The organism is Paenibacillus guangzhouensis (genome assembly GCF_009363075.1).
Classification (GTDB): domain Bacteria; phylum Bacillota; class Bacilli; order Paenibacillales; family Paenibacillaceae; genus Paenibacillus_K; species Paenibacillus_K guangzhouensis.
Window position 1 is genome coordinate 1211097 of the sequence record NZ_CP045293.1, and the last position, 922746, is coordinate 2133842.

The 922746-nt window shown below is 45.0% G+C and carries 855 protein-coding genes, 22 pseudogenes and 4 riboswitches (2 of these 881 running past the window's edge); of the genes and pseudogenes, 504 read left to right on the forward strand and 373 right to left on the reverse strand.

All coding sequences use genetic code 11. From position 1 onward, the window contains the following. Positions 1 to 232 carry the 3' portion of a GNAT family N-acetyltransferase gene (locus GCU39_RS05360; protein ID WP_152392561.1) on the forward strand. The gene continues 275 nt to the left of window position 1, outside the view, so only the last 232 of its 507 coding nucleotides appear in the window; the start codon falls outside the window, past its left edge; it ends in the stop codon at positions 230 to 232. Between the two features lie 108 nt (positions 233 to 340). Further along, complete coding sequence (locus tag GCU39_RS05365; RefSeq protein WP_152392562.1) at positions 341 to 973, forward strand: copper resistance CopC family protein; 633 nt, start codon at positions 341 to 343, stop codon at positions 971 to 973. Positions 974 to 1020: 47 nt separating this feature from the next. Here the strand turns inward: GCU39_RS05365 and thrC are convergent, their stop codons facing one another. Further along, positions 1021 to 2247, reverse strand: a complete 1227-nt coding sequence (thrC, locus tag GCU39_RS05370) for a threonine synthase (RefSeq protein ID WP_321575625.1) — start codon at positions 2245 to 2247, stop codon at positions 1021 to 1023. Positions 2248 to 2420: 173 nt separating this feature from the next. Here thrC and GCU39_RS05375 point away from each other — a divergent pair, with 173 nt between their 5' ends. The 66 genes from GCU39_RS05375 (at position 2421) to GCU39_RS05685 (ending at position 70729) form a co-directional block, all read left to right on the forward strand. Further along, positions 2421 to 3338 (forward strand): LysR family transcriptional regulator, encoded by a 918-nt coding sequence (locus GCU39_RS05375; RefSeq protein WP_152392564.1) that lies wholly within the window; start codon positions 2421 to 2423, stop codon positions 3336 to 3338. A gap of 31 nt (positions 3339 to 3369) precedes the next feature. Beyond that, a complete protein-coding gene (locus tag GCU39_RS31350; protein ID WP_193726774.1) occupies positions 3370 to 3528 on the forward strand; it encodes a hypothetical protein in 159 nt (52 codons plus the stop codon). Between the two features lie 130 nt (positions 3529 to 3658). Further along, positions 3659 to 5593 (forward strand): ribosomal protection-like ABC-F family protein, encoded by a 1935-nt coding sequence (gene abc-f, locus GCU39_RS05380; protein WP_227793448.1) that lies wholly within the window; start codon positions 3659 to 3661, stop codon positions 5591 to 5593. Between the two features lie 2 nt (positions 5594 to 5595). After that, positions 5596 to 7338 carry an ABC transporter ATP-binding protein gene (locus GCU39_RS05385; RefSeq protein WP_152392566.1) on the forward strand — a complete coding sequence of 581 codons (1743 nt, stop codon included), beginning with the start codon at positions 5596 to 5598 and terminating at the stop codon, positions 7336 to 7338. A gap of 12 nt (positions 7339 to 7350) precedes the next feature. Beyond that, entirely contained in the window at positions 7351 to 9420 is a 2070-nt protein-coding gene (locus GCU39_RS05390; RefSeq protein ID WP_152392567.1) for an ABC transporter ATP-binding protein, read from the forward strand. 177 nt (positions 9421 to 9597) lie between these two features. Next, on the forward strand, positions 9598 to 10377 hold the full coding sequence (locus GCU39_RS05395; RefSeq protein WP_152392568.1) for an MBL fold metallo-hydrolase: 780 nt from the start codon (positions 9598 to 9600) through the stop codon (positions 10375 to 10377). Between the two features lie 141 nt (positions 10378 to 10518). Then, positions 10519 to 12000 carry an FTR1 family iron permease gene (locus GCU39_RS05400; protein WP_152392569.1) on the forward strand — a complete coding sequence of 494 codons (1482 nt, stop codon included), beginning with the start codon at positions 10519 to 10521 and terminating at the stop codon, positions 11998 to 12000. A 19-nt stretch (positions 12001 to 12019) separates the two neighbouring features. After that, the gene (locus GCU39_RS05405) at positions 12020 to 13255 is read left to right on the forward strand and encodes an EfeM/EfeO family lipoprotein (protein ID WP_152392570.1); all 1236 of its coding nucleotides are present in this window, start codon (positions 12020 to 12022) and stop codon (positions 13253 to 13255) included. Between the two features lie 12 nt (positions 13256 to 13267). After that, positions 13268 to 14548, forward strand: coding sequence for an iron uptake transporter deferrochelatase/peroxidase subunit (gene efeB, locus GCU39_RS05410; RefSeq protein WP_152392571.1), 1281 nt, complete (start codon positions 13268 to 13270; stop codon positions 14546 to 14548). Between the two features lie 298 nt (positions 14549 to 14846). Beyond that, complete coding sequence (locus GCU39_RS05415) at positions 14847 to 16073, forward strand: hypothetical protein (RefSeq protein WP_152392572.1); 1227 nt, start codon at positions 14847 to 14849, stop codon at positions 16071 to 16073. A 29-nt stretch (positions 16074 to 16102) separates the two neighbouring features. Then, positions 16103 to 20092, forward strand: a complete 3990-nt coding sequence (gene essC, locus GCU39_RS05420; protein WP_152392573.1) for a type VII secretion protein EssC — start codon at positions 16103 to 16105, stop codon at positions 20090 to 20092. A gap of 46 nt (positions 20093 to 20138) precedes the next feature. After that, on the forward strand, positions 20139 to 20849 hold the full coding sequence (locus GCU39_RS05425) for a hypothetical protein (protein WP_152392574.1): 711 nt from the start codon (positions 20139 to 20141) through the stop codon (positions 20847 to 20849). 40 nt (positions 20850 to 20889) lie between these two features. Further along, a complete protein-coding gene (locus GCU39_RS05430; RefSeq protein WP_152392575.1) occupies positions 20890 to 21201 on the forward strand; it encodes a hypothetical protein in 312 nt (103 codons plus the stop codon). 63 nt (positions 21202 to 21264) lie between these two features. Continuing rightward, positions 21265 to 21558, forward strand: coding sequence for a WXG100 family type VII secretion target (locus tag GCU39_RS05435; protein WP_193726775.1), 294 nt, complete (start codon positions 21265 to 21267; stop codon positions 21556 to 21558). 325 nt (positions 21559 to 21883) lie between these two features. Further along, complete coding sequence (locus GCU39_RS05440) at positions 21884 to 23017, forward strand: hypothetical protein (protein ID WP_193726776.1); 1134 nt, start codon at positions 21884 to 21886, stop codon at positions 23015 to 23017. 2 nt (positions 23018 to 23019) lie between these two features. Further along, entirely contained in the window at positions 23020 to 23598 is a 579-nt protein-coding gene (locus GCU39_RS05445; protein WP_152392578.1) for a hypothetical protein, read from the forward strand. 2 nt (positions 23599 to 23600) lie between these two features. Then, positions 23601 to 24428 carry a hypothetical protein gene (locus tag GCU39_RS05450; protein WP_152392579.1) on the forward strand — a complete coding sequence of 276 codons (828 nt, stop codon included), beginning with the start codon at positions 23601 to 23603 and terminating at the stop codon, positions 24426 to 24428. Beyond that, positions 24385 to 26271: an ATPase, T2SS/T4P/T4SS family gene (locus GCU39_RS05455; RefSeq protein WP_227793449.1), complete on the forward strand. Its 1887-nt coding sequence runs from the start codon at positions 24385 to 24387 to the stop codon at positions 26269 to 26271. Before GCU39_RS05450 ends, GCU39_RS05455 begins: the two co-directional genes overlap by 44 nt. Next, positions 26268 to 28349: a hypothetical protein gene (locus GCU39_RS05460; protein ID WP_152392580.1), complete on the forward strand. Its 2082-nt coding sequence runs from the start codon at positions 26268 to 26270 to the stop codon at positions 28347 to 28349. Before GCU39_RS05455 ends, GCU39_RS05460 begins: the two co-directional genes overlap by 4 nt. A gap of 13 nt (positions 28350 to 28362) precedes the next feature. Then, entirely contained in the window at positions 28363 to 28851 is a 489-nt protein-coding gene (locus GCU39_RS05465) for a hypothetical protein (RefSeq protein WP_152392581.1), read from the forward strand. A 29-nt stretch (positions 28852 to 28880) separates the two neighbouring features. Next, positions 28881 to 29393 (forward strand): hypothetical protein, encoded by a 513-nt coding sequence (locus tag GCU39_RS05470; protein WP_152392582.1) that lies wholly within the window; start codon positions 28881 to 28883, stop codon positions 29391 to 29393. Between the two features lie 20 nt (positions 29394 to 29413). Then, positions 29414 to 29779 (forward strand): hypothetical protein, encoded by a 366-nt coding sequence (locus GCU39_RS05475; RefSeq protein ID WP_152392583.1) that lies wholly within the window; start codon positions 29414 to 29416, stop codon positions 29777 to 29779. Between the two features lie 17 nt (positions 29780 to 29796). Further along, positions 29797 to 30342: a hypothetical protein gene (locus tag GCU39_RS05480; RefSeq protein ID WP_152392584.1), complete on the forward strand. Its 546-nt coding sequence runs from the start codon at positions 29797 to 29799 to the stop codon at positions 30340 to 30342. Positions 30343 to 30421: 79 nt separating this feature from the next. Then, the gene (locus tag GCU39_RS05485; RefSeq protein ID WP_193726777.1) at positions 30422 to 31309 is read left to right on the forward strand and encodes a hypothetical protein; all 888 of its coding nucleotides are present in this window, start codon (positions 30422 to 30424) and stop codon (positions 31307 to 31309) included. 87 nt (positions 31310 to 31396) lie between these two features. Then, positions 31397 to 33625 carry a hypothetical protein gene (locus GCU39_RS05490; protein ID WP_152392586.1) on the forward strand — a complete coding sequence of 743 codons (2229 nt, stop codon included), beginning with the start codon at positions 31397 to 31399 and terminating at the stop codon, positions 33623 to 33625. Continuing rightward, positions 33622 to 34107 carry a hypothetical protein gene (locus GCU39_RS05495; RefSeq protein WP_152392587.1) on the forward strand — a complete coding sequence of 162 codons (486 nt, stop codon included), beginning with the start codon at positions 33622 to 33624 and terminating at the stop codon, positions 34105 to 34107. The genes GCU39_RS05490 and GCU39_RS05495 overlap by 4 nt, the downstream gene beginning before the upstream one ends. Positions 34108 to 34664: 557 nt before the next feature. After that, positions 34665 to 35486: a hypothetical protein gene (locus GCU39_RS05500; protein WP_152392588.1), complete on the forward strand. Its 822-nt coding sequence runs from the start codon at positions 34665 to 34667 to the stop codon at positions 35484 to 35486. After that, on the forward strand, positions 35428 to 36267 hold the full coding sequence (locus GCU39_RS05505) for a CdiA family toxin C-terminal domain-containing protein (protein WP_152392589.1): 840 nt from the start codon (positions 35428 to 35430) through the stop codon (positions 36265 to 36267). The genes GCU39_RS05500 and GCU39_RS05505 overlap by 59 nt, the downstream gene beginning before the upstream one ends. A 4-nt stretch (positions 36268 to 36271) precedes the next feature. Further along, positions 36272 to 36679, forward strand: a complete 408-nt coding sequence (gene cdiI / locus GCU39_RS05510; protein ID WP_152392590.1) for a ribonuclease toxin immunity protein CdiI — start codon at positions 36272 to 36274, stop codon at positions 36677 to 36679. 100 nt (positions 36680 to 36779) lie between these two features. Then, a complete protein-coding gene (locus GCU39_RS32450; RefSeq protein WP_152392591.1) occupies positions 36780 to 37055 on the forward strand; it encodes an Imm3 family immunity protein in 276 nt (91 codons plus the stop codon). A gap of 295 nt (positions 37056 to 37350) precedes the next feature. Beyond that, positions 37351 to 38133: a hypothetical protein gene (locus GCU39_RS05520; RefSeq protein ID WP_152392592.1), complete on the forward strand. Its 783-nt coding sequence runs from the start codon at positions 37351 to 37353 to the stop codon at positions 38131 to 38133. 19 nt (positions 38134 to 38152) lie between these two features. Beyond that, positions 38153 to 39337 (forward strand): hypothetical protein, encoded by a 1185-nt coding sequence (locus tag GCU39_RS05525; RefSeq protein WP_152392593.1) that lies wholly within the window; start codon positions 38153 to 38155, stop codon positions 39335 to 39337. Continuing rightward, positions 39337 to 39822, forward strand: coding sequence for a hypothetical protein (locus tag GCU39_RS05530; protein ID WP_152392594.1), 486 nt, complete (start codon positions 39337 to 39339; stop codon positions 39820 to 39822). The genes GCU39_RS05525 and GCU39_RS05530 overlap by 1 nt, the downstream gene beginning before the upstream one ends. 447 nt (positions 39823 to 40269) lie before the next feature. Continuing rightward, complete coding sequence (locus GCU39_RS05535; RefSeq protein WP_152392595.1) at positions 40270 to 40500, forward strand: hypothetical protein; 231 nt, start codon at positions 40270 to 40272, stop codon at positions 40498 to 40500. 37 nt (positions 40501 to 40537) lie between these two features. Further along, complete coding sequence (locus GCU39_RS32215; RefSeq protein ID WP_265333471.1) at positions 40538 to 40666, forward strand: hypothetical protein; 129 nt, start codon at positions 40538 to 40540, stop codon at positions 40664 to 40666. Continuing rightward, entirely contained in the window at positions 40648 to 41655 is a 1008-nt protein-coding gene (locus tag GCU39_RS31770; protein WP_227793450.1) for an EndoU domain-containing protein, read from the forward strand. Before GCU39_RS32215 ends, GCU39_RS31770 begins: the two co-directional genes overlap by 19 nt. 20 nt (positions 41656 to 41675) lie before the next feature. Next, a complete protein-coding gene (locus GCU39_RS05545; RefSeq protein ID WP_152392596.1) occupies positions 41676 to 41978 on the forward strand; it encodes a hypothetical protein in 303 nt (100 codons plus the stop codon). 465 nt (positions 41979 to 42443) lie between these two features. Further along, positions 42444 to 43538, forward strand: coding sequence for a hypothetical protein (locus tag GCU39_RS05550; RefSeq protein ID WP_152392597.1), 1095 nt, complete (start codon positions 42444 to 42446; stop codon positions 43536 to 43538). Positions 43539 to 43549: 11 nt separating this feature from the next. Next, positions 43550 to 44161: a pentapeptide repeat-containing protein gene (locus GCU39_RS05555; RefSeq protein ID WP_152392598.1), complete on the forward strand. Its 612-nt coding sequence runs from the start codon at positions 43550 to 43552 to the stop codon at positions 44159 to 44161. A gap of 534 nt (positions 44162 to 44695) precedes the next feature. Beyond that, complete coding sequence (locus tag GCU39_RS05560; RefSeq protein WP_193726778.1) at positions 44696 to 45694, forward strand: hypothetical protein; 999 nt, start codon at positions 44696 to 44698, stop codon at positions 45692 to 45694. Positions 45695 to 45781: 87 nt separating this feature from the next. Then, on the forward strand, positions 45782 to 47923 hold the full coding sequence (locus tag GCU39_RS31775) for an EndoU domain-containing protein (RefSeq protein WP_227793451.1): 2142 nt from the start codon (positions 45782 to 45784) through the stop codon (positions 47921 to 47923). A 19-nt stretch (positions 47924 to 47942) separates the two neighbouring features. Next, complete coding sequence (locus GCU39_RS05570; RefSeq protein ID WP_152392600.1) at positions 47943 to 48407, forward strand: hypothetical protein; 465 nt, start codon at positions 47943 to 47945, stop codon at positions 48405 to 48407. Positions 48408 to 48668: 261 nt separating this feature from the next. Continuing rightward, a complete protein-coding gene (locus tag GCU39_RS05575; RefSeq protein WP_152392601.1) occupies positions 48669 to 49025 on the forward strand; it encodes a hypothetical protein in 357 nt (118 codons plus the stop codon). A gap of 135 nt (positions 49026 to 49160) precedes the next feature. Continuing rightward, positions 49161 to 49628, forward strand: a complete 468-nt coding sequence (locus tag GCU39_RS05580) for a hypothetical protein (protein WP_152392602.1) — start codon at positions 49161 to 49163, stop codon at positions 49626 to 49628. A gap of 465 nt (positions 49629 to 50093) precedes the next feature. Further along, positions 50094 to 51425, forward strand: coding sequence for an S-layer homology domain-containing protein (locus GCU39_RS05585; protein WP_152392603.1), 1332 nt, complete (start codon positions 50094 to 50096; stop codon positions 51423 to 51425). 799 nt (positions 51426 to 52224) lie between these two features. Then, positions 52225 to 54753, forward strand: a complete 2529-nt coding sequence (locus tag GCU39_RS05590) for a DUF5704 domain-containing protein (protein WP_152392604.1) — start codon at positions 52225 to 52227, stop codon at positions 54751 to 54753. A 116-nt stretch (positions 54754 to 54869) separates the two neighbouring features. Then, the gene (locus GCU39_RS05595) at positions 54870 to 57011 is read left to right on the forward strand and encodes a polymorphic toxin type 30 domain-containing protein (protein ID WP_193726779.1); all 2142 of its coding nucleotides are present in this window, start codon (positions 54870 to 54872) and stop codon (positions 57009 to 57011) included. A gap of 18 nt (positions 57012 to 57029) precedes the next feature. Continuing rightward, the gene (locus GCU39_RS05600; RefSeq protein WP_152392606.1) at positions 57030 to 57467 is read left to right on the forward strand and encodes a hypothetical protein; all 438 of its coding nucleotides are present in this window, start codon (positions 57030 to 57032) and stop codon (positions 57465 to 57467) included. Positions 57468 to 57637: 170 nt separating this feature from the next. Further along, a complete protein-coding gene (locus GCU39_RS05605; RefSeq protein WP_152392607.1) occupies positions 57638 to 58102 on the forward strand; it encodes a hypothetical protein in 465 nt (154 codons plus the stop codon). 4 nt (positions 58103 to 58106) lie between these two features. Continuing rightward, on the forward strand, positions 58107 to 58271 hold the full coding sequence (locus GCU39_RS31355; RefSeq protein ID WP_193726780.1) for a hypothetical protein: 165 nt from the start codon (positions 58107 to 58109) through the stop codon (positions 58269 to 58271). A gap of 124 nt (positions 58272 to 58395) precedes the next feature. Next, positions 58396 to 58602 (forward strand): hypothetical protein, encoded by a 207-nt coding sequence (locus GCU39_RS05610; RefSeq protein WP_152392608.1) that lies wholly within the window; start codon positions 58396 to 58398, stop codon positions 58600 to 58602. 130 nt (positions 58603 to 58732) lie between these two features. Beyond that, on the forward strand, positions 58733 to 58906 hold the full coding sequence (locus GCU39_RS32455) for an HGGxSTG domain-containing protein (RefSeq protein ID WP_407671643.1): 174 nt from the start codon (positions 58733 to 58735) through the stop codon (positions 58904 to 58906). A gap of 120 nt (positions 58907 to 59026) precedes the next feature. Continuing rightward, positions 59027 to 59242, forward strand: coding sequence for a hypothetical protein (locus GCU39_RS05620; protein WP_152392610.1), 216 nt, complete (start codon positions 59027 to 59029; stop codon positions 59240 to 59242). A gap of 480 nt (positions 59243 to 59722) precedes the next feature. Then, a complete protein-coding gene (locus GCU39_RS05625; RefSeq protein WP_227793452.1) occupies positions 59723 to 60388 on the forward strand; it encodes a polymorphic toxin type 28 domain-containing protein in 666 nt (221 codons plus the stop codon). Next, entirely contained in the window at positions 60388 to 60795 is a 408-nt protein-coding gene (locus tag GCU39_RS05630) for a contact-dependent growth inhibition system immunity protein (protein WP_152392611.1), read from the forward strand. Before GCU39_RS05625 ends, GCU39_RS05630 begins: the two co-directional genes overlap by 1 nt. A 360-nt stretch (positions 60796 to 61155) precedes the next feature. Beyond that, positions 61156 to 63189: an HNH endonuclease gene (locus tag GCU39_RS31780; RefSeq protein WP_227793453.1), complete on the forward strand. Its 2034-nt coding sequence runs from the start codon at positions 61156 to 61158 to the stop codon at positions 63187 to 63189. Between the two features lie 17 nt (positions 63190 to 63206). After that, a complete protein-coding gene (locus GCU39_RS05640; protein WP_152392612.1) occupies positions 63207 to 63674 on the forward strand; it encodes a DUF6985 domain-containing protein in 468 nt (155 codons plus the stop codon). Between the two features lie 499 nt (positions 63675 to 64173). Next, the gene (locus GCU39_RS05645) at positions 64174 to 64512 is read left to right on the forward strand and encodes a hypothetical protein (RefSeq protein WP_152392613.1); all 339 of its coding nucleotides are present in this window, start codon (positions 64174 to 64176) and stop codon (positions 64510 to 64512) included. Next, positions 64500 to 64736, forward strand: coding sequence for a hypothetical protein (locus tag GCU39_RS31785; protein WP_152392614.1), 237 nt, complete (start codon positions 64500 to 64502; stop codon positions 64734 to 64736). The genes GCU39_RS05645 and GCU39_RS31785 overlap by 13 nt, the downstream gene beginning before the upstream one ends. After that, positions 64718 to 64909, forward strand: a complete 192-nt coding sequence (locus GCU39_RS31790) for a CdiA C-terminal domain-containing protein (RefSeq protein ID WP_152392615.1) — start codon at positions 64718 to 64720, stop codon at positions 64907 to 64909. Before GCU39_RS31785 ends, GCU39_RS31790 begins: the two co-directional genes overlap by 19 nt. A 109-nt stretch (positions 64910 to 65018) precedes the next feature. Then, positions 65019 to 65525: a hypothetical protein gene (locus GCU39_RS05660; RefSeq protein ID WP_152392616.1), complete on the forward strand. Its 507-nt coding sequence runs from the start codon at positions 65019 to 65021 to the stop codon at positions 65523 to 65525. Positions 65526 to 66180: 655 nt separating this feature from the next. Next, complete coding sequence (locus tag GCU39_RS05665) at positions 66181 to 66633, forward strand: hypothetical protein (RefSeq protein WP_152392617.1); 453 nt, start codon at positions 66181 to 66183, stop codon at positions 66631 to 66633. Between the two features lie 36 nt (positions 66634 to 66669). Continuing rightward, positions 66670 to 67296, forward strand: a complete 627-nt coding sequence (locus GCU39_RS05670) for a hypothetical protein (RefSeq protein WP_152392618.1) — start codon at positions 66670 to 66672, stop codon at positions 67294 to 67296. Between the two features lie 704 nt (positions 67297 to 68000). Then, a complete protein-coding gene (gene abc-f / locus GCU39_RS05675; RefSeq protein ID WP_152392619.1) occupies positions 68001 to 69851 on the forward strand; it encodes a ribosomal protection-like ABC-F family protein in 1851 nt (616 codons plus the stop codon). Between the two features lie 97 nt (positions 69852 to 69948). Further along, positions 69949 to 70131, forward strand: coding sequence for a hypothetical protein (locus GCU39_RS05680; RefSeq protein WP_152392620.1), 183 nt, complete (start codon positions 69949 to 69951; stop codon positions 70129 to 70131). A gap of 169 nt (positions 70132 to 70300) precedes the next feature. After that, positions 70301 to 70729, forward strand: a complete 429-nt coding sequence (locus GCU39_RS05685) for a GNAT family N-acetyltransferase (RefSeq protein ID WP_152392621.1) — start codon at positions 70301 to 70303, stop codon at positions 70727 to 70729. A gap of 18 nt (positions 70730 to 70747) precedes the next feature. On the opposite strand, the gene GCU39_RS05690 is transcribed toward GCU39_RS05685, so the two are convergent. Further along, positions 70748 to 71152: a thiol-disulfide oxidoreductase DCC family protein gene (locus GCU39_RS05690; RefSeq protein WP_152397102.1), complete on the reverse strand. Its 405-nt coding sequence runs from the start codon at positions 71150 to 71152 to the stop codon at positions 70748 to 70750. A gap of 120 nt (positions 71153 to 71272) precedes the next feature. Here GCU39_RS05690 and hisC point away from each other — a divergent pair, with 120 nt between their 5' ends. Further along, positions 71273 to 72331, forward strand: coding sequence for a histidinol-phosphate transaminase (gene hisC, locus GCU39_RS05695; RefSeq protein ID WP_152392622.1), 1059 nt, complete (start codon positions 71273 to 71275; stop codon positions 72329 to 72331). Here hisC and GCU39_RS05700 read toward each other — a convergent pair. Beyond that, on the reverse strand, positions 72328 to 72648 hold the full coding sequence (locus GCU39_RS05700; RefSeq protein ID WP_152392623.1) for a thioredoxin family protein: 321 nt from the start codon (positions 72646 to 72648) through the stop codon (positions 72328 to 72330). The genes hisC and GCU39_RS05700 overlap by 4 nt on opposite strands. Next, the gene (locus tag GCU39_RS05705) at positions 72620 to 73021 is read right to left on the reverse strand and encodes a MerR family transcriptional regulator (RefSeq protein ID WP_152392624.1); all 402 of its coding nucleotides are present in this window, start codon (positions 73019 to 73021) and stop codon (positions 72620 to 72622) included. The genes GCU39_RS05700 and GCU39_RS05705 overlap by 29 nt, the downstream gene beginning before the upstream one ends. Positions 73022 to 73222: 201 nt before the next feature. Here GCU39_RS05705 and GCU39_RS05710 point away from each other — a divergent pair, with 201 nt between their 5' ends. The 17 genes from GCU39_RS05710 to GCU39_RS05790 all read left to right on the forward strand — a co-directional run bounded on the left by GCU39_RS05710 (position 73223) and on the right by GCU39_RS05790 (position 87489). Further along, on the forward strand, positions 73223 to 73528 hold the full coding sequence (locus GCU39_RS05710; RefSeq protein WP_152392625.1) for a hypothetical protein: 306 nt from the start codon (positions 73223 to 73225) through the stop codon (positions 73526 to 73528). Positions 73529 to 73697: 169 nt separating this feature from the next. Beyond that, entirely contained in the window at positions 73698 to 75149 is a 1452-nt protein-coding gene (locus GCU39_RS05715; RefSeq protein WP_152392626.1) for an NAD-dependent malic enzyme, read from the forward strand. A gap of 24 nt (positions 75150 to 75173) precedes the next feature. Beyond that, complete coding sequence (locus GCU39_RS05720) at positions 75174 to 75803, forward strand: SGNH/GDSL hydrolase family protein (protein WP_152392627.1); 630 nt, start codon at positions 75174 to 75176, stop codon at positions 75801 to 75803. 104 nt (positions 75804 to 75907) lie between these two features. After that, positions 75908 to 76651: an alpha/beta fold hydrolase gene (locus GCU39_RS05725; protein ID WP_152392628.1), complete on the forward strand. Its 744-nt coding sequence runs from the start codon at positions 75908 to 75910 to the stop codon at positions 76649 to 76651. Between the two features lie 37 nt (positions 76652 to 76688). Continuing rightward, on the forward strand, positions 76689 to 77834 hold the full coding sequence (locus GCU39_RS05730) for an acyltransferase (RefSeq protein WP_152392629.1): 1146 nt from the start codon (positions 76689 to 76691) through the stop codon (positions 77832 to 77834). 83 nt (positions 77835 to 77917) lie between these two features. Continuing rightward, on the forward strand, positions 77918 to 78463 hold the full coding sequence (locus GCU39_RS05735; protein WP_152392630.1) for a cob(I)yrinic acid a,c-diamide adenosyltransferase: 546 nt from the start codon (positions 77918 to 77920) through the stop codon (positions 78461 to 78463). A gap of 147 nt (positions 78464 to 78610) precedes the next feature. After that, entirely contained in the window at positions 78611 to 79270 is a 660-nt protein-coding gene (locus GCU39_RS05740; protein ID WP_152392631.1) for a Yip1 family protein, read from the forward strand. A 1-nt stretch (position 79271) separates the two neighbouring features. After that, positions 79272 to 80900 (forward strand): GAF domain-containing sensor histidine kinase, encoded by a 1629-nt coding sequence (locus GCU39_RS05745; protein WP_152392632.1) that lies wholly within the window; start codon positions 79272 to 79274, stop codon positions 80898 to 80900. A 16-nt stretch (positions 80901 to 80916) separates the two neighbouring features. Beyond that, complete coding sequence (locus GCU39_RS05750; protein ID WP_152392633.1) at positions 80917 to 81579, forward strand: response regulator; 663 nt, start codon at positions 80917 to 80919, stop codon at positions 81577 to 81579. Positions 81580 to 81745: 166 nt separating this feature from the next. Beyond that, on the forward strand, positions 81746 to 82372 hold the full coding sequence (locus GCU39_RS05755; RefSeq protein ID WP_152392634.1) for an FMN-dependent NADH-azoreductase: 627 nt from the start codon (positions 81746 to 81748) through the stop codon (positions 82370 to 82372). Positions 82373 to 82408: 36 nt separating this feature from the next. Further along, positions 82409 to 83341 carry a thioredoxin-disulfide reductase gene (gene trxB / locus GCU39_RS05760; RefSeq protein WP_152392635.1) on the forward strand — a complete coding sequence of 311 codons (933 nt, stop codon included), beginning with the start codon at positions 82409 to 82411 and terminating at the stop codon, positions 83339 to 83341. A 40-nt stretch (positions 83342 to 83381) separates the two neighbouring features. Beyond that, the gene (locus tag GCU39_RS05765) at positions 83382 to 83618 is read left to right on the forward strand and encodes a glutaredoxin family protein (protein WP_152392636.1); all 237 of its coding nucleotides are present in this window, start codon (positions 83382 to 83384) and stop codon (positions 83616 to 83618) included. Positions 83619 to 83776: 158 nt separating this feature from the next. After that, positions 83777 to 84451, forward strand: coding sequence for an SOS response-associated peptidase (locus GCU39_RS05770; RefSeq protein WP_152392637.1), 675 nt, complete (start codon positions 83777 to 83779; stop codon positions 84449 to 84451). A 184-nt stretch (positions 84452 to 84635) separates the two neighbouring features. Next, the gene (locus GCU39_RS05775; RefSeq protein ID WP_152392638.1) at positions 84636 to 85523 is read left to right on the forward strand and encodes a DUF72 domain-containing protein; all 888 of its coding nucleotides are present in this window, start codon (positions 84636 to 84638) and stop codon (positions 85521 to 85523) included. A gap of 110 nt (positions 85524 to 85633) precedes the next feature. After that, complete coding sequence (locus GCU39_RS05780) at positions 85634 to 86032, forward strand: acyl-CoA thioesterase (RefSeq protein ID WP_152392639.1); 399 nt, start codon at positions 85634 to 85636, stop codon at positions 86030 to 86032. Positions 86033 to 86074: 42 nt separating this feature from the next. Further along, entirely contained in the window at positions 86075 to 86530 is a 456-nt protein-coding gene (locus tag GCU39_RS05785; RefSeq protein ID WP_152392640.1) for a GNAT family N-acetyltransferase, read from the forward strand. A 131-nt stretch (positions 86531 to 86661) separates the two neighbouring features. Continuing rightward, positions 86662 to 87489: a protein kinase domain-containing protein gene (locus GCU39_RS05790; protein WP_152392641.1), complete on the forward strand. Its 828-nt coding sequence runs from the start codon at positions 86662 to 86664 to the stop codon at positions 87487 to 87489. Positions 87490 to 87505: 16 nt separating this feature from the next. Here the strand turns inward: GCU39_RS05790 and GCU39_RS05795 are convergent, their stop codons facing one another. After that, entirely contained in the window at positions 87506 to 87910 is a 405-nt protein-coding gene (locus tag GCU39_RS05795; RefSeq protein WP_193726781.1) for a DUF3888 domain-containing protein, read from the reverse strand. 82 nt (positions 87911 to 87992) lie between these two features. Further along, on the reverse strand, positions 87993 to 88895 hold the full coding sequence (locus tag GCU39_RS05800; protein ID WP_152392642.1) for a multicopper oxidase family protein: 903 nt from the start codon (positions 88893 to 88895) through the stop codon (positions 87993 to 87995). A 548-nt stretch (positions 88896 to 89443) separates the two neighbouring features. On the opposite strand from GCU39_RS05800, the gene GCU39_RS05805 reads away from it, so the two are divergent. Together GCU39_RS05805 and GCU39_RS05810 are read left to right on the forward strand one after the other, a co-directional pair. Then, positions 89444 to 94573: a discoidin domain-containing protein gene (locus tag GCU39_RS05805; RefSeq protein WP_227793601.1), complete on the forward strand. Its 5130-nt coding sequence runs from the start codon at positions 89444 to 89446 to the stop codon at positions 94571 to 94573. A 33-nt stretch (positions 94574 to 94606) separates the two neighbouring features. Continuing rightward, positions 94607 to 97444 carry a LamG-like jellyroll fold domain-containing protein gene (locus GCU39_RS05810; RefSeq protein WP_152392644.1) on the forward strand — a complete coding sequence of 946 codons (2838 nt, stop codon included), beginning with the start codon at positions 94607 to 94609 and terminating at the stop codon, positions 97442 to 97444. 96 nt (positions 97445 to 97540) lie between these two features. Here the strand turns inward: GCU39_RS05810 and GCU39_RS05815 are convergent, their stop codons facing one another. Beyond that, positions 97541 to 99691, reverse strand: coding sequence for a HelD family protein (locus GCU39_RS05815; RefSeq protein WP_152392645.1), 2151 nt, complete (start codon positions 99689 to 99691; stop codon positions 97541 to 97543). Between the two features lie 193 nt (positions 99692 to 99884). Between GCU39_RS05815 and GCU39_RS05820 the strand changes: the two genes are divergently transcribed. From GCU39_RS05820 to GCU39_RS05835, 4 genes are all read left to right on the forward strand, one after another. Then, positions 99885 to 100454: a TetR/AcrR family transcriptional regulator gene (locus tag GCU39_RS05820; protein WP_152392646.1), complete on the forward strand. Its 570-nt coding sequence runs from the start codon at positions 99885 to 99887 to the stop codon at positions 100452 to 100454. 141 nt (positions 100455 to 100595) lie between these two features. After that, positions 100596 to 101987 (forward strand): MFS transporter, encoded by a 1392-nt coding sequence (locus tag GCU39_RS05825; RefSeq protein ID WP_152392647.1) that lies wholly within the window; start codon positions 100596 to 100598, stop codon positions 101985 to 101987. A 26-nt stretch (positions 101988 to 102013) separates the two neighbouring features. Continuing rightward, complete coding sequence (locus GCU39_RS05830; RefSeq protein WP_152392648.1) at positions 102014 to 102328, forward strand: luciferase domain-containing protein; 315 nt, start codon at positions 102014 to 102016, stop codon at positions 102326 to 102328. A gap of 82 nt (positions 102329 to 102410) precedes the next feature. Beyond that, a complete protein-coding gene (locus tag GCU39_RS05835; protein WP_152392649.1) occupies positions 102411 to 103331 on the forward strand; it encodes a hypothetical protein in 921 nt (306 codons plus the stop codon). 71 nt (positions 103332 to 103402) lie between these two features. Here GCU39_RS05835 and gcvPB read toward each other — a convergent pair whose 3' ends face one another. Genes gcvPB through gcvT form a run of 3 tightly spaced genes read right to left on the reverse strand, consistent with a single transcriptional unit; the run spans position 103403 to position 107333 of the window. Then, positions 103403 to 104860, reverse strand: coding sequence for an aminomethyl-transferring glycine dehydrogenase subunit GcvPB (gcvPB, locus tag GCU39_RS05840; protein ID WP_152392650.1), 1458 nt, complete (start codon positions 104858 to 104860; stop codon positions 103403 to 103405). Beyond that, the gene (gcvPA, locus tag GCU39_RS05845) at positions 104857 to 106209 is read right to left on the reverse strand and encodes an aminomethyl-transferring glycine dehydrogenase subunit GcvPA (RefSeq protein ID WP_152392651.1); all 1353 of its coding nucleotides are present in this window, start codon (positions 106207 to 106209) and stop codon (positions 104857 to 104859) included. Before gcvPA ends, gcvPB begins: the two co-directional genes overlap by 4 nt. After that, positions 106206 to 107333 (reverse strand): glycine cleavage system aminomethyltransferase GcvT, encoded by a 1128-nt coding sequence (gcvT, locus tag GCU39_RS05850; protein WP_152392652.1) that lies wholly within the window; start codon positions 107331 to 107333, stop codon positions 106206 to 106208. The genes gcvPA and gcvT overlap by 4 nt, the downstream gene beginning before the upstream one ends. 104 nt (positions 107334 to 107437) lie before the next feature. Further along, positions 107438 to 107537: riboswitch (glycine riboswitch) on the reverse strand. A gap of 3 nt (positions 107538 to 107540) precedes the next feature. Then, positions 107541 to 107635: riboswitch (glycine riboswitch) on the reverse strand. Between the two features lie 209 nt (positions 107636 to 107844). Here gcvT and gcvH point away from each other — a divergent pair. The 3 genes from gcvH (at position 107845) to cls (ending at position 110530) form a co-directional block, all read left to right on the forward strand. Beyond that, positions 107845 to 108237, forward strand: coding sequence for a glycine cleavage system protein GcvH (gene gcvH, locus GCU39_RS05855; protein ID WP_152392653.1), 393 nt, complete (start codon positions 107845 to 107847; stop codon positions 108235 to 108237). Positions 108238 to 108605: 368 nt separating this feature from the next. After that, positions 108606 to 109040: a MarR family winged helix-turn-helix transcriptional regulator gene (locus tag GCU39_RS05860; protein WP_152392654.1), complete on the forward strand. Its 435-nt coding sequence runs from the start codon at positions 108606 to 108608 to the stop codon at positions 109038 to 109040. A gap of 89 nt (positions 109041 to 109129) precedes the next feature. Beyond that, positions 109130 to 110530, forward strand: coding sequence for a cardiolipin synthase (gene cls, locus GCU39_RS05865; protein ID WP_265333531.1), 1401 nt, complete (start codon positions 109130 to 109132; stop codon positions 110528 to 110530). An 84-nt stretch (positions 110531 to 110614) separates the two neighbouring features. Here the strand turns inward: cls and GCU39_RS05870 are convergent, their stop codons facing one another. After that, positions 110615 to 111406: a Cof-type HAD-IIB family hydrolase gene (locus GCU39_RS05870; protein WP_152392656.1), complete on the reverse strand. Its 792-nt coding sequence runs from the start codon at positions 111404 to 111406 to the stop codon at positions 110615 to 110617. A 169-nt stretch (positions 111407 to 111575) separates the two neighbouring features. On the opposite strand from GCU39_RS05870, the gene GCU39_RS05875 reads away from it, so the two are divergent. The 11 genes from GCU39_RS05875 (at position 111576) to GCU39_RS05925 (ending at position 121874) form a co-directional block, all read left to right on the forward strand. Further along, positions 111576 to 112553: a LacI family DNA-binding transcriptional regulator gene (locus tag GCU39_RS05875; protein WP_152392657.1), complete on the forward strand. Its 978-nt coding sequence runs from the start codon at positions 111576 to 111578 to the stop codon at positions 112551 to 112553. Between the two features lie 14 nt (positions 112554 to 112567). After that, complete coding sequence (locus GCU39_RS05880; protein ID WP_152392658.1) at positions 112568 to 113110, forward strand: GrpB family protein; 543 nt, start codon at positions 112568 to 112570, stop codon at positions 113108 to 113110. A gap of 36 nt (positions 113111 to 113146) precedes the next feature. Then, positions 113147 to 113629: a tetratricopeptide repeat protein gene (locus GCU39_RS05885; RefSeq protein ID WP_152392659.1), complete on the forward strand. Its 483-nt coding sequence runs from the start codon at positions 113147 to 113149 to the stop codon at positions 113627 to 113629. 100 nt (positions 113630 to 113729) lie between these two features. Beyond that, positions 113730 to 114167: a GNAT family N-acetyltransferase gene (locus GCU39_RS05890; RefSeq protein ID WP_193726782.1), complete on the forward strand. Its 438-nt coding sequence runs from the start codon at positions 113730 to 113732 to the stop codon at positions 114165 to 114167. Between the two features lie 473 nt (positions 114168 to 114640). Beyond that, positions 114641 to 115705 carry a LacI family DNA-binding transcriptional regulator gene (locus GCU39_RS05895; protein WP_152392661.1) on the forward strand — a complete coding sequence of 355 codons (1065 nt, stop codon included), beginning with the start codon at positions 114641 to 114643 and terminating at the stop codon, positions 115703 to 115705. 9 nt (positions 115706 to 115714) lie between these two features. Next, the gene (locus GCU39_RS05900; protein WP_152392662.1) at positions 115715 to 116986 is read left to right on the forward strand and encodes a Gfo/Idh/MocA family protein; all 1272 of its coding nucleotides are present in this window, start codon (positions 115715 to 115717) and stop codon (positions 116984 to 116986) included. A 169-nt stretch (positions 116987 to 117155) separates the two neighbouring features. Further along, positions 117156 to 118478 carry an ABC transporter substrate-binding protein gene (locus tag GCU39_RS05905; protein ID WP_152392663.1) on the forward strand — a complete coding sequence of 441 codons (1323 nt, stop codon included), beginning with the start codon at positions 117156 to 117158 and terminating at the stop codon, positions 118476 to 118478. Between the two features lie 114 nt (positions 118479 to 118592). Beyond that, positions 118593 to 119492 carry a carbohydrate ABC transporter permease gene (locus tag GCU39_RS05910; RefSeq protein ID WP_152397104.1) on the forward strand — a complete coding sequence of 300 codons (900 nt, stop codon included), beginning with the start codon at positions 118593 to 118595 and terminating at the stop codon, positions 119490 to 119492. A 15-nt stretch (positions 119493 to 119507) separates the two neighbouring features. Further along, positions 119508 to 120347, forward strand: a complete 840-nt coding sequence (locus GCU39_RS05915) for a carbohydrate ABC transporter permease (RefSeq protein WP_152392664.1) — start codon at positions 119508 to 119510, stop codon at positions 120345 to 120347. Between the two features lie 165 nt (positions 120348 to 120512). After that, positions 120513 to 121112, forward strand: a complete 600-nt coding sequence (locus tag GCU39_RS05920) for a histidine phosphatase family protein (RefSeq protein WP_152392665.1) — start codon at positions 120513 to 120515, stop codon at positions 121110 to 121112. Between the two features lie 33 nt (positions 121113 to 121145). After that, positions 121146 to 121874, forward strand: a complete 729-nt coding sequence (locus tag GCU39_RS05925) for an HAD family hydrolase (RefSeq protein ID WP_152392666.1) — start codon at positions 121146 to 121148, stop codon at positions 121872 to 121874. Between the two features lie 142 nt (positions 121875 to 122016). On the opposite strand, the gene GCU39_RS05930 is transcribed toward GCU39_RS05925, so the two are convergent. Together GCU39_RS05930 and bluB are read right to left on the reverse strand one after the other, a co-directional pair. Beyond that, positions 122017 to 123399, reverse strand: a complete 1383-nt coding sequence (locus GCU39_RS05930; protein WP_152392667.1) for an ADP-ribosylglycohydrolase family protein — start codon at positions 123397 to 123399, stop codon at positions 122017 to 122019. A gap of 285 nt (positions 123400 to 123684) precedes the next feature. Next, a complete protein-coding gene (gene bluB / locus GCU39_RS05935; protein WP_152392668.1) occupies positions 123685 to 124344 on the reverse strand; it encodes a 5,6-dimethylbenzimidazole synthase in 660 nt (219 codons plus the stop codon). A 240-nt stretch (positions 124345 to 124584) separates the two neighbouring features. Here bluB and GCU39_RS05940 point away from each other — a divergent pair, with 240 nt between their 5' ends. The 4 genes from GCU39_RS05940 (at position 124585) to GCU39_RS31365 (ending at position 126549) form a co-directional block, all read left to right on the forward strand. Further along, on the forward strand, positions 124585 to 124833 hold the full coding sequence (locus tag GCU39_RS05940; protein WP_152392669.1) for a DUF2164 domain-containing protein: 249 nt from the start codon (positions 124585 to 124587) through the stop codon (positions 124831 to 124833). A 105-nt stretch (positions 124834 to 124938) separates the two neighbouring features. Continuing rightward, complete coding sequence (locus GCU39_RS05945; protein ID WP_152392670.1) at positions 124939 to 125373, forward strand: RbsD/FucU family protein; 435 nt, start codon at positions 124939 to 124941, stop codon at positions 125371 to 125373. After that, positions 125370 to 126215 carry an amidohydrolase family protein gene (locus tag GCU39_RS05950; RefSeq protein ID WP_152392671.1) on the forward strand — a complete coding sequence of 282 codons (846 nt, stop codon included), beginning with the start codon at positions 125370 to 125372 and terminating at the stop codon, positions 126213 to 126215. The genes GCU39_RS05945 and GCU39_RS05950 overlap by 4 nt, the downstream gene beginning before the upstream one ends. A gap of 175 nt (positions 126216 to 126390) precedes the next feature. Continuing rightward, positions 126391 to 126549, forward strand: coding sequence for a hypothetical protein (locus GCU39_RS31365; protein ID WP_193726783.1), 159 nt, complete (start codon positions 126391 to 126393; stop codon positions 126547 to 126549). Positions 126550 to 126652: 103 nt separating this feature from the next. Here GCU39_RS31365 and GCU39_RS05955 read toward each other — a convergent pair whose 3' ends face one another. Next, positions 126653 to 126967: a DMT family transporter gene (locus tag GCU39_RS05955; protein ID WP_152392672.1), complete on the reverse strand. Its 315-nt coding sequence runs from the start codon at positions 126965 to 126967 to the stop codon at positions 126653 to 126655. Continuing rightward, positions 126967 to 127308 carry a DMT family transporter gene (locus GCU39_RS05960; protein ID WP_152392673.1) on the reverse strand — a complete coding sequence of 114 codons (342 nt, stop codon included), beginning with the start codon at positions 127306 to 127308 and terminating at the stop codon, positions 126967 to 126969. The genes GCU39_RS05955 and GCU39_RS05960 overlap by 1 nt, the downstream gene beginning before the upstream one ends. A gap of 85 nt (positions 127309 to 127393) precedes the next feature. After that, positions 127394 to 127503, reverse strand: a riboswitch (guanidine-I (ykkC/yxkD leader). 132 nt (positions 127504 to 127635) lie between these two features. Here GCU39_RS05960 and GCU39_RS05965 point away from each other — a divergent pair. From GCU39_RS05965 to GCU39_RS05980, 4 genes are all read left to right on the forward strand, one after another. After that, positions 127636 to 129372, forward strand: a complete 1737-nt coding sequence (locus GCU39_RS05965; protein ID WP_152392674.1) for an RNA polymerase sigma factor — start codon at positions 127636 to 127638, stop codon at positions 129370 to 129372. 260 nt (positions 129373 to 129632) lie between these two features. Then, positions 129633 to 131378, forward strand: coding sequence for an ABC transporter ATP-binding protein (locus GCU39_RS05970; protein ID WP_227793454.1), 1746 nt, complete (start codon positions 129633 to 129635; stop codon positions 131376 to 131378). Between the two features lie 21 nt (positions 131379 to 131399). Beyond that, on the forward strand, positions 131400 to 133229 hold the full coding sequence (locus GCU39_RS05975; RefSeq protein ID WP_152392675.1) for an ABC transporter ATP-binding protein: 1830 nt from the start codon (positions 131400 to 131402) through the stop codon (positions 133227 to 133229). A 327-nt stretch (positions 133230 to 133556) separates the two neighbouring features. After that, a complete protein-coding gene (locus GCU39_RS05980; protein ID WP_227793455.1) occupies positions 133557 to 133940 on the forward strand; it encodes a DUF6508 domain-containing protein in 384 nt (127 codons plus the stop codon). A gap of 35 nt (positions 133941 to 133975) precedes the next feature. Here GCU39_RS05980 and GCU39_RS05985 read toward each other — a convergent pair whose 3' ends face one another. Then, the gene (locus GCU39_RS05985; protein WP_152392677.1) at positions 133976 to 135397 is read right to left on the reverse strand and encodes a sulfatase family protein; all 1422 of its coding nucleotides are present in this window, start codon (positions 135395 to 135397) and stop codon (positions 133976 to 133978) included. A 202-nt stretch (positions 135398 to 135599) separates the two neighbouring features. On the opposite strand from GCU39_RS05985, the gene GCU39_RS05990 reads away from it, so the two are divergent. The 18 genes from GCU39_RS05990 (at position 135600) to GCU39_RS06080 (ending at position 150861) form a co-directional block, all read left to right on the forward strand. Next, positions 135600 to 136388, forward strand: coding sequence for a helix-turn-helix transcriptional regulator (locus GCU39_RS05990; RefSeq protein WP_152392678.1), 789 nt, complete (start codon positions 135600 to 135602; stop codon positions 136386 to 136388). 361 nt (positions 136389 to 136749) lie between these two features. Next, a complete protein-coding gene (locus GCU39_RS06000) occupies positions 136750 to 137052 on the forward strand; it encodes a hypothetical protein (RefSeq protein WP_227793456.1) in 303 nt (100 codons plus the stop codon). Positions 137053 to 137276: 224 nt separating this feature from the next. Then, the gene (locus tag GCU39_RS06005) at positions 137277 to 137840 is read left to right on the forward strand and encodes an HAD-IIIA family hydrolase (RefSeq protein WP_152392679.1); all 564 of its coding nucleotides are present in this window, start codon (positions 137277 to 137279) and stop codon (positions 137838 to 137840) included. 111 nt (positions 137841 to 137951) lie between these two features. Next, positions 137952 to 138485: a GNAT family N-acetyltransferase gene (locus tag GCU39_RS06010; protein WP_152392680.1), complete on the forward strand. Its 534-nt coding sequence runs from the start codon at positions 137952 to 137954 to the stop codon at positions 138483 to 138485. Between the two features lie 44 nt (positions 138486 to 138529). After that, on the forward strand, positions 138530 to 138934 hold the full coding sequence (locus GCU39_RS06015; RefSeq protein ID WP_152392681.1) for a hypothetical protein: 405 nt from the start codon (positions 138530 to 138532) through the stop codon (positions 138932 to 138934). A 212-nt stretch (positions 138935 to 139146) separates the two neighbouring features. After that, a complete protein-coding gene (locus GCU39_RS06020; protein ID WP_152392682.1) occupies positions 139147 to 139803 on the forward strand; it encodes a DUF4367 domain-containing protein in 657 nt (218 codons plus the stop codon). A gap of 114 nt (positions 139804 to 139917) precedes the next feature. Beyond that, positions 139918 to 140778: an S-layer homology domain-containing protein gene (locus tag GCU39_RS06025; RefSeq protein ID WP_152392683.1), complete on the forward strand. Its 861-nt coding sequence runs from the start codon at positions 139918 to 139920 to the stop codon at positions 140776 to 140778. A gap of 112 nt (positions 140779 to 140890) precedes the next feature. Then, positions 140891 to 142321 carry a PQQ-dependent sugar dehydrogenase gene (locus tag GCU39_RS06030; protein ID WP_152392684.1) on the forward strand — a complete coding sequence of 477 codons (1431 nt, stop codon included), beginning with the start codon at positions 140891 to 140893 and terminating at the stop codon, positions 142319 to 142321. Between the two features lie 99 nt (positions 142322 to 142420). After that, positions 142421 to 142981, forward strand: coding sequence for a TetR/AcrR family transcriptional regulator (locus GCU39_RS06035; protein ID WP_152392685.1), 561 nt, complete (start codon positions 142421 to 142423; stop codon positions 142979 to 142981). 151 nt (positions 142982 to 143132) lie between these two features. Beyond that, complete coding sequence (locus GCU39_RS06040; protein ID WP_321575627.1) at positions 143133 to 144725, forward strand: oleate hydratase; 1593 nt, start codon at positions 143133 to 143135, stop codon at positions 144723 to 144725. A gap of 15 nt (positions 144726 to 144740) precedes the next feature. Beyond that, on the forward strand, positions 144741 to 145031 hold the full coding sequence (locus GCU39_RS06045; protein ID WP_152392687.1) for a hypothetical protein: 291 nt from the start codon (positions 144741 to 144743) through the stop codon (positions 145029 to 145031). A gap of 333 nt (positions 145032 to 145364) precedes the next feature. After that, positions 145365 to 146660 carry a right-handed parallel beta-helix repeat-containing protein gene (locus tag GCU39_RS06050; RefSeq protein WP_227793457.1) on the forward strand — a complete coding sequence of 432 codons (1296 nt, stop codon included), beginning with the start codon at positions 145365 to 145367 and terminating at the stop codon, positions 146658 to 146660. Further along, on the forward strand, positions 146657 to 147244 hold the full coding sequence (locus GCU39_RS06055; protein WP_152392689.1) for a nitrous oxide reductase accessory protein NosL: 588 nt from the start codon (positions 146657 to 146659) through the stop codon (positions 147242 to 147244). Before GCU39_RS06050 ends, GCU39_RS06055 begins: the two co-directional genes overlap by 4 nt. Next, the gene (locus tag GCU39_RS06060; protein WP_193726784.1) at positions 147241 to 148062 is read left to right on the forward strand and encodes an ABC transporter permease; all 822 of its coding nucleotides are present in this window, start codon (positions 147241 to 147243) and stop codon (positions 148060 to 148062) included. Before GCU39_RS06055 ends, GCU39_RS06060 begins: the two co-directional genes overlap by 4 nt. Beyond that, positions 148055 to 148798 (forward strand): ABC transporter ATP-binding protein, encoded by a 744-nt coding sequence (locus tag GCU39_RS06065; RefSeq protein WP_152392690.1) that lies wholly within the window; start codon positions 148055 to 148057, stop codon positions 148796 to 148798. Before GCU39_RS06060 ends, GCU39_RS06065 begins: the two co-directional genes overlap by 8 nt. 20 nt (positions 148799 to 148818) lie before the next feature. Then, a complete protein-coding gene (locus GCU39_RS06070) occupies positions 148819 to 149334 on the forward strand; it encodes a redoxin domain-containing protein (protein WP_152392691.1) in 516 nt (171 codons plus the stop codon). A 57-nt stretch (positions 149335 to 149391) separates the two neighbouring features. Then, positions 149392 to 150213, forward strand: a complete 822-nt coding sequence (locus GCU39_RS06075; protein WP_152392692.1) for a sensor histidine kinase — start codon at positions 149392 to 149394, stop codon at positions 150211 to 150213. Continuing rightward, positions 150214 to 150861, forward strand: coding sequence for a response regulator (locus GCU39_RS06080; RefSeq protein ID WP_152392693.1), 648 nt, complete (start codon positions 150214 to 150216; stop codon positions 150859 to 150861). A gap of 147 nt (positions 150862 to 151008) precedes the next feature. Here GCU39_RS06080 and GCU39_RS06085 read toward each other — a convergent pair whose 3' ends face one another. The 7 genes from GCU39_RS06085 to GCU39_RS06115 are packed head-to-tail and all read right to left on the reverse strand — an operon-like array spanning position 151009 to position 164746. Next, complete coding sequence (locus GCU39_RS06085; RefSeq protein WP_152392694.1) at positions 151009 to 153900, reverse strand: GAP1-N2 domain-containing protein; 2892 nt, start codon at positions 153898 to 153900, stop codon at positions 151009 to 151011. Next, on the reverse strand, positions 153897 to 155159 hold the full coding sequence (locus GCU39_RS06090; RefSeq protein ID WP_152392695.1) for a hypothetical protein: 1263 nt from the start codon (positions 155157 to 155159) through the stop codon (positions 153897 to 153899). Before GCU39_RS06090 ends, GCU39_RS06085 begins: the two co-directional genes overlap by 4 nt. An 11-nt stretch (positions 155160 to 155170) precedes the next feature. Then, positions 155171 to 155806 (reverse strand): beta-mannanase, encoded by a 636-nt coding sequence (locus GCU39_RS06095; RefSeq protein WP_152392696.1) that lies wholly within the window; start codon positions 155804 to 155806, stop codon positions 155171 to 155173. A gap of 26 nt (positions 155807 to 155832) precedes the next feature. Further along, positions 155833 to 157113 carry a vWA domain-containing protein gene (locus tag GCU39_RS06100; RefSeq protein WP_152392697.1) on the reverse strand — a complete coding sequence of 427 codons (1281 nt, stop codon included), beginning with the start codon at positions 157111 to 157113 and terminating at the stop codon, positions 155833 to 155835. A gap of 39 nt (positions 157114 to 157152) precedes the next feature. Continuing rightward, entirely contained in the window at positions 157153 to 159537 is a 2385-nt protein-coding gene (locus GCU39_RS06105) for a transcription initiation factor TFIID (protein WP_152392698.1), read from the reverse strand. Position 159538: 1 nt separating this feature from the next. After that, complete coding sequence (locus GCU39_RS06110) at positions 159539 to 162931, reverse strand: tubulin-like doman-containing protein (protein ID WP_152392699.1); 3393 nt, start codon at positions 162929 to 162931, stop codon at positions 159539 to 159541. Positions 162932 to 162964: 33 nt separating this feature from the next. Then, positions 162965 to 164746, reverse strand: coding sequence for a vWA domain-containing protein (locus GCU39_RS06115; protein WP_152392700.1), 1782 nt, complete (start codon positions 164744 to 164746; stop codon positions 162965 to 162967). 387 nt (positions 164747 to 165133) lie between these two features. On the opposite strand from GCU39_RS06115, the gene GCU39_RS06120 reads away from it, so the two are divergent. The 7 genes from GCU39_RS06120 to GCU39_RS06150 all read left to right on the forward strand — a co-directional run bounded on the left by GCU39_RS06120 (position 165134) and on the right by GCU39_RS06150 (position 171592). After that, positions 165134 to 166096: a hypothetical protein gene (locus tag GCU39_RS06120; protein WP_152392701.1), complete on the forward strand. Its 963-nt coding sequence runs from the start codon at positions 165134 to 165136 to the stop codon at positions 166094 to 166096. Next, entirely contained in the window at positions 166093 to 167832 is a 1740-nt protein-coding gene (locus GCU39_RS06125) for a hypothetical protein (RefSeq protein WP_152392702.1), read from the forward strand. Before GCU39_RS06120 ends, GCU39_RS06125 begins: the two co-directional genes overlap by 4 nt. Before the next feature lie 228 nt (positions 167833 to 168060). Further along, the gene (locus GCU39_RS06130; protein ID WP_152392703.1) at positions 168061 to 168525 is read left to right on the forward strand and encodes a MerR family transcriptional regulator; all 465 of its coding nucleotides are present in this window, start codon (positions 168061 to 168063) and stop codon (positions 168523 to 168525) included. A gap of 26 nt (positions 168526 to 168551) precedes the next feature. Then, complete coding sequence (locus GCU39_RS32380) at positions 168552 to 169427, forward strand: SRPBCC family protein (RefSeq protein ID WP_321575628.1); 876 nt, start codon at positions 168552 to 168554, stop codon at positions 169425 to 169427. Positions 169428 to 169995: 568 nt separating this feature from the next. Then, positions 169996 to 170421 carry a DoxX family protein gene (locus tag GCU39_RS06140; RefSeq protein WP_152392704.1) on the forward strand — a complete coding sequence of 142 codons (426 nt, stop codon included), beginning with the start codon at positions 169996 to 169998 and terminating at the stop codon, positions 170419 to 170421. 15 nt (positions 170422 to 170436) lie between these two features. Further along, the gene (locus GCU39_RS06145) at positions 170437 to 170808 is read left to right on the forward strand and encodes a DoxX family protein (protein WP_227793458.1); all 372 of its coding nucleotides are present in this window, start codon (positions 170437 to 170439) and stop codon (positions 170806 to 170808) included. A gap of 181 nt (positions 170809 to 170989) precedes the next feature. Further along, complete coding sequence (locus GCU39_RS06150; protein ID WP_152392705.1) at positions 170990 to 171592, forward strand: class I SAM-dependent methyltransferase; 603 nt, start codon at positions 170990 to 170992, stop codon at positions 171590 to 171592. On the opposite strand, the gene GCU39_RS31370 is transcribed toward GCU39_RS06150, so the two are convergent. Further along, on the reverse strand, positions 171576 to 171992 hold the full coding sequence (locus GCU39_RS31370; RefSeq protein WP_193726785.1) for a DUF6273 domain-containing protein: 417 nt from the start codon (positions 171990 to 171992) through the stop codon (positions 171576 to 171578). The two genes, GCU39_RS06150 and GCU39_RS31370, sit on opposite strands and share 17 nt — an antisense overlap. 190 nt (positions 171993 to 172182) lie before the next feature. On the opposite strand from GCU39_RS31370, the gene GCU39_RS06160 reads away from it, so the two are divergent. The 14 genes from GCU39_RS06160 (at position 172183) to GCU39_RS06225 (ending at position 186562) form a co-directional block, all read left to right on the forward strand. Then, positions 172183 to 172458, forward strand: a complete 276-nt coding sequence (locus GCU39_RS06160; protein WP_152392706.1) for an acyl carrier protein — start codon at positions 172183 to 172185, stop codon at positions 172456 to 172458. Further along, on the forward strand, positions 172445 to 173842 hold the full coding sequence (locus GCU39_RS06165) for an ATP-grasp domain-containing protein (RefSeq protein ID WP_152392707.1): 1398 nt from the start codon (positions 172445 to 172447) through the stop codon (positions 173840 to 173842). Before GCU39_RS06160 ends, GCU39_RS06165 begins: the two co-directional genes overlap by 14 nt. A gap of 21 nt (positions 173843 to 173863) precedes the next feature. Next, entirely contained in the window at positions 173864 to 174970 is a 1107-nt protein-coding gene (locus GCU39_RS06170; RefSeq protein ID WP_152392708.1) for a hypothetical protein, read from the forward strand. After that, positions 174942 to 176117 (forward strand): radical SAM protein, encoded by a 1176-nt coding sequence (locus GCU39_RS06175; protein WP_152392709.1) that lies wholly within the window; start codon positions 174942 to 174944, stop codon positions 176115 to 176117. Before GCU39_RS06170 ends, GCU39_RS06175 begins: the two co-directional genes overlap by 29 nt. Positions 176118 to 176176: 59 nt before the next feature. Then, positions 176177 to 177172: an ABC transporter ATP-binding protein gene (locus tag GCU39_RS06180; RefSeq protein ID WP_152392710.1), complete on the forward strand. Its 996-nt coding sequence runs from the start codon at positions 176177 to 176179 to the stop codon at positions 177170 to 177172. Then, complete coding sequence (locus tag GCU39_RS06185; protein WP_152392711.1) at positions 177169 to 177978, forward strand: ABC transporter permease; 810 nt, start codon at positions 177169 to 177171, stop codon at positions 177976 to 177978. Before GCU39_RS06180 ends, GCU39_RS06185 begins: the two co-directional genes overlap by 4 nt. 12 nt (positions 177979 to 177990) lie before the next feature. Continuing rightward, positions 177991 to 178794 carry an ABC transporter permease gene (locus GCU39_RS06190; protein WP_152392712.1) on the forward strand — a complete coding sequence of 268 codons (804 nt, stop codon included), beginning with the start codon at positions 177991 to 177993 and terminating at the stop codon, positions 178792 to 178794. A gap of 69 nt (positions 178795 to 178863) precedes the next feature. Further along, positions 178864 to 179889, forward strand: coding sequence for a zinc-dependent alcohol dehydrogenase (locus tag GCU39_RS06195; RefSeq protein WP_152392713.1), 1026 nt, complete (start codon positions 178864 to 178866; stop codon positions 179887 to 179889). A gap of 19 nt (positions 179890 to 179908) precedes the next feature. Beyond that, positions 179909 to 181567, forward strand: a complete 1659-nt coding sequence (locus GCU39_RS06200; protein ID WP_152392714.1) for a glycoside hydrolase family 3 protein — start codon at positions 179909 to 179911, stop codon at positions 181565 to 181567. Continuing rightward, the gene (locus GCU39_RS06205) at positions 181527 to 182570 is read left to right on the forward strand and encodes a hypothetical protein (RefSeq protein WP_152392715.1); all 1044 of its coding nucleotides are present in this window, start codon (positions 181527 to 181529) and stop codon (positions 182568 to 182570) included. Before GCU39_RS06200 ends, GCU39_RS06205 begins: the two co-directional genes overlap by 41 nt. A gap of 200 nt (positions 182571 to 182770) precedes the next feature. Beyond that, a complete protein-coding gene (locus GCU39_RS06210) occupies positions 182771 to 183733 on the forward strand; it encodes an ABC transporter substrate-binding protein (RefSeq protein WP_152397109.1) in 963 nt (320 codons plus the stop codon). Positions 183734 to 183869: 136 nt separating this feature from the next. Continuing rightward, positions 183870 to 184976, forward strand: a complete 1107-nt coding sequence (locus tag GCU39_RS06215) for an aminoglycoside phosphotransferase family protein (RefSeq protein ID WP_152392716.1) — start codon at positions 183870 to 183872, stop codon at positions 184974 to 184976. 216 nt (positions 184977 to 185192) lie between these two features. Beyond that, complete coding sequence (locus GCU39_RS06220; RefSeq protein WP_152392717.1) at positions 185193 to 185801, forward strand: TetR/AcrR family transcriptional regulator; 609 nt, start codon at positions 185193 to 185195, stop codon at positions 185799 to 185801. Then, positions 185801 to 186562, forward strand: coding sequence for a glycosyltransferase (locus GCU39_RS06225; protein ID WP_152392718.1), 762 nt, complete (start codon positions 185801 to 185803; stop codon positions 186560 to 186562). The genes GCU39_RS06220 and GCU39_RS06225 overlap by 1 nt, the downstream gene beginning before the upstream one ends. Before the next feature lie 146 nt (positions 186563 to 186708). Here the strand turns inward: GCU39_RS06225 and GCU39_RS06230 are convergent, their stop codons facing one another. Further along, positions 186709 to 189678 carry a DEAD/DEAH box helicase gene (locus GCU39_RS06230; RefSeq protein WP_152392719.1) on the reverse strand — a complete coding sequence of 990 codons (2970 nt, stop codon included), beginning with the start codon at positions 189676 to 189678 and terminating at the stop codon, positions 186709 to 186711. Next, positions 189675 to 191291 carry an SWIM zinc finger family protein gene (locus GCU39_RS06235; RefSeq protein WP_152392720.1) on the reverse strand — a complete coding sequence of 539 codons (1617 nt, stop codon included), beginning with the start codon at positions 191289 to 191291 and terminating at the stop codon, positions 189675 to 189677. Before GCU39_RS06235 ends, GCU39_RS06230 begins: the two co-directional genes overlap by 4 nt. Positions 191292 to 191559: 268 nt before the next feature. Between GCU39_RS06235 and GCU39_RS06240 the strand changes: the two genes are divergently transcribed. After that, the gene (locus tag GCU39_RS06240; protein ID WP_152392721.1) at positions 191560 to 192291 is read left to right on the forward strand and encodes a sigma-70 family RNA polymerase sigma factor; all 732 of its coding nucleotides are present in this window, start codon (positions 191560 to 191562) and stop codon (positions 192289 to 192291) included. Between the two features lie 113 nt (positions 192292 to 192404). Here GCU39_RS06240 and GCU39_RS06245 read toward each other — a convergent pair whose 3' ends face one another. Together GCU39_RS06245 and GCU39_RS06250 are read right to left on the reverse strand one after the other, a co-directional pair. Next, positions 192405 to 192584 (reverse strand): hypothetical protein, encoded by a 180-nt coding sequence (locus GCU39_RS06245; protein WP_152392722.1) that lies wholly within the window; start codon positions 192582 to 192584, stop codon positions 192405 to 192407. Positions 192585 to 192774: 190 nt separating this feature from the next. Continuing rightward, positions 192775 to 193464 (reverse strand): Crp/Fnr family transcriptional regulator, encoded by a 690-nt coding sequence (locus GCU39_RS06250; protein ID WP_152392723.1) that lies wholly within the window; start codon positions 193462 to 193464, stop codon positions 192775 to 192777. Positions 193465 to 193544: 80 nt separating this feature from the next. Here GCU39_RS06250 and GCU39_RS06255 point away from each other — a divergent pair, with 80 nt between their 5' ends. After that, positions 193545 to 194324: an HAD-IIB family hydrolase gene (locus tag GCU39_RS06255; protein ID WP_152392724.1), complete on the forward strand. Its 780-nt coding sequence runs from the start codon at positions 193545 to 193547 to the stop codon at positions 194322 to 194324. Positions 194325 to 194401: 77 nt separating this feature from the next. Here the strand turns inward: GCU39_RS06255 and GCU39_RS06260 are convergent, their stop codons facing one another. Beyond that, complete coding sequence (locus GCU39_RS06260) at positions 194402 to 195037, reverse strand: LysE family transporter (RefSeq protein WP_152392725.1); 636 nt, start codon at positions 195035 to 195037, stop codon at positions 194402 to 194404. A 266-nt stretch (positions 195038 to 195303) separates the two neighbouring features. On the opposite strand from GCU39_RS06260, the gene GCU39_RS06265 reads away from it, so the two are divergent. Further along, positions 195304 to 196215: an AraC family transcriptional regulator gene (locus tag GCU39_RS06265; protein ID WP_152392726.1), complete on the forward strand. Its 912-nt coding sequence runs from the start codon at positions 195304 to 195306 to the stop codon at positions 196213 to 196215. A gap of 205 nt (positions 196216 to 196420) precedes the next feature. On the opposite strand, the gene GCU39_RS06270 is transcribed toward GCU39_RS06265, so the two are convergent. Further along, complete coding sequence (locus GCU39_RS06270) at positions 196421 to 196639, reverse strand: hypothetical protein (protein WP_152392727.1); 219 nt, start codon at positions 196637 to 196639, stop codon at positions 196421 to 196423. A gap of 14 nt (positions 196640 to 196653) precedes the next feature. Between GCU39_RS06270 and GCU39_RS06275 the strand changes: the two genes are divergently transcribed. The 4 genes from GCU39_RS06275 to GCU39_RS06290 all read left to right on the forward strand — a co-directional run bounded on the left by GCU39_RS06275 (position 196654) and on the right by GCU39_RS06290 (position 200172). After that, positions 196654 to 197076, forward strand: coding sequence for a hypothetical protein (locus tag GCU39_RS06275; RefSeq protein ID WP_152392728.1), 423 nt, complete (start codon positions 196654 to 196656; stop codon positions 197074 to 197076). 225 nt (positions 197077 to 197301) lie between these two features. After that, positions 197302 to 198666: an alkaline phosphatase gene (locus GCU39_RS06280; protein WP_152392729.1), complete on the forward strand. Its 1365-nt coding sequence runs from the start codon at positions 197302 to 197304 to the stop codon at positions 198664 to 198666. 194 nt (positions 198667 to 198860) lie between these two features. Further along, positions 198861 to 199391: a pyridoxamine 5'-phosphate oxidase family protein gene (locus GCU39_RS06285; RefSeq protein ID WP_152392730.1), complete on the forward strand. Its 531-nt coding sequence runs from the start codon at positions 198861 to 198863 to the stop codon at positions 199389 to 199391. A 37-nt stretch (positions 199392 to 199428) separates the two neighbouring features. Beyond that, positions 199429 to 200172: a YggS family pyridoxal phosphate-dependent enzyme gene (locus tag GCU39_RS06290; RefSeq protein ID WP_152392731.1), complete on the forward strand. Its 744-nt coding sequence runs from the start codon at positions 199429 to 199431 to the stop codon at positions 200170 to 200172. Between the two features lie 38 nt (positions 200173 to 200210). Here the strand turns inward: GCU39_RS06290 and pdxR are convergent, their stop codons facing one another. Beyond that, positions 200211 to 201644, reverse strand: a complete 1434-nt coding sequence (gene pdxR / locus GCU39_RS06295; RefSeq protein WP_152392732.1) for a MocR-like pyridoxine biosynthesis transcription factor PdxR — start codon at positions 201642 to 201644, stop codon at positions 200211 to 200213. A gap of 167 nt (positions 201645 to 201811) precedes the next feature. Between pdxR and GCU39_RS06300 the strand changes: the two genes are divergently transcribed. The 3 genes from GCU39_RS06300 (at position 201812) to GCU39_RS06310 (ending at position 205765) form a co-directional block, all read left to right on the forward strand. Beyond that, complete coding sequence (locus GCU39_RS06300; protein WP_152392733.1) at positions 201812 to 203056, forward strand: serine hydroxymethyltransferase; 1245 nt, start codon at positions 201812 to 201814, stop codon at positions 203054 to 203056. A gap of 243 nt (positions 203057 to 203299) precedes the next feature. Then, the gene (locus tag GCU39_RS06305) at positions 203300 to 204601 is read left to right on the forward strand and encodes a GntP family permease (protein WP_152392734.1); all 1302 of its coding nucleotides are present in this window, start codon (positions 203300 to 203302) and stop codon (positions 204599 to 204601) included. A gap of 21 nt (positions 204602 to 204622) precedes the next feature. Further along, positions 204623 to 205765, forward strand: coding sequence for a glycerate kinase family protein (locus GCU39_RS06310; RefSeq protein ID WP_152392735.1), 1143 nt, complete (start codon positions 204623 to 204625; stop codon positions 205763 to 205765). A gap of 68 nt (positions 205766 to 205833) precedes the next feature. On the opposite strand, the gene GCU39_RS31795 is transcribed toward GCU39_RS06310, so the two are convergent. Both GCU39_RS31795 and GCU39_RS31800 read right to left on the reverse strand, forming a co-directional pair. Next, positions 205834 to 206469 (reverse strand): PucR family transcriptional regulator, encoded by a 636-nt coding sequence (locus GCU39_RS31795; RefSeq protein ID WP_227793459.1) that lies wholly within the window; start codon positions 206467 to 206469, stop codon positions 205834 to 205836. Positions 206470 to 206500: 31 nt separating this feature from the next. Then, positions 206501 to 206863: a sugar diacid recognition domain-containing protein gene (locus GCU39_RS31800; RefSeq protein ID WP_227793460.1), complete on the reverse strand. Its 363-nt coding sequence runs from the start codon at positions 206861 to 206863 to the stop codon at positions 206501 to 206503. Positions 206864 to 207442: 579 nt separating this feature from the next. Between GCU39_RS31800 and GCU39_RS06320 the strand changes: the two genes are divergently transcribed. From GCU39_RS06320 to GCU39_RS06340, 5 genes are all read left to right on the forward strand, one after another. After that, positions 207443 to 207946, forward strand: coding sequence for an NUDIX domain-containing protein (locus GCU39_RS06320; RefSeq protein ID WP_152392736.1), 504 nt, complete (start codon positions 207443 to 207445; stop codon positions 207944 to 207946). Between the two features lie 824 nt (positions 207947 to 208770). After that, a complete protein-coding gene (locus GCU39_RS06325) occupies positions 208771 to 209160 on the forward strand; it encodes an ASCH domain-containing protein (RefSeq protein ID WP_152392737.1) in 390 nt (129 codons plus the stop codon). Positions 209161 to 209292: 132 nt separating this feature from the next. Next, complete coding sequence (locus GCU39_RS06330; protein ID WP_152392738.1) at positions 209293 to 209751, forward strand: ParB N-terminal domain-containing protein; 459 nt, start codon at positions 209293 to 209295, stop codon at positions 209749 to 209751. A gap of 55 nt (positions 209752 to 209806) precedes the next feature. Next, a complete protein-coding gene (locus tag GCU39_RS06335; protein WP_152397110.1) occupies positions 209807 to 210235 on the forward strand; it encodes a VOC family protein in 429 nt (142 codons plus the stop codon). Beyond that, positions 210207 to 211064, forward strand: coding sequence for an alpha/beta hydrolase family protein (locus tag GCU39_RS06340; protein ID WP_152392739.1), 858 nt, complete (start codon positions 210207 to 210209; stop codon positions 211062 to 211064). Before GCU39_RS06335 ends, GCU39_RS06340 begins: the two co-directional genes overlap by 29 nt. A 151-nt stretch (positions 211065 to 211215) precedes the next feature. On the opposite strand, the gene GCU39_RS06345 is transcribed toward GCU39_RS06340, so the two are convergent. Together GCU39_RS06345 and GCU39_RS06350 are read right to left on the reverse strand one after the other, a co-directional pair. Then, positions 211216 to 212406, reverse strand: coding sequence for a hypothetical protein (locus GCU39_RS06345; protein ID WP_152392740.1), 1191 nt, complete (start codon positions 212404 to 212406; stop codon positions 211216 to 211218). Continuing rightward, positions 212394 to 213245: a helix-turn-helix transcriptional regulator gene (locus GCU39_RS06350; protein ID WP_193726786.1), complete on the reverse strand. Its 852-nt coding sequence runs from the start codon at positions 213243 to 213245 to the stop codon at positions 212394 to 212396. The genes GCU39_RS06345 and GCU39_RS06350 overlap by 13 nt, the downstream gene beginning before the upstream one ends. 220 nt (positions 213246 to 213465) lie before the next feature. Between GCU39_RS06350 and GCU39_RS06355 the strand changes: the two genes are divergently transcribed. Beyond that, positions 213466 to 214104 carry a putative glycolipid-binding domain-containing protein gene (locus tag GCU39_RS06355; protein WP_152392742.1) on the forward strand — a complete coding sequence of 213 codons (639 nt, stop codon included), beginning with the start codon at positions 213466 to 213468 and terminating at the stop codon, positions 214102 to 214104. Between the two features lie 65 nt (positions 214105 to 214169). Here GCU39_RS06355 and GCU39_RS06360 read toward each other — a convergent pair whose 3' ends face one another. After that, entirely contained in the window at positions 214170 to 217076 is a 2907-nt protein-coding gene (locus GCU39_RS06360; protein WP_227793461.1) for a family 78 glycoside hydrolase catalytic domain, read from the reverse strand. A gap of 132 nt (positions 217077 to 217208) precedes the next feature. Between GCU39_RS06360 and GCU39_RS06365 the strand changes: the two genes are divergently transcribed. Further along, entirely contained in the window at positions 217209 to 218102 is an 894-nt protein-coding gene (locus GCU39_RS06365; protein ID WP_193726787.1) for an AraC family transcriptional regulator, read from the forward strand. Between the two features lie 45 nt (positions 218103 to 218147). Here GCU39_RS06365 and GCU39_RS06370 read toward each other — a convergent pair whose 3' ends face one another. Continuing rightward, positions 218148 to 220781 (reverse strand): alpha-L-rhamnosidase, encoded by a 2634-nt coding sequence (locus GCU39_RS06370; protein WP_152392744.1) that lies wholly within the window; start codon positions 220779 to 220781, stop codon positions 218148 to 218150. Between the two features lie 234 nt (positions 220782 to 221015). Between GCU39_RS06370 and GCU39_RS06375 the strand changes: the two are divergent. Then, positions 221016 to 221955 (forward strand): annotated as a pseudogene (locus GCU39_RS06375) (SDR family NAD(P)-dependent oxidoreductase); the annotation flags it as partial. On the opposite strand, the gene GCU39_RS32460 reads toward GCU39_RS06375, so the two are convergent. Then, entirely contained in the window at positions 221914 to 222153 is a 240-nt protein-coding gene (locus GCU39_RS32460; protein ID WP_407671729.1) for a hypothetical protein, read from the reverse strand. The pseudogene GCU39_RS06375 and the gene GCU39_RS32460 overlap by 42 nt on opposite strands. Positions 222154 to 222165: 12 nt before the next feature. Between GCU39_RS32460 and rhaA (GCU39_RS06380) the strand changes: the two are divergent. The 3 genes and pseudogenes from rhaA (GCU39_RS06380) to GCU39_RS06390 all read left to right on the forward strand — a co-directional run bounded on the left by rhaA (GCU39_RS06380) (position 222166) and on the right by GCU39_RS06390 (position 225371). Then, positions 222166 to 223391: pseudogene (rhaA, locus tag GCU39_RS06380) on the forward strand (L-rhamnose isomerase). 36 nt (positions 223392 to 223427) lie between these two features. Beyond that, positions 223428 to 224893, forward strand: a pseudogene (locus GCU39_RS06385) (rhamnulokinase). 28 nt (positions 224894 to 224921) lie between these two features. Continuing rightward, on the forward strand, positions 224922 to 225371 hold the full coding sequence (locus tag GCU39_RS06390; RefSeq protein WP_152392745.1) for a DeoR/GlpR family DNA-binding transcription regulator: 450 nt from the start codon (positions 224922 to 224924) through the stop codon (positions 225369 to 225371). Positions 225372 to 225504: 133 nt separating this feature from the next. Here GCU39_RS06390 and GCU39_RS06395 read toward each other — a convergent pair whose 3' ends face one another. The 4 genes from GCU39_RS06395 to GCU39_RS06410 form a co-directional block, all read right to left on the reverse strand. Continuing rightward, entirely contained in the window at positions 225505 to 226692 is a 1188-nt protein-coding gene (locus GCU39_RS06395; protein WP_227793602.1) for an MFS transporter, read from the reverse strand. 153 nt (positions 226693 to 226845) lie between these two features. Further along, the gene (locus tag GCU39_RS06400; RefSeq protein ID WP_152392747.1) at positions 226846 to 227433 is read right to left on the reverse strand and encodes a TetR/AcrR family transcriptional regulator; all 588 of its coding nucleotides are present in this window, start codon (positions 227431 to 227433) and stop codon (positions 226846 to 226848) included. 262 nt (positions 227434 to 227695) lie between these two features. Then, positions 227696 to 228472, reverse strand: coding sequence for an ABC transporter ATP-binding protein (locus GCU39_RS06405; protein WP_152392748.1), 777 nt, complete (start codon positions 228470 to 228472; stop codon positions 227696 to 227698). Then, positions 228462 to 229709 carry an MFS transporter gene (locus GCU39_RS06410; protein WP_152392749.1) on the reverse strand — a complete coding sequence of 416 codons (1248 nt, stop codon included), beginning with the start codon at positions 229707 to 229709 and terminating at the stop codon, positions 228462 to 228464. The genes GCU39_RS06405 and GCU39_RS06410 overlap by 11 nt, the downstream gene beginning before the upstream one ends. A 118-nt stretch (positions 229710 to 229827) precedes the next feature. On the opposite strand from GCU39_RS06410, the gene GCU39_RS06415 reads away from it, so the two are divergent. After that, a complete protein-coding gene (locus GCU39_RS06415) occupies positions 229828 to 230640 on the forward strand; it encodes a helix-turn-helix domain-containing protein (protein ID WP_152392750.1) in 813 nt (270 codons plus the stop codon). A gap of 69 nt (positions 230641 to 230709) precedes the next feature. Here GCU39_RS06415 and GCU39_RS06420 read toward each other — a convergent pair whose 3' ends face one another. Both GCU39_RS06420 and GCU39_RS06425 read right to left on the reverse strand, forming a co-directional pair. After that, entirely contained in the window at positions 230710 to 232038 is a 1329-nt protein-coding gene (locus tag GCU39_RS06420) for a sensor histidine kinase (RefSeq protein ID WP_152392751.1), read from the reverse strand. A 16-nt stretch (positions 232039 to 232054) separates the two neighbouring features. Continuing rightward, entirely contained in the window at positions 232055 to 232780 is a 726-nt protein-coding gene (locus GCU39_RS06425) for a response regulator transcription factor (protein ID WP_152392752.1), read from the reverse strand. Between the two features lie 182 nt (positions 232781 to 232962). Between GCU39_RS06425 and GCU39_RS06430 the strand changes: the two genes are divergently transcribed. The 8 genes from GCU39_RS06430 to GCU39_RS06465 all read left to right on the forward strand — a co-directional run bounded on the left by GCU39_RS06430 (position 232963) and on the right by GCU39_RS06465 (position 245123). After that, positions 232963 to 235056, forward strand: a complete 2094-nt coding sequence (locus GCU39_RS06430) for a serine hydrolase domain-containing protein (protein ID WP_193726789.1) — start codon at positions 232963 to 232965, stop codon at positions 235054 to 235056. Positions 235057 to 235384: 328 nt separating this feature from the next. Then, positions 235385 to 236071 (forward strand): response regulator transcription factor, encoded by a 687-nt coding sequence (locus tag GCU39_RS06435; protein WP_152392754.1) that lies wholly within the window; start codon positions 235385 to 235387, stop codon positions 236069 to 236071. Continuing rightward, complete coding sequence (locus tag GCU39_RS06440) at positions 236072 to 237607, forward strand: sensor histidine kinase (RefSeq protein WP_152392755.1); 1536 nt, start codon at positions 236072 to 236074, stop codon at positions 237605 to 237607. 142 nt (positions 237608 to 237749) lie between these two features. Then, entirely contained in the window at positions 237750 to 238928 is a 1179-nt protein-coding gene (locus GCU39_RS06445) for a TolB family protein (protein WP_152392756.1), read from the forward strand. 29 nt (positions 238929 to 238957) lie between these two features. Beyond that, a complete protein-coding gene (locus GCU39_RS06450) occupies positions 238958 to 239653 on the forward strand; it encodes a stalk domain-containing protein (protein ID WP_152392757.1) in 696 nt (231 codons plus the stop codon). Positions 239654 to 239897: 244 nt separating this feature from the next. Further along, a complete protein-coding gene (locus GCU39_RS32230) occupies positions 239898 to 240029 on the forward strand; it encodes a hypothetical protein (protein ID WP_265333474.1) in 132 nt (43 codons plus the stop codon). Between the two features lie 313 nt (positions 240030 to 240342). Further along, complete coding sequence (locus GCU39_RS31805) at positions 240343 to 243864, forward strand: Ig-like domain-containing protein (RefSeq protein WP_227793462.1); 3522 nt, start codon at positions 240343 to 240345, stop codon at positions 243862 to 243864. Positions 243865 to 244151: 287 nt separating this feature from the next. Continuing rightward, complete coding sequence (locus GCU39_RS06465) at positions 244152 to 245123, forward strand: alpha-L-fucosidase (protein WP_152392760.1); 972 nt, start codon at positions 244152 to 244154, stop codon at positions 245121 to 245123. Positions 245124 to 245210: 87 nt separating this feature from the next. Here the strand turns inward: GCU39_RS06465 and GCU39_RS06470 are convergent, their stop codons facing one another. Beyond that, complete coding sequence (locus GCU39_RS06470; protein ID WP_152392761.1) at positions 245211 to 246089, reverse strand: AraC family transcriptional regulator; 879 nt, start codon at positions 246087 to 246089, stop codon at positions 245211 to 245213. Positions 246090 to 246463: 374 nt separating this feature from the next. Between GCU39_RS06470 and GCU39_RS06475 the strand changes: the two are divergent. The 13 genes and pseudogenes from GCU39_RS06475 to GCU39_RS06530 form a co-directional block, all read left to right on the forward strand. Beyond that, positions 246464 to 246619, forward strand: a pseudogene (locus GCU39_RS06475) (ATP-binding protein); the annotation flags it as partial. A 224-nt stretch (positions 246620 to 246843) separates the two neighbouring features. Continuing rightward, positions 246844 to 247497, forward strand: a complete 654-nt coding sequence (locus tag GCU39_RS06480) for a Crp/Fnr family transcriptional regulator (protein WP_193726791.1) — start codon at positions 246844 to 246846, stop codon at positions 247495 to 247497. Positions 247498 to 247501: 4 nt separating this feature from the next. Beyond that, positions 247502 to 248224, forward strand: a complete 723-nt coding sequence (locus GCU39_RS06485; RefSeq protein ID WP_152392763.1) for a nucleoside phosphorylase — start codon at positions 247502 to 247504, stop codon at positions 248222 to 248224. 4 nt (positions 248225 to 248228) lie between these two features. Next, positions 248229 to 248924 carry a nicotinamide mononucleotide transporter gene (locus GCU39_RS06490; protein ID WP_152392764.1) on the forward strand — a complete coding sequence of 232 codons (696 nt, stop codon included), beginning with the start codon at positions 248229 to 248231 and terminating at the stop codon, positions 248922 to 248924. Positions 248925 to 249171: 247 nt separating this feature from the next. Then, on the forward strand, positions 249172 to 250611 hold the full coding sequence (locus tag GCU39_RS06495) for an SWIM zinc finger family protein (protein WP_152392765.1): 1440 nt from the start codon (positions 249172 to 249174) through the stop codon (positions 250609 to 250611). Between the two features lie 11 nt (positions 250612 to 250622). After that, positions 250623 to 252485 (forward strand): HEAT repeat domain-containing protein, encoded by a 1863-nt coding sequence (locus tag GCU39_RS06500; protein WP_152392766.1) that lies wholly within the window; start codon positions 250623 to 250625, stop codon positions 252483 to 252485. A gap of 50 nt (positions 252486 to 252535) precedes the next feature. Then, a complete protein-coding gene (locus GCU39_RS06505) occupies positions 252536 to 253639 on the forward strand; it encodes an AAA family ATPase (protein WP_152392767.1) in 1104 nt (367 codons plus the stop codon). Further along, a complete protein-coding gene (locus GCU39_RS06510; protein ID WP_152392768.1) occupies positions 253636 to 255972 on the forward strand; it encodes a DUF5682 family protein in 2337 nt (778 codons plus the stop codon). The genes GCU39_RS06505 and GCU39_RS06510 overlap by 4 nt, the downstream gene beginning before the upstream one ends. A gap of 2 nt (positions 255973 to 255974) precedes the next feature. Further along, complete coding sequence (locus GCU39_RS06515) at positions 255975 to 257192, forward strand: VWA domain-containing protein (RefSeq protein ID WP_152392769.1); 1218 nt, start codon at positions 255975 to 255977, stop codon at positions 257190 to 257192. 185 nt (positions 257193 to 257377) lie between these two features. Next, positions 257378 to 259117, forward strand: coding sequence for a Rieske (2Fe-2S) protein (locus GCU39_RS06520; protein ID WP_152392770.1), 1740 nt, complete (start codon positions 257378 to 257380; stop codon positions 259115 to 259117). 234 nt (positions 259118 to 259351) lie between these two features. After that, positions 259352 to 259951 carry a histidine phosphatase family protein gene (locus tag GCU39_RS06525; RefSeq protein ID WP_152392771.1) on the forward strand — a complete coding sequence of 200 codons (600 nt, stop codon included), beginning with the start codon at positions 259352 to 259354 and terminating at the stop codon, positions 259949 to 259951. Between the two features lie 3 nt (positions 259952 to 259954). After that, positions 259955 to 260125 carry a hypothetical protein gene (locus GCU39_RS31380; RefSeq protein WP_193726792.1) on the forward strand — a complete coding sequence of 57 codons (171 nt, stop codon included), beginning with the start codon at positions 259955 to 259957 and terminating at the stop codon, positions 260123 to 260125. A 19-nt stretch (positions 260126 to 260144) separates the two neighbouring features. Further along, positions 260145 to 260558, forward strand: coding sequence for an aminoglycoside phosphotransferase family protein (locus tag GCU39_RS06530; protein ID WP_152392772.1), 414 nt, complete (start codon positions 260145 to 260147; stop codon positions 260556 to 260558). Positions 260559 to 260662: 104 nt separating this feature from the next. On the opposite strand, the gene GCU39_RS06535 is transcribed toward GCU39_RS06530, so the two are convergent. After that, a complete protein-coding gene (locus tag GCU39_RS06535) occupies positions 260663 to 261466 on the reverse strand; it encodes a MerR family transcriptional regulator (protein WP_193726793.1) in 804 nt (267 codons plus the stop codon). Positions 261467 to 261611: 145 nt separating this feature from the next. Between GCU39_RS06535 and GCU39_RS06540 the strand changes: the two genes are divergently transcribed. After that, positions 261612 to 262349, forward strand: coding sequence for an HAD family hydrolase (locus GCU39_RS06540; RefSeq protein ID WP_152392774.1), 738 nt, complete (start codon positions 261612 to 261614; stop codon positions 262347 to 262349). A gap of 74 nt (positions 262350 to 262423) precedes the next feature. Here the strand turns inward: GCU39_RS06540 and GCU39_RS06545 are convergent, their stop codons facing one another. The 6 genes from GCU39_RS06545 to GCU39_RS06570 all read right to left on the reverse strand — a co-directional run bounded on the left by GCU39_RS06545 (position 262424) and on the right by GCU39_RS06570 (position 270094). Then, positions 262424 to 263941 carry an ABC transporter substrate-binding protein gene (locus GCU39_RS06545; RefSeq protein WP_152392775.1) on the reverse strand — a complete coding sequence of 506 codons (1518 nt, stop codon included), beginning with the start codon at positions 263939 to 263941 and terminating at the stop codon, positions 262424 to 262426. 29 nt (positions 263942 to 263970) lie between these two features. Beyond that, complete coding sequence (locus GCU39_RS06550; RefSeq protein WP_152392776.1) at positions 263971 to 264732, reverse strand: response regulator transcription factor; 762 nt, start codon at positions 264730 to 264732, stop codon at positions 263971 to 263973. Then, positions 264707 to 266470, reverse strand: coding sequence for a sensor histidine kinase (locus tag GCU39_RS06555; protein ID WP_152392777.1), 1764 nt, complete (start codon positions 266468 to 266470; stop codon positions 264707 to 264709). Before GCU39_RS06555 ends, GCU39_RS06550 begins: the two co-directional genes overlap by 26 nt. 141 nt (positions 266471 to 266611) lie before the next feature. Next, positions 266612 to 268108 (reverse strand): ABC transporter substrate-binding protein, encoded by a 1497-nt coding sequence (locus GCU39_RS06560; protein WP_152392778.1) that lies wholly within the window; start codon positions 268106 to 268108, stop codon positions 266612 to 266614. Between the two features lie 87 nt (positions 268109 to 268195). After that, the gene (locus GCU39_RS06565) at positions 268196 to 269125 is read right to left on the reverse strand and encodes a carbohydrate ABC transporter permease (protein ID WP_152392779.1); all 930 of its coding nucleotides are present in this window, start codon (positions 269123 to 269125) and stop codon (positions 268196 to 268198) included. A 12-nt stretch (positions 269126 to 269137) separates the two neighbouring features. Beyond that, on the reverse strand, positions 269138 to 270094 hold the full coding sequence (locus tag GCU39_RS06570) for an ABC transporter permease (RefSeq protein ID WP_152392780.1): 957 nt from the start codon (positions 270092 to 270094) through the stop codon (positions 269138 to 269140). 271 nt (positions 270095 to 270365) lie between these two features. Between GCU39_RS06570 and GCU39_RS06575 the strand changes: the two genes are divergently transcribed. From GCU39_RS06575 to GCU39_RS06610, 8 genes and pseudogenes are all read left to right on the forward strand, one after another. Beyond that, complete coding sequence (locus GCU39_RS06575) at positions 270366 to 271280, forward strand: AraC family transcriptional regulator (protein WP_193726794.1); 915 nt, start codon at positions 270366 to 270368, stop codon at positions 271278 to 271280. A gap of 240 nt (positions 271281 to 271520) precedes the next feature. Beyond that, the gene (locus GCU39_RS06580; protein WP_152392782.1) at positions 271521 to 272033 is read left to right on the forward strand and encodes a hypothetical protein; all 513 of its coding nucleotides are present in this window, start codon (positions 271521 to 271523) and stop codon (positions 272031 to 272033) included. Further along, positions 272030 to 273520, forward strand: coding sequence for a serine hydrolase domain-containing protein (locus GCU39_RS06585; RefSeq protein ID WP_152392783.1), 1491 nt, complete (start codon positions 272030 to 272032; stop codon positions 273518 to 273520). Before GCU39_RS06580 ends, GCU39_RS06585 begins: the two co-directional genes overlap by 4 nt. Then, positions 273508 to 274095, forward strand: coding sequence for a sigma-70 family RNA polymerase sigma factor (locus GCU39_RS06590; protein WP_227793463.1), 588 nt, complete (start codon positions 273508 to 273510; stop codon positions 274093 to 274095). Before GCU39_RS06585 ends, GCU39_RS06590 begins: the two co-directional genes overlap by 13 nt. Further along, on the forward strand, positions 274085 to 275044 hold the full coding sequence (locus GCU39_RS06595) for a hypothetical protein (RefSeq protein WP_152392784.1): 960 nt from the start codon (positions 274085 to 274087) through the stop codon (positions 275042 to 275044). Before GCU39_RS06590 ends, GCU39_RS06595 begins: the two co-directional genes overlap by 11 nt. A gap of 368 nt (positions 275045 to 275412) precedes the next feature. Beyond that, positions 275413 to 275805, forward strand: coding sequence for a VOC family protein (locus tag GCU39_RS06600; protein WP_152392785.1), 393 nt, complete (start codon positions 275413 to 275415; stop codon positions 275803 to 275805). Positions 275806 to 275859: 54 nt separating this feature from the next. Beyond that, entirely contained in the window at positions 275860 to 276210 is a 351-nt protein-coding gene (locus tag GCU39_RS06605) for a VOC family protein (RefSeq protein ID WP_152392786.1), read from the forward strand. A gap of 528 nt (positions 276211 to 276738) precedes the next feature. Then, positions 276739 to 277623, forward strand: a pseudogene (locus tag GCU39_RS06610) (alpha/beta fold hydrolase); the annotation flags it as partial. Positions 277624 to 277756: 133 nt separating this feature from the next. Here GCU39_RS06610 and GCU39_RS06615 read toward each other — a convergent pair. Next, the gene (locus GCU39_RS06615; protein ID WP_152392788.1) at positions 277757 to 278254 is read right to left on the reverse strand and encodes a hypothetical protein; all 498 of its coding nucleotides are present in this window, start codon (positions 278252 to 278254) and stop codon (positions 277757 to 277759) included. 180 nt (positions 278255 to 278434) lie between these two features. Here GCU39_RS06615 and GCU39_RS06620 point away from each other — a divergent pair, with 180 nt between their 5' ends. The 4 genes from GCU39_RS06620 (at position 278435) to GCU39_RS06635 (ending at position 284316) form a co-directional block, all read left to right on the forward strand. After that, positions 278435 to 278794 carry a YuzC family spore coat inner layer protein gene (locus GCU39_RS06620; protein ID WP_152392789.1) on the forward strand — a complete coding sequence of 120 codons (360 nt, stop codon included), beginning with the start codon at positions 278435 to 278437 and terminating at the stop codon, positions 278792 to 278794. A 180-nt stretch (positions 278795 to 278974) separates the two neighbouring features. Beyond that, positions 278975 to 280165: an MFS transporter gene (locus GCU39_RS06625; RefSeq protein WP_152392790.1), complete on the forward strand. Its 1191-nt coding sequence runs from the start codon at positions 278975 to 278977 to the stop codon at positions 280163 to 280165. Between the two features lie 64 nt (positions 280166 to 280229). Then, a complete protein-coding gene (locus tag GCU39_RS06630; protein ID WP_152392791.1) occupies positions 280230 to 281453 on the forward strand; it encodes an amidohydrolase in 1224 nt (407 codons plus the stop codon). Positions 281454 to 281661: 208 nt separating this feature from the next. Further along, on the forward strand, positions 281662 to 284316 hold the full coding sequence (locus GCU39_RS06635; RefSeq protein ID WP_152392792.1) for a hypothetical protein: 2655 nt from the start codon (positions 281662 to 281664) through the stop codon (positions 284314 to 284316). 197 nt (positions 284317 to 284513) lie between these two features. On the opposite strand, the gene GCU39_RS06640 is transcribed toward GCU39_RS06635, so the two are convergent. Together GCU39_RS06640 and GCU39_RS06645 are read right to left on the reverse strand one after the other, a co-directional pair. After that, the gene (locus tag GCU39_RS06640) at positions 284514 to 286037 is read right to left on the reverse strand and encodes a DHA2 family efflux MFS transporter permease subunit (RefSeq protein ID WP_152392793.1); all 1524 of its coding nucleotides are present in this window, start codon (positions 286035 to 286037) and stop codon (positions 284514 to 284516) included. Positions 286038 to 286046: 9 nt separating this feature from the next. Next, positions 286047 to 286685 carry an efflux RND transporter periplasmic adaptor subunit gene (locus GCU39_RS06645; RefSeq protein ID WP_152392794.1) on the reverse strand — a complete coding sequence of 213 codons (639 nt, stop codon included), beginning with the start codon at positions 286683 to 286685 and terminating at the stop codon, positions 286047 to 286049. A 155-nt stretch (positions 286686 to 286840) separates the two neighbouring features. Here GCU39_RS06645 and GCU39_RS06650 point away from each other — a divergent pair, with 155 nt between their 5' ends. From GCU39_RS06650 to GCU39_RS06685, 8 genes are all read left to right on the forward strand, one after another. Continuing rightward, complete coding sequence (locus GCU39_RS06650) at positions 286841 to 287392, forward strand: NAD(P)H-dependent oxidoreductase (RefSeq protein WP_152392795.1); 552 nt, start codon at positions 286841 to 286843, stop codon at positions 287390 to 287392. 4 nt (positions 287393 to 287396) lie between these two features. Continuing rightward, positions 287397 to 287801, forward strand: coding sequence for a hypothetical protein (locus GCU39_RS06655; protein ID WP_152392796.1), 405 nt, complete (start codon positions 287397 to 287399; stop codon positions 287799 to 287801). Between the two features lie 169 nt (positions 287802 to 287970). Further along, the gene (locus tag GCU39_RS06660; RefSeq protein ID WP_152392797.1) at positions 287971 to 288459 is read left to right on the forward strand and encodes an NUDIX hydrolase; all 489 of its coding nucleotides are present in this window, start codon (positions 287971 to 287973) and stop codon (positions 288457 to 288459) included. 62 nt (positions 288460 to 288521) lie between these two features. Continuing rightward, on the forward strand, positions 288522 to 288869 hold the full coding sequence (locus GCU39_RS06665; RefSeq protein ID WP_152392798.1) for a VOC family protein: 348 nt from the start codon (positions 288522 to 288524) through the stop codon (positions 288867 to 288869). Positions 288870 to 288943: 74 nt separating this feature from the next. Continuing rightward, the gene (locus GCU39_RS06670; protein WP_152392799.1) at positions 288944 to 289507 is read left to right on the forward strand and encodes a DUF4303 domain-containing protein; all 564 of its coding nucleotides are present in this window, start codon (positions 288944 to 288946) and stop codon (positions 289505 to 289507) included. A 202-nt stretch (positions 289508 to 289709) separates the two neighbouring features. Then, on the forward strand, positions 289710 to 290174 hold the full coding sequence (locus GCU39_RS06675) for a hypothetical protein (protein WP_227793464.1): 465 nt from the start codon (positions 289710 to 289712) through the stop codon (positions 290172 to 290174). Positions 290175 to 290329: 155 nt separating this feature from the next. Next, positions 290330 to 290422: a sporulation protein YjcZ gene (locus tag GCU39_RS06680; protein WP_152392800.1), complete on the forward strand. Its 93-nt coding sequence runs from the start codon at positions 290330 to 290332 to the stop codon at positions 290420 to 290422. Positions 290423 to 290996: 574 nt separating this feature from the next. Further along, positions 290997 to 291893 (forward strand): cation diffusion facilitator family transporter, encoded by an 897-nt coding sequence (locus GCU39_RS06685; RefSeq protein ID WP_152392801.1) that lies wholly within the window; start codon positions 290997 to 290999, stop codon positions 291891 to 291893. Between the two features lie 38 nt (positions 291894 to 291931). Here the strand turns inward: GCU39_RS06685 and GCU39_RS06690 are convergent, their stop codons facing one another. The 5 genes and pseudogenes from GCU39_RS06690 to GCU39_RS06710 form a co-directional block, all read right to left on the reverse strand. After that, on the reverse strand, positions 291932 to 292216 hold the full coding sequence (locus tag GCU39_RS06690) for a phosphatidylinositol kinase (RefSeq protein ID WP_152392802.1): 285 nt from the start codon (positions 292214 to 292216) through the stop codon (positions 291932 to 291934). Between the two features lie 126 nt (positions 292217 to 292342). Further along, positions 292343 to 292468 (reverse strand): annotated as a pseudogene (locus tag GCU39_RS06695) (SDR family oxidoreductase); the annotation flags it as partial. Between the two features lie 231 nt (positions 292469 to 292699). Further along, positions 292700 to 292807, reverse strand: a complete 108-nt coding sequence (locus GCU39_RS31810) for a sporulation protein YjcZ (protein ID WP_152392803.1) — start codon at positions 292805 to 292807, stop codon at positions 292700 to 292702. Between the two features lie 114 nt (positions 292808 to 292921). After that, on the reverse strand, positions 292922 to 294025 hold the full coding sequence (locus tag GCU39_RS06705) for a GerAB/ArcD/ProY family transporter (RefSeq protein WP_152392804.1): 1104 nt from the start codon (positions 294023 to 294025) through the stop codon (positions 292922 to 292924). A 450-nt stretch (positions 294026 to 294475) separates the two neighbouring features. Beyond that, entirely contained in the window at positions 294476 to 294787 is a 312-nt protein-coding gene (locus GCU39_RS06710; RefSeq protein WP_227793465.1) for a glycine zipper domain-containing protein, read from the reverse strand. Between the two features lie 128 nt (positions 294788 to 294915). On the opposite strand from GCU39_RS06710, the gene GCU39_RS06715 reads away from it, so the two are divergent. From GCU39_RS06715 to arsC, 4 genes are all read left to right on the forward strand, one after another. Continuing rightward, positions 294916 to 295731 carry a DUF2935 domain-containing protein gene (locus GCU39_RS06715; RefSeq protein WP_152392805.1) on the forward strand — a complete coding sequence of 272 codons (816 nt, stop codon included), beginning with the start codon at positions 294916 to 294918 and terminating at the stop codon, positions 295729 to 295731. A 140-nt stretch (positions 295732 to 295871) separates the two neighbouring features. Then, positions 295872 to 296237 (forward strand): ArsR/SmtB family transcription factor, encoded by a 366-nt coding sequence (locus tag GCU39_RS06720; RefSeq protein WP_407671645.1) that lies wholly within the window; start codon positions 295872 to 295874, stop codon positions 296235 to 296237. Next, positions 296234 to 297646 carry an arsenic transporter gene (locus GCU39_RS06725; RefSeq protein ID WP_152392806.1) on the forward strand — a complete coding sequence of 471 codons (1413 nt, stop codon included), beginning with the start codon at positions 296234 to 296236 and terminating at the stop codon, positions 297644 to 297646. Before GCU39_RS06720 ends, GCU39_RS06725 begins: the two co-directional genes overlap by 4 nt. Positions 297647 to 297688: 42 nt before the next feature. After that, complete coding sequence (arsC, locus tag GCU39_RS06730) at positions 297689 to 298114, forward strand: arsenate reductase (thioredoxin) (protein WP_152392807.1); 426 nt, start codon at positions 297689 to 297691, stop codon at positions 298112 to 298114. Positions 298115 to 298193: 79 nt separating this feature from the next. Here the strand turns inward: arsC and GCU39_RS06735 are convergent, their stop codons facing one another. Together GCU39_RS06735 and GCU39_RS06740 are read right to left on the reverse strand one after the other, a co-directional pair. Beyond that, positions 298194 to 298745 (reverse strand): DJ-1/PfpI family protein, encoded by a 552-nt coding sequence (locus GCU39_RS06735; RefSeq protein WP_152392808.1) that lies wholly within the window; start codon positions 298743 to 298745, stop codon positions 298194 to 298196. Between the two features lie 26 nt (positions 298746 to 298771). Next, complete coding sequence (locus tag GCU39_RS06740) at positions 298772 to 299236, reverse strand: GNAT family N-acetyltransferase (protein ID WP_152397116.1); 465 nt, start codon at positions 299234 to 299236, stop codon at positions 298772 to 298774. Positions 299237 to 299356: 120 nt separating this feature from the next. Between GCU39_RS06740 and GCU39_RS06745 the strand changes: the two genes are divergently transcribed. The 11 genes from GCU39_RS06745 (at position 299357) to GCU39_RS06795 (ending at position 315011) form a co-directional block, all read left to right on the forward strand. Then, positions 299357 to 299809, forward strand: coding sequence for a MarR family winged helix-turn-helix transcriptional regulator (locus GCU39_RS06745; protein ID WP_152392809.1), 453 nt, complete (start codon positions 299357 to 299359; stop codon positions 299807 to 299809). A 523-nt stretch (positions 299810 to 300332) separates the two neighbouring features. Continuing rightward, a complete protein-coding gene (locus GCU39_RS06750) occupies positions 300333 to 301619 on the forward strand; it encodes a methyl-accepting chemotaxis protein (protein ID WP_152392810.1) in 1287 nt (428 codons plus the stop codon). 321 nt (positions 301620 to 301940) lie between these two features. Continuing rightward, entirely contained in the window at positions 301941 to 303425 is a 1485-nt protein-coding gene (locus GCU39_RS06755; RefSeq protein WP_152392811.1) for an Lsa family ABC-F type ribosomal protection protein, read from the forward strand. 205 nt (positions 303426 to 303630) lie between these two features. Further along, the gene (locus GCU39_RS06760) at positions 303631 to 304062 is read left to right on the forward strand and encodes a glutamate ligase domain-containing protein (RefSeq protein WP_265333533.1); all 432 of its coding nucleotides are present in this window, start codon (positions 303631 to 303633) and stop codon (positions 304060 to 304062) included. 292 nt (positions 304063 to 304354) lie between these two features. Further along, positions 304355 to 305149 carry a Nif3-like dinuclear metal center hexameric protein gene (locus GCU39_RS06765; protein WP_152392813.1) on the forward strand — a complete coding sequence of 265 codons (795 nt, stop codon included), beginning with the start codon at positions 304355 to 304357 and terminating at the stop codon, positions 305147 to 305149. Positions 305150 to 305609: 460 nt separating this feature from the next. Beyond that, positions 305610 to 310091: an S-layer homology domain-containing protein gene (locus GCU39_RS06770; RefSeq protein ID WP_193726795.1), complete on the forward strand. Its 4482-nt coding sequence runs from the start codon at positions 305610 to 305612 to the stop codon at positions 310089 to 310091. A 3-nt stretch (positions 310092 to 310094) separates the two neighbouring features. Continuing rightward, positions 310095 to 310421 carry a hypothetical protein gene (locus GCU39_RS06775; protein WP_152392815.1) on the forward strand — a complete coding sequence of 109 codons (327 nt, stop codon included), beginning with the start codon at positions 310095 to 310097 and terminating at the stop codon, positions 310419 to 310421. Next, complete coding sequence (locus GCU39_RS06780) at positions 310418 to 311293, forward strand: alpha/beta fold hydrolase (protein WP_152392816.1); 876 nt, start codon at positions 310418 to 310420, stop codon at positions 311291 to 311293. The genes GCU39_RS06775 and GCU39_RS06780 overlap by 4 nt, the downstream gene beginning before the upstream one ends. Before the next feature lie 174 nt (positions 311294 to 311467). Beyond that, complete coding sequence (locus GCU39_RS06785; RefSeq protein WP_152392817.1) at positions 311468 to 312349, forward strand: aminoglycoside phosphotransferase family protein; 882 nt, start codon at positions 311468 to 311470, stop codon at positions 312347 to 312349. 104 nt (positions 312350 to 312453) lie between these two features. Further along, positions 312454 to 314073 carry a sigma factor-like helix-turn-helix DNA-binding protein gene (locus GCU39_RS06790; protein ID WP_152392818.1) on the forward strand — a complete coding sequence of 540 codons (1620 nt, stop codon included), beginning with the start codon at positions 312454 to 312456 and terminating at the stop codon, positions 314071 to 314073. 281 nt (positions 314074 to 314354) lie between these two features. After that, positions 314355 to 315011, forward strand: a complete 657-nt coding sequence (locus tag GCU39_RS06795; RefSeq protein ID WP_265333476.1) for a serine/threonine protein kinase — start codon at positions 314355 to 314357, stop codon at positions 315009 to 315011. Between the two features lie 35 nt (positions 315012 to 315046). Here GCU39_RS06795 and GCU39_RS06800 read toward each other — a convergent pair whose 3' ends face one another. From GCU39_RS06800 to GCU39_RS06815, 4 genes are all read right to left on the reverse strand, one after another. After that, positions 315047 to 315184, reverse strand: a complete 138-nt coding sequence (locus GCU39_RS06800; protein ID WP_193726797.1) for a hypothetical protein — start codon at positions 315182 to 315184, stop codon at positions 315047 to 315049. Positions 315185 to 315317: 133 nt separating this feature from the next. Then, the gene (locus tag GCU39_RS06805) at positions 315318 to 315641 is read right to left on the reverse strand and encodes an AzlD domain-containing protein (RefSeq protein WP_152392821.1); all 324 of its coding nucleotides are present in this window, start codon (positions 315639 to 315641) and stop codon (positions 315318 to 315320) included. Next, positions 315632 to 316306, reverse strand: coding sequence for an AzlC family ABC transporter permease (locus tag GCU39_RS06810; protein ID WP_152397117.1), 675 nt, complete (start codon positions 316304 to 316306; stop codon positions 315632 to 315634). The genes GCU39_RS06805 and GCU39_RS06810 overlap by 10 nt, the downstream gene beginning before the upstream one ends. 137 nt (positions 316307 to 316443) lie before the next feature. Further along, positions 316444 to 317253, reverse strand: coding sequence for a TrmB family transcriptional regulator (locus GCU39_RS06815; protein WP_152392822.1), 810 nt, complete (start codon positions 317251 to 317253; stop codon positions 316444 to 316446). A 149-nt stretch (positions 317254 to 317402) separates the two neighbouring features. Between GCU39_RS06815 and GCU39_RS06820 the strand changes: the two genes are divergently transcribed. The 6 genes from GCU39_RS06820 to yjcZ (GCU39_RS06850) all read left to right on the forward strand — a co-directional run bounded on the left by GCU39_RS06820 (position 317403) and on the right by yjcZ (GCU39_RS06850) (position 320830). After that, entirely contained in the window at positions 317403 to 317726 is a 324-nt protein-coding gene (locus tag GCU39_RS06820; protein WP_152392823.1) for an ArsR/SmtB family transcription factor, read from the forward strand. A gap of 96 nt (positions 317727 to 317822) precedes the next feature. Beyond that, on the forward strand, positions 317823 to 318833 hold the full coding sequence (locus GCU39_RS06825; RefSeq protein ID WP_152392824.1) for an NADP-dependent oxidoreductase: 1011 nt from the start codon (positions 317823 to 317825) through the stop codon (positions 318831 to 318833). Next, positions 318830 to 319516 carry a YjjG family noncanonical pyrimidine nucleotidase gene (locus GCU39_RS06830; protein ID WP_152392825.1) on the forward strand — a complete coding sequence of 229 codons (687 nt, stop codon included), beginning with the start codon at positions 318830 to 318832 and terminating at the stop codon, positions 319514 to 319516. Before GCU39_RS06825 ends, GCU39_RS06830 begins: the two co-directional genes overlap by 4 nt. Before the next feature lie 104 nt (positions 319517 to 319620). Continuing rightward, positions 319621 to 319923 carry a hypothetical protein gene (locus tag GCU39_RS06835; RefSeq protein ID WP_152392826.1) on the forward strand — a complete coding sequence of 101 codons (303 nt, stop codon included), beginning with the start codon at positions 319621 to 319623 and terminating at the stop codon, positions 319921 to 319923. A gap of 76 nt (positions 319924 to 319999) precedes the next feature. Then, positions 320000 to 320341, forward strand: a complete 342-nt coding sequence (locus GCU39_RS06840) for a phosphotransferase family protein (RefSeq protein ID WP_152392827.1) — start codon at positions 320000 to 320002, stop codon at positions 320339 to 320341. A 378-nt stretch (positions 320342 to 320719) separates the two neighbouring features. Continuing rightward, positions 320720 to 320830, forward strand: a complete 111-nt coding sequence (gene yjcZ, locus GCU39_RS06850) for a sporulation protein YjcZ (RefSeq protein WP_152392828.1) — start codon at positions 320720 to 320722, stop codon at positions 320828 to 320830. A 374-nt stretch (positions 320831 to 321204) separates the two neighbouring features. On the opposite strand, the gene GCU39_RS06855 is transcribed toward yjcZ (GCU39_RS06850), so the two are convergent. Beyond that, complete coding sequence (locus tag GCU39_RS06855; RefSeq protein ID WP_152392829.1) at positions 321205 to 321870, reverse strand: DUF899 domain-containing protein; 666 nt, start codon at positions 321868 to 321870, stop codon at positions 321205 to 321207. A 125-nt stretch (positions 321871 to 321995) separates the two neighbouring features. On the opposite strand from GCU39_RS06855, the gene GCU39_RS06860 reads away from it, so the two are divergent. Next, complete coding sequence (locus GCU39_RS06860) at positions 321996 to 322457, forward strand: winged helix-turn-helix transcriptional regulator (protein ID WP_152392830.1); 462 nt, start codon at positions 321996 to 321998, stop codon at positions 322455 to 322457. Positions 322458 to 322724: 267 nt separating this feature from the next. After that, positions 322725 to 323213: a DinB family protein gene (locus GCU39_RS06865; RefSeq protein ID WP_152397118.1), complete on the forward strand. Its 489-nt coding sequence runs from the start codon at positions 322725 to 322727 to the stop codon at positions 323211 to 323213. A gap of 72 nt (positions 323214 to 323285) precedes the next feature. On the opposite strand, the gene GCU39_RS06870 is transcribed toward GCU39_RS06865, so the two are convergent. The 6 genes and pseudogenes from GCU39_RS06870 to GCU39_RS06895 form a co-directional block, all read right to left on the reverse strand. Beyond that, positions 323286 to 324083: an SDR family NAD(P)-dependent oxidoreductase gene (locus tag GCU39_RS06870; RefSeq protein WP_152392831.1), complete on the reverse strand. Its 798-nt coding sequence runs from the start codon at positions 324081 to 324083 to the stop codon at positions 323286 to 323288. Positions 324084 to 324126: 43 nt separating this feature from the next. Next, positions 324127 to 324602: pseudogene (locus tag GCU39_RS06875) on the reverse strand (tautomerase family protein). Between the two features lie 27 nt (positions 324603 to 324629). Next, entirely contained in the window at positions 324630 to 325106 is a 477-nt protein-coding gene (locus GCU39_RS06880; protein ID WP_152392832.1) for a heme-degrading domain-containing protein, read from the reverse strand. A gap of 19 nt (positions 325107 to 325125) precedes the next feature. Beyond that, complete coding sequence (locus tag GCU39_RS06885; protein WP_152397119.1) at positions 325126 to 325512, reverse strand: winged helix-turn-helix transcriptional regulator; 387 nt, start codon at positions 325510 to 325512, stop codon at positions 325126 to 325128. A 16-nt stretch (positions 325513 to 325528) separates the two neighbouring features. After that, entirely contained in the window at positions 325529 to 326488 is a 960-nt protein-coding gene (locus GCU39_RS06890; RefSeq protein ID WP_152392833.1) for a TIGR03571 family LLM class oxidoreductase, read from the reverse strand. Between the two features lie 16 nt (positions 326489 to 326504). Beyond that, positions 326505 to 327695 carry an MFS transporter gene (locus GCU39_RS06895; RefSeq protein WP_152392834.1) on the reverse strand — a complete coding sequence of 397 codons (1191 nt, stop codon included), beginning with the start codon at positions 327693 to 327695 and terminating at the stop codon, positions 326505 to 326507. A 304-nt stretch (positions 327696 to 327999) separates the two neighbouring features. On the opposite strand from GCU39_RS06895, the gene GCU39_RS06900 reads away from it, so the two are divergent. Next, complete coding sequence (locus tag GCU39_RS06900) at positions 328000 to 328842, forward strand: aldo/keto reductase (RefSeq protein ID WP_152392835.1); 843 nt, start codon at positions 328000 to 328002, stop codon at positions 328840 to 328842. A gap of 59 nt (positions 328843 to 328901) precedes the next feature. Here the strand turns inward: GCU39_RS06900 and GCU39_RS06905 are convergent, their stop codons facing one another. Next, positions 328902 to 329660, reverse strand: coding sequence for a DeoR/GlpR family DNA-binding transcription regulator (locus GCU39_RS06905; RefSeq protein WP_152392836.1), 759 nt, complete (start codon positions 329658 to 329660; stop codon positions 328902 to 328904). Between the two features lie 242 nt (positions 329661 to 329902). On the opposite strand from GCU39_RS06905, the gene GCU39_RS06910 reads away from it, so the two are divergent. The 9 genes from GCU39_RS06910 to GCU39_RS06950 all read left to right on the forward strand — a co-directional run bounded on the left by GCU39_RS06910 (position 329903) and on the right by GCU39_RS06950 (position 338203). Further along, positions 329903 to 330946, forward strand: a complete 1044-nt coding sequence (locus GCU39_RS06910) for an oxidoreductase (RefSeq protein WP_152392837.1) — start codon at positions 329903 to 329905, stop codon at positions 330944 to 330946. Between the two features lie 292 nt (positions 330947 to 331238). Next, positions 331239 to 332249, forward strand: coding sequence for an aldo/keto reductase (locus tag GCU39_RS06915; protein WP_152392838.1), 1011 nt, complete (start codon positions 331239 to 331241; stop codon positions 332247 to 332249). 81 nt (positions 332250 to 332330) lie between these two features. After that, positions 332331 to 333341: an aldo/keto reductase gene (locus tag GCU39_RS06920; protein WP_152392839.1), complete on the forward strand. Its 1011-nt coding sequence runs from the start codon at positions 332331 to 332333 to the stop codon at positions 333339 to 333341. A gap of 17 nt (positions 333342 to 333358) precedes the next feature. Next, positions 333359 to 333775: an SRPBCC family protein gene (locus tag GCU39_RS06925; protein WP_152392840.1), complete on the forward strand. Its 417-nt coding sequence runs from the start codon at positions 333359 to 333361 to the stop codon at positions 333773 to 333775. A 605-nt stretch (positions 333776 to 334380) separates the two neighbouring features. Then, positions 334381 to 334605, forward strand: a complete 225-nt coding sequence (locus tag GCU39_RS06930) for a hypothetical protein (RefSeq protein ID WP_152392841.1) — start codon at positions 334381 to 334383, stop codon at positions 334603 to 334605. Between the two features lie 494 nt (positions 334606 to 335099). Beyond that, on the forward strand, positions 335100 to 335921 hold the full coding sequence (locus GCU39_RS06935; protein WP_227793604.1) for a copper amine oxidase N-terminal domain-containing protein: 822 nt from the start codon (positions 335100 to 335102) through the stop codon (positions 335919 to 335921). A 188-nt stretch (positions 335922 to 336109) separates the two neighbouring features. Continuing rightward, a complete protein-coding gene (locus tag GCU39_RS06940) occupies positions 336110 to 336745 on the forward strand; it encodes a histidine phosphatase family protein (RefSeq protein ID WP_152392843.1) in 636 nt (211 codons plus the stop codon). 88 nt (positions 336746 to 336833) lie between these two features. Further along, positions 336834 to 337442, forward strand: a complete 609-nt coding sequence (locus GCU39_RS06945) for a hypothetical protein (RefSeq protein ID WP_152392844.1) — start codon at positions 336834 to 336836, stop codon at positions 337440 to 337442. A 185-nt stretch (positions 337443 to 337627) separates the two neighbouring features. Continuing rightward, the gene (locus tag GCU39_RS06950) at positions 337628 to 338203 is read left to right on the forward strand and encodes a GNAT family N-acetyltransferase (RefSeq protein WP_152392845.1); all 576 of its coding nucleotides are present in this window, start codon (positions 337628 to 337630) and stop codon (positions 338201 to 338203) included. 38 nt (positions 338204 to 338241) lie between these two features. Here GCU39_RS06950 and GCU39_RS06955 read toward each other — a convergent pair whose 3' ends face one another. Then, a complete protein-coding gene (locus GCU39_RS06955) occupies positions 338242 to 339000 on the reverse strand; it encodes a YheC/YheD family protein (RefSeq protein WP_227793468.1) in 759 nt (252 codons plus the stop codon). Positions 339001 to 339472: 472 nt separating this feature from the next. Here GCU39_RS06955 and GCU39_RS06960 point away from each other — a divergent pair, with 472 nt between their 5' ends. The 5 genes from GCU39_RS06960 (at position 339473) to GCU39_RS06980 (ending at position 345222) form a co-directional block, all read left to right on the forward strand. Continuing rightward, positions 339473 to 340246, forward strand: a complete 774-nt coding sequence (locus GCU39_RS06960; protein WP_152392846.1) for an ABC transporter permease subunit — start codon at positions 339473 to 339475, stop codon at positions 340244 to 340246. Between the two features lie 30 nt (positions 340247 to 340276). Next, positions 340277 to 341314 (forward strand): taurine ABC transporter substrate-binding protein, encoded by a 1038-nt coding sequence (locus GCU39_RS06965; protein ID WP_193726799.1) that lies wholly within the window; start codon positions 340277 to 340279, stop codon positions 341312 to 341314. Further along, positions 341311 to 342060, forward strand: coding sequence for an ABC transporter ATP-binding protein (locus tag GCU39_RS06970; protein WP_152392848.1), 750 nt, complete (start codon positions 341311 to 341313; stop codon positions 342058 to 342060). The genes GCU39_RS06965 and GCU39_RS06970 overlap by 4 nt, the downstream gene beginning before the upstream one ends. Before the next feature lie 22 nt (positions 342061 to 342082). After that, positions 342083 to 342871: a YheC/YheD family protein gene (locus tag GCU39_RS06975; protein WP_193726800.1), complete on the forward strand. Its 789-nt coding sequence runs from the start codon at positions 342083 to 342085 to the stop codon at positions 342869 to 342871. 371 nt (positions 342872 to 343242) lie between these two features. Continuing rightward, entirely contained in the window at positions 343243 to 345222 is a 1980-nt protein-coding gene (locus GCU39_RS06980; protein ID WP_152392850.1) for a GTP-binding protein, read from the forward strand. 95 nt (positions 345223 to 345317) lie between these two features. Here GCU39_RS06980 and GCU39_RS06985 read toward each other — a convergent pair whose 3' ends face one another. Then, a complete protein-coding gene (locus GCU39_RS06985) occupies positions 345318 to 346151 on the reverse strand; it encodes a phytanoyl-CoA dioxygenase family protein (RefSeq protein ID WP_152392851.1) in 834 nt (277 codons plus the stop codon). A 169-nt stretch (positions 346152 to 346320) separates the two neighbouring features. On the opposite strand from GCU39_RS06985, the gene GCU39_RS06990 reads away from it, so the two are divergent. The 9 genes from GCU39_RS06990 to GCU39_RS07030 all read left to right on the forward strand — a co-directional run bounded on the left by GCU39_RS06990 (position 346321) and on the right by GCU39_RS07030 (position 356105). After that, on the forward strand, positions 346321 to 347196 hold the full coding sequence (locus GCU39_RS06990; RefSeq protein WP_227793469.1) for a helix-turn-helix domain-containing protein: 876 nt from the start codon (positions 346321 to 346323) through the stop codon (positions 347194 to 347196). 128 nt (positions 347197 to 347324) lie between these two features. Continuing rightward, the gene (locus tag GCU39_RS06995) at positions 347325 to 347978 is read left to right on the forward strand and encodes a GntR family transcriptional regulator (protein ID WP_152392852.1); all 654 of its coding nucleotides are present in this window, start codon (positions 347325 to 347327) and stop codon (positions 347976 to 347978) included. Between the two features lie 107 nt (positions 347979 to 348085). Beyond that, the gene (locus GCU39_RS07000) at positions 348086 to 349009 is read left to right on the forward strand and encodes an ABC transporter permease (RefSeq protein WP_152392853.1); all 924 of its coding nucleotides are present in this window, start codon (positions 348086 to 348088) and stop codon (positions 349007 to 349009) included. A 14-nt stretch (positions 349010 to 349023) separates the two neighbouring features. Next, on the forward strand, positions 349024 to 349926 hold the full coding sequence (locus tag GCU39_RS07005) for a carbohydrate ABC transporter permease (protein WP_152392854.1): 903 nt from the start codon (positions 349024 to 349026) through the stop codon (positions 349924 to 349926). A 51-nt stretch (positions 349927 to 349977) separates the two neighbouring features. After that, positions 349978 to 351648: a type 2 periplasmic-binding domain-containing protein gene (locus GCU39_RS07010; RefSeq protein WP_152392855.1), complete on the forward strand. Its 1671-nt coding sequence runs from the start codon at positions 349978 to 349980 to the stop codon at positions 351646 to 351648. 22 nt (positions 351649 to 351670) lie between these two features. Continuing rightward, the gene (locus GCU39_RS07015) at positions 351671 to 352846 is read left to right on the forward strand and encodes an extracellular solute-binding protein (RefSeq protein ID WP_152392856.1); all 1176 of its coding nucleotides are present in this window, start codon (positions 351671 to 351673) and stop codon (positions 352844 to 352846) included. Between the two features lie 45 nt (positions 352847 to 352891). Beyond that, positions 352892 to 353656, forward strand: coding sequence for an SDR family NAD(P)-dependent oxidoreductase (locus tag GCU39_RS07020; RefSeq protein WP_152392857.1), 765 nt, complete (start codon positions 352892 to 352894; stop codon positions 353654 to 353656). Positions 353657 to 353687: 31 nt separating this feature from the next. Next, complete coding sequence (locus tag GCU39_RS07025) at positions 353688 to 354785, forward strand: mandelate racemase/muconate lactonizing enzyme family protein (protein WP_152392858.1); 1098 nt, start codon at positions 353688 to 353690, stop codon at positions 354783 to 354785. A 45-nt stretch (positions 354786 to 354830) separates the two neighbouring features. Continuing rightward, positions 354831 to 356105 carry an alpha-L-fucosidase gene (locus tag GCU39_RS07030; protein ID WP_193726801.1) on the forward strand — a complete coding sequence of 425 codons (1275 nt, stop codon included), beginning with the start codon at positions 354831 to 354833 and terminating at the stop codon, positions 356103 to 356105. Positions 356106 to 356209: 104 nt separating this feature from the next. Here the strand turns inward: GCU39_RS07030 and GCU39_RS07035 are convergent, their stop codons facing one another. After that, positions 356210 to 357277, reverse strand: coding sequence for a M42 family metallopeptidase (locus GCU39_RS07035; protein ID WP_152397122.1), 1068 nt, complete (start codon positions 357275 to 357277; stop codon positions 356210 to 356212). A gap of 207 nt (positions 357278 to 357484) precedes the next feature. Here GCU39_RS07035 and GCU39_RS07040 point away from each other — a divergent pair, with 207 nt between their 5' ends. Beyond that, positions 357485 to 358333, forward strand: coding sequence for a stalk domain-containing protein (locus GCU39_RS07040; RefSeq protein ID WP_152392860.1), 849 nt, complete (start codon positions 357485 to 357487; stop codon positions 358331 to 358333). A 135-nt stretch (positions 358334 to 358468) separates the two neighbouring features. Here GCU39_RS07040 and GCU39_RS07045 read toward each other — a convergent pair whose 3' ends face one another. Together GCU39_RS07045 and GCU39_RS07050 are read right to left on the reverse strand one after the other, a co-directional pair. Beyond that, complete coding sequence (locus GCU39_RS07045; protein WP_152392861.1) at positions 358469 to 359014, reverse strand: glutathione peroxidase; 546 nt, start codon at positions 359012 to 359014, stop codon at positions 358469 to 358471. A 1-nt stretch (position 359015) separates the two neighbouring features. Beyond that, positions 359016 to 359474 (reverse strand): MarR family winged helix-turn-helix transcriptional regulator, encoded by a 459-nt coding sequence (locus GCU39_RS07050; protein WP_152392862.1) that lies wholly within the window; start codon positions 359472 to 359474, stop codon positions 359016 to 359018. Positions 359475 to 359627: 153 nt separating this feature from the next. Between GCU39_RS07050 and GCU39_RS07055 the strand changes: the two genes are divergently transcribed. The 6 genes from GCU39_RS07055 to murD all read left to right on the forward strand — a co-directional run bounded on the left by GCU39_RS07055 (position 359628) and on the right by murD (position 365823). Next, positions 359628 to 360413 (forward strand): carboxylesterase family protein, encoded by a 786-nt coding sequence (locus tag GCU39_RS07055; RefSeq protein WP_227793470.1) that lies wholly within the window; start codon positions 359628 to 359630, stop codon positions 360411 to 360413. Positions 360414 to 360502: 89 nt separating this feature from the next. Then, positions 360503 to 361060 carry an AAA family ATPase gene (locus GCU39_RS07060; RefSeq protein ID WP_152392863.1) on the forward strand — a complete coding sequence of 186 codons (558 nt, stop codon included), beginning with the start codon at positions 360503 to 360505 and terminating at the stop codon, positions 361058 to 361060. A gap of 102 nt (positions 361061 to 361162) precedes the next feature. Then, positions 361163 to 361573 carry a GNAT family N-acetyltransferase gene (locus GCU39_RS07065; RefSeq protein WP_152392864.1) on the forward strand — a complete coding sequence of 137 codons (411 nt, stop codon included), beginning with the start codon at positions 361163 to 361165 and terminating at the stop codon, positions 361571 to 361573. Positions 361574 to 361855: 282 nt separating this feature from the next. Further along, positions 361856 to 363106, forward strand: coding sequence for an MFS transporter (locus tag GCU39_RS07070; RefSeq protein ID WP_152392865.1), 1251 nt, complete (start codon positions 361856 to 361858; stop codon positions 363104 to 363106). Between the two features lie 233 nt (positions 363107 to 363339). After that, complete coding sequence (locus GCU39_RS07075; RefSeq protein ID WP_321575630.1) at positions 363340 to 364236, forward strand: alpha/beta fold hydrolase; 897 nt, start codon at positions 363340 to 363342, stop codon at positions 364234 to 364236. Between the two features lie 258 nt (positions 364237 to 364494). After that, positions 364495 to 365823, forward strand: a complete 1329-nt coding sequence (gene murD, locus GCU39_RS07080; RefSeq protein ID WP_152392866.1) for a UDP-N-acetylmuramoyl-L-alanine--D-glutamate ligase — start codon at positions 364495 to 364497, stop codon at positions 365821 to 365823. A gap of 143 nt (positions 365824 to 365966) precedes the next feature. Here murD and GCU39_RS07085 read toward each other — a convergent pair whose 3' ends face one another. Next, complete coding sequence (locus GCU39_RS07085; protein ID WP_152392867.1) at positions 365967 to 366182, reverse strand: hypothetical protein; 216 nt, start codon at positions 366180 to 366182, stop codon at positions 365967 to 365969. A gap of 258 nt (positions 366183 to 366440) precedes the next feature. Between GCU39_RS07085 and GCU39_RS07090 the strand changes: the two genes are divergently transcribed. From GCU39_RS07090 to GCU39_RS07160, 15 genes are all read left to right on the forward strand, one after another. After that, entirely contained in the window at positions 366441 to 367046 is a 606-nt protein-coding gene (locus tag GCU39_RS07090) for a DUF4304 domain-containing protein (protein ID WP_152392868.1), read from the forward strand. 76 nt (positions 367047 to 367122) lie between these two features. Further along, on the forward strand, positions 367123 to 368337 hold the full coding sequence (locus GCU39_RS07095; protein WP_193726802.1) for a hypothetical protein: 1215 nt from the start codon (positions 367123 to 367125) through the stop codon (positions 368335 to 368337). Positions 368338 to 368408: 71 nt separating this feature from the next. After that, positions 368409 to 369095 (forward strand): 4'-phosphopantetheinyl transferase family protein, encoded by a 687-nt coding sequence (locus tag GCU39_RS07100; protein ID WP_152392870.1) that lies wholly within the window; start codon positions 368409 to 368411, stop codon positions 369093 to 369095. 180 nt (positions 369096 to 369275) lie between these two features. Further along, on the forward strand, positions 369276 to 370337 hold the full coding sequence (locus GCU39_RS07105; RefSeq protein ID WP_152392871.1) for a glycosyltransferase family 2 protein: 1062 nt from the start codon (positions 369276 to 369278) through the stop codon (positions 370335 to 370337). A 562-nt stretch (positions 370338 to 370899) separates the two neighbouring features. After that, a complete protein-coding gene (panD, locus tag GCU39_RS07110; RefSeq protein WP_152392872.1) occupies positions 370900 to 371283 on the forward strand; it encodes an aspartate 1-decarboxylase in 384 nt (127 codons plus the stop codon). 28 nt (positions 371284 to 371311) lie between these two features. Continuing rightward, positions 371312 to 383467, forward strand: a complete 12156-nt coding sequence (locus GCU39_RS07115; RefSeq protein WP_152392873.1) for a non-ribosomal peptide synthetase — start codon at positions 371312 to 371314, stop codon at positions 383465 to 383467. Positions 383468 to 383532: 65 nt separating this feature from the next. Next, positions 383533 to 384396 carry a CPBP family intramembrane glutamic endopeptidase gene (locus GCU39_RS07120; protein ID WP_152392874.1) on the forward strand — a complete coding sequence of 288 codons (864 nt, stop codon included), beginning with the start codon at positions 383533 to 383535 and terminating at the stop codon, positions 384394 to 384396. 13 nt (positions 384397 to 384409) lie between these two features. After that, positions 384410 to 385219, forward strand: a complete 810-nt coding sequence (locus GCU39_RS07125) for a CPBP family intramembrane glutamic endopeptidase (RefSeq protein WP_152392875.1) — start codon at positions 384410 to 384412, stop codon at positions 385217 to 385219. Beyond that, entirely contained in the window at positions 385216 to 386019 is an 804-nt protein-coding gene (locus GCU39_RS07130) for a CPBP family intramembrane glutamic endopeptidase (RefSeq protein WP_152392876.1), read from the forward strand. Before GCU39_RS07125 ends, GCU39_RS07130 begins: the two co-directional genes overlap by 4 nt. 14 nt (positions 386020 to 386033) lie before the next feature. Next, positions 386034 to 396239 (forward strand): type I polyketide synthase, encoded by a 10206-nt coding sequence (locus GCU39_RS07135; RefSeq protein ID WP_152392877.1) that lies wholly within the window; start codon positions 386034 to 386036, stop codon positions 396237 to 396239. Between the two features lie 29 nt (positions 396240 to 396268). Next, the gene (locus tag GCU39_RS07140; RefSeq protein ID WP_227793471.1) at positions 396269 to 397243 is read left to right on the forward strand and encodes a hypothetical protein; all 975 of its coding nucleotides are present in this window, start codon (positions 396269 to 396271) and stop codon (positions 397241 to 397243) included. A gap of 38 nt (positions 397244 to 397281) precedes the next feature. Beyond that, entirely contained in the window at positions 397282 to 398004 is a 723-nt protein-coding gene (locus tag GCU39_RS07145; RefSeq protein WP_152392878.1) for a thioesterase II family protein, read from the forward strand. A 15-nt stretch (positions 398005 to 398019) separates the two neighbouring features. Then, a complete protein-coding gene (gene fabD / locus GCU39_RS07150; RefSeq protein WP_152392879.1) occupies positions 398020 to 399300 on the forward strand; it encodes an ACP S-malonyltransferase in 1281 nt (426 codons plus the stop codon). A 14-nt stretch (positions 399301 to 399314) separates the two neighbouring features. Then, positions 399315 to 400592 carry a M20/M25/M40 family metallo-hydrolase gene (locus GCU39_RS07155; protein WP_227793472.1) on the forward strand — a complete coding sequence of 426 codons (1278 nt, stop codon included), beginning with the start codon at positions 399315 to 399317 and terminating at the stop codon, positions 400590 to 400592. Between the two features lie 311 nt (positions 400593 to 400903). Then, on the forward strand, positions 400904 to 401698 hold the full coding sequence (locus GCU39_RS07160) for a DUF4367 domain-containing protein (protein ID WP_152392880.1): 795 nt from the start codon (positions 400904 to 400906) through the stop codon (positions 401696 to 401698). Positions 401699 to 401913: 215 nt separating this feature from the next. On the opposite strand, the gene GCU39_RS07165 is transcribed toward GCU39_RS07160, so the two are convergent. After that, positions 401914 to 402528 carry a helicase-related protein gene (locus GCU39_RS07165; RefSeq protein ID WP_227793473.1) on the reverse strand — a complete coding sequence of 205 codons (615 nt, stop codon included), beginning with the start codon at positions 402526 to 402528 and terminating at the stop codon, positions 401914 to 401916. A 279-nt stretch (positions 402529 to 402807) separates the two neighbouring features. Between GCU39_RS07165 and GCU39_RS07170 the strand changes: the two genes are divergently transcribed. The 7 genes and pseudogenes from GCU39_RS07170 to GCU39_RS31820 all read left to right on the forward strand — a co-directional run bounded on the left by GCU39_RS07170 (position 402808) and on the right by GCU39_RS31820 (position 406269). Then, positions 402808 to 403011 carry a helix-turn-helix transcriptional regulator gene (locus tag GCU39_RS07170; RefSeq protein ID WP_152392882.1) on the forward strand — a complete coding sequence of 68 codons (204 nt, stop codon included), beginning with the start codon at positions 402808 to 402810 and terminating at the stop codon, positions 403009 to 403011. A gap of 2 nt (positions 403012 to 403013) precedes the next feature. Continuing rightward, positions 403014 to 403319 (forward strand): hypothetical protein, encoded by a 306-nt coding sequence (locus tag GCU39_RS07175; RefSeq protein WP_152392883.1) that lies wholly within the window; start codon positions 403014 to 403016, stop codon positions 403317 to 403319. A gap of 238 nt (positions 403320 to 403557) precedes the next feature. After that, the gene (locus tag GCU39_RS07180) at positions 403558 to 404172 is read left to right on the forward strand and encodes an SGNH/GDSL hydrolase family protein (RefSeq protein WP_227793474.1); all 615 of its coding nucleotides are present in this window, start codon (positions 403558 to 403560) and stop codon (positions 404170 to 404172) included. A 130-nt stretch (positions 404173 to 404302) separates the two neighbouring features. Beyond that, entirely contained in the window at positions 404303 to 404833 is a 531-nt protein-coding gene (pyrE, locus tag GCU39_RS07185; protein WP_407671647.1) for an orotate phosphoribosyltransferase, read from the forward strand. A gap of 198 nt (positions 404834 to 405031) precedes the next feature. Then, positions 405032 to 405163 (forward strand): sporulation protein YjcZ, encoded by a 132-nt coding sequence (gene yjcZ / locus GCU39_RS07190; protein ID WP_152392886.1) that lies wholly within the window; start codon positions 405032 to 405034, stop codon positions 405161 to 405163. Between the two features lie 272 nt (positions 405164 to 405435). Next, positions 405436 to 405504 (forward strand): annotated as a pseudogene (locus tag GCU39_RS32235) (hypothetical protein); the annotation flags it as partial. 207 nt (positions 405505 to 405711) lie between these two features. Then, positions 405712 to 406269: a class I SAM-dependent methyltransferase gene (locus GCU39_RS31820; RefSeq protein ID WP_227793605.1), complete on the forward strand. Its 558-nt coding sequence runs from the start codon at positions 405712 to 405714 to the stop codon at positions 406267 to 406269. A 204-nt stretch (positions 406270 to 406473) separates the two neighbouring features. Here GCU39_RS31820 and GCU39_RS07200 read toward each other — a convergent pair whose 3' ends face one another. Both GCU39_RS07200 and GCU39_RS07205 read right to left on the reverse strand, forming a co-directional pair. Continuing rightward, positions 406474 to 406656 carry a hypothetical protein gene (locus GCU39_RS07200; RefSeq protein ID WP_152392888.1) on the reverse strand — a complete coding sequence of 61 codons (183 nt, stop codon included), beginning with the start codon at positions 406654 to 406656 and terminating at the stop codon, positions 406474 to 406476. Between the two features lie 405 nt (positions 406657 to 407061). Then, positions 407062 to 407463: a VOC family protein gene (locus GCU39_RS07205; RefSeq protein WP_152392889.1), complete on the reverse strand. Its 402-nt coding sequence runs from the start codon at positions 407461 to 407463 to the stop codon at positions 407062 to 407064. 354 nt (positions 407464 to 407817) lie between these two features. Between GCU39_RS07205 and GCU39_RS07210 the strand changes: the two genes are divergently transcribed. From GCU39_RS07210 to GCU39_RS07220, 3 genes are all read left to right on the forward strand, one after another. Further along, positions 407818 to 408309 carry a DinB family protein gene (locus GCU39_RS07210; RefSeq protein WP_152392890.1) on the forward strand — a complete coding sequence of 164 codons (492 nt, stop codon included), beginning with the start codon at positions 407818 to 407820 and terminating at the stop codon, positions 408307 to 408309. A 44-nt stretch (positions 408310 to 408353) separates the two neighbouring features. Beyond that, positions 408354 to 408773, forward strand: coding sequence for a VOC family protein (locus GCU39_RS07215; protein ID WP_152392891.1), 420 nt, complete (start codon positions 408354 to 408356; stop codon positions 408771 to 408773). Positions 408774 to 408971: 198 nt separating this feature from the next. Further along, positions 408972 to 409865, forward strand: a complete 894-nt coding sequence (locus GCU39_RS07220) for a poly(ethylene terephthalate) hydrolase family protein (RefSeq protein ID WP_227793475.1) — start codon at positions 408972 to 408974, stop codon at positions 409863 to 409865. Between the two features lie 110 nt (positions 409866 to 409975). Here the strand turns inward: GCU39_RS07220 and GCU39_RS07225 are convergent, their stop codons facing one another. Next, complete coding sequence (locus tag GCU39_RS07225; RefSeq protein ID WP_152397126.1) at positions 409976 to 411418, reverse strand: flavin monoamine oxidase family protein; 1443 nt, start codon at positions 411416 to 411418, stop codon at positions 409976 to 409978. Positions 411419 to 411628: 210 nt separating this feature from the next. Here GCU39_RS07225 and GCU39_RS07230 point away from each other — a divergent pair, with 210 nt between their 5' ends. From GCU39_RS07230 to GCU39_RS07270, 9 genes are all read left to right on the forward strand, one after another. Continuing rightward, positions 411629 to 412405: an alpha/beta hydrolase gene (locus GCU39_RS07230; protein ID WP_152392893.1), complete on the forward strand. Its 777-nt coding sequence runs from the start codon at positions 411629 to 411631 to the stop codon at positions 412403 to 412405. Positions 412406 to 412602: 197 nt separating this feature from the next. Further along, positions 412603 to 413391, forward strand: coding sequence for a sugar phosphate isomerase/epimerase family protein (locus GCU39_RS07235; RefSeq protein WP_152392894.1), 789 nt, complete (start codon positions 412603 to 412605; stop codon positions 413389 to 413391). Positions 413392 to 413426: 35 nt separating this feature from the next. Further along, positions 413427 to 413909, forward strand: a complete 483-nt coding sequence (locus tag GCU39_RS07240) for a DinB family protein (RefSeq protein ID WP_227793476.1) — start codon at positions 413427 to 413429, stop codon at positions 413907 to 413909. A 53-nt stretch (positions 413910 to 413962) separates the two neighbouring features. Beyond that, positions 413963 to 414436, forward strand: a complete 474-nt coding sequence (locus GCU39_RS07245; protein WP_227793477.1) for a GyrI-like domain-containing protein — start codon at positions 413963 to 413965, stop codon at positions 414434 to 414436. Positions 414437 to 414553: 117 nt separating this feature from the next. Then, the gene (locus tag GCU39_RS07250; protein WP_152392897.1) at positions 414554 to 415120 is read left to right on the forward strand and encodes an SF0329 family protein; all 567 of its coding nucleotides are present in this window, start codon (positions 414554 to 414556) and stop codon (positions 415118 to 415120) included. A gap of 252 nt (positions 415121 to 415372) precedes the next feature. Next, a complete protein-coding gene (locus GCU39_RS07255) occupies positions 415373 to 415816 on the forward strand; it encodes a cell wall hydrolase (RefSeq protein ID WP_152392898.1) in 444 nt (147 codons plus the stop codon). Between the two features lie 232 nt (positions 415817 to 416048). Further along, on the forward strand, positions 416049 to 416624 hold the full coding sequence (locus GCU39_RS07260; protein WP_152392899.1) for a GNAT family N-acetyltransferase: 576 nt from the start codon (positions 416049 to 416051) through the stop codon (positions 416622 to 416624). A 190-nt stretch (positions 416625 to 416814) separates the two neighbouring features. Next, complete coding sequence (locus GCU39_RS07265; RefSeq protein WP_193726803.1) at positions 416815 to 417420, forward strand: uridine kinase family protein; 606 nt, start codon at positions 416815 to 416817, stop codon at positions 417418 to 417420. Between the two features lie 114 nt (positions 417421 to 417534). Beyond that, positions 417535 to 419817 carry a glycoside hydrolase family 3 N-terminal domain-containing protein gene (locus GCU39_RS07270; RefSeq protein ID WP_152392901.1) on the forward strand — a complete coding sequence of 761 codons (2283 nt, stop codon included), beginning with the start codon at positions 417535 to 417537 and terminating at the stop codon, positions 419815 to 419817. Between the two features lie 119 nt (positions 419818 to 419936). On the opposite strand, the gene GCU39_RS07275 is transcribed toward GCU39_RS07270, so the two are convergent. After that, positions 419937 to 420542: a TetR/AcrR family transcriptional regulator gene (locus GCU39_RS07275; protein ID WP_152392902.1), complete on the reverse strand. Its 606-nt coding sequence runs from the start codon at positions 420540 to 420542 to the stop codon at positions 419937 to 419939. A gap of 163 nt (positions 420543 to 420705) precedes the next feature. Between GCU39_RS07275 and GCU39_RS07280 the strand changes: the two genes are divergently transcribed. Next, a complete protein-coding gene (locus GCU39_RS07280) occupies positions 420706 to 422154 on the forward strand; it encodes an MDR family MFS transporter (protein WP_193726804.1) in 1449 nt (482 codons plus the stop codon). Between the two features lie 286 nt (positions 422155 to 422440). On the opposite strand, the gene GCU39_RS31825 is transcribed toward GCU39_RS07280, so the two are convergent. Both GCU39_RS31825 and GCU39_RS07290 read right to left on the reverse strand, forming a co-directional pair. Further along, positions 422441 to 422548, reverse strand: a complete 108-nt coding sequence (locus GCU39_RS31825) for a sporulation protein YjcZ (protein ID WP_152392903.1) — start codon at positions 422546 to 422548, stop codon at positions 422441 to 422443. Positions 422549 to 422862: 314 nt separating this feature from the next. After that, positions 422863 to 423318, reverse strand: a complete 456-nt coding sequence (locus tag GCU39_RS07290) for a VOC family protein (RefSeq protein WP_152392904.1) — start codon at positions 423316 to 423318, stop codon at positions 422863 to 422865. Positions 423319 to 423499: 181 nt separating this feature from the next. Here GCU39_RS07290 and GCU39_RS07295 point away from each other — a divergent pair, with 181 nt between their 5' ends. The 10 genes from GCU39_RS07295 (at position 423500) to GCU39_RS07340 (ending at position 430400) form a co-directional block, all read left to right on the forward strand. Beyond that, a complete protein-coding gene (locus GCU39_RS07295; RefSeq protein WP_193726805.1) occupies positions 423500 to 424003 on the forward strand; it encodes a DinB family protein in 504 nt (167 codons plus the stop codon). A gap of 54 nt (positions 424004 to 424057) precedes the next feature. Continuing rightward, positions 424058 to 425029 (forward strand): BadF/BadG/BcrA/BcrD ATPase family protein, encoded by a 972-nt coding sequence (locus GCU39_RS07300; protein WP_152392906.1) that lies wholly within the window; start codon positions 424058 to 424060, stop codon positions 425027 to 425029. Next, the gene (locus GCU39_RS07305) at positions 425013 to 426017 is read left to right on the forward strand and encodes a serine hydrolase domain-containing protein (protein ID WP_152392907.1); all 1005 of its coding nucleotides are present in this window, start codon (positions 425013 to 425015) and stop codon (positions 426015 to 426017) included. Before GCU39_RS07300 ends, GCU39_RS07305 begins: the two co-directional genes overlap by 17 nt. 137 nt (positions 426018 to 426154) lie before the next feature. Further along, positions 426155 to 427048: an AraC family transcriptional regulator gene (locus GCU39_RS07310; RefSeq protein WP_152392908.1), complete on the forward strand. Its 894-nt coding sequence runs from the start codon at positions 426155 to 426157 to the stop codon at positions 427046 to 427048. Positions 427049 to 427192: 144 nt separating this feature from the next. Beyond that, positions 427193 to 427936, forward strand: coding sequence for a class I SAM-dependent DNA methyltransferase (locus GCU39_RS07315; protein ID WP_152392909.1), 744 nt, complete (start codon positions 427193 to 427195; stop codon positions 427934 to 427936). 7 nt (positions 427937 to 427943) lie between these two features. After that, positions 427944 to 428432, forward strand: coding sequence for a GNAT family N-acetyltransferase (locus tag GCU39_RS07320; RefSeq protein ID WP_152392910.1), 489 nt, complete (start codon positions 427944 to 427946; stop codon positions 428430 to 428432). Positions 428433 to 428503: 71 nt separating this feature from the next. Further along, on the forward strand, positions 428504 to 428785 hold the full coding sequence (locus GCU39_RS07325) for a hypothetical protein (RefSeq protein WP_152392911.1): 282 nt from the start codon (positions 428504 to 428506) through the stop codon (positions 428783 to 428785). Between the two features lie 245 nt (positions 428786 to 429030). Beyond that, positions 429031 to 429513 carry a DUF2975 domain-containing protein gene (locus tag GCU39_RS07330; protein ID WP_152392912.1) on the forward strand — a complete coding sequence of 161 codons (483 nt, stop codon included), beginning with the start codon at positions 429031 to 429033 and terminating at the stop codon, positions 429511 to 429513. Between the two features lie 10 nt (positions 429514 to 429523). Then, a complete protein-coding gene (locus GCU39_RS07335; RefSeq protein ID WP_152392913.1) occupies positions 429524 to 429757 on the forward strand; it encodes a helix-turn-helix domain-containing protein in 234 nt (77 codons plus the stop codon). Positions 429758 to 429839: 82 nt separating this feature from the next. Beyond that, positions 429840 to 430400: a GNAT family N-acetyltransferase gene (locus GCU39_RS07340; RefSeq protein WP_152392914.1), complete on the forward strand. Its 561-nt coding sequence runs from the start codon at positions 429840 to 429842 to the stop codon at positions 430398 to 430400. A gap of 99 nt (positions 430401 to 430499) precedes the next feature. On the opposite strand, the gene cdaS is transcribed toward GCU39_RS07340, so the two are convergent. Both cdaS and GCU39_RS07350 read right to left on the reverse strand, forming a co-directional pair. After that, positions 430500 to 431111, reverse strand: a complete 612-nt coding sequence (cdaS, locus tag GCU39_RS07345) for a sporulation-specific diadenylate cyclase CdaS (protein ID WP_152392915.1) — start codon at positions 431109 to 431111, stop codon at positions 430500 to 430502. A gap of 172 nt (positions 431112 to 431283) precedes the next feature. Then, positions 431284 to 431829 (reverse strand): annotated as a pseudogene (locus GCU39_RS07350) (aldo/keto reductase); the annotation flags it as partial. Positions 431830 to 432285: 456 nt separating this feature from the next. Here GCU39_RS07350 and GCU39_RS07355 point away from each other — a divergent pair. Both GCU39_RS07355 and GCU39_RS31385 read left to right on the forward strand, forming a co-directional pair. Next, positions 432286 to 432690 carry a VOC family protein gene (locus tag GCU39_RS07355; RefSeq protein WP_152392916.1) on the forward strand — a complete coding sequence of 135 codons (405 nt, stop codon included), beginning with the start codon at positions 432286 to 432288 and terminating at the stop codon, positions 432688 to 432690. Between the two features lie 57 nt (positions 432691 to 432747). After that, the gene (locus GCU39_RS31385; RefSeq protein WP_193726806.1) at positions 432748 to 432894 is read left to right on the forward strand and encodes a hypothetical protein; all 147 of its coding nucleotides are present in this window, start codon (positions 432748 to 432750) and stop codon (positions 432892 to 432894) included. Positions 432895 to 432977: 83 nt separating this feature from the next. Here GCU39_RS31385 and GCU39_RS07360 read toward each other — a convergent pair whose 3' ends face one another. Continuing rightward, positions 432978 to 433643, reverse strand: a complete 666-nt coding sequence (locus GCU39_RS07360) for a DUF4097 family beta strand repeat-containing protein (RefSeq protein ID WP_152392917.1) — start codon at positions 433641 to 433643, stop codon at positions 432978 to 432980. Positions 433644 to 433877: 234 nt separating this feature from the next. Here GCU39_RS07360 and GCU39_RS31390 point away from each other — a divergent pair, with 234 nt between their 5' ends. Genes GCU39_RS31390 through GCU39_RS07370 form a run of 3 tightly spaced genes read left to right on the forward strand, consistent with a single transcriptional unit; the run spans position 433878 to position 435486 of the window. Then, positions 433878 to 434027, forward strand: a complete 150-nt coding sequence (locus tag GCU39_RS31390; RefSeq protein ID WP_193726807.1) for a hypothetical protein — start codon at positions 433878 to 433880, stop codon at positions 434025 to 434027. Between the two features lie 29 nt (positions 434028 to 434056). Next, on the forward strand, positions 434057 to 434833 hold the full coding sequence (locus GCU39_RS07365; protein WP_152392918.1) for a MerR family transcriptional regulator: 777 nt from the start codon (positions 434057 to 434059) through the stop codon (positions 434831 to 434833). Next, positions 434827 to 435486 carry a GAP family protein gene (locus GCU39_RS07370; protein WP_407671696.1) on the forward strand — a complete coding sequence of 220 codons (660 nt, stop codon included), beginning with the start codon at positions 434827 to 434829 and terminating at the stop codon, positions 435484 to 435486. The genes GCU39_RS07365 and GCU39_RS07370 overlap by 7 nt, the downstream gene beginning before the upstream one ends. Positions 435487 to 435634: 148 nt before the next feature. Here GCU39_RS07370 and GCU39_RS07375 read toward each other — a convergent pair whose 3' ends face one another. Beyond that, positions 435635 to 437053, reverse strand: a complete 1419-nt coding sequence (locus tag GCU39_RS07375; RefSeq protein ID WP_152392920.1) for an aminotransferase-like domain-containing protein — start codon at positions 437051 to 437053, stop codon at positions 435635 to 435637. 188 nt (positions 437054 to 437241) lie between these two features. Between GCU39_RS07375 and GCU39_RS07380 the strand changes: the two genes are divergently transcribed. The 14 genes from GCU39_RS07380 to GCU39_RS07445 all read left to right on the forward strand — a co-directional run bounded on the left by GCU39_RS07380 (position 437242) and on the right by GCU39_RS07445 (position 451039). Then, positions 437242 to 438192 carry a DMT family transporter gene (locus GCU39_RS07380; protein ID WP_152392921.1) on the forward strand — a complete coding sequence of 317 codons (951 nt, stop codon included), beginning with the start codon at positions 437242 to 437244 and terminating at the stop codon, positions 438190 to 438192. After that, positions 438179 to 438613, forward strand: a complete 435-nt coding sequence (locus GCU39_RS07385; protein WP_152392922.1) for a PaaI family thioesterase — start codon at positions 438179 to 438181, stop codon at positions 438611 to 438613. Before GCU39_RS07380 ends, GCU39_RS07385 begins: the two co-directional genes overlap by 14 nt. Positions 438614 to 438676: 63 nt before the next feature. Continuing rightward, positions 438677 to 439177, forward strand: a complete 501-nt coding sequence (locus GCU39_RS07390) for a GNAT family N-acetyltransferase (RefSeq protein ID WP_152392923.1) — start codon at positions 438677 to 438679, stop codon at positions 439175 to 439177. A gap of 213 nt (positions 439178 to 439390) precedes the next feature. Further along, the gene (locus GCU39_RS07395) at positions 439391 to 440068 is read left to right on the forward strand and encodes a response regulator transcription factor (protein WP_152392924.1); all 678 of its coding nucleotides are present in this window, start codon (positions 439391 to 439393) and stop codon (positions 440066 to 440068) included. Continuing rightward, the gene (locus tag GCU39_RS07400) at positions 440065 to 441885 is read left to right on the forward strand and encodes a sensor histidine kinase (RefSeq protein ID WP_152392925.1); all 1821 of its coding nucleotides are present in this window, start codon (positions 440065 to 440067) and stop codon (positions 441883 to 441885) included. The genes GCU39_RS07395 and GCU39_RS07400 overlap by 4 nt, the downstream gene beginning before the upstream one ends. Positions 441886 to 442033: 148 nt before the next feature. Then, positions 442034 to 442711: a GDSL-type esterase/lipase family protein gene (locus tag GCU39_RS07405; protein ID WP_152392926.1), complete on the forward strand. Its 678-nt coding sequence runs from the start codon at positions 442034 to 442036 to the stop codon at positions 442709 to 442711. A 35-nt stretch (positions 442712 to 442746) separates the two neighbouring features. After that, on the forward strand, positions 442747 to 444153 hold the full coding sequence (locus GCU39_RS07410) for an MBOAT family O-acyltransferase (protein WP_152392927.1): 1407 nt from the start codon (positions 442747 to 442749) through the stop codon (positions 444151 to 444153). Between the two features lie 13 nt (positions 444154 to 444166). After that, positions 444167 to 445306 (forward strand): DHHW family protein, encoded by a 1140-nt coding sequence (locus GCU39_RS07415; RefSeq protein WP_152392928.1) that lies wholly within the window; start codon positions 444167 to 444169, stop codon positions 445304 to 445306. 4 nt (positions 445307 to 445310) lie between these two features. Beyond that, complete coding sequence (locus GCU39_RS07420; protein ID WP_152392929.1) at positions 445311 to 445805, forward strand: DUF4358 domain-containing protein; 495 nt, start codon at positions 445311 to 445313, stop codon at positions 445803 to 445805. Between the two features lie 162 nt (positions 445806 to 445967). Further along, positions 445968 to 447494 carry a cellulase family glycosylhydrolase gene (locus GCU39_RS07425; protein WP_152392930.1) on the forward strand — a complete coding sequence of 509 codons (1527 nt, stop codon included), beginning with the start codon at positions 445968 to 445970 and terminating at the stop codon, positions 447492 to 447494. A gap of 270 nt (positions 447495 to 447764) precedes the next feature. Continuing rightward, a complete protein-coding gene (gene poxB / locus GCU39_RS07430) occupies positions 447765 to 449486 on the forward strand; it encodes a ubiquinone-dependent pyruvate dehydrogenase (RefSeq protein ID WP_152392931.1) in 1722 nt (573 codons plus the stop codon). A 221-nt stretch (positions 449487 to 449707) separates the two neighbouring features. Beyond that, positions 449708 to 450247, forward strand: a complete 540-nt coding sequence (locus GCU39_RS07435) for a TetR/AcrR family transcriptional regulator (protein WP_152392932.1) — start codon at positions 449708 to 449710, stop codon at positions 450245 to 450247. Between the two features lie 4 nt (positions 450248 to 450251). Then, on the forward strand, positions 450252 to 450638 hold the full coding sequence (locus GCU39_RS07440; protein ID WP_152392933.1) for a DMT family transporter: 387 nt from the start codon (positions 450252 to 450254) through the stop codon (positions 450636 to 450638). Between the two features lie 2 nt (positions 450639 to 450640). Continuing rightward, positions 450641 to 451039, forward strand: coding sequence for a DUF5360 family protein (locus GCU39_RS07445; RefSeq protein WP_152392934.1), 399 nt, complete (start codon positions 450641 to 450643; stop codon positions 451037 to 451039). A gap of 651 nt (positions 451040 to 451690) precedes the next feature. On the opposite strand, the gene GCU39_RS07455 is transcribed toward GCU39_RS07445, so the two are convergent. After that, complete coding sequence (locus GCU39_RS07455) at positions 451691 to 452176, reverse strand: hypothetical protein (protein WP_152392935.1); 486 nt, start codon at positions 452174 to 452176, stop codon at positions 451691 to 451693. A 438-nt stretch (positions 452177 to 452614) separates the two neighbouring features. Between GCU39_RS07455 and GCU39_RS07460 the strand changes: the two genes are divergently transcribed. From GCU39_RS07460 to GCU39_RS07470, 3 genes and pseudogenes are all read left to right on the forward strand, one after another. After that, positions 452615 to 455455: an S-layer homology domain-containing protein gene (locus tag GCU39_RS07460; protein WP_152392936.1), complete on the forward strand. Its 2841-nt coding sequence runs from the start codon at positions 452615 to 452617 to the stop codon at positions 455453 to 455455. A gap of 276 nt (positions 455456 to 455731) precedes the next feature. Continuing rightward, the gene (locus GCU39_RS07465) at positions 455732 to 456490 is read left to right on the forward strand and encodes a cyclase family protein (RefSeq protein WP_152392937.1); all 759 of its coding nucleotides are present in this window, start codon (positions 455732 to 455734) and stop codon (positions 456488 to 456490) included. 187 nt (positions 456491 to 456677) lie between these two features. Continuing rightward, positions 456678 to 457106 (forward strand): annotated as a pseudogene (locus GCU39_RS07470) (IS3 family transposase); the annotation flags it as partial. A 125-nt stretch (positions 457107 to 457231) separates the two neighbouring features. On the opposite strand, the gene GCU39_RS07475 reads toward GCU39_RS07470, so the two are convergent. Beyond that, the gene (locus tag GCU39_RS07475) at positions 457232 to 458731 is read right to left on the reverse strand and encodes a stalk domain-containing protein (RefSeq protein WP_152392938.1); all 1500 of its coding nucleotides are present in this window, start codon (positions 458729 to 458731) and stop codon (positions 457232 to 457234) included. 437 nt (positions 458732 to 459168) lie between these two features. On the opposite strand from GCU39_RS07475, the gene GCU39_RS31395 reads away from it, so the two are divergent. From GCU39_RS31395 to GCU39_RS07490, 4 genes are all read left to right on the forward strand, one after another. Continuing rightward, on the forward strand, positions 459169 to 459324 hold the full coding sequence (locus GCU39_RS31395) for a hypothetical protein (protein WP_193726808.1): 156 nt from the start codon (positions 459169 to 459171) through the stop codon (positions 459322 to 459324). Positions 459325 to 459524: 200 nt separating this feature from the next. Then, positions 459525 to 462845, forward strand: a complete 3321-nt coding sequence (locus GCU39_RS07480) for a DUF4855 domain-containing protein (protein ID WP_152392939.1) — start codon at positions 459525 to 459527, stop codon at positions 462843 to 462845. 171 nt (positions 462846 to 463016) lie between these two features. Continuing rightward, entirely contained in the window at positions 463017 to 463814 is a 798-nt protein-coding gene (locus tag GCU39_RS07485; protein ID WP_152392940.1) for a HipA family kinase, read from the forward strand. 12 nt (positions 463815 to 463826) lie between these two features. Continuing rightward, positions 463827 to 464414, forward strand: coding sequence for a serine/threonine protein kinase (locus GCU39_RS07490; RefSeq protein ID WP_152392941.1), 588 nt, complete (start codon positions 463827 to 463829; stop codon positions 464412 to 464414). Positions 464415 to 464577: 163 nt separating this feature from the next. Here the strand turns inward: GCU39_RS07490 and GCU39_RS07495 are convergent, their stop codons facing one another. Continuing rightward, on the reverse strand, positions 464578 to 466710 hold the full coding sequence (locus tag GCU39_RS07495) for a fibronectin type III domain-containing protein (protein WP_152392942.1): 2133 nt from the start codon (positions 466708 to 466710) through the stop codon (positions 464578 to 464580). A gap of 274 nt (positions 466711 to 466984) precedes the next feature. Between GCU39_RS07495 and GCU39_RS07500 the strand changes: the two genes are divergently transcribed. Together GCU39_RS07500 and GCU39_RS07505 are read left to right on the forward strand one after the other, a co-directional pair. Beyond that, a complete protein-coding gene (locus GCU39_RS07500; RefSeq protein ID WP_152397129.1) occupies positions 466985 to 467920 on the forward strand; it encodes a helix-turn-helix transcriptional regulator in 936 nt (311 codons plus the stop codon). A gap of 46 nt (positions 467921 to 467966) precedes the next feature. After that, positions 467967 to 468455: a DinB family protein gene (locus GCU39_RS07505; protein WP_152392943.1), complete on the forward strand. Its 489-nt coding sequence runs from the start codon at positions 467967 to 467969 to the stop codon at positions 468453 to 468455. 181 nt (positions 468456 to 468636) lie between these two features. Here GCU39_RS07505 and GCU39_RS32465 read toward each other — a convergent pair whose 3' ends face one another. Further along, positions 468637 to 468891 (reverse strand): DUF3973 domain-containing protein, encoded by a 255-nt coding sequence (locus GCU39_RS32465; protein ID WP_152392944.1) that lies wholly within the window; start codon positions 468889 to 468891, stop codon positions 468637 to 468639. A gap of 213 nt (positions 468892 to 469104) precedes the next feature. Between GCU39_RS32465 and GCU39_RS07515 the strand changes: the two genes are divergently transcribed. Both GCU39_RS07515 and GCU39_RS07520 read left to right on the forward strand, forming a co-directional pair. Further along, positions 469105 to 469752, forward strand: a complete 648-nt coding sequence (locus tag GCU39_RS07515; RefSeq protein WP_152392945.1) for a DUF1232 domain-containing protein — start codon at positions 469105 to 469107, stop codon at positions 469750 to 469752. Positions 469753 to 469925: 173 nt separating this feature from the next. After that, complete coding sequence (locus GCU39_RS07520; protein ID WP_152392946.1) at positions 469926 to 471227, forward strand: NRAMP family divalent metal transporter; 1302 nt, start codon at positions 469926 to 469928, stop codon at positions 471225 to 471227. Between the two features lie 261 nt (positions 471228 to 471488). Here GCU39_RS07520 and GCU39_RS07525 read toward each other — a convergent pair whose 3' ends face one another. Both GCU39_RS07525 and GCU39_RS07530 read right to left on the reverse strand, forming a co-directional pair. Further along, complete coding sequence (locus tag GCU39_RS07525) at positions 471489 to 471899, reverse strand: exosporium protein C (RefSeq protein ID WP_152392947.1); 411 nt, start codon at positions 471897 to 471899, stop codon at positions 471489 to 471491. 151 nt (positions 471900 to 472050) lie between these two features. After that, a complete protein-coding gene (locus GCU39_RS07530) occupies positions 472051 to 472764 on the reverse strand; it encodes a MerR family DNA-binding transcriptional regulator (protein WP_152392948.1) in 714 nt (237 codons plus the stop codon). A gap of 163 nt (positions 472765 to 472927) precedes the next feature. Between GCU39_RS07530 and GCU39_RS07535 the strand changes: the two genes are divergently transcribed. From GCU39_RS07535 to GCU39_RS07545, 3 genes are all read left to right on the forward strand, one after another. Beyond that, positions 472928 to 473422 (forward strand): DUF6022 family protein, encoded by a 495-nt coding sequence (locus tag GCU39_RS07535; protein WP_152392949.1) that lies wholly within the window; start codon positions 472928 to 472930, stop codon positions 473420 to 473422. 86 nt (positions 473423 to 473508) lie between these two features. Next, complete coding sequence (locus tag GCU39_RS07540; protein ID WP_152392950.1) at positions 473509 to 473838, forward strand: EthD family reductase; 330 nt, start codon at positions 473509 to 473511, stop codon at positions 473836 to 473838. Positions 473839 to 474160: 322 nt separating this feature from the next. Further along, positions 474161 to 475207: an agmatine deiminase family protein gene (locus GCU39_RS07545; RefSeq protein WP_152392951.1), complete on the forward strand. Its 1047-nt coding sequence runs from the start codon at positions 474161 to 474163 to the stop codon at positions 475205 to 475207. A 169-nt stretch (positions 475208 to 475376) separates the two neighbouring features. Here GCU39_RS07545 and map read toward each other — a convergent pair whose 3' ends face one another. After that, positions 475377 to 476123 (reverse strand): type I methionyl aminopeptidase, encoded by a 747-nt coding sequence (gene map, locus GCU39_RS07550; RefSeq protein ID WP_152392952.1) that lies wholly within the window; start codon positions 476121 to 476123, stop codon positions 475377 to 475379. A gap of 7 nt (positions 476124 to 476130) precedes the next feature. Next, entirely contained in the window at positions 476131 to 476715 is a 585-nt protein-coding gene (locus GCU39_RS07555; RefSeq protein WP_152392953.1) for a TetR/AcrR family transcriptional regulator, read from the reverse strand. A gap of 406 nt (positions 476716 to 477121) precedes the next feature. Here GCU39_RS07555 and GCU39_RS07560 point away from each other — a divergent pair, with 406 nt between their 5' ends. Further along, positions 477122 to 477646, forward strand: coding sequence for a 5' nucleotidase, NT5C type (locus GCU39_RS07560; RefSeq protein ID WP_152392954.1), 525 nt, complete (start codon positions 477122 to 477124; stop codon positions 477644 to 477646). A 169-nt stretch (positions 477647 to 477815) separates the two neighbouring features. On the opposite strand, the gene GCU39_RS07565 is transcribed toward GCU39_RS07560, so the two are convergent. The 3 genes from GCU39_RS07565 to GCU39_RS07575 are packed head-to-tail and all read right to left on the reverse strand — an operon-like array spanning position 477816 to position 479993. Next, on the reverse strand, positions 477816 to 478427 hold the full coding sequence (locus GCU39_RS07565) for a flavin reductase family protein (protein WP_152392955.1): 612 nt from the start codon (positions 478425 to 478427) through the stop codon (positions 477816 to 477818). Between the two features lie 4 nt (positions 478428 to 478431). Then, a complete protein-coding gene (locus GCU39_RS07570; protein WP_193726809.1) occupies positions 478432 to 479046 on the reverse strand; it encodes an alpha/beta hydrolase in 615 nt (204 codons plus the stop codon). Positions 479047 to 479048: 2 nt separating this feature from the next. Further along, positions 479049 to 479993 carry a ring-cleaving dioxygenase gene (locus tag GCU39_RS07575; RefSeq protein WP_152392957.1) on the reverse strand — a complete coding sequence of 315 codons (945 nt, stop codon included), beginning with the start codon at positions 479991 to 479993 and terminating at the stop codon, positions 479049 to 479051. Positions 479994 to 480523: 530 nt separating this feature from the next. Between GCU39_RS07575 and GCU39_RS07580 the strand changes: the two genes are divergently transcribed. The 13 genes from GCU39_RS07580 (at position 480524) to GCU39_RS07635 (ending at position 490269) form a co-directional block, all read left to right on the forward strand. After that, a complete protein-coding gene (locus tag GCU39_RS07580) occupies positions 480524 to 480967 on the forward strand; it encodes a hypothetical protein (protein ID WP_227793479.1) in 444 nt (147 codons plus the stop codon). Positions 480968 to 481247: 280 nt separating this feature from the next. Beyond that, a complete protein-coding gene (locus tag GCU39_RS07585; protein WP_152392958.1) occupies positions 481248 to 481814 on the forward strand; it encodes an RNA polymerase sigma factor in 567 nt (188 codons plus the stop codon). Next, entirely contained in the window at positions 481807 to 483285 is a 1479-nt protein-coding gene (locus tag GCU39_RS07590; protein WP_152392959.1) for a DUF4179 domain-containing protein, read from the forward strand. The genes GCU39_RS07585 and GCU39_RS07590 overlap by 8 nt, the downstream gene beginning before the upstream one ends. 608 nt (positions 483286 to 483893) lie before the next feature. Next, positions 483894 to 484763: a copper amine oxidase N-terminal domain-containing protein gene (locus GCU39_RS07595; RefSeq protein ID WP_152392960.1), complete on the forward strand. Its 870-nt coding sequence runs from the start codon at positions 483894 to 483896 to the stop codon at positions 484761 to 484763. Between the two features lie 174 nt (positions 484764 to 484937). Then, a complete protein-coding gene (locus tag GCU39_RS07600) occupies positions 484938 to 485402 on the forward strand; it encodes a VOC family protein (protein WP_152392961.1) in 465 nt (154 codons plus the stop codon). A gap of 196 nt (positions 485403 to 485598) precedes the next feature. Further along, positions 485599 to 485766, forward strand: coding sequence for a hypothetical protein (locus GCU39_RS07605; RefSeq protein ID WP_321575643.1), 168 nt, complete (start codon positions 485599 to 485601; stop codon positions 485764 to 485766). A gap of 168 nt (positions 485767 to 485934) precedes the next feature. Further along, entirely contained in the window at positions 485935 to 486159 is a 225-nt protein-coding gene (locus GCU39_RS07610) for a hypothetical protein (RefSeq protein WP_152392962.1), read from the forward strand. Positions 486160 to 486529: 370 nt separating this feature from the next. Further along, positions 486530 to 486676 (forward strand): hypothetical protein, encoded by a 147-nt coding sequence (locus tag GCU39_RS07615; protein WP_193726810.1) that lies wholly within the window; start codon positions 486530 to 486532, stop codon positions 486674 to 486676. A 356-nt stretch (positions 486677 to 487032) separates the two neighbouring features. Next, entirely contained in the window at positions 487033 to 487179 is a 147-nt protein-coding gene (locus tag GCU39_RS31400) for a hypothetical protein (protein ID WP_193726811.1), read from the forward strand. A 67-nt stretch (positions 487180 to 487246) separates the two neighbouring features. Further along, the gene (locus tag GCU39_RS32470) at positions 487247 to 487417 is read left to right on the forward strand and encodes a MarR family transcriptional regulator (protein WP_193726812.1); all 171 of its coding nucleotides are present in this window, start codon (positions 487247 to 487249) and stop codon (positions 487415 to 487417) included. 79 nt (positions 487418 to 487496) lie between these two features. Next, on the forward strand, positions 487497 to 488375 hold the full coding sequence (locus GCU39_RS07625) for a PhzF family phenazine biosynthesis protein (protein ID WP_152392963.1): 879 nt from the start codon (positions 487497 to 487499) through the stop codon (positions 488373 to 488375). 525 nt (positions 488376 to 488900) lie between these two features. Continuing rightward, a complete protein-coding gene (locus GCU39_RS07630) occupies positions 488901 to 489311 on the forward strand; it encodes a copper amine oxidase N-terminal domain-containing protein (protein WP_193726813.1) in 411 nt (136 codons plus the stop codon). A 406-nt stretch (positions 489312 to 489717) separates the two neighbouring features. Next, the gene (locus tag GCU39_RS07635) at positions 489718 to 490269 is read left to right on the forward strand and encodes a glutathione peroxidase (RefSeq protein WP_152392965.1); all 552 of its coding nucleotides are present in this window, start codon (positions 489718 to 489720) and stop codon (positions 490267 to 490269) included. Between the two features lie 396 nt (positions 490270 to 490665). Here GCU39_RS07635 and GCU39_RS07640 read toward each other — a convergent pair whose 3' ends face one another. Then, entirely contained in the window at positions 490666 to 491787 is a 1122-nt protein-coding gene (locus GCU39_RS07640) for a serine hydrolase domain-containing protein (protein ID WP_152392966.1), read from the reverse strand. A gap of 315 nt (positions 491788 to 492102) precedes the next feature. Here GCU39_RS07640 and GCU39_RS07645 point away from each other — a divergent pair, with 315 nt between their 5' ends. Continuing rightward, on the forward strand, positions 492103 to 492552 hold the full coding sequence (locus GCU39_RS07645) for a GNAT family N-acetyltransferase (protein ID WP_227793480.1): 450 nt from the start codon (positions 492103 to 492105) through the stop codon (positions 492550 to 492552). A 269-nt stretch (positions 492553 to 492821) separates the two neighbouring features. Here the strand turns inward: GCU39_RS07645 and GCU39_RS07650 are convergent, their stop codons facing one another. The 4 genes from GCU39_RS07650 to GCU39_RS07665 all read right to left on the reverse strand — a co-directional run bounded on the left by GCU39_RS07650 (position 492822) and on the right by GCU39_RS07665 (position 495335). Further along, on the reverse strand, positions 492822 to 493145 hold the full coding sequence (locus GCU39_RS07650) for a 2Fe-2S iron-sulfur cluster-binding protein (protein WP_152392967.1): 324 nt from the start codon (positions 493143 to 493145) through the stop codon (positions 492822 to 492824). A 465-nt stretch (positions 493146 to 493610) separates the two neighbouring features. Further along, positions 493611 to 494426 (reverse strand): alpha/beta hydrolase, encoded by an 816-nt coding sequence (locus GCU39_RS07655; RefSeq protein WP_152392968.1) that lies wholly within the window; start codon positions 494424 to 494426, stop codon positions 493611 to 493613. A 23-nt stretch (positions 494427 to 494449) separates the two neighbouring features. Further along, positions 494450 to 494791, reverse strand: coding sequence for a DUF6220 domain-containing protein (locus GCU39_RS07660; protein ID WP_152392969.1), 342 nt, complete (start codon positions 494789 to 494791; stop codon positions 494450 to 494452). A 67-nt stretch (positions 494792 to 494858) separates the two neighbouring features. Continuing rightward, positions 494859 to 495335, reverse strand: a complete 477-nt coding sequence (locus GCU39_RS07665) for a MarR family transcriptional regulator (protein ID WP_152392970.1) — start codon at positions 495333 to 495335, stop codon at positions 494859 to 494861. A 59-nt stretch (positions 495336 to 495394) separates the two neighbouring features. Between GCU39_RS07665 and GCU39_RS31405 the strand changes: the two genes are divergently transcribed. The 20 genes from GCU39_RS31405 to GCU39_RS07750 all read left to right on the forward strand — a co-directional run bounded on the left by GCU39_RS31405 (position 495395) and on the right by GCU39_RS07750 (position 518761). After that, positions 495395 to 495604: a hypothetical protein gene (locus GCU39_RS31405; RefSeq protein WP_193727017.1), complete on the forward strand. Its 210-nt coding sequence runs from the start codon at positions 495395 to 495397 to the stop codon at positions 495602 to 495604. A 340-nt stretch (positions 495605 to 495944) separates the two neighbouring features. Next, positions 495945 to 498293, forward strand: a complete 2349-nt coding sequence (locus GCU39_RS07675; protein WP_152392971.1) for a S9 family peptidase — start codon at positions 495945 to 495947, stop codon at positions 498291 to 498293. Between the two features lie 361 nt (positions 498294 to 498654). Further along, positions 498655 to 499533, forward strand: a complete 879-nt coding sequence (gene rarD, locus GCU39_RS07680) for an EamA family transporter RarD (protein ID WP_152392972.1) — start codon at positions 498655 to 498657, stop codon at positions 499531 to 499533. A gap of 364 nt (positions 499534 to 499897) precedes the next feature. Then, positions 499898 to 500710, forward strand: coding sequence for a DUF4097 family beta strand repeat-containing protein (locus GCU39_RS07685; RefSeq protein ID WP_152392973.1), 813 nt, complete (start codon positions 499898 to 499900; stop codon positions 500708 to 500710). 313 nt (positions 500711 to 501023) lie between these two features. Then, a complete protein-coding gene (locus tag GCU39_RS07690; protein ID WP_152392974.1) occupies positions 501024 to 501701 on the forward strand; it encodes a response regulator transcription factor in 678 nt (225 codons plus the stop codon). Further along, positions 501698 to 502708 carry a HAMP domain-containing sensor histidine kinase gene (locus tag GCU39_RS07695; protein WP_152392975.1) on the forward strand — a complete coding sequence of 337 codons (1011 nt, stop codon included), beginning with the start codon at positions 501698 to 501700 and terminating at the stop codon, positions 502706 to 502708. Before GCU39_RS07690 ends, GCU39_RS07695 begins: the two co-directional genes overlap by 4 nt. A gap of 113 nt (positions 502709 to 502821) precedes the next feature. Then, entirely contained in the window at positions 502822 to 503514 is a 693-nt protein-coding gene (locus GCU39_RS07700) for an ABC transporter ATP-binding protein (protein WP_227793607.1), read from the forward strand. Further along, a complete protein-coding gene (locus GCU39_RS07705) occupies positions 503511 to 504296 on the forward strand; it encodes an ABC transporter permease (RefSeq protein ID WP_152392977.1) in 786 nt (261 codons plus the stop codon). The genes GCU39_RS07700 and GCU39_RS07705 overlap by 4 nt, the downstream gene beginning before the upstream one ends. Next, positions 504293 to 505051, forward strand: coding sequence for an ABC transporter permease (locus tag GCU39_RS07710; RefSeq protein ID WP_152392978.1), 759 nt, complete (start codon positions 504293 to 504295; stop codon positions 505049 to 505051). The genes GCU39_RS07705 and GCU39_RS07710 overlap by 4 nt, the downstream gene beginning before the upstream one ends. Positions 505052 to 505233: 182 nt before the next feature. After that, positions 505234 to 505371, forward strand: a complete 138-nt coding sequence (locus GCU39_RS31410; RefSeq protein ID WP_193727018.1) for a hypothetical protein — start codon at positions 505234 to 505236, stop codon at positions 505369 to 505371. 43 nt (positions 505372 to 505414) lie between these two features. Beyond that, on the forward strand, positions 505415 to 505600 hold the full coding sequence (locus GCU39_RS31415) for a hypothetical protein (RefSeq protein WP_193726814.1): 186 nt from the start codon (positions 505415 to 505417) through the stop codon (positions 505598 to 505600). Positions 505601 to 505833: 233 nt separating this feature from the next. Beyond that, complete coding sequence (locus GCU39_RS07715; RefSeq protein WP_152392979.1) at positions 505834 to 506355, forward strand: LptM family lipoprotein; 522 nt, start codon at positions 505834 to 505836, stop codon at positions 506353 to 506355. Between the two features lie 469 nt (positions 506356 to 506824). Next, positions 506825 to 509083 (forward strand): glycosyl hydrolase family 95 catalytic domain-containing protein, encoded by a 2259-nt coding sequence (locus tag GCU39_RS07720; RefSeq protein ID WP_152392980.1) that lies wholly within the window; start codon positions 506825 to 506827, stop codon positions 509081 to 509083. 18 nt (positions 509084 to 509101) lie between these two features. Then, the gene (locus GCU39_RS07725; RefSeq protein WP_152392981.1) at positions 509102 to 511432 is read left to right on the forward strand and encodes a helix-turn-helix domain-containing protein; all 2331 of its coding nucleotides are present in this window, start codon (positions 509102 to 509104) and stop codon (positions 511430 to 511432) included. A gap of 138 nt (positions 511433 to 511570) precedes the next feature. After that, positions 511571 to 511759 carry a hypothetical protein gene (locus GCU39_RS31830; protein WP_227793481.1) on the forward strand — a complete coding sequence of 63 codons (189 nt, stop codon included), beginning with the start codon at positions 511571 to 511573 and terminating at the stop codon, positions 511757 to 511759. 38 nt (positions 511760 to 511797) lie between these two features. Next, a complete protein-coding gene (locus tag GCU39_RS07730; RefSeq protein ID WP_227793482.1) occupies positions 511798 to 513234 on the forward strand; it encodes an extracellular solute-binding protein in 1437 nt (478 codons plus the stop codon). A 74-nt stretch (positions 513235 to 513308) separates the two neighbouring features. Beyond that, the gene (locus GCU39_RS07735; RefSeq protein ID WP_152392982.1) at positions 513309 to 514280 is read left to right on the forward strand and encodes an ABC transporter permease; all 972 of its coding nucleotides are present in this window, start codon (positions 513309 to 513311) and stop codon (positions 514278 to 514280) included. A 13-nt stretch (positions 514281 to 514293) separates the two neighbouring features. Continuing rightward, on the forward strand, positions 514294 to 515190 hold the full coding sequence (locus tag GCU39_RS07740) for a carbohydrate ABC transporter permease (protein ID WP_152392983.1): 897 nt from the start codon (positions 514294 to 514296) through the stop codon (positions 515188 to 515190). Positions 515191 to 515221: 31 nt separating this feature from the next. Beyond that, positions 515222 to 516346 (forward strand): glycoside hydrolase family 88 protein, encoded by a 1125-nt coding sequence (locus GCU39_RS07745; RefSeq protein WP_152392984.1) that lies wholly within the window; start codon positions 515222 to 515224, stop codon positions 516344 to 516346. 177 nt (positions 516347 to 516523) lie between these two features. Next, the gene (locus GCU39_RS07750) at positions 516524 to 518761 is read left to right on the forward strand and encodes a chondroitinase-B domain-containing protein (protein ID WP_193726815.1); all 2238 of its coding nucleotides are present in this window, start codon (positions 516524 to 516526) and stop codon (positions 518759 to 518761) included. Between the two features lie 276 nt (positions 518762 to 519037). Here the strand turns inward: GCU39_RS07750 and GCU39_RS07755 are convergent, their stop codons facing one another. Beyond that, complete coding sequence (locus tag GCU39_RS07755) at positions 519038 to 521299, reverse strand: PQQ-dependent sugar dehydrogenase (RefSeq protein ID WP_152392986.1); 2262 nt, start codon at positions 521297 to 521299, stop codon at positions 519038 to 519040. Positions 521300 to 521739: 440 nt separating this feature from the next. On the opposite strand from GCU39_RS07755, the gene GCU39_RS07760 reads away from it, so the two are divergent. The 6 genes from GCU39_RS07760 to GCU39_RS07785 all read left to right on the forward strand — a co-directional run bounded on the left by GCU39_RS07760 (position 521740) and on the right by GCU39_RS07785 (position 527986). After that, positions 521740 to 522114, forward strand: a complete 375-nt coding sequence (locus tag GCU39_RS07760; RefSeq protein ID WP_193726816.1) for a VOC family protein — start codon at positions 521740 to 521742, stop codon at positions 522112 to 522114. Between the two features lie 530 nt (positions 522115 to 522644). After that, the gene (locus tag GCU39_RS07765; RefSeq protein WP_152392988.1) at positions 522645 to 523214 is read left to right on the forward strand and encodes an RNA polymerase sigma factor; all 570 of its coding nucleotides are present in this window, start codon (positions 522645 to 522647) and stop codon (positions 523212 to 523214) included. Further along, complete coding sequence (locus tag GCU39_RS07770; protein ID WP_152392989.1) at positions 523211 to 524764, forward strand: DUF4179 domain-containing protein; 1554 nt, start codon at positions 523211 to 523213, stop codon at positions 524762 to 524764. The genes GCU39_RS07765 and GCU39_RS07770 overlap by 4 nt, the downstream gene beginning before the upstream one ends. Before the next feature lie 514 nt (positions 524765 to 525278). Next, on the forward strand, positions 525279 to 525590 hold the full coding sequence (locus GCU39_RS07775) for an ArsR/SmtB family transcription factor (protein ID WP_152392990.1): 312 nt from the start codon (positions 525279 to 525281) through the stop codon (positions 525588 to 525590). Positions 525591 to 525686: 96 nt separating this feature from the next. Further along, positions 525687 to 526865 (forward strand): MFS transporter, encoded by a 1179-nt coding sequence (locus GCU39_RS07780; protein WP_152392991.1) that lies wholly within the window; start codon positions 525687 to 525689, stop codon positions 526863 to 526865. A 557-nt stretch (positions 526866 to 527422) separates the two neighbouring features. Beyond that, positions 527423 to 527986 carry a GNAT family N-acetyltransferase gene (locus GCU39_RS07785; RefSeq protein ID WP_152392992.1) on the forward strand — a complete coding sequence of 188 codons (564 nt, stop codon included), beginning with the start codon at positions 527423 to 527425 and terminating at the stop codon, positions 527984 to 527986. Positions 527987 to 528342: 356 nt separating this feature from the next. Here the strand turns inward: GCU39_RS07785 and GCU39_RS07790 are convergent, their stop codons facing one another. Further along, positions 528343 to 529212, reverse strand: coding sequence for an aminoglycoside 6-adenylyltransferase (locus GCU39_RS07790; protein WP_152392993.1), 870 nt, complete (start codon positions 529210 to 529212; stop codon positions 528343 to 528345). Between the two features lie 171 nt (positions 529213 to 529383). On the opposite strand from GCU39_RS07790, the gene GCU39_RS31420 reads away from it, so the two are divergent. Then, on the forward strand, positions 529384 to 529560 hold the full coding sequence (locus tag GCU39_RS31420) for a hypothetical protein (RefSeq protein ID WP_193726817.1): 177 nt from the start codon (positions 529384 to 529386) through the stop codon (positions 529558 to 529560). Between the two features lie 72 nt (positions 529561 to 529632). On the opposite strand, the gene GCU39_RS07800 is transcribed toward GCU39_RS31420, so the two are convergent. From GCU39_RS07800 to GCU39_RS07820, 5 genes and pseudogenes are all read right to left on the reverse strand, one after another. Further along, positions 529633 to 530427 (reverse strand): alpha/beta fold hydrolase, encoded by a 795-nt coding sequence (locus tag GCU39_RS07800; RefSeq protein WP_152392994.1) that lies wholly within the window; start codon positions 530425 to 530427, stop codon positions 529633 to 529635. Between the two features lie 89 nt (positions 530428 to 530516). Further along, positions 530517 to 530615 (reverse strand): annotated as a pseudogene (locus GCU39_RS07805) (MerR family DNA-binding transcriptional regulator); the annotation flags it as partial. A 235-nt stretch (positions 530616 to 530850) separates the two neighbouring features. Then, positions 530851 to 532443, reverse strand: a complete 1593-nt coding sequence (locus GCU39_RS07810; RefSeq protein WP_152392996.1) for an MFS transporter — start codon at positions 532441 to 532443, stop codon at positions 530851 to 530853. Beyond that, on the reverse strand, positions 532440 to 532880 hold the full coding sequence (locus GCU39_RS07815; protein WP_152392997.1) for an SRPBCC family protein: 441 nt from the start codon (positions 532878 to 532880) through the stop codon (positions 532440 to 532442). The genes GCU39_RS07810 and GCU39_RS07815 overlap by 4 nt, the downstream gene beginning before the upstream one ends. A 3-nt stretch (positions 532881 to 532883) precedes the next feature. After that, positions 532884 to 533387, reverse strand: a pseudogene (locus GCU39_RS07820) (MerR family transcriptional regulator). A gap of 768 nt (positions 533388 to 534155) precedes the next feature. Here GCU39_RS07820 and GCU39_RS07825 point away from each other — a divergent pair. The 5 genes from GCU39_RS07825 (at position 534156) to GCU39_RS07850 (ending at position 537616) form a co-directional block, all read left to right on the forward strand. Further along, positions 534156 to 534437: a hypothetical protein gene (locus GCU39_RS07825; protein WP_152392998.1), complete on the forward strand. Its 282-nt coding sequence runs from the start codon at positions 534156 to 534158 to the stop codon at positions 534435 to 534437. 875 nt (positions 534438 to 535312) lie between these two features. Then, positions 535313 to 535852 (forward strand): nucleotidyltransferase domain-containing protein, encoded by a 540-nt coding sequence (locus GCU39_RS07835; RefSeq protein ID WP_152392999.1) that lies wholly within the window; start codon positions 535313 to 535315, stop codon positions 535850 to 535852. A 197-nt stretch (positions 535853 to 536049) separates the two neighbouring features. Next, a complete protein-coding gene (locus tag GCU39_RS07840) occupies positions 536050 to 536562 on the forward strand; it encodes a hypothetical protein (protein WP_152393000.1) in 513 nt (170 codons plus the stop codon). Between the two features lie 153 nt (positions 536563 to 536715). Next, a complete protein-coding gene (locus GCU39_RS07845; protein ID WP_152393001.1) occupies positions 536716 to 537171 on the forward strand; it encodes a hypothetical protein in 456 nt (151 codons plus the stop codon). Between the two features lie 187 nt (positions 537172 to 537358). After that, on the forward strand, positions 537359 to 537616 hold the full coding sequence (locus GCU39_RS07850; protein WP_152393002.1) for a hypothetical protein: 258 nt from the start codon (positions 537359 to 537361) through the stop codon (positions 537614 to 537616). 19 nt (positions 537617 to 537635) lie between these two features. Here GCU39_RS07850 and GCU39_RS07855 read toward each other — a convergent pair whose 3' ends face one another. Both GCU39_RS07855 and GCU39_RS07860 read right to left on the reverse strand, forming a co-directional pair. Beyond that, positions 537636 to 537932 (reverse strand): hypothetical protein, encoded by a 297-nt coding sequence (locus tag GCU39_RS07855; RefSeq protein WP_152393003.1) that lies wholly within the window; start codon positions 537930 to 537932, stop codon positions 537636 to 537638. Positions 537933 to 537959: 27 nt separating this feature from the next. Next, positions 537960 to 538835: an SDR family NAD(P)-dependent oxidoreductase gene (locus GCU39_RS07860; RefSeq protein ID WP_152393004.1), complete on the reverse strand. Its 876-nt coding sequence runs from the start codon at positions 538833 to 538835 to the stop codon at positions 537960 to 537962. 161 nt (positions 538836 to 538996) lie between these two features. Here GCU39_RS07860 and GCU39_RS07865 point away from each other — a divergent pair, with 161 nt between their 5' ends. The 5 genes from GCU39_RS07865 to GCU39_RS07890 all read left to right on the forward strand — a co-directional run bounded on the left by GCU39_RS07865 (position 538997) and on the right by GCU39_RS07890 (position 543886). After that, positions 538997 to 539455, forward strand: coding sequence for a MarR family winged helix-turn-helix transcriptional regulator (locus GCU39_RS07865; RefSeq protein ID WP_152393005.1), 459 nt, complete (start codon positions 538997 to 538999; stop codon positions 539453 to 539455). A 641-nt stretch (positions 539456 to 540096) separates the two neighbouring features. Beyond that, on the forward strand, positions 540097 to 541230 hold the full coding sequence (locus GCU39_RS07870) for an ABC transporter substrate-binding protein (protein WP_152393006.1): 1134 nt from the start codon (positions 540097 to 540099) through the stop codon (positions 541228 to 541230). A gap of 922 nt (positions 541231 to 542152) precedes the next feature. Continuing rightward, a complete protein-coding gene (locus GCU39_RS07880; RefSeq protein ID WP_265333488.1) occupies positions 542153 to 542533 on the forward strand; it encodes a metallophosphoesterase family protein in 381 nt (126 codons plus the stop codon). 149 nt (positions 542534 to 542682) lie between these two features. Further along, positions 542683 to 542991, forward strand: coding sequence for a hypothetical protein (locus tag GCU39_RS07885; protein ID WP_152393008.1), 309 nt, complete (start codon positions 542683 to 542685; stop codon positions 542989 to 542991). Positions 542992 to 543136: 145 nt separating this feature from the next. Further along, positions 543137 to 543886, forward strand: coding sequence for an IclR family transcriptional regulator (locus GCU39_RS07890; RefSeq protein ID WP_152393009.1), 750 nt, complete (start codon positions 543137 to 543139; stop codon positions 543884 to 543886). A 65-nt stretch (positions 543887 to 543951) separates the two neighbouring features. Here the strand turns inward: GCU39_RS07890 and GCU39_RS07895 are convergent, their stop codons facing one another. Further along, positions 543952 to 544890, reverse strand: a complete 939-nt coding sequence (locus GCU39_RS07895) for a dihydrodipicolinate synthase family protein (RefSeq protein WP_321575631.1) — start codon at positions 544888 to 544890, stop codon at positions 543952 to 543954. A gap of 414 nt (positions 544891 to 545304) precedes the next feature. Here GCU39_RS07895 and GCU39_RS07900 point away from each other — a divergent pair, with 414 nt between their 5' ends. Beyond that, positions 545305 to 546177 carry a YwqG family protein gene (locus tag GCU39_RS07900; protein ID WP_152393010.1) on the forward strand — a complete coding sequence of 291 codons (873 nt, stop codon included), beginning with the start codon at positions 545305 to 545307 and terminating at the stop codon, positions 546175 to 546177. 43 nt (positions 546178 to 546220) lie between these two features. Then, complete coding sequence (locus GCU39_RS07905; RefSeq protein WP_065291064.1) at positions 546221 to 546709, forward strand: hypothetical protein; 489 nt, start codon at positions 546221 to 546223, stop codon at positions 546707 to 546709. 307 nt (positions 546710 to 547016) lie between these two features. Here the strand turns inward: GCU39_RS07905 and GCU39_RS07910 are convergent. From GCU39_RS07910 to GCU39_RS07920, 3 genes and pseudogenes are all read right to left on the reverse strand, one after another. After that, positions 547017 to 547352, reverse strand: a pseudogene (locus tag GCU39_RS07910) (transposase); the annotation flags it as partial. Positions 547353 to 547592: 240 nt separating this feature from the next. Further along, on the reverse strand, positions 547593 to 547970 hold the full coding sequence (locus GCU39_RS07915; RefSeq protein WP_152393011.1) for a VOC family protein: 378 nt from the start codon (positions 547968 to 547970) through the stop codon (positions 547593 to 547595). Between the two features lie 45 nt (positions 547971 to 548015). Then, positions 548016 to 548885 carry a helix-turn-helix domain-containing protein gene (locus GCU39_RS07920; RefSeq protein WP_152393012.1) on the reverse strand — a complete coding sequence of 290 codons (870 nt, stop codon included), beginning with the start codon at positions 548883 to 548885 and terminating at the stop codon, positions 548016 to 548018. Between the two features lie 297 nt (positions 548886 to 549182). Between GCU39_RS07920 and GCU39_RS07925 the strand changes: the two genes are divergently transcribed. From GCU39_RS07925 to GCU39_RS07935, 3 genes are all read left to right on the forward strand, one after another. Beyond that, positions 549183 to 549953: a nucleotidyltransferase domain-containing protein gene (locus GCU39_RS07925; RefSeq protein WP_152393013.1), complete on the forward strand. Its 771-nt coding sequence runs from the start codon at positions 549183 to 549185 to the stop codon at positions 549951 to 549953. Positions 549954 to 550312: 359 nt separating this feature from the next. Continuing rightward, positions 550313 to 550702 (forward strand): GNAT family N-acetyltransferase, encoded by a 390-nt coding sequence (locus GCU39_RS07930; RefSeq protein ID WP_152393014.1) that lies wholly within the window; start codon positions 550313 to 550315, stop codon positions 550700 to 550702. Positions 550703 to 550961: 259 nt separating this feature from the next. Then, complete coding sequence (locus tag GCU39_RS07935) at positions 550962 to 551378, forward strand: hypothetical protein (RefSeq protein ID WP_152393015.1); 417 nt, start codon at positions 550962 to 550964, stop codon at positions 551376 to 551378. Positions 551379 to 551789: 411 nt separating this feature from the next. Here the strand turns inward: GCU39_RS07935 and GCU39_RS07940 are convergent, their stop codons facing one another. Next, positions 551790 to 553241, reverse strand: a complete 1452-nt coding sequence (locus GCU39_RS07940; RefSeq protein WP_152393016.1) for a serine hydrolase domain-containing protein — start codon at positions 553239 to 553241, stop codon at positions 551790 to 551792. Between the two features lie 302 nt (positions 553242 to 553543). Here GCU39_RS07940 and GCU39_RS07945 point away from each other — a divergent pair, with 302 nt between their 5' ends. From GCU39_RS07945 to GCU39_RS07985, 9 genes are all read left to right on the forward strand, one after another. Further along, positions 553544 to 553858, forward strand: a complete 315-nt coding sequence (locus GCU39_RS07945; protein WP_152393017.1) for a hypothetical protein — start codon at positions 553544 to 553546, stop codon at positions 553856 to 553858. Then, the gene (locus GCU39_RS07950; protein ID WP_193726818.1) at positions 553858 to 554331 is read left to right on the forward strand and encodes a HEAT repeat domain-containing protein; all 474 of its coding nucleotides are present in this window, start codon (positions 553858 to 553860) and stop codon (positions 554329 to 554331) included. The genes GCU39_RS07945 and GCU39_RS07950 overlap by 1 nt, the downstream gene beginning before the upstream one ends. An 80-nt stretch (positions 554332 to 554411) precedes the next feature. After that, entirely contained in the window at positions 554412 to 554852 is a 441-nt protein-coding gene (locus GCU39_RS07955; RefSeq protein ID WP_152393019.1) for a DUF5946 family protein, read from the forward strand. A gap of 190 nt (positions 554853 to 555042) precedes the next feature. Beyond that, complete coding sequence (locus GCU39_RS07960; RefSeq protein WP_152393020.1) at positions 555043 to 555705, forward strand: pyridoxine/pyridoxamine 5'-phosphate oxidase; 663 nt, start codon at positions 555043 to 555045, stop codon at positions 555703 to 555705. A 566-nt stretch (positions 555706 to 556271) separates the two neighbouring features. Continuing rightward, positions 556272 to 556514: a hypothetical protein gene (locus GCU39_RS07965; RefSeq protein WP_152393021.1), complete on the forward strand. Its 243-nt coding sequence runs from the start codon at positions 556272 to 556274 to the stop codon at positions 556512 to 556514. 210 nt (positions 556515 to 556724) lie between these two features. Next, on the forward strand, positions 556725 to 557024 hold the full coding sequence (locus tag GCU39_RS07970; RefSeq protein ID WP_152393022.1) for a hypothetical protein: 300 nt from the start codon (positions 556725 to 556727) through the stop codon (positions 557022 to 557024). A gap of 1025 nt (positions 557025 to 558049) precedes the next feature. Beyond that, complete coding sequence (locus tag GCU39_RS07975) at positions 558050 to 559156, forward strand: sensor histidine kinase (protein ID WP_193726819.1); 1107 nt, start codon at positions 558050 to 558052, stop codon at positions 559154 to 559156. A gap of 5 nt (positions 559157 to 559161) precedes the next feature. Further along, positions 559162 to 559857 carry a response regulator transcription factor gene (locus GCU39_RS07980; protein ID WP_227793483.1) on the forward strand — a complete coding sequence of 232 codons (696 nt, stop codon included), beginning with the start codon at positions 559162 to 559164 and terminating at the stop codon, positions 559855 to 559857. Positions 559858 to 560034: 177 nt separating this feature from the next. Then, complete coding sequence (locus GCU39_RS07985) at positions 560035 to 561072, forward strand: alpha/beta hydrolase (protein ID WP_152393025.1); 1038 nt, start codon at positions 560035 to 560037, stop codon at positions 561070 to 561072. A 474-nt stretch (positions 561073 to 561546) separates the two neighbouring features. On the opposite strand, the pseudogene GCU39_RS07990 reads toward GCU39_RS07985, so the two are convergent. After that, positions 561547 to 561648: pseudogene (locus tag GCU39_RS07990) on the reverse strand (helix-turn-helix domain-containing protein); the annotation flags it as partial. Positions 561649 to 561818: 170 nt separating this feature from the next. Between GCU39_RS07990 and GCU39_RS07995 the strand changes: the two are divergent. Together GCU39_RS07995 and GCU39_RS08000 are read left to right on the forward strand one after the other, a co-directional pair. Then, on the forward strand, positions 561819 to 568124 hold the full coding sequence (locus GCU39_RS07995; protein ID WP_193726820.1) for an Ig-like domain-containing protein: 6306 nt from the start codon (positions 561819 to 561821) through the stop codon (positions 568122 to 568124). A 384-nt stretch (positions 568125 to 568508) separates the two neighbouring features. Continuing rightward, the gene (locus GCU39_RS08000; RefSeq protein WP_193726821.1) at positions 568509 to 569432 is read left to right on the forward strand and encodes a hypothetical protein; all 924 of its coding nucleotides are present in this window, start codon (positions 568509 to 568511) and stop codon (positions 569430 to 569432) included. Positions 569433 to 569576: 144 nt separating this feature from the next. Here the strand turns inward: GCU39_RS08000 and GCU39_RS08005 are convergent, their stop codons facing one another. Then, entirely contained in the window at positions 569577 to 570560 is a 984-nt protein-coding gene (locus GCU39_RS08005; RefSeq protein ID WP_152393028.1) for a Gfo/Idh/MocA family protein, read from the reverse strand. A gap of 272 nt (positions 570561 to 570832) precedes the next feature. On the opposite strand from GCU39_RS08005, the gene GCU39_RS08010 reads away from it, so the two are divergent. The 25 genes and pseudogenes from GCU39_RS08010 to GCU39_RS08125 all read left to right on the forward strand — a co-directional run bounded on the left by GCU39_RS08010 (position 570833) and on the right by GCU39_RS08125 (position 590590). After that, on the forward strand, positions 570833 to 571126 hold the full coding sequence (locus GCU39_RS08010; RefSeq protein WP_193726822.1) for a GNAT family N-acetyltransferase: 294 nt from the start codon (positions 570833 to 570835) through the stop codon (positions 571124 to 571126). A 593-nt stretch (positions 571127 to 571719) separates the two neighbouring features. Continuing rightward, on the forward strand, positions 571720 to 572052 hold the full coding sequence (locus GCU39_RS08015; protein WP_152393030.1) for a winged helix-turn-helix transcriptional regulator: 333 nt from the start codon (positions 571720 to 571722) through the stop codon (positions 572050 to 572052). Between the two features lie 240 nt (positions 572053 to 572292). Next, positions 572293 to 573021 (forward strand): NAD(P)-dependent oxidoreductase, encoded by a 729-nt coding sequence (locus GCU39_RS08020; RefSeq protein ID WP_152397134.1) that lies wholly within the window; start codon positions 572293 to 572295, stop codon positions 573019 to 573021. Between the two features lie 13 nt (positions 573022 to 573034). Further along, complete coding sequence (locus GCU39_RS08025) at positions 573035 to 573496, forward strand: DUF2269 family protein (RefSeq protein WP_152393031.1); 462 nt, start codon at positions 573035 to 573037, stop codon at positions 573494 to 573496. A gap of 318 nt (positions 573497 to 573814) precedes the next feature. After that, positions 573815 to 574015, forward strand: coding sequence for a tautomerase family protein (locus tag GCU39_RS08030; protein ID WP_152393032.1), 201 nt, complete (start codon positions 573815 to 573817; stop codon positions 574013 to 574015). Positions 574016 to 574198: 183 nt separating this feature from the next. Continuing rightward, positions 574199 to 574552: a hypothetical protein gene (locus GCU39_RS08035; protein WP_152393033.1), complete on the forward strand. Its 354-nt coding sequence runs from the start codon at positions 574199 to 574201 to the stop codon at positions 574550 to 574552. Between the two features lie 341 nt (positions 574553 to 574893). Then, positions 574894 to 575565 carry a hypothetical protein gene (locus GCU39_RS08040; RefSeq protein ID WP_152393034.1) on the forward strand — a complete coding sequence of 224 codons (672 nt, stop codon included), beginning with the start codon at positions 574894 to 574896 and terminating at the stop codon, positions 575563 to 575565. Positions 575566 to 575781: 216 nt separating this feature from the next. Further along, positions 575782 to 576258, forward strand: a complete 477-nt coding sequence (locus tag GCU39_RS08045; protein WP_152393035.1) for a hypothetical protein — start codon at positions 575782 to 575784, stop codon at positions 576256 to 576258. Positions 576259 to 576536: 278 nt separating this feature from the next. Then, complete coding sequence (locus tag GCU39_RS08050) at positions 576537 to 577514, forward strand: helix-turn-helix domain-containing protein (protein ID WP_152393036.1); 978 nt, start codon at positions 576537 to 576539, stop codon at positions 577512 to 577514. A gap of 39 nt (positions 577515 to 577553) precedes the next feature. Further along, entirely contained in the window at positions 577554 to 577889 is a 336-nt protein-coding gene (locus GCU39_RS08055; protein ID WP_193726823.1) for a hypothetical protein, read from the forward strand. A gap of 28 nt (positions 577890 to 577917) precedes the next feature. After that, positions 577918 to 578499: a VOC family protein gene (locus tag GCU39_RS08060; protein ID WP_152393038.1), complete on the forward strand. Its 582-nt coding sequence runs from the start codon at positions 577918 to 577920 to the stop codon at positions 578497 to 578499. After that, entirely contained in the window at positions 578456 to 578851 is a 396-nt protein-coding gene (locus tag GCU39_RS31425; protein ID WP_193726824.1) for a hypothetical protein, read from the forward strand. The genes GCU39_RS08060 and GCU39_RS31425 overlap by 44 nt, the downstream gene beginning before the upstream one ends. 351 nt (positions 578852 to 579202) lie before the next feature. Next, positions 579203 to 579586 (forward strand): VOC family protein, encoded by a 384-nt coding sequence (locus GCU39_RS08065; RefSeq protein ID WP_152393039.1) that lies wholly within the window; start codon positions 579203 to 579205, stop codon positions 579584 to 579586. A 504-nt stretch (positions 579587 to 580090) separates the two neighbouring features. Continuing rightward, entirely contained in the window at positions 580091 to 581455 is a 1365-nt protein-coding gene (locus tag GCU39_RS08070; RefSeq protein WP_152393040.1) for a PepSY-associated TM helix domain-containing protein, read from the forward strand. Between the two features lie 746 nt (positions 581456 to 582201). Beyond that, on the forward strand, positions 582202 to 582681 hold the full coding sequence (locus tag GCU39_RS08075) for an HAD family hydrolase (RefSeq protein ID WP_193726825.1): 480 nt from the start codon (positions 582202 to 582204) through the stop codon (positions 582679 to 582681). Between the two features lie 20 nt (positions 582682 to 582701). Then, positions 582702 to 582995 (forward strand): HAD family hydrolase, encoded by a 294-nt coding sequence (locus GCU39_RS08080; protein ID WP_193726826.1) that lies wholly within the window; start codon positions 582702 to 582704, stop codon positions 582993 to 582995. Between the two features lie 218 nt (positions 582996 to 583213). Then, positions 583214 to 583306 carry a hypothetical protein gene (locus GCU39_RS31835; RefSeq protein ID WP_321575632.1) on the forward strand — a complete coding sequence of 31 codons (93 nt, stop codon included), beginning with the start codon at positions 583214 to 583216 and terminating at the stop codon, positions 583304 to 583306. A gap of 149 nt (positions 583307 to 583455) precedes the next feature. Then, complete coding sequence (gene lspA / locus GCU39_RS08090; RefSeq protein WP_321575644.1) at positions 583456 to 583869, forward strand: signal peptidase II; 414 nt, start codon at positions 583456 to 583458, stop codon at positions 583867 to 583869. 632 nt (positions 583870 to 584501) lie between these two features. Then, entirely contained in the window at positions 584502 to 585143 is a 642-nt protein-coding gene (locus GCU39_RS08095; protein WP_152393044.1) for an MBL fold metallo-hydrolase, read from the forward strand. Positions 585144 to 585397: 254 nt separating this feature from the next. Beyond that, positions 585398 to 585883 carry a GNAT family N-acetyltransferase gene (locus GCU39_RS08100; protein ID WP_227793485.1) on the forward strand — a complete coding sequence of 162 codons (486 nt, stop codon included), beginning with the start codon at positions 585398 to 585400 and terminating at the stop codon, positions 585881 to 585883. A gap of 293 nt (positions 585884 to 586176) precedes the next feature. Beyond that, positions 586177 to 587562, forward strand: a complete 1386-nt coding sequence (locus GCU39_RS08105) for a serine hydrolase domain-containing protein (RefSeq protein ID WP_152393045.1) — start codon at positions 586177 to 586179, stop codon at positions 587560 to 587562. A gap of 202 nt (positions 587563 to 587764) precedes the next feature. Further along, positions 587765 to 588337, forward strand: a complete 573-nt coding sequence (locus tag GCU39_RS08110; RefSeq protein ID WP_152393046.1) for a GNAT family N-acetyltransferase — start codon at positions 587765 to 587767, stop codon at positions 588335 to 588337. Positions 588338 to 588491: 154 nt separating this feature from the next. After that, positions 588492 to 588746, forward strand: a pseudogene (locus tag GCU39_RS31840) (CPCC family cysteine-rich protein); the annotation flags it as partial. 356 nt (positions 588747 to 589102) lie between these two features. Continuing rightward, positions 589103 to 589531 carry a 1,4-dihydroxy-6-naphthoate synthase gene (locus GCU39_RS08120; RefSeq protein ID WP_227793486.1) on the forward strand — a complete coding sequence of 143 codons (429 nt, stop codon included), beginning with the start codon at positions 589103 to 589105 and terminating at the stop codon, positions 589529 to 589531. A 204-nt stretch (positions 589532 to 589735) separates the two neighbouring features. After that, positions 589736 to 590590 carry a GNAT family N-acetyltransferase gene (locus GCU39_RS08125; protein WP_152393048.1) on the forward strand — a complete coding sequence of 285 codons (855 nt, stop codon included), beginning with the start codon at positions 589736 to 589738 and terminating at the stop codon, positions 590588 to 590590. Positions 590591 to 591052: 462 nt separating this feature from the next. Here GCU39_RS08125 and GCU39_RS08130 read toward each other — a convergent pair. Next, positions 591053 to 592251: pseudogene (locus tag GCU39_RS08130) on the reverse strand (IS110 family RNA-guided transposase). A 380-nt stretch (positions 592252 to 592631) separates the two neighbouring features. Between GCU39_RS08130 and GCU39_RS08135 the strand changes: the two are divergent. The 10 genes from GCU39_RS08135 to GCU39_RS08180 all read left to right on the forward strand — a co-directional run bounded on the left by GCU39_RS08135 (position 592632) and on the right by GCU39_RS08180 (position 603441). Continuing rightward, entirely contained in the window at positions 592632 to 592865 is a 234-nt protein-coding gene (locus tag GCU39_RS08135) for a hypothetical protein (RefSeq protein ID WP_152393049.1), read from the forward strand. Positions 592866 to 593489: 624 nt separating this feature from the next. Further along, the gene (locus GCU39_RS08140) at positions 593490 to 595148 is read left to right on the forward strand and encodes an ABC transporter ATP-binding protein (protein WP_265333495.1); all 1659 of its coding nucleotides are present in this window, start codon (positions 593490 to 593492) and stop codon (positions 595146 to 595148) included. A gap of 116 nt (positions 595149 to 595264) precedes the next feature. Continuing rightward, complete coding sequence (locus GCU39_RS08145) at positions 595265 to 595783, forward strand: DinB family protein (protein WP_152393051.1); 519 nt, start codon at positions 595265 to 595267, stop codon at positions 595781 to 595783. Positions 595784 to 596012: 229 nt separating this feature from the next. Continuing rightward, positions 596013 to 598895 (forward strand): S-layer homology domain-containing protein, encoded by a 2883-nt coding sequence (locus GCU39_RS08150; protein WP_152393052.1) that lies wholly within the window; start codon positions 596013 to 596015, stop codon positions 598893 to 598895. A gap of 184 nt (positions 598896 to 599079) precedes the next feature. After that, a complete protein-coding gene (locus GCU39_RS08155; protein ID WP_193726827.1) occupies positions 599080 to 599571 on the forward strand; it encodes a hypothetical protein in 492 nt (163 codons plus the stop codon). Between the two features lie 338 nt (positions 599572 to 599909). Beyond that, positions 599910 to 600488 carry a hypothetical protein gene (locus tag GCU39_RS08160; protein WP_152393054.1) on the forward strand — a complete coding sequence of 193 codons (579 nt, stop codon included), beginning with the start codon at positions 599910 to 599912 and terminating at the stop codon, positions 600486 to 600488. A 255-nt stretch (positions 600489 to 600743) separates the two neighbouring features. Next, complete coding sequence (locus GCU39_RS08165; protein WP_152393055.1) at positions 600744 to 601202, forward strand: NUDIX hydrolase; 459 nt, start codon at positions 600744 to 600746, stop codon at positions 601200 to 601202. A 306-nt stretch (positions 601203 to 601508) separates the two neighbouring features. Next, positions 601509 to 601952: a GNAT family N-acetyltransferase gene (locus GCU39_RS08170; RefSeq protein ID WP_152393056.1), complete on the forward strand. Its 444-nt coding sequence runs from the start codon at positions 601509 to 601511 to the stop codon at positions 601950 to 601952. A gap of 107 nt (positions 601953 to 602059) precedes the next feature. Then, positions 602060 to 602902, forward strand: coding sequence for a tyrosine-type recombinase/integrase (locus GCU39_RS08175; protein WP_152393057.1), 843 nt, complete (start codon positions 602060 to 602062; stop codon positions 602900 to 602902). Positions 602903 to 603078: 176 nt separating this feature from the next. Next, positions 603079 to 603441: a tyrosine-type recombinase/integrase gene (locus GCU39_RS08180; RefSeq protein ID WP_265333496.1), complete on the forward strand. Its 363-nt coding sequence runs from the start codon at positions 603079 to 603081 to the stop codon at positions 603439 to 603441. A gap of 218 nt (positions 603442 to 603659) precedes the next feature. Here GCU39_RS08180 and GCU39_RS08185 read toward each other — a convergent pair whose 3' ends face one another. After that, positions 603660 to 603863: a hypothetical protein gene (locus GCU39_RS08185; RefSeq protein WP_152393058.1), complete on the reverse strand. Its 204-nt coding sequence runs from the start codon at positions 603861 to 603863 to the stop codon at positions 603660 to 603662. 32 nt (positions 603864 to 603895) lie between these two features. Continuing rightward, positions 603896 to 604162, reverse strand: coding sequence for a tyrosine-type recombinase/integrase (locus GCU39_RS32475; protein ID WP_152393059.1), 267 nt, complete (start codon positions 604160 to 604162; stop codon positions 603896 to 603898). Positions 604163 to 604506: 344 nt separating this feature from the next. Between GCU39_RS32475 and GCU39_RS08195 the strand changes: the two genes are divergently transcribed. Continuing rightward, entirely contained in the window at positions 604507 to 605067 is a 561-nt protein-coding gene (locus GCU39_RS08195; RefSeq protein WP_152393060.1) for a hypothetical protein, read from the forward strand. Positions 605068 to 605385: 318 nt separating this feature from the next. Here GCU39_RS08195 and GCU39_RS08200 read toward each other — a convergent pair whose 3' ends face one another. From GCU39_RS08200 to GCU39_RS08215, 4 genes are read right to left on the reverse strand one after another with little or no spacing between them, the layout of a single operon-like run. After that, on the reverse strand, positions 605386 to 606291 hold the full coding sequence (locus GCU39_RS08200) for an NAD(P)-dependent alcohol dehydrogenase (protein WP_152393061.1): 906 nt from the start codon (positions 606289 to 606291) through the stop codon (positions 605386 to 605388). Then, positions 606288 to 607016, reverse strand: coding sequence for a DUF4386 domain-containing protein (locus tag GCU39_RS08205; RefSeq protein ID WP_152393062.1), 729 nt, complete (start codon positions 607014 to 607016; stop codon positions 606288 to 606290). Before GCU39_RS08205 ends, GCU39_RS08200 begins: the two co-directional genes overlap by 4 nt. Before the next feature lie 4 nt (positions 607017 to 607020). Then, positions 607021 to 607248 carry a helix-turn-helix transcriptional regulator gene (locus GCU39_RS08210; protein ID WP_152393063.1) on the reverse strand — a complete coding sequence of 76 codons (228 nt, stop codon included), beginning with the start codon at positions 607246 to 607248 and terminating at the stop codon, positions 607021 to 607023. Between the two features lies 1 nt (position 607249). Next, the gene (locus tag GCU39_RS08215) at positions 607250 to 607696 is read right to left on the reverse strand and encodes a hypothetical protein (RefSeq protein ID WP_152393064.1); all 447 of its coding nucleotides are present in this window, start codon (positions 607694 to 607696) and stop codon (positions 607250 to 607252) included. A 417-nt stretch (positions 607697 to 608113) separates the two neighbouring features. On the opposite strand from GCU39_RS08215, the gene yjcZ (GCU39_RS31845) reads away from it, so the two are divergent. Continuing rightward, complete coding sequence (yjcZ, locus tag GCU39_RS31845) at positions 608114 to 608230, forward strand: sporulation protein YjcZ (protein WP_227793488.1); 117 nt, start codon at positions 608114 to 608116, stop codon at positions 608228 to 608230. Positions 608231 to 608289: 59 nt separating this feature from the next. Here yjcZ (GCU39_RS31845) and GCU39_RS31850 read toward each other — a convergent pair whose 3' ends face one another. From GCU39_RS31850 to argC, 5 genes are all read right to left on the reverse strand, one after another. Next, positions 608290 to 608391, reverse strand: coding sequence for a YjcZ family sporulation protein (locus tag GCU39_RS31850; RefSeq protein WP_227793489.1), 102 nt, complete (start codon positions 608389 to 608391; stop codon positions 608290 to 608292). A 248-nt stretch (positions 608392 to 608639) separates the two neighbouring features. Continuing rightward, on the reverse strand, positions 608640 to 609779 hold the full coding sequence (locus tag GCU39_RS08220; protein ID WP_152393065.1) for a Ger(x)C family spore germination C-terminal domain-containing protein: 1140 nt from the start codon (positions 609777 to 609779) through the stop codon (positions 608640 to 608642). Further along, entirely contained in the window at positions 609776 to 610873 is a 1098-nt protein-coding gene (locus GCU39_RS08225; RefSeq protein ID WP_152393066.1) for a GerAB/ArcD/ProY family transporter, read from the reverse strand. Before GCU39_RS08225 ends, GCU39_RS08220 begins: the two co-directional genes overlap by 4 nt. Further along, the gene (locus tag GCU39_RS08230; protein ID WP_152393067.1) at positions 610870 to 612258 is read right to left on the reverse strand and encodes a spore germination protein; all 1389 of its coding nucleotides are present in this window, start codon (positions 612256 to 612258) and stop codon (positions 610870 to 610872) included. Before GCU39_RS08230 ends, GCU39_RS08225 begins: the two co-directional genes overlap by 4 nt. An 883-nt stretch (positions 612259 to 613141) precedes the next feature. Continuing rightward, entirely contained in the window at positions 613142 to 614086 is a 945-nt protein-coding gene (argC, locus tag GCU39_RS08235) for an N-acetyl-gamma-glutamyl-phosphate reductase (protein WP_152393068.1), read from the reverse strand. Between the two features lie 215 nt (positions 614087 to 614301). Between argC and GCU39_RS08240 the strand changes: the two genes are divergently transcribed. Next, positions 614302 to 615102 carry a DUF2935 domain-containing protein gene (locus GCU39_RS08240; protein WP_152393069.1) on the forward strand — a complete coding sequence of 267 codons (801 nt, stop codon included), beginning with the start codon at positions 614302 to 614304 and terminating at the stop codon, positions 615100 to 615102. A 98-nt stretch (positions 615103 to 615200) separates the two neighbouring features. On the opposite strand, the gene GCU39_RS08245 is transcribed toward GCU39_RS08240, so the two are convergent. The 3 genes from GCU39_RS08245 to GCU39_RS08260 all read right to left on the reverse strand — a co-directional run bounded on the left by GCU39_RS08245 (position 615201) and on the right by GCU39_RS08260 (position 619502). Next, positions 615201 to 616205 carry a phosphotransferase gene (locus GCU39_RS08245; protein WP_152393070.1) on the reverse strand — a complete coding sequence of 335 codons (1005 nt, stop codon included), beginning with the start codon at positions 616203 to 616205 and terminating at the stop codon, positions 615201 to 615203. Positions 616206 to 616687: 482 nt separating this feature from the next. Continuing rightward, positions 616688 to 618094, reverse strand: coding sequence for a (Fe-S)-binding protein (locus tag GCU39_RS08255; RefSeq protein WP_152393072.1), 1407 nt, complete (start codon positions 618092 to 618094; stop codon positions 616688 to 616690). Continuing rightward, positions 618087 to 619502, reverse strand: a complete 1416-nt coding sequence (locus GCU39_RS08260) for an FAD-binding oxidoreductase (RefSeq protein ID WP_152393073.1) — start codon at positions 619500 to 619502, stop codon at positions 618087 to 618089. The genes GCU39_RS08255 and GCU39_RS08260 overlap by 8 nt, the downstream gene beginning before the upstream one ends. A gap of 132 nt (positions 619503 to 619634) precedes the next feature. On the opposite strand from GCU39_RS08260, the gene GCU39_RS08265 reads away from it, so the two are divergent. Continuing rightward, the gene (locus GCU39_RS08265) at positions 619635 to 620381 is read left to right on the forward strand and encodes a FadR/GntR family transcriptional regulator (RefSeq protein WP_152393074.1); all 747 of its coding nucleotides are present in this window, start codon (positions 619635 to 619637) and stop codon (positions 620379 to 620381) included. Between the two features lie 102 nt (positions 620382 to 620483). Here the strand turns inward: GCU39_RS08265 and GCU39_RS08270 are convergent, their stop codons facing one another. The 11 genes from GCU39_RS08270 to GCU39_RS08320 all read right to left on the reverse strand — a co-directional run bounded on the left by GCU39_RS08270 (position 620484) and on the right by GCU39_RS08320 (position 627759). Continuing rightward, on the reverse strand, positions 620484 to 620966 hold the full coding sequence (locus GCU39_RS08270) for a hypothetical protein (RefSeq protein WP_152393075.1): 483 nt from the start codon (positions 620964 to 620966) through the stop codon (positions 620484 to 620486). 31 nt (positions 620967 to 620997) lie between these two features. After that, a complete protein-coding gene (locus tag GCU39_RS08275; protein WP_227793490.1) occupies positions 620998 to 621558 on the reverse strand; it encodes a sensor histidine kinase in 561 nt (186 codons plus the stop codon). Between the two features lie 202 nt (positions 621559 to 621760). Next, positions 621761 to 622366, reverse strand: a complete 606-nt coding sequence (locus GCU39_RS08280) for a hypothetical protein (protein ID WP_152393076.1) — start codon at positions 622364 to 622366, stop codon at positions 621761 to 621763. Between the two features lie 191 nt (positions 622367 to 622557). Continuing rightward, entirely contained in the window at positions 622558 to 622896 is a 339-nt protein-coding gene (locus GCU39_RS08285; RefSeq protein WP_152393077.1) for a hypothetical protein, read from the reverse strand. Positions 622897 to 622904: 8 nt separating this feature from the next. Next, a complete protein-coding gene (modB, locus tag GCU39_RS08290) occupies positions 622905 to 623585 on the reverse strand; it encodes a molybdate ABC transporter permease subunit (RefSeq protein WP_193726829.1) in 681 nt (226 codons plus the stop codon). Further along, the gene (modA, locus tag GCU39_RS08295) at positions 623582 to 624361 is read right to left on the reverse strand and encodes a molybdate ABC transporter substrate-binding protein (RefSeq protein ID WP_227793491.1); all 780 of its coding nucleotides are present in this window, start codon (positions 624359 to 624361) and stop codon (positions 623582 to 623584) included. Before modA ends, modB begins: the two co-directional genes overlap by 4 nt. Positions 624362 to 624411: 50 nt before the next feature. Then, on the reverse strand, positions 624412 to 625422 hold the full coding sequence (moaA, locus tag GCU39_RS08300; RefSeq protein ID WP_152393080.1) for a GTP 3',8-cyclase MoaA: 1011 nt from the start codon (positions 625420 to 625422) through the stop codon (positions 624412 to 624414). A gap of 22 nt (positions 625423 to 625444) precedes the next feature. After that, positions 625445 to 625930, reverse strand: a complete 486-nt coding sequence (locus GCU39_RS08305; protein WP_152393081.1) for a molybdenum cofactor biosynthesis protein MoaE — start codon at positions 625928 to 625930, stop codon at positions 625445 to 625447. A gap of 26 nt (positions 625931 to 625956) precedes the next feature. Next, positions 625957 to 626442: a cyclic pyranopterin monophosphate synthase MoaC gene (moaC, locus tag GCU39_RS08310; protein WP_152393082.1), complete on the reverse strand. Its 486-nt coding sequence runs from the start codon at positions 626440 to 626442 to the stop codon at positions 625957 to 625959. A 16-nt stretch (positions 626443 to 626458) separates the two neighbouring features. After that, positions 626459 to 626689, reverse strand: coding sequence for a MoaD/ThiS family protein (locus GCU39_RS08315; RefSeq protein ID WP_152393083.1), 231 nt, complete (start codon positions 626687 to 626689; stop codon positions 626459 to 626461). 38 nt (positions 626690 to 626727) lie between these two features. Next, positions 626728 to 627759 (reverse strand): ThiF family adenylyltransferase, encoded by a 1032-nt coding sequence (locus tag GCU39_RS08320; protein ID WP_152393084.1) that lies wholly within the window; start codon positions 627757 to 627759, stop codon positions 626728 to 626730. A 282-nt stretch (positions 627760 to 628041) separates the two neighbouring features. Here GCU39_RS08320 and GCU39_RS08325 point away from each other — a divergent pair, with 282 nt between their 5' ends. Beyond that, entirely contained in the window at positions 628042 to 629073 is a 1032-nt protein-coding gene (locus GCU39_RS08325; RefSeq protein ID WP_152393085.1) for a serine hydrolase domain-containing protein, read from the forward strand. 64 nt (positions 629074 to 629137) lie between these two features. Here GCU39_RS08325 and GCU39_RS08330 read toward each other — a convergent pair whose 3' ends face one another. Beyond that, on the reverse strand, positions 629138 to 631630 hold the full coding sequence (locus tag GCU39_RS08330) for a WG repeat-containing protein (RefSeq protein ID WP_152393086.1): 2493 nt from the start codon (positions 631628 to 631630) through the stop codon (positions 629138 to 629140). A gap of 203 nt (positions 631631 to 631833) precedes the next feature. Between GCU39_RS08330 and GCU39_RS08335 the strand changes: the two genes are divergently transcribed. The 4 genes from GCU39_RS08335 to GCU39_RS08350 are packed head-to-tail and all read left to right on the forward strand — an operon-like array spanning position 631834 to position 635919. Next, the gene (locus tag GCU39_RS08335) at positions 631834 to 633336 is read left to right on the forward strand and encodes a spore germination protein (RefSeq protein ID WP_227793492.1); all 1503 of its coding nucleotides are present in this window, start codon (positions 631834 to 631836) and stop codon (positions 633334 to 633336) included. Between the two features lie 12 nt (positions 633337 to 633348). Beyond that, a complete protein-coding gene (locus tag GCU39_RS08340; protein ID WP_152393088.1) occupies positions 633349 to 634566 on the forward strand; it encodes a Ger(x)C family spore germination protein in 1218 nt (405 codons plus the stop codon). Beyond that, the gene (locus tag GCU39_RS08345) at positions 634563 to 634814 is read left to right on the forward strand and encodes a hypothetical protein (protein WP_152393089.1); all 252 of its coding nucleotides are present in this window, start codon (positions 634563 to 634565) and stop codon (positions 634812 to 634814) included. The genes GCU39_RS08340 and GCU39_RS08345 overlap by 4 nt, the downstream gene beginning before the upstream one ends. Position 634815: 1 nt before the next feature. Next, positions 634816 to 635919 carry a GerAB/ArcD/ProY family transporter gene (locus GCU39_RS08350; RefSeq protein WP_152393090.1) on the forward strand — a complete coding sequence of 368 codons (1104 nt, stop codon included), beginning with the start codon at positions 634816 to 634818 and terminating at the stop codon, positions 635917 to 635919. A 211-nt stretch (positions 635920 to 636130) separates the two neighbouring features. On the opposite strand, the gene GCU39_RS08355 is transcribed toward GCU39_RS08350, so the two are convergent. The 34 genes and pseudogenes from GCU39_RS08355 to GCU39_RS08515 all read right to left on the reverse strand — a co-directional run bounded on the left by GCU39_RS08355 (position 636131) and on the right by GCU39_RS08515 (position 664757). Then, on the reverse strand, positions 636131 to 636805 hold the full coding sequence (locus tag GCU39_RS08355; protein ID WP_193726830.1) for a cohesin domain-containing protein: 675 nt from the start codon (positions 636803 to 636805) through the stop codon (positions 636131 to 636133). Next, positions 636806 to 637021: pseudogene (locus tag GCU39_RS32480) on the reverse strand (Ig-like domain-containing protein); the annotation flags it as partial. Beyond that, positions 637014 to 638927, reverse strand: a complete 1914-nt coding sequence (locus GCU39_RS08360; protein ID WP_152393092.1) for an Ig-like domain-containing protein — start codon at positions 638925 to 638927, stop codon at positions 637014 to 637016. The gene GCU39_RS08360 and the pseudogene GCU39_RS32480, both read right to left, overlap by 8 nt. A gap of 33 nt (positions 638928 to 638960) precedes the next feature. Further along, positions 638961 to 639689, reverse strand: a complete 729-nt coding sequence (locus tag GCU39_RS32485) for an alpha-N-acetylglucosaminidase C-terminal domain-containing protein (protein WP_407671697.1) — start codon at positions 639687 to 639689, stop codon at positions 638961 to 638963. Continuing rightward, a pseudogene (locus GCU39_RS32490) lies at positions 639684 to 640987 on the reverse strand (alpha-N-acetylglucosaminidase); the annotation flags it as partial. The pseudogene GCU39_RS32490 and the gene GCU39_RS32485, both read right to left, overlap by 6 nt. 272 nt (positions 640988 to 641259) lie before the next feature. After that, positions 641260 to 643149: an LTA synthase family protein gene (locus tag GCU39_RS08375; protein WP_152393095.1), complete on the reverse strand. Its 1890-nt coding sequence runs from the start codon at positions 643147 to 643149 to the stop codon at positions 641260 to 641262. Between the two features lie 181 nt (positions 643150 to 643330). Beyond that, a complete protein-coding gene (locus GCU39_RS08380; RefSeq protein ID WP_152393096.1) occupies positions 643331 to 644395 on the reverse strand; it encodes a ThiF family adenylyltransferase in 1065 nt (354 codons plus the stop codon). Next, complete coding sequence (locus GCU39_RS08385) at positions 644392 to 645159, reverse strand: thiazole synthase (RefSeq protein ID WP_152393097.1); 768 nt, start codon at positions 645157 to 645159, stop codon at positions 644392 to 644394. The genes GCU39_RS08380 and GCU39_RS08385 overlap by 4 nt, the downstream gene beginning before the upstream one ends. Before the next feature lie 13 nt (positions 645160 to 645172). Further along, positions 645173 to 646894, reverse strand: a complete 1722-nt coding sequence (gene thiC, locus GCU39_RS08390; RefSeq protein ID WP_152393098.1) for a phosphomethylpyrimidine synthase ThiC — start codon at positions 646892 to 646894, stop codon at positions 645173 to 645175. 7 nt (positions 646895 to 646901) lie between these two features. Next, entirely contained in the window at positions 646902 to 647105 is a 204-nt protein-coding gene (gene thiS / locus GCU39_RS08395) for a sulfur carrier protein ThiS (protein WP_152393099.1), read from the reverse strand. Continuing rightward, the gene (gene thiO / locus GCU39_RS08400) at positions 647102 to 648250 is read right to left on the reverse strand and encodes a glycine oxidase ThiO (protein ID WP_152393100.1); all 1149 of its coding nucleotides are present in this window, start codon (positions 648248 to 648250) and stop codon (positions 647102 to 647104) included. Before thiO ends, thiS begins: the two co-directional genes overlap by 4 nt. After that, entirely contained in the window at positions 648234 to 648857 is a 624-nt protein-coding gene (locus GCU39_RS08405; protein WP_152393101.1) for a thiamine phosphate synthase, read from the reverse strand. Before GCU39_RS08405 ends, thiO begins: the two co-directional genes overlap by 17 nt. 93 nt (positions 648858 to 648950) lie before the next feature. Then, positions 648951 to 649050, reverse strand: a riboswitch (TPP riboswitch). A gap of 85 nt (positions 649051 to 649135) precedes the next feature. Next, a complete protein-coding gene (gene csaA / locus GCU39_RS08410) occupies positions 649136 to 649468 on the reverse strand; it encodes a chaperone CsaA (RefSeq protein ID WP_152393102.1) in 333 nt (110 codons plus the stop codon). 829 nt (positions 649469 to 650297) lie between these two features. After that, complete coding sequence (locus GCU39_RS08415) at positions 650298 to 651233, reverse strand: tyrosine-type recombinase/integrase (protein WP_152393103.1); 936 nt, start codon at positions 651231 to 651233, stop codon at positions 650298 to 650300. Positions 651234 to 651512: 279 nt separating this feature from the next. Beyond that, complete coding sequence (locus GCU39_RS08420; protein WP_227793493.1) at positions 651513 to 651815, reverse strand: hypothetical protein; 303 nt, start codon at positions 651813 to 651815, stop codon at positions 651513 to 651515. Between the two features lie 94 nt (positions 651816 to 651909). Beyond that, positions 651910 to 652779, reverse strand: a complete 870-nt coding sequence (locus GCU39_RS08425) for an alpha/beta hydrolase (protein WP_152393104.1) — start codon at positions 652777 to 652779, stop codon at positions 651910 to 651912. Between the two features lie 73 nt (positions 652780 to 652852). Then, on the reverse strand, positions 652853 to 653131 hold the full coding sequence (locus tag GCU39_RS08430) for a hypothetical protein (RefSeq protein WP_227793494.1): 279 nt from the start codon (positions 653129 to 653131) through the stop codon (positions 652853 to 652855). Positions 653132 to 653160: 29 nt separating this feature from the next. After that, a complete protein-coding gene (locus GCU39_RS08435; protein ID WP_152397140.1) occupies positions 653161 to 653574 on the reverse strand; it encodes an NUDIX hydrolase in 414 nt (137 codons plus the stop codon). 151 nt (positions 653575 to 653725) lie between these two features. Beyond that, complete coding sequence (locus tag GCU39_RS08440; RefSeq protein WP_152393105.1) at positions 653726 to 654097, reverse strand: iron chaperone; 372 nt, start codon at positions 654095 to 654097, stop codon at positions 653726 to 653728. Between the two features lie 161 nt (positions 654098 to 654258). After that, positions 654259 to 654741, reverse strand: coding sequence for a hypothetical protein (locus GCU39_RS08445; RefSeq protein WP_152393106.1), 483 nt, complete (start codon positions 654739 to 654741; stop codon positions 654259 to 654261). A gap of 60 nt (positions 654742 to 654801) precedes the next feature. Continuing rightward, positions 654802 to 655347 carry a histidine phosphatase family protein gene (locus GCU39_RS08450; protein ID WP_152393107.1) on the reverse strand — a complete coding sequence of 182 codons (546 nt, stop codon included), beginning with the start codon at positions 655345 to 655347 and terminating at the stop codon, positions 654802 to 654804. A gap of 28 nt (positions 655348 to 655375) precedes the next feature. Beyond that, positions 655376 to 655840 carry a GNAT family N-acetyltransferase gene (locus GCU39_RS08455; RefSeq protein WP_152393108.1) on the reverse strand — a complete coding sequence of 155 codons (465 nt, stop codon included), beginning with the start codon at positions 655838 to 655840 and terminating at the stop codon, positions 655376 to 655378. A gap of 195 nt (positions 655841 to 656035) precedes the next feature. Beyond that, positions 656036 to 656596 (reverse strand): HAD-IIIA family hydrolase, encoded by a 561-nt coding sequence (locus GCU39_RS08460; RefSeq protein ID WP_152393109.1) that lies wholly within the window; start codon positions 656594 to 656596, stop codon positions 656036 to 656038. A 108-nt stretch (positions 656597 to 656704) separates the two neighbouring features. After that, positions 656705 to 657202 (reverse strand): P-loop NTPase family protein, encoded by a 498-nt coding sequence (locus tag GCU39_RS08465; RefSeq protein ID WP_152393110.1) that lies wholly within the window; start codon positions 657200 to 657202, stop codon positions 656705 to 656707. 33 nt (positions 657203 to 657235) lie between these two features. Continuing rightward, positions 657236 to 657673: a hypothetical protein gene (locus tag GCU39_RS08470; protein ID WP_152393111.1), complete on the reverse strand. Its 438-nt coding sequence runs from the start codon at positions 657671 to 657673 to the stop codon at positions 657236 to 657238. A 166-nt stretch (positions 657674 to 657839) separates the two neighbouring features. Further along, positions 657840 to 658214, reverse strand: coding sequence for an NUDIX domain-containing protein (locus GCU39_RS08475; RefSeq protein ID WP_265333497.1), 375 nt, complete (start codon positions 658212 to 658214; stop codon positions 657840 to 657842). 157 nt (positions 658215 to 658371) lie between these two features. Beyond that, positions 658372 to 658845 (reverse strand): GNAT family N-acetyltransferase, encoded by a 474-nt coding sequence (locus tag GCU39_RS08480; protein ID WP_152393113.1) that lies wholly within the window; start codon positions 658843 to 658845, stop codon positions 658372 to 658374. Positions 658846 to 658877: 32 nt separating this feature from the next. Next, on the reverse strand, positions 658878 to 659462 hold the full coding sequence (locus GCU39_RS08485) for a hypothetical protein (RefSeq protein ID WP_152393114.1): 585 nt from the start codon (positions 659460 to 659462) through the stop codon (positions 658878 to 658880). Between the two features lie 197 nt (positions 659463 to 659659). Then, on the reverse strand, positions 659660 to 660154 hold the full coding sequence (locus GCU39_RS08490) for a GNAT family N-acetyltransferase (RefSeq protein WP_152393115.1): 495 nt from the start codon (positions 660152 to 660154) through the stop codon (positions 659660 to 659662). A 117-nt stretch (positions 660155 to 660271) separates the two neighbouring features. After that, on the reverse strand, positions 660272 to 660760 hold the full coding sequence (locus GCU39_RS08495) for an NUDIX hydrolase (RefSeq protein WP_152393116.1): 489 nt from the start codon (positions 660758 to 660760) through the stop codon (positions 660272 to 660274). 252 nt (positions 660761 to 661012) lie between these two features. Continuing rightward, entirely contained in the window at positions 661013 to 661822 is an 810-nt protein-coding gene (locus tag GCU39_RS08500; RefSeq protein ID WP_152393117.1) for an ABC transporter permease, read from the reverse strand. 5 nt (positions 661823 to 661827) lie between these two features. Further along, positions 661828 to 662622 (reverse strand): ABC transporter permease, encoded by a 795-nt coding sequence (locus GCU39_RS08505; RefSeq protein WP_152393118.1) that lies wholly within the window; start codon positions 662620 to 662622, stop codon positions 661828 to 661830. Then, positions 662619 to 663614 (reverse strand): ABC transporter ATP-binding protein, encoded by a 996-nt coding sequence (locus GCU39_RS08510; RefSeq protein WP_152393119.1) that lies wholly within the window; start codon positions 663612 to 663614, stop codon positions 662619 to 662621. Before GCU39_RS08510 ends, GCU39_RS08505 begins: the two co-directional genes overlap by 4 nt. A 450-nt stretch (positions 663615 to 664064) precedes the next feature. Next, positions 664065 to 664757, reverse strand: coding sequence for a DUF421 domain-containing protein (locus GCU39_RS08515; RefSeq protein WP_152397141.1), 693 nt, complete (start codon positions 664755 to 664757; stop codon positions 664065 to 664067). Positions 664758 to 665036: 279 nt separating this feature from the next. On the opposite strand from GCU39_RS08515, the gene GCU39_RS08520 reads away from it, so the two are divergent. After that, positions 665037 to 666485 (forward strand): sensor histidine kinase, encoded by a 1449-nt coding sequence (locus GCU39_RS08520; RefSeq protein WP_152393120.1) that lies wholly within the window; start codon positions 665037 to 665039, stop codon positions 666483 to 666485. A 119-nt stretch (positions 666486 to 666604) separates the two neighbouring features. Here GCU39_RS08520 and GCU39_RS08525 read toward each other — a convergent pair whose 3' ends face one another. The 3 genes from GCU39_RS08525 to GCU39_RS08535 all read right to left on the reverse strand — a co-directional run bounded on the left by GCU39_RS08525 (position 666605) and on the right by GCU39_RS08535 (position 671210). After that, entirely contained in the window at positions 666605 to 667720 is a 1116-nt protein-coding gene (locus GCU39_RS08525) for an extracellular solute-binding protein (RefSeq protein ID WP_152393121.1), read from the reverse strand. Further along, on the reverse strand, positions 667717 to 669531 hold the full coding sequence (locus GCU39_RS08530; protein WP_152393122.1) for an RNA polymerase sigma factor: 1815 nt from the start codon (positions 669529 to 669531) through the stop codon (positions 667717 to 667719). The genes GCU39_RS08525 and GCU39_RS08530 overlap by 4 nt, the downstream gene beginning before the upstream one ends. Before the next feature lie 227 nt (positions 669532 to 669758). After that, positions 669759 to 671210, reverse strand: coding sequence for an esterase-like activity of phytase family protein (locus GCU39_RS08535; protein ID WP_152393123.1), 1452 nt, complete (start codon positions 671208 to 671210; stop codon positions 669759 to 669761). A 174-nt stretch (positions 671211 to 671384) separates the two neighbouring features. Here GCU39_RS08535 and GCU39_RS08540 point away from each other — a divergent pair, with 174 nt between their 5' ends. After that, positions 671385 to 671810: an ester cyclase gene (locus tag GCU39_RS08540; RefSeq protein ID WP_152393124.1), complete on the forward strand. Its 426-nt coding sequence runs from the start codon at positions 671385 to 671387 to the stop codon at positions 671808 to 671810. 72 nt (positions 671811 to 671882) lie between these two features. Here the strand turns inward: GCU39_RS08540 and GCU39_RS08545 are convergent, their stop codons facing one another. The 11 genes from GCU39_RS08545 to GCU39_RS08595 all read right to left on the reverse strand — a co-directional run bounded on the left by GCU39_RS08545 (position 671883) and on the right by GCU39_RS08595 (position 681758). Then, entirely contained in the window at positions 671883 to 672746 is an 864-nt protein-coding gene (locus GCU39_RS08545; RefSeq protein WP_152393125.1) for a P-loop NTPase family protein, read from the reverse strand. Positions 672747 to 672831: 85 nt separating this feature from the next. Beyond that, positions 672832 to 674214: a stalk domain-containing protein gene (locus GCU39_RS08550; RefSeq protein ID WP_152393126.1), complete on the reverse strand. Its 1383-nt coding sequence runs from the start codon at positions 674212 to 674214 to the stop codon at positions 672832 to 672834. After that, positions 674204 to 674758, reverse strand: coding sequence for a sigma-70 family RNA polymerase sigma factor (locus GCU39_RS08555; protein ID WP_152393127.1), 555 nt, complete (start codon positions 674756 to 674758; stop codon positions 674204 to 674206). Before GCU39_RS08555 ends, GCU39_RS08550 begins: the two co-directional genes overlap by 11 nt. Positions 674759 to 674926: 168 nt before the next feature. Next, positions 674927 to 675427 (reverse strand): P-loop nucleotide/nucleoside kinase family protein, encoded by a 501-nt coding sequence (locus GCU39_RS08560; RefSeq protein WP_152393128.1) that lies wholly within the window; start codon positions 675425 to 675427, stop codon positions 674927 to 674929. 153 nt (positions 675428 to 675580) lie between these two features. Then, the gene (locus GCU39_RS08565; RefSeq protein WP_152393129.1) at positions 675581 to 677836 is read right to left on the reverse strand and encodes an ATP-binding cassette domain-containing protein; all 2256 of its coding nucleotides are present in this window, start codon (positions 677834 to 677836) and stop codon (positions 675581 to 675583) included. A gap of 164 nt (positions 677837 to 678000) precedes the next feature. Then, positions 678001 to 678417, reverse strand: a complete 417-nt coding sequence (locus tag GCU39_RS08570; RefSeq protein ID WP_152393130.1) for an SRPBCC family protein — start codon at positions 678415 to 678417, stop codon at positions 678001 to 678003. Beyond that, the gene (locus GCU39_RS08575; RefSeq protein WP_152393131.1) at positions 678414 to 678746 is read right to left on the reverse strand and encodes an ArsR/SmtB family transcription factor; all 333 of its coding nucleotides are present in this window, start codon (positions 678744 to 678746) and stop codon (positions 678414 to 678416) included. Before GCU39_RS08575 ends, GCU39_RS08570 begins: the two co-directional genes overlap by 4 nt. 99 nt (positions 678747 to 678845) lie before the next feature. Beyond that, on the reverse strand, positions 678846 to 679481 hold the full coding sequence (locus tag GCU39_RS08580) for a DJ-1/PfpI family protein (RefSeq protein ID WP_152393132.1): 636 nt from the start codon (positions 679479 to 679481) through the stop codon (positions 678846 to 678848). 202 nt (positions 679482 to 679683) lie between these two features. Next, entirely contained in the window at positions 679684 to 680223 is a 540-nt protein-coding gene (locus GCU39_RS08585; RefSeq protein WP_152393133.1) for a GNAT family N-acetyltransferase, read from the reverse strand. 139 nt (positions 680224 to 680362) lie between these two features. Next, on the reverse strand, positions 680363 to 681016 hold the full coding sequence (locus tag GCU39_RS08590) for a hypothetical protein (protein WP_152393134.1): 654 nt from the start codon (positions 681014 to 681016) through the stop codon (positions 680363 to 680365). Between the two features lie 274 nt (positions 681017 to 681290). Then, on the reverse strand, positions 681291 to 681758 hold the full coding sequence (locus tag GCU39_RS08595) for a DinB family protein (RefSeq protein WP_152393135.1): 468 nt from the start codon (positions 681756 to 681758) through the stop codon (positions 681291 to 681293). Positions 681759 to 681953: 195 nt separating this feature from the next. Here GCU39_RS08595 and GCU39_RS08600 point away from each other — a divergent pair, with 195 nt between their 5' ends. Together GCU39_RS08600 and GCU39_RS08605 are read left to right on the forward strand one after the other, a co-directional pair. After that, positions 681954 to 682865, forward strand: a complete 912-nt coding sequence (locus GCU39_RS08600) for a LysR family transcriptional regulator (RefSeq protein WP_152393136.1) — start codon at positions 681954 to 681956, stop codon at positions 682863 to 682865. A gap of 150 nt (positions 682866 to 683015) precedes the next feature. Continuing rightward, positions 683016 to 683516 (forward strand): L,D-transpeptidase, encoded by a 501-nt coding sequence (locus tag GCU39_RS08605; protein WP_152393137.1) that lies wholly within the window; start codon positions 683016 to 683018, stop codon positions 683514 to 683516. Positions 683517 to 683594: 78 nt separating this feature from the next. Here the strand turns inward: GCU39_RS08605 and GCU39_RS08610 are convergent, their stop codons facing one another. Beyond that, positions 683595 to 684482: a LysR family transcriptional regulator gene (locus tag GCU39_RS08610; RefSeq protein WP_152393138.1), complete on the reverse strand. Its 888-nt coding sequence runs from the start codon at positions 684480 to 684482 to the stop codon at positions 683595 to 683597. Between the two features lie 132 nt (positions 684483 to 684614). Here GCU39_RS08610 and GCU39_RS08615 point away from each other — a divergent pair, with 132 nt between their 5' ends. Both GCU39_RS08615 and GCU39_RS08620 read left to right on the forward strand, forming a co-directional pair. Beyond that, positions 684615 to 685625 carry an alpha/beta fold hydrolase gene (locus GCU39_RS08615; RefSeq protein ID WP_152393139.1) on the forward strand — a complete coding sequence of 337 codons (1011 nt, stop codon included), beginning with the start codon at positions 684615 to 684617 and terminating at the stop codon, positions 685623 to 685625. A 199-nt stretch (positions 685626 to 685824) separates the two neighbouring features. Beyond that, on the forward strand, positions 685825 to 687765 hold the full coding sequence (locus GCU39_RS08620) for an N-acetylmuramoyl-L-alanine amidase (protein WP_227793495.1): 1941 nt from the start codon (positions 685825 to 685827) through the stop codon (positions 687763 to 687765). 17 nt (positions 687766 to 687782) lie between these two features. Here GCU39_RS08620 and GCU39_RS08625 read toward each other — a convergent pair whose 3' ends face one another. The 8 genes from GCU39_RS08625 to GCU39_RS08660 all read right to left on the reverse strand — a co-directional run bounded on the left by GCU39_RS08625 (position 687783) and on the right by GCU39_RS08660 (position 693653). Beyond that, complete coding sequence (locus GCU39_RS08625) at positions 687783 to 688259, reverse strand: GNAT family N-acetyltransferase (RefSeq protein ID WP_152393140.1); 477 nt, start codon at positions 688257 to 688259, stop codon at positions 687783 to 687785. A 156-nt stretch (positions 688260 to 688415) separates the two neighbouring features. Further along, entirely contained in the window at positions 688416 to 689135 is a 720-nt protein-coding gene (locus GCU39_RS08630) for a 5'-methylthioadenosine/adenosylhomocysteine nucleosidase (protein WP_152393141.1), read from the reverse strand. Positions 689136 to 689146: 11 nt separating this feature from the next. Beyond that, positions 689147 to 689992, reverse strand: coding sequence for a MetQ/NlpA family ABC transporter substrate-binding protein (locus tag GCU39_RS08635; protein WP_407671653.1), 846 nt, complete (start codon positions 689990 to 689992; stop codon positions 689147 to 689149). Between the two features lie 41 nt (positions 689993 to 690033). Beyond that, complete coding sequence (locus GCU39_RS08640) at positions 690034 to 690804, reverse strand: SDR family NAD(P)-dependent oxidoreductase (RefSeq protein WP_152393142.1); 771 nt, start codon at positions 690802 to 690804, stop codon at positions 690034 to 690036. Between the two features lie 6 nt (positions 690805 to 690810). Continuing rightward, complete coding sequence (locus tag GCU39_RS08645; RefSeq protein WP_152393143.1) at positions 690811 to 691272, reverse strand: S-ribosylhomocysteine lyase; 462 nt, start codon at positions 691270 to 691272, stop codon at positions 690811 to 690813. A gap of 91 nt (positions 691273 to 691363) precedes the next feature. Continuing rightward, positions 691364 to 691978 (reverse strand): methionine ABC transporter permease, encoded by a 615-nt coding sequence (locus GCU39_RS08650; protein ID WP_227793496.1) that lies wholly within the window; start codon positions 691976 to 691978, stop codon positions 691364 to 691366. Positions 691979 to 692040: 62 nt separating this feature from the next. Then, complete coding sequence (locus GCU39_RS08655; protein ID WP_152393145.1) at positions 692041 to 693108, reverse strand: methionine ABC transporter ATP-binding protein; 1068 nt, start codon at positions 693106 to 693108, stop codon at positions 692041 to 692043. A gap of 161 nt (positions 693109 to 693269) precedes the next feature. Further along, positions 693270 to 693653, reverse strand: coding sequence for a winged helix-turn-helix transcriptional regulator (locus GCU39_RS08660; protein WP_227793497.1), 384 nt, complete (start codon positions 693651 to 693653; stop codon positions 693270 to 693272). A 131-nt stretch (positions 693654 to 693784) separates the two neighbouring features. Here GCU39_RS08660 and ahlS point away from each other — a divergent pair, with 131 nt between their 5' ends. Then, on the forward strand, positions 693785 to 694633 hold the full coding sequence (gene ahlS, locus GCU39_RS08665; RefSeq protein WP_152393146.1) for an AhlS family quorum-quenching N-acyl homoserine lactonase: 849 nt from the start codon (positions 693785 to 693787) through the stop codon (positions 694631 to 694633). A 171-nt stretch (positions 694634 to 694804) separates the two neighbouring features. Here ahlS and GCU39_RS08670 read toward each other — a convergent pair whose 3' ends face one another. The 6 genes from GCU39_RS08670 to GCU39_RS08695 all read right to left on the reverse strand — a co-directional run bounded on the left by GCU39_RS08670 (position 694805) and on the right by GCU39_RS08695 (position 701260). Next, positions 694805 to 695716 carry an SDR family oxidoreductase gene (locus tag GCU39_RS08670; RefSeq protein ID WP_152393147.1) on the reverse strand — a complete coding sequence of 304 codons (912 nt, stop codon included), beginning with the start codon at positions 695714 to 695716 and terminating at the stop codon, positions 694805 to 694807. Between the two features lie 221 nt (positions 695717 to 695937). Beyond that, a complete protein-coding gene (locus GCU39_RS08675; protein WP_152393148.1) occupies positions 695938 to 697137 on the reverse strand; it encodes a macrolide family glycosyltransferase in 1200 nt (399 codons plus the stop codon). 63 nt (positions 697138 to 697200) lie between these two features. After that, positions 697201 to 697716, reverse strand: a complete 516-nt coding sequence (locus GCU39_RS08680; RefSeq protein WP_193726831.1) for a GyrI-like domain-containing protein — start codon at positions 697714 to 697716, stop codon at positions 697201 to 697203. Positions 697717 to 697886: 170 nt separating this feature from the next. Beyond that, positions 697887 to 698825, reverse strand: coding sequence for an alpha/beta hydrolase (locus GCU39_RS08685; RefSeq protein WP_152393150.1), 939 nt, complete (start codon positions 698823 to 698825; stop codon positions 697887 to 697889). 45 nt (positions 698826 to 698870) lie between these two features. Next, positions 698871 to 699947 carry an LLM class flavin-dependent oxidoreductase gene (locus GCU39_RS08690; RefSeq protein WP_152393151.1) on the reverse strand — a complete coding sequence of 359 codons (1077 nt, stop codon included), beginning with the start codon at positions 699945 to 699947 and terminating at the stop codon, positions 698871 to 698873. A gap of 44 nt (positions 699948 to 699991) precedes the next feature. Then, positions 699992 to 701260 carry an MFS transporter gene (locus tag GCU39_RS08695; RefSeq protein WP_152393152.1) on the reverse strand — a complete coding sequence of 423 codons (1269 nt, stop codon included), beginning with the start codon at positions 701258 to 701260 and terminating at the stop codon, positions 699992 to 699994. Between the two features lie 284 nt (positions 701261 to 701544). Here GCU39_RS08695 and GCU39_RS08700 point away from each other — a divergent pair, with 284 nt between their 5' ends. After that, positions 701545 to 702126, forward strand: coding sequence for a TetR/AcrR family transcriptional regulator (locus GCU39_RS08700; RefSeq protein WP_152393153.1), 582 nt, complete (start codon positions 701545 to 701547; stop codon positions 702124 to 702126). Positions 702127 to 702200: 74 nt separating this feature from the next. Here GCU39_RS08700 and GCU39_RS08705 read toward each other — a convergent pair whose 3' ends face one another. The 8 genes from GCU39_RS08705 to GCU39_RS08740 all read right to left on the reverse strand — a co-directional run bounded on the left by GCU39_RS08705 (position 702201) and on the right by GCU39_RS08740 (position 708823). Then, entirely contained in the window at positions 702201 to 702407 is a 207-nt protein-coding gene (locus tag GCU39_RS08705; RefSeq protein WP_152393154.1) for a helix-turn-helix domain-containing protein, read from the reverse strand. Between the two features lie 45 nt (positions 702408 to 702452). Then, the gene (locus tag GCU39_RS08710; RefSeq protein ID WP_152393155.1) at positions 702453 to 702665 is read right to left on the reverse strand and encodes a helix-turn-helix domain-containing protein; all 213 of its coding nucleotides are present in this window, start codon (positions 702663 to 702665) and stop codon (positions 702453 to 702455) included. Positions 702666 to 702675: 10 nt separating this feature from the next. After that, positions 702676 to 703155, reverse strand: coding sequence for a DUF2975 domain-containing protein (locus tag GCU39_RS08715; protein ID WP_152393156.1), 480 nt, complete (start codon positions 703153 to 703155; stop codon positions 702676 to 702678). Between the two features lie 293 nt (positions 703156 to 703448). Further along, a complete protein-coding gene (gene ybaK / locus GCU39_RS08720; protein WP_152393157.1) occupies positions 703449 to 703925 on the reverse strand; it encodes a Cys-tRNA(Pro) deacylase in 477 nt (158 codons plus the stop codon). A gap of 60 nt (positions 703926 to 703985) precedes the next feature. Next, on the reverse strand, positions 703986 to 705266 hold the full coding sequence (locus tag GCU39_RS08725) for a DUF4179 domain-containing protein (protein WP_152393158.1): 1281 nt from the start codon (positions 705264 to 705266) through the stop codon (positions 703986 to 703988). Beyond that, complete coding sequence (locus GCU39_RS08730) at positions 705232 to 705795, reverse strand: sigma-70 family RNA polymerase sigma factor (RefSeq protein ID WP_152393159.1); 564 nt, start codon at positions 705793 to 705795, stop codon at positions 705232 to 705234. Before GCU39_RS08730 ends, GCU39_RS08725 begins: the two co-directional genes overlap by 35 nt. Before the next feature lie 204 nt (positions 705796 to 705999). Continuing rightward, positions 706000 to 707595, reverse strand: coding sequence for an FAD-dependent oxidoreductase (locus GCU39_RS08735; RefSeq protein ID WP_152393160.1), 1596 nt, complete (start codon positions 707593 to 707595; stop codon positions 706000 to 706002). Between the two features lie 211 nt (positions 707596 to 707806). Next, the gene (locus GCU39_RS08740) at positions 707807 to 708823 is read right to left on the reverse strand and encodes a phosphotransferase enzyme family protein (RefSeq protein WP_152393161.1); all 1017 of its coding nucleotides are present in this window, start codon (positions 708821 to 708823) and stop codon (positions 707807 to 707809) included. A gap of 196 nt (positions 708824 to 709019) precedes the next feature. Here GCU39_RS08740 and GCU39_RS08745 point away from each other — a divergent pair, with 196 nt between their 5' ends. Together GCU39_RS08745 and GCU39_RS08750 are read left to right on the forward strand one after the other, a co-directional pair. Continuing rightward, a complete protein-coding gene (locus GCU39_RS08745) occupies positions 709020 to 709331 on the forward strand; it encodes an ArsR/SmtB family transcription factor (RefSeq protein WP_152393162.1) in 312 nt (103 codons plus the stop codon). A 75-nt stretch (positions 709332 to 709406) separates the two neighbouring features. Next, positions 709407 to 710600, forward strand: a complete 1194-nt coding sequence (locus tag GCU39_RS08750; protein ID WP_152393163.1) for an MFS transporter — start codon at positions 709407 to 709409, stop codon at positions 710598 to 710600. 60 nt (positions 710601 to 710660) lie between these two features. On the opposite strand, the gene GCU39_RS08755 is transcribed toward GCU39_RS08750, so the two are convergent. The 4 genes from GCU39_RS08755 to GCU39_RS08770 form a co-directional block, all read right to left on the reverse strand. After that, a complete protein-coding gene (locus tag GCU39_RS08755) occupies positions 710661 to 711290 on the reverse strand; it encodes a Type 1 glutamine amidotransferase-like domain-containing protein (RefSeq protein ID WP_152393164.1) in 630 nt (209 codons plus the stop codon). 43 nt (positions 711291 to 711333) lie between these two features. Further along, positions 711334 to 711714, reverse strand: coding sequence for a VOC family protein (locus tag GCU39_RS08760; protein WP_152393165.1), 381 nt, complete (start codon positions 711712 to 711714; stop codon positions 711334 to 711336). Positions 711715 to 711832: 118 nt separating this feature from the next. Then, positions 711833 to 712507 (reverse strand): CatB-related O-acetyltransferase, encoded by a 675-nt coding sequence (locus GCU39_RS08765; RefSeq protein ID WP_152393166.1) that lies wholly within the window; start codon positions 712505 to 712507, stop codon positions 711833 to 711835. 163 nt (positions 712508 to 712670) lie between these two features. After that, entirely contained in the window at positions 712671 to 713579 is a 909-nt protein-coding gene (locus GCU39_RS08770; RefSeq protein WP_193726832.1) for an AraC family transcriptional regulator, read from the reverse strand. A gap of 134 nt (positions 713580 to 713713) precedes the next feature. Here GCU39_RS08770 and GCU39_RS08775 point away from each other — a divergent pair, with 134 nt between their 5' ends. Then, a complete protein-coding gene (locus tag GCU39_RS08775; RefSeq protein ID WP_152393168.1) occupies positions 713714 to 714757 on the forward strand; it encodes a glycoside hydrolase family 88/105 protein in 1044 nt (347 codons plus the stop codon). Between the two features lie 69 nt (positions 714758 to 714826). On the opposite strand, the gene GCU39_RS08780 is transcribed toward GCU39_RS08775, so the two are convergent. From GCU39_RS08780 to GCU39_RS08815, 8 genes are all read right to left on the reverse strand, one after another. Beyond that, on the reverse strand, positions 714827 to 716566 hold the full coding sequence (locus tag GCU39_RS08780; protein ID WP_152393169.1) for a DUF8769 domain-containing protein: 1740 nt from the start codon (positions 716564 to 716566) through the stop codon (positions 714827 to 714829). Beyond that, positions 716563 to 719892 carry a sugar-binding protein gene (locus GCU39_RS08785; RefSeq protein ID WP_152393170.1) on the reverse strand — a complete coding sequence of 1110 codons (3330 nt, stop codon included), beginning with the start codon at positions 719890 to 719892 and terminating at the stop codon, positions 716563 to 716565. The genes GCU39_RS08780 and GCU39_RS08785 overlap by 4 nt, the downstream gene beginning before the upstream one ends. Before the next feature lie 31 nt (positions 719893 to 719923). Continuing rightward, positions 719924 to 721543, reverse strand: coding sequence for an extracellular solute-binding protein (locus GCU39_RS08790; RefSeq protein ID WP_227793498.1), 1620 nt, complete (start codon positions 721541 to 721543; stop codon positions 719924 to 719926). 63 nt (positions 721544 to 721606) lie between these two features. After that, a complete protein-coding gene (locus GCU39_RS08795; protein WP_152393171.1) occupies positions 721607 to 722503 on the reverse strand; it encodes a carbohydrate ABC transporter permease in 897 nt (298 codons plus the stop codon). A 3-nt stretch (positions 722504 to 722506) separates the two neighbouring features. After that, positions 722507 to 723427, reverse strand: a complete 921-nt coding sequence (locus tag GCU39_RS08800) for an ABC transporter permease (protein WP_152393172.1) — start codon at positions 723425 to 723427, stop codon at positions 722507 to 722509. A 258-nt stretch (positions 723428 to 723685) separates the two neighbouring features. Further along, on the reverse strand, positions 723686 to 726016 hold the full coding sequence (locus GCU39_RS08805) for a helix-turn-helix domain-containing protein (protein WP_152393173.1): 2331 nt from the start codon (positions 726014 to 726016) through the stop codon (positions 723686 to 723688). A gap of 107 nt (positions 726017 to 726123) precedes the next feature. Then, positions 726124 to 727125 (reverse strand): LacI family DNA-binding transcriptional regulator, encoded by a 1002-nt coding sequence (locus GCU39_RS08810; RefSeq protein WP_193726833.1) that lies wholly within the window; start codon positions 727123 to 727125, stop codon positions 726124 to 726126. Continuing rightward, positions 727119 to 727919, reverse strand: a complete 801-nt coding sequence (locus tag GCU39_RS08815; protein ID WP_152393175.1) for a phytanoyl-CoA dioxygenase family protein — start codon at positions 727917 to 727919, stop codon at positions 727119 to 727121. Before GCU39_RS08815 ends, GCU39_RS08810 begins: the two co-directional genes overlap by 7 nt. Positions 727920 to 728179: 260 nt before the next feature. On the opposite strand from GCU39_RS08815, the gene GCU39_RS08820 reads away from it, so the two are divergent. Next, positions 728180 to 728353 carry an anti-TRAP protein gene (locus GCU39_RS08820; RefSeq protein ID WP_152393176.1) on the forward strand — a complete coding sequence of 58 codons (174 nt, stop codon included), beginning with the start codon at positions 728180 to 728182 and terminating at the stop codon, positions 728351 to 728353. A 116-nt stretch (positions 728354 to 728469) separates the two neighbouring features. On the opposite strand, the gene GCU39_RS08825 is transcribed toward GCU39_RS08820, so the two are convergent. The 6 genes from GCU39_RS08825 to GCU39_RS08855 all read right to left on the reverse strand — a co-directional run bounded on the left by GCU39_RS08825 (position 728470) and on the right by GCU39_RS08855 (position 739207). Then, positions 728470 to 729573 carry a GerAB/ArcD/ProY family transporter gene (locus GCU39_RS08825; protein WP_152393177.1) on the reverse strand — a complete coding sequence of 368 codons (1104 nt, stop codon included), beginning with the start codon at positions 729571 to 729573 and terminating at the stop codon, positions 728470 to 728472. Between the two features lie 256 nt (positions 729574 to 729829). Next, on the reverse strand, positions 729830 to 731032 hold the full coding sequence (locus tag GCU39_RS08835; RefSeq protein ID WP_152393179.1) for a Ger(x)C family spore germination protein: 1203 nt from the start codon (positions 731030 to 731032) through the stop codon (positions 729830 to 729832). Between the two features lie 17 nt (positions 731033 to 731049). Next, positions 731050 to 732624 carry a spore germination protein gene (locus tag GCU39_RS08840; protein ID WP_152393180.1) on the reverse strand — a complete coding sequence of 525 codons (1575 nt, stop codon included), beginning with the start codon at positions 732622 to 732624 and terminating at the stop codon, positions 731050 to 731052. A 195-nt stretch (positions 732625 to 732819) separates the two neighbouring features. Next, a complete protein-coding gene (locus tag GCU39_RS08845; RefSeq protein WP_152393181.1) occupies positions 732820 to 733896 on the reverse strand; it encodes a HupE/UreJ family protein in 1077 nt (358 codons plus the stop codon). Between the two features lie 55 nt (positions 733897 to 733951). Next, entirely contained in the window at positions 733952 to 735037 is a 1086-nt protein-coding gene (locus tag GCU39_RS08850) for an S-layer homology domain-containing protein (RefSeq protein WP_227793499.1), read from the reverse strand. A gap of 297 nt (positions 735038 to 735334) precedes the next feature. Further along, positions 735335 to 739207, reverse strand: a complete 3873-nt coding sequence (locus tag GCU39_RS08855) for a cohesin domain-containing protein (protein ID WP_227793613.1) — start codon at positions 739205 to 739207, stop codon at positions 735335 to 735337. A 347-nt stretch (positions 739208 to 739554) separates the two neighbouring features. On the opposite strand from GCU39_RS08855, the gene GCU39_RS08860 reads away from it, so the two are divergent. Continuing rightward, positions 739555 to 740079, forward strand: a complete 525-nt coding sequence (locus tag GCU39_RS08860; protein ID WP_227793614.1) for a GbsR/MarR family transcriptional regulator — start codon at positions 739555 to 739557, stop codon at positions 740077 to 740079. Between the two features lie 49 nt (positions 740080 to 740128). Here the strand turns inward: GCU39_RS08860 and GCU39_RS31865 are convergent, their stop codons facing one another. Together GCU39_RS31865 and GCU39_RS31870 are read right to left on the reverse strand one after the other, a co-directional pair. Next, entirely contained in the window at positions 740129 to 742210 is a 2082-nt protein-coding gene (locus tag GCU39_RS31865; protein ID WP_407671699.1) for a family 20 glycosylhydrolase, read from the reverse strand. Further along, positions 742164 to 743114 carry a family 20 glycosylhydrolase gene (locus GCU39_RS31870; protein ID WP_227793501.1) on the reverse strand — a complete coding sequence of 317 codons (951 nt, stop codon included), beginning with the start codon at positions 743112 to 743114 and terminating at the stop codon, positions 742164 to 742166. The genes GCU39_RS31865 and GCU39_RS31870 overlap by 47 nt, the downstream gene beginning before the upstream one ends. Positions 743115 to 743526: 412 nt before the next feature. Here GCU39_RS31870 and GCU39_RS08875 point away from each other — a divergent pair, with 412 nt between their 5' ends. Then, a complete protein-coding gene (locus tag GCU39_RS08875) occupies positions 743527 to 744558 on the forward strand; it encodes an ABC transporter permease (protein WP_152393185.1) in 1032 nt (343 codons plus the stop codon). A 1-nt stretch (position 744559) separates the two neighbouring features. Then, positions 744560 to 745237 (forward strand): ABC transporter ATP-binding protein, encoded by a 678-nt coding sequence (locus GCU39_RS08880; protein WP_152393186.1) that lies wholly within the window; start codon positions 744560 to 744562, stop codon positions 745235 to 745237. 54 nt (positions 745238 to 745291) lie between these two features. Here the strand turns inward: GCU39_RS08880 and GCU39_RS08885 are convergent, their stop codons facing one another. Then, positions 745292 to 747208, reverse strand: coding sequence for an RICIN domain-containing protein (locus GCU39_RS08885; protein WP_152393187.1), 1917 nt, complete (start codon positions 747206 to 747208; stop codon positions 745292 to 745294). Positions 747209 to 747419: 211 nt separating this feature from the next. Between GCU39_RS08885 and GCU39_RS08890 the strand changes: the two genes are divergently transcribed. Then, positions 747420 to 748604, forward strand: coding sequence for an NAD(P)/FAD-dependent oxidoreductase (locus tag GCU39_RS08890; RefSeq protein WP_152393188.1), 1185 nt, complete (start codon positions 747420 to 747422; stop codon positions 748602 to 748604). A 324-nt stretch (positions 748605 to 748928) separates the two neighbouring features. Next, positions 748929 to 749387 carry a cysteine hydrolase family protein gene (locus tag GCU39_RS08895; protein ID WP_265333536.1) on the forward strand — a complete coding sequence of 153 codons (459 nt, stop codon included), beginning with the start codon at positions 748929 to 748931 and terminating at the stop codon, positions 749385 to 749387. Positions 749388 to 749416: 29 nt separating this feature from the next. Here GCU39_RS08895 and GCU39_RS08900 read toward each other — a convergent pair whose 3' ends face one another. The 8 genes from GCU39_RS08900 to GCU39_RS08935 form a co-directional block, all read right to left on the reverse strand. Then, positions 749417 to 750103: a response regulator transcription factor gene (locus GCU39_RS08900; protein ID WP_152393189.1), complete on the reverse strand. Its 687-nt coding sequence runs from the start codon at positions 750101 to 750103 to the stop codon at positions 749417 to 749419. Then, the gene (locus tag GCU39_RS08905) at positions 750100 to 751581 is read right to left on the reverse strand and encodes a sensor histidine kinase (protein ID WP_152393190.1); all 1482 of its coding nucleotides are present in this window, start codon (positions 751579 to 751581) and stop codon (positions 750100 to 750102) included. Before GCU39_RS08905 ends, GCU39_RS08900 begins: the two co-directional genes overlap by 4 nt. A gap of 15 nt (positions 751582 to 751596) precedes the next feature. Then, entirely contained in the window at positions 751597 to 752343 is a 747-nt protein-coding gene (locus GCU39_RS08910) for an ABC transporter permease subunit (protein ID WP_152393191.1), read from the reverse strand. After that, positions 752336 to 753073 (reverse strand): ABC transporter ATP-binding protein, encoded by a 738-nt coding sequence (locus GCU39_RS08915; protein ID WP_152393192.1) that lies wholly within the window; start codon positions 753071 to 753073, stop codon positions 752336 to 752338. Before GCU39_RS08915 ends, GCU39_RS08910 begins: the two co-directional genes overlap by 8 nt. 87 nt (positions 753074 to 753160) lie before the next feature. Further along, positions 753161 to 754087, reverse strand: coding sequence for a hypothetical protein (locus GCU39_RS08920; RefSeq protein ID WP_152393193.1), 927 nt, complete (start codon positions 754085 to 754087; stop codon positions 753161 to 753163). Between the two features lie 218 nt (positions 754088 to 754305). Then, on the reverse strand, positions 754306 to 755490 hold the full coding sequence (locus GCU39_RS08925; RefSeq protein ID WP_152393194.1) for an aminotransferase class I/II-fold pyridoxal phosphate-dependent enzyme: 1185 nt from the start codon (positions 755488 to 755490) through the stop codon (positions 754306 to 754308). After that, positions 755483 to 756421 (reverse strand): D-alanine--D-alanine ligase, encoded by a 939-nt coding sequence (locus tag GCU39_RS08930; RefSeq protein ID WP_152397147.1) that lies wholly within the window; start codon positions 756419 to 756421, stop codon positions 755483 to 755485. Before GCU39_RS08930 ends, GCU39_RS08925 begins: the two co-directional genes overlap by 8 nt. A gap of 33 nt (positions 756422 to 756454) precedes the next feature. After that, a complete protein-coding gene (locus GCU39_RS08935; RefSeq protein ID WP_152393195.1) occupies positions 756455 to 757924 on the reverse strand; it encodes an aminotransferase-like domain-containing protein in 1470 nt (489 codons plus the stop codon). A gap of 214 nt (positions 757925 to 758138) precedes the next feature. Between GCU39_RS08935 and GCU39_RS08940 the strand changes: the two genes are divergently transcribed. Then, on the forward strand, positions 758139 to 759761 hold the full coding sequence (locus GCU39_RS08940; protein ID WP_152393196.1) for a GMC family oxidoreductase: 1623 nt from the start codon (positions 758139 to 758141) through the stop codon (positions 759759 to 759761). A 73-nt stretch (positions 759762 to 759834) separates the two neighbouring features. Here GCU39_RS08940 and GCU39_RS08945 read toward each other — a convergent pair whose 3' ends face one another. Continuing rightward, a complete protein-coding gene (locus tag GCU39_RS08945; protein ID WP_152397148.1) occupies positions 759835 to 760251 on the reverse strand; it encodes a DUF1259 domain-containing protein in 417 nt (138 codons plus the stop codon). Positions 760252 to 760441: 190 nt separating this feature from the next. Then, positions 760442 to 761806: a bifunctional DedA family/phosphatase PAP2 family protein gene (locus GCU39_RS08950; protein ID WP_227793503.1), complete on the reverse strand. Its 1365-nt coding sequence runs from the start codon at positions 761804 to 761806 to the stop codon at positions 760442 to 760444. A gap of 103 nt (positions 761807 to 761909) precedes the next feature. On the opposite strand from GCU39_RS08950, the gene GCU39_RS08955 reads away from it, so the two are divergent. After that, entirely contained in the window at positions 761910 to 762092 is a 183-nt protein-coding gene (locus GCU39_RS08955; protein WP_152393197.1) for a DUF2524 domain-containing protein, read from the forward strand. Between the two features lie 91 nt (positions 762093 to 762183). On the opposite strand, the gene GCU39_RS08960 is transcribed toward GCU39_RS08955, so the two are convergent. From GCU39_RS08960 to GCU39_RS08980, 5 genes are all read right to left on the reverse strand, one after another. Continuing rightward, positions 762184 to 763098, reverse strand: a complete 915-nt coding sequence (locus GCU39_RS08960) for a DUF4261 domain-containing protein (RefSeq protein ID WP_152393198.1) — start codon at positions 763096 to 763098, stop codon at positions 762184 to 762186. A 55-nt stretch (positions 763099 to 763153) separates the two neighbouring features. Continuing rightward, positions 763154 to 763576, reverse strand: coding sequence for a tetratricopeptide repeat protein (locus GCU39_RS08965; protein ID WP_152393199.1), 423 nt, complete (start codon positions 763574 to 763576; stop codon positions 763154 to 763156). A gap of 254 nt (positions 763577 to 763830) precedes the next feature. Then, positions 763831 to 765228, reverse strand: a complete 1398-nt coding sequence (locus GCU39_RS08970) for a TolC family protein (protein ID WP_193726834.1) — start codon at positions 765226 to 765228, stop codon at positions 763831 to 763833. A 25-nt stretch (positions 765229 to 765253) separates the two neighbouring features. Then, positions 765254 to 768379, reverse strand: coding sequence for an efflux RND transporter permease subunit (locus tag GCU39_RS08975; protein ID WP_152393201.1), 3126 nt, complete (start codon positions 768377 to 768379; stop codon positions 765254 to 765256). After that, positions 768376 to 769746 (reverse strand): efflux RND transporter periplasmic adaptor subunit, encoded by a 1371-nt coding sequence (locus GCU39_RS08980; RefSeq protein WP_152393202.1) that lies wholly within the window; start codon positions 769744 to 769746, stop codon positions 768376 to 768378. Before GCU39_RS08980 ends, GCU39_RS08975 begins: the two co-directional genes overlap by 4 nt. A 296-nt stretch (positions 769747 to 770042) precedes the next feature. Between GCU39_RS08980 and GCU39_RS08985 the strand changes: the two genes are divergently transcribed. Continuing rightward, a complete protein-coding gene (locus GCU39_RS08985) occupies positions 770043 to 770798 on the forward strand; it encodes a GNAT family N-acetyltransferase (protein ID WP_227793504.1) in 756 nt (251 codons plus the stop codon). 27 nt (positions 770799 to 770825) lie between these two features. On the opposite strand, the gene GCU39_RS08990 is transcribed toward GCU39_RS08985, so the two are convergent. The 7 genes from GCU39_RS08990 to GCU39_RS09020 form a co-directional block, all read right to left on the reverse strand. Then, positions 770826 to 771584, reverse strand: coding sequence for an ABC transporter ATP-binding protein (locus GCU39_RS08990; RefSeq protein WP_152393203.1), 759 nt, complete (start codon positions 771582 to 771584; stop codon positions 770826 to 770828). 4 nt (positions 771585 to 771588) lie between these two features. Then, on the reverse strand, positions 771589 to 773904 hold the full coding sequence (locus tag GCU39_RS08995) for an ABC transporter permease (RefSeq protein ID WP_152393204.1): 2316 nt from the start codon (positions 773902 to 773904) through the stop codon (positions 771589 to 771591). 22 nt (positions 773905 to 773926) lie between these two features. Continuing rightward, positions 773927 to 774553 (reverse strand): TetR/AcrR family transcriptional regulator, encoded by a 627-nt coding sequence (locus GCU39_RS09000; protein WP_152393205.1) that lies wholly within the window; start codon positions 774551 to 774553, stop codon positions 773927 to 773929. A gap of 248 nt (positions 774554 to 774801) precedes the next feature. Further along, on the reverse strand, positions 774802 to 776661 hold the full coding sequence (locus GCU39_RS09005) for a M56 family metallopeptidase (protein ID WP_152393206.1): 1860 nt from the start codon (positions 776659 to 776661) through the stop codon (positions 774802 to 774804). After that, positions 776658 to 777071 carry a BlaI/MecI/CopY family transcriptional regulator gene (locus GCU39_RS09010; RefSeq protein WP_152393207.1) on the reverse strand — a complete coding sequence of 138 codons (414 nt, stop codon included), beginning with the start codon at positions 777069 to 777071 and terminating at the stop codon, positions 776658 to 776660. The genes GCU39_RS09005 and GCU39_RS09010 overlap by 4 nt, the downstream gene beginning before the upstream one ends. A gap of 78 nt (positions 777072 to 777149) precedes the next feature. Continuing rightward, entirely contained in the window at positions 777150 to 777881 is a 732-nt protein-coding gene (locus GCU39_RS09015; RefSeq protein ID WP_152393208.1) for a hypothetical protein, read from the reverse strand. Positions 777882 to 778045: 164 nt separating this feature from the next. Continuing rightward, positions 778046 to 778564 (reverse strand): GrpB family protein, encoded by a 519-nt coding sequence (locus GCU39_RS09020; protein WP_152393209.1) that lies wholly within the window; start codon positions 778562 to 778564, stop codon positions 778046 to 778048. 213 nt (positions 778565 to 778777) lie between these two features. On the opposite strand from GCU39_RS09020, the gene GCU39_RS09025 reads away from it, so the two are divergent. Genes GCU39_RS09025 through GCU39_RS09035 form a run of 3 tightly spaced genes read left to right on the forward strand, consistent with a single transcriptional unit; the run spans position 778778 to position 781240 of the window. Then, entirely contained in the window at positions 778778 to 779593 is an 816-nt protein-coding gene (locus GCU39_RS09025) for a MerR family transcriptional regulator (protein WP_152393210.1), read from the forward strand. Continuing rightward, positions 779568 to 780227, forward strand: a complete 660-nt coding sequence (locus GCU39_RS09030) for a GNAT family N-acetyltransferase (protein WP_152393211.1) — start codon at positions 779568 to 779570, stop codon at positions 780225 to 780227. Before GCU39_RS09025 ends, GCU39_RS09030 begins: the two co-directional genes overlap by 26 nt. Next, positions 780224 to 781240 (forward strand): alpha/beta hydrolase family protein, encoded by a 1017-nt coding sequence (locus GCU39_RS09035; protein WP_152393212.1) that lies wholly within the window; start codon positions 780224 to 780226, stop codon positions 781238 to 781240. The genes GCU39_RS09030 and GCU39_RS09035 overlap by 4 nt, the downstream gene beginning before the upstream one ends. Before the next feature lie 58 nt (positions 781241 to 781298). Here the strand turns inward: GCU39_RS09035 and GCU39_RS09040 are convergent, their stop codons facing one another. The 8 genes from GCU39_RS09040 to GCU39_RS09075 all read right to left on the reverse strand — a co-directional run bounded on the left by GCU39_RS09040 (position 781299) and on the right by GCU39_RS09075 (position 792912). After that, entirely contained in the window at positions 781299 to 782102 is an 804-nt protein-coding gene (locus GCU39_RS09040) for a hypothetical protein (protein ID WP_152393213.1), read from the reverse strand. A 106-nt stretch (positions 782103 to 782208) separates the two neighbouring features. After that, a complete protein-coding gene (locus GCU39_RS09045) occupies positions 782209 to 782862 on the reverse strand; it encodes an RNA ligase family protein (protein ID WP_152393214.1) in 654 nt (217 codons plus the stop codon). Between the two features lie 12 nt (positions 782863 to 782874). Then, complete coding sequence (locus tag GCU39_RS09050) at positions 782875 to 783834, reverse strand: AAA family ATPase (RefSeq protein ID WP_152393215.1); 960 nt, start codon at positions 783832 to 783834, stop codon at positions 782875 to 782877. A 105-nt stretch (positions 783835 to 783939) separates the two neighbouring features. After that, on the reverse strand, positions 783940 to 784992 hold the full coding sequence (locus GCU39_RS09055) for an alpha/beta fold hydrolase (RefSeq protein WP_227793505.1): 1053 nt from the start codon (positions 784990 to 784992) through the stop codon (positions 783940 to 783942). Between the two features lie 12 nt (positions 784993 to 785004). Beyond that, positions 785005 to 785778: an alpha/beta fold hydrolase gene (locus GCU39_RS09060; protein WP_152393216.1), complete on the reverse strand. Its 774-nt coding sequence runs from the start codon at positions 785776 to 785778 to the stop codon at positions 785005 to 785007. Positions 785779 to 785920: 142 nt separating this feature from the next. Then, positions 785921 to 786637, reverse strand: coding sequence for a 3-ketoacyl-ACP reductase (locus GCU39_RS09065; protein WP_152393217.1), 717 nt, complete (start codon positions 786635 to 786637; stop codon positions 785921 to 785923). Between the two features lie 701 nt (positions 786638 to 787338). Further along, on the reverse strand, positions 787339 to 787749 hold the full coding sequence (locus GCU39_RS09070; RefSeq protein WP_152393218.1) for a BlaI/MecI/CopY family transcriptional regulator: 411 nt from the start codon (positions 787747 to 787749) through the stop codon (positions 787339 to 787341). A gap of 138 nt (positions 787750 to 787887) precedes the next feature. Next, positions 787888 to 792912: a glycosyl hydrolase family 8 gene (locus GCU39_RS09075; protein ID WP_152393219.1), complete on the reverse strand. Its 5025-nt coding sequence runs from the start codon at positions 792910 to 792912 to the stop codon at positions 787888 to 787890. A 670-nt stretch (positions 792913 to 793582) separates the two neighbouring features. Between GCU39_RS09075 and GCU39_RS09080 the strand changes: the two genes are divergently transcribed. Continuing rightward, on the forward strand, positions 793583 to 794242 hold the full coding sequence (locus GCU39_RS09080; RefSeq protein ID WP_193726835.1) for a TetR/AcrR family transcriptional regulator: 660 nt from the start codon (positions 793583 to 793585) through the stop codon (positions 794240 to 794242). A 13-nt stretch (positions 794243 to 794255) separates the two neighbouring features. Continuing rightward, positions 794256 to 795005, forward strand: a complete 750-nt coding sequence (locus GCU39_RS09085; protein WP_152393221.1) for a CPBP family intramembrane glutamic endopeptidase — start codon at positions 794256 to 794258, stop codon at positions 795003 to 795005. A 37-nt stretch (positions 795006 to 795042) separates the two neighbouring features. Here GCU39_RS09085 and GCU39_RS31435 read toward each other — a convergent pair whose 3' ends face one another. From GCU39_RS31435 to GCU39_RS09105, 5 genes are all read right to left on the reverse strand, one after another. After that, complete coding sequence (locus GCU39_RS31435; RefSeq protein WP_193726836.1) at positions 795043 to 795186, reverse strand: hypothetical protein; 144 nt, start codon at positions 795184 to 795186, stop codon at positions 795043 to 795045. Between the two features lie 120 nt (positions 795187 to 795306). Then, the gene (locus tag GCU39_RS09090) at positions 795307 to 795684 is read right to left on the reverse strand and encodes a VOC family protein (RefSeq protein ID WP_227793506.1); all 378 of its coding nucleotides are present in this window, start codon (positions 795682 to 795684) and stop codon (positions 795307 to 795309) included. Positions 795685 to 795731: 47 nt separating this feature from the next. Continuing rightward, the gene (locus GCU39_RS09095) at positions 795732 to 796241 is read right to left on the reverse strand and encodes an SRPBCC family protein (RefSeq protein ID WP_152393222.1); all 510 of its coding nucleotides are present in this window, start codon (positions 796239 to 796241) and stop codon (positions 795732 to 795734) included. Positions 796242 to 796290: 49 nt separating this feature from the next. Further along, positions 796291 to 796656, reverse strand: a complete 366-nt coding sequence (locus tag GCU39_RS09100; RefSeq protein WP_227793507.1) for an ArsR/SmtB family transcription factor — start codon at positions 796654 to 796656, stop codon at positions 796291 to 796293. 89 nt (positions 796657 to 796745) lie between these two features. Next, positions 796746 to 797624: a LysR family transcriptional regulator gene (locus GCU39_RS09105; protein ID WP_152393223.1), complete on the reverse strand. Its 879-nt coding sequence runs from the start codon at positions 797622 to 797624 to the stop codon at positions 796746 to 796748. A gap of 111 nt (positions 797625 to 797735) precedes the next feature. Here GCU39_RS09105 and GCU39_RS09110 point away from each other — a divergent pair. Continuing rightward, positions 797736 to 799117, forward strand: a pseudogene (locus GCU39_RS09110) (MFS transporter). Between the two features lie 127 nt (positions 799118 to 799244). Beyond that, positions 799245 to 800392 (forward strand): IS3 family transposase gene (locus tag GCU39_RS09115; RefSeq protein ID WP_152397154.1). Its coding sequence is split into 2 segments (ribosomal slippage): positions 799245 to 799503 and positions 799503 to 800392, totalling 1149 coding nucleotides; the frame shifts between segments, so codons are not numbered across the junction. Between the two features lie 66 nt (positions 800393 to 800458). Here GCU39_RS09115 and GCU39_RS09120 read toward each other — a convergent pair. From GCU39_RS09120 to GCU39_RS09140, 5 genes are all read right to left on the reverse strand, one after another. Then, entirely contained in the window at positions 800459 to 801466 is a 1008-nt protein-coding gene (locus GCU39_RS09120) for a phosphotransferase (protein WP_152393224.1), read from the reverse strand. Positions 801467 to 801547: 81 nt separating this feature from the next. Continuing rightward, positions 801548 to 802678 (reverse strand): NAD(P)/FAD-dependent oxidoreductase, encoded by a 1131-nt coding sequence (locus tag GCU39_RS09125; protein WP_152393225.1) that lies wholly within the window; start codon positions 802676 to 802678, stop codon positions 801548 to 801550. Positions 802679 to 802715: 37 nt separating this feature from the next. After that, a complete protein-coding gene (locus GCU39_RS09130) occupies positions 802716 to 804143 on the reverse strand; it encodes a PAS domain S-box protein (RefSeq protein ID WP_152393226.1) in 1428 nt (475 codons plus the stop codon). A gap of 179 nt (positions 804144 to 804322) precedes the next feature. After that, complete coding sequence (locus tag GCU39_RS09135) at positions 804323 to 804718, reverse strand: VOC family protein (protein WP_152393227.1); 396 nt, start codon at positions 804716 to 804718, stop codon at positions 804323 to 804325. Between the two features lie 113 nt (positions 804719 to 804831). Next, positions 804832 to 806079, reverse strand: coding sequence for an agmatine deiminase family protein (locus GCU39_RS09140; protein WP_152393228.1), 1248 nt, complete (start codon positions 806077 to 806079; stop codon positions 804832 to 804834). An 85-nt stretch (positions 806080 to 806164) separates the two neighbouring features. Between GCU39_RS09140 and GCU39_RS09145 the strand changes: the two genes are divergently transcribed. Further along, a complete protein-coding gene (locus GCU39_RS09145) occupies positions 806165 to 806980 on the forward strand; it encodes a MerR family transcriptional regulator (RefSeq protein WP_152393229.1) in 816 nt (271 codons plus the stop codon). A gap of 83 nt (positions 806981 to 807063) precedes the next feature. Here the strand turns inward: GCU39_RS09145 and GCU39_RS09150 are convergent, their stop codons facing one another. The 12 genes from GCU39_RS09150 to GCU39_RS31440 form a co-directional block, all read right to left on the reverse strand. Beyond that, positions 807064 to 807474 (reverse strand): immunity 22 family protein, encoded by a 411-nt coding sequence (locus GCU39_RS09150; RefSeq protein ID WP_152393230.1) that lies wholly within the window; start codon positions 807472 to 807474, stop codon positions 807064 to 807066. Continuing rightward, positions 807459 to 808250 (reverse strand): methyltransferase domain-containing protein, encoded by a 792-nt coding sequence (locus tag GCU39_RS09155; protein WP_152393231.1) that lies wholly within the window; start codon positions 808248 to 808250, stop codon positions 807459 to 807461. The genes GCU39_RS09150 and GCU39_RS09155 overlap by 16 nt, the downstream gene beginning before the upstream one ends. 103 nt (positions 808251 to 808353) lie before the next feature. After that, positions 808354 to 809850 carry an ATP-binding cassette domain-containing protein gene (locus GCU39_RS09160; RefSeq protein ID WP_152393232.1) on the reverse strand — a complete coding sequence of 499 codons (1497 nt, stop codon included), beginning with the start codon at positions 809848 to 809850 and terminating at the stop codon, positions 808354 to 808356. A 340-nt stretch (positions 809851 to 810190) separates the two neighbouring features. Then, a complete protein-coding gene (locus tag GCU39_RS09165; RefSeq protein WP_152393233.1) occupies positions 810191 to 811150 on the reverse strand; it encodes a vWA domain-containing protein in 960 nt (319 codons plus the stop codon). A gap of 134 nt (positions 811151 to 811284) precedes the next feature. After that, positions 811285 to 812424 carry an AAA family ATPase gene (locus GCU39_RS09170; RefSeq protein WP_152393234.1) on the reverse strand — a complete coding sequence of 380 codons (1140 nt, stop codon included), beginning with the start codon at positions 812422 to 812424 and terminating at the stop codon, positions 811285 to 811287. Next, positions 812424 to 812906 (reverse strand): DUF6530 family protein, encoded by a 483-nt coding sequence (locus GCU39_RS09175; RefSeq protein ID WP_152393235.1) that lies wholly within the window; start codon positions 812904 to 812906, stop codon positions 812424 to 812426. The genes GCU39_RS09170 and GCU39_RS09175 overlap by 1 nt, the downstream gene beginning before the upstream one ends. Positions 812907 to 813078: 172 nt before the next feature. Next, on the reverse strand, positions 813079 to 814212 hold the full coding sequence (locus GCU39_RS09180) for an FtsW/RodA/SpoVE family cell cycle protein (RefSeq protein ID WP_407671656.1): 1134 nt from the start codon (positions 814210 to 814212) through the stop codon (positions 813079 to 813081). A gap of 18 nt (positions 814213 to 814230) precedes the next feature. Further along, complete coding sequence (ftsW, locus tag GCU39_RS09185; RefSeq protein ID WP_152393237.1) at positions 814231 to 815367, reverse strand: putative lipid II flippase FtsW; 1137 nt, start codon at positions 815365 to 815367, stop codon at positions 814231 to 814233. Between the two features lie 51 nt (positions 815368 to 815418). Further along, on the reverse strand, positions 815419 to 815946 hold the full coding sequence (locus GCU39_RS09190) for a hypothetical protein (protein WP_152393238.1): 528 nt from the start codon (positions 815944 to 815946) through the stop codon (positions 815419 to 815421). A gap of 81 nt (positions 815947 to 816027) precedes the next feature. Next, on the reverse strand, positions 816028 to 817425 hold the full coding sequence (locus GCU39_RS09195) for a sensor histidine kinase (protein ID WP_227793508.1): 1398 nt from the start codon (positions 817423 to 817425) through the stop codon (positions 816028 to 816030). Next, positions 817422 to 818129 carry a response regulator transcription factor gene (locus tag GCU39_RS09200; RefSeq protein WP_152393239.1) on the reverse strand — a complete coding sequence of 236 codons (708 nt, stop codon included), beginning with the start codon at positions 818127 to 818129 and terminating at the stop codon, positions 817422 to 817424. The genes GCU39_RS09195 and GCU39_RS09200 overlap by 4 nt, the downstream gene beginning before the upstream one ends. Before the next feature lie 50 nt (positions 818130 to 818179). Continuing rightward, a complete protein-coding gene (locus GCU39_RS31440; protein WP_193726837.1) occupies positions 818180 to 818347 on the reverse strand; it encodes a hypothetical protein in 168 nt (55 codons plus the stop codon). A 372-nt stretch (positions 818348 to 818719) separates the two neighbouring features. Between GCU39_RS31440 and GCU39_RS09205 the strand changes: the two genes are divergently transcribed. Further along, positions 818720 to 818938 carry a hypothetical protein gene (locus tag GCU39_RS09205; protein ID WP_152393240.1) on the forward strand — a complete coding sequence of 73 codons (219 nt, stop codon included), beginning with the start codon at positions 818720 to 818722 and terminating at the stop codon, positions 818936 to 818938. Between the two features lie 2 nt (positions 818939 to 818940). Here GCU39_RS09205 and GCU39_RS09210 read toward each other — a convergent pair whose 3' ends face one another. The 13 genes from GCU39_RS09210 to rhaB all read right to left on the reverse strand — a co-directional run bounded on the left by GCU39_RS09210 (position 818941) and on the right by rhaB (position 837935). Next, positions 818941 to 819828: a carbohydrate ABC transporter permease gene (locus GCU39_RS09210; RefSeq protein WP_152397156.1), complete on the reverse strand. Its 888-nt coding sequence runs from the start codon at positions 819826 to 819828 to the stop codon at positions 818941 to 818943. 29 nt (positions 819829 to 819857) lie between these two features. Continuing rightward, positions 819858 to 820790, reverse strand: a complete 933-nt coding sequence (locus GCU39_RS09215) for an ABC transporter permease (protein WP_227793509.1) — start codon at positions 820788 to 820790, stop codon at positions 819858 to 819860. Between the two features lies 1 nt (position 820791). After that, entirely contained in the window at positions 820792 to 823593 is a 2802-nt protein-coding gene (locus tag GCU39_RS09220; RefSeq protein ID WP_152393241.1) for a glycosylhydrolase-like jelly roll fold domain-containing protein, read from the reverse strand. Next, the gene (locus GCU39_RS09225) at positions 823590 to 825113 is read right to left on the reverse strand and encodes an ABC transporter substrate-binding protein (protein ID WP_152393242.1); all 1524 of its coding nucleotides are present in this window, start codon (positions 825111 to 825113) and stop codon (positions 823590 to 823592) included. Before GCU39_RS09225 ends, GCU39_RS09220 begins: the two co-directional genes overlap by 4 nt. Positions 825114 to 825219: 106 nt before the next feature. Beyond that, on the reverse strand, positions 825220 to 826869 hold the full coding sequence (locus GCU39_RS09230; RefSeq protein ID WP_152393243.1) for a response regulator: 1650 nt from the start codon (positions 826867 to 826869) through the stop codon (positions 825220 to 825222). Continuing rightward, positions 826847 to 828628, reverse strand: coding sequence for a sensor histidine kinase (locus tag GCU39_RS09235; protein ID WP_152393244.1), 1782 nt, complete (start codon positions 828626 to 828628; stop codon positions 826847 to 826849). Before GCU39_RS09235 ends, GCU39_RS09230 begins: the two co-directional genes overlap by 23 nt. Beyond that, positions 828625 to 829251, reverse strand: a complete 627-nt coding sequence (locus tag GCU39_RS09240; RefSeq protein ID WP_193726838.1) for a TetR/AcrR family transcriptional regulator — start codon at positions 829249 to 829251, stop codon at positions 828625 to 828627. The genes GCU39_RS09235 and GCU39_RS09240 overlap by 4 nt, the downstream gene beginning before the upstream one ends. A gap of 16 nt (positions 829252 to 829267) precedes the next feature. Further along, positions 829268 to 830449 (reverse strand): pectin acetylesterase-family hydrolase, encoded by a 1182-nt coding sequence (locus GCU39_RS09245; protein WP_193726839.1) that lies wholly within the window; start codon positions 830447 to 830449, stop codon positions 829268 to 829270. A 28-nt stretch (positions 830450 to 830477) separates the two neighbouring features. Then, positions 830478 to 831431: a poly(ethylene terephthalate) hydrolase family protein gene (locus GCU39_RS09250; RefSeq protein ID WP_152393247.1), complete on the reverse strand. Its 954-nt coding sequence runs from the start codon at positions 831429 to 831431 to the stop codon at positions 830478 to 830480. A 789-nt stretch (positions 831432 to 832220) separates the two neighbouring features. Then, a complete protein-coding gene (locus tag GCU39_RS09255; protein WP_152393248.1) occupies positions 832221 to 832985 on the reverse strand; it encodes a DeoR/GlpR family DNA-binding transcription regulator in 765 nt (254 codons plus the stop codon). A 100-nt stretch (positions 832986 to 833085) separates the two neighbouring features. Then, on the reverse strand, positions 833086 to 835155 hold the full coding sequence (locus GCU39_RS09260) for a bifunctional aldolase/short-chain dehydrogenase (RefSeq protein ID WP_152397158.1): 2070 nt from the start codon (positions 835153 to 835155) through the stop codon (positions 833086 to 833088). 32 nt (positions 835156 to 835187) lie between these two features. Beyond that, a complete protein-coding gene (rhaA, locus tag GCU39_RS09265) occupies positions 835188 to 836444 on the reverse strand; it encodes an L-rhamnose isomerase (RefSeq protein ID WP_152393249.1) in 1257 nt (418 codons plus the stop codon). A gap of 21 nt (positions 836445 to 836465) precedes the next feature. Further along, complete coding sequence (gene rhaB / locus GCU39_RS09270) at positions 836466 to 837935, reverse strand: rhamnulokinase (RefSeq protein WP_152393250.1); 1470 nt, start codon at positions 837933 to 837935, stop codon at positions 836466 to 836468. A gap of 525 nt (positions 837936 to 838460) precedes the next feature. Here rhaB and GCU39_RS31875 point away from each other — a divergent pair. Beyond that, on the forward strand, positions 838461 to 838712 hold the full coding sequence (locus GCU39_RS31875) for a hypothetical protein (protein ID WP_227793510.1): 252 nt from the start codon (positions 838461 to 838463) through the stop codon (positions 838710 to 838712). Positions 838713 to 838817: 105 nt separating this feature from the next. On the opposite strand, the gene GCU39_RS09280 is transcribed toward GCU39_RS31875, so the two are convergent. From GCU39_RS09280 to GCU39_RS09290, 3 genes are all read right to left on the reverse strand, one after another. Beyond that, on the reverse strand, positions 838818 to 839843 hold the full coding sequence (locus GCU39_RS09280) for a serine hydrolase domain-containing protein (protein WP_152393251.1): 1026 nt from the start codon (positions 839841 to 839843) through the stop codon (positions 838818 to 838820). Positions 839844 to 839867: 24 nt separating this feature from the next. After that, entirely contained in the window at positions 839868 to 840692 is an 825-nt protein-coding gene (locus GCU39_RS09285) for a MerR family transcriptional regulator (protein ID WP_152393252.1), read from the reverse strand. Positions 840693 to 840851: 159 nt separating this feature from the next. Further along, positions 840852 to 841499 (reverse strand): FusB/FusC family EF-G-binding protein, encoded by a 648-nt coding sequence (locus GCU39_RS09290; protein WP_152393253.1) that lies wholly within the window; start codon positions 841497 to 841499, stop codon positions 840852 to 840854. A gap of 333 nt (positions 841500 to 841832) precedes the next feature. Between GCU39_RS09290 and GCU39_RS09295 the strand changes: the two genes are divergently transcribed. Then, positions 841833 to 842180 (forward strand): DUF1904 family protein, encoded by a 348-nt coding sequence (locus GCU39_RS09295; protein WP_152393254.1) that lies wholly within the window; start codon positions 841833 to 841835, stop codon positions 842178 to 842180. 25 nt (positions 842181 to 842205) lie between these two features. Here the strand turns inward: GCU39_RS09295 and GCU39_RS09300 are convergent, their stop codons facing one another. From GCU39_RS09300 to GCU39_RS09310, 3 genes are read right to left on the reverse strand one after another with little or no spacing between them, the layout of a single operon-like run. Continuing rightward, positions 842206 to 843414: a Ger(x)C family spore germination protein gene (locus tag GCU39_RS09300; RefSeq protein WP_227793511.1), complete on the reverse strand. Its 1209-nt coding sequence runs from the start codon at positions 843412 to 843414 to the stop codon at positions 842206 to 842208. Then, on the reverse strand, positions 843411 to 844505 hold the full coding sequence (locus tag GCU39_RS09305; RefSeq protein WP_152393255.1) for a GerAB/ArcD/ProY family transporter: 1095 nt from the start codon (positions 844503 to 844505) through the stop codon (positions 843411 to 843413). Before GCU39_RS09305 ends, GCU39_RS09300 begins: the two co-directional genes overlap by 4 nt. Positions 844506 to 844519: 14 nt before the next feature. Then, positions 844520 to 846166 (reverse strand): spore germination protein, encoded by a 1647-nt coding sequence (locus GCU39_RS09310; RefSeq protein ID WP_152393256.1) that lies wholly within the window; start codon positions 846164 to 846166, stop codon positions 844520 to 844522. A 189-nt stretch (positions 846167 to 846355) separates the two neighbouring features. Between GCU39_RS09310 and GCU39_RS09315 the strand changes: the two genes are divergently transcribed. Together GCU39_RS09315 and GCU39_RS09320 are read left to right on the forward strand one after the other, a co-directional pair. Then, on the forward strand, positions 846356 to 846802 hold the full coding sequence (locus tag GCU39_RS09315; protein WP_152393257.1) for an OsmC family protein: 447 nt from the start codon (positions 846356 to 846358) through the stop codon (positions 846800 to 846802). 176 nt (positions 846803 to 846978) lie between these two features. After that, entirely contained in the window at positions 846979 to 847326 is a 348-nt protein-coding gene (locus GCU39_RS09320) for a winged helix-turn-helix transcriptional regulator (protein ID WP_152393258.1), read from the forward strand. Here the strand turns inward: GCU39_RS09320 and GCU39_RS09325 are convergent. Beyond that, a complete protein-coding gene (locus GCU39_RS09325; RefSeq protein WP_152393259.1) occupies positions 847310 to 847870 on the reverse strand; it encodes an NAD(P)H-dependent oxidoreductase in 561 nt (186 codons plus the stop codon). The genes GCU39_RS09320 and GCU39_RS09325 overlap by 17 nt on opposite strands. Positions 847871 to 847995: 125 nt before the next feature. Between GCU39_RS09325 and GCU39_RS09330 the strand changes: the two genes are divergently transcribed. After that, positions 847996 to 848673 carry an AarF/UbiB family protein gene (locus tag GCU39_RS09330; RefSeq protein WP_152393260.1) on the forward strand — a complete coding sequence of 226 codons (678 nt, stop codon included), beginning with the start codon at positions 847996 to 847998 and terminating at the stop codon, positions 848671 to 848673. 185 nt (positions 848674 to 848858) lie between these two features. Here GCU39_RS09330 and GCU39_RS09340 read toward each other — a convergent pair whose 3' ends face one another. Continuing rightward, the gene (locus GCU39_RS09340) at positions 848859 to 850706 is read right to left on the reverse strand and encodes an ABC transporter substrate-binding protein (protein ID WP_152393261.1); all 1848 of its coding nucleotides are present in this window, start codon (positions 850704 to 850706) and stop codon (positions 848859 to 848861) included. 109 nt (positions 850707 to 850815) lie between these two features. Between GCU39_RS09340 and GCU39_RS09345 the strand changes: the two genes are divergently transcribed. After that, on the forward strand, positions 850816 to 852075 hold the full coding sequence (locus GCU39_RS09345; protein ID WP_152393262.1) for an MDR family MFS transporter: 1260 nt from the start codon (positions 850816 to 850818) through the stop codon (positions 852073 to 852075). Positions 852076 to 852144: 69 nt separating this feature from the next. On the opposite strand, the gene GCU39_RS09350 is transcribed toward GCU39_RS09345, so the two are convergent. The 4 genes from GCU39_RS09350 to GCU39_RS09365 all read right to left on the reverse strand — a co-directional run bounded on the left by GCU39_RS09350 (position 852145) and on the right by GCU39_RS09365 (position 859895). Further along, the gene (locus GCU39_RS09350; RefSeq protein WP_152393263.1) at positions 852145 to 857109 is read right to left on the reverse strand and encodes a DUF4132 domain-containing protein; all 4965 of its coding nucleotides are present in this window, start codon (positions 857107 to 857109) and stop codon (positions 852145 to 852147) included. Positions 857110 to 857123: 14 nt separating this feature from the next. Further along, positions 857124 to 857543 carry a hypothetical protein gene (locus tag GCU39_RS09355; protein WP_152393264.1) on the reverse strand — a complete coding sequence of 140 codons (420 nt, stop codon included), beginning with the start codon at positions 857541 to 857543 and terminating at the stop codon, positions 857124 to 857126. Positions 857544 to 857546: 3 nt separating this feature from the next. Continuing rightward, positions 857547 to 858245, reverse strand: coding sequence for a hypothetical protein (locus GCU39_RS09360; RefSeq protein WP_152393265.1), 699 nt, complete (start codon positions 858243 to 858245; stop codon positions 857547 to 857549). Positions 858246 to 858470: 225 nt separating this feature from the next. Beyond that, on the reverse strand, positions 858471 to 859895 hold the full coding sequence (locus tag GCU39_RS09365) for an aminotransferase-like domain-containing protein (protein ID WP_152393266.1): 1425 nt from the start codon (positions 859893 to 859895) through the stop codon (positions 858471 to 858473). 114 nt (positions 859896 to 860009) lie between these two features. Here GCU39_RS09365 and GCU39_RS09370 point away from each other — a divergent pair, with 114 nt between their 5' ends. Beyond that, entirely contained in the window at positions 860010 to 860936 is a 927-nt protein-coding gene (locus tag GCU39_RS09370; RefSeq protein ID WP_152393267.1) for a DMT family transporter, read from the forward strand. 215 nt (positions 860937 to 861151) lie between these two features. Here the strand turns inward: GCU39_RS09370 and GCU39_RS09375 are convergent, their stop codons facing one another. Together GCU39_RS09375 and GCU39_RS09380 are read right to left on the reverse strand one after the other, a co-directional pair. Continuing rightward, positions 861152 to 861544 carry a YkvA family protein gene (locus tag GCU39_RS09375; protein WP_152393268.1) on the reverse strand — a complete coding sequence of 131 codons (393 nt, stop codon included), beginning with the start codon at positions 861542 to 861544 and terminating at the stop codon, positions 861152 to 861154. 123 nt (positions 861545 to 861667) lie between these two features. Continuing rightward, positions 861668 to 863335 carry a ribonuclease J gene (locus tag GCU39_RS09380; protein ID WP_152393269.1) on the reverse strand — a complete coding sequence of 556 codons (1668 nt, stop codon included), beginning with the start codon at positions 863333 to 863335 and terminating at the stop codon, positions 861668 to 861670. A gap of 240 nt (positions 863336 to 863575) precedes the next feature. Between GCU39_RS09380 and GCU39_RS09385 the strand changes: the two genes are divergently transcribed. Next, on the forward strand, positions 863576 to 864424 hold the full coding sequence (locus GCU39_RS09385) for a helix-turn-helix transcriptional regulator (protein WP_152393270.1): 849 nt from the start codon (positions 863576 to 863578) through the stop codon (positions 864422 to 864424). On the opposite strand, the gene pepF is transcribed toward GCU39_RS09385, so the two are convergent. Both pepF and GCU39_RS32385 read right to left on the reverse strand, forming a co-directional pair. Continuing rightward, a complete protein-coding gene (gene pepF / locus GCU39_RS09390; RefSeq protein ID WP_152393271.1) occupies positions 864416 to 866215 on the reverse strand; it encodes an oligoendopeptidase F in 1800 nt (599 codons plus the stop codon). The two genes, GCU39_RS09385 and pepF, sit on opposite strands and share 9 nt — an antisense overlap. A gap of 40 nt (positions 866216 to 866255) precedes the next feature. After that, the gene (locus GCU39_RS32385; RefSeq protein ID WP_152397161.1) at positions 866256 to 867248 is read right to left on the reverse strand and encodes a DinB family protein; all 993 of its coding nucleotides are present in this window, start codon (positions 867246 to 867248) and stop codon (positions 866256 to 866258) included. A gap of 200 nt (positions 867249 to 867448) precedes the next feature. On the opposite strand from GCU39_RS32385, the gene GCU39_RS09400 reads away from it, so the two are divergent. Continuing rightward, on the forward strand, positions 867449 to 867682 hold the full coding sequence (locus GCU39_RS09400) for a hypothetical protein (protein ID WP_152393272.1): 234 nt from the start codon (positions 867449 to 867451) through the stop codon (positions 867680 to 867682). A gap of 28 nt (positions 867683 to 867710) precedes the next feature. Then, positions 867711 to 868808 carry a GerAB/ArcD/ProY family transporter gene (locus GCU39_RS09405; RefSeq protein WP_152393273.1) on the forward strand — a complete coding sequence of 366 codons (1098 nt, stop codon included), beginning with the start codon at positions 867711 to 867713 and terminating at the stop codon, positions 868806 to 868808. Positions 868809 to 868874: 66 nt separating this feature from the next. Here the strand turns inward: GCU39_RS09405 and GCU39_RS09410 are convergent, their stop codons facing one another. The 24 genes and pseudogenes from GCU39_RS09410 to GCU39_RS09520 all read right to left on the reverse strand — a co-directional run bounded on the left by GCU39_RS09410 (position 868875) and on the right by GCU39_RS09520 (position 888285). Next, complete coding sequence (locus GCU39_RS09410) at positions 868875 to 870377, reverse strand: serine hydrolase domain-containing protein (RefSeq protein WP_152393274.1); 1503 nt, start codon at positions 870375 to 870377, stop codon at positions 868875 to 868877. Further along, positions 870374 to 871729, reverse strand: coding sequence for an FtsX-like permease family protein (locus GCU39_RS09415; RefSeq protein ID WP_152393275.1), 1356 nt, complete (start codon positions 871727 to 871729; stop codon positions 870374 to 870376). Before GCU39_RS09415 ends, GCU39_RS09410 begins: the two co-directional genes overlap by 4 nt. Next, positions 871704 to 872480 carry an ABC transporter ATP-binding protein gene (locus GCU39_RS09420; RefSeq protein ID WP_152393276.1) on the reverse strand — a complete coding sequence of 259 codons (777 nt, stop codon included), beginning with the start codon at positions 872478 to 872480 and terminating at the stop codon, positions 871704 to 871706. Before GCU39_RS09420 ends, GCU39_RS09415 begins: the two co-directional genes overlap by 26 nt. A 145-nt stretch (positions 872481 to 872625) precedes the next feature. After that, positions 872626 to 873702, reverse strand: coding sequence for a sensor histidine kinase (locus GCU39_RS09425; protein ID WP_152393277.1), 1077 nt, complete (start codon positions 873700 to 873702; stop codon positions 872626 to 872628). After that, the gene (locus GCU39_RS09430) at positions 873699 to 874424 is read right to left on the reverse strand and encodes a response regulator transcription factor (protein ID WP_152393278.1); all 726 of its coding nucleotides are present in this window, start codon (positions 874422 to 874424) and stop codon (positions 873699 to 873701) included. Before GCU39_RS09430 ends, GCU39_RS09425 begins: the two co-directional genes overlap by 4 nt. A gap of 162 nt (positions 874425 to 874586) precedes the next feature. Further along, positions 874587 to 875045: a GyrI-like domain-containing protein gene (locus GCU39_RS09435; protein ID WP_152397162.1), complete on the reverse strand. Its 459-nt coding sequence runs from the start codon at positions 875043 to 875045 to the stop codon at positions 874587 to 874589. 282 nt (positions 875046 to 875327) lie between these two features. After that, positions 875328 to 875939: a zinc dependent phospholipase C family protein gene (locus tag GCU39_RS09440; RefSeq protein ID WP_152393279.1), complete on the reverse strand. Its 612-nt coding sequence runs from the start codon at positions 875937 to 875939 to the stop codon at positions 875328 to 875330. A 61-nt stretch (positions 875940 to 876000) separates the two neighbouring features. Then, positions 876001 to 877002 (reverse strand): DinB family protein, encoded by a 1002-nt coding sequence (locus GCU39_RS31890; RefSeq protein WP_152393280.1) that lies wholly within the window; start codon positions 877000 to 877002, stop codon positions 876001 to 876003. 9 nt (positions 877003 to 877011) lie between these two features. Beyond that, on the reverse strand, positions 877012 to 877473 hold the full coding sequence (locus GCU39_RS09450; protein WP_152393281.1) for a VOC family protein: 462 nt from the start codon (positions 877471 to 877473) through the stop codon (positions 877012 to 877014). Between the two features lie 289 nt (positions 877474 to 877762). Then, the gene (locus tag GCU39_RS09455; protein WP_152393282.1) at positions 877763 to 878413 is read right to left on the reverse strand and encodes a DUF2625 family protein; all 651 of its coding nucleotides are present in this window, start codon (positions 878411 to 878413) and stop codon (positions 877763 to 877765) included. 58 nt (positions 878414 to 878471) lie between these two features. Further along, a complete protein-coding gene (locus GCU39_RS09460; protein WP_152393283.1) occupies positions 878472 to 878846 on the reverse strand; it encodes a VOC family protein in 375 nt (124 codons plus the stop codon). A 56-nt stretch (positions 878847 to 878902) separates the two neighbouring features. Then, positions 878903 to 879322: pseudogene (locus GCU39_RS32495) on the reverse strand (CPBP family intramembrane glutamic endopeptidase). Positions 879323 to 879478: 156 nt separating this feature from the next. Continuing rightward, complete coding sequence (locus GCU39_RS09475; protein ID WP_152393284.1) at positions 879479 to 879901, reverse strand: macro domain-containing protein; 423 nt, start codon at positions 879899 to 879901, stop codon at positions 879479 to 879481. A gap of 172 nt (positions 879902 to 880073) precedes the next feature. Next, entirely contained in the window at positions 880074 to 880694 is a 621-nt protein-coding gene (locus GCU39_RS09480) for an alpha/beta hydrolase (protein ID WP_152393285.1), read from the reverse strand. Positions 880695 to 880758: 64 nt separating this feature from the next. Continuing rightward, positions 880759 to 881259 (reverse strand): NUDIX domain-containing protein, encoded by a 501-nt coding sequence (locus GCU39_RS09485; RefSeq protein ID WP_193726842.1) that lies wholly within the window; start codon positions 881257 to 881259, stop codon positions 880759 to 880761. Between the two features lie 135 nt (positions 881260 to 881394). Then, positions 881395 to 881853 carry an NUDIX domain-containing protein gene (locus GCU39_RS09490; RefSeq protein ID WP_152393287.1) on the reverse strand — a complete coding sequence of 153 codons (459 nt, stop codon included), beginning with the start codon at positions 881851 to 881853 and terminating at the stop codon, positions 881395 to 881397. Between the two features lie 181 nt (positions 881854 to 882034). Beyond that, positions 882035 to 882814: a leucine-rich repeat domain-containing protein gene (locus GCU39_RS09495; RefSeq protein ID WP_152393288.1), complete on the reverse strand. Its 780-nt coding sequence runs from the start codon at positions 882812 to 882814 to the stop codon at positions 882035 to 882037. Between the two features lie 387 nt (positions 882815 to 883201). Continuing rightward, positions 883202 to 883333: a hypothetical protein gene (locus GCU39_RS32250; protein WP_265333502.1), complete on the reverse strand. Its 132-nt coding sequence runs from the start codon at positions 883331 to 883333 to the stop codon at positions 883202 to 883204. A 232-nt stretch (positions 883334 to 883565) separates the two neighbouring features. Next, complete coding sequence (locus GCU39_RS09500) at positions 883566 to 884165, reverse strand: TetR/AcrR family transcriptional regulator (RefSeq protein ID WP_152393289.1); 600 nt, start codon at positions 884163 to 884165, stop codon at positions 883566 to 883568. Further along, positions 884140 to 884922 carry an alpha/beta fold hydrolase gene (locus GCU39_RS09505; protein WP_152393290.1) on the reverse strand — a complete coding sequence of 261 codons (783 nt, stop codon included), beginning with the start codon at positions 884920 to 884922 and terminating at the stop codon, positions 884140 to 884142. Before GCU39_RS09505 ends, GCU39_RS09500 begins: the two co-directional genes overlap by 26 nt. 369 nt (positions 884923 to 885291) lie before the next feature. Then, on the reverse strand, positions 885292 to 885459 hold the full coding sequence (locus GCU39_RS31455) for a hypothetical protein (protein ID WP_193726843.1): 168 nt from the start codon (positions 885457 to 885459) through the stop codon (positions 885292 to 885294). 257 nt (positions 885460 to 885716) lie between these two features. Further along, entirely contained in the window at positions 885717 to 886478 is a 762-nt protein-coding gene (locus GCU39_RS09510; RefSeq protein ID WP_152393291.1) for a hypothetical protein, read from the reverse strand. Between the two features lie 440 nt (positions 886479 to 886918). Beyond that, positions 886919 to 887965 carry a TniQ family protein gene (locus GCU39_RS09515; RefSeq protein WP_321575645.1) on the reverse strand — a complete coding sequence of 349 codons (1047 nt, stop codon included), beginning with the start codon at positions 887963 to 887965 and terminating at the stop codon, positions 886919 to 886921. Next, positions 887962 to 888285 (reverse strand): hypothetical protein, encoded by a 324-nt coding sequence (locus GCU39_RS09520; protein WP_152393293.1) that lies wholly within the window; start codon positions 888283 to 888285, stop codon positions 887962 to 887964. The genes GCU39_RS09515 and GCU39_RS09520 overlap by 4 nt, the downstream gene beginning before the upstream one ends. Before the next feature lie 149 nt (positions 888286 to 888434). On the opposite strand from GCU39_RS09520, the gene GCU39_RS09525 reads away from it, so the two are divergent. After that, positions 888435 to 888776: a helix-turn-helix domain-containing protein gene (locus tag GCU39_RS09525; RefSeq protein ID WP_152393294.1), complete on the forward strand. Its 342-nt coding sequence runs from the start codon at positions 888435 to 888437 to the stop codon at positions 888774 to 888776. Positions 888777 to 888958: 182 nt separating this feature from the next. Here the strand turns inward: GCU39_RS09525 and GCU39_RS09530 are convergent, their stop codons facing one another. From GCU39_RS09530 to GCU39_RS09545, 4 genes are all read right to left on the reverse strand, one after another. Further along, entirely contained in the window at positions 888959 to 890305 is a 1347-nt protein-coding gene (locus GCU39_RS09530) for a glycoside hydrolase family 30 protein (RefSeq protein WP_152393295.1), read from the reverse strand. Positions 890306 to 890561: 256 nt separating this feature from the next. Continuing rightward, positions 890562 to 892121, reverse strand: a complete 1560-nt coding sequence (locus GCU39_RS09535; protein ID WP_152393296.1) for an extracellular solute-binding protein — start codon at positions 892119 to 892121, stop codon at positions 890562 to 890564. A 52-nt stretch (positions 892122 to 892173) separates the two neighbouring features. Continuing rightward, positions 892174 to 893061, reverse strand: a complete 888-nt coding sequence (locus tag GCU39_RS09540; protein WP_152393297.1) for a carbohydrate ABC transporter permease — start codon at positions 893059 to 893061, stop codon at positions 892174 to 892176. A gap of 10 nt (positions 893062 to 893071) precedes the next feature. Beyond that, a complete protein-coding gene (locus GCU39_RS09545) occupies positions 893072 to 893986 on the reverse strand; it encodes an ABC transporter permease (protein WP_152393298.1) in 915 nt (304 codons plus the stop codon). Positions 893987 to 894210: 224 nt separating this feature from the next. Here GCU39_RS09545 and GCU39_RS09550 point away from each other — a divergent pair, with 224 nt between their 5' ends. Beyond that, entirely contained in the window at positions 894211 to 895224 is a 1014-nt protein-coding gene (locus GCU39_RS09550; RefSeq protein ID WP_152393299.1) for a LacI family DNA-binding transcriptional regulator, read from the forward strand. A gap of 245 nt (positions 895225 to 895469) precedes the next feature. Continuing rightward, positions 895470 to 896297 carry a sugar phosphate isomerase/epimerase family protein gene (locus tag GCU39_RS09555; RefSeq protein ID WP_152393300.1) on the forward strand — a complete coding sequence of 276 codons (828 nt, stop codon included), beginning with the start codon at positions 895470 to 895472 and terminating at the stop codon, positions 896295 to 896297. Positions 896298 to 896952: 655 nt separating this feature from the next. Here GCU39_RS09555 and GCU39_RS09560 read toward each other — a convergent pair. The 15 genes and pseudogenes from GCU39_RS09560 to GCU39_RS09625 all read right to left on the reverse strand — a co-directional run bounded on the left by GCU39_RS09560 (position 896953) and on the right by GCU39_RS09625 (position 911796). Further along, complete coding sequence (locus tag GCU39_RS09560) at positions 896953 to 898068, reverse strand: IS110 family RNA-guided transposase (protein WP_152393301.1); 1116 nt, start codon at positions 898066 to 898068, stop codon at positions 896953 to 896955. Between the two features lie 194 nt (positions 898069 to 898262). Further along, positions 898263 to 898796: a GNAT family N-acetyltransferase gene (locus tag GCU39_RS09565; protein WP_193726844.1), complete on the reverse strand. Its 534-nt coding sequence runs from the start codon at positions 898794 to 898796 to the stop codon at positions 898263 to 898265. Positions 898797 to 899116: 320 nt separating this feature from the next. Beyond that, on the reverse strand, positions 899117 to 899569 hold the full coding sequence (locus GCU39_RS09570; protein WP_152393302.1) for an MFS transporter: 453 nt from the start codon (positions 899567 to 899569) through the stop codon (positions 899117 to 899119). A gap of 27 nt (positions 899570 to 899596) precedes the next feature. Then, positions 899597 to 900076 (reverse strand): hypothetical protein, encoded by a 480-nt coding sequence (locus GCU39_RS09575; protein WP_193726845.1) that lies wholly within the window; start codon positions 900074 to 900076, stop codon positions 899597 to 899599. 202 nt (positions 900077 to 900278) lie between these two features. Next, positions 900279 to 900473, reverse strand: coding sequence for a hypothetical protein (locus GCU39_RS09580; protein ID WP_152393304.1), 195 nt, complete (start codon positions 900471 to 900473; stop codon positions 900279 to 900281). A 148-nt stretch (positions 900474 to 900621) separates the two neighbouring features. Continuing rightward, positions 900622 to 901299 (reverse strand): group II intron maturase-specific domain-containing protein, encoded by a 678-nt coding sequence (locus tag GCU39_RS32255; protein ID WP_265333506.1) that lies wholly within the window; start codon positions 901297 to 901299, stop codon positions 900622 to 900624. Then, complete coding sequence (locus GCU39_RS31905) at positions 901296 to 902024, reverse strand: reverse transcriptase domain-containing protein (protein WP_265333507.1); 729 nt, start codon at positions 902022 to 902024, stop codon at positions 901296 to 901298. Before GCU39_RS31905 ends, GCU39_RS32255 begins: the two co-directional genes overlap by 4 nt. 754 nt (positions 902025 to 902778) lie before the next feature. Continuing rightward, a pseudogene (locus GCU39_RS31910) lies at positions 902779 to 903033 on the reverse strand (CPCC family cysteine-rich protein); the annotation flags it as partial. Positions 903034 to 903276: 243 nt separating this feature from the next. Then, positions 903277 to 904314, reverse strand: coding sequence for a serine hydrolase domain-containing protein (locus GCU39_RS09595; protein ID WP_152393305.1), 1038 nt, complete (start codon positions 904312 to 904314; stop codon positions 903277 to 903279). 354 nt (positions 904315 to 904668) lie between these two features. Further along, on the reverse strand, positions 904669 to 905223 hold the full coding sequence (locus GCU39_RS09600; RefSeq protein ID WP_152393306.1) for a GNAT family N-acetyltransferase: 555 nt from the start codon (positions 905221 to 905223) through the stop codon (positions 904669 to 904671). 447 nt (positions 905224 to 905670) lie between these two features. Next, positions 905671 to 907200: a glycoside hydrolase family 76 protein gene (locus GCU39_RS09605; protein ID WP_152393307.1), complete on the reverse strand. Its 1530-nt coding sequence runs from the start codon at positions 907198 to 907200 to the stop codon at positions 905671 to 905673. A gap of 96 nt (positions 907201 to 907296) precedes the next feature. Beyond that, complete coding sequence (locus tag GCU39_RS09610; protein WP_152393308.1) at positions 907297 to 908622, reverse strand: ABC transporter substrate-binding protein; 1326 nt, start codon at positions 908620 to 908622, stop codon at positions 907297 to 907299. A gap of 115 nt (positions 908623 to 908737) precedes the next feature. Continuing rightward, positions 908738 to 909571 (reverse strand): carbohydrate ABC transporter permease, encoded by an 834-nt coding sequence (locus tag GCU39_RS09615; RefSeq protein ID WP_193726846.1) that lies wholly within the window; start codon positions 909569 to 909571, stop codon positions 908738 to 908740. A 31-nt stretch (positions 909572 to 909602) separates the two neighbouring features. Beyond that, entirely contained in the window at positions 909603 to 910505 is a 903-nt protein-coding gene (locus GCU39_RS09620; protein ID WP_152393310.1) for a carbohydrate ABC transporter permease, read from the reverse strand. A 64-nt stretch (positions 910506 to 910569) separates the two neighbouring features. Next, positions 910570 to 911796 (reverse strand): glycoside hydrolase family 125 protein, encoded by a 1227-nt coding sequence (locus tag GCU39_RS09625; RefSeq protein ID WP_152393311.1) that lies wholly within the window; start codon positions 911794 to 911796, stop codon positions 910570 to 910572. 244 nt (positions 911797 to 912040) lie between these two features. Here GCU39_RS09625 and GCU39_RS09630 point away from each other — a divergent pair, with 244 nt between their 5' ends. After that, positions 912041 to 913168 (forward strand): GntR family transcriptional regulator, encoded by a 1128-nt coding sequence (locus tag GCU39_RS09630; protein WP_193726847.1) that lies wholly within the window; start codon positions 912041 to 912043, stop codon positions 913166 to 913168. 968 nt (positions 913169 to 914136) lie between these two features. Here the strand turns inward: GCU39_RS09630 and GCU39_RS09635 are convergent. From GCU39_RS09635 to GCU39_RS09665, 7 genes and pseudogenes are all read right to left on the reverse strand, one after another. Next, the gene (locus GCU39_RS09635) at positions 914137 to 915183 is read right to left on the reverse strand and encodes a protease inhibitor I9 family protein (protein WP_152393313.1); all 1047 of its coding nucleotides are present in this window, start codon (positions 915181 to 915183) and stop codon (positions 914137 to 914139) included. A 105-nt stretch (positions 915184 to 915288) separates the two neighbouring features. Then, positions 915289 to 916671: an alpha/beta hydrolase family protein gene (locus GCU39_RS09640; RefSeq protein ID WP_152393314.1), complete on the reverse strand. Its 1383-nt coding sequence runs from the start codon at positions 916669 to 916671 to the stop codon at positions 915289 to 915291. A gap of 190 nt (positions 916672 to 916861) precedes the next feature. Continuing rightward, positions 916862 to 917419 carry a TetR/AcrR family transcriptional regulator gene (locus GCU39_RS09645; RefSeq protein WP_152393315.1) on the reverse strand — a complete coding sequence of 186 codons (558 nt, stop codon included), beginning with the start codon at positions 917417 to 917419 and terminating at the stop codon, positions 916862 to 916864. 432 nt (positions 917420 to 917851) lie between these two features. Next, positions 917852 to 919882, reverse strand: a complete 2031-nt coding sequence (locus GCU39_RS09650; RefSeq protein ID WP_152393316.1) for a methyl-accepting chemotaxis protein — start codon at positions 919880 to 919882, stop codon at positions 917852 to 917854. A gap of 432 nt (positions 919883 to 920314) precedes the next feature. Further along, on the reverse strand, positions 920315 to 921421 hold the full coding sequence (locus GCU39_RS09655) for an aminopeptidase (protein WP_152393317.1): 1107 nt from the start codon (positions 921419 to 921421) through the stop codon (positions 920315 to 920317). A 115-nt stretch (positions 921422 to 921536) separates the two neighbouring features. After that, positions 921537 to 921929 (reverse strand): annotated as a pseudogene (locus GCU39_RS09660) (Asp23/Gls24 family envelope stress response protein). A gap of 101 nt (positions 921930 to 922030) precedes the next feature. Next, on the reverse strand, positions 922031 to 922746 hold the 3' portion of the coding sequence (locus tag GCU39_RS09665; RefSeq protein ID WP_152393318.1) for an alpha/beta hydrolase family protein. 664 nt of this gene lie beyond the right edge of the window; 716 of the gene's 1380 nt are visible here — the last part of the coding sequence; its start codon lies off the right edge, out of view; its stop codon occupies positions 922031 to 922033.

Sequence of the window (922746 nt, forward strand, 5' to 3'; positions counted from 1 at the left end):
TATCCATCGATTTGCGGTCAGTAGACGTCATGTGGGATTAGCCATTGGTCGTCAATTACTACAATGGGCTGAAGATTACATCCGAAGTCAAGGCAAGCACGTGGTTCGACTGGATTGCATGACGGACAATCCTAGGCTCAATCAATATTATCAGTCCTGTGGCTACGAATTTGTAAGGGTATTTCACTGGGATAATGGTTGGCGTGCGAATTTGTATGAGAAAAAACCATGATGTAGACTAGTTCAGTTGAAGTCAATAGCCCCTTCGAGTCATATGAATCCGAAGAACAGTCTGATATAATGTTCGGGGTTCATAAATTAGCTTGAAGGAGTATCAGGAATGAAAAAGTCAATGATATTTTGCATAGCACTCATCTTTACCTTGATCTTCCCAACGACGATTTTTGCCCATACGGGGTTAAAAGATTCTTCTCCTAGCAGTAAAGAGATCGTAACGACGGAATTGAAAGAAATTACGCTCAACTTCAAGACGACCATTGGTGAACTAAGTTCCTTCGAGATTCTCGATGCGTCCAAGAAGAAAGTTGAGTCTTTAAAAATTTCTGTTCATGATAAATCTATGATTGGAACATTGCCAGAAGCGCTGCCGAATGGCGAATATACGGTGAATTGGAAAATTCTCGGTGAGGACGGTCATGTGGTGAAGAAGTCTTATTCGTTCACCGTGAAGTTGCCTGAAGCTGCGAAGCAAGAGGAGAATGCAGCAAAGCCAGAAGATACTAAGACACAGGAGACGAAGCCAGCAGACGAACAGTCTGAACAAGTTGTGACGGATACAGGAGAGGATCAATCGACATCCTCCGATACTTCGGTTACAGAACCTACGAAGGAGGAGAGCAAGGCAGTAGAAGAAACATCCACCTCTAACGTCTGGTTACCAGTCGGTATTGGAGTCGTGGTGATCATCTTACTCGCAATCTTCTTCCTGAATAAGAGAAAGAATCGCAAATAGAATTGAAAAGACACATTCGTCGTTGTGACAGAATGTGTCTTTTTTGTTCACGATGAGATCGCAGCGCGGTGTTGATATAAGTCGTCTAGCTTTCGAAGTGTTGAAGTATGACTTTGCGCTATAGCGTCTGTATCCTTCAACAGGTGACCGGTCAGAATACAGACCACATGCTCACTGCGATCAATGACTTGCTGATCGATGAGTTGGCGAAGTCCCGCCATCGTGACGGCGGAAGCGGGTTCGCAGCCTAATCCCGAGGCATCGATGATCTTTTTCGCCTGCATGATCTCTTCATCACTGACGGCGGCCGTTACGCCTTGCAGCTGAGTCAGATAGCGGTAAGCTTTGCGCCAGCTCGGCGGATTCCCAATATTCAGGGCTGAAGCAATGGTAGAAGGTGATGGAACAGGTTCAAATTCCTTTGATGTTGTCCCTGCATGTTGGCGTTGTACGTATTGGTGAAAAGGACTAGCACCTTCTGCTTGTATAACTGCAATCCGTGGTAGACGATTAATTAAACCTACGTTGAATAGGTCAAAGAGCCCTTTCCCAAGCGCGGTAGCATTGCTGAGTGCACCACCCGGCACGAGAATCCAATCCGGCATATGCCACTGTAATTGGTGGGCCATCTCGAAGATGATACTCTTCTGACCTTCGATTCGCAGGGGATTCACAGAATTGCATACATAATAACCGAGAGCATCAGCTTCTTGTTCTAAATATCGAATCCCGTCATCATATGTCCCGTCAAACGTATAGACATTTGATCCGTAAGCCAGCGTCTGAATCACCTTGTTCATGGAGACGGCATGGCTAGGAACGAAGACGTGGCTGTTCGCTCCAGCCCACGAGGCATACATGGCTAGCGAGGAGGACGTATTCCCTGTGGAGGCGCAGGCAAAATGTCGGTAACCCATGGATATTCCATGAGAGACAGCTATCGTCATCCCATTGTCCTTAAATGAACCGCTTGGGTTATGATTCTGGGCTTTGAATTGCAGCCGTTCCACTCCGGCATAGCTCTGTAGACGATCATTCGCCGTATAGAGCGGGGTGTTTCCTTCCAATTTTGTTACAATGAACTCTTCTTCAATCCATGGTGCAATCAGTTCCTGGTATCGCCATACGCCACTTGCGTAGACCGACATTCGGTCTGCTAAACGTTGTTCGAATCGCATTTTTAATGCATCGGCATCCAAATGCCTAAAGTCTTGTTGAACTTCCATTAAGCCACCGCAAGCGCATGGCGATGACAGATTTGTCGCTTGATTCATCTCTCTGCATTCAGAACAGATCATCCTCATCTCGATCTTCTCCTTTGCAAACCTTCATTGTTGGTTGCTTCCTTGTGTGTATAGCTATACAATAATTCTTGATAAATGATCACACAAATATATATAAGTGAAGAAATCATAAATTCCATTTATGAATAAAAAGGGAGGTCATCATGAATCTACATGCATTACGTATTTTCCATACCGTAGCTGAGGTAGGCAGTGTCACACGTGCTGCTGATCGGCTCTGTATTAGCCAGCCAGCTGTAACAGCACAAATTCGCAAACTTGAACGTGAGCTAGAGGTCGAGCTATTGTCACCGCAGGGACGAGGAATCACACTCACCGAAGTGGGGCGGATGCTGGCAGATCGTGCGTCACAGTTGTTTGCGATGGAAGAGGATATTGAGCTCCAAGTCACATCGTATCGGCATGGAAGACGTGGAGTGCTTCGTGTGGCAGCGACGTATCTGCCAGCTAATTTTCTACTGCCGCACCTGATCGCATCGTATAAGCAGGAGTACCTGGATGTGGACATTCGAATATCGACGGTGAATTCGAGGGATGCGATTGCCATGCTTCGCGAATATGAGGTGGATATCGCGTTTATCGGGGGTGAGCAGCTGGATGATCCAGCATTGCATCGAGAAGATTGGTTCGAAGATGCTTGTTGGTTCGTCGTTCCCCAAGGACATCCTATGGCTGGAGCAGAGGTTTCCTTCGCACAAATGATGCGAGAGCCCTTTGTCATGCGTGAGCAAGGGAGCGGGATGCGGGAGAGACTGCTGACTTACTGTCAGATGTATCATGTAACGCCGCCGACGATTGCTGTTGAAATGAACGGATCCCAAGAATCCATTCGTGCTGTTATGGCTGGATGCGGGGCGATGTTCGTCTCATCACTCGAAGTGCGAGAAGAGATTGAGCGAGGACGACTTGCGCAAGTGAAGGTACCCGAGATTGAAGCTGGTAACCCGATTTCAATATACACGAGAGCCAATGAAGCGAGTCCTGTCACGGCAAGAAATCTAATTTCTCGTCTGAAAAATGAAAATGTGCTTGCAAAATTCAAATATGGTGTGTTATGGTAATACTACTTTAAGAAAAGGAGGTGTAGGCAGGATGATGTACAACGATCGAGTGGATATGAACATGAAGAAGAACGTAATGATGGTACAAACAGCTGGCTTCGCATTTGTTGAGGCTATTCACGCTACAGGTCTGTCCATTTTTGCACATAGCGAGTATACTCACGCGGAACGATTCCTGCCTTTACCTTAGCGGACGAATAGCTAAAGGGCTGTAGGGACTCCTCCCTACGGCCCTTTTTTTGTTGCCTCGGAGGCGGAATCGTGATGTGTGTACCACCATTACGAGTACGAACGTGATGTTCGTTAAAGCCCAGGAGGAAATGATTAACATGTTTACTTGTCATCAAATTGAGAAATTTTACGGCGCTACGCAAGTGCTGTCTAACATAACGTTTGAATTTAATGCCGGAGAGAAAGTAGGACTTGTCGGACAGAATGGGGCAGGGAAATCAACGCTGTTGCAGCTGCTAGCCGGCACAGATACACCGGATCGAGGCACGATTGCAATCCCTCGCGGAACGAAGATCGGATACTTAACGCAGATACAAGTGGTAAACCCAGAGAGCACAATCTATGAGGTTCTCCTTCAGAGCTTCCAGGAAGCAATACAGCTGCAATCTAAGTTACACGAGCTTGAAGCTGAGATGAGTGAACAGGCAGTGGCGGCTGATGAGCGTAAAATGGAGTTGCTGCTTCGGCGATACGCAGAACTACAAGAAGCGTTCGAACGCGCTGGCGGATATGAGATCGAGATTCGCATCGCGCAAGTTGCGAACGGATTAGGAATCCCGGCGGAGAGCTTCGATCGCAAATTTATAGATCTCTCGGGTGGAGAGAAGACGAAAGTCGGACTTGCGAAGCTGCTTATCGAACGTCCTGATTTCTTGCTGCTCGATGAGCCAACGAACCATTTGGATCTGGACGCGGTGGAATGGTTGGAACAATATATCATCGCCTACGAAGGAACTTGCCTCATTGCATCGCATGATCGGTATTTTCTGGATCGGGTCGTAACCAAAATTATTGAGATTGAAGACGGAGAAGCGACGACATATTTGACGAACTACTCCGATTATCATAAAGAGAAGCAGCAAAATCTTCTGCAACAATTCGCTGATTACAAAGACCAACAGAAACGAATTAAGCAAATGAAAGAAGCGATCAAACGGTATATCGAGTGGGGTAATATCGGAGGTAATGAGAAGTTTTTCAAGAAAGCAGCATCGATCCAGAAGGCATTAGACCGGATGGATAAAATTAAGCGTCCAGTGCTGGAACGCAAGAAAGTTGATTTTCAGCCGAATGATGCGGATCGATCAGGCAAAGATGTGCTGAGTCTGAAAGAGGTATCGAAAGGTTACGATCAACGTCAGCTATTCACGGACATCTCATTGACTCTCACTTATCGTGATCGTGTCGCGATAATCGGCGGCAATGGAGCTGGCAAGAGTACACTGCTCAAGCTCATTCTCGGATTAGAGCAACCGGATCATGGGGAGATTCGAGTAGGCTCTCGCGTGGAGATCGGCTATCTTGCACAAGATGAACCGCCCGAGAAGAATGTGACGGTGCTTGAATATTTCCGTCATGAACTAGGGCTAGAAGAAGGCGAAGCGCGAGGTCTGTTAGCCAGATACTTATTCTATGGGGCATCCGTCTTCAAATCCGTCATGAGTCTATCCGGTGGAGAATGGACGCGGCTGAAGCTTGCACTAATTATGCAGCGCACGCCGAATTTTTTGGTGCTCGATGAGCCAACGAACCATCTGGACATCGCTTCGAGAGAAGCATTAGAGGAGATGCTCGAAGAGTTCCGGGGATCGGTGCTCACCATCTCGCATGACCGTTATTTTGTGAATCGAATTGCCGAACATATATGGGCGCTGCGTAATCAGAAGGTGGCGCGCTACATTGGTAATTTTGATGCATATAAGGAGCAATTAGAGAAGGAGAAGGCTGTACAGGTACAGCCCGAAACAAAACGGGTGAATGCTCCCATCCGAGAACGTAACGCCACAACCGAATCAGAGATTAGGAAGACAGAACGGCGTAAGGTTCAACTCGAACAACAAATTGCGCTAAAGGAGATAGACCGATGTAACCTGGAACTCGCTTTACAGAACGAGGAATATCAAACAGATACTGCGGAGCTCTCGCGGTTATACGCAGAGCACACGGTAGTGGAGCAAGAACTAAGCGAATTATATGAGGCTTGGCTTGCGATGGAAGAGTTGAATGGAGAGGTAGGGAAATAAACATGTTTTCGATTTTATTTAAACTAGGTTGGTTCTTCAAAATGTATCGGAAAAGGTACATTGTAGGGATTATCCTGCTCATCGTCGTCGGACTGTTCGAGATGGTGCCGCCGAAGCTGATGGGTGAGGCGATTGACCAAATTCAGCAGGGCACATTTACCGCAGGGAAATTAACGGAGTTTCTACTCCTTTTCTTAGGACTCATGGTCGTGATCTACGTAATGGGTTACTCATGGATGTATCAAATTTTCGGCGGATCTTTCCTTATTGAGAGAATCTTACGCACGCGCTTCATGAAGCATTTGTTGAAGATGACGCCAACATTCTTCGAGAAGAATCGAACGGGTGATTTGATGGCTCGCGCGACGAATGATCTAGGAGCCGTATCGACGACGGTTGGATTCGGTATCTTAACCATCGTTGACTCCAGCTTCTTCATGCTCACGATTCTATTTACGATGGGGATTATGATCAGTTGGAAGCTGACCTTGGCAGCGATCCTGCCGTTCCCGCTGATTGCGGTTGCGATGAGCATCTATGGGAAGAAGATTCATGAACGCTTTACGATCGCGCAAGATGCGTTCGGCACGCTCAACGATCAAGTACTCGAGACAATTTCGGGTGTACGCGTCATTCGCGCTTATGTGCAAGAGAAAGCAGATGAGGGTCGGTTCGCGAACTTGACCGATGATGTATTCCGCAAAAATGTGGACGTCGCTCGTATCGATGCCCTATTCGAACCGACCATTAAGATTCTTGTCGGTATTAGTTATATGATTGGTCTGGCCTATGGTGCCTACCTCGTGTTCCATCAAGAAATTACACTCGGTGAGCTCGTCTCCTTCAACGTATATCTGGGGATGATGATCTGGCCGATGTTCGCGATTGGTGAATTGATCAACGTGATGCAGCGTGGTGAAGCATCGCTAGACCGGGTGAATGAGACGTTGTCCTATACACCTGACGTTGAAAATGCAGATCGAACGGAGACGGTAGGCGTCCCTCACACGATCGAATTTAATCAAGTGACATTCAAATATCCGATGTCAGAGACAGATAACCTAAAAGAGATGTCCTTTACGTTGGAACGTGGCCAGACGCTTGGTATTGTCGGCAAGACGGGAAGCGGGAAGACGACGCTCATGAAGCAATTGCTCCGTGAATATCCGATTGGGCAGGGGGAAATCAAGGTTTCTGGAACTCGACTGAACGAAATTTCACTGGAAGAAATCAATCAATGGATAGCATACGTGCCACAGGAACAGATTCTATTCTCCAGAACGGTACGTGAAAATATTAAGTACGGTCGACGCGATGCATCCGAACAGGATGTACAGCAAGCACTCGAATCTGCTTCCTTCTTGCAGGATATCAATACATTAGCCGACGGCTTAGAGACCATTGTTGGTGAGAAAGGGGTATCCCTCTCCGGCGGACAGAAGCAGCGGGTATCGATCGCGCGCGCATTGATTGCTGATGCCGAAATCTTAATGCTGGATGATGCGATGTCTGCGGTTGATGCGAAGACTGAAGCAAGAATTATTCAGAATATCCGGCGGGAACGTGCAGGGCGTACGACGTTGATTACGACGCATCGACTCTCAGCGGTACAGCATGCGGATATGATTATTGTATTAGATAACGGGGAAATCGTGGAACGAGGCACCCATGAAGAGCTGCTTGCGGCAGGTGGATGGTATCGAGAGCAATTTGACCGTCAGCAAGTGGAAGCTAACTTAACGTAAGGTGGTGAGACCATGAACGTCATGAAGAAATTATATCAATATGCACTAATCTATAAGAAAACATTTATCCTAGCGCTTCTCATGCTCGCTGTTGCGGTTGCTGCAGAATTGACTGGACCCTTCATCGCGAAGACGATGATCGACAATCATATTCTTGGCATTGAGAGGTCATGGGTCGAAGTGAATGCATCGAGTAAGGATGCGGTTGAATATCAAGGAAAGTATTACAAACGCTCTGATCATTTGGAATCGGGAGAGAAGTCCGGCCATGAAGTTCGTGTACTCCAAGTCGGTAGACAATTCGTCTTCGTGAATGAAGCGGTGCAGGCGACGGGTGAGCGCACGTTTGCTGACGGCCAGCTTCAGATTCGGTCAGCGAATGGCGAGGTCGCAACGTATGCGGCTGAGAAGGTCTCTGTGAACGAGCTGATTGGATTCTACAAGCCGGAGATGAGAGGGATCTTCATCCTGATGGGCGGATACCTCGCCTTATTAATCGTTGCTTGTATCTTCGAATATGGACGGATCTATTATCTTCAGACTTCTGCGAATCGGGTTATACAGAAGATGCGGATGGACGTCTATAATCAGATTCATCGTCTACCTATTAATTATTTCGACACACTGCCAGCGGGCAAAGTGGTATCGAGGGTGACGAACGACACCGAAGCCGTCAAGGATTTGTTCGTGAACGTGCTTGCGAACTTCTTCTCAGGAACGGTGTATATTACTGGGATATTCGTAGCACTATTCTTACTTGATGTACGACTAGCATTGGTGTGTCTCATTATTATTCCAATCCTCATCTTGTGGATTTATGTGTATCGCCGATTCGCAACGCAATATAACCGTATTATTCGTTCGAAACTGAGTGACATCAATGGATTGATCAACGAATCGATTCAGGGGATGACCGTCATTCGGGCATTCCGACGTCAGAAGGACACAGAGCAAGAATTCGAAGAGATGAACGAACAGCATTATCATTATCGTACGAAAATGTTGAACCTTAACGCGCTCACGTCGCATAACTTGGTCAATGTTTTGCGCAGCTTGGCGTTAGCCGTCGTCATCTGGTATTTCGGCAGCCGCTCTTTTGATATCGGTGGGGCGATCTCGTTCGGTGTGATCTATGCCTTCGTTGACTATCTTGGGCGGATGTTCCAGCCAATCGTAGGGATGGTGAACCAACTCGCACAGTTGGAGCAAGCACTCGTATCTGCTGAACGCGTGTTCGAATTGATGGATCAACCAGGAACGGATGTTGCGGAAGGCAGCTTAGACCGCTATCGGGGGAACGTTAAGTTCGATAATGTCTCTTTTGCTTATAAGGAAGAGGAATATGTCTTGAAGAATATCTCATTCGAAGCAAAGCAAGGTCAGACCGTCGCGCTCGTCGGACACACGGGATCGGGGAAGAGTTCGATTCTCAATGTCTTGTTCCGGTTCTATGATGTGCAGAAGGGCGCCATTACCGTGGATGGCGTCAATGTACAGGACATTCCGAAGCAGCTGCTCCGTCAGCATATGGGGATCGTATTGCAAGATCCGTTCCTTTTTACAGGTACGATTGCAAGCAATGTTAGTCTGGAAGATCCATCGATTACCCGCGAGCAGATCGAGAAAGCACTGCGTGATGTTGGGGCGGAACGGATCCTTGCGAACTTGCCGAAGGGCTTCGATGAACCGGTTATTGAGAAAGGAAGCACCTTATCAGCAGGTCAGCGGCAGCTTATATCATTCGCGCGTGCATTGGCGTTCAATCCCGCTATTCTCATTCTAGATGAAGCAACAGCCAACATTGATACGGAGACGGAAGCCGTCATTCAATCCGCACTAGATGTTGTGAAGAAAGGACGTACAACGTTCATCATTGCCCACCGTCTATCGACGATTCGAAGCGCGGATCAGATCTTGGTCCTCCATCGCGGTGAAATTGTAGAGAAGGGCAATCACGAGGAGCTTATGCAGAATAAAGGCCGCTATTATCAAATGTATCAATTACAGCAAGGAAGCAGTGCAAGCGGGCAAGAACCTGCCGCATCCGCGGCGCCAACCGTAACACCTTCCTATGTAGGCTAATTGCACGCATGTAGTTAAAAAGCGTTCTGAGGAGTACATCTCCTTAGGACGCTTTTCTTTGATGTCATCGTTGCTCCTCGGATTGATCCGTTGTGAAACGACATGCTAGACTAAGAGAGAAAGATTTGGTCATGCCTATCATATCGTTATTGCTACTGCTTGAAAGGAAGAATGCCAATGGACGAACTTATTTTCCTCGGGACTGGAGATTCAATGGGGGTTCCCCGTGTATATTGTGATTGCGAAGTCTGTCAGGAGGCGCGTACGACAGGGATGAATCGACGATACCGGTCTTCTGTGATGCTCAGAACGCTAGACGGTGATCTGCTGATTGATTGTGGGCCGGATTGGGTTACGCAGATGGAGCTGCTCGAAAAAAGATCCATTCAGACAGCCCTAATTACACACGCGCATTTTGATCATATCGCTGGAATGCCAGAATGGGCGGATGCGTGCCGATGGACAGGGGAGAAGGGGGATGTCTATGGTCCGCTGGAGGTGCTCGAGACGATCTGCGATCAGTTCCCCTGGCTGCCGAGGCAGCTGAGATTTCACCCGATTACGGCGGAAGGCATCCGGTTTGGGGGATGGACAATTGAGCCACATATCATGTGCCATGGGAAGAACGGGACATCTTATGCTTATCGTCTCACGAAGGGAGCTTTGCGCGTAGGGTACTGTTCGGATGCCATCAATCTTGATGCGGAGCAGAAGCGATTCCTCATGAACTTGGACATTTTGATCTTGGGTACGAATTTCTATTTTGAGGAAGCGGATTATCACACACGTTCAGTCTACGATATGGTAGAAGCGATGGAACTGCTTCAAGAAATTCAGCCGCATCGCGTATTTTTTACCCATATGGGTCATGGGGTTGATCTGCAGGCGAACTATGAGCTTCCGGCTCAGATTACGTTAGCTTGCACGGGAATGAAGATCTCGCTTGCTATGAGATAAATCAGATCATTTTTATATAAGAATTATTCTAGCAAAAAATGATTGACAGAAAAAAACACGAGCAGTACACTAAACTCCGATAATGATTCTCATTGTCGGTTTTTTTTATTGTCAAACTAGAGAAAAAGGCAGGCGAAAGGTATGAAAAGAGCGCTAAAGCCCGTCCTGTCGATCCTCTTCATCGTCATGCTCGTGATGAGTCCATTGACGGCAATGGCGGCAACTAAAGGTCAAGATCAACTTGTGGAAGCGAATAAGATCATTGACCGTGCGTTATCCGAAGTTGAAAAAGGTGACATAGAGACTGCGAAGGCGAGTTTTGAAGCGTTCCGCAAAACATGGCTTGAGATCGAGAACAATATTAAGCCAGATTCCTCAGCGGCTTATGCGGATATTGAAGCGGCGATGGGACAATTCGATTATGCGTCGATCAAGAGTAAGAAAGAAGATCTAGTTAAGGCACTAACAGATCTACAAGCTGTGAATAACAAATATATTTCGAATGGTTATACCGCTGGAGCGGGGTTTAAGCAAGAGGATATCACTTTGTCTGATTTTATTGTGATTCTTCAGCAGACCAAAGGGGCTGTCGATCAATCTAATGTTGATGCAGCGCTAAGTGAGATTAAGGAAGCGAGACAATCCTGGTTAAGTGTCGAAGGATCTGTCGTGGCACAATCAGGTACCGTATATAGTGATTCCGAACGTGATCTCGTTGTGATTCAAGCCATGCTCGAGCAGGGCGATCTCGAAGGTGCAGGGAAGACCATTTCCAATATGGTAACGTACTTGACACCGCTTGCATCGAAGACCGAGTATACGATGATGGATGCGGCCATGATTCCGATCCGTGAAGGATTAGAGGCACTGCTCGTCGTCGGGGCATTGCTTGCTTTTGTGAAGCGCAACCCAGGCCCAGAAAGTAAGATAGGGAAGACCTGGATTTGGACAGGGATAGCTGCTGGTTTATTATTCAGCTTGATCCTTGCTGTGATTGTGAAATTCGTATTCTCATCCGGCGCATTTGGTCAGAACAATTTCATTATCAATGGCTGGACCGGGATTATCGCGGCAGTCATGCTGTTATACATGAGTTATTGGCTGCATCGGCAGTCGAGTATTAAGGATTGGCAGCAGTATATTGGGCAGAAGAGCCGTACTGCGATGGAGACGGGACAGATGATCTCGCTTGGGGTTCTCTCTTTCCTAGCGATTTTCCGTGAAGGGACGGAGACTGTGTTGTTCTTGATCGGGATGGTGAACCAAATATCCATGCAGAATTTGATTCTAGGAATTCTCATCGGTTTTGGCGTGCTAGGGATTGTGGCTTACCTGATGCTTACGGTTGGGGTGAAGCTCCCAATTCGTCCATTTTTCATCGTGTCGAGTATTATCGTATTCTATCTGTGCCTCAAATTTACAGGCATGGGTATTCACGGATTACAACTTGCGGGCGCTATTCCTTCGACAGAAGCACCGCTCCCAAGCATCCATTTCATTGCACTCTATCCGTCATGGCAAAGTGCGATCCCGCAGTTCATCATCGTAGCAATTGCCATCATTGTACTTATCTATCAACGTGTTCAGTCTAAGAAAAAAATGATAAATCCGATTTCGGGTTAATAAGAGAGGGTCACTGAGAATGAAAAATACAAAATTAACACTTGCATCCTTCCTGGTATGCATTTCATTATTCGCAGCAGCATTGACGGCATGTGGAACGAAAGAGGATACGGCGAATGTGAACGCTTCTTCTACGGAAGCGACGCAGACGAGTGATACTGTTAACGAGCCGACAGAAGCCACGGTAGATCCTCAGACGGGAACGGACAGTATGATCGCCACATCCGGAGAGTTGAAGACAGCGCTTGAAGGGAAGGATGAGGCAAAAGTCAAAGAACTGACGAAGAAGATTGAAGAAGAGTGGCTCTCCTTCGAGAACGACGTAAAAACCAAATTACCAGATCAATACGTAAATGTAGAGAAATATTTAAATACATTCATTGCTGGAGGCAAACAAACGGAACTGGAATTTGACGTATTAATGACATTGAATGATTCTCTCCTTCCGGCATTGCAGACGCTTAGCGATACGCTCAAATCCGGCGAAGGTGCGGTAAATAAAGATTCTTTGGAACAATCCGCTGAGATTCAAGCAGCAACGAAGGAATATGCGAAATACGTGCAAGCGCAGGGAGATGAGTTGGTTACCGGCCTTGAAGCTTTACTCAAAGAGATTAAAGGCGGCGACTTGAAGAAGTCCCAAGATCAATATGTCAAAGCTCGTTATCCATATGAGCGAATCGAGCCAATTATTGAGTTGTTCGCGGAGTTAGATGGAACGATGGATGCACGCGTCGATGATTTTGCGAGTGCAGATGATGAGAATTTCACAGGTTATCACCGTCTTGAGCATTTCTTATTCGTGAAGAAAGAGACGAAGGGAGCAGTCAAGTACGCAGAGCGGCTCCTTGAGGATGGCAAGAAAATGCGTGAAGAGATCGCTGCGATGCAGATCGATCCGACCTTATTCGTTACAGGTGTGGGCGAATTGATGGAGGAAGCGCAATCTAGCAAGATCACAGGAGAAGAAGAGCGCTGGAGTAAAGCGACGCTGCCAGTCGTTCGAGCGAACGTAGAAGGTGCTGAGAAAATATTCGAGCTTCTACGTGCCGAGTTGAAAAAGAAGGATGCTGCATTAGAAGAGAAGATTGATAAGAACTTGAAAGCCGTGTTGAAGCAAATTGACGACTACTCGCCTAACGGCGTATTTACACCGTTTGATCAATTAAGCCAGACCCAGCAAATGGATCTTAAAAATAAGTTAGAAGCTTTGGCTGTACCTTTGGTTAAATTGCCAGGAACGCTAGGACAGTAAGGGGATAGGAACATGTCTAAACAACTTAGTCGACGCAAATTTCTAGGCATGGCGGTTACCGGCGCTGCAGGACTTGTCATAGGTAATATGATCGATCTGCCTAGCCGTGTGCAGGGTGTGGTGGATCCAACGCCCGTGACCCCATCGAGTCCAACATCAGCAACGAACCCGAAAACAGCTCCCGAAATGGAGCCGTTTTTTGGCGTTCATCAAGCGGGTATCGTGACACCAGCACAACAATTCTTGAACATAACCGCATTTGACCTGCTTACTGAAGATCGGAATGAAGTCAAGGATCTGCTAAAGACATGGACGCAAATGATCGCAAGAATGACAACAGGGAAGTCGCCGATGGATCAGGCGCAGAACGCAAAATTTCCTCCACTGGATACAGGCGAAGAAGTTGGCCTCAGCCCTTCGAAGCTTACGATCACAATAGGTTTTGGCGCGAGTCTATTCGACAAGCTCGGTCTATCCAGTAAGAAACCCAAAGGATTCGGGCAAATGCCGATTTTTCATCTCGATGCGCTCAAAGAGCCATTAACGCATGGGGATATCGTGGTGCAAGCCTGCGCCGACGATCCCGTCGTCTGTTTCCACGCGATCCGGAACCTATCGATTGCTTCGAGTGGGATTGCACACATGCGCTGGCAGCACACAGGGCAGTCCGGGACGAAGCCGGAGGGGACACCGCGGAACTTGTTCGGGTTCAAGGATGGCACGAATAATCCACGTTTGAACGATGATGCATTCATGAACAACAATGTATGGTTGAACGCCAGCGATGCGCCTTCATGGCTTGTTGGTGGGAGTTATATGGTCGTTCGTCGGATTCAGATGCGGATTGAGACGTGGGATCAACTGTCTTATAAGACGCAGGAAGATACGATTGGACGGCAGAAGATTACAGGTGCTCCGATGGACGGAATCAATGAGCATGATGAGCCGAATTTTAAGGATGATGCGAATGGTAAAGTTACACCGCTTGATTCCCATATTCGGTTGTCAAATCCGCGTAACGGAGAGCAATCCGAGCGGGAACGCATCCTTCGACGCGGGTATAATTTCATGGATGGTCTTGATGAAGTTGGCCGCATGAATGCAGGACTGATGTTCATCTGCTTCAACCGCAACATGAAGACGCAATTCGAATCGATCCAGAACCGGTTAACAAATGCGAAGCAATTGGATCAGCTAATGAAGTATACGCAGACGGTGGGTGGGGGTTATTTCGTTGTTCCACCTGGCGTGAAGAATGCGAATGGCTACATTGGCGAGGGGTTATTTAGCTAAGGGTTATATAATAGAATAGTTTAAGATAATTACAATATCCACGATCCGATGCGGTTGTGGATTTTTTGTTATTGATGAAGAATATATTTTTGATAGAAATTGTAATTTTTCGGAGGCAAGGTAAATAATCGAATTAAATCTTTATTTGATAAAATGTTACAAATTTATACATTGTAAATCATTTACCTAATATAAAAATTCTGTTATTGTAAGAGAGATTGGTGTTTTTTGCCTATTGATTGTCGAAATAAGTGAATAAATACCTATTTTTAGAATTATATCTAAGGGGTGTATACAAATGCAAATCGAGCTCACTTTATTTGATTCTAAGAATCCAAATAAAAAGATCGATGTCAGTCTTCAGGATGATATTCCCATTAGCGAGTTGCTCTCTCAATTATTGAATCTGCTAGATCTGAAGACAATAAGAACAGAGGATGAGGGAAGTCAGATATTTTATGATGTGATGGTCTCTGGGCCAGACATGCAATGGATTCCACTTCAGTTGTCGCAATCTATTAGTGAAGCGTCCATTATGGATGGGGGATATATTCAAGTCAGTGAACATTTAGAGCAAGAAGAGGTTGAAATTCCTGTTCAACCAACGATATCCCAAAAAACTAAAGTAAGAAAATCGGAAGAGTCCACTTCGAAGGAGTCTTTTTTTAAGTTATACAAAGATCGTCGAAGTAAGAAGCAGGAAGAGGATTCTAATTCAAACCCGGAGAATCCTGAACTCGCAAAGCGCATTATGGAGAGTGCTCAGACAGCGCCGGTTCCTGTGAATCAAGATCGTACAGCTATACAAATCGGTACGAATACGAATGTATTACATGGTCCTGTTTTTGTAGGTTTATGTCCAGCCGATGTAGAAGTTGACGCAAGTCAAACGGTGTTTGTATTAGCTTCGTCTTTAGTGAAATTAGGCTATGTGCCGTTGGTCTGTAGTGAATCGCCTAGGGACATTGCCAACATTGAACAACTTATATTTGAAGGTGCAAAAGAAGATCCCGATGCGATGGTGTTTGGTTTCGATGGCGTGGACTATATGCGTCCGCACACGACATGGACTTATCATGATCTAATGGAAAGTCATTATACACATATCATTTTTTGGTACGAACATTATGACCATATTCCTGAGAATGATCGAATTATTGAATGGTCAAGAACCCATATCCCGTTACTTTTAGCTGACGGTGCTAGATGGCGGATTGATCGGTTACATAAATTTGTACAAAAGGCTGCGATTGATCGGAAGATTAGTAAATTGCTTTTACAAAATTCACAGCAGGATGTTCAACAAGAAATAATCAAGCACTACCCAGATGTTAATGCTTTATTGATTCCGTATAGTAATGATCCATTTCGTCCAGATTCTACTGTTGTAAAATGGGTAGGTCAATTATTTACAGCGAAAAAAAGATTACATATTCGTCAAAAAGGACTCTGGATCTTCATCGGTTCAGCTGCGTTGATATCCATTATCTCGATTACAATTGGATTGTTCATTAAAATTCCTTAATAGAAATTAAAGAAGATAGGGGTTGTATCATGATAACGAAAGAAAAACAAGGAATACTGATTCAGCGGACACCACGTATCATACCGCCAATGGATACAGGGGTTATTAGCATCGAATCAGCTCCTGGAAAAATGGAAAAACCCTCGATATCTTGGTTTAGTATATTGTTTCCGCCGATTGCGTTGTTAGGTGTGACGCTCGGTTCAGCAATGCTCATGAAATCAAAAACAATACTTTTTTCTGCGATAGGCATGACTGGCGTTTCATTAGTCGTATCGGTCACGAACTATCTATCAACGATTCGGAAGCATACGAAAAAAGAGAACGATAAAAAATCTAAATATCGCGAATACAGCACGGCAGTGGTTCAAACGCTGGAGAAAGCGAATGTAAAGCAAAGAGAAATTACGCAGTTTGTTCATCCAACCATTGTTCAATGTGTTGATATCGCCGCCAATTTGGGGAAAAATCTTTGGGAAAGAACCTCCATTGAAAATGATTTTCTACACGTGCGCTTGGGTACGGGGGCGCAATTGCTAAAAATCCAGGCCGAATTTCCACCTATCAGTACAGCTGCTGATGGAGAAAACGCATTACTATCTGATTTAAAGAAAAGATGTGATTTGGTAAGCAGTGTGACGGGCGTCCCATTTGCACTTCCTTTGCGTGAGGTTGGATTGTTAGGAGTTGTTGGAAATCGAGCTAGAGTAAGAGAACTAATTAATGCAATGATTATTCATCTCACTACTCATCATGGATATGATGATGTGAAAACGGTGTTTCTTTTTTCGCAAGAAGAGCAGGAGCATTGGGACTGGGTGAGATGGCTTCCACATGTATGGAATGAGGATCGTACGGTACGTTATATGGCTTCGGATCAGATGAGTTTATTGAAAATTATTGAAGAGCTGCACCCATTAATGAAATCTCGCGAATCTCGTAAAAATGGGTATTCGGAGGCGACAAGCCAGACTCGACTTCCGCATTATATCTTCTTCGTAATGGAACCTGAGTTGTTAGAAAATACAGAGTTTTTCAATTATCTTCTTATGAACGAGCCTTCATTAGGGATTACGAGTGTGTTCTTGTCCGAAAGGATAGATCTGGATTTGCCGCTCAATTGTCAGACAATTATCGAAGCGGGCGAACTTGAGGGTTTCATTCGGCGAGATTTGACCAAGCAAACGGATGATTTCGAGAAAAAAATTGAGTTGGACTATGTTAATGTTCAAACGTCTGATCAATTTGCTCGCCGATTAGCTCCAATCCGACTAAAAGAAACAGGCGGTAAAAATAAGGTTCCTAATATGGTAACCTTCTTAGATATTTTCGAAGCAGAAGATGTAAAAGATCTGAATATTATACAACGCTGGAATAAAAATCAATCAAACCGCTCGTTGTCTATTCCTCTTGGAAGATCTGCGGGTGGAAAGCTATTTATGTTTGATATGCATGAGAAGTTTTTTGGACCACACGGACTAGTAGCGGGTACGACAGGCTCAGGAAAAAGTGAGCTATTACAATCCTTAATTCTATCTTTAAGCGTAAACTATCATCCACACGAAGTTGCAATGGTAATCGTCGATTATAAGGGTGGAGGGATGGCGAATGCTTTTATCGGTATGCCACATTTAATTGGAACAATTACGAACCTAGGAGGTAATCAAATTAATAGAGCATTAGTCTCAATTAGTAGTGAGCTAAAACGTCGCCAAGTACTATTTAGCCAATTAGGTGTGAACAGCATTGATAATTATATTCTGCGATATCGTGAAGGTGATGCTAAGATTCCATTGCCACATTTGATTATTATCGTCGATGAATTCGCGGAACTCAAATCGGATCAACCGGAGTTCATGAATGAATTAATTAGTGCAGCACGTGTTGGACGGAGTCTAGGTGTTCATCTTGTACTTGCAACACAGAAGCCTTCAGGTGTAGTCAATGATCAGATATGGAGCAACTCCAGATTTAAATTATGTCTGAAAGTTCAAGACATATCTGATAGTCAAGAGATGCTCAAACGTCCGGAAGCTGCGGAAATCAAAGAACGGGGGCGCGGTTACCTGCAGGTAGGGAATAACGAAGTGTTCTCATTATTCCAATCGGCATGGAGCGGTGCTCCGTATCAATTAGAACAAGAAGAAGCCGATATGCAAGTATATCAAATTGGTCTGAATGGTGCGCGTCATGAGACACGCTGGCAGCAGAAGGAAAGCAAGCAACAGGTAGATCAGGTTACACAATTACAAGCGGTAGTTCAGCAGATTATTCATACGGCAGAGAAGAATCATATTCAAGCGGTGCAGCCGTTATGGTCAGAACCATTGCCTGAACGACTACTGCTTCAGGATTGCTTCAACCTTCCAAATTCTATTGGGGAACAAACAATCCAAAGAACAGAAGGCTTAATGATGACAATAGGGATGGTAGACGATCCTGCTAGACAGAATCAATTTTCTTTTCAATCGGATTTGTCGAAGGATGGTCATATTCTTATTTATGGTGCCCCTGGTAGCGGGAAGACTACGCTTTTAAAGACGATCATGACTTCATTAGCAACCAGCTATACGGCGGATGAATTGAATTTTTATATTTTGGATTTTGGGTCTCGCACGTTATCTGTTTTTAAAGAATTACCTCATTTTGGGGATATTCTATTTGTTGAAGATGAGGACAAGTTAAATAAGCTAATTAAAATGCTATTGCAAGAGTTGGATGATCGGAAAAAACTATTTTCCTCTCTAGGTATCGCGAACATTACATCTTATCGAAATATGACTAAAGCTTCAATCCCAGCGATCGTCGTGATCCTGGACAACTATACCGCATTCTCAGAGAACTATAGTGATGAGGTCGCGCATTTCATTACCTTTGTTCGAGAAGGTGGCAATTATGGAATCCACTTGATTATGACGGGAACGGCATCTAATACATTTTCTTACAAATTATCGCAAAACGTACGTCAGCATATTCCTTTACAAATGGCAGACAAATCGGATTATTATGCTCTAGTAGGCCGTGCAGAGGGACTTGAGCCAGATCAAGTCGCAGGGAGAGGCTTAGCTAAGTTTGATGTTCCGTTAGAGTTCCAAACGGCGCTACCTTGTGAAGGTGATTCCGATGAAGAAGTAACGCTTCGTTTGCGTGAATTAGCACAACAAATCGGAGAGAACTGGCAGGGTAAGAGAGCGCGGAAGGTACCATCAATTCCAACTATCCTAAGCGCGGACGAACTGTTGGAACGAGTTGAAGAAGAAGGTATCAGGGAAAAAGACGAATCAGAGCTCTTCCCGATTGGTCTGAACTTAGAGACAACAGCACCAGTATATTTCAGGTTGATTGATTTCTTTAGCTGTATATATTCATATACGGATTCGGATCAAGTGCAACCGATGATACAGTCGATGGTTACCATATGGAATCGTTCCATAGCTCAAGATCAACTTCAAATTCACATGATCGATGGTGTAGATCAACCTTTAGTACCAACAATGAGACGATCTGATACGATTCACACCTATGTTTCGACTAATCAACAATTGCAGGATTACACAAAATGTATCATTAATGAATTGCAGCAACGCAAGGATGCAAGCAGAAAAGCTGCGGCATTAATTCCTGAGGATGAGTTTTTTGATGAATTTACATTTATTTCTAACACATATCCTCGTCTTTTTATTTGTATCACGGATGTTCAACAAATCAGCGGTATGTTGAATGAAGAGATTGAACTTGCGTTAGAACGAATAGCCAGATTCGGTAAAGGTCTTGGTATCTATCTTTTTGTCTGTGCGAACGCTTCGGATATTAGTCGTCTGAAGCATGAGTATGCCTTTATGAGTGCCTTTATCGATCGTAAATGCACGATTGTATCTGGGGCAACCTTACAGCAACATGACGTTTTCAGTCAAGAATATAGCAGTATACCATATCAAGAGCAGAGTAAAGAGATGGGTGAACATGTAGGTTGGTTACTGCGTAATAACCAGAAGCATAAGTTAAAGCTACCGTCGTAAAATGGAAGATCTTGACGAATAAGATATAATTGACTATTATACTAATATGTTACAAGGAATGATCTTATTGGAATATGAAGATGATTTTGACATAAAGCTTTCGATAGGTGAACTTGCTTATCTCGTAGCTCTTATAGGTGGAACAAATCTTAGAGGTATAGAATATTCTTTCGATCATTTGCATGAAAGCGAGTTGCGTCAACGATTTGAGTCCATTCAACAGAAACTTGAGAACAAAGGCTTTCTTCGTGTGAATTTCGATGGAACCGTTCAAATGGATCAAGCAGTTCATGACGTCATCTCAGCAGTAGCTTTTTGTAATCGAGTCATATTGCAAAAAACAAATGAATCGGAAGAACAGAAATCCTATCACTATTATGTTTATGGTGGGTCGACGTTAGAAATGCAAGTTGAAGAGGATCAATGTGTACTTCGTCCGTTGCGAGCAATCTATGAATTACAAGCAACCATGATTGAGCGAAGTGGATTTCTACAGCATTATGATTTTGACGAGGCAATAGATTCTCAAGATCTCTCTATCGAAGAAATTGAAGAGAATATTTCTAGCCTTTGTAGCATTCACTGTTGTCACCTGGAGAATGAGCAGATTGTAGCAGAGCGCGAAGTAAGTTTTACGACTTCCGATTCTATGCTCTATCAAATAAAAGTAGATAAAGAGGTAGATGGTACTCTAACTCCTTCGCTGAATCCTGTTTCTCTTCAATGGGTTGTTCAAGCGATTAACCAAATCCTTTGAGGTGGGGAATGATGAGATGCATTCAAGCACAGTATTTGCAATGGAAGCCAAGTTAGCTCCATTAATTGCAAGATCGCAAGAAGTATCGAGTGAGATGAAGCAGAAAACGCAGAATAGTTCAAGTTACTGGAGTAATTTTGGGCAACTAGAGTTTCAACAGAATACGGAAAAATGGGTTAAAAACATGAATAATTACGCGCAAACACTTCGATCTTTACAGAGTAGTATTCACGCTTACGGAGTACAGCTACGAAACGAGGAGATTGAAGCTGAACGACGAGAAGCTCAACGTCGAGAAGCTGAGCGTGCAAGAGCCCAAGCAGCAGCAGCAGCTTCTTCAAGAAAGAAATAATAACTGGTTTACTCTCTTCAAGGAAGAGTTTAAATAATATACGAATCAAAGGGGATGACATTTATGGCAGATTTAACAGTCTCGTATGAAAGTCTTAATCAGAAGTCAAGGGAAATGGATCAACACAAAAACAATTTCCATACGCTTATTGGTCAAGCAAAAACTACGATAGGCGGATTATCGGCAGCTTGGAAAAGTGATGCTCAGGCACAATATGAACAACGATTTCATGAACTTGAACCAACATTTAAAAAATTCGAACAAATGTTAGAAGAGTATGCGAAGTTCCTTAAAACTTCATCGGATCACTATCGTGCAGCTGATGAAGCTGTGAAGAAAGCAGCTCAAGGATTCTAATATGGCGAACAACAGAGGCTATGCATCGTGCATAGTCTCTTTTCATTAATTGGAAGGGTAAGTACAAAATTCACCTCAAATATCCACCTAAAGTCATGTGATAGTTCTAAGGACTGCTGTATAACTTTTGCTCAAATTATTGCAATAAAAAGGCATAGATTAAATATACCTAATAAATTTGTTTTATACACCATATTTCGACAGTATATGACATTTGTTAGGTGATATAATTGTTGAATCGTCACGAATAATAATGAAAAAGGATGTGTGTCTTTCGATCTAATTAGAGACTAATGTGTGACAAACATACTAGGAAGGGGACTGAATGTTGCGATCGAGAAGAAATAAGAAAATTATGTTTTATTTATTGTTAGTGGGGATCACTGCTGTAATTGTGACGAGTTCGGTAGGATTCATGAGTTATCGTTTTTTTAATGCGAAGTTACTTAAAGAGAGAACTTTATATGAGAACAAGCTCGCCGAAAAGTCTCAACAATTGGCTTTATATGAAGTAAAGAGCCACCAAGGATTTGTTCTTAAGAACAAGAAAAAAGCAGGAGAAACTATTAACGAAGAAGATATTGTTTCCTTGAAACTACCTGATTATTTCACACCCATAGATCTAATTGATACGAGAGAGAACATCGTAGGCAAAGTGATTAAGATTAACGCAGATACAAACACAGCAATTACGAACGAAATGGTTTATGCGAATGGCCCACTTGATCCGAGCCTTCGCAGAGAAGAAGTGGAATACATTAAATTGCCTCTTGAACTTAAGAATAAAGATACGGTAGATATACGGATTGTTTATCCGAACGGCGAAGATTACATCGTCGTATCGAAGAAGAAATTGGACGTAGTCAATCAGGAGAAGCAGCTTGCATTTTTTAATAGTGTTGAAGAAGAAGCACTTTTATTACAGTCTGCTCTTGTCGATGCTTACATTAACAATGCTGAATTATATATGAAAAAATATATAGAGCCTGAAATGCAGCCTGAGCCGATTGTAACCTATACGCCAAATAAAGATGTCATTACTGTATTAAAAACAAATCCACAAATTCTAAATCAGGCAAAATGGAAGTTAAGTCTAAAAATACGTGAAGGTCTAGAAGACCGATTGAAGTTGATCGAAGATAAGGATCGTATTCGAGTAGGTGCGGATGCACCGTCTGGCAGTGCAGTATCCAAACGTAAAGGAAATGATGGAGCAGTTCCTGCAAATCAATCAAATCCGAATGGAACAGCTACAGGTGTCGAAGGAACGGTCAATAACAATAATCCACAGGTCATTCAACCAGAAGGATCTTCAACATCTACGAAAGAACCGACTTCCAGTATCGATTCTAGTTCTATCCATTCCACGGATAATGACGATACTGGAGTAACGAGCAATTCTACCACGGATAATTCAGTAAATACCGAGGATCAGAATTCCAGTCTCTTAGGGAGGTAAGCATGAGATTAATCGTAGCGGGAGATTGTGAAAAGCATGATTTTATCTTGACTGTTGCAAATTTAATTCATTCATATTACCCAGATCAATCTCTTGTGATCGTGACAGATCATTCGCGACATTATCGATATTTTCAAGATTCGGGGATTCCTATTCACATGGATTTCTCGATTGAACGAACTGAAGATATTGTTATCTATGATCTACATTGCGACATTCCGGATGATGTTGTGACAGAGAATACGAAAATTGTATTTGCTACCAGCTTTGAGCGTTGCTCCATTGAAGCCGCAACGCAGTTCTCAAGAATCATTACACCATTGGCGCTAATGATGATAGGATCCGAGTGTAACATCAATGAGAAATATATCAAGCTGAATATACCGATTCGTGTCGATTATTTTGGTTATTACGACAATAGCATAAGAAGAATTGATTGGGTTTTTGAGGGGAGTACTCGATTTACGAAGCTTGACAAGGATTTCAAAGAGGCAGTGGAGTTTTATTTGACAGAGATTGTTGAAATCCCAAGTAAAGACCTGAAGAAGCTTTGGTCTTTTGCCAAGAAGAGAGGGAAATAAAGATGTTGGTTGCTTTTTGGGGACCCGTGCATGGTCAAGTGCGTACAACAAGCAATATGATCGCTATATCTACGATGTTAGCACTGGATTATCAGATGCGAATATTAATCACACATACGCATGCTGAGCGTTCTACACTGGAAATGGCCTATTCTAAATTACGTCAAGTAGATATCTATCGCGAAGTAGCTGCAGGAATGGATGGAATTGAGCATTTAGCTCAATGTGGCATGTTAACACCTGAGAGTATTAAAGATAATGCGGAGTCTATTGTACATGATCGACTAGATCTTATTCCGGGATTGACGAATCTTGATGTGAAGTCATTTAAACGGACACTGCCTTTTATCATTGAATCTGCTCGCCGATTCTATAATCTCACATTTATTGATGTATCATCGGGAACAAAAAATGAAATTTCACAATATGTCATGGAGCAAGCAGATTTAGTGGTGGTTAATTTGAACCAAAACTCTTCGGTACTGGATACCTTTTTCAGTCGACAAGATTGGCCATCCATATTAGATCAGAAGCCAGTCATTTATTGTCTGGGATCCTATGAAAGAAATTCGAAAATGACCACGCAACGCATAGCTTCTCGCTATTCTGTATCGCGTAAAAAGATTGGGGCGATACCTCACAATTATCGTTATATGGATGCACACAATGAGCAGCATATTATTGATTTTCTGCTTCGTGCGAGATCGCGTGAGAAGAAGTTCCTTCAGCATGATGAAGAAGTGTATTTTACAGAATCGGTTAGGAACGTAGGAAAACAAATATTGCATGGTCTGGGTCTGGTGCCGCTGCAAGGGGATGATGATGATTGAGATCATCCTAATTGTCATCGTAGTGCTTGGAATTATAACATTTCTATACTTCTGGATGCGACGGAATAAAGGCGCGATTCACCGAATAGAGGAAGCCAGATTCGACTTCGACAGTATTCAAAAATATGTCAGTGATGCACTTCAGAATTTTATGGAGTCCTCACTCTATGAGGGTAATCCTAGCACCGAAGAATATAATCGCCGAAAGGCAAGACGAAATGAATTACGCAAAGCGCTTCGAAGCTGCATGCATGGTAATCTATCAACAAAGAAGTATGTCAAAATTTTCATTCGCACCGTTTTGGATCACTATGGATTTAATGAGTTCAATGTGAACCAAGTGATTCCGTTTGACCGAGCGGAGCGTCTAACTCCACAAGATTGCTTCGATATTATTTTACAGCAATACATGAAAGAACATGATCGAGATGCGCTGAACCAACTTATTCAGAAATATCATCTAGATGAATTAAAACCATACGCTACGGGCTCCAAGGGGTATAAGATTACTTCGGAAGAGATTAGACAGATTTATCAGGCAGAGCAATTTGATCTATCCTTCAACGATAAGATGGATGTTATCGTTCAACGTGTTTACCAATCTTTCAAAGGTCTGGGGGTTATTGATGAGATTCGCGATCAAAAAATTGATGGCGTAAACGGTGGAACTAGTGGAGTACCAACAGATATTGCTCAATCTATGGATGCTGCTCATTATTTGGATCAAACCTATTCAATACCCAAAACCTATGATGCGGTCTGGATCTTCTATCGAGGGAAATCGATTCATCTTGAGTTTCTAAGTTTTGGTTCCGAGCTGGAGTTAAAACGTGTATGTCAAAATATTTATACATTCGGTAATCCAGGGCAATTGAATGAAGCAAAAGGATTTATGGTTAATGATATGGCCGATGGAAGCCGGGTTGTTGTCGTCAGGCCCAAAATGTCTGAAAGCTGGGCATTTTTCGTACGGAAATTTGATGTGCGTATCGTCGAAATCGAAGACTTGATTAAGGGCGAAAATGCCTTCTTACCGATCATGATGAGTAAGTTTCTGATTAAAGGGGAACGAATCACAGCGGTTACGGGTCGACAAGGTTCTGGTAAAACAACATTGATGATGGCGTTGATTGGATTTATTAATCGAAGACACAACATTAGGGTGCAAGAGATGTCTTTCGAGCTTAGAGCTAGAAAAATGTATCCTGATCGAAATATTTTAACTTTCCGAGAGACGCCGACGATTAGTGGACAAAAAGGATTGGATACCCAAAAGAAAACAGATGGAAGTGTCAGTATTCTAGGAGAAGTAGCTGATCATCCTGTTGCCAGCCTCATGGTTCAAATTGCGCAGGTTGCCTCCGAATATACGTTCTTCTCCCATCATGGCAAGACCTTTCCGAACCTAGTCAGCGCACTTAGAAATAGTCTAATCGCGGACGGTGCTTTCTCGAATGAAAAGGCTGCAGAGAAACAGGTTGTGGATGTTCTAGGGTTTAACATTCATTTGGATATGACAGCATCTGGGAAACGGTTCGTTGAACGAATTACAGAATGTATTCCACTTGAAGATGATGACGATTATCCGATGCACTATAAAGAACAGGATAACTTAAATCAGAAACTGGATGCCATAGCAGATACATTAAGAGAGTATTTCTATCGTCAAACCGATCGTAAGACTTATACATACCAAGATATTATCGTATGGGAACAAGACAAGTACGTTGCGAAGAATTGTCCGACAGATCGGAATATTATGGCGATGCTCAATAAGATGGATGATGCAGATGCGGATGATTTTATTTCGTTCCTGGAAGAAAATTGGGGGTATGTCATTTGATTACTTCCCAACTACTCAAACTCGTCGTCATTTCGTTATTCGTAATATTAGGTTTACTCATAGGGACTCTTGTATTCGTGAATTATCGATTACGAGATTCTAAGTATCAAGAGCAGCGAAAATATATCGCAATGCTGCCTAAGAAAAAGAAGAATCAGAAATGGTTCATATTTGCTTCCAAGATGTATCCATATATGCGTAAAATCCCAGTAGTCAAGACGATCCTAGCGAGAATACGTAAACGTTTCTTGATATTACATGCTGGGGATGAACGAATCGTTCGCAGTCAATCTGCGAGTGTTACCTTGATTATCAGTAGTACGATTGTCGTTCTAACGATTGTATCTTTTATCTGGACGAACTCATGGTCCATGCGCCTATCTATATTTCTGGTCGCTGTCTATATCGGAAGTTTTCTCAGTGATATGTTCATTGCGCGCGAAGAAAAAAAATTACTGCATGGACTATCTGAGTTATGCCTAGATATTCGTCATGAATACCATCAGACCTATATGGTAGGTAAAAGTATCGAACAGGCAGCCGAGCGTTCCAAAACTGTAGTGGCTAATCATGCAAGGAAGATCAATGGTGTTCTAAATGCGATTGATACGAACGAGGAATTAAGGCTCTACTACGATGTCGCACCTAATCGGTATTTGAAGCTCTTGGCGGGGATCAGCCATAATATTGCCGAGTATGGCGATACAAATGTTCACGAAGGTGAGAAGTCGCTGTATTTGCAAGCCCTTGGGAATATTCGTGAAGAGATTCATTTGGACATCACGCGACGGAATCGTCTGGATAATCTGCTAGCCGGTATTGTCTTTATTGCTCTGTCGCCTGTATTCATGCTCGAACCGATTAAGAATTGGGCAGAGTCACAATTTCCTATCGTTAGCGATTTTTATAATTCAGCCTTTGGGTTGTACACGCTAATAGGATTATATCTTATTTACATTGGTTGTTTCTTTGGATTACGGGTTATTAAAGGGATGGATGGAGACTCACAGACAGTAAAGGAAGAAGGAGAATTTCTTCGACAACTGCTGCGGATCAAATGGATCCATAAGATTGTAGAACGATTTGTGCCTGCGGAACGAGAATCTTCGCATTTTCGAACGATGAGACAGATTAGAGAGGCAAGTTCCAAGCTAACCTTAAGCCAATTTTATTTGCAAAAGCTGTTGTTCGCACTCGTCATATTCACCAGTGTGATTGTCGTTCAATTCTATATTCATGCGACGATCAAACACAATATGATGTACCCTAACATTAAGATTGTGACGGGAGGCAATCAGCCTAGCTCACAAGTATATATCGCGGAGCAGAAGTACTACTTTGAGGCTAATATATTACAAGAATTAAGGAAGAAGGAGCTTCCAGAGGATCTGGTGGTTGCCTATATCAATGAACAATTAGAGCAACAAAGCTTCATGCCTCGACAGGCTGAACGTGAGAAACTAGCGGAAGAGATCGGTGCCAAATTTCAAAAATACAATCAAGAGTATTATCGCTGGTATGAATTGCTCATTGCTTTTGCCGTTGCCTTAAGTGCTTATCGTATCCCGAACTTACTACTAATGATTAGGCGTCAAATGCGTCGATGGGAAATGCAAAATGAAGTCGATGGATATAACTCGATTGTGATGATGTTATCCAAAATAGAACGGATTAGCGTCTTTGAGATGATTGATTGGCTGCATCGGTATAGTTATATTTTTGAATCCCAGCTATTACGTTGTCTGCTGGAGTATGAAGCGGGGGCATGGCAGGCGCTTGAAAGACTGAAAGACGAATGCAATTTTGTTCCATTAGAAAGAATCGTGGACCGTCTTCAGGTCGCAGCCGAGCTCATTCCGATTAAAGATGCTTTTGATGACATGGAGCAAGAACGCGTTTTTGCAATGGACCAAAGGAAACTTCACTACGAGATCATGGTGAGTCGAAAGAGTACTCTTGGGAAGTTAATCGGTTTTCTACCTTTACAGGCAACCTTCGTGATGTATTTGTTGGTACCATTCGGATACTTAGCATTTGTACAGCTTGGTGAATTAAACGTGGTCACGAACACGATGTAGAGGAGTTGCGTTGATGGAAAATTTACAAACCTATTTGAAGTGGGTCATTGGACTATTATTCACGTTAGTCATCATAGGCGCGGGGATTATGATCTGGAATCAAACGCAGCCTATGATGCAAATGGCCAATCGACAAGCGGCAGAGCAGGCACAGGCCATTGCCGATGACGAGTATTCAGCCTATGACTATCAACTTGTAAGTGGCTCACAAGTACTTACGGCTGTTCGTCGTTATGCGATGAAAGAGGTTTTCTATATCTATGTGAAGACGAACACGAGTGAATTCGGCGTGAGGCTGAGTGATGCAGCGACAACATGCCCGAAGTTTGATTACAGCAGTGGAACGATCGATACGAGCGGAATTACCGGATGTTATACCACAACCAAGGAAATGATGGAGATTTCCGATACGGATTATGTTCCACCGCAAGCAAGATTTCGTTCAACACTGCTCAGAGATGGCAATGACCGAATTACAGGAATTTATTTTAGACAACAATAACATTTAAATGATATGGAGGGTTCATAGTTATGGAAAATATATCGACGGGTCTGAAATGGGCAATTGGGATTATTGTAACACTTTTGATTATTGCGGCAGGGATTAGCGTGTATCTCGTCGCGAATGGGTATTTTACAAGAGCGCAGCAGCAGACGACTTCGCAATCGCAAATGTTAAGTCAAGCGGAGTATGCGATTTATGATAATAAGAATGTGACTGGTAAAGATGTTATCGATGCAGCGACGCGTTATCAGGATCGTCCGGAGTTTTCGGTGATTGTAAGAACTCGTATCAATAAGACTGGATATTATACTAAGAGCAGTTATACGAATAGTTTATATTCCAAAAATTCAAACAATGCAGGAGCATTTGCAGTTAAAGGTGCCGAGAGTGGTCTGGATACGGGAATTTCAACTACCGCTATGACAGATCCTTCAAAATTAGAAAGTTATGTCAACCCTACTGGTATTTTTTCAGCAAATATTTATCATGACGAAAACGGAGAAGTCCGTCTTGTAGAATTTGTACAAAAAGGACAATAGTATGCTTTGGGGTTAAACAAATGAACAATCTTCTAAAATTCTTTTTCACACTTATTGCGTGGATTGTGTTCATGGTGGCGGGAATTCCTTATTTAACGACTGAACTAACGGAACGAGTGAAGCCACTAGAATCGAATGCTAACGAGGTTAATGCTGCCCCTTATGTGGGCACAGCAGATCTATCCATCCAATCTGGGGCTCAAGTCGTTGGACTTGTGCCTTATGCATTAGCGGGTGATTTCGATTTGTATATTGATGGCTTATATATCACCCATATGACAGACATCTCAACGATTAATCTCAGTGGTGTAACCACGCTAGATTATAAGATTTCGATCACGAGAGATGCACTAGGCACGATCCGAACGATCTATGCATCACATTAGGCAAGGGGGAGGCTACAATGGTTGATGCACTGAAAGCAACTTTTGTCATTCTTCTATTGACCATTGCTTTTGTCGTCTATCCGACGCTGCGTTCTGCTGAGAAGCATGAAGAAACGACTAGGAGTGCGGCCAGGGCCGCTGTTGTCACATTCGTAGATACGACACGGGGAAAAGGTTACGTTGATGTGCGAGATTATAATCAATTGCTTCGATCTTTAGATGCATCCGGCGGGGTGTTTGAGGTTACACTGGAGCGATATCAGAAGCTTATTCAGCCAACGTATACGGACCCAACAGATTTTTCAACGTTCCAGAATACTTTTACGGTTCGATACGATGGATTCTTTACGCAAGAGATTCTTCAGGTGTTATTCCCGAACACGAACGTTCCAGATGATGATCCAACAAGAAGATACAACATGCATGCAGGCGATCTGTTTAATGTCCGTATTGAGTCTAGAGGGACTACATTGGCTGGAAGAATGCGGTCACTCCTTTTCCGTGGCACGAATATACCAATCATAGAACGATATGGGGGTATGGTTCGAAGTGAAGCCCCTTAGTATTGTTTTGTTGTTTTTGATTATTGCCCTAGGGTTAGGGATGAGCCAAGATGCGAGGCAGGATATAAATGAACGACACGTGCAGACACAGAAGGAATACGCCAATGCTTTTCAAGCTGCTGTTGATGACACGGGGGCTTATCTCGCTCGATTTGAGGCCCAACAAGTGACTTCTGGGATTCGTTATCAGCGAGAGAAGCAACTCGCATTCGATATGGATATTTTGAATGTGTTTTATGATAATCTAGCGCTGAAGTTCGGAATTGAGAGCAATTCAGCTGCAATTCAAAACTTAAAGGTACATATTCCAGCAATGGTCTTATTCCATTATAACGGCTACGAGCTTGTTACATTGGAAGATCGGTTGAATAACGGTGGGCAAACGGAGTTAACACCTGTGTTTTGGCCTATTCGTGCGTATAACTATACGCTGTCGAATGGGAATATATTATATTTCACACTCGATGATCAAGTGACGATTTATGATCGATATAACAACCGTTTTCTCCAGGATTCTTTTTCGGATATACAAGCTATCACCAATACTGCACCCTTAGATGATTTACCAACGTTTCGTGAAATGAGGCAAAACACAATCGTCTCGCTTGTTGAACAGGACCTTGGCGGAGCGATTAACCGTCATTTAGAATTAGCAAAACGATTAGGGTTAAATATTCAGCTCACGATTCCTCGCGGGTTGAATGAGCAATCGATTCAAGATGTTGGATTTATGGCGTTTATTCAAGGGTATCCGCTACCAGGTGGTGAACGCTTGACTACATATTCTTTTGGTGGAAGTGCAGTTATCCAGAGGAAACAACTCGTTGGCGTAATCATGGCGAATGGCGAACATCATGCATATCCTAAGCAATGTGTTCCTGCAGCAGGTGCGACAGTGATAGAAAATTTATATGATTCGGAAGAAGCAGTTCTCAAAGGATACTTTGTACAAGAATGTGCACCATAAATTTAGTAGATTGAGATGTCATCTATCTCACCTAAGAGGAGCTTCACAACAATAGAGAGGCATCTGAGCAGGAAAGGAGTAGACACTTTGGCTCAGAAATCGGTGTTTCAAGGCGATGGGATGCAGAAGCTGCGGAAGGATCTGCAGGAAGTGGCCGATCATACCAATTATATGCGGACACAATTAAGTGGCTTTCTAGCCCAAATGGACGGTCAATTATATTCCCGCGTATCTGGACAAGCTCAACTTGCCCAATCTCAAATCAATCGTCTGACGGATGAGGCGGAGCAATTGAGCGATTTCATCCGACTCGCCATCAGTAAGATCCAAGCTGCAGAGCAGCAAACGATGGCAGATGCGAGAGCGCTCATGAAGGGTGATGTCAAACAAAATGCGAAAGGGTCTATCCTGCAACAACGGCCACTTACTGCTGGTCACCGGGCTTCATGGGATCGATGGAGTAACTATGTAATCCAATACTTAAAGGATTCTTCCTCCTGGTACCGAGCAGCGCCGATTCCAACGATATTATTTGGATTTTTCCGAGGCTTAACGCTGCAAATCCAGAGAACGACATTGATTGATCGGATGCAGAAGTATAAAGGGGATGCTGAGGTTGCAGCCTTACTGCAAATGATGCAGCAAGGTTCGATGCAAGAGCAGATCGAAGCCCAGCAGAAATTAGAACAGATCAGCGAAGCGCTAATCGAGGTAGGACGATGCCAAGCAGCTTATGAGGTATATAAGCAGTTTGGACAGACCGCCTATATGGAAGGGGCGCATGCGGCGGCGGAGAAGGCAAGGGCCATGCTGTCGGGGCTTGGGATGAATCGTTCATATTATGATACGGATGTGAGCTTGAGATCCGAATATACGGGAGCACCGTTATCGGCATGTCAGTACAATCCGCTGAAGAATGACCATTCTGTGATGCCGACCGACGATAGGCTACTCACCATGATTCGCCTAAGCATGGCGGACCAAGAATACAGGAAATGGGCATTCGTGAACTATGATGATATCGTAGAAGAGATTCGAAGGGCAGATATTATGGCGGAAATCCAGAAACAGCTTGAAGCGAATCTCCCACCAACGAAGCTGCCGGACGGTACACCCATTACACCAGACAACAAAGAGAATGAGACAACGTTCAAGTATTTCCAAGAGCATATACAAAACGATAAGATGATGAACCCGTTGCTTGAATACTTAACGTGGCTGGATGATACGTATGGCAAGACGGAATGGCGTAAAAATGTGGAAATGGTCGATGGTGTACTGAGAGGGTTTGCGGAAGGTCTAATCACAGAGACAGTGAACGGGGTCGTTGGCACACTGGAATTTGCTTTTAATTTTGTCGTAGATCCAGGGAAGACAACGAAAGAAATCGTTGACACCGTAAGCTATCTTGCATCTAACCCCGAAGTACTCGTCGAAGCGGCGAAAAAAATGTATACTGATTTTGAATCAGCTTCACCGGAGAAAAAAGCGGAGATGATCGGCGCGGTAGCATCCATGCTCGTGCCTGGAGTATCCGTAACGAAGATTGGTAAGGTAGAAAAAGTGACGGAAGCGATGACATCGATCGCGAAAAAGATGAAGAAGATCGATTATCCAACCTCCGTGTCCCGGCTTCAAGAATCTTTTTCGAATATGCTGCCTTATCGGATGGCGATGACCCCCGAGGGTGTCATGATGGTGGTGCCGAATACGAAGAAGATCGACTTCCGGGCATCGAAACCATCATCCTTACATGATGGACCGAATGTATCTAAGATAGATGGGAAGAGTGAACCGGGGAAATCCGGGATTGAGGGGACGGGAAATGCAAAGATAAGAACTGAAGGAAATAAAACCATATCAACGAATGAATTTGGTAATGATATATCATGGAATAATCAAGGGCCTAAAGATATAGATGCTATTATCGACAAAAATTTAAAGAGTACAAAAGTTGGTGATGTACTAGAAGGGGAAGTAGCACAAGCAGTAAAGGAAATGGGTAGACTGCAAGGAACAGGAGTAGAACTGAAAATGCAGAACAAAACAAAGGCGGGTGATATAGATGTATTAACTGATGCTCATATTATTGAAGTTAAGAAATCTTTAAGTGCATTGGATGAAAAGCAAATTGATAAGCTCACAAATCCATTAAATGAAAAGTATTTTAATTATGATAATAGAGAAATCATATACTTTATTGAAGATGCCACAATTAAGAATAAGACACAGGCTGACTTAGTAAAACTATTGGAGGATAAAGGGATAAAAATCATAAGTTCACTCGATGAATTAAGAGAGGTTTTGATAAGGTGAGTTCAATTATCATTTTAAAAAATATGGAGAATTACTCTCCTGAGCAAACTATTAGTCATTTTATAAAAGCAGCTGAAAGAGCTAAAATGTATTGCTTTTATATTACAACTAAATTAGATAAAGATGGTTATTTTTATTCAGCTGAAGGCACATTATCAGAAGTAGACGAAATTACGTTTACACATATCGAAGATGAGGAGAATTTTAAATACTTTACGTTTAATATAAACAGAGCTAGAGAAGATTTGTACGATAGCTTCACTTGGCTAACTGAAGACCAAAAATATTTCTGGGCAGTAGATATTGAAAATATTAATCATGAGTATGAATTTATATTTAGATTTGTAGTAGAATACTTTAAGGAAAATAGTGAGGATTATTTATGGTTTGATGATGCTGATTGGTATTATTCCGCTGCTGATTTATTAAAATTGAGTCAAATGCCATATAACTCTGAGTGGTGCAGTAAAAAAATTGTGTAAAATAACTCATATCCTTAAATAATAGCATTTGATTGATGATCATCGTTTAGGCTGAGGAAGTGTAAAGGGTGAACACCAAATAAAAAATGTGGACTTTTTTCAATTATGGTAAAATAGTTAGGTCTGTCAATATTTTTGTGTATGCCCATTTACAACTCCAACAATAAGATCGTACAATACAACCAACAAACCTAACTCTTGATAAACTTTCAAAGCTCTTTCCAACTTGCTTCATGAGTAGGAATGAGCTTTTTTATGTGCGGAAAATAAACGAAGGAGTTGAATGACATGGAAAAACAAGTAAAGGTAATAGAGGAAAAGGTGTGTTTAATTGCACAGGCACAATCACAGTACGAGCCAATCGTAGAGTAAGTGAGAGGTTACTGTCAGAAGGTTCAAGAGTTACGGCATCAGATAGAGGAGTTAAGAAATTCTAGTAGTACCGACCCAAAAGTAGCAATAGAGATAAGCAAGCTACTGGAACAGGCGGATTATCATAACCATCTGGCAGATCAGAAGAACGGACCGCCCAGACTGGAGATACTTCGCCGTATAGATTGCAGAAGTATCAGGGACTTGCCGAGGTTGCCGCCTTACTACAGATGATGCAGCAAGCGGCGGAGAAGGCAAGGTCCATGCTGTCGGGGCTTGGGATGAATCGTTCATATTATGATACGGATGTGAACTTGAGATCCGAATATACGGGGGCACCGTTATCTGCATGTCAGTATAATCCGCTGAAGAATGATCATTCGGTGATGCCGTCAGATGATCGACTTCTCACCATGATTCGCCTTAGCATGGCGGACCAAGAATACAGGAAATGGGCATTCGTGAACTATGATGATATCGTAGAAGAGATTCGAAGGGCAGATATTCTTGCGGAAACCCAGAAACAGATTGAAGCGAATCTCCCACCAACGAAGCTGCCTGATGGGACGCTGATTACACCTGACAACAAAGAGAATGAGACAACGTTCAAGTATTTCCAAGAGCATATACAAAACGATAAGATGATGAACCCGTTGCTTGAATACTTAACGTGGCTGGATGACACCTATGGCAAAACCGAATGGCGTAAAAATGTGGAAATGGTCGATGGTGTACTGAGAGGGTTTGCGGAAGGTCTAATTACAGAGACAGTGAACGGGGTCGTTGGCACACTGGAATTTGCTTTTAATTTTGTCGTAGATCCAGGGAAGACAACGAAAGAAATCGTTGACACCGTAAGCTATCTTGCATCTAACCCCGAAGTACTCGTCGAAGCGGCGAAAAAAATGTATACTGATTTTGAATCAGCTTCACCGGAGAAAAAAAGAGATGATCGGCGCGGTAGCATCCATGCTCGTGCCTGGAGTATCCGTAACGAAGATTGGTAAGGTAGAAAAAGTGACGGAAGCGATGACATCGATCGCGAAAAAGATGAAGAAGATCGATTATCCAACCTCCGTGTCCCGGCTTCAAGAATCTTTTTCGAATATGCTGCCATATCGGCTGGCGATGACCCCCGAGGGTGTCATGATGATGGTGCCGAATACGAAGAAGATCGACTTCCGGGCATCGAAACCATCATCCTTACATGATGGACCGAATGTGTCTAAGATAGATGGGAAGGGTGAACCGGGGAAATCGGGGATTGAGGGGACGGGAGATCTTAAATATAAAGAAGGTTATTATATTGAACATTTAACTGGAGAGATAAAGAGCGTATCAGATTGGAAAGGTGTTAGTGGTGGACATAACTATGATGAATTCAAAAAATATTTTGGGGAAAATGGAAAGTATGCATTAGAAGAAGTAAATAAATTACCGCATCCTGATATTAATGGAATATATGACTTGGAATACAGAATGAAGGTTGAAATAAAGAATTATAAAGGGGAAGGTACAGGTCAATATAAGTATATTCCGAAAGAAAATAAAGACCCTTTCAAAAAAACAATATATGATCCAAATATTTTATCGAACGATGATATTGTTAAATTTGGTAACGAGGCTATGGAAAATGGAATTAGTAAGAGTCAAGTAAGACAATTAGAATCACAGGGTAAAGAACTAATTCAAGGCACTGCTACTAATGGATTGAAATATGAAGGTATAAAAAATGTAGAGACAGGTGAAATTGAGAACTTCTGGCCTGTATTGAAATGGAGTGAGTAGAGTGATGGATAATTCCAAGGAAAATTATCAACTAATAGTCGATAGTTTTAAAATGAAAGGGTTAAATAAAGATTTTATAATTACTGTTTTAGCTAGATTTGTTTTAGATTTTGATTTTATGAAAATTCTGACTGGTTTTTTAAATGAAAATGTACTAAGAAGAGATACTATCGGAGTGGTTTATTCAGATGAATTTGAAATTGGGGATGAAGGTTATTTTGGGGAAAATAAGGTTCTGTTTTATTATGGAATAGACGATAACTGGCATGATATTGTTTCATATGACGAGTTATGTGATTATCTACAAGTAGCGTGTGAAATTTATATGGATAAAAATAAAACAGAAACAGAAGAAATAAAAAGAATTTTTAATCAAATTAAAGAAAAATATGAAATAGTTCAGGATAAGTAAATATACGATTTAAGGAAGTATTAACTAAACTTCAAAATTCATACACCATTTTATTTTGTGAACGATGTATATTTAGAATGACACAACCAACAACGCCACAATGCGAGCTAAACGTCGTGTTGTGGTTTTTTATCCGCTTTATTATCCAAACAATCCAATCATACAAGCGGCGGCTGTTCAAAACCCTGCACCCAGTACCGATAAAACTTTTGTTGGACGCATTGAGGGTATAATAAAGAGGTTAAGCATGTTTAACCCTTTAGATGCAGAAGCTGAATTATCGCAAGAAGAAATCAAGGATCTAGAGAGAAGAATAAATGCAGTAATAGAAGGGCTTAAAAATGCCGAGGTTGATTATAACCCCACAGCAGAATAGTTTAAAAATTTCTTCGTTTATATAAACTTTCAAAAGCTCTTTCCCACTTGAACCATAAGTAGAAATGAGCTTTTTTTGCATGCTCAAAATTAGAGGAGGATGAAACGAATGGCAAAGCGTGAACAAGTAGTGACAGAAAAGTTGAAGAGACATCAACCAGCCTAGGAAGCAGAAAACTTAAAAATTTATGGCCATATATTACTTATAGGGCATCGAAAGTTGGAGTCAAGAAGCAGTAATGGGTCGAAAAAAGGCAGGTAGTTCTATGTTAGATGAGTAAGCAGAGCAGCAAACGATGGCAGATGCGAGAGCGCTCATGAAGGGGGATGTCAAACAAAATGCGAAAGGGGTCATCCTGCAACAACGGCCACTAACTGCTGGTCAACGGGCTTCATGGGATCGATGGGGGAACTACGCAATCCAATACTTAAAGGATTCTTCCTCCTGGTATCGAGCAGCGCCGATTCCAACGATATTATTTGGATTTTTCAGAGGTCTAACGCTACAAATCCAGAGAGCGACCTTAATCGATCGCATGCAGAAATATAAAGGGGATGCTGAGGTTGCAGCTTTGCTACAGATGATGCAACAAGGTTCGATGCAAGAGCAGATCGAAGCCCAGCAGAAATTAGAACAGATCAGCAAAGCGCTAATCGAGGTAGGACGATGCCAAGCAGCTTATGAGGTATATAAGCAGTTTGGACAGACCGCCTATATGGAAGGGGCGCATGCTGCGGCGGAGAAGGCAAGGGGAATGCTGTCGGGGCTTGGGATGAATCGTTCATATTATGATACGGATGTGAACTTGAGATCCGAATATAAGGGAGCACCGTTATCTGCATGTCAGTACAATCCGCTGAAGAATGACCATTCGGTAATGCCTACGGATGATCGGCTTCTCACCATGATTCGACTTAGCATGGCGGACCAAGAATACAGGAAATGGGCGTTCGTGAACTATGATGATATCGTAGAAGAGATTCGAAGAACAGATATTGTAGCGGAAGCCCAGAAACAGATTGAAGCGAATCTTCCGCCCTACGAAGCTGCCGGACGGTACATCCATTACACCAGATAACAAAAATAATGAGATGACGTTGAAGTATTTTCAAGAGCATATACAAAACGATAAGATGGTGAATGCGCCTCTTGAATACATAATGTGGTTAGATGACACCTATGGCAAAACCGAATGGCGAAAAAAAGTGGAAATGGTCGATGGTGTACTGAGAGGGTTTACGGTAGGTCTAATAACTGAGACAGTGAACGGGGTCGTTGGCACACTGGAATTTGCTTTTAATTTTGTCGTAGATCCAGCGAAGACAACGAAGGAAGTCGTTGACACCGTAAGTTATCTAGCAGATAACCCCGAAGTACTCGTCGAAGCGGCGAAAAAAATGTATACTGATTTTGAAACAGCCACCCCGGAGAAAAGGGCGGAGATGATTGGCGCGGTAGCATCCATGCTCGTGCCTGGAGTATCCGTAACGAAGATTGGTAAGGTAGAAAAAGTGACGGAAGCGATGACATCGATCGCGAAAAAGGTGAAGAAGATCGATTATCCAACCTCCGTGTCCCGGCTTCAAGAGTCTTTTTCGAATATGTCGCCATATCGGCTGGCGATGACCCCCGAGGGTGTCATGATGATGGTGCCGAATACGAAGAAGATCGACTTCGGGGCATCGAAACCACCATCCTTACATGATGGACCGAATGTGTCTAAGATAGATGGGAAGGGTGAACCGGGGAAATCGGGGATTGAGGGGACGGGTAAATTCAATGATCCAGTTATAACGAAAACGAATAAAGGCTTAGAAGTTGAATTTGAAAATTCATACGGTAGTAAAATAAAATGGGTTGAACAAAACCCTAAGAATATTCCAAATGCAATTGAAAGTGCAATGAGTAGTAGCAATGTTGGTAAAGCCATTGAGGGTAAAGTTGGAAATTATGTTCAACAAAAGGTGGAAATAACAGGGTTCGGCTTAAAACTAGATAATATTTTTACTGGTAAACCAGCAGGAGATATTGATGTCATGACACAAAATCAAATTATAGAGATTAAGAAGTCAATGTCTGCTGTTAAAATGGATCAAATCGATAAGTATGTTAATCCAAGTAACTCTCAATTCTTTAATTATGAGGGCAGAGAGATTGTACTATATGTTGATGAGATTATTGATACCTTAAATCCACAAACAACTAAAATGATTCAAGAACTTAATAGTAAGGGTGTAACAGTTGTAAATTCGCTCGAAGAGTTAGGAGGAGTATTGAAGTAATGGGAATGTCATCCTTTTTATTATTTAAACGTGGAGAAAGTACTCCAGTAAATGATTTATTGAGGGATATTAATAAAATATGTATAGAGGAGAATCTTTTTTTTGATAAAGATGAAGAAACTTACGATAGTGACGGGACACTAAAATACACTCGAGTATATATTAGTGACATACCATTTAGGGAGAATTATTCAAGACCTCTTTGCTTTAGCGTATATGATGAACCGTATGAATATCAATTAGTTAGTTTTAAATGGGATGATACGAATAATGAATATTTTAAAGCAGTAGTATCTGACGATTTTGATGATAATGAAGATCTATTATTACGATTTTCCCATGCTATACTTAAGATCTATCCGACAGCAAAAATATGGGTTGAGGAAGAATGGTTTTATACTCTAGAGGATCTAGATAATATTACTAACATGCTGTACAAGAGTGATTGGTGCTACAAAGATCCAAGAGAAATAGCTCGAGATTAGTTGTGGTGGCTGATGATTTGCCAAAATAAGATCTTTACTATTAAGGGCCTTGAGGTTACTCTCAAGGCTTTTTTTGGATGGCTACCCAGTGCCGAATGCACGCTACTTTCAACCAGCGACACATCTAACCCATGTAATACCCGTATAAAGATTCCGTTTCCTTTGTATGCACATCAAACGTTGTAAATTTATAACCTAAATAACGCTATTCCGTTATATCTAACTATCTATCAAACAAGATAATTAATTTACTACGATTCCCACATATTTATCAGGAGTTATCAAACTAAAAACAACTGGTAGAATGACAGCTATATGATGCAATTACTTAAAAACTTGACAAATACACTTGATAAACTTCCAAAAGCTCTTTCCCACTTGAACCATGAGTTGGAATGAGCTTTTTTTGCATGCTCAGAATCAAAGCAGTATGAGACGAATAGTAAGATGCGAACAGGAAGTTTAAGCAGGCAGGATTTGATTACATACAGTAAGATCCGAGCCGCAGAGCAGCAAACGATGTCGGATGCGAGAGCGCTCATGAAAGGTGATGTGGAGGCAAGATATGTGGGGGAGTCAGCAGCAACATCGACCGCTCAAGACAAAGCAACGGGACACATGGAATCGATGTGGCAACTTTATGATGCAGCTATTAAGGGATTCTCCCAAGTGGTATAAGGCAATACCCTTTACCCCAGATAACAAAAATAATGAGATGACTTTCAAGTATTTCCAAGAGAATATTCAAAACGATACGATGATGAACCCGTTGCTTGAATACTTAACGTGGCTGGATGATACGTATGGCAAGACGGAATGGAGTAAATGGTCGATGGTGTACTGAGAGGGTTTGCGGAAGGTCTAATTACAGAGACTGTGAACGGGGGTGTTGGCACACTGGAATTTGCATATAAATTTGTCGTAGATCCAGAGAAGACAACGAAAGAAGTCGTAGACACCGTAAGTTATCTTGCAGCTAACCCCGAAGTACTCGTCGAAGCGGCGAAAAAAATGTATACTGATTTTGAATCAGCTTCACCGGAGAAAAAAGCGGAGATGATTGGCGCGGTAGCATCAATGCTCGTGCCTGGAGTATCCGTAACGAAGGTTGGTAAGGTAGAGAAAGTGACGGAAGCGATGACATCGATCGCGAAAAAGATGAAGAAGATCGATTATCCAACCTCCGTGTCCCGGCTTCAAGAGTCTTTTTCGAATATGTCGCCATATCGGCTGGCGATGACCCCCGAGGGTGTCATGATGATGGTGCCGAATACGAAGAAGATCGACTTTGGGGCATCGAAACCGTCATCCTTACATGATGGACCGAATGTGTCTAAGATAGATGGGAAGAGTGATGCGGGAAGGCCGGAGTTTGGGGGGACGGGTGATGTTCCTCCTTTCATAAAGATTTTTAACAATAGTGAAGAGGCTTTAGATCACGCAAATATTGGTGATTTTACAAAGAATCCTCGAACTGGTGCAATACAAAAGATGAGCGGAGGGGGGCATGGACAAGATAATATAGATTTTCTTGAACAAAATGGAATTGAGTACAATATTGAAACAACATTTCCTAATGGGGTTCGGATAGGTAATGTACCTGAACATAAGTCTAAAGGAAAAAGGACAGGTACAGGACAAGCATGGTTTCCTTCTAATTGGAATAAGGAAGATATTAGGAGGGCAGGGGAGTATGTTGCAAACCTTCCCCAGAATCAAGAAATAGCTGATGGTGTTGGTGTGTTCGGCAATTATAATGGAGTTCGGGTAGGAGTTATTAAGACAAATGGTGAAATAGGAACTGTTTTCCCTGATAATTCGATGCAACCCTAATTATTTGGAGGTATAAGAGAATGTTCGATGAAAAAGTAAGAGCAATATTAGGTGCAAGAGCACTACTAGATGAGAATGACCCGAGAATAGAACAAAAGTGGATGGAATTGACCGATGCGCTGAGTGAGAATGAAGATTTAACATTAAATTTTTTGAAGAATTGTACAAAGACAGAACTTAGTTTTTTAAGTGAGGTATTTGAAGATGTGGCGTACAATTTACAGAGTAAGAAGTATATCGAATTATTATATTTACTAGATAGTAGGTATCCTGACTTGGAATTGAAAAGACATATTCAGATTGCTGAGAGTTATATCGAATAAAGTAAAGGTGCTCGTCAAAAATTTAGTGTAAACTTGCTTTACAACTCCAACAACAAGATCACTACATCTCAACCAACAAACCAACAATAAATGATTCAAACACTTGTTTAAACTTCCCAAAGCTCTTTCCCACTTGAACCATGAGTAGGAATGAGCTTTTTTGCATGCTCAGAATCAAAGGAGGATGAGACGAATGGCAAGACGCGAACAGGAAGTTTAAGCAGGCAGGATTGATTTCACACAGTAAGATCCAAGCCGCAGAGCATCAAACGATATCGGATGCGAGAGCGCTCATGAAAGGTGATGTGAAGCAAGATGTGTGGGGGAGTCAGCAGCAACAGCGACCGCTCAAGACAAAGGAAACGGGACACATGGAATCGATGTGGCAACTTTATGATGCAACTATTAAGGGATTCTCCCAAGTGAAAAAGGAACACCCATTACGTCAAAAATAATGAGACGACGTTGAAGTATTTTCAAGAGCATGTACAAAACGATAAGATGATGAACCCGTTGCTTGAATACTTAACGTGGCTGGATGATACCTATGGAAGAACCGAATGGCGTAAAAATGTGGAAATGGTCGATGGTGTACTGAGAGGGTTTGCGGAAGGTCTAATTACAGAGACTGTGAATGGGATTGTTGGCACACTGGAATTTGCTTTTAATTTTGTCGTAGATCCAGCGAAGACAACGAAGGAAGTCGTTGACACCGTAAGTTATCTAGCAGATAACCCTGAAGTACTCGTCGAAGCAGCGAAAAAAATGTATACTGATTTTGAAACAGCTACCCCGGAGCAAAGGGCGGAGATGATTGGCGCGGTAGCATCAATGCTCGTGCCTGAAGTATCCGTAACGAAGATCGGTAAGGTAGAAAAAGTGACGGAAGCGATGACATCGATCGCGAAAAAGATGAAGAAGATCGATTATCCAACCTCCGTGTCCCGGCTTCAAGAATCTTTTTCGAATATGCTGCCATATCGGCTGGCGATGACCCCCGAGGGTGTCATGATGATGGTGCCGAATACGAAGAAGATCGACTTCCGGGCATCGAAACCATCATCCTTACATGATGGACCGAATGTGTCTAAGATAGATGGGAAGGGTGATCCGGGGAAATCGGGGATTGAGGGGACGGGTTATACTGGCGGAAGAAATCAAAAAGAATTGGATGATTTAGCTGGTGATCCATCACATGCAGGAAGAATTGAAGAGCAGGGGATAAAAGAAAGAAAAGTAGGATTAGATTTGGAAAGTCAAGGAAAGCTAGGACGTATAATACGTGACCCACAAAAAGATAAGGGCGCCGAATTTATTGATACAACAACAGGTACAAAATGGGATGTAAAAAGTTTTGAATCTTATCCTAATGGTCATACTTCACCCAAAAAAGGGGCATTTACGGTTGAGAAATCTATGAATAAAATATATACGGAGTTTGATCGTGGTCATAATGTAGTAATTGATACAAGAGAGCTAATCTCTGACCATGTAGCTCAATTGAAAAAAGCAATCGAAGAGGCTGGAATTTCAGATCGTATTATTTGGTATCCAGATTGAGGAGGATTTCGATGACAACGTACAATAGTCAAAGTATTATTGATAAATTAGAATCTCATCGACTATGGGTTGAAACTATCGGTAAACAAGGAGGAAAATTAGGAATAGATGAGATTGACTTAAGAGACATGGATTTAACAAAATATATGCTCGACCAGGCATATATTACAGAATGTATATTTGATGGAATGTACTTACAGGGGAAAGATTTTCATTCTTCAGTATTATGTTCTTCGTCATTTAAAACTACAAATTTGTTGAATACTGATTTTTATCGAGCTGATTTATCATATGCAGATTTCTCAGATGCCAATCTTGAAAATGCTAGACTTGCTAAAGCTGATTGTTCTGAAACTCTGTTTAGTAAAGCTAACTTAGCGAATGCAAACTTAATGGCCTGTTCATTATATCTAACAGATTTTAGAAATGCAATTCTCACAAATGCAAATATTAGCTCTGCCTCTTTTAAGGGTACTTTACTAAAAGGTGCAGAACTATCAGGAATAACAGGGATAGAAGATGCATTGATTAAAAGCATTAATATTGGAACTTCAGAAAATCCAATAATACTTGAAGATGAAGAAGCTGCTAGGTGGTTGAAAAATACTAGTACCTCACTGTAAGAACAAAAATATAACATAAACAGGTCAATTATGGTTTATTGTCACCAGGATTGGCCTGTTTATGTTTTAATTCCCTTTAAAGAGCACTGGCTAGTAGGGATGCTCGCTGGTGGATATAGTGCAGATGAAAAACCAAAAACCTGGTGCGAGATAAAAATCTTTACTAGGGGAGTGTGATTGATGAGGTACTTGAGGGGACAGGTGATATTCGACAGATTTCTTCTGAAGGGTTATGAAAAGAATTGGAATTAACGGTTGCTCAAAGAAGTGAATTAGTTGAATATGCGCCAAAGTTTTTTGTAGATACTTCACGAGCAGAATACTTTTACGGTTCGATACGATGGATTCTTTACGCAAGAGATTCTTCAGGTGTTATCCCGAACACGAACGTTCCAGATGATGATCCAACAAGAAGATACAACATGCATGCAGGCGATCTGTTTAATGTCCGTATTGAGTCTAGAGGGACTACATTGGCTGAAAGAATGCGGTCACTCCTTTTCCATGGCACGAATATACCAATCATAGAACGATATGGGGGTATGGTTCGAAGTGAAGCCCCTTAGTATTATTTTGTTATTTTTGATTATTGCCCTAGGGTTAGGGATGAGCCAAGATGCGAGGCAGGATATAAATGAACGACACGCGCAGACACAGAAGGAGTACGCCAATGCTTTTCAAGCTGCTGTTGATGACACGGGCGCTTATCTCGCTCGATTCGAAGCGCAACAAGTGACTTCTGGGATTCGCTATCAGCGAGAGAAGCAACTCGCATTCGATATGGATATTTTGAATGTGTTTTATGATAATCTAGCGCTGAAGTTCGGAATTGAGAGCAATTCAGCTGCAATTCAAAACTTAAAGGTACATATTCCAGCAATGGTCTTATTCCATTATAACGGCTACGAGCTTGTTACATTGGAAGATCGGTTGAATAACGGTGGGCAAACGGAGTTAACACCTGTGTTTTGGCCTATTCGTGCGTATAACTATACGCTGTCGAATGGGAATATATTATATTTCACACTCGATGATCAAGTGACGATTTATGATCGATATAACAACCGTTTTCTCCAGGATTCTTTTTCGGATATACAAGCTATCACCAATACTGCACCCTTAGATGATTTACCAACGTTTCGTGAAATGAGGCAAAACACAATCGTCTCGCTTGTTGAACAGGACCTTGGCGGAGCGATTAACCGTCATTTAGAATTAGCAAAACGATTAGGGTTAAATATTCAGCTCACGATTCCTCGCGGGTTGAATGAGCAATCGATTCAAGATGTTGGATTTATGGCGTTTATTCAAGGGTATCCGCTACCAGGTGGTGAACGCTTGACTACATATTCTTTTGGTGGAAGTGCAGTTATCCAGAGGAAACAACTCGTTGGCGTAATCATGGCGAATGGCGAAAATCATGCATATCCTAAGCAATGTGTTCCTGCAGCAGGTGCGACAGTGATAGAAAATTTATATGATTCGGAAGAAGCAGTTCTCAAAGGATATTTTGTACAAGAATGTGCACCATAAATTTAGTAGATTGAGACGTCATCTATCTCACCTAAGAGGAGCTTCACAACAAGAGAGAGGCATCTGAGCAGGAAAGGAGTAGACACTTTGGCTCAGAAATCGGTGTTTCAAGGCGATGGGATGCAGAAGCTGCGGAAGGATCTGCAGGAAGTGGCCGATCATACCAATTATATGCGGACACAATTAAGTGGCTTTCTAGCCCAAATGGACGGTCAATTATATTCCCGCGTATCTGGACAAGCTCAACTTGCCCAATCTCAAATCAATCGACTGACGGATGAGGCGGAGCAATTGAGCGATTTCATCCGACTCGCCATCAGTAAGATCCAAGCTGCAGAGCAGCAAACGATGGCAGATGCGAGAGCGCTCATGAAGGGGGATGTCAAACAAAATGCGAAAGGGTCTATCCTGCAACAACGGCCACTTACTGCTGGTCACCGGGCTTCATGGGATCGATGGAGTAACTACGTAATCCAATACTTAAAGGATTCTTCCTCCTGGTACCGAGCAGCGCCGATTCCAACGATATTATTTGGATTTTTCCGAGGTCTAACGCTGCAAATCCAGAGAACGACATTGATTGATCGGATGCAGAAGTATAAAGGAGATGCTGAGGTTGCAGCCTTGCTACAGATGATGCAGCAAGGTTCGATGCAAGAGCAGATCGAAGCCCAGCAGAAATTAGAACAGATCAGCAAAGCGCTAATCGAGGTAGGACGATGCCAAGCAGCCTATGAGGTATATAAGCAGTTTGGACAGACCGCCTATATGGAAGGCGCACATGCTGCGGCGGAGAAGGCAAGGTCCATGCTGTCGGAGCTTGGGATGAAGCGTTCATATTATGATACGGATGTGAACTTGAGATCCGAATATACGGGAGCACCATTATCTGCATGTCAGTACAATCCGCTGAAGAATGACCATTCTGTGATGCCGTCAGACGAGAGGCTACTCACCATGATTCGCCTTAGTATGGCGGACCAAGAATACAGGAAATGGGCATTCGTGAACTATGATGATATCGTAGAAGAGATTCGAAGGGCAGATATTCTGGCAGAAATCCAGAAACAGCTTGAAGCGAATCTCCCACCAACGAAGCTGCCGGACGGTACACCCATTACACCAGACAACAAAGAGAATGAGACAACGTTCAAGTATTTCCAAGAGCATATACAAAACGATAAGATGATGAACCCGTTGCTTGAATACTTAACGTGGCTGGATGATACGTATGGCAAGACGGAATGGCGTAAAAATGTGGAAATGGTCGATGGTGTACTGAGAGGGTTTGCGGAAGGTCTAATTACAGAGACAGTGAACGGGGTCGTTGGCACACTGGAATTTGCTTTTAATTTTGTCGTAGATCCAGGGAAGACAACGAAAGAAATCGTTGACACCGTAAGCTATCTTGCATCTAACCCTGAAGTACTCGTCGAAGCGGCGAAAAAAATGTATACTGATTTTGAATCAGCTTCACCGGAGAAAAAAGCGGAGATGATCGGCGCGGTAGCATCCATGCTCGTGCCTGGCGTATCCGTAACGAAGATTGGTAAGGTAGAAAAAGTGACGGAAGCGATGACATCGATCGCGAAAAAGATGAAGAAGATCGATTATCCAACCTCCGTGTCCCGGCTTCAAGAATCTTTTTCAAATATGTCGCCATATCGGCTGGCGATGACCCCCGAGGGTGTCATGATGATGGTGCCGAATACGAAGAAGATCGACTTCGGGGCATCGAAAACGTCATCCTTACATGATGGACCGAATGTGTCTAAGATAGATGGGAAGGGACAAGCTGGTAAACCTGTTGTAGATAAAGAGAAATGGCTTGGTAGTCTTCAGAACACAGAAAACTTTAAAATAGGGACTAAAGAAAATGGATTAAATCATATCTTTGATGGAGAAATACTCAAAAATGGAAATGCCAATGGTTTTCATTATGAAGGAATGCCTAATAGTAACGGTAAAATTGTCGGAAATATTGATCCACCTAATGAGTTTGGTGTATATCAAGCCAATGTTGAAATTAGTGGAGTATTAAAAGGACCTAAATCCACATTTTTTCCAAAGGAATGGACACCACAACAGGTGATAGAATCAGTAAATGAAGCTTTTAATAATAAAGTAATAATAAAAAACAATAAATATTTAGGGAAAACAAGCACGGGAATGGAAATAGAGTTTATTTTAAGAAATGATAAGATAATTTCAGCATATCCAGTATATTGAATTGGAGGTTGTTTGAATAATGATAAAATATAAATATAAATTGAAATATATGGACCAATTCAATATAGTAGTATTGGATTTTGACGAGGAAAAATCATTAGAGTTCGCCAGCATGATAAGTGATCCCTTAGGATCTGATATACCATGGAGATTTAAAGATTTGAAAAATGATATTGATAATTATGTTGATTTATTAAGGGGAAATATACCCGAATATAGACATGGAGGAAATGCATCAAGCGTTATATCCTATAAAGACTATACAATAATTGAAGATCCATTTTATGACGAGGAAGAAGATGAAATTGAACCGATCTGTAAATTAGAAACAGTTGAATTTGTGAAAATTATATTAGTATGGGCTTATGAAACTTATAAATATAAAAGCGACAGGGGGGTAATTGCGCTAGAGGAGGCAAAAATGGTTATGAATTGGGTTGAACAAAAAATGATAGAAGTTAAGAATATAGAAAATAACGGATAAAGATAACAAACACTGCGAAGCTTATTCCTAATGAGGAATAGGCTTTTCAATATGTAGGCCATATGCAGGAAGATATGAAGAGCATGGGAAAATATAGGGCTAGATTTAGAAAGTTAAGGAAGGCTAGAGCGTATAATACGTTATCCGAAAAAAGATAAGGGTGCGGAATTTATTAGCTTCTCACAATGATTCGACTTAGCATGATATTATTGATAGATATGGTCCTATAGACGAATAAAAATTTATTAAGGGAAGATATTTATGGCCTCAATAGCTGAATTAGCAGAAGAAATTAAGACTGATACAATAAAAAATGAAGATTTAATTACTTGCCTAGAAGCCAAAAATTTAAGAGTTATAGCTATGGCGATGTTTAAAATAATAGAAAGAAATTACTGCGATGTCAGAATAGTTGATAGACTAACTCAACTTGGAGAACTTTTGAAAGACAGTAAGTTTATTGGACTATGGCAGTTTGGACATGCAGCAGTAGCAACCTTATTTCTTTTACAAAATGAAGATGCAAAGATAAGATTTAATGAAGTTTTCAAGGAATTAAGTGATGATGATAAATTTTTAGTGGATAATTTTATTAAGTCAGAAGCATATAAAGTATAGAAAAAATGTTATTGATCCATATAATTTACATGGGATTCTAAGGAAAGCTAATCCAAACGGGGATTTAAAAACTTACAAGAATTATTATTTGTGGTTGACGGTAAAATCACAAGGATATCTGGGGGATAGATATGCATGGATTTCGAATTGTTTTTAGAATCCAATTTGAGTTGCAAATCATTGGCAGAAGTTATTGAAAAAATAATAGTCAACATTTTGAATGAAAAGGTATCGGTTCAGAATGATGAAGAAGAAATAGTAATCGGAACTGAAAACTTTTCATTGGCTCTTGAACTCGAGGATATTTCAGATATCAATTTTGTTAGAACCCATTATGATTTAGATGTTAATATTTGCATTAGGGTTCAATTATTTGGTAACACATTTTATCAAGGACTAGAATCTTTGTTTAAAGTTATGGGGAAGTTCATAAAACAATGTGGTGGGAATATGTTGTTTTTAGAAAATGGTTCAGATCAGCTACTTAGAAAAGAGAATGGTCAGTTAATTGTCAATAGTGATTTGGATCAATACCAAATAAAGTACTTAACTTCTAGCCTACTTAGTTTACTTGATCATTCTTATATCGAAGGGAAAAAATAGGATTTTTCATCCACCTATTTAGATTTCGTCATTTTGATTCGCTCATCAAATGTATTAATTTCATAACCTAAATAACGCTATTGTGTTACTTTAGACAGGTCGATTATGGTTAGATACCACCATGATTGACCTGTTTTTTCATTTACCGCCCGACTCGTACAACGAACCTTAGTTTTGGCGGGAGGAGATTAAGCCAAGCATATATCTGTTATTGTCTTGCGTATGGCTATCAATATTTTAAGAATATATAAATCAAAACCATTGAAACTAGCTCTTTTACGGGGAATATGCACGTAAGGAGCTAGTTTCTTTCGTCTTAGGAATAAAGTTATAAATAAGACAAAATTCGACAACAAAAAATGTAGAAAAGTGGTATATTGTGTGGGTAACCTGTCATTTTGTGATAGTTCAAAGTGACTGGATTTATTCATTTCATAAAGAAATTGTACATCGGAGGGATTATTCATGAGTAAACGAAAAATGATTGCATTCCTTGCAGCGGCGATGGTAATAACAAGCGTCCAAGGAAGTATATTCGCGGAAGGGGAGAATTTAAGTACAGAAAGTGTGCAGGGAGCAGAGACAGAAGTAAAAGTTCCAAATGTTTTTACGGCATTCAAAGATATCGCTAACCATTGGGGTAAAATGGAAATCATCAATGCGGCGACGAAAGGGTATGTCAACGGTTATGAGGATAAGACGTTTAAACCGGACCATTCTGTAAGTCGTGTGGAATTCATCAAAATGGCCGTAACTGCTCTTGGTCTTCCTTTAGAAGTTGAGGCTAATCCGTGGTATTGGCCATATTTTTATGCTGCTCAGAAATCTAATGTCATCGGAGATAAGGAATACCCAGCCAATGGATATAATGATCCGATGACACGGATAGAAATGGCTAAAGTAGCTGTACGTTCTGCGGGGCTAACGGCGACGACGGATGGAGAATATATGGTTCTTGCAACAAAAAACGGATTGATTCATGGGACAGGTAAAGGGCAATTAGATATGTATGAAACAACAACACGTGCGCAATCCGTCGTCATTATTGAGAGAATACTAAAAGTGCGTGATGGAGAGAAGCTGCCTGTTGATGAAGCTGCAATAAAAAAAGCGGAGGACTTTGCTGCTGCGAAGCTGGATCCATGGGGTCGAGCGATTCGAACGACAAACTTACCTAAAAATGCGAAAGATTTTCCTTACATTTTAGAGGATATTCCGAACGAGATGTATGAAATGCCATATAAACAAATCAAAATTTTTTCAATCACTACAAGTGCGCAGAATTACTTAGATGGGTTCGGTATTGCGCGAGCAAATAAGGCTTCTAAAAATATTAAAGATTACTTCGATCATGTGTTGAACATTGATTATCGCACAATAGACTACAAATGGGCAGAGGAACTACATAAAAGTTTAAGTCTCGAGGGGAAAAATCAATATAGTATTAATGAGAGATTGAGAAACTTAAAAAAATATGTTGACTGGGTGAAGAAATATAAAATTGTAACGAAAGGAAGTGTCCAACCCGAACCAAGTATGGTGTATAGACAAGGATTTAATAAAATGCGTAGTAAGTTTGACTTTACAATTGTTTCTGCCCCTAAAGAGGCTTTTAGTGATTGGGATGATCATTTCTTTGAATGGAGTATTTTCTGGAATCAAGTTTTGAATCCACCATTTAACTCTAAAAGTGTAGGAGTAAGATATCAAGGTTACACCAATATTGCTTTAACTGCTGATGACAGATTGTCAGGGTATGGAGAAGACATTACATATGATTATAAGCTGATTAAATAAGTGAAAGAAGACATTCAACATGAGGAAAATATTAGCAATTGTATTCTTTCTTGGTTTTTTCCTGTCTTTTCAAAATCAAGTTTTCGCAGATTCTGATTTGACCTCTCCTGGGGATGGAACACTTGTGTTCAAAACAAAGGTTAAAGCTTCTGGAGGCGGATATCGATATCGAACAGTAGGGTTCTATATTCATAAAAAAGTATCGAATGATATGAAACCATATCTTTTAGATCAAAAAGCAATACTCTGGTTAAAAGATTATAAAAAGCAATGCGATGATGATGATAAAACAACTCCGGGGACTATATTTTTTACTTGTACTTTTAGTCGGAACGAAGTGCAGGATGTATATAAAACCGCTTTAAAAGGCGACCCCAACCCAGGAAACCAGATGTATGCCAGTTCCATTTTCATGATATCTAATTCGAACGGAGATTTCCCACAATTTATTGAGGGTACAACGACTCGTTATGAAAGCTATGAAAAAATACTTAATGCTCTAAAACCATATGGAATTGAATGGTCACCTCAAACGCAACAAGATTTTAAAAAATACTACAATCAGCCTTTTCCTATCAAAGGACCATCAGATGTCTATAATGTTATGATTGAACAGGGCAGACGATTTACTGGTCTATCATCGAGTGGGTTGCTAGAACCCCCAAAAAAGTTAGTTCCAACCGCTGACGAATGGAATTATTTTTTTCATGATAAATTTGATATCGGTAAGGGGTTTAAAACAACCTTCCCAAAAGAGTATTCGAAAAACGGTGTAAAGTACGAAATCGTAAGCTCTTTTGTGACTTCAGAAATTAAATCTTGGAAAAAAGAGCACATTGTAACTGCGCCTGACCCTAAAACAACCAATCGTAACCCGACGGTTGATATTACGGACACTTATGTTGTTGCAGAGTACAAAAAAGTAGACAAAAAAGATCCTAAGCCGCCTAAAGGAAAATGTACAGATCCCACGCCACGTGGACGCATTAGTGCGCAGGACATGCAGCCTACAGCAACAGGGTCTATTCTAGCAGATACGCCGCACAACCCGAGAAACTTCGATGCCGTGATCGGAATTCCATCTTCTGAACATCTCGTTGCTAACACCATTAGCAAAAACTACTTGTACGAAAATACATTTGTTGAGATGGTTGGGGAATGTAAATACACGATCCCTGTGACGCAAGACTATACGTTAAAGTGGAAAGAACCAGGAGGAACGGGGCCGGATGGCAAACAGCTTCCGGCGGTAGATCAAAGCGAAGATGGTTCGTTTACAGAAGAAATAGAAGTGAAAAGAGAATATTCGTACTGGGTTATAGAACAGCTAGGTGTCTATGCAATCGACCATGCCGAGATGAACAATTATGCGTTACCTGGTGGAACGGTGATGCTGAACCCGCAGAACTACACTGCGCCAAATGTCGATGCCCAGAATACTGGGAAGTTTATTGAACCAGAAATGAAGGATGCAGAAAAGCCACCTGTTTACATTAAAGGTGGCAACGGCAGCAGCAAACCATCTACCCCTACTGCGGCTGAGGTGAACCTGAAACCATATGCTGAAAAAGCTGTTGGGAAGGCCAAAGTCAACAACGATACGCTGAACTTTAATGGATCAGTTATCATGGATGGCAGCGAGAAAGAAGAGAAAGGAACTAGCCCACTTAAGATACCATCTCCAACATTGATCGGGGGTCAAGTTCTTAGAGAGGATAGTCTACAAATCGAGTACTACAAGACGAATCATGTCGGACAAAGTGATGGGACCATCTATTATACCCAACTGGTCTTTGACTTCAACGGGGATGGCGATCAAGAATATCCGATCCAGAACATTAACATCGTCACAGTACATACACCGGTTGTTGATTATGCTGAAGTGCTCGATGATAATCGTCCCTTCGATCAACGGATGGTACCGAATATGAGTATCCCAGTGGTTATTTTGGACCGACCGTTTACGGTGAAGCTAGACGAGAACGGGTACCATTCTAACAAACCAGGGTATACAGCCCCTTTCACGAAATATACTGAAGCGAAACGTGTGAAATTTCCTTTTGGCGTCTTTGATGGAGATACATATATCGAAGAAAACACATGGATCTATATCGGTGTAGGCACACCTCAAAAGACATTCAAAATGCCAACTTGGATTGATGAGGGGAAGTATACGATCGAGACCGAAGTGATTGCGATTAATGCTGGAGACGGCTGCGAAACTGAGAAAAACAGCAACCTCCAAAACCATTGCGCCAAACGGACGATGGATGTCGATGTCGTTGGGAGGCTATTCGGTTTCCGAGTATGGGATATTGGTGACTTCCGATTTGAAGATGTGTTCCGCGCGCAAAAGGGAAAAACCGCACATGCTTCACGTTACTACGTATCTGGTGGTCGAGATGAAAATCGAATCAATACCCCGCTATGGAATCAACCGCAATGGATCTTGCCAGTAAGGCCTGGATCACATCCAACCTACGCGATGAACGTGCCGCACAACGGGTATACGTACTTATTCGACTTTAAGACGATTGGGAATGTGTGGGACGTAGGAGAAGGCATTGGTATTACGCCTACCTTCTGGTTCGTACCGCGAAAAGGCGGTATACCGCAACAAGTCGATTTGTATTACGATGCATCTGGTGCATCGAACAAGATGATCCAAGTGGGATCGGCTGTCGATAAAAAAATGTATAGTCGAGTCTATAAGCTAGCGGACCCGTTCCGGAATATCAGTACGGCAGAGCTGGAGCGTTCCGCGGCGTATGAATACAACTTCATCTGGACGTCATATGAGCGAGCAGCAACACCATGGGGGAAATTCTATCAACAATATATAACACGTCAACTCCAGATTAGTGATCAAGGATATAACAACGAGATGCTAGGCTATCGCTCTCGCACCATTATTGGCCCACAACCACCTACTGGATCGAACGTGACGCAAGAAAGAGCGGAACGAAGCGTACAGCATTGGTACGGGGAATATAATTTGCCGGTAGCGCCATATGTTCTACCTAAAGGGACATCCGTGTTGAACTTGGCTAATCGTTATGGTGGTGCATTAACGGGTAAAGAAAAAGAGTTTTTGAAGAACGGTTATATTATCGTTAATTTCAAAATCAATACATTGCGAGAAAAGAACGGTAAAACTGTGCAATTGCTAGGGTACCATGCCCCGATCGCGAATATGTGGGAGATCGAGGGGCAAGTGACTTCATCGAGTGATATATACGGCAATCGTTTTGTGTACCAATGGGGAGATCATATCTTATTCGAATCCGATTATTCCGTACGTAATGATTACCAAGGTGCAGGACATTAAGAGAAAGACGACGAATGATGTCATCCATCTCACCTAAGAGCAGGAGCTTCGAAGAAATTCGAAGCTCCTTTACCACAACAAGAGTGATGCATCTGAGCAGGAAAGGAGTAGACACTTTGGCTCAGAAATCGGTGTTTCAAGGCGATGGGATGCAGAAGCTGCGGAAGGATCTGCAGGAAGTGGCCGATCATTCGAATTATATGCGAACACAGTTGAGTGGGTTTCTAGCCCAAATGGACGGACAATTATATTCCCGCATATCCGGTCAGGCCCAGTTCGCCCAATCCCAGATCAATCGACTGACGGATGAGGCGGAGCAATTGAGCGATTTCATCCGACTCGCCATCAGTAAGATCCAAGCTGCAGAGCAGCAAACGATGTTAGATGCGAGAGCGCTCATGAAAGGTGATGTTAAACAAAATGCGCAAGGGTCCATCCTGAAACAACGGCCATTAACGGCTAGCCAGCGGGCTTCCTGGGATCGATGGGGGAACTACGCAATCCAATACTTAAAGGATTCTTTCTCCTGGTACCGAGCAGCGCCGATTCCAACGATATTATTTGGATTTTTCCGAGGTCTAACGCTGCAAATCCAGAGAACGACCTTGATCGATCGGATGCAGAAATATAAAGGAGATGCTGAGGTTGCAGCCTTGCTACAGATGATGCAGCAAGGTTCGATGCAAGAGCAGATCGAAGCCCAGCAGAAATTAGAACAGATCAGCGAAGCACTAATCGAGGTAGGACGATGCCAAGCAGCCTATGAGGTATATAAGCAGTTTGGACAAACCGCCTATATGGAAGGGGCGCATGCTGCGGCGGAGAAGGCAAGGTCCATGCTGTCGGGGCTTGGGATGAATCGTTCATATTATGATAAGGATGTGAACTTGAGATCCGAATATACGGGAGCACCATTATCTGCATGTCAGTATAATCCGCTGAAGAATGACCATTCGGTGATGCCGTCCGACGATAGGCTACTCACCATGATTCGCCTTAGTATGGCGGACCAAGAATACAGAAAATGGGCATTCGTGAACTATGATGATATCGTAGAAGAGATTCGAAGGGCAGATATTCTGGCGGAAATCCAGAAACAGCTTGAAGCGAATCTCCCACCAACGAAGCTGCCGGACGGTACACCCATTACACCAGACAACAAAGAGAATGAGACAACGTTCAAGTATTTCCAAGAGCATATACAAAACGATAAGATGATGAACCCGTTGCTTGAATACTTAACGTGGCTGGATGATACGTATGGCAAGACGGAATGGCGTAAAAATGTGGAAATGGTCGATGGTGTACTGAGAGGGTTTGCGGAAGGTCTAATTACAGAGACAGTGAACGGGGTCGTTGGCACACTGGAATTTGCTTTTAATTTTGTCGTAGATCCAGGGAAGACAACGAAAGAAATCGTTGACACCGTAAGCTATCTTGCATCTAACCCCGAAGTACTCGTCGAAGCGGCGAAAAAAATGTATACTGATTTTGAATCAGCTTCACCGGAGAAAAAAGCGGAGATGATTGGCGCGGTAGCATCAATGCTCGTGCCTGGCGTATCCGTAACGAAGGTTGGTAAGGTAGAAAAAGTGACGGAAGCGATGACATCGATCGCGAAAAAGATGAAGAAGATCGATTATCCAACCTCCGTGTCCCGGCTTCAAGAATCTTTTTCGAATATGTCGCCATATCGGCTGGCGATGACCCCCGAGGGTGTCATGATGATGATGCCGAATACGAAGAAGATCGACTTCGGGCCATCGAAACCGTCATCCTTACATGATGGACCGAATGTATCTAAGATAGATGGGAAGGGTGATCCGGGGAAATCGGGGATTGAGGGGACGGGTGAAGCTCAGAATATAGACCTAAATAGAATTGGTACCGGAGCGGTTGGGGACTTCCAGAACGTTAAAGATGTAAATGATCTGATATCTAGGATACCTGCTGATGCTAAGCAAATTCCTTGGCGGGAAGTACCGGGAGGGGCTAAGGACGGAGTGAAATTTAGATGGATTGATGAAGCAGGAAAGACATGGGATGTTCGAGCACACAGTGTCGATCCAACTGCTCCATCCGGAAGCAATGCTGCAAATGGTTGGATTTATAGAGTAGAAGTCAAGCAGGTTAACCCAAAATGGAAGTGGACAATGGATTCGAAAGGGAATTTTCATAAAGAAAATGTCCTCAGAGAGAACAGTCCTCACTATGATGAGTCAATTGCTAATGATACTCATATCCCTTTTACTCCATAATGAAGTGAGGTGAAGAAATTGGTTATAGAAGAACTAAAGACAATACTCTCCAGTTCGGATACCGATGAAAAAACAGAAATATTAAGCCACCTTTGTGATATTTTCGAATCATATAATAATTCAATTGATAATTTTAATGGTTTAGTTACAACATTGCTTGATTTTGGAATTAAAGAAGAGAATTTAGAGATGAAGGAGGAAATATTCAATACAATACTTACCGCAGCAACTTATAAAAATATTAGTGGGGTTGACTTCGATATCTTAGCAGATAATCTTGATAGTTTACCTGAAGAATGTCTTCATTCTGCATTGACGACATTAAGTTTCACTTATAGAAAGAATTACTTATCCTATCTGACTAAGTATGTAGACTATGAGAATAGGAGTGTTAGAGCAGATGCAATAAATGCAATCAATGAAATCGAAGGATATTGGTCTAAAAAACAAAACTAACAATGGTTTATATATTTACTTCTTAGCAACAAGATCGTACAATACAACCAACAAACCAAACACTAAACAATTAACAAACACTTGATAAACTTTCAAAGCTCTTTCCCACTTGAACTATGAGTAGGAATGAGCTTTTTTTGCATGCTCAAAATCAAAGGAGGATGAAACGAATGGCAAAAGAAGTGCAGGCAGTAACAGAGGAAACAGGATTAATTGCACAGGCTCAAGCAGAGTATGAAGCGATTAGAGCACAAATCGAGGAGCATTACCAGCAAGCCAGAGAGTTAAGAAACCAAACGGATAAGCTGAAACAGTCAGGACGAACCGACGCACAGGTGATGATAGAAGTAAATCAGTTGTTTGACCAAGCAAAAAGATTGACATCATTATCAGATCAGCTAGACGCTCATGAGAGGTTAGAAGCGATTCGCAACATGAATGAACTTGAAATTGAAGCATTTGTGCTGAAGGAGAAGAGTGCCTATAACGAAAATATGTTGGCTCGACAACAAACAGAGCTTGAAAAAGTGAAAGAAGAAGCAGTAGCAATGATACGCCGAGCAGAAGAAGAAATGAATGAAACAGCAAGATGCTTAGCTGTTCAAACGGAACGGTTAGCTGAACTGGAGGGATAAGCTAATGATGTCATTGAGTCCGGAAGCATCAGAAGCCCGTCGGGAATATAGAAGACAATACGAACGTGAGTATCGGCGCAAATGGCGGCAGAAGCCGGAGAACCGTTTGAAAGCGAAAGAGTACGAGCGCAGATACTGGGAACGCAAGGCAATGAAGTCTAAAGAATAACGTATGCAGCAAGGTGCTCTTAGGCAGCGCATAATTTCAAACGTACAAGCAAGGACATTTTACCGCAGCAGGCACGAAACCACGAGAGCAACCATATACGAAAGTCACGGGAGGAAATAGCACAATGACGAAACATGAAGAATTCTTATGGGAAGTGCTCCTTCAGGAGAGCGAAATGAAAGCAGAACTAACACGTCTGTACTTTGATTGCTTTACGTTCATAGTTAAAACAGAACAACTTGAGGCATTTCAGTTGCAAAAGAAACAGAGGGAAGATAGTAGGAGGAAAGCATTAGAAGAATCCTGCTCTATTGATGAACAAGAATATTGAACATGTATTGAAGTCGGATAGAGAATATCCAAAGGTAGTAGAAAACAGATAGATAAACAGCTTGGAGGCAATATGCCCTCCCCCGGTTGGGGAAACGATACCCCATGATATGAGGTTAGGCGGTGAAAGAATGGGAAAACGGCTGTGCGGAGCAAAGACGAAAAACGGAAAACCTTGCAAGAAAGCAGCTTTAGCGAATGGAAGGTGTAGGTTTCATGGTGGGAAATCAACGGGGCCGAAGGACAAGGCGAAACATAGAGAGAGCCTAAAGGGTAACAAAAACGCCTTAAAGCATGGACTGTAAGAAACGATCTGGCTAGATACGCTAACGGAGGAAGAGCAAGAGCTGTACCATCAGGTTTCAACCGACCCGAGTGTACAGGTGGACAATGAATACCGACTTTCAGAGTTACACATTAGGCGTATGCTTCAACGTATTCAGCAGGAGGAACAGAAGGACAAGCCTGACCCTGCTGAAATCAGAGCGATGGAAGATGCGATCACCAAAGTTCAGATGAATGTTGCGGCACTGATTCAGGAGAACGGCAAGCTCAGAGATATGCAGAAGCAGAAAAGTGATGGCTCGTTAGACCAGTTGGTCGAGATTCTGCAACAAGCCAGAGGTAAGTTTCAAAGATGAAGACAGGAGCAGACAGAGCACACGCTTTGTTTCGCTCCTTTTTACTACCGCAGAAGGTATGGCGGTCAAAAATGAATATAAAAATGCCTTGCCGTGATCATGGTTAACGAGTGGTGAAAAGGATAAAGAGGGTTGTAATTGCCTTCCGTAAGATCGTATGGTGTTACAAAAAACGATAATACATCTCCGTTACGCAAAGCAGGTCGATTATGGTCAGATACCACCATGATTGATCTGTTTTTTGTTATGTTCACGTTCTCACAGGATTTTCAAAATGCTACGCAACTGTAGAATACGCCACCCCGATAGAGAGGATGAAAAGGCAAAGCATCTTTTGGAGTAGTTAGCCCGACCATTAATATTGTCAGGACTTAACTGCAAATTGTCCGCACCAATCTGGCTACTTGCGGCGATGACTACAGTGCAAGAACAATCTGGTGACGACCAGTTTACATAAACAAGAAGACAACGAAGGAAGTCGTGGACACCGTAAGTTATCTAGCAGCTAACCCCGAAGTACTCGTCGAAGCGGCGAAAAAAATGTATACTGATTTTGAAACAGCTACCCCGGAGCAAAGGGCGGAGATGATTGGCGCGGTAGCATCCATGCTCGTGCCTGGCGTATCCGTAACGAAGATTGGTAAGGTAGAAAAAGTGACGGAAGCGATGACATCGATCGCGAAAAAGGTGAAGAAGATCGACTTCGGGGCATCGAAACCATCATCCTTACATAATGGACCGAATGTGTCTAAGATAGATGGGAAGGGTGATCCGGGGAAATCGGGGATTGAGGGGACGCCAAAAGCTCCTAGTGTAGAAGAGTTATCAAGAGCACATAAAAGAAACCTTGAAACTTTGGACAACATAGTTGATAAGCACCTTACGGAAATGGATTTCTCAGGAACCTTAAGAGATTTGCAAGGGAATCCTGTGCCAAAACCAGGAGGAGGATATTGGAATCATTTGCAAGAAATGCAGGATTCATATAAAGGATTAAACAAAATAAAGCGTGGGCTCGAAGGTTCTCTACAGAATCCTAATTTATCAGACTCTATTAGAAAAACTCTACAAGATGCTTTAGGCAAAGCTAACACAAATTTGAAGAAGATTGAAGATTTATTTGAACCTTTTGGAGGAATAAAATAATGAGAAAAACGATTAAAGAGATTTATTGTTTAAATCAAAGTATCCAGGAAGCTGAACAAGAGTATGCATTGGATAACTGGTACAATAGATTAATCTGCAAATCAGTTGATGAAATTGACATAGAAGATACTTCTAGGATGTTATCTCAGAATATTTTTGTTGAATTAGGTATAAAAAGGGCATTAGAAATTTTATCTGCTGACCCACTGGCGGGTGAAATGTATGAAGGTCAATTACTAGGGTTACTTTATTCAATTGACTTAAATGAATTTGAAGATTTGTCACAACTTAAACTTTTGCTACAGCAGATTAATAACATCCTTCCAGATTTAGAGTGGCCAGATGAAGAGGATAAAAAAGAGTACAGTGAATTATTAACCAAATTTATAAAAAAAATGAATTTGTAGTGTCTATTTAAAAGTTGTTTACAAACTACCTTGCAAGACCTCACAATACAACCAACAAACCAAACACTAAACAATTCAAACACTTGATAAACGTTCAAAAGCTCTTTCCCACTTGAACCATGAGTAGGATGAGCTTTTTTTGCATTCCTAAAATTAGAGTAGGATGAAACGAATGGCAAAGCGTGAACAAGTATTGACAGAAAAGTTGAAGAGACAGCAACCAGCCTAGGAAGCAGAAAACTTAACAATTTATGGCCATCTAATACTTATGAGGCATCGTAAGTTGGGGTCAAGAAGCAGTAAACGGGGCGAAAAAGGCGGGTAGTTCTGTGTTAGAAGGAGTTAGCAGAGCAGCAAACGATGGCAGATGCGAGAGCACTCTTGAAGGGTGATGTCAAACAAAATGCGAAAGGGGCCATCCTGCAACAACGGCCACTAACTGCTGGTCAACGGGCTTCATGGGATCGATGGAGGAACTACGCAATCCAATACTTCAAGGATTCTTCCTCCTGGTATCGAGCAGCGCCGATTCCAACGATATTATTTGGATTTTTCAGAGGTCTAACGCTACAAATCCAGAGAGCGACCTTAATCGATCGCATGCAGAAATATAAAGGGGATGCCGAGGTTGCAGCCTTACTGCAGATGATGCAGCAAGGTTCGATGCAAGAGCAGATCGAAGCCCAGCAGAAATTAGAACAGATCAGCAAAGCGCTAATCGAGGTAGGACGATGCCAAGCAGCCTATGAGGTATATAAGCAGTTTGGACAGACCGCCTATATGGAAGGGGTGCATGCTGCGGCGGAAAAGGCAAGGGCGATGCTGTCGGGGCTTGGGATGAATCGTTCATATTATGATACGGATGTGAGCTTGAGATCCGAATATACGGGAGCACCGTTATCGGCATGTCAGTACAATCCGCTGAAGAATGACCACTCGGTGATGCCGTCAGACGATCGACTTCTCACCATGATTCGCCTTAGTATGGCGGACCAAGAATACAGGAAATGGGCATTCGTGAACTATGATGAGATCGTAGAAGAGATTCGAAGGGCAGATATTGTAGCGGAGACCCAGAAACAGATTGAAGCGAGGCTCCCACCAACGAAGCTGCCTGATGGGACGCTGATTACACCTGACAATAAAGAGAATGAGACAACGTTCAAGTATTTCCAAGAGCATATTCAAAACGATACGATGGCGGCCCCATTGACCTATTATTATTCTTGGTTGAATGACACCTATGGCAGGACCGAATGGCGTAAAAATGTGGAACTGGTCGATGGTGTAGTGAGAGGGTTTGCGGAAGGTCTAATTACAGAGACAGTGAACGGGGTCGTTGGTACACTGGAATTTGCATATAAATTTGTCGTAGATCCAGCGAAGACAACGAAGGAAGTCGCAGACACCGTAAGTTATCTAGCAGCTAACCCCGAAGTACTCGTCGAAGCGGCGAAAAAAATGTATACTGATTTTGATAAAGCTTCACCGGAGAAAAAAGCGGAGATGATTGGCGCGGTAGCATCCATGCTCGTGCCTGGCGTATCCGTAACGAAGGTTGGTAAGGTAGAAAAAGTGACGGAAGCGATGACATCGATCACGAAAAAGATGAAGGAGATCGATTATCCAACCTCCGTGTCCCGGCTTCAAGAGTCTTTTTCGAATATGCTGCCATATCGGCTAGCGATGATCCCCGATGGTGTCATGATGATGGTGCCGAATACGAAGAAGATCGACTTCGGGGCATCGAAACCATCATCCTTACATGATGGACCGAATGTGTCTAAGATTGATACAGGGAAATCGGGGATTGAGGGGACGGGTGAAGTTGATACTCCACCTGCTTTCAAGCAAACTGAATTTGCCAGTTCATACGAATCGAGACTTAATCAAACGCCATCATCTAATAATAAAACGGTTAGTTTTGAGGGCCAAAGGGGAGAAACAAAATGTATTTTAAAACCACCACCAGACCCTGTATTGAAGAAGATATTAGACGAAGCAGGTATTGATGGTATAAATTATAAGAACGGAGTACCTGATTTTTCGCCTGTAGCAAAAGCACAACTGGAAATTGACCATATGGTGGGCGGAGTTGGTAGTAATGGAACTAAAGCTAGAGCTGCGAATTTTAAACAAGCAGATATAAAATTGGCTGAGCAACTTAATAACTCACCTGAATTGGCTAGTCAATTTGGGTTAACCCCAGGAAAAATTAAAGCAGGAGACATTGCAGATATTCGCGAAGAATTAAAACTAACTTGGCACGAATTAAATGATGGGAAAACAATTCAACTTGTACCATCTGAAATTAACAGCAAATTCGGACATCTAGGTGGCGTTGGAGAGATAAACGCAGGAGCGTTTGAACCGGGCGGATTTGCAAATAATTAGAAGGGAGATTTCTCAAATTGAAAATTAATGATACAGTTTTCGGTGAACTTGAATTTGATTATTTGTGGAGCAAGGATACTACAATTGAGTTTTTCGGAGGAGAAGTCAATATTGCTTTGATGGTAGATGGTGAAGAAGATGGCGAATTTAGTGAAAAACAGTATGCTTCATATAATACTTTGAAAGAAAATTGGGGGGCTATTCAGCAAAGTGTTCTGAAATCAATTTTAGATTATTACAAACAGAAGAGATCTGAACTTGGGTACGACGTTTCATATAATGCAAAGTACCCTTTAATTGAAACAGATGATAAACTTCTTGAAAGTATCATGCTAGTTGGGATTTATGTACCATCTGCAAGACGATTTGAAAGCAGATATATTGGACTAACATTTGACTGTAAATGGGATGAAGAAAATGGGGTTGGTATACGTCTAATTAATGAAGAAGTAGCTAGGGTGGGATACCAAGATGTGGCACTTTGAGTATTTGTGGGGGCTACCCAGTGCCGAATAAACCTATCATTCAACCAATAGCACATATAACCCATGTAATACCTGTATAAAGATTTCGTCACATTGTTTGTACTCACATCAAATGCTTTATTTTCATAACCTAAATAATACTTCTCCGTTACGCAAAGCAGGTCGATTATGGTCAGATACCACCATGATTGATCTGTTTTTTGTTATGTTCACTTTCTCACAGGATTTTCAAAATGCTACGCAACTGTAGAATACGCCACCCCGATAGAGAGGATGAAGAGGCAAAGCATCTTTTGGAGTAGTTAGCCCGACCATTAATATTGTCAGGACTTTACTGCAAATTGTCCGCAACAATCTGGCTACTTGCGGCGATGACTACAGTGCAAGAACAATCTGGTGACGACCAGTTTACATAAACAAAAAGACAACGAAGGAAGTCGCAGACACCGTAAGTTATCTAGCAGCTAACCCCGAAGTACTCGTCGAAGCGGCGAAAAAAATGTATACTGATTTTGATAAAGCTTCACCAGAGAAAAAGGCGGAGATGATTGGCGCGGTAGCATCCATGCTCGTGCCTGGAGTATCCGTAACGAAGATTGGTAAGGTAGAAAAAGTGACGGAAGTGATGACATCGATCGCGAAAAAGAAAGATGAAGAAGATCGATTATCCAACCTCCGTGTCCCAGCTTCAAGAGTCTTTTTCGAATATGCTGCCATATCGGCTGGCGATGACCCCCGAGGGTGTCATGATGATGGTGCCGAATACGAAGAAGATCGACTGACTTCGGTGCATCGAAACCGTCATCCTTACATGATGGACCGAATGTGTCTAAGATAGATGGGAAGGGTGATCCGGGGAAATCCGGGATTGATGGGACGGGTAAAGGTGGTATTAACAATAAGTTAACTGAACCTTCATTGACTAAAGAGGGAAAACCAAGAGGAAATTATGCAAATCATGAAGGTGGAAGAGGAAATATAAGACAAAACGAGGCTGCCGACTTATTTGCAGAACAAGGTTACGATATTCAAATGTTGGATGAATGGAGGATTATGGTCTAAAAGAAGGGAAAAATCCTGATTTCCTAATTGAGGGGAAAGTGTTTGATTACTATGCTCCTGATGTCGATACTCCTATCGATAGTATTTGTAAAAAAATAAAAGACAAGACTAAAAATCAAGCCCAAAGAATTGTGCTTAATCTAGATGATTATCCTGCTGAAAATATGAGCTAATAAAGACTATTTTGAGACAAACAAACCCCAACGCAAATTTAAAACACCTAGATGAACTCTTAATGGTTAAGGATGGTCAAATTACTAGAGTTTTTGGGAGGTAGGAAGAATGGATTACGAATTATTTATAAATACTAAGTTGGAAAGAATAAACATAGGGGATCTATTATATGAAATAGCGAGTGATGTAATAGTCGAGGAAGTTAAGATTAATAAAATGCGACATGAACTTGATTTTCAATATGTATATATTGGTTGCGAATACTTTTCAATAGACATTGATCTAGACGATGAAGATGATGATATGGAAGAATATCAGGAGATGAATATGAGATATCATAGCGTTAATACAAATATGCGTATTAGTGTTCAGATGATTTCAAAGACGTTTAATATTGGATGGATGAAATTTCTTGAAATAATCGGAAGGATTTTACGAGTTATTGATGGAGATTTGCTTTTGCTGGATGATAGTTCTTTTCCAGTAATGAAAAGAAAAGATAATATGTTGTATATAAATAGCAATTTAGATGAATACCGTGTCAAGTATATTACTAAGGAGAATTTAAACCTTCTTCATTACCCTTATATTGAGGAAAATTTCTCGGGAAAGTAATAAATTATACAAGATATAAAGCTCAGTAATGAGAAATAGGTAGATTTGGAATCTGTATAGTTTGTAAATTAGTTTGTGTAAACTCGGTTACAACTCCAACTACAAGATCGTACAATACAACCAACTAAACAACACTTGATTAACTTTCAAAAGCTCCTTCCCACTTGAACCATAAGTAGAAATGAGCTTTTTTTTGCAAGTTCAAAATCAGAGGAGGATGAAACGAATGGTAAAGCGTGAACAAGTATTGACAGTAAAGTTGAAGAGACATCAACCAGCCTAGGAAGCAGAAAACTTAACAATTTATGGCCATCTAATACTTATGAGGGCATCGTAAGTTGGGGTCAAGAAGCAGTAAACGGGGCGAAAAAGGCAGGTAGTTCTGTGTTAGAAGGAGTAAGCAGAACAGCAAACGATGGCAGATGCGAGAGCACTCATGAAGGGTGATGTCAAACAAAATGCGAAAGGGTCCATCCTGCAACAACGGCCACTAACTGCTGGTCAACGGGCTTCATGGGATCGATAGAGGAACTACGCAATCCAATACTTCAAGGATTCTTCCTCCTGGTATCAAGCAGCGCCGATTCCAACGATATTATTTGGATTTTTCCGAGGTCTAACGCTGCAAATCCAGAGAACGACATTGATTGATCGCATGCAGAAATATAAAGGAGATGCTGAGGTTGCAGCCTTACTGCAGATGATGCAGCAAGGTTCGATGCAAGAGCAGATCGAAGCCCAGCAGAAATTAGAACAGATCAGTAAAGAGCTAATCGAGGTAGGACGATGCCAAGCAGCCTATGAGGTATATAAGCAGTTTGGACAGACCGCCTATATGGAAGGGGCGCATGCTGCGGCGGAGAAGGCAAGGTCCATGCTGTCGGGGCTTGGGATGAATCGTTCATATTATGATAGGGATGTGAACTTGAGATCCGAATATACGGGATCACCGTTATCTGCATGTCAGTACAATCCGCTGAAGAATGACCATTCGGTGATGCCGACCGACGATCGACTTCTCACTATGATTCAACTAGCCGTGGGAAATAAGGAATACAGGGCGTGGGCGATAGAGAATTACGATGGATTTGAACAAAAGTTAAAATAAGAAGAACAAGAAGAACAAGAAGCACTAGCAAAACAAATGGAAGTCTGCATTGCCCCAGATACCCGGAATCCGTTCGAAAAATCGATTGACAGTTTTAAGGAAATCGGACAAGATCTTTATGATGCAGCAGTTGAACGGAACGAGAAGAAATGGGATTCGACATATGATTTTTTCAACTATTTAACGAGCGGCATATCTGGAGGAATCATAACAGGAGCAGAAGACCGTGCGGTAAAGATGTGGGATTCACCGTATCGTTTTATTAATTGGCTAACGATAGGTATCCCTGATACAGTAAAGTGGACGTTTGCTCCAGAAGATGCCTTGTCTAAAGAGCACTGGCTAAGTAGTATTAGTTTAGTAGGGATGATCGCTGGTGGGTACGCCTCAGCGGCAAAACCAGGTGCGGTCATAAAACCTATATACGATGGGCCAAGTGTTCCTAAGGCGGATGGGAAGATTTTGGGGACGCGATATGCTAAACCAACTGATTTATTTAAGGAAGATACTTTTGCTCCATTTGGACAAAGAATCGCTCCTAAGAATTTGTATAGGGAAATGAATAAGTCAAATGTAGGCAAAGAAACACTGGGCTTATTACCTAAATATCGCTTTTACGTTACATCTAACGGGTCGATTATGGTCAGATACTACCATGTTTGACCTGTTTTTTGTTGTCTTCGTTTTCTCACAGATTTTTGAAAATGCTACACAACTGTAGACCATATCGGATTGTTTCGACTTCAGAAGGAGTCATGATAATGGGTGCCGAATCAAGTAAGATTGACTTCGGGGCATCGAAACCACCATCATTACATGATGGACCGAATGTGTCTAAGATAGATGGGAAGGGTGATGCGGGCAGACTTGGGATTGAGGGGACGGGTAATGTTGATATTATCAGACAAGTCGTCTCGGGAGTAACTTATTTTACAAGTGACAGTTTCGGAGGAATCCTAAATATGTTAACTGAAAAAGCTATCGAACTACATTGGCGGAGCCTATCCAGCTAAGTACGTCTTGTGCTTCTTCAACCATCATGATATGATGATTCCATCTTATGAAATCACGGAGGTACACACAGTCCAATGAAGTAAGTACACGTTATTTTCGTCGCGAACTTGAATGAAGTTGTTCAAGCGGCCTCTGCCGAGGGTAGAGTGAACGGGATACGTGTATCATCTGACGGGGACTGATTATTTCTTGTGTACAAGTGAGTGGTGCGATTCACCTTTCTATGGGATGCGGGTGATTGCATAGCCTCTTTACTTCGTGTACCTATGAATCACCCTATACACATTTCGTTTGCGAGATCCACGGTCAGTTGCGGCCGTGGATTTTTTTATTTGACGATCGGAGGAATGTGTATGAAGTCTACACTTTTAAAAGTAAATCAAGCATCGAAGGAATATAGCGGCAAAGTTATTTTTGAGCAGGTAAGCTTGGAGATTGTCGAAGGGGAGCATGTCGCGTTGTTCGGGCAAAATGGCGTCGGGAAGACGACGCTGCTGCAGGCCTTGCTCGGGCGGCTTGATCTCGATGGAGGAAACATCCAGCGGATGCTTCCAGTGTCCGAATGGGGGACGCTGGATCAGCAACTAGAGATCGAATCGGATGTTGTGACGCGCGATTTCGTCCAACAAGGGATGGTCGAGTGGCACACGGCAAAACTCCAAATGGAAGACCTACAGAATGCGCTGCAGCACGGCACTGATGATTCATCGGATCCCGATTTATTCGAACGGTATGAAGCAGCGTATAATCGCTTTGAGTCCTTAGGCGGCTACGAAAACGAGACTCAAATCGATACCTGCATGCAGCGCGTCGGATTACATTCTGCCGTATGGCATCAACCGTATAACGATCTTAGCGGCGGTCAGAAGACGAAGGCGCAGCTAGCCCGTATTTTGGTCGCGAATCCCAGGTTCCTGCTGCTTGACGAACCGACTAATCATCTTGACGGTGAGACGCTCGAATGGCTGGAAGAATGGGTTGCCTCATATAAAGGAACGATCTTGATGGTCTCCCATGACCGTACTTTTCTGGATCGCACGGCAACCGCGATATTAGAACTGACGTCGAAGGGGTGTACACGATACACAGGAGGCTACTCGGACTACCGCCGTCAGAAGGACATTGAATTACAGACGCAGGCGGCTCTTTACAAGAAACAGGAGCAAGAGAAGGAAGCACTGCTCGAATGTATTCGACGCTATCAGCAGTGGTTCAATACCGCTGAGCGGCGAGCGGGCACGCAGACCGAAGTGAAGATTACGAAATCCTACTACAAGGCTAGAGCGATGAAGAATATTACGCGGTACCATGCGAAGGAGAAGGAGCTGGAAAGACTCGAACAGAATCGGGTGGATAAGCCGAAGGAAGACACGAAAATCCACGTTCAGTTTGAAGCCGATTCGCTTGTATCCAATACCTTAATCCGTATGGAGGATGTGACGTTCGCTTATCCCGATGCAAGCCCGGTCTTTACGAATTTGAAGCTGCAGGTGGATCGTGCGGATCGTATTGCGGTTATGGGGGCAAATGGTGCCGGAAAGTCTACGCTGCTGAAAGTCATGATTGGTGAGTTCTCGCCTTCAGGCGGCGCGGTTCGGCACCATCCTCAGCTGAAGATTGGCTACTTCTCGCAGGAGTTGGAGAACCTCGAGGAAGAGATGACGATTCTAGACAGCTTATTGGTACTCCCGAACATGACGCAGACCTACGCGAGAACGATTTTAGGCTGCTTCTTATTTTCGCGAGACGATGTTTTTAAGTATATTAAAGACCTAAGCATGGGCGAACGATGCCGGGTTGCGTTCATTAAGCTGTATTTTAGCGATGCACATATGCTCGTATTGGATGAGCCGACGAACTATTTGGATATTGCGACGCAAGAGAAGATGGAGGAAGCCTTCCGAGGTTATCCGGGAGCGATTGTCGTCGTATCCCATGATCGCTACTTAATCGGCCAATTGGCGAACCGGATCTGCAGAATCGAAGCGGGTGAGGTCCAATTATTCGATGGCACTTACGAAGAGTTCATGCATCATCGTCAAGCCCAAGCACAGGGCGGAATGAATCGGGAGGATCAGGATCGGCTGCAGCGCCTGGAACTTGCATTAACGCAGAAGCTAATGGATCCTACAGACACGTCGACGGAAGATTATATGGTGCAAATTCGGCAATTGAAAGCGGAGATCCATAAGCTAAAATCGTAAATATCACAATCTGGGATATATAATGTGAATTTTATCACAAACTATTCGAGGGCCATATGATATAGTGGTGTCATAAACGAAAGGGAGTTGACGAGACATGAAAAACGCGAACTTCACGGATGAAATGACACAAAACTATATGAGATTTTGCTATATTTGCGATGATGCCTCGAAATGTACAACCGAAGAACAATGCAGAGCCTGCTGGGCCAGCATGACTTTGGAAGAAGAACATGAGACATGTGAGACAACCAAATATATGAAGCTGCAATATGCTTAAACTGTGTTACCTCAATACATTAACAACATGACGATAACTGCAGTAAACCTCTAATTCATTCCTTGTTCCAAGGGTGGGTTAGAGGTTTTGTGGTTTCAAGGAGTATAGGGAAGTGTTATGATAGTACAATACCGAACACAGTAAGAATTGAAATGGAAGTGAAGAAACGATGATTCAACCGATTGTTGCAGAAGATTTACCAGAACTTGAGGCACTATATGAAGAATTGATCGGGGAGAAAGGTTCATTGACGCAGATGGAAGTTGTGTTCCAGAAGATGCGTGCCAATGAGGCTTATCATTTGATGGGCTATAAAGTGGATGGGGTATTAGCCGGATCGGTTATGGGGGTTATCTGCCTTGATCTCGTAGGCTCCTGTACACCGTTCATGGTCGTAGAGAACGTAATTGTCTCTTCTCGATTTCAGGGGCATGGCGTAGGCAAAAAACTAATGCTTGCATTGGAAGAGATTGCGAAAGCAAACTCCTGCGGATATATCATGTTTTGTTCGAGCGCCTTCCGTAAAGAAGCGCATCAATTCTATGCATCCTTAGGCTACGCGTTGGATGCGGTTCAAGGCTTTCGTAAGATGCTGTAATAGAACATCTATCATCTCCTAATCTAGGAATCGTGAGCGAACTTCTGGTGAAGGGAGCATACAGCTATCGCTTTTCCCGAACCAGCGGTAGCGGTTCTTAGCGACGAAGTTGTACACGAGGTCTCTTAAGGGCCGAGGCACGATACGCAGTACACTTGCAGAACGCCATATACCATGGAACTGCTTCGCAATGCGCAGTGCAGCGTCTGATTTCGTATAGAGCTGTCCTTGATCGATGACAACGACGCTGCTAAGCTCACCAGCGTAACCTTGCTCGCGGAGCAAACGCATACCTGTCTCGCTTTGCAGCGACGCGAAGGAGAAGTAGCTGTTCTTGTCTCTACGAATAATAAATTGAACGCTGCTGTTGCAGAAATTGCATACACCATCAAATAGAATGATTGCCTTTGGATTTGGGGTCATCATCAACGCTCCTTATATGCAAGGCTATCGCTTGGCACAGACGTTAATCTCAGCATACCATGACACAAGCACCTTCGCTACCTTGGGCATGAAGCATATTATCCATGGGAGGATCATGAAATGAGTAAATATTGGAATCAGGTGACCGCTTCCTTAACGCCTTATGTACCAGGCGAACAACCGAAGGATAAGACATACATTAAGCTGAATACGAATGAAAATCCTTACCCGCCCTCACCGCGTGTTCTGACAGCCATAGACGAGGCGACGAATGCAGACTTGCGATTATATCCGGATCCGACATGTGATGCACTCATTCAGACGATAGCTGCGCACTATGCCGTAACCCCTGATCAAGTCTTCGTCGGCAACGGCTCAGACGAGATTCTAGGATTCGCTTTTGCGGCGTTCTTCAGTCCGGATCGGGCAATCCGGTTCGCCGACATTACATACAGTTTCTATCAGGTCTATGCGAAGCTGTACAATCTCTCCGTTGAACGCATTCCGCTCGATGCTGATTTCAATATGCCGCTTGAGCAGTTCTACGGCAGTGAAGGTGGCGTTGTCATTGCCAATCCGAATGCGCCTACATCGACATTCGTGCCAGTGGATCAATTGCGGGTCGTTCTCGACCATAATCCCGATCACGTGGTGATCATCGATGAAGCTTATATTGACTTCGGCGGGGAATCTGCGGTGAAGCTCATAGATAGCTATCCGAACCTACTGGTTATTCAGACGTGCTCGAAATCACGTTCCTTGGCTGGGCTTCGTGTTGGATTTGCAATCGGTCATCCGGATTTGATTGAAGGGCTGAACCGGATTAAGAATTCATTTAATTCCTATACGCTGGATCGTCTGGCTTTGGCTGGTGCTCAGGCTTCTTTTGAAGATCAGGAATATTTCGAACGGATGAATGCGAAGGTGATTGCAACAAGAACGTGGGTCGTCGATGAACTGCGTGCGTTAGGTTTCCTCGTGCCGGAATCCCGTGCCAACTTCGTCTTTATCACGCATCCGAATCACGAGGGGAGCGCATTGTTCCAGTCACTGAGAGAGAAAGGCATCTTAGTGCGATATTTTAACCAGCCTCGCATCGATCAATACTTGCGTGTAAGTATCGGAACCGATGAAGAAATGCAAGCATTGATCAGCGCGCTGGAGGAAATAATACATTAAGCTAGGAGCTGTTTAATTTTCTCTTGGTAGACAGTTTTCGGACGGAGTCCTACGAGCCTATCTTGCGGAACGCCGTCTTTGAAGAACATGACAGTAGGAAGCGACATGATTTGATAATGCGAACTGGATTCTGGTGATTCATCTACATTAATCTTAATGATCGATACGTCAGAACCATGTTCCTGATCCAATTCATCAAGCAGGGGAAGAAGAACTTTACATGGCGGGCACCAAGGCGCACCAAATTCAACGAGTGTGACACCCGTAGGGGCAAGGATTTGATTCAAGTTATCTTGTGTTAATGTCTTCATGGACATCGAATTCACGCTCCAATGGGTTAGGATTTTCGGCTGTGACCGCTTCGATTCGATCCAGCAGATTGGTTCTCAGTTGACTCAACAATTGAATTTGCTCTTCAATCTCCGCAAGCTTTTGCTTATAAATGGGGACAATCTGACTGCAGAAGGACTCTTTGTTCATCATGACGCAGTGCAGGAAGCTGGCGATTTGTTCGGTTGTGAAGCCAAGACTAAGATAGAACTTAATGGTATTGACTTTCTCGATCATGAGCGGGCTATAAGTTCTGTACCCATTCTCTTGTCGATCCGCTGTGATTAAGCCTTGTTGCTCGTAATAACGCAAGGATCGAATGCTGACTCCCGTGCTTTTGGATAATTCACCGATTTTCAATGGTCTAGGCTCCTTTCTTCGATGATTGTATACGGGATGATATTTCGATTATAAACCCTAACATTAATGTCAGGGTCAATAGGTAACTACCGGTGATCTTCCTTTTATTTCATTGTTCGAATGTGATCAATGTCACATGGCGTTATGTTCGGTTGTGGTTATAATACATCATAGATAGATAAGGATAGGAGTGAACTACATATGGAATGCATCGTGCATTTTGAACTTGTTCGCAAAGATAAAGTGAGTCCACTTCGAGGCATTGTCGATGTAGAGCCCGGTCAGAAGCCGTTGATCCATGATCTGGTTCAAATGTTTAAGGATATTGACTTGGAAGTGGTTGTCGAAGATACGGAAAATTATTTGTTCCGCTCGACCATCCCACATGACCCATATACCATTCGGGTGAAGAAATTCGACATGGGCGAGAAGACCGATGATTATGTTGAAGATACAGAATTGAAGTCGATCATAGCGAACTTTATACCGAAGAGCAGACCTCTGTAAAGAGGTTCTTTGCTTTTGCTATGTACAACGTGAAAAGCCTCCCTAGGGAGGCTTTTTGTTTGATAGCATCTTACGAATTTACCCTTGTATATTTTGACATTTCACGTTATGTTATTGTTCGGAGCATGTCTATGAATTCAAAGTCGAATATCGGTGGAGGAATTGATCAATGTCCAATTCAGTGAGTGGAAGCACAACAATTATTTTACGTCTCGAAATGGATAAGGAGCTCGTGTCGTTCGGACGGGTTGCAACGGTGATCACGGAAGCGGGTGGAGATATCGTTGCGATTGACGTTGTGAAATCAACGAAGAAAACAACAACCAGAGATATCACCATTCAAATTGGGGAAGACGCTCAACAAAAAGCAATAGAAAAGGAATTAAAAAGATTACGAGGCACGCGCATCATTAATATATCCGATCAAATCTTCTTGATGCACTTGGGAGGTAAGATTGAGACACTGCCGAAGCTGCGAATTAAGAACCGCGCGGATTTATCTCGTGTCTATACACCGGGTGTCGCAAGAGTCTGTATGGCGATTCATGAAGATCCGTTGAAAGCGCATACCCTTACAATCAAACGTAACACGGTCGCTGTTGTATCGGACGGATCTGCGGTGCTAGGGCTTGGCAATATCGGTCCGGAAGCAGCTATGCCGGTCATGGAAGGAAAAGCGATGTTATTCAAACAGATGGCGGATGTGGATGCCTTCCCGATCTGCTTGAATACGCAGAATACGGAAGAGATTATTCAAATTGTGAAAGCGATTGCGCCATCGTTCGGCGGGATTAATCTCGAAGATATTGCATCGCCGCGTTGCTTCGAAATTGAACAACGGTTGATTGAAGAACTGGATATCCCTGTTTTTCATGATGACCAACATGGAACAGCAGTCGTTCTCCTCGCAGGTCTAATCAATGCGCTCAAGATCGTCGATAAGAAACTCGAGTGTTGTAAAGTGGTGATCTGCGGGATTGGCGCAGCCGGCATTGCATGTACGAAAATCCTGCTCGCAGCGGGTGCCGTCAATGTAATCGGTGTGGACAAAACAGGTGCAATCGCGTGCGGAGATCATGAGGAAGACAGCGTATTTGGTGCCTATGCGAGAATTACGAACCCGCATCATGTTCGCGGCCAACTCCATGAAGTTATCCAAGGAGCAGACGTCTTCATCGGTGTATCCGGACCGAATGTACTGAAGCTGGAAGATGTTAAGAGCATGGCTAAGGATCCGATCGTATTCGCAATGGCCAACCCGACGCCTGAGATCGCTCCTGAAATTGCAGAACCATATGTTCGAGTCATGGCGACAGGCAGATCAGATTACCCGAACCAAATTAATAACGTACTATGCTTCCCGGGCTTGTTCCGTGGTGTTCTCGATTGCAGAGCAACACGTGTGACCGAGAGCATGAAGCTGGCAGCTGCATACGCAATCGCCTCCGTCGTTACGGATGAGGAGTTAAATGAACAATATATCATACCAAGTGTATTCAATACGGAAGTTGCCGCAAAAGTGAAAGAGGCGGTAAGCCATGCGGCCTACGAGGCTGGCGTTGCGCGCCGTCGTCGTCAGGAGGCATTTGAGGACGAGCCAGGGTATACGGAATTAGTCTAATAGGAGAGAGGAGATTAACAGCAAATGACGTTCATTCAACCAGGCGAGGTTATTCTATTTCAAGGCGACAGTGTAACGGATTGTGCACGTCATTACAACAATCCGGATGATATGGGCAACGGATACGCGAACATGGTGGCAGGTCTATTCAGCGCGCTCTATCCGAAGCATCGTGTTCAATTCTTTAATCGTGGAATTAGCGGCAATCGGGTCGTAGACCTGCAATCCCGCTGGCAAGCGGACTGTCTAGATCTCAAGCCGAATTGGGTATCCATATTAATCGGAATTAACGATGTATGGAGACGATATGATTCCAATGACCCGACATCCGTGGAACAGTTCAAGGCGGGTTACCGCGACTTATTGCGTCAGACGAAAGAAAAACTCGGGGCGAAGCTGATAATCTGTGAGCCGTTTGTCTTGCCGGTTCCAGAGGATCGCAGAGCATGGCGCGAAGATCTCGATCCGAAGATCCAAGCCGTACGTGAATTGGCAGCGGAATTCGAAGCCATCTATATCCCGCTCGATGGTCTATTCGCACAACACGCTACAGAGACGCCTCCTGCTTATTGGGCTGAAGATGGGGTTCATCCATCCGTCGCTGGCAACGGACTCATAGCAAAAGCTTGGCTGCAAGCGGTACAAGCGATCTAATCATAACGTAACGATACATAAGAACGCTGATCTGTCATGGAAAGATGCACAGAAGGCGTTCTTTTGTTATGATATTTGGAAGGGCTTTATTGGAGGATGATGGAATGCGAAGAAGATTGAAGAGGATATTACTCGCCTTGTCCGTAGTAATCATGCTTCTGCTTGGAACGGCAGTGTGGTATCTCTGGCCGTATGGGCCTGATGCAACAGCTGTTCAAGCGATGCAGAGTGATAATACCATCAAAGTCACAACCGATTCTTATGCCATCGTTATTGAACCGGCCCACGAGCCCATCCAGCAAATCGGAATTATTTTCTATCCTGGCGCGAAGGTTGAACCGGAAAGCTATGCGCCGCTTGCAAGAGATTTTGCAACACTCGGCTACAGGACGATCATCGCTAGAATGCCATTAAATCTGGCTCTCTTAGGAGAGAACCGCGCAAGTCTTCTGATGAAGCGTTATCCCGATCAGCCATTCGTCATAGGCGGTCATTCCATGGGAGGCGCCTTTGCAGGCCGTTTTACCGCATCGAACAAAGAAAACGAGAACGTGCGGGGATTGTTCCTCTTGGGCGCATATACGGATCAACCTCAAACGTCGCACGTATTGTCGGTCCTGGCATCCCAGGATTTCGTATTAGATCAACAAACATATCATCGCTATCGTTCGAACTTACCCAAAACAACACAGACCCTTACGATTGCGGGTGGAAATCATGCGCAATTCGGAGACTATGGTTCTCAGCCAGGGGATGGACAAGCGACCATCTCGCGAGTAGAGCAGCGACAACAAGTCGTGAAATCGGTCGTGAATTGGATCGGCAAGATCGGTCAGACGAAGGAATAAATGGAATGGGTTATTTGTTGCTAGGTAAGGAGTTATTATGATTCGAAAACCGAAAATATTAGAAATACAATCGCTTCGGGGGCTGGCCTTTCTCGCCGTTGTGATGCAGCATGCCGTAGCCCATTATGCAGCGGTACCTGAGATGCAGCTGGGGGATGGCGTTATGATGGCGATTCTCCTAGTACTCTCCAAATTTGCCGTGCCGGTATTTGTGTTCATTACGGGACTCGTGCTGTTCTACAACGATAAAGATGATTTTCACTATGGCGTATTCATCAAAAAACGATTAAGCGATATTCTATTGCCATATTTGATTTGGTCCGTAATTTATTATGGGATCAATCATGGCTGGTATGACCTATGGCAATTCGTACAATTGGCTTTTACGGGTAAAGCGAGTTATCATCTATGGTACGTCGTGATGATCATGCAATTTTATCTGCTATTTCCGCTTTGGCGGTATGCCGTTCGATGGATCACTCGCAAGCTGATCGGTTGGAGAGGTGTGGCTGTTCTTCTGTTAGCAGCTGCAGCATATATCGTACTCATGGGACAAGTCTATGTTATAGGTCAGGTTCTGCAAGAACATCCGATTCCGGTATTAACGGAGTTGTTCAACAAATATGCGGATCGTAACGCACTTTATTATTATTTGTATTTTATGATGGGTGCAGCAGCTGGGCTGCATGTTGAGGTGTGGAATCGATTCGTGCTGAGGTATAGAATCATCTATTGGCCTGTATTCATAGCATTGTATGGCTATTTTATATCGGTTTCTGTTGGTGCATTTCATACGTCACAAGGTCTCAAATACAATTTCTATCACGTATTTCTGCTTAGGCCGCTTATGGCGGTATTCTTGATTAGCTCCATCCTTGTTGTATATCATTTCGCCATTCTTTGTGCACGTCAGCCTACTTCTCGTATGAACCGGCTCTTCACTTGGATTGGCATGTACTCCTATGGCGCCTATCTGGCACACGCAGTAACACTGAGATTAGGGTATAAAGTCGATCATTTCTTCTTACTGGCCTTACCGGTTACGGCAAGAATGTTAATCGTTATGGGAATTGCAGCGGCAGCCTCCGTGTTATTAACAGCTATCCTTAGTCGATTGCCTTATGGAAAGTGGATGGTGGGGATTCACGTACGTAAGCGAGCACTTGCAAAGGATACAGAATAAATGATAGAATCCGATGTCCAGTTAAAAAATGGATAGACAATCTGATTAAGATAACTTCATTGTAGAAAGAGGAGGAAATGTTCATGCCTCGAAAAATTGAGCGGGGATTTACGCTTGTCTACACAGGCGATGGTAAAGGAAAGACGACAGCAGCAGTTGGATTATGCGTGCGGGCGGTGGGGCGTGGCTATAGAGCACTTATTCTTCAATTTATTAAAAGCCCGCAGCGTTCATATGGCGAACAAATTGCGCTTGAGAAGATTGGCGTTGAAGTGCGGCAGCTCGGGATTGGATTTACATGGACGAAGACGCCGGAAGAGCATCGGGAAGCGTTCAAGACAGCACTGGCTGTAGCTAAAGAAGCTATTCAATCCGGCTTGTACGATGTTGTCGTTCTGGATGAGCTGAATAATGCGCTGGCGATTACTAGCTTTCCGATTGATGATGTGCTGCCGCTTCACGAGGTCATCGATATGATTCAGAATCGTCCGGCCGGCATCCACGTCGTGATTACAGGGCGTTCTGCACGCGAGGAGATCATCGATATTGCCGATTTAGTTAGTGAGATGAAGCCGATTAAGCATTATTATGAAGAGGGCGTCCCTGCGGTATTGGGGATTGAATTCTAATAAGTGGTTGCATATACGCTCCGAGTCCAAATGGATTCGGAGTGTTGTTGTATCTCATGTTAATCTGGGCATGATTATGGTAAATTAATAAAGATTAACAACAAGATGATCGTGGAATCAATACATATAGCTTCAGGGGGTTAGATTGTGACGAATGAGAGACTACATCCGTGGCTCCACATATGGACACGCCCTAGACAAGTCATCAGGGGCGTTCTAAGCGGCGAACAATCCAGGCGAAACATCATTATCCTCGCAGGCGTGAGCGGGATTCTACGTGCGCTGGATCAAGCGACGAGCAGAAGCCTAGGCGATCAAATGAATATGATGATGGTTCTACTCGTGAGTCTGATATCCGGATTTATCGGTGGATTCATAAGTCTGTATTTGATTAGCTGGATTATGAAATTTACGGGGAAGTGGATCGGCGGCCAAGCTTCGTTTCATGAGGTTCTTACCGCTACGGCTTGGTCGAATGTGATCCTCATCTGGGTCGGAATACTCTGGATCCCTAAGCTGCTGCTCTTCGGATACGAGCTTTTCACGACTGCAACGCCGATCATGGACGCGAATCCGACATTAAAGCTCTTGCTGGTTATTTTTGGTGTCATTGAAGTTGTATTATCGATCTGGGCGGTTGTCGTCTATATCCTTATACTGAGTGAAGTACAGAAATTTTCCGGTTGGATGGCGCTGCTTAATGTGATCTTGGCGCTTGTGATTGCTTTTTTGATTATTATGGCAATAACAATCGTTATTAGCCTTATCTTAAGCGTCTTTGCCTTTGGCATCGGCATAGGAGGTTAAGATGACCAAGGAATTTAAAGTCCATGAGCTGCTCGTCATCAAATCCATTGCAGAGACGATTAATCAGACCAATGACCTCGATATCCTGTTAAATTCGGTTCTTCGTAAATTGGTCGAATTAACGGATATGCATGCCGGATGGATTTTTCTCGCTGAAGATTGCGCAGACACGTTTCAATATACTTGTCCTGCGGATTATCAGCTGCCAGAAGCGCTTGAGACTGACGATCGCAAACTGCTAACGACCGGTTCTTGCTGGTGTCTCGACGGGTATTGGAATGGGAAGTTGAAGGCCGCAGTGAATACGATCTATTGTCAACGGCTTGATCAAGCGGTGGCCTACAAGTACGGAGATACCGAAGGGATTACGCATCATGCCACGATCCCTCTGACGGCAGGGAACAAGCGCTTTGGCATCTTAAATGTCGCGGCTGCTGGCAAAGAGCATTTTAGCCAAGAAGAATTGACATTAATGGAATCGATCGCATTTCAAGTCGGAACAGCGGTAGAACGAACCTTATTATATCAATCCGAACAGAAGAGAGCAGATCTCTATTCGAAGCTGGGGGAATTGGCTCGTGACTTAGGCAAGCTGCTTATTACCGAGCAAATCCCGGAACTGGTTACACGTTGGATCGGGGAACAAGTCGGTTGTGATTACGCGGCTTTCTTTATGGAGGAGAATGGTCGACTCTCGCGACGTGTTTCCTGGCAAGAAGGCAAAATTCATCATCGACGTAAGATCTTTACATTGAAGCAAGCAAGGGAAGCGGGACGGGCGTTCAGCACAGGCGAGACGAAGCAGTGGAGACGCAATCCCAAGGACCTGCATCAGGATCATACGATATCGAAGGGCATTAGTACGGCAATCGCAGTACCGCTGCATTTCCGGGATAAGCCGATCGGTGTCATCTTCGCTGGTTCACAATGCCGAATCTTCGATGAAGTGGATATGGAGCTGCTGGAGGCACTCTCCGGTCATATTACGTTAGCCTTCGAGAACGCGAGACTCCATCAACAACAGCTTGATCTGTTAAAATGGGAAGAACGCAATCGATTAGCACGGGATCTGCACGATTCCGTATCGCAAATGTTGTTCTCTCTCCAATTTACTGCGCGCGGGATGGAGGCGATGCTCGAAGATCCGCCAGAACTGGTGAAACGTGCTGTCAAAGATATGCAGGATCTAACCCAAAATGCACTGAATGAGATGCGCTCACTGATTCTTCAGCTGCGTCCCGTAGGCCTGGAACAAGGACTCTTAACAGGATTATATCGTTATGGCAAGGCGCAAGGGCTCGTCGTTATTAACTGTGTTGAAGGCATGCTTGAACTCTCTAGTCGTGTAGAAGAAGCGTTGTTCCGAATCGGGCAAGAAGCGCTGAATAACGCTAGGAAATATGCAGGGCATCCGCAGGTTCAGATTAATTTGAAACAGCAGCAGCAGCTCGTATGCATGGAAATCTCAGACCAAGGGGATGGATTCTCGCCGCTGAAGATTGATGGTACCAGTACGTTTGGGATGCGGACCATGCGCGAACGCGCTGAATCGCTTGGAGGTACGTTAGTCATTGACAGCCGTAAAGGCGAAGGAACGACGATTCGAGTCTTAATACCGAATCAGAAGTGAGAGGGGAGACGGGCCGTTGAGCATCAAAGTACTTATCGTAGACGATCACGCAATCGTCATACGCGGGCTTCAGTATTATCTGATGACCCAACCAGATATTGAAGTCGTAGGGGAGGCGACGAGCGGTCAATCGGCGATCGATCAGATCGAGGCTTTGCAGCCGGATGTCGTTCTGATGGATCTGCTCATGCCAGGCATGACGGGGATAGAGGCGACGCAGCAGATTCGAATCAAACATCCGAATATTAAAGTTATTGTCTTAACTTCGTTCTCAGACCATGACCATGTACTACCAGCGATTCAAGCAGGGGCGAATGGTTATCTCTTGAAGGATATCCAGCCAGATGAGCTGGCACAAGCAATACGCGGTGTATATCAGGGGCAAGCGCAGCTTCATCCGCGCGTCACGGAGCAGTTGATGTCACACTTGGTAGAGAAGCCGGCTGCACCCGTACAAGAGGATGAAGTCGATTGCAATCTAGATGTTCTCACGCCGAGGGAGAAGGAAGTACTAGAATGGATTGCACTCGGCAAGAGCAATAAGGAGATCGCTGCCGCGTTCCATATCACGGAGAAAACAGTGAAGACGCATGTCAGCAATATTCTAAGCAAGCTGGGTTTGACGGCGCGTACGCAAGCTGCGATTATCGCGATCAAGCACGGGTTGGCAGGACAATAGGATGAAGATATCTACGACCAAAGTCGTAGAAACGCCCAACATGTTGTTGGGCTTTTTTTGTAGGTCAAGTTCATCCGATATGCCGAGGGAAGAATGTCATTCTGATGTTATTATTAGTACATAAGTTCAAACAACACATAGACAACGACATCCGGAGGTTACCCTAATGAGTAAAGTATTATTCGTCAAAGCAAATGATCGTCCAGCAGAACAAGCGATAAGCGTACAACTGTACAATGCATTCTTGTCGGGCTATAAAGAAGCAAATCCGACGCATGAGATTGAAGAACTCGATCTTTTCGCAGAGAATTTACCTTATTACAACGCAACGATGATGAGCGGCATGTTCAAAACAGCCAAAGGATTTGAGACAACTGCAGAAGAGCAAGCAAGCGTCGAGAACGTGAACAAGTACTTAAACCAATTCCTCGCTGCGGATAAAGTCGTAGTCGCGTTCCCGTTATGGAATATGTGCGTGCCAGCGGTGCTTCATACGTATATCGACTACTTGAACCAAGCAGGCAAAACATTCCGTTACACACCTGAAGGTCCGGTTGGACTTGTAGGAGACAAGAAAGTTGCACTCTTGAACGCGAGCGGCGGCGTCTATTCCGAAGGACCTCGTATGCATGAAGAAATGGCGCTGAAATTCATGGAATACAACTTGAATTTGTTCGGCGTGACGAATGTTGAGAAACTCGTGATCGAAGGACATAACCAATACCCAGATCGCAGTGCGGCGATTGTTGCAGATGGACTTGAAGCAGCAGCAAAGCTCGCAGCAAGATTCTAAATCCAAATAATAATGGTAAGCAGGGGGAATGCATTCATGACAACGTATAAATCTATTGTAATCGGAACGGGTCCATCGGGACTTACAGCAGCGATCTATTTAGCCCGCGCGAATATGAATCCACTCGTTATTGAAGGACCGGAACCAGGTGGACAATTGACAACGACGACGGAAGTGGAGAATTTCCCCGGCTTTCCAGAGGGAATTCAAGGACCAGAATTGATGGATAATATGCGTAAGCAAGCGGAGCGCTTCGGTGCGGAATTCCGTACGGGCTGGGTGACGAACGTGGATACGTCCGCACGTCCATTTACCTTAACGGTTGAAGGCATCGGACAAATCTCTGCCGAGACATTGATTATTTCAACAGGCGCTTCGGCGAAATATCTCGGTATTCCAGGGGAAAAAGATAACGTAGGCCGCGGTGTAAGTACATGTGCGACTTGCGATGGCTTCTTCTTCCGGAACAAGAAAATTATCGTCGTAGGCGGCGGAGATTCTGCGATGGAAGAAGCTAACTTCTTGACACGATTTGCTTCCGAAGTCGAGATTGTGAATCGTCGCGATGAACTTCGTGCATCGAAGATCATGCAAGACCGTGCGCGTCAGAACCCGAAAATTCGTTGGTCGCTGAACCGTACACCGCTTGAAGTTATTGCAGGGGATCACGGCGTTACAGGTCTGAAAGTTCGTAACAATGCAACGGGTGAAGAAGAGATCATCGAGACTGAAGGTCTATTCGTTACGATCGGTCATACGCCGAATACGAAGTTCTTAGGCGGTCAAGTTACGACGGACGATCATGGCTACATTGTCGTGAAACCAGGTACGACGGAGACGAATATCCCAGGGATCTTCGCTTGCGGAGACGTCCAGGATACGAAGTACCGTCAAGCGATTACTGCGGCAGGCAGCGGCTGTATGGCGGCCCTTGAATGCGAACGTTTCCTAGAAGCACACGAAGCTTAAGTATTATTTTTCAAATTAATCCTAAGGAGTGAATGAGATCATGGCAGATAACAATGTTATTGTCTACTCGCGTAACTATTGCCCACACTGTGTACAGGTGAAAAAATACCTGGAGGAAAACAATGTTGCCTTCGAAGAACGCAATGTGGATACGAACGAAGCATTCATGGAAGAATTATTCAACCTTGGTATGCGTGCCGTTCCCGTAACGGTTGTTGGTGAGGAGAAAATCCTTGGTTTTAACACCACGCAATTGAAGCAAGTGCTTAGCATCTAATCGTTAACCAATGAACTGCAATTGATTTGAACATCATCCAAACTCCATTTACCGCTTATGTGGCAAGGGATATCCTCCTAGCGCATAGGCGGTCTTTTTTTTGTGGAATAATTTAGGGGCATTTGGTAAAAATATGCTTCAAAAGGATGGTGTGGCCCATGTGCAGAAGATTTTCATTGAGTGCCGAACTACATGAAGTACAGGATTATTTCAAGGTCGACACTGTATTGACATACTACCGTAAGCGTTATAATATTGCGCCGACGCAGGAGATGGCCGTCATTATGCGGGAAGGCAATGAACGCCGACTAGACCAGAGCCGTTGGGGGCTGTTCCCGTTCTGGGGTAAGGATGCCATCAATGCGGATATTGATGCCGTGCATCGCAATCCCGCTTATCCGAAAATGATCGATCGCCGCAGATGTATCATCCCGTGCAATGGGTTCTATTATTGGAGATCGCTTGGCAAACGAAGCTATCCGGTACGGGTCGTCATGAAGAATCGAGGGATTTTTGGCGTTGCGGGCTTGTATGAGAACTGGCGGGACACAAGAGGTGAAGAGGTCAGAACCTGCACAATATTGATGACAAATGCAAATACAACCGTCAGAGAATTCGATACCCGTATGCCAGCGATACTGGATGGGGAAGGGATGGAGGCTTGGCTCGATCCTAACGTACGCGGTGTCGCTCATCTTAGAACCTTCCTCAGACCTCATGAGGATGCGTTAATGGACATATATCCGGTTTCACCTCTACTCGCGAATGATACATTCGATACGCTTGAATGTATTCAGCAGATGGATATGAAGCTGGCTTGGGTAAAGGAATAACATGATCCGAACGCTAAAATAAACAAGGATAGATTTATGCGATAAGGAGCCTGCTGAGGAATCAGCAGGTTTTTTTACTGTACGATCTGTGGACTCAGGTTGAATGGTTGATGTTAGAAATGGTACATTGAATTTATTCAATCATGGTTGTTGAATCATGATGCTGCATAATAGGAGTCGATGGATGTTGAGTCATATGGAATTAGAACAACGAATTCAAATTGGTCTCGCCGGCTGGGGAGATCATGATGATATTTACCCGAGCGGCACCAAATCGGGCGACAAGCTCAAGATTTATAGCAGCCGCTTTCCTATCGTTGAACTCGATAGTTCCTTCTATGCGATTCCTTCGCCAGACCGGATGGGGAAATGGTCGGAACAAACACCGGATCATTTTGGTTTTATCGTCAAAGCTTATCAAGGGATGACCGGGCATACGCGCGGCAAAATTCCGTTTTCGGATACGAAAACGATGTTTCAGATCTTTCGCGAATCGGCAGAGGAGCTGCAGAAAGCGGGGAAGTTGAGGGCTGTACTGTTTCAATATCCGCCCTGGTTCGGCTGTGAGAAGAAGCATGTGGATATCATTCGCAGAACAAGAGAATGGATGGACGGATTACCGGTCGCGTTAGAATTTCGGCATCAGAGCTGGTTTTATGGGGAAATGCGAGATAAGACGCTGCAATTCATGCGCGATGAAGGATGGATTCATTCGATTTGTGATGAACCGCAAGTGGGGGACGGGTCGGTACCGACGGTTCTCGAGCCCACAAGAAGCGACTGTACCATGATTCGATTCCATGGCAGGAACGCTGCTGGCTGGCAATCGAGTGGGCAGCCGAACTGGCGGGAAGTCAGATACCTCTATCGATACAACAAGGAAGAACTGATGGCATGGAAGCAAAATATTCTTCAACTACTCGAGTCGACGGAAAACTGCTGGATTGTATTTAATAACAATTCCGGAGGAGATGCAGCGGATAATGCCGTACAATTAATGGAGGTTCTGGGGATGGCATTGCCTGAAATGCCTGGACCTCCGCCATACCAAATGTCTCTGTTTGAAGATTAGACCGGTGTACTGAGCGTGTGCGTCCGGCTTATTTTTTTATCCAAGGGCTATTGAATGTTTGGTTCCTGTCCGTTATGATACGTTAGACTGATACGCAGAGGAGGGAAGTTATGGAATCAGTGTTGAATATTACCGTTCGTTCGTCGGATATCGACCTGAATGGCCATCTGAATCATGTGAGATACGTTGAATTCTTGGAGCGGGGACGAAGAGATTGGTATGAACAGATTCACTTCCCATTGGAATCTTTCCATCCCGAAGGGATTATGACATCGATCGTGAATATTCAAATGAACTTTCGGCGTGAATGTCATGAGCAGGATCGATTGCAAGTGATAACGAAGCCAGCGAAGGTTGGGAGATCCAGCTATGTTTTTGATCAGATGATCATGAACCGCGATCAAGAGGTCTGTGCAGACGCAAGGGTCACCTGTGTCATCATGGATCTAGCGTCCAGACAGAGTACCGCGGTGCCGGACAAGCTGCGATCACACTTTCCAAGCGAATAGAAGCGTCCAATTAGGATATAGAGAACGAGGGGGAACACATGTATGATTCAAGCATTACCACTTAACGAACAAGCTGTAGCACAGCAAATTCTGGCGCTGCAGTTGCCAGCATACCGTGTAGAGGCTGAAATTATCGGCTCGGATGCCATCCCGGCATTACGTGATACGGTTGAATCCATCATGTCATGTGGGGAGACCTTCTATGGATGGGTTGAAGACGGCGAATTAGCCGGTGCTATCGCTTATAAAATCGAGGATGGCGCACTTGACATTCATCGGTTAATCGTACATCCGAATCATTTCCGCAAAGGGATCGGCCGCAGATTGCTGCAATATGTACTGCAAGAGCATGCACATGTGAAGACGTTTATCGTCGCAACCGGATCCAAGAACGTGCCAGCGATACAGCTGTATCTCTCGGAAGGTTTTGTTGAAGTTGGAGGCTTTGAACCTGTGCCGGGTCTACCGATTACGAATTTGGAGAAGGTCATAGCCTAGCGTAGGAGAATAGGAAGAGAAGATGCAGCTGCGATGCGTAGACGATCGTGGCTGTAACTTTTTATGATGTACAATACACGAACCTTTATAGATCAAGCGGGCCAGCAAAATCGTGAACAGGAGGGATAGCCATGAAGAACATGATGGATTGTCCATTTATTACAGTAAAGCAGATAGATGAACATCTCGTCTCGTATTTATCACGTATCGGTCATATTTTCACCGTATTTGACCAACAAGATTCCGGGTGCATCTCCTATGGCGTCCGAGCCGCGGAACAGAATTGGTTCGTGAAATATGCGGAAAACCATGAGGCGATTCGATTTATGCAGAATGCGGAAGTCTTTCATCAGGCAGTGGCGCATCCGAGCATACCAAGGTTAATCCATGCATTTACGACGGCGAAGGGATTTGCATTGGTCTATGAATGGGTTAACGGCGAGGCACTCGGAACGCCAGCATTCCCAGGCAAAGAGGGAAGGAACCGGCCGGAATCTCCACATTTTCGCTTCAGACAACTGTCGACGGATCGAATCATTGCCGCGCTGAATACGGTCTATGAGGTGCACGCCTACGTCGAACAACAAGGATATGTCGCAGTCGATTTTTATGATGGTGGCATGATTTATGACTTTGATCGATACGAACTTCATCTATGCGATTTCGATTGTTATCGGCGAGGCGCATTCGAGCTTGAGATGGATCGGAACTATGGGTCAAGCCGGTTCATGGCACCGGAGGAGTTCATTCGCGGAAGTCTAATCGACCACCAGACGAATGTGTATACGATGGGTGCCGCAGCTTTTGAATTCCTAGCAATCGGTGGTGGACGAGAGTTACACGATTGGCATGCCCCTGAGGCATTATATCATGTAGCCCGTAAGGCGGCTTCGGCGGAACGTTCCGAGCGGTACGAGAGCGTTTATGCGTTCTACCGTGCTTGGCTGGAAGCGCAATAGTAGTTTTTTTATGACATTACGATCGAAGTAGGTCTTGATAATTTGGAGGGAAATCCATCTTATTAGGGCCTTTTATATGTTTGAAGTTGACAAGCTTTACATTTACACCAGGAGTGATTTCGAATTGAAATCGATCTTCTCCGACAGGGATATGCGGACCAACGGTTGGCACAACCCGAAGAGTGATTAAAAAGTCGAATCCACGGAATCCATTCACACGTTTAACATCAGAGACATCAACAAAATAAGGGTACAGATCAGGTGGTACTTTTAAATCTTTGGCATACACCTCTCCAAGCTTATCACTCATATAGGGCAGCAAGAAAAGGACGAGCATATCTTGAAACTGCAATTGTGTTGAATCTTGTTCAGAGGCGCTCGCCTGATGGTGCATTTGGAAGACAATGACGAAAAAGATCATTAATAATATAAAAGTTTTCCGTATCACATGAAGCTCCTTTACCGTTTTGCTTTACGATAATAATTTACCAAAATGATTCGAATTATGTGCTCCCATATACAATCGTCGTGAACATGCCTCCAGCAGGCTTCGTAAAGTTATTGGCCATATGATGCGGAATGTGGCAATGGAAAGGCCATACTCCCGGATTATTCGCGCGGAACTGAATGTCATAGGTTTCGCCGGGAGCGACGTTAATCGTATTCTTGATCCGCTGCTGCTCCCAGCTAATCGGATTCCCATCGGAGGCTACGACATCGAATTGGTGTCCATGCAGGTGGATCGGGTGCGCATTCATGCCGAGATTCCCGAGTCGAATGCGAACGAGATCCCCTAACTTGACCGGAAGCGCCTCTGTGTGTGGGAAGCAGCGTCCATTCATGGTGAAGAAGTTGAATGTGTCGGTATAGGGATCGATATCGTACACGCCAGGATTAAGTTCAAATTTTGGCATCCCGATCAGGTGGAACTCATGCAGCATAAGGAAATAATCCCGGTCGACGGGCAGTCCGTGTCCCGGTGGATCCAGGATAATAAAAGCTCCGCCCATACCGCCCATTTCCTGCGGAATGGCATTGTAATGGGAATGGTACATGTGCGTTCCTGGTGGGTTCTGTACCGTGAATCGATACGTGAATGAATAATTCGGCGGGATGAGCGGAGAGGGTTCGATGCAGGGCACGCCATCCATCAAATTCGGGATATCAAGACCATGCCAATGGACGCTCGTACCTTCCGTTAGTAGTAGGTTTGAGACACGGATGGCCACTTCATCACCTGGGTAGACCAGGATCGTAGGGCCGGGGATCGATCCATTATATCCAAGTCCGCGAAGACGAATGCCTGGCAAAATCTCCAGTTCAACTGGTTCTGCAATTAACTCAAAATGTTTGACGCCGTTCCGAATTTCAAAGGGCAGGTTCGGCACATGAGGTGTATAGACCATATGTATTCCTCCATCACATCGTTGCTCATGCGGTACAAATACTCCATTAACTATATGCATACTCTCCGTGTGCCAATCCTGACGGACAAGAATATTTCAATGTTGTGATACATTAAGTATCTTATTTGCAAGAATAAATCAAAAATCTAAGTAAAAAAGTCAAAATTTTGTCTAGAAAAAAACGGATTCGTCCACTATCATAAGAATATGAGATACAAAATGTATCCTCGAGCTTGGACAGATGCCTGAGCAAACGAAAGGAGGGAATCAATTCGCGTACTGTACACATGCGACATTGCTCGGTCTGGTTAACGCAGCAGGAGTATGATCATAACCATGACACCAATACACATCCTCTAATCTATCCACGGATCTCCGCAACCACTTGAACGACGATTGTGAAAGTCGGACGCATACTCACGAGCATTTACCTTCATTTACGCTAATGGTAATGGACTGCACCCATTGATCTCATCGCAACCCGAAGAACATTTTGAGATTGGAACCTGATTGATCTGCTAAAGGAGGCATAATGTATCTTGAGAAACATGAAATGTCTACTGTTAACCACGTTTACGGTGATGATTGCCTTGACCATGTTCCTGATGAGCCAAGAGACAACGCATGCTGCTGCTGTTGGAGACATTACGAAGTTCGAGAAAACCGATGATAAAACGTTCACGATCACGAGTGGAAGTGACAAAGTCAGAGCGATTTTCTATCGCGATGATATGGTCCGCATCTGGCTAGGCGTGAATGGGACATTCACCGATGCGCCGGGAAAAAACGGCGGTGCGCCGCTGGAACCGATCGTGATCAAGAATGACTTCGGACCAGTTCAAGTGACGTGGTCAGATGAAGGCGCTTACTATAAGATGAATAGCGGCAAGTTCGTCCTGCGCGCTTACAAGAGCCCGCTGAAGTTCGCGATGTATAAGGCAGACAATGCCACCCTCGTCTGGGAAGAGCAAGCCAGCTTGAACTATACGGGTACGTCGACAACGCAGAAGCTATCACGCGGCGTAGATGAATACTTCTATGGCGGCGGGATGCAGAATGGATATTTCTCCCACCGGGATAAGACGATCAAGATTGGCAATAATTTCGGCGGTTGGGGCGATGGCACGGTATCCAATCCATCCCCATTCTACTTAAGCACGAACGGATATGGCGTACTGCGCAATACGTTCCGGGAAGGCTCATACGATTTCGGAAGTCCGCTCAGTCTGACACATAATGAGAATCGATTCGATGCGTATTACTTCTATGGCGAGTCCATGAAGGATATTCTGAACGGGTATACGGATCTGACGGGCAAACCGACGCTCATTCCGAGATGGGGGATGGGGCTCGGGGATGCCGACTGCTACAACAAGGCGCCGGACACAACCCTAGATGTGTTGAAAGTCGCGCAAGCTTATCGCGATAAGGATATGCCAGGCGCTTGGATTCTTCCGAACGACGGTTATGGTTGCGGTTACGTCAACCTGACGGAGACCGTTCAGAAACTCCATGAATTAGGTTTTTACACAGGTCTCTGGACGCAGCAGGGTGTAGATCAGATTGCTACAGAGGTAGGCGTGCATGGCACACGGTTGAACAAATTAGATGTTGCTTGGGTCGGGTCGGGCCATGATTTTGCGTTAAACGGCTCGAAGCAAGCTTATCAAGGGACGGAGAACAACTCCAATGATCGCGGATACGTATGGTCGATTGCCGGTTGGGCTGGGACGCAGCGTTATTCAACCGTCTGGTCTGGGGATCAAGCGGGTGATTGGGAATTCATTCGGTTCCATATTCCTTCCATGATCGGTGCAGGATTATCCGGGATGGCTTATTCCACAGGAGATATCGATGGCATCTTCGGCGGCAGTGCGAAGACCCAGGTGCGCGATCTGCAGTGGAAAGTATTCACGCCGATTTTGATGAATATGTCGGGCTGGGCAGCGAAAGACAAGCAACCTTGGGTATGGGGTGAACCGTACACAAGCTACAACCGTGACTATTTGAAACTACGTCAGCGACTTACCCCTTATTTCTATACGTATTTGCACGAATCGTACGTATCGGGTGTGCCATTGATGCGCGGGATGGTCTTCGAATATCCGAACGACCCGAATACGAAAAACACGCTGACGCAATATCAATTTATGTCGGGTGAGAATTTCCTTGTCGCACCGGTATACACCGATACAACGATGCGTAATGGCATCTATTTGCCGAAGGGGAAATGGATTGATTATTGGAGCGGGGCAGAACATTATGGATCCAAAATGCTCGATGAATACGCCGCACCACTTAATAAATTGCCATTGCTAGTCAAAGCGGGGGCAATCATTCCGATGTATCCGGAGTCGCTCTATGACGGTCAAGTGCCGCCGAATCCGATTACGTATGATATTTATCCATATAAGACCTCCAGCTTCAAGATGTATGAGGATGACGGTGTGACGAGAGAACATCGTCAAGGCAAATATGCGGAGACACTGATCAAATCGATCGCACCGGACACTGGAACGGGCGACCTTGTCATTCAAGTCGGCGCGACAATTGGAGACTATAAGGGCAAGCTGGAAGCGCGCAAGAATCAATTTATGATTCACATGCACGACAAACCAGGCTCAGTAACATTGAACGGCGCTTCGATGAATGAATTATCTGGCAAGTCTGCTTGGGATGCGGCAGCCAGCGGTTGGTTCTTCGATGCAGCAGACAAACGCGGCATTCTATACGTGAAGACCGTTGAAATGCCGACGAATCAAGGCTTCGAGCTGCGTACGACAGGCTTCGTCGCAGATACAACGCCGCTCAAAGATGCTGTCGTAATTGAAATCCCGCAAGAGGATACGGATCCGAGCCGGATTCCGCAGGAAGATATCGTAGCAACGGCATCGAATGCGGATGCATCGACCCCAGCTTCCAATGTGCTCGATGCGAGTCGAGAATCCATCTGGAGTACATCGCTCACGGGATCGGCTGCATTGCCGCAATCGATTACGTTCAACCTTGGAACGAATCATTTCATTAATCGAATCAAAGTCCTTCCACGTCAATACGGCGGAAATGATGGCATCATTACGGAGTATAAGCTGTATAGCAGCTTAGATGGTACGAATTATGCGCTCGTGACAAGCGGGCAGTGGAATGCAGACAAAGAAGAGAAAACGATTACGTTCGATACCGTCGAAGTGCAGTACCTAAAGCTTGAAGCTGTCAAAGGCGTAAACGGATTCGCATCCATCGCCGAAGCGAATGTCTATCGCGATCCGACCAAACCAGCGCCTACACCGATCAAGAAATCAGAAATGAAAGCATCGACGACGAGCTTCGAACCAGGTAGTGAGGCCTCCAAAGCAATCGACGGGAAGTCGAGCACAGTGTGGCATACGAAGTGGAACGGTGCGGATAAACTCCCTCAATCCATTACCCTGGACCTTGGATCGATCCATGAAATCAGCCTGGTGCGATATGCGCCGCGGACGGATGCAGGCAATGGAACGTTCACGAATTACAACTTGTATCTAAGTACGGACGGAACGAACTACACCAAAATAAGCAGTGGGGATTGGGTGCGTAATAATCAGAAGAAATATATTAAATTCGCGCCAACTCTTGCAAGATATGTGAAATTAGAAGCTGTTCAAGCCGTTGGCGGCTTCGCATCAGCTTCGGAAATCGATGTCTATGATGCCCCGCAGGCGGAAATCGTCATTTCGAACATTTCCGAAGGCAAAGCAATCTCAGCGGATAACAGTGATCCGGCCTTCCCAGCCACTAATGCCAATGACGGCAAGGCGGAGACGAGATGGTCTGCATCTGACAATCAGTTAGGCCATACCTTAACGATTGATTTCGGCAAAATGTATTCGATACAAGGCTCTGAGACTTCATTCGAATCAAGCACGAAGCCTTATCAGTACAAAATTGAGGTGCGTGAAGACAATACATCCGCTTGGATTCAGGTGGCGAATCGTACAGCCAATACGGAGGCAGGTGCCGAGATCAAAGATAACTTCGCGAGCCGCGGGCGGTATGCGCGTATTACGATTACAGGCTTACCGGATGCAGATGCTAGAGCGAGTATCGCGGAATTCAAGTTGTTCGGCTATTCGCTTGGCGGTGTTACGAAGGTTACGGGTGTGACACTGGATAAACCGACACTAAGTATGGATGTGCTTGGAGCTGCAGCGACACTTACCGCAACCATTGCCCCTGTCGATGCCACGATCAAGACGGTGACATGGAGCAGCAGCGATCCTGCCGTGGCTATGGTTGATGCGCAAGGTGTTGTAACGGCGAAAGGTCAAGGCAAAGCGACAATCACGGTGACGACGACAGACGGCAATTTCAAAGCATCCAGTGAGGTGACTGTGAAAGGTCAGGAGAATCTCGTGAAGATCCCTCAATCGCAAATGACTGCATCAGCGACGAGCTTCGAAGCGGGTCAGAACGATCCGAAGTATGCGATCGACGGCAATTCAGAGACACATTGGCATACAAAGTGGTATAACGTAGATCCGCTCCCACAATCCCTGATCATTGAACTTGGCGGGACATATACGATTAGCTGTGTGGACTATTTGCCTCGTCCAGAAGCGAGTAACGGTACGATCCTAGCTTACAATCTCTACGTCAGTGAAGATGGTACGAATTATACGAAGGTGGGAAGCGGCAAATGGCTCAAAAATAATCTGTTGAAAGAGATCAATTTCGCCCCAGTCAAAGCCAAATTCATTAAGCTAGAGACTACGGAAGGTGTAGGGGACTTTGCATCTGTCGCGGAGATCAATGTCTATCGTTCATCAGACGCGCAAGCAGAGCTTCAATCGATTGCCTTGAATGCAACAAGTTATACCGTTCAAGTGAACGAGACGACGACAGTTCAAGCGACGGCAAAATATGCTGACGGCACGAGCAAAGACGTTACCGCACAAGTAGTATGGACTGTCGAGAAGCCTACCATTGCAACGGTTACAGACGGCAATCTGAGAGGGGTAGCCGTTGGCGACACGACGATCACGGCAAGCTTCGGCGGCAAAACAGCTAAGGCAGAGGTGCATGTGAAGCCAGCTGCACAGGCGAGCCCGGTTACATCCCTCACGGGTGATAGCACGGTTCTATCCGGTAAGGAAGTTAAAGTTCGAATTGGCTTAAGCGGCGTAACGACGGATGTCTACGCTGAGGAGCTGGCATTGACCTACGATACGAGTGCGCTTGAAGTGGTTGTCGTAAATCCGGTGAAGGATGGATTGAATGTACTGCAAAAATCGGATCGTAATGGTAAATTGCATTACATTGTTGCGAGCGAAGGCCCGGGCAAAGCAATTAAAGGTGATGCACAAGTACTCGAAATCACATTCCGGGCGAAGAATACGGATCAGGACCGCGTGACGGACATCAGCTTGGATAGCGCTGTGCTTGGTGACGCGACGGGGGCTGAGGTAAGTGCGAAGCCTTCCACTTTCCGTCTTCAAATCCTGACTGAGCCGCAAGGAGTCCCAGGCGATTTGAACCACGATGGCAAAGTAACGATTGGTGATCTTGCGCTCATGGCGATCAATTACGGGAAGACTTCTGCAAGCCCAGATTGGGATAAAATTAAACATATGGATCTGAAGAAAGACGGCGTGATCGATATTCTTGACCTGGCAGAAGTGGCAAGTCTCATTCTGAAGTAAGCCAAATCATAACGTTGGGGAGGATGCTAGTCCATGGAGATCAAACAGAGTCGCTTCGGGATATCACGAGCGATGTCGAAGCTGCTAATTGCTGCAATGGTTCTTCAATTATTCACCACGTGGGTGGGCATGGGTCGAGGGGATGCTGCGGAAGCAGCGTCCCACACGACAACGAAGCGCCCGGATGGCAAGAATCTTGTCTTTCCTGTCGTCAGTGACATTCACATCGGTCATACACCGAAGGACGTGCCGAAGTGGCAAATGGTCTTGAACCAGTTGAAGGCGATCGCGCCGAATTATGACGCGCTAGCAGCCGTTGGCGATATTACGGACAGCGGGACCGTCCAGCAATATGATACATTGATGAGCAACTACAACAACTTGAAGGTTCCTAGCGCGGTATCACTATTCTCAATAGGGAACCATGATTACATCAATGGCAGCGCAAGCGCGATGCAGCAGCGTTTCAAAGACAAGACGGGCATGAGCGGCATTTATTATGACCAATGGATCAATGGATATCATTTCATAATTCTAGGCAGCGAAGATGGGACGCGGGATGGAACATTGTCCGATACCCAGCTGAACTGGCTGGATACGAAACTAGCGGAAGAAGCAGATCCGAATAAGCCCATCTTCGTATTCTTGCATCAACCGATAACGAATACGGTATACGGCAGCGATTTGTGGGGACATAAGCAGAATGCAACGAAGCTGTACAATACGATCGCAAAATATCCGCAAGTGATTACATTTTCGGGTCACTCCCATTATGTTCTTGACGACCCAGGTTCCATCAGCCAACGCGACTTCACGGCGGTGGGAACCGCAGCGGTTCGTTATCCCGAATTAGAGCCAGGGAAGATTCAAGGGATTCATCCAAGTGATGAGATTACGCAGGGACTGGTCGTCGAAGTGTTCGATAACGAAGTGCGCATCAAACGCAGAGATTTCCATACGAACGCATGGACCGGTGACGATTGGGTCGTCAAGTATCCGGCCGTGAAGAGTCAATTCACGTACACGGATGACCGGGATAAAGTGAAACCTGTTTTCCCGAGTTCGGCCAAAGCGGCGATAGATCCATCCAGCATAGGTCCGAAGCAAATGCGTGTAACATTCGATCAAGCCACGGATAATCTATTTGTTCGTTCTTATGAAGTGAAAGCCGTAAACGCAGCGACTGGCGGCACGGTACAATCGTTCCTCGCGTTCGCTCAGCAATACGATGACCCGGCACCAGCGCAGCTCTCCTTCGATATCAGCGGTCTCCAGCCGGAGACGAAGTATCGGATTGAAGTGACAGCGATCGATTCGTTCAATAACCGCAGCGATATTCCGCTTAAGGTAGAGGCGACAACAGGCAACAAGCCAGCGCTCGAGAAGCCTGTGGCGGATGTCATTGATATCGACTTCATCGATGGCACGGGTAAAGATCGTTCGCCAGCACAGAATCATGCAACCTCAACAGGCAGCAGTGCAAAGATCGTCTACAGCCCGGAGTTCAAAAAGTACGTTGCGCGCATGAATGGGACGACAGACGAATATTTTAGCATTCCGGTCAGCAGCTCCATTAAAAATGTGAAGAACCAATTTACGCTAGAATCCCTATTTAAATTGAACTCGACGCGCAACCAGGATGTATTCGGGAATACGCAGAGCTCCGGCGTTATTTTCGAATCGACGACAGGCGGGAAGATGGAGCTGTGGGCGCATATCGGCGGCAGTTATAAACGATTAGGCGTTCAAGTGGAACCGAACAAGATCTATCACCTCGTCGCAACCTATGATGGCGCTCAAATTCTCCTCTTCTTAAACGGTACGCAAGTCGGTTCCATGGCAGCCTCTGGTACGATCGCGCAATCGGATATCCAATTCGCCATTGGCGCGGACCCTGAAGCGAACAATCGCGGAAATTACGTGTTGGATGGTGATGTGAGTGTCGCGAGGTTCTACAGCTATGCGATCTACCCTGAACAAGTACAAATGCTCTATAACGAATTGTCGCAGCGCTTGTCCATCGAAGAACTGAACACGCTGTACAATGATATTCAGTCCGCAAGACAATTAGCGAACGATACTTCGGTCGTAGGTACGAATCCTGGACAATATCCAGCGAGCGCGATGGCGGCATATGCTGCGAAGATCAATGCGGCGGAGCTTGTGCTGAAGTCGAGAACCGTGACGAAGAGCGAAGTTCAAGCTGCCATCGAGCAGTTGAAGACAGCGAAGACGGAGTTGGATAAGTCCAAGATCGAACCTGAGACGAACCATGTGACAGCTCTGACAGCTAGTAAAGATACTGTGGAAGAAAGTCAGACGTTCACGGTCAAGCTGGCGATCAATCGGGTAACGAAGAGCGTCTACGCTGAAGATGTAACCATGCAATACGATGCGAACCTGCTGGAATATGTAGATGCGAAGTCGTTGCAATCGAATCTTCATCTCATACCGAATGCGTCACAGAACCCGGGAACGCTCCGATTCATCCTTGCGAGCATGGGCGCGGATAAAGGAATCTCAGGCAATACGGATGTGCTTGAAATGACATTCAAGGCTAAATCGGTGGAGCAAGCCGCATCGGCCAAAGTTTCCGTGAACAAAACAGTGCTCGCGGATGAGAATGGTCAAGAACTTGAAGCAAGTCTGTCGAATGTCCAAGTCCAAGTAACACCTGACACCGGCCCTAGTTCGCCTGATGTGAACCATGACGGCAAAGTCAGTATCGGTGACCTCGCGATTATTGCAGCGCATTATGGCAAGTCGACATCGAGCCCAGATTGGCAGCAGGTGAAGCAGTATGACTTGAACCGAGATGGCATAATCGACATTTCTGATCTATCGGCGGTTGCTTCTCAGATAATCAAGTAATGGGATGATCGCTAACCGATGAAAAAGGCTGTTCTATCGTCATTTCTGACGACGGAACAGCCTTTTCTCTATGAATAGGATGGATATTTGGTTAGGTTAGCTCGCCGAGTTCGTAATGAATGGCGTCAAATCGTCGTTATACAGCACCCAAAGTTCATGTAATGCACGAGTACATCCGACATAGAGCAGCTTTGCATCCATTGCGCCTTCCCGGTAATGGTGCGCATCGACGTCCATTAGCAGTACAGCATCGAATTCTAATCCTTTGGACAGATAGACTGGCAGGACAGAGATTCCGCCGAGGTATTCGCTCTTGCTGCCGTCGATGAGATTGACGTTAACACCGTGATCTATAAGCTTAGCATGTAGTTCTTTGGCTTCCTGCAACGTGCGCGTCAGCATAGCCGTTGTATTATAGTCCGATTGATGAAATTGTTCAATCGCCCGTTGGATGAAAGAGACTTCCTCCGCGGATGCGACGGATTGAACTTGCACCTGTTGGCCGCTGCGGAAGACAGGCTCAGCGAGCAGGTCCGTCTGCACGCCATGTTTCAGAATCCCATTCGCGAAATCAATAATCTCCATCGTCGATCGATAGCTGCGTGTCAGTGCGAAATAAGCCGTATCTGAGGCAGCGAATAAGGATTGCATTTCATGCCATTCATGAATGCCTTGGTAGGCATGGATTCCTTGCGAGAGATCACCAAGGATCGTAAAGGAATGATTCCGTACGAATAGATCCAGAACGGCTACTTGGAACGGTGAGAAGTCTTGTGCTTCGTCGATGACGATATGGTCGAATCGTGAGCTGCTCTCAATATCGTGCATTTTCACATGGATATAGAGCAGTCCCGCCAGATCCTCATGTCGAATTTCTCCCTTTTTGAGCGTTGCATTCGTCTCTTTGACAACCCCTGCAGGAATCGATTCGAACCGGTCAGCAGGGAAGCTATCTGCCCGTTTACCTTGTTGGAACAAGGCTTTGTAGATCGCAAGCGCATTGAAATCAGGCCATTTTTTCGTATATGCTTTGATGCGTTGACTCGATTTCTGCTTGAATTCCTTGAGCTTCACCTTGTTCGTAATCGGCTTGAGCTCCATCTCGATCCAGCGATTGATTCTGGCGAGGACGCGTTCTTTACGTTTGGCTAACGCATAATGCTGGTACTCTTCGAAGAACCATTGTCGAATCGTCTGAAGGGGAAGAATCTTGCCGTCCCATGCTTCAAAATCAACCTCAGGCACACAATTTGCGCCGAGTTGTTCGAGGGATTGATCAATCCAATGCCGGAATCGAATGGATCCCTTGTAACGCCCCGATACATCATCGTTGAGCACTGGACGGTTATCCAGCGATTCGAACCAAATCGACCACATATCGGATGGAGGAAGAAGCTTCACGTCTAAATTAAGTAAGTTCATCGCCCAATCTGCGTACGTGTTCTGCTGAATGTTCCCGACACCTAGTTCAGGCAGCACATCCGAGATATAGTTCAAGAACATTTGGTTCGGTGCGAAAATAATCATGCGTTCCGCACGTATTTGCTCTTGGTATTGATAGAGCAGGAAGGCTAGACGGTGCAGTGCGACGGTTGTTTTACCACTTCCGGCAACCCCTTGAATCATTAAAGCGGTATTTTTGGCTGCCCGAATGATCTGATCCTGTTCGGCTTGAATGGTGGAGACGATATCCCGCAAGCGGTTATCTTTGTTCTCCCCGAGTCGATAGAGAAGAAATTCATCGGATACAGCCGGTTGGTCGCTATCCCGGACATACGTATCCACGACGCGCTGAAGAATTCTTTTGCGAATGACCAGATTTCGTTTGAGATAGACGAGTCCTTCGATCATGCCGTCAGGCGATTCATAGGAAGCGGGTTCGAGGCCGCCGGTGAACGAGTAGAATAGGCTAGCGATCGGCGCACGCCAATCAATGACGAGCGGATTTTCCTGTTCGATTTCCTGATCATCGCCATGATTGACCCCGACTTTTCCGATATAGAGAGGTGTGGGAGATGCAGCATGGCCTGACTGGAAATCCAGACGTCCGAAATACGGTTCGTTCTCTGCGCGACTAAGACGCTGACGTCTTTGCTCCCGGGTATCCTCTAATACTTGTTCCGTAAAATCACTACCGGTGTAGACCGGCGTATTGCGTAGTTTGGCCAGCTGTGTATCGATTTGCGCTTGGGCAATCTCGAGCTGACGGAGTTCGTCTTGATAGGCACTTTGAAAAGTGTCTTCCATTTTCAGTTACCTCCTAAGATTTAATGGCCCGTATGAAAGGAGTAAGTAATATATCATAAAGAATGGTAAAAAGCAAAGTTTCGATGGAGACAAGATAATATCAAAATAGATGTTTCCTGTTATTGACAATCGAGTACGGCTGGCATATGATAAAGATGTAAGTAAGTACTTGCATTCAAGGTGGGTAGAAGATATGGCAAATAATCGAAGTACAAGTGATAAGCTGCTCCAGGCAGCGGTAGATCTTATGGCTGAGAAAGGGTATGACGGGACGTCGACCAAAGAGATTGCGCAGGCCGCAGGAGTGAATGAAGTGACGTTATTTCGCCACTTCGGTACGAAGGGGAACCTGCTCGAAGCCGCATTACAGCACAATCATTATGCAGATGAGATGACGAAACTGTTCCATGACGATCTGGTAGGTGACCTGCATGCAGATTTACTCCTTATTAGCCGAACGTACCATAAGATCATGAATCGGAATCGCAAATTAATTGCTATTGCGCAGAAGGGCGGCAGCACACTTCCCGAGGGAGTACAGGTGGAAGCGGACCGACATCCACAGCAGCTCAAGAAATTGTTGACGGAATATCTGATCAAGATGTCTCACGAACAGAAAGCAACAATCACCAATCCGGAAATCCAGGCATTATCCTTCATGTGGATGCATTATGGTGCGTTTAATAGCGTGCTTAGTTCAAATGTGCTGGAGTCGTTTATTGAAGAGAGTACGCGACTATTTACGAAGGCGTTGACGACTTAACCAGTTATTTGATTCATAACTAAGATTCACCTCTAACCGTAGGCCCTAAAGCAATGAATAGGGGCTGTGATAGAGGTTTTCTTATCACTTGTATGAAAGTATGTACTTGCACACATTTATATTAACGAAGGAGTGATTTCAATGAGACCTGATTCACATCAGCAGAAAGGTCCAAAATTAATGCGGTTATTGATGTTTACCGCCATGATTTCTTCGATGAGTGCCGGTATGTTCAATGTCGTTCTTCCTCAGATCAGCCAAGAGTTTCATCTATCGATTGCAGAAGTGAGTTGGTTATCTACGGCCTACTCCCTGATCTATGCGTTTGGAACGGTGACGTACGGCAAGCTGTCCGATCGTTTTCAATTGAAGTCGCTCCTTACGTTCGGGTTAATATTATTTGCCGTCGGATCCCTGATTGGTCTTATCTCACAGACCTTCTGGGTTGCGCTGCTAGGACGATGCCTGCAATCTGCTGGCGCATCAGCGATTCCGGCGCTGGCGATGATGATTCCGATTCGATACTATGCGCCGGAGAAGCGTGGATCTGCCATCGCTATGATGGCGGTTGGACTCGCGCTAGGGAGCGCACTTGCTCCTGTATTCGCTGCAGGCATGACGAGTGTCGCAAGTTGGAGATGGTTGTTCTTCCCGTCACTTCTCGTCCTCGTGCTGCTGCCGTTCTATCGTAGGCATTTAGAATACGAGCCGAAAAATAATGTGACGGCGTTCGATTGGCTTGGCGGCTTGCTGCTCGCATTAACGGTCTCCACCTTACTGTTTGGAATCACGAACCACATCCTCTGGTATCTTGCGTTGAGTGCGGTCGCCTTGATCCTCTTCATCCTACGCATTCGAACGGCACGGGAAGCATTCATTCAACCGCGTTTGTTCCGCAGCTTTAACTATACAACAGCCCTAGTCTTAGGCTTTCTAATCAATTGTATCGGCATGGCGTTATACTTCTTGACTCCGATCTTGCTCTCAGACGTTTATCATTTGGAATCCGCGTGGATCGGGTTCGCGATGGTGCCTGCTGCGATTGTCTCCTCCATGCTTGGGAGGAAAGGAGGGAAGTTGGCAGATAAGAAAGGAAATACGTATTTGTTCACGATCGCTTCCAGCAGTCTAATTTTTTGCTTCATCTTATTATCCATCTTTGTCGGCATATCACCGCTTTGGATTAGCCTGTTCTTAATATTCGGGAATGTAGGGCAATCGTTCATGCTTGTAGCGATGTCCAACTTCGTCTCGACGACATTGCCCAAAGACCAAGCAGGCGTTGGAATGGGATTATTCTCGATGATTGGTTTCATCTCGCAAGGGGTTGCAGCAGGGATGTATAGTATTGTCAGTGCGAGTGGTGCACCGATGAACTGGAATCCGTTGCACCTTGGAATCGACAGTGCACTGTACAGTAATGTATATCTTGTACTCGCCGTACTTTACGTAGGTATTTTAATGTTTTTCCAAATGAAGTTCCGAACAAAGAAACCAAGCGCCGGCCTTGAGCACATGGCCAAACAAACCTAAATAAGGATGGGAGAGGATGAGGAACGATGACGTTATCCGTCAAGCAAGTCATACGTGAGCAATTGTTATCTTGGCCAGACGTCACACAGAAACCCCATCGATTTGGGGGGATCGAATTTCTGTATCAGGGCAAAGAAATAGGGCATCTGCATGGTGAGGATCTGGTTGATATTCTACTGCCGAGATCTTCACGAGATCAGTTCATTGCGGAAGGGCGCGCAGCGCATCATCATCTCTATCCGGATTCGAATTGGATCTCCATCTATATGAAGTCGGCAGAAGATCTTGCGAACGCGGTGGAATTGCTTCGATTCAAATACACGATGATGAGCGTCAAATGAATTCGAGGACATGACAGACGAGGCAGATTATGGTATCTTATTATCATAAGAACAAAAGTTCTCATTTTGGGGAGGCGTTAAGATGGAAATGTTATCACAATCTCACTTTAATCAGGCACAATCCTTTATGAAGTCAGAGGCACGCGCAATTGAGAATGCACTGTATGCGTATGAGTTTGAAGGTGGGAGTGCTTCATCCGTCTTGGAACATTTGTCTCGTTACCAGAATGAGGATGGCGGGTTCCACGGGCTTGAACCGGATATACGTACGCCGGTGTCGTCAGCGATTAGCACTTCAATCGCTTTTCAGATCATAGAGAGACTGAATAGAGAAGGGGAGTACGAGGGCATCTTACGTCATGCCATGCAATACCTCATTCACACCTATCGGAAGGATCGAAAGGGATGGGATATCATTCCGCGGGAAGCGGATGAATCTCCTCGTGCAATCTGGTGGAATTATGGTGGATTCGATGAGACATGGGGGAACCCCAATGCAGAGTTAGCAGGTTACTTGTACAAATACCGTCATCTTGCGCCTAGCGAATTTGTTCAGGAGATCGTGGATGAAGCGCTAGATTACATCCTGAATCGGTCCGAGTGTCAAGAAATGCATGAAATGTTCTGTTATCTTCACCTTGCAGAGCTGCTGCCGGAAGAGCAGGTGCAGCGGATTTCAGATCGCCTCGATCGCTTTGTCGAGAATTGTGTGATTCACCATCCTGAGGAAGGGCAAGGATATGGTGCTTATCCATTGCAAGTGGCAGCATCGCCGAGTGCTAAATATTTCGCACGATATGCAGAAGTCATTCCTGGCGAGCTTGATCGTCTCATTGCATCGCAGGAATCGGATGGATCATGGGGACCGAATTGGGCTTGGGGACGGTTTGAGGAAGAATGGCCCGTTGCAAGGCACGAATGGCAAGGGATTCTGACATTGAACAATCTTCGGGTACTGCGGGCCTATGGGCGGATTCAGGGATTGGACACGAATACGATATAAAGGAAGAAACGAGGTACTATTCGTCTGATTTCTCGGACGAATGGCACCTCGTTTCTATGATGATCGTGTCATTACCCGCAGCTGCAGTTGAGTACAGGCTTGCGAGCGGCTTGCGTCTCATCGAGACGCCGTACGGCCGTATCATACGGTGCATTCAGCAGCAGCTCTGGATTCGTCGCTGCTTCTTCCGCAATTCGAATCATCGTATCGATGAACCCATCCAGTGTTTCTTTGCTCTCTGTCTCCGTCGGTTCGATCATGATGCATTCTTCCACATTCAGCGGGAAGTAGATCGTCGGTGGATGATAGCCGAAGTCGAGCAGGCGTTTGGCAATATCGAGTGTTCGCACGCCATATTCCTTGAAGCTCTTGCCGGACATGACGAATTCATGTTTGCATACACCTGGGTAAGGAATTTCGTAATAAGGTGCTAGGCGATGCATCATATAGTTTGCGTTCAAGACAGCATTCTCCGAGACTTGGCGTAATCCTTCCGGCCCATAGGTACGAATATACGTGTAGGCCCGTACAAGAATGCCGAAGTTGCCGTAATAGGCTTTGACACGACCGATTGATTGCGGGATGTTGTCATCCAAATAATAACTGCCATCCTCGCGCTGACCGACAATCGGCTTCGGGAGGAATGGCGCAAGAATGCCCTTGACTCCGACAGGTCCAGCCCCTGGTCCGCCGCCGCCATGCGGTGTGCTCATCGTCTTATGCAGATTTAAGTGCACGACATCGAACCCCATATCGCCAGGACGCGTAATGCCCATGATAGCATTCGAGTTGGCACCGTCATAATAGAGAAGACCGCCTGCTTCATGAACGATATGAGCGATCTCGACGATTTGCTCCTCGAAGAGTCCTAGCGTATTCGGATTCGTCAACATCAGCGCTGCCGTATCTTGACCCACGACAGAACGCAAGGCATCCAGATCGACATGGCCGCGAGCATTCGATGGGATCGTAATGGTATCGAAGCCGGCGACGGTAGCACTGGCAGGGTTCGTGCCGTGTGACGTATCCGGAACGATTACCTTCGTGCGAACCTCACCTCGAGACTCGTGATACGCTCGAATCATCATGAGTCCCGTCCACTCGCCGTGCGCACCCGCAGCAGGTTGAAGCGTAACCTGATCCATGCCAGTAAGCGCAGCGATATCTTGCTGTAAGGTATACATCATACCAAGCGCTCCCTGGATGCTCGATTCCGGCTGGTATGGATGGATCTTCGCGAACCCAGCGAACCGCGCCACATCTTCATTAATCTTCGGATTGTATTTCATCGTACAGGATCCAAGCGGGTAGAAGCCATTATCAATCCCGAAGTTTCGACGCGACAGGGCGGTGTAATGCCTTATGACATCAACTTCGTAGACTTCTGGGAGTGCCGCTGGTTCCGTACGAAGGTAGGATTCAGGGATCCATTCGGATAAGCTGACTTCCGGAACATCGCATTCAGGTAATGCATAGGCGACACGTCCTGGTTGACTTAGTTCGAAGATTAAAGCTTGATTCTGACTCATAGACATGCCTCCAGACGTGTTACGAATTGATCAATCTCGTCTTTGGTTCTCCGTTCGGTGACGGCAATTAATAAATGCCCCTGTAATTCAGGATAGGCATGGCCTAGATCATATCCGCTTAGATATCCTGATGCGAGCAGTTGCTCATTGATCTGAGCCGGATTCGCCCCGTCCGGCAAGCGGACAACGAATTCATTGAAAAACGGGGAGGTATACGCCACAGCGAGACGTTCAGATTGTCGAATCATATTTGCAGCATAATGTGATTTCTGGATGTTCAAGCGTGCCACATCTTGAATGCCTTGCTTGCCCATCGTGGATAGGTACACTGACGCGCATAGCGCAAGCAGTGCCTGGTTCGAGCAAATGTTGGAGGTCGCTTTTTCTCTGCGAATATGCTGCTCTCTCGCTTGCAGCGTTAAGACGAAGCCGCGCTTGCCATCACGGTCTAATGTCTGCCCAACGATTCGTCCCGGCATCTTGCGCATCAGGGATTCCGTTACAGCGAAGTAACCGCAAGTGGGCCCGCCTAATGACGCCGCAATCCCGAATGGCTGTGCATCTCCAATGACGACATCCGCGCCAAGCTTGCCGGGACTCTCCAGTATGCCGAGCGATAACGGATTCGCGCTAACAACCAGTAATCCTTTGTGCGCATGAATCATCTCGCCAATAGCCTTAATATCCTCGATACAGCCAAAGAAGTTAGGGGATTGAATGAGGACAGCGGCGGTATCCGCACTCATTTGCGATTTGAGCTGTTCAAGATCGGTAACACCATTCTGAAAATCGATTTCTACGATCTCGAGATTAAGACCGCGCGCAGATGTCTGCAGGATTTGACGTGCTTCAGGATGCACCGTACGCGAGACGATGAGCTGCTTCCGTCTCGTTGCGCCAGCAGCTAGCGAACCAGCTTCTGCAAGAGCGGTTGCCCCGTCATACATACTAGCATTGGCGACTGCCATACCTGTTAGTTCACAGATATAGGATTGAAATTCGAAGATCGCTTGCAGTTCACCCTGACTGATCTCAGGTTGATAGGGTGTATAGGCGGTATAGAATTCAGAGCGGGAAATGACATGATTTATGACAACGGGGACGTGATGATCATAGATCCCTGCCCCTAAGAAGCTTGTATATCGATCAAAATCAGCATTCTGATCGGACAATTGTTTCATATGGCGAAGGAGAGATATTTCATCCAGTGCTTCTGAGATGGGGAGTGTGCCTTGATAGCGCACTTCTGCAGGGATGTCTTGGAATAACTGATCCATGGAATCCATCCCGATTACTTTGAGCATTTCGGCTTGATCTTGTGGCGTCATAGGCAGATAGCGATGTTTCATTTTGATTTCATGCCTCCCGTTGAACGTGTTGGATTTCGATAGAATGGAGCGGGTACAATTTTGGCGCGAAGTATTTTGCCGCGTATTTCCACTTCGACTTCGGTATCCACAGCCGCATATTTTGTATCTATCAATGCAAGTCCAAGATTACGTTTGAGCGTAGGGGATTGTGTCCCCGTCGTTACTTCGCCGATTCGGACGCCATCTGCATAGACGGGATAATGGGATCTTGGGATACCGCGATCGATCAGCTCAATGCCAACAAGTCTGCGAGGGACGCCTGTCTGCTTCTGATATGCGAGTGCTTCCTGTCCAATAAAATCTCCTTTGTCAAGCTTCACGAACATCCCTAGACCAGCTTCGAGAGGGGTAATATTAGCTGTTAATTCTTGGCCGTAGAGCGGCAATTTGGCTTCGAATCGAAGTGTATCCCGCGCGCCAAGACCTGCAGGCACTAGCCCCAACCCTTCACCAAGTTCTAGCAGCTCTGTCCATACAGCCGGAGCATCCGACGCACGTAAATATAATTCGAACCCATCTTCACCGGTATATCCTGTACGTGAGATTAGCGTCTGTACGCCGCAGACAGACGTATCGTGGATGAATTCGAATCCGGCTATTTCCGCAAGTGGTGCATCTGTTGCTTGCTGCAAGATTTTTTCAGCCAAAGGACCTTGGATCGCGAGGAGAGCCGTCTGATCGGATACATTCTCCATTTGCACATGACTTGGCTGATGTAATGTGAGCCAATCCCAATCTTTATCGATATTCGAGGCATTCACGACGAGCATGTAATGCTCAGCCGAGATGCGATATACCAACAGATCATCGACGACGCCGCCATTTGAATAACACATGCAGGTATATTGTGCTTGACCATCATGGAGCTTGGTGACATCGTTTGTCGTCATACGCCCGAGGAAGGCTTCTGCACCTTCGCCCGTGACGATGAACTCACCCATATGCGAGACATCGAACAAACCAGCTTGTTGTCGTACGGCTTCGTGTTCTTTCTGAATGCCAAGAAATTGGACGGGCAGTTCCCATCCGCCGAAATCAATACAACGGACACCGGCATGGCTTGCGTAGAGTGGATAAAGTGGCGTTCTGCGAAGCTGAGTCATGCATTCACCTCATCTGATTGGATTGTGTAGCGTTCACATGATAACAACAAAAAAAGACAGGCAAAAGAAACGTTAGATGCCCGGTAGGCATCCCATTTCCTTCGCTCTGTCCTTTGTACCTGAGAGTTACCTTATGGACCGATTGTCCGATAAGTTTCCCCTTGGGTGATTCGATTAGCATGACGCTTCGAATGCTCTCCAGAGGTGCGTCCGGTAAAGGTCCTTTTGCCTGAGAGATTCACCTGTGCAGGCTTACTCCTTCGGCGTTACCTAGGTTCGGTAATCTCTCCCGTTACCCTCATCCGCGATTAATTATTCCATTACTCCATTAATACTCGACCGTTCACTACATTGTCAATCAATTTTTTTGGTAATGAAAATAATTTAATACCGGATATTGACAGCCTTGTGATCGTTGTTCTACGCTAATAGGGAATTAGACCTCAGGAGCTAAGACAAGCGAAAGACATGCAATCCGTTACAGCGACATTTTCAGAAAAGAGGCGTTCACATGAGTGAAGTAAAACCAAACTTGCGTTATAGTGAAGAGCATGAATGGGCTGAAGTGATCTCGGAGAATACAATCCGAATTGGCATATCGGATCATGCGCAGCATCAGCTTGGGGATATTGTATTCATTGAATTTCCCGAAGTCGGTTATGAAGTGACAGCCGGTGACAGTATGGGGTCGATCGAATCGGTCAAGACGGTCTCGGAATTGTACAGCCCTGTTACTGGGAAAGTCATTCGCGTCAACACGCAGCTCGAGACGGAGCCTGAACTCGTGAATAATGAGCCTTATGCAGGCGGCTGGCTTGTTGAGGTGGAGGTCGACGGAACGGCGGACGATGCGGTACAACTTCTGTTAACCGCAGATGCTTACAGTGAATTAACCAAAGATTAATTGGTAATCCATAACGTTGTGATGCGAAGAGTTGATTCGCGGTGATTGAGCGGCGGACAGCTCTTTTTGTCATGTCTGCAGCCGATTGAACAGCAGGTTCAGCTGACGGATTTGTATACCTTATACAGAAAAAGACGACACTGACTACGAGTGATACGAAGATTCAAGGGTTTAGGTTGGTGTGTTTCGTTATGCCTTGCTCCCATGTACGGGTCAAGATGTGACTTATCTGTGTCGACGATTGGCGCATATGCCATAGGATGATGGTGCTCATCTTCATTGACACTTCAACACGAACATGATAATTTTAGATTATCTAATTGTTGAAAATCAAAAATAATTTTGATGAGAGTGTTTGGGGAGGAACTATGGAGTCATATCTAGAACGATTTCAGAGAGCAATGGATCTCGTACACAAGAAAGTCAATAGCGAAGTGATTGAGAAGCTGCCTGCGGGAATAACACCGCCTCAAATCATGATGCTGTTTCGTTTGTACAAACTAGGATTGTGCAAACTATCACAGCTTGCGGAATGCTTGGAAGTGAAGCCAAGCTCCATCACGGTGATGATCGATCGATTGGAGAAAAGCGGCTATGTCGCTCGTCAATCGGATCCGAATGACCGGCGCATTGTGCTCGTCCAGTTGACTGACAAAGGACATGAAGTCCTCAAAGAGACTGGAAAACTGCGTGATCAAGCGCTTGAACCGTTAGTAGCGGACCTCACCAAGACAGAATTGGTTGCGCTCGTCGAGACATTTGAGAAAATCACCTCAAAGTTCACAGAACAGGACAAAGCGTAGCGCATCATGGATATCAAATGGAATAGAAGGGCGGGCCAGACAATTTGAGTATATGGAGCTCCGTTTATTCATTCCTTTCAATATTGAATATGGTCTTAGCGATTGCGGTCATTTTCATTGAGAGGCGTAATGTAGGAAATACGTGGGCTTGGCTGATGGTCCTGTTATTTCTCCCGGGGATCGGATTTATTCTATATCTCCTGTTCGGTCAGAACATTAGCAAACGCAAAATATATAAGATTCCCAAAGAGCAACATGAAAATATGAATCAGATGGTTCGGGCTCAGCAGCAATTTTTCAGGGAAGGTCAGATTCATTTCCAAGATGGGGCCAATACGGATTACCAGGACATGATCTATATGAACCTATCGACGGCTAAATCGATATTAACCCAGGATAATGACATCACGATCTATACGGATGGTCATGAGAAATTCGATGCGCTCATCGAATCGATCTTACAGGCGAAGCATCACGTTCATCTTATGTATTACATCGTACGGGATGATCATCTCGGCCGTCGTCTGATTGACGCGCTAACGCTCAAAGCACGCGAGAATGTAAATGTTCGATTTTTATATGATGATATTGGTAGCGCGGGATTATCTCGGCAGTTCTTCAAGCCGCTGATTGATGCTGGTGGACAAGTCGCGGCCTTCTTCCCGTCGAGGATCCCTTATGTGAATTTTCGCTTGAACTATCGGAATCATCGGAAGCTTGCGATCATCGATGGCACGGTCGGATTCATTGGCGGATTTAATGTAGGGGATGAATATCTCGGACTCGATAAGCGTTACGGTTATTGGCGAGATACCCACTTGAAGATGAATGGCAGCAGTGTGTTCCAGATGCAAGCACAGTTCATTCTAGACTGGGATTTGGCCTCAACGCAGCAATTGAGGGAGATGGAACAATATTTCGTGCCTGTAGAACGGACGGGCCGCGATGCCGTTCAGATTGTATCCAGTGGGCCGAACAGTACCCAAGAGCAGATTAAGAACGCGTGCATTAAGCTTATTAATTCTGCGAAAGAAACGTTATATTTGCAATCGCCATATTTTGTTCCGGATGAGACGATGCAGAATGCACTTCGGATGGCCGTCTTGTCTGGCGTCGATGTGCGTATCATGATTCCAGCGGTGCCAGATCATAAAATCGTCCATCTTGCAACCTATTCCTATCTGGGAGAGCTCCTCCGAATTGGAGCGAAATGTTATCTCTATCAGAAAGGTTTCTTGCATGCCAAGACGATGGTCGCCGATGGCAAAGTCGCTACGGTTGGTACGGCGAATATGGATATTCGGAGTTTTAAGCTCAACTTCGAGGTCAACGCGTTTTTGTATGGGGGAGAGACGCCTTCCAAGCTGCACGCCATTTTCGAAGAGGATATGAAGGATGCCGTTCGCTTAACGCGTGAGATGTACGAAGCGCGGCCGCGTATGCATAAGATTGGAGAATCGCTGACGCGATTAATCTCCCCAATCCTATAGTGCATCTACGTTTCATTAATCGAATCGAATATCAGATCATAAGAAACGTGTATCGGCCTATATGAGGCTGGTAGACGTTTCTTTTCATTTCATCAAAACAGGAGATATTAAGCCAAGCTCAACAAGACCGTGATAAATACCGTCATCTTCACATGAAGCGGTGATCATATCTGCAACGGCTTTTGTCTCTGGAAGCGCATTGCCCATCGCAACGCCCGTTCCGACGAGGGAGAGCATCTCCAGATCGTTGTTGTTGTCACCGAAGGCATAGCTGTCACTGAGGCTGAAACGGCCGTGTTCTAACATTTTGGAAATGCCGATCGCTTTGGAGCAGCCTTTGGGAAGAATATCTAATGCATACGTGTGCCAAGGTAAAAATGTAAAGTGTGGAAAGCGGTCGATATAATGGCTGAGCTTCTCTTCCTCGCAAAATACGATGGCTTGATAAATCGGCGCACGAAGATGGAAGGTCGGATCAACGGCAGGATACGTGATCTTCGTATCTCCGAAGGATTCTCGGATATAGGGATGATTCGCCTCACTCGATTTGAAATCGTCATGACTGACATAAGCATAGGGACTGTTATTGCGCTGCATTTCGGATTGAAGCTGGATCAGCTCTTCTTGTGGTATCGGGTTATCATAAATAACTTGTCCTTCGAAAACGACATATTGCCCGTTCATCGCGACATAAGAGTCAATGCCCAGCGTTTGCCGAATATCTTCGAACAATATTGGCGTTCTGCCTGTCGCAATCGCTGTATATACGCCTTGCTGCTGTAATTCACGGATGGCGATGCGGGTTGATGCTAGAATTTCTTTTTGCTCATTCAACAATGTACCGTCAATATCGAAGAATACGATAGGTCTTCCCATGATGGCATTCCTCCTCTATGATGATAAAAGAATTGTGCGGCCATGACGCCCGATGAAGGTAACGCTGGCCGCATGTGATGACTGCTCTTGGTGTTACAAATTCATGATAATTTATGAAAAGCTTTTCAGGTCAATAGCCATTTTTCAGAAAAGGTGGTGAAGATATTTCATGGCGAATATTAAGGAAATTGCGAAGCTAGCTGGCGTATCGATCGCAACGGTATCGCGCGTGCTCAATCAGCACCCGTATGTTCGGGAAGACAAGCGTGCTGCCGTGCTCGAAGCGGTGGAGAAGCTCAATTATTCCCAAAATATGAATGCGGTCCACCTTGTCAAAGGGAAGACATCAATGATTGCGGTCGTTCTGCCGTATGTCAATCATCCGTACTTTGGGAGTATGATCGACGGGATTGCCAATGCTTCTCTTGCTTGCGATTACAAGCTGGTCTTATGCCAGACGGATTATCGGGCGGAAGAAGAGCAGAAGGTGCTGGATATGCTCCGGATGAAGCAGGTTGACGGGATTGTGTTCTGTTCCAAAACGATGTCATGGGATGAAATCGAACCTTATGCCGTGTATGGTCCTATTATCGCTTGTGAGAATGCAGGGGATCGAGCGATTTCGTCGGTATTTATCGATCATTATGGTAGCTTCAAGCTGGGGATGGATTATCTTATCGGCAAGGGCCACCGCAAGATCGGTTATTTTATCGGCCGCGGCGACAGCTACAGCAACCGAAATCGTAAACAAGCCTATTACGATGCTCTGCATGCAATTGGCGAGGAGCCTTGTTCAGACTGGCAGTTTGAACGTATTTTTGATTTTGAGCGCGGGGTTGAAGTCGTTCACAATATGTTAGCTATGGAAAATCGACCGACAGCGCTACTAGGTGGAGGGGATCATCCTGCCGCTGCGATCGTCGCCGAGGCGAGAAAGCATGGGATCCAAGTACCTGAGGATCTAGCGGTCATCGGATTGGATAATCAGCCCATTGCGGAAGTGCTCGGCATCACGACGATCGAACAATCGATGTATGATGTCGGGACTTACGCCTTTGAGATTCTATATGAGCGAATGAATGATAAGACGTTACCGCCAGCGCGAAAAGAGTTACCCTATCGGCTGATTGAGCGTACGACGGTCTGAGGAGGAGTGGGAGCATGGATTTCATCGAAGTAGTGGCATACAAGCAGGAATGGCATGATCAATTCCTTGTGCTTGCTGGAGAGCTGCGGCGAGCGCTCGGCGAGACCGCTATGCGTATCGACCACATCGGTTCGACATCGGTAGCAGGGTTGGCCGCTAAGCCAATAATCGATATTCAAATCTCTGTTCGTTGTTTGCAGACAATGGAACAATATCAGATCGCATTGGAAAATGCAGGCTACCGCTACCATTCAGATAATGATGACCTGAGCAAACGGTATTTTCGTGAAGGCCCAGAAAACCCGAGAATACATATCCATGTGCGTGAAGCAGGCAGTTGGTCCGAGCAATTGAATTTATTATTTCGTGATTACCTTAGGGAACAGCCTGAAGCATGCAAAAAGTACGAAGAAGTCAAATATGGCCTCGCTGAGCGATATCGGAATGATCGAGAGGCTTATGTTCGTGGGAAGGAAGAGGTTGTATGGGCGATCCTTCGACAAGCCCATGGTTGGAGTATGCATGAGGGCTGGAAACCTGGAGTATCGGATGCATAGAATCCATGTCAATAAGAAATATAGTGGGGTGAGGGAATGGAAAAGTTAGATGAGGCGATTGGGCTTCGCGAGCGTGGTGAACATGAGGCGGCGAGAGACATTCTGCTCCAATTGGTGGTGGACATGCCGATGTCTCCGGAGGTGTGGTATCAATGCGCCTGGATTCATGATGTGATGGGCCTGGAACGTGAAGCAGCACCTTATTATGTACGAGCACTAGAACTCGGAATTATGGGGGAAGATCGGCAAGGCGCATTCCTTGGTCTCGGCAGCACGTATCGGACGCTTGGGATGTACGAAGAATCCAAGGCGGTTTTGGAACGGGCAATGGCTGAGTTTCCGGCGCAGCGAGAGTATCCAGTGTTCTATGCCATGACGCTCTACAATTTGCAAGAGCACAGTCAAGCGATGCAAATCCTGTTGGAACAATTAGCTGAGACAAGCGCCGATCAAGGTGTTCAAACGTATCGCAAAGCCATTGCCTTCTATGCCGATAAATTGGATCAACGGTGGGACTGACGATGGAACGGATCGAAGTGAGCCATTGCTATTGTCAATATATTGCAGTAGAATAGGTTCCAAAATGATATGTACCTTCATAGGAAAAGTGGTGAAAGTGATGAACCTAACCCTTCGACAAGCACGCCTTGCGGATGCTCCCATGTTGGCTATACTCAATCAAGAACTTATTCGAGCTGAGCAGAGTGTTAATCCCATGAATCTAGCGCAACTAACCGAACGGATGGTTCGTTTCTTGCAGGAGCAGTGGGAAGCCCAGATTCTCTTATCTCAAGGAGAGATTGTGGGCTATGCCTTGTATCAATACCGATCAAATGAGGTTAACCCGGGAAAACTGCAAGTCTATGTACGACAATATATGATCCGGGATGCCTATCGTAGGCGCGGGTATGGAAGAGCTGGAATCAGACTGCTTCAGTCGAATGTATTTCCGGAGTCGACAGAACTGATCATTGATGTTCTTGAGAGCAATCCCGAAGGACGACAATTCTGGGCGAGTATGGGATTCGCAGCTTACTGCACAACAATGAAATTGTAATTGCAAGAGAGTGGAAGGATTAAGATTTCTGATGCTACCATCGATCGAACAGCTAGATTCCGAAGTCGGGCCATAAGGCTCGGCTTTTTTTATATCCTACAGCAAGAACGTGTGTTCTGATATAATAAAAAATGTCCTTCGAGAAGAAGAATAGCATCTTAATTCACATCAACGTGATAAAAAAATACGTGTTCGCACACGATACTAAGCCGTCCTCGCACCATGCCATACGTATGCGGGATCTATCTACTCTTATACGAACCCAACCTCACATACGCACTTAATTCCTACGAGAACCGTACGCATCCAGAATTTTAAAGAAAAATGAATCGCCATATAAGTTGTTGGGCCCAAAAATACCCAAAAATAGTCGTTGACACCTGCCCAAATGCCCCTTATATTATTTGTACATCACCCAAATTTGGATAGAGTCGTAGTCCATAGAGATGCAAGAGGAGTAAGGGAGGTGGAGCATGCCGTCTTTGAAGGATATTGCCCAAATGGTTGGGGTATCGATTTCTACGGTGTCCCGCGTAATCAATAACGATACAAGCAAACATATCAGTGCAGATACGAAAAACAGAGTATGGGAAGCAGCCAAGGCACTGAACTATCAACCGAATGAAACGCCAAGGCGCTTAGTGCAGAAGAAATTGAGTCAAGTCGAGCCGGACGCGCAACCGCGGCGGATCGGGTGTATTCTCTCGTTACCGAACAATAAGTATAACCATCCGTATTTCTCGCCGATTCTAGCGGGCATTGAGGATAAACTGAAGAGCTTGGGCTGCGTACTGCATTTCATCCGGACGGAAGATGAGATTCGTGAAGATCTAGCCCATCATCAATTTGAAGGTGAGGGCAAGCCAGATGGATTGATTTTTGTCGAAGGAGTGGAGAAGTCGCTCTATCAGCAACTGCGTGAAGTGGTTCCCTACTGTGTGGGAATCGATATCTCTGATCCGACCGTTCCCGTCATCGCATATGATCGCGTAATCGCAGCGAAGGCTGCAACGCAGCATCTTATCGAGCAAGGTCATGAGCGTATTGGATTTATCGGAGGCGTAGGACTTACAGGCGATATGACGAGGGAGAAAAGATTCCGAGGATATCGTGAAGCGCTAGAACGTGCGGCACTTACAGTGAACCCGGCATGGATCATGAATTCAGAGTGGGACGTTGACCGCAGTTACGAATGTATGAAGCGTTTGTTGCATGAGCATCCCAATGATCTTCCTACGGCGATGTTTTGCGCGAGTGATATGATGGCCATCTCAGCGATGAGAGCGGTTACAGAAGCAGGCTTGCGAATTCCGGAAGACATAGCTTTTATCGGTCTTGATAATATCGATTTTGCCAAATATACATCTCCTGCCCTCTCATCCGTACATATTCCGAAATACGAGATGGGGCTCGCAGCAGCGAAATCGCTCCTTGATTGGATGGATGGAGCATATACGATACCATACCGAATGGTATTGCCCTTTGAACTGATGATAAGAGAATCCTCTATTCATAGCCAAATTCTTATCGAAAGGTAGTGTACACGTATGAACAAAGTAACAGCAATTCTATTAGGAGCAGGGGATCGAGGCGCTAGAGCTTATGGGCCCTATGCGATTAATTACCCGCATGAGCTGCAGATTATCGCTGTAGCCGAGCCGAACGAGGAACGTAGAGTGAACTTCATGCAAGACCACGGCATTCCGGAGTCAATGGCTTTTACCGATTGGAAGGATGTCCTCAATAAGCCGAAAATGGCGGATGTCATGATTATCTGTACAATGGATCGAATGCATTATGAACCGACGTTAAAAGCGCTCGACCTCGGCTACCATGTGCTGCTCGAGAAACCGATGTCACCAGAACCACGTGAATGCATTGAGATGGAGCTTGCAGCGAAGCGCAACAATCGATTACTTATTATTGGTCACGTACTTCGTTATACAAGTTACTGGTCATCGATCAAACGTGTATTAGATGAAGGTCGAATTGGTCAGATTGCTTCGATTCAATTAAATGAGAACGTAGAGCATATGCATATGTCCCACAGCTTTGTACGCGGTAATTGGAGTAACTCGGACGTATCGAGTCCGATGATTCTTCAGAAATCTTGTCATGATATGGATGTGCTATCTTGGCTCATGAATCAGCCGTGCATGCGAATCAGCTCGTATGGTTCACTCATGCATTTTAATGAACAGAACGCTCCAGCCGGTGCGCCGCTTCGTTGTCTAGACGGATGTCCTGCCGAATCCACTTGTCCATATCATGCAGCACGTTATTATCTAGGTGAAGGCAAAGGATGGGCGCGTAAATTTACGTTAGATACAAGCCGCGAAGGCATTTTGGAAGCGCTTCAAACAAACGATTACGGACGTTGTGTGTACCACTCTGACAATAACGTTGTCGATCATCAAGTGGCATCGATGGAATTCGCAGACGGTGCGACAGCAACGTTCAGCATGTGCGGATTCACACATAATCAGACACGTACCGTACAGATCATGGGAACCAAAGGCGAAATCCGCGGCGATATGGAGAACAACTCGTTTACAATTTATGACTTCTTAACGAAAGAACAACAGACGATCAAAGTGAATCCAGGTACATTCGGACATGGCGGCGGCGATGAAGGCATCGTAAGAACCTTCTTGAAGGAAGTGCGCGAATATGACGGCGGTGAAGGATTGACTTCAGCATCGGCATCGGTACGCAGTCACTTGATGGCATTCGCTGCGGAAGAATCCAGATTAAATAAAGGCAAGGCGATTGAGATTGACGCCTATTATAGAAGCTTCATTCCGGAAGGCGCAGTTTAATCACAGCAGGCGGGTGTACATTCTATAGGGGAGGTGGTATTCGATTCGCAGCAAGACTAGATGTTGTATGTAACCATAGCAAAATGAACCATGAACGTGTTCGTCAATCGATTCACCCGAAGTAATAAGACACACAAATCATATGAAATGATTATGGGGGGACTTACGGATGAAACGGATTTTTATGCTTACATTGCTTGCACTAATGGTTATGGTCGCTGGTTGTTCAGGCGGCGGCACTTCATCGGATGATGGAGGGAAGACATCAACATCGACGGAAGGTCAAGGCCAGACGGATTCGAATACGACTGATTCGAAAGAGACGGTCACGATCACCTATGCGGGATGGGGTACAAGTGGCTATAAAGATGCCTATGCAATGATCGTCAAAGCTTTCGAAGAGAAACACCCGAATATTAAAATTAAGATCGAAGACACACCGAACAAACAATATTGGCAAAAGCTAGAAACCGCTGCGAACGGCGATAATCTGCCGGATGTGTTCTGGATGAACGGTCCAAGATTTATGCAGTATGCTGCGAATGATATGCTCATGCCGCTCGGTACTCTCATTAAGCAAGACAACTATGATATGAACAACTACCCGAAATCGCTCGTCGATTTGTACACGTATGATGGTCAGTCTTATGGTATCCCGAAGGACTTCGATACGATTGGCGTATGGTACAACAAAGCTCTGTTCGATGAGAAGAAGGTGGAATATCCGAACGCATCTTGGGATTGGAATAAAATGATTGATGCGGCGCAGAAACTAACGGACCCTGCGAAGGGGCAGTGGGGGATCGCGGCGAACTTCGATTCGCAAGGCGGATATTACAATACGATCTACCAAGCCGGAGGCTACATGATTTCTGACGATAAGAAATCTTCAGGCTATGATAAACCTGAAGCGATCGAAGGGATCAAATTCTGGACAGATCTGATTCATAAGTACAAAGCTTCGCCGACGATGGCCCAAATGACGGATACGGAAGCCCTTAATATGTTCACATCCGGCAAAGTCGCAATGTTATGGGAAGGTTCTTGGAACGCGGTTGACTTCGCAAATAATGACTATCTGAAGGATAAAATCGGTGTTGCCGCATTACCGAAAGGCAAGCAGCAATCCGTTGTTATTCATGGTCTCGGTCACGTCATGTCGAAGAATACCAAACATCCCAAAGAAGCATGGGAATTCTTGAAGTTCTTAGGCTCGAAGGAAGTCGCAGATATTCACACGAAGACAGGCGTAGCGATCCCGGCATTTAATGGGACACAGGATGCATGGGTGAAATCCCAACCGAACCTGGATCTTCAAATTTTCATTGATCAATTAGCATACTCCAAGCCTTATCCAGTATCCAAATATACGGCGAAATGGTCAGGACTTGAATCGGATATTCTGAAGAAAGCTTGGTCTGGCGAGCTTAGTCCAGAAGAAGCTGGCAAGCAAATGGCTGCGAAGATGAATGAAGCGCTAGCTGCTGAATAATACCTGTCACACGAGTATAGGCCTTGTCACTGCGAGCAGTAACAGGGCCTTCTTCATAATCCAGATGAGGAGGCGGCTTAAGTGCAGATCGAAGCAGATGTTCGCGCACGTCAGATGATGAAGCGAAGATTAAGTCCAATGAAAACCCAAGAATGGCTATGGGGATATATTTTCGTTGCACCATTGATACTTGGCATTGCCGTATTTTATATGTGGCCAGTGATTCAGACCTTCTACTTTAGCTTCACGGAGTGGGGCGCATTCAACAAATATTCGTGGAGTGGGCTGAAGAATTATGAAAGGCTCTTACAGGATAAGGTGTTGTGGGGAGCATTCCGAAATACGCTTGTGTTCGTGGTATGGTCTGTCCCCTTAACTGTCATTTTCTCGATCATTGTCGCGGCACTATTGAACCAGAAAGTAAGGGGACTCACAATCTATCGTACGCTCTATTTCTTGCCGGTCGTGACAATGCCAGCGGCGGTGTCGATCGTGTGGAAATGGTTGTATAACGGGGATTATGGATTCATTAACTATATTCTGAGCTTCTTCCATATTCAAGGTCCGACTTGGTTGTCCGATCCGAAATTTGCGCTCTACGCGGTCATTGTGGTGGCGGTATGGATGGCGATCGGGAACAATATGATCATTCTACTGTCGGGATTGCAGGGAATATCCTCGAGCTATTATGAAGCAGCAGAGCTCGATGGTGCAGGACCGTTCTATAAGTTCTTCAATATAACGCTGCCACTGCTCACACCTACGATTTTCTTCGTCATGGTTATGCAGCTCATCAGTGCCTTCCAAATGTTCGATCTGATCTTCATGATGATCGGCGACAAGAGCATTGCAATCGAATCTGCGCAGACCGTGGTGTTTATCTTCTACAAATACGCATTCTTAGACAATGCGAAAGGATATGCATCAACGATCGCAATCGTGCTGCTCGTCGTCATACTGATCATTACTGCCATTCAAATGCGTTTGCAGAAGAAATGGGTTCATTATGAATAGGAGGGTGTTCTAAGCATGAGAGCTACAGGTGTACGAACGAAAAATCGGACGAAGTTGATTATTCACGCCTTACTCATTGTTGGCGCCGTTCTCATGATGATCCCCTTCGTGTGGATGCTGCTGACATCATTCAAATCGTTAACAGAATCAACCCATGTCCCACCAGTTATCATCCCGAAATCCTTCAATTTCGACAACTACAGCAAAGCGATGGTCTCGCTTCCGTTCAAGACATTCTACTTCAATACGGTCATTACAACGGTTGCGAAGACGATTGGACAGCTCTTCTTCTGTTCGCTCGCAGCCTATGCATTCGCCCGATTATCTTTCCCAGGGCGCAACATCTTGTTCATCCTTTGTTTATCGGTGCTTATGGTTCCGGGTCAGGTGTTCATTATTCCGCAGTATATGATTATGAAACAGCTTGGTTGGATTGATTCGTTGCAGGCGTTGATTGTACCAGGATTATTCAGCGTGTTCGGCACGTTCCTGCTCCGTCAATTCTTCATGACGATTCCGAGAGAGCTGGAGGAGGCTGCCAAGCTCGACGGTTGCCATTATATCGGCATCTACTGGCGCGTGATTATCCCGCTAGCGAAGCCAGGGCTCGTAGCGCTGGCGATCTTCACCATATTATGGTCTTGGAATGATCTCTTGTGGCCGATTATCGTAAATACTTCGATGGATAAAATGCCGCTCTCTGCGGGTCTTGCTTATTTGCAAGGGGAGCATTTCACGAACTTCCCTGTCCTGATGGCGGGTTCCATTCTAGCGGTATGGCCGATGATTCTGATGTTCTTATTCTTCCAACGGTATTTCATTGAAGGGATTGCCTTGACGGGTACGAAGCAATAAGTGGTTTGAAATGATTTGGATGAGTTTGCTTGTGAGCGACCTGCCCGTTGAAGGCAGGTCGCTTTTTTGAGTCCAACAGGAATGGCACGCGACTTTCACCTTGTTCTTCTTTTTGGTATGGTAATACATATGGGACGAACCATGATTGCAGGGGAGGGAAACCAAATGAACAGAATAGGATTCATTCGACATGGGGTGACGCCATGGAATCAGGAAGGACGGTTTCAAGGCCATTCAGACACGCCGCTGGCTCCTGAAGGGATTCTACAAGCGGAGTTGCTCGCCGCTCGATTAAGAGATGAATCAGAACTTGAATCGTGGGATCTCATCTACTCCAGTGATTTATCACGCGCTGCGATGACCGCGCGGATCGTGGCTGACGCCATCGGGCTTACGGAAATTCATTACGACGAACGACTTCGCGAAGTATCTGGTGGTTTGCTCGATGGAACGACGGAGAACGAGCGCGTAATGAAATGGGGCGAGGATTGGTATGATGATAGCGAAACGCTGGGCTTAGAGGGCGAAGAGGAGAGCGCTCGGCGCGGACTTCAATGCATAGAGGAGTTGGTAAGCAAGTATCCTGGCAGGCGCATATTGCTCGTAAGTCATGGTACCTTTCTCAGTTATGTCCTGAATCAGTTGTTGCCGAAGGACCTGAGCCGGCCACACTTAAACAACACCTCTCTAACCACCCTGGTGGGAGTTACAGGGGCATGGGAGTGTGAAATGTATAATTGTACGAAGCATTTAGTGAACATCTAACAAGAAGATAATTTCGAACCAGGAGGTGCTGAGATGAGAAAGTTTTTGTTCTGGGACTTCGACGGCACACTAGGGGGTCGAATGGACGGTCTGAAGGGCAAGGCATGGAGTGCGTCCATGTGGGAAGCGCTTGTTGAACATAAATTACAACATCATGTGAATCGTGATGATATTCTACCGCGATTAGGAAATGGATTTCCTTGGCAAGAGCCAGAGAAACCGCATCTTCATTTGAATACCCCAGAGCTCTGGTGGGCGCATATTGAATCAATTTACAAGCAAATTTATCAAGACCTTGGATTTACGAAAGATGTTGCAGGTCGCTTATCGGCAACAGCGCGCAACAGATATGTCGATCTCCCGATGTGGGAATTGTATCCCGATACGCTGCCGGTGTTGAGATCATTGGCTGAGCAAGGATGGATGCACATGATCGTATCCAATCATGTCCCTGAATTGCGTACGATCGTGGCACATTTAGGACTCCAATCCTTGATCACAGAAATAGTAAACTCGGCAGAGGTGGGCTATGAGAAACCAAATCCGGAAATTTTCCATATCGCCATGCGGGTAGCAGGAACGCCGGATAGGGTCTGGATGATTGGGGATAACATTGAAGCGGACGTACTCGGTGCGCGCAATGCCGGGATTCCATCCATTCTCGTGCGTGAGAAGGATCCGCGGGCAGAGCTTCAGTTCGATGATTTCTATGGGATCGAGAAGTTCTTGGCTGCGCACCAGGTTGAGAGAAGCTGTGAATGATCGGTCCGTGAGAATAACGAAGAACCACATGCCAACGGAGCTAAGTGCTCTCATCTGGGATGTGGTTCTTTTCATGCATATGGGTAAGCAGCGGAATGCCTAGGATCCGGTGATAGCTGACTTCCAGTATCAGCTGACGTCTCTAATTCTGTATTTTACGGAAAACATTGTAGCTTCTGCGTGCGCATTCTGAAATGGAAATGGGGTGGAAGCCGCTGACTTCTGCATACAAGGTATCGTTAAGCGGATCGATCCATGAACTAGGTAGCGCTGTCGCTCCAAGCGATGCTCCAAGAATGGAACCAACCGTAGCACCGTTGCAATCCGTATCCCAACCGCCAAGCACGGCCGTCGTGATGCCTTTTTCGAAATCGCCGCCGGAGTGAATGAGTGCAGCTGCGCATAATGCAGCATTATTATTCGTATGAACAGGGTGGTAGTGTTTAAACGACTCCCATATTTTACTTACAAGCTCGACCTGATCATTCGTTTCCTCGGCAATCCTTACCGCGAGCTGAATGTCTTCGGCCAGACGGCAATTCTTCGGAATTTCACTTAATCCGATCTCAATGATTCGTCTCACATCGCTCTCTACGAATGCAGCAGCAATCATCGCTGCACAGAACATCGCGCCATAAATGCCATTCTTCACGTGGGAGAAGGAGGCGTCACGCCATGCGAGTTCAGCTGCAAGCTGAGGATGACCTGCCCCACCATAGGCATACCCATCCACGCGGATTTGGGCACCGATCCATTCACGGAAGGGGTTCAAATAGGAACGTCCCCAATGAACATGCTGTTCCCAATCCTCCGGCTGTTCTCCGCTGATATGCGAAGTCACGCGTGCAAAATTCAAGTATGACTGTGCTTCTGCCGTGAATACTTGTCCGAATGACAGATGACGATGCCACATCTTGCCGACATCCCATGAATTAAAATCTAGACCGCGTTCTTCTAGCATGAGCAGTCCTAATACGGTATAACGAATATCATCATCCGTTTCCATATAACGAATGTTGTCGCCACAACTTGCCAGACTGCTCCAGTGAGCGATCTCGATGTTATACTGCGCCTCCGCCGTCGATTTACTCGGCGTATAGTGACGAATCGGCCATTGTCCGGCACCTTCGAACCACAGCTTAATATTGTGCCAACCTGGTCTGTCACCAGAACCGTTCATGAAAGAAGCGGCCTCCAGCGGCTTGCCAAGCGCACAACCGGCTGCACGTCCAAGCCAAGCACCATAAAACTTGTCTTGCCATGTACTGTCATCCCAATTGTTGCCCATCAAGCGCGGACCAATCGGTCGTTCGGCGCGAATTTCTTCTAGCCCTGATGGCTCTACATATGTAAAGTCCTTGCTTGGTTCAAGCGCCATGAGAGCGTGATATACGTCCATCAGCTGCGATTCATTCGTCCCGGCAGCGTCGAGACGCTCTGTGAATCCTATGACTTCGCAACCTTCCTCTCGGCGTTGCGTGATTTCCTCGCGTACAATTTCTCTAAGTCCAATCCATTTTGTCATGACAAGGTCCCTCCTGAATTACGTATGATTTCATTCATTATAACGATCGCCTGACGCCATGACTTCTCGAATGATGGAGAAGAAATTCTCATTTTTTGCTTTTTGTTGTTTTCTAATCGCATATGAATCTATGATATGATTAGATTATTGGAATAAATAAGAGGCAGCAGGACATTGCATCCGTTACGAAGTATGAAAAATACCAAAAGAACCACATGACAACGGAGCTGGAAGCTCTTATCTGCAATGTGGCTCATCGATCGCTATGTGGAGTTTGTTCTAGTGTTAAACTGATCTTGGCGTTCCCCATTGATCTTGATAGATCAAATCGTTCATCGCGCGTCGACGCTCCCAATCGTGAATCTCGAGCAGCGGTCGATCCGGATACGATTCTGTGTATCCCAAAGATAACAATGCTACAGGGTCGATATGGGGCGGAATGCCTAGTATGCGGCGGACGTCCGACTTCTTATAGAAGCTAACCCAGCCCATCGCGATTCCTTCCGCGTACGCGGCAAGCCACATATTCTGAATCGCACAGCTTACAGACATCATGTCAGTCTCGGGGATGGAATTACGTCCCAGAACATGGTCACCCGCACGGGATGGATCACAGGTCACGCATATCGTCAGCGGTGCTTCTTGAATACCTGCTATTTTGAGGGCAAGAAATTTGAGGTCCCGGTCTGTATCTTCATAATGGATGGCAAGCGCTCGTCTCTCTTTATCAACGATATAAGCGAGTTCATCCTTTGTCTTCTGCTGCTCGATCATAATAAAATTCCAAGGTTGCATGAAGCCAACGGAAGGGGCATGATGTGCACTCTCTAGAATGCGTTCAAGGGCTGCGGAAGGGAGGGGATCGGGTAGAAATGATCGGATATCCCTTCGTTTGAAGATGGCTTTGTAGACGCCTTGCTTCTCTTCTTCAGTTAAGTGTTCCATGGTTCAACCTCCATTATTGGATTGTTGGATGCTCTCTTAATTTTATCGTATGATTGATAGGATCACAAATTGCAAGTTGTTGAAGCGACATTTATTTAGCGTTATTAAATAAATACTAATGAAATTCTATATATAATTCATGTGGTTAAATGAAAGTTGTCGAATTGCGCATAATATTGTCGTATCAATGAATTTCGTCGTTATTTAACGATATTAAATAAATTTTAAGGAGAGAAGATAATGTCTATCCCAATGAAAATGCCTAGAGAACAAAAAGAGATGATCATAAGTAAGGTCCAGATGTTTTTTGAGGAGGAGCGTTCAGAGACCATAGGTAATATTGCTGCAGAATCGATCGTTGATTTCATGATCAAGGAACTGGCTCCCTATCTTTATAACAGAGGTGTTGAAGATTGCAGAAAGCTGCTGATGCAGAAGATGTCGCAGATGGAAGACGAATTCTATGCGCTTGAGCAGCCAATCCGTTAGGATACTTCAAAAATAGACATATATCGAACAAAAAACATCATACCTCGCAACAAACTGTACGCTATAATAGAAACATTACGAAATTAAGGAAAAAGGGTGACCGTTATGTTGAAAGGGATTTCATCAATTATTTCGCCGGAATTACTGAAAATATTAATGGAAATGGGGCATGGGGATACGATTGTGCTCGCAGACGGGAATTTCCCATCCGCTAGTCATGCGACGCGTCTTGTACGTGCCGATGGACATGGCATACCTGAATTGTTAGATGCGATTCTCCAGCTTATGCCACTAGATGCCTATGTGGAACATCCTGTTGGACTCATGGATCTCGTGCCAGGCGACAATGTGGAGACGCCGATCTGGGAGGAATATCGTACCATTGTTCAGCATCACGAAGGGAAAGAGGTATCATTCGAGATGATCGAACGATTTGCATTCTATGAAGAAGCAAAGAAAAGCTATGCCGTCGTGGCAACAGGCGAGCGAGCACTCTATGCGAATATCATCTTGAAGAAAGGGGTCATTGCATCCTCATGACATCTATTCGAATTGACGCGCATCAACATTATTGGTCGATCGAACGTGACGATTATGGTTGGTTAACGCCAGCGAATACGACGTTGTACCGTGATTATTTGCCGGTTGATCTTGAAGCGCACCTTGCGAAGCATGAGATGAACGGTTCGATTGTCGTTCAAGCGGCACAGAGTATTGCGGAGACAGACTATATGCTAGGATTAGCAAGCGAACATTCGAGTATACTTGGGGTTGTTGGTTGGCTCGATCTGCATGCACCAGATTATATACAGCAATTAGAACGATTTCGTGCCCATCCCAAGTTCGTAGGGATTCGGATCATGATTCAAGAGATGAAGGATAGCGATGAAGTGCTGGAATCCAGCATGCTGCAGGCGATAACTGACCTTGCAGATTCAGGCGTACCTGTTGATCTCTTATGCACGTCGAATCAGTTGCATTCGGTCGTGGAGCTGCTCAAGCGCGTTCCTCATTTGCATGCGGTGATTGACCATATCGCTAAACCACAGATTGCAGCGCAATCATTCGAGCCATGGCGCTCACAGATGGCAGAGATTGCTGCGAATCCAGGGGTTTATTGCAAGTTGTCGGGAATGGTGACAGAAGCAGATCATCAGCATTGGAGCACGGAACAGATCACACCTTATATCCAACATGCAATCGAGTTATTTGGATATGACCGTATCATGTTCGGAAGTGACTGGCCTGTATGTCTGCTTGCTGCAAGCTATGATGAAGTCGTAGGTGTACTGGAGCAGGCTATTGATTCACAATTAACGTCTGAAGATCGTGAGAAGTTATTTGGACGCAATGCGGCTGCTTTTTATCGGTTGAACTTATAGATTGATCTATGATACATCAACAATTAGCCCGCTCGAATGCTTTCGGCGGGTTTTTACTCATGTCTTTACCATTACTTCATCATTCCCTAACAACCCGTTGACACTGAAAAATATTCCCATCACATTTCCTGTTCATAATCAATGTATATCAAGTGAACAAGTGAGGAGAATGACCATGATGATGAGATCAACAACGATTCGGATTTGTACATTAGTGATATTATCTTTTGCCTTATCGGCAGGAGCAGGACTCTCTATTGTTGAATCGAAACCGGCTACTACAACAGCGATGGCCAAGGTTGCAGGGGAGTTCACGCAGTCACTCGTCGAGTAGCAAAAAGAGTTAAGCGTTACAGCAATGGAAGGAAAACAATTGCAAGCGATATATCAGGAATAGATAGTAAGGGAACAGGATCCGGGGATCTTGTTCCCTCTTCTTATGAGATGGCCTTCAGTCCGACGACGGAACCAAGGATGATGAGAATACAGACAATACGTCTCCAATCTTTGGACTCGTGGAACAGGAACATCCCGATCAACGCCCCGCCCGATGCACCGATCCCTGTCCAGATCGCGTAGGCGGTACCCATCGGAATCGACCGCATGGCAATGGTTAAGAAGGCGAAGCTAGCCCCGAAGGCAAGGATAAGGTACAGCACGGATTTCCAATTCTTATCGCGGTTCACGATGTTAATCATCACAACGCCAAGTGTCTCACACAGACCAGCCAAGATGAGTAAGATCCATGCCATTAGCTTTCACTCCCTTCGGGTGTCTCATGTTTACCGGTTACAAGCTTCAATCCGACGACACCGAGCAGCAATAAGATGACGAGCAGTACCTTGGCAAGATTAAATGGTTCGCCGAAGAAGATCATTTCGGAAGCGACGGTTCCGGCAGTCCCTAACCCGACGAAAACCGCATAGACGGTACCTACAGGGAGACTACGAGAAGCGACGATGATGACATGAAAGCTGATATAGATGGCAATGATGGTACCAATCCAAGCTAGAGGCGTTGCCGCGTGTTTGAGCCCGATGACCCACATGACTTCGAATACGGCGCCGCAGACGACTTTTAGCCAATGATTCATTCGAACCACTCCTATCTTTAGGTATTATTATGAAGCAAAATGACAGAAACAAACCGAAAAAGCCCGAGAGTCATCGATAGATCGATACTCCCGGGCTTTTGTCCCTCCGTGTCAACGGCAACTCGTGCCGTTCGTTTCCTCTCGGACCAGTCTTATTGCAATGCATGCAATAACGGAACCCTAGGAAACTTTTGCTCATGAAATTACTTGTTAGTATAATACAGTTTGTAGAGAAGCTCAATAGAAAATTTGGATAAAAAAAGTGAAGCATTTTTGTCAGAAATTCATTCGATCCTGCGTCTATACCATAGATCAACGACTTGCGAGGTGCCTAAATTGAATGAACTGTTCGTAAAATGGGATGAGCTGGAGGATGAAGTGCTCATTCGAGAATCAAGAAATGGTCAGCAGGAAGCGTTCGGTGAGCTGGTGCGTCGGCATCGAGCGAAGGTATATGGCTACGCACAGTCCATTACCCAAGAAGCGTTTCTCGCCGAAGATATCGTGCAAGAAGCCCTGGTCCGTGCCTTTCTTAATCTTGGATCTCTCGTGGATACTGCACGATTCCTCCCTTGGCTGCATCGTATCGTGCGTAATCAAGCCTATACGAAGCTGCGAAGCACATCGGTTACAAGAGAACGCGTTGCCAGCGGGATGGTCCGACTTGGAGATGATCGCGACGGAGAAGAGAACTGGCATGACATTGAATACATTCTCCATCGATTATCGAGAGCAACACCAGCCGAAGAGGATCATCGAACGAACCCTGAAGAGCGGCTAGTTCGACAGGAGCTCCTCGAGATGATCAGCGGAATGCTCCGATGTCTGAAGCAAAAGGAACGGATCGTCTTCGAATCGCATTTCTTCGATCAGCTGTCACCACAGGAGATCGCGCGTCTGTTCAACTTGTCACATGCCAATGTGTATCAGATTCTATCCCGCTCTAGGAAGAAAGTCATTCAAGAGAGAGTTCGTGTCGTTGTTGATGACTATGTGAAATCGAGAAAGGATATGAACCAAATGAAAAAAGTTATCTTAAACCCTTCCCAAGCAAAAACGGAGTACAGCTGGACATCCGCGGCGACAGTGATGAATCAGATGATTTCATTTACGGGACGCAAGGTATCGCTTCCAGCCGTGATGGGTTATTCGGGACATGCTTTTCGAATCAACATTATTCCGGAAGATATTCATATTGCAGGGCCGACATGCTTCTTCTTCGATTGCATTCTCACCAAAGGGTTGAAAAATCTAGGATACGATGCGCGAGCCGTAGTTGGGATCAAACCAGCGATGGGTCCTAACACTAACTTGGCAGATCCGGCACTATTGACGACAGCTGCGAAAGAAAAGAGAGAAATTCATCAAGCGCTGCCTGAAGCGTTGGAGCTAATCCATCGGTCGATTGACCGTGGTCTGCCTGTCTTAACTTGGGATACGTTCATACCTGAATTCGGGTTGATCTACGGTTATGATGATGAACAGCGCCTTCTCACGGTTCATGAATGCGGTAAAGACGATACCGTTCCCTATGAACATTTAGGTCGAGGCATTCTAGAGGATTTGTTCGTACTCGCGATCGAAGAACAGCAAGCATTCGATGAACGTTCGGCGCTGCGGGGTGCACTAGAGATGATCCTAGATCACTATCATGGTCGTGAAGTACAATGTATGAATGCGATTCATGGTCTGAAGGCATATTCGGTGTGGATCGACGCCTTCCGTGGCGGTAAGATCGAGCCGAATGGCAATGCCTATAATACCGTTGTGCTCTGGGATGCGCGCAGGCATGCCGCAGCATTCCTGAACGAACTCGCGGATTCATGGATAGGTGATACGCCGTTAGACGTGAACATGAGAGAGTGGAGCCTGGCAGCGGCGGGAATTTATTCGCAGATTTCGGAGCACTTGCAGGAGATGCACCAGATGTTCCCATTCCCGATGGGTGGGGAGCCGAATGATCCTGCCCGTGCAACGCGTTCGATCCAGATTCTGCAATCCGTAGAAGCGCTTGAGCATGAAGCTGTGGCCACATTAGAGCAAATGTATAAGGCATTGCAATAAATAATTAGAAATTCACATGAAAAAAGCTTAGTCCAACAATGGATTAAGCTTTTTTGGGGTAGGAATGATGGCATAAAAAAAGACACCTCGTGGCGTCACATTTACGTTTCTGGGTGGGATCAAATAGAGACTACCTATCCCGGCTCCCGATAATATTAGTATAAACTGGGATTTATTATAAGTCTATACTTTTAGCGAAATTTCCTATATTTTATTCTATGCGGCTGCAAAAACATACGAAATGGCAGGTGATTCATGGAATGGTTGATAGTTTTCGTCATGCTGGCCAAATCTTAATCCGAATGGAGCGGCGTCCTGTGATTGTCTTAGCGGTCATGATGATCTTGATCGGTCTCATGATGCCATTCGAGCTCCTGCTGGTACAATCCTTTGTCGACCAACTAGGGTCATGGTCGTCCACAGACGCAATTCATTCACTTTTCACGTCGGTTGTATGGCTCGGTGTTCTTATGTTGATTCAGAATATCGTGCTTGGTGTTCCTGTCCCGCTCGCCATGACGCGTCTGAATGAGATCGGTACGCTGGAAGAACGACGATTAGTTCTGGAGAAGACGGGCAGGCTACCACTTCTGTCGATTGAATCTGCGAAGGTGAAAGATTTGCGCGAACGTGCCATTCAAACCTCAATTTATGAGACATATTATACCGGTCTACAGATTGTTCAGGTATCGTTACAAATAGTCGTCCTGATGTTCCTCATGCTTCATTTCGGGCAATGGATATCCGTTGTTGCGGTAATTGCTTCTGCAATCTTACTATCCTACGTTTCTGCGAGGTCGGCAGCGAATCTCGAGCAAGTACAACGTGAGCAAGCCCCTCGCCGCAGATTGATTAGCTACTATGCAGATCTGATGACGGAACGTTCGAGTGCGAAGGAAGTACGATTATTCGGGCTTCATTCTCTGTTCAGCAAAAGATGGCGTACGTTATATCAGCAGCAATCAAAGGAGACGACAGGTGGTGTTCGAGCATCCGAAATGCGTAAGTTAGGTCCTGAGTTGTTGATGGCCGTGATAGCTGGTATGGTTCTAGCGGTTACAATATTACAACCTGATGCAGGGCTGTTGACCGCGGGGGATGTTACACTCCTGTATCTCGCATTGACAACGGTATTGTCCCAATTGCCAGGATTAATCCAACAAGTGACAGCTATGCATCGGCATGCCATGAAATGGAAGGATTTTCGGACATACCTAGAGCTTGAGGAAGAACAAGGTGTACGATCGATTCGTGAGGCAGAGTGTTACCGTGAGGCTAACCTCCAATTGGACGTTCAGGGACTTAGGTTCCGTTATCCTGGTCGGGATGCCGATTCCCTTCATGGCATCGACTTAACCATTCCTTCGGGGTGTCGTGTTGCTGTTGTTGGTGAGAACGGTTCAGGCAAATCCACTTTGGTTAAAATACTCCTTGGCCTATATTCTCCGGATGCCGGGGAGATCCGATGGTCGGATACCAGCGGGAAGAATGATGTTGGGCAGGGGAGCGTTAAGATGTCTGCTGTGCTTCAAGATTTTACGCGGCTTCATATTACACTACGAGAGAATGTCGGACTTGGGCAGGTAGAACGTATGACACTGGATAGAAGCCTGCTCGATACCTTGCAAATCGCGGGGAGTAAATACACCGATCTCGATATGCAGCTTGGTGTTCCTTTTGGCGGAATAGATCCCTCGGGCGGCGAGTGGCAGAAAATCGCTACCGCACGTGCATTCCTTCCGAATGCTTCATTTATCGTATTCGATGAGCCTACTGCAGCCTTAGACCCGCAAGCGGAGAAAGCCGTATTCGAACAGTTTATGCGTTTGACATATGGTCGTTCCGCGTTGTTCATCACACATCGTCTTGGCGCAGCAAGAATGGCAGATATGATCTTGGTCATGCAGGGTGGACGTATCGTTGAAAGGGGATCGCACGAAGATCTGATGAAGGAGAATGGTCCGTATCGCCGGATGTTCGATGTGCAAGCATCCTGGTATGCCTAATGGAGATGAGGGGGAACGGTGATGATGAATCAAAATCGATCGAATGTTGGGGGCAGTATGATTCGATTATTATACCGTATATGGCGGGTAATGCCGATGTTAGCTTCGGGATGGCTCGGAATACCACTCTTGCTCGGATTACTGATCATCCCTAGCTATGCTGCACATCGGTCATTGATTGATGTTTTCGTACATAGCGGAGTGGGGGAACGGACGTGGTTGAAGGTATGGGAGCAGACATGGCCGCTGCTGGCTATTTTTACAGGGATATCGGTGTTGCGTGTCACGCTCACGGCGATCCAAGCCTTGTTGGATGCTAAATTTCAAGATCGAGCAACGATGCATATTCAAACAGAGGTGTATGAGCGGTCCTCCCGCGTATCATTAGAACAGTTAGAGCAGCCGGCGTACTACAATCGGCTTCAACGTGCCAAGGGGGTTGCGGGAGCGGATTTGTTCGGCGTACTTCAGCAGTTTATTCTGCTTGTGCGTATGATCTTCGAAATCATCGGGCTGATGTTTGTGTTATGGCTGGCTGATCCGATCATTGGGGTGGGTATGGTGTTGATCTTTGCGGTGTCTTTCGCAGTCCGGCTGGAGTCCGATATTGTCGTGCGGCGCGTGAACCGTGATCTCACATTCGCTGGAAGACAATCGGATTATTTACATGACATGCTGACGCGTCCGGAGACGGTGAAAGAGATGCGGATATTCGATTCGCTGGATTATTTGATCGGCAAATGGAAGGGCAAGATGCGCGAGTCCTTAGCAACCCGGATGGACGCTCGCCGCCGAGAGATCCACCATGGTATTTTCGTTTCAACTGTACAAATTGTAGGACTCATCGGCGTCTTAATGTGGATGGTGCTGCAGATGCGTTCAGGAGCTTTTACAGCAGGGAGCTTCCTTATTGTATTCTTGGCCCTACGGCAAGCGTACAGCTTATCGGCGCGAATGGCATTTCCGGTTAGTAAGATCATCCATCAGGGAGCTAAAATCAGTGATCTGGTGGAATTTCTGCGGGATGACCCGTCAAATACGAAGTATTTTGTGGAAGAGAATGATGCTAGTTATGTAGGACCTAGTGACAATGCTCTCATCTGCATGGATCATGTGACTTATCAATACCCAAATGGGGATCAACCAGTGTTAAATGACATTCATTTTACTTTGCATCCGGGAGAGACAGTGGCGCTGGTCGGAGAGAATGGTGCGGGCAAGTCCACCTTCGTTCGACTTCTATTAGGACTTTATCAACCAACGAACGGGAAAATGTTATGGGATGGAAAGGATTATCGGGAGATGGACTCCAAGTTGCTTCGAAGGTCGATGTCCGCTGTCTTCCAGGATTTTGTCCGGTACGAGACGTCAGTTAGAGATAATGTTGCTGCTGGCATGTCGGAGGCTGCCAATGAGGAAGGACTTCGTCGCGCTCTGCAAAAGAGTGGTGCGGCAGAATTAGTCGACTTGCTAGGCGGACTCGATGCACAAGTCGGTATGCTCGCATCCGGCGGACGTGAGCTCAGCGGCGGTCAGTGGCAACGGCTTGCGGTAGCAAGAGCCGCAGTTCGAGATACCCCGCTATTAGTTCTTGATGAGCCAACTGCTGCGCTCGATCCGCAGCTTGAGATGGATCTCTATCATCATTTTCGTGAGATGGCACAAGGCAAAACCGTATTGCTCGTCTCTCATCGTCTTGGCTGGGCACGACATGCGGATCGGATCGTTGTGCTCCGACAGGGAAGAATCGTAGAAGAAGGCACACATGAAGCGTTAGTGGCGATGAATGGGGAGTATGCGGGGATGTTCCGAGTACAGGCGGAATGGTATCGAGCTTTGGAATCATGTTAGTGTGTGGTAGAATATGTAATAGGAATGAGAGTTTGTTGATTCGGGTCCATTTTTTGAATTCATGATCATGTACTAGAAGGATGTGGTCCATATTCTCCCCGAAAAAAAGACTTTACTCCTCGGGATCTACTCATTGCCAGTCTTCATTCTACTTAGTAGTGCAATGATTATCGGGACCCCCTATATGTTCGTAAGAATCATTAACCTTGTTGGGGTCATAGGGATATCAGCCTGCTGGGGCGCATTTATTCGTGAATGGTTCATTCAACGTAACCACTCCAAATCGAAAGAAACGAGGTAACCATGGCATACAACTCGGAAATCACCATGACTGAAATAAACAGATTGATCCGCTATATCGACTATTTTCGTGAACCCAATCTTCGCTGTAACCATGATGCTGGTGGGTATCCAATCGAGAGCGAAGCATTGTGCGAGTTCCGTCGAGTGCTCGCGGATACCGGGTTCTTGCTTGTGTTCAACTGGAGAGCTTGGTTAGAGGAGAACGAGGTTTATCGTAATCTCGATCACGATATCGATGAGAATCTGCAGTATGCCGATGTGGAGACGCTGAGAAAGCTGATGACCTGCTATGTTCGCGGGGATCGGTTCACCGAAGGACTTTTTAAGCATGTGGTGTTGAAGGGCCATGTTGCGAAGATTCTATTACGATTAGAAGAAATAGCTCGAGAAGAAACAACAAACCCTTAGTCCGGTTCATGCCGACTAAGGGTTCTTATTGTTGATTAATCTACATCAAGGACATATCGATCATCTTGGACCTCGGCTTGAAGCCGATGGAGTTCATCTTTCAAAGATTTCACAATCTCGGCGTATGCTGGATTCCCATATACGTTATTCATCTCAGCTGGATCGTTCGCTAAGTCGAACAGTTCCCATTCCGGTTGGTTGGACTCGTCCAGGGTGCCTGGAACGCCTAGTCCGTCCGCATAATAATAAATCAATTTGTAGCGATAGGTTCGCAAACCGTAATGCGAGTATACGTTATGATCAACACGGTGCATCCAATAACGGTAGTACATCGATGTCCGCCAGTCTGCGGGTTGTTCACCGCTCAAAACAGGCCGTAAGCTATGGCCTTGCATATCGTCAGGGATCGGTAATCCTGCATAATCGAGGAAGGTCGGCGCAAAGTCCACATTCAGGGACATCGTCTCTGTAACCAGTCCGGGCTTGATGCCTTGCTGATAACGAACAATGAACGGCATGCGAAGTGACTCTTCGTACATGAATCGCTTGTCATACCAGCCATGATCGCCGAGGAAGAAGCCTTGATCTGACGTGTAAATTACGATTGTATTATCCGCAGTACCCGTGTCGTCTAAGTAGTCGAGTAACCGGCCCACATTCTCATCGATGGATGCGACGCAGCGCAAGTAGTCTTTAATGTATCGCTGGTACTTCCAACTCTTCGCTTGTTCCGGTGTCAAATGTTCCGGTGTCTCTTCCTTCAGATCAATGAGCGTGAGATCACGATCCACCCGCATCGTAGCCTCTGCGGCTGCTGTTGCCCGCGTCGAATAATCGTCATGGAAAGTCTCTGGCTCCGGAATCGTGACATCTTCGTACAGCTTTGCATATTTAGCGCTTGGTTCCCATGGACGGTGAGGCGCTTTATGATGACACATGAGGAAGAAAGGTTTATCTGGATCCCGTCGATTCAACCAATCGATCGATAAATCGGTGATCACATCCGTTACATATCCGTCGTATACGCGATCTTGTCCCATCTCGGAGAAGGTCGGCTGGTGGTATTCACCTTGCCCCCAGTTGCCAATCAACACGTTCCAATAATCGAACCCTGTGGGATCATAAATGCCCCCTTGACCAAGATGCCACTTGCCGATCATCCCCGTCTCATACCCGCCGGCTTGGAGCATTTTGGCGACGTGATCCTGTCTGCCGTCGAAACCCTCATACAATGTTCGAACGCCATTGAGATGATTATATTTCCCAGTCAGTATTGTCGCCCGACTAGGTGCACAGATCGAATTCGTGCAAAAGCAGTTGTCAAATCGGATACCTTCCTCCGCAATACGATCAATATTCGGCGTATGATTAATGCGACCGCTGTAACAGCTCATCGCATGTGCTGCATGATCATCACTCATGATGAATAGAATATTCGGTCTTGTTGGCTGGTTCATCCGTCCGCTTACCTCCCATGTACTGTTTTCTTTTATTATAGGGAAGTCCATGGCGAAGTACGATGTACGTAATGCTGATGAGATGTACGAAACTACTGCATTTTTGAATGCATCTTCTCCTAAAATAAAGTGTTATTCATTGCGTACAGACAGTAGGATTGCTATGCTGTAGTTAACTTTAAGGGATGGAGCGGGCATAGGAATGTTCAAAATATTAGCAGTACATTATGATGATCGTATTCCAGATTGGCATACGGTTCAAGAACCGATTCCATACCATGTTATCGTACTGATGGTGGACGGAACGGTGAACTATTCGATTGATGGCGTGACGCATCGGGCAGAGGCAGGCGAGTTCTTATTCATTCCGAGAGGAACGGTAAGGTCGGGGAGCAACACCGAAGCAACGCATCGCAAATACACGGTGTTGTTCAATCTCGAACATGATGGCGATTCGGAGGGGGAGCAATTGCTGCACTCCCATTTTCTACGCATGAAAATAAGCCATTACGATTATGTGCTGAAACGGTTCGAGCGACTGTTCCAAGATCGATGGGAAGCGAGGCCTTATCATGAACCGATCTGTCTCGGCATTCTGATCGAGCTGCTTGGCATCGCGAAACGGGAGCCGGTTAGTCCAGCTGTATCGCCGATCAAGTTCTATTTGGCGCGCCAAGTTCAACAGGCATTGCAGCAGCGCTACCATGAATCGATTCACATTAACGATTTGGCGGCTCTGATCGGACGTTCACCGAATTATACGATCGCCATGTTCAAAAAAGCGATTGGCCTCACACCTATTGAATACATGCATCAGCTGCGTGTGCAAGAAGCGAGCAGCTTGCTGCTCGAATCGAACATGAACGTAACGGAAATATCGGATTACCTAGGATTCTATGATACGTCGCATTTCAATCGGGTTTTCAAGAAAGTGATGAAAGAATCGCCTTCGGCTTATATCGCGAATCGGAAAGGGCTTGTAAGTCAATGAGAGAGAAGAGGGTATATATCGGTCTTGTTGGATTACAGCTATGCATTTAGAGTCCATTTTTAGGAATATCCGCCGATTGAATTTGAGAGGTTTGTTGGATTTATCTGGTTGGCAGGATAGCGTTGAAGTTTCACGAATACTCTATATATGGGATTATTTGTGAAATTCGTGAATAAGTCGTTAGGTGAAATCCCTGTAAATAATGTAAAGGAGCGATCTACCATCAATAATTAAATCAGCAAATTTGGTGTTTTTATTCCCATCTTGGTCCGGATCAAACTCATCATATCGGCTTGAAGGCCTAATCTCTAAGTAATTCAAGGTTTTCATATCGCTATATCAAATGCTCAGAAAGCATGATATGGTTCCATCACTAGGGTGGGGAAGTCAAGAACATCAGATAAACACGATTGATTATTTTCTATTAAAGAAACAACACGACGATTTGTATTATCGATATCCCATACTAGTTTGCCCATGGTGCGGGGATGAAGAGTGTGGATTCATTTCGGTTTATATTGAGAGGGAAGACGATATTATTATATGGCAAGACTTTAAGGTGGAGCCTAGCAATCAAAATATTAATATAGGACCTTTTTATTTTAAGTGGGAGAACTATGAGAGAGCGATAAATGATACCTATGGAATAGCAGGAATTCAATAATATTCATTAAAGTATTTCAAAGGACAGGGACATTACCTTACACCATATTCGTGCTGCGGGCCATGAGGCCCTTAATCTGCAACAAGAATTTTAAATGAAGGCTTGTAGGCAGATACAAGATAATAGCTATCTAGGGGAATAGTCGTCACGAATACAAGATCGTTATCGGAAATCTCTATAATACATACATAATAACAATAAAAAGCATCACACGGAGGTTAAGTATGGAAGCATATAGAATTGATGCTATTTTTATTGATCGGGATGGAACTATTGGTGGTTCAGATGAAGCGCTCTATCCGGGAGATTTTGAGTTGTTTTCATGCACGAAAACATCAATAGAACGCCTTAAAACATTGAAAACACGATTATATGGGTTTACGAATCAACCGGGAATCTCCCGAGGGGAAGTTTCAAGAGAAGAATTTGAGCAAGAAATGAAGGCTTTTGGTTTTGATGGAATTTATATATGCCCACATCAACACACGGAGGGGTGTGAGTGTCGAAAACCAAAGTCAGGAATGTTACTCAAGGCGGCTGTGGAGAATCAGATAGAATTAACTAAATGTATAGTAATCGGGGATAGATGGTCCGATATGTTAGCAGCATATCATGTTGGATGTAGTAAGATATTGGTTCTCACTGGGGCAGGAAATGATGCTTTAAATAAGTACAGATATAAATGGTCAATAACAGAACCAGATTACATTGCAAAAGATTTCGAAGATGCAACAGATTATATAATGAATTTAACGAGAGGTTTTGAAGAGGACAGGGTCATCCTATAACAACGTATCTACACCGGCGCATGCGCGCCTCAAGATTCTCAGGTTCGTAGATACAACAACGTTATATGAAAGTAATGCAATTTAATTAAAACATAAAGGTGAATAGTACATATGAAAATTATTGATCTATTGAAAGATGACAAAGATAAAATTAATCAAACAGCTACTCTATTACAGGAAAGTTTTGAAGCTTGGTCCACATTTGAATTGGCAATTAATGAAGTTATTGAATCATTAGAAGATAATAAAATAAGTCGTGTATTAATTAATGATGAAGGTGTTGTCATTGGATGGATTGGTGGTCAAAGCCAGTATAATGGGAATGTTTGGGAACTACATCCTCTAGTAATTAAAAAAGCTTATAGAAGAAATGGTTTTGGGAAAATGCTTGTTGAAGATCTTGAGAAACAAGTTGAACAACGTGGTGGAGTAACTATACTGCTCGGTTCGGACGATGAACACAATCAAACGAATCTATCTAACCAAAACTTATACAGTGACCTTCCTTCATTTATCAAGAACTTCTATAGTAAAGATCATCCAGTTAATTTTTATATGAAATTGGGGTTCGTTATTATTGGAATTATCCCAGATGCAAACGGAATTGGTAAACCAGATATATTAATGGCAAAGCAAGTGCAGTGAGATCGAAGAAGGCATCAGAATCAAAAGAAAGGAGTGAATAAATAATGTGGGTTCCTTATGAAACGATAAGAAAACATCCGCCAGATTTTCTGGTTCAGTATCGTTTTTACAATCATGAAGAGGGAGGAAGAAGAAATCTTCCATATCAAGGTTATAGAAGTGATTTTGCGATAGAATCGGATTTTTCGAAGAATTCAATAGATTTAAGAGTAATACACCCAGAGTTTGAAGATGAATTCGGAAATCTTATATTAGATGAAACTAAACAAGTGCAATTAGAAGGGACGGCAAGAATGTGGGTGCTGTTACCCATATCTCGAGCTCGACATAGGAAAACATTAGATGTAGGAATGACAGGGTACTTTATGGAAGGTCCGAAAAAAGTTGCAGAAGCAAAGATAATTAAAATACTTGGATTACTAGAAAACCCATATATAAAAACTGATTGATAGATAATAAATTTGAAGCGTTACAGGTGTGGAAGAAACTCGGATATGGAATGTGTCCAGCACGAATTATAAGTGGCCCGAACCAAGATATTATCGTCAACGGATTTTACGTTGTAAAAACACTGACTTATATGTCGTGAATACAAGAACGTTATCACAAATACAAAGCTGTCTTATACAGAGAATTTATTCCAAGAAGAGGAAATATAAAAATGCAAATAAAGAACAATCGAGGAGATGTGATTGGTAAGATACAATTCTATTCGCATCAAAATGAAGATAAGGTTAATCAAATTATTTCTGAACTAAGGCCAGGCGATGGTAAGGCGATATATAACGCTGGTGCAATAGATAATAAGTTCTCTCAACAAACAAATTATGCTGCAACGAACTGGGATCAAGACTTCGGAAGTCTAAAAGAAAAATTATCTCCATGGCAACCGCTGTTTCCGACTCTCTCTAAGATACAATCGATGCAAGTCTATTATGGGTTTGACAATTTATTATCTCATGAAATCGATGAAATGATCGAAGAGAGTAAACGAACCGGAGTAAATGTTGTGGTACGAGATCTAAAGCCTAATCGTACGATCGTTGGTGTTAATATCTCATATCATTCTGATCAAGGAACCTTTACGTTTCGTATTTTTGGAACGACAAAAAGTCGAATTCAAGTATCGGATAGTGAAGATTCCAAAATTGATCATTTCGATGTGAGAGGGAACGAAGCATTTTATATTTTGAGTGATGGGCACCATCAATTAATCTGGTTAGAAGAAGATCTTAATGGGAAGGTATTACAATATGAATTGATGGGAAGAGATATTTCCAAAGAAGTTTTGCTTAACATCGTAGCATCTATGATGTAACGATAATATTGTGTTCCGATAACACCATACAAACTTTTTATTTCCATTTTTGTAACATTATCCAGAGCTTTCACGTCTAAGGGGAAAATAACAAGCTATACGGAGGGTTACAAGATGAGAAAAGTAATGAAAAAACCACTGATACTACTCATGTTAATCGCCATCTTTTGTATGGGCATTAGCGGATCCGCCTTTGCTCATAAAGGCAACAACCCGAGTAAACAAGACGGGAAAGACAGCTTGAACGCGGCAACCGCAGTGACCATGATCGTAAAAGGCCTGAATTTAAACATCGACAATATTAAATTTATCAAGAAACCGGAGGCGACCGACTATTATACGAAGATTAAAAACGACTCCTCATACGCAGATTACTTCATCATCGCTCAATATAACGGCCTAGGAATTCCAAAAGACATTAATCCTTCTGCTAAAGTCACCCGGGAGCAATTCGCCAAATGGTTGTTTGGCGCGTTAAGTCATAAAGGAAATTATGCCTGGATCGAAATATTCCAAAACGTTGCGGATGCTGACCAAGTGACAGACGGGTACATGGACAGTATTCAGAAGTTGCTCATTGCTAAGATCGTGTCCCTAGACAGCAAGCAACGCTTCTATCCTAAAAGCTACATTACCCGCGCACAAGCTGTCGACATGATTAGCAAAACGTTAAAATTCATCAATAACACAAAATCGGAAACACCTAATTCTTCCGTTCTCGACCAAGTAAATATCACTTCGGTTAAAGAAACGGATTCTGTCACCCGAGTTACATTATCCGCTATGGTTCCTCACGCTGGATACGGACTCGAAATCACGAGCATCCAATTCTCGAAAGGCATAGCCACGATTCAATATAAAGTCATCCAGCCTGATCCTGACAAAATGTACGCCCAAGTCATCACGGAGTTGAAAGCTGTGACTTATATCCCTTCAGAATACAAAGCTGTACTAGGAGGAGTACAACAACAATAAAAGACAAAGCGACGGCAGCCATTCGGCTGCCGTTTTCTGATCATTGATACTAATAGAACGGTTCTAGTCATATTCTTATTAGAGAAAAAAATAAGAAGGAGTGTACAGTTACTTGAAAAAAGTTAAGGTTAGTCTGCGGCCTATTGCAGCTAAGATAAACTTACCCACGGTTTTGAAAACAACTATACTTCCAGGTGACTCTGTTGAAAGACTCTTTATTGCAACCCAGGTAGGAGAGATATTTTACATCGTGAACGGGGGGATAAGGACTTTTTTAGATATTCGTCCACGAATCATACAACTAGGTGTTACTAGTGGTGGATATGATGAACGGGGATTGCTAGGGCTAGCGTTCCATCCCGAGTTTTATTATAATGGTTTATTTTATCTCCATTACACGGTAGCTGGAACCCAAGGTCCGGGTGCTCTTCCAGGTGCTTTTGAATCGTTTAAACCTAACCCGTGTGATCCTAAAACCTTAAACCTAAAGTGGATCAATCGGGACATTCATTATGATCATATAGATACCGTTGAAGAATGGATTCTACATTCGAATGGTCAACCTCAAAAACGCCGAACATTACTGAATATCAGAAGACCATTTTTAAATCATAACGGTGTTAATAGCCTAAACTTTTCACCTGAAACAGGAAAACTGGTTTTGACAACCGGAGACGGCGGATCAGGGTATGATCCATTTAATTTAAGCCAAGATGATATGGAAATCGCAGGTAAAATCATTGAGATTGATGTCCTTAAGAATACATTTATCGATAATCCGCCCGTCGTTACACGTTTTAATGAGTTACCCGTACCTATTCAAGAAACGCTTACGGTGATTGCCAAAGGAGTTCGCAATATTCCAGGCATTTCATTTCAAAGGTTTTATAATCAGCATATCAAATACGTAGGAAACGTCGGACAGGATCTCGTTGAGTCGATTTTTTCATTTATTCATTATCAACCAATACCGGTTACTCAGCTGATTGAAGCGTATGTAATGAACTCTGAACCTAACCAAGATGGATTTATTAACTTGGGCTGGAGAGGGTGGGAAGGCGATTTTCCTACTTCGATTGTTACCGGTTGCCCTACAAATCCGGCTGTGGAGGAGAAAGTAATTCCTTATTACGAGGAAGCAGTAAACACGTCAGTGCAGCGCCTTCAGCCTCTTATTAGTTATTTTCATAAAGATCCTCGACCCGATAAATTTGGAGCAACTGCACTGACAGGAGTCCAGCCCTATATGGGAAATGAAATACCCGATTTAAGAGGGACTGTTGTGTTCACCGATCTGGCACGAGCTAGAGATAGAGAATCTCAACTTCCAGCGAGAGGGGTCTTAGCTTATACCAAGGTCAGAACGGAGTGTAAACTAAATGATTTCAGCTTAATAGAAACCGATTATAATTTTGGTTCTCAATCCGCTTATTATGTTAGCTTGGGAGCAAATATGAATCAATCCAGACTCTATTTAGGGGTTTATGACTCTATAAAAGTTACTGACTTTAACCAAGGTACTGTTTTTGAAATCGTTCCATGATCCCTACCATGTGGAAGGTCATTGTATCACGCGACAAGGCGCAGTTATAATGAATGAATGAGCGTAATTATAACTCTCTCTTGGAAGGAGCTGTGCGACATGTCCGTGATGACCAAGAAAGCTTTATCCTCTACTTTAAAATCGATGATGGAACGATCGTCGCTCGATAAAATCACAGTCAAAGATCTTGTTGCGGACTGTGGCGTGAATCGTCAGACGTTTTATTATCATTTTCAAGACATATATGATCTATTGGGGTGGATCTACAAGACGGAAGCACTGGATAGTATCGTGAATTATCGAACATACGACACCTGGCAGCAGGGGTTTCTCAAGATATTTCAATATGTACTCCATAACAAGAAATTCTGCATGTGCACCTATCGTTCTATGGGCCGAGAGCATTTGGATCTATTTCTGCATCAAGCGGTATACGAGCTGCTCATGGGCGTCATTGAGGAAGTTAATGCCAACATGCAGGTGAGGATGGAAAATAAGAGATTTATCGCGAATTTTTACACCTATGCGTTTATTGGTATTATGCTGGAGTGGATTCGCAACGATATGAAGGAAGATCCAGTGATGATTATCGATCGATTAAGCGTCTTGGTTGAAGGCGATATGGAGAAAGCGATAAAAAAATACGTTACAAGTTGCTAAATTGTGACTACAGTCTATCGATCGATTAGACAAAGCGAGGGTTGTGTATAAATTTTATACACAGCCCTTTTGGTGTCTAAGGTAATCGTTCCATCGGTGCAGTATATTGGATTCACAGACCAATACAATTGAACATATGGAGGTTACATCGATGAAAAAAGATCATGGAAACAGACAAGTTTACTTTGTTGGTGGCGGTTTAGCATCTCTTGCAGGTGCAACGTATCTGATACGAGATTGTGACTTTCCAGGAGAAAATATTCACATTCTAGAAGGCATGCACATACTCGGAGGAAGTAATGACGGCGCTGGCGATAAAATGCAAGGTTTCGTATGCCGCGGCGGTCGAATGTTAAATGAAGAAACGTACGAGAATACATGGGAGCTGTTATCTTCCATTCCTTCTATTGAGCAAGAGGGCGTGTCCGTATGCGATGAGATTCTAGCTTTTGACCATGCGCATCCCACACATGCGAATGCTCGATTAATTAACAAAGATGGGGAAGTTCTGGATGTCATGTCGATGGGCTTTAACACCGCGGATCGCTTAGCGCTTGGAAGATTGATGATCACACCAGAAGAGAAACTGGACAATTTGCGGATCTGTGATTGGTTCGCAGAGACACCTCACTTTTTCGAAACGAACTTCTGGTATATGTGGCAGACGACATTTGCCTTCCAAAAGTGGTCCAGCTTGTTTGAATTCAGACGCTATATGAATCGTATGATGTTCGAATTCTCTCGGATTCAAACGCTTGAAGGGGTTACGCGTACGCCTTATAACCAATATGATTCGATTATTTTGCCGATCAAAACTTATCTAGATGGGTACGGCGTGGATTTTAGCTTGAAATATACCGTAACGGATCTCGATTTTGCAGAAGGCGACGGGATTACCGTCACAGCGATCCATTATGAGCAGGATGGCAAATCGGGCGTGATTCAACTACAGAAAGATGATCTGTGTATCGTGACCAATGGTTGTATGACAGATAATGCAACGTTAGGGGATTTGAACACACCTGCCAAAATGGTGCCTGAGAATCCAATGTCAGGCAACCTGTGGGCGAAGATCGCAGCGAAGAAAGAGGGACTTGGCAATCCAGAACCATTCTTCGGTAAGGTGGAGGAGACGAATTGGGAGTCCTTCACCGTGACGTGTAAAGGGAATAAGCTGCTGAAAATGATTGAGAAATATTCCCGCAACAAACCAGGCAGCGGCGCGCTAATGACATTCAAAGATTCGAATTGGCTGATGTCCATCGTTGTTGCAGCGCAACCTCACTTTAAGAATCAACCTGCAGATACGACAATATTCTGGGGATACGGCTTGTACACGGATCAAGAAGGCAATTATGTGAAGAAGCCGATGCGAGACTGTACAGGGAAAGAGATGCTGATTGAGCTAATTCACCACCTGCATATGGAAGAAGATATGGATGAGATCATGGATAGCGTCGTGAACGTCATTCCTTGCATGATGCCTTATATTGTATCGCAGTTCCAGCCACGTGCCATGAGCGATCGTCCAAAAGTGGTACCAGAGGGTTCGACGAATCTCGGTCTGATTAGTCAGTTCGTTGAAATTCCAGAAGATATGGTATTTACGGAAGAATATTCGATTCGTGCAGCGAGAATTGCTGTGTATACCTTGATGGGATTGAATAAGAAGGTGTGTCCGGTAACACCGCACATGTATGACGTTCGAACCTTGTTAAAAGCATTGAATACCTCATACAGATAAAGGAGGAAGGACGCGATGAATGGAACTTATAATATCACGATGCAAACCCCAATGGGGTTAGAAAAAGGAACGATTACCTTTGCGCAGGATGGGGACGTGCTCAGTGGCTCATTGAACATCTTAAGAGGCAATAATGCTTTCTCGGGCGGACAAATCGAGGGGAATGCGTTCGAATTCTCAGGTGAGATTAAGAAGTTGATTACCAAAATTCCTTATACGGCGAAGGGAACGATTGAAGGAGATCAATTGACGGCTATGGCGGATACGAAATACGGCAAGCTCTCAATCAAGGGGAATCGAGCTTAGTAGGACCAATGAAACTCCTCATCTATCCAGTTTAATTTCATATGTAACGCTTAGAAGACCGCGAAAAATCGCGGTCTTCTATTATTTTTCCTCTCGCTTAAGAGATACAGGAGAGTGATTGAAATCATACTCACTGACACAAAGATGTCGAAGTTATCACCAGGAATAGCTCTATCGAGTCATAGGATAAGGTTATCCAAATTGTTACAATGTAGTTTGTTGTTAGAAGGAAGCGTTTGCCAGCTAGGTGATGGGGGTGTGAATATCCTTGCCTGGTCAAGCAGACATGATTGAGGTGCAAGGATGAGCTGCTGCAGAAAATGGTACTACAGTTTGTTGATCGTATTCGCCGTATGTTTGCCCGCTAGGCATGCTCGTGCGGAACTAAGCGCCTTGAATTTGCAAGCGATCGTGGACCAGGCGAAGCCGGGAGAGACCATCGTACTGGAACCAGGAACGTATGAGGGACCGATCACGATCACCAAATCGCTAACGATCCGGTCGACACAGGCGGGCACGGTTGAATTGCGGAACAGGAGCCAACGCCCGGCTGTCTCGATAGAAGCAGACGAGACGACGCTTAGTGGACTGCGTGTTATCGATGAGACGGTTAAAGCTGCACCGACCTTGCTCGTCACGGGAGACCGGGTTGTGTTGGAAGATTTGCATATCCAGACGGGATCCGGAGGGATCGCGGCGAAGGATGCAGATGGAGGCACGCTGTCGCGCACGACGATCGAGTGGACAGCCGAGGGCGTACGAATGGCCGACAAAGGTAATGGCATGGATCTATTCAATGCACATCGCTGGCGCATTACGGGCAATACGATTCGTCTTGTCCATGACGGTATCTATATGGAGAACAGCGACGATGCGATCGTCTCCGGCAATGTTATCGAGCGTTCTCGTTACGGGGTCCATTGCATGTATACCCGAGGAACGAAGATTCAGAACAACGAAGGGAAGCTGAACGTGACCGGGGCGATGGTGATGACATCGCGTCAGGTGTCGGTTACGGGGAATACGTTCACCAAACAGAGCGAGAACGTAAATTCCCAAGGGATTCTACTGTACGACGCTCATGAGTCATGGGTGGCGGACAATATGGTGGTCGGCAACCGGGTTGGCTTGTACGTCGAGCAATCGACCGATAACCGCTTGGAAAATAATCAGGTAACCTACAATTTCGTAGGCATTCAATTGCTTGAATCAAGCGGCAATACGATCGAGGGCAATGCGTTTCTGGGCAATGTATCGGACGCGCAGGCGAAAGGCAGCGTACGCAATACGCTGGTCGGGAATTATTGGGACAGCTTTCAAGGCATCGATGTGAATGGGGATGGCAAGAGCGAGCTTACCTATGCGATCAATCCGTTTTTCCAAGGACTGACGCAGCGGCGTCCAGCGTTCCAATTGTTTTTTCAATCGCCGGGTATGGTATTCCTTGAAGGGCTCTTTCAGACGGAGCGGGAGCGTTGGGCCACAGATCTTGCGCCGCTCATGGCTCCGCCCGGTAGCGGTCCGCGGGAAGAGCGATCCGAAGACGGACTCATGACAGGATTGGCGGGATTCACATTGTTAGGGAGTACGGGGTTATTATTTTATCGAATGAGGAGAAGAAGTATATGACAAAAAGGTTGGGTATGGTTATCGTGGTTGTAGGGATATGGCTGCTGCTCGCCGCTTGCGGCGGAGAAAAGTATACGGCGCAGGCGATTAACGAAGAGACGGATGTATGCGCCATCTGTAAGATGGCCGTAAAAGACGATCAATTTGCGACCCAAATCGTAACGACGGACGGGCAATCGCTCAAATTCGACGATATCGGCTGTCTGAATACGTGGAAGAAAGAGAACGGCACAGATACGATAGGGGCTGCCTTTGTTCGAGACTACAACAGCAAGCAATGGCTTCGTTACGAGAAGGCATATTATGCTTATGATCCTTCTTACAAGACGCCGATGGCCTATGGGATTGTATCGTTCGAACAGGAAGCGGATGCGAAGGCATTCATCGATAAAGAGGGTAAAGGCAAGTTGATGAATGCAGAAGAGCTAGCGAATCACACATGGGAAGTCAATCGCGACATGATGAAAATGGGCGACATGGGCGAGCATGGGCATGGTGAGGACGGTATGAGTCAAATGTCAGATTCCACAGAAGGTCATTCCTCGGGAGATGTGCAAGTGACGACCGGAGGTCACGGCAAGTGAGTGAGACAGGGTACGTCGCTGTCAGAGAGATGAAGATCGGATTTCGTAATCCTTGGGCCTATTCGTTTATGGCCCTTTTTGCCCTATTCATGTTCAGTCTTCTGCTAATTAATGCACAAGGTTATGTACTGGGATATTCGGGCATGAGTGGAACGATGCTGAATCTGGCACTGTATCTGTTGCCACTAATGTCGTTGATGTTGGGGGCTTTTTCTCTAACCAGCGAGAAGGAAGAAGGCAACTGGGAGCTGCTCTCGACCTACCCGCTCGGGACTTGGTCGTTCTTGCTTGGCAAATATATCGGACTATCCGTCGTGCTGCTCGCGATTGTCGCCTTTGGCTTCGGATTATCCGGCGTCGCAGGTTGGCTGTTCGGGGGCGGATTTGATTTTGCGACGTACAGGCAGCTGATGGCCTTTTCAATTGGCGTATCGTTGTTTTTCCTCGGTGCGGCGATGCTGGTCGGCACGCTCGCGAGCAATCGATGGCAGGCGCTCACGATCGCGGTCGGCGTCTGGTTTTTTACGATCATCGCTTGGCCGTCCCTCCTCATCGCAACGCTTGGCATGATGCCTTACGCGTGGGTCAAACCGGCGGTCACCGCGCTAACCTTTCTGAATCCGGCCGAATTGACTCGCCTGTTCACCGTGGTTAAGCTGGGAGGCGGTTCCACGCTGGGGCCGCAATATTATAAATGGATGGTCTGGATTCATTCCCCATGGGGAACGCCCGTATTTGTAGGTGTGATGTTGGCTTGGATCGGCGCTGCGCTGACGGTAGCTTACAGCTTGTGGGAGAGGGGGAGAAGACGTGGATGATGTAGTCGTTCGGTGTGATGCGGTTCATAAGGTGTTTAAGGGACGAACGGTGATTGGCAAGGTTCAATTAGATATCGGACGCGGCGAAGCGGTAGCGCTGTGCGGCGGCAACGGTGCGGGAAAAAGCACGCTGCTGCGCATGCTGGCCGGCATTCTTCAGCCGACAAGCGGGACCATCACCGTGAACGGGCTAAGCTGGCAGGACGATAGACGGCAGTATGCTAGGCAAATCGGATATATGCCGGATGATTACCGGTTCAGCGCAGGGCTTACGGCAATGGAGACGATGTTGTTCTGGGCACGGCTTCGTGGACTTGGTCCGACTCACGCCCGGGAAGCACTGTTGGAGGTTGGCCTGTCGGATACGGATAGCAAGCCTGTCGCTTCCTTCTCCAAAGGCATGCGGCAGCGGGTGCTGTTTGCGCAGGCGTTACTCGCGAAGCCGCCGCTCATCGTCATGGACGAGCCAACCAATGGTCTGGATCCCTACTGGATGAGTACCTTCGTGAATCTGGTTCGCGAGGCCGTTGCAGGCGGGCAGACCGTTCTCTTCTCGACGCATCAATTGGAAATTGCGGAAGCTTTAGCGAATCGTATTGTGTTCTTACGCGATGGGGAAGTGGTGTTGGATGAGAATCAAGCGGACATTCGTCAGAAATACGGCGCAGTGGGCTTGCACGAGGCATTCGGCGGATTGTTCGGAATCACGGCTGATGCTCGTGCATCCAAGGTGTGAAGGAGGAGATGATGCGGCATATGATGATTCGCAGAGCGATTCAAATCGTGTTATTACTCGTTTTGGCTGCGGGAGCTGGATACGCCGTGATTCAATTACAGTCAGCCCCGCACGACAAAGCTGTGGTAGGTGAGGCTGCACCGCTTTTTATAATCAAAGATTTGCAAGGACAAGAGATTCGACTGGCGGATTACAAGGGAAAAGGCGTCCTAATCAATTTCTGGGCGTCTTGGTGCAATCCTTGCGTGAACGAGCTGCCTTTACTGAATGAGGCGTATAAGCTGACCGGCGTTCCCATGCTGGCCATCAATGTCGGGGAGGATGCGGAGACCGTTCAGAAATTCGTGGATCGATACGAGCTGGCATTTCCGATCGCGTTGGACGCCGATAACCAGATCAAGCAGCAATACCGCGCTGTCGGTTTGCCGCTTACCTTGCTCATCAATGCGGAAGGTGAATTGGTGGACAGGCATGAAGGGGAATTGACGGAAATGATCGACATTCTAAACTTGATGGAAAAAATTAGCTCTCAGTAGACGGATGTCTGATGCTGCGCAGTTCGTCGTTCATTACCCGGAGAGGAGACTTGGAGATTGACCTACAAACAAATCAAATGGCTGATTCTGACGATTCCGACCATAACGATCGGCCTATGGGAATATGTCAGGCACGAATACCTGCTGCCATATATTTCAATGGAGCTTGGCAACTGGTTAGCGCCTGTGCTTGTGCTATTGGTAACCCTGTTATTCTTGACGCAGTTGTTCAAGCTCATTGAGGAGAACCAGGAGGAATTAAATCGCGCGAAGGCGGTGCAGGCGGTACTGGAGGAGCGGGAGAAGATTGCCAGGGAGTTGCATGACGGCATTGCCCAGTCGTTATTTTTCCTAAATGCCCAGGTCTCGCAAATAGAACGAATGAAGCAAGCAGAGGCATTACCTTTAGATAAATTGAAGGAGAGTGTGCATCGCACGAACGATTACGTCAGGCAAGCCATTGCGAATCTGCGGCATGCAGCGGATGCGGACCGTAATCCATGGCTGCAAGGAATGGAGAGCTTGATGGACGAGCTGCGACTCGAGACCGATATGCAATTCGAGACAACATGGGATATACCGGACTCCTTGCTCACGGCCAAAGAAAAAGTGGAACTGCTCGCCATCGTACGGGAAGCGCTGCTCAATATTCATAAGCATGCGGACGCTACTCGCATTCGCGTGCAGGCGATGACGACAACCACGGGGTGGCTCTGTCGCATCATGGATAACGGAATAGGATTTGAGCCGGAGGCGATAGTCAGTGGCAGCCGCTATGGCCTGAAAATGATGCGTGACCGTGCGAGCAATATGTCTTGGATATTGCAGATCGATCGGAAGGATGGGGAGACGAGGGTGACTATCGAAGGGGGAGCGTGAATGTCAGCATTTCGCGTAATCGTCATCGATGATAGTGAGATGGCGAGGGAAGGAATTCGGATGATTCTGGAGAGCGACCCGGCTTTTGTCGTGGTAGCGGAAGGCTGCAGTGGAGAAGAAGTCATCGCGCTTACGGAACAATGGTTGCCCGATCTAATCCTGATGGATATTCAAATGCCGGGTATGGGCGGGTTGGAGGCGACGAGACAGCTTAAAGAACGATATCCTTTTGTCAAAGTTGTCGTGGTGACTGTCTCGGATGATATCGTTCATCTGTTCGATGCGATCAAAAAGGGAGCCCAAGGCTATCTGTTGAAAAATATGAAGCCGGAAGCGTGGCACGAATATTTGAGAGCGATTGCCATCGATGAGGCGCCGATGACGCGTGAGCTCGCATTTCGCATCTTGAAGGAGATGTCCCCCATGGGGGCGGGTAAGGAGCAGAACAGTCCGCTAACCGTTCGGGAACGTGAAATCTTAGGCCTCGTCGCCAAGGGGCAGAGCAACAAAGAGATTTCATTTCAGTTAGACATTTCCGAACATACGGTGAAGAATCATTTGAAAAATATACTTCATAAGCTTAATCTGGACAACAGAGTTCAGCTTGCGCGTTATGCATACGAGCAAGGCTGGATGAACAAACGTTAGCATACATTGCGAAAAAAGGAGTTCACCTCGTCTTGCGGAGGGACTCCTTTTTCTATTGAGATTGATTCGCTTCATTTGGTCATAGAAAAAACTGCCCTCCAATTGTTAGTATGTGTCTAACAACTGGGGGGCAGTTCATATACGATCTTAAGGAGTGATCGATTCTCCTGAAGAGGTACTCGGAGGTAGAGATAGCTTGTACTTCGTCTCATTGATGATCACGGTACTATCCTGTGGAATATCCACTTTGGAGCCCAGCTGAATGAGAACTTGTCCAGGATAGGAGGCAGCATCCGTCGAACCAGCGGGGTCGGTCGTCGTGTTCGTCAAATCTGTCGCATCGGTTTTTGTCTTCTTATCGTTGGGAGCATTCGTTGCAGGCTGATCCGTTGCGGGATCGCTGTATTTGTGAATGACTTTCAGTTTTTTGCTGAAGTCGGTTTTTGTCCCATCGGGTTGCTCAACCCAAACCGTAGTCGGCTCGAAAGCTTCACATGCCGTTAGATCACGGAATTGAACGACAAGTTGCGTCTGCTCGCTTTGCTTTTTGTTTCCTTTCATGGGAACGTTCTCCGCATGAATGATCATGTTCGGTAGCTCTATCTCAGGCGTTGTCGGCGCGATAGGCTGTTCAGACTGCTCCGTCTGATCGGTCGATTCCGTCTGTTCGGCCTGAACAGGCGCTTTTTTGCTGAACACGCCGGAGCCGATAATCCCTATGGTTGCAATGGCTACTAAGAGAATGAGACCGAGAAGACTAGCTTTTTTATATTTTTTTAGAATGCGCAGGAGCACTGAAGCATTTTCGATTGCCGCTTTATCATAAACGGCTTTCATCGCAGGACCAGCTGGATCGAAATACTGCTTGCGATATGCGCGGTTCTTAAAGGCGTCTGAATCGAATTTTTTGAAATAGGCGAGAACCGCCGCTGAATAGGCGGGATGCAGCTTCCGAGATTTCGTGAAATAACGGTGCTTCTCCGACCAATTCATGAATTCGTAGACCATGGTTTTATTTGCTGCATGGTGATGGATAAATTGCAATAAACCGCTGTAATCGATCATGCTTCCGTTCGATTCACGGTAGAATGCCATTAGAATCCGTTCGAAATGAGCCGGACGGATGTCTTGCTGCACCCATTTCCGTCCAAGCTGTTGCAGCCGATCCATTTCACCGGCGGATAGGCCTTCGAAAATGGATTCATCAGGATGCTGCGCATGGAACCATTGGTAGGCAGCAAGCATCACATTCGCCTGCGATCGTACTTGTTGATTGAAACTCGCAGCCCATGTTCTGATCTCATCTCCATGTTCCAAGAAATCAATCTGAAGAAGCTGATCTAACGTAATCTCCTCCAGTTGCAATTCTTTAAGTAGATAGAGCTGGGCTGAGTAGATAAGTTGGTCGATAAAATAAGTATCTTGATCACCATATTGTTTCTCTAGCTGAATCGCTAGCTTATCGAGCTGATTCTCGATCAAATAGACGGCGGACACAGGCTCCGATTCGCTCCGCAATTTCACAGTAAGTTCGGACTTGGCGATCTCCAGAAATGCGGTATGGCTTCGTACCTGCGGGTGATGATTCACCCAGTGTTGAATGGCATCTAAGATTTCCTGTACGGTGCTCATGCTCTGGAATCGATGTTGAATATAAGGGTCGAACAGCGTTCTCGCAAAATTGACCTGCAAGACCGTATCGAAGAACAACTGCCGTAACGAAGGAACACTCTCTGCGATCACATAGAACGCGAATGCCAGATCCTGTCGCTGCTCCGCGTAGGCATTATTGATGGCCCGAATCAAGAAACCGGAAAGTTCCTTCTCCACCGCGTCCGGGTTCATACGATCATAATCGCGGAAGCATTCCACGATGGCCGGATCCGGAATCTGTCTCTGCTTGACCTGCGTGTATTCTCTTGTGAACAACGAATGGAATAGGGTATTTAAACGTTTTTTGGAGACCATCGCGTCCGGAGACGTTAAGTACCCGATCAACGCGCGTAGTATGGCAACCTGATTTTTATCATATTCATGGTATTGTCCCTGAAGCAGCTGCTCGAACAACGTTAGCTCGTGATAACTGACAATGGATGTCTGGCGAAGCGGTTCTAGATCAGCGAGCATCCGATCGGCAAATTGGAAGAAGTCCTCCATCACATGCGAGTGATCGAGATGCTCCCAAGCCAAATCGATATAAGGCTGTTTGGACCAATCCACATCCATATTGTTGATGCGCTTTGAAGGAAGATCGAACGTGTAATCTTTCTCGATATTTTTGTCGTTCGCGCGCAAGCTTCCTTTTTCCATGATCGTAAGATGAATGCCTTTTTTGCTGACAGGTTCCTTGGCAAACGTCACGAATCCGAATTGTTGGCGGTAGGCGTATGGCAGGCTGGCATACAAGATTTCAATTAACCGCACGGCATGATAGGAGAGGGTCTCAATCGGCACATCCAGCGCCACATAGACCTTCTTTTTGCCTTGTATCGAAGCCATCACGGCGAACAGCAGCTGTTTGTACACCTGTTCGTCGATGTTCATTTGAGCCAATTGTACTCGATAAGACAGAGAAGGGGCCGCATCGCTGTTGAGCGGAATATTCTGCAACTCAGGCAGATCCATACCCTGTTCAATATCATAGTCGGTAGCGAAAGAAGCATTCAGCCAAGCGGGATAATCTTGAACGACTTCAGCCGCGCGCTCTGCGGGAATCACATAGTTATGCATGAAAAATGCGCTGCGCATTCCCGTGAAATCGGCAGATTGGTACACGCCGGTACCGAGAACGATTTGACCCGATTCGGTCCGATATAAATGCATGGCTTTCGGATACATCGAGGCGTCCTTTTCGCCACGAGCAGACAGCTCGGTCGGAATATCGTAGAAACAGGCAGGGTGGAGCGCTTTTTTGATGAAATTGCTATCTAACCCCGTCGAACGAGCTATTGTATCGAAGCCTTCCGTGGAACGAAAAATACCGCGCCGCTCTCGCGTGTACATCTGCTGTTGGATCGGTTTCTGTGACGGGGTATTCAACGTTCTTCTCTCCCTTCGATATAATTCAATTTATACAATAGCCAGATGAATGGCTCGTCTACGCGGATGGGACTGACAACGCCCTGCATTTTCTGATTCACGGGATTGCTCCCAAGGGCAGATACCGCGAAATAGGCGGTATTGGAGAAATAGACATCCATCGTTCCCTTGAAAGGGCGATCGACTTTCTCGATGAAGCGTCTAATCTCGCCGTCAATGTTGTGGAATTCGGTCAAGTCGAGCCAATTGCGATGGATCATGTTATTGAAAATGTTGCTGTTCGGCTTCACATATTCACCGTCTTCATCTTTCAGCGAATGCAGCATATCGCTCTTCGTCAACACGACGGCCGTCGGGATGTTCGTCTTCGTCTTCTCCTCATAAGCAATAAAATCGCCGAACATCGTCAGAACGACATCACGCGGCTCATCGTATTGCGGGATCCAATCGCCTTCGACATCCCCGTACTTCAATCGAATTTTCTCACGAATCGAACGAATCTGAAGCGGGTCGACCATGAATAGAATGCCGGCGGAATTTTTAATATGCTGCCCATGCAAGCCAAGATAATCTTGGTCGACCATGCCTTCGCCCGCAACGTCAAAGAATACAAGGGTTAGCGGGGGCTTGGACTCGTCTTTGAATACGAATTGGAAAATGAACGGCTCCTGCATTTTCTCTTTTTGGGTCGAAGCGAGCAAGTCGCCGCGTTCGAAAAGAGGCTCTTCGTACATCGTGCGGAATTTCCGGCTAATCTCCGCATTCAGCGGCATGCAGGCAGCGTCAAAGTGGTCCGCGGTCATATGCTGCAACGTATGGATCAAGGAGGTCATATAGACTGACTTCCCGACTTGGGAGGCTCCGATGATCGAGATAATATTGCTAGGCACTTTGCCGGCCGTGATCGGCAGTTCATTGTGGCAGTGCGGGCATAGCCGGTGGCGCGTGACGACGCCATAGCGATCGTTCAATCCGATGAGCACATGATCGGAGTAGATATGATGCTCTTCAGGAATGTCGTGCGGGAAGAGAATCGCTTCCATATCGTAAACGGAATCTAACCCAAATTGTTGACGGTAGCGATTCAGAATCTCATCTTCTTGAAGCGCATAATTCTCATCGTCTTCTCGATGATGGGCCGCGCGGAAGACGACGTCTTCCGGCGAATACTTGTGGAAGCAATAGGGACATACAATATCGTAGAACAGCGGTCTTGGCGCTGCTTGCGGTTTCTTTTTAAATAAATCGAAAAAACTCATGGGTGCTCCTCCTATTCCGGTATGAGTGCATACATATGCCCGTATTCCCGGCCGTCTGTAAAAAATAATCGAATAAAATCGTTCTTCCCGATTTCAATGACAGGTAAGACCGTCTTGCCTGCAGGAAACGACTCTACGAATGGATAGACAGTCCCATCCTCTTTATTCGTCGGGTACCCGCCTTGCTTCTTGACGTAACAGAGGACGTCTTTCGATAGGGGGACTTCGCATGTGACTTGAATCTGCGCGGTTTTGAATTTCTGGAACAAGCCGCTCTTCAGACGAATGCTATAGTAGATATTCGCTTTACCAGTCGAGACTTCAATGCGATTCCCGAAATCCGGTTGGCGGATTAATCGCGGTTCACCGCTTTCGATCGTGCTGGCGTAAATCGTATAGACCCAGCGGCCAACACCGTCTAATCGATCATGATATCCTTGATTTGCTTTGAATTCGTCTTTGGTATAGAGCTTCAATGCGCGAGCGTCAAGCGTAAGATCCGCTTGCTCGCTCGCGTGTATTTTATGGATATATACCGATTGAACGTTGCTTGGCCACAGCCATCGCAGTGTACAACGGTTATCATTTACGCTCGATTGAAGGTCCCGAATGATCGGGGATGTCGTATGGGCATCCATAAACTGCATGGTCATTGCGCCTCCCTAGGTGATAGCTAAAAGCCTTTGTTGCGTTGGTCTCGCGACCGATTGTCGAAGCCATGGCTTGATCGACCGGCTCGCATGTCGCGATGGCGATCTTGACGCAGCCGCTGATGCTCTTGAATCGGGATGATCCATGTGAACAAGCCGATAACGCCTGCGAGCAACAACGCGGCAATGAATCGTGTCAACCCGTCGGCGAACGGGTGTCCAGATAACCCGAACTCTAACAATAATCCGGCTAGCAAACCGGCTACAGAACCGCCGATCATAAAGCTGCGCGCGAGATGGCGATTGTCAAAGACAAGGCCAAGCGACAAGCCAATTCCTGTGCCGATCAGGAGTAAAGCGATGATCCGCAATATCATGTAATAAGCATTATCCTTGGTGTTGTCCGATCGTTCGGTGACAAGGGTGCGGTTGCCGAGGTTATCATAGATTTTCTGGAACACGAGCGATAGGTCGTCTGCTTTTGATACGTCATAGTACTGTCCGCTCGTGCGATCCGCGATTTGTTGCAAGAGGGAGGTCCCCTTAGGATTCACGAGACTTAATCCAATCGTATTAATCGCGACATGCTGCTGCTCATATTTGGCGAGTACCTGATTCGTATCGACTTCGCTGAAGCCGTCGGAGAGAAGAATCACCATGGTTCCACGTTGCGCAGTTCCTTTCGCCTGAATCTGGTTCATGGCTTCATCGAGCGCAAGCGCGATATTTGTTCCACCGTCCGTCTGCTCGAGCGCATCGATTTTGGCCGCAACCTCGTCTTTCGCGACTTGCGTATTGACTTCTGTAAACGGCTGAATGACTTCAACTTGATCGTGGAACACCAAGACAGCTAGTTGGTTATCGCTGTCCATTTTCTGAATCAGCCGTTTGGCAGCGCTGTAACGATCTTGATTCGGGTCGGTTTCCTTCATGCTCCCCGAATTGTCAATCACGAGCACGATATCTTTGACGGGTCTCGCGCCGCCGATATTGATGTGATAGAGGGCTTCGAGCGCGAGCCCTATCACGAACAGCAGGACAAGCGTGACTGGAACAAGTAACTTCCAAGACGTGCCGGCATACCGCTGCCGCCAAGATGAGCCGTTCAGCCGCGGTGCAATCATCTCTGCGATGAGACAGAACAGACCGATGAAGAAGGCAAGGGAACCGAAGTAAATGCCGATCACAACGAAGGTCGGCAGGGTATGAAGCAAGGAATGAAGAATGAGCTCACCGACGGCAAAGCCGACGGCGCCTCCAATGATACTGAACAACACGAGCAGTAAGTTGATCTTGCGCTGCAACGATAATCATCCTCTCTATAAAACTTCTATCGATTTGATTTAGCGAAGCTCTGACAACAGATGAACGTCCACGCCGTGAAATTCATATCCATTTTGGATGTAGCTCTCATAATATACTTTGCCGTTGCGGTAGTACATTAAATCTTCGATGTGGAATCCGCCCATCAAGTTCAATTTGTCTACGCCGCTGCTGCGTTTCTCATGGACACAGCCTAATTTATAGATGCGTGTCGTCTCGTCGGCGCCCAAGGCGAAGCGAATAAATTCGCTGGAGGAATCGCCGAAGAAATATTTCTCTTCGTAGCGGTGTTCATGCGTATAATCCAACAGCCGGATATGAATGCCTGCCTGTTCCTCGAGCGTATGGTACAGCTTCTTAAATAATTCGTCTTTCGATAATACGTTGTTGTTCTCATAGGCAATGGTCACATTCGCACGCTGCAGCAACTCTTCTTCGAAGGTCTGCTGGAAGGGCTCGGTGGTCAGGAGATGTTGGCGGCAGACTGCGATAAGCCTCTTCACATAGGCTTCGTTGCCTTGATCGAGAAGCGAAGCAATGTTGCCCATATACCGTTCATCGAAGAAAATGTCCTGCCCGCGTTTCGCCTCCAACTCTTCCATGACGCTCTGCGTTACCCGTTCATAGAATTCGAGGATGTTCTGGCCAATATAATCGTCCGCCGTACGTATGCTTTCAAGGGCTGCTTCATGTAAGACTTGACGGAGTTCCTGAACTTGCTGGACTTGACGTTGATAGACGATATGCAACTGCTCTAGCGCCGTCTCGATTTGTTTCATGCAGGCGATCTCCAGCGCAAGCCGAAGTCTCGCAAGCTTCTTGCGATAAATCTTATCGAAGAAATAGCGGATAAAACTACGGACGTTATGCTTATCCATGAACGGCATTCGCTTGAACGTCTGTTGGTCGACCGTCTCCTGGTAGAGTAGCGCAATCTCGGCGTCTACAAGGTCTTTTTCGGATATGCGTTGTCGGATGAGGCCGCGAATCACAGGCAGGATACTCTCATGCTCAACCCATGGATTCGTCCATTGGAACAACCGCATGAATCCAACGTGCGGCTGCTGCGGCGCTTGTTTCGCCATGGCGTGCAGCAGAAGGGCAGGGATATCGAGGCGGTCAACCGCTGAAGTGGGTTCCTGTACAAAGTTCGCCTGAAAATAGGCCTCACAGCCCTCACCGAAAAGTGATTGCTCCGCCTCCTTGAGCGATAACGACTTCAGCTGCGAATAACTCATCTCGCGCGACATGATCCCGCTCATATCTTCTATTTTCTCCTCATCCGGAAGGATAGAGGTTAGCAGTTGATCGATCGATGTTGGATCGATTCCGAAATAGGCCAGCTTCTCCGTACTGTTCACATGGAGTTCCCGTTCCATACGATCAATCAATTCCCGATGGAAATGATAGAGTACGGTTAGCGCGATGGATTGATTGGGCCGTTTGATTTTGGAAATGCCCGCAGAGACATAGCCTTGGCGTCCGGATTCCGTCATCACGTTGTTCTTGAACGAAGTATTGTTATACCGGTTCTGGTTCAACGCAAATGTGGATTCCTGCTGTTTGCGGTTCTTCAGCAAGCCGATGTGGCAGATCATATCATAGTTATCCCGCATATCGCTTGGAGACGAGATCCCGCGTTCATTCTTATCCGATAAGATGTAGACCAGATCGAATAAAGGAGAGGACGCATGTGTAACGGGAATCGAGATGCCATCCTCCGTAACGTGAAGAGGCGCGGAGAACGAATAGTCCGTGCGCTGCATCCGATCTAGCTCCCGGAGAAAGGCAACACCGAGCGAGCTGGTGTAACCGAAAGCATCGACTTGATCGCGTTCGCTGATGAGCGCGTACAGATCCATCTGAACGGATTTGAAGGATTGGCTCAGAATGCTGTTCGCGAGCAGCGTAATCTCCGGAATAAACACATTAAGCGGGTCTTCGACCCGCGTAATGACAGATAGATGAATGCGATCGAACGATGCGTAGCTTCGGCCGTATTCAGCAATATGGCGACTTACCTGACGCAGCACCCGATTCAGTTCGAACCAGGGCTGCGTTTGCTGCGTTACGCTGTGATAGATATGTTTGCGAAGTGCTTTGTCGTTGCGTTCCTCCGTCCGTACAGGCAGGACGAGACGCTGTACTCGGGATTCGAAGTCTGAGCCTAGCTTCGAGTCCTTGTCGCCATCCTCGGATGCAATGTGCACGTACATAATGCCTGCGTTATTGACCGATTTTTTCTCATGCATTCGCACCATCGGCTCGATGGCTTCAGCCGCCTTATTCCCGACATACAGAAATACGGTTGGGTAGTGGAAACTGCTCAGATCATCGCCTTTTCCCGAGATGCGTTCTTCTTCATAGGCATATTGGGCCGCGAATTGTTGTAATAAATGTTTCATGCTAAGACTTCAACTTTCTGCGAATCGCATGGAGTTTCGTTGTCATTTGTTTGTAGAACTGGTACGCATCTTCGCCTTGGGCCAACTCGATTTTCTCGTATTCCAGGCGATCTCTCGCATCGAGGAACACCTCATACAACGTCTCGAGTTTGGACAGGAGCGGCGCAATATCTTCCGATGCCGTCATTTCCGAGCTGCGGCGGGACGCTTTGCGCATCAGCGTACTGCGGTTCTTCTCATCCAATTGACGGAATTGCTCGAAGATTTCGTATTCTACGAAATCCTGGCTCTTCATCAAGTTCGCGAAAGGCTCCCAAGCTTCTTCTTCCGCGTCCCGGTCATAGACGTAGAGCGCGCCTTTTTTGCAGATCGTTCCGGTGTAGAACGCCTCAATGAATTGGTCTTGCAGCTTTTCTTCCCCTTGGAACTGCGCTAGGATCTTCTCGAGCTCGGCCAATTTGTCTTGAATGGCCTCGTATTTGGCAATCTCTTCACGCACCCGCGTAATGAGTTGCGGCGAACGAATCAAGTTTTCTTTGGCCATGTCCTCGTTGATGCTTCCGAAAATATCCTTCGTCGATTCTTGAACCAGGCCTTCATCGAGCATGCGGCGCAGATCGGCGCGTGCGCGCTGAACCTCGCCGAGATTCGGCTTGGATGCATGCAGTTGCATATCATACCCGCCTAGGATATCGGCTAGATGCAATGGCTGCGTGAACGTGACGGCATAACGGTTGCTGGTCGTCTGATCGACGTCTTTTATCTTAATGATGTTCCATGTCGCGGCTTTATCGAATTCGCTGCGAATGCGCCCGTTGTATTCACGTACGCGAGCATTGCTGTAGGTCTCACCCCATGATTTCTGCGGAATAGGAGACGGAAGGTATGTCCAGTTCACTTTGTCCGTCTGCACGAGATGGCGTCCAATGCCTTCCTTATCTAGAATGGTCCGCTCGTAACTCTCCTCATACACTTTCAGCGGCGTGTAGACGAAGAGAGGGACACCGTTGCGCGTGTTCAGCCAGAAGATCCGGTTCTTCACTTCGCTCTCTTTCACCGTGAAATGGGATTTGCCTACGGCATTGTTCTGATAATTGCGAATCCCTTTGAGAATGCTCGGCGCTTGAACGGGCACGGATACGAATCCCCAGGACGGGAAGTATAGGTTGCCGGCACTATTGCTCAAATGGAATACTGGTACTGCTTCTTCGTCCAGCTTGCTAGCGATATTACGCTCAACGAACTTCTCAATCGATTCCTCATGCCCGAATTTCATCACGAGGAATTCTTCCATCGATTGTGTGATCAAATCTCCGAATTTCTCGGATAGGAAGTCGGAGATCGAGCTGACGATGTCGAGTTCTTGCTCCTTGATCCAATGGTTGGAACGGTTCAGAAGCTCGGACGCGAAATCGCGAATGAGATCGTCGACTTCCTTTTGCTCCATGATCTTGCTAATGACTTTCGAAATGTCCGGCACGCTGACTAGGTTCCAGTAATACGTCTTATTGCCTTTGTGATCCGCTTGTTCGTCGGCGTTGATCAAGATATCGCCATTTTTCTCAAAGATTGATTTTAGCGCGTTCAAGATCTCGGTAAACACATTGTAAATCCGATTGTTCTCGGCGTTGAGCAATTCATAGAGATCTTCATAGAACTCGATCATTTGCTCGGTCCGCTCCAGATCGGCGTGAAGCCAGTACTCGCCGATTTTGGCGTCGATATAGGCGTTTTTCTTTTTATCCTTGGAGATAAAAGCGCTTCGAGCATCGCTTAACGTCTCTTCCGCCGAATCGCGGGCTGCCTCGATGTCCCGAGGAATGCGGACGAGATTCTCGCGCAAGGTCTCGATGTAAGAGAGCAGCATTTTAAGCAGGCAAAAGCCTTTCTCCGTATAGACGAGACGCGATACATAGATCGGACCCTGCTCCGGATGCAAGAACATGCGGCGGATTTGGTCCGTGAACTGAGCCACGATTTCGCCGGGTAACTGTTTCTTCACTTTGATGTACTCTTCACGCGCGCGCGTCAAGAAGGTCTGCTCTAACTCGGTATCCATATTGATAACTTGGTGCTTCACGACATTGTTGTAGCTCAGCCGCTCGCTATTCTCGTAACCAGGCAAGGGTTCGGGGATACGAGATTCGAACGTCTTCACCATGGAATCCAGATCCACGCCGATTTTGCGCGCGAACTTCTCCGTTTCCTCTTGTGAAGGAGCTTTTTCGAACATTTTCTCCATCTTCGTAAAGAGGCGGTATCCCAAATATGTCGTCATTTCTTCGATCGGAAGCACGGCTGATGACGCGCCGATAATGTTGTACTCATAATTCGCCGGATAAGCCTTGTTCATCTGGGCAATGTTCGTCCGGATGTTGCTGATATAGTCATGGATGGCAAACTCTTCGCCGGATTGTTTCTCTTCGCTCGAGATGAAGTTCGTAATATTCTCTGCGGTCACGTTCATGCAATAATCATAAGCGTTCTCGAGCAGCTTGCCTTCCGTATTCGTCGCCGAGATCAGATGGCATAAGTTGAATGGAGGCAGAGGGGAGTTCACCGTCAAAATACTGCCGTATTGCTGCTGGAACCGCTCGCCGCGGCTATCGACGTTCATCCAGTAATCGAGTTCCTTCAATGCCGCGTATCCATTCTTCTTGATGTACTCTCGCGTATGTTCGCTTAAGCTCTTATTCGATAAATTAATATCTGGCGTGAACAGGTAACCTAGTGTATTGACACGGTCGATACCGGCAGAGCCGTGATCACGTTCAATGATCCCCCGCACGATATAAGAAATATCCAAGAAACAACCGCTGCCCGTACCGCCGGACAGACCCGTAAGCAGGAACACCATCAGTTTTTTGTTGGTTCCTACCGACAAGGTTTTGATTTTTTTGTCGATGGCTTGCACGACTTGATTGATTTTGGTGAAGAGGAGCAGGCGTCCCGCTTGGCGTACCCCTGCAGCACCGTTCATGCCATCGGTGATCGATAGCTCCGGCGACAGCCAGTCTGTAATGTACGGCTCAAGAATGCTGCGATTTTGCAACAGTCCGCCGATTTCCGCATTCGACAGCAGGACGAATTCATTCAATGGGTCCAGCCCGATGCCTTTGTATTTCTTCCCGCGATCTTGCTCATTCGTCTCGAACGCTAGGAATTCGACATTGTCCGGCTTATCGCGCTTCTTCTTGGACAGAGGATCTTCCGGTAATTTGAATCGACGGTTGATCTGGTATTTCAGACGAAGCAATGCGTCGATCCCGGTTCCGCCGAGCCCGATAATCAGGATCGGGTTGTCGATGGTATCGACACGGATCTTCTCGCTGACGATACCGCCGCCTAGGGATACGTCCAATTGCTGTATATGCTCTCTTACGATGGGTTTCATTTCTATTCCTCCTTCAGGATCACTGGTACGAATTTATACGAGATATTCAATAAAAATGGTCTTATCGATGCTGCTTAAAGTGATCGTAATCCGATCCGAGCTCTTGAGCTCCAATCCTCGACTTGCGTCTAACGTGCGGCCGGATTTCTCAATGGAGCTGGCTGCAAGGTTCTTGAGCTCGATGCGGTCATTCTTCACGGGCGTGAACATAATTTTCTCCGTTTCCTTGAACTCAGGCGCGAGCTGCAGGAGCTGATGCAAATTGAATTTGCCTTTAAATGCTTTCAGCTTCTTATATTGCGGGTGGCTTTTCTCCCCAGTGTTCTCATCTCGGATTTCAATGACGAGTTGGCCGACAAAGCCGCGATTTGCTTTTTTGACCGCTGCCAGGACGAAATATCCTCCCGTCGCGATCGCTGCCAAGAGGAGGACCCCAAGAACGACAGGCCAGATCGGGAACGGCTTGTCGTCTTTCGGTTCCGGCTGGCTCGGCGTCACGGCAGTTCCGCCTGTTGCCTTCCCATTGATCGTCACGGCATCGGACTCGCGATAGAAGCTCTTTTCTTCCGCTCGAACGGTTAGCTCGTAAGCTTTCTGGTCCGCGACGGTATAGGTTCCCTTGAACTGATCTCCCGCGTTCGTCAAAGGCATTTCGGTTACGTTCCCCGTGCTTAGATCTTTGACCTTGAGGACGGCCTTCATATGACTATACAGCGCGTTGTCCTTTAGCTTTTGGCCGTTACTCGTGAGATAGGCGCCAATGGCGATGGTATCTCCCTTTTTGTAGGTTTTCTGCGGGACCGGATCCATTGCAAGCTCCAAATCGTAGTTAAAGACGAGATTGATGTCGATTTTGTTCTTATCGACGCCTTTGACTTGCAACTTCCAGTCGCCCTGCACCGGCTTGAGCATTTTCACGAGAGTGTAGCTCTTCGATTTGGATACCAAGACTTCATTGGAAGGAACCGGAATCGACTGGCCTGACGGATCCGTCAGTTTGATGTCAACTGGTTGGGATGACATAATGGATATATTCGCTTCAAGCACGTTCGCATTCGGAACGTTGACCGTAACCTCTTGATATTTTCCGTTCCCTGTAAGGGACTGGATGGGTACGATGTTTAGCTTCAAGTGGCTGGCGAAGATCTCGCTAAGAATTTGAGGGAGGTCGTCCGCCGAGCTCGTCTCGAATGACTTGGCTCCGGTACGCTTGGATAAGTCCGCAAGAGCCCCCTTGTTCAGTTTACCATCGGCATTCAGGCCAATCGTATAGATCGGAACGTTCTTGCTCTTCGCGTCTTCGACGGCTTGATTCAATTCTTGATCCGACTGGGCTTGCGTCCGATTGGATTTCTTATTCAATGCGTTATTGCCGTCGGCCAGCACGACGATCATCGGCTCGTGACTTGGATCCGCGCCATCCTCTAACACTTTGATGGCTTCGCGAACCCCGACGGCAATATCGGTATACGTGCCGCGATTCAGTTGATCGATGAATTGCTTCAAATCTTGTTTGTCCGCATTGGACTTGATTTCAAGAAGAGCCTTTTCGCGCTCGATCCGGTCCGTATAGGCAATGATGCCTACCTTGTCGCCTTGAACAGATAACATGTCGATGAACATCTTCATCGCTTCATTCCCGATTTTATTCTTGTCGCTGCTATTCATCGAGTTACTGACATCCACGACCAGCACCGCGTCAATCTTCGACGATTGCGCAGCCGCATGGGCGGCAGGCAATAGACCGGCCAGCGGAAGGAACAGCATCGCGAAGGTTAGCATCAGTAGGATGAGGCCGATTTTATTTTTATACATGGGTAAGGCTCCTTTTTCTGTGTAATCTTATTTCTTATTCTAGAGATTCATGCTTAATGAGAGATGAAAGAACGGCATGAAAATATTGTAAAATAAACTAGTAATATAGAATATCATACAAAAATAGATGGAATATTGCTAGAAACCTGAAGCTTTCATTATGATATAGTTAAAGGCATTGAACTTCAACTTTTGCAGAATCTCGCACTTCGATCATTTGTGATAAAGGAAGGAATCTACTATGTTTGCATACGTAAGTATTGGAATTTTGTTTCTCTTTGTAATTGTAAAATGCATTCAATACGTCTGGCACCGAAATAAATCATTAGATCCGGCAACCATCGACAAAGAATTGCTGGGTATCCTGAACACCGAGCGTGATAGAGCATGAACAAGTCAAATTCAAAGACCCCAGTCTTTCTGAAGCCTTATGAAAAAACGAAATATCGATATGAAAAGCTTAAGATTTGCAAGAAATGCCATGCGTTCACGATCTTAGGAGACATGACTTGCCCGGAATGCGGCAAACCTCATCTGATTCCTGTCGAAGAACAAGCTATGCGCAATACAAAGCATGCCATGCATACGGTGATTCTCGTTGCCGTGTGTCTCGGTCTGGTAAGCATTTTCTTAAGCAGCACGTTACTGCAAATGGGACTTTGCGGCATCCTCACCATCGTGGCGATCGGCATCCTATGGATCGTACAGCGCAATGTGATGGATGTAGAGTGTACGCGTGCATTAAGTAAGCTATTCGATGCCAATCAGAAAAAAATTCAAGACGGCATCATTGAAGATTACAAAGCGGCCATCGATCACTGGGATACCGATCAGCAGCGTTGTTACGAAATGCTGCGAGAAATCGGTACGTTATTGCACAATGACATGATACGCATTCGGCAGCTGACGCTGCTGCAGACGTTTCTGCTTCGCAAAGATATGGATTTAGAGCTTGAACCGTTGTTAGTGCGCAGACATGAACCCGTGCTAGTCGATTATATCGGCGAGCTTGCGAAGATCAAGCGCAATCTGATCAAAGACCGTACCTTTCAATATATCATGGCTTTCGAGCCGGAAATTATGGGTCAGGACAGAGGGCTGGACATCTTGACAGCCGTTGCTGGAGCCGCCGTACGGATGAAACATTACGTTCTCAGCTACTCTGGTCTTGTTAGACGCTATGCGCATAATCTGCCCAAAGATCGGTTCCTTCGCCTCTACCAGATGATCGAACAATATCCGAACGAAGATTGGGGGCGGTTGTCGGATGAAGTCATGCGCATTTACACGGAAAAATACCAATGGGACCCTGACTTTCAACAAAAAAGCCAAAGGAGTCTCTCTATATGACGATCATTCGGGCGATAACCCCTCGAAATCTGATGATTTTTTTGTGCGCGGTGGTTCTGGTCCTCATCGGAGTTAAAGGCGTCTTTATCTTTCACAAAATCAATACGATCGCGAAAGCTGATCGATTGCTGGCAAACAAGCAGCTGGTAGAAGCAGAAGCCGCTTATACGGATGCATGGAATAATCGGTGGATTCAGTATCAGGATGATAAGATATCCGAGCGTCTACGGGCGCTGTCACCGATCACGGAGATGAAGCAGACGTTATCGAATCTGAATATAGAATTGGAGCAGATTGCGAGGAATGATGATATCGAACGCCTGATGACCGCCTATACGACCTACCAGACCTTTAAAGCCCCGTATGCCCATGCAGAGAATCCATATGCCGTCTACTATCAACAGCTTGCGGCATCGACGCAAATCGCCGCGAAGATCGAAGAATCCTTCCATAGGTTCATCACGAGATTCTATGAACAGATGGCATCCAACCTCGAGCATAAGAATTATGAGGATGAGCGATTCAAATCGAACTTGTTCGCGATTCCTGAAGTCTATTACAAGCGGGAAGGACGTCGTGCGGATATTCTGTCGGCGAAATTCAAGAAGTACGATGAACAGAAGCTGGATCAAATCGCAAGTGCGGGCCAATACGAGACTTTATTGCATGAAGCTACCACCATGCAGAAGACCTATGACGGCTTAAAATGGAAAGCAAGTTGGATGCCGAAGAAAGTCGATGCGCTCGTCCATGTATTTTTGCGGAACGATGTGGGTCAAGAGCGCTATGCCGACTTTGCCATGCATGCCAAGCGTTATGTTGAATATGCGAAGTCCAGGCCAGGTAAATCAGAAGTGGAAGTCTATATTCAGAGTCAAATACGAAAATGGATGCGAAGCGCGAAAACCTTCATCCGTGACGGAGAATTCCAAAAAGCGCTTCAGATCTATGAGGGATTGGCGGTCTACCAAGATACAAAGCAAGAGATTCAGGATGCAACGTCCGCGTGGACCGCAGCAGATCCTGTGCGAATTCTGCAAGGTGTCGATAGCGCGGTGAACTATGAACAGGTAAGCGGCGGAAAAGACCGTTTCGATGTGAAAGTCTACGTGATCGCTACGGATGCGATGAATACTCTCTATTACGGGACGTTGAATCGTGATGACCATGTCTCCATCCTTAAATCAAACGCTGTACCGAAAGGGAATAAGATTCGAAGCGTTAAAATTGAAGAGAAATTAAGCACGCGGAAGTCTCCTGTCCTGATCGTGGAGACGGATTCGCCTTCCCGCAAAGCGTGGTATGGAGCTTATCAAGTGAAGAACGAACGATTGCAGCCGTTATTCGAATTCGAAGCGGATGGATATGAGGTACAGTCCGACGGCACACTTCACGTGCAGGCAGAGGCGGAAGACCAGGTCGCCATCTATGCGCTCGTGAACGATACGTACCAATATGCAGGAATCGTGCAGCAATTTACCGATATTGCTGTCGAGAATTTATGGCAATATCAGCACATGAAGGTTCGCTTCACCGTGAACATTGTCGCCGTCGGTGATGCCGGCGTATACGCCCAGATGGGGGACAGCTACTTGCAATTGAGAGGGGACCTCTCCTATTCGCTAGGGATGGTGACGATCATCGGAATCTACAATGAATCGAAGGAATTGCAAGTAGGAGATCTCATGGTGAATATCCCGGTGGTAGAAGTGGAGACGATTAAGAAGCAGGAATAATCACGTTTGAAGGATATGACAACACGTAGACATGCATGAATTAATGACCTTATTTTACCAATTGTGTGGTACTATATTTTTAGATCTGGGCGTCGCGAAAATGAGAGATTGTGAAAAATCTGAAAGATCCAGAGGGTAACTATAAAAAAACCTCTTGAACCTTACGTAACGTCACGTTTTATACTCAAGACACCGGTAATCAGCTAGCGCCCAAGAAAGGAATGGTTTATGCAGCAGAATTGGAAAGTGGGGGATCTTGCCAAATTAACCGGACTTACAGTCCGAACGTTAAGGTTTTACGATCAGATCGGCTTGTTTTCTCCGTCAGGGCATTCGCAAACCGGCCATCGGTTATATAATGAAGCCGATATCAGAAGGCTGCAACAAATCTTGTCACTCAAAGATTTGGGCTTATCGCTTGAAGAAATTCAAAAGGTGCTGCAAGGCCATACTCCGTCCGATATTGTGGGTATTCAGATTGATAGGATCCGGAAAAATATAAAAACCCAACAAAAGCTTTTGGCTGAACTCGAACGTGTGGCTGAACGAATGAACCAACAGAAACCACCTTCCGTTGATGCATTTATTTCTTTACTGGAAACGATGAAGATAAGCCATGAAAAGTTTATCATTGAACACCGTTTGAACTGGGAACATCGTTTCGATCTGCTTGGAGATTTTATAAACGAATGATTTGATTTCTCTTAGAGGAGGATTTCATGATGAATCAACGATTTACGACTCACTCGACATTCCAAATTGAACGTATTTACCGTACCTCTCCGGAACGGTTGTTCGCTGCATGGTCGGATCGAAGCGCGAAAGCACGCTGGTTCCAGCCTGCCGAGGTATTCGATTTCTGCGTCGGTGGACGAGAAATGAGTAAAGGGGGGCCTCCAGGCGGACCTGTATATACATTTGAGGCCTTTTACCAAGAAATCGTGCCTAATGAACGTCTGGTATATTCGTATAGTCTAGATCAAGGTGAAGTCAGGATATCGGTTTCCATCGCTACTATTGAGTTAAAGCCGACCACAGAGGGAATCAAACTGACATTTACAGAACAGGCAACGTTTTTCGACGGGCACGATACGCCGGAACAACGTGAGCATGGAACGAGGGAAATGCTGGAACTCCTCGGAAAATCCCTTGGTGAAAGTAACGAAGACAACTTTGAACTCGTGTCTCGTCGTAAGTATGCTGCCCCTCGTAATTTAGTATACCGAGCTTGGACGGAACCGGAACTCCTTGCCCAGTGGTGGGGACCTAACGGTTTCACGAATACGTTCCATACTTTCGATTTAAGACCTGGAGGTGTCTGGGAATATACAATGCATGGTCCTAACGGAGCCGACTTCCCGAACCGAAGCGTTTTCCATGAAATTGGTCCTGAATGTATTGTACTGAGACACGACAACAAACCTCACTTTATTCTAACGGCTACATTCGAGGATGTTGGCAGTGGAACAGAGGTTACTTTTCGGCAGACTTTCGAGACAAAGGAAGAATACATCAAGCTCAAACCGATTAGCGAAGAAGCGAATGAACAAAATTTAGATAGGCTCGGATCACTGATGAAGAGGTTGTCCGAGTAAGCTGAAGAGATCGTTATACATAACGGAAGGTTTGGTTCTTATACCAGGCCTTTTTGTTATTTTGAAACCTTTTCCAATTAACGTATAAATTTTTTTGTGGAAATTTCTAAATTAAGGAAGGTGTTTGAAATTTAAACATTCATATGGGGACTAGACAAAACAATTTACAGCAAAGGAAAATAAAATCTGACAGAGAACACATACTCTAAAATTATGTTAAATGGAGCTTATGGTATCAGCTTACAGATCAATGCTATGGATTATTTAAATCTTAATGATTATGAAGCTATCGTAAGTGTAACTACGGCAACTTTATTTGCTCCAGGAATAGAGCATCTGTTATTCGTTATACCTTCTTAATAAACAAGCGGCAACGTTCAATCGCAACCGTTTCCTGGTATTTCACTGGGGAACGGTTGTTTTTTGTGAGTTGAAAAAACCGGTTGACAGGACACCAAACGGTGTCTTATAATCAAACCGACACCAAATGGTGTCCGATAATAAATTAGTGACTTCGCATGTTTAACCCTGAATAAGTTTCAATAATCAATGATGAGGAGGAAACAAAATGAGTAAAACGATCCATGTTGATCCAACCATGAAAGTAAATACCCAGTCCCGAGGAGGAATAATGATTGGTTATTGGGCAGTCACTGGTTTACTCGCAGCAGCTATAACATTAAGTGGTATCGGGCAACTGATGCAGTTAGGAGGGAACGTTGAGTTAGTGAAGAATATTGGTTACCCTGTATACGTCTTGACCATTCTCGGGATATGGAAGGTGCTAGGAGCTGTTGCGCTCATCATCCCAGGTTTGCCTCGGCTTAAAGAATGGGCTCATGCGGGTATCTTCTTTTTAATGACTGGTGCGGCTTTGTCTCATGTGTTTGCTAACGATTATGGGGATTATGGGTTTAATATTGTGCTTCCGCTTTTCTATGCTGCACTAAACATCGCCTCGTGGGCGCTGCGTCCGAAGAGTCGCAAATTATAAGGAGGGGGAAAAATAATGATGGTTATTATTTCAGTTATCTTACAAAGTTTTCTGCTCGTTACGATGGCCTTTGGTGGCGGAAGCAAGCTGGCTGGTGCGAAAAATTTTGTTGAAATGTTCGAGTCTCTACATCTGCCGCAATGGTTTCGGGTTGTTACTGGGTTGGTTCAACTCGTCGGGGCAGTCGGACTTGTTATCGGATACTGGTATCCGGCAGCGGCCGCATGGGCAGGCATATGGATTGGCATCACAATGCTTGTGGCATGCCTTACACATTTCAGAGTTAAACATCCTGTAACACAAGCGATTCCAGCCTCGGTGATTACTTTGATTGCAGCCACTCTCGTGGTCGTGCATGAATACGGAATGCCGCATCCCTTTATATAACATGTAGTACTTATAAAAAAGAACTCTCCAGACATGGAGAGTTTTTTGCATTTGATTAGGCGCAACAAACTGTGTATATGAAGTAAAAAGTGTAACATGATGTACATACTCTGTTGAGATTGGTAATATGTAGAAAACACATTTATTGTCAGTATTATAGACGACTTAACCGAGGTGACAAATGGATAAAATAAATCTTTCTAAATCCTATGATCTGGATTCGCATCGAAGGGTCAATGCCAAACCAGTAGAGTGGAAAGTGGCCGAGAGGGAAAAATTCCTTCATCAGTTACGATCATCGAATAAAAAAACATTACTTGAAATTGGCGCAGCGACTGGTATTGATAGTCTGTACTTCAAAGAACATGGGATTGACGTCATCAGCATTGATTTGTCTAATGAGATGATCAGCTATTGCAAGGCGAAGGGACTCGAAGCATATGTCATGGATTTCTACAATTTAGATTTTGCAAACAATACCTTTGATGCTGTATATGCCTTAAATTGTCTATTACATGTGCCCAAACATGAAATAGAAGATGTACTTCTTGGAATACGACGAATCATGAAACCCGATGCGTTATTTTATATGGGACTTTATGGTGGGATCGATTCAGAGGGCGTGTGGGAGGACGATTGGTGCGAACCTAAACGTTTCTTCGCATCCTATTCTGATCGTTCCATCAGAACGTTGGCAGGCACTTATTTCAATGAATTAAGTTTTCATACGATTCCTTTACAAGAGGGGAAACCGCATTTTCAGGCGCTCATTTTACAAAAATAAAATATAAAAGACCGTCGGTCTGAGGCAAGAGGCCCGTTGGTGGCCCCGCTTTTTCTATCATTGAAGATGAATTGTTAGAGCGGGGCGCATAATTATCTCTAGCTTTTTTACGTTGATCGGTCAGCTCTTTCGCCTCTGTAACACTGAGTAAAGAAACAACTTTGTCCTCCGTATTTACACTACCCTCCCCGTTGTCAGCGCAATGCGTAGACTTGATGATTTTCTTCTCGGAATCATTAAACGCGGCCTGATAAATTTCATCGTTCAGCCACTTTCGCAAATCACAGTCACGCCATGTAATATCGACATATTCACCGTGATACCGCCTGCAGTCCATAATATACTCGCTCAGAATGAACAGTTCTTTACCCGAATTTTGCAGTACAGGTCTACCAGACAAGTTCGTGATAGGAAATCTTTAAAGTGCATCAAGTGTAGTATTTGTTATTGACAGATTTTAACATGATGAAGATAATAATACTAATTATGGTAAAAGGAGGTAAATTGGCGGCCGACATAATTTTTAATAGACTTGGTATCGCAAGAATTCAGTCGTCCTTCTTATCTTAATCTTGTAAAGGAGTGTAACTATGTACGAAAAAATCGTAGACATTTTGTGCTCTATCAAGGAAGACCAACCGGAACTCCGTCAATCCTTATCCCCCGAAATGAATCTGAACAACGATATTGGCCTCGATTCCCTACAAATGATTCAATTTATGCTCAAAGTCGAAGAACAATTAAACGTGGTCATTGATTACGATCAATTCGATTACGAACATCTCCAGTCGATCCATACTTTTATCGCATTTCTGAATCGGTGCCAGCCACAAGAGCAGCCATTGTACGAAGATGTTAAGCAGTAGAGCCGTCGCGATTTCGCAACTCGTGATGGGTTCCTTCGATCCCGAAACGCGCTGGAGAGATCCGAATTTGGCCCGGCTGCCTTCGATGCCCGATCCGGACAGAGAATCGATTGTCCTATGCATGGACGAGCTGCTTTTTCCATTCTGCGGACCTGACGATGTCCTCTATAGCCGCTGCAAAATCGATCCGGCACTTCAAACGTACTTGAACGGCTTGGGTTTTTCTTTTCGTGCCCGTTATCGCTTTGATCTGAACGATGAAGAGGAGCTCTTGCCAGAACAGGACGTATTCAAGCGCTGCATGTTCAGGCTTGCGCTAGATCAAGGCGCCAACGATGGATTAGCGGATAGGGAGTTGCATGCAGCGGCCTTGTCACCGTACGCGATCACGGCAGATACGGCAGCTTACCTTCAAGCGGCGGGCAGATCTCATCCTTTGCCGGACCTAGAGACGGTCGTTCGGGTCAATTCCAAAATCTACTCTCATCGGCTTCTGGCAACCATCGGCGAAAAGCGCTACGGCACGGAGACGAGTAGCGCTTCGGAAATGGAGGAGGTTGGAACCATTCTGCTGAAAGATGGACCGTATTTGGTGAAAGATCCTTTCGGCGTATCGGGGAAGGGGAACCTGCTCATCGACAATGCGACGATGCAGCGTCGAATCGCGGATCACTTGCGTAAACAGGAGGCGAACGGATTACGTTCCCACTTCTTGCTAGAGCCTCTGCTGAGTAAAGAAATCGACTTTAGTTCGCACTGGTTCATTCGAGCGAGCGGAGAGATCGACTTCATCTCGGTCCAACGGATGATGAATCATCAGCAAAATTACGGCGGGTCGATCCAGGCATATGAGACCTTAATCCGCGTGCTGGAAGACGCCGGTTATTTCGGCGTGATGGAGTCAGCGCTCCGATTGCTGTCGGACGACGGTTATCGCGGATTCGTCTGCTTCGATTCCATGCTGTTGAAGGACGGGGAAGTCGTACCGATCGTTGAGATCAATGCCCGCAAATCCATGGGCCTGATTAACGCGTATGTAGACAAAGTCTGGGAGCAGTACGATCTTGCCGGCTGGCTGACGTTCTTGTCCATTGGTCTTCCGGAAGGCTTCGTGTTCGAGCGATTGCTTCGCGCGTTGAGCGAATCCGGTCTTCTGTTGGCAGTTCCCGGCGGATACGGGATTATGCCGCTCTCTTCCAACACCGTTATGGTGAACGAGCTGCTGAGCCGACGCCGTATGGCCGAGGGAAGCCAGGGCAGGCGGGGCATCCCGAAGGGACGGCTGTACGTCTCGGTGGTGGGGCGTGACGACGAACACCGCGGTGAACTGATGCGAGGCTTGCGGCAGCTGCTCTCCGATTTGTCCGTTCGAGTATATAACTAAATCTGGAATGTGGAGGCGGCCATGAACTCATCATCGATTCACTTGCTGGCGTCGGGAAATTCGCTTGGCGCATACATCCCTGCGATGCATTTGTACACGTACCTGCAGGACAGAGGCATCGACACTGACGTGCATGTCCTGGAGAACTTGTACCACGAAGAGGTCCGGAACAAAATCAGGTCCACCAAACGAGCATTCCACGCCAATTTCGCCGTGGCTCTGATGGGTCATAAGCTGGCCAAGCCTGTGGACGCATCGCTGGATGAGGCGGCAGTTCGGGACATGTTGCACGCTTGGAAGCGGGATGGTGCCTCCCAATTCGCCGTATTTACCGGCTTCTGGCTGCCGATCCTGGAGCGTTATAAGGAAGTGGCCGACAACCCTCTGGATATTCGGCTGATTCGGATGGATGCGTGGGATACGCCATCGTTCAAGGTACATAAGGAAGTGTACCCGCGTTATGACAACGTCTGGTGCTATGCGCCTACGAAGCGGACGCCAGCCTTCTACATGGCTTCGGACGAAGCTGAGCCGCTGCCTTATGCGCAGCGCGCCGGACGCGTATTGATTCACGGCGGAGGGTGGGGAATCGGCACGTATGCGGGGACGATCCGCGAACTTTGCGAAGCAGGACGCCAGCTTGACGTGATCGTTTATGATCCAGCCGAGGTAGAGGAGGACGATGGGGCGACGCGCTACTATGGAACGGAACCCTCTTGGGACCCGTGGAGCCGGGACGAGCAAGGGCGGCATACGTTCCCGCCGATGGTCCGTTATCTACGCAAGGATGGCGTACTCCAAACGTATCCCATGGAGGATTATGCCGCGTATACGGATCTGCTGCGCAATTGCGCAGCGGTCATCAGCAAGCCGGGAGGAGCGACCCTCAATGACTCATTGGCGTTCGGCATTCCTTTCGTCATGTTGGAACCGTTCGGCGACCATGAGTTTCATAACGCCGCCTATTGGGAAGCTTGTGGTTTTGGTATCCGCTATGCAGATTGGAAGGCCGGGGATTTCTCGGAACGATTACTTGAGGAGATTTGCAGTCGTCTACTGGAGACGCGCACGACGATCAGCCATTATGGGAGGAATACCTATGCAGCCGAAAACAGCAGTTACGTTTGACCAACTGACATTCCGCAATATGAAAAGAACCCTGATTCCGCTAGCGGAAACAGGAAGGAAACGCCGGGAAGATCCGGCTTATGCGGCACCTGTGCCATACGAGATCGGGATCAAGCTTAACAATGGCTGCAACCTGCGCTGCAAACATTGCTTCGAGTGGAACCCGGAGGGCTTCCATCACGGGTTCGCCAAGGAAGTGAAGAACGACGAGATCGACATTCCGATCGTGGAGAAACTACTAGCTGAGACGCGAGAACGCAAGTCGCGCGTGTTCCTGTGGGGCGGGGAGCCGTTGTTCTACTCCAAGTTCGATGAACTGGCAGAGCTGCTAGCTCGAGAAGAACGGTACACGACGATTTGTACGAATGCGATTCTCATTGAACAGAAGCTGGATGCCATTCTGAAAATGTCGGAGAACTTGGTCATGCTGATCAGTCTGGAAGGCTTCGAGCAAGAGAACGACGCGATTCGGGGTAAAGGCACATTCAAGAAAGTTATCCATTCCATTCAATTGCTGCTCGATTTGCAGAAGCAGGGTATATATAAAGGCAAAGTATCCATCGCGCTGACGGTCAATGACCAGATGGTCGGCCAGCTCTACAGCTTCATGGAATTTTTCGAAGGTATGGGCGTCGATTCCGTGTATTTCTGTTTCCCTTGGTATATCCCTTCCGATACGGCGGAGAAAATGGACGTTTACTTCGATACCCATTTCCCGCACCTTGCCTCTCGTTTCGCAGATCATCACAAGAATAGCTGGCACTCTTTCACGTTCCATATCTCGCCGGATCGTTTTGACACATTGATCGAAGAGTTGAACCGCGTCAATTCCCGCGTCTGGAACGTTCGCGTCCGCTATCAGCCCGCGCTGGAGCCCGAAGAGGTGGAAGGGTTCATCCGAGGCAGCGAGAAGCCGGCGATGAATCGCACACAGTGTTTTTCGATCTCGAACCGGATGGACGTCATGCCGGACGGCGCAGTCAATCCGTGCAAATTTTTCCCGGAATTCAGCGTCGGCAATTTGCATGAAGACAGTGTGGCGGATATTTTCCATGGCGATGATCTTCGCAAGCAGCGCGAGGTACTGGCCTGCGGCCTGATGCCGATTTGTTCGAAATGCGTGCTGCTATACAACAATGGAGTTTAAGCGTTTAAACATTTGGCGCCTAAATTAACAACAGAGGTATACGTATAGGAGGAGCAAGGGTGGACTATATCCATGTGCGGGAGCTGCACAAAACGTTCGTGTATTACCGGAAGCAAGCAGGCCTCAAACATTCGCTGAAAAATTTATTCGCCCGCAAGTCGCTGTTGAAGGAAGCGGTCAAATCCGTCTCCTTCGACATCGGCCCCGGCGAGTGCGTCGGATTTCTCGGGCCCAATGGGGCAGGGAAGACCACGACGCTCAAAATGCTGTCGGGCATCCTGTATCCTACGAGCGGGGATGTGCAAGTGCTCGGTTATGTGCCGTGGGAGCGGAAGAATGACTTCAAACGGTTGTTCTCGATCGTCATGGGCCAGAAAAACCAGCTGTGGTGGGATCTTCCCGCGAGCGAGTCGATTTATTTGAATAAATGCATTTATGACATCGACGATGATCTCTACCGACGGAATCTTGCCGAACTATCGGAGATGCTCGAAGTGCAGGATTTATTGGACGTGCAGGTACGCCGACTGTCTCTTGGCGAACGCATGAAAATGGAGTTGATCGCAGCGCTGATCCATCGGCCCCGGCTGCTATATCTCGATGAGCCTACGATCGGCCTGGATTTTCCTTCCCAGAAGAAAGTCAGGGCGTTTCTGAAGTACTACAATGAGCAATACGGTGCGACGATGCTGCTCACGAGCCACTATATGAAGGACGTGGAGGACCTGTGCAAGCGAACGATCATCATTCATGACGGAAGCCTAGTGTATGACGGGGATCTTCACCGCATCAACGATTTATTTGGCGAGCAGAAAATTATTCGGCTGAAGTTCTCCGAACCTGTCGCCGAGAGCCGATTAGCCAAGTTCGGAAAAATCGTATCGATAGACGAATACAACGCTGTGCTGGAGCTGCCGAAATACCGTCTGAAGGAAGTGTCGCGAGCCGTGCTAGATTCTTTTCCAATTCTGGACTGGACGATCGAGGACGTACCGATCGAGGAGAGCATCTCGATGCTCTACGGCAAGGAACCCGTCGGAGCGTTCATCGGATGAATAGACGTAGATTATATTCAGCCGTATTTTCGATGGGAGTCCAGCATTCGATGGAATATCGGCTTCACTTCTTCCTTGGCCTGCTCGGCGCCTCGTTCCCGATCCTTGTTCAATATTTCATCTGGACGGCGGTCTATCGTCATTCAGGTCAGTCGGCGCTGTTCTCTTATTCGTACAGCCAGATCATTCTGTATACGATCCTGGCAGGGTTGGTGTCCAAGCTGATTGCCACCCAGTTCGAACATCAGATTGCCGACGATATCAAGAATGGCGGACTGAACAAGTATCTGATCAAACCGGTCAGTTATTTCGGCTATCGGCTGGTAACCTTTCTCGGACAAAAAGCGATCTATTACGGCATGACGGCTGTGTTGCTCGTCGTGATCATCTGGATTGCGTCGATCAGGGGCGTGCTCGATCCCCAGATGACGAGGCTCATCTTGTTCGCTATGACGCTATGGGGGGCGCTCATCCTCAATTTCTTGATCGCCTATTGCATCTGTGCGAGCGCGTTCTATCTGCATGAGATTTCGTATTTTTTCGTCATTTCGAGTCTGCTCGTTAACATTTTGAGCGGCGGCATGTTCCCGCTGGAGATCTTCGGGGAGCTGGTTGTGAAGGCACTTCAGTTCACGCCTTTTCCATACACTATTTATTTTCCAGTGAACATTCTCAGCGGCAAAATGGAAGCGGCGGCAATGTATCAAGGGCTTCTCTGGCAGTGCGGGTGGATTGGGCTATTCTTCTGGTTATCCCGGCTGACGTGGCGCGTGGCCATGAAGAAATATTCGGCGGTTGGGGGGTAGCGGAGACGATATATGTTGAAGACCGTGAGGAAATACATGCGCCTATACGGCATATTCATCAAAAATTGCCTCATCGCTCAGATGGAATTTCGCGGTAATTTCATCATGAGCATCCTTGTGGAATCCGTCTACCTTCTCGCGAAGATGTTATACGTGCTCGTCGTGTTCCGTACCGACCTTCATGTGGAGGGCATCCCTCCGGAGGGACTGCTTCTCTTCATCGGCATGCACACGGTCGCGACGGGCATTTATGTCGGCTTGTTTTTTACGAATTTCATGAAAATTCCTGAATACATCAAAGACGGTTCACTGGATATTCTGCTGACGAAGCCGGTGTCGCTCCAATTCATGGCATCCTTGCGTTACGTCGATCTGGCGCTGCCTATTCCTGATATTCTGGTCGGTTTTGTGATGATCGTGATCGGCTGGCATGCCATGGCTATTCCATTGTCATTCCTGCAGCTGATTGGCTTTGCCTTGCTGCTGCTCGTCTCCGTCGTGATTACCTATTGCGTGATGATTATCCCAGCACTGCTGTCGTTTCTGTTCGTCCAGACGGGCTCCGTGTCAGAGATTGCCCACGCCGTCTGGGACGCCAACAATTTTCCGATGGCGATTTATCCGTCTTGGGTTCGCCGCATCGGTACCTTTGTCATTCCTCTATTCCTGATTACTAATTTTGGGCCGATGTTTCTGCTTGGGCAGATCAACTGGCTCCATGTAGGCTATGCGATGGCTGGTTCGGCGATGTTATTCGCAGCCGTTCGGCTGCTCTGGAAGCATGCCGTGAAGTCATACGCCAGCGCGAGCAGCTAAGGCGGCGCTTGTGCAATATATCATGGATCGGAAGTTCGAATCTACACTTGGAAAAGGAAGTGATCACGCATGCCGGATATTGAGACAACGCAAGGCCGCAGCTCGTTCAATTGCGTATTTCAGGAGCCGAATCGGATCGAAGTGATCGAGGAGTCGGTGGCGGAACCTGGGCCAGGACAAATTTTGTGCGCAGCGAACCGATCGCTGATTAGCGCGGGGACGGAATTAGCTTGCTTGAAGGGGCGTTTCGACGAGGGAACGGTCTGGTCGACTTGGGTTCGGTACCCGTTCTATCCGGGATACTCCATGGCGGCACAAGTGCTGAAGGTCGGAGAAGGCGTGGACGGAATCCAGGCCGGTGACCGGATCATCTGCCCGGCCGGGCATCGTCAGTTCTTCCTCGCGGAAGCGAAGGATGCTGCGTTGATTCCCGATTGGATCCGAGATGAAGAAGCGGTATTCACGCAGATTGCGAAGGTAGCGCTGCTGGGAGTCCTGCGTGCGGAGCATGCCTTTGGTGAACGGGTGGGCGTCGTCGGTCTCGGGCTGATCGGCCAGCTGGTCATCCAATATCTGAATCGGAGTGGCGCCAGGCAGATTATCGCGATCGCGCCGGAGAGCCATCGGTTGGAGCTCGCCCGGAGGAACGGGGCGACGGATCTGTTGAATCTCCCGGTGGACGAAGCGTTCGAACCGATACAGGAACGGACCGGAGGCAAAATGCTGGATACGATTTACGATGTGACCGGATCTTACGCCGTGTTGTCATCTTGTACGCAGCTGACTCGTGATCTCGGCAAAGTCATCCTGCTCGGAGACTCGACAGAGCCGTCGAAGCAGAGCATCGGGCCGAAGGTCGTCTTCAATTCGGTCAGCATTCTGGGGATTCACGGCCGGATGATGGGAGGTTATCAAGGTTGGACGGAGACGGATATGAATTCGTATATCTTCGAGTCGATCCGTGACGGCAGACTAAATGTCGCGAGTCTCATCACCGAGACGGTGAGCCCGCTCGATGCAGACTCGGTCTATTCCCGACTCGCCGGGCGCAGGTCCGATGCCATGGGCGTATTGTTCGACTGGACACAATTGTAATGTCTGAGGAGGGACACGAATGAAAGCAATGCATGAGCTGACGCTGAAGGAGAAAATCGGCCAGCTGCTGATGGCTGGGTTCGAAGGCTTTGAGCCGGATGCGAATATATACGACATGCTGCAAAACCATTTCATCGGGGGAATCGTGTTATTCTCTCGTAATCTGGAATGTCCTGAGCAGGCCTTGGCTTTAACACAGCAGCTGCAGCGGATCGCGAAGGAGGCGACGGGCATCCCGCTCTGGATCGGAACGGATCAAGAGGGGGGAATGGTCGTCCGGATCAGGCAGGGTATTGCGCAGCTGCCCGCCGCGATGGCCATGGGAGCGGCGCGCAATCCCGAGCTGCTTTACGAAGCTGCCAAAGGAACAGCCGAAGAGCTGCGGCTTTTAGGGATCAATATGAATTTCGCGCCCGTGGTGGACATTAATGTCAATCCGCGAAATCCGATCATTGATGTCCGTTCGTTCGGCGACGATGCCGAACTTGTCTCTGAGCTCGGCATTGCCGCCATGCGCGGATTCCAGGATGGCGGTATCGTCTCCGCGATCAAGCACTTTCCCGGGCATGGCGACACGGAGACGGATTCCCACGCGGAGCTGCCGGTCGTGAGGCATAATCTAGATCGGCTACGTGCCGTGGAGCTTGTGCCGTTCCAGCGGGCGGCATCGGCCGGAGCGGAAGCCGTCATGACCGCTCATGTCGGCATTCCGCTGCTCACCGGAGGTGTCCCGATTCCGGCTACTGTATCTCGGGAAATTCTGACGGGACTGCTGCGTGAAGAACTCGGTTACGACGGGCTCATCTTAACCGATTGCATGGAGATGAACGCCGTCGCGCAAGGCATCGGCGTCGGGGAGGCCGTGGTCAAGGCCGTGTTGGCTGGGGCGGACCTGCTCCTCGTCAGCCATACGTACGCTAGCCAACTCGAAGCCGTGGCTTCGCTGGAACGCGCCGTGACGGACGGGCGACTGACCGAAGCGCGGATCGACGCTTCCGTCGCACGCCTTCTTCGCCTTAAGGAGCGCCGTCTCGGATCCATGCGGGAGCATAGTTGGGAAGAGACGCGGAACTTGCTGGAGCATCCGCGCACATGCCGGACGATCGAACGGCTTCGCGAGGCGAGTATTACGGCAATCAGCCGTGATCCGGACGATTGCCAGTTGTCTCCCGAGGTAGATACGCTCGTGCTCTGGCCGCAAATCACGGCCGCTTGTAAATCCGAGGATGATCCAGCACACGATGCCTCTCTCGGAAGTTTTCTGCGATCATTGATCTCGGCCAAGGTGACGGAACAGGTCTACGGGCGCAATCCGAGTCCTGAGGAGATCGAAGCCCTGGCCACCGAAGCAGAGGGATATGGACAGATCATCGCCGGCATTTTCCATACGTCGAGTCATCCCGGGCAGACAGCTTTGGTTCGCCGGTTGTTGGCGGGAGGGGGGAAAGTCATTCCGGTCTCCCTCCGAAACCCCGTTGATCTCGCTGCATTTCCGGAAGCGAGGGGCTGTCTCGCTTGTTACGAGCATCATCCGGATACGCTGCAGGCGTTATCCCGCGTTCTGATGGGGATCACGGAACCAATCGGCACACTTCCGGTGACGATTCCGATGCATGAGACAGAGAGGGGAGTAGCCGATGAACGCCGTTCAGCTTCCGCTGCAGGATCCGCCACTTAAAGGGTTTTTGCGATGGGCCTACACGCTATCGATCACCAGTGCCCATGAAGAGACGATTCCTTGGTATTACAGCAACTTCATCCAGTTGTCTTGCACCAAAAGGTTTCTTACGGACGGCAGACAGTACTTCCTTGATTTTTTCCGGGGCAAGCCGAATGAACTGAACTTCAATAACCCGTTTCTTCTCACCTGCTCCGTCAATTATACGATCATGGAGAGCTTGGTTTTAGACGACTGGCCGCAATTCATCGCGAATCAGATTCGTAGCGGTTACTATTGCGTCGTGTTTCTGGATGAGTCAAGGCTTTCACCGGCGGCTTCTTATCGGCAAGAACCGTTCCCTCATCACCTCTTTCTGTACGGTTTCGATGAGGACACTCGGGTATTCGATGTCTCCATGTTCGATCGTACGGGAGTTTACCGTAATATGCAGATTTCTTTCCAAGAGTTCCAGGATGCTGTCCAATCCATGCGACATCTTCTACAGGAGAAGATCACGGCCGACCATCATACGTATTTTTACAAATATGAACCGCATTCTCCTTATCCATTCGATAAGACGGCTGTAATCGATCAGCTGCAGGATTATTTGCACGGGGAGACCCATCTGAACCGGATCAACTACAACCCGGATGAAGGAGAAGCCTTCGGCATCAAGGTATACGACTATATGCAAATGTACTACGATGCCGTGGAGCATGGCGATACCCGCCTCAGATCTCGTAACGATGTAAGGCATTTGCATGTGCTATGGGAGCACAAAAAAATGATGAGTGAGCGGATCGAGTATCTGGTCGAGCAAGGGTTGATCTCCTACGATGAAGAGCTCGTGAAAGGGTACAAGGATCTGACCCAAAGGGCGCTAAAGCTCAGGGATCAATACATTCGCCATGAAATTAGGGAAGATCGGGAGATCTTTGCGCGGCTGCGGCTGCGGTTCGATCAATTCCGTGACGAAGAACCTGTCCTCCTGCAAAAACTGATCACGCTGCTCGAAAGCTGATTCATGCCCGGCCCGCTTCCCTTATGAAGCGGGCCGGATTGACGTTCCCGCAAACCAGCAAAGAAATCCCGCTGCGGGTAGAAACCTCTCGCAACCCCAAGATATGATTACCCCATTGATAATGAATCTCATTTACATTGTGCCGGCCAATGTGAGGATTCGCTTTACTTACAAAAAACAGGGGAAAGTAGTGGATGATTATGCGGGGGTTCAAATTTCTATCACGACTTATGCTGATTGCCTTATTGGGAATGACAGCGGCTTGCGGAACGCAACAGGAATCCGTCAGCAAACCGGCGGATAAGCCGGCAATCAAAGCGGAGGAGACACAAGCCTCAACCGACTATCCGAGAACGATCAAACATTTGAATGGCGAGACGGTCATCCCAGCCCGTCCCGTTAAAATCGCAACGCCGTATATCGCATTCGTCGATTACTTGGCTGTGTTGGACGAATATCCGATCGCGGCGCAAGGGATCGAGATCATCAAGCGGAATTTTCCGAATCTGAGCAAGCATATCGAAGGGAAAACGATCATGGATCTCGGCATGGAGGTGGACATGGAGAAATTATTGGCGGCCGGACCGGATGTGATTATCGCAGCCGACGATATGAAAGATCAATACGACCGGTTATCGCAGATTGCGCCGACCGTGATTTTCCCGCAGGCCGGGGATTGGCGAGAGACGCTCCAGCAGATCGCGGAAGTGATCGGCAAGGAGGATTACGCGAAGAACGTGTTAGCCGATTTCGATGCCAAATCCGAGGCGTACAAGCAGAAGCTGGCGTTCCGTCAAGACGAGTCCGTCATGTTCGCGATGTATAGCGGGAAGGAACAATTCATTACATGGCGGGATGGTCGGTTCGATCCCTTTTATGTCGGACTCGGACTGAAGCGAGTGGAAGAGGCGCAGCAAGACGGGCCATTAAGCTTGGAAAGCCTCGTTGCGCTGAATCCAGATCATCTGTTCATCATTAACAATTGGCAATTCCCCGTAGAGGGAGGCGTCATGAAGGCGCTCGCGGACAACAAAGTGTGGAACGGCCTGAAAGCTGTGGCGAACTATCATGTCTACGAATTGAAAGATCCTTCGCTTCCAGGTCCGATGGCGTTAGCCAAAATCGACGGCATCGAAGAAATCATGAAGGCACTTGGGAAGTAGAAGATCTCCGGATGGAGGAAAGAGGGATTCTGTCTGCTCTTACCGAAATGAACAAGAAAACCAATGTCAATTAGGTGGGATGCGTATGTCAGAGCTTAAGCAAAGGGGGAATCCTCCTTCAATTACATTTCCGTACATGAAGTCATTGTTGGAACGAATCGTATCATTGCGTGCGTTGCGCCTCGTGTCGTGGGATCTTCAACCACTAGGCAAAGCAAAAGAAGAGAGTTCGGTCTTTCGCGTATCCTGCTCCGTGCAAGACGACAACCATGTGGGAATCAGAAAAAACCTGATTCTAAAGACGTTAAAACCCGATGCGACGCGAAATCGTATCGATCATTATTATTATTGGAAACGTGAAGCGCTGGTCTATCGTTCAGGTATGTTACGGCAGCTTCCTCCCGTAATCCATGCGCCAGATTGTTACGCCGTGGATGAACACGTGGATGGAAGCGTGTGGATCTGGCTTGAAGATGTTGACGTTGACCCAATGACGAGCGATTGGGATCTCGATCGGATGCGTAGGATTGCCTATTTGCTAGGAAGGTTCAATGGCGATGATGTCCATGCAACTCGTCTTTCCAATGCGGATCTCGGCTTATGTCGGCAATGGATGCGTTCGTGGATTGCTGTCTGTATGGCGTACGCCCAGCCCGTGCAGGAACAACGCATGCGTTGGGAACGCCATGTCCAGCAGCAGGCGATGTGGGAGCGATATATTTTGCATCGAAGCCGAATAAATGACTTGCTGGATACTTTAGATCTACTGCCTCGCGGACTTGCCCATCAAGATGCGCACTGGGATAACATTTTTCTCGTTCAACGAAACGGTCATGAGGCACTCCTAGCGATGGACTGGCAATTCGCCAGTATTTCAGGCGTCGGTGAAGAACTTGGCAGATTATTCGGCTATGCCTTATTAAAGAAGAAAATTCCAATAGAACAGGTTGAAGATTACAAGGAAACGCTTTTTGTTTCCTATCTCCAGGGACTTCAAGCGTCAGGTTGGGTTGGCGACCCGAAGCTTGCTCGCTTCGGGTTTACGGCTACGGCTGCACTGAGATTTGTCATGGTCATCGACAAATTACTCGAGCGCTTGGAAGCTGGTGCTATTGCGAATCAAGTTGACGAGCACCGTCATTTATTGCAAGTTGCTGAGATTTTGCTGACGATGGCGGATGAGACATGGTCCCTTAGGGATGAAATCGTCAATAGGAATGAGAGCATCATCGGAATGGAATGAGGTAGGAAGAACAGGGCCTTGACGAGCACCCGTCAGGGCCCTATTCTTATGATGCAAGACTAAGCGTTACTTGATCGAACCTTTTTTGAGAAGCGTGGTCATTTATTCCATTTGTCACAAAAAATACATTGGATTTATTTTCCTGAATTGATTAGAATTTAAACATACCGTCTAGTCGGTATTTTGTGAAGGGTGAAAGGTGGGAGGTGGGACGTCTTGCGCCGAAGAGCATACGACGCCGAATTAACCAGAGCAAATATCATTACCGCAGCACGAGGCTTATTTGCGAATAAAGGCTATACCGCGACATCGATAGACGAGATTTGCGCTGTGACGGGATATAGCAAGGGAAGCTTGTACTATCATTTTAAGAGCAAGGAGGATCTCTTCGTTCAATTGGCCGAAGAAGCGTTCCTGCATTCTTGGGAGGCTTGGGACGAACGTTCGTCATCCTATGAGACCACGATAGATAAGCTCTACGCATATGCCGACTATTTCGTAGACACGCTAGAGAAGCCGCTGAACAAAGCGGGGGAAGATTTTATAGCCAAGGTTGGTCTAGAATCAGAGGTTGGTCAGAAATTTTTGGCGATCCTTATGGGATACCTTGCAAGATTTGAGACGTTGGTTGCGGAAGGGGTATCTAGCGGCGAATTCAGGCATGAAAATCCGAAAGAGCTGGCTTACATCCTTATGAGCTACTATTCAGGGCTAAGTGACAGTTATCGTATGATGGATAAGGCGGCGATGAAACAGTTGTACCGGAATGCAACTAGGTTAATACTCGAAGGCTTGGCAAATCCAGACCATGAGGTGAAACGATAATGGGGGCATACGCATTCATTGGAGAGCAAGAAGAAGGATATGTGAAATTCAGCGTCGTCATTCCAGCACATAACGAGGAGAAATATATTGGAAAATGCTTGGATTCGATCACCGAAGCGGCAGCAGCCTATCCTGGACAGGTTGAAGTCATTGTCGTGCTCAATCGTTGTGAAGACGGCACAGAGCAGATCGCAAGAGATTATAACTGCGTCATTGTAAAGAACGATATGAAGAATCTATCCCAAATCCGCAATGCGGGCGCGAGTATGGCTCGGGGCGAGATCCTCGTGACGATCGATGCGGACAGCCGGATGACGGCGAAGATGTTATCAGAGATGGATCGTCATCTGGAGACCGGATTATATATTGGCGGAGGGGTTAGTGCTAAATTCGAACGGGTGTCGTTAGGAATCATCGTATCGACGATCATGTTGATCATTCCTCTGTTGTTCAAATACGGGGCGATCTCCGTGGGCATCTTCTGGTGTTATAAGCGGGATTTCGATGCGATCGGTGGTTTCAACGATCAGATTCTGATGGCGGAAGATGCTGATTTTGCACTGCGTCTAAAACAATGGGGGCGTCAAAACGGGAAGAAATACGGCACGATCAAGAAAGCGCAAATGATTACCTCTTGCCGCAAATTCGATCAAGGCGGCGACTGGATCCTAGTAAAGCGTCCGCAATTGATTATGGCTTACTTAAAAGGGACAGACCGGAAATATGCCGATGAAGCCTATTACGAGGATCAAGTTCGATAGAAGATAGAGAAGCAGGCCGCCATCGACCGGTGGTTTAGAAGGAGTCAACGTTTTATATAAGTCGTTAAACGCCAGATGCCGCCTAGATGAAGGCGGCATCGTTGTATAGGCGGCGTGATAAGTACACGCCATGACTCGATATATGATTACCCTGTAATATCCCGACGCAGCGTGATCAGGTCTTTGAGCGCTTCCGTCGAGAGCTCGGTGATCCAGTTGTCCGAGCTCGTAATGACTTGGTCGCTTAACGCTTGCTTGTGATCCAGCATCTCGTCGATCCGTTCCTCCAAGCTGCCGATCGTAATGAATTTGTGTACCTCGACGTCGCGCGTCTGTCCCATGCGGTAGGCACGGTCCGTCGCCTGGTTCTCCACGGCCGGATTCCACCAGCGGTCGAAGTGAAACACATGGTTGGCCGCCGTTAAGTTCAGTCCGACCCCGCCAGCCTTGAGCGAGAGGATGAAGACATGCGGTTGGTCCGTAGCGGGCAGGTCATCAGATTGGAATTGTTCTATCATCCGGTCTCGCGCAGCCTTGGGCGTTCCGCCATGGAGATAGAGCACGGGCTCTTGTAGTATCGCTGTGAGGACGCGCTTCAGCAGCCGGCCCATCCCGATGTACTGGGTGAAGATCAGACAACGATCACCCGATTCCCGCAGTTCCTTCACCATCTCGACCAAGCGCTCCAGCTTCGAGGAACGTGCAATGATCGATTCCATATCCATTGTCGCATCGCCCTCCATTTCGCTATCCGCCTTCGTTGCGTCTTCTTTCATCAGAAGAGCGGGATGATCGCACAGCTGCTTGAGTTGTGTGAGTGCGGCGAGAATCGCGCCCTTCCGTTCAATACCCTCCAACTCTTTCATACTCTCCATCAGCTGATGAACCGTCTGATCGTACAGCGCGCCTTGTTCTGCCGTAAGATGGACGTAGGTTTTCATTTCGTTTTTGTCCGGCAGGTCAAGCTGGATCGCGGGATCTTTCTTCTTGCGCCGCAGCATAAACGGCTTGACCAGCTTCTGCAGCTCGGCTGTCTGCGCGATGTCGCGTTCCCTCTCGACAGCCACATTGAACTGGTGTTGGAAGCTGCGCAACGTACCGAAGTAGCCTGGATTCATGAAATCGTAGAGCGACCACAATTCGGAGAGGTTGTTCTCGATTGGCGTACCCGTCATTACAATGCGATGCTGCGCTTCGAGCCGGCGGACCGCTTGCGATTGCCTCGTCTGGGCGTTCTTAATGTTTTGCGCTTCGTCCAGACAGACGGATGCCCACGTATACGGCTCGAGCACCTCGACGTCTAACGCAGCCGTTGCGTACGTCGTAAGCACGATGTCGGCCTGCTTCGCTTCATCAGCAAAGCGGGAATCGCTCAGCCGATGAGCGCCATAATGAACCAGCACGTTCAGCGTAGGAGCGAATCGCCGTAGCTCCTTCTGCCAATTGCCGAGAACGGACGTTGGGCAGATGAGCAGGGAAGGGAAGCGATCTTCTTGCGGAGCTGCGGCAGCCAATTCTAGCACATGCAGCAAATAGGCGATGAATTGCACGGTTTTGCCAAGACCCATATCGTCGGCAAGACAAGCCCCAAAGCCGAAGCGCCGCAGAAACGCAAGCCAGGCAAAGCCTTCTTGCTGATAGGTGCGTAGCTCTGCTTGCAGTGCTGCAGGAATGGCCGGTGCCGGGCATTCTCCCGGCTGTTGCAATTGTCCGATCAATTCTTGCAGTTGCGCGTTCAGCTGCACCTCAAGCTTAATTTGCTCCTCTGGACTTACTGTTTCTACTGCATTCGCGGACGGCTGAGCATAGGCGCGATCCTGCAATAAGTGGATCTGCAGAATCGTCTGAAGCGGCATCCCTCGCCGCTGATCCGCGCTACGCATCGCCTGCCGAATTTGTGCGAGCAGTGCCGTATCCATTACAATCCATTGCCCGCGGAATTGAATCAGCCGCTCGCCTCGCGCGGCAAGTTCCGCGAATTCCTGCTCGCTCAGTTCCATGTCGCCAATCGCGATCCGCCAGTCGAAATCGACCAGTGTCTTCAGACCGAATAACGAAGGTCTTGCGTCGTTAGGCGCTGATTGGACCATGGCGCGTACTCGCGGTCGCTTGCGGCGAGCTTCCTCCCACCAAGCGGGCAGCAGCACCTGCCATCCGGCGTCGAGCAGACGATGGCTGCTCGACGTGAGAAATTGCCAAGCGTCATCATCGGATAACGCTTGGCCTAAGATCTGATCCGGCTGTCGGTCGAACTGATCTTCCGTCAGTACGGCACTTAAACGGCAGAGCCAAGCACTGGATCGTTCGCGAATAATGTGTGTCCATGCTTCGGGCCATTCACCGTGTGCCTGGCCATCTTCCGCGAGCTGAACCGGAATGAGGAGCGACGGATCTTGCTTGTCCTGCAGCATGAGCTGAAGTCGCCATGCGGGCTCGTCATCCCCCGGCTCAATTAACTGTAGGAGAGGGCGGAAAGGTGTCGTATCCGGTTTCCATCCGATACGGATAAGCCACTCGTCTTCATGGTTGGCCGCTTCATGCGCGGCAGGTTCGGCAAATAACAGCGGATATTCTCTTCGCAAATCGGTTAGTTCAGTTTCGTCTCTATAATGCCGCTGAAATACGGTTTGAGAGAATGTCGCCATCAATCCGTTCAGCAACAGAGAATCCGTATCAACCATAGATTTCAATGCGATGCGGCTGGCTTCCTCCATTTCGCCATTCTCCCATTCCCACTGCAGCCTGCCTGCTTGATGCGAGGTCAGACTAGGTACATACTGCCTTGCATCGATCATCGCAGATAGAGTGGGGGCCAGCTTGATGAGAGCGGGTGCATCGCCCTCCCAGTGCCATGACACGTGCTGCAGCACCCGGAGCTGCGCAAAGAAAGATAGCACATATTCGGCAGGTAGTTCCACGAACTCTAGATCTTGGGTCACTCGCGTCGTTAAGGTCGTCCCGTAGAAGGACGGTTCATGATAGGCGAATAGCCGATCTTTCAGTGAACCACTCGACATAACCTCGTATTTGTTCGAGTAACCATGAATTAGCGCATCACCGCCATCATTTATTTTAACGTGAATGGTCAGTGTATTTACTTCTGAGCTAGCATTCATAGCAGTAGATTTCCTTTCTGAAGCTCCTGTTGCAGGGCACGAAGACGGCTGTGGCGTGCAATGAACCCCTCGAGAAACAGCATCCACCGCTCCTCTTGCTTCATTTTCTTATACATTCTGAACAATCGCTTGAGCAATTTCACCGCTAATTTGTAGCTGTCCCGGTTTTTCTGCTGCACATAGCGTTCCACGGCTTGGTGATAGAAGGGAAGAAGGGCTTCCGGCGCGTTCTTCTCAATCGGTGCAAGCGTCGTAGCTCTGAACTCGAGCGGCTCGCCTCCCGTAGTCAGCTGATAATCGATCCATTGCTCCCATTTTCCGTAGGCCAAGAGCGTCTCTTGGTAGTAGGTTTGAGAGAAAGGCAGCATCTTCGCCAATGTCTCGAACAGAAGAGGCTCCGAATCTGGTGATTGCCCCAGCATCCCATTCCAGTAGTCTAGGTATTGCGACTGAAACTGCTCGTTGTGATATTTACGCAGCATAGGTCCTGTCGCGACCAGCCACGACGTGAGCCGCGGCCAATCTTTGGCTTCATAGAGAGGTTCGAAGAAAGGCGTAAGATGCGACGTTGCGAGAAATACCGTGCGGCTCATTTCGCGCAGCATCTCCCAAGCTTCTTGATCCCGGGCCAGATAGAAGAGCATAAAAGTTTTGAAATACAGCCATGGGTAAGGCTGCGAACGTCCACTGTTCGCTTGAATCGAAGCGTTAAGCGCGCTTAACTCTTCAATATACGGCCGCGTATCGGACATATTTGGACGGAGCCAATCCTGCCACAATTGATGGTAAATCTGTATCATGATCTCGTTCTGCGGATGGCTGCGGATGAGCTGTCGAACAGCTTCCAGTGTCTCCATGATCCGCATCCGTGCGCGTTTATCTTCTTTTGTCAGCGATATACCTTGTCCAAGCAATGAGTGAATCATATCCATCGCGTCTTCACGTGCCAGCCGGGTTTTGTAACCGGCACCATACTCTGATGGACCACTGGATTGCGTAATTTTACCCAATAAGTAAATATACGCGTTCAGGAGATAAATGCGATCAAGCGGAGGCGGCAGCTTCGGGTTCATTGCATTCATGGCCGTCAGATTGGACTTCAAATACACTTCGTGCCGAATGACACTTGCGAACGGTGTTACGTAATCGTTCCATAACGCGTGCCATTCGGAGACGTTCATGGTACGAATATCTGCCTCGATTTTCCGTTGTTCGAGTGGTTCCACGGCAGCAGGAACCGGTTTGCGAGGCAGATTCGCCGATCTTTTTCCTTTCAGTTCCCATAGAATTTTGGCATTAATGATCTGGTGGGTCGACCGGCCTTGCCGATCTGCATACCATAGCAATGCGGCGATCAGATGCCTGCAGTTCCGACGCATTGGACAGCTGCAGCGGCTGGCGGATAGATCCTTGAGGTTAACCTTAACGTGGTAAATTTCTTTACCCTTCACGTCCGCTTCGATCTGATGGCTCTGAGGCATAGCAATCGATCGGATGCGATTTTGCTTATAATATTGAAAACCTCGTTTAAGCGTAACGTCTTGAACATGCTCGCCGATGTAGGCTAGAAGTTCATTCCATTCCGCATCAGGGATAGGATGAATGACTTGCATGGTCTATAATTCTCCCGATAAATATGACGTATGGTTATTATACCAGTTATTGCGGAAGAGAAGGCAGGGCTTCCGGTTAAATTAAGGAGACAGGCTGCAATTGCTTGTGTATGGGGCGGAGTAAAGCATCGAACTGGAAGGATAAGGTTTATGATCTGTGGAATATATCATTAGCAAGAAAAATCCAGTAAAATTACCGTGTGTCAGAATCATCACTAATATTCCTAGAAAAAGTGGCATTTTACTTCTAATTGCGAATGGTAATTCGATGGGGGGGATCGTGCTGGATGTCATAGCAAAGCTGGATCCTTATTTACCGGGATTAAGAGTTTATTGCCGTTCGCTTGCCGGGAACGAGTGGGATGCAGAAGATTTGGTACAGGATGTGCTAACGAAAACGTTGAATTCGATTTGGCGATCACCCGAACGGCCGATTAGTCGGGCTTTCTTGTATCGGATTGCAAAGAACGCTTGGATTGATCAATGCAGGGCAGAGCAGAAGCGGCGCAGAGATACAACTTTCGACGAGGATTACCATCAGCCTGCCCCCGTTGCCATAAACGAATGGTTAGCCCGAGAGTTGCTAGAACAGTTGGCCGTTTCGCTGAATCCAAGGCAGATGGTGCTCATTATCTTGATCGATGTTTTCTCCTTTAGCGCGGCAGAGTCTGCTGCGCTATTACACATGACGGAAGGCGCAGTGAAGGAAGGGCTTAAACGCGCACGCCGACGCTTGCGATCCTTCGTAGGAGAGAATGGAGAGGTCAACGCCGATTCTACAAATCAGAAGAGACTTGGTGGCGGGGAAATGACCACATCTCTTTTTGAAACATTCTTGGAAGGATTTCGGAGAGGGGACGCCGGGATGATCTGCCGTGCATACCTCAATTTAGCTGCTCAAGGCGTCACGCTCGAGAAAGTATCCTTTGAAGAAGGCCGATATTCGTTCACAATTCGGGATCCTGATGGCCATTTGATCGAATTTTTCCAGACGATTTAGCGATACCCGTTTCTTTTATACGTTTGTATGGAATTTTAAAAAGGGTGTTTCTCCTCATCACAAGATGATCAGAGACACCCTCTTGGCTGTTGCGATCGAGTCTCAAAACTAACTCACGGAATGACCGCTACATTTGCATTCCCTATTAAATCCTGATAAGCAAGGTAGACACCGATGATTCCAGAAATAAGAAGCAAAATAGCTGAAAAAAATGCTAACTGATTATTTCTTTGTGTTGATGATATGGATTTAGGTGCCATTTGCGTAGTCGATGGTATTGGATTTTGTGGCATGAACGAATTTTTCCTCCTTTTTCAATAAACTACAATACCTCGAAATCTGAAGACATTCGCTTACTTTTATGTATAGTATGCCTATATAACGCATTTGGTACATCTACCCAACTTGACTGCTCCATTTTTTCATTACATCTTAAATGAAGTGAGTGAAGCATATGTCAATCAGCTTGCTAAATGTATGGGGCTAGTCGTATCTTACGCCATTCGAGATTCGATCCAGCTCATCCCAATCCAATATCTTGATTCCATTCTTGCTCTTGGAAATAATTCCAAGGCGTGAAAGCTTGTGAACTAGCCGATTGATGTGTCGTGGTGTTGTTCCGACGATGGCAGCGATCTCGGCTGTATGCGTCGTGTGAAGTTCCTTACCGAATTCCTTGGGAAGGCCGGTAGAAAGAAGGTAGGTCGCAAACCTTTCTTCCACCGATGTCAATAGATTCACGCGGGATGCTGCTGTGCAGGTCTGAAGTTTATAAGCCATATGTCGGAGCAGTTCATTGAGGAAAAGGGGATCTTCCATCAAATACTGCTTGACTTCTCGGATCGGAATGAACAAAAACGAGCAGGGCTCGATGGCCTCTACCCGGGACTGCACCGCCACATGTTGGATCAACTCAATGTCGCCGAAGATCGAGACGGGATGGCAGAACCGGAGCAGAAGAGATTTCCCAGTTTCCAGACTGGAAGACACCCTTGACTGTCCATCAACTTGAATATATATTCCGTCCAGCATGTCACCTTCGGAGAGGATCGTCTCATTGTCATCGTAGGTACGAATTTGGAAGTTCAACGTTGCTATGCTGCTGAACATTTGATCCAAATGATGCATGGTAATATAGGTTTGGATTTGTTCGGGATCAAGATGTGTTTTCATAAAATCCTCCTGAGTGGACATCGGTCCTTTTTATTATAAAGCAATTTGCTATCATTAGAAAAACAAGAGGAGGAATCAAGATGAAATTCGTGTTTGATCTGGATGGAACGATCTGCTACAAAGGAAAACCGCTAAGCCTGAACATGGTCGATTGCCTTGACCGCCTTGCTCATGAAGGACATGAGCTGATTTTTGCTTCGGCAAGGCCGATACGTGATCTATTGCCCGTACTGCCCGATCATCTCCGGCACTGCTCCTTGGTTGGAGGAAATGGAGGATTTGTACAGCGAGAAGGCCGCTTGTTGTCTGTTTCTTATCTGGAAAAGAATATCGCCGACCATCTCTTGCAGCTCATACGAAAATATGAAGCTACATATTTGATCGACAGTGACTGGGATTATTGTTATACAGGAACTTCTGACCACCCGATACGCCAAAACCTGGACCCGTCTAACACGGCTCGAAACCTTGCGCTGAACGAGTTATCTGGGATGGTCAAAATCGTCATTCTGCAAAGCACGAATTTCGATCGCTTGTACGCGGAGCTCGGTGCATTGCCTGTAGCTATTTACTTGCATGGGAACGAGAAAATCATTGATATCAGCCCGAAAGGAATCGATAAATGGACAGGACTGCAGAAGCTGGGTGTTCAGTGTGATCAATTCGTTGCTTTTGGGAACGATGCTAACGACGTACCGATGTTCGAGCGAGCCTATCGCTCCGTATGCGTGGGGAATCATGCAAGGCTTCTAACCGTGTCGACCGATTGCGTTGCGTGCGAAGAAGGCGCGGTAATAAGGAAGATCGAGGAGATGGCAGCAATCTTGCGGCTGGAACGTGATCAAGCTCTAGTAAGATAGAATTCTTGAATCTACTGACAAAGAAAGAGTTCGCTGCCTGCGAACTCCTTCTTTGTCACGGCCATTATGGCCTATAATTATGAAATATATGGCCACAACGCCAAGATGAACTCATAGACGAAGTAGATCGAAAATCCGATCAGCAGAATTCCCGCAACGACGGAAACGGCCCGAATCATTTTACGGCTCATGACCTTACGCGTGATGGAAACGAGGGATAGCAAGCCAAGATCATGGACCAGGATGCCGCTTAATACACCAATCGCTGCAATCGCGAACCCACCTTTGCTCGCTGAGGTATAGGACTCGGAAAGAACCGCGCCAAAAACGGATACCCAGAAGACGAGGTTACCGGGCGATACGGCCACCAGCAAGCCATTCCGATATGTGCTCCAGAACGATTTCTTTGTTTTTTCGTCGGCTGGCGTAATGTCTTTGTCCGCGTTTTTGATCGAATCGTAACCCAGAAAAGCGAGAAAACCTGCTCCTGCGATCCAAAGCGGAATCTGAATGTATGGAAGAGAGAGGATGGAAGCAAACCCCAAAACCATCAAGATAATCAACGCAAAGTCGATCGTCATTCCGCCGAGCCCCACAGCCCAGCCGTGAATGAAGCCGTTTTTCAGGCCTTGTTTGATCATTTCGACCGTTATCGCACCGACCGGTAGGGCAATAGCAAGACCGATCAAGAAGTATTTCAAATAAATCTCCATGATAGTATCCTTTCATTCTATGTACTTTTAAAAACACGTAAAAACGATTCTAATATAATTCATGAGCGAAGGCAACCATTACTATTAATGTCAAACTTCTGTAATAAGTTGATAATTGAACCGCTTCCCGATGTAATTGTTGAAGAAATCTCATCTCTTGAATATGCTTATAGTAGAACTTTTCAATCATCTGATATTTTGTTGCATGGAAAATCAGGCGGCTTGATCTACCGCATGATATGCTCCTTTTGAAAGGAGGGATCGCCATGGATTGGCTTGAGCGTATGAACCATGCGATTGATTATATTGAAGACAACTTAGAAAATAATATAGATTATGATGAGATTGCTAGAATTGCTTTATGTTCTGTTTATCAATTTCAACGTATGTTTTCATTTGTACTTGAAATACCTTTATCAGAATATATCAGGCGCAGGAGGCTTACGCTTGCCGCCTTTGATTTAAAAAACAGAAATAATAAAGTGACAGATATCGCCTTAAAATACGGATATGAATCACCCGAATCGTTTTCACGAGCATTTCAAAATCTGCATGGCATGACTCCTACATTAGCGCGCAATGCCGGAAGTCAGCTAAAAGCCTATCCTCGCATCTCCTTTCAAATTACATTAAAAGGAGTTGTAGGGATGAATTATCGGATTGAGCAACGAGATGCTTTTCAAGTTTTTGGAATTGAGGATATATACAATATTGACGATATTGCGAACCAACAAGGCGTATCGATCCCAGAGGTTTGGCAGAACATATGCAAGAATGGTGAGTTTGATAGATTACGCCAGTCGGTCACTGGGGATTGGTGGAGCGAAGGCCATTTCAGCAAGGAACTTGGAGCTGTTTTTGCATACGATTCCTACAAATTCACAAGCAATACCACGTTCCCTTATCTAATCGGGTGTTACAAATCGGAGAATAGCAAGGCCCACGGATATACGGTTGTTGATGTTCCAGCATCGACTTGGGCGGTATTTTCAACGTTACATGATGGGAATGGCAGCGGCAACTACGATTTGCGCTCATTAAAAAATCGGATATTTTCTGAATGGCTGCAAACATCAAATTATAATATTTTAGATGGCGGAAATTTCGAAATGTATTGTACAAATAAAGACGGTTATGCGTATTGTGAGTTATGGTATCGAATTGAGGAAAAGAACTGACGACAAACCTAGTATTTCTATACGAAACGAAGAAGGAGCTGCCGCGGCAGCTCCTTTTGACATCCACACCATGGTTAGTTTGGTTAGCATGACTATTTGGCCGTGCTGGGTGCAGCTTCTGGAATACGGTCGGCGTGGGTAGACGGAGTCTCGCCGATTGGTCGAATGTGCCGAAGTCGCGTAACGGCAAGAACCATGATAACAATCATGATGGCGCCGCTGGCAGCTGCAACAACGTGCATCCCGCTCGTAAAGACTTCACCCCATTGAGCAAGGTCTTGCCGACTTGTTCAGATAGACCTTCCGATATAGCCGTGGCACCCGCCAAGCTGTCGCGGGAAGCTTGGACCGCGGACGCCGGTGAGTCAGTGGGAATAGCGTTTGCTACTTGGTTACGATATACGACCGTGTCGATGCTGCCCAAGACTGCGATACCCAGTGCGAAAGCGAATTCACCGCAGGTCTGCAGGCATTCCTGCCATTCTGATCGTAGATCTAGATGCAGAGCGTGTTAAAGTTACCTTGCCAATACCCGAAGAGGGAACGAAAGAGATTCATATATTAAGCCAAATAGCCGGCTTCCCTGTAGAGTTTACCCGAGTGGAGCGCATCAAAGCCGAAAGCGTACGGGTTGAAGTAAAGACTCATTTTGATGCTGAGAAGCCGAGATCGTTGCAAAATTACATGCTCTTTTCGAAGGAGTGCACTGGCATGTCCTACAGTTCAAAATTGAACGAGAAGACAAGGACGGTCGAAAGTGAATGGTTGAGCGTCGATCCTGGCCAGAAAGATATAACCTTCTATATCGGAGAGCCGCAAATCGTCGTGAAAGGTCCCTGGATTCTGAACGATCTAATATAAAACTGGGAAGACGCTATCGTCTTACTTTACGTGTTGGGCAGGCTGCCAAAGCCTGCTTATTTTTTTAGCTAATGGAATTTTCATTCGGATTTACTCGTAGAAGAACATCATCGCGTTACCACTGTTTAACTCAAGTATTTACATTCGTTTTACGCCATGATGATATTCTCCTAATAATGATATTTTAATATTCTAGTAAGCTGTTAACTACGAAGGAGGTACATTATGTTTAAGAAAATATCTAAAAAAGTCATTCCTTTCGCTGTCGTGTCATCGCTGGCGATTTCTGCAATGGTAGCGGGTGCTGCACCAAGTTCAGCAGATCCTAAAAAAGAAGATAATAAACAGGTTAAAAATGTTATATTCCTTATCGGTGATGGCATGGGGCTATCCTATACATCTGCTTATCGCTATATGAAAGATGATCCTAAGACACCGATCAAAGAAAAAACAGAATTCGATAAATATTTTGTGGGAACACAAATGACATATCCTGAGGACGAACATCAGAATATTACCGATTCCGCATCTGCCGCAACGGCCATGTCTGCAGGCGTAAAAACATACAATGCCGCAATCGCTGTTGATAATGACTTTACAGAAGTGAAGACGGTTCTAGAGGCAGCGAAAGAAAAAGGAAAGTCTACCGGTTTGGTAGCTACATCTGAAATCACGCATGCAACACCAGCCGCTTACGGAGCACATGACATCAATCGCAAGAACATGGATGCCATTGCAGATGATTACTTCGACCAACTCATCAATAAGAATCATAAAATCGATGTCATGCTGGGTGGCGGTTTGAACAATTTTGTACGTAAAGACAGAAATCTAACAGAAGAATTCAAAAAAGCCGGATACAGCTATGTGACAGATCGTGAAAGCTTATTGAAGGACACGAATAGCCAAGTTCTCGGATTATTCGCGCCAGGCGGATTGGATAAAATGATTGACCGCAACGAAAAGACTCCTTCCCTACAAGAGATGACGAAAGCGGCTATCCAACGTCTCAGTAAAAATAAAAACGGATTTTTCTTGATGGTCGAAGGCAGCCAAATCGATTGGGCAGGTCATGATAATGATGTTGTTGCATCCATGAGCGAGATGGCCGATTTCGAGAAGGCATTCAAAGAAGCGATTGATTTTGCTGTGAAAGATGGAAACACGTTAGTTGTTGCGACAGCTGACCATTCCACCGGTGGATTCTCGATTGGCGCCAATGGTATCTACAATTTTGATGTAGCTCCGATTAAAGCTGCTAAACGTACGCCAGATTTCATGGCAGCAGAAATTCTTGCCGGTGCAACGGTTGAAGAAACATTGAAAAAATATATTGATTTGCAGCTGACAGAGGAAGAAATCAAATCCGTTAAAGATGCAGCGGCTACCAAAGATCAAACGAAGACGGACAATGCGATCGAAGCCATCTTTAATACGCGTTCCTATACGGGCTGGACAACTGGCGGCCATACGGGAGAAGATGTACCGGTCTATGCATTTGGGCCAGGGAAAGAGAAGTTCGCCGGACTTATCGATAACACGGATAATGCAAAAGTCATTTTCAATATCATTGAAGGAAAAAACAAGTAAGCTGTTCATGAAGTCGTGATCAAATCTCTAGACTTATTTAAACGAAGCGGATCTTTCCAACGGCGTTGGGAGACCGCTTTGTTTTTTTGTGACCAGTTATGGATTGCCTCAATCATGCAGTTATGGACCTTCTTATTCAATCCAATGGCTGATACACTTGCTTAAAATACTTCAATACTATAGGAGCGATAACAATGGATGGTGTGCGTTACAAGATAAGAGAAGTGTTGGACCAGAGCAAGATTGATGCATTTCTGCAGCAAGCTCGAATCGGACATCTGGGAATGGTCGATGGTCAACTGCCGTATGTTGTTCCACTCAATTTTGTGTGGATGAACGGGAAACTTTATTTCCATGGAGCTTCCAGTGGGAGAAGAAATCAAGTTATGAATGCGAATCCGGAAGTCTGTTTTACGGTTTGTGAAGAATATGGAACGATTACGGACCCAGTGCCAGCCAAGACGGACACCGCATATATGAGTGTAATCATTTTTGGGAAGGCACAGCCCATCGCAGATCTAGATGAAGCTACATATATGTTACAAGCCATGATAGATAAGTATGTGCCTAATTATTATCAACGGCCGTTATCCCAGCAGCATGTAGACAAATATCGGTCAGCAGTATTCGGTGGCCCGGTACAGGTGTATCGAATCGATCCGCATCATATCACTGCGAAAGAAAATCCGATTGACGAAGAGAAAATGTTCAAACCTCGGAAATGATGGATGTATAAGATGGGGTAGAAAGAGGGTAGGAGACATGAGTCAATGCGTTGAGGAGAATCTAAGAGCCGTAAGACGGCAGATGGAAATGGCTTGCCAAGTCTCTGGGCGGAAAATCGAAGACGTGCAATTGCTGTTGGCGACCAAAACCGTACCGCTTGAAAAATTACAATTGGCTATTCAAGCGGGTGAGACGTTATTTGGGGAAAACAAGTCGCAAGAGCTTCGGGACAAATTTCCTCTTATGAATCAATATAAGCAGGTCGAATGGCATTTTATCGGACATCTGCAGACGAATAAAGTGAAGGACGTTGTCAAATATGTGACGCTCATTCATTCCGTGGACCGTCTGAAATTGGGGCAGGCGCTGCACCAACAACTCCTTAAAGAGAATAAGACCATGGATATTCTGGTACAAATCAACACGTCCTATGAGACTAGTAAATTTGGGACTCCGCCTGAAACGGCAATGGAGCTTGTGGAACAATTATCCCAGTTCGAAACGCTTAACGTAAAAGGCTTGATGACGATTGGTAAACTCCATGCCACAAACGAAGAGACCCGGCAATGCTTCCGATTATTAAAATCTATCCAGACACAAATCAGAGAGAAAAACATTCCGCGGGTAGAAATGAATATTCTCTCGATGGGCATGTCAGGTGATTTCAAGGTCGCGATCGAAGAAGGAGCCACCATCATTCGCGTAGGGACAAGCATATTTGGCCAACGTGAATTACCGGACAGCTATTACTGGAATGAAAACAATCGGTTGGACGATTAGGAGAGTCAGGTTTTTGATCAACATCCGATGGGATTCTACTACGATAAAAGCAATCGTGCTAGACGTTGGATGCCTTCTTCAATGGCTGCCTCATCTACTTTTGCAAAACCTAGGACCCATCCTTTTCGTTCGCTCTCCACACAATATCTGCTAAGCGGATACACGCGGACGCCATGTTCGAGCGCTGATTTCGTTACGGTCTCTTCATCGATCGATGTATCAGCCTCAAGTAGCATATGCAATCCCGTCTCCACACCGCTTAACGTGAAGCCTTCACTGAGACCGGTCGCAATGATGGCTTTCGTCATCGCTTCGTGTCTGCGCCGATAGATATTTCGAACTCGTCTCATATGGCGCATGAAATGACCATGCTCGATGAAATGCGCAAGCGTTAATTGTTCCATGATCGGAAGATGACGATACGTTAATTCATGGACTTGAGCAAGTTGACGAATGGCCTCTTGGGGACCAACGATGGCCGAGATCCGAATCCCAGGGGCAACCATTTTGGAAAAACTCATCATATACAATGTGTTCTGTGGCTGCTGACTGAACAAGGTTGGAAGCGGGTCGCCGCGATACCGAAATTCGCTGTCGTAATCATCCTCAACAACCCAGAACCGATGTTCAGCGGCCATGTGTAATAATTGCTGCCTGCGAGGCTCCGACATAATGACGCCAACCGCACACTGGTGCGAAGGGGTAACAAAGACAAGGTTGGATTGAGGGTGAATGCAATCTACGCACAGCCCGTATTCGTCGACCGGAACAGAGACGACTTGCATGCGCCGATTTTTCATCGCCATCCAGGCAGCAGGGAAACCGGGATCTTCAACTGAAATCGTTGCTCCGTCCTGTAGAAGGGCTTGAGCTATCAGGTCGATGCTATGTTGTGCGCCTGACGTTATGATGATTTGATCGGTATTCACATGAACGCCCCGTTCGAGTGACAAGTAACGCTGAATCTGTTCCCGCAGCGGCAGGAATCCATAGGGGTTGCCGTATGACCAATGATCCAGCTCTGTTGATACGGAGGCTTGTAAAAACGATCGCCGCCAAATCTGTTGAAATTGTTCATCTATATAGGGTTCATGCGGACTAAAATCGATCTCCACTTCTTGGTGTACTCGGTCTCCGAACCAACTGTGTAAATGGCCGATGGCATCGTTTAGTAAAGGCAAATCGGGAAGTACCGGTCCATGGGTCGCTGTATCCAATGAAGGACGAGTCGCGTAAGTCCAATCGCTAACTCTGGTCCCGCCTCGACGAGACGTTATGGTGTACCCGCGGCTGAATAACTCCTCATACACAATCTGTATGGTTGAACGAGACACGCCGATCAGCTGAGCCAGTTCACGAGATGGGAGCAGCAATTCGCCTGGCGGCCATTTTCCAGTTGTAATATTATGTATTGCTTGGTCTAGAAGTTGCTGCCAGATGGGACGGTCGTCGTCACGGTTTACGGTTAGCATGCATTCACCTCTAATGCTTCGAATGGATTTATGGATTGCCTACTATGATGATTGATGAATATTTATCAGCAATCCAATGATTGCTATACTACATGACAATCTATGCAATTGCAACACAAGAGAAGACATCAGATTTCTTGAATATGCGGACAGAAAGGAAGCTGTAAATGTACCATTTAGAACAACAAGATCAAGCCGTTGCGAAATCTATTCGGCAAGAACTTGAACGGCAGCGGAATACAATCGAGCTAATTGCGTCCGAGAACTTTGTCAGCAGGGCAGTCATGGAAGCTACAGGGACAGTACTGACCAACAAATACGCTGAAGGGTATCCAGGAAGAAGATATTATGGCGGATGTCCGTATGTCGATCAGATCGAGGAGCTTGCCATTCGACGTGTCAAAGCGCTTTTTGGTGCTGATCATGCCAATGTACAACCTCACGCCGGCGCACAGGCGAATATGGCGGTTTATTTTGCATCCATTCAGCCTGGTGATACAATATTGGGCATGAATTTATCCCATGGCGGGCATCTTACACACGGGAGTCCGGTCAATTTTTCAGGGAGGTTCTACAATTTTGTTCCTTATGGCGTCGATGCTCATACGGGGCGCATTGACTTTGACCAAGTACGAAAACTCGCGCATAAGCATCTTCCGCGTATGATTGTTGCTGGCGCCAGTGCCTATCCAAGAACAATCGAATTTGAGTTGTTCGCCCAAATTGCAGACGAAGTGGGGGCTCTCTTCTTCGTGGATATGGCACATATTGCGGGTATTGTCGCAGCAGGGTTGCACCCTAATCCGGTGCCTCACGCACATTTTGTTACGACGACAACGCATAAAACATTACGGGGACCAAGAGGCGGAGTCATCATGTGCCGTAAACCATGGGCGCAAGCCGTGGATAAAGCGATATTCCCCGGGTCACAAGGCGGTCCGCTAATGCATATCATCGCAGCGAAAGCCGTTGCGCTAAGCGAAGCAATGCAGCCTGAATTCCGAACGTATATGGAAAAAACACTCGAGAATGCGAACGTATTGGCGGAAACGCTAATGAATGAAGGATTAACCGTCGTATCGGGTGGTACAGATAATCATATTGTTTTGGTTGATTTGCGCACGATTGGACTAACGGGCATAGAGGCTGAATCTATACTTGATGAAGTAGGGATTACGGCGAATAAAAACACCATTCCCCATGATACGGCAAGCCCATTAGTAACGAGTGGGATTCGCTTCGGGACACCGGCGATGACCTCAAGAGGACTAGGGCCGATGGAAATGAGAGAAATCGGAAGGCTAATAGGACTTGCCTTTAAAAATCCCTTAAGTTCGATCGTTAAAGGTCAAATATCGGAAAGGGTACGTCATATAACGTCTCAATTTCCTCTATATGAAGAAACTCAATAGAGTGATAGCCTATCGGACGAGTCGATTAGACTCGTCTCTTTCTATTATTTACGAAAAGATGCGTATTTTTTGATCGTCATCGGGCATGTATAGAATGTGAGGGTAAACGGTATCACCACTTGACTTTCACTCATTTGTTATTGTTCAAATGCACAATACATTTCGTTCTTTGATCAATATAATTCTATCGAGCGGGATATTATACTGAAAGCGTATTCAACAAATGCATAGGAGGAACGACAGATGGAAGGACTAACAATCAGTTGGATTGGGGCTCTCGCAGGACTTGCAATCGCGATCATTTTGATATTAAGAAAGCTCAATCCCGTGTATGCACTCTTTGCAGGCGCCATTGTTGGGGCGTTAATCGGTGGAGCAAATCTAGAACAAACGGTGAATGTGCTTGTAAGCGGTACACAAAGTGTCATGGGTACGGTCATTCGTGTGCTTGCAGCTGGCGTATTGGCAGGGGTTATGATGGAATCAGGTGCGGCCGAGACCATTGCGCAAGCGATCGTTAAGAAGTTCGGTGGCAGCAAAGCCATTCTAGCTCTTGCTCTCGCGACGATGATCATTACTGCTGTAGGGGTATTTATTCCGGTTGCCGTATTGATCGTAGCCCCAATTGCACTATCCGTTGGGAATAAAATGGGCATTTCAAAAATTGCTTTATTGCTCGCTTTGTCAGGCGGGGGGAAAGCGGGGAATATTATTTCGCCGAATCCAAATACCATTGCAGCCGCACGCGGATTCAACTTGGAACTTAGCGATGTCATGCTGGCAGGCTTCATTCCAGCAGTTTGTGGTCTAATTGTCACCGTCATTGTCGCTTCGCTGTTAAAAAATAAAGGGGTTAAGGTGACCGATGAAGAAGCAGTAGATAACAATAAAGAGATTGATAGTTCGAAATATCCAACATTAGGAAAAGCTATCGTGGGTCCGTTAGTTGCTGTAATTCTGCTCATGATCAACCCGATTGGTTCGATCGCAGGGATCGATGTCTTGGCTCGTTTTAAAGTCGATGCGATGTACATTCTACCGATTGCTGCCATTATCGGCATGCTAGCGATGGGTCAAGGGAGCAAAATTCTTCAATATACAGCTTCGGGGATTAACAAAATGACGGCAACCGTATTAATCTTGATCGGTGCGGGTGGAATCGCTGGACTTATATCGGCATCCGATCTATCTACACAGGTTGTAAGCTTGATTGAAGCATCGGGTATCTCGGGTACCTTCTTGGCACCGATTGCAGGGATCCTGATGGCAGCTGCGACAGCGTCTACATCGACAGGGGTTATTCTCGCGACGGGTTCGTTCGGACAAGCCATCCTAGGTATGGGTACCGCACCGCTTGCTGCATCCGTTATGGTACACACCGGTGCTACTGTCATCGATTCCTTGCCGCAAGGCAACTACTTCCATGTGACGGCGGGAAGCATGAAAATGTCGATTAAACAACGGATGGGACTTATTCCGTACGAAGCCATTGTGGGTGGAACAATGACGATCGTAGCGACAATCATTTATGGATTTTTATTCTAAAATTACGTATGGGGTGAGAAGATGAGAGAGACGACATTTGTATTAGCTCCAGATTCATTTAAAGAGAGCATGACGGCCAAAGAAGTATGTATTGCGATGGAAAAAGGAATACGTAAAGCATATCCCGAAGCTAACTATATCCATGTGCCAATGGCAGATGGCGGGGAAGGGACGGTACAATCTCTTGTCGATGCTTCAGGCGGAGAGATTTACTATAAAGAAGTAACAGGGCCGCTCGGACAGAAGGTTACAGCAAAGTACGGTATTCTAGGGGATGGCGAGACTGCTGCCATTGAGATGGCTTCTGCCAGTGGGATCCACTATGTGACGAAAGAGATGAGGAATCCGTTGATCACGACGACCTTCGGAACGGGTGAGTTAATTCGAGAATGTCTCGATAAAGGCATTAACAAAATCATTATTGGTATCGGCGGCAGCGCTACGAATGATGGTGGGACAGGGATGGCTGAAGCGCTCGGCGCGAAGTTCCTTGATGCAGAAGGCCATCAACTGCCTTGCGGCGGAGGGAGTCTCGACAAGTTAGCGAAGGTGGATGTTACTGGATTGGATGAGCGCCTCAAGTATGTGAGCTTGATTGTTGCTTGTGACGTAACCAATCCACTCTGCGGAGAGCAAGGTGCATCGCATGTGTTCGGTCCGCAGAAGGGGGCTACACCGGAAATGGTGCGACAACTGGATATGAATCTTGCACATTACGCAGAAGTTGTGAAGCATCAATTGCACAAGGATGTACGAGATGTTCCTGGCGCTGGTGCTGCGGGTGGATTAGGTGCAGGCCTCTTAATCTTCACACAAGCGACGCTCCAGAAAGGAATCGAAATCGTGATTGAATACACGGGGCTCAAAGCGAAACTCTCGAGTGCAGATTATGTATTCACAGGAGAAGGCGGAATCGATTTCCAGACGAAGTTCGGCAAGACGCCTTACGGGGTAGCGAGAACAGCGAAAGAAGCAGGTAAAAAAGTCATCGCGGTCGCCGGATATATCGGCGAAGGAATCGAGACCTTGTATGCGGAAGGGATTGACGCGGTATTCGGCATCGTTCCAGGTGCGAGCGAGCTAGACAAAGTACTGGCAGAGGGGCAGCAGAACGTTGAACGTACATGTGAGAATATCGCAAGACTGCTCCGGTTAAGCGAGTAAGGTATGAGATAAGATCGAAAAAGCCTCGGCAGCATGTGCTTCGAGGCTTTTGTAGTCTTTTCATACAGCTATCTATAGAAGGAAAGCAGGCTATGCGTCAGTTCGAAGAGCTGTAAGACATTCCGTGGATCTTTGCCGGTGCGGTCGTGAATACGCTTCAAACGGTACTGCAGCGTATTGCGATGAATGTTCAGCTCGGCAGCTGTAGCAGAGACGCTGCAGTCATGGTTAATAAAGCACTGCAGAGTTTCCAACATATCCGGAATATCTTCTAACTTACTTATGACATTGGCCTTATCGAGGGGCTGCATTTCACTTAATCGAATCAGAAACGCAACTTCTTCATACGTCGTCACACGAGACGGTAAGTTTAGGGCGGCCATCACTTGCATAGTCGATTTGGCTTGGTGATAACTCCTGCCAATATTGCTCTCGAAGTTCCCGATGGCGATGGCACCTAGCTGTTGATTCCGCAGGAGGGATTGGACGACCTGGTCTATGTTGGTTTGATTTTGAATCAGCAGGATATACGTGCCTTCTTCGATCAGAAAGGTAGGATACAGCAGCATCAATTTGGACTTTTCGTGCTCTAAATCCATATCTTTGATGTATAAAATCGTTGTTTTGAGATGCAAATCGATTTGATATACAGCCGCTTCTTTACGCAACTTTTGTGTGTAGACACCGTGATGGCTGAGAAGCACTTCGAGGAAAGCTTTTTTACGTTCCGCTTCGTTATGCAGAATTTTTGAGTGCAGTTCCTTGCTCAATGAGTAGCGATACGGTCGTTCGTACAAGATTACAGAATGGGCGAACTTCATCCGGGTTTCCGGTTATGCCAATCACACCAACGCGCTTATGATCAATCACAATGGGTTCATTCGTCCCTTTTTTCTCATTTCTTCCATCCGTCCATACCTCAATCATCTTCCCTGTAGCCAGTGCCTTTACTGCGCCTTGATGAATCGTGCCGACCCTGCGTCGGTTCCCACTGCCAATGATAACCCCTTGATCATTCATAATATTAATGTTGTAAGGAATATCTTGCATCATTTTATCGACGATTTCTTGTGCCGTGTGTTCAGATAGTTGGAACAATTCAAGGTTCACTCCTTTGTGCTCTAAGATGCGATCATCCATCAAATCTGAATTGTGAAAGGATGAACTTAATTGTGCAATTGAACGACGTTATGGTGATCATTATACAGGAAGAGGGATAGGAGTCCAAAAGACAAATCGCATATATATGTCTCACGAGCGACAACAATTACGTTTGAGGATTGTTATACACATCAGGTGGTTATCCTCATGCGTATGAATGACACTAATGCAGAATAAATGATGCGGGTAATGTTTGATTATATATGAATACGACCTTTATTGGACTCACGATATGTATATATAATTTGAGCAGGCAACATTTTCCCGTAGTCCGCCAAATCTGAGCGAATTGACGTAGTTACTATTTTTTTCTAATTGATCCCGATAGTGGGCGTATTTATGTGCCAATGAATAAGGCTGCCTGTTTAATGGGCAGCCTTGTTGTGCGAAAGGGCAGGATAGTATTACTGATTTCACGAATATTCTAATTATGGGGTTATTTGCAAAGTTCTCAAATAAGACGTTATGCGAAAGTGATGTATTTACAAAACAGTGTATAGGGGAAGATTATTCTAGATGATTCGAAATACAGTAAGAGCGCTGATTATTCAGGATGATAAGCTTTTATTAATTAAGAAAAAGAGACCGAATATTGGCCTTTATTATGTACTACCTGGAGGAGCTCAAGAATCGAACGAAACATTAGAACAGGCACTTATTCGTGAATGTATAGAAGAACTGGGTATTGAAATATCGAGTAGTAATTTAATTTGTGTAAGGGAATATATATCTCGCAATCATGAATACTCTTTCATTTTGAAGGAAGTTCATACTATTGATTTTATTTATGAGTGTAACATTCAATTTCTTAATAATGAATTAAGAAGCTTAAAAGCTGATATTGGGCAGGTCGGGATTGAATGGTTACCAATTAATGAAATTAAGAAGACAATATATGAACCAGAAGAATCATTAGAGTCATATAAATTCCCTAGAACAACCTATGAATTCTTTAAAGAATATTTTTCAGATCAATTAATAGAACTATATTCTGGGAAGATATTTGAGAGTATCCCATAGAAGACATAACCATCTCATACAGCGCATACGCGCTTTAAGCCTCTCGGGCTCGAGAATGCAGAAACGTTATATGAAACTCCCGAAGTGCTCAATAGAAATTAATTTCGAGGAGGAGATATCTCATTTTCAATAGGATCAAAGACTCGACGACTTAAATACGAATCAGAATTAATCAAACCAATTTTTTTCATACTGCAGGATGAAAAAGAAGTTTTTGAAGATTATTGGCAAGCAAGGACTGAAGCTTATGAATTGAAAACAGAGGAAGATATCCATAATGTTTTAAATTATACAAAAAAGAAACTAAATGAGTTATCAAATTATTTTAATACCGTTAAGTTCCATAAGGGATCAAAGGATGTATTATTTTTCTATACAAACTATGTTGATCACTTATTGAAATATCATCAGAATAAATTTGATATGAGGTACCATATGCAATATATGTTTTTTTATAGTGAATTACTCTTGGGATCACAGAGGTATCTAACAATCAAGAGCGAATTAAGGGAAATTGAAGGTGAATTTGAGGAAGACGAGAGCATCACTTAAAATTTATTCATGCATCGGGGCCAACGTCCCTTGGTCCGACAGAAGTTAGAGGTTGAATTGGAGAGGAATTTCAGTAGCAAGGAAGTTAATTCATCGGATCCGCACCACCTAATCGCGTCGTAGCCAATCGCATGCGCTCCTTTATGGTGGTGGAGCGTCATGAACACCACAACGTTATTAGGAATACTCGAACTAATTCATACAACGCACATTGAAATTAATTAAATTAAATCTAAGTGAAAAATTGAACTTGTCTTTTTGAGGTGAGATAAATGAAAAAGATAATATTTTGGGGTAGGGACGAGAACGATGATAGTCTTTTAAATGAGGTGATTTCAGGGCTGAAAACAGTTACTTGCACACCGAAAATCTGGTACTTTGATAATCCAGAAGAAGAGCCAACTGTTATTGGCGATTCCGTAGCAGTATTCGATGGAAGAGGAAATCATAGATGTACAATAGAGATTACAGAAAACTATGAGATTCCTTATGGTCTAGTTGATGATAGAATTGCTCAGGGCGAAAATTGTTCTTCTATTCAAGAGTTTTATAAAGACCATAATTTTTGCTGGGAACAGCCTATGCTCAATGAAGGTTTAAGTTTAACAGAAGAAACAATAATCGTAGTAGAACATTTTAAATTAATTTCGATAGTGAAGTAACAATAAGTAACGAATAGTACAGACTTGATTAGCGAATTCATGATGTCAAGTACTTCTGATAACAGCACATTCACGCATCGGGGCTGACATCCCTTAAACGAGAACAGCAAATAAATACGAGAGGAGTTTATCATGTCGATATTTACTTTGAAATCAGCAATGGAGTTTGCTTCAAATAATGAAATAGAAACATGGGTTCATCTTTTTTTGAACGGCGAAGGGGATAATGTTGGATTATCAAATGGACTTAAAATGAAAACAAGATACTGGCTAGGACCAATAGAAATTGAAACAAGATTTCTCGATAGGGTTGTCGGACCTGAATTAAATATGGAATATGTCGAAGATGAAGATTGGTGGAATTACAACATGAATGAAATATGTAATCGATTAGCAGATGGCTGGGACATGCCTCCATTAATTGCTGAAAACAGAAATGGATCCTTAAGTGTTAGAGATGGGAATCATCGATTAGGTGCATTGCAAAAGTTAAATATTGATAAATGCTATCTAATAATTTGGGGTGACAATGGGGTAGACGATATTTTAATAGCCTTAGAAAAACATATAAAGTCTAAACAAAATTTGTGAAAAATCATTTAGGATTGTTGGAAAGATTATAATATTCATTTTGGAGGGCATGAAATTGATTTTTGAAATGACTACGCAAGTTCGGGTATCTAACATTAGAGAGGGACAAAAGTGGTATGAAACACTTTTAAATAGGAAGCCTGATTTTATACCACATGAAGGGTTTGCAGAGTGGGAACTAATTCCTGGATGTTGGTTGCAGGTTGCAGAAGGAATACCTACTGAAGGCAATGGACCATTACGTTTGGGAACAACGAATATTGAAGCTGAGAAAGATAGACTCTTAGAAGTGTTAGAAATGGATGATTTTGAAATATACTCAAGACCAGAGGTTCCAGTCAAATGGGGAACATTTACAGATCCTTGGGGAAATCGACTTGGATTTTTTGAGTACTTGGATAAGAGCGAAGAACAAGAACGTGTTAAGATGATTATTGGAAAGGGAGTGGAGGGAAATGAAAACCAAATCAAGGATAGAATATGACCGTTCCTTGCCATTCGGTTTTGAGGAACTATCATCTATTAGGAAAGATGAGTATACGATCAAAGATGTATCTTATTTAAGTCCACTTGGTGGAAAAGTACCCGCCTATTACGTTGTTCCAAATGGAGAAGGTCCTTTTCCAGCAGTTATTTTTATGCATCCAGGCCAAGGCAATAAGACAACGTTTTTATACGAAGCGGAGGATCTAGCCTCGAGAGGTATAATCTCCCTATTAATTGATGCGCCTTCTAACAGAAATCCCCTCCGACAAGCGTTATCCGAAGAACAACAACTAGCACTGATCATGGAGGAGATCGTTGATGTTGAGAAATACATTCAGATCGTAGTAGATCTCCAAAGAGGTATTGATTTACTTGTTACGTTAGAAAATGTTGACGCTAACCGTCTTATGTATATTGGACATAGTCTAGGGGCTACTTGGGGAGGGGTGCTTGCCGGAGTTGAAAAACGCCTTAAGGCATATGTTCTAATGGCTGGCTTGTCTAGTGTATCGGAGTGGCATAAATCAAGTGATCATCCATTTTCGACTTTTATTCGTCATCATTTAACGCGTGAACGGTTCGATCAATTTATATCTGCATTAGAGTATTTAGACGCTATTCATTACATTAAGAATGCTTCTCCAGCGTCTCTATATTTTCAATTTGTTCAAGATGACGTTTTTGTATCAAGAAATCAAGCGGAGGGGTACTCTCATGCTGCTAGTTTGCCGAAAAAAATTGCTTGGTACGAAACAGATCATCATTTCACCAATTGCGATGCTGCATATCAAGATCGATTGCAATGGATTATTCGGGAGCTAAAATAACCCTTAAGGAGTCACTATGGATATTTCATTACGCTCAGTTCGGTATAATGTGGATGTTGTCGGTACATAGGGTTGTCAATCTGGTGTGACAGCAATATGTACCGATTGTCATTCTTGAATGGGGAAGTATAAACCTTTTACGGATCTTAGATTATAGTGCCGCCACTATCTTCTTCAGACATTCAAGACCTGATTCTTCAAGTATCTTCGCTTGTCGGATCTGGGTGGCTACCTTGGCCAATCGTTCAGGCTGCATGTAATGATCGTCGCTCTTACCTTCGAAAGGGAGAAGATCCGCTGCTACCTGCAGGTGAGTGAAAATGTCCCGGTAGATCGATCCGGCCTTACGTAAGTGTGCCGCAGGCGCGCCGCCGATTCGCGTCGCTGCTTCTTCAAGGAACGATGCGGCGTGCTTTCTGCATTCTGCCCAGCATTGTCCTGCATACGACAAGGCGAAAATATTGGGAGAAGCTTCTTCCACCGCTCGTATCCAAAATTCATAGGCGCTGAGTCCGGCTTGATACGGCGGCTGCACCCATTTTCGCGGCCCGGTCGCATGCTCGATCGCAAAGGCAAGGGCTTCCTTCACGACGTCCCTCGGTTCCGAGCTTCTACCCGGTTCCACCCAATACATCTCTAGTAGTCCGATGTGCATCGTTCCTAACATCTGATAAGGCGTTAATGCGGGACCCTCATTCTGCAATATGATCATGTCCCCTTGGTCGGAGATGATCTCACGAACGCCGCCGTTAAGAACCATCCGGAGGTTCCCCCTTAATATGTATCCCCGTTCGGCGGCAAGTGCGATTAGCAACGCGTTCGTCTCGTCATTCTCGAGGGAGACGTAACCCTCATCGCCGTATGCAGACAGCCGTTCCTTGATCGCAGGCGGCATAATAAAATTTCGATCTAGATTACCGTCGGAATCGTTGTCGGCACCATAGCCGGTAAACAAATAGCTATTGTGTTCATACCCATAGACGACATAGTACTCCGGTACGGCAAGATTATACCCGTAGCAGGGATAACCACGATCGATGGCGTGCTTCGTGTTCTCCCATGCCATCTGCTGTTTGGACGTAAAATCGTCATCTGTCATGAACCCGTAGATGCCATTCACCGTAAATCCAAGATTGTTGCACAAATGCATCATCGGCCCTTGATACCAAGGAGCTCCCGCCCCGAAGCCTTGTTCGTCCATGGTCAGGATGAAGGCCGCCCCTGATCCGCCGAATAGCCAAGCATCCGACATCTCGATGCCCAAATAGTCGCTGCATCCTTTCAAGCAGCCGAGTTGTGAATTCCAATACGCTTTCATTTGCAATCCTTTTAATCTTGCCATGATGATCCTCCCGTATGAATTGGTGTCGGACTTTCGGTCCGCCTCATATCTATGGTAACGGGAGGCGTATGACATATCGTGTCATCGTGAAGGTGGGCTTGAAGTTTTTTCTCTAGCAGATTTAAGTAAAGGTTGCGCAGCCACTTGGGCGATACGACGGTCATTTGGATGGGGCTCGCGAATAATACAGACAGCAATCGATATGGGTCATAGTATTCCACACGGAAGAGGTCATCAGCGACACACTCGAAACGGAACGGATACGTGTCTGCGTACGAAGGAGAACTTAGCCGGATATACGCGATATTGGCTTCGTTGGCAAGCTCGGGTACGATCTCTGCTTGCTTGAGCAGCGGAGTCAGATCATATCGTATATCCGTGAGGCGAGCGCCCAGTATGCCGGTAAGCGTGAAGAAACGGATCTGTCTGCCAGGTTCGCAACATCCGACGACGAAGTTCTCGTTGTTGTACGAATAGATGCGATAAGGGGAGAGACGGATGCTTCTTGCGTTCCCCAGGTCGTCGGCATATCGGATGTCGACTTTCAGACGGCTGGTAATCGCGGATTGCACCGTATCGAACATACTGAGCTCCGCCGGGTCAATCGGGAATAACGGTAGAGCAATATCTGTTTCCACGCTCTCGCCGTTGTCTACGAGTCTTCGAAACAGTCTAGAGAGATGCCGCGCGTGTTCCGATTCAAGCTGTGCATATTGCTTTGCTAAATAGGATAGCCCTTGACGCTCGACGTCCGTCATCATTATATGGCCGAGGACGAATGAATCCTGCGTATAATAGTAACCTTTGCGTTCGCGGCAATATTCGATCGGGGCTCCCATCGAATCGCGCAAATATTCGACGTCCCTTGCTGCTTGCCTACGGCTAATGCAGAATTGCTCAGCGATGTCCGTGCAATTGGGGTAGGCTCCCACTCGAACCCGCGCGTCTATCCAATGCAGTCGATGCCTGTTGCTCAGAAGGAACACCTCCAAATCTACTGTATTTTACCATTATAGCAGATCCAAAACACTTGAAGTCTCGTATCATTTCAATGCATCAATGCCGACTATGAAAATATCAACCATCATGCTAGGATGGGATAAGACAAATCGATATCAGAACGAACGAGCATATACGGAGGTCACGATGCACCAGACAGTCATATGGAAGCAAAAGATGGAGGATGGCATGGAGTACTGTACTTTTCAATACGATTCCCGTATGTCTATTGAAGGCACGGTCATTGCGAGACCCCAAGACGATCATTGGTTGATTCAATATAAGGTTGATACCGACAAGGAAGGCATCACCCAAGGCGTACATATCAAGTTCCGACATGGCGAGGGTGAGCAAATCGTTCAAATTCGCCGTCAACAGGACGGGCAATGGTTCTCCAACGGACTTGTATTGCCAGCTTGTGCTGGCTTATCCTTCATTGACATTGGGGTGACGCCTGCCACCAATTCGCTGCCGATCCGAGCATTCCAATTGAAGGTGGGAGAAGCCCAGACGTTCTCGGCGGTATGGGTCCGATTCCCTCAACTCACCGTAGAACCATTGCATCAGAAATATGAGCGGCTGGATGAATCCACGTATCGATACACCTCGATCGAAAGCGGTTATACCGCGCTTCTGGAGGTGGATGAGCATGGGATCGTGACGGATTACGAAGGTGAATGGACCGCATTGCATCATTAATCTGGAAACGTCAATACAATGGTCTATAGAAAAGAGCAGCCCCCGTCTCAACGGGAGCTGCTTCATTATACGAGAGCGAACTTCGACTCGCGAATTTTGCCTGAGTATCCTGCCGGGAGCTTCGCATGGATGCGTACATTCTCCGGGTAGGCGACGACCAGTTCCATTGTCTTGGCCGATTCGTCCATGGACCATGAGACGTCTATTCTTCCCCCGGCTGGATGAGGGACGCTGCCTTGAGCCCACGACAGTCCGCACGGCATCGGAGCGATTTCAACCTCCGACCAGCCAGGAGCAAGGCTTCGTACGCCGAGCACTTCCCGGCCGAGGAAGTAGGCGGGAGCAGATGACCATGCATGACAATGGCTGCGAGTGAGCAGATGGGGATTGCCTTGATGTTCAAGGAAATTCGGATATGTCTCCCAACAGGTAGTTGCGCCATGCCGGATCATCTCGCCATATTGGTCCCGGATATCCTCGATGATTCGTTGGGGTTCGCTCATCTTCGCCAACGCTTCGTAATAGAAGAATGACATGAACGGACTGCCGATCGGGACAAAATGGGGTGGCGGGGAGAGGAGATAAGCTTCGAGATTCGACTTCCGCTCGCCTTGAGCGATATGGGTCAATAATGCCACGACCTGCGTTTGTATGCTGACGACGTCGGAACGCCTTCCATCGGCATGGATGCAATCGATGTAGGCCAGCTTGTTCTCGTCCCACAGATGCTCATTAACCGCTGCAGCGATTCGGCTTGCTGAATCTTCTAATAATGCCACGCCCGTTGAATCGCCCGCCACGCCGCCCAAGCGTGCCCCGGCGCGCAGCGCCTGCACGAGGAACATATTCTGGTGGGTCACGACTCCGTCATTCGGCTGATCCATCTCGGACCAGTCGAGCAGATTCCAGCTCTTGATATCCAGGAGTCCTTGGTCGTTGAGCTTGGCGACATAGTGCTCCAACGTAAAACGTATAGTTTCGTACATCTCGGATGCAAATGCTTCATCGCCCGTCTGATCATAATATTCCGCACAAGCCGTTGCCCAGAAAAATGTCCAATTCGGGATCACGCTAACCCATCCACTAGGCACCTGGTCCGCATATAAAGGCGTTTGCCCTTTCGATCGCGGAACAAGCCTGAGGCAGCGTTTGACGATTTCATGCACGCCGAATAAGTAGTTGCTGACAAGAGCCTCATTGCGGCTATCTCCCACCCAGAACGTCTGCTCATAAGCCGGGCAGTCGACAAACGTATCTTCCATGCACAGCTTCGTCGTGTGCCGGCTAATTTCCCAGATATCGCACAGCAGTGCATCCGAACAGGCGAACCGTCCGACTTCCGCTACGGGATAATTGCTCTGGATCATGGTCACGTTGAAGATCTTTACTGGTTTTTGAGCTCCCCGTACCGTCAATGCCAAATAGCGGAGACCCCGGCGAATCGGAGACTCGTATCGCTGACGCCCGGTACGGCAGATGTATCGAAGCGTATGGTCAAGCCCAAACGTGTTTTGCCGGTAATCCCCATTCATGTATTCAAAACCGTACCAATCGAGTACGGTACCTTCGTCAGCCTCGACTTCGAAGCTCAGATATCCCGAATATTCTTTGCCCAAATCGAGCAATACCTCCGTATCGTATCCATCAAAAATAGGGATGATCGCGGCTTCTGCATTCGCAATCACGGCATTTTGAAGCTGCGCGGGCACCGTGCAGCGAATAGGGTCCTTATGCCACGCGCATAGCGCGAAAACGTCCACTTCAGATACATATTTCATGTCGACCGGTCGAAGCCATGCTTGGTATGCCTGCAGATCTTCAAGGACCTTCACCTTTTCAACGAGTTCCAGATATACGGGGTGATGAGAATCCAGCGCTCTCGTGGCTTGATGATTCGAATCCATGATGGCATCAAACGGCCCGATCCGCAACCAAGCCGACAGCAGATCATCATCGCGAAGAAGGAGTGGGGGCTTGAACAGGAGTTCATCCGCTTCGTCTGCATATAAGCCAATTTGCATCTTCCCCGTATGAATCCAGCTGGAAACGTCGATCACGAGCAGATTATCGCCTTCCAGAAGCTCGACATCGATAAAACGCGCAGAATCGGTCCTGTATATCCGATTTGCATCGATCCTATTCCCATTCAAGTACAGCGCTGAAAGGCACTCGCCGCTCTGAAGAAAGCCAAGCGTCGCCCGACACGCTTGAGCTGATAGAATGACCGTCGCGGCATAACCTAGAAATTGAATGGGGTTCGCATGGTCCTCGCTGCCATCCATCCATGCATTGCGAACATCGATCGCCGTGGTGAGTTGGAACGATTTCACCTTCGACAGCGATTCGACGCGGATGGGAGATACGACTTCATCAGTCAGATGAGGAATGTCGCGCGGCATCAGCGTCGTCCATGGCGCCATGCCGACTGGTCCTATTACGGATGCAGAGGACCAGCCGGTATTATCAAATAACTCGTTCGACCACTCCGAACTCCATACGAACGCATCCACGAATTCGGAGTATGCATGCTGGCAAGATGCCCGTGGCGCCCGAGGATGATGCCCGAGATGAAGGGAGGTCCGCCACGTCGCGTCCGTCGCTGCCAGAACTCGGCCTTCATCGTCGTTCAACTCAACCAGCAAGCCTCCGCGGCCGCGCAAGTAATAAAAGGTTGAAACCCCATAATGCATGACAAGCACGGCAATCGAATTGGATTCGCCCGGCTTCAACAGATGGCCGACTTCATACGTGTCGAAGGACTGCTCGAAAGGCCAGGATCGAACCGGTCCGCGTCCTATCCGCGTACCGTTTACGTACAGAACATAACGCGAATCGGCCGTTATTCGAAGACTGGCGTACGCTATGCCATCCGCGGGAATCGCGAAGGTCTTGCGGAAGCATCTCCATTCATTGCGGGGACTTGCTTCGCCTTCCGCCCAAATCCAATGGGCATGCCAATCCTTCATTGTCATTGATCCAATCCCCTCCTTATCTTGACTACTTCATCATTCATCATAAGCAAAAGAACTAAGTCGAGTTATAGGTTGATCACGACATTTTATAGGTATATGATGACCATATCATCTTTAAGATCGGAGGGCCTTATGATGCACAGACCGGAATACATGGTGACGAGAGGGGAACAATTTTTCAAGAATGGATTTTCGATCTACGTCAATCAGGTGTCCGAACGCTTTGAATTGCCGGAACATGCCCATGATTTCTTTGAAATTAGCTATGTCTTGGAAGGCAGCGGATTCCATTACATCGGAGACCAGACCATCCGGGTGACTAAAGGCGATTTGTTCTATCTTCCGATCGGCGTCACCCATATTTTCCGGCCGACTTCCGCAGATCCGAACAAACCATTGATCATTGGCAATTGCATCTTCGATGAACAGCTCTTTCGCTTTCTGACCGCCGTCCTTCCTGAGCAATTCGGGATGTATCGTTTTCAGAGGATCATGGAGGAGAAGGGCGCATGGCTTCAAATGAGGGAGCGTATAAGCGAGTTCGCGCCCATATTCGAATCATTGCTATTGGAATTCGAACAGAAGCGCACGGGTTATCAGACTATGATGTGCGGACTTCTGCTCCAGTTATTGATCGGCATGGAACGCGCGTTGGGTGACGAGAAGGAACCGATAAGCTTCGATCATGAGAGGATGGATGCGGTCATGCGCTGCATTCGGAGCCGCATGCACGATAAGCTCACGTTGTCGGACGCAGCCCGTGATGCCGGCATGGGGACGAGGCAGCTGCAACGCATGATCGCCAAAAGCACGGGGCGGTCATTTTCGGAACTCGTGGCGCACGAAAGAATAGAGCATAGCTGCCGATTGCTTAAGGATCAAGCGATGCGAGGGGTAACAATCGCGGACATCGCGTCAAGCGTCGGCATTCACGATCCGAAACGGTTCTATCGGTTGTTCAAGAACAAAACCGGCACGACGCCTGCCAGCTATCGAAAAGAGGGCGGCATCGCGAATCCGGGCTGATAATTCGTATTGCCTTCTTCGTGATGCCGTTTTCACTCGTCTAGATCACAATAAAGCGGTAACGGCCCGAACCGAATCGGATCGGATCGTCACTTCATCGTGAAGACGCTCACCTTCGAACAAATCTTCAATAGCAGTACTAAGCGCATTGTCCTTCCACACAAGGTTTCCTGATATTCGCTCATAAACTTGCACTTCGTCCAGCGGTTTAGATCGCATGTGGGATGTCAGCTGCAATTCCGCCAAGGCTCCCGCAGGCACTTCTAGCGCCACTTCGATGCCATCAATAGGAGCCTGTCGTTCCCATCTTATCCGCGTCACTCCGAAAGGCGTCGGTATACTAGCTTCGGCAAACGCAAGGTCTTCAGGGCAATACGGCTGGAAGCGGATCGTGCTGAATCCAGGCGCCGCGATTTGAATGCCGGCGACATATTCATAAAGCAGCCGTGCAGGATACCCGTTCCATGCATGGCTGTGCGATTCGATATCATCCCAGCCTTCCCACATCGTCGGCGAGCCTTGCGCGATCATGTACCCCCACCCGGGGAAATCTGTTTTGCGCAGCAGGGCGTAAGCCTTGTCAGCGTATCCATGGTCGAACAATAGCCGCAGCAAAGGCAGGGACAGAACGGCTCGCGCTTCCCAGGCCTGCTCGGCAATGCGCTTCAGGATTGCGGATGCATCAGCCGTCCGAGGCGCGAGTCCCTCCAACAAGGCTAAGGCATTTACCCCTTGATGCTGCGAAGGCGATCCCAGACTATCCATGAATCCGTTCGATTCGGAATCAAACAATGAATTCGCGATGGTTCTTGCGCTGCGAATCGACATCGCCGTCCACGATTCGATATCGCCGTCCAACCCGGCGATCGCAGCCATTTTCGCTAGCAGTCTCAGCGCCCGACACAGCTTCGTGTTCTGAACTGTCAGCACATCCCCGCTCTCATCAACGGTCGGGTAGGGCCAGTCGCTGATATGCCACCACGCGCTCTTGTGCAAGAGTCCCTCTTGATCGCACATGGAGAGCCAATAAGAAACCGAACGCTTGGCGGCGTCATAATGGCGCCGGATGATGCTGATGTCTCCGGTCGCTTCGTATACTTTCCAGAGCAAGCTAACGAAGTGCAAATCCCACTCCGGAATGCGAATCGCGAAATCGGGATGTTCGTCATTGCTAGGGGCTACGAAGGGAAATGCGCCATCTGGCTTCTGCGCTGCGGCGAAGTCGATCAGTGTCTTCTCCAGCATGGCCGCAGATGTACCGAAATGATAGAGCAGCAACTCCGCCTGCAAATCGCTATCGGCCAGATATTGTGCTTGTTCTCGATGGGGACAGTCTACGACTTGTCCCAGAATATTGTTCTTCTGCGTCCGGACACAGGCTTCGTGCAGGGTGTTCAAGTAGGGATCCGAACTATGGAACAGCCCCACTTCCAGTAGTCCCGTACGTACGGCTGCGACCATCTGTCCCACTTGAAGCGGAACGGGATAGCCTGTGACTTCGATATAGCGGAACGCCTTGTGCGTCATGGCGGGTTCCCATTCTTCTATATCATCGCCGCGCATCGTATATTGATCATAATAATGCTCAGACGTCTCGTTGCACACTTTGCGTTCCACGCCTCCATCCGCAGCGAGCTGCTCTGAGTAACGTACGCGCACGGCCGTGTTCCGTATGCCCGGTAGACGCAAGCGGACCCATCCGGAGACGATGCGTCCAGCATCATAGATAAGGCGGCAACCGTCAGAAGTATGTTCTGAACTTTCAAGCTCGGGGAGGAATAGGTCCTCAATGTCTCCTTCGGGAATGCGCTGCGGCGTCAAACGCCACCCGGCTTCTGCTGCTGGGGATAGCTCAGCGCGACGGTATCGGTTATTGCTGTATCCATAGCGGGTCCAAGAGGTGTGCAGTTTGCGCGCGTCTACGTCCTCGATCGGGGTGATTCTTTGATTCTGCTGGAAGGGAGTACCGGAACGATGGGTGCCGCTCTCGTAATGCTCCCAGTCGGTTCCAGTTGCCCATCGACGCCGTTCGCCATCTTGCATGACGAGATCCGCCTGTATGATGAGGCCGGGCAACCCGTCCACGGCATATTGCCCGCCCCCTCCCAAATACAGCGCGATGACCGCCAAGCAGTTGAGACCGTCCGGATGAAGCAGCGGCGTGATGTCGTAGGTGACATACAGCTTGCCGTGCGACGGATCGGATGGAGCTGGACTCACATAACCGCCGACACGCTTCCCGTTGATCAATAGCTGGAAATGATGGTGGGTGGAGATGGATAAATAAGCGTAGAGTACGGACTGTTCTAACACGTATTCTTTGCGGAAATAGGCGAACTGGTTGGGTGAGACAGGTTCGCCGTTCCAAATCCAGTCGGCGGTCCAGTCGGCAGGCGAGAGTCCGGTTACGAAGTTTGCTTCCGATTCAACCGGATCAGGATAACCATCCACCCATACGCGTAGTTTCCAACGATAGCGTTGATGCGGCTGAAGCACTGGACCGTCATAGAATAGGAATGGCATTGTTGTGCGGTAGATGCCGCTATTCCAGAGTTCAAGGTCTGTGGAACCGTCTTCCCGAAGCGGGAGGAGGGAGACCTGGCAGCATTGTTGCCTAATCCGTCGTCGATCACTGACGAGCTGCCATGCGAACGTAAAGGCTCCGGGGTCGACGCCCACCGGTCGTGCTTGACCTTCGATCGTTAGCTAGGCGAGAGACAATTTGTTTTTCATGGGCAATCGTCTCCTATACATGAGCGTGTTTTCAATCATTATAAGCGAGAAAATACGGAAGTCCAATCATTTATATATTTTGTTTAGTTTTATATATTTTTGTTTTCAAACAAAAACAAAATGATAACGTTAAAACAAAAGTGAATAAAAACGTCCGGAGGGATATTCACATGGTGCAAAGTTTGGGTTCCCTACATTCGTCCGGGTTCAAGCTATCCCACATGATCGCGGAAGGCGTATCGGCGAATCCGAAGGCGGAATTGGTCTTAATGGAGAAGCACGGCTTGGTAACATGGGGAGAAACCTCGGAGGCGGCATACGCTCAGACGATCAAGATCATTAGCGAAGCTGAAGCTTATATTGAGGCACGCGTGCAGGAAGATAAGGTGTTCGGTGGCCTGAAGCATCAAGCCTTACCGGCTGAGGTCCGCGGCGGGATTGCCGCTCAGATCATGCCGGCGATTCGCGGCGCCGTTAGCGTTCGGAAGAACATGATCCTCTCATTTGACGACGGCGACGACGTGCTGCAATTCGTGGGCTGCCAGAACGCGCATGCTTTGTCTCAAGTCGGGGCGGCATGCCCGGACCAATTGGTTCATACGAAAGTCGTCCCGCTGTTCATCGATTGGACCCCGTCTGCGGATGACCTGGACGGATTGAAGGCCAGGCTGAAAGAGGGCATTGCCGCGTACGAAGCAAGCTATACAGCTTATTTCGAGCGCAACATGAACGACGGCGATGTCATGTTCGACGCTGCGCCGCGTGTCATTCTGATCCCTGGCGTGGGGATGATCAATACCGGCAAGAACTGGGCGATGTCTCGAGTGAGCGGCGCGCTGTACCATCGGGCAATTGCCGTCATGCGTGGGGCTGCCATGCTTGGCGAATTCGTGTCGCTCAGTGAGAACGAGTCCTATCAAGTGGAGTACTGGCCGCTGGAACTGTACAAATTATCGCTTGCCCCCCGGAAATGGAATTCTCTCGCAAGGTGGCTCTCATCACCGGCGGGGCGGGTGGCATTGGCAGCGAAACGGCTCGATGTCTTGCATCTGAAGGGGCGCATGTCGTCCTGGCGGATCTAAATCTGGAAGGCGCGGAGAAAGCTGCTGCCGACATTAATCCGCGTGATATTGCCGAAGGCGTTGCGTTCTTCGCGTCTTCGAAATCGAATAAAACGACCGGCTGCACATTGACGATCGATGGCGGCGTGCCTGCCGCTTTTACCCGATAATTCAAACGGTCCGAGTGCATCAGATGCATGGATGTCCCAATCCAATGACCAAATTGAGGTGAGGTTGAAGTGGACTTCAAGATTCAAGACCATTATGAAATGGCAAAAGAGCTGTATGCAGCGCACGGCATTGACGTTGATCAAGCACTAGAGAAGCTGGCATCGATCAAAATCTCTATCCCTTGCTGGCAAGGCGATGACGTCAGGGGATTCTTAAACCGCGAACAGAACTTAACCGGGGGGATCGCCGTCACGGGCAGCTATGCCGGAGCGGCGCGAACGCCAAATGAGCTTCGTCGCGATCTGGAAAAGGCTTTGTCCCTTATTCCTGGCAAGCATAATGTTAACCTTCACGCCATTTATGCGGAGACCGACGAACAAGTCGAGCTCGACAAGCTGGAGCCGAAGCACTACGTTTCTTGGGTGGCGTGGGCAAAAGAACAAGGCGTAGGACTGGATTTCAATCCAACCTGTTTCTCGCACGAGAAGGCCAAAGACGGGTTTACACTAAGCCACCCGGACCCGGCCATTCGTCGGTTCTGGATAGACCATTGCAGAGTCTCACGCAAGATCGGCGCTTTTTTCGGCGAGCACCTCGGCCAAACCTGCATCACGAACGTATGGATTCCTGACGGTTACAAGGATGTTCCGGCAGATCGCCTTGCGACAAGACAAAGACTTCAGGAGGCGCTTGACGAGGTATTTGCCGAAGAACTTCCCCCGGCTCATAACTTGGACGCCATCGAGAGCAAGCTGTTCGGTCTCGGATCGGAGGCCTATACGGTCGGCTCACATGAATTCTATATGGGCTATGGCATTCGCAACCATAAATTAATTTGTCTCGATACAGGACATTTCCATCCGACGGAATCGATATCGAACAAATTGTCCGCACTATCGTTATTTATGGACGGTATTCTGCTGCATCTGAGCCGTCCGATGCGTTGGGACAGTGACCATGTCGTCACGCTTGATGACGAACTGATTGATATTGCCCGTGAATTGGTGCGCGGGAACTGCTGGAGAAGACGTACATCGGTCTTGATTACTTCGATGCCAGCATGAACCGGATTGCCGCTTGGGTCATTGGGACGCGCAACGCGATCAAAGCGCTTCTTCGCGCACTCCTTGAGCTGATTGATGCTTTGAAGCAAGCGGAGCGCGAAGGGGACTTTACGACTCGCCTTGCGCTAATAGAGGAATTCAGAACGTATCCATTCGGGGCGGTATGGGACTATTATTGCGCCGCACAAGGCGTTCCCGTTCGGGAAGATTGGCTGGCCGAAGTGAAAGCCTATGAACGAGAGGTCCTCATGAAGCGGTAACGAATCAACGAAAAAGGAGGATCCCCTTTAAAGCATATGATCGCATTCGACCTGGGGGCTAGCAGTGGCAGGGCAGTCCTGGGTCGCCTGATTGATGGCAAAATCGAAATGACGGAGCTCCATCGGTTTTCCAACGATCCGGTGCAGGTAGGACAGCGCTTGCACTGGGATATTTTGCGGTTGTATCATGAAATCAAACAAGCGCTTATGCTCACTAAGCATATTGGAGTGGAACTTAGCAGTATCGGCATCGATGCATGGGCGGTAGATTTCGGGTTTATCGGTCCTGACGGCGAACTCGTCGGCAATCCGTATCACTATCGCGATCAACATACTGAGAACATAATGGGGAAAGTGTTCGCCGAAGTTCCAGCTTCCGAGATTTTCGCAACAACGGGTATTCAATTTCTGCAGTTCAATTCGCTATTTCAGCTTTATGCCTTGAAGCAGGCTGGTTCTTCTTGGCTGAAAAAGGAAAACCGGTTGCTCATGATACCAGATTTGCTGAGATACTTTTTAACCGGCGAGATGCATCACGAGTTTACCAATGCAACGACCACCCAGCTGTTTAACCCGAGGACGGGTGATTGGGATTATGGGCTGCTGGCCCAATTAGGCTTGCATACATCCTGGCTCGGGAATGTGTTGCAGCCGGGAAGCAATGCAGGTACGCTGCGGGCGTCCGTCTGCGATGAGCTCGGCATCCCATCGATTCCGGTGTACGCAGTGGCCGAGCATGATACCGCTTCAGCGGTTGTGGCCGTTCCGGCGACGGACCGATCTTTTGCGTACGTATGCTGCGGCACTTGGTCTTTAATGGGGACCGAAGTACAGGAGCCTGTCATTAATCAGCTATCGCAGGATCTCAATTACACGAATGAAGGCGGCGCTTTCGGGACGTATCGCTTGCTCAAAAATATTATGGGCTTATGGCTATTGCAGGAAAGCCGCCGTGCTTGGGAGAACGATGGTGTGGCCTATGATTACTCAGAATTGATGCGGTTGGCGGGCGAAGCAGCGCCGTTCCGGTCGTTCATCGATCCCGATGACCACGATTTCCTAGCTGCAGGCGACATGCCTTCCCGAATTGCCCGCTATTGCGAGCGGACTGGGCAGCAAGCATCGCAGAGCGTGGGGGAAACGGTAAGGTGATCTTGGTAAGTCTTGCGTTTAAATATCGTTATGTATTTGAAATGACGGAGCGGGTAGCCGAGGAATACTTTCCTAGCTTGCATATGGTTGGCGGGGGGATTCATAATACGTTATTATGCCAATGGACGTCTAATGCAATTGGCAAGCCGGTCTGGGCTGGCCCTGCGGAGGGCAGCGCGATCGGGAACTTGGCGGTTCAGTGGATCGCTCAGGGGGTATGGAAAGATATTTGGGATGCGCGTCAATCCATTCGGGATTCTTTTCCCATTGCCGAATATCGGCCGCTTGAACATTCAACGTGGAGCCGCGCATACAAGAAATTCATCACACGAACTGGATTAGAATCATAAACGTTCGGTCGGCGAAATGAGGTAAACCATGCTTGTAGCGGAACGTTATGAGAAAATCGTAAACCTAGTCAATGAACGAGGCTCCATCCGCGTAACCACGGAATTGAGCAGTAAAGACAATATCGAAGTGATATCAACGGGAGGCATTTTGGCCCCACGTTCCATGTCCTTTGTCGGGCCGTTGGCCGAGCGTTCGCTTGATGCCTACCATGTCAGCAAAGTTTTCCTATCATGCAAAGGCATTCATCTTGAACGGGGGATCAGTGAGTCAGGCGAATGGCAAGCCCGCATCAAAGAGAAAATGATATCGATCGCGGATCAGGCAATCCTTCTCGCGGATTACAGTAAATTCGACATGCAATCTTTTGCTCAAATTTCGGCGTTAACCGTGATTGACGTTATCATTACGGACGACCGGATTCCGAAGCAAATGATCGCCCAACTTGAAGAGCGGGGGATTACCGTAATTACGGCATAGAAAGGTAACAGTGCCTAGAGACGCTTAGACCCAATTTACAAAGAAGGCCGCGAATGCGCGGCCTTCTTTGTTGTCGTAGTTGTCGACGAATAGTAGGTGGCAATCATAAAGAAAGACGCAGAACCCATCATCATCAGTCCGTAGAGGCCGAGGCAGCGCGGTTGTCATGTAACGCATGATAAAGGGGTTTGAAGCGAAGCGAATATCCAATGATCAGTAGGATCATAAGCATACCCGCTGTGTCCAGTACAGCCATTGCCATGTTCATGCCAAATAGGTTGCTTAGCAGCCCAAGCCCCCCGATCGGTACGATAAAGCCGGAGTACGCTGCAAAGTAATAAGTCGTGATGACCCGTGGCCGATCTTTGGCCTCGGGCAGCTCGCCCGCCAGTCGGAGACTGACCTGGAACACCCATCCGGTACCCAGCGCCTGCAGAGCGACACCGATCCACAGCAGAAGCAGACTGCTCAGCTGACCGGAGAACATGACCATCCATGCTCCAGCAGCCAATATGACGAGACCGGCCCGCAGCCGGATGACCGGATGGGAAGGGGAAGGCAACAGCTGGATAAGCGCGCCGCCGCCAAGCAATAGCAGTGCGAGCAGTCCGCTGATGGACAGGTTAGTGCTCTTCAGCACGCTTACCACAAACGTAGGAATTAACGAGAGCACAATTCCGTTTAACGTGAAAAGAGTAAATGCAGGCAGCGCAGCCATCATCCAGAAATTCCGGCTAATGCGGGGCGACACGCCAATGGATAGGGAGCCCGCGGTTTCGTCTTCTTTCCGTTTCTCATGCGGCAGCGTCTCGATCACAGCCGCGCTGATGAACAGCAGGATCACGAAGAAGAAATAAGGCAGGCGGGATGAAAAAGCCGGGACGTACTCCGTAATCAACCCGGAGATCGCTGGGCCAAGACCAAAACCGAAAGACACGATGATGCCGGACAAAAGGATTGCCTTAGCGGTTAGCCTTGGCGACACGCGACGCAGCAGGTATGGAACGGCCACACCCGTAAAGAGGCCGTAAGCCGCGCCTTCCAGCATGCGGGCTGCGTACAGCATCCAGGCAGCTCCGTTGGCAAGAAACAAAATCGATGCGACGATCGAAGTCCAGATCGCGATTCGGATTACCTTCTTTAATCCCCAGAAAGCGCCGTGCGCACCGGTTACGAGCAATACTGGCAGCAGGACGACGGCGTAAGATGCAAACAACAGCGTGAGCTCTAGGTTGCTCAGGCCGTATTGCGTCCGATAGAGGGGGAAGAGCGGGGATACCGCGGTTGCCACGAGGGACATCATCAGGATGATAAAAAGCATTCTTTTCAAGTGAATCGACCTCCTATGCATTTTATGGAACGATTGTTCCAAAACTAGCGTGAAAAATCTTAAATATTCGGCATGAACTTCCAGTAATCTTTTCAAGACGACTCCATATTGGAACGTTCATTCCAAAAACGACATGAAAAGCCGTCAAAATACGGCTTTAACCGCCATTTGGTACACATCCGGCAACGTCTCCCGTCCGGCCGCGGATCGTGCAGCAACATGAATTCCCTGTTTAATCGCTAACAGAAAACGGGCCCCCTCGCGTGGCTGAACGCCTTGCCGAAGCAAGCCGCAGCTAGCGGCGTTCTGCAGAAAACGGTATAGAACATCCTCTTGGTAGAGTTGATAGGTCTCGACGCGCTCTGCCACAGGCGGCAATTCCGCAGCTGAGCCGAGCGTTGAATTGGCCATGAAGCAGCCGCGGCCTCGCAATTGATTCTGCTGGCTAATTTCGCCCGAAGCCTTAAAAAAAGCTTCCAGCTGGCGCTTCGGATCGGCTTCATACCGTTCCAGCTTGGAGAACAGCTCGCGTTCTTGTTTTTCGCGGTACCGGTCCATACATGAAACAAACAGTGCTTCCTTGTCTCCGAACGTTTCGTAAAGACTTCCGCGATTAATGCCCATGGTTGTACATAACGTTTGGACGGAAGCCGCTTCAAAGCCTTTGGTCCAGAATAGCTCCAGCGCTTTATCCAGCGCCTCCGAAGGGTCAAATTCTTTCGGTCTGGCCATCTCGTTCGCCTCTTCCTAATATGATTTATTTCTGATTTTAGTTAGTATATTCATTTTGGAACGATTAGTCAAGAATCGTCAACCCAAGTTTTGTTGGTTTGGGCTTGCCAAGATTGTTATTGTCTTGCTGGTAGAAATCTACAAGAATAAATGAATCGTAACGTTAAAAAGATAACCTATCATCCAGTCTGAAATCGGGCTAGGATAGGTTATCTTCGTTGAATTCTACATGATATCGTAGTCACTCAAATGAAACGGCGTATTAATCAGCGGTACGAACATACACCCGCTCACGATGCTTCTCTACGACGACGGGTGATTCGAAGAATTCGCTAAGGCCTTCTTCAGTCAATACCTCATCCGTCCTTCCGCATCGAACGGCCTCTCCACTACGGATGAGCAGCGCATGCGTGAATACTGGTAAAATCTCCTCCGTATGGTGTGTGACGTAAATCAAAGTCGGAGCCTGCTCGCTCTCGGCAAGATCCTTGATGCTGGCGAGCAGCCGTTCGCGGGAGAATAGATCCAAGCCGTTACAAGGTTCGTCTAGAATGAGTATGCGAGGTTTAGCCATCAGCGCACGGGCGATGAGAAGCTTCTGCTTCTCGCCTTGCGAGCAGGTGCGGAACTCGCGGTCCCACAGGTGGGCACAACTCAGCTGCTCCATCAGAGATCGCGCGAATGCAAGATCATCATCCGTTATCGAATCGTACAACCCGATCGTTGCGTGTTTACCACTGATCACGATGTTTTGCGTTCGATCCGCGGCATATAGTTTCTCCTGCAGGGACGTGCTCACCCAGCCGATGGATTTGCGAAGCTCTCGCAAATCGATCTCGCCGAAGGGCTGGCCAAGAACGCTAACGGAACCTTCAGATGGCCAAAAGTAGCCGTTAATCATATTTAAGAGCGTTGTTTTGCCGGAGCCATTCAGGCCAAGCAGAGCCCAGTGCTCGCCAGGCGCGACCTGCCAATTCACATCCTTCAGCAGGGTTAGGCCTTCTCTGCGCCATGTAACATGTTCGATATTAATGATCATGGGTCGGAATCATCCCCCTTTCAGCCACCAGCTTGGAATCGCGTGGCAGCAGCAAAGCGCATATGCCGAGCAAAGGCAGAAACGAGCAGAGCGTAATGGTGAATTGAACGCCTGCCGTATCCGTCAGCCAGCCTAACAGGACGGAACCGAGGCCCGCCATACCGAACGCCAACCCGAAAAACAAGCCGGATACGGTTCCGACATGATTCGGCAAGAGTTCTTGCGCATATACGATAATGACAGAGAAGCCGGACATGAGGATCAGACCGATCATGCAGCACAGCAGTAGTGCGATGCCCGGACTAACATAGGGCAGCAAGAGCGAAAACGGAGCCGTCCCTGCGATGGAAATCCAGATCATCGTTTTGCGTCCGAATCGATCGGCTAGTGGCCCACCGAGCAGCGTGCCAAGCATGCCGGCGAATTGCAGCGCGAATAAGCAGAGTTGTGCGTTAGACAGCGGCAGATGGTATTGTTCTATGAAATAGAATGAATAGAAGCCGGTCATGCCTGCAATGTAGATAAATTTGGAGAAGAGCAAAATGATCAGCAGCGTCATCGTACCCGCGATGAACAGCGGAGAGAACGCTTGCGTTTGTCTATCCGAGGATAGGGGAGCAGGCTTCTCATTATCAGGCCCGGAAGCTAGCTGTCCCGCATACCAACGGCTGATAACGAGCTGTACTGCAATGCCGACGACCGCTGCGATCGTAAACCACAGAAATCCTTGTTGACCGTGGGGCATGAGCACGAACGCGACGAGCAGAGGCGCAAGTGCTTGACCGGTGTTCCCACCAACCTGAAAGACCGACTGAGCCATGCCGAGCCTTGCTCCGGCCGCCAATCGAGCGACACGTGACGATTCAGGGTGCAGTACGGACGAACCGACGCCGATGAAAAGGGCAGATAATAGAATCATCCAGAGGGTTTTCGCATAAGCGAAACCGAGCACGCCGACGAGAGAGAAGATCATGCCTATCGGCAATAGGCTTGGCATCGGCTTACGATCTGACATGTAGCCTATGATCGGCTGCAGCAAGGAGGCGGTAATATTGAGGACAAACGCCACCCAGCCAATTTGCGTAAACGTCAGATGCATAGTAGATTGAAAGAGCGGGAAAGCGGAAGGTACGGCAGTCTGCATTGCATCATTGAGTAGATGGGCAAAGCTGACGCCGAATAGCATCCATGCCGCCGTATTGCGCGGCGCTTGGATCGCGGCGGTGTTAGGGACCATCGGGTCATTCCTCCTATCGATTTTTTTACATTTTAGCGAATGGAAAGGAATGGGTCGTTGCTATTATTGCTGCAAATCGAGCAACTTTTGATATAGATTAGGGGTCAGGTGAAGAAACATGGAGATGAGAACCGAAACAGAATGGATCGAGTTATGGCAGGTGAGCGACGATTTTCAGAATGTTGCTCATCAGCATGACGAATGGATCCAAGTTACGCTGCCGATCAAAGGTACCTGTCATTTTACGCAAGAGGCGCGCAACTATGATTTGAGGCAAGGAAACGGCATGATTCAACCCCCGGGAGCGAAGCATAATTTTCATCTTGGGGAGCAGACTTCCGTCATTATCCTAAAGGTACGCGACAGCGGAGTTAGCAACGCAGCCAGCATCCATCCCAGATTTACGGCGGGGGCAGACTATTCGATTCGACAAGCGTTTGATCCGGACGATATTATCCGTCGATTTAGCCAATGGATGCTTGCGCTAATTCAAGGACAGACGTTGGCTGATCCGCTCGCCAAGCAGGAAGTGGAGCATGACGTGATGACCTATCTTGCCGCGCTGCTCAGACACGATGGGGAGATGTCGGGTACGGCCGAGTTGCTAAGGGGCTGTACCGATCCACATATTTTACGGGCACTGACGTTCATGCATGATTGCTACGAGAATACGATCTCGATCGACGAGTTGGCAGGGATCGCGCTGCAGAGCCGGTTTCATTTCATTCGCTCCTTCCGCAAGGCGACGGGCACGACGCCGTATCAATACTTGCTGAAGCTGCGCATCGCAGAGGCAATGCTCCGCCTTCGTCGCTCCGGTGCGACGATCGGGCAGATCAGCGCAGATCTCGGATTCTCAAGTACGAGCCAATTCCATCGGGCATTCCTGAAAATGACGGGCTTAACGCCTCAAGTATACCGCCTGCAGTGATAATGAGCGCACGCCACAACAAGGCCAAAACCTAGTCGAATGCATCGGCTAGGTTCTGGCCTTGTTGTATCAGATTTCAATTTCACCTCGATGTGGCGATTTCGGAATTTCCGCTTGGAACGAGGTTCCCCCTTGATCTGCGACGAGCTTCAACTGTCCGCCATGGCGTTCGATCGCCTTCTTCGCGATGGCAAGCCCCAGCCCGGTTCCACCGCTGCTCTGCCGCGATTCGTCGCCCCGAACGAACGGCTCGAACAGCACGTCCCGAAGCCCTTGCGGTATGCCGGAGCCGTTATCGGAGACGTGCAGTCGCACAGCTTGTTCCGCATCGATCAATTCTAACGTAACGACCGTACCCGGCGGATTATGCTTGCATGCATTGGACAACAGATTGGAGACTGCGCGATACATCGAGTTGGTATGGAAGCGCAGCATGATTTTGCCGTTTGGGATGTCAACGACGAGCTCTTGCCCTTTGTTCTCGAACAGCTCTATATTATCGATCGCGATATGGCGGATAAATTCGGCAAAATCGCCTTGTTGTGGGGCAAATGGGTACTCTTCGCTATCGAGCATCGCAAGCTGGAACATGTCGTCGACAAGCGAGGTAACGACAACGGACTTATCGTAGATCATTTTCAAGTACCGTGCTTGTTGGTCGGGGCTGTCCACAAAACCGAGATGCAGCGCTTTGGCATACCCCTGAATCGTCGTAACCGGGGTTTTCAGGTCGTGTGACAAGTCGAGCATCATCTGCTGTTTGCTCTGCATCAACCTCTTGTTCTCAAGCTCTGATCGCTCGAGGTGCGCAGACATCTCGTTGAAATGGTCTTGAATGAGATTGAATTCTTCATTGGCGACGAACGACATCCGTTCTCCATAATGGCCATCTCTCATCCGCGTAATCGTCTTCGCGATCATCTCCAGCGGCCCTGTAATCCGCCTTGCAGTCCAGCGGCTGTATATGTATACGGCTATGCCGAACAACAAGAGCAGCACCAGATTCAGTTGAACGTAAAAATTACTGTGCTGCTTAGGCATGGCTAATAGCAGGGAATACGATTTGCCATCAAAGGTCTGAAAGGGGACAAGCGTATACTTATGACGCTCTTCCGGACGGTCATATAACCGTTCGAGGAGCTGTTCAGCGGTATAACGCTCGCTAAGGTCTGTCGGCTGTTCGTTATGAAAGACGACACGTCGCCGCTCGTCCAAGATGTCCAACTGGCCCCCTAGCGTCGTAATTCGCTCCGTCGGGATATTCTCGTAATCCGGACGAACGATGGACGCTGCGCTGACTTGGACCGTCGCTCCTGTGTCGATCCAATTGCCCATTAGCAAGATGCAGGCAATATTGATCGCACTAAGAGTCAAAGCGAACAACAGATAGGTTTTCATTAGCGAGCTGAAAAGCTTATTTGTTTTTCTCAACGAAATCGTCCTTCGTAGCGAATTTGTAACCGAGACCCCGCACGGTCTTGATGAATATCGGCGCGCCTTGCGGATCTTCGATTTTATCCCTGAGCCGGGAGATGAGCACCATGATGCTGTTGTCATCCTCCCAGTACGTCTCAGACCAGGCTTGCTCGAACAACTGCTGCTTTGTAAAAATACGGCCCGGTGCCAGCATGAAGGTGTTCAGCAGTTTATATTCCAATGAGGTCAACGGAATTTCGATCCCGTTACGATAGACAACGCAAGCGTGATGATCCAGCGTTAGCAGTCCGATGGTCGTTCGGGATGCTGGCTCGGGCTTAGGCTCGGATTCATTGAAATCAAATGCGCGGCGCAGCTGCGCTTGGATGCGCGCGACAACTTCAAGTGGATTGAACGGTTTGGCGATAAAATCGTCGGCGCCTAGGCCAAGTCCCAATATTTTGTCGCTGTCGCGATTTTTAGCAGAGAGGATAATAACAGGCAGCTTATAATCAGCTCGCAGCCTTTTGATCAACTGATACCCGTCCAGCTTCGGCATCATGATGTCGACAACGGCCAGATCGATTCGGTGCTCGCGAATGCATGCCCAAGCTTGCTCTCCGTCGTAAGCCTCGATGACCTCATAACGTTCCCTTTCCAGAAACAGCTTCAATAATTCCACGATCTCCCGTTCGTCGTCGGCAATGAGAATGGTTTTGCTCATGAAGCGGGTACTCCTTCCAATTGAATGTCCTATCGACATCACTGTATGCATACGTTCTTCTCTTTTCTTCCGGCAAATCCTTCTTTGTAAGGTAAATGTAAGATGAGGCTCAAGCTGGAGAAAGAATGATCCCTTATGATGAAAGGGTGTAAAATATGATTTCACCAATGGGAGGGTTACGGATGATAGCATCACGCTTATGGAAAAAAGTTTGTTCAGTCGCAGTTGCCGCGTGCGTTGGATTGGCGCTGACGGTACAAGTGTCAGCCAGTGCAGGGATAGAGCCTTCGGGAGTGAATGCGGGTACAGGAACTGGAGCGGGAATGAATGTGCAGCAAGCCGCATTAGGGAATTCGGTGGATTTAAGCGGTCTGGAGGCGCTCTCCGATCAATTCATGAGAGGCCGGACAGGGGCGGATGACCCGCCGGGGACGGCGATTGTTGTCGTGCAAGACGGTCGCATCGTCTTTCAAAAAGGTTATGGCTATGCCGATGTAAGCAAAAAAACCGCGGTCGATCCAGCAAAGACCGTGTTCCGCGTCGGATCGGTCACAAAAGTGTTTACAGCAGCAGCGATCATGAAGCTGGTCGAGCAAGGGAAAATCGATTTGAAGGTAGACGTGCAGAAGTATATGGGCGGATTGAAGCTGGATAATCCGTTTCATACGCCCGTGACCGTCCACGACCTGCTGACCCACACAAGCGGATTCCAAGTAACAGTGGAACCGCCGGAATTTTATACCCCGGATCTGAATAGCAATGTGAGCTTGAAGGACTTCGTGGAACAGCGCATGCCGCCTGTTGTTCGCGAACCGGGAACATCTTACATGTACGATAATTTCGCCTTCAACCTGCTCGGATTCATCGTCGAGAACGTATCGGGCATATCATTCGAGCAATACGTGAAGGAGAATATTCTGAATCCGCTGCAAATGAAGAACACGGAAATCGCGATTTCCGACCAAAAGCTGCAGCAGCTTGCAATCGGCTACGGTGCGGATAATAAGGCGATCCCGCCGTATGCGACAACGCCAAGAGAAATGGCAGACGGGGGTATGCTGATGACGGCGGAGGACGCGGCACGTTTTATGATTGCCCAATTGAACGGCGGCAAGGTTAGTGATACCCAGATTTGGAGCAAGGCGTCCATCGAGAAGATGCAGCAGTTCCAGACGGGCATTCATCAGGCATATCCGGATGCGACTTACGGCTTTGAAAATTTATTCGAAGCGAATAAGAACAACGGCTTGCATGTGATCGGCAAAGGCGGAGACGTGCCTGGATTCAGCGCCTACATGCTGCTCATGCCGGAGAAAAACATCGGGATATTCCTCGTGCATAACAAGATGGGTGCCTCGACGAAGCTGGCTTGGGCATGGTACACCATGTTCGTGGATCAATATTTCCCAATAGCAGAGGGGAAGCCAGTATCGTTATCGACGCCAGTTGAGCAGTTGAAGCGGTTCGAGGGTGTCTATACGGACTTACGAATGAACTTCTTGCTGACGAACGTGGCAGCGACGGGACCTGGCGAGCTGACCGTCGAAATACTCGGGCAATCGCAGAAGCTGAAGCAGATCGATCCGTTGCTATTCATCGACGAGCGTGGCAGGATACTGGCTTTCAAAGAAGAATCGAACGGCACGATCTCTTATCTGAAATATATGAATCCGGTAAGCTATGCCCAGAAAGCATCTGCAACCTTCAGCGACGTCGAACGGACAAATGTATATGCATCTCCGATCGGACAACTGAAAGCCATGGGGATTTTGCGAGGAACGGTGGACGGGCGCTTCCATCCGAAGCGGCCGGTGACGCGCGCCGATATGACGGCATGGATGGTTCGCATGATGGGGCTTACCCTCTCCAAGAAGCCGGTGAGATACGAGGATGCCGTCGGAATGTGGGCGGCACGAGAAATAGAAACGGCTGCGGAAGCAGGCCTTGTGCAAGGCGTGACGGACAAGAGTTTCGCGCCGGATCAATCGCTGACACGTCAGGGTGGGGCAGAGTTCTTCTTGCGTGCGCTCCAAGGAACGACTTCGCCGGAACAGCTGGCCGAGCTGCCATTGGATCAGGTCAAGCTTGCACAGCCAGGTGATCCAGAGGCCGACATGAGTATGAAGGTGATCATCGCCATGGGACTGTCAGGTTCTGATGTCACGGTGAAGCGTGACGGCGCGGTCGATTTCCGGCCCAAAGACCCGTTAACCCGGGAAGAAGCCGCGTATTGGTCCGCTCAGTTTATTTCTAAGTTCATCATGGGTGCGAAGTAATCGTAAAAACGCTTGATGCTGAATTATTCATTCAGTGTTTGCGGTGTCACGAGTGTTCAGGAGCTTGCATGAGGCAGCTCCTTTTTCGATTTGTTGAAGTAACGGGTAATATAGTTAAATTAGATGGAGGTCGTATAGATTCATTGAATTATTAAGTGATTAAGTAAACTTAGAAAAAGTGGTCTGTTGGCTTTTCAGCACGAATTGAGAAATGACTTATTCGTCGTAACCGGTCAGCATGATCGGTTGATTTTGTTGCACAACGTCCGTGCAACCGCTTCTTCATGTTTGGTATAATACAAGGAACAAATCATACGAGGAGATATTCATGATCAAAATACTTGTGGTGGATGACGAGAGCAGCATTCGGGAGGCTGTAGCGTATGCGCTGCGTAGAGAAGGGTATGAGGTTGAGATGGCTGCGGACGGCCAGGAAGCGCTGGACAAGGTGGAGACGTTCCTGCCAGCGGTCATGGTGCTCGATGTCATGATGCCTCGGGTAAGCGGTTATGACGTATGCCGCAAGCTGGATGGCCGGCCTCGGCCTGCGATTCTGCTATTGACCGTCAAGAATGATATTGTCGATAAAGTGCTAGGACTGGAGCTTGGCGCTGACGATTATATGACCAAGCCCTTTGATATGCGGGAGCTGCTAGCCAGAGTCAAAGCGCTATCGCGCCGGGGAGGTTATGGCGAGCAAATGCAACAGGAGCAGCAGGATGTGTTAAGACTGGGAGAACTGTCCGCAGAGCTGTTCAGCCGCGCGGTGTCTATTCAAGGCGAACTGCTAGATTTAACGCCGAAGGAATTTGATCTACTGGTATTGCTGATGCGCAATCCGGAACGGGTCTATTCACGGGAAATGCTGCTGGAGCAGGTGTGGGATATGGATTTTGCTGGTGGCACCCGCACGGTGGACATCCATGTGCAGCGTCTGCGCAAAAAGCTGGGCAGCCACCACGGGCTCATTCAAACCGTTTACGGGATTGGCTATAAAAGTACGGGGTCACCCTAGATGGTAGGCAAATTTCGACTGGGCTTGAAGGGGAAAATGTCGTTGTTACTTGCCCTGTTGCTCGTTTTTATCGTAACTTGCTTAAGCGTGCTGGTCCTGAGCGGCATCCGGGAGAATCAACGAACGATGCTGGAGCAATCTTTTACCCAACAGGCAGAAGCCGCTAATCTGCGTGTGCGAGAGGAATATTTGACAGGAAGCAGGGTTTCGCCGGATCAGTTTATGGAACAGACGGGGCAACGGCTGGCCGTGGATTTGGGCGCACAAAGCGGCATGGCGGTAACGTTGTATACGGTGGATGGTGCATTTGCTGGCACCTCGCTGCCATTTCAGCCTCGAGCTGATGTGCAGGATGCGCTGAAAATAACGGCTCAGGGGCAATCGGCATACATTACCGAAGGAGTTCAGCTGTTGTTCCTCGCACCGCTGTATAATGCCGATCAGCGACTCGGCACGGTGCAGTTTCATGCCTCGCTTACCGAGCAAAATGCATTTTACGCACGCATACGCCAGCTGTTTCTGCTTGCCGGTGCCATCGTGCTCTGTGTCGGATTCCTAATCGGGTACGTGTATGTTCGGCGGCAGGTCAATGTCATTGCCCGGCTGAACAGGGCCGCATCGCAAATTGGTCAAGGGGATTATCTGTCGGCTCCTTCAGTAAGTAGAAAGGATGAGCTGGGCGAGCTGGCCCAAGGAATCTATGATATGAGCAGCAGGATCTCCACGTCTGTCGGTGCCCTGCATGAAGAGAAGCAGAAGCTAATTGAAACGGTAGGACGGCTGCGAGAGCTGGAGCAGCAGCAAAAACAGTTCATCGGCAATATCAGCCATGAGCTAAAGACACCGTTAACTTCGATTATCGCGTACGCCGACCTGTTGACAATGTACAGCGATGATCCTAGCTTGCTGGATGATGCCGGAAGGCGCATCCATGTGGAGGCACAGAGATTGTACGGTCTTGTGGAGAAGGCGCTACAGCTGTCAGCGATGGATGTTTACGAGTTTGAGACACGTGCGGAAGCGGTTCTGCTGCGGCCCTTGTTAGAGGAAGCTGTAACCCGGTTGCAAGGAAAGGCGGACAGCTGTAAGGTTACGATTCATTCTTCGCTTGTTGATGGGGAAGTGTGGGCCGATCCTGAGAACGTGATGCACATTATGCTGAATTTATTGGATAACGCGATAAAATATAACCGCCCAGGCGGACAAGTTCATCTATTGAACTACACGGCAGCGTCAGCAGACGGAGCTTACCGGATGATCATTGAGGTTGCTGATACGGGAATCGGTATTCCCGAGGATGCCGTATCCCGAATTTTCGATCCGTTCTTTACGGTCAGCCGAGACCGGTCAAGATCAAGCGGCGGTACTGGACTTGGGCTAGCCTTGGTTCGCAATTTGACCGAAAAGCAAGGTGGAACGGTACAGCTTGTAGAGACCGGACCGGACGGGTCTCGCCTTAGGGTGGAGCTTCTACTGCATGCCTTCGGTTCGGAAAGGACAACCTATACACCAAATGACGAAGCCCGGAATGAATGAGATCATCCGGGCTTTTCGCTGTGATTCAGACAATGCCAGCTTACCGGATTGTTTACAAGTTCGTTACAAGTCGGATATGTTTATGCAATATTGTCTTTCTATACTAAAGGCACTGGGAAATGAAATGAGTAGGAGGTCCCTGATGAAGATTAGTAAACGAAAATACATGGCTGGTCTGATTGCCGCTACCTTGCTGACTGTCGGCGTCTTATCCGGCTGTGGCGCAGAGCAGAAGGATAGTACAAAGGTGCACGACACGTCGGATGCAACTGACCCATCCCGCTTCGGGGTGGGACGAGGAAAGCGTGAACTGACAGTCGTCAAAGAGAGCAAACCGCCTGCTGAACAAGGCATTGCCGTTCAGCGTATACACCAGGTGAATAGCGCAAATATCGAGCAATGGCTCTCTGACGATGAACTGGAGATCCAAGTCACGACCGTGGTAAAGCAGGCCACCGCGACGGAGGAAGCGCAATATAGCTATCATCGATTCCGTCTAGATCTGGAGACTGGCAACCGGCAGAGCATCAAGGAACAGACAGGTGCGGATCAGGGAGAAGTGATCAAATCTTTCTTATCGCCGGATGGGAAATATAGCTTTATTCAGACCTGGAAGGACAAATACAAGGCCGTGAACGAGATCAAAAATATGGCTACAGGAGAGCGGTACGAGGTAGCAGTCGACAATTATTTGGAAGTAGGCGGCTGGCTGAATAATGACTCTTATATTCTTGCCGCCGGCTCGATGAAGGGTCGGGGTGAGATATGGGACATTTCGGTGAAGGGTACCCGGAAGAAGATCGAGCTGCAGGATCCTGATGTTGAAGTCTTCACCGAATTTGCTACGGGCAACGGGACAATTTATTACACCGATGCCAAGAGCCGCATGAAAAGCTTCACCCCCACACAATCCCGGCCAACCTTGCTCGCAGCAGATGTCTCCTCCTTGAGCTTGTCCCCTGACAGTCAGCGGATTGCCGTCTCCACCGCGAGAAGCGACGGGAAGGAAGACTCACGCCTGCTCATCTACGATACGGGCGGTCATGTACAAGGCTTGTTGATCGGTAAGGGAGATTTGCTGTCCCATCAGTCCTGGTCGCCCGATTCCACAAAGCTAGCTTTTGCGGTCTATACCGAGGATAAAGGCGGCATGAATGGGATCTATATTTTTGATACGGTCTCTGGCAAAGTGTCGCCGTTAGGGCTATCGTATTACCCGGTATACCCGCTGAGCTGGAACCCTTCCGGCACTAGGTTAGGCATTACCGTAGACGATAAAGAGAAGCTAATCGTCACGCATATTGTAGATTTCAAAAAATGATATGGGATAGAACAAAGGAGAGATTCATTGTGAAGAAAACAATTTTAGCTGCTATCGTATTAGGAATGACTTTATCGGGAGCCGCCGGCGTATATGCCGGAAGCAAGCTGGAGAAGATCAACGCTTATCTGAATCATGGCATTACCTTTAACGTAAATGGAGCTGATCAATCGTTAATGGACAGTAACGGCAAAAAGCTGGCGCCAATCACTTATCAGAATACGACGTATTTGCCAGTGCGGGCCATCGCCGACCTGACTGGAATTCAAGTAGGATTCGATGCTGCTAGCCAACAGATTCGGCTTGATACGGAACAGGGAGGCAATAAACCCACAGGTGAATGGACAACCATCCATTACAGTGAAGCACAGATCAAGGCGATCAAAGGAGCATTCGCCAAGTTTGAATCCTTTGAAACAGCCTATGCTCCACAGCAAATGGCCAAAAACGACAGCTATGTTAAAGCGGCAGCCACGGGCGATGGAGTCAATCTGATCTTTAAGCATATGACCGTGAACGTGTCGCCACGGGATTATTCCGATGGTTATAAGTCCAAGGAGGTTAAACTATCCAACGGCGTGAGCGCGAAATGGTATACACCTTCCAAAACACCGCTGCTGGGCTTCCAATTGGACGACCGGACGGTAACGATCAGTTCCCCTGACGGTACTCTGAGCAATAGCCAAATTGAACAAATCGCTGTTAGCGTAGCTGAACTGAAGTAAAGCGTAGAAGAATAATAGTATTACAATTTATAAGACGGAAAGAACTCCTGAATTGGGGTTCTTTTTTTATATTTGGCTTATCTTCCATGACTATCTCGATATGCTAGAATCAGATTGCTTATATGAAGATGAGTATGATGCTTTATTCTTTGCGTTTGGTGATATGGAGCTGGCTCTTCTAGCGAAAGTTGTTTTTTATGAGGAACTACGAAGCGAGACGCTGAAATTGCCATTCATTTTGTCGATGAAGAAAGAGTATCCGATGGAGTGGCAAATGCGATTTGTCCAGTACCTGCAGGGGGCGGGCCGCGAACGGCTGCAAGCTATTGAGAAGGTGATGCATGAGATAGACTATGAGCAAATCCATTTCTATTGATTAATAAAGTAACCGAATCTCAAACTGATGAGAAATCCGCAATTTTTAAAAATGGTGGATTTCTTTTTTTGTTCTTTTAGATCTGATTCATCTACTAACTTTGGTGAAAAGCGAAATAATGACATCCAAATTCATGTTCTAATATTTGAGAAACACAATATATTAAAATCGCATGATAGCAACTGTATATTTATCGCCCGAAAATTAAAGCGCTTAAACTTTATGTGTTGCTGTCAGTGTTTTTAGTTAGAAAGGAGGCCTTAGAGGGAGACAGGATAATAAAGCTCACGATGAAAAAGTAAAGGAGATGCAAATGAATACATTATGGGGTAGAAAAACGAAGCGAATCATTTCATTGTTTATGGCGTTTACCATATTCATCTCATTACAGTTAAACGGATTCATGTCAGCAGAGGGTAGCGTGGCTCCGGTCACGATCGCAGAATGGAAATACACGTCAGACCCAACGGATCTTGGTATATTCCCGGCTACTGCTGGCGTGTATAAAGAAACGTCTATCCTACAACCTGTCCCTTCTGGTTCATCTTATGGTTGGAATCGTGACATGAACGCAATACGTTATCAAGGTTGGCAGCAGGAAGCGGGGAAGGACAAATACTGGCTTGTTGCCGTTCCGACGAAGAACTATCACCATATTACCTTATCTTCAGCCCAACAAGGCAAAGGGACGACAGGTCCGAGGGATTTCAGGGTACAAATCAGCATAGATCAACAAAACTGGACGAATCTTACCAGTGAAGGAACGGAGTTGCCGGATCTTGTATTGGATGCGGATACCGCAACGTATTTGAATAACGTGTCGCTCCCAGATGCAGCTGATGATCAAGACCTCTTATTTATTCGGTGGGTTGTCAATTCAAATGTGAGCACTTCAGGGGCGACGATCGGTGAGAATGGATCAAGTCAATTAATCAGCATATCAATCCAAGGAGAATTAACACCTCCTAACCCATCAACCAATCCAGAAGCGCCAGTATCTCCGGGAGCAGGCGTGCTGGATAAAACAAAGCTAGCCGAGTGGGTTTTTGCAAATGCAGGAACGAATGGAGCATTCCCGGCAACGGATGGGAAGTTCAAGACCACATCCACATTTAAGAACATCGGTGGTTATTACGAGGATTACGATAGCAGCCAGAAGGCGATAAGCTATCAGGGCTGGGATGGCGGTAATGGTACAAAATACTGGCAGGCGACAGTGTCTACGAAGGGTTATGACAATATCACATTATCTTCACAGCAGAACTCTTCGGGTACGGGTCCGCGTGATTTCAAAGTTCAAATCAGTACGGATAACACCACATGGACAGATGTACCGAACACGAATTTGAAAATGGTCGTCTCCAGCTTCAATTGTGCGAGTAATACGTGCAAGTTGGTAGAAGTTCCCCTTCCTTCGAGCGCTAATGATCAGGATGTGCTGCACATCCGTTGGATCGTTCGATCCAATACCAACACCAACGGATCGAGTGGCATTGGAAGCACAGGCTCTAGCAGAATCAAAGAGATAAGTGTATCAGGAAGTGCTATAACAGGTGGTCCTGTGGGCACGCCAACCGAAGCAGTATCGAAGACACCCGCAGCTGGTGCAACCAATGTGGCACCGGCAGCTCTACTAACGGTGGTCTTCAATAAACCTGTCGTGATCAATTCGGGAGCGAACGTAACCATAGTCGACAATAATAATGTCATGTTGGGATCAGTTACTTCAGAGATTATGAATAATGATACATTAAAGATCAACCATCCTGATTTCGAGAGCGGGAAGACGTACACCGTTAAAGTACCCAAGGAACTCATCAAGGGAAGAGATGACCAGGTTGCACTTGCAAATGATATCTCATGGAGCTTTACGGTAACGGGTGGTCCTGTGGGCACGCCTACAGAAGCGATATCCAAGACGCCAAGTGCTGGTGCAACCAATGTGGCAGTCGCAGCTCCAGTAACGGTGACCTTCAATAAACCTGTCGTGATCAATTCGGGAGCGAACGTAACCATTGTAGACAATAACAATGTCACGTTGGGATCGGTTACTTCAGAAATAATCAATAACGATACATTAAAGATCAACCATCCTGCGTTTGTGAACGGGAAAACGTACACCGTCAAAGTGCCCAAGGAACTCATCAAAGGAAGAGATGACCAGGTTTTACTTACAAATCATATAACATGGAGCTTTACGATCCAGGGCACGACGAGCCCGCCTTCGGTACCGAAGCTCATCAACATGACATTTTATGGGGATCCCAAGACAACCCGTGCATTCACATGGTATACCGATGTTATGACGAATTCGGTCGTACAAGTGGTAGAAGCCAGCAAAGTTTCAGGAAGTCAATTCCCCGAGAATGAAGCTTTGGTATATACGGGTAGTGCAGAAGAAATCCAGACATTTGTTACGAAGGCTGACCGGACGTCCAAGAAGAAAAAGAAATTTATTACCCATAAAGCCATTGCCAATAATCTGACACCAGGAACGGTGTACAAATACCGTGTGGGTAGTGGATCAGCAGATAGTTGGAGTGCGATCGGTTCGTTCCAGACTGATGCACTTGGCAATCAGCCATTTCGTTTTATCGCTGGATCGGATTCACAGGCATCTAGCAAATCAGACTTTGAGCCTTGGGCAGATACATTCCGAAAAGCCATTGCAACGATTGGTACTCCTAAATTTCTGATCAATGCTGGGGACCTCGTCGATAATGGGGATTTGGAAGAGCAATGGCAATGGATGTTAGGACTCCCACAGAATGAACTATTGAATGTTCCGATGGTTCCCGTTCTGGGTGGCCATGAAGTGCAGGATTATGACGGAGATGAGACTACGCCGAACTCCAACTTCTATAACCACTTCAATTTGCCTAAGAAGGTCATTGCTAATACGGACGACGGGTCCGTCTATTCCTTTGAGTATGGAGATGCTCTATTCCTCGTGTTCAACTCCCAATATGCAGGGAAGTTAGCGAGCAATGGCAGCGTGAAATCCGTAGATCAGCAATTTACGGATCAAGTCGAGTGGATGAGATACGTCGTAGCGAAGAGTAATGCGAAATGGAAATTTGTTGCGTTCCACAAAGGACCTTATTCCGCTGGGGACAATGCAGGCGAATATGAAGATGACCGGGTGCAATTTTACAGAAAAGTTCTGATTCCTGTCTTTGATGAAATGGGGATCGATATGGTGTTTGAAGCGCACGATCATATGTATATGAGGTCTTTCCAGATGATTGGCGACAAAGCCATCCCTACGAATCAACTGACCTTCGACGCCCAAGGCAATGCGATTAATCCGAAAGGCACGGTATATCTCATGTCCAATGCCTTTGGCGACAAATTCTACGAAAAGTATCCGGGTTACAATGATTTCTTCGCAGCAGTTAATAAGCAGCCGTTCAAAAAAATGTTCACGGACGTATCGGTTTCAAATGATGTACTTCAATTTACGGCGTATACTGCAGCGAAGAGTGATGAGAAGTCAGGCGATAATGGCGTGAAGGCCTATGATCACTACGGAATCAAGAGAACGGACACGAAACCTGCGAAGGTGGAGGCTGCGAGTGTAGCGGTTAGCAGCAATAAAGCCGTTATCTCATGGAAGCCCCCTGTAGCTGGAGGCGAACCTGTAAGAGGGTATAGAATCTATGAGAAGAATGACAAGGTAAAAGCTTTTTGGAGTGTTTATGTACCTGCAGTAGCCGGCAAAACGGATTACAGCTTCACGGTTAACAATATCAATGCCGCAACGAAGTATGATTTCGTCGTGAGAGCCGTTGGGACTAGAATCAACTCGGATCCGGTAGAGGTTAGCACACCATAGTTACAAAAATAATCGATATTAACAAACCAATTGATTGTGACACAAACCATAGAAAAATAAATGTGTCTGGTGACAAGAGCATATATTTTATCAAAAGTCGCGGAGTTGCGGCTTTTTTTGTTTTAACGAAATATGTAGTTATCAATGACATCAAGCTGTTCTTTTGAAAAAGTAGAAATCGTACGATAGGATGTCGCCGTAGAGTGATGAATCCATGGGTGTAATCCTTTACAGTGGTAGATATCATCTAAGCATGATGAATTAACTCAGTTCGAGGAGGAAATAAAATGGATCATCAGGTTATGTTACAACGACAGTTATGGTTCGTGAATCGAAGATTCGGCATGTTTATACACTTTAATAGCGCTACTGTCCAGTTCGCAGAGACGGAGATGAAAGACTGGGAGTATGGACACGAGAATCATGATGAGCCGCGCAGGTTCCCGTTCGATCCGTCAGACTGGAATCCGGACCAACTGGATTGTACGCAATGGGCACAAGCCGCCAAAGCCGCGGGCATGAGCTTCGCTGCTCTGACGGCCAAGCATCATGAAGGTTTCAGCTTGTGGCCGACACGGTATACAGAGCATTGTATTCGAAACGCAACCAGCCAAAGAGATGTCGTCAAGGAATATCTTGACGCTTTCAAGCAGGAAGGAATTGAAGCGGGTCTATATTTCTCGATGCTGGATTTGCATCATCAGATCGGCCGTAAGAAATGCACCCTGGAAGATAAGCAGTTCATTAAAAACCAAATCGAAGAATTGCTGACAGGTTACGGCGACATTCCTTTTCTGATTATTGACGGGTGGAACGCCCATTGGGGGGGACCGAGGTACGAGGATCTTCCTTTCGAAGAAATAAATGAATTCGTGAAGGGATTGCAACCGAATTGTCTCCTGATGAATATAAGCTGTGAATCTAATTTGGATCATACCGATATCGTATTCTACGAAAATGCTGCCGGGCAGGAAATTGAGGACTCTTTCGAGGGGCCGGGCGCTAGCTGCAATATATTGACGGATACTTGGTTCTGGAGAACAACGGATACAACGATGGAACTTAAAACGACGGATTGGGTCTTGGACAAAATACATGATGCGAGCAATCATAATGTGACATTCTTATTAAATGGCGCGCCGAATCCGCATGGGCTGCTGGACGCCAATATCATTGAGCAGTTCAAAGAAATCGGAAGAAGATACCAGAAGTCAGAAGATCTGGTTACAATTCCATCGAATTGGCTGCATCGACAGTAAATTTACCGAAACGATCACGAATATAAAAGCGCTCGTTCATTCGAATGGACAAGCGCTTTTTCTCGTTCAATGCGTGCTGATGGCGGTTCAATCCAGTACAATAAATTGATACCGCTTACGGAACTCGCCTGGCGTAAAGGAAGTGTGACGTTTAAATAGGCGCGTGAAATAGTTATTGTCGTTGAACCCGCATCGCGTACCAATTTGAATGATTGACAGTTCTGAATGCGCTAACAGCTGCTTGGCACGTTCAATCTGAAGGTGATGCCTATATTGCAAGGGGCTCATCCCTGAATACTGCTTCAAGCAGCGGGCTAAGTAATCGAAGTGGTAATGCAAGTCATTTTCCATTTCTGTTGCGTCGAAGGGTTGTTCCAAATGTTCGGTCAAATAGGTAGCGACTTGCTCCCCGAGAGAAAGAGAGCGGGCTTGCGGACTTCGGTTTCGCATACTGTATTGCAGCTCTAACAGAAATCGGCCGAATAATATTTGTAATTCGTAGGATCGTGTTGCAGATAACATGCTATGCACGTGAATCATTTCTGTAAGCAGCGGTAGAATCTGGCGCAAATCGATGGTCGTAAATTTCGGAATATCTACCATACCAGGATGAACCTCGATATCCTGATCCGTTCGATTGAGCAGAGGCTGCTGCCAGTTCGTTTTATCAATTAAGGCTGGCTGAGGGAATCCTGGATACTGGAAATGAATCCAATAGACTTCCGTCTCGGTATCGGTCGGTTGGTAGCCACGATGCATCTTCTCAGGCTCAAGCACCAAGACCATGCCTTCTTTAATGTCATATGGAATCCCGTTTTCTTCCATGTAGAGCGTACCTTTCACGCAGATAATGATATCGAATGCATCAAATTGACGCCTCGCATGTACAATTCCCGGCGGCCATAAGGTATGGCCGACCGTGGCGATCAGAGGAAGGGGCGGAACAGGAATTTCAAGTACTAACATATCGGATCACCTATTCATAAGAATGTAGAAATTGTACTATAAATCGATAGCGCTGTCAGCTCTACCATGGTGCATTGCCAACTTAGTCGGTAGAGACTAGACTATACATGAATAATCAAGTGGAAGAAATTTTCTCAATATTGCATTGGAGATGAGATTGATGCATGGACACTGGCTGGATAACATACGCCGATTATTTCCTTGTTTTTCCGATATCGCAGATCATCATTGGACTTCATCCGAGATCATACGCGTAACTCCAGATACACCGCATGCCATTCGGGAAGGTCATGTTCTGCAGCATGCGATTTTTCATGATCAACGGATCGATCCGCGTCTTCAAGTTGAGTCCATCCGGCAAAGAGATAACGATATACCGCTTGTACGGATCACGTTCCCGTCATACCGGCGGCATGGGTCTGGGACTTGCAATTGCAAAAGAATTTGTGGAGGCTCATCAAGGCGTCATTTCGGTGCGAAGTGAGGTTGATCGTGGGACCCAGTTTACTGTGTATCTGCCTTGTGCGTAGCAATTGACATCAAGAAGTGGAGATTTTCGGGTGATAGTGACTAAAAGACAATGTAGACATTTGTCTACCAAAAAGCGTGAAACCGTTTTCTTTATTCTCCATTATGAAGATAATTGACGTTTATATAACATGCTCTTCCTTGATACAATATTAGTGAAATGTTGAACGAACTCCATTCATTGCTGAGGACATATTTTACCGCTACGGAAGAAAGGAAGAGAAGTGTGAACAGACTCATTGAGATTATAGAAAGTTCTCCAGAAATTGAAGAACTGCTAAAACACTGCCCGTATTCGGTTCTTAAAAAGTTTCAAGTCAAAGAATACGCAAGAGGAAGGTTTAAGCTTGAGCAGGGAACGATCTATTCAGAAGTCTACATCATTGTTCAAGGGAAAATAGACATTTTTATTCTAAGCGATTCAGGTCGCAAGATTACGCTTGATATCTATGGACCAGGAAATATTATCGGCGAGCATGAGCTTCTTCAGGAAATCCCTTTTAGCTCTTCCGTTCAATCTTTAAGTGATGTGGTGTTATTAAAATTGTCGCGAGAATCTTTTCTCGAATGGATGGAATTGGACCGAGGCTTCGCCAGAAATTTGACAGAATCATTATGTAAACAAGTTTATCATTTAAGCAAAAGAATCGAGTCGTATAGTTTGTTCTCCACGAAGCGTCAAGTTGTTGCGGTGTTAAGTTCGTTAAGCAAGAGCGATGTAATCGAAAGAAAGACGCTATTAAAACGGATTAGCTCTACGCCACGCAGTGTCGATCGGGTGTTAAAAGAACTGAAAGATTTAGAGCTGATTGAAATGGATAATGGCGTAATTAAATTACGGAACCCGAACTTATTGATTGAGCTGGGTTCAAAGGAGTAGAAATATGGAAAAACAACCTCATATTCAGCTGGATGGATCGTTGGCTGTCAAAAAAGCAATTGTAGTAGGAGATCCCGCCCGGGTAGATATTGTGAAATCGCTTCTGGAAAATCCACAAGATATCACCTACAATCGAGAGTTCAAATCTGCGATCGGTACTTATCAAGGGCACAAGATTCTAGTCCTGTCGACCGGTATTGGCGCACCTTCCATGGTCATTGCCATTGAGGAGCTGAAAGCGATTGGCGTCGAGTCCGTGATTCGGGCCGGAAGCTGCGGTGCGATGGACAGCAGCTTTAAGGTTGGTGAAATTATGGTCGTCACGGGCGCTGTTCGTGATGAAGGTTTAACCGGAAAATATGTTCCAAAGGAGTTCCCGGCCATTCCATCAAGTGATCTGCTGATGCGAGCAATGAAGCAAACAGAAATTCCGGTGAAGTATGGAATCGCAAGAAGCCATGACGGTTTTTATATGGACAACAACATGGCAGTAGAGGATTTCTGGTCGCGTAAACAAGTTCTGGGTGCTGATATGGAGACAAGCGCTCTCTACGTTGTTGGCCATCTACGGGGACTTCGAACGTTATCGATTCTCAATAATGTCGTGCCTTATATGGAACCTCTGGCAGATGGGGTTAATGAATTGGTATCAGGAGAATCGCAAATGAAAAGTGGAGAATTGCAGTCGATCAAATTGGCATTAACCGTTCTAACGGAGGAGGAATAGGCATATGAAACAAGGAATTTATAAAGTTCTAAAAAGCAAAACGTGGGACACATGTTGGCTCATACTTGGGATCGTGTTGGTGATAGCAAGTACTTATTATAGTTATAGCGGTACCTTTGATCTCCTGCTCGTTACATCATTTATTGGCGGTATTCTAGGTATGGTGATCGTGCTGCTCTTCGCCAATCAATATGGGAAAACGGCCAGTGGTTTGGGTGTCGTTGGAGCTATATTCGATACGTTTAATAACTTTAAATACGGCTTGCTAGGAAATGTATTCGTAGGGATCTACTGTGCTGCGCTGTACGCTAAAGGCTTCCTAACGATGGGGAAGGAAATTGAAGTCACGAAAGTAACGAAGTCCAATCTATATATTTCAGCCATCATTGCTTTGGTTGGTTCTGTTGTTCTCTACTTCTATGGCGGTACGATTCTTCCGGCGGATGCCCCGTTGTGGGTCATCGTGTTTAACGTTTTAGTGTTCCTCGTCCAAGTTATTTCGCAGTATTTGATGGTAGAGGGTAAAGCGATTTCTTGGATCGGTTGGATTCTTGCTAACTTTATTAACTTGGCCCTGCAAATCTATGTTATTGTTCAAGGTAACAGCCCGACGGCAATGATTTACTTGTCGATGACCATTATGTTCCAACTGAATTCCATTAAGGCTGCGATTCTATGGTATGGATACGGCGAAGAATAAAATATAAGTGAAATCCTTAGAGGATTCATAGAAATGAACGTAAAAAGGGACGATCCTATTCGCTGAATGCTGGCTTAGGGTGGTTCCTTTTTGTGTTTCTTCATAACTAGACACTTTTCGGACATAGCCAAAAAAGTCTTATCGGTATAAAGTGGAACTTAAGTATGATTCAACCAATCATACTTATAAGAGATCCGGCGTACGTTGATAAAGTGGTAAGGAAGTAAGAGAGATAGGAGCGATAATCTTGATTGAAATGACATCATCATACGTGGATTCACTAGCTTCGAATACCGCGGCGATCAAAAATGCACAAGGTCTGGTGAAGAAACGCAGTTTCGTGCAGCTGCATCAATCCGAAGATGGGACATTGTTATTCGCGGAATGCAAAGGAAGCGGAAGCTCGAATTACCAATGTTCCGCAGATTTCATCCAACCCGACAAACCGATACTGCGTTGTTCTTGCCCAAGCAGGCAATTGCCATGTAAACATGCGTTGGGACTGTTATATGCCTACATCGGTGGAGAAGCATTCACTGCCGCCGCAGTGCCAGAAGACATTGCTGCCAAACGGGAAAAAGCGGAGAAGCGGGAAGAGAAGAAGTCGCAACAGGCAAGTGAAGGGGCAGAACCTAAGCCGAAAAAGGTGAACAAGACGGCACTCAAGAAAAAAGTCCAATCACAACTCGAAGGATTGGATGTCCTCGAGAAGCTGCTTCGATCTTTGGTTCGCAACGGTCTGGGCACGATCGACAAAAAGGTCATCAAGACGATGCAAGAGCATGTGAAGCAAATGGGGAATTATTATCTCGCGGGTGCGCAAACAGAGTTACGACGGCTTACCTTACTGCTCTCGGAGACAGACGATCGTGAGCGAGTATACACGGATGTCGTGGAGCAATTGGCCGTGATGCATGCTTTTATTAAAAAGGGACGTACGCATTTAACAAGCAAATTAGCAGATCCAACATTGGCGCTTGATCATGAATCGACGATCGAGGAATGGCTAGGACATGCATGGCAGCTTACAGATCTGAAGGAATACGGGCTGATGAAGGAACAGGTAGAAATGGTTCAGCTTGCATTTGTCAGCTATGACGATTCGGCTAGACAAGAGTATGTTGACGAAGGATATTGGCTAGAACGAGACAGCGGCGAGATCCATCGTACCATCCAATATCGGCCTTACAAAGCAGCGAAGCTGATGCGTGAAGAGGACAGCTTCTTTGATGCTGTCCGTATTCCTTCCTTATTTCAGTATCCAGGGGATATGAACCGAAGAGTACGTTTTGAAGAGATGGTGGTAAGACCGCTGGAATCTTATGAGGTCGCAGATATTTCAAAATATGCCGAGCGATCGTATACAGATGTCATCAAAAAAGTGAAAAACCAGCTGAAAAATCCGTTAAGTCACGCCAATCCGCTCGTATTGCTTCATGTGGCCGAGGTAAAGCAGTCCAATCAAGATGAAGTTGTCATTGCAGATGAATCTGGTCAACATCTCGTACTAAGGGATCAAGCATCAAATGGACATCAGACCCTTCCGCTGATTACGCATTTGTCAGCATCGCAATTGGAGGATGTCAGCATGCTGGTTCGGTTCGAGCACGATATGGACACGGGGCAGTTATCGGCAATGCCTTTAACGATATTGAAAGATGCGGAAATGCTCCGTCTCTTGTATTAGGAGGAATGAACATGAGTACAGCATTATTACAAGAGCTCCATCAAGAGCTGCGACGAATCTACATCGCTGGAAGTGATTTGGCACTGGGGGATTACCGTCTAAAACGGATGCTGCCGCAATTTCAGCAGCTTGGCGAGCGAGCTCCGATTTTTAAGAGATTAGGTGAAGGCATTACGGCTCTGATTGAGCCTTCGGATATAGAAAACTATCAATCTGCAGAACAATTGCAGGATCTGAATCTACTCCTGACCTCCGTGCTTCGAACGCAAGGTATGACAGCACCGCAAGGTGAGCTTAGATCGCTAGAAAATCACCCCGTTTCCTTATCTACATTTCTTCCGTATCGCAAGCTGGCTGCTGTGGAGGTGGCGCTTACGACGACAGGGAGCAATCGGTATGAGGTGGTTGTTCACGCATTCGAAGAGGGGATGTTCCGGGATCTTCGTCTGCTGGCCCTTGCCGTACGAGCGCTTGGGGATCCCTATTCGGAAATCGCTGAATTTGCTATGCAGAAGATCCTGCCTTCCTACGGCGCGGAGGTCGTGCCCTATTTGATCGACAGCTTCGATCCGATGGGAGGCAGGGTAGAGAGCCGCAAGCTTCAAGTGATCGGGCAGGCGGGCGGAGAAGACGTATTGGATCTCATCTCTCGAGCAGCTGAATCCGGGTCTGAAGAAGTTCGTGTGACGGCGATCCGTTTACTAGCAACTCAGCCTTCCTATGCGTCAGCATTGCTCTCTTGGACGAGAGATAAGAAGAAATCGATTCGTGAGGCTGCCTATCAATCCTTAGCAGTAAATAACTCCGATGCAGCGGTTGAACGGATTTATGAAGCTTTTACGGGCAAGGACATTGAAATCGCAGCGGAAGCCGCAGCCAAATGCAGCTCGGAACCATTAACGGCATGGCTGGTTCGTGATCTTGGTGAAGAGCTGAAGCAAGCTTTCGTGAACAAAGAAGATAAGAAGAAGGCAGAAGCATCGCAGATAAAAATAAATCACTTCCTTACCGCGCTGGAAGGGAAACGAGGCGATTCGTTATACGAATTATTCATTGAAGTAACAAGTCAATATTCATCGTATATTTCTTCCGTTGGTCTGGATCTTATAGATGCCGCAGCGCATTATTTGGAACACGAAAATTCCTTGGAAGCCTTGGATACTCTATATGGCTTGGAACAACAAAATACACGCTATCTATCTCATGCCTTCCGTGCGTCGTTCCGGCAGCTCTCGCCATTCGAGTTGTATGATCGCTATGTGTATTCCAATCGTAACAAATGGAAGATGAAGACCAATAAGGAGACCCAGAAAAAGCTGAAGCAGTTCCTATCAATCCTTGAGCAGCAAGTGATAGCTTATCCTTATCAGCTTTATCCTAATTTGTGGAGTTCCCCTGAAGAGACTTCTTACCTGCGCAAAGTGGAATTGATGCCTGTAGAGCAAGTTGCGCAGCGATGGGATTCGCGATGGCTAGACTGGCTAATTGAGGTTCAGGCCATCCACCTCGTCTGTGTGTTCGCGCGACCGGACCATGCGGCATCCAGGACATTCCTGATGGAGCGGATGCAAGACATAGCAGATCTGCGCCATTCATCCTTTGATATTCTGCTTCTTGGCCTTGAACGTGCGGGCGTGGAAGATTCGATCCGGTCGGAGTTGCTCATGAACGCGCTTGAACAAAAGCGGAGCGGCAACCTTTATGCGTTCGAAGGCCATGTACTGGATAATTTGTATCGGCTGCCTTTCACCTATCAAGATCGTCTGGCTGATGCGATTCAGAATTATCGGTATACCGCTCGGGAACAGCTGCAATATGTATTGAACGAGATGGAGAAAAAGAAGCAAGAAGCAGTCGTGGCGGATTCCGTGTAATGACGATCGGTATAACATAAACAGAATGAAGATCATGAGGAGATGGGAACATGGTTACGAGTCAAGAGCAATGGCAAGAGATGATGCGGCTGCCGGCTGAGCAATTATATCAAGAAGAACTAGCAGCGCTTAAGAAAGCAGATAAAGGGAAGATCCCTGCCGGCTGGCAAATGTCGCCGCAATCCGTACTTACGTTCATTACCGGAGGGAAAGTCGGTAAAACAGTGATCACACCGAAATATATCGGGAACAAAAGGCTGATCGAAATGGCCATCGCGACACTGGTCACCGATCGTGCGCTATTGTTAATAGGGGAGCCAGGTACGGCTAAATCCTGGTTATCCGAAAATCTCACTGCCGCCATTTATGGACATTCCGGCCTTGTTGTTCAGGGGACGGCGGGTACTAGTGAGGAGCATGTTCGATATTCGTGGAACTATGCCATGCTATTGGCGAATGGGCCAACACCTGAGGCACTTGTGCAGAGCCCTGTGATGCGGGCGATGGAAGCCGGTGGCATTGCCCGATTCGAAGAAATATCACGATGTGCCTCGGAGGTACAGGATGCGCTGATCTCTATTTTATCAGAGAAGACGATTTCGATTCCGGAGCTGGGTCGGGAAGTTAGCGCGCGGAAAGGGTTCTCGATCATCGCTACGGCGAACACGCGGGATCGAGGCGTCAACGAAATGTCGGCGGCCTTGAAGCGCCGCTTCAATATTCTGATCCTGCCGACGCCAAGTGATATGGATACGGAAGTCGAAATCGTGAAGAAAAGAGTACGTGAAATTGCATCCTCTTATGATCTGCAAGCCGCTGTTCCTGCGGATGAGGCATTGATCAAGGTGGTAACCATCTTCCGGGAATTGCGCAGCGGGATGACACTCGATAAGAAAGAGAAGCTCAAATCTCCTGCGGGCGTGATCTCTACGGCGGAGGCCATTTCTCTGCTGACGAACTCCATGGCTTTAGCGGCGAGCTTCGGCAACGGCGAAATATCAGATGAAGATCTTGCCGCAGGATTGCAAGGTGCCATCGTCAAGGATGATGTGAAAGATAAATTGGTCTGGAAAGAGTATCTCGATAATGTGATGAAAAAGCGTGGCGCAGAATGGCGAGGTTTGTACACGGCCTGTAAGGAGATGAACGAGTGAATAGCGTAGCGACGGCCGCTGTACATATATTTGGTGTGCGGCATCTGTCACCCGGCGGCTCCTTGCATCTGCTGGAGCTGCTGCAGGAAGTACAGCCAACCGCCGTACTCATTGAAGGACCATCGGATGCGAACTCGGAGATCCATCATCTAACGAACCGGAACACGGCTCCGCCTGTCGCCATTCTTGCTTTTACGGAGGATATCCCTGTTCGCACGGTATTATGGCCTTTCGCTGCCTACTCGCCAGAGTATCAAGCCATGAAATGGGCAGCTGAGAATGGAGCGCAGGCCGCATTTATCGACCTGCCGTCTTCGGTTACGGTTGCGATGCAACAGCTGCGATTGGAAGCGAAAGAGAACGTGGAAGAGGAAGATACGGTGACTGAAATGCGTACCGATCCCGATTCTCTCGATGAGTCTAACATCTACAATCGCATCGCCGCGATTGCAGGCGAGCATGATTACGATATGTACTGGGAGCGTAATTATGAGCTCAATACGAATAAAGGGGCCTATCAGGAGGCGATTATTGCCTTCTCTACGCAGATGCGCGAACTGACGGAGGAAGATGAGAGACAGCATCAACGGGTGGAATACGCCTATAACGCAGTTCGAGAGGCTTATATGCGAAGACAGATTCAAGACACGATTGCCGCAGGCCATGACCCGAACCGCATTGTTGTCGTCTGCGGAGCTTATCATGCAGCTGTGCTTGCGCAAGATTCCCAGGTGATGACGGATCAAGAGTGGACGCTTCTGCCATCCCGTAAGACAAAGCTGACACTGATGCCTTACTCGTATTATCGATTATCTTCGATGTCCGGCTACGGGGCAGGCAATAATGCGCCGAATTATTATGAGATGATGTGGGAGCGCATGCGGACCGATACGCTAGAAGAGCTGCCGCATTATTATTTATCATCGATTGCAAGGTGGATGAGGGAGATGGGGAACCATCGTTCAACCGCTGAAGTGATCGAAGCCGTTCGGCTTGCCGAAGCTCTAGCAGCCATGCATGGAGGGAGCTCCCCGACCCTGCGGGACTTGAGAGATGCTGCCCAGACATTACTGGGACGCGGCGATCTCTCTGTCATCGCAGAAGCGCTCGCACGCGTTGATGTCGGAACTGCCATCGGTTCATTGGCTGAAGGTGTCAGCCAGACCCCGATTCAAGATGATCTGAATCGCCTATTGAAGCAATTGAAGCTCGAGAAGTACAAGACAACTGTGGCTACCGATTTATCTCTGGATTTGCGTGAGAATCGTCGGGTTACATCGGAAGAATCCGCCTTCCTTGATTTGAATCGGTCCACGTTATTGCATCGATTAGCATGGCTTGGCATCTCTTTTGCGAAGCTTCGTCCTAGCGGGCAGGAGAATGCAACTTGGGCTGAGCATTGGGTCATTCAATGGTCTCCTGAGGTCGAGATTCAGGTGGTGGAATCGACACTACTCGGGGAGACGGTTGAAGTAGCCTCTGCGTACGTACTGCAGCAGAAACTGGATAGCTGCAGTACCATCGATGAAGCTTCTGTGCTGATCCGTACGGCATGCGATTGCCGTATGCTAGAGCAGATGGAGACCGCGCGGCAGACACTGCAGCGGCTTGCTGCAGATAGCCGTGATGTGGTCCAGATCGCTGCAGCATCGAAGGAGTTGTCCATGATTATCGGTTACGGTGGCTTACGTCGTATGGATACCTCACAGTTGCTGCCGCTTCTGGAACAGCTGTTCATGAGAGCGTGCCTGTTCCTGTTGGATGCAGCACAATGCAATGACGAGGCGGCAAGCGACATGATGTCGGCAATGAATGAGCTAAACCGTATTTCCTTGGAGCATAGTGACCAAGTGGATGAATCTCTATGGCTTCAGGAACTGCTGCATTTATCTGAACGGGATGATCGGAATCCGCGCCTATCCGGTTTTGCTTGCGCCATCTTGATGGAACGTCATGCCATCACCGCGCAGCAATGCGCTGAAGAGGTATCTAGAAGGCTCTCACCTGGCATTCCAGCAGATCTCGGTGCAGGGTGGTTCGAAGGGCTGTCGCAGCGCAATCGGTATGCTCTTCTATCCCGACAGAGCTTATGGGAACAGTTGAATGCCTACATCGTTTCGCTGAGCGATGAAGAATTTGCTCGTGCGCTCGTATTCTTGCGGCGTGCTTTTAGTTCGTTCGCTCCGCGGGAGAAGACGATGATTGCCGAGTTATTAGGCGAATTGTGGGGAGTCCATGCCGACCAAGCAGCTGAGATTTTGACGGGGGAATTGAAGGAGGAAGAAGTAAAGATGATCGACGAGCTGAATGATTTTGATTTTGAGGATTTTTGACCATGGATAACGTTGTAGATACACAGACGGTGTCCAGATGGAGAATGATATTAGGTGCTTCTGCGGAGAAACAGCTTGCAGGCTGTTGTGCAGGCGGGAGCATTGCATTATCGGAAGAAGAGCGAATGATGGATGAAGCCTTAGCAGCAATCTATGATGATACCGGTGAAGAAGAGGCAGGACAACATAACACACGAACTTCAACCGGGAGGAATGCAGGCCTCGGCAAGTCTGCTCCCCGTCTATCCAAATGGCTCGGTGATGTCAGACGATGTTTCCCAGAGGACGTGGTCTCGATCATTCAGAACGATGCGATGGAAAGAAAGGGATGGAAGCAGCTCCTCTTCGAGCCGGAAGTCCTAGCTCATGTGAAGCCAGATATTCAATTGGTCGGCACGCTGTTATCGCTGAAGGGAAGAATTCCGGAGAAGACGAAGGATACGGCACGCATGCTCGTCTCATCCGTTGTAGATGAACTAGTCAAACGTCTCGAGCAGGATATCCGGCGCGCGGTGACGGGTGCGTTGAATCGCCGGCAGCATTCCCCGTTGCCTTCCGTAAGCGGCATCGATTGGAAACGCACGATTCAGCGGAATTTGAAGCACTATGATCGCGAGAGCCGTCAGATCATACCGGAGAAATTCTACTTCTTCGACCGGGCACAGCGCAGTCAAGAATGGACGGTAATCCTAGATATTGATCAGAGCGGATCGATGGCTGATTCGGTCATATGGGCCTCGGTGATCGGTTCGATCTTCGCGAGCATTCCGGCGCTGCGAACACGTGTCGTCGTATTCGATACGGAAGTGGTAGATTTAACAGAGCAATGTGCGAATGACCCTGTGGAGATGCTGTTCGGAATTCAATTGGGCGGTGGAACAGATATTAACAAATCGGTTGCCTATTGCGAGCAATTTGTGGAAGAACCGAAGAAGACCTTGTTTATCATCATTTCGGATTTATATGAAGGCGGTAACCAATCCGCATTGATACGACGTATGCGTGAACTGCGAGAAGCGGGTGTACGGACGATGTGCTTACTCGCACTATCGGATCAGGGCCAACCGTTCTATGACGAACACGTTGCGAGACAGCTCGCTCGGGATGGAACGCCATGTTTTGCATGTACCCCTGCGTTACTGCCTGAACTCGTCGAAGGTGCGCTGAAAGGTTTTGATCTGGTCGAACTTGCGAAGCGAGTGGGGACGAAGAAAGAGTGATATATTTTTCTCCGTCTAAGGTCGTAGAAAAACTCAACCTAAAGGTTGAGTTTTTTGTGCTGCAAGTTGAGTCTTTTTACTGACGTAACAAGATTTGAAGCAAGGTAAGATGGAGTGGGAAAAGTTGGTATTAAATATTTTCTAAATCGTAAGTAGGAGTAGAATATGAATAGGAGGTAGATGATATGATTCAACAATCTCATTGGATTCATGCAGGAAATTTGGAAGTGCTTAAGCAAGAAGGAGCTAGGGTAGTGAAAGGCGGTATCGCTGTTTTTTATCATGAAAATAAGGTTTATGCAGTAGATAATCGTTGTCCACACTTAGGATTCCCACTGCACGTAGGCAGCTTGTGCGAAGGCATTCTTACTTGTCATTGGCATCATGCTCGGTTTGATATATGCAGCGGTGGAACGTTAGATCCTTGGGCTGACGATGTTCCTGTGTATGAGGTGAAGCTTGAGGACGGTGAAATATGGATAAACCAGCAGAAGCATACGAATGATATCGAAAAATATAAGAAGCGGTTGAAGGAAGGATTAGAGCAGAATATAGGGATTGTTATTGCGAAGTCCGTTGTCGCCTTAGTGGAAGCAAATGTGTCGGAAGCGGATATTGCACGGATTGGAATTGAATTTGGCACGACTTATGGCAGCGGGTGGAATTCAGGATTAACGATACTCACAGCCATGACGCGCATACTACCAAAACTTGATAAGTCAGGTAAAATTCTAGCCCTGTATCAAGGTTTACTGCATACGGCACGAAACAGTTCAGGGAGGGGACAGAGGCATTTATTAAGCCCGCTGCCTTCGGAAGACGTGTCGATATCAAGATTGATTGAATGGTATCGAAACTGTATCGAAGTTCGAGATACGCAGGGCGCTGAACGTATTCTTTTAACTGCGATCCGCAAAGGTGTATCTGATGATCAATTGGCAGAAATGATGCTTATGGCTGTGACAGATCATGTTTACCTTGATGGTGGGCATACATTTGATTTCCATAATAAAGCATTTGAATCCCTCCAATATGTGAATGATGAAATGAAGAATACGGTACTTTCTTCGCTCGTTCCAATGCTCGGAGCTCCAACGCGCAGTGAAGAATTGCATCAGTGGCAAGCACCAATTGATCTAGTTGGTCCTCTACAAGATGCGTTTGCTGAATTATTACAGAGTCCTTCCGTTGAATATAGGTCATTAACGGAGAAAGAGGAAAATGAGATCATTCAACAGCTCTTAAGTGAGGAACCACTTGCGACAACTAAGCTATTAACTCGCATTCTGATCAGCGGCGGACATCCAGCGCACGTCGCTCAGCTCGTTACCTTAGGAGCTGCGGAACGAATTGTCCGGTTCCATACGCAAAATGACTTTAGAGATTGGGTTGCTGTTCTTCACACGTTCACTTACGCTCATGCGGTACATGAAAGGCTGCGTCATTCCACAAATCCATTACTGATTCGTGCTGTATATCACGGAGCAATGAGTATTTATTTGGACCGGTTTCTCAATGTGCCTGCTGCTTCACGCCCTAAGGATGCTAAGCCTGTCAATCCTGATCAACCAGAGAAATTGTTAGACGTGATGGATCAACGACAAAATGTCAATGAAGCCGCTCGTTGGGTTATTGGATACCTTCATAATCATGGCAATCCCAAGGTACTTATCAACCAATTAGGTCATGCATTATTGAGAGAAGACGCTGATTTCCACACCTTTCAAATGTATGAAGCTGCTATTGCAGAATACGACACCTGGGATGTAAGGGCAGATGCGTTTGCAGAGCAAGCACGAGAAACGATGCTCCTAGCAGTAACCCGCTATTTGGCAGCTCATGCTCCAACAGCTAGAGAATTGTCGCATACGGCTCGAATCGCTTCGCGATTGCATCGTGGAGAAAGGTTATATGAAGAGGAATAATCTATTATTTCATTTATGGATTCATGCATTGCGTGCCCATCCGGTCGAAATGTCCGCGATGGGCATTGTATGTCCTCTTCAATCTAGAAATACATAGATTGTAGATTTGTCCAGCGCTCGGCATAGGCTAAGGGGGCCGTAGACCGTTATGATATGAATGTACATGATTCGTTTTATGATGGTAGAATAAGGAAAACATATATTGTTGTTAGGAACAAAAGGAGAAGGAAATTTATGAAAACCTTTGTATACATGGTCAGGCACGGAGAATCACCTAAAATGGAAGGGAACGAAAGAACACGTGGACTAACATTAAAGGGAGAATCAGATGCCCAAATTGTAGCTGAATTATTGAAAGATGAGGGGATAGATACTTTCATCTCAAGTCCCTATAGAAGAGCAATATTAACAATAGAGGGATTAGCCCATTCTTTAGGCAAAGAAATGACTGTAATTGAGGAACTAAAAGAAATAGTATTTATTGGTGATGATAAGATTCTGCCTGATAACGAAGTGTATCCATTAGTTAAGAAAATGTTTTCGGAACAAGACTATTCGTTACTTGGGGGAGAGTCTTTTACGAATAGTCGAAACCGTGTCGTAACTGTCTTAAAAAACATCATAAGCAAATATGAGGGGCAGAAAGTTGCTATTGGAACCCATGGAGCTGTTATGACAATGATGATGGGGTACTTCGACCCTCAGTTTGACTTGGACTTTTTATTAAATACTTCAAAACCTGATATTTACAAGATGGAATTTGATGAAGGAATATTAACTAAAACAGAGAGGCTATGGAGGGTAACTCCAGAACTCAGCGTTAAAGGGGAATGAATAATGTTAGAAAAAGTAGATGTTAACAGCATTATAAATATTCTTAATGAAGAAGGCGTAATTGATAACAAAGTTATTGCGACTAAAATTAAGACGGGCTCTACTGATGGTATAGTTTATTTTCTTTCAGAACACGACGAGAAGACTAGGATCACCGATTCAGTCTTGGCGTGAGTGGAACTATCGGAGTTTGGTGGATACAAGAAATGATTGGGGAAGCCTTTTATCAACTGAGGATTATAGAAGAGTAGAATCCATATTTGAGAGGTTATCGAAAAATGAAGATCAAGAAGTAAAATATTTGCTGCATGGCGATACAGGTGTGCATAATTTTGTGTATTATGAAAACTCACTTGTTGGTGTTATTGACCCATCACCGATGATTGGTCCTATGCTATACGATTTTACATACGCTTTTTGCTCATCTCCAGACGATTTGAATCTAGAGACTTTAATGACAGCTTATCAATTGCTTCATCATGAACCTATTGAGCAATCAAGGCTGATTGAAGAAGTCATCTTTCAACTTTATTGTCGAATTGGAATCTGTGAAGGCTTGGGAATATTGGAAGTCGTTGCAATTGGAATTAGGATAAGATTCGGCTAAATTTATACTTCGCTCAACTAACGGGACATGGTAGCTTTATAAATAACAAAAACGCGGCTGCCGGCATAGATCAGCAGCCGCGTTGCGCTAATAGGGCGTGACAGCTACTCAGCTCTGAATATAGAGCCATACTCTTTGCCGTCATTGGGTAAGGACTTTACATAGTGCTTAACCGACAGATCAATAAAAGATTGGGATGCATCCATGAGATCGCGGTCTCCCTCAGGCCAGGAAGCCCGATCTTCTTGAATCTGTGTGAGAGCTTGGATTCGTTCATCATTCCCTTTGGTTACTTCCAGCACCATGTTCCACCAAGCTTCGGCCAATTCTTGTGCAGCTGGATCTTCCGGTGCTACTCCGGACATCGCAAGTGTCACAGCTTTCAAAGCGATTGCTCTCCATGCGTGATAAAAGTCGAAGGCTTCTTTTTGTGCAAAATAGTTACTCAAATTTTCCTTCTGGGCGTCATCAAAAGTGTTTTGACTCCAATCCAACAGATTACTGTTCCTTAAGGTTCGGATAATATCGGTTAACAACGGCCACGACGGAAAGTTTCCAGCTGCGATGGCAGTCCGAAATGCCTCGATTGAAGCAAGGCTTGCATATGCGTCTTCTATTTTTCTGTAGAGTACAACCTCTTGCTCATGCAGGATTTTCTCGATCTGGGATGACGTCGGACGTTTAACTATTTTGTCGCGTATCTCTTGTAAAGACAATCCTAATGATTTATAAAATATGATTTGCTCTAAACAGAGCATGTCTTCCTTCGTATAATAACGTCGTCCACCATCAGTACGGCCGGATGTCGGCAAAAGCCCGATATTGTCGTAGTGCTGAAGTGTTCTTACGGTTACACCGGTTGCCGCGGCCAGCTCGCCAATCAAATAGATTTTGTCAGTTTCATCCATGCTTCTCACCTCCTTACCATTACAACACATCACGTAACGTCATGAGCAAGGAATTTTTCAAGAACTGTAGAATTGGTAAAGTTAGGTAGACCTTGGGTAACTGCTCAGGGGCGTTGGGTACTTTCAATGGGGGGGGGAGACGATTTTGAGAAAATATAGCTTACTTTTATTTGACTTGGACGATACGATTCTAGATAATTCCTCATGGTTTCATGTTGGACTCATTCAAACGCTTGGAATGCATTCTGTAACTAGAACACTTGATGCATCTGTATTCCTAGAGCAAATGTTGCATCCTCCGAAAATGATTTTGGAGCCGTTTATAAGACGCGAGATTTCTCCGGAGGCATTCAAGAGAGCTCGATGGAGCCATGCTTTGTCCTATTGCAATGTTAGATCGGATGCAATACTCATTGATGAAATTGATACGCTTTTCTCCAAGATAAGTATGGATTACGTCTCCGCAAATGAATTCATTTCCGCTTTGCTAATAGATTTAAAACGTTACTATCAAGTTGGAATCTTCACCAATGGATTATACGACCCTCGATTAAAAATCCAGAGAATGGGACTAGCAGAAGTTTTCAGTGATGAAACCATATTTCACGCAGAGCAGCTAGGCTATCGCAAACCAGATCCACAAATTTATGCTATTGCGTTAGAGCAGTTTGGCAAAAAGTCCGATGAGACGCTCTTTATAGGTGATTCTTGGACTCACGATGTAGTTGGTCCAATGGAAACCGGAATAGACGCGATCTGGGTTAACCGAAAGGGACTCCTTCAAAGTACAAACCATCGTCCAGTAGCAATTGTATCTGATGTTACAGAGATACGGCGTTTATTACTTCATGAAGAATTGGTGGAGGAAATAATGAACGAATAGATGTTCTTTATTCCGGGCAGTGTAGCATTTTTGTAATGATTACGAAAGAGAATAGGTAGGAGCCACTATAGCACCTACCTATTTACGCTCCGCCATGCATCCAACTGCTTCTGTATTTCTTCCCGTACCTCATCGATGCCTGCCAACTTCAGTTCTTCGTTGAACTTGGGGAGGATTGAGTCAACATCAACGGTGCCCGTCATCAGGCTAGGATAGTATTTCTTCCATACCGTTTCGATGTTATCGGTCTGCGCGGTCAGCTTGGATAGATCAGGCGTAAAGCCGAGAACGGTGGACTTGATGGCTTCCGCATTGTACTTGCGGAATTGGTCCCATTTATCGAGAGGTTCCGGGTAGTCACCGCCCATCGTATTCAGGATAAACCAGTTGCCTTGCGTGTACTGTACACCTGTATAGCTTGCTGGTGCATTAGGAATCGGGTCGCCGTGACTGTCTTTGACAGGAATCGGGGTCGCTTGCCCATGATCATCCAGCGAATAGTGCACGCCTTCAATGCCATAATTAAATAAGTTGCGTATTTCAGGGTCGGTATTGAGCAGATTCAGGAACTTGATACACGCAATAGGATGTTTGGTGTTCGCATTCACCGCCATGATGCCGCCTCGGACGGATTCCGTCGTGACGACGTTCGAGGTTACAGGATGCGATACGACTTTGTAACCGCGATCCTTACTCCAGGCCGTATCCGAGAGCGGTCCGCCGCCGGACGACTTCCAGAACACTTTATCCCCACGCTTAAGCGAGCCAGTCTCACGCAGTGCGGCGTCCTTGTTAATGAAGCCCTCCTTATAATATCGTCGTAAGGTGTCCAATACTTGCCGTGCTTCCTTAGTTTCGAAAATATTTATGACCTGAGCGGCAGGGTCCAGCGATTTCACCATCAAGGGAATCTTATGGTTCACAATGTACTCATAGCCATAGAGCGCGAAGAAATTCTGCGAATCCCGATCCAATTCCATAGGCATGTAGGCAGGCTCGTTCTGCTGAATCATCCGAAGCAAGGGTTCTAACGATTCCAGCGTATTGTACTTGGTAATGTCGATATTGTACTTCTCCACGATGTTAGCGGGGTACATCCAATGATCGCGCACGGCCAGCTCTTTATTGGTCGGTATGCCATAAATGCCGCCATCATTCATCCGGACTCCTTGCCAAAAGGTTGGGTCGATCGTATCGTACAAATCCTTGCCGAGTCCCGTAAGATAATTATCGAGTCTTAGCCATGCGCCGCGCATCGCGGTCGTTGCATAATTGGGCGCAAACGCGATGTCGAACGGGCTTCCGGCAGAAATGAGCGTGTTCAGCCGATCTTCGTACTCCTGCCACCCGACTTTGATATAGGTAATTGTAACGCCGATTTTACGAGCCATAATTTCATTGATTTTGTCATTGACGAGCCGCAGATCCTTGTCGGGCTCTCCAATCGTATAATAAATCAGGTTAACGGTGTCACCCTGATATGGATCAGAGTTGTTATTAGGCAGTGGGGAACAACCAGTCATATACGTTGTAAGCAGCACGATAAGACTGATTACCCTGACGATCCGTCCGGTTCTTGCACGCTTTAGCATCGATATCCTCCGTTCGGCCGAGTTCGTTGTTAGCCTTTTCCCCGCAGGTCAGAAGGGGACTTTCCGAAAAAACTCTGAAAGTGCGTATAGAAATAATTGAGATTGTTATAGCCAACGCAAAGCGCGATATAAGAAATCTTCTCATCTGTCGATTGAATTCGTTCTTGCGCGAGAAGCATTCGGTAAGCCATGAGGTATTCTGAAAATTTCATTCCGGTTTCTTTGAGAAACAATTGTCCAAGATAGGTGCTGTTCATCTGAAAACGATCTGCGACTGATTTTAATGTAATATTCTGAGCATGCTCCGTCTTGATCATCAGTAAGATGCGGTTGACCAGCTTGGATAAGCTGTCATAGCTTACGCCCAGCACCCGATCCTTGTTCAGAGCATCTTCGTTCATATTCCCAACCGTACCATGGAGATCTTCCACGATAATCTTCTCGATCACTTGCTGCAGCTTGGTGCGTTCTACCGGCTTGAGGAGATAGTCTTTGACGCCGCAGCGAATGGCCTCTTGGGCATATTTGAATTCACTATAGCCGCTCATAATAATATATTTCGTAGGGATATGGAGCTCATTAAGTCTGCGGATCGCTTCATATCCATAATCTTTGCCAATGCATACATCAAAAATGGCGACATCCGGCTGCAGATCCACCACCTTGGAGATGGCCTCCGGCGTTGATTCGCACGTCTCGATGCGAACAAAGCCGTATTGTTTCCAGTCCAGGATTCGCTTCATTCCCTCCAAGATCTGAGGTTCGTCATCCACAATCATCAGCTTGTACATGTTCCATCACCTCTTTTGAAATCTGTACTGAAATCTTGATGCCAGCTTCCTCGTTATTCTCGATTGCGATCGTAAAGTGGTTCCCATAGAAGTAATGTAGCCGTGTGTATACATTGCGCAGTCCAATGCTATTGGAAGAGGTATCATCTTGATTCAAGAGCGTGCTTCGAACCGTATTCAATCGCTCTGCGTTCATTCCATGTCCATTGTCCACGAATTCCAACATATAATGGTCTTCAGCTTCCCAGCCGTTCACGACATATAGATTAAATTCATGACTGGCGTTAAAGCCGTGAATAAAAAAATTCTCAGCCAAAGGCTGCATCCAGAATTTCACGGTAGGGATCGAGAGGAGGGACGGCTCGACATTCACTTGATAATAAAAACGTTCAGGATACTTAAACTCCATAATTTCTAAGTACTTCTGAAGCAATTCCAGTTCACTTGCAATCGGAATAATATTCTCTTTCTTCACCATGTCCCGATAGAGCGCCCCTAGGGTTGCAATAGCATCAGCGGTATCCATGTCTCGGTTCACAAGCGCAGTGGAGCGGATAACCTCTAACGTATTGTAAAGGAAGTGGGGGTTAATCTGATGTTGAAGCGCTTTCATTTCCGTTTCTTGTTGTTTTAACTTAAGTAAATATTCATTACGGATATGCTTATCTAACTGCTCAATCATATCGTCTAATTCCCTTGCGATCATGCCATATTCATTGCGGCGATAACGGGCAGGGCGGTTAGGCGTGAAGTTGGCTGTTTTCACACGTCCAATCGATTGAATAATGCGGTGCAGGAAGCGGGAATCATCCCGCATATTGTACATGATGAGCAGCAGCACACTAATCATGGTCGTTAAGATGATCAGAAAGATGGTGATTAGCATACTGGCATGCTGCCGAATTAATATAGATAAATCAACGATACTAACGAATTTGAAATTGAATTTGGTGGAGGGAAAGGTGACAAAAAATATATGCTCTAAGAAACCCTTCGAAATATACCCATGCGTGCGTTCATCGTGTGCAGCCTGACGGGCGAGCGTCTTCAAGTCTTCGTCCTGTCCATTGCCGATCAGGTAGATTTCACCTGAAGCGCTGACGGCAGCCACCTTACCATATCGATAGTTCTGTATCGATTTGAAGATTTGATCGCTGCTGACCAAGAAGCGCAGCTCCCCGAGTTCCTTGGAACCTTGCGTTGGATCCGATAGTTTCTTGCGATAGACGAATCCCTTCAGAATGGTATCGCGAAAAGTTTCGTCGGTATTGGGAAGACCGAACATGAAGCTTGCAATGCCATTATCGCTGAAGCGTACGACATTGCCATACTGGTTGGTATGCAGACTAATTTGCGTTATTTCGCCTTGAGCCCAGCTGTACAGATAGGTTTTAATATCTTCTGGGAAGGAGACCAGCGGCTGCGAGAATTGGCTCTTCTGCAGACTACTCATGAGGTAATCTTCCACACTGCTGCTTAGGAAGCTGCGAGCATCCGCCATCAGACTATGATTGGAGTATATCCGCTGCATGTAGGATTCAATGCGGTCGGCATCATACTGCAGCTCATTCTCCACGCCGGCAAAAGCATTCGCAGCTTCGATCCGGGCATCACCAATCCATTGATTCAGCAGCATGGCGCAGGTTAGAATACCGAGCGCGAGCCCAATGGTCACGACGAACACGACATAGGCAATAAACTTGTGACGGTAGATTTTGATTTGTAAAAATGAGCTCATTTCGACACCTCAATGGCCGTATCGTGTTGAATGTAAGCAGTTACAATACCACTTTAACACGATTCAGCAAAGCTTCATAGATAGCAACAAAAAAGCATCCCGTACAGAAGGTCTCTATGCGGGATGCTCATGAAATTATTCTTACTTGAAGTAATTATTTATTTGCTCTTGAGCCGTTTTCATAATCGTGTCCATCCCAGCGGACTTCAATTCTGCCGTAATCTTCGGAATCATTTTCTCTGGATCGGATGCACCCGTAATAAGTTCATATTTGTACTTATCCCATACCGCTTGGCAATTCGCCACTTCGGTCTGAAGATTGCCGATATCCAGTGCGAAGCCTAGTATTGTGGAAGATGTCGCTGCATCATTCAGCTTCTTAACTTGATCCCATTGGTCTACAGGAGCGCCTTTGGTTACTGCCATATTAAAGAATGTACCTTGGGTGTAAGCAGCCAGCGGCCAAGTATCGGAAGTGCGCTCAATGACTTTCTCGCCATCGACATTGCTGTAATCTACTCCAAGCTCACCGAAAGCAAGCATGTTGCGCAGTTTTGGATCTGTGTTGACGAGTTCTAGATACTTCAGTGCTTCTTTCTTATATTTCGAATTTGCAGAGATTGCATTAAGGGAACCTTGAATGGTGCTCGTCGTATAAATCGGTCCATAATGTTGAACCATATCATACTTTTGAACCGCATCATTGATTTGCCAGCTTACTTCTGCACCTGGGAATGCCTGTGCTGCGAAGAACGGTCTGCCTTTTTGATTTTCTGTTTTGGTCGGAGCATCCGGATTGATGATGCCATCCTGATACCATTGATGCAGAAGCTTCAGATTGGCCATGACATCAGGCTGCTCAAGAACGGAGACAACCGTGCGAGACGCATCGTCAGCTTTGACGCCAATCGGAGCGAAGCCGAGGGTGAGGTCGTCATAATCGTTAAAGAATCCATTCAAGCCTTCGCTTTGCGTCATCGGCAATGGATAGAAGCTCTTACCTTCGCCTGCTTTTATCGCATGGAGCGGCTTATCCAGATCCTGCAATGTTTTGATGCTGTTGATATCGATATTGTACTTTTGCACATATTTATCATCGTATACCCAATATTGCGTCAGCGATGAATCTTTATAGGTAGGAACCGAATAATATTTGCCTCCAATTTTCGTACCTTCCCATACTTTTTGCGGAATAAATTTGTACAACTCAGGTGTTTCGCTTTGCACGATATCCGTGAGATCGGCAAAAGCCCCCATAGCCACTTGTTTGCTATATTTACCGCTGTTCGTGAACATAATGTCGAATGGTTCGCCTGTGTTGACGATCGTGTTTATTTTGGTATCCCATTCACCCCAGCTGGCTACCTTGATATCAATTTTTACGCCAATCTTCTCGGCTGTGTATGCATTCATTGCATCAATCGCTTTACTGAAGTTGTTCGGTACTTGGCCACCGATCGTCCACCAGACCAATGTCGGAACTTCCTTGTTCGTCGTTTCTTTTGGTGTCTCTGTCGTCTTCGAAGTGCCTTCTGTTGTCGTTTCCGTCTTCGTACCGCCGCCGCATGCTGCCAAGGCCGTCATCATGAGTGTTAGAATGCACAGCATAGAAATAGACTTCCAAGATTTCTTCTTCATTGCATTTCCCCCTTTTTGAAATGTAATCACTAGAACCGTAGTACAGTGATCTATCATAAACCAAGCTGGCTTGGCTTACTTCGTACCTTATCCTTTGACTGCGCCGATCGTTAGTCCTGAAATAAAATACTTCTGGAAGAACGGGTAAGCGAAGGCGACAGGCAGAACAATGAGAATGGCGACAGCCATACGAGCAGATTCCTTCGGCATCGTCGCGACGAGTACGGCATAGCTGACGCCCATGCTTGCAGCATTCTTAGCCAGCGCATCCACATTGCTCATCAAGCTATTGAGCAGGGCTTGCAGAGAATATAGGTTCTGGTTGTCGATATAGAGCATCGATTGGAACCAGTCATTCCAGTAGGCGAAGCATAGGAACAGTCCGATGGTTGCGAGTACCGGTAAGGAGATCGGCAGAATGATGAAGAAGAAAATTCGCAGCTGACTTGCGCCATCCATCTCAGCGGATTCGATCAGCCCATCGGGAATCGTACTCTTAAAGAAAGTTTTACAAATGATCACATTGAACGATGAGACAGCCAGCGGGAGAATAAGTGCCCAGACGCTATCTTTAAGTCCTAGTAGATTCGTATTGATGAAATAGCTGGATACCAGACCGCCATTGAAAATCATGGGGATAAATACGACCCAGGTCAGAAATCCCCTTAGCTTGTAGGATGGGCGAGAGAGCACATAACCCATAGAGGTCGTCAGTAAGACGCCGAGTACCGTCCCAACAACAGTAACGAGTACGGATACGCCAAGCGCTCGCAGAATCATGGTGCCTTGATTGGCAATATAGGCGTAAGCCTCTCCGGACCATGCAACCGGAATCAAGTGATACCCTGACTCGCGTATGGAGGCCTCACTAGAGAATGAAATCGAGAGAACGACAATGACAGGGATGACGCAGAGCAACGCCAATAGAATAAATACTAGATGGAAAAAGATGTCCACGACTTTACTCGTACGGTTAAACTTCTCAAGGCCCGTGGTATAAGCGATTTTTGTTGCCATCGTCTTTCCTCCTTACATCATTGCGCTTTCCGGATCGATTTTGCGAACAATCCAGTTAGCGATCAGAATCGTTGCACAACCCAGGACGGACTGTACGAATGCTGCAGCAGACGCCATGCCTACCGTAGCTGACTTCAGTTGTTTGAACACCATGACATCGATGGTGGTCGATACGTTGAATAGGGAGTTGGAATCTCGCGTGACCTGATAGAACAAACCGAAATCGGTGTAGAATATGCGTCCAACGGCCAAAATGAACAGCATGACGATGACGAGCTTGAGCATAGGCAATGTAATATATCTCGTCTGCTGCCAGATGGAAGCGCCATCCATTACAGCGGCTTCATAATAGGTGCTGTCAAGGCTTGTAATGGTTGCCAGATAGATGACCATGCCGTAGCCTAACCCTTTCCAGACATTTAAGAGAATCAGAAAGAATGGCCAGTATGCCGGCTCCATATACCAGTTAATTGGTTCGCCGCCCATACTGACGAGCATCTGATTGACAATCCCTTTATCGAAGCTAAGGAACGCCCAGCCTACAGCAGATACGACAACCCAAGAGAGGAAATAGGGGAGGAACATCATCGTCTGATAGACTTTGCTGGCTTTGCGGCTGTGGAGCAGTCCGATCATAATTGCGAATAGAACGGGCAGCACAATGCCTAGGACGATAAAAATAATGTTGTATCCAATGGTGTTCCGAATAATGATCCACGCGTCGTTCGACTTAAATAAGAACTCGAAGTTTTTGAAGCCGATCCACGGACTGTTAAACACATTGCTGAAGAATCCGCCGCTAATCTTGAAGTTTTTGAAGGCAATAATGATCCCGAACATGGGTAAAAAACAAAATAGGATGTACCATATCGTCGTCGGCAATGCTAGGAGGGTTAGCTCCGTATCCTGCTTATGCCAGCGAAATCGTAAGCGCTTACGTTTTTCTTTTTGTTCAGCTTTAGAGATCATGTTTGTTGACTCCTTCCGGCGTTTTCTCGTTAGAATTTCACTTGTTTCAGTCATTGTATTATAGGAGGATTCGAGGCTTCTAGATAACAAACTTGATACTATAGTCAACAAACGTTAGATTCGATTAATTTTGATAAAGATCCTAAAAAAATGGAGGGAAGGAATGTTGCGTTTATAGTAAGGCGTTTTTCTTTACAAAAAATGTACAGTTCTTGTAAAGTGATATGACGAACATATTCCTATAATTTAAATATGAAAGGAGGTGCGCGTAGTGAATAACTTAAATGCTTTTGAAAGTGTAGTAGAATATCTAGAAGATCTTATACCTTGCTCAGATGAAGTGGATTACCGTGTTATATCTAAAATTGCAGGTTGTCCTGCTCCCTTATTTCAGCGTATTTTTGTATATATTACAGGGATTACGATTCATGAGTATTTGAGGAGACGTCGATTGACGTTGGCGGGTTATGATATTAGATACAGCAGTGAAAAAATTATTGACATCGCTATGAAATATGGTTTCAATTCCCATGCTGCTTTTACAAGAGCTTTCAAAGAGCACCACAAGGTGTCACCTTCTAGGATTAGGAAGACTGGAGAACAGCTTAATGATTATCCCCGCACCTCCTTTACAAATATTAGGATTGTAGGAGGAAAGCGCATTATGGCAGAGCTTAAAAAAATTGAGTATGTAGAACTTGGACCTCGTAAAATTGTAGGTATGATGAAAATGACTTCTTTTCAAGCAGCAGGAGAAGAGTGCTGGGGTTCAGCATTTAAGGAAGGCGTTTTTGACAGATTACAAGAAATTGATAGATGGATTTGCAAAGATCTTGATGATTATATAGGACTTGGGCATATGAGTAAGTTTGTTGGAAAAGAAAATTTCCAATATATCATAGGTAAATTTGTAGAACGAGATGCACCTGTTCCAGAAAAAATGTATACAGAAAATATATCCGCAGGAACAGTTGCTAAAATATGGATTGAAGCCGATAATCTTAATGATATTATTGATAGTGCATACTTCATCTGTTCCGAAGCGATCGAGAAAACAGGATACAAAATTGATTATGATAACTTTTATTGGTGTGACGTCTACACCTATGATAGATATTGCACACCGCTAGAAAAAGGACAGAAAATTATACTTGATTATTTGTTGCCTGTGATCAAAAATAAATAGAACATATGATGAATGAGAGGCATGATTTCAAGTATTATAGATACAATTTTTAATTCGTTATTAATGCGAGTTGTATAACGGAGCGGATCAACAGACTCTACATAAATTGAGAAAAAAGTGCTACCCGAGGAAATCGGTGAAGCACTTTTTTTGTGATGAGAGGATGAATGACTGAACCATTTCTAAACTTCGGGCCAATATAGCATATTACGGCTAGAAGATTAGAAGGGGGATCCTACAGTGAGAAAACTAATAATGATCTTATGCTTGTCATTGCTTCTCGTCTTTTGCAGCGGCTGTTCAGCGTCATCGCCACTGGACTTCATGGAGCGTGTGCAGAGCACTAATCTAAGCGAAGAGACAGGAGGCCTTAAGGTCCTGAACTCTTCGGAGCAAGATGTTATCGAACAATGGGGGGAGCCGCGGCACAGGATGGACGTGCAACAGGAGAGCAAGCTGAAGGGCGATGAAGTCGTCCTGGAATATAACAACTACCAGTATGTTCTGGAGGGAGGGCATGTTGTATCCTACTCATTACGACCTGGTCAAACGACGGCTAAACAGTTAAAGATCGGGGATGAAGAAGCACGCATTGTAGAGCTGTATGGGGAAAATTACTATTCGCGGGAGCAGGATAATATGCACCTGAAGGGGTATCTAGACAAGGAGAATGAGAGGGTTATTGAATTTGTCATCGATCAGCAAAAGGTGGCGATGGTTATCGTATCCGAACTTTCGATGTTTACTCAATGAGGAGTATGATCGCCGTAATTCTTATCTCACAATGCGTTCTATTTCATGCTTCAAATGCTACGGCTGCATACGCGAAAGTTGAAATTGATGAGAAGAAGATTGATCAGCTGGTCGTAGACGGAATGCGGGAACATCATATTCCCGGACTATCGTTAGGGGTAATCTATCGTGATCAATTGGTCTTTCTCAAAGGTTATGGAACTGCGGATGACGATGGTAGACACGTTACGCCCAGGACGCCTTTCATCCTGGGATCTACCAGCAAATCCTTCACCGCCTTGGCGATCATGCAGCTCGTCGAGCAAGGCGAAATCGAATTGGATGCCGAAGTAGAGCGTTATCTGACTTGGTTGCAATTTGAAGACCCGTCGGGGAGGAGACAAGTGACCGTTCGTGATCTCTTGAACCAGACGAGTGGGATATCCACCTATGCAGGAAGGAAAATTCTGAGTGAAGAACCTCGATCCCTTGAGGAGCCGGTTCGCAGTCAGACGATCTTGAAACTCAACGAACCGGTTGGAACGGTATTTCAATATTCGAACTTGAATTATGTTATCCTTGGGGAGATCATTCAGCGTGTCACAGGCATGTCTTTTGAGCAATATATCGAAGATCGGATCTTCAAGCCCTTAGACATGATAAGTAGCTATGCCGACAAATCGGTAGCAATGGAACATGGGCTTGCCAGCGGGTATCAGTCTATATTCGGCAGGTTGACCACGACGAATCCGAAGATTCAGTCGGCTTTGGTGCCTGCTGGATATATCATATCTTCGGCAGAAGATATGACGCATTATTTGCTTGCACAAATGAACGGCGGGAACTATCGGAAGACTTCGCTCATTTCATCCGCAGGAATGCAACTCATGCATACGCCTTCATCTGTTTTTCCGTACGGGATGGGGTGGTTCGCGGATTCTCGTATGATATCGCACGGCGGGGATGCTGAAAATTTCCATTCCGACCTCCTTCTTCTCCCTGAGAGCGGATGGGGGGTTGTCTCGCTCATGAATACGAACGATGCATTGAAGACTACGTTGGATGGCAGCGTATATACGCAGCTGTCCATGCACATTTTGAATGTAATCTCGAATGGAGAACTCTTTCCAAGCTCCATGTTGTTACCGACCCAATCTAGCAATTATGACGGCTATATTCTCATAATACTGTCGTTAGCTATCGCTTGGATCCTCTGGGCGATATATCGCGTAATAAAGGGGAAACGAGAATACCCGAAGACTACGCTTGGCTGTTTTATTGTTAACCTTTCAACGATTATTTTGTATTTCTTGATACCTCTTGCCGTGTTATGGCGGTTGCCCGCAATTGCTATGGCTCCGTGGGGAATCATTGTGCGATTTATACCAGGGGTGGGGCATGCACTACTAATCATTCCCATCTTGCTGCTGTTGATCGGTTCGGCCAAGGTGATCATAGGGATTCAACAGATGAGAAGAGCATATCGATCTAGGAGGTGGACAGCGTAAAAGACGATGAACTGCACCCATGGCTCCGATTGATGTTACATGGGAATTCGGAAGCTTTTCATGAGGTTTATAGTCGCATTAACGATCATATTTATCGGACGGTTTATTTTTTGATCTCCAATAAGGGAGAGGTGGAGGACATTGTAAGCGAGGTATACTTAGCTCTATTTCAAGCGCTGCCGTCCTATGATTTTAACAAGCCTTTTCGTTCATGGTTAAACGGTCTCATTCTGCGGCAAACGAGTAATTGGAAACGAAAGTTGTGGAGAAAAGTGCGAATAATCGCCCGAAGCCGGGTCATGCAGCCACATATATCGCCTAAGCAGCCAGAGGAGGAAGTGTTCGAAATCGAGGGTCAATACGAGATGCTTGCGCATGTGGATAGATTGTCTCTGAAGCTCAGGGAAGTCATTGTATTAAGATATTACCAGGATTGTTCATATGAAGAAATCGCGGCAAGCTTGAACATTCCCGTAGGAACAGCCAAATCGCGGCATCATCTGGCCATTCAGCGTCTACGTGAAATCATCGATGACTTTCATCTTGACAGGGAGGGATCTGTCCATGTTCAATAGCGATCAACTAACCGAACAGTATCGAAGGAGCGCTAAGGAAATACACCCTGCCCCCGGACACGAGGAGAATATTCGGACGCTGTATGAGTCGGACCGGATGCGCCGTGGGCGATCCAAATCATTGAAGCCAGTTGCGGTGAAAGTATTGTTGGCACTCGTCGTTGTCGTAGTCTTTTCCGGATTTAACAGATACATATGGCTGAAGATCAGCGATCATCGCATGAGCTTGCATTACAGCCAAACGAATACGCGTATCGATAACGCAGAATTGTCATCCGCTATCCATCGGGAACTTCAACAGGTTGAAGCGTCGCTCGGGGTTGGGGAGGCGGCCATCGCATATTTACCGGAATTAGCTAAGTGGAATGCGATGGATAAGAAGAAGGGGCTTGTTGTTGTATCCAATCCTACGGTTATCACGGATTTATCGGCGTGGAAGACGATTTTGGCCAAGAACACCCCCGAGTTCAAACTCCCGACCGAAACGAGTACCGGGCTAGAATTCGTCGGAGGTAAGGAAGGACCGCCATTTGGAGGGTTTATCTCTCTGGAATTGCAAGAATTGCTGCCGGAACTAACGAGAGAATCCGAGGAGCAGGGCGGCAAGATAGCCTGGAGAAAGGTGATCGCTGAGAACCAGTCACACAGCTATACCACGCTCTACCGCAATGATCGACAGGACGTGATTTACGTCAGCATGCAGCTCATTGACCAGAAGACGGACATAAGAATTGGTACGGGCCTTATGGAGAGTGAGGAGATAAACGTTCATGGAGCAAAAGCACATTACCTCCAGACGCAACCGTTCTTTTTCGCAGATTCGAATCGTGTTCAGGAAATCCAGTGGTTAGCGACCTTTGAGAAATACACGCTTTTGTACAGCGTCGGAAGCGATTCTTCAACCTTGACGAAGGAAGAACTACTGCGTGTTGCACTTGAACTGAAGTAATTGAGCTTTTGGCAGCCGATAAAACATCGGGCTGCTTTTTTTCGTTTCAAGGAGATAAGAACATAGTTCACAATCCTGCACCTAAAAATTGGAACGGGCGCAAGCGCAGAGAACCTTGTAGTCATTAATAGCAGTTTACAAATACTACCTTTTCAGAATTTACCAATAATGGTATGATAGTATGCGAACGTGTATTCTTGTAAAGCCAACGTGGTGGTAACTTCAGTTAGTTAAGTCTAGCTTGAATTTCTTGATCCGAACCGTCACTTAATGCGAATCTATTCGAAAAAAGTTTTTGGTGACAGTTTCTTTTATTCTCAGGGAATCGTTATATATGATTGAAGATCATTAGGGAGGGATCGTAGTTGATGGCAAAGAGATTTCATCTTCAAGTCATTGAAGTACCGGTAAGAAATGTGAAGAAGTCGGTGGAGTGGTATACGGGCATGTTCGGGCTCGACTTCTGTTTCCCTTACAACGAAGGTGACGAGGAAGCCTGGCTAAACGTGAACGGAATGGGGTTCGGTTTGATCCACTCGAATGAGGTTCCGAAAATGGAGTTTATCTCCGCTAAAGGGGAAAGGAGGATTTACTTCTCTTTTCAGGTGGATAACATCCATGAACTCTATGAGGAGATGAAGCAGAAAGGAGCTGACGTCAAGGAAATGGTCTATAAACCAGGTGGCGGCGACAGCTTTCGATTTGTCGACCCAGATGGCAACTGCCTAGGCATATGGGGCGGTTGGCCCAAAGAGGAGTAATAGACGAGACATAATGAACATTGCAAGAGAAAATGTTATAGGAGGAGAGAGTATATGAATCGCGTCGTTTTGTTTGATCTCGGATCTCAGGATCCGGAAGGGGCAACTCGGTTTTACTCAGAGGTGTTTGATTGGAAAATCGGAAATGAAAATTGGAATTACTGGCCTGTAACGACTGGATCAAGTGTTTTACCCGGTATTGATGGTGGGATTACGCGCTCGCCAGAGGGTTTTACACAACGGGTACAAGTCACCATTCAAGTGGAATCAATCGATGAGACCATTTCAAAAGCCTTAGATAATGGTGCAAAACTGGACAAGGACAAAATGGACTTCGGGGATTTTTATCTTGCATACTTGTTCGACCCACAGGAAATTCGTTTTGGTCTTATCCAATATAAATAACGAAAGATCCGCGTGAATCGCGGATTTTTTATTTTTCACAAGAAATCGACAACACTTTCCGAGAGAAAAACCTCATTACACGGGAGAATTTTACCCTCAATAAAAAGAGAAGCGCGACGAGGCGCAATTAGATGCGATTGAAACGGTGGGTTATTCTCCTTTCGATAACATGGAACAACATGGGAAACCGTTCGCGTATCCGGAACAAACCAAAGCGTTCCACGCAGACTTGTTGAAAGGCGTGGAAGAAATTATTTTCTAGGGCGGTAAGAAAAGTGTAGAAGAATTGCTGAACGGACTACAGGAAAAATACGGTCAAAAATAACCATATGACATCAACAGCGTTGCAGTCTTGATTACACAATAAAACGAGCAATCTAGAATAGAACTCCTTATTCTAGGTTGCTCGTTTGTTCTTTTCCGATGATCGTTTCCAAACACCATTGAAAATAACGATTGCTCGTTACGTTGCGTAATATGCTTACATCATAAATAAAGGTGCGATTAACGAGCTAGGGGGAACGAGTTATGTTGAGAAAAAGTGAAATAGGTCATTTTACTTCTAAAGCAGGGGAAGCAGAGTTTAAGAATGCTTATCATGATGCGATGGCACTTATCCCAAAGCCTAATGAAACAAAAGATATCCAAACGAGTTATGGTACTGTACGTGTATATTATTTTACTGAAGACAAAAACAGGGACAAAGAGCCTATAGTATTGCTCCCAGGTCGCTCAGCTTCTACACCGATGTGGCAGCCGAATTTGGAGGGGCTCATGAAGGAGAGGCCCATCTATGCAATTGATTTACTCGGAGAGCCTGGAATGAGCATACAGACCGTTGCAATTGACAACCGGCAAGCACAAGCTGCATGGTTAAATCAGGTGCTTGAAGCGTTAAACTTAGATAGAGCTCATATTGTCGGAGTTTCTATCGGGGGTTGGTCTGCAATGAATTTAGCGAGATGTTACCCCGCAAGAATCGCATCTATGAGTCTTCTAGATCCAGTATTTGTATTCGCGCCAATGTCACTAAAGATGATTGCGCTATCCTTTCCCGCATCTGTGCCTGGTATTCCGCGAGCGATCAGAGAAAAGATGTTAAGCTATATTTCTGGAGGTGCTAAGGCTGATGAAAGTGAACCGATTGCAAAGCTAATCGAATCAGCAATGAGAAACTACAAGCTTAAGCTTCCGGTTCCTGATCAATTTCGTGTTGAAGCTTTGAAGAAGATTGATCTTCCTATACTTGCATTAATGGCTGAAAACAGCACAATGCATAATTCAAAAAAAGCAGTTGAACATGGTAAAAAATATGTAAATGATATTGATATCCAAAGTTGGCCTAATGCCTCTCATGCGATAAATGGGGAGTATCCTGAAGAAGTTAACCGCAGAATACTGGTATTTGTAAAAAGCATTCGTGGGACTAGCTGCCTTAGGGTCGAGTGTTTCATTGCGCTGTGTTCGTCAAAAAAAGATGCCCCCTGTTCAATACAGAGGCCATCTTTTACGATCTGTCTATAATTTTTTTGAATGACACGGAAGATTATTCATAATTCGTTACAATATATCTCCCTTTGTCCTCTTGCCATTTCAAGGTATAGATCTTGTTCTCCGGTGTTGTAATTTTAAATTCTTCTTTACTACCTTCCACTTTCACGGCATTGAAAGGCGAATCGATTAAGGAAGGGTTGAAGAATGGAACCGCAGAGCCGTCTTCTCCTTTGTTCAAGACCACGTTGTCTTCTACCGTCTGATCTGTAACATAATGGGCCATGATTTTATCGACAAGCGGTGCATCGAAGTATCCAAGCAGCAGTTCTTTTGCCTTATCTCGTCCGCCTGTTGCTGGATCTAAGATTGGTGTACCGTCTGCTGCGGTTGTTTTGTGGAATAATACTTTGACTTTATCTACCGCAACACTAGCATCGTTATAGGCAATCTGCTTGTCCATTGGATCGGCTTCTTTGGCCGGTGTAGAGCAGGCTACAACAGATAGAATAAGAATGACTAACATGAATACGGTCGTGATTTTGTTACGCATTTGAATTCTCCTTTTTCTATAATCATCATTATAGTTTAATCCGTTTTCTACCAAATTCCAACATGTAAAAGATTCCAATTGCAATAAAGCCAGTGGACGTCGAAATTACCTAAGAAGCAAATAAGAGACCACCCCCTGGGTATGCGCATATAATATCCGGAACCAGAAGGAGGAGATCAAATGCATCAGACGAATCCTATCTATGCGAGTTATCCTTGGTACTCACATCCCGCCGAGAGGTACCCGGTTACAGATAATCCGCAGGATGTTAAGCTTATGCAGCTATCGGCGAAAAATTTTCTTGTACCAGTGCAAGAACTGCATCAACTGTTGCATCATATTGCCAACAATCCTCAATTTGCGAAGGATTTAAAAACAGCGGCTTCGCTGAGCCAAGAGGATAAAGTGAAGAGTATGATTCAATCGACTGGCATTCAAACACCGATAAAGATTAGTTTTAGTCCAGAAGGCATTACCGTCATGTTTCAACCGGCGAATACGGCAGCATGCTTTGCGATCCGGCTAAGTCTATGCTGGTAGTGTAATGAAGGATCAACATCGGCCCCAAAAAAGCTTTCCATGTAGCTGCAATGCTAACGATGGAGGGCTTTTATTTTTTTAGTATATGAAAAACATTCTTTTCTCAAAGCTTTTACATATTTCCCATACCGTTCGGATGTATGTTAGCATGGACTTGGCATTAGAAGGAAGGAGCTCATCATGGCAGCAAAGTCAGCTTTCCCATTATTACTACTCAACATGTTTCTCGCAAATTTAAGTATGGGCCTCGTTATTCCGATACTCCCCGAGCTCCTCACATCGTTTCAGGCAGGTGGACAAGCCGCAGGATATTTGGTTTCCTGCTTTGGACTAACGCAATTTCTGTTCTCACCGGTTGCAGGTAATTTGTCGGATCAACGTGGGCGAAAACCTATGATAATTGTTGGATTATTTCTATTCGCTTTCTCGAATCTATTAGCTGCCTTAGCTGGCGATCTAACCTTATTGCTCGTCTCAAGATTGATTGGGGGAATCGGCTCAGCGGCGCTTATCCCAGCAATTATCGCGTACGTTGCGGACATTACGCCAGATCAAGAACGCAGTAAGGCAATGTCGTGGCTAGGCGCTTCTATGACATCGGGATTTATCATCGGACCCGGAGTGGGGGGATTACTGTCTGAGCTAGGCATCAAGGCGCCATTTTATGCATCTACGCTGGTCGGACTGCTCGCCATGATTTGCAGTCTGCGGATGCTGCCAGAATCGCTAACGCTGGACGTTCGCCGATTACGCCAGCAAGCTAAGGAGAAGAAGGAGAATGTATTTCGGCAAATTGGTCGATCCATTCATTCGCGCTATTTCATCTTATTACTTATTGTTTTTGCGATTTCCTTCGGCTTGACCCATTTTGAAGCGATTTTCCCGCTCTTCGTCGTACAGAGCTACGGATTCACGACACGGGACATTTCGATCCTGCTGACCGTATGTTCGTTAATCGCTACCGTCAATCAACTTGTGCTTACAGAACGAATCGCTCGTCGATTCGGGGAGAAAAGGGTCATTGCAGCCATGCTCCTGTTATCTGCTGTAACATTAATCGGTTTGATCTACTCAGGTAATTTCTTGTATGTCATGGTCGTGACGATGTTATTCTTTACGTTCAACAATATTCTGCGTCCGCTGATGAACACCATGCTATCTAAGGAAGCGGGGGATGAACAAGGTTTTGTTGCGGGCATGAATAACGCCTATACTAGCCTCGGCACCATCTTCGGACCAATGCTGGCAGGAATTCTATTCGATGTTCATATCAATTTGCCTTACCTATTCGGTGCCTTCGTCTTGGTGCTAAGCTGCTTCGTGTCGTTAACACGACTTCGTAGTCAAAGTTATCGCACATCGCACGAATAGGGTACGAGGCTGGGATCACGCAAGGTGAAAAAAAAGCGAATCTAACCATGGAGGGACAACAATCATGCAAGAGATGTATTGGCTTACCAATGTGAGATTAGAAAATGGACACATCGTAGAAGAGGGCAACGTCGTAGGAACTTCTACGGACTTATACCATTTGCAAATTCAAGCGGGAAAGATATCGAACATCTTGCCTGCGACAGAACCTTTGCCTGATGATGCAGCGCTCCGGATGGATGCGCAAGGATTGCTCGCATTGCCGTCTTTCATAGAGAAGCATTGTCATCTAGACAAGACGCTGCTTGGCGACCGCTGGCGGCCCGTTCAGCCTGCTGCTTCCATCGTTGAACGTTTCGAAATTGAGAAGCAGACACTTCCCACGCTTGCAACGACGATGAAGGAACGTGCCGAGGCGCTGCTTCGCGTTCTTCTCCAAGCGGGCTCAACCCATGTACGCACGCATGTTGATATTTATCCCAAAGTCGGACTGCGTCATTTGGAGACGATCCAAGAAGCGTTCGCTGCATTCGATGGCAAAATGTCCTATGAAATCGTAGCTTTTCCTCAGCACGGACTCCTGCGGACACAATGTTATGATCTCATCAAAGCTGCGGTGCGTCAGGGCTGTGGCTTGGTCGGAGGCGTAGATCCGCATCATGTAGACGGAGACATGGAAAAATCACTGCATCAGATGATGGAGCTGGCAGTTGAAGGCAATGCCGATGTTGATCTGCATTTGCATGACGGAGGACGGATCGGGCTCGATACGATCAAACGGCTGGCACATCTGACAGAGCAAGCTGGATGGCAAGGACGCGTATCCATAAGTCACGCATTTGCTCTAGGTGACATGGAAGGACAAGAAGTAGATGAAATCGCCCATCTGTTAGCCGAGAATGGCATGACGATCGTTACAAGCGTGCCGCTTGCCAGAACGATGCCGCCGGTCCCATTTCTTCACCAGCATCATGTGCCTGTAGCCGTAGGATGCGACAACATTTTTGATTCGTGGTCCCCTTTTGGTAACGGGGATGTGCTCGAGCGTGCTGGACGATTGGCAGAACGGTTCGGTAGCAGAACAGAGCTGGATTTGGCGCGAACATTACATTTTATAACCGGAGGCAAGACCCCATTAGATGAAGAAGGCCGTCAAGTATGGCCTAAAATGGGCGACGACGCGAGCATCGTCTTCGTCGAGGCAAGCTGCTCGGCAGAGACGATCGCTAGAAGATCGAAGCGCCCAGCCGTGATGTATCAAGGCAAGATTGTATCTGGATCGTTGTAGATGCGGGATCATTCCCGACGAATGGGAAGTGGCACTTGTATATCGTTTAATAGAGACAATAAAGTAATTCGTGAGAACCATCAGTTATTAACTGGTGGTTTTTACTCTATTTACCAACAAAGTCATAACCTATTTTCACCTAGCATATTAACCTTAATGCGGCTTTCGGACTGATTCCGCAATTTTTCTATGATGAGGTGTTCAATTAATGGGAAGTATGACATGGACTGGCAAAGGCCACGACACATCCTGGGGCAATACAGAGAACTGGGAACCAAAATCAGAACCGAAAGATGGGGATGCAATTATCATTCCTGGGGATACCGGAATTCTGGGACCTGTCGCTCCACCAATCAAGTTGAAAAGCGTTGAAATTAGACGAAATGGTACACTAACAGGCGGTAGGTTGGAAATTTCAGAGAAGTTTTCGTTCCACGGAGGAAATGTACGGAATGACATAGACATCCTGGATACCGCGGAAATGGTGTTCTCAGACAATGATACGAAGACGTTAACAGGGAACATCATTACCAATTATGGAACCATCAAAGTTATAGGGCCCGGCCCAATTCTAATGTCTGAAGGTCTGAAGCTCATCAATCTCGGAAGAACAGAGTTCACTTCTGCTTCAACGGTCAAGTGGAGCAGCGGCAATCCCGTTGAATTTCATAATAAAGGTACGCTTGCTTTGATGCCGTCCCTCGTCTTAATTTCGCCAGTACACGTAAGCTTGAACGGGATCGGATTATGGAACTATGGTGAGATCATTACAGAGACAGGCGAGCTTCGTTTGGAAGGCAGTCTCGGCAGCACACACCGCTTATTTCATAACTCCCGCATATCTGGAATGTTCGAGGCTGGTCGTGTCGTGGTTACCAATGGCGGTTCTCTTACTCTGGAAGGCGAAGTGCTGCTGAATCCCCAAGGGGTACTGGAAATTGCTGGTCAGAGCAATCTTATTCCCGGCGCTGTTCAAGCAGGGGCTCCTGCTCCGCTGCTGCGCAGCTTCGGCAAGCTAGCATGGACAGGTGGCACGATTACAGCAGCTGTACAGATCGAACCAGTTGGAAGTATGGAAGTAACGGGCACGGGAGAGAAGGTTCTCTCGCAAGGCAGTATCCGCAATGAGGGGATGATAGGCCTGAAAGGTGCGGGCGCTATCAAGCTTGGGGGCGGCGGCACGATTCTGAATATCGGGACGATGCAGTTCACAGATTCCGTTTCGATCATGTACGGCTATGGAACTGGAGGTGTGCTGGATCATCGAGGAACGATACAAGTCACTGGTGAAGCTTCCTCGCATGATTTCCCACTTGTTCGTATCAAGGGTGTTCAATTCTTGACGCAGGGACTTATCCAACTGCAGACAGGACAGCTTCGCCTGGAAGAAGCCAAGGCCACAATGAAGAGTGGTACGCGTCTAGAAGGTCAGGGCCGGGCAGTGCTTGCCAGTGGAACGTTGACACTTGAGCAAGATTTGAAGGTTGACGCAGCGACAACTTTTGAGTTGAGCGGCAGCGGCATTCTTACGACAGCGCAGGCCCGCAAGGTTGTCTGTACAGGTACATTCGCGTGGCAAGGAGGCAACCTTCTCACAGCGCTTCAAATTCAGAGTGGTGGCCTCCTTCAGATTAGCGGTATTGAGAAGAAGAGCATCAACATCGTGCGGATTACGAACGACGGTACGATTCGCTGGAGTGGTACGGGAGCCGTACAGGCAGCAGCGGGAGCTGCAATTACCAATAACGGCCTGATCGAAACAGATGGAAACGTTAATATGATATGGACCAGTGGTGCAAGACCATCGGTCGATAACGCTGGAACGATTCGTGTCGGGAATGGGATCGCATTATTTACGGACGTCAACCTTACGACTCGTGGCAACGTGGAGATTAAAGATCAAAGCACGCTTCAATTCAAGGGGGTATGTGACTACCGCCAGACTGCAGGTGAGACGAAGCTATCCGGAGGCAAGCTGCAATCGGTCAATACGATACGCCTTGAAGGCGGTACGATCTGCGGGAATGGAACGATTGAAGCCAGCCTGCGCAACACCAACGCAACGCTAAGTCCGGGATTGGCTGAGCAAGCTGGGCTAATTAAAATTACGGCCAGCTATACGCAAGATTCAACAGGCCGAATGAACATTCGGCTTCATGGACCTACGCTGTTCAGTCAAGTGATCGTTGTAGGCACAGTAACGTTAGCTGGAAGACTTACCGTAGACCTGGCACCTGGCTTCGAGCCAGCTGAAGGTGTGAAGTACGATGTGTTCACTTATCCGTCGGTGACAACACGGTTTGCAAAGATCGCCCGACCTGTATATGCTACGAGTTTTACGCTTGTTGAGACGTATGGTCCTCAAGCGCTCGGCTTTGAAGCATTATCGGTACAGACCATGGCCAATCGTCTGCTTGGACATAGCGGGGTAACGCTTGCTACAACTCATACATCGGGAAAAGTGGATCAAGCTACGCCTCACCACAATATGACGCAAGTTGCAGCAGGACAGCCGGCGAATTGTAGCAGCTACTGTACCACGGATAGTGCAGGCGTTACGAAGTGTGGCCCGGGCGGTACAACAACCATGCAGCCTATTACAATGGCAGCTCTTACTCATTTAGCTCAAATATATACTTATTCTGTAAGTGAGGTTGCTGGTGGTGTACATGGTGCAAATTCTCGTCATTACATAGGCCGCGCCTTTGATATCACTCATATTAACGGTAAGCAGGTTCAAGCAGGTCATCCACAATTAAATGCTTTTAAAAATGTTATCTGGTCGTTTGTGGCTGAAGACGTTCTCGGTCCTGGCGACAAGGATCATGATTATCACGTTCATGCCGAATGGCCACTTAATTAATTCGGAAATAGTCATTAAGTTAACGATAGCATTACAAAAAACAGCGGTAGTCTACGACTTTAGTTTCAAGTCCTAGAGCGCCGCTGTTTCTTTTTTTAGGTCAGTATTGGCGGCGATCGATTTGTATCGCGATCCAGCCGATAGATGTTCCAGAACCGCCATCTCGCGTTGCGACTGATTGGTCGATCCGCATCCGGTTACCCTTCCGATATTTTCTTGGGCCGCTTCAAGAACAGCGAGAAGAAAATACCAATAACGGTAATGATCGTCGCAACGACGAAGGCATCGTTAATACCGCTGATGGTGGATGCTTTCGTCACCAAGCCTCCAATGATCGATAAGGTATATGCGCTGCCGATTTCTGAAGGTAGTCCTGTAAGCGATGAGATACCTGCCCCCAAGTTTGCGAAGTTCTCGGCAGCAATCGTATTGTTCAACGTCAAATTATTCGAATAGGATGCCACATGTTCGGTTGTTCTTGTCGACATTACCGTTACTAGCACTGCGGTTCCAAATGAACTGGCAACCTGACGCATTGTATTGGACACCGCCGTGCCATGGCTCTTTAATTTTGGCGGCAGCGCATTGAGCCCCTCAGTCATGATCGTCATCATAATGAAGGAGATACCGAAGCTTCTCAGCGCATAGAGCGTCATCAGGTGATAATACGTAGACTCATCGGTTAACTTCGTGAACTGATAGGTCGTCACCGCAGTGATGATTAATCCGATGATCGCAAGCGGCCTAACCCCAAATTTATCAAATAACGTACCCGAGATCGGCGACATCACGCCCATGAGCAGCGCCCCGGGCAGCAGCAGCAGCCCCGACTCTAAGGCGGTATAGCCCCGAATATTCTGAACATAAATCGGGAGCAGAAGCATGGCACCGAACATCGCCATATTCACGATGACGCTGACGACGGTAGACATGGTGAAGGTAAGATTTTTGAACACCGACAAATTCAAGAGAGGACTGCTTGTTGTCATCTCCCTCACGACAAAGAAGATGAGAAATAGGACGCCGACGATAATGGAAATATCCACGACAGCATCTCCCCAGCCTCTGCTTCCAGCCTCGCTAAGTCCATACAACAGCGCTCCAAACCCTATCGTCGACAAGACGGCACCCTGCCAATCCAGCTTCGGGTAGGTGAGCTTCAGCACATTAGACAAATATCTGAACGTCAATATGACTTCAATGGCGCCAAGTGGAACCATGACAAAGAACAAGACGCGCCATGAAAAGTGCTCCACCATGTAGCCTGCAAAGGTCGGCCCGAGTGCAGGCGCGAACATCATCGCAATTCCCATCATGCCCATGGCGCGCCCCATCTGTTCGGGGGGGAAGATGCGCAGGAAGATGTTGGTTACGAGCGGCATCAATACGCCTGCTCCAATGGCTTGTACGATGCGTCCGACCATTACAACGGAGAATGTTGGACCCATACCGCAAATGAGGGAACCAATCGTAAACATCGTCATCGCCATGGCGAAGAGCAAACGGGTAGAAATGGATTCCATGAGAAAGGCACTGATTGGAATCATAATCGCATTGGCCAGCATGAACCCTGTCGATAACCATTGAACCGTCGTCGTGGACACATTCAAATCCGTCATCATGTGAGGGATGGCGACATTGACCATGGTTTGGTTCAAGATTGCGATGAACATCCCCAGGATGAGAACGGTAACCGTGGGTGCAATACTTTTTTCGCTCATCTGGGCCCCCTATTTATGAATACGGATCGATACGCTCATCCCGGGAACGAGGCCGAGACCGCGGTAACCGTCCAACGTGATCTTGATTGGAATGACTTGCGTCACCTTCGTATAATTTCCTGTCGTATTGGAAGTAGGCAGTAGGGAGAAGGTTCCAGCTGTTGCAAGCCCAATCTGATCGATCTTGCCTGTAAGAGCCGTACCAGGAAAAGAATCTACATAAACATCCACGGTCTGATTCACTTTCACATCGTTAATCTGAGTCTCTTTCACATTGGCAGTTACGTACAAGTCTCCGAGATCGAACGCTTTGGCGAGCGACATCCCGGCTCCTATTACGGTGTTGGCTGCGGCGTTCTGTTGGACGATCGTAGCCGAACGAGGCATCTTAATGGATACATTGCCTTTGTCCGTGAGCACGGTGCCAAGATCTTGTCCCGCTGTATATGTATCGCCTACCTTGCCTCGCCAAGACTGAAGCAAGCCAGGAGACGAAGAAGATATCGTGATGGCTTGACCATCCACCTTCGCGTTGTCCGTTGTAATAAAATTGATGGATTGATTGTAGTAGTAGACGGCGACGGCACCCCCTCCTAACAGAACGAGAAGAACCAGAATATTCACGATTACAAGTCTAGAGCTTTTCATTTCGATCGATTCCTTCCTTTTTCAGAGCAATGTTAGTGTGTTGGGACTTAGTGTTTCGATAGCGGTTGCCAATTATCCATAAAGATGGATAGTAATATGATGATCGAGGAAAAGTATATTGCAGCATATAAAGCAAAGTTGGAGGGAAAGCATGCATGAACATATACATTGTATACGACAGCGAGGATGGCCATACGGAGGCCTTGGCGAAGGCAATCGCGCAAGGTGTGCGGGACGTTCAAGGAGCTCATGCGTATCTGTACCATGTGGATCAAGCAGATGTTCATGATCTTGAGCGCATGGATGCGATCATCTGGGGTTGTCCTGGGCATTTTGGTAGTATCAGCGCAGGTCTCAAGACATGGATCGACAAACTAGGCTATTTATGGGCTCACGGTAAGCTAGTGGACAAGTTGGGAGCCGTTTTCTGTACGATCGCGACCGAACACGGCGGCATCGAAGCCACGATGTTGAATTTGATTACACCGATGCTTCATCAAGGCATGATTATCGTCGGTCTGCCGGCAACAGTTCCTGAAAATGTGTTATATGGATCGTATTACGGTGTAGGGATCACTTGCCGCTTGGAAGAATCGCCAGACGATTCGCCCAATTTACCGAACGATGATGAATTGGCCCTAGGCAAAGCATTAGGCGAGCGCGTTGCACGCTTAGCTGGCAAAATGACAGGTCGAGGGGTGAGATGATCGAATGCTCATAATCGGATACGGCATTGTGGCGCTTGTTGTCATTATCATCTTAATCATTGTGAACGTACGGCATGCGAATCGGTCATCTAAGCGAGGATCTTCCGCAACAACCGATACCGTAACGAAGACAGACTCTGTTACCGAGAAGGTAACAGAACCAGAGTTGCACACGGATGCTCCCCTCAATGATGAACCTGTCACAAGCGTAGATCATGATATGCCAGTAGAGCAGGAGGTTGTCTCGCCGCCTACGACCAATAACGCATCCTTCCGGCAATCACTCAGGCAATTAAAACAAACCGCAGAGAGAACGGACCCACGGCAGCCTTCCAACTTCGGCAAGATGTCGGACGCCGATTACCGGAAAGCGATGAAAACCTTGCGAAACGCTTCAAAAAAAGAGTAGTGAACGGAATCGCCGTCGTCATTCGCGGATTTTTTCTGCGTGTGGTGGCGTTTTTTTATTCATAGATTGATTATCTGATTTTAACTAACAGTCGTTTCGTGAATAAGCAGGAAAGTACAGAAATCATGAGGAATACATATACAAATTTGCTGTATTAGGAGGTCGTGACATGGCGTTTCCGACACATATTGTATCGGCAGGCGGAATTGTAGAGGATGGAAATGGAAATATCTTATTAGTAAAAGCCCATGACGATGGTTGGGTGTATCCTGGTGGGATAACTGAAGTTGGGGAAAACCTGATTGATGGCGTGATTCGTGAAATTAAAGAGGAAAGTGGAATAGACGCCACGGTTAGCCATTTGATTAGTGTTGTTTCGAATACAGCGATCCATAAATGGTATGATGGTGTGACTGATGTTCCTACGAAGGTTATGTTTGATTTCGTGTGCAAAGCTGTGGGTGGAGAGTTAGCTACTTCTGATGAAACGAGCGATTGCAGGTGGGTTCCAAAAGAAAGAGTTCTGGATTTGATTACTTTACCTGCAATCCGCAAACGTTATGAAGCTTATTTGAACTTTAATGGCTCTGTGAATTATCTAGAGTACGTCACTGCGACAACGTCAGAATGTAATGTGAAGCTTCAAAGGCATGTTTAGCTGTACGAGGATTTCGTGGTTAATAATCTGACAAATTTGATGACAGACAGGAGATCGTTACGATGATAAAAGGTTTTGGAGGAATATTCTGGAGAACTAAAAATCTTGAAGTTATAAAAAAATGGTACAGTGAAGTGTTGAAGATTGAAATAGGGGATTGGAATGGGACTGTGATAAAACCCCAATTCGAAAATGAGACGATCTTCTCATTCTTTACCGAGAATGACAGCTATTTTCCAACAGAACAACAAGTGATGTTAAATTTTCAAGTAAATAATCTAAACGAGATGATTGAGCATCTTGAACATATTGGTGTACCTCTTGCAAAGAAACAAGAGATTAGTGAATATGGAAAGTTTATTTGGATTGAAGATCCTGAAGGTCGATTGATCGAGCTTTGGGAGAAATAATGAATAGTAATTCATTTGCTATTGAGCTAATGGGACACACGCACGATTCCCGACATTGCGGAAGGAGCTGCCCGATGGATTTCGATTTCTCCATACTTAGACAAGAGATAAAAACGGCGGCAATGCAGGCTTTTGCCGAGATGAATGAGAGGTGCAGTGAAGAGCAGGTGATCGCCTTTGCTTTATACAGCGACGAAGGCGCCATGACGGTGTGCCCTGCTGTCAATACGGATATTCATCTCGACCGCATGGTAACAGGTAACGCGGAAGATGCGCTGTATTTCAAATACGAGCCTGCGGAGTGGAAGTTCGAAGGTCAAGGGGCGGAGGAAGCCTTCGGCTCGATTTGCTCACAGCTGCGTAGTTTCGTCCTGATGAATGGTCGTTCTTCCAGCCATGAAGACGGCAACTTCGAGGCATTTCGAGAGGAGTTGTACGAAACGTGCATCGGGGTGTTAGAAGAGCTGGTGTGCTCGGGCTTCTTTGCTCGTTATGCCGGTCGCGACATCATCGTTTTGTTCGCAGTTTCCGACTACGAGTATGAACCAGAATGGTATATGCGGATGATCCAGCGGTTGAATGCAGATGACGCCGTCCGTAAGGAATGCGAGGTTTATGTGAAAGAATGGGGCGATTAACGTCGAAAAGCTCGCTTCTATTCTTACGCCTTTACGCTAACGAGGAATATGAGTTGAATAAATGTGAATGTTGAGCAGACTACAGCAGTCTGCTCATTTTCATATGTTAATGAGCAGGAAAGTTCAATTTATATTGACGGAAAGTTAGATTAGTAACAAATACATTTGATATTACGTCGTATAAATTAAAAGGGGGGAATATATGCGGCTTCTAATAAGTATATCTTCAACTTTTCTTATTGCATTTACTTTATTGATTGGAATTGTGTCCGCGAGTTGGGCGTATTTGTTTGTTGTCAACGACGGAAAAATATATGTCATTACAGATGAGCGTGTAGCACCAAACCATATTGGTCCGAGTATTGGAAAGGTAACTAAATATTCGGATTCGGAAGGCACTTACTCTGGTAATTTCTCAAATCGATATCCAAAGGGAACGAAATATTACGAAATTATAGGAATTGAAATCAATGATGCAATTGCAATCAAAGAAAATGAAATGTTGTACGTAAAAGCAACTTATGGCGGTGAATATGCAGGTGACAGGTATAACTGGTCCGATGATTTACCCTATGTTCTCATAGTTCTCATTGTAGGGTTACTTACTAGTTATTTTATAAAAAAGAGGTTACGCCAACGGGATACCAAAGATGCCAAAGTTCAATAAAAACAGAAAGGCAGCCAGATCGGCTGCTTTTTCTCTGTTAACAGACAAAAAATACAATTGAAAATATAATTCATCGGTCTAGTAACAATCATCCAAGCATGTAGAGAGATATTTTCATAACATAACGTGTACTTCATAGGAAGGGGGTGCTAAAGATGTCCAGTCTAGTTGGTGGAGCATTTACAAGCACAGGGACCATTCTTGTGCTCTTCATTCTGCTCGTAATTGTCACTTGCAGATTTATTTAAGGTTTCCATGAATAATATCTAATGAGAAAATTGTTGCATGGTTTTATGTTCTCCGCAGTTATTCCAAGAACAATCTATCACGATCCTGTTTTGAAGAGGAAGGATTGATGTCTGTGACATTTCGCCAACAAGCAAAATCATTACAGGGAAAGAAAATACAAGTTACAACGACCGGCAGCACATATACGGGTACTCTTTTATCCGTGGGTACAGATTCATTAATTTTAAGTACTATAATTAGACGGCGCAGAAGACGTCTCATCATACGATTAGCCGAGATCATTCTACTTTCGAGATTATTGGGTTAATATATGGAATAGACCCCGAATCCAGGTGATTTCACCTGGATTCATCGCTTACTGAAAAAGAAGAATTTCCAAATACATAAGGCAGTTACACTAGAAAATCACGTTATCAGTTTCGTATAACCAATAGTTTTTAGTTCTACCATAAGATTTGACCCTAATCAACTTATCAGGTTATAAGCAACACTGTTTCTCTAGACCCACTCGAATGTCATCGTTTAGAATGTTCTAGTTGACTTAACAGTTTAAAGATATGTGAGGAAAGAATAATGAACGATTATAACAAGCAATCAGCATTTGCGATATGGATCAGCTTTATTAGTAATATCGTATTGACTGCTATCAAACTCATGGTTGGATTATTCTACAGTAGTCCTGTATTAATCGCAGACGGAGTACATAATGCAGGAGATATTGTTGCTACGGGTGCAGCTCTCACCTCCATGAGAGTGTCCAAACAACCTCCTGATGATGACCATCCCTATGGACATGGTAAAGCAGAGGTAATTAGTGCGGGTATTGTAGCCATTATTTTAGTATTGGCTGCAGTATATATGGCATATCATTCAATCATGGTATTATTTGAGCCTCCACAAAAAGCAACAGTCATCGCCCTGATTGCAGCATCCTTTTCTTTAATCCTGAAGCAAATACTTTACCTTTACACAATATCAATTGGGAAAAAAACAAATAGCAATGGATTGATCGCCACCGCTTATGATCATCTTGCCGATGTATATGCATCCATTGCGGCAGTAATCGGCATTGGATTGGCAATAATTGGGGATCAATTTCAGATTGGTTTTCTGTCATACGGAGATCCCATTGCTGGGATCATCGTGTCTTATTTTGTATTAAAACTCGCAATTCATATGGGGAAGGCTGCAGTTGATGTGCTGATGGAAAAGACTGTAGATCAGGAGAAAATGGACGCATACATCCATCAAGTACAATCCGTTCAAGAGGTAAAGCGAATTGATAAAATTCGCGCAAGAGAACATGGGCATTACATTATTATTGATGTGAGAGTTGGAATTCAGGCGGAATTAAGTATACAAGAAGGACACGATATTTCTAGGCATATTAAACAATCCATTATGAATCAGCATCCAGAAGTTGAAGAAGTGTTGGTTCATTTAAATCCATGGTACGGCGATGAAAAATAACAGCACCTTAAAGGTGCTGTTTTCATATTGGGAATCCATTAAATGAAGAACGGAAGCAAGAACAAATCACTGATCAAGAAGAATGGAATACGGCGCTCAAAGAAGCGACGACGTGGGAAAAATCCAGAATGAAATCCGAATTGTCTATATGTGCGAGCATTGACTGGCATTCCTGTCATCATGTCGTCGACGGGTACAGCAAGGGTGACATAATCATGATCAACATGTGCGATAAATCCATCATGCGTGTGCCCATCCGTTGTTTTAATTCCAACATATTGATTCATACATCTCCAACATAATTGTTTATAATCAGTATCCATAGATAACCTCCTATTGTCGTTATTACTCAACAACAGTCTATGGACTATAACCTGCATTGCTCACGTCTTTAGCCTATTCTGATCCGTTAATTTAAAAATATAAGGAGCCTAAGGGATCAATTATGATTAGCCATTAATGATTACACCGCCATTGATATGTATCATTTGCCCGGTCATATAGGAGGAATCTTCAGAAGCCAAAAAAACATAGGCAGGGGCCACTTCATAGGGTTGACCTGCTCGCTTCATTGGGGTCGTCTTATGGTTCCGTGGAGGTACTCCCTTTATTACGGCTGTATTCTGTTGCACAAATAAAAAAGCACAGTGCCACAAAAGTGGCAACCATGCTTTAAAGGTTGATTATTTAAACTAGAGATTATTATCCAAAGAATGTGTTAAGTGTGTCATGAATTCATCCAAGAAATTTTTCATTTTGCAATAATTATCAACATTAGGCACACTAACTGTACTATATCGGCATGATTAGATACCGAATCCACCAACACATGCACAAGAGACAATTACTAACAAGATGAACAATACAAGGATAGTACCTGTGCTTGTAAACAAGCCTCCACGTAACTCGGACATTTTTAACACCTCCCTTTCTTGACTCCCGATATTTTATGAAGGCTGTTCTCACTTTGTTTGGACGTTTGTTACAGGTTATTTCATGCTGGATAATTAAATTATGAAAATTATGAATTATATTTTGTTGGGATCATCTTTTTTTCGCACTTTGGCAATTGTTAATAATAACAATGGAAATATAAACCCGAATGTCAAAGCATAAAAAGGCCAGTAGTTAGCAATCAAATTATTATAATAGGTGGTATCGGGCGCCATAATTAATGAGAAGAAAATCAAATTCAGTCCAAGAGGATAAACCAGAGGTCGATAGTCGTTTATTTTTAACGTTTGTGCCAGACCCAGAGCTGTGACATAAAGGAACAGACTAAATCTAATGAAAATGGTGATGAACCATATTACAGCTAGTATTGCTTCCAGCCTTATCAAGATATCACCTATATTAATTTTCCTAGCCAATATATAGCTCGGATAAATATTTCTTGATGTAGATTCTGGACCAAGAATAAGAAGAGATAAAAATGTAATGATGATCAAAACACTTCCTGCGATCCATTGACCGATAAAGAGGCTTTTTCTTATTGCGTTTTTTTGACTCACGAACGGAAGGATCATTAGAACTGCGACGGGTTCCATGAAGGGCAAAACGATAAAAGGAATAGATCCCTCTAGGATCGGTTTTAGACCGCCATCAAAAATGGGTTTCAGCTTTTTAAGTTGAATTTCAGGCAACAGAAAAAGGATCAATATGAACATCATGAATATGAGTACTGGAAACAATACTTCGGCGCTACGCACCATCGGTTCTAATCCGAGACGAACAGCCATAAGGACGACACTTAAAAATAGAATCATAACCATAAGAATAGGTGTATCGTGCAGAATCTGACTTGTCATAAAGTCCCCAACTTCTCTCAGGTATGTTGCCGAGGTTATAAAAAAGTAACTTAAAAATAGAAGCGACATGATCATGCCAAGCCATTTTCCTAAAATCTGGTGGCTATACGCGATTAACGTCATTTCAGGATAGCATCTTCTCAAAGCGTCATATAAGAACACGACTAATAACGGTGCAATCGTTACACCTAAAATGCCTGAAATCCAGGCATCTTGCTCAGCAGCAGATGCGACGATAGAGGGCAGAACTAAAATAGAGTCGCCAATCGTATATAATATCACTAATATCGTCAATTGACGGTTTCCGATACCCTTCTCCAGCATTCTGATATGATCCTTCCACAATGAAAAGTTATGTTCATAACGGCCAACTCAATATTAATAATTATTAACGGAAAGCGAATGTGCAAAACCTTATTTGTATTTATTTTTGTTGTTTAGTTCTTATGATAGATTCGCGACTTAGTCAAAAAGTATTTGGAACGAGAATTGTATAGATATCGGAGCGGGTGCGCTTATCGGTATCATCTCTGCCTTGTTGATCAATCGCCTCACGCCCAAGATCGAACTGATCAAGCGTTTGCTGGCCTTATATGAAAAAGCGGAACAGCGCATTTTGCCGACCCGCCATAAGTCAGGTAGCATGTGAGAATCTCGCCAGTGACCTATTACGACGCAACAAAAATAGCCCGAGTAATCAGGCTATTTTTGTATCAAGACATGTTTTTGTGAATCATTTTCTCAGGCAGCTGGCTCTGGATTTTTCTATTTTAGTTACTTAGATGTATCATCGTCCTGCGTAGTATTATCAACACTATCGCCCATTTTATTGCCTGCTGTTGCTCCAATGATACCCCCAACCACTGTACCAATAGGGCCAAATGCGGTACCAATAGCCGCACCAACGGCACCACCGCCTACAGTTCCTACAGCTTCACCAGTATTATTGCCAGATTCATCCTTAACATTGTCTCGATTTGCATTACGCTCATTGTGATTTGACATGTATTTCACTCCTTCATGTTGTAATGGACTTGTAGTCTTTTTTATATATTTAAATCCCTCACTAATTTGTCCTTTAATCATTATTTTATTCCCTTTGTCACATTGTTTTTATAAGAAAGGTCGTAATGAACTGGATAGGTATATGAGAACGTGCTCTCACATAGGGTGATTAAAGAATGGGAAGTCATCTGAAAAGGGAGTTGTAGAAAATGGCGGAAACAAGCTTTGAGGAAGGTGCTCTCTTTGAGCTCCGATTTTGGTTGCAGATTTTAGGCGATCATGCGAGATTTATTCGGGATGGGCTGGCTCCAGGTGAGGCTGCGGAAATATCCACTGCAGAGCAGTTTGTTCAAGGCTTTGACAAGTTGTTGGACGCTGCGCGGCAGGACCTGAATCGCGATTCCATCGCTGTCTTGCTTCAATCTGTCAATCCGTGGACTTCACAATTGCGCACCTTTAAGCTTCATTTGCTGCAACGTTCGCTAACAGGGAACATCACCATCCATTTGTCTCAGACATTTTTGAATCATATGGTCAATGAGATCGAAGAAGCAATTCGTGTTTTTGCTGCATTGACAAGCGCCCAACTACCTGATTCGGGACCAGAGGTTAACCAACATCTACTATGGCTCCAAGATGCAATCGGCCACGCGGGCAGCTTGTCAGCTCAATTTGATCTGGTAGAGCATAACTGGAAGAACAAAAGCAATGAGTTCGAACGCTATTTTGAAAGCTATTATCTTAAAGCGATCGAGCTTGCGGGTTATATGCGTACTGGCTCGACCGAATTCCCTGCTCTAAGAAGGTTCAATCAGGAAGCCAATGCCGCTATGCTTCTTTTCATGAAATTTCTGTCCGAAGTGGAGGAACTAACAGCTGGAAAAGAAATACTGGGTACGTTAGCACAGCTGATGCCGGATCATATGTACCGGGAAGAATGCTATTATTTGACTAAACTCTCTCAAGCTGCTTCAGGTATATCTAGCCCTAATTGTGATCCTACCAGACCCCGAGTGGGGAGCTAAGGATACTGCAACAACAGATGGAGAATAGCTTCTTGAGGTTAGAAGCTATTTTTTTACTTAGAATATAATCACTTGATTATATAATCAATCAATTATATAATCACATTTGTATGGTATGGATTAGGAGTAAATAGACGGCTATGAGCACAATCATTTTATACGAGAAGGTGGCACATATGGATGGTCGCATTCAAGAAATCGCAGAAGATCTTAAATTATTGGCAGATAAAACGAGACTGTCAATTGTTGCCCTCTTAAAAGAACGGGAACTTTGCGTTTGTGATATTACAGAAATTACAGGAATGTCGCAACCAAACGCCAGTCAGCATTTGCGCAAATTAAAAACGGCCGGCATCGTACATGAAAACAAAAGAGGTCAATGGGTATATTATTCTCTCATCTCTACAGACAAACCATATCTTAATGGTATTTACGAGATCTTGCCTGACATGAGTGACCAAATCAACGCAGTAAAAGGCTGCTTTGACGTCGAGGAGGAATCATGACCTTTTTAGCAATACTACTATTCTTCATCACGCTCACCTTTGTCATATGGCAACCAAAAGGACTTAACATTGGCTGGTCAGCAGCCAGCGGAGCCATTCTTGCCTTGATCTTAGGTGTCGTGTCATTCACGGATGTATGGACAGTAACGGGTATTGTGTGGAACGCAACGCTTGCCTTTGTTGCCATCATTTTCATCTCACTGATATTAGACGAGATCGGATTCTTCGAATGGTCCGCGCTTCATATGGCGCGTCTTGCGAAGGGGAATGGTAAGCTTATGTTCGTGTACGTCATTTTGCTCGGTGCTGCTGTTTCTTCGTTATTTGCTAATGATGGCGCAGCCTTGATATTAACGCCGATCGTCCTGGCGATGGTCCGAGCGTTAAAGTTCGATGACAAGATGATATTGCCCTTTATTATGGCAAGTGGGTTTATAGCGGATACGACATCGCTGCCATTGATCGTAAGCAATCTTGTGAACATCGTTTCAGCCGATTATTTCGGAATTACTTTCTTACAGTATGCAAGTCGGATGATTATTCCAAATTTCTTTTCACTGGTTGCTAGCATTATCGTATTGTATTTGTATTTCCGTAAACATATCCCGAATGATTATCAGGTGTCTGAACTCAAAGCGCCTCGTGAAGCCATCAAAGATGTAAGATTATTTCGTCTCTCATGGGTAATTCTAAGCATCTTATTGGTAGCTTATTTATCGAGTGAGTTTATCGGTGTCCCCGTCTCCGTCGTTGCAGGTATTGTAGCAATGCTATTTATTATTGCAGCGAGAAGAAGTACATCGATCCACACTTCGAAAATCATCAAAGACGCACCGTGGGCCGTCGTGGTTTTTTCCATCGGGATGTATGTTGTTATTTACGGATTACGCAATGCTGGATTAACAGATTTACTAGGCACAATTATACAATGGGTAGCAGATAAAGGGCTTTGGGCAGCGACAATGGGGATGGGGTATATTGCTGCTGTCATTTCCTCAATGATGAATAACATGCCAACCGTTATGATTGACGCGCTTGCCATTAAAGGCACACAGACAGATGGTATCATTCGGGAAGCTCTAGTATATGCCAATGTGATTGGAAGTGACTTAGGTCCGAAAATTACGCCGATCGGTTCACTCGCAACATTATTATGGCTTCATGTCCTATCACGTAAAGGCGTCAAAATTACATGGGGCTATTATTTCAAAATCGGCATTATCCTTACCATCCCAACGCTGTTCATAACACTCACTGGACTATATTTGTGGCTTTACTTCATTAACTCAACGAATGTAAACATTTGGTTTGTCATTGTTGCTATCACAATTGCAATAGCTATGATCATCATACTTATCAAATTGGCCTTGAGCAGCAGACTTAAGAAAAAAAGTCATCAAGGTGCTTAACGAAGACTCACAAGAAACTAGATTATTGAGGAGCATGTAACCATGGAGAAGAAACCGCTCGTATACTTTTTGTGCACTGGAAATTCTTGCCGAAGTCAGATCGCAGACGGATATTTACAAGCCATCGGAGGTCATAAATATGAAGTCAAAAGCGCGGGTCTGGAAGCACACGGCCTGAACCCTCGTGCCGTTCAAACCATGAAAGAGGCGGGTATCGACATTTCTCATCACACGTCAGATGTCATGGATCAATCTGTATTGGCAGATGCAGATTTCATTATCACACTATGCGGTCATGCCAATGATCACTGCCCGGTTGTTCGTAACGATATAGCGCAAAGATGGCACTGGGGATTCGACGACCCAGCAAAAGCCACAGGTACCGAAGAGGAGATTACTGCTCAGTTCCGTACGGTTCGCGATTCCATTAAAGAGCGTATCGAGCAGTTCGTTCAAGAAGGGAAATAGGTGGGTTAAGCTATACCCTCGAGAGATTAACACCTCCCATAAGAAGCAAAACGAGAATGAATAGCTCTTATGGGAGGTGTTAACCATGATACCAATTGGAATCGAAATTAAGTTTCAGTAATTGTCCAAATTTCTCACCGAATTCAATAAATCCTCTTCCTCTTGCAGTCAATATATTGCCATCTTGGACGACAAGATCATTACAATAATTCTGTTCATTAAAAAAGCCTGTTTCCTTTCTATGTTCTTCATACATGCCAATTGTGTATTTACGATCTTCTAACAATCCTGCTTTTGCTAATAGATATGGAGAACTTGAGATTGCTGCAATGACAAGATCCTTATTATGTAACGAACATCTCTTGATAAAATCGATCAGATCTTCGTTATCATACAACGTTGAAATATCCATACATCCTGGAAATAATAGACTATCAAGCGTGTTGATATCTACATCATAGATCGTCGTATCCGAAATGCAAGTAAGATCGGATTCACCGATGATTGGTTCTGACGTAATCCCTATCGTCTTTATTGGGTGATTACCCTGTTTCAGAATAGAAAGGGCAACGGTTAATTCATATTCACTAAACAATGGGTACAAAATTACACCTGTTATTTTTGTTTTCATTTCTTAAAATCCTTCCTTGTATTGGTTCAAGACTTTTGGTGTAAGTGTGAAAGAAGATCTTTCGTCATGACAATATGAGGGATACCATCCTCAATAAATTCAGCAGATGAAGTCTGATAGCCAAGTTTGCTATAAAACCCCTCTGCATGGGATTGCCCGTGCAATTTGACCTGATTATTTCCTTTTTCAAGAGCGAGTTCTTCTAATGCGATAATGATGTTTTTCCCAATCCCCAATTTCCTGTATGGTTCTAGAATACATATACGTTCTAATTTACCTATTCTATCAAGAACGCGTATCCTTCCTGTGCCAACGGGCTGCCCATTGTAATAGGCAAGTATATGTTCACATTGTCCATTCAGCGCATCAAATTCATCAAATTCATCAAATTCATCTTGAATTGGTACACCTTGTTCATCAACAAATACTTTCTTTCTAATGGAGAATGCAAGTTCTAATTCCTCTGGACGTGTGATTCTTTTTGTAGTCACGTTTTCTTTCCTCTCTAGATTTATTTTTTTTGAAAAAATCGTCATAATAGATTCAGCAACAATAACAAGTATACAAAAAAATGTTGTAAATGCAACAAAAAAATATTGGTAGGTGTTCAAATGAAGGAAATACTTCGCGAAGTTGGCATGATCGCTAGAGCATTGGATTCCATAAGTAATATAGAATTCAAGGAATTAGATCTTACAAAAGGGCAGTACTTATATCTGGTCCGAATATGTGAGAACCCGGGCATCATTCAAGAAAAGCTGGCAGAAATGATAAAGGTGGACCGAACGACTGCAGCACGTGCGATACAAAAACTTGAAATCCAAGGATTTGTTGATAAGAAAGACGATGAGACAAACAAAAAAATTAAAAGGTTATTTTCAACTGATAAGGGTAAGCAAGCGTACCCCTTTCTAAAGAGAGAAGGGGATTATTCTAACTCGGTTGCATTAGCAGGACTTTCTGAGGAAGAAGCCGAAACATTATTTCATCTTCTACATCGAGTTAGAAAAAATATTGAGGTCGAGTGGGAGTTCGTCAAGAAGGGAAATAAAAGAGAATACTAATATAAACATTGTTGAGCAGGCTATCACAGTCTGCTCATTTTTTTATTTATTCTTTTGCAACTGTGTTATTTTCAAAATATTAATATTAAATCGTATTTATTTTGACAATACATCTTCATGATATATAAAGACTGTGAATATGTTAGAGGAGAATCTGTCTATGAAGCTGACATTAAGTAAGAAGTTGTTCGGAGGGTATTTGATCGTCCTTATCATTTTAGCTGTAACAATTGCTATTAGTTATACACGGTAACCTACTCAGTGATAAAGTGAAAAAATTAATTATGATACAAGAGCTAGCTTCAACAGTAAAACAGGAGCAATTAGACATCAGAAGTTACTTAGCAACGGGGAATTATTCATCGATTCAAAACTTCGCAGATTCCCATGATAACTACTCGAAACAAAGTAAATCCCTACAGGATATCGTAGATCAGCCCAAAGCTAGAGTGCTCCTCCAAGAGTTAGAGAAGTTAGAAAACAAATTTAATCAAATTGCTAACAAGAGGCTCAGAACCGAAATATGAATCTAAGGTTAATTGAAGGTACTGGAAGTGAAGTTACACTTGCATTTGATAAAAAAGTGAAGGAGCTTACTACATTACAGCAAAATTTACTCGATGAAGGATACAAGACAACGTTTGCTAAAATTCAGTCCATAAAAACTTGGGTGCTTGGATTGGGAGCTCTAGCAATACTGATTGGGATAGGAATTGCAATTAATCTAGGTCGAGTCATCAGCAGACCCGTTGTGACGATCTCAAATGCCGCGAAGGAAATTGCATCTGGAAACCTAACAATACCGGAAATTACCGTGAAGAATAATGATGAGATCGGCGAATTAGCCGCTTCGTTCAATCTGATGTCCCGTAACCTACGTGATTTAATCAATCAAGTCGGTTCAAACGCAGAATATCTAGCAGCTTCAGCAGAAAAACTTACAGCAAGCGCAGAGGAGACATCACTGGTGACGGAACAGATTACTTCTTCAATGCAAGGTGTTGCGTCTGGCGTAGATGTACAATTTAAAACGATTGAAGAATCCTCTAGCTCTATAAACGAAATGGCTATAGGCGCTCGTGAAATTTCTAAGAATACCCTTATTGTGTCGGACAAGGCAATGGAAGCCCACGACAAAGCGTCAGGAGGAGTTGACGCAATTCAGACTGTTATTGGGCAAATGAATTCGATTCATCATACGGTAAGTGAACTAGCAGTTCTTATATCAAAACTAGGTGAACGTTCAACTGAAATTGGTCAAATCGTAAGTGTTATGACAGAAATCGCTGCTTCAACGAACCTATTGGCTTTAAATGCTTCAATCGAAGCAGCAAGAGCCGGTGAACATGGGCGTGGGTTTACCGTTGTTGTCGCAGAGATTCGGAAATTAGCTGAACAGTCGTCCTTATCTGCGCAACAAGTGTCAACACTAATCACATCGATTCAAGATGAAACTGAGCAGGCGATTCATTCCATGGATAAAGCAACCAAAGAAGTTGCTGCAGGGATAGAAGTTGTTAATACCGCTGGGGATTCTTTCGAGTACATACAATATTCGGTTAATGTAGTCTCCTTGCAAATCCAAGAAATAACATCTTCGGTGCAACAGATGGCGGCTGGTGCGGATCAACTGGTTCACTCGATGAAATTTATAACGGAAGTGTCGGAAAATACAGCATCTAGTTCACAGGAAGTAGCAGCTTCGGCAGAAGAACAAGATGCGACCATGAGGGAGATTTCCGCCTCCGCGAATGATTTGTCTCGAATGGCTGACCAACTTCAGACAGTCGTAGGAAGATTTACGTTGTAGACCTATAGTGAGAATAAGCCATCCATTAATCGAAGAGTTAGTTGCAATGAAATTGAGGGTATGATAAGATTGCGCTAATACTGACGATAGGAGTTGAAGAGGATAATGTAAAATTTCTTGCTAACGTTTAAAGAATAAAACAAGTTCTATTTGTGCTGTTTTTATTCTTTATTGGCAAGAAAGTTACCTTATTCTTTTCACTCATAAAATACATCTTATCTGACTCTGCGTAGGGTTGGATTTGCTTTATTTTTTTGAGCTGCAAGAAAGGTCAACTTTCTTGCAGCTCTTTTTTATTTGAGAACAAAGGAGGTTTCTAACATGTCATTGATCAAGGTAACAAATTTGACGTTTGCCTATGACGGCAGTTACGACAACATATTTGAACATGTAAGTTTACAGATCGATACGAACTGGAAATTGGGCTTTACGGGGCGGAATGGCCGGGGCAAAACGACGTTTCTAAATCTGCTGCTCGGCAATTACGAATACAGTGGAACGATTTCTTCTAACGTCAGTTTCGAGTACTTTCCGTACCATGTCGAACACAAGGAGAACCTTACATTCGAGGTAATCGACGGCATCTTTCCGGACTACGAGCATTGGCAACTTATGCGCGAGTTTTCGCTGCTGAAGTTGTCAGAAGATGTGTTGTACCGACCGTTCGACTCGTTGTCCAACGGTGAACAGACGAAGGTGATGCTGGCGGTCCTGTTTTTGAGGGAAAACAGCTTTTTGCTTATCGACGAACCGACAAATCATCTGGATCTGCATGCTCGAAAGCTGGTAAGTGAGTATTTGAACGGCAAGAGCGGGTATATTTTGGTGTCACACGATCGGGCGTTTCTCGACAATTGTGTGGATCACATTATATCGATCAATAAGACCAATATCGAAATCCAGAAAGGAAATTTTTCAGACTGGTGGGAGATGAAACAGCGACAGGACAATTTCGAACTGGCTGAGAATGATAAGCTGAGGAAGGACATTAAGCGGTTGTCCGAAGCGGCCAAGCGAACGAGCAGCTGGTCGCACGAAGTAGAAAAAACGAAAAACGGTACCCGTAACTCCGGCTCCAAGGTCGATAAAGGGTACATTGGTCATAAAGCTGCCAAAATGATGAAGCGGTCCAAGTCGATCGAGCATAGACAGCAATCTGCCATAGAGGAGAGATCCCAGCTTCTGAAAAATGTCGACAACTCGGAAAGCCTGAAAATCTCGCAAATGACTTATCATAAACACCAATTGGTCGAGCTTGACCACGTTTCTATTCATTATGGCGAGAAGAACGTTTGCCGCGACATCAGCTTTACGGTTGAGCAAGGGGACCGCATTGTGCTCTCCGGTCCGAACGGCTCAGGCAAATCCAGTCTGCTCAAACTAATTTGCGGCGAGGAAATACCATATTCCGGCGTGTTTCGGAAAGGGAGTCAGTTGAAGATTTCCTACGTGTCACAAGATACTTCGCAGTTGCAGGGCAATTTGACGGAATTCGCCAGATCCAGTGGGATTGATGAAAGTTTGTTTAAAGCGATTTTGAGAAAACTCGATTTTTCACGATTGCAATTTGAAAAGGACATCGCTTCTTTTAGCGGTGGTCAGAAGAAAAAGGTCTTGATCGCCAAAAGCTTATGTGAACAAGCTCATTTGCATGTGTGGGACGAACCACTCAACTTTATCGACGTCATTTCAAGGATGCAGATTGAAGAACTGCTGCTGGAGCATTCGCCAACGATCCTTTTCGTGGAGCACGACAGCGAGTTTTGCAAACATATCGCAACTAAAATTGTGGAATTGAACGTTTAACACACTCTAGGAGGATGAAAGCGATGATGAATGAGGTTGAGGTTGTAGATGATTTTGTGAACCGGATCTTGTCGGTTGATCCGGTTCACAAAAAAATAAATCTTTTGCCGGAGGTTTACCAATCTATCGACAGATGCACGTAGTGGAGGCGGCGAACACGTAGAGCCCGTACAATTTACCTAGCCCTGATTCCGTAATCGCAGCCATAAAGACTTTTCAAGAACTAAGAGGTTATAGCAAAAAGCATTTCGTTTTAGGGGATATGCTCGAACTCGGTGACCAAGAGAAAGAGTTTCATCGATTCATTGGCAAAAACCTTGATCCGCTTAAAATAAATTATGTATATACATTCGGTGCTCTAAGTAGCTTTATTGCATTAGAAGCCGAAAAGAAATTTCCAATTGGCTCTGTAGAGACATATATGGATAAAATGGAGTTGGCTAAAGCCTTAAATAGTATGATCAAGAAAAATGATGTGATTTTGTTAAAAGCATCAAGAGGGAATACAAATCGATTCAATTATTACGATATTAATGAATGGAGCACAATACCGGCTGTCAGCAGATATCGTCAGTCGCGTTCCGTTAACGGGCAGATTAGCTTAAAAGGGAAGATTAAAATTAGTCTATATGCATGAAGGACTTTGAGAAGAAGGAGTGAAATAATTATAGAAATAAATGAAAGGGGGATGCTTTTTGTGACGAGTAACGCATATCAGATTATATGAATTATTATTATCATTATTGCAAGTCTTATATTCACAATGGAACGTTGTGCTAACTGGATTGCAAATGGTCTTTCCGCGCAAGGATCAGCAGTATTAAAAATAAGAAAATTTTAAAAACACATCATTATACCGGTCATGCTTCAACAAATGCAAATGGTTGTACATAAACAAATATCTTCCAACTAATAAGGAGGTCTAATACATGATCATTACTGTACAGACCGTACTGGATCGCCTCATCGAACCAGTTGGCCAACTGGAACCGACCGTCGATACGCTAAAGAGCGGACGCTTGAATGCAGAGGTACGTAAAGTAGCCGTTGTATTCATGGCGACTTATGCTGTAATCAAGCAAGCGGTTGAATCGGGTGTTGATCTGATAATCACTCACGAGCCGACTTACTATAATCATATGGATGAAGTTGAATGGTTGGAAGGGGACCCCGTGTATGAAAAGAAACGAATGCTCATCGAGGAGTCAGGGATATCGATCTTCCGACTACACGATTATGTCCACAGATACCAGCCAGACGGCATACTGGTTGGCATGCTAAAGATGCTGGAATGGGAAGCTTACACTAATATAGAGGAAATGAACCTGCTTACGCTCCCCACAGATGAGCAGCATACCGTCCGAACCATAGTCACTCATCTGAAAAATATATTCAAAGTCGATAGCATGCTCGTGGTCGGAGATCCGGAAATGCCAGTGAGACGATTTGGACTGATGCCTGGTGCGTCAGGTGGCCGTTCGCATATCCAATACTTGGAGAGCAGAAATATCGATCTCCTCATCGTTGGTGAGACGAATGAATGGGAGACGAATGAATATGTGAGAGATGCCACGGATATGGGACTTTCAAAGGCGCTGATTATTATGGGTCATCAGAACAGCGAAGAGGCAGGCATGCTAACTGTCGTGGAGATGGTGCGTGAAGCACTCCCCGATCTTCAAGTGGATTTTATCGCAAGTCCTCTTGCGTTAAAGCGCATATGAGTATCGAGGCGGCGATATGCGGCAATAACTCGGTTCACGAGCTTTATGATGCAAAGTTATTCAGCTATCGGGACAACACGTTAGTTGAATCAAAGCAGCGGTAGTCTAAGACTTTATTTTTCGGTCCTAGGCTGCCGCTGTTTTTAATTTCCATCTAAAAATCCCGACGATGAATGAGAGCGCCCGGACGCGGTCATTGATGCGATCAAGGACGTCGTGGGGAAGGCAATACGCGCAGATGCAAATCCCTAGTGGTTGAGCCTTTGTCACGGTTTTGTCATGATAAAAATATGACAAAATAGGTATTGCAACTCTGGTAGAGTTGCTATAGATTTTATGGTAGATTTCTAGTTTATTCGTCTTTAAAGCACAAAATTCAAAGGAAAAGAGGTCATGGGAAAAAGAAATGAACGCGATATACCGAAGGAAAAGATGGATAGCGCTCGCACTTGTATTCTTTGTGAGCATAGGAGCGATCGTTGGCGGGGCCGCCGTGACGGAAGCGGCATCTTCAAGTACGAATGCTGCTGCTGCAACTAGCGAAACACTAATCATTCCAGTTGAAGCAGATAAATTCACGGATCAGTATGGCAATTATCCGGATGGATTGGATGTCAATGGCGAGCCGAATATCCTTTTGGTTGGTTATGAACGAGATCAATCAGGGGATTACGGTGCCGCCAATGCAGCGCTCCGATTTGATTTAAGCAATGTACCTTCCGGAAGTAAAATTGAGTCTGTGAAATTGAAGATCTATGTAAAAAGCGTGCAGAAGGGTGGCGACATACCGTACATCGATCTATGGGGATCGTATAACGACAATTGGAATGAAGATTCCTCGATTAGTTTCCCTTCCGCTCATGAAGCAATTATCGTGAAAGATAGGGATGTCATTGAAAACACTTGGAAGGCCTTCGATGTAACCCAATTTATCAAAAATCGACTTTCGGATCAGAGTATGAAAGCGACATTTGTGTTAAAAGGCAGGCAGACTGCACCTCCGGCTCCATTGATGTATCAGTCTCAGATTTTGTTTTACGACAAAATGAAATTTCCTTACAGATCACAGTTAGAGATCATCTATACAACACTGCCAATAAATTCACCCCCAACGGATATTACGCTGTCTCCGAATACCATTGCGGAGAACAACAAAGCAGGGGACCGCATAGGTACGCTCTTGGCGGTTGACCCCGAAGCCGGCGATACATTTACTTACAGTTTTGCATCTTCGGCACCTTTCAACATCGTGGGCAATACATTGTTGGCAGCACAGGTATTCGACTATGAGACGAAGTCATCGTATCCGGTGAACATCCGGGTGACGGACTCAGCAGGAAATACCTTCGATAAACTCTTGACGGTGAGGATCACGGACGTGAATGAGCCGCCAACCGATATTACGTTGTCTTCCAATACGATTACGGAGAACAATCAGATAGGAGATACCGTAGGTACGCTCTCGGCAACAGATCCTGATACAGGAGATACATTTACGTACAGTCTAACGCCAGCAACTTCGGCGCCATTCACGATCGTGGGCAATATGCTGAAAGCAGCGCAGGTGTTCGACTATGAGACGCAGTCGTCCTATCTGGTGAGCATCCGGGTGACGGACTCAGCAGGAAATACCTTCGATAAACTCTTGACGGTGAGGATCACGGACGTGAATGAGCCGCCAACCGATATTACGATGTCTTCCAATACGATTACGGAGAACAATCAGATAGGAGATACCGTAGGTACGCTCTCGGCAACAGACCCTGATACAGCAGATACATTTACGTACAGTCTAACGCCAGCAACTTCGGCACCCTTCACGATCTTGGGCAATATGTTGAAAGCAGCGCAGGTGTTCGACTATGAGACGCAGTCGTCCTATCCGGTGAGCATCCGGGTAACGGATGCAGCGGGAAATACCTTCGATAAACGCTTTACCGTCGAGATCGTGGACTTGAATGAGCCACCGACAACGGCAACGATAACGATCAACCAGGGTGCCGTTGTGACAAGTTCAACGAACGTATCGCTCGAACTCGGCCATAACGATCCCGACGCAGCCATGCCGGAGTTCCGATTCACGAATGATGCGGGAGGCACCTGGTCGGCTTGGACACCGTTCATGACGCCTGTCAGCTGGACGCTCCTGGATGGGGATGGCACCAAAACCGTGTATATGGAGCTTCGCGACGGAACAGGGATCGTCTTACAAGCGAGCGACAGCATCGTGCTCGATACGACGCCGCCCGTCGTCACGGGGGTAATGAATAGCGAGACGTATGGGAGCAATGTGACCATTGCTTTTAACGAAGGGACCGCGACGCTAAATGGGAGACCCTTTAACAGCGGGACGAACGTAAGCGGCGACGGCGATTATGTGCTCGTCGTGACGGATGCGGCAGGGAATACGACGACCATCATCTTCACGATCGATAAAATCTCGCCAGCCAAGAGCGAAATTTCAACGAAAGATGCTACATTGGTCGCAGATGGAACAAGCCAGACGACTGTGAAGGTAGCGCTCCGCACCAGTCAGGGCAAGCCGATAACGACGGGAGGCGCAAGAGTCAAAATTCAATCGACGTTAGGAACGGTTGGACCCGTGACGGATCATCAGGATGGCACTTACACCGTAAGGCTCACAGCGCCGTCAACGCCAGGTGAGGCAACGATCCGAGCAAGCGTGGACGACAATTTTATTGCAGCGACCACTGAAGTTCGGTTCACACCATGGGAAGTAAGCCTCTCCCGATCGACGATCATCACCAGCGATCAGGTTGTACGGGCGGACGGAACGCGTAAGGCATCAGTTCGGGTGAGTTTGAAGGATGAGAGAGGAGTCCCGATTCCAGGAAGACAAGTACAGGTGCAAGTGGACGGCGGTCGATCCGTTATTCAAGCCGTGTATGAGATGACCAATAATGATGGTGTCGCGCTGTTCGAGGTCAGCAATACCGCAGCGGAACGCGTGACGTATTCGGCAAGCGAACGCGGGGGCCAGCCGTTGGATCAGACGATTAGCATTACATATACTTACGACCAGCCGCCAAGCATTGTGCTGCAGCCGGATCCGAGCACGCCAACCTTCGACAGCGTGAGCATTGCTGTCACGACAGCGGTCTATGGTGCATATAATCAGATTGCTTCCGTCAAATGGGCTCAAGGCAGCAGGGATATCGCCTATTTCCAGCATGATGGGTCTGAGTTCATCGATCGATTCTCCGTCTTGGAGAATGGAATATACTCGGTCTATGCGCGAGATGCCGAGGGGAACGAGAACGTGAGCTGGATTGACATTCAGAACATCACGGCGAAGAGTAGTAACGCCAATCTGTCAAGCTGGCAGCTATCCGGTACAGGCGGATTGTTATCCATTCCATTCGATCCGGATATAACTCATTACAAAGCGAAGGCCAGCCATGCCATAACGGGATTGAAAATGTCATTCACAACAGCGGACGCTTATGCCGTTGTCTATGTCAACGGCATGCAAGTCCCGAGCAACGTGCCGCCAAGCGAATATACGCTCGTCACGGGCAATAACAAGTTCGAGATTAACGTCAAAGCGCAAGACGGAACGTTGAAAACATATCGCCTTGAAGTGAATCGTGAAGGAACCGAAACCTCTATTCCTTCAGGACCATCGAGTCCATCATATAGCGTGTCTCCATCTTTGCCGGAGAAACCTGCGAATGGTGTGGCGATCAAGATCAACGGACGCCAAGTGACTGGGGCTGCCACATCCCGGTTAGAGAAAGACGGTTCACAATCGGTTGAGGTGCTTGTAGCACGAGATATGATCATCAGCGCACTTGATGGGCAGCAATTCACTATGCCGAGCAGCATTCTGGCGATTACGGTAGCGAACGATCAAGCAGGATCAGTCATTCTGCGTCTCCCAAGCGATGTCGTCGCTCTACTAGGGAACAAGGTCAAAACCGTTGCCTTGAGAACAACCATCGGAAATGTTGACTTGCCGCTCACAGAGCTGGTTGAACGAAACCTCGGAGCGTCAGGGACTGAGTCTAGAATCATCATCAGACCGGGGAGCGCAACGGAGTTACCAGGTTTGAAGGATGCCGTAGTGAAGATTGGGGCTAGCATTCTCGGTGTCCCCGTACATTTCGAACTTCAAATGGCGCAACAAGGCGTGGTTACCGACAACATCACGCGCTTCAATCAGAACGTCGAGCGCGTAATCTTCTTGCCGAAGGATATCGATGGGAAGGCAACGACGGTCGCAATTTGGGATCCGAAGCGAGGTATCCAGCCAGTCCCGACGTCGTTCAGGACGGTTGACGGTAAGCAAGCTGCCGTGATCTGGAGTCAATCGAACAGCGTGGTTGTGCTTGTCTCCAAATCGTCCACTTTTGTGGATACGCAAGGTCATTGGGCGATGAATGAGATCGCCGCGTTAAGCGATCGCCTGATCGTACAAGGTGTTAACGCGAACCAGTTCATGCCGAATAAGTCGATTACGCGAGCCGAATTCGCTGCTTTATTGGCTAGAGTGCTAGGACTGCAGGAACCGGATAACGGAACTGCCGAAAGCTTCAGTGACGTTCCTCGTTCGAGTTGGTTCAGTAGTGCCGTTCACACAGTAAGCGCAAATGATATGATGAATGGACTCGCGGATGGCCGCTTCGGTCCAAACCTTGAGATTACGCGGCAGGAAGCGATTGTAACGATCGTGCGCGCCATGAGCTTCCTACAAGCGGCATCCGAAGAAGATAATCCGGCAGATTTATCCAAATACACCGATCGCGATCAAGTCAGTCCTTGGGCTAGCGAAGCGATCCGAACAGCTATTGCTGCCGGGCTGATCGAGGGAACTGGCAAGCAACTGGAACCACAGGAGCAATTGACGCGCGCCGAGACATCGGTTCTCATCTATCGATTGATGCAGACCAGCAGTCGATTTGCTGGAGAAGCAGGTCGTTAAGGCATGCTACGGAATCAAAAATACCATCTCTGCCGACGATTCGGTAAAGATGGTATTTTTGTATTCGAACGCGATTCACGTCAAGATTTTATCTGTTTTGGGATCAATTCTAATGAACGTACGATACAACAAGTGAAACTGAATGAAATGAAAAAAGCGAAATCGTCCTCCATACGTTTTACTTCTGTTATTTGTAACATATGTTATTATATACATATTCCGAAGATGCGCAAAACTTTTATGATGCAGCTTGTATTTGGTGGAATATGGTTTTATGCCATTGAGGATATGGACCAGGCAGAAATTTGGCTTATTGAGGAGGAAAAATGATGGCTTCGATCTTTAGGAGCAAAGTAGGCAAACAGAAAATTATGAATGCATATAGCAAAATTATTGCCGAGTGGCCTGTCGAAAATAAACAGCATCGAATTTCGACTTCACATGGCGAAACGTTCGTCATTGAATCCGGAAGTCCGGAATATCCCGCGTTAGTGTTGCTTCACGAGAGTTTGTCGAATTCTTTTAGTTGGATTGGCGATGTTGCGCTGCTTAGCGAACGATTTCATGTGTTCTCTATCGACCTGATCGGTGAAGCTGGCTTTTCTGATGAAAGTCGGCCGCCCTATAAAAGCGGTGCATATGAGCAGTGGTTGGGGGAAGTATTAACTCGGCTTGGCGTTGAGCAATGCTCTATTGCAGGTGTATCTCTTGGCGGTTGGATAGCGTTACGGTACGCGACACTTCATCCTGACAAGGTTAACAAACTCATTGTTCTATGTCCCGGTGGACTTGCTATGCAACGGCGTGACTTTTTAATCCGTGCGCTGCTCCATAAAATTTCTGCTCGTGGAAACAAGTCGAAGGAAATCGGAGGCGTGCTGGGCATGGACACTAGAAATCCGGAAGAAGCTGACAACATGCGCAAAGCGCTTGAATTTGTTCTACTGATTACGAAATATGAGAAACCGCGTTTTGCGACGTTTCCAGTGTTCAGTGGTGCTGAGCTCACCCGGCTTACGATGCCGATACTCGTAATATTCGGCGACAGAGATTTTCTCTTCAACGCTGAAAAAAGCATCGACCGAATACGGCAATTCGCTTCGAACGTCACTTCTGTTCTTCTACCCGGAGTGGGCCATGCAATACTGGGGCAAACAGCGAGAATAAATGATTTTTTAATCCGCAATGACTCGAAAATATGATAGTTGTTGAAACTTATTTTGAGCCGCATGAAAGGCTCTTTTTTTTGATTATGTCCATTTCCCAACGATTCGGGACTTAACTAGTAAAGGATATTGAACTAACGGAACACAATAGCTAGAATACCAATAGGAATCTAATAAGGTATCATTCATTCTAAACACCGGGGGTGCGATTTGAACTTAATACAAACGATCATAAGTAGGTTTAACCTTCAAGTTAAAAGTATAGATCATGTTCCTGAGTCCTTTAGTTCTCAAGTATACCAACTGAATCTTACAAATGGGGAAACTGTATTTGCGAAGATCCCTTATAACAGGGATAAACTGTATCGTGAATATCGTATGCTTGAAATGTTGAGCGAGGTAGTACCGGTTCCAAGAGTATTAGATCTCTGGAGCGGGGATGACTTCATTTCGGGCGCCTTACTTTTATCGCAAATCCAAGGAATGCCGTGCACTGGTAAAATCGACGACGAGCTGGCATTTCAAATTGGACGATATCATGCCAAGCTGCATGAAGTGGAAATGCCGGGGTATGGTGTTGAAGGTATAGACGGTTATCAATTTCTTAATCAGAACAATTGGAGGCTATACATAAAAAATAACTTTGAAAAGTTCATAGAACCTTGTAAGGATGTCCTTGAGAGAGGACTTTTCGAAAAGTGTATTGATCATTTTGAGCGCGTCTTCTCACGATTACCTCATCCTGATGGACCTTGTGTTGTTCATATGGACTTCCGACCTGGTAATATCCTTATAAATAATAATGAGGTCGTTGGCATTATTGACTTTGAAAGTGCTCGTGGTGGATCCTCTGAAATAGATTTCACAAAAATGAATCGATATGTCTGGGAAGTAAATCCTCGAAGTAGAAGCGCATATCAAGAGGGGTATTCAACAATTCGCCCCTTAATAGAATTGGAGACAATACTTCCTTTTTATGATTTTTATGATGCTTTTAGTGCTGTTGTCTGGTGTAAAAATAGGGGGATTGAAAAAAATAAAGCGTTCCTGCAAGAAAGTATTGCTACATTGCAGAAATGCGTTGATTGTTGAACTCATGGGACAATTTAAAAAGTTTTTCTAAACCACCCAACCTTTTTCGTTTTCGCTGCAGTATATATTTGAGTGCCACCCGAACTGAAGGAGCTTTTTAGAACATGGATAAACAACAAGCTGACCTTGTCATCAAGAATTACATAAAGCCGTTATATGGATTCGCCTTGAACAAAACGGGAAAGATCGACGAAGCCGAGGAACTGGCAGGAAGAATTACGCTGGAAGTATACCAAGCGATTCTCAAAAAGACAGAGTTACTGGATATGAACAGCTATGTCTTTAAGATTGCGCATTATGTGTGGGCGAAATTCGTAGGGGAGAAAGTGAAATCGTCCAACCAATTGCGTATTGATGACAATGAGGTAATGTCCAGAGACGAGGGCTTCGACGAGGTCATCCGTCAAGAAACGGCTGGCGCATTGCGGCGCGAAATCGCTTTTTTATCTCACCAACAACGGGAAATCGTTGTCAGGTACTATTACGGCGGAATGAAAATTAGCGAAATCGCGGCTGAGATGAGTCTTTCTAGCGGTACGGTCAAATGGCACTTATTCGAAGCGAAAAAGGAGCTGAAACACAAAATGAACACAATTCGATCGATGGGTAATCTCGGCATCAACCCGATTCGCATGACAGGTTTAGGGCATAGCGGATCCCCAGGCAACAAAGGCGATACCGCCGACTTTTTAGCGACGACGATCAGACAAAACATCGCATTCTCAGCTTATCATAAGCCGCTCACGGTAAATGAAATCGCTGAAGAACTGGGCATTTCACCTGTATTTATCGAGGATGAAATCGAATCACTGGAAGATTACGGCTTCATGGATAGACTTCCGGGTGGAAAGTATCGTACCAATATGTATATTGAAGATCCGTCCTCAACGAAAAGCGAGGCGCTATACCATTTGTACAAAGAATATGCGGAGATTGCCGTCGAACATTATTTCAAGCAGTTTTTCTCGATGGGTGAAGTGTTCCGAGGGACTGGTGTCTACATTCCAGGAGGAGATGTCAATCTACTGTTGTGGAGCCTCATTCCGTATGCTGGTAAGCAGTTGAACTTCAAAGAACTTAATAGGGTAAGTGATGAAGAGGTTTCCGTCAGCCGCAAAGATGGTGGCCATTACGTCGCTTATGCTACGATCCACAGAGATTTTGACGTCAGTTTTGACCCCAAACAATATTATTATTGTGGCGATATGAATCGAGATTCCGATGAGCATGCACTAAAGGCATGGCAGGTCGATACGTGGTGGTGCGGCAGACAGGGCAGTTGGCGAGACAATCTGAGTTCGGATTACATCAGTCTGATGCATGTGATCAAAGGAGATTTACCGCAAAACGATGTGAACATTGACGCCTATCGCCGTCTTTTCGACAAACAATATTTGCTGCGAGCGGAATCTGGCCTTGAAGTTAATATTGTGTATTGCAAAGATAAGCCAACAGGAGAACGTCTGCATGCGGCGATTCCGCAACCGTCCGAACGAATTAAAGAAGCTGCTAAGAAACTGGATCAAGCTGTTTATCAAGTGAACCTCGATGGCCAACCAGAACATGCGCATAAATATGTGCGCTACTGGTCACAGAACAGTATGGCGTCGGGAATATTACGTGCATTCGTACTTAAACATTTAGTCGACATCGGCATGTTAAAAGTGCCTGATCCGCACCGGCAAAAAGGCATTTCAACAATCATGCTCATGAATCAAAGCTAGCTAGGAAACGATAGCATAATAAATAAGGCACGGCTGCCGATATGTATCGGCAGCCGTGTTGCGCTAACAGGCAAGGGAAGTACTATTCAAAGAAACTGCGCAAAACAAAAAAATGATATAATTACAAAGGTTATAACTCTAATTGGTTCAACACAATTTAAGAATTATACGAAGCTTGGATCGACTATCCCAAAAGAGAGGGCACTGTCATCACGAACAAATACCGAATACAACGCTTCCTTGGCAATGGCAGCTACGGGTTGACCTATGTATGCCTTGATGTGGATTCCGGCCAAGAGGTCGTTCTGAAGCAATCCAAGCCAAGCAAAGGGACGTTAGGTCGAGATTTGTTGTACCGGGAGATTGATGTTCTGGGGCGGCTAAGACATCCTTCGATTCAGAGATGTTTAGCATCGTTCGAATATAAAGACCAGTTGTATATGGTAACCGAGTACTTGCAAGGAAAGACGGTGGAAGATTTAATTTTCGAGCGAGGGGAAGTGTATTCTGAAAAAGAGGCGCTTTGTTTCGCTCGCAGGTTGATGGAGATTTTGAGTTATGTCCATGAACAAGGATTCGTTCATCTTGATATCAGGATACCGAACGTCATATTGGATGGAGATCAGATCCACCTCATTGATTTTGGATTAGCATGTCGTCTGGGGGAGCCGATTCGTACGGAACTCAAACCGCATGATGAGACAATGCGAAATAGAACCGTGGAAGCTACAGAAGATCTATCTGCTATTGGCCATTTTATTCTTTTTATGCTGTATACCGGTTATGATCCGTGCACTTCTGAAGTTGAATTAAATTTAGGGTGGGAGGACGAGCTGACTGTATCACCGATGACCAAGCATATGCTTCGCAAGCTTCTTCAAATCGATCCTCCTTATAGGATACACAACAATTTGTGCGTGATTTGGACCATTGGTTGAAACGATGATGATATAAAAAACCGCTATACGCGGCTTTATTGATTAGCTAGAGCTTTTATATTTATTTTTGTAGTAGGTGTGGCCTTGGTTTTTGTGTCTGTAACCTTGGTCGGACGAATGCCGGCGACCGAAATGCTGCTTTCGACCACTGGAGCTGTAGCGATGTCGTCCATGCTTGGAATGTTGAACAGAATCTAATATTTTTCCTAGAAAACGCTTGAGCATTTTTTCATTCCTCCTTTGGCATTAGTTTCAACTACGGATAACAGGTTGCGAAGTTTCTAATTTTCACTTCTTCCAATCCCGCTAAAAGAAGAAACGTAAAGCCATGATCGACACCATTCCTGCAACTACCGTTCCGAGCAAACTTTTCGTTTTCATAGCGACAAGAATAGTAGGGATCGCTGCCAGCAGCTCGACATTGTCTAACAGAGAGAAGTGTCCATCCTGTACGAATAGTTCCTGTCCGACCAATGCCGCCATCACAGATATGGGAACATAGTTCAACCAGCGAATTCCCCATTCCGGGAGCTCCATCCGGCTCAGAACCATAAGAGGCAATACCCGGGGCAAGAATGTCACCAGGGCAGACCCGATAATAATCAAGAAGACGTCCCATCTTACTTCCATTTCTCTATCACCATCCCAATCGTAGAAGCGACTATCGTAGCTACAATAACCCCTACATTTCCAGGGTAAACAACAGCTATACTTACCGCAATAACCACCGCACAAATAGCCACAATGACATCGAGCTTCACTTTCTTACGGCTGATAATCGCCAGGATCAACAAACCGATGAACATGGCAGGCAGAGCAAAATCCAGTCCGAACTTTGCCGGGTCTGAAATCCACTGTCCGAAATATGCACCTGCAATATTCGCGAATATCCAGTTGAGATACGCTGTCAGATTTAAGCCGTGCATCCATTTTTCGTGAATCCGGTTTCTTTGCGCTGCTTCATTAATGGCAACACCAAAGGTTTCATCTGTTAAAAGAGATCCTATCAACATATTTTTAAGTGGGGTAAGATGCCGAAAATAGGGTGACAATGCCGCACTGAGCAGAATATGCCGTAAATTTACAAAGAATATCGTAATTATAATCGCTGTTGCTGATGTCCCCACGGCAATCATTCCGGCTGCAATAAACTGTGCAGATCCTGCATATACCAATACACTCAGAAGTATGATTTCCAAATTGCTCAGACCCGCTGTCTTTTCCAGCACACCCGCTGCAAATCCAATACTCAAATACCCCAGCAAGGTTGGAATACAATCCTTCACTCCTTGCATGAAGCTGCCTTCATCTCTTGAAGTCGCAATTGATTCTACTCGAAGTTCTTCTTGACTCACGATTCTGCCTCATCTCTTATTTTCTAGGTGTTAGATTGATAACGACTATATGAAAAGGAAGAATAAACGGTTCACATCTACATGAACCGTTTTCCTGTTACCACATGATAGAGATCCGGTTTGTTTCTCCAAAGCGCTTCTACTTTTTCTGGGCCAACCAACTTGGTTACCTCAGCAAACATGATATCATGGCGAATGTATTCAATGGCTACGAGGACGAGTGCCGGGTCTTGGGTCTTGATGGCCCATGCTTCTCGATTCGGTCCAAAGTTTGAGATCAAGACTTCTTCTTTGTCCCTTGCCACGATCGTCAGATGACCGCCCATTCGTTCTTCTGCCACTTCTGGAGACATATAATCGTGATGGTAGGTGATCCCCAACTGCGTTTCTGATTTTCCGAACAGTACGGAAAAGACAGAGATTCCCTCGTCTACGCGTCGATCAATCCGTTCCTGGATAAACCCGACCTGCGGCTCCCATACGGATAGCCAAAGTTCATCCTTGGCTGCTTCGATCATCTCGTTGATTTCCATGAGGACGTGCTCGTCGCTGCTGATTCGCCTGATGACGTCTAATTCTTGTTCGCTTTCCAGTGCATTGAGTTTTTTCTCTAAGAAATCAAAGGATTGTTCAAAGTTGTTGCGAAGTCTCCCAATCAAGTCCTTGGCCGGCAACGGTGCGTATGTGATCGGCTCTGAAGGTACAGTATAAATCGCCCCTTTGTCAAGCAGCTTACCGATCACTTCGTAAATCATGGAACGTGGTACGCCTGAGCGTTTGCTGATTTCATAGCCTGTGATTGGAGAGATCTTCAATAAGCTGGTGTAGGCTTTGCATTCGTATTGGGAAAAGCCGAGCTTTTGTAACTCTTTATAAATATCTTCCATATGAATTCCACCTAGTAGTTATTGTTATACTCACTAAATAACTATAGCTTGAAATTGTGAAAACCTCAACTATGCGCTTGATTTTATGAAATAAATGATTATAATTACGTTTAAATGATTAAACAAATGAACGGAAAAGTGGGGATTCTATGAGCCAGAGAACCGAGCATGTCATGCAACAATTTAAAGCGTGCATCCCTTTGTTGGAAGTGCTGACTGATGAAAACCGTCAAGCTATTATTATGCTGCTGGCGCAGAACAAGTCGGGACTTCATGTGAATGCGATATCAGGCCATATAAGTTTATCTAGACCGGCTGTCTCGCATCATTTGAAGGTGTTGAAACAGTCTGGATTTGTTAAATCCGACAAAAAAGGCGTAGAAAATTATTATGTATTGACTGTCCGTAAACCGCTTGAACAACTCAAAGCATTAATTACTTCCGTTGAAGCTGAGTGTGATGGGTCTCAGTGACTACCACAAGACGATAGGGAAGTATTGTGGTTAAGTTTTATTTTGGACAATTGGTTCATTTGTTTAAACGAATAATCAAAGTTGAGGTGATTTTAAATGAAGGCCATAGTCATTGAGAAATACGGAAAAAATGTTCCATTCGTTATGACAGAACAACCAATACCTACGATCGGAGAACACGATGTGCTGGTGGAAATTCATGCTGCAAGCTTAAATCCGATTGACTATAAAATTAAGGAAGGTAAAATGAAGTTTCTGTTGAATTACAGGTTTCCTCTCATCTTAGGAAATGATTTCTCCGGCGTTGTCGTCAAGGTTGGCGCTCGGGTGAATACATTTAAACCCGGAGATGAAGTTTATGGGAGACCCCGTAAAAACCGGATCGGCACATTAGCCGAATTTATTGCTGTTCATGAGGAAGATATTTGGCTGAAACCGCAGAATCTAACCTTTGAAGAAGCGGCATCGATACCGCTTGTTGGACTTACGACTTACCAAGCTTTTGTTGATATTATCAATCTTCAACAAGGCCAAAAAATTCTGATTCACGCAGGTTCGGGAGGCGTAGGCACCTTCGCCATCCAACTGGCCAAGCTGATGGGCGCTTTTGTCGCTACAACAGCAAGCGATAAAGGCTATGAATTAGTCAAATCCATGGGGGCCGACCTGATTATTAATTATAAAACAGAGAATTTTGAAGAAATGCTTACCGGATATGACGCTGTTTTTGATACCTTAGGAGGAGAAGTGTTGGAAAAATCATTCCGCATACTGAAGCCAGGCGGACAAATTGTATCCATCTCCGGCATGCCAAACGCCAAATTTGGAAAAGAAGCAAAGTTAGGTTGGATGAAAACAGCAATTTTGTCCATCGTTAGCCGTAAGATGAAAGCTCTAGAAAAGAAGAGCCAAGCGGGATATCACTTCCTTTTTATGAAACCGAGCGGAGCGCAATTGAAGGTTTTAAAGGAATTTATTGAAGAAGGTCGTATTAAGCCTGTCATTGATAAGGTGTATCAATTGAAAGATACTGAGCAAGCATTTCATTACCTGGAAAGCGGAAGTGCCAAAGGAAAGGTTATCATTAGAATGGAGAGATCATTTTGAAAAAATACAGAACCTTATTATTTGATGTAGATGATACACTATTGGATTTTAGCGCAGCAGAAAGGGAAGCTTTGCGTTTGCTTTTTGAAGAACAAAACATTCCCTTTAACAATGAAATCGAAGCAAATTATAGAAAAATAAATCAAGGTCTATGGAAGGATTTTGAAGAAGGAAAGGTAAATCGTGATGAGGTTGTGAATACTCGATTTACGATTTTATTCAAGTCATATGATCAAGAAGTTGATGGAATTTTACTAGAAAAGAGCTATCGTACCTATTTAGAACAAGGAAATCAGCTTGTCAATGGGGCATTTCAACTGATAACAGACCTACAAAATCGTTATGACATTTATATAGTTACGAATGGTGTTTCCAAGACACAGGATACACGCTTACGTGCTTCAGGATTACATCCATTATTTAAAGATATTTTTGTGTCAGAGGACACAGGCTTTCATAAGCCCATGAAGGAATTTTTTGATTATGTATTCGCGAGAATTCCTAATTTTGATGTGAATCAAGCATTAATTATAGGAAATTCCTTGAGTTCAGATATTAAAGGTGGACAGATTGCCGGAATATACACATGTTGGTATAACCCTGAAAGGAAGCCAAATAACACAGATATTGTTCCAACCTATGAGATTCAAAAACTTAATGAGCTTTATCGGCTTTTGACATAAAAGGAACATTTTAAATCTACAATCACGAATGGCTAGTTCGAAAAGTGCTTGAGAGCTACTTTTTCACAGATCCAATTCTTGAGTTCATGAGGCACAACGAGAATTTGACATACAAAATAACAGACTGTGGCAATAACTGCTCCTTCTTGCTGCGGATCCATAAGCCAGTTACAGAAGGGTTGTTGGGCATACAGCATACGCTGGAGGGGCTGGAATCCGAGAAGGCACTTTTGCAGGAGTTGGGTCGAAATCGTATGTTAGGGGTACAAATGCCCGTTGCGAATAGATTCGTTGAATATGTATTGGGATGTTACTTGGAGGACAAGAATGCAACGATTTATGCAACGCTATTGGAGTGGATTGATGGGTATCACTCGAGCGAGCGCAATCTAAAAGGATTTGCATAGATCCGTATATGGCTCGGAAAAAATCGATAATACGCTTGAGAAGCTGAGGCATGGCGTAGAAGTAGGCATATATACCATGGAACATCACGGGATCATGTCCGAAGTGCTGGCTCAGGTGAAGAAATTCATGCGAGAACTGGACTCGCAGGAAGGAGCTTGGGGGTTAATTCATGCAGATATTCAACGGGGGAATATCGTTATCACTGAAAGTGGTGAGCCTTGTTTTATTGATTTTTGCCTATCCGGATTCGGTTATTACTTATTCGATATCGGGAGCGCATCTACGAAATTTGAGGGCAAAAAGCGAGACATTTTTCTGAAAGGCTACACGTCAAAAGCTCCAGTTTCCAAGGATCACTTAAGATACGATAGGCGAAGAAGAATTAAGCTAACAGGACACAATAGCTTAAAAAACTAAAACGCGGCTGCCTGCATGGATCGGCAGCCGCGTTGTGCTATCTGGCAAGATAGCACAACGCGGCGAACGTGGCGCATCGAATGCCAGGCACGCCTTGAATATGGTTGGGAGCCGATATTTCCAACATGGCGTTCCGGGTTCTCACGAAGCCTTACTTCCCAATAATCATTTGCCGTTTAGGAGAAAAACATATATTGTTTTACGTAAATGAGGACAGAGTGAGGGATTAAATTAATTCTAGCTGTCAGTTTCACCGAGGATCAGACGATGTTCGTTTTGATTCCAATATAGTGAAATGATTACCAGTACAACCATCCAATCAAAGTGAGATCAGCCTTCATAACATATCGGGTACTCATTGATAGGGAGGTGTCAAAAATGTCCGAGTTACGTGGTGGTTTGTTTACAAATACAGCTACGATCCTTGTATTGTTCATCTTGTTAGTTATAGTCACGTGTGCATGTACTGGTTTCGGTTTTGGTATCTAATAATGCCATTAGTTCAGTGAATAAATACTTGGACTAATTCAGGACACATTTAACACGCTCTTCATATAACTTTAGATCATACAGTCATCTCTTTAAAGCATGGTTGCCAACTTGTATGGCACTGTGCTTTTTTAGTGCTTAAAAAGCCAACGAAGGGATTAGTGGTTATGTGCATTATGCTAACGGGACACTAAGGTTGAATGATATAGCGGCAGCTGGTGAAACGATCAGCTGCCGTTTTTATGTAACGGGTAATATACCCGCCGAGCTGAGTGGAAAAACTTAGGGATACGGATCGTTGTGCCGACCGCTTAAAGCAGCTTCATTTTCTCTGAATCGAAACGGGTTACCGGTCGTACGGCTTCCATCCTGGGTCATACTTCGTACTCGTCGTGTAATCGCCACCACGTGTATGGAGGTGTTTGCGGCCACCCTTCAGGTGAATCCTCCCAATCCTCCTGCCGGCCGTAGGGCGTCAGATCGAGGAAATTGAAGTCGGCTCTGATCCTGTCTACACCGCGTGCTGTCGTATAATAGGTTCGAAACACGCTATGGTCATTATGGAGGAAGATACTCAGACCAAATCCTTTGCCTGCACCGCAGTCGATATTGAAATTATCGCCGTTTGAAGAAAACCAAGGGATTGTCCAACCCATGCGCTTTCGAAAAAGTTCGATCTGTGTATAGGGTGCTGGCGAAACGAGAATGAAGGAAGTATCACGGGCGTGCAGATGGGATAGGTGGCCAATGTTGTCAATAAAGGATGAGCAGCCGCGGCAGTAATGATCGGATCCTGGGGCCATCATGAAATGATAGACGATGAGCTGCCGACGTCCGTCGAAAAGGTCAAGCAGGCACGCTGTGCCGTTCGGTCCCTCGAACACGTAATCTTTTTCAATTCGCACCATCGGCAGCCTTCTGCGCTCCGCGGCAAGTGCGTCCAACGCGCGGGTGAGTTCCTTTTCTTTGACGAGCAGTTTTTGACGAGCAATCTGCCACTCTTCTTCAGAAACGATCTGAGGCATTGAAAATATGCTCATGTAATCCATTCCTCCTTGTATGAATTGGAAATTTTAAACAGTCTATAATGATCTCAGTATACGATTATTACTTTTATAATGCAAGTGAAATTGCTTTTGTTATGCAAGTATGATAAATTGCACTTATGAAACGTTCAGATCCTAAATCACACTGCCCAATTAATTTTTCTCTAGAGGCTTTTGGCGATAACTGGTCATTGCTGATTCTCCGAGACATCGTATATTTTGGAAAGAACACCTACGGGGAGTTCATAGAGTCTGAAGAGAGAATTTCATCAAATATACTGGCCAGCCGACTTGCTCATTTAGAGTTGAAAGGCATTCTCGTTAAAAAAACCCACGCTACAGATAAGCGCAAAGAGGTTTATTTTCTTACAAACAAAGGACTGGATTTAATACCAATATTGCTTGAGTTAGCCGGTTGGGGCGCCCAGTACGACCCCGAGACCGATGCGCCACAGAATTGGATTTCCGCGGTGAAAGCCGATCGAGAATCGATGATAAAACTTATTCGCGATACTGTTCGCAACGGCGGGTCCATTTTTTCTGGTCCCGATAGTGTTGTCAGTAAATTAGCTATCACTTAAAGGAAACGATTGTGAAGTGAACAAGAGCAGGTGCTGTGGCGGCATACAGATTGATAGAATATTTCAAAAGGACCATTCTTTGGTCCTTTCTGATTGTTCTAACGGGACACGATAGCTTAATAAATAACTAAAACACGGCTGCTGGCATCGATCGGCAGCCGTGTTGCGCTAGCGGGCAGATTTATATAGCTATGTATTAAAAGGAATTCATTTATTTACATCGAACAAACAATGATAATGAAAGAGCTAATAAAAAGGGGTGAACAAATGAATAAAGAAATTATTATTAATGAGAAATTAAGTATAATCGAATGGTCAAATTCTTTGAAAAACATATCAAATGAACTGTGGTTCAAGGCATTTCATGATGGATCATGGGGCACTGCTGACGTCATATCCCATTTTATATCCTGGGACCAATTTATAATTGATAATCGGATACCATACATACTGAAAGGTGAGAGTCCTCCTAATATAAGTGTAAATGTTGAGATGATTAACAAAGGAGCAATTAACTATGCAAGATCAGGTATAATGAAAGAAGAGCTAATCAATAAGTTTATCTCTGTCCGCAAAGAGTTAGTGTCCATTATAGCTGCTATTCCAGCTGAGAAATTCAACCTGCCGTTTCCAGGAAAAGAGCATATGACTCTAAATGAATATTTTGTTGGTATGGTAAACCATGATTTAAAACACAAAGAGCAGATACTCTCTTTTTTAAAGAACGAAGAGATGAAATTCATCCTTATTCAATAATTGGGGGTATATGGTACAACCTACGCTAAAATGGATTGAGGAATTTCCTCAATCCATTTTTAAAAGTGAATCTTAAAACACGCTGCGTACTAGTCCTCCATCAATCCGGTAGGCGGAACCGTTAATGGCTGAGGAAAGAGGGCTGCTTAAGAAGGTAACAAGGTTAGCTATTTCTTCTGGCCGAATAAGCCTTTGAATGATGGATGTTGGCCGATTCTCTCTCATAAATCGTTTCTCAGTTTCTTCTACAGTCATTTTTTCATTAGGATAGAGCGTTTTTAACCAGGCCTCCACGCCTTCAGTTAATGTGGAACCAGGCATAACGGTATTGACCGTTACATTCGTTCCTTTGGCCAGCTCGGCTAGGCTCCGGGAAATCGAGAGCTGCATCGTCTTGGTTGCACTATAATGAGCCATTTCTTGCGAAGGCATGATGGCTGCCTCGCTGGCAATAAAGATGACTCGACCTTCATTATTTTTTTGAATCATTCGGTTCAGGTAGTGGCGGGAGAGCCTAACACCACTCATAATGTTGACCTCGAAGAACCTAAACCAATCTTCATCCGGAATATTGAAATATTCAGCTGCCTCGAATATGCCGAGGTTGTTAATTAAAATGTCAACGTCAGCATATTTCTCAATCACCTGTTGACATCCTTGATCTGTACCTAGATCCGCTACGACGGATTCAAGTCGAGCGCCGGCATACTGGCCTTGGATATCTTGGATCGTATTCATTACTTTTTCTTCACTGCGCCCATTAATAAGTACGTTGGCGCCTTCCGCCGCTAATGATGCGGCGATCGCTTTTCCGATTCCTGCCGTAGACCCCGTAACTAGTGCTGTTTTTCCTTGTAAATGAAGTTGCACGCTTATTCCTCCAAGTATTTTAATATGGATTTTAACCGTAATGTTATGAGTAGGTTCGACTTTTTGAAAGGAAGTCTGTATCCGCTCCCGTCACACCGCTTTGTCCCCAGTTGCCAGGGATCATTTCTCGGATGACAATAAGAACTTTATCGAGAGGCGCACGGGTGAAATTAGCGATAAGCAGAGTTAGACCATGAACCCATCTATCTTTCGTAGCTTGGTCGAATGGTTCCATATATCAATGGTGACGACAGCCATCCCATTGATATCGTCAGCATGGTTATGATAGGACTCTCTAGTTGCCCAATCGGTAACTCGGCTATCTCGGGCAAAATTGGGGTCAGATGCAGCAGATCCTGCTTTTCCCCAGTTCTCTTTTTTAAGTTCTTGTATCAACACTTGTATTTTGTCAGGGACAATTTGTAATTCTTGAGTCGTTAATTCTGTTATCTTATAGATGAGTTCTTTTTTCTGCACTTTGGTCATGGTTGGCCATGTATTCAGTGTAATTAATGGCATGTTGATTACCTCCTCTTTGATTCGTAATTACTTGTTTAATATAGAGCGCAAAGCTTTAACGATTAATTCGTGATCTTCTTCGGATGTTAAACCGGATACCGTGATGATCCCAATAATCCCGCTTCCTTGCACTACGATGGGAAAACCGCCACCATACGGTCCGTAAATCGAGGCATCCAAAAGATTTCTATCATTATAAGTGATGCCGGTTTTTGCTCCTTCGAGTTCAAGATAATAGGAGCTATGATTACTTAGCGACACGACCCGACGTTTGCGTTCAAGCCATTCGTTATTTACCTGAGTTGTTCCTGTCATCATATAGTGGAATACTTGTACACCATGATTCGTGATATCTATAGCAATCGATTGTCCTGCTTTCTTCGCCAAATCGATTATTTTTAACCCTAATTCAAGTGCATCTTCATTCGTAAAGGAGGCGTATTGCAACGTTTCCTCTTCCTGTATTACCATTTCCAATTTTTGATCAAAAGATTCGATACTCATATCAATCACCTCAGGTGTATTAGGATGTAATTTTCTCTTCAGAGAATCTTCTTTCTAGTTCTTCTGTATTTAGTAATACATCTTCTCGATGGGGATATTTATTATCAATATGTCTTTCTCCCCATGTGCACAATGAGTCTAAAATGTCTGAAAGGCTCAATCCATACTCTGTTAGTGAATATTCAACTCTAGGTGGAACTTGATTATAAATTTCTCTACGAATGATCCCATCGTTCTCAAGTTCCCGTAATTGTTGTGTGAGCATTTTTTGTGTAATCCCAGGCATCAAGCGCTTGAGTTGCCCCGTTCGTCTTGTCCCTTTCGTTAAATAACATAAAATAACGACCTTCCATTTTCCCCCAATGACCTCTAAAGCAGCTTCTACAGGAATATTATATTTCATTATATTGACTTCCTCCTTTTCAGACACTGATTTTATGTGGTGGGAAATGCTGCAATACGTATTCTCCTAGTTCATGAATGACCTCATCAGCTGGTCGAGGACTGTCAAATAAAGCAAAAAAGAGATGATTAACGCCAATCTTTCTGTATAAATGAAGAAGCTCAATCAATTTATTGCGTCCGACCCGAAAACCTAGCCGAATGGGGGTTGCGTATTCATCAGGGTCTTCCGCCAAATCAAGATGCATGGGCATGCTGAAAGGTCGAAATACGGATTGATTTTGGCGAGAAGCTGATTCTCGCCATGCATGGATAGCATCTATCTGTCTTCCGGGTGCCTGTGGGTAATACATCCATCCGTCACCGTTCAATCCAATCCAATCCAAATCTTGCTGGGCAAATCCGGTTATCAATGTGGGGATTTTCTGTTTTAGTTTCGGTACGAGTGTCGCTTGTTCGATAACCCCATAACGTGAGTCGATTGATGGAAAAGACTCATAAAGTGCCTTTTCGAGATAGGATAATGCTTCTCGGAACTGAGCGCCTCGACTCGGATGGTCGACTCCAAGCCCTTTGAAATCAGCCCGCCGATCTCCTGAAGAAACACCCATGATCAGTCTTTCGGGAAATAGTGCTTCGATCGTGGCAACTTCTTTAGCCAGCCTTAGTGGATGACGCAAAGGGAGTACCAACGCAGATGTTCCAAGAGCGATTTGTTTCGTCTGGCTGAGCAAATGTGTCCCGTAAATCAAAATATCATAAATTTGACCGACTGCAGGATCTCCGAAATTCGGATCGTCTAGTATCACATCTCTGAGCCACAGCGTTGTAAATCCGTATGTCTCAGCAGCTTGTGCTAACTCTATTTGGCGAGCCATCGTCGGCGTTTCCATATTATAGTTTTCTAATGGAATATGGAGTCCAAGTGTTAATTCGCCTTCTCTGAATGTTCTTTGGTAAGTTTGATGATACTCAAACATGTGAACGATCCCTCCATTATTTTTTTTCTAGTTTGGCAGAAATACCTGTGAGTATGATTGCTAGGATAACCATTAGCGCACCGATCCAAGGCGTATGCACCAGCCCCATCGATCCTATGACAACCCCGCCGATGACCGAACCCACTGCAATACCGATGTTGAATGCTGCAATATTAATCGCTGAAGCAACGTCTACAGCTGAAGGTACGTATTTTTCGGCAAGTTGAACAATATATAATTGCAGACCTGGTACGTTCATGAAAGCAAGCAGTCCCATTAAGATAACGCCAATGATACCTGCCACTTTATATGGTGCAAGGAATGTCAAAAGGATTAGAACTGCCGCTTGAACAATAAACATCCAGAATAAAGCACGAATCGGATTCTTGTTAGCAAATTTCCCTCCAATGGAGTTACCTAATGCGACAGCAGCACCATAAGCGATTAAGATGATATTAATCATCCCTTGGCTTACTCCGGTCACATCGTGAAGGAGTGGCGTTAAATACGTAAAAGCGACAAATGTGCCTCCGTAACCGAGTGCCGTAATCAAAAAGCCCAAAATCAATCTTCCATTTGTGAGCAATCGGAACATATCAGAGAACTTGGCAGGAGGAGATTGTTTCAGATTTTTAGGGATCAATATGGCGCTAGAAATGATTGCAATAACACCGAACAGTGCAACACACCAAAATGTCGCTCTCCAGCTAAAGGCTTGTCCGATATATGTTCCCAAAGGAACACCCGTAACAATAGCGATCGTCAGACCAGTGAACATGAGTGCAATTGCACTACCTTTTTTTCCTGGAGGGACTAACTGAACAGCGATTGTCGATCCGATGGAGAAAAAGACACCATGAGAAAATGCTGTGACAAAACGTGCAATGAGAAGTACTTCAAATGACTGTGAAAGTGCAGCGACAGCATTACCGATAATAAAGACGACCATCAAAGACATGAGCAGTGACTTGCGACTCATTCGGTTGGTTAGTGCTGTGAGTATAGGAGCTCCTACAGCAACTCCAAGCGCATAACCTGAGATAAGAAGGCCAGCTAAAGTGATACTGATATTTAAATCATTCGAGATGGATGAAAGTAGACCCACAGGAACAAACTCCGTTGTTCCAATGCCGAATGCACTTATAGCGAGGGCAAGCAGCCCGTAGGTACCTGACTTTGGCGCTGATTTTGAAATCGTATGATTCATAATTCCTCCTGAAGTTAATTTATTATGAATTGAAGTAAGCTTAAGTGTCCTTCACTTCATGAATGCTAGTATAAGACTGTTAAATCAATCTGATAAGTACGTACTTTTTAGGTATATAGGTACTTAAAAGTGCCTATAGAGGGGGGAGGGGTGTTGAAAAAAAAGTTCCAGATTGAAAAGGCATAAGGCACTTTTTAGTACCTATAGCACAAAAAAGTACGTACTTTTATTCTGTATTGTCCTGTAACATAATATATTTTGCCGGCGAGGTTAAGGCAGACTTTTAGTTTAGGAGGAATTAACAATGATAAAGAATTTGCAGGATACAGTGACGCTACACAACGGTGTAAAAATGCCGGGATTTGGTCTTGGAGTATTTAAAGTAGAAGAGGGTCCGGAGCTCGTAAATGCCGTTAAAGTAGCCATCAAGCATGGTTACCGTAGTATCGATACAGCAGCGATTTATGGAAATGAAGAAGGAGTAGGTCAAGGCATCCGAGAAGGTCTACAAGAAGCAGGGATCTCAAGAGAAGAGGTATTTGTCACTTCAAAAGTATGGAATGCTGATTTAGGCTATGAATCGACAATCGCAGCTTATGAGACAAGCCTAAAAAAACTTGGGTTAGAGTATCTAGACCTTTATCTTATTCATTGGCCTGTTGAAGGAAAATACAAAGAAGCATGGCGTGCATTAGAAACCCTTTATAAAGAAGGACGGGTCAAAGCAATTGGTGTAAGTAATTTCCAAATTCACCATCTTGAAAACATAATGAAAGATGCAGAGATTAAACCGGTAATCAATCAGGTGGAATGTCATCCACGTCTTACACAAAAAGAGCTTCAAGCATTTTGTGAACAACATGGCATCCAACTGGAAGCCTGGTCTCCATTGATGCAAGGCGAACTATTAGATAATGAAGTTTTGACCACCATTGCCGCTAAATATAATAAATCTGTAGCCCAAGTGATTTTACGTTGGGATATTCAGAATGGCATTATTACGATTCCAAAATCAACGAAAGAGCATCGTATTGTAGAAAATGCTGCTATTTTTGACTTTGAACTAACAAAAGAAGATATGAAACGCATTGATGAATTGAATCAAAATCACCGTGTAGGTCCAGATCCTGACAATTTTGATTTTTAATTAACTATCTGATAACACAAAAAGCCGCATAATTGCGGCTTTTTGTGTTATGTAGCAGTCTAGACGGAAGCAATCATAACCTTAACTTCACAATCCTTGAAAATTTTTTCAAATGGTTGTTCTGGCTCGGTATCTGTAACTAGAATATCGATTTGATCGAATTGACAAACACGGTGAAACAAACTTTTTTCAAATTTGCTTGAATCTGCAAGCAAAATAACCTGGTTTGCTCTTTTTATCATCTCTCTTTTCATATAAGCTTCTTCTACGGTAGGAGCGAACACGCCTTCGAGTGAAACCCCGCATGCACCTAAGAACAATTTATCTACTTTGATATCGGAGAGCATTTCGATTGCACGAGGGCCGAATGCGTATCGATGCCACGTATTTAGTTCTCCACCCAACAAATGGGTGGTGGTTTCAGGTTTGTCGCACAGGATAGCAGCAATGTCGATGGAATTGGTCACAATAACGTTATTTTGGGTTGTTATAAATTCGGAGGTAAATTGTGTAGTTGTTCCTGCATCCATTAGGAGATAGTCCCCGTCCTGTATAGTGGAAGCAGCCACATGAGCAATTCGGCGTTTATTCTCCGCGTTTTGTAATCGATTTTTATAGCTGTTTATATGCTTGGTAAGAGAAGGCAACATGGCTCCGCCTCGAATTCGAACGATTACGCCATCCTGCTCCATTTTCACCATATCGCGTCTGGCTGTATCGTATGAAACCTCGTACAGTGAGCAAATTTCCTCCATACTAATCTTCATATGCGATTTTAAATAGTCCAGAATGGACTTTATTCTTTCTTCTTGATTCATATTTGTCCACCTTAGCTGATTAGTCTCCCTTTATTTTAGTATTTGTTGCTTTCGAATACAATGCAAACTCAATTTATTATCATTATTTCCTGCATGAAAATTGCAATAAACACGAAATTTTTAAGTTTAATAATTGAATATATAATTATTTCAACTATATTCTGTTGTGGATTTGAGGTAAAATAAAATATAATGGAATAAATTCGATACTTAACAATCTCCTGAGAAGGCGAGGAAACCAAATGAAAACGATTAATGTCGGTATTGTAGGGTATGGATTATCGGGCGAGGTTTTTCATGCTCCACTTATTCAATCGATTGAAGGAATGGAGGTTCTTAAGATTGTCTCCAGTGATCCTCATAAAGTGAGAAGGAAGTTTCCAGATATGGAGGTCGTATCATCGATAGAAGATCTGTTATCGGATGAAAGAATTGATCTAGTCGTTATCACTTCACCTAATTCAACGCATTATTCTTTTGCCAAACAGTCGTTGCTTGCTGGGAAACACGTTATCGTAGAGAAACCATTCGTGATCCATACGGAGGAAGCAAAAGATCTGATCGAAACAGCTAACGGACAGAACAAATTGCTGAGCGTTTTTCACAATAGGAGATGGGATAATGATTTCCAGACCGTGAAGCATTGTATCGAATCCGACGCTATGGGGGAAGTTTATCTGTATGAAGCGCACTTTGATCGGTATCGACCAGAAGTAAGAGAAAGATGGAGAGAACAAATTGGACCAGGGTCCGGAATGCTTTATGATTTAGGATCGCACCTAATCGATCAGGCTTTGTATCTATTTGGCAACCCAATAAGTGTGTACGGTGATGTATTCGCACAACGAGTGGGTTCATCGGTGGATGATTATTTTCATATCATCTTAAATTATGGGAAAATGCGAGTCATTCTGCACAGTGGTTCAATTGTTAGCAACCCCGGGCCGAAATTTCAAGTTCACGGCAGCAAAGGGAGTTTTATTAAATATGGTCTGGACTCACAAGAAGATTCTCTTCGTCAAGGCAAAGTGCCGGGAAGCCCGGGTTGGGGTAGAGACCATGAGAAGTGGTATGGTGAGTTGACAAAGGAAATTGGAGACCAATGGACAACAAATAAAATAGAAACGATACCGGGTTCTTATGAAAATTTCTATCAAGGCATTTATCAATCGATAATCAATAATGCTCCGTTACCAGTGAGTGCAAACGAAGCGATGAATACAATTAAGGTGATTGAATTGGCCAAGAAAAGTAGTTCGGAGCAAAAAACAGTCTCCTTTGAATAAATGAGAAGGAGATTCACACTATCCGTTAAAAAGTGCACCCCATTGAATTCATCGGATTAACCAGGAGTTATTCCAATGTCTATTCTAAGGGGTGCACTTTTTATTTTAGTAGGTACTTTTTAGTTCCCATATTACTTTAAAGTGCGTACTTCTTTTTTCTGTTTAGATGCTTCATAATCAGTGTTGTCAGGCGATAGAATGACATTTGTTGATTGGATCAGTTATTGATTTCTATATCAATATGAATCATTCATCATCATAGATTTAAAACAAATTTTAGGAGGGGTTTCATATGAGAAATATACTGCAAGGAAAACTTGGATTTGGTACTGCACCGCTAGGCAATATGTACCGTACGATCTCTGAAGAAGAAGCTATGGCAACAGTAAATGCAGCTTGGGAGAGTGGCATTCGTTACTTTGACACAGCACCATCCTATGGAGCTGGCTTAGCAGAGATTCGCCTTGGAGAAGCACTGTCAACAAAAAATCGTAATGATTACGTTATAAGCACGAAAGTAGGCCGAATCATTTCGGATGAACTAGAAGACCCATCTACACGTGATTTTGGAGAAAAAACGGGGCTTTTCGAATTTGGCCGTAAGAATAAAATCATCAATGACTATAGCGCGGATGCAACCCTTCGCTCAATCGAGCAGAGTTTGGAGCGTTTAAAAACGGATCGTCTGGACATTGTCTATATACATGATGTAGCGCAGGACTTTTATGGCGATGAGTGGCTGTCGCAATTTGAAACTGCTCGAACCGGAGCATTCCGTGTACTCACACGTTTACGTGAAGAAGGAGTCATTAAGGCTTGGGGACTCGGAGTAAACCGGGTAGAGCCAATTGAACTCATGTTGGAATTGGAAGAAGCGAAGCCAGATGTATCTTTGCTAGCTGGTCGTTACACTTTATTAGACCATGAACGTGCGCTTCAACGCGTAATGCCGGCGGCTGAAAAACATCACATGGACATTGTCATTGGTGGTCCATATAGCTCAGGTGTTCTTGCTGGAGGTACCCATTTCGAATATCAACAAGCGTCACCAGAAATTATGGCAAAAGTTGAGAAAATCAAAAATATTGCAGATCGTCATCACATCAACATCAAGGCTGCAGCTTTACAATTTTCAATGTCTAATCCAGCAGTTGCTACTGTCATTCCTGGTGCTAGTCGACCTGAGCGAATTGCAGAAGACAACGCTGCATTGAACACCGTGATCTCGGCAGCGTTCTGGGAAGAAATGCGCGAACAAAAACTGGTAGCACCTCATGCACCACTACCAATCGGCGTGAAATAAAAAGAAGAGTCGTGGATATGGCACAAACTACGACATCACTTAATGTAGAATTTAAAACAATTACTAGGAGGGTTTACTCAAATGAGAAATATACTGCAAGGAAAATTAGGTTTTGGTACTGCACCGCTAGGCAATATGTACCGTAATATCCCTGAAGAAGAAGCTATCGCAACGGTAGATGCTGCTTGGGAGAGTGGTGTTCGTTACTTTGACACAGCACCGTTCTATGGAGCGGGCTTGGCCGAAATTCGCCTTGGAGAAGCACTGTCGAAAAGAAATCGTAATGATTACGTTCTAAGCACAAAAGTAGGTCGAATCATTTCGGATGAACTAGAAGACCCATCTGCACGTGATTTAGGAGAAAAAGGGGGACTTTTTGAATTCGGCCGTAAGAATAAAATCATCCCTGACTATAGCGCGGATGCAACCCTTCGCTCGATCGAGCAGAGTTTGAAACGTTTAAGAACAGATCGCTTGGACTTTGTATTTATTCATGATATAGCTCAGGACTTTTATGGCGATGAGTGGCTTTCATATTTTGAAACTGCCCGAACTGGCGCATTCCGTGTACTCACACGTTTACGTGAAGAAGGCGTCATTAAAGGTTGGGGACTCGGAGTGAACCGGGTAGAGCCAATTGAACTGATGCTGGACTTGGAAGAAGCGAAGCCAGATGTATCCTTGCTAGCTGGCCGTTATTCGTTACTAGACCATGAACGTGCGTTACAACGCGTGATGCCTGCAGCTGTAAAACATAACATGGACATTGTCGCCGGTGGTCCGTATAGCTCAGGTGTTCTTGCTGGAGGTACTCATTTCGAATATCAAAAAGCGTCACCAGAAATTAAGGCAAAAGTGGAGAAAATCAAAAATATAGCAGATCGTCATCAAATCAGCATCAAGGCTGCAGCTTTACAATTTTCACTAGCTAACCCGGCAGTTGCTGCAGTTGTTCCTGGTGCTACTCGACCTGAGCGAATTGCTGAAGACAAAGCTGCATTAAACACCGTGATCCCAGCAGCGTTCTGGGATGAAATGCTTGAACAAAAACTGATATCACCTCATGCACCACTACCAATCAACGTTAAATAAAAAGGAGAGTTATAAACATGGCACAAACGACGACATCGATTAAAATTCCAGCTTCACCGGATCAAGTATGGCGATTCATCGGAGGTTTTGACTCGCTTCCAGACTGGTTACCATATATACCGAGCAGTACAGTAACTGAAGGTGGTCGCGTCCGTCATTTGGCTAACCCTGATGGTGATGTGATTGTAGAGCGCTTGGAAGCATTCAATGATAAGGAACGCTACTACACTTATTCCATTATGAAAGCACCATTTCCAATTACGAATTATTTATCTACAATCCACGTTAAAGAAGATGCTGACGGTAAATCATCATTGGTTGAGTGGTCTGGCAGTTTCACGCCTGTAGGTGTAAGTGATCAAGAGGCTATTGATCTGTTCCATGGCATCTATAAAGATGGCTTAGAGGCATTACAACAAGGATTCAATGAATAAAAAAAGAGTGTCTCAAAGTCGAAATTTGGTCATAGTCCTGTCAAGGTGCAGTTAAAAAACAGGCTTTAAAAGGCGACTTGCTTCCGGTATTCTGCCGGAGGCAGGTCGCCTAATTTATTTTGGAAGAGGTCCTGGTTGAAATTATAATTTCCATTATTTTGATAATATGATATACTTTTCATTATTCTTGTTACCACAAATGATTAGTAAGGGGTCAATCATATTGCAATTAAAATCAAGAAAACCCTTAGTCTACTTAATGATTATAGGTGTAATAATCTGGCTAGCTGGGATCGTAAGTAGTGGGATATATTTTTTTGAAGTATTTGCTAACCATGACAATTTCTATAGTGATCCAAGTCCTGTTCCTTTGTTTGTATTTGCATTCATCGGAGGTCTAGGCTTCCTGTTAGCGGTAATCTCTACTTTAATATATTTCGCATCTCTCCTAAAAAACAGACAATAAAATAGATAAACATTATCATCAAATATCAATATGTAAGCCTGATTTACGCATATAGTCTTTTTAATAGAAGCATTATCCTTTCAAAGGGGTGTGTTTATTGAGAAACGGGAGGTTGCTATTCATTTGTGGTACTCTTTTAGTGCTTGCAGGTGGTGTGTTTTTTACCGTTGAACGATTTGGTGCATATATTGCAATGGGGCTTGAGGCAGGAGGATTTGCCAGCAAATCCGGTTTTGTCCCAACACTTGGGATGCTAAATACAACACTTTCAGATAACCAGCTGGTCGTACCTTTTTTAATCATTGGTTCAGTTCTAATGGCTGCTGGAATCCTATTAGAAATAATAATTATAAATCAAAAGTAATTTAACCAACTTTTGAACTAACGGAACATGATAATTGAATCATGATATAGAGGCAGCCGATCAACCGATCAGCTGCCGTTTTCTTTGAAGTTACGGGCAGTTTGGCTCAATACAGAAGGTTGTGTGGCGTGGTGAAATTAGTAAGCTAAGGGAGGTGAAAATGATAAAATCAAGTCTAGGGAGTGCTTTTTATTTTTGTGCCATTTTGCTTCTGGTTTATTATTTTGTAGGGATTAGTTTTATTAAGGCTATACAAATGGCAGTACTTATAACCATGGTACATATCTTAATCCTTCTCATAGACAGGTTTTACAAGAGAAAAGAGAGACGTAAGGGACGTAGCTAATGGGAGCAGTTTTTCCTTTTTCATTAAGCTAACAGGACACGATAGATCAATGATACAGTGGCAGTCTAGTACTTTATTTCTTAAGAACATCTGGACAATAAATTCGGAAATGAGGGTGTTTATAAGAATGCTACAGAGAAAATTGATTGTGATAGCGAAAGCTTTGATAGCCGCCGCCGTGATAGCAATTACTTTCATGAATATAGATTTTCCGCACGGCAGCCCAAACAACAACGTCGCTCTCGCTGCCGCCAAAGTGAATAGAGATATAACCGTATTATGGAATGGCAAACCGTTGAAACTTGAGTCCGCTCCCGTTTTGCGGAAAGGCATTGTATTTCTGCCCATGCGCGAACTGTTTAATGTCATGGGTGCAGAAATAGCTTTTAATAAAGGACACATTGATGTTCATCAGGCAGATCACTATCTCGGACTGGATGTTGACAGCCTTAAGGCAAATGTCGATGGATCGAACGAAACTTTGCATGCGGCACCATTTTATTCTGGTGGCAGAACCTATATCTCTCTCGACCTGCTGTCTCAAGCTTTCGGCGCCAAAGAAAAGTGGGATCCAAAATCACAGCAAGCGGATATTCGCTGGAAAGGTCCAGATATCCTGTCATTCCAGCCGGGGATCGCCATTAATTTCCCGAAAGGCTCCGATGCTGATGAAAAAGAGGTGATCCTGCTGGTGAAGAAAGCAATGCAAGCCATTGCAGGCAAAGTTAAGTCGGATCTGCGCTCGACTATGGATGAGAATGCCGATTATCTGGATTTTCTCATCGAATCAAAGATTCAATACCGCTTCACTCAGCTGGTCCGCATCGAACCTTACGACGAATCGACGGGTCGGAAAAACAGTACGATAGCATTTTACACCCTGAATGCAGGAATCATCAAACACGGAAACTACATCTTTACATCGCTCAAGAACAAACAGGGAAAGTGGTATATTGCCAATATTGACTGACTGTTGCACCGTAAAATCGGTATTGGACGAAGACCCCCACGGCACCTTATGTAAGAATATTCGACTCTTCAAGATCTATACGTATGATTCTCCTTTCATATCGAAAATGAACACTTGTGAAACTAATACTAACGGTTATCATTGTGCAAACTACGGTATTAAAGTGGTAATTGTGAGGAGTTAAGAATATGAAGAAGATTTGGATAGTCATGTTTATGTTTTTCTTTGCGTTCCAGATACAAGCGTTAGAGGTGTCAGCAAGCAGAGCAAAGATTGATCCAATACATTCAGCCACATTGAACTCACTACGTCATGGCGGATATGTACTCTATGTAAGGCATGGAGAGGCGAATAGAGGTGAAGATCAGTCACAAATCATATACGAAAATTGCGCTACCCAAAAAAATCTATCGGAGGAAGGCCGAAAACAATCGGCGTTATATGGTGAAGCTCTTCGAAGATTGAATATTCCCGTTCACTACCCGGTTTCAGCAAGCCCTTTTTGCCGTACAAGAGATACAGCGGAATTGGCTTTTGGTAACCAAAATGTTCAAATTGACCCTTTCTGGTTTAAAGTTTATCAATTAAGCGGAAACGTTACACCAACAGAACAGGCGAGTACGTTATCAGAACTAACTTCAGAGCTAGAAAAGATCCCGATATCTGGAACGAATACTGTAATTATCGCTCATAGCTTTCCTAAAGGTATAGGGTTGGGTGAAATACCGTATCTAGGAACTGTTGTAGTGAGACCAAAAGGACCAGGGAACGGGTACGATATTATTGATCGATTTTCATTCAATGAGTTAAATGACACGCCTTGACAGCTTGGTACAATTATAAGTGAAACAGACGGGACAACGGCTATAGCGTGAGGAGCGAGAAAACTTTTAGGAGTGAACAAATGTGAGGATGTATTCTAACAGCATTAGAATATTGATTGGTGTGGTTTTTATCGTTTGTGTGGTGGGTGGTGTAATGGTATTCAAGGGCACATATGCTAAAAGTACGACGAATCAAAACTACATAAATTCTCCTAACTATCCTGAAAATGGACATGGACAGACATACGGTTTAGTTGAAGAAGTTCCCTCCGTTGAAATGCTACCTGATTTAATCCTTGCAGGAAGTGTGAATGGCATTAAAGCGTATTTGCTGAAGAAAGATTATCTCGGTGAACCTGGCAATGTCCCACTGTATGATGTTAATGGGAGAACCATAACTGGTTCTTTTCATATTGGTGCTAAGAATATGAAATTTCCTAAGAATAAAAACGGACAGACATACGGTTCTAGCGCAGATGCTACTTCTCCAGAAACGGAACCTGAATTAATCAGTGCTATGGGTGTGGATGGCACTACAGGATATGTGCTGAAAAAAGACTTAGACGGTGAGCAACCAAAATCACCTGAGGACGCCCTTGCGATACAGATCAGTAGATCACCAGGTGGTCGTGATATTCCACTGTATGATGTTGATGGTGAAACCGTAATTGGTGTGTTTCATGTGGGAGGAGAGTAATTGTAGATCCGCTGAACGAAACACTGGCTAGGTCTAAGGAATATGCAAGCAAAAAGAAGAAATAAAAACGTGGCTGCCGGCATAGTCGGCAGCCACGTTGCGCAAAGGGGAGGTCGACACATTCACAATCTATGGATAAAATTAGCATATGATTTGTAATGTGAAGCATAAAGGGTGGGTGGCAAATGAACGTTTCACCGGTTATTCTGAACGGCAGCAAGGTTGAACTCGTTCCGATGGCATACGAGCATAGCATTGGTTTATATGAAGCAGGGCGCTACCCTGAGATTTGGGCTCTTACCCAAGGGCGTATCTCTTCACTTCAAGATGCAGGAGAATACGTACGAAAAGCATTGGAAAGTCCAGGTAACTTGCCGTTCGTTATTATCGAGCGAGCATCGGGTCAAATCGTAGGAAGTACAAGATTCTATGATATTTCTTTAACGAACCGAAGTCTTGAGATCGGTTCTACCTGGCTGACGCCTACGATGTGGAGAACCCCAATCAATACAGAATGCAAATATTTATTGCTCAAGCACGCTTTCGAAACGCTAGGGACCATACGGGTTCAGCTGAAAACAGATTCAAGGAATGTAAGATCGCAACGTGCGATTGAACGTCTAGGCGCAATTCGAGAAGGGATTTTACGAAACCATATGATTCTGCCGGATGGCTATATTCGGGATTCTGTCTATTACAGTATTCTAGATAAGGAGTGGCCAGCAGTAAAGTTGCGTCTTGAAGGATATTTAGCTAATTAAAAAGAGATATGCCAGATCAACTCAGTATGACGCGGCGGTTACCGGTGATCGGAAGCCGCTTTTTTATTTTTTGCGTACCTTTGGATTCGATTGTACATCGTTTTGTTCTTCAACGTATTAAAGATGCTCATATCCGGCTGGGTATTAATCTCCAAGACCCAAGGATTCATTTGATGATCAATGGCGATATCAACTCCGAACGCTCGTTTGTTTCGATAACTTTTACCAAGCACTGTGCTCGCAGCTTTCCCTAATCTCTCAATGCGTTGAATGTACTGTTTCCTTGATTTGTCACTCAGATGTGATTGGAGTAAGGTATCGATAGGCAAGGGCGTCCCGCCAGAATGAAAATTCGTTACGATTTTATTGCGTTTCGCTTGTCGTCCTATAATTCCCGTAACGTCTAATGCTCCTTTTTTATTCTTTTGGACCATAACTCTGATATCGAACGGACGATGATTGTGTTTTAACAGTTCGATTCCTTCTTGAACAATATATTTGCCTCTAACTAGAACACTTTGAATTGAAGTATATAAGGCATGTAATGAGCTGAAAATACGAGAATTCGAACCCGTGCGCAAAATGAAGTTGTTCTTGCCCTTATTGATTTTATAAATTCCATGTCCGCCAGTTCCTTCATCGGGCTTTAAGTATACGGATCTATACGATCTAAGCATTATTTGAATGTTAGGCAAAGTTGCTTTTCGTGTGTCTGGCAAAAATAGGCGCATCATTTTATCGTTCTTCATGAATTGATACTTTCCCAATTTCCCCATTTTATATTTTACTTTCTTCATATGATCTACCTCCAATTGCTTCGCTGAAGTATGAATGCCATTTATGTCTCTAGCCCAAATTTGAATCTTGCTATACGCATGCATCTAAGCATGAATCGATCTCCTATACTTAGGTATTCACAGACATAGAATTAAGCCTCCGCTCTGGACTGTGCGGATACCTATTTGTCTGCGTCTATAGGTAAAAGCCGCCGCTTTCTCATGTAGTCCATATAAAATAAACGAATGACGCAGTATAGCATTGATCATATCCGGTGAGAAGTATCGGTCATGAATTCATACATGGATTCTAAACAAGGGACTGACAGGAGGTCATCGCGGATGCCTGGTAATTGGATACATTGTTTATAAATGTGACTACAAGTTAAAACGAGTTATTTGACCTTTTGAATGAGTTATTTGCCCGTTGCTGAACCGGGGTGGCGGAATATAATAGTCTAATGCACACAGGCCGCGAAGGGAGGTAGGCAGAATGCACAAGTCTTCGATGATCGTAACTCTTCTTACGTTCGGCATTCTATTATGTGTATGGGCGTTTGTGACGGGGGAAGGGCTGATATCACCATTGTTTTTGCCCTCACCAGGAGAGGTGTGGCACACCTTTCTTACGGTTGCCTTTGGTGAAGGCTATCAAGGGTCAAGTCTTTGGGGACATCTGGGTATCAGCATGCTCCGGATTCTTGTTGCTTTTGGCGTGGCCACAGTGCTGGCAGTACCACTCGGGCTGTTATGCGGAGCCATTCCGCTTCTTCGCGCTGCAATTGCGCCAATCGTCCATTTTTATCGCCCCTTACCGCCACTCGCCTATTATACGCTTCTGATTATTTGGTTCGGCATCGGTGAAGTGTCGAAGGTGTTGCTCTTATGTCTTGCCGGATTCGCGCCGATCTTTCTCGCATGTGTTGCTGCAGTGGAACGTCTTGATCCAGCGAAACTAACAGCCGCCAGAACCTTAGGAGCAACAGGGTGGAAATTGTTCATTTATATGATTCTTCCTTCCGCATTGCCTGAGATTATCGTGGGGCTGCGGACGGCATTGGGGTTCATTTATACGACATTAGTTGCAGCCGAGATGGTCGCGGCGGGTTCGGGCGTCGGCTGGATGGTTCTTGACGCGAGCAAGTTTTTGAATAGTGATGTGATGGTCGTCGGAATTGTGGCCATGGGGATTACCGGCATCCTGTTGGAAGCGGCCTTTCGTATGTTAGAACGTTGGTGGGTTCCGTGGAAAGGAAAGGGAGGGTAAGTCAAACTTCACCGAAGGGAGATAATTAGTTTGAAAATCTTTCGAGTTGCAGGGATCGGCCTCCTTATTGCGGCATTAACTTGGGTGTCCGTTGGTTGTGGCCTGTCCACCAAAGAAGTGAAGGAGGTCCGTATCGGTTTTCAGACCATTCCGAACACGGAAGCGGTCGCGAAGGCCGAAGGGTGGCACGAACAGCAAATGAAGGGGGTCTCTGTGAAATGGTTGCCATTTGATTCCGGTCGGGATGTGAACAATGCCCTCGTCTCGAGCAGCATCGATATCGGCCTGCTCGGCTCTACATTGGTCGCTGCGGGTCTCTCGAAAGGTGTCGATTATAAGGTCATCTGGCTCGCTGACGTGATCGGGGCTAATGAAGCTTTAGCAGTAAAGAATACGAGCAATATCCGTGAAATGGCTGATCTGAAGGGGAAAACGATTGCCGTAACCTTCGGCTCTACGACCCAATATTCGCTGCTTGGCGCGCTACAGCTTAATGGACTTAGTCCGAATGATGTTCATATTATTGATATGAAGCCTGCGGATATGCTCGCTGCTTGGAAGCGAGGCGATATTGATGGAGGCTACGTGTGGCAGCCAACGTTGCAGCAAATGGCCGACGATGGAGGGCATATTTTGGTCACCAGCGGCCAACTGGCGGAGCAAGGGATTGTCACAGCGGATGTGATAGTCGTACGCAAAGCATTTGCGCAGGAGCATCCGGAGCTGGTGAAGCTGTATTTGAAATCAATGATTCAAGCCGTCGAGCTTTATCGGGAACAGCCGGATCAAGCCATTCAAGCGACAGCTTCCCTATTCTCGATCAGCGAACAAGAGGCTGCCACCATGATGAATCAGCTGATCTGGTTATCGGGTACGGAACAGCTGTCCGAATCTTATCTCGGAACGTCTGATCATGCCGGGCAATTCGCGAATGTTCTCGCAGATACCGCTAAATTTTTGAAGGATCAGCATCTTATTGATACATTGCCTTCCATATCGGTTTTCCAACAGGCGATTGCAACTAAGTCTTTGAAGGAAGCAGATCAAGATGCCGGGACTGCCCAATGAACCTGGTCAAATTGGAAAACGTCAGTCTTGCATATGAAAAGGGAACTTCACGCGTATCTGTATTGAGGGACATCGATGTATCCGTTGCGGAGGGGGAGTTTATAACGATTGTTGGGCCTTCCGGCTGCGGGAAAAGTAGTCTCCTCGCTCTGCTGGCTGGGACATTGCGCCCTAGCTCAGGTCAGGTGCTCTATAAAAATATACCTATTGTCGGGACTGATCCGCAGCGTGGGATCCTTCTGCAGCAGGCAGCTCTATTTCCTTGGTTATCTGCCCTTCGAAATGTAGCATATGGCTTACATATGCAGGGCGTTGCCAAGACGGAGCGGCTGAAGCAGGCCTCAGTTTGGTTAAGTCGAGTAGGTCTTGAAGCGTTCGCGAACCGCTACCCCTACGAACTCTCCGGTGGCATGAAGCAGCGTGTCGCCCTTGCCCGTACCCTCATCACAAACCCGGAGCTCATTTTGATGGATGAACCGTTAGGAGCGCTTGATGCATTTACGAAACGTAAGATGCATGAACTGTTTGCGAAGGTCTGGCGCGAGACAGGGAAGACCTTCATCATGGTCACGCATGACGTAGAGGAAGCTGTAAAGCTCGGTACACGGATGATCGTCATGTGTCCCCGTCCAGGCAGGATTATGGAGCAGTTTATGTTAGAAGGCAACCGCGTGGACGCATGGGCTAATGAGGCGGAGCCTTCGATCGTGCAAAAGGTGTACGATTTACTGCGTTATGATGAGTAAAACAAGAAGGGATTCGATCATCATGGAGACGGTTAACCAAAAGCTTGCCCGCTTATCCAAATGGAAGCTACATCAGTTTTATGCTCGTTATCCTCATATTGCCCCTTATTTGCCTCCAGCTGCTAGGCTATCTCAACCATCGCTAAACCGATTTCTGGATCTCTATCGTCGTGGCGTATACATCAAGGCCAATCGGGTCCATACGGGAAAAGGTGTCATTAAAGCTTGGAAAATGGGGAAGGGATATCGCTTCGTCATCGTGAAAGGCGACGTCCAGCATGCTGCTTCGGTCAAGGATCTGCATTCCCAAATCGTCCGTTTTATGCCGAACCGATCGTTTCTCGTGCAAAAGGCTATCGATTTGGCGACCGTGAGCGGACGAAGCTTCGATATTCGCGTGATGATGATGCGCGACGGTCACCGCAATTGGAATTATGCCGGCATGGTCGCAAAAGTAAACGGAACAGGAAGTATCGTATCTAACGTGCGTCGTGGCGGCGGGTATGTGATGACAGTCGAGCAAGCGCTGCGGCAATCTTTGAAATGCAGCACGCAGCGCATCGAGAGCATTAAAAAAACACTTATTCAATTGAGCCGCGATATCATGTCGGCTTCAGAGAGCTATCCGTTTTTTTCCTATCAATGTGGAATCGATCTCGCGGTCGACAAACAGGGCAAGGTATGGGTCATCGAGGTCAATCTCCATAATCCATCGCACAGCTTGTTCAATCGACTTCAAGACAAGACGTTTTTTCGAACGATTCGAAGGCTGCACCGGGCGTACAGAAGGAATAACAAACGAGTGATTTAAAGAGTAAGTAAGCGTACTTCTTACTCAAGAGGAATCCGAAACAATGTTTTTCTTACTGCATCGTGTTAGACGCATAGAAAGAAAGAAGATGGTATAGAGCCAGATCTGCTTTCTTTCTATTGCTATTTCACAGGATAATAATTGTCCTTCGAACACGGTGATATACTCTTCTGTACCATCTTTATAGGGATCTGAGCACTTTTACCTGGAGCTTGTTCGGCTTGCTTTTTCAATCGATTTCCTTATTGAGAATGTAGCAGCTTGCTAGCATCTGTGTCCAAGTTCAATGGTTTATGCTAGTCTATAAGGGATAAGCTTGAACGAAAAAAAGTTTTCGAAAAAGCGGTCGATCAAGAAAGGGAAATATAAATATGGACACAGCAGCTATAGAAGTATTTACAAGTGGACAACGACGCAACGTCGGCATTTTCGCGCATGTGGATGCGGGAAAGACGACAACGACGGAGCATATGTTATATGAGAGTGGTCGGATCCGATCCTTAGGCAGTGTGGATGCGGGCACAGCTATGACGGATTCGATGGATATTGAGAAAGAACGGGGGATTTCGGTTCGAGCTGCGATGACTTCTTTTCAATGGAAAGGGCAATCTGTGAATCTCGTGGACACCCCGGGACATGTAGATTTTCTATCCGAAGTAGAACGATCTTTGCGTGTCATGGACGGAGCTGTGCTGATTATTTCCGCTGTCGAAGCCGTGCAGGCTCAGACGGAGGTGATCTGGAACGCGCTTCGCAAGCTGCGGATTCCAACACTTATTTTCGTGAACAAAATGGATCGAATTGGAGCGGATGCAGCGTCTGTGATGGATGGTATTCATAAATATTTGTCTGCTGATATGATCCCGTTTCAAGTGCCCATCGGTGTCGAACAAGATTTCCGGGGAGCAGAAAATGTATGGGTGAACGGAGATGAGTCGGTCTATGAATTCCTTGCGGAGCGGGACGAGGACTTGCTTCAGCGTTATTTGAACGGTGACACGATCAAGCTGTCCGATTGGAAACAGCATGCGATCGATATGTCGCAGCGGGCGGAGATCTTCCCGCTCTTCTACGGTGCGGCAGGCAAGGGTATTGGTGTAACGGCAGTTATGGATGCCATGGTTGAATATTTGCCCGCAGCGCAGGGGGATACAGAAGCGCCATTGTCAGGGATTGTATTCAAAATCGAACGTGATAAGACGATGGGGCGGATGGCATATATTCGTCTATATGAAGGCGTCATGCGGAATCGGGATATGATCTATAATCATACACAGCAATTAGCAGAGAAGATTACGCAAATCCGGAAAGTAGACGGTGGCCGATCAGAGGATATCGGCGTTCTGCAAGCCGGAGATATTGCCGCTGTCTGCGGGATGACGCAGGTTCGGATCGGGGATGTGTTGGGTCGACCGGACGCGATTCCGGATGAAGCGAGGCTCGCTGTACCGCTCTTGACGGTGCAAGCGCATTGGGTGAATGAAGCGGAATATCCGAGGGTTGTTCAAGCGATGCAAGAGCTGTCTGATGAGGATCCGCTGCTTGACGTGCAATGGATGCAGGATGAGCGGGAGCTCCACGTGAAAGTGATGGGCCCTATTCAGCTGGAGATTCTGACAAATATGCTGGCTAATCGGTATGGGCTGCAAGTTCGATTCGGACAACCCTCCGTCATCTATAAAGAAACGCCAGCACAAGCCGGGGAAGGGTATATCGCCTATACGATGCCGAAGCCATGTTGGGCGATTCTCCGCTTCAGGATTGAGCCGGGGCCGCGCGGCAGCGGCCTGTACTATGAGGCCGATGTTCGAACGGAGAAGCTGCTCCTCCAGTATCAGAATGAAGTGGCACGAAGAGTTCCCGAAGCGCTCCAGCAAGGATTGTATGGTTGGGAAGTTACGGATTTGAGGGTGAAGCTGATCGATGGTGAGCACCATGTATGGCATACGCATCCGCTTGATTTCGCTGTAGCGACGCCTATGGGTATAATGGATGGATTGGCCAATGTAGGGACGCAATTGCTGGAGCCGATTTTACAGTTCCGCATTGTCGTACCGGAGGAGTTCGGTGGGCGTGTCATGAATGACCTTATTTTGATGCGAGGAACATTTGACCCTCCAAACCTGCATGGAGACCGGATGGTCATTGAAGGTCGGGTGCCTGTAGCTACATCCCTAGATTACCCTATGGAGCTGGGTTCCTTGACGAAGGGGCGAGGAACGATTGCAACCTTTTTCGATGGATACGAGGTTTGTCCACCTGATGTAAAGTCGGAGCGCCAGCGGCGCGGCGTGAATCCGTTGGATCAATCGAAGTACATTCTTAGTGTGAGAAAGGCTTTGCAGGGGTAGCTTAATCCTAAGAATAGATGTAGAAGAGAAGGGTAACGGCAGCCATTCATTTGGCTGCCGTTTTCTATATTACTGTGTAGTAATTTGTAGGTAGCTTATGAGCTGTACACGAGCGGGTTCAGTGGGCTGGAGGCGATTTCGCCGGGCTTTTGGCCAGGTAGCCAGGATTCGAGATCGCTACGTCGGGCATTGCTGTCTGGATCAGCGATAGGCGTTCCATCCGCCATGTAAATGATGGTCATGACTTCCCTCATCGAATTCGTCGGGTTGCCTGGCGCAGAGTGGAGTGTCCATCCGGCATGAAAAGTTGCATCGCCTGAGGCCATGGCGCCATACGTTATTTTTTCAAACCCTTTACCATCGATATACTGGCTTAGCGTGCGGTGTGATTCATCGGAAATGACCATTTTGTTGATATAACCCACTTTATGTGAGCCTGAGGCAAATGTCATTGATCCGACTTGCTCGGAAATCGGCACAAGCGGCATCCACATCGTGATTGTTTTGTCCGTATCGAGCGGCCAGTAAATTTGGTCCTGGTGCCACGGCGTATGTCCGCCGCCGGGCTCTTTGAACAACGCCTGATCGTGATAAATACGCACGGCTTCTACGCCCATCAGGTCCGCCGCGATTTTGGCAAAACGTTTCGCTAACACAAACCGCCGGACGGCCTCGCTCTTTTGCCATAAGTTGCTAATTTGAATAAAAGCCTTGCCATATGTGTCTCGTTCTGCAACGGGTTTGTCGTGGTAATTCAGTTCCTTTACCAAATTGGCGATTACTGGTCCGTATCCCTCAATTTCGTCTTGCGTCGCAACTTGGCGGAGAAGGATATGACCATTATCTTGATAGCCTGCAATTTCTTCGGAGGTTAAGATATACGAAGTTTCCAATGCCGGTAGATTGTTAATCTGTTCATTTAGACTCATATTTTGTTACTCCTCTACTTATAGTGAGATTCCTCATCGTTTCACGGCTATTTTATCTTTAATCCTGGAAAAATGCTTTGTCAAAACCTCTTCAATCATTTATCCAAAACAACTGTTAATTTGCTATAGTAAGACTATGAACTTTGGTGAAAAAGGACGGTCTATATTCATGCAGACGTTAATGGAGATCATGGAAAAACACCCGATTGTGCCTTTTATACGTGAGAGCGACTTAGCTGTAAGACGACCGTGGAACAGTCCGGAGCGCCGTTTGCTAGATTACTTAATGGTGTATGTCCAAAAGGGGCAATGCGCATTTACAGTTAACGGGGAGCGACAACTTTTCAATCCGGGTGAGTTTTGCCTGATTCAACCGGGAAGTTTGACAGAACTAGAGGGTCTAACGGATACAGAAACGCCGTTTGCGCATTTGGATATTTTCTACAAGCCAGGACGGGAGAAAAGCTTTCCTACAAGACCAGGTCAGATCGATCTAACACCTTATCAGGAGTTGATGCAGCCGTCTCTAAATGAACTATACGATATCGAGATTCCCGTCCGGCTCCGGTTTCGCAATCCGAACAAAATGGCCGAAATGATGCTGAGAATGATTAGTCTATGGCAGCAGCGGGATCCGCTTTCTCAAATAAAAGCGCAGCATACGGCGACAGAAATTTTTATCGCAATCTTGGATAATCATGCACAGCTTCATCGCCCTGGAAGAGAGCATACGCAGGACTTATCGTGGATGCATTCCTACTTGTCATTTCATCTTGGGGAGACATTGTCTATCGGGGATATGGCGCGGCGCGCGAGCCTATCGCCCTCTCGGTTCAGCGCCGTGTTCAAAGAGCAGTTCGGAATGGCGCCTCATCAGTATTTACTTAACATGCGCGTGGAACACGCTAAAGAATTGCTGGAAGTAACGACGCTGTCGCAGGAAGAGATCGCATCATATTGTGGATTCGCGAATATCCATCATTTTTCGAAAGTGTTCAGGAAGCGTACAGGCAGGTCCCCTGGTGGGTGGCGTCAAAAACATTAATCGAGTTGGGGGGGGGGCGCCTTTTCCGAAAACTACCGATTGTAGGATGGATTTCCCAAAACTAACGAACATTTCATATATGATACATGATATACTCTGGGTATGTCGTATAAATGGAGATGAGCCCTATGGCAAATAATCGATTGAATCGCTATGTTCTGACAGATGAACTCTATGGATTGTTGAAGCAAAAAATCCTGTCCCATGATATATCCGCAGGAAACAAGATCAATATCGATCAATTAGCAAGGGATTTAGGCGTCAGTAATATTCCGATTCGAGAGGCATTGTTCCGCTTGGCATCCGAGGGGTTCGTCAAAGTCATTCCGTTCAAAGGGATGTATGTCGCAGAAATGACTTTGGCGGATATCGACGAAATCTTCGAAATTCGCTATGCGTTAGAAGAGCTGGCCATTCAAAAGGCTGCTCCGCATATCCCGGGGACTCGACTTGAACAAATTCTACAAGAGCTCGATACAGTCGAACAAATGTGGGAGGCAAGCCACGAAGAGAACGTCATCTCCAAGATGAATCATGATTTGCATGGAACGATATTTGCTTATGCAGGGAATGAGAACTTAAAGCAGATGGTCACGGCTTTAATTGAACGGGTTCACCGCTATTTGAACTTGGTCCATTACAAGATCGACATGAGCGCGGAAATCGCAGAACATCGCAAGATTGTGTTAGCTCTGCTCGAGAAGGATACAGAAAAAGCCGTAGAGGCTTCCAGAATCCATCTACAGCAGGCCTATCAACGACTGCGAGACAACTTCAAATAACTTCCATATTCTTCTTTACACTATAAATCGTGTATGATATTATTCTAAATAAATCATACACGATTTATAGTTTTGAATACGATTACATAATAGCGGAGGGGACGATCATGTTATTTCGCACAGTGAGTTTGTGGAGGAAAAACATCTATCGGCATTGGCAGCTTTATTGTATCGTGGCATTACCCGTTCTATTCCTCATCACGTTTAACTACGTCCCGATGTTCGGCATCCAGATTGCGTTCAAAGAGTTCAATCCCATGCAAGGCATATGGCACAGTCCTTGGGTCGGAGGGAAGCAATTCGAGATGTTCTTCAATTCCCCGTACTTCTGGCCAATCATTCAAAACACACTCCTTCTCAGCATCTACGCATTATGCATCGGAACTCCTGCCGCCATCCTACTGGCACTCGCAATCAACGAAGTAAAAAACCAACGTTTTAAGAAGATCGTGCAAATGTTTACGTATGCCCCTTATTTTATTTCCACCGTTGTGTTAGTCGGTATGATTAACATTATTTTATCCCCCACAACAGGACTTTACGGTCAATTATCCCATCTTTTCGGCGTAGAAAATGTCTATGATATTTTAGGAGAATCGAAAGCGTTCTCATCATTGTATGTATGGTCAGGCGTTTGGCAGGAGACGGGTTATGGCGCCGTCATTTACCTTGCAGCCTTAGCGAACGTGAACCCAGAGCTCTATGAAGCATCCAAAATTGACGGTGCGTCCCGTATTCAGAAAATCATCCATATCGATTTACCAGCGATTCGCCCAACGATCATCGTGCTATTAATTCTAGCCGTAGGCGGGCTGATGAGCGTAGGATTCGAGAAAGTCTTCCTGCTCCAGAATATGTTGAACCTGAGTACGTCCGAAGTCATATCGACGTATGTGTACAAAATCGGGTTGGTGAACACCAATTACAGCTTCGCGGTCGCTGTCGGCTTGTTCAACTCCGTTGTTGGGTTCATTCTAATCTTCACAACGAATGTGCTCGCTAGAAAATATTCGGATTCGAGTCTGTTCTGATGAGGGGGATAGCTATGGAGAAAGCCATTCACATTCGCGAGCCTTGGAGCGATCGAGTGAGCATCGCCGTTATTTATATCTTTCTAAGTATTATTCTACTATGCGTCGCTTACCCCCTAATCTATATTGTCAGCTCATCTTTCAGTTCATCGGCTGCCGTCACATCCGGTAGAGTATGGTTGTTCCCGGTTGAACCAACATGGTACGGGTATCAAGCCGTATTCCAATATCCCCAAATTTGGACGGGTTATCTGAATTCCATCATCTACACCGTCTTAGGCTCCATCATTAGCGTTGCGCTAACCATCATGATGGCATATCCCTTATCCCGGAAGACGTTTATGAGCAGGAAAGTCCTCATGTGGGCGCTGTTGTTCGCGATGCTGTTCAGCGGTGGATTGATTCCTTATTATCTCGTTATTAAATCTCTTCATTTACTCGATACACGTTGGGCCATGATCCTACCAGGGGCACTCAATATTTTCTCGATTATTGTCGCCAAAACATTCTTCCAAAGCTCGATTCCAAATGATTTGTATGAAGCTGCTCAGCTCGACGGATGCAATGATACGAAGTTCTTAACACGAATCGTTCTTCCATTATCTAAGCCCGTGATTGCGGTATTACTGCTATGGGCTGCGGTAAGCAATTGGAACTCCTATTTTAACGCGCTGATCTTCTTGAACAGTGAGAATCTCTACCCGCTGCAGCTCGTCTTGCGTGAAATTCTGGTATTAAACAATGTCTCGACGAACTCGATTACGTTATCTCCGGAACAACTCAAACAGTTCGAAGATATGAAGACACTTCTGAAATATTCCGTGATTGTGATTGCTAGTATTCCGGTGTTGATTTTGTATCCGTTTATTCAAAAATATTTCGTTAAAGGGGTGATGGTGGGTTCCATCAAAGAATAAGCACAAAGGGTCGTGAGGGTGAATTCCATTTCGAATTTTGGAGGGGTATGCATGATTCGTATCAATCGAACGGTATTGGCGATTATGATGGCATCCATCATGATCATATTATCCGCTTGCTCAGGCAATTCGACAGAACCTACGAACAATAATGCATCGACGAATAACAATGGTCCGGTCGACGAGAACAAAGTGGTCGATGTTTCCTTCTTCGCGGTTCCATCTTCGGATGTCATAGACCTCAAAACGAACTGGTTCACCAATTATGTGAAAGAAACCTTCAAGCTGAATATTCAATGGAATATTGCGCCATCTAGCGATTCTCTAACGAAGCAATCGCTGCTGCTGTCCAGCGGCAATTATCCGGATGCGTTCTGGTCGGGCAGCTTTTCACCGTCAGATATACTGAAATATTCACAGCAAGGGATCATTGTCCCGCTTAATTCTTATATCGAGAAGTATGCTCCTAATCTAACGAAAGCGATCGAGACCGCGCCAGGTCTGAAGCAAGCAATAACCGCACCGGATGGGAACATCTATGGCGTCCCAAGCTATAATTCATGCATCCATTGTTACTGGGGCCAGAAATTCTGGATTAATACAGACTATTTGAATAAATTCGGATTGACGATGCCGACGACGACGGATGAGCTCACGAAGGTCCTGCAAACTTTTAAAGATAACGGACTCGTGCCGCTGTCAGGCACATCTGACGGGTTTGACCTAACAATCTTTCTCATGAATGCCTTCATATATGACAATGGTTCCGACTTCTTCAATGTAGAGGATGGAAAAGTAAGCTTTGCCCCTGTGCAAGAAGGATGGAAAAATGGCCTTGCTTATATGCGTGACCTGTACGCGAAAGGGCTTATCGATAAGCAAGCTTTTAGTCAAAAGAGCGATGTGATCAAGCAATTGGCTGCGCAGAATAAAGTTGGCGTCGTTCCTTATCTGTACAGCGCTGGCTTTATAGACACGGCCAATCCAAGTTATCCGAACTGGAGTACCGTCTCACCACTTAAAGGACCGGATGGCACCCAATATGCGGCGTTCAGTGGAAATACGCCTAAATCCTTGACGTTCGTCGTGACGAAAAACGCCACCGAAGAGCAAATCGTACGCATGATCAAACTCGTCGATTTCATCTATACGCCTGAAGGCACACAAATGATGAATTTCGGACAGGAAGGGAAGTATTGGACCAAGGCGGGAGAGGGCATCAAGGGTCTGAGCGGGGAGCAAGCGCTGTTCATCACGCAGTCTGATAAATTCTACTCTGCTGGCGCAAAGCAGAATGAAGGCTGGAACCAGATGGGACCGATTTTCCAGAATACCACATGGAGAAACGGATTTGTTGAAGCGAAAGCACCATTCTCGGCGGATGGGTTGGAATCGCTGTTGATGCTGGAGACGATGAAGAATTATGCCGGACATCAACCGAAGCAAGTGTATCCAGGGGTGATATGGATCAAACCAGAGGAGTATCAGAACTTCGCATTACTAAAGACCAATATTGAACAGTATGTGAAGCAATCTATGGCTCAGTTCATTAATGGAGCGAAATCGATCGAGAAGGATTGGCAGACTTATGTGGACGGCTTGCAGAAATTAGGCTTGACGCAATACCTGGAGATGGCACAAAAAGCGATGACAGAGCCGTTCGATACATCCGCATTCCAGTCCGATCCGAAGACGGTAGCGTTCTTGTCATCCCTGAAATAAAGCGCGGAGGTGTATTCATGACATGAAATCCAAGACGCTTCGTGTTGCGCTCATTGACGGCCCTGCCTATTCCCCGTTGTACGAATGCTTGGCGCAATTTAGTCAGAGGTTCGGGATCCAAGTGGATATTGGGTTCAAGGGAACACATCCTGACCTGAATCGTCATGTACAAGAATCTATGGAGAACGGCTTACCTTCCTATGATCTGATATCGACGCATACGAAATATGCTCCCTCGCAAGCACGTTATTTATATGCATTAGATCAGGAATTCACCGCAGAAGAGCTGGAGGATTTCTCTCCCGCTCTTCTGGATCTTGCTCGCGTGCAAGGTAAGTTGATGAGTGTTCCGCGTAATTTTGATGCGAGGTTACTCGTCTATCGACGGGATCGTCTGGAAGAGCTGGGATTGTCGGTTCCTAAGACATGGGAGGAGCTAGCCGATGTTGCGATGAGAGCAACGGAAGCGGGCTACACGGGCTTCGCGTTTCCAGGGATGGAATCCGGGTTATTCGGGACCTTCTTCGAATTGTTGATCAGCAGCGGTGGACAGCTATTCGATGAGCAATTACAGCCTATGTTCGCTAGTGTTGCGGGGGGTGAAGCCCTTCACAAGCTCAGACAATGGTATCAGTGCGGATGGACACCGAAAGAACTTCCAACCATGCACTATGATGAAGTATCCGAATGCTTTCGACAGGGGGAGAGTACGATGATTACGGATTGGCCAGGATATTTCAGCCTACTGTCCGATCCGATGTCACCCGTCGCTAACGTATTTGATCTTGCGTTGACCCCGAAATCGGCAAACGGCATTCGTGCGGTCTATTGCGGAAGTCATTCGTTCGCGATTCCAGCGTCCAGCGAACATGTGGAAGAGGCACTCTTGTTACTTAAATTTATGACTTCGCCAGGAGTGCAAGCTATTGATGCGGAGCAAGGTCATGTTCCAGTACGGCAATCGATCATGTCACGCCAGAAACGGGAGGCTCCTCCGAATTCCATTGCCGCTAGACGCTGGTCTCTACTTGAGGAGACGATTGCTACGAGCGTCATTATTCCGCCTAAGTTCCCGCAGTACCCTGCGGCTGAGGACATCCTATGGCAAGCGCTTCGTAGATGCATCATAGGTGAATTATCGGAACAACAAGCGTTAGCCCTTGCATCGGAGCAAATTCAACAGCTTATCCGTTCTTAGGCAAGAAGCAAGCATTCATGGAAAGGGTTGAGAGGAGGAAGCGCGTTGTCTTTTTTTGAAGGGAAAGTGTGCATTGTAACGGGTGGCGGATCTGGCATCGGTGAAGTGACAGCCAAAAGATTCGCCTCCGAAGGTGCAATTGTGGTCATCGCAGACTTGAACGAAGATGGAGCTCAGAGGGTCGTTCATGAGATCATCCGTCATAACGGATCAGCAGTGGCTATACAGACGGACGTATCCGATGATATAGCGGTTCAAGCGCTTGTCACGGATGTTGGAAGGCAATTCGGTCAGATCGATGTCTTATTCAATAATGCCGCAACTATATTGCCTAAACCATTGGAAGAAGTATCGGAACACGAATGGACAAGGGTAATCGACATTAACCTGAAGAGCGTCTATCTGATGATTAAATATACGATTCCTTATTTAAGGACCACGCATGGGAGTATCGTCAATATGGCCTCGTTGAATGGGTTGATTGGTCAGAAGCAGAATGCCGTCTACGCTGCGACCAAAGGCGCCATTATTGCCATGACGAAAGCTCTAGCAATCGATTATGCCCCAGACAAGGTGCGGGTGAATTGTATCTGTCCCGCAGGCGTGATGACGCCGCTGCTTGAGAAATGGACGATGGAGCAGGCCGATCCTGAGCAGGTACGCGCCTCACTCAATGAGATGCATGCACTTGGCAGACCAGCACGTGCGGAGGAAATTGCCGATGCCGTCGTATTTCTGGCTTCAGAATCATCGCAATTCATAACAGGTGTTGCCTTGCCGGTCGATGGCGGCGCATCGTTAGGCTATTGAAGACATCGAGGGAACAGGGAGAGATTGAATCATGAAGATCACAAAGGCAGAGAGTTTTATTTTGCACGTTCCAATTACCCCGCCGATCACAGATGCGATTAATGTAGCTACGCATTGGGGCGTGACAGGCATGCGCATATACACCGATGAGGGAATAACGGGTTACGGGTATACGGGCACATGCGCACAAGGAGACGAGATGATTGCAGCGACCATCGATCGCTATTATGCTAAGAAGCTGATCGGCAAGGATCCGTTCATGGTGAAGCAGATTTGGGATGAACTGCGATATGGGGAGATGCATTGGATTGGTCGTGCAGGGGTCACGCATATGGCCTTAGCCGCAGTAGACATTGCGTTATGGGATATCATGGCGAAAGCTTCGAACAGACCGCTTTGGCAGCTGCTCGGCGGACATAAATCCCAGAAGATTAAAGCCTATAATACGAATGGCGGTTGGTTGAATTGGAGTCAGGAACGGCTTATTGCTGATATGAGCAGCATTCTTGAGGAGGGATTTACCGCAGTCAAGATGAAGGTCGGCAAGCCAGATCCACGTGAGGACTTCGCAAGGGTACAGGCGGTACGTAGGGCGATCGGGGATCAAGTCGGGTTGATGATTGACGTGAACCAACAATGGAATATCACGACAGCGATGACGTGGGGCAAGAAATTGGAGCAGTTCGACCTGCTCTGGCTCGAGGAACCGCTGAATCCAGATGATATTATGAATCACCGGAAATTAGCAGATGAGCTGAACGTACCGATTGCACTTGGTGAGCATGTGTATTCCAAATATGCGTTTCGTGATTATATCCATCAGGGTGCAGTCGAATATGTGCAGGTGGATGTTACGCGTGTCGCGGGTATAACGGAATGGCTGCAAGTCGCGGGGCTAGCTGCCGCATACGATTTACCAATATGTCCACATGTCGGCGATATGGGGCAAATTCATCAACATCTGGTTGCATCCACGCCAAATGCGTTTCTGTTAGAGTATATTCCTTGGATTCGCCATATTTTCGTAGAGCCAGCAACGGTAAAGGACGGGTTCTATGTGCTGCCGCAGATGCCAGGAGCATCGACCGAAATCATTCCACGTTATTTTAATGAATACCGAGTTCAGTAGCATGCATGCTATTTTCACGAATAAATCAAGAGGAGTTGAATGTTCATGAAAGCAGTTCATCCCGAAGCCCAATGGTTCGATGAAGCTCGATTCGGCGTTTTTATTCATTGGGGTCCGTATGCTTTACGCGAAATTGAGGCTTCTTGGCCTTTAATGCCCCATAGCAGTCAGCATTTGGATGTTGAAACCTATGAAAGTCTGGCGGATGAGTTCCATCCTACGAACTATAATCCTAGAGAATGGGCACAGCGTGCGAAAGAAGCCGGTGCGAAATACGTGGTGCTCACTGCGAAGCATCATGATGGTTTCTGCCTCTTCGATACGGCAACGACCGACTATTGTGCGACGAAGAGAGGACCGCAGCAAGATTTGATCGCCCCTTATGTCGAGTCTATGAGAGAAGCGGGGTTAAAAGTAGGGCTTTATTTTACGACCATTGATTGGCATGACCCTGATTTCGCTACAATCCCGATTAGCAAGGGTATTCAATCGCCTAAGCCGAATACCTATGACCCTGCGAGATGGTGGCAATTTCACCAGCGCTTCATGGAACAGCTGCGAGAATTACTAACCAATTACGGTCGGATTGATCTAATCTGGTTCGATGTTCCGGGATTCGGTGCGGATCGCTGGCGCAGCAGTGAAGTGAAGCAAATGATGTTGAACTTGCAGCCGCATCTCGTCATTAACGATCGGTTGCCAGACGTGGGTGACTATGAGACGCCAGAACAATTCGTACCGACACATCCACCGGATGGATGGTGGGAGACTTGCATGACCATGAATCATCAATGGGCTTATCATTCCGATGCTTCGACCTATAAAAGCGAAGTCACCCTGCTAGATACATTGCTCGAAGTGGCAAGCAAAGGGGGGAACTTGCTGTTAAATGTAGGCCCTCGGCCGGATGGCACCTGGCCCAAAGAAGCGATTGAACGATTACAGCGAATCGGAGCGTGGCTTGGCCACTCAGGTGATAGTATCTATGGAACCAAACGCGTTGTAGAGCACTATCCTCCTTGTTATTATGGACCTATGACCCGCAAAGGGGATACTCTCTATTTGCATGTCAGAGAGATTCCGAGATTTCCTGTGGAAGTGCGTGAACTGGGAGGCCAAGTGAAGACCGTGAAGATGGTGAAGACGGGAGAAGAGCTGCCTTACAAAGTGGAAGAAATATTCGGATATATGAGCGGGGCAGAAGGAAACTACAGCGTGAATCGGATTTGGATCAATGTCCCCGCCGAACTTTGCGACGAATGGAACACGGTCATTGCTGTAGAATTTGAGCAAGAACCCATTTGGCCTGTGCGCAAATAGATGGAAAAACTCCCCTTCAAGGTTTAAAAAGAAGGGGAGTTTATTTATGCTGGAAAATCTATTGCCGAAGGGTTTTTTTAGGGAAGGTGGCGAGCAGTCGCTCCTTACCCTTGACCGAATGTAAGTTCCTTCACTGTGTTTTTATCCAATCGTTTGATTACTTCGGTGATCAGCTTCACGGCATTTTCGAAATCCTCACGGTGGAGAATCGCGGCATGCGTGTGGATATATCGCGTTGCAATCGAGATCGCAAGCGACGGTACACCGCCAGCTGTCACGTGAATGGCGCCCGCGTCGGTGCCGCCTCCTGCGACATAGTCGAATTGATAAGGTATGCCGAGCTCATCCGCTGTGTCGGTAACGAAGTTGCGCAGGCGGCGATGCGAGATCATCGATCCGTCATAAATGAGAATTTGCGGCCCTTTGCCCATTTTGGCCAAGGCGTCCTTCTCACTCACACCCGGCGTATCGCCGGCGATCCCTACGTCAACCGAGAAACCGATATCCGGTTGAATGACATTTGCGGCCGTTTTCGCTCCGCGTAAGCCGACTTCTTCTTGAACGGTACCGACGCCGTACACGGTATTCGGATGCTCGACGTCTTTCAATTGCTTCAGCACATCGATCGCGATGGCACAACCGATGCGGTTGTCCCATGCTTTGGCCATCAGCATTTTTTCATTTTTCATCACGGTAAATTCGCAAACCGGTACGATGGAGTCGCCCGGGCGAACGCCGAACTCCGTAGCTTGCTCTTTACTTTCCGCACCGATATCGATGAACATCTCTTTTTTGTCCACTGGATTTTTGCGGGCTTCCGGTGATAAAATATGCGGCGGTTTCGAACCGATCACGCCTGGGATGTTCCCTTTGCGCGTCATGACGGTCACCCGCTGCGCTTGCATCACTTGCTCCCACCAGCCGCCGAGCGGTTGAAAGTATAGGAAGCCTTTGTCGTCGATCCGCGTCACCATGAAACCGATTTCATCTAAATGTCCAGCAACCATAATTTTAGGGCCTTCCGGGTCCGTGCCCGTTTTTTTAGCGATCAAGCTGCCGAGATGATCAACCGTCACTTCGTCAGCATAAGGGGCAATGTGCTCCCGCATAACGTCACGCACTTCGTCTTCGTGACCAGGTACGCCGTTGGCGTCGGTTAGAGCTTTTAACATTTGCAAAGTAGAGTCCAAGAATATACCTCCTACATTTTTATTGACTATCAGTCTATTATATATGACTATTCAGATCATGTCATTAACTGGAAAGTAATCGCCTTATTTAAGGGGAAAAGTGCAACAAATTTCATCCAGTTGCGTCTTCTTAATACGAGGAAACTACTACTATTTTCCAATTTATTATTTGAAAAGGAGCTATCATTAGTGAAAAAAGCATTTTTTGTTGTTTTTCTATCCATCTTTCTATTTATTTCATCGTCTACGATTTATGCAGCCGCAATTCAAATCAAAGTTGATGGTGTTGTGATTACATCCGATGTGAAGCCCGAAAATAAGAACAAACGTACAATGGTACCTCTACGTGTGATTAGTGAAAATTTGGGAGCTAGCGTCGAATGGTCCAATTCCAAGGTTATTCTCGCTAAAAGCGGTATGAAAGTCATATTAACACTGAACAGTAGTACAGCGGAGAAGAACGGTAAAAAGATGATACTTGATGTAAAACCATACCTAAAAAATAATCGAATATTTGTACCACTTCGATTTATCGCAGAGACGTTTGGATGTAGTATCAATTACAGCAACGATGCAGTGACTGTCGATACTAAACCATTGTTGATAGATAATGTACCGATAAAAGCAATGCAACAAGAATACCACATGACGATGGGCGGTGTTGTTTCGCAAGTTCATGGTAATGCATATAACGAAGCAATCTATCTTATTTTTGAAGAAAACAAAGGTGAAAAAGTTGAAGCACCTGAAAACTACTCTTGGCACCTAACCATAGATACACTTGGGTCTTATTATAAAAATGCGCAATATGATTTTCTAGACCAAAAAGGGAACAGCTTCGTTCGTTATGATGTTTATTCTTTAATACGTACTTTTCCGTCTGAACTTTTAAAAGGATACCCAGAGAATTTGATTCATGACGTATCTAAAGATGAGTGGCTTTTGTTTAGCGATACAGCAAGTGAATCCTTAAATCGGTTAATTGATACCGCTACAAAGAACGGATTTCTGACGATTATAAGTAATACGGTTGTATAAAGTAGTTCGCTCATATGCAAACAGCCTTGGCCAACTAACGGCCAAGGCTGTTTTTTACTGATCAGGTTAGTCTGTACAATGCATACAAGGGAGGGGAGTATTTCTCGCCTCCGGTTAATGATAAACTCGTATATTTTAGAGCAATTTCTCAATATCAGCAGTCATACTTGCAGGCGTCTCATAGGACTCATAACGACGTACAACTTGACCCTGCCGATCCACTAAAAACTTCGTGAAATTCCATTTTACATCATCGGTTGTTAATTCTTGAGGCATTCCTTGCTCGAACATCGCCTGAAATCTCGCACCGGCTGCATCGGCCGTATTAAACCCTTGGAAAGGTGCAGCTTGAATTAATTCTTTATATAGGGGGTGTGCAGCGCTTCCTTTTACATCGGTCTTCGCGAATAGGGGGAAGGTGACGCCGTAATTGATTTGACAGAAGGATTCTACTTCCGCATTATCTCCAGGTTCTTGACCTGCGAATTGATTGCTCGGGAAACCTAGAATTTCCAAACCTTGAGCTTGATATTTCTTGTAAAGAGCTTCTAGACCTTCGTATTGCGGCGTAAAACCGCACTTACTTGCAATATTTACGATTATGAGCACTTTACCTTCGTAGTCAGATGTTTTGGCATCGCGACCCTGAATCGTTTCCAATGGGATATTGTAGATTGACATACTATTGTACCTCCTCGGTATATTGATTCAAAATATGTGTTAATTTGGTTAACTGATCTCGGAGTTTGACAATATCTTCAGACGAAAGCCGAGTCCGATTGACGATCTGAAGCGGGATCGCGCAAGCTTGCTGCTTCATAGCGATACCTTGTTCCGTCAAATACACGATAACAACTCGCTCATCTTCCACATCGCGTTCACGCCGAAGTAGTCCTGAGGCTTCAAGCCTTTTTAGCAATGGCGTTAATGTTCCTGAATCCAGAAAGAGCTTCTGACCCAGTGCTTTAACCGAGATTTCATCTTTTTCCCATAAAGCTAGCATTGTGATGTACTGGGTATATGTGAGTCCAAGACTTTCTAGCAGCGGACGATACAGCTTCGTCATTTCTTTCTCACAGGTATACAAAGCAAAGCAAAGTTGTTGATCTAATCGCAGCAATTGATCTGAAAACTGTTCCATAGACACCTCGATAACATGGTTTTTCGTAATTTGATTGCGCACAATTAAATTGCTTGCTTATCATACCGTTCTTTTACCTGATTGTCAATTTAAATGCCTAACTAACGAGCAGTTTAATGAATACGATGACCAGGAACAGAATGTAAAGGCTTTTTGGCAGTCTATACGGTTAAGGCTAATATTCAACTGAATACAACAGAAGGAATTTCGGGAAATATGGGGAATTCTATTTTTACCCCCTATGGGAGATATCACAAAAGTGAGGGAGATACAATGAGTCAAACCGCAAATAAATTGGAAGTAGAAATAACAAAAAAAGTGCGGATGAAATACCTCTTACATATACCAAATGATTATGATAAAGAATCCTCAATGAAGTGGCCTTTAATCTTATTTCTTCACGGGGCAGGTGAACGTGGAGACGATCTGGAGTTGGTCAAAGTACATGGAATTCCTATGATCGCAGAACGCGATCCTTCTTTCCCATTCATTACGATTTCCCCACAATGCCCGGAGGATTCATTCTGGAATGCTGAACAAGACGGAGTGATGGCATTAGTAGATGAGATCATTGCAAATTATAACGTAGATCCGGATCGGTTATACTTAACGGGGTTAAGCATGGGTGGTTATGGGACGTGGCACTTAGCAGCAGAATATCCAGGTAGGTTCGCGGCCATCGCTCCCATTTGTGGTGGAGGTAACCTTAACCGGGTACACGAACTCATAGGAACGCCCACCTGGGCATTTCATGGCGCGAAGGACGATATCATTCCTATCGCTGAACAACAAAAAATGGTAGACGCCCTTCGCGAAAACGGTGGAAATGTCTCTTTCACAATCTATCCTGAGTCGAATCACAACTCCTGGACAGAAACATACGATAATCCGGAATTATATAGCTGGTTTCTAGGTCATTCTTTAACGGTAAGGAAATGAAGTTGTACTACACGAACGGCACTCTATAGCTTAATAAATAACTAAAACACGGTACTATTATCCAAATACCTTATGAAGTGGTGAGAAACATGAAATTTGTTTTGATATTTGGTCCCCAGGCAGTAGGTAAAATGACAGTGGGGCATGAACTGGAAAAGGTAACCGATTTAAAATTGTTTCACAACCATATGACGATTGAATTACTGGCTCCCTATTTTGGTTTTAGTCGTGAAATGTGGGGATTAGCGAATAAATTTCGTCAAGACATCTTTGAAGCGGCCGCTGCAAGTGATATGTATGGAATGATATTCACCTATGTATGGGGACTCGACTTGCAAGGAGATTGGGATTACGTTGATAAAATCTGTAAAGTATTTGAGGATAAGGGTGCCGAGGTCTATTTTGTTGAGCTTGAAGCTGATCTAGATGAGAGAATCGAGCGTAACAAGACACCCCATAGGCTTGAGCATAAACCAACTAAGAGAGATATCGCACGTTCTGAACAGGATCTGAAGCAGACAATGGAACAACATCGGTTGAACTCGTTTGAGGGGGAAATAAATAAAGAGAACTATATAAGAATAAACAATACGAAAATTACCGCTCGTGAAGTTGCCGAAAGCATCAAGAACAGATTCTCATTATAAAGATTATTACATTCTAACGGGACACGATAGTAGTGGAGCTTGGTTGGAGTCAGCTCCTTTTTTAAATATGGAATTATTTTAAGTTCGTAAATATGACCTTATATGAAAGAACGGCAAATCATGTATCAAATGCGGGTGAATACGACGATGCTTATTGAAAGAGTTACTTATTTTGAACAGTACAATTTGAATTCGTTGTTAGACGATAGCATATCTGAAGGATATAACATGGTTCAGAAATTACAGGATGAATACACGGATGGAAGTAACAAATTTAATAGATTCGGAGAATCTTTATTTGTAGCAATCATTGATGAGGAAGTCATTGGGATAGGTGGTTTGAATATTGATCCTTATCTTGATCTTATTGATGTAGGTCGAGTGAGACATTTATATGTTTTACCGAGACACAGAGGTAGTGGCGTAGGGAAGAAGCTACTAGGGATGATCATAGAGGAAGCAAAAGAAGTATTTTCGTACATTAACTTTATATACAGAAAATCCAATTGCTGATCAGTTGTACAGAAATATTGGGTTCTCAAGAGCAGAAGGAATACAAAAAGCAAGTCACGTATTGAATTTGAAAGGAGAAGGGATGTAAATGTAAGCGTCGATCATGACAATACCTCCAATTGTGTATTGGCTTTTTTTTTGCAAATAGCTGGTGATTCACTCCATAAATATCAGTCTTAAGTCGGAGGTGAACGATGATGAGATTGGTATAATTAGGTATGGAAAGGAGAGTCATACCATTACTAAAGATAATTTTTATAGAAAAAATGGAGGTTGAAAAGATTGAATAGGCCTGAAAAAAGTACTACTGTACCAAGCCTTCTTAGCAATCGTTTTCTGCAGACGATTTTATTTTCAAGTGTGCTCTTGCAGATCGGCATTTGGGTACGTAATTTCGCAATTCTTCTGTATGTTGCTTATAGAACCAACAATGATCCCTATGCCATTTCGTTAATTAGTGTGGCAGAATTTGCGCCAATTTTTGTTTTTTCGTTCATCGGGGGCACATTTGCCGACCGCTGGCGGCCTAAGCGAACGATGATCTGGTGCGATTTATTATCCGCAGTATCGGTATTCGTCGTACTTCTGACCATACATTTCGGTTCTTGGCATTCCGTCTACCTTGTCGCATTTATCTCAGCTATTTTATCGCAGTTCTCGCAGCCTTCAAGCATGCGATTATTTAAGTTTCATGTGCCTGAAGAACAGCTTCAACAAGGGATGGCTCTATTCCAATCCCTGATGGCTATCTTCATGGTACTTGGTCCAATGCTTGGAACCTTCGTATACAGCACATTCGGCCTTGAGATATCGATTGCTATCATGGGCGTCGTGTTTCTGCTATCTGCTCTCGTCCTTATTCGTCTGCCTGAGGATACTATGGGATCTCAAACGGTCGCAGCAAAAGGGCAATTCCGTAAGGATTTCATAGAAGGTTTTCGTTATGTTTGGCAAAGCCAAGTGTTGCGTATGCTCGGACTCGCGTTTATTCTTGCAGGACTCGCTGTTGGCGTAGCCCAAGCTCTCAACCTGTTCATCGTAACAGAGCAGCTAGGCAAGAGTAAAGAATTCCTGCAATACCTGCTGATGGTGAATGGCGCAGCCATGCTGATCGGTGGCGGAATCGTTGCGGCCTTTGCGAAGCGGGTTCCACCACAGCTTCTTCTTGCAATCGGTATGCTGGCAGGCGCAATCTGCACGGTGATTGTCGGGTATTCGACGAGCGTTCCTGTCACGCTGACCGTTCAATTTCTAAATGGGCTTGTTTTCCCTTGTATTCATATCGGGATCAGCACAATGATTCTGAAATGGTCCCATACTTCCATTGTTGGCCGGGTAAATGGGGTTCTAAATCCGATGTTCGTTGGCATGATGGTCATTTCCATGTCTTTCGCAGGCGCGTTAAAGGATTCGTTCTCGCTAAGTACGATCTATAGCGGAGCAGGGTTGTTATTTCTAATTGGCGCACTCGCCATGGTACCGATCATGAACCAAAAGGCGCCGGATCTCGCACCTTCTGTACAAGAGATATAACGTTGCGATAACGATAAGGATTTAAAAGTAGTAGAACCGGCTGCGAAAAAAGTAGTCGGTTTAAACTTTAATAACAGACATCACTGAGACATGAATATTTAAAGTTTGCTTTTAAAGCTGCGTAGTTGCGGCTTTTTTTGTTTTAACGATGTGTCTAAAACTATCCACAGGGGCGTGAGCGTGAATAGTTCAGTTGCCTCAGTCATAAGCTCAAATATGTCGTCTAGGAGAGGATGTTGATTGTGTTTCCTTATCAATCGGGGAATTATCCAATTCCAAATCCTTATTACCGATACATGCCCCAAAGGCAGTATTACAACCCTTATTCTGATACAAGATGGCTTTGGTGGCATTATCCCATAGAATCGCAAGGAAGCTACCGTTTTTCTCCACCTCAACAGCTTACCTTTGTACTCGTACATGGCTCCTGGGCAGATGCTCATTTTTGGGATGGCGTAGCTGCTGAATTGCGCAGTCAAGGGCACACCGTCTATACTCCAGAATATGCAGGCCACGGAGCAGATCCAAATAAAAATGTCACGCATGCAATGATTACGAAATCAGTCGTTGATTATATAAAACAGTTGAACTTGCACGACATTGTTCTCGTGGGGCACAGCTTTGGTGGCACAGTCATCCAAAAAGTTGCGGAACAGGTGCCTGATCGTATCAAGCGTCTGGTCTTCTGGGATGCGTTCGTACTGAAAGATGGTGAATCGCTTGCAGACGAGTTGCCACCCCAAACGAGACAAGGATTTGAACAGCTCAGAACCATGTCGAAAGACGATACGATTATGCTTCCGTTTGAGCTGTTTAGGGCTTTGTTCGTAAACACGGCCTCCACGGAGGATGCCAAACTATTCTATAAAAGCGTCTCTCCTGAACCAGCTAAACCACTTTTCGAGAAACTGGATCTTAAAGTGTTCTACGCGCTACCAACCCCCAAAAGCTATGTATATTTCTACCAAGATAATGTATTGCCTCAAGGAGAGGGTTACGGTTGGAATCCCCACATGTCAACACGACTCGGTCTGTTCCGTCTGATCGTTGGCGATGGGGACCACTTTACGGATACGCGCACAAGACCAGCTTATTTGGCACTTAAGATTTACGAAGCAAGTCGAGATTAATGTGTTCAAGCGCATCTCTCGGCAACTGTCGATGACAGGAACATATTGTTTTATGTAAATGAGGACGGCTATGGAGACGCCATATCGATCATATTCATTATAAAAAACCGAGGAACTGCTGGGTAACATCCAGAATCCTCGGTATTTACTTATGAAAAGATAGAACATTTCGTATTATTAAGCTAACAGGCAGGATAATTCCATTACAATTCCAATATGTGGTATATTTGATTTAATGTTCACTAAGCGGAGGTGCTTATGAATTCTTTTGAATCCTATACCCAATCGTTGGCTGGTCGGGACGTAACCGTTATCGGTGCTGGCGTCAGCAACTCACCGTTGATTCGCATGCTGTTCTCGGCCGGAGCGCACGTTACAGTGCGTGACCGTAATTCTGACCTACCTCGGGAGGAGTGGGACGATCTAGGCGTCGAGCTGCGCCTAGGGGAAAATTACCTTGATCATGTTGAGGGCGACATTGTGTTCCGTACTCCAGGTATGCGACCAGACCATCCAGCGCTGGTCTTGGCCCGCGCTGGTGGCAGCCGAGTGACCAGTGAGATGGAGGAGTTCTTCGCACTATGTCCATGTCCCATTTTCGGCGTGACCGGTTCGGACGGTAAGACCACCACTACGTCGTTGATTGCCGAGATATTAGCCAACGGAGGACATAAGGTACATTTAGGAGGCAACATCGGTACGCCACTTTTGACGCGTGCGGGCGTGATGTCGGAGCAGGACGCATGCGTGGTCGAGCTGTCCAGCTTCCAGTTGATGGACATGACGCGCTCTCCCGATGTGGCAGTGATTACAAACATCTCGCCCAATCATCTCGACTGGCACTGCGACATGGATGAATATATCGCCGCGAAGCGCCGACTGTTGGATTTTCAGAGTGCTGAAGACCTTGCCATCCTCAACGGTGACAAACCGATGACAGCCACACTAAGCGGGCGGGGACGAACCAAGTATTTTGGAAGGCACACGGTCCGCAATGGCATGATCGACGGTTTGGTACCCATCAGTGATATTCGTTTGCCGGGGTGGTATAACGTGGAAAACGTCATGGCTGCCATGACCGCCGTGCGGGGGACTGTGTCGGACAAGGCAATTTTGGAAACGGTCCGGACCTTCGCTGGCGTGGAACACCGTAACCAGTGGGTGGCAACGGTGGGTGGCGTGAATTACTACAATAACTCCATCGGCTCTAGCCCAGCTCGTACTGTTGCTACTCTGCATGCGCACGTGGGCAGAGTACTGCTGATCGCCGGAGGGCGAGATAAGAAGGTGCCTTTTGACGAGATGGCTCGGTTGCTGCCTGATCATGCTAAGGTGTTGCTGTTGATAGGCGAAGCGGCCAGTCAAATCGAGGCTGCGGCGCGAGGAGTACCGAGGTGTCCGCCCATTGTCCGCTGCGAAAGCCTAGATGAGGCAGTGGTGCAAGCGCATAAGCTAGCCATACCGGGCGACACTGTGCTGCTGAGCCCTGCCTGCACTGCATATGACCAATACAACAACTTTGAAGAGCGTGGGCGTCACTTTGTAGAGCTGGTCAGGGCATTGCGCCGATTTGAGGGAAAGGATTGAATTGATTTATTACGCTATGACGAGTTCCTGAAATTATTGGCGCAATAATGCAGAAGGCCCACATCCAATGCGGGCTTTTTGTTTTTGCTAAATTTCTGTCGATCTTCTTATGTACACTGTGCTCTTGGATATCTAAAACCTATCTATTTATCAATTTCTTCTAGAGCTTCTGTGGCAATGGTCATGGATGCCTCGTTGCCTTGTGCTGAATTCTCTGCAATAGTCTTTAGCGCTTTTTTGGCGATCTCCATCTGTGCGGTCAAACGGTCAACCATTTTGGCAAGATCGATGGCAAAGTCGTCTGTTAGTTCGCCATTGCCTATTAAGACAACCGTAGTAAACTCGAATCTATTTTTCATCTTTATCCATCTCCTTATTGTCTATATGGGCGTATGAAAATCATAGGCTACATACGCTGTTTTGTAAATGTTTATCCTTTTTACGACTTTGCTTGGCGTTCTTTGTCATTTCGTTAGTTTTGTCCGAAGTAAGTATTCCATGATACAATAATGGCACTAATATTTTCCAAAGTGACGGAGGCAGGACAACCGATCTACGAAAGCCTTACTCATACGTATTTGAAACAAAAATCTATAGTTTTTCTACTAGGAGGGATCATGCTGCAGAAGCTCTTTAACGATTTAATTAAGCTGGACGTGAAGCCGCTCCTTTCCAAGCATGGATTCACAAAAAAGAGTTTGAATTTCAATAAGATAACAGAGAGCCTCATCTACATGTTCAATTTCCAAAAATCATCTGGCAATTCAACGGACAATGTAATGTTTTATGTGAACTGCGGTATTTATGCAACAGAGTTGGCAAAGATCCAATCGAAAGATATTCTGACGGCACCCCAAGAAGCAGAGTGTCACTTCAGAGCGAGAATCGGGGAGATTGCCCAGTCTATTCCAGATCGATTTTCAATTACGCCTGATACAAATATGGATGACTTAAGAAAGACGCTACTCAGTGGGTTAGAGGAGGTTATTTCTTTCTATGAAACGGTGACCAGTGCCAGATCCATAGTTGATTATTACACTTCAGGTCCTTATTTACATCTGGGTGAAGAGAGCTTTCATTTGCTATTACAATCCAATGATGTATTAGCGGCTAAACATTATTTGAAGGCTTTGCAGGAAAAGTACGGAACAGAAACGCGATGGACCATATTCGAAAATAAATACAATGCCGTCTTCAAAAAACACGGAGTGAAATTTGATTAGCAATTAGACAGCATAATGAGTGTATGTGAGAAATGATGTGAAGTAGCAGTAAGCATTAGGACTTTAAGAAGAAAGGATGACGGGAGTGCCAAATGATAACCAAGCTCGCTCTTCAGCTTCTGTTAAAGAAGATGGTTGTTATCCCATTGATCTGACGGGTCCTCGCAGCCACACGCTTGTCATGCGGCCCGGTGTGGGCAGCCTATCTATCGGACCTTCGCACTTGGGGAAAAGGGCGGACCTTCATGTCGCGCCAGACGCGCGTATCGATTGGACGGTATTCGATGCCTTCGCTACGCCGGCGGGCTCGCCCTGGCCTCGATTTCTGTACTATACAGGGAGTGACGCAGGCTTCTTGGATTGGGCCCAGAAACGTCCCATCGAAGAGATGACGTGGGCTCCGGTCCTGTCTGCAGATTTAGTGGTGGACGCCAGCCAGTCCATTTTGCATGGCTTGCATATCGAGCTGGGGCCGTCCAAAGGGCGCCTGAGCTTAAAGCTTCCGAAGGGACCTTTCCGCCTGAACTTATCTGGCGATCTATCACGCTTCACGGCCACAGGCGATATGCCGTCTTCACTGACACTAGCGCCGCGCACCAGCCGACGCAAGAATGATCCGCCTATCACAATTCCCGACCTCGGTGAATTGCACCAGGTAACGAGTCTTACGCTGCAAAATACGCCGCTGGGACAGCCCATCTCGCTGGACTGCCTAGACCGGTTCCCAAACCTTGACTCACTAAGTTTGTGGGGGAATTTTTGCAATATGGACTTGTTGGCTCGTCAAGCCCGGTTAACGAATCTGGAGCTGCGCTTCATGCCTGATTTGGAGGAATTGCCATCCTTGGGCACGTGGCCGTTGCTTGATAGATTTATCGCCTACAATGTAGAAGAGACCGCAGGCAAGCGCCTAAGGCAGCAAATGAAAACACGCGCAAAAACCCGCCCATGGACCGGTTATGCTTCTGTGAGCCAATTGCGAAAGTCTGCGTGGTGGACGAGCGAATTTGGTCGCCCGTTCTCGTCCTGGCCTAAACGTCTGGCCAAACTGGCTAACGAAGCTTACAACGTTGCACAGGCGTCCTTGGCTCAGTCCCGCAGCCTTGCGGATGCCGAGGCAGCCATTACCGCTTTCACCGTGCGTTTCAATACCCTCAAAGGCATCGAAACCACCGAAAGAGAAGACCTTGGCGAAGCCGTGTGGCAACTCAGCCAGTCTGATCACCTGATTGGCCAGTCTATCACGGAGGAGATGGCTCAATGCTGGTTCGATGCAGCTCGCGAATACTGATAAGCTAACCCGAACACTTGATTCATGAAAATATTGTCGTCGCTCTATTAAATTAGAAGGTGGGTTAATCATTGCAGGTTTTTGTTTGTAACATAGATTTTGAATGGAAGGAGCCCTTGTATTATAAGGCTCTTGAAAGAGTGGATGAACGAAAGAAGGAGAAAATTGTTCGTTTTGTTCATAAAGAAGATGCATATCGATCCTTGCTGGCGGACTTGCTGCTAAGAACCATCTTAAATGACCAGTTTCATTTGAAGGATGAAGATATGTTGTTCGGATGGAATGAATATGGCAAACCATATTTAATAAATAGGGATAACATTTGCTTTAATCTTACGCATTCAGGAGACTGGGTCGGTTGTGTGATCGGACAAAAACCTGTGGGAATCGAAATCGAGTATATGAAGTCTATTGATTTAAATATTGCCAAACGATTTTTCAGCCCAGATGAATATTTTGCACTTCAGAGGGAAACTCAGGAAAAACAGCTCGATTTTTTCTACGATTTGTGGACACTTAAGGAAAGTTATATCAAAGCGGTTGGAAAGGGCATGGCTATTCCTTTAGATTCATTTACGATCCGGCCAGAGGGAGATTCAGCGTTAATTTCTGGACTCGATCAAGAATATTACTTTAAGAATTATAATTTCACGGAAGGTTACAAGATGGCTGTTTGCAGTAGTAATAACTGCTTTCCGTCAAAACCAATGTTTGTGGACGCCTTGCGGCTTATACAAGGAGAACTTTTTGTTTATTGAGACCAATGCTGCATAATAGCCTGAAATAGAAAATAGGATCCTTTATCCATAGGATCCTATTTTCTATTTATTCTTTAAGTCCAACATTACTTTTAATATTCTATGTTGACGGCTTTCCATTCCGCATTTACACTGACGATGATTTAAGGCATATATTTTGTGACGATTGGAGTGAAGCGAATGGAGCAGTTAATAAGCATTGTGATGCCAACGTATAATCGGGCGCATATCATTTCCGGCGCGATCGAGTCCATCTTGTGCCAGTCTTACGTGAGCTGGGAGCTGATCGTTGTTGATGACCGAAGCACGGATCATACGGAAGAGGCGATCCGTGAGTGGATGCGCAAAGATGTGCTAATCCGTTATGTGCGTAATGAACGGGAAAAAGGACCGGGAGGCGCGCGAAACACAGGAATGCTGGCGGCACGAGGCGAATATTTGGCGTTTCTTGATTCCGATGACGAATGGTATCCTTGCCATTTGACCGATAGCATGAGGACGCATGCGCTGACGAAAGCGGATATCAGCTTTGCGTTATGGGTGGAACGGCACGGGGATATTACCTCCTACTACTTTGATAATGAGGTTGAGCGGTACTGGCTACATTCGATGCGAACAACGTTCGAAACATGGAATGATGGAGTCACGATTGTATTCGAAAAAGGATTGTTCGAGGCGTTTTTATCACATACGCGCAATTTTTTTCAACTGAACACGATGGTATTTCGCCGGGAGCTGCTGGAGGAAGTCGGCTTGATCAACGAACATTTCTATCTGGGGGAAGATACGACCTATTTGCTCCGTTTTTTCGACAAATACAGAATTGCGCTGCAAACCAAACCTCATGCCGTCTACCATGAATCTCCCGACAGCCTCTACTTCTTCTGTGACCGCTGGCAGCTTGATCCCGATACGATCCATCTCAATGAGGAAATATATATAAAAATCGAGGGACTTAGCTTCAAATCAATCAAGGTGCGTGAGCATATCCGGGATTTGGTCGCTCAGTCCGATTCCGTCAGCAAAAAAGCGAAACAGCTCTCATACATTGACATTGGCATCGCAAGCAAATATTATACACTCAGCTATTTGAACCGTTACAACCGCAAAAAAGCACTCCACTATTGCCGCCAATCCCTTCGTTATAAAGTTTCGATTTTTAATCTGTTTTTGTTTGTCAAACTGCTGTTTTCAAGCAAGAGCGGAAATGCTTTTTTGCATAGGGCTCTTAATTTCTGGTAGAGATACTCAAAAAAGTAAAAGAATTTCCCCCTCGATTGTAAGATTATTACCCTATCGCAAGTAAAGGTTTAGCACTACTATAAGGGTAGGTTGTAAGAAATTTCCTTATCGTGTGGAAAGTATTTATTGAGTTAAAACGCTTTAATTCATTACCACTGTACCTACTTACAATCATGATTCTCCCCCTTCGCAACACTGAACCGCCTGTATGATGAACTGCTGCAATGTACAAGCCTCGTTTTTTTGTTTCTACTGTAAGAATTTTCAATCAACTGGAACCCGCACAATGCATGGACCTGTCATCAGCAAGATCACACAGTAGTAGCATGAGTTTGCTAGTCATCATGCCCCCTCACAATCACATGAAATTATCTATTCAGCTTGAACCCACACATAAGCATGAGCTTGCTCTATCCGTACGCACCACGGCCATATTGGCACGAACTTGTCGTAGATTTTCTTGATTGAATGGTTTGTTTGCAGTCCGAATGTTATTAAAAAAGAATATTCGGAGCTAAGTTTTATTTTTCCAAACCACCCCACAAGGAGAGTGAGTGTATTCATGTTTAGAGAGATGCATAAGTCTAAAATTCACCGCGCTGTCGTAACAGAGGCCAATTTGAATTACGTAGGGAGCATAACCATCGATCAGGATCTATTGGATGCATCGAACATTCTGGAGAACGAAAAAGTACAAGTTGTCAATATAAATAATGGAGCTAGGCTGGAGACATATGTCATCACCGGCCCAAGAGGCTCGGGAATGGTCTGCTTGAACGGCGCCGCTGCTAGACTAGTGCAGCCGGGCGACCGCGTCATTATTATTTCATACGCGATGATGGAGGAATCGGTAGCCCGTACGTATCGTCCGCATGTTGTTATTATGGACGAGCATAATCGCATCGTAACGGAGGATTATCAAGAACTGCATTCCACAACGGTGTGATAAAGAACAGAATGGAGGGCTTCCGACGATGAGTACCATTCGTAATTTGTCTGGCGTATTGCTGGGGCGTAAGGAGAATGATGCGGGAATATTATTTTGCGAAAGTGGTCAGGAGCGCTACTTGAGCTACGGCCAATTACTTGTGGAGGCCGGAAGGGTCCGTCATCTGCTGCGCGAGCGGGGCCTTGGTCCAGGCGATTTTGCCGTGATACAGACGGAAGATAACGAACGGTTTATCCTTCTGTTCTGGGCTTGTGTGCTAGGTGGCATTATTCCCGTACCCGTGACGGCGGCACGTACGGATGAAGGACGCAAAAAGCTAATTCAGGTATGCAAGCAGTTGGAAACGTCGAGATTGCTCTGCGATGAAGAGCTGTGGCCGGGAATTCAAGGCTACGCTTTGAAGCAGGGGGAGACGGAGGCGCTAGCACAGCTCGAGTCCGGCAGCGTGCCGATGGCGGAGGTGATTGCGGCGGCTGCGGATGCAGGCCGGCCCGAGATGGAGCCGTATGAGGCGGCCGAGACGGACACCGCATTCATCCAGTTTACATCGGGATCTACGGGAGACCCGAAGGGGGTTGTGCTGACGCACGGCAATCTTCTGTCGAACATGCGAGCTATTATCCATGGGGCACAGTCGACGGAGCGGGATGCTTCGCTCAGCTGGCTTCCACTGACGCATGATATGGGGCTCATCGGCTTTCATCTTTCACCGCTGTTATGCGGCATGAATCAGTTGCACTTGCCGACCTCGACGTTTGTCCTTCATCCGATGAAATGGATGGAACTTACCCATAAGCACCGGGTGACATGTCTCTCTTCGCCGAATTTCGGATATGTGCATTTTCTGCAGCACTGGAAGCCGGAAGGAGCGGCAGCATGGGATTTATCGTGCGTCAGGCTGATATTTAACGGGGCCGAACCGATATCGGCCGCCCATTGCCGCGATTTTCTGGATGCGATGAAGCCATACGGGTTAAAAGGAAACTGTATTTTTCCGGTATACGGCCTTGCGGAAGCGAGTCTGGCCGTAACGTTTCCAGGGACGGAAGATTACTTGCATACCATTAAGCTTGAGCGCCAATCGCTCGCGATTGGACAACCTGTACGCATGGCAGCGCAAGGGGATCAGACCGCAATCGAGATCGTTGAGCTGGGTTTCCCTGTACAAGCGTGCGAGGTGCGTATTTGCGGCGAAGCGGGGAATCCTTCGGCAGAAGGCAGTGTCGGATTGATTCATATTCGAGGCAGCAACGTGACAAGCGGCTACTATAAGCGTCCCGACGTTAACAGGCTTACGATTTCCTCGGACGGCTGGTTGAATACAGGAGATTTGGGTTTCTTGCTGGAAGGGCGTCTATATGTCACCGGTCGGATGAAGGATGTCATTTTCGTCAACGGGCAAAATGTGTATCCGCATGATCTGGAGACGCTGATTAGCTGCTTGAAAGGGGCCGAAATCGGGAAAACGGCGATTGCCGCCATTCAGGACGCAACGACCAAGCGGGATGCGATCGCCGTTTTTATTCAGCATCGCGGCAAGATCAGCAGTTTTGTACCGCTGATGGTCGAGGTGAAAAAAATGCTGAATGGATCGGCTGGTCTGGACGTCGCTTTTGTTGTCCCCGTTCGGAGAATTCCAAAAACGACCTCTGGCAAAATTCAGCGCTACCTATTGGCGGAAGCGCTGCGTGAAGGCGAGTTTGCCGACGCGCTTGCCGAACTGGTGGAGCAGGAAGCGGCGGCCGCGATTCAGCGGCATGATGCGGAAGGTGACGATGCGTTGCGCGGGGATGCTGGCATAGAACCGACTACGGAGACCGAGCAACGAATCTTATCCATCTGGCGCGAGGTGTTGAAAAAAAATGACATCGGCCGAAATGACGGCTTTCTTGAGCATGGAGGCAATTCTCTCAAGGCTGCTTATGCCGCCGCCAGGCTGCAAGAGGCGTTTAGCATTGAGTTTACGCTTACCGAGCTTTTTTTGCATGATAAGGTGAGTTCGCTAGCCATTTTGCTAGAGCAAAAGAAGCAGGCGAGCGAAGAAAGTGCCACAGCAGCTCCTCCACCGGTGGCAAAAACGGTGGAACGGACCGTTTATCCAGCGTCCTCTGCGCAAAAGCGGCTGTTCATTTTGGAACAGCTGAACCCGGGGCTGCTGGGCTATAATCTGCCGTTTGCAGTCCAGGTGAAGGGTCCGGTCGATATCGAACGATTCCGTGCGGCGTGGCGGGCACTGATCGAACGGCATCCGGCGCTGCGGACGTCCTTTCATATGGAAGACGGCCAGGTGATGCAGCGCATCGATCCGGCGGTCGAGCCACCGCTTGCCGTCGTAGACGGAAGCAGCTGGTCGGCGGATGAACTGGCGCTGCGTCAGCGCAGCTTCCTACAGCCGTTTCGGCTGGAGCAAGGTCCGCTGCTGCGCATGGAGCTTGTTCTTCAGGCGCACGAGTCAAGCATTCTGCTGCTGGATATGCATCATATCATTACGGACGGAACATCGATGGGTATTTTGATGTCCGATTTTATGAAGTTTTACGAGGGGAACGCGCCGGAACCGTTGTCTATCCATGGCGGAGATTTGGCGTTGTGGGGGGAAGCGGGTCGGTATGGCGGCTGGGTGGAGGGACAGAAGCGTTATTGGCGCGAAATCTTTCGGGATGATGTGCCGACTCCGGTGTTTCCGTCCACCTATCCAAGGCCGCAGATGCCAAGCTATCGCGGCGCAATCGAGCGCTTCGAGCTGGAACCGGCGCTTGCTGGATCGCTGCGAGCATTGGCTAGACGCGAGGGCGTAACCTTATACACCGTCCTGCTGTCGATTTATTATGTGCTGTTCGCGAAATATACAGGCGAATCCGACATCGTTGTCGGCACGGCAGCCGCGAGACGGATGCGGCCGGAGCTGCAGAACGTAGTCGGGATGTTCGTTAACATGGTACCGATCCGGCTGCGTGGGCACAGCGGCTTGCGATTCGATCAATGGCTGAAACAGGTCCATGGGGATGTGCTGGCGGCGATCGGCAACGGGGATGTGCCTTATGAAGAAATAGCCGAACTGACGAATGCGAAACGGGAATACGGGCGGCATCCGCTGTTCGATTCGGTGTTTACGCTGCAAAACATGGAGCTGCCCGAATGGCGGAGCCAAGATGTCGTCTATACGCCTCAAGCGATGGACAGTGGATCGGCCAAGTTCGACCAGACTTGGGAGTGCGCGGATACCGGCGCAGGCATCGCATTTACGCTGGAGTACGCTCTGGATTTGTATGATGAGCGTATCGCCGCGCAATTCGCCCAGCATTATGTTGCGTTGGCCCGGGCCGTCGCCGCGCAGCCGCAAGCGGTGCTTGGCGAACTTGATCCTGTCGATAGGCCAGAGCGAGAAAGGCTGCTCCAACTTGGCCGTTCATTCGCGGAGCCATCACAGGAGCTGCCGCTGCATAGATTGTTCGAACGGCAAGCGGCAAAGACCCCGCAGCAGATTGCCGTTGAAATGGGCGAGCGGGCGTATACCTACAAGGATTTGAACGAACGCGCTAACCGGTTCGCCCGTGTACTTGTGCAGCACGGCGTCACACCGGGGGCAAGGGTAGCGCTGCTTCTCTTGCGTTCACCCGATATGATTGCGGCGATATTGGCTGTGTTGAAAGCGGGCGCCGTCTACGTGCCGATCGATCCACAGTATCCCGAAGAGCGGATATTGTTCATGCTGCAGGATACGGAAGCGCAGGTGATCGTGGCTGCGGCTGCGACGATGGAGTTGGGCACCCGGCTTGCCGGAGACAGCATAGATGTCGTCGACATGGATGGACTCGATACAAGATGGGCCGGTGAGTCCGGCAATCTTCTGAACATGAACGGCTCAGCGGACGATCTCGCTTATATCATGTACACGTCCGGCTCGACAGGCAAGCCAAAAGGGATTATGACCACGCATCGCAATGTGTCCCGGATTGCCGTCCGAACCGATTATGTATGCATTTCGAATAACGATGCGCTGTTGCAGCTATCCAACTACGCCTTTGACGGTTCAACGTTCGATTTGTACGGCGCGCTATTGAACGGCGCGAAGCTGACGTTAGTCGGCGAAGAAGAGGTTGCCGATGTTATGCGGCTGACCGAGCTGATTCAGGACAGAGGCATTACCATCTTCTTTGTGACGACGGCACTATTCAATACGCTGGTCGATCATGGGCTCGAGTCGTTGCGCGGGCTGCGACATATTCTATTCGGTGGAGAGCGGGCTTCCGTCCCGCATATCAGTAAAGCGCTCCGCGCGCTAGGACCAGGCGTGCTGCTGCATGTCTACGGGCCTACGGAAACGACGGTGTTCGCGACCTGTTATCCGATCACGGAGAGTTGGGACAGAGTAAGGTCGGCTAGCGTGCCGATCGGGGTGCCGATTGCGCGTTCAGAAACGCTGGTGCTGAATGAACAAGGTCGATTGCAGCCGGACTGGGTGCCGGGCGAGCTGTGGATCGCAGGCGATGGTGTCGCATCGGGCTATGTGAACTTGCCGGAGCAGACGGCATCGAAGTTCCGCCCGCATCCGTTCCGGGAAGGCGCAGCTGTATATAGAACCGGCGATCTGGTGCGCCGCTTGCCTGACGGAAATCTGGAGTTCCTGGACCGAATCGACAGCCAGGTCAAGCTGAGGGGTTACCGGATTGAATTGGGCGAAATCGAGAGCAGGCTGCTGGATTGCGCGGGCGTCAAGGAAGCGTTCGTGACGTTGATCGAGAATGATGGTGCGCCGTATCTATGCGCTTATGTCGTTGCGGAGCAAAACGAATGGCAGTCCAGCGTTCGAAGCCAATTGACAGGCAAGCTGCCGGCATTCATGATTCCCGCCGCATTTGTGCAGCTGGAGAAGTTGCCGCTTAACGGGAGTGGCAAGGTAGACAAAAAACGTCTGCCTGCGCCGGAACGCGAGCTCCCCTATGAAGCGCCTGCTACAGCTACGGAGATCATTGTCGCAGGATTGTGGCAAGAAGTGCTTCATGTCCAGCAAGTTGGCGCGCTTGACCACTTCTTTGAGCACGGCGGCCATTCCCTGAAGGCGTCCGCTCTGACATCGGCCATCTACAAGCACTGCCGGGTGCGCATGCCGCTTCAGGAAATTTTCAAGCTGCCGACGGTTAGAGAGCAGGCCGCATGGATCGACAGCGCGGCGAAGGAAGCGTATGAATCGATTGTGAGCGCACCAAAAGCCGCATCGTACCCGCTCAGCCCGCCGCAGCGTCGCATGTTTTTGGCGGAAAACATGGCTGATATCGGACTGACTTACCATATTCCGCTTGCCCTTAAGCTGTCAGGGCCGGTGGGTGAGAATCGAATCGAGCCAGCGCTTCGGAAGTTGATCGAACGGCATGAGCCGCTGCGCACATCTTATCAGTGGGTTGACGGCGTTCCGGTCCAGATCGTTCACGATTTGGTCGCATTTGTTCTGCATACGATGGAGCTCGCAGATACGCCGCTGCAGGAATGCATGAGCGAGTTCTTTCGTCCGCTCGCGCTTGCCTCCGCGCCATTGCTCGCCGCATGTTATTGCCGACCCGAATGGGAAGGAGCGGAGGCCTATTTGCTGCTCAATATCCACCACATCGCGGCGGACGGCCTGTCCGTCAAGCTGCTGCTGGAGGAGTTGACCGCTCTGATCGATGACGAAGACATGGCATCGCCGGCTCTGCAATACAAGGATTATGCCGTTTGGCAGGAGCGTCAGAACAGCTCGGAACGGATCAAGGCAAGCCAAGCGTTTTGGACGGAGCAGCTTGCTGAATCGCTGGCACCGCTCGATATGTCGCTGGATCGGCCGCGAGGCGACCGTCAGACCTTTGTAGGCGATACATATACCTTCCATATTCAGTCGGCGCTTGCCGAACGGCTGAAAGTGACAGCCGCCAGCGCAGGAGCGAGCATGAACAGCCTATTATTTGCGGCTTATGCACTTTTGCTCAAGGGAACGGCGCATCAGTCGGAATTTGCGATTGGTTCTTTAGCGGCAGGCCGAACGCATCCGGACACTGCCCGGATGATCGGCATGTTCAACCAGTTCCTTCCTATTCGGATGCGGGTGGTGGATGAGCTGCCGTTCCTGACGTTTGTCTGCGAGACCCATGAACGTTTGCTTGCCGCTTACGAGCATGGCGATGTTAGTTATGAGTATATGTTAGAAGCGGCTCAGTATCCGCATGACCTGTCGCGCAATCCGCTTTTCGATACGATGTTGATCGTTCACAACCAGTTTGAAGACGAGAAGCTGACGTTGCGAGGCAACGGCTGGTGTATGGAACCTCTGCCTTTCAGTCATGGAACATCCAAGCTGGACTTCAAGCTCGATTTGTACAGCGATGGCGAAGGCGGTCTGCGGGCGGAGCTGGAATATAATACGGGATTGTTCCTGAAAGGTACGATGGAACGGATGGCTGCTCGGCTGCTTAATATTTTGGAGCAAACTGCTGCTAGTCCCGACTTGAACTGTGGCGATGTTGTCATGGCAACGCCTGGTGAAGCCGCTGCCTTGGCGAATTGGAACGATACGGGACATCCGTTACCGGCGGAGAAGACGATTCACGGTTGGTTCGCCGAGTCCGCCCGGCGGTGGACGGATTACCCTGCTGTGCGGTCGGTCGAAGGCTCGCTGACGTACGGGGAGTTGAATGAACGCGCCGAACGCATGGCTGCCATGCTAAGAAGCAAGGGGGTAGCGGTCGAGACGATTGTGCCAATAGCGGCACAACGCTCGTTGTCCATGATGATCGCGATCCTGGCGGTGCTCAAGGCTGGTGGGGCTTATTTGCCGATCGACCCGGAGCATCCGCCTGAGCGGATTCGCGGCATTCTGGAGGATAGTGGAGCCAGACTGCTGTTGGCGGGGGCCAAGTGGATTCATACGCTGCCGGGCTTCCAGGGAGAGACGATTGATCTGGACGCACTTGCGGCTGCTGCCGGATCTGTGCTGATGAATAGCGAAGAATCAACGGACACGGACCTATCACCTCAATCAAGCCCTGAACATTTAGCGTATGTCATTTATACGTCTGGCTCGACCGGCAAACCGAAAGGTGTGATGGTGGAGCACCGTGCGGTGATCAACCGGCTGAACTGGATGCAGACGGCTTATCCGCTAAATGAACGAGACGTTATTTTGCAGAAGACGCCGATGACGTTCGATGTTTCCGTATGGGAGCTGTTCTGGTGGGGTTTTGCCGGCGCTTCGCTCTACTTGCTGGAGCCTGGCGGGGAGAAGGAGCCGTCGGTTATCCTGCGCGAGATGGAGGAGCAAGCCGTTACGGTTATGCATTTTGTGCCGTCTATGCTGGGTGTCTTTTTACCCTATGCTGCGGACAGCGGCAGAGGCGGCGAGCTTGGTACTCTGCGATATGTATTTGCGAGCGGAGAGGCGCTAAAGCCTGCGCATGTCAAGGGTTTTTACAATTTGATGGAGCGAAGCGGCGGACAATGCCGGCTCATTAATCTGTACGGCCCGACGGAAGCGACGGTCGATGTCAGCTATTACGAATGCTCGACTGATCACGTGAGTACGATTCCAATCGGCAAGCCAATTCATAACATCCAGCTCTATATTGTGGACGAGCAGATGAGACCGCAGCCGATCGGTGTATCCGGCGAGCTGTGTATTGCAGGTGCCGGGCTTGCGCGAGGGTATCACAATAGGCCGGATTTGACGGAGCTAAGTTTTGTTCCAAATCCATTTGCTGCAGGAGAGAAGCTGTACCGTACCGGGGATCGCGCAAGGTGGCTGCCGGACGGCAATATTGAATATTTGGGGCGTTTTGACCATCAGGTTAAGCTGCGCGGTCTCCGCATCGAATGCGGCGAGATCGAGCACGCGCTGCTACGCCAAGCGGAAGTTCGCGATGCAGTGGTGACGTCGGTAACGGATCTTGCGGGAGAAACGACGCTTTGCGCTTATCTCGTGACGGCGAATGGGGAGGTTCCGGAGGCAACGAGTCTGCGGACCGCACTTCAGGCACTGCTGCCGGAGTATATGATTCCTTCTTATTTTGTTGCAATGGAAGCTTTACCGCTCAGTCCGAGCGGCAAAGCCGACCGCAGTCGTCTGCCGCAGCTGCGGTTCGCTGAAGCGGCGGTCAGCGGTGAGGGGCCAGCGACGAAGACGGAGCAGCGGCTGGCTGAGTTATGGCAGGAGGTACTCGGTCTGAGCTCCAGCGGAGCGGATGATCGAGTGGTGATTGGGAGAGAAGCCCATTTCTTTCAACTGGGTGGCCATTCCTTGCGCGCCGCGCAGCTTGCGGGCTTGATCGAGCAGCGTTATGGAGCGGCGTTTGCGCTGAAGGATGTGTTCGATGCTCCCGTGCTGCGAGAAATGGCGGTTCGCATCGATAACGCGACCCCTAAGCGGGCCATCATTATTGCAAGGGCGGCAAGCCGACCTTTCTATCCGTTGTCGCTCGCGCAGAACAGGCTGTTTGTTCTGCAGCAGCTCTATCCAGATAGCACGGCTTATAATCTTCCGCTCGCGCTGAACCTGACGGGCAAGCTTGATCAGGACAGGCTTGGCCAAGCGATTCAGGGATTGATTGCCCGTCATGAACCGCTGCGCACCAGCTTTGACTGGGCAGACGGCAAGCCGGTACAGCATGTCCATGAGCGGGTATCGTTCGAACTCGCTGTGCATGCCTTGATAGATGCGGCAGACTTGAATACATTTGCGCGCGAGGTAGTCCGACCGTTTGATCTGCGAAAGGCTCCGTTAATCCGGGCGATTCTCGCGACGGACGGCGAAAGTCGGCATACGCTGTTGCTTGACATTCACCACATCGTCGCCGACGGCGTGTCGATGAATGTGCTGGCGCGCGATTTTGAGCAGTTGTATCGCGGCGGCGTCTTGCCTCCGCTGCCCATTCACTATAAGGATGTCGCTGTGTGGCAGCAGGAATGGATGGTTTCGGAGGCAAGAGCGCAACAAGAGCAATATTGGACAGACCAACTTGCGGGTACCCTTCCTGTGCTGCAACTGCCGACCGATTATCCACGGTCGTCCGAACAAAGCTTCGAAGGCGCCAAGCTTGCGCTGCCGATTCCGGCAGAGCTTGCCGAGGGGGTCGGCACGGCGGCGGAACAATGGGGCGTTACGCCATTCCATATCTGGCTTGCCGCCTACCATACGTTATTGCATCTGATGACGGGGCAGGACGATTTGATTGTCGGCACGCCGATCGCGGGCCGCTTCCATCCTGCTACTGAATCTCTGGTCGGCATGTTTGTCAACACGCTGCCAATTCGCAGCAGGCCATCCGGCGAACTGCCGTTTAGAGCGTTCGTCGAACAGCTCAAAGAAACGGCGCTTGCGGCTCTGGACAACGGTCTGCTCCCGTTTGAGCATATGGTGACGATGCTGGATGTGCCGCGCGACCTGAGCCGCAATCCGCTGTTTGATACGATGTTCGTCATGCAGCATATGGAGGCCGGACAGGCGGTAGACACCTTGCGATTCGAGGCGCAAGTGCCGGACAATCGCGTATCGAAGCTGGACTTGACGTTTGAGATTGCGGATCGGGGCGGCATAGGACAAGCCTTGACGATCGAATATGCGACGGCGCTGTATGAAGAAGACAGCATACACAGAATGACGGAATGGTATTTCCGTATTGTCGGCCTTGCACTGGCCGAGCCGGAGCGGCTGCTTGGAGAGATCGGGCTGCAAGACGCTGAAGAGGCGGACAGGCAGATCGAAGCGTTCAATCGCACGGCCGCACCGTATGCCAGCGGTGATACGGTAGAGGTTTACCTCGAAAGACAATCGGCAGTAACGCCGCAGGCCATTGCGGTTGCGGCGGAGGACGGAGCACTAACCTATGCAGAATTGAACAGGAAGTCGAACCGGCTGGCACAGGCGCTCAGACAGCAAGGCATCATGCACGAGGAGCGCGTGGCCATCGTGATGGATCGCAGCCTGGAGATGATGATTGCAATCTTTGGCGTGTTGAAGGCAGGCGGAGCTTACGTGCCTGTTGCGCCGGGCTTGCCGTCAGAGCGAATCCGCTACATGCTGGACAATTCTGGTGCGAAGCTTGTCTTGGTGAAAGGCAAAGCCCCAGAAGGACTGGGGCCGCTTCTGCCATTTATCGACGTTCATGAGACGCTGGCGCAGGAACGTGACGACTTCCCAGTGGAGAAGTTGCATGATCCACGCTCACTTGCTTATGTGCTGTATACTTCGGGATCGACCGGGCAGCCGAAAGGCGTCATGATCGAGCATCATTCCGTAGTCAACCGGATCGGATGGATGCAGAAGCAATACGGACTGGATCCAAGCGGAGTCATTTTGCAGAAAACACCAATTACTTTCGACGTATCGGTCTGGGAACTGTTCTGGTGGAGCTTTGCAGGGGCCAAGCTGGTCCTGCTGCCTCCGGACGGCGAAAAGGACCCTGCGCTTATGATGGATATGATAGCGAGGCATGGTGTAACGACGATGCATTTTGTACCATCCATGCTACATCTGTTCTTAGAGCATCCCGACTTACTACGCGGCGTAGCCAGACTAAAGAGCCTGAAGCATGTGTTCGCCAGCGGTGAAGCGCTGACTACAGATCAAGTGCAGCGGTTCCGCGAGCGGATCGGGTCTCCGTTCAATGCTAGGCTTGTCAATTTATACGGCCCAACCGAGGCGACGGTTGACGTGTCCTATTACGATTGCTCTGACGGTGATATTCCGATCCAGGTGCCGATTGGCAAGCCAATCGACAATATCTCGCTGTATATCGTGAGCGAATCCATGAAGCTGCAGCCTGTTGGCATTGTTGGGGAGCTATGCATTGCCGGCGCGGGTCTGGCGCGGGGGTATATCGGCCGGCCCGATTTGACGGAAGAAAAGTTTATCGATAATCCATTTGCGTCGGGTAGTCTGATGTATCGGACAGGAGACCTTGCCAGATGGCAGCCTGACGGAACGATCGAATATTTGGGCCGATTGGACCATCAGGTCAAAATAAGGGGCCAGCGTATCGAAGCCGGTGAAATCGAGCATGTGCTGCTCGGTCATCCACTGGTTACTGAAGCGGTTGTCATGAAGCGAGTCGCTGCAAGTGGAAGCGAATATTTATGCGCGTACCTCGTGTGCTCCGAACCTGTAGACCATCAAGAACTGCGAGATTTTACAGCGCTGCGCCTGCCTGATTATATGGTTCCGCAGGCGGTGGTGGAACTGCCCGCCATGCCTTTGTCACCAAATGGAAAAACCGATCGGAAGGCGCTGCCGGAGCCGGAGCTGGTGACGGATAGCGGGACTCCATTAGTCGAAGCGGCAAGCGATATCGAATTGGCGATTGCCGCCGTATGGCACGATATCCTGCAAAGGGACGACTTCGGCATCCATCATCGTTTCTTCGATATTGGTGGAGACTCGCTGCTGCTGGTGCGGACACATCAGCGGTTGGAGACGTTGTATCCTGGCGCGCTAGGGGTAACGGATTTGTTCACCTATCCGACGATCGCATCGCTTGCGGCTTATTTAGAGTCGAGACATCGTGAGCTCGCGAGCTGGAGCTGGAGCGGTTTGCCGATGGCAGACGACTGTGTCAGTAGCGGCTATGTCGTGGAGCGTATCGGCAACGTTCAGTTCCAATTGGACCGGGAGGTTGTGGAAGGGCTTGCGGAACTTGCGGCATCCCGTATGGTGACGGTTGAAGCCGCGGCGTATGCTGTATATCTGTACTTCTGGCGCGGCGAGTCCGGCATCCATCGGCTTGTGCTTCCAGCAGTGACGGATATCGGGCTGATTGCCCCGAAAGAAATCGATTTTACGGAGGTACATGATTTCGATACACTGCTGCGGCATGCTGCCAAGCGGATGAGTGCGGAAGATTGTTATACCGCACGGCAAATCAGAAAGCAGCCGCAAGCCGAAGGCGGATTTGCCTTGTTCCCATTATTTGCAGGAGCAACGCAGCATGGGTTCAAGGATCGAGAGGCGCTATTGGAACGATTCGATGTTGTGCTGTATTTGGATATCGCTGCCACACCAAGCGAGGTGGAAGAGCCAGAGTTTGGTGGGGTATGGACGTACAACACCCGGCGTCTCGGCAAGGAGGCGGTGATGGAGTGGGCTTCCGCTTATCTGGAGCTGCTGTCGAGCGTGGTGGAACAATATCGCGCCGCAGCTGGCAGCGCCGTCCCAGGGGCGTAGCATGGGCCAAGCGGGTTGTGTCTGACCCAGGATATATCTGTCTGAAGGAAGAAAGGAGCTTTCCTGTGAAAAAAGTGTTGATCTTGTTAGGGAATATCGCACTTTATATTGGGGTCTTTTATGCGCTGCTCTATCTGCTTCGCTCTACTTACAATTACGAAGCGACGTTGTCCTTCGCCAAGTTTCTGGATCGCAACCCGGCCATGTTTATGGTCGTGCTGTTCACGCTGATTACGCTTGTATATATGCTCATCTTTCGTATCAAAGGATGGATCTGGCCCCATGCGGAAAAAAATCTGTTCCGCGCGTCGGGCTTCAAACGGCTGAGCGCCTCGCGCGTCCTGCAAATGATTGGCCTGGGTCTTGCCGGAAGCTTGTTCAGCATCGGCCTGATCGTCATTGACGATATTGCGCGGGAGTTCCCGTCCATTCCCGCGCTGGTCGATGATCTGATCAAGGGGGATTCGATCTGGTATGTCATTCTAGGCGCTGGCTTGATTGGTCCGGCATTTGAAGAAATATTGTTCAGAGGCCTCATTTTTAGTGAGCTTCGCAGGGTTATGCCGGTATATGCGGCCTTGGTTGTGCAAGCCGCGGCTTACGCCTACTTCCAGCCTAGCGCGGCGCTATCGGTCATCAGCATCGGCTCGGGTCTGATATATGGGTCGCTGTATTGGCGCACGGGGTCGCTGTGGGCGCCGATTCTGGTACAGAATACGGCTATGGGATCCATCTTCCTCTTGAAATACATCGGGTTCTACGAATGGTATGACAAGCTGGGCGATGTGTCATTGTATATCATTACAGCGTTCTGTCTAGTTGCGTTGATCGGAGGTTCCGTCAATGTCTGGCGGACCTCCAGCAACGGCGACATCGGCGCACGCGCCAATCAAGCGCTGACGGATGACGCTCCGTCGGCAGCACAATAGGAGGTCTAACCGCATGAAGGTGTGGGGAATGATGCTGGCTCGCGTGGCTGTTGTAATCGGCCTGTATTTTGCATGGTTTTTTACAGTGACGAGGTTATTTTTCGATTTTGTATACCCCACAAGCTCGTGGTTTGAACAGAATACGGTTACGGTGATTATTTTGAACGATATGGTAGGCTTGCCGCTTATGCTGCTGGCCTGGAGGTTTATATTCAAAGAAAATCTGTTCCGTGCAGCTAAGTTCCGCGTGATGGGCGGCAAGTCGGTCGCGATCGCATTATGGATCGGGCTTGGAGCCGGCTTGTTTACCGTCGCGTTCTCCAGGCTTCCCGCCATTGCATCAGACAAGTTCAAGTTTCACGAATTGTTCGATTACCTGAACCGCGCGGAATGGTATGTATTCCTGGTCTTTCTGATTCTCGGTAACATCTATAAGGAGACGTTATTCAGAGGCATTCTGATGAATGCGTTCAGTCGCGTGTTCCCTGTCTGGATTGCGATCGTGATTCAGGGTGTGTTGTACGGGGCGTTGTTCTTCTTCGGGGACATTCCGTTGTCGCTGTACGGTTTTCTCGGTGCGGTTATTTTTGCACTCTTGTATGTCTGGTTGAAATCGATCTGGGCGCCGATTGCCGCGCAAGTCGCATGTCAGGGCAGCCAGTACCTGCTGTGGCACTACGGGCCGGAGACGACGGACGTTACCGTCATGTCCATCGTGATGGCTGTGGCAGCAGTGATGATCGCGATTGGCATATTCCTCGCGGTCAAGCATCGTGCTTCCATCTCCGTGCCGTTGTCTTCCGAGGCGGTGACGCCTTGGTGAAGATATTGCGAATCGCGGGAAATACCGTCAGCTATTTGGTCATTTATGCAGCGATTGTGATGCTTGTCAACCATGCCCTCTACAACTGGGTAACCGATCCCGTGCTGAAGGACTGGATCGGGAGCAATTCCGGCATGGTGCTGATCGTATCCAATATCATCGTGCTAGCTGTCTATCTTCCGCTGCTGCGCTGGCAGAAAATTACGCTGAAGGATCTGGGGTTTGTTCCTGTGCGCGGGGGCTCGTTGCTGCTGTCCGTAGGGACGGGCGTCTGGCTCGGCTTGTTTATCGCCGCGTTTACCCGTCTTCCGTGGATCCAAGCGACCTTTCCGGCCATTTCGGATCTGGTCGCTTTTGTCGCCGGAGGCAGCCTGATCATTTTCGTGCTCGGGAGCTTGCTGCTCGGGTCTCTGCTAGAGGAATGGCTCTTCAGAGGCATGTTGTTCTATACCTTGCGTCAACAACTTTCGGCTCTGTGGACGGTTCTGATCCAAGCCGTATTGTTCGGCGCCGTATTTATGAATGTCACGATTGGCGCATTTGCAGCGCTGGGCGCAATTATATACGGCGTTGTTCGCGCAGGCTCGCATTCGCTTTGGGGGTCGCTTGCAGCCCATATATGCAGCACCGGCACCTTATATATCATGCTGCAATGGGCGGACGATTGGCAGCCAAATACGCTTGGATTATTAGCTCTGGCCGGCGGAGTCGGCATCGCGGCACATGTGCTGCTGTTACTGCTCGGGAGCAGTGGGAGGGCGGTACAAAAAAAGGCCGTCAGCAATTCCATTACTAGCTAGGAGGGTTGGGTGCCATGTTTCAACTGGATTTGCTGGATACCAATAAAGATACATCCGGACGGAAGGGGCGGAGCGCGGGTTCCGTATCGAATATTTCCCTTAAGGATATTGCGATTGTCGGGATATCCGCCAAGCTGCCGCGCGCGGAATCGCATGAAGCCTTTTGGGAATTGGTCCGGAGCGGCAAGGACCTGGTAAGCGGATTTCCGGATGCCCGCAAGGAAGAGCTGAAGCCGTATTTACGCCGCATGGAGGCACAATACGGCTCCGTTTCCTTTTTTGACGGGGCGTATATGGAAGATATTTCAAGTTTTGACTATTCTTTTTTCGGGATTTCACCCAAGGAAGCCTCGCTGATGAGTCCGGCGCAACGCCTGTTCCTGCAGACGGCTTGGGGTGCACTTGAGAATGCCGGCTACGGCGGAGATGCGCTGCATGGTTCGCGCACCGGCGTCTTTATCGGCTATAACGGGGACGCGCTGCATGATTACAAGCGAATCATTGAAGCGCTGGATCCGGACGTCTTGTCTATGGCGGCGCCCGGCAATCTGAGCTCGATCATACCGAGCCGGATTTCGTATTTGCTGAATTTGCGTGGACCGGCGATCAGTGTGGACACCGCCTGCTCCTCCTCGCTTGTAGCGGTCCATCTGGCATGCCAATCGATCCGCAGCGGCGAATGTGAGGCGGCGATTGCCGGTAGCGTCAAAATAAACGTGCTACCGCTGGATACCGGCATTCGGCTTGGCATCGAGTCAAGCGACAACCGGGCCAGAACGTTCGATGACTCGGCGGACGGAACGGGAATCGGCGAAGGCGTGGTTGCACTGCTGCTCAAGCCGCTGTCCCGCGCGCAAGCGGACTGCGATGAGATTTATGCGGTCATCAAAGGCAGCGCGGTGAACCAGGATGGCAGTTCGGTCGGCATTACCGCTCCGAACGCCCTTGCCCAGGAGGATGTCATTGCGCGCGCCTGGCAGGATGCGGACATTGATCCCGAAACGGTGACGTATATGGAAGCGCACGGTACCGGAACCTCGCTGGGCGACCCGATCGAGATCGACGGACTGACGCGTGCCTTTCGGCGATATACCGACAAACGGCAATTTTGCGCCATTGGCTCACTAAAGACAAATATCGGACATCTCGATCATGCCGCCGGTATTGCAGGGCTGCTCAAGGCGATCCTGTCGCTCGTTCACAAACAGCTTCCGCCTACGCTTCATTACCGCGTACCGAACCGCAACATCCCATTTGTGGATTCGCCTGTTTATGTGAATGACGAATTAACGCCGTGGGAGACGGATGGCGAGGCAAGAAGATGCGGAGTCAGCGCGTTCGGCATGAGCGGCACCAATTGCCATGTTGTGCTGGAGGAGGCTCCTGCCAGGGTGCCGTCGAGTCTTTCGGATAGAACGGAGCTGTTCTGCTTGTCCGCGCATAGCATGACGGCGTTAGAACGGCTCGTGCTGCTGATGCGGGATTGGGTTCAGCGGTATCAAGGCGATGTGAGCCGGAGCTTGGCCGACCTTTGTTACACCCTGGCCGTCGGCAGGGGAGCCCATCGATATCGCTTAGCGATTGCGGCTAGCAGCTGGGAAGAGCTTCTACTCACCTTGCATGCCGCAGCCGACAGCGGTCTTACTAGCCTTGTGCTGCCTCATGTTCGCTTCGGGACGGCCGATCTGGCTGCGACAGGGCAGATGGAGCAGCAGTCCGTTCCACACGAGTGGGGAATGGACACACTGGAGCTGAGGCAACGTTACGTGGACGGTTACGAGATTGATTGGCAGGCAGTCTATGGGGGACAACGCCGCCATCGCCTGCCGCTTCCGACGTATCCGTTCGACTCTCAACGCTGTTGGGTGGTAGAAGACCGTGCTGAAGCGGCGATTCATACACAACTTGGAGTTTGGGGTGGGTATTCGCTTGCTAGGGATATTCCCGAGACACTTCGACAAGAAATGAATGAGACGTTTGCTAGATGGCAAGCGGAGCTGGAGCGGAGCGGCGGGATGACGAGTCAGCGCCCTCATAGCGTTGCGTTAACAGGTGAGCGTTCAGGACTCGCATGGGAGCAACAGGTCGCAGATGTCTGGGGAGCAATGCTCGGATATGACGAATTGCCTGTGAATGCCGGTTATTATGAGCTAGGCGGCGATTCCATAATTGCGCTCAAAATCGTGAACCAGCTCAGCGAGCTTGCGGGCATCCGCATTCAGGTAGCGGATTTGCTGGGGCACGCGGATTTGCTTTCGTTCACAACTCTCATTGAGAGGCGGCTTAGGGAGAACGGTGTGGCGACCGCACATAGAACAAATGTTGGGAACGGCGGATATGACAGACAAGCAAAAACCAGTGGATATGGTAGATCTGGAGAAAATGACGGGGATGTCGGGGCGTTGAGCGGCCAAGGGTCCGAATCATTGTCCGGCCATCGACTGGAGCCGATTCCAAAAGCGGCACCGCAAGAGCACTATCCTGTCTCATCGCCGCAGAAACGCATGTATTTGCAACAGCAGGCGATGCCGAATGATCGCAGCTATAATTTGCCCGAAATGCTGCACCTGGACGGGGCAGTGGATGTTGACCGGCTGGAGGCAGCCCTACAAGCTATTGTCTTGCGTCACGAGACGCTTCGAACCACCTTCCACGTCATTGACGGCGAGATCAGGCAGCGCATTCATGCTGACATTCCTTTCCGCCTGATACGCATGGAGGCCGATGAAGCAGATGCGGATGGCATATTGCATAGCTTGTTCCAACCGTTCAGGCTCGATACGGCGCCGCTGCTTCGCGCAGCTCTGCTTACGCTGGGACCGGAGCGCCATGTGCTGTTTCTGGATATGCATCATATTGCATCCGACGGCATGTCGGCAGGTATTCTTTTATCCGACTTGATGTCTTTATATCAAGGCAGATCATTGCCGCAGCTGCCTCTGCAATACAAAGATTATGCAGTATGGCAGGAGAGCAGGCCGCTCTCCGGGAAGGCTGAACGGTATTGGCGTGAGCAATGCCAGGGAGACTGGCCGACGCTTGCGCTCCCGACCGATGCTCCGCGTCCCCCCGTCATAACCCATCGCGGCGAGACGTTCGACGTATTCGTCGATGCGGGGTTGACCGCCGCAGTGCATAGCTGCGCGGCCGAATCGGGCGCGACGCCGTTTATGGTACTGCTATCAGCGTATTACGCATTCCTTGCCCATTATACGGGAGCGGAGGACATTGTCGTCGGCACGCCGATTGCGGGACGGAACAGGCGCGAGCTCGAAGCCATCGCGGGCATGTTCACCGGCACGTTGGCGCTGCGCGCTTATCCGCGCGCCGATAAGCCGTTCAGAACCTTTTTATCTGAAGTCAAAGAGATCGCGACTGGGGCTTACGCCCACGCTGATTATCCATTCGAGGAAATCGCGCAATGGGTGGACAGAAGAGATGCCAGCCGGAATCCCTTGTTTGATACCATGTTCATCATGCAAAACCTAGGTATCCCAAACGCTTCGTCCGAGGGGTTGTCGTATCGCCATCAGCGCTTTGATCATGGCACGGCCAAATACGATTTGATGATTCAGGCGGTGGAGCATGGTCCTGAATTGCGGCTTGTCGTGGAATATAATGCCGATTTGTTTCACCGTGCAACAGCTGAGCGGTTCATACGGCATTATGTGCAGCTGTTGCGCAGCGTGACACATCACCCTGAACTCTCGCTCGGTGAAGCAGAGATGCTGTCGGAGGAGGAGCGCGAACAACTGCTAACGCTGGGGAGGCGTGAAGCGGACTTTCCGCCGCCGCGCTGTCTGCATGTTTGCTTCAAGGAACAGGCGGTGGTTGTTCCCGACCTGCCAGCCGTATCTTGCGGCGGTGAATCCATGACCTATCAGGAGCTGGATCGGCGTACCGATGCGCTGGCGCGATCCTTGCGCGCCAAAGGTGTGGGAAGCGGCAGCGTCGTCGGCATCATGGCAGAACGTTCCATCCCCATGCTGACAGCGATGCTCGCTGTGATGAAAGCCGGAGGCGCCTATATGCCTGTAGATCCGCATTATCCTGGCGAACGCATCCGCTATATGCTGGAGGACAGCGGTGCGGAACTAATATTCGCGGACAGCCCGCGTGCCGGAGTTCAGCACGGTGTTCCGGCCACCCTACAGGTACTGGACATAGCGGATGAGACATTGTTCTCTGGTGGAGACGATGCCCACGAAGCATGGACGCAGGACGCAGACGATCCGATGTATGTCATTTATACCTCTGGTTCTACGGGTCATCCGAAGGGCGTCATGGTGCCGCACCGCAGCTTTTACAACTTTGGTCAATCGCTCAGAATGTTCTTCGACGGGAACTACGGGGAGAGAGACAGATGCCTCAGCCTAACCAATATCTCGTTTGACGTCAGCGTAGCCGAACTATTTATGCCGCTGATGTTCGGCGCTTGCACGGTGCTTTATTCAGAGCCGAAATTGCTTGATCCGCGGCGAATTGCCGAGGTGATCGTGAAAGAGCAGATTACATTCGCTTATTTGCCGCCGTCTTTGCTGAGAGAGGTTGCGCGGCTGCTGGAGCAATCAGCATGCGCGATAGCGTTAGACAAAATGCTTGTTGGGGTAGAACCGATTAAAGACGAAACCTTGGAGCTGTATACGAAACTTAATCCCGAGATTCGGATTGTAAACGGCTACGGACCGACAGAGGCGACCGTGTGCTCCAATATGTACGTATACAAGCCGGGCGATTATCACGGCGGTTATGTACCGATTGGCGGGCCGATGCACAATGTCGAAATATATATTTTCGGTTATGGCGGCCAGCTTGCGCCTATCAATACAGCCGGGGAGCTGTATATTGCCGGCAGCGGCCTTGCCGATGGTTATGTGAACAATCCGGCTATGACGGCCGAGCGTTTTCTGCCGCATCCGTACCGGGAGGGCTGCTTCATGTACCGCACCGGCGATATTGCAAAGTGGCTGTCAGACGGCAACGCGATGTATGTGGATCGGGCCGACCAACAGGTGAAGATCCGAGGCGTCCGAATAGAAATGAACGAAGTTCGTTCGCAATTGATTGCTCTCCCCGAGGTAGAGGATGCGGTTGTGGTCGTTCGAGAGCAAGCAAGCGGAGACAAAGAGCTGTGTGCGTATGTGGTCGCTTCGGAGCATCTCCCTTCAGGGGAATGGCGAAGAAGGCTGAAGGACAAGCTGCCCGAGGCGATGATTCCGAGCTATATTGGGACGATTGACGCGATACCTCTGACGCCGAACGGAAAAGTGGATCGGTGCGCCTTGCCGGAGCCGGAATTCGGGCTTCGATCACAGGGAGAGGCGGATCAGCCGCGAGATGGGATGGAAGAGCGCGTCGCCGCCATTTGGAAGGAAGTGCTCGGCGATTCGGCTGCGCCAATCGGCATTCACGACGACTTCTTTGAGGTCGGGGGCCACTCTTTGAAGGCTGCAGTGCTGGCGGGTAAGCTGCAGCAGGCGACAGGCGCCTTGGTTCCGCTCAGCCTCATATTCGAGCTTACCACCATTGCGGAAATATCGGCTTGGTTGAAGGAGCGGGACGGAACTGCGGTGGTCGAGCCAATCCCGAGAGCGGAGCGCCGCGCGTGGTATCCGATGTCGCGCGCACAGCGCCGTCAATATATGATGCAGATGCTGGCCGGAGAAGCCACCATGTATCATGTGCCGTTCGCTCTCCGTGTGCAGGGCAGGCTGGATGCAACGCGGCTGGAAGACGCGTTCACGGCGCTGATCGAACGCCACGAGAGCTTGCGTACGACCTTCCATATGACAAAGGACGAGTTCAGGCAAAGGGTTCATCCGCCGTACGCATTTAAGCTGGAGGCACTGGATCGCGGAGCGTTGACCGGAGCAGAAGCGTTGCGGGGAGGATTGCCGGACGGCACCGAGGTGACGAGGCTGATGGAAGTCTTTCAGCGTCCACTCCAACTAGACAAATTGCCGCTGCTGCGAGCGGGACTGCTGCGGTTTAATGAGGAAGAACATCTGCTGCTGCTGGATGTTCATCACATCATTACGGATGGCGTCTCGTCTGGCTTGCTGGTGAATGAGCTGTCGCAGCTGTATGCCGGACAGACGCTGCCTGAGCTGCGCGTGCAATATAGCGATTATGCTGTGTGGCAGGAAGCTGAATTTGCAAATGCCGCTTATGCGGAGCATGAGCGATACTGGATGGAAATTTTCGATGGCAAGCTTCCCGTGCTGGAGTTGCCAACGGATCGGCCGCGGCCGTCTCTTCCGAGTTATCAAGGCCGACGTCATTCATTCCGATTGGATGCACGGACGACGGCGGAGGCAAGGCAGCTGGCGAGAGAAGTGAAGACGACGTTGTATACGGTGCTGTTGGGCGCTTTTGCCGCGATGCTCGCCAAATACAGCGGGCAGGCCGAAGTCATTGTGGGAACCCCCGCCGCAGGCCGGGAGCATGCTGATACGCATGGCCTGATCGGGATGTTCGTCAACACGCTGGCGCTGCGGACAAGACCGGCAAGGGACAAGAAGGTACGCACCTATCTGATGGAGCTGCATCATCATGTCGTAGAGGCGCTTTCGCGTCAGACGTATCCTTTCGAGGACTTGGTTGAAGGGCTGAAGGCCGATGCGGACAGAAGTCGGAATCCATTGTTTGACGTGATGTTTGTGCTGCAAAATATGGACCGGACCGTGATGGAAGCGGAAGGTGTCGTCTTTGGCGAATTGCCGTTCGAGGCGGGAACTAGCAAGTTCGACCTGACGTTGGAAGCGGTGGATCGAGAAGCGGAAATCGAGCTTCAACTGGAGTACGCAACGGATTTGTTTCATGATGAAACAGCGCGACGCATGGCGGAGAGTTATACCATACTCGTGCGGGACATGTGCAGATCGCAGGATCGCATGGTCGGCGACCTTGAGCTAATGGGGGATCGCGAGCGGGAGCAATTGCTGGCTCTGTTGACCGGAAGAAGGATGCCTGAACAGGCCGTGAGTAGAGAGGGGAGCAATCGTTGGATGGATATTCGAGCTGAGAAGGGCATCACGGAATGGCAAGGAAACGCGGTGGCGGCTTCCACGCAAGCAACGGCAGAATGGTCAGGGTTTGTGCAAGAAATGGAGCGCCAGGCGGCACGCACGCCAGACGCGGTGGCCATTCAATTCGGCGCGGAGATGATGACGTACGCCGAATTGAACGAACGGGCGAATCGTCTTGCTCATTCCTTGCGAGGGAAGGGCGTAGGGGCCGAGCGCATTGTCGCGCTGATGGCGTCCCGCAGCCCGCTGCTGCTTGTCGGTATTTTGGGTGTTCTGAAGGCCGGTGGTGCATATGTCGCCATTGATCCCGCGTACCCGAAAGAACGGATCGACTGGATGCTTGAGGATTGTGGCGAAGCACTTTTGCTGACGGAAAAAGCATTTGCTGGGGTCGTAACGAGAGCCGTTACCGAGTGGCATTTGGATGATCCAGACCTGTATGCGGCCGATAGAGGCAATCCGGAGTTGATCCACAAGCCGGACCATTTGGCATATGTGCTGTATACGTCGGGATCGACTGGGCGTCCCAAAGGTGTGATGATTGAGCATCGCGGGTTAATGCACTTCATCGGGGGCTTCCGCAACCGGATTCCGTTTGAGAAGGGCCAGAGTATCTTGGCGATGGCATCAGCTTCCTTCGATATTTTTGTCGTTGAAAGTCTGCTTCCGCTCACGCTGGGTATGCGCATTGTACTCGCCACCGAAGAGGAGCGGAGCGACGCCGCCTTGCTGCAAGGCTTGATTCATGCGCATGATGTCGATGTGCTGCAAATCACGCCATCGCGCTTCAAATGGTGGATGAATCAACGGGGCGACACGGACGGTCTGCAGAAGCTGCGCATCGTGATGATCGGGGCGGAGCCGCTGACAGGCGATGTGCTCGGCAGGTTGCGCGCTGCTACCGGAGCTAGATTGTTTAATCTGTACGGTCCGACGGAGACGACGGTATGGACCTCCATCCGGGAAGTCACCGAAGGCGAGGAGATTTCAATCGGCACGCCGATCGAAGGTTCCATGATGATGGTGCTTGATGAAGGATTGAAGCTGCAGCCTACAGGCGTCACGGGCGAAATATGTATCGGCGGACCTGGTGTTGGGCGTGGATACCTCAGCCATCCCGAGTGGGATGTCGCCTTTGTGCCGAATCCTTATGTACCGGGTGAACGCATGTATCGCACGGGCGACCTTGGGCGCAGGCTTGAGAATGGGGAGTTTGCCTATGCAGGCCGCCGTGATTTCCAAGTGAAAATCAGGGGACATCGAATTGAAATCGGTGAAATTGAGCAGTTGCTGCTTCGTCATGAGCAGGTGAAAGAAACGGTCGTCACCGCGTTGCAGGAAGAGGATGAGGAATATGCGCTTTGTGCGTATGTCGTCATGCAGAACGCAGTTGCAGCGGATGCGGAGACGGACGGGGACACGCCATCCAGCCGGATGACAGTCCAATTACGCGATTATCTCGCGGACAAGCTGCCTTCTTATATGGTTCCGGCCTATATGGTCGTTCTAGATGGGATTCCGCTTACGCCAACGGGCAAAATTGATCGAAGGGCACTGCCGAAGCCGGGACCGAACAACACAGGCAGACGCGAGCTTGTTCCGCTCTCGACGGATACCGAGCGCAAGTTGGCCGAGATCTGGAAGGAACTGCTCGGTACGGACGCGATCAGCGCGAAGGACAGCTTTTTCGAGGTGGGCGGCCATTCCCTGAAGGCAGCAGGCATGGTCAGCCGCATTGCAGAACGATTGGGCATTCAACTGCCGCTGCGAGATATATTTATGAATCCTACGCTTGAAGGTTTAGCGGCCCATCTGGACTCTAGCGGTACGGTAGCAGTCGCGCGGATTCCAAAGCAGCCAGAGCGCGAGCGTTATCCGATGTCGAGGGCGCAGCGCCGCCAATTCATGATGGAGCTGATCTCGGGCGGGGCGACGATGTACCATGTGCCTTTCGCCGTGCATATGCAAGGACAGCTTGATGTGGAGAGGCTGGAGGAAGCTTTCCTGGCTATGATACGCCGCCATGAATCGCTCAGAACGACGTTCCACCACGAAGAGGACGAGTTCTGCCAACGCGTGCATGCGGAGCCGGTATTTACGTTGGAGCGAGGCGCCAAGTTGAGAATGGCAGCGGGCAAGCTGCTCGCGGAAGGCGGGGATGAAGGATTGTTCGGCGGTATCAGTGCGCTGATGGAGCGGTTTATTCGTCCGTTTGATCTCGGCAGCCTCCCGTTGTTCCGGTCCGGATTGATTCCGCTTGGCGAGGACGGCCATCTGTTGTTGCTGGACTTTCATCATATTATTACCGACGGCGTATCCGTCAGCGTCCTGCTGCAGGAATTGACCACTTTGTACGGTGGCGGTGAGCTGCCGGAGCTGGATATTCAGTACCGGGATTACGCGGCATGGCAAGAAGAAGGAATCGGCAGCGAGGCCTATATGGGGCATGAGCGCTACTGGCTGGAGGCGTTCGAAGGGGAGCTGCCTAAGCTGGACCTAAGTGCGGCCATGCCAAGGCAGGAACTTCAAAACTTCGTGGGCAGCCTGATCAACTTCAAACTGGATGAGGAGCTGACGCTCAAGATCAAGGCCTTTGCGCGCGAGCGCGGCACGACGTTGTATACGGTACTGCTCGGAGCTTATTCAATACTGCTGAGCAAATGGAGCGGCGGTGCGGGGGATATCATTATTGGCACGCCAGTAGCGGGCCGCAATCATGCACAATTGGAAGGGCTGATCGGGATGTTCGTCAATACGGTCGCCATTCGCAGCTTCCCGGAATCGTACCGAACCGTTGGCGATTATTTGTCAGAGCTGCATGAGGATGTGCTGAGGGCGCTGGAGCATCAGAATTACCCGTTCGAGGATTTGGTGCAGAAGCTAGGAATCGAACAGGACCGCAGCCGCAATCCTCTCTTCGATACGATGTTTATTTTGCAAAATATCGATCGCGTCGCTTACCGTTCTGGCGGCATTGCATTCGACCCCAAGGAGTTCGATCCGGGTGTCAGCAAATTCGATTTGACGCTTGAAGCGGCGGAGCGGGACGGCAGGATCGGCTTTACACTGGAATATGCGACAAGTCTTTTCCACGAAGAGACCGCCTGGGCGTTGGCGAATGATTATATGGCGATCCTTCGCGTATTCGTTGAAGATGGGGCAAGGAAAAAAATCAGTGCTGTGCTTGCTTGAACCAATATCTAAGCCTAAGGAGGCGGCGAATGATGAAGCAGTCAATGAAAAGGAAACCATTTAATGAGTTTTGGATGAACTGTATGCTGAACCAGGCGTTTTCTATTGCGGTGTCGGAGGAGCCTAGCTACAGAGATGCGGCTTATTTGAACATTTACCGTTACTATCCTTGGGAGGCCGCAACAGACAAGGATTTTCGTTATCCGACCATTGATACCCTGTATTATATGGACGATCCAGCCAGATTCCCGCTATCGCAGGTGATCCGCTATATCGAGCCTGGTCATTTTCGCAGCAAGGAGACGGTACTGGAGGAGATCCGGGCGATGCTTACGGGCGAACGCAACTTAAGCGTTAACGTCGATTTGTATGACTGGCTGCCGGGCAGCATGGCCTGGAAAAAATTCCATTGGTATCATTATTCGCTGTTTAATGGCTACGACAAGGAGCGCGGCGTCTTCTACGTCATTGACGACACGCTTGCGGGTTACGAAGAGCACGAGGTGCCGGAAGAAAGGCTGCTCAAGGCGTACGGCAACTCGGAATACAACGTGAACCCGAGCTATTTGGGACCTGCCTTTTATGTATACAACCTGCAGGAAGAGATTCAGCCATATGAGTTGAAGCTGGCTGAAGTGGTGGAAAATGCGGAGCGGCTGGCGAGGGAGCTTAGCGAGTTCTCCATTGAAGGCATGTGGAATGTCGATTCCGACCCGGAGAAGAAGCAAGCGCATTTGACTTACGGGCTTGTCGGCGTCAACATCATCTGCAACCGGCATATCGCCAATATGTCGCTGCTCCGCTCGATGCGAGAGAAGAGCCTGATTGACGAGGCGCTTCATGCGGCGTTGTCTAGTCAGCTTGGCGAAGTGCAGAACGGATGGGATCTCGTGAAGGACCGCTTTGTGAGTGGACATTTCGATCGTGGCAGAGAACTGGCGCTCGCCGACGATTTGTTCACAAAGGAAAAAGCGTTCTGGACGACGCTCGTCGCCGGCGCGTAGAGGCAGTGCGACAACATGTTACCCGGAGGGACCGTGTTATGACGATAACTTTGATTTGTTTGCCATATGCTGGAGGCTCCGCACAGATGTACAGGCGCTGGACGAATTGGCTGCATCCCGGTGTGCGACTGGTACCGGCCGAACTGGCGGGCAGAGGCAGCCGCATGGGTGAGCCGTTCTATGCGAACGCTTCGGAGGCTGTTCGAGATTTGCTGCCGCTGGTGCAGGAGGCAGCGTTACACTCCAATTCATATGCTATATTCGGTCACAGCATGGGCAGCATGCTCGGGTATGAATTGCTGCATGCATTGCGGGAGGGAGGATTCCCGCTGCCTGCGGCAGTCTTCCTCTCCGGCAGAGGGGCGCCGCATTGTGAGCAGATAGAGGCGCGCCGGATCCATATGCTGCCGGAGGAAGAGTTTCTTGAGGCGTTGAAACAGCTCGGCGGCATGCCAGAAGAATTGTTCCAGCATCGGGAGCTGCTGGATATGTTTGTGCCGATATTAAGAGCCGACTTCAAGCTTGTCGGCGAATACGAGCACCGGGTGCGGCCGCCGTTGCCGCTCCGGCTTACGATCTTAGGCGGGAAGGACGACAGTTGCATCAGAGGCCCGCTTGGGGAATGGGCGCGTTATGCGACAGGGGGATGCGAGCTGATGCTGTATGAAGGCGGACATTTCTTCCTGCATGAGCGGGAACGCGATATGGTAGAAGCGATAAACAAAATGCTGACCGAGGCGCCTGCCCCGATCTGCCCCTGAGGAGCGTGATGGAAAATGCTGAACAAACATGCCATATGGTTGCCTGGTCAGGGCTCTCAGCGTGTCGGCATGGGTAAATCGCTGAGCGAGCGATATGCGGTTGTCAGTGCAACGATGGAGGAAGCGAGCGAAGCGCTGGGCATGCGTCTTGACAACCTCATGTATGAGGGGCCGATGACGGAGCTGACGCGGACGGAGAATGCCCAGCCGGCCATTCTTGCGCTTGGCGTGGCGATGTATCGCGTCTACAGCCGGGAGTGGGGACACGTTCCGACGATGGCTGCTGGCCACAGCTTGGGCGAGATTACCGCTCTAACCTGCGCAGGGGCCATAACGTTCCCGGATGCACTTCGGCTAGTACGCCGCCGCGGTGAGTTGATGCAAGCGGCTGCCGCTGCGGAGACCGGCGCGATGGCTGCGGTGAACGGGCTGAGTCCTGAGCTGGTCTCCCAAATATGTGTGGAAACCAGCGCTTGCGATGTCGACGGAAGCCGAATTGTTGTCGTATCGAATATGAATTCAGACCAGCAAACGGTAATATCGGGCCACAAAGAAGCTGTCCATGAAGCTGCCGAAAGATTGGCCGCCCATGGGGCTGCAGTTATTCCGCTGCAGGTAAGCGCACCTTTCCATAGTCCGTTGATGGCGCCGGCGGCGGCGCAATTTGCCGAAGTGCTGAGCGGTATCTCGTTCGGCGCGATGAGGTTTCCCGTCGTTTCCTGCTTGACGGGGCAGCCTTACGGGAAAGCAGATGAGCTTGCCTGTATGCTGGCAAGAGGATTGACCGAGCCCGTCAATTGGCCAGCGGTTCTTGCTTATCAGAAGAGCATTGGCGTTACCGAAGCCGTAGAACTAGGTCCGGGCAATGTATTGAAACGGTTGGCGCCAACGGAAGGATTGCGCGTATTCGCTTTTGACGACAAGGAAGATGAAGCATACCTGGCTGCCGCAAGCATGCAACCGGACGCTTATTCCATTGAATTGCTTCATCGTTGTCTAGCTATCGCTACTTGCGTACGCAATCGAAATTGGAACGCGGCCGAATATGAACAAGGCGTCACTACGCCTTACAGAGGCGTGCAACAATTGGTCGATCGATTGCGCGATACAGGTGAGCAGATAGAAGAGGCGCATGTTCGTCAGGCACTCGCGATGTTGGAATCGGTGTTTCGTACCAAAGGCGCATCCGTTGAAGAGCAAGAGCGTCGGTTAGCAAGGCTGCAGGGTGAGTTCGGTCTGCCCAGTTGGCTCGGAGTTCCTCCTGCCGAACGACCTTATGCGGGCAGTCTATTATAGGAAGGAGTGGTGTGATGGGTACCCGGCTGGCGAATGACGAGTTGGAACAGGATAGCTCCTATCGCACGGCGGAGCTGCCGTCTCCCGTGGAGATTTTGCAAGCGTTGATCCGCTTCAATACAACGAATCCGCCAGGTAACGAAGCTGCATGCATCATGTATATCCGGCAACTGCTTGAGGATGCGGGTATCGAGACGCGACTAGAGGCACTTGATCCGGCCAGGCCCAATCTCCTCGCCAGGATTAAGGGTAGCGAGGAGGCACCTCCGCTGCTGTTATACGGGCATGTCGACGTTGTTGGCGTTGACATGCAAGGCTGGAGCCGCGATCCGTTCGGGGGCGACATAGAGGGTGGCTTCGTCTGGGGGCGAGGCGCTCTCGATATGAAAGGCGGCGTGGCGATGCTCGTATCGGCTTTCCTTCGCGCGCATGTCCGCAAGCTGCCGCTACGCGGCGATCTCATTCTGGCGATGGTCAGCGACGAGGAAGCAGGGGGTGAATACGGCGCTTCCTTCCTGGTCGAGCAGCATGCCGATTATTTTGCAGGCGTCAAGTATGCGCTCGGCGAATTTGGCGGATTCGCGTTTCATGCGCTAGGGAAAACCTTTTACCCGATTATGGTGGCGGAGAAGCAGCTATGTTGGCTCAAAGCGACGATTCGAGGGGACGGAGGCCACGGCTCCATGGGCAAGTCGGGCGCCGATTGTATGGAGCAATTGGGGAACATGCTTCAATCGCTCAGCAGGCGTAAACTGCCGCTGCGTGCGACGCCGGCGGCCCGGTTGATGATAGAAGGCATGGCCTCGGCACTGCCGTTGCTGCCCGCTATGCTGCTGAGAGGGCTGCTGCGTCCCCGGTTGGGCGGCCTCATTCTGAAGCTTCTGGGGGAGAAGGGTGCGACGTTCGTCCCGCTGCTGCGTAATACGATCAGCGCCACCGTCGTTCGCGGCGGGGAGAAAATCAACGTTCATCCAAGTGAAATTACGGTTGAGTTAGACGGTCGAACGCTGCCGGGTGTCACGCCACAGCAATTTATAGACGAGCTGCGCCGATTCGCGATTCCTGATTCGATCGGGCTGGAAGTGTTGCGTCATGATCCATGCGCGGCAGCTCCCGACATGGGGATGTTTGGTATGCTCTCTGACGTGCTGAGGGAAGCGGACAACGAGGCCGTTCCAGTGCCGATGCTGCTTCCCGGGGGACGGACGGTAGATTGTTCGCGAGGCTCGGCATCCAAACCTACGGGTTCCTGCCTATGTCGTTACCCAAAGATATGCAGTTTACCAAACTGATCCATGCGGCGGATGAGCGCATTCCCGTAGAATCGATCGGGTTCGGTACGGATGCGATTTACCGGGTGCTTGAGCGGTATTAGCCATGATCGATTACGATCATGGCTTTTTTTCTGCATGTACATAATTCATTTTTTAGGAAAATGTCCCTTTTACCGCTTCATAAGTGTTATATGTCCAAGTCCGAATTCATCCGTTTTGCAGGTAGCATGGTGAAATAACTTCACTTCTAAGTGTCTCTTTTCCAGACGCTTAGGGGTTATATAAGTAAACAAAACCACATGCCCAAAAGGCCGAGAGGAGATTCATCCATGAACCTTACGAAGAAAATGATCATCGCTTCAACAAGCATTTTGCTAGCGTTGGGATCAGTAAGCGGATTTACTACAGTGGTTGGTGCTACACCGCAGAAACAGTCGAAGACGCAGGCGACATCAAGCAAGAGCAATCTTGAACGTCAGAAAAAAGAGGCTATGGACATATTTGATTCCAAAGATAAAAAACCAGGTCATTTAACCGTGCTGTATGATGGGACTGATAATTCGCTATCTTTTAACTATCTCGGGATAACCAGTTTAGATTACGATGAATATACGAAGCTGTTGTCCAAATACAAAACGCCGGGATTGCAGCAGCTAGGCGGGATCCCAGAAGGATATGTGTTTAAGTCTGGAGAGATCGTGCCATCGTATCCTCTGTTTCTTACCAAGGCGTATGAAATGATGTTGAAGGAACTTAAAGCGGAGGCGAAAGGGAAGAAATATTACGCGAAAAAACTGAAATGGAGTGAAGCCGGTGGGGCAGCCGTCATCTTCTCTAAGGATTCAGACGTAATCCGCATCAGTTCCCAAAAGGTTCAGCCGCTCATTACGGAAGTCACCCGTGTACCTGGTAAAGGCGAGAAGTTTGAAAACTTAAGCATCAAAGGAATCGACGCGATTTATTCTACGAACTCCAATGATCTGTACTCTACCAAGTTAAGTTGGGAAGATGCAGAAAAGCAACTTAAATACGAGATTTCTACCTACAAGAAGAGCACCCTTACTAAGGAAGATCTTGTAGCAATTGCAGAGAGCATGATCCAAAAGTACTCGCAAAAGAACTAGTATATATCGTAAGAGTCTGCATATGCGGACTCTTACGGGACACTACATTCTATTAAATAGCTAAAACGCGGCTGCTGGCATTGATTACGAAAACCGGATTCCTTTGTAGGAGTAGAGGGACCGGTTTTTTCATGCAATGAAACAAAAATTGAGTAGGATCAGACAACAGCATGAGGCTGCCGTGGAACTGATTGGAGCCTTGCTACATCGTTACACTATGGGTTCCGGCATTCCCGATATTCGAACTCGTCGATTTTTCCCGACGTTAGGAGATAATATATGGTCGCTTCTTTATGATATGAAGTTTGTCTTGATATGCGGTTGTTGCGCTGCAGAATATCAGAGTAACGGGCCGGATAATCATAGTGCACAAGATGATTTGCCGCCGTGACGTCGAGACCGGTGTTGACGGAATCCGTAATAAGGAGAACGGTGAATTCTGGGATTTTATTAAATCTGTCTATCATCTCATTGGTCTCATGGATGGAAAGCTGTGACGTAATAATAAGAACGCCATGGATGTCCTCGTCCGCAGAAAGCTCGTCTAATAACAGGGCGGTGACGGCATTCGATTTGGAGATGACGATTGCCTTTTCCCTTCTGTTTCTCACATCACGGATGATGGATCTCAGCATGTTCATCTTATGCGGATTCTGGTCGCACATTAGCGCCATTTGCTCTTTTATCGCCATGAGCTGTTTTTTTTCATGAATGGAGGATGCCCGACTATTACGCTCGGAAGCCGTAAAGTAATTATTTAAAAGCTGCAAGTATTCGATTTCATATTCGGGCTCCAAGGATACGACCATCTGTTTTTCAGTTATGTTCACGATATCTGTCATCCTTCCTGCTCTTCTTATTCGTTGAATAATAGCAACGTAACCTATGATACGGTTCTCTCGATGAAACGGCAAGCTTCATAAAATGGAATTTTTCAACGCGAAGGCAAGAAATATTACGTGGCTAATGAAAAATATACATTGCTAGTGTAGCTGGTTATTTGTTTTATGCAGATAAGGAGTATTTACGTGATGTAAAGTGTGCTTGACATCAAATTGAAAGTAAAGTATCCTTTACGTAAAGCTAGTTTTACATAGAGGTGGGGTTGGATGGAACATCGCATTAAAGATTTAAGAGCAGCTATAGGGCTAACACAGGAACAGTTGTCCGAACGAGTTGGTGTTTCGAGACAGACGATCATATCCATTGAAAATGGTCGATATAATCCATCCTTAGAATTGGCATATAAAATTGCGAAAGTGTTTGATCGTTACATTGAAGATGTATTTATTTTTGACAAGGGGAGTGAATAATCATGAGTATGGATCAGGTTGGAGTCTTACTGATGATACTACTCGGTGTTAGTGGAGGATTGCTCGGGTTATGGTGGGGTCGCAAGCAAGCAGCGCGTCACAGGGGACTTGATGAAAGATTTCATATCATTTCAAGTAAATCTCAAGCAGCCGCATGGAAAATTACGCTGGTAACAATCTATATCCTTTTCATCATAATGGCATGTGGTGTGAAATTGTCTGCAGCTCCTGTCCTGGGGATTGTATTGCTCGTTCATATGGCAGGATGGGCGTTCTCGAGCGTGTATTACAGTATTAAGCTATCATAATTGGACAAGAGAGCGACTTCTTCAAGCCGTTGGTAATGTGGGTGTGAAGTAAACAACCCCCAAGCGGCGTGTTGCTTAGGTAATGTGAATGCTTTTGTACGGAGTCATTAAGAGGTATAAGAAGAGAGTCTATATGACACATTCGTTTTGTTGTGATTGAACTAACGAGCAAGATTGCGTAGATCAAGGGCGAATAGAATAAGCAAAAACCGTTTTTATCTAAATTAGAAATGGAAGGATGAGCAAGATGAGCCTATCGGCAACAATCAGCAAGTTGGAAAACGGCAAACATCAGCACATCGTCGTTTATGGAACCAGTCTAACCGAAGGCGGAGCTTGGGTCAGCGGATTAAAGGAGATTCTGGATCGAAGGTTTCCGGGGCAAGTTAAGTTGACTAACAGCGCCAAAGCTGGACAATGGTCGGGCTGGGGACTTGAAAATTTGGAGGAACGTGTAATCGCTCTCGCTCCCGACGCTGTAATTCTGGAATTCGCTATTAACGACTCATTTTTGCCTTATCAGACGAGTGTTACGAAATGCGATGAAAACCTGAATGCTCTTATCGATCGAATTCACGTTGCCAACAAAAATTGCGAAATTCTGTTGATGACCATGAATCCACCGGTTCGGGAACACCTGGAAATCCGTCCTCTAATTGAGCAATATTATCAGGTATACAGAGATACGGCTCGCCGACGCGGACTTTTGCTCATAGACCAATACCCGGTTTGGCGTAGAATGTTAGACGAAAACCCCGCTGAATTCGACCGGCTTATTCCGGATGGAATTCACCCTTCGGACGAGGGCGCGACTAAAATAACGCTTGCGGAAATCGTTAAGACCTGGTTGTAGCAACATAAGGTGTTGATCATTTAAATAGAAATCATTGAGCTAACGGGCAGAATAAATCGATATTCAAATAAAAGATTGATATGGTAAAATCAAGAAAATGTTAAAGGCTGGTGAAGTCGTGGACAGAGAGATGTTGGCAAAGAATATTTATGAAACAGCACACTTGACAGGTAGTTTTAAATTAAGAGCTGGAAAAGAATCAAACGATTATTTTGATAAATATTTGTTTGAGTCCAGTCCTGCCTTACTTCACGAGATATCCGAGCATCTATCAAAACTAGTTCCTGCAGGCACTGAGGTTTTAGCGGGACTTGAAATGGGTGGTATCCCAGTCGCAACGGCACTATCATTAAAGACAGGTATTCCGGTCGCATTCGTACGTAAAAAAGCGAAGGAATATGGTACATGCAAACTTGCAGAAGGTATTGATGTGCGTGGGAAAAATGTTTGCATCATTGAAGATGTCGTTACAACAGGAGGCCAAATTTTACTGAGTGCGACAGATTTACGCAACGCTGGGGCAAATGTTGTGAGTGTTCTGTGTGTAATTGAGAGGGAATCACAGGGGAGAGACAATATTGAAAATGATGGTCTTAATTTCTTCTCTTTATTCAATATGGTGGAACTAATAGAATCTTCTTCGACAGGCAATGTGATATAGCATTTTACATATAAAAGCTGCCGAACAAGTAAAGGCAGCTTTTATTCTTTGGACTATCGGGAGGATACCTTTTCCGAATACGAACAGCTGATGATTGTCTTTATTTCAATATAGTTAAATAACCAGTAACAAACATCCAAACAAAGTGAGATCAGCCTTCATAACCTAATGTGTACTCAGCAATAGGGAGGTGTTACAATGTCCGATTTACGTGGAGGTTTGTTTACAAATACAGCTACTATCCTTGTGTTGTTTATCCTGTTAGTTATTGTCGCTTGCGCTTGTATGGGTGGTATAGGTGGCCTTGGTGGTGTAGGTTGCGGTTGTTAATAAAGCCTATACAGTACAGATTAGTTAGAGCCAAATGTCGATAATTGGTATTTGAAATGAAGTGAGCCTCGGAGTGATCCGAGGCATTCTAACCAATTAGCTTATTCTGTTCAAAAACAGAATAACGTTAAAAATGACGCCCCACTGATGGAGTTGACTTTATGGCTTCATTGGTGGGGCGTTTTGTTACAAAAAGTTCAATGAAATTTTCTCAATTCAGATTCTTTTTTATTGAAGTTGAAGTTTCTTCGACCGAGGACATTCCGGATGAGATGGTCGTTAGAGAGATCCCAGCCAATACTTATGTTTTATTTACATTCAATGGTCCTTTCGAAAATGCAGGTGCCGTACATACTTATTTATACTCTACGTGGTTAAAAGAAAGCGGATATGAACTCGGCTATATAATATCGAAATCTACGATGAAAGAAATCATGGTCCCGATTCTGCGGAGTCCGTTACGGATATTTGCTTTCCCGTTCGCAAGAAGTAATGGCATTTCGCTATCGGGCAAAATAGTTCAACCAATTTCTGATGGAGGTGTCAAGATGAAAGTAATCATTGGTGCAGGACGGACAAGTTATAATGGTTGGCTCAGTACGCAAGAGGATGCGTTGAATTTACTTTCTTTGGAAAGTTGGGACAGATTATTTGAACCAGAGAGTGTTGATGCGCTGTTAGCTGAGCACGTGTGGGAACACTTAACTTATGAGGAGGGGATTATTGCTGCGAAGCATTGTTATCATTTTCTAAAACCGGGTGGTTATATTCGTTGTGCAGTTCCGGATAAAAATTTCCGTAACGAGTGGTACCAACAGATGGTACAAGTCGGTGGTCCTGGACCAGCAGATCATCCGGCGGCAACTCATAAAATTGTTTATGACGCAAAAACCTTTGTACAAGTATTTGAAACCGCGGGGTTTGAAGTATCATTGTTAGAATACTGTGATGAACATGGGGATTTTCATTATTCTTACTGGAACGAAGAGGACGGAAAAATAGGAAGATCCTTACGATTTGATACAAGGAATTCTATTGAAGGACTTGGCATGGTTTCCATCATCATAGACGCTAAAAAACCGTTGATAATTAAAAGTAAGTCCTGAACAGTTATAGCATCTATATGAAAGAGGTGAAATGGACAACAAGGAGAAAAAGGCTCTTACCGTCACGTCATCCACCTCCTTATTGCACATACCACAATAATTTATCCTATTTAGAGGAAAATATTCTTTTTTGTAACTCAAGATATGTAGTCCTCAGCAGATTGTTAAAAGCAGGCTGCCGCTTGATCGGCAGCCTGCAGTTCATTAAACCCCACTATCGATAATCTTATCTAACGAGGTATGTGCATCACGGTTTGCCGCTTTAGCAATTTCATGATCCGTTTTACTTCCACCTTGGATAGTATCCGCTGCATTTACCTGCTGTTTCAGTTGCTCTTCAACTTGTCCTAACCCATGCGCCCCTTGATGATTCCGGCTTGTAGGCATAATGATCACCTCCGTTAACATTTTTGGAATTTCCCAAACTTATTTTTTATTTCGAATTATTTTGTATTCTAGATCTTCCTTGATCGTTCGGGTCGTTTGATCGTGATGGGCTATGCTTTGGTTTGTTTTTATTGGCTTTGGTTTTAGTGCTCATTTTATCGTTCACCTCCTCTGTAATCCATAAAGAGTATTTCTCCAAACCGTGATGCTTATTACTATTAGGCGCTAAGCTAACGGGCAGGATATGCAACTGACCGAACTACAACCTATTCCAGACGATATGATTGGGTTTGAAGTGCCTAATAATCAATATGTAAAAGACAATCAAATGGTAAAGAACCATATGGACTTATACGGTGCAAAAAAAACGCCGGTGACCTTAATCAGGCTACCGGCATTTACATTTTATCGTTTCGGCATTTTGCTCTCATCCATGTACAGCAGATTCCAGCGATGACCGTCCAGGTCGGCAAATCCTGCGCCGTACATCCAGCCGTCAGTTTCACTCGGCTTGCCAAAGATGCTTCCTCCGGCAAACTCTACTTTTTGAATAAAGGCATCTACTTCTTCTCTGCTTTCAGCGCCAATGGAAAATATTACTTCGGCGTTATGGGAAGTATCTGCGATTTTTGAACCTGTAAATTTCTCAAACGCCGCATCCGGGAACAGCAGAATCGTTGTTTGGCCTATGGCAAGCTTGGCTCTCTCGTTGCCAAAGCTCACCGCATGGAATCCAATCTCATTGAAAAAGGCAGTTGACCTCTCAACATCCTTGACCGGCAGATTAATCCAAATCTCCTGTGACATGGCTGTAGCCTCCTAGAATATATTTTCAACCACTCCTACTATACTCTACTTCTGGCAGCAGAAGCGAATCTTATAAAAAGCGCGAAGTATTGCATGAAGTAAGATCCGGGGCAATTCCGCTGGTTTACGCTTAAATCGTTGGCAATGGGAGTTATCTTAGGTCTTGTCTCCGTGGTCCTTTTGAGTGCGGGGTTCAGAATCGTGTTGAATTAGGGATTGATATCAAGTTTTCTTGTCATAAGACAAAAGGAAGTCACCACATCTAATGGGAAAGTATGGTATATTCTATCTACATCGTAACGTGTTATTTATTGTTTTGCTTGTTACATATTTTTGCATGGAGGATGATAGTGTATGGCTCACAACCGTGTAGAGAGTCTGGTCTGGCAATGGGATCATATTTGGGAGAAGGAAGAATGGATCGTTCCGGTGTGTACCGTGTTGGAGGGGATACCAGCGGCAGCGGCTGCATGGATACCGCAAGGGGGAGGCAACTCGATCTGGGCGACGCTTTTACATATGAATTTTCATAATGAACGAAGGCTGCTTCGGCTGAATGGGGTTGAGCTCGGACCACCGGCCATCTCCAATGAGGAGACGTTCCAAGGCAGTGTGGATCCAGAAGATGAGGCTGAATGGCAGGCACTGGTGAATCGAGCGAAGAACGTGGCGTCGGAGCTGCGCGATGCGCTCGGCCGTTTGACGGATGAGCAGTTGGATGCACCATATGTCAGAAGCGGACTTACACTCGGACAAGAATTGCTCAATTGGATCATGCATGATGCGTATCACGCAGGCCAGATCGTTCTGATTCGGAAGCAGCTAGGGGTATGGCGTAACGCATAACGGAAGTAACATAGGCCTTAGATTTCCACGAGGGAGGATTTCAAATGAACACCACTTCAAAAAGTAAAACAATTGTTCATACCGTAGTTCAGGTTAGACTGCCAGTAAGAAATATCGATGAATCCGTTGCATGGTATGAAAAATATTTCGGCTTTACACATTGCTGGAAAACCGAAGAAGAATCAGACCTGAAGCTCGAACCAGGACCCTATTTGTTTTTAAAACGAGTTGAACAACCCATTCCAATTCATATTGTATCGGACGGAAAACCCTATGCGGTACTTTGTATAAAAACATCTGATGTTTTTGAATGTTACCAAAGATTCGCGCACGCGGGTGAAGAGGTAACCGAAATAACGTATACTTGGGGTATTGATCGGTTTCCTGAATTTAATGTGACAGATCCTTCGGGCAATGTTATAAATGTAGCGAACTATCCCGATTTACATATTAATGGCTTTTGAGCGATTAGTCCCTTTCACCGAAATATTAAAAACAGTAATTGGATTATCGGGACATGATATCTTTAAAACGCTGGCAGGCATGATCGACAGCCGCGTGTTAGTTTCCTATTTTAACAGAGAAAACGATAGCGAAACCCATAGACTATCGTAGAGGTCATGAGTATGTTGGTTTTGAAAAAACGAAAGTGGATTTTTTGGTTGCCAGCCGTAGTCCTTATCGTTGCAGTTCCAATTACAAATTTCTTGCAAATCATCATTCATTCGAATGTGCCAGAACTTGCAGAAGGAAGCGTGGAGCAGCGGTATGCACAGCAAGGAAGCCATCCTGTAAAGGTAGAAGAAGTTAAGAGTACGAGCGGAGAAGGTTTATTTAGAATATACTACCCAGCATTTCAAGGGGACGAATCCTATCCTATTATTTCTTGGGGGAATGGAACAGATGCTACGCCAGATCGTTATGATGCGCTCTTAACTCATCTTGCCAGCTGGGGATTCATTGTAATCGATTCCTATAGCAAGACAACAGGAACAGGCAAAGAAATCGTAGAGGCGATTGATTATTTGAGAAATGAAAACCAACTAGCAAACAGCTTGTTCTATCAAAAAATAAATATGGAGCATATTGGTGTAGCTGGACATTCTCAAGGGTCTACTGGGGTCATTAATGCGCATACGAACTATAAAAGTGGATCGTTGATTAAGACGGTTGTATCCATCGCTCTCCCGGATTTGAAGTATTGTGATCCAGAAGATGTGTACGATACATCACGTATTACCGTTCCTTTCTTCATTATGGGCGGTACACGAGATTTTCTAATCTCACCGGTATCAACGAATCAATTAGCCTTGCATCGTACTAACGCAAGCACGCCTGTTATGATGGGGATGGCAAAAGGTGCAGCGCATACAGCGATTGAAGGCAATGGTGGCAACCATAGAGGTTATTTGACGGCTTGGATGAGATATTGGCTGCTGGATGATCCGGAAGCCAAGAAGGCATTTCATGGAGATTCTTCCGAGATGATGCATAATACAAATTGGGAGGACGTTATCCAAGCAAATATGGATGATCCTAAATTCGTACATCAATAACAAAAAAAAACGGCTTATTTGCCGTTTTTTTTGTTAGCTTAGCGAAGTGTCTTTGGAGACTTTGTAGATCTTCGTAGGTAAGCGACCGTATGGCTGCTTGATGGATTTTTTCATGCCTTGGGTAAATCATTCACTTCTAGTGCAACGCGAATTCCGGATTCGATCGCACCTTGAATCCAACCATGGGTAAGTGTCGTATGTTCGCCAGCGAAATGAACTCTTCCTTCAGGGGTCGGGATATAAGGAAATAACGCGGATTGCTGTCCTGGCTTGAAGAACGTCACCGCGCCGCATGCAAATGGATCCAGCGTCCAGCTATAGGAAGCTCCGGTTATAAATTCGCGATACACCTGATCGCCGTGGATTGTCGCCAAATTCCGTAAGGCAAAATATATGCGTTGATCCTGTGACAAGCCGTCCCACGGCATCGTGTCGTCCTCCCAAGTATAACTAGCCAAAAGTGCTGCCGGTCTCGCATTATCGAAAACATGGCTCGGGTAATAAGCAGATCGAACCGGCAGATCCGTCATTGTTTTTCCACCGTATAGACCTTGTTGTTCCCAGAATCGGTTTCGAAAGGCGAATCCAATTTTGGTTGCTCTCATATAATGAAGCTCGCGAATAGCTCTCCATTTGTTATGGGAAAACGAATTACGAGGCTCGACCTCAACCTGTTGCATGACGGTGAAAGGAATGGTCATGATGGCAAGATCGCCAGACATGGCATATGGATCGAACGACTGGGTATCCATATAGTTAAGTGTAACGCAATCGCTGTGTTGAATGATTTTAGTCACTCGTTGGTTAAAAATGATATTTTGTTGTAATTGCGGAAGAAACGCCTGGGGCAAACGATCATTGCCGCCAGTGATCTCGTAGAAACGGGTTTCCGGCTTAAAAAGCATCATGTCCCGCAAAATTTCCAAAAACGCTTCCTCCATAATGCCTTCCAGAGAGAGGAGCACGGACATCATTTCGATGGCACCCTCGGAAAATGTCGTTTTGGGCCGATACGGATAAAACTTCAGGAACGTGTACACGGAGTACTGGTCCAATTGTTTTTCGACGATGGGCCAGTTGCGCTCCGGATCTTTGTTAATAAAGTCGATAATCGGCTGTACGGCCATGTTAAACAACTGCTGTGCTGTTTTTCCCCGCTCAGACGGGGCTACCGGATATCGAAGAATGTCAGGATCTCGCTCGTATATTTTTGCGCGTGTTAGAATGCCGTTCGCATAAATAAAATCTTCAGGCGTGCTATTAATGAACGGGTTCACTAACAATCCGAATTTACGAATATATTCGAATACTAAATCATGCATTTCAGGAATGCGCATCGCGCCTGCTTCAAAATACGTCTCTTCCGAAAACCGAAAAGTGAGCACGCGCCCGCCAACCCGGTTACTACCTTCAATAATATTAACATGATGGCCGGCGTCTTTAAGCAATGAAGCCGCGACTAGACCGGCCATTCCGGCACCGACAATCATAATATGTTTGGGATGCTTCGTTTTGCTTAGACCATTTCGAATGACAGATACATAAGGATTCATCGCAGCGGGGGTAGAAATGTCGGATAGATGGGTGTACGTGCTTCTCACACCTTGACCACTCCTTTTAATCATTCCGTTTTTCGCTATCTTATTCAACTTGTAGATGAACTATGTTCCGATTTAAGGGTTTGTTCGTACGATAAGAGGCTTTTGTGAACAAAACGGAGAATGTATATAAGGAATATACAAATGCTAGGAAGGAAATAAGACATGATTGAAAAATTTACAGTTCATATCTCAGCACTATACAGAGAAAGATTGATAAGAGTTTGTCTCCCAAAGGGGTATGAGAATTCTAATAAACATTATCCAGTTTTGTATATGCACGATGGACAGAATTTATATCGAGATGAAGATTCATTTTTTGGTTCTAGTTGGAGAATTGCTGATTGTCTTGAGGAAATTGGCCTAGAACTTATCGTTGTTGGTATTGATTGTAACCCGCAAGGAACAAAACGTTTTGATGAATACGGTCCTTGGGTAAGTGAAAAAAGCATAAATAGAGGTTTATTCATCGATGAATCGATTGATTTAGGTGGAGAAGGAGAACAGTATATTGATTTTATCGTAGAAGAATTAAAGCCATATATCGATGATAAGTACAAGACAATCGTAGATGATACGGCAATGGCGGGAAGCTCATCAGGAGGTATGATTTCTACTTATGCCATGTGCAAATACCCTACTATATTTAGAAGAGTAGCTACACTTTCTAATGCTTTTTGGTTAAGCCAGAAAGAAATAGAGGACTTTGCTAAAAAAAGTGATTTATCAGATGTAAAAAAGTTTTATTTTGATGTAGGAACGCAAGAACAAACAGCAACGTTTGGTTCGGAAGTTTATGTAAATTCGAATATTTCCTTCAAGAATGTGATGGATGAAAAGAATATCAATTATCGTTTTGAAATTGTTGAGGGTGCCATTCATAATGAAGTTGCTTGGCGAACACGTTTTCCTAATATTCTTCTATATTTGTATCAAGAATAATAACAAATTCAAAAGATCTGAAATAGTGGCAGCCGGTCAAACGAGCGGCTGCCGTTTTCATTGTTGTGAATGACAGGATAATATGGAAAAATACATGTCAAAATAGCATTTACAATCCGGAACGTATGTTCTAATATTGAGTAGTGAATATGTGTTTATTGGGTTACATACGGAAAAAGCGAGAAAGGAAGATGCTTATGATTACCATTTATGATTGGTTTGGCTATGAATTGCCGAATAAGGAACGTTTTCAGTTAATAAAAGAAGCTGGATTTGATGGCGTTTTATTATGGTGGAGTGATGGCTTTGGTCGCGACTGCTTTGGTCGGGACGATTTCCGCAACGGTCCGCAATTTGCGCGAGAAGCGGGTCTTTTTATAGAAAATATCCACACACCAGTCCACAACGAAAACAACCTCTGGCTTGACAATCTGGACGGTGAAGCCGTAACTGATTGCTATTTGCAATGTGTTGCAGATTGTGCCGAATTTGAGATTCCGACAATGGTGGTGCACTTGCCGGGCGAAAACAATCCATATAATACATTAGGACTGGATAGAATCAAGAGAATCACTGAAAAGGCTGAACAGCTTGGTGTCAATATTGCACTGGAGAACTTATGGAATTTTTCCAATTTGGCCTATGTGCTGGAGCAAGTGGATTCCCTGCGAATCGGATTCTGTTATGACTCCGGACATCACTACCGCTATTATCCAGGTGATGATTTATTATCCATGTACGGTTCACGTCTGATGGCACTACATTTGCATGATAATAACGGAAGTTATGCCCAGCACGGGTTACCCTTTGACGGCACGATTGATTGGGCTACAACCATGAAAAAAATTGCGGAAACGAATTATTCAGGCGCGACTGCAATAGAGGCGATGAATTGGGATTATGAGGATTTGTCGGCTATACAGTTTTTAGACAAGGCGTTTGAGCGAGCAAAAAGGCTGGAAGCATTAAGACTCTATAATCCATAAAGTGAATAATAATCATGTCACTGGAGGGGAAAGGCTTGGATCAAAAATCAATGGAGGATCTTGAACTCATTGATACCTATAAACGAGCACCACTTGAATTATCGCAGGCAATTGCTGGACTATGTGATGTTGAGTTGGATCTAACCAGAGCCAATGGTAAATGGTCAATTAGAGAAATTATTCATCATATCATTGACTGTGATATGAATTATTTCCAGATTAATCGATATGCACTGGCGGACTCTGGAGCCAAGTTTTTGTTCAATGCGTTTGATTCGCACGTTTGGAACCAAACAATGAATTACAAAAATCGTTCAGTTTCACTAGAGCTTAAATTATTTGGCATGATGAGGGAATATATAGCATACCTTTGCAATTTTTTGCCAAATTCAATGGATAGGGTCCTTGTACATGAATTTGGGACAGCAACTGTTCGTGACGCAATCAAGCATGACATCCAGCATGCTGCGAATCACATTGAACAAATACTCGAGACGCGCAGGATACATAACATATAGAATCTTATCACTGTATTCACGGAAAAGCAGGAATTGTAATCCAGATTAACGCATTGGAAGTCATAGCCCTTTTAAGGAGTGGAAAGATGCAACCAACTCTAGTTGATATTTCTGAATATAAAATTATTGGTATTGGAAATATTGGTAAACCAACCCATCCTGGGGATGTCTGGCCAGCTTTGTTCACCCGAATAAACGAAGTTACAGATCGAATAAATCATCATGAGACAATTGGATTAATCAAACGAAATGAACCCGGCTATCTAGCAGGTGTGAGAACCGAGTCTTTAAGTGAGGTGCCAGAAGGCATGTTTATGTATAAAATTCCCGCTGGCCAATATGCAGGAGTAACTCATAGAGGACCTATAAGTAAGATAAACGAATCGTTTGAAAAACTTATTTACTGGCTCAGCACTAATAATTATGAGGAATTCGATGTTGTCTGTATTGAAATATATGATGAAAGATTTAAGGGTGAAGAGGACGACAGTGAGCTCGATATGTTCATTCAGCTAAAACCAATATGAATATTTTGTCATTCAACTAACGGGATACGATAAATAAATGCCCTCCTTGATATGTTATTATGGATAATAGAATGACTGCCATCATAGCTAATTATTTATAGAACATAGGAGGATTACATGTCCTGGAGCAAATTGAAGCAACATCTGGAGAGTTTTCTCTGTCCTGCGTTATATGGAAGGGTCGAATACCGTGCAACCAGCTACCGTTATTTACCTGATAAAGCAGGACTTTGTTATATTGCGGTAGATAAAAAGAATGTATTCAATATGAGTGATATAACCTTAATTAAATGGTATCAAACCGAGCTGGAAATTAAGAATGATTCAGATATCCAAATTCCAATCAGCAATGAAGAAATTGAAACGGTCAGAAAGGAAACCAAAGGGAATGTTCCCGAGGATCGTCTAAAAGTAATTGCAAGAAATAGAAAAATATCAGAATATGCAAAGGAGCTTTTGTCAGCACAACAATCATTAAGTAAATCAAATTTTACCGTCGTAGCTAAAAAGTTTTTATCCATTTCAATAGAAGAAAGCATAGAGAGCAATGATATCTTATTGAATATTCTAGCTTTGGTGGACAGACGAGTTGGGAAAAAACGAATTTTGGACATGAATGAGAAGATGAAGTTAAAGCATCCAATTGTTCAGTATTTTTATGAACTACGGCTATCTACCTTATAGTTGACTCTTGATATTTATGGTACCAAGTTTTTGTATTGTATGACATATCGGGTGACAAGAATATATATGCTTAAAAGTCGCGTACTTGCGGCTTTTTTTGCTTTAACAGTATAGGATCTTGTCAAAAATCAATGACAAACAGACAGAAGAATGTGATGGAACAGCAATTTATTATTGCTCTCTATTTTGCCAGAGGCACACATCCGCTTCTCCTGCAATATGATGAGTTTAGAAATATAAAGAGGTGAGCCAATGGCAGTTGTAAAAGCTAGGAAAAGGGATATTGATATGTTGGCAAGGTTGCTTCGGGCTGAAGCTGAGACCGAAGGCGAAATGGGCATGCTCCTTGTTGGAAATGTTGGCATTAACCGAATAAGAGCGAATTGCTCCGATTTTAAAGGGATCCGAACTATTCCCGAAATGATCAACCAGGCACATGCGTTCGAAGCGTTGCAACATGGTCTGTACTATCAAAACGCAAGAGATAGGGAGCGCCGTCTGGCGCAACGAGCTGTGAATGGGGAGCGGAATTGGCCAGCTAAATTCTCCCTATGGTATTTCCGTCCAGGATCGTTCGAAAATCCCGGCCCATGTCCGCCAACTTGGTATAATCAGCCGTTAGCAGGACGATGGAAGAAGCACTGTTTTTATGAACCGACCGCGGAAGAATGTGAAAGTGTATATAGTACGTTTTAATTTATAAACGAAAAGAGCTCAGGATTTTTCACCTGTCTTGTCCAGCCATGTGTCGGTTGACAAATTTTATCTCATAAAGTGCCGCGTAAATCGTGGCTTCTTTGTGTTTAGAGCAATCGGCAGCAGGCAAGATAAAAAGATGCCATTTTTACTTATAATCAAATAGTACCCCCAATGTATAAATTTCTTCAGTTAAACTTATAGAGGACTTATATCACTTGGTGGTGGGCTTATGCGAAATATAGATTACATAAATTATTATTGGCAAGATGATGAAGTTAGATTGCGTTCAATACAGGCTGAAGATTGGGAGAGTTCATATCTAAGTGGATTCGATACCCCTGCTCGACGTTTTCTAGAATGTGTCATTGAATTACCGCCTACAATCTCAGGAGCAAAGAAATTCGTAGAAGCAAACGTTGAATTTTCCTCCACGAATGGGCGAATTATGTTTACAATTGAAAATTTGAACGGTGAAAGTGTAGGAGGCATTAATCTAAACAGCATCGATGAAAGAAACGGGACGTTTAGTATAGGTATCGTAATAGATAAAGAGTATCGTGGTAAGGGCTATGGTACAAGAGCTATGAAAATCCTTCTAAAATATGCTTTTCTGGAACGGAGACTTAATAAATTTAATGACTACGTTCTTGAAGGGAATGAAGCATCAGCGAGAATGGTGCAGAAGCTTGGCTGCGTTCGAGAAGGTGTACGTCGACAAGTGGTATATATAAATGGTCAATATTTAGATTTTATTTTGTTTGGATTAACGAAAGATGAATATATCGAGAAGCATAAAGTGATTTAGTAATACATAGAGGCTAACTGTTATAACGATCGGCTACCGATAAGTACCTGAAGACTTTGAAAGTCGCATGATAGGCGGCTTTTTTGTTGTTACAGCTCGAGTAAGATCTTGATTAAGCTTTAGATGACTGTCGTCAGATAAGATAATGGTATACGAAGGAATTGCATGCAATTGGTGGAATATTATTACTATGCAAAGAAAAGTTTCAAATACAAAAGAGGAGCTGGAAAAATTGAAACCTATTATTGTAGGAATTGCAGGCGGTTCGGGCAGTGGGAAATCAACTTACTGCGAAATTATAGTTAAAGAACTTAAAGATTATCAAGTGGCTGTTGTCTCAACAGACGATTTCTATAAAAAGGATTTACCAAAGATGATATCGCCTGTATCAAATATGGAATACGACGATTTTAACCATCCAGATGCATTGGATTATAACAAGTTAATGGTGCATATAAACAACTTACTGAGTACTGATAATCATCCTGAAGTAGTTATTTTAGAAGGCATTTTCACACTTTACTTTGAAGAGCTAAGAAAAATGTTAGACTTAAAGATCTTTGTTGATCTTGATTCAGATGAACGCATGTATCGTAGGATACGTAGAAATATGAAAAATTGGGGGGCGGGTTTTGATGAAGTTGCAACATATTACCTAGATGCTGCAAAACATAGAGAAATCGAATTTGTACTTCGTACTAAAAATTTTGCTGATATCGTCATTAATGGTAACCATCTAGAAGGCATATCGAAGAATATTATCTGTTGTTGGATAAGCAGTATGATAAAAAAATAAGCCAATCGCGCAGAAAAATCAATACCTGATAACCAGTCGCAGCTATACTGACAACAAATTGTATATCAGAAGCGTCTAATCATCGTACAGACAACAGCAACAGGAGTGGAACAGATGCAAGTAAAACTGATGACAATATGCGGTGCCGTTCTAGCATCTATGCTCTTATGGGCAGGAAGTGCGGCCGCAGAAGAACGGTTTGTCGATCTGCAGCATTCGAAGTGGGCAGAAGACAGTATTACCTACATGGCAAAACGAGGAACAGTGGCTGGATATGGCAATGGGATATTTATGCCCGAGGGGCATGTAACAAGGGCGCAAGCCGTCACTTTCATGGTGCGAGAGCTTTATCCGCAACAACTGCAGCAAGCAGTGGAAGGCACGAAATATACAGATGTTCCGACAACACATCCTTTTTATCGAGAAATCACTATAGCGGCAAAAAATGGGCTGGCCAGCGGATTCCCTGACGGCACCTTCCATCCGGATACACCGATTAGCCGCGCAGAGACTGCTGCATTCCTGTCACGCGCATATTCGCTCGAGGAAGGAAAGCAACCCGTAGGTTTGACGGATACACAGAAGCATTGGGCGGCAGCACCAATTCTCATCATGAGCTCCAACGGATTGATCAGCGGATATTCGGATGGTACCTATCGTCCGGATCAACCTGTCACGCGTGCGGAGTTTGCCGTATTTATGACGCGAGTGATTCGGTTCGAACGCGAAGAAGCCATTCGGGCACACGATTGGGATAGGCTGCTATCTTATATGACCGTAAGCGAGCAAGTTGGCCAAATGCTGATGCCTGACATTAGGCAATGGAACGGGCAAGTGACAACGACTGTCAATGAAGGACTGAAACGCAGCATTCATGATCAAGACTTGGGCGGACTTATTCTTTTCGACAAAAATATTGTAGATATGAGGCAGGTCACAACACTTACACATCATTTGCAAATGGAAGCAGGGGACATTCCTTTGTTTCTTGGCATCGACCAAGAAGGAGGCGTTATTAAGCGAATCCCAGGCGGGACGAATCTGCCGGGTCAAATGGCGCTTGGTGCAACCAGAGATACAAAGCTGGCCGAAGCAGCCGGACAGTTGACAGGGGAGGAGCTTAGAGCACTTGGGCTGCAGGTCAATTTTGCACCGGTGCTCGACATTAATAGCAATCCAGACAACCCGATCATCGGTATGCGGTCGTTTGGCTCGGATGCGGATTTAGTGACACGGCTTGGTCTCGCAACGATGAAAGGGCTGCGGCAATCAGGGGTGATCGCGGGAGTCAAGCATTTTCCGGGGCATGGCGACACGACGGTAGACTCCCATCTGGGTATGCCTGTGCTGACACATAACCGCGAACGGCTCGATGCAGTGGAACTGAAACCGTTTCGGGCTGCGATCGACAATGGGGTGGAGATGATCATGACCGCGCATATTGCCTTCCCTGTCGTAGATAACGAACACATCATTTCGCTGAAGGACGGAAACAGCGTGCCGATCCCTGCCACGTTATCTAAGAAGGTGCTGACCGGACTGCTTCGGGGAGAACTGGGATATAAAGGAGTCATCATTTCCGATGCCTTTACCATGAATGCGATTGCGGAGCATTTTGGGGAAAATAAAGCGGTGGAACGTGCAGTCTCCGCAGGTGTTGATATCATCCTTATGCCGCAAGATCCAGCAGCTGCACATCAAACGCTGCTGAACGCGGTTAAGAGAGGGACTATCCCGATCGAAACGATCCAAGCATCCGTGAAGCGCATTTTGGAGTTGAAATCGAAATATGGTTTGTTTGACCGTAGCGAAAGCCTCGCGCATAAATTGGCCGAGCTTAACCATGTCATTGGATCCGAGGAGCATCGCACGGTGGAACGGGAAATCGCAGAGCGGGCGGTGACATTATTGGCCGGCCGAGACAGTGGCCATCCGGATCAAATTCATAAAGGCGACCGAGTTGTTATTGCCGCAACGGAAGAGGAGCAGGCGAAACAGCTCGAGAGGCAGCTGATACAAGCTGCAAATAACCTATCGTTAAAGACGGAAATTTTCGTTATCGGCCAAGGAAAAACGAATGAAGCGCTTCAGGCGTTTGATAAGGCGGATTACGTCATCCTGGCCTCTTACCAGTTCCGTAATGTGGCTAGTCAGTTCAAATGGGCCGATTATCAAACCTTGGTTGATGAGATGAATAAGCGTAATAAGCGTTACACACTACTATCGCTCGGCAACCCGTACGAGACGATCTATTTGCAGAACGTGCGCTCGGGGCTTGCTGTATACGGAAAGCAGGAGCCGAATACAGCTGCTGGAATCAAAGTGCTGTTCGGTCGATTAGAAGCCAGCGGTGTGTTGCCAGTGACAACGGATCAAAGCACGGTTAGTACGAATTAACTTTGAAATTATCAATATTTTAGTTTGGTAAAATAACTAAAACGCGGTTGCCGACATCGATCGGCAGCCGCGTTTTGCTAAGTGCAGGATAACGCAACTAGAGATGAAGTTTGACTCCTTTATCTAACAATGGGTACATGTGCCGATCCGAGCCTTGAGATTTGGGAGAATAGAACAGCCATATCTATTGGTGATAGATCAAATTCCCGCTGAATCCAGAATTGAATGGTCCCCACATAGGCTGAAGCCAGATAAGCAAACAAATACTGTTGTTTTGCAGGTATATCGGCTGAATTAGTCTGCCGATATTCTGCTCGGTAGGCGTTAATGAATTGTTGATTGATTAATTCGGTCATCTGGCGTGAAAGATCCGTGTCACCTCCTGGGCCCAAGAATACTTTGAAAAAGCGTTTTTGCTCAAATACAAATTCGAATGGACGCACGTAACCTGCTGGTGGATCTTTAAAGGGCTCACGATTTCCTAGCGTGTGGCCAAGTTTTTTTATGATCCGATGAAACTGTTCCAATATCTCATTTTTGAATTGTTCATAAAAATCTTGAATGCCTTGATAGTGCAAATAGAAGGTGCCTCTATTAAGTCCAGCTGTATCTGTCAGTTCTTTTACAGTAATGTTCTCCAATGATTTTTCTGGTGCCAAATCAAGCAAAACTTCTCTTAATAGAGTGCGGGTTCTCAAAATGCGCCGGTCAATTTTTTCAATCATTACAGTTCTCCCTAATAAAATTGTAACTTTACTGATCTTTTTGTGCTCAGCTGTTGATTAATGAACAGAAATATGAATTATGATCATCGATTTTTGAGTGTTCTCATTATAATCAATAAGTAAAAGTTAATCAACACTATGTTCAGTAAAAAGGAGAGTCGTAATGATTAACCATCAAGAAGCCCTAGAATCGTCTAGACAACTTAATGAGGTTCCTACACGAAGAACATTCATACTTGCGCTGATGGCTATTATCCCTGGCATGATGATGGTGATGATCGATAGCACCGCAATGAATGTAGCCATTCCTAGCTTGACCAGAGATTTTGGAGTTTCTTTTGACGCGTTACAGTGGGTGATTACTGGTTATATGCTAGCTATGTCCGTTACGATACCACTTGCAGGTTGGTTCTCGGATAGACACGGAGCAGCGAAAGCATATATCATAACAGTTATTTTATTTGTAATGGGATCACTTCTATGTGCATTGGCTCAAAACGCTATGCAGTTAACTATTTTTAGGATTATCCAGGGGCTTGGAGGGGGGATGGTTCAACCTATTGGGATGGCTATGGTGTTTCGCCTTGCACCGGAGAATAAGAAAGGTCAGATTATGGGTATGCTTGGCATTCCTATGCTGCTAGCGCCGGCTTCGGGACCCGTCTTGTCTGGTTGGCTGTTAGAATCTAGTGGCTGGCATTGGATTTTTCTTATTAATCTACCCTTGGGAATGATTACTGTTTATTTAGGAACACGATATTTAGTTGATGCAAATTCTCTAAAAATTACGTCTTCCTTGGATACTAAGCACCCCTTAGATATAATCGGGTTATTTTTAGCTCCTATGGCTTTTGTTTTACTCGCGCTAAGCATAAATATGGATGCTGTCTCCTGGCTTGTTTGGCTAATGGGAGCAGCCGGTATTATATTACTGATTTGGTTATGGTTGCATGAAATAAAACATCCACATCCCATCTTAGCGCTTCAGGCTTTCCGAGCAATCAGCTTTAGAAGAGGTATGTTTGTGAGTTGGATACAATACATCGCACTGAATGGATCACTCGTATTTATCCCACAGTATCTTCAAAATTTCAGAGGGTATAGCCCATTTCAAGCTGGTCTGGTAATGAGCTTGCTAGCTATTACTTCTGGATTGCTTATGCCGATCGGCGGGAAGCTTTTCGATAGGGTGGGTATACGACCTCTTGCAGGCTCGGGTCTTGGAACGATTGCCTTGGGTTTAATGCTCCTCTCACAAATTGGCCCGGACACAGGAGGGGTGCTGATTGGAGGAATCGTAGGGTTGCTTGGAATTGGTATGGGACTGTGTATGATGTCTCTCAATACCTATATTCTTCAATCGGCTCCCGCGGAGCTGATCAGTCGAGTTACACCCTTAACCTCAGCAAGTTCCAATTTAATTATTCCTATTGCAATTGCTGGCTTAAGCAACTTTCTGGCGATCCGAGCTGCCGTACGAACAACGCAAGTAGGCGGTAATACATCTATGGCTGAGATGGCGGGTTATTCTGATACCTTCTTATTTACGGCTTGCATTGCTTTATTCGGGGCATTGTTCAGTCTACTGCTCAAGCCTAAACGCAAGGGATAGATGTTAATGCTATGGTTAAGTTAAGTATCATCCTGGACTTTGTTCCCTAGTAAATACTTACGGGATCGGCCTGCGAAGAGTTGTTCAGAAACCGCGTTTTTCGGAGGGAACACCTTGCTAAATGCACAGCAGCATTTTAGCAGCAAGTAAAGATGAAACCCCACCGGCTTCGGCTGGTGGGGTTATTATTTGAATGAGCAACTACGCTTTAGAGGGGGAGTGACTGCATATATCTAGATGTATAAAGCAAAGGATGTGTTAAGTGGCATTGAATGGCCTTCCGTGATTAGATACCGAAACCACCAATACATGCACAAGAAACAATAACTAACAAGATGAACAATACAAGGATAGTACCAGTGCTTGTAAAGAACCCTCCACGTACATCGGACATTTCAACACCTCCTTAATTAAGAATACACGTTATGTTATGAAGGCTGATCATACTTTGTTTGGACGTTTGTCACTGTTTTTTTTCTACTTTTAATAAGCATGGACTACTCATGGGGCTTTTATTGTAAACAAGAAGAACGAGATCGAAGTAATTGAAAAATGCAACAACTCAATCTAACCGAAGTCGACGCTCAGGGGAAATGATATCCTTGTGAAGGTTAAACGGGGTAGATTCTGCCCTTAGCAAAATGAAAAAAGGAGCTGTTTGTGCAGCTCCTTAGTCTTTCGTATGTATCTGTTCATAAAATACTGATGTTATAATTTTTCAACTAATTCGATAATAACTCCGTCTGGGTCTCGGAAGATTACCCATTTGCGAGCATTAATCACCGTAGTAAGTGAGTCTGGTACAATATTGATTGGAGAGAAGAATTCGATTCCTTTTGACTCCAGTTCTTGTTTTGTTTGTTCCAGATCCTTTACATAGAAGCCGAAGTGCGTCGTTGAAAAAGAATGTAACGGAAGCGGTGCATCTATAGGAGATTTCGGCGATTCAAACTCCATTAATTGGATGACATTTTGTTCCGATTTTAAGTACGCCACACGCAGTCGAGTATCGGGAACGCCAAGGCCTTGTGAAATTTCCTCTCCATCAAAGGCATCGGTCGGTCCAACGATCACCTCTAGACCCAAGATATCGCGGTAAAAAGAGACGGATTTCTCCAAATTAGAAATAATAATGCCTACATGATAAAATCCTTGTAATTCCATAAAATACCTCCTAGTATAATCAATGATCCGACTTCATTATACATGTATCGTTATAGAATAGGAATCTTTTCCTCGTAAATTCTATCATGATCGAGATGGTCTAAAAATGAGAAAACCGATAGAACTTTACACACGAACATTTGTTTGTTATTATTTTTGTAAAATATGGGAGGTGAGGTTATTGGACAGTTCAAGTATATTGATTGACCTTCTACTAAATAAATACAATGCGGACCAGAAGTGGACTCGTAAGGTGATTGAACAGTTATCGGAGGAAGATATTATTTGGTCACCGACACCAGAGAGTAATAGCATCGCGAATTTAATAACGCACATTTCAGGCGCCGCTCGTTATTGGTTTGAAGCCGCATACTTTGGCGCTCCATTGATCGAGGACAGGAGCAACGAATTCGAACGCGGGTTGCATATGTCGAAAGAGCAGGCATTAGAAATTTCGGAAAAATCATATGACTGCATCATTCAAGTTCTTGAAATGATGAAAGCAGACCCAAAACGATTGTTGGAACAACCTTATCTACATTACCCAACGTTCAACTCCGCTCGCTTGAATAATCACTCCACCATTCTAGAAATGCTTCTACATCAATTCAGACATTTGCCTAGTCACACGGGGCAAATCATATACATAGCAAAAATGAGGAAGGGGAGTTTAGTGTGGGATTGAAACTTAATTCAGCATATCTAATTGTCATCAGATGAATAGGAGGTTAGATAAATAATGGACCGCGATGTTGTTATAGGTATTGATGGAGGTGGAACCAATACCAGGGTCTTGATATGCGATCTGAAGGGTAACAAACTTGCTTTTGCAGAGGGTGGCAGTGCATCCAAGTATAAAGACGAGAATGCATCTGATCATGTGAAAGCTACTATTGAAGCTGCACTTGCGCAGGCAGGTCGAGTAACAGCTGATGTGGCCATGCTTGTTGCTGGAATTGCTGGCTACGAATCAGAAGCTGATGATGCATGGATTACATCTTTCACAGACTTGCCGGGACTCAATTGTCCAAAGCTGCATTTAAATGACTCGGATATTGCGCATGCGGGCGCGCTTCAGAATAGGCCGGGTATTATTGCAATCGCCGGAACAGGCACCATGATCATGGGCATCAATGAATCAGGCATGCGGATCAGAAACTCAAATTATCATCAATACGCGTATAGTGCAGCACGTCATCTCGCTTATGATGCTGTCTTTGGGGTGCTTGGAGGACATCGAGATGATTCAAATGAGGGGCTAATTGCGGAGATGCTGCAACATTGGCAAGCGAAAAACTTAGAACAGTTTCAAGAATTTGCTCGGCAGGGATTTCATCCCGATACGATGAAGCGTAATCAACTATTTGGTCAGTTCGCTCCGCAAGTAACAAGGGCCGCAAACCAGGGTAGCAGTGTTGCAAGACGAGTATGTAACCGGGCAGCAGAGCAGCTCCAATTGGGTATTGAGCTTGTCGGCTCCAACTTTGATCAACACAACGTTGAGGTCGCACTAATTGGCAGTGTCATTTGCAGCACCTATATGAGAGAGAAGCTGACAGAATTGCTCATAGCCAATCCAATTAAGCAATATCAAGTGGTTGAACCGCAATTTTCGCCCGTTGTTGGTGCTATTCTTCTGGCTAATAAGGAGCTAGGTATATCCTTGAAAGAAATGTATAGATGGGAGAATGTCGATGCAAATGTTGGTTGATTCTTCGAATCATGCGTTTAGTGAAGTAAATGAGTATGTATTAAAAATAAAAAATATGATTTCTGCATCAGCAGCATCTACTTATATCATTCAAGATGATTGTATCGTTAATGAATGGTATTCGGGGTATCACGACGAATCAGAAGGCAGTCGAAAGGTAGATGCAGAGTCAAGGTTTAATGTAGCATCAGTCCGTAAAACGTACTTAGGTTTCGCGGTTAGCCTCGCTTTTTATGAGGGTAGGATTAAAAGTTTAGATGACCATGTTACTGATTATCTCGATGATTTGGACGAACTTATCTTAAAAGATACGAAAATACGTCATTTGCTAACGCATACTCACGGCCTCCAAGGTAGAGCTAATCATATTAGAAGAGTTTTTTCGCCAGAAACGGATTGGGAGTACAACAACACAGGTGTTAATTTGCTAATAAAAATTGTTCATAAGGTATTTGGTCAAACACTCGCAGAGATTATGGAAGAAAGAATGTTCTTGCCCTACGGGTTCACTGAAACAGGTTGGATAAAAGGAAAATCAGAAAAATTAGTATGGTTGAATGAAAACTACATGGATGATCAAGGTAATGATGCAAATCTATTTGTTAGTACGAGGGAGTTAGCTTATTGGGGCTACATTCATTTAACAAAAGGAAAAGTTAATGGCATTCAACTTGTTCCGAGTTATATCTTCGAACAAGTCAGTGCTATTGCTACACCTTCAAACCTTAATGAGACATTGCCACGGCATGGTTTTTTTTGGTGGATCCAAGACAAGTCTCGACCATTATCGGAATTGGGAGATCAGCTCCCCAAAAATGCATATCAGTCACTTGGTTTATATGGGAATACCGTCCTAGTTATCCCTGAGTATAATGTTGTGGCAGTTAGAATGTTAAACCAAACCGAACGAAATCCTCCCCAATATGACTATATAGAAGACATAAAAACCTTCGGAAACATTGTTTGTAAATGTATATTGTCACAATAACTCTCGAAGTTATGCGGAGAGTTGTGTTGCGAATAGATATAGTAGGAGTTACGGCCACCCTTGCACATTCGTGCATGAAAAGCTAGGTAAAATCAAATGATTTTTTCTATCCTTAGGAAGAAAGGAGTGTGGGGTATATGGATTGGCTGAAAAGAATGAACGGTGCCGTTAGCTATATTGAAGCTAACTTAATGGGGGAAATTGACTATGAAATAGCTGCGGGAATTGCGTGTTGTTCGGTTTATCACTTTCAGCGCTTGTTCTCGTTTATAGTTGAAATCCCGTTATCAGAATACATTAGACGCAGACGATTAACCCTCGCGGCGTTTGACTTACAGGGCAGCGATATTAAGGTAATCGACATTGCTCTTAAATATGGCTACGACTCACCAGAAGCATTCGCCCGTGCGTTTCAAAAAACGCATGGAATCACACCCACGATGTCACGCAATCTGGGGGTAAGCCTTAAATCATATCCTCGAATATCCTTTCAAATTTCCATTAAGGGAGCTGAAGAAATGAACTACAAAATTGTTCAGAAAGAGGATTTTTCTGTCTTTGGAGTTGAAGAAATATTTTCAACTGAGAATGATGAGAATCATAAGGCGATTCCGGCGTTGTGGAAAAAAGCAATTGATGAAGGAATAATTGATCAGATGATTAAAGCATCAGGTGTGCATTGGAATAATTCAAGCAAAGGAATCAAACCTGTAAATGCAGTCATGTGTTATCGCAATACCGGCGGGACCACATTCCCTTACATGCTTTACGCCATCTCACCAAAAAGCGGAACGCCAGAGGGATTTGCTTCTCTTGATATTCCAGCTGGGACATGGGCAGTCTTTACGACAGAAGAACATACGGTTGATCAAACAGCCGAACATGTACAAGCATTATGGAAACGCATATACAGTGAATGGCTTTCTACTGCAAGTTATGAGCATGTTAATGGTCCTGAGTTTGAAATGTATGGTGTTTCGGAAACGAAAAATGAATTTTGTGAAATATGGATTCCCGTTCAAAAGAAATAAGTAATTGTTGAGTAGGCTAACGCAGCCTGCTCATTTTATTAAGCTTAGAAAGTAGATGTAAGGTTCGATAAAAATTGACTATAACTATTTATTACCAAATGAATTATTGAAAAAAAGGTAAAATGTAAAAAGGGGGTGAAGGCGTTGATTGAACATAACAATCTTGAAGAATATCAAGATCCGGTAAATTACGATCTTGAATTTGACGGTGAAGTGGATAAATATCAGTTCTATCTTGAGCTTGCCAGATCGAGTCCTGGGGAAGTGCTAGAACTTGCTTGTGGTACAGGCTTAACAACGATACCCCTATCGAAAGCCGGCATTCCGATGACCGGTGTAGATATCTCTTCAGCGATGCTCGAATATGCGCGATTGAAGGCGGAAGGGTTGACTGTTACTTTTATGGAGGGCGATGCCCGTACCTTCGAATCGGACAAACGATTTTCGATGATTTATTTGACTGGTAATGCATTTCAGGCATTCTTAAGTGATCAAGATCAAATCGATTTACTCACGACCGTTCACAAACATTTACAACCCCATGGAATCTTTGCATTCGAGATCCGTAATCCGGAGGGAACGGATTTATCCGATCAAGAGGAGACAGAATGGGGATCATTTATTGATAAAGATGGGAATATGGTCAAGGTATCAGGCACGCAATGTTACGATGCTAGCCAGCATATCATGCACTGGGTCACGATACGTGATTGGGGGTATAAGCGAACGACTTCCCGAATTGCTTGTCGATTCACGGATCAGGATACGCTGTATTCGTTATTAACCCGTAATGGCTTTTGCATCGAACAGCAATATGCTGACTGGGATAAAACACCGTTCTCCCCGTCATCTTCATCTATCATTAGCGTATGTAGATTAGTGAGGTGAATCTGAGATGTCAGTAGTCAAAGTTGAATTGAATCAGAAAATAATTTTAAAACACCTGATGACCTTGTTTCTTCATGACTTATCGGAATTTAATGAAGAACAAGAATTGAATCAAGAGAATGGTTTGTTTGAATTTGATGTATTTGAATGGTTTTTTGAGAAGGAAGGTTTAATTCCATATTTTATCAAGAATGAGGATAATATTATTGGTTTTATTTTAATTCAAAGCACTCCTTATACGAATCCAGAGCGATATGACTTTTTGATTAATTCATTTTTCATTCTAAAGAAATATCGTAGGAAAGGCTTAGGAAAACAAGCTGTTCAAGATTTATTTCAACAATGTCCTGGAAGGTATGCAATAGGTCAACTATCTAATAATATTCCAGCTATTCAGTTTTGGAGAAAAATTTATGAAGATATGAAAGTTGAATTTCAAGAAAAAGAAGAGACGGAAGAAGGACTTAAGATAAGGTATCAATATTTTGAGATCTGATTTTGCTAAAGGGCAGGAATAATGTGATAAAATGGATACAATAAAGATGCATAAAAACGGAGGGATTTCTTATGACGCAAGATGAATATATTGCATTAGGGCTAAATGGAGAAGAAGCTTTAAAAATTATAATGAAAGGTTCTATAGAAGAACTAGAAAAAAATAAAGTCGGTGTTGTATCAGTAGTTTTTGCTACAACCAATAAGGAGTTAGCTCAACAAAAAATAGAAAAACTAATGTCAGCCCCCGATTCAAAAGACTACTATATGGTTTATAGTGTGCCATTGGACACAGATCTAACAGCTCTTGATCATTACCCGTCTATAGCTATCAGCAAAGAAGAGTTATCTTAATCAAATTGGCATTTTTTCAACAAAATAAAGCTACAAGTTTCGATTAATAGCAAGCCGCTACCTCTATCATGAACAATAAGCAAGAGCATTTCTTTGTAATGAGAAATGCTTTTTATTTTTTTGCTTTAAATTAAAAGGATATTTCATTAACAATAACAATATAATAAAAAACGATACAAATTTATTGTAAAACAATAAATTGAGTGTTAAAGTCATTTTATAATTAAATTAGCGAGGTGCTCTTTATGAAACGGGGAACAACACTCTTTTTGAAGATAGCTGATATTCTTATTGGAATCCCAGTTCTTGCATTGTGCATATTTTTGGTGCCTAAGATCGGGGATTTTGCTGGAGAATTGTATCCTGATATTGCTTATATGAAATCTCTCGTTTTAGTCGATATGTACGCGGCAGCGATACCTTTTTACTTTGCTCTATATCAAGCTTTTAAACTTTTAAGCTATATTGATAAGAACCAAGCGTTCTCAGAATTATCCGTAAAAGCTTTAAAAAAAATAAAATACTGTGCCATCACAATCAGTATCTTGTACCTGCTAGGTATGCCACTCTACTATTTGATGGGGAGAAAGATTGACCCGCCAAGTTTCATGCCAATGGGATTCGTCATTATTTTCGCCTCACTGGTGATCGCCGTTTTTACTGCTGTTCTCGAAAGACTTTTACAAGAAGCGATTCATATAAAATCAGAAAATGATTTAACGATCTGAGGTGAATATCATGGCGATTATCATCAATGTTGATGTGATGTTGGCAAAAAGGAAAATGAGCGTAACAGAACTTTCGGAGAGGGTTGGAATTACGATGGCGAACCTTTCCATTCTGAAAAATGGGAGAGCAAAAGCGGTTCGTTTTTCAACACTAGAAGCGATATGTAGGACTTTGGATTGTCAGCCAGGTGATATTTTGGAGTACAAAAGCGACGAAGACACTTCAAACCGACAACAAATTTAATTAACTAACGGGACACGATAGATCAATAAAAGACAGAGTAGGCATCCATTCATTCAGCTGCCGATATCTAAGGGGGAAAATAATGATTTATAATAAAACAGAAAAAACCATAGAAACGAATAGACTACTTCTACGTCTATTTAAAAAATCTGATGCACCTGAGGTTACTAAACTTTGTAATAATTACAATCTTTATAAAAATACTTTATATCTACCGTACCCGTATTCCATAGAGGATGCTGTATCCTGGATAAAAAATCATATTGATAATTTTAATGATAATAAGTCTTATGAGTTTGCTATTACAGATAAGGTTACGGGAAAATTATATGGAGCAATCGCATTAACTAACAATCAAAAGTTTAATAATGGTGAAATTGGTTATTGGGTAGGAGAAGAATATTGGAGAAATGGCTATGCATCGGAAGCTTCTAAAGCTATACTCGAATTTGCTTTTAGTGAAAAGCACTACCATAAAGTATTTGCACGGTACTTTACTTCAAACTTAGCTTCAGGCAGAGTTATGGAGAAAATAGGTATGAGAAAAGAAGGTATCCTAAGGGATCATGTCATGAAGGAAAACGAATATATAGATCTTGTATATTATGGGATTCTCAAGAATGAAGCTAACTTATTCAACTAACGGGACAAGCGAGGCAGTCCCGATTCTTGGATCGCGAAAACCCTAGTCACAGCGATTGGTGGAGTATGCAATATCTCTTAACGATGGATATCACGCGATTCACATATTGATCGGATGGAGTGCTCCCTTGATGGCAAATGAAGCCTGACCGGTCTCCTCAGACACAACAATGACGATAGCATCGCAGCGTTCGGTCAGGCCGATTGCTGCTCGATGCCTTGTGCCCAGTTTCTGTTCTGTTGCTTGAATATTGGATAAAGGCAGGACATTTGCAGCCGATATAACAACGTCGGAGCGAATCAAGACAGCGCCGTCATGCAGCGGATTTCCCGGATAAAAAATCGATTCGATTAAGGCATGCGTTATCATCCCTCCGATAGGTACATTAGGGCGAATGAGCGCTTCAAGCGGATCGTTACGCTCCACGACAATTAAAGCGCCATGCTTGCGTTCAGATAAATGCCGCACACAAGTCGTCAAATCTTCGTATTTGGATGTATAAGGGGATAAATAGCATTTTAAATAAAACGAAGCGGCTGTCGTTACGATATCAGTCATCACCTTGCGCATCGTTTCGAATTCTTGGATGAGGCACATGTTTTCATTGCTTAGCCGCATCATATTTTGCTCGGCCAGTGTTGAAATTTCTTTCAATTGTTGCTCCAATTGCTGCTTCAATGGGGATGTGTTGCAAGTATTAGGGTCACTCATGTCATAACCTCGATTCGAGAAGATGAAAATCATGTTCTATCGTTTCCCAATAGACCAACAATTATCCAACTCCTAACAAAAACGCGGCTGCCGACTGGGATCGGTAGCCGCGTTGCGCTGAAAAAATCCCAAGCAGTTTCGGGATCGGCATGAATGTGTCGCCACAGAGAACCTATTTAAAAATACGATCAATTTCGTTGATTTCTTCTTCTGTCAGGTGGACGTCCAATGTTTTTAAATTATCTAGCACTTGTTCTGCTCTTTTTGCTCCGGGAATGACTACACCAATTGAATCATGTCTTAAATACCAAGCAAGGACAACATGAGCAACTTCGGCATTTTTTTCATTTGCAAATATTCGGAGTTGCTCTACTTTTTCTAGATTTTTATTAAATACATCGCCCTGGAATAGAGGCATATCTTTGCGTAGATCATTGAATATCATATCTTTATTGTATTTACCGGCCAGTATGCCTGATGCTAGTGGAAAGTATGGAATAAACGAGATATTATTCTCTGTCGTATATGGAAAGAATTCTTGTTCCGCTTCACGCTGCAGCAAATTGTAGTTTCCCTGTAATACATCGACATAACCATCCTTATTTGCTTCTTTCAATTGTTCAAGTGAGAAGTTGGAAACGCCAATTGCTCTAATTTTACCTTCGTCCTTCAGCTGTTTTAAAGCTCCAACCGCTTCATCTTTTGGTGTATGTTGATCATTATTTGGGTACGCTTGGCTTGCAGTGGGATTCTTAAAAAAACCTATTTAAATATTAATGATGAATATCTTGAATATAAATGGTTATTTGGACACAAGATTATCCCCTTAAGTAGCATATACGAAGTTGAATTTTTCTCCGAGAGGGGAATTATTAATATGGGAGTATGGGCTAATGATCAGGGGAAAAAATCGTTCTGGGAAAATACGGACCGATTTTTCGGCATTAGAAAGTGAGAAACACAATTGAACTAACGGGAAACGATAGATCAATAAAAGACAGAGTAACGGTAGCCATTCATTAGCTGCCGTTTTTTAACTTAACGGGCAGGATAATTTAAGATCATTAGCGGAGAATGGTATCATCTTATACAAAAATGAAGTTGACTAAGCTGATATAAAAAACTAGTCTAAAATCAGGAAGAAAAATCCAGTTACAGAGGCGGGTTGAAGAACATGGCAGATACGATCGTTGAAAGAGTTTCTTTTTTGCAAATTCCAGTTAAGAATCTTGAAGAATCTACTGTATGGTACGTTAATTATTTAGGATGCAGGATACAATGGAAACGACCGGACAATAAAATGACTATTCTTGAACTTCCTTCGGGTCCGGAAATTTTTCTGTGTGAAACGGAATTACATCAAGGAACAATGTCGGTCGTTATCGGGTTTGAAACAGAGGACATTATGAAACTGCTATTCCATCTGAAGAGTAATGGGGTAAAGATTGGCGAGATCAGACAAGACAGAGGAGTAGTTGAGTACGAAGAAGTCAAAGAGATCCTTGGAATAGATTTTGACTTTTATGACCCAAGCGGAAACATGCTAGTGGCGCATTCCAAATCTACTTTTGAAGAATAGATCCACAGATCCTATCCACAAAAGATGGGAGAATTGCTCCTTGGCTAACGATTCCTTATGCCAGAACGAAAATCCGCAGTGGAGCGTATTAACGCACTTAAGTTAATGCATCATGACATTGATTCATATTGGATACCGAAGACGCGGCTGCCGACATGGATCGGCAGCCGCGTTGCGTTAAAGGGCAGTTTAATGGAGCTCTAAACACACGTAGGTCTGAGGTCAATAATTCTTCGAGTAAGCAATATGTGGCCCTAACCTTTGCGATCAATGCTGATTAAATTCTTTTATTTAATTGTTATATCTCCAGAAGTTGTTTGGAGTTGCATATTAAATGAGCCATCCCCCGTTTGTCCCTGTAATTTTCTGTTGCTTTCCTGACGATTATCCAACGGAATAGCTACAGATCGTCTTCCACTACCAGATTGTAAAAACCAGTTTATATTAGAGAACTTGTCTGCGAGATTTAAAAGAATATTACCGCTTTTGACAGAAACATTTATGTCACTATTTATTTTTAAGTAGTCTAGCGATATATTTCCGCTAGTTCCCGTAATATCGAGTTTTCGTGTACTCAGATTTCTTATCTTAACGTTGCCTGAAGAGCCATCAATTGTTACTTTTCCCTCATAATGGGTCGGAATACGGATAGATAGCTGAGGCATTTTCCCGATATTTAACATGCGTCTAATATCACTCTTCAGCCGAATTTTGACTTTTTGATTCCCTTCGTCAATAACGATTCCCGGTCCATTATGATTCATGAGTAAGGAAGCTTCAAGTGATTCAATATTCGCTGATTCTACTATTACTGTTGTGCTGCCATGGTCAATATGGAGGATATCCACTTCCTTTAGTGAAATCGTTCGCATATCTTCTTTTTCTTCATGATTACTACAGGCACTAAGAAAAAGCATACCCATGAAAAGAAGACAAACGTAATATTTATTCATATCACATCACCTCTTGATAATTGTATTGTGAAAATAATTATATAAGATTACGTTGCGTCAACATCAAGCTATTGCCGACTTTTTATGGGAGAAATCTTTCTAAATATTAAATACTTGAAAGTGACGTTACGTCATTTTGTATAATAGGGCTAATACTGAAACTTTCCCTGAGTGATGTCGATTGAATCGTCTAATTGAGGGGGAGAAGAGATTTATGCATAGGGGATGATAGATATGAAACAAGGAGATATCATTATTTATGCCTGTGTCATTATAGGAGCAGGGGTTGGACTTATGCTGGATCAAGCATTTCCGGGAGTATTAGTTGGACTTGGATTGGGATATTTAATTAAATATGCTGTATATAAAGAAAAAGAAAATTAGCATGTATCAATCATCGGAGGTGCCTGTACTTGATTCATATTAAAGAAGTTGCGAAACAAACGAAGATCACGGTCAGAACACTTCGGTACTATGATCAAACCGGATTATTGACAGCCTCATCCAAAACAGAAGGTGGACATCGCCTATATTCAGAAGAGGATTTAAAGAAACTTCAATCTATCCAATTTTTAAAAGAAATGGGTTACAGTTTGCAAGATATTAGAGATATGCTATCTGATTCTAAGTGGGATTGGTCGATTAGTTTGAAAAGCCAGTTAGTTTATATCATGGAAGAGCAAGCAAGATTAAAGAGTATAGAGTCATCACTGCGGGAATTGATAAATGGTATTGCAGTCGAAGGTGGGAATCACCATATTGCGATACAGAAACTTATTCAGTTATGGAATCAAAATAAAAAGAGATTACTTCCCTTCAAGGAGCGCATGTTTAAGGATAAGGAGATTGAGGAGGTTTGGACAAGACTTCCAAAAATGAATGGAGAAGACCCTGACTCTCTGGAGTGGATTGCTCTGCTAGGTCAAATAAAACGACATATGGAGGATGATCCTGCCTCATCAAGAGTGCAAGGTATCATTCGGCGTATGCTGGAAAAACAAGTGGAAGAATTTAAAGATGAAGACGAGTTTATTGATAAGTTATGGGATATAAGAAAATGTCCAAATCAATCTGAGATGCTCGGACTATATCCTATAGAAAAAGAAGTGCTTGATTTTATGGAGCGAGCATATCATATTCACATTTCTTCCTTACAGGGCTCTTCCAGTGAGCAAGGAGGAGTATCGTGAGTCTTGAATTACTTTTTATGGTAGGGGGATTAGCCCTATTAGATGCCCTTAGTCCGGCTACATTGGGGGTAACAGTATATTTGCTGTTAACTGAAAAAGAGCGATTAAGTTCACGCTTAATGATTTATTTAGTAACAGTCGCAGCATTTTATTTTTTAGTAGGTGTTGCTTTCATGTTAGGTCTGGATGTTTTACTGGCTGCTTTCTCCTCCATATTTCAAAATAGGATCGTGAGTTGGGTAATGCTGATCATTGGGGGAATTCTGTTTATAGCTAGCTTTTACTATCCTAAGAGTAAAAAAACGGATTTGCCAAGACCGAAATCAAAAAGTAAGGCATCCATGATTGCACTCGGGTTCACGACATCGTTGATTGAAGTGGGAGCAGCATTTCCTTATTTTGCTGCGATTGGTATTATGACGAGTTCAAATTTAGCAGTTTTTCAGTGGCTCCCGATTTTAGCTGGTTATAATTTTATTATGGTGCTACCGCCATTAATCGTATTTACATTGCATTTATTATTTGGGCAAGTGATGCAAAGACCATTGGAGAGGCTTCGAATCAAGCTTGCGAAGCATTCAGGATCGGTTATTTCGTGGATCATGTGTATCGTTGGGCTGATTTTAATTTTTAATAGCTTGGACTATTTGTGAAGAGTCATATGCAAAAGAGCGAGGTTCGCGGTCAGTTTTCCACGAGCACTCGCTCTTTTTGTTATGCTGTTGTCCAATTGAACAGTTTGCAGGCACAATTTGGTCAAATGTGAGGCTGGAATTGCTGGAATGGTAATTTTTCATCCTTTCACACCCCGTCTGCCAATTCGACAAGCCTCTGGATGCCTTCTCTCAATAGCTGCTCATTCAGATAGGAATAGCTGAGGCGTATCCATGATTTGTACTCCTTGAGCGGATCGCAAATCGCTCCGGGCACAAAAGTAATTGATTGCTTGATGCATGTACTGAGTAAACGTTCAATCTCCACCGTTTCCGGAAGCCTCACCCATAAGTTGAATCCGCCTGCAGGGGAGTTCCACTGCCAGTCGGTAGCGGACAATTCCTGTTCTACGATATCCTTACGGACCGCAAGCGCTATGCGAAGCTTCTCCATATGCTGCTGCAGCCGCTCGCTGAAAAAGTAATGCAGAAAAATTTTCTGATTCACCAAAGGCGTCCCGCTGTCCGACAACATTTTGGCTTTTATCAGGTAGTTCATGATGGAAGGGCGGCACGCAACGATGGCGATACCGAGGCCGGGAGCGATATATTTGCTGAAGCTGCGAAGATAAATGACCCATCCTGCCGTATCATAAGCAAAAAGAGGCCGTGGAGGCTCTTCACCAAAATATATGTAGCGGTAAGGATCGTCCTCTAATAGCAGACATTGATACTTCTCAGCAAGTTCAACGAGCCTTTTCCTTTGTTCGGCGGGTACGATATAGCCTGTTGGACTTTGAAAGGTAGGATTTAGATAAAACAGCCGCGGCTTGTAGGTTTTCATCAACTTCTCAACCTGCTCTAGATCGTAGCCGTACGGGTGGATCTCGACCGGAACGATATCCGCGCCTTGTCTTCTGAAAATATCAATCGCCGTGCTGTAAGTAGGGCGCTCCAACATAACGACATCTCTCGGCTTGACCAGTGCTCTGGCAACCAAATCCATGGCCTCCTGCGATCCGCATGTGATCAATAATTCGTCCGCAGACAAGTGAAACCGGTGGCGATCCGTAAAGTAACGGCACAACGCATCTCGCAGTTCCTGGTCTCCTTGCACGGTAAAGTAGGTGCCGAGCATTTTGGGATACAAATCGAACACTTGTTTCACATATTCCGAAAAATAAAGATTAGGGAGCAGGTTCGGGTCGAGCAGCGATTTTGACAGTACATATTCGGCTTGCACCTGATGAATTTCAGAAAGATGGCTTTCATGCACGTAAGCAGAAACGATCGGATTATGCAGCGAATCCACAGGAAAACTTCCACCGTTCGGTCTTACATAATAGCCGGATTTGTCCTTCGCTTCAACGATCCGATTTTCCTTTAGTAGCTGATAGGCTTTATAGACCGTTAGTCGATGCACATTGAATTCGATCGCCAGCGAGCGGATGGAGGGGAGCTTCTCATGCGGCTTCCATTCTCCGCGACGGATTCGATCCAGAATATAGTCATAAATTTGTTCAAACAGTTTGCCTGCATATTTGCTTGAAAGAACTGTTTTTTTCATATGTTTTGCCCCCAGACCCATTAACCCGATATATTCGCACTAGGTGTGTGTGTCTCTATTATACAGGAGGTTCCATCCTTCTGTTCTGGTCCTATCGATCTGTTCTATTCACCTTCATTTATGATGGAAAAAAGGGGGCTGAACAATTCTGTCGGAAATCACATCGCTCAGGAAAGAAGGTTTTAAGAATGAACAGAAACAATTTATTAACGGGTATCATCTATTGTTTGATTCCTGTGCTGGCGTGGGGGGGCATGTTTCCCGTCATGCAAGTTGCCTTGAAAACTCTCGATCCGTTCTATTTCACGACGATTCGCTACATATGGGCAGGCCTCATTCTGTTGGGAATGCTGATCGCTTTTGAAGGGAAGAACGCTCTTCGATTGGAGGGAAAGTCATGGAAGTTATTTTTCTTTGGCGCTGCAGGGTTTTCGGGATTCGGGTTTCTTACTTTTGTCGGACAAAAGCTCAGCGGACCGTCAGGTGCAATCAATGCCTCCGTTATCATGGCATTAATGCCACTATTAACGACATGTGTAAAATGGGCTGTGCATAAAAGGAAACCCAATCTTTCTACTTTTATTTCAATTTTCATTGCGCTTTCAGGCGCAATGCTGGTCATAACGAATGGAGATCCCTCCCTAATCATTCAAATCAAAGAGCACATTGGTGCCAGTCTGCTGATTATGCTCGGTGCTATATGCTGGGTCATTTATACGATGGGAGGCAGTCAATTAGTAGGCTGGTCGCCGCTTCGCTACACCGCTCTGACAACATGCTTCGGATCCTTGGTGAATATTTTAATCGTGCTGACGGCAACGGTTTTCGGAGCCTTGACGATGCCAAGTGCGGAGAGGATCGGAAGCGTGTGGTCTGAACTACTGTATATGATCCTGATTGCAGGCGTACTTGCCGTGTTCACTTGGAACGTCGGCAATAAAATGTTGAAGCCGGAGAACGGCATGCTATTTATGAACATCGTCCCTGTTACGACAGTCACGATCAGTGCTCTCCAGGGCGTTGAAGTCGGAAGGTTACAGCTCGCAGGGACCTTCATCGTGATCATTGCACTGGTGGTTAGTAATTTGAGTCAGAGACGAGGAAAGATGCAGGTGAATATACAAAATGACCATTCTTGATCATTATCGGAATGTGCTAAACGGAGAATCGAAGACGTCTCCCGTTGAGCGCTTTATGGGACTGAAGCTAATTAGCGTAGAAGAGGGCGAGGCCACGTATGAAATGCAGGCTTCTGAACAACATGCGAATCCGCAAGGCACATGCAACGGCGGTATCATCGGCATTCTTGCCGACATGGCCATGGGAATTGCCTACGGATCTACCTTGCAAAAAGACGAAACATTTACCACGATCGAGATGAAAGTAAATTTTTTTAGACCTGTGTGGAACGCCAAAATAAAGGCCCATGCTACGCTGTATAAGCGGGGACATACAATTGGGTTCGTCCAATGTAATATTACTGACGAGGACGGTAAACTCATCGCTCATGCCTCAAGCACTTGTATGACATTAAGGGGCGAAAAAGCACAAGGCAGGTAGACCCGCGAAGGACATACCCATGATACGAGCGGCATATAACGGCACAAGAGGAGGAAACATAGCATGCATGAAACAGTGCTGACAATCACTTCGATGCAGACGCGCGAAGAAGCTCTGGCTTTCAAAACACTTAACGAGGAATGGATCGCCCGTATCTTCTCCATCGAAGAGGCGGACCGAGTCATCCTCGATAACCCGGTTGAGAACATTATGAATAGAGGAGGTGACGTACTCATCGCACGCGATGGAGATTCGATCGTCGGATGCGTTGCACTCGTGCCGACTGGGGCTGGTGTATTCGAGCTCTCGAAGATGAGCGTTACACCCGAGTTGCGGGGGCGCGGATACGGACGGAAGATCATTCATGCGGCCATTAACCACGCACGTGGTCTTGGCGCAACATCGCTGTTTTTGGGCAGCAGCACCAAGCTACCGAACGCCGTTCATCTTTATGAATCGGTTGGATTCAAGCACGTTCCTGTCGAGCAGATCGGACCCATGCCCTATGTGAGAGCGGATGTGTTTATGGATATGGAACTAGTGAATACGAAGACAAGAATATAGCCAATAAATGCAGCGGCTGTCTAAGACGATATTTTTCAAGTCTTAGTGCCCGCTGCATTTATTTTTTAGGGTTAGTCTAGTGAAGACAAATTTGCATTTTCGGTGCAGAGGAGAGTACAATGCAGCTATTCCTCAGATAAATCAGATAAGAAGGTGTCAGTTTCGAAAAGTGTGAAAACAATCCTTACTAGAAAAACATTGAGAGGTAGTTAAATGTCAAGAACAATATTAATTGTAGAAGATGAGCTTATCTTACGTGAAATTATGAAAGATTATTTGCTGGAAGAAGGCTATGAAGTGCTTGAAGCGGGCGATGGAAAACATGCTCTAGCGTTATTCCAAGAGCATGAGGTGGATCTCATCATACTGGATATCATGCTCCCTGAATTAGACGGATGGTCCGTATGCAAACGCATCCGTAAGCTATCGAATGTTCCGATTATCATGTTGACGGCCCGTTCGGATGAAGACGATACATTGATGGGGTTTGAACTCGGTGCCGACGACTACGTAACGAAACCTTATAGTCCTCCAATCCTGCTGGCACGGGCGAAACGGCTATTGGAAACAAGGCAGATCCGGGAACAAGAGGAAGACACGTTGTCCAGCTGCGGTCTCTCGATCCATTTTCCGTCCCGAAGCGTTACGGTCGATGGGGAACAGTGCAGTCTGACGCATACCGAATTAGAAATATTGGCTTATTTGATGAAGAACAAAGGAATTATCGTGACCCGAGATCAGCTGATAACAAAAATTTGGGGATATGATTTCGTCGGTGACGATCGAACAGTCAACAGCCATATCCGCAATCTGCGTGCTAAGCTAGGGGAGCATGCCAAGCATATTGTCACGATCGTTCGATCAGGTTATAAATTCGAGGAGCAGACATGAGAAGAGGTATTGTTCTTAAGCTATTTCTATTAATGTCGGGATTATGCCTGTTTATTCTTGTTGTTATTTTAGCCTTGCAAACCGTATTTTTCAAACAATTTTATGTTCATCAAAAAGCGAAAGACGTTAACGCGGCGATTCAGGCTTATAAACAAGACTACCTGAATCATGCCTCGAACACACAGGAGATGGCAAAGCTGGAGCAAGACTTTTTTCAAAAGCATAACACCTGGATCACGGCTTTGGATGCCAAAGGAAATATAAAGTATGCCGACGATTTTTTGATGGAGATCAAAATAGATCGTTCGGATGATTCTGCGCTTTCCAATAAAACGGTGACTGTGCCTCTATACAGTGTTATCAACGTAGAGGACTTCAGCAGCAATAATCCGTTCCTCACGCCATGGATTCAAGAAGGGCAACGGATCGCGATTGAAGGCTTGATCATGAACAACCAGCCAGTTATCCAGCGGATGGGAATGAGCAGATCCAATCTGAGAGATGAAAGCCGGCTGGAAAATCGGCAGATGGTGAACAAAGAGTACGAGGTTGTCAATCGATATGCGAGCCCGATTGAATACCATGAGAAATATCCCGAATTTCTGGTCAAAGGAGTCATTACGAAAGTCCAGATTCCAGAAGGTACAGGTATTTCGCGTTATACAAACCACTTATTTCTGGATCGTATCAAAGCTTTCCAAGCGGACTTGCTGTACGGCGATGATGATCATACCGTGAATACCAATCAGACCGTAGATTATGAAGAAAACCATGTGAATTACAAAATATTCGTGAATCGGTTCCAAGATCGTGAAGGAGATCCCGCATATTTGTTTGCGATGACGTCACTTCAGCCGGTAAATGAAGCTGCAGGGATGATCAAAAATTACTATGTGTATATCATTATCGCCACATTGCTACTTGTGCTGCTGACATCATTTTATATTTCTCGCCGGATCGCTCGGCCGCTACTGCGCATCAACCGTACGACGCAGCAAATGGCAGGGCTTGATTTTTCGGAAAAAATCCCTATTACTACGAAAGACGAAATCGGTGACTTGTCGCGAAATATTAATCAGCTTTCCGAGCGGCTGCACTCCTATATTCTTCGGCTACAGCAGGACATTGAGAAAGAAAAGCAGCTGGAGCATACGCGAAAAGAATTTATATCCGGCGTATCGCATGAGCTGAAAACCCCATTAAGCGTTATTCAGAGCTGCCTTGCGATTCTGAAAGACGGGGTTGCAAGCCATAAAAGGGATTATTATTTTACCGCGATGGAAGACGAAGTCAAAAGGATGGATCTGCTGATCGTGGATATGCTGGAATTGGCAAAATATGAATCTGGGACGTATAACATGGTCATGGATTCCTTTGATATCGGTACCGTTATCGAACGGGTATGTGATAAATTGGCCGTTGATATCACGGCAAAGCAATTACATCTTTACACTTCACTTAAATCAGTCGAAGTTGTAGCGAATGAGCTCCGAATTGAGCAAGTCATCATCAATTTCCTCACTAACGCGATTCGTTATACGCCGGAGTCGGAGTCCATTCTCGTAACCACCTTGGATGATCAGGATTCCGTTAAAATTTGCATTGAAAATACAGGAGCCCGCATTCCGGATGAACAACTTGAGAAGATCTGGGACCGATTTTATCGCGGCGAACCTTCCCGCCAACGGTCGAACGGAGGTACCGGTCTAGGCCTTGCCATTTCCAAAAAGATTCTGGAGATGCATGACGTGCCTTATGGCGTAACCAATACACCCGATGGGGTCATGTTCTATTTTCATTTATATAAAAAAGCGTAGAACTCCGGTTCTACGCTTTTTTAATTTATCTTTCTTTAAATCAATTTGATGTGATCTGCACCTTATCTTTATCTCGGGCGATTACACTCACTATCGGAAGAACGGAATTAAAGGACTTCTGAAAATAAATGAAGAGAGGAATATAATCATGAAAAAAACTATTACGTTAGTACTCATCGGGAGCTTAACGCTTGCCTTGGCGGCATGCGGTAATGAACCTGTAAGCACACATCCGCAACAACCGTCGTCTCAAACTCAGGAACATCAAGCAGCTTCTTCGGTGGCAACCGCAAATTCGAATCAATCCCTCTTTCAAAATACGATATTTTTGGGGGATTCCATTACAGAAGGCCTGTCTTTTCATGAGGTGCTGGATGAAGGCAACGTACTGGCAGGCGCCGGAAAAACTGCGGAGTTTGCATTGGGAGATATCGACGAGTTGACCAAACGGGAACCGAAACATGTCTTTATCCAATTGGGGTCAGACGATATTTTGTGGCCTACAGACAATCCCAAGGAATATTCCATAAAAAACTATGCCAAGTTGATCGAGACGATCAAGGAAAAACTCCCGCAAGCAAAAATCACGCTTTTAACGGTAACTCCGGTCACGGCTGAGGCGGAAAAGAAAGAACCTAGATACAAAAATATCAACGACTATAATCAAGGGCTAAAAGCGTTGGCTGACAAAGAGAACATTGGATTTGTTGATTTGTCCCAGATATTTTCAATCGGCTCTGATGCGTTATACGACTCGGACGGCATTCATTTTAAACCAGCGTATTACACAAGGCTATTGGATCTGCTGAAAGATCAAGTGAAATAACATGCAGACGTGTCAATTGATTGGAGGTGTGAATATTGGTCTTTAGCAGCCTAATATTTCTGTTCCTCTTTCTGCCGATCACCGTTCTAATCTATTATGTATCGCCTATGAAGCTTCGAAATGCTGTCCTGTTGGCGGTTAGCCTAATTTTTTATGCATGGGGCGAGCCGATATACATTTTTATTATGATATTTTCAACCGTATTTGATTATTTCAATGGGTTGCTGATCGATAAGTATAGATATCGAAAGACGATCGCTAGAGCTATTTTTATCTTTTCAATGATTGGCAGTTTAGGCATACTCGGGTTTTTCAAATATTCCGGTTTTGTCGTGAACAATATCAATCTGTTGTTGAATCTTCATATCCAAGCGGCTGATCTGCCGCTGCCTGTGGGCATTTCCTTTTATACGTTCCAGACGATGTCCTATATCGTCGACGTCTATAAAGGCAAAGTTCCGGTGCAGAGGAATTTCATCTCTTTTGGGGCTTACGTGACGATGTTCCCGCAGCTTGTTGCCGGTCCGATCGTCAAATACGACGACATCGCGGGGCAGCTCGTAACCCGTAAGGTGACGCTAGATCGGTTTGGCGAAGGGGCAGAACTGTTCATCAGAGGACTTGCCAAAAAAGTGCTGCTGGCCAACAATATCGGATTATTGTGGACAAGCGTAAAATCGACTCCGATTGAGGAATTGACCGTACTATCCGCCTGGCTTGGCATAATCGCGTTTACGCTGCAAATCTATTTCGATTTTAGCGGGTACACCGATATGGCCCGCGGGCTTGGCAAAATGTTCGGTTTCGATTTTATGGAAAATTTCCGTTACCCTTATATTTCCAAAAGCGTGACGGAGTTTTGGCGCAGATGGCATATTTCGCTTGGCACCTGGTTTCGCGAGTACGTGTACATACCGCTTGGCGGTAACAGGTTAGGGCTAATGAAGCAGCTCCGGAATTTATTGGTCGTATGGTTTTTAACCGGCTTATGGCACGGTGCCAGCTGGAATTTTATCATATGGGGTTTGTATTTTGGATTCTTTGTCATGATTGAGAAACTACTGCTTTTGCGGTGGCTGGGACGCATGCCCGCTTCGGTCAGTCATGTCTACACGCTACTAGTTGTTATCATCGGCTGGGTATTATTCGAGATGGATACGTTGGCTTCCGCTTGGCATTTCATCGGTGTGATGTTTGGTTTCGGCGGGCATGATTTTGCGGATCGACAGACGCTCTACGATTTGTCTACGAATGTAGTATTCCTTGTCGTATTGGCATGCTGTGCAACCCCACTTCCAGGAAAAATTTTAGCCTACATGAAGGAAAAATGGAGGGTTGCCGGCGTGATTGTCGTTCCAATGATTTATGTAATATTTATGGTTTTGTCGACGGCTTATTTAGTCAATGACACCTATAATCCGTTTTTATACTTTCGATTTTAAGGGGGGGGCGACGATGGACAGATATATCAAAACCCACCGTAATTTGCTAGCGCTATTACTGCTATTGTTTATAGGTGTGATCGCCGGTCTGAATGTTGTGATGCCGGTTCGTACATTTTCGGATTCGGAGAACCGGATGCTGAAGCAGCTGCCGCATTTCTCGCTGCAAGCATTGTTGTCAGGAACATTCATTGCCGACTTTGAGAAATACGTGTCTGACCAGTTTGTATTTAGAGACATGTGGATCGGGGCGAAAACCGATACGGATCGCATCATGGGGAAGAAGGAGAGCAACGGAATCTACCTCGGCAAAGATGGATATCTGATTCAGAATTTTAGTCCCCCGGCGGAAGAGGATGTGGAAGAGAAGGTGAATGCTATTCATGCGTTTGACCAAGCCACGCCTGGCTTGCGCAAATATATGATGCTGGTACCAACGGCGGCGGCACTGTATCGAGACAAGCATCCGAAATATGCCATAGTCGGCGATGAAGAAGCATATTTGAGGGAAATCCGCAGCTTGCTGCATCCTACTATTCGTTTTGTCGATGTGTTTCCTGCTTTATATGCCGCACGGGAACTGTCCATTTTCTATAAAACCGACCATCATTGGACGACCCAAGGCGCTTATATCGCCTACCTAGAACTTTGCAAGCAAATGGGGCTAGCACCGCAGCGTGAGGGAGAATTTAATATCCGGCAAGTAACCGATGAATTTTATGGCTCGCTGCATTCAAAAAGCGGTTTCAGACATATTCAGCCCGACAGCATTGAACTGTACCTGCCAAAGAATCAAGAGAAATATACCGTAACATCAGTCGAGGAAGGTCTAACCACGAATTCATTGTATGCGATGAAGCAGCTTGAAGTGAAAGATAAATATGCCGTGTTCCTTAACGGTAACCATGCGCTTGTCCAAATCAAAACGGCTCTTGCAAACGGAAAAAAACTGCTGGTGGTCAAAGATTCATACGCCAATAGCTTTGTTCCTTTCCTATTAAAGCACTTTAGCGAAATTGATGTGGTAGACCTTCGATATTATGAAGGTGACTTGGCGTCATTCGTGAAGGAACGCGATATCCATGACATGCTATTTCTTTATAATGCGAATACGTTTTTTGAAGACCCATCCATAAAAAATCTAACGGAGTGATCCTATGAGAAAACAACGGAAAGAGAAAAGTGCCTGTTTCCCAGTTATTCTTGCATTTATCGTCGCGATTGGCGTATTGGTCGGATGTTCAGGCAAGGATGACAAGGAAGATGCTAAACTGTCGGCCATCCAAATCGGAGAAAACATCGAACAGAAGGTGAACTTGAAGGAAATGAAAGTGGGGGATCAGAATAAATTGAAGAAATTGTATAAGATTGATGTGGACAGCATCGTTGATTTTATTCTTTATACATCTACATCAAATGTGAAAGCAGATGAGTTGGCCGTTATCAAGCTAACGGAACAGAATCAAGCGGATAACGTTATAGAGAAAATTAAGCAACGAATCGATGCACAAAAAATAAAATTCAAAGACTATCGCCCAGACGAATATTTTCTAGTCGAAAATTATGTGTTAAAGACGAGGGGATCATTTGTCTTCTTCGCAGTTTCTAAAGAGGCCGATCAAATGGAACGAGTATTTGACGACGCATTATAACCCAGGATGGATTTTGACTTTATAAGTAAAGAGTCCTATCGTATTTTGATTCTTCCATGTATAATCATGGAAAAGCTCGGACAACAAGTGACCCGCCTAAGGAGAGAGCTTTCGAAAATTTAAACTGACTAGTCAGTTTAACGATGCGGAAGGGGATAATATATGTTGAACCGTTCGATTAAGGTAAAGGGCAGCCAGTTCGTGGATCAAGAGGGTCGCCAAGTCATTTTGCATGGCATCAATATGGTGTGCAAAGAGGGCAACTATATTGGCGCTTGGGACGAAAAAGATTTTCGGAAGCTGAAGGAATGGGGGTTCAACGTTATACGGCTAGGCATAATTTGGGATGGCGTTGAACCTGAGCCCGGAAAGTATGATGACGAATATCTCTCTGCGATTGAGAAGTTCGTCGAGTATGCGGCGAATCAAGGCCTCTGGGTATTCCTCGACATGCACCAGGACTTGTACGGCGTTGATTACGGTGACGGGGCGCCACAGTGGGCGACGCTGTCGGACGGAGCTCCGCATGTAACGGGTGAAGTGTGGAGCGATGCGTATTTAATCAGTCCCGCGGTTCAGCGGGCCTTCGATCATTTCTGGAACAACGCACCTGCTGAGGACGGCATCGGCCTGCAGGATCACTATGCAGCGGCATGGCGGCATGTTGCGGAACGGTTCGCAGACCATCCTGCCGTGATCGGCTACGATCTGATGAACGAGCCATTTATCGGTTCGGATGCCAATCAAATACAGCCGCTGATGTATGCGAAATATGCCGAAGAATTTGCCGTAGCAGAAGAAATTTCCGATCCAGATATCGAACAATTGATGCAGGACTTTTTCGATCCCGAGAAACGGATGAACCTCTTGCAATTTATGAGTGAAACGGAGCGATATACATCCATTATCGATGTTGTGACCGAGGGCTACGCTAGGTTCGAGCGTGACACGTTATCATCTTTCTTCTCCAAGGTGACGCAAGCGATTCGCGAAGTCGATTCCGAGACGGCTATTTTCCTAGAAACGAATTATTTCTCGAACATTGGTGTATTGAGCGGCATCGAACCAGCAATCGATGTTCACGGTAATCGCGATGCGAATCAAGTCTATGCGCCACACGGCTATGATCTCGTTACGGATACGAACTTCTCGGATGCGGCTAATGCGGAACGGGTCGGGCTTATTTTCGAGAGGCACGAACAGACGCGCGGGCGGCTCGATATGCCACTCGTTATCGGCGAATGGGGTGCATACTACGGCTCCTCGGGCGCGACAGAAGCTGCATACGTGGTGAAGGACATGTTCGAAAAGCTGCTGTGCGGAGATACGTATTGGAGTTATGAAGGGAGCAATATGGACGAATATACATTCTTCAAGGCGATCCGCCGCGCCTATCCAATGGCTGTTGCCGGATGCTTGCAGCATTACCGTCACGATCCCGATTCGGATGCGTTCACGATGACATGGGAAGAAGCAAATACATCCTCGGCAGAAGGAGTTTCTCTCGCGGCTACCATCATCTATGTTCCCGATCTTCAAAAGGCCGAGAACGGAGGCGTCGCTTTATCGCCGCAGGGCGATTCGTTCCACCTGGAGCGCATTGAGGGGACGAATGCTGGGTATGTCGTCATTTCTCCTTCCACACGATTGGGTGAATCGATCGTAAGATCTATTCGAATCGGAAGCTGATCCCCGAACCACCTGCCAGATTCAACAAACTTCAAAGTCCTAGTGCTAGCCTGTTCAGTACCGTTGGAGCAGCAGGGAAAATAGAGTTTTTAATACTAATCAAGAATGATACCAACGGGATACCCTATAGATTAATAAAATCACTCTAAAACGAGGCTGCCGCCATGGATCGGCAGCCTCGTTGCGCTAACGGAGCTTAAATCGTTGTGAAATCAAGAATAGGCTGTACGTATTATGGCAATATAATAAAAACAAAAAGGAGAGATTCCCTTGAGAAGAACGATAGCGGATTCCATTGTGGAATCCCTTCTGAACGCCGGCGTGAAGCGAATTTACGGCATTATCGGCGATTCGCTCAACGCCTTGCTCGATGCGATCCGTCGTTCCGGAAAAATAGAATGGATCCATGTCCGTCACGAAGAGGTTGCAGCGTTCGCGGCGGGCGCGGATGCCACCCTCAGCGGAGGAATCGCCGTATGTGCGGGTAGCAGCGGACCAGGTAATTTGCATCTCATTAACGGATTGTACGATTGCCATCGAAATCGGGTGCCAGTACTTGCGATTGCCGCTCATATTCCGAGCAGTGAGATCGGCAGCGGCTTTTTTCAAGAGACTCGTCCGGACATGTTGTTCCAGGAATGCAGCTTCTTTTGTGAAGTCGTAACCGGACCGAAGCAAATGCCTCGAGCGGTTACGATGGCGATGCAGACCGCGACGGCAAGGTCGGGAGTGTCTGTCTTAGTTCTTCCGGGTGATGTAGCCGCTTTCGAATTCGACGAAAGCCCCGTTCCGGAACGCGTTATCCATTCCACCCGCCCGATTGTCTGCCCTTCTACAGATGAATTGAAGACGCTTGCCGACTACTTAAACAAAGGAAAGAGAATCACCTTGCTGTGCGGTGCCGGCTGCGCGGGAGCTCATGCTTCGCTCATGAAGCTGTGCGAGAAGCTGCAATCCCCGATGGTCATAGCGCTGCGAGGAAAAGAATATCTGGAATACGACAACCCGTATTCCGTCGGATTAACCGGCCTCATTGGATATTCTTCCGGCTACCACGCCATGATGGAATGCGATGTATTACTCATGCTGGGTACCGATTTTCCATACCGACAATTTTATCCGCAAGAAGCGACCATCCTTCAGGTTGATTTAGATTCCTCCCGACTAGGAAGGCGAACGACACTCGCATACGGGGTGTGCGGAGACGTGAAGACGACGGTCGAAATGCTGTTACCCCTGTTAAATGAACCGCATTCCCCTGATCATCTGCAGCACTTTGCAGCACATTATGCTAAAGTCCGCGAGGAACTGGACAAACTTGCAGAGCCCGGCCGAGCTCCTATTCATCCGCAATACCTCATGAAGGTAATCAGCGATTTCGCAGATGAGGATGCCGTTTTGACTTGCGATGTTGGGACGCCGACTGTGTGGGCTGCCCGATATTTGAGCATGAATGGAAAAAGAAGGCTTATGGGCTCGTTTAACCACGGGACAATGGCAAACGCCATGCCTCAGGCGATTGGGGCGCAGGTTGCACTGCCAGGACGCCAGGTCGTATCACTGTCCGGGGACGGGGGACTCACCATGCTGCTCGGAGATCTATTGACTCTTCGTCAGCATAAGCTTCCGATCAAGATCGTTGTCTTTAATAATGGTGCGCTTGGATTCGTGGAATTAGAAATGAAAGCAGCGGGCTTTTTAGAATTTGGAACGGAACTCGATAATCCAAACTTTGCGGTACTGGCACAATCCATGGGAATTGAAGGAATCCGGGTCGAGGATCCGAATGACTTGGAGAGCGCCGTTCGCCGAGCATTCGAACACAGCGGTCCGGTAGTGCTGGACGTTGTCGTCAATCGTCAGGAGCTGGCTATGCCGCCGAAGATCAACTTCGAGCAGGCACGCGGATTTACGATGTGGATGTTGAAAGCCGTTTTAAACGGGCAAGGCAACGAAATCATCGAACTGGCGAAAACCAATCTTCTTCGGTAATAGGAATACTTTGAAGTGTTGTCAGAAGACTGACCACACTACCTTGGTCGTAATCGTAAAATAGCCCCAATCTGATTGCCAGGTGGGGGCTATTTTAATGTCGTGCTGGACTTGAAATTGACAAGAAGGAAAGGGTACTATAGAATTAGGAAAACAAAAAAAATATTATATTTTCCTCGTTTTAGAGATTGGAGTTGAATTCAAACTTGAGGCAAAAAATCATGCTGCATGCAAAACAAGAAATTTTCAAATCAGGCTTTCGCTTCACTATGGCGGATATGGCTAGGCAATGCGGTGTAAGTACGAAAACCATCTATGAGTATTATTCCTCCAAGGAAGAACTGATTCGTGATTTGGTACAGGAGGCGATTGATGAAATCAAAGAGCGGGAGCAGGCTATTATTCATGGTCAGACATTGAACACAATGGATAAATTAAAGGCTTTGCTCGTACTGCTTCCGCAGGATTTTCAGTTTTTTGATATCAAGCGTCTGTACGAGCTGCAGCGTTATTACTCCGAGGTATGGGAATACCTGAATACCTTCATGGAAGAGCAATGGGATGGAGTAGACCAAATCGTTGCAGAAGGCCAGGCTGAAGGCCTGTTTGGGACGTTTAATAGGGCTCTTTTTATACAGTTATATATTGGAGGTTTAAACCGACTGATGGAGCAAGCCTCTGTACATCAGACCGGATTAACGCTGAGGGAAGCCTTGCATGAAATGGTAGATATCATGATACATGGGATAAGGATGAGGTGATGGCATGCCTTGGTTGTTGCTGATGCTTGCAATAGCGTCGGAAGTGGCAGGTACTACATTTATGAAGCTATCGATGGGATTTACGAAGTTGATACCATCTATACTGATGGTGGTCTTTTATCTGCTTAGTCTCTCCATATTGAACATAGCATTAAAGGGAATCCCTGTAAGCGTTGCATATGCCATTTGGTCTGGCATGGGAACCGCCCTTGTGGTAGGCGTTGGCTGGGTGCTATTTGGAGAACAGTTGACAACTATAAAACTCATTTCTATGCTGCTGATCATCGTTGGTGTGGTGGGCTTGAATCTAGGGAGTAGCAGTCATGGAAAAGAGGAGAGTACAAGTCAACAAGATCACACGATACATACAACCGTTCAAAAGGAGTGGTAAAGATGAGCGGTAGACTAAGGGGATTACTTTTATTTACGGATATAGCGTTTCTTGTATATTGGTTCGTGACCTACTTTCATTTGATTCCTCCAAATTATGCGTATCAGGATTACAATAACAAGTTGCTTGTGACTTGGAACTGGTCTTTTTTTCCACTTGATGTTCTGATCTCGGCTACAGGGTTACTGAGTCTTTATTATTATCGAAAGTCCAATGCACGATGGATGCCGCTGGTACTGATCTCACTGGTTCTTACTTCCTGTTCAGGACTACAAGCCATTGCATTCTGGGTTATCAAAGGGGATTATGACCTTATGTGGTGGATTCCAAATCTGTTCCTGCTGCTTTATCCGTTGGTATTTCTTCCTGGGCTGGTTCGCAAAGGGTTCATTGGCAATTGACCCTCAAATGATATTGAAAAGAAAGCAGAAAGACATTTTGATCCTATGTATATTCATATCTGCTCAAAGCTTTTACCTAAACCTACATTGTGATGAAGAAACTCGTGAGAGAAACGTCTAGGTGAAAGAAATTGGTCGGAGGAAGAGATTCAAAAACGATTGCTTGAAATTGCCTCTGTTTTTATTATGCTAACGGGCAGAATTGAGTAACAGTTATTACCAATAATTGAGAGAGTATGGTACAATTTAGTAATCAAAATCAAAAGCAAAGATAAAATCAAAGGAGGTAGTTGAGGTCAAGCTTATCAAAAACTTTACTATCGTAGTTGTTAGTCTTGTTGGCGATTTATGGCTCGGATTGGGAATAAAACAAAATGTTTATGATAACAACGCATATACGAAAACTAAAACAGGATATTTCATCTTTACCTCAGTTGCAGCATTGATAGCCCTGACAACAGTTGTATGGCTGTGTATGAAAATTTATAAATAAGAGACAAGCGGCTAAACTAACGGGACACGATAACTTAATAAAATAACAAAAGCGCGGCTGCCGACATTGATCGGCTGCCGCGTTTTGCTTTCGGGCAGATTCGTTGAATCAAGGAGATATGATTATTTTTCCATCCTCTGCAGTGGAAAGCATGCTCACTAACACAAAACTATAATTCTATAGGGTGTGGTAATGGCGGGGATACTTGTTGTGGTAGGTCCATAAATAACAATTAGATCACGGTCCGCAGGGGTTCTTGAAAAGTGTTGCCCATTTGTTAATACGATTTGAGTATATGGAGAAATATTTAATCGTAAACGTCCATCACTACTCTCCAACTCCGTATTAAAATAATCTACTTTTACATTCTGATACGGGCTATTTTTTACCATGACAATTGCTTGATATTGTGGAGGGTAAATTAGAAGAGCAGGTGCATTACCGTCATAATATCCAGTCACTTGATCTCCTACTGCTACCATTACATGGTCTACGAAATAAGTATTTGGTGACACAACAAAATTTACTAATGCTCCCATTCCGTTGTCTACAGATATTATTTTAAAACATCCTTCACCATTTTGACCGGTAAAAAAATCATTTATCATAGTGATGGTCCCATGAAAAGAATAAAAATTTGTCATATTATATCTCCTTATGCTTTAAAAAGATAATGCACTATTCGTAAAGTCAATGAACCTATGTTTACAGTATGTAGGTGAATAACTATATGATTGTGCAGATGCCTATAAAGGAAATTCCTCAGTGAGGAAGAGTGTCAGCTTGTCGGCCACCCTCTTCTATGAGGATGATGGAAGCTTCTCCTTAGACGGCATCTTCCTCACTCCTCGCAGATCGCGGACGAACAAGATCCGAATTAGGTTTATTTCCGGAAAACGGACTCTCAAGCAATGGGAGTCCGTTCGTGTTTATTCAGCTTGGCAAAGGGTATAAGGTGACCATTGAAAATACCCCTTTTGGGGTATGGAAGCACAGTCCTGGCTTCGTTTAAGCTGGTTCAATGTGTGTAGGCGTATTTTAAATATGCTCATCCAATATCATCCAATAAAGGGGAATGGACTATGAAATTTAGGCGTTGGTTTTCCATCGCGACGATCATTGTTATTATTATGGGGCTTCTGCCTAGTTATGCTTCCGCCAGTGTTCTTGCGGGGTGGGAGGAGCGGAGCATCCCTGGTGGAGGTAGCTTGTACGACGTTGCTTATGGCAAAGGCATGTTTGTTGCGGTTGGTGAGTACGGAATCATTATGACTTCCGCAGATGGAACGGCTTGGGAAAGCCATGCTTCAGGCGTCGAAAAATATCTTCGTGCGGTTGCTTATGGCGGTCCTTCGAGCGACGGTATGTTCGTAGCGGTTGGGGACGAGGGAGCAATTTTGACTTCCATGGATGGAGAGAACTGGCAGAATCATACAATGAATGAAGACGTTTATTTCACCGGAATCGCCTATGGCGGGGGAACATTTACGGCCGTAGCGGAAAACGGAGTTGTTGTTTCATCCCGTGATGGTGCGCTATGGGAGTCGCAATCGTTGCCTGATCACGCTTTGTTTGACGTTGCCTACGGGCCGGACGGCAAATATGTGGTAGTCGGAGAGCATGGGGGATTCGCAACCGTCTCGGCTTTTGACGATACGCAGGAATGGAAAACGTACCAAATTGAAAGAGGTGAGCTATCAGGGGTCGCTTACGGTAATGGCATGTATGTAGCGGTAGGGTCTTTGCCTGATGGCGGCCATGGATTTTTCGCTTCTTCGACGGATGGAACTAGCTGGGTGAAGGAGGATGTAGAGGAGCGTCCTTTTGCTCTTGCGTATGGTAACGGAACGTTTGTGGCGATCGGTTATAAGACAATTTTCACCTCGACCGACGGAACAAATTGGACAACTTCAACGGCAGGGACGGCGGAAGGTTTTCAAGGAATCGCCTTCGGCAACGAAAGTACTGTCATTGTAGGGTATGACGGCACGATTTTGTATTCTCCGTTGAAATATACTGTGACGTATGGCGGCAATGGTAACACAGGTGGGAGCGCGCCATCTGACAACGGGGCGTATAGTCCCGGCAACGATGTCGTGATGCAGGAAAATACGGGGAATCTGGTCAGGACGGGATATACGTTCGGCGGATGGAATACTCAAAAGGACGGAAAAGGAACGCACTATGCTCCAGGCGCGAAGATAACGATGATAGCCGAGGACCTAACGGTTTACGCCGAATGGATCGGCACGAATGCGAGCTTGAGCGGCCTGACGATGCCAGGTGTAACGCTTAACCCTGCGTTCGCGCCGGAGACGACCGCTTATACGGCCAATGTGCCAAGCGGCGTGAATGCCATTGCGGTGGTGCCGATGCTGATGGACGCCAACGCTTCGGTAACGGCCAGCGTCTACCGGAATGAGACGCCAACAGGAGGACCGCATGTACTGACGAACGGCGCGGCATCCCCGCCGCTGCCGCTAGCCGTGGGCAGCAACACGGTGCAGTTGACGGTAACGGCGCACGACGGTGTAACAATCAAAACATATGCTGTGACGGTAACGCGGGATTCTGGCAAGGATTCGCCGACGCCTCCGTCTTCTGTGACGAGTAGCTCGTCAGGCACTACCCCAAGCAGCGCGGTCAAGCCCCAAGCGTTTCGCATTCTGATCAATGGCAAGGAACAGGAGCGAATGGGCGGAGCGGCCACAGCCAAGGAGAACGGGCGCGAGACGTTCACTATCACCGTGGATGCGGCTAAGTTAACCGCGCAGCTTGCGCTGGAGAATGACGAACTGCTCATCTCCGTCATCACGACGCACAACGCGGACAACGTATCAGTCGAGCTCGCAGGAGACGTAGTTAAGGCATTAGCGAATAAGCAGGCCGTCCTCGAAGTTCGGACGCCTGTCGGAGTTGTTAAGCTACCCGCGGAGATGATCGGGATCGATCGTTTGAGCGCGCAGCTCGGGGCGAACGTACCTCTTACGGGAGTAGTCATCCGTATCGAAGTAGCGAAGGGCGATGCAACCGACCACGCACTCCTGGATGCTGCTTCGAAGCAAGACAATTTTACTGTTATCTCGCCGGTGTCAGTCCATATGGCGATTACGGCTTCGACGACTTCTCATGGCGGCAAAACCGCGGCCGTGGATAAATTCCCCTCCTACACGGAGCGGGAAATTCCGCTGCCGGATGGCGTGGATCGCAGCAAGGTGACCACGGCGGTTCAGCTGGATGCGAACGGGAAGGTTCACCATGTTCCAACACGGATCGTCGTGCACGACGGAAAGTCTGTTGCGCTCGTCAGTAGCTTGACGAATGGTACGTTTGCACTCATAGGGCGTTCGGCCGATTTTTCGGACATCGAAGGACATTGGGCGAAGAACGCCGTGAACGGCATGGCTTCGCGGATGGTCATCAACGGAACTGAGGATGGTCGATATCATCCGGACAACGCCATTTCGAGAGCAGAATTTGCCGCAATTATCTTCCGGGCGCTGGGTCTCAGTGATAACGGAGCAGGAGCGACCGCAGACTATACGGATGTGAAGCGTACGGACTGGTATGTCGGGGTAGTATTGAAAGCCAGTGAGTACGGAATCGTCAATGGTTACGAGGATGGCACATTCCGCCCGGCACAGACAATAACGCGCGAGGAAGCGGCGGCAATGATCATACGGTCGGCAAAAACGGCTGGTTTACATCTGGACCCGGGAAGTGCGAATGCGGAAGTAACATTGACAGGCTTCTCGGACAGAGCGGCGGTGAGTGCATGGGCTAAAGAGGTTGTTGCGGCTGCAGTGCAATACGGGCTTATTCAAGGCACCAAGACGGGACTGCTGCCGAAGCAGGTCATCACGAGGGCGGAAACGGCCACGATTGTACAGCGCTTGTTAATAAAAACCAAGTTGATTGACTGATCGATCCACAGGTTTGGGAATATTATTTTTCGCGGACGGACTCTTCGAGTACAGGGAGTCTGTTTCGCAGGTATGAACCCGTTTGAAAGGTTAGCGGGAAAGAATGTTTTGGGATGACAAGAACGTTGCGGCTTATATTGTTTTACGTAAATGAGGACAATTTTCAATTAGGTTAATTCTCGGGAGGATGATACATCACACGACGTTGGAATATCGGTAGTTGGGGAATTTTAGTATAATGTGGAAGAATCGTGAAACGGGGAAGGGGAATACAAGATGAAGCTTATTGATTTGAGCGTTCCGATTAGTCCACGCATCCGAGAGCCACTACCAGCGAAGATCGAATATGCGACCCATGAAGACGGAGCGCTGCAAGCGGCGAAGACACTTGGCTTAAAGCAGGAGGATTTTCCAGAAAGTAAGGCATGGGCGACGGAAATGGTGACACTAAATACTCATTCAGGTACTCATATCGACGCGCCGTGGCATTACTGGCCGACTTCAGAAGGGAAGCAAGCAAGAACGATTGATGAACTACCGCTCGAATGGTTTTATTCCGATGGCGTGGTGCTCGATTTCAGCGCGAAGCCGCCAGGTTACGAGATTACGAAGGACGACCTGGTCGCCGAGCTCAAACGTATCGCTTATACGCTGAAACCGTTCGATATCGTTCTCATCCGCAGCGATGCGGACAAACGGCTGTACCACGAACATTATGCATTCCTTCATGCGGGGGTATCGGCCGATGCTACGTTGTGGCTTCTGGACCAAGGCATTAAGGTTGTCGGTACGGACGGCTGGGGATGGGATATACCGCTCAACCTACAGGCCGAAGCGTATAAAAAGCAGCCGAAAGATGGCGTTCTATGGGCAGCACATTATGTCGGCAAGGATCGGGAATATTGCCAGATCGAAAAGCTGGCCAATTTAGAGAAAATTCCAAAGCCGTTTGGCTTCAAGGTCTGCTGCTTTCCGATCAAAGTAGAAATGGCGAGTGCAGGCTGGGCCCGCCCGGTCGCAATCGTGGAGGAATGAGCCGATAAGTCGTCGATTAAGATAACGGGACACGATAGTTGAATAACACACAAAATAAGCAGGCTACAGTGAACTGCACCCCAATTGTTAGACACCATCTAGCAATTGGAGGTGCAGTTTTTTGTCAAAATTCAATTTAGACTTGAAAAAAGAAGCTATTCATCAATTCACAAGAGGAACCAAAGGAGTTAAACCTGTTATGGACTTGTTTAACGGTGAAATTATCACTTACACAGTGGGATCTCGTCCTACCTATTCCTTAATTTCCGAAATGCTTAATAAAGCCTTTAAACGCTTATCCGAAGAGGATGAACTCCTCCTGCATTCGGACCAAGGCTGGCACTATCAGATGAAGCAGTATCAACATGCTTTGACGAAACGAGGAATTACCCAGAGCATGTCACGCAAAGGCAATTGTTACGATAACGCGGTAATGGAGAACTTCTTTGGCATTTTGAAGTCTGAGTTTCTTTATCTTAATGAGTTTGAAAGCATGGATCACTTCAAGCAAGAACTAGCAAGATACATTGATTACTACAATAACAAGCGCATCAAGTCAAAATTAAAAGGCATGAGCCCGGTACAATACCGCGCTCATGCCCAACAGGTTGCATAAAAATATTGTCTAACATTTAGGGTTCACTTCATTTCTATTAAGCTAAAGGGCAGGATCGAGGAATCAATGGATAGCTGGTGAGGGATATAGAACAGCGGGTGGTCAGAGACCATCCGCTGTTCTGCTTAATTTACTTGCACCTGTGTATTCATCCGTAACTGCTGCAGCTGTGCATCCCATATGATCGAAAGACCGAGTCCCTTCTCGAAGAGTTGATAAGGAGCAGCGACAGCACCTGTTAAAGAAGATACAGATTCTGGGAGCTCGATAGCTTGGTCACCCACTAAAATATTACTGTCCCCACCGCGAAACGTGATGGATCGGCCTTCATATGCAATCGTATAGGAAAGTGTGCCCGATGGATCTTGATTGGTCGCAAACTGTGCTCCGAGTGCTCGGGTAATCGTCGTTATCGGAATATGAACGGTATTTGCACTCACTCGCGGAGCAAATATCGAGTTGATCACTTGTCCATCAATCATGATGTCTACTGCCATATTGGCCTTAATCGGGAGATAGATCATGCCATCGGGTGAAACTGCCGTTGCGCCAACTGAATTAAAATGGTTGCCGCCCCAACCCCATACTTCGCCGCGCTCCGAGATCGCCTGATTGTGGTAGGTTCCTGCGCTGATCGATTTGATCTTAGGTAAGCCGTTAACCTTGCCTTGCTTGCCTGTAACCGTTCTTCCATAGCTATATACATCGCCTGCTGTCGTTAGGAACAGTGTGTAAAAGCTAGCTGCTCGTACTTCTTTTACAGTCAATTTAGGTTGAACGGCAGTTGGCTTACCCTTGGCGTCCAAAGTCTTTACCTTGCCTTTCTTGTCTAGCGCAAATAAGGCTTGCTCATTAGTAGTGACGGAACGAATATTGGATAATCCTTTTATCAATACAGGCTTAGTAGGAGTCTTGATCTTGGAATTGGATAAGAGAGATGGTTCATTCCAGCTCCATACGGTGCCATCCCGTTTTACGGCATAGATTTGGTGGTTGGATACATGTATCTGCACCACATCCGCAATGCCGCTCACAGCAGCAGGCTTCCGAACGCTGTTCGTATCATTCTTGTTCAACTCACGCTGCCACGACCATACACTCCCGTCTTGACGAAGCGCTACACCGAAATCTGAGCCCGATGCAACAGTGACTGCATTTGCAATTCCTGCCACCTTCTGAGGCAGTACAGAATGGATTGTATAGTCATCGGAAAGCGGTGCTGTTCCCCATGTCCATACCGTTCCATCCGCCTTAACAGCGAGATTGTGTCCGTTTCCGCTAGTAGCAATATGCTTGATATCCGACAACAAGCTCAGACGAACAGGTCCGTCTGTTTCCGATATGGTAACGGTTTCTTGTATCCCTATTTCGCCTAATAGGTTGCGTCCCCATGTCCATACCGAGCCGTCCTTGCGAAGAGCGATCGAGTAATAATTCCCTGATTCGACTTGAGTGAATTGCAAGGCATCATGGATTCCTTTCTCCGAAGCAGAAGCGGATACAGGAATCGCTGTCCCGAAAAGAAAAATGATCATGGCGATAATCAGCGGCTTAAAGGTAAGTGATGGTGCAGTATGCCGGATGGGTGAAGAATGAGTCTTGTAGATAGAATTAGACGATCTCATGGATTGTTCATCCCTTTCGTAAGATTAGTATGATTGATAGACGAAGGCTGTTGTGAAAAAGTTCCAATAGGTATTTTGGGGTGAATGAACTTTGATCTAAGTAGAGGCGGTAATCACTGAGAACGAGGAAGGTCAGATCCTCATCGCTCGACGTCGACAATTAAATCGTAAGCGAGTATGAAGCTTTAATCAATAGTTCAATCGAAGCTCGAAATCAGTTAGTCATGACAAGGCTGGCGAGTAGAAGGAGCGGACGCGGTTGGTGGCCGGGAACTCTGCGAATTTGCAGGCGCAGCGGACGATTGAGAACTTGCCGGGCCATTAACAATCGGCCGAATGCTTGCGAATTAGCCAAGCGAGAACCAAATCCCGCCAATGAGAACTAGGCAGAACTGCTGCGTGAATGCTACGATGGCTCCGTTCGGAATATGTGCGGAGTGCTTGGTTGGGCTGTACTACTGCAGATGCCCAATGGAAACTCCGCGCTGCTAGCGGCAACGGGCAAGGCCGTGATGGCTTCCTCTCCGAAGGGAGCAGATCTTATACGCCCTGCTGCTGAACGAGCTGATGAGCATTATTTTACAAAAACTTAAGCAGTTGGCAGGCTGTATCCTCACTTTATCTCTCATAGCGTCAATGCAGGAATGTTCGTAGTGAAATCATTTTCAAGATGGCTTATACCAGATTTCGCGAAAGGGGGGATCAAAATTTAGCTTTCACCTGGAGCAGAAATAAGGGTTTACAGTTTTTTGAAATTTCTGTACTTGAGAATTAAGTAAAGGAGCTGGCCTTGTTGAATTTGAATAAAAAATGGGTATCCGGATTAATGGCGGCTATATTACTATTGGCTCCAGTATCTGCTGTGCAGGCGAAATCGCCTGTACAAGATGTAACTATCCTGCAAGCGACAGCATCTTCGGCAGTGCAGGAGACGCAATTCCGCAATCTCGCGGCAGGGCTCCCGTATGAATGGTCTGAAGCTCCGGAAGCTTCGCATCCCGATAACGGATACAAGCTTACGGACGGAAAATACGGCGCATTGGATATGAACGACCCGGCATGGGTAGGACATTTGCGCGGACAAACACGCGAAGTCGTGTTCGATCTCGGTGAAGAAAAGTCAATTGGAAAGATCACGGCTAATTTCTTTCAGGATTTCACAAGGAACTCGATCCTCGTACCACTGTCTGTATCGATGTATGTATCCGACGATAAGGAAAATTGGGGGCTGCTATCCCATAACGCTACGCAGCTGCTTTGGGGAGATGGACCGCCCAGACATGAGACTTTTGAATGGGATGGCAACCGGGATGGAATCAAAGGCGGGAATACGGATGGCAAACTGGCTTTTGCCCGTTATGTGAAGGTAGCTTTTACGATGCATCCTTCGCTATGGGAATATATTGACGAAGTCGAAATTATGGGTATGGACGGCAAGGTTGATGGGGCGGTAAAGGTTCCTGCCGAGCAGCATCAATTTTTGAAGCCGGGGGAAGCTACGGCTGGTATCCGGAATTTGAATCTACTGTATAACGGACATTATGCGAATGGTTTGGGCAATTGGAACAAGGAACGAATTATTCCGAACATCAGTTATGTAAATAAAGACGGCGAGCCCGTTGATTGGCTTTTTGACGGCGTTCTATATCTCGGGATTGCTACACCTGCCGGCCGCGATTTCGGTATGGGACAAACGAACCTGGACGATTGGAAATGGTATTTGGATAAAACATTTGCAGCATCAGGCGATATGCAGCAGTTGAATGAGGCAGCTAAGGAAGTTGGGGTCAAACTGAAACAGCCCGATCATCGAGTTAAGGTTGTGTTAATGATTCCGAATCCCGGGGAATCCTTAACCGATTTTGGTGACATTGACGGCAGCGGTTCCTTAAACTTTAACGAGTCAGTCGTAGGTAAAGAAAAGGCGTTTGAAAACATAAAAAAAGCGGTGCAGTGGTATCTGGATCAGGCCCAGGAAAGATGGCAGGCTGCCAACTACTCTAATCTTGATCTTGTCGGCATGTACTGGATGCCGGAACAAATCGAGATATCCGAATTGGGACCAGACGTAGCTCGCGCGGTGACGGAAAAAGTGCACGCCATGAACAAGAAGGTTTTCTGGATTCCTCACTCTTTAGCTTACAAAATGTTTATGTGGAAAGACGTCGGGATGGACGCCGCGGCTTATCAGCCGAATTACTTCTTTGGCGGAATGGATGCCGACCGTTTGGATGATGCAACGAATAATGCAAAGCGTTACGGGATGGGGAACGAAATTGAATTTGATGACGGGATGCTGACGGATCCCGAACTCCGTAAGCGTTATATCGAATACTTGGACAGCGGCGTCAGGTCTGGCCTGATGCAAAATGGTTTCAGAGCTTACTATCAAGGCAATAATGCAGTATACAACTTAGGGGTGAGTAAGGAACCGGATTTGCGTCTCATGTATGACTGGTTGTACCAATATTTGAATGGAACGTACGCTACTAACAGCAGCCCGGCGCCAGAGACGATGGCTGAGATTGTGCGGGGTTATGTCGCATCGCAAGAAATCGATTCGGTTTTTGGCAGTGAGTTGTTGAATCGGTTGCAGACCATCAAGCTTCTTCTGGAACAAAACAAGCCGAAGGATGCCTTAACAAATATGAAGGATTTTCTCGCGCACATCCACGACCCAGCCGTGCAAGCGCAAGGGCTGATTTCGGTTCCGGCAGTAACGATACTTGATACCTACGCTCAAGTTCTCATTCATACTTGGTCTGACGGCTCGGAGCTCAGTAATCTGGTTCTTGGCAAAAATTACACGGTTTCGAAGCGGCCTAACAGCAACTATCCCGATTCTGGGAACGAACTTACGAACGGACAATTCGGCGGGACGGATTACGGCAACAAGCAGTGGCAGGGCCATGCGGGAAGCGACTACCCTGACGAACGAAGCCGCACATGCACATTTGATTTGGGCAGCAGTAAATCGATCGGACAAGTTAGAGCCCATTTTCTTCAGGATAGAGGACCCGGCATCTATTTCCCTCAGAACGTCACTTTTTCTGTTTCATCTGACGGCCAATCCTGGAGCCGGCTTGGAACCGTTACTCCATCACCGGCACAAGATGCAGCCGCGGCCGAGTTCGTGAGCTGGAACGGAATAATTGACGGCGTGCCGGGGGAAGCGGGAGCCGATAAAGTGTACGCCCGCTACGTCAAAGTTGAATTCCCGGTCAACGTCTGGGTCTTCCTTGATGAAATCGAAGTTCTCGGCATTGACGTTGATAAGAGCAAGCTAAAAGCGGATATCGATCAAGCGAAGAAGCTGCATGACGATACGAGCGTAGGTACAGCGCCGGGGCAAGTCTCCGAAGCAGCTCAAGCGAAGCTGGTTACTGCGATCGCTGCTGCGCAGGCGGTGAACGATAACAGCGCGGCGAAGCAAGACGAAGTCGATGCAGCAGTGAACGCACTCAGCGTCGCGGTGAAGGAATTTAGAAGTGCGATCGTGCCGCCAAAGCCGGATACGCCTACGACGACGCTAACGGGTAATAGCACGGTTACGGCAGGAGAAGAGTTTACGGTTACTCTCGGACTCGATCGAGTGAGCGGTTCCGTATACGCACAAGATTTAACCTTGCAGTACGATGCGGCTGCAATGACGTATGTCGGTGCTGAATCCATCTTGCCAGGCGTGAGCATCGTAGATAAAGTAACAACGTCAGAGGGGAAGCTCCGGTTCATCGTTGCGAGTGAAGGGGCTGCACATGGCATTCGCGATAAAGCGAACGTAATGAAGCTGACATTCCGTGCCAAGAATGTGTCGGCGCCGATAACGGGGACAATTGCCGTATCGAATGCGCTTGTCGCAGACGAGAAAGGGACGGAAGCAAGCATTAGGGCCGCATCGCTGACGGTACAAGTGACTGTCGTTACGCCGGGCATTCCTGGTGATGTGAACGGTGACAGCAAGGTCAGCATCGGGGATTTGGCCATCGCTGCGGCAAATTATGGCCGAACTAGCCAAGATCCGAACTGGGCGGCGATTAAAGCTTGCGATATCAACAACGATGGCAAGATTGATATATTGGACTTGGCAGCTATTGCGAAGTTGATTGTGAAGTAGGCGGGGATATAAGGAAGCAAGGCACCCATTCAGGAGCAATGGGTGCCTTTTGTGCGCTTGGCAGCGTATCACGCTAACGGGTGTAAGTCCCGAGTACACTACGAGGTGCAGATGTCCACTCCACTTACCTCATTACAGCATATTAATAGCTTATAAGAGGGGGTGATGCACGTGTTGCAGGCTATACAATACTTCAGTCCAATGAATTATGGTTGGAGCAATCCTCACTTATTTCTTTGCCTTGATGGTAATAGGTATGTTGTCAAATTCATGTCCAATCCACAAGGAAAGCGAGTCTTGGCCAATGAACTGATTTCGTATCGGTTAGCTAAATGGTTGAAACTTCCTGTGCCGAGAGGAGAAATCATATATGTATCCCAAGAACTCATCGATTCATCGCCAACTCTGCAATACCTGGGTGTTGAAGTAGGGCCTCATTTCGGCAGTTATTTTATTGAATCTAAAACCAAAAATCTATCAAAAGCAGACATCTCTCAAGTGATGAACATCAGCAAAGCCGCGGATATGATCTTATTTGATTATTGGCTAAACAATAATGACCGCCATTTATTGAGACCGGAAGGAGAAAATAATGTTTTGTTATCCAAAGGAGTAAAAACGAAGCTTTGGTTGATAGACCATGCCAATATCCTAGCGGGGCCCAACTGGACAGTTGAGTCCATTTCTGGTCATCAAAACCATATTTTCACATACTGGGGCGAGTTATATGAGAGATTTGTACCGTATATCGATAACGCTAACCCATTTGCACAAGCACTAAATAGAATAGAGTCTTTAGAATTATGGCAGATAATGGAATCAATATCGATTGTCCCTGTGGAATGGGGCGTAGCCGATCATGAAAAACTAGCTCTTAGTAATTATCTAAATATTAGAAAAAAATTGTTGGCTACTTTTATACAACCGCTCAGAGTTCATTTCCCTGTCTGGGAATCATATTTCATCTAGAGAGGTGCTGCAATGTTGGATGATTTTAAAGCGATTACCGTTTATCCTGGCGTCCATAGACCAGGAATGAATTATCAGGTAGCCTTCCATAATCCGACCTCCTACCCGTTTATAGGTGCTGGTGCACAGGGCGCAGTGTTTCGGTTAGCTCCCGACCGATGTATAAAAATATATGCAATTGAGGCAGAAGCAATAAGAGAAGCTAACGCGCTACTAGCTGCACAAAGTTCACCTTTTTTCCCAAAACTGTTTGTGGCAGGACCTAATTACAACATCATAGAATATATAAGTGGACCCTCGTTAGATCAATACCTATTACAAGTTAACTATTTGGATAAACACATAACGAAGCAAATTATAGAGCTCATTCGAGATATGAGGCGGTTGGGTTTTTCAAGATTGGATGCAGCTTTAAGGCACATTCTTTTAACTGAAACGCATGCAATAAAGGTCATAGATCACGTCAATTCCTATAAGACAATCCTTCATATTCCCAATCAACTACTCTCCGAGTTGAATAATATAGGTTTCCGTCATACTTTTTTAGACCAAGTTAGAATCGATGCCCCTGAGCTTTATGAAGAGTGGGCAAGGATATAATTCAACATGCTCAGGATATGTTATATCGCGGTTGCTGCCAACGTTGGACTAAACCCTCACAAGTGTTCATTGAGCAAACGAGACACGAGAGTTGAGGAGCTTGCTTGTAGGCAGCTCCTTTTTTTGTTGAACTAAGGCAATACTAACAACTTGCAGGTGCTGTTTAGTAGACCAGCAAACTGCTGGCCACTTGTATAAGCCCGTTTGTGATCGTGTCAATGGCATGCGTTATGGCTGCTTCGGAAATACTTAACGACTTGATCTGCTTGATCGACTGTTTCCCTGCATTCACTAAGTCCAATAGCAGCGATGTTTGCTCTTCGTGCTTTGTCGCGACGTTAAGCTTGCTCTGTACTTCACCTAACTTTCTTTCGAAAGCTTTCATTATGCTCTGGAAAATTACGCTTTGGTCTTTGTAGGGGATTATGGTGACTTCTTTCTGGAAAATAACTTTATTCACTCCACGATAGGGATTGACGAGTGCCGCTTGAATAACCGCGGTTGCAGTATACTCCTCTTCAGGAATGGAGACGACGCCGTCTGGCGTGATACTGAAATGGGAGCTTCCGGATACCTTACTCCATATTACTGCTTGCGGCGGAATGTCAACGGAGGCTACCTTCAAGCTGTAATTGTGCTGATAGCCATCACTGCTAACTTCAACCGATTCCTGGGCCATTAAGCGGATATAAGCAACTGTTAATGCATGAACGGCCGGTCCGTCATGTTTCAGCCTTTGCCGGAAATTCAGTAACGTCGACTGAACATCTTGAGCGGTGACGTTAAGATTTCTCATCATCGAGCTGATTTTGTAATAGCTTGTTTGACTAAACTGATTGGATATGGCTTTCATCAGGATGTACGTCTTTTTCGAATTATCGCCTAGAAGACCAAACAGTTCAATTGGAGACAATTCCGAAAGATAATAAAGAAAATGCCCTTCGATACCTCTGAGATTGCTGCCATCCCCGAAAATAAACGTAATAATATCTTCCATCGTCAGATTATTTTCTCCACCTGCCGCTGCGATAATATGCAATGTCCCCAGAAATTCGGGATCAGTCAAGATGGCTTCTAACCCGGATTCCTGTTGATCGTATAGGAGCGAGCCAATCGTCAAAATAATATGAAACAGCTTCTTTTTTAACTCAGTCTGGTCAACAGATGCAGGTAGCTTGAGTTTGATTTTGTTCCAAATCGGATCAATCAAGGAGAGCTCGGTTGTCTCGTTCAATTCTGCAAGTTCAGAGCTTAGTCTGCGCACATCCTCTACATCTGTCGGATCGCCCTCGTCAAGAGCGGCACGAAGCTTATGGCTCCATTCCAAAAAAGGCGTTACCGCCCCATATTTAACGGTAAAGCTGCTGGTATACCTCGTTTGATTACCGTCGTTATCTGTGGCAAAAATCAGAAGGGAATGCGTCCCGCTTGGCAATCTTGGAGCAATCGCCGAGAACGTCTTAGATGCTTCGTCATAGCTGAACGGCACCACCCTATTGTCGACTCCGACCATACTCATGTTTATATTTAGGCCTGAGTCCTCATCATATACTTTGGCCGTGATCCTCGGCCAGGCTGTCGTTAATTCATCCCCATCAGCGGGAGACACCGATTCGATAATCGGGTTTATACGATCCTGTGGGAATGTTGCCACGGAAGCGGTAGGGCCATCGGTTGTCCAACTGCCGTCAGATCGTTTCGCCTCGACTTTAAAGGTGTATGCTGTATTTGGCATCAGCTTCGTTGCATCAAATGAGGTTACATTTCCATTCACATCTCCAATGAGTATGCCATTGCCGTATATTCTGTAACCCAAGCTCTCTTTGGCAGGCGTCCATGATAAACGGAGTGAATCCGCTTCGATATTCGTTGCTTCCAAGACGCTGTTGTCCCATACGGAAAGTCTGACGTTGAAGCTTCCATTGTATTCCTGCAATATTTTCTTATCATGGTCTAAGACACGAATGATTAAGGAATGAGAACCGTTCTGCAAATTAGAACAATACGTAAACACCATACCATGCATATAATTCGGCTCGATAAGTTGTTGGTCATCAACTATGATCATGATCGAACCCGTATCTGCTATTGGAATCCCAAGCGCAAAGCTGATGTTCGTAAAGCTCTCGGTAATCATTGCGCCGTCTGCCGGACTCACGCCGCTGATAATGGGAGTTGAATCAGCTGCTATTCGGGTGCTTGCGCGCTCTTCCGCATAAGCATACTGGGGAACGAAAAGCATGACCAATAAGCTTACAATGAGCAAGTACGGCAATCTAAAACGAAACGTTTTCATAATTCCCTCCTTTATCGTACTAGTTTTATTATTCATTACATGAAATAATATACCATTAAAGTTCGCGTTTCGAATAATAATTTCTTTCGTCATAAGCCAATGTAGGTTCTATTTCCTTCTCTTGATAACAGGCCAATAGAAAATGTATTCAAATAAAAGGTTAAACACGTTTTCTATTGGTGACATACAAGATGTCACTGAGCGTGTGATATGATGAAATCATAACTTGCACCGAGTTAGACCTGAACGGAAGGAGGAGGCCGATGTGAGGCGAATGGATCGCTTGATCGCTATCGTGATTGCGCTGCAGCAGCGGCAGGAATCTGCGCAAACGCTCGCTGATAAGCTTGAGGTGTCTAAACGTACGATTATACGGGACATGCAAGCACTCTCGGAGATGGGCATACCGCTATATGCGGTGACAGGGCCAGCAGGTGGGTATCGCCTGTCGGAAGGCTATAGTTTGCCTCCATTACAGCTTGATGTCCAAGAGACATTGACGGTGCTCGTGGCATTGCGTGCTCTGACGTCCTATGCGGATACCCCTTTTAATCGTGAGAGGTGGACAGTCATGGACAAAATACGCCACATTCTCCCTGCGGATGCGCTTCGGCAAGTTGAGCCGCTTCTTGAATTAATGCGTGTCGAGGTGCCCAAACGCTCCTTCAAAGCCCCGCTATTGAATGAGCTGATCGACTACTGTTCTCGAGGGGAATGGATGAAGGCGTACTATCGGTCAGAGAAGCATCGTCGCTGGCTGCTGCTTCAGCCCAAAAGGGTGTATGCTGAGCATGGGTTCTGGTACTGTGAGGCTTACTCGCCTACGCATGGAGAGTTGAGAATGTTCCGCGCCGATCGCTTTGAAGAACTGCAAGATGCTGATCTCGATTCAGTTCAAGTTCAGGCGAAGCAATCCGTACCGATAAACGGGGATGCCGTGAGTAAGTGCATTCGGATTCGCGCAGCATTAACGTACAGGGGCATGCTCCTTGTCGAACAAGACCCTCATATCGGGGAAAAAGTGTACGCCGTGCAGGACGAGCTCTGGGAAGTTGACTTCCAGTGCCCAGAAACAGAATGGGAATGGGCAACAAGGTTCTTTTTTGCTCTTGGTCCAGACGCGAACGTACTGGAGCCAGAATCGTTAAGGGCAGTTCTCTACGAAAAAGCCCGTGATTTGTGTAACCGTTATGAATTGATAGAAGAGTAAGTCGGGGCTATGGGTCAAACAAAAGGAATAAAAAGGAGTTCAAAGTATGAATGGTGTTCAACAAATTCGGGATCATCTATTGGACGAATTGGAATTAGTTGTCCGTACAGTAGAGTCACTTTTAGCTAGAATTAATCAGGATGAGTGGGGTTATCGGCCAGCGAGTAATATGCGAACTTTATTGGAGTTGACGCATCATCTTGTGTCTATTCCAGTCACCGACCTAGCTATTCTGCAAGAAAAAACACAAGAGGAAGTAGAGCAAATAGAGACAAGCGTGAAATTAATGAAGGCCCCCCAGGAATTGGCGGCACGGTTTCGGGAAAATTACGATCTATTACGGGAGTATATGCTCTCATTAAGCGAGGATGAGCTACTGAACAAGTCCACCAAAGCATTCTACTTGGAACATGGAACGGTTCAAATCAAGTGGCTTATTGAAATTGTCACGCATTCATTTCACCATCGTTCGCAGCTTTATAATTATTTGAAACAGAAGGGGCATGAACTTCAGTTCTTCATGCTGTACAGCTAGGATTCCTTCATGAGTGAAGCGGGTCGAGAGTCGGGCACCGTGTAGCTATTCAGTATAATACCGACCCGCAAGCGGTTTGCCTTTCTAAGCGAACTACTTGCGGGTTTTTTGTAAAACAAATCTGCGAATTCCACCCATGTAAATCGATACAAATTTTGATCGGTCAGTGGTTGTTACACGTTTAGTGCTGTTGCCGAAAATCTAGAATATAATCATAAATAGGGAGCCAATCGTTAACCGTATCCATGGGGACACAACGATGCTCGATTGGCTTTACCGTGAGCTTTTCAACCCCAGATCCGACTTGACACGTATGGCATATCCCGAGATGAATCCTAGCGCCAGTACCTGGTTCAATATAGATTCCTTTCTGAAACACCCAACCTTCGGTATCTGTTTCGTTCAGTACTCTTAAGCAATGAATGCATTTGTACATTTCATTTACACCTCTTTTTCATGATAGTCATGTGCTGTGTTAACAACATATGGTGGCGTGTTGTGTTCTGTGCATCTTGTTGAGGATAATATTGCATCATCCGTAACATGATTCGTCATCGCATTAATAATCAAGAAACAGTCCTGCATTCCAATCATATATTGAACATGAATCGATCTTCATTTCTCCAAAGAAAGGAGGCGCTCGATTTCAATGGATTCCAATTTCGGCTTATTCCTCAAATCTATGCTTAAGAAACATTCGCTGTCCATGCGCAAGCTAAGTGCATTAACAGGGATCGATACGGCAACGATTTCCCGCATTGTGAACGGCAAACAACCTGCTAAATTAAAACACTTAAAACTATTCGCTGAACATTTGCACATTCCATTAGAGAAATTAGTTGAAGCAACAATCGTTGATGGAAGTGCAACAGAGACAGAGAGAGGAATGCTCTCGGATATTCATCACTCCGTGGATTCGATTCAAGAGGTATTGGCTTCATCGTTCCTATTTGATCAGAAATACACGACTGAACGTGTTCGGCAGGAATTAGAGAAGTATGAGCAGTATGCGCTAACATCGGAGGGGAATCAGATGATTCATAAGGATTTTCGTTCGAAAGTGGAACAAGTGAATGGGGCAGGGCCTTTCATCGAACAATTGAAGTTCATGTTTGAGAAATATTGCGATGTGAATACGCCCATCCACGAGCGTGCTGTGCTTGGCAGCGGATTACTGTATTTTATATCATCAGTGGATATCATTCCTGATTATTTATTTCCTCTCGGATATTTAGATGATGCGATTGCTGTACAGCTTGTCATGCAACGTCTTTCACAGATCACACCTTCTGCTTAGAGCACCTTGAGTTCGCTTTACCAACCGTAAGTTGACGTTTATCTTGAAGATGAACATCAACTTATGGTTTTTTGTTTTTTATTTTCTCAACATGTTGGAATTTTGTTGCACATTTCTCAACAGAGTGGAATACATTGCATCATCACAAATATTGCATAGGAAGTGATCTGTTGATGAGTCAAGTACAGTCAGAAACAAGTAACTCAAAAATCAAGGATATTCTAGCTAATCGAAGATTAGGAAAACGCAGGTATGTGTGGGTGTTGTGGGCTCTTTTAGGTCCTGGACTGCTCGCAGCCATCGCCAATAATGATGCAGGCGGGGTGATCTCGTATGCTGTCACAGGAGCGCAGTTCGGGATCGGCCTTTTTGTACCCTTAGTCATATGTCTCGTGCCGTTGGCATTCACGATTCAAGAAATGAGCATGCGGTTAGGCGCAGTAACGCAAGAAGGATTTTCAAGGTTAGCCCTGCGACGGTACGGCCGATTCTGGGGGTATTATCATATCTCAACACTGGCGTTCGAGAATTTGTTGACGTTGATCACGGAATTTATCGGAATGACAGCAGGGCTAGTCTTACTAGGGATACCGCTGTGGATGAGCTCCATCTTTTGTTTATTGCTTGTCATTGCGTTTGTTCTCTTCACCGGTTATTGGACGAAAGAAAGAATCGCGTTATTTGTAGGCGCATTAAACGTCATTTTTCTAGTCGTCGCAGCCATGACACACCCCAGTGTCGCTGATATTGGTCGTGCGTTCACGACGTGGAATGTTCCTGCAGAAATGCAAGATGGGATGATTTGGTTCGTCATCGCTACAGTAGGGAACGCCGTTGCCCCATGGATGATCTTCTTTCAAGGTAGCGGCACGATCGATAAAGGGATCACTGCACAAGAGCTTCGTTTTAGCAGAGTAGATACGGCACTAGGTTCCATCATACAAGTTATCATTGCAGCAGGCATTATTATTTGCGGTGCAGCACTGTTTGGCCATGTACAGAACATCGGCGATGCAGGACCGTCTGAAATGATAGGCGCACTTCACGACGTCGTAGGGCGGTGGCCAGCTATACTCTTTGGCCTTGGGTTGTTCAATGCAGGCTTTCTTGCATCCATCACCGTATCTTTGTCATCCTCGTGGAGCATTGCCGAATTATTTGGTTGGTCCAAGAGCCTCAACGACAAAATAACGGAAGCGCCTAAGTTCTATGCTGTCTATATCGGCAGTCTCGTATTTGCAGCGGTCGCCATCTTAATACCAGATTTGCCGTTAAATCTAATCTCCATTATCACGCAAGTCATCGGCGGGATACTGATGTTGCCACTCCTGATCTTCATGGTACTTATGACCAGTGATCGAGAATTGATGGGAGAATACAGGACGAAGCTGTTCGGAAAAATAGCAGGATGGACGATGGTTACACTGCTCATTGGGTTGACCGTGGCTACATTCTGGCAGACTTTTTTCTCTTAAAAATGATGACGAGACGGCGAGAGGAAGTTGAAAAGATAGGTAGATACTTTGGACATCATATTCCAAATTGGGTTAGCCAATGATTGTAAAGAACATACATTGCACTAACGGGACACGATAGTTTGTTAAACCATGACTTCATTTCATAATTGTATGGAAGTTGTAACTATGTATCCGTAGAAAAAGTGCCAGTTCATAAACCCTAAAATATAGTAGACTAGGGAACAGAGATTACTGTTCCCTAGTCTTTTCTTATCTAGATTAGGCAGATACAGCCAACCCGCTGAAAACAATAGGGCCGATAACCGTTGCAGCACTATCAGCCGTTAAATTCTCAACTGACAGCGTATAAGCGTGAGCGCCCGGTGTTACATTAGGATCAACCGTTTGTATAGGAACTAAATAAAATTGTTCAGAGCCGGCTGATTCAAAGCCTTCCTGTGCATAGAAAATAACTTGACCATCACGAAAAATCCGAAATAGTAGACTTCCAATATTGACATCACCTCGAATACCTACCATCGCTTTTAGCTCTACAAAGTTTGGAACGCTCGGAATGACCAAGTTGAATTCGGCAATTCCTATTCCCACCGGAGTAAGTGGTACAGGAATCGCCACACTATCCGTAACACGTGCTGGCTCGCTTGCGTTATATGCTAGAATTTGTGCCATTTTATGCCACCTCCTTCATATGAGATAATGTAATCTATGTCGGAGAGATATAAAATGATGTGAACTGCTTGCAAAATAAATATCAGGTCATGTCGTTTTGCCAACATACCTGATCTTTTAGTTTACTTTTTTTATTCCACTTTTCTATCGACTACGATTTCTGATTGGATTCGGGTGACAAGAACTTTATTAATTGGTGTAGATAGGATATCCCACACATCTGGGATTCAATGATCTTATCCAGATAAGTCCTGATATTCTCAGCCACATTTACGACCCCCTGCAGATCCGTATGTTCCGCCGAAGCGATGGATTGCTTAAAATTCACGGTATCTTCTGAATACACGGAGCTTTGTAGCATTTGAATCAATCTGATTTTTAGCAAATGAGATCCACTGTATCGACGATAACGATTGTCAGGGTCGCGATCTGCCGTTACATATCCTGCCTGCTCCCAATAGCGGATCGCCGATTTAGGAACCTGCGTCAGTTCGGATGCTTCGTAGATGGTGAACGGCTCCTCGGCATACGGAGATTTATTTTCATTAGCGTATATTCGAATATCCTGGATTAACCTCTCTAATTTCTCTTTTTCCTCGTACAAAGCGACTTCTTTTTCTCTAATGATCCACATTGCATCTTGCGGTTTATCTTGATGGATACGACGAAGCACCTCGGCCGTCACTGCCATTCCGAATGCCGGAGCCATGGCTTGGATACAAGACAAATAGGCTGCGTGCTGGTCCGTATACATACGGTAGCCATTTGATGATCGTTCAGCTGGAGGTATTAGGCCTTTAGCCTCGTAATTCCTTATTGTGCTGGCGCTAATCATGAATTTCGCCGCCATTTTTTTGGGGCGCATCGTCAATCCTCATCACTCCTTATTACAATAGATCAAGACTAAACAAACTTATAAGGTTTTTCTATAAAATTAGTTAATATTCCTTCTCATTTTTTACTTAACCTTCGAATTGGCTTACAAGTTGTACAATGGAATTGAGATGAATTGAAGGAGGAGTTTGCTAGTGAAGAAAGGATTCCCGATTTGCCGGCAAGACATGACGATTGAAGAAATAAGTGAGGTGGCCAACAGATATATCGAGTCCGAGTGGAGGCCCTTGTATGAATCCATGCATGAACAATTGACGACTGCTTTTGCCCAATTCGAAGATGCGGCCTATGGTCTTTATTTGGATCAGCTTATGCCGTTCATATTCGAACAGCTGGAAGATGCCGGTTTCAGCACTATGGAGAAGCTCGATGAGAATGATTTCGTTATCGCCAAATGGTTGATTTTCCGAAACTCCCTTGAAAAATGGGGTACTGAAGACAAAAGATCGAGAATATTTTGGAACGTAATCTATGACAAGCTTGGCAACGCAATTGGCACTTTACTCACGGAAATTCCCCATTCCCACCAGAAATTCGACATCCCTTCGGCACCGGTCATTTACTCGCTGCGGGAGAGTCTCAAGGAGCGAGTCGTGCAAGGAATCAGGCGAATTAAGGAATCAGGATAGTTGGAAAATTATATGTTATATTTAATTGACTATACCATTAATGTCATGCTGTATAATGCCATCAATATCTAAAAGGAGTTGATGACATGATCGTATTAACTTTTTGTTACAAACGAGATATCCCATTTGATGAAAACTATTATTTTGATTCACATCTTCCCAATCTATCAAAGAAAACTGTCCTTGAAATGGGCGCTTCGAAGTACGAGGTGAAAAAGGTCTTATCTTCAGTAGACGGCTCATCTGTTCCGTATTCATTTATTTTCAATCTGTATTTTGACTCTAAGGATACCTTAGAAACATTTATCAGTGACCCTAGAATCAAAGCTTTGCAAGATGATGTTTCTAACTATTACATCGGAGAGCAAGATATATTTATCGAAGAAATCGTCACATCGTTCACAAGTGCTGATTAAGCTACCGGGACACGATAGCGCGGTGATGGAGCCGATCTATTGCTTGTTTCTAGGTTTAACTAATGGTAAGAGGAGGAGATCGGAAGAATTGGAAAGGGAATGAGAAAAAGTTTCTTGCCGTCGCGTAGTTGCGGCTTTTCCCATTCCCGAGAGAGTAAGTGAGGCCGATATATATAAAAGTTGTAATCTGGCCGGTGCGCAAATAGATACAAAAACTCCCCTTCAAGGTTTCATACGGAGGGGAGTTTATTTTATTTCTGTTGACCTTGACATCGTGTCAAAGTATAGAATGATTCTACATTCGTAGAAGGGATGGTTAGGTATGGCAACTACAGATAATATCGAGTTCTTTATGCCAGCAGAATGGGAGGAACATGAGGGAACTTGGCTTCAATGGCCTCATGATAAAACGCATCGAGGAGAAGGGTATAAAGCAAAGCTTCATGATATTTGGATAACGATGGCAAAAGAGCTTCATTATGGTGAATATCTACATATTGTTGTATGTAATGAAGTGGAAAAAGAATATGTGCAATCGAAGCTATATGAAGCAAAGGTTAATTTGGAGAAAATTGATTTCTTGATTCTCGAAACGGATGACATTTGGATTAGAGATAATGGGCCAATATTTGTGAAAAATAGAGAAGGAAATCTTTCTTTAACGCATTGGATTTTCAATGGTTGGAGGAATAAATATCCGTATACTAACGATGCTCTTGTTCCGTATCAAATTAGTAAGAAATATATGATTCCAAAAGTTGAAGTGAGCGTTTGCCTTGAAGGCGGAGGGATAGAAGTAAATGGAAAAGGTACACTAATGGCAGCTAAAACTTCTATTATAAATGAGAATCGCAACCCTACGCTTAGTCAGGAAGAAATAGAAAGCACGTTAACCAAGTATTTAGGTGTAACAAACTTTATATGGATAACGGGTATTCGGGGAGAGGATAACGATAATGAGGATACGGATTTCCACATTGACGGTGCAGCACGTTTCTCCAATGAGAATACAATTCTTTATGAGTATGATCCCTTTGGTGAAAGTGAAGCGTATCTATTAAAGGCGCACGAGCAACATTATCAAGAATTACAACAGGCAAGAAATACAGATGGAATGCCTTTTCAACTTATTCCAGTACCATTAACTAGAAAAGTTGTAAAAGAAGCCGGCTGTAAAGGTTCCTATTTGAATTTTTATATTGGAAACGAAGTTGTGCTGGTTCCTATATATCACGATGAACATGACAAGTTAGCTTTACAAATTATTGAAGGACAATTTCCAGGGCGTAGAATTGTCGGAATTCATGTAAGTGAATTATATGCATATGGTGGAATGATTCATTGTGTAACGCAACAGCAAATAAAGTAATGTTGGGTGACAAGAACATATCGTCCGAGTCACTCGGCGATTCCGAATTTGTTGCGCGGTTCACCTGAGATGAATTGTTCGCACTGAATATGATCGCGTTCATAAAGATAGATGCTATGCAGAACACGAAAAAAAGAAGCCGACCATTTCGTTGGTCGACCTCTAATTTCTATTGCGCGGTCAAAATTTGTGGACCATCAGCCGTGATGGCGATCGTATGCTCGTATTGGGCGGCGAGCTTGTTGTCCATCGTCCGTGCGGTCCAGCCGTCCGGATCGATTGTCATGAAGTAGGTACCTTCGGTGATCATGGGCTCAATCGTGAACACCATACCTTCCTTGATACGGAGGCCTTTTCCAGGCTTGCCGACATGCATATAAGTCGGCTCCTCGTGCAGGTCGCGGCCGATCCCATGGGCGAGAAGGTCGCGCACGACGCCGAAACCGTGTGACTCCGCATGCCGCTGTATCGCGCTCGTCACGTCGCCGAGTCGATTGCCGGGCTGCGCCTGCTCGATGCCCAGGTCAAGACATTCCTTCGTGACACGCATTAGCTTCTCGGCCGTCGGCGAAATCTGCCCGACCGCATAACTCCAGGCCGAATCGCCGAGCCAGCCATCGAGCTCAGCGACCGTGTCGATCGTCACGATATCGCCTTCCTCAAGTGGCTTATTGCTAGGGAAGCCATGTGCGATCACATCGTTGGGGGAGGCACAGGTCGCATATTGATAGCCCTTATAGCCTTTCTGGTATGGCTTTGCGCCGTGCTTCAACATCATGTCCTCGAATATGCGCTCAATCTCGTTGGTGGTAATACCCGGTTGGATAAGCGGGGCGATTGTACGATGGCATTCAGCCACCACTTGGCATGCCTTGCGGATAGCCTCAATTTCATGCTTGCTTTTTAAAATGACCATGTTCGTATCAGAACTCCTTCGTAATAGCTTGTATAGCGAGTCGGGCGATTCGATCGACGTCCAGGTCGGAATTTCCCGCATAGTAGTGCAGCCCACAGCAACCGACCAGCACGGCAAGCATATGGTCGACGCTGTCGTCTTCGCACTGGGCGATTGATTGAAGTGGAACGTACAGAAGTTCCATAAATTTTCTTTTGGCGTGGTGTCGATCCCTTTCAGGCAAGCCTGCAAAATGTTCCGCCGCCATTTTATAGACGAGAAATGCGCGGGCGTCCGACTTCCACAACCGGAGCAGCGCTTTACAATACGTCAACAACGGCCAGTCATCCGGGTGGCTGCCGTTGATGTTCGCCCATGTTGCGATAACTTGCTCGCATCGCTCAAAGCCGCTTCCTAACACATCTTCTATCAACAAATGCCGGTTAGGGTAATAATGGTATACTGTGCCGTAACCAAGCCCTGCCTCCCGGGCGACGTCGCGAATATCAAAGCTGCCGCCCGTGCGAAAGTAGGAGCGCGCGGCGACGTCCAGGATCTGTTCTCTGCGTTGTATGCGTATGAGCTCATTTTGTTCTTTGGTACGGGGGCACATAGCGTATTAACCTCCTTATTTAGACCTGCAAAATTGTCAATATAAAAATAGTAACGCATGGGGTGGAGAAATGCAAAAGATTTATTAGTGTTTGATAAAATGTACTGAGAAATAAGACAGTAATAATATAGTTGTAGACTGGACACAGGCGATAAGCTTGCGGGACACGATAGTGCAATATGCAACAACAAAGGCAGCGATCACTTAGATCAGCTGTCTTTGTTTTACAATCGGATAACATGAGTAAGAGGAATTCATTTTATCTGCAACTTCTCTCTAATGGTGAAATTACGGGAAAGGGGGAAGAAAGATGATCCTAACTTATTATCAGAGTTAAATAAACGGCCAGTTTAGCGGAGTATTTAAATCATGTATAATGGTGTTCAAAGATAGAAGGAGTGCTGATATGAAAAGAATTGCAATTGATATGGACGAGGTTATAGCTGATTTTATCCCGAAACATTTACAGGTGTTTAATCGTGATTATCATGAGAACTTAACTGTGAATGACTTAATGGGAACGCGTCTTCGCGTGTTGCGACCTCAGTTCCATAATGAGATTACTGCATACTTAAATGACCCTACGTTTTTCCGTGATTTAGAGGTAATGAAGGATAGTCAGGAAGTAATCAAACAGTTAAGCGAACAGTTTGAAGTTTTTATCACCACAGCAGCCATGGAGGTTCCTTCTTCTTTCACCGCGAAATATGAATGGCTTAATGAACATTTCCCATTTTTAGATGATATGAATTTTGTTTTCTGCGGTGATAAGAGCATTATCAACGCAGATTACCTCATTGATGATCATGTCAAACATTTTCAACGATTTAGAGGTCAAGGAATTTTGTTCACATCACCTCACAATATTAACGAGACAGGATACGTTAGAGTCAACAACTGGTTAGAAGTACGGGAGTATTTTCTGAGGTAGTTTTGAACTAACGGACATTGAGCGGGCTGCCGGATTCTTGTAAATATTAAATTCTGATTTTTATCGTAGGAAATAGAAAGATCAGTACGTGAAGTAAAGGCTGCCAGAATGATCTGGCAGCCTTTACTACGATGAAAGATTTGGTCTGTTGTATCATTTTGTGATTAGATCAATTGGGCCGATCAATGCTAAAGATTTCGCCTAACTTCGAATAGTTGTTACCGGCTAGTCGGCTCACAGGCTTTAATCGTTGTGCATCGATACGTCCACTCTCATACAATTCTTCCACAATGTGAAAGCAAACGATTCTCCCGATAATGAGATCACAAGATGGAGATGAAGGCGTTCCGCCGAGAGCAAGAGATTGCTCTAACGTACATTCCATGCGGATTTTGGCTTCGGCAATCCCCGGAACCTTAATCTTGGCGCTCGGGATTGAAGTGAGTTGAGCTAAGTCTACTTCGCTCTCATCGGGCGGAAGATTGGCTGCGGTTTGATTGATTGCCTCGATATAATCCTCATCCGATATATGAACAACAAACGAACCTGTTTCCATAATATTTCTTGATGTATCTTTGCGAGCGCCATTTTTCCTTTGAATGGATACAGAAATCATGGGCGGATCGGCAGAGACAATATTGAAATAGCTAAAAGGTGCTGCATTTAATACGCCTTCAGCTGACAATGTTGTGATGAACGCGATTGGTCTCGGGAGGATACTGCCGATGAGCAGTTTATAATTATCCCGCTCGTTTTGCTCCTCCGGGTTAATGGTTAGCATAGACTCACCTCTGTTTGATTTGGCTTTGTAACCAAGATGCGGATGCACGAACTTCAGAATGCGTTAATTGATGGCCATGCTGCTCCCAATGGACGATAACATGTGCACCTGCTTGGGTTAATAGTGACTGCAGTTCTTCCGTCTCTTGCGGTGCACATATCGGATCGTTCGTTCCTGCACCGATAAATACAGGCGTTCCGGTAAGGTCGGGCAGTTTGATTCCGCGACGCGGAACCATCGGGTGATGCAACATTGCCCCTCTTAGGGAACCTTTGTGGTGAAATAAGAGGCTTGCGGCTATATTTGCCCCATTGGAGTAACCGACAGCAATAAAGTTGTTGCGATCAAGCTCATATTTGGACGCTGCTTCATTCAGAAATTCATTTAGCTCATTGGTTCTAAAGATCAGATCTTCTTCATCAAAGACGCCTTCGCTTAATCTGCGGAAAAAGCGCGGCATGCCGTGCTCAAGTACATTCCCTCTAATGCTCAGTACTGATGACTCCGGCGATACGATTTGCGCTATAGGAAGCAAATCATGCTCAGTTCCGCCAGTACCGTGAAACAGGACAAGCGTAGGCTTCGAAGGATCAGTGCCTTTTTGAAAAATATGCTGCATGATTATTTACCCTCCAATTCGCGTACCTGGATAGGAGGCAGGAGGTTCTCGATTTGTGCCCGATGCGGTTCATATTGTGTAGGTAGTTTCAATTCCGAACCAAGCTCCTCAAATGCTTCGTCACGGGTGAATCCTGGAGGATCGGTTGCAATTTCGAATAAAATTTCTCCCTGCTCACGGAAATAAATCGCATTGAAATATTGACGATCCACGATCGGAGTTGGTTGATATCCCGATTGTGCAACATGCTCTCTCCATTCCTCATGATCTTCAAAGTCGTTGGCGCGCCATGCGATATGGTGTACGGTACCATATCCTCCCGACCCGCGTTCCATTGGTGCAATATTAATGTCAATTACATTGCCCATATCTGCGCTTCCCTTGAAACGCATCCAGTCTCCTTCTTGACCGAGCATTTCGAGTCCCATCACGTTTTCAAGCAAATCAGAAGTAGCCTTTGGGTTCGTACTATACAATACGGCGCCTCCAAAACCTTTAATGGCTTTGTCCACCGGTATTCCACCAAATGACCATTTGCTATTCGGACCATCTTCTCGTGCCACGATTTCGAGCTGCAGACCGTCATGATCCGAGAATTGCAAGAACTGTTCACCGAATCTTGTATTTCGGGTAATTTCCACACCGAAATGTTGCAATCTCGCTTCCCAGAAGTCCATTGCGCCCGTTGGCACGACGAACGTAGTCACTCCGACTTGTCCGCCGCCGATACGGCCTTTCCGTCCCGTTTCGAAAGGGAAGAATGTCATAATCGTACCAGGACTTCCATTTTCATTGCCGAAATAAAAATGATACACCTCAGGCGCATCGAAATTGACTGTCTTTTTGACAAGACGAATACCTAGAATTCCTGCATAAAAATCGATGTTTTCTTGTGCATTTCTTGCAAATGCTGTGATATGGTGAATACCTGTTGTATGTTTCTTCATGATAATTGCTCCTTTTGATTTATTTATATTGTTTCCCATACGCTCACTTTCAATTTAGATGACCTTCGTAATGGATCACTGCGTTCCTTTCTTTTAATTATTATTTTAAGTCACTTTAATAAAGTTAGTATACCACAAATTATCTCGAATTCAAGATATAACGAACAAAGGGAGTAAAAAAATTATTAATTTGAAATCTAAGTGTGAGACCCAACATTGTCATCCAACAAACGGAACCCTAAGCTTAATACATAACTAAAACGCGGCTGCCAGCATGGATCGGCAGCCGCGTTGCGCTAAATGGAAGGAAGATTCGATTATAATAAATAAAGAAACAGAAAGATTGGTTATATGGCCACTTGAAAATGAAGATTATTCCACTTGGCTAACTGACTTCTCGCTTGGTTTGAATATGCTCAAGAGGCGCAGATGAGAATGCACGTTATATTCCCCTGAATTTTATGTAAGCATAGGCAGGTGTTTGCTGTTCTGCATATGTTGTTTCTATATAAGCGTTAGGAGGGATTCATTTGCAAAGGGCTATGCCTAGTTTGCCATATCCATCAAGATGGGGTCTGAGTGTAGAAATTTCAGGAAGACCCGTTTTATGGGGGGTTCTCACAATTGACTCGGTCACTGAAGGACGAGTAATAGGTACCGTTAATTTTCGAGATACACCTATTCGTATTAATGGAACCTGGAATGAAAATGCCAAACAACTAATCTTTGATTCACCATACGCTTCGTATTCTGGTCAATTACAAATTTTTGACGATCCCCAAATCAAAGTTCGCCACTTGATTTTAAGTGGACGGTTTATAATGAAACCACCGTCTCCCCAAGCAGGAGTATACGGAAATTGGATTGCAACAACTGAAAAAGAACTTACTGGGACACCGATAAATACTAGTACTCTGCCTCCTGTTGGAGCATTTTTGACATCAGATTTACTTTATAGCCGGGGGCAAAGGTGAGAGTTTAAAGTCAGTAGTTAATTCACGTCCAGCCTTAACCGAACCCACAAGGTTTCTAACGATCCGCGATTAGTGTGCGAACTGTTGCATGATGCCATGAAACGTCAAAAGAATTCTGACTATACTTGGTCAGAGTTCTTCTGGCGTTTCGATTATTTATTGGTAAGCTCGCAAGTAGCAGTTGACCCAAGTAAAGGAAAAGTTTTTTCTTCTTTTTTATGAACCAAAATACGAGAACTGGTGAATAAGAAGTGAAAGGAAAAACGAGGAGGTCTTTGAAGTGAAAGAAAATCATTTTCCAATACCCAAGGAAGGAGAACCTGTAGATTTTGAGACACTTGTTCAACCTCACTTAACTAGTGCATTTCGAGTCGCTTATTTGATCGTCCATGATTACCATCTCGCTCAAGATGCCGTTCAAGAAGCACTATGGGAAGCGTATCAATCGCTTCATCGATATGATCAACGAAAAGGGACATCGTTTCGAGCATGGTTTATAAAAATTGTGACACACCGTGCACTTAATATGGTGCGTAGAAAGAAAAAAACAGAAGAATATATGGACTCTATTGATCCAGGGCAAACCCCATTGGAGAGTATTCTTCAAAAGGAGCAAGAGCAACAGATTTGGCGAGTCATTCAGATGATGACGCCGAAGCATCGCTCTGCAGTTATTCTTTACTATTATGAGGAGTTTAGTATAGCTGAAATTGCCAAAATCCTTGGTGTATTCGAGGGAACGGTAAAATCAAGGCTACATAAGGCCAGAAAGTTAATTGCTGAAAAAATGCAAGTTAAGAAAGAAACACAGGTATTTACCGAGATGGGAGTGAACATGTATGAGTAATCTTGACAAACAGATAACACAAACGTTAAAAAAGGTAGCTGGGGAATTGGATCAGCCTAATTTTGTGATGCCTGGCCACGTGGTAGCTAATACAAGAAAAAGGTCGCGTTTACTAAGTAATTTAGTACTCCCAGTCTCCATTAGCTGCGCTTTGCTTTTGACGATATCCGTGAGTCCTACCTTTGCGGCCTATGTTAAATCGTTATTTGATGGTTCTGATAAAGAACTGCAATATGCAGCACAGGAGGGTTATTCACAGAAGGTAAATGCCTCTGTTACTGATCAGGGCTATACTCTTGAAATAGAGGAGATATTGGCTGATCCGATGAGAATTGTAGCCGTTTATTCGATCAAGGATCAGCAAAAGAACTATATTCATCCCGATAAGCTTCACATAAGTAACGTAGAGGTAACCGATATGAAAGGGAATGTAATTAAAGAAACTAAAACGTATGGGGTAGAAATCCAAGAAAATTACGGATATCTCACTCTTAAAAAACCCGGGGAAACAGAAGAACAGAAACTATTATTACAGTTCGTGGGGAATCAGATCGACACTGTTAAAGGAAATTGGTCCTTAAAGATTCCTTTCGATTTAGAAAAAACAATAAAGGCTTCAAAGGTGCTGCCAATCGATATGACGTATACCACACCACAAGGACTGCAAATCAATCTAAACAGCATTATGCATTCACCGACTGCTGCTCGAGTGGATTATGAAACGAAATGGACGGAAGAGGCAAAGAAAAGATTGGTACAGGAAAGCAAACAAGTGAAAGGAAAAGTAGATTCAGCAGATCCTTATGTTCGCTATGATGATTATAAACTGAATTTTCATGTTGAAAATGAAAAAGGAGAGAAAGTAAAAGATTTAACTAGGGTGCTTGACACTCCACGTAAGGCCGTGGGAGAATACGGTCATTCTAATCGGAAGTATGCATTTGCTCCACTGTCATCTGATCATCAATATACACTTGTATTAGATTCTTTAGAAAAAACAGAACCGTATGAGCTAGGCGTATCATTTGAGCCAAAACAGCTTGCCGAAAAGCCTGTAAGAGTAGATAAAGATGGCAAAACGATTGAGATCATGTCAGTAACCTTTGACGAACCATTAAATGAAGCATCTCCAAAGAATGAGAAGCACGCAACGATTTTACTAGAAGCTTTTTTAAAGGATATATCATATATAAATCTAGCAGATACGATTTTAATGGATGATGACACAGATAAAATTATTAATCGTTTTGGTTGGACTATTAAGGATGAAAAGGGCAAAGTATACAATGTAACGGGTGGATATTTTAAAATAATAGGAAAGGATGAACAAGGCAGAAACCATATCCGCATTAAATTGCAAAGTAATGAAATGAAAGCACTCCCTCAAAAGCTCAGTCTTACTTCAGAATTGGCCAAAAAGAGCTATGACCTGAATTGGAAAGTACCTTTGCCAATGCCAAAAGAAGATTAAAGAAGAAAATAGAAGCGGGAAGGTTGATTTGATAGAAAACGAGATAAAGAGGCAGCCGGTCAAACGATCGACTGCCTTTTTCATTGATGTAACGGGCAGGTATGTGGTCAATAAGAATTGTGATATTGAGCAATATTATCAGGTTACAGAGATACGGCTCGCAAGCAAGGACTTGCTCATAGTCCATTACCCGATTTGGCTGAGAATGTTAAACGAAAACTCCACCGAATTCGACCGACTATACCAAGCCAATGACAAACAGTTGAAAAATTATAACTAAAACCCCTATACTTGTAATAAATGAATGGAATTATCTGTTCATCGATAAAAAAATCTCTTAATGTATAAGAATGATCCAATATCCAAATAATGAAAAGCTGCCGACAGTATAAATGATTAACGAATGCAAATCTTTCAGCTAAAATATCCTTATATTACACAATACGGGTACAACTCTCGAAAAAATTGGTAGGTGACAAGAATATTATCTTAGTATTCGCCGCGAATCGCGGCTTTTTATTTTGTTTGAAAGTTCATTTCATGTATGAAGATTAGATTCAAATGGAGGAATTATCGTGAGAAAACTGTTACTTATTTCCGCATTTATCGTGTCGGTTCTTGTAGCAGCGCACATACTAATATTCGACGCAGTGCCAGCAACACCATTTAACGTTTATATGAATGGGCAACAAGAGGGGAATGTAATCATGTCGCAGGGTCACACACTTGTGCCATTGAGTGCATTTGATGATCCAACTCGGCTTATTTATACCTTTGATGATATGTCCAAGACAGTAGATATTACGAACAAGGTCAACCTAGTGTGCATTCAGTTAAGTGACGGGGCGCAGGAAGCAATTGTTAACGGAAAGAAAGTGAAACTGGATGCGCAAGTAACCTTAAAAGATGGTCGTATCTTTGTGCCGTTGCGGTTCTTGTCTGAGCGCCTAGGAGGGAGCGTTAGTTATGACAAAGAGGGCAAAAAAGTTGTCGTTCGTACCCCATCGGAGCAAGAACGATTCAAAAGATTGATGGATGGAGACTTAACTGAAGCACGAAAAATTGCCATTAGCCTTCCTGTCATATACGGAAAGAATGCCCTTCAACCACAAGGCGAAGGATTTTCGATCAAATACACTTTTCCTAAGGGAGAAGCTCTTCGGTATTATAAAGAATATAAAGGGCTAGTGAATTATGTAGAGATTAATGCAGATGGAATTGCAGAATTAATATGGCAAGGAGATAGCCCTCAAATGGAAAAAGAGCTCCGCGAGAAAGGGAACAAACCAGCCAAGCTAGGGGAAGCCGTCTATTTCATCCAAAAGTCCGAATATACATACTATGGGACGATCGACGAATATGGAAAGTCTACCGAGCTAGGGCAAATCAACCGATCGGAGAAAAACAATACAAGCAAGCAAATTGTCCCAATTGATGAAGAAAAAACATTCGATACAAGACAAAGCAAGTCATCATAATCTTCAGTGTTACCTTGGGTATGCTGTTCTCAGAAGGAGAATAAGGACCGTCGATCGAATACCCTGCATACGGAATTATTTACGTAGTACGTGAATAAGACGTTATATGCGATCGGGGCAAGAGCTAAATTCATTTTATCCTGTCTAACTTTACGTTAAGGAGTAGAAGCAATCATGATTAAGAATTTGTATGAGACTCATCTACAAGTCAAAAATTTGAATACTTCAATTGAATTCTATAACAAGTTAGGGCTTGAGCTATCTTTATTAATTGAAGATAGAAGGATTGCATTTTTTTATATTGGAAAGGAACGTCAATTACTTGGTCTCTGGGAAGTCCCGGATGGCAATGAAGTAAGTAAAAGGCATTTTGCTTTTGGGACTGATTTAGATTTATTAAAGAAATCAATTGATTGGCTGAAAGAAAGGGGGATTGAACCCGTAAAAGCCTTTGGAAAAGAGCCAATTGAACCAATTGTACATGCATGGATGCCAGCGGCAGCTATTTATTTTAATGATCCTGATGGAAATGAATTGGAATTTATTGCATGGTTACCAGACGAACCTCACAATTTGGGATATGCAATTTATCTAAGTGAATGGAATGAGATGATAAAGACAAGAAAGGCCGTTGAATAATCGCTAATCAAAGTCAAGATTCAACAGGTTTTCAGAACTCCAAAGAATGCAGACTTAAATAATTTACATCGATTTGCGAATAATTATGAATACTGGGCTGGGATATGGTATATGGGACAAATTGCTGGATCCATAGGTTTTCTGTGATGCGGGGCGTACAGAAATAGGATACTGGTTAGGCTCAGAATTTGAAGGTATCGGTCTTATGACAAATGCATGTAAAGCATTCGTTGATCATGCGTTGAGATCGGAGCAGCAACCCAAAACATCAAGAGTCGTTCAATTCCTGAACGTCTGGGATTTACTCAAGAAGGGGTTATTAGGAATTATGAGCAGCTGCATAACCAGAATCTTGATAGAGTAATATATGGGCTTATTATAGATGAATGGCAGCGAAATAACGAATGAGTCATAAAAGGAAGTATTCAAACATCCCCAATGGATGGATTCCACCGCAGACTAAGGCAATGCTAGATCGTTTTATTGTGAACTAATCTTTATTTACCTTAATTGGAGAAGAGGTTTTGAATCAATGAATAGCAATATTATTTGGGGGATAATATTATTAGCGCTGAGTTTGTTTCTTAAGCCATTATTGGCGATTGTGGGGCTGAATGAAAGGTTGTTCGGATTGCACTGGCAAGGTGAAACTGTGTTTTCATTGAGTCCATTCTTAGTTCGGATTATTCTAGCAGTGATTGGGATTATCATGCTTATCATCGGCGGTATGCAAGTTGCAAAGCAGAAGAATAACTAGTTGAAAGGATAGAGAGCAACTGCAATATTGAACATTTATAATCAAGGTATTGAAGTCCGTTTAAATTATTATAATCCCCAAATTGGGGATTTTTTAATGTTCGTAGAACAAAAGGAGCCAGTGAGGCTCCTTTTGTTTGTAATTGTAAGAGGACAAGAAATTATTCCGTTAGCCGTGCTAACATTCTTCACTTAAATCCTACAACAGTTAGAGTAGATGATTTTATCAGATAATTAGCTGTAATCATTACGCTAACGGGCAGTTTAGTGGAATAATATATGGAATATATTGGTCATATGTGGTACATTGTTATTGTTCCGCGTAGTGATAATTGGTTTCATTATATAAAACAAAAGTGAGGTGTATACATATGACACATGTCATTCGGAAAGCAAACAAAAATGATATTACTGTTCTTTCACACCTGATGGAAGAGTTGAGTGGTGAACCTATCTCACATGGTGATATGAATAACCGTCTGAAGAAAGTAGAAGAAAGCAGTACAGATACAGAGTAAACAATTGATAATGTAATATGCCTTTAATATTGATAAATTCCAAGCTGTAGAGATAATTTTGATTCTCAATCGTATTCAATTGCGAATATAAAAGGAGGGAAAATTACTGTCGGACCAAGAACATATATAGAACGAAAGCCGCATTAACTGCGGTTTTTTTATTTTTTGTATAGAAGTCTTGTCGTGTGCTAAAGACAAGAACTTCTATACAGTCCCGTGATCCCCGGAAATGTAAAATTTATTAAGCTAAACATTCCTGTTATTCCTAAGAAATGGACTTTTAAAAAAAGGAGCGCTTCGGTATGATGGGTCTGACAACGGGTTAAACCCAACACCATCAAGGAGGCGCTCCTTTTATGAAGTATAAACAATCAGAAGCTCAAAATCAACGGATCGAACGAATTTCCACCACTCACCTAATTGTGGGAATCGATATAGCAAAAGATAGCCGGGTGCGAAAAGTTGAACAAACTTCAAAAAGCAATAATGAATTAACAGTGTGAATTAGTTGCAGAGCGGAATCGTGTAAATTAAAATGAAATTACTTGGTTACAATTTGATATTTTAAATGTGTTGAGGCAGGGCAATATATGCTCGCCGTCTGAATTGAGCGAATACTTAGGAATTAGTCGCTCGAAGTTTTCAAAAGAAGTAAAAGAATTGAAAGACTTGAATTATATAACACAAATTATAGATGAGAGGGATGGAAGGAGTCTACACGCCTACGAGCATACAGAATGACGGCTGTGTCGTATCAACAAAGCTGATACGTGCGGTAACGCATATTGTTTTTTGAAGATAAGGAGGGGACGAGCGGAACATGAATGTGGAAGTGTATACGTTAAATGCGTTTGCGAAAGGTGAGCGTGGCGGTAATCCAGCAGGCGTTGTCTTGGAGGTTGGCGTTTCGCTGGATGCTGCTGAAATGCAGCTCATAGCGAAGGAATTGGGCTATTCGGAGACGGCCTTTGTGGAGAAATCCATGCTAGCGAATTACAAAATCCGCTATTTCACCCCCGCCAGCGAAGTTGATCTGTGCGGGCACGCCACGATTGCTGCTTTTGGACTAATGCATTCGCTGGGCTTGGCTAAAGCAGGAACCTCCTATACGATAGAAACCAAGGCAGGAATTTTGGATGTGGATATTAGCTCCGAGGGTCTAGTTTATTTATCACAGGCTTTACCACAATTTCTTGAAAGGATATCCTGTGAGGAAATCGCCCCATCTTTGGGGATGGATCCTGAGGCTCTGGAAACCGGGTTGCCCATCCAGATTGTTTCGACGGGTCTGCGGGACATCTTGATCCCGATCCGCAGCAGGAAGCTCTTAGATGAGGTTCAGCCAAATTTTGACGCCATAACCGCCATCAGTGAAAAATATGATGTGATTGGATATCATTTGTTCACGTTGGATACTCCAGACGGTGCAGCTGCGGAATGCCGGAATTTTGCGCCGTTGTACGATATTCCCGAGGAGAGCGCGACAGGAACATCCAACGGTGCCCTGCTCAGCTATTTGTACCAACATGGCCAACGATCTTTGTGGGAAGTGGAGCATGTCATGTTCAGGCAAGGGTATTCGATGGATTGTCCTTCTGAAATCAAGGCAGGATTGCGCCTGAGCGAGAGCGGTGATATCAACCAAGTTCGGGTTGGCGGTGCAGTGGCTGGCATTGAACGAAGACATATCATCATATAAGCGGAATCAAAAAGCCTGTTTGCAGCCAACCTATTATAGACAGCAAATAGGCTAATTCTCCTACCGGCAAGGCGAGGCTAGATAGCAGAGAGGATGCATGCGTGAGCAGACGGGTTAACAGTTCTTCATCATCCAACCAGTCGTCTTCCTAGAGTTTGATCACTTTGCGTATCTCGGTTGCATCGAACAAGCCCTCCGGCAATGCTAGTCGCTTGCGTTGAAGATCATGAACGACACATCGTTGCATTGCGCTAACGGGCAGGATAATGGTAATGGAATTATAAGGATTGGCCTCAGAACACAATACTCGTCTATTTAGATGTAACTCTCAGCCGCGAAAATTTTGTCTATTCTTATCCCCCTGCAGGTTTGCTTCATCCATTATCGTTGTGTACCGCAGTGGCATAAAAATTTATTGTTTAGGAGTATTCATTTTTTAATTATGAATCCGACTTGGTTGTATGAAGATTAGATATGAATCGAGGAATTATAGTGAGAAAATTGTTTCTTATTTCCGCATTTATAATGACGGTTATTGTAGCTGCGCACATACTGTTATTCGCCGCAGTGCCGGTAACACCGCTTAACGTTTATGTGAATGGGGAACAACAGGAAAATGTACTAGTGGTGAAGGGCCGCACACTAGTACCATTGCGTGCATTTGATGATCCAACTCAGTTTATTTATACCTTCGATTACATGTCAAAGACAGTCAATATTATTAACAAGGTCAACCAAGTGAGCATACAGATAAGTGTCGGGGCGCAGGAAGCAACTATTAACGGAAAGAAAGTGAAACTGGATGCGCAAGTAACCTTAAAAGATGGTCGTATCTTTGTGCCGTTGCGTTTCTTGTCTGAGAACCTAGGAGGGAACTTTATTTATGACAAAGTGGGCAAAAAAGTTGTAGTTGGGTACCCCATCGGTAGATCATAACGTGACAGCAGCAGCGGAACAGGCGAATTGAGTACAACGACATATAATCCCGATTAAGAACCTTGATAAATCAAGGTTCTTTTTAATTTGTATAGATGTTCTTGTCGTTTATTTTTAGACGTGAAAATCCCTTAATACTGCGCTAGCGACAAAAAAATCACCTTATTAAGTATTGTATGAACAATATTTGAGTGAGTTAGGTTGAAAAAGATTGGACTCAATCAGCAGCGTTGAACTAACGGGCAGGATAGTTAAGGAGGGCATCCCTTTGTAATTGGTGATCAAGTATTACTCATATATTTGATTTTCCTATAAAGTTTATAATTATTATATATTAGACCTATAACTGTTAGTGGCTATAATATGTATTTATTAAAAATAGCATAGTTTGAGGAGGAGTGGTCTAATGTCTATTTATGATTTTCAGGTTAACTCAATTAACGGTGAGCTTGTTGAATTATCAATATTCCGGGGGAAAGTCCTCCTTATTGTCAACACTGCCAGTAGGTGTGGATATTCTCGCCAATTCGCAGGACTTCAATTGCTTTACGAAAGTCATCATGAGCAGGGCTTTGAAATACTCGGTTTTCCATGTAATCAATTTAACGAGAAAGAGCCAGGGAGTAACTTCGATGTACAGGAATATTGTAAGAGTAACTATGGAGTATCGTTTCCGCTATTTGAGAAATTGGGGGTTAGGGGACCTACTGCTCATCCTGTATTTCAATATCTAACTCAGCTAGCACCATTTCAAGGTTTCGATACTCAGACCTCGGGCGGTCTATGGATGCATAATTTTTTACAGGATAAGTATCCGGACTTATACTCTGGTAACGGGATCAAGTGGAATTTCACAAAGTTTTTGATCGATCGAAACGGTGATGTATACGGTAGATACGAAACTACGACGGAACCAAATGAGATAGAGTTAGATATTGAATCGCTTCTTTTAAAGTAAACAAATATACATAAATACTTAAACTGATTAAACTAACGGGACACAATAACTTAATAAATAACTAAATCGCGGCTGCCGGTATAGATCGGCAGCCGTGTTGCGAAAACGGGCAGTATGGCGAAATAGAAAACCAATCTATAACCATATCAGAGAGATGTTGTCCCCGCGAAGTACTCATCGGGAAGTAATATCTGTGATGTTATCCAATGCTCCTATTTTTTTGGCGAGCATCAATTGTCCTTGTGAGCGAATTTCCACTCTTTCGACCTCATTAAGTTCATTCCAATATACTGTTATTTTTCCTTCAATGCGGTTCCAGCGGAAAACCCCGTACGATTGCTCTAGTTCAACCGTTAACAGCTCAAAATTAATGAATGGTTCGTCCGAATAATACATTTATCCATTAAGCTCGATAATTTGAAAGCCCTTATACAGTTTACTGTTCTCAATTTCATACTGTCCAGACAACCGTTGCATAATGATCTTGCAATAAGGGAGAGGGGTGAACTCTCCAGGCAAAAAGGGTGTACCGCCGTATATCAATTCGGTTATGTCCTTGCGTAAATATTCGATGGGAGCATATTCATAATTACTCAGCACGATAATCATTGTCTCATCATCAGCAAACCGTTCTACAGCACCAATAAAGCCTTCCGTTCTTCCTAGATGACCAATACGCAAACGGATCTTGCCGCTAACATCAACCTCGTGAAAAAACAATCCGCAGCTGTAATGATGCCTTGAAGGAGCTAGCATGTATTGTAGCGATTCTTCGTTCAGTACACGTCCTTCAATAAGAGCCAGCGACCATTTGTGTAAGTCCTCTACTGTAGAGTATAGGCTTCCGCTGCCAACTGCCTTTGAAATGTCAGAAAAGTCGGCATGCAGCAAATCTCGGTTATAAATATACCCCGAAGAGCGATGAGTCAGTATCTTTTGATGGTCATCGTGACCGGTGTCGAGCATTTGCAGCGGTTGAAACAGACGTTTATCCAAAAAGAGGTCAAACGGGATGTTAGAAACCCGCTCTACAATATAGGCCAGCAACATATAACCCGGGTTTGAATAATGAAATTGCTCGTCAAGTCTATGTACAAGAGGCTGGGCTCCTATATGTTTTACTAATTCTGAGAGTTCCGAATGCAATCGCATTGACTGAAACGGAGGCCAACGATTATAAACGCCTGCGGTATGAGCTAACAAGTGGTCGATTGTTATTGCATCACCGTTTGGAAATTGTTCAATATAGCGACTAACTGAGTCACTAGTCCGCAGCCTTCCTTCTTCTTGAAGCAGCAATACAGCAGCTGCGGTAAATTGTTTGCTGATCGACCCAATGCGATGTTTCGTCACAGGGCTGTTCAGTATCTGGTGCTCGTAATTCGCAAATCCGTATCCTTTGTTTAAAATAACTTGATTTTGGTATGATATGAGCACTGATCCCATAAAATATCCATTCTGGGTCTGGATATTTAAGTATCGATCGATTCTCTCATATACATCATCTGTTCGAATCATTCTATCAATCGCCTCCAAATTGCAATCCTGCGGCCGCAATCATTATTATAGGGCTGATGGAACTGATTTCAAGTCTATATTTAAATTTCTATTTATGGTATTATAAGGGTGAATCAAGGATCGATAAAATCTTATGGGAACATTTATATTACTTCACACAAATCGATGACGGAAATCGCGTTTGCTAAATAGATCGGGATTGAATAGAATGGCTGCCATCAATGTGGCAGCCATTTGTTGCGCTAACGAGCAGTTATCTCCAACAATTATCTGGATATATGTGGTAGAATATATTACTATATTCCGAGTGATGAGGTGATTAAAATATATTCAGATGTATGTGTAAGGCTGGCATCTTTAACCGATGCAGAAGAACTTTCGAGATTAAATCAAGAGTTTAACGGAGGTGAAAAAAGACCTCCCGCTAAGATAATTGAACGCCTGAATATAAATCATAACGAATTGATCGCCGTGGCAGAGACTAGTGGCAAAATCGTTGGTTTTGGCTGTGCTCAAAGTTATTATTCCTTTTGTTATGAAGAGCCACACGGAGAAATTACCGAACTTTATGTGGAAGAAGCCGCTCGAAGAAAGGGAATTGCAATTGCAATTATTTCTTGTCTGGAAGAATACCTTAGAGCACGTGGAGTAAGAAGGATGAAGGTATTGACAGGTAGAAGAAATACCGCTGCAATCAAAACGTATGAAAGTTGTAACTATGTTAAAGACGATGAACAGTTTTTACAGAAAAGGTTGGAGCATTAAACTATCGGGTAGTTAACGCAACTTTCCAAACACTGGAGACGTTAAACTATCGATTGCTGTCTTTATCCGATATGGGAAGCGTATCGCCGGATTTGGCGCGACTAGAAGGGGGACCGCTGCGTTCGCTGTACGACGAGGTTCGCGACATGTTCGCATAAGGCTTAGCTGGTTCGGTGAACTGGCCAAGGCTATCCATTAAAAAACCACGCTGAGCACCTCATGCGAGATGCCTCAGCGTGGTTATGAGCCCGGAAGCCGTTCGCGATCGGTTAGTCTTGCGGCCGATTGCCTGGCTCCAGGCCGGATGATGATACCGTCATCACCGGTGTTACAGTAAGATCGTTATGTACTCGAATCTGGCACGATAAGCGGATATTCGATTCCGCAATGCCTTTGGCCTGCAGAAGAGCAGCTTCCGCTTCACCAACCGGACCGGCGTCTCCATCCACCACTTCGACCCGGCACGTCGTGCATTTGGCGTTGCCGCCGCAGCGGTGCAATATGTCTACCCCGTAATCCTCCAGGGCAAGCACAAGTTTCGTACCTTCTGCAACTTCATAGGAGCCTCTTCCTTCAATTTGAATCTTCGGCATCTTTGACTTCTCCCCATTGCTAAGTTGGTAGCTGCGCAATCAATGGCTTATCATGTGCAATATCACTAATCATACTATCCAATATCGCGAACTGTAAACAACCGATCGCGTCACTAGTTAACCTTTGGCATGCATGAGGAGATCAAGCTTTGCTACTTCATCACGGTTGCGTAAATGCGCATCGGATAAAATCGATGGAGTTTTTATTTTATACACCGATATTTTGGGAGTTTAATTCAATCGTTATTGGTGTAACCCATTGTCTTGAAGTATTAAAACCTCTGTTATAAATGAGAGTTTCTGATAAAGATAAAGCACTCCTTCGTTAGGAGTGGCTTTGTCTTTTAGATACTGAAGTATATTTTGTGGTCAAATTGTACTTTGTGTTTAGATACAATACGGTGAACTGAATGACAAGTAACAGCGAAAAATTGAGTTCTATTCAGGAATCTACTCGTGTTTTCCTTATAGCTGATGAAGGGTATCCCGCAAACTGGCCGCCCATTCCCGTGGCATATCGAAAAAGGAAATGTGATGACCCGGGAAAGTCACCATTTCGCAGCCAAGTTTCTCCGCTAGGATGGGGACGGTCCGTCCGTAATATTTCCTTTTATCCAACGTCATCTTGCCTGCGGCCGCGACCATTCTCACCCCGTTTTGCCTAATCTTCTCGATAGCGGGTATATAATTCACACTAGGGATCATCTCATTCCGGATTAAGAAGTTTTCATTGTTCGCTTCCATAACCCGCTGTTGAAAATCTTTCGGAACCGTCTTAAAAACGCTGAACGGAATGGACAGGGATAAATTGAATCTGAAACTGGCTGCTTGAACACCGAATCGGAAAGAGGTCCGATATACGTTTGCAAAAAATCTTTGCCATTTCTCGGAATCTGGAAGCAGCCTTACGACGGGTGGTTCGTGAACCACCATCGCTTTGACCGCTTGCGGATACCTTGCCGCCATTTCCAGCGCGAAGATGGCACCTCCACTATTTCCGAAGACATAAGCCGACGGATGACCGACTGCTTCCAACACCGCAAACGCATCTCTTGCCTGTTGGCTAACCTCGAAATTTTGTGGTTCGTTCCGAGTACTTCGTGAATTACCGCGACGGTCGTATGTGATTACCTGATATTCGTCGGCGAGAATATCAGCTACGTACGTGTAAAATCCGGCATCTCCACTCCCACCCGGAATCATAAGGAGCGGTTCACCCTCGCCCCGGATTTCGTAATAGAGTTCGTCTCCTTCGGTTTTTACGAATCCCGAACTTACCATACACGATCCCTCCCGTATTTAAGTCATCTACGTTTCAAAAATGGATATGAACTTCGCACCAATGCAAGAGATCCCCAAAACAAGACAAGCGCAAGAACAGGATGAAGGGCGCCGGCGATTCCATGCGCCGTATAGTATTGAATGTTGAAAAGGAGGAACAAACCGAGACTACCCCAGATCATCCACCGGGAAAGCTTCCCGAAGATTCCAAGAAAAAATAGGATTACCGAAATGTATTCAAACATATGAACGAATGTTCGGTGCCAATTCCATGCTTCCGGATTGCCGAACAGCGCCATCCCAGCCAGATAAACTTGCACGACGATACAGATGAACATTGCCAAGGCAAGAAGGGAGAAAGCCATTCTACATATCCTTAGCAGTGAAGACTCTGTTTGATTACGTTCCACTATTAATTTCAACCGCCTTTCATCAGATGTAATTGTCCAAACTCATTTTTTTAAGCTCTTCGGTGATTTGGCCGTAAATTTTGTGTAACATCTGAATCATTTGATCTTTCTCCACTTCGCTTAACGGACTAAAAAAACTGCTGTCTCTTTCTATTCTTGTTTCATGCATCATTTCGTGTTCCTTATATATATCTCTGCCGATGTCTGTGAGCCTGAAGTAAATCTCCTTTTTATTCTCAGGCCTTTGGTAGCGTTCAATAGCCCCCATTTCGATCAATCGTTTTGTCACCTTGCTAATCGCGCCTCTGGTGACTTGAAAAGATCTCGCCAATTTGGACACGTTGGGGTCCTGCATTTTCTCGATAAGATCGATGCAGTGAACTTCCATAAATGTATTCTCACGCATGAACTTATACTTTTTTTCTTCCATCGTTTTGATTAAGTTATGTCTTTCCGAAACGCGATTGAAAATTCGGCTTAATTCTTCATCGACAATCATGACGCACCTCAATATTGTATACTTAGGAAACAATATTATAATAATTTTTTTTGTTTCCATTGTCAACAAAAAATCATCTTGAGAAGAATAGTGGGAAGGACTGGATCTTACCATTACGAAGCGGTTGGTGGGTGGAGAGTATGGGCGGGCCCATTCACCTCCGCAGCAAACCTTATGAGTTAACGGTGTTTTCCGTTCAATTGAAAAAAGTTATTCATGAGCATTATCGCACAAAGAGTCAGCTTAAGAAATTCGTAAGAGTTATGTAAGAAAAAAGAACATTACGTCCTATAAGATATCGTTATGAGAGAGCGAGAGGAGGTAAGAGTATGGAGCATATCGTACGAACCATTCGATTGACCAAGGCTTATCAAGGACAGGAAGCCGTTCGAATGTCAATATGAATATGAAGAAAGGCAAAATCTACGATTGTTCTAGCCGCGATTGGGATAGCGGTTGGATGCATGGCAATTCGCAAAAGTGATCAAAACGATATTCATTAACTTGGTAGAGTATATTTGATATTTTTACGTCTCAAATAGATGTAAATAACATTCATTCCCTAAAAAATCAGGGTAACGTGCTAGCAGAGAGGGGAAACTTAAAATCATGAATGCAAGAAAAAGACTAGTCTCCACAGCGATTGCGGCTATTATGGCCGTATCTGTTCCCGTGTCAGTCATGGCACAGGATGGAGCGAAACAAGCAGCACCATGGTATCAAGATGGAGTACAGACACTCGTATCGAAGGGAGTTGTTGACAAAGGGGTACAACAAAATCAAGAGATTTCTGTCAAAGATTTTATCCGCTATGCGGTAGTATCGCTTACATATCAACATGGCATCGATCCGATGAAGGTTGCTTCCGAAAAAGGGTGGTTGAAGGAAGGAGAATTCGCTTCCGTTGACGCTCCAATCAAACGCGGCGAGATGGCACGCATGATGGTGCGAGCACTCGGCAAGGAACAGGGAGAAACGAGCTTGGCCGAATATGCGACAAGCGCAAAGGCACTTGGGCTCATGCAAGGGAATGCAGATGGAAGCTTACACGAAGATCAGTCAGTGACAGTAGCTCAAGCGGCTGTTGTGCTTAAAAATTACAGAAATAAAATGCTATCAACGATGGACGACAGAGGTGTGTCACTAATTTCCGTGGAAGACTTCATGCGGAGTCCGGGCAGCTTGGGGTATGAGCTTTCTCCTGATGGCAAGTATCTTTCTTATGCGGGTACTTGGGAGAAGCGTTCTAATGTGTTTGTAGAGAAAATCGGTGAGAAAAGCGAACCTGTTCGTGTGACAAGCTCAAAAGATCGCGATATCGCCGGCTTCTTCTGGAAAGGCGATAACATTCTATATCGCAAAGATAAGGGAGGAGACGAGAATTTCCATGTATATTCGTCCACTTTTAATGGCAATAAGGAAGTGGATTTGACGCCTTACGATAAGGTCAATGTTCAACTCGTGAGCGAATTATCTGGTGTGAAAGACGAAATTCTGATCTCCATGAATAAAGAAGATGCTACCATCTTTGATGTATATAAATTGAATGTAAAGACAGGGGAAACGAAGTTGATCGCCAAAAACCCAGGGAACATTATGGCATGGGTAGCTGATCGCCAAGGGAAGATTCGACTCGCTACTGAAAGCGACGGTGTCGTAAGTACATTGTTGTACCGCGATACGGAGGAAGAAACGTTCAAACCACTGGTTGCGTTAAATTTTGGGGATACGATAAATCCGCTTGGTTTCTCGGCAGACGGTAAATCGATCTATGCGGTCTCTAATAACGGTCGGGACAAGACGGCGCTCGTCAAGCTGAACTTAAAGGGTAAGGAAGAAGTTCTGTATCATCATCCGGAAGTTGACGTGACTGGAGCATTTTACGACAAAAATCAAGATAAAATGCTGGCGGCTATTTATGTGACAGATAAAACGCATTTGGCGTTTTTCGATGATAAATTCGAGGTAATGTACCGCAAGCTGCAGCAGAAGCTTGGCGTCAGTGAAAGTGAAATCGGGCTAACCGATTATAACGAGGATATGACGAAGCTAATCGTTAGTGTTTCGAATGACAAGACTTACGGGATGTATTATTTGTACGATAGCGTATCCGGTGCGTTAACATTATTAGGTAATATGAGTCCGTGGCTTAAGCCAGATCAGATGGCTGATATGTATCCGATCTCTTACAAGAGCAGAGACGGATTAACGATTCACGGCTACTTAACATTACCGAAAAATAAAAAGCCTCAAAACCTGTCGATGATCGTTAATCCGCATGGTGGGCCGTGGACACGTGATATGTGGGGCTTCAACCCGGAAGCACAATTGCTCGCAAACCGCGGGTATGCCGTACTTCAAGTGAATTTTCGTGCATCCATGGGGTATGGGAAGTCCTTTATGGATGCAGGAAATAAACAATGGGGATTGAAAATTCAAGATGATATTACTGACGGTGTGAAGTGGGCGATTCAGCAAGGGATTGCGGATCCGAAACGAGTTGGTATTTATGGCCAATCGTTTGGCGGATTCTCAGCCTTGACGGGCATTACGAAAACGCCGGAATTGTATGCTGCTGCTGTTGATTATGTAGGTATATCGAATATGTTCTCGTTCTTAGGAACGATCCCACCGTATTGGGAGACTATGAGAAATCTCTTAAACGAACGTGTCGGCGATGCCGAAAAGGACAAAGAAATGTTGAAGCAAATTTCGCCGATGTTCCACGTCGATAAGATCGTAACGCCATTATTCGTGGCTCAAGGGGCGAATGATCCGCGGGTGAACAAAGCAGAATCCGACCAAATTGTCGAAGCACTCAAAAAACGCGGCGTACAAGTGGAGTATATGGTCAAGGATAATGAAGGACATGGCTTCACTAACGAAGAGAACTTGGTCGATTTCTTCAATACAATGATCAAGTTTTTGGATAAATACATGAAGCCGCAGAGCAAATAAGGTAAGCGTTGCTAGAGAATAGGTAACTAAACGGATAGGGTAGCACCTCTCTTACTTTGGTGAGAGAGGGCTTTTTTGCATTCATTCGTTCATTATATGGAGGTGCAAGGTAAAATTAGTTGGGGACCGAGTCCTCCTATTAAAAATTCATTTTGCAGGCATGGATCGGCAGCCGAGTTTCGCTATTGGTTGGAAGTTTAAGGTGATATTGCGTTATGCGTACAGAAGCAAAATTCATGAGATACCATTCTTCCTATATTAAGTGATACAATACCGTAACATATTATGAACCACTTTACTTAACCGATGATCGAGGCGTATAATCCGTTAAGACATCAGAGTGAGAAGAGGGAAAGTGGTTATGAATAACGGGTTGGTTAATGCTATTATCGCGTATATCATGTGGGGGGTTCTCCCACTTTATTGGAAGTTGTTTAACGATGTGCCGGCAGGCGAGATTCTGTCACATCGGGTTGTCTGGTCGTTCGTTTTTATGGGTATTCTCGTCACCGTCCAGCGTCGCTGGGGTGACATGAAGCGGATTGCGGCCAGCCGCTCGCTCCTACTGTCGCTCACCGCTAGCGGACTGCTGATCGCTGCTAATTGGCTCATCTTCATCTGGGCGGTCAACAACGACCATGTCGTCGAGACAAGTCTCGGTTATTATTTGAACCCGTTGCTTAATGTGCTGCTTGCGGTTGTCTTCCTTCGTGAGAAACCAAACCGTGGCCAATGGCTCGCGATTGCCATAGCTGGTGCCGCGGTGCTCATCATCGCCATCGACTACGGACGGTTCCCATGGATCTCAATCTCACTGGCCGCGACGTTTGGCTTGTACGGCCTCGCGAAGAAAAAGATCGGACAAGACGCTTCTGTCGGCTTACTGTCGGAGACGGGTGTAGTCCTGCCCGTTGCGCTCGGCTACTGGATCTATTTGGCTACCGTAGGAAAGACAACGGCATGGACGCTACCTGTATCCACGTTCGCCGAACTGCTTCTTTCCGGCGTGGTAACAGCGCTACCGTTGCTTTTCTTTGCGCGAGCGGCCGCCCGGATGGCGCTGTCCACGCTAGGTTTCGTACAATACATCGGGCCGACGATCATGCTGTTACTGAGCGTATTCGTGTTCAAGGAATCGGTCTCGCCGGTTCTTCTCATCGGCTTCACGCTCATCTGGACAGCGCTTGTCGTATACGCTACGGCATCAATTCGCGGCACGAAACTCGCGAAGTCGCGCTGACGGGACACGATAGGTGAATACTATACATTACTGAGCAGACTACCGCAGTCTGCTCATTTTATTGAACACACGGGCAGGGTAGTTGAATCGATTACTACTGTTCAATTGAAAAAAGTTTTCATGAGTATCATCGCACACAGAGTCAGCTTAAGAAATTCGTAAGAGTAAAGTAAGAAAAAAGAAGATTACGTCCTGTAAGATATAGTTATGAGAGAGCGAGAGGAGAAAAGAATATGGAGCATAAGTACGAACGATTCGATTGACCAAGGCTTTTCAAGAGCAGGAAGTCGTCTCGAATGTCAATGATTTTTCCCCATAACTAGTTAATCAACACATCTATTGCAGAAGAAAGGAAGATAAACGTTTGAAAAACAATATGAAGTTAGCTATGATTCTCCTGGCCGCTGCCAGTATCGGACTCGCCGGATGTACAAAAGAATCCTCCGTCACTAGAACACCAAGTTTGTTCCAGCAAAACTCTTCTATATCGACAAACACAAATGCAAATTCAGAAACGTCGGAGATTAGAAATGACTCGAATGCAGTAAAAGGGGATATTTCTCAAATAGATGTAACTAACATTCATTCCCTAAAAATTCAAAGTAGCGCTGCTATCGTTACAGTCATAGGCGACAAACAACTCGATCAAGCAGAATTGGAATTATCCAAGGGCAATTCACAAGGAATGGATACCAACATGACTACGTCGATCCAAGATGGAACATTACAGATTATACTTGAAAATAAACAAAAAATCATAAATACGGGGCCATTGCCTTCTTTAACGATTCGTCTTCCGTATAAAGAATTCAAATCCCTTAAGATAGATAATAAAATTGGAAACATATCCGTTGAGTCAGAATTGTCGGTCCAAGACTTAAATGTGAGCAGCAATACCGGCGACATTACTGTAACGGATGTCATTGGTGTGGAAAGCAGTAACATATTTACTAACGTTGGTAGCGTCGAATTCGCTCTACCTGATCAACCAGCACCTCTATATGTAAATCTATCAACAAAAATAGGAACTATCGATAATCAGGTTACTCTTGAAAAGGCAGCAAATACCACAACGGTTGTTTCCAAAGAACTCCATGGATATGTTGGTAAGGCTCAATCCGAAAGTGCAACGCTCAACATTTCCACACAGGTGGGCGATATTCTATTCAAAAATTAAGTGTCATCATCGTACCAAGCTTGCCATAATCATGATCACGTGAATGAGAGACGTTAGAATATAGTTCATCGAGTTTATAACCTTCCATAAGAGATTCAAAGCTCTTATGGGAGGTTTTATTTAAGTGATGATTCACATGTTGGAACCAGCAATGAATTACAACAATCGCTCAGTTTCACTAGAAGTTAAATGATTTAGCACTGGGTGAAGCAGAAACCATGTTTTTAAAGAATTATAACCATCAATGGAAACCTTTTTTTAGATTGTGTTAATCTGTCTAATAGTGAACTCAATTTAGAAAGAGGGATGTTACTTGAAAAGAAACGTATTATATATTGAAGATAATGAGAAAATAGGCAGTCTGCTAAAAGAAGAATTGGAACAGCGAGGATATTCGGTTCGGTGGCTGCTTTCTGGTGAAGGAGCCGAAAGAGAAGTAAATCAGCATGAAGTAGTTATTTTGGATATCATGTTACCCGGTTTAGACGGATTTACAGTGGGAAAACGATTAAAGAAAGCAGCTCCTGCTGTTCCTATTTTGCTGTTATCTGCTCGAACATCGATAGATGACAAGGTAGATGGTTTACAATTTGCTGATGACTATTTAACGAAACCATTCCATACGGATGAATTGGTTGCAAGATTAGAAGTATTAATCCGTCGAAGAGGTGGAACACATTCCGTACGCATTTCATTAGGAGATCATATTGAAGTAGATACGGAAGTCCAAATGGTATATGACAAACGCACAGGGGAAGAAATAATATTGACTGGGAAACAACATCAAATTTTAATGTACTTCTTACGCCACCCCAATCAAGTTATACCAAAAGAACAAATCTATGAAGCAATTTGGCAAGAAACTTATATCACTGGTGATAAAACCATAATGGTACATATCCATCGACTGCGTCAAAAGCTGGAACGTCATCCCGATTCCCCAGAGATAATTGAAACGTTGAAGGGAATCGGCTACCGGGTGAAACGATGAAGCAGAATAGATCATTATTTCGTCGTTTTCTAAAAGTACATTTTCTATTTATCTTTCTTCCTCCCATTGTACTTATTTTCTTCAGTGCGTTTGTTGGGGTTTCTGATACCCATGAAAAAGATCTACATACGGCAAATCTATTTTACGTTACCGTGCTATTGTTTGGTTTTATTATTGTCGCATTTGTTATATTATCTTGGCTGTTCTTCTTGAAACTTCAAAAACGTCTCGCCCGCTTACAGGAAGTCATGTCATCTTCTGCTAAAAATAACTCATTTCCGAAACCCATATCTGTTCAAGCGGATCGTATGGATGAGATAGACCAGTTAGGAAGTTCTTTTAATTCGATGATTCAGCAGCTTGAAGACAGTCGTAAACGAGCATATGAAGAGGAAATGTTACGACATCGACTCATTGCGAATTTATCTCACGACTTACGAACGCCACTTACCATTTTGAGAGGACATGTCACCAAATTAAATAAAGAATCCATGAGTTTAGAAGGACAAAACTCGTTAACAGAGATCAACCATACGATTACAAGAGTCGGAGATCTAATGGATGATTTACTTACCTATACATTGCTTACCTCAGGAAAACATCCTTTTGGGCCCGTTTCAACAGATATTGGGCGTTTAGTAAGGGCATCTGTTGCTGCGTGGTATCCTGTATTTGAGGAAAAAGAAATCCAGCTCGATGTTGATTTACCGGCAGACGAAACATTTTATTGGGAAGCAGATCCTACATGGATGACACGGGTTCTGGATAATTTATTTCAGAATATTATTCGCCATGCAGCAGAGGGGAAATATGCAAACATTGTGGTTGATGTAGAAAAAGAACAGATCATTGTTGCAGACAGAGGTCCAGGTATGGATAACTCTTCCTATGAGCGTGGGGCGGGGATTGGTTTATCGACTTCAAATTATATGTTGAAAAAAATGAAGCTGAAGGCTGACTTTACATCAAATGAAAATGGCACAAAAGTAGCTATTGGTAGAGCGTAACTTAAAGTTAACCCAGAAGTAAACAGCATGATAACCGAGATGTAACTTTGCTTCTTTATAATGAGAACCATAACAGAAAGGGAGTGTTATGGTTGCTTACAATTAATAAGTTGGTGAAACATCGCGGAACTGGGGTAATCCTATCAGGTATCAGTTTTAAAGCTAGACCAGGCAGAGTAACTGGTTTTTTAGGTCCCAATGGGGCAGGTAAAAGTTCTACACTTCGCATCCTCCTTGGATTAGATCGTGCCACCTCAGGGAGTGCACTAATTCATGGCAAGCCATTCGCAGAATTACATAATCCTCTAACAACAGTAGGCGCCGCACTTGATGGATTTGGAGCCCATCGTATGCGAACAGGACGGGCACATTTGCGTTGGATTGCTCGTGCCGCAGGATTGCCTCGTTCACGTGTCGAGGAAGTTCTGGAAATCGTAGGACTTACGAATGCAGCTGGGAAAAGGGTTGGGAGTTATTCCCTTGGTATGGGGAGAAGACTTGGAATGGCAGCTGCACTTCTTGGTGATCCCGAAATATTGGTCTTAGATGAACCCGTCAACGGGCTCGACCCACAAGGAATTCGCTGGATTCGGACATTTCTACGTGAACGTGCTGCGTCTGGTAACACGGTGTTGCTATCCAGTCATCTCATGGGAGAACTTGCAGAGACTGTTGATGATGTGGTGATTATTAATCATGGAAAAATCGTTGCAGATGGAACATTGGAAGAAATAATAGGTAACCATTCTACGCTGGAGGAAGCCTTTTTTGCCCTGACATCTGAACATGCAGGTGATGTTCTATGAGAGCATTCAACGCAGAATTATCTAAATTGTTCTCCCTGCCGAGCATTTGGCTTGCCTTTCTTATTGGAGCATTTGCCCCAGCGGTCGTTGCTGCCTTGGACAGTATAGCACAAAAAGAGGAGATAATAGCTGGAATTAGCACACGGTTATCAGAAGTTGGTTATATTGGGTTAGGTTTTGGTGTACAAGGTGTCATCATCCTTGGTGTGCTTGCTGTTAGCAGTGAGTATTTGACAGAGAGCAGCGAGTCGGGTGGAGGACAACAGATTACAACAAGTTTAACGGTTGTTTCATCACGACTTCATTTTTTGCTGGCAAAAGCATGCGCTGTGACGTTGATCAGCATACTGCTTTGTATTGTTGCTATGATGACAATTGTGCCAACAACGCATTTTATACTTGGTGAATATGCACCTGCATTTGAATGGTCTAGACTGATCGGTGCAGTTTGTTACTGGACATTCACCGCTCTTTTAGCATTTGGGATTACTTTGCTAACGAAGAATGGCATCATCCCGCTTGCTGTACTCATCATAAATTCATCCGTTGTATCATTTAGTGTCCTGCTTTCTAAGATTTCAAGGTTGGCGTTCTACTTACCAGATCGGGCTGGACTAGAAATGTTTATGTTTACGAGTGACACATTTCACACGCCGTCCACAGGCAGTTTTTTCGATAGATTTCACACCCCGTTCACAGGCGGTTTAGTCATGTTTGCTTGGGTAGCTGTTTTTTTCATTATTGCAGCTATTGTATTCCATAGGAGGGACGTTGCAGCATGAGTGTCTCTTCTGGTAGAAAGATAACACAAATCCTTGGTGCTGAACTGGACAAATTAGTAACATTACCATGGATATGGCTCACTCTAATTGGTACATTCATTCTTAATTTAGTTTTAGCCGCAGCTTTTACTGCTGTTGGTCTACAAGGGGCAGTAGGAACGCAAAGTATGCTGAATATAGGACTTGCTTCTATGAGATATCTTCAAGCAGGATTCATTATTCTTGGTATCCTAGCTACTTGTTCGGAGTATACTGGTGGACAGATTCGAACTACTTTAATTACGATACCTTGGCGTGGATTTCAATTATCCACGAAGCATTTGGCATTGGCGTTAATAACAATTCCAGCGGCTGTTATTATTGCTGCATCAGGTGTACTTTATACTTTTATTAGGATGAGAGACACAGCAGTAGGGTTTGAAATAGACAAAATGATAGAAGCATTATTAGGTGCAACAGGCTATCTAATATTAACCACACTTCTCAGCGCGGCTATAGGTGCTATTTTAAGACGAACCACTCCTGCTTTAGTGGTACTGCTTGGTTATTATTTCGTTGTCAGTCCATTGTCGAGAGATTTTCTATCTAGGTTTAAAAAGTATTTTCCGGATACGGCAGGATATTATATGTATATACCGCCTTCACCTGATGAAATAAATGTCCTTACACCAATGGAAGGGACAGGTATTTTAATGTTATGGACACTGATCTTTATTACAGTAGCAATTGTATTTTACCGTAAACGAGATGCCTAAGTTTAGGTTTCATTAGTTTGACATAATAAGGAAATTAATTGAACATATATGCTTAAAAGTCGCGTAGTTGCGGCTTTTTTTGTTGTAACGATATATGTTCTTGTCATTTTGCGATGACAAGAACTTGATCCGATTCCCGCTTCGTGACAGTCGCAGGCATATTTTTATGGGGAGGCATTATTATGGCCTTGTTCGACTTGATATCGAATTTCAAGATGAGTGCGATGGCGATCGCATCATGCGTCGGGGCGGTGAGTCTGGCTGCCTTGTTCGCCACGTATCAATGCTGCGCCATCATTTATAGACATCCAGCGCTATAAATTTGAAAATATAGATGAATGGAGATTGGGCCGAAGAGTTGAGGTGAAAGGAGATCTCAGAAAATATGGAGCGGTAGAGAGGGATGCGGATGGCCGGATGTTTGTCGTAGAGGCAGGTGTCACGATCGAAGGAAAGACAGGGAAGCTGATTTCCGTAACGATAAAGCCAAAGACAGACAATCAGAAAAGGGAAGTCGTTAACAGACAAATGAGGTTTGAGCAGAGATAACATATATAGGGCATGACATATTGCGCTACAATCAAGGACCGCCCCCTGTTGCATGCGAATTTTGGCGCCTTTTGTAAATATTTATCAAAAAAAAGCTGGTAATTGAGTGACAAATACTGTATTATACTTTTTTGGGGGAATTTTCAAATGCGAGGTTATTCGAGGTGGGAATATTTAGGTACTAGCAGCAGTTGAATTTGCATAATACATCAAAGGGAGAGACTCAATTAACAATGAAAAAGATATTAACATTTGTATTAGTTATTTCTATGGTTGCGATCCTTGCAGCATGTGGTGGGAAAGACACCTTAACAGTTTTTAAGAGTGGTGACAACAAGTTTCAGGTAAGTGCCTCTAATAGTTGGAAAGATGCGGACGGCCAGCTACATCCAGATAGCGACCTTCAAATCTATAATCCTCAAAAAGAAAAATATTTCATGGCTCTACTCGAACCAAAAGAGGATTTCACCGATTCTTCACTACAAAAGTATTATGATATAGTTACCGAACCATTCGTTTCTTCATTAGACACTCCAAAGCAAGGAGATGTAAAAGAAGTTACGATTAATGGGAATAAGGCGCTACAATATACGCTTGAAGGTACTGCAGACAATGTAAATGTTGCTTATATAGTCACCGTTATCGAAACACCTACACATTACGGTCAATTGATGGCTTGGACGCTTAAGAGCAATTGGGACGGATATAAAGATGAATATACGAATTTGATCAACAGTTTTAAAGAAGCAAATTAATCCCCGACCTCTTTTGACCTGTATAGTTCTGAAATACCCCATTAGCATGATACATAATTATAAATAATAGCCTTTCTTTAGGGGCTGACTAATACGTCACTAAAAAGTAAAAGCAGATGGAGATAAACGCACAGTTTAACTCCATCTGCTTTTTAGTTTTTTGGGGCTATTGAAAGTAGTTAGGTGGATGTCCGCTACTTTTAATATATTGTGTGCAATTTTTCTTGGGTTAAACGCCCTTTATTTTTGCGTAAAACGGATCGATTTCTCTATTATTATCGCCAGGTTTTATGCTACGATATTATCCACAACAGAGAATGACATATAAAGGTAAATTATATCTTATCATACATTTTTGGTGCTACGAATTGAGTTTTATGAAAGCGAATACATATCTAGTGAATAGAATGTAGGAAATTGAGGGGTCATCATTGCAAACACGTATCATCCCATTAAAGGAGGCAAAACAATGTGTTTCCGGACAGATATCCATTGGCCATCATTTCTATCGCGGCATGACATGCTGTGGAAGACCAAGCCGATTAGCTGGAGCGAAGGAGCTTTTATCGGAAATGGGCTTCTTGGAGCCATGATATATAGCGAAGAACACCGTGATCAACGTCATGTGCTCAGATTTGTGCTCGGACGTACGGACGTGACAGCTTCGCGCACAGGTGGCCCCAATAACTTTCCCGTACGGGTGCCTATCGGAGAGCTGGTATTAGAAATGGAAGGATGGATCTATCAGCCTTGCGAGATTCGGATTGACTTGTGGAATGCAGAAATGCGGGCGTTTATCCCAACAACGAAGGGAGAAGTAAGGTTACGGGCTTTGGTTCATGCCATATCACCTATTTTGTTCATTGAACTTGACACCGATGAAGGAGAACAAGGGGCGATAATGAATTGGTACGCCTATCCTGAACTGAGCCCGATCTTGAAAAATGCGGATGGGATAAATTTGAATCAATATATTCCCGACACTGCCGTAGAGAGGAACGAAGAGCAAGGAATTTACTACGGTGTTCAATACTACGGCGGAGACGAAGGCTGCACAACGGCATGGAAGTTCCATGATGTCGAAATGAACAGGGAGAATGGGGAAGATGGCGAGCATGGCGCCGAATACCGACGTAAGTGCCTACTGACCGTGATGAAAGGAGTTTCCGATTCGGATCGTGAAAAGGCCGCCCAGGTGCTTGAAGAGATCAATCTCACAGAGTCCGGGTTAACTTCATGGATTGCTTCTCATCGTCAGTGGTGGCATGATTATTATCCCGCAAGCTTCATCTCGATTCCGGATATGCAGCTCGAGAGCTTTTACTGGATTCAGATGTATAAGCTGGCTTCCGCAACGAGAAAAGATCAGCTGCCCATAGATAATCAAGGCCCGTGGATGACGTCAACGCCGTGGCCGGGACTTTGGTTTAATATGAACGTCCAGATGAGCTATTCGCCAATGTATACCTCGAATCGGCTAGAACTAGGACAATCTCTTATTTCTTCGCTCCGGCAAAATGAGAAACAATTGATACATAACGTTCCTGAACCGTTACGCAGTGATTCGGCCGGCCTCGGGCGGAGCAGCAGCTATGATCTGAACAGTCCGGTCGATGATGAAATTGGAAATTTGACGTGGCTCCTGCACAACTGCTGGAGACATTATCGATATGCGATGGATGAGGAGCTGCTTCGTGACTTCTTATATCCGCTCCTTCGGCGCAGCATTTGCTTGTATTTGCATCTATTGGAGGAAGGGCAAGACGGCAGGCTTCATCTGCCTCACATGGTATCGCCTGAATATGGCTCCTTCAAACAACTCACTACCCGCGATTCCCATTACGATCTTTCGCTATTGCGCTGGGGTTGCGAAACGTTGCTGCAGGCATCGGAGAGGCTCAAGATTAAGGACTCGCTTCAGGCGCGATGGAATGAAGTTCTTGCCCGTCTGACGCCGCTTCCGGTTGATCCGACCACAGGCTACAGAATCGGGAAGGATCTCGGCCTCGAGTTCGGCCATAGGCATTTCAGCCATCAGCTAGCCGTATTTCCGCTGCACATTGCCGGTCATTCAGAGGAAGAACGGACAGTAGCGATCCGTACACTCAGACATTGGATCGCCATGGAAGGTGATCTTCGCGGATTCAGCTTCACCGGAGCGGCTTCGATAGCGGCATCGCTGGGCCTTGGCGATGAGGCGCTCGGCTATCTGCGCACCCTGATGCACTTCATGACACCGAATACGATGTATAAAGAAGCGGGACCCGTCATTGAGACGCCTCTAGCTGGCGCGGAGGCGATTCATGATATGCTGCTCCAGAGCTGGGGAGACCTGATCCGGGTATTTCCCGCCGTTCCAGGCGAGTGGCAGGATGCCGTTATTCACAATCTGCGCGCTGAAGGCGGATTTCTTGTAAGCGCCGTCTACAGCGCCGGACGGACGGAGTTCATTCGGATTCGTAGTCTAGTGGGTGAGCCCTGCCGCATACGTACCGATCTCACTGGCTTAGAACAGGGATTTATGATTGAATCGCAAGGGAAAAGTCTGGACTACAAGTTGCATGAGGACCAGTCCATCGAAATATCGCTGGTACCAGGTGAGGAAGCGGTTATCTACGCAGCAGACGGCAGACAGCCCGGAAAAATTGCACCGATACCGGCTGAATCTGGCATGTGCAATTTATTTGGAGGGAAGAAACCTTGGCGATTATACGGATTTCCCAAATAAGCCCCGGGAGGGAATCGGATGATGTTCAAGCAGCTGCGCAAGTACAACCGAAGCGTGATTGTAACCTGGTTGGTTTCCTATATCACCGTTCTTATGGTACCGACGCTCATCAGTTTTGTCATGTATTCGATCTCGTTCAACCAGGTCAAGGCCGAGACCAGCCGGGCGAATGATCTACTGCTCGAGCAGATGGAAATGTCCATTGACAGCAAGCTGAAGGGTCTTGATCAACTAAGCCTTGAAATCGCGTTAAACCGTAACATATCGAGCTTCTCCAGTATTGATTCTCCGCTGTTGGACGCGCACTACTATGATCTGTTTCAAATTTCGGAGAGTCTGAGAACCTATAAGAACGCCAATGATTACATTGATCAAATCTATGTGTGGTATACGAATAGTGACACAGTCATATCCACTTATGATCATATGAACAGCGAAGGTTTGTATCAAAAGCTGCGCCCCCAGCAAAATACGACTTTCGAGGCGTGGAACGGCTTATTTGAACATAAATATGTAAACGCTTATACACCGATGAAGTACTGGGATGACGGCACGGTGGCCCCGGTGGTCGTATTCGCACGCTCACTCGTCTTCAACATGCCAGGCCAGCCGCCTGCCATCGTCTTATTCGTCATGAAGGATGCCAAGTTAATCGAGAGTGCTCCTCGGTATCCGGATGCAAGCATGTTCATTCTGGATGCGGAAAACCGCTACATCGCTGCTCCGGATCATTCCGGAACACTGCCGCAGCGGCTCGGATACGAAGAGCTTCAGGGGCAACGGGGGATGGTGTATAAGGAGGTACAGGAACATCAGGCGGCAGTCTCCTTTATTACGTCCAAAATTACGGGCTGGAAATACGTATCCGTCGTACCGGCAACCCTGTTCAACGAGAAAATGGAGTATATGCGCAAGTTGACCTGGATCAGCATCGGGCTGTGTTTTTTGGTCGGCGGCGTCATCTGCGTCCTCTTTCTGCGTAAAAATTACATGCCAATCCAAGTCATGCTGCAGAGTCTTTCCCATAAATTCGGATTGCGATTCGACGGCGGTTCGAGTGAATATTCCTTTTTGCAAGGTGCTATCCATGATTATTTTACGGAAAAAGAAGATATGCGTGCCCGCTTGGACAAGCACCGGAATACGATCCGCGCCCATCTGCTCCGCAGACTGCTGAAAGGGGCTTTAGAGCAAGATGCACTCTTGCATGAATCGCTAGCCGCTCATCACATCCGGTTTTTGTCCGAACGGTTTGTCGTCATGCTCATATCGGTGGATGATTACGGAAAATTCGAACAATACGGCTCGGAAGACCTCTCGGATAAAAAACAGCAAATGCTGCATTTTATTCTGACAAACGTGCTGGAAGATACATCAGCAGGCGAGGCTCTGGTATACGCCACAGATATGAATGATATTCTTGCATCGGTTGTGAATTTCCAAAACAGCACTTCTGTAGAACAGGAAGAGCGGATCCTGGAGCGCATTACGGCACAGATTCGTGAATTTATGCATGAGCAGATGCAGGTGAATCTGACGATCGCGGTTGGTGAAGTTCATTCCCACATCTATGGCATTACGCAGTCCTACCAGGAGGCACTGGATGCGCTTGAATACCGGATTGTACTTGGGAGTGGGCAATTCATCCGATATGTGGATACACATGTGAAGCATGCATCGGGACATCATTATTATTATCCTCTAAGCGTGGAACAGCAGCTGATTTATGTGGTGAAAAGCGGGAATTATCCGAAAGCGGAAGCTCTGCTTGAGGATATTTTTAGGGAAAACTTCTCGGGTCGCCCCGTATCCGTACCTCTTGCAAAATGCCTCATGTACAACCTGGCTAGCACGATGCTGAATACACTCGATGAGGTGAGCGTAACAAGCAAGCGTATGCTAGAATTGCATCTCCTCGATGTGGAGCAGCTGCTCGCATGTGAACATGTGCTGCAGATGAAGGAACAGATGAAGGGCAAACTGAAGCAGGTCTGTGAATGGATCCTAACCGAGAAGAGGGATCATCACCGTTATTTAATTGAAGATGTACAGTGTTATATCGCGAATCAATTACATGACCCCAATCTGAATATTTCCATGATCGGGGACGCCTTCCGAATGACCCCTTCTTACATATCGCGCCTGTATAAAGATCACACGGGCGAGACGCTGCTCGATACGATTAACCGTTCGCGTCTTGCCGAAGCTAAGGATCTCCTACAGGAACACAAGTTGACAGTCAATGAAGTTGCTGGTCGCGTAGGTTATGCGGATGTCAGCACATTTGTGAGGACGTTCAAAAAATTCGAAGGCACCACGCCTGGAGCATATCAAAAGGCGGCAAATTAAGCGATGCAATTAAAAAAATCACAGGCATTTTACAAATTGCCTGTGATTTTATGTTTTGTCTATGTTCACTTCTGCGGATTTGTTGAACAATAGGCATCGAGTACTTCATTTAAACAATCCTGAATCGGAGGAATGGGGATGGCGCAATATTTTCAGCTAAGGAAAAGCTTGTTCAGACCATTGAAAACGGGAGTAACTGGCATCCTGCTTATGAGCTTGGTACTCGCGGGATGCTCCCAAGAAGAGAGTAAGGGGGGACGGAAGCAAAATCGAACCTTCAGGAAGGCAAAAACGCTGCATCAGTTCTCGGCACGTCGTATCCGCTGAAGAGCAGCGAGGGGATTACCTCTTGGGAAGCCCTAAATATGAATGCGGTTACATTTTTTCCGAATCTAGCCGATACGCCATTCGGCAAAGCGCTTGCTGATAAAACGGGCGTTCAAGTGAAGTACATCCATCCGAATGAGCAGCAGACCAAAGAACAATTCAATCTGATGATTGCTTCGGATGAGCTTCCAGATACGATCGAATACGACTGGACGGGACGAAGTGCGGGGTCTTATCCCGGAGGACCGGAGAAAGCAATCAAAGACGGGGTGATCTTGGAGCTGAATGACATCATTGACAAATATGCGCCGAACCTGAAGAAGAAGCTGGAAGAAGACAAGGAACTCGACAAAATGGTGAAAACGGACAGCGGCAAATATTATGTATTCCCGATGATCCGTAATCCAGCTGGGCTTGTATTCCGCGGTCCGATGATCCGCAAAGACTGGTTGGACGATTTGAATCTCCCTGTGCCAACGACGATTGATGAGTGGGAAACCACGTTAAAGGCGTTCAAGGAGAAAAAAGGCGCGAAAGCGCCGCTTAGCGTAACGTACACAGGCGGGAACTTTGAAATTCGTGATGCCTTTATCGGAGCGTATCATACGTCCAACACTTTTTATATTGGCGATGAAGGGAAAGTGAAATATGGTCCCGTGGATCCGGAGTATAAAGAATTCTTGACACTGTTCCGCAAATGGTTTGCGGAGGGCTTATTCGATAAGGACTTTGCCCTTACCGATTCGAAGGCACTGGACAACAAGATGTTGACAGGTCAGACCGGCGCAACGGTGCATCAACTCAGCGGCGGGATAGGCAAGTGGATGGATGCGATGAAGAAGCAGGATCCAAAGTTTAAACTCGTGGGTGCTCCATATCCATCGTTGAATAAAGGCGAGATTCCGTTTATTGGACAGCGGGATTTCAAATACAACCCGGGCGCCAGCAAAGCCATAACGACAGCCGCCAAAAATCCGGAGTTGGTTGCGAAGTGGCTGGATTACGCCTACAGCGATGAAGGTGCTATGCTGTTTAACTTTGGCATCGAAGGTGAGAGCTACACGATGGAGAACGGAACCCCTGTCTACACCAATCAGATTAAAAATAATGAAAAATATACCCTGCAGCAGATGGTATCGATCTACGCCAAGCCGAATGGTCCATACGAAGTAGATTCGCGCCGTAACTGGAACACATACCCCGAGCAGGATGAAGCCGTTAAGATTTGGTCCAATACCGAAGCAGAGAAGCATATATTACCGGCTTTCCTGACCCCGACGGATGAAGAAAGCAAGGAGCTCGGAAAAATCATGACGAACGTAAACAATTATAAGGAAGAGATGTTCGTGAAGTTCATCGTCGGTAAGGAAGCAATCGAAAACTACGATCAGTACGTTGCACAGATCAAGAAGCTGGGCATCGACCGGGCGGTCGAAATCTATCAGAGTGCATTGGATCGTTATAACAAGCGATAATGATGCCGGTCCGGAGGGAACGGTGACAGAAGCCTCTCTCCGGGCGGCAGATTGATCATGAGGAGTGACAAGGCATGGCAAAACATCCGTCTCAAGTAGAGCATTCGACCCGGCTGCCTTATGCCCGTACCAAAACATTAGGCCGGTGGGGACTGCCGAAAGATATCCGGAAAAACCCCTGGTTGTATATCATGCTGACCCCCGTACTGTTGTACTTCACCGTATTCAACTACTATCCGATGTACGGGGCCCTGATTGCTTTTAAAGATTTTTCCCCGCGGCTCGGCATTATGGGCAGTCCATGGGTTGGTTGGGAGCATTTCGAGTCTTTTTTTCAAGGAATCTACTTCTGGCGCATTATCAAGAATACGCTGTTAATCAGCATTTATGAGCTTATTTTCGCTTTTCCCGCACCGCTGATTCTGGCCCTTTTGTTAAACGAAGTGAGGAAAACGTTGTTCAAGCGCACGGTGCAGACATTAACGTATATGCCCCATTTTATCTCGCTGGTTGTCGTATGCGGCATTATCAAAGAGTTTACGATGAGTGACGGGATCATTAACGATCTGTTTTCGTTTTTTGGCTGGGAGCGGGTATCGATGCTGCTTGAATCGGAATATTTCCGGACTATCTTTATCTCGTCGGGGATCTGGCAAAATATCGGGTGGGGAACCATCATTTATTTGGCAGCGTTGGCCGGTATTGACCAGGAACAGTACGAAGCAGCCCGAATGGACGGGGCAAGTCGCTGGAAGCAGATGCTACATGTGACTTTGCCGGGAATCCTACCCACAATTATCATCCTCTTCATCCTCGAGATGGGCAGAATTATGAATGTCGGAGGCGAGAAAATCATTCTACTCTATAATCCGTCCATCTACGATACGGCGGATGTGATCAGTTCTTATGTATACCGAATGGGACTGCAGGAATTCGATTACAGCTTCGGGTCAGCCGTGGGACTATTCAACTCTGCGATTAATTTTACGCTGGTCATATGCTCCAACTGGCTAAGCCGGAAGATGAACAATACAAGCTTGTGGTAGGGGGAATGATCACATGAGGCGAGGAAGAGAAGGAGCAGGAGCATCCACCCTCGGGAAGATCTTTGATGTCTTTAACTATACCTTTTTAACGGTATTAACGATTTGTACGCTGTATCCTTTGGTTTACGTGTTATTCGCTTCTTTAAGCGAGCCAACCTTATATATGCAGCATTCAGGGATTTTGTGGAAGCCGCTGCATTTCAACTTGAATGCCTATCGTCTGGTTTTCGAGAATCCGATGATCATTCGAGGATATATCAATACGTTTATCGTGCTTGCAGGCGGTCTTGTGCTGAATATGATTCTTACAGCCTTTGGGGCATATGCGTTATCTCGGAAAGGACTTCGGTACCGCAAGCAGCTCATGTTGTTTATCGTATTTACGATGTTTTTTAACGGGGGACTCATTCCTTTATATTTCACGGTAAAAGGGCTCGGGCTGACGAACACGTTATGGTCATTGATCATCCCGCAGGCGATATCGGCATTCAATCTGATCATTATGAGAACCGCTTTCGAAGCTGTGCCGGACAGCCTGGAAGAATCGGCGAAAATCGATGGGGCGAATGAGTTCGTGATCCTGTTCCGCATTATGATTCCGCTGTGCATGCCTGTCATGGCCGTCATGCTGTTGTATTACGGGGTCAGCCACTGGAATTCATGGTTTAGCGCGATGATCTATGTACAGGACCGTTCCCTTTACCCGCTTCAGCTCGTCTTACGTGAGTTGCTGCTGCTGAATGATGCCAGCTCGATGGCTACAGGCGCAACCGGCGGGGACGTCGCGATGATCGGTGAGACACTTAAACACGCGACTATTATCGTGGCGACCGTTCCGATTCTGTTCGTATACCCGTTTTTGCAAAAATATTTCGTCAAAGGTGCCATGATCGGTGCCATAAAAGGTTAAACAATACAGGAAAAATCTAGGAGGTCATGTGATGAATACGTTTGCGACTGGAAGTGATCCCAAACGCGATGAATGGTGGAGGCAGGCTCAGCAAAAAGTTGACCTCTTAATAGCCAAAGGACCAGAACTGGCTCCGCATGCCGCGAAGGGCGGGGAGTATGATGGATTGACGCTGGACAATTGGATTTCAGGTTTTTGGCCAGGGATGCTATGGATCTACTATGACATCACACGGGATGAGAAGTACCGGAACGCCGCATGGGAATGGGATGTCCGCATCGAGCGGCTGATGCTTGAAGAGAACCGTTTCCATCATGACGTCGGTTTTCAATTTCTGCCGACCTCCGTTCTGAAATATAAGCTAACTGGCGATCCAGACGGTAGACGGAGAGGGTTCGCAGCCGCCAACTTCCTAGCCGGACGCTTTAACTTAGCTGGACAATATCTACGGGCATGGAACAAGGATTTACCGGGCTGGGCAATCATTGACTGCCTCATGAATTTGTCTATTCTATTCTGGGCGGCAGAGGAGAGTGGTGATCCGCGGTTCACCCATATTGCCAAAGCGCATGCTGATATGGCGCTGAAGCATATGATTCGACCCGACGGATCCACATGCCATATCGCTGTGTTTGATCCTGCAAGCGGCGACCTGCAGGAATATAAAGGGGGGCAGGGATATGCACCGGATTCCTGCTGGTCAAGGGGGAATGCTTGGGCGTTGTACGGTATGGCGAATACGTACCGGTATACGGGAGATATCAAGTACCTGCATGCATCCCAGCAGGTTGCCCATTACTTTATAGCCTCTCTACCGGAGGATCATGTTCCGCCTTGGGACTTCCGTGTCCCGAACCAGGAAGCGGAGCCGCGAGATACTTCCGCTGCGGCAATAGCCGCATCTGGATTGCTCGAGCTTGCTGCCTTAACCTCTCCGGAAGTAGGGACCGTGTACCATCAAGCCGCTGTGCGCATCCTTACATCTTTATCCGAGAAATATTCAGCATTCCGTGACACTGGCCATGAAGGCATTCTGTACGGCGCGACAGGTCATAAGCCGGAGGGGGTTAATATCCACGTGTCCTTGATTTACGGGGATTATTATTATGTAGAGGCGCTGGCCAAACTTCGCGGCTGGTCCCATCGTACATTTTAGCATTTTATTTGATGAAAAATGAGGTGGAGTGTATTGGATACGCTATTGACAAAAATGTGGAAATGTCGATATTCCGCTAGAATCTGCCTGGAATTAGCATTCCTGCTGATCCTGGGATCACTAACACTACAACCATCACATGCTGTGGGAGCCACAATCGAGACAGGAGGGGACGAAATGACACTAGATAAACTGGTGGTAAGTGGCATCACGGCCAGCTCATCCCAGCCGAATACCAATTTCGTACCTGCCAATGTATTGGACGGGATCTGGGGAGAGGATGAGGTCAGCCAGCAAAGTCGCTGGTCGGCATCCGGACAGGGAGAATGGCTTCAATTCGATCTTGGGGAGGCACAGAAAGTAACCCATGTGAAAATCGCCTTTTTGAATGCAAGAGAACGACTTTCGAGCTTTGATATGACAATATCTGATTCACCCGATTTCAGATCGGGAATGACCGTAATGCACAAGCAGTTCAGTCGTCAGCTTCAGGCTGAAGACAGCATTCTGCAGACCTACATGATTGATAATCCGGTGAAGGCCAGATATTTGCGTCTTACCGGTTATGGTAATAATGCAAGCGGAAGCTCGGGCAAATGGAACAGCATCATGGAAGTAGAATTATATACGGGAACCCTGCCAGTGACGGGGGAGCCGAATCTCCCTCCTGCGGATGCAGGGAATGTCAACGAAGGCGATGTAGAACCTCCGGTACTTAAGCATATTAAAGTCCAGACTGCGAAGGAGCTGCAGCAGGCGCTGGACCAGGCGGTGAGCGGCACATGGATCGAACTTCAAAATGGAAGCTATGAACAAAACGGTCCATTTGTGATTCAGAAGAAGAACGGAAGTGCAGCTTATCCGATCCGCATTACGGCAGCAAATCCCGGCAAAGCGGTAATCACAGGCAACAGTTACATGCATATCGAAGATTCAAGTTACGTCGAGGTGGGCGGACTTAAGTTCCAGAACGGAATCGGGGATGAAGCAGGTAACCAGTCGCTGATTGAGCGAGGTCTTGCTAACCGGACGCTGACCGGTGTCCACCCAGGTGTGCAATTGCAGAGTGCCAGCCACATTTCTATTCTCGGCAATACGTTTGCTCTAGACGAGACCAACCAGCCGTATAGGTTCAAGGTGGATAACCGTTCCGTATGGTGCCTAGTGAATGTCGAAGGAAGCTGCCGGTACGGCGACAGCAGCTATGAACCGAGCGCCGAAGTGTACAACGGTCCTACGCCATATGAAGACAATAACTTGCTGACGGATAACGGGACGAACCGGCATTATATCCGGGTTGAAGGGAAGAGCAGCCATAATCGCATCGCTTATAACGACATTGGGCCGAAGAAGGGCTTTGGCGCGGTAGTGATTTATGACGGAGAGGGGCACAGCGGACAAAGCATCTCACAATACGATGTCATTGAATACAATCATTTCCATGATATCGGTCCGCGGGTCAGTAATGGTCTGGAGGCGATCCGACTTGGACTATCTAGTCTATCCCTGTATTCCGGCCATGTGACCATCCAGCATAATTTATTTGACGGGTTAAATGGGGAAGACGAAATTATTTCGGTGAAAAGCAGTGATAACATAATCCGTTATAATACGATACGCAACTCCTATGGTGGCATCGTATCACGACACGGCAACCGTAACAGCTTCTATGGCAATTTTATACTCGGAGACGGCAAAACACCGGGCCTCAGCGGTTTCCGCATCTATGGCAACGATCACAAAATCTTCAACAATTATATGGAGGGGCTAACCGATAAGGTTATTCGTCTTGACGGCGGTACGCATGACGGGGGGCCTGAAGGTGGAACGAATCCAACCGTACGGTGGGGAGGAGATAAGGAGCAAACCGCTGTGCTGAACAGTCTTCCAGAAGAGGAAAGAACAGAGCTCTTGCGTGGGCACTGGAGACAGTACAACGTCCAGATTTTCCACAATACGATTGTCAATGTAGGCGACAGCACTCCTGCGATCACGCTTGGCGGAAGAACCTATCAACCCGTAGGAACGAAAATATACAACAATCTAATCTTCAGCAATGCAGGCACGATCTTTAATGAAACCACTGCAATGATGAAAGCTCCGGCAACGGAAAGACCTGAATATAAAGGCAATATGGTTGAAGGAATTGCATCAGCTTCGAACAATCCCATTGTGGGCGGAACGGTCAAAAAAGTAGATCTGCGGTTGGTCCGCGGTATAGACGGATTAATCCGCTTGTCCATTTACAGTCCTGCCATTGATGCAGCCGTCAGCCCCTTGTTCACGCTGGATGACATGGATGGGCAGATGCGGTATTCGCCAGATGTGGGTGCCGATGAATATCATGCTAGCGGATCTAAGGAGAACCGCCCGCTTATGACTGCAGATGTGGGTCCTGGGGCTTTATGGAAGTGATTCAAACCAGCCCGATCATTTGGTGGTGACCGGGTTGTTTTGATAAATTAAATAATTGTCGAGGGACAATAACAATGTAATATTAGAAGCCGCTAATTATGCGGCTTTTTATTTTTATGAGATCAAGTTCTTCTCAAATCACGATGACAAGAACTTGATCTCTTCCCGATATGATCTCATTGGCAGCAGGCAAGTTGAATTACCCAGCTGCATCTGCTGGCGATTTTACGGGAAAGGGGAGCGTGGTCTGCATTGCTTTTTCTCATTCCTATTTGGCTAGAAGTTAGGTACCAGTCGAATAAGTTTATCAGGGGTGCCGTCACCGTTTTTGTCGCCATTGTTACTGGTGACGAAATAGAGTGATCCGTCTGGCGCTTCGACAATGTCGCGAATACGACCGTATTTATTCACGAACAAGTAAGTTAGATCACTGCTCTTGATCGTAGGTTGGCCGTTCTGCTCTCCAATGATCATGCGAATGATCTGTTTGCCTTTTAAATTGGTCACAAGTAGATTTCCCGCCCATGGCCCTTGCGTTACAAAGGTCATGCCCGAAGGCGCCCAGGTCGTGCCATTCGCATAAATGAGCGGAGGCGTAATGCCAGGTTGATTCTGGTTCCCACCCTCATATTTAGGCCAACCGTAATTGTTACCTGGTTGAATGTAGTTAATCTCATCTTTAGAGGATTCACCGTGCTCCGAAGCAAAGAGACGGTTCGTTCCAGGCTGCCATGCTAATCCTTGAGGATTCCGGTGCCCACGGCTATAAATTGGCGAGGAGGCATACGGATTATCACTCGGAATGGTGCCGTCCAAATTCAGACGGAATATTTTCCCTCCAAGGTAAGTAAGGGTATCGTCTTTGTTGCCGTAATTACCGTCACTGAAATACAGCTTTTTGTCTGGGCCTATTTTCAGCCGACCGCCATTATGATAGACCGCACCAGGAAGATTCGTTATAAGGACTTTGTCTACTGTAGCGATGTTATTATTCTCTTTCAATCGAACGACCTGATTAGCAACTTTGTTGTCTGATGTTTTGTAGGAATGGTAGATATACATATAATGATTGGTGGTGAAATTAGGATCGAGAACCAGGCCCAATAAGCCGCCTTCGCTCTTAGGCATGTAATAAAAAGGCGAGCCCAGCGTAATGACTGGCGTGGATTTCAACTTCCCGTTCACGATGACACGAACTCTGCCGCTGTTGCGTTCGGTGAAGAAAATCCGCCCATCCGATGCAAAATCAACAGCCCATGGTGTTTCCAGGTTGTTAGCGACAATCTCTGGCGTGTAAGGTTCGGAAGAGGCGGGGTTGGTTTTAACTGACAACGCAGTGCTAGCTGCAGAACTATTTCCTGCTAAGTCCCTTGCTTTTACGGTGAAAGTATACGAGCTATTTGCTGAAAGTCCTGTTACATTAAAAGATGTCGTAGGCGTGTTTCCAGCGAGTGTGCCATTTGTATAAATGTCGTACGCATAGACGCTGACGTTATCTGTTGATGCCGTCCAGGTTAGATTGACTGATGAAGATGTTTTGCTCGGACTTTGAAGTCCTGTCGGAGCGGTGGGGGCTTGCGAATCGGTTTGGTTTGTCGTTTTAACGATGAGAGGGCTGCTGGGATTGGATATATTTCCTGCCGCATCTTTGGCTTTGACCGTGAATTGATAGGTGGTATTCGGCGTTAATCCGGTAAAGGTATAGGTCGTAGCTTTGATATTCGTTTGCGTCAGGACATTATCTTTGTATAAATCATAGCCTATTACGCCAACATCATCCAGCGATGCAGTCCAGGATATGTTCGCAGTGGTATCCGTTACTTGGTTTGCTACCAAGTTGGTTGGTTCTGTAGGTGGGAATACATCACCGGTAGCATTGACTTTTACTTTGTCAAAGGTGGCCGTGACTAGGCTGGAACCATTATGGCTCGTGACAGCCAATCCTACATACAATGAAGCGTTCATCGTAAGAGTCAAGTTGCCTAAATCGCCCCAATTCAACCCGTTGTTGGATACATATCCTTTGATCACATTGCCTTTGCGTTCAAGTTTTACCCAGGCCGGGCTCGTCGAAGCAATTTTAACACTCTGAGATGTTCCGCCCGTCTCAGCCCGGTACTGGAATGTGAACCCGTTGGAAGGCGTCAATAGCAAATCGACATGTTTGGAATTGGCATTCAACGTTTCCCTTATCATGATTCCCGCCTTCGCAAAGTCGTGTGAATTGGTCTGAGAAGAGACAAGGGCAATGATAGCGCCATCTCCCGTCCAGGGCTGATAGAGATAATTGAACTGATCCGATTTGCCCCAGATGTCTGTGCCAGCACCGCTTACGGTAAATTGATCAACCCCCGGATCGTAAGAAGCGCTGCCTGGTAATGCAGGAGAACCGATATTTTGTTGCTTCCACGGATTCGGTACAGCACCTGCCACAGTTGCGACTTCAACCTCTGCCTCGGCGAAGCCTGATGTAGGTAATAAAGCGAGTAACATACAAAAGCAGAGAATCAAAGCCATCATTTTGCTTCGTGTAATCATTGCTACACCTCCCTTTTTGATTTTGGTATGAAATCCTCCTCCCCCAAAAAAGTTAAACCGCTTATACTTTCGGTCTATAATTTACCATATTCAAATAAAATAGGAATTAATTACGATGTAAATAAATTTTACTTTTTTACAAGTATCCGATGCATTCGTTTATTCTCTTTCTTGTGATGCTCCTAGTCGTGCTACGCTCGGACGTACAAGTCGTTTGATATTAAAGTTTACTGGTATTTACGGATATGGTTCTGATGGTAATTCTGATGCTGCGTAATGATCAGCTGCCGTTTTTATTGAAGTTACGGACAGGATAGTTCAGAAACTATTCTTAATTCATTGCCCAATTATGAAGTCCTATTTTTGCACATATGGTAGATTATGTAGGTATACATTTTCTTTTTTTTGAAAAATCAATTGATTTCAAAGGGAGTGGAGCTATGTTAGTACCACAGCTTTATTTGAATGGCGCTTGTTCTGAAGCAATCGAACTTTATAAAAAAGCCTTTAGAACCGAAACAGATTCAATGATGTATGACACTCAAAAAGATCCTGAAAAATTCGTCATTCACGCTGAGATGCATATTCTTGGAACTAGGTTAATGCTCAGTGACTTTGGCGGGACAAATGAGTCCCAAGCTGAATCTACTATGGAAATTGTCGCAATTTTTGAAAACGAGGAAGTTTTAAGAGAGGCATATCAAATAATAAATGATAACAGCAAAACAATCACCCCAATAGGCCCAATTTTCTTCAGTCCATGTCTAGTCTCATTTATTGATAGGTTTGGCGTTAGATGGTGTTTTATGGTATAAGCGTGGTTGATAAATCATTACACTAACGGGACATGATAGTTTAATAAAAGTTTCATATGTGGCAAGTGCAGCGGCTAAACATGCAGATTAAATTGAGGTACGAAGGAGAAATGTATGTCAAAAAAAATCATAAAACGTACCTTTGATATTATTACGATAGGTTCAATCATGTATGTTATATTTTTGGGTTACTATATATTTTTTGATAAACCTACGACTCCACTCGAAATCACTTCACTTTATATAAATATGGGGTATGCTTTTCTTGCACTATTTATTATTTTGCTTATAAGAATTTTTGCAAAACACGAATAAAGACAAATGTCGTGATAAGAACTATATGCTTAAAGTCGCGGAGTTGCGGCTTTTTTTGTTTTAACGATAACGTCCGAATAGACAGATTCATGTATGATCATTTGTGTATCCCGATACGCTTTGAATTTTTTTGAAATTTTACGAGAAATAAGTGAACCGAAATCCGGTTCTTTACGCCTTATGTATATAGAGACAAATGAGAGAGGAGAAACATCATGGAAGTGGAGAATGAACAACGGCTAATGGACGAGATTAGGCAGGGGAATAAAGACGCTTTCCGGACATTGGTGAATCCGCTGATTCCGAAGGCTTATCGGACCGCATATATGATGCTGCAATCCAAGCCGTTGGCGGAGGAAGCGGTACAGAACGCACTAATTGAATTGTATTCGACGATCGTGAGCGGCAAAGAAATTAACAGACTTCATGGTTGGTTTAGTCGGTTGCTAGCTAACCGGGCGATTGATATCGCGAGGAAAGAGCAGGGTAATAAAATTATCGTTGATATCGATGGCATGGAGATTCAGGACGCAGCTTCTACACCGCTTGAAAATTTGCTCAAGAAGGAACAGTCGGAGCGGCTGTTCGAGTCGATCATTACACTGGAGCTGCATCAGCGGATCGTTGTCGGGTTGTATTATTTTCAGGAACTAAAGATTGAGGAGATCGCCAGTCTTCTAGACATAAAAGAAGGTACGGTCAAGTCCCGGCTATATCATGCCAGACTAAAACTCAGTGCTGTGCTTCAACAGGCACAAGGGCAGGCAAAGGAGCTGACGATATGAGTAGAAAATGTGATACAGATTTGAAAGCAGGCTTAGCGCAAGCGCTGGCAACGATTCCGGTCCCTCAATCATTGTTTCAATTCGCGGAGGAATTGCCCGGCAAATTCGATCGAGGCGAACTGGAGCTGGATGGAAATCCGAAGATTGAATCGCAACCGATTGTATCTAGAAGGTCCAAGCGTCGGAAGATTCCTGTCGTCTTCAAAGGCACGGCAGCAGCGGTAATCTTAGTGGTAACGTTCTTTGCAGGTGTGACCATGTCTCCTGCTTTTGCATCGCTCGTCAGAAGTGTGCCTGGCATCGATATCGCTATCGATTGGCTGAAGCATATCCGGGAGCAAGACGGAGTTCAGACTGCGATGAACCACGACTATTTACCGATCGATCCGGTGACGACGAAGTTAGACGGCACAATCATTACGATCAGCGACATCTATCTGACGGAAGAGGAGCTGCTTTTCAAAAGCTTCATTCAGACTGACGCATTCGATTTAACCGATGGGAGCAGTCCGGTATCGATTTGGATTTCTCCCCTCAATACCTTGGCTGGTCAAGGATCGACGACCTCTTCGTCTGTCATCACGGCTGCCGATGGCAGCGGGAAACCAGTGCTTCAGGAAACGTATAAGTATCAGTTGTTCGATGGCGTTGTTAAGCAGTTTTTAGCGCAGGGCACCGAACTTGAGCTAGAGGTTACCAAAAGAACTTTAATCGATGAGGGACATAAATTAGATATTCAGCAAATGGGGATTATGAAAGTGTCGATTCAGCCTGACAAGCTGCTGCACAATAAAGTGCTAGAACCGAAGCAGGCGCTGCCTATTGGTGATTCTGATCTGAAGGAACTGAGCTTGGAAAAGTTGACGATTCAACCGACGACGATGAATCTGATTTTGAAAGGGCCTGAGGGATGGTATTACGAATTTCCGAGAGACGATGAGACTGCCCCGTATTTGAAGGACGATCAAGGCCGGGAGTATCGGTACGATCCTTCAGGCTCCGGACTCTTGTATTATGAGGGCGGACAGCTGCAATTGCCGTTCTCATCGTCCGTTTATTTCGAACCGAATGTCCGTTCATTGACCCTTCATATTGGAAGTCTCCGTGTAGGCGAATTCGAGCCAAGCGAGAAGCTGGATTTGCCTTTAAACGGCGAATATCCGCGTACGATACATTTTAAGAATAAGGAGATCGTTATCGAGGGGGCAGACTACGTGCCTGAAGGGTATCTGCATTTGAAAATCAAAAAAGACAGTCCCGAACAGAAGAGGCTGAAGGGCGTATCTTTTGGCATCGCTCAAGAGGAGAATCTTACAGAGAAATTCGATAAAGAAGGAACAGAAGCTTACGATGCTTACAGGAAAAAACAAAGAGAGGACATGAAGTCCTTCCATGTGAACGGCTTCGGCATCGCCGAGGATAACAGCAAGTCGGAACATCTGAACGTCTATATTCTAGCGCCCAAGCTAGACCAGTATACGCTCACACTGTCCCGAACCGGAGATTCGATTACGGTGAACCGGGATTATACGGTTCCGTTGAAGCCTTGATCAGCAAGGCATAAATCAGAAACACGCCTTCAATGGCGTGTTTTTTTGCTATTGCATAATTAAATCAATTTCATAATTGTTACATCACCCCTAAAGTTACGAACAAAATATTTGGGGAATATTTAAAAAGATTTATTTAAAATAAATTAAAGAAGTTAATAGAGAGGACTTCATTAGCGAAAATTCAATGAAAGCGAAAATGCATTGAATGGTTTCACTTGAAGGGTTAGGAACTATTGTAGTTTATGGACTTGAAATATGTTTATTACTGTAGGGCATTGGATTAAACTAGCGGGACACGATAGCTCAAGCATACTGGTTAGTTATAGGTGGGGAGATAACGAATAAAATAATCATTAACTTCCTGCATAACTCTATCAATACTATGATATTTAAAGAGACACAAAATCGTTGGACAGAGAAGACCGAGTAAAAACGAGTCAGATCGATTGATCATGAATAATGCAATTCGTTGGAAATTGACATATCTAGAAATGCGGATATAATTATATGCATGGATACAATGTTAATATTTAAAGCATTATCTAATGAAACTCGTGTGCAAATTTTGGAGTGGTTAAAGAAACCGGATGCAAATTTTGGGCCTCAATTGTATTTGCCGCTGAATTCCGATTTTAAAGGAGGGATATGTGTAGGAAGCATACAGGAAAAAACAGGATTGGCCCAATCCGTCGTTTCCAACTATTTGCTACTGCTGAAGAAAGCCGGACTGCTCGAATCCCGGCGTTACGGACAATGGACGTATTACCGACGAAACGAAGAAACGTTTTTGCAGCTAGCCGATTTTATCAAAAATGAAATGTAAGCCAGGCAGTCACCACCATGAGGCTGCCTATTCATTTGAATAAATATATCTAGAATAATGGATATACAGATAAACACATAAACGGAGGAGTACATAGTGAAGCGTAGCGGCTCTTTATTTTTTATTGCACTTGGTATATTTGGTATCATTAATACTGAACTTGGAGTAGTTGGTCTACTACCGGCTATTATAGAGAAGTATGGTGTGACGGCTTCACAAGCGGGTATGCTTGTAAGTTCTTTTGCGCTTATTATAGCCCTGTTTGGTCCATGGATGACGCTTCTAATGTCCAGATGGAACCGAAAAAGGGTACTGGTAGGAATTTTAGCTCTTTTTGCCATCTCCAATCTCGCTTCGGTTTTTGCGCCGGTCTTTCCACTTCTCCTGGTATTCCGGATCATTCCTGCACTATTTCATCCGGTTTATTTCTCAATTGGTTTCGTATTGGCAGCTGTATTGTCGGATAAAGAGCGAGTTGCGCAGGCCAGCGCGAAAGTATTTCTAGGGGTCAGTCTGGGCATGGTACTCGGTATCCCGGTGACGTCTTACGTTGCGGAGCAGTTTTCGCTTGAGGCTGCGTTTATATTCTCAGCAGTCGTGAACGTTGTCGCTGGACTGGGAATCGCCTTCATGGTCCCTACCGTAATAGACGACCGGAAGCCGACGTCAATCGGTTCGCAGCTTAAGGTATTGCGAAAGCCAATCCTGTGGCTTAATATGGCAGCAGCCTGTTTTATTCTCTCCGCGATGTTTGCCGTGTACAGCTACTTTGCTGAATATATGGGACAGCATTTAAACATGAGTGGGAAGATTGTAAGCATGTTATTGGTCGTCTTTGGCGCCAGCGGTGTGGCGGGCAACTGGTATGCGGGCAAGTTACTCGGCAAGCATCTAAAGAGAACGACGCTGCTTTATCCAATCGCCTTGGCGATGTGCTACATCCTTCTTCAATTTGCAGGTGCATCGTTACTATGGCTTATCGGCATTGTTGCACTGTGGGGAGCTGTGCATACAAGTGGGCTTATCGTCAGTCAAATCTGGCTTACTTCGGAAGCACCCGAAGCACCGGAGTTTGCAAATAGTCTGTTCGTCTCCTTTTCAAATCTTGGTGTCACAATCGGAACGGCCGTAGGAGGCTGGCTGATCGCTATCTCTGGTACAGGGGAAATCGTATTGGGCGGAATTCTATTTACTGCGCTTGCCTTGATATGTATCGCTTTAAGCTCCGTATTGCGAGCGAAGTCGAAAGTACCGTCTGGGATGGAAGGAAAATAATAAAGGAATTGGTATAATGCACGATGCAACTTTCACTTCCGGTTTGCTTGCCAAATCACTTACTACCAACTAACGGGACTCGATAGGTCAATTAAGCCTTTTTGAAGTCAGTCGGCTTTTTGTGTCGACTGACTTTTCTTAACGAACGGGCAGGATAGTTCAATCATTCCTTGAATACTATAGTGATGGTATAAGTATTGGGGGGATTGCAATGTGCAGTGGACGAATCGCTCACCCTTACGAATACTTTAATATTGGTGAACAAGTGAAGGAAATCCTTAAAGAAGGAACGCTGGAGATCATCCAAGGTAATTGCGACTTTTATTCCCTTTATAAAGGACAACTTTGGCTAGAAGATGATTTATATTACATGTTTAAATGTACTTCAGGTAACAGAAAGTTTGAGAAATGTTGAGACCTATTATGGTTCAGGCGTGGCCTGGAATGTAGTGCATTTGTGATTCCATTTTGATTAGACGATTAAGATAACGGGCAGGATAATGCAAAAGTTTAGCGAATTGCCTACATATGGAATTGTTTGCGAGGGAGATTATAGAATGAATCCAATACTAATAGACTTTCCAAACCAATTTACAACTGAAAGGTTATTGATTAGAACACCTCTACCGGGTGATGGGAAGGTAGTGTATGAGAGTATAAACTCATCGATCAATGAGCTCAAGGAATGGTTGTCGCTTTTTGCACAGAACGAACATTCTGAACAGTCAATCGAGGCAATACTACGAGAAGACTATGTAAAGTTTATTAAGAGAGAAGCTCTAAGACTTCTAATATTTGATAAAGAAACTGAACAATTCATTGGTTTATCTGGATTGAATAAGCCAGATTGGGAGATACGCAAATTTGAAATCGGATACTGGATTGATACACGTATGAGCGGAAATGGGTATATGACTGAAGCAGTTCAAGGAATAACCAATTTTGCCTTTACAGAGTTGAAGGCTAGAAGAGTAGAAATTCGTTGTGATACTTTAAATTTTAAGAGTAAGGCGATTCCAGAACGATTAGGCTTTCAATTAGAAGGAACATTAAGATGTGATGATATGTCAACAGATAGGAGTCAGATAAGAAATACTCATATATACGCTCTAGTTAAATAAATTTAAAGCAATCAGTCAATTTTCGCTAACGGGACACGATAGTTCAGAACAATAAAAACGGCAGCCGATCAGAGGATCAGCTGCCGTTTTTATTGAAGTAACGGGCAGGTAGTGTAACTCAAGGAACAAAAGTCAGAACTAACGTTCTTTACATATATGTTTTTAATAGATAAATGTCGGGTGACAAGAACACTATCTCATTAATAGCCGCGTAAATCGCGGCTTTTGTTTTTTATGTGATCAAACATTTTGTAACGCTAACGGACAGAATAGTGGAATACTCCCCTAATATCGCGGCAGTAAAAAAGAACGGCTGATGACCACTAAAGTCTTAATCAGCCGTTCTTTTCTGAAGATTAATTGATGTCTGTTGCTCCAGTTGGAAGGTTGTGTATCTTTTGAAGATAGGATGTCACATGCTCGTCTTCATGTATCGGATAGTCATAGCCGAAACAGCCGGATACGGATAACGCTAAATCTCGGAATAGAACTCCCATCTCAAACAAAGCCTTCCAGCTTCGTTCATAATCTCCGTCTGAAAAAGTTCTTACAAAAGCATCCCATTTAGACGTTTCCAAGTATTGCTCGAAATATTTGCCCTCTTTCCCTGTCTCAACTTGAAAATTCGTTTGAACCCCGATATACCACGTGATCATTCGCATCAACATATCTCGTACCGGACCCTCATGAATTCGCATGGCATACGGAAGCTGTCGACGCCACAATCCCTTTGCCACATACGTACTTACCCACCAAAACTCGTTGCAGCAATTATAAAATTGTATCTCAGATGGAGGGGGTGGCAAATAATCACGATTGCTGGGCGCTGGTACATTACCGAAGAGGCCATCTTTATCAAGAAGAATTACCGTTTGGCTGTCATGGACATAATGGTCAAGCTGGTCAGTCTGGAAAAAAGTAAGATCGATTCGGTTCCCATCCTTAAATAGCATGAGAAAAGCAAACCTCTTGAAATGCACAGCATGCGGATTGCTCATTATGTCCGGTGTTTGCATAATCAAAATGTCACCAAAATAGGATATCCAACTCTGATCGTCAATAAAAGACTGTACAGAATCAACAAAACATACAATATCGTAATCCTGAAAAATATCTCTGGTCACTTCGGGATTTGCCCGAGAGCCGTTCATCATGACTGCTCGAATATTCAGGTTGTTCCTGGCAAAATCCTGAATTGTCTGTAACATCTCGACTTCATTACGCATTAAAGTTTTCCTCCTGTAATTTTATATGGAACATACGGTTCATCACAGAAGGAGGAGCACGAGCAAGTTTCCGTTATAACTTATCTAATAATTTCTTCATGCTATGTATCACCTACCGTCCCATCGATTGGAGATTATTATCTTATCATTATAATAACTAGGAGAAGGCGAATGATGAAAGAACATATTGCGGAAGAAATGGAATTGTTTCATTTCACCTTTTCCAGAGTCTTGGAGAATACAATTTTCGCTGTCTGTTCGATCCAGTCAGCATGTTCGATATGGTACTTCGATTTTGGCCAGACGGGATGCGTGGGTACAGTCGGCCAGAAGCTTTCCATCATTTGATAAGTTACACGCCCAAATTAAACAGTGTCTACAGTATTGAGTAAGTCGGTGTCATAGTTGCTCTAGTCTCCGTTAATTTACAAGGAGAAAAAAATCAGTCAAAACGGGAGCGAGGAGATCCGGAGATACATTATGATCCTGACCTTCCAGTATGCGGCAATTCGCATCGGGGAGTCTGTCCACGAGCGCTTTCACCGCATTTTGCTGGTACTCAGGACTTGTCCCTCCACCCACTACGAGCGTAGGGATCGAAACGGAAGGCCACCGATCGGCTGGCAATGGGTTGCCCGACATGGTGTCACCCATGATGGTGCCATCATAGACCAGTGTGTGCGCTACATCTTCCATCGCCGACCAGAATGGCCCGCTTCGCATCGGAGCAACGAAATCGGCAGGAACACCTGCTGCCTTCGTCAAGAAATACTCGACTGCGTCGCCTCTACGGCCAGACGCTGTCAGCTCTTTGAGCTGCTTTAAGTAACCATTCGGCAGCGGAGGACGCGTATTGTCGACGACAAACGGTGGCTCGTACAATGCCAGCTTTGCGATAGCAAGCTTGCGAGCCGCATCGAGGGCAAGGACACCACCGGAAGACATGCCGAATACGAATGCCGATCCACCAGACTCGTTGATGAGAGCTTCGATATCTTCGATTTCGCGCTCAACCGCGTACGGCGCCGTATCGCCGCTATCCCCTCGACCCCTACGATCGTAGTTTAACACGGTAAAGTGGGGAGACAGAAGCGAAGCAAGCTGCGACATCATCGTACGAGTTTGAAATGCAGCGCATACCAGGATGATCGCCGGTCCATTCCCGGATTTATCAAAAGCAATGGCGGTTCCGTCTTTCGAAATTACTTTTTTCATTGTATTTGCCTCCTACGATTTGGGAATTACTTCTAAACGACCATAAACCTTTTTCCATATCGGGCGATTCAATAACAGCAATCGGATTCGGATGGTGAAAATAAACCGATTTGATCATAAAATCGCAGTGTTCGAACCGTCAGTCCTGCCATTTTAGTAAGTTCTCCAACTTTCCATTCTCGTTGCATGATCATCCCCATTCTTGGTTGCTAGCTTTTTACTGGTACCCTCACTATACATCATTACGTTACGTAAGGATCAAGCCATTCTTCCACAAAATGCTGTTGATAATAATCAAAACGTCCGATAGTATTCGGAGGTTCGAAGGAATGATTTACTCCTTCTTATTTAACTTTTTGTAATGAGGGGGATATTTTTTCACTATTGCTGGGATATGCCCAACTTGAAATACTTGCAGTGCAACTAACTTGATTCTTTGGCAGCGCCTGGGACTGCTTCTGGAATACTTCCGGCTTGGTTAGACTGAGTCTCTCCGATTGGTCGTACGTGCCGAAGCCGCGTAACGACAAGTACGATGATAACAAGCATAATGGCGCCGCTGGCAGCCGCAACGACGTGCATCCCGCTCGTAAAGGCTTCGCGTGCCCCCGTGAGCAGTACCTTGCCGTCTTGTTCAGAGAGGCCTCCCGCTATAGCCGTAGCACCTGCCAAGCTGTCTCGGGAAGCTTCTATCGCGGACGCTGGCAAGTCGGGGGGAATAGAATTCGCCACCTGGTTGCGGTAAATGACCGTGCCGATGCTGCCTAAGACTGCGATGCCCAGAGCGAAGGCGAATTCGCCGCTGGTTTGCAGCATGGAAGCCGCCGATCCTGCCTTCTCTGGCGGGGCTGAGCCGATGATAAGGTCGCTGGACAGGCTCGGGAGCGGGGCTGAACCTATACTGAAGCAGATATACCCGAGTATCAGAAACGTGAGACCTGACTCAACACCCACCTGGGTTAGCAGAAAACAGCCCGCGCTCGATATCAGTAGTCCCGTTCCGATCAGGCGGGCCGGTCGGATCCGGCGTGCGATAAGCGGCGAGAGAAGCATACCGGCCATCGAGGCAATTACCCCGGGGAGCATATATAACCCTGCCCGAAACGGTGACATTCCTTGTACGAATTGGAGGTGTTGCGCGATGAAGAGCATGGTCGCGCCTGTCAGTGTTATACCGAACATGCCCCCCAGTGCAGCGTTGAAACCTGGACTCGCGAACAGGCGTAAATCGAGTAGGGGATTCGTCAGCCTGCGCTGCCGCGACACAAACACCGTGCCTAGGACGACACCCGCCAGTATTGACAGCACAGGAACAATCTGCAGACCGTACTTCGCGATTTCCTTGAGGCCGTATATCACTGGCAGGATGGTGCCTAGCGATAACACGACACTGGTCAAATCCAATCTGCCGGATTCTGGGTGCCGGTATTCGGGCAGCAGCATGGGTCCGGTTATTAGTAGAAGCAACATGACCGGCACGCCCAAAAGGAACACCGAGCCCCACCAGAAGTGATCTAGCATGAGACCTCCAACCACAGGCCCGAGAGCCATGCCGCCTACAGAGCACGTTAACCATATGCCGAAGGCAAGAGAGCGTTGCTTATGGTCACGGAACATGCTGCTTATCAAGGCCAGAGTAGAAGGCGATACAGTCGCCCCGGCTATGCCGAGCAGTGTGCGGGCCGCAATGAGCATCTCAGCGCTTCGGGAAAATGCAGCCATTATCGAGGCTATGACGAATGCGGACCCGCCGATCAACAGCAGTTTGCGGCGGCCGATCCGATCACCCAGCGTCCCCATGGTGATCAAGAACCCGGCGAGCATGAATCCGTAGATGTCGATTATCCACAACTGTTGAGCGCTATCGGCGCCGAGGTCGGCGCCAATATGCGGCAGTGCGAGAATCATTACGGAGAGATCGATTGAGACAAGGAGGGCGGGCAGTGCTAAAACTGCAAGCCCCGTCCATTCCCTTATGCCGGCCTTCATCTCAATTTCATGCATTGCGCTCTTCATTCGTTCTGCAGCTCCAGACCCAGCTTATCTAACATAATTTTTGTGCCGTGATCGCGTTGTTTTGGGAGATCGTGACCATCGAAGAACGCTCCTTGTTCGGTGTAGATGAGTTGAGTGTCGTTGTCCGATTGCTTTATTTCTACTGTCGTCACGGAGGCAGACATCCGTGTCTCTCCTTGGTCCAAGGTGTAAGTATAAGCGATGGGACTGTCCTGAACGATCCCTTGGTAACAAGCGTCGAATGTGTAAATTGGACCGTTCGGCGGGCCGCCGCGGTTGATTTCTCGACCACTAACCCGAAAGTCGAACTCGTCGGCTTTTGGAAACCACCGGGCTTTGGCCGACGGGTCCGACCAGACGAAGAATACCCGCTCGGGCGATGCATGATAATTTTTCTCGATAACAAAGGTAGAGTACTTTATAGATCGTTCATTCATGGTTTATTTTGTCCTCCTTTGGGAATCGTCATCTGGATGGTCATCAAGAAAATCACCAATCCGGTCGAGATGGGATTCCCAGCTCGCTTTCCGCTCGGCTAAATATTCATGATGGCTCACCCTCATGGCGCTCAATATTTTGGTGAATTCTTGAACGGTCAATGGTTCTTTTCTCTGTATAAGGCTTGTTACATACTCTAATTTCTGTAAAAGCTTTTGATGCACACTTATACTTTTCTTCAGACGCTCAATTTGAAGGGAAACAATGTCGAACAGGCTGAAATGATTGCCGTCAATAACGGATTTGACCTGATCCAACGACAAGCCGAGCCCCTTCAATAACAGAACTTGCTGCAGCTGTGCAATATCGGATTCTATATAGATCCTGTGTCCTGAGTCAGTATGACCGGATGGAGAGAACAAACCGATCTGGTCGTATTACAGCAATGTTCGAACCGTTAATCCTGCTAATTTTGCAAGTTCTCCAACTTTCCACTCCCGTTTCATGATCATCCCCTTTTTAGTCGCGCGAGGTTTTACCGGTATCCATAGCATAGATCATTACGTTACGTTAGTTTCAAATACAAAATGGAAATTTATAATAATTAGCATGAAAATAAGGCGAAGTAATTGAGTATTTTATTCCGACACAGGATGTTTGTCCTCATGCCATCATTTCTGGAATGAACGTGGTGATTAAAAATAATGTTAGAAACTGAGTTTGGTCACGTAATGATCTTCATTAATTACCAATAATTAAAAAAATTCCTCGGATGGAATACCCTATTAGCCGACGAAAACGGGGGATGGGTTCACAAAGAAACTTCACTATTGTCAATTGCTGAAGTTTAATTCGATGCAATAATAGGTCAATCCACTATTGAACGGAGTACGGAAGTGAAATAAATATGACAGGAGTAGACGTTCATGGCGGATTTCGAGGATGGATGCAGGGGGAATGTTATCAAGTTCTTGTCATTTATGATATCAAGTTCTTGTCATCCGTGTCGGGTGACAAGAACATATATCGTTTGCCGATTGAAGACAAGAACATATATTGTATTACGTAAATGAGGACGATTATCAATAATAAAATGATGCAGATTGATCAGCGGCGTTAAGCTAATGGGCAGGATAACGCGAAGCAGTAGGCTATCGTAACTAAGCAACCGGTCTGTAAGTGTAGTTGATATAATTTAGAATTGTGCGGAGTCCAGACAGACGTAATAATAAAAGAGGGAAACAAAGTTACCCATAACAAAGGGAGGCAGGAGAATGGAGAACGTGTCGAACATGGATAATGAGAAACAGGCTATGGAGAAAGCGAATACGGTGTATGAAATAGGCGAGATCATAACGACGAAAGTGTACAAGGTTAGCCCTGAGCAGAAAGAGGAACTCGATCGCTTGTCAGCAGATAGGCTCGAAAAGTTACGCGAGGAGGCAATACCGAATATCCGAGAGCGATATGAGCAGATGGTCAAGCTCCGGCAGCAACAACCGAAGGCCGACGAAGGTGGAAAGCCTCCGGGGGATTCCGCTAACGGAGAACGATAGTTGTATCATGATATTGAGGCAGCTGGTCAAACGATCAGCTGCCTTTTTTTGAAGTAAAGGGCAGGATAGTTCAAAAATTATCGCGAATACCCTACATATGGAATTATCTACGAAGTTCGTGAATAAGACGTTAAGCGAAACCACTTAAGTCAGATAAATCTAATTGAACAACAATGGAGAAGATTTGGAGATGGATAACCTTAAAGTGAGTTATCTAGAGCAAAATACTGCTTTTGATAAATATCTAAAGAAAATAATTTACAGAAAACTGATGTCAACATTAATGACGATCATTGTATTCTTTATGATGTACATGATTTTAATAGGATACAGCATGCCTTTATTTGTATTATTTATTTGTACTGTTCCTATTTTTTTACTCACTCTTCCTGTTTCTATAGTTTGTGAGTTTTGTTTTCAGAAATATAAACTCAATAGAATCGTATTAACTGTAATTTTTCAAGTAATCTTTTCATCAGTTATTATATTCGGAATAGAATATACATCGATTCGATTCTATGGACTATTTACTGTTTGTTTCTTTATTAATTCAGTTGTGTTCCTGATTATTGACGAGATTTTTAAGAAAGTAAAGACTACTAAAAAACAAAGAAGAAGTGACATCACCTAACACTGAATTCACGCTGCTGAGCTAACTCTCCTTGGTCTGCCTTTGTCTTTTCGAAGATGCTATTGTTATTCATGAAATTGATGAAGAAAATTGGGGGTTCAGCGGTGTTTTGACAGACGATTTTCGAAGTAGTAAGTCTTAAGTTATTACGTTAACGGGACACGTTAGTTGAACCATGATATAGAGGCATCTGGTCAAACGATCAGCTGCCGTTTTCATTGATAAGGCAGGAGGGCTTTTAACAATGAACGTATTAGACGAACAAACTAAATCACACTTAATTGTGATTTCAGAGATGAATGGGATATTTATATCAATTGGAGGACGGTACTGGTTACGCGGAGGTTGGGCGATAGACTTCTTACTTGGAAGGGTTACTAGACCACATGAAGACCTAGACTTGGTAACTTGGGTTCAAAATCGGGTGGTATTGGAACAAATGCTTATGGACGCAGGCTTTGAACGGATACCTGTGAGTGAGCGGCAGACAGATTTTCGTAAAGGCAATGTAGACATTCAGTTTCTTTACTTGACCACAAATGGTGATGGAAGCATTATTCCTAATGGATTACCAGAATGGGTATGGAGGTCAGATGCATTATTACCGCAAGCTTTTACACTTAACGGAATAACAGCAAATGTATTAAATCCTCGACAATTACTTGAAGAAAAAGAAGTGTATGAAAAAATAGGAAGGAAACTCCGCCAAAAGGATTTGGAAAGTAAAAGAATACTGCAAAGCATCATTGAAAACAAACAATTTTGGGATAGCTTGTTGAACTAACGGGACACTATAGCTCAATGATGACACGAACGGCAGCCGGCCAAAACGATCGGCAGCCGCGTTGCGCTAACTGGCAGATTAGTTCAGCAGTATATGGTAATATAAGGAATGAACTTAAGGGTTGTTGGACTTCAACAAATCCTTCCCGATTTGAGGAGATTTCCTAATGGAGACACAATCTTGAGGAAGGTAGGTGTTTGGATTTGTTAAAGAAGGGTGAAGGAAAGATTAACGAGATAATTTATAACAACACAGCTTACCATAATGGAAAATACAGATACTACCCTACGATTACGGGATTAAATGGAATATTGGAAGAAATAATTAACTCTAATTCAACTACTGAGTATATAAGAATTACGCCGTTCTACGTCAACGAACAATTGGATAGGCAAATTGAATTTGAAGAATATAAGTTTTTTATTGAGTGTAAAGATTGGGTTGACGATAAACTTCAAGAAATGCACATCATAGAGTGTCTTAAAGTGGAGGATACGGCTAGAACTCTTGATGATTTAGAGTTAGGAGCAATACTCTATCCTTTATGTAAAAACGACGATGTAGACTCTTATAAAAAAGCAATCACAAAATATAAAGAATCTTTGAGGGTTATTCTTCTCCAGATGATGAATATTGTTAAATCCGAAATGAAGTTAAAAGAAGATGATTTGCCTTTTGGGTATTTCTGCTTTGAAATTCATAGCGGATAACGGGTCACTTAATTAAGCTAACGGGACACGATAGTTCAATTTCAAAAAGGGTTGCCGCGTGGCAGCCCTTTTCCGCAAACGGGCTGCAGTATAATGCCAATACACTGGATCTCGTTTAACGTATCAAATAGAAAACGAAAAGGAGGTTACACATTGAAAGTTGCGACTTTGAACGTAAATTATATAATTGACGGAAACTTCAAAGTAATACCGACAAAAATGTTTTATGAAGAATTATCTGATGGCGAGATGCAGAACATTCGTTTAGAAGTCCAGTTGAATAATATCTGCCTTCAATCTAAGTCAACCGACTCGACTGAATACGCAATCAAATATTTACAGAAAGAACTCTCCGATAATATCGTAATCGCCTGTTGTCAATCTTGTCGACATGGAAATTATAACCCGTGTGGTGATAACGAAAATCAGATATTCTGCTTCAAGGATTTAAATCCTTCCGATAAATATGAAGTGGTTAATATCTTCTTAACACAGGATAGATCTTTTGAAACAAGAACCCGAAAACTTCTTGATTTTTGTAAAGATTACAAACCCATTTCTCATAATGAAAAATACACCTACAACGATTGGGGATTAGAAAACTTATAACTGAGAGAGGATTCTGGAAAATACAACTGCAGTTGTTAGGAACATTTTTTAATGTAAGTCATTGAACTAACGGGACACGATAGCTTAATAAATCACTAAAACGCGGCTGTCGGCATGGATCGGTAGCCGCGTTGCGCAAACGGGCAATTATCCAAAGTAGAGCAACATGTTCATAAGGAGTGGTTATATGAAAGGGAAATTTTACGAAATTATTGGAACAATATTTGTGATCTTCTCTGGTGTTCTGTATACCTTGGAACGATGTGCAAACTGGGTTTCTAATGGACTATCCGCACAAGGAGTAGCAGCTTTTTCCGGCAATGGAAATTACGGTGAACCCTGGGTGGATCTCGAAGATAATGTTTTCGTTATCCCTTTTCTCGTAATTGGAATTGTTGCGTTCTTGTATGGACTCTTTAGAAGTTTTATTAACCGAGGTCATTAAGCTAACGGGACACGTTAGTTCAACAAAAAAAGGAGCAGTATGCCGGTGGCAGCTGCTCCTTTTTTTGTGTATGAGCCTGTTTAAGCGTGATGGCTGGCATGGATTTAGGGAAGGTCTCTCGTCCCCGAAAATACATTAGAATCCCAGCATCAGAAGCCGAATAATGCTTAATATTCTGTAGATAAATCGGAAACAGTATGACCAGCATGTAGCCCGTTGTCAGCCATCGGGCAGTTGTATCTTCAAAATCAAATGCATTGATCAGTTCCTGGGTCCCACTCGAATAATCGGTGTTGGTCGTGAATTCTCCACTCATCGGTTGTCGTATCCTTCCCTCAGCTTATTAGGGAAGAAATTGTTTCTGCGCCAGTAAATCTTGTGTGGCTTCCCACAGCTTGTGCTGCATAACGGCATCCCCACCAGGCGACACAGGTTCAATTGATTTTCCGGTTCCAACGTTAAAATATCCGCCAGTCATTTTGTGATATTCGGGCTCCACAATCAAGCGGGTAATAATCTCTGCTCCTCTTCGCGGATCTCCGAGACGAAGTACCTTCAACAATCGTTCTAAGAAGGGGGCAAACCAAAGTTCTCGTCCGAGTCCGGTAACATTAAATCCTGGATTTAGCGCATTGACACTGATGCCTGCACCCTCCCACCGTCGTGCAAGTTCGGCAGTGAACATAATATTCAACAATTTGGTTTTTCCATAGATAGGGGATGAACCGCGAGCGGTAAAGGGTGTTGTTTCCGTTAAATCCTCGGGGAGCCTCAAAACTCCGTGACGGCGGGAAGCTTCGGAGGCAACATTGACAACTCTGGCTTTGCACGCGTTCTGCAGAGAAGGTTTTAGCGTATGTGTCAACAGCCATGGTGCTAAATAATTGACAGTAATCATTTCAGGAAGCCCCTCGGAAGTAATGCGAGGCTCAAAAGCATGGATTCCCGCATTGTTCAACAGCACATCAATTTTAGGGTAAGCGGAGGCTATTTCGCTCCCAACCCGTTTAACATCCTTCAATAGCGATAAATCTCCATAAAAAAAGTCGATTTTCGCTGATGGTGCACTCGCTCTAATCAGTTTTCTCGTAGCTTCAGCGCGTTCTTTACTCCTTGCAGTCAAGACAAGGTTAAAACCGCGTCTTCCCAATTCAAGCGCGACAAGCTGTCCAAGACCGTTGGTGGCACCTGTAATGACAACAGTTGCTTTTTTAGGCATCGTAATTTCTCCTTCATGTGATACAATTTTTTAGAAGCAAACATTTCGGATAACAGGTCAGGTATTGAATATTTAGTTGACATATGTCCACTATATTGATTTGATTGATATATGTCAATTAAATTTAATTTCTTTTTTGATCTATAGAAAGGTGATTGAGGATGAACGATAATGAATTCAAATATGAATCAAGGGAGAAGCTAGAGATTCAATTGGGCCAGCAGCTGAACGCCCTCATCAGCGCTTCACATGCTTTGAATGTCAGAGCCGCAGCAAAGTTCGATTCCTCCCTGCAGCCTGCCGCTTTTCATATTGTTCGTTGGCTTTATTCTTATGGGCCAACTAGTGCCGCTACTTTAGCGGAATCAACGGCGATGGATAGAAGTTCAGTTAGTCGTCTTGTCAAACAGCTCGAATCTCTGGGGTATGTGAACAGAGAAGTGTCTCCGCATGATGGTCGGGGAATTGTGTTGTCTCTTACCGAGGATGGACAACAGAAAATAGTAGGTGCGCTTAAGGAGAAAGAGTCCGTTTTTTATGAACGACTCTCGGACTGGAAGGATGCAGAACTCCATGATTTCATCCAAATGCTCAGCCACTTTAATGGATATAATCCTTGATGAGAACGTAACTTGCGGTGTTGTAATCTTTAATGCTCTCGCTAACAGTAATAAAGCCATTTCCCAATATGTAAACAAAGGACCATCCCGCAAAGGATGGCCCTAAAACTTGCCGTTACTGACAGCGCACTGAACCGTACTATAGGTAAGAGTACGGATCATTAAGCTAACGGGACACGATGTTGCGGCAGTAATGCAGCAGATGATGCTCCGCCTACTAACATTAAAGAAAGATCTGTCATTGCAATAATTCGTTTAAAATTTTTCATATTCCACCTCATATTTTATTATATTTACAAGAAAATACTATCAAAAAATATTTTCAATCAAATACATAAAATACACAATGTGACAATTCATGTTAAATAAAAGAAATAAAAGTAATAATATTACAAAATAATCAAATATAATACATAATTTTAGCAATATATAGTATTATTGGTTTATAAACAATTAACAGGTATAAAAAATGTGAGGTTTAATCTGTGAATTCAAGCAAAAGAATATCTATTTTTATATTACTATTACTAGTAAGTGTTAGTGTTATTGGATGTTCCCCCAAAAAAGAGCTTCCAAAAATACATTTAACTGTTGCTACGAACTCTCCCGAGTATTTTTTAAGCAAGTATGGAGAACCGTACATGATTAAGTATCCTAACATTACTATCGAACCAATAGAGGTGAGACCACAAGATTTATTTGATAGAGATGCTTATGTAAAAATGCTAACAGAAAAGAAACCAGATTTAATTGATGTGAATTTAGAAATGTACAATTATTTGATAGACAGGGGATTGTTATATGGAATAGATTCAATGATAAAAAAAGACAAATTTGATCTCGAAAAACTATTTATAGGTGTGGTTGATGTGTTAAAAGGAAATGATGGCCAATTATACGGATTGAGTCAAGATTTCACTACTGATGCGGTGTATTATAATAAAGATATGTTCGATAAATATCAATTACCTGTTCCAACAGATAAAATGTCTTGGTCAGAAATACTTCAACTAGCAATAAGGTTTCCAGTTGATAATAGCGGGAATAATTCGCTATACGGTTTATCTACCAACTCCCCACTTGGTATATTTGGTTTATTTTACGCTATAGGCGAGACTGATAATTTACAAATGATTAGAAAAAATAAATTAATCTTAGAATCACAAGAGTGGGATAATATTTATCGAAATATAATTAAAACATATAAATATGGCGCAATCTGGGACTATAACACAATAAATGAAGATCTATTTATTAAGGGTAATGTTGCAATGAAAGTTGATTCTTCAAGTTATATAAAATCATTAAAAAGTGAAAGTGAATTCCGATGGGGGGTTGTAACATATCCTGTTGATCCGAAAAATCCTGATTATACTCCTCGGTTAAATTTAAATCATATTACTAGCATAAACAAAAATTCAGGACAGATAGATAATGCTTGGAACTTTATAAGATTTATTAATAGTGAAGAAGTATCAAAAGCTCAATCAAAAATTTTAAATGGCGATGTTCTATCACGTCCAAGTATCATGATAGAGAATAATGCTGAGATAGATATTAATGCATTTTATAAATTAAAACCAATGGCTAAATATCTTAAGTATGACCAACAAAATGCTGGGTTTAGTGCAGAGTTCATTCCCTTTTTCAACAAGGAAGCTCAAAAAGCAATTGAGGGTAAGCTATCCATAGAAAATTCTTTTGATAATATACTTCGAGAAGGAGATATTGAGATAAAAGCATCTGTCTCAAAAGAACAAGGTACTGCTCGATAAAACTAGTAGATAGTTATTGTGATGGTGAGGAAATTGTCAGGCTTATAGTAAAAGAAGTGTAAACTAACACGGTTCTAATAATCGAAATATTAAAAGATTTGAACCACGCGAACAAACATGTACAACAATGAACTAACGACAGCTGTGTTTACGACGACAGAACCAATATGGTCTATTTTCTATGCATAATCGAAGTGCATTAATCGAGATTTTTCGAAATGGATGTCTTATAGGATGAAACAAAAAGTACCATTATTATTCAATAAATGAATCTACAATAAAGAACAATCCTTGGACGGATGGCATGCTGTACATACTACCTAAAGAGAAATTTCATATGTCTGGACAAGGAAGAGTGGTGCAATTTGATGAGTGGATTTGCAATGAATATGTAACCCCACTAGGCAAGATAAGCGTATCCGTATCAGATTTTTATTTCTTGAATAAAGTAGCTGTTCACAAAGATAATGAGCCATTGTTTAGTACCTAGATATTCTATAAAGTACGAACTTTATTGGCGAATTCGAAGAGGACAAGTAACAGCACATAACACCGTAACTATGCTGCGTGCCGTTCGGCTCTTGGTTCGCAAGAAGAAGTAGGTAGAGAAGTGGAATCAGCTCACAACCCTGTGTAGCTAAATCCGTTAGACCCGGTGCGTATGCCGATTAAGCTCCCTCGAAATGATTCAGTTTCCTCACTCAGACTCATGAATTCGCAGGATTTCATCCTGTGTATGTATGAAAATTAGGATGTAGAAAGAATCGGTAGAGGAGGGATGGAGATTTGAGCATGCGGAAATAAAGGATGAGTAGGGACCACCCATATTGTTCCATATATGCACGTCTCCACTTTAACTTAGTGATTCTCGCTCAGTTTACCAAGGTCTATAGAACTTACAAAAGATAACTTAAAAGTTCTATTGATTCATTACCACATAAAGCAATCCAAATTTACCGAACATATCAGTAATGATCCATTCAGTTCGATTGTGGAGCCAAGTTTAGGGAAATTAACTGAGTTGTTCTCTGATCGTCAAGAAAATCTAATTTGTTTTGGTCATCACCATCCTATCCATTTTTTTAATCATCAAGATCGAACGTACTTAAATCCAGGTTCACTTGGTTGTAATTATAAGCCGACTGCACGCTTTGCACTTGTTGATGTAGTAGGTGTTCAATTGAGGATTGAGTTAAATGAAGTCATTTATGATAATACAGACTTTTTAAAATCATATTCGATGTTAAATGTTCCAGATCATGAATTTATCCTCAAGATTTTTCACGGTAATCAGTTCCGTTGACATTAAGCTAACGGGACACGTTAGTTCAACAGAGAGGGGAGTAGTTTGCTACGGCAGCTGCTCCTTGTTTTTATTAAGCTAACGGGCAGGACAACGTAATAAAAGGTAGAATTAATTCAGAATATGGTCCTACAAAAGGAGTGCAATCAATGAAGTTTTTCACGAAGGAAGTAAAGAAAATATTAATTGATGAGTGCTTATTTCATTGCATAATTAACCAAACGCCTTCAAATGAGTCAATAAGTTTTAAAGTATATCCATCAAACACCAAAACATCGTATCTTTTGATATTGTTTTCTTGGAAAGTAAATTGGTCTACCAACTTATGTAAACCGATTGCATGTGCTAGCTTAATTAAATATGCAATAAAAAATGGTTGGGATTATACAAAAGAAAAAAGAGTAATGAAATTAGACCAAGGCGATTATCTTGTCAATGAATTAAGATTAAATCCATAATTAATTATGCTAACGGGACATAAAATGAGCGGACTGCGTCAAAAGCCAATTCCTGTTTGGTGGCGCGAAATAACACTTCGATGCGACAGCAGAATTGCTGAATTTATTCGAGTATAATACAGCTTGTAGAAGATAGGTGGAGGGTATGGAACGAAAGTATTGGGTGCCGGCGTTGGAGCGTGGGCATGAAGTATTGGCTTGTATCGCATGTCATCCTTCGAAGCTGAGATTGATCGACCTGTGCGCGGCAACAGGGATTAATAAGAGCACGATGTTCTCGCTCTTGCATACGATGGAGTCGCTGGAATGGGTTAAGCGCGAGAAGGGAGATACGTACGTATTAGGCTCGACGTTCGCGTATCTCGGCAACGCTTATTTCTCCAACATAGACGTCGTGAAGCTGTTTATGCAGCATGCTGCCGCAGCAGTAGCCGTTGTTGGTGAAACGGCGCAATTGGCGCGGCTTGAGGGAGAGCATGTCGTTTACCTCGCGAAAGTTGAAGCACCAACACCAGTCCGTTTACTCTCGGAGCCAGGAAGACGGATTCCAGCGTATACCACGGCTTTAGGCAAGGTGCTGCTTGCCGCAAGGGGGGATGCTGAAGTGAAGCGATTGTATCGCGATCAAGCCTTTCTTCCGTTGACTAGCAATACGTTGAAAGATATGAACGAGTTGCTGCTGCTACTGCCACGCATACGAGAACAGGGGTATGCTGAGGATCTTGAAGAGTTGGCGGCGGGATTCTGCTGCCTGGCGGTGCCTGTTACCGACGTATTCGGGCGCGTTCTCGCAGCAGCAAGCTTCTCGATCCCGACCGGACAATGGGACTCGAAGAAAGAGCTGGCGCGCGACGAGCTCAGTAGATTGTCGGGGCAATTGTCCTCGCTCTTATAAATCAAACAAGGGTCGCGCCGCATGAAGACGTTCATGCTGGCGCGACCCTTTATTATGTGTCCGAATTAGAATATAGGCACGTACTCCGGTTCCGATGTGTTATTCATCAGGCCTGCTTGCGCTAGAATCCGCCGAAGCTCAGCCTTCTTGCTCTCTGGCAGCGGCAGTGCTGGAGCCAACAATTGTGTGGATATGTCTAATCCGCGCATACGAATGGCTTCCTTCACGACATTGACGAAAGGCGCATCAAGCGCGTACATGTAAGGGATGTACGCGAGCTTGCGTTGAATCTGTATGAGCTCATTCATGTCTTTCTTATGGAAGGCGTTCCAGATGCCAAGTGTCAGTTCAGGCGCAAAGTTAGAGCTTGCTGGAATCGCGCCATCTCCACCGAGAATAAGCACATCAGCTAGATACTCATCAAAGCCCGCAAATACCGAGAAGTCAGGACGAACGGACTTCACCGTATGAATCATCTCACGCATATGCGCAAGGCGATCAACGGTATCCTTGATACCCACAACATTCGAATAAGTCGTTGCCAGACGTTTAACGAATTCAGGCGTCAGATCTTGACCCGTCAGCATCGGAAAGTTATACAGCATGATAGGCAGCTTAACCGAACGAGCAACTCGAGAGAAGTGCTCCCATAATTGTGTCTCGCCTAGGGTATAGTAGGAAGGATTAATGACGATAACTCCGTCCGCACCTTCATTTTCCGCATATCTGGACAGCTCTTCCACTTCGACTGTGCTGTTAGCCCCTGTACCGATCCATACAGGCACGCGCTTGCCTACAGCTTCAACTGCGAAGCGTGTAACTTCCTTTCGCAGATCCATCGACATGTTGGCGAATTCGCCTGCGGTACCCATAAAGAATAAGCCGTGAACACCCTGCTTGATCAAGTGTTCAATGAGAAGGGTCATCCCTCTGCGGTCAAGTGTCATATCTGGTTTGAATATAGTTGAGACTGGCGGCATAATACCGCGAATTGGCAGGTTCACTGTACTTCACTCCTATCCATGATCTGACTTCATCGTAAAATAGAGGTGACTGGGGGATGTATTACAAATGTCACACTTCGTTTCAAATAGAAAACTAGGTTTAGTATACTAAACTAAATCATCACATACTTAAGCAAGTCCTCATTATCACAGCACTCCCAGATCGGCTTCTGATGAGGATAGCACGTCCTATCAGTCAGAAGCGTCCTGAGTCGCTTCTTAACGCAGCCAATGCAGTTCGCGGAATGTCTCAGGCGTCATATCTTCATATCGCTTGAACAGCGTGCCGACGTTACGCTTACGGGTAGTTTACGTCAACAACCGATCCCGGAAATAAAGGAATTGAGTTGGCTAACCTCGAATAAGAAAATTAGATTTTGGGTCCGTTACAGGCATACCAATCTGGAGGTAATCATGAAGAAGAACGAAATTCTAGATCTGCTAGTAACGTCCGGCCTTGAAGCATACAAAGACCGGTTCGATTCCTTGATCTTTCCTTCTTATCAGATTCAATTGGAACCAGAGGAAGACTCGAACTTCCCCTTAGGTGTGAGCAAGATTGGCGGTCAACCGGATCTGACTGTTGATATCGAGTGGCCAAAGTGGAAAGGTTACAACATGTCATTCATCGCTCAAATTAATCTTGCCGATCTGCCCGATCCTACTCCGCTTCCGCAGGGAGGTCTGCTTTCTTTCTTTTACGCGGTAGAACCGATGTACGAAGATGAGGACTTCTATGGTGATCCAAACACATGTCACATCATCTTTACGCCGGTCGAGGGGCTATCAGGACTTACCCGCAGACCGTTGCCCGAACTCACAGAAGAAGCCATCTTTAGGCCAAACCGGGCTACGTTCTCGCCTGTACTTTCAGTACCTGCACCAGAATCGGCCTATTTGGAGAGCATGGGGCTTGGATGGAATGGGAACCGTGTAGACTTCAATAAATACTGGGAAGTATTTATTGAGAAGTACCGTGAAATCACTGAGCCTAGTGATACGGTGCACCGCTTGTTCGGTCATCCGGAACAAATACAAGGAGACATGCAAGTCGCTTGCGAGGTTATGACAACTGGACTCGCATACGAAATGCTTCAGGATCCTGGAGTCAATGAACGCGCTGTTAAGTCCGCTTTGAAATGGAGGCTGCTTCTTCAAATCGATTTCGAAGAAGAGAAAACCGGTATCATGTTCGGGGACGTCGGTCGCGTTTATTTTTGGATCCGAGAGGACGACCTTGTGGGGCAACGCTTCGATCGGGTTGTTCTCGAGATGCAGTGCTGCTAGTAAGAGGAAGTTAGCTATTGAAGTATATAAAGGGGGATTTATTATGAATATTGTTGTTGCGGAACATTGGAATCTTGAAAAGCATGAACTGCCCGGCGTTAATAGCATCATCTTTCCAAATGGCACTGTAACAATCTTAAGTTGTTACAGTGCATATAACCCCAACACAAATGAAAGTAAATTTTATTGCTCTCCCTTGTGTGACACAACCATTGAAAGCATATCAAAGTATAATGTTGAATGTTGGACGATCGTTGATGAATGGGTCAGTATTGATTATCAAGACGGGAAAATCTGTGGCGGTGATGGTCAAATGGGAAATGAAGGATTCATTGCTTGTACGGATGCTGAAGACCGTTTGGTATGGGGAATATTTTTTGAAAATTCAAACCCTATAAAAAGCTTAGAAATTAAAGATAAAATCCTAATCGCTATTAATGAGCATACCGAATTACAAATTGAAATCAACTTAGAAAACCTCACACAAATTAAAATGACTTCCATAAAACCCAAAAACGAGCCAACTAATTGATGAAACAAATACCAAGCACGAAATTTCCTAATATAGAGTACTCACCTAGCTCCTGCCAATTTCTCGATCCATGGATCGATTCGATCCGTGATGTGACTTGGTTTTTCTTGTTAAGCTAACGGGACAAGACGCGGCTGCCGACATAAATCGGCAGCCGTGTTGCGCTATTCTAGCTAATAGGTTGTTAATATTTAAAACTTAATGGATTCAATCGGCAATGGTATACTGAAAAATGAGTATAGCAAACACCCCTTCCTGCAACTGTGGAAAGGAATTCCAAGGGAGGTGGGATTTCTTCATAACTCAATTGAAATTCATCTTTTTTAGTAAGGATCGCATAAATCCAGTGGATCAGTTTGTTAACGCAGGCAATTACGGCTATTTTAAACGGCTTACCCTCGGCACGTTTTTTATCGTAATAGGTTCGGAGCTTCTGGTTACGTGAGCTGCGTAGACCACAACGTACGGCCAAATATAAGATGGTTCGAAGTCTTCTGGATCCACATTTGGTAATCTTGTTCCGGATTGCTGTAAAATTGCCCGAAGAGAAGACGCTTGGGACGACACCGGCAAATGTAATGAGCTTTTTTGCATGATCAAATCGATCGATCTCCCCGACCTCAGCGAGAATTGTTGCAGCAATTTAATCATGGTTTAACAAGTAGGGGGATGAACGGAATAGCACTTGGGATCCGAGTCCCACGGGCAGAAACGTTCGATACCCAGATACCTTAATCTTATGACCACACAAAAAGGAGGTCGACCAGAAAGTTCTGGTGACCTCATAATACGAACGGGCAGTTTAGTTGAAGATCAAGTCGTGGAGAATAGAGTGAAAAAGGATGAAACCGTTTTTATATTCTTAAAATGATCTCAATTGTTTTTAAACCCGTACTTCACTCATCAATGCATGAATATTACTTTCAGTGTCTTTAAAAAATGCCATCCAGGTTTCTGTTTGCCCTATTTTAGCAACTACATGTGGTTCATCAATAAAAGTAACTTCTTTACCTACTAAGTGTTCATACGCATCTTTAATATTATTGACTTGAAAATAAATTACTGAACTTTTATGAGCGAATTCCTCGTTTTCTGGAAGTGTTAACATGAGTTGTAATCCGTTGCACTCAAAAAACGCCATACTATTAGTGTTAAATAATACGGAGAGACCCAGTTTCTCTTTATAAAAATCTAGTGCTCTATTTAGGTCATTAACAGGCACACCAATTTGTGCGATTTTTTGAATCATTTTAGTTTCCAAAGAACATTCTCCCTTCAAATATCTTTTCATCATAAGAATAAACAATTATATTAAATATTTCTTATCCGATATCACCTTTTTTCGATATTCTACAGGTGACAAACCAACATGTTGCTTAAACATTTTGCTAAAAGATACAGGGTTTTGAAATCCAAGTTTAAAGGTTATATCAGTCATATTATTATCTAGTTCTGCTAAGAGATGCTTTGCTTTTTGTATTCTAAATTCAGAAATATGCTGATGAGGAGTTTTACCGTATATTTGAGTGTATGTCCTTAATAAATGGTTAGGAGATAAACAAGCAACCTGTGCAACTTCAATTAATTTTATGGGTTTATCAAAATATGATCTAATATAGTCATGTGCTATATTTACCCTTCTATATAATTCTTCTCGTGTGGAATTACGAATTGCATTTAATGATTCAACTTCCTTGTATGTATTAAAGTGTTCGTGCAAAATAGATTGCATTAACTTATAGAATATCTCCTCGTAACCAATGGAATGAATCTCGAGGCTATACAATATCTGTTTAAATGTTACCAGCTGAGAAGATAGAGTTATATTTGTATGATAGGTTTTTTCAAAAAAGTCAATTGACTTTTTATCCCTATATGGGTCACTTAGAAGACTATCGTTTGTTTCTTTCAATGAATTAAAAACTTCATCTGCAAACCCATCTTTAAAGAAAACACAAAAAGACTCCACAACCTTCTTTTCATCAATTGAAATTGTGTAGGAGCCTTCATTAAGAAGCAAGTATCTACTTTCATCAACGGCAAAGAATCCTTTACTAGTCTTATAATATGCTTTACCATTTGTAAATGTTTTAATAGATAGTTGTCCAATTCCTTCCCAATAAAACTGGTCACTTTTTGCGTGTAAAACGAAATTGGTAGAAACCTTTTTAGTCATAATAATCTCCATAGCAGTACAACATTATTTTTTTATAACTTAATTATACATAAATGTAAGCATAAATTCGAAACGAAAATTGATTTATTACAGTGATTATTGAAATGCAATTAAACTAAAGGGACACTATAGCTTAATAAATATCTAAATCACGGCTGCCGGTATAAATCGGCAGCCGCGTTGCGCTAACGGGCAGGATAGTTGAATGATTTCGCGAATAACTTAAGTCATGACGAATTTACGAAGTTCGCAAAAAGACGTTAGCCGAAAGAAGTTCTTAGTTTAGGAGGAGTCTATATGATATTAGAAAAAGTTATAAATAGAATTCTAATACAAAGTGAATATAAGGATTTTGTTGATAAGTATATAGATAATATACTTACCGAATTTAAAGGTAAGATTCATAGCATTTATATGTGTGGCTCGATTCCAAAAGGAACAGCTAAACCTTTTAAGTCAGATGCAGACTTTACTATTGTATGTGTAAATCCCAAAGATATTGATTACGAAAGATTGTCAAATATTAAAGACAGGCTTTTAGAAGAATATCCAGTAGTAACTAAGATTGATACGATAATTTGCTCGATTGACGATGTATTAAGTAAACCAAATGAGTGGGGTTTTTGGGTAAAGATAATTTGTGTTTGCATATATGGTCATGACGTTGGTGAAAAAGTATCACCGATAATTATTTCTCCAGAGTTCATTTTAGACTTAAATACAGAGACCAAGGAGGAAGTAGATCGGATACATAGTTTACTTTCTAATGCTAGTGATAACACAATGAAAACTAGATATATTAAAGGTTACTCTAAGAGATTAATTCGTGCATTATACTCTTTGGTTTTAGAAGATACAGGTGTATGGCAAGATGACATTATTAAGATGAAGAATGCCATATTAAACTATTGTGAGATTGACTCCGCTTTAGTTGATTATCTGTATGCTTGTTACTTGGATAGTAATAATGTACTTGTTGAAGAGTTTCTGGGAATTGCAGATGAAGTATATAGCTATTTTGAGAACGCGTTAAATGCAATGGCTGCTTCCAGAACTTCCTTCGACTAACACCATATTGACGCTTCGGGTCACTCTGAGAAGCGAGTGACAACATCCAGCCCCCTAAGCCCGTCGGGACGTCACTGCATTAGGTGTTCGGCAAGCCTCACAACTATAAGCAGCGACTCTAATTAAAACATAAGACTATTGAGCAAACGGACACGATAGTTGAATCATGATATAGCGGCAGCCGGTCAATCGATCAGCTGCCTTTTTCATTGATGTAACGGGCAGGATAACGTAATACAATGCACACCATATTGTGGTAAAATATTGCAGATTTACTTTCTTTTAAAATTGAAAGGGAGAATGTTAGTGGAAAATCTGTTAATAGAGTCCTACAAAAAGATAAGGCTGCGATCACAGCCATGTTATTTGGAAGTGAACAGTTTGACGAAATTTTTCAAAACAGCGAAGGAAATTACTCTGATGGAATATTTGTAGCTCGTTATAACGGCTCAACTGTAGCTTTTCTCTCATTTGATGGTTTTAGAAGAAGAGCTCTGACAACGATATTTGTTAGCAAGGAATTTAGAAGGCTAGGCATTGGTGCAGCACTTATGGCACAGGCGGATAAATTGCTTTCCCAGAACGTAGCAGTCGAACGTTCGATTGGTGTATGTACAGAAGGCGACCTTTCTTCTATGCAATTTTTATATAAGAACGGATATTATGTTAGTTATTCATCTTACATCATGGAGCGTGAACATGAAGCTCTCCCTGAAATTATGAGAATCGGTTGGTTCTATGCCCAGTAATGGAAGATATCAAGTCTCCAGTGGATTTGAAGCCGTTTTTAATTATTGAAGGTCCATTGTAATGAGTTACGCTAACGGGACACTATAGCTTATTAAATAACTAAAACTCGGCTGCCGCGTTGAGCTAACGAGCAGGATAGTTCAAAAGTTTCGAGAATACCCTACATATGGAATTATTTACGAAGTGCGTGAATAAGACGTTATGAAATGGTCGCAAATCAATATAGAACATATTGTATGAAAAAATGGAAGGATTAACATGACGAATATTCTAGCATTTACATTTGTAATTATTATACTTGTTGGTATAACTTTAACAATAATTAATAGAAAGAATAAGGGTGCTGTAGTAATCATAGTATTGTGCATTTTCGCGGTCGATTTGCCGATCTTTTTCTTATTGAATAATGAGTTATATAAACTACATAAAGCAGAAATAAATAGAGTAATAGAATTAAGAGGAGGGAGAGTTGAATCAATTCAGAAAGAAGAATCAGAAAAATCACCATTTAATGGAGCAAGCGGATCGGGAAACACAATTTATGAAATTACATATGAATACAATAATCAGAAATTAATTGCGTGGTATCGAGGAACGAATGTAATGAATGATATTCATGCCAAGCCAAGTAAGGGATATGAAGAGAAATGGATATTTAACGAACTAAATCAGTAGCTCAGGGAAGGCAACCACTTCCTATAACACCACAAATGGTCCTAATTTAGAGTAATTCGATGAAGTCAGACGATTTCCGATATCACCGTATCTACACTGCGGGGGAGGCTAAGTCCGTCGGACACAGCGCATAATGTCGATTAAACTAACGGGACACTATAGCTTAATAAATAACTAAAACGCGGCTGCCGAACGGGGAGCTATAACTTAATGATCACTAGGACGAGGCTGCCGACATAAACGGTAGCCTCGTTGAGCTAACGGGCAGGATAATTTGAGATCATTTGAGGTGAAACCTACCATAAGTAACGGCGAAAAATAGGGAGTGTGCAGACACTCCCTTTGTGCAAACATTGTTTGTTATCAAATGTCTACTTCACAATATACCAATAAGGCGAACGAACAAAATGCTTATTTTCGGAGCGAGGCATTATATCGGTGGGTGTATACAAGCCATGTAATGCTTGCTGTTAATAATGCCGACGAAATCAAAGCTGTAAGAACACTATATGTTTGCCAAATAAGTATCGTTGACCAATCTAATGTACAGCACATTATACACAGGGCAATCGTAGCAATCAGCAAAATAGCTGTTACGATTATTCGCTTTTTTGTCATTGGCTGCCGCTCATTCGTTTTCCTTCTGCGTAATCCTAAGAGAAAGAACAGAACGGCCAATAGGCAAAGAATAATTGTGGTAGACGATAAAATGATGTCCAAAAGCTGTGTGCCGCTTATTTCATATGACTGCGTTAGATTGCCGTCTAATATATCTTTAACTTTTAGTACCATGCTTCTATTGATATTTGCGCCGTTAGTCAGCAAACAGACGGCTGTTCGTTCATTTGGCAGTATGACCACTTCGGTTCCGAAATTGGGATTGCCCCCTGGGTGCTCTATAATCGTTTGGTTGGCGTTCACCGACCAGCCCGCCCCATAATACATTTCGTTGACAGCCGGAACAGACATATCACCCTTATGTGATTTTTCGATAACCGTATGGAATATTTCGGGTATGTCCTGCACAACACCCATCTGTATTCCCATCCAACGCGCCATATCTTTTGTACAAGAAATGATGTAGCCTGCGGGTTTATTCCCAGAATAATCCGGCGCGTTATATGGAGTTGTCATAAAAAAGGAATATCGGTAGCCCTGTGCCAACTGTCCGGTGGCTTGAGCATCTTCTTTATAAACATACGTCTGGTGAAGACCTAACGGCTGAAATACTTGTTCCCTCATAAAGTCTTCATAGCTTTGTCCCGACACAATCTCAATAACCAAACCCAATACGTCATAATTAACGGTTCCATAATTATACTGTTCACCGGGAGGGAACGCCAACTCAGCATCTACCAGCATTTCCACAGTCTTTTGCAGCAAATCTGGCGTATTGCCTTGTGGAATATTTTGAGTATGCCTAGCATTTGTTAGGCCGCTAGTATGGTGAAGAAAGTTATTGAGTGTAAGGCTTTGCATATCAACAGGTTTCCCTTGATACTTTAACGTAAACCAAGGTAAATATTTTTGGACAGTGTCAGTCATTGACAGCAGCCCTTGCTCTTCCAACAGCAGAATACCCATGCCGGTAAAAGCTTTACTGACCGAGGCCAACTCATATAGTGTATTTTCACTTGCAGACAACCCACTTTCACGGTCTGCATACCCGGAAGAAAAGTAGAACACATCATCATCAGCAAGTATTGAGATTGACATTCCCGGCACACCTGATATACGACTGGCATCATCCAGCAACGCTTGTATTGCCGCAGATTGCGTATCTGACAACGACGCATAACTTTGTGTTGTGAATCCTGAGAATAATATAAGTATCGTTAATACAAAAACAATAGTCTTTTTCATAAACTCTCCATTTCGAAAAAATTATGCGAGGATAATATAAACAACCCGTAGTACGCCTTATCCGCCAAATGTGTCATTTCAATATATTTAATACTAGATGTTCAATGATCAAATTACTATGTAAACTTAGAAGCTGACACAAAGTTGCCTAAATTGTCGCAGATAGAGATTTAAAGGGAAATTTCATGTATAAGCTAAGTTTTAAACGCAGATTCATTGAGTTAACGGGCAGGATAACATGGAAATTATCTTGAATTAATGATCATGAAAATTTAAAAAGTGATTACAATCCATATTCGGAGGTGATTATTACGGCAATATGGGATTATCAGTTTATTCTTTTCCCAATTGGGAATGTACCAACCCTGACGGAAGATGGAATGGAGTTTGTTGGTCAGAACAATTTTGACTTTGTCCAAGCAGTAGAATTGCTCGAAAACTCAACTTTTATAAAGAATGACCCAACATTAAAATCTTGGAATTCATTTAATGATGCGTGTTATTTTCTCTATAATGATGGGATGTACAAAGTTGAAATTGAACTAAATACAGGTACTGAAACTGAAAAGGCTGAAGAGATATCTGTCAGAACTAATATTTATAAAGATGCATTTTAATGGAAACAGGTGGTTTTATGAATAATCCATCTCTGAATCTTGATACTGAAATAAAATCCTTTAAGAAATGGGCAGACGGAGTAGCTGTGAAACATGGAGAATGGGAAACCGATTATCTTCATTGGGATAAGATTTACCTTGCTGTAGACGAAGTGTTAATACAAGTACCTATTGATGAATGGAATGCGGATGTTTATGAGCTAATGCTCTACACATTGGCAAGAGATAACGAGTGTGAAAATGTAAAACAGGTACTAACTGAATACCCAAGCGTTTTAAAAAGCCTTGCATATAAAGCCTTAATGTATGAGGATTATGAAGCACGGTGGCAGGTAGCCTACGCACTTGGAGAAATTCCGGATACCGATAACAACGTTGATGAACTTTTAAGAATGTTTTTAAAAGATAAACACGAATATGTCCGAAGAAGAACTTCGTTTTCGATAGAGAAAAGAAGAGGACGATTCAACTAACGGGACACGATAGCTTAGTTACATCCAATTTATGCTAGGAATAAGACCAAAGAATAAACGATACATAGGAGGTAATTGAATTGGATATTTGTGCTAAGTGTGGTGCTGAACTTTCTCAGGAGAATACATGCGAATCGATATTCAATGAATTTATGGCACTTGAATTTACTGATCCTAGCTACGGGCAAGTGCACTTTCTAACTGTTGCCTCGTACATGGTTCAACATGAAGGCTACAGCGATGAAATGTATGTCTGGGTGCAATCCGCATTACAGAGGCATCTGGAGGAAGGTTACCCCACGGAGTTAATTCGTCAAGATATGGCCAAAGGACCAGGGAGCACCAAGGGTATTCGAAGACCATCGAATGCAATACCACTTCCCAAGGTAGCTTGGACCATGACGATCGCCGATGTTGCTTCACAAATGCATAACTCCGATAGTTACTGTAAGCTCATTGAGCAGTGGGGTCGTACTATACTGAAAGAAATGGGGCCACTAGTTACGATAAGTAATGATTAAACTAACGGGACACTATAGCTCCATAAATTCTACACCAAAGGGCTGCTACGGATGATCGGTTATTTGTATATATCGGCAAAACATATGTTAATTCAATTCCGCGCACAGCGCGGTATTTTTGTTTTAGGTATGCAAGTTCTTGTCTTTTGCCTAGAAATGTTAATATTAGTTCAAGAAAACAGACGAAAGGATGATCAACATCAATAACCCGAACGAACTATTAAGAAGTTTAAAATCATTATCCGGTCCTTTTCCTTCATTTGATGTAAACCTGCTACCAGAAACTCCAGGAAAATTGTTCCTGCAATGGCTGAACCTAGCGATTGAGAATGGGGTGAAAGAGCCACATGCGATGACGCTTTCTACGGTTGATGCAGACGGCTACCCGGATGCGCGCGTATTGATATTGAAGAATGTGGTCAATGATGCGTTTTACTTCGCTTCTGGTTTCAAGAGCCGTAAAGGTCAGCAATTGAAGCGCAACCCGCAAGCGGCGATAACATTCTACTGGCCAATGCTGGGTAGGCAAATCCGTTTGCGGGGGACGGTCGAGGATATGGGCGATGAGGCTGGGGCTGCCGATTTCTTGCAGCGGTCAGAGGAAGCCCGGGCCGTAGCGCTAACAGGTAATCAGAGTCGGGAGCTTGTAAGGGAGGAAGAGCTGGAAGATTCACTTGCCAAACAGAGGGAACGGATCAGCCACGATCCCAATATAACAACCCTCAATTGGAGGTTGTATGCGGTGAACGTAAAGGAGGCTGAATTCTGGCAAGGGGATACTCATAGAAAGCACATCCGGGTTCAATATTACTGGAGTGAAGGGCAGTGGAAGCATCGTAAGCTCTGGCCATAAGAGGCACAAGATAGTTTATTACTTACCATTGTTGCAGCCGGAACGGTTCGCTGAAAACAAAAGAAAGATCAGAAGAACTATTGCTGGCAATAAGCTCCAGCTCTAAACGCGAGTCAAGGCATAAAATTCCCGCTTATCCAAACTCCTGGACAAGAACATACATTCACTTGTCGGGTGACAAGAACTTGATAACATTCCCGACGAAGTGCAAAAAGCGAAATCATTTGAGAGCATCAATCAGTAAGGAATGAGTTTAGGCATTTTTGGGGACTTTCATCATGGTGTGACCGTCAATTCAAATCCTCGGCATTAACAACAGATGTCAGTGAAGTTATTGCTGCGGCGTCTGCTCCTTTTGTTTTTTAAGCTAACTGGCAGGATAACGCAATAGCCGTATTCTCCGCTAATATGAGAAAAAACATCGAGAAACCTATAGCTGGTAAAAGAATGTCCCTTGCCTTTTAAAAGGAGTGTATTCAAATGGCTAAATGGGAAGATATCACTAAAATTTATACCAAACTGATTTTGAGATTGTAAAAAACACTTTCTTAGTAATTGAAGTGAAATTGAATAAAGAACTAGATGAGTTTGACAAAGTCAGTATCAAACCTTTTGTTAGTCAATGGACATATGCCTATCAAGATAAAAATATTAAACTTTATAAGTTGTTGAATTGTAACATTGGTGAAAGCGGTTTTACATTGGAGCTACTAGTAATAAAAAAGAAAGTTGAAATTGATGAACTTCAATTGCTATGTCAAGATTTACTAGATTATTTTAAATCACGACGTCAGTGTTCTGGAGTTTAATGTAACTCAAAAGTCATCGGTGTAATTAAAATTTCAGTAGGACAAAACTCACGGTAACAACTTCAGGGGTCAGGGAAACTATAACTTGAATAAATGATTCAAACTAAGAAGTAGCATTAATCTAACGGGCAGGATAGTTTAATTTCCTTGTGAAAACAAGTGGAACATATGTAATCATTTTTCGTCTACGTTATTAAAGGGAGGGGTTCGATGCTTCGAAAAATATTGCCGATTGTATTCTCTATCGTACTATTGAGTGCTTGCAGGTCAGATGAATGCTTTTCGGAACCACAATTAGGTAATACTCCTCCTCAGCCAGAAGTCAACGTTAATGGAGAATCCATTCAGGTGTATCAAAGCTCATACTGTTGGGGAAGCGAATGTGCCGATTATATAACTCCAGGAGAAATGCTTAGGGATAAGGAAAAAGAAACAGTAATTGCGAATGCAACTATTAAGTTTAAGTTTGAAGGAAAACAGCCGACTGAGATGCCTTTCCAAATTTCATAATGGCGCACATTCTCAAGAAACAATAAGTGAAAACTCCTTTCAGGTTCCTGAAGAAAAAGGTGCTTATTACTATTCTCTTTCTGCAACTTGGCTAAAAGATAAGGAAAAGAGAATTTCTGAAGGTAGTTCAAGCTACGTATTTGTTATCGAAGTGCAAGATTAACTTGTTATTGTAAAATGAGCTACCGCTAAAGAGGCACTGTTCTCCAATCAAAAAATTTAATTCAGCTATCGGGAAACGATAGTTCAAACAACCAGGGAGCAGACCGCTACGGGCAGCTGCTCCCTTTCGCATTGAAGTAACGGCAGGATAGTTCAATACTGCCGGCGTCGGATCCGGCAACTTTTGTCGTTTAAAAGGTCGAACGAATATTACAGGTATCTCGGTTATTGCTACATGAACGGTATATGTTCTTGTCTGGCCCGGCGGCGTCACAATTCGAATCGGACATTAATGCGGCATGCGGTCAGTTGTACCGAACCGAATAGTGAACGTAGCATGATTTCAAAAAACTTTGCCTTTAGCCGAATTAACCTAAACTGGAAGTTGAGATGAAATGAGGAGGCTGGCGTATCTGATATTGCCGAATTTTCAATTGACTTTATTTTCATAAGACATCTTTTGTAGAATTGAAAGAAAGATGTAACATTTCTCATTCCGTTATTATCGGTGCAGGTTTTTTATTAACTTGAATTAGAGCTAACTCTAAGTTGTAAACTAACTTTAATCAAAAGGAATGGATGATGTTATTGTAATCATGGAAACCGTTTTTTCCTGCGCCTGGGTCTCTAATAAAATGACCTATTCCCTTAAAGTATAGACAAATCCTCAAAAAGAGTTATATCCTTTAGTTGATATTGAAACACTTCATTGGGTTTGATTTATTAGGCATTAACATAGGAAAATACAAAATTCACAAAAGGGGAGTAAGGTTCATAATGCAGTTACATTTATCATCTCCAGGCATGATTCGAAAATGAGTGATCAAAGAAAGTGGCATTGGCCCGACTATTTTCTATTTCTCATGCGTACGGTATGGTTTACATTTAATGGATACGCGATATTTAGTAGTACGATTGGTTCAGAAAAGTGGATTTTACTTTTATGGGCTAGTTGTTCTTATATAATCCCCCATCTATTTTATCGACCTGGGCTTATTAAATTCCAATATTATTTAATGGCTGAGGTGTTGTTAACGGGTTCTTTGTTTATTTACTTATCGAGTCAGTATGATATATCAGTGACTTACAGCTTTTTACTCGTGCCTATCCTTACTCTTGCTTATGCTTGTCAAGTTAAGCCATTAATTTGGTTAGGACCTTTCGCCGTAATAGCTAGTACATGGGCTGGCAGTCTCTTCACTAATCAGGATTTCTTTAAACCCTTCATAGACACAACTATTTTTTATGGTATTGGGTTTTGTTTAGGAAGGATGACCATTGTCAACAAAGCTAATAAAGAGTTAATTGCTTCTATAGAGGAAAAAAATAAGGATTTGGAATATTACTCAAAAAAGATTGAGGAACTGACGATAAAGGAAGAACGAAATAGAGTTTCGCAAGACTTGCATGATACGGTAGGTCATATTTTCACATCGGTCATAACAAGCTTAGATGCCCTTCCTTTTCTCTATCGGGCAGATCAAAAAGAAGCAGAAAAAAGTATAAAAGAGATTTCAGATTTAGCACGGAATGGCTTGAACGATGTGAGAAAGACAATTCACCATATGTCTCCAACGGACCATCAGACACTAGTTGAATCAGTGCAAGAATTGATTGCTGATTTTATGAAACATACATCAACAGATATACAACTGAATGTCAAAGGGGAAGCGACCAAAGTCAGTGAAAGAGTAAAGTTTGCCATTATTCGTTGTATCCAAGAAGGACTTACAAATGCGAAAAGACATGGTCAGGCTACTTTTATTAAAGTAAATATTTCGATTGAACAAGAAGAATTGATCGTTCTTATCGAAGATAATGGAAATGGTTGTCATAAATTAAATTTAGGATTTGGCTTACGCTCCATGAAAGATCGAATATCGGCATTAGCGGGTACGGTTAACTTTGATTCTAAATTGAATAATGGTATGAGGATCACGTGTAACATACCTAAGGCAAAGGAAGTTTAATGATCATGATTAAAGCGGCAATCGTTGAAGATCAAGAGATTCTAAGAAAAAGTTTAAAAATTGTGATTGAAAATATTTCTGACATTGAGATTGTTGGAACTGCAGAAAATGGAGAAGAGGCAATTGCTTTATGCGAAAGGGAAAACCTCGATATTCTTTTAATGGATATTCAAATGCCGGTGATGGATGGGGTTAAGGCAACAGAAGAAATAAAAAAACGTTGGCCCAATATAAAAGTGATCATCCTTACTACTTTTCAAGACGTTACCCACGTTTTGAATGCCTTAAATGCTGGTGCAGAGGGTTATATATTAAAGGCGGTTGATCCAGAATATTTAGTTCAGGGAATTAAAATGGTGTATTACGGAGGTTCCCTCATTCCTCAGCAATTAGCAAAAGAAGTGTTTGGTCAGATACAATTAAATAATAACTCACAATCGGATCAAAACTCGAATCAAAATTCGGATCAAAACCATAACGCTATGAATCATCCGTATGATTTATATCATCAAGAAATAAAAGTTCTAAAATGTTTAACCCAAGGATTGTCCAATAAAGATATTTCAGAAAAAATGTTTCTTTCCATGGGAACTGTGAAAAATTATGTTTCTACCATTTATTCGAAATTGAATGTAAAAAACAGATCTTCCGCTATTATTAAAGCCATGGAAGAGAGTCTTATAGAAGATAAGAAACATTAAAGTAAGAGAGTGTAAATGAAGTTAATTCGACTTTGTTTACGCTCTTTTTTGATTGCAGCTCCTTATTTTTAGCTAAAGGTCATAATTTGTCGTTCTATATTTATGACTTAAAAATGACTTACCGGCACTACAGTATATTACTTTTCAATTGTAGAGTATTGAGTAAGGAGGGATTAGATGAAAAATTTAAAGAGATTCATAAAATATGTCGGATATGTCGGTGTATTCATTATTATAATACTGGTAATCGCACTTTTCAGGCCCACATGGACTTCGAATATAAAAGGGGATAACAGTATTAGTGTCTTAGAACAAGTTGAGATCAATGGCACCAAGCAGCAAATCATGATTAGAGGCCGTGATCTAAATAACCCGGTTATTATTTCTGTACACGGGGGACCGGCTTGTTCCGAAATTCCTTATGCAGCTAAGTACGAGGACTTGTTAGAAAAGGATTTCACTATCGTTAATTACGATCAAAGAGGAAGCGGTAAATCATATCATTTTAATGAGGATTATTCTAATTTAACGGCAGATGTACTTGTAGATGATTTATTAGAACTTACCGATTATATTTCGAAACGATTAGGTAAAGAGAAAGTGATCTTATTAAGTCATTCTTACGGTACATATTTAGGAACAATGGCTGCTTATAAAGCACCAGAAAAATATGAAACCTATATTGGGATTGGTCAACTGGGTAATATGCAAGAAAGTGAAATAGATAATTGGAATTATACAATAAGTGAAGCGAAAAAAGCCGGAAATACAGAAGATGTGAAGTACTTAGAGGGGATCGCTGAAAATATTTATAAAGGAGAGGCAGTGGCTCCAAGAGATTATGTAGGGAAGTACGGCGGCGCTACAAGACTTATCAATATGCCGGATGGCAATATATTAGGGATACTATTAAGTCGTGAATATAATTTGTTAGATTTAATTCGCTATACCAGTGGATTTAAGACACAAGCACCGCTTGTAAAAGAGGTTCTTGATAAGCCGCTATCTAAGATCGTTACCAAACTTGATTTACCATTTTATTTTGTAATGGGTAAATACGACGCTATGACATCATCTAATGCAGCCAAAAATTATTTTGATAGGATTGAAGCGGATCACAAGGAGTTCATTTCTTTCGAGGAGTCAGCTCATTATCCGCAATTTGAAGAGAAGGAAAAATTTTATAAATGGATGTGCGATACATTTATAAAGTGATATAAAACGAATAACTATGTTGGTTCTTAACTTTTTTAAAGAGTTGACCTTCACGTAAAGACAGTAAGTCTGGATTGTTGTCCTATCGGGGGACGAGAGCCTGGCTGTGGCGGCATTCTCATTTTGCTAACGGGACACTTTATCTCAATAAAGACACTACGATAGTCACGCCGGTATGACCGACTGCACTTTTCTAGTCTAATAGGCTAATAAGCCAGTTAGGTTTATCTGGATGAGCTCGTATTCTAATTTCTGATAAGCCTGAATAACCTTATACAGAACAGAATACTCCTCATGGGAGATGGAGGTCCGGATGAAGAGTCATCTTATCAGGATCGGAGGAGATAGCATGAGCTTTCTGGAGATCCTTGCATTGCTCACGCTCCTAATAAAGATCATTGAGTTGACTCAAAAAAAGGACTAATTATTTTGTTCAATAAATGGAGGGGCATTTTAATGCTTCCTCCATTTTAAATGATCACGTCCTCCAAATGCTTCCCCAATTTTCGGTAATGAGGAATCTGTGAGTTCTCTGGAGAGGTACATTGCAACCTGCCTCGGAAAGGCCACAGCTTTCAGGGAGAGGTGAGAAAAAGAGGCTGCATGTTCAGTTTCAAGCAAAGGTTGTCCTATAATGCATTTTGGTGCATAAGATAAGGACTTTTTTTATTATGTTAGGTTAAGCGCTTAACTTATATCTGAGGAGGAACGAGATGTTGTGCTTAAGAAACAAAAAGTGGATAAGCATGATGACAGTTATATCTCTATTGCTCTGCCTTGTTGTACCGAATGGCGTTGTATTAGCGGATGAAGCCAATACGGCTCCTGCTGATTTAGGATTAGTAGGGGAATGGAAGTTTGATAGTATGGTTGGAGGTGTAACGCCTGACACCTTCTTGAACAATGATATTGTAGTTACGAAGGCTGCACTGGGAAGCGGGAAATTCGGTAAAGGTTTACTGCTTAACGGGTATGACAGCTATGCTACGATACCGAATCATAACTTAATCAATACAGGCAGCGATTTCTCATTGAGCATGCTTGTTAATTTCGACTCTACATATACGAACCGGGACGTGGTGCTGGTACAGCAGCAAGGGGGAAGCAACACAACCTTGCTGAAGCGCAGACCCGATGGTCGTATGGAATCATCACTCGGCGGAGTAGCTACAATTGGAACAACTCCAATCGAACCGAAAAAGTGGTACCATGTCGCGCTTGTGCGTGATAGCGGAACAGTGAAGTTGTACGTCAATGGCGCCTTGGACATGACGACAGACAATACACAGATGGACTCGAATACAGGGGAAATCCGACTCGGTGCGGATACATTCCCGGATTCATCTAATGCGTGGCCTGGATATATCGATGAGGTTCAATTGTATGACCGGGCATTGACGGATAAGCAAATGCAGCAAGCGCCAGGACTGGTCTGGCCGGCGATTACGCTCAGTGGCAGCGCAGAGATGACGCTGTCTACCAATGAGGCATATGTTGAAGCCGGAGCGACAGCGACTGATGCTGTAGACGGCGACCTAACAGCTAGTATCCAAAAGACAGGCCATGTCGACACGAGTAAGGGTGGTATTTATACCATTAAATATACGGTGTCGAGCAGTCGGGGAGATCGTGCAACTAAAGTGCGGACCGTCAAGGTGCTCCCACCCAAGACGCTGTCTCGCGCAAGTCGGGTATTGATTGATAGAGGGCTGCAAATGCAGACATGGATGCCTACGGAGGAAATGGGTAGACCATTCGCAACGCCAGAAGAATGGAAAGGTAGTAATTTTACAACGGCTACTTATTACGAATGGCCTCTTTACAACAAAAGTTTCCATAAAGCTTTACCAGATGCGCAATGGTCACTTGTTAAAGGCGCAATGGGCGACGGTTTGGGCGGTAGTCCCAAAGATAGCGATAAGAATGGGTTTCTCACCCCAGATCAAGCAGCGAATGTAAACAACTTAATTACGATCTCGTTTGGGGATGAAGAATCGTATAGCGAGGATATTTTGAAGACATTCACGGATTGGTTCAAGCTGAGTCATCAGTTATATCCGAATGTACTTGCCCATAGCAATCAGCAGTCACGTCAGTGGCAGAGAGATAGCTTCGAAACGTACATAAAAACGGCAGAACCTGATTTGCTCACTTTTGATGACTATATGTTTTCGATGGGAGGTACGGATAACAATCTGTTCACAACCGTACTTAACAATATTAATGATCAACGAACGATCGCCTTGGGAGGTTATGATAGAACAGGCCAAAGCCCGATTGCTTTTGGTCAATATTTGCTAGGCTTCAAGACAGGGCAGGAACCGGCTGATGTTGGTCCGTATATTATTACAGAGTCACAATTGTACGGTATACCTTTTGCAACACTAACGCTGGGTGGGAAATGGCTGAGTATGTTCCGCTGGGAATATGATAGCAGGTATTTCTTATTCTTTGATAAAGATAGGAAGCCTACGCCGCAATATTATCAGTATGCAGAAATGGCCCGCCAAATTAAAAACCTAGGACCGCATCTGGTGAGATTGAACAGTACGGATGTATTTAGGGTACCTGGTCAATATAAGGATGCAAGCGGGGCAGTTGTAAACAATAAAACACCGAAAGAAACACCTGTACTTAATAAATTTAACAGGCTTAGGCACCCTTACTTAAGAAACATGACTGTCAAAAATAACGGCACAGAAAATAACGGACTAAATGGCGATGCACTTATCGGATTTTTTGAGCCGCTTCCGGATACGCAATCATTCTTCGGATCAACGGATATGGAATACTTTATGGTTATGAACGGATTGACGACAGGAAACGGACTCCTGCCGGATCAGCAGCACGGATCAGGCGCTGAGACGAAACAAACCATAACGGTTGAGCTGAATTTGGCTAAATATACGCCAGATGCTATTAAAAGAGTGAGCAGAGAAACAGGCAAGCTGGAGACGGTTTCGCTTAAATCTCTCGGCGGTAACCGTTATCAGCTGAACGTAACGCTGAATGGCGGCGTGGCGGATTTGTTCCAGTTAGACAAAACGAAGGTCAACCCTAGTTACGTAGCTTTGGAGTCAGCCAGCCTACCTAGTATGTTAGAGCTCAATCCAGGCGAGACTAGCGCTCTAAGCCCGGTTGTGTCACCTGCTACCGCGACGGAAAAGGGCGTGGAGTGGAGTTCCTCCAACGAGAGCATCGCGAAAGTTGATGCAAACGGCAATATTACGGCTGTAGCTGGAGGGAAAGCTTTCATAACAGCTACAACTGTCGATGGTAACAAAATGGCTAGGATTGAGGTTACGGTGTCATCAATGGAGATACCGGTCACAGGGATCACGGTAAGTCCTGCGGATGTTACGCTTAATAGCGAGGATTCAGTGAAACTGACAGCATCCATTATCCCGGATTATGCAACGAATAAAGCGTATGTGTGGTCAAGCAGCGACGAGACAATTGCAAGTGTGGATCAGACGGGTAATGTAACTGCTGTTGCGCCAGGTAAGGCTACGATTACGGCTACGACCGTTGACGGGAGCTTCACAGGGACTAGCTCAATTACGGTGCTCGATGCATCTAGTGAAGCATCGATGTCGGAGTTAATCGTCAATGGAGGAAGCGCGGATCTTTCTTTTAACAGCAATAAGTTGGATTATACATTCACCCTTAATGCAAGCGTGGATACTATGACACTGCAGCCTCGGTTGAAGAACAGCAAAGGAACAATAGAAGTAAATGGTACGAAGGTGAACAGCGGCCAATTGATTACAGCCAAAGTTCCACTGGGCAACAGCAAGATCGTATTCGTTACGAACGCGGTTGACGGAATCACGTCAAAAACGTATACCGTTACGGTGAAACGCAACAAGAACGTTGCGCTTGAAGCGAAAGCCGCTCGTGCGACTTTTACGGAACACGGTACGAATTGGAATATTAATACGAATGATTACACAGAGGGTGCGAATTTACCGTCTGCGATGATTGATGGCAAAGTCGAAACATATTTCCAAAGCGCGAGAATAGAAGAGTTAAACCCAAAAGGTGAATTTAATCCGGCTCATAAGATTTTGCTGGAATGGGATGAGAATAATCTTCAGGACTTCAATAAACTTGTAGTCGTTGTCAACAAAGCACAGCGGCAAGGATTAACGGTTCTGGACATTACGACAACCGAGGACGGAAAAACTTGGGATGAGTTAAATTCGAGCAAATTAACTTGGCAGACCGATAGCGAGGATGAGTACGAACGTATTACGATTGATTTGGCTGATTATAAGGCGTTCTATGGGCCTGATTACAAAGGTATAAGAGGCATTTATATACTGCTGTGGAAAGCCAACTTGAATGAAGACAAACGTTATGCCATATCCGAGATGGAACTCTACAATGATAAGGATGCGACGGAACCAGTAGAATTGTCGGTATCTGACATTCCGGCAATTGGGGTGAAGGTGAACCCGCCGTCTGCCGAACTCCTTATTCACGGAACGACGAAGTTGACCGCTGTGTTTGAACCGGTAAATGCGACCAACAATTCCGTTCAGTGGAGCAGCAGTGACGAGCGTGTTGCAACCGTTAACGGAAGCGGCATGGTTACCGCCATTAGCGTGGGAACGGCGATCATAACGGCAACAGCAGGGGAAGGCGGCATTCTTACTTCTTCAAGTACGATTAAGGTGACGAGTCCAGACAGTGATGCGTCGTTGTCAGCGCTGCTGGTGAACGACGGTAGTACGAATATTGATTTTAATAGCAGTAAAACCGAGTATACGATTAACATCGCTCAGGGCGCGGACACCCTAACATTGAAACCTACAATGAGTAAAGCTGACAGTACGATGAAGATCAACGACATTGCAGTTACTGCAAGTCAATGGGTTACGGCCAAGGTACCGATGGGTAACAGCAAAATCCATATCGTCGTTACTGCTAAAGACGGAGTAACAATCAAGACGTACACCATTACGGTGAAACGCAATAAGAATATTGCACTTGAAGCGACGGTGGTCAATGCAACATACAACGATCATGGACGTGATTGGAGTGCCACCGATTACGACAACAAGAGCGAGCATTCACCGCTTAAGATGATCGATGGTGACGATAATACGTATTTCCAAAGCATGCCAATATTAAACGGAAAAGGTGAATTTGATCCTCCGCATCGGCTTATGTTGCAGTGGAATAGTGATGATCTCAAAGATTTCAATAAACTAACTTTGGTCGTTAATAAAGCACAACATCAAGGATTGAAGGTGCTGGATATTTCGACGACAGAAGATGGGGAGGAATGGCAAAAGACCAAATCTAGCGTCTACCTAACGTGGGAAACGGACAGCCCGGATACTTATGAACGGGTAACGATCGATTTGCCTGATTACAAGGAAATTTACGAGCACGAAGGACATGAATATAACGGATTAAAAGGTATTTATATATTACTTTGGGCTGCGAACTTGGATGAGACCGACCGCTACGCCATCTCCGAATTTGAACTGTACAATGAGAAGGATGCGACAGAACCGATAGTATTGACGGTAAACAATCCTGTGGCAACTGGTGTAACGGTGAACCCGCCATCAGCAGAACTTCTTATTCATGCAAAGTTAAAGCTGACAGCGGTATTTACACCAGCAGATGCGGTCAATACTCCGGTTCAATGGAGTAGCAGTGACGAGCGTGTTGCTACCGTCGATGGGAATGGAAATGTTACTGCGATTGGTGTAGGAACGGCCATCATCACGGTAACGGCGGGGGAAGGCAATCATCTTACCGCGTCAAGTACAATTACGGTTAAGCCTGATCCAGTAAAGCCAGATCCAGAGAATCCGTATCCATACTACCCTTCGGTAACGCCACCTACAGTGATTGTAGAAAAAGGTTCAATCAACTTGGTTGTGACGAAGGTAGATGCAGCAACTGGTGAAGCGAAAGGAGCCGTTGTCATTACGGACTGGAATAAGGCAGTTGAAATAGCTTCAACAGATGCAGCTGGCGTCAAAGTCATCAAAATTGACGTTAGGAAAGCAGATGGTGCAAAATCCTATGTCATCGAGCTTCCGAAAGAGGCAATTGCCTCGAATGATGTCAAGACGAGGATTGAGCTTTCCACAGAATTCGGAACAATTAGTGCTCCAGCTACTATGCTGAATTCCATGGATTTGACGGGTGTAAATAGCATTGCGCTGTCTATAGCTGCTGGGGATATATCATCATTGGATCCTGCTGTGAAGACGCAACTCGGTAATCATCCAGTTATCGAGCTTAGTGTCAAAATCGATGGGAAAACGGTTGCTTGGAGCAATCCGAAAGCTCCGGTGAAAGTATCGATCGCTTATAAGCCTACGGCGGAAGAATTAGCCGATCCAGAGCATATTGTTGTATGGTACATCGACAGCACAGGTAAAGCCGTATCGGTACCTAGTGGCAAATATGATCCGGTAACTGGTATGGTTACGTTTATGACGAACCACTTCAGTAAATATGCGGTAGTGTTCGTCCACAAAACATTCAATGACATCGGTGGCCTATCATGGGCGAAAAAACAAATTGAAGTAATGGCATCCAAAGGAATCATCAACGGAACATCGGAAAACGCATTTGCCCCGAAAGAAACGATAACGAGAGCTGATTTTGTTGCGCTTCTCGTGCGGGCGCTTGAGCTGAAGGCTGATGGTATCGAGACGAACTTCTCCGATATTCCTGCTTCCGCCTATTATTATAAGGAAGTAGCAATTGCCAAGAAGCTAGGAATCACTACCGGCACGGGAGATGGCAAATTCAACCCGTTGCAGCCGATATCCAGGCAAGATGCGCTTGTACTGCTTCATAAGGCGATGAAGGTCGCTGGCAAACCGATCGTTGACGGATCTGCTTCTGATCTGAATCGTTTTGTCGATAAAGGAGAAATTGCTTCATACGCACTAGATCGTATAGCTGCACTTGTCCATAGTGGAATTGTTAAAGGAGACGGCGCCTATGTTCATCCAATAGCTACTTTGACTAGAGCTGAAGGGGCAGTCATGCTGTACGATATGTACAATAAAGAATAATTTGCTTATCTAATCAAGCTGTTCCTCAGTCATTTTGATGACTTAGGGGCAGCTTTTTTTGTTGCCGGGATGTTGATGTGAGTGGTTGATGATCTAATCAAAAACAAGCTTCACGTAAAGGCAGTAAGCCTGAATTGTTTTCCTTTCTGGGAACGATAGTCTAATAACAGGCTATTGTTGAGCAGGCTGCGGCAGCATACTCATTTTGTTAAGCTAACGGGCAGTTTAGTTACAAAGATAACGAGTTATTAAAGATGTCATATCGAACCATATTATTGCTGTCTATTCCATTTTTACGTAGTATGGAAGTAGGTAAGGCGTATGTCCAATAGAAAGGAATTCTATATAATGTATCAGTTTTGTGTAAGTAAGAATCGGAATAGTATGCTTGGAAGTTCGAAGGTTTTCTCTCCAGAAATTCATTTTGGAGAAGAGAAAGCCCAATTTAGAGGCTCATTATTGACTTTGTTTGGGCAGCCCGATTATAAAACTTCAAATTCAGAAAATGCGTATCAGTATGTCATTATAGCAACGGACGATGCGGGACAATCCTATGAGTTTACTGTTTATGAAGGCCCCAGTGGTCTCGCAATTGGGGGGCACCGGATAGATTCCCATACTATACTGGCAGCACAATCATTCGTTCAATATGTAAAGGAAGTCGCACCAGCTGATTTTGAAGAAACAATGATGTACGAAGATACGGGATGTACAATAGTCTACGGTTGTAAGGACGGGGTTTGTTACTATAGAGAAATACCAGAGTTTACGACAATAGAACATATTAATAAGGAACTGCCGGAGTTAACTCAGAAACAGTTAGATGAGGTACTTACAATTGATTTTTGGGATATTGAAGATGAGGATGATTTATGGTTCTGGAAAAATGATATGTTCTACGTTTCGAATGTTCATTTCCGAACGATTCGGGACTTAATGCGAAAGGACTTAATTGTAACCTTGGGTAAAACGATCGGTTTGAAAGAAGTTAAAGTGATTGGGGTAGAGGAAGGATTTGGTCCAAAATTCAGTGCCGAAACTCCCGAAATGGCATTAATTGCTTTAACGGAAGTCTGGGCTTGGAAAACGACTGCGGGTAAGCCGACTAAAAAGAGACACCTTAATTGCTCCTCATTTGCTTGGACGCTTGCGCGGGCTGTTTATGGATTTTATGGAGGGAACTTAGATAAAACTCATGCGCAGGCAAATGCTTTCTACGAAGTGTATGAAGATAAAATTTCTTCTCAGGAAGACACGCTCCGATTCTTCTATGCATTACTCGATCACTTCAAATTTAAGCGACTATAATATTAAGGGTTATTGAACTAACGGGACACGATAGAACAACGAAGAACAGGCTGCCGAATATTATTTGGCAGCCTGTTCTCCTTACGGGCAGGATAATGCAGGAAATTTAAGAATAACCTATACAACGGTCCCCAAATACGACAGCTACCCCTCGAACGGATAGACAAGCCCCCACTGGGCTCTTAAGGTATCCAGCGTCTCGGCGACCGCGATCGATTCGTCGAGCGTGATCAAGGCGTTCTCCTTCCGGCCTGCCCGCAAGTCTTCATGTACGGCTGTAAATTCATAGCCGAATCCTTCCCCGATCCGTTCATCCTTGATTGTGTCCTCAAGCCGATCTCCTATGATCAATCTGGCTTCTCTAGGGGACCAGAACCGCGGAACTTCAATATGGCCCTTGGTTCCGATGATGCGAACCTCTTGCGGCGTCGAAGTCGAGATGGAAGAGAAGAGCGAAGCCATCTGTCCGTTCTCATATTCCAGCAAGCATGCCATTCGGGCATCCACTCCAGTAGAAGTGGAGCGGGAACGACTGAGCACCTCGACGGGCTTGGAGCCGAAAACCATCGAGGCGTAGGAGACTGCGTAAACGCCGACATCGAGCAGACTGCCCCCGGCCATATCGGGATTGAACAGGCGCGATTGAGGGTTCTCCGCAGCAGAGAATCCGAAGTCCGCCGTTAAGTAATGCACGTCTCCGATAGCTCCGTCCGAAACCCATTGCATGACCTTGCGCGATACCGGAAAGAATCGGGTCCACATCGCTTCCATAAGGTACGTTCCGGTTTTTCTCGCTTTCTCAACCATCTTCCGAACCTGCGCGGCATTCGGAGCGAACGGCTTCTCGCATAACACCGGCTTGCCTAATTCAAGTGCCAAACAAGCATGTTCCATATGGAGATGGTGCGGTGTGGCGACATAGATGGCATCCACTTCCGGGTTCCGGATCATGGCTTCGCAGTCGGTGTAAGCCTTTGCACCGTAAGGCAGCGCTAACTGCACCGCATTAGCTTCCGTACGGGAAAACACAGCGACCAATTTAGCATCGCTCAATTCCTTGAAGTCGTTCATAACCCGCTTCGTAATTCCGCCTGCTCCGATAAAACCCCAACCAATTACAGATTTCATGGACTCACTCCGTTCTCTCGCTTCTTCCGCCGACCCTCAGGGGTCTCGGCCATAAGATTAATTTACCATGCCGCCGACAAGGAGGCTATCTTAACTTAAGCCGAATTCACCGAATGGAAAAAGAATATATGGCTGTCGTTTCTCAACAAACGGGCAGGATAATTTCAAATGTTTCGCGAATTCCCTACATATGGAATAATTTACAAAGTTCGTAAATAAGACGTTATATGAAAGATCGACAAACCATATATCATGTGGGGGGTGAATACACGATGCTTATTGAAAGAGTTGTTATTCTTGAACAGTACAATTTGAATTTGTTGCTAGAAGAAAGCATATCTGAGGGATATAAATTTGTTCAGAAATTAATTGATGATTACACGGTTGGAAGTAATAAATTTAATAGATCTGGGGAGACGTTATTTGTAGCAATAATTGATGAAGAAGTCGTTGGAATAGGTGGCTTGAATATTGATCCTTATCTGGATCTTAATGATGTTGGTCGACTTAGACACTTATATGTTTTACCGAGGTACAGAAGTAGTGGAGTAGGAAAAAACTCTTAGGGATGATCATTGAGGAAGCAAAGAAGTATTTTCGGACATTAACTTTATATACTGAGAATCCAATTGCCGATAAGTTGTATAGAAATATAGGGTTCTCAAGAGCAGAAGGAATATTTAAAGCAAGTCACGTATTGAACTTTGAAGGAAATGAAGGGATTTAAATAAAAGCGTTTGTATATCAGAGAAATCCGATCCATTATAAAATAATGTGTCTACGCATCGGGGGGATAAGCCCCAACCACTAATGCTTATAAAGTGGTTCAACAGGGATAAGATATTGACCACTGCGTATTAAACTAACGGGACACGTTAGTTCAATGAAACAGCGACAGTCTAGGACTTTATTTTCTCGTCCTTGCCTGTCGCTGTTTCAATTTTAAAGTCAGTCTAAAACTTGTTTTATGGAGTCTGGCGGTACGACAATTCGAAATGCCGCGTGTAATAAAGATTTCCAGTCTAACACTTTATTTTCTGCTGACATCTGTTCGAATTAATTTTATTTGGTTGACCGGATTGCAAATATTCTGTAAAATTTTGTTAAGTATGTACTTTGAGGTAATGAACTTACTTAAAGGTAAGGGGATGATTTATCAATGATTCATCAGCTTGAATGTCCAGTGGAGACAATCATTCATGTTCTAGGTGGCAAATGGAAACCAATGATTTTATGGCATTTGATACAATCCAATAAGCGATTCAACGATCTTGAAAAGCTTATACCTGATGTTTCTCAAAAAATGCTTTCACAACATCTACGGGACTTGGAACGAGAGGGCATAATCGATAGAACGGTCTACCCCACCGTCCCTCCAAAAGTAGAATATTCCCTTAGTGAATATGGCAAAGCATTGATTCCTGTAGTAGAAGTCATGTGTGCTTGGGGGGAAAACCATAATAAGCGGAAATATGAAGAACCTGCTTCTTAAAGATGGTTCAATTAATTTGTACACTAATTCAAATGCACTCATAACAAAAGCTGCCACGGGATTTGATCTGGCAGCTTTTTCTCATTTTCAGTCAGCATTCCTATCCCTTTCTGCTTATGCTTACTTTTAAGTAAGTACCTTACATTAAAGTGGGTTCTTATCAAGATTTTGAAACGATGCTACGCTTGAGTCAATCCAAAGATGAAATATCGGGAGCATTTATAAAAGGAGGAAAAAATGATGAAAATTATTGTTTTCGGGGCAACGGGAAATACAGGGAGAAGAGCGCTGGAGCAAGGGGCTAAAATGGGACATGAAATGACAGCATTCGTGCGAAACTCTAAGAAGTTTTATGAACAGCAAGGCGAGCGTTCCGCAACACATGTGAAGGTGATCGTGGACGATATCATAAACTCAGTAAGCGTCGGTGAGGCGCTCTCGCATCAAGACGTCGCTATTATTGCTGCAGGCCATGCAGGTCAAGGAGATGAGTTCATTCGTCTTGTTGATAACATTGTAAGCCAATGTGAAGTCCACCCAAGTTTTTCTGGGAGGGTATGGGTAATGGGAGGTGCCGGCCTGCTGGATATTCCACATACTGATCTCATTGGCAACAATCTACCCGGCTTCCCACCCGCGTATAAAAATCACAACCGGAATTTTGAACGACTGCTGCAGTCTGAGCTCGATTGGTCAATTATGTGTCCGGGAACTATGATTGATTCGATAGAGCCACCGGCGTCGGTTCATCTAAATGTGACAACGGAAACCTTACCCATATCAATTCCGAAGACGATTAAGGAATTTTCCGAGGCTGATATAGCCGGTTACTTGTTCAGCCGGCTTCAAGAGCTGGATGTTGCTTATGATGATGTCGTGAAATGCATGCTGGACCATATCGAGCTCGGAGGGCCTTTTAAGAGAAAAAGGGTCGGTCTCGCCTATCAAAGCGATATTCCGGTGCGCTAAGAGCAAGAAGGAGATGATTAATTTGTTTGGATGGCTCCTCGTTTTGCATATATTGGCTTCTATCGCGGTAATCGGTCCCTCTTTCGTGGTACCCGTCATTCGAAGGTCCGCTAGAACCGCCGGCCAGTTGCGCTTTGCTTTTGATGTAACGAACAAGCTTGCCATTCTGCCTAAAATTGGCGGAGCCGTACTTATTATTACTGGGGTTTGGCTAATGATCATAACCCAGATGGGGTTGTCCCAAATGTGGCTAAATATATCGCTCCTTTTATCGATGCTCATGGTCGCCACGATCGACGGATTGATCAGGCCGCGCATTAAAAAGATCATGCAGATTGCATCTATAAGTCAAGGCAAAGGGGATGAAGTACCTGACGAGCTCGGTCGATTGATGAAAAAGATCGTACCAATCGAAACGGCGTCACAGCTGCTGATGATTGCCATAACCGTGCTTATGGTCCTGAAGCCATTCTAAAGAAGCGTCAAGCCTTTTAACAATCGGCCCGTGATTCATGTTGTTCTGAACAAGGGGGTCGATTATGGAAGCAATACGTTCAGTCAAAGCGCTTATGGGCTGGAAGAGAGATTGCCACGGTTAAGGTTCTATAGTTCGCACAAGAGGTTACGCTAACGGGACACGATAGTTGAATTAGACAGGGAGCAGATCGCCGTGGCAACTGCTCCCTTCTTTATTGAAGTAAAGGGCAGATTAGCGTGGTGAATTTAAAACTATTTCCGCTTATTTCCGTATATAATTAAGTAGTCCAAATATATTGTGTAAGGAGGGGCCACAATGCCGTATATAAATCTGCAAATAACGAAGGGTGCTAGTAGGGAGCAAAAGGCGCAAATCGTTAAAGAATTTACTCAGACCCTTGTCAATGTACTTGGCAAGAAACCTGAACATATCCATATTGTTATTCATGAAATTGATGAAGAAAATTGGGGGTTCAGCGGTGTTTTGACAGACGATTTTCGAAGTAGTAAGTCTTAAGCTATTACGTTAACGGGACTCGATAGTGGAGCAGTATGCTGCGGCAGCTGCTCCTCTTGTTTTTTAAAATAACGGGCAGTTAATGCAAAGAATATTTACTTAAAATGGATTAATATAGGATAATAATAAGTATGTGAGTTCTTGAGTGATCGTTGTTAAAAATATAAAAAGGGGAACAGTAGCATGGGAATTTCTGTTTATTACACTTGTATGAGAATCCACAACCTTACCAACAGTGAGGAGCAAGAGATAACGGCCATCATTGATAAATACAATGCGGGTTTTGAAATGAAGGATATTGGAGAAACATTTTGTGTTTATGACTATGACCAGGATGAACCAACAGTGATCTTTGCAGGTTCAACAAAGTTGCCCTTTTCAGATGATTTTGAAGATACATTGCATGCGCTGTTTTATTGGTTGGCCTGTTTGACGGATATTAGAAGAAGTATTTCTAATGGGGATTGGCATGTGCATCTAGATGATACGGATGCCATTTGGGATGAGGAAACGGGTTGGCAAATGCCAGAAGATTAGTATTCATATTCCCAACAAAGTAATGTAGGGATCTTATGTAAGTGCATGTCCGAGGCAAATCGAAAATGCACAAATTACTCATTGAATTAAGTAGGGGAGACATTCCGCTCTTTACTGCTTTCTTCAGACTGTCTGTTACTGAATTAACGGGACACGAGAGCTCAAAAATCACCCAAAAGAGGCTACCGGCATAAGACCGGCAGCTTTTGTTACGCTAATAGGCAGGATAGTTCAAAAGTTTCGCGAATACCCTACATATACGGAATCATTTACAAAATTCGTTAATAAGAAGTTATGTGCAATTACTTGCAGGGCATATGGGGAGGGTTATTTCCAAGTAGATGATTTCACTTATTCTATCGATATTGATGTATCAATCTCCCATCGTTGTTTTTACTCAAGAAGAAATCGAGAAATATGAAGAGTTATCAAAATCAATTAATGAAGGTCGATTAATTGACTATACTTTACAATACCCCAAGTACCGTTTTCTACAGTATTTATCATGGAAAGGAAACTACGTGTTTCACGGTTCTAATTATCGCAATATTGAAAGAATTGAACCACGCGAACAAACATTGTACAACAATGAACTAACGACAGCTGTGTTTGCAACGACAGAACCCATATGGTCTATTTTCTATGCAGTATTTAATCGAAGTGCATTAATCGGGAGTTTTCGAAATGGATGTCTAATAGGACGAAACAAAAAGTACCATTATTATTCAATAAATGAATCTACAATAAAGAACAATCCTTGGATGGATGGCATGCTGTACATACTACCTAAAGAAAAGTTTCATATGTCTGGACAAGGAAAAGTGCAATTTGATGAGTGGACTTGCAATGAATATGTAACGCCAGTAGGCAAGATAAGCGTATCTTTATCAGATTTTTATTTCTTGAATAAAGTAGCTGTTCACAAAGATAATGAGCCATTGTTTAGTACCTGGATATTCTATAAAGTACGAACTTTATTGGCGAATTCGAAGAGGACAAGTAACAGCACATAACACACTACGCTGCGTGCCGTTTGGCCCTTAGTTCGAAAGAAGAAGTAGGTAGAGAAGTGGAATCAGCCTTGCGTAGCTAGGTCCGTCGGATCCGGCGCGTAATGTCGATTAAGCTAACGGGACACTATAGCTTTGTTTGAAATAAAGGGCAGGACACATCCAATATATGTTGAAATTAAGCGTCTGTAAGGTGTAAGACGAAATGAGAGGTAGGTGATGGAAGTGTTGCTTTTGGACGGTATATCCGGATTCCCTGTCAATGATAGAACAAAGGTTGATTCGTTACAATTCAAAAGGCTCTGTTACACGTTGGCAAACTATTCTAATGGGAAGCTTTTATCCTTTGAAGAACCACATGTATCACAGAACTTTTATAAAGCAGAGCTTGGCTGGAAAAACAAGAGCACAAGCACTTTCATCTTGTTAAACAGTTCCTATCCCTTCGTTGCATTTGCTTCTTCAGTTCAATACTTCGATATTGAATATGCTGATGACTCACTTTCTAATGATGTGGATGCCTTTAGCACTGGATTTAGGGTACTGCCTGTAGTCGTGCTTAATCAACGATTAATACTCGATGAAAGAACTCATACCTTGCTAAACGAAAACAGCCTAAATAAGGCGGAACTAAACCAAATCTTTCATTGGAAACCTAAAACAGTTGGGGAAGTTATCTTTAATTTTTGGGATTAAAGATTAATTAAGGCATTGAGCTAACGGGACACGATAGTTTAATAGCAACAAGAAGGCAACCGATTATCGATCGGTTGCTTTTTCATTATACAACGGGCAGAGTAGTTACAAAGTCACACTTTGTGTGTAGAAGTAAGCATGGAAGGTTTATGGATTCGATGGTGGATATAAATGTTATTGATAAAAAAATACAGTCTATTCCAAATGGAATTTGTTAAACTGAATGAAGCGATAACAAATACTCCGAAAAACGTCTTCGGTCTTGAAAGGAGGCTAGTATGGAGACAGCCGGAATAGTCCAGCGGGCGATCGACTATATAGAGGAACATCTGTATGAGCCCCTTTCGTTGGAAAGCATAGCAGGGTCAGCCATGATGTCGGTTCCCAATCTGTACCGCTTGTTCTATGCGATGACGGGGCATCCCATCAAAGAGTACGTACGCAAACGCCGAATCAGCGAAGCAGCCAATCTTTTGCGTTATACCGATCATACAACGATCGACATTGGGATGGGTTGCGGATTTCAAACGTACCAAACATTCATCAATACATTTAAGCGAAGCACTGGTTTGACTCCGGGGCAGTATCGACAAGCAGAATTCATTTTCAGTTTTGAGCAGATCAACCTGCATGAACGAGTGACATATCTTGAGGAAAGAGATGTGTTCGATCGTTTCCCGGAAGTAAAGGTAATCCGGCTGGCTCCTCAGAGAGGAATAGGTTTTCTTTATGCCGCTGAGAGGGAGGAGGGAATCGAAGAGGAAGCCCTAATCCGATTCCATGCCCTCTTGGAAAAGCGAGGACTCAACATGAACCAATTGAGGCTATTCGGGTGGAATGTTGATATGAAAGGAAGCCGACAGCCATACAGCTACCAACTTGTGGCTGTTGGTGAGATCGTCGCACCTTGCATAGAAGACCCGAGCTTACAACCTATTGAGCTGCCTGGTGGACTTTATGCGGTAACGCGTACTCCGGCAGGGTCCCGTTGCACAATCATTGACACTTGGAATCGATTGGTCTCCGACTGGCTTCCACGAAGTACGTTCGAACTGGGAGTACATAATTTTTTAGAAGAATATCAACAATTCAACAAACGGATTGCTCGCTTGAAACTCTACCTCCCAGTCGAGCGCCGTCAAGAGACACAGTCCATTGAAGTTCTGGAACGTTCGGCGGTGAGGGTCCTCTCCTTTCGAGAAGAAGGCGAGGATTGCGTGATATGGGCAGATAAGGCTTCCGTCGAATGGTTATGAAGGAATGGGTTTATTGGGGATACTCGCATTCATGTATTTATGAGTTGCAGCTTTCCAGCGGATGAAAAAATCGCGTATGAAGTTCACATTGCACCGCCGGAGGAATATGTACCGTCACAGGAGGATTTAATTCGGATGAATTGGTTAGAAGGCGGATTGTACGCCTGTATCACCACGAAAGCTTATGGCTCAATGTCAGGTGTGCTTGAACGGATCTATCGCTGGCTTAGTATATCTCCGGATTATGAACCAGATGTCAGACGCTCGTGGTATTCGTACTACGTTCCTAATTTTGAGGATGTTCCGGGTGAGGGAAAGGATTTTGAACGGTCAGTTTCTGTAGAGTGCTTCGGACCTGTCATTTTACGAGGATGATCTTTGTAGCTGAAAGGATGTATAATCAATGGCTCGAAGTGCGAGAAAGTACCAAAACGCAGATGGTTACAAGCCTACACTTATTCCAGCGGCATTAAAAATGGTTAGAAACATGGATGAGCGAAGGGAGCAAACGGATATGCAGACAAATGAGGGAATCAAAGTGAAAGTGGATGAAAGACTGGAAGACATTACGGGGGTTACTTGTATATACGTACCGGTAAATGATGTTTACGAGTCTATTCAATGGTACAAAAAGAATTTAGGGTATCAACCATCAGACAACGACCGTGTTGAGCCTGGCATGGTGACGGCTATTTTGAATTTTCCCGATCGCAATGGAAATCTGCCTACACCTGGTTTAAGGCAAGCTGTACCTGCTCTGTTCCTTCATAAATCGGACGAAGAGGGCGGTCGATTACGCTTTTCATGGTCATTGGACGACGGCAAACCCCATGCAATGGCATGCTTTATTACACCACGGATCGAGGAGCTATTAGAACGCTTTAAAGAAAATGGAGTGAATATTATTGGGGAACGGGTGACAAGCGGACCAAATATAACGTTTGCTGATCCTGACGGTAACATATGGGAAGTTTGGCAACCTTAATTGTTTAGAAGAATCTATTAAGCTAACGGGACACGATAACTCAATAAAGACATTTGAAGGCAGCCGGCTACTTGTGATCGGCTGCCTTTTCTCAACTAACGGGCAGATTAGTTCAAATCACTTCTCAGAAATTTCCAAAAATACTATCATAGAAAACGAACAAATATTCCCTTTTCCTGAGGTGAAGAGTGTGGATATCTTTAACAGTTTAGACCAATATACTAAACAAATAAAAGATCATATTGCTGCATCAGCAGCTGCAGTTTGCGTTATGAAAGACAATGAAATTATTCATGAATGGTACTCAGGAAATCATCACTTCCATAATGGTGCCAGAAAGGTAGATCGATAGCATAAAGAGAACATGCTGCCGGCAAAAATCGGGCAGCCTGTTCAATGAAAGGGCCTTGTGTATGACACTTGTCGGGTGACAAGAACATATATCGTTTGCCGATTGAGGACAAGAACATGTATTGTTTTACGTAAATGAGGAGGATTTTCAATTAGGATAATTTTTCGTGTACTTTTGCTTGAGTCAACCCTGGACACATGAGGTAACTATCTCATAAAAGATGATGCTAACTTATTATCAGAGTTAAACTAACGGGCAGTTTAGTTGAAACTCTATTCATTTTTTATACCAGAAAATAACAGAAACTGATACAATCAGGTGAGATTCCAAATTCAAGGAGGATACGATGTGATGAGTATTGTAAAAGAAATTAACTGCATTTATATCCCTACAACCGATACAGAAGAATCGGCCCAATGGTATGTGCATAATTTAGGTTTAGAGTTAATGAGATCCGTTCATGAAAATCAGGCTCAGCTTCGTATCACTTCGGGACAAGCCATTTTTTTGATTAAGACTCCTGAGAAGACAAATCTAAACTACATTCAAATAGGTGGAACGGAACAATGTGCACTTACATTGGAAGTCAATGATTTTCACGGACTCTCCAGCCGAATGAAGAACAACGGAGCTAAGGTATCGGAGATTGAAGATAATGGGGGCTGTGGTCTTAATTTTTATGCCTATGACCCAGATGGAAATAAACTCGATATTTGGGGTGGCTGGCCCAAGTAATTTGTCATTCAGCTAACTGAACACGATACCATCATTACAGGAGCCGGAATTATTGGCTGCCTGTTCAACTAACGGGAAGTTTAGCGCAACAAAACATATATACAAGCCTTATGTTTAATAAAAGAACTTTACTAGGGGGAACGAATGAAACCCTTGCATTAATGGTCTTGCTCTACAAAGTCAACTCCCACAATCTGTTCTTTTCCTCCGCCGTCGAGATTATGATCATGGGACTAATGAGCTGGAATCGCCACGAAGTACGCGAATTGTACCTAACACCATATACGAAATCCCTTACTCGGCATATGAACTCTTAATGATAACAGCATGGATGGAAACGAAAAATCCCAACCCGCGAGGCCGTTGACCGGCTTTTCGGGTTTGTTCGTCATGTGTACGGTTGTCTCCTTATCAGGTTAGTAAATAGCTCCTTTGAGTCATTGTAGCGCCAACCTGTATCGCTATAATTAAAAAAGGCTGAAAAAACAAGAAGGGAACTGGAAGATGAAGAAAAATAATTATAGTCGCTTTTGGCGATGGCACTTTTATGCAGCACTATTTATTACGCCGCTCCTGATTACATTGACATTAAGTGGTATTGGATATTTGTTCTATACGAACGTCGAAAATACGGTGTACAAGAATGAATTTTTCAATCACAGCAGCCAGACTGCTCCACTGACGATCGATCAAGGGATTGATAATGTAACGGAAGCCTATCCCGGCTATTCCGTTTCAAAAGTTATCGTGTTAGAGGAGCCTTATAACACCCGCCTAACGATGACGAATAAAGATGGCGATCAAAAATATGTGTTCTTAGATTCGAACTATCAAATTGTTGGCAGCCAAAATCCGAAGTATACGTTCTCCAATATGATGAGAGAGATTCATAGCTCGCTCTTTGTCGGGGGGACCGTCGTCAATTATTTAGTGGAGCTTGCAGCATGTTGGGCAATCTTCCTGTTACTCTCCGGAATTTATATGACATTCAAGGGAAGAGCACTGAAGAAGGAACCGAATCCGACAAAACGGCAAAAAAACTTGAAATGGCATGCTCTCCTAGGGACAATCATAACCATTCCGATGATCATCATCATTTTTACCGGCTTGCCTTGGTCCGCATTGATGGGAGACATGATCTACTCAGCAGCTCAAAATAATCCGTCGATTGGAATTCCAGCCTTGAAACAACAGCCGCCTACTTCTGATATGAGCGAAATTCCTTGGGCTACCCGCAAAAACGAACCGCCGACATCCAGCGGAGGATCTCATGCGGAACATCATGGCATGGCTCATATGGAAATTATGACTCGTGAAGGAATGATTACGCTCGAACAGCTCATGTCCGAAGTAAAGAAAGAGAGCATTTCAAAGCCATACACCATTAACTACCCTAAAGATGAGCAAGGGGTTTATACCGTTTCGAAAGGCAGCAATACCGGTGTGACAGGCTTAGATGTTAGTCCGTATGACGAGGTCACGACTTATTTTGATCAATATAGTGGTAAGTTGATTTCCAAAATCGGATTTGAAGATTACGGCATTCTAGGGAAATGGTTTACATGGGGAATCCCCCTGCATGAAGGTCATTTATTTGGCTGGCCAAATAAATTACTGAATCTGATTGTTTGTGTTGCGTTTTTACTTGTTATTTTCTGGGGCTTTAAAACATGGCTAACGCGTAAAAAGAAAAATTCTTTGTCAGCTCCGCCCAACATGTCGAGTAAAATATCGATCGGATTCATTATTTTCATAGTGATATTAGGGTGTATCATGCCGCTATTTGGCATGTCCTTAATACTGGCCGTGATGATCGAAGCCATACTTTCTATTAGAAGAAAATATCTAGATGCAACTATGGCGAAGTAGGCCAACGGAGCGGGAGGAATCCCGCTCTTTTTTGCTAGACCAACTTCATGTGCATTTTTCTCCTTATCATTTTAATAGGCTGTGAAATCGTACGCCAACTGCGTCTCCTAAAAGCATCGCATGATATGTTCGATGCAACTCGCGACAAGATCCTTTACGAAGAACTAACTAACTTGGCGAAGTCCAAAAACATTTGAGCATTTTTGATGTTTCAGAAGATGAACTTTCTCAGGCTGATAAAGTTATAGATGAACTAAAACATTAGTATCCAGTTAAAGATTTAAGCTAACGGGACACTATAGTTGAATAAGGATCCGCGGCAGTCGACCAGAAAATCGGCTGCCGTTTTTATTAATCTAACGGGCAGGTTAGTTATAATGGATCAGTCAATAGCATACGATCCAAAATTATTTGTACGCGCGACTAGATTATTATATAAGTTGCATTATCTGTAAAACCTGATGAAAAATACAATTCGATCAGAGATATGTCGAGTGACAAGAAAGTGTACCGATTAATATCCGCGTAAATCGCGGTTTTTTTATTTTATCGGTACAAATTCTTGTAAAACTGCCGTGCCAACAATATGTACCGATTGTCGATAAGTGCCAAGAATATGATCCGATTGTCGATCTTTTGATATATGGAGTCATTTAGCTAACGGGCAGATTAATTCAATAGTGAGTCTAGAATCTCTCCTGAAATTAGGTTATTATTGGAAGAATTACTTGCGAGGAGAGATGCAGATGTCTGACATACAGGCAATTGTATTAGACTTGGACGGAACATTGCTCGGCAGCGACAAATCCATATCACCTAGAAATTACGAGACTGTTAAAAGATGTTATGATTCTGGAATACATATTATTGTTGCGACGGCGCGACCGCCTAGAGCGGCTAATCAATTTGTGAAGAATTTTCCTTTTGTAGACTACTTGGTTTATTACAATGGTGCTCTAATAACATGCAAGTCTAAGCAAACTCAGCGGCACATTAGTATCCCAAATGAGATTAGCCAACAGATCAACAAATTCATCGAGTTACATGCTCCTCAATCGTTAATTTCATACGAGGTTAATGATTCATGGTATGCGTGTACACCAGTTTCCGACTCGCAGCATGCTCAATTCGGTCTCCGCACGAATGATCCGAAACCCCAGGTTTTATTAGTACACTCTCCCCAACCAAAATATTGGTTCAAGGTTACAGCACATGGAGGGATATAATAGAGCAATTCGGCGACCATGTGAACGTAATCGCAACCGATGGAGGGGTATTGGTTCAAATCATGCAAAAATCAGCATCAAAGGAAGAAGCCGTGCAATGGGTACTTAATAATATCGGGGTGAAGTCAGAAAATGTAATGGTATTCGGGGATGACTTTAACGATTTAGGACTATTCCAAATGTGTGGATTTCCGATCGCAATGGAGAACGCGATAATTGAACTAAAAAATTGCGCAGCCCACGTAACCGATTCAAATGATAACGATGGTGTTGCTGTTGCTCTTGAGAGATTAGTGGTTGTAATCACTTGCTGATAATGATTCAACTAACGGGACACTATAGCTCAATGATGACACTACGGCTGCCGTATTATTAGTTAATTGTTCTTTTGACCTTTGAATGGTAATATAAGGAATCAAAGGGAATGTTTTGAGTGAGGAGCTGAGACAATCTCCAAAGAGGATACTCCATACTTGTTCGAACGCTTTTATCAAGAGAAAAATCGCGTTCTCGTGCGTTCGGGGGAGCCGGATTGGGTCTTGCTATATGCAAACGAATCGTAGAAGAGCATGGATGTCATATTGGGGTGCAGAGCAAACCGGGGGCAGGCCCGAGTTTTACTTGACATTGCCGGTTGTCAAAGAGGATTGAATCCCTGACCTCAAGTTAAGGACAAATTCTTTCATCCATAACGGGAGAGGAGTTCACATTGTGTTTCGTTACTACTTTATAGCCTTGTGCGTGATTATTGCGGACCATGCGGCCAAATGGCTTGTGTCGACTTATATGAAAATCGGACAAGAAATCCCCTTAATACCTGGAGTTCTTGGGCTTACATCCATCCGAAACAGAGGGGCTGCTTTTGACATTTTGCAAGGACAAATCACATTTTTTATTATCGCGACGACCGTTGTCCTTATCGGAGTTATGCTCTATTTACCCAAAGCGCATCGTGAAAAAACGATCTCGCCTTATGGCTTAGCCCTTATATTGGGCGGAGCGCTGGGCAATTTTATTGACCGTGTGTTTAAAGGGGAAGTTGTGGACATGATTCAAGTTCATTTTTTCCACTTCCCCGTTTTTAATGTAGCTGATTCCTTCTTATGCATTGGTGTCCTTATTGTATTGATTCATTCTTTGAAAGAGTCACGTAATAAGGATGAAGAGTTGAAGGAAGTGGTTAAATAAAAGTTAACGCCAACAGGTCAATTTTAGTGGTTTTTCGGCTTGAACCATTACACTAACGGAGAACGATATATTAACGACTACAAAGAAACGGCAGCCGCGAAAGGTTGCCGTTTTCACTACTAATGGGGTGTTATTATATGTAAACGAGCAATTTTTAGAAAATGTAGCGACAGAGCGTCCAGCGATTCGTCGCGATAATATATGAAAATGACAACTTAGACTTCGACGTTAACGTCAATGATTAAATAAAGCGTGCATCAACTACCAATAAACTGAATAAAGTTGGGAACTTTGTGTCAAAATAGTAGGGAACTTTGTGTCAATGTATGTCGAGTGACAAGAACATATATGCTTAAAAGTCGCGTATTTGCGGCTTTTTTTGTTTTAACGATATATGTTCTTGTCAAAAACGAATGACAAGAACATATATCGTTTGCCGATTGAGGACAAGAACATATATTGTATTACGTAAATGAGGACGATTATCAATGAAGAAAATTATGCAGATAGATCAGCGGCGTTAAGCTAACGGGCAGGATAGTTCAATCATTATGTCGAAAACTTTGGGCACGGCGAATTTACAAAGTTCGCGAAAAAGACGGTAACTGATATAACCGAAAGGATGAAAAACTATGAATATCAATCAGATTAGCAATAAACACGTCTTATTTTCCAGCAATCAATTTTTTGACTTAAATATTCATTTGATCTTGGGCACAAAGAACACTTATTTAATCGATACTGGTCTAGGTTCTGAATTTGTGCAACCAGTGTTAGAGTACATAAAGCAAATCGATAACCCACTAATTATTATTAACACCCACCATCATTGGGATCATGTTTTTGGCAACAATAGTTTTAAAGATTGTTTAATCGTTTCTCATCAGCTGTGTAGAGAAATGATTAATACTGAGTGGGACATGATGCTTAATAAGTATTCTAAATTTGGAATGGGAGAAATAGAGAAATGTCTTCCGAATTTAGTGTTTGATAATGAATTATTCTTCACAGAAGATCAAATTAGATTATTATATACACCAGGTCACACAATAGATTCTATAAGTGTAATAGATGAAGAAGAGAAAGTAATTAATGTAGGGGATAATATTGGAGATACGATGGATGAAATCATTCCGAATCTATATTGTGATAAAGAATTTTATAGAGAAACAATAAATAAATACAAAAAAATGAATATGGAAACATGGATATCGGGTCATAATGTTGTTCTAAAGAAAGAGGTAATAGAAAAAATAGAAAAAGAATTAGAATAAATTGTAGAGTAATTTCGAAGAAGTCGACTACTTCATCTGACATCATATTAACGCATCCGGGCATTCGGCAAGATTCATTACGCTAACGGGACACTATAGTGCAATATGCAACAGAAAAGGCAGCGATCACTTAGATCAGCTGCCTTTTCTCAACTAACGGGCAGGATAGTTCAATAAAATTGTTTTTTACACACTTCTTTATAGGGTTCAATGATACAATTTGCATATCTCTAAAGAGGATGGGTGAAAATCGGATGAATATTCAGCTTATACCAGTAACATATGAAAAAAAAGAAACGTTACGAAATCTTGTCGAGCTTTATATGTACGAATTAAGTCCTTACTTAGATACAATTGAAATCAATGAATTCGGTCTTTTCGATTATCGATATTTGGACCATTACTGGACGGAACATGAACGTCATCCTTTTTTTATTTATGTTTCAGGAAAGTTAGCAGGTTTTGTCTTAGTTATAGAATTTGAGCGGCTTGAAGAAGGGGAAATTAAATGGTTGATATCAGAGTTCTTTATATTAAAAAAGCATCAAAAACAAGGAATTGGTCGACTAGCTGCCCAACAAGTTTTTGATAAGTTCAAAGGGAAATGGATTGTAGCGCAAATCGAAAGCAATGTTATCTCTCAATTGTTTTGGGAACAGGTAATTTCCGAATATACCAAAGGAAAATATATAAAAACGCATCTGGGGAAACAACCAGCACATGAGTTTGAATCAATCTGAAAGGCTAAGGCTAAGCTAACGGGACACTATAGCTTAATAAATAACTAAGACGCGGCTGCCTGCATTGATCGGCAGCCGCGTTGCGCTAACGGGTAGTAGCAGGATAGTAGAAAATAAAGGAAATAGTGTGCGTCTGAAGAATATCTATTTAGTCGTATATTCGATGCTAGATTACCTATGAACAAGATTATCATTTGTAATGTAAATTCGCATGGGGTGATCTGACTTACTCGACCCGTGGCCGACTGCAAGGTTGATCTTATGCCAATTATGAGCAAAGTGAGGGAAAAGCGATGTCCAAAGCGATTGAGGAAAGAATTGAAGCTATTATTCATCGATTACTACCGGAAACCCATTATAAAAATAAATACGAGGAAGCAACGCTAGATGAACGAATGAAATACTACAATACGCCCGGAGTATCCATTGCGGTCATCAATAATTTCGAACTGGAATGGGCTCGGGGATTCGGCCTCCGTGAGGCGGGAAACCCCGAGCCGGTAACCGAAACGACACTCTTCCAAGCCGGGTCGATCAGTAAGCCAGTTTTTGCTTTATCGGTCATGCGATTAGTTCAGGAAGGGAGATTGGATCTTGATCGGGACGTGAACGATTACCTAAAATCTTGGAAAATACCGTCTGTTTCAGGCTGGCAGCCAAAAGTGACGCTTCGGCAATTATTGAGTCACAGCGCCGGGCTTACTGTTCACGGATTTCCCGGTTACGAAACAACCGATGAAATTCCCACGGTAGTGCAGATTCTGAATGGACAATATCCGGCTAATACCTCGGCCGTGGAAGTCAATCTCATTCCAGGTTTGCAATTTCGCTATTCAGGAGGGGGAACAACCGTCGCACAACAGCTTGTTACGGATTGGCTGAATCAACCTTTTGCCGAAATCATGAGTGAGTTGCTATTCAAACCGTTAGGTCTTGCGAACAGTACATTCGAACAGCCGCTACCGCTCCAACATCATGAGTTTGCCGCAACAGCACACCCTTGGAAAGGTAGGCCACTCCAAGGCAAGTGGCGTGTCTATCCCGAAATGGCGGCTGCAGGCCTCTGGACGACGCCTTCGGATCTTGCACGTTTAGGTATCGAATTACAATTAACATTGAACAATAATTCGAATGGCATGCTTTCTACGGACACGCTAAACCAAATGTTAACCGCCCAGGTCGAGGATCATATGGGCATCGGATTCTTCCTTGAAGGTAAAGGGGAAAGCAGCCGTTTCGGCCATAGCGGGTGGGATGAAGGTTTCGTAGCCCAGTTCGTTTTATCCAAACATCTCGGTTTTGGTGCCGTCATCATGATCAACTCGAACGAAGGCAATCCAATGCTTAAGGAAATCGAGCGAGCTATCGCTCGCGAATACGGATGGCCCGGATATTTTCCTGACGAAACTAACGTTACTGTACCGCGCAATATACTAAATGAATACGTAGGTGATTATAAGGCAGCATCCGGACTACAAGCCTCAGTCATACAGGATGGCAATGACTTAGGCTTACGAATTAAGGAACAGTCTCCAATCAGGCTGTCTCCCGAATCGGAAACGAAATTTTCAACAGAGGGACCTAACACAGTTGTCGATTTCGAAAGAGACGGTGATGGCCATGTGATGGCATTGCATATTCATCAAGAAGGAAGATCATTCCGGGCGGACAAACAATAATCGGTTTAGTTGTGAAGCTTTACCAATTTCAACAGCTTTATTACGTTAACGGGGAACGAGAGTTGCGGAGCTTGCTTGTAGGCAGCTCCTTTTTGCTTTATTGAACTAATTAGCAGGATAGTGCGGTGGCGGCGATGCAGGTATTTAGGGACATGCAAAGAAATAAATAGGTAACTACCATCATTCGGAAGGAGCGTAGGAAATGAGTTTCATTCAATTAGAAGGTGAAAGAATATCATTAATCCCGCTTGAGTTGGAGCACGCAGATTCCTTATTCCATTGTTCACAATCTCCTCTAATATGGGAAAACCTCCCGACTAAAATCCAAAATTTGTATGAAATGCAGACCTTTATACGTGCAGCAATTTTAGGGAGGGAACACGGAGATGAATTTCCTTATGTTGTCTTTGATAAAACGCTTAATAGAACGGTCGGAATGACCCGATATTTAAGGATTTCGTCTGTGCACAAGAACTTGAATATCGGATGGACATGGTATTCTCCTGAAGTATGGCGAACAGCGGTAAATTCAGAGTGTAAGTATTTGTTACTAAAATATGCATTTGAAGAATGGAAAGCTGTTCGTGTTGAAATAATTACGACAACGACTAATAGCCGTTCACAAAAAGCTATTGAACGATTGGGAGCAAAGAAGGAAGGAATACTTAGGAAAAAATATAATGGATTAGATTATGTAGTGTATAGTGTAATTGATGAGGATTGGTTTGATGTTAAGAATCGGCTTGAGTCATTCTTAAAACGACCAAACGCTTAGATTTTGCGTTTGAACTAACGGGACACGATAGTTGAATCAAGATATAGGCAGCAGGTCAAACGATCGGCTGCCGTTTTCATTAATGTAACGGGCAGTTTAGTGCAAATAGAGGTTGGGTGTTTTATGATAAAGAAAAAAGTATTTGAGGTGTACTGTGAAAAAGTATACATGCCCCTGTTGCGGCTACAAAACGATAGACAGTGACGGGGATTATGACATTTGTCCAGTATGTTATTGGGAAGATGACCCTTTTCAAAAAATGAATGAATATGATTTAGGAGCCAATAAGATACCATTGATAGAGGCGCAAAAGAATTACCTACTGTATGGCGCTTGTGAGGAAACGGCAACCCAATTTGTTAGGAAGCCAGCAGAGCAAGACAAAAGAGACCCTGATTGGGAGCCGATTAATGACGACAGTCTTTACGAGTTCAAATTAGCTTGTCGTAAGTTTATTGAAGGTACGTACAGCATCGCTGAATTGCAGCATCATTTATCTTGGATAGCAGTACCTGACGATATCGCAGAAGACATAAAACAAATAGATAACGATTTAGAAATGATTAGATTTTGTACTTCGGATTACAAACAGCGAAATGAAGCGCTGAATGTGGTCAATGTAATGCTAAAAAAATTGAATATTACCATTGAAAGTAATGGTGACTATTGAACAAACGGGACACGATAGTTTAAAAGCAACAAGAAGGCAGCCGATTATCGTTCGGTTGCTTTTTTGTTGAACCAACGGGCAGGATATTACGGAAGTTGATGGAATTATTTAATAATCAAATATATAAAAGAGGATTCGCCAATACAATGATCGAGAACGACACCTTCTGTAAAATCTTTATTGATACTGATGAGCAATACGAGTATTTGTATCATTTAATCAATAAATTGGTTAATGGAAATGCCGAAACGAGGCGCGACATTAAGAATGAAACATTGGTTTTATCTTTAGTAAAAAACGATGATTTTGACGCTATCCAAAGATTAGACTTCCCTGATGGCTTTCTACATTCAAGGTATTATCTTGAAGTTGAACCAAATGGAAATTTTGAATTTCAAAGATACATTATGTCTATTTCTTTGCTTCTTGAAAGTCTATGGACAAGCGGCTTAAATGCTGTTGCAGCTTGTGACTTTGAAGAGTTACTCCCTAGAAAAGGTGGCTACAATTACGTAGGGGATTAAGCTAACGGGACACTATAACTTAATTAAAATGCGGCTGCCGGCAAAGATCGGCAGCCGCGTTGCGCTAACGGGCAGTTTAGTTTAACTGTGTTTCACTGATGTGTCTTTTTATGTAATATATGATTTGGAATTATTTTTTATATAATTTCAAACTGTTCCCTCTGCTACCATTGAAATAATAACACTACAGGGGAGGAAATTGGGTTGTCTTTACAAGTTCGTCCATATTGCGCTGAATTAGAGGAAACAGTTAAAAATTTAAATCACAAAGCGTGGATACTTTTCAAGTATAATAAAGATTTCGATCATCAGAGGATGAGTTGTGTATTTAACGAGGACGGTAACTTAATTTGTGTGGGATACTTACGACATGGAATAGCTGATGATCATGATGTATTCGAAATCGAAATGCCCACTAATGAATTAGCTTCAAATCGTTTGAATGAAGTGAGAATGGCTCTTTACCCTATATTCATAAATACCTATCAAAAGTTCCGTAATCCAAACAAGAAAACAAAGTTGGTTGCGTGGAAAGACTTTTATGGTGACAGAGAGTTTTACGAAGAGAAGGGCTTTATCCCTTATCAAACATATTATTTAGCAAACCGTTCACTTGAAGAACCCTTGCCAGAAGTCAGAACGCCTGTTGGGGTTAATGTCAAATTTCACCCGATGGAATCCAAAGAGGAAAGAATCAAATATACCGAATTAGAAAATCAATTTTATCAAGGTGTTGTATACAGAAGTGTAAATATGTTGGAATGGATGATGGGTGGACCAGAATTACATACCATTTCTGCATTTGAAGGCGATGAACTTGTTGGCAGCGTAATGTGTTGGCAAACTGGTGCCGTTGAAAGATTATTCGTAATTCCGCGATGTCGTAATAAAGGGCTGGGTAAGTTTCTCATATCGAAGGGTTTTGAGTATCACATTAAGAATGGTCGAAACGAAGTTTATACGCTGGTAAATGAACAAGATAAGGAAGCTATGATGTTGTTAGAGACAATGGGGTATACCTTTCCTGTAAGAATGGAACTCAAGGCGTTGGATGTGTAGCTAGTTAGCAAAGAGAACTAATGTGTAAATAAGTGGACTATACGATTGCCATTTGGCAGCTATATTCCGCTGACGGACAGTTTAGCTTAATAAATAACTACAACGCGGCTGCCAGTATTAATCGGCTGCCGCGTTATGCTAACGATTTCAATTCTATCCAGTGAATGTCTAGTGACAAGAATGTCTACCGATTAATATCCGCGTAAATCGCGGTTTTTTTATTTTATCGGTTGTCAAAATTCTGTGACAATAATATGTGCCGATTGGTCGAAATGTGCCAAGAATATGATTCGTTTGTCAATCTTGTTGTTAAATGTAATCATTAAGCTATTCTAGCTAATAGGTTGTCAATATTTAAAACTTAATGGATTCAATCGACAGTGGTATACTGAAAAATGAGTATAGCAAATAACCCCTCCTTCAGTTGTGGGAATAATTTCCTGAAAAGGTGAGAATATCCTTCTAACTCAATTGAAATGCTTCTTTTTTAGTAAGGATCGCGTAAATCCAGTGGATCAGCTTGTTTACGCAGGCAATTACAGCTACTTTAAATGGCTTTCCCTCGGCGCGTTTTTTATCGTAATATGCTCGGAGTTTCTCGTTACGCGAGCCGCGCAGACCACAACGTACAGCCAAATATAAAGTGGTTCGAAGTCTTCTGGATCCACGTTTGGTAATCTTGTTTCGGTTAGCTGTAAACTTGCCAGAGGAGAAGACACTAGGGTCGACACCGGCAAATGCAACAAGCTTTTTTGCATGATCAAATCGATCGATTTCCCCGACCTCAGCCAGAATTGTTGCCGCAATTCTGGTGCCAATGCCGGGTATCGATTGGATCAGCTCATATTCATGTAATTCTGCAGCCAGAGCATCTATCGACTGTTCGAGGTTGGCCAGGTGCTCTTGGTACTGCAGGAGCAAATGAATGAGCAGTTCCAGTGAGATAAGATGGCTTGAAAAAGCTGTTTCTTTAAAAGGATTTCGCTTGGCAGCAGCAACTAACTTCAGTGCTCGTTCAAGCGCCCAATCGGAATTTATCCGACCAGAGATGGATTGAATCGTCGCTGTAACGTCATTCAGAGACTTGGATAGCACCGAGGAAGATGTGGGATAAAGGGCCAGAAAACGAAGTGACACCTTCGAATACAGGTCTCCAAACACACCACGGTATTCCGGAAATACTTGATCAAGAACCGCTTGAAACTGCAACTTCGCTTGCACATACATATCCGTTAAAGAGTCATGCTGCCTTGTCAAATAGCGCAGATTCAACATGAAATGTCCCCGTTTTTGTACGGCTCCAACTCCTCTTTATAGAATAATTCTCCTAGTTGGTAAGCGTCAGCGATATCCGTTTTAACCTTGCGCAAGTTGGTTTTTTTAGCCTGATGTGAAATTAACGGATTCATGACAATATACAAATATTGATGCTCATCTAGAAACTGAATAACAGGACTATGGTAATGTCCAGTTGCTTCTAACACTACTGCCGGACGTTGTCCGGTAAAGGATTCAAGATCCTGTAAAAGGTTTAGAAAAGTCGCGAGCCCCTCCAGATTATGCTCAAATCGAAGGACCTTTCCGTACGGAACACCTCGATCCGTAAATGCTTGAGCATGACTTTCTCCTTTGGAAACATCAAGTCCAATAACAGGATTCATATAACCACTCCTTGTTCTATATTCGCCAGAAACCCTAACCTTCTTGTCGTCCACATTATCGCAGGTGATTCGGGGTCAAAGCCCCAACTAGCCTAATCATGGTTTAACAAGTAGGGGGGATGAACGGAATAGCACTCGGGATCTGAGTCCCACGGGCAGAAACGTTCGATCCCCGGCTACCTCAATCTTATGACCACACAAAAAGGAGGTCGACCAGTAAGTTCTGGTGACCTCATAATACGAATGGGCAGGATAGTTGAATGATATAGTGTAGTTACACTTCATTAGATCGACTTTGCGTAGAAGTAATTCAAAGAACATGAATTCCAACATATGGTATAATGAGATGGCTGGATCTTTTATTGTGGGGGTGTTAATCCATGGATAAGAAAATACATGAAACACAACCAGATAGTCATCTAATCACAAACAATGGTCGTACAGTTGTAAATGAAATGATGGAAGAGGCACAAAGAATCGAAGGAGGAGGTCCTCCTAGAAAAGTTGATTTACGTACAATGCCCACTCCAATAAAGCTTTTCGGTTATTTTTTTATCAGTTGTGTAATTATTATGGGAATTGTTGTAATTTTTATAATGATATTTGATAATTAAAAAGAGAAGTTCTATTCAAGAAACTGCTCCATTGTCAGGAGTGGTTTTTCTTTAAATAATATTAAAAATTTTTGGCCAAAACTGTACTTTAGCTTAAATAATTTGGTTAATTAATCGTATCGGATCATTAAGCTAACGGGACACTATAGCTTAATCAATAACTAAAACGCGGCTGCCGGCATGAATCGGCAGCCGCGTTGTGCTGACGGGCAGTTTACTGGAGCTTTTATGCTATTAAGAAAGGGTAATGAATAAAACTTGAGTATTATTTAAATCGGATCTATAATTGGATTATCTTCCAAAATGAGGTGAAAAGGGTGACAATCCGTATCGTTCGAAGTATTTAGTTTTCGGGCTGGAAAAAACGCGTACCAGCCAACAAGGGGGTTTTCTGCCCTTTTGAAGAAAACTAAGCCTAGAACGGTCTCGATTGGCATTGCTTTTTAATATGGCCAAGGGACACAGTTTGATCTGCCGGGATTAATGATATTGCTCATTGATCCCGACCGATCAACTTAGTTGTATCCTTGGCTTTTAATTATCTCATTGGGGGAAACAAAGATGTTAAAAAAATGCATTCTACTTTTCAAGTGGACAATATTGATATATATACTCATGGGGTTTATGGTTCAATTTTTTAATACCCTTGGAATAAAGATATTTCAACAGCTGTTAGACAAAGTAGTTTTAGCCAATAGTTTCAACGAGGTTACATCACTTATCATTTTATATGGTGCTTTGTTAGCAGGTTCGACAGTTCTTAATTACCTCATGGAATACCCCCATACTAAATTATCCAATAACATCTTGGAAAAGTTAAGGATTATGGCGCTTTCTAAAGTATCTAAGATTGATTATTCCTCCTACCAGAATAAAGGCACAGGAGAAGTAATAAAAATCATTGATAATGGCGCTTTGGCTGGAATGAATATCATTCATGCGTTTTACTTGAGAATATTTTACGAATTAGTTCCAACCATTATTTTCAGTTTGTACTTTTTAAGTCTTTATAACATGAAAATCATGATGGCCATTGCAGCTGGCTATGTAGTTATTTTCTTTCTTAATAATATACTGCTCCGGATGTTATACCGAATAAAATCTTCTCTGCTTGAAAAACAGGAGAAAATGTCTAAGTATTCATTACGTGGTTTTATGGAGTTAGTTGTATTTCGCATAAACAAGAGATTCGACAAAGAAATAGAACGGTTGCAACATACGGCCGATGACATTGTTAATAAAAATACTCATCTTAGAATGATTCATGAATCATTTTTTGCCTTATTCGCTTTATTAGTCAATATTATAAAAGTGATCGTTGTAGTTTTTGGTATTCAAAATGTAATGAACGGTGAGACCTCTATTGGTATCATCATCGCTCTGATCATGTTTATTGAGCAAGTCTACACGCCTCTGGCAATCTTCAATGTTCTTTACGTGGATTACAAATTGAATCGAGTCACTTATCGCCGGTTTGAAGAATTTCTGAACGCACCCGAGGATAGGAATTTGGATCGAGGAAGAGATGTGAAGACTATGCAGGGAAATATCGAGTTTAAAAATGTTAATTTTGATTACGGGACTTCTTCGATCTTGAGCGATGTTACTTTTTCTGTTAGTCAAGGAAGCTCTATCGCAATTATCGGACTGAGTGGCAGCGGAAAATCGACTATTATTAAATTAATGGTGGGGCTTTTGAAAAAAAAGTCTGGAAACATTTTGTTTGATGGGATCGATATTGATGAGATAAAATTGAACAGTCTTTATGATCATATATCGTATATTTCACAGGAAACGCCCATCTTCGATACAACAATACGAGAAAATATTATCTTTGATAATATGGTACCTGATGAGAATGTTTATAAGATATTAGATAATGTCCATCTGAAGGAAAAAGTGTTGTCTTTTCCAAATCAACTAGATACTATGGTTGGAGAAAGAGGAATGAAATTGTCCGGAGGCGAAAGGCAACGACTAGCTTTCGGCAGAATAATAGCACAGCAAAGGAATATTGTTATACTTGATGAACCTGTCTCAGCACTTGATAACATTACAGAGAAGAGCATCATGGACAATGTGTTACAAATGTTTTCTAACAGAACACTAATAATAATTGCACATAGACTTTATTCCATAAAAGATGTAGACAAGATATTACTAGTCAAAGATGGGGAGGTTGTCGATGAAGGCGACTTCGAATATTTGAGCCGTCATAGCGCATATTTTCAAGAATTATGGAGCAAGGAAATTCAGGGTAGTGCTGATATTGTTGCTGTTTAATGTAAACTAGATGTAACTCAACTAACAGGACACGATAATACTACATCAGGCTGCCGGCACGAACGGCAGCCTATTAAGCTAACGGGCAGGTTTGTAGAATAAGGAAGGAGAGAAGGATGAAGAGAAAAAGTTTGGTGGTCGTACCCTTACCAGATTTTGAAACAGAAATTGGTAGATGGATATGGTGTTTGGAGGATGTTCGGCGAACTATTGTAGAAAAAATATCAGGAATAAGTCAGCAACATCTTGATGCCAAACAGACCGGTCACTCAATCGGATCGTTGTTATATCATATCGCGTTTATTGAAGCGGACTGGCTCTATGAAGATGTTCTTGGCTGTGAATGGAATCCAAAGATACTTTCCTTTTTTCCTCAAGAAGACCGTAATCAAGATGGCACTTTGACCCAGATAGAGGGACAAAACTTAGATGAACATTTACATCGTCTACAATCTGTACGCGATGAATTGCTTTTCCATTTTCGTTCTATGGACATGGAGGATTGGCGTTCATCAAGAAATCTCACTCATTACGATGTATCACCTGAGTGGGTTATCTACCATCTCATTGAACACGAATCACATCATAGGGGACAGATTTTTGAGATGCTTTCAAATTTAATGGGAAGAACTTAGGGAAGAATTTTTCACCATTGGCTCACTGGCTTCACTAACGGGACACTATAGCTTAATCATGATATAGAGACAGTTGGTCAAACGATCAGCTACCTTTTTCATAGAAGTAACTGGTAAATTTAAATTAACTTTCTCCCTCAAGAAACAACTGGAATATTATACAAGGAGTTTGTTCAAATATTTTGTTAATATAAGTAAATGCATACATATCTTATCACGGGGGTTCAGGATGTCAAAAAAAACAATCATGCGAAGACTAGGACTTATACTGCTTACCGGTTCTGTACTGGCTATACCACAACTAGTCTCTGCACAAAAAGCTAGTGATGATTTAGAAAATCATTGGGCAAAACAAACTATTGAGTCGTGGCAGGCGAAGGGACTCGTTAAGGGGTATGAGAAGGGATCATTTAATCCGAATGCACCCATTACAAGGGCTGAATTGGTTAAGCTTATCAATACCTCATTAGGATATACAGAAGTTACATCGCAGGCATTTAAAGATGTAAAAGCAGGCGACTGGTTTGAAAGAGATATAAGTATAGCTATAAAATCTGGGTATTTATCTGGATATGAAGATGGCACTATAAAGCCAAATCAACCTGTTTTGCGAGAAGAAGCTGCAGTTATGATTCAGCGAATGTTGTGGTTACCACCGAATGAAGAAAGCTCTTTTAAAGATACTTCAGAAATGGCACCTTGGAGCCGGGGTTCTGTGGGTGCCCTGGCGAAACAAAATCTGGTAACTGGAAACAACGGCGAGTTTAATCCAAAGTCTACTTTAACTCGCGCTGAAGCAGTCATCTTACTAGATAAACTCGTTCGTAAAGATGCAATTGTAATTGATCAAGGAGGGACCTATGGTCCTAAAGAAGGTCAAGCACATTATCCTAAAAATGTAGTTCTGAATGCTCCAGGAATTATCTTTCGTAATGCAAATGTTCATGGGAACCTAACCATAGGAAGTAAGGTGGGCCAAGGAGACGCATTCCTAAGTAATGTAAAAGTAGCCGGTACAACGTATGTAAACGGTGGTGGAGAGAACAGTATTCATTTTGAAAACACCGTAATGCTTAATGTTGTTGTTGATAAAAATGATGGAACTGTTCGATTAGTTGTAGAGGGTAAATCACTAATAGGCGAAATGATAATTCAATCAAAAACAAACATCGAAGCAGGTGGTTCCTCTTCGGTGAGTAATGTCACGTTGTCTGATCTATTGCCAAAGGATAGCAAGGTGCGTCTTACTGGATCGTATGGTTCTGTAAACGTGCTTGCTCAGAGTATTGTCGTCGATATTCCTTCAGGGAGCATTAATGAATTGAATATAGATAAAAATGCCATGGGGAATCAGATTAACTTAGATAAGGAAACTGAGATTATTAAACTCATTTTGAATGCAGCTGCCAGCGTCTTAGGAGATGGCGGAGTAAAAACTGCCGTTGTTAATGCAAGTGGAGTCAAGATGAATAAAGCTCCTCAAACAATCACTATTGGAAATAATGTTTCAAGTGATACAAAAATCCAAATTGGAGACAGTCCTTGGCCACCAAATACTAGTCAATCTTCACAAAGTGGATCTAGTGGTACTGACAAACCTCCTATTACCATAGAGCCACCGACTGACCGGGTGCCGCCTGTATTGAAAGGAGTACAACGTACCGTAGCGATTGGTACTAAGTTACAATTGTCGAGTAACGAGGATGGAACAATATTCATTGTACCTGTGAACACCACTCCAACAGCTCAATATCTTAAATTGGCAGTTAAAGATGGAAGTGGGAAAGCTTATACAGTGAGAGCTAATGAACCAGTTTCGATTGATACTGCAAATTTTGATCCAAAAACAATGTTAATTATTGCGACGGACAATGCAGAGAATGCCTCACGAGCAGTTGAAGTAACCTTTTATGATAATAGTTCCTTAGTATTTAAGAGTGCTGGCAGAGTAACGACCAACAGAGGAATCGTATTAGAGTTCAACCAGGATATTGTAAATAATACTGAAAACATTGAAGCGCTGAAAAAAGAAATTTCATTCTCCGCTGATGGTGGTATTACATTCTCGAGCTTAAACCCAGAGGATCAAGTATTTATTTATTCAAATCTCCTTCATGTGTCGTTTCCAAATCGTTTCACTGGAAGTCAAAACGTGATAAAAATAAATAAACATTCACTCAAAGATACAAAGGGAAATGTCTATGATCAGGATATTTTAACAAATCCAGTACCAGCTGGTACAGTTATAGATATATTTACTGAAATCATTAAATCTGGTGATTCAATGATTTTTCAAACAGATATGGCCGGCACCATCTATCTAATACCTGAAGGTACTATCTGGAATGATACATTAATTGAAACTTTAGTTGCCCAAGGCAAAGCTAAAAAGATGATTGTAGAAGAAACCGAAATAAATAAAAAAATATCGATTCCAACGGAAGGTTTAGCTGAAGGCTGGTATAAGTTAATTAATAAGCCACAAAACGGCGAATCTGGTGGTAGTACTCTATTTATGATTTCTGAAGGCTTTCTTCGCTATAAACGCATTTCTACAAATTCAAACAAGTTTATAAGCATATCGTTTGATGACTATATTGAGAAGACAGAAGATCTTGAAACTCTAAAATCAAAAATTAGTATCTCAAATGATGGAGGTATCACATTTAACCCACTTAAAGAAGAAGATACTATTCAATTATTTGATAGTGGCATTTATATTACGTTGAAAACTAAATATACCAGGACAGAAAATGTAATTAAAGTTGAGGCTAATGCTTTGAAAAGTATACATGGATTTCCGAATCTGGAGACAATAACGAAGTTAGATCTTGTTGCCAATCTATCTTTAAACTCGGGACTTGTACTTCAAAAAGGTCAACCGATTGTCTTTCAGACTGACTTAGCAACAGATGTTTATTTTGCACCTGCGGATTTAATTAATCAAAATAGTTTAGATGATTTGATTAAGAAAGACCTCATTAAAACATTTAGTGTATCAGGAGATGACATTAATCAACCTGTCACGATTGATACAACGGATTTAGAGCCTGGATCTTATTATCTTTTAATTAATCAAGGTACATCTTTCTATATTACGATAGTAGATTAATAGAAATTTGTTCAAAAGGGCCCCGTAATGGCGGCCCTTTTTTATATGACGACTTGCTGAGCTTCATGGTCTGAAACGGCCTATACAATTCCTTACGAAGATGACATCAGCAATCTATTCTTAATAAGTCCAGGGAGGAGACGAGTATAGCTAATAATGGTACGCTTCAAATACGGCTGCCGGCATGAATCGGCAGCCGCGTTGCGCTAACGGGCAGGTTTCCACAACTTTACGGCTATTGAAGCGTATGAATGGAAACAGATGGGAAAAAGCACATAACAGTTTTAGTGCTTGGGGGGGAAATAAAATTAAAAGAAAACTAGGGTATGCAAGTGTAATTTTATTGTTGTTGGTCACTTTATTTTTTTATTTAGGCGAGTACAAATTAAACGCATTGAGTGCTGCCAGAGCGAACTCATTTGTACCGAAAGATTCAGTTTTATTAGATAAAGTTGACTATCCATGGGGAAAAGTATTCATTTTCGATTCATCTGAAAAGCCGATTACAGCAATAAGTTTCAAATCGTTTGGGTTTTTGTGGGTTTCAAGAATGTCCACGTATTATTTTCATAACGATGACCCCATTAAAACAATCGGCGGAATCACATATTCGGATGACAAAGGAAGAGCGGCGACCGTTTTCAGCGTTTTATTGAATGAAAGAAAGCAGAGTTAAATGAACCGATCACATTTTATTGGGATAAATCAATCCCATGGAATGATTATAACGCAAAGGCTTTTAATGAGAACGGAAAGGTTCTTTATGAATATCGCTATCCTGAAACAAATTATTTTAGATCTGAAGACTTAAAATGGTACCCAGTTTCGGCAAATAGTACGCAAGAAGATTAAGCTAACGGGACACTATAGCTTAATCATGATACAGAGGCAGCTGGTCAAACGATCAGCTGCCTTTTTCATTGAAGTAACGGGCAGGATAGTTCAAAAGTTTCGCGAATACCCTACATATGGAATTATTTACGAAGTTCGTGAATAAGACGTTATATGAAATCGATGTTAAAGGAGAAAGAGGAGAGTTCTATTAAACGTTCATTAAAATTACTTCTTATTCTAATGACTATTTATATAATCTTTTTAATTCCCAATCTATTTTCTTGGTATGAAATGAAAAAGTTTGAAAGCAAAATAAATACTGCGCTTGGGAATTTTTTAACTTCGCAATGTAAAACTAACGTTCACATCGATTGGGTCAAAATTCATAACATACCAACTGGATTTTTAACAATAGGAAAAGACTCACAAGAATGGGATGCGCAGGTTACTATTAATCCCAATTATACTTATCCCATTGAAGGAAGTGTAGACGGTAGTTTTCATTTCTATTTTCATGAAGAATTTTGTGGAGAAAATTATCATTCAGATAAAATTGGATATAAGAGTTTAGATTTAAAAAATAAAACATTTGTAGATGAATATGACCAAAGTTCAAAGACGGGGGATATTGGTCTTAAAGAATCAAACATAATTTTATTAACGTTCTTCTTTGGCTTGATAATTATCGTTTTTATTATATCAGCAACAATTGAATTGTTCACAAATCTAATAAAAATATATAAAAGAAAGAATGAATAGTTTGTGAGTAACTCAAGGTGGCATCGACATCATATAACACCATATCTACGCCGCGTCGCGTTCGCTCCTTGGTCTGCCCGAGGAATTTTCGAGGAAGTGGATTCAGCAGACAACCCTGCAAGGCTAAGTGGCGAAGCCACCCAGTCGCAACGCTCCTTTAAGCCTTTCGGGTTCGTAGATATAAGAACGTTATGTGAAAGACCAGCAAAAGATATTTGAAATTCATTAAGTCTTTTCATAAAAGAGGGGAAAACAATGGATTATATAAAGTGGATTAGAAGTAAGGTTGGTAACGAAATGATAATTCTTAATTTTGCTGGAGCAATTGTTACTAATGAAGAAGGACAAATTTTATTGCAGCGAAGAAGAGATAAAAATGCATGGGGATTTCCAGGTGGGGCTATGGAGATTGGTGAGTCCGCAGATGAAACGGCAAAAAGGGAAGTAGAAGAAGAAACAGGATTAAGAATTAATATCGAAGAACTAATTGGTATTTATAGTAAGTACTTTGATGAATATCCCAATGGAGATCAAGCGCAAACAATTGCATTTGTCTATAAAGGGAATATTTCTGGTGGAGAAATAATTAAGGAAAATGAAGAAAGTATAGAACTTAAATTTTTTAATAAAGATGAAGTGCCAGAATTATTTAATCAACAACATAATGATGCATTTAATGATTTTGTTAATAAGAGAACGGGAGTATATAGATAGTTTGGTTTTAGCTTTTTGATGTTGATTCAAAGACGGCAAGTCCATCACATAACTCCGTATCTACGCTCCGGGCTACGCCCTTGGTTCGCAAGATCAGGTAGGCAGAGAAGCTCATTCAGCTCACAACCCAGCGAGGCTAAGTCCGTCGGACTCGGCGGGTAATGTCGATTAAGCTAACGGGACACTATAGCTTAATACTAACGCGGGTGCCGATATTGATTGGCAGCTGTTTTTCGCTACGGGAAGGTTTGCTTCATCAATTGTCGAATCCTTAGTTCGTGAATATTTTAATAACGGGGGTAGGGTATGGAAATTAAGATACGAGAAATTGTAGCCAATGATTATACTGAAGTTGTTTTTTTATGGAACGATGTACTTGGAGTTCGCAATGTTAATAGTGAAAACTTTCAAGTTACTATGGAAGACATGAATAAGGAAGGAAATTACAAAACATTCGTTGCATTATTTGAAAATGATGTGGTTGGTTTTGTCACTATTGTTCACGCGTTATCAGTAGGGTCTTCGACTGGTTATTTACATATTCAAGGTCTTGCTGTTAAAAAGGAGTTACAGCATAGTGGGATAGGTACAAAACTACTAAAACACACTGAAAATTATGCTAAAGAAATGGGAATATCAAGTATTATTTTATGTAGCGGGGTTAAGCGAACCGATGCTCATGCTTTTTATGAGCATAATGGCTATGACAAAGATTCATACTGCTTTGATAAGATTATTAAACTTGACTAATGAATAACCATTTCGCATTAAACTAACGGGACACGCTAGTTTAATAGATTAAAACCTTCCATAAGAAGCAAAACTAGATTTAATAGCTCTTATGGGAGGTTATATTTATGATTTTAAGTGAGTTATGGCGACTGTACGAAGCTGATAAACGTATCCAGGGCTTTAGTTCAAGTACATTGAAAGCCTACACCCTTCAGCTCAAGATGCTGCTAAGAGAACTAGGAGACCTGGATATTTCTGAGGTTACACTTAACTTGTTGAAGGAATACTTAGCGAAGCAGTCCGATCGGTTAAAACCTAGTAGTTTGGGACATCGCATTCGTTTTGTTCGTTCCCTATTCCGCTTTGCCTATGAAGAAACATACTTAATCTCAAATCCTGCTTTGAAGTTACGCGAGCCCAAAATGGACAAGCGTATTCCTAAGTTTTTGATTGAGGAAGATGTCATTCACTTGAAAATCTCTTGCCAGTCCCTGAGGGAAAGGGCACTTCTTGAGTTTCTCTACAGTACCGGATGCCGGGTTGGCGAGGTGGAGAAGTTAAACATTGATGACCTGAACTGGGAGAACAGCTCCGCTATTGTAAATGGCAAAGGCTCAAAACAGAGAGAAGTTTACTTTACAACCGAGTGTAAAGTGTGGTTGAAGAAGTATCTCGAGAGCCGAGAAGATACTTGTAAGGCCTTATTTGTAACCGATACACATCCAACAAGGCGAATGACTATCCCGACGATCAGGTGGGCATTAAAACGGCTTGCAGGTCGGGGAGAGATCGAAGTAAATGTATATCCGCATCGCTTTCGTCATACTTATGCGTGTCAACTCCTTGATAACGGTGCGCCATTAGATTTCATTCAAGGTATGTTGGGACATGAAAAAGCATCAACCACTCAAATTTATGCCCAGCTGCGTGGGGAACGCCGACGAGAACTCTACCGTCGGTTTTTTTAGCATTTCAGTAATATTACGAGATTAATCTCAAATCCTGCTTTAAAGTTAAAAATGGACAAGCGTATTTCTAAGTTTTTGATCGAGGAATATGTCATTCACCTGAAGATCTCTTGCCAATCCCTGAGGGAAGGGCACTTCTGGAGTTTCTCTACAGTACCGGCTACCGGGTAGGGGAAGTGGAGAAGTTAAACATTGATGACCTGAACTGGGAGAACAGCTCCGCTATTGTAAATGGCAAAGGTTCAAAACAGAGAGAAGTTTATTTTACTACTGAGTGTAAAGTGTGGTTGAAGAAATATCTCGAGAGCCGTGAAGATACTTGTAAAGCCTTATTTGTAACCGATATACATCCAACAAGGCGAATGTCTATCCCGACGATCAGGTGGGCATTAAAACAACTTGCAGGTCGGGGAAAGGTCGAAGTAAATGTATATCCTTATCGCTTTCGTCATACCTATGCGTGTCAACTCCTTGATAACGGAACACCATTAGATTTCATTCAAGGCATGTTGGGGCATGAAAAAGCATCAACTACTTAAATTTATGCCCAGCTGCGTGGGAACGCCGTCGAGAACTCTACCGTCGGTTTTTTTGTCTTAATAATACGAGATGAAATGCTCCTAAGATTTTTTGATTCTCTCCTAAAACGATAATGCATCAGAAAGTGAGTCAAATCCTCAAACGCAGTGGATGGATTCACTACATCGTTAACCCTCTCGTAGTAAAACATCGAGAGTTACATGAACGAAGGAGCCAGTTAATCAACCAATTCTGCTAGTACCTGGTATTTTTCAGTAGTTTCGATACTTCTCAATGCAAGCTGCTCTTTTGTCTTCACTAAATTGCTTTTTCTCTGATGCTCCAAACCAAAGGAATGCCTTAATTGTCTTGTAGTTAGTTGAGGTGCACCATATTTCTCAGCATACTTTTTAACCATCACCTGTATCGCTCTTTTGGTCATCCTTTTACCGATCTTTTGACCATTCGAAACGGCTAAAAATAATGCCTTTTCATCGATATTTGGTTCGAGTTTAAATTTCGTAGTTCAAGATATTTGATTAGGTCAGCTCTAGTTGAATCACTGAACAATACTGTATGATAACTCTTTTGTCCTGACCATTGTCGTGAGATTTCGATATGTTTATCCTTAATGGAGAGATTTTCGACGTTAAGATTTACAATATCACTTACAAGTAAACCTGATTTCAGCAAAAGACTAACAATACAAATGTCTCTTTGTCCATTTCGTTCATAGAGCAATTAAGTAGCCCGTTCACATGTAAATGTGGTTATGTACTAGCAGATTTTTCAAAAACAAGATGGAGTGAGTGGGGAAGATTACAGAAAATCACTGATCCATTCGTATTAAAATGGATAACAAATAGAAGAGAGCAACTTAATGGAAAATGGATTTTTTTGCCTCAGTTCGGAAGTATAGAATTGATGACAGGCTCCCAGTTAAAAACAAACTTGATGCATAATAAACGGAGCTCATTTGATGAGAACAAATCCTCGATACTCAAACTAATTTACTATGATAATAAAGCAACATTTCTATCGGTTGATCGATACATCAGGAAAAAAATATTGAAAAATCACAGTCATTGCATCAACAATTTTGGGAGTTACGCATTAATTATGAACACGAATTTCCAAAAATATGTCCATACGCTTTCGCATATGTCTTTTGGAGACAATCGTTACTTTTAAGTGCTCATTTTTATCAACGAAATACACGGGGAGATGATGTTGAAGAACCACGAAGAATTGGCATCATTTTTCAGGTAGCGACCAAACTTATAGATGAGGAACTCCTATATTTTTATAGGGAATTTCAACGCCTTCAACCAACAATAAATACTCAGTGGGCTATGCAAGAGATGACACCATCATGGAACCTAATACAAAAAATAAAACATTCTAGTTTCCACAATTTTTCATTTAAAGTCAATCTTACAGAAAGAGATAAAGGTTCGATTGAATACTATCAACTTAGAGATGAACCACAAAACAAAATATCTGAATACGATTGCCCAAATTGTACGATCAGTAGTAGAAGAAATATAAATCGCATGAAATCATTTACTCCAATGACAATGGCAATGAGAGTCTTTGACAACCCGTGTGATGAAGACATATGTACAAAATACGGGTTTTGTGAATAAGTAGTATATATTAAATAGTTATTCAATATGTAAGAACTGCGTTTAATGGTTCGCTTCTTAATTTGTTCTGTCTCTGTGTAATACGCAACCACCTCAAAATGATTCAGCCTGTTTAACGCGGCTGCCGATCTATGTCGGCAGCCGCGTTTAAGTTATTGATTCAACTACTATCGTGTCCCGTTAGTTTAAAGAACGGGTCGTTCCATCTTTTTCAAGAACAATTTCCACATTGCACCATTTAACGCCTTGGCTTGATTTACATTCATTCTCAGTTATTTTCCCTTTCCTAAATCCGACACGCTGTCACTAACGGTAAGTTTATCTCACAGTTACGACGACATTCCCCTTCTTATGTTTTTCTTCGACATAGCGATGGGCATCGGGAATTTGTTCCAAGGAATAGCGTCTATCGATGACTGGTTTAATTTTACCGGCCTCAAGCAGCTCTTGAAGGAAGATGAGGTTTTCAACGCGAGGCTTTTGTGACATATGCACACTCACATATTTTCCGTTCGTACGAAGTGCTTTTTTGAATGTCGATTTATTGATTTTCGATATCTGTTTCCCAACGGCATCAAAGATTATATCATAGCTTTCCCCAAGCGCCGTGAAATCCTGTTTCGTATAATCAATGACCCGATCGGCTCCTAAAGATCTCACCATCTCAAGATTGGCGGTACTGCATACCCCTGTTACATCTGCCCCGTAATATTTGGCAATCTGTATCGCATAGGTACCCACACTTCCAGAGGCTCCATAAATAAGAATCTTCATTCCGCTCGTGATATTCCCCTTCCTAAGAAAATTCAACGCGGTTATTCCCCCGATGGGAACAGCGGCAGCCTCTTCATAGCTCACATTGACCGGTTTGATGACCACCAATCCATCATCAGGCAAACATTTGTACTCGGCATAAGCGCCGAAGCCAAAACCACAAGATGCAAATACTTGATCACCGATCTTAAATCGTGTTACATCTTTGCCTGCGGCTTCTACTTCCCCAGCTAACTCAAACCCCAATATCGTTACTTTTCGGGGCCTTAAGAGACCATTGTACAGTCTTGCAAGGAATGGGTCGGCCTTTCGCATGCGCCAGTCCCCCGCTGTTACCGTTGTCGCATATACTCTGATCAGTATTTCATTATCCTTGGTAGTAGGTTTTTCTACCTCCTTCAGATGAAGAACATCGGGCGATCCGTATTGGGCATATACAATTGCTCTCATCCTTGCCCCTCCTTGATTCCATTCAAGTGTTTGCTTGAATAGACTGCAGATTCATTAAACCCTTTCGCGATGAGCCACACCGCAAGGGTCATTTCATTAGCGAATATCGGAAGCGCCAAGATCGCCCCCCAAGCAGAGACTTGCTCAATGACCCCGAACATTTCTAATAAGGCTGCAAGAAAGATCAATGCTGACCCTGTTAAACCCAATATGGGGATGAACCTGGGTACAATCTTTGACTTATAAAAGATATAACTATACATCACCGTATTAATCCCTAGAAAAAAATTGGGTCCAAGTAAAAATGTATAGTCATGCACGGCTTTTAGCAACGTACCCGAAACCTGATAGGACGCGATATCCGGGGCCCCCGCTGCTACATAGTCCCTGCTTAAGGCCAACAGGGACAGTACGCTGATGACCCCTACCGTAATAACAATGGCCTCCAAAAACCGGAAACAAACATGCCAAAGAGCAATCGTTTTATTAAATTTCTGTAAAAAAGGAAACATGGTGGTTGCAGTGCCTACCGCCGAAATGACAAGTATCAATTCCATAACCGCACCAAGCACTACCTCGTTAGCGTGCGCGGAACCTTGAATCAGGTAATCGGGATCATTTAGGATTGGTTTATATAAGATAAGCCCTCCTATGATTGATGTAACGGCTGCAAGGATAAACAGAACACCTACAATTTTTGATGCTGTCTTCGTTGAGAAATCCATTTCATCATCTCTCCTCTGAGTTTTCACCGTAAAAGAATACCTCTTCCAACGGTAATTTAAAGGCATGAGAAATTCGAAAAGCCAGTTCCAGGGACGGGGAGTAATTCCCCTTTTCAAGGGCCACGATTGTCTGTCTGGTTACACCTACCTTGTCAGCCAGCTGCTGCTGGGTCATTTCATTATGGTCAAAGCGTAATTTGCGGATATAATTGCCGACAAGATTTTTACCCATCTTAGACTCCTTTCTTGTAGTGATATAGTCTCGTTAGGGATCCTGTTACGTCAGATAGGAATCCGGAGACGATTAGGATGATGAACATCACTTTCAAGGGCTGATTGAAGTTCAAAGACCCCATGGCAAGAAGAAAACCAAGTATAAACACGAAAAAAGAATTGCGGAAAGCTTTCAAGTCAATAAGCTTATCAAGTTCATCCGCGAATGAAGGTTCCTTTTCACCTGTCGTCATTCGAAAGAAGATATTAAAAATAATGCTGATCACGATATGCGCTGCAATGGAGACCAATGTCAAAACGAGGACGAAGGACCCCCAGTAATGGAAGATTTCCTTTGAATCCATTACCCCTTCAGGATACTGCGGATACCTATACAAGCAATAAGCTGCAAAAATGAGTATGGAACTGATTAACGATACGATGCTCTTCTTTTCTTGATAAGTCATATACGACACCGCCTTCATAAATGTAAATCATACTAAACATAATGTATACCAAACTTTACACAAAGTCAACTTGGTTATACAAAAAAACCGAATCACATAGGTCGTGATTCGGCTAGGGCGATTACTTGCCGTTATGTATGATAAGGTTCACCGTATATGATCTTAAACTTCCTGCCCGTTAGATTTTCCTTTCATTTCTTTCATTAGTTTCTTTTAATCCATAATAAATTAGATGTTCACTGATATTAGATCTTTCAGTTTTTGTCTTGTATTGTTATATAATTACATTTATTTCAAAGTTTATTTCGAATGACCAAGCCTTCTTAAAATAGCCGAATAACCAGCCTAATAACCCAGCCAAGGTCAGAGCTACTTACATAGCATAACGTGTACTCAAAAAACTTGGGAGGTGTGAATATGTCCGGTTTTGTTGGTGGTGCATTTACAAGTACAGGTACGATCCTCGTACTGTTTATTTTGTTAGTAATCATCGCTTGCAGTTGTATGCGTGGTTTCGGTGGATTCGGTTACTAATCGTGTGATCGTAAAGCCTCGGATATTTCCGAGGCTCTGAATACTTACATTCTCGGATGTTACACAAACACGCGGCTAACGATTACCAATAATATGAATAGCACTAATATCGTTCCTGTGCTAGTAAATAGACCACCATTTCTTAATTCATCTGTTCCCATCTTACCTCACCCTCTCTGTGGAGAATTACTGGTACAAGGTATTGTATGAGTGGTCATTTCAGATTGTTTGGGGCAACGCATAGTAAACTCGTAAAAATATGAACTTGTGTTACTTTCCTAGAATTGAAGTATTTTCAGAAGACGGAATGACTAGTCAATGGCATCCGTCTTCTTTTATACAGGCGTGTTTTTGTACATAAAATCTCGTACTCTTATTCCGAATCGTAGACTTCATCAGCATGACTCTGTTATTTTTCAACTTCAGCATTGAGAATCTGAATATTAAAATGAGGTTTAATCGATACTTGCGGATAATCTTTGCGCCAGTCCAAGGATCTCCATAGCTTGGGATGAAATGAGATCAGCTGCTTATGAATACCTAGAACGTCGCAATTCGCTTGCTGCAGTATTTTAAATGTCCTAACGGATATTTCTTCTAGATGGCGACTAAGCGACTGTTCCATTCGATTAATGTGATCCGGTTTAAGGGGTAGTAAGCCTTGACCAACATCGAACACATTAATCGCCAATTTTACATTAATGTGTATTATTGGTATCCTATTCCGTTCGGACTGAACGATGATTTTCGAATCAGCTCTTTTAACTACATATGCATACTCACGCCCATGATAACTACCCGTAATCGGTTCCCGCCCTAATTCGCTTTCCGTCAGATTACCGGTATAGCTGTTCCTCCCTCCATGTGTCTCCAATAGGAACATAAATGTTCGTACTTGCTCAACGTTAAGTTTTGTATTTGTGCTCATCCCTTGACGAAATAATAATGCACCGCTCATTTCTAATTTTTCATCCTTATTCACTACCAATGGCAGCATTGTATCTTCAAATGGTTCATTCCCAGATAAAATAAAATGCATCATCGAAACGTTAGACATGACTCCGTTCGTTTCCAATGACATAACAAAATCATTCAGCTGGTCCGTAAACCCACTCTTCGTGCCGGATATGTTTTTAAGTAGGTGAGATACGGAGCCTTCAACCAACACAACAGGCGTATTAATTGATGAATAAGGGGCATGCAACAGGAAGGCAAGCTTTTGTGTAGGGACATGGGAAGCAAACTTCTCACTCATTAGATAAACCCTCGTGCTAATCCCTAGGAAAGGGCCACGGCTATGGTATACGCCTTGACCAACGGCTTCGACCACACTCGCTCCTTTGAGCTCCGTCGTTTCTGATATCGGCTCTCCTTGTCCTTGCCCTGTTTTCATAAGTCTGGTAACAACAAAATCGACCATGACGTTCTTATTGCCTTCGTCCAGATCCAGACCGACGATGTCTAACAGATGAATGTCACGAAGCGGTAATTGATCCCAACATCCGGTTAACAGCAATAATAAACACAATCCGAGCGTAATTTTCTTCATCCTGCTTCCCTCTTCCCTCGCGCCATCGCTACCAATAACAGAATCGTCGGTACGATGGCAATGATGATGATGGAAGCCGTGTTATGGAAACTCGCGAATTGGAAAATCCATTGGCGATCTGAACCCAGTACCCCTACAGCAAAGCAAATGGCAGCCAATATCCAGATGAGCACAGGATGGTTGCGAATCTCCTTCCCTCCGGTAAATGCCAAATAACGTGCTGCTAAAAATAAATAAACAAAGACCGTTACGATCGTCACGGAGAGCCAAATGGTCATAAAAAGGATATCGATACTCTGCACAACAGGCCAATGAAATTGACGAAGGATATATAGCATCGGTTCAGGAATGGAATTTAACTGGTTCTCGCTAAAGTTGTACAACACGATAATGGAAATCATGACGTAAAAAAAGGTCGTGAATCCGTTAGCAAGCGACATCGTAATCAGAATATCTCTTTTTCTCTTGCATTTGACGAATGGAAAAACATAAAGAAGAAGCTCATATCCTGCATAAGCCCAGAACGCTGGAAGCGTATCCTTCAAGATTGCTGTTATCCCATGCGTGCCAATCGGCAGCAAATGACGCAAGTCCCCTTTTCCCATGCCGCTAATGAACACGAAAATAAAACAAATGAAAAACATAAACATGATCGTTTGTGTGACAGCAGTCAAAGATTGTAGCGATGATGAAGCGATATAAGCGGCTACAATCACCGTTACACCGATGATGACGAACCAAGGGGTGGTTATGAGTACCCACCGGTTGATAACATCCGAATAAGAGACAACGACCAGAAGACTAGATTCTACGCAGTACACGGCGAACAAAACATTGATAAGCAATCCTAACGGCCTTCCTGTAATTGCATAAATATATTCAGGCAACGGGCGATCCGCAAATCGCTTCCCTAGTCTATAGATGATCAGGATGATTACTTGTGCAATCACACCCCCGAGTAATACGGATATCCATGCATCATACCCCGACTCACGCGATTCCTCGTATGGCATAGTCAAGACACGAACGCCAACTTGCGATAATGCCACGAGACAAAAAAGCTGAATTAGTGATATCTCTTTCAAACGAATCATTTCGTCCACCCTTTTGAAGATCGAGTTCTTTTCTTGTTCTCCTTCGGACGATTTTTCAAGCTCCTGATAGGTCCTCTGAAGAGGGTATCTTTGATGGTCTCAATGTTCTTCCAAGCGTAAAAATACGGAATGCCAAGCGTATGAATTCGTGCTAAATGTGTTAGTACGACGAGAAACGAAAACTCTAAGCCGATTAATCCGAAAATAGCAGCCATGAGGATAATCGGGTATGTCAATATCCGTGCTGCGCTGCTCATCTCGTAGGAAGGAATGATAAATGAAGCGATGGCTGTAAACGACACGACGATGACCATCATATTTGAGATGAGATTGGACTGAACGACAACTGTACCAATAACGATACCGCCGACGATCCCGATGGCATGACCGATTGAGCTTGGAAGGCGCACGGTTGCCTCGCGCAAAATTTCAAGCGTTAGTAACATCACGATGGCTTCAAGGACAGGCGGCATGGCGATATATTGCATGGAGCTCTGCAAAGTTAGGGCGATACCGAAGGGCAGAACGCGGGGATCAAAAGTAACAAGTGCCACATAGGCACCGGGTAAGCTAATCGCGAATATAAAGCATGCAATCCGAAGAAATCGAACGGTGCTACCGATCAGCCAGCCAATTTGATAATCATCCGGACTTTGGAAAAATGCCCAGAACGATACCGGAACAATCATACAATCCGGTGAACCGTCCGTTAAAATTGCGATTTTGCCGTCAACGAGGTAAGATCTTACCCGATCCGGTCTTTCGGTGACAAGGATTTGTGGAAACAATGAAAATTTGTGATCTTGAATCAGTTCCATAAGAAAACCAGGTGCTTCGACATAATCAAGCTCAATTCGCTCAATTCTTTGCTCCATTTCTTCCAGGACATCTTCGTTAGCAAGGGAACGCAAGTAAAGCATGGCAATCTTCGTATTGGATTTCTCTCCGGCATAATAATATTTCACAACAAGATCGGGTGTAGCGATTAACTTCCGTAACAAATTCAGATTCGTACTCAGATTCTCAATAAGTGCTTCATTTGATCCACGTAATACTCTTTCATTGACCGGAATATTGATGGAACGTTCTTTTTTTAGCTCAGTTCCTAGTAGATAAAGTGTTGCTTCTCCTTCCTTTTGAACCACCGTTTTCCCTGTGATCAGCGCCTGAAGAGCTTCTGAGAGAAGATCCGTTTCAATGTAGTCCAGGACAGATACGGCTTCTCGAACGGAGTCGTTCGGATGATGCAGCAACGGCTGGATGATATGGTCTTGCACAACGCCATATTCGATCATTGTATCGAAATAAAAGAGACGATAACAAAGGTGACCAGCCTCAACATCGCTTGATTTAAAGTCCGAGCTATTGGAAAACAGTTCTCTCATTATAAGTTCATTTTCTTGTAGTGAAGATGTGGCTTTCAGAATAGGTCACTCCTCGCCCTAATGGATCATTTCACCTATTTTATCCATCTGCTTGTTTCCTATTCCATCCTCCACAAAGAATTGACTGTAGAATCTCTTGTTTTTGTACCTTAGCAATGCTGTGACACGAAGCGATTTTATCTCGTTTACACATTATAAACATTCAGTAGTTAACCAACTATACCAAACCAATGAAACTGGAATATATTATCGCAACTTTAGTTCACGATTATGGGGATTTTGTGATAAGGAGTGTGATCTCATTGAAAAAGAATTCAAAGATCAAGAGTTGTAATCATTCTGATGAAGATGCCTTGTGTGACAATCGGCAAACGGATTCCCAATCTCAATCTTCGACAAGCCCCCCTCTCTCTGCTCAAGAAGATCGATTAGGTAGTATCGATAGATTCATGTCAATCGTGGGAAATATCCATGAAATGTATGGATTGTTTCAACAGATGCGCTCAGAATTCAGAATGTTAAGCAATTCAATCAAATCACCCAAAGCCAGTGTAAAAGGAATAAGAAATACAAGGATCGGAAATAAAAAAGAACGTTCTAACAACAGATTAAGAGGAAAATCGAAATCAATACGAAAAATGAGGGGAACCAGATAAAGATATGAATATATGTCATTAAGAAAAGTAAAGGAGCGTAAGGAAATCGATACCGGTATTTTCCCCCTTTAAGCAAGCATTCCAAATCCTTCCTGTTACCATGATGGATGAGATGAACTTGGAGGGGATATTTAACAGCAAAAAAGGGACAATCATTCGATACGATGACCTTCCCCGTTATTAGAGTAGATACTACTACATGCAATGCGATAATTTCTCTTCCCCTATTACACTAGCCCTAAACCTTCGTCAAATCCAAGCATAATATTCATATTCTGAATAGCTGCCCCTGAAGCGCCTTTTCCCAAATTATCAAATCTAGATATGAGTAATATTTCATCTTCATGACCAAATACAAAAATATCCAAATGATTCGAATGATTGCATTCCATAAGGTTCAAGAAACCCTCTTCTAGATATGCCTCAGAGTCGTAAAGAATAACTCGAATAAAACGTTCATCTTGATAATACGAGGCCAGCAGTTCTTGAATATCTCTTGCCGTTACTTTCTTATTAAACAATCTAGGAAAGAGAGGAATCGTAACTGCATCACCCTGATAATAGTTCCCGACGATCGGAGTGAACAGTGGTGCTGAGTTTAACCCCGAATACTGCTGCATTTCCGGCAGATGCTTGTGGTTAAGGTGAAGTGCATAAGGTCTTGGCGCGAAAAGCTGTTCTCGAACTGAGTGCTGATATTCAGATATAAGTCTCTTACCTCCCCCGCTATATCCTGTAAGTGAATAACAAGATGCAGGATAATCCCTAGGAATAATTCCTTCAGCTACCAAAGGCTGTATGGCTAATATAAACCCTGTCGCGTGACATCCTGGAACAGAAACCCTCGACGAATTCTGGATGTTATCTCTTTGATTTTTATGTAATTCTGGTAACCCATACGTCCACGCCTCGTTGGTCCTAAAAGCTGTACTGGCATCGATTATTTTGGTCTTATGATTACTTATCATCGATACGGATTCTCTTGAAGCGGAATCTGGAAGGCAAAGGAATACGACATCAGCTTCATTAATTAATGTCCTACGGGCTTCGTAATCTTTTCGCTGATCCGGTTCAATTTTGATGACTTCTATGTCTGATATCTTCGATAAATAATCATGTATTTTTAACCCCGTTGTACCTTCTTGGCCATCTACAAATATTTTATTTTTCACTTTTCCACTCCTTGCCATTTGAAATTATGTATAATTATATGTCAGTATGTATTATTATACAATAACGATATTGAGCCATCCTGTCCGTTGACTTATTCCCTGCCATATCCAGTAAAACGTTAAAAGAAGTACAAGTCGAATAATGATAATATTTACATATTATGAAATACCTCGAATACAGTTTATGGATAAGAGTAACGGGAGGTAATTTCAAAATGCCGGATCCTTTTGTAACACGGTCCCTCGATGAAATTCGTTTCTGGTCACGTATTATGAAAGAACATTCATTGTTTCTAAAATTAGGCTTCCGTTGTGAAGACACGCAATTAATTCAGGAGGCAAATCATTTTTATGCATTATTCGAATCGATCGAGAATAGATCACATTCATTTACCATGGATACCGATCCGCAGACAATTCGGAGATTCAATGAGGAAGTGTACGTTGCAGCCTCGAATATCTGGATTTTTAAAAGAAAAGTTCTTGGGCTAATATTACAGTGCCAATTACCTGGTGGAAACAATTTCCCCTTACTCGTGGATCATGTTAGTAGAGAAGCGAATTACTTCAGAAACAGACTGTCCGAACTAAATCAAGGCAATCTGGAACCGCTGCCCGATGCCATTATTGATGAGAATGTATTCTTCCTTCGCATTATGGCTGATCATGCCAAATTTATTGGACATTTATTAGACCCATCCGAACGTCAACTCGTTGAGCAGGCACGGAACTTCAGTCACGATTTTGATACGTTATTATTCCAAGCGAGAGATCTAGAATCGATGCGTCCACAATCTCAAACCTATCCTCTACTTGATCAGTTCCTCGATGAGAATCGGGTGTCCGTTAAGTCCCTCCGCGATTTCAAAAAGACAGCACGGGATCTCATCGATGCATGCCGTATCAAGAGCATTATCCATCCATTGTTAGCAGATCACGTCTTCCGTGAGGCAGAGCGATTCCTGTTCATTATTGATGCATTCGATGCCCAGCTCAACAAGCAAAAGCACACTTGATCATAGTTCAACAACGATGCATGAAAAGAGGGGCACATTGGCATTTGCCAACCCCTCTTTTTTTATGAAGATATTGATAGTGAGCGCTCATTCCGATTCTACTGACTATTCGCCCATTCATCTACTACATCCACGGCCTTCAGTCGTAGAATCCAAGTTTGTTCCATAATTCTTAACATCTCACTACTTCTCTTGCGATAAATGATCTGCGTAGCTTGCCATGCCTCCAGAGGCAATCCATATAAAGCAGAAATCAATTTGCGCTCGTGTTTATCAAAAGGATAGAGCTCTTCGTACCCTTTTATCAGCGCTAGGATGTATATGGGATTATATTGCGTTGTGTTCATAAGTGCCTTTACGACATCGACATAAATGGAACCAATTCTAACGTAGTCCCAATCAATGATGAACAGCCCGCCATCATCAGAAATAATGACATTCGGTGTCGTAATATCGTTGTGTATTAAAGCAGGACCGGCAACTTCCTTTGCCAGGAGCTCTGCAATCTCAGGACTCGTTATCATCGTCCAAGCCCGATCCGCAAGTCTTTCGCATGCTTTTCCGTAATGCTTATACCATTTGTGTCTGCGTTCATTCATTCGTAATGCTACAGCCATTCGTCTACGAAAAAGCCGGTCTTTGCCTTGCCATATGCGAATTTGTTTACGTGTAACCGTGTCGTTTGTGTGAATGAAACGCCTTGATGTTTGATGTAGTGTCGCAATGGCCCGTCCAAGCTCTTCATAATCCTCTTTTTTCTCTAACTTCCTCCCTTGTATCCATGCGGTCATATAGAAAGGCCTTCCTTGATTCATAATCCACAATGAACCTGATGTGCTCCGGTGCCAATGAGGCATGTAGGTGAAGCCGCTCTCCGCTAAGCGTTGCATATAGCCAGCTGTTGTTTTTATTTGATGAATTGTACTGGAACGAAGGAAAGGACTCCTAAAAAAGGGCTTAACCGCATAAGTACCGCGATTTGTGCGAACCTGTAAGATGGCGCTTTTTCGATAAAGTGACGGGACCGATACCGTATGGATGGGGATCATCCCGAAGCGACGGGTAATTTGGTGTATTCGGGTTCTTGTATAGGTAGATACCATAGGTAACCTCGATTCAGATGAATTTCAAGCGTAAAGCTATTAGCTAGGGTATTCATACCTAGAACACGATGTATGGTCTAACGCCCCGTCCTGATAAAAATCTTCCCTTATGCGACGCGTGGAATTATCGTGTACAGGTCATTCTATCAGTTGCCTTTTTAGTAGATTTCGCATTTACTATATTAGCTTATAGGAAAGCGAGGTGACTGATATGGCTCGCTTGAGAACTGATGTCGTAACGATTCGATTTAGACGCGAAAGAATTACTGGACGCAGAATTATCACAGACTTCCTTATTATCGGTAGTGCTGTACCGTGTAGACGATTTATCGTGATCGGTAGACGTGTTATTTTTGCTGAACGTTGCCTTTTGACAAATGGGTTTCGTCTAATATCATCCGGACGAAATGTTCTAGTTTTTGAACGTAGAAGAACCTAATGCAACCAAAAGAAGCGGTACCCTGATGGGTCTCCGCTTCTTTTTATTTAACGACATTAATTTTATCCCTATTCAACCGGCTGTACAAAAAATCCACCACATGCATGGCCTGCATTCGATCACTCATACCGTGTTTCTCGATGCCATGCTTCATCTGCAGCAGGCAGCCCGGGTTGCTCGTCAGGAGAACATGCGCCTCTGTCTTCTTCACATGCTCCATCTTATGATCGAGTATACTGCCTGCCATCTCTGGTTGAGTCAGGTTGTAAATCCCTGCCGAGCCGCAGCATCGATCAGATTCGAACAATTCGACGAACTCCGCGCCCTCCACCCGTCGTATCAATTTTCTCTGCGCATCCGAGCTGCGCATCACATTGCGCAAATGACAGGATTCCTGGTAAGTGATTCGCGTCATAGGTTCTTCATCCATCGAGCCGAAGGTATGCGGCAGATTCCCTTGATCCGCCAAGATTTTGCTGATATCGATCGTACGGGAAGCGAACCATGCCGCATCTTCTCTCCAATCCGGATCATCATGCAATAGATGCCCATAATCAACCAATAGCGCGCCGCAGCCACCGGCATTCGAAATAATCCAATCGACGCCAGATTCTCTAAATGCGCGGATGTTGCGTTTGGCCAGCTCTTTGGCGTCCGATTGCTCGCCGCTATGCGCATGAAGTGCACCGCAGCAGTTCTGAGTCTCCGGGATCACGACATCGAATCCTGCAGCAGTAAGAAGGCGTACGGTATTGATATTCGTCTCCGTAAACAGGATATCCATGATACAGCCACGGAATAAACCAACCGTAGCAATTCTAAGTCCATCAGCCGAATGTCGCGTACCGATCGACTCGATGACGCCTTTGTCGGATGCATCAGGCAAAATCTTCTCCATGTCTCGCATATGTGCAGGAAACAGATTCATCAGTCCTGCATTTCTTACAAAGTTGCGTAAACCGGATTGTTGATAGAATCGAAGAGCTCCGCCAACCATTCTCACGCGATTCTGATAAGGGAAGACGCCCTTGAAAGCCACTTTACGCGCAAGCTTAACCCACCAACGATGAGAAACCGTATGCTTCTCTACGGCTTCCCTTGCCTGTTCGATGAGTTGACCGTATTTCACATCCGCTGGACAAGCAGGCTCGCATGCACGGCAGCCCAAGCAGTGATTCATTTGCGCCTCGAACTGCATGTTAGGCTCCATAATCCCGTCGACCACGGCCTTCATTAAGGCAATCCTGCCCCGTGGGGATTCCGCCTCTACCCCCGTCTCGCGGAAGGTCGGACAAGCTGGCAAGCAAAATCCGCAGCGCATACAGTTGGTCAGTTGATCGTAATCAAGCGACAACTTTAATGTATTCGCCATCGAACTGCATGCAGGCTCAGTCTTCGATGTTAGAGGCGCTGCCTGGAACGTATTGGACTGTAACTCTGTCTTAGCCATGTTGAATAACCACCCTTTTACGCGTCTCTTTAGCAAATAATTTACCGGGATTAAGGAGATTGTGCGGATCGAATGCCTGTTTGATCCCTCGCATCATGTCGATGCCCGCGCTCCCCACTTTCCATTCCAGATAAGGAGCTTTCACTATCCCGACGCCGTGTTCGCCCGTAATCGTGCCGCCAAGCCGAATCGCAGCCTCGAAGATTTCTTCGAAAGCCGCTTCGACGCGATGCACCTCTTCTTGATCTCGGGCGTCCGTCGTTGCGGTCGGATGTAGATTTCCATCGCCAGCGTGGCCGAATGTACAGATTTGAACTTGATATTTGGCGGCGATCCGGTTAATCTCGAGTACCATATCGGCAATCCTTGAACGCGGTACAGTCGCGTCTTCTAGGATCGTCGTTGGGCGCAATCGGGCCAGTGCTGTAAATGCACTACGACGAGCCGTCATCAACTTCAATGCATGCTCTGCCGTCTCAGCCACCTCGACTTTTGCAGCGTTCTCACTTCGACAGATCGAAGCGATCATGTCGATATCTCGTTCAACCATTTCCATCTCACCATCTTGTTCAATGAGGAGGATGGCTTCCATATCGAGCGGCAGGCCAAGCTTCGCAAAATCGTCCACGACGCGGATCGTCGGGTTGTCCATGAACTCCAATGTTGCCGGGATTATCTGACTCTTAATAATTTTGGATACGGTGCGTGCCGCCCCATAGAGATCCGTATACATTGCCAGCATTGTCTTCTTGTATTTGGGCGGAGGAATAAGCTTCAGCGTCGCTTCGGTAATCACCGCAAGCGTCCCTTCCGATCCGACCAATAGCTTGGTCAAATCATAACCTGCCACATCTTTCATCAGCTTACCGCCTGTACGTATGATCTCGCCGCTCGCAAGAACTGCTTCCAGCCCAATAACGTAATCTTTGGTCGTCCCGTATTTGAGACCGCGGAGTCCGCCGGAGCATTCTGCGATATTCCCGCCGATGGTCGAGATGGCCATACTGCTCGGATCTGGCGGGTAGAACAAGCCTAGACTCTCCACGTGGGCAATGAACTCCTTCGTGATGATGCCAGGTTGTACAGTCGCTGTCAGATTGTCCAGATCAACATCGAGAATCCGATTCATCCGATACATGACCATCACCACGCCGCCTTGCACGGGGACGGTCCCACCACATAAGTTCGTACCTGATCCTCTACTGATCAGTGGAATGCGATATTGGTTCAACACTTTCATGATCGCTGCGACCTCAGCTGTACTGCCTGGATAAATGACGCCATCTGGGAGAGCCTGCTGCATAGGCGTCCCATCATAAGAATGCGTCACAAGCGTCTCTGGATCATTACGAAAAAATGAACCCCCCACAATGGCGCGGAGCTCGCGAATAACTACTTCCTCCAGCATATTCAACACCTCTGCATATGAAATAATAAGAGTTGCAAATTAGTCAGGTCATCTGATGACTTTATGTCAGGAATAGTATACACTAGAATATATAACATGGAAACCACATTTTGGAAGGATTGAATCAAGACGATGAGTACGCTGCAACCTAGGCCGCTTAAAAGCTCCGATTGGGTCATACAGGACCTCACACGAAAAATAGAAGATAATATCCTGCTCGCCGGTGAACGACTTCCGTCTGTCGTCGATCTGGCCCTCCAATATCAAGTCGGTCGCTCAACCATTCGGGAAGCACTCAGTTCCCTGAAGGCGATGGGGATGCTCGATATCCGGCAAGGAAGCGGCACATATGTCAAAGAAAAGCCTACTCAGCATCAACATCCGGCTCAGCTCTACCCAGACGCATGGGTAAGCCGCGCCAAATCGCTCAAGCACATTCTTGAGGTCAGGCGTGTACTCGAATCAGGATGCGCATCCCTCGCCGCGAATAATCGAACGGAACAAGATATTGTACGACTAGGTAATATCCTTCGCGAGATGGAGAACATGCTAGATGACGAGATGATTAGTGAACAAGCCGATGTTCAATTTCATGAGGCAATAGCACATGCAACCCATAATCCCGTTCTATCCGATCTGATGTCCTCCCTATCCCAGCAGTTTCACGATTCGATGAAGGACAGCCGCGCCTTATGGTTCTATGCCGAACGCTCATCGGCAGAACGCTTACTTCGAGAACATCAGAATATCTATGATGCGATCGCAGGTAGCGACGGCAAGCGAGCGCAAGAGCTAATGGATCAGCATATTGCCAAGGTCGAGCGTGTGCTAGATGATCATCAATCTGCGAGTTCGTCTCTACAAAATGACGCAGAATGATGCGATATGAAAATAAGTGAAAAAGGCCGGAACGCGTAACGTTTGTTACCCCTCCGGCCTTTTCGTATGTCGAGCGAATGCTAACCTTTTTAGCTTATCTATTTATTTCAATGTGATCTTCTTTTTCCATGTTAGCTCATTGCCTTGCTCATTATGGAACAGGAATTTGACTTCACCCGACTCGGCGCTCATCGACTTCGGATACATAAATCCTGCGAACTGGCCGTCACCACTTATATAGAAGCCGTCTTCTCCATTCGCACCGTGCTGGGCTGCTTCTTGCAACGTATTCGTGATATGACTCTTCGAAGAGTTCCACTTCATTTCAGTGAGTGAATACCCTTCAGGCAGCTGCTTCACTACAAAATCAAAGCTTTTTTGCTCCGATGGCTTCGGCGTCTGATCTATAATAATCAGTATTTCTTGGTCCGCTTGCTTTGTATCCTGCCCACTTGTTGGCTCCTCTTGCTTGACTGGCTTGGTCTCCTGTGCTGTTGAACTCGTACCTGATGGCGTACCACACGCACTCATCACCATCAATACGCCCCCAAATATAATTAACATCATTAAACGTTTTATTTTCATACCGCATCTCCATTAATTATACTAGAATTTATTACACCACTTGTTCCAACGTGAAATGAAACTCAACCCCATTGCCTGTATTCGCCACGCCGTATTCACTGCCATGCAGCTCCAAAATGTGTTTGACGATCGCTAGACCCAGTCCCGTACCGCCGGTTTTACGATCACGAGAACGTTCTGCTCGATAGAATTGATCCCAAATCCGGTTCAGATCTTCCGGTGCAATCTGCGCACCCGCATTAGCGATAGTAACCGTAATCTTGCCTCGAGGAGTACTCTTCAGATCAATTCGGATTGTGCTGCCCATCGACGCATGCCGAACGGCATTGCTTAGTAAATTCAGGATCACCTGCTCGATCCGCCGCGGATCTGCATGAACGATCCAATCTTCTTGATCCCCTTCCACCACGATTAGTAGCTGCTTGCTCTCCAGCTGCTGTGTGAACGATGCGGTCACGTGTCGAATGAGCAACCCAATAGTCAACGCTCTCGGATGCAATTGGATTGCTTTTGCCTCGAATTTGGAGAGCTCCAGCATATCCATGATCAATGCATTCATCCGATCCGTCTCGTTCACGATGAGCTGCAACACGCCATCTCGACCAACTTCTTTTGGTATCCTACCACAATGGCATCATGAATTAATTAACTACATTATTTATTAATGGCATATACGAAAATATGATCATCCTGTAGACGAATCCACACTTCCCCGTCTCCGACCATGACGCCTTGCCAGTCCACAAACATTTTCTATGCTTTTTGCGCTTTTAATTTCTTCTTCACCTTGTCCGTCATAATCTGATTGTATTTCTCGATAAACTGCTTTTTCGACTTGATCTGGACCGTTTTTCTTTTATGGATTTGCTGAAAAAATCGGTAAATTCCGCTGGATTATCGATGCCCGCCACCTCATACGGGTTCTCCATGGCATGAATAGCATAGACCGCAAGTTGCTGGTCGATGACGCTTATCCACATCTCGCCTTCGCCGATCATGATCCCATTCTGATTGACGAATACATCTTCAGCATTCTGCGCGAGCAGCTTCTTTTTCACATAGCTTGTCATGATTTGATCATACTTTTGCACGAATTGCTCACTGGTGTAGATGATTGTTTTCTTGTCATTTTTGATCAAGTTCAAGGGATAAGACATATTCGTAGCTACTTCGTTAAGATTATCCTCTGCAACTGCTTTTTGCAATTTTGTAAGAAAAGCAGCGAACACCTTCGGGTCGTCTATGCCGGCATTGACAAGTGGATTTTCCCGCTCGCTCTTCACCGTTTGCACGGATGTTGTCGCTTGACTTGCTGTTGGTTTTGCAGGTTCTGCCCATACTTGACCAACCAATGTTCCGGCTGTGATGGTTAATGCTAATAATATCGCTGTTTTTTTCATGATTTGTTTCCCTCCGTTTTCTGTATACAAATCACAGTATAAAGGGCCGATGTGTACTTCATGTGTACACTCGATGAACATTGAGGGCTATATCGCGCACAAAAAAACCGCGATTATCGCGGTTCATTAGAACACAATCCATGATATGACGATAAACTGCACGGCACCGATAATCTCGAGAATCCCTGACTTCATCGGACGCACTTGCTTCCTGCCAAGAGAAACGTACGGATAAGTGGTACAACGAAGGGAAGCGTCATCCAAGGATAGCCGCATGCCAAGGGCACGAATAAAATCAATACATGGTAGATGCGTGCCGTAGCCTCCCATTTCGGATTACCTCGCTCACGGAAGATCGTCTTCACGAAGAACGCCGTCCCCATAAAATACAAGAAGTTAAACAACGTCACCACCAGCATCGCCTTATTCCAATCGCCGCCTCCGTACAAATAAGCAGCAGCTCCCCCCAAGGAAAAAAACAGAATCGCGCACAGATCGTTTACGATGGCTCGCTCCGATTTCTCCTTCACCTACTTCATTATGATGATGTTCGCCGCCGTCCTGTTAAGAGCAGCAATAGAAATGAAATAACCACCATAGAAATCGTCCACAACCATGCCATCGTCATATTCCCTGAATCGACTGCAACGAATATCGCCGTAGGGACGGTCTGCGTTTTCCCTGGGATGTTACCCGCGATCATCAGCGTCGCACCGAATTCCCCTAAACTGCGAGCGAAGCTTAGGATATAGGCGGTGATAAGCGATGGGAATGCAAGCGGCAGCGTAATATAGCGAAAAACCTGCCATTCGCTCGCACCGATCGAACGCGCGGCATCGACAAGTTGGTAATCAATGCCGCGAAAGCCTGTCTTCATCGTCTGATAGACGAGCGGAAACGCGACGACAATAGATGCAATGACCGCAGCACCCCACGAGAAAATAATCGGCGCGGAGAACAGCCATTCCGCGAACTGTCCGATCCAGCTTCGCCGTCCAAGCACGACGAGGAGCAAGAAGCCGACGACCGTCGGCGGCAGTACAAGAGGTAACAAAAAGGCGGTCTCAAGCAAAACCTTTCCTTTCACCTTACTTCTTGACATCCGCCAGGCCGAGGCAACACCTAACAGTGTACTGAGAATACTAGCAGTCAACGCAACCTGGAGGGATAATCGAATAGGCGTCCATAATTGAGCCCAATCGATTGACATCATGCTCATTTCGAATGCGGTGTGGAGAATCCGTATTTCACGAAGACATCCATTGCATCCTTCGATTGCAGATAATCGTACAATTGTTCAGCTTCAGTGGCATGGGTTGTCGCTTGGACGATACCGATCGGGTATGTAATCGGCGTATACAAAGTAGGATCTACGTTGTAAGCAATCTTCACTTGATTCGTTGTTAATGCATCCGTTTTATACACGAAGCCCGCGTCTGCATTGCCTGTCTGAACATATTGCAATACTTGGCGCACGTCTTTTGCTTGGACCAATTTGGACTGTATTTCATCCCATACGCCTGCGCCCGTAAGTGCCTCTTGCGCGTATTTTCCTGCGGGAACCGACTCAGGAATGCCGATTGCAATTTTCTGGATTTCCGCTTTCAGAAGGTCTTTCGCTTCTTGAACAGACATCGATGTGTCGGCAGCAGTAATCACTGTAAGTTCATTAGCGAGCAGGTTCTTCTCTTGATCCGGCGCGACCAGCTTCTTGTCGACGAGTGCCTTCATGTTCTTCGAAGCTGCAGAGAGGAACAGATCCACAGGCGCTCCTTGCTCAATCTGCTGCTGCAAAGCGCCGGATGCCCCGAAGTTGAAATGAAGCTTCACCCCACTCGTCTTCGCTTCATAATTTTTCTGAATTTCTTGCAACGCATCGGTTAGGCTGGCTGCTGCGGAGACCGTTAATTCAACCGTTTCCCCTTTTGGCCCTGAGTCTTTGTTGGCTTGTTGGTTCCCGCATGCTGAAATGACAAGAACCGTGATCACCAACATAACAAGAAGGCTCAACCTTCTTTTCGCTAAAAAATGTCTCATACAGTCTCCTATCCGCCAATTTGCGACATTCTGCGTGCCGTAGGCGTATGTGATATGGTTACATCATCATTTAGAAAATGTGACATTTCGTGATTCTCAGGCTTCGTTCCGAGGGCATCGAGGAACATTTGGCGGATCGCCTCGTCATTCCCGACCACGCTTCGGATATGGAATTGCTCCGTCCAGGCAAGACACGGCTTGATATAACCGTCTGCTGTAAGCCTTAATCGGTTACAAGTCTGACAGAAGTGCTCACTAACCGGGTGGATCAATCCAAAACTCCCTAACGCTCCGTTCAGTTGGTAATTCTCTGAAGGGCCATTGCCTTGAATTGTCGCGATCTTATCATAATCCCATTGCAATTCTGCACAGACTTCCATTACACGCGAGAGCGGCAAGTACAAGTTCTTCCACGTCGCATCACTATGTCCAATCGGCATATATTCAATGAACCGGACATGGATATCCCGATCCAGCGTTAACCGGATAAAATCCGCGATCTCATCATCGTTCAACCCTCTCATGAGCACCACGTTCAATTTGATAGGACTTAAGCCCGCCATCACGCAAGCATCGATGCTATCGAGCACCTTCCGGACATCTCCGCCGCGCGTAATAATCTTGAACCGATCCGTCTGAAGTGAGTCCATACTGATGTTCACGCGCGTAAGTCCAGCTTCCTTCAACGCACGTGCCTTTGGCGCGAGAAACATCCCATTCGTCGTTAGCGCGATATCTTCAATTCCTGGGATGCTAGCAATCATCGCCACGAGCTGTTCCAGGTTCTTACGTACTAACGGTTCGCCGCCCGTTAACCGGATTTTGCGAATCCCCATGCCGGCAACGACACGAACGACTTCGGCAATTTCTTCGAAGGTCAGGATCTTCTCCGACGGCTCGAATTCCATCCCCTCTTCTGGCATACAGTAGATGCAGCGCAGATTGCAACGATCGGTCACGGATATCCGCAAATAATGATGCTCTCGTCCATATTTATCTATTAAACGGGGAACGTTCATCCTGCTACACTCCTTTCCGGTATTACTTCTGATCTTCCTTCGGAATATCTGGTAATATTGGTCGACCTTCCTGATAGACCTGTTGATTTAGTTGATCGCCAATCCATTCGGAGCCGTCTTCGCCATGTTCTTTTTTCCAGATGGGCACAATCTGCTTAATCCGTTCAATGACGTATTCGTTCGCTTCATAGGCTGCTTTGCGATGCGGCGAGGAGACGGCGATCACGACGGCGATATCCGATATCTCTAGCCGCCCCACGCGATGCGTCACTGCAACAACGGTATTTGCCCAGCGCTCACGAACCTCTTGCCCGATCCGCTCCAATTGCGCGACCGCCATGGTCGGGTAGGCTTCATATTCTAGAAATAACGTCCGTTTGCCATGAGTCAATTCACGCACGGTGCCTAGGAATAACGTGATTGCCCCGGCTTCCCTCCGCTTGACTTTATTCGAGACATCCTCCGGTACGATCGGTTGATCCGTAATCACAAACATCGAGCTGTTCATTCGCTCACTCCTATCTCATTAACCGCTTACTTGTTCTCACGCACGTAATCGCCGCTTTTACCGCCTTGCTTTTGTTCCAAATACGTCGGGCCAAGCACCATGTCCTTATCGATTGCTTTGCACATGTCATAGATGGTGAGACCGACGACTTGGGCTGCCGTTAAGGCTTCCATCTCGACACCGGTAACCCCCGTTGTCTTGACCTGCACCCGGAAGGCTAACGTCTGCTCATCTTCGACCTCGAATGTAATATCAATGCCCGTGAGCGGAAGCGGGTGGCACATGGGAATGAGATCTGCCGTCTTCTTCGCGGCCATGATGCCGGCCACTTGGGCTACCGCCAGCACATCCCCTTTGCCGATCGATCCTTCTTGGATGCGACGTAACGTCTCTTTACGCATGTGGATCTGACTCTTAACGACCGCGAGACGCTTCGTCTCGGCTTTGTCCGTCACGTCAACCATATGGGCACGGCCTTGATCATTGAAATGCGTCAATTTTTCTTCACTCATTTGCATAACCCCTTTCTTAACCGCCGCTGACTGGAGGCAGCAATGCCACCGTGTCATTCGGTGCTATGACATAGGACGATTCGACAAATTGTTCATTGACTGCAATCATGACATGATCGAGCAATAGAGCCGGATAGCGATTCTTGAGCTCTGCCATAAAATCTGCTACCGAGATCGGACCTAGCTCTAACTCCATGCTGGATGTACCTAACTGTTCACTCAAATGGGCAAAACATAATAGTTTCATAAGTTCACCTTCCTGAATTTAATGCTATAAAACATTTATTAGGTTAAATATCGAAGATACAGCTTCTTGGCTTCGAGCGGATCGGAGGTTCCATGGATTAGTGCCCTACCATCTTGGAAAATAACGAGACGATATTCGTCCTCTTGAATTTGGAGCAGATACGGATTCGACTTCACTTTGGCGTGCAGTTGCACAGCATGAGAGGCTACCAGATTCAAATCTAGCGGCTCTTGACGCGGATAACGAATCCAGACGGAATCTCGACCGCATAACGCTTCTGTTCTCATCGCCGACTCCGACTTCAAATAAGGATAGCTCGGTTGTAACCCGCATGTCGGACAAGACTCGCGCTTACCCGGTATATGCATTCGAATGGATTGATACATATTCGACCAAAGATCAAAGACCGTAAATCGATCCGACATCTGTGCTCGATTCCCAGATAGCCACTTAAGCGCTTCTGCCGATTGCATCGCTACGACCATCTGCACCGCTGGAGCAATGATCCCCTCTCGATCACAGGTCGCAGAACCGACCGGTATCCGCTCCAATACGCAATGCAGGCATGATGTCTGCCCCGGAATAAAGTTGCTAACCGCTCCATAACTTCCCGAACACGCGCCATAGATCCACGGAATTTGGTAGCGATAAGCGACATCATTCAAGATATATCGAATTGCAAAATTATCTGTTGCATCGAGCATCAAATCAACCTTTGTATGATCAAGTAAAGCTATAAGATCAGAGGCTGTACAATCCATGACATGCGCGTGCACGGTGATGTCCGAATTGATCTGCCGGAGCCGATTGGCCGCCGCCACAGCTTTGGGCAATTGATCAATCGCATCCTGCTCGCAATAGAGTGACTGCCGCTGCAGATTACTCCATTCCACATAGTCACGGTCGATGATTGTAATCGTTCCGACGCCTGATCGTGCTAAGAGTTCTGCATTCCCAGAGCCAAGCGCACCCGCTCCCAGGATCAGAACATGCTTCGTCATTAATTCTTGTTGACCTTCGGTACCGATCGGACTGAAATTCTGTTGTCTGCTATATCGATCATGAGACATGTGGGTTGCTGCCTCCTTTCCATTAGAACACTTCCAACTATAAATCATATCGTTCCTAGGTTATTTTGTATAGGACATTGAACGGTTCGTCGATGTTTTACTTCAATAAACAGGTAAAAATTTTATCGTTAAAAACGTTTCATAAATATTGTTATGTCAACAATCATTGTCTAAAGGTTTGTGTCGCTATTTTCATCCTTGCTTATACCAAACATATGTTCTATACTCAAGAAAAGAGCATATGTATGCGATATACGGAGAAAAAAGGAGATTTCGAGAGTTATGCTAGAACGCAATATCGATATTGAGCAGCGAATGACCCACTATGGCGTACCTGGACTGTGTATGACGCGTATCCAAGATGGCCGACTGGTACATACAGAAACCTATGGGGAGCGAGAAACGGGTATTTCGGATCGGATTCATCCATCAACGATGATGAACGCCTGTTCCATTACCAAATTCTTAACAGCCATGCTCGTGATGAAGCTTACGGCGCAAGGATTCGTCGATCTAGACGAGAACGTCAATGATCGGCTTACTTCTTGGGAGGTTCCTGAGAATACCTATACGCAAGTCTATAAAGTGACCCTGCGTAATTTGCTATGTCATCAGTCTGGTATTATGGATCCGACAGGGAGCTTCCAAGAACGCCATGAAGATCAATCACCACTCCGCATGGCCGATCTGTTAGATGGGAACACGCCCTATTGTATCGAACCAGTCACGGTGAAGTACGAGCCAGGCAGCGAGTTTCATTACTCTGATGCGGGCTATTGTGTCATTCAGCAACTGATTGAAGACGTCATGGGGAGACCATTTGATATGATCTTGGAAGAGTTGATTCTATCGCCACTCCACATGACGAACAGCCTAATCTTACAAGCGATGCCAGTAGAACATCTCGATAGATTCGCAAGTGGGCATCACCGAAATGGAGCGGTTGTGCCCCGCACCTATACGATTTATCCCTATCCGGCTGCCGCGGGTCTATGGTCTACTTCAGAGGATCTCGCTCGCTTGACCAAGGAACTCTTGGACTCCCTTCGTGGGCAGGGTCAGCTCGGGATCCCTCAAGCTTATGCAAGAGAAATGATCACAGCACAAGGCTGTAGAGAATGGACAGGTCTAGGCGTATTCCTTAACGAATCTGGACAAGAAACCATGTTCTCATCGTTAGGTTGGGGTGTTGGATATCAATGTATGATCACCTGCGATCCCGCTTCAGCATCAGCGACTGTCTTCATGACCAATGGGGACACCGGCGTACATCAGCTGGAGGGACTGATCGGCGAAATCATACGAGCAATGTAGCGAGCCAACACAAACAGACTGGCGATCCAATTGAAAGCCAGTCTGTTCCTCATGATTTATGCCGTTAATGAAATGACTTCCAGAACTCCCCTTCAGTGTTGATCAAGCTCATGATCGAGGCAAATGGAATCGTGAAGGTAGGGAAACCCGCAGCATAAGGGCCGATCTCATAAGGTGCGAAATAGATATGAAGGGCATCCTCCGACACGAAGAAAGGCTGATCCGGCTTGATTCCCGTGTAGCTGCCTGGGAACACATACGAATATTGCGGATCCTCTTTAATCTGCTGGCCAATAATTCGGCTGAGCTCATTCACATAATCGCTATCGGGCTTGAACAAATCTTTCAGAGCATACATGTGACCATTCGTTAAGTTGATGATGGCGTACGTCATTGTCGGCATGCCGTGCGCAGCGCCAATCGGATAATTGTAGCCGGTTAACTGCAGCTGCAGCAAATCCCCTTTATAGAAAGTAACGTCAAAATCGCCATCATATGTGTAATCGAGCTTCTTATCCGCTGGAATCGGCTTCACCTGCGACATGTCTTTCAGCTTCTCATTCACGATTCTCTGTGCTTCAGCACCCGACATGCCTTCGACTTGCGGATAGTAGACGAGATAGTTCGCATTCGGCTTATACTTCTCTTCCCGCACCGCATAGGGGGATTGCAGTGGAATAACTGTATTCTGCCGCCAGATTACGTGCCCTTCCCGGTCAATATAGGACAGTCGACGATCGATGTAGGCTTTGATGAAGTTTTTGCGTTCCAGCGACAGCGTGCCCCTTCCTTCAACTCGAGGATAACCTGAAGCGGGTCTCCCCGTCCGATCAATGAAATACGTCTGCGTGGCATCGCTGGCCGAAGCTAATCCTTCATTGAAGTTCTCAATGTTTGTATAGAGGAAATCCGATAATCGCTTGCCGTTCCAATCTGCGATAGCAAAGTTCGAACCGATAAAGGGTTGTTCCGGATCTATCGCATTCCCTAAGGCGAACCGCTCCTCACCAAGATCACGAATATCGTTATACCCAGCCGGAATGACGAACTCACCTTTTTGGTTAATTACGCCGTAACTCGATTTATAATCTTCTGCCGTATTGACAATTGCCCTCCCGTCATGGAAAGGTAGTGCCATCGTAAATGTCGGCGGAATGACAATATTTCCTCGTTGATCAATATATCCGTATTTCCCAGCCGTATCTTGCTGAAATGCTAGCAGTCCGTCACCCCGTGGGCCGACAAAGGCAAACGAATATGTAGCGAGGCGCCGTCCATTCGGGTCAATGAGCGCATATTCTTTATCTTTCACTTTCACGACCGCTTTACCGTCGTCAAAATCTCCTGCTTCATCGAACTGTGCAGGGATCGCCTCGTTACCCTTTTCATCCAAATACCCGTATTTGCTCTTATTGTCATGCGACACGTAGAAGACCGCACGGCGATCTTCCAAATCGGCGATGAAGGAATACGCCTTTGGTGTTAGTACATTTCCCTGTTCATCAATCATTTTGAACCCTTCATGATCAATTACGATGGCGCGTCGATCCTTAAAGGGGTTAATCGAATCATAGATAGGCTGTACCACGTAACGTCCTGATGCATCGATTACACCATACTTCCCTTTCTCACTTACGATGGCTAAGCCATTCTTTTGGAAATCACGTGCATCGTCGAATCGCGGCTGAAGGATCATCTCGCCTTTGGCGTCGATATAACCCCATCGCTGGCCGGATGCAGTCTTAAGTGAAGCAGGAAATAGTCCAACCGACCGCCTAGACATATCCTTCTGCTCCTCTAGCATCTGTTTAATTTTGCGTTCAAGATCTAATAGAACCTCACGTGAAGGATAGGATGAGTGAAAGTTTAGCGCCTTGCGAACCGATATGAGCGCAGATTGTGGCATCCCCGCATGATATTGTGCGTCAGCGAGGTAATACCAGTAGAACGGATAGTCCGGATGTAATTCTGTCAATCGTTCGTAGTAATGTACGACGCGGGGAAAATAGTACGAATAAACCTCTGGCGCTGGCACGAACGCATTATCATGCCATTTAATCACCACGACCCGATAGGCTTCTCCTGTATCATGAATCCAGAGCGCGATATCAGCCGTGCCACTTTTACCTGTTGGTCCCGGCATATCTTCCACTTCAATATGACTGTAATACAGATTGTCAGGTGCAATATCTCGAAGACCATTCGGCGTCAACGTATACACAGATAACTTGGACCAGATCGAACCAACCTGCCAACCAACGAGGAGATTGTTCTGATCAGGCTGAACGATCGGTGCAGCGGTCAACAACGTGACCCCATATCCCGGGCCTTTTACCGTAGCAACCTGCTCCCACTTCCCGTTGATCAGCTGCAGCACAAGCAAGTATAGCTCTTGATTGAGACGGTATACGGCAATGATTTCTGGCGAAGTGCCACCGGTTAAATGAACAGTATGGATAGCCGGATGTGCGCTGGGCTTGTCGATTAAGATGAGTTCCGCAGCTGGTGGCAAATGTGCCTTTACGACGTGTATCCATTGCTCTATATTGTCGGACATACTATCATCCTCCTTTTTCCCTCTTTCTTCGCCTAATCGTATGCGGTTTATCGGAAGATATGCTTGCCGATGATGATCCTTAACACTTTTACGGGAAGATTGTTTCGCATGCAATGACACGCTGGAAAATGCATACAAAGCAAATGATCGGGGTATACCAACTTCAATTGTTTACAGAGGAAATATATAGAAGAGGACAAGCGATGTCGGAAACATCTACACTTGAACAACGATTGAAGCATATGGCGCAATCCTTCGGGGAGAGTCCTGAACTGGTTGTACGCAGAATTAGTATTGGCAGCCAGCATGAGATTGGTGTCGGACTGCTCTATCTCAGTCCCATCGTGGATGATGAGAAAATATTCCGTATTCATTATGCCTTAGAGAACCGCGGCAAGATTGTCTCGAAGATGGATGTCGATACATTCAACGGCGCTGAGATCCCCCCTTGGGCAATCTCACTTGGCATTCCTTCGGGTGACATCCAAGCGGCTCCATCCGAGGACAAGCTGATTACGGCCATTCTGAATGGCAATACCGTCCTATTATTCGAAAATGCACGTAACGGCGGCCTCATTGTATCAACCAGCGGGGGTGAGCATCGACAAGTATCCGAACCGACAACACAGACCACAATACGCGGAGCAAAAGAAGGCTTTACCGAGACCTTACAGACGAACATTGCATTAATAAGAAGACGAATCAAGAGCGAAGATTTATGGACGGAAGCCTATGTGATCGGTACACTATCCAAGACCGACGTCCATGTTATGTATATCAAGAGCAAAGTCTCGGAAGACATTCTTGCCGAGCTGCGCTCGCGACTCAAGAACATCAAAATAGAAGCGATTCTCGAGAGTAACTATATTGAAGAATCGATTCAGGACAGCACCTTCGGCATTTTCCCCACGGTGAATAATACCGAGCGCCCGGATGTCGCGGCAGCAGCGCTTTTGGCCGGAAGAATTGTCATTCTCGTCGACGGCACGCCATTCGTACTGATTATTCCTGCGCTCCTCACCCATTTTTTCCAATCGCCCGAGGACTATTATCATCGCTATGATTTCGGCTTAACACGAATCCTGCGTTATATTTCTTATTTGATTACGTTGCTGACACCGGGGCTATACATTGCCTTAACGACCTATCACCAAGAAATGCTGCCCACCACACTATTGATCAGCATCGCATCCCAGCGAGAAGGCATCCCGTTTCCGGCATTCATTGAAGCGACGATCATGGAGCTAACCTTCCTCCTGCTCTATGAAGCGGGAATACGATTGCCGCGTGCCGTAGGCTCCGCTATATCTATTGTCGGTGCGCTTGTCCTTGGCCAAGCTGCAGTCGAAGCGAATCTGATCTCTGCTGGCATGGTTATTATTGTATCGATTACCGCCATTACAAGTCAGATCTTTCCGAATGTGGAGCTGGGCATTTCGATTCGATATATGCGCTTTGCCATGATGGCGGTCGCCGCGGTATTCGGCCTCGTAGGCATGTTCATCGGTTGTATCTTGATCATCCTGCATATCGCGCACCTCAAATCATTCGGCGTATCTTTCTCGAAGCCCATCGCCCCCTTCAATTGGCGCGCTCAGCGTGATAATTTCATTCGTGTTCCATGGCGGCTAAGGGATTGGAAACGTATGGAGATGGAACATAAGTATACGGGCGACACGAATGCATCAACGAACAAATCGGAATGAAAGGAGAACGTTATGATCCGTAGATCTTTGCTGATCCTGTTGTGTCCATTGCTCATGCTTGCAACGTCTGGCTGTTGGAACCGTGCGGAACTCGATACGCTTGGAATTGCGACCGCGCTTGGCATCGACAAAGTTGATCATAATGAGTATTTAGTCTCCGCACAGATCGTCAATCCGATGGCCATCGGCAAAAAATCCAATGGCGATTCGCCTGTCTATATTGTGGAAGAGCGAGGAAAAACGGTCATTCAAGCGCTGCGCCGCATGACGACACAAATCCCGCGCAAAGTCTATCTCTCTCACCTCGGCATGATTGTATTTAGCGACCAGGTCGCGCGAGAAGGTTTAGCGCAAGTGATCGACTTATTCGTTCGAGACCCTGAAGTCCGTGCCGATACGTTCATGGTGATTGGCCAGAATGCACCTGCCAGTACCATTATCAGCATCCTACCCAGGCTTGAACAAGTCCCTGCCAACAAAATCTTCAAGACAATCCAAATGTCGCAGGCGAACTGGGCACCTACCGTCGGCGTACGGCTGGATGATTTCATTCAAGGAGCCATAAGTCTTGGTAGACAGCCTGTCATCACAGGCGTTAAGTTGGTGGGCAAACCGGAGGAAGGCAGCAGCTTGGATACATTTAAGAAATCTACGGGGATTCCATACATTCGGATTCCGACGATCGCCGTATTCAACAGTGCCAAGCTCGTCGGATATCTAGGGGAATCCGAGAGCAAGGGATTGAATTATATCCTTAACAACGTGAAATCAACGATCGGTATTCTCCCATGCAATAAGGGAATCTCAGCGCTTGAAGTTGTGAATGCTGAATCAACCGTGAAGAGCAAGATGATGAATGGCAGACCGGAAATCTTTATTCACGTCAAGGTTAGCGGCAACATTGCTGAGTTGAACTGCGACGAAGATCTATTGGAACCGGATGCGATTCGGATGCTGGAACAAGAAGGCAGATTGGAAATCAACCGCGTTATTCAGAGCACGGTCGATGCGGCCCAGAAAACATACGGCGTTGACTTTGTCGGTTTCGGGAATCGGCTCCATCAAGACCATTGGCGCCAATGGCGCAAAATGGAACGGAAATGGGACAAAATCTTCCCCACCGTCAAAGTACATATTGATTCCAAAGTAAAAATTTTGCGAATCGGCACCGAAACCAATCCGTTGAAATATCGAAGACAAGAAGCGTGGAAAGGAAACTTGGAGAAATGAAATACGTTAATGCCTTACTGGTGACCCTCATATGTGCAGGCATTCTCTTCCTGGACCTCCCAACTATCTACCGAAGCCAATCAAAGAAGGATCGGATCGTCTATTTGGTCATTTTAGGCATTGGGTTGATCTTGTGTTATCTCAGCATTTTCGATGCGCCTATCCCAAGCCCTTATCTCGTGCTCGGATGGGTCTTTTCACCGATGGGGACTGCCATTTATAACTACTTAACAGGAGATACCTACTAAGATGCAGGACAAACGAATCTCAACGCGGCAATTCACGATGCTCGTCATCATGTATACGATCGGGTACGGCATTCTTATCCTGCCGCATTTCTTAACCCTAACCGCGCGGCAGCAAGCCTGGCAGATTGTCGTCATCGGCTTTCCGGTCATTGCTTATGTTGCCTACTTATATTTTCGTCTCTTCCGTAAGCATCCACGCCTTGATCTCTTCGAGCTGATGGACCACATCCTCGGCAAATGGATAAGCCGCGTCTTCATCATCATTCTGCTATGGATGATCTTATTCGTCTCCTTGACGAGCTTGCTCAGTCTAATCGAAGGTTTCATTACCACGGAAATCATGACAGAAACGCCTTCGTGGACCTTTGCGCTCATGTTCATGTTCATTATCGTCGTCGGGATTAAATTAGGCGTACAGACCATATCCAAAGCAAATGAGATGCTGTTCTATATTTTCAATGTCTTCTTTTTCACCTTAATCTTAACGGTATTGCCCAAAGTACGCTCCGACCCACTCGCTATCAAATTTATCCCGATGTTTGAGGTTGGATGGCAGCCGATGCTGGTAACGTTCTTGAATTACTTTAGCGCGGTCGGTGCACCGCTTATTATTCTTCTTGCCTTTTTCCCAAAAGAGATTGAAAAGCCAGAGACGGCAACCAGGTCCTTCGTGCTCGGCACTTCGATTGGCGGGGTCTATTTGTTAATCATTCTGCTATGCTGCATTGGTGTACTCGGGTATGATCTAACGTCTACCGCGATTTATCCAAGCTATAATCTAGCGCAGCGCATCAACATCGCCGACTTCTTCACGCGGATCGAAGTTCTCATGGCAGCCAGCTGGTTCATCACGATCTATATTAAGCTCATCTTCTATTACAAGTTCAGCGTTCGGGGATTGTCTCACCTATTGAATATTCAGAATCAGCAACTGCTCGCTGTTCCGTTAGCGATCACACCGTTAATTCTGTCGTTCTATATCTATCCGGACATTTCTTCGTTGTTCAAATTCGAGATTACAATTTGGACTTATGCTTCCATTGCCTTCTTATTCGGCATACCATTGCTGCTGCTGACTGTTGGCAAACTGCGCAGAATGATCTGATGCATCGCGCAAAAGACACCCCTGCCTCAAGGTATCGGATAATCCGAAAAAGAGACAGGGGTGTAACTAGAATAAATACTTCATTCATTTCCCATAGGAAATATTCATTATTTCCCAGGCGAGCGCAGGATTCGATTGAAATCGCTTACATGTCTATCATTTTCGACGTTCATCGTCAGATGGAATCGACATTTTCTATCAATCCCGCCCGCTATTTCAGGATTTGATGGGCAATAGCAGCAAGATCGGAAATATCAATTTTGTTATCGCCATTGAGGTCTGCTCTCTTGACTTGCGACCAACCAGGGCTCTCGGATGTCATGCCATATGCAGCAGCCGCCAATGCAAGATCGCCAATACTGACTTTACCATCGCCGTTCACATCGCCGATCATTCCTGCCGCAATCTCCACTTGGACGGTGGACAAAGATGCGGATTGTTCATTACCCGTCTCATCCGCTACGGTCGCTTGACTTATTGATATCCGCCCCGTCCCTGAGGTTGACGAATCTTTCGCTCTCATCGTGATCTCCATAAGATCCGGATTTCCCGTCACGCCGGATAGAATCCCTTCGCTCGCGAGAATGAAGCGTTGCTTGCCTGACTCGAGTTGCTTCGTCGTTACGAGATTCACACCAGTTCGCAGCGATTTCGCAGCAATAAATTCGAATCGGGATGTGTCGTAGTCCAGCACGAAATCCTCTGCAAAGATTGGCGTTGCCACTTGGATTAGCCCTAGCTTTACAAGGAACGACTGCCCTGCACGAACTGAAGGGTCAGCTGTTAAGGTTGTCGCCGTTCCCTTTGAAGTTACGGTCACTAGACGGCTTGCGGTGAATCCGCCATCTTCCGTCGTTACCGTAATTGTCGCGTTTCCAGGCTTCAACCCTGTTAGTATTGCCTGACCTTGTATGGCTTCGAGTTTTACTGCTTGATCATTGCTAAGCTTCCAGTTGACCTGTTGGTTCGTCGCATTGGTCGGCAGTACGGTAGCTGTTAGCGTCGCCGTCTCTCCGACAGGCAGTGTGACGTCCTCAGGGCGAAGCTCAACGCCGGTTACACTAATCGAACGCGGATAACCAAAGACGAGGAACTCATCGATCTCCGTCCAAGGTCACCCGTATGTATCGCGCATCTCGCGTGAACGATTGTGTCTGAATCTTTTCTGTGCTGGTATGATTCATTCGATCTGCGACGGAGGTCCAGTTCGCATTGTCTGTCGAAACCTCGACATTGTACTTCCACAACACATTTTTCTCAAAATGAATTTCACTGCCAACTAAGCTGTAGATCTCGCCTAGGTCTACTTTCCACCACTTCCCTGCTGCTCCGCCATTTGCAATCCACCGCGTGGACTCATTCCCGTCATTTGCGTAAGATGCCGGACTCGACGCACTATCACTGCTAGCTGGCTTGTTCAGAGCTAGATTCGCCGGCTTCTTGCGAACTGTTACGGTGCTCATTGCGGTAAAGTTGCCATCCAGCGTGCGAACCGTGATCACAGCCGTCCCGGCCTGCTTGCCCGATACGATCGCTTTTCCCGCTCCGGATGATTGAACGCTTGCCACATTCGTCTTACTGCTCGTCCATGTAAGATGCTGGTTCAATGCATACATAGGCTTAACGTGGGCGGAGAGTTCTGCGTAACCATCTTCTATAACCGTTACAGTTGCTGGATCGAGCTCTACGCCGGTTACGGCGGGTCCTGTTGCCACAACAGTAACCTCTGTCGTCGCAGATAGCCCATCTACTCCCGTCGTTGCCGTAATCGTGGTAGAACCAACGCTTTTCGCAGAAACCAGGCCATTATCATCTACGGTCGCGACTACAGGATGGCTTGAGGTCCATGTTACCTGTGAATTCGTTGCGTTCACGGGAAGGACGCTCGCATGCAGCTTCAAAGAGGTGTTCGTATCTAGATTCAGCAGCGCATGGCTAGGATCAATCGTAATCGATGTCGGGTTCACTCCTTGAGATTGAATACGGAATTCTTTAAACAACGCTATTCCATTCTGGCTGCCAGCAGCAGTCATGAACAGCCCCACATCCTGCTTCGCACTCGCTTGTGCAATTGTCGCAGTTCCAACAGTTGTCCATTGAACGCCATCCAAGCTGCACGCGCCAGTATAGGTCGTTCCTGAGCGGGTAAGTCGAAGATAGCTTGGTGCAGTGTATCCTAACTTATTCACGTATGTCTCCAGCTTGCCGTCACCATTTGCATCATAGGACAGAACACAGCCATTGCTAGGCGTTACAGCGAAGTTCAAGAACCCTGCCGAACCGTTCGAAGATAGATCATTGCGTACGATGATGCCTGCTCTAGCCCATGGACCTGTAGTGTCCTGTTTCGTCACTTGCGTTGTGACCGTTGTGTTATCTAGCATACTGTCATCTGCATAGATTGCACCGAATTCATTCGTTCCGCCCCACAAATCGGCTCCTCCGCCATAAATACCGAAGGCGTTATCCAGTTGGGCGTATTTCGCGTTGTTGAAGGACACCGTTTGATATCGATTGCTTACTCCCTGTGAGATCAGAAGGTTTACTTGGGTCGTCGCCGTCTTCGTCCCCCCCTCTGCATCAAAAGTCGAAGTTAATGCGATATTGCGCGATAGTCCTCCGTTTTCAGAAGCGTTCTCTAGTAACATCGCTTGAAACTTCACCGTAAAGCTTGCCCCTGGTGCGAGTTGATCGATCTTAAGTGGCGTTATCGGAATCATGTTAAAAGAATCCGCGACGGGTACGACGGCACGAACATTCTTCACTGAACTAAAGCTGCTGTCATTCTTAATGATTCCGGTTATCGTAACAGGTTGCCCTGGTGTTACAATCACTTGATCGACACTTGCCGAGTAGCTTACCGTGCCTGTCGAACTTAATTCATTCAATACCTTCTGCGCAATGTGGACAATATCACCTTGCTGTTCAGTCGCATAAGCATTTTGTTGTCTCGACCAACCGTCCCCATTGGCGAACCAGTCGATGCTTATCGGGGTTGTATTGTTCATTAGCGCAGTCTTCAAGCTATCGAAGTAGATTTGTCAACGGGAATAATAGAAATCACCTACGAGTCCTGCCCATTCCCGGTTCGCATAGTCATGCAGTCCCCCGGATACCGCTCCGGAACGATCGCCCCAAACGGTCAGAATCGAGCGAGCATCGAACTCCAGCTTCGTCCGTTCAACCGGATCAGCAGCCGCTCGTTTGGCATCCTCTAGCCATGGTCCGAGCATCGTCTGTTTGTTGGTCGCGACCGCTTCATCCATTAATTTCATATACCGAAGCCAATGGTCCGTAAGTGCTGTAAAGGACGCGATATCCTTTGCCTCATACGCCGACTTGATCTTCGGCAGCAGGACTCTGCTCTGATTGGAGAGAACTTGGCGCGTGACGTCCATAAGATCATATCGATAAGCACTGCTATCTTGGAGCTCCGGCTTCACCTGGAGCAAGGCCGGTAGTGCAGCATTGAATGCGTTTGCATCATAACGCATACTGCTCGGCGACCATGTCGCTGCGGTATTCACCGTAAGACTAGGCTGCGCTGAGAATAATCCATCCTGTGCTTCGCTCCAGCCATTCCCCGGCATGTTATAGGCCGTCTGCCGGATAACCTCCCAAGCCGCTGCGGCATTCGCATCCACACCGCCATATCTGCGCTCCGCCCAGTCTGCGAACCACTTCGCGGTATCCACTGGCTCCGATTGCCAAGCCATCTCCGTGAAAAAATCGAAGGCGACGGGATTATTCAATCCGCCTTCCGGCATCATGGCAATCCCGGACAATTGACTCCCAGCTTTGTTCTTCCACTGCCAGTATCTCGTGTTCCATTCGCCAAGGTTAGCGCCTATCGTCGTATGACCGCCGAAGTTCCAGATCGTACCGAATGCATAAGGTGTATTTGCCCAGGTGCTCTCACGATTAAGACCCGTATAACGATCCGATAGTCCGTCGACGATTAATATTTTGCTCTTATCTAGCGGTGCGAGTAATGCAGCGGTAGGATTCGACTGCCATCCGAGAATCGCCCAGATCGCGCCTGGGTGAGCAGTCTGCAGTGCCGTCTCAACGGCTTTGGCTGCTGTACCAACTGGAACGTCACCGGCATTTCCTCCCTCATGCAAGAGATCCATCTTATACATCGATGAATCTCCAAACCGCTCCTTCTGATGCTGATAGAAAGATGCAGCCACTAGTGGAAATAGCGCATTTCTCGGATCGAGCCAGTCCGGACGCGTAAACCCAACCCAGCCTCCTTGCGGAATCACGCGTCCCGTAGGATTCTTCTCAACGAACTTCGTCGGAACCGTACCGAAATAACCAGGGAACACCGGTGTTATCCCAAGTTCACGTAAGCGATCCGCGATTTTTTTGCCCAATTCCGCACGTTGTTCGATTAATTGCTTCGAGATCGGACGCCAAAACAGCACATATTCTGAAGCAACCACCATGGTTGATGCGCTGGAAGTGTGATCCAATCACGCATTTCTTGTTCCGTATAACCAAACTCTTGGAACGTATCATAATAGACGGCTTCTTGACCTACTGTGACGAGAACTTCATTGATGCCATGCAATGCCAGGACGTCGATTAATCGCTGCCAATCTTCCCATGTTCGGTATGCACCGGTATATCCATCATCCGTGTCATTCAACGCATAACGATGTGAGACATTTGCCTGCTGCTCAATCGGGGATCCTGGGAGAGGCAGTTGCATTGGCAGATTTAGCTGCTCGCCGTTCCAATTGACATTCGCCTTCGCTATCGACTTCAAGTACCAATTGAAGCCTGTTAACAACACCGCAGGGCTTGTACCCGATATTTCGAGTGATCCGCTTGTGCCCGCAATTCGGAAATAGTCTCCTTTCGAACCTCGGTCAACGGCAATGAAATGCACCTGATCATATTGCTTCGGGATCAATCGTTTTAGCACTTCAATGGCTGGCTGTGTGTCGAACACGCCTGCACCCGCGGCCGGTGCGGCCCTTACGTTAAAGCCTAGCCTGCCTGGATCCAACATACTGGTTAACATTAGAAGCATACACATGATGGTTAACGTTCTCTTCATTGCAACTCACCTCTTCGACATAGTATGGTGCCTTGCCAAGATAGATCCTCTCATGCTGTCGACTTCTCATCAATTCAGGTTAAGTCTATGGCGATGCGCTGCGAATATCAATCGCTAATAATGTCGTAAACCATCGAAATTATGATTTATTCAATCTTTTTTATTTAATGCAGTTAAGTAAATGAACCATCGGGTTGACCCATACATAGCAAAAAGGCATGAAGTTCAAGGATTTCTCCCTAAATTCATGCCTTCTCATTATCCGAGTTCCGCTATGGCTCACGCTTTGGCAGCATTTTCACATAGGCATCGGATAGCTTCATTAATTTCAAAATATATTCGTAATCTTTCTTATATGGCGATAGGTCCGTGACGGGTTCAAATGTACTTAGATTGATCGCTTGACCATCATCGAATCCTTTGCCTGGAATGAACAGAATCTCATCGTTAAAGAAAGAACCTGTCGGCAAGTAGTATCGCATCCCGATCAGATTATGATCAATATTTAACAAGTCATGACCAAATGCCGTAAATTGCTGATCTTCGAGCGATATGCCCATCAGATTTGCAATGGTCGGCATCATGTCAACCTGACCACCAACACGATTGACAACCTGTCCTTTTTCCATCCCAGGAACATGAATCATGAATGGAATATTAAATCTGCTGACATACTCATTATATGGAATACCTAGCGCCTTGCTAAGCTCTTCCGGATTATTGTCTTGTGGCTGCAGTCCGAAATGATCTCCGTAGACGACCAATACCGTATTCTCCCACATACCATTTTTCTTCAGGGAATCAATCAATTGACCGAGCGCATAATCGGTATAGTGCTGCGCATACATATAATTCCCAATTTGCTTGGTTGCGAGCTCTGCTGGTAGATCCAGTGTCTTCGCACGATCCGGCACTTTAAAAGGAAAATGACTGGATACAGTAACAAACTGTGCGTAGAACGGCTGCTGCTTTTTGCTGATTTCGGATAACTTGTTCACGCCGACCCGGTACAATTCTTCATCTGACGCGCCAAACTCATTAAATTGGTCGTTTTTGAATGAAGGCTTGTCAAAATACTGGTTAAATCCTAATGCCGGATACATACGAATTCGATCCCAGAACTTCACATCATTGACGTGGAATGTGTTGGTGACGTAGTTCTGTTTTTCAAGGAGTCTCGGCAAGCTTGGCAGCTCACGATCCCCATATCCTGTTGACATCGCAATCGCACCTGTCGGGTAGATCGATGTATTCGACATGAACTCGGCATCTGACGTATTGCCTGGCCCAATTTGCTGATAAATATGCGGGAAGTAGAAGCTGTCTTTGGCAAGTTGATTCAAGACCGGTGTGATCTCCTGATTATTCACCTTCAGATTAATTAGGAAATTCTGAAAGGCTTCCATCTGAACAACAATCAGGTTCTTCCCTTTGGCAGCTCCGAAATGAGCGGGCTTCTGCCCTACTGCAAGCGGTTTGTCTCGATAAGTGAAGGTGTCTTCGGAAGTCTGAACTTGCTGGGTTACTTCTTGAATATTTCCTTCCTCCACCATCTTATTCGTTTCTCTAGCCTTAAGCGCAATCGCGAATTGATAATCGATAAATCCTGCATCCTGCGCAAGCGCCAATTCATTATCCGTCGACTTGTTCTGCATAACAGTTCTTACGGATAGCACAAGGCAAATAACTGTAACGGCGGCGATGGCAATTCTCCAATAGCGGCGTTGCGTCGGATTGGGTACGGTTTGCGAACGACGACGTGTAGCTAGCCAAATCACGGCCATCACCAATGCATCGAGGAAATAAATATAATAGATCGGGCGAATCGTCGCACTAACACTATCTCCGATTTCTGTCACCTGATGAAGTGCCGTTAATGCTGTGTAAGTAACGACGGAACCGAAATGATCATAATACAATGTCGCGGCAAAACAGATGAACGATAACAACAAATTAAATCCCCAGTAGACATACCGTTTCGAACGCATAGGCAAAATTAACTCTAAAATACCGAATATCGCACAAATCGCGAATACATCTCGAAGCAGCTGAACCGCAGTCATCTGCTCGAAAAAGAAATAGCGCATCAGGACGAGCTTCCCAAATGCGCAAAGGATGGCCCAGAAGAAGATCGGAATCCTCTTCGCAAATATTTTCTCCATATGATCTCAATCTTCTTTCCTATGAAATTATTGTTTACAATTTTTTAATATTTTCATAGTATATCAGATTTGGACCCGTCTCTACCAATCATATCTTCCATCCAGTACAAGAAGACCCTTCCACTTCATCCAAGATGAACATGTAGGGTCTTCTTACTTGAGCTATACATTCCGATAAGAGCTATACATTTAGGTCCATCAATTGTTTGTACAATTGTCTCGCGATGGATACATCGGTCGTGCCATGCACGAGCGCCCTGCCGTCTACAAAGAGTACGATTCGCAGCTCTTCCTGATGCGCGCTTATTAGGAAGTCATTGATGAGATCAATGCGCATCGGGAGAGCATGATCATGACCTATTCGCTCGGATAGCTGTACGAGGTTCAGCTTCAAGGCTTCCGCAGGGCGAATATGAACGGTATCACGCCCACAGAGAATGGCTGCTTTCTCTGCCGTCGATGCCTGGAGATAGGGATAAACAGCATGTTCGCCGCAGCTAGGGCAATCGCGTTTCTTCATTGATTGAATTTGTACGGCACTATAATGATTATTCCATAGATCGAACGACACCAGCTTGCGGCGAAGCGCCTCGCGATTTCCAGTTAGGAGCTTCAAAGCTTCTGCCGTCTGGTGTGCAACGACCATCTGGACTGCAGGCACGATGATGCCATCCGTATCACAGCTATCTCCACTACCTGGGATGAGATCCATCATACAGCGAAGACAGGGGGTTACTCCCGGAAGAATGGTGTAGGATAGGCCATAGCTCCCGCTACATGCGCCGTATATCCATGGGATTCGGTACTTCACGGCAAGATCATTCAAGATGAAGCGGGTCTCGAAGTTGTCACAAGCATCCATGATGAGATCAACATCCCCGATCAGGCGTTCCAAGTCTTCGCCGCGCGCATCGAGAACGTAAGCATCGATCTCAGCATCCGCATGTATATGCTCTAAATGCCGCTTGGCCGCAATAGCTTTGGGCAGACGCTGCTTAACATCTTCTTCCGTATACAGCTGCTGACGCTGCAGATTGCTCCATTCCACATAATCGCGATCTATAATCGTTATTCGTCCTACGCCCGCTCTAACGAGCGATTCAGCACTTGCGGAGCCGAGTGCACCAGCACCTACCATGAGGACATGGCTCTTGGCTAGCCGTTGTTGCCCCACTATCCCGATTGGCGAGAATCGCATCTGGCGTGAATATCGATCATAAGAGATGTGGTCTTGCTCTCCGATCATATGGTAACCATTCCCTCAAGCGGACTGCTCGCCGAGGCGTACCTTTTAACCGGAATACGACCGGCTTCAAAGGCTAATCGCCCTGCTTCGATACCCTGTTTCATCGCAAGAGCCATGCGGACAGGATCGCCGGCGCCAGATACAGCTGTATTTAGCAGAACACCATCCGCGCCCAGTTCCATCGCATACGCCGCATGCGACGGGGCACCAATGCCTGCATCGACAATGACTGGCACGACCGCTTGCTCAATGATGAAGCTTAAATTAATGGGGTTAATTATTCCTTGTCCCGAGCCTATTGGGGAAGCACCCGGCATGACGGCATGCACGCCCATCAATTGAAGACGCTTGGCGAGCTGCACATCATCTGAGATATAAGGCAGTACGATAAACCCTTCATCAAGCAGTATCTCACAGGCCTTCACTGTCTCTATCGGGTCAGGCAGCAGCGTCTTCAGATCGCCAATCACTTCGACCTTGATCATATCGCATAAACCTGAAGCCTTCGCCAATCTTGCGATGCGTACCGCTTCTTCCGCAGTAGAAGCGCCTGCCGTATTGGGAAGCAGAGTATACTTCTTCAGATCGAGCATTTCTAGAAAGTTCGGTTGACTCGGCTCAAAAATATTCATCCGCCGCACAGCGAAGGTTAGTATTTCCGTCCCCGACTGCTCAACCGCTTCACGCTGCACGTCAAAGTTCGGGAATTTCCCGGTTCCAAGCAAGAGCCGAGAAATAAATGTATGTGGTCCAATCGTTAGCATAAGGATACCTCCCTTAGATTTTCTGATAAATTTGGCTGCCAGCCGCTTTGAATTCATTCGATTTCTGTTCTAAGCCGCGGGCTGCATAATCTCGAATATCTTGTGTAATCCGCATACTGCAGAATTTCGGGCCGCACATGGAGCAGAAATGAGCCGTCTTTGCGCCCTCCGCAGGCAACGTCTCGTCATGGTATTCCAAGGCGCGTTCCGGATCCAGCGAGAGGTTGAATTGATCTCGCCAGCGGAATTCGAAGCGGGCTTTGGATAATGCATCGTCACGCCGCTGTGCTCCTGGATGACCTTTGGCCAAGTCAGCCGCATGGGCAGCGATTTTATAGGCGATAACCCCTTCACGAACGTCATTCTTATTCGGTAATCCGAGATGTTCCTTCGGCGTGACGTAACAGAGCATCGCGGTACCGAACCAGCCGATCATCGCAGCACCGATCGCCGAAGTGATGTGATCATATCCAGGCGCAATATCCGTCGTAAGCGGTCCTAGCGTATAGAAAGGCGCTTCTTGACAGACTTCCATCTGGCGATCGACGTTCTCTTTGATCATGTGCATCGGTACATGACCTGGCCCTTCAATCATGACTTGCACATCGTGCTTCCAAGCAATCTTCGTTAACTCGCCGAGTGTATCCAGTTCAGCGAATTGGGACGCATCATTGGCATCTTGTATGCTTCCTGGACGTAGACCATCGCCGAGCGAGAATGCGACATCATACTTCTTCATGATCTCGCAGATTTCTTCGAAGTGCGTATAGAGGAAGTTCTCCTCATGATGTGCAAGGCACCACGCCGCCATGATCGAACCGCCGCGTGATACAATGCCGGTCAAGCGGTTCGCCGTAAGCGGAATGTATCGGAGCAGCACCCCCGCATGGATCGTGAAATAGTCCACGCCTTGCTCCGCCTGCTCGATGAGCGTATCCCGGTAGACTTCCCATGAGAGGTCTTCCGCCTTCCCGTTCACTTTCTCGAGAGCTTGGTACAGCGGTACGGTCCCAATCGGTACCGGTGAGTTGCGAATAATCCACTCCCGCGTCGTGTGAATGTTTTTGCCGGTGGAGAGATCCATAACGGTATCTGCTCCCCAACGCGTCGCCCAAGTCATTTTCTCTACTTCTTCTTCAATGGAGGAAGATACGGCAGAATTCCCGATATTCGCGTTAATCTTCACGAGGAAATTCCGACCGATAATCATTGGCTCGCTCTCCGGATGGTTAATATTCGATGGAATGATCGCTCGACCGCTAGCGACTTCTTCCCGTACGAATTCTGGCGTGACATTCTCCCGTATGGCGATATACTCCATCTCGGCTGTAATGATGCCGCGGCGAGCGTAGTGCATTTGGGTCACGTTAGCTCCTTCCTTGGCCCGAAGCGGTCGGCGATTAAGACCCGGGAACACGATCGTCTGATCAGCATCCTCTGCCCGGCGGAGTCCATTATCCTCTGGCTTCACCTCACGCCCTTCATAGAACTCGACATCGCCTCGGTCCAAAATCCAGTACTGGCGATGCGGGCATAATCCTTCCTCAATATTCGTATGTACTTCCGTATCCGTGTATGGCCCGCTTGTGTCATATACTCTTATCGGATCATTGTTCTCAATCCCGCTGCTGTTCTCCGTCGGGCTAAGTGTAATCTCTCGCATGGGCACCCGTATATCCTCGCGCGACCCTTGAATGTATACCTTCTGACTATTAGGAAAATTAACCTGTGACATCTTCTCATCATCCTCCGCCTACAAAATGTACAATCTCAATGCGTGCACCTTCGTCTACTACCCGATTCTTGAAATGGTGCTTCTCAACAATCTGAGCATCCACCTCGACAACAACTATTCGGTTCTCAAGTTCATAATGTTCTAATATCTGCTGTACGGATGACACGTGGTCAGGCAATTCCACAGCGTGACCGTTCACAATGAGCTTCATATCCCCACCCCCGTCATTTCTTGATCCTTCGACCACCGCATCGCAGGAACTTGAAAAGCTGTAAGATCCGCAGCAAGCTCTATTCCTTCCACAAGATCCGCCATCACGCTGCCTGTTAACGGACTAAGCAGTATCCCATTACGGTAGTGTCCGGCTGCGATCATCAGACCCGCGAGCTCAGGGTGGTTCCCTATATACGGCAGTCCCTGTGGGGTCTGAGGTCTTAAACCACTCCATGTCCTGATCCACGTAGCGCCTCGAATTGAAGGGATTAAACGTTCGGCTACCCCCATTAAAGCGAGGATGCCGCCTACGGTCACATGTCGCTGCATCGTATGCGGTGTTACTGTCGCGCCAATCAACAGCTCGCCGTTCGCTTTTGGAACGAGGTAGCAATTGTCGGTATAGATGGTTCTTCGAATCAACGGCTTGTTCGTCCTCACCGCGATACATTCACCTTTGACTGGATAGAGCGGCAGGTCGTATCCAACTGTCCGAAGCAAGGCCTGAGACCAGATGCTGGAGGCGATAATAACCTGTTGGCATCGGTGAATACCGTCTTGCATACGGACTCCGGTAATCCTGCCACCTTCGCGAAGAAGTTCTTGTACTTCCGAATGTTCACGAATTTCTGCGCCGAGCGCGGCTGCTGCGCTGGCATAGGCTAATGTGAGTGAAGGTGCCACGACCTGATGGTCATTTTCTAGATACAGCGCGCCATAGACATCGCTGGCTAACGTACCCTCCAATGCGAGCGCTTCTTGCGCTGACAACCACTGGGCGGATTCTCCCGATTGCCGCTGCAATTCGGCCTGTGCATGATATCGAAGGACATCTTCTTCGGAGGTAGCAACACGAAGCAACCCTTGCTGTACGAGACCGATTTCCATACCGCTATGCGCTTGTAGATCCGCCGTCAACGCAGGGAACATAGCTCGACTCTGGCGAGCCCAATCGAACAACGGCACAGAATCGATAAATTCCGCTTGCGCTGCCAGCATCCCAGCTGCAGCACTCGAAGCTTCAGAGGCAATACGTCCCCGCTCTAAGAGTCGAACTTTGATGCCTCGCTTAGATAGATGATAAGCAATCGAACATCCGATGACACCGCCGCCGACGATGATAACATCAACTGTTTGCTCCATATCCTGACCTTCTTTCGTTAAGCTTTGACTTATATTGCCTAGCTGCTGCTAGGGGATCGGGTGCATGCAGAATGCCGCTGATCACGGCGATCCCTCGAGCTCCATGATCCATCACATCATGTACCTGGTCTGGTCCAATCCCACCAATTGCAATGACCGGGATCGATACAGAGTCGGCTACTTCTTGTAGGGACACAAGTCCTCGCGGTGACCGTCCTGGCTTGGAATAGCTTGCAAAGACGTGTCCGTAGAACAGATAATCCGCACCTTCCTCTTCACTCCGGATGGCTTCCTCCACCGAATGCACGGATCGTCCTATGCGATATTCTGGTGATAATCGCTTAACGTGTGGAGTCGGTAAGCTGTGATGCGCCAGATGGATCCCACCAATCCTTGCTGCCAACGCCACATCCACGCGGTCGTTGATAACCAGCTTTTTGGCTGGAGTCCCTTTTTCCAGCATCCATGCAATCGCCCCATATAGCTCGACAGCCGTACAATGCCTCTCTCGAAGATGAATGGCGTCCACATAGGAATGAATCTGTATAGCGATGGCTGTGAATTCTGACAGAGGCATCGAGCCGGAAGATATTACATGTAGTTCCATGATACTTGAGCTCCTTTCTTGGAACGCAAAAAGACCACTTTTCCGCAGAAAAGTGGTCGTCAAGCTCCATAAATAACCCTCACAAAAAGGATGAAGCGAGCCTCAACACTTCCCTACGCTGGTATTAACCAGATCAGGTTCGAAGGGTCCGGATCATCCGTCTCAGCCATTGCAGGCTCCCCTAGTGTGTAGTGCTTATCAAGTTACGAACAATATAGCACAATCATTCTTTGTTGAATAGCATTATTTTACAACAATTAGAAAATAGGACACAGGTACTATGCGATTGGCGTGCCATTCGGAAGCGGTTGGTCCGGCTGCAAGAGCACGACATCCCCCTCTTCAGGGACGCCTCCAATGACCAGTACCTCGGATTTGAATCCCGCGATTCGTCTAGGCGGGAAGTTCACGACCGCGATAACCTGACGCCCTGGTAGTTGCTCGGGTATATATCTTTTCGTAATTTGTGCCGAGGATTGCTTAATTCCCAGATCGCCGAAATCGATCATCAATTTAATTGCCGGTTTCCTAGCTTCTGGGAATGGTTCCGCATGAATCACAGTACCAACGCGAATATCTAACTTTAGAAAATCTTCAAGTTCTGCTGTCAAGTGTAGGCCTCCTGTCAGTTACGTAGTTTACATAATTATTGTTTCGTAATCTACTGAACAATGTGTATGTATGATACATACTAAAAATCTCATAACTTTCACAATTCACAAATGAATAATTATGCAATAAGTGTTGTTTGCTCCAGACGTTATCTCACCTAACGAGGAACAAATCGTTGCTCGTCCAACATGCTATAACTTACTAGTAATGGGTATATATAGTGACACACGGTAGCCTTCGGTGCTACAGCAAATATATCAGGAGTAACTCTGTAACGTCAATGTCTGACCGTAAACAACGTATTCGGCTTTGTTGTATCACCTTTCCCCGAATGTGAAATGATGCTTTCGCTCATCTTAATCCAACAAGACATCCATACGTATATCTTACTACTCCTCAATAAAACGTCAGTAACTTATTTAATCACATTCCTTTGGATGGTACGTATTACATGATAAACAACCGCAATCAGAGAATCACAATGTTGAATAAACATGCATAATTTCCACAAGCGCCATTTTACGTACGCAAAGCGCCTCGGAATCACCTTCTTCGGGGAGCGGTTGAATGATGTGTCTTGAAACGAGGTCATTAGTTTACATAATATTAATTATGTCTCTAATCTCTCTTAGTGTTTTTTACCTAGTCCATGCAGAATTCTGATTTTCACTTGAATATCTAACTTCAATCGTTCGTATTGCTGTTCCCATTTAATTATCTTCCTTTCCCTTGACAAAATTCATCACGATTGGCCTAGAAAAAGCCGCCTCCAACGGGTGGAGAACGGCTACTGACACATTAGTTTACATAATAATGTTTATGTTAATTTTATTCTGTTCTGCTCACCGAAGGAATTTTACCTGTAAATTTATCCATGGCCATCCTCATCTGTTTATTATCGATATGGGTGTAAATTTGCGTCGTTTCAATGCTCGCATGTCCTAGCAACTCTTGCAGCGTTCGGATGTCTGTCCCGCTCCGGATTTGCATGGTGGCGAACGAATGGCGCAGCTTATGGCTAGATAAACGCGTATTCATCAGCTCAGGCAGTTCGGCTTTGAGCTTCTCGAATGTCTGATCCGCTACCGTCTGTATCATCCGGATGGATAATCGACGTCCGAATTGAGAGATGAAGAAGGCCTGCTCTTTCCCTTGATTTGGGGAGCGGCGTTCCTCCAGTGTGCGAATTAGAATCTGATGCAGTTCGGCAGGAAGCGGGATCACGCGCCATTTGCGTCCTTTACCAAGGATGTGTATTGAACCGTCCTGATGCAGATCTTGGATATTCATGCGATGAATTTCCCCAACGCGCAATCCTGCAAATGCCATGAGAAGAAGGATCGCCACATTGCGATTCTGGTACTTCCCTTCTACTCGATCGAAGAAATGATGGAGCTGGTTCTCTTCCAAATACGTCGGAATCCGATTTTTAACTTGCTTTGATTTCGCGACAGACGCAGCAGGATTGATTTGCAGATGTTCCATTTCATTCAGCGATTTATAGAAAGCGCGAAGCGACGATAGCTTGCGGTTCCGAGCTTCATCCCCTGCCCCTCGCTCACGAGTCGTTGAGAGGAATCGCATGATTTCCATTTTGCCTAGTTTGGCGAGATCCGCAGGATAGACGCCTTTGAGAAAACTTCGAGCATCGCTCATATAGGCCTGCTGCGTCGATTTCGTCATCCCTTGATTCTTCATCCAAATAGAGAATAATTCTAGCTCAAGACTGTATGCCTCGATCAGATCATATTGTGTGAGTGCCATATCGTCATCTCCTTCTCTTAGATGTATGTATTCTCTCCGTCTTAACAATTCTCCCAGATACAATTTCCAGTTATCCACCAATTTCACTGAATTATTAATCTACTAATCCCTATTATAGTATGAAAAAAGTTTATTTAAAATGAAATTGCATGAAATATGTATTTCACGCAATTTTTTTGGAACAAAAAAAGAAGGTTTTATGTATTTGTAGGGTGATCCAAAGGGGCGATCACTTCGCGATAATTGTGAAGCATGATCGCCCGAATGCATAACTCCATTTCATTCTGACTTTTTACGCCGAAAGAGTGAAATACCACCAAACCCACTGATTACAGCGATGTAAAATCCGAGATCATACCACCATCCCGCGTTATGAATCTCATACAGTCTGATATGTTCTTTGAACAATCCAATGATCAACGATATCGGTGCGATCCATCCATGCCATATACCCCAGAAAAATCCCGCCTGATTTTCAGTATTATTCGTTCCATCTCCAGGTACGCAGCCCGTTAGAAGAGACATGAGCAGCAATAATGTAGCCAACATGAAGAAGTATTTTAATTTTAATTTCATTTCCATCACCTTTCTCCTAATTTAATCTACTTCACACCCTATTCGTGTGGCATTGCCGTTATGATTATTACTTTGAAGATAAACCGTGCGATTTTCCCGATCAGGTGTTGACCATATAAGTCTTTAAGAACTCCAAGATCTCATTGAATGCTCTTTGCACCGTTGGATCTTCGAATTGATGATCAAAAACATGATCCGCACCTTCCATCGTGATTAACTTCGTGTCAACGCCTTTTTCCTTGAGCTTTTCGTACATAAGTAAAGATTGTTCATAGGGGACATCCGTATCTTGATCTCCGTGAAGTAATATCGTAGGCGGGTAGTCTGTCGTAACATGATGTATGGGATTGAACTCCATTAATCGCGAGAAGTCATTCGTTCGATCCATTCGAGTTATTTCTTGAATCCAGACCCCTTGTTGGCGACAGTATAAATAGAAATCAAATCTGTCCCAATTACCTGTGGTTATTTCTTTATCACCAATGTGCTTCAATGCTGACTCTCGATTAATCATCGGTTTCTTGCAGTAGTACTCACTAGGCTGAGCATACCACTCCCCTAGAATATCTCCATATCCATAGAAGGAGACGATGGCTTTCGGTGTTATACCCATTGCTCCCGCTAGTAAACTTAGGTAACCGCCTGCTGAACTACCCATGATAGCAATATTTTCGACGTCAAAATCATACCATGCTGTTGATTTTGTTCTAATCCAATCAACGGCATCTCGGATATCTTCGATAATACATTCGAATCCCGTTTCTGGTGCGAGTCGGTAATCAATGTTAACCATGCTAAATCCAGCACGTGTAAAAAACTCGATCTGCTCCAAAGGCAGCCATTCTCTGGTGCCAAAAATCAGAGCTCCACCATGGATGTACAATATAATTGGCGAGTCAGGGCCTTGGTAATATATATCTGCATTGATTGAACAGTGCCCCACTTGTTTATATACTCTTGTTTCTTTCATGGCCTTACCTCCTTTTTCAACTCACATTTCTATATTAACGTATTCGATAGGCGTTGTTATCTATAGCGGCTAATTACGTCTTCATCCCATACTTGCACTTCAATATATCGTTCGGGGCCTTTACTACCATCCTGGTTCCATTCCTGCGGCCAGCATTAAACAGGTTCTGAGCTTTAGCTTCTAATTCCATTCGTATTTGTAAATAGTCGGCAGATCGTTTACTTGCAAAAACAGCATTGTCCTCGATAAGCGTACTCATGAGTGCCTGTGCTTCATCAAGCGGTAAAGATGAGAAGTTTTTAAACGGGCCTTTTCTAGCCTCATAGTAATGATATAGATATCGTTGCTCCATGAACGAGTCCTCTTTAGTCAAAGACCGCATTAACATCTCTCACTCAGTAGTATTATTTCTTGTATATCTTTTAACCACTCGGGGTGATATGCCCGTTCTTTACATTCTTCAATAAGCCTTTCAATATACTCTCTGTCACAGCTAGTAAATAAATGTCTCTCCTCAAAAGATATCCAAATCAGATCCTTAAGATTTCGTTCCTCTAATGGAAGGTGTTCTTCCTCCGGATCTGTTCCCAATCTACAACTCTGATTCCCGATATGGATTAAAAACGTGTGATGATTCTCAGCTACTTCACGATTAAATTTATATATAATATGGCCTTCCAAATGTGCTTCTTCCCGTAGTTCTCTTAATACCGCTTCCTCAGGAGTTTCACCTTGTTCTATCCCACCACCAATGAACGTAATGCATTGTGGCTGGAAGCAATTCCATATGCAAATAACATGGCCTTATCTCTAATAATAATTGCCTGGGCACGTTGCCTCATGCTTATCATCCTTTTCATATTTAAATAGATTTATTAGCGGAACGAACTCTCACAATATTACTCTGCCTATCACAATCCTACTCATACATCAAATAAATAAAGTATTATTTCCGCCAAAAGGTTGAACAATTGGCCTTATCCAAAATATTAAAATCGATCATCTTCTCAAGCAACGAGAAATCAACCGGACGATCCCACTGAAAACGTATCAATTCCTTGGTATGACTATAGCCAGCTTGCTCAATTTCATCGGAAAAATGAATCATCCCCGCCCTTTCAGGGGCAACAGCCAAATGTTGTTTGGCAACGCTAAAGCCAATGATAAATGTGCCGTGATCAGTGAACATTGGCTGATTCCACGCAATTTTGGGCATTAACTGTGGAAATTTTTGATGCACCCAAACCAAAACCTCTTCTGTCCGTGCCCGATGCACTGGGTTATCAATACGCGCAAAATACTCTACAAAAACTTCCATGATGGTCCCTCCAATTAATAAAGAATCTGTCGTTTAGTAAAATAAAGTTCATGATTATTTACATACCAAAAAACTTAAGGGAGCAAATGCGAACGAGTCCAGCGGAGTAATCCTTGTGAGCTAGCTGCCTGAACCTCTTCTCCATAATAACCGATCATCGTCTATTCGAACTGTATACTGTAATTGTTTCTTACACCTTTTAATGCTTCCAAATCTGATCGTTGTAGTTCTGATAATTTTATTGTCATTTTTTCAATGTCTTGTTGACCGTCACCGAACCATATAGACCATATTTCAAGTCCGTTCATATTATTTTGTTGCTCTTTTAAATACGCATAGAGTTGTTCTTTCCATGTTAAATCATCTGAACTGCCTTCCAACCAATAGATAAATTCTTTCTGTATATATTCTTCTAAACCATATGGTTGATTGGTACAGAGAGCTATCTTGAGATGATGCATTTTCGTTGATTCCATGATGAGGATTGCAGCTTCGTCGTCCATATCATCTAATTGATCAAGAATGGACTCGTGTGTAGATTGAATATTCAATTTCTTATATTCTCCATATTTCATTCTCACAGTACCTGTTAAATCTATTTCTGGTAATGGACAATTTGAAACGATAAAAGTGTATTTACTCATTCTTTGCCTCCCAGGATTGTTCGGTGATTCAATTGATGTATGATACTTCTTCGAAATCCCTCAGCGACCTTTCTCAAAAGTATATATCCATCCATTCTTCGGTTTTGTAAATGTATCACCGATATAGCCACGATGCAAAAGTTCCTGTCTTAGAACAGTCATAAAAGCGCCATGCGTTACAATTAATACATTTTCATCGTTTTTACAGTTTTCTTCTACTGTATTTAGTAATGTTTTGGCTCTCATACGTGTAAGGTATTTATTTTCCTGAGAATGATGATTAATCAACCACCCCATTCTCCCTAAGATTAACCAGATATTCAAATGCAATTTTACGTTTGCATGAAACATTGGGTTAATTTGAATTTCCCTTAGTTGATTTGTCGTAATTAACTCACCATAATGTATCGTTTCGGCAGTTTTTATAGCTCTTTGCATATCACTTGTATAACATACATCCCAATTAAGATTGGCTCTTATTGGATTCGAAAGGTCAATATCTGACTGATCATACTGTTTTACCCACTCAGAAAAATCATGTGAAGACATCCAGTTCTTCGTTGTATTGATAAGTACTTTATAATGTCTCATTAATCCAATTTTCATATTAACCTCGTGGTTTAATTAAGTTTTCTCAAAACATGTTTTCCATAGGTTCTTTACAATGCTTATATCCATTTTTACTATAAAAACTAACACCTTCATCACTTGGCCACACGATGATAAATTCATATTTCTGCTCGTATGCCCATTCATTAATATTTGATATTAATTTACTACCGATTCCTTGACCTCTGTACTCTGGTTTCGTATACACATTAGTCATATAAGCAAATGGTTTCGTTACTCTTCCTGGTCTTGGGACCTTATATATGAGTTCTATGTATATATTGGATACGATCTTTCCATCTTCCTCAGCAATCCATATAGACCAATTACCACTCCGAATTGCATTCAATAAAAACTCTTTACATTCATGATAGAAATCGCTATATTTTTCATTCTTCAACTTTCCATCTATATCATATTCCATCGTAAAGTCCCATCTCATTCTAATTAACTGATCAATATCTGCTTTATCAGCAATTCTTATCTTCATCAAATCTCCCCCCTAATAAAATCAAACTTTTCTCTTAATGTTCTTGTATTCATACGCCTAATAGGCTTTTAGAAGCTACAGCAACAAGATCCGACGGACTAAGCCGCACGGTTGTAAGCTGATTCCTCGAATCAAGAGCAATGAGCGAAGATACGGTATTAGACGAAGATTACTCACCTTCGGAATGACCTGCAATCATTCTTCATTTATAATCCATTTCACTGCTTCTAATATATCTTCTGCTACAAAATCCGGTTCTGTGTCAATCCAGACGTTCCTATATTGAGTCATTGACCCTCTTCCCCAGCCTGTTAAGACCAAGACTTTTAAAGCGCCGACTGCGTGAGCTGCTAACATATCCGTATCTCCTGAGTCTCCAATCACAACACAGTTCTTTAAATTCAAATGATGTTCTGCCGATGCTTCTAACAGCATTCCTGGATTAGGTTTTCTGCAATTACAGTTTTCAGTGGAGCTATGCGGACATATGTAAGATTGGTCAAACCCGAATGCCTCGAATTGTTTAACGAAATCAACTATTTCTGCCTCTCCTTTAGATATTCGATGTTGATTCGTAAGAGCATAAACTTTAATGCCCGCCTGCTTTAATAAATTTATGGCTTCCTGGGCGTTACGATATAAAATAAAATCTTTCGGGTGAATAAAGTGTCCAGTACCCCCTATTGTTCCGTCCCTATCAATAAACACCGCTTCAATTTTTGTCCTTAAGTCTTTTATGGTTTTACTATCATTCATCTTTTTTATACTCCTTTCATTCAGAGAAGCCCTCATTAGGCTTGTTATAGTCCTTAATAATTGTATGTATCATTTTAACGATCCTATAGAATAACTCCTACAACCTGATTATTTGTTTAATATCGTACTCATCATATTCTTGTCAGATACTCTAATAAGTTTATTGTTATATACATTCAACTGAGCTTCTATTGCGAGTCTATTATTCTCAAAATCTCTAGTCCACTTGTACATTAATTTCAACATCTTTATATCAGGTTTATAGTTACACTTTTCAATACCAAGATTTTGCTTAAGAAAACGAGTGAATATTCTAACTTTCCGCTTCCATAAAGGAGGATCAAGAAATACAATAGTATCCGCCATATCTAATAAACATTGATATGATTCTCGATTTGTACCTTCAAATATCCATTTTCCTCCTCTATCAATTTCCATTATCACCTCAACCTGTTCTTCAGGTGTACGTTTCATTCTTCCTTCATCTGTTTGGTGATGAACAATATTGTCCAATTCGTACCACGGTATATTCATTTCCTTCGATAATTGTTTTGCTAAAGTGGTTTTACCACTAGCTACAATTCCGATAATGAAGATCTTTTGCATTATACGTATAGCTCCTAATTTTTTTGCAATAGTCTACTCTTGAATCTGCCTTTGTTGCCTACTAGTTATTTTTTTCTTTAATCTAAATTCGAATTCTTGACATGCAATAACAAAAACATCGTCATATGTATGTATTACATATTGCTTTAACTCCAGATTTCCTGCATTCTTTATATCACTTAGTATTTTCGTATTAAATACTTCAACAAAACTGCTACTTTCATTGTATGGAATATCAAACATCTCTAAACTTACATCTAACTCAACCATGTTAAAGTAATAAACTTTCTTGAATAGCAATTCGTACCCAATAAACTCATCATCATCTGAATCTGTACATAATACTCCATTTATCTCACCAATTAATGTAACTTCTTTCTTTAGATAATTGAATTGAATATCATCAAGGAAGATCGCGTCTCTTCCATAAATTTCACCTAGCTCGGTTTTAATCGCTTTGATTTTTTCCATCTCTTTCATACCCCTCAAATATATCTTAACGATTATTATTAACAGAATTTCACTTAACGTTCTTGTATCTACGAACCTGAGCGACTTAAGGCGTATCGCGCCGGGTCCAACGGACTGCTCAATCCGTCTTGCGAACCAGGGAAAAGCCCGTAGTGAAAATTCGGTATTATACGCAGTTGCCTTCATCTACGAGTTGCCCCGACAATATTCCTGCTCTTCTAATTATTTCAACTCTTTCTCCTGTTCCTTCTAGCTTTAATAGCATTTGTATTGCTGTTTCAAAATTCATTATGACATAACCTGTTTTCTCGTAGCCTGCCGGCATGTCAGTAAACTCTCTTACTTTCACTAAATACCAAACTGTATAAGTATCTGTATTCTCCCAATACCAGCAAGCAAATGGTATTCGTTCGTTTGATAAAATGATACCTGCCTCTTCCATGACTTCACGATCTAGTCCTTCATCTATTGTTTCGTTACCTTCTAGTCTACCGCCAATAGTCGTTAGAACTTGTTCTTCCCGATCCCAGACCATAATCATGTTCCCATTGTTAAGAATAGGAATACAATGAACTCCCACAATTTTCTTGTCTAAAGGCAATTCGCATATTAGGCTTAACATGTTTTTCTCCTTTTGTTTGTAAATATATAACGATTTGTGAATACCTATATTAGGCATTTAATGATCTAAGATAAGGTTAAATCAAGCGTTTTTCATAAAACACAATTGTCATTTTATCGTTGATACGTTTTAATTCTCCCGTCTTTTGATAACCTAATTTTTCATAGAGATAACAATTACCCTGCTCTTGTAATATCGAATCCAATTCCCAAACTCCAACATCGTTATATATCTCTACAATAATAGAGAATACCTTTTGAGCAATTCCTTTCCCTTGATATTCAGGCAAAATAAATATTGGGCTGACGCGATAGGTGTTATTCTCTTTCCTTACTATTCTAATTGCACCTATTGAAATATTTGAACTTTTTATAATGTAATAATCCGTAAACGGTTGATTTATTCGTTCTACTATTCGTTCCACAGATTCATTAGCAGGGCTGGTTTCATAATCTTGATATTTATCTAACAAGTGCTTAAATGCTTTGATTTGCATTTCGTGAATAATCAATGCTTCATTAAGACCTGATTTGAATAAAGTGATTTCCATCTTGTTACTCCCTCGAACGTTCAAACCGATTCTTATCTCTCATTCATTTTTTGACTGTTATAATAATTCATTACAAGTTTATGATTCCAGATCTGTGCTTCAACATAAGGTATTGATCCTTGTGGGATTCTTGATGCAAGATTATTCATTACATCAGCCGTCATCATTGACTTTACTTCTGACAACATAAATACCTGCCCATGATATTGAGGATCGTAATATTCCTCAGGTTTATCTCTACCTATCCAAAATGAAACCATACTATCTGGTAATGTAAAACTGATATCTTCCTCATTAAATATAGATAATGGAATCCTCAGAAAATCGACTTCTAATCCCTCACTCAAAGCATAATTCTCTATCCAGTCACCAGTACCCAATACAGCATAGAATGGATAGTTATCTTTAGGTACTCCACCTTTTTCTTTAAATCCGTTTCGTAACCACGTCTCAGCTTCTATGCGGTTATCCCAATATTGAATGGGTTCCTTAAATCTTTCAAAGAATGGCGTGTCATCACACAGTTCTCTCATGACTTTCATCGCTTCAGTTCTTGAAAGTGCAGATATACTTCTAAAAGGAATAGCATTGTAATAGTGTGTAACATATTCAAACATCTTTGTTCCTCCGGACTGTTTCTATATGACTTGCACGAATCTCCTTTTACATTCCCGTATTTACGACGCTTCTCCACCTTAACGTGGTGCGTGTGTGTCCGCCTGATTTCACTTCTCTGCCATTCTCCTCAGGCGGACCAAGGATCGGGGCTAGCCGATCCTCAGCGTGAATATTATGTTATGTGAAGTATGACTCTTCATTGATTAGCTGACAAAAATGTTTGAATAGGCCCTTCCCAATGTTCTTCTCTAATTTCTTTATAATTTCCATTCGTATATCTTTCAATTGTTTTTCTCCAAAATGCTTGAGCCGGTACATTTGATTCCATTTGAGCTACTTTCCAAACTCCATAGAATCTAGCAAATAGTTCATGGGCGACGGTCTGCCCCACTCTTAATTTTCTATATTTCTTCATGACAAAGAATTCCGCCATCCAGTATATTGCTTGATTTTCATTCTCTCCAATGGATCTAACAAGAGCAAAGCCTGCAAGTTTATCATCTACCTTAATGAAAAATGGATATCTGCTGTCCTCTTCCGTCCAATAATGATCTAAGTATTTGTATTCATATAGCCCGTTCGGATTTATATCGTCTTCTGGATCAAACTCACTAAAATCATATTTATATAGTTCAAGAAGATTTCGTAGAATTGATTTTTGTTCATATTCAACCTTTTGAATTGAAATCATAGCCTTTCTCCTTTTTAGCAATTAGTCATATTTCACATACATCTTGCGGACCAAGGGCGTAGCCCGCAGCGTAGATACGATGTTAGCTGATGTCATGTGCCTTCTTTGAGCTTCCCTTCAAGTTCTTTTAAGTTGCGTTAAGTAATAAATTATCCCTGCTCGATCAACATTTGAAAATAGTAATGGGTTGCTATTGATTAATTCTGATAGCTCGTTTATGTTAATCCATTTAATGTCTGTCGTTTCATCCCCGCTCTTTAATATCTCTCCTTCAGCTCTACATCTAAAATAATACCCTACTGAATCAATTGGTCCTTTTAATGTTTGATATGCTCCAAATGGTTTAATACATTCAACTTCAAATTCTGGATTTATTCCCGTTGTATCAATTCTTGTGTCTTCTCCTTCAATTTCTGTTACTTCCAGTCCGGTCTCTTCTCTTACTTCTCTTCTCAATGCTTGTGTTAATGATTCATATGGTTCAATTCGTCCTCCGGGTAATTCAATCTTTAATGGTTCGTTGGGTTTATTTCTTGTCTGAATTACAATTTGTCTTTCATTATTAAAATCTCTTTCAATTATCGCTCTGGAGTTAACAAAGAACATATAATCAGTCCCCTCCAACTATTTGTAATAAAAACGGATTCAATAATGCTTTTCTATTTTCTTTACAAAATATTTCATCTAATGTCTCATCCACGAACTGCACAAATAATTCCATCTGTAGAATATTCGCGAAATTATCGAGTTGTCCTCCTAATTAATCATGAAGCAGGCTTATGCAGCCTGCTCATTCATGTGTGATATCTACTATCGTGTCCCGAAGATTTAGACTCGTATGTGTACTTCTCTTAGCCTTTAATTACTTGCGCTTGTGTAGCGCTTAAGCCCTTGTAAGAACAGAACTCTTACCAAAGCAAAGAATAGAAATGGCGCACAGATCCCCCACACCAGCCCCGTTATCGTTAACTTGTCTAACACATAGAGCGGCGCGATATTTGATACAACAAAAATAGGAAAAACAAATGTACCAATCGCTTGAATCATCCGATTATAGATGACCATGGGCATTGTATTCGCTTCCCATAACTGCGCCCCAAGGTTGTACAGACTGGATGTATTGGTGAACCAGAAAGCCAATACCTGCGGCAGCATCATCAATGCGTATGTCATGACGCCTCCACCGATAATATAGCCCGCGTATCCCAACAATTGCATGGCGTTTGTCTCAAGTCCCAATCGAGACCAAGCCACGCATACCAGACCTATTCCTACAATAAAATCAGGAATTCCCATTACATTGATTAATCGTAAGGAAAGAATAAATTGAAGAGACACCGGTTTGATTAAGTACATATCCATTGTTCCATGCCTAATGTGACCCTGAAAAGCGAAAAAATTGTTTACGAAAAAGAAAGCATAGATTGCAGTCATAATAAAATATGTGCCCGTAAACAACAAAATATGATCCGAGGTTAATCCTGCGATATTTACACCTGACCGATACACGACAATGACATAGACGAAATGGGTTAGCAGCGATACCAAGGATGCAAAGATTTGCATGAAGAAATTCGTTCGATATTCCAGCTCGTTCAATATGCAATTTTTCACTATGATTGAATATATGGCTCCATATCGTTTCGCGCCCTTTATAATTGATTTCATGTTGCTTACCCTCCTACAGCACTGTATTTTTTGTTGCCGAGTCCCCAGCAGATTCTTGATACCATGTACAGGATTACGATCCAAATGAATTGTAGACTGAGTCCGGTTATGATCTCGTACATGTCGTACCGTCCATTGATGATGTTGACTGGAAAGAAAATCGTGTACTTGAATGGCAAAAAGCTTGCAAATAGTGAGACAGTGTCCCCGAAAATATCCAAAGGAAAGATCCCACCGCTCAATAGCGTAATCAAAAACCCCATCGCGAAGTAAAAGTACCAGATCTCATCCAGCCAAAATGATAGCGAGCTAATGATATGGTAGATCAGAAAATTAAGAACAAAACTGAACAGCAGTGCAGACGCAAATACAAGCAATCTAATCCCGCTTGTCGCAATATCGATCTGGAACGTGATAAGCACCGAATAAATGATAAGGAACGATAACAGCAAATATACGGCTTTCCCTCCCAGATAAGACGATACTTTATACAGGGTATAGGATGCTGGTCGATACAAGAAACTGCTGAATTGGCCGTATTTAATATCATTAGAGATTTCGAATTGAATGCCGGAAGAAATAATTTTAGATATCATCGCTGAGAAGACTGTGTACATGAACATCTGCTGAAATGTGTATCCAAATACTATAGGCACTTCACTCGCTTCGAATATAGATCTCCACATAAAATATTGAATGACAATCGGCAGAAACGCCCCGAGAATACTGAACAAAAAGTAGACTTTATACTCTAGTGAGCTTAATAAGCTTAACTTGAACACTTGAACATATTTTTTCATGGAAGCTGATGCACTCCTTTCCTCTCGTACAACCAAGTGATGGCTTCTTCGATTGGAATATCATGAATATCGACATCTGTGATTGGGAATTCCGACATCAAGGCCGCAAGGATGGGCTTGACTTCGTGTCGATCGATTTCAAGTGTTGCGTTCGATTCCGTAACCTTTGTAACTTTCCCAAAGAAATCGAGGTGGTTAACATCAATGCGATCAGAGAACTGAAGTTTAATGACCTTTTTATTGAAGATATCATTCACTTGATGAAGTTCCCCGTCATAAACCACCGTTCCCCCATTCATAATGACACTTCGTTTGCACAGGTCCTGTATATCTTCCAAGTAGTGACTGGTGAGCATGATCGTCGTTTTATTCTCGCGATTATACGATTTGAGGAAGTTCCTGATGTTTTTCTGAGAGATAAGATCCAAGCCGATTGTAGGCTCATCCAAGAAAACGACACGCGGTTTGTGCAGCAGGGCAGCGATGAGCTCCATTTTCATTCGTTGTCCAAATGAGAGACGTCTCACCTGCATATGCATGCAATCCTGAACATTTGTCAACTCGACTAATTCTTCCAGATTTCTTTTATAATCCTTCGTATCGATATCATACAAATATTTGATTAACAGGAACGATTCACTCGCGGGAAGGTCCCACCACAATTGATTTTTCTGTCCCATAATAAAAGAAATTTGCTTTTTTAGCGCAGTTTCTCTTTTCCAAGGCACATAACCCAACACGCTGGCCTCACCAGCAGAAGGATATAAAATACCCGATAACATCTTGAGTGTTGTTGTCTTGCCTGCACCATTCGGGCCGAGGAATCCGATGATTTCTCCTTCATACACATCGAACGAAACCTGACTAACCGCCGTTTTTTCTTCCATCTGTCTGGAGAATAGTCCTTTCCATGCGCCTCGAAGTCCAGGTTCCTTAGTTGTAAATGTGAATGCTTTGGTTAAATGGTTTACTTCAATTATCTTTGAACTCATGTTGACTCCTCCTAAAAATCTTTATAATTTAGAAGGAACACAAGGTATGATTGGATCGGAGACAGAATTGTGACAACAAAAAAAGCGGAATAACCCTACGTAGGGCTCCGCTTCGGTTCAAATAATGACAACCTTGCGTTCCCGTAATGGTCAAAATAGGCAGACGAATCCCTTGGTCCAAAATAGGATTTTTTGCTGCACTATTCAATACAATCGACCATTACAGGTTAGCTGGCATTAAGAATTGCTCCTTCCAAATATCTCCTATTCCCTAAAATACTTCTATTGGAATGAAATGTCAATGTTAAATAAACAAAAAATGCATGAACAAAGCGTTCATGCACTTTTCACGGTTTAAAAGTGTGCGGTTTTCTATATACTCTGTAGCATAAGTGTCCCATGTTAAAGTATGCAAAAAGAAGAAGTTTGCTACAAAAAATCCATATGGTCTCACTTGTCATATGATTGGGTCTTAGTCTGAACAAAAATACCATCTCCATGCACCCACTCTGCAATGAGTACGTCTTTGTAATCAACAATACCTTGGGATTGGAGTTGTTTCTTTAACCACGATTCATCAAATCCTATATCGCCTACTTCATCCCATAATACTTGCCCATCACGAATGAGCGTTACAGGTACCTGAACTTGCTTGTTAGGAAGTTGAAAATCCTCCAATGTTGTTTTTTGATATTTTGCCTTTTTTAGTATGCTGATCGAACCGTTTGGTTCCAGATAGCAAAAGGCTACTTCCCGTATAGAAAATGTCTCACTCTGCCTGAGTAAACTCTGCAGTTGATTTAGGTTCATCCGGTTTTTTTTCAGTTCATGCCGATCTATTCTCCCATTATTAATAAGCGCCGCAGGTTTTCCTTCCACCAAGCCTCTAAACCAAATGAATTTCTGTCCAATAAATTCAACGATAAGCAGTAATACACCCCACAGGCACATGGAAAATATAATTTCAACAATCCCAATTCGGGGATCATATAGCGCATTGCCAAGTATTTCTCCGATAACGATAGCCGTAATAAAAGTGAACGGTGTTACTTGGGTAATGATCTTTCGACCAACAATTTTTACAATAATAAAAAGCATGAAAAATCCAACCACAAGTTCAATCGCGAGATTAAGAAATTTCATAATTTTCATCGATGCCCCCTTTATTCCATTTCTGCCTTAAAAATTGTAATCGAAAGAGGCTCCACGTAGGCCATGAACATCGACAACTTCATTTCGTATTATTTATTTCCTGGTAATCAAAAAATAACCATGCCATTTCACATGCTACCCGTTAATGTATCGTGGATTTTTTAGACATTCAACAAAATTTAGATTCCTTATAACATCATTTCATATTATTTTAAGGTACTTATACCAAAATTAGGTTATTCTGCGCGCCGTCATTTAGGGGGAGATTGCTTGACGATCCGGTTGCGAATTACGCTTTGGTATATGGGTCTTATCTCTGTGGTTCTAATTATTCTTAGCACAGCACTTTACATCTACATCGAATTCAAAACAAACCAGGACATTGAATCTACTCTAAATAAAACGGTGAAAGGATTACATATCGCTCCAACATTAGATTTCTGGAACAGCATTCAGATCGATATCTCCCCCAACATTGCTGACAATCAAATCATCATCCAAGTCGTTGACTATACGAATCAGCAAGTCCGCTACTCCAGAAACCTCCTAGAAGCAGGCATTAAGCTTCAGTATCCGGGACCCAATTTAGATCTTAAATCCAAATACAGCAAGATCAATATCAATGGAGATCCATTCACTCTCCTCAACACTCCAATATTACTCGATGGACGTATCTTAGTTGGACTTCTACAGGTCGGAATCTATACAGGAAAAGAAGCAAAAATTCTTCAAAACCTTCAGTGGATTTTGGTGTTATCGTCAATCACAGTGCTGGTCATCGCTTTCCTATTGGGCCTATGGGTATCCAGACGAGCACTGAAGCCTTTACACAATGTCATCCATGCCTCAAGACGGATTGAGAGCGGGGACGATTTGAAAATGAGAATAAAAAGAGACGTGCCTAACGATGAAATTGGACTTCTGACGGATACGCTTAATAACATGTTGGTGCGGCTGCAGGAGACTTATCAGGACCTCAACGAAGCTTACGAAATACAGCGTCGGTTCGTGGCCGATGCGTCACATGAGCTTCGCACGCCGCTTACTACGATACGGGGTAACGGCGACTTATTAAAGAAACTTTGGAGCAATATTGCTGCAAATCCCAATCAGCGTTTAGAGTCGCATCATGTGGACTTGTCTTTGGAAGCAATTTACGATATGAACTCCGAAGCGGAACGTATGACTCGCCTCATTAGCGATTTATTGACCTTGGCTAGAGGTGATTCCGGCATTGCCATGGAGAAAAAAACGATTGCTATCTATCCCGTCGTTACCGAAACTGTTCGCAAAGCGAATTTGCTCCCACGGACTGTTGAATGGCGAATTGGGAACATCGATGAACTCTTTCAGATTCACATCCAAGGCGATTCAGATTATTTACAACAACTGCTGCTCATTCTGATCGATAATGCCTTCAAATACACGTCGACTGGCTACGTTGAATTAGATGGCTTACAAAAGGATGGTAATGTTGGAATCCGCATTTTGGATACAGGAATAGGCATGAATTCGGATGAGATCTCCAAGATCTATGAACGCTTTTATAGAGCGGATATTTCAAGGGGGAAGACTTTGGGGTACGGCCTAGGGCTCTCTATTGCTAAATGGATCATCGATGAACATGCTGGCTCAATTGAAGTGGTGTCCAAGGAGAAAGAAGGAACGACATTCATCGTCTGGTTACCAGTAGCTAATGATTTAATTAGACCGACCTAGCTGATTCTCTTCAGTACAAAAAAGCCGCAAATGAATGCGGCTTCCATGTCTATATGTTCTTATCAAAATGACTTGTCTCGTTCGTTTGGCATCGGTTAGCAGTGAGGCATGCCCGCCTATTATGCGAATCTCGTCCAAGACCGCAGCGTTTTGGACACATCAACCCCTTCAAGAATCATCCTGTGGATGTCTTCGTTAATGAGCTGACGTGACGAATTCCACTTCTCACTGAGGTAAAACCCGCTTGGCCGTACGTGGTCGAGCTCCTCCATGTACCGCGACCAAAGGCGGTGTTCAGTTAGACCTCGTTCCTTCGTTTGAGAATGTGTGATCGGAAGCGGCCAAGAATGTCGTTCGATGATATAATGATGCAGAAATTCCCAGGCAAGACGAGGATTCTTCGACTTCGAAGTCACTCCGGCCGCGCCCATATAGATCATGTTCGACTGATCGCCGATCTTCATTTTCGGCAGGCCAACCACCCCGAACTTGTCGTCGATCTTGTGATAGATCAAGTCGCCTGTAAACCACATAAACCCGAAGATCATCGCGAATCCCTCATGAAGCTGACCCGCTTCAGAAGGCTCGTCCGGCTTACGGATCACTCCGTGCATACGATACGCGTCTATCACTTTGCGGAACGCCTCGATCGTTGCCGGGCTATCGATATACCCCCTAGCAGTCGAACCGTTCGGAGACAGATAGCTTCCACCATTGCGGAAGACAAACGGCTCATACCACTCGATATCTACACCGATTCCAAAACCGAACTGTGAAGCGACGCCAAGTTCATTACGGATCGTCAACTTTTTACCGACCTCGATGAATTCATCCCATGTCAAATCCTCGGTTGGATAAGCCAGTCCGGCGCGGTCAAATAATTCCTTATTATAGACAATTAGCGGTATACTGACGTCGACCGGCAATCCTGGCAGCAAGCCGTTGTGTCGCGCAACCCTCATTGGTCCATGGTATAGATCCTCTTCAAGTCCGTCGACTTCTGCGACATAAGGATTTAGATCTACGAACATGTCTTTATTGTTGAACAACGACCATCCTCCCGACTCTATGATATCCGGCGCCTCATCGGATTCATAGGCGCTCTTCGAATCAAAATGATCTGTCGATTGCTCAATGACAATTGTTACGCCAGGGTGGGCACGTTCAAATGACTCCTTGGCATCCATCACCCTTTGTAAATATTGAAACTCCGTCATAAACTTCAATTCTTTCATTGTCCGCTTCCCTCTTCCCGTGCCATGAAGGCTATTATTTTCTCCAGATAACCAACCGCGGCGCTTTCGAAGGCCTTGGCTTTGTCTAACTGCTGAGCGCAAACTTCACGCATGTCTGTAGATAGAATCTCCGACGTCCGGATGAACGGCACAAGGTTGCAAAGTTCAGCCATCGCATCCCCGGCCTGCTCATAGGCTTCTGAAGCCAGCAAGGCCATCCGCATTGCCTCACCTACAAGCGGTACGCCTCGTAGGTAAAGCGCCGCATAATGCTTCGATTCAGCATATACTGCGGATAGCTGCCCCATCCCATAACGGTTCGGCGCAATATGCGGGTTACGAAGATGACCTATCCAGCGGTCATATGCCGCCAATCCGGACGTGTAACTCAAGTACGAAGTGCGTGGTCGATACTCGCAGCCGTGCTTGGCATAAGCGATAGCGAACCGGATTGTCCGCAGTGCTTGTTCTCGCGCTGATATCTCACTTTGTTGCTTCCCAGCTGCTCTTTCGACTTGCTCCAACTTACATTCAATACCAGCTAAGAACCGGACAGGATTGTCAGTCACATCGTCGTACGAGAGCACTTTGCCTTCCGACCGAATCGGATCGGTGAGATGAATAACTTTTTCACGATCATCGTAGCCATAGATAATCGACCACTCGTGCACAAACGGCCTGGTAACCAACGTGTCAAAGTACAGAACCGGCTTCCCGGCGTCGATGTGTCTGCGAATAAAGGGTAGTACCGCCTCCTCCATCCGGAGCACGATTGGGAATCGCTCCACCGCCCCGAGCAGCGGAATGGGCGAGTCTACCAATTGACCGCATAGTATCGAGATCTCATAACCGAGCTCCCTCATTAGTCCCTGCAGCGAGGCTTTCCAATCAAACACGTAGATGCCGTCAGCGAATGTTGTCTTATCCGAGATCTTCATGCGGAATGCGAAGGTGGACAATCCCATGAGATCTGCTGCTTCCCGTCGGTCGCCAATTGACGCAAGCATTTGCCCAACGCTATTCACGAACGTCGACAAAACTGGAGACTCCGTTTGCCATGGCCGCCAATCAAGTCGTTGATGTTTGTACAATCCGCTTCCTCCCTTCTTCTCAGGCATAAGGCCTAAAGAGACGCGAATATGCTCCTTTCGGAGCTTTTGACGAGAGCGGTGGATATACGTGTAGACCGAGCCAGTCGTCATGCGATACATGTCGGCGATCTCATCTGGACTCAACTGGCGAAAAAAATAAGCTTTAAAAATATCTCGCTCTTTACGGTTCAAGCAATGCAGCAGCGCATGAATCGTTTCGTAAATTTCCTTGCGCAAAAGGTGTTCCGCCGGGTCCTGCTCTCTCATCGCGGCATCTGACGCCTTACCTGCTAAATGATAGAGAATACTGTCCAGGTCCTCCCAGTCTACCTGAGAGCCATGTTCTCCTTGAGAGGTGATAGAAACGAATGGCCGTTCATTCCGGTGCGGTCCGCCACGGCGAAACCGCATGTTCGCTTGATTACGAACGATACGGTAAAACCAAGGGAGAAAACGACTCGTATCGACGAGTGTACCCATATGCATGAATGCACGTATAAGCGCATCCTGTACGACGTCGTCAGCCATGTGGGGATCCCCTGTCAGCCTCTCCGCTAAGCTGCGTGCTTTGTCGCGATGCTGTTCAATTAATTCGCCGAACGCCTCGGTGTCTCCTTGCTGCGCACGCTCCACCAGCGATTGATCCCGATCGAAGGACGCTACCCCATCTAATGAAGCCTTGTTAGCTGTACTTACCCTATCCTCTGCTTTGAATGCCATGCTTTCCTCCTCGCGTCTCTTTGCCCTATTGATGTAGATGCCACCCGGTCGGTTGATTTGAACATTATTTATACAAAATTTTTTGAGCGTTTGTTATTTGAAAATAAGTTCTGCTAAAGCGCTTCATTATCCTCTAAATGTTGCGATTGTCTGTCTGCATTCTCGAAGAAAAAAAGGAAAGGACTTATGCTCGTGAGAAGCATAAGCCCTTTCCAAATAAAACTCGATTACTTGATTGTATACGGCAGCTTAAATGTCCATAACTCCGTGCCGTTAGCTGGAGTGGTGCTGTCGATTCCAAAGTCGTTGTCATTGATTATAACCAATGTATTGCCGTTTACGAGCGACACGCCTTCGATTTTCTCATACGGGAATTTGAACTCAACCGCATCCAACACCGTGCGTTTCGATACAGGCAATATTGCCTGAGCTTTCAGATCTTGTTGACTCATTTGCTCAAGTGTTTGGCCAGCCAGCGAGGCATCATCATACTTGCCGAGTACGTTCGTTGCATCCGATAAGTCAACTTCGAAGATACGCTTCAATTGTGCTTTATCGCCGGAGAATTTGTCTCGTTCGTCGATTAGTAACGTGTTCTCATTGATGGCTACCATGTCGGACAGAACGATATCTCCTTGTGCCAGGCCAGTGTATGGTGAGGCATCCTCCAATACGTAGACATATTCTGCTACGGGATGTAGTGTCGCTAGATCGAACTTGATGATACGTACTTGACGGGAGTTGTCCATCGCTTTGTCTGGATTACGCAAGGCATTCTGCATCGCCATGAACATGTATTTTCCGTCCGGCGTGATGCCTACGGACTCTGCACCACGATTTTGGCGAAGTTTGTTATACACTGCTGGGAGCTTCTTGCGTGCTGGGACGAGCGGTGTCTGTACTTGAGCAGCCCAGCCTTGTGGCACGATGCGTTCAATGATCGTTCCGTCTCGCTTGACGTGAACGATTGACGGGCCGTATTCATCAGAGATCCAGAACGTATCGTCTTTCGAATTATAAGCGATCCCTTCGATATCCAGACCGTACGGATCATATTTGAGTTTTTTCTCAGCTTTTGCATCGTATGGCACTTCATCGCGTCCATCAATATTCGGCAAGCCGGAAATCGTTGATTTGCCTGTCACAGGATTCACGCCGTTCAGCTTCAGCGGGAATTCCTCAAGAATCTTGATTTCACCATTTTCGATTTTAATTTTATAAATGGTAGGTACATAGTCTTGTAACGGAAACGTACGGCGAGATTTCCCATCGACCTCAATCTGTCCGTTAGGTCCACGATCCGCAGTGGAATAGAACACATTCTCCGGGTCGCCAGGGATATGCGTCAATGAGGAGCCGACGCCCATTTTGATGCCGTCTGCCAAGTTACGCGCTTTTAGTTCATACTTTCCAGTCAAGACGGGCTTGTCCGATAATGCGACACGGCTGCGGAACTCGTCCCAATCAACATATTTGCCTGACACTTCACTTAATGCACGAATCGGTAGATAGAGTTTACTGTCGAGGTTAACCGCTGGCGTTGATGGTATAATCGTCTGACCATTGTTGGAGTACTTGATTGTATCGTTCGTCGAATCCTCCAGATCTGCTGCGCTTGCAATGCTCGTATTCGCAAGTATCAGTACGGCTGCTGCTGTCATCATCCATTTTTTATTCATGCGTATGTATTCTCCCTTATTCATTTTATAATTTGATCATAAGAGAGTAGTATTTGCGTCATGTAAAAATTGTGGATTTTTATTATTAAATATTTGTAAACAAACAAGCAACAGCCAGATACCGATAATTGTGTTACAATACGAAAAAAGTTACTTCGTAAAGGAGAACATACGATGTCAGCTGAAGAAGTCGTACGTGAGTTTTTTGAAAAAGTTCGTTCGGGACAAGAACCGGATGCGGCACACCGTTTGATGGCGGAGCGCGTTCTGGCGCATCAGCTCACATCGGAAAATGAGGTAACCGTCGAGCGGTCACCAGCCAATTATGCGGATCATGTTCGTGAAATGTTAGATGCCTACGGACCATTCCATCTATCGATCGAGGCGTTCATCGCACAAGCGGATCGCGTATATGTACGATGGAGGCAATCCGGTATTCATATCGGTGAAGTAGACGGTTATGCGCCCACACATCAACCCGTCATCGAGATTGCAAGCGCCGTCTACCGTGTTGAGCATGAGAAGATCGTAGAATATTGGATACAAATTGATCGCGAAGGCATTCGGATTCAAATGGAGCGCAACAAGTCACCATTATGAACGAATACGTGAAAAGGCACCCCATCGGGTGCCTTTTTAATTGAACATGATCATATCTATTGAAGCTACGGTCTAAATGTTCTTCATGAGGATATCCTGAACCATCTGTTGCTGATTCTCCCAATCATACTCGGTGTTATCGATGATATAGGATTGAAACGGAAGCTGCTCAATGATTTGCAATTCTAGCTCGCGTCGATCTTCAAGGAACTTCAAGTATCCTTCGTATCCGTGAAGTCCCCTATTCTTTCCGTATTCTTGTTCTGTATGATACCAAATCACAAAATCTAACCATTCTTGTGATCTCTTTGTTTTAACTTGATCAATTGTCTCGCGGACATTGCTTTGCTTCAAGTAGAACAATATAGGGTTTAACTGCTGAATTTGCTCCGCAATCTGTAATACATGCTGAATGAATCGATCAGCTCCTGCATCATGTCGGGCGAGCAATGCGCAACCAGGGTTCTGGAAAAAACAGCATTCAAAGACGACTTTGGATTCTTGGTCACGCTGCTGATGCGCAAAAGACTTCCATCGCTCGACGATCAACTCGCAATGCTGGTTTACAGATATCCCATCGTAGATTTCATAATGCTGAAGCTCCTCATATAAACTGGGCGGAATTTGATGAAGAGCAGATTGCTGCGCAAGAGCATAGGGGATAAGCGCATCGTTGCCTCTCATAGTTACGAATGGATCAATGAGATGACACACATCAGGGTATTTAGATCTGATCTTATTCAGCTCTTGGTACGGCATACAGGCAACCGACTCATAGTCCGCAGGGTGACGCAAGTCCCCTTCTAAGAATAGTTCGGATGCGATATTTTGGCTTGCGTAGAAGTTATGGATAAATCCGGCTAGCGTCGATTTTCCTGAACCAGGGATTCCTTCAACGATTATTAATTTCGATTTCGTAGATCGTAAGTGTGTCACTGTATCACTCCATAGGCAAGGATAAGGAAATTATAAACATGATTGATACCAGCAGGCAACACCTTTGGGATTGATCTGTATATGTTTATGGTGAAACAATCCACATTTTTGTAGCGTATTGCAGTGAATACTCAATATCAAAGTATTTTTCTAGCAGATTTGGCGATAGACTCAATTCTCCATTTTGCATATAGACGCCTTCGAAATCTTGTAATGGCGTTTCTTGTCCGTTGACAATAGCCTTATTGCCACCCGCTACTAATTCTAACGTCGTGCCCCTATAAGTAAATATCAGTTTAGCATTCTGTTGATCCCATGAATATTCCGCTCCTAATCCTTTACTAACTTCATCTACCGACATTAATGGGCCATATTTTTCCGATTTTTCGTGTTTAATAATTCTGCTTGTAAAGCGATGCAATTTTCCATCGATCACGACCGGTTTGGGCTCAACCTTACGGTGTAATGGGTATTCCATTTGATCAATAATAACGGATTGAATATCGTCTATATTTATAATCTCCTTAAATCTGAAATAAAAGCGGTATATCCCTTCATGATCTGCAGTCAGGATAGAACTTGAAGATTTGAATGGATTAACCAATTGATTCTTTGTTTTAATCGTACCGTTTGCCATTCTGAAAAATATTTCAGGCGGTAAGGCTCCTTCTATACCGTTCCAGCCTCTCGAATCGACAACCATACTGATACTGTTGATGCTCATACGCTCTAAAGTATATTTCTTCCCGTTCGCCTCGGCTTCCTGTTTCATTTGAAAATCAAACGTTGGAATATTACTATTCATTGGGACTGTAATAAATAGTTCCGGCGATTTCGCTTTATTCAAGTATAACCTCATAGGCTCTTGTTTGGGATTATCGATCGAATGCACTTCAAAAGCAAAATACCTTTTGTTAAATGAATTACTTCCCTCCAAGGTCGTATGTTCATAGCCATTCGTTTTCGTTTCGGACCCCGGCGTTGTCTCTAATTTCATATTACTCTCAAATAAAAACATCGAATTTGTTTCTAGCTCATTTATGGCTTCCGTTGTTAAACCTTCGACAGAGAATACGATGATCGCCTCGTGCGGATCTGCCAGCACTTGTTCCAGCGTCACCTTATATTCTTCATTTTGCATGTTTGTATTTGGCTTCTGTATCTCTTTTTGTAATATTTTCGTATCTCCCACAAAAAACTCTTTCAGTAAATCAATATGACTCGTAGCGAAAACCGACCCTGCGCCCAATGTTAAAATAGCCGTTGTAACGATTGCAAATTTGGTTAATCTATATCTCATGTACATTCTCTTTTCTTGTGGTTTAGTATTCAATCGTTGATTAACTCTGCGCTTAATATCGTTAGAGGTTATTCCTGTGAGATTCAGGGTTTCTTCATAGATCATATGATCAATCGTACGAGCTTTGGATTCAGCTTTGACAAAAAACTTGTTTAGCTTAATTTTCATATTCGTACCCCTTTTCGATCAGATTCATCTTTAAATTCTTCCGTCCTCTGAACAGCTTTATTTTGATGGAAGAAACGGTCATTTTCATATCTTTGGCAATATTGCCTACCTTCTCATCGCCAAAATAATAACGTTTAAAAATTTCTCTTTCAGGTTCCTCCATGCTGTCTATCGCTGTAAAAAGAAGTGCCGCTCTCTCTTTTTGTTCTATTTCTTCAACAAAATCGACTTCTGAAAATAGCATTTCATATTCATTGATGCTTAAATCGGAATTCAGCCCTCTGAGTTTATTTTTTGAGGTATTCCGAGCAATCGCACCCAGATACCCCTTAATGCTGTGGCGACGTTCATCTAACTTATCCGAATGATTCCACAGGGATATAAATACATCGGAAATCACTTCTTCCATATCTTCTTTTGACATCATGTTCCCAATCAGGTTATACACGATCGTGGCGACATAGCCGGTATAGATGGTTATGGCTTCATCGAGAGCGCCTCTTTTCTTCCTCTTTAAACTGATTAGAAGTTTACGTTCATTCATCTTCCTCAATCCGTCCTTGTGTATTGTGTTGATACATGTTTTTCATAATGCATTATGTATTCACCGTAACCGTTACATAACCAAATACACAAATAAACCCAAATGGTTACACTTTTAACTAGAAAAAAAGCGCAGATGACCGGCGATCATGCCGATACCTGCGACTTCCTAGCGCGTTTTATTTAATTGTTCACGCAACATCGTCAGGCTCTCAGCAACGGTATGATGGGCCGTGTCGATGACAAGGTGGTCTCGGTCCCAGACGTCGTAATCTCGAGATATAACCTTCTCCCATGTGGGTAGAACAAAGTTGGGAATATCGGAGGTACGTGTCTCGATCCGATACCTGTGTTCGCGTTCATCGGAGCAAATCACTTCGATTTCTACATAAGGTAAATCGAGGGATTCCGCCACTTCGCGCCAGCCTTGGCGCGTCACATGAATGGGGTTGACCGTGTCTGCAATCACGTCGAGACCCAGCCGAAGATTCTGCGACGCAAGCTCGTAACACACGATGTATCCTGCTGGTCCATCCACCCAAGTGCCGGCTACTCGCATCGCTTGCTCCACAACGTCGACCCGAAGATACGTCGCCCTTAACTCTTGGGCCAGAGCAGCTGATAACGTAGACTTCCCGGTACCCGGTAACCCGCTAAAGATATATAGCATAAAATTCGCCTCCTTCACACAATAAAACCTACACCCTCTCATCCTAAGTTATCATATAACGAATGCGTTGAATCGCACAAAATTGTCCATTAAGTAAATAAAAGGCTGCCGATTTTACCGGCAGCCTTTCGTTTGGTTACTATATCGTTCTTGTTACTTCAAGTATTTGCCCGTGATCGATTGCTCCACTTGGATAATCTGCGAAGGTTTGCCTTCGAATACCACCTGGCCGCCTTTGCTGCCACCGTCCGGGCCCATATCGATAATCCAGTCCGCTTGGCTGATGACTTCGAGATTGTGTTCGATGACGATGACCGTGTTGCCCGCATCCACGAGACGGTTCATAATCTGCATCAGATGACCGATGTCCGACATATGGAGTCCTGTCGTCGGCTCGTCCATCACGTAGATACTGCCCTCTTTGTGCAGTTCGCTGGCCAGCTTGATGCGCTGGCATTCCCCGCCGGATAGTGTGCTGAGCGGTTGCCCTAGGGTAATATAGTTCAGGCCCACATCGCTCATCGCCTGCAGCTTCCGCACGACTTCTTTCAGCTTGAAGAACTCCAATGCCTGCTCCACGGTCATCTCCAGCACTTCGGCAATAGATTTGCCGTTCAGCTTGTACTCGAGCACCTCTTCCTTGAATCGTTTCCCGCCGCAGACTTCGCACGGCATCTTCACGCTCTCGAAGAAGGAGAGGTCTGTATACACGACACCGAGACCTTGGCAGTTCTCGCAAGCTCCTTTAGAGTTGAAGCTGAATAGACCTTGGTTCACTTTATTCGCGGAAGCAAATGCTTTGCGCACATCGTCCATGATGCCCGTGTAGGTCGCGGGATTCGAGCGTGTGGATACGCCTACGGCCGATTGGTCGATGACGATCGCATCCGCATGCTGGCTGAGGAATACGTCGTTGATCAATGTACTTTTGCCGGAGCCTGCTACACCGGTTACGACGGTCAGCACGCCGGTCGGAATATCTACACTTACGTTCTGAAGATTATGCAATGTTGCATCCTTGATATGCAGCTTGCCCAACGGCTTCCTGCTATCCTGCTTCAAATAGAGCTGCCGCTTCATATGATTGCCCGTCAGCGTATCGGCTGCCAGCAGCCCTTCATAATCGCCTTCGAATACGATCGTACCGCCACGACTGCCGGCGTAAGGACCGACATCCACGATATGGTCCGCCACTTTGATGACATCAGGGTCATGCTCGACGACGATAACGGTATTGCCTTTATCTCGCAATTTTACCAGTAATTCGTTCAACCGATGAACATCGCGAGGGTGCAGACCAACGCTAGGCTCGTCGAAAATGTAGGTGACATCTACCAGGCTGCCGCTCAGATGCTTCACCATCTTCACGCGCTGCGATTCGCCGCCGGACAAGGTATCCGTCTCGCGATCCAATGTAAGATAATCCAGTCCGATATCTACCAGATGCTGCAATCGTTCTTTAAGCGACTTGATGATCGGCGCGGCAACAGGATCGTTGATCTCTTGAACGACCTGAATGAGCTCGCCGACTTCCATCGAGGACATCTCCGCAATATTGCGTCCATTGATTTTGCAGTTGAGCGCGGCTTGATTGAGCCTTGCACCGTGACAGCTGGTACAAGGACCTTCCGTTATGAACGGCGCAACCGCTTTTTGTGTGCGCTCGGACATCGTCTTGACATCCCGTTTGATGTACTTATTCGTAAATTTCTCAATGAAACCTTCCACGGTAATATTGATGGTCTTCCCGCCGAACTGTACCTGGATCTTCTTCGCTTTGCCGTACAGCAGTTCGTCCAGCTCTTCTTTGGGGAAATCGCTCAGTTTCTTATCGAGATCATAGGAGCCCGATTGCACGATATTCGTCCATTCGAAGCTATTCACCGCATAGTCCGGCAGCATGATCGCTCCTTCATTGAGCGATTTGGACATATCTAGCGCCTTGCGCATGTCGACGCCTAGTCTGCGGCCGATGCCGTTGCACTCGGGACACATCCCATGCGGGTCATTGAACGAGAACTTGCTAGCATGCCCAACATGTGGCTGACCCATGCGAGAGAAGAGCAGGCGAAGAATAGGAGAAATATCGGTAATCGTGCCCATCGTCGAATGCGAACCGCCGCCTAATCGCTTCTGGTCGACAATGACTGCCATGCTCAGGTTCTCGATTGCGTCCGCGTCTGGTTGCGGATAGCTCGGCAGGAACGTGCGCACGAACATGCTGAAGTTCTCGTTCAGCAGACGGCTAGATTCAGCGGCAATCGTATCGAAGACGATCGATGACTTGCCGGATCCGGATACCCCGGTGAAGATCGTAATCTTCCGCTTAGGAATGCGCAGCGATACGTTCTTAAGATTGTTCTCCCGCGCAGCCGAGATGACGATATATTCTTGATTCATGTCGCTCATACTCTAACATCCTTCCGATCGTGTAAATTTCGATGCATTCCCGAATCAACATAGACCGGCTGCACATGACATGCAGCCGGTCTATGTTGACTCAAGCAGCGTATAGTGCTCTATCCATGATAACAGCGATCTAGGATAGCGCGCAAAGGATCCAAGCGCGGGGGTTACGCCAACGCCTGTTCAAATCCTTTGAACCAATTGCTCCAGCCATACTTCGCACCTGCAAGAGCTTGCTCGTTGGAGATGCCGGACTGTTCGAGATGAAGATTCACCTTGCCGTCCTCTAAAGTCTGCAGCGTCCAAGTGACCGTATGCTTCTCTCCGCTCTCCCACGTATAAGATAACCGGTTAGGTTCTTCTACGACCAGCACTTCACCTTCAATAATGCCATTCCACCATTCGCTCGGCTGCGTGCGGAACTGAAAACGATGACCAACGACAGGTTTGAAATCATTTTCCATCGGCACACCGGTCTGATTGTTGACGACCCATTTCGCCAGCTTATTGGAATCGGTTAAAGCCGACCACACCTTCTCGATCGACGACGCATATTGAAAATCTAATGTTAATGTATTGCTCATTCTTCTTCCTCCTCTAATAGAAATTGGTTCAAGCGCATCATATTCGCAAGCCAGAATTTGCTGTAGTGACCCACCCAATCTTGGACTTCTTTGAGGGGCTCGGCATTTAGCCTGAATCGCGTCTCTCTGCCGACTTTACGGTCAAGCACCAACCCGGCTTCTTTCAGGATGGTCAAATGCTTGGATACCGCTGTTCGGCCCATCTGGAACTGTGACGTTAACTCATGAAGCGGCAGCTCCTCTGACGCTGATAACAATTGAATCAATCGACGTCTCGTTGGATCTGCAATCGCATCAAATACATCCCGCATCGGACTGTTCTCGCTCACAACACCCTCTCCAATATACTAATTTCTGTCGTGCTACCGTTAACAGGACACCTTTTAGTGTCGAGTTGATTATATGACACCATATAGTGTCGTGTCAAGTCATCGTTTCACGCCTTGCAGCGTCTCCATCATGGTGTAAAAATATTTACTGTCGCCCGTATTGAAGTAGTTGAACCAAGCTTCTAACGTTTCATGGTGAAATAGATCCAGTCGTGCAATTACCTCACGCGCGAATAGAAGTCCGCCGGCAGCACTGGTCGTAATAAGATTGCGGTCTGTAACGATCTTCTCATCTTTATAACAGGCAGCACCTTTATATGCGGGACAGAACATCGACAGATATTCCAGACTGTTACTTGTATGTAGACGATTATCCAACAAACCCGAATTAGCAAGTGCGGTGGTCGCTCCACATATTGCTGCAACAATGCCGCCAGCTTCCAGCAGTTGTTTTGCCTTTTCAACAATGGCTGCATGTTCTGGTTCGATCCAATGGTCTGCCCCTGGCAAGAGTAATATCGCGGATGTTTCATGCGACATCTCATCGACCGTCAGATCCGGCAGGATCTTCATGCCGCCTTTTGTCGTGATCGGATGTTTGGAAGCCCCCACTGTTTTGACCGGAATGCGGCTCCCTTGATTTTTGAAATATTGACCTGAGTTGAGTTCTGCAATTACAAAGCCTAGTTCCCAATCTGCCATCGAATCTAACACATAAGCATAAGCGTATTTCATGTAATCCTCCTTGATGATCTATGTAATTTCTCAGATGAACTCCCTTTCTATAACGAAGTGTAAACGTCTAATATTGACAACAGTATGTCAGTGATCTCTCGAACGTCGACAACTTATTATGCAAAAAAGGCAGCCACACGAAAATCGGCTACCTTCAGAGTCTTTATAGAATTTGAACAAACGCATTTAGTTGCACCGTTTGTTACGTCGCAATGACATGCTGCAAATCTCCACTGTATTCGAGAAAATCTACCCGCTCCACTTGATACAAATCGTAGATCTTTTCTGCAGGGTTAATCGATTGATAAACCTCATGGTTAGTTTCATTGGCTAATTTGACGTACGATAGTTTTTCTACGGCTTTCTTCGATCGAATATTTTGTTTGCGAATCTTCATGTATACCGTTTCGATCTGATGTTCAAGGAACAGTTCAGCAAGAAAGGATTCCTTCGCCCGTTGATTATATCCTTGTCCGAAATACGGAGCCCCAATCCAAGTAGCCAAGAAGCCAGTATGTTCGATAATGTGATATAAATCGATGGTACCAATGGGATGACCCATCTCGTCCAGAATCGTTCGAGAGATGCACGTCTTCTGTTCTTCTTCATCAATCACTTGTTTTGTGATAAATATGAATTCTTCAACCGACTGGCATTTATGACGAACATATGGATATACGACTGGATCTTGCATGAAGTTATACAGTGAATGGCAATCGTGTACATCACGTTTTTTTAACATTTGATCAATCACCTAGTCCTTTTAATTCGCATCATCAAACAATTTAAGTATATAAAAGGACTTCGGGATTTGTATGAACGCTATATTTTCTTTGTGTAAAATTCAACACTTTTTTATCGCAACCCTACGATTGTTGTACCTACTTCATATCTATGACTTCATCGCCATACAAATCTGAAGAAACGACATTTAATGCCAGGTCAACCTCTAACCAATCGATTGTATTACTGCCGCCAACCCCTGGATTCCATACTTGAAACTGTTGTTTCCCATCATGCTCTCCTGTAAATTCGATATGCGTCGTATCTTCCACATATCCATCTTGTTGAAGCTTGTCTTTAGCGAATACTTTAGCCATTTCTAGTGCCTTTTTCTGATCGTTTGATAACTCTTTCACTGTATTCGTGGATTCAGATGTATCCGTATCCTGTTCCAGACAAAAATCCTCCAATATTTCACATGTGATCTGCCTGGTAACCGGATTTACATGATACCATTCCATGACTTCTGTCGTTGCACTACTTGCCTGACGAAGAATGTAACTCCCTTCTTCATCCACACCATCATAACCAAGATACGATACACGAAGCGACTCCGCACTTAGTTTTGATTCAACCAGATGGATTGCGTCTTCTTTGCTCATGGAAGCGGGGCTTCGTGCTGGATTTTTAGATGAATTACTTGGTGGAGTGCTTGATTCGCTAACACTCGCTTGTTGGGTAACATCTTGAACGTTATGATTCAAGCATCCAGATAAGATGACTAGACTAAGTAGGATAATGATGAATTTCATAGAGTACCTCGCTGTAATAGTTCTATCAATCTATTCCCTATCATATTCTTCCTCCACCTCTCCAGCTATAGAATGAATATACCATATATTCTCAATAGTGGATGAAAGAATTCCCCCTGTTCGATTGATCTTTCTTTCATACGAAAAGACGATTTGTTAACGGTGCTAACAACCGCTCACAAATCGCCTATCTCTATGCTTCAACGTTCATCAAGTATGAATAATTATCGCATAAGCGCCATCGTACCAGCGAGGCATTCAAGATCACAATTGGTTAGCGCGACAGGACCTTCAGTTGGCTCGATATCGTTCCAAGGTGAATCGCTTCATGAATCAGAGCGAAGTTGAACAATTCGCCAGCGGTGTTGAATTGGAACGGTCCCAACGAGTACGGCGTTGAAGTCTCCTTGCTCATCATTTCAGAAGTAAATTCAGATAGACGCGCGAGCTGCGCAGTTAACATTTCAACCAACTCTTCCTTTGATGGCGGAGCAAACGTCCAATCCAAAGGCTTCGTTCCTGAGTTAAACAGCGTATCATACGAACTCGGTATGGCCGATGGCGTGCCGAAGCTTAAGGTAGAATACGTATCCATCCAATAGATCATATGACCGACATTCCAACGGATGGTATTGTTGAACCCTTCGGCTTGCCTGTCGAACAATTCCTCAGGGATCGCGTGCACCTGCTGCAATACCACTTGTCGTACGATTTTTGCTGTGTTAATAATCATTTCAGACATTTGATTTCCTCCTTTGTCATGTGAAGCCCTTTGATATGTTCCCAGTATAGGTCTCCTGGAATTTTCTATCAATGCAGTAGGAATTACCGGAACGTTAAGTATGAGTTAACGATCATGATTGACTACAAGAGACATTGGAGTGACAATATGGATTGATCATGCATTCAACGATGAAATTGAAAGCAGGTGTGAATTTTGGAGTTTAAACAACTACAGTATTTTATGGCGATTTGTGAGGAGCTTCACTTCACGAGAGCAGCCGAAAAAATGGGAGTCAGCGCACCCAACATCAGCCAGCAGATAAGGAGATTGGAAGAAGAATTAGGGGTTCTATTGTTCGATCGTATTGGGAAGACAATTGTCCTTACAGAAGCGGGAGCGATTCTTCATGAACACGGAGATGCGGTGTTCAGGCATCTGCAGCAAGCGAGCGATGCCATCGCTGATCTCAAGCAGATGCAAGGCGGATCGCTATCCATCGGTGTCTTGCCCGGTGACGCAGATCTCATGTTTAATGCCTTGCTATTGGACTTCCATCAGACCTATCCCACCATCTCGCTGTCCCTTCTGGAAACCATGAGAGTAACCGAGCAAGTACTGGACCGAAGCATTGATGTCGGCGTAACGATCGGACCTGTGATCGATGATCGTCTCACGTCTATTCCCCTGTTTCACGAGGAATTCTCATTGGCAGTAAGTATGGATGATCCCCTTGCGACGGAGAAATTCATTCCCTTGAACAGGCTGCATGCCTTGAAGATGGTCATGTTCCCACCCGAGCATCAATGCCGCAAGCTGATCGACCGTTTTTGCATGGACAATGGGTTTACGCTACAGCCGCATATGGTAACGTCTACGTTGTCCTCCCTCCTCCAGATGGTACAGAAAGGCGTTGGAGCCTGCGTTCTACCGCAATTGCTACTGGATAATCTTCACAATGCAGGGATCAAAATTGTGCGTTTGAAGCATCCTACGCCTTCGCAAGACATTTGTCTTATCTACCGGAGCGATAGATATGTCGGATACGCCATGCGTATGTTCATCAAGACGTTGAGGGCCTACATCGATAATGCAATCAATCATGCGAAGTCTTCAAAGATTGGGTAGTAAGAACCCTCATTGAAATGATTTACATATATTTTTAAGTCACATCTCGTTTTCATGAAACATTCGTAATATTTGCAAGGACATACAATAATTAGCCACTTACCTCATAGAATGAATGGTGCATAACACCATTTGGAGAGGTGAATTTGGTTGAAGAAGTTGTTTGTTACCGGTATTCTTTTTACCTTGCTGTTGATGATCTTTTTTCCAACATCTAGTCATGCAGAGTCCGCCAAGCTGAACAGCAAGTATGCGGAATACGCCCAATTCATCGTCATTGATAAGTCAACGAACAAGTTGACGTACTACGAAAAGGGGGAAGTCATCAAAACCTTCGCTGTAGCAACAGGCAAAAAGTCAACGTACACGCCCGAAGGACTGTTCCGAATTCACGAAAAAATCAAAAACAGGCCTTACTACAAAGAGAAGATTAAAGGCGGTGACCCGAAGAACCCTCTCGGAGACCGATGGCTAGGCCTGGAAGTGAAAAAAAATGGTCACACGTCGTATGCGTATGGCATACATGGCAATAACAATGAGTCCTCTATTGGCAAATACGTATCTGCAGGATGTATCAGAATGCATAACAAAGATGTCCGTTGGCTGTATGACAAGATCAAAGTCAATACGATGGTTCTCATTCAGAAATAATACTTATCTTAAGAAAATAGACTGACTTTCATGTCGAAAAGCCGATATTCCTCCGGAGGAACATCGGCTTCTTTTCTGTTATTTACTGAATGTTTCCCGGGTCAATTGCAAAAAGGAATCAATCGCTGGCGTGATCCACTTCTCTTCATGCCAAAACATTTGAGTTGCAAAGGATGTGGCGGTCAAGTCCCACGCCAACGGAACCAGTTCTCCCCGATTCATTTCTGCGGTCACAGCCATTTCAGGCAAAATAGCGATCCCCATTCCGATTTTTGCGCATTGTTTAATAGCTTCAGCGCTATTGAACTCCAATTCAGTTATTCTCCGCATGCCCTTCTGTAAGAGACTACGCTCGAAGAACTTGCGATAGGAGCAGCCTTGCTCTGTCAATAAAAAGGTCTCACCGTTAAAATCTTCAATGGACACCGCTGTACGAGCAGCCAAAGGATGATCAGGCGCTGCTAATACATAAAAAGGTTCAGCCAACAATTTTTCTCCGCGAAATCCTGGCTCCCCCTTGATCTCATCCAGCATAAATATAATGTCCGCGTCCCCATTCCGTAAACTCTGTTTGAGACTCGGATAAGTGAGCGGTCGAAATAGCATCCGAATCCCAGGATAACGTAAGCGGAAGCAGCGTAGTAAAGTCGGTAGCCGGTATGTGCACAACGTTTCATCTGCACTTATGACCACCGTCCCTGACACCTCACCGGATTGCTTAACGACATGCTGTGCTTCTTCAAGCTCACGTAAAATGTTGTCTACATAGCGCAGAAAACTTCTTCCCGGCTCGGTCAGAATCACTTTTTTACCCAATCTGTCTACCAGCTTGACACCCAGTTCTTCCTCCAATGATTTCATCTGCATCGTGACCGTTGATGGGACATAGTTCTGCACTTCTGCAGTGCGGCTGAAATTGAGTGTAGAAGCAAGCGTATGAAAAGTCTTAAGCTGCCGAAAATCCATATATCATCCCATCCTTAATTCAAAAAAAATGAACGTTTTATTCATAAACGTTTCTTTGACTTAACAGTAACATCATCTTAGAGTGGTGACAAGGAAGATAATTCATCTTTAGCTATGAAAGGAGATTTTCACATGAGAGATTATGACATTTATGAACTAGAGGACGTTACGCTGCAATCCGGTCACACACTGCCCAAAGTTGTTCTCGCATACAAAACCTACGGCACGATAAATGCCGAGAAGACGAATGTGATCGTCTACCCTACCTGGTTCGCAGGTCTGCATACCGATAATGAGTGGTTAATTGGGCCCGGTAAAGCATTGGATCCGGAGAAATACTTTATTATCGTCCCGAATATGTTGGGCAATGGATTATCCTCCTCGCCTAGCAATACGCCCCCGCCATATCATCAAGCTAATTTCCCACGGGTTACCATTCATGATAATGTGCGGCTGCAGCATCAACTGGTTACCGAGAAGTTCGGCATTACGAAAATCGCACTCGTCGTAGGCTGGTCATTGGGGGCTGTTCAGACCTTTCAGTGGGGAGCAAGTTATCCAGATATGGTAGAGAGAATTGCTCCATTCGGAGGGACGGCCAAGACCCGGCCGCATGCTAAGGTCGTATTTGAAGGAATGATCGCTGCTTTACAGGCCGATGCTTCCTGGAATAATGGCTTTTATACACGGCAGCCGACAGCGGGATTGTCAGCTATGGGTCGCGTCTATGCGCCTTGGGGATTCTCTCAAGCCTTTTATTCGGAGAAGCTCTATCAACAAGAGGGCTATAGCAACCTAGATGACTATCTCGTAGATTACTGGGATCAAGTGTTTTTAACATTTGACGCCAATGACCTGATTACCATGCTGAATACCGGAATTACCAGTGACATTAGCGCCAATCCGATGTATGGCGGTGACTTTGAACTTGCGTTAAGCAAGATTACCGCAAGGGCACTGGTCATGCCAGGAAGTACGGACCTTTTCTTTCCTCCCCAAGATAACCACTATGAGGTACAACATATGCCATGTGCGCTCTTCCATCCGATAGAATCAAAGTGGGGGCATTGTGCGGGCATCGGTCAGCATGAACCAGATTCTAAATCTATTGATAAAAAACTAAAGAATTTCTTGCTTGTATGAAAGCTCACAAATCGGATTGATAAAGCGATACTCATCAATTTCGCACTAATCATAGCTTCTTCGTCTAACAAGCTTCTCATTTCCTGAAATAATATTTCGAATTATAAAATTTTGTTCATGTTTTAATTTCACAAAAATATATTAAACGTGAAGTTTGATCATGTGTCATTCGATTTTAATTACGATTCGGGAGGGAAAAATGTTGAGATTAGTTCGAACGTTCCAATGGAAAAAGCTGTCACTCGCTCTTGCAATCGCTTCACTGTTGACTGCTGGCGTCATGCCAGGCGTCCCTGTTCCATTCAAGTCCGCGACAACTGTCTATGCGGAGCAAGACAAGACGAAATCGTTGCAGGCCGCTTTCGAATCCGCGGCGAAGGAATTCGGTGTGCCTGTGAGTATACTGATGTCTGTCTCCTACAACTTATCCAGGTGGGAGCATCATCAAGGACAGCCCAGCACGTCCGGGGGATATGGTGTTATGCATTTGACCGAATATATACAATCGGGTCACGAACATGGTAAGGGCATCGATGACGGAGTTACGCCATCAGCGCTCACGGACGATCCGAGCCTGCATACACTGTCCGAGGCTGCGCAGCTATTGAATGTCGATCCGGACATATTGAAGCAAGACCCAGCGAGCAATATTCGAGGGGGAGCTGCACTTCTCGCGAAGTACGCGAGAGAAACGCGGGGTGAGCTTCCGGCATCCGAATCCGATTGGTATGGTGTTGTTGCGGAGTATAGTGGCTCTACTAATTCAGAGGCTGCCATGGCGTTTGCCGACGATGTTTTTGATACAATCCAGCAGGGAATGACACAACAGAATTCGGAAGGACAACAGCTCAGTCTACCATCCAAGGCAGTGCAGCCGAATATTGATACCTATCATACTAAGCATTCACGCCCATCTAAGCCGGGAGACGTCGAGTGTCCACGTAACCTCCATTGCAGATTTATTCCTGCAGCCTATCAGCAAAATGGCAACGATCCGTGGGACTACTCCAATTACGATCTGGCCGATCGGCCTCGATTTGGTCCAGATATCCGTTATATCGTGATTCATGATACCGAAGAAACCTATCAAGATACGATTAATATTTTTACGAATCCGAGTTCGAGTGTCAGCGCACACTATGTCATCCGTTCATCCGATGGACTGATTGCGCAAATGGTCAAGAACAAGAATGTCGCATGGCATGCGGGCAACTGGTATTTTAATATGCACTCTATTGGTATTGAGCATGAAGGTTTTGCTATGGAAGGCGCAACTTGGTTCACGGAAAGGCTCTATCGTTCGTCTGCTGCATTGGTTCGTTATCTTGGGGACAAATACGATATCCCGCTCGACCGTGCCCATATTATCGGGCACAATGAAATACCGGGTCTGACCCCGGCACGTCAGAAGGTCATGCATCAGGATCCAGGTCCTTTCTGGGATTGGGAGCATTACATGGACTTGGTGGGTGCACCAATACGGGCCAAACATGGAAACAAAGATATCGTGGTCATTAAACCTGACTTCAAGACGAATCAGCCAGAGATCAATGATGCGCCTGCCCAGCCGTCTAACTTCCTGTATTTATACCAAGCGCCTGACTTCAACGCTGAGCTGATTGATGATCCTGCTCTAACGCATCAGAATAAGAAAGACGGATTCAGCGTCGGTGCCAAAGCTTCCGTGGGGCAGACCTTCGCGCTTGCGGACAAATCGGGAGACTGGACCGCCATCTGGTTCGGGGGGCAAAAGGCTTGGTTCTATAACCCGCATGGAAAAAATGCGGTTAATGGCAAGGGTACACTCATCACGCCGAAAACCGGGAGCGTCTCCATTGCGGTCTATGGTGCTGCCTACCCGGAAGCATCGGCTTATCCTGCGGACGTGACGCCGAATGTGCTCGTACCGCTGCAATACACGATTTCAGAAGGCCAGTCTTATGTTGCCGTGGATAAAATGAAAGGGGATTATTACGATGCCCCGGTATTCACGAATGATCCATATATGACCAGCAAAGAGATCAAGGGGAACGATGAATTCTATCGAATCTTCTTCAACCATCGATTCGCCTTTGTAAGAGTCTCCGATGTTGAGAAGGTGCGCTTTCAGTCAATGACCGAAGATGAACAGGACGAATGAACGGTTTGAGCCTTTTGTTATAACTCTAACATCGTGATTTTCTCGCCATGCAAAACTTCGCCGCTGTCACGGAAGCCGAAACTTTCATAAAGCTTTTTGGCATGGACATTCTCATCCTTGTAACTGATCCAGCAATAACGAGCAGGTCCCGCTGGACGCGTGCGAATGAACGCCATGATTTTTTCCATCGCTTCCCGGCCATAGCCGCGGTTCTGATAACGGTGATCAATCATCAGACGCAAGATACAATAACTGTCGTCAGCGATAGCCGGCAGATCATAACCGGTAATTTGATACGTAATCATGACGAATCCAACTGGCTCCTCATCCGCGTAAATGGCGAACGGAAATGGGTGTCCTCCATTGGTGGCAAGAACATAACATGAGGCCACACTTGATAGATTTGATGCAACGAACCGGCGTTGATCCTCCGTCACTTCCAGATTAAAGATGGCGCGTCGGTTCTCTAACGTGATTTTTCTAAGTGTAATCATGTGGAACTCCTCCTTGGATTTGAAAAATCATATTTTCGGTGGGCTAGCTATCATATCATACTTTTCCATATTTTGCTTGATAAAATAAAAAAGCAAGCGGGGTGCCCTATCCGGGCTTTTCCGCTTGCTTTTTGTAGGTTTGCTATATCACGTGCATTACACGGCGATCGAATGAATCTGTTGAACCAATAGTTCCGTAAAATGCGCCGCATGCTTCGCAACATCATCGAGATTATTGTCAAAGCTGTCGGCGGTCTCGCCACCATGTCCGGTAATATCCGATACGGCCTTGACGGCTAGCACCGGAATGCCGTATTGGGCAGCAGCTTGCACGATGGCCAATCCTTCCATATCCGACACTTTGACGGCAGGGAAGATGGATTTAATCCAATCGACGCGGTCCGATTCGCTCATGAACGAATCAAGCGTCAGTACGAGTCCGAAATCAAGCGCATACGGCAGCTCTTCAGCCGAAGCAGCTGTTTGTCTTGCCACATCCAGCCATGCATCGTTCAGATCGTATTTGGCGGGCATTTGCGGAACCTGACCATGCTCATATCCGAAGCAGGTGGCATCCACATCGCCATATCTGTACTGTGTAGCGACGACGACATCGCCGATCTTCAATCCATCAGCGAATGCGCCTGAGGAACCTGCATTGATGATTAGATCCGGTTGATACCGTTCAATCAGAAGCGTTACCGCAACGGCTGCATTCACCTTGCCGATACCGCTCTCTACCAGAATCAGAGGTTGATTCCGATAGATTGCTTCTTCGACGATAACCTTACCCACTTGTGATCTTGACGTGATATGTGATTCACTGCGAAATGGAGCCATTTCCTCCTCCATCGCTGTGATGATTGCAATTTTCATAATCTGCCTCTCTACTCTTCCAGGAACGAAACCGGCTTATGGACAGGCACCTTCGTGCCGCCGAATTCTTGTTCGATGTATTTTTGCGTATCTTCGTTGTGGTACAATTCGCCTAATTTCAAAATACCAGGATCGTCCTTCTTAGCAGAACTCGTCACGAGAACGTTGATGCTGCTCTTCGTATCGACCGATACTTCCTCATGGAACAAGGAGTCCTTCAAAACGTTCAGTCCGCCTTCCATCGCGATCGTATTCCCGATTAATACGAGATCCACGTCTTGAATGACACGTGGTCCGGTCGTATCGTCGATCAACTTGAATTTTAGATTTTTGGGATTCTCAGCGATATCGTTCACCGACCCTGTACCTTCATTGAACCCGTCTTTCAGCTTAATAAGTCCAGAGGCCTGCAATAGCTTCAATCCTCTGGCCGTATTCGCCGGATTATCTGCCAAGGCAACGAGCGCATCGTCCGGGACATCATTGATGTTCTTGATCTTCTGGGAGTAAATGCCCATCGGCTCAAGATATGTCGTCGCTACAGCGACAAGATTAGCATTGCTCTCTTTATTGTAGCTGACGAGGTATCCCCAAGATTGGAAGGCGTTCACGTCAACTTCTCCCTCTTTGGTCGCGTTGTTCATGACGACGCCGCCATCGATCTCCTTAACTTCTATCGTGAGCTTGGCATCCTTCGCAGCCTGTGATTCCGCAATATGCTTCCAGATCTGAGCGTCAGAGCCCATAGAACCGATGACAATTTTCTCTCCGTCGCCTGATTTGCTGCCGCAGCCTGCCATCACCAGAGTCAATGTCAATCCAAGCGCTAAGCCGCCCCATAATTTTTTGATATTCATATGCTTACTCCCCCCTAGATTGCTTCAAAAATATCAGTGCCCTAATGCATCGTCATGCCGCCAGTTACATTAATGGCCTGCCCTGTCATGTACGAAGATAATGGACTCGCCAGGAATAACACAACGTTCGCTACGTCCTGCACTTCTGCAGTCCGTCCGAGCGGAACCTGTGAACAATCCTCTGCATAGATCTCCTCAGCAGTCATCCCGCGGATAAGTCCACCTTCAATGCGCTCCCGATGCTTCATTGGCGTCTCCACGATCCCCGGACATACGGCATTGACCAGAATGTTATGTGGTGCCAGTTCAATCGCCATCACTTTCGTTAACCCGAGCACGGCATGCTTGGACGCGCAATACCCGCCCATGGCCCGATAGCCGTTCTTACCGGCTTGTGATGCCATTTGGATGATTCTGCCCGGCTTCCCGGCCTCGACCATCTTCTTCGCGAATATTCTGGATACCAGATACAGCCCAGTGGAGTTAATCGCGAAGACTTTCTCCCAATCTCCCAGCTTGCTGTCAATGACATAATCCATCGTGGAAATCCCTGCACAATTCACAACGATGTCCGGAACTCCTGCTTCTACTAACACCTTATCTGACCAACGATCGATATCCTCGGATCGGGACAGATCCAATCTAGATTCGAACAAGCGCCCATCGACATCTTTATAATCGTCCGCATATGCGAGATCAGCAGAGATAACCTTGGCCCCGCTCTGCAGCAATATTTGCACGATACCTTGTCCGATGCCGGAATTGCCTCCCGTTACAACCGCCGTCAGATGTGATAAATCCAGCGTAATCATTGTGAATTACAATACTCTCTTGAATGGATCTCTGCTGATGCCTGCCTCAAGGACAATCTTCGCATATTCTTGGGCGGAGAACAGCGAATGATCCTTGTAGTTGCCACATTCTAATGCGGATACTGCCGGAACTTCCGTCGTCTCGAGTACGCGCTTCAGCGTTCTTTCTAACGCAGATGCGATCTCTTCCGGATTATGTTCGTTCCATAGAATCAGGTAATATCCTGTTCTGCAACCCATTGGTGAAATATCGATAATGCCTTGAATCTCATCTCTCATATATGTAGCGAGCAGATGTTCAAGTGTATGAAGTGCTGCCGTCGGAATCGCATCTTGATTCGGTTGCAGGAACCGAAGATCGTATTTTTGTACGGTGCTGCCTTTCACGTCGTGCTCGACCCCTGCCGCTCTGACGTAAGGAGCCTTTACGATTGTGTGGTCCAATTGGAAGCTTTCTACTTTTGCCATGTTACTTCAGTCCTTTTCCTGTAGTATTGTATATTTATTTCAGTACGTACCCGGAGGCAGCATACTGTATAAACCCATAAGAGATCTGTTCTTAATGCGTCGACTTCTTCGTGAAGTAATCGCCGATGAACTGGCACACGAATACCAGAATGAGGATCAATATCGTCGCGACTAACGTAATATCCGTCTGGAATCGATTATATCCCTTGTTGATCGCCAGACTCCCTAACCCACCGGAGCCAATGGCGCCAGCCATCGTCGTCAGTCCGATCAGATTAATGACCGTAACGGAAGACGCACGGATAATCCCAGCCAAGCCTTCCTTCAGATAGACGCGAAATATAATCTCGATCGGCCCCGAACCCATGGATTGCGCAGCTTCGATGATCCCTGGATCCACTTCGACCAACGCATTTTGGATTTGTCTTGCATAGAAAGGCACAATGCCGATTACGAGCGGTACGATTGCTGCATGCATACCGATCGATGTCCCGACGATGAGACGGGTGACCGGAACGACGACAGCGATCAGAATGATGAATGGAATGGAGCGGAACAGATTTACGATTTTTTCCATGATGCTATAGACCAGCCTGTTCTCCAGAATACCCCCTTTATCGACAACAACGAGCGTAACGCCAATCAAGATGCCGAATAACACAGAGAATAACGAGGTCACCACGACCATATAAATCGTCTCATACATGCTGAGGAGGATATCCTCCCTTAAACTCCATATATTTGGGAAATATTTCATCAAAAAATCGTTCATACCGATTCACCTACTTTACTGTTCTGCAGAAATCGTGAGTCGATCATCTCAACCGCCACCTGAATCGACTGCAAATACTCCAATGCTGCCTCGAGATCGCTCGCCGCTCCTGACATGACAACGATGAGGTTGCCGATCGGCGTCTGCTGTAATATTTCTACATTCGCGAATAACAGGTTGGTCGTTACCCGGTAGCGGGCAGTAAGGGCCGATATGACCGGTTCGCTCGTACTATCGCCAATGTAAGAAATCTTGCACAAAATATCATTATCCTTCAGATGCACGAGTGACGGATGCAGCGCCAACTTCTCCAGTGTCTGCTCGACATGCGTCGCCGTATTGATAAAATCACGCGTTAACGCATTCTGCGGGTTGCTGAAGATCGAGACGATATCTCCTTGCTCGATGACTCGACCGGCTTCCATCACGGCCACCTTGTTACAGATTTCTTTGACCACTTGCATCTCATGCGTAATGATCACAATCGTTAAACCGAGGTCTTGATTCAATTTCTTCAACAGTTTGAGGATCGATAGCGTTGTTTTGGGATCCAGCGCACTCGTTGCTTCATCGCATAATAGGATTTCCGGATCATTCGCGAGTGCTCGTGCAATCGCTACCCGCTGCTTCTGCCCGCCTGATAATTGAGAGGGATAGGCATCCCTTTTATCCGACAAACCTACGAGCTCGAGCAGATCATTGACCTTCTGGGCTCTTTCGCGTTTGGAAAGTTTGGAGCTTTTCAGCGGGTAATCCACATTATCGTAAATCGTTCTGGAATTCATCAGGTTAAAATGCTGGAAGATCATCCCGATCTTCTTCCTTGCCGCGCGCAATTCTTTGGAATTCAAGGACAGCAAATCCTGTCCGTTCACTTCCACACTTCCCGATGTCGGTCGCTGCAGCAAGTTAATGACGCGAACCAAAGTACTCTTCCCAGCCCCGCTGTAGCCTACAATGCCATATACATCGCCAGCATCAACCTGCAGATTGACATCCTGAACAGCTGTGACCCGCTGTGAGCTTGATTCAAATGTAACGTGAATATTGGATAAAGATATCATGATGCCCAACCCTTCCTAAAACTTCTATGTACGCTAATCTCCAAATAATTCATTTCAGTAATTGTACATCAGAATACTCGGAATTGATACTAAAATTTTTTTCTAGTTCAAAATCCTACTGGACCTGCCGTCATCATCGTTAGCTAAAGCTAGTGAATTTCTCACTTTTCAGACATCGCCTCATAATTAGCTCTTGCTTCCTCGACATGCCAGTAATTATCTCTCCCCCACTGTCGTAGCTCTCTCATCGGCTGTAGCAAACTTCCCCCTAAAGACGTGAGCGAATATTCTACCATTGGGGGTACAGTTGGCGTAATATGGCGCTGGACAAGCCCATTCCATTCCAGTTTGCGCAACGTTTGAGTAAGCATTTTTTTCGAAATACCCTCGATTCTTCTTTCTATTTCTCCGTATCGAACACCTCCATTTTCCAATGCATAAATGATGAGTGCCGTCCATTTGTCAGAAATAATCTCAAGAACTCTGCTGTAACCGCATATCGCTAATGAGATGTCGGGTTGTTTTGTTTTTGCCGAATGATTCAAATGATCTCCCTCCTATGAACTTCAAAGTTCCCAGGACACCTTAAAGTGCCTACTTACATTATTTTAGTATGTGAATTATTGTATGTCTATACCAGTGATGCAAGATTCACTAATCATAGGAGGAAATGAACATGTCGAATATTATTAAAGCCCGCCCTAAGCTATACGTGATTGATAATGGTCGAATGCGAATGGACAAGAACTGGTTGATCGCCATGCATAATCCCGCAACGATCAACAACCCTCATGCACCTACACAGTTCGTGGAATTCCCGATCTATACGGTACTTATCGATCATCCTGAAGGGAAAATACTGTTCGATACTGCATGCAACCCGAACGCCATGGGTAGCGAAGGACGCTGGTCAGAGTACACGCAACAGGCTTTCCCATGGATAGCAAGTGAGGAATGTTATCTACACAATCGTCTGGAGCAGCTCCATGTCAGACCTGAGGAGATCAAATTCGTCGTTGCCTCTCATTTGCATCTGGACCATGCGGGGTGCTTGGAGATGTTCACGAACGCTACGATTATCGTCCATGAAGATGAGCTGAACGGCACATTGCAAAGCTATGCTCGGAATGAAAAAGAAGGAGCATACGTCTGGGCAGATATCGATGCTTGGATCAAAAACAACTTACAGTGGCGAACTGTCAAACGTGATGAAGATAACCTACAGTTAGCTGAAGGCATCAAGATTATTAACTGTGGCAGCGGCCATGCGTGGGGCATGTTAGGACTGCATATTGAAATGCCGGAGACAGGTGGGATCATCCTTGCTTCCGATACCATCTATACGGCAGAAAGTTACGGACCACCAGTAAAACCGCCGGGTATCCTATATGATTCAGTTGGCTATCGGCATACCGTTGAGAAAATTCGAGCGATCGCTGCCCGTACAGCATCTCAAGTGTGGTTTGGGCATGACGCCGATCAATTCGCTCTATTCCGCAAATCAACCGAAGGCTATTACGAATGAGTCATTCGATTATCTGAAATTTTAATTTGCTGGTATCATTGATCGAAATCGTCAGTCCTCGCTCGAGAAAAAGATACAGGCTCATGCCTAATGCATGAGCCTGCTATCGAGTACCTCAGAATTGGACTTGGTTCTAGTAAAATTGTGATCGTCGCCCAATTGGGTTACTGCTTAACGATACCCCGTAGCATTCGCCGGTTTACCAGCATCCTGGACTTCGACGAGATATCGCCAGCAGTCAGGCTGCGAACCGTCAAGATCGTAAAAGTCATATACTTTTGCTAGTTCGCCGCTAGATACTGACTGACCGTTCCAACGTGCAGCGTCTGGATCGCCAGCTAATGCTGCGATGGCACGCCCAACATAATGAGGCGATTCCGAAATGATGAAATGTGGTTCCTGCTCGGTGGCATCCCGCCAATTCTCCTCCTTCACGCCAAAGTGATCAAGCATGAGCTCAGATCGCAACCAGCCTGGGGTTACAGCGACAGCGGTACAATGATGAGGTGCAAGTTCGTGCGCTAATGACTTTGCCATGCGAATGACGGATGTCTTGGCAAGATCATAGAATAGCGATAATCTGTAGTTCTGGTCATTGTAAGCTGCCGTACCGTCCGTGATCTCAATGTGTAAGCCGCCCTTGTTCTGAATTAACAACGGCAGTGCGAAATGACTAGTCATAATATGCGTGTCAATCGCCAGCCGAAGCATGCGAAATCCCTGTTCAAGGGACTGCTCCCACACGGGCACATGCCATTGAATCAAATGTTCGCCTCCCCACACATCATTGACAAGAATGTCTAGTCTCCCCTGTTCATGCGCAATGCGTGCGATAAGTGCCTGTACCTGTTCGGGCTCCAAATGGTCCACTTGAACGGCAATCCCTTGGCCTCCCGCTTGATTCACAAGTTCAGCCGTCTCTTCGATCGTCTCAGGTCGATTGTATTCAGAGCGCTGTGATCGCGTTGTGCGACCTGTCACATATACGGTTGCCCCCGCTGCTCCTAATTCGATTGCGATGCCACGACCAGCTCCACGTGTTGCCCCTGCCACTAAAGCGACTTTTCCATGTAAAGGTTTCATGATCGACCACTCCTTTCTTATTACATCTTCTATTGTAGAATATATATATGTCATCTTATGTCATATTGGAAATATACAAGGCCGTTTCCATTGCTAATTTTTACGAAGTCCGTATGCCCCGCGTTTGCAGCAGACATAGCAACAACGGCAGCCGTGGATCTTCATCCTTGGCTGCCGCTGTGTTAACTCAACAAACGTTGACTCGATCGTTGAATCTCGTGTTAACGAACCTGATATGTAAATTCGAAAATCTTATCAACCGCTTGATGGTACCCACCTGATTGGCGGAAGGATTCCCCCATCGTGGAAGCTGCGTTCTTGAAAGATGGGTGACTTAACACATGTCCCACGGCTTCATGAAGTTGGTCTGCAGTCAAACTCTGCATTTGTAACGACACGCCCGCTCCGACCTTGGCGACTTGCTCCGCAATGATCGGCTGATCTGCGCTTTGTGGAATGACGATGAGCGGAACCCCGTAATAGAGCCCTTCATGGGTGCTATTCATACCGCCATGAGTAATAAATAACTTCGTATATTGCAGGACATCCGTCTGTGGAACATAACTTTGTACGATGAAGTTATCAGGAATCGCTCCTAGATCGGAGACTTGCGCTTTGTACCCAATCGACATGATGACTGTATGATCCGTGCTCCCGAGTGCCTCAAAACATAGCCGATAGAAATCAACGGCTTGATTAAAGACTGTACCCAGTGAAATGTAAATGGGACTCTTCCCTTTGATTTCAGTAAAGTTGAGGTTGTTATGTGTGACGCGGGACGTGAGAGACGGACCTACGAATTGAAATGATGAATCGAATGCGTCTCCATCAGGTTGAAATTCTCTTGTCGTGTAGACGATCGTCAGCGGTGCTGGATTACAGAAGATTTCATATGGAGAATGGACCTCCACATCATAACGTTCCTTCACCATTGCTGTTAAGCTTACATATTTGTCTTGGATCGGTCTCACGATTTCTGCAGGGACTTCTGTGAAGAAGTCTTCTATCATAGCTTCGAATGATTCGATTGACTGCGCAAAAGAAGTACAAGAGCTGATCGATGGAAGCTTCAGTATTTGAGCGAGTATACGTCCACAGCCGAACATGGAATCATGGATGATGTAATCAAACTTTTCACCTTCGATCTGTTCGAGCACGTTAGGTATGACAACATCTGACGTCAGCAATAGACCGTTGATTCTCTCAAGTAAATAATGCCTTCCACCGGAGATAAAGGCTCGAATAAACTTCTGATCGTCAAATGTCCGTACGATCGCTCCCGTCTTCTCTATCCGTTCCCGATATGCCTCGATGCAAAAATATACCACTTCTTCGCCGCGCGAAATAAGCTCTTGCACTACGCCGATCGTTGGATTGATATGCCCCTCTGACCCACCATTTATAAATAACACACGCGCCATGCTTAACGCTCCTTCGATACAATTCTAGATCCTCGAATTATAACATTGTTCTCTGGTTGAATGCTAAGACGACTTCTTGCATACCGGATATAGCATTGTAAAGTTGAATGTTTCAATTTCAGCATAGGGGATCGTGAGCGCATTCATCGGTTCAAACGGAACTGTCTCCATCCCGAGTACACCTTCCCGCCGATCGATTTCATAATCGGGAGACTGTTCGATCCATGCAAAGATCGCATCATATACGCGCCACATATGAGCTTCATCCCCATTCACTCGGGCGCTTACACAGAGTCCCCCACTTATCTCCAACGTTTCGATGCCCTGCGGTACATCCCCAAACTCACGAACCGCTAATCCAACCCAAAGCTTATCGATTTCCATACTCCATTGTTCCTGCGGAATGAACACATAGGCTGAAGGCCCGTCGGCGAGTCGCGCATCGTCTAGAGGAACCTGCGCTGTAAGCTTGCTCCACGCCAGCCGTGTCCCACTCTTATCGGGTGTCATCTCCGTACTTACTGCCAATGCCTTGAATGGCGCTACTTCTACCAAATCAATCGCAATCGTCTCCTGCAAAATACCCACTCCTCTATTATCAGATTCATGATTAACCATGTTGTCGATATCCTATGAATCTTATTCGATAATTTCCAGATAAATCCTCTACCAGTAGATGAAGTCTACAAAAAAATGGAGCTGCTCTTCCCTTCCGGGATCAGCACTCCATTTTTGTAATTTAACGTGGTTTAGGGATTAAGCGCTCTTGCCATTGCGTCGATATAGTTCTGGCTGGCGCGTTGGCTGACTTCCGCTTCCGGAACGAACACCTCAAAGCAATGATAGGATCCGGGATAAAGATGGAATTCGACATCTACACCTGCTTCGGCAAGCCTCGTCACATATTCGAGCGTCTCATCTCGGAATAGATCGAGCTGACCAATGCATGTATATATAGGCGGCAGCCCCTCCAAGCTTTCTGCTCTTAAGGGGACTGCATAAGGGGATACCTCGTGTGCGTCGACATCCTCACCCAGGTACATGTGCCATGCTTCCAAATTATTCGATCGGTTCCAAGTTGCAGGCGTGGTTGTAATCTCATGGCTCGATGCTGTCCTGTTCCGATTGTCGATCATCGGATATAGCGGCATTTGGAAGGTAACGGCAGGACCGCCTTTGTCGCGAGCCATTAAAGCAAGTGCTGCGGTCAGCCCGCCTCCTCCACTTGCACCGGCAATCGCAACCCGTTCCACATCAATTCCTAATAACTCAGCTTCATTCGTCATCCAGGTCAGGCCAGCATAACAATCATGGATGGCAGCAGGATACGGATGCTCGGGTGCAAGTCGGTAATCGACGGATACGACAACACATCTAGCCGCCTGTACGAAGCGTTCGCACAGTGCATCATCCATATCTGGGTGCCCGAGCACATAACCTCCGCCGTGAATCCACAGCATAGCTGGTAGCTTCGCGGCCGTTCGTTCGGCTGGTTCGTAGATTTTGGCCAGCATCGCGCCCGCTGCTCCCGGAATCATGCGGCTTGTCGTACGAACATGCTCCGATTTTACAATTGGTGGAGTCGATAGCAGGCTCCGGCTCCCTTCTAAATTCGCCTTGAGCTCAAAACCTGGAAATTGTTCTAATGTTCCTCTTAATTCCGGCAATACCCTGCTTAGATAGTCCATGTAAATTCTCCTCATCTGAAGTGTTCTTATGTTGATATTGATGTATTAAATTCCAATGGAATCATGGTCTAGTCCCTGTTCAGCTTCCCACTTGGTTACCTCTTCTCGAACCCGCGGTGCAACCTCCGTACCTAACAACTCGATAGCTCTCATCACTTGGTCATGCGGCATCGTACTTAACGGCACATATAACATAAAGCGTGTCACGCCTACGTGTTTGCGGAGGTGAATAATCTTTTGAGCAACAATATCCGGATCTCCAACATACAGTGCGCCTTCAAAACTGCGCGCGGCATCGTAGCTTGAGCGATCGTAATGCCCCCACCCACGCTCTTTGCCTAATCTATTCATTCCTGCCATGGTAGAAGGGAAAAATGTATCTGCTGCTGCTTCCGTATTCTCGCCGACGAACCCAATGGAGTGCGAGCCGACCTTAAGCCGTGATGCGTCATGTCCGGCATGCGCAGCTGCTTTTTGATACAGTTGTACGAGTGGGGCAAAATCTGTCGGACTCCCACCGATGATCGCCAGCATAAGAGGCAGTCCTAATAGACCTGCACGAATAGCCGACTCCTGTCTGCCGCCGCTGCCGACCCAGATCGGTATGGAATCCTGAACAGGACGTGGATACACGCCCAAATTGTTAATCGATGGCCGATGTCCTCCCTTCCAGGTAACCTTCTCAGACGCTCGTATTTTCAGGAGCAATTCTAAATGCTCTTCATACAACTCGGCATAATCATTCAAATCATAGCCAAACAAAGGAAACGATTCGATAAAAGATCCCCGGCCCGCCATAATCTCTGCTCGTCCATTCGATATGCCATCAAGCGTTGCGAAATCTTGGAACACCCGAACAGGATCAAGGGAAGAGAGCACCGTCACGGCGCTGGTTAGTCTTATCTGTCTGGTCTGTGCTGCAGCTGCAGCCAGTACAACGGCCGGTGAGGATGCAGCGTAATCCGCCCGATGATGTTCGCCAACCCCAAACACATCAAGCCCTACCTGATCAGCAAGGACAATTTCTTCGACAACTTCACGGAGACGCTGCGCATGACTGATCACTTCTCCTGTATGAACATCTGGTTTGGTTTCTACAAACGAAGTTATACCTATTTCCACAATCTATCTCTCCTTTTTCAATATCAATATAAGACGGAAGAATGTTACTTCCTAGCGTTAGCCGATCCACGTAAACTCAATGCCCAAAATAACAGCGCGACAGCACTAACAGATGCTCCAAGCCAGTACACGCCTTCCCAGCCATAATCCGCGTAGATATGAGTTGAAGCGATTGAACCGCTCGCGCTACCGATCGAATAGAACACCATGTAACCGGCGGTGAGCCGACTTCGGGCTTCTTCACGCAATGGGAGAATCATCGTCTGATTCGTGACATGTACAGCCTGCACAGCCAAATCGAGAAGAATAATGCCGATGATCAATGCGATTAGTGACTGCTCTGTATAGCTAATGAACAACCATGAGACGAGCAACAGGAGCAAAGCAATACCCGTCGTTCTCTGTCCGAACCCTTGATCAGCCAGCTTCCCCGCTTTTGCTGCTGCTAGAGCTCCAGCGACGCCTGCAAGACCGAAAGCTCCTATTGCACTATGCGACAATGACAATGGTGGCGCGCTGAGCGGTAACACGAGCGAAGTCCATAGAATACTGAAGTCCGCAAAAATCAGCAGAGCCAGAATAGATCGGACGCGTAACATCCGTTCCTGATAGAACAACATCAGCACTGATCCAAGCAGCTTCGTATAAGACAATGCTTTCACCTCACGACGAACGTGAGGCAGAACCTTATAAAACATAGCAACCATCACAAGCATCAATGCTGCTGAGCCGAGATAGACAGAACGCCAACCTGCAAGATCGGTTAATATCCCTGCGACGGTTCGCGCGAGAAGTATCCCAATGACAATCCCGCTTGTTACCATGCCGACAACCCGCCCCCGTTCAGCTGGAGATGCCATCGTCGCCGCAAAAGCCACTAGTGTCTGTGTCACGACGGCCAGCAATCCGATCAAAGCCATTCCTACAAACAGTACCGTACTGTTCGAGGCAGTTCCGACAATCACCAAGGCGAAAATGGACAATAACATCTGACCGATAATCAAGCGACGTTGATTCAAAATATCTCCAAGCGGGACCAACAACAGCAGCCCTAATCCATAAAAAATCTGTGTGATCGTAATCACGATGCCAATGATGGAGTAGTCAATACGGAACTCATTCGACAGCTGATCGAGAAGCGGCTGCGCGAAATAGATATTGGCAACCGACATCCCGCAGGCGACGGCAAATAATAGTGTCACATAGCCTGGCATGGACGCACGAATCGATGTGGCTGACGTGTTCTGCGGTAAATGTGACGTAGCGGTTTTGATGACGACCTTCTTGGTTGCTTTATTGCTAATCTCATTCATTCGTGCACCTCCTTTCATCAGTTTCATTCACAATAACATAACGTACTGTTCGGTATGTTATTTACCTCCGTAACTATATCCCAGGCTCTCACATGCTGTCAATTATATTTTAATTTCATGTTTATTAGTTAAACAAATGCTTTAATACCAAGAGGTTGTATCTATCTTCATTTGACAAAGTCAATACCAAAATAATATACTGTTAGGTATATTAATATGAACATCGAGCAGACTCGGAATCAAGATGCAGTAAAAAAAATCAAGATTAATGAGAGGTATTCATCATGGCAAGAACCCGTGAATTTGACGAAAATAAAGTATTGGATGCAGCGATGCAGCTTTTTTGGGAGAAGGGGTATGAAGCCACCTCAATAAGCGATTTAACCGCTAGAATGGGCATTCAACGTCCCAGCATCTATTCTGCCTTTGGTGATAAGAAAGAACTGTTCGAAGCCGCACTTCGCAAATACACCATGTCCCGTGCGTCCGATATTCGAACTAGGCTTCAAAGCCATACATCCGTTAAAGAAGCTTTTTTCGCTTTTTTTGAGAGTGTCGTTGATGAGGAATATGTAGAAGATCGAAGTCGAGGCTGCTTTTGCATTAATACGATGGTCGAACTCGCTCCTCATGACGAGAAATTTGAAATTTTGACCAGAGAACACCAGATGTACTTAACCGTTATTTTTCAAGAAACGATTGAACGTGGAAAAAAATCAGGCGAATTGGAGTCCAATACAGATGCTAAGGCATTATCACAGGCACTTGTTCTATCGTTAATCGGACTTTCCGTCATGGTGAAATCTCGTCCGCAGCGCTCTTTTTTTGATAATGCGATTACTGCGACACTTTCCATCCTTAAGTAATGAGAAAAAAACCGAGGAATCTGGATATTTCCCAGCAATTCCTCGGTTTTTATCTAATGCATGAACTAGGACAATCAATAGCCAGCTAGCCTTTGTAATTCCTCCGAATCCTCATACTGCAGCACTCTGGCCAAAGAAAGTATCGCTTCCTTCGTTGGTACCCTATCATCACTTACGATGGACTGAATGAGCGAGTAGCTGATTCCGCTTTTTTCAGCTAGCTTGCGCAGCGTCATGTCCTTCTGTTTGCGTAATTGTTCGATCTTTTGCCCAAATGTCAATTTGGTCTCCCCCACTCTCTCTTTTCAAAATTTGCACGAGGTGAATTAATCTTCGTTACTTTTATATTCTAGAATATCTCCTGGCTGACATTCTAACGCCTTACAGATCGCTTCCAACGTGGAGAATCGAATCGCTTTTGCCTTTCCATTTTTTAATATTGAAAGATTCGCCATCGTAATTCCCACTCTTTCGGCAAGCTCCGTAACACTCATTTTCCTTTTCGCCAACATCACATCGACATTGATAATAATCGACATGTTCTTCACCTCAGATCGTTAAGTCATTTTCTGATTTTATATCGATGGCATTCTTCAACAGCTTCTGAAGAACGGCGGCAAAGACAGCTATCACCAATGAAGCAAAAATGATGACGATTCCGATTACGATAATCCCTGGTGCATCGTCTTTTTCTGCCACAAGATAAAAGATTGGCATCGCTGCCACATAAAAAATACTGATTGTAATTGCACAGTAGATGATGTTCGTAAGCGCCTTGACAGATAATTCTGAAAAAGCATTGTTCTTATCAATATAGCTTAAAAGCTTCCATGCCTGATACAATGCCATGAAAAACGCTACCGCCGTTATATACACGCCTATTAACATAGGATATTGCAAATAAGCTGCCTCTAGATAATGTTCTGCTGCTTCTTTGGCGATTGAAGGTATCCCAAATATACACAACGCAAGAATCGGAATTCCAATAAGAAACACAGCTATCTTCAAAAAGAGTGTTTCTCGTTTCATAAAAAGCACCTCACTTATTTAGTATCCATTTGAATTTACCACGTTTATTATCGATAAACAATAAATAATTGCTGATTATTATTATATACTTATTGTTATGTGTAAAATCTCAAAAAAAACCGACTCTAACATTAGAGTCGGTAACAAATTAGAAATAGACTTTTTTTCGCTTATTTCTTGACGTCTCCAGAACATAAACGGGATAAGCATTAGGGAAAGTATACTCCCAGCAATAACAAGTGTGGCTCCTGAAGTAATTGCCATCGCTGTACGTCCAATCTTATCGACCAGGACTAATGGATAACCTCTTCCATTTGAGCTCCTGTTACATGCTTCAAAGCTTCAATATGAAGTTCAATCTGGATTCCGATCTTCCCGCCGCTTACGACAATTCGTTCAAGTGTGGCTGCACTACCGTCAATAAATGTTGGATATTTCTTTTTCATACCTATTGGCGAGCATCCGCCGCGAATATATCCTGTCCATTTTTGAATTTCTTTAACGGGCAGCATCTCCACCCTTTTCTCTCCAGCAACTTTAGCAGCCTTTTTCAAATTTAGCTCAGCTTCTACGGGAATAACAAATACATAAATTCTGTCTTTCTCCCCATTTACGACTAATGTCTTATAAACCATATTGAGTTCCTTACCAGTCTTCTTCGCGACAGAAATTCCGTCGATATGTCCATCTTGGATATCATATGTTATGACATCATACGTAACTTGATATTGGTCGAGAATTCGCATGGCATTTGTTTTTGTTTTTGACATTGTACTTTCTCCTATATCATCGATCATTTCATTTTACCACAACGATATCATCACTTCGTTTTATTTTTTGTTGGCGACTGGTATCGAAATTTTCTTATTGTAAGTTTTAATATATTGGTACCCGTCCACCAACAGGAATTCCGGCTTGTCAGCGGTATGAAAAGAATACGTCTGCTCCCACATGATGTTTCCGTTCTTCAAATCCCAAGGACGTTCTTCAGAGATCGATGATACTGGGACGACGTTACCACCGGCTTGGATGGACAAATTGTCCTTTTCCAAAAACGTAAACTGATTTCTGGCAATCACGATATCATAGCCTGTATCGGTTTTGGTCACGCTACGAATCCATAACTTCTCCTCCCCGACTCTGATCGATCGATCGGATGGTGTTGCAAGCGAGATGGGTTCATTGATCTTATGGTATCCTTCAAAATTTTCGAGGACAAGCTCAATGGAATGAATTTGATCTGTAGGGAATGCAGCGAATTGAAGTTGAAAGTCTGGATTACGTCCCCCTGCTCTACTCTTGCCTACTTCTGTTCCATTCACATACAGCTTGGTTTCACCTGAAAATCTCGGATACTCTTCTAATTCATAGTGCCCCTTCACGATGGTTGACGTAGGGGAAGCAGTAATATAGTCATAATGGATCGTCCCTTTATCAACTGCGATAGATGCGGATAAATCCTCTTTGATGATACTCTTCATCGCCTTATTCGCTTCAAAGTTGAAGGTGATGGGATAGGACAACTTTTTCCCATTATTGTGCCACTCCGTAAATGTAACAGTTAAGGTGCGAGCAAATGGGCTAACAGGCTTGAAATCATGATCTCCGACGAACTGGCTTTTGTTCTTGCCTGGTCCGCCGCCGCCTCCTAACGAATCTGAATTGGTTAAGAATCCTTTCAAGTTCTCAAATCCATATCGACGAAAATCATCGTCCGTAAACGCAATACCTGCAGGTCGATCAATGGTGTAATACATACGAAATACATTATCGTCAGCAATGACACCTTGAATTGTAACGACCGTGCCGTCTTGAAGCGTTATGCTTTTGTCAACAGATTGGCCGTAACCCTGCTCCACCACTTCGGCAAAACTAAGTGTGTTCAAGTTGATGTTGAAGTAATAAGCTAAGGCAGGATACTCGTAAACGCCAACCATGAGAATAAGCGCTGCTGCAGCTGATGATATCCAAGCGATGGCTTTATTCATCTTCCTTTTTTTCGTTGGAACACGTTGTAGTGCATCCCGAAGTCTTCCCTCAAGTTCTGGCGGCGTCTGAACCTGATTCATCGTCTGTTTATACCCCTGTAATTTCTCCTCGATCGTCTTCATAACGATCACCTCCGATCATGGCTTTCAGTTTTAGCATGCCTTGTGAGATCCGCGATTTGATGGTACCTAGCGGTGCACCGGTCATATCCGCAATCGTCTGATATGGCAGATCATGAACATATCGAAGTTCGATCGCTTCTCGTTGCTGTGCATTCAGATGAGACAGCAGAACCTGCATGTCCATTTCGGACTCGGTGTCGAGGTAAGGGTTATCGTCGCTTGGTACTTCGAGTGATGATTCGCGATTCTCTTCCAATGGAACAAAACGCACCTTTTTGCGAAGTAGTGTTTTGCACCGATTGACGAGAATGGTTTTGCTCCAGCTATAGAATGCTTCGCCCTTTTGCAGTTGATCGATCTTCTCATAGACGGTGACAATCATATCCTCCATCGCATCCATCGCATCATGCTCGTTACTCATATAGGAATATGCAAGACGATAATAAGCGTCCTGATCAGCCATAATGAGTTGTAATAGCGCTTCTTTGTTGCCTCTTTTGGCTTGTTTGACAAGATGGCTTACGTTCATGTTCTCTCCCCTTTTCATAGATAAGAGGTTCTAAGTGATATTAAAGTTCATTTTGTTCAAAAAAACTTTTTTGCCCTACTGATCCTTTTCAAGGAATTAAAGTGGGTCTATTCAATGTTACCTAAGAATTGATTATATAACTCCTATTCGTGAACACCAAAAAAGCCGCGATTTTCGCGGCTCTTCATCGGAATATATAAGGAACTATGGGAGCGTGATATCATCAGGCCAATGGATCTGTACGCCTTGCTCTTGGATCATACCTTGAAATGCATGCAAGTGCGCAGCGTCTTCTCGAATATCACGCGGTAGAATATGATTTTTGAATGCATAAGCTACTAAGTATCCGACACTTTCACCAATATTCCATTCCGTCGGATGAAGTCGATAACAACCGTTCGCGATTTGCGTTGTTCCAATATTTTTGCAAGCGGGGAGCACATTTTTCATACGAATCGGAAGTAATGCACCCAGTGGAATTTCATAGGGATATGAAGGAATGTATAGACTTCGATGGGAGGCTGTTGTCATATGCAAATCCAGATAATAATGTCCTACGCCTACGCTATCGTCATACTTGCGAATACCTTGCTGCCCGCGAATTTCCTTGCTCACATCATGTTCCGTAATCGTGTATAAAGCTTTGATCCGTCTCGATTCGCGTATGTAGGGGTATTTGGCGAACCCATCCTCCGTTCCGAGCACGTCCTTACGCAAGCGAAGCCCTGGATATCCCTTGCCTCCATCTAAGCGCGGCGCTTCGGTCTGCAGCCAGTACAATAAAGATAAGCTTAATTGACGCGCCCCCTCCAAATGTTTGTTGCGTTCATGCTCAGACACACCGTAAATAGCGCCCAGATGATAATCGTTCTGCGGCCAGTTAATCAAGGAAATATCACTTGGAAAAAGCTGATTCTTAAATTGGGTTCGATCGATGAACCGGCGATAATTGAATAAGGACTCCCACCACTCGCCGAGTTTGCCTTTAAAAAGTGCGTACTCTTTGATGGTACCGTTCTTGCTGATTTCAGGAACGAGCCAACCGAGCAGCGGTAGATTCTCATAGTTCTGCGGAATATATTCGCGCCAGAATTTATATTGCTTGGGCTTGTCTATCGTAAAGTTACCGCCCTCCACATAATCCACGGCAAATACGTGCGTGATCGACTGCATGTCGTGTGGATCCGCTACTTCTGCTGCATGCGGCTCTCCTGTCTGCTCTTTCGATTCCGCTCCCATCACATGCTCAATGCCGGCCAACGGCAGCAAATCTCCACATTCGGTCGCATCCGCGAAAAATGTGCCATAGAGTGTAACTTCTTCACAGCTATGATGCTGCTGAACCTTCACGCTGATAACAAGATCACCATCTGTTACAGCATGGACGACACGATATGGATAGAGGATCGTTATGCGGCCGCTGCTCGTGTATGGTGCTAACATATCCTCCAAGACACGCAGTGCTACCTTAGGTTCATGGCAGAGCCGGCTAACCCATCCATTGCCCGGATTTAATACTTCATTCTGATTGGCTGCATCCGTTAGGGGATAATTTGCTCGATAATATGCTCTTACCCGATTGCGGAACTCTTGATATGTCTTCGTGCAGCCAAACTTCTCAATCCAACGATGCTCATCCGGCGGAACCGCTTGACTCGTTAGCTGACCTCCGATCCAATCGGTTTCCTCTGTCATGATGACACTTAGACCTGATTTCGCTGCTGCCAAAGCGGCCATACAGCCGCCTAATCCTCCGCCGAGAACAATAAAATCTGCTTTTAGTACGTTTTTGCTTTTCATGGGTATCCATCCTCTCTTGAGTTAATATATTTAGAACCGTTCTACTTCATAGACTCCTAAAAGGAGAGAAATGTTTGGAAATTTTTAATTATTTTTGTAAATAATATAAAACGTTGGATTTTGATAATGTTCTAAAGAAGATATTCGACAGCTTTGCGAAAGCAAAACAAGCTGCCCTTCTGTGCAATACAGAAAAGCAGCTTAAAGTTTTTTACGGTCTATTTAAACACAATTTTCTAAATTCTTGAACAAAATCGATAGGTATCATAGGTTCATCCGAAGTGATTTCACGTTGATGCTCTTTTAACATCTTCATTTGTTCTTCGTTTAAATTAGTCACATCGTCCGTTTGATGAAAAGAGATGTATAGCAACGTATGACGGAGTTTGATAAAATCTTGTAAATATATTAATTCTTCCTCGGTAATTGTGTTTTCTTTGAGATATCCGTTCATAAAATAGCGAAAAAATAACTTATAATAGTCAATTTTGTCTTCCATATTTCTAGGCGGATAACCTAATGCATAATAGAATATTATTCCAATATCGTTTACGAAATACGTATAACCGCAATCATCAAAATCGAACAAATGTATTTCTCCGTGATGCAGATGAAAATTATCATGATGAAAATCAGTATGCGTCAAACCATATGTATCTTTGGACTTGGGGAGCGAAGTGAGTTTGTTTAACCGTTTCTCTAGTAGTGGTATAACTTCATCATCAAATCTCAGGTATTTAGCTGCTTTTAATTGTTCTTCTTGCTCCCAAGTTTGTCGTTTAAACGCTGGGTTGCTTAATTCATAGTTTTTTGTTAAATGATGTATTTTCCCAAGAAATTCTCCCCACTTTTCATAGAGCGATTCATTCCATGTTTCATTCGATACGACATTCCCTGGCGCTTTTTCGTACGAAATCGCAAGGAATGAACCCTCCTCTGATGGGACCTCTTCAATTAAATTACCTAGGGTTGAAGGTATAGCTCTTGCAACGTTCAGCCCTTCATTGGATAAGTAATGTAAGAAATCTAGTTCACCCAGAATATAGTTTTTCATTCTTCTGATTGTGTGAGTGATTTTTAATATGTATGATTTGTTATTCTTCTCGTATTCATAAACAAGACTTTCAAATCCGCCAATTGAACGAATCGTGTCTGCGTTGATGCTATATCGCTTACTCGCTTCTTTAACTATCTCTTCCGAGAACTGTTCTTTGATTGCTGGTATCATTATTAATCACCTCTTTATAATCGTTCCGAACGATATGATTGAAATGATAACAAAGTAAATCTCATGATTATATATAATAAACAATTAGAAATAATATTTTGCACGACTGCTACACTACGATTACTCATGAGATCTAAATGATCTCAGGACGGAAACTCATATTTACAAATCTATAAAAGTTGATATAATGATGTGCATGGAACCTTTATTGATTTATAAAGCTTTGTCTAACGAGATGCGTTGTCATATTTTGCATTGGCTGAAGAATCCAGAGGCATTCTTTGACGAAAAACCTTATTTGCAACAGGGGCTTAATTTTCGCATTGGTGTATGCGTAGGTGATATTCAGGCAAAATCGGGACTTGCCCAGTCTGTGATCTCGAACTATTTAGCCACAATGCAAAAAGCTGGTTTATTGGAGTCAGAACGAATCGGAAAATGGACATACTACCGCCGCAACGAAAAGACGATCCAGCAGTTTTCCGAGTACGTTCAAAATAAACTATAGTCGGAGAGGAGGTTTTTTTTAGCCTTACATATCTATGTTTCTATATATGTAAATAATATTTGGAGGAAATTTTTAATGAAAAAGATTCATTCATCACTTATCATTTTTCTGGCTCTAGGCGTATTTGGTATTATTACAACGGAAATGGGCATCATCGGTGTTCTTCCTCAAGTCACTCAGAAATTTCATATTTCGTCTTCGCAGGCCGGCTATCTTGTAAGTATATTTGCTTTTATCGTTGCGCTATCAGGCCCATTCATGACTTTGCTTGCTTCCGGCATGAATCGTAAAGGCATTTTGTTGACAGCTGTGCTTATGTTTGCTATTTCAAATATCGTCTACGCTTATACAACCAAGTTTGAAGTCATGCTCGCTTTCCGGATTATCCCTGCTATTTTTCATCCAGTCTTCTTTTCAATTGCTCTCGTGACCGCGGCCAGCCTGGTTCCACCTGCGAACAGCAATAAAGCGATAACCAAAGTATTTGCTGGAATCACTGTTGGATTCGCCTTTGGCGTCCCATTGACTTCTTACCTTGCCGAGAAAATATCGCTGGAAGCTGCTTTTCTGTTCGGGGCTGTTGTTAGTATGATTGCATTTATAGGGATACTTGTCTGGCTTCCTTCCATGCCCGTCAAGGAAAAAATGTCTTTTGGCAAACAGCTTGGGATATTGCGTAAACCCCAATTGTGGCTGACGATCGTAGCCGTTGTTTTCATCTTTGCATCGATGTTTTCGGTGTACAGCTACTTTGCCGAATATCTTGGTCAAGTGACCCGAATGAATGGATCATGGATAAGTATGATGCTATTGGCCTTTGGCGTCACGATGATTGGTGGGAACTTTGTATTTGGGGGCTTTTTGAACAAAAACATGACGAAAACCGCCGTTATATTCCCTCTGGTATATGCGGTTACTTACCTATTCATATATTATCTCGATTCTTATTTCTTACCGATGGTGGTCATGGTATTCATTTGGGGGGCTGTACATTCCGGAGGTCTTATCATTAGTCAAGCCTTGTTGATGACTGAAGCGAAAGAAGCACCTGAATTCGGCAACAGCTTGTTCGTCTCATTTTCTAATGTTGGCATTACGGTGGGGGCTTCGATTGGCGGCTGGTTTATCTCTCATTTAGGGATACAACATCTTATCTGGTGTGGCTTGATGTTTGCATTGCTTGCTTTCTTATTGATTATCGCAATCATGGCAATTCCCAGAACTAGAGCGGAAAAAGTAAACGTCTCTGGAACTGATTATTCAATTTAATCGACCATTCTTCTCCTGTATTCAAAAAACCAGCCAAATAAGGCTGGTTTTTCTCTTCGTTCATTCGATGATAATAACTTCACCATCTCTCAAAGCTTTAAAAAGAATTTTATTGTCGATCATATATTCAACGGCTTTATCCATAGCTTCAGATTCTTTATGATCTGACTTATAATGTGGGGCAATCGCAAAATTCAGAATATGTAATCCTTCCCATATCGCCTCATGTTGTTCTCCGTATGGCTTCTGATGGGGGTCATCCACGAGATGAATCCCCCTTAGTGTTGGTCCCAAGATACATACGCCTGCACTGTATCCTCCATACACAATATTTTTACGATCTCTATAATATTTTTTAATGATCTCATCAAATCCACACAATTTCATAGCCTGTGCCAGAACAAAAGCATTGCCGCCTCGAACCCAAATAACATCATAATGTTCGAGTTGTTCTTCCAATACTATTGGGTCATTAAAATATTGTTTTAAGTCTATAATTTCCACAGTAAAACCTAATCCTTCAAGATCGGAAATAGTCAATGCAACACTAGTGATCCTTCTTTCCAAATCAGTCGCATAATCTAGTGCATTAGGTATCAAAGCAACATGTCTATTCCCATTCGCTGTCATTTCTATTAATCTTAATGCTTCCGTTCCAAACTTGTAAGATGATGATAAATAAAATTTCATGTAATCCTCCCTCCCACGTCCTTCAACTACGTGTTCCGTAAGGTTATACCAATGATTCTCCAAAGCCAATCGTATAGCCTTCAGGGTCTTTGATTGCGAATTCTCTCATCTGGTATGCATTCGTTCTTAGATCGTATTGGAACAATGCCCCTTTCGACCTGAACTCTTCATACAAATTTTCAATTCCTTCAACCATCGCAAATACGTTTACGGCATTTTCTCCATGTACTGGGTAGTTTGGAACAATGGCTTCTGCTTGATTACTTGGATGAAATATCATCGTTAGTCCTTCACGCTCGACAAAACCCATTTCGTAATCGCACCAAAAACCTAATTTACTGTAATAATTCAATACCTGGTTTCGATTCGTAACAAAAAAGATTGCTGAGAAATGTTTAATCTTACTTTCGATCGACGTTGACACGAAATCACTCCTCAAACAAGAATAGGTAATAGCTTTACAATTCGGTAATTGGACAACCTTTTCCTCCTGCTATAAAAAGAAGCAGGCTTAGATAGCCTGCTCGATGTTAATGGATCGTTTATTTAATATGGTGATTGTAGGGTTGTACTTCCCTTCGATAATACTTGTATAATGAGTCAATTGAAGAACTAGACAAGATAGGAATGGCTCGTTCAACTTTCTCACGTTCCCAATCGAACCATCGCATTTCCATTAACTTCTCAATTTCTTGATCCGTGAAACGCTTCTTAATTTCTTTAGCAGGGTTCCCACCTACAATTGTATAGGGGGGAACATCTTTTGTAACAACCGAGCCCGCCGCAACAATGGCGCCTTCACCGATTTTAACACCTGGCATAATCATGGCATTCATGCCAATCCAGGCATCACTTTCGATGATTGTATCCCCTTTGGGTTCGTAAGAAGTTTCAATCTGCTCCACAAACGGATACACGGTAATCCACTCCGAATGATGATTGTGATTTCCACCCATTAAAATAACTACACCACTAGCGATGCATACGTATTTCCCAATAATCAATTTATCTATACACCAACCATAATCTTCGATAGGGTTAAATAATGCGCTTGATTTATGATCTCCCCATAGGTATCTAACACATCCATCTTCAAAATCATGATGATCATAATAACCAGAGTAGTACGAGTATTCCCCTACTTCAATCATGGGGTTGGTGACAATATCTTTCAGATACTTAATTTCAGACCAGTGGTCATACCGATGTTGTTTCATTCTGCTCCCTCGCTTCTAAGTATAAAATTTATTTACTTAGAAGCTTAATGCAGTAGCAACATTCTTAAACCGTTTCAAACGACGAACCATCGTCCTCATCCTTCCCTTTGGAATTTGAGTGGATTATAGCAAATGACTGATTTGTCGTCAAATCGATGGACGATCATACGTGCAAGGTCCGATAGCGGCTTGGCGTCATACTGGCTAACCGTTTAAACGTGTTGCAAAAGTGAGAAACATCTTGGAATCCAACGCTCCCAGCAATTTCTATGATAGGTAGATCCGTTTCTCGCAGAAGCTCCTTGGCCTTCGTCATTCGAATCGAGACCAGGAATTCGTTCATCGTGATTCCCGTATTGTGCTTAAATATGCGGAAGAAGTAGGAACGTGATACATAGAAATGCTCACATAATTTCTCCGCGCTGAGCGTTTCATCATAATGCTCCATCATATAACTGATGATATTTTCGACTAATTGTTTCTCTATATGGTTTCCACCTTGGCCTACTTCTGGAGGTTTTATCTGATATCGGTTTAACTGTGCGAATAGCTGCAATAGCAGGCTTTTCACAATGATCGAATAACAAGGCAGTTTCCTCATCAATTCCCCTTCCAATTGAGCTAGTATTTCCTGCAATCGCATTACCTGTTGGGGATTTAATTGCAAATGAATTGAATCGTGTTCTGGTTCAGGAAGCCATTGACCGATCGTCATCGCGCATTCTCGATCTTCTACTGACAATTGTTCTAAAAACCTACTCTCTATCGTTAGGATATAGCGATGAAAGGGGACATGCTTATGCGGTCTTGATCGATGCCAAGCCATGGGTTTAATCACAGTGAATGTGCCCGCTCCCAATTCATGCACCCGTTCACCAACGATAAAGTGCCCTTCTCCTTGAACACATAAATAAAGCTCATAGCCACGATGGGAATGTAGAGTCGGCTGTACCAAGCTTGTTGTTCGATATGCGCATTGAACCGGGAACTCCATGAGTGTTGCATTCGTTACTTCATCCACGACAGATTCGAGTCTGTCAGTTCGATCCTTCCCAATTTCCAGCGCCTCCATCAGTAAGCCCCCCTTCCACCATTCCATAACGTAAAGACGATCACGCAAGCAATGAAGACGATCGACCAAGACTCACTTCCTCTTGCATTGTATATTCGATATATACATTCTTACGATATGGAGGAATGAATCGCATGCCAAAACTGATTTCTCACGATGCTTTGCAACTTTTCGCAGACCAAATCTATCGCTATATGATAACGGATCACAAAGGGAATTGGGGAATGGATATTCAGCATTGGGATTGGGTGCCCGGCGTAGGTGTCATTGCAATCCTGTCTTATTATGAGAAAACACGCGATGAAGAAGTTCTCGATTACCTAGTCTCGTGGGCACACACAAATATTCCAGCATCGGATCAAGCGAAGGTTGTTAATGCCATGGCACCCTTTGCGATCTTTCCCGCACTTTATGAATACACACACGATCCCTTCTTTCTAGAAGAATCTCTGCGCGTCGGACAATGGATGCTCACGGAGGCCCCACGTACTCGAGAAGATGCATTCGAACATACGGTCACTGAAAATGTCAGCTTTCCTGAGCAGGTATGGGCCGATACAATCTTTATGGCCGTGCTCTTCTTAGCACGTCTAGCACGGGTTACAGGCGACGTATCCTATGCGAATGAAGCTGTGAAGCAGCTTCAGATTCACCTAGAATTACTGGCAGATCAAGAAACCGGCGTTATGTTCCATGGATGGAACTGTATCACGCAAGATCACATGTCCGCTGCACGTTGGACGCGTGCGAACGCCTGGATCGCCGTCGGAACGCCAATGATCATGAAAGAGCTGGATGGTGTCGCAACCCTTTCGCAAGAAGCCGCGGAGCGCTATCAAGCCATGATGCAAGGATTGATTCGCTATCAACAAGCTAACGGTCTATGGGCTACGGTGATGGATCGACCCGATTTCTATCCAGAAACGTCGGGCAGTGCGGGAATAGCCAGCGGGATCCTAAAGGCGATTCGCCAAGGTCTCCTAGACAACATAAATGAGGATTCAGCCTATCGGGCACTCAACGCCATTGTTCACACCATACTTCCAAGCGGAGAAGTAACCGGCGTTTCCGGAGGTACGCCGGTGATGCCAACCATTGAAGCGTATAATGAAATCCCTTGTCATCCAACGCTATATGGGCAAGGGCTTGTTCTCATGTTATTATCAGAGTTGCTATGAGTCACATGATATGGAGAGCCCCCATGATTACCTCATGGAGGCTCTTTTCAATATGCATGGGATTTGTTATTAGACAGGATGGATATCATTCGGCTTAACAGCGATGGATAGCTCGTGTGGTAAGCGATTCCAAGGTGCTGCAGCAGCTCGCGCCGTTACGTGACCGTCTTCCTCGATGATCGATATTTCTGGCAGACTGTCTACTAATTCACCGATTGCTAATGTGAATAAGAAGGCTGCTCGATCTAACGCATGGAAGTCTATTGTACTTCGCTCACCCGCATAGATCACGAAATCTAACCCAATACATTGTTCAAGCTTCGTCACTTCCCAATTCCAGCATCGTTGCTCTTTCATATTGGAATCCAATTGTTCGTCAAACGCAGCAAAGATGTTATCCAACCGTAAAGGTAATCCATTGATCACAACTTCCGCTGACGCTCCTTCCGTTTGCATGCTCACCCCATCTAAACACCCTCCGATTTCCATCCGAAGCCGGAAATCCGAAGCGTCGATACAACCTTCAATGCGATCGAGACCTGGATGCGTATCTCCACCATTTGTAAGAAATCGTACACCGAGGATAAGATGACCCGCTTCCTCCGCGACACTGAGTACACCCGAACAATAATCATAACCATCATGTAAGCAGCGCATCTGCAAATACGTAGCTGCCCCATGATTTTCGAAATATGCGACAAGCCCTCGAGTTTGATTCCACATGATTTCATTCTTAAACAGCCCGATCGTATATCGCGGTGTTATCCTCGTTTTCGCCCATTTCACGAATCCTGTATCCTCATTGCGATAATAGGGCTGCTCAAGGACCTTCTTCTCTTCAGTAATGAATAGATTCAAGTAAACTTCCGGACATCGGCAGCCAATGCCGTACCACTCAGTATCATATTCGAGCTCGACATCGGAGAAGAAAGACAATCGATGTTCCGTGGCGATTTGTAAGAATGATTTGATTTTCTTCGTAAGCAGCGTACTGTAATTGCGACTATGCGGTCCGGCCCATTGCTGTGTGGCTGGATGATAATGTTCTGCTACCATACGCCAACCGATGTCTAACAGATCATTAGCAATCTCCTTCGCTCTAGGGCTCATGGAATACGTATAGATTTTGGACAACTCGATGACGGCAATCACCGAATAGTGTGGACTATTAAATTCCTGGAACGTCCTTAAACGCTCGGTATATTGTTTCAACTTCTCTAATCGCTGTATTGCATATTCCGTAAAGTCCTGCCTAGCATACAGTTCGCCAGCGATCAATGTCACAAATGCCCCCATAATCGAAATATTCGTATAGTGGGGTCCCATATCACGAATCATGATGGCATCGCATGCACAGCACACCCCTTGTCGAATCTCCTCCCTCAGGTCTTCTGCTAACCGATGACCGTGAAGCAAGGCTGCGAGTACGAGTTCTTTGCCGCAAAAGTCAGCCCAGTTCCAGTCGGGAGGCGCCATCTGCGTAAGCGGTTCTTCGAAGAACCATGGCCATATGCCGTAGGTATCTCTGCTTGGGTCGCGATCTTGTAGTGCAAGCACGCGCCGAATAATATCACAAGCCCTCTGTACATAGGCAGGCGATTCCGTATTTAACAAACCTACGGCATATAAGAGCGATGGATGTGTTGGATGAACGACGGGATAGGCATCCGAGGTTAATGTCGTATGATACCCGGGTGTGTGCAAAGGTCGAAGCAGCATCTGATGGGTTGGGTCATAGTCTTGTTCCTGAGACATGATTTTTCGTAATAAATGTGCTTTATGATCGATAGATCGACTATGCTGGTTCATTCTTGACACCTCGTCTTCACTTTGCACTTCGGATCCACGATATCCGCACGCTGTAATTCAATGGGTTTGAATAATGAGGATTGCTTACTTGCACCGATTCCACTCCCCCATTCCACATACCCTTTGCGGCCATTTCCATCGTTCTCATTGACGACAATCGACAGACTAAGGATGCCATCACTCGGCACAATCGGAGCTAATTGACCCCATGGGAGAGCGAGTTGGTATATCGTGTTTTTTGCCGCTTCATCTCTTGTGATTTGTAGGTTAGGACTCGGGATCGAACCCGTCACAACGCCCTGTGGAGCCATCCACCGATAGAGCTCGGGTCCTTGGGAGGTCAAGGCCATGCCATACTCATACCATTGTAAACTCTCACCCGGCATCCCTGCGGATACGGCGAACTGGATGCTGTCCCCTTGCCAAATCTCTTCGCCTTGCTTCGTCTGTGAATATACGTCATCATGTACACTCGCTGTCATATAGAGATAGTCATTATCGTACGTGGCCCACACTGTACCGCTGAAATCCTCTGGACCGTTATGGGAGCCAATTCTCGAATGTACGTCTGAGATAAGATCAATGCCCGCGACATCCTGTAGATCATCTAAGGAGTGAACCGTTCGAAAAACGAGCGGAACTCTCGATTCAGATGGAACAAGCTTTACGCTCCCTTCACTTCGGAGCACTGCTCCGTCATCCATATTTACCTTAAATTGATAGGGCTGCAATATCCCTTCCGTCATTCCCGACAATGGGAAGTCGATCGTCTTCACTTTATTACCAGGAATCACGGCATGATAAACATCCGAACCTACGGATGATCCAATGCTCCAATCGATTTGTGATATTCGACGTTTGGTAGGTCTGTCATTCTTAATGCTCACCTCCAATACGTCAGCTCCGTTCTTCACCACATGTTTTGATGATATTTGCTCGGCTTGTCGGATTTGAACGGTATCCATTAATCCTGCGAAGACCCCATTCGTGGATCGAACTGTGCCCGTTGCTATTTTGCTCCCAACTTGTTGAACCCCCGGAAACTGAACGTTGAACGCTCCCGTTGCTTGGATGAAAATTTCTTTCGTAATCCCTTGAAAATTCACCTCTGCGGTAAGCGGCTGTTCTTGCCTGAGTTCGTTAACATGCAGCGTAACCGTAACGGGATCATTCGTATAAGCGGGCGTGCTGGTCAGGGAGAACGGACTGGCCTGAACAATACTGTCAATATCTCCTTGCGCGAATAGAGGTTCTCCTGTCAATGTTAGGTACACTTTCCCCTCCACCGGTGTGTACGTGATTTTCCTACCCATCATATCCGTTACCGTAAGCGGAACTTGCGTATGCAAAGTGACATCTTTTTTGTTCAAGGACCATAGGACATGAATGCTGTCGTTATTTTTAGCAAAAACGTAATGATAAAGACCGTTCGTGACATCTTGACTTACGGCATTCGCACCCGTTAGCTGTCTTGTTAGTGTCGCTAGCGCAACATAGGCCGGTTTGGGCGTATAGGACCCGAGCGAATCACCTGTATTGTGAACGATGCCGAAATTATGTTCATTATTCAGTTTATCCGTTCCTGAGTCCATCAAGTTGTACCAGAATATTTTCTCCACCCCAGCGGCGATACTCAAGACATAGCTGCGAATCAAGTAAGCAGCCTGTGTGTTTTCGTCCACGCCGGTGGGATTCAAATGCGTCGGCCAACCAATCTCGGAGAACCACAGCGGGATCGATTCACCGTTATGATGATCGCGCACAAGCTGATTCAAGCGATCGATCTCATCGATCAATCCTTCGGGTGTCTCCGGATAACGGTAGGGATGGACAGACAGCGAATCCATATGATCCAGCCCACCAAGTTCGAAAACCTCTTTCAACCAATCTTCCGGAATTCCTGCTGTAGCCCCGCCAACGACATTCAGATCTGGACGAATCGATTTGACTGCTTCATACCCTTTCTTCAGCAAATTGAAGTAGACATCCGCCCTCGAAGCTGCGGGACCATTTCCACCGAAATATGGCAAGTTGAATTCATTCCATATCTCCACAGATTTCAGCTGGCTGCCGAACTTCCCTAACATCGCTTTGACATAGCTCGCATAGGCGGTATGTGCTTGCTCGGTATAGGGCGTTTTGCCTTCATCGTAATACTTATTGCTGAACGCGAAGGTGAGAAATGGCTCAATATTGAAAGCTTTAAACGATTGCATCGGAAGGGTAAACTTCGGATTAAACGTGTATTGTCCTTGATTGACCTCGATTTCTGACCAGTAGAAGGAATCCCGTACGTTCTTGGTGCCAGCATATTTCAGAAGCGGAATGGATTCTTTATTCCAATTGATCCCGTAATGCGTTTGAATGCCAAAGGGGGACTCTGTCACGCTTGATAAATCGAATGCAGGAAGCATCGCAAATGTCGTTTCGATGGTCTTGACGAGGGTTCCTGCTTGATACGCATCAATCTTCAATCGATAATACCCTTCTGCATGCGTTGGCAGGTTAAGTCGCACTTTGCTAGCCGTTACGGGAACCGTCCCGGAAGAGATCGGTTCCTTCCACGCATTCTCCGTACTCCAATGAATGGCATCACCGGTTGTGAGGATGTCAAACGCAGCCGCCATGTTGCCAGCAAAGACGTTCCCGACTTGCACCTGGGCAATCGCCAGATCGGCGGACTCAACCTTGGCACGGATATCATCGATCCACATCGCGCCCATGGTTCTGCCAGATTTCATGGATGCTTTCGTTAGTTTGAAATACATTTTCTTTAACGGACCATGCCACACGCCGTCGTTGCTTCCGCCCCACTTCGTATAATTGATCCCCGATGTAAAGGAACTTACGGTCACTTTTTGCCACTCCGTTGTCTGATCCAATAGAATCGTTTGTTGATGGTTCTGATTCGAATTGTCGACTAAGATTAGATCAAACTTCGCCATATCCGCTGTCTTCACCCAAAAGCTAAGCTCCAGCGCGTTTGTTGGAAGAACACGTTTAAATAAATACTTCTCTAATGAAACATAGCTGTTCATATATGACGATTTGCTGCTGAAATCGAGCTGCAGCTTGCCCGAGGAACTCCCCGAGTGAGCATTCACAGAATCTAGGCTGAATTCACCGTTTCCTAGCGCACCCGCACTTCCGATTAAGAAATCCCAAGACTCGTCAGTGTTCTCGAAATCACCTACTGTCAATTCTGGCGTATTATCATCCGCATAGGTTGCAGATTCGGGAGTTTTCGATTGGAATGTAATAAAAATGAAGGAAAATAGGAGAATAAACATCGTTGAAGTGGCAAGGATTTGCTTCACTCTGTTCATGGTTATCACTCCTTCCTTTGTTATCAGAAGACTACTTTTTTACAATTAAAAATTCCTTATTCTTCTCATACCATTCTTGCGCTAGCTTTTCAACATTCTCACCACCAAGCCGCTTCCATTCCTGACGAATCTGCTCCATGCCTTCTGCAGGACTTAATGTGTTACCACCTGTCACCACCTTGACTTCAATTTGGGTTGCAATCGGAGCAAACGTCGCTATGAGTTGACTCACTTCAGGAAGATCCGGGCTAAATGCGATATCTCTGCGATATTCGTTCTTAAGCGCTACTTCCAACGCCTTCGATTTCGCAAGTGCGATTTCTTGGGAGAGCGCATCCTGTGCCGCCATGATCGGGATCCACTCTGGCTTGGTATTCCACTGGCTTAGAATCGCATATTCGTTCGCGTACGCCACTTCCTGACGATATTTGTCTGCATCTAACCTCTGCGGAACCTGACCATCCACCAGCTTATAATGGACATTTTCCTCACCGAACTTCATCTGCATCCAGCCCTTTTCGAGCATCCAATCCAGGAAATGAACCGCCGTTTCAATTCGATCTTTATCCATATTGCTATTGAAAGCGACCAATACATTAGAAGGTAGCTCTTGGTATAGGCCATTTTTACCGTATTTACTTGCTACAGACTCTAGTGGAGCTGCTTTGGCATCTGGTACATTCGCCTTCAGATCACGAATTTCATTATCCATACTCCAATTCCCGAAATAGATCCCTGCCTTCCCCGTCGTCCACAATTGTCGCGCATGTTGGAAGTTGCTATCAGTGATATATTCTTTATCAATCAGGCCTTGGTCAAATAATGATTTCTGGAAGGCTAGTGAATCGGTAAAACGATCTAACGTTCGACCAAACTTCATATGACCATCTTCCAAATACCATTGGTTCTCATTCGTAAAGAAGAACGCACGCATCACTTGGACGCCGTTACCGTTAAATACGATAGGTACTGTATCCTTCTGCCCATTGCCGTCCGGGTCTTCCTCCTTGAACTTCTTCGCTACCTCGATCAGTTCTTCCACCGTTGTGGGTGCTTTCAATTGCAGCTTATCCAGCCAATCCTGCCGTATCCACATGCCGTTATTCGCAATCGATTCAATACTTCGTTCACTTGTAACCGCATACATTTTTCCGTTAATCGTCATCGCTGATTTTAATTGTGGGTGATCCTCTAAATACTTCTTTAAGGTCGTACTATATTGATCGATGTAACTATCAATGGGCTGGATCGCGCCCTGATTCGCCAATTGGGCGATATAATTCCGGTCATATTCCCAGACGAGATCAGGTGCGCTGCCCGATGCGAATAAGGTGCTTAGTTTCTGCTGCGCTTGCCCTCGGTCAACCGGAATCCATTTCACGATCGCAGGAGAATTGTCATTCATCCATTTGGTCCACCGGTTACTCTCATAACTTCCTTCTTCCGTAGGTACACTCCCTCGATCAAAGGCTGAAATGCTGATTTCTTTCTTCGTTTCCGCAGGTTTCGGTGCTTCCGCTGCAGCTGATGGCGTCGTTGATTCATGTGATTCCGAATGTTTCACTGACGTTGCATTACTGCATGCTGCGAGCATCATAACACCTAAGCTCACCGTTAGTACCGATTTCCACGCCTGCTTCGAAATTCTCAATCTTCTCATCCCCTTTTCGAATCGTAGTTGTTACGTATATCAGGAACCTATGGTCCGATGATATCAGCCTTTCACAGAACCGATTAACACCCCTTTGACGAAATGCTTCTGCAGAAACGGATACAAAATAAGAATTGGCGTCACCGCGATCACGATTGCCGCAGCTTTGATCCCTTCCGGCGTTAGCATGATTTGATCGACACCTTCACTTCCTGTGCCATTATTCAGAAGACTCTGATTCACTTGCAGAATCATTTGATAGAGCTTGAGGGTTAGTGTCTGAAGGTTGCTCTGCGTAATATACAACAACACGTTAAAATAAGAATTCCACCAGCCCACGGCATAAAACAAAGATAGCGCAGCCATGATCGGTTTACATAATGGCAAAATGATCTGCAGCAGAATCCGCCAGTCTCCCGCCCCGTCTATCGCTGCGGACTCTTCTATTTCGTCAGGCAAGCCTTCCATGAATGTCTTCATGACGAACATATTGTAGGTACTGAGGAGTGCCGGCAGCCATAATGCCCAATACGAATTCATGAGTCCTAAGGATTTCACGAGGATAAAATTCGGGATGATTCCTGTCGTGAATAACATCGTGAAGATGATGAACATGAGTAGGAAATTACGACCTTGAAGCCTTTTTCTGGAGAGCGGATACGCTGCTAAAGTCGTTAATACCATATTCAACAGCGTCCCTACAAGGGTGACCACTATCGTATTTCCCATCGCCACGAAGAGTTGACCATCATCAAATAAACGAAGGTACGCCTGCGCGTTAAACTCAACGGGCCACAAAGACACTTCACCGGCTGTTATGGCCCTACTGCTGCTAAATGAAGATACGATGACATACCACAAAGGATATAAGGCTGCAAGGGAGAAGACACCGAGCATGACATAATTTGCCGCCGTCCCTGCACGAGACCAGAGCATATGAATAGGATTCTGAATGTACATGCGTTACCACAGCCCCCTTTCCCCGAACGCTCGGGTTAACCGATTTACACTGACGACCAGAATGAAGCTAACGAGTGATTGGAACAAACCTAAGGCGGTCGTATAACTATAACTCATGTTTTGTAGACCGACGCGATAGACATAGGTGCTGATGACATCAGCTACATCCAATACAGACTGATTTTGCAAAATGAGTGTCTGCTCCAATCCGACATCGAGCATACTGCCCATACGCAGCACGAGAAGGATAGCGATTGTGCTTCGAATGCCAGGAAGTGTAATATGCCACATCTGGCGGAGCTTGCTCGCGCCGTCGATCTTCGCTGCTTCGTAGAGCTGAGGGTCAATGGAAGCCATCGCTGCCAAGTAGAGAATGGTCCCCCAACCCGCTTCACGCCAAATCCCGGACACCGTGTATGCAACTGGCCACCATCTGGAATCTGCCATAAAGTAAATCGGTTCAATACCAAATACGTTCACAAGAACTGTATTCACGATCCCCGTACTCGGGGATAGGATCGCGATGAAGATGCCTCCCAAAATGACCCATGAGATGAAATGGGGTAAATACAGCAAGTTTTGTACGGTCCTCTTGTACCATTCTTTTCGAACTTCATTTAGCAGTAGCGCTAATACGATGGGTACCGGAAAGCCAAAGACAAGACTGTATACATTCAGTACCAACGTATTCCGAAGCACTCGCCAAAAATCAATACTTCCGAATAAGCTTTCGAAATGCTTAAACCCCACCCATGGGCTTCCAAATATCCCATCTCCCAAGCGATAGTCTTTAAAGGCGATGATCTCGCCGACCATTGGCGCATATTTGAACACGAAATAGAACAAGATCACGGGCAGCAGCATCAAGTACAAGTGACGATCGAGTATGAAGCGATGACGGAACGTCGAACGTTGATCCTTCATGTGGTTCATCCTTTCATTGGGGGTGAATCGATCGTACCGTGAGATCGAATATTTGGAAATAGACACGTTCTGAAGACAGTCACTATTCTTGCAAAATGTACATACACATTTCTTATACGAGGTACACTTCTTGTGGTAGGGTTAGAAAATCCTTATTATGACGCGGTTTTTTAATCATTTGCCCTAACAAAACGAAAAACATGTACAAGTCCATCCTTCAACTGAAAAAGGATGAATTCTCGTACATGTCGTTTCTGTTTAATCGCATTCGTAGATCGATTCATTCGTATTCTCCATCTGTGTCTGGGATCGGTACTCTAAAGGCGTCAATCCTGTATGCTTCTTAAACGTCCGAATAAAGCTGCGTGTATTCAGATATCCAACGGCTTCTGCTATCTCGTTTACTTTCATATCCGTACCTGCTAGGTGTTCCTGGGAAGCATTCATTCGGATGCCAATGAGATAATCAATGAAGTTGCTTTCCGTATGTTCCTTGAACAGTTTACTGATATAGGTTGAGCTTAAATGGAATTCTTGAGCCAGCTTGTCTAACGTAAGGTCATGTTCATGATAGTGTTCTACGATATAGATAAGAATTTTGTCAACGGTCTCGTTACTGCCTCTTTGAATGCGCTTTGCTTTGATTTTGGATGCCATCTCCTCAAGAAATTGGAAGACGAGCCTCTCCATTTCTTGCAATTTACCGCTCCGGTTGATGAGCTCATACATGCGCTCTAGTTGGCTCTTCGATTCATGGAGGTCGATCCCTGTGGAACTCACTGACTGTACTGACTTGACGATCAGATCAAAGGAAAGCTGGCGTATTAGATCAGGGGACAAATTTCGATCCATTGCTTCGCGAAACGTTTCTTGTACATATGCTTGTAATTTCACTGAATCTGTCAGTTTTAGCGCATCCGTAATGCGATCTGCCATACGCATGAGACGATAATAATCTTGGCTATCCAGGGGTTGCAGGTCTTCAATAGAGATGACAGCGCGCCCCCCGAATACGATTTTGTAATGGAGAGCCTTTTGCGATTCGTCATACGACTTGGGAATATCCTTCATCTCACGATAACCTCGGCCAACACCGACGGTGATATCCAGACCGAATTGCTGCTTCACCGTATCGAGAATCAGCTCCATGATCGCAAGCGCACGTAAATGATTCTGCTCCCCATCCCCTTCCGCGAAACTGATAATGACTGCAGCGCGGCCTCCCCCAATATCAATCGCGATGCCTGCGTTCTCTGTATTGATCATTTCCTCTGCTGCATTGCAGAATACATACGTGTACAGCGTTTCATCCAGGGCGCTTAAGTCCATTCCCTCTTTGCTGATCTCCGCCGTACAGACAAGATATCGGTCTGGAAATAAATGAACGCCTATGAACTTCAAATGATGATGGATTGCCCAAAAATCTGTTCGATTGCCGACCAGCATATCCATCATCATTCTCCACTTCAGTACCGGCTTCGAGTCTCGAACATGCTGCTCAAGATGCTCTCGATCTAACAAGAGCTGATCGAATACACGTTCTAGATAAGGAAGTCCAACATTTGATCGTTCCTTTGTAGGCGTGATGTGATAAGTACCTGATATTTTTCCAATCAATTGATGAAGGGGTTTGAAGGTCCAACGACTCACGTAGAAAAGAACGATCAGCGCAAAAATGATCATACCGATTCCTAATGCGATCAGCAGATTGCGTGTCACCTTAAGCGGCTCATAGATTTGTGACTCTGGCACAATACTGATCAGTTTCCATCCTGTATAATTGGAGTCACGGTAAAAGATCGATTGACGAACATGATTGAGCTCACCGGTCAAGGTTCCGCTTCCTTTCATGGAGAGCACGTCCTTGAGATGAGGAAGCTCTTTGATATTACGGTAGATTTGCGTTTTATCATCGTGGGTGACAATATTTCCATCGTTATCGATAATGAACATATGACCAATTTTACGGTCTTCGTAAACAGCATTCACCATATCGTATATGACTTTTTCATTGATGTTGACCGCAACGATTCCCTTGCGATACCCAGGACCGCTGATCGTTGGATAGGATCTCACTAAAGTGATGACGTCATTGGTAGAGTTACCATCCGAAATCTGATGTGTGGTTAACCACTTGAAATAAACTGGCATATCCAAATAACGACCCAACCAGTTATGAACCGGAGGGGTATCCTTCATGTAAGCTTTATCTGTCAACAAGTGACCGCTTACAGCAGAATAGACAAATATAGATGAGAACTGAGGATTTGTATTAATGAACTCTCGCAGCTTGGCGTTTAACCCATAGAAATTGCTATACTTTTGGCCTTCATCTTTATAACTGTCATACATAAAATAGACAAACTCGAGATCATTCATTAGCGTTAGCAAATCTTTCTCCGTCTGGCGAAAAGTTACCTCCATTTTTTGATCCACTTGTTTCAATAAGGCAAGGTTCGTATCATTTAGATCATTACCTAATTTCCCTACCGTTCCAATGTAAGATAACCCAAAGGTCAGTGTGATGATCACTAAAAAAACGGCCCCATAAATCAACATCACTTTCGTCGACAGGCTGAACTTCATCATCGATTTACCTCCGATTGAGACCTCTAGCGGATCAGATCCCACCTACGTGAATGTCAGGATATCTTCTATTTTATTCATATGCTTGTATCCCTCTAACATTCGTTCGATCAGGTTGATCCCCTAACGATCAGGTTACCGGAAAAAAGTACAGGGTCAGTAATGATGCCATTTATTCGGTCAAACAACATATTCATGGCTGCTTTACCTGCTAGATGTCTGGGATAATCGATGACGGTTAGCGGTGTTGACAATTGTGAAGACATTAAGATATTCTCAGAGCCGGCAATGGCCAAATCACGAGGTACCCGAAGGCCCCGTTCATGACAGGCAGCTAAGCATCCCGCAGCCATGAGATCGTTGGCGCATACGATAGCTGTGAAGTCTGGAAGCGCTCCCTCTTCACCGTCTAGTAAACGACCGAGTACCAATTGCGCCTGTTCGAATCGGCCAGAACCATCAACATATCTGGATGCGGCTGCATCCGTATTTAGTCCTTCAAGCCGCATCCCTTCGCAAAATGCCTCATATCGAACAGCGTAGTGAAGATACGGTCCTGCCGCAGACATAAAGGCAATTCGTTCATGCCCTCGTTGTCGCAAATGAGAGATAAGGTTGCGCATGACAGGCAGCCATGCAATGTCAACATAGGGGATGTCGTTCCCCTCCCCCCAAGCCGAAGGCTGCATAACGGATACGATGGGGATCTCGAGCGAATTAAAATACGCCAATGTCTCTCGGCTCAAGCATGGGCCAAGCAGCAGAACGCCGTCTACTCGGCCCATGAGTAAGCCTCGCAGCTCTTCTTCTCGGTTCGGATCGTACGTCTGTACGAATACGAAATATCCATGCTGCTTCGCCGTCGCTTCGATGTGCAGCAACAACCCTGCCTCGAACGGATTGCCGATATAATGAATCAACACGGCAATTTGCTGTGTTTTCTTCGTCTTCAGACTGCGTGCCGTCTGGTTCGGACGATAGCCTAACTCCCGAATGGCGTCTAATACCCTGCGTTTTGTTTCTTCTCTCACGTTGTTACGGCCATTTAGCACATACGATACGACGGCTGCCGATACACCGGCACGATCCGCTACATCTTGTCTTGTTACCATGACCATTCCTTCAATGGCACCATCGAATCGTCAGGTACATAATAGTTAAATGGATTGTCGCTAATCATACCTAGGAGCTGTTTACGAATGGGGCTGGCATCCTTCAGCAGTCGTTCCGAAGGGACCTTATAATCAATGGGGCGTATCCAAATGGGGCTATAGCCAAGGAACAACTGACGTCTAGTTAATGTGGAATGGTTCGGTGCACCCGAATGCCATAAATTTTGAGGAAAGATAAATACATCTCCTGGGTCACCGCAAATCTGAATTTCATCCGATAGCATCTCCCTCACATTTTCCGATTCAGGTCGGTACGCGCGGTTATGCGATTTGGGGATGATTTTCGTATTGCCACGGTTCGGTTCAGACATATCGCTTAAGATATAGCAGACTTTAATGTAGTACGTTGCCGTTAGCCCTCCAATGTTGGGGAACTGAGGGAGCGGTCCGTCTTGATGCCAATTAATGAAACTATTCGTCGCTGTCGGTGCATCCCCTGGATTGGGCTTCCGAACAGTCAGATGCGAGATATGCAATTGAATATTATAGCCGAGCAATTGAACGATAAGCGGCAGCACCGTTGGTTCTTCGATCAGAGAGGCAATTTCATCATGACGTTCAACGCTGTTATAAATATTGTAAGCAAGGGATTCAGGCTCGTCATCCAATATGCCGTCTATCGCAGCATTTAACCGTCTTACCTTATCTTCGCTTAATACACCCTTCAGCAATAGAAAACCATCGTCATTAAACTTCTGGACCCATTCCGAATAATCTGCTCTTATCGTCGTCAATTTGCCTACCTCCTGAATTCAAATTTTTTCATCATAATTTACTCGTGTAAATTTGATTCGTAATTACTATATTTTGCCAAAACTTGTCCTGTCAACAAAATAAAATATCAAAATATGGTATGGATCAGTTTATAGGCACACAGACTTTCTCTTGGCGTTCGATCCCTCTTCGTGTCCTCTTAGTTGAAAAAGTTGAATAAGCTACTTACTTTTGATATTGTCTAATCAAAGCTGTGAATAAAAGCGAAAAGGAGATTAACATGTCAGTAGTCATTGCGACAGATGATTTAGAACTTCCTTGCCCCCATTGTGACGGTAAAAAACATGTAATCGTTAATCATCATGAGGAACTGTGTCCAAAATGCGATGGCAAGGGTGTTATATTAACCGCATTAGGGCAAACATTACTTCATTTTATAAAAAAACATGCCTAGTTTTGCTAAGATTAAAGTACAACACATTATAAAAAAGAGTAGCCTGCAGCTACTCTTTTTTTCTGAACATATCTGCTCAGTTCGATAAAGACATTAACAAATCGATAAGCGGCAGATTAGCGCAATTTGGGATGAGCATTTTTTCGAAGTGCATATCCAACAATCAATGCCAAAGGAAAGAACATACTAAATGTTAAATCCATATACGGCCAGTATTTAGAGGAAAAATTGTTGTAATAGGCGATATTGGGAGCAATCACCTGAGAGAGGAAGATAATGATCATACCTATTGGGAACAACAGCATCCTGAAATCTTTCAGCTGGAACAATTGCGCTACACTTCGATGAAGCACATAGGAAAACAATGTCATTTTAAAATAGGTTGTTATGATCCACATTAGGGCTAAAATCGCCTCAACCCTTTGAAAAAAATTACCGATATTGATTCGTTTCGCAAGATCGTAACTTGGGTATGTATTTCTCGCTGCTGGCTCCGCACCGAGAACGAGAATCGTTAGTCCTATGAACACGACAAGGATCATCCCTCCGATTAACGTGCCGATCATCATGCCCGAACGAATATCTTTTTCATTATTTACGTTCGGAAATATCATCATTAATGTGACAAGCTCCAAGAAGGGAAATGCCGTACATGCGATAGATCCGCGTAGAATTGGTTTGATACCATGATCGAAAACCGGCTGTATTTTATGCAGATCGATTGCTGGAATAAGTGAAACGATAAATATGATAAAGAGAAGAATGAACCAAGGAAAAAAGATCTCAGACACACGAGTAAATGTCTCTAGACCTAATCGCACGCCCATAATAATCAACAGTAGAAATAAAATATGGACGGCTTCAATCGGCGTATCCGGCATAATTTGGGAAACCGCAAAATCTCCGACTTCTCTGAGATGTGCACTGATAGACAGCGTTATATAGCCTATAAATAGCAGTGCAATCGGGATACTAACCCATCGCCCAAAAACTTCTCGTATATGCTCAATCAGAGACAATTTATAATTTAACTTTCCTGCAGTAACGAACAAAGATACAAAGATTAACCCAATCACCAAACCCACAATGGCTGATATCCAGGCGTCTCGGTTAGCCTCTAATGCTGGAATTGCAGGCAGTACGAGAATGTTGTCACCTATGGTGATAAGCGTAGCTAATATTGTAAATTGGCGTGTACTGATTTTGAGCGTTTCGGCCATTTCTTAGATCCCCCAATTACGATAATATTCCCATCATGAGTCGATAGAACGGTTTGTATACGATGGCGAGCCATCTAAAGGGACTAGAGATCTGTAGATGTAATTGCCAAATAATCAACAAACTAGTCCCGGTGATATGGAAAATGGTGAAGAACCATAATTCCTTCCTATAGTGATTTCGAATAAGGATCGGGATCTCGAATATGGCGACCACGGCAGCAATAACTAAGATTGCAATAATGGGGATCATATCCTTCTACTCCTTCATAACCTTCAGTGATGGGTCAGTAATCGTACCCATGTTCCGGATTTTAATATCCGTTGTCACATTTACCGGTACGACGGGGAAGATACGCCCCCAATTTTTACCTATTCTTTTCCAAGCGCCAGGATTGGACCGATGAATTGCATCTCCAAATCCGAAAATGTCCGATTTAAATTCGTGTTGTACCTTAGCAATTGTATCCTTGATAATACTTTGGAGTTCTTTATTGGCCAACTCTTGCAATTTATCGATGGAGTTCGGGTTCGTAAGGTCAATACTACATTCCACATCCGCCACATTCGTCTCCATTCGCACATGAATGTCAATCTGAGGCTCACCTTTTACAATTTTCCCTTTTACGTCAGTCTTTGTACGGACAACATCCGTTGCAATAGTCCCCTCAGCCGGACAAGGAAAGTGTCCTGACGTTTTGATGACGCGATTGGTGATGTAGTTATACCCCTTGCTCTCCCTTTCATTTAACCAACCAATGAGCTTGTCTTTTTTGAAAACAGACGCGCCGAAGAATTTCAAAAAAGTGGAAGGAATGACAGATTCGACGTTATCTTTCTTATCGCCTTTCCCCTGACCTTGTATTCCAACACCGATGATTGCAATTTCTTTATTTGATGTCAAAAGGTCATACGAGACCTCATCTAACTTAATGACAGGCGATGGGGCCCAATATTTTTGTAATGTGCTTAGGCTTCCATACATTCTTTTAGCAGGAATTTTCTCTACACGCGTTAGGACTTGGAGCGTCTCCTCCGCCCTTAAGCCTTTGGCGATAAGAACGTAAAGATCTTCCTCCCGAACTTCGTGATCTCTTAACAGAAAATCCATGGCCTTGCCAATCCCCGAACGAGCCAACTCCTCACCAATTACGACCACACGAAGCTGAGCAAGATATATTTTACGGGGGGCCGTGGTGGTCATTTTCCTGATGGCTTCAACAATTGTCTTCGAAGTCGCGGTATACACAGTAACTGGCACTTCGTATCCTCCGCCCTTCTTCGAGGCGACTTCGCTTGGGATAATCGCTTGTACGGATACCTTGAATTGATCACCATCCTTATCGATGCCGATCGCAGCAGCAAGGGAGAGGTCGTTCAGTTCCTTACGGCTCCAACAACTGCTAAGCAATGTGGATACGAGTATTAAAGTCATAATCAGAAACGCCGTACGCTTCATCATTACCCCTCCCTTATGGCTTACTTTTCTCCCGGTTTTGGAGGTTTCGGTTCAGGTGTCCTTTCACGAACAATGTTTTTCTCACTCGTTAATCGAGGGCGGGTAAACATGGCCCATTGAGGAAAGCGAATTAATGTATCTTTGAGATCACTTGGAACTAGCGGAGAGAACGGACTCATATATGGGATACCAAACGAACGTAAGCTGCATAAGTGGAGCAGCAATGCAATGATACCGGCCACGATCCCTAGTAAGCCGAAAGTGGCAGCAAGCATCATTAATGGGAACCGCAGAATTCGAATCGAAATGGCCATATCGGTAGAAGGGAACACAAAATTGGATATCGCAGTGATCGATACGACAATGACCATAGCGGCAGATACCATTCCTGCATCAACTGCTGCTGTGCCTACGACAAGCGTACCAACGATTGAAACGGCAGAACCGATAGCCCGAGGCATTCGAACCCCTGCTTCCCGTAAAATCTCAAAGGTCACTTCCATAACGATTGCTTCAATGAATGCAGGGAATGGAACGCCTTCGCGCTGTGCCACTAGATTGACGAGCAAATCTGTTGGCAGCATTTCTTGATGAAAAGTCGTTATTGCAATATAAAGGGAAGGACCGGCTAAAGCAATAAAAAAGCTGATCATCCGCAGTATCCTTAGAAGGCTCGAAAAGTCTATACGATGATAGTAGTCTTCAGCGGCTTGAAAAAACTGTATGAAAACCGCAGGAACAATAAGTACAAAGGGGGTACCATCAATCAATATCGCAATCCGACCCTCTAATAAATCGGCAGCAACGACATCCGGACGTTCCGTATTAAACATGGTTGGAAACGGAGTCGCTGAATTGTCTTGTATCATTTGTTCAATATATCCACTCTCAAGGATGCCATCGATCTGAATACGATTTAGACGTTCACGGACTTCCATCACTGCTTTATCGTTTGCAATTCCCTTAATATACATGATGGAAACATTCGTTTTCGTTACCTTTCCAATCTGCATATTCTCAAGCCACAGATTATGACTCTTTATTCTTCGCCGGATCATCGCTGTATTGGTGCGTATGTTTTCAATAAAGCCCTCCTTGGATCCGCGTATGATGGTTTCGGTCGTTGCTTCGGTGACACTTCGGTGTTCCCAACCTTTCACGCAGATTACTAATCCTTTTGTGTAACCGTTGAGTAACAGTATGGCATCACCGGATAATAGGAAGTTCATTAATGTCTCATAATCGGTTACTTCCTTGAGATCTCCTACGGTTAAGACCCTACTTTTTAATAAAGTTAATGGATTGGTGCCCGCGAACCCTTCCTTCGGGTAATCTAACATCATCGACTCGATAATAAAATTGTTAATCGAAGCGGCGTCAGCTAAACCATCCATAAAAATGATTGCAACATCTAATCCACTGCCAATTTGAAATTGCCGAATAACGATATCATTGCTGTTACCTAAAGATTCTCGGATCAACTCAAGGTTTATTCGGAGCTTAGCATTCAAGTGGACTGCCATGGAGGAACCCTCCTCCTGAACGGACTGCTCTTCCATTCCTTCTGTTTGATTTTTACCTTCCAAGAATCCCATCGAGTAACTCTCCTGTTCGCATATAAATTATCTATGTATCTACATACATCAAATTAACTTTTACCATTATTTGATACAATTAAGTAATTTATGCAAACAAAAAAACCGCGATTCACGCGGTTAAGATGAAAATCAGATTTTACATATTTTGCAAAGGTCGTATCATGCTGCTTTTATGTTGCTCAACGTATGGCCTTATTGTAATCTTTCTATCAACCAATAAAATGCTAGTACAAAAATAAGGCAAGACATTGTGATCATCAGTTTGCGATACCATGGGAACTTTTGCAACCAGATCAGGATTGGGAGTAATAGACATAGAATCATGAGCTGCCCCACTTCCACACCTAAATTAAACGTTAAGAGTGAGCCGATCAGATTCGTCTTTGGAAGTCCCGTTTCGGCCAATGCTCCAGCGAAACCCATGCCGTGAATCAAGCCAAAAATAGCCGTTAAGATCCAGCGCCATTTCGCCTTTTGAACAAACAGATTTTCTACAGCTACATAACAGATCGACAACGCAATCAAGGCTTCGACCCATGACGGGATCACTTGAATGCGGCCCGACGCTACGAGGAACAGGGTAATGCTGTGGGCGATTGTAAATGCAGTAACAATCTTGATCGCATCCTTGAAGCGAGATGCAATTAATACGAGAGATAACAAGAACAGCAAATGGTCATAGCCGGTTAGGATATGTTCGATTCCGAGTACGAAGTATTTCCACAGGACGGAGCCAATCTCAGTCGGAGCATTCTCGGCCTCAGGTAAGGTGACCTGAATATCTTGTCTATTGATATCAAGAATATCCTGATAGAAAAAATTCGTCGAATGAACCGAGAGTCCACTCGTATGAACAGGCGCATCTGCAAACACCAGATTGTAGTGAATATTAAATTGTTCGATCGTTTCATCGGCGGTTAACTTTAATTGAAACACGACGCCTCTTGTAGAACCCTTTGTTGTCACGTCCATCGCAAGCAATTCCATCGTTAAGGGTTTCGAATCTACTTCGATGTGAAGATCTTTCTGTAAAAAAGATTGGACTCCTTCCTTTTCCGACAGCAGTTCCTCGTTCTCCAGATTACCATCCTTGTTGGTATCAAATTGAACAAGCAAGTCTCTTTGATCCAGAAATAGTTCATAGTTGATCTCGTTCCCTTTAACGACGATCGCCGAGTAACCCATGCTTGCGGAATGCGCATATGAAGTTGTGGAAGTCCCCAAAAATAATACGATAATGCTAAAGGATAGGAATGTTCGTAAGTTCATCTGCTGGACCTCATTTCATAAACTGTACCAAGTAGAGAAGGAATTCCTGGTGAAATTAGTCCAAGCCCTCCAATAGTGTTTTCAATTGAGGGTGAAGATTCAATGCATTCAGAATGATCGTCAGAGCCTCAGCGCGTGTAGCGCTGCCTTTCGGATCAAATACCCCATTGGGCTTGCCGCTAATGATGCCCGCTGCCGCAGCATCCTTGATTAGATTTGCCGTATACGAGCTTGCTTTTGCCATATCCGTAAAGTTGCCTTTTGAAGCATCTTTGTCCACGTTACTCAAATCCACAATACGGGACAGAATGATGACCATTTCTTCTCGGCTGATCGTTTTATTCGGTTTGAAGGTTCTATCTCCATATCCGGTAATAACTCCTGCGCTTGCGAGTTTCTCAATCGCGTCTTTAGCCCAATGACTGTCAATGTCATTCAGAACAACCGCATGATTATCGCCGCCGATGATATCGAATGCGCGAGAGATGATCGTTGCAAACTCGGCGCGCGTAATTTTACCGTTCGGATGAAATGTTCCATCCTGATATCCAGCGACAACATGCAGTTTCACGAACGTACTAACGGTCTTCTCAGCCCAGTGTCCTTTTATGTCAGCCAGTTCAATCTTTACATTTGATTTCTTGGCTTCCTCGATCTTGGACTCGATCTCATGAACTAAGTTTTTTCCATTAATAATTTTACTGTTGAATACATCATCCCCTTTAGAGGGATGGTTATTTCCGCTATTTCCGTTATTACTATTGTTTCCGTTGTTTCCGCTATTTCCGTTATTTCCGCCGTTACCACCATTCGATGCTTTTACATCTACCGATAACTTGTTATTGCCTGAAACAACAGTAGACACTAACTGCGAATCCAACAGTTTCACACTGTCCAGAACAATGTCGGCCGTTCCCTGACTAGCCGCATGAAAGGTTAGTGTAGCTAGTGTTACATTCCCGTTCTGGCCTGGGTTATTGCCTATTTGCGTATGTGCGATTTGAATCTTATTCCCGTTCACAATAGGATCTACCGAAAAGCCGTTACTTTCACTAACTCCCTTCACAAACACCAAGCGGTTGGTATCATAGGTTAAATTGACTTCATATGCATACATGTCGCTTAATTGTTTTCCATTCACCGCAACTTGAAAATCCTCCCCTTTAGATACATTTCCTTTCGATATCGAAAGGATGAAAGATGGGTCGGATTTTGCATATACAGCGAATGTGGGAAGTAAGAGCACCGTCAAAAGCAATGTCAGACTGACAGAGAATAGTTTTTTTATCATCGAAGAAATCCGCCCTTTCGGAAAATACTTCTGAACATTCAGAGGAAGAAGATCAATGGGGGATAATATTAGATATCCCCCTCATTTTACTCCCGTCCCATCCTGAATTTCGCTGATGTAATCAAGCAAACAAGGTACGGCGTTGTTTTATTGCAAGATCGCTTTGGCTATGATTGCAAGGTCCATAATATCAATCGTGCCGTCATGATTTACATCCGCTTTCTCATTCCAACCTGTTTGACCTTGTTGTTTGCCGTAAACCCCTGAAACGATAGCCAAGTCTCCAATAGAAATTCTTCCATCGTTATTGACATCTGCAGTTATTCTCTTGGTATCAAACCATTGAATTGCCGCTTCCAATGCGGCTTTCGCATTGTCCACCTGCTGCTGAGTGGTATTCGGATCGTTTGCTGTCGCACTCGCCGCAGCAATTGCTGACTGCAATTGAGCTTTGGAGCCAATCGCGTATAGTCCGTCTCTATTGCCTTCCACTGCAGCATTGTACTTGGCTTGAGCGCTTGCGATCAATGCATTTAAGAGTGACTTATCTACAGATTTACTTATTTGTATCTCGTGGGAGGCACCACTGACCTGCAGCTCATTCCCCTGTCCGTTGGCAATTACAACATTATCTAGAGAGAATGTCGTCTTATCGGTAGCTTGAGTTACCCTTTTGGCCGTAAATTTGATTGCGAGCATATCGCCTTGGGCAGGTACGTTCGTGCCCACGCTGGCCATCACAATCCGGATTTGACCCGGCGCAGTCTCTTTTTGATCGACAACTTGGAAGCCGTCCTTCAATGATGTAATCGAATCGAGCTGCAATTTCTCCGGATCATAGTGGAGCGTCAATTCTTGAGCATACACCGACTGATATACGCTTTGCGTAACGCCGGTCAGTCCCATCGTTAAATCGAATGTTTGACCGGGGGCAACCTGCTGCAAACCTGTCAATGTAGACTGAGGCATTGTTGTCGCCGGCAGCACAGTCACGCTAATGCTTGTTGTCAATGCGACATTGTTCGGATTTGTCACACCTGCAGGCAAGGTTACAGTTCCATTTACCGTGAAGGTCTGTTCTATCTTTAGTGCTGGATCATAGTTTGCAGGATCTACATTCCATGACACATCGGCAATCTTACTTCCTGAATCGGTAACCAGTTCAACGGAAGAAGGCAATCCCAGGGCTGCTGCCGTCTTTGCTGTTCCGTTAACGATACCTGTGATTGCTGCGGGCGCTGTTATGCTCTTTAACGTCATAGGTTGAACGACTTCGAATGTCTTGCGATCCACTATCGTATAACCGTCATTGAGCATGAAGAGTGCATCATAAGTGCCAGGGGCCAGTCCATTGCTTAAGCTAACTCTTCCGTTTCCGGACTTTAAATAACTCCATGTAATAGATACACCCGCACCTGGAGGAACAGCTCCGGTTTTGTAGATGCCGACCCAATCCTTCCCGTTTGACGCTGCCCCATAATAGGATAGGGTAATGGCTTCCCCTTTGTTGTACTGGGATTTGTCTAGGGATAGAGATCTTTCTCCAGCTGCAAGAACAGTTACATCAATGCTTGCTGTCAATGGTATGCTGTTCGGGTTATCAACTCCGGAAGGCAGGGTTACGGTCCCTGGCACCGAGAAAGTCTGCGTCGTCTTGATATCCGGATCGTAGCTAACACCGCTTAAATCCCAATCCACACTTGTATCCACATTTCCTCCATCGGTTACAAGCGTTACTTTGGTTGGTAATCCAAGACCAGTCGCAGTCTTGGGCGATCCGTTACTCGCAGATACCGCTACAGGCGCAGTGATACGATTTAATTTCGCACCCTCAGTCGTAATGTCAATCTCCTGGTACGAACGGTTATACATGGAATCATCGGCGAATACCCGGAGTAAATATGGCGTTTTCGGCATTAAACCTGTAATCTTGTATTGCCTGTATTCGTCGTATGGCTTGTCCATCGGATACGAAAGGCTGTTGAACGACTTGTCCACTTCCCCAGTGTGCTTATTGGTAAGCTGAACATTGTATTCAAAATTGCGCACATTGTCATTTGCCTGCTTTATTGTAAAAGTAACTTCGCCGCTTTTTAAGGAATCGACCTTAATTCCCTCATCAAACTGCGGAGGTATGAGGTCTTTTGTATCGCTCCTGCTATACGTAAAGGCATCTTTGCCTTCGCCAACGTTTATTACACGAGGTGTGCCTACAAATTCATCTGTAGCTAAATTGTACTGTTTGAGAATAATTTTCGAACCGTATACTTCCATGAAATTTACGATTTTAGGTGTGGTTTTATAACTGCCATACGCACCTTCTATATATCCGCCGTACGGACCGTCATCTTGATAACTGGAATATGACACCGCACCGGAATCGAGAAACGTAGCCGCGCCTTGATAAAGAGAACGTTCGTCGGTCGGATCGTATTGCGTATGACCTGACATATAGAACACCTGCGAATAATTATTGTCGGCAATAAATTTGCCGAAACTATTACTTGCACCACTGCTCCAAGCCGATCCCCACACGGTTCCGCTAATAGGGTAGTGAGACATTGCAAATATCGGTTTTTTGGGATCATAATCTGGTTCACTTTTAATTTCGTTGAGGAAATTTGTAGCTTTTCCCACTGTGTTATTGCTATTAATATTTCCGTCAAAACCAATCAAATTATATCCTTTTATCTTAACTCGATAAGCACTGTTGTAAAAATCGTTATCGTACGACTGCGTGGATTCGTTCCACGCACCCGCCGTACCAACAGGTATTAATGTTTCGGAGCCGTTCATATCATGGTTGCCTTTTACCATATATAACTTCGTATGGTCAAATAAGCCCTCACTTTTAAGTTTATTGACGACGTCCGTCATCAAACCCATCCACACATACTCATTGGCATTGTTACCGCCAGTAATGTCGCCAGGCATCAACATGACATCGGACTGAGGGAATGTACTCAAGGATTTTCTAATCTCTTTTTCTATGTTCTCTTTTGAACCGGGATGACCATTGATTTCCGGGTCGCTGTGCACAGTTATATTTAAATCGGCTGGAGTTGATGTTTTATTGCTTTTTTGATAGATGAAGATGGCGTTGTTTAGTTCACGTACGTAGTAATTAATCGTTTCCTGTGTAAAAAATTTTACTTTTTGCGTTGTTGCAACCGTGTTTGCCATATCCAAAACCTTTTTCAAAGAATTAAAATCGGTTTTGCTGAAGCCGCTTCCTAGACCGCCTGCTACGATTGTATTTGCTTCTGATATGGCGTTGTTCAGCGCGTTCATATCTACTTCATGTCCAGCGTAGCTATTATAATTCGCTTGAATTGCATCGCTGCTAATGACGCCTTCCGAAATCATCAGATCAGCGATAGCGAAGGCATTACCTCCTTTGTTGCCCAATCCGTCGCCACCAATAACCAATGGATTAGACGTATCTAACGATCCGTGTCTCAGCGTAGTATCAGCCATTTTGTAGGCATCGATATACAGCGACGCAAGCATTTTGTCTCTGTCCACAACAAAGGTCACGTAGCGCCAATCGGAAGCATTAAACGTGTTGCGCCCAAAGGAAATGTCCTTTACTTTTGCGGTCGGGAATCCAAAATTCATGTTGACCGAATTGGCCGATGTGTAAATCGCCCAGCCTGCGTTAGAGCCGTTGCTAAAATCCTTATTAGATAAAATGACATTATTATTTTTCGTGTCGCCCTTATACCAGAAGGATACAGTAAAACTCTCTTCACCAAATTTCAAGCTTTGAGGCGTACTGATAACATTGCCGTTTCCACTGTCCAAGTGCAGCGCTTTAGTTCCTGATAATACGCCTTCTACAAAACTATAATTTCCTTTTGCTATCAAATCTTGCTGAGTTACATCGTCCTTCAAATTATTGTCGAATTTAATCGATGCGATAAGGGGGTTGGTGTTGGCACCAGCAGCAGCATTTTCTGCGTATGCGTTCGTCGATAACATTCCGAAGATCATCGTTAATATAAGGGTAAATGACAACATTCTTTTCACTCGAGAAAACCTCCTTATAAGAAGTTAATAGGCCTCTGTTCAGCAGCTCGTAACCTTGCGTTCAAATCAATACAATGAATCATCCTCCCATTTTTATGATCACACTTTTCCATTCGTTCAAAAATTATTGTACATTCACTTCGTTCCTTTTGTGTCAAATGACTGTAAACTCCAAATCAAGATTATGTAAAAGACCGCTTCCATCATCAACTGGCATTTGATGTGTAGTTATTGTTATAATGAAATAATTCATTCAATAAATTTTGAACATAGGAGTGAACAGATCTGTGTCCCAAACCCAGGAAAGTGAAGAACGGCGGCTTCGTATCCGAAATCAAATGATCGAAGCGATTGCGGAAACGATGGATTTATACGGCGCTACGCATTCGTCAGGCCAATTGTACGGGATTATGTTTTTTGAGAATCGGCCGATGACGCTCGACGAGATGAAAACACAGATGAACATGAGCAAAAGCAATATGAGCTACGCTGTCAGATCGCTCATGGAATCTAGAATGGTGAGCAAACTGGATGAAAAACAAGATCGAAAAGAACTGTACGCCGCAGAGACTGATTTTTTTCGTGCGTTTCAACACTTCTTCTCGCATAAACTGCAACATGAAATTGATGTGATGACGGGGGCTATTGATCTAGCGCTTCCGGAGTTGAGTGAGCTCATTCTTGAGGAGCATACGAGCGATGAGGAACGAAAGCTTGCGCTTCAGGATTTGCATAAGATCCGTCATGCGAGGACGTATTACGAGTGGCTGCAGCAATTTGTAGAAGCACTGCGACAAGGAGAGTTCTTCACAAGAGCCGCCGTCGAAGAGGAGTCAGCAGACAGCAGAAAAGACGCAAGATGAGATAGCTATATCTCACCGTGCGTCTTTTTCATTTGCTTAATGGAATAAATTATTGCAAAATCGCTTGAGCTACGATGGTAAGATCCATTAGTTCCACTTTACCGTCGTGATTCACATCTGCCTTCTCATTCCACCTTGCTTGACCTTGCTCCGCACCGTAAGCGCTTGCAACGATAGCTAAGTCCCCAATCGAGATCTTTCCATCTCCATTGACATCTGCGGATATTTTCTTACTTTCGAACACTTGAACAGCCGCTTCCAACGTCGCCTTCGCTAGGTCTACCTGCTGTTGAGTAGCACTTGAATCGTTAACTGTCGCTTGGGCCGCTTGAATGGCCGACAGTAATTGTGCTTTGGAGCCAATAGCATACCGACCGTTCTCATTTCCTTCGACGGCGGCATTATGCTTGGACTGCGCACTTGCGATCAGCGCGATCAGTGCGGACTTATCGACCGTTGGGATGCTTAATTGGATCTCGCGCGAGGCACCGTTGATCTGCAGTTCGTCCCCCTGCCCGTTAGCAATCACAACATTACTTACTGAAACGGATGTTTTCGCTGCCTGGGTTACCAGCTTCACTTTGAATTTGAATTTTAACACATCACCTTGAGCTTTCACGCCTTGATCCACCCCAACGCTGGCAGCAATGATTCGGACTTTGCCAGGTACAGCCTCCTTCTGGTCGATGATTTGAACACCGTCTCTAACCGATTGAGCCGATTCGTACATCAATTTCTCCGGATCATAGTTGAGCGTCAAGTCTTGGCCATACACTTGCTGAAACACACCTTGGGTAACGTCGCTTAATCCCATCGTCAGATCAAAGGATTGACCGGAAACCGCCGTCTGAGGACCCGTTAATGCGGCATTCGGATCTCTTATTGCTTTGGCCAAGTCAACAATCTCGCTTCCGCTAAGTGCCTTGTTGAATATTTTCAATTCATCCAGGCTTCCTTTGAAATAAGACGTTCGCAATCCCCCAGATACTTCTGCACCGACTAACGCCATAGGACCATTCATTTTCGCGTTGATCGTTTCTTTAAACACACCATTCACATAAAGAGACGTGCCGGTGCTGGTACCTACAAAAGTCAAATGAGTCCATTGGTTAGCAGGGATACTATAGTTGTACGTATAATCTTTGGAGCCGTAGACGGTAATCCCAACTTTACCTGTTTTATTATATTGGTTGATCTTAATGGCTGAAGATGCTCCGCTCAGAAGTGCCTCATTTTGCGTCGTATTCGGCTGGCCGTTGACCCACACACCTACCGTCCAGTTTCCTGTAATATCTTCGCCGCCTATATTGACATAACCTGAGCTTCCATCGAGGCTTATTCCTTTTCCAAACTTACCTGTCGTCCATGTCGCGCCGCCAACTAATGTTCCATTCTTGTAGCCAGACGCATCCACCAAAGTGGTTCCCGATCCTTCATCCATCTTCCACTCGGATTGAATAGGGACAAACGGAGGCTCCCATACAATCGGGTCGGCGAAATACTTTATTCCTTTGTTTTGCAATCTTGACGTTTGATCGATCAGTCTACCTTTAAAATCATCCCAGTTTCTATTGCTCTGAGCCGTCCAGCCGACTTCAGCATTCGCGATTAATCGCGGATAGAGCATATAATCCAAATGATCTTGGGTCTCAAGCGTTTCTGACCATAAGGTACTTTCAACCCCATAAATATTGGCTCCTGAGATACAGTCTGTTGGATTCCATGCGTAAGCTTTATTCGTACTGACTAATCCTCTCCAAGATAAGCCAATTGGCGTACTGCTGTAATATTTCATGTCGAGATACGCGTTAGCCGGTGATACGATGACCTTCATCCCTTTAGCTTTCGCTGCGGTCCCCGTTGAAGCGGTGCAATGCCAGTTCTGTAGAACCGAATCGCTCGTGGCGCCGCTTGAGGTATCCGACGGGTCCCATCCAACAACGTTTTTTCCATACTTTTTGGCAATCGCTGTAACTCTGCCAACAAAATAATCATAATCGGCTGCTGTAGTAGAGTCCGATTCGTCCCCACCCAAGTGAATATAAGGTGAAGGTGAAATGGCCGCTAGCTCACTTACGACATCGTCAACAAATTGATAGATAAACCTCGGAACGAGCCATGAGGGTGCTATACCCTACAGCGATATCGGTACGCATCGGTTTTTTTTGTCCATCCGGATTTAGTTCCCCATAGGAAGCTAGAGCCGCATTCGTATGACCAGGCATATCGATTTCTGGAATGACTTCAATATAGCGATCGGCAGCATAATTGACGATATCTTTAAACTGCTCCTGGGTGTAATGTCCTCCAGGACCACCGCCTACCTGTCCTTTGCTTCCAATCTCCACGAGAGCAGGCCTGGATTTAATTTCAATCCGCCAACCCTGATCATCAGATAGATGCATATGCAGCTTGTTGATCTTATACTGCGATGCAAGATCGATCTGACGTTTCACTTGATCCACGGTAAAGAAGTGCCTTGCCACATCCAACATGAGGCCACGATATTCGTAAGCAGGCTTGTCACTAATATTGGAACCAGGGATCACCCATTGTACGCCAGTAACAACGCTTTTCTTCTCAATATCTGCCGGTAAGAGCTGCATGAACGTTTGAATACCCCTGAAGACCCCTTCTGGTTTCAAAGCAGTAATCGTAACTTGATCGGAAGTTGTGAGTAGCTTATACCCTTCATTCCCTTGGTCAGACGCTCCACCAATTGTCGTCAGGTATATGCTACCAGGAACAGGAGTATTAGATTTGATGATATTGATCTGGTATCCGGTCGATGTATTCAGCTTCGTAGCGAGCATTTGTCCATTTTTGAACAGCTCATCGGTTTCCTTCGCGTTGTTTCCAGCAACATAGATGGATGTGGATGGTGTTAACAGAAACTGCCCCGCTCCAGCCGTATAACTTACGGGCTTTGGTAATATCGAAGGCTGACTTGTTGCAGCGTTAGCCACACCGGGAAATGAGCTTATCAATTGCAAGGATATAAGTAAAGTTAAGGCTGTAGAAACTGCTTTTTTCACGATTAATTTGTTCAACCGCATTTCACCTCTTCTACATTTTACATCGCCTCTAGGCATAAGCCGAGGCGGCCAGAACAAATCGTGCTCTTATCTTTTAATCCTGTTCAAGAGGTATTCCTTGTCCCTCATTCCTCCCTTCTAAAAATACAGCCTCCAGCTACGATTTCAAATGTTCAACCATAGCTTGCCCTAATCTTAAGGGGGAAAATGGAATCCAACAATGCATTCGGCAAAAGCTCTTATCTTTCATTTCTAGCTAACACGATCTCTGAAAAATCGACTCCTTATGTTCTGAATATGCTGTATCAGCATCGTTCAGATCAAATTTACTCCATGAATGTAATGCTCTGTTCATATTCCGTTCATAGTCCAAGCATATACTGATGTCGTACCAGAGAAGGAGGAATTTTTCATGAATATGGCATGGAAAGAAATGAAGAAAAGCAAAGCAAAATTTATTATACTCGGATCTATTATTTTTCTAGTTAGTTTTCTTACCTTTATCATCTCGGGATTAGCGAACGGATTATCCCAAGATAATGCAGCCCTCATAAAAGACTTGCCACAAGGGCATTTTTATATGAATACCGATGCAAAGAAAACGTATAATCTCTCCAAAATTGAACCAAGCTTACAGGATCAAATCTTGAAGGAACACACGGATGCAGCTGCATTTTCCATTCAGATGGGCTTTGTGAACGATGCAGAGGACAAGCAGCATACAGTCGCATTCGTGACTTCAACGGATTCGCCCTTATTCGAGAAAGTCGCTCCGGGGGAAATCGTGTTAGATCGCTCGTTGGAGAAGGATGGCATTAAAATCGGAGATGAATTAACGAACAATCAGTTCAATGGTACATTCAAAGTGGTTAAATTCGTGGATCAGAAAAAATACAGCCACGCTCCTGTCGCGTTTATTAACATGGACAACTATAAAGAGATCTACCGGACGAAGGGCTTGCAGCTGATGTTCGTCCCAGGAAAAGATGTGGCGTCATACACGGATTTAGATTCATTTTCAAATAATGAATTTCTTAACACCATCTCAAGTTACAAAGCAGAGAATATGTCCCTGAATATGATCATTTGGTTCTTGATTGCAATTAGCGGCCTGTTATTCGCGATATTCTTCTACATGATGAATGTTCAGAAAATCGGATTGTACGGCATCTTGAAAGCGATCGGTGTAAAAACGGGGACGCTGTTCCGAATGATGTGGTCTCAAATGTTCATGATCACCATCGCCGCATTAATTTTATCCGTCGCTTTTAGCCAAGGGTTTAACATGATTGCACCAGAAGGCATGCCGTTCCATCTAACCATGGAGTCTACACTACTATTATCGATCCTATTCATAGTGATCGGGTTTATCGGCGCTACGCTCTCTGGCCTCCAGGTTAAGAAAGTAGAACCTTTACATGCCATTCAGCAAGGAGATGTGTAATATGACAACTTTCACAATACAGGACGTAACAAAAACTTTTACAAATGGCGAAGTCGAAGAGCAAGTATTGAACGGGATCAATCTTTCGTTACATGAGGGAGAAGTTACGGCACTTGTGGGGGCTTCCGGTTCTGGTAAAAGTACGCTTCTTACCATCGCAGCCGGCCTGCAACGTGCTACCGGTGGACAAGTACGCTTTGAAGAGAACAATATTACCGCTATGACGCAAGAGGAAGTTCGGAAAATACGAGCAAGTAAGTTCGGGTTTGTCTTTCAATCGTCTCATCTTGTCCCTTTTCTTACCGTGGAAGATCAGCTTCTGTTAATGCTTAACGTGTCGGAGTCGACAATGTCCAAACGCGAGCAAAAAGAAGAAGTCGCGAAGATCCTCAAATTAGTCGAAATGGATCATCGGAAAGATGCTTACCCTTCTTCCTTATCTGGTGGGGAAAAGCAACGTATTGCTATCGCCCGCGCCATCATCCACAAACCGAAAATTCTATTCGCGGATGAACCGACGGCAAGTCTGGACTCCAAACGGTCCAGGGACGTCATGACACTGATTCGAGATTTGACCAAAAAATTGAACATTACGACACTCATGGTCACCCATGATGAGGAGATGCTCCCATTTGCGGATCGCATCATCACAATGAAAGACGGATTGATTATACAATAATGTTCGTGAAGAGAAGGCAGCCGATGACATGAATCGGACTGCCTTCATATTCTATTAATTCATTTTCACTAATTTCCACAACTGATTCGATGAACCCCGCCCCGTGTATTGGATGATGGATGCAGAATCGGAAGTCGATTCGCCTTTCACGTCAAGTACTTTATCGCTATTGATATTTACGATGGAGAAATAACCTCCACCTGCATCCATAAGCTTCCATTCCTGATTCACGCCTCGCCAATCCGTATCGTGATACTGAACGACCTGTGCTCCATCTGATGTGGATTCGCCTTGAATGTCCAGCATTTTTCCACTATTCCGGTTTTTGATTTTATAAATGCCACGGCCCATGTCTATAAATTGCCACTGTTGATTGGCTCCGCCATTCTCTGTGTATTGAATGACACTTGTACTGTCGTCAAGATAAGCTCCTTTGACATCCATGACCTTCCCGGAATTTTTATTCACGATTTTGTAGTAAGCAGATGGCTCAATGGCTGCGCTGGATGTGTAATTGTTAAGGGTTACGCCATCGACGACATATGTTGTTACGGAATATGGAGGCACAACATTCTGAAACGACTTATTGTTCAAGGACACAGGGATATTACTAAAATTCTCAGGCGTTACACCATTGGATGGAGCTACCGTACGATAAGCCGTTATTCCTCCTGTAATATCAGCAAATTTAGATAAATCATATGTAACATCATTTGCCGCACTGCGGTCGTTAACCGTAACGATGACAAGCTTCTGTGATGCTGTATCATAAGCCGCGATAGAATCTCCATCTTGGATATCGATCATTTTGTACCCCGGCCGTATGAACTTGCTCCATTGAGCCATCGACCAAAACTTTTGTTTTACGTTCGGTGTAAAATTGTTATTATTCGCATCGTTCAAATCTGTCTCAATCATCCCCCAGCCAGGAGCGGCATTATCCTCTACGGCTTGCCAATAAACCCACGCCGTATTCTTCATATACTTGATATCCGACACGATGGATCTCGACATTTCAATCCCGTTCGCTTCCCCATCACCGTGTTCCGACATCCAAATCGGTGTATTGCCCGCTGCATAGAAAACTTGTTTACGATCCGAATCGTTCCCATAATACGTATGGACGTTATACTGGCTTATCATGGACTTTGTAATATCCGTATAAGCATTGATCGTGTCTCTCGCCAGCCAGACTGCATTCGAATCAGCGGAGCTTTGGGTGGTAGGCAGCCCTTTCTGCACTAAGGCACCATGCACCTTCTGGATAATCGTCCCCCTGCTGTACTGCGAGTAAAAGGCTCCCTCTTGCCGGTTGCCATACAACCATAATCCATCCGGTTCGTTAATAGGAGATAAGGTTCTGAACGTAATTCCTTCATCGTCTTTAAAATGTTGAACAACCGTAGTCAGATAGTCCGCAAATGATTCAAACATGTCCCCTCTTAGGTTATCCATGCCAGGCAATGGCGCGCCGGATACGCTGCCGCTATTCGTCATCCACCATGGCGGCGAATTAGCAAAGGCCTCAGCGATAAAATGTTCGGGCGTCGTTCTAGCTTGGGCGGCGTGCAGCATCCATCGTTGATTCGCATCACTGCTCCAATCGTAATTCGCTGTGGAGCTTGACTTAAAGCCTGGAACAGCCGCTCGAAGCTCCAAGAAATGATGCTGCGGATTTTCACCGCCGCCGATATTATATCGAACAATATTCAAGCCAAGTCCTTGGTTCACATCGAACAATTGATCGGCATACCAATTCCGTACTGTGTCCGTTGCACCACCGATTCGGTTTGCGAACCATGCTAATGAAGTCCCCCAACCTTCCCAGGTTTGATACTGCTTATCCGGATTTACGATGGCCGTATAAGAGCTTGCGTATGCCGTTCCAGGAATCCATTGTACACAAAGTGAAAGAAGAAGTGTCGCAGCGGTGAATGCAGCAAATCTGCGCCTAAGCGATGAATGTCTCATGTCATTACGTCCTCCAATCAATCATTTTTTGGTATTGAGCTATACGTTAATGATTATGATGAAGGTGAATGAACAACGTAAACTGCACTATTTCAACATTCGTGAACAATCGGTATGTTTGTGGTGTATACATTTTAAAGAAGACGTAGAAAATGTCACAAAACTTCCCCTCTTCCCGTTATATGTGCATAACGCAAAAGGAGTGGTTGTCATGAAAGAATTGACTTGTATCGTCATCGGTGGAGGATATGCTGGTATTCATGCCATAAAAGCAATTCGTAACACATGGAAGGGCGGGGTGAACAAACGTCCTCTTCGATTGATCCTTATAGACAAGAATCCGTTTCACTTTCGCAAAGTATTACTATTCAAACCCGCAGTGACGAACGAAGACATTAGGGTCCCACTAACCCAATTGTTCCCTGAAGGGATTGAATTCGTCCAAGCGACCGTCACGAACATCGAATCAGGAGAAAAAAAGCTGAACTATACGGATGTCAAAGGTAATAAGAACACGATGCAATATGATATTCTTGTTGTGGCCGCAGGCAGCGTCGTGAGGCAGCCCGACCCGTCTCAAGGAGGAATTGCATTAGCGAGCCTGGACGACTCTCATAAGATCAAAGAAACGTGGCGTGCGAATCTAAAGAAGGCCGTTGCGGAGACGAACGCGAGAGAGCGTCAACGCTTGATGACCATTGCCGTGTGTGGAGCAGGCATCAGCGGGATCGAGACGTCTGCCGAACTCGCTCATTACGTGCATGAAGAAGCGGTTAAATTGGGACTTGATTCGAATGCTGTAAGAATAAACTTATACAACACGAATAAGAGTCTTTTCCCGGATGGACCGGTGAAGGTAGGACGCAAACTGGAGCACTCCCTTAGAGCGAGCGGTGTTACCGTTCAACATGGTGTCAAAGTACTTCACGAAAAAGACGGTACTCTCACCTTATCTAATGGCGAGACGCTATCCGTCGGCCTTTGTGTCTGGACACTGGGGTTGTTACCCAATCCAATGCTTCGTAACATCAAGCTGCCGGTTACCTCGGATGGGTTCCTGATCGTCGATTCGAGCTATCGGGTTCAAGGCACTACAGGCGTATACAGTATCGGCGACTGCGCTAGAATCGTAGATCCTGCCAGCGGACGTGCCGACGGCAAGACGTGTAAGGAAGCCACAGCTCAAGCTGCGAGGCTAGTTAAGATCGTATTGGCGGATCTTGAAGGGCGTCCGGCACCCGTGCATAAGGGGTTTATTGACTTTTTCTGCTTCGGCTTAGGCCCTGAGCAAGGAATGGCATGGACGCGCATGTGGGGCATGGATCTGGTATTTACAGGTAAACTCGGATGGCGTTTGCGTAAATTCACTTGGAATTCGGCAAGCCTGCTGAAGTAGCATATTGTTCGGATCCCGGACAACCTGCAACCTGCCATAGATCATGAATCATGATGCCAAAAAGGACACCATTCAAGGTGTCCTTCCTTTACTTGATCGAGCCGCTATCTCTTTGGATTCCATACACCTTATCTATTGCGTGACATAGGCTGAAGTAAAGAACCATCTAGGAGGGTTATGATGTGGTATCGTTGTCCCTTATGCGGTAACTGGCGATCTGACCAGACAATTATCGAAGAATGGAGTGCGGTTGTTCCCCCACCTGCACCAGAGGTAAAATCAGTCATAATTGAACCTAGAAGTACCGCTCTCCTTATCTTAGATATGGAGAATTCGATATGTAACAATCAGCGCTGTATTGCGTCCATCTCTAGGATTGACAATTTATTGGCTCAAGCACGTGAGGTAGACATGCTAGTCGTCTATAGTCTTACCCATGCAGGGAACATTTCTGATATTAATCATCAATTACGCCCTAATCCGACCGATCCCATTGTGAAATCAAACGTAGATAAATTCTACAAAACTGATTTAGAGGATATTTTACAAAAGAATCATATTCGAACGGTTATTGTAACTGGTTACGCAGCGAATGGGGCGGTTCTTCACACAGCTACAGCTGCTGCATTCCGTGGATTTCATGTTGTGGTTCCTGTTGACGGAATGTCTGCCGTCAATCCATATGCCGAACAGTACACAGCATGGCATATGCTTAACAGTCCTGGAACACGAAACCAAGCCGTATTGACGAAAACGGATTTCATCGTATTTACCCCTTTTTAAGGAGCATGAATTTTGCGATTATCCTTTCATTACAATCGAAAGCGATACCCTGCACCCCATAACGTCTCAATGTATTGGGCTTTGGATGCGTCGATTTCAATTTTCTCTCTTAGCTTACGGATATGGACCGTTACGGTCTGTGAATCACCTAGCGCATCCATTCCCCATAATTTCTCGAATAATTGATCCTTGCTGAATACACGGTTAGGATTCACTGCTAGAAAATAAAGTAAATCGAACTCTTTCGCCGTCAGGATCACCTCTTGCTCATGTACAAAAACTCTTCGTGACCCATAATCGATCAAGAGGCCATGAATACGAATTTCTTCTTTCTTTTCCATGCTGCCTGTCAGTCGCTCAAATCTTGCTAAATGGGCTTTCACCCTTGCAACCAATTCACCCGGTTTGAATGGCTTGGTAATATAATCATCTGCGCCAAGACCTAAGCCCCGAATCACGTCGATGTCTTCTTTCTTCGCAGTAACCATGAGAATGGGGACATTGTGCTTCTCACGAATTTGTCTGCAGACATCAAAACCATTGATTCGTGGAAGCATCAAATCCAAAATAATGAGATCGTACTCGCCGCTCATCCCGAGTTTTAACCCTACCTCGCCATCCGTCGCGATATCTACTTTATAACCATTCGCCTCTAGATAATCTCTTTCCAGCTCCGCGATGATTTTCTCGTCTTCTACGATTAGAATTTGCTTCATTGTTGGTCACCAACTTTATGATTTCTCCGTGGGAGGGTCATTGTGATGCATGTACTCTCTCCCATCATACTCTCTGCTTGAATGGTGCCTTCATGACCATCCATGATTTGTTTGGTTATCGCGAGTCCGAGCCCGCTCCCTCCCGTGTGGCTGTTACGAGAAGGATCTGCGCGATAGAACCGTTCGAATACATACGGCAATGCGCTTGGTTCGATCCCTTGGCCATTATCCGTCACCTGGATCATAACGTTATCTTTTGCATTAAAAGCCCGTAGATGAATCCTTTTCTCCGTTTTGTCCATATATTTTAACCCATTATCCATAATATTCGCGAATACACGCTTCAATTTGTCTCGATCGATTAGCACATACGTCTCCGGTTCTAATTCGATATTCGATGAATAATAGACACCTTGTTTACTGAGGTCAAATGCAAGTTCTTCCGATAAATCCAATATAAAAGCATAAAAATCAACGATCTCAAATTGAAATGGCAAACGATTCAAATCCAGCTTGGAATATAAGAACAACTCATCAATCAAGTGGTCCATCTCTTCTGCTTTGGACGAAATAATATCGATATACTTCTTTCTTTTCACCGGGGTGTCTGCAATTCCATCTCCCAGGCCATCAATATAGCCTCGAATTGCGGTTAATGGCGTTCTAAGATCATGAGAAATGTTCGAGATAAGTTCTTTGCGATTCTCTTCATATTGAAGTTGGGTCTGAATCGAATGCTGGAGCTGAATTCGCATTTGTTCAAAAGTAACACTGAGCTCCCCGATCTCATCTCTGCTCGTCGGTTGAACTTGAAAATCTAAATCGCCTGCTTCAATACGTTTCATGGCATTCTTCAGCTTCTGAAGAGGTCGAATGATACTTCTAGATACGAAATACGTCAATAAGGTGTTCGTCAGAATCAGAATAATAATACTGGTGATAAAGAGGATTGGGAAAAATTTCTGCGCGAAATTAACGACGGGATTCACGTTGGTCACAACGATGACACTACCTGGTGTTTGGTCAGCGAATCTAAAGTCAAAATGTCCGAACGAAATGAGCTCCTTGCCAATATGTTCTACTTCATCTCTCTCCACATGTCCTGATCCTTCATATGCCGGCAAATGCTCCAGAATATCCGTCTGTTGTAATGAAGGAGATGAATAGATAATGCGTTGATCTTTACGTACAATCAAATTGGATTTAGTCGCTCGCAACTCACGATCCAGATCCGCCAAATAACTCGAATCATACAGAAGGGAAGGATTCTTCTCAACGGATCGTTTCATCTCCTTCAATATACCTTCAACATGTTGATCTTCGAACATGCGATGGGCACCTGCTCCATATTGTTCACGGATCGTCTGAAGATCCCCCCGAAATACAACAGTTAAGAGTACTGCGGTGAAGAACGTGATCACCAGCGGAATAATTAACATAGCAGCATAGGAGAGCAGTAACTTAATACGAATCGACATCGATAAATTCCCCGTTTATACTTCTTTTCGATCAAATATATAGTAACCTAGCGTAAAAAACAACACGCAGCTGGATAACAAGTACAGTGAGGTGGACCATAGTTTACCTACAGCAACAGTATGACTCATCCATAGCATGTGCCAATCGGTATAGGAGGTTGGAGAGAACGTAGACATGGCCCCCCATAGAAATGGTGATATTTTCAGCGCTACATCAAGTATAATGGCTGATACCATGAACCCACTTGCACTCTTGAAAAATTGAGATATCAAAACAAAGAGTGCAGACAGTGCGACCATCGCAACGAAAGCAGCCACATAGGCCTTGAATACGCTCATTCCCTCTGAGAAGCTAAGGGCAGTACCCGCAAATACATTACAGATGAATGTAACCATGCCTAGTAATCCAAGTAACGCACCAATCCCCACAGCGAGTGCTGCAACCTTCGCACAGAACACTTGAAACCTCGTGTTTGGTCGTAAAAAAGCAAGCTTCAAGGTTCGTGCTGCCACTTCACTTGGAAATAGATCTGCCGTCATTGTTAAGATGAACAACGGAATCCATATCACCGTATATATACTTAGCATCTGAATTGGGAAGGATTGACTAACCGCTACAAGTCCCAATAGAGGCTGTAATGCGTGAAGTGATACGGCCAGCAGAATCGGAAGAATAACCGAGAATGCGAGGAATGCTACCATTTTCTTGCGATATAAGATGAGCGATAGCTCATTCATAAACCCAGCTCTCCATCTATGCACGCTTCTTCTCCCCTTTTCTGCTTTCTATTTCGTGAATATAGAATTGTTCCAGCGACTGTTCACGTGCCAGCAAATGAGATACTTCACCTTCTTGAACCAGTTGCCCATCAACAATGATTCCCACGCGATTACATAGTTGCTCCAATTCGTGAATCATATGACTGGAGATGAGGAATGTCGTCCCATACTCACTAGACATCTGTTGAATAAGCCTACGAAACATGACCGTGCCTTCAATGTCCAGACCGTTCGTAGGTTCATCCAAAATAACAAACTTCGGATTCGGCAAAATAGCAGCAGCAAGCGCTAATTTCTGCTTCATGCCGGTCGAATAATTTTTGATTTTATCTTTGCGAACTTGGATCAAACCTACAATCTCTAATACTTCCATCATCCGTTGATCTGTAATATTCGGATAAAATCGACCTACGAGCTTTAAATATTGCCATGCTGATAGAAAATCATGAAAATCCGCGGATTCAATCATACATCCAACATGCTGCATACCCTCTTCAAATTGATCGATTAGGTCTCCATTAAATAGTGTAATCTTCCCTTGATCCGCACGGATCAATCCTGTAATGAGCTTCAAAAATGTTGTTTTTCCCGCCCCATTCGGCCCAAGTAATCCATACACATCACCGGCATGCAGCTGCAGACTTATATCCCGAATCCCTCTACTGTTACGATATACTTTCGTAAGTTGATGCGTCTCTAATATCGGTTCCATCTGGATGATACCTCCTTCATATGGTGATGCAGCAGATAGGCGCTGAGTAGAAGCCTACCTGCTGCTGATCCATTCTCGTTACTTCATTTATTCATTGTCATCGTGAAATTTACCATGATGACGGTTATCCATTTGTTGAACCTTTTTACCAGAAAGATCAATCGTATCTGGTGTTGTTGTGTTATAACCCATAAGGTTCGCCTGCAGGTGTACAGTCACTTGATGCGCTGTGCCGCTAGCATCTTTACCGGATACCGTGATGTCGGCTTCTTGATGCTCAATATAATTAGCAGCGTTAACATTCGCTTTGAAGGCAACCTTCTCGATCTTAATATCTTGTGTCAATTGAGGTGTCTGAACGTTAAGCACATCACGATTAAATGGAAATTGTTTTGCATCGTTATTGTCCTTCTTCTCTCTATTTTGTTCATGATTGGAAGCATGTTTTATCACAATCGGTGCGATCGCGTTCACGACAGTTGGAATTTGTGAATTATCGAGTTGAGCCGCAATCTCTTTGGAACCATCTGACTTCGCATTTACTGTGACATAATCCTTCAAGTTCCCTACCAGCGCGTCAATAACCGTCTCAACTTGTTGCGGAATTTGCGGATCTAGCGTTTCTTTTGTATCGTGCTTGTTCTTATCTTTACCTCGTTCTTGTCCTACATAATACGTGTCACTGCTACTTGTTTTAAGTACGGTCTGATCATTCTGCTTATAGAAGTTAACAGACTGTGTGGCACCATTCACCTTTACATCTGCACTACCGCTCGCTGCCTGTTTGTCTAAGCTGATCTTGAAGTTGCCTGTCGCGCTAGCAAGAACATTGCCATTATCCTGCAACGTAGCGGAGGCTTGCACAGCTACATTCTGGATCGTTCTTGTGTTCTTCAGTGCAGATTTATACGCGTCATACCCGGATGTACTCGCGAATGCACTTACTCCTGTTGTAATCATCATGACGCTGCTAATGCCTAGTGCGCTGCCTAGCATGAACCATTTCTTCTTCATGTTCTACCTCCTGGAAATAAGATTTTTGAATTACAAGATCAATCTTAGGCAGTAAAACTGAAAAACTTGTGAAGCATTTATTAAAATCTTATTAAATCAACAAAAGTCAGCATACGTTAATTTTCATCAAAAAAAGGCAACTGTCCACAACAGTTGCCTTTCATTCTAGTTCACATTTATGGCGTAAACGAAGTCACTTCAATGTGCTAAAGTTTCCATCAAACCGGCTGCATCGCCTGCATGAACCTGCCCATTCGCTCCAGCGCCTTCTCCAATTCGACAAGCGACGTCGCATAGGAGCAGCGAATAAAGCCCTCTCCGCCTGATCCGAATACATGACCCGGCACGACCGCCACCTTTGTTTCTTTCAACAGCCGAAGAGCGAATTGCTCCGATGACATGCCCGTTGAAGCAATGGAAGGAAAGGCATAGAAAGCTCCCTCAGGCTCGTGACAAGTCAACCCGATTGCATTCAAACCGGCTACGAAGAGTTTGCGCCGTTCATTATAGCTCGCCATCATCTCATCCTTCGTATCCATGCCATGGCGCAATGATTCAAGCGCGGCAATCTGTGCGAGGGTGGGAGCGCTCATCGCCGTATACTGGTGGATTTTCAGCATGCCTGCGATCAACTCCCGTGGGCCGCATGCATAGCCTACCCGCCACCCTGTCATTGCGAACGCTTTGGAAAATCCGCTGATGACAATCGTACGCTCTTTCATACCCGGCAAGGAGGCGATGCTGACATGTTTGCTCCCATAGGTTAGCTCCGCATAGACTTCATCTGAAATGACAACCAGATTATGCTCGATAACGAGCTTGGTAATCGGCAGCCAATCCTGCTCCGTCATCACTGTTCCGGTCGGATTACACGGATAATTAAGCATCAAAATCTTCGAATTCGGCGTAATTGCCGCTTGTAGTGCTTGCGGGGTCAGCTTAAACTGCTCCTCTGCTGTAGCCGCTACCTCCACAATTTTACCGCCATGCAGATGAGTTATGGGCTCATAGGCAATATAGCTTGGTGCCGGAATCAGCACCTCATCGCCCGGATCGATCACCGTCCGGAGCGCCAGATCAACGGCTTCACTGCTTCCTACCGTCACGATAATTTCTTGCTCGGGGTCGTAGGAGAGCGCGAAGCTGCTCGCAAGATAAGATGAGATCTCCTCCCGCAGTTCCATCAAGCCGGCATTGGAAGTATATTTCGTCCGACCCTCACGCAATGCCTGAATACAAGCTTCACGAACCTTTTCTGGTGTATCGAAATCTGGCTCTCCGACACCAAGAGCAATTGTATCACTAGCTGATGCAGCCAGATCAAAAAAAGCGCGAATCCCCGATGGCCGAATATCTCGAACACGTGAGGATAAAAACTGCCCTGTACCGTCTGCACTAAACATATTGCACCATCCCCCATTCCTGTTTCCGTTCATGGAGCGAGCTGGCAATAATACGGTCCAACAGCTGGGTAAAGGTCATACCTGCAGCAGCTGCGCTCTTCGGTAGAAGGCTGTTCGCGGTCATCCCCGGCAAAGTGTTTACCTCCAGCACATAAGGGACATCCTCACGCAATATGATATCGACTCTTGCATAAACCTTGCACTGCAGCATCCGATAGCTCGTAAGAGCCGCCTCGCATACACGCTGATGCGTAACAGGTGGAAGCTGAATCACCTTCTCTTCTGCGCCGCCGTCTTCGTATTTCGCTTTGTAATCGAACCACACCGAATGCGTGGAGCGAATACCGAGAATTGGTAGTACCTCGCCATCCACGATCGAACAGGTGAGCTCCATCCCTGTAATATAAGGCTCAATCAAGATCTCCTGATCCATGCTGTTAGCCTCCTGAACAGCCACCCTCAGCTCCTGTTCATTCTGTACAAGCTGGACGCCGATGCTCGATCCCCCCGTATTCGGCTTCACAATAACCGGGTACCCTAGCTGCTTCACCATCTGTGGATCATAATCTTTCATCCCATGCCAGCAAAGGCCCACAGGTGTATGCACACCCGCTGACTTCAACAACATCTTGGACAGTTGCTTATTCATGCACAAGCTGCTTGCGAGGACACCGCTTCCAGTATACGGAATGCCCAGTGTCTCAAGTGCTCCCTGCACTGTGCCATCCTCGCCATATTGACCATGCAGCGCGAGAAGCGCGAGATCAATGCCTGCCTTCTGAACCTGTTCGATTAAGTCCGCTCGCTCATCGATTACGATAGGAATTACTTCATAGCGATTTCGATCCAAATGATGGATGATCTCTTTTCCTGTCTGTAGTGAAACCTCACGCTCTGAGGATATTCCGCCCATAATAACGCCAATTTTCATCATGACACCTCATTTATGCTCAATATCGTTATCCTAAATAAAGCGACGTGCTTGTTCGCCAATGATCTGAATACCCCGTTCGATATTTTCATCCGTTACTCTAGAAAATCCAAGCCGCATCGTATTCGTCCCTTCGCCTTCTTGAATAAAAAACTTGTCTCCCGGTGTAAAAATAACGCCTTCTGTCGTACAGGCTACTAGCAGCTGATGCGTATTTACGCCCGTTGGGAATGTGAGGAACAAGTGCAACCCTCCATCGCCTGACAGCTGCGCCTCAGGGAGATGCGCTTCGCAGCATGCCTTGGTCAGCTCATATTTGCGCTTATACTCTGCACGTGCTTTTTTTACATACTTATCGAAATTTCCGTTAAGCAAATATTGGTACAAAATAGATTGATCGATTGTTGATGTATGGATCGTGCGTGCACGCTTGATGCTCTCCAGCGTATCGATTAGTGCTCGGTCTCCGAGTACCCAGCCTACGCGCAAACCTGGGAACAGCACCTTTGAGAAGCTGCCGATATAGATGACTCCGTTCCCTTGCCCTGCAGTCGCAATCAAGGGTGCAACATGTGCTCCCGAGTAACGCAGTTCCTCATTGAATCCATCCTCAATGACCGGAATTTGGTAGCGCGTCATTAACTTCATAACGGCGCTGCGCTTGGCCGGTGACATGACAATGCCGGTCGGATTGTGATAGGAAGGCGTCAAGTAGGCCACATCGAAGCTGCTAGTCTGCTTTTGCAAGATTGCCTCTAACTGATCTACATCGATCCCGTCACGCTCCATCGGAATGCCAGTAATCTCGAAACCTTGCAGCTTCAAATTTTTGATCGCTGTATTGTGGGTAGGATTCTCGCAAATGGCCGCTCCACGGCGCGCAGAAGGACGCAGCAGCGACAACACCATATCAAATCCTTCCGTAAACCCGCTCGTAATCAACATATCTTTGCCGCTGATATCGACACCCTTATTCTCCATATACCGCAACAAATAATCGATCAGTGGCTTGTAGCCCTTGGCATAACCATAGTTGAGCAGGACCTGACCCTCTATGGCCATCCGATCCATAAAGGCACGTTTCACATCTCCCAGATCAAACAACTGCTCATCCGGAGCGATGCTTGTGAACGAGATGACTCCTTTTGGCGCACGTATCCCCTGTTTCATGCCATCCAACTCTACGGCCGATACGGCATACTCGTTCATTCTTGCTTTCCAATCAATCTGACAGGCAGCTCCACCGGGATCTGCAGCTGAATGGCTCATTGCAGCCACATAACTGCCTTGGCCAGGAATAGCATACGTATATCCGTCTTCCGCCAGGTCTTCGTAGGCTGCGATGACTGTATTGCGGCTCACTTTGAGCAGTCCGCTCATTTCTCGTGTAGAAGGCAGCTTCTGATCCGCTTGAAGTGCCCCTCTTATAATTAAACGTTTGACGTATTCTTTCACTTGAATCGGGACCGGACGGTCACCGACGAGTCTGAAATCCTGGAACATTCTTCATCGCCCCCAGCTATAATGATGGCACAGGTGATAAGATAAAAAAAGAACCACCGTAATGGATTTTTCATCCATCGGTGGTTCTATCGCGTTATTTCCTCAATGGCAGCAACATCTGAAGCTTATATTTACATTCCAGATGTATCTCTAGGCACACCCTGCAGTTCTTCATAATATCCTGCATTAATGAATGGATAGGTGAGGCGATCAAATGAATAAGAAACAGATATATGACTACATTGTTGTAGGTACAGGTCCAGCGGGTGCAGTGATTGCGAAGACACTTTCGGATCATAAAAAAACGTCTGTACTTGTCCTTGAGGCAGGTGGCAATCAGGATAAAGACAAACCGATTCGAGATTCTACCTTTGCCCCGGAACTTGAGGAGAAATTTTCGCCCCAATACTTTTGGCAAGGATTAGGCATTCCTCAAGAAGGGCTTGATGATCGATCTTTCGAATGGACAACGGGACGTCTTGCTGGCGGTGGGTCATCAATTAACGGAGAACAGTATGTACGACCGACATCGGATGTAATGAGCAATTGGGAGAGTTTGCTGGGCAAGTTATGGTCACCTGAAAATACAGTTAAACGATTTAAACGATTAGAAAGATTCTCAGGCGAAACGAATAACGTGAACGCACACGGGTATCACGGGCGTATTGACATCAGGCAGGCACCAGAAGTTCCAACATCTATGGCTGAAAAATTGACGACCGCGATGGAACGTGCTACTGGATTTCCAAGGATTCTCGACTACAATGATCCTAGAACCCCTCTGGGGCCCTTTACACGCTGGCAATTATACCAAAAGCTAAATGGGCAACGGGAAAGTGCTTCAACCGCCTTCCTCTCCCCAGATATCGTAACGCCAACCGGTCTTGGTGTCCGCGGACGCAAGTTAACCATTCTCTATAACACAACAGCTCTCCGCATCCTATTTTCCGGAAAACGTGCCATTGGCGTGGAATTTTTAAAAGAAGGACAACGTCTCCGTGCTTATGTACGTAAGAAGATCATTATTTCCGCAGGGATTAATAGCGCTCACCTCTTATTGTTATCTGGAATCGGGCCAGCTAATTCGCTTCGAAAAGCCAAGATCCCCGTCGTTTTTAATAATCCCAACGTTGGGAAGAGATTACGAAACCACACGCTTAATTTTGCCGTATTTTCTGCTAATCGAAAAGACCACGCTTTACCAGCCAATGATCCAAATGCGTTGTATACAGGTGGAGCCTTCCTGCCTGATCCAACGGGTGTAGATTCACATCGACGTGCTGTACAGCTGATTGGGATTGGTTCTGATGACATGTTAACTGTCGCTATCCTCTATTTGCGGCCAAAAAGTCGTGGATCGATTACGATCCAAAATAAAGATCCGCTTAAAATTGTGCTCGCTGATGAAGGATTCCTCGCCAATCCTGACGATATGGAAGCGATAAAAAATATTTACAAAATATATATAAAAGATATCGCCACGGAATTAGCTCGAATTGATTCTTCGTATCAGCTCATATCGCCTGATCTAGATACGATCGAAGATGACGAGCAGCTGGAAGCCTTTATTAGAGACAATTTTGACCATAATCACCATCAACAAGGCACTCTTCGAATGGCACCGTTGCGTAAAGGCGGAGTTGTTGATCGCTTGGGAAAAGTTCACGGAGTCAAAGATTTAATTGTAGCCGATGCCTCCATCATTCCATTTACGGTCGATGGCAACACTTCCGCTGCTGCTTACCTCATTGGAGACACCATTGCACGACAATTACGGGGTTCTACCATACAACGAAAAAAAACGCGCCCATTCCTATTTGAATGGGATGAAGAATAAGAGCGGAAGGATGGCTTACGTGGAGAATATCGGTCAGTCACCCTTCCAACCTCAACATGAAGTCATATTAAGTTTATCCTAAGAAGGCAATCGAGCGCTTCGATTTTCTAGCAAATTCGACAGGATTATCAATGGACTCCCAATGGATGTACATTAATCGAGGATTTTCATTCAACCAGTGGTTATGAAGGGCTGTTACCGTTATTCCATTTTTTTGAAGATTACGAATTAAGCGATTTGCCTGATTTTGAAACAGTGCCGTTTCTCCTAGGCAGAGTGCGCGTCCTGATTTATCAAGAGATTCGAATGAGAAAAGCTGGTAACGGACCAATGGGGACGTCGTTCGTCTCCCGAGAATTGTCGCTTTCAGATTTCTGGAACGACTGACAAAACAAACGGGTCCCGGATCAATCTCATGCTCCCCACCTAAAATTCTTGAAAACTGGTTGCATAATCTTGTAAATTGTGGACTCACTTTTACTTTCGCCATCATAAACCTCCTCTTGGTTTTGACACAGTGTATTATCGTCTAGAGAGAAGGGTATGTGTGATCGCCTAGTCGTACTGAAATATCGATATAACGATAAAAAAGCCGGTAAAGAAATTGTATAAAAAAAGGGAGGGCGCATAGATAAACGTCCCTCCTCTTATATTAATCATTTACATGGCAGCAACCAAACCTAACGACGCGATAATGCTATAAATTCTTTATTACGCATTACACGCAATATCTCTAACAAAATAACATTTAAACTAACCCACGCTCCGCCAAATACATACCCAGCCACGACATCGCTAGGGTATTGAACATTGAAGAATATTCGGCTGATTCCTACCAATAAGCAAAGGATAATCACGAACAACGTTGCAATAATACGTATTTTTGCGTTGCCATAATGGCGGACCCATAAAAACGCTGAAAATCCACAAACCGTTAGCGAAATGAGTGTTTGTTCGCTCGGGAATGTGTAGGGAAACTGAAACCCTACGGGTTCAGGACCTGTTCGATGAAATAACATTCGAAGTCCCTCATCGAGTATTTCTCCGCCTATAATAACAAATGCAAAGACAGATAATTCAAGAATTCGATCTTTTCCCTTAAAAATGATCCATACACTTGTCAGGATGATTAATGGTACATACACGAAATACGAACCCAACAATGCGAATCGATTCATCGAAGCCGTCCAACTTGTATCGAATAACTGATGTATGATGTAAGAGGTTACCTCATCAAATGGTGTAAACTCTTTCGCCAAGAAATCTTGGATTAATCCAATCATGATAGAAATAAATACTACAAATATAACAAAGACAGATAGTACAAAAAATCGAACCTTACCCATGGATTGAAATCGCCGTACCCCTATTGACAAACTATTGATAAGTCGATCAACAATGTACTGCTTATTTTTCCGGTAAATATAAATGACAACAAAGATTACTGCTGCGATGATTCCGCCTATAATCAAATATCGATTTATGGTGTGATGGTATTGTTCCCATTTAGGACCTAATACTTTACCTAGCGAAATAAAAACACTGACCCAGAAGAAAGCACCAATATAAGCGAAAATGGCATATTTTCGATATGGAATACGAGTAATTCCTGAGAAGTAGCCTGTGATGTGGCGCACACCCGGAATAAAATAAGCGATGATCAATACCTTATTTCCGTATTTTTGAAACCAAAATGACACCTTGCTAAGTTTATCGGGTCCCATGTGAATCCGGGTTCCATACTTTTCAAAAAAAGGAGTTCCTAATCGATAACCGATCCAATAAGAGATTGTCATGCCAACAGCAGCTCCAGCCCCAGCTGTTACGATGGAGAGAATCCAACTTAGCTTGCCTTGAAAAACAAGCAGCCCGGCATAACTCATTAATACCTCACCAGGAAGAGGCAATGCAAGCATCTCGAGTAGTAAAGCTATAAAAAGAACTCCATATCCATAATGCTCTAACCCATATGTTAAAAAGCTCAATTTCCATGCCCCCTCCTTGTCTATTTTAAACGTTGAAATAAAAAATAAACCTATATTCAAGGCGGGCCTGTCGTTTATTATCGTGTTTGTGAATCCTGAATAAGTTCAGCGAAAATCTCCATAATAGGGAAGTAAAATCCCAATTGCGAATGGAGGATCCGATATGCTCGATAATCTCGAGAGCAATTATAATTGTGCGAATGCAGGCGATGACCTGCATCAGCTCAAACAAGAGCTCGCAGATCTTCGTGGACGGGGTGCGGAAGATGCAGCGTCGCAGGAAATGATCAATCGACTTGAGAATCAAATTTCTTTCATCATGAACAAATGCGACATTAATCATTGATTGCATACGCGTTCAAACAACAAAAGCACCATCCTTACCGCAAACGGTAGGGATGGTGCTTTTGCAATGTAACGGTTCAACAAACGCCATACTAATGTTCTTCCTGATTATTCTCTTGTCTACCCGCATAGTAAGGCTCTCCCGGATCAATGTCGATGACGACGCGGTGCGGTATAGCCAGCGCATATTGATGCTCGCAGCGCCAACGCATATCTTCAGTAAATCCGATCGTCTCTCCGTCAGAGATCACGTCCCCCTGGTTGAATAAATAATAAGCCATGTCCGTTAAAGTCCCGGCCATCTGGGAAGGATCAAGATCAAAGAAATGACATTGAACGTCCGGAATGCCAAGCGCCGCGAGTCCGACGGAATCCATTAATCCTTCCTGCCTCCCGCTCCCCGTTCCTTCGACCTGATAGTAACGGATGTTCATGGCGCCATATAATAGAGCTCCCTCATCTATTGCGCCCAAATACGCATTCGGCTCAACAATCTTGTCACTTTCCTTGAAGTAAATCGCATCGCAGGGAGCTGTCTCGTGAACCGCGCGAAGCGCGCCGGTGAACAGCTGCAATCTTGATTTCGGATCAAGTCCGGATGCCATCATGTCGACCAACAGCAGCGAATGACTGCATTCATTCAGCGTCTCGGCCGCATCCTGCCAATGCCAGGCTTGTTGAACAGCCGTTGTGTAGTCCTCGGCTGGACGATGAGCTATGTTCATCAGGCTAGTCTGAGCAGGCATTTCTCCTTCCGCGTAGGAAACCATATAATTCAAGTGAAAGAAATGCAGTAGTTTCTCTTTTTCCTCATCATTGGATTCCCACACCGCAAGCCCCGCTGCTTTTTCTTCTTGCTGCTCAGGCTGATCCAGCTTACCCGTATATTGCTCCATCTTTTCATAGAGCAGATGGCGATCGAGCAGAGGCGGACGCCTGTATTTTAATTCAACAGCATAAACCCTCGCAAACCCGAAATCTTTTTCTTCCTGCATCAATTCTTCCATGATCTTCAAACTCCTTACCCACCAATGTTTTATTTGATCCGGTGCTATCCGGAATTCAGATCTCTATTTTAGTCTCCAAAAACTCAAGATATTTGGGGTCATCTTCCATAAAAATCTCAATGCCCGCACCCATGTAAGCTCGCGTAAGCTCGTCTGTTGCCTTTTCGAAGTTGTTCTGCTCATAATACAACTGCCCTAACCGAAGATGAATATAGGGGTTGCCCAACCCTTTCGGACACTGAACAGCATTATAGAAGCACTTGAATGCCTTATCGTAATCCTTCAATCGAAAATGAACATCCCCAATGGCCACGTACAACCACGTTGCCGCCTCCCATTTTCGATGGTTATCCGGCAATAAGCGGAGGGCTGCAACATACTGTTGCTTGCCCGCCTCAAAATCGCCTGCATTCACTAAGTCATCGCCTCGACTAGACAACGTCGTGATCTCGGAATAAATAGCATCTGAAAGTTGCACTGTTATCTCTCCTGTCACAATCCAAAATGTTCACGCGTTAATCTAAATTGCTCTTCTACACATAAGAAAGGTGTTCTTTCTATTGTTTTGATTCCATTTCTCACACAGGCATTTTTAATAAATCAATAACAAGAACTCCATCATCTCTTCGAAATATGAAGATGCCATAGGAATACTATTCCACGAAATGTTGGCAAGTCCTGCTTGACATAGACAGACATAGGCTTCGCATGTACAAACGGTCAGTATTTCGATTATTGTTCAGCCACCGCCGTTTCTGGACTGGCACCGACTATAAAACCTCTCTCCATCGCCTCCACCTTACTCAGAACAACGAAATATTGCAGCCGCAACAATTTGACTTTCGTGTCAGCCTGTTGCCGCTGGTAAATAGATTGATTCAGATCGTAGAGGGGTACGACCCCCAATTGTATACGATGCTGCAATGCTTCGACATCGGTAGCTGCATGATTCGCTTCGAATTGTGCATTCTTAAATTGCTGATAGGCGTTCTCTGCCTCGGCGTAAGTGGCATGAATCTGTTTGGTCAACTGTACATTGGCCTGTTCCGACTGCGTATTCGCTGCTCCCACATTTGCACTCAAATAGCTTTTTTCATAAGAAGTAGAAGTCTTCGTGTTGCTATGCTCCCAAGAAGCCTGTCTTAACTCATTCCATTTCCGTTTCAATTCGTAGGAACGTGCGAGTATATCCCCCGGATCTTTCCGATTTGGCAGCGCCACATCATTCATCGTGACATCTTCCAGAATAATATCCGGATCATAACGAATACCTAAATCGAAGCAGAGCTGGAGCAAGGCCAGACGATAGTTGGTACGCTGCATATCCAATTCTCTCGTCTGCTTGGATATTTCGAGCTGCAGTCCTCGGCTATCGTCTGGCGCAGCCACCCCCTGCGATTGTATCTCCTGCAGACGGGTTTGCTCTTTTTGCAACAATTGGAGTCCTTCCTCATATAGCTTCATCTGTTCCTGCAAGGACAGCAATTGCACGTATTGACCGGTTACCTGCAGCTTGATTCCTTCCTTGGCCTCTTCAAGATCAAGCTCTGTATTCCATCCATCCCGCTCCAACTGCTTGACGGTGATCAACAATTCATCTCGTTGTGACTTCAACATATCGTTCATCCCGTTAATGATTTCTTTGACGCCACTCATCAAGCCATTCACAACGGAATTCGTCTCTATGATCGGACCTAGCCAATATAGCTCTTCCGGGGCAGCATCTGGCGGAATTTGATAATTCGCATTACCCAATATCTTCTCCGGCGTATCCGGCAGTGAGTAAGCATCCGTTGTCTGACTCGTACTCATGCTGCTCGCCTGCGATTTAAGATCAGATCGCTTGGACTCCAGCGCATGGAGCTTGAGCCGCAGTAACGCCAAATTCAATGAATCCGTTACAGCTCGTGATTGCACATCGGACAGATTCAGGCGCGAAATCGCTATTAACGGCCGTGACACTACGAACGAAGATGGTAGTTGTTTATAAGGAGTTGCCTGTTCCCCTGACGACATCACAGGCTGAGCCTTGCTGTTGCTGGATGGTATCGTACTGCTGTCAGCCCATGCCGTTGCAGTCGAATTCGTAAGCAACACGAGCACGAATGAAGCCATCATTGCTTTTTTCATTTTCATTCCTCCCTCTGCTCATATGTTAAACGGATAGGTTTTGCTGACGATGATCTTCATTGCTGAATTGCTTCTGACGTTTACGTTGCTGCATCTTCAATTTGCGGCGCGCCACGACCAAGTACAAGGATGGAACGACGAATAAAGTCAGGATAGTGGAGAAAATTAGACCAAAAATAATCGTGTTCGCCATCGGACGGAACAAAATATCACCAATGAGCGCGATCGGAACCATACCTACAATCGCCGTCAATGATGTGAGCAGTATAGGGCGGAACCGTGCCGCGGTAGCTTGAATAATCGCCTCCTCCAACTCGGCCCCGGCATGCCGTGCGTCTTCAATAAACTCGATCAGCACAATACCGTTGCGGACGACGATACCCGCCAATGAAATAATCCCCATCAGACTCATAAAGCCAATCGGCACGCCCGTTATGAAGCTACCGATAATTCCGCCTGCCGCCGCCAAATAAACGGTCGTCATCACGATCAACGAAATGGACACAGAGTAGAATTGAATCGTAATCAACATCAGAATGAGGAATATAACGAAGATCGACAAACCGCCAATATCCGAAAAGATTTTATCCTGTTCTGAGGTTTCACCGCCAATCGCCCAGCTGTAGCCTTCTGGGAAAGAAATGTCATTCAGCTTCCCGCTGATCTCCTCCATCACCTCCGTCGCTGTACGCCCTTTTACATCGGCATCCACCGTAATCGTTCGTGCCAAATTGAAATGCTTAATTTGCTGAACCGAAAAGCCCGGCTTGAGCCCAGCCAGCTGCGACAACGGTATTTGTTGTCCTGCTGCGTTCGTCACATTTAGGTGATGGAAGAGCTCGTTCGGATCTTGAACGCCTTTTTCCACATACAACCTGATATTTATTAGATTTTTACCTGTATTGTATTGGCTGGTTGTTATGCCGTCGCTTGCAAGCAGCAATGTACGCGTCAGATTTGCATACGAGACCATGTATTGATCCATCGCTTGTTTGTTGATATCTAACTCCAGCCCGTACTGTTCGATGCCCATATCGTCTTTCACGTTGTAAGTCCCGCTCGTGTTCACAATCATCCCTTTCACTTGCTGTGCCAGTTTCTGCAGATGTTCCATGTTCTCCCCTGCGATACGAATGGAGACTGGCTTGCCTACAGCAATTCCTAATGAAGGTGCCTTTACTGCGATGGATACGCCAGGATACGCTTTTTTGAATGTTGTATCCCATTCCCGTATGGTGGTGGCAAGGTCAGTGCCTTCTTTTTTCAACCTCACCATGAGATGCCCCGATGTCGACGAGGAGAGTCCTGTAGCATCCGCATCGATATCGAAGAACAATTGCGGAGCATCGCCGCCGGCACTCGATGAGAATACATCCACTTCCTTCTGCTCTCCTACCCAATTAGCGACCCGGTTAACTATTCGATCCGTTTCCTGCAATGAGGTTCCCGTCGGCATCGAGACACTAATTGAAAGCTCTGGACGTTCGGATTCTGGGAACAGTTCCACGGGAACGAACAGCGCCAAAGAATAGGCTGCAGTCCCGATGAATAAGCCAGACAGGCCTATGATGAACGGACGTTTAATCACTCTGCTCATTAATTTTCCGGAATAGAAACGTCCTAACGCCTCGATTTGATTACTTAATAGACCAGGCTTGGAACGGGACGAGGTCGTCCGGATTTGCTTGCGGTTCTCATACCATTCGCGGAAGATCGGAATGATCGTCAATGACATCACCATCGATGCCAACATCGTCAATGAAATGACAATTGGAATCGGTTTGATAAATGCGCCGATATCCCCCTTCAAAAATATTAATGGGGCAAATGCGGAAATAGTCGCGAGCGTAGCCGTTAAGATGGAAATCGCAACTTCTTTGGTCCCTTTCACCGCCGCCGTACGCGAATCTTCCCCCAGATCCGTAAGCCGCCGCTCAATATTGTCATTGACGACGACAGCATCATCTACCAAGATCCCAAGCACGATAATCAGTCCGATGACAGACATTTCATTCAACGTAACATTTAGCACAGGCAAAAAGATTAATCCGATCGCGACCGAAATGGGTATGGCTAACGCTACAAAAGAGGCCGTAAGTAAACTCATGCCGAGTGTGCATATGACAATAACCGCTGCGATCGCGATAAGCGTCTCCTTCGTCAGACTGGCGAATATCTCATCGACGCGGTCTTGTTGTGCGAACAGTGTAATAAATTTGGCATGGGACGGAAGACTTTTCTTCAACAGATCAAGTCTTGCATTAACGAGCTTATTCATTGTCGGCACGTCGCTGCCCGTTTCCGCACCAATCCCGATCGTCACCACAGGCTTACCATTGTAATAGGAAAAATACTCCGATTTGACGTGCGTAAATTCGATCTTAGCGATATCCTTCAAGTAGACAGGAGCGCCGGACTGCGATCTCGTCACAAGTAGATTATTCAACCCATCTAGTTGATCGACATCCTTCACGATTAACTGATAAGTCCGCTTATTGAAGTTAATGCCTCCCGTTGGTACCCGCTGCTTCTCTCCCTCCACCGCCGATAATACTTGTTCCCAGCTTAATTGATACTGCTGCAGTTTACTGCTATCGATATTTACATGAACTTCCTGCTTCGGAATCCCCCTCAACTCGACTTTCGCCACACCCGGAATGGCACGCAGCTGATCTCTCCAATGTGTCATGAGATCATTGAGTTTATACAGGTCCTCCTTACTCTTGGCGGTGACAGCATAGGAACCGATAAATGAACTTGCCAGGTCGTCATTAACAACCGGTGGCTTCGCTCCCTCCGGTAATTCTTCTCTTACATCCTGAACGTTTTTGCGCAATTTATCCCATACGACTTTCGTATCCGCCTCATCTTTTGCTTTAATGACGATGGATGAGTAGCCTTCAGATGAGATAGATACAACCTCCTTGATTCCTTGAATTTCTTTCACCTTCTGCTCGACGACTTTCGTAACTGTCTGCTCTATTTTTTGAGCGGAAGCTCCAGGGTAAATCGTTGTAATCGTCGCATATTTGATCACGATATCCGGCATTTCCTGCTGCGGGAGTCCGGCAAAGCTGAAGGCACCGACAAGCATAGCCATGATGAAAAATAACAGCGTAATTTTTCGTTTTTTTACCAAGTATTCGATCATCGGGTAGCTCCTTCAGCGGCTTGAATGTGATCGCCATCCATCAACATATCGGCGCCTCGGGTTACAATTTGCTCGCCTTCTTTCAGACCGGCACTTATTTCCAACTGATTGTTCAGCATATGCCCTCCTAAATGAACAATCGTTTTTACGGCTATCCCTTTTTCTAGTTTATATACAAAAGGTTGATCACCATCACGAATGACGGCTTCCACTGGAATCAGGATCACATCCACATTCGATTGATGCAGTCCTACCTTGACCACTTGCCCCGGAGACCAGCCAAGCTTCGAATTACGGATGACGATTTCCCCATTAATCGTTCCGGTCGCCGCATTCGTACTCGGATAAATTTTCTTGATAATGCCTTTCGATACCTCACCATACAGACTTACATCAACGGCAGTGCTTACCTTCCATTGTTTTGCCTCATGATCCGGCAAAGGTACGAGTACTTTCAATTCATCCACTTTACCTAGGGTGTACACAGACTGACCTTCCGCAGCCAACTCTCCAGTGTTAAATGCCTTTGCCAATACGACCCCATCAAATCGCGATAGGAGTGTCGTCTTCGATAGGGCCAATTCCGCTTGCCGTTTCGTGGCAAGCGCGGCGTTATACGTAGCGAACGCCTGCTTCTTGGCCGCAATGCTCGCCATTTTGCCTGAATTTGCTTGATCCAACACGCCGGATGCTGCGCGTATTTGCTCTTTTGTTGCCCCTTCTTGCATTTCGGATACAGCGGATTCTGCATCTTTTACAGCATTCTTTGCATTCGTCAAAGCTAATTGAGCATTTTCGTTGTCGCTCTGAGACACTAATCCTTGATCATAAAGTCGTTGTGAGCGATCAGCATCGACTTGGGCTTTCTCATATGCCGACTGGGCCATAGCCAGCGCGTTATTCACTCTCTCACGCTGCTGCTTCCGTGCACCTTTCTTCATTTCCAGCAAATTTGCTTCTGCGCTTTTAACTTGCGCGCTGGATGCACGGATGGATGCTTCTGCGCTGTCCAGTCCCGCATTGGCTTGGATAGTTCCCTGAATCGCCTCATCCAGTTGAAGACGATATTGATACGTATCAAGCTTGGCGAGCACATCTCCTTTCTTGACGCGATCTCCAATCTGAACATTCGTCTCCACGATTCGTCCGGGAATCTCGAATGCCGCGGACATCACAGTCATTGGTTCCAATGTTCCTGACAACGTATAGTTCGTCGTCAACGGCTGCTTCCTTACCGTGTCGATGCCTACCACTCTTCCTTGCTTAACCTGTTCTTCTACGTTACCCTGTGTCTCTGAATTCGAGCATGCGACAGTTGCTACGCTACAGACAATCAATAGCATTGTTGCGATCCCACGTCCTCGCACGGCTCCACCTCTCCTCTATGCATTCTGTATATCTATTAACTAAATCAACTCTTGTGCTTCTTGATTCCAAGTGTGCAACGAAAAGTTGAATGATAGATGAGTTCATACTAGTCTCTAGGTCAGACCTAGAGTCAAGCGATATGATCTATAACAACAACCCCTCATGTCCGTCAACGAGGCGAACATGGGGGGTTGTCTTTTTTCTGTATTCACTTGACCTTAAGTTTGACCTATGATATATCGTTAAGTTATTCCTAGATTTTTCCTTAGAACTAAAGTAAAAGGAAGTGTACTTAATGACGAATCAACCAAGTCAAGTAAGTATGCCTGTATTTTCACAAACAGTAACTGACTATTGGCATACAACATTTTTGAATGGCGACGTCCTCTATCGAGATGAGGTCTTTACGATCGTCAGCAATCCAGACCTGAGCGAAGATAATCGTATTATGGTGCTGGAAGCCGCAGACGGCCAGGTTATGTCGGTCCTGGCGCCTGCGCTCGCGGTTAAGTTAGACCTTCATCGACGACAGGACTTGTCTGAAGCAATCTTTCGTCAGATGTTGAATGAAGCGGGAGTTATGCTGCATGGCGCGGATTATCTTTATTATTTTGCAGAAGCTGATAAGAACGTTCTCTTGCAAGAAAACCTGGAGGGTAATTTGAGTCAGTTATCAGAACAAGATCATGGAGTTTTCTCGGAGTTCCAGTCCTCTGCATCGGAACAAGATTTGGATGACGCTTATGTGGAATTGGATCACTGGGCAGTGTTCGGCTCTATTGAACACAATCACCTGGTATGCGCCGCCAGCATGTATCCCTGGGGAGATACGCAAATTGCAGACATGGGCGTACTCACTCTACCGAATTATAGAGGGAAGGGCCATGCCCGCAAAGTGGTACGTTCAATCAGCAAGTACGCTTATGAACAGGGCTATGAACCCCAGTACCGATGCCAGCTCGATAACTATGCATCCACGTTGCTGGCCAAAGCGGCTGGTTTGACGCTGTTTGGCAAATGGGACGTAATTTCTCCCGAATCTAAGGTCTGAACGTAATCAATAAAATGTTTAACGTGATTAAATTCCGACTTCCCGCATTTTGACCGTAACGTTCTCAACTCTATCATCAAAGTCCGTTCCATCATACTTGGGAAGCTTCAGTTCGCTGACAATTTTGCCGTCGCGCATAAACATGATACGCTCCGTCCGCGCAGCAACCACCGCGTCATGCGTGACCAGCATAATCGCCGTTCCGTCCGCGTTGATCTCCGTGAAGAGATCCATGATCTCCTGCGCGGATTGTGAGTTTAGTGCACCCGTCGGCTCGTCCCCGAAGATGATTTTGGGGCTGTTCATCAACGCACGGCATATGCCCGCACGCTGAAGCTGTCCTCCAGATACCTGTGTAACGCTGCGCTTTTCAAGCTCTGAGATGCCAGTCTTTTTCATTAACGTTCTAGCCTTCTCCGTTATGGTGGAGGCGTTTTTTCTGTTACCGCGCATAGATGGGAGAATGATATTGTCGAGGATGTTCAGATTCTTGAGCAGTGTAGGCTGCTGGAATACAAATCCCATCTTGGCTCTACGTACATCTGCTAGCTCATTCTCTCCAACTTCCGATAGATCCTTGCCGTCAAAAAGTACCTTGCCGCCATTCACGACATCTGTTCCGCTCAGCGCAAACATCAATGTCGACTTCCCCGATCCAGACGGGCCCATCACCGCAATGAATTCGCCCTCATGGACTTCAAGCGATACACCATCCAGCACATTCCGCTGTTCTTCGCCTTCGCCGAAAGATTTTACGATATGATCACCGATAACGACCTTCTTCATATGCTTACCCCTTTATATGTTTGGAAATTTTGATCTGCCCTGCGCTCCATGTGCCTATGATCGTTGCGATAAGTGCCGATCCGATCATCAACACCGGGCTTAGTAGATAGGCCGACAGCGGATTGACCTCAAATTGGAATGTCGATGCGCCAAACGTAGAGATCAACGCGCCTGCAAGTAACTCTCCGAGCGTGTTCGCTAGAAGCGTACCGAGAACGATGCCGACAATCAGAACAAATAACGAACGTGATATATATTGCGTCGTAACATCCGAGTTCGTAAATCCAAATGCTTTCATTACGGCAATGGCATATCTATCCTTTGCAACGAGCAGTTTCATAAATAATAACGTAATCAAGACCGTAATCAGGACCGCAACGGCGATCGCGGCATAAGAAGCCTTTTGTACGGATTGTATGGTGGATCCGAATGTCTGCCTAACAAATTCATTAACGTCCGAAATCTTCGCATAATCGAACCTCTCCGCATAATCCTTGACGATGCTGTCGATAAGCGATTTATCTGATACTGTAGCGCAAATCATGCTCCACATGATGTCCGCCGAGTTGTCGCTAAATACGGCCTTTGCGGTTTTGCCGCCGTTCGTAATGTCAGAATAGATTCCACTTACGGTGAGATCCTTCTCCTTCCCCTCCACGATGAGCGTCAAGACATCGCCGACTTTTTTGCCCATCTCATCAGCGTTCATAGATGAGAGCGCAATTTCACCTTCGACAGGTGCCCTTCCTTTCGCATATTCAACAGGGAATATGGAATGGTCGCCGAGTTCAATTTTCATATTTTCCCCAGTCCCGTCTTCGGATTTTGATTTGAATGATTTTGTAATCAGGACAGCGGATTGGGTTATGGCACTGTCACTGCTCATCGCGTTGCGAATTTCAGCGGTTTTCGTCGAGATTTGATCGGTTTGCTGAATGTCGATGCGCAGATCGTAGCTACCAACCCCCATATATTGAATGAACGTTCTGGAGGAGATCGTGTTGTATAGATTCTGTGGAACAATCATGATAAATGCAGAGATCACGAGCACCGCAAGCAATGTAACGTAGAGCTTTTTCCTCAGAAGAACATCTTGGATTCCAAGAAAAAAGTTCGTGTTCAACAGCCTGTTACCGCTTAAGGTCATACGCTTGGCAATAGGATTCTTTTCTTGTGAAGTACCAAATCGTATGGCTTCTGCCGCGGAAATTTTACGAAAGCGATTCAATACGCCATTTACGTAGGCGATGATGACAATGAACACGATCAGTATGCCGATGACGCCGAAGAGCAAGGCATAGGGGGCATTATCGCTTTCGCCCATATAGAGTCTAATATTCTCAAGCAATTTGTCTCTGAACAGGAAGGATAGTACGAATCCCAGCATACTGCCTGCTGCCGCAATCGCCGCGTATTTCGCAAGATAGATCTTTTTGATATCAGTAACACGCAGTCCGATTGCTTTCATCACGCCAATTTCACGATAGTCGTTTTCGATTTTCGCGAGGAGTGTGAAGCGTATGCACATCAATGCGATTACAACGACTAGCGCGCTTACAAGCAGGATCACCGCAATCATCATCCCGTCGGATAAAGCGTTCATCGTTCTGAAAAGTGTATATGTAACGGTTGGTCCATTCGCTTCAAGACCTGCAGCGGCATATTCAGCTTCAAAAGCACCTACCGCGGACTCATCCTTTAATCGGAACTCAATCAGATATTCTATACTTCCAAGGTTTTGCAGGTCGACGTAATCATCCCGGCTCACAAGAAATCTCTTGGATGCGGAGAGCGAAGAATTCATTTGCGAATCGCGCAGGAAACCTGCAACGGTAAATTCCTTCCCGCTGATGATTGCCTTATCGCCGACCTTCGTCGTGTTGTTCCTCATATAACTTAATGGAACATAAAGTTCACCTTTGGATGGGTTGATGATCTCCCCGTCAAGATCGAGCAGATAATCAAATTTGTCACTCTGTATGCTGAACCCGTTATCCTGGACGCTCTTCGCAAGCGTACGGTCGCCGAGAATAATCTTCGCACCGTCGATATTCAGAAATTCAAGCACCTGATAGTCTTCAACAAGACTATTCTGCTCGGCAAAAGATGCAAGCCGCGCTGTATTCATCTCACCTGAATGCATCTGCATAAAATGCGGCGTTTTCGCTTGTGTCATTAGATGATCGATTGCACCCGTCAGATGGATCACGAGGATCGCTGCGAGCGATACGAGCATAGCCGCGGCCGCGACGAAAATCATGGTCGTCAGTGTGATTGCTTTGCTCTTTAACATATCATTTCGGATTATCCTGTTATACATAAGTCACCTCTATGTTCAAGCCTTATCGCTCAAATATCTTCATTGCTTCCTTGAGACTTCCGGTTTCTGCGCCGAGCAATCGTTCGATATTACAGACTAAAGCAAATATTCGAGTCATGCGCTCCTCATTACTCATGGCAACCACATCATCATCAAATACGGTATTCGCATAAATCACGACCATTTCCATGCACTCATACGGGTACGGCGTATTGAACATTCCCTCCGCAATGCCCTCGCGGATGATTCCTGTGAGGATCGGCGGAACGCCATTGAAGATGAACTTTTGTATTTTCTGGTGCATTAACGCGTTCTGCGGCTTGTGGATATGATCCATAATGACATCGCTGCTCTCGCCGCTTAAATTCATCGCCAGGATGGTGCGAATCACACGTTCGACGACGGGAATGCTCTGGTCAGAGGCAATTTGCTGTGCTGCACCTAGAATCCGGTCGCTATACCGCTGGATCAACGCGTCCATAATATCCTCTTTCGACTTGAAGTGATAATACAGCGTCCCCCGTGCAATGCCCACTTTCTCGAGAATATCGTTTGTGCTTGTTCCATCAAAGCCCTTCTGACCGAATAGCGCATCCGCCGCGTCGAGGATTTCGTTCCTGCGCTGCTCAGCTTCTTTAACAACTCTCATTAATACATCCCCTCATCATAGACCGACTGTCTGTCGGTTTAATCTTAGCATATCTCCTTGCATTGTCAAGTTCACGTTGGAAAATGGATTGATATAAAAAGAGCTGCACCTCTGTTGTAGTATGATAAGCATTTTTCTATCATATTGAGCCAATCAAAATTAATCATTTCAAATGCATAAAAGCCCATATAACCCTATTTATAGGGCTATATGGGCTTGTCAGCAAGAGCTGTGTTGTGCTCCGAATGTTATTTTTCCACCGCTGCTTTCAGAATTTCGATCTTTTGCTTCTTGGATAGATCTGATGAAGTTGAAATACTGTATCCGAATTTACCGCCATCTTGCCAGAACATGTATTTAGGGAAGATATGCACGGGAAGATCATCGTCAAAGAATCCTTTTTCCTTGCTGCCATCAGCATCCACCATATACTTCGATAACGTCATCGTGTCTTCACCGTTTGTATACTTCAGCCGGATTGTTGCGGCCTCCTTCCAATCCATCTTTTTCACGTAAATCGGTTTTCCGCTATTTTTGCCTTCGATCCGTAGATCATCAATGAATTTCCCTTCTGTCGGACCTTCAATGATTGCTTTGGAGAACGTATAGCCTGCTGGCAGGTTGGAAGGCTGTTTCATGATGGCACCCTCTAAGGTTGAAGCCTTTTGTAAGTAATCTTCGTAAGATGAAAACTCATGCGCAGGTCCCCAGAAGCTTAGATCCAATCCGCTATTTAAATCCTTATATTTATGGTAGATGACATACGTGTCACCGGTTTCTTTGACCAGTTCCTTCACACGATTGAGCTCATTTTCGATGTACGCTTTTTCCTCTGCCGTTAGCGTTTTGGCTGCATCAGCAGCTTTTTTTGCAGCTTTCTCATATTCTTGTTGATATAACTCACGATCTACCTTAGATCCCATGAATTCCTCAGGGGAAGTGATATCTGATTGATGATTCCCTACGGATGCGGATATCGCTTGGCTCCCTGCATCTTTTTCCTTGGCATTAACCAGCGTCACGCAGCCAAGTGCCAGAATGATGGTCAATCCTAGAATGGAAAGACGATATGATTTTTTATTGAAATGTTTGATCATGATAAGTCTCCTTTTCATTTGTTTATGTGTTGCGGACAGGCCGGCAACGCCAGGCTGACGGCTGTCCCCCGAGAAGTGCTCCAGTACTTGGATGATCGTCTGCCCATATGCGTTATTTTGCTGCGGGCTCATTCGATTCAAGGCGAAGGCATCGCAGGCCATCTCTTGATCCTGCCTTGCTCTATGTACTGCAAGCCATACAAGCGGATTGAACCAGTGAAGAATCAATATCAAGTGCAGGAGCCAGTTAACGGCTACATCCCATCGACGAATATGAGCGAATTCATGCGCCAAAATAAATTGAAGCTGATCTTTGTGCAGTGTCTTCATCAAGCTTGGCGAGATGACGACCGCTGGCTTGCAGAATCCGACGACGGCAGGACCGGGCATGCGCTCGCTAGCAATAAACTGTACTTTGCGCTTCACGCCAAGCTGCTGCTGGGTCTCACGAAACAGAGCCGATAAAATAGGCGTCTGAATACGGCGACCTGTGCGCAATGCATGCTGCAACCGAAGTTGATCGTATATCGTTTTTGCGACCAGAAGAATTACACCCGCTAGCCATATTAGCACCAACACTTGGAGCAATCGCGTGGAAGTAATCTCATTCCAAAAGTTGCTCTCCTGCTTGCTTCCCGATGCATCAGCCACCGATACAGGTATTTTCGTGATCCGAGCGGCACTGCCGCTATTCTCCATCACAGAACCCATAACAAGTTCTTGTATCACGCTTGTTTTTTCAGGTGGATCCTGCATGTGCTCATGAATGCCAGGCATGATAGAGTCCAATGAGAATACATTGTACAGACTAAGAGAAGATTCCGGCGCCCAAGGAAGCAGCAAGCGGATCGCCACAGGCAGCCAGAGCAAATATTTCCACCTGGCCTCTAGCTTGTTTTTGAACAGGAATTGCAGAAGTAAGATCAGCAAGACTAAGATGCCCGCCATGAACGACCCGTTGATTAGCCACCCGAAGAATAACACGACATGTTCATATAGCATTGGACTCATTCGGATGCTCTCTTCCCTGGCTCCCTAATGCCGCCGTTATTGTCGAACAACGCCTTTAGATCTTCAATTTCCTGCGCGTTTAGCTTCTTGTCTTCCAGGAAATTAGCCAGCATCGGCTTGATTGCCCCACCATACAGCTTCTTCATAAAGCTCATTGTCTCGGAGCGCTGGTATTCTAGCTCACTGAATTGGGGATAGAATAATTGCTTGCGCTTCGAATGGTTGTCCAGTCTGGCGCCTGCCGCTTCCTTCTGTACCAATCGGCTGAGGAGCGTTCGGGTCGTATTCGGGTTCCAGCCCATGCGAACGCTCATTTGCTCTACAATTTCACTCGAAGGACAGTCCGGATTTAGCCATAATACCCGCATAATTTCGAGCTCTGCATCCGTGATGGATGGAATATGGTTCATACTAATAACCTCCAAATCTAACTTGCGCAGAATACATAGGATGTGACGAACGATGCTGCGCACGCTCGAGGCATTCTATCATTTCTTAATCGCTGCTTTTAGAATTTCGATCTTTTGATCTCTGGTAATATTGGATGATGTTGAAATACTGTATCCGTAATTACCGCCGTCTTGCCAATAAACGTATTTCGGATAGACATTCGCCGGCAGCTTATCGTCAAAGTAACCTTTCTTCTTTCTGTCCTTCGCATCCACAGTATATTTCGTGATAGCTAACGTATCTTCCCCGTTCGTGTACTCTAGACGCATGTCTCCGGATTCGTTCCAATCCATCTTCTTCATGAAGATCGGTTTACCGCTCTTCTTCCCTTCCACTCGCAAATCATCGATGAACTTGCCTCCCAAGGGACCTCCGATTCTCGATTTGGAGAAGGTGTAGCCTTCTGGCAGGTTGGAAGGTTCCTTCACGACAATCCCTTTTAAGGTTAATGCTTTCTGAAGATAATCGTCATAGGAAGCGTATTCCTTCGTCAACCCCCAATAGCTAAGATCAAGTCCGCTGTTGAGTGCCTTGTACTTATGATACAGGACATAGGTATCTCCTGTCTTCTCTACCAGATCCTTTACCTTTTTGATTTCTGCGTCAATCAACTTTTTTTCCTCTGCCGTTGGTGCTTTTTCGGCTGCTTTTTTAGCCGTCGTTTTCTGAGCTGGCTTCGAGGATGCCGCATCCACGACTAGGTTTATCGATGAACCCAGGAGCAGGATACTGCTTAGTGTTGCGATTGCTAATTTTGATGCTGTTCTCATTTGAATTACTCCTAACATGTTGTAAATTTAGACTACAGCTGTAGTTACAACTTAATACTACAACTGTAGTTTAATGTTGTCAACATGTTTTTCGTAATAAATTTAGATCCCTTGCTTTCCATCCAGCTTTTTAACGAAAACAAAAAAACCGCGAGAATCGCGGTTTATCGGATCGTCCAATGCCATAACAACGCTTGCTTTTCTACTTTTTTTACAAAATCGTCTTTTCCGTCACCATATGCCTCAATATCATTTGGATACTTCTGAGCGAGCATGCTCTTCAATTCCCCATAGTCTTTCACTACTTCAGGTTGATGGCACAAATAGTCCCTAAAAATAAGATGACGCTCGATTTCTTGGATATGATCGAACTGGAATGCATGTATCTGGTGTGTCCGGTTATCTCCGCCTTTACGGAAGTATCTACGTCCACGAATACCGAACTCACCCATCACTTCGTAACCTAGCTTCTCAAATGGTAGGGTGTAGTTATCCAATGCGTTGATGTCCGTCACGACGAGCAGGATATCAATAATGGGTTTCGCTTTCAGACCAGGAACGGCCGTACTTCCCATATGATAGCTATTTACGAGTACATCACTGAGGATTTCTTGAATTTCACGTTCCTCTTCCAGATACATCTCTCTCCAATGCGGATTATGTTCCACTACAATGATATTCATAGGTTCACCTCATTTCATTTCTTCATGATAGAATTTTCAATATACAAATATTGGTGGTAGATGTCAATGCATTGCTGAATTCAATCTAATCTGCCAATCAGGTGACATGTTGCGGTCCGACAATTATTATATAAAAAAAATAACTTGACCTTAGGTCTGACCTAAGGTGTATCGTTGAGATATTCCAAGCAGCAACCTTTAGGAGTGAACAGGATGAAGAGTGACATTACGATTAGTGAATTAGCCAAACTTATGAACGTGTCAGTACATCAAATTCGTTATTTCGAAGAGAAAGGCGTTCTTCAGCCCTCTTATACAGATCATAATCTATACCGCATGTATGACATGGAGCAAGTATACCAGTTAGCCCATATTCTAATGCTTCGCAAGCTAGGGGTTTCCGTTCAATCGATTCAGGAATGCATGGCTTCCTTTTCAGCGGATCATTATCAACAACTCTTGCATGCTTCCCTACGTGATATCGATTCCGAAATGAAGCGTCTTAAAGAGCTGAAGCAATTCATTCACAAAGTTCTGCAGGAACAAAAAAATTTGGGGGCCCAGTCCAACCCGTATCAAATCAAGCGACGAGACACCTCCTATTTGAAGCAATGGATGGAGATGGATGTCAAAGCGAAGCTTACGGCCAAACGACTAGCAGAACAAACGGAGCGTATTCCGAACCTGTTCGAGCTGGACGTTCATTCGATCTATGACGGGTCTAACCTCGTTCATTTGTGCGTAGAAACGGATGCGACTCGCAGCGATTTTTCATTGCCTGAGGGGAATTACTTATCGATGCAGTGCCTCATTCATGAAGATGATGAGCTTGAACAAATCATTAGCCAGTTTTATGACCATGCTGCCGCCGAATCATATGTAACCACGGGCCCCTTAATCCTAATCGAAAAATCATATCTATCTTTATTTAGCAACAACAAGCTTCATTACGAACTCCAAGTCTTGATTGAATCGGACGCTGATACCGAAGGAGTGAATGTTCATGGCGGCGGCACCGATAACGATTGATCTCATGCAGGAGAAGTACAATACGCCGGTCGGACGATTGCTCGTTCATGGCTTTCGTGGGAAATTCCAACATCGTACACCTTTGAGCGATGATGAACTTGCGCTTTTTTTTGAGAAGCTGCTCTATCACTATCCTTCTGAACCATCAAGTCGAAGGATCGTCGCACTGCTGGAGGGAGAAATTATCGGAACGATGTCCATCAAATGGAATTCAAATCCAGCTATCAAGCCTATCAAGAAAAAGCTGATATCGCTCAGAAAATATGACTTCTTAGGGAAATGGAACGTGTGTAAACTATTCTTCGGACTGTCTTTATTAGACCATAAACCGCAAGTTGGTGAATGTTATATCGCAGACGTTGTTGTCCATCCAGATCATCGCAGCAAGGGGGTTGGACGATTGCTATTGGAATGGTCGCAGCAATTCGCCCAAGCAGATCCGAAGTTCAATCGGTTAAGTCTGCACGTGGCAGGTGCAAACCCCCGAGCCAGACAACTATATGAGCAATTTTCTTTCCAGACGTGTACACAAAAAAATAGTATTATGCGCCACCTCATGTTCAATGAATTGAAATGGATCTATATGGTGCAGACCTTAAGCCAGAAGAGTTTCCGTGAAGGAGAACTACGATGAGAAAGAAAATTAGGAATGTTCTGCTATGTGTCGTCCTCCTACTGGTCTGTGCAGGGGTTTATATTTTGAAACAAAACAGCTTTGATATGGCTGAGCAAGCTGTCGAAATTCAGACGCCGCAAGGCAAATTGACCGGCACGCTTGTGCTGCCTACAAACTACACGAATAAGCTGGGACTTGTATTATTTATTCATGGCGACGGCCCCATTGACGCATCCCACGATGATGGATACAAGCCGTTATGGGAACGGTTAGCTTCCCTTGGTTACGCCTCGTTATCCCTGAACAAAAGAGGGTTAAATGGCTCGGAAGGCAATTGGCTGCATCAGAGTATCGATGACCGTGTGGAAGAAGCCCGTCAAGCAATTGCATGGGCCAAAACGCAGCCGATGATTGACAAGGAACAAATTGGTGTATGGGGAGCGAGCCAAGCGGGCTGGGTGATTCCAAAGCTAGCTAAGAAGGAACCACTCGCATTCAGCCTTATTCTATCCCCTGCTATTAATTGGATTACACAAGGACAATTTAATGGACGTAAGCAAATGGAGCAAGATGGATTTTCTGAAGCGGAGATTCGAGATAAAGAGCAGTACGATCGGCAAGTGCTCAAACTGTTAGAGGACCGTGCTTCCTATGAAAAGTATGCGGAAATCGCTCGTGAGCGTAACCTCATGTCGAAAGACAGATGGACGTTCGTTACCCAAAATTTCATGTCGGATGCCACGGATGATCTTCGTCATTTCAATTCTCCCGTACTCTTAATGCTGGGGGAAAATGATATCAACGTGGATGTGAAGGAGACTGAACAAGTCTATCGTGAAATAGTAAAGCCAAATCTGCTTACCGTAGCCGTCTTCCCTGATGCCGATCATTCCATGCTAAGTAAGAAAACAGCGAATTCCAATCTACGTGCCATCCTCATTAGTCTCTTCGTGCCCAGACAAATTACGATACCGGGATATATGGATGAAATAGAGCGGTTTCTCCGTTCTATAGCACGAGATAAAAAGTAATATCACATCATAAAAAAACGCCACATTGGCGACGTCTCGTGTGTGTATGTTCTTTTGTTCAGGGTAATTTCTTGACGAGTTTCTTTGGTCTTTCAGGTCTCCACGCTACTAGCATATCGGCCGCTCCGCAGGCCTGATTGACTACTGCAAGATGCTCGTCCATCACTTCCCACATCCAACGGTCTTGACCGATGGATCGGAGTATCCCACGCTCTGTGCTTCCATTGATCCAATCACGCAAGGGCTGGTCTCCCATTTTCATTAGCAAATGGTGTTCATTTAGCAAATTGTATGGATAGACCATTCTTAGCATGCTTTCTATGTATTGACTTTGCCTATCATACAATCCATGATTTGCGTGTTTAAATGCAAATCCATCCTCAAACGGGAAAATGAAGGTACCATTGTCACCCGCCGCATAATGAAGCGCAGCTGTCAATTTATTAGCTGTATAGATTATTCCGTATGGAACGTCAAGGCGCTCTGCCGTTATGCCAAGCCAATTCGACATAGCACGATGGACATCATCAGACTTCATATCGACATGCGCCGCAAGATGTGGCAAGCGTCCAAATTCGCCTGACTGACAGGTGAAAGCCGCATCCCATGGTAATGTCCCCCGCTGCTGGCTATATATCCAGAACGAAGAGACTTGTTCGCACTTGATCCTTTCGTAAAGCTCCTCACAAGACACCTCGAAAATGTCATGATCCCCTTCGTGGTCTCCATCGCTTAATAATGCGTAATAGCTGGCTCCTGTATATGGTTGTCCAATGGAATCAAAAAAAGACTTCCCGGCTTGGAAAGCATCCATTGGATGGATATGACTGGTGCCGTAAAGTGCAACCCCTGTACACAACATAATACACCTCCTTTTTTTCGCAAAAAACTTACTCAGAATTACATGATCAACACCTCATTCTCATTGACTTGGTCATTTGGTATAACTGCTTACTAACAATTGTCTCTTACGATAGACTATTCGATGTTGTTTCGGCCAGCCCGTTAGGTTCAATCGGTTTGCTTAACCAATGTTCATCGGTTTGAACGTGATTCTTACGGACGAATTTGGCCACGGATCGTTTGAATTCCTCATACGGAAAAGCGGAAGCCAGCCTCACAACAAATCCTTCCTGTTCACCACCACAACGGGAATGCATGGTATAACACGCCTTAGCTGCCTCTTCGCTCCAGACCCCACGGTACAGCACTGGAACCGTAGCTAAATGGAGATTCGACGCCCATTCCACCGTTTCATCCCAGGAGAGACAGATATTCTGCTCATTCCATACCGAGAACAACATGAAGTAGCTTGGCAGTGCATCGTAATATAGCGAATGCTTCGCGAACACGTTCTCTCCGCATAGTCGGTACCCTTCCGGAATCAGGTATTTCATCCCGCCATGCAGCGTCTTTACGTAATGCCTGGACGGATGATCTTTACTATCGAGCGATCTGGCATGAATGAAATTCGGATACATTGTTGTATTCTCCCCATCCATCTTCTCGGTAATGACCACCTCCTGCCCCGCAAAATGATCGGTATTCCGCAAAATTTTATCATCGTCGGTATATCCCCGCGACCACGGCAGATGCATCGTTTTTGGATATTTCATTTTCATCGTATCACCTCTTTATTTGGCAAATGTATCGGCCTCAGCGAAAAAGTAAAGCTCTGCCAGCATTTGTTCGCCAAGCAAATGATAAATTCGAGACGCCCCTGCATCCCCGCCATGTAAAATCTCCATGTGGAAGCTCACCATGTTCACAACATGCAGAATAAACTCATCGTCATAGCCCAACTCTTTGAGCACATGACAGGCAATGGAAGCAGACACATGTTCATGCCCAAAATACGAATAGTAACCACGCGCCTCCTTCCACACCTTGCAGAACGGTTTGCCTGCATCGTGGAACAAAGCTGTAAGCTGCATGATCAGCAAATGATCACCTTCATAGAAAGCATTGATATACTCCAATACGGCAAAGGTATGCTCGGATAAAGTCTTGGAATGATGGGGATTCTCTTGATCAAATCCCAGCATCACCTGGAAATGTGGCGACCCGGCTAAATAGCTGAATAGCTCATCATGGCTTGGGCTCGCTGCAAGAAGCTCCTCGAGCTCGGATCGCTCTAACCCAGCAGGTACGGGAGCATGAACAAGGTGCAGATGCCGAAATCCTTCACCAAGTACGGGAAACTCGGTATTTCTGGCAAATTTGGTTAGCACCTTATCGTCGATCCGTCGTTTACGGGCTAAAATCCGTTCTCTCGCCAACTCATAGGGTGTGTCGAATACATGGCATTCGACGGGAACATCTTGAAATCGTTTAAGGAGCTTGAGTCTACGGTCACGGCTGACATTCGTTGCGTCAAAAACGACATTTCGGCCTGACCCAAGAGCCTGCTCCATCTCGGCAAAAGCTCTGTCAAATACAAGATACGTGTTTTTTTGTTTTGACTCGCTCCCGAACAATTTTTCCCGAATGGCATCCGTCGACACAAGTACCGCTCGTTCTCGCTTGCACAGCTCTTTCGCATAGTGGCTTTTGCCGCTGCCTGGAATACCAGCCAGCATATGAATAACACTCATAGATATCACCTCCTTTCAGTACGCGATAATTATCATACGTAGCGTGAATCAACATGTTTCGCGCATATGACCAGTATAGGGGTGAAATCCGTGAAACGCATGGGACTATGGATGCATTCCCAATTGGTTCCACGTACGAATCAACCAATCTGAGAACAATTCTTTCTCCTCGAACTGCGGATAATGGGCTGATTTCTCGAAAGTGATGAAATCTTTTACAGGTGCTCGTAACGTATCGAAATAGGCTCTGGCTGCATGAGCGGATGTCATATAATCGTATCGACCCATGACGAAATAGACAGGGATATCAACGTGGTTCACGAGTTCTGTAATAGGATACTTACGCTCTTCATCCAGTAAGATCTTCTGCGATAGTGCCACCCCTTGCAAATAACGAATCACATCCAATAAATTGTACTCCCGATTCCACAAGAAACCGGAATAATAATCCCGGTTATCATCAATGAGCCTTGCCGCTCCGCCATATTTGCGGACTTGAGACCGCGGCGTCAGCGCTTCGCCTCGCTCGATTGGACCTCTAAGAGATTCTAGCAACGCTATATCCTCAGCATGACCTGCTCGCTTCGCTTGTTCAATTGAATAATTCAGACTGTCGATTTCACTCACCTTCGGATCTGCAACCTGTCCAATTCCAATGTATGCCGTGAATTTGTCTGGCGCCTTCGCCGCGGCCTTCATTCCAATATAGGTTCCGTAGGAATGGCCGATCAGCAGCACTTTCTCTTGTCCGACCTGAGTTGTAACGTAATCCGTTAATGCAAGCAGGTCGTCGACGAGCAAGTCTGCGCTAAGATTCGAATAATCTTCTCCAAAATGATAGGACTTCCCGCTCCCGCGTTGATCATAATGCACAATGGTGAAATGTTGTTCCAACTCACGCTGATATTTACGCACATAAGGAATTTCGGAGCAACCCGGACCTCCATGCACGAACACGACGATCGGATTGCGTCGATCTACGCCTCGAATCATAATGGCATGTTTCGTGCCATTGATCTCAATCTGCTCTAATGAGCTGATGCTGTGTTCACCAGCAATACTTGGCGTCCACGTCGGGAAGATCATTCCGATTCCGATCAGCAGACTGAGGACGATAATGATGATTTTTACTGCCTTGATGACCTTTTTCCTACGCAATGGACGACTCCTTTAACATTTGGTAGTTACTAGATAAGCACGATGCTGATCCAGGAACTGTAGAATAGCTTCATTAACTTGGACAGGGGATTCTCTTAGCATATGAGGCCGGTGACTCCCGTTCGGGATAACAAGATACCGTGATCCCCTAACAATTGATGCCAGTCGTCGGACGCGTTCTTCGCCAACAAATGGATCATGCTCCCCCGTGATGAATAACGTAGGACACGAAATGCTGCCGAGCTGGTCCAGCGTAAGCTGAGGATATCGCCGCCAATCTTCAGCTGACTGTCTCATGAACTCCTCCCAGTCTCCTCGATGTGCTTCTTCATGTCTCTCCTTCATCTGTTGAATCATCTCATGCATGTTATGCTCGATCAGCCATGACGGCTCGAACTCTTCAACCCCAGTCGGATCACAGAATCCACTCGTCCCAATCGTCGTAAGCGCAGCAACTCTCTCGGGATGATTCACGGTGAGATAAATCCCGACATTCGCCCCCAAACTGTAACCTATTAAATGTGCCGAGCGAATATCCAAGTGATCCATGAAATCTAAGATGTCATCTGCGATCTGCGGTGTAGACCAGGCAAGGCTATCACACCTTGTTCTCCCGTGACCTCTAAAATCGGGAAAGTAGCAGGTATACTTTCTTTGAAGATCCAACATTTGATTCGAGAAGGCGAGAATTCCGCGTGAATAACCGCTGTGCAAGAAGATAACTGGATCCCCATACCCCATTTTCTCATAATACATGTCCACATCATTCATCTTTGCATATGGCATTCGACTATCCCCAATCCATAATTGATCTCCAACTATAATCCTCGTACGTTCCTTTTCTACATCCTTCCTTATTTTCCCTTCATACAAAAAAACGCCATCCAAATAAGTATTGGATAGCGTCATGTTATTTCGAGTCACGCGATTAAGGGTTCGTTGACCACAGTCCAGCATGTTTTAAGACGACACGTGGATGAAGTTTGAGCTGTGCAACCATGAGTTCTGCTAAATCTTCGGCTTGCATCACTTTTTCAGGATTACCGTCTGTTAAGTTCAGCTCGACAGCCATATCGGTTGCAACCGTACTTGGCGTTAACGTCGTCACGCGAATATTTTTCTTACGCACTTCAAGCATTAAGGACTCACTTAAGCCGATAACGGCAGCTTTGGAAGCCGAGTATGCACTTGTAATCGGAGCACCTTTTTGACCCGCTGTGGATGAGATATTAATGATGTCGCCTGTGTTGCGCTCGATCATTTCCGGCAATACAGCACGTGTTGTGTAGTATACGCCCTTTACATTGACATCGATAATGTTGGTCCATTCTTCGGGCGTCAATTCCATGAAGCCTCCGAATTTAGAGATGCCAGCATTATTGACAAGAATATCGATCGCCCCAAGCTCGCTCCGAATGGATTCAACTGCTCTTGTAATCGAGTCCAAATCCGCAACATTCGCGGCCGCGATGGCTACCTTTACATCATACGATTTCAACTCTTCTGCGACTTGTTGTAAATTATCTAGTGTACGACCGACGAGACCAACGTGAATCCCCTCTTGCGCAAAAGCAATCGCTGTTGCACGTCCAATCCCACGCCCTGCTCCTGTAATTAACGCTACTTTTCCTGCGATGGTTTGCATGGTTCTCACTCCTTTGTATGTAATAACTCTATTCTAAACGAAATCGGGTACATTAAACAAACCAGATAGCCAGTCATGAAGTTGCCCCCAACATACAAGAAGGTAATCAGATTCGTATTAATCAAAAAAAATGTTGCCTTCGAGTTTACTCGAAGGTATATACTTTGTTCATGGAAAATCTATTAAACATTCGACAAGTCGCAGCTGTTACAGGTCCTTATGAGACCGAAAACTCCTTAGTAAGCACAGTGATTAAGGGGATGGTTGCATAGAAGCTAGACATAATGACTAATCCCGCAAAAAACAAAATTAAAATAATGAAAGAATAAGGTCGATCTGTTGTATCTAACGGCTTCATTCATGTAATCTCCTGCAAATATTAACGATGCAATTGAATGAAAGCCGTCGAGTGGATTCGGCAGCTTTCGTCGGGAGCTTTGTGTTGTTTACAGTATTCTTTCAGATATGAATACGTAAACTTACTCAGATATCACAGATTCATAATGTCTATAATTAAATCAAAAAAATAGCTTTCATATGCCGCTAACTCTATCCCTCCCCTCTTTTCAGCTTGAATCAAACATTCGCGGATTTAATATGTCTATAATATCCTTGATAATACTCATGTGTCAACCCTCTATTTTTTATTGCAAAATCAAAAAGAAGCGCTCTCTTGGTCGCTTCTTTTTTCTTAATGCGCATTAAGTATCACGCTTATCTAATTCACCGTCACTATGCTTCTCGTCAAATAATGCCTTCAGATCCTGAATTTCCTCTGCATTAAGCTTCTTGTCCCTTAAGAAGTTGGCCAGCATGGGCTTCAAGGCGCCGCCATACAGCTTTTTCATAAACGATTTGGTTTCGGTACTTAGATACTCTTGCTCGCTAATGATCGGATAGAACAGAAAGTTGCGTTTGGAACCCTCCTCTTGCTTCGTTCCTGCCGCTTCTTTTTGAACCAATCGATTGAGCAGCGTCCGGGTCGTGTTCGGGCTCCACCCCATACGATCAGCCAATTGCTTAACGACCTCGCTGGAGGGACAATTCGGATTAACCCACAGCACGCGCATCACTTCCAGCTCTGCATCCGTAATGGGCGGTATTTGTTTCATGGAAGACTCCTCCAAATTAAGTGGCTACAACTACATACGTAGATATATGACATGCTACAATCGTATTTCCGTGTTGTCAACATAAAAAACCGCCTCACAGAAAACTCCTGTGGAGCGGTTATGCTGAACAAATGAAAATTAATGGATCTGTTGATAAATTCGATACAACATCACGGCCGCATCGACCCGCGTCACCGATTCCTTCGGAAGCAGCACGCCATTCTTGGCTTCGATAATCTGGTCACGTACCAATGCCGCAACATCCGACTTGGCATAGGCTGCAACTTGTGCTGCATCGGCGAATGAATCAAGTTCTGAAGCGAGACCCTGCTTAGAAATAACTTCGGCTTCATACAGCGCTCTCGCCGTCAGGACGATCATATCTTGTCTAGTGATCCATCCTTGCGGGTTGAATCGATTATCGCCTATTCCAGCAGTTATTCCGAGTGCTCTGGCAATGCCGATCGCGTTATACTGATCAGCGTTCTGGTCGACATCCGAGAAATTCGCTTTGAACTCCGCTTGCAACCGCAGCAATTTTACTAACAACGCTACAAATTCCGCTCGCGTGAGCTTTTTGTTCGGCTCGAACTTGGATGCTGAAGTACCTGGCATGATGCCAGCCGATGCTAAACCTTCGATCGCTTCCTTAACCGATTTATCATTATTGTCAATATCAACGAACTGGATCTTCTCAGTCTTCGGCGTATCCGTTTCTACCTTCGGTGTTGTAGTGACCGGGCTTGTGGTTGTGCCGCCGACTGACCCCGTACCCCCAGTTTCTGAGCTTTGTTTTAACGTGGTAATCACTCTAACGTTGCTTATCTTGGAGGTGTTCCCTGCCGCATCCACCGCAACTACGAAATATCGGTACGTGGTGGCAGCTTTCAGTCCTGTATCTTTAATCTCAGTTTTTGTTGTCGTCATGATTTCGACATCATCCCGGAAAACCTTGTATCCGACGACGCCAACATTATCCGATGCAGGTGTCCATCTCAGTTCGATGGCAGAACTGGATACCGCTTCACCGCGCTCGATCGTCGGCGCCGTTGGCGCTACATCATCCACAATGGACGGCGTCCACCAATTCCCTGATACGACAATCATGCTAAGCAGGCGAAGATTATTACTGAAGTACAGCTCGTCTTCTGTAGCAGCCGCCGTATTATAGTCCCATAGTCGATTCAGCCATGTCTGATTCGAAGCATCGATCATCGCGCTCACCATCATTGGGGCAGAGAACGAAATGTCCTCGTAATCTTCCAATGCTGTCGAGCCATCCAACTTATAGCCAGCCCGAATCTGCTTCGGATCTTGCTTCGTCTTCTCTTGAATCCAACGATTAATAGCACTGAGTTGCGCTTTCGCGCGGGTATCTCCAGTAATCAGATAATCTGTACCGATTCGCCATGGTATACGGGATGAGTTGTAGCTGTAATCACCATCCGTCTCCGATTCCAAGAACATTGGTTCTGCCGGTACGTAGCGGTTACCATCTTTTACAACAAAGTCAGGAAGCAACCCCGCCAACGGGCTATAATTCTCATGCATGCTGCGAATAATGTTATACGTTGCATCTATGACCTGATCCCAACGCGTATCCCCCGTTACGTTGCGATAATCTTTCAAGTGCTGCAGCATAAAGTCGGATGAGCGCGTCGCCTTGCCATATTTCGGATCGCTATCCGTCGCCCAATCCGCAATCTTCAACGTCCACTCCGTATGGTTGACTTCGCTTTGCATAATCGCATTCATGACTTTCTTCGCTTGCTTCAAATAATCTATTTCGCCGTTGCTCCCCCATTGACTGTTTGCGAGCAAGAGCGCATATGCAATGTCCATATCACCATCCGTCGCAGAGTCGACGCCGTTAATGTCCTTAATTTCGGTTCCCGTATCGGCTTGCTGCCAAGCCATCAGGTCTGGGTTGATCTCACTTGGGTGTGCTCTGAAGTAGCGATACAAGCTATCAAAATAATGCTGCGCCTTCGGATCATGCCCTGCCATCAGTGCGGTAATCAACATCCCGTACCCATGCGCTTCCGATACCGTAATTTCATTCTCTTCGAACCAATCGCCGTCACTATACCAGACATAATATTGACTTGGATCATACGGGTTCTGCTTTAAGTACTTTGACTTCCATTCGTCATATAACCTGGCTACCGTTTTGTCCATTTCCGCTTGGGTGACATGGTTCGGTTTAATCGAACTCCCTGCATAAGTCGTATGCTGCGGGAATGCTTTATGCGGTCCTTCGCCTGTCGGCAACGGACTTGTCTTCACCTGTACCGTATTGCTATCAAGTGATTCCAACCCCTCCGCATTATAAGCCTTCACAACGTACCGATATGCCGTAGCTGGGCTCAGTCCGGTATCGCTAAATGACAATTCTTTTGTTGTTCCTACCTTCTTGCCATCGCGATATACATGATAACCTGAGGGCATTAACGTTCCTGCAGAAGCCGTCCAGCGCAGATTTATTTGGAAAGGCGAGATCACGATGCCTTGTAGGTCTGTTGGTGCAGAAGGCGGTTCATTCTCAATCGGACCTTCGAGCGTATTGACCTCAACAGGATTCGAATTCATTCTCGTTCCGACGGCCTTAATGATCAGGTCATATTTCTTCTTCGGATCGATATTTTCTAGCTTGAAGCTATACGTTGTTTGTCCTTCCACCACCGGGACATACTCGCTCCAGTGAGCTTTAACTTTGTCACCCTTCTCGTAGATTCGAAAACCACGAATCGGTTCTTTGCTGGCAGAAGGCATCGTCCAGGAAAGGGTAGCACTAGAACCAAGAAGCTTAACAGCCGCATGCTCTACCGGATCGGGCTTCCCATCGGTGCGTTTGATCCCATACTTGTCGTACGCGAATAATCCATTGCCTACCGTTCCTGGCTTCCCTTCATCCTCTTCGGCTGCGGTATAGGCTGTAAACTGAAGTACCTGCGGTGAGACGGATACATCCGTGAACATTTTTTTCTCCGGCTGCTCATCAATCGCCGCGAAATAATCATCATACGGAATCGGATTCCCGTTTTCATCTAATTTTTCGCGCGGCTCGCCATTCTCGTCCAGTTCGTATTGATTATTCTTAAAATAGAACTTATTGCCGAAGGCATTCGACATGAGATACACCGTGCCTTTCGGGTTGACGGCATTGCCTTCGCTATCAAATTCCAATTGCTCCTTCGGAATTACTTCATCGTTATACATTTGGAACGATCTCATGTACATATGGTCATGTGCTTCGAATACCAGATCGATGCCCATCTCGTCAAAGGCAGGGATGAGATACTTTTTGTAAAATTGGACACGATCGTCCTCCCATTGCGCGGAGTTATCTCCTGCCGCATACGGGCTTTTGTGAAAAGCCACAAACTTCCACTTCTTATCGCTTTTCGCAACGGCGTTCTTCATCCAGGCAACTTGATCCCAGAATTGCTCATCCGCCCACTCAACGTCTTTACCATTCTCCGCGAGCGCGCCTTGATATTGCGAGTTGAATACGAGATAGAGCGCGTCACCATATTCGAACGAATAAACCGATCCTTCATGTGTATCCGCGACGACTTGTTTTGGCAGGTTGAAATGGTTGTAGAAGTTATTATTCGGCGTCGTCTCATCCCCATCATAATCCTGCACCTCATGGCCGCCGAGAACCGGAACGTATGGAACCTGCAACAACTCCTTCTGTGCTGCGCCCAGCATCCATTGCCATTGTTCTTCTAAGTCACCGTTATCTACTAAGTCCCCGGCGCTGATCAGAAATTTAGGGGCTCCGATATAATCAATCGCCTTTCTGAACGTATCCGCCCACGGTTCAAATTCAGCTTTACTCGAAGCTTGAGAATCTGAACCCGCAATAAAGCGGTAAGACTGGTGATCAGACGTATCGGTCGTAAATGAGCCAATCGAGCTCCATGCCGTTCCATTGCCGACACGGAAGTTATATGCCGTTCCCGGGATCAATTTATCTGCTATCGCTTTATGGCTAATAAATTTCGAGCGTGTCTGGCTCGTTCGATCCCCTTTCGCTATGAAGGTATCGATCACTTCACCATGACCTGTATACGTCGTGAACCCTGTCTTAGGAAATACACCGCCTTGTACGGCGGAAGCTTCCACGACTTGAACGACCGTATCTGTCATCTGATCGGTATACCAAGCCAATGCGATACTTGTCTTTGGATCACCGTTGAAGGTCATATTCACTGATTTCGGTATGAACGGAGAGTCTTGCGTCGTAAAACTCCAAGATATATCCCGAATTAGGGGGATCTGATCTTCTTCCCCTTGAATCAGTTCCTTCGGTATAGAGACGGTATATGTTTTGCCGTAATCGAATACGGGATGGTTAATTTGTAATGTATGATGGTTGATGATTTCAGGTGAGACGCCTTGCAAGATGTTGTTCTCGTTGTCCTTGATCGTAATGGCATGTCCTTCATGCAGTACGATGTTTTTACTGAATTTGACTAAGATCTGAGCATCGACAGAGGTATTCTCTGTTCCATTTTGAGGGGATGTGTACAAATCAATCGTAGGCACTTCGATACCGCTGCCTTCCAATCGTTCACCCTTCACACGAATGTCCTTGATATAACTGGACCCGCCTGCTCCGACTTCAGTGTTATCTGTGGTGTTTGTTGGTACATTCGAAGCCATCATCCATCGAATAAATAATAATGGCTGATCATCAGCAGCTTTCGGAAGAGGTGTATCCACTAATTTACAGTTACCACAGCTATAGTTACCTCTTTCGAGCGTAACATCTTTCATTATCGTCCACGATGCTCCATCATGGCTGATTTCGACTTTGAAGTCGCGCGGTCCCGAGCCTGAAGACTTTTGCATTGAGGACAACGTGATGTCCCGGAACCCTTTGGTCGAGAGCGTAGCCAGCCAGTATTTACTGCCTGCCCCTCGATCCCAGCCTTGATATTGCAGTCCTTCATCACTGACATATTCGAATTTGGGACCACCAACAGCACGAAGGGTCGAAGCCGCTTGATATGCCCCATAGGTGGCTGAGACGACACCTTCATGGCCAGCATCCTTGATATCCCACGACGCGATTATTACCTTGTCTGCCGTAATTCCTTCATCATCGATTTCATTCGCCGACACGGTTCCTACGGCTTGAAACGGTAATAACATGAGGACTAACCAAATAACTACGAATCTGTGAAACCTTTTTCGCAAAGAACGATAGGTTGGCACGCCATTCCCTCTTTCCTATTCAAATAGATTCATATGAGAAATTATTATGTATTGAGGCCAATGTTGCGGGAAAAGAAACTTAAAGACATTAATGGAAGGTTCATAGAGGATTATCTTCGACAGGGAAAAATCATAATCTTTGCATGCGTTTATAAATCGAGGTTGAAAATTTAGCGTATCATACCACGTCCCTTCGCCAATTTCCGGATATGATTCATTCGAGCAAAAGTTAAAGCGCTTTAACTTTTGAAAATATTATACCCAATGTTTGACATCTTGTCAATTGATTCAGGTGGTCTCCTATAGGCAACTTGATATAAGAAACCTTGGTTTCTACATCCAAGGTTTTAATTGTTCTTGTCGTATGAACTTATTTTCACCCTGTTCACGATATCATCGTTACCGTAACGTTTATGATCAATGTTAATTTCTCTTAGGATTGGTATTTCCCCTAATGTCATCAAGTATTAGCTTACCGAATGACTCGATTCAGCTCGCTTACCTCCAAAAAAATGACACTAGTGTCATTTTAATGTTGACAACGAACAACTTACGCCATATTATGAAGATGACAGTGGTGTCATTTTTAATTATGGAGGTGGTTACGTTGCCTAAGGTAAGTCATGATTATGTGAATGAAAAGAAAAATAGCATTATACAAGCAGCAATATCAGTGTGTAAAGTTAAGCCACTCTATGAAATTACGATGAGGGATATTATTAAAGCGTCAGGGGTAAGTCAAGGCGGAATTTATCGCTATTATTCGGATTTGGATGAAATACTGGTTGCAGTAATTAATCAGACCAATGGTAATGCAGACTATAGACAAGTTGTCGATGCAATCATTGAACATAGCAATTCTCCTAAAGAGTCCCTAGAAAAACTATTTGCTTTTCTCGGTGAGTACATTCAAGAAAACTTGTCAACGGTTGGTAAAATACAATTTGAGCTCACAATTTTAGTTGCGAATAATCCAGAGAGACAAAAGAATATTTTATCGAACATTACTGAAAATGAAAGTGGACAATATTTGGTCGAGCGGTTATTTCGTATAGTTCATGAAGGAATTTCATTAGGGAGTTTCCAGCCTGAAGTATCAATAGAAGAATTATTTACTTTTATCATGACATCCATTGATGGCATTGTAAGAGATGTTGTTTTACAAAAATGCTATGGAATGTTCCAAAATGAACAGGTGCAATTTGACGAAATCCGACTGATGAATACACTATGCAAATCCGTATTATTGTTGTTGGGCTCAAAATAAGGAGGGTTCAAACTTGGGGAGAGAGATAAGAAGATTTCTATTCTATACCTTTGTTACGTCGTGGATTCTTTGGGGCGGGTTAGCTATCTTAACACAGCTCAATTGGATTGGGTTTGGTAGTGCATTTTCAATGATATTGTTTATCCTTGGTGGTGTTACCCCTGCCATATGCGAGATTTGGTTGAAAAAGAAATATAGCTCTAAAGAAGAGTATAGATCATTTATTCATAATATAAATAATCCTAGACATCCGTTCGTATGGTACATATTTACGATCAGTCTTGCTTTTGCAGCTTGTTTTTTGCCATCACTTTGGGGTGGTGCTTCAATGGAGAATCCTTTATATCTGGCATTGATAGAATTCCCCATTATGATAATTGGAGGTGGGTTGGAAGAGATCGGCTGGCGCGGCTATCTACAGCCTACGTTGCAGAAAAAATGGTCGCCGTTCAATAGTACGCTCATTGTGGGTGGTATTTGGACAATATGGCATCTTCCATTATGGTTCGTGGTTGGTTCAAATCAAATGAATATGAACTTCCTATGGTTCACGCTAAGTGCCTTGGCATTATCTTTTCTGTTGACTGTCATTTACTCAGCCACCAATAGCATCTTCCTATGTATCATATTCCATGCCTTCATTAATTCATTCTGGGATGTATATATTCCAGATACGAATGTTGCTTCTGCTATATACACTCTTTTGTTTGCGCTGCTTATTTTTGCTGCATTTGAATTCTATCGAAATAAGAATACAGCTTAAGGGCTGAATACCCTTTAGCTGTTTAAACTCGTTACCTCTACTCGTTCAAATAAGTCATGACGCGGTTTTGAATCAATTTACTCACTTCATCTACCGATTTCTGACCGCTCATATAGGACTCAAACTCTTCTTGAACGATGGATTCGATATTTTTATCGATGGAGAAAATTCTCAGTATCACTTTGAATATTCAAATCATAAAAATGCACCCCTTAGAATGCACCGGATTTCCCTGTAAGGGTTCCAATGTCTATTCTAGGGGGTGCATATCATACCCAAAGCTTGTGTGGTTATCTCAACTTTAATTCTTCTCCATAACTGCGAAGTAATTCTCTTCGTCATCTGCAAAATTAAATACTCTGCCTGAAGGCATGGTTACAATGTCTCCGACTTTAACGTTTTTATTGGATAAACTGCTGTACAGCTCATCGAGATTTTCCGTAAAGAACATCAGCGAAGGGGTGCCGAGGTTCATGCCTGGCGACATTTTGGCGACGAACTCCTTATCGTGCAGAATGATGCTAGTCTCTGCGTTCTTGGAAGGTGCGATCTCAATCCACCGCATGTGACCGTTATTTTCTTCCGCGATGACAGTAAATCCTGCTTTCTCCGTCCAAAATTCCACTGCTGCATCTTGATTATTGACATATACCATGACCTGACCTAATTTGTTAAACACCGTCTTTCACTCCTATATTAGTTAATATATATTGAGCTGATTCGATCCTATTGAATGGACTCGAGATGTTCAGCCAGCCTGTTCCAAGTCTCCGTAATTCCTTGCATCATGCCCATGTCCATCACTTGCTTCAATCCATCAGCTGACGCATACTCCCCACGATTGATTAGCTTCGTTCCATTTTCCGTCTCAATGAAGGTAAGCGTAACAAGCGTCGACGGCATATTCTCGGCCTCATTGCCTTCGCTATCTGAGAAATAATCCACATAGACAATTTTCTCCGGCGCGATGATTTCTCGGTACACAGCTTTACCCCAAGATTCCATACCATAGAAATCACCTTGATTCTTATCTTCGCACTTCATGCAGTAATGCCACACGCCGCCTTCACGAAAATCTACGTTGCAAACCGGAAGCGACCAACCGTTCGGACCCCACCAATGCTTTAGGTGTTCAGCTTGGGAGAATGCCTGGAACACGAGTTCACGAGGAGCCTTGAATTCACGCTCCAAAATAAGTACATTTTCTTCAACCTTCGAAACCATTTGACTTGTCATTCGAACTCCTCCTAAATTTTCATTTCTTCAAAATGTCGTCCTCTAGCGTTCAAATCTGTGGTTTCTTCCCCTGCAGCTTCTGCAAATAATCATCCAGGCGGTCAAACCGACATTCCCAGATGACACGGTAGGTCTTCAGCCAATCGTCCAATGCCCGAAAAGGTTCAGGCCGAAGGCTGTAAATCCGTCGATTGGCATCCACTTGCGCCTCAACAATTCCCGCTTCACTTAATACACGTAAATGCTTGGATACTTGAGGCTGACGCATCTGCAACCGTTGAGCAATTTCTCCTACGGTTAGCGGAGATTCGCGCAGAAGCTCGACAATCTGCATGCGATTAGGCTCTGCCAAAGCACCCATGACGTTCGTATTCATGACCATCATCCGTTCGCTTGCTGGTATTGTTCGCGCCATTTCTCTCGCGTAGGCCAGGTTGTATTTCCTTGCTGAAATCAATATACCATATCAGGAATATACCTGTAAAGGAATATTTAAAAATATATTCATTTGGATAGCGCATCAAAATACTCGATAACGAGCTCACGAAATTCCAGAGCTGTTCGGGAGAGATAACGACTTCTGTGCCATAATAATGCGATTTCCCGTATTATTTCATGATCCTCTACTTGGAGATATGTGAGTTGTTCCCGTTCGTTCCTGGCTGTACTCGGAATGAAAGCAATGCCAATTCCCGCTTCCACAAGCGCGCTTAGCCTTGCAGGTTCATCTCCCTCATATACATATTGAGGCACAAATCCAACCGATTGACATACAGAATCCACGAGATCCCGCGTGCCGTAACCTTTTTTTACACCAATAAACCATTCTTCGCTTAGCTCCGTTAAGGAAACACTGCTGCGGTCCGCCAGCCGATGGCCCTTGGGCACAGCTACAAGAATAGGGTCGATGAACACGATTTGGCATTCGATGTCATCCCCATGTATTGGTGGTGAAGACAAGCAGAAATCAACTTCACCCCTATCCAGCCGTGTAACCATCTCCTGTGTGGTCAACATTTGAACATGAAAGTGAACATGGGGTCTCTTTACCCGAAACGCACTGAGGATATTCGGGAGCGTGCTCGCAGTTGTCACCGCCAATTCGAGTGTGCCATATTCGGGGCTGGATAAGTCACAGATCTCTTGCTTCCCCTGTTCCAATTCGAACAATGCCCGTTCTGCACGTCGCAGGAATCTGCTTCCGAATTCATTTAATTTTAGCTTCCTCCCAGTTCGATCAAAAAGAGGTACGCCCAAATCCTCCTCCAGGCGTTGAATCGTTTTGCTTAACGAGGATTGTGTCACGTGCAGACTGCGAGCCGCTTCGGTTACATGCTCCAATCGTGCAACCTCGAGAAAATATTGCAGTTGAAGAAGTTCCATACGCACCACCCATTCATTCCTTCTAGTCAATGAGATCATAACACAAAATGCGTTGGAATAAATAATGATGTTCTAGTACGATGACATCATGATGACTGGAGGGGAACGAATGTGAGTAAACGTAGCAGATGGTTGATGATTTCTGTTGGTCTAGGAATTCTATTAAACCCATTAAATTCTTCAATGATTGCAGTAGCAATACCTCGGCTGCAGCAGGTGTATCATCTTGATTTTACCGTTGTTTCATGGATCATTTTCTCTTTCTACATTGCAAGTGCAATCGCTCAACCCGTCATGGGCAAAGCTAGCGACTTGTATGGACGCAAGAAGATTTATCTTATCGGGCTAGTTGTCACCTTCATCGCATCCTTATTTGCTCCACTATCACACAGCTTCGATTGGCTCATCGTATTCCGTATCATACAATCCATTGGCACAAGCATGATGGTCGCCGTAGGAATGGCCATTGTACGGATCCATATCACAGAGAAGCAAGCAACTGCGCTGTCCGTCTTATCTATTTTCCTATCTGGTGCAGCAGCTGTTGGTCCCTTTATTGGCGGATTCTTGATTCATACGTGGGATTGGTCCGCCATCTTCTTCGTCAACATTCCGTTCGTCGTCGTAAGCTTCCTGCTGGCATGGAAGATGATTCCGAAGGATTCCATTACAAGTAACAGATCCATAGGGAATTGGATGAAGGTCATTGATGTGCCAGGGATCCTGCTCTTCACAACTAGCTTAATTGCTCTGTTGATTGGATTGCTATCGGTAAAAGCTTCTGGTCATGTCTCAATTCGCCATGTGACCTTAGTGCTGATTGGCCTCGTTGCCCTGATCGCTTTCATACGTCATGAGTTCAAAGCGGAGTCGCCTTTTATTCCTCTGCGCACATTTAGGCAATATCCTGCGATGACATGGGTCAATATTGAATTCATTCTCGTTAACATCCTGTATTATTCCATTTTTTTGGTCTCCCATCCTACTTACAAATGGTGCGTCAGATCAATGCTTTTCATACAGGGTTGCTCATGTTGAGCTTAGGCTTGTGCTCGCTCATTGTATCGCCAATTGCTGGCCGATGGATTGATCGCTCAGGACCTAGACCTGCCTTGTTCGTATCTGGCATTTTGATGACACTAGGTGCCATTTGGATCGTAACATTGGATCAAGCTTCACCCATCATAAGGATATGTCTGGCATTAGCTGCATTCGGTATTAGCAATGGACTGAATAATGTGGGGATGCAAGCTGCCTTATTTCATAGTGCTCCAAAAGAAATTATTGGTGTCGCGTCGGGGGTATTCATGACTTCGAGATACGTGGGGACCATTCTATCTTCGTTGTTAATAGGCATCGTCACGGGAGATCACTTCAGCGTCGAAGGATTTCGATTGCTTGGGATGATCCTCACGGCAATCGCGCTAACACTGGTATTCATAAGTTGGCGACGCCGGGGAGCTAGACAATTCGAGAGTGCAGCGCAGGATTGAACGGAGAAAATATCTTGACAATCATCAAAAAAGCACCCAAATATGGTATTATCCCCTTACGGTAGACAGTAAAAAAAGAGTTCATGTTATGATGAATTCAACACTGTTGACCGGAGGGGATTTTTTCATGGCGAAAAAGGGACAGACATTCAATCGTTATGACGAAACAACTAAGCAGGAGGCTGTTAGACTACGTCTTGAGGAACACTGGAGTTATTCCATGATTATGAATAAGCTGAGTATCAAGAGTAAGAGTCAAATTCAGAATTGGGTAAAGAAATCTGAGCGTGGGGAAACGTTTAAGGATCTTCGAGGGAGATGGAGTAAGAAGCGCTTCAGATCAGTTGAAGAAGAGATTAGTTATTTGAAAGCACAGGTGGAATATCTAAAAAAGCTCAATCCAAATCTACATGGGGAGGAAAGTTGGATAAGCAAGTCCGGTTCGAGTCCATTCGAGAAATGAAAACCGATTTTCCTATTAAATTACTGTGTAAGATTGCTGAGGTTTCCCGTTCTGGCTACTATAAATGGTTAGCCACTTACGAGTCCCGGAAAACACGTATGGATGAGAATACGGTAATTAAAGAGCATATTCTAGCGATTCACCGTATTCGGCCTTACTACGGTTATTTTCGCATGCGCACAGCACTACGAAAGGAAGGGCTATATGTTAACCACAAGAAGGTGCGACGACTCATGCGAGAATTAGGAATCCAGTCTGTCATACGTAAGAAACGGCCTTTCGCAGGCAGAAAGCCTTCTGTGTTGTTCCAGAATGTATTAAACCGGGAATTCACTTCAGCCGCAGCTAAGCTCAAACTAGTAACCGACATAACCTATGTTCGCGTTGGACATGGCTTCCTCTATCTTTCAGTTGTTTTAGACCTCTACAACAATGAGATTTTGACTTGGAGGTTGGGAGAACGAAATGACCTAGAACTTGTTCTGGACACCGTAAAACAACTGAATACACCAAAAGCGATCCTGCACTCTGATCAAGGGTTTCAATACACGACAAAGACGTATGCAAAGCTCCTTGCAGATCAGAAGCTTGTTGGCAGCCATTCTAGACGTGGGAACTGCTTTGATAATGCGTGCGTTGAGTCGTTCTTCTCGCATCTAAAGGCAGAAAAGCTTCATTTGGTGAAGCCAAACGGTGCCTCTGAAGCTGAACGTTTGATCACTGAATATATTGCTTATTACAACCATGAGCGGTTTCAGAAAAAATTAGGCGACCTCTCCCCTGTTGAATACAGGAAAGCGATCGCCGCTTAATTTATGGCTTTTTTAGCTGTCTACTTGACGGGGATATGACCAACTACGGGTGCCTTTTGATGTTCACTAACCACATGCGATGTCTTCACTGGTTACCAGATGATAGTCTCGGAATTCTTGAACGAAGTCCTGAAGCCAATCTTCTAAGAAATCCAGCGCGCCTGTATCATTCGGGACAAAGGCGACGTCAAGCCCCATGACCCAGAACCTGCGTGCCATGAGGAACAGCTCAATGGCTGATTCGTCTTGTTCGGAGAATTCTCTAATCGATCGATAGCCTGCCATGAACGCTTGCCACAGCTCGTCTTTTCGCTCCGTCCGTTGACGTTTTCTGCCCCGCACTTGTGCCAAATCATAAGCGCGCCAGCCTAGGGCCGACCATTCAAAATCATAATGCGTAAACGTATCGCCTTCTTGAAAGGCATTATTATTGCCATGCATATCGCCGTGGCAAATGCCCCAATCCAGACCTTGACTTGCCGTTTCGGAAATACGCTCGATTAACGCATTGGCAAACAAGCGAAGAAATGACGTGGATTCGTGATTCTCTCCAATATAACTTATGATACGTTCTAAGGGTCTGCGGATAAGGAAATCGGTATCCAGATTGATTCTGGTGCTTTGCATGTTCACTTGGTCCATCGCGGTATGCAATTCAGCCGCAGACCTTCCGAACGCGTAACATGAATTTTCGTCATGAAGGAGATTCTCGCTGCCATACAAATAACGGAATAAGACAACAACTCTCTCACCTTCAGGCGCATGAATCACAGAGTAGAAGGTATTATCTTTTTGCGCGATGGGTTCGGATACCTGTGTGGTCCCCGCTCCCAATACATTACGTAGTTGAAGTAATAAAGATAACTCGTAAGCTACATCTGATTCGTCAACCGCTTGCCGATAGATGCGGAGTATGTAATCACCGCATGAAGTGCGTAAGCGATACGTATCATTCAATCCTCGCAGCCAATACGTGCATTCCTGCCAATCTCCTACGTCATATTGATCGCTTAGACAATATTTCAAATAATTCGGATCTAACACCGAACGTAAGGCAATCGGTTGCGTGTACATGATGATTCTCCCTTGTTATGGTTTAAGATCATCATGTTCGATTTTGCTAGGATGTACAAGAGAAAAAATAGGTATAAAAAGTTATTGATCTACATCCATCGCTTGTCTAAGATCATAATCATTCAGATCGATGTCCAGTTCCATGTCGAGTGCTATCTTGGCTAACTGGCTCCCAAGATAAGGTCCGACGGTTAGCCCAGATGCCCCCAGACCATTCGCTGTGATGAGACCTTCCCAGTCAGGAACAGCGCCGATGACTGGTAGAAACCCTGGTGTAAAGGGTCTAAATCCGACCCGAACTTCTTGTAACGTACTCATTGCCAGTTTGGGGGCCAGCTTCAACCCTTTATTCAGAATTTCCTGCATGCCTCCGGCCGTTACTCGTGTATCGTAGCCTTCGATATCATCTTCATGTGTGGCCCCGATAACGATTTTCTGATTCTCGAACGCGAGCATATATTGATCCGTTGGCGGCATTACGAGTGGCCAACTGCCCGTGTCATATTGATCTGATACCTTTAAATGCATAATTTGCGCTTTTTGATAACCTACTTTGAAATGAATCCCGAGCGGGTACAGCAATGGAGTCGCCCATGCACCAGCGCAGATAACCACGAGATCGGCTGAGTAGCGCTGTTCACCCACGGATACACCCCTAACACGGTTTAATTGGTACAGAAGTTGCGCATCCCCATGGATCAGGGAAGCACCATTCCGAACAGCGGATCGGATCAGCGCATCACGGAGCGCACGACCATCCACCCGCGCTGCGCCGCTAATATGGACGGCATGATACCCTTCTGCGAGTAGCGGAAATCGCTCCCGCGTCTCGTCGTCGCGAAGCAGAACAATATCGCCGATTTCAGGTGCATCCGCTTTGCGTACCCGAGCCCGCTCCTCGATCTTGCTAATTTTCTCCCATTCCTCATGGATACACAATGCGCCGACCTGCGCATAACCTGTCTCCGTCTCTCCCTCATTCATGAGCTCTTGTACGAGCTCAGGATAATAGCGCGCACCAGCCTTCGCGAGTCTGTACCATGCTTGATTTCGACGTTGGGACACCCACGGACAGATGATACCTGCTGCGGCATCTGTCGCTTGACCTTGATCTTGACGATCTACGATGAGAACTTCCGCCCCCATTTTTGCTAACGCGTATGCGGTGGACGCCCCAAGAATTCCGGCACCGACGATGATGACTTTCTTCATGCATGCATTCCTTTCCGATTCTTCACTCGAATGAAGCTTATACCGCAGGCAGCCGGATGTCAATCGTGGTCCCTTGTCCAACCAAGCTGCTAATATCGATTCGCCCTTTATGCTCTTCTATAATTTTATAGCACATCATGAGACCAAGGCCCATCCCCTTCTCTTTGGTCGTGAAAAAAGGTTCCGCAAGCCGCTGAAGACACTGCTCATCCATGCCTATGCCTTGATCGACGAAGCGAATGAGAATATGGTCCGTCTGGTATACAGCTTTAATATGTATATTTCCGCCTTGTGGCATCGCTTCCATTGCATTCTTTAAGAGGTTCACAAAGATTTGCTTCATTTCCAACTCGGAAGCCATGATATAAGGCAATCGCCCTTCTACGTCTAAATGAATTTGGATATCGTTAAGCGACGCTTGCGCCTCCAACAGATTAACGACATGCTGCAGAATCGTCTCCATGCTGCAGTATTGGAAGGTGATCTCATGTGGCTTAGCGACTTGCAACAGTTCATTGACGATCGTATTAATGCGATCGACTTCGGAGATTAGGATGTTGAAAAATCTAGCTTTTCCGATCGGATCGGTCTGAAGTAATTGTAGAAAGCCCCGCAATGAGGTTAATGGATTACGAATCTCATGGGCAAGTCCTGCAGCGAGTTGCCCGACAACGTTCAGTTTATCCGCTCTGCGATAGAAATCTTCCGCTCGCTTACGCTCAGTAATATCTCTTGCAATGCAAGTCATAGCAACCACATGACCATCTGCATCACGAATTGGCGACACGGACAAGGCAACATGAATCTCATCCCCTTGCTGCCGTCGTATGGTCGTCTCAAATTGCATGGCTTTTTTGCCCGACTGCAGTTGTCTGCATATCGTTTCGACATCATAGATGATCGATTTCGGAAAGATGGATGCTTGTGATCCGATAAGATCAACATCACTCCATCCGTAGATCAGCTTGAATGCTTCGTTTACCCGCATGATCCTCCCTTGTGTATCCGTAATGCAGATGCCATCCACCGAATTCTCGATGAGGGATTCCAGCAATTCTTTGGTCTCTCGGAGCTCTTGCTCCGCCTTCTTCCGTTCCGTGATATCGATACACGATGCGATGACTTCCACAACTTGACCTAATTTGCGAATCGGCCGCAGGGACGCGATATAATGTATGCCGTCATATTCTCCTTCATAGAAGATATCCTCCCGTCCTTCCCATGCAGCAGCGTAGTACGGTTCCTTGTGTATCGCCACCGTTGCTGGGAGGAAATCCTTAAGTTCCCTGCCGATGATAAGTCGAGGATTTATGCCAAATTTAGATAATAGCTGACCTGCACAGAAAGTATGAATATAACGACCGTTTTCTTTCTTGTATTTAAATGTCATCCCTTGTTGTTCCAACAATGTCTCTTTCAAGTCATGCTGCGCGAATTGCAAGAGATCATCCAATCGTGTACCCATTCTCCTCTTCACTCCTCAACCTATGCCGAATTACCTATTACATTCGACAAAGATTCGACGGCTTCCTGTTCCATTTATATCCAATCCAATTATTTTTATATTCATATTTGAGCAAAAGAAAACCGCCTTGACTATAAGGCGGTAATCGGAGCGAACGGGTTCATTGCTTATACTCTTCCTTATGCCAGTTGTGTCGCAATCTCCCAGGCATGTCCTGCCGGATCGACGAACGAAGCGGTTCGTACACCCCAAGGACGGTCGATCGGACCATTAAGTAGAACAACCCCGCGTTTCTTCAATTCATCACAGACCACATCGACATGATCAACTTGAATCGTAAACAGGAACCGGGATCCGGATTCACGTGTTGCAACAGTACCCGGGTTCATCAATTCATGTGACTCGGATATATCCAACAGGTTCACGCTGATATTCCTGAATTGAAACACCGACGAAACCTCGTCTTCATATACAGCTTGGAGTCCGAATACTTCCTGATAGAATGCCTTCACCTTCTGAAAATCCTCAACAAACAGCGTGATATAATCCACATTCATCGTTCCTAAACTCTTCACGTGTCCACCGTCTCCTTTATTCATTGCTTATCAATTGTTCGAGTGTTACAGGATAGTAAGAGTTTAATTCGAGATTTGCCTGTAAAATCCTTTCGATCAGAATCCATCATGGTTTAGTTATGTGAATCCATTGGATAAGCAACCGGAATGTTCCGCGTGTGACAATGAATGCCCCCGCCATAGATATTTAATGCGAGTGTATGGATCTGGACGATTCGTTTGCCAGGAAAAGCATCTTGAAGGACACGCAAAGCCTCATCATCCTTGTGCTTGATACGTTCCGGCATCCCCTCTTCGTAATATTTCTGCGCCAATACGACATCATTCGCGATGAGGAAGTTGCAATAACTCAGTGCTGGCATGACATTCACTGGCGGCTTAGGAATGGGCGAACCGTCTGCGAACAATCCATCGGCCTCTTCGCACCAGCTCCATAAGGCATAAGCATCATCCTCTGGCGTTAGATCAATATAGATCGGCTCAGGTACAGGCATGGTTAAGATCCGAAACGGTTTGCCTTCATGATTCTTGGCACTGCGAACAACTTCATACGCGCGATCGAGCCGATCTTTGTTCAACGCATGCAGCTTACTCTCAGCAGCCTCCTGATCGCTGACTTGCGCAATGACGATGGTATGCTCATCCGTGAACCGGCAGATCTCATCAATGTGTCCATTCGCGGTTGCGGAACGATAGGAATTGAAGCTCCCGTCAGCCGATGGGATGGCGCCGGAGTGAGAATGCTCGTCATCATAGGAGCCTTGTGGCAGCCAGATGACCTGGTCTAGATGGAAGACGCGTTTGAACTCTGCCTCCACCTCATCTAGGGTTTTATCTGGATTGCGTTTGTCCACCTCAGTCTCACGAATCGCCATCATGATGCCCTTACCATTGAACTCACGGTCTCCTCCCTCGCTGATCAGTGTCGAATGGATCGTATTCTGAATTCCGACCTGATCCGCATGGAATTGCCCGAATCGGCGAAGGACACGGGAGAATTCGTCGTCTTCCGTGCCATAACCATAAAAATCGAATCGAAAATCGACTCGGGTACGATTTCCTTGATTGCCAATCATGATCTCCGCCCCGAAGTCTCGAGGATAGACGATTTCGCTCGGATACTGAATGAATCGAATCTTGGTAAGATCTATACCGCGCTGTGATAGAGCTTCCCTTGCTCTGGATTCGACGTCAGCATCATAACAACAGACGATCACTTCTACCTCCCCCAGCAGCGCTTCTACGACTTCTACGCTTATACGATCATTGTTTAATCTTGTGGTGGCGAAAGGTGTGATAGGCCATATGAGAAGCACCGACTCCTGACGTTCAAATTCTCCAACAGTTCTGAACTGCTCCATCTTTCATTTCTCCTTCAATTATGATTTACTTGACTGAATGTAGTGTAAAGTATGGACTTACTCCATAGTAAAGGGGAGAATAATATTGGAAAGACAACATATGAAAACATACTCCAGCGGAGAGTTCGCCAAATATTTCGGCATTAAAAAGGACACGTTGTTCTACTACGATCGAATTAACTTGTTCCGCCCTGCGGGTGTGAGCGACAACGGCTATCGCTACTATACGACGCCGCAGCTAGATACCTTCTGGGCGCTGCAGTATTTGCGGGAGCTCCAAGTCCCGATCAAGGAGCTGAAGCATTATTTTAGCTCGCCTTCCGTAGAGCGACTTGGCGATTTGGCGCAAGATCAGCTCATGATCGTAGAGCAAGAAATTTTGAAGCTGCAGAACATTCAACGGATGCTACGGAGGATGGTCGATATCTCAGAAGAAATCAAGCATGTGCCACTGAATGAAGTCATTCTGCAAGAACAAGCGGAAGAACAAATCTTGCTCAGCGAACAAAATGAGTCGGATGGTGATACATCGGTTGAAGAGTGGTTCACCTATTACGATCGATTTATGGAAAAGACGGGGTGTAAGAGCCCTACCCTCATCGGTTCAATCGTAGCACGGGATGACCTGCTGCAGGGCAAGTACGGCCGGGTCGATCGATTGTATATACACGACGTTAGCCCAGCTGCCACTTCCATCAAACCTGCTGGTCGGTATGCCGTCTTGTATTATCAAGGATCTTATTCGAGCATTCCATCGGCATACCCCATATTGTTAAGCTATCTAGAACGTCAGAGCTTAACGACTTGTAGCGATGCTTATGAGGAGTATCTCATTCACAACTCCTTATATGCTGCGAGCGAAGAACAATATGTAACGAAAATCAGCGTTGCTGTCTTATAACGAAGCAGCTCATAAGCTAGAAAAATACATATACCAAAAAAAAGCCTTACGACGTAAGGCTTTTTTGTGCAATGCGTTTGCCATCAAGTCTCGTAAACAACACTTGCGAGTAGAATGGCAGCACCATCTTCCGGCAATGCTGTAATCTGGAACAACTCCTCATTCATGGATCCATAGGGTGAATCATTACTGTATACGAGGATAATCGAATTGTAAGCTCGAAGGGTCTCCCCGATGGATGTAGGCAGATGCTCGTAGAACGACTCGTCCGCGGAATAATCCTGTCGCAAATAAGACACAAAGGCCAATCGATCTTCCTCATGCTGTACAAAATGAATCTCTAGAAAGTCTTCATCGATTGAGGAACACCCAGTGCTTGCTAGAAATGCGGAAGGCTGTGCATCTCCATCATCATCGTACACGGTCCCTACGAAAGCTTCTAATTCTTCTTCAGAGTTGAGGTTAGCCCCCCAGATCGTTACAAGATGTTGCATGGTATAAGCTCCTTGATCGCTACGATACGTAATCGGCTAGTATCGATGTGCCATTGCCCATCTTGAAATAAATATGGCTTCAGCTGTGATTCGATGGCATCGTAGATCGATGATTTGTCCGCGGCGCTAACATCGTGGAAGAAGTAATCGTTGAACGCGTCGAGCCAGATCCGAATCCCTCCCTCTCTCTTGAACGGTGTTGGCTTATCGACATGCTGAGCGAACAACACGCGGAAGCCATTCCGTTCAAGTAGGCTCGTGTATTCGCCAAGTGAAGGATGATACCATGGATTGCGTCCTTCCCATGTGTACCCATGGGAGAGAAGTGCTTGCTGAATGGCAGTGGTTAATGCGGCAACATTGCCTCTGCCAGCGAATTCGGTCACGAAACGGCCGCCTTCTCGTAAGGCTAACCAAATGGAACGAGTAACGCGTTCCGCATCCTGGATCCAGTGCAGCGTTGCATGGGAGAAGACCGCATCATACGGAAGCTCTGACCGATATTGAGCCGCGTCTGCGACTTGGATATCCAGCTCAGGATACTTCTGCCTTGCGCGTTGTACCACTGCCTCTGACATGTCAATCCCTGTTGGCACTGCACCTGCTGCTGCAATCTTGGCTAGCAAGTCTCCATTCCCGCAGCCTACATCCAGGATCCGCTCACCTGACTCCGGATGCAACAAAGACAATATTCCATCATCTAACTTGATGTGATGATGCAATGTATCGATATAATCTTCTTGGTTCATGACATTTGGTGTAATCTCACTAGACATTCCATCTATCTCCTATCCATTATAGATCTTGTATATCTATGATATCTATAATTAGTTTGACTTGTCAATGTGCTATCGCTTGATCGCTCATTCTGACATGAACTTATCTCATCTTAATCAATCCTTCATGCGTAAGTTCATACACAGTCGTTGCCACCTCATTTAGATAACGTCGATCATGTGAAATACTAATAATCGCACCCTCGTAAGCCAGTAATGCACGACACAGTTCAGGCGTAGTCAGAGGGCTAAAGTTTCTAGTTGGCTCATCCAGTATCAATATTTCGCAACGTTCCCATATCATTTTTAACAATAACAATTTTGCTTTTTGCCCTCCGCTTAATTCTCCTATTTTTTGTTGCATTTCATCGCTCGTAAATTTCATACTGCCCAAATGGTTGAAAACTTTTGTCTTCGCTTCTTTATCTCCTGTTGTTGCTAAAAACTCGATAGGTGTTACTGTGAGATCCAATAGGTCTTCATAATTTTGGGGCATATACCCAATCTTTAATGACGATCGCTCATCTAGAGCATCCTTCACTTTTTTCAATAAAGTCGTCTTCCCGACCCCATTTTCCCCAATGATCGCTACTTTTTCCGGACCTGTGATGGTTAGATGGATGTTTTTCGCTAACGGTTGATTAGCAATTTGCAGCGTATCTAATGCGAAATCGAGAATCACTTTGCTTTTGTGCACGCGTACCGCAGGATCAAACCGGAATTCACTGGCCTCTTCAACTCTGGGTCGTTCCTGGAATGCAGCAGACTCTTGCTCCATACGCTTTTTCTGATTCTTTAATGATTTAATTTTCTTCTGCAGTCTAGGATCGGTCCTAGCCACATGCTGATGCTGATGCTCTGCTTTGTTCCAGACATCATGCCATTTATTCATTTGCTTTTGATGGTTGGAAGCTTGCTTCTTCGCAATCTGTTCTTGTTTGGCTAATAGATTCGTTCGATTGATAAGATATGTCTCATACGGTTCCCTTGAAAATGTATATCTTGGAACTTGTTTACGTTTGGTGAGTTCCATATGAATAATACCGTTTGCCGTATTCGCAATAAACGTCTCATCATGCGATACGAGCAGGACAGGTAACGAGGTCTGTTGAATAAATCCTTCTAGCCACTCCATGGTCCGAATATCCAAATCATTGGTGGGTTCATCCAGCAGCAGCACATCCGGATTTCTAGCCAGAAGTTGTAAAAAGCGATATCTAAACCGTTCGCCGCCCGACATAACGCCCATTTTTTTGTCTGATATCAGCGATTCGACATCTAAATCGTCCATGGCTTTTAGCAGTGTCTTGTTCCAGTTATTCTCGGTAAAAAATTCAGTTATGCTCATCTCTTTTTCTTCGTCCGTAAGTTCCTGTGACAGGAATCCTAGTACATAACCGGATTTCATAACATTACCCTCAACGTGGCAGTAATCCGATATTAATTGTTCATCGTAAATGAATTTCAATAACGTACTTTTTCCATTTCCCTCTTCTCCGATGATAGCGAACTTATCCCCGCTCATAATACTTAGATGAAAATCTTGAATTAAGGTCCGGTTGTCTTTTGTTCGAATTGTAATATGGTTCATTTCTATCATTTGGATTCCTCATTTCGTATTGATCTGATTTTGCTCTGAATTATTTTTTGCTCATGTGCATCACCCCCCGTTTTTGTGCAACAAAAAAAGATGCTCCTGTCAATAAACAGAAGCATCTCCTTCGAAGAGCAAGGATGCACGGTAAAGTTAAACATCCATACCATGATTCTAGCGCATGCGATTCATATTGTAGGTGATAGCAGCTTCTTGTTTATTTATGATGTATTTTGCTTGGATCGTAAATAAACAATAGCTCACTGCGTTCACCCTCCGTTCGAATAAGTTAGGTATAATTTAGCATTCGGTTCCACATGTTGTCAATATGACTTAACCTTCCATGTCATAAATAACGAGAAATGACGCGGACCAATTGGGCTGGAAGCTCGTTCAGATTCGTAATATCCAGAAATCGCTCCCCGCCATAGATTTGACTGATGACGGCTTTATCTTGACCGATGGCTGCTGCGAGGAATGTGATCCCCTTACGCTCATACTCAGCGATCGTCTGCTGCATATCTGAGATCGCAAGGCCGCCGGTATAGTCTTCCATGGCTTTCGGCTGTCCGTCACTGATGCTGATTAATAGCTTCGTTGATTTGGGTGAAGCCGCCAACCGCTCTGCCATAATGCGAAGCGCCATACCATCTCGGTTGTTGCTTCGGGCGCGAATGCCCATCAGTCTGAACCGATCCCGGGAATCCACTTTTTCTGAATCGGCATAAGCGAAGATAGACATCTGCTCCAAGCGGGAGACATCCGCTGTATCCCCATAGATGAGAATAGGAATCTGACAGATTTGGCAAAATTCATAGACCGCAATGACCGCTCGTTTCGCTGCCTCCAGTCTTCCGAAGGCCGCCATAGAGCCGGATTCATCCACGCGGAGACCGACTACGAGACCGGGTGATTCCGTTGGGGGACGTTTTTTAGAGAAATACCTGAAATCGCGGTAAACCACACTATCCGCCTGAAACTTAGATCCATCGTATCGGTTCTTCGTGAATTCTGCGCTGACCTCGTGTTCAAGGAGTGGCAGCGTTTGTCTTGCAATCTCACTAACTATGGGCATGAGTCCCTGACTGAGTCGAATGTATTCCTCATGATGTTCGGAATTGAATTCAGGCCGATGAACAATAAGTTTAACGCCCTGATGGATAGATTCGGACACGGTATCCCTCGCGTAACGATTCAGCTTCTTGCGGAAGTCCCGCTCCTGTTGCTTCTCTTCCTCCGATAGCGGTTCGGGATTGGCCGTGTGGTATACCGGTGAACCGCTATCACCTGGATCCGCACGTTCCATCTCCTCAGACTCTTCCGAGCTGACGGACGAGCTATCTTCGCTGTCAGTGGACTTTTTGAACCGAATCCCTTCTTCCTCGGTTTGGTGGTCCGAAGACGTGTCCGGAATCCCCTGAATGTCTTCCGTCGTGATCTCTATAGCGTCACATGAAGTTTTTTTTTTGCTTCCGGCGAGAGCTGATCTAAGCGCTCGAGCGAACCATGATCTGTCAACGCATCTTCCAGTAACTTAATCTCATCGGAATCGGTTGTGATCTTGTAGATCACTTTGTGATACATGGATTCTCTTGCAGAAGCACCTCGTGCAACGGCATCGGCCCAGAAGAAATAAGATCGCATGCCGGCTACACCTTTAATTGCATTCGCCCGTGCCGTTTTATCCAAGAGAATAATTGTATCAGCGAGAGCTTCTAACACCTCTTGATCCTTGAATCCGGTCTTGGCCATTGCGCGCTCAACCATAATCGCTTTGCTCGGCAGGTCCATCTTCTCTGTATGTTGAACCCTGTCACGCAGCGCCTCGTTCAAAGGCCTTGAGCCTGCATAACTGCGATTCGCGGTGATCACGGCGATGAAATCCGAATGCCGATGGACGATGTCCGTAGGCAGATTAATGCTTCCATCCAGTTCCAATGCAGAATTTAATGCCATTAATACGGCGGCGTCCCGAATGACATTCGGCTCTTGTATTTCCAATAGATAGCCTTCACGGAAAGCTCTCACGATCTCCGATGGGTAGAATCGATATTCGACCGTCTCGTCACTCGCCTGTTCCGATGCCAGACTCAGTAACTGCCTCATTTTGGCGGAAGCCAATTCCTGCGATATCCCCAGTGCACCCATTAATATCTCCGCCGAACTTTGGAAGCCATCACTCGCGTACAATGCGCGCAGAGCCGTTTGGTCTTCCACATCTAACGCATTCATCTGATCTTTCGATAAGACGGGTAAAATCGCACCGATGATATCCGATTTATCCATGTCCGCAAAGCAGGTTACTTTGGTATATGGCAGTCTGAAGTTCGCGGACAATGCTTTTGCGAGCTGCGTCTTGCCTGAACCAGCATCTCCTTCGAGTAGAATATTGGCAATCTTCATCTCGCCGCGATTCCAATTGCGCTTCACTTCGCTGCTTACGCGCCGCTCAACCTCACTAACTTTATGCGAGGCTGACCTGTTCCAGACAAGCTTCATCTCTTCAGCCGTTAATTCCCTCGCTGGTGACAATACATAGTGTTCAAGTTCATATTCATATTCTTTCGCATTGTTTTTCATCAATCATATCCCATTTCTAATAATAGTCTTGATAAAGCTCGCAGTCGTTCACCGATCATCTCGCCATTGTCGCTTAAGGATTTGTCGAACAACTGAATATCCTTCCGAATTTCTTTGTTATCCGTGCAGACAGACACGTTCATCGCATTCCCTTGCAGACCGATTCGGTCGATGATTGGGTTCTCCGGATCATACAAATGTTCGTAACGGTAAGCTTCGCTGAAATGTGTCAGAGCGCTGCAGACCAAAATCGATAAGTCCAGTATGCGATGAAGCGGTATTTCCTCCATGTTGCTGGATGGTTGTCCTTCTGAGTTACGGCATATCGAGGCGGAGATCATGGACTGATCTGCACCAGGAAGTGTTGACAACCCAAGTGATAGGCGTTGTACGTCACTGCTAAATGCGAATCGTCCATCCACCTTCCCGTAATCGTCAGCAATAATAACTGGCTTATGGTTCTTCATCTCAGGTGAGTTCATTGTTACTCCTCTTTTCAAGTGTTGTTTAGCAAACATATTGTTATATTGTTTATCTATATAATAGACATTTTATGATTTATTGTAAATAGTTACTTGAAATCGAACAGTTATTACCATCCGATAACGACAAAAAAGCCCGCAATAGATGCGGACTTTCGAGGCGAATAAATGATCATTTTGATGTAATATCTACTGCCAGATCAATCTCATGCTTATGGACTTTGACACTTAACGCAAGCCCGATAGCCATCATATTACTCAGCATGGAGCTGCCCCCATAGCTAATAAATGGCAGCGATATGCCAGTTAACGGAACAAGACCAATATGCATGCCAATGTTGACGAAAATTTGAAATACAAACATGCCAATTAACCCAATGACCAGATAAGCGCCAGCTAAATCTCTACTCTGTATGACGATCTGAACCAGTCGATACATGAGTAGAAAATAGAGCAGCAGCAGGATCGACGCACCGATAAACCCATATTCCTCACCGACTACAACAAAGATCGAATCGGAATACGCGTAGGGAATGAATCCTTTCCGCAAATACGCGCCATCACTGCCATTCATGCCGCCAGACCCAATCGCATTCATCGCATTTTTAACATGCCATGATTTGTCTGGATCAGAGGTTGGGTCCAAGAAGGTCTGTATTCTCGACATCTGATGCGGCTCCACAATTTTGGATAACAATTCGAAGTTCGCATAATAGAGCCATAATATCGTACCGATGACAATAATCACGCTGCTGACAAACAATATCATATAAGATAAGCGGATGTTCCCCATCCATAGCATACTTAAGAGGACACCTACGAACACGAGTGATGTCCCTAAATCCGGCTGCTGCATGATGAGGATCGTTGGGATGAGGAATACAAGACCAATCGGGATCAAATCTTGAATCACTCGGAGCTTCTCTCCCTCACGCTTACTTAATAAATGCGCAATTAACAAGATTGTAAATATTTTGGCTGGTTCCGATGGCTGGAGGTTGAAAGACCCTATACTTAACCAACGCACAGCACCGTTGATATTCTCCCCAGTAAATTTCACCAACAGAAGCATAACGATGCCTAGTCCGTAGAGAATGTAGGATAGTTTACCGACGAAAACCTTATAGTCTAGTAGGGCTAGCGCAAGCATCGGAACGCAGAAAGCCGCGAACATCACAATATTACTTACTTGCAAGCCTTCTAAATTGGTCTCTGTCGTTGCCCCATAAATGGCTACTGTTCCAATCGCGACGAGACCTGCCATAACGATCATTGTGAATGTATCTAGATTCTTAATTTTATGCATAACAACCACCTAATACCTCTATTTGTTCTGGGTTGAACGTTCATCACTTACTAGACGTCTTCGATGGTTATCCCTAGAAATACTTAATAATATGCCTGTACTTGCCAAGCACAAGATTAAGGACGAACCGCCATAACTGATAAAAGGCAGCGGGACTCCGGTGATCGGCAGACTCCCCGTTACAGCACCAATATTAAGGAAGAATTGAATGCCTATCATGATGACAATGCCCATACCGAGCATCATCTCCAATGGATTGTCACACTTCAGAGCCGCCTTGAGCCCACGCCAGAGGAATAGAAAGAAGACAAGGAGAAATACTAATGAACCCAAAAACCCAAATTCTTCACCGATCACAGCGAATATAAAATCGGTATGTGCCTCCGGCAAATAAAATAATTTTTGCACGCTTTTGCCAAGGCCAGTCCCTGTTATATGCCCATGACCCAGCGCATACAGCGATTGGATCAATTGATATCCCGCACCTTGCGAATGATCGATTGGATTCACGAATGAGATGATGCGGACAAGACGATAACTCTTACTCACAGCCAGATAAATAAATAATGGGATTAAACCTAGACTTAGTAGCGCAATATGACGAAGATTAACGCCACCAATGAATATCATCGTTCCCGCTATGCAGAATAAAATGAGCACGGTGCCAAAATCAGGTTGTTTCATGATAAGTAACAATAAGATGCCAACCGTTATGAAAAGTGGGAAAAGCCCTTTTTTGAAATCACGTATACGTTCCTCTTTCCTGCTGATCATGGATGACAAGTAGACGATTAAGGCAAGCTTCGTGAACTCTGCTGGCTGTAGATTGAACCCGCCAAGCACGAACCAGCGTCTAGCGCCGTTAATATTTGTACCGAAAATCAAGACGAGTGTTAGCATGAACAGAGCGCACAAGAGCAGGATTGGTGCTGCTTTTTTCCACCAAAAATAAGGGATATTCATGAAAAAGAACATCACAAATAATCCGATGAGCGCAAATATGCCTTGCTTCGATGCATAGTGCCACGGACTATTGTGTTTGATCATTGCGATTGGCGCGCTTGCGCTGAATATCATCAGCAAACCGAATCCTACAAGCGTCATCGTTACGAAAAGAAGCAGAAAATCGGGGCGGCCTCTGGATGTACCGCTCAATATTACACCACCTTATCCTTACGCAATGATGCGACTATTATGAAGAAGTTACTAGTTCAGATGATCCTCATACTCCTGCTTGGACAATAGCTTCAGTGTGTTGTCGATCCATGTGTAGACATCCAACCCTTGGCCTGCCGCTCCTAAGGACCAGCTTAATACGAGTTCAGCTTGTCCATCATGATTAAGATCGGGAAACTCGGCATATTCCAGACCATAACCGAAGCCTTTCAATTCCGAAAGGATGCTCCACCCTTCCTGATGATGTTTAAACACTACAGCTTGTAGTGCTTTGCCTTTCGTTCCAGGCTTCTCGTACACCACGACCGCTTCATTAATCCCGTCTCCATCCAGATCCCCATAGGAGATGTCATTGCCTTGCTTCGCTTGGATGGGGGATTGCACTTGCGCTTCATGGGGTAGTAAGCGGAGTAGTTCTTGTTTTGTTGTGTCTTGGTTCGCATCTTCACTCTTTAACGGCGGCTTGATTAAATCAGCGGGCATCGAGGGAACGCTGCAACCTCCAATCCATGATACGACAGTAAACATGCACCCTAATCGTGTGAGCTTGTTGAGCATTTTGATCTGACTCCTCTTGTTACTGTTATGACCTATTCTATCTGTGCAGACGAAGAAAGTGGTTATGAAATCGTTAAATTTTCAAGAGACTTCGGAAGGCAAGAAGATTTGAACGGTTGTGCCTTCACCCAATTGACTCGTCATCGTTATTTCTCCGTGATGCAACTTAACAATTTGTTCCGATATCGATAGTCCGAGACCGCTACCGGATGCATGCTGATCAACTTTATAGAACTTATTGAATACATTCGACAATTCCTCTTCCCCGATTCCCGCCCCCGTATCTTGAACGCGAATGAGGATGCCTCCCGGCGCGGGCTCTGCCTCAACGCGTATACGTCCATAGGGCTCCGTAAATTTGAGCGCATTATCAATCAGATTAATCATCACCTGCTTCAACCGATTCAGATCTGCTGTGATACCCGGTAATCGCTCATGAACTTCGATCTCGAACGCTATCTTCTGTCGTTCAGCCCTTGGAGCAAGCTGCTTTCCGATTTGGTGTAACAATTCAGATACTTGAACAGGGATCCGATGAAGCGTCAGTCTACCGTTGTCCAATTTTGCAAAATCCAGCAATTCGTCGACCATTTCCGTTAACCGATCACTTTCCGATTCAATAATATCAAGGCCTTCATGAAGGAGCGGATTACTCCCTCTACCATTGGATTTCAGCGTAATGACCCAACCTTTGATCGAGGTTAGAGGCGTTCTTAGCTCATGGGATACGGAGGATATGAAATCATTTTTGAGTTTCTCATTCTGAACGACTTTGGAGGCCATCATATTCAGTGTCTTCGCAAGCGAACCCAGTTCATCGCGATATCGTATATGCGCTCTTGCTGTGAAATCCCCTTCAGTCATGCGATCCGCCGCGCGTTTCAGATCTTTGACGGACTTCGTAATTGTACGCGACAAGAACAAGCTAAGCAGCGCTACCATAGCAATGACGATGATTCCGATGACCATAAGAAGGATCATGATCTGGTTCACAGTACGATTCGTCTCAGTCAAAGAAGTGGCGAATCGCACGATGCCAACGGTGTTATCCTGAGCAACGAGGGGGTATGAGACAGCCAGGATGGGTTCCTCCGTAACAGGATCTCTACCCTTCCAATGACCGACGATGCCTTGCGATGCGTCTCGTACATCTTGAGATGAGACCATGGATATAGAACTCGGTAATCCTGTGGAGTCTTGAAGAAGCTCCCCTGAAGTCGAGATGATCTGGACTTGTGCACCGGAATTTTGCGCGAACCCACGTAACAGTCGCTCCGATTGCTCCGCGAGGTCCTCATCTGCAAAATATTGTTGAAAAAAAGAAGCGGATAGTTCCCCTTGATTCATAAGAATCCGCTCGACATTATGTTGGTAGTAATAATTCACCACGACCATGAGGAAAATTTCTAAGATCAGCACGGTAATACATGTTACTAAGAGATAGCTGCCAACTAATCTTCGCTGAATACTCAAGTTCATGGACCTTCCTTCCTAAATCGATATCCGAGTCCCCATACGGTCTCGATCCAATACGGCTTGGAACCATCGTCTTCGATCTTCTCTCTCAGTTTGCGGACGTGAACATCGACCGTCTTCGGATCACCCATATAATCATCCCCCCAGACGAGATTCAACAATTCGTCTCGGGATAATGCCGTATCCGGATGTTCGAGAAAAGCTTTGATCATGTGGAATTCCTTCGGCGTCGTCTCAATCGCGATATCATGTTTGTACAGCTTGTTCGCAATCATATCAATTCGGATCGGTCCGGCTTGAAGCACTTGCCTCTGGGGCTGCGCAGTTAACTGCATGCGACGCATGATCGCCTTAATTCGGGCTACCAGCTCCAGCGGGTTGAACGGTTTGACGATATAATCGTCCGCCCCCATTTCCAATCCCTTGATCTTATCCAGATCTTGACCACGTGCCGTAAGGAACAAGATGACGATACTAGGATCAATCTCCCGTAATCTTCGACATACTTCATATCCATCGATATCCGGCAGCATAATGTCCAATACGACAATATCGGGTCTGACCGATTCAAAGCTCTGTATTGCTGCTTCTCCCGTAGAAGCCTCATGCACCTCAAATTCATGATTGATTAAATTAATCGTTACAAATCGTCTAATATTCGAGTCATCTTCTACGACAAGAACTTGATTCATCTTCGATGTATTCATAAGATCCCTCCTGTCCCATTCCCATCTCCATAGCAGTGCTGTTATTTATCTTATAATTGCTCAACTTCTACACACTGTACGATCTTCATATATCGAATTTTGTACTCTGCCTTGTTGGCCTCTCCATTAGGGTCTTTGCGTTCGATCATCTTGATCAGATCAGTCATGCGATAATTCGATTCCACGACAATCTTAATCGCAACTTCATGTCGGCTCAAATTTCGGATGGTTCGCGCCAGCGAATTTACCGAAGAACCATACTAGGTCTCAATCCTAGTTGTTGTTGTTTAGTTCCAACATCATGTCATCCAACTCCTTGTACTATACTGCATTTTATTTGTGAACGCCAAAAAAGCCCTCCTATAAAAGAGGGCACGAAGCTCATATCCGATGTTGATACAGCCCACATGTCAAACAAACCTAGCTGCTGGGAGCACCCTTAGCACGGAACTCTTCCTCTGAACAGGTTTTTTATACATACAACTTCGACTCGGACTGCTATCCGTTACCATGTTCCCTAGAGGGCTTATAAAAGCATCTCAAGAGGTCGTCCTGAAAGAAGTGGAACCGCTGACCGGCAAAAGATATCCATGACTCGATTTCCTGAACTCTTCCGGGAATTGGATGCCCATCTCTCAAGCTACGGTCAATCTTCTTTATCCAAAATGGTGCTGTGGTATGGTTGTGATCAATATGAGAATGAGATGGATATCGAAGTGGGGCGTGGGCTAAAGGAACCGATACCTGAAACCTCGCAGGTGGCCGGTGCACAATCGCTCACATCGGAATTGACCTCCTCCTCACTCTAACACTAGCCTTTGACAGCGCCAATCGTAATGCCTTTAATAAGATATTTTTGAAAAAACGGGTACATGGCGATCATCGGCAGCACGCCGACTACCGCGATTGCCATCTTGACAGTCGTGCTGGGCAAATTCGCCCCCGCCTCGCCTAACTGAGCATTAAACTTGCTTTCGGTTAAAAACTGAATGTCCGTCAGCATGCGATTCAGTATATTCTGAATGCTGAAGAGCCGGGAATCCGTCACATAGATCATGCCGTTAAACCAGTCGTTCCAATAAGTGATCGTCTGAATCAGACCGACAGTCGCGACGATTGGCATTGACAATGGAATAATGATTCTCCAGAAAATTTTGAATTCCCCTGCGCCATCAATCTGTGCCGCTTCGATCAAAGCAGGCGGAATCGTCGTCATGAAAAACGTCCGCATGAGCAGCACGTTGAAGCCATTCATCAGTAAGCCAGGGACAATAAGCGCCCAAATCGTATTTTTGATATTGAGATATTGCACATAAATCAAGTAGGTTGGTGTCAGCCCGCCGTTAAACAACAGAGTAAAAAACACGAGAAACGCTACCGTGTTGCGCCATGGAACCCCTTGCCTGGACATCGGGTAAGCGAGCATCGCAGTCATTAGCAGACTCGCTGCTGTTCCAAAGACCGTAATGAACACCGTTACCCCATAGGAACGGACGAGCTGTTGCGAATGATGCCATAAGTAGCGGTACGCTTCCACTCCGAATTTATCGGGAAAAAAGGTGTATCCCTGCCGCAGTATCGAGCCTTCGTCCGATACAGACGAGATGACGAGCAGCAGGAAGGGTAGCAGACAGGCCGCCGCAAGAGCCAGCATCGGCAGATGAAGCCAGATTTGTTTTCCTTGATTGGACGTATTCATGCTTCTCCACTTCACTCCAGTCACACTCCTTAGAACAATGCGCTGTCCTTATTGAATTTACGTACCGCGTAATTCGATAGCAGAACCAGCACAAAGCCAACTATTGATTGGTACAGCCCTGCGGCTGAAGACATCCCGATATCGCCCAAATTCATAAGTGCCCGATATACATAGGTGTCGATAACCTGCGTCGTCGAGCTAAGCGCTCCTGAAGCGAGCGGAACTTGATAGAACAGACCAAAATCGGAATAAAAAATTTTGCCGATGGCAAGCAGCGTCATCATAATGATGATCGGGGACAGCAAGGGCAGTGTAATGCTGCGAATCTGTTGCCACTTCGAGGCGCCGTCGAGTCTGGCCGCTTCATAATATTCCGGATCAATGCCGATGATCGCCGCCAGGTAGATGACGCACAGGAAACCCGCCCCTTTCCAGAGACTGATTATTGTCAAAATAAATGGCCAGTGTTGCGCCTCGCTGTACCATGAAATCTCATCCAGCCCGAGGAACGGGAGTACCGTTTTGTTAAGAAAGCCGGTTTCCATACTCAGCAGGGAGTAGGCCAGATAGCTGACGATGACCATTGAGATCAGATGAGGCAGCAAGAGCACGCTTTGATAAAACCGTGACATAAACCGACTGCGGATTTCATTCAGCGCGATAGCGATGCCGACCGCAAAAGTGGTATTCAAAATAATAAAAGCGAAATTATAAAGAATGGTATTGCGTGTAATAATGTACGCATCTTCTGTTTTGAACAAGTATTCGAAATTGCGCAGGCCAACCCAATCGCTCCCAAGCAGACCTTTCGAGAAATTGTAATCTTTAAAAGCGATTGTCAGCCCGAACATCGGCAAATAGTTGTTAATGAGCAAATAAGCCAGGCCCGGAGCCATCATGAGCAGCAGCACGCCGTATTTGCGCACACTGTTCTTGCGGCGGAGCCGGTAGGTCGGTTCCATATTACTCCCCGCTTTCCGCACTTGTTGCTAATGGTTGAATGAGCCGAACCGGGCCGAGCAGGCCGGACGGCTCCTGCTGAACGAACTTGGAGAACCAATCCTGCTGATCCTTGGCCAGCGTATTCGTCACTTCAATGGTAATATCGTTCATCCCCTGCCGCCAATACTCGGATATTTCCCATACGTAAGGCGCGCACAGCCGAACACCTGCGGACTGTCCGTTCACCCACACTTCCGCTGTCTCATATACGCTGCCAAGATCAAGCCATAGTGGACTTAGTGATTTTTCGCCAGTCGTTGGGACGGATGCATTCGCTGTCGGGTCCAAGATCCCTTGTAGTTGACATTCATACTTGAACGTGCCGGAAAACCGAGGCAGCAGTTCGCGCGCGCTCATATTTTGCAAGTTAGTCAATGTTCCCCAGTGCTCGAATGAAGGATACGACTTCGCAGTGGACAGCGACACCTTCCATTCCGCAGGCTCCACGACGCGGCTTGTGTTCACGGACGCTGCAGCTTCAGCGGATACAGCAGCGACAATTGGTTCAGACGATAACGCAGACCATGCTACCGCAGCCGAAGTGGCGATATGCCCCGCCTTCCTCGGGCGAATCGGCAGTACGGTTTCATCTCCCGTAGAAACACGGAGCAAAATAACCGACTCGTAAGCGCTGAGCTGCACATCAACTGCAAAACGCTGGGCAGCCCCCTCGCCAACCGAATCAGCCTGTTCAATCAGATCAACCGGATCGAGGGTATTGCCAAAGGCGTCATAACGCAGCCATACCCCTTCACCAGGGAGGGTGATGCGGGTCGCAAGCGACTGATCAGGATGCTCATTGAACAGCATCAGCACCTCCAGTCCATCGTGACGGTATTGATAGGTCCGAAGGTAAGACTGCTTCTCACTCGTCTGCACCTCATACATGCCCCGCTCCCGAAGCATGCCGGACAGCGCAAGCAGCGGCACAGCCTCAACGTTCGACTGCTGCGCCAATGCCTCAAGCTGCTCCGCATGGGGAACAGCCTGACTTGCCCGCGACGGTAGCGCATCGATGAAGATGACCGTCAAGCCAGAAGCGGCAAGCTCGCCGAGCTTGCTGATCAATTCGATCGGCAGCGCCTCGGCATACGGAATAACGAGGCAGCGGTAGCGTTCCTGATGAACCGCCAGTTCCCCTGCCTGTACCGTCGCCTCCAGTAGGATGTCTGCCGGCAGCACGTCGCAATCGATCTGATGTTGCTGCAGCTCCTTGACCGGCTCCTGGAACAGCATGGAATTGCCTGACCATTCAGCCTCTGCGTGGTAGAGAACGGCGGCTGTCGCGATATGCTGCCCATCGTTGAACAGATGACACAACCGGTTCGTATATTGATTGAGCAGGCCGTAATATCTGAACTGCGGGTTATGCCCCCTCGCATAGAAATGCGGCGGGCAGTCCCAATCGGGGAATTCCTTCTGGGAAAACGCATGTGGCACAAAATGATTGACCCCTCTGACCAGCATATGGTCGGTCAGCCATTTCATCAGCTTCAACCCTTCCGCCCAGCCGTAAGCGCCGAATATTTCACAGAATGTCCGTCCCTGCTTGCGCGGATCGATATGGCCGAGCGATGCGGCCAGCTTGGTCATACCGTAATGAAAGAAGACGCTGTCTGTTTCGCCGCCCATCCAGGAGAAGGACATTTCATCAAATCCGGGCACGATCTGCCACAGAACGACATCCAGTCCAGACATATCCTGACCTTCAAGCGCGCGGAAGAAATGTCCGGCTCCGCAGCCCAGTCTGGCGTGGACATTGTTGTCCTCCATCAGATGACCGATATAGGCGACACCGCGTTCCTGGCACCAGCTTCCGATCCGGCCGCTGAAATGCTCGGCATACAACTTGCTGATCACATTCATATAGGCATAGCGGACAGCGAACGTATGCGGCCCTCCCTCATGCCACAGCAAAGGAAGGTGATGCCGCAGGTCGGGACCATACTCCGCTTCAAGCAGTTCCAGCAGATCATCCCGCCAAGGCAAAGCCATACTGGCATTGCCCAGACCTGAAGCGTAGTCGTAACCTGTCTTGCTATTATAAAAACCAGGTTCATCTGAGAAAAATCCGGCGAACGTCTTGCCGAAATCATCTTTATAGCGCGCATAATAGGCTTCGTATACGTTATCGATCAGAATTTGCGTAGATTCGGGCACAATCGGGTTCAAATAATCTTTGCGACGTTCATCTCCCCCTTCACGGGTGACGACGAACAGACAGATCGTCCAGTACCCTTCAGGGACGGGCCAGTAAAGCACGCCATCCTGGACGGCAGCTCCCAGGTCAATAGGGATAAACTCACCGTCCATCTTGCCTGTGGATGGATCGCGCCTGGCCGCGGCAGCACCGACAGGCCTCGCTCCGTCCAAGACCGACCACGGGCGCAACAGGAACGAGGCTTCGGGATCAGGCCCCCTCGCATCGATGCGACGCTCCGACAGAAATTGCCGCTGATGCTCTAGCGGCGCCTCCTTCACCTTGCCTGTCGCGTTGCCCGTTGGAAAGTGATCATCATCGAATACCCAGATCTGCATGCCATGGCTACGAGCTTCGTCCATAATAATGTCCATGTCCCGCCACCATTGCGGGCCTAGCATATCCGGATGCGGTCTAGATTCGACGCATACCGCCCGAATGCTCGCCTTCCGGATACGGGCGAGTTCCTCGCGGATGACGCTTTCCTCTTCTCCGCGCTGCCAGAGGAACGGCAAGATATAGTTCCGTTCCTCACCACTCAGCAATTGTTGCAGCTTGCTCATCGCACACCCTCCGACTTCGCCCATTCATCCAATTGCCGCTGTTTCTCAGCAATGACTTTATCGATACCCGCAGCTTTAAGCTTTTCAATTAATTTCGGAAGCTCTTTGTCAGGGTCTACTGCGCCTGTTTCAAGCACCAGATAATATTGCGATAACACGTTGGAGACGGCAGCGATTTCTGTCTTGACCGATTCAGAGTCCATCGTAAAACCCATCGCCTTCGATTTAACCGCTTGTTCGTTGAACTCCTTCGTCTTCTGCCAGATTTCAGGGTCCTCCCCTTCAAATACGTAAGCGAGGAACTGATTGCCGAACAGCCAGCTCATATTCAGGTTATAGCCGTTCGTCAACATCGTTACGCCTTCAGGGTACTTGATGATGTTATCGGATACTTTGACATAGTGTTTGCCCTCAATGCCCCAATCTATCAGATTGACCAATTCAGCATCCCCGTACAACAGGTCGAGGAACTTCATCGACGCTGCCGGATTTTCCGCTTGCCGTGGTATTCCCCACATGATGTTCAGCGTATCATCTGTGATGGATACCGGTGACGATAGTGTAGCGCTGATCATCTCTTTGCCTATCGATCTGGATTCTTGGGCGTCAAAGCCCGGCTTCAACTTCGACAGGTAACCGAACGCCCGGTCGGCCTTTATCAGTTCAATCTGGCTGGACTTGTTCGTCGAGGCTTCCTTCATCAGATAACCAGCCTCATACCAGCCCCTCACACGCTTCAGCAGCGCTGCATACTCGGGGGACTCATAGCTGTTCACCAACTGAAGTTCGTTATCATAATTAGGAAGAACGCCAAATCCATTGTTCAAACCGTCATACCAGCTGTACCCGGTCAGATATGAGAAGCCTACCCCACTCGGGATGAGCGGAGTGATGTTCGGCTCGTTCTTCTTAATAATCTTGAGCGCTGCTTCAACATCATCCAGCGTGCGGATAGCGCTTGCATCGATGCCATATTTGTCAGCCAAGTCCTTACGCATTGTAAAACCGTTGGCTGCCGCTAAATCTCGGACCGGTGTAACACCGTAGATTTTGCCGCCCACCTTGCTTGCGTTCAAATATACGGGATCGAGCGCCTTCCTGATATTGCTGCCATATTCCTCAAGCAGCTCATCCAGCGGCAGCAGTTGGCCTCTGGACACCTGCGAACTGTAGCCGAAAGGCGAACCGACCACGATCAGATCCAGTTTCTCGTTGCTTGTCAGCATCAGATTGACCTGCTGGGCATATGCACCATAGTTGATTGGCATCAAATTGACCGAAACATTGATTTTTTCCTTTGTAATTTTGTTAATTTCCTCTTCTACTGCCTTCATATCAGGCGGCGTACCAGCCACACTCAAAAAAGCGACGTTCAATACGTCGATTTTCTCTGATTTGCCTGTCGGCCCTTTCGCTTCAGAGTCGTTCCCCAACTTTTTTTCTCCTCCATTGGAACCGCATGCAGACAAAAGCAGCATCACGATGGCTAAACTGATGGACAACCATGCTTTCTTGCTCATTGTGCTCCCCCCTGGCTTCATTATTTGACTTTGGCGATTGGCTTCCTTAGAGCTTTCTTCAGCCTTCTCCTGCCATTGTAGCCGTATGAGTGACCTGCCTTCCGCTTCAACTTCGACTTTTAAATGCCGCGATTTCGACTTTATCGCTTGCACCCTCCCCACCACTGTGCCGAAAATCAACTGGCGTCAAGCCTGAATGCTGCTTGAACAGCTTGGCGAAATGAGAGAAATTCGAGTAGCCGACCGCCATCGCCACAGCGCTTACCGAAAGTTCGGAGTGGGCAAGCAATTGCTTCGCCAACTTAAGCCGCTCTTGCAGGATGAATTCGGGAATGGTACAGCCCAGTTCTTTCTTGAACAGTCGGGTCAAATAATCGGGATGCAGATAAACATGGTTGGCCGCCGCTTCCCGGGACAAGTTCTGATCCAGATTGGATAAAATATAGCGGGTCGCCCGCCCGATGACATCGGGAAGCGACGAAGGGATGTGTGTATAATGGGCCGCCTGAATGATCACATGCGTCAGCCACCGCTCCAGGTCAGCCAGCGAACGCGATGACGCCTCCGCCAGCCGCAGGCTGCCTTCATCACAGAACATCAGATGAGCTTGCACGCCCTGCCGCTGCAGCACCACGTGCACCATCTGCAAGAAATCTTCTTTAAAAGCGTGCAGATAGCGGCTGTTGATACCCGACTGAAGCCGTAAGCCGCGAACAAATGACCGCGTCTCCTTCAGCAGCCGCTCTTTCACCCCCTGCTGCAGCAGGGTCGCCCAGCCGCTCATATCCGGCACGACAGGCAGAGCAGGCGAAACAGCCGTTGGACGCTCCGCTTGATCAAGACACACATAAGGCTCCCCGTTTACATTATTCCGGTCAAGCGACAGCAGCCGGGAGAGTGTAGACGATATATCATGCGCTGCGATAGGCGATCCGAAATAACAGCTTACTTCACAATAAAGATGCTGCTTGCAAAACATGGCGAAGCTGCCGCATGCAATGGCCAGCTCCCGCTTCACAACCTCATGCGTTGACGCAGCGGGTATAATGAGCAGCCAGGCTTCGTTTTGGAGCTGCACCAAGTCGCTACCCGGCACCAGTCTGCCAATCTGCTCTTCCCCTGCGTTTTGCAGCGCGTACTCCAGCAGTTTCCTATCTCGCTGAGGGAGTTCCAGCTGCCAGTTCCGCACCACCACCAGGACGGGCAGCACACCGGCATCAGACAGCAGTGGAATTTGCCTGGCGGCGGCTTCACGGCGGACGGCCTCACTGTTCGCGGGGATCGTCTCATTCAGCAGATCCATCCAAAACCTTGCACGGTAAACCTTCTGGTGGGTCGACCACCACATCTTATTGCGCTGCGCCTCGGCCAATTCCTGTTCCCTGTTGGCCGTATCCGCGGCTTTGCCGATGGCCGCTTCCAGCTCCTCCTTGGATAATGGTTTTAGCAAATAGTGGGAGCATCCCAGCCGAACTGCCTCGCGCGCGAAATGAAAATCAGCATGGCAGGTCATCAGAATCGGTACCGTTTGCAGTTGTCTTCGCCGCAGCGACTCCAGCAAGTCAAGCCCGCTGCGCTGCGGCATTTCAATATCGCAAAGAAGCACATGAATATCATGTGCCTGAAAAATCTGCTCTGCAGCTAAAGCGCTATAAGCGACATGAACCGTCGAAATGCCAAGCTGCGGCCAATCGGCCATCTTTTTGACCGCTTCTACAAAATGAACCTCATCATCAACGATCAGCACGTTCAGCATAGTTGTCCCAATCCCCCTCCGATAACTGTTTCAGCGGCAGACGAATTTCTACCCTTGCTCCGCCTGCCTCGCGATTTGAAAATTGTACCGACGCAGTCCCCCCATACAACAGCTCCAGCCTGCGCCGCGCATTCCAAATGCCATGCCTGCTTCCATCCTCACGCTCCAGACTTGCACCTTGTCTCAGACTCCCCAATACGTCCGCGCTATACCCGGCGCCTGAATCCTCGATGACAATCAGGACGCCGAGGCTGTGTTCATCGGATTCCAGCCTGCCGCCAATGGTCAGCATGAATGGTTGTTCCAGCGAAAAAGCATGCTTGATAGCGTTTTCAACAAAGGTTTGAATGACCAGCGGCGGTACGGAAAGCTCCAGCAGATAGGACGGCACCTCAATACTGCTGCTTAATTGACCGGGAAAGCGCAGTTCCTGAATACGAACGTAATTGCGCATGTGCACAAGCTCTTCCCCAAGAGAGACAAAAGAGACATTGCTGCGAAATATATAACGGAAATAGTCGGCCAGGCAGCGGGACATCTCCTGAATAAGCTCATAATCGCGCACAATGGCCAAACTGTGTAAAATGTTCAGGGAATTCAAGTAAAAGTGGGGATTGATCGTCATTTGAAGCTGTCTCAGCTCCGCCTGCTGCTTTCTTAACCGCTCCTCGTAGACATGAATCTTGAGTTCGCTGATCTGGGAAAGCATCTTGTTGAAATTGTCATTAACATCACGGAATTCTATCGAAGATGAATGGTGTTCAGGAATACCTTGCATATGCCCTTCACCGATGCGCTTCATTGCGGAGAGTAATCTTCTGAGCGGCAGCATAATTGTCCGGCGAAGCAGCAGCAGACTGAGCGGCAGCAGTAAAATAGAGCCGATCGAAATGACTGTATTCCATTCCCGAAGATTGAACAGCCCTTCCAGTATGCTGTGCTCCGGTATGAGCGCCACCAGACGGAAGTTCCCTTGCCTGGACAATGCCCCCACGGTCAAATACCGTTCCGGGCTTCCTGAGAGGGTGTAGCCTCCTGTTGCAAAGCTCAGGTCAATGCCGTTGGCCTGGACTGTTGACGCGTGCATCATCGGATCGCCAGCTTCGGTGGAAAACAGCGAAAAGCCGTTTTCCACCAAGTCGTTCAACTTAAGCGGGATTAGGAGGGTCTCAGCCTTCACCCAGGCGCCAACATAGATGCCTACGTCAGCTTGAAGAAGTCGAAGCATGTAGTAGCCGCCGTCAATCTCCCGTATATTCCAGTCTCGCCCCACAAGATGAGGCTGAGGCGGCGACATGCTCAACAGGCGGGTAACCTCTTTGCCCACTGCTATTCTTTCATCATAAGGAGGGCGGGAGCTGAACGATTCAATCAGTCCGCCATCAAAAGCCGTGTACACAAAAAACTCGTCAATCGCCCCATTGCGGGTGATCTCACTTGTCAGCTGCTTGAACAGCCGCACCTTTAAGTGGGCGTACTCCGCTTCCTCTAGCTTGCTACCCAGCATATGCAAATTTGGTTCCGAGACAATCATGCCGATGAGAAAGCTGTCAGCCTCCTCCAAAAGCTTATCAATCTGATTCATGTACATCGTAATATAGCGCTGATTGCTCTCGGCCACCTGCTTGCGGACAACCTGCATGGCATAATACTGGTTGTAATTGAGCAGGGCAATCAGCGGCACTAGAATCGCCGCCACGCCCCAGATCAGCTTGAACCTGATAGTGTGACGAGCGCATCCACTGCGGCGGCGGTTCATTGTCCTGACCAGAGACTAAGCAGAAACTGTTTGTAGCGCTCATCCTGCTCCAGCTCTGCTGACTTGGAAACTTCACGGTTTTGCCGGGAATTCAGGACAGACTTTTGCAAATAGGTGAAGTACAGATGGGTTACCATCCGTGTCCGCTCGATCCAGACAAGCTTCTGGCCTGTTTCCTCGCTCTCCGGCTCCAGTGTAAATGCACTCGTAGACAACCGCGCTTCATCGATCAAAAGCTGTTTGTATTCGGGCAGTTCTGCCGGATTTTTGCCCACGCTGGCGAAATAAACGTTAAACAGCGAATCATAATACAACAGATCGGGATGATGCTCCCGCATGGATAAATATTTATTAAGGATCGCTTCTAGAGAAGATCGCGGCGCTTTGAAATCGAAATCCAGCAGCAGCCGTCCGAACATCCTCCTCAGATTGTCCACGTACACTTCGGTCGCCAACTGTTCCTTGTCTTTGAAGTGATGGTAGAGCGTCCGTCTGGAGGTACCTGACCGCGCGGCGATCAGTACAAGATCGGCGCCTTCAATTCCCTTTTCGCAAAAGGTGGCCAACGCAGCCTCCTTGATCATTTCTCTGGTGAGCTGCAGTTGCTTCTCCCTAAGCTTCATTGATTTCTCTCCTTCTTCATTGACTACGAGGCACTGTTTCTCCACTTTGCAGGAAACGGGCGCCCCGTGAGACTCGTTCATTTTTATGAATGATTCCGTCCAGCCACGCAAATAGCTTCTTGCCATCCTCCTCCGCCTCATAGAAGGCTTTCATAGGAAGCAGCGTGTGCGGAGTCGTATGTGTCTTCTCATCATACCCGTAGTCGGTAAGAAAATAATAGAAATTGGGCAACTGTTCATCAAGCTTACGTGTCGATGCCCTGAACTGGCGGCTCCACTCCTCTGAGCTCTGTTGGTCTACCTCGTCCCCTTTGCCATTCAGCCTGTTCTGAAATGATGCGAGCACTTTATCATTGGTCGTACAGGCGTGCATCAGCACGGCGCGGGCTGGCATCTTTGTGCCGTTAGCAAGGAATGCCGAAGCGATCATGTCAGCCTCCATCGGATAAGAAAACTGCTGCTGGAAATTTGCCTGCCAGTTTTGATTGACAATAGCGGACCAATTATCGGAAGCCAAAAAAGAACTGTCCGAGAGGTGGTAAATCTCTGCCTGTGCATAATGGTTGGCAATTTCGCTTGCCCAGAATGCAGAGCCGAAACCGCCAGCGCTGGAGCCGGTAATGAGCAGTTTATCCGGTGTGTCAAAATTACGGTAGATCCACTGCAACGCCTCCTGAACATTGTTGCGTCCATTATGCTTGACATGCCGTGGTCTCGCGCTGCCTGTGCGAGGGTAATCTGTGCTGGTATTGCCGATATGGAAGTCGCCTGATGCATAGGGAATGAAAACAACGTTCCAATCCGAGAACGGATTGTCCGGCCGCTGTTCGAAGATGCCTTGGTGCATACTGAGCACATAGAAGGGAATGCGTGCAAAGTAGTAGCCGAATTGGCCGTGCTTGAGATATGAGCGCAGCGATAAAGGTACATTCGCAGTCACTCCATCCCAGCAAGCGCCGCCGCCCGAGAAGTAAATCATCAGATTTCGGCTTTCACCTTTTCGAGTATACAGGAAATATTTCGAGCCGTCGGTAGCTACGGTCTTATTGCTGAGACGAACCTTGTTCCACTTACCCGGCTTCGTCGCTTGAAAATCCTGTTGTTGACTCGGTCTTTTAATTAGCTTGCGGTTCAAGTAGACGATCGAAAGGACGGCCACAGCAATTACAAAAAAAAACGTTCGCTTCACCTTTTTCATTTCATTGTTCCCCTCTCCCTGCTCAAGCTCAAGCAGGATCATTTAAGTTTTGGCTTCTAACCTGTCGCCATCCTTTATTGCGGTACAATTCGGGTCGTTCCCCGGTGAAAACAGCGGCAGCGCGCCGGTCGCCCATCAAGCGGTAGCACAGCCACGCGGTCAAATACCCTCTATGCATGCCGCCGTCTCCCATGCTCTCCAGATGATCGGCCGCTTTGGTCATCGCCATCACCGCCGGTTGTTCAGCACGAATACCAAGATAAGCGCTCCGATTGGCTGACTCCGGTGAAATGATGAAATCATGGGTGCCTGCCATCAGAAAAAGCGGGACTTGCAGCGCGCCGATGTCGTAGACGTCCTTGGGATCGCACCATTTCAAGGCGGGGAGCGCAATGGTGACGACCGTCTGCAGCGGCTCCTCCAAATGTTTGCCCGCGTTCAGCACGCCCGTCGCCCCTTGCGACTGGCCGACTGCGCCGATGCAGTCCACCCGCAGCTTTCCATAGAAGGGGCTTTCTTCTCGGACATTCTCCTGTCTGATGTAGCGTACTGTGTCGGCAATTTCCTTGCCTGTGCCTGTGTTGCGGCAATAACTATCGATGACTACGAAGCCCCATCCGGCCAAATGATTCAGCAAGCCTTCATAATGATCTGGCTGTGCGTTCGTGCCATTGCCCCATACGATCACCGGACAGGCGTCAATACACTTAGCCTGAGAGGGGTCGGTGTGATCAGCTGGATAGTTAATTGTGTACAACGGCCGCCCATTGCCGTCATTCACCGTCATGCTTGTGCAGCGGTAGGGGCCAGCCTCGCCATATTGCTGCTCCAGCGGCTCCGGTCGGTAACGGTACAAGCGCTCACGCAATTTAAGCGCATACATAATGAGTACCGCTCCCGGCACTAACAGCCATTTTATCCAGAGACGTTCAGTCGGTTTTTCCGAAGTTGTCATGTTGGCCGTTCCTCTTCTCTTATTCAACTTATGTTACACCTAGGTAATTCAATGCACACCGTGTGTAATTAATTATATTTTTGAACAGCATGGCTGTCAATATAACCGATGCCTAGAGAACGGAAAATATGTTTTGTAGATCGAATACGGGGACAGTATGTGGGGCGGGCGTTTCGCGAGTGGACACTTATTCCGCTATTTGCCCGAAAATCACGCTAAACGAGACTTTGGAGGACAACCGTTCCGTTATTCTCGAGAAAATGCGCCAATTACCCGCTTTTTTTACAAATAACGGATCTGGTGGCCGCTCATTTTCTTAAAACTCCAAATTTGCAAGGAACCTGGCCTCGGTTTCTCACTCCTGCTATTCATAGCCTGGTCACTACCTGGCATTTCATTCTTTTAGCTTTCCCCCCCACTACGAGCCTACCAACCTCATCATGCAGTTCACGAGCATCGAGCCTAACTTGAAACCATTCTGATTACTTTAACACCGAAACCCAACACGTCAGCTTCCCAATGCCCTATCCTGCACGCTGCACTCATCCGTAAATTGCTAGTTCCCATAAAGCAATGAGGGCTGCCCCCGAAGCCACGTTTATGGCTCCGGGGACAGCCCCGCTCAATTTATTCGCAATGCGTACAACAAACCACACACACTCACGCCACTGACTAGTCACTGTAAAGTTCCATGGCGGTCTGAGCCTTGCTCCACAAGGCTTTTCCCCGCATTTCCCCTAACGCACAGAACCTCATCTCTCTAGTTATCACCATTTCATAGCCCTACGACCAGGATGATTTGTATTATTGTTATCGTTATACTTTCGTCGTTTGAATGCCCAACTCCTCTAAACCTGTAACAGTCTCCGCATCAATGCCTGCATCGGTAATGATTTCCGTAATTTGACCGAATCCGCTGATCCTCGTAAAGGACTGCAAGCCGAATTTACTTGAATCCGCAAGCAAAATCACTTGATCCGCAATATTTAGCATGGTGCGCTTGACGGTGGCCTGCCATTCATTCGATTCGCTTAAACCGCGGTCGAACCGAATACCTTTGCAGGATATAAAGGCCTTGTCGACATGATAGGACTCAAGCGTCCGTTCTGTCAGGGGGCCGACGAAGGAGAGCGATCTGGAGGCGAGGATTCCTCCCGTCGAAAGGACTTGAATCTTCTCTTTCGTGCTTAATTCGGTTGCGACTTTGATCGAATTAGTTAAGACGGTTAGCGACATATCCGGCATAAATGACGCCATGTACCAAGCCGTCGTACTTGCATCGAGAACAATCCGATCATTTGGTGCTATGCGCTTGATCGCTTCCAAGGCGATTCGCTTCTTTTCCTCGGCATGCTCGACTTCCCGCTCAAAGAAGGGCGTCTCGTTCTGTTGATCCGTATCTTGAATGCGGATCGCTCCGCCATGGCTGCGGCGCAGCCTTCCCGCTTTCTCCAGATTGTCCAAATCGCGGCGGATCGTCTCTTCTGTCACACCGCAGAATTCACTAAGCTCTGTTACGCGAATGCTTCCCCGCTCGTTAACCAATTGCACAATTCTCTCATAACGTTCTAAGACTAGCATGGAGTACCTCATTTCCATCGTACTTTTACTCATATTACATAGTATATCATGTGGATGGTAGGGGATACACCAGCGCCTTGGCTTAAGGAAATGCGTTATTCTATCGAGTGAATGCCGCCGGTACGCCGCCATCAATCGTTAACATGCATCCCGTCGTCTTGTCGGATTTGGATGAAGCAAAAAATGTGATTCCCTCCGCAATATCCTTAGGATAGATATTCACAAGCAGTGTTGTACGTTTGCGATAGTATTCTTCGAGTTGATCTGGTTCGATCCCATACGCCGCAGCCCGTTCATTCCGCCAGGAACTGTTCCAAATGGCTGAACCTTGAAGAATCGCATCCGGCAAAATCGTATTGACGCGAATGCCGAATTCGCCGCCCTCGGCAGCAATACAGCGTGCAAGATGCGCTTCGAGTGCTTTGACTGCGCTATAAGCTGATGCGTTTTTGCCGGCATAGACCGTGTTCTTGGAACCGACGAATACCATGTTCCCTCCGATGCCTTGACGTTTCATCATTTTGAACGCTTCACGTGCAACCAAGAAATATCCCGTGCCGAGCACATTTATGTTCAAGTTCCATTCCTTAAGCGTGGTCTGGTCGAACGAACTGGAAGTCGCCAACCCTGCGTTATTCACGATGATATCCACCCCGCCATACATCAACGCCGTCTCATCATAGGCCGCTTGCACCGCTTGCTCGTCCGTCACATCCATTCGTACGGCAAATGCACGGTTCGCTCCATACTTTTCATTAATATCTTGCGCTACCTGCTGCGCACCTTCCAAGTTCAGGTCGGCGAGCACGACATGCGCGCCTTCCGATACAAGCCGGCGTGCCGTTTCGCTGCCAATCCCCCCTGCTCCGCCGGTAATAAATGCAATTTTTCGTGAAAATTCAGCTTCGGCAGGAGCCAAAGAAAGCTTGTAGAGCTCTAACGGCCAATACTCCACTTGGTACGACTCTTTCTCGGACAAGGAGACGAACTGACCGAGTGACGTTGCGCCGCGCATCACAGCGATCGCACGGTGATATAATGCGCCACTGACTTGCGAGAGAGCCCAGCTCTTGCCTGTATTGATCATACCGATACCCGGGATAAGGATGACGCGCGGCGCAGCTTGGAACATGCGATCACCTTCCGACTTATTTCGTTCGAAATAGGCCGTATATTGTGTCTTATAGGCATCAATGCCTTCAATTAACTTCGCTTCTAATCCTTCAAGATCCTCAGGATCCGGCGTCCAATCGATAAATAGCGGTACAACTTTCGTATGTACCAGATGATCCGGACAGGCTGCGCCAACTTGAGACAGCTGCGGCGAATTATTACCGCCTACGAAGCTTAATACATCCGCCTCATCGTCAAAGGACAGCATCATCTTCTGAGAATCCGATACCACCCCGCGGATGATCGGCATCACCCGTGCGGCGATCTGATGACGCACCTCCATTGGCAGCGCTTGGTGTTTCAAACCTCCGAACAATTGCGACTCATTCATGCGCGCTTCAATATAGTCTGTTGCTTCATTAATGATGCGAATCGTCTGCGCGTAGCACTCTTCCTGCGTCTCGCCCCACGTGACAAGTCCATGCTTCTCCATAAGAACAAGCTCGGCTTTCGGATTCGCCATGACGCCATCCGCGATCATCTTCGACAACGTAAATCCTGGACGGATATAAGGCACCCATACGAACCGATCGCCAAATATCTCCTTCGCAATCTCCTTACCGTTATCTGCGCAGCATAGACTAATAATCGCATCCGGATGGGTGTGATCGACATGCTTGAACGGAAGAAACGCATGCAGCAGCGTTTCGATCGAGGCACGCGGATGTTTGGCATCGATCATGCAATGTCCCAAATAAGCAACCATTTCCTCATCCGACATCGAATCACGTTCGATCAGTGGCCGGATATCCTCCAACCGAAGCCCGGTAAAATGACATGCCTTCATAGATCCAAGGTCCGAGCCGCTGCCTTTGACATACATGACCTCGATTTCGCGTCCGCGAAAATCCAGAACCGTCGTTTTGGAAGAAGTATTGCCGCCATAAATGTTGCACACACGACGATCTGCTCCGATCAGGTTGGAGCGATAAGCTAATAGATCAAGTGCACTTCTCATTTGCGAAGCCGTTGCGTCATCCCATAGGTTTTGAACCATCATTGATTCCCTCCGAACAAGTTGTTTTGTTGTTATCTTTTAATCAGCACTTCTTGTTCATAACTTTTCACGGCATGAAGCCAGTCTTCTCTTACAGGAACTCCTGCTTGCGCGCAATAATAATCCCACACCGCGCCAAAAGGATAGGACTTAAATTCTTCCACGAGCGCAAGACGAGAGGTATAATCACGGTCCTCTTCCAGCTTTCTCAATATATTCACTGGCTCTAGCATAGCTCTCAGCAACGCCTTCTGCGTATTACGCGTCCCGATCACCCAAGCGGCGACATGGTTGATACTGCCATCGAAGTAATCCAATCCAATATGCGTGCGGTCGAGGAAATTGCCTCGAACTAGTTCTCGAGCAATATCGAGCAGTTCATCATCCATCGTCACGACATGATCGCTGTCCCAGCGGACAGGCCGGCTCATATGAAGCAGCAGCCGATCCGTAAACATCAGTATGGAAGAAATTTTACCTGAGATCATCTCTGTCGGGTGAAAGTGGCCTGAATCCAGGCACATCGCCTTGCCTCTGCTCATGGCATAGCCCATATAAAATTCATGCGATCCGACGACATAACTCTCCGACCCGAGACCGAACAGCTTGCTCTCTACTGCATCGATATTGTGCGCTGGATTCGCTACTTCTTGGAAAATCTCATCAAGTGCTTCGCAGAGACGAACTCGCGGAGACAGCCGGTCTACCGGCGTATCCTTGTAACCGTCCGGCAACCAATAGTTCGTTACGCACGGTTGACCAAGCTGTTCCCCGAAGTAGGCGCCAATTCGACGCGATGCCTTGCAATGCTCAATCCAGAATTGGCGGATTTCAGGATCAGGGTGGCTTAACGTAAATCCATCCTCAGCCTTCGGATGGGAGAACATGGTCGGATTAAAATCAAGCCCTAAGCCATTCTGTTTGGCCCACTCCACCCAGCCTTGAAAATGAACCGGCTCGAGCTCATTCAAATCAACTTGCACATCGGTATCCGCATAGATGGCATGCAGATTAACTTTGTGCTTCCCCGGGATCATGGACAACGCTTTCTCCAAATCCTGACGCAACTCATCAGGTGTACGCGCTCGCCCAGGATACTTACCCGTGACGGCAATCCCCCCGCTTAATGCTTTATCCTTGAAAAGGAACCCCTGCACATCGTCTCCTTGCCAGCAGTGCAGCGAAATTTTTATCTCGCTTAGCTTGCGCAGTACTGCATCCACATCGATTCCATGCTTGGCATAAAGCTGCTTAGCTTCATGATAGCTGGATTCAATCGCTTGATTCATAAAAGTCGTTCCTCCTATTCGTTATGATTTAATGGATAATGACAAATGGATCTGGTGCCAATGCAAAAGAATTTGATCTCGGCCCTCCATTTGCTGCGGGAAATATGCTGTTGGCGGGAAGGTCTGGGCAATACACCGACGCGCAGCTCCAAGATCCGATAGCCTACTCGCAGCAATCATCTGAACGGCCAGATTGCCGAGCGCAGTGGATTCCGAAGGGCCTGCTTGCACCTCGATTTCAAGCAGATCGGCCGTCAGCTGACAGAGAAGCGCATTCTGCGATCCGCCGCCGACGATATGGAGTACCTCAATCGGCTGACCATGCAGCCGGTTCAACTCTAACATCGCGTCATAGTAGGTTAATGCGAGACTATCGAATATGCAGCGGGCGAGCTCTCCTGGCGTTCCCGGAACGGGTTGACCGCTCTCCTGACAGCAATTCTTAATTTCCATGATCATGCTCTTCGGACTTAGGAATCTATCATGATTACAGGGAACGAGACTGCGAAATGCGGGGGAATACGAGGCAAGCTTCGCCATTTCTCCGAAGCCGTGCGCTTCCCCGAGCTCTCTGCGCACCTCTTGAATCATCCACATGCCCATAATATTTTTGAGGAACCTATACGTCCCGTTCATTCCCCATTCATTAGTATAATTGCATTGTAACGCTTCCATCGTATTCAGCGGCTGTTCCCGTTCAACACCAAGCAACGACCAAGTGCCGCTGCTGAGATATGCCCAAGATCGGTCTCCTTGAATAGGAACGCCTACGACAGCGGAAGCCGTATCATGCGTCGGCACGACGATCAGTTGACAGTCCGGCAAGTTAAATGTGCTTATAAGCTCTGGCAGTATCGGCCCTAACGATTCTCCCGGTTCCTTCAGGCTTGCAAATTGATCCTTGCGAAGTTGAACCAGCTCCAGCAAGTCCTCGTCGAAATCTCTCGATGCTACATTCAATAACTGCATGGTAGACGCATTTGTGCACTCGTTCATTCGCTGGCCAGACAGACGATAATACAAATAATCGGGCACAAGCAGAATACTGCTCGCGCGAAATAATTCATCCGATTCATGGGCAAATAGCTGATAAAGCGTATTAAAGCGTTGTTCCTGAATGCCAGTCTTCGTATAGACGACCTCCCGGCTCAACTGCTGATGCAGCCGATCCGGTACCTGCTCTGTGCGGTCATCCCTGTAGGCAAAGACGTCTTGTAGGCGAGCTCCACTCTCATCGAGCAGCACGTAATCGACAGCCCATGTATCGATGCCGATCGTACAGGCGTCAATGCCCTGCTGTTTCGCCTTCTGCAGCCCTTTGATCACTTCCATAAATAAATAATCGATATCCCAATACAAATGCCCGTTCCTCTCGGTCATTTCATTCTTGAACCGATAAATTTCTTGCAGGTCAAGCTGGCCAGCATCGACGTTCGCCGCAACCAAGCGGCCGCTGGATGCACCTATATCAATTGCGATATGCATAAACATCTTTATCTTTGATCACATCCGTTTGTATTGTTTTTATTCCATATTTAGATCATAACACTTTTGTTTTTGTTTATAAATATGTTTTTTGATTTTTTGGTTTTTTTTGTTTTTTTAAATATCTATAAAGAAATTGAACACCCTAATGTGAACTTGTTCTTTTCAGAGAAGCAAGGAGATTGCCTGACCACTAGAGCTGCGCATCTAATTATTGATCATATTGCCTTGAAAGTCAGCGTTACTACTGAGGAACCGATTACGACAAAAATATAAACATCTTTAAGAGGATCGCAAAAAAGCCGCTGTAATTATCCTTGTTCATGTCGGCAGCTGACCTCCTGCCGTTTTCTTGCTCCAGTTTCTAAAGCGTAGACGTTATAGGGCAACGAGATAGAGCATCATAGTTCAAGGTGGGATTATTATTATCGAAAAAAGAAGACCTGGTTATTGGTCTTCTTACTTCCTTTCTTGTCAGGTTTGTTTATGTTCACCCCACACAAAACACCCCCATTCTTCGGGGTTACCTGAGTGAAACTGGTATATTTTCGACTTAATCATTTAACTGCTAGTTCATTTGCGATCGCAACGCCAGTCTTGACGGCGATCCTCAGCCGATTCTCTAAATACCCTCTCATGCTTACGTTAATCGCTATTGCAGCACTGATTAGTATCTCGCTTATTGCCATGGTCGTATATATCATGAATTCTACCATGCAATTGTATTTCATTGATTTGGCTGAACAGCATTTCCCATCAGCCAAAGACTTGGCTTCATCCTAGTAGAATTACACCGTTTCTATCGGTTGATATCCCTGTCCATAGAACATCAGGTTATTGAAGAATCTCTCGATAACCTGATGTTGTTACGATTGTGATAAAGCTATATTATTCTATCATTGCTGGTAGGATATGTTCCTTGATCAATGTCCATCGATCCCGAGGATTCACGATGAATGATGAGGCAATAGCTACAACGAGTTTTTTATCGGGTACGCAACAAATGATGTTACCGCCATCGCCTATAGCGCAGTATGCACCCAATCCTTCCTCTTCGCTTAACCACCACAGATATCCGTAACGATCAGGAGTCAACGCTATGGATTGGTCTATCCATGATTCCTGTATGACCTGAACATTATCCCATCGCCCTCGGTTCAAATAGAGCAGTCCAAATCGTGCCATATCCCGGGGAGTTAACGTCAGTCCCCACCCGCCCGTGGAATGATGTTCCGGATCGGAGACCCAACCTCTTACCCGACTCCCGAATAAATCCTCGAACTCATAGGATGTCATGCCATAATCCGGTATCTCCCTCATGCCGATAGGTTTAAATAAACGTTCGTTCGCAAATGCACGGGCACTCTGTCCGGTGCTACGCGTAATGATACAGGATAGCAAGTGCGCCCCTGCGGTCGAGTATTTATAGGCGCCAATTCTTCCTTTCGGGTCCAAGAGATCCAGCGCATAGGTTACCCAATCCGATTGGATGCACATCTTGTCCAGCGGTTCGTGCCAGTCTGCGAATGAATAAGGAGCTGTCATCGTGAGCAGATGGCGAATCGTGATGTCACGTTTCAAGTCATCCGCTGTACCCAGGACATATTCAGGAAAAAAGTCCAGAACCTTCTGGTCTACACTCGTAATATACCCAGCATCGATAGCAATCCCGATGAGCGCCGACATCACACTCTTCGTTACAGAAGCTACATGCTGCGGATCTTCCGGACGATATCCATGATCATACCTCTCATAGGCGATATAACCGTTCCGAACGACAACCATTCCGGTGATGTTGCTGTACTCCGTTCTAATCAGAGCATCTAGAGCAGATAGCTTCTCTGCGTTCATACGCAACATTGCCGGCGCAGCAGATCGCCAATCTGTTGTTGGCCAATAACTTGCTAGGTTCATAGATACACCCCTCTACGTATTTCTTTATCTCTTCTTCACGGGAAAATACACCTCGGTTACAAAATCTTCAGGAACGGCGACCTGATTGGGGTCCGTGACATAGATTTCATAGGGTGAGCTCACTAATGTATAGCCTTCATGTTCCACCCATTCCCTCAACTTCGCGTAGACGGATGTCAATTCAGAATAAGCACCCTTCACAACGGATCTCGCACATAAACCGCCAGACATTTCTCTCGTGCCCTTCACCGCCTCCTGAATCGGAATAGCAAACTCCGTATCATTTCCCGCAGGATTGTATTCAGGGCTATGAAAAATCGTCATTGGCGTACCGAGCATTGTTAGTTTCTCCGTCGCAATTTTTTCATAGAGTCGGCTAAAATACGATCCCAATCCTAACGCATAATCATGACTGCTCATCATCTGTCGGATCGAGAGGATATTCATCGGCTCGACACCGACAAGCTGCACTTCGATATGGTTAAGATAAGACATGATCGATATGCCTTGCTGCAAATGAAGCATATCATCGTTCATTTGCATTAAGGTAAGTTCATAATCGTTTATCTTTTTTTGAATTTCCTGTTTCTTGCAATGCAGTGCTGCATGTAGCTTCTCGTCTGATTGATCCTTCTCTAGTTCAAGCATGGCTTTGATCTCATCCAGCGAGAAGTGAAAAGATTTCATTCGGCTAATGAACAACATGGTCTTAAGCTGCCGGATAGCATAATACCTATAACCATTCTCTGGATTAATCTCTTCCGGATGAATTAGTCCGATCTCGTCATAATATCGAAGCGTCTTCGTCGATACACCGCAAATCTTCGAGAATTCGCCAATGGATAGCACATGATCACCTCCCTTCGCTTCTACTATGCACCTTCCCCTAAGGGCAAAGTCAATCGCTAATATACCAGAGGATCCTTCATCCCCTGCAATTATAAATAACAACGATCAAGAACCAAAAATGGCAGCCCGGAAGGGCTGCCATGCTTATAAAACTTCATGCTATTTTCGAACGGAGAGGATGAACTTCTCCAGGGAACCTGTATCGGTAATACTCTGATTACATCCACGGTTCTCTATACAGACGTATTGACCAACGGCATGATAATTGTCCGGCGAAGCATTCGCTGGTTTGGTCTTGACTAAGAAGAATGCGAGTTCATGATGCCGATTACAGAACAGGCAGTACCCTTTCTTGTGTGTCGGCGTGATTCTTCCCTCAATGCCAATGAACTGTCCTTCGAACGGATATACGATGAACAATTTATTCGTTGCAATATCAATCCAGCTCAGATACGTCACATAACGAAAGTCAATGGATGAGAGATCAGGTACTTTCAACTTCTTATTTTTAGGGAATAACTTCTGAATTTGCTTCAGCGTTATTGTCGGATACGGCACTAGGTACGGCTCTAACGCGCTTAGATATCGCTGGAAATCATAAGCTGTTTCGAACGATGTTATTTGTTCCAACATCTGCTGTTGGTGCTCAGTTAGCATAGGAAATGCTTCCATAATGATCGTTGCAGCACGATATCTTACGGTCTCCAAGACCCTCCGATCCGCGACAGTGCGAAGTGTATTCTGCAGGAATTCCGTTTGTTTCTTAATCACGTTAAATTGATGGTTTCTAATAAATGGTGTATTCATTTGCTTCAGCCCCTTATTTGTTATGAAAATTCATAAGGTGCAAAGCCCATTATTAGAAACGATAAAGTTAAGTGTGGGCGACCAGACTATCATTCTATCGCACCTCACGCAAAGTATCGCCCTAATCTAGGCTTTGCATGAGGACCCCCTAGCGAATGAGCAATTCTGAATTGCCATCAACAACACCCCCAATCATATTTCAATGCGAAGAAGTATAACAGAAACTTCCAAAAGATGCAATTCATCATATAGAAATAGGACAACTTCACTCGAATTTCCTTTATGCCTGAATAGTTGTATAATAAAACTAAGCAAATTAAAGGGGAAATGTATGTGCCATTTTTAAGATTTAAAGGTTTTGATAAGCATATCATCGAGCAATTATCTCCAAGCATCATCGACGAGTTCGCTGAGCTGGTTAGTATTCCGAAGGAAATTGTAAAAATTGAACTCCTTCACATCGAACAAATCACAAATTCTCCATTATCCGTGGAAATTTATATGTTTCAGAGGGAACAAGCAATACATGATGCTGTTGCTTCCATGATCCATGAGAAATTCAGCGAATTAGGCTATAGCCATCTTCACATCTTCTTCGTGATCCTCTCTCCTTCGCTATACTACAAAGAAGGCAAACCATTGCATGAGCATCCGAACCAACATTATCAGATGAATTTCTGATTGTTCATACCTCAGTGACAAAGCATCATTCATGAACATTGATGCTCGTCGTCCCGAATTCTTTTACGTTCACTTTGACTTGATAACGGATCGTGGCCTCAGCGAACGAATCATCCCAATCCTTCTTTATCGTCTGCCAGGCGCGAGGATAATAGATTCTCACATACTCACTCAAGCCGATGGCATCAGCTCGATATTCTTTCTGTACACGGTGCAGCATCTTATCGATACGATGCCTGATTTGCTTGATCGTCTCCTCCTCGATGCGCTTAATAAATTGGTTATCAAAATCATCCCCAGTCGCCCATTGTTCTCCAAGACGACCTTCTGATTCAATCACGATATCAAAGGAAACCCGCTTCCCTTCAAGATGAGGGCGAATTCTGCTCTTCATTGATGTAATCTCATATAGAATAGATTTCCCTGATCGTGAATCATAGGATTTCAGCACACCGCCTTTTACTTTGGCCGTCATCCAATTGATGGACTCGAGATCTTCTTCACTTAAGAACCCAATGAGTTTACCTGTTTTTCCGTAGATCACGGCCGCTCCGGCAAACTTCACTTCGCCATCGGCAGTAATAATGTTCTGAAGCAAAAAGCTCGATGAGGAATTAATCTCTGGCAACAATTTCGATAAAGACATCGGCGGAAGGATCCGACTGCTCCTGTACTGGTTGTCCGTAATCGAGAGTAACCGCATCGAGGGAAAATCGCTCTTATCCTTCATATCAAGCGCATTGCGCGCCTCCCCTTTGCAGATTAAGACAAGACAGCTTGGACGAAATTCCTGCTCACGGATAAAGAAATCGAATAAAAGCTGCATGTTGTACTTTCTCGCAACCTCATCGCTGATAACGATCACTTTATAATGCTGGCCAAAAATGGGACGATCATTCATCAACGCAATTTCTCGAGTCGCCTCATACAAAGAGTCACTCGTTACGGAAATATTGCGATATTTTTTCTCCCCTGCTCTACCTGCACCGCCGTCACTCTGACTCAGTTGGACCATTTGATAGGTTAACGTCAGGGCATTGCGTTTGGTATACCCCCCGCCTTTTCGCTCAAAATCCTGCTCCAGCTGTGTTTCCTTGCCAAGATCAACGGCTGCACCGATCGTAATACCGAGATCTTCAATTTCCTTCCGGCTCCAACAGCCGGTTAATAGGATCAGAATGACTAGCATGCCGCCGATCCATGTCACTCTCCAGCTCTGCCATTGCCTAATCACGTCTGTACACCTCTTATTTTAGCTACACCGAGCAGAATGATCGGAAGCACGACGAACATCAGGAAAGCCATATTCCCGATTTGATCACTGAATTGGAACAGATCATTAATGTTTTTGGGGAGCATAGCAACGATGTATATGACAGGCATGAGCATATACAAGAACGGATTCATGTCCTTTTTCACCGTCTTAGCCAGCCCCATGGCTGCCGAGTAGTGCGTAATCACGAAGGTCGTGAATATCTGCATCATCCAGATGACGAGCAGCAGCGATTCATAGCGTTCGAAGAATATGCCTGGAAATTCGAAGCTCTTGATCAACGTAATCGTCGGCCAAGCAAGGCTGATCACACCCTCAATCGTTAATGCCCCAATGACCATGACCGCCGTTGTTACGTAGAAAAGAAGCGGGATTACGATCCCGATGATTACGGCCTTTTGGGCCGTCTTTGGATTCTTCATGTACGCAAGGAGTAAGAGCATGATCTCGAATCCGCTAAATGAAAGAGCTGTCGTCTTGACGCCTTTTAATACAGGGGTAATCCCAAGTCCGAGCACAGGCCGTAAATTATTGATGTCAAAAATCTTCAAACTCATCACCGCGATGATGACGAATATGATAACAGTAATCGGGAAAATGATCTCAAACAGCCTGGTAATAGCGGAAAAGCCTCCAACGACAAGGTAGATTCCTACCCACATAAAGGCAATAATCATGGCTGAGCGCGGCGTCCCCTCAAGCAAGAACAGCGTATTGACTTCTGCCATGGCGCGCAGCATGACGCTTGACATCGAGATGAAATAGACGATCATCATCAGATTCAGGAAACAGCCGATCCACTTACCGACAAGCAGTTGACTGTATTCGTAAAAGGTCATTCCGGGGAATTTCTGACTTAACTTGACGATGATCAGACCTGCGAGCATGGCGATTAATCCGCCAATGATGATCGAGAGCCAAATGTCTGGTGTCTTTACCTTCTCAACTGCGGATCTAGGAAGTGTAAGAATACCGACCCCGAGGATGTAATTGGCGACGATCACGACAGCCTGATGGGTTGTTATCTTATCCTGTGCGCTGATTTCTGCCATTTGATCACTCCCTTTCACTTTTTGCGTATCGTATTCTTCGTATTCATCATCTTAGGCCTGCGCTTCATCAATTTGAACGGTGCGCGCACGACGAAATCCTTCCAGTCTTGCAATCGATAGGGTGCGGCCGGACTGATATACGGGACGCCGAAGCTGATCAACTTCGACAGATGACTGCAGAGCAGCAGGAAGAATAATACAACCCCGTAGAGCCCGAATATCGCTGCGAATATCATGGCCATGAAGCGAAGGATTCGAAGCGCAATGCCAGCATTATATTGCGGAATCGCGAACGAAGATATCGCTGTCACCGCCACGACGATCACCATGAGCGGACTGACGATTCCCGCTTGAACTGCCGCTTCGCCAATAACTAACCCGCCAACAATGCCAATGGTCTGACCGATCGGCTTAGGGAGCCTAAGTCCCGCTTCACGAAGAATCTCCAGCGCAATCTCCATGATGAGTACTTCGATAAGCGAGGGAAATGGCACGCCCACTCTAGTCGCTGCGATGGAGAGTGCTAGCTTCGTTGGGATCAGACCTTGGTGAAACGAAATAAATGATATGTAAAGGGAAGGCCCAAACGTCGATACAAATGCGGCAAAATACCGAAGGATGCGCACCAATGTCCCTGGGATCCAGCGCTCATAATAATCTTCAGGCGATTGAAGCAGCATGTTGAAGGTTGTCGGGACTGTTAAGACGAAAGGCGTTCCATCCAGCAGAATGGCTACCCTTCCTTCCATTAATGCGCTGATGACACGATCAAGCCGTTCCGTACTCTGAATTTGTGGGAATGGGGATAGAAAGTTATCCTCGATGAGCTGCTCAATGTATCCTGTGTCTTGAACATCATCCAGATTAATCCTTTCAATTCGAGCTTGAACCTCCTGGACTAATGACTCATCGGCAATATCCTTGATATATGCAATGGCAAGTTCTTTCGTTACGCGTTGTCCAACACGAAGCTCCGTAATGGTTAAGTTTGCTTTCTCACCATGTTGTCTAAGTAGTGTTGTATTATCGCAAATGCTCTCATTAAAACCAAGTCGCGGCCCCCTAACCAAAATTTCAGAAGAAGGCTCTCCCGCACTCCGCGTAATCTCTTTTCTTGTCCCGAGAACGATGACTACTCCATCACTGTGATCCAACATGAATGCCGTATGGCCTCGCAAGAGTTCGGTCGAGAGGTCTGAGAGTCGTGCGACTTCTCTCACGATGCCGATGGACAAGACATGGTTGAGCAAATATTGCATCGTGTAAGCTGTGGTGCATGCGTATCGACTTTGATCATCGCGTGCAGCCAGATCTCCCATAAGCGATTTCAAGATATGCGTATCGATCAGATCTCGATCCGATATGCCATTAAAAAAAACGATCGCGGCTCGTTGCTTCGTATGGCCGAGATGGAACGAACGAATATTCAAATCCGTCTCATTCATAAAATGCGTCTTTACGCGATCTAAATCATTGTCTAGATTGCCGATAAAATCAGGTTGCGCTGGCTGCTGCTCCGTATTGTCTTGTACGGATTTGTCCTCTGTTCTGGATTTGGTCTGCGACATGATCCGAGACAAGGTATAAGGAATGGCTACGACAAGAAAGGCTTGCAGGAGAACCGACCCGTTCGGAAGATAAGATACAAATGTATTCCACATGCTTCATCACCTGTTAAATAATATGTAACTTGGTAAGATTACCTATTCATTGATATCATTCGGCCCTAAAATTCTGATTGATTCGGCCTCGCCGCATAACATATATTGACAGGTGATTCGTGATCGGACTATAATTCATATAATACCTAGTAACTTAGTATGAATTATTGATACGAAGGAGTGTCATGCATGCCAAAAGTTCAAACGTTCAAAGCATCTGCCCATTTACAAGATGGCGTGAAGGTCGTTACACAAGCAAGACAATTCGAACTCATCATCGATGAGCCGAAAAACCTTGGGGGTACGGATACGGGGATGAATCCTGTCGAAGCTCTGCTCGCTTCTTTAGGCGCCTGCCAATCCATTGTCGCTCGAGTCTATGCTCCAAAGTTCGATGTTGTATTAGAAGATTTCAGAGTAGATGTTGAAGGCGAGCTGGATCTCGATGGATTTTTCAACCGTTCTGAAGTTCGGCCAGGCTATTCTGATATCCGGTATACATTCTATATCAAAACCCCCTCATCCCCCGAGAAAGTCGAACAATTCGTACAGTTTCTAGAGAGCAAATGCCCCGTGGGCGATACGATTGCGAACCCTGTTCATCTTACGCTGGATCGCATCGTGATAGAAAATTAAGATTAGACTAGGCTATGCCGCAGAATACATAGAAGGCTACAGGGCTGCACGGGTGCATTCTTGTAGCCTTTTTACATACACACCATTCTTTACATCACTATCGCAAGACTGCATAATGATCTTCAGGTAAGTATGTATTTGAAGATCTTATACTCTACAAAAGGAGAGCGATTCTTGTGCGCGAAACCTGTGTCCCATCTGGCGTGAATCTCAAAGATACCGGCTTTGGATATACATTGTCCTTAATTGACGGTAAATATAAAATGATCATCATCTATTGGCTATCTGAAAAAAAGGTCATGCGTCATAATGAGCTGAAACGAAGTATCGGCAGCATTTCCTTCAAAACACTTAGTATGATGTTAAAAGAACTGGAGGCAGATGAATTGATCATACGCAAAGAATATCCTCAAATCCCGCCTAAAGTTGAATATTCCTTATCTGAACGGGGCCTTTCACTCCTTCCCATGTTGAATCTGATGTGTGAATGGGGAGAGCAAAATCGTCTTACAGGTTGTCAATAAAATGGAGGTAAGCCTGCGCGCTGCTCTCCAATTGGTTAGCAGGGGTCTCAAGTTCTAGGCCAGGTACATTCTCGCCGGCTTCCCCCTCCGTACCATAGAATGCGAAGAATGATCGATAATCTGCCTTACAGTACAGGAAGCTCGTCTCAAAAGGCGATAACAATTGGTCCAACGTATATCGATATCTCCCCTCTTCCCGATAATCATCTTTTTTGATACCCGCCGATACAGCAAGTGCAATTTTACGATGCATTAATTTATCTCCTTTGGAACCATATGCCCATCCATAAGCTAACACATCGTCGAACCATTTTTTGAGGAGTGGCGGACAGTTGAACCAATAGATGGGGAATTGAAAGACAATATTGCCATGCGACTCGACCAATTGTTGTTCTTGATCCACGTCGATTTGACCATCAGGATATACCTTATGCAACTCATGTACCGTATATTTATCCGGATATTGTTGGAGTTCTTCAACCCATCGTTTATTGACAACGGATGTTTCGAGGTTAGGGTGTGTGACGATAACTAGTGTTTTCACAAATAAATCCTCCTTAGTAAAATTGATGTTCTGAGTATAATCCTCCTACTACAAATATGTAAGTATGCACTTTTAGTACAGGTACTTACCTTAAGGTAAGCACTCCAATCGAAAGGAGCGAATCTATGTATTCTCAATTTATTTTACTTGCAATCATCATGACCTTTATTATCGGTCGGTTGATCGGGACGAAAATCAGTTTCTTTAAACAAGTGATGGCTTCGTTATTCAGCGTCATCGTGACATCTACGGTGTACTGGTATACATATCTGCGCTATCATGACAGTGATAGCTTTAATGTCGACGGTTGGTTATGGCTGCTCAGTTTGGTGATCGTCTCCTTGCTCTTCTACCTCTTGTTCGAGATCTTTGATCCCATCGCACTGAATGACCTAGGCGATCGTCTCGCCGATACGAGAAACCCAATTCGCAAGCTGTTCGGTTGGTGGCGTAGACAGCGAAGATATATCCAAGTGCTCTTTATCGCGCTTAAGCACGGTGTAGGTAAGAATCTTGCCGTCAGACGAACACCGATGTCAGACCAGAAGCTGGCGGTATCGCTTCGGCGAACGCTAGAGGATTGCGGAGGGTTCTTCATCAAATTCGGTCAAGTATTATCGACGCGTTCGGATCTGCTGCCTCAACCCATCATTGAAGAATTATCTATTTTGCAGGAGAACGTCTCCAAGTTAACGACAGCCCAAGTGGAGGCAATATTGAACAAAGAATTGAAGCGACCAAAAGACGAGACGTTCCTCGCATTCGAGATGGAACCTCTCGCCGCCGCTTCCATCGGCCAATGAAGCGTATCCGATCATCAGCATCTTTGGATACGCGGGAATATTGATTAGCGCGATTTTGTTAATCCGAGTCGCCATCCACGCGGTACGTCACTTGAAGCAAATGAACGAATAATAAAAAGGCAGAAGCCCGATGAATCGGATTCTGCCTTTTTGCTATGATTCGATTGAGAATTGCACGTTCGGTATTATTTTTTCATCCATAACTTATAATAGTCGACCCAGCCCAGCGCGTTAATGTCTACGCCTGCTAATTCAGGTTGCGCGAGCATCGTGATGCGGTTCCGATATAACGGAAGAAACCCGCCATGCGTTAACAAGAGGCGTTCGAATGCTCTCCATTGCTGATATCGTTCGGATCGATCTGGTGTCCCGTATAACATCTGAGCTGTGTGTTCAAACCGTTCTCTTTGTTCTTCGTTCGCATGCAAATAGAGATAGCTGTTCCTCGACAAGAACATATGCAGCAAAGAAAGTTCAAAATCATCGCCAATTGAGGCACTATCGTGGATGACATCTGCCTCCATTACTCGTATTGGATTTAATAATTCTTCGGTTGTAAATTGATACACCTCTAATCTGATCCCATACGCCGCACATCGCATTTTGATCCATTCTGCATCTTGTCGATGGTCGTCTTCCATAAACGTGTATAGGCGAAGCACCTCGCCTTGATAATTGCTCTTCGTTAGCAATGCATGAACTTCGTGCTCATCATTGATGCCTCGGATCTGTGGCTCGTTGTCATGATCGCCTTCAAAGAACTCATCTGTAAGTAAACGATGAACAGGTTCAATCCCCTCTCCACCTAACGCCAACATGTAGTCCTTGGTATCAAGAATCAGGGCAAGCGCTTGTCTAAAATGTGGGGACGCCGTAACACCTTCTCGCATCTGTTGTAAGCTAAGATAGGTAATATTACATTCCATCCTTGCTGTTCGTCTGTCTGCAGTGATTCCCGTTTGATATGGATTCATGCTAGATATCGATTGTTCTCGTGGTGAGATATACTCCAAGTCGTATGAAGATCCAAGCCTTCCAGGGTCATCCAATAGATTCGACACGAACCAGATCTCAACCCGATCCAACAAGGCTCGTTCGCGAAAATACGAAGGAAAAGCCTCCAACACCAGCATGGAATCATCATTTCTGATTAAACGGAAGGGGCCTGTTCCTATAAATTGATCACGGCCGTTCAACTGGCATCGTTCAACCGCTTGTACTTGCACAATGGACAGATGCGGACTGCACAGGAGACGATCGAACCAATAACATGAGTTATGAAGATGGATCTGTAGGGTATATGCATCGATCACATCCATCTGTTCAATGATCTCTACCATCCATCGATAGGGTGAATTGTCCAACTTCACACGATCAAATGTATACCAGATGTCCGTTGTATCAAGCTCTTTGCCATTATGAAATTGTACCCCTTTGCGTAAATAGATGGTCCAGATTCGACCATCATGACTAGAGGCGGCATGATGCGCCAAATGCGCGACTGTTCGTTGCGTAAGAGGATCATAACGAAATAAGGTATCCGCCATTTGCATGATGATATGACACTCAGAGCGCAGATACATATGGATGGGATCTAATCGGGTCAATGGATCGTCAAAGCGTAATCGTAAGGTGTCATGCGGTTTATCCTGACGCATTTCTTGCTGATAGCCAAACTGTGTATCGAACCAATTCCGGAACTGTTCGGAAGCGAATGGGAGCCTATGTCTATATTGCTGATGCAGCGCTAATGCTTCCTTTATTTTCCCTTGATAGACTAGCTCTTTAGCCGTCCTCAGATAGTATTCGTCTAGCGTTACGAGCAATATTAGTTGTGAATGATTCCCTCTTCCTCGCCCAGGTACCCATTGAATCATTCCCTGGTCTACCATCTTGCGAATAATGAGTTTTGCATTCCGAACGGTGCAGCAGAGGAGCTCAGATAATTGATCCATCGTGATCGTTATTCCTTGCAGGAGAGGCGCGTCCGGATACCGGGAGCATATCCGATCGTAGTCATCGAGTAATGGCATCTTCTATATTCCTTTCTAAGAAAAGCTGAAAAAAAGGTTGTGCTATCTCTTCCCTTTTTGCATTTCATCACATGACTTACACTGGATTGAAATCAAAGGGGGAACTTGTATGAGAAACTTCAAGCATAACTGGAAAAAAATGATGCACAACTATCATATCACGATCCAAATCAGAATGTTTGGCGAGTTGCTAACTAGCTTAACCAGTTCCATGCTTGCGCCTTTTCTACTCTTGTATTTACACGAGAAGCTGGACGGCTCCGTGCTATTACCACTGATGATTGTCGGTCTGCAGCCTCTCACCGAGATTTTTGTGACGATTGCTGGGGGGAGTATCACCGATCGTTATGGGAGAAAACCAATCATTATCATCGCGTTATTCATGCAAGTCATCGCCATGGCAGGATTTATGTTCGCTGAATCTGTCTGGTTATTTGCGAGTCTTTACGTTCTAAACGGCATTGGTCACTCGCTCTATATTCCGGCAGAACGTGCTCAAATTGCCGATGTTGTCCCCGATGAGAAACGGGCTGAAATGTATGGCATATTAAACACATTGAGTTATGTAGGTCAAGGCCTTGGTCCGCTGCTAGGGATGCTGGTATTTGCTTATGAACCCGCTCTCGCATTTGGATTGCAAGCCTGCTCGCTGCTCCTCTATCTCATCGTATTCTGGAAGATGATCGATGAGACAGCGCCTGGCGTCGCACCAACACATGACATGATAAATGATGATCGAACCGCTCCACGTGTCGATGACCATTCGCGATCTATTGTGGAACGAACAAAGCGGTATCTATTCCAACACCAACACGTGTTTCTCTTAATGCTGTGTGCATTGCCGATCAGCTTCTTCTATGCGCAGACAGAGACGACGTTTCGGTTACATGCGCAATCCGTCTTTACAGATTACTTGACCGTCATCGCGATTCTTGCAACGGTAAAGGCATGTCTCTCCGTCGCATTGCAAATCTGGCTCATTCGAGTAACAGAGCGATTCTCGCTCTTATCGATCATGCTCATCACCTGTCTCTGTTATGTCATCACGTCATTGATTTATGGGTATTCCACCCTATTATGGCCATTGCTAGCAGCACAAGTAACGATGACCATTGGCGAAAGCTTAGGACTGACACGATTACAGCAGTATGTTGCAGGCATTGCCCCGCCGACACATCGCGGAATATATTTCTCTATTCATGGTACGCACTGGGATATCTCCCGAACGATTGGACCTTTGCTAGGCGGGATCCTATTCGTGCAAGCAGGAGGTGCTGTCGTATTCGCAATAACTGCTCTGTTATTAACTCTTTCATATTTCTCCTATCGCTTTGTGTTGAATCGACATGTGTCGTCACATCAAGCTTGAAATTGCAGTTGAAATATAAAAAAGCCTGGAATCCCAGGCTTTTTTATTGCATCATAACGATTACTTTTCTTACTGCTGCAGCTGCATCAAAATTTGAGGGTCTTTGATTTTCGTATCCTCAGCAAGCAGGACGATCTTCGATAAAATCTCCGCCGTCTTCGGATCTTCATCAATAAATGGCAGGAAGATTCGGCCCCGATGCTGCGAGTGAACCGGAATAATATGCAGGGCTCCTGTCGCTTGCTTGTAAACCATGCCGCTGCCGAGATGAACCGCGAATTCGCCGAGGCTTCCATCGATACGCGCATAATTCCCATCAAGTCGTACATTCGTCAGCTTCAGTAACCGCAGGGACTCCCGTACGATTGCTTGACGCACTTCGACCGTCGTGAGGCTTGCTTCCGGATCGACGCCGCCGACATGGGCAACACTCACCACAAGATCCACGTCTCGCATGACTTCTGAAAACAACATCGACGGAACTTGATCAATCGAAACTGGCTTGTATGTCGTTCGATCCCTGAATTGAATCGCTTCAAGTGTGGGCGCTTCCGTATCGGATGGCGAGAACCAATCGGCTAACGCATGTAAGCTAACGATCAAATTCTCCGCATAGAATACCTTCTGCAATCCTTCCTCATAGCTAACCGTCCACTGTCTGCCTTTGAGCAGCGCGACAGTCTTCTTAGGCTGTACCTGATAGCCCGCGTAACGACGTGAGAGCGTTGCATGAGCAAGCTCATCCGCATTCGGTACGTACAGCTCTCGGAAGACTTGTTTGAACGGTTGACGCAGCTCTCGGTCGAACAAGTCACGCTGGAAGCTGCTCCATTGGCCACTGGCATACAAATGCACGGGATGGGCAATCAGTAGTTCGTCTTCATCCGTTAATCCGACTAGCTTACCAGAAGGAGCGCGAAGCGATTCAATGTCTCCATCGTAATAACCGAGATGATCGCCAAGCTTCAATACGAGCGATCGGATCAGAGGACGAATGACAGGATTACCATCAAGACCAGCCAACTCCCTGCCGGTAAACGTGTTTCCGAGCTCCATGGAACGTTCCAGTTCCTGGCGCGCTCTGCGATATTGTTCGGCTAGCTCCGATTTTAATTCTTTCAGCGTAAGGAGATAGTCATCTTTCTTATATTTGGCTGGCACAGATTTCAGTTCTTTGCCCTTGCGGATGATCTTAATCTCCGACTGGCCTTCCGCATCCACGACTAACTGCATTCTCGTCTCCTCGTCGAGTGCGTACGGTTCGAAGTAGGATTTCATTTCATCCACTTTGCGGGCTTCCATATCCCACTTCAGTCGAGTCACGTCGCGATATCCTGCATTTCGAGCCAAATTATCCAGGGCAATCTGAGCTGCGATGCCTTCGCTCGCACGCCGCTGGGCACCGAATTTCTTGCTCTGCAGGAGGAATTGTTGAATGAAATCATACCGTTGCCGCAAATCCAGCTCGCGATTCGATTGAAAAGGAATCAAGCTGTAGCTTAGCAAATGATCCTTGTTCCGCTTGTCAGCAGCGGACGATTGCATCGTCTCCAATGCGAGCTTGCCAAGCGTGGCATCGGCGAATAACTGCGATCGACGATGGTTCGCGCCTGCCGAGATGTACTTCGCGCACTCGTAGAGCAGATGGAATCGCTCCTCGCCTAGCGTCTCATAGGCCTCCCGGAACCACCGAATGTCAAAGGCGCCATCATTGAAGTCCTGCGGTGTGATTGGCGAATAATGAGCAACGACCGTTTCTTTCTCTGCGGAGAAGGACTCATTGATGTGCGCATGGAAATACCAAGCCGCACTGCGTAATCCTTGCCAGCCCAAATACTCAGCTACGATGTCAATCCATTGCGGCGCATACATCGCCGCCTCCAGCAGTTTCTTCTCCGTGATTTCAGGTTGCCCTTGAAGCAGCTTACCGAGCAAGGCTGCATCTTCGCCCGTGCGTGGATGGCAATGTTTCAGCAAATGGCTGAAGGCTTCTTTTTTCGTCAAGCTGCTGTTGTAGCTATAGATATATCCGCGTACGAACGCATCTTTGTCGAGTCCCGCCAACAATCGAACCCAGTACGCCATACCTTCGAATCGTTGAAGCCGTGTCACGTACGGCGTCACGTCGGTCGCAAGATCGCCTCGCGACAATTCGATGCTGACGATCCGATCGACCACCGTATTCCGAATGGCGAGCAACGGGGGACGATCCTGTAGCGTACCAAAGGTCGATGACGTGAAGGCCCATAAATAGCTGCTGCTATCTTCGCCGCCGAGCAGCGCTTTGTACATCTCCGCTTCCCCGATGAGCCCTTGCTCAAAGGCGCGGATGCGTTCATCGAACAGATAGGATGAACCGCTACCCGGTTCGTTCACGAACTGATCGAAGGCGAACACGGTGCGATAGAACGCTCGGAATGACGCATCGTCAAATACACGTAGACGCCCCATTTGCAACCATGGCTTCGCAAGGATCTGGAACATAGCCGATACGTTGACTTGATCCTGCGATTGCGCCGCTTGCATCAGTTTATATACGGCTAGTTCCGTATATGAGAATGTCTCCTGGCTGCTGCTATCGTAGAAGTAGGCTTGAAGCAACTGTCTTACTTGATGTTTGTACGTCAGCTTGCCCAGCGCATGCTGTATTTCCATTACGTGATCTAAAGGATAAATCTGTTCGATGAACGTCTTACGCGCGCCCTCCAGCAGCTTGTGCTTTTGGAGCTCGTCATAATCCATCTCATCAGAGAAGTAGCTGTAGAAATTGTCCAATGTATTGTTCAAATTCGGTAATCCCGAGCAGTAATAGAGCTGCATCAGACTATGGGCGTTCAATCCACTTCCCTCTAAGTACGTCCGCCATTCCTCGTGAAGCGGATAACGTTCCAGATGGGAGCTTAGCTCATTGTCTTTGGCATATGGTTTCAACTCTCGTAAATTCGTTCCGATCAAGAGCGTATCTTTATACCCGGAATAGTACTCCGAGACGTATTCCACGTCGCGATGGTGGTGCACGAGCTCATCCAACCCTTGAATAAATCTCTGAATGTCTTCTAGTGACAGGGTGAATATGTCCTTCTGGAACGAGAACAAATCTGTATCGATCTGCTCTAGGAGCCACGCTTCCGTCGCATTCGGATCATATAAACCAAAACCATCTGCCCTACTCGTTCCGCCTTGTTGATCCAGCTTATCGAGCAAAGCCTTTTCTTTCGCGGTCGGCTTCGTCATTCGTTCCGTTAAAGGACGTAAACGTTCAAATTGTTCTGTACGCGACTTGTCCTTGTACACTTCAACGATAATCTCAAGTCCGCCCAACCGCTGCAGTTCATTCTTTGCTTGCAGTAGATGTGTCAACGATGTCACGAGCTTTGGTTCCGGCTGGTGCAGCAGCGCTTCGATTGTACTCTGTCTAAGTGTGCCGGTCTTCAGCTTCAACAGCTCCTCTAGCGGCTGGACTTCTTCTTCTGTCAGCTGCATCTTCTTGATTTGCTCAAGCGCGTGCTCACGGTTTCTCATGCTCTTATCCGACAAGCTCTCGATAATGAACGAGCGGATGATGGGATTCGATTTATCACAGGCAAAATGCTCAAGGATCGCGCCACGTTGATCCGGACTCAGCTTTTCTTTGCGGGAAATGAGGTTCGCTATCCAGTTGCTGTCCATATCATAGGCCGTGAGATACAGCATTTTCTGCACAGGGAGGTCGGAATTGTACTGAACGTAGACAAAATCGAGCACCTTAGACGGGGCAGCATATTCTTTCTCCATGCCGTCAAACATCGTAAGCAGCAGTTCAAAATCGCGTTCCCGCACCTGTTTGTCTTCAAGCGCATCGATACGTTCGAACGTAATCGTTGGCCCCTCCGCCTCCGTTCCCGGCCTACGCCAAACGGATTGATAGTAACCATAATAGTTCGACAATACCCAATATTGCAGCTCAGGATCGACTTCATTCAGATGATCTCTAGCAATACGCAGTCGAAGATCACGGTTCTGACTATTGTTCAGCACATACAGAGCGACAATCTTCTGGTGACGTTGTCCTTGCTTCATCAAGCGCTCAATCTGTTCAAATACATCCTGCTCCTCGTAGACGGCAGTGGCCCACAGCGCGATGTAAATTTCATTCGCGTTGCTGCTGGCAAGCCATGCTTCACGCGTATCAGATTCAATTAAGGCCTGGTACAACTGACGGATCACTTGTCCTGCCACGCGCTGATTAGCTGCTTCCAAACCGATCCCTGTCCACACACCAACCGCGCGGACAACAGAGCTGTAACGTATGTAACCTTCATCAACGATAAGCTTCAACATATACAGATAAGCCGTGAGCGTTCCTTCATCCATTCGCTCGACAATACTCTGGCGAAGACCTTCTTGCAGCCGCGCGGCGATCAACAGCTCGCCCATCATCCGATACATGTCATCCTGATGGCTCATGAAGATACCTTTTATCATCTCGTTACGCAGCAGAGCTGTCTGGTTGTCGCCGTAGACGATTGTGTGCAAGGCATCACGTACTTCTGAGTTGCCCCTGTCCAGTTCATAACTAATCACATCCGCAATCACGTGATTAAGCTGATAAGAATTCGGCGTCGTATCATCTGCTTTGGTTAAATATGCATCGAGTCTGAAGGAACAACGATCCATAATTAGGAGCGAGACAGCCTTCTGAATGATGGTCTCCTTATGTAATTCTAAATCAGCAGTGCGATATGGACGGCGCGCATAACCTCTCGCATATGGATATTCCGTGGCATGTTGAATGATATATCGGAGTACATTACCCTGATCATTGCCAAGCAGGTGATCCATCACACGGATTAGCGGCTCGAACCGTCGCTCGGACTCATCCCCTGCCTTATGCTGTAACCATGCTGCGCATTCGTTCAACTCATCCCGATCAATATATCGCTTATGACTCAGTCCAACGAGCAGCTTGGCAAGTGGTAACAGGGGCTCGTCAATTCCCTCGATCCGGACAAGGATCATGGCATCATACTCTCGTTCCTGCTCTTCATTTCTCATCGATTAATCTCCTCTCACCAGAAGCTTCCGGCTAACATTGTAAACCGGATTAGCGCAATTTCATCATCTTCCTGCAGGGTAAGCGGTTCATCTAACGACTCCACTTCGGAATCCCCAATGAATACGCGATACAAACCGTCTTCGAAGGCCAGGATCGCCGTTGCAATCGCTCCGGACATATCTGGTATACCTTCATGGTAGATCGCACCAAAACCTACTTTACCATGCTCCGCACGCTCCTCTACTTCCCTCTCACTCAAATACGGGACGATGGAGAGCTGTTGCTGTCGCTCCTGCAGCCCACGAACGTTCCACTCGACAAGAGCTGTAATGAATTCCCTTAATGTCTGAGGCAAGTGAGGCAGTTCGACAGGGAGTCGTGTAAGGGCATTTTTGCGTTTGCCGATGCTCTTGACGGTAATTGCTACACGCATCGCTCATTCCCTCCTATCACTGGACGCGGTTTGTCGAACCACCATCCCCATTTGCATTAAATCATCAACGACTTCCTGAACTTGTCGATTCGGATTTAACGCTGTAATCCAACGTGTTTCAACTTGGATGGCATTATACATCTCACTGACAATGTCTAATGACAGTGGTTCCGATTGATCGAAATAATCTTCGGCCCATTCCTTATAATCTTGAGGTGAACCATGAAGATAACCTAGCAGATAGCTCGCGCCACCATCACGCTCACGCTCGTCTACGGTATGGATTCCTGCCCACTCGCCGCAGTGCCAGTTGGTATCACCCTTTAACCGCCATAGGCAGCATGTTACATCTTCAACTTGTAGCTCTTCTTGATGATCTCGAAGATGAGAATACAGCGTTTCTGGCACTTCTTCATACATCCCAGGCCAGACTTCTCCGTCCTCCCGCGCATGCGGGCTAAGCGGCGATTCATGATCGAATCCTTTGATGAGAACGCCAGTCTCCGCGAACAAGACATAGAGGTGGTCACCCGCTCCATTCTCGATCACACCCAGATCCAAGTCAGGCATCCAAGCATGCTCATATCGGTGAACACGAAGCCAGTCTTCATCACACAATATGGTATCGAGCGCGGCCAGACTTCTCATCCGTGTTCTCAATAGCTCCGGTTCTGGTACTTCTATACGTATCCAACAAGTCATCGTATCTCTCCCCCTGTATGTGATGCTTTCTTCATTACGCGACTACACTGCAACCCAACTAGATTTCATTATAAATGACCAACTTGTGTAAGTATGCGGACTAATTACCTACTTTCTCCAGTGAAATGCATCAAAAGGATGAACAATACATCCTGATTCCTGATTCCAAATTAAAAAGGAGCCCGACGATGGGTACTCCTTCGCATTCACATCTATGACTCTTGTTCAACTTGAAGTGATTGTACGAGACAAGCGGATGAACCGCTGCAACCCTTCCCTAAGCTGTATTTCGTTTAAATAAGAATAACTCATGCGAATCCATGTCTTCATTTCTCGGAGCGGATCGAAAATCGTTCCCGGGACGAACGTAATAGATTCCGCCATACTCTGACCGAGCAGTCGATCGATCGGCATAGATTCTGGTAGTTTAATCCATAAATTAAACCCGCCAGTAGGTGAGCTCCATTCCCAGCCTGTCTCGGACAGCTCTTCTTCCATGATGTCTCTGCGGATCGACAGTGCCGTTCGAAGTTTCCCCATATGCTGCTGCATTCGCTCGGAGAAGAAATAATGCAGGAAAATTTTCTGGTTCAATAGCGGCGCCCCGTTATCAGACAACGACTTGGCTTTGATCAAATAAGTGATGATGCTTGGGCGGCATGCGATCATCGCAATACTCAAGCCAGGAGCAATATACTTGCTGAAGCTGCGAATGTATATCGTGTATCCCGCCGTATCATACGCGAAGAACGGTGGGGGCGGTTCTTGACCGAAATAGATATCCGGACAAGAGTCATCCTCTATTAAGATGCACTGGTACTCTGCTGCCAAATCAACGATCCGCTTGCGCTGCTCTTCAGGAATGGTGTACCCCGTTGGATTGTGGAACGTAGGATTGAGATAGAATAAGCGCGGCTTATATTTCTGCATCAGCTCTTCCAATCGCTCTAGATCATAACCAACAGGATGGATGTCAATGGACACAATGTTCGCCCCCTGCCTTCGGAACACATCAATCGCCGGGCTATAGGTTGGCCTCTCAACCAGCACGGTATCCCGCGGTTTGACCATCACCCTAGCCAGCAGATCGATCGCTTCCTGCGAGCCGGAGGTGATCATGATCTCATCCTTCGTCAAGTCAACGAAGTAACGATCTGTAACATAGCGGCATAACGCTTCACGCAGCTCAACATCCCCTTGCGTGGTTGAATAAGTCCCTAATACTTTGGGATATAGATCGAACACTCTTTTCACATATTCGGAAAAATATCGGTTCGGCAATAGATTCGGGTCCAGTAGAGCCTTGGAAAATTGATAGACCGCATCCACCTGATGAATCTCGGATAGCGAGCTGTCATGAACATAAGCAGAGACGATCGGATCTTGCTGCACGTCGTACGGCAAGCTGCTGTTCGGTTGCACATAATAGCCGGATTTATCTTTGACGTATACTTTGTTGTTCTGCTTCAGCAATTGATAAGCTTTGAGAACCGTTAGACGGTGTATTTGGAATTCGGCCGCCAAGGCACGAATCGAAGGAAGTTTCTCATGCTCCTTCCATTCTCTGCGCCTGATCCGCTCTAGCACATAATCATACACTTGTTCAAACAGTTTATCGGAATGCACATTGGTAAGCGTGTCTCGTCGCATCACGCACCTCCCTTTTACATCATTATAATGAAATTATAACTCATCTGGTCTATATGATGACATCTGTTCTATTCCCCACCCTTTATGATGGAGAAATATTAAGGAGGAATAGACATGATCTTTGTCAATTATTTATTGATGTGCATTGTATTCGGAACGACATTTTTGGCGATCAAAGTGGGGATTGACGCAGGAGCACCGCCTTTCTTCTCAGCTGGTCTTCGTTTTTTGCTTGCGGGTAGTATTCTGCTCGTATACATGGTTATTCGGCGTAAAGCGAAATTCTCGCTACTGCTTCGAAAGGAGATGTTCTTGACGGGAACGGCGCTCACCTTCGGGGTGTTCGCAACGTTATATTGGGCGGAACAATATTTGAGTTCCGGTATCGCAGCGATCCTATCAACGGCGCCGCTTATGATCCTGCTGCTTCAGACTGCCATTGCCCGGCAACGCCTTTCGTTCAGCGCCTTCATAGGTTGTCTCATAGGGACTGCAGGGGTCATACTGCTCCTGCTGCCTGGCTTAACGATCAATTTCAGCCATTTGTGGATGCTTGGATGCGCAGCGGTACTGCTCGGGCAGGTCTTCTATGCCACAGGTGCAGTGTATTCGCGCCGTGTCGTACAACGGTTCCAAGATACATCTCCCATTGCACTGAATGCAGCACAGATGATCTATGGTGGCATACTACTCCTAATCTTATCTGCATTTATGGAAGGAAATCATGTGGACGTGATGTTCACGCCCAAGGCCCTCTTTTCCCTCGGGTATTTGGTCGTCGCGGGTTCCATGATCGGCCATACGATTTTCTACTGGCTCATTGCTAAGACGAATCCCGTGTTCCCGTCTACTTGGCTCTATATTTCCCCATTGGTTGCCCTATGCCTTGGGGCGGCGATTTACGATGAACCCGTCTCGATCCTATCGGTCATCGGTGGAATCACGATCATTATTGGCATCGTTGTCGTCAACTGGGACAATGTAAAGGGACTCGTGTTCAGGAAAAAACACGACTCTAGCCAGGCACGTAAGTCGGCTTGAACCTTCACACGTGATCAATGGAAAATAGAAAAATCCGCGATTACCGCGGATTTTTTCATTGTATGCACTTATTAATGGATTAAATGATTAACCTTATTAATAATTAATAAAATAAACTTTCCATGTCATCGTAGGTAAGTCGCGTAATGTACAGCTACTCATCTATATCATCTCATCTCATACTGTGCGTGATCCATTTTGCACTGCAGACAATGTTAGAGTAGGCGATCAACATAACGATAAGCTGCAATTGTTACCCATAGCAATGTGGTGATCCATAGCAGGATAATGATTGCCCCTACAAACCAGTTCTTCGGTATGCCCTTTAGCAATCGTTCCTCCGCTTGGATCGTACAATCTTTAATGACTGCGAGAGGTATCAATCGAAGTGCAATCGTAATACCAATAGGCACGAGTATGACGTCATCCAAGTAACCTAACACGGGTATAAAATCAGGAATCAGGTCGATCGGACTAAATGCATAGGCTACCACGCAGACGGCCCATAACTTGGCATACCAAGGTGTATGTGGATCCTTATACGCAAAAAAAAGAACAAATACCTTCCCCTTGAGTTGTTTTGCCCAACCTATTAATTTCTTCAGCATGAATCCCTTATTCTCCTTATTCTGTGGCAAGATGCACTTATCATACCACACGAACTTGTCTATAAGCTGTTAATCCTGAAGAGACAATAAAAGAGGCAATCCCTTCAGGATTGCCTCTTTTACTTATACCTCAATGATGATAGGAAGAATGATCGGACGCCTTTTCGTGCGGGCATATAAATATTGCGCTAGCGTGTCTTTGAGCGTCTTTTTCATCACATTCCACTGGCTCTTCTGTTCTTGCTTCATTTTCTCAACCGTCTCAACAACTAGCTGATTAATGTTCTGAATGAGCTCTTCAGAGTCACGTACATAGACGAATCCTCTGGAGATCGTATCGGGACGCGAGAGCAGCTTTCCCTCGATCTTGCTGAGCGTAATGACGACAATCAAGATGCCGTCGGCGGATAATTGGCGGCGATCACGCAGCACAATATTCCCAATGTCGCCAATGCCGAGCCCATCTACTAGCATTTGTCCGGCAGGGATTTGACCTGATTGGCGAGTAACGCCATTAGACGTCTCCACGACATCGCCATTTTTCAAAATGAAGATATTCTCGTGTTTCACACCGACCGCTTCAGCAAGTTCGCGATGCTGATGAAGCATGCGGTACTCGCCATGTATCGGCACGAAATATCGAGGCTTCATCAACGTGAGCATCAGCTTCAACTCTTCTTGACTGCCATGTCCGGATACATGCAGATCACTGCGAGAGCCGTATATAATTTTCGCGCCAAGTTCATATAAGTTATCTACAATTCGAGCCACGTTCCGTTCATTACCCGGAATCGGATTGGCTGCGATGATGACGAGATCCCCTGCTTCGACTTTCATCTGTCGTTGGGACGAGCTTGCTAGTCTAGCCAAAGCTGCCATCGGTTCCCCTTGACTGCCGGTACAGAGCACGGCAATTCTCTCGGGAGGCAGATTTCTCGCTTCATCGGTATCAATGAGCATGCCGGAAGGGATGTTCAAATACCCTAGCTCTTGCGCAACCGACACGACATTCAGCATGCTTCGTCCGAGCAAGGTAAGCTTACGGTTCGTATGTACGGCAGCATCTACAACTTGCTGGATACGATACACATTTGACGCAAATGTTGAGATGAATACTCTCCGATCTGCTTGATTAAAAGCTTCTTCGATGTGGGCTCCAACAAGACGCTCGGAAGGCGTGAATCCTGGACGTTCTGCATTCGTGCTCTCGGACAGGAGGATGTGTACCCCTTTCTTACCTATATCTGACATGCGGTGCAAATCAGGGTATTGTTTGTTCACAGGTGTCATATCAAATTTGAAATCACCTGTATGAACAATCGTTCCTTCCGGAGTGTCAAATACAATCCCGAGGCAATCCGGTATACTATGGTTCGTAGGAAAGAAAGAGCATTGAATCGCGCCAAATGCCAACTTCGATGCCGCATCGATTCGGTTCATGTTCGATTCATGCAGGATGCCATGCTCCTTAAGCTTGATCTCAATGAGTCCTAAGGTCAATCGTGAAGCATAGACAGGGATTTGTATCTGCTTCAACAAGTACGGAATTCCTCCAATATGATCTTCATGTCCGTGAGTCACAATGATGGCTCGTACTTTGTCTTGATTGGATAACAGGTAACTTATATCCGGAATGATCAAGTCAATCCCGAGCAGACTCTCATCCGGGAATTTCGACCCGCAATCGATAACGACGATGTCATCGCCATATTGTACAACATACATGTTCTTGCCGATTTCATTTACGCCGCCTAATGCTGTAATCCATAGACGGTTACTATTTTCTGTCATGATGAACCCCCGTCATTTGCTGTATTGTCATTGTAATCCAACGGCTCTATGTGGATTCATCCCTAGAATGTCCAATTTGATCAGGAAACAACCCAACAAAAATGCGGAACGAAATGCGGTCATCATGCAAAATAAGAAAGGTTAGAAATATAAAAGTAAAATGTAGTATATCGCTTTTATCACTTCTTGTTTCTATACTAGTCTTATAGCGATCGTAAGATAAGGAGGTATTGGGGTACGATGAAGCTACATATTACGTATGATCATCCGATTCCGATTAATGTTTTTGAATGGACGCCTGCAAGCTATCGTCAGACCCCCCATGTACATACGAGTCTTGAGATTGGTCTGTGTCTGTCAGGTCAAGGATTCTTTTATTTCGGCACAAAAAGGTATCCCGTAAGGGCAGGCGATATCTTCTTAGTCAATAATATGGAACGGCACATCGCACAATCCGACCCGGATGATCCGAGCCACTATCTGTTCATCAACTTTGATGCTGCCATGCTGCTTGCGGAGGAACCTGAGTTACTGCTGCCATTTTCTTATTCTTCCACACATTTTTGTAATCATATTACAGCGGATTCACCTCTGGCACGGCAGCTTGCCCATTGGATTCATGCCATCGCGGAGGAGCTGCATCAGAAAGCTCCAGGTTATCTGGCTCTGGCCAAAAGCGCACTCATTCAACTATGCGGACACTTACTTCGTCATAACCGTGGTCTGCTTACGGATGATGAACGCCAGTCCATGGTACAATCCATTCGTCACAGTCAATCACTCGCCGCGTTAGTAGAACAACGACATCGCGAGCCAATTCATCTGGCCGAATTGGCTGATGAGCTCGGATTAAGTGTCTCTCGCGTTAGCCGGGCATTCCTAGAAACAACGGGCTACCGATTTAATGAATATGTCTCGCTGCTGCGTATTCAGTCAGCCAAACATGATTTAATAAGCACCGATAAAGCCATTACCCAAATTGCGTTCGAGTGTGGCTTTCAGAGCTTACCCACCTTCTATCGCGTGTTTAAAACGATCGTAGGCACGTCTCCGAACGTATACCGGGATTCGATGGGGTTCCTAGTATAAGTGCTCCAATTCATCGATCAGTGATCCGACATAATCGGCCGCACTACGAATCGGAGCGGGCTGCGACATATCGACTCCCGCCAATTTCATCAATTCGAGCGGACTCGCTGATCCCCCAGTCTTTAAGACGTCGAGCCAGCGCTCTACAGCAGGCTGCCCTTCTTCTCGGATGAGCTTGGCAACGGCCGTCGAAGCCGTAAGTCCAGCCGCATACGTATAAGGATACAGACTCATGTAATAATGTGGTTGACGCATCCATGTTAACTTCGCATGCTCATCTATCACAACATCCTCTCCCCAGAAGGAGGACAGAATTTTACCTTTCAACTCGCATAATTTTACAGCCGTAATCGGAACATGATTCATGGCCAGATCATAAACTTGACGCTGCAGCTCACCTTCGAGCAAATGCGTGACGTAATTATGGTAATACGTACCAAGCAGCTGCGTAATCACCCATCGACGCATTCTCGGATCGCCCGAACGTGCTAGCAGATGTTCAGCCAGCAGAAGTTCGTTCATCGTTGAAGGTGCCTCGATGAAATAGAGCGAAGGTCTCGCGTTCGTGAGTCGCTGATATTTGTGCGCTAGCATCAGATGACCGGCATGCCCAACTTCATGCGCCAGCGTAAAAGCACCTCTCATGCTATTGGCCCAGCTGATCAGAATATAGGAATGCACACCAGGGATGGACATGCAGAATGCCCCCGTGCGCTTCCCTGCGTTATCGGCATAATCGACCCATCTTTTGTGAAAGGCATCCGACACGATCTCCCCATACTCCGGTCCAAGGATACGTAATGCATCTTGAATCAAGTCACCCGCTTCCTCGAACGTGATGCCAGGACTGAAATCGGGATCCAAAGGGGCCTTCAAGTCCGCGAACGTCATCTCGTCTAATTGCAGTACACGTTTCTTGATCGCTGCATATTTGCGCATATGTGGTGCCAACTCTTCCTGCAAGATATCAAGAATGTTATGATACATTTCCTTCGTAACCTGATGCGGCTCTAACAGCATGTCTGTGACGGAATCATAGCCACGAAGCTGAGATTCAATAACCTGACGCTTCACTTCAGTACTATAGGTTTCTGCGAATGTATTGCGGTATTTGTATAATGTCTCACTAAAGGTCTTGAACGAATTCCGGCGCAGCGCTGTATCGGGAGATTCTACGTATTTGTTCTCATATAAAGCGAAAGACACAGGCACATCTGCCCCATGACCGTCCTTCGTAGATGGGAACGTCATATCTGCCAGCTTGCTCCGCTCGTAGATCCGATATGGTGATCCTAATACTTCACCCAACGAAGCTAGTATTTTTTCTGTCTCCGCTGATAGTCTGTGCGGCTTAGCCTTTAGCAGCAACCCCAGACTACGTTCAAATACACGAAGTTCGGGCTGCTCTTGGATGAATTGATCAATCGTTCCGTCAGGCAGCGAGATGATCTCGGATTTCACGAACGATAATGCCGAACTGATTCGTGATGCAGCATCACGTGATCTCGATGCGTTCATCTGATTGTCCGGATTAATGCTATCACCCGATTGATGCAGATGGGCATAAGCAGTAACGCGTTGAACTCGGGACAGCAGCTCTTCTTGTGCATTGAGACAAGCTAGCAGCGTATTCGCCCCCTCGCGAAGCTTGCCTTCGTATTGCGTCACCGTAACGATATCTTGTTGAACGGCATTTAACTCTTCTTCCCATGCTTCTTTCGTACCGAATATATCCTCTAAATTCCATGTGGATGCCGTATCCACTTCCGATCGGGTTAAAATTTTCGACATGCTCGAGTGCACCTCTCTCGTATGATTATAGGAATTCAATTTATGATTGCTCTAACTCTTTTTTTTGTCGTAAATGATGGCGGAAATGCATTTCAACAAGATCATACCATTCTCTCGCATTCAGCCAACCGAAGCCGTCATGTTTTACTTTGAATTTCGGATTGATCGCTTCGACAATCGTTTCCAACTCTCGCAGACGCTGCATGACTTGGTCGAGCCTAAGCACGATATCTTCTATGCGATCCGTATTATTGGGCGGGGCATTCAGCTCAGCAGGCAACTTGATTTTGATTGGAGGAAATCCACCAAGTTGGAATAACCGCTCACCAAAGGACGTCTTCCCGAGCTCTTGCTCTTCCACTTCATCCGCACATGCTTCGGCTTGATCCAGATACTCATGAGCAACGACAATCAAGTGGTCGTACATTTGCCCGATAGACCATACCCCATCGGAGGTAATTCGACTCAGTTGATCTTGTGAATAATGCTGAACATCATTTTGATACGCTTGAATCAATGGGATAGCATTCGATTGACTTACACGCCCCTCATGCCATACACGCTCCCAGATCTGCTCCACCGTCTCTTCAGCTGACAGGTCAGAAGAATCAATCCATAACCCGATACGAGCAGTCTCATGACGAAGACTCTGATCCAGAGCCTGAACTGTCCATCGTCCATAGCCTTTCTTTGGTCGAGCCGCTTCTCTGGATAAGACAGCTTCCTGATTAGGTGTTAAGACGATGACATATAGAGGGCGATTCCGGATCATCGCTACAGTCTCGTGAAGCATATCACCTAGAATGACATCCTGCAGAACAACATTAAACCCTGCTTCATAGTAAGAATCTGCCGCAGTTACGGAGAGTTGGTAGCGTAGACGAAGCTGCCTTATCGCCTCGCCCTCCGAGCCCGGCAGCATTTCCTCTCTCCCACGAATTATCATTTTTCGGAAAATATCACCCCGCAGATGAACGCCTTTGTCAAATTTCTCAGCGAGAAGTTGTGCCACCGTAGACTTGCCAGAAGCCATAATGCCTGTAATCAGAAATATTCCTCTATTCCCCTGTGTTATCAAAGAATATCTCACCTTTCCATTTATGGATTAATTATATCCTAGCAAATGTACCAATAAATAACAAAATCTCACTTCTGTCATTGCTACAGAGGAGTATATTTCCATTTTCGCTCGTGAATACTGTGTAAATCTCTAGAAAAAAGGAGTCCATCCGAGTGGTGCCCGTCTTAGGAATACTCGCCTCAACCATTCTGATCGCCATGATTGAGATCCCTCATCTACTTAAAAATAATTTAACAAGAGAATTATGGATCTTTATGGTATTACTTCTCCTTGGAACGATTGGATGGATTCTGAAGAGTTTGCATCTGTACTTACCGAATCCATTTGATTTGATGATTATCATGTTTAGACCATTTAGTGAACTTCTGTTCGGATTGTTAGAATAGAGGAATGTAGGACGAAGGGAACGAAACCATGCAGCAAGATACCCAAATATCTGCGAAGCAATTTATGATCTTAGTGATGTTGTTTACGATTGGCAGCGCGATATTATTTATCCCATCGGGTCAAGCTGATTACGCGAAACAAAATGCATGGATTTCTTCAATTATCGGGGTCATAGGTGGACTATGTTTTATCCCCTTGTATATCGTTGTAGGAAACTTCTTTCCTCACATGAACCTAATGCAATTGAACGAAGAGCTGCTTGGCAAATGGGTCGGCAAAGCGGTATCGCTCGTATTTCTGTTCTTTTTCTTTATGGCTGGACCCGCTTCGGTGTTGTACTTCGTTGGGAACTTTATGACCACACAAGTAATGCCTGATACGCCTGATACTTCTATTAATATTCTATTTACTATCGTAGTTATCATAGGCGTTTATTTAGGTCTTGAGACGATAGCACGCTCAGCAGAAGTATTAATTCCTTGGTTTGCACTTCTTTTTATTGTCATGGTCATTTTTATATCTCCTCAGATCAAATGGGATGCGGTAAAGCCTATTTTGGGTAATGGCATACACCCCCTCTTATTGCCTGCTTTATCTTTAATTAGCGTCTGTGCGCTTCCTTCGGTCATTCTCTTAATGATATTTCCATCCTGCATCCGTAATCCGATTCAGGCGAGAAAAGCATTTTACACTGGTTATCTGCTGGGCGGGTGCGTCATTACGATCATTGTGGTACTTTGTATCTTCGTCCTTGGCCCTGGGGTTACGTCGAGAAACATGTATCCTAGCTATACGCTGGTCAAACAAATCAATGTCGGCGATTTTCTCGAACGTATTGAAGCTGTCATGGCCATCATGTGGTTTATCTCGTTATATTTCAGGCTGGCGCTATATTGTTATGCCATTGTGATTGGGATCGCACAAGTATTCAATTTGAAGGAGCACCGCTCTCTTATTCTCCCGATTGGACTATTATTAGCCTTATATTCCCTTGTTGTGTATCCGACGACGGATTATGAGATCAGATGGGATACAAGAACATGGATTCCCTATGCAATTACAATCGGGATATTCTATCCGTTACTATTGCTGGGCATGGCTGTTGTTCGCAAAGTCGGCCGATAGTCCGTTAGTGCTCTCACGGATAAGAAAAACCTCTGCAAGGATGCAGAGGTTTTAGTCGCGTCATCTTTAATGTTTTGTTTTCGTTTTTCTGGTGAGGCATAGTAATACACCCAACACATAATAAATGATACTTATTGCAAAGACCTCGTACAAGAGTACGGTGAAGGACGTCGGACCCCACACGCGAACAAATGACCAAGGCGAACCAGAAAATAGTATTTTTGGCATCACAATCGTAACCGTTAAGACTCCAGCTACAATTACCGTATGCAGAATCAATACCAGCAACCTTTTGACATTTAGAGATGTCCGTATCCGTTGTCTGGAAGCCATTTTCCTCACGAGAATTAACGTTGATAAAATGAACATCACTCCGAATCCTCCACCGACGATGCATACGATGGACACGATTTGATCCAGCTTTTGATAAACATCCGTATGGTTGTTCGCTGCCTTCCTCCCTTCCCACAACGCCATCACGCCCTGACCTATATTGGTCGTGTAACTCGTATTCAGATTGGACATGATCGCAACGCCGATTTGGTCATCAGGCTTCATGATGAAATATGAAGTGAAATTGGGATTCTCCCCAGCGTGGAAAACATAGCGTTGATTCTGCTCCTTCATTATCCCCCAACCACTGGCGTAATAAGTATGTTGGTCAAAAGGCGCTACCGTCTGATCGGGGATATGCGATGCTCGGATCACCTCTTGATCGATTGCATGGTTCGAATCGTAACCAAGTTGAACATTCATCCATTTGGCGACATCATTCGCATTGGTGATGAAATACCCCGCAGGTATATTCCCCCGGTATATAGGCGCTGTATAGGGTTGTGCTTGCATAAATCCGATCTTGTGACCCGATGCTACTTCCGTCGATTGCACTTGGTGCCGTCCAACAAAAGAACGATTCATTCCTAAGGGTTCAAGAATCTGCTGCTTCATATACACATCGTAAGGCGTCTTCGTGACCCTCTCGATGACAAGTCCGAGAACATCATAATTAATTGTCGCATATTCAAATGAGCTGCCTGGCTTCCGATTCAGAGGTTGGTCCAGCAACGTCCTTACAGTCAACTCGAGAGCGTTGTCCGCATTGCTCTCCGGAATACGCGTGAGAGAATTCCATGGGATGCCGCTTGTATGATGAAGGAATTGATCGATTGTGATGGTTTGGGGCTCGCCTTGATAGGTGAGTTTTAGCCAAGGGATGTACTTCTGGACATCATCGGAGCGTTGTATTACTCCTTCTTTTTCTAATTGCATAATTGCGAGTCCGGTGAACGCTTTGGAGGTGGATCCGATCTCAAATAGGGTATCCGCTGTTACTGGCTTTTTCGACTGTAGATCCGCATAACCGAATCCTTTTTGATAAACCGTTTTCCCTTTCTCTACGATGACGATCGATAGTCCCGGTATGTGACTTAATTCTTGTTGTTTCTTGACGAACTGTTCAATTTGCTGAATGTTATGACTTGCTTCTGCGCTCGCAGTGCTTGGTGTAAGACCACTAACGGTCAAGAGCACAGCCATGACCATCCAAATTAAGCGTAAAGATGATTTCATAACCGATTCTCCTTGAATAAATTGATACTTCTCATGTAACTATTGCAGGCCACGAAGAAATAAATGGTCTGCATGACCAGATAAATGCCAATGATGACGAAGGAATAGATCCAGTTGGACACCATAAGCAGATTATTCAATGCTTTGAGGGCGAATAACGCATGAAGGATACCAACACAACATGGTGTGAAAAATAGGATGCCGACCTGTGTTACGACGATCTTACGAAGCTCAAATGGCGTCATCCCAATTCGGGTTAGTGCCTGATATTGCTCTTGATCCTGCTGCAAATCCGTGAATAATTTGAAGTAAATTATACTCCCAGAAGCGATGAAGAACAGCAGACTAATAAACACCCCAATGAACATCGTGAGCGCAAGCAGACCTTGCGGATCCGCATATTGCGTCTGGATATCATCGAGCTGAACCGCAAGTCCTAACATATAAATCGTACCTGATGCCGTTAGGATGACGGCGCTTAGGATCGATACCATAAACAACATCCGTGCATTTTCCTTCAGTTTATTGCCAAGCTGCACCAAGACGATCATATTCGTACGACGGTAATACAGCTTCGAATTCCTTGTTAACCAACGAAAGATCAAGACACTGACCTGAGTGAATAGCAGATAAGTCCCGATGATCGACGCGAGTAGAATGAATACAGAGAGTACGATGAAATTCTTCATATCTAAGATGAGAGCCATGCTGTATGCTCCCGCAATACTGAAGATCGCGAGCAGGGCTAGCCATGGTGAATACACCATTTCGCGGTCGGATTTCTTAGCTGGTTGAAGTAAATCGACAATATCAGAATGGCCCACACGAATAACCGTCCCAATTGAGATGAGCGTGAACAATATGAAGAAACCGGCAGCTGTTATCCATAGCGCTTGAAGCGGTATCACGGCTGCAATCGGGTCTTCCATCTTCAGCAGGAGAGCAAGTGCCATAAAAAATGGCTTGCTAAATAGTGCGCCAAGACCGATACCTGCACCGATCGCCGTCACCGCGATACACATATTCTCATAGATAATCAATGTACGAAGCTGCATGCGCGTCATTCCGAATAACGTTAATAGACCGAATTCTTTCCTTCTCGATTTCAGGAATACGGCATTCGAATAGAGAACAAATAGAAACGAGAACATGATAATGATGTACTGGCAGAACAACATCCCTTGTCTTACGCCCGAAGCTCCGATCATTCGACTATTCGTTAGATCTGGATGAAGCGCAAATGCGGTGTACATATAAAAGATCATGACCGAGAACACACTGCTCATAAAAAACGCGCTGTACGAGCGTAAGTTGCCGCGTATGTTGCTAAGGGCGAGCGAACGGAATGTCATTGAAATTTCCTCCCATTACGCTCAACACGTCTAATATTTGTTGGTAAAATATTGGTTGGTTCGATCCGCGCCGAATTTCCGTAAAGATTTTTCCATCCTTAATGAACACGATGCGCCGGCAATAGCTCGCAGTGAACGGATCATGTGTTACCATCAGCACCGTTGCTTGCATTCGTTCATTCAGTGACGTGAGTGACTCCATCACATCCTTGGACGATTTCGAATCCAAATTACCCGTGAGTTCATCAGCTAGCACTAAGGCAGGTTCATGAATAAGAGCTCTTGCTATGGCCGTGCGCTGCTTCTGACCACCGGACACTTCATAGGTACGTCGATCCAATAGATGTTCGATTTGTAACCAAACTGCTAACGGGTGCAGCCTCTCCTCGATGAATTGAGGGGCTATTCCTTCAAGTACAAGCGGTAAAATGATATTCTCCTTAATCGTCAAGGCTTCTAATAGATTAAAATCTTGAAAGATGAAACCAAGATCACGTCTCCTGAAAAGAGCTAGTTGTCTCACGCTAAGCTTATTCGGGTCTACCCCGTTAATTTCGATTGATCCGGACGTTGGGCGATCCATTGCCGCGAGTAAATGAAGCAATGTCGTCTTGCCACTTCCCGATGGACCCATGACCCCAACAAATTCCCCTTCCTCTATCTGTAAATCGATGTCCTCTAATGCTGTACAAATGATATTCCCTTTGGAGCTATATATTTTACTAAGACCTCGCGCGGTTAGCACAGTCATCGTGTGAATTCCTCCTTCCATCATGCTCTCTAGGTCTTAACAAAGTTAAGTATAGCGAGCAATGCTTTTTCATCCCATCGATTTATATAACAAAAAACACGCTTTGAACATGACAAGGTTGTCACAAAGCGTGATTATTCATTCCTTATACATCATCAAGCATGTGAATGCCTTGCGGTGAAAACGTAATCGTAAACGTCGTTCCGACACCAAGCTCTGAAGCTACGGACAACTCATGACCAAGTCTGCTGCATATTTGTTTGGCTAAATAAAGTCCCATGCCTGTCGATTCTCCAGCGACTTGCCCGTTCTCTCCTGTAAAAAAAGGATCGAATATTCGCGGCAGATCATGAGGCGCGATCCCGCTCCCCTCGTCGGTAATCATCAGCTTACTGCTTGAATCCTGCTGGTCCAGACAGAAAATGAGATGTTTTGTCCCCTGTTTGTCCTTACTGTATTTGATCGCGTTACTGACGATTTGATTCAAAACAACCGTCATCCACTTTCGATCTGTCTCAGGCCATGCTTCGCCTTCGATTTGCGGAATGACAGAATGACGAAGACAAAGGCGTCTGTGCGTAATCAATACTTCGTGAATGATATCATGTAACGGTATTTTAGCCAGATGAAGATCCATCTCGAATCTGTCAAGGCGCGCGGTATACAGCAGCATCTCCAGCCCCTTATTCAACCGATCCGTCTCTTCGAACAAGCTCAGGATCATCTCTTGTTGTTCTTCTTCAGACATAGGCTGCTGTGTCACGGCTTCTTGCAAGAGCAGATCAACCACAGACAATGGTGTCTTCATATGATGGACCCACTGCATCACAAAATGATTATGCAGCTCCTGCTGCCGTCGATAGGTACCGAGTTTGTTCAGATACGTACTATTCTGCTGATTCAACAATCGAACGACGAGTTGCTGCTCAGCCGTAACAGCAAACGGAGCGATCGCTCCCGTCTGAAGCTCGCTCTCTCGTTCCATCGCATGACGTAGCTGCTTGTAATATTCCCGCTGCCGAACGTAGTCGATCGTAAGGCCAAGTACGACGGTGAAAGCAGCCGCACCTATGAAGTAGTACATCGTACTTAACTCCATGAATTCTGGATTGCGAGCATGTTCTAGCAACATAAGACAGGCGCCAAGCCCTGTAATAAAAAAACCTGTAAGAATAAAAATGATCCGGTCGCGAATGAACATCGCTGCTGTCATTATTTTCATAGATCTATCTTTCCCTGAACTTCATCGAGGAGCAATTTGTAACCTAATCCTCGTACCGTCGCGATCGCGTTCGGAAGCCCCAGCTCTTCAAGCTTCTTGCGTAATCGTCCCACATTGACTGTCAGGGTGTTGTCATCAACAAACTGTGTATGATCCCAGAGCGTTCCCAGGAGTTGGTCACGCGAGACGGTTTTGCCATAATGCTGGAGGAAACATTCCGTGAGCAATTGTTCGTTTTTCGAAATTTGGGTTCTGCATGTATGATAGATGAGCTCATTGCGGCTGAGATTCAGTCTTAACCCATGGACATGCAATTCGTTCTCTGGAGAAGCAGCAAGTCCAGTTGGAGCCGAGTAGTCTCCATATACTCTTCGCAGAACCCCTTTCATTTTTGCAATGAAGAGGTCCAAATGGATCGGCTTCGTAATATAGTCATCGCCACCATTTTCGATCGCCATCACCTGATCCATCTCCCCTGCGCGCGCTGAGATGAAGATGATTGGGACATTGGACTTCATACGTATTTGTCTGCACCAATAGTAACCGTCGAAGTACGGCAGGTTAATATCCAACATAATCATATGCGGTTCATACACCACGAACTCCGGCATAATATCGCGAAATTGTGATGCACATGTGGCTTCATATCCATACTTCTCTATATTCCTCTTCAAGACAGCACTAATCTTGCTATCATCCTCAACGATAAATATCCGGTACATTTGCTTCCTCCTTGTGCTCCCCTGTTAGCCAACTAATAGTATATCAGATTGTTGCGAAACTGGAAGAAAGGGCAACGTACTCATTTAGGTTAAAGGCTTCGAATGAAACGGATTGCGAAAAACAAAAAAACCGCTTACGCGGTTATTCGAACACGGGCCATTTCATTTTATAGTGTCATATAAATCTACTTCGAGCATGTTGCTACTTTGATCCACATCTGACGCTGAAATCTCAAGATGCCAAGCGTTAAGCACTCTTTCATATTGATTGCTTTCAATCCAGTGATGCAGCTTATGATATGTTTCTCTTATTTCATTATTGGGCCCGAGGTGCGTCATTACGGCATACTTTTGTGGGGGGACGACGAGATGTACCATGCCATCAGGTACATCTCGAATCTGGTTAACTTCAATACATGCCCAGTAACCATCTTCCTCTTCGGCATGATCCGCGACTTGAAATGCACCTATAAATCGAATAGGCTTAGTGATATCCTTAATCTCATTCAGCCTGTTTTTGAGTATACTCATTGCTTTTGGAATTTCATGGATATACTGGTCACCAGGACAAAGAACTCTTAGACCTACTAACTTCACCTCTTGAAGTTCAACGACATTCATATACTTCACACACTTTCGATTGGAATATATACATCAACTTCATCCGGCCAATGCGGATTCTCGAACGTGTATATTTCTAGTCCCATGGCTCTTTTGTTGTTACTCATGCCCTACGTTACTTTCTTAAATCGAAAAATACATACGGGCGGGATCTCGTTCCATTCGAACTTTCCTTCTTCCTTTTCCTTCTTGAAGCTTGGTTCCACCTCGCATACATGTTTTCGAGATTATAGATAACGTCCATGTGTGACAGATAAATCAGATCCCCTTTTACAATGAGCATTAAAGTAGTATTGGCTCCAGATGTAATAACCCAATTTCAACGGATGTATCTATATAGCCAATGATCTGAACAAACGTAAAAACATTAAGTTTTTCATTCATAACAATATCCTTCTCGTACGCCATATCCCCTAGAACATAAGGAATGAAATCCTTAACTTCTTTGGAACTAACCTCTTGCAGATCAATGATTGCAGGAAAATAACGTAGCTTTTCTATCAGCTCATCTCTAACATCGTAGTATTCTAGCAACTTTCCATTAAGTAATCGAAAGTCATTATGGTATAAATGATATAATTCTTTGTCCGCTTCCATTCTGTTTCTCAGCCAAGGGAGATTAAATCCTTTTAGCCAGATATCATCCGCGATTAAATGTGTAAAATACCCTAAGACATATAGACTTTCAGCATTTGCACGATATTTATGCAGAAATCCGTGATAATCAACATGTCTCGTATAATCTTGAATTTCACCTTTAAAGAAATGTGATGCATCTTTGGATCTAACAGCATCCGGAGCGACGCTGCCAAGCAAAAATGGTGTTCGATCTTCGATCGACAGGCAATCCGCGATCTTATTCGCTATGATCAAGTGCATAATTCTTGAACCCATACATTCCATCACCTTTGAAAGATAATTTATCGAATCTGCTCCGTTTGTTACATTCTCCCACCTACAGATTTAAGCCCTTGATTTCAATGATTTGTTCAATATGTCTTTGTTCATGCATGTACAATGATTTAACCCATTCAATTAATAACATCTCTTTAAAGACGGGATGTACAAAATGTCTTCTACTCAGCAATGATGGGTCATCTAGCGTGTTTAATAATTCAAATAATTTCTCTCTTGAATTTTTAAGCTTATTAATGATTTCTTGATGTTCAAACATTTCATCCATTGGCTTAGCAATGTCGGGTGCTTCTAACTTCTTGCTGCGATCAAGTAGAAACTCTAATGGTTTTTTATCTATGATAGAATCCTCATTGCTCTTTAACCCTTTCTTTATTGCATAGACATACAATTCTTCAGTCTTACTTAAGTGCTGGCATACTTGACCTATACTCCAACTGGTTGAGTCTTTACGTCTGTTTAATTGATCACCACTCAAACCATTCAGAATTCCCAACAATTCGTCTCTTGTATCAATCAATTTTTGATTGATTTCCTGAAGTTCCATAGCATACATCCTCTCATTTATTTGATCGACCAATTCTTCAATCCCTAGACTTTCAGCATCGATAATCATATCTGCATACTTTTCATATATCGGGCATCTTTCCTCATATAACTGGCGTAATGATTGATGATCTCTTATCACTACGCCTCTTTGTTTTGCATTTTCCAAGCGTGCTTGTATCGTTTCGTAATTTAATTTGAGATAAATCACAGTACCAATTTCTTTTAGATGTTTCATTGCGTCATTTCCATATAATACACTGCCTCCAGTTGCAATTATGGAATGATCTACACATAATGAGGCAATCACACGATTTTCAATGGAAATAAATCCGTCGATCCCCTCATGAGCGATAATTTCTTTTAGAAGCCGGTTTTCTTTTTTTTGAATGACGAGATCACTATCTACAAATTCATAACCTTTTATTTTCGCCAAAATAACGCCAAGCGTGCTTTTTCCTGCCGTCGGCATACCGATGAGTATGATATTCTTCATTTCTTATCCTCAATATCGTGTTAAATTCTTTTGCTTTATGAAATCTTCTTTAATCTCGTCTTTCGGATCCCAAATTGACCACGTAGCTTCTAATAAATTTCCTTCGTTATCCCTGAAATAAAAATACTTAGCCTCTCCAGTGCCTAATGTATGTAATTCTTCAACTTCTATTCCTCTGTCTCCCAATAGTTTGTGTGTATAATCAATGTCAGGACAGTTCAGTGCCATGATCGGAAACGGTCTTTCATTTCTTATAATTTCCATGGCTTGCTTGTTGGTCGTTTCAATCAGTAACAATGCAATTGCGTTCTTGTGCGGGTGATGTAAGACTGCAATAAATGAGCCACGGTCTTGAAACTTATTCATTAGTTTAAAGTCTAAATTCTCCGTATACCATGCTATGGACTCGTCAATTCGTGTTGTTGGAACATAGACGTAACCAATACGTGAAAATGTAAAATCTTGATTCATTTGAAGCACTCCTTCAGCGTTTATTTTGCACTTGTTCCCTTCACTTCTAGCTCACAATCTAAATGGTTATTCCCTTCAAGTTGCATAAGAAACAAAAACCCACCTTCAGATTCCAATCTTAGGTGGGTTTGCTTTCTCTTGTTGTTTGTAATGTGTATCTATATTTTACCTTTATTTACAACTACGTACAAGTGTTCTTGTTGTTTATTGGTCTACATTGGTTTTATTTATTTACTTAGAGTTGTCCTGTTCTAATGCTTCTCTATAAAGGAATATAGCCCGGTAATAACTACTCTATCATTGTCCTTCTAAAGTCACTTTGTATTTCCCAGATTTCTTTTAACGGTATTGCTGCTTTAGAGGTATTTTCAATATCCCTACCTTGTTTCGTCCACAAATATGGATATATTGATATTCCTTGATCGCTGGTTAATTTCTTGACATCCTCTAACCATTCTCTCCATCGAAACGATTCATAGTATTGGTTCAAATCACCATACATAACCCAATAAAGGAAGTCTGTATATCCTTTTCCCGTGTCCTCCCACACCAATGTATCAGGCGCAAAATAATATACATTACGAGAATCACGATCAAACTGGCCTGAATTCATAGCAAATATTCCTCCGACTTTATCATAAGCAACAACAAATCCTTCTTCGAAGAGAGATCCATGATTATTATCAATGAGAGAACCATAGATCTCTGAATGTCCTGAACCAAGTATGTACAACCATCCATGATCAACAACTAAACCACCGCATTCTAAAGCTATTGCACCCATTGTAGATTTATTGGATATTTGTAGATTATAGAGAACTCCCTCTCCATCAATCCTTGTATTCTGAAGCACGTGTACATGTGTTTGTGAATTACGAATCCAATCTTGAATCATCGACCATGCATTTTCATTAAATATGAGTTCAGATATTGCCTTCATTATTCTTGCTCCTTAAATCGTTCGTAAGAGATAGGATGAATCCGATTATTCTGGATTTTTATCCTCCAAAGGCAATTCGATATCCATCAATATCTTGAATTGTAAATTCACTAAAAAATTCATTCAAATCCGGTCCTCTTACAATGGTGATATCCTTCGATTTGATCTCTTCTAATAATTCCCTGACATTTGTGTAACAAAATGCATCAAAGTACAATCCACCTTCAACAGATGAATTTGGTCTTACATCATTTGGATTGACGGCTTGATGAAGAATAAATGTAACCGTGTCCCTTGTCATATGTACATGTTGAATCTCGGGTCCACCAACTAGTTCATAGTTGAACCCTAAGGTCTTATAAAAACGAACCGATTGTTCAATATCTCTCACAAGCAATACGATTGAAGGGCCAGTTAATTTTGCTTTTTCCACTTTGAATAATCTACCTCCGCAAAAAGTTTATTTGATTTCATCTGTTTCAGTTAACTTTATTGTATTAACGAACCCGATTTGGACAATCTCTTTGCAAAAATCACTGAAAATAAATTAAATACAATATGTAATATGAGCGCAAACAAGATCGATCGTGTCATCTCCGTCATGGCTCCCAACAAAACCCCTCCCAAAAAAGCAATAATAATAAATTTAATGCTTTGCGCTGATAATTAATACTGCAAGTGACAGATTGCGAAGAGAATCGCGGAAACAATAACTGGCGTTGATACAGACATATAAAATACTTCTATGATTTGGGATGAGGCAAAAATCTGCTGTAAGTTTGGTAAAATTAATCCTCTAAAAATAATTTCCTCGATGATTGGATAAATTAGTAGTCCAAATATCGGTAGTGCCTTTTCATAATTAGTCAGTGTCTTAAAAGAACTAAGATAATGATAATCAAAGCCCAAACCAATACAGTATATTTCTCCATTCTTCTTAAATGAGTTTTCTTATTAAAATTTCTACTAATTTATATGAGAATGTCAGCAGCAAGGAAATGAATAATATTAGATACATATAACCCCCTCGAAAATCAAGCATTTCTTAGATTTACGATTACGTTACTACAATCTGCAAACAGTAATCTCAATCGGTATATCTTTAAATTCTTCCTTTAATATTTCCTTCACGCGCCCCCATTGCAACTTGTCAAGACCACATCCAATTTCCGGCATTGCCAATTTACTGATTGATTCATTCACACATGACTCTTTCATTGATCTTACTGCAGCTGTTAAGGTTTCATATGTTGGCTTATGCCAGTATTTACTCTTTGTAATTAAATTAAATACTCTATCTACCTTATAGCATTTTCCAACTTCTAACTCATTTTTTGTCGCCCTTTCCTGCAGCGAAGACAACTTAAACTTCTTTCGAAAAAGTACTGCTATTCCAGCTCCCATTTTAGCATCAGCAGAAATGCAATGAGCTAAAAAATAGTCTTCTGGCATTGTAAATAAATCTTTCTTAATTTCTATCAATTCCATAGATTTCACTCCACTGTTATTGTTTTAAGGGATTCCGTGTAACGTCTCAGTATTCACGACGGCGAAAACCTTAAGAATGCTTATTCGGAACATACGTTCTTATTCATATTATACTACTATTTTCCATAAAGTTAAGCTAAATTTTAAAAAAACATCTATTTTTATTTCAATATCACTTTCCACTTAGAAAATCCATATATATTCGTACAAGTGAACTTAGAATCTCTACACTTTCAATAACATCTTTGGTTTCCAATGCATGATTTGCATTAGGAATTTCTATTACTCTTCTGTTATTCGTTACAATGATTTGACTTTCCAGCTCTTTATTAAACACTTCATCCTTTGTTCCGTAAATCACTAGTCCGTCGGATTTGTTAATATAATCAATTGTGCCTTTGATCGGTGTCAAGTAGATATGTTTTATCGGAATACCCAATTTCTGATGAACTTCCCCAGCTACTATTGTCCCTATACTCTTGCTAATAAATATGACCTGATCATATTTATTAATTATTCTGTGAATTGATTCTTTACTTTCTTCTATTACAATGGGAAGGTCAATGATATCTAAATCAGTTCTTCCTGCTTGATAGCCGTACTCTAGAACCATTAAATCAAAGCCACTTTGAATTGCGGAAATTCCAGCATAATGTAAAATTGGTTTGTCACACGGATAATTTTTTCCTGGAAATAAAACAACTAGTTTTGAATTTTCCTCTTGAATTTGATAATGCCTTTGTTTCATTTCCGTTTTCCAAAATGAAGGCACCGTTACAGTATCTAATTTCATAGTTTTTCATCCTTTCATCCTTATCGTGACGGGACCATCAGACTTGTAACTACTTCAAATTAACCTAAAAAATTATTGGATCTTTTAGTTCCGACCATTGCATTTTAGGGTTTTCATCTTGATCGATTGTTATAGTTCCGATCATTATTTCAGTTTTATTTATATTGTTTTGATAATGCTCTAACATGAATTCTATTATCTTTGATGTATGTAGTTCTTTTAGCTCCTCTATATCCTTCCAATACAACTCGCCTTCGTCCGAAGTTACATATTGTGTTCTTATTGTTTTTCCAAAATATACGAATTGTTGTCTGATTTCATCATGCTTTATTCGAATTAAGATATATCTTAGTTTTAACTCATTGATTTCAGTAGCCTTTATTCCTGATTCTTCATAAATCTCTCTGAAACAAGCCTTTATTGGATAGTTCAATTCATCAGATTCCATATGCCCGCCCAATCCAGTCCAAAAGGGTTGGTTCGTTAACTTACTCGATTCTTTCTTCATAAGAAGAACTTTGTCTTCATTAAAAAGAAAGGCAGTTGACATTTGCCGTATTTCCATCCTCATCATCCTTATGTTAGTAGGTTAAGTACAGATTCGTACATCTTTCTGTTAACGTTCATGTCTCTACGAATCCAAGAGGCTTGAGGCTCGTACGCGTCGAGTCCGACGGAGTTAGCCTTGCAATATTCTAATTCAGGTTCTTAGTATGGATTTTCTATCATTCTTTAAATCTTCAATTAAAGGCCTCTGTACAGTACTTATATCTTCAACTTTAATTTCTTCTATCGATTTAAACTCCAACTGTAATGACTCTTGCTCTTTATCTGCATAAATAAGTGTTTTATTATCTTTAGCAATTCTTCCTGTTAAGTCCGCTTTTGCATTAAATATAAACATAACAAACACAACTTCGTTTCCATCTGGATACTTATATTTCATCCGTGAACCGCTATATACAGTATGAAGTTCATAATGTGTTACTACCAAACCTGTCTCCTCATGAATCTCTCGAATCATCGTCTCTTCAATAGATTCACCTGCATTCATACCGCCACCAGGAAGCCCCCAGTCACCATAATCAGATCTTCGCTGTAACAATATCCTACCTTGATCGTCTCGTATGATTGCACCGCCAGTTACTAATATTTTCATCTTGATTAACCTCTCTGCTATATCTTTATTTTACTCTTTACGTTAGTTTCAGCTAACGTTATTGTATTCACGTAACTAAAAGGCTTAAGGCTTCGAAGGAGCCTGCTGCGCTTGCGCAAGTATCCTCGCAGGGTTGTCCGCCTATGCGCTGTAACTGCCTTCTATGACTTACTAACAAAAATCAAGATATATACAAATCGGGTTTTTCGATCACCAACCCATATTTCAATTTTGACAATGTCAAAAGTCGATCATAGATAGCTTTGGTTTCCTTGCTACTTCTAAGTGTTAGATGTTCAACGTTAATAAGGCTTAAGACAGGCGTCATATCCTTACTTTTTAGCCTTGCAGTTAGAAACCTAAAAAACCTCAATTGCGGCATGTTGTTCAAAAAATCCAATGTATCTACATGAATGTATTGTGGGCCAAGTCCATCGCCCTCAATCGAAAGGCTTTCCAATTTACTAAGGTTTGCTAACGCACCGTAATCATTGATTTTTTGGAAATTCTCAATAGAGAGGGCAACAAGATTTGATAACGATGCGATGGGGGCAATACTTTGCACACTTGCACCTGACCCGATATGTAGAAATTCAAGGCTTTGAAGGTTTTCGAGCCTTGATATGTCAGGGTATACTCCCCATTTTATCGACAGTTTTTTCAGTCTTTTTTGTGCACAAACAGCATTAAATAATTCTTGTGGCATTCGTGTGCCAAATGACAATTCTTCAAAAGCCGTAGGACTTTCAAATAGAAAATTGCACCACTCCTGCAAAACACGTTTTTTCTCTTTTTGTGTTTTGTATTGCGGTGTAAAGCTATCCCCAAGCTGAGTGCAGTTTATTGTCAGTATCGTTTCTCCCTGATATTGTGATACCTCTATAACAGATTTCGGTTGTGACTCATCCCTATGGTAATAGTCAAAGCCGTATTTAATTTGTCTTTCAGTAAGTACTGGCATAAGATATTTCTCCCTTTCTAAGTTTGTATACCAAATTCGCTTTACTTACAAACATTGTTGGGTCCGCGAACCCACGCTCTAGCACATTTTACCACATTATATTAATCCTGGTTATTGCTATTGTCTGACCCCATTGACTTCTTTTTCGCATCAACCAACTGTTCACTGACCACTCGCCATTATGTAACCCAGACACAACTACTTCCTTACAAAACGAACAGGCCACCCCACCAAGGCAACCTGTTCGCTCTTTCTTCATATCCAATTCTCCAGCGCTATCGAATGGACTTATATAGAACCTTTCTCTCCTTGGGCAGTTTGGCATATTTCTCTTGATAGAGTTGAAGAATCCTCCCTGCACCCATCTTTGCAAGTTCCTCCTGAAAGTCATCCCAATCCTTCTCCATTCCGAGTTCCCCGGTGACGAATTGGATACTTTTGTCTCCAAATGGATTGGATGTAGCGATTGGACCGCTTCGCTTGAGCTTCGCCTACGGCTGTGGTCGATGGTTTCCTCATGAAATTCACCTCCTTTTTCGAATTGATTGTGACTTGAATCATACACAAGATATATGACAACGCTTCCAATGGCAATGGATAAAAGATTAGAACCTATATAAAATGTTAGATTTGCGTATATACAATATATTAGCCGGGTTAGTTAATAGCTGGTAGCATAGGCTTTCTTCAGCCAATGTCAAAAGGCTGCCCTTCTCAGGACAGCCTTTTTCGTGCTATACATTCAAGCTATTTATTCTACCATCGTACTATCACAATAATCATGCATCATCTGAACCTTCATCTCTTCCACCGGGAAATCACCTGGATAGGTCGTCATCATTAACATCGCGCCTTGAAGCGCAGCAGAGAATTGGAGTGATCTCATGCGAGGCGACGGCACCCCTAACTGCTTGAAAATCTTGACTTGCACTTCGAACTGCTTACGTGACTCTTCATTCAATTGCGAACTATACGTTGCAAGAACGTGATCATCTTCCGGCTGGGTTTGCAAGTTCAAGAAGAATCGGTAAATGTCTGGACGAGCACTTACATTATCGATGGCTCCAGCAACAATATATCGAAGCTGGTCAGCAGGCGTCTGTTGCTCCAAGGCTGTCTTCATCACTTCTGTCACTTCTCCAATTCGAACCTGAACCATAGCGGCCAATAGCTCTTCTTTTCCTTTGTAGTAATTATATAAGAGTCCTTTCGATATCTGAGCTAACTTGGCAACATCATCGATCGACGTGGCATGATAACCTTTCTTCACGAACAACGTCATTGCTGCCGCATGAATTTTCTCCTTCGCAGCTTGACGAATGCGCTCATTTTCTTCCGGGGTACGTGGCACGGCTATATTCTTCCTCCATAAATTCAGTGATATGTCGGCATAGTTCTTCAGGGTGTGTTAACATTGGCATGTTGTCTGCATCTTCCATTTCAATAAAACGAATATCCGGAACCGCTTGAAAATATTCCGCGATGCGCTGTTGATCGGCTGCATCTTTCTTGCCTATGATATAACAAGTTGAAGCGGCTAGCTCATGTAGTCGCTCAATCGCTGGCGGCTGCGGCCATACGGATTCCCACGATCCCCATTTCATCATTTGGGATAAGTTATGTTTCAACATTTGCTCCATCAGATCACGTTCAGGGGTAGTCATGACAACACGATACGAGCAGGCTTTTAATGAGATCTCCATCATCGCATCGACATTCGGGAAGACGGCCTGGGTCTCCTGCATCCGCTCAGCCAGTGCCTCGCTAGGAACATAGCCTGATAATTCTGATCCAATCAACACAAGTTTATGCACGAGTGATGGATACGTCAAGGCAAAGTCGGTCGCGATCCGTCCACCGATCGAATGGCCAATAATCGTGGCTTGCTCTAACTGGAGATGGTCGAACAACTCGCGCAGATCTTCAACATAGTTCGCCGGCTCCGTCGGAGAAGGCGATTTCCCGCAGCCCCTCCCATCAAATGCAATGACTTTGTAGTGCTTCGCTAGCATCGGCGCTGCATACATCCATTCCCTTACATCTGAACCTCCACTGTGTACGAGTACAACGGGTTTCCCTTCACCTGATACCTCCACATGCAAATCCATGAACAAATCCCTCCCGTGTATGGCGTCATATTTACTGAGAAATAATATGTCAAAAACGTCGATATATCAAGGTCTGGTTTCATAATTAGTGAGAAGATTAATGAGGACATTTCTTCAATACAATCATAATTTTCATAATTATTGAGACAATCCGCATTCATAAAATGTATACGATATACATTAAAATGCATAACACCAGTAATCCTACATAATTTTCATTACTGTCAGCAAAATAAAACACCGTAATAACTTATAAATAAGTTACCACGGTGTTTTATTTTGTAAATTATTAATCTACAAATATATTAACTAGTATTTTGGTTATGTCTCATAAACGCTCTTCATTTTTGTTTAATACTAAATAAGGGCTTATAAATTAACGTTACTAGGAGTAAGTTCGAAAATATTTAGTATATTTAAACCAACTATGGATAGCGAAGAAATATCTAATACACAGCTAATATTTTGTCGTTGACATTTTTCATCATAGAAATCAAGTACAAAAACCTCAGTTACATTATTTCGTTTAATATCCATCTAATCCCACTCCTAACTTAATTATATTTTTATTATGTTCAAAATTTTATTATTCTATACATCAGATTAGCGATAAAGACTTATGATTATCAAGTTTATCTTCTCGAGTTGATTTCGTTTACTCACTCGACTCATTAATTCGCAGGGTTTCTTCCTGTAGTTAACTTGTTTTAAACTCCACTACATTATTAACCATCCTGCCAGTTTAATGAATGGTAGCAGTTATTTGTTTTTTATTGATTTATAGTATCCCATCATTAACTTAGGCCTTGCCATTCTCTTATTCTAGAATAAAAATAATCTCTCATTGCTTTTTCTTTTTGTATTGTCATAAGTATGTATCTTTTTTGCACATCAACTACTCTTCTTATACCATTGAGTTCTTGTTTCTTTATAAAACCTTTCGCCCTAATTTCATCCAAACTGTCTAAATTAATACGGGCACATTTAAATATTGTCTTCTCATTAAAAAGTTCAAGAACATTATCTGTTCTATAATTTAGGGGACTTTCCAACAATGAAAATGTACCAAACTCAAAAGTAAATCTTTTTGATGTTTCTAACTCTAAAGAGACAACAGCCCTTAACTTTTCGCTTTGCCATATATTATTTAATTGCACAAATCTATTATTACTTTCTTTCCACATAGCAACTTTATCAAATAAACTTATCTCATCAACCTTAAATTTAAACAATGGGATATTTTCAGTCTTTTTAAAAAGATTACTTGGTGTAAAACGCAAGTATCTTTTTCTTTGAGATGGAATATTTGCTAGTGCTCCTAATTCCATCTCAGATAGAACATTGTTTTTTATAAATGTAACAAGCGGTAGTAACCCCACATTGTATAGCAACTCGTTTAATTCTTCATGATTGTAATCATAAACCTTATAGATTTTAAACTCTCCAACAACACCTAATTCAGTCCATACAATGCGTTTTAGGTCTAGACTTTCTTGCTCTTCTCGAATTAAGCTTTTTAATATACGTAACCTTTCTTCTTCCTGTTTAAGATCCATATATGAACCATCTAAAATAAAACTCTTTATGTTGTCTAGGCTCAATTAACTCAACCCTTCTAAGAATTTTATACACCTACTAATTTTATAACTTGAAATAGTACTTTTCCTCCCATCTTTCATAACAAGAGTAAAATCCTCCTTAATTTCCTGCTCGATGGACTTATTGCATACGTATACTCTCCCAGACAATCCTGCAACAACTTATTTACATCTATAATTTGAAACAATACTTTATGGGAATTAGTTACTTTAATTGGTGTAAAAAGCCTACATTAGCGATATTTTGAACGGAATCTGTGGTCACTCCGATAATCAAACCAACTTCTTTATTAGCTATCAAAGACTGTCTATTTTTCAAATAAGCATCCAGCGTCCTTTTCTCACCTTTGTTGACCGTGTATATATTTCATTTCAATCTGTAGCTCATGTTTATCAATTCATGAAGTTTTTTCGTATGCAATACCTGTATTCTGTCTCACTTCCTCACTTCTAACGTTCTGTCTAGTAGCTAATAATTTTGGGTTCCTTTTGAAGACAGAAAAATCTTTTCTTACTCTACCTTCATCAATCAGTTCAACAAAATAGGCATTGTATGCCTTTTGAACCCAAGTAAAATCTTGATCATAAAAAATGATATCAAAGGCTTTCAGACATTCATATTGGTGCTTTCCTTTATTTCGACAGAAGAAATGATCCAGAACGATATAAAAATGTTTTGGAAAATCTAAGTACATCCAATAAACATTTGCAAATGCATTTGCTAACTTATATCCACTTTTTTCACCCATTGAACGGTTATAAAAGAAAGTTAATTTTTCGGTAGTCATCTCTGTATAATCAACGGCACCAATAAGTAGATGAAGACTATAGTAAGCTAATCGAACAAATTGTTCAAAATTACAATTCGATATAACATTGCATTCTTTTTTCCAAAGATTTATTGTTAATTGTTGCTGCGACTCAATAAAAATAAAATTGTCAATCACATCACTGGAAGCTGTATTTTCGTAACTAAATGAACATATCTCACATCTTCGATTTGTAAAGGCTCTCAAGTTAATATCATGACCGCACTCAGGACATTCATCTATCAACAATAAGTTATGCTTAATACATAAATGAATTGGCATGAAACACCATTCTGTACGATGATAATGATTTTCCTGAATACATATTGGACAATATTTCACTTTGTTCTTCATAATTATTTTTAAATATAACTCCGATCCAAAGAAGCTTTGTAAGTTGTATCCATTCTTTTCAGTAATCGAATCACTTTTTATTAATATTAAGTCTGCTAATTGTTGTAGTGTTTCAAACTGAAATTCATTATTTTGTGCTTTGTAAATTGATAAATTCATAAAATTAATCAGATACGAAAAACGATAATTATTCATTCTAGATACTCTGTAAAGAAAACCTGATAAACTTTCATTACATCGGATAAAAGGACGAATTAGAGTCCGAGTACTTTCCATTTTCATTTCTTCCAACTTCTTCTCTTACGATTCTTTAGTTGTTCTTTTATCAATCGTATCCTAGCTTGGTAATTTTCATAACTTTGTTCATCTGCGATCCCATTATTTGAAATACGGTATGCTAGTACTAAATTTCCGTCTTTTAACAAAACTAGAATGTAGTCATTATTATAGAGGTCAAAGTAAATTGGAATGCTTTTTAAATCTGTACCATACCACTGTTCTCTAATAGCAATACTGCATGAGTAAAAAAAATCATTAAAGAGAATCCCCTTTTCCGTTATCTCAGCTTGCTCAAGTGGGAATAAGTCATGTAATTTCTCCACGTTTTCTTACCTCCTATTAATCTATTATCTATATGATTTCCAAACAATAGATTAATAATACATATATATAGTATTTACTTTAAAATACTATTTTTCTGCCGTGTTTATCTGAATGCTGGTTGACTACACTTCAATTAGAGGTGTAGCTTATGTCTGATTCAATTTTGAAATTAATTGGCAAGCGGATACGGGATTTGCGAAAAGAAAGAGGATTGTCACAGGAGCAGTTAGGAGAGTTAGCCAATTTAAATTATACATATATTGGGGGAGTCGAACGTGCTGAAACCAATATATCCGTACTTAACCTTGCGAAAATTGCCAATGCTTTGAATGTTGGCGTCTATGAATTATTTTCATATACGAGGCTAAGCAATCAAACAAAAGGCAAGTCTCATGATATGGAACAAATCATAGATCTTCTCCTATCACTAAACCCTAAAGAAGTAAGAAAAGCAAAAAACATTTTAATAGAGGTTTTTGATAAAAATTAAACGGCGACCCTAGAGAGGTCGCCGTTGGTGTTCAGATAATTCTTGAGCATAATAGTGTGCCAATTGCAATAGGTCTTTAAAATAGATGTCCTCCACTCGAATCAGAATCTCAAATCCATCCTATCACAAAAGATAAGGATGAGCAGTGTATCCTAATACACTGTACATCCTTCAAATATAAATTAGGACTTCATGACATACGTCGCGATGGAATGCGCTGGCAATGAGTGCGAAGCGATGTGCTCGCCAAAGCCCAGTGTGAATGGATGGTCATGATCCGATTCATTCATGACGACGACTGCGATACGGCCATCTGGGTTCTGGAATGCCGTCACGTATATACCCTTTGGGTTCTGATCTGCATGCAATCCGATACGTACAGCTCCCGGTCGAATAAATTTGCTGAAATGCCCGATATAATAAAACGAGCTATTATAGTGAAGAGAATCTGTCACCGTATCCGCGATAATCGGCGCATCACATAAGTTGTTGACATGATTCGGTCCACCTGTCTCATCAAGCACGATATTCCAGTCGAGATAGCCCTCTGTCCAATTGTTCAAGTCTCCGATCATGTTACGTCCATAACGTTCACCTGTGAACCATTCACCAAGCTTCACGCCTCCCTCTTGGCAGCCTTCCGTGAACAACAAATGTTTGTCAGGGAATAACTCATGGATCTTGCCGACATTCTCGAATTCCTCACTAACATACCAGTGGAACCCAGTACCCCATATATATTTCGCTGCTTCCGAGTCTGAGAGCACCACCGATGCACGTTCCACGATAATATCACGGTTGTGATCCCAGAAAAGGATGTTCACGTCCTGCAATCCTTCCGCATGCATCACTGGTCCGAGGTGATTCTTAATGAAATCACGTTCCTGTTCTGCTGAGTAGATGCAGGAATCCCAAATTTGAACCGCATCCGGCTCATTCTGGACGGTTATTCCCCAGATGGGCACCCCTTCGGCTTCATATGCACGAATGAATTTCGTGTAGTACCGAGCCCACACTTCAGCATACTCTGGCTTCAGATGACCGCCGTGATTCATCTCCCCGTTCGTCTTCATCCAAGCAGGTGGACTCCATGGCGAGGCTAGCATCGTAAATGGGCTGCCTTTGACATTCGCCGCATCTTTGACGAGCGGTAGTACCCACTTGTGATCACGCGAAATATTGAAGGTTTTCAATTCCGTATCATGATCCTCGACATACGTGTAATTCTCCAGCGCAAAATCACAGCTATGAATATGCACACGCCCTATCGTGTAGCCCAGTCCATTCTCCTGATCATAATAGCTGCGAAGAACTTCCGCTCTTTTCTCCTTACTCATACGAGACAGCGTGTAAGCAGCAGCTTCAGTGAAAGCACCACCGAACCCAAGAATTTCTTGATATCTGACCGTAGGATCTAACTCCAAATCTGCAGATTGGCCTGCTTGGCGTCGTGATACTACCGCCGTATCCTGCTCTTGAAGGCGGGCATCTGAATCTTTGGATGTGAGATAAGTTTTCAAAACCGTCATTGGCATAAATCTCCTTTGTTGTATGTATCGTTTGTCTACGAATTCGAACCCTCTTCAATTCCATCTACCATTTGAACGTGACGGCGCCTTCGCCGGAAAACGAGTAAATGAATGTTTATGAATCGTGATCGGCGCTTCAACAGTCCTAAATGCGTCTAACATCTGGATTTGCGGCTGTACAGCCAGAATATACTACTAATCAATCATTGTCTCCCACACATCTACCCGTTTCATGGGCGTGATTCTGTTCAGATGACTATTTCAATCCTTTTTCATCCGCGTATGCCGCAACTTGTTTCGTCACATAATCTAACACTGCATCTACGCCTGCCGTTTTCAGCTTGCTACGATAGGTCTCAATCGCTGCATCCACGTCAGGAACCAATCCCATCATGAGCGGCTGACCATACTGCTGGAATACCTGGTTTACAGCAGCAAGCTGTGATTTCACCGGCTGATAATCCATCATGATGGGTGCGAAAATATCCGGCTTGCTGATTGCCTTAAATTCCTCAATAAGCTTATCTTCGCCTTCCCATCTGTCTTTAGCTGGATGTTCATTTTTGATATTTCTCCAACCCCAGCTCGCGATACCATAACCTTTCACTTTCGCTGGATCTTGACCCGGTGCTGGCGATACAATCGAACCGTCTTTGGTGAAATCGTAGTTGCGGCCTTTAATACCATACGTCATCAGGTTGTAATACTCTGGATCGTTACGAAGCTTCTCGAGCACCATCAGCGAGCGCTCTGGGTTCGCTGCACTCTTCGGAATCGCCATTCCGTTATTGATACCAAGGTTCGGAACCACATAATTGTGGAAGTGTGTGAATGGGAAGTACGTTAGCTTGATATTCGGATTATTTTTCTTCATATCCGTAATAAACCCGGCTGCTCCCGGCGCATTCCTCCAATAAGCTGCTCCTGTACCTGCCTTGATGAAATCGCCTGGTTCTTGTTGAGCCGCGAGTGTGCTGGAAGTCCAGAAACCTTTATCGGCCCATGTCTTCATGCGCTTCACAAAGGTAACGAATTCATCCGTGAATGGATAAGCGACGACATCACGCGGCGTATCATACGATTTTGCGACGATGACACCGCTGTCCCCGCCAATATTTTTAAAGTCATAGTAGTAATGGAACAAGGTATTGACCTCATTCCACGCTTTACCATTGATCGGCGTAATCTTTTTCCCTTTCTTCACGCCTTCATAATACTGCTCCATCGTATCCAAATCTTTGATTTCTGGGAGATTGAGCTCTTGTCTCCAGTCATCGCGATAGACGATCCCGTCTGGTGTGTACTCGGGGTATGTGCTTGGCACAGCTAGAATTTTGCCCTGGAAGGTTACATCCTTCCAATCTTGTTCAGGTACAGTCTTCCATGTCTCTGGTGCGTATGTAGGCAGCAGATCCTTCAGATCTAGAAAAGCGCCCTGCTTCGATAATTTGAAGAAATCCGCCCACGAAGAGGCAAAGACCATATCGATTTTCTCACCCGATGCGAACAACAGATTGTATTTGGTCTGCCAATCATTCCACGTCATGAAATTCAATTTAACGGTTGTATTTAGATCTTTTGCGAGCATCTGGTTCCACTTCTCAATAACTTGCGGGCTGTCTTTGTCCGCATCCCCAACGAGATACCAGTTCAGTTCAACTTTCTTCGAAATATCCGGCTTGCCCGATTCTGTCTTCGGTGCTGCTGCCTTCGTTGATTCATCATCACCGCTACCGCCGCTGCACGCCGCTAGAATCCCTGCCATTAAAGAAACCATTAAGAACACAGACAACATCTTCGTCAGTCTTTGCTTCATTTCGAATGCCCCCATTAGATTTAGATTTGATATGTTAGCCGGATGCCCGGGATTAACCTTTCACTGCGCCAATCGTTAAACCTTTGACAAAATAACGCTGCATGAACGGATACAAGAAAATAATCGGACCAGTTACGACAATCGCAACCGCCATCTTGAGCGATTCGGTAGGCGGCTTGAAATCCGCCGATAAGTTCGCAGCTACACTCGTCTTCAATACCGCTGCACTCGCGAGAATTTTGTAGAGCAGGAATTGCAGTGGATATTTGGCTTCCGTCGTTATAAAAATGTTCGCAGAGAACCAGTCATTCCAGTAAGCAAGCCCCAAGAACAAGCCGATCGTTGCAAGCCCCGGTGTGGATAACGGAAGAATGAGCCTCGAATAGATCGTGAACTCGCCTGCGCCGTCAATTTTGGCCGACTCAACAATGGACTCTGGAATCGATTTCATGAAATTCTTCATTAGAATGATATTCCAAGCGCTAATCATCATCGGGACCAATAAAGCGAGATAACTGTCTTTCCAATCCAAATATTTCACAACCAAGATATACCATGGGATCAAACCGCCGCTGAACAAGGTGGTGAAGTAGATGAAGAAGGACAACGAGTTGCGATATTTGAAATCTTTGCGAGAGAGTACGTATCCCGCCATGGAGATGAAGAATAATCCCAGTAGCGTCCCCATTGCGGTAAGACTGATCGAGACAAGGTATGCTTTGAAAATTTGCTGTGGGTTGCTGAAGACTGATTGATACGCGCTGAACGTGAATTCCGATGGAAAAATCTTAAATCCATCCCGCACGATCTCCGCCTCAGACGAGAAGGAGCCGGATATGATAAGCCAGAACGGAAGCAGACATACAAGACTCAAGATACTAATCACGACATATCCGACAATATTGAAGAGCAATGTCGATCGATCTGTACGAATTTTCATCGTGCACCTCCTAGAATAACGCGTAGTCTTCGCGTGTTTTTTTGATAATCCAGTTTACACTCATGACCAGCACGAATCCGAAGAAGGATTGGTATAATCCCGCCGCTGTACCCATGCCAATATCGAAGTTGACGGCGAGTGAGCGATACACATAGGTATCGATAATGTCCGTCGTCTCAAAGAGCATGCCGTTGCTACCAATGATCTGATAGAAAAGATCGAATTGGCCTTTGAGAATACCGCCTAAGCTAAGCAAAATGAGTAGGATAAAGGTTGGTACGAGCATGGGGATCGTGATATATCGAATCCGGTGGAAAATGTTCGCGCCATCAATCTTCGCCGCTTCATGATATTCATCACTGATGCTCATAATCGCAGCCAGGTAAATGACCGTACCGTAGCCTAGTCCTTTCCAGACGTTGAAGAACACGATAATATATTTCCAAGGTTCGGTATTCATGTAGAAGTCATAGGTATGCATGCCAAACTGTTTCAACAGCGCATTGATGACGCCCGTCTCGGTGTTGAACAAATTGAATACAAAAGCCCCCACGAGCACAAATGAGATGAAGAATGGCAGGAACATTATCGATTGTGCCGTCTTTTTGAACCATTTCCCTGCCAGCTCGCTAAGGAAGATCGCACAGATAAGCTGAAGAAAATTCCCAATGAAAATAAATGCTAAATTATACAAAACCGTATTCTTGGTCAATGAGAACAGTGCCCCGGATTCATACAGAAACTTGAAGTTCTGCATGCCGACGAAAGGACTGCCGAATAGACCCCCCTCAAAATTGTAATTAGTAAAAGCATAGTAGACTCCGACCATCGGAAAATAGCTGAACACGACGAAAAAAAACAGTACGGGGGCAATCATCAAAAATAATATTTTGTTCTTACGCAGCTCCGCAATAAATCCGGACATCCATTTTTCCTTCCCTTCTCATCTGTTATCATTCAATCTGTAAAATATGAAATCGATTTCATCTTATTGTAAAATTGAAAATCGAATCGTATAAAAACCCCTTGTTGTTCGAAAAACATAACTGACCGAGCGATTATATTGAAATCGATTTCATTTTGTATTATAATAACAGTACGCCTTGTTTGTCAAACATAAAATAAATCGGAATAGTGAGGAAGTACGTTATGGATGCAAAAATCATTGATGTCGCTAAAAAGGCTGGTGTATCACCCGCTACGGTCTCTAGAGTTCTAAATCAAACCAGCAGCGTATCAGAAAAAACGAAGAGCAAAGTGATGACCGCGATCGATGAGCTGGGTTACCACCCGAATGCTGCAGCCAAAAATTTACGTTCTCAGAAAACACGGATGATCGGGGTCATTGTAGCTGATATTAATACGTCCTATTTTACGGAAATCATTAAAGGAATCGAGAATATGGCTTATGCCAGCAATTACAACGTCATTATCTGTGATGCGGAGAACCAGGCGGAGAAGGAAATGGAGTACCTGAATCTGATCATGAACCGGACGGTTGACGGTCTCATTATGGTGTCGCCAACCATAGCGGACGAGCAGCTGTTCCAAATCGCGGACAAGGGTTATTTCATCGCAGTCATCGGCCGGCATGTGGATCATGACCGTATCCCTTGTATTTATACAGATAATGTGAAGTTCTCTCATACGGTGGTTGAACATCTGCTCGGGGGAGGCCATCAGGATATCGTATTCCTCAGCGGATATCCGACGGCGATCGATAGCTACGAACGACTCGAAGGTTACTTGAAAGCCCTTCGTGATCACCATATTCCATTCCGTCCAGAGCTCGTCGAGAACGGGAACTTCAACGAAGTCGGCGGCTATGAAGCGATGATGCGCTTATTCGAGAAGAAATTGCAGTTCACGGCCGTGTACTCTGCCAATGATGAAATGGCACTGGGTGTCTACCGAGCTTGCGCCGAAGTCGGTCTCGCAATTCCAACGCAGCTCGCCGTTGTCGGCGTCGATAATAATCGAATTAGCAAATATATTACTCCGACGCTCAGTACGGTAAATCAGCCGAAATATACGATGGGTGCACTGCTCGTAGAGAAATTGATTGACCAGATGACTGAGAATACTTATCCAGAGAAGCGCGTTTTTGTACTCGATTCCGAGCTGATCATTCGCAATTCTTCGAATGTACCGATGAGTAAGTAGCGTTGGACGAATAAAATTACTTTCCTGCCCGTTACTTCAATGAAAACAGCAGCTGGTCGTTTGACCAGCTGCCTATATATCATGATTCAACTATCGTGTCCCATTATCTTTACGCTGCAAAATTTCGACTGTACAGCGCCAAAACAACTGAACAATTGATTCTCCTCATGATGCCTAACCTTCACATTTTTGCCATCTCTATTTGAAAATGAATATTACCGACCAAAGTCAGGAGTGAGCATTGAATGTCCTATCTTTCGTTAAATACATGGAGCATCCACCGTAACCTAGGTCCAATTCGCTGGACCTACTGGGATGAAGTTAATCAGAAGCATGCTGTTCATCTCGATCCACAGCCTGAAACGACGACACTGTTAGAACTACCTGCCATTCTGGCAGCCAATGGCTTTAAAGCTGTTGAAATTTGCCACTTTCATTTCCCGAACACTAATCCCGACTATTTACGTCGACTGAACGACGCTTGTCAGGATGTGAATATTCTATTTCATACTCTTTTACTGGACTACGGAGATATCTCGTCGGATGATGTGGGCCGAACTAAGGCTGATATGAAGCTCATACAGGATTGGATCGATATCGCGGCACAAGCAGGCGCCAAGCGCATCCGTGTTATTGCTGGCGAGGCTTCCCCCGATAATACTGAAGCACTTAACCGTTCTTTAGAAAATTTGACAAGCTTGGCCAGTTATGCGAAGCAACGCGGCGTTCGCATCGTTTCGGAAAATTTCAAGTTACTCACCTCAACAGCTGCCAATTGCATCGAGATTGTACGTCGTGGCAACGGTGAAATCGGTATGATTGCCGATTTTGGAAACTTCAGCAAAACGACAAAAACCAAGGATCTTGCCCTTCTTTTACCCTACTGTGAATCCGTCCATGTCAAGCCCGAATTCGATTCTAATGGATGTCCAGACAAAGAAGAATTCCGGAAACACCTGAATCTGTTGCGCACCACCAGATATAACGGTCCACTTACTTTGATCTATGAAGGTCCCGGAGATATGTGGGAAGGTGTGGAACGAGTCAGAAAGATCGCAGAAGAATATCTGTAGAAATAACACTAGAAAACATGACATTGAATAAAAGGGTGATTTCATTACAGGAAATCATAGCAGTTACTAGGTTTGATGATTTCGATGATTCATTGTTTGAACAAGTTATTTCCAGGCTTCCGAAGATCAATCAAGAAAAAATTCGTAGATACCATCGAATCGTCGATAAATATCGCTCACTCTAGGGTGCTGAATAGAAACGTATATTCGCCCTAAGATGCCTGATTATGGGATTTTCAGAAAATGAGATCTTTGTTTATCTTTATATATCTTATTTTTTTGAAGGAGAGTCTATCAAGGGTTGACCTCAACTGCCCTTAACGGAGTTTGCATAATTCGCACTAATCTGCCCGTTGCTATGAACGTTTTTGTCAAATCCACGTATTTACTAATCAAATGTCTTCACCGAAACACTAAGCGCGAGAGTAAATAAGCGAGCGACGGTCGGCACGCTGCTATCCGTGGGTTGGTTACCACATTCTATGCCTTCGTCAAGGAGAGCTTTTACTAGCTAGCAACGCACATTCGGATTATTTATCCTAGTGCAAACGGGCGCTCGTATGTTCTCTCCCGAACCTTCGTTTACTCCCGGGCCTAATGTTCCGGTGTTTTTCCTTAGAGTCTCAGTGCTTTGGTATGTTATCGTGTTTAAACTTCACGATCTTCCTTGCTCTGCAATTCGAGCAACAGCCCAAATAAATCCGACTAATTCTCGCGCAACGGCGCCGATGGCAACATTTTTATGTTTGCTTTTTCCGAATACAAGTCGACGGTATTTATTGTGCAATCTTTCTTGCGCTTTCCATGACAGTAACTGTACTTCGGCAGGCAGTCCTTCCAATCGCTTGGCAAGATCTCCTTTAACAGCAGGCCGGTGCCGGTAGCTCCAAGCCGACTCCACTAGCGTACGTCGCAAATGTCCATTCCCTGCTTTAGTCATAGAGCCTCTTCGTGTTGTCTGACCTGACGAATATTCACGAGGAACAAGTCCTAAATAAGCCATGAGTTGCGTAGGCGAACGAAATCTCTCGAATGATCCGATTTCTGCAGCAATTGTAATCGCTGTTATATGCGCAACACCGCGTAGTGATTGCAGAATCTGAATTACGGAGGACTTCGCGCCTGTCGTAGCTTGTTGGAGAAGTGCATTTTCTAATCGACCGATCCGATGCTCGATCTCTTCGAGTGCATGAAGCATTTCCGTAAAGACAACTTCCATAGCTTCGTGCTGGAATGTTAGCGCTGCGAGCCAGACGCGATACTTCTTTGTCCAGCGTCGTTGAATTGACTCTGGTGGATGAATCTGGTGCCGCAACAGAAATTTAAGTATCCGTTGACGAGCACGATGCGCATCCTCCCTAGCAGCTTCGCGGGAACGAACAAGGTCCCGCAGCGCTTCGTCATCACGTGTTGGTACATGAATAGCCGTCAACTCGCCAGCACGAAAAAGACGAGCAAGCTGCTCTGAATCCCGACGATCTGTTTTGACATGGTCACCCGGACGTTTTGGCATGAGAGAGGGTGCAATGACAATGCAGCTCGCACCCATAGATTCGATCCAACGCTGCGTTTCGTAGCCTGTAGGGCCTGCCTCGTAGCAGAATGCAAGAGAGTCCGCGGGCCCTAATTCTTTTATTAATTTTCGAAGAGCGCCAGGGGTATGCGCAATAGTGCCATAGTAACGTGGGAGTTCACGGCCTGGATCTGCAATGGCTACTGAAATTTTTTCCTTTGATACATCTAAACCGATAAACTTTGTGACATACTGCATAGTAACAGCTCCTTTTGCTTTGTAGCTCTGAAATGGTTTGTACTCCTACTCTCCATTTTTAACCTACGATACTAAGCAAATACGGGGCTGCTTTACGTTCATCATAGCTAGCAAAACGCGGCTGCCGATATATGTCGGTAGTCGCGTTTTAGTTTTTTTTCCTCTTCTTTGAATTACTTTCAATGTATCTTTTTTCACAATTCTTCTTTCAAGATAGCGTATTGATAGGTATCCTGCCAGACAGGCTGTCCGTTTCCTGTTGTTTTAAAAAATACTTCCTTCATGAAAATTCCTTCACGGCGCATCGATAGACGTTCTAATAGTCTCCATGAAGCTATGTTTTCAGGGTTACATAAAGCTATCACCCTATGTGCTCCTAATTCTTCAAAGCCGTACTTTAATATCCTTCGGCAAGCCTCTGTCGCATATCCTTGTCCATAATATGAAGGATTAAAAATATATCCAATCATCCAAGTAAGGAATTCTCTCGGCTCTTTCTGACTAAAATATATATGTCCAATCATTTTATTAGTATCTTTCAAACATACAGCAAAAAAAAGGTTATCCTTTGATCGTTCCTTCGCTATACTTTTGCATTCTTCTTCATTACTTACCGTTCCAGGCTCATACTCAAGAACACTTTCTTGAGATAGATATTCATGCAAATCCCTCCAATCCTCCGGTTTAAACTGGCGCACTACTAGCCTTTTTGATTCTATTAATATCATATTTTACAACTCCAGTTTATTTAGAATACTTATTCATAAGAAAATAAACGCACCAAGATACCTCTATTGACCTCCCCTTCTGAGTAAGTATTTAGGCTATTTCAGATAACGTCTTATTCACGAACTTCGTAAATACATATGTAGGATATTCGAGAAACTATTGAACTATCCTGCCAGTTAGTTAAGAAAAGTCATTCGACACAAAACGCCGACTGACTTCAAAAAGGCTTCATTGACCTATCGAGTCCCGTTAGTTGGTAGTAAGTGATTTGGCAAGCAAACCGGAAGAGAAAGTTGCATCATGCATTACACCAACTCCTTTATAGTTTTCCTTCCATCCCAGACGGTACTTTCGACTTCGCTCGCAATACGGAGCTTAAAGTGATACATATTAAGGCAAGCGCAGTAAATAGAATTCCGCCCAATACGATTTCCCCTGTACCAGAGATAGCGATCAGCCAGCCTCCTACGGCCGTTCCGATTGTGACACCAAGATTTGAAAAGGAGACGAACAGACTATTTGCAAACTCCGGTGCTTCGGGTGCTTCCGAAGTAAGCCAGATTTGACTGACGATAAGCCCACTTGTATGCACAGCTCCCCACAGTGCAACAATGCCGATAAGCCATAGTAACGATGCACCTGCATATTGAAGAAGCATGTAGCACATCGCCATAACGATTGGATAAAGCAGCGTCGTTCTCTTTAGATGCTTGCCGAGTAACTTGCCCGCATACCAGTTGCCTGCCACACCGCTGGCGCCAAAGACGACCAATAAGCTGGTTTAGGCGAAGTACATGCTTTATAAAAGTTTTTCAGTCTTATAGTCATTTAATTTGTTTTCAATGTAATTCCAAGCATTATTGAGATTTCTAAATACCCAACCTATATCTTCAATGTATTTTATGCTTTCAATCCCTAATAAGAGCGTCCTAATCGCTTCCTCTGATTTATCTCCCACAATTAATGAAACAGGAAATGGTATGTCGCTGTACTTATCATTCCCAATAGAAAAAATACTTTCAATTCGATCTCCCCAGTCATAAGTCAGATCCCTTAAATCAATTATAAGACCTCCTGGTTCCCAGGCTTCTAAAACGGCCTTTCCAATTGCAGTCATATACGCAGCATCAGAATTACCATCAGAACCATATCCGTAAATACCAGTAAACTTTAATATCATAATTTCTAAATAATCTACTGTATTTGAACTTCCAAGATGTACTTCGTACTGAATACTACTTAGTTCTTCTAAGCTCTTTTGCTCAGTTTTTATTTTCATATGATCCTCCGTGATATCCTTCAAGTTCATTTCGCCTAACGTCTTACTCACGAACTTCGTAAATAATTCCATATTTAGGGTATTCGCGAAACTTTTGAACTATCCTGCCCGATAGTTGAACAGGCAGCCAATAATGCTGGCTGCCTGTTCATCATGTCGTGTCTCGTTAGCTTAACAAAAGCATCAACGGCTGCCTATAAATTTAATATATTCGAAAGAATGCCCAAACAACTGCTGTGATTGCAATTAATGCAGCCATTGTCACAAAAGTATAATAACCGGCTTTAGTTTTTACACTGCTCCGTTTGTCATAAACCTGTGGCTTTACCCCCAATCCAAGCCACAAATCCCCCACAAGACTCACAACGACTATTGCGAAATTTTTGATAAGTTTCATGTCACAGCGCTCCTTTTACAGAACTATTTACCAGTATCTATATATTACCACATATTGGAACTACACTGTCCGATCGAGTAGGAGGCTACCCATTAGTTGAGTAGCCGGCCTCTCACACCACCGTACGTACCGTTCGGTATACGGCGGTTCAACCGTTTAAGTGCAATTGACGTAGTCGCTCGTACTGCGCAGGGAAGTCATAATACCCTGCCTGTGCGAGCTTTTCATTTGTAATAGAGCGATGCAGTATCGCGCATCCAGCAATTCGCCAATATCCCAATCGAGTATTCCCCCATTGGTATGCTTGCCCCTCCGCTACCCCCAGCTTTCGCAAGTTCTGTACCTTCGTTCTCGGCTTCTTCCACTGCTTCCAGATGTACATCCGCATTCGTCGTCGTAGCCATTCATTCCAGCTTTGCAGGATTCGCTTCATATCGGCTACGTAAAAGTATCCGATCCATCCGCGTATGTAGACCTTTACGTTCTCCATAACCTGTCTAGCATTCCTTCCTTGGCTTCGGCTTGTTAGCTCTTTCAGTTTCTTCTTCGCCTTTGCTAGAGATTGCCTATGGGGGCGGATATAGACACCGCTCCCCTTCTTCCCTAGAGCATAGCCAAGGAATTTAAAGTGCTTCTGGGCAAGTACGCTGACGACCTTACTTTTCTGCGCATTTATCGTGAGCTTCAGTTTGTTCTCTAGGTACTTTCGGCTCGTTTCCAGTATTCGGATCGCTGCTCGTTTGCTTCTCGCTAGCACCACGATGTCATCCGCATAGCGAATGACGTTAACTCCTCGACTTTCCATCTCCTGATCAAATTCGTTCAAATAGATGTTTGTGCTAGAAGTGGCGACAGTGGGCCTCCCTGCGGGGATCCTTCTTCCGTTTCGCGTCGTACTCCGTTTTCCATAACCCCACTTTTTAAGTATTTCTTAATCAGGTCCGTTACACGTTTATCCGTGACCTGTTTGCGTAGAAGGTTCATTAACAGCTCGTGGTTCAGCGTATCGAAGTATTTGGAGAGGTCAATTTCTACCGCGTAGTCATATCCTTGCTCCGCATAGCTTTTCACTCTCCAAATTGCCTGCTGGGCGCTCCGTCCCGGACGGTAACCATAACTTCCGTTCGAAAAGAGCGGTTCGAACATCGGTTGCAACTGCTGAGCAATGGCTTGCTGGATAATGCGATCCACCACCGTAGGAATACCGAGCTTTCGCACGCCACTCCCATCCGGTTTGGGGATTTCTTTGCGCCGTACCGGGCTCGGTTTGTATCTCCCAGCCCGGATACTTTGTAGTAGTTCGTCTCTATTTTCTTGCAGCCACGGAAGTGCCGCCTCGACGGTCATTCCGTCAATCCCTGGCGCTCCATGGTTGCTCTTGACTCGCTTGTAGGCTTTGTTCAGGTTGTCCCTGTTTAGTATCCTTTCTAGCAAGTCCATTGCACCGTCTCTTTCTCTGCTTTCCCGAGTATCGATGCTCCGCGCTCCTGCATACTCTTCGTGTTCCACACTATCCCTTTGCAGGCAGCCCTTTCGGTATTCTGCTTTCATCGCACCAATTCTCCTTCGAGTAGGTATTCAAGACTTACGATTGTTCAGCCCTTTCCGAGAAAAAAAACTTCCCGGTACTATGGCCTCTGCTGACTTCTCACAGCAAGCTTTACTCCGTCGTTCGGATTTTTTTCCTACTCCACGTCTGTGAGATCTCCCCGGGTAAGAGCGATAACCTTCCCCTCATCTATCTGCCACATCTACATCATGGGATTCGTGTAGTATTGGACTTTGCTTTGGTAAGCAAGCTCGTCCGTCCCTTGATGCCTTCTATATGATTTCTGTTCGTCAGACCGAGGGTTTGCCTCCGGCTTCCTTCAGATTCCGCCTCACGGTGGACACCCTTGCCTTTAGCTAACAGTTCCTACTGCCAAGTCTGTAGCGGACTTTCACCGCCAAGTTATCGCCCATGCCGGGCGCACTTAGCGAAACGCGGCTGCCGATTTATGCCGGCAGCCGCATTTTAGATATTAAGCTATAGTGTCCCGTTAGTTCAATAGTCACCATTACTTTCAATGGTAATATTCAATTTTTTTAGCATTACATTGACCACATTCAGCGCTTCATTTCGCTGTTTGTAATCCGAAGTACAAAATCTAATCATTTCTAAATCGTTATCTATTTGTTTTATGTCTTCTGCGATATCGTCAGGTACTGCTATCCAAGATAAATGATGCTGCAATTCAGCGATGCTGTACGTACCTTCAATAAACTTACGACAAGCTAATTTGAACTCGTAAAGACTGTCGTCATTAATCGGCTCCCAATCAGGGTCTCTTTTGTCTTGCTCTGCTGGCTTCCTAACAAATTGGGTTGCCGTTTCCTCACAAGCGCCATACAGTAGGTAATTCTTTTGCGCCTCTATCAATGGTATCTTATTGGCTCCTAAATCATATTCATTCATTTTTTGAAAAGGGTCATCTTCCCAATAACATACTGGACAAATGTCATAATCCCCGTCACTGTCTATCGTTTTGTAGCCGCAACAGGGGCATGTATACTTTTTCACAGTACACCTCAAATACTTTTTTCTTTATCATAAAACACCCAACCTCTATTTGCACTAAACTGCCCGTTAGTTGAGCAAAGGCAGCTGATCTATATGATCGCTGCCTTAATTGTCGCATATTGCTCTATCGTGTCCCGTTAGTGCAATGCCCCAAATTTTACTATAATACGATTTCTCCATACTGATTAGACTGACTCCATTCGCAAGGAGTCAGGTTTTCGAATCAAAGTTATAATTTATACTTTAAATGTGGTTTGTTTCAGTAAAAACTATTTCTGCTAAGTCGGAAGCGATTTTTTCTTTTGGAGTAATCGATAAATTACTTAGAACAATGACGACAACATTTTCGTCAACGTAACGGTTAAATTCAGATTTAAATCCATATATGCCGCCACCATGACCAATACGTCGTTTGTTGGTATCTCCAAATTTATCGTCTGCGATAAACCAACCATACCCATAAGAGGCACTATACTGATAAGAAGTTACATAGGGGTTATGCATCAAATCAACTGAGGCAATATTAATAATTTTGTCCGTGTATAGTCCACGATCGAATAAATATAGATCCTCAACGGTTGAATAGAGGCTTCCACCACCAGTTGGGATGGACATGTCAATAAACTCGCAATTTACAACTTTGTGGTTGTCTATCTCATAACCGGAAGCTCTATTTTTTAGGATAGTTTTATGGTTATCGCAACCACTGTTAAGCATATTTAAGGGTGTAAAAATGTGTTTTTGTAAAAAAACATCGAACGTTTCTTTTGAAATATATTCGACGATGTGTGCCAGCAATACGTATCCAGAGTTACTGTATTTAAATTGATCTCCAGGTTCATATTCTAACGGAAGATTTTTGAAGCGATTCACGGTATTTTCTGGTCTGGATTGTATCCCTTTGAATTCAGCGTAATCTGGAAGTTGTGTAAAATTCGGTATGCCAGAGGTGTGTGTTAAAATGTGATGTATTGTAATTTTGTGGCCGTTTGGGTAGTCGGGAAGGAAGTGATCAATAGGATCATGTATGCTTAGGAGTCCTTGTTCTTGTAACAGTAAAATTGCAATGGCAGTAAAGGGTTTGCTTGTAGAACCAAGTCTGAATTTAGTCTGAGGGGTATTTGGGACTGCGTGTTCAAGATTTGCCATTCCGTATCCCTTATTGAGTATAACTTCTCCTTGCTTGGCAATAAGGATAGAGCCGCTAAAATGACCTAACTTGGTTTGATATTCCATGTAGTCATGTGCCCTAGAATGGGTTTCACTTACTAAACTTGTCACTAAGCAACCAACTCCTTGATTTGAGTTTCCGATCAAAGCTATTCTACAGGGTAAATATGGTAAATTAAATTCTTATATTACAAATTTTTTTATGGTATAATATATGTAGGGAAAAGGTTCCGCAAGGAATTCTTATCCCTATTTTTCTTCGAATTTTTTTGGAAACTTGCCGTTACAGACAGCGCAGAGAATCATATCATAAATCAATTCATAAGCGAATCACTAATTCTAACTGCCTACCACGCTATACTGCCCATTAGTGAAACGCGGCTGCCGATCGTGCCGGCAGCCGCGTTTTTAATGAAGCTATAGTGTCCCGTTAGGTTAACAAAGTATCGATTTAATATCTATTATTTAATTGAGCTCCTCAGCTAGGAGTGAATATATGAGGGTATCGGTAAATAAAGTGCCAAAAGAGTATGCCCTTAACAGACCTTCATTCTTAAAATTACATTTTTCCAATAAACTTATTGACGCATTATTTTCGGGCATTACCATTGCTTGAATACGATGCAATCCTAAATTATTAAACCCAAAAGGTATTATGGCGCCTAATGCCTCTAACATGAAGCCTCTTTTCCATTGTTCACGCGATAGGTTATAACTGATATTTGCCATTGACCCTCTTACAAAGTTACCTAATATACACGTACCGATAATCTTATCAGTTCCCTTTTCAGATATTCCCCAGACAATCATTTCTTTTCTCTTAAACGCATTACTAAAGCGTACAAAGGTGCTTGCAACTGTCTTTACATCTTTTGGACAATCATATCCCCAAAACATTGTTACTTCCTTGTTAGAGAAATAATTAAAGTAATCTTCTGCATCCTCGGATTGAAGTTCGCGCAATATTAAACGTTCTGTTTCGATAATAGGAAACTCTTGAAATGACTCATTAAAACTCATTTTTTATCTTCTCTCCATCCCATGAAAAAGTTCTTCCAGCACGCCAATAATAATTCTACAGATATTTCAAGTTATCCTGCCCGTTAGCTTAACGCCTCTGATCAATCTGCATCATTTTATTATTGATAATCGTCCTCATTTACGTAATACAATATATGCTCTTGTCTTCAATCGGCAAACGATATATGTTCTTGTCATTCGTTTTTGACAAGAACATATATCGTTAAAACAAAAAAAGCCGTTAATACGCGGCCAACGAGGAGGAAATTCATGTTCAATAGAAAAATATCCACCCTGATCATTTCAACGGCTCTGCCGACACGGCCCTGTCTGAAGGCTATTAGATTAGGATTCATATAAAAAATTAAAGGGCACCCAAAAACAAGGTGCCCAGAGTCTCATGGAATGGAGTTAGCTAAGTGTCGCACATCAAGGGAAAATTTACCACTAGTTTCCAAGTACTTCGAACTCGTAAATTCTGGCTGCTCCGTTGCCGTTCTGTTCCGCTTGCGTCACATATAATCGTACATACCGAGCCGTGAATGAAGCTACTTGACGAATTGTCTGATTGGCTGTGTTGCCAGTTACTGTATCAACATCTATCCAATTTGTACCGTCCGTGCTCTTTTGCAACTTGAAATTACGAGTATTATAGGCTGAAGTCTCACCTCCTGCTCCGGCATGCTGCACTTCCCAACGACTGATAGTATGCGAGGCGCCCAAATCGACACTAAGCCACTTGTCTCCAGAAGCGTTGCCGCACCATTTCGAGTTGTTGGTTATCGCGCCATCCACACCCAACGTCGGAGTCTCACCGGAAACGTTCCCATTAGAACTCGCAGTTTTATTTAACGTCAAATTAATAATGAGTCCGTCGGGTGGAACTACCTGCATAAGTACTGCGCCGCCGCTGGCTCCCCAAGATGAAGTCGTGCTTGTTGTCAAAAATTCCGGGAAATGATGGTAGGTTATACCTAGGGAATTACGATGATTATACACGGTATTTGCATTGTTTTGCAGCCAACTAATTATATCGCTCAGGTTGTATTCTACAGCGAATCTTGCGGCGTAACGCGCAAAGATGCCCTTGAATCCCGGCTGGTCAGGCGTTGCTTCTTCGGTACGCAACACATCAGTACCCGGAGCGGTCATATTGTTCTTTGTAAAATTTGCCGACAACAATGCATCGTTATAGTATGATGTCGTTCCAGTTTTCTTATATAGCAGATGTGCCAGACCGATAAAAGTTCCCTGATTATACGTATAATTGGTATAGTCTATAGTGCCGTCCAAATTCTTGTTATCCCCGACGCTGCCTGTGGATGTGTTAAACAACGTACCGCGCAACCATGTGTAAAGAGTAGAGGCTTTCGTTAAATAAGTGCTATCGTTAAGCGCATCGGACAGAAGCACTGCGGCAATTCCGGCAGGCGCAACTATGCAAGTGTTCTTTTCATGTTTTGAAGTGTTCCACCAAAGCCCTCCTCCAAGCACCGTATCATAGGCCCGAGCCCACACCTGATCAAAGATCGACTTCGCTTGCGTCCGATACTTCGTATCGCCTGTAATTTGATAAGCACGAAGAGAAGCGATCGTCATCCATATCATGTCGTCATTATAATCGCCAAAACCAGGAATCGAAAGCCAATTTGTTCCCCAACGGGCCACAACACCATCATAGAGATCTATTACTTGTTGCTTGTAAGTGTTGCTATGCGTTCTGTCATAAGCATCTTCGATAAGTTCAATTATTTCGGCAGTTTCCCAAAAGGAATTAATGAGACCATTACTACCATTTGTTTCTTTAAACTGTTTGGAAGTTGAATCATAAAATTGGTTGTTGAAATTAGTGATGACGCTATCCGCTTCATTTGCAACGAATGCATTCGCATTCGTAACTGAAGCTGACGATACAACCAACAGAGAAGTCATACCCGCAATAACCAGTTTGCCAAGCGTTTTGAAATGGTCACTCATTTTAAACTCTCCTCCTCAAAATGGGGTATTGATTTAAAGGGGATTCCATAATTCCGCTTCAATGACGCCGGAACCCCCTGCGATTCAAAATGATTGTTAGTTAGCGCTGGCAATCACGCTGTTAATCCCTGTTTCCATTTTTTCCAAATCTCCAATTGGCGCTTTACCGTCAATCACGTTCTTAAAGGTAGAGTCAATGAACGGCGTCGCTTTAGCCGCCCACGTCTCCATGAAGCGGACCGGTTGCTTGTCAGCTTTGAGCATGTAATCGATCGCAGCGCCCACATCTTCATGTCCCGACTCTTTCAATTTGTTATAATAAGGCTTCGAGGAAGGTGCGTATGCCGTCGGAGCGACAGGGAAATTGACGAGCGCTTGTTCATACATTTGCGTGCTCACGAATTTAATCAATTTATAGACTGCTTCCGGGTTCGCCACTTTGGCAGGGCTTGCGAAGCCAACCGCATCATAGGTAGCGACCGGCTTATCCACGATCGGGCTGGCGACATAGCCGAAATCCAAGTCTTCGGCATTGCGGATGAAATCGTCAGCAAACCATTGACCCCCTCGGAACATCGGTGCTTTACCTTGCTTGAACAAAGCCGCGAACTGATCGGTCGGCTGATTGAAAGGCGCGATATATCCCCCAGCTACGCCTTCCCTATACATATTGACGAGATCGATAAACTTGTTACTGACCGTTACCTTCTTCGCATCGGTGATGGAATCAGCAAATGGCGCATCGCCCGAAGACACGGAATAGTTCGAAAACGCGAACGGATCGTTCTGAGAGTCATAGAATCCGAACATGCCCGGTTTTGCCAGCTTCTTTGCAGCGTCCAACATCTCTTTATAGGTCCATCCGTTCTTTGGCTCCGGAATTCCCGCATCTTTGAACATTTTCTTATTATAGAAAATGCCATACGTATTGAGTAGCCCCGGAACGCCGTACAACTTTCCATCTACGAGCCAGTTGTCGATAATGCCTGGATAGAACTGATTCGAGAAGTCTTTATCCTGCTTGAATTTATCCGTCCAGTCGTACAGTTGCCCCTTCTTGCCGAAAATGAGCTCAGTATCATTGCCGGTGTAGAACACATCAGGTGCTTTATTGATCGACAGCAATTCATTAATCTTGTATGTATAGTCCTTGAGCGGTGATGGAAGAACCTCGACCGTAATGCCCGGGTTCTCCTGCTCGAATTTCTTCAGATCCTTCTTGAACTCCTCTGTGAAATCCGCACCTTCCCACGTCATCATGGTCAATTTGATCTGTTCTTTACCCAATTCTGCCGGGGAAGTTGAACCTGCCTTCTCCGGGACCGTATCAGATGGTTTCGAAGAACTACAGCCGGCCAGCAAGCCTGCAATCATGACACTTATTGCGATAGAACTAACCGTTACTTTCATCGCTTTTCTCATTTGAGAATCCTCCCTCCCTTAGGGTAATAAACACTTTGCTTGTGCATCAAATCCCCAGACTGCCGTTGCGCATGCCATAGTTTCAACTCTCACCTCCTTATCAAAGTCCTCGCTGCTATTTTAGACCTGCATTGTTCATAGAGCCGAGACCTTCCATGAAATATTTCTGGGCAACGAAGAATAAGATAAGTGGCGGCAGCATATACAAAAGGTTGGTTGCCATAAACAAATTCCACGTCGTCCCTGTCGCATTCACGAAACCGCCGATCGCCAACGATAACGTCCATAATTTCTGATCCAGAATATAAACGGTTGGATTCAAGTAATCTCCCCATGCTGTCTGGAACGAGAGAATCGCCATCGTCACGATCATTGGTTTCGACATTGGAACAATGATTTTTGTTAAGATTTGAAGATGATTGGCGCCGTCTATCTTGGCCGCTTCGTCATATGAGAACGGTATACTGCTGTAAAATTGACGTCCGAGAAACACATGGAAAGGGCTTCCAAAGAAAGCAGGCAAAATTAGTGGCCACCATGTGTCAAACAAATTCAACTTGGAGAAGATATAGAATACCGGAATCAAGCTAACTATCGGCGGTAAAATGAGACTGCATATGAACAAATAAAACCATAAGTCGCGCCCTGGGAATTTGATGCGAGTCAGTCCGTAGCTGATCAGTACGGAGCTAAGCACCTGCCCAACCGTTACAGAAACGGATATGATCACAGTATTCATCAACGCACTTAAAAAGTGAATTTGTTCAGCGCCTTTCCAGAAGTTGCTCCACCGGAATTCGGTCGGATACCATTCCGGCGGTACTTTGAAGAGTCCATCGCTATTTTGCAGCGCAATCGTTAGCATCCACAAAATGGGATACACCATCGACAGCGCAGCAATCAACAGAACAATGAAGCGTATTGATCGAATAGTGAAGCTCTGTGGCATTCTACCTCTACTCTCCTTACCCATTAATTATTCATTGATAATGCACGTAACGATTAAGACGGAATGCAAAGATCGTAACGATCAGAATAATCACTACAAGCACCCATACCTCCGCCATCGCATAACCGAAATCATGCCCGCCGAACGCTCTGCGGTAAATATCGAAGTTCATTAGATTGATATTCGGATTCACCGAATCCTTACTTCCATTCAACAGAGCCGGCTGAATGAAAGCTTGAAACGCATTAATCAAGCCAGTAATAAACTGCAGCAGTAAAATTGGGGTAATCATCGGGATCGTCACATGCCAGAATCGGCCCCATTTTGTTGCGCCATCGATCTGAGCCGACTCGTAGATATCGTTAGGAACCGATTGCAGTCCACTCAAGAAAATGATCATGTTCGCACCAACTCCCCAAAGCATCAATATAACCAAGGACAAAATTGCTGTCTTCGAATCGTTCAGCCAATCGGGTCCCTCGATGCCAAACACACGCAGAACGTTATTAAGCAATCCGTATTGCGGTTGATAGATGAACAACCACAACGTCGTCGAAGCGACAGCGGGTAGAACGACCGGCAAATAGAACAGTGTACGGAAAATTTTAACTCCAGCAATCGGTTTGAACAGCAACAACGCCAACAGAAGCCCGAGTACAAGTCCGAGTGGAACACCCAATCCTGCGTACAAGAATGTGAGTCGGACCGAGCTCCAGAATAATGGATCAACCGTAAACATATGCACATAGTTTTTCAGACCGACAAATTTTGGTGTATCGAACCCGCTCCACTCAGTCATCGAATAGTACACGGACGATAGCAGCGGGTAAGCTACAAAGGTGAGAAAACCGATGATCCCCGGCAAGATGAACAAGTAGCCAATCCGGATTTCATTATGACCGCGACGGGACGCTCGGGTGGATACTGGCTTCATGCAAACTTCCCTCCTCTTCTTGAAAGGCCCACTTCCATACAAATTCGCCAAACAGGCTATTGGCTCAAGCGAACCATGGTCGAGTAAATGTCTTAGGCTGCTGGGGATCAAAACTCTCGTGCATAAACCCCGTCTCCGCTGTCGTCTGGAGTAGCATTTGGATGATTTCGTCTCGCTCATCTTGATAGACCGACGTAAGACCCTGTATAATGAGCCCGATATGCCAAACGTAACCTTCCGGCGTGTGCGGTGAGCCTACCCCCCGCGCATATTTGCCTTCATAATAGTAAGGGTTATTCTGGCTCAAAACGAAAGCGCGAGTATTCCGATAAACCGAGTCATCTGCCGCCCGATAGCCAAGATACGGAATCGACAGTAGACTGGGCACATTTGCATCATCCATCAAGTTGTAGTTGCCGAATCCGTCTATCTCGTAGGCATAAATCGGACCATGAAATGGATGGTGAAAGATGCCGTAGGTTTGAATACCAAACTCGATTTCGTCTCGAAGTTGCCTTGCATAGGACTCTAGTTCAAAGTCAAGGTAGATTTCCGTCGCAAACTCAATAATGTGCCCAAGTACGACCACGGCAAACATATTTGCCGGGACTAGGAAGCCAAATTTGCAAGCATCGTCACTAGGCCGGAATCCGGACCATATCATGCCTGTATAGTTCGTACGGGTTCCTCTCCCTCGGAACGGAATCGTATCCGACGGCAGCACGCGATGCTCTGCGCTTCGTTCGAAGGAATATGGCGATTTCTCATTATGATGCTGCTCCGTCTGCATTGTTTGCACAATCAGACACAAAGCTTCATGTAATGTGTCATTGAACAGCTTCGTGTCGCGAGTTGCTTCCCAGTAATCCTTTGCCAATTGCACCGGATAGCATAATGAATCGAGCTCGAATTTACGTTCCCAGATGTGTGGCCCCATCTCCGTAATATCTGTTTGATGTCCAGAGCCGTCCGGCTCTTTATTGAAGGCGTTTGCATAAGGGTCAAGCAAAATATACTGGGCTTGCCTATGAATTAACCCCCGAATCATTCTCTGCAAATCCTCATCTTCCCGGCTTGCTGCAATATAAGGCCTCACTTGCGCCGAAGAATCTCGCAACCACATCGCGGGGATGTCTCCGGTGATGACGAAGGTCGTATTGTCAGACAAAAGCTCAACGGTTGTCTCCAATGTATTCGGGTAGCACTTCCTAAACATCTCAACAAGCTCAGGTTGAGATGTAGAGAACTTTTTCTTGATCATATCGATCCTGTCATAGATCGAAGTGTACATGTTCTTCACCTCTTCGTATGTAGGTTTGATCCGATGAACAGATTGTATTACGAAAACATTTGGTATGTCAATATATTTATTCATAATATATTACAATCCAAACATATCAATACAAAATATCGTTGTAATATTTTCCCTCCTAGTTCCTAGATGTGTTCAGAATAACAATGCTTACAGTTCATATTGCAATCCTATAAATTAAATGGTATGTTTGGTATATTATAAATAAAGAAGGATGAATGAGATGAGCGTTACCTTGTATGAGAAAATATATCAAGCGATCTTGAAAGATATTAAATCAGGTAAATTAAAAGAGGGTGATCGAATCCCTACTGAATTAGAACTGGCCGAGCAGTTCAATGTGAGCCGCATTACATCGAAGAAAGCTCTCGGAATATTGTCGAATGCTCGACTTATCGAACGCCATCGAGGCAAAGGATCGTATGTCGCCAAGGTTTTGCCGGATCTGAATCAGCTGGAACTTTCTGAACCGCAACATGAAGCCCCAGAACCCCCTTCACATGACAACTGGAAGCTGATCGGCGTTATTTTGCCTGATTTTACTGAGTCTTTCGGCTCTAAGCTGCTGCGGGCTATTGAACTCAAATGCGCCGAGCGGCACATACGGATGATTCTTAAGCTCACGCACGACAGCCGGGAAGAAGAAGAATTCTCCATTCGTTCACTTGTGAAGATGGGCGTCGACGGTTTGATTATTTTACCTGTGCACGGTGAGCATTATAATAGTGAACTGCTGCGATTGGTGCTGGATGGGTTTCCTCTTGTGCTGTTGGACCGATATTTAAAGGGTATCCCCGCCTGCTCAGTTTGCACCAATAACAAAAAGGCCGCTTACGAGCTGACGCAGCTGTTGACCGATAGCGGCCACAGCCACATCGCTTTCCTGTCTACACCACCCGAGAACACGTCCACGATCGAAGATCGGATTCTGGGTTATTCAGAAGCAATGCTGCATAGTGGGGTCGGCGTCGAGCACCAATATATCAACACTGCACTATATTCAACTCTGCCGAACCATCAACACGAGGGGCATATTTTGAAGGACCAGCTCATGTTGAGAGACTTTATCGACCAGCATCCTCAGATCACAGCCTTTGTCGTGTGCGAATATTTGCTTGCCGTCAATCTGCAGAAAGTCATACAAGAAATGCAAACGACAAGAACATTCGAAATTGTATGCTTCGACTCCATGGAGCATCCGATCTCCAGCCCCTTGTTCAGCTACGTACGTCAGGATGAAGTGACGATGGGTCACCAGGTGGTGGAGCTCTTGAACAAGCAATGGGACAACAAAGAGGTGCCTACACTAAGCATTATTGAGCATTCGCTTGTTATCAAGAGCAACCGGTAGGCGGTTGCTCGACCTTAAGGAGAGTCCTCAGCCTCTCAACCGTCGCCCCTCTGGCAATGTACTTACCTCAAGAGAGACAGTTATGTTGCAAAAATATAATGTATAGAGTAGTTTCAAGCGCTGAGGATAATCGTTTCGCTGAGCAATCACTTAATCCGAATGATGATGATACAACGTGTGCTGCACAATATATGAAAAGAGATAGAACTGCCTTAAGTCCTGTAACTTAGTTGCTAGAATAATGTCGGAAGGGATATATTGGAGTATTTTAAAATGCTGATTAGTTATACAAATTAGACTATTTGAACAAACTTGATTATAGATGCACCTATAATGGATCAGTGGCAAATGTGGCTTGGTTAATATTATGGAAAAAGATACAATAATGATTTCAAACAATGATTAACATACAACTTCTAATTTAGAATGTTGGATTATTTTTCCTAATTTATATTGACGATTATCGTTTTCAAAAGGCTAGATAGACTTTGATTATTTTTAGAAGTAGCATTTAGCTTCTCGTATAGCAATATAATAAAGGTGTTCGCTTCGTTCATACACCTAGGGAGTCTGATTTCTCAATCAAGCCCTAATGGGAATGTTGCAATCCCTCCTTTGACTTCGGGCCAGATTGTCCCGAGCTATCTCTATCCAGATACAGAAATACCGCCCATTGTCCAATTAAGGCGGTATTTCTGTATCTGGTATATACCGGACTATTTACACTTCCTATAAAAAAGGTAAAGCAAAACACGGGTGCCAACCAACTTCTCGGGACCTGCGTTGTAGCTATTTATAAACTAATAGTGTCCTGTTAGTGTTTAACCCGCTTCGCCATGAATATATCTAAAGCCTGCTCAACATAGGTTTGTAATTTAAAGGAGAAGTAATGCCACCTGGTACCTCTTTCTTTTCAATGAACGGAACTAGAGTTGCTTTTAATTGAATCCGCTTAGTATACAAATAAGTTACATTTTTATTTCTCTAATTTTCACATTAATCTTAGGAATATAAATACTAGTCTTGCTTTCATATCCAGAGTCAGTGCCAATAAAAATCCAAAGATCTCCTTTAGCATTTGTCTTTATAATAAATGGGTTGTTTTTGTTAGTGAATGTTTTTAACTCATAGCTATCGTCATCAGACTTGAGTTTTGCTAAATTACCAAGTAATAATGAATTTTTGCCATCTTCGGATTGATCCCCCTTATCAATATTCATCAAATAAAAGCCTTCCTTATTTAGCTGGGGTTTAGGTTCTTGCGTTGTTACTCCCGCTTTCACATATACACTTTCCCCTGGCGATCCACCTACTCCTATAAGACCACTACTAGCGTTTGTAGCTATCTCGAAGTCAAATGTCACACTATAGGTGGTATTTGGTTTTAATTTTGAACCTTTGAGTAAATTTTTCTTCACAAACATAAACAAGTCATCACTACGGTTAACACCACTTAAAAAAAGCGCTTTATTCTTATTGTTCAGCTCTTTAGGCATTGGCTTATGAGAATAATTAAGTTGATATATGGATTTGTCTTGTTCTGGATAATCCGCAAAGCCACCAATCCAACCGTCAGTATTTCCATTTAACTTAGAAGCAATAGTCAATTCTTTTCCTACTAGAAATTCGGATACTAATTTTATTTTTGAAACATTTGAATTGTTATTTAAAAGTTCAATCTCCTTCTTAGTTAGTTTTGCTGAAAATCCTTCCATGCCTTTACTATAAGTTAGTTCTTTATTAATTTTTCCGATATTCTTTTCTAGGGCTGCATACTCTTTTTCATCAACATGTGAATTGAAAGTAACAATACAAGAAAATTTGTCTGAGACTTTCGCATTTTTTAATTTCGCATACAATTCATTCGAAATATGCATTGGCTGAATAGAAACTTCATCCGAGGATTTTTTCTCAGCAAAAACGAGAGTATTCATATCGACGGAAGAAATTATTCCTCCAATTGCAATGGTAGCTGCAAGAGTAATGGCTATTTTTTTTCGATTAAGTAATTTCATTAATTTCTCCTACTTTCATTGTTATTTAAGATTTTGCAATATCCCGATGACTAATATATATACAATGAGCTATTTCTCGGATATTTACATTTAGATAATCGCTTGTCAATTCACTTTAAAATTAACTTCTGGGTATTTTTCGGACAGCTTTTCTAGGGCCGAAATATTCCCTCCCTGTTTCACATAGAGGTCAAAAAAAGCGAGACTGAATTCATTAATAATACGATGAACATAACGCGGATCTTCGCCCGGACTTCGTAATAATGGTGACATCAGATGAAAATCACTGAAGCTTGTATGATCCGTATTAGGAATGATCAACGACATGCCGCCACCAGCAAGCGCACATTTTTTGCGATGCTTCTCTTCTATAGAAAATTCATCGGAATCATCTTCACTCATCTCCGCACTCATGAGCAGAAACGGTTTGCCAATCCCCGATTCTTTAATCTTTGCCCCATATAACGTACCATCCATATCAATGGCTGCATTGATGCGGGAATCTTCCGCCAACATTTGGGCTGCGGTAGCTCCACCGTAAGAATGCCCGAACATCCCAATTCGAGAGGTATCGATTTTTCCTTTAAAGCGGTCGTCTAACCCCCCTCGGTTAAGCTTCTCAACTTGATCAAGCACAAAAGCGACATCATCCTTCCATAACTGAATATGGCGGTCTCCATCGGAAAAACCAGTAATATTAGTTGATTGAAAATAAGCGGTTCGACCATCTGGATAGACGGTAGCCGCAGCATTATAGGCATGGTCGATACATATCACGATATAACCCTGACTCGCTAACTCCTCGACTTCAAACGTGTTTTGATTACGAAAACCGTTAAAACCATGGGAGAATAACAAAACGGGATATTGTTTCTCCGCATTTGATATCCGGGCTTCTGTGAACGCATTCGTTTTCACCGAATCCAAGTGGCTAAAAGTGAATGCGGGGATGGACAAATCTCCTTCCAGCCCCTTTCCAACTTCACGTGCATTGCGGAGATAAGGCTCGCGATTCCCCTCTCCTTCATCGCCTGCCGGATAATAAATCTGGACCATCAGTTCACGACGATCTCTAGGATCTTTCGTATACGGTTGTTCCCGTTGATGATCTACCCAGTAAAACAGCGTTGTCCCGACCATAAACGGTCCGTTTGGCTTTGGAAGTGAGAACATTGGCATGATTGTAGGCAATGCAACCGCAACAGACAAATATATGCACAGTAACAATGTCTTAACCGTGATCTGTAGCCAATTCCTGACGTTTATTTTCCGTATTTTCAATAGAAAGCACACTGTCAATATAACTGGAGAAAAATATGCCGGAATCATCTGCCAACGATAGCCTTCAACGGTAAGCTGTACGATAAGCAAACAATAAGCAACTGTCATAGCGATGATAGACCAACGTTTTCTTCCTGTTTCTGTAAATAATATCCATGCCAGAAGAACGAAATTAACAATTATAAAACCAATCTCCCAAAATCTCATCGATGTCCTCACCTGTCTTCATTTTCATTATCAAAAATTTATATGTACTACCATTTAGTTTTTTTATCTTGAGTACTTGTACTTTTAGTACTACAAAATTATTTTAAGTACAATACTAATATATACGAATAACAAGCTGAGAAAAACGGCAACTTGAAGTATTGTTTTTCCCAGCTCTCTCGAAATAAACTTAGTCTTGCTTCACAATTCCATGCAATATGATATCTACTATCATTGAAAGAGATTGTTGTACTGTGATTTGACTGGAAGCTATATTACGCTGATCGAAAATCGATGTCATTAACAAATTGAGTGTTTGGATCAATGATGGAATATCCATCGGACGAAAATCACCACTGTGGATGCCTTTTTCTATAAGGCTAGTAATTATATCCCACTCGTCATTTATGGCTTGTTCCATTTCCCTCCAACGTTCTGGGTAGTATCGCCGGAGTTCGACCAGTAATCGTACGTAGCTGTTCTGAAAATCATGAGGTACAATCAAGAGTATACCTTTTAATTTTTCAGGTATGGTCAAATTTGAATCTTGGATAACTTCACGGAAACGTCTTTCGGTTTCTTCGTTTACTTGCTGTATCACATAACCTATAAGTTCATCCTTGGACGGAAAATGCTCATATAGTGTGCTTTTGCTTACACCTAAATCATGTGCTAAATCACTCATTGTAAATTTAATCCCTTTTTCATGAAATAGTACGATAGCAGTTTTGGCAATCCGTTCTTTCATCTCTATTTCACCTCTCAAAATAAGATCACACGATAGTACCGATAGATACCTTGCAGTACTCTGGGTACAATTTTAGTGTAACTCTTTATCTCTTTGAGGTCAAATGTGGCTGAGATTTGCAACAACATATAGGTTAGACGTTTTCAGCAATATATACTGCAGTCAAAAAATTTGAATTGACCCATTGTAAAACCTAACATAACAAGAGAAAACCATTTACATATATCTGAGAGAATTGTTAGCCTTTCAATTCTTTCACCATAATACGGTTGCCAAAAAGCTATAATTATAGATAAGGCTATTAACATGGGTGTTTGATCTGAAGTGTAACGATGAACAGAATGCAGCTCCGGCTAATGATATGATTAAGCCACATTAGGAGGACAGATTATACTAAACCCCATGCATAGAAATTTTATGAGTCGTAAGAGGTTACTCCTCACTGCTAAGTTTAAATTGATTAATGTTCTCTTTAAGGTTGTTGGCTGTTTTAACGACAGATGTAACTGTCTCTCCAAGTTTAGATACAGACCCCTTCTGGGTTTCTGCTGCCAGCATCATAGAATTCGCCTCCTGAGATGTAGCATAAGAGATTCCAGTCAAAGATTCTACAGATGCGCTGATTTCCTCAGAACTTGCAGCAAGTTCTTCTGATACACTACTTAATTGTTGGATCTCATCATTTAATAGGTTCATGTTATTTACGATATCAGTGAACAAGTCTTTTACGTCATGGATGAGATTTACACCATTATCTACCTCAGCTTTCACTCGAAGTACAGAGGTAGAAGATGCTTCAACATCTTTAGTAATGTTAGAGATGACTGTTAATATTTCTTCTGCTGCCGTCTGAGTTTGTTCAGACAACTTTTTAACTTCAATAGCTACTACTTCAAATCCTCTGCCATGTTCTCCAGCACGTGCAGCTTCGAGACTGGCATTTAAAGATAATAAGTTCGTTTGACTAGTAATATTAGAGATAACCGAGGCAAGGCTGTTGATATTCGAAGTGCGGTCTACTAAAGTACCTATATGTTCCATTAGATTTGACAGGGATGAAGAAATGTCACTCATTTGGTTTACGGTATTCCCAACTGCCTCGACACCTTGAGCGGCTTTGTAATTGGTAATGCTCGAAAGACTTCCGATTTCAATTGCACTGTTAGCTACTTCAGAGATACCGGTTGCATTAGCTTGTAATGCAGTAGACACCTCAGACGCACTATCTTTCTGTGTATTAGAAGACTCCGCAACACTATAACATGAATCCGAAATTATATCAGCTGATTGGTTAACTGCCTCTGTTTCAGTACTCAGAATATCCGTAACTCTGTTAAGAGTATTAACACTTCCATTAATCTCATGTCTTAGAACTTTCAAACGCTCTAGAAGAGATGAATAGGTTACGGAAAGCTCCCCTATTTCATCCTTGGAGTTTATAATCATTTTATCAACAGTAAGATCCCCCTTTGCTAGTCTTTGAAGTTTAGATGAAATCGAACGCAATGGAATAGCGAGGGTCAATTGAATTCTTAAAGAAAAGATCAACGCTAAAACCATTGTCACAATAATCATGGTCATTGTTATAATGATAGTATTTCTAGTAAGGGAAGAAAGCTCAGAATCATAAAGTACTCCCACTGCTTTCCAACCAGTCAATTCATTTGTAACGAAGTACAATGTTGCATCTTTACCATTTACTTTAGTGTCGATATTTCCGTGCTTAGAGTTAAGTTTCTGATAGTCATCCCCAATTAACTCTTCACCTGCTTTAATACTTGGATGCGCTAGGATTTTATTGTGGTCATCAAGGATATACGTGTATCCTTCTTCACCAATATTCATTTCATTAGCTACACTCGTAAGGTATTTAGATAGCAACAGGTTAACACACATGACCGCTTTGCCGTCATCAGTTGTTTTAGAAATAGATACCACAGTATTCTGAGATTCTAATGAAAAATATGGTTCTGATATTACCACGCTCCCTTTATTCTCAATAGCTTTGGTATACCACTCGTGCTTACGTGCATCGTAATCTTTTGCAAATTTTCTTTGTGGTTCCATGACAAAAGATCCATCTATTGCTACGAGCGAGATAACCTCTGTATCATCTTCGTGTACTGATTTAAACCGCTTGAAGAAAGATTGAATTTCTGGATTAGATGCCATATTAAGAGTAGGGTTCTGCACTAGTCCCTGATACATTTCTGGTTTAATTGATCTGGTTAGGATATCAATATCTTTCATAATAGGTTCTACAACTCGATCAATAAGAATATTCAAGCCGTGAACCTGTTTTTTAGCTGACTGTTCAATTTCATAAGATATTGCAGATTTAGATGTAGTATAAGATAGGAATCCTATTAAACAGCTTGGCAGTAAAACCATAAGCATAAAAATCAAAAATAACTTTCTACCAATACCTCGCCTAGTCAAAACACTAGTCATATTCTTTAACATCTTGATACCTCCGAATGTTAATCTTGATGAAGTTTTTTCTATTTCGATAGAAAAGCAACGCTGGACATTTTGCCGGAACAGTCACTTTATGAACTAAAATCTAATTTATTTTGTTTAATCAAATCAGCCATTCGTTTCTCCATGAGAGGAATAAATGGCTGTTTTCGGTGGATGATTTTTATTGAAAAAAGTTCATCTCGCTTGAAGAATTAGCCGCCTCAATGTAGCGCTATTTAGAAAATCCCATGATGGCTAACTAGTACTTTCAACTCCAGGAGGCTGGCTCTGGCGTTACTATCCTTAGCATTGACTAAAGGGATATGCCTTCATCTTATCTCTAGGTCAGTAGATCATATTTCTTTTTCCGGGCTCTAACCTAAACGTAAATTTCTTTACTAGTCTTGTTGCTCTGATGAAATTCCTTCGTTTGAACTATTTTAGATTTTCGGGGTTTAGCTTTTCCAGTTCTAGAACCACGAAACGTCCGTCTTTTCGGATTAGTCGATCATCAAACCAAATCTCTCCTCCACCATACTCTGAGCGTTGGATCATCACCATGTCCCAGTGGATTGCTGATTCATTCCCATTGGATGCATTATCGTAGCATCGCCCCGGTGTGAAATGAAAGCTACCTTCGATTTTCTCATCGAACAAAATATCCTGCATTGGTTCCCTAATTACTGGATTTACTCCTATTGCAAATTCCCCTATATAACGTGCACCTTCATCCATATCTAAGATTTTGTTTAACCTCTCAGTATTGTTTGCTGTCGCATTGATGATTTTCCCGTCTTTAAACTCCAATCGAACGTTTTCGAAGGTAAATCCCTGGTATGGCGAAGGTATGTTAAATGTGATAACACCATTCACTGAATTACGAACCGGAGCGGTATATACTTCTCCATCCGGAATATTGTTTACACCAGCACATGGTATTGCCGGGATATCTTTAATCGAAAAAGTAAGCTCCGTACCTGGCCCTTGGATTTTAACGCGGTCTGTCTTCTCCATCAAATCTTTCAAAGATTCCATGGCAATTGCCATTTTACCATAGTTCACGTTGCAAACATCAAAATAGAAGTTTTCAAACGCTTCTGTACTCATACTTGTCAGCTGTGCCATAGATGGAGTCGGATAACGTAAGTAGATCCATTTTGATTTCAGAAACTTCTTCATAGTAGGTTGGTAATGTAAAGAAAACAGCTGCATTTTGTCATTGGGTACATCTGACATCTCGTAGATGTTCTGCCCACCATCGATAATAATACAAGCTTGCATTTTTTGGATCTGATATTTATCAACATCAGCCCAGGTCTTAAACTGTTCTTCCGTCCCTTCTAATAAAAGCTGTCGACGTACAGAGATATCGTGCAGATTTACGAATGGGTTCCCACCTACTCTCTGCACGGCTTTGACAAGTTCTTTTGCTAATAATGTATCGATTCCAGTTGAATCTATTAATACATTGTCGCCCTTTTGCACATTTGTAGAATAGTTTACGAGCATATCAGCTAAATCCGTAAGTCGTTGATCGAACATACATTAACACCTCTCCTATCGGTTTTTAGAATAAAGAAGAAGGAAACTATATCAAGTCTTCTCCCCTATTGGTATTTGGTGTTCACATGTTAGTAATAATCGATGTTGCATGTTTTCATATAAGTACCAACCTGCTGATCCGTCGAATTTCCTTCGACTCTTCATCTTTGATAGAAATTCCCTCTACCTTTACATTAATCTCTATAGCGCAAGTCCTGTCATTTTTTGAACCGCCTCACGGATGTTTAGCTATAATTTATGACACACTTCATGAATTTACATACCGTACACGACAATAACTCGCAAGTCTATAACGACTTCAAACTCACGACGGACACACCCTTTTGCATGTTCTTCCACTCAACACCTTCATACAGTCATCCGATAGTCCACCTGACATAGCAGCAATCCCTGGAGTTTCAAGCGCAGCAAGGCCAGCTATTGTGGCAACGACATCATCGGATATCTGAATGCTCCCTCCTTGCTTGTTCAATTGTGTCTCAACCATAGTTATTTCCCTTTCTGTCACTCCCGGTTTTTAACCCCCTGACTCCAAATGTGTTTTGATGGCTAAACCCTCAAAACCTAAATATTTTGGAAAAACCATCGTCAGTTCACTTTAAAATTAACTTCCGGGTATTTTAGAGCCAGCCTTTCTAAGGATGAGCTGTCGCCTGTCTGTTTCACATAATGATCAAAGAAAGCAAGACTGAATTCGTTAACGATACGATGAACTGAACGTGGATCTTCGCCTGGGCTTCGCAATAAAGGTGAGATCAAATGAAAATCAGTGAAGCTCATATGATCAGTGTGAGGGATGACCATCGACATGCCACCACCGGCAAGAGCACGTTCATTTCGGACTTTTATTAGCATGGGATCTTCAAGGGGATCATCGAGTATCTCTGCACTCATTGACAGATATGGTTTGCCGATTCCTGTATCTGGCACATTTGAGCCATATAACAGTCCGTCCATATTAATGGCTGCTTTGATGCGGGTGTCTTCCACAAGCATTTGCGCAGCGGTAGCTCCACCATAAGAATGGCCAAACATTCCGATTCGAGAGGTGTCAATCCTTCCTATAAAGCGGTTGTCTTCATCGCCTCGGTTAAGTTTCTCCACTTGATCTAACACAAAAGCGGTATCTTCCTGCCATAATTTGATATGCCGATCTCTTTCGGAAATATCAGACATATTGGTTGACTGAAAGTATGCGGTACGACCGTCTGGATATACTGTAGCAGCTGCATCATAGGCATGATCAATGCATAAGACGATATAACCTTGACTTGCTAACTCCTCAACCTCAAATGTGTTCTGAT

Coding starts and splice junctions, on each gene's coding strand:
- GCU39_RS06970 (WP_152392848.1), top strand. CDS start 341,311: ATGAACCTGGTCAAATTGGAAAACGTCAGTCTTGCATATGAAAAGGGA.
- GCU39_RS09525 (WP_152393294.1), top strand. CDS start 888,435: ATGTCTGATTCAATTTTGAAATTAATTGGCAAGCGGATACGGGATTTG.
- thiC (WP_152393098.1), bottom strand. CDS start 646,894: ATGTCACAGGTTAATTTTCCTAATAGTCAGAAGGTATACATTCAAGGG.
- GCU39_RS08205 (WP_152393062.1), bottom strand. CDS start 607,016: ATGGATTTCTCAACGAAGACAGCATCAAAAATTGTAGGTGTTCTGTTT.
- GCU39_RS06490 (WP_152392764.1), top strand. CDS start 248,229: ATGAAACAAGGAATTTATAAAGTTCTAAAAAGCAAAACGTGGGACACA.
- GCU39_RS07320 (WP_152392910.1), top strand. CDS start 427,944: ATGTCAGTAGTCAAAGTTGAATTGAATCAGAAAATAATTTTAAAACAC.
- GCU39_RS07635 (WP_152392965.1), top strand. CDS start 489,718: ATGTCTATTTATGATTTTCAGGTTAACTCAATTAACGGTGAGCTTGTT.
- GCU39_RS09025 (WP_152393210.1), top strand. CDS start 778,778: ATGAAGAGTGACATTACGATTAGTGAATTAGCCAAACTTATGAACGTG.
- GCU39_RS08245 (WP_152393070.1), bottom strand. CDS start 616,205: ATGGTATCTACCTATACAAGAACCCGAATACACCAAATTACCCGTCGC.
- GCU39_RS07400 (WP_152392925.1), top strand. CDS start 440,065: ATGAGAAGAGGTATTGTTCTTAAGCTATTTCTATTAATGTCGGGATTA.
- GCU39_RS07085 (WP_152392867.1), bottom strand. CDS start 366,182: ATGAAAAATAGATTCGAGTTTACTACGGTTGTCTTAATAGGCAATGGC.
- GCU39_RS07325 (WP_152392911.1), top strand. CDS start 428,504: ATGACGCAAGATGAATATATTGCATTAGGGCTAAATGGAGAAGAAGCT.
- GCU39_RS06855 (WP_152392829.1), bottom strand. CDS start 321,870: ATGAGCATATTTTCAATGCCTCAGATCGTTTCTGAAGAAGAGTGGCAG.
- GCU39_RS07950 (WP_193726818.1), top strand. CDS start 553,858: ATGGAAACAGGTGGTTTTATGAATAATCCATCTCTGAATCTTGATACT.
- GCU39_RS08940 (WP_152393196.1), top strand. CDS start 758,139: ATGAATAAGAAACAGATATATGACTACATTGTTGTAGGTACAGGTCCA.
- GCU39_RS09045 (WP_152393214.1), bottom strand. CDS start 782,862: ATGAAAATGAAATATCCAAAAACGATGCATCTGCCGTGGTCGCGGGGA.
- GCU39_RS05805 (WP_227793601.1), top strand. CDS start 89,444: ATGAAATGTCTACTGTTAACCACGTTTACGGTGATGATTGCCTTGACC.
- GCU39_RS08070 (WP_152393040.1), top strand. CDS start 580,091: ATGAAGAAAAATAATTATAGTCGCTTTTGGCGATGGCACTTTTATGCA.
- GCU39_RS06485 (WP_152392763.1), top strand. CDS start 247,502: ATGGAAAAACAACCTCATATTCAGCTGGATGGATCGTTGGCTGTCAAA.
- GCU39_RS07230 (WP_152392893.1), top strand. CDS start 411,629: ATGATTGAAAAATTTACAGTTCATATCTCAGCACTATACAGAGAAAGA.
- GCU39_RS07225 (WP_152397126.1), bottom strand. CDS start 411,418: ATGAATCCTTATGTATCTGTCATTCGAAATGGTCTAAGCAAAACGAAG.
- GCU39_RS05390 (WP_152392567.1), top strand. CDS start 7,351: ATGAACGTCATGAAGAAATTATATCAATATGCACTAATCTATAAGAAA.
- GCU39_RS07630 (WP_193726813.1), top strand. CDS start 488,901: ATGACGGTTATTGTAGCTGCGCACATACTGTTATTCGCCGCAGTGCCG.
- GCU39_RS06195 (WP_152392713.1), top strand. CDS start 178,864: ATGCCGGATATTGAGACAACGCAAGGCCGCAGCTCGTTCAATTGCGTA.
- GCU39_RS05475 (WP_152392583.1), top strand. CDS start 29,414: ATGAACAATCTTCTAAAATTCTTTTTCACACTTATTGCGTGGATTGTG.
- GCU39_RS07855 (WP_152393003.1), bottom strand. CDS start 537,932: ATGAGTGGAGAATTCACGACCAACACCGATTATTCGAGTGGGACCCAG.
- GCU39_RS05975 (WP_152392675.1), top strand. CDS start 131,400: ATGATGAATCAAAATCGATCGAATGTTGGGGGCAGTATGATTCGATTA.
- GCU39_RS08005 (WP_152393028.1), bottom strand. CDS start 570,560: ATGAAATCTGTAATTGGTTGGGGTTTTATCGGAGCAGGCGGAATTACG.
- GCU39_RS07425 (WP_152392930.1), top strand. CDS start 445,968: ATGTTGAACCGTTCGATTAAGGTAAAGGGCAGCCAGTTCGTGGATCAA.
- GCU39_RS06360 (WP_227793461.1), bottom strand. CDS start 217,076: ATGACAATGAAGGATTGGCATGCCCATTGGATTTGGGCGGAAGGCGAA.
- GCU39_RS06555 (WP_152392777.1), bottom strand. CDS start 266,470: ATGAGCTCATTTTTACAAATCAAAATCTACCGTCACAAGTTTATTGCC.
- GCU39_RS08755 (WP_152393164.1), bottom strand. CDS start 711,290: ATGAAATTTTATTTATCATCATCTTACAAGTTTGGAACGGAAGCATTA.
- GCU39_RS06300 (WP_152392733.1), top strand. CDS start 201,812: ATGTACCATTTAGAACAACAAGATCAAGCCGTTGCGAAATCTATTCGG.
- GCU39_RS05440 (WP_193726776.1), top strand. CDS start 21,884: ATGTTGCGATCGAGAAGAAATAAGAAAATTATGTTTTATTTATTGTTA.
- GCU39_RS08105 (WP_152393045.1), top strand. CDS start 586,177: ATGTCCAAAGCGATTGAGGAAAGAATTGAAGCTATTATTCATCGATTA.
- GCU39_RS09020 (WP_152393209.1), bottom strand. CDS start 778,564: ATGAATATCATTGTAGTGGAACATAATCCGCATTGGAGAGAGATGTAT.
- GCU39_RS08375 (WP_152393095.1), bottom strand. CDS start 643,149: ATGGAGAAAATATTTGCGAAGAGGATTCCGATCTTCTTCTGGGCCATC.
- GCU39_RS06310 (WP_152392735.1), top strand. CDS start 204,623: ATGAGAGAGACGACATTTGTATTAGCTCCAGATTCATTTAAAGAGAGC.
- GCU39_RS06790 (WP_152392818.1), top strand. CDS start 312,454: ATGGATAAACAACAAGCTGACCTTGTCATCAAGAATTACATAAAGCCG.
- GCU39_RS07235 (WP_152392894.1), top strand. CDS start 412,603: ATGATTACCATTTATGATTGGTTTGGCTATGAATTGCCGAATAAGGAA.
- GCU39_RS08930 (WP_152397147.1), bottom strand. CDS start 756,421: ATGAAAATTGGCGTTATTATGGGCGGAATATCCTCAGAGCGTGAGGTT.
- GCU39_RS08565 (WP_152393129.1), bottom strand. CDS start 677,836: ATGAGCGACATGAATCAAGAATATATCGTCATCTCGGCTGCGCGGGAG.
- GCU39_RS07275 (WP_152392902.1), bottom strand. CDS start 420,542: ATGATTGAAAAAATTGACCGGCGCATTTTGAGAACCCGCACTCTATTA.
- GCU39_RS05730 (WP_152392629.1), top strand. CDS start 76,689: ATGATTCGAAAACCGAAAATATTAGAAATACAATCGCTTCGGGGGCTG.
- GCU39_RS06815 (WP_152392822.1), bottom strand. CDS start 317,253: ATGGAAGATATTTATAAAGAGTTACAAAAGCTCGGCTTTTCCCAATAC.
- GCU39_RS08895 (WP_265333536.1), top strand. CDS start 748,929: ATGGAGAATTCGATATGTAACAATCAGCGCTGTATTGCGTCCATCTCT.
- GCU39_RS06090 (WP_152392695.1), bottom strand. CDS start 155,159: ATGAGTTTTTTCGATTTATTTAAAAAGAAACCGCAAGCAGCGCCAAGA.
- GCU39_RS07985 (WP_152393025.1), top strand. CDS start 560,035: ATGAAAAATTTAAAGAGATTCATAAAATATGTCGGATATGTCGGTGTA.
- GCU39_RS08340 (WP_152393088.1), top strand. CDS start 633,349: ATGATCCGTAGATCTTTGCTGATCCTGTTGTGTCCATTGCTCATGCTT.
- GCU39_RS06305 (WP_152392734.1), top strand. CDS start 203,300: ATGGAAGGACTAACAATCAGTTGGATTGGGGCTCTCGCAGGACTTGCA.
- GCU39_RS08650 (WP_227793496.1), bottom strand. CDS start 691,978: ATGTATGAGACGATTTATATGGTCGTGGTGACCTCGTTATTCTCTGTG.
- GCU39_RS08420 (WP_227793493.1), bottom strand. CDS start 651,815: ATGGAAATGAAATTAAAATTAAAATACTTCTTCATGTTGGCTACATTA.
- GCU39_RS07405 (WP_152392926.1), top strand. CDS start 442,034: ATGAAAAAAACTATTACGTTAGTACTCATCGGGAGCTTAACGCTTGCC.
- GCU39_RS09635 (WP_152393313.1), bottom strand. CDS start 915,183: ATGAAATTACTTAATCGAAAAAAAATAGCCATTACTCTTGCAGCTACC.
- GCU39_RS08770 (WP_193726832.1), bottom strand. CDS start 713,579: ATGGAGGCGCTGGAAATTGGGAAGGATCGAACTGACAGACTCGAATCT.
- GCU39_RS06425 (WP_152392752.1), bottom strand. CDS start 232,780: ATGAGCAAAACCATTCTCATTGCCGACGACGAACGGGAGATCGTGGAA.
- GCU39_RS08445 (WP_152393106.1), bottom strand. CDS start 654,741: ATGAGTAAATACACTTTTATCGTTTCAAATTGTCCATTACCAGAAATA.
- GCU39_RS09215 (WP_227793509.1), bottom strand. CDS start 820,790: ATGGAACCGACCTACCGGCTCCGCCGCAAGAACAGTGTGCGCAAATAC.
- GCU39_RS06720 (WP_407671645.1), top strand. CDS start 295,872: ATGAGCACAATCATTTTATACGAGAAGGTGGCACATATGGATGGTCGC.
- GCU39_RS08875 (WP_152393185.1), top strand. CDS start 743,527: ATGAATATGGCATGGAAAGAAATGAAGAAAAGCAAAGCAAAATTTATT.
- abc-f (WP_152392619.1), top strand. CDS start 68,001: ATGAAGTCTACACTTTTAAAAGTAAATCAAGCATCGAAGGAATATAGC.
- GCU39_RS07600 (WP_152392961.1), top strand. CDS start 484,938: ATGATTAAGAATTTGTATGAGACTCATCTACAAGTCAAAAATTTGAAT.
- GCU39_RS08405 (WP_152393101.1), bottom strand. CDS start 648,857: ATGGAACTACATGTAATATCTTCCGGCTCGATGCCTCTGTCAGAATTC.
- GCU39_RS08165 (WP_152393055.1), top strand. CDS start 600,744: ATGGATTATATAAAGTGGATTAGAAGTAAGGTTGGTAACGAAATGATA.
- GCU39_RS08255 (WP_152393072.1), bottom strand. CDS start 618,094: ATGGCTAAGACAGAGTTACAGTCCAATACGTTCCAGGCAGCGCCTCTA.
- GCU39_RS32380 (WP_321575628.1), top strand. CDS start 168,552: ATGATGAATCAACGATTTACGACTCACTCGACATTCCAAATTGAACGT.
- GCU39_RS05770 (WP_152392637.1), top strand. CDS start 83,777: ATGTGCAGAAGATTTTCATTGAGTGCCGAACTACATGAAGTACAGGAT.
- GCU39_RS06525 (WP_152392771.1), top strand. CDS start 259,352: ATGAAAACCTTTGTATACATGGTCAGGCACGGAGAATCACCTAAAATG.
- GCU39_RS09560 (WP_152393301.1), bottom strand. CDS start 898,068: ATGCAGTATGTCACAAAGTTTATCGGTTTAGATGTATCAAAGGAAAAA.
- GCU39_RS09650 (WP_152393316.1), bottom strand. CDS start 919,882: ATGTTAAAGAATATGACTAGTGTTTTGACTAGGCGAGGTATTGGTAGA.
- GCU39_RS07540 (WP_152392950.1), top strand. CDS start 473,509: ATGATCGTATTAACTTTTTGTTACAAACGAGATATCCCATTTGATGAA.
- GCU39_RS07905 (WP_065291064.1), top strand. CDS start 546,221: ATGAATATTGTTGTTGCGGAACATTGGAATCTTGAAAAGCATGAACTG.
- GCU39_RS08140 (WP_265333495.1), top strand. CDS start 593,490: ATGGTTCAATTTTTTAATACCCTTGGAATAAAGATATTTCAACAGCTG.
- GCU39_RS06430 (WP_193726789.1), top strand. CDS start 232,963: ATGATAGCATCACGCTTATGGAAAAAAGTTTGTTCAGTCGCAGTTGCC.
- yjcZ (WP_227793488.1), top strand. CDS start 608,114: ATGTCCGGTTTTGTTGGTGGTGCATTTACAAGTACAGGTACGATCCTC.
- GCU39_RS06465 (WP_152392760.1), top strand. CDS start 244,152: ATGGATCATCAGGTTATGTTACAACGACAGTTATGGTTCGTGAATCGA.
- GCU39_RS06955 (WP_227793468.1), bottom strand. CDS start 339,000: ATGAAGAAAGTAAAATATAAAATGGGGAAATTGGGAAAGTATCAATTC.
- GCU39_RS31905 (WP_265333507.1), bottom strand. CDS start 902,024: ATGAAAGCAGAATACCGAAAGGGCTGCCTGCAAAGGGATAGTGTGGAA.
- GCU39_RS06255 (WP_152392724.1), top strand. CDS start 193,545: ATGAAATTCGTGTTTGATCTGGATGGAACGATCTGCTACAAAGGAAAA.
- GCU39_RS06290 (WP_152392731.1), top strand. CDS start 199,429: ATGAGTCAATGCGTTGAGGAGAATCTAAGAGCCGTAAGACGGCAGATG.
- GCU39_RS07860 (WP_152393004.1), bottom strand. CDS start 538,835: ATGCCTAAAAAAGCAACTGTTGTCATTACAGGTGCCACCAACGGTCTT.
- thrC (WP_321575625.1), bottom strand. CDS start 2,247: ATGAATCAAGCGACAAATCTGTCATCGCCATGCGCTTGCGGTGGCTTA.
- GCU39_RS32230 (WP_265333474.1), top strand. CDS start 239,898: ATGAAGAAAGAGTATCCGATGGAGTGGCAAATGCGATTTGTCCAGTAC.
- GCU39_RS05395 (WP_152392568.1), top strand. CDS start 9,598: ATGGACGAACTTATTTTCCTCGGGACTGGAGATTCAATGGGGGTTCCC.
- GCU39_RS05885 (WP_152392659.1), top strand. CDS start 113,147: ATGGAAAAGTTAGATGAGGCGATTGGGCTTCGCGAGCGTGGTGAACAT.
- GCU39_RS09430 (WP_152393278.1), bottom strand. CDS start 874,424: ATGTACCGGATATTTATCGTTGAGGATGATAGCAAGATTAGTGCTGTC.
- GCU39_RS08845 (WP_152393181.1), bottom strand. CDS start 733,896: ATGAACTTACGAACATTCCTATCCTTTAGCATTATCGTATTATTTTTG.
- GCU39_RS09455 (WP_152393282.1), bottom strand. CDS start 878,413: ATGAAGGCAATATCTGAACTCATATTTAATGAAAATGCATGGTCGATG.
- GCU39_RS31850 (WP_227793489.1), bottom strand. CDS start 608,391: ATGGGAACAGATGAATTAAGAAATGGTGGTCTATTTACTAGCACAGGA.
- GCU39_RS07135 (WP_152392877.1), top strand. CDS start 386,034: ATGTTTCAACTGGATTTGCTGGATACCAATAAAGATACATCCGGACGG.
- GCU39_RS09550 (WP_152393299.1), top strand. CDS start 894,211: ATGGATGCAAAAATCATTGATGTCGCTAAAAAGGCTGGTGTATCACCC.
- GCU39_RS08785 (WP_152393170.1), bottom strand. CDS start 719,892: ATGAACAGAGTGAAGCAAATCCTTGCCACTTCAACGATGTTTATTCTC.
- GCU39_RS31390 (WP_193726807.1), top strand. CDS start 433,878: ATGAAACAAGGAGATATCATTATTTATGCCTGTGTCATTATAGGAGCA.
- GCU39_RS06680 (WP_152392800.1), top strand. CDS start 290,330: ATGTCCAGTCTAGTTGGTGGAGCATTTACAAGCACAGGGACCATTCTT.
- GCU39_RS31780 (WP_227793453.1), top strand. CDS start 61,156: ATGGCAGATGCGAGAGCACTCTTGAAGGGTGATGTCAAACAAAATGCG.
- GCU39_RS08695 (WP_152393152.1), bottom strand. CDS start 701,260: ATGAATGAGATTAGCAATAAAGCAACCAAGAAGGTCGTCATCAAAACC.
- GCU39_RS05895 (WP_152392661.1), top strand. CDS start 114,641: ATGCCGTCTTTGAAGGATATTGCCCAAATGGTTGGGGTATCGATTTCT.
- GCU39_RS06415 (WP_152392750.1), top strand. CDS start 229,828: ATGGAGATGAGAACCGAAACAGAATGGATCGAGTTATGGCAGGTGAGC.
- GCU39_RS09655 (WP_152393317.1), bottom strand. CDS start 921,421: ATGTTCGATCAACGACTTACGGATTTAGCTGATATGCTCGTAAACTAT.
- GCU39_RS07310 (WP_152392908.1), top strand. CDS start 426,155: ATGGATTGGCTGAAAAGAATGAACGGTGCCGTTAGCTATATTGAAGCT.
- GCU39_RS08485 (WP_152393114.1), bottom strand. CDS start 659,462: ATGTTTGAATATGTTACACACTATTACAATGCTATTCCTTTTAGAAGT.
- GCU39_RS05870 (WP_152392656.1), bottom strand. CDS start 111,406: ATGGGAAGACCTATCGTATTCTTCGATATTGACGGTACATTGTTGAAT.
- GCU39_RS07140 (WP_227793471.1), top strand. CDS start 396,269: ATGATGAAGCAGTCAATGAAAAGGAAACCATTTAATGAGTTTTGGATG.
- GCU39_RS07675 (WP_152392971.1), top strand. CDS start 495,945: ATGAATGCAAGAAAAAGACTAGTCTCCACAGCGATTGCGGCTATTATG.
- GCU39_RS31350 (WP_193726774.1), top strand. CDS start 3,370: ATGATGTACAACGATCGAGTGGATATGAACATGAAGAAGAACGTAATG.
- GCU39_RS08110 (WP_152393046.1), top strand. CDS start 587,765: ATGAGTTTCATTCAATTAGAAGGTGAAAGAATATCATTAATCCCGCTT.
- GCU39_RS05645 (WP_152392613.1), top strand. CDS start 64,174: ATGTATACTGATTTTGATAAAGCTTCACCAGAGAAAAAGGCGGAGATG.
- GCU39_RS07145 (WP_152392878.1), top strand. CDS start 397,282: ATGACGATAACTTTGATTTGTTTGCCATATGCTGGAGGCTCCGCACAG.
- GCU39_RS08150 (WP_152393052.1), top strand. CDS start 596,013: ATGTCAAAAAAAACAATCATGCGAAGACTAGGACTTATACTGCTTACC.
- GCU39_RS05365 (WP_152392562.1), top strand. CDS start 341: ATGAAAAAGTCAATGATATTTTGCATAGCACTCATCTTTACCTTGATC.
- GCU39_RS09205 (WP_152393240.1), top strand. CDS start 818,720: ATGACTCGATTTCCTGAACTCTTCCGGGAATTGGATGCCCATCTCTCA.
- GCU39_RS05780 (WP_152392639.1), top strand. CDS start 85,634: ATGGAATCAGTGTTGAATATTACCGTTCGTTCGTCGGATATCGACCTG.
- GCU39_RS09060 (WP_152393216.1), bottom strand. CDS start 785,778: ATGCCATATGCAAAGATGAATGATGTGGACATGTATTATGAGAAAATG.
- GCU39_RS06205 (WP_152392715.1), top strand. CDS start 181,527: ATGAACGCCGTTCAGCTTCCGCTGCAGGATCCGCCACTTAAAGGGTTT.
- GCU39_RS05930 (WP_152392667.1), bottom strand. CDS start 123,399: ATGACAAAATGGATTGGACTTAGAGAAATTGTACGCGAGGAAATCACG.
- panD (WP_152392872.1), top strand. CDS start 370,900: ATGTTTAGAGAGATGCATAAGTCTAAAATTCACCGCGCTGTCGTAACA.
- GCU39_RS09425 (WP_152393277.1), bottom strand. CDS start 873,702: ATGAAAATAATGACAGCAGCGATGTTCATTCGCGACCGGATCATTTTT.
- GCU39_RS08500 (WP_152393117.1), bottom strand. CDS start 661,822: ATGAAATCAATTATAAAGGGCGCGAAACGATATGGAGCCATATATTCA.
- GCU39_RS05415 (WP_152392572.1), top strand. CDS start 14,847: ATGCAAATCGAGCTCACTTTATTTGATTCTAAGAATCCAAATAAAAAG.
- GCU39_RS08780 (WP_152393169.1), bottom strand. CDS start 716,566: ATGAACCAGCATAGTCGATCTATCGATCATAAAGCACATTTATTACGA.
- GCU39_RS05570 (WP_152392600.1), top strand. CDS start 47,943: ATGATAAAATATAAATATAAATTGAAATATATGGACCAATTCAATATA.
- GCU39_RS07705 (WP_152392977.1), top strand. CDS start 503,511: ATGAGAGCATTCAACGCAGAATTATCTAAATTGTTCTCCCTGCCGAGC.
- GCU39_RS31830 (WP_227793481.1), top strand. CDS start 511,571: ATGGCGCAATATTTTCAGCTAAGGAAAAGCTTGTTCAGACCATTGAAA.
- GCU39_RS05795 (WP_193726781.1), bottom strand. CDS start 87,910: ATGATCTTTTTCGTCATTGTCTTCCAAATGCACCATCAGGCGAGCGCC.
- GCU39_RS07175 (WP_152392883.1), top strand. CDS start 403,014: ATGAGTATGGATCAGGTTGGAGTCTTACTGATGATACTACTCGGTGTT.
- GCU39_RS08455 (WP_152393108.1), bottom strand. CDS start 655,840: ATGAAGATAAGAATTGCTGATAAAGCAGATATTGATCAGTTAATTAGA.
- GCU39_RS07035 (WP_152397122.1), bottom strand. CDS start 357,277: ATGTTAAAAGCTCTAACCGACGCCAACGGCGTACCTGGTCACGAAGAC.
- GCU39_RS06020 (WP_152392682.1), top strand. CDS start 139,147: ATGCAAATAAAGAACAATCGAGGAGATGTGATTGGTAAGATACAATTC.
- GCU39_RS08610 (WP_152393138.1), bottom strand. CDS start 684,482: ATGGATTTTCGGCAGCTTAAGACTTTTCATACGCTTGCTTCTACACTC.
- cdiI (WP_152392590.1), top strand. CDS start 36,272: ATGGATAATTCCAAGGAAAATTATCAACTAATAGTCGATAGTTTTAAA.
- GCU39_RS09170 (WP_152393234.1), bottom strand. CDS start 812,424: ATGAAAAACAATGCGAAAGAATATGAATATGAACTTGAACACTATGTA.
- GCU39_RS09540 (WP_152393297.1), bottom strand. CDS start 893,061: ATGAAAATTCGTACAGATCGATCGACATTGCTCTTCAATATTGTCGGA.
- GCU39_RS06280 (WP_152392729.1), top strand. CDS start 197,302: ATGTTTAAGAAAATATCTAAAAAAGTCATTCCTTTCGCTGTCGTGTCA.
- GCU39_RS31790 (WP_152392615.1), top strand. CDS start 64,718: ATGGAGGATTATGGTCTAAAAGAAGGGAAAAATCCTGATTTCCTAATT.
- GCU39_RS08450 (WP_152393107.1), bottom strand. CDS start 655,347: ATGAAAATTGGATTAATGAGACATTATAAAGTACTTATCAATACAACG.
- GCU39_RS08580 (WP_152393132.1), bottom strand. CDS start 679,481: ATGAAATACGCTTATGCTTATGTGTTAGATTCGATGGCAGATTGGGAA.
- thiO (WP_152393100.1), bottom strand. CDS start 648,250: ATGGAGCAAACAGTTGATGTTATCATCGTCGGCGGCGGTGTCATCGGA.
- GCU39_RS08955 (WP_152393197.1), top strand. CDS start 761,910: ATGCTCGATAATCTCGAGAGCAATTATAATTGTGCGAATGCAGGCGAT.
- GCU39_RS07530 (WP_152392948.1), bottom strand. CDS start 472,764: ATGCGCCCCAAAAAAATGGCGGCGAAATTCATGATTAGCGCCAGCACA.
- GCU39_RS09615 (WP_193726846.1), bottom strand. CDS start 909,571: ATGCCACAGAGCTTCACTATTCGATCAATACGCTTCATTGTTCTGTTG.
- GCU39_RS07435 (WP_152392932.1), top strand. CDS start 449,708: ATGCTGCATGCAAAACAAGAAATTTTCAAATCAGGCTTTCGCTTCACT.
- GCU39_RS08635 (WP_407671653.1), bottom strand. CDS start 689,992: ATGAATATCAAAAAATTATGGGGCGGCTTAGCGCTTGGATTGACATTG.
- GCU39_RS05925 (WP_152392666.1), top strand. CDS start 121,146: ATGAGAAAGTTTTTGTTCTGGGACTTCGACGGCACACTAGGGGGTCGA.
- GCU39_RS06675 (WP_227793464.1), top strand. CDS start 289,710: ATGCGGCTTCTAATAAGTATATCTTCAACTTTTCTTATTGCATTTACT.
- GCU39_RS05790 (WP_152392641.1), top strand. CDS start 86,662: ATGAAGAACATGATGGATTGTCCATTTATTACAGTAAAGCAGATAGAT.
- GCU39_RS06520 (WP_152392770.1), top strand. CDS start 257,378: ATGATTCAACAATCTCATTGGATTCATGCAGGAAATTTGGAAGTGCTT.
- GCU39_RS05555 (WP_152392598.1), top strand. CDS start 43,550: ATGACAACGTACAATAGTCAAAGTATTATTGATAAATTAGAATCTCAT.
- GCU39_RS06750 (WP_152392810.1), top strand. CDS start 300,333: ATGAATCTAAGGTTAATTGAAGGTACTGGAAGTGAAGTTACACTTGCA.
- GCU39_RS08440 (WP_152393105.1), bottom strand. CDS start 654,097: ATGGAAGTTTTTGTAGAGTATTTTGCGCGTATTGATAACCCAGTGCAT.
- GCU39_RS05950 (WP_152392671.1), top strand. CDS start 125,370: ATGACATCTATTCGAATTGACGCGCATCAACATTATTGGTCGATCGAA.
- GCU39_RS08735 (WP_152393160.1), bottom strand. CDS start 707,595: ATGAAAAGCAAAAACGTACTAAAAGCAGATTTTATTGTTCTCGGCGGA.
- GCU39_RS07865 (WP_152393005.1), top strand. CDS start 538,997: ATGAACGATAATGAATTCAAATATGAATCAAGGGAGAAGCTAGAGATT.
- GCU39_RS08280 (WP_152393076.1), bottom strand. CDS start 622,366: ATGAAAAAAACAGCGATATTATTAGCATTAACCATCACAGCCGGAACA.
- GCU39_RS08925 (WP_152393194.1), bottom strand. CDS start 755,490: ATGTTTAGTGCAGACGGTACAGGGCAGTTTTTATCCTCACGTGTTCGA.
- GCU39_RS09160 (WP_152393232.1), bottom strand. CDS start 809,850: ATGATAGAAATGAACCATATTACAATTCGAACAAAAGACAACCGGACC.
- GCU39_RS08740 (WP_152393161.1), bottom strand. CDS start 708,823: ATGATACCAGCAATCAAAGAACAGTTCTCGGAAGAGATAGTTAAAGAA.
- GCU39_RS05620 (WP_152392610.1), top strand. CDS start 59,027: ATGCTTCAACGTATTCAGCAGGAGGAACAGAAGGACAAGCCTGACCCT.
- GCU39_RS07115 (WP_152392873.1), top strand. CDS start 371,312: ATGAGTACCATTCGTAATTTGTCTGGCGTATTGCTGGGGCGTAAGGAG.
- GCU39_RS08630 (WP_152393141.1), bottom strand. CDS start 689,135: ATGAAAATTGCAATCATCACAGCGATGGAGGAGGAAATGGCTCCATTT.
- GCU39_RS06995 (WP_152392852.1), top strand. CDS start 347,325: ATGGCAAATAATCGATTGAATCGCTATGTTCTGACAGATGAACTCTAT.
- GCU39_RS07445 (WP_152392934.1), top strand. CDS start 450,641: ATGAGCGGTAGACTAAGGGGATTACTTTTATTTACGGATATAGCGTTT.
- GCU39_RS08920 (WP_152393193.1), bottom strand. CDS start 754,087: ATGAAGAAGAAATGGTTCATGCTAGGCAGCGCACTAGGCATTAGCAGC.
- GCU39_RS05630 (WP_152392611.1), top strand. CDS start 60,388: ATGAGAAAAACGATTAAAGAGATTTATTGTTTAAATCAAAGTATCCAG.
- GCU39_RS06445 (WP_152392756.1), top strand. CDS start 237,750: ATGAAGATTAGTAAACGAAAATACATGGCTGGTCTGATTGCCGCTACC.
- GCU39_RS06010 (WP_152392680.1), top strand. CDS start 137,952: ATGAAAATTATTGATCTATTGAAAGATGACAAAGATAAAATTAATCAA.
- GCU39_RS32450 (WP_152392591.1), top strand. CDS start 36,780: ATGCGAGCTAAACGTCGTGTTGTGGTTTTTTATCCGCTTTATTATCCA.
- GCU39_RS09510 (WP_152393291.1), bottom strand. CDS start 886,478: ATGGATCTTAAACAGGAAGAAGAAAGGTTACGTATATTAAAAAGCTTA.
- GCU39_RS06400 (WP_152392747.1), bottom strand. CDS start 227,433: ATGGCCAGACCGAAAGAATTTGACCCTTCGGAGGCGCTGGATAAAGCG.
- GCU39_RS06685 (WP_152392801.1), top strand. CDS start 290,997: ATGAACGATTATAACAAGCAATCAGCATTTGCGATATGGATCAGCTTT.
- GCU39_RS07940 (WP_152393016.1), bottom strand. CDS start 553,241: ATGAAAAAGACTATTGTTTTTGTATTAACGATACTTATATTATTCTCA.
- GCU39_RS09340 (WP_152393261.1), bottom strand. CDS start 850,706: ATGCCATTACTCGATGACTACGATCGGATATGCTCCCGGTATCCGGAC.
- GCU39_RS07570 (WP_193726809.1), bottom strand. CDS start 479,046: ATGCAGCATATTTTTCAAAAAGGCACTGATCCTTCGAAGCCTACGCTT.
- GCU39_RS09035 (WP_152393212.1), top strand. CDS start 780,224: ATGAGAAAGAAAATTAGGAATGTTCTGCTATGTGTCGTCCTCCTACTG.
- GCU39_RS07460 (WP_152392936.1), top strand. CDS start 452,615: ATGAAATTTAGGCGTTGGTTTTCCATCGCGACGATCATTGTTATTATT.
- GCU39_RS05585 (WP_152392603.1), top strand. CDS start 50,094: ATGAGTAAACGAAAAATGATTGCATTCCTTGCAGCGGCGATGGTAATA.
- GCU39_RS07575 (WP_152392957.1), bottom strand. CDS start 479,993: ATGAAGAAACATACAACAGGTATTCACCATATCACAGCATTTGCAAGA.
- GCU39_RS06395 (WP_227793602.1), bottom strand. CDS start 226,692: ATGCTTTTTATCATCCTGATGATGTCCCTCGTGGCAACCGCGGTATCC.
- GCU39_RS06810 (WP_152397117.1), bottom strand. CDS start 316,306: ATGCAAGGAGTGAAGGATTGTATTCCAACCTTGCTGGGGTATTTGAGT.
- GCU39_RS07335 (WP_152392913.1), top strand. CDS start 429,524: ATGGCGATTATCATCAATGTTGATGTGATGTTGGCAAAAAGGAAAATG.
- GCU39_RS09385 (WP_152393270.1), top strand. CDS start 863,576: ATGAAGCTACATATTACGTATGATCATCCGATTCCGATTAATGTTTTT.
- GCU39_RS09365 (WP_152393266.1), bottom strand. CDS start 859,895: ATGCGACGAGACACGCTTACCAATGTGCATTCCGATAAACTGTTTGAA.
- GCU39_RS07375 (WP_152392920.1), bottom strand. CDS start 437,053: ATGAAAAAAACAGTTCTTTCAAGCAAATATGCAGGCAAACTGTTTGAA.
- GCU39_RS07205 (WP_152392889.1), bottom strand. CDS start 407,463: ATGTCACAGGAGATTTGGATTAATCTGCCGGTCAAGGATGTTGAGAGG.
- GCU39_RS05900 (WP_152392662.1), top strand. CDS start 115,715: ATGAACAAAGTAACAGCAATTCTATTAGGAGCAGGGGATCGAGGCGCT.
- GCU39_RS09515 (WP_321575645.1), bottom strand. CDS start 887,965: ATGAAAATGGAAAGTACTCGGACTCTAATTCGTCCTTTTATCCGATGT.
- GCU39_RS06165 (WP_152392707.1), top strand. CDS start 172,445: ATGTTAAGCAGTAGAGCCGTCGCGATTTCGCAACTCGTGATGGGTTCC.
- GCU39_RS07050 (WP_152392862.1), bottom strand. CDS start 359,474: ATGGAACAGTTTTCAGATCAATTGCTGCGATTAGATCAACAACTTTGC.
- GCU39_RS06000 (WP_227793456.1), top strand. CDS start 136,750: ATGGTTCCATCACTAGGGTGGGGAAGTCAAGAACATCAGATAAACACG.
- GCU39_RS08905 (WP_152393190.1), bottom strand. CDS start 751,581: ATGTCGATTCGTATTAAGTTACTGCTCTCCTATGCTGCTATGTTAATT.
- GCU39_RS05425 (WP_152392574.1), top strand. CDS start 20,139: ATGTTACAAGGAATGATCTTATTGGAATATGAAGATGATTTTGACATA.
- GCU39_RS07785 (WP_152392992.1), top strand. CDS start 527,423: ATGAATCCAATACTAATAGACTTTCCAAACCAATTTACAACTGAAAGG.
- map (WP_152392952.1), bottom strand. CDS start 476,123: ATGGTCATTTTAAAAAGCAAGCATGAAATTGAGGCTATCCGCAAGGCA.
- GCU39_RS09075 (WP_152393219.1), bottom strand. CDS start 792,912: ATGTTATTACCGTTTCAAGCCGTAGGAACCGTGTCGGCGAATGAAATC.
- GCU39_RS08095 (WP_152393044.1), top strand. CDS start 584,502: ATGAATATCAATCAGATTAGCAATAAACACGTCTTATTTTCCAGCAAT.
- GCU39_RS09475 (WP_152393284.1), bottom strand. CDS start 879,901: ATGGAATTGATAGAAATTAAGAAAGATTTATTTACAATGCCAGAAGAC.
- GCU39_RS09565 (WP_193726844.1), bottom strand. CDS start 898,796: ATGATATTAATAGAATCAAAAAGGCTAGTAGTGCGCCAGTTTAAACCG.
- GCU39_RS06780 (WP_152392816.1), top strand. CDS start 310,418: ATGATGGCTTCGATCTTTAGGAGCAAAGTAGGCAAACAGAAAATTATG.
- GCU39_RS08810 (WP_193726833.1), bottom strand. CDS start 727,125: ATGGTAACAAGACAAGATGTAGCGGATCGTGCCGGTGTATCGGCAGCC.
- GCU39_RS06120 (WP_152392701.1), top strand. CDS start 165,134: ATGAACAAGTCAAATTCAAAGACCCCAGTCTTTCTGAAGCCTTATGAA.
- GCU39_RS06950 (WP_152392845.1), top strand. CDS start 337,628: ATGAACGTTTCACCGGTTATTCTGAACGGCAGCAAGGTTGAACTCGTT.
- GCU39_RS06980 (WP_152392850.1), top strand. CDS start 343,243: ATGGACACAGCAGCTATAGAAGTATTTACAAGTGGACAACGACGCAAC.
- GCU39_RS06115 (WP_152392700.1), bottom strand. CDS start 164,746: ATGTATAAAAATAAAATCGGCCTCATCCTACTGATGCTAACCTTCGCG.
- GCU39_RS06095 (WP_152392696.1), bottom strand. CDS start 155,806: ATGCAGTTTATGGATGCCCATACGACATCCCCGATCATTCGGGACCTT.
- GCU39_RS09315 (WP_152393257.1), top strand. CDS start 846,356: ATGCCAAAAGTTCAAACGTTCAAAGCATCTGCCCATTTACAAGATGGC.
- GCU39_RS08200 (WP_152393061.1), bottom strand. CDS start 606,291: ATGAGAGCAATTGTATATGCCCAATACGGATCGCCCGATGTTCTTCAT.
- GCU39_RS06570 (WP_152392780.1), bottom strand. CDS start 270,094: ATGATCTCTAAAGCTGAACAAAAAGAAAAACGTAAGCGCTTACGATTT.
- GCU39_RS05830 (WP_152392648.1), top strand. CDS start 102,014: ATGACGTTATCCGTCAAGCAAGTCATACGTGAGCAATTGTTATCTTGG.
- GCU39_RS06405 (WP_152392748.1), bottom strand. CDS start 228,472: ATGATCATTAATATCGAACATGTTACATGGCGCAGAGAAGGCCTAACC.
- GCU39_RS06470 (WP_152392761.1), bottom strand. CDS start 246,089: ATGTTAGTACTTGAAATTCCTGTTCCGCCCCTTCCTCTGATCGCCACG.
- GCU39_RS09625 (WP_152393311.1), bottom strand. CDS start 911,796: ATGTACACTTCGATCTATGACAGGATCGATATGATCAAGAAAAAGTTC.
- GCU39_RS08550 (WP_152393126.1), bottom strand. CDS start 674,214: ATGAAAATTAAGCTAAACAAGTTTTTTGTCAAAGCTGAATCCAAAGCT.
- GCU39_RS07750 (WP_193726815.1), top strand. CDS start 516,524: ATGACACTAGATAAACTGGTGGTAAGTGGCATCACGGCCAGCTCATCC.
- GCU39_RS08715 (WP_152393156.1), bottom strand. CDS start 703,155: ATGAAACGAGAAACACTCTTTTTGAAGATAGCTGTGTTTCTTATTGGA.
- GCU39_RS08385 (WP_152393097.1), bottom strand. CDS start 645,159: ATGCTAACGATTGGACCACATACATTTATTTCTCGGCTCTTGCTTGGA.
- GCU39_RS06765 (WP_152392813.1), top strand. CDS start 304,355: ATGATCATTACTGTACAGACCGTACTGGATCGCCTCATCGAACCAGTT.
- GCU39_RS09480 (WP_152393285.1), bottom strand. CDS start 880,694: ATGAAATTAGATACTGTAACGGTGCCTTCATTTTGGAAAACGGAAATG.
- GCU39_RS09380 (WP_152393269.1), bottom strand. CDS start 863,335: ATGACAGAAAATAGTAACCGTCTATGGATTACAGCATTAGGCGGCGTA.
- GCU39_RS07900 (WP_152393010.1), top strand. CDS start 545,305: ATGAAGAAGAACGAAATTCTAGATCTGCTAGTAACGTCCGGCCTTGAA.
- GCU39_RS07340 (WP_152392914.1), top strand. CDS start 429,840: ATGATTTATAATAAAACAGAAAAAACCATAGAAACGAATAGACTACTT.
- GCU39_RS07025 (WP_152392858.1), top strand. CDS start 353,688: ATGAAGATCACAAAGGCAGAGAGTTTTATTTTGCACGTTCCAATTACC.
- GCU39_RS05910 (WP_152397104.1), top strand. CDS start 118,593: ATGATGAAGCGAAGATTAAGTCCAATGAAAACCCAAGAATGGCTATGG.
- GCU39_RS06895 (WP_152392834.1), bottom strand. CDS start 327,695: ATGAATCATACGATTTCAAAATCAGCGCCAAAGTCAGGTACCTACGGG.
- GCU39_RS06865 (WP_152397118.1), top strand. CDS start 322,725: ATGAATAAAGAAATTATTATTAATGAGAAATTAAGTATAATCGAATGG.
- GCU39_RS08265 (WP_152393074.1), top strand. CDS start 619,635: ATGAGTACGCTGCAACCTAGGCCGCTTAAAAGCTCCGATTGGGTCATA.
- GCU39_RS09555 (WP_152393300.1), top strand. CDS start 895,470: ATGTCCTATCTTTCGTTAAATACATGGAGCATCCACCGTAACCTAGGT.
- GCU39_RS06670 (WP_152392799.1), top strand. CDS start 288,944: ATGGATTTCGATTTCTCCATACTTAGACAAGAGATAAAAACGGCGGCA.
- GCU39_RS09180 (WP_407671656.1), bottom strand. CDS start 814,212: ATGCATAAAATTAAGAATCTAGATACATTCACAATGATCGTTATGGCA.
- GCU39_RS07655 (WP_152392968.1), bottom strand. CDS start 494,426: ATGGTAAGTTCGGGATTCGTAAAAACCGAAGGAGACGAACTCTATTAC.
- GCU39_RS06605 (WP_152392786.1), top strand. CDS start 275,860: ATGAATCGCGTCGTTTTGTTTGATCTCGGATCTCAGGATCCGGAAGGG.
- GCU39_RS05745 (WP_152392632.1), top strand. CDS start 79,272: ATGACCAAGGAATTTAAAGTCCATGAGCTGCTCGTCATCAAATCCATT.
- GCU39_RS05580 (WP_152392602.1), top strand. CDS start 49,161: ATGGATTTCGAATTGTTTTTAGAATCCAATTTGAGTTGCAAATCATTG.
- GCU39_RS08330 (WP_152393086.1), bottom strand. CDS start 631,630: ATGTCCGACAATATAGAGCAATGGATACACGTCGTAAAGGCACATTTG.
- GCU39_RS07270 (WP_152392901.1), top strand. CDS start 417,535: ATGCAAGTAAAACTGATGACAATATGCGGTGCCGTTCTAGCATCTATG.
- GCU39_RS07790 (WP_152392993.1), bottom strand. CDS start 529,212: ATGCGTAATGAAGTCGAGATGTTACAGACAATTCAGGATTTTGCCAGG.
- GCU39_RS09210 (WP_152397156.1), bottom strand. CDS start 819,828: ATGAATACGTCCAATCAAGGAAAACAAATCTGGCTTCATCTGCCGATG.
- GCU39_RS06150 (WP_152392705.1), top strand. CDS start 170,990: ATGGATAAAATAAATCTTTCTAAATCCTATGATCTGGATTCGCATCGA.
- GCU39_RS08335 (WP_227793492.1), top strand. CDS start 631,834: ATGTCGGAAACATCTACACTTGAACAACGATTGAAGCATATGGCGCAA.
- GCU39_RS08975 (WP_152393201.1), bottom strand. CDS start 768,379: ATGATCGAATACTTGGTAAAAAAACGAAAAATTACGCTGTTATTTTTC.
- GCU39_RS06390 (WP_152392745.1), top strand. CDS start 224,922: ATGCTTGTAGCGGAACGTTATGAGAAAATCGTAAACCTAGTCAATGAA.
- GCU39_RS06640 (WP_152392793.1), bottom strand. CDS start 286,037: ATGAGCGAAAAAAGTATTGCACCCACGGTTACCGTTCTCATCCTGGGG.
- GCU39_RS09235 (WP_152393244.1), bottom strand. CDS start 828,628: ATGAACCGCCGCCGCAGTGGATGCGCTCGTCACACTATCAGGTTCAAG.
- GCU39_RS09165 (WP_152393233.1), bottom strand. CDS start 811,150: ATGGAACGTGCGGATCCAGGTGATAGCGGTTCACCGGTATACCACACG.
- modA (WP_227793491.1), bottom strand. CDS start 624,361: ATGTTGGTGATCACGGTTCTTGTCATTTCAGCATGCGGGAACCAACAA.
- GCU39_RS08620 (WP_227793495.1), top strand. CDS start 685,825: ATGTTGAGATTAGTTCGAACGTTCCAATGGAAAAAGCTGTCACTCGCT.
- GCU39_RS06240 (WP_152392721.1), top strand. CDS start 191,560: ATGGGGGGGATCGTGCTGGATGTCATAGCAAAGCTGGATCCTTATTTA.
- GCU39_RS08960 (WP_152393198.1), bottom strand. CDS start 763,098: ATGGAAGAATTGATGCAGGAAGAAAAAGATTTCGGGTTTGCGAGGGTT.
- GCU39_RS08230 (WP_152393067.1), bottom strand. CDS start 612,258: ATGAGAGAACTGTTTTCCAATAGCTCGGACTTTAAATCAAGCGATGTT.
- GCU39_RS08535 (WP_152393123.1), bottom strand. CDS start 671,210: ATGAATAAAAAATGGATGATGACAGCAGCAGCCGTACTGATACTTGCG.
- GCU39_RS07515 (WP_152392945.1), top strand. CDS start 469,105: ATGGATTCCAATTTCGGCTTATTCCTCAAATCTATGCTTAAGAAACAT.
- GCU39_RS07495 (WP_152392942.1), bottom strand. CDS start 466,710: ATGAAAACGTTTCGTTTTAGATTGCCGTACTTGCTCATTGTAAGCTTA.
- GCU39_RS06250 (WP_152392723.1), bottom strand. CDS start 193,464: ATGAAAACACATCTTGATCCCGAACAAATCCAAACCTATATTACCATG.
- GCU39_RS07850 (WP_152393002.1), top strand. CDS start 537,359: ATGAAAGGGAAATTTTACGAAATTATTGGAACAATATTTGTGATCTTC.
- GCU39_RS09040 (WP_152393213.1), bottom strand. CDS start 782,102: ATGTTGTGTACAGGGGTTGCACTTTACGGCACCAGTCATATCCATCCA.
- GCU39_RS05480 (WP_152392584.1), top strand. CDS start 29,797: ATGGTTGATGCACTGAAAGCAACTTTTGTCATTCTTCTATTGACCATT.
- fabD (WP_152392879.1), top strand. CDS start 398,020: ATGCTGAACAAACATGCCATATGGTTGCCTGGTCAGGGCTCTCAGCGT.
- GCU39_RS09130 (WP_152393226.1), bottom strand. CDS start 804,143: ATGGGTACACGATTGGATGATCTCTTGCAATTCGCGCAGCATGACTTG.
- GCU39_RS07610 (WP_152392962.1), top strand. CDS start 485,935: ATGAATAGCAATATTATTTGGGGGATAATATTATTAGCGCTGAGTTTG.
- GCU39_RS06565 (WP_152392779.1), bottom strand. CDS start 269,125: ATGGCAACAAAAATCGCTTATACCACGGGCCTTGAGAAGTTTAACCGT.
- GCU39_RS07770 (WP_152392989.1), top strand. CDS start 523,211: ATGAGTAGAAAATGTGATACAGATTTGAAAGCAGGCTTAGCGCAAGCG.
- GCU39_RS08685 (WP_152393150.1), bottom strand. CDS start 698,825: ATGGACTATCTAAGCAGGGTATTGCCGGAATTAAGAGGAACATTAGAA.
- GCU39_RS06040 (WP_321575627.1), top strand. CDS start 143,133: ATGAAAAAAGATCATGGAAACAGACAAGTTTACTTTGTTGGTGGCGGT.
- GCU39_RS06735 (WP_152392808.1), bottom strand. CDS start 298,745: ATGAAAACAAAAATAACAGGTGTAATTTTGTACCCATTGTTTAGTGAA.
- GCU39_RS05450 (WP_152392579.1), top strand. CDS start 23,601: ATGTTGGTTGCTTTTTGGGGACCCGTGCATGGTCAAGTGCGTACAACA.
- GCU39_RS08710 (WP_152393155.1), bottom strand. CDS start 702,665: ATGTCGATTATTATCAATGTCGATGTGATGTTGGCGAAAAGGAAAATG.
- efeB (WP_152392571.1), top strand. CDS start 13,268: ATGTCTAAACAACTTAGTCGACGCAAATTTCTAGGCATGGCGGTTACC.
- GCU39_RS09030 (WP_152393211.1), top strand. CDS start 779,568: ATGGCGGCGGCACCGATAACGATTGATCTCATGCAGGAGAAGTACAAT.
- GCU39_RS07105 (WP_152392871.1), top strand. CDS start 369,276: ATGGAGCAGTTAATAAGCATTGTGATGCCAACGTATAATCGGGCGCAT.
- GCU39_RS05815 (WP_152392645.1), bottom strand. CDS start 99,691: ATGGAAGACACTTTTCAAAGTGCCTATCAAGACGAACTCCGTCAGCTC.
- GCU39_RS06660 (WP_152392797.1), top strand. CDS start 287,971: ATGGCGTTTCCGACACATATTGTATCGGCAGGCGGAATTGTAGAGGAT.
- GCU39_RS08270 (WP_152393075.1), bottom strand. CDS start 620,966: ATGAAAATAAAACGTTTAATGATGTTAATTATATTTGGGGGCGTATTG.
- pepF (WP_152393271.1), bottom strand. CDS start 866,215: ATGTCGAAAATTTTAACCCGATCGGAAGTGGATACGGCATCCACATGG.
- GCU39_RS05605 (WP_152392607.1), top strand. CDS start 57,638: ATGGCAAAAGAAGTGCAGGCAGTAACAGAGGAAACAGGATTAATTGCA.
- GCU39_RS08210 (WP_152393063.1), bottom strand. CDS start 607,248: ATGGGTAAAAATCTTGTCGGCAATTATATCCGCAAATTACGCTTTGAC.
- GCU39_RS08625 (WP_152393140.1), bottom strand. CDS start 688,259: ATGATTACACTTAGAAAAATCACGTTAGAGAACCGACGCGCCATCTTT.
- gcvPB (WP_152392650.1), bottom strand. CDS start 104,860: ATGAGTCAGAATCAAGCTTTAATCTTCGAACTAAGTCAACCAGGACGT.
- GCU39_RS05955 (WP_152392672.1), bottom strand. CDS start 126,967: ATGGCATGGATCTTACTCATCTTGGCTGGTCTGTGTGAGACACTTGGC.
- GCU39_RS06910 (WP_152392837.1), top strand. CDS start 329,903: ATGAAAACGATTAATGTCGGTATTGTAGGGTATGGATTATCGGGCGAG.
- GCU39_RS09530 (WP_152393295.1), bottom strand. CDS start 890,305: ATGACGGTTTTGAAAACTTATCTCACATCCAAAGATTCAGATGCCCGC.
- rhaB (WP_152393250.1), bottom strand. CDS start 837,935: ATGTTTATGCATATCGCAATTGATATAGGTGCATCCAGCGGCCGCTTG.
- GCU39_RS09140 (WP_152393228.1), bottom strand. CDS start 806,079: ATGGAGCAGTTCAGAACTGTTGGAGAATTTGAACGTCAGGAGTCGGTG.
- GCU39_RS06560 (WP_152392778.1), bottom strand. CDS start 268,108: ATGAAGAAGAAATCTTGGAAGTCTATTTCTATGCTGTGCATTCTAACA.
- GCU39_RS07715 (WP_152392979.1), top strand. CDS start 505,834: ATGAAAAAGATATTAACATTTGTATTAGTTATTTCTATGGTTGCGATC.
- GCU39_RS09195 (WP_227793508.1), bottom strand. CDS start 817,425: ATGAACTTGAGTATTCAGCGAAGATTAGTTGGCAGCTATCTCTTAGTA.
- GCU39_RS09640 (WP_152393314.1), bottom strand. CDS start 916,671: ATGAGATTTTGGGAGATTGGTTTTATAATTGTTAATTTCGTTCTTCTG.
- GCU39_RS08585 (WP_152393133.1), bottom strand. CDS start 680,223: ATGTTAAAAAAACGTGATGTACACGATTGCCATTCACTGTATAACTTC.
- GCU39_RS09345 (WP_152393262.1), top strand. CDS start 850,816: ATGAGAAACTTCAAGCATAACTGGAAAAAAATGATGCACAACTATCAT.
- GCU39_RS07490 (WP_152392941.1), top strand. CDS start 463,827: ATGTTGGATGATTTTAAAGCGATTACCGTTTATCCTGGCGTCCATAGA.
- GCU39_RS05725 (WP_152392628.1), top strand. CDS start 75,908: ATGCGAAGAAGATTGAAGAGGATATTACTCGCCTTGTCCGTAGTAATC.
- GCU39_RS09410 (WP_152393274.1), bottom strand. CDS start 870,377: ATGAAATCATCTTTACGCTTAATTTGGATGGTCATGGCTGTGCTCTTG.
- GCU39_RS08825 (WP_152393177.1), bottom strand. CDS start 729,573: ATGGCCGAAACGCTCAAAATCAGTACACGCCAATTTACAATATTAGCT.
- GCU39_RS08040 (WP_152393034.1), top strand. CDS start 574,894: ATGATTTCACTTATTCTATCGATATTGATGTATCAATCTCCCATCGTT.
- GCU39_RS08060 (WP_152393038.1), top strand. CDS start 577,918: ATGGCTCGAAGTGCGAGAAAGTACCAAAACGCAGATGGTTACAAGCCT.
- gcvH (WP_152392653.1), top strand. CDS start 107,845: ATGAGTGAAGTAAAACCAAACTTGCGTTATAGTGAAGAGCATGAATGG.
- GCU39_RS31380 (WP_193726792.1), top strand. CDS start 259,955: ATGTTAGAAAAAGTAGATGTTAACAGCATTATAAATATTCTTAATGAA.
- GCU39_RS06880 (WP_152392832.1), bottom strand. CDS start 325,106: ATGAGTATCGAATCTTTTGATCAAAAATTGGAAATGGTAATACAGGAA.
- GCU39_RS09255 (WP_152393248.1), bottom strand. CDS start 832,985: ATGCTAGTCTTAGAACGTTATGAGAGAATTGTGCAATTGGTTAACGAG.
- GCU39_RS05800 (WP_152392642.1), bottom strand. CDS start 88,895: ATGGTCTATACACCTCATGTGCCGAACCTGCCCTTTGAAATTCGGAAC.
- GCU39_RS07010 (WP_152392855.1), top strand. CDS start 349,978: ATGATTCGTATCAATCGAACGGTATTGGCGATTATGATGGCATCCATC.
- bluB (WP_152392668.1), bottom strand. CDS start 124,344: ATGGAACACTTAACTGAAGAAGAGAAGCAAGGCGTCTACAAAGCCATC.
- modB (WP_193726829.1), bottom strand. CDS start 623,585: ATGAGCATGATGTCAATCGATTGGGCTCAATTATGGACGCCTATTCGA.
- GCU39_RS06125 (WP_152392702.1), top strand. CDS start 166,093: ATGACGATCATTCGGGCGATAACCCCTCGAAATCTGATGATTTTTTTG.
- GCU39_RS05860 (WP_152392654.1), top strand. CDS start 108,606: ATGGAGTCATATCTAGAACGATTTCAGAGAGCAATGGATCTCGTACAC.
- GCU39_RS31890 (WP_152393280.1), bottom strand. CDS start 877,002: ATGAAGAATATCATACTCATCGGTATGCCGACGGCAGGAAAAAGCACG.
- GCU39_RS08475 (WP_265333497.1), bottom strand. CDS start 658,214: ATGATTATGGTCTGGGATCGGGAAGAACAAGTTCTAACGACTATTGGC.
- GCU39_RS31820 (WP_227793605.1), top strand. CDS start 405,712: ATGAAAGTAATCATTGGTGCAGGACGGACAAGTTATAATGGTTGGCTC.
- GCU39_RS05735 (WP_152392630.1), top strand. CDS start 77,918: ATGCCTCGAAAAATTGAGCGGGGATTTACGCTTGTCTACACAGGCGAT.
- GCU39_RS08415 (WP_152393103.1), bottom strand. CDS start 651,233: ATGGCACTCACACAATATGATCTGATCGAGGCATACAGTCTTGAGCTA.
- GCU39_RS08260 (WP_152393073.1), bottom strand. CDS start 619,502: ATGCTGGAGGAAGTAGTTATTCGCGAGCTCCGCGCCATTGTGGGGGGT.
- GCU39_RS07000 (WP_152392853.1), top strand. CDS start 348,086: ATGTTATTTCGCACAGTGAGTTTGTGGAGGAAAAACATCTATCGGCAT.
- GCU39_RS06515 (WP_152392769.1), top strand. CDS start 255,975: ATGGATAACGTTGTAGATACACAGACGGTGTCCAGATGGAGAATGATA.
- GCU39_RS08525 (WP_152393121.1), bottom strand. CDS start 667,720: ATGAAAGAATTGAAGTTTATGACGGAGTTTCAATATTTACAAAGGGTG.
- moaC (WP_152393082.1), bottom strand. CDS start 626,442: ATGAGTGAAGAAAAATTGACGCATTTCAATGATCAAGGCCGTGCCCAT.
- GCU39_RS07015 (WP_152392856.1), top strand. CDS start 351,671: ATGAAATCCAAGACGCTTCGTGTTGCGCTCATTGACGGCCCTGCCTAT.
- GCU39_RS05810 (WP_152392644.1), top strand. CDS start 94,607: ATGGAGATCAAACAGAGTCGCTTCGGGATATCACGAGCGATGTCGAAG.
- GCU39_RS08065 (WP_152393039.1), top strand. CDS start 579,203: ATGAGTATTGTAAAAGAAATTAACTGCATTTATATCCCTACAACCGAT.
- GCU39_RS09580 (WP_152393304.1), bottom strand. CDS start 900,473: ATGAAACTTATCAAAAATTTCGCAATAGTCGTTGTGAGTCTTGTGGGG.
- GCU39_RS08325 (WP_152393085.1), top strand. CDS start 628,042: ATGCTAGAACGCAATATCGATATTGAGCAGCGAATGACCCACTATGGC.
- GCU39_RS07760 (WP_193726816.1), top strand. CDS start 521,740: ATGTTAGTACCACAGCTTTATTTGAATGGCGCTTGTTCTGAAGCAATC.
- GCU39_RS07155 (WP_227793472.1), top strand. CDS start 399,315: ATGGGTACCCGGCTGGCGAATGACGAGTTGGAACAGGATAGCTCCTAT.
- GCU39_RS08765 (WP_152393166.1), bottom strand. CDS start 712,507: ATGAAACAACATCGGTATGACCACTGGTCTGAAATTAAGTATCTGAAA.
- GCU39_RS08990 (WP_152393203.1), bottom strand. CDS start 771,584: ATGAAGAAGGTCGTTATCGGTGATCATATCGTAAAATCTTTCGGCGAA.
- GCU39_RS06210 (WP_152397109.1), top strand. CDS start 182,771: ATGCGGGGGTTCAAATTTCTATCACGACTTATGCTGATTGCCTTATTG.
- GCU39_RS07560 (WP_152392954.1), top strand. CDS start 477,122: ATGAAAAGAATTGCAATTGATATGGACGAGGTTATAGCTGATTTTATC.
- GCU39_RS07395 (WP_152392924.1), top strand. CDS start 439,391: ATGTCAAGAACAATATTAATTGTAGAAGATGAGCTTATCTTACGTGAA.
- GCU39_RS09495 (WP_152393288.1), bottom strand. CDS start 882,814: ATGCCAGTACTTACTGAAAGACAAATTAAATACGGCTTTGACTATTAC.
- GCU39_RS06665 (WP_152392798.1), top strand. CDS start 288,522: ATGATAAAAGGTTTTGGAGGAATATTCTGGAGAACTAAAAATCTTGAA.
- GCU39_RS05560 (WP_193726778.1), top strand. CDS start 44,696: ATGGGGGTATGGTTCGAAGTGAAGCCCCTTAGTATTATTTTGTTATTT.
- arsC (WP_152392807.1), top strand. CDS start 297,689: ATGGAGAAGAAACCGCTCGTATACTTTTTGTGCACTGGAAATTCTTGC.
- GCU39_RS06550 (WP_152392776.1), bottom strand. CDS start 264,732: ATGTACAAGCTGATGATTGTGGATGACGAACCTCAGATCTTGGAGGGA.
- GCU39_RS09230 (WP_152393243.1), bottom strand. CDS start 826,869: ATGCTGAACGTGCTGATCGTTGATGATGAGGTTCATTTTGTAGAAGCG.
- GCU39_RS07385 (WP_152392922.1), top strand. CDS start 438,179: ATGACCATTCTTGATCATTATCGGAATGTGCTAAACGGAGAATCGAAG.
- GCU39_RS31410 (WP_193727018.1), top strand. CDS start 505,234: ATGGCCTTGTTCGACTTGATATCGAATTTCAAGATGAGTGCGATGGCG.
- GCU39_RS08075 (WP_193726825.1), top strand. CDS start 582,202: ATGTCTGACATACAGGCAATTGTATTAGACTTGGACGGAACATTGCTC.
- GCU39_RS08305 (WP_152393081.1), bottom strand. CDS start 625,930: ATGAACAGCTCGATGTTTGTGATTACGGATCAACCGATCGTACCGGAG.
- GCU39_RS06755 (WP_152392811.1), top strand. CDS start 301,941: ATGTCATTGATCAAGGTAACAAATTTGACGTTTGCCTATGACGGCAGT.
- GCU39_RS07355 (WP_152392916.1), top strand. CDS start 432,286: ATGGCAGATACGATCGTTGAAAGAGTTTCTTTTTTGCAAATTCCAGTT.
- GCU39_RS07305 (WP_152392907.1), top strand. CDS start 425,013: ATGCAAATGTTGGTTGATTCTTCGAATCATGCGTTTAGTGAAGTAAAT.
- GCU39_RS09095 (WP_152393222.1), bottom strand. CDS start 796,241: ATGACAAGTCAAATGGTTTCGAAGGTTGAAGAAAATGTACTTATTTTG.
- GCU39_RS09190 (WP_152393238.1), bottom strand. CDS start 815,946: ATGCTCAACAAGCTCACACGATTAGGGTGCATGTTTACTGTCGTATCA.
- GCU39_RS08010 (WP_193726822.1), top strand. CDS start 570,833: ATGCTTATTGAAAGAGTTGTTATTCTTGAACAGTACAATTTGAATTTG.
- GCU39_RS09100 (WP_227793507.1), bottom strand. CDS start 796,656: ATGGCGCGAACAATACCAGCAAGCGAACGGATGATGGTCATGAATACG.
- GCU39_RS32465 (WP_152392944.1), bottom strand. CDS start 468,891: ATGTACAAATGCATTCATTGCTTAAGAGTACTGAACGAAACAGATACC.
- GCU39_RS08380 (WP_152393096.1), bottom strand. CDS start 644,395: ATGATCGGAGAGCAAGACCACATCTCTTATGATCGATATTCACGCCAG.
- GCU39_RS05680 (WP_152392620.1), top strand. CDS start 69,949: ATGAAAAACGCGAACTTCACGGATGAAATGACACAAAACTATATGAGA.
- GCU39_RS08560 (WP_152393128.1), bottom strand. CDS start 675,427: ATGCTATATATCTTTAGCGGGTTACCGGGTACCGGGAAGTCTACGTTA.
- GCU39_RS08840 (WP_152393180.1), bottom strand. CDS start 732,624: ATGGGATTCTTGGAAGGTAAAAATCAAACAGAAGGAATGGAAGAGCAG.
- GCU39_RS06585 (WP_152392783.1), top strand. CDS start 272,030: ATGAGGAGTATGATCGCCGTAATTCTTATCTCACAATGCGTTCTATTT.
- GCU39_RS09535 (WP_152393296.1), bottom strand. CDS start 892,121: ATGAAGCAAAGACTGACGAAGATGTTGTCTGTGTTCTTAATGGTTTCT.
- GCU39_RS07930 (WP_152393014.1), top strand. CDS start 550,313: ATGTTATTTGGAAGTGAACAGTTTGACGAAATTTTTCAAAACAGCGAA.
- GCU39_RS07740 (WP_152392983.1), top strand. CDS start 514,294: ATGAGGCGAGGAAGAGAAGGAGCAGGAGCATCCACCCTCGGGAAGATC.
- essC (WP_152392573.1), top strand. CDS start 16,103: ATGATAACGAAAGAAAAACAAGGAATACTGATTCAGCGGACACCACGT.
- GCU39_RS09440 (WP_152393279.1), bottom strand. CDS start 875,939: ATGGGTTCAAGAATTATGCACTTGATCATAGCGAATAAGATCGCGGAT.
- GCU39_RS07920 (WP_152393012.1), bottom strand. CDS start 548,885: ATGACTAAAAAGGTTTCTACCAATTTCGTTTTACACGCAAAAAGTGAC.
- GCU39_RS07170 (WP_152392882.1), top strand. CDS start 402,808: ATGGAACATCGCATTAAAGATTTAAGAGCAGCTATAGGGCTAACACAG.
- GCU39_RS05980 (WP_227793455.1), top strand. CDS start 133,557: ATGACTGAAATAAACAGATTGATCCGCTATATCGACTATTTTCGTGAA.
- GCU39_RS06235 (WP_152392720.1), bottom strand. CDS start 191,291: ATGCAAGTCATTCATCCTATCCCTGATGCGGAATGGAATGAACTTCTA.
- GCU39_RS07870 (WP_152393006.1), top strand. CDS start 540,097: ATGATTAAGTATCCTAACATTACTATCGAACCAATAGAGGTGAGACCA.
- GCU39_RS08795 (WP_152393171.1), bottom strand. CDS start 722,503: ATGTACATTCAGAATCCTATTCATATGCTCTGGTCTCGTGCAGGGACG.
- GCU39_RS09360 (WP_152393265.1), bottom strand. CDS start 858,245: ATGACTTGTTGGATACGTATAGAAGTACCAGAACCGGAGCTATTGAGA.
- GCU39_RS06600 (WP_152392785.1), top strand. CDS start 275,413: ATGGCAAAGAGATTTCATCTTCAAGTCATTGAAGTACCGGTAAGAAAT.
- GCU39_RS07505 (WP_152392943.1), top strand. CDS start 467,967: ATGAATGGTGTTCAACAAATTCGGGATCATCTATTGGACGAATTGGAA.
- GCU39_RS09350 (WP_152393263.1), bottom strand. CDS start 857,109: ATGAGAAATGAAGAGCAGGAACGAGAGTATGATGCCATGATCCTTGTC.
- GCU39_RS06820 (WP_152392823.1), top strand. CDS start 317,403: ATGAGCCAGAGAACCGAGCATGTCATGCAACAATTTAAAGCGTGCATC.
- GCU39_RS09610 (WP_152393308.1), bottom strand. CDS start 908,622: ATGAGAAAAGCGATGAAAGTAACGGTTAGTTCTATCGCAATAAGTGTC.
- GCU39_RS08045 (WP_152393035.1), top strand. CDS start 575,782: ATGGAAGTGTTGCTTTTGGACGGTATATCCGGATTCCCTGTCAATGAT.
- GCU39_RS06365 (WP_193726787.1), top strand. CDS start 217,209: ATGATGCACAGACCGGAATACATGGTGACGAGAGGGGAACAATTTTTC.
- GCU39_RS07300 (WP_152392906.1), top strand. CDS start 424,058: ATGGACCGCGATGTTGTTATAGGTATTGATGGAGGTGGAACCAATACC.
- GCU39_RS07545 (WP_152392951.1), top strand. CDS start 474,161: ATGGCAACTACAGATAATATCGAGTTCTTTATGCCAGCAGAATGGGAG.
- GCU39_RS08725 (WP_152393158.1), bottom strand. CDS start 705,266: ATGAAGACGATCGAGGAGAAATTACAGGGGTATAAACAGACGATGAAT.
- GCU39_RS09485 (WP_193726842.1), bottom strand. CDS start 881,259: ATGGAAATACGGCAAATGTCAACTGCCTTTCTTTTTAATGAAGACAAA.
- GCU39_RS08570 (WP_152393130.1), bottom strand. CDS start 678,417: ATGAGCAATACATTAACATTAGATTTTCAATATGCGTCGTCGATCGAG.
- GCU39_RS06725 (WP_152392806.1), top strand. CDS start 296,234: ATGACCTTTTTAGCAATACTACTATTCTTCATCACGCTCACCTTTGTC.
- GCU39_RS05775 (WP_152392638.1), top strand. CDS start 84,636: ATGTTGAGTCATATGGAATTAGAACAACGAATTCAAATTGGTCTCGCC.
- GCU39_RS07160 (WP_152392880.1), top strand. CDS start 400,904: ATGAACCTTACGAAGAAAATGATCATCGCTTCAACAAGCATTTTGCTA.
- GCU39_RS08885 (WP_152393187.1), bottom strand. CDS start 747,208: ATGAGACATTCATCGCTTAGGCGCAGATTTGCTGCATTCACCGCTGCG.
- GCU39_RS05660 (WP_152392616.1), top strand. CDS start 65,019: ATGGATTACGAATTATTTATAAATACTAAGTTGGAAAGAATAAACATA.
- GCU39_RS06975 (WP_193726800.1), top strand. CDS start 342,083: ATGGAGACGGTTAACCAAAAGCTTGCCCGCTTATCCAAATGGAAGCTA.
- GCU39_RS07745 (WP_152392984.1), top strand. CDS start 515,222: ATGAATACGTTTGCGACTGGAAGTGATCCCAAACGCGATGAATGGTGG.
- GCU39_RS06710 (WP_227793465.1), bottom strand. CDS start 294,787: ATGATTAAAGGACAAATTAGTGAGGGATTTAAATATATAAAAAAGACT.
- GCU39_RS07710 (WP_152392978.1), top strand. CDS start 504,293: ATGAGTGTCTCTTCTGGTAGAAAGATAACACAAATCCTTGGTGCTGAA.
- GCU39_RS05875 (WP_152392657.1), top strand. CDS start 111,576: ATGGCGAATATTAAGGAAATTGCGAAGCTAGCTGGCGTATCGATCGCA.
- GCU39_RS06070 (WP_152392691.1), top strand. CDS start 148,819: ATGATGATTCGCAGAGCGATTCAAATCGTGTTATTACTCGTTTTGGCT.
- GCU39_RS05445 (WP_152392578.1), top strand. CDS start 23,020: ATGAGATTAATCGTAGCGGGAGATTGTGAAAAGCATGATTTTATCTTG.
- GCU39_RS08805 (WP_152393173.1), bottom strand. CDS start 726,016: ATGATGAAGTTCAGCCTGTCGACGAAAGTGATGTTGATTTATGGGGCC.
- gcvPA (WP_152392651.1), bottom strand. CDS start 106,209: ATGAAACATCGCTATCTGCCTATGACGCCACAAGATCAAGCCGAAATG.
- GCU39_RS08360 (WP_152393092.1), bottom strand. CDS start 638,927: ATGAACAATACAACCCCGATAAGCATCGACTGGTTCGCCAATGGGGAC.
- GCU39_RS09310 (WP_152393256.1), bottom strand. CDS start 846,166: ATGTGGAATACATTTGTATCTTATCTTCCGAACGGGTCGGTTCTCCTG.
- GCU39_RS06800 (WP_193726797.1), bottom strand. CDS start 315,184: ATGGACGACATCGCTACAGCTCCAGTGGTCGAAAGCAGCATTTCGGTC.
- GCU39_RS07455 (WP_152392935.1), bottom strand. CDS start 452,176: ATGACAAATTTTTATTCTTTTCATGGGACCATCACTATGATAAATGAT.
- GCU39_RS05920 (WP_152392665.1), top strand. CDS start 120,513: ATGAACAGAATAGGATTCATTCGACATGGGGTGACGCCATGGAATCAG.
- GCU39_RS08025 (WP_152393031.1), top strand. CDS start 573,035: ATGATTAATTTGTTTGGATGGCTCCTCGTTTTGCATATATTGGCTTCT.
- GCU39_RS07720 (WP_152392980.1), top strand. CDS start 506,825: ATGTGTTTCCGGACAGATATCCATTGGCCATCATTTCTATCGCGGCAT.
- GCU39_RS07995 (WP_193726820.1), top strand. CDS start 561,819: ATGATGACAGTTATATCTCTATTGCTCTGCCTTGTTGTACCGAATGGC.
- GCU39_RS07090 (WP_152392868.1), top strand. CDS start 366,441: ATGCTGCAGAAGCTCTTTAACGATTTAATTAAGCTGGACGTGAAGCCG.
- GCU39_RS09505 (WP_152393290.1), bottom strand. CDS start 884,922: ATGGATTTGCATGTGGAGGTATCAGGTGAAGGGAAACCCGTTGTACTC.
- GCU39_RS07815 (WP_152392997.1), bottom strand. CDS start 532,880: ATGAATGAACGATCTATAAAGTACTCTACCTTTGTTATCGAGAAAAAT.
- GCU39_RS06505 (WP_152392767.1), top strand. CDS start 252,536: ATGGTTACGAGTCAAGAGCAATGGCAAGAGATGATGCGGCTGCCGGCT.
- GCU39_RS06410 (WP_152392749.1), bottom strand. CDS start 229,709: ATGGTCCCTAACACCGCCGCGATCCAAGCGCCGCGCAATACGGCGGCA.
- GCU39_RS08530 (WP_152393122.1), bottom strand. CDS start 669,531: ATGGCATTCAAAGCAGAGGATAGGGTAAGTACAGCTAACAAGGCTTCA.
- GCU39_RS06595 (WP_152392784.1), top strand. CDS start 274,085: ATGTTCAATAGCGATCAACTAACCGAACAGTATCGAAGGAGCGCTAAG.
- GCU39_RS09450 (WP_152393281.1), bottom strand. CDS start 877,473: ATGAATCAAGATTTTACATTTTCACGTATTGGTTACGTCTATGTTCCA.
- GCU39_RS09120 (WP_152393224.1), bottom strand. CDS start 801,466: ATGTACACGCAACCGATTGCCTTACGTTCGGTGTTAGATCCGAATTAT.
- GCU39_RS06630 (WP_152392791.1), top strand. CDS start 280,230: ATGCAAGAGATGTATTGGCTTACCAATGTGAGATTAGAAAATGGACAC.
- GCU39_RS07250 (WP_152392897.1), top strand. CDS start 414,554: ATGTCCTGGAGCAAATTGAAGCAACATCTGGAGAGTTTTCTCTGTCCT.
- GCU39_RS07650 (WP_152392967.1), bottom strand. CDS start 493,145: ATGCCGAAGATTCAAATTGAAGGAAGAGGCTCCTATGAAGTTGCAGAA.
- cdaS (WP_152392915.1), bottom strand. CDS start 431,111: ATGAGTGACCCTAATACTTGCAACACATCCCCATTGAAGCAGCAATTG.
- GCU39_RS08985 (WP_227793504.1), top strand. CDS start 770,043: ATGACGAATCAACCAAGTCAAGTAAGTATGCCTGTATTTTCACAAACA.
- GCU39_RS09015 (WP_152393208.1), bottom strand. CDS start 777,881: ATGAGAACAGCATCAAAATTAGCAATCGCAACACTAAGCAGTATCCTG.
- GCU39_RS09330 (WP_152393260.1), top strand. CDS start 847,996: ATGTATTCTCAATTTATTTTACTTGCAATCATCATGACCTTTATTATC.
- GCU39_RS08350 (WP_152393090.1), top strand. CDS start 634,816: ATGCAGGACAAACGAATCTCAACGCGGCAATTCACGATGCTCGTCATC.
- GCU39_RS08700 (WP_152393153.1), top strand. CDS start 701,545: ATGGCAAGAACCCGTGAATTTGACGAAAATAAAGTATTGGATGCAGCG.
- GCU39_RS08750 (WP_152393163.1), top strand. CDS start 709,407: ATGAAAAAGATTCATTCATCACTTATCATTTTTCTGGCTCTAGGCGTA.
- GCU39_RS08995 (WP_152393204.1), bottom strand. CDS start 773,904: ATGTATAACAGGATAATCCGAAATGATATGTTAAAGAGCAAAGCAATC.
- GCU39_RS05785 (WP_152392640.1), top strand. CDS start 86,075: ATGATTCAAGCATTACCACTTAACGAACAAGCTGTAGCACAGCAAATT.
- GCU39_RS07735 (WP_152392982.1), top strand. CDS start 513,309: ATGGCAAAACATCCGTCTCAAGTAGAGCATTCGACCCGGCTGCCTTAT.
- GCU39_RS05435 (WP_193726775.1), top strand. CDS start 21,265: ATGGCAGATTTAACAGTCTCGTATGAAAGTCTTAATCAGAAGTCAAGG.
- moaA (WP_152393080.1), bottom strand. CDS start 625,422: ATGAACGTTCCCCGTTTAATAGATAAATATGGACGAGAGCATCATTAT.
- GCU39_RS05960 (WP_152392673.1), bottom strand. CDS start 127,308: ATGAATCATTGGCTAAAAGTCGTCTGCGGCGCCGTATTCGAAGTCATG.
- GCU39_RS07975 (WP_193726819.1), top strand. CDS start 558,050: ATGCGTACGGTATGGTTTACATTTAATGGATACGCGATATTTAGTAGT.
- GCU39_RS07925 (WP_152393013.1), top strand. CDS start 549,183: ATGATATTAGAAAAAGTTATAAATAGAATTCTAATACAAAGTGAATAT.
- GCU39_RS08970 (WP_193726834.1), bottom strand. CDS start 765,228: ATGAAAAAAGCAATGATGGCTTCATTCGTGCTCGTGTTGCTTACGAAT.
- GCU39_RS08855 (WP_227793613.1), bottom strand. CDS start 739,207: ATGTTGTCATTTACCCTTATATTAACGATGATCTTCGGAATGTTATCG.
- GCU39_RS05710 (WP_152392625.1), top strand. CDS start 73,223: ATGGAATGCATCGTGCATTTTGAACTTGTTCGCAAAGATAAAGTGAGT.
- GCU39_RS06615 (WP_152392788.1), bottom strand. CDS start 278,254: ATGCGTAACAAAATCACGACCGTATTCATGTTAGTCATTCTTATTCTA.
- GCU39_RS31810 (WP_152392803.1), bottom strand. CDS start 292,807: ATGTCCGAGTTACGTGGAGGCTTGTTTACAAGCACAGGTACTATCCTT.
- GCU39_RS09645 (WP_152393315.1), bottom strand. CDS start 917,419: ATGAAAGAACGGATTGCCAAAACTGCTATCGTACTATTTCATGAAAAA.
- GCU39_RS07755 (WP_152392986.1), bottom strand. CDS start 521,299: ATGATTACACGAAGCAAAATGATGGCTTTGATTCTCTGCTTTTGTATG.
- GCU39_RS09420 (WP_152393276.1), bottom strand. CDS start 872,480: ATGACTGTGCTAACCGCGCGAGGTCTTAGTAAAATATATAGCTCCAAA.
- GCU39_RS07415 (WP_152392928.1), top strand. CDS start 444,167: ATGGACAGATATATCAAAACCCACCGTAATTTGCTAGCGCTATTACTG.
- GCU39_RS06110 (WP_152392699.1), bottom strand. CDS start 162,931: ATGAAACCCATCGTAAGAGAGCATATACAGCAATTGGACGTATCCCTA.
- GCU39_RS07500 (WP_152397129.1), top strand. CDS start 466,985: ATGGATCGCTTGATCGCTATCGTGATTGCGCTGCAGCAGCGGCAGGAA.
- GCU39_RS06320 (WP_152392736.1), top strand. CDS start 207,443: ATGATTCGAAATACAGTAAGAGCGCTGATTATTCAGGATGATAAGCTT.
- GCU39_RS09240 (WP_193726838.1), bottom strand. CDS start 829,251: ATGAAGCTTAGGGAGAAGCAACTGCAGCTCACCAGAGAAATGATCAAG.
- GCU39_RS08935 (WP_152393195.1), bottom strand. CDS start 757,924: ATGTTCCAGGATTTCAGACTCGTCGGTGACCGTCCGGTCCCGATTCAA.
- GCU39_RS05535 (WP_152392595.1), top strand. CDS start 40,270: ATGCGAACAGGAAGTTTAAGCAGGCAGGATTTGATTACATACAGTAAG.
- GCU39_RS06190 (WP_152392712.1), top strand. CDS start 177,991: ATGTTGAAGACCGTGAGGAAATACATGCGCCTATACGGCATATTCATC.
- GCU39_RS07360 (WP_152392917.1), bottom strand. CDS start 433,643: ATGAATAAATATTACGTTTGTCTTCTTTTCATGGGTATGCTTTTTCTT.
- GCU39_RS06225 (WP_152392718.1), top strand. CDS start 185,801: ATGGGGGCATACGCATTCATTGGAGAGCAAGAAGAAGGATATGTGAAA.
- GCU39_RS06345 (WP_152392740.1), bottom strand. CDS start 212,406: ATGGCAAGATTAAAAGGATTGCAAATGAAAGCGTATTGGAATTCACAA.
- GCU39_RS08315 (WP_152393083.1), bottom strand. CDS start 626,689: ATGAAACTATTATGTTTTGCCCATTTGAGTGAACAGTTAGGTACATCC.
- GCU39_RS05545 (WP_152392596.1), top strand. CDS start 41,676: ATGTTCGATGAAAAAGTAAGAGCAATATTAGGTGCAAGAGCACTACTA.
- GCU39_RS05970 (WP_227793454.1), top strand. CDS start 129,633: ATGGTTGATAGTTTTCGTCATGCTGGCCAAATCTTAATCCGAATGGAG.
- GCU39_RS05505 (WP_152392589.1), top strand. CDS start 35,428: ATGATCGGCGCGGTAGCATCCATGCTCGTGCCTGGAGTATCCGTAACG.
- GCU39_RS06905 (WP_152392836.1), bottom strand. CDS start 329,660: ATGAATCAAGAAGAAAGAATAAAGTCCATTCTGGACTATTTAAAATCG.
- GCU39_RS08160 (WP_152393054.1), top strand. CDS start 599,910: ATGTTAAAGGAGAAAGAGGAGAGTTCTATTAAACGTTCATTAAAATTA.
- GCU39_RS06655 (WP_152392796.1), top strand. CDS start 287,397: ATGCTCATAATCGGATACGGCATTGTGGCGCTTGTTGTCATTATCATC.
- GCU39_RS08675 (WP_152393148.1), bottom strand. CDS start 697,137: ATGGCGCGTGTGTTATTTATAAATGGTGGGTCAGAGGGGCATATCAAT.
- GCU39_RS07730 (WP_227793482.1), top strand. CDS start 511,798: ATGAATGCGGTTACATTTTTTCCGAATCTAGCCGATACGCCATTCGGC.
- murD (WP_152392866.1), top strand. CDS start 364,495: ATGAATTCTTTTGAATCCTATACCCAATCGTTGGCTGGTCGGGACGTA.
- GCU39_RS06500 (WP_152392766.1), top strand. CDS start 250,623: ATGAGTACAGCATTATTACAAGAGCTCCATCAAGAGCTGCGACGAATC.
- GCU39_RS08215 (WP_152393064.1), bottom strand. CDS start 607,696: ATGACTTATCAAGAAAAGAAGAGCATCGTATCGTTAATCAGTTCCATA.
- GCU39_RS06045 (WP_152392687.1), top strand. CDS start 144,741: ATGAATGGAACTTATAATATCACGATGCAAACCCCAATGGGGTTAGAA.
- GCU39_RS32455 (WP_407671643.1), top strand. CDS start 58,733: ATGGGAAAACGGCTGTGCGGAGCAAAGACGAAAAACGGAAAACCTTGC.
- rhaA (WP_152393249.1), bottom strand. CDS start 836,444: ATGAATCAAGCGATTGAATCCAGCTATCATGAAGCTAAGCAGCTTTAT.
- GCU39_RS06055 (WP_152392689.1), top strand. CDS start 146,657: ATGACAAAAAGGTTGGGTATGGTTATCGTGGTTGTAGGGATATGGCTG.
- GCU39_RS05985 (WP_152392677.1), bottom strand. CDS start 135,397: ATGAACCAGCCAACAAGACCGAATATTCTATTCATCATGAGTGATGAT.
- GCU39_RS05715 (WP_152392626.1), top strand. CDS start 73,698: ATGTCCAATTCAGTGAGTGGAAGCACAACAATTATTTTACGTCTCGAA.
- GCU39_RS31770 (WP_227793450.1), top strand. CDS start 40,648: ATGGTCGATGGTGTACTGAGAGGGTTTGCGGAAGGTCTAATTACAGAG.
- thiS (WP_152393099.1), bottom strand. CDS start 647,105: ATGAAGCTCATTGTGAACGGTCACGCTGTGGAATTGCCTGACCACGTG.
- GCU39_RS09280 (WP_152393251.1), bottom strand. CDS start 839,843: ATGAACCTAGCAAGTTATTGGCCAACAACAGATTGGCGATCTGCTGCG.
- GCU39_RS07810 (WP_152392996.1), bottom strand. CDS start 532,443: ATGAAGAGCGCAATGCATGAAATTGAGATGAAGGCCGGCATAAGGGAA.
- GCU39_RS05575 (WP_152392601.1), top strand. CDS start 48,669: ATGGCCTCAATAGCTGAATTAGCAGAAGAAATTAAGACTGATACAATA.
- GCU39_RS05940 (WP_152392669.1), top strand. CDS start 124,585: ATGTCTATCCCAATGAAAATGCCTAGAGAACAAAAAGAGATGATCATA.
- GCU39_RS08020 (WP_152397134.1), top strand. CDS start 572,293: ATGAAAATTATTGTTTTCGGGGCAACGGGAAATACAGGGAGAAGAGCG.
- GCU39_RS31365 (WP_193726783.1), top strand. CDS start 126,391: ATGATGATGAGATCAACAACGATTCGGATTTGTACATTAGTGATATTA.
- GCU39_RS31805 (WP_227793462.1), top strand. CDS start 240,343: ATGAATACATTATGGGGTAGAAAAACGAAGCGAATCATTTCATTGTTT.
- GCU39_RS09245 (WP_193726839.1), bottom strand. CDS start 830,449: ATGAAAAAGGTGAAGCGAACGTTTTTTTTTGTAATTGCTGTGGCCGTC.
- GCU39_RS05690 (WP_152397102.1), bottom strand. CDS start 71,152: ATGACCCCAAATCCAAAGGCAATCATTCTATTTGATGGTGTATGCAAT.
- GCU39_RS05665 (WP_152392617.1), top strand. CDS start 66,181: ATGCAGAAATATAAAGGAGATGCTGAGGTTGCAGCCTTACTGCAGATG.
- GCU39_RS06635 (WP_152392792.1), top strand. CDS start 281,662: ATGGGAAGTATGACATGGACTGGCAAAGGCCACGACACATCCTGGGGC.
- GCU39_RS08595 (WP_152393135.1), bottom strand. CDS start 681,758: ATGTCTGAAATGATTATTAACACAGCAAAAATCGTACGACAAGTGGTA.
- GCU39_RS07005 (WP_152392854.1), top strand. CDS start 349,024: ATGGAGAAAGCCATTCACATTCGCGAGCCTTGGAGCGATCGAGTGAGC.
- GCU39_RS09620 (WP_152393310.1), bottom strand. CDS start 910,505: ATGAAGCCAGTATCCACCCGAGCGTCCCGTCGCGGTCATAATGAAATC.
- GCU39_RS05720 (WP_152392627.1), top strand. CDS start 75,174: ATGACGTTCATTCAACCAGGCGAGGTTATTCTATTTCAAGGCGACAGT.
- GCU39_RS08615 (WP_152393139.1), top strand. CDS start 684,615: ATGAGAGATTATGACATTTATGAACTAGAGGACGTTACGCTGCAATCC.
- GCU39_RS06920 (WP_152392839.1), top strand. CDS start 332,331: ATGAGAAATATACTGCAAGGAAAATTAGGTTTTGGTACTGCACCGCTA.
- GCU39_RS09010 (WP_152393207.1), bottom strand. CDS start 777,071: ATGAACCATATTCCATCCATCACGGATGCAGAGCTCGAAATTATGCGG.
- GCU39_RS06940 (WP_152392843.1), top strand. CDS start 336,110: ATGAAGAAGATTTGGATAGTCATGTTTATGTTTTTCTTTGCGTTCCAG.
- GCU39_RS06690 (WP_152392802.1), bottom strand. CDS start 292,216: ATGGATACTGATTATAAACAATTATGTTGGAGATGTATGAATCAATAT.
- GCU39_RS07565 (WP_152392955.1), bottom strand. CDS start 478,427: ATGCTAACCATTAACCCGGAGGAGCAAAACGAGCGGGATAATTATAAA.
- GCU39_RS09070 (WP_152393218.1), bottom strand. CDS start 787,749: ATGAAACAAATACCGCCCATTACGGATGCAGAGCTGGAAGTGATGCGC.
- GCU39_RS06805 (WP_152392821.1), bottom strand. CDS start 315,641: ATGGAAGTAAGATGGGACGTCTTCTTGATTATTATCGGGTCTGCCCTG.
- GCU39_RS09545 (WP_152393298.1), bottom strand. CDS start 893,986: ATGTCCGGATTTATTGCGGAGCTGCGTAAGAACAAAATATTATTTTTG.
- GCU39_RS07625 (WP_152392963.1), top strand. CDS start 487,497: ATGAATGTGGAAGTGTATACGTTAAATGCGTTTGCGAAAGGTGAGCGT.
- GCU39_RS06435 (WP_152392754.1), top strand. CDS start 235,385: ATGATCAAAATACTTGTGGTGGATGACGAGAGCAGCATTCGGGAGGCT.
- GCU39_RS07125 (WP_152392875.1), top strand. CDS start 384,410: ATGAAGGTGTGGGGAATGATGCTGGCTCGCGTGGCTGTTGTAATCGGC.
- GCU39_RS08510 (WP_152393119.1), bottom strand. CDS start 663,614: ATGAGTTCAAAGATAATTGAAGTAAACCATTTAACCAAAGCATTCACA.
- GCU39_RS07835 (WP_152392999.1), top strand. CDS start 535,313: ATGAACGTATTAGACGAACAAACTAAATCACACTTAATTGTGATTTCA.
- GCU39_RS08240 (WP_152393069.1), top strand. CDS start 614,302: ATGCCGGATCCTTTTGTAACACGGTCCCTCGATGAAATTCGTTTCTGG.
- GCU39_RS07215 (WP_152392891.1), top strand. CDS start 408,354: ATGAACACCACTTCAAAAAGTAAAACAATTGTTCATACCGTAGTTCAG.
- GCU39_RS08555 (WP_152393127.1), bottom strand. CDS start 674,758: ATGAATGAACGTAAACTTCTAATCAGTTTAAAGAGGAAGAAAAGAGGC.
- GCU39_RS07935 (WP_152393015.1), top strand. CDS start 550,962: ATGACGAATATTCTAGCATTTACATTTGTAATTATTATACTTGTTGGT.
- GCU39_RS05880 (WP_152392658.1), top strand. CDS start 112,568: ATGGATTTCATCGAAGTAGTGGCATACAAGCAGGAATGGCATGATCAA.
- GCU39_RS07660 (WP_152392969.1), bottom strand. CDS start 494,791: ATGGCTTTCTCCCTTCTTGCCTTGGCAATGTTCATCTGTATCGTCGTG.
- GCU39_RS05430 (WP_152392575.1), top strand. CDS start 20,890: ATGGAAGCCAAGTTAGCTCCATTAATTGCAAGATCGCAAGAAGTATCG.
- GCU39_RS07095 (WP_193726802.1), top strand. CDS start 367,123: ATGACGGGAGTGCCAAATGATAACCAAGCTCGCTCTTCAGCTTCTGTT.
- GCU39_RS05465 (WP_152392581.1), top strand. CDS start 28,363: ATGGAAAATTTACAAACCTATTTGAAGTGGGTCATTGGACTATTATTC.
- GCU39_RS05915 (WP_152392664.1), top strand. CDS start 119,508: ATGAGAGCTACAGGTGTACGAACGAAAAATCGGACGAAGTTGATTATT.
- GCU39_RS07800 (WP_152392994.1), bottom strand. CDS start 530,427: ATGAAAAAAGTAATTTCGAAAGACGGAACCGCCATTGCTTTTGATAAA.
- GCU39_RS08915 (WP_152393192.1), bottom strand. CDS start 753,073: ATGGAACCGATATTAGAGACGCATCAACTTACGAAAGTATATCGTAAC.
- GCU39_RS07200 (WP_152392888.1), bottom strand. CDS start 406,656: ATGCCTACAAGCCGGAATCATCAAGGGGCGCATGGGTTAGGACAAGTT.
- GCU39_RS08100 (WP_227793485.1), top strand. CDS start 585,398: ATGAATATTCAGCTTATACCAGTAACATATGAAAAAAAAGAAACGTTA.
- GCU39_RS06140 (WP_152392704.1), top strand. CDS start 169,996: ATGAGTAAAACGATCCATGTTGATCCAACCATGAAAGTAAATACCCAG.
- GCU39_RS09305 (WP_152393255.1), bottom strand. CDS start 844,505: ATGGCAGAAATCAGCGCACAGGATAAGATAACAACCCATCAGGCTGTC.
- GCU39_RS06015 (WP_152392681.1), top strand. CDS start 138,530: ATGTGGGTTCCTTATGAAACGATAAGAAAACATCCGCCAGATTTTCTG.
- GCU39_RS07590 (WP_152392959.1), top strand. CDS start 481,807: ATGAGTAATCTTGACAAACAGATAACACAAACGTTAAAAAAGGTAGCT.
- GCU39_RS09005 (WP_152393206.1), bottom strand. CDS start 776,661: ATGAGTCCAATGCTATATGAACATGTCGTGTTATTCTTCGGGTGGCTA.
- GCU39_RS09415 (WP_152393275.1), bottom strand. CDS start 871,729: ATGACATTCCGTTCGCTCGCCCTTAGCAACATACGCGGCAACTTACGC.
- GCU39_RS31420 (WP_193726817.1), top strand. CDS start 529,384: ATGATGAAAGAACATATTGCGGAAGAAATGGAATTGTTTCATTTCACC.
- GCU39_RS08145 (WP_152393051.1), top strand. CDS start 595,265: ATGAAGAGAAAAAGTTTGGTGGTCGTACCCTTACCAGATTTTGAAACA.
- GCU39_RS06420 (WP_152392751.1), bottom strand. CDS start 232,038: ATGAAAACCTATCTGTTGTTCGCTTTGACTCTTAGTGCGATCAATATT.
- GCU39_RS07725 (WP_152392981.1), top strand. CDS start 509,102: ATGATGTTCAAGCAGCTGCGCAAGTACAACCGAAGCGTGATTGTAACC.
- GCU39_RS07640 (WP_152392966.1), bottom strand. CDS start 491,787: ATGATTCGAACAGATGATGTATATGAGAGAATCGATCGATACTTAAAT.
- GCU39_RS06025 (WP_152392683.1), top strand. CDS start 139,918: ATGAGAAAAGTAATGAAAAAACCACTGATACTACTCATGTTAATCGCC.
- pdxR (WP_152392732.1), bottom strand. CDS start 201,644: ATGCTAACCGTAAACCGTGACGACGACCGTCCCATCTGGCAGCAACTT.
- GCU39_RS08860 (WP_227793614.1), top strand. CDS start 739,555: ATGATCGAAGCGATTGCGGAAACGATGGATTTATACGGCGCTACGCAT.
- GCU39_RS07825 (WP_152392998.1), top strand. CDS start 534,156: ATGGAGAACGTGTCGAACATGGATAATGAGAAACAGGCTATGGAGAAA.
- ahlS (WP_152393146.1), top strand. CDS start 693,785: ATGTCGAATATTATTAAAGCCCGCCCTAAGCTATACGTGATTGATAAT.
- GCU39_RS06200 (WP_152392714.1), top strand. CDS start 179,909: ATGAAAGCAATGCATGAGCTGACGCTGAAGGAGAAAATCGGCCAGCTG.
- GCU39_RS06960 (WP_152392846.1), top strand. CDS start 339,473: ATGCACAAGTCTTCGATGATCGTAACTCTTCTTACGTTCGGCATTCTA.
- GCU39_RS05990 (WP_152392678.1), top strand. CDS start 135,600: ATGTTCAAAATATTAGCAGTACATTATGATGATCGTATTCCAGATTGG.
- ybaK (WP_152393157.1), bottom strand. CDS start 703,925: ATGTCAAAAACAAAAACAAATGCCATGCGAATTCTCGACCAATATCAA.
- GCU39_RS06915 (WP_152392838.1), top strand. CDS start 331,239: ATGAGAAATATACTGCAAGGAAAACTTGGATTTGGTACTGCACCGCTA.
- GCU39_RS08480 (WP_152393113.1), bottom strand. CDS start 658,845: ATGGAAATCACTTTATTCAAATCAGGTCTTAATGAAGCATTGATTATT.
- GCU39_RS06925 (WP_152392840.1), top strand. CDS start 333,359: ATGGCACAAACGACGACATCGATTAAAATTCCAGCTTCACCGGATCAA.
- GCU39_RS08155 (WP_193726827.1), top strand. CDS start 599,080: ATGAATCGGCAGCCGCGTTGCGCTAACGGGCAGGTTTCCACAACTTTA.
- GCU39_RS08170 (WP_152393056.1), top strand. CDS start 601,509: ATGGAAATTAAGATACGAGAAATTGTAGCCAATGATTATACTGAAGTT.
- GCU39_RS08175 (WP_152393057.1), top strand. CDS start 602,060: ATGATTTTAAGTGAGTTATGGCGACTGTACGAAGCTGATAAACGTATC.
- GCU39_RS06105 (WP_152392698.1), bottom strand. CDS start 159,537: ATGAAACATTTATTACAACAATTCGCGGCCCAATATGCCTATGAAGAA.
- GCU39_RS07775 (WP_152392990.1), top strand. CDS start 525,279: ATGGATACAATGTTAATATTTAAAGCATTATCTAATGAAACTCGTGTG.
- GCU39_RS05400 (WP_152392569.1), top strand. CDS start 10,519: ATGAAAAGAGCGCTAAAGCCCGTCCTGTCGATCCTCTTCATCGTCATG.
- GCU39_RS09050 (WP_152393215.1), bottom strand. CDS start 783,834: ATGAGTGTTATTCATATGCTGGCTGGTATTCCAGGCAGCGGCAAAAGC.
- GCU39_RS06355 (WP_152392742.1), top strand. CDS start 213,466: ATGCCGACTATGAAAATATCAACCATCATGCTAGGATGGGATAAGACA.
- GCU39_RS09435 (WP_152397162.1), bottom strand. CDS start 875,045: ATGAATGTCGTTGAACTTCAAGAGGTGAAGTTAGTAGGTCTAAGAGTT.
- GCU39_RS08505 (WP_152393118.1), bottom strand. CDS start 662,622: ATGAAAAAATATGTTCAAGTGTTCAAGTTAAGCTTATTAAGCTCACTA.
- GCU39_RS08185 (WP_152393058.1), bottom strand. CDS start 603,863: ATGACCAAAAGAGCGATACAGGTGATGGTTAAAAAGTATGCTGAGAAA.
- GCU39_RS05405 (WP_152392570.1), top strand. CDS start 12,020: ATGAAAAATACAAAATTAACACTTGCATCCTTCCTGGTATGCATTTCA.
- GCU39_RS08015 (WP_152393030.1), top strand. CDS start 571,720: ATGATTCATCAGCTTGAATGTCCAGTGGAGACAATCATTCATGTTCTA.
- GCU39_RS08540 (WP_152393124.1), top strand. CDS start 671,385: ATGTCAGCTGAAGAAGTCGTACGTGAGTTTTTTGAAAAAGTTCGTTCG.
- GCU39_RS07060 (WP_152392863.1), top strand. CDS start 360,503: ATGAAATTTGTTTTGATATTTGGTCCCCAGGCAGTAGGTAAAATGACA.
- GCU39_RS08495 (WP_152393116.1), bottom strand. CDS start 660,760: ATGTTCTTTGTTAACTCCAGAGCGATAATTGAAAGAGATTTTAATAAT.
- GCU39_RS09065 (WP_152393217.1), bottom strand. CDS start 786,637: ATGCAAACCATCGCAGGAAAAGTAGCGTTAATTACAGGAGCAGGGCGT.
- GCU39_RS07980 (WP_227793483.1), top strand. CDS start 559,162: ATGATTAAAGCGGCAATCGTTGAAGATCAAGAGATTCTAAGAAAAAGT.
- GCU39_RS05700 (WP_152392623.1), bottom strand. CDS start 72,648: ATGTCCATGAAGACATTAACACAAGATAACTTGAATCAAATCCTTGCC.
- GCU39_RS08490 (WP_152393115.1), bottom strand. CDS start 660,154: ATGATTTCAATTCAAAAGGTTGAATATGAACAAAAATCAATTCTACGA.
- GCU39_RS08470 (WP_152393111.1), bottom strand. CDS start 657,673: ATGGAAAAAATCAAAGCGATTAAAACCGAGCTAGGTGAAATTTATGGA.
- GCU39_RS05375 (WP_152392564.1), top strand. CDS start 2,421: ATGAATCTACATGCATTACGTATTTTCCATACCGTAGCTGAGGTAGGC.
- GCU39_RS08345 (WP_152393089.1), top strand. CDS start 634,563: ATGAAATACGTTAATGCCTTACTGGTGACCCTCATATGTGCAGGCATT.
- rarD (WP_152392972.1), top strand. CDS start 498,655: ATGAATAACGGGTTGGTTAATGCTATTATCGCGTATATCATGTGGGGG.
- GCU39_RS06900 (WP_152392835.1), top strand. CDS start 328,000: ATGATAAAGAATTTGCAGGATACAGTGACGCTACACAACGGTGTAAAA.
- GCU39_RS07180 (WP_227793474.1), top strand. CDS start 403,558: ATGAGCAAGATGAGCCTATCGGCAACAATCAGCAAGTTGGAAAACGGC.
- GCU39_RS08135 (WP_152393049.1), top strand. CDS start 592,632: ATGGATAAGAAAATACATGAAACACAACCAGATAGTCATCTAATCACA.
- GCU39_RS07465 (WP_152392937.1), top strand. CDS start 455,732: ATGAAGCTTATTGATTTGAGCGTTCCGATTAGTCCACGCATCCGAGAG.
- GCU39_RS05470 (WP_152392582.1), top strand. CDS start 28,881: ATGGAAAATATATCGACGGGTCTGAAATGGGCAATTGGGATTATTGTA.
- GCU39_RS06825 (WP_152392824.1), top strand. CDS start 317,823: ATGAAGGCCATAGTCATTGAGAAATACGGAAAAAATGTTCCATTCGTT.
- GCU39_RS32215 (WP_265333471.1), top strand. CDS start 40,538: ATGACTTTCAAGTATTTCCAAGAGAATATTCAAAACGATACGATGATG.
- GCU39_RS07890 (WP_152393009.1), top strand. CDS start 543,137: ATGGAACGAAAGTATTGGGTGCCGGCGTTGGAGCGTGGGCATGAAGTA.
- GCU39_RS08655 (WP_152393145.1), bottom strand. CDS start 693,108: ATGATATCTTTATCCAATATTCACGTTACATTTGAATCAAGCTCACAG.
- GCU39_RS06645 (WP_152392794.1), bottom strand. CDS start 286,685: ATGAAAAGCTCTAGACTTGTAATCGTGAATATTCTGGTTCTTCTCGTT.
- GCU39_RS06325 (WP_152392737.1), top strand. CDS start 208,771: ATGAAAAAGATAATATTTTGGGGTAGGGACGAGAACGATGATAGTCTT.
- GCU39_RS09370 (WP_152393267.1), top strand. CDS start 860,010: ATGATCTTTGTCAATTATTTATTGATGTGCATTGTATTCGGAACGACA.
- GCU39_RS09220 (WP_152393241.1), bottom strand. CDS start 823,593: ATGAGCAAGCTGCAACAATTGCTGAGTGGTGAGGAACGGAACTATATC.
- GCU39_RS07615 (WP_193726810.1), top strand. CDS start 486,530: ATGACACATGTCATTCGGAAAGCAAACAAAAATGATATTACTGTTCTT.
- GCU39_RS06185 (WP_152392711.1), top strand. CDS start 177,169: ATGAATAGACGTAGATTATATTCAGCCGTATTTTCGATGGGAGTCCAG.
- GCU39_RS08670 (WP_152393147.1), bottom strand. CDS start 695,716: ATGAAACCTTTACATGGAAAAGTCGCTTTAGTGGCAGGGGCAACACGT.
- GCU39_RS06985 (WP_152392851.1), bottom strand. CDS start 346,151: ATGAGTCTAAATGAACAGATTAACAATCTACCGGCATTGGAAACTTCG.
- GCU39_RS06350 (WP_193726786.1), bottom strand. CDS start 213,245: ATGGGAGCCCCGATCGAATATTGCCGCGAACGCAAAGGTTACTATTAT.
- GCU39_RS05905 (WP_152392663.1), top strand. CDS start 117,156: ATGAAACGGATTTTTATGCTTACATTGCTTGCACTAATGGTTATGGTC.
- GCU39_RS08640 (WP_152393142.1), bottom strand. CDS start 690,804: ATGATTACGCTGGATTTATCACATCTGACGGCGGTTGTAACGGGAGGC.
- GCU39_RS07885 (WP_152393008.1), top strand. CDS start 542,683: ATGAAGTTTTTCACGAAGGAAGTAAAGAAAATATTAATTGATGAGTGC.
- GCU39_RS06840 (WP_152392827.1), top strand. CDS start 320,000: ATGGAACATCACGGGATCATGTCCGAAGTGCTGGCTCAGGTGAAGAAA.
- GCU39_RS31455 (WP_193726843.1), bottom strand. CDS start 885,459: ATGGATATTAAACGAAATAATGTAACTGAGGTTTTTGTACTTGATTTC.
- GCU39_RS06215 (WP_152392716.1), top strand. CDS start 183,870: ATGAAGTCATTGTTGGAACGAATCGTATCATTGCGTGCGTTGCGCCTC.
- GCU39_RS07380 (WP_152392921.1), top strand. CDS start 437,242: ATGAACAGAAACAATTTATTAACGGGTATCATCTATTGTTTGATTCCT.
- GCU39_RS09175 (WP_152393235.1), bottom strand. CDS start 812,906: ATGAACTCACCTGAGATGAAGAACCATAAGCCAGTTATTATTGCTGAC.
- GCU39_RS08035 (WP_152393033.1), top strand. CDS start 574,199: ATGGGAATTTCTGTTTATTACACTTGTATGAGAATCCACAACCTTACC.
- GCU39_RS08835 (WP_152393179.1), bottom strand. CDS start 731,032: ATGATGAAGCGTACGGCGTTTCTGATTATGACTTTAATACTCGTATCC.
- GCU39_RS31355 (WP_193726780.1), top strand. CDS start 58,107: ATGATGTCATTGAGTCCGGAAGCATCAGAAGCCCGTCGGGAATATAGA.
- GCU39_RS06705 (WP_152392804.1), bottom strand. CDS start 294,025: ATGCTGGAGAAGGGTATCGGAAACCGTCAATTGACGATATTAGTGATA.
- GCU39_RS32485 (WP_407671697.1), bottom strand. CDS start 639,689: ATGATGCCGGAAGGCGGATTGAATAATCCCGTCGCCTTCGATTTTTTC.
- GCU39_RS09150 (WP_152393230.1), bottom strand. CDS start 807,474: ATGCAACATCTTGTAACGATCTGGGGGGCTAACCTCAACTCTGAAGAA.
- GCU39_RS07765 (WP_152392988.1), top strand. CDS start 522,645: ATGGAAGTGGAGAATGAACAACGGCTAATGGACGAGATTAGGCAGGGG.
- GCU39_RS08745 (WP_152393162.1), top strand. CDS start 709,020: ATGGAACCTTTATTGATTTATAAAGCTTTGTCTAACGAGATGCGTTGT.
- gcvT (WP_152392652.1), bottom strand. CDS start 107,333: ATGACTCAGCTTCGCAGAACGCCACTTTATCCACTCTACGCAAGCCAT.
- GCU39_RS07475 (WP_152392938.1), bottom strand. CDS start 458,731: ATGAGATCGTCTAATTCTATCTACAAGACTCATTCTTCACCCATCCGG.
- GCU39_RS07420 (WP_152392929.1), top strand. CDS start 445,311: ATGAGAAAACAACGGAAAGAGAAAAGTGCCTGTTTCCCAGTTATTCTT.
- GCU39_RS06945 (WP_152392844.1), top strand. CDS start 336,834: ATGTATTCTAACAGCATTAGAATATTGATTGGTGTGGTTTTTATCGTT.
- GCU39_RS07440 (WP_152392933.1), top strand. CDS start 450,252: ATGCCTTGGTTGTTGCTGATGCTTGCAATAGCGTCGGAAGTGGCAGGT.
- GCU39_RS05835 (WP_152392649.1), top strand. CDS start 102,411: ATGGAAATGTTATCACAATCTCACTTTAATCAGGCACAATCCTTTATG.
- GCU39_RS06130 (WP_152392703.1), top strand. CDS start 168,061: ATGCAGCAGAATTGGAAAGTGGGGGATCTTGCCAAATTAACCGGACTT.
- GCU39_RS05825 (WP_152392647.1), top strand. CDS start 100,596: ATGAGACCTGATTCACATCAGCAGAAAGGTCCAAAATTAATGCGGTTA.
- trxB (WP_152392635.1), top strand. CDS start 82,409: ATGACAACGTATAAATCTATTGTAATCGGAACGGGTCCATCGGGACTT.
- GCU39_RS08055 (WP_193726823.1), top strand. CDS start 577,554: ATGAGTTGCAGCTTTCCAGCGGATGAAAAAATCGCGTATGAAGTTCAC.
- GCU39_RS32250 (WP_265333502.1), bottom strand. CDS start 883,333: ATGAGGAAACCATCGACCACAGCCGTAGGCGAAGCTCAAGCGAAGCGG.
- GCU39_RS07330 (WP_152392912.1), top strand. CDS start 429,031: ATGAAACGGGGAACAACACTCTTTTTGAAGATAGCTGATATTCTTATT.
- GCU39_RS07695 (WP_152392975.1), top strand. CDS start 501,698: ATGAAGCAGAATAGATCATTATTTCGTCGTTTTCTAAAAGTACATTTT.
- GCU39_RS06230 (WP_152392719.1), bottom strand. CDS start 189,678: ATGAATGCTAGCTCAGAAGTAAATACACTGACCATTCACGTTAAAATA.
- GCU39_RS09355 (WP_152393264.1), bottom strand. CDS start 857,543: ATGCGTGTAGCAATTACCGTCAAGAGCATCGGCAAACGCAAAAATGCC.
- GCU39_RS08820 (WP_152393176.1), top strand. CDS start 728,180: ATGTCAGTAGTCATTGCGACAGATGATTTAGAACTTCCTTGCCCCCAT.
- GCU39_RS06990 (WP_227793469.1), top strand. CDS start 346,321: ATGCAGACGTTAATGGAGATCATGGAAAAACACCCGATTGTGCCTTTT.
- GCU39_RS08030 (WP_152393032.1), top strand. CDS start 573,815: ATGCCGTATATAAATCTGCAAATAACGAAGGGTGCTAGTAGGGAGCAA.
- GCU39_RS06160 (WP_152392706.1), top strand. CDS start 172,183: ATGTACGAAAAAATCGTAGACATTTTGTGCTCTATCAAGGAAGACCAA.
- GCU39_RS05610 (WP_152392608.1), top strand. CDS start 58,396: ATGACGAAACATGAAGAATTCTTATGGGAAGTGCTCCTTCAGGAGAGC.
- GCU39_RS09105 (WP_152393223.1), bottom strand. CDS start 797,624: ATGGAACTTCTTCAACTGCAATATTTTCTCGAGGTTGCACGATTGGAG.
- GCU39_RS05530 (WP_152392594.1), top strand. CDS start 39,337: ATGGGAATGTCATCCTTTTTATTATTTAAACGTGGAGAAAGTACTCCA.
- GCU39_RS06340 (WP_152392739.1), top strand. CDS start 210,207: ATGAAAACCAAATCAAGGATAGAATATGACCGTTCCTTGCCATTCGGT.
- GCU39_RS09605 (WP_152393307.1), bottom strand. CDS start 907,200: ATGAGTGACCATTTCAAAACGCTTGGCAAACTGGTTATTGCGGGTATG.
- abc-f (WP_227793448.1), top strand. CDS start 3,659: ATGATTAACATGTTTACTTGTCATCAAATTGAGAAATTTTACGGCGCT.
- GCU39_RS06080 (WP_152392693.1), top strand. CDS start 150,214: ATGTCAGCATTTCGCGTAATCGTCATCGATGATAGTGAGATGGCGAGG.
- GCU39_RS07255 (WP_152392898.1), top strand. CDS start 415,373: ATGGCAGTTGTAAAAGCTAGGAAAAGGGATATTGATATGTTGGCAAGG.
- GCU39_RS08320 (WP_152393084.1), bottom strand. CDS start 627,759: ATGTCTCATGATCGATATAGCAGACAACAGAATTTCAGTCCGATCGGT.
- GCU39_RS31385 (WP_193726806.1), top strand. CDS start 432,748: ATGCCAGAACGAAAATCCGCAGTGGAGCGTATTAACGCACTTAAGTTA.
- GCU39_RS09260 (WP_152397158.1), bottom strand. CDS start 835,155: ATGGTTCAAAACCTATGGGATGACGCAACGGCTTCGCAAATGAGAAGT.
- GCU39_RS08460 (WP_152393109.1), bottom strand. CDS start 656,596: ATGAATGATAGTAAAACCATAAAAGACTTAAGGACAAAAATTGAAGCG.
- GCU39_RS06535 (WP_193726793.1), bottom strand. CDS start 261,466: ATGGATGAAACTGACAAAATCTATTTGATTGGCGAGCTGGCCGCGGCA.
- GCU39_RS06440 (WP_152392755.1), top strand. CDS start 236,072: ATGGTAGGCAAATTTCGACTGGGCTTGAAGGGGAAAATGTCGTTGTTA.
- GCU39_RS08220 (WP_152393065.1), bottom strand. CDS start 609,779: ATGAAGAAAATTACGCTCGGATTGTGTTTATTATTGCTGTTAACCGGA.
- GCU39_RS08730 (WP_152393159.1), bottom strand. CDS start 705,795: ATGAACGTAAGCCATCTTGTCAAACAAGCCAAAAGAGGCAACAAAGAA.
- GCU39_RS06860 (WP_152392830.1), top strand. CDS start 321,996: ATGAAACGTTCAGATCCTAAATCACACTGCCCAATTAATTTTTCTCTA.
- GCU39_RS05765 (WP_152392636.1), top strand. CDS start 83,382: ATGGCAGATAACAATGTTATTGTCTACTCGCGTAACTATTGCCCACAC.
- GCU39_RS09290 (WP_152393253.1), bottom strand. CDS start 841,499: ATGAATACACCATTTATTAGAAACCATCAATTTAACGTGATTAAGAAA.
- GCU39_RS07030 (WP_193726801.1), top strand. CDS start 354,831: ATGAAAGCAGTTCATCCCGAAGCCCAATGGTTCGATGAAGCTCGATTC.
- GCU39_RS08775 (WP_152393168.1), top strand. CDS start 713,714: ATGCCAAAACTGATTTCTCACGATGCTTTGCAACTTTTCGCAGACCAA.
- GCU39_RS06650 (WP_152392795.1), top strand. CDS start 286,841: ATGAACATATACATTGTATACGACAGCGAGGATGGCCATACGGAGGCC.
- GCU39_RS06620 (WP_152392789.1), top strand. CDS start 278,435: ATGCATCAGACGAATCCTATCTATGCGAGTTATCCTTGGTACTCACAT.
- GCU39_RS09125 (WP_152393225.1), bottom strand. CDS start 802,678: ATGAAGAAAGTCATCATCGTCGGTGCCGGAATTCTTGGGGCGTCCACC.
- GCU39_RS08645 (WP_152393143.1), bottom strand. CDS start 691,272: ATGGCAAAAGTAGAAAGCTTCCAATTGGACCACACAATCGTAAAGGCT.
- GCU39_RS06005 (WP_152392679.1), top strand. CDS start 137,277: ATGGAAGCATATAGAATTGATGCTATTTTTATTGATCGGGATGGAACT.
- GCU39_RS07265 (WP_193726803.1), top strand. CDS start 416,815: ATGCAAAGAAAAGTTTCAAATACAAAAGAGGAGCTGGAAAAATTGAAA.
- GCU39_RS06715 (WP_152392805.1), top strand. CDS start 294,916: ATGGCGGAAACAAGCTTTGAGGAAGGTGCTCTCTTTGAGCTCCGATTT.
- GCU39_RS08515 (WP_152397141.1), bottom strand. CDS start 664,757: ATGAAATTTCTTAATCTCGCGATTGAACTTGTGGTTGGATTTTTCATG.
- GCU39_RS08425 (WP_152393104.1), bottom strand. CDS start 652,779: ATGAAAGAAACAAGAGTATATAAACAAGTGGGGCACTGTTCAATCAAT.
- GCU39_RS06285 (WP_152392730.1), top strand. CDS start 198,861: ATGGATGGTGTGCGTTACAAGATAAGAGAAGTGTTGGACCAGAGCAAG.
- GCU39_RS09575 (WP_193726845.1), bottom strand. CDS start 900,076: ATGAAAATAAAAACTGAGCAAAAGAGCTTAGAAGAACTAAGTAGTATT.
- GCU39_RS05820 (WP_152392646.1), top strand. CDS start 99,885: ATGGCAAATAATCGAAGTACAAGTGATAAGCTGCTCCAGGCAGCGGTA.
- GCU39_RS09630 (WP_193726847.1), top strand. CDS start 912,041: ATGAGCGTTACCTTGTATGAGAAAATATATCAAGCGATCTTGAAAGAT.
- hisC (WP_152392622.1), top strand. CDS start 71,273: ATGAGTAAATATTGGAATCAGGTGACCGCTTCCTTAACGCCTTATGTA.
- GCU39_RS07045 (WP_152392861.1), bottom strand. CDS start 359,014: ATGTCAATCTACAATATCCCATTGGAAACGATTCAGGGTCGCGATGCC.
- GCU39_RS05455 (WP_227793449.1), top strand. CDS start 24,385: ATGGTCTGGGTCTGGTGCCGCTGCAAGGGGATGATGATGATTGAGATC.
- GCU39_RS31825 (WP_152392903.1), bottom strand. CDS start 422,548: ATGTCCGATGTACGTGGAGGGTTCTTTACAAGCACTGGTACTATCCTT.
- GCU39_RS08050 (WP_152393036.1), top strand. CDS start 576,537: ATGGAGACAGCCGGAATAGTCCAGCGGGCGATCGACTATATAGAGGAA.
- GCU39_RS07390 (WP_152392923.1), top strand. CDS start 438,677: ATGCATGAAACAGTGCTGACAATCACTTCGATGCAGACGCGCGAAGAA.
- GCU39_RS08465 (WP_152393110.1), bottom strand. CDS start 657,202: ATGCAAAAGATCTTCATTATCGGAATTGTAGCTAGTGGTAAAACCACT.
- GCU39_RS07960 (WP_152393020.1), top strand. CDS start 555,043: ATGATCAACATCAATAACCCGAACGAACTATTAAGAAGTTTAAAATCA.
- GCU39_RS06170 (WP_152392708.1), top strand. CDS start 173,864: ATGAACTCATCATCGATTCACTTGCTGGCGTCGGGAAATTCGCTTGGC.
- GCU39_RS07260 (WP_152392899.1), top strand. CDS start 416,049: ATGCGAAATATAGATTACATAAATTATTATTGGCAAGATGATGAAGTT.
- GCU39_RS05685 (WP_152392621.1), top strand. CDS start 70,301: ATGATTCAACCGATTGTTGCAGAAGATTTACCAGAACTTGAGGCACTA.
- pyrE (WP_407671647.1), top strand. CDS start 404,303: ATGTTGGCAAAGAATATTTATGAAACAGCACACTTGACAGGTAGTTTT.
- GCU39_RS06745 (WP_152392809.1), top strand. CDS start 299,357: ATGAAGGAAATACTTCGCGAAGTTGGCATGATCGCTAGAGCATTGGAT.
- GCU39_RS05385 (WP_152392566.1), top strand. CDS start 5,596: ATGTTTTCGATTTTATTTAAACTAGGTTGGTTCTTCAAAATGTATCGG.
- GCU39_RS09155 (WP_152393231.1), bottom strand. CDS start 808,250: ATGTCTAGTGAGATTACACCAAATGTCATGAACCAAGAAGATTATATC.
- GCU39_RS08945 (WP_152397148.1), bottom strand. CDS start 760,251: ATGGCGAAAGTAAAAGTGAGTCCACAATTTACAAGATTATGCAACCAG.
- GCU39_RS08225 (WP_152393066.1), bottom strand. CDS start 610,873: ATGATTCGTTTGAAAGAGATATCACTAATTCAGCTTTTTTGTCTCGTG.
- GCU39_RS07970 (WP_152393022.1), top strand. CDS start 556,725: ATGCTTCGAAAAATATTGCCGATTGTATTCTCTATCGTACTATTGAGT.
- GCU39_RS09225 (WP_152393242.1), bottom strand. CDS start 825,113: ATGAGCAAGAAAGCATGGTTGTCCATCAGTTTAGCCATCGTGATGCTG.
- GCU39_RS32385 (WP_152397161.1), bottom strand. CDS start 867,248: ATGGCTTCTGGCAAGTCTACGGTGGCACAACTTCTCGCTGAGAAATTT.
- GCU39_RS09200 (WP_152393239.1), bottom strand. CDS start 818,129: ATGAATACATCGAAGATGAATCAAGTTCTTGTCGTAGAAGATGACTCG.
- GCU39_RS06145 (WP_227793458.1), top strand. CDS start 170,437: ATGATGGTTATTATTTCAGTTATCTTACAAAGTTTTCTGCTCGTTACG.
- GCU39_RS08890 (WP_152393188.1), top strand. CDS start 747,420: ATGAAAGAATTGACTTGTATCGTCATCGGTGGAGGATATGCTGGTATT.
- GCU39_RS05890 (WP_193726782.1), top strand. CDS start 113,730: ATGAACCTAACCCTTCGACAAGCACGCCTTGCGGATGCTCCCATGTTG.
- GCU39_RS08880 (WP_152393186.1), top strand. CDS start 744,560: ATGACAACTTTCACAATACAGGACGTAACAAAAACTTTTACAAATGGC.
- GCU39_RS05945 (WP_152392670.1), top strand. CDS start 124,939: ATGTTGAAAGGGATTTCATCAATTATTTCGCCGGAATTACTGAAAATA.
- GCU39_RS08900 (WP_152393189.1), bottom strand. CDS start 750,103: ATGAAGCAAATTCTAATCGTAGAAGACGAGAAAATCATCGCGGAGCTG.
- GCU39_RS05520 (WP_152392592.1), top strand. CDS start 37,351: ATGGCAGATGCGAGAGCGCTCATGAAGGGGGATGTCAAACAAAATGCG.
- GCU39_RS09490 (WP_152393287.1), bottom strand. CDS start 881,853: ATGAAAATATTAGTAACTGGCGGTGCAATCATACGAGACGATCAAGGT.
- GCU39_RS31400 (WP_193726811.1), top strand. CDS start 487,033: ATGAAGTATAAACAATCAGAAGCTCAAAATCAACGGATCGAACGAATT.
- GCU39_RS06775 (WP_152392815.1), top strand. CDS start 310,095: ATGCTACGGAATCAAAAATACCATCTCTGCCGACGATTCGGTAAAGAT.
- GCU39_RS09000 (WP_152393205.1), bottom strand. CDS start 774,553: ATGAGAGTTGTTAAAGAAGCTGAGCAGCGCAGGAACGAAATCCTCGAC.
- GCU39_RS07555 (WP_152392953.1), bottom strand. CDS start 476,715: ATGTGCCCCCGTACCAAAGAACAAAATGAGCTCATACGCATACAACGC.
- GCU39_RS05755 (WP_152392634.1), top strand. CDS start 81,746: ATGAGTAAAGTATTATTCGTCAAAGCAAATGATCGTCCAGCAGAACAA.
- GCU39_RS06260 (WP_152392725.1), bottom strand. CDS start 195,037: ATGGAGATTTATTTGAAATACTTCTTGATCGGTCTTGCTATTGCCCTA.
- GCU39_RS06175 (WP_152392709.1), top strand. CDS start 174,942: ATGCAGCCGAAAACAGCAGTTACGTTTGACCAACTGACATTCCGCAAT.
- GCU39_RS06035 (WP_152392685.1), top strand. CDS start 142,421: ATGTCCGTGATGACCAAGAAAGCTTTATCCTCTACTTTAAAATCGATG.
- GCU39_RS07290 (WP_152392904.1), bottom strand. CDS start 423,318: ATGGAATTACAAGGATTTTATCATGTAGGCATTATTATTTCTAATTTG.
- GCU39_RS09405 (WP_152393273.1), top strand. CDS start 867,711: ATGCAGCAAGATACCCAAATATCTGCGAAGCAATTTATGATCTTAGTG.
- GCU39_RS07520 (WP_152392946.1), top strand. CDS start 469,926: ATGAGTCAAGTACAGTCAGAAACAAGTAACTCAAAAATCAAGGATATT.
- GCU39_RS08430 (WP_227793494.1), bottom strand. CDS start 653,131: ATGGAGCAACGATATCTATATCATTACTATGAGGCTAGAAAAGGCCCG.
- GCU39_RS06265 (WP_152392726.1), top strand. CDS start 195,304: ATGGATTGGCTTGAGCGTATGAACCATGCGATTGATTATATTGAAGAC.
- GCU39_RS07665 (WP_152392970.1), bottom strand. CDS start 495,335: ATGATTGTCGATGAAGAATTAAGCCGAATTTTCAATCGCGTTTCGGAA.
- GCU39_RS07075 (WP_321575630.1), top strand. CDS start 363,340: ATGTTGATTGTGTTTCCTTATCAATCGGGGAATTATCCAATTCCAAAT.
- yjcZ (WP_152392886.1), top strand. CDS start 405,032: ATGTCCGATTTACGTGGAGGTTTGTTTACAAATACAGCTACTATCCTT.
- GCU39_RS06545 (WP_152392775.1), bottom strand. CDS start 263,941: ATGCTAAAGCGTGCAAGAACCGGACGGATCGTCAGGGTAATCAGTCTT.
- GCU39_RS08590 (WP_152393134.1), bottom strand. CDS start 681,016: ATGAAATTCATCATTATCCTACTTAGTCTAGTCATCTTATCTGGATGC.
- GCU39_RS06330 (WP_152392738.1), top strand. CDS start 209,293: ATGTCGATATTTACTTTGAAATCAGCAATGGAGTTTGCTTCAAATAAT.
- GCU39_RS08000 (WP_193726821.1), top strand. CDS start 568,509: ATGCTTGGAAGTTCGAAGGTTTTCTCTCCAGAAATTCATTTTGGAGAA.
- GCU39_RS09375 (WP_152393268.1), bottom strand. CDS start 861,544: ATGCTGAAGAAATTAATAGGTTGGGCAAAACAACTCAAGGGGAAGGTA.
- GCU39_RS08800 (WP_152393172.1), bottom strand. CDS start 723,427: ATGAAGGATCAACGTTCGACGTTCCGTCATCGCTTCATACTCGATCGT.
- GCU39_RS06890 (WP_152392833.1), bottom strand. CDS start 326,488: ATGTTTGAGTATCATCAAACTTACCAAAGAACATTCAGAGAAGGCGAA.
- GCU39_RS07065 (WP_152392864.1), top strand. CDS start 361,163: ATGAAAGAACGGCAAATCATGTATCAAATGCGGGTGAATACGACGATG.
- GCU39_RS05670 (WP_152392618.1), top strand. CDS start 66,670: ATGGAAGTCTGCATTGCCCCAGATACCCGGAATCCGTTCGAAAAATCG.
- GCU39_RS07280 (WP_193726804.1), top strand. CDS start 420,706: ATGATTAACCATCAAGAAGCCCTAGAATCGTCTAGACAACTTAATGAG.
- yjcZ (WP_152392828.1), top strand. CDS start 320,720: ATGTCCGAGTTACGTGGTGGTTTGTTTACAAATACAGCTACGATCCTT.
- GCU39_RS06245 (WP_152392722.1), bottom strand. CDS start 192,584: ATGCCACAAAATCCAATACCATCGACTACGCAAATGGCACCTAAATCC.
- GCU39_RS09600 (WP_152393306.1), bottom strand. CDS start 905,223: ATGAGTTTTAATGAGTCATTTCAAGAGTTTCCTATTATCGAAACAGAA.
- cls (WP_265333531.1), top strand. CDS start 109,130: ATGGTCTTAGCGATTGCGGTCATTTTCATTGAGAGGCGTAATGTAGGA.
- GCU39_RS07210 (WP_152392890.1), top strand. CDS start 407,818: ATGGCTCACAACCGTGTAGAGAGTCTGGTCTGGCAATGGGATCATATT.
- GCU39_RS06625 (WP_152392790.1), top strand. CDS start 278,975: ATGGCAGCAAAGTCAGCTTTCCCATTATTACTACTCAACATGTTTCTC.
- GCU39_RS07525 (WP_152392947.1), bottom strand. CDS start 471,899: ATGGCACAAATTCTAGCATATAACGCAAGCGAGCCAGCACGTGTTACG.